This window comes from Ruegeria sp. D1(2025), assembly GCF_056536425.1.
In genome coordinates this window covers 52,507-959,410 of sequence record NZ_JBQFPO010000001.1, presented here as the reverse complement: position 1 = coordinate 959,410, position 906,904 = coordinate 52,507, and the positions used below count along the sequence as shown (strand labels likewise).

Genomic DNA, 906,904 nt, shown 5'->3' with positions numbered 1-906,904 from the left:
CTTCTCGCCCTTGCGTTGGATCACCAGCTTTTTCAGAGGGTCGTAGTTCTTCAGAACCTTCTTGATCCGGTTCGGCGCGGCCACTGTTTCCAGAACTTCGATGACATGATCCGACTCGCGTGCATAAAGCAGCGGGAACAGCCGGTAGTGGCAACTTACGGTGCCATCCAGCAATCCGTCCGGCAGGGCGTCGCGCCCGCCGCCAAGCGCGTGGATCACCAGCGGCAACGCGGCCTGATCCAGCCAGGGGTCAAGGTTCTGGCCAACAAGCTCTGGGATATCCTCGTCGCGGATGGTGAGCGCGTATTCCAGAAACCGTTTTCCGAAAGCGTGTGGGCAGGAATAGAAAAAATACCCTGCATTGAAGTACAGATAGCGCCGCCAGTGATCCAGCGGTTGGTCTGTGTCGATCGAGCTTTCGAAGTCCAGCCCGAACCGTTGATAGAGCGCGCGCCAGATGCCGTCGAAACCGGGGCCATACAGCGTGGGTTTTGGCCATGTCCCTTCGACCTTCAATGATGCGCCGGGGCGGTCGAAATCGAACGGAACTGTGTTCAGATCGCCCGTGATTAGGGTGTCGCTGTCAAAGAACACAAATGGCTCACCCGCGGGCATGGCCAGCAATGCTTCGATCTTGTTGCCAAAAGGATAGCTTTCGCCGAAGGCATGGTTGTCAAAGGGCAGAATCTCGGCGTCCAGTTGTCGCAGGACTTTGAGAACATCCTCGTTCTGAATGCTGGGGTTTTGTTGCCAGCGCGGGCCGGGTTGGGGAACCGCAACAAACAGTCGGCCTGTGAATCCCGGTGAACAATGTCGAAGCGAGGCGGCAAACAGCACAGCCTCGTATTGCAGGCGGTTGTTCTGTCCGATGATGACAATATTGAACTTGGTGGCCTTGGCCTGCATCGATAAACTCACGGATTTTCGCCGTTCTCCGGCGCTGCTCTGGTTCTGGTGACGCACTGTAAGCGGCAGACGACGCCAAAACCAGATGCGAGATTGGAAAACCGCTGCGGCGCGCCCAATTCTGAACGCGACGCAGGAACTCAAACAGGCCTGGACATGTTTGTCATCAATGGCGGCAGGTAGGAAGCAGACGAGTCATTTGGCGCCTGGGACTGGCTGCGCTGTCCGTCGAACACCCGCTGTCCCACCGCTGCAGGTGATTATTGGACCATGCATGGAGTTTAACTCGAAGATTTTTTTCGAATAGTTAATTTTAACCAAAAGCAAATAAAAACAAAAAGCTATACGGCGAAATTGAGGTCGTTCCCTCAGCTTTTTCGACTTTTTGGTGATTTTATAAATTTTACCAATTGATAAAAAATTTGTTTGTGGCAAGCTGAGGTCACAATAAACATATCTACAGGGAGTAGAGTGATGGCACAGGGCCAGATGGTCCCCGGTATTGTCGCCGGGCGGCTTTCCAGCGATGAGCTGACCTCGAATTTCACGGATCTGCATCCGCCGCTGGCCGCGCATGAGGCGGCTGTGGCGGCGGATCGGTGCTATTTCTGCTATGACGCGCCATGCGTTACCGCTTGTCCCACGGACATCGATATTCCGTTGTTCATGCGCCAGATTCAGGCCGGTCAGCCGGAAGCGGCAGGCCAGACCATTCTGGAACAGAACATTCTGGGTGGCATGTGCGCCCGGGTCTGTCCGACCGAAACATTGTGCGAGGAGGCCTGCGTACGCGAAACCGCAGAAGGGTCGCCGGTTGAGATTGGTCGACTGCAACGTTATGCCACGGACAGCGTCATGGCGACCGGGGTGCATCCTTTCGAAAGGGCGCCATCGACCGGCAAGACAATCGCCGTGGTTGGCGCGGGCCCTGCGGGACTGGCTTGTGCCCATCGTCTGGCCATGCATGGCCACGACGTGGTGATCCACGACGCCAGGCCCAAGCCGGGCGGGCTGAACGAATATGGTATCGCGGCCTACAAATCGACCAACAATTTTGCTCAGGCCGAGGTGGACTGGCTGCTGAAAATCGGCGGTATCGTAATCGAGACGGGTTCCGCGCTGGGTGACACCATCTCGCTGGACGGGCTACGCCAGAATTATGACGCGGTTTTCCTGTCGATCGGTCTGGCCGGGGTGAACGCACTTCGCGCACAAGGGCATGATCTGGACGGAGTGCGCAATGCGGTCGACTTCATCTCGGACGTGCGGCAGGCAGATGACCTTGCGCATCTGCCGGTAGGGCGCAATGTCGTAGTGATCGGCGGCGGCATGACAGCCGTGGATGCGGCAGTGAAATCCCGTCTTCTTGGCGCCGAACATGTGACCATCGCGTACCGTCGCGGCCGTGACGCGATGGGAGCCAGCCGGTATGAGCAGGATCTAGCGGCCTCTCATGGTGTACGAATTCTGTGCAACGTTCAGCCTGTGGTCATTCATGGAAATGGCTCCACAGCCGAAATCGAGCTTGAATATACCGAATCCCGCGAAGGCAAGCTGAGCGGAACCGGAGAGACCATTCGTGTTCCGGCGGATCAAGTCCTCAAGGCAATTGGTCAGACATTGGAAGGGGCACCTGAAGGTTTGGATCTGGACGGCAACAAGATCGTCGTTACAGGCGCAGGCCGCACATCCATCGAAGGTGTCTGGGCCGGGGGCGACTGTGCAACCGGTGGCGAAGACCTGACCGTGACCGCGGTGGCCGAGGGCAGGGATGCCGCGATGGACATCCATGCAACGCTTGTTTCGTGATATACTGAGGCATTGATCTTTCAATCGCATTGCTGAGGTGTTGCCATGTCCCGGATCGAAGAAGCCGTTGCCCGCCACTATACGACAGGTGAACTGACAGAACGCGTTCGCGATGCGCTACGGCAGAGCGGTATCGACCCGGACGCGGCCACGGTTGCCGACCTGAAAGCGGGCGACGAATTCCACACAGGTGGAGTTGCTGCGACGGATCATCTGTTCGCGCAGCTTTCGCCGACCCACGCAACTCGGGTGCTGGATATCGGTTGCGGTATCGGTGGAACGTCGCGCTACATTGCGGACCGCTACACCTCGACCGTTACGGGCATCGATCTGACTCCTGAGTTCGTCGAGACGGCAACCGCCCTCAGTGCAATTGTCGGTCTTGAAGGCAAGGTGCGTTTTCTGACCGGAAGCGCTTTGGACATGCCGGTGCCGAACGCCAGCTTTGACCTTGCCGTTATGCTGCATGTCGGTATGAACATTCAGGACAAACAACGCCTGTTCGCCGAAGTGGCCAGAGTTCTGGCAAAAGGCGGCACCTTTGCGCTGTTTGACGTGATGGGCGGTGCGATGGATGAACCGATGGTCTTTCCATTGCCCTGGTCGACGACGCCCGACACCTCGTTCGTGGACATGCCTGGTGCGTACAGGGACGCGGCCTCGGCTGTTGGATTTGAACTGATCACGGAAAACGATCGCTCGGAATTCGCGAAAGCGTTCTTTGAAGAGGTCTTTGCCCGCACGGCCGAAAGCGGCCCCGCACCGCTGGGGATCCATCTGATGATGGGTGATACTGCCCCTGAGAAGTTCAAAAACTATGTCGCAAACCTTGACGCCGGGCGCATCCGCCCGACCGAGATGATTTTCAAGAAAACCGGTTAACCCGGTAAGGAGAACCCATGGCCAATCTGACAACTGACTTTCTGGGAATTTCCAGCCCCAACCCTTACTGGCTGGCATCCGCGCCGCCGACGGACAAGGAATACAACGTACGACGCGCATTCGAGGCTGGATGGGGCGGTGTCGTGTGGAAAACGCTTGGTGCCGAAGGGCCGCCGGTCGTGAATGTGAATGGTCCGCGCTACGGGGCCATCTACGGCGCGGATCGTCGCCTGCTGGGCTTGAACAATATCGAACTGATCACCGACCGCCCGCTTGAAGTAAACCTCGAGGAGATGGCGCGGGTCAAAGCAGACTATCCTGACCGGGCGCTGATCGCCTCGATCATGGTGCCTTGCGAGGAAGAGGCATGGAAAGCCATCCTGCCGCGCGTCGCAGAAACCGGAGCGGACGGGATCGAGCTGAACTTCGGTTGTCCACACGGGATGAGCGAGCGTGGAATGGGGTCGGCCGTCGGGCAGGTTCCGGAATATATCGAGATGGTTACCCGGTGGTGCAAAAAATACTATGACCGCCCGGTCATCGTGAAGCTGACACCGAATATCACCGATGTCCGCAAACCCGCTGCTGCGGCCAAGAACGGTGGTGCGGATGCCGTATCGCTGATCAACACGATCAACTCGATCACCAGCGTCAATCTGGACACGTTCAGCCCCGAACCCTCGATTGACGGTAAGGGCAGCCACGGTGGTTATTGCGGGCCGGCGGTCAAGCCGATTGCCTTGTCGATGGTGTCCGAGATTGCGCGCGCGGAGGCTACGCATGGCCTGCCGATTTCAGGCATCGGTGGCGTGACCACCTGGCGCGATGCTGCGGAATTCATGGCGCTGGGGTGCGGCACTGTTCAGGTCTGCACGGCGGCGATGACCTATGGGTTCAAGATCATCGATGAACTGACGGCCGGTCTGTCCAAATGGATGGATGAAAAGGGCTATTCCGACGTGTCCGAAATCGTTGGTCTGGCGGTGCCGAATGTCACGGACTGGCAATACCTGAACCTGAACTACGTCGCCAAAGCCAAGATCGATCAGGACCAGTGCATCAAGTGCGGCAGATGCTATGCCGCCTGCGAGGACACCAGCCATCAGGCGATTTCGATGTCCGCCGATCGCGTTTTTGAAGTGATGGATGATGAATGCGTGGCCTGTAACCTGTGCGTCGATGTCTGTCCGGTCGAAGGATGTATCTCGATGGAGCCGATGGCAGCAGGGGAGATCGACCCACGCACACAAAAGGTCGTTGAGCCCGGTTATGCGAACTGGACCACGCATCCGAACAACCCAATGGCGAAAGCGGCTGAGTAGTTCGGTACCTTTTGGACGAAAACCTGATCCGAGAAAACGCGTCGAGTTTCTTCGGATCAGAAAATCGATCGGCCCATTGTGATAGGTAAAGGCTCATTGGTTGGCGGTGCGGATAAGATGATATTCGCGCCGCTTTGTTTCATTTGGAAACCACACGCGGCCAGCTTTGCGTTTAATCCAGGGTTCCGGGTTGGGTCTGGTGCAAGAAGAAGACTCTTCCTTAAGTTTGTTAACTGCTTCTCAAGGGGTTAACAGTTTGCGGTACAAGGTTTCCATGAAGGGCGCTGCGCCTTCGAACGGGTCTTCCTCACCAAGAATTGCCCGGACCTGCACTTCAAAATCGGCGTAGTGCTGGGTCAGTGACCAGATGGAAAATATCAGATGATAGGGGTGAAGACGGGCAATTTTGCCCTGATCCATCCAGGTAGTCAAAACAGCAGTTTTTTGGTCGACCAGAGACTTCAGGTCATTGGACAAATTATCCCGGATACGAGGCGCGCCCTGAACCAGTTCATTGGCAAACAGGCGGCTTTCACGGGGTAACTCCTGGCTCATCTGGAGCTTGCGGTTGATGTAAGACAGGATCTCTTCCAGCGGATCGCCGTTTTCGTCCAGATCGTGAAGCGGGGCCAGCCACACGTCCAGAAGCCCGGACAGAAGGGCGCTGTGAATCGCCTCCTTCGAGGGGAAGTAATACAGAAGGTTCGGTTTGCTCAATCCGGCTTCGGCTGCGATTTGGTCCACCGTCGCACCGCGGAAACCATGGGTTGAAAAAACGCTCAGCGCCGCCTCGAGAATCGCTGCGCGGTTCTTTTTCTGAATTCGGGTAGGCGCACGGTCTTTTGGCATTGATCCCAGTTACCCCAATTATTGTCCGACGGGTGTTGATTATGCTTAAATTTCCGTCGACGCGATGCAATTTCTTGACTGATGTCGAACCCGTGATAGCGTGAGTTTGACCAGATGGTCAAATCAAGACACCAAAAGCGAGCCAAATCGCAAGCAACAGGGGAAAACAGATGGCAGCTCCGGCGCAGAATCTCAGAATTAATGGAGACAGGCTGTGGGATAGTCTGATGGAGATGGCAAAGATCGGCCCCGGCGTTGCGGGCGGCAATAACCGCCAGACATTGACGGACGAAGATGCCGAAGGGCGCGCGCTGTTCCAGAAATGGTGTGAGGAAGCCGGTTGCACCATGGGACTGGATCAGATGGGCAATATGTTCGCCCATCGCGAAGGCTCTGACCCTGATGCTCTGCCAGTCTATGTTGGGTCGCACCTGGACACGCAGCCGACCGGCGGGAAATACGACGGTGTGCTGGGTGTGCTGGGCGGGTTGGAGATCATCCGGACACTCAATGACCTGGGGATCAAGACGAAGCACCCGATCGTTGCGACCAACTGGACCAACGAGGAAGGCACCAGATATGCGCCGGCCATGTTGTCCTCGGGCGTGTTTGCGGGAATGCACACGCAGGACTGGGCCTATGACCGGGAAGACGCGGAAGGCAAGAAGTTTGGCGATGAGCTGAATCGCATTGGCTGGCGAGGAGACGAGGAAGTCGGTGCGCGAAAAATGCACGCCTTTTTTGAACTGCATATCGAACAGGGCCCCATCCTGGAGGCCGAGGAAAAGGACATCGGCGTTGTCACGCATGGCCAGGGCTTGAGCTGGACCCAGATCACGGTTACCGGCAAAGACGCCCATACCGGGTCGACCCCGATGCCGATGCGCAAGAATGCGGGTCTGGCCATGGCGCGCATCCTTGAGAAAGTGGACGAAATTGCATGGTCCCACGCGCCCCACGCGGTTGGGGCGGCAGGGCATATCGACGTCTACCCCAATTCCCGGAATGTGATCCCGGGCAAGGTGGTGTTCACGGTCGATTTCCGCTCGCCCGAACTGGACGTGATCACCGATATGGAAAACCGGTTGCGTGTTGCTGCCGAGGATATCGTGGATGAAATGGGGCTTCAGATCGAATTTGAGAAAGTCGGCGGTTTTGACCCGGTGAAGTTCGATGAGACCTGCGTTGCAGCGGTTCGAAGCGCGGCTGATCGTTTGGGGTATTCCCATACCGATATCATTTCCGGCGCCGGGCACGACGCTTGCTGGATCAATCGCGTTGCCCCAACGGCGATGGTGATGTGTCCGTGTGTAGATGGCCTGAGCCACAACGAGGCCGAAGAGATCAGCAAGGAATGGGCTGCTGCCGGGGCGGATGTTCTGTTTCACGCGGTCGTCGAAACTGCGGAGATTGTGGAATAGGGGGCTCTGCCCCCGTCGCCCGCTGGGCGACTCCCCCGGGATACTTTTGGCCAGATGAAGCAAGCGGCGCAGACCGCAACAGGGAGTTTGACATGAGCACTGTTATCAGAAACGGAACAATCGTCACCGCCGATTTGACGTACAAGGCTGACGTAAAGATCGAAGCCGGTGTAATCACGGAAATTGGCCCAGATTTGAAAGGCGACAAGGAACTGGATGCAACCGGGTGTTACGTCATGCCCGGTGGAATTGACCCGCATACGCATCTGGAAATGCCGTTTATGGGAACCTATTCCAGTGATGACTTCGAAAGCGGCACGCGGGCGGCGCTGGCCGGCGGGACCACCATGGTCGTCGATTTCGCATTGCCGAATCCGGGGGAAAGCCTGCTGGATGCCCTGAAACGCTGGGACAATAAATCGACGCGTGCAAACTGCGACTATTCCTTCCACATGGCAGTAACATGGTGGGGCGAGCAGGTCTTTGACGACATCAAGACCGTGATCGAGACGCGGGGTATCAACACGTTCAAGCACTTCATGGCCTACAAGGGCGCGCTGATGGTGAATGATGACGAGTTGTTTGCGTCCTTCAGGCGTCTGGCCGAACTGGGCGGGACTGCGTTGGTGCATGCCGAAAACGGTGATGTAGTCGCGGAACTCAGCGCCAAACTGCTGGCCGAAGGAAATACCGGCCCCGAGGCGCACGCCTATTCCCGACCGCCGCAGGTCGAAGGCGAGGCGACCAACCGCGCCATCATGATCGCCGACATGGCGGGCGTGCCGCTTTATGTCGTGCACACCTCGTGTGAAGAGGCGCACGAGGCCATCCGCCGCGCCAGAATGCAGGGCAAGCGCGTATGGGGCGAGCCGCTGATTCAGCATCTGACGCTGGATGAAAGCGAGTATTTTAACCAGGACTGGGATCATGCGGCGCGCAGGGTGATGAGCCCGCCGTTCCGCAACAAGCAGCATCAGGACAGTCTGTGGGCAGGCCTGCAATCAGGATCGCTAAGCGTGGTGGCAACCGACCATTGCGCCTTTACGACCGAGCAGAAGCGGTACGGTGTCGGCGATTTCACCAAGATCCCCAATGGGACCGGCGGGTTGGAAGACCGGATGCCGATGCTGTGGACCCATGGTGTTGAAACAGGGCGGCTGACGCCGAACGAGTTTGTGGCGGTTACATCAACAAACATCGCCAAGATATTGAATTGCTATCCGAAAAAGGGCGCAGTTCTGGTGGGGGCGGATGCCGATCTGGTCGTCTGGGACCCCCAAAAGACCAAAACCATCAGCGCGGGCACGCAACAATCCTCGATCGATTACAATGTCTTTGAGGGCAAAGAGGTCAAGGGTCTGCCACGTTTCACGCTCAGCCGTGGGCATGTCGCGGTGCATGATGGTGAGATCAGGACGCAGGAGGGGCACGGTCAGTTTGTTGCGCGTGAGGCCAATACCCATGTGAACAAGGCGCTGAGCACCTGGAAAGACCTGACTGCCCCACGACCGGTGGAACGCACGGGTATTCCGGCGACAGGTGTGTGATTTGCGCGGACTACTTTGTTCAATGGCTTCGTTGCTATGTAGCGGAACTGTCGCGTATGCGCAGTCAGGTTTTCCGGTATATGGCAACAACTCGGGATGCGACGTTCACTTTGAACGCAGCACCGCCGAGGCAACAGACATGGCCTTGTTGAAAGAAGGGCGGTTGCTGTTTTACGAAACCGCCTGCGATGTCTTGGTTGTTGGAAATCAAGATGGACAGATATCGACACTGACGGCGAAATGCATCGGCTATGAAGAAACCTATGACTTTACATGGGATTTCTACAGTGATGGACACGAGGGGTTTGTCCTTGCAAACCCTGACAAGACCTACGCGACGGTATTGAGCGTTTGTCGGTGAAAGGACCAAAATGACAAGTAATGAACAGCCCGTCATTCAGGCAAAACAACTGGACCTCACCTTCCAGACCAATGACGGGCCGATCCACGCATTGAAAGATGTAAACCTTTCGATCGACAAGGGCGATTTTGTCAGTTTCATCGGCCCCTCGGGCTGTGGCAAGACCACATTCCTGCGCTGTATCGCGGCACTTGAAATCCCGACCGGGGGAACCCTGACAGTAAACGGCATGACCCCGGATGAAGCGCGGCGGAACCGGGCCTATGGCTATGTGTTTCAGGCGGCGGGGCTGTATCCCTGGCGGACCATCGCCAAGAACATCAAGCTGCCGCTTGAGATCATGGGGTACTCGGCGGCCGAGCAGGATGAGCGTGTGAAGAACGTTCTGGAACTTGTTGATCTTGAAGGGTTTGGTGGCAAGTTTCCTTGGCAGCTATCCGGTGGGATGCAGCAACGTGCCAGTATTGCCAGGGCGCTGGCTTTTGATGCCGATATCCTGCTGATGGACGAACCTTTCGGCGCTTTGGACGAAATCGTGCGCGACCACCTGAATGAACAGCTTCTTGCGCTGTGGGCGCGGACGGAAAAGACAATCGGGTTTGTGACCCACTCGATCCCCGAGGCGGTGTATCTGAGCACCAAGATCGTAGTGATGAGCCCGCGTCCGGGACGGATCACGGATGTGATCGACAGCCCGCTGCCCAAGAAAAGGCCTTTGGACATCCGGGATTCTCCGGAATTCATTGAGGTGGCCCACCGCGTGCGCGAGGGGCTGCGTGCCGGTCACGGGGATGACGTCTGATGCCGGGTGAATCTATCAGACGGGCAGAGCCGGACGATGTCCCAGCCTGCGCACAAGTTATCTCGACTTGGATGAAGACAACAAGTTGGATGCCCGAAGAACTGCCCGCGGAAAAGCTTGCCGGATTGATCAATGAGGCCTTTCCGCAACGCGAAATCTGGGTCGTGGGCGACCCGGTAGACTGCTACATGTCCGTTGATCCCGTGGCGTGCAAGGTCGGCGCATTATACTGCCTGCGAACCGGCAAGGGGATTGGTAAGCGGTTGTTGGACAAGGCCAAGGAAAATCGCGATTTTCTGTGGCTGACAACACATGAGCCGAACAAGGCAGCGCAAAGGTTCTATCGCCGGGAAGGGTTTGTCGAGGCCGGAACGGAGCCGCCCGTGCCGCCCGAAACCCTGCCAGTGATCCGGATGGAGTGGCGTGTATGAAGCAGATTGTTGCCGTGTTGACAGTCGTGGCTGCTATCGTTGCCATTTGGTACGCCGCCTGTGTTCCGATGAACATCAAGGGTGTGCTGTCCGAGCTTGAGCGCGGCGGGGCCGAGGTTCAGCCGCCGACCGCCAGCGCGCGCCGCGACATGGGAGAGGCCAGGCTGGTTTTGAGCAACAGCTTTGCGATCCCCGCCACGTGGGAGCAGAAAAAACCGCGCCTGCCATCCCCGCACCAGGTCGCGATCGAGCTGTGGGAGACCACGATAGGCAAGAATATCACCTCCAAGCGGTCGCTGGTGTATCATGGTTGGGTAACCTTAAGCGCCACGATTCTAGGTTTTGTCATTGGTACCGGGCTTGGCATTTTGCTGGCCGTTGGGATTGTCCATAGCCGGGTCATGGACCTGTCTGTTATGCCCTGGGCCATTGTCAGCCAAACGATCCCGATCATTGCGTTGGCACCGATGATCATCGTCGTTCTGTATTCGGTGGGTGTTCAGGGGATTATTCCCAAGGCGATCATCTCGGCCTACCTGAGCTTTTTCCCGGTTGTTGTCGGCATGGTCAAAGGCTTGCGCAGCCCGGATGCCATGCAACTTGACCTGCTGCGGACCTACAATGCCAACACGTCGCAGGGGTTCTGGAAACTGCGCCTGCCCGCATCGATGCCGTACCTGTTCGCTTCGCTAAAAATCGGCATCGCAGCATCGCTGGTCGGCGCAATTGTCGGAGAACTGCCGACAGGTGCGGTTGCCGGTCTGGGCGCGCGGCTGCTGGCAGGCAGCTACTACGGTCAGACGGTTCAGATCTGGTCAGCCCTGTTCGCGGCGGCCATTCTGGCGGCTTGCCTAGTGGGTCTGTTGGGTCTGATTGAACGGGCGGTACTGAAACGCATGGGGATGGCGCAATGATACTGGTTTTTGGTGCAGTCCTGTTGTGGGTGTTCGGCTGGTGGCTGAACAGCCGGCTGGCCAGTGGTCCCTGGGCCGACACGCGCATGGTCAGGTTTCTGGCCCCTCTGGTTTTCGGGCTGACGGTTGTTGGCATCTGGGAAATGCTGGTGCGTGGGCTGGATGTTCCTCTGGTCATTCTGCCCGCACCGTCGGTTATCGCGCTGCGGTTTGCGGACAGTTTGCCGATCCTCTGGGCCGATTTCGTGCAGACGATCATCAAAGGCGCCTTCAGCGGATATGTGATTGGTTGCGGCGCGGCGTTTCTGATGGCGATTGCCGTGGACCGGTGGGATTTCCTGCGCCTGGGTCTGCTGCCGGTTGGTAACTTCGTTGCTGCGCTGCCGATCGTGGGCACCGCACCCATTCTGGTGATGTGGTACGGGTTCGACTGGCATTCCAAGGCCGCCGTCGTGGTTGTGATGGTGTTCTTTCCCATGCTGGTCAACACCGTGGCTGGCCTGCGCGAAGCGACAACCATGCAGCGCGACCTGATGGAGACCTATGCGGCGACCTATTGGCAGAGCTTTGTGAAACTCCGCCTTCCTGCGGCGATGCCATTCATTTTCAACGGACTAAAGATTTCTACCACCTTGGCCCTGATCGGCGCTATCGTGGCCGAGTTCTTTGGTTCGCCCATAGTCGGGATGGGCTTTCGAATTTCGACCAGCGTCGGACAGTTGTCGCTGGATATGGTCTGGGCCGAGATTGTTGTGGCCGCGCTGGCCGGAACGGCTTTTTACGGGCTGGTGGCTATGATCGAAAAGGCGGTGACATTCTGGCATCCGTCGCAACGAGGATAACGCAGGAAAGAATTCAACAGACCCCGAAAACGGGGCACCAATCGCAACTAGGAGAAATGAAGATGAATAAGCTACTCAGCGGGGCGGTTACAGCCTTCAGCCTGGCAGCCACTACGGTGCTGGCTGCGGACGAGGTAACGCTACAGTTGAAATGGGTCGGTCAGGCGCAGTTCGCGGGCTATTTCGTGGCCGAAGCAAAAGGCTATTATGACGAAGAAGGGCTGGATGTCACGATCAAGCCCGGCGGCCCGGATATCGCGCCGGAACAGGTCATCGCAGGGGGCGGGGCTGATGTCATCACCACATGGATGGCAGCCGGACTTGCAGCGCGTGAGCGGGGTGTACCCTTGGTCAACATCGCGCAGCCCTTCAAGACCGGCGGATTGCAGGTCAACTGCCTGAAGTCAACCGGCGTTGAATCTCCGGAAGATTTCCCGGGGCGGACGATGGGTGTCTGGTTCTTCGGGAACGAGTATCCGTTCTATGCATGGATGGCATCTCTGGGGATCGAGACGGATGGTGCGGATGAAAACGGTGTTACGGTCCTGAAGCAGGCGTTTTCGGCAGATCCTCTGATTCAGGGGCAGGCTGATTGCATTTCGACCATGACCTACAACGAGTACCGCCAGATCCTGCAGGCCGGTATCACCCCGGAAGAACTGGTGACCTTCAACTACCTTCAGATGGGCTTTGGCATGCTCGAAGATGGTCTGTACGTCATGGAAGAAAACCTGGACGACCCGGCCTTTGTCGACAAGATGGAGCGCTTTGTTCGGGCTTCGATGAAAGGGTGGAAATACGCTGCCGAGAACCAGGAAGAAGCAGCCGAGATCGTGCTGGAGTTTGACGAAACCGGCGCACAGGAACTGGATCATCAGGTCTATATGATGGGTGAAATCGCAAAGCTGATCGAAGGATCGGACGGCGCGCTGGACCCCAGCGATTATGAGCAGACCGTGAAGACGCTTCTGTCGGCCGTGTCCGCGGAAAACCCCGCCATCACGAAGGAACCGGAAGGGGCATGGACTCATAAGATCACGGATGCAGCATTGAACTGACAACCGGATTACCCGAAACAAAGAAACGCGGCTCGGAAACGAGCCGCGTTTTTGGTTTGAGGTGCCGCAAAAGTGTCTGTACTTACAATCATTTCCGATTAGTATTTCGTTGTGAATTGATGCAATTTGTACGAGTTGGCGATCAAGTGGGATGAAATGCAGGATTTTGCATCAGAATTCAGCAAGGCGATGGCTCTGATCCTGAACGGGGATACAGAGCTTTGGGCGATCGTCCTGCTATCCCTGCGCGTTTCGATCTTTGCCGTGTTGATTTCAGCCGCCATCGGCATGCCCTTGGGTGCTGCTCTTGCCGTGGCTCGGTTTCCGGGACGCCGAGTGCTGATTGTTCTGATGAACGCCCTGATGGGTTTGCCGCCCGTGGTGGTCGGGTTGCTTGTCTATCTGATGTTGTCACAGTCAGGGCCATTGGGCGTCTTGCAGCTGCTTTACACACCAACCGCGATGATCATCGCGCAGGTGGTTCTGGTCACGCCCATCGTCGCTGCATTGACACGACAGGTGGTCGAGATGCTGGCCGAAGAGTATTCAGAGCAGTTGCGCTCGCTTGGCGTGTCGCGACTGGCCTCGGTTCCGGTCTTGTTGTGGGATGCCCGGCTGGCACTTGTCACGGCGTTGCTTGCGGGCTTCGGACGTGCGATTGCCGAGGTTGGCGCAGTGATCATCGTCGGCGGCAATATCAATCACGTGACGCGGGTCATGACGACCACCATCGCGCTTGAGACATCCAAGGGCAATCTGGCGCTTGCGCTGGCCCTTGGGGCGATCCTGATCGGAATTGCGGTAGCGGTAAATGCCATGGTCAGCGCGCTGAGCCTCAGGGCTGAACGGGAAGGATTACGCCATGCGTGATCTGGCCGGTGAAATGTATAGAACACTGCAGGTGAAGGATCTCAGGATCGCGCGCGATGGCAAGGACCTGCTGAACGTGCGAGAACTAACTTTGGACGGGCCTGGCCCGACGTTGATCCTCGGGCCGAACGGGGCGGGTAAAAGCCTTCTTCTCAGGTGCCTGCATGGGTTGATCGCGCCGGACGGCGGTCGGGTGTTTCAGGACAACGTGCCGCTGAATGCCGAACACATGACGCGTCAGGCGATGGTTTTTCAGCGGCCGGTTCTGTTGCGCCGCTCTGTTGCGGGCAATCTGGGCTTTGTGCTGAAACGACAGGGACTGAACCACGCTCAGCGCAGGGACCGAATTGCAGAGTTGCTGACCGAGGGCGGGCTGGAAGCCAAGGCGCGTCAAGCGGCACGATCCCTTTCCGGAGGTGAGGCGCAGCGATTGGCCATTCTTCGGGCACTGGCGACATTGCCCGATACACTGTTTCTGGACGAACCGACCAGCGCACTTGACCCAGGCGCGACGCAGAAAATCGAACAGATGATCTTGCGGGCTTCCATGCGGGGCGTCCGCATCGTGATGGTGACGCACGACATCGGTCAGGCCCGGCGATTGGCGGCAGATGTGGTCATGATGCAGGCTGGTCATGTGGTTGAACATGGCGCCGCCAATCAGGTACTTGAGGCGCCGACAAGCGAAGCCTCGCGACGCTACCTTGATGGCGGACTGGTCACTTGAAAACTCGACGGAGAACTGAATGATCCGAAACTTCATTCGGGCAGCGGTTGTAGCGTTTGGCCTGCAGCTTGCCCCCGCGCAGGCGGAAGCGCCGTTTATCATCGTTCAATCGACCACATCGACGCAGAACTCGGGCCTGTTGGATTACATCCTGCCGGGTTTTGAAGCGGAAACCGGAATTGATGTTCGGGTCGTGGCGGTCGGCACAGGGCAGGCGATCAGGAATGCGATCAATGGGGACGGCGATGTCCTTCTGGTGCACTCAAAGCCCGCCGAAGAGCAATTCGTTGCTGACGGCTGGGGCGTCGAACGCTTTGACGTCATGTACAATGACTTTGTGCTTGTAGGCCCCAAGTCGGATCCGGCCGGTATTCGCGGCGGCTCCGATGTTCTGGCCGCCCTGTCTGCGGTGGCCGAGGCCGAGGCCCCTTTCGCCTCGCGCGGGGATGACAGCGGAACCCACAAGGCCGAAATGCGTCATTGGGCCAGTGCAGGGATTGATCCGACCAAAGCGTCGGGTAGGTGGTACAGTGAAACGGGATCGGGAATGGGGGCCACGCTTAATGTGGCAAGCGGGTTGCAGGCCTATGCGCTGACGGATCGGGCCACCTGGCAGTCATTCGGAAACAAGGGCGATCTTGAAATTCTTGTCGAAGGTGATCCGCGCCTTTTCAACCAATACGGCATCATTCTGGTTAACCCGGAAAAGTACCCGGGTGTCAGGGCCGCTGCCGGGCAACGTTTTATCGATTGGCTGACAGGGCCTGACGGACAGGCCGCCATCGAGTCCTACCAGTTGGACGGACAACAGCTGTTCTTCCCAAACGCCAGATGAAAGCAGGCACTCAGCCACTGGCCCCGTTATGATGGACTGTCCCCATACGGGACAGATCGTACCCGCCGAATTCGGCTGCTCTGGTGGCAAATCGTTCTGATCGCAGGAATCCCAACAGCTTCTGCAGGGGAGCGTCAAAATAAGCGCGTCGCCAGATTGCAAGGTCCAGCCTCTCGGTATGCGTCGGGACAAAACCTAGATTATACAGTCCGGCCAAGGCCCCCAATCCGAATCCGACCTCGGCTTTGGCATCGTGCAGGGCCACAGCCAGTTCTTCCTCGGTTCGGGCGCAGGATGGCAGCGCGTCCAGATCATCCCGAGTGAGGCCGCAGGTGGACAGTTGACCGTCGAACAGATGTTGGCTTGCCGCACTATCCTGACGGAGTATGACCCGCCGCGCTTTCAGGTCCCCAAATTCCCTGATGCCCGACACGCCTGGGGCCAGCAACAGCCCGCGCTGTCTTTGCGCGATCTCGATAAGGACAACCGGTGCTTCGCCGAAGGTGTTGCGCATCGCCTGGGTGTTGAACCCGTTCTCTTCGTGGATATGCAACACGGCAGCCTGCGCGCTGCGATCTTTCAGGCGGTTCAGGCCGTCGAAAGACCCATCGTAATATGTTGCCAGACCCGATCCGCTTTCCCGCAAGGCCCAGTCCAGTAGGGGATCGTGACTGCCTGCGACAATCGGGGGAAGGGGCGGTTCCGCGACCTGCGGCCCGGATCTTGACGCGTTCAGCCAGGCGATGACCTCGGCCCGGGGGAACAGCAGCTTGCCCATCGCGCGCACGCAAGGCACCTCGCCCGAGGAGGCCAGATCATAGGCCTTCCGCTCACCAATGCGCAGCAGGTCGGCCAGTTCTTTTGTGGTAAGGTAGTGGGACATTCAGTCGAGGCGCACCGCGGAACCAGACCCTGCGTCCGCAGCACTGAACCCGGCCTGTTTCAGAGCATAAGGCGCGCTGACAGTGATAACGACCATCGCCGCAACGGCGGCAAGAAAGGCTTTCATGGTTCCCTCCAGCTCAGTTTTCCGGTGCGGTGGCGTGGCGCAGAAAGTCGATCAAATCCACTCTGTCCTGTGACCCGGCGATCCGCTGCATCGGCATCTTCGATCCCGGAATGTAATGGTCCGGACCCTGATCGAACAAGGCATTAATTGTGTCCTCATTCCAAACGATATCAGAGTCTTGCAGCGTGTCCGAGTAGAAATATCCGGGCAGGGTGCCTGCCTGCCGGCCAAAAACGCCGTGCAAAGTCGGTCCGGCCCGTCGTTCACTGTCGGGGGTCAAGCTGTGGCAGATCGAGCATTTTCGGGCAAACTGGCGTTCGCCATTGCTCATCTCATCAGGGTTTTTAAGGAAGCTGGGTTCGGCTGCAGCCATTTGTTCCTGATCCCCAAGGGCGGCGACGGGCCAGCTGTACATCGCCTCGTCAATGCCGCCGGCATGGATGTTCTGACCGTCCGACGAGAAGGCCAATGCCCAAACCGGCCCGCGCAAGGTTGCACGGAAATCCTGCGCGATGCGCCATTCTACCGTGTCGATCACCATGATGTAGCCTTCGCCATCGCCGACCGCCAAAAGGTTGCGATCGGGGCTAAGCGCCAGCGCAAGGATTGGACGGCGGTCGAGCGTAAAGTCGCGTTCTTCGTCGGTTGTCAGGTCCAGGATGCGCGTCACACCGTCCACGGCGCCATAGGCGATCCAGTTGTCAGTGGAGTTCAGAACCAGTTCGTTAATACCGAATCCGTGTTCGACCATCCGGTCAGTTTCCTGTCCACTGGCAACGTCCCAAACGCGCAATGTACCGTCCATGCCCGCCGAGTATAACGTGGCCCCATCCGGGGAAAAGGTAACGGCATTCACGCCGCTGCCCGCCTGAAGTGTCAGCGAGGCCGAACCATCTTCTGGCCAAATCCCGATGGTTCCGTCCCAACTGGCCGTGGCCACATGCGTCTTCGAGGCGGCAAGCCCAACGATCTTGCCTTTGTGTTGGCCAACGATCTCTCCGTCCGGCCAGCGACGCAGCGTGAAATCGTCTCCGGCGGAGTAGACAGCTCGGCCGTTGAAGGCGACGGAATTGACGGCGGCCTCGTGCCCTTCAAGCCATTCCGGCTTGCGGTCCGACCACAGCCCGACCGAGTTGTCGAAACTGGCAGTCGCAATCCGTCCGTCCGGCGCAGCGGCGATCCCCATGATCGGCCCGCCGTGACCCTTGAGCGTGAAAAACTCGGCCAAAGCCGGGAAGGGGATCAGGGCCAGTGCTATGACCAGCTTGCGCATCTATTCCGCGGGCGAGGCCGCTGCCTTGCCAGCCTCTTTTTCCTGGACGTCTTCCAGCCACAGCGAATGATGCTCGCGCGCCCATTGTTCCTCGACCTCGCCCGTGCCCATGGCGTCAAATGCGCCCTCCATGCCGACCGAGCCCAGATAGATATGGGCGATGATGATGGCGATGAACACATACGCGACCATCACGTGCCAGACTTGGGCATACTGCATCTCTTCCTGCGGGGACATCTGCTCGGGCAGGGTCAGGCCCAGCATTTGCGGAAGCCCGGTCGCATTGGCGACCGAGAAGGTCTTTGCGAACATCGGCAGTTCAAAGGGGAACAGAAGCGACAGACCGGACAAGCTAATTGAGACGCCAAGCAGGATACAGGCCCAGAAGATGATTTTTTGGCCCGCGTTGAACTTCCAGGCGGGCGGGTGACTGCCTTTGGAAAACAGGCCTCCTCCGGCAGCGAGCCATTTCAGGTCGGTCCGGTTGGGGATATTGTGGGCGATCCAGTTCACCGTGACGATGATCAGGCCAAGCATGAAAGCCCAGGCGAGGTTGTTGTGCAGCCATTTGCAACCTTGAGCAATCGTTGCAAACCCTTCCTTGCCGACAAGCGGGATCAGGAAGTCGCGGCCATATAGAGTCAGCAGACCCGTGACGCCGAGGATCAGGAACGACCCGGCAAACAGCCAATGGCCAAACCTTTCAAATCCATTGAAGCGGGTCACCGTGCGGCCGGTCCTTTCGCCATCGATGCGGATTTTCCCGCGGATCAGGAAAAACAATACGATGACCGCCAGCATTCCGCCCACGATATAGGTTCCGTATTCGCGCAGCGGTCCGGTTCGAAAGTTCAGCCACCACATACCGCTGTCTTGGATCAGTACTCCGGCCGCTGGCCCTTTGGACGACACCGTCACGTCTGCCGAGCCATAGCGAAGGGCGCGATAGACATCGCTGTCCGAGGCGACGCCGCGCGTCCCCAACTGGCCAAGCAAGCCTTCGGCGTTGCCTTGGCCGGTATTGTCCGAGCGATAGCTGTTATCCACCTTTTCGCCGCGCTGACGCGCCAGGATGTCTTCAAGCGTTGTCGCGCCGCCAGTCGCTGACCTGTCGGCAGGGGCGGGGGCTTGGGTTTCACTTGATTGGGCGACGGCGATCTGGGCCATCGAGAATGTCAGCAGCAATACGGTGAGCAAGCGGAACATCTGAACCTCGGTCAAAATCCCTAGTCAGACGACCCGGCGCAGCGGGTCGTCTGTTTGGTTCAAGAAAACGGTTTTATCCGTCTTTCTGGTCGTAGGCCGTGCCCCAACCCCAGGCGCCCGAGCCAAAGCCACGGGCGACGACGCGCTCGCGGTAGATGGCCGAGACCACATCGCCGTCACCGGCAAGCAGGGCCTTGGTGGAACACATTTCGGCGCAGATGGGCAGTTTGCCCTCGGCGATCCGATTGCGACCGTATTTGGCGAACTCTGCGGTCGAGTGCGTTTCCTCGGGGCCGCCGGCGCAGAAGGTACATTTGTCCATCTTGCCGCGCGATCCGAAGTTGCCAGCCTGCGGGTATTGCGGCGCGCCGAACGGGCACGCGTAGAAGCAATAGCCGCAGCCGATGCACAGGTCCTTGGAGTGCAGGACGACGCCTTCCTCGTTCTGATAGAAGCAGTCGACCGGGCACACCGCCATACACGGTGCATCCGAACAATGCATGCAGGCAACCGAGATCGAGCGTTCACCCGGATTACCGTCATTGATCGTCACCACCCTTCGGCGGTTGATGCCCCACGGCACCTCGTGTTCGTTCTTGCACGCGGTCACGCAGGCGTTGCACTCGATGCAGCGTTCAGCGTCGCAGAGAAACTTTGCTCTAGCCATTATCGTCCTCCTTACGCTGCCCAGATCTTGCAGAGAGTACACTTGGTCTCCTGCATCTGGGTCACTGAATCATAGCCATAGGTCTGGGCGGTGTTGGAACTTTCACCCAAGACATAGGGATCGGCACCAGCAGGGTATTTCGCCCTGAGGTCTTCGCCCTGGAAATGGCCGCCGAAGTGGAACGGCATGAAGGCCACGCCGGCACCGACCCTGTTGGTCAGCATCGCCATTACCTTGACCTTGCCACCTTCGGGACCTTCGACCCAGACCTGCGACCCGTCACGAATACCAAGGTTGTTAGCATCGCGCGGATTGATCTCGACGAACATGTCCTGCTGCAGTTCAGCCAGCCACGGGTTCGACCGCGTCTCATCACCGCCGCCTTCATATTCGACAAGACGACCTGACGTCAGGATTATCGGGTAATCCTTTGAAAAGTCGTTCTTCTGGATCGAAGCATAAAGGGTGGGCAGGCGATAGGCATGCCGGTCCTCGTAGGTCGGATAGTCCTCCACCAGATCGCGCCGGTTCGTATAGAGCGGTTCGCGATGCAGTGGGATCGGATCCGGGAAGGTCCAGACGACCGCGCGGGCCTTGGCGTTCCCGAAGGGCGCACAGCCATGAGCGATCGCGACCCGCTGGATACCGCCGGACAGGTCGGTCTTCCAGTTGGTCTCTGGTCCCGCAACGGCGTCGATAGCCGCGCGTTCCTCAGCGGTGAGGTCACCGTCCCAGCCAAGGTCCATCAGCATCTGCATCGTGAACTCGGGATAACCGTCCTGGATTTCCGATCCAACGCTATAGACACCTTCGGCCAGCAGGTTATCGCCGTCGCGTTCTACGCCAAAACGGGCGCGGAAGGTCAGGCCGCCTTCGGCCACCGGTTTGGACATATCATACAGGTTCGGTGTCCCCGTATGACCCATTTCCGGTGTTCCCCAGCAGGGCCAGGGCAGGCCATAGTACTCGCCGTCGTTGGGTCCGCCAATGGCTTGCAGCGTGGTTCTGTCGAACGTGTGCTGGTTGGCCATATGGCTTTTCAGACGTTCCGGCGACTGACCGGTGTAGCCGATGGTCCAGAGGCCCGAGTTGAACTCACGGGTGATGCTTTCAACATTCGGCGTTTCCGGGTCTTCCATCTCGATATTGCGGAAGAACCGATCCGCCCAGCCGAACTTGTTGGCGAACTTGGCCATGATGACCTCGTCCGGCAGGCTTTCGAACAGCGGATCAACCACCTTGTCGCGCCACTGCAGCGAACGGTTCGACGCCGTGACCGAGCCACGGGTTTCGAACTGCGTGCAGGCGGGCAACAGGTAGACCCCATCGGTGCGGTCATGCAGAACGGCCGAGACGGTGGGATACGGGTCGATCACGACCAGCATGTCCAACTTCTCCATCGCCGTTTTCATCTCCGGGCCTCGCGTTTGCGAGTTCGGAGCGTGACCCCACAGAACCATGGCACGGACGTTGTTGTCCTGATCCATGTTCGCCGGGTCTTCCAGGACACCGTCGATCCAGCGGGAGACCGGGATGCCACGTTCGTTCTGAAGTGGTTTGTCCTTGCCTTCCTTGTCCTTGATCGTGGCGAACTGGCCAGCCAGCCATTCCGGTTCTTCACCCCAGACGCGGGCCCAATGGCCCCAGGCGCCGGCTGACAGGCCATAGTAGCCGGGCAGGGTGTGTGACAGAACACCCAGGTCCGTCGCGCCCTGCACGTTGTCATGGCCGCGGAAGATGTTGGTCCCACCACCCGAGGTGCCCATGTTACCCAAGGCAAGCTGCAACACGCAGTATGCGCGTGTGTTGTTGTTGCCGTTGGTGTGCTGCGTACCGCCCATGCACCAGATCACGGTGCCGGGACGGTTGTTGGCCATGGTCCGCGCAACGCGCTTCAACTGCGAGCCCGGAGTACCGGTGACGCGCTCGACCTCATCCGGGTTCCACTTGGCAACCTCTTCACGGATCTGGTCCATGCCCCAGACACGGGTGCGGATGAACTCTTTGTCTTCCCAGCCGTTGTCGAATATGTGCCACAGGATACCCCAGATCAGCGCAACGTCTGTGCCGGGGCGGAAGCGGACATATTCATCTGCATGCGCCGCGGTGCGCGTAAAGCGCGGGTCGCAGACGATCAGCGGCGCGTTGTTCTGCTCTTTCGCGCGCAGAACATGCAGCAGTGAGACGGGGTGCGCCTCGGCCGGGTTGCCGCCGATGATGAAGATGGCCCGGGAATTGTGGATGTCGTTATACGAATTGGTCATGGCACCGTAGCCCCATGTATTCGCAACACCCGCAACAGTGGTAGAGTGGCAGATACGGGCCTGATGGTCCACGTTGTTCGTGCCCCAGTAGGCGGCGAACTTGCGGAACAGATAGGCCTGTTCGTTGTTATGCTTCGCGGACCCCAGCCAGTACACGCTGTCCGGTCCGGATTCCTCGCGGATGCTCATCATGCCGTCGCCGATCTCGTTGATCGCCTCTTCCCAGCTGATGCGCTTCCACTCGCCGCCTTCCTTTTTCATTGGATACTTGAGGCGACGCTCGCCGTGGGCATGCTCGCGGACCGAGGCCCCCTTGGCGCAGTGCGCACCCAGGTTGAACGGGCTGTCCCAACCGGGTTCTTGCCCGATCCAGACACCGTTCTGCACTTCGGCGACGACTGTACAGCCGACCGAACAGTGGGTGCATACGGATTTGATATTCTCAACGGCCTGGTTTGCCGCTGTCTGGGCGCTGGCTGGCGTCACGGTTCCACCCGTGGCGCTGATCGCGGCAAGGCCGCCGATCGTCAGGCCCGAGCCACGCAGGAATGCGCGGCGATCGACGGTTTTTTCGCCGACCTGGGACAGGATACTTGTCCGCTGGGGGCGTCTCGCAACCCCGTTGGTCTTTTTCCTAAGCATTGTTTTCCTCCCTTGCTGGCCATGTGAGCCATGGCTGGCTTGGTACTGCTGAAGCCGACGTCAGGGCCAATCGCAACCGTCAGTCGGGTGTGACGTCGTCCGGATCAGACCCGGGCGCTGTCGTCGCGGCTCAGAAGCGCGCGCTTTTCAAGTATGCGCGCGTATGCGCTGTGTCCTGAATCCGGGTCTCGTCCGTCGGCAGCTCGGCTGCCTCGGCTTTCCCGGTCAGGCTGGCGGCGGCAACGGCAGCGGGTGCTGCGGTACCGGCCAGTTTCAGGAAATCGCGGCGTGTGGCGCCGTCTTCCTTGGTCTTGCTCATGGGCTCCTCCTTCCCAATTGCGAATTAGCGCCGTTTGGGGCGCTGGCGAATGGCAGCAAGTTACGCTGCCGTCATCCGGAAAGCCTCCCGCTCGATCTCCATGAAAACCCGGCCTGCTGTTCCGACCGAGGCATAGAGAACCGAAGCTTCGGCGGCTTCGAGATCCGAATAGAAATGCATGGCCCATGGGCCGATGTGCTTGTTCCAGAACACCTTCTGGTCCTCCAGCGTGGCAGGCGCGCCAAAGCGCCCGACGATCATGCCCGCCATCATCTCCATCAGCGACGCGATGTTGTCCTCGGGTTCAAACACGTTTTGCGCCCGCGTAATCCCAAGCGCTGCCATGTCGTTGCGTAGATGGGCCAGTGGTTTCTCGTTCAGGAAACCCGTCAGGTAGAAGCTGGCATAAGGCAGCAACTCGCCCCGACCCAACCCGATGAACAGCGCATTGAATTCCCGTTCCGCCGCTGCGGGTTTGGTGACTTTGGCAACCCTTGCCATGGCCTGAATGGCCTTGCCCAGTTCAGTGTCGTCGCCACCCAATCCGGCCATCTGATCCAGCAGCAACTGATCCGGCGGGCCCGCCAACAGCAAACCAAGAAAGTTGTAGAAATCCGCGCGCAGTCGGTCTTCGGCCGAGACATCCAGGTTTTGCGCGTTGCTTGCGGTCATTGGGTTATCCTTCGAATTCAAACGTCATACGGCGCGGGGCAGGGGTTAGTTCGGTATCGTCAGGCGTATCGCTTTCTGCGACCTGTACAGGTTCCGGTCGCGTGTCGTCATCGAATGCGGGTTCGTCCCGGACCTCGGTGATCACCTCGTTCTCGCCTTCGGGTGGACGTTCTTCTTCATCACATTCGGCGGCCAGCGCCTCGACATGGGCCAGCATACCTTTGCCGACCTGATAGGCCGTCTGAATGTTCTCGATGACGCATGCGGCGTCCGTATAGTCCTCACCGTAGTCGACCAGCCCGTCCACATTGGCCAGAACCGGGTTCAATCGCCACAGGCGTCGCAATGCACGTCGGCGGAGGCGGTCGGGGACGGCCTGGGCCATGAACCCTGAAATGTCGTCACCGGGTTTCAGATCATCCGGGTCCGGCAGATCGAATGCGGCAAGAATCTCCGCATCTGACTTCTCTTCCAGCTCTGCCTGCTGTTCTGCCACTTTCTGCGCTTCGGAGGAGGTGCGTTCAGCCTCGGCTTCAGCCTGAACGGCAGCCTTGCGGCGGGACCAGAAATCGCGCACTTCCGTCATTGCACGATCCTCCGCGGCGCGCGATACACGTCCGAGGCCTGCCGAATGCGCGCATCCCCTTTTCCATCTTCCACCAGATCGGTCCGTTTCTTGTCGCGGCGGCGTTTGATGAACACCTCATCCCGGTGATGTTGCAGGGTAAAGTCGCGCACCCACGCAATCAGACCCTCGCTCATGGGGATTTTTTCGACGATCTCTTCTCCGGTATCTGCATAGTCCTGACCTTCAAAAGGAGAAGCCGTGATCAGAACCGCATTCAACGGATGATCTCCGTCAAGCTCGTCCCGCAAGACCAGATAGACCGACGGTTGAAATTCAGACAGGTTCACCATGTAGGCTTCGGTTTCGTCTGCCCAGAGCGTCAGCGGAAGGGTGGCTGCGTGGTACTCCACGGCTTCCCCCTCGCGGCGCAATTCCTTCCAATCTGCAGGTCCTGCTCCGGGCAAAGCCGCCACTGCACGCCAGCTCCACCGCGCCCAACGGGTCACACCCGGTGTTTTGCGCACAACAACGCCAACCGGCATTTCGATCTGATTTGCGGCCCTGGCCACCTAATCCTCCCCGAAAGGCTCTCCCCTGCCTTCCTTGGTGTCCACTATGGTACACAATACGGCTTTTCGCCAAGCATCTTATTGGCGCGAAACATGACAATTGATCACCACAAGTTTATTTTCTAACCAATTGGTAATTAATTTTGGTGTCCGGGCGAGGGTTATGCGGGGTTGATCCGGCGAATAAACCCTTCTTTGGTGCCGTGGACATTGCCTCACTGCGCATACGGCTTAATGTGCTGAGGGTGGGAAAGCGATGGGGATGGACATGGCCATAAAGATGCTGCTTTGCGATTGCGCGGGAACCCAGTCGCTGGATGCGGACAAGGTGGCCTCGGCCTGCGATGTGTCGTGTTCCAAAATTCACAGCGCGCTGTGCACGCGGGAACTGGAAGCCGCCGCCTCTGCGCTGAAAGGCGAGGATACGACAATCATAGCCTGCGGGCAGGAGCAGGACGTGTTTCGTGACCTTGCCGACGATCTGGGTGTTGAAACGCCCGGCTTTGTCGATCTGCGCGACCGCGCAGGATGGTCCGAACAGGGGCAGGATGCGGCACCCAAGATCGCCGCGCTGGCCGCCGAAGCACTGCTGCCGCAACCGATCACTCCCAGCGTCGATGTCGTTAGCGAGGGTACCTGCTTTGTCATTGGACCGGGCGAGGCCGCTTTTGCGCTGGCCGGGCGTTTGTCAGGTACTTTGGCGATCACGGTGCTGGCCACGGATGACGCTGTACCGGTCTCCAGATCGTTTGACGTCGTGCATGGGGAACTGCGCGCGCTGAATGGGGCGCTTGGTGCGTTCTCGCTGAAGCTGGACGGGTTGAGGCAGTTGAAACCCGGCGGGCGAGGCGCGTTCGGTTGGACCGACGCAAAGGATGGCGCGCGATCGGTCTGCGACATTGTGATCGACCTGACCGGCGGCACCCCATTTGTTCAGGCCCCGGCCAAGCGCGAAGGCTACCTGCGCGCTGATCCGCGCGATGCGCTGGCCGTCGAAAGGGTGGCGTTTGATGCGGCGCAATTGGTTGGAACGTTCGAAAAGCCGCTCTATGTTCGTCTCGATGAAACCCTTTGCGCCCATTCCCGGGCGGAACAGGTGGCTTGCACGAATTGTCTGGACATTTGTCCGACGGGTGCAATTACTCCGGCCGGAGAACACGTCGCAATAGATCCGATGATCTGCGCCGGATGCGGCGAATGTTCATCGGTTTGCCCGTCGACGGCGATCACCTACGAGGATCCGCCTCTGGCCGCTTTGCTGTCTCGGATGCATGTCCTGGCGCGCACCTACCGAAGGGCCGGAGGCATCGCTCCGCGTTTGCTGGTTCACGATGCCCATGGGGCCGAGATGATCCGGCTTGCTGCCCGGTTCGGTCGGGGCTTGCCTGCGGATGTGATCCCGCTGGAATTGAACGTGATCTCGGGCTTTGGTCATGCGGAAATGCTGGCCGGTCTGGCCCACGGTTTTGCACGAGTCGATGTCCTGCTTTCGCCAACGACCGAAAAGGACGCGCTGGACAAGGAACTGATGCTGGCGCAGGCCATTGCCGATCCCGAGTGTCTTGGTGTGATTGATGAAACAGACCCGGATGCACTGTCTGACCGTCTTTACGATCAGCATGTCCCGCAGGCTTTGACCGATCCGGTCCTGCCCTTGGGAAATCGCCGGCAGGTCGCGCGACTGGCAGCGCAGGCGCTGAACCCTGGCGCCGATGAGCCGATCACTTTGCCACAGGACGCGCCATATGGGGCCATTGCTGTTGATACGGATGCCTGCACGCTGTGTTTGAGCTGCGTGTCGTTGTGCCCGTCCGGCGCATTGGTCGACAACCCGGATATGCCGCAACTGAATTTCCAGCAGGACGCGTGTTTGCAGTGTGGCCTGTGTCGGACGATCTGCCCCGAAAAAGCGATTGCTCTGGTCCCGCAGCTGGACCTGAGTGACAAGGCCCTGTCTCAGCAGGTGTTGAACGAGGAAGAACCCTTTGCCTGCGTCGAGTGTGGAGCGTTGTTCGGTGTGAAGTCCACGGTCGAGCGCATTTTGGACAAACTGTCGGGAAGCCATCCGATGTTTGCCTCATCCGAACAGGCGCGGATGATCCAGATGTGCGACAATTGCCGTGTAAATGCGCAGTTTCAGCACCAGGACAATCCTTTTCAATCCAGCCCAAGGCCGCGTGTTGTCACCACCGAGGACTACTTCTCGAAGCGAAAGGATCACTGATGCTGCAGTGGCGCGCCCAGATCGGCCGCGCGGATGTTCGATACGAAGGCGAGTATGGCCTCCAAGTCCTCCAGCGTGATTTCGACCGGGTGAATAGGCGAGGGCCGGGTCGGATCGAAAGGAGGTGTCAGCCCCGCGATTTGCGTGAACGAAGGGTGCGGGTTCAGCGCAAAGAAGGCTTCGAACCGCTCCGACCAGTCGGGCATGGCGCGCAGAACCGCAAAGGACGGGGTCGAGCCCAAACCGTTCATGCGGTTGCGCGGACCAATAACATGACACCTTCCGCAATGGGTAAACGACAGCTCGCGCCCGATCTCAGTGTTCGCGTTCGTTGCCGTTTCTTCTGCAGTTTCAACGGTGTCAAACTGCGTATCGAAAGGAGAGCCCTGATCCGGCACAAAGCTTTCGATCGTGCGCTTTCCAATGTCCGAAAGCATCCAGTCCTCAAACCGGACCTGGCGAGGGTCATCCTGAATACGAAGATGGTAGGTGACGCCATCCCGGGCAAAGACGGGCTTACCCGGCGGGGAGGCCGCCACAGACATTATCCCGTTTTCATCGGCGATAACCCGGATTCCGGTCTTGAGGGAAAAGCGCGGAAGAATATGTTGCAGTAGACCCGATTCCCTCACCTGATCCGGAGCCGCAAGCCCAAGCGCCTCTTGCGATAACGAAGGGGTGGCAGACAGCGACAGGCTCAGGCACAAAAGGATGGCACGCATTCCCCAAGCCTAGCGGCGACTGGCGGATAGCGTCAAATAAACTGAAAAAGACGGAGACACATGCAATGACAGGCGATACCCACACTATGGGGCGGAACAAGGAAACAGGTGCATGAGTGTTCGTGACGCGGTTCTGGCGAACCTGAAAAAGATCACCGACCCGGTTTCGGGTCAGGACATCGTCAGTGCAGGTGTGGTGCGCGCCCTGAATGTCGAAGGTGAAACCGTTCGTTTCGTGCTGGAGATCGACCCGAAACAGGCCGAGCGGATGGAGCCGGTGCGTGCCGCCGCCGAACAGGCCGCGAAAATGGTCGAGGGCGTTGAAAAGGTATCCGCGATGATGACCGCGCATTCCGAAAAGGCGCCGCCGGATCTGAAGCCGAAACCCAAGCCTTCGCAAACGGGGCCACAGCCGGTTGCGGGTGTTGACCGGATCATCGCGGTGGCATCTGGCAAGGGCGGGGTCGGTAAATCGACTGTTTCCGCCAATCTGGCCTGCGCACTGGCCGCCGAAGGTCGCCGTGTTGGACTGTTGGATGCGGATGTTTACGGGCCATCGCAGCCGCGTATGCTGGGGGTTTCCGGACGACCGGCAAGCCCTGACGGAAAAACGATCCTGCCGTTGCGCAATCACGGTGTCACCATGATGTCGATGGGCCTGATGACCAACGAAGGGCAGGCGGTTGTATGGCGTGGCCCAATGCTGATGGGTGCGCTGCAGCAGATGATGAACCAGGTGCAATGGGGTGCACTGGATGTGCTGATCGTCGATCTGCCGCCCGGCACCGGCGACGTGCAACTGACGCTAAGCCAGAAATTCCGGGTGGATGGCGCCATCGTCGTGTCAACTCCGCAGGATGTGGCGCTGATCGACGCCCGCAAAGGCATCGACATGTTCAATCAGCTCAAAACGCCCATCGTGGGGATGATCGAGAACATGTCGACCCATATCTGTTCGAATTGCGGACATGAGGAGCATGTATTCGGACACGGCGGAGTGGCCTCCGAAGCCGCTGCGCTGGGCGTTCCGCTGCTGGGGGAAATTCCGCTGCATTTGGACATTCGCGTCGCAGCCGATGGCGGTGCGCCGATCGTGGTCAGCAAGCCAGACAGTCCGCAGGCCGAGGCGTTCCGCAAGATCGCCCGCGACATGATCGCCAAGGGCCAGGCATGACCGAGCCGGTCTTCCCCCCATTGCTGACCGGACATCCGGTTCAGGGCGGGGAAGACCCGTTTGACCGCGCGCAGGCCATGGCTGCGCTGGGCTGTGACGCGGGCGCGGTCGTTTACAATATTCAGGCAGACCGTCTGCGGGTTGCGATTGTCTTCGCGCCCGAGGTGCCGCTGCAGGACGCAATGGCAATGCTTCCGTTGTGCGCGGTGGGTTTTCAGAACGCTTTGGGCGCGCTGGCCCCGCCCGAGGTTGCCGTACATCTGGGCTGGGACGGTTTGGTCTGCGTGAACGGGGCCCGGTGTGGGCAGTTTCGGGCCGCTGCTTCTGCCAATAGTTCGGAAGAAGTCCCTGACTGGTTGGTGATCGGGTGGGAACTGGCCTTGTTGCAGACAAGCGATGCACCCGGGGAAAACCCTGATGTCACCGCGCTGTATGACGAAGGCTGTGCCGAAGTCGGCCCGGTGCAGTTGGTCGAAAGCTGGTCGCGTCACATGCTGACCTGGCTCAATCGCTGGCAAGAGGACGGCAACGGCCCGTTGCACGCAGAATGGATGGGACTTCTGCGCGGCGTGGGTGAGCCGATTGAAGAACAGGGCGTGTTCCTTGGCACTGATGAAAGGTTCGGTATGCTGATCCGCAAGGGTTCGGACGCCCAACTGCGCCCACTGACTGAATTGCTGGAGGCATCCTGATGAAATTGGCCCGTGCCATTCACTTTGACGAAAGTGACATGAATGTCTTTCAGTCGCCTGCGCGCACCGGTGAATGGTGCATTTCGGGCGGGTTCGAGTTTTCGAACTGGGGGTCGGCTGATCTGGCAGGCAAGGCGCGGCAGGCCTTTGCCAACGGCTGGCTGGGGCTTGAGACATTCGGACGGGTGACATTCGTCGCCGTTACCAACGTCGAACCATCCGAACTTGAACAGATCGCACAGAACCTTGCGGATCATTTCGTCCGTTTCTACGGAGCCCCGTCAATCGATGCAGCCCTGGGCGTTGCACAGGCCGAAATTGACCATATGTCCGGCCTGTGTGAAGAACACGCGCCCAACACGCTGCTGACCGTTGCTCGCGAGTTGACCGATTCAGGTGTTCATGAAGCGTTTCGCGTCATCGTTCCCCAAGATGCTGAACTTGAGGCGCTTGCCGTTCATGGGTCTCTGGACGAATAGCGTTCAGATCGTATCGACAAAACCACCGAACTGACCGCGTTTGAAAATCAGGCCCTGACCTGTCCGGTACATCGCGGTTTCAACGCGGCCCACCAAGATCAAGTGATCGCCCGCTTCGTGCCGGTCATGCAGATGGCAATCAAACCGCGCCAGACAGCCGTGCAGCTGGGGACGACCTGCAGGATCCGCGCTCCAGTCTGCATGCGAGAAATCAAAGCCGTTTCGGGCAAACTTCAATGCCTGATCCTGCTGCTCCTGCGCCATGACGTGGATCGAATAGTCCGTGCATGCGCTGAAGGCGTCAAAGCGGTTGGAATCCTTGGCAAGGCACCACAGAACCAGCGGGGGATCCAGCGACACCGAGGAAAAGGAATTCACGGTAATGGCGCGCGGCCCTGCGGCCGTGTTGGTCGTGATGACCGTCACACCTGTGCCGAAACAGCCCAACGCCTGTCGAAAGGCGTTGCTGTGATCCGGGCCGGGGGTGAAGGTTCTATCCGTCATTGCGCGCTCGTGTTTTAGACGCGCATCAGGTGCCATGAGCGGTCGGGTTTGTCCATGGAAAGGTGAAAATGGCGTGAATATTTACGCGTCAGTTCAGATCTTCCAGCAATCGCCCATGTTTGCGTGTTTCGACCAGAACATCGCCAAATGTCACCATCCCGCGTGCCCGAAGCATGGGCAGCATCTTGACCAGAGCCTCGGCCGTCGCGACGGCGTCACCCAATGCCGTATGGCGCAGCGCCTCCGGGATTGTGATGTCCAGTCGCTCGCATAGTGCATCCAGGGTGTGTGTGTCGCTGGCACCGAACAGCACAGCCGACAGCAGGACCGTGTCCAAAATCAGGTGGTTCCATTCCACACCCATGCGTTTCTCATGCCGGCGCATAAACGCCATATCGAACGGAGCGTTGTGGGCCACAATGACCGCATCATGAGCGAACTGATGAAAAACGCGCCCAGCCTGGGCAATGTCCGGAGCCCCCTGGACCATGTGGTCGCTGACCTTGTGCACCTTGGTCGAAGCCGGAGGGATCGGAATTCCGGGGTTGACCAGCAAATCCAGATGCTCACCTTCGACGATCCGGCCCTTGACCACCCGGACTGCGCCGATCTGCACAACTTCATCCTTGTGCGGCAGCAGGCCCGTGGTCTCGGTATCGAACACCACGAAACACAGGTCGGTCAGGGCGCGATGTTCGAATTCTACATCGGTGGCTCCGTCCAACAGATCGAAATTGTAAACCAGCGGGCGGGCGGCCTCGGGCGGGATATTGGCGGCGCTGTCGTCGAAGATCAGCATGTAGCCGGGCGCATGGCCCAGGGGTTTCATACGCGCGGCATAGCTTTGGTTGCCATCAATGCTGGCCAGCGTACATGCGACCTCGAGCCCGGTCTTGCACATCTTCTCATACGCCGCTGTCAGCGGGTTCGGCTGCAGATACTCGAAAAGAGAGGCGTTCAGCCTAGGATGGGAAATCTGGGCCAAAACCTCGGCGGCCTGCGCGTCGTAGAGAACGATTTTATGGGTCGGACCAGCCAGCAGCATTGCCACCGGAATTTCCGTCAACAGCGCCGTAAGCTTCCGCTTTTCAGCCGCGAGATGAGCAGTTTCCGCAGCGACGGCTTCGGCGATATCAAGGGTCTTGTCAGTGAGCCGATCCGCAAGCCCTGCCGCTGCCGGGGCCAGATCCCCCAAATACCGCGCGGCCTGAAGGTCAAGGTCGCTGCTGACACCGGCATGCGCACGGGCGCGCAGTTCAGCCGACAAGCGCTCGATCGGTTTTGCGACATTGTCGTCAAACAACAGCCAGACTCCGACACTTAGCGCCAAAAGGCCAAAGGCGATAAGAATACCGGCAAAAACAAACGCATTGGCCAGGTCCGGGTTGCCCGTTCGTGCGTATCCGACCCACAGGGCTGCAATGCAGACGGTCAATCCGCCAAGTGCCAGCAGACAGAAGAACAGGAATACTCTCAGGCGCAGGCTCAGCCGGGTCAGCATGATCAGACCTCGCAGGTGGCTTCTATGACCGGGTCTCCGGAACCCGCCGCGATCCAGGTGGCATTCAGCAACCGTCCGTCATCGGCGAATTCCGCACCGTCTGCCAGGTTGGCGCGGCTGTTTTCGGCGCAATTGACTGCAACGGGCAGTTTCGAAACCGGGGCCCAGCGACCGAAGAAATACAGATCCACCAGGCGTTGCTCGGGAACCTGCGCGTTGGTGCGCACCGATACGGTATCGATGGCGGCAAAACGATCCACGAAGGGCACGGCATAGGTCCAAGGTCGATAGAAGGCGCGGCTTTCGACCTCCTGCACGATCTCCATTCCTTCAGGCAAGGTTTCAAGCTGGCGCCCATACCACGAATATTCGCTGGCGATGGTCACTCCGATCATCCCGGCACCGGCGGCAACCGGCGCGGTCCAGCGGGGCAGACGGCCACCGGAAAGCTTGTTCAACAGCATTGCGATGCCTGCAAAAGCAAAACCTGCAAAAACCGTACCGATCAATTCAAGAAACATGGCCAACCTTTCTGACTCAGGCGCGTCTCGCCTCTTCTTCTTGTTCCAAATACGGTCGCCGAAAGCGATCCCATCGTACTCGTCAAGCTACACTTAACCCAACATGCCCTTGCCGTGGCCTACCGCCGACTGCATCGTTTTTACCACGACAAAGGCATCGCGCAGATGACTTCGCTCAAAGTCGGACAAATCCGACGGGGGCAGGTAATTGTCGGGATCTTTCGCAGCCTTGATCTGCCGAACCTGATGTTCCAGCCGGGTTTCGGCAATCAGATCGTAGGCGTCCAGTAGATCCCGCGCGCCAGCTGGGCTCAGCACGCCGCCGGCCTCGGCGGCTTTCAGGCGTGCACGTGTGTTGGCTTCGGTGAATTGCCCCTGCAGACTGTAAATCCGGGCCAGATCCACCACAGGTACGACGCCGTTATGTTTCAGATCCAGCGTGTTTCGATGCTCGCCCGAACGGATCGTCGCAAAGCCGCGGAGCAAGCCCAATGGTGGCGTGTGCTTGAGCGAGTTGGAAATCATGTGGGCGACAAAGATTGAATTTGCGCTGGCCGCGCCGAGCGTATCTGCCTGAAGATCCGAGAACAGCTCGAACGCGCCGCCGATGGGGCGCAGGTCGAACATAACCGAGGCCAACATCTGTGCCTCGGGGTTGGGTTTGGCGATCCAGCCCTTGAAATAGTCGCGCCAGACGCGGACCGGCTGAAACCAGCGCGGGTTGGTGGCCATCATGTCGCCGGGGCAATATAAATACCCGCAGGTGTCCAGCCCGTCCGAAACAAATTTGGCCAGATCAGCAAAATAGGGCATCTGGGCGTCCGTCACCTTATCGTCCAGCATCAGGCAGTTGTCCTGATCCGAAACACCTGTCTGTTCCTGCCGCCCTTGCGAACCGCACGCCAGCCACAGATAGGGAACTGGCGGTGGTCCAAATTTGTCTTCGGCCAATACCAGCAAGCGCCGGGTGGCAGTATCGGCAATGTCGGTGATCAGACGGGTCACGATCTCGTGCCGGTTCCCTCCGGCCACCAACTGCACCAGCAACTGAGGGATTTCAGCCGTTACCAGCGCCATCTCCTCGGCGGATTGGGCGCGGGCGATCCGACGCACGAGTTCGGCGGAATTGACGGCCTGATAATGGGTCAGGTCTGTTTGCGTGACGATGCCGACAAGACGTCCGCCTTCGGAAATGGGGATGTGGCCGATGCCGCGCTCCATCATCACATGCAGAACGTCCGAGCCGATATCCGAGGGCGAAAGTGTGACCGGATTTACTGTCATGATCGACGATACCGGCGTTGTTGCGGGCATTCCGTCTGCCACGAACTTGCTTGCGATGTCCCTCAGCGTAGCAATGCCCAGAAGGGTCCCGCTTTCGGTTACGCAAAGCGACGAGATATGCCTTTCTCGCATCAACTGCGCCGCCTTCTGAACCGGGGTGGAAGGTGGGCAAGTCGCAGGATCGCGTGCCATCAACACGTCAATAGCGGTGGTTGCCAGACTTTGCGGAGTGGAGCGGTTGCCCCGGGTTCGGTTGAAGAATCTCGAGACCACATCATGATCGTCGATCAGTTGGCGCACCAGGGCGGGCGGCAGCAGAATCAGAACAGACGGCGTGTCCGCGCGCGCATGCGTTGCTGCCTTGCCGTCTTTCAGTAGCCCCCGCTCGCCAAAGGAGTTGCGTAGACCAAGGTGGGATACGACCGCTCCGTTTTCATCTGTGATTTCGACCTGTCCTTCGTAGATTACGAAAACACCAGGCAGGGGGCCGCCCAACGCGTAAACCGGGCTATTCGCTTCGACCTCATGAACCTCGATCTGCCGGGCAATGGCGTCCAGCGTATCCGAGGGCAGGGCGTCATAGGGGTGAACGGATTTCAGAAACCGGGTGATCTCATCATGGGACAGGGGCATAGGGTCGTCCTTGGCTTCTGAATGAAAAGCCCCGCCCGGTGGGATGCCGGGCGGGTACAGTGGATCGAAAGATGTGGTCAGCCATGGAGGGTACCGACCACATCAGGCTCACTTGTTCTGAGCTGCGCCCGCACCACGGGGAATGCGCACGCTTTCGACCAATTCGACGATCTCCGGCGGAGTCTCTTTGGTCATACCGGCGACGACGTAGGCAACGCCGAAGTTGATCATTGCACCAATGGCACCGAACGAAGTCGACTTGATCGGACCCAGAAGCGGGTCAGCATCGGTGAACGAGTTGGTGTCCGGAATGAACAGCCAGCCCTTGTGCAGGAAGATGTAGACCAAGGTCACGGTCAGACCTGCCAGCATACCAGCAACTGCGCCAGTGTTGTTGATGCGGGTCGAGAAGATCCCCATCATCAGTGCCGGGAAGATCGAGGCCGCCGCCAGACCGAAGGCAAGTGCCACGGTTTGCGCCGCAAAGCCCGGCGGGTTCAGACCCAGATAGGTTGCAACGACGATGGCCACGGCCATGGCGATACGAGCCGCCAGCAGTTCTCCTTTTTCAGAGATCTGCGGGTTGATCGCACCTTTGACAAGGTCGTGGGACACCGCCGACGAGATCGCCAGCAACAGACCCGCAGCAGTCGACAGGGCAGCCGCAAGACCACCGGCCGCGACCAGACCGATCACCCAACCCGGCAGGTTGGCGATTTCGGGGTTGGCCAGAACCAGGATGTCGCGGTTGAACTTGGTCAGTTCGTTACCAACCCAGCCTTTTTCTTCCGCAATGGCCTGCATGTCGGCATTCGCGTCATTGTAGTACTGGATCTTGCCGTCGCCGTTCTTGTCTTCCCAGTCCAGCAGACCGGTTTTCTGCCACGTCTGCATCCAGTCGTAACGTGGATCGGTGTCGATGTCTTCAACCGAAACAGCGCCACCTTCGATGCCACCGTTGGGCCACATCATGTCGGTGATGTTCAGTCGCGCCATTGCGCCAACCGCAGGGGCAGTCAGGTACAGCAGAGCGATGAAGACCAGCGTCCAGCCAGCCGACCAGCGGGCGTCAGACACTTTCGGCACGGTGAAGAAGCGCATGATCACGTGCGGCAGACCTGCGGTGCCGATCATCAGCGACAGTGTAAACAGTACCATGTTCAGCGTGTTCGAGTGGTGGGCGGTATATTCGTTGAAGCCCAACTCGGTCACGATCGCGTCCAGCTTGCTCAGCAGAGGCTCTCCGCCTGCGGTGTCGCCGAACAGTCCCAGCGCCGGGATCGGAGTGCCGGTCAGCTGCAGCGAGATGAAGATCGCCGGGATCGTGTAGGCGGTGATCAGCACGCAGTACTGAGCGACCTGAGTGTAGGTCACACCTTTCATCCCACCGAAAACCGCGTAGGCAAACACGACACAGGCACCGATCAGCAGACCGGATGTGTTCGACACCTCAAGGAAGCGGCCGAAGGCCACGCCAACGCCGGTCATCTGGCCGATAACATAGGTCACCGAAGCCACGATCAGACAGATCACCGCAACGATACGGGCGGTCTGGCTGTAGAAGCGGTCCCCGATGAATTCCGATACGGTGAACTTGCCGAACTTACGCAGGTAAGGTGCAAGCAGCAGTGCCAGCAGCACGTAGCCACCGGTCCAACCCATCAGGAAGGTCGAGTTGTCATAGCCGGTAAAGGCAATCAGGCCCGCCATCGAGATGAACGAGGCCGCTGACATCCAGTCCGCCGCTGTCGCCATACCGTTGGTGACCGGGTGAACGCCGCGACCGGCGGCGTAGAATTCGGATGTGGAACCCGCACGGGCCCAGATCGCGATGCCGATGTACAGCGCGAACGACGCGCCGACAAACAGCAGGTTGATGGTAAACTGGTCCATGGGGGTTACTCCTCATCCACGCCGTATTCGGCGTCCAGCTTGTTCATGCGCCAGGCGTAGTTGAAGATCAGCACCAGAAAGACCAGAATCGATCCCTGCTGAGCGAACCAAAAGCCCAGGTCGGTGCCGCCAACAGCGATACCCGACAGCAGCGGACGCAGCAGAATGCCGAATCCGAAAGACACCAGCGCCCAGATCACGAGGCTGATGTAGATGAGGCGCAGGTTGGCCTGCCAATAGCCCTTATCGGCCTCGGCAGCCTGCGCGGAGTTTGTAGATTGATCCGCCATCGCGGGTTCCTCCTTCGCTTCGTCGTTGAGCGGCCCCTTGCCCAACTCCTCCAGTGCGTTGGGCCGCCTCTCGAATGCGCCGAACGCCGGGTGGCGTTTGGCAAAACTCCTCCGGTCCGCCAAGGCGGGTCCGTTGAAGTATTCTTTTGTTGGATCAGAGCCCCAAATTGGGCTTCACTTATCCCCTTAACTCATCGCGTCGCCGACGATCTGTTCCAGATCACTGGCGATGTCTTCGATCCGGCCCATGGCGTTGGTCCGTTTCAAAACCTCATGACTGTCGTAGTAGTCGATCAGCGGAGCGGTCTGCGCATGGTAGGCTTCCAGCCGGGACGCAACGGTTACCGCATTATCATCTGCGCGGCGCTTGAACTCCGTGTGACCGCATTTGTCACATTTACCTTCGACCGCCGGTTTCTTGAACTGATCGTGGTACCCCTCACCGCAGCCAGCACAGGTATGGCGGCCCGAGATGCGGGTGATCATCTCGGCATCCTCCACCTCAAGGCTGATCGCAGCGCTGATCTTCTGACTGTTTTCGGCCAACAGTCCATCCAACGCTTCGGCCTGAACCGTAGTCCGCGGGAATCCATCCAGAATGACACCCTTGGCGCAATCCGGTTCCGCCATCCGGTCGCGCAGGATGGCTATGACGATCTCGTCACTGACAAGATCGCCGGCTTCCATCACGGCCTTCGCGGCCTTGCCCGCCTCGGTTCCGGCAGCAACGGCGGCCCGAAGCAGATCGCCGGTGCTCAGTTGAACCAGCCCGAACTTTTCTTCAAGCATGCGGGCCTGTGTGCCCTTCCCGGCGCCCGGAGGGCCAAGAAGGATCAGAACGGCGGGTGTGGTGATCGTGGCAGCGTCCATCACATCCTCACTTGTTCGCACGGTTTTCGATCAGGTCTTCGACGACCGACGGATCAGCCAGTGTCGAAGTATCACCCAAACTGCCAAAGTCGTTTTCGGCAATCTTGCGCAGGATACGGCGCATGATCTTGCCCGAGCGTGTCTTGGGCAGGCCAGGCGCCCACTGGATCACATCCGGGCTGGCGATCGGGCCGATTTCGGTTCGGACCCAGGTGCGCAGTTCTTTCAGCAGTTCGTCGCTGGGCTCACGATCATTCATCAGGGTGACGTAGCAATAGATGCCTTGCCCCTTGATCTCATGGGGGTAGCCAACGACAGCGGCTTCGGCGACGGCGGCATGCGCGACCAGTGCGCTTTCCACCTCGGCCGTGCCCATACGGTGCCCGGAAACGTTGATCACATCGTCAACGCGGCCAGTGATCCAGTAATCGCCATCTTCATCACGGCGGCAGCCGTCACCAGTGAAGTAATAGCCCTTGTAGTCCGAGAAATAGGTCTTTTCGAACCGCTCGTGATCGCCCCAGACGGTGCGCATCTGGCCCGGCCAGCTGTCCTTGATGCACAGAACGCCTTCGACCCCATTGCCCTCAATCTCAACACCGGATTGCGGGTCCAGAACCACCGGCACAATGCCGAAGAACGGTTTCATGGCCGAGCCGGGTTTCATCGCGTGTGCGCCGGGCAGGGGGGTCATCAAGTGACCGCCGGTTTCGGTCTGCCACCAGGTATCAACGATGGGGCATTTCCCTTTGCCGACAACTTCGTTGTACCAGTTCCAGGCTTCGGGGTTGATGGGCTCGCCCACTGTGCCCAGAACGCGCAGGTCGCTCAGGTCGCATTTGTCGACGAATTCATTGCCTTGTCCCATCAGGGCACGGATTGCGGTCGGCGCGGTGTAGAACTGGTTCACCTTGTGCTTTTCGCAGACCTGCCAGAACCGCGAGGCGTCCGGAAATGTCGGCACACCCTCGAACATCAGCGTGGTCGCTCCGTTGGCCAGTGGGCCGTAGACGATATAGCTGTGGCCCGTGACCCAACCCACGTCTGCAGTGCACCAGTACACGTCACCATCGTGATAATCGAAAGTGATCTCATGCGTCATGGCTGCATAGACCAGATAGCCGCCGGTGGTATGCACCACGCCTTTGGGCTGACCGGTTGAGCCAGAGGTATAAAGGATGAACAGCGGGTCTTCTGCGCTCATCTCGGCGGGCGCGCAGTAGTCATCCGCTTCAAGCGCCATTTCGTTGTAGTCGTGGTCACGTCCGTCCACCCATGTGGTTTGGCCACCGGTCCGCTTGACCACCAGACATTTCACGGTGTCCTTGCAGTGCAGCAAAGCCGCATCGGCATTCGATTTCAATGGCGTCTTGCGGCCACCGCGCGGGGCTTCGTCGGCAGTGATCAGGACCTTGGCGTCGCAGCCATTGACCCGCGCTGCCAGGGCGTCCGGGGAAAAACCTGCGAAAACAATCGAATGGATCGCCCCAATCCGGGCGCAGGCCAGCATGGCATACGCGGCTTCGGGGATCATCGGCAGATAGATCACGACCCGGTCGCCCTTGCGCACGCCCATTGATTCCAGAATGTTGGCCATCCGGCAGGTGCGGCGGTGCAATTCGGCATAGGTGATGTGCTGCGCTGCGTCGTTTGGATCATCCGGCTCCCAAATGATCGCGGTTTGATCGCCGCGTGTCGCCAGGTGACGGTCCAGACAGTTTGCCGAAACATTCAGCGTGCCATCGGCATACCAGTTGATCTTCACCGAGCCAAAGCTGTAGTCCACATCCTTGACCTGAGTATAAGGCTTGATCCAGTCGACGCGCTTGCCCTGTTCATCCCAGAAGACATCAGGATCACTGACAGAGGCTGCATACATTGCCGCGTATTTGTCAGCATCGATATGCGCACGGGACACGATTTCTGCGGATGGCGGATATGTTTTGGCATCTGCCTGGGCAGCGGTTGTCATACTGAGGCTCCTCCCTCTAGGACTGGATATTGATGAACCGATTTTGCCCGTCAAACAGGCAATGTCGACCCGTTTCCTCCCGATTGCGAATATACGGGGTTCTGAAAACAAATAAATAAATTGCCGTAGTTCCACGATTTGTTTGTAAACAAATTTCGCTATCTGGTTAAAAAATGTAAAGAAATAGGAAAAAGATAAAAAAAATGTAAAAATAACAATGCCTACCGTGTAACTGTTTTTGAACTGCAGTTTTCCGAAATTTCCCGGATGCCTTTTGGATTCCCAATTCTTCTTTCGATTGTACCGGCAGGTCGCGCCCTGAAGGCGGCAACTCATCAGCGTCTGCGGGGTTGGCACATCCGGATGTTGGCGCTAGCTTTATGTCCAAGCGCTCTGACCAAGGGGCGCATCACAGGGAGAGATCACTATGAACAGGATGTTAAGCGCCGCCGCCGTCGCGGCCATTGGCGTGGCCTTTGCAGGCGAAGCCGTTGCGACCGAATGGAACGCCTCGGTCTGGGGCAAGCGCCGCGCATTTACAGAGCATGTTGAAAAGCTGTCCGAACTGGTTGCCGAAAAGACCGGCGGCGAGTTCACGATCAACGTCAGCTATGGCGGCTTGTCAAAACCCAGGGAAAACCTGGACGGGATCGAGATCGGCGCATTCGAAATGGCACAATTCTGTGCGGGCTACCATCGGGACAAGAACCGGGCGATCACCGTTCTAGAACTTCCGTTTCTGGGCGTGAACAATCTGGACGAGGAAGTAGCGGTCAGCCACGCGGTTTATGACCACCCGGCCGTCAAAGAAGAAATGGCGCAGTGGAACGCCCGGATCATCATGACGTCGCCCATGCCGCAGTATAACCTTGTCGGCACGGGCGAGCCGCGCGACACTCTTGCCGCTTTTGATGGTATGCGCGTGCGCGCGACCGGTGGCTTGGGCAAAGCGTTTGAAGCCGTAGGGGGCGTGCCAACATCAGTGCCCGCCACCGAAGCGTTCAATGCGATGGAATCCGGCGTTGTCGATACTGTGGCATTTGCCCAGCACGCACACCTGTCCTTCGGCACCATCAACGAAGCCGACTGGTGGACGGCCAACCTGAACCCTGGCACCGTAAACTGCCCGGTCGTGGTGAACATCGACGCCTATGAGGCGCTTCCGGCGGAACATCGCGAAGCACTGGACAGTTCGATTGACGAGGCGATCGATCACTATCTGGCCAATTATGGGGCCCTGCTTGAAAAGTGGGACGGTGTTCTTGAGGAAAAAGGCGTTCAGAAAGTTATGATTGACGATGCCGTCCTTCAGGAGTTCCGCGCCAAGGCGGCCGATCCGATCCGCGAACAGTGGATTGCCGACATGACCGATCAGGGTCTGCCTGCGCAGGACCTGTACGATCTTGTTCAGTCGACACTGCAGCAGCAACGCGGCGGAAACTGATGTTATGAACCGGATGCCATCGGGCGTCCGGTTCTTTTCAACGACAAGGAAAAAGCAGGATGGCGGGACAGGCCACCGTGCTGGAGGATGGCAGCCGTCTCAGCCGTCTGGACCAGCATCTTCTTCGGGCAGAAAGACTGCTGGCCCTGATCAGCGGTCTGGCGGTTTTCTCACTGATGGTTCTTGCCGTTGTATCGGTGAGCGGCCGGAATGCGCTTAACGCACCATTGCCGGGCTATGTCGACTGGATTGAACAGGCGATGCCACTGATCGCATTCCTGGGCGTTTCCTACGTACAGCGAGATGGCGGGCATATTCGCATGGACATCGTCATCGCGCGTCTTCGCGGCCGGGCGCTTTGGTTCTTCGAGACGATTTCCGTCGTCTTGATCCTTGTCTTGATGATGGCCCTTGTCTGGGGCAGCTGGTCCCATTTCGAGCGGTCGTTCGATTTTGCCGCGCCGATGTGGAGCAGGGACAGTTCCATCGACATTGGTATCCCTCTGTGGCCGGCCAAACTGTTGGCTCCGGTGGCGTTCTCCGTTCTGTGCCTGCGTCTAGTTTTGCAGATCTGGGGATATGGGCGCGCGTTTGTTCTGGGGCTGGATCACCCGGTCGCTGTGCCTCTTATTCAGGACGCGGCCGCACAAGCAGCTGCCGAGGCCGATCAGTTCGAAGGACAAGGCTGACTCATGGACACGATTGAAATCGGATTGTGGGTCACAGGCGGCCTGTTGTTTTTGGTGGTCACAGGAATGCGCGTCGCCTTTGCGGCGGGGCTGGCAGGGCTTGTTGGGCTGGTATGGATTTTCTGGGCCAAGTTCGGATATGACCCCGACCGCTTTGGCAAGGCGCTGACGGTGGCAGTGAAAACGGCCGGACAGGTGCCGCATTCCAAGGTGGCCTCGCACACGCTCAGCCTGATCCCGACATTCATACTCATCGGCTATCTGGCCTACTATGCCGGGCTGACCCGCGCCTTGTTCGAGGCGGCAAAACGCTGGATTGCCTGGGTTCCGGGTGGCTTGGCGGTGTCGACCGTGTTTGCCACCGCAGGCTTTGCCGCCGTTTCGGGCGCGTCTGTCGCCACGTCTGCCGTATTCGCCCGGGTCGCAATCCCCGAGATGCTGGAGGTCGGGTACAACAAACGGTTTGCAGCCGGCGTTGTTGCCGCCGGCGGGACATTGGCTTCCTTGATCCCTCCGTCCGCCATCCTTGTAATTTATGCAATCATCGTTGAACAGGACGTTGGCAAGCTTTTGCTGGCCGGGTTTATTCCCGGCGCGTTCTCAGCGGTCATCTATGGAGGCCTGATTGTCGGTATCGCCGTTGTGTTCAAATCAGTCGGCCCGCCGGTCACCGGCTTTACTTGGAAGCAGCGTTTCGCATCGCTGCCTGGGGCAATGCCAATCGTCGCGGTGATCCTGATCATCATCTGTTTTGTCTACAACCCATTTGGCGAAAAAGCCTGGGGCACGCCGACTGAGGGTGGGGCAATCGGAGCCTTTATCGTGTTCTGCTTTGCCCTTTATCACGGCATGCGCTGGGGTGAATTGAAGTCGGCGCTGCTGGAAACCGCCAAGCTGACGGCGATGATTTTTTCGATCATCTGGGGCGTTCTGATCTACGTCCGTTTTCTGGGTTTCGCCGATCTGCCCGGAGCGTTCTCCGACTGGATCACGTCGCTTGAAATGTCGCCCATGCTGATCCTGATCTGCATCCTGTTGGCCTATGCCGTGCTTGGCATGTTCATGGACGCAATCGGCATGCTGTTGCTGACATTGCCTGTTGTATACCCTGCGGTCATGGCACTGAACGGCGGCGAAGCTGTCAGCGCTGCCGAGAGTGCTTTTGGAATGTCCGGCTCGATGTGTGCGATCTGGTTTGGAATTCTGGTGGTCAAAATGGCCGAATTTTGCCTGATCACGCCGCCAATCGGGCTGAATTGCTTTGTTGTGGCGGGGGTGCGTCCTGATCTCAGTGTTCAGGATGTCTTCAAAGGCGTGACACCGTTTTTTGTGGCCGACGCCGTAACCATCGCTCTGCTTGTGGCCTTTCCGGGTATCGTACTCTATCTGCCGTCCCTGGCTGGTTGACCTGGGTTTTTGCGAGGCTCTGCCTCGCGCTCCGGGATATTTTTGGCCAGATGAAGTAACGGATCTTTAATCAAATTGTCGGATACGGGATTGGCGGTACAGGCAGGGATGCCGATGACCGCGCCAGGTGAAGCTCTCCGGACCAATGGTCGGAGAGCGGATCCCTTGTTCATCTGGCCAAAAATATCCCGGGGGAGTCGCCCGAAGGGCGGCGGGGCAGAGCCCCCTTGACCATTGAAACCCCCAGCTGGTTTCAGGTTTCGGCGCGCATCAACATGCCATAGAGGTCACGTGGATCGTCGGGGTCCGCCAGCATGTCCAGGGGCTCGAAGAAGTCTGTCCCTTCGATGGCGCGTTTGATGTAACGAAGGGCGGAAAAATCCTCGATCGCAAAACCGACACTGTCGAAAAGTGTAATCGCCCGTTCATCCGTGCGCCCCTTGGCCTGGCCTGTCATCACCTGCCAGATTTCAGTCACGGGGTGGTCTGAGTCCAGGGCCTGAATCTCGCCTTCGATCCGCGTTTGCTCGGGGTATTCAACGAATATTTCCGAACGCAGCAGGATGTCCTTGTGCAACTCGGTTTTGCCCGGGCAATCACCGCCGATTGCGTTTATGTGAACCCCGGGACCGACCATGTTGTCCGTCAGAATCGTGGCGTATTTCTTGTCAGCCGTACAAGTCGTGATGATCTGGGCGCCTTCGATGGCGTCTTCTGCCGTTTTGCAGGAAACAACAGTCAGACCCTTGCCTTGCAGGTTTGCCGCGCATTTGGCCGTTGCATTCGTGTCGGTGTCATACAGCCGCACAGTGTCGATGCCGCACATTGCCTTAAACGCCAGGCACTGGAACTCGGATTGAGCGCCATTTCCGATCATGGCCATCGTCGTTGCGGATTTCGGTGCCAGATAGCTGCCGACCAAGGCAGAGGTTGCTGCCGTTCTCAGGGCCGTCAGCATGGTCATTTCAGTCAAGAGGGTGGGATAGCCCGTGTAGACGTCCGCCAGCAACCCGAAGGCGGTCACGGTCTGCAGACCCTCGGACGTGTTTTTTGGATGCCCGTTCACATACTTGAAACCGTATGCCTCACCATCCGAAGTTGGCATCAATTCAATCACGCCATGGGGGGAATGGGCGGGGATTCGGGGCGTTTTGTCGAAGCTTTCCCATCGCTTGAAGTCAGATTCGATCTGCGCGGCAATTTGCGTGATCATCTTTTCAAGGCCGATATGATGGACGAGGCGCATCATGTTGTCGACGGAAACAAAGGGCACAAGCGCCTTGTCAGAAGGTTGCATCGGGGTCTCCTATCGGCGGGACAGGTGAATGCCTGCGATCATGCAGCGCACGGATCCACCCGCTGTTTCAATTGTGGGAACCGAAAGCGGCAGTGGTTTTGCACTGGCTTCGATTATGGAAATCTGTTCGGGCGTCAGCGCTTCCAGCGCCCGGCTGGACAAAGCCAGGACCAGACCGTCTTGGCCAGCCAGCTCAATGGCGTTGCCCGCGAATTCCGCGATCTGATCGTGGGTCAGGTCGATGACTGCACGACCGGTTTCCTCCAGCCTGGCTTTGACTGTCGCGCGTCGCTCGGGGTCGGTGATCATGTCCAGGCAGATCAGCGCGTATTCGGTGCCGATACCCATCAGAACGTTGGTGTGATAGACATCGCGCCCTTGGGCATCTTTCGCTTCGAAAACGATAGGCTCATAGTTGAAGTGAGTGCAGAACCGTTCGAGCAGAACGGGGTCTGCGCGGTTTGATTTTACCGTGTAAGCAACCCGACCAATGTGATCCAGGACCATCGCGCCGGTGCCTTCCAGCGCCAGCTTGTCCTGTTCCAGTCCGGAATAGTCGATCACGTCCTGAACCCGGTATTCCTGTTTCAGCATCTCGATGACGTCGGAACGGCGTTCGCGCCGCCTTGAGGGAACGTACATCGGATAGATCGCGACATGCCCACCGGGATGGGTCGAAAACCAGTTGTTCGGAAACACACTGTCGGGTGTGTCCAGTTCTCCGTGATCGTCAAAGACGTGAACCCTGACACCTGCGGCCCGCAGTTGCGCGACTGCCTGATCATGTTCATCGCGCGCCGTAGATGAGGTTGCGGTCGCCGAACGGCTGGCAAGTGTCTGGAACGCATTGTCCCCGTGCGTTTCCGGGTTCGAGGCAAATGCATGCGGCCGGATCATCACGACGGCCGAAGGGGCTTGAAGCGACTGCATCAGAAACTCCGGGTTGGACGATCGAAGATGCGGCGACCGAGTAACGAGGCGGCCAGATCGACCATAAGTTTTGCGGTTCGGCCGCGTTCATCCAGAAACGGGTTCAACTCCACCAGATCCAGTGAGCGGACGAGGCCGCTTTCATGCAGTAGTTCCATCACCAGATGCGCTTCCCGTTCGGTCGCGCCGCCGGGAACGGTGGTGCCCACGGCAGGTGCGATGGCGGGGTCAAGAAAGTCGACGTCCAGCGAGACGTGCAGGATACCGTTTTCTGCGCGGACGCGGTCTAGAAAGGCCATCAGCGGTGCTTTGATGCCATTTTCGTCAATGCTGCGCATATCGGCCAGCATGGCGCGGTCCTGTTCCAGCGCGGCCCGTTCCGCCGGATCGACCGAGCGCAGGCCGATCATGCCGACACGGTTGGTGGGCACAGGTGCCGTGAGTGGCGGAAAAGCGTCAAACCCCTGGCGACCGGTGAAATAGGCGACCGGGGTGCCGTGCAAATTGCCGCTGCCGGTGCTGTCGGGCGTGTGAAAGTCGCTATGGGCATCCAGCCACAGAACAAAGAGGGGCCGTCCGATGCTATGCGCGTGGGCTGCCATTCCTGCGACCGTACCCATCGAAAGCGCGTGATCACCCCCCATGAAGATGGGCAAACCTTGGCGGGCGCTTTCTTGCGCCGCACGGCTCAGCGCCTGGGTCCAACCGACACATTCGGGCAAGGCGAACAGGTGAGGATGCTCGGCGGTTTCGACGTCGTCAGGGCGGACATCACCGAGGTCCGACACGCTGTGGCCCAGATCCATCAGGGCCTTCTGCAAACCCGCGACGCGATAGGCATCAGGACCCATGCGGCATCCCTGCCGACGTTTTCCGGCGTCCATTGGGGCGCCGACAAGTATTATGTTTTCATTAGCCATGTGTTTGTCTAACCTTTCAACACGGCATCCCGGAAGATAGCAAAGTGCTCAAAAAGAAACCCCGATACACAAACTGGTAAGCGACGATGGACGATTTGGATAGCAAGCTGCTGAACGCATTGCACCGGGATGCGCGCGCCTCGCTGTCGGAACTGGCGCAGATTCTGGGCGTGACGCGAACAACCGTCCGCAGTCGACTGCATCGCCTGAAACAGTCCGGAGAGATCGTCGGCTTTACCGTTCTGACGCGGCGCGATGTTGCGCAAAGCCCGGTTCGGGGACTGATGATGCTGGAAATCGAAGGCCGGGGGACCGAGCGGACGATGGCAAGGATCGCCGCCATGCGACAGGTAAGAGCAGTTCATACGACCAATGGCAGCTGGGACCTGATTGCCGAGATCGGGGCCGAAACGCTGGCGGAACTGGACGAGGTTCTGTTTCAGATCCGGCGGATGGAAGGGATCACGCGGTCCGAAACCAACCTCTTGCTTTCAACGCGGAAGGGGCGCGTCTGACCGGGTGGCGAACTTGCTGCCTGTAGCGCTTTGAATGGTAAGGAAATTGTGCCAAACTCCGCCTGGGCGATCGGGCAGGCTTTAGCGGCTTTAGTTCCGAATACGCGATTGGTTTGAAGCAGGGAATGTCGTGATGACCGTACAGGAAACAAGTGACGATTCCCGGGTTTTGCGGATGGCCGAGAAGGCTGCGGCCATGCTGGAAAGACCCTGGGTTCGTATCGCGGTTCCGATCCTTATCACGATCATTGCGCTGACCGTCCTGCACGAGTTGTCTTCGCATGTGAAATGGTCCGACGTTCAGACCGATATTGCGAGTACGTCCTGGAAGCTCATGTTTTTCGCGCTGTGCTGGACCGCATTCAGTTTTCTGTCGCTGTCCTTTTACGATGTGTTTGCGGTCAAAAGCTTGGCGGAAGACAAGGTTCCGCTGCCGGTCGCCGGAATGGCCGGGGCCAGTGGCTATGCTGTGTCAAACTGTTTGGGGTTTTCCTACATCACGGGAACCGCGATCCGGTATCGGATCTATGCGTCGCTTGGGCTGGATCTGGCCCGTGTGGCCGGGGTTATCGCGACTTCTTGGGTGGCCTTCTGGATGGGTATGGTCCTGATCCTTGGCATCTTGCTGACGTTGCATCCGGACGGGATATCTCAGGTTCTTCCGATCAGTGAAACGACCGAAACCGTAGTCGGCCTTTGCCTGCTGGCCGGGTTGGCGGCTCTGTTTGTCTGGCTTGCCAGCGGCGGGCGCCGTCTGGCGTATGGTGGGTTTGGCTTCAACCTGCCCGGAGGAAAGCTGGCCAGCCTTTTGACGCTGGCGGCAGTAGGGGATCTGTTTGGCGCATCAATGACGCTTTATGTTCTGATGCCGAACGATCTGGGCGTCGGGTTTCCGTATTTCTTTGCCATCTATGTGGCGGCAATTGCCGTCGGTATCCTCAGCCACGCACCCGGCGGGATCGGTGTGTTCGAGGCTACACTGATCGCGGGTCTCGGCGCCTCTGGCCGATCGGATGTGATCGCAGCCTTGTTGCTGTATCGCGTGGTTTACACGTTTTTGCCCTTCGTCATCGCCAGCCTGTCCATTGCAGTGGCCTATGCGCTGACACAACGCGACAGGATTGGCGGAGCAGCCAGTTGGGTCTACCGCGCTTTTCGCCCGATTGTTCCAATGGTTGCAGCTGGCGTTTCTGCAGTGGCTGGAGTTGTATTACTGGTGTCCGGCGCGCTGCCGTCCAATTCCCAAAGCCTTGGCGCGTTGCGCGAGGTATTGCCGCTTTCGTTCGTCGAAGCCTCGCATCTGGCGGGCAGTGTGGTTGGGGTTCTGCTGATCCTCGTATCACGCGGCTTGTTCCGTAAACTCTATCGCGCCTGGGTCGTCGCGATGGTTCTGATGGTGGCCGGATTCATCGCTTCGCTCACCCGCGGCCTGGATATCCATGAAGCGCTGAGTATGGTGGTGACCATTGCCGTTCTTGCAGTGTTTCGCGGCGCGTTTTACCGGGTCAGCGGCGCGTCGGTCTTCCGTCTGAATATTCCATGGCTGGTCAGTGTGCTGGCACTGATGGCGGTGATTTTTTGGATCGGTTTGTTCGCGTATTCGCACGTTGAATACCAAAACGCCCTGTGGTGGGAGTTCGCATGGAACGGCGATGCCTCGCGTTTTCTCAGGTCCAGTCTGGTGGTTGCGGTTATCCTTGGGGTGGTGGCTGTCAATTCCCTGTTCGGGCGCGAAATCCCGGTTCCGGTGCGAACCGAAATACCGGAAGCGGTGGAACGGCTAGCGTTGCAAAGCGAAGACACCGAATCCCAGATTTCACTGACGGGCGACAAGCAGTTCCTGATCTCGCCGGATGAAACCGCGTTTCTTGCCTATGCCGACACCGGAAACGCGCTGATCACCAAGGGCGAGCCTGTGGGCGATGAGACCGCGGGTCAGCAGCTGATCTGGCAACTGCGCGAACGGGCGGACCGCGAAGGCAAGCTGTGTGCTTTCTACAGTGTTTCGACCAAATACCTGCCAACCTTTCTGGATCTGGGGCTTTCGATCCTGAAAATTGGCGAGGTCGCGCGGGTTCCGCTGCAAGGGTTTTCGCTGGACGGCAAGTCACGCAAGCGGTTTCGTCAGGCCAAGAATAGGGCCATACGTGATGGCTATGTGTTCGAGATCATTCCGAAGGAAGACTTGAAACCGGTCTTGCCGGAATTGCGTGAAATCTCGAATCACTGGCTGGCCGGTAAGGCAGGCGAAGAGAAGGGCTTTGCCTTGGGAGGTTTCGACGACGATTACCTTTCGTATTTCGATCACGCCGTTCTGCGCAATGCCGAGACGGGCAGGATCGTGGCCTTCGCCAATCTGTTTCAGGGCGGGAACAAGTCTGAACTGTCGTTGGACCTGATGCGTTATGAGCCTGACAGCGCCAGTTTTGTCATGGATGCGCTGTTTGCCGAGATGATGGTGTGGGGGTCCGAGCAGGGGTTCCACTGGTTCTCTCTCGGAGCTGCGCCGTTCTCAGGGATCGAAAACCGGCAACTGGCTTCGCTCTGGAACCGGATCGGAGGATTCGTCTACGAGCACGGCGAGCAGTTCTATCACTTCGAAGGCCTGCGTGCGTTCAAACAGAAATTCGACCCCGAATGGAGCCCGAACTATCTGGCAAGCCCCGGCGGTCTGGCGGCGCCGCGCATCCTCTACGAGGTGAATATTCTGATCTCTGGCGGGTTGCGGGGGTTGACGAAATAGAACCTAGTTCAGGCTGACACCGGTCGGGGTCTTTTCCAGCAGATCACCCCAGTCGGTGCGGTATGCCATTTCGGCCAGAACGGTACCGGGCAAGAACTCCTGATTCTGCCGGATCTGCCATCCACCGCCCAAACCCTTGTAAACAGCGACCAGATTGCTGGACACTTGTTGACGTGCGCTGATCAGGTTGGCTTGCGACCGCAACAGGGCGGTTTGCGTGTTCAGAATCCGCGAATAACTGGCGATGCCATCACGATATTGGCTGATCGCAATCTCGGCCGCCCGGCGTGAAGCCGTGACACTGTTCTGATAGAATTCGACTTGCTTGCGGGCCTGCGCATAGGCGACCATGGCGCTTTCAACTTCGGAATAGGCGGTCAGGACCGTGTTCTGATAGTTGGCGATCAGGGCCTGATACGCGGCGTCTTGCGCCCGCACGTTGTTCTTGATCCGACCATAGTTGAGTACGTTCCAGACGACACCCGCGCTGGCCAGCCCGGTGGTGCTGTTGGCGTTGAACAGGTCGCGCCCGCCCGATGCCTGCAGACCGATTGAACCCGAAAGGATGAACTGCGGATAAAGGTCGGCCATCGCAATCCCGACCTGCGCGGACTGCGTTGCCGCAGCCAGTTCAGCGGCCCGCACATCCGGGCGACGGCGCAACAATTCGGCAGGGACACCGACCGCGACATTGGACCGTGCCGAGGGGATGCGGCCAGAATTTCCAAGCAGGCTGGTCAAGCGCGATGGCGGTTGCCCCAGCAAGACGGCCAACCCATTCTTGGCTTGCTGCAAGTCGCTTTGCAGTTCAGGAACCAGCGCTTTTGTGTTGTTCAGCAAGGCGGTGGATTCCTGCACATCCAACTCGGTCGTGACGCCGTTGTTGAACCGCAGCTGCGTCAGATCCGCAGATTCCTGCTGAAGTCGGATATTCTCCTGTGCAACGATCAGGGATTCCTGCAATGCGCGGATATTGACGTAAAGGGCGGCAACATCACCCGTCAGCGTCACAAGGGCATCGTCATAGTTGGCAACCTGCAACGCCAGATTGGACCGTGCAGCCTGAACGCCGCGCCGCTGCGCGCCCCAGACATCCAGTTCCCATTGCGCGTCGAACCCGACCTGCGAAGTCGAGAACTCCGTGTCCAGCGGGATGATGCGGTTGATATCGGACACTGGATTGAGGTTGTCGCTGATCTGCCGCCTTTCAAGCGAGGCACCGACTGCCTGCGATTGCGGATAAAGCTCTCCAAACGCGATGCCCAACTGCGCCCGCGCCTGCAGCACACGCGCCCCGGCCACCTGCAAGGTCAGGTTTTGCGCGTAGGCCTCGGCGATCAGTCTGTTCAGGGTGGGGTCGTTGAACGTTTCCCACCATTTTACCACGGGCGCGCTGCGCGAGGTCAGTCCGCTTTGCCCCGTGTTGGGATTGTTCACTTCGATCCATTGTTTGACGACCGGAGAGTTCGGGCGCACAAAGTCCGGGCCAACCGGAGTGCAGGCTGCAAAGGTCACGACACAAAGCGCGCTGCCCATCAATCTGCGGAAGGTTCTGGCCCGTATCATGATGCGCGTCCTCAAATATCCAGCGGTCGGATGAAGTTGGCGAAGGAATAAAGGCGGATGTTGATGCGCCTGAGAAACTCGAAGCTCTTGCCCTGACCGGTATAAATCGCCACTGCCGCGTGACCGCCCGCAGGGAAGGTGTGCCCCTCAGGGATATCGACCGAAATCTGCACGGCGATCCGTCCGGGTAATTTGGGCAGCTCAAAGCCGGGCAGGCGGCCTGAAGGCAGGTATTGACCTTGCCGGGTGGCCCACCAGATCGCCTCGACCTTGCCGGTCAGGATTTCGCCGGGATACAGGTCCAGCGCCACCTCAACCGGCTGACCGGGTTCGACGAATTTCAGGTTCTGTTGACGGTAGGTGGCCAGGACATAGGGATTGTCCTTTGTTACAAAGCTTGCGATTGCACCCAGACGGATATCCCCGACAACCAGGCCAGGTCGGGCCTGCTGGGAAACGATCATGCCGTCTTCGGGCGCATAGATCGTCGTGTTATCAAGGAAGTACTTGGCTTCGTCCAACTGTGACTGGGCCTGCAGGATACCGGTATTAACGCCATCGATCTGCGAGGCTTGCGCCAGCTTTGCCTTTTCAAGATTGGCTTCGGCTTCGTGCACCTGTGCCTGATCCTCAGTGACCTGCTCGTTCCAACGGTCAAGCTCATCCTGACGGGCGCCACCCGCAGGAACAAGATTCTCGTATCGGGCCTGTTGCGTCTTCGCATAGGCCAACCGCGCATTTGCACGCTCAATTGCCTCGGACGCGGCTATGACATCCTGTTCAAGAATTTTCGCATTTTGTTCAGCGGCAACAAGCTGGGCTGTCGCGTTGTCCACCGCAAGCGAGAACACCGTGTCGTCAAAACGATAAAGCGGGTCGCCCTTTTTGACCTCGGTGTTGGGTTCAACCAGAACCTCGGTCAACACCGTTGGTTGCGTCAAACGGGGAACGATCTGGATAGTTGACCTGACAACATGACTGTCGATCGAGAATGGCTGAAAAAACCGCAAGGCGACCAGAAAGATCAGCAGCAAATGTGCGCCGACCCAGAACGAGACGATGCCCCAGACGATATTGAATTTCAGCCATTGCGCCTTGAAGAAAATGAACCAGACGAAAATGATGTAAAACAGCGTGATGCCAAGGGCGACGAACATGTGTTTTGACTTCCTCTGGCCTTAGCTTTTCTGCGCGTCGTCTGTATCAAGCGCGTCGCGGTATTCCGGTTTCACGACGCCGCCCAACCGTTTGATTTCATTCCGGATAGCATCTTTTTCTTCATCTGGTCCGCGGCGAAAATCAACGGTTACACCATCGTGGAAAGCCCAGATAAAGGCGTGAACCCAGGGCACGATGGCCAAAAAACCCATCCAGCCCATGATCTTGACGGCCTCGGCATGCGGGTGATTGCGCTTGATCGCGATGCGACCGGGCAAACCCATGATGAACAGGAACAAGCCCATGACCGCCGCAAGCAGCAATATCAGCGCGACAAATGTCAGATAGTCATAAAATTCCAGCGGCTGACCCAGTAACCCCATGCTCGTGCCTCCATTTTGGGAAGGTACCCCATCCTCAGGCGTAGGTGCCCGGTGCGTCAATCGAATTGTCTCTGCCCGGCGGGATCAGGCCCAAATCATGTGACCGCAAAGGCAAGAACAACCGTAAATTGTCCCGATACTGGCAGGCGATTGGATATCTGGCAAGGAATGGGGCAATGAAACCGGCAGAAATGTAATCCGCACCGCAGGTTAAAGGCAGAGCTTCACCTGAGTCTCCCATTCCTCACATTTAGCGTTCAGATCATGTGGCAAAGCGTGGTCCGTGAAGAACATCCCGATATCGGCCAGCGATGCGATTCGCGCCGGGGCGGTGCGTTGAAACTTGGACTGATCCGCCACAAGAAACGTCTGCCGTGCCTGTGCGATGATCGTCTGGCTGACCTGAACCTCCTGAAAGTCGAAATCCAGAAGATCGCCATCGGCATCCAGTGCTGAACATCCGATGATCGCGTAATCGACCTTGAACTGCCGGATGGTCGAGGCCGTCAAATCTCCGATCAGGCCGCCGTCAGAGCGGCGCAGGACCCCACCCGCCACCACGACCCTACATTCGGGGTTTTCAACCAGTATGTTAGCAACATTCATGTTGTTGGTAACGACCATCAGGTTCTTGTGGTCCAGCAGATGCCGGGCGACGGCTTCGGTCGAGGTTCCGATGTTCATGAATACCGATGCCCCGTCGGGAATGCTGGCTGCGCATATTTCGCCAATACGGGACTTGGCCTCTTCATTCAGGCCCCGGCGGTCTTCGTAACCGATATTTGAAACGCCCGAGTGCAAAACGGCGCCCCCGTGGACCCGGTCGAGTTTCCCCATGTCAGCCAGTTCAGCCAGATCCCTGCGAATGGTCTGCACCGTCACGCTGAACTGTTCCGCCAGCCCTTCGACAGTCACTCGCCCTTGTTGGCGAGCGATTTCCAGTATGTCGGACTGACGGAAGGAAAGAGACATGCAAAATCCTGTGTTCTAAGGTGTATTCGGTTTTGTTCTTTTTTTTCGATTTTTTCAAGAGTAATGGATTTTTAAGTCAATTCGCGACGTAAATTTCGTAAAAGCGAAAGAAAACGAAAATTATAATTGACGAAGCGAAGGCGGTTACGGTTAATGCGCATAGTTTTTCCAGACAGAGAATCGACCAGCTATGGAAGCGCAGGAAAACCCGATCACCGACCTTTTCATCATCGGCGGGGGGATCAACGGATGTGGAATCGCCCGGGACGCCGCCGGGCGGGGTCTTTCGGTTAGCCTGGCTGAAATGAACGATCTGGCCTCGGCCACGTCGTCGGCATCGACAAAGCTTTTTCACGGAGGGTTGCGGTATCTCGAATACTTCGAGTTTCGCCTAGTCCGAGAGGCCTTGATCGAACGCGAAACCCTGCTGCGAGCCATGCCGCATATCAGTTGGCCAATGCGCTTTGTGCTGCCCTATCACAAGGACATGCGATTTGACGCGGAAACGCCGACTTCGCGGCTGCTCAGCACAGTGATGCCATGGATGCGGGGCAGGCGTCCGGCCTGGCTGATCCGGTTGGGTCTATTTCTCTATGACCATCTCGGCGGGCGCAAAATCCTGCCGGGCACATCGTCGCTGAACCTGCGATCGGTGCCGGAAGGCAGGCCTTTGCAGGGTAAATTCGAAACCGCCTATGAGTATTCCGACTGCTGGATCGAGGATTCTCGCCTAGTCGTCCTGAACGCCCGCGATGCGCAGGCACGCGGGGCCGAGATCATGGTTCGTACCGAAGTCATGTCTGCAGATCGCGTTGACGGGCTGTGGCATGTAACGGTTCGAGACCGGGATAGCGGAACCCAACGTGTCATTTGTGCAAAGATGCTGATCAATGCCGGCGGCCCCTGGGTCGGCGACATTATTCAGACCAGGATCCGCATGAATTCGCGCGATGGCGTGCGGTTGGTACGCGGCAGCCATATCGTGACGCGCAGGCTATACGATCACGACAAATGCTATTTCTTCCAGGGCGAAGACGGCCGGATAATATTTGCAATTCCTTATGAGCAGGATTTCACCTTGATCGGAACCACCGATCAGGATCATTCCGATCCGTCCCAGCTGCCGGTCTGCACCGAGGACGAGCAGGACTATCTGTGTGCGTTCGCCTCGAAGTACTTTGATCAACCCGTATCGCGCGAGGATGTCGTATGGACCTATTCCGGCGTACGCCCGCTTTATGATGACGGGGCCAGCAGTGCTACGGCCGCGACGCGGGATTATACGCTCAAGGTCGATACACAGGGCGGTGCGCCTGTTCTGAATGTCTTTGGCGGAAAAATCACGACTTATCGCCGGCTGGCCGAGAGCGCGATGGAAAAGGTTGCCGAACATTTCCCGGCTCTGTCCGGGCCGTGGACCGCTGGTGTCGCGTTGCCGGGGGGTGATTTTCCGGTCGACGGGATAGAGGATCTGGTTCAGGGTTTGCGATCGGATTACGGTTTTCTGGACGAAAAATGGGCGCGCCGTCTGATCCGGGCCTATGGAACCGAAGCGCGGCTGATGCTGGGCGAGGCACAAAACGCAGAAGATATGGGGGAGGGGTTTGGAGCTTCGTTGACGGCTCGTGAACTGGCGTGGCTGATGGACCGGGAATTCGCGCGTAATGCCGAGGATGCAATTTGGCGGCGGAACAAATTGGGTCTGCGCCTGAGCAGTGAACAGATCGCGCGCATTCAGCAGTGGATGGATGAGCGGAAACGATCAGGCGTAGCCGTATCCGCCTGATGGACAGAAAAAAGCCCCGCGGAAAATGCGGGGCTTCTTTGTTCTGTTTTATGCAGTCTCTTTCGGTGGAGCCGGATCATTCCGGGTGCCCTTGACCCATTCCCGCAGGCTTTGCATCAGAGCGTACAGGACAGGCACAAGAATGACGCCGACCAGCGTTGCCGCCAGCATTCCGCCAAATACAGCCACTCCGATGGCCTTCTGGCTGGCCGCGCCCGCGCCATTGGCTGCAAGCAATGGCACAACGCCCAGCAGGAACGAAAGTGCGGTCATCATCACGGCGCGGAAACGCTGGAATGCGGCCTCGGCCGCCGCGTCTCGGATCGACAGGCCATTGGCGCGTTGTTCCATCGCGAATTCGACAATCAGAATGCCGTTCTTCGAGGCAAGCCCCACAAGCATGATCATCCCGATCTGAGTGTAAAGATTGATGTCACTTCCCACGATGGCCACTGCAGCGACGGCGCCGAACAGGGCGACGATAACAGACAGCAGGATCGAGACAGGCAAAGTCCAGCTTTCATATTGTCCGACAAGGAACAGGTAGCCGAACAGAATCGCCAGTCCCAGGATCACTATAACCAGACTGCCCGATGCCAGTTGCTGCTGCGCGGTCCCTGTCCATTCGAATGCGTAGCCGGGGGGCAGGGCATTTGCCGATTCCTCGGTCATCACAGTGATCGCGTCGCCGCTGGACAGCCCCGGTGCGGGTACTGCTGTCACGGTCGCGGATCGGAACAGGTTGTGACGTTTCAGCAGGACCGGCCCCAGCACGTTCTCGACGTCGATCAAAGTGCCGAGTGGCACCATCTCACCCTTGGTGGACCGCACATACAGGTTGGAGATGTCTTCGACATTGTCGCGATAGGTGCCGTCCGCCTGTATCATCACGCGATAGACCCGGCCAAACAGGTTGAAGTCGTTGACATAGTACGACCCCAACTGCGCCTGCATGGTCTGAAAGATCTCGGCCACGGACACTTGCAGTGTCTTGGCCTTCTCGCGGTCCAGATCGACAAACAGCTGCGGGACATTCGCGCGGAAAGTGGTATAGGCTTGGCCGATTTCCGGGCGCTGATTGGCTGCGTACACGAACGATCCTACCGCCGAGGCCAGATCCTGGGGCGTACCGCCACCGGTTTGCTGAACCTCCATCTCGACACCGGCGGACATGCCAAGACCCTGAATGGGCGGTGGGTTGAATGCCACGATCGATGCAGCGGACTCTCCGTTTGCGATTGCCAGAACTTTGGCAAGGATGGCATTTGCGCTCAGGTCGTCCTCTTGCCGATCGTCCCAATTGTCGAGGTTTACGAAGATCGCAGCGCCGTTGGTGATCGTTCCGTTCAGCAAAGAAAACCCGTTGACCAGAACCGTGCTTGCGACACCGGGGATTACCTGAATCTGCGCATCCACACGGCGCGTGACGGCTTCGGTCCGTTCCAAGGTGGCGGCGTCCGGCAATTGAACGTCGACAAACAGATAGCCGTTGTCTTCGAGCGGGATAAAGCCGCTGGACGTGTTCGACATGATCGTGCCGGTACCCATGGCAAGGGCAACGATGACACCCAGCGCGATAACCGGCAGGATCAGAAGCTTGCGCACGATGGCGACATACCCGCCACGTACCGTACCAATGAACTTCTCAAACAAGGCAAGCAGGCCTTTGGGCGGACCAGAGCGTTCCTTCAGCACAAGGCCGCACAAAGCGGGCGAAAGCGTCAGCGCGTTGATCGACGAAATCACCACCGCGGTCGAGATCGTGACAGCAAACTGGGAATACAATCGTCCCGAGATACCGGGCATGAAGGTCACGGGCACAAAGACGGCCAGCAGAACCAGAGTGGTCGCGATGACCGGCCCGGTGATCTGACCCATCGCCTTGCGGGTTGCCTCGGCCGGGGGCAGGCCCTCGTCCGCGATGATCCGCTCGACGTTTTCGACCACAACGATTGCGTCATCCACAACGATCCCGATGGCCAACACCAAAGCAAACAGAGAGATCGTGTTCAGCGACATCCCGAAAAGCAGCAGAAAGGCGAACGTCCCGATCAGGGACACAGGAATGGCCACAGCCGGAATAATCGTTGCGCGCCAACTGCCAAGAAAAACGAACACAACCGAGATCACCAGAATGAAGGTCAGGATCAGGGTCGAGACCACATCGTTCAGCGACTGCTGGACAAAATCGGTGGTGTTGAACGGCACCTGATATTCGACATCTGTCGGGAAGGCGCGAGACAAACGTTCGAGTTCCGCCTGCACACGCTCGGACACGGCCAGCGCGTTTGCTCCGGGTGCCTGATAAATGCCAAGCACGGTGGCCGGTACAGATTGGAAATACCCCGAAGCCGAGTAGAACTGGGCGCCAAGTTCAACTCGCGCGATATCCCGGACCCGAACGATCGAGCCCGCATCACCGGTCCGAATGACAATTTCACCGAATTCGGCAGCCGATGTCAGGCGTCCCTTGGTCTTGATCGTGTACTGGAATGTTTGTCCTTCCGGCACGGGCGGCGACCCGATTGAACCTGCCGAAACTTCGATATTCTGTTCGCGGATGGCGTTGATCACATCGCCGGGCGTAATGGACAGCGCGGCCATCTTGTCGGGATCCATCCAGATCCGCATGGCGTATTCCAGATTGGTCAGAACATCCGCCTTACCTACACCCTGCACACGCGCCAGCGCGTCCTTCAGGTTAATTGAGGCATAGTTCGACAGGAAGACGCTGTCATAAGTGCCATTGGGCGATGTCAGCGTTACAAGCAGCAACATGTTTGTCGATGCTTTCTGTGTAACCACGCCGGATGCAGTCACTTCGGTCGGCAATGACGACATGGCCTGCGCCACGCGGTTTTGCACGTTGACCGAAGCGATGTCAGGGTCGGTGCCCACTTCAAACGTAATGTTCAGCGAATACGATCCGTTATCGGATGAGGTTGACGTCATGTAGATCATGTCGTCCACACCGTTGACCTGCGCCTCGATCGGGGCGGCCACGGTGTTTTCCACGGTTTCAGCGTTCGCGCCTGTATAGGTCGTCGTGACGCTGACGACAGGTGGCGTGATGTCAGGGAACTGGGCGACCGGCAGGACAAGGTAGCCGATGCCGCCCATGATCGTCAGAACAAGCGAGATGACAAGCGCCAGCTTGGGCCGGCTGATGAACAGGGCTGAGAACATCCGTTATTCTCCCGGCTGCTCGGATGCGACAACCGCATCCACCGCGACACCCGGGCGAACCCTTTGCAGCCCTTCGACGATGACGCTTTCTCCCTCGCGCAGCCCGTCAAGCACGATGATCGCGGTGCCGAATGTATCGCCGGTGGTGATATAGCGTTGTTCGACCATCTGTTTGTCGTTGACGACCAGAACGAATTCGCCGCGCTGATCGCGTTGCAGTGCAGCCTGCGGGACCAGAACCCGCAAGGTCGGCTCCAGTGCCTCGATATGGACATTCAGGAATGCACCGTCGAGGATCAGGCGGCTTTCGTTGTCGAACTGGGCGCGGACGGTGATGGCACCGGTCAGCGGGTCAATGCGGTTGTCGACAAATACGATCTCGCCGGTTTCGTCCAGCTCTGTGCCATTGGGCAGCGTCACCCTGACCACCGGGCTTTTGTTGCTTTCGGCCAGGGATGAGGCGTTTTCATCGACGGCCTGCAGAACCGTGGTGAACTGTTTTTCGTTCAGCGAGAAATTGACATAGATCGGCGCTTCGCTGACCAGATTGACAAGTGGCGGATTGGTCGGGCCGACGACGTCGCCGACACTGGTGGATACCCGTCCGATCCGGCCCGTGAAAGGCGCGTGAATTTCAGTGTAGCTCAGGTCCAGTTCTGCCTGTTGAATGGCGGCATTGGCCGCTTTCACCTCGGCCTCGGCGACCAGTTCGTTGGCGCGGGCAATATCGCGTTCCGATTCCGGCGTCGCGTCGCGCTTGTACAATTCTTCCTTACGGGCCAGATCGACCTTGGCCAGTTCCAGATTGGCCTCGGCGCGATCCAGATCGGCTTTGCGAGCCTCCAGAGTGGCCTGATACAGGTCGGGTTCAATAGTGAACAGCAGGTCGCCCTGGGTCACGGAGGCTCCGTCCTCGACATTCTGGCTATCTAGGAACCCGCTGACCCGGGCGACAATATCGACCTTGTCGATGGCTTCGGCGCGCCCGATAAACACGGCCTCGTCAGTGATTTCCTCGGAATAGGCGGCCGCGATGGAAACCTTGGGCGGCGGCGCGTCGCCTTGTTCCTGTGCCAGTGCAGGTTGTACCATGCCCAAACAGGCCAGAACGGCAAAATACTTGCCAAGTGTCCTGACTGCTCCGCTGCTACGGAAAATCGGGTGCTTTGCTGCAAGGGACATGGAAAGAGCCTCGTTCAATCTATGGATTAGGCGCCGCGATGGCATGTGTGCCTTTTTTGAGTCGGCGGAATTACGTGGCAGGATGGCCGCTTTAAGACAATATCTCAAGTGTCTTGAATGTGTTCCCTTCCACTATGCATGCAGAGATTTCTCCGCCGATTGGTACATTTAGGTCGGTGCCCAAACAAAAACGGGGGCTCAAGCGGCCCCGTTTCGGTATTTCACATAGATGTTCGGTCAGGTGCGCGTTCCGGCAAACCGCGTTTGCCAGTCTTCGCGTTGTTCGTCGGTGATCTTGGCGAACAAAACCTCGGGCACTGTGAACGCGTGACCGGCGGGCAGGGCGTTGAGTGCGTCGGCGACATTGTCGGGCCAGCCGGTGTCCAGCGTGTTCATCGCGCTCAACATCCGGGCCGAGGTGTCGGGGATGAACGGCGCGCTTAGAACTGCATAAAGCCGGATCAGGTTCAGACCCAGCCGGACCTGCGCGGCAGCCTGTTCAGGGTCTTCCTTGAAGGTCGACCAAGGGGCGGCGGCTTGCAGATATTCATTGCCCGCAACCCAGATGGCCCGCAATTCTTGCGCGGATTTGCGGACATCCATCGCCTCCATGTGACCTTCATAAGCGCGAACACGTTTGGTGAGCTCCTCAATCAGCGCCTGTTCCCGGTCGCCGAAGGCACCGCCTTCCGGCACGGCCTCGCCGAATTTCGAGCGGCAGAACTTGGTAATACGGCTGACGAAGTTGCCCAGCACATCGGCCAGGTCCTTGTTCACGGATTGCTGGAAGTTTTCCCAGGTGAACTCACTGTCGCTGCTTTCGGGCGCATGGCTCAGCAACCACCAGCGCCAGTAATCGGCAGGCAGGATCTCCAGCGCCTGATCCATGAACACACCACGACCTTGGCTGGTTGAGAACTGTCCACCATCGTAGTTCAGGTAGTTGAAGGATTTCAGATGGTCCACCATCTTCCAAGGCTCGCCCGATCCCAGAATGGTTGCCGGGAAAGACAGGGTGTGGAAGGGCACGTTGTCCTTGCCCATGAACTGAACGTAACGGACATCATCGGCACCCTTGTCGGTACGCCACCAGCGTTCCCAATCGGCGTCGGTCCTGCCGTTCGCATCCGCCCATTCCTTGGCGCAGGCGATGTATTCAATCGGCGCGTCGAACCAGACGTAGAAGACCTTGCCTTCCATCCCCGGCCAGTCCTGTTCGCCTTTCTTGACCGGAACGCCCCATTCCAGATCGCGGGTGATACCCCGGTCTTGCAGGCCGTCGCCGTCATGCAGCCACTTTTTGGCAATCGATGTGGTCAGGATCGGCCAGTCTGTCTTGCTGTCGATCCATGCATCCAACTGGTCTTTCATCGCTGATTGACGCAGATACAGGTGTTTGGTTTCGCGCACTTCCAGATCGGTCGAGCCGGAAATGGCCGAGCGTGGCTCGATCAGGTCGGTCGGGTCCAACTGCTTGGTGCAGTTCTCGCACTGGTCACCGCGCGCGCGCTCGTAGCCACAGTTGGGGCAGGTGCCCTCGATGTAGCGGTCGGGCAGGAACCGTTTGTCGGCGTTGGAATAGACCTGTTTCTCGCTGACTTCGCGGATCAGCCCGGCGTCATCCAGTTTGCCTGCAAAATGCTGCGTCAATTTCTTGTTCTGCTCACTGGAGGAGCGTCCGAAGTGATCGAAGCTCAGGCCAAACCGCTTGGCGATATCGGCCTGAATGCCGTACATCTCGGCGCAATATTCCGCGACCGGTTTTCCTGCCTTGGCGGCAGCCAGTTCGGCCGGTGTCCCGTGTTCATCGGTGGCGCAAAGGAACATGACCTCATTCCCCCGGCCACGCTGGTAGCGTGCGTAAAGATCAGCAGGCAGTTGCGAGCCGATCAAATTGCCGAGGTGTTTGATCCCGTTGATGTAAGGGATCGCCGAGGTGATGAGAATCCGAGCCATTTTCCGTTTCCGCGTATCTGTCTGCGCGCCCGTCTACAGTATGAATCTCGCCAGCAAAAGACCGGTTACACCGATAGACGCCCGAAACGACGCGTAAGTGCAGAAGCAATGTGGCCTTCGCGCGGTGGTCTCGGACCATGTATGATGGTCGCGCAAATTGTTAACGGGGGTTTGAAATGAAGCTATTCGGGGTTCATCGCCTGAAACAGGTGTCCGCCATTCTGTGTCTGACAGCATTCGCCACGCCGAGCGTTCAGGCTGACCAAAGCAAAGCCATGGATGCGATTGAAAGCTTTGACAAGGCGATGCTGTCGGTTTTTCGCCGTGGCCAGGATGCACTAACGTCTCAGACCCGACCGGTCATGGTGATCGCGCGGGATGTTACGATCCTGTCCGAGAATGGTCAGGTGTCCTTTCCCAGGGGCGCGCCAAACTATCTAATATTCAAGTCCACATCCCACGTTCTTTTAGGGATCATCGGTGCCGTCACCCCCTGGCCCGAGGAAGATGACGCTGATGCAAGGTGGAAAAAGGACTTTGCAGCCATTGCGCAAGAAATCGACACGTTGTTGCCGTCGTTGGAGGGCCTTGACCTGCCTGAAAACGAGATTGCCCGACAACGACAGATGCTTGAGGCCGCGCGCACCTTCACCAGCGGGGCGGTGAAGCGCGGTACCCTCACGCCGCAGGACGTAGCAAACGCTATCAACGAGATGCGCCCGGTTTGGGCGGCCAACATGCGCCAAGCGGCTCGGGCCGAGCTGTCCACGTTGCACAAGGCCGTGTCAGATGCGCGTGCCGCTATTAGTAAAGAAGACTGGGACAAAATGTATGTCGTTCATCACGGCGGGTCCAATGTAACGGGGACCAATGTCGTGGAACTGTATCTGGAGCGCGTGATGCCGCAGAAAGTTGCGGCGGGCCAGGTCATGTTTGCGGAAAATGCGCATGGCAACGAGGCGATGGCTGATTTCGTCGGCTATGAGAGAATGCAACGTCACGTGGGGGCCTGGGCTTTCGGAGATCCGGGGCGAATGGAAGTTGATCTGCTGGGATATGAGGCAGGTTCAATTCTGGATGAAATGATCCCGTCTTCTCCGCCTTCGGACTAGCGTCCGGGGCTTAGTTTCTTACACGACTGCTTGAACAACCAACTATGCCGCGGCACGTCGTGAAAAGGCGCAGGCCGAACACTGTCGAACCCGGGCCGGGGCTTTCCCGGCCCTTGTTTTATCGACCTTCACGCGACCGTTTCAGCAGACGGCCGACCGTGAACGAGGTGCGGGGGGCATAGACATAGTTGGTCCGTTCTTCCGGCGTTGGCCGCGATCTCATCCGAGCCAGGCCAAACCCGATCAGGAACACATGGCCCAGCGCGACAAAGGCAAACAACGCTCCGGGACCGAATTCCTGGATCAGTGTAGACGAGACATAGGGCGAGGCGATTGCGCCAAGGGCGTACCAGAACATCAGAGCCGCAGATAGTTCGACCCGCTGTTCGGTTGTGGCAAAATCGTTGGCGTGTGCGGATGACACCGAAAAGATCGGGAATGTCGTGAAGCCGAACAGTCCTGCAGCCAGCATGACACCTACTGTGCCTGTGTCACTTGCCGCCATCGTCACCCCACAGCTGAGCACCGCCGCGAAGGACAACCAGATCAGCACCCATCGTCTGTCATATTTGTCTGCAAGCCATCCCATCGGGTATTGCGCCAACGCCCCGCCCAGCACGAACGAAGCCAGAAAGAACGCGATCTGATCCACGCCCAGACCCACTTCTTGCCCGTATACCGGGCCGACCATCCTGAACGATGCAGAACTCAGCGCGGCCACAATAACGCCCGCCACCGCCAATGGAGAGCTGCTCCAGGCCAGTTTTGGTCGTAGTCGCGGCGCGTCGGGTGTTTTGGGCTGGCTGGCCCGGGTCAACGTCAGCGGCAGCAACGCGGCGCAGCACAGGATGGCCAGCAAATTGTACGAGACATAAGAGGCAGGCGGCAGGACCGCGATGATCAGCTGAGCGCTTAGGGACGCCCCCATATCCACGATACGATAAGTGCCCATGGCGCGCCCGCGTGTCTCGTTCGTGACCTTGGCGTTCAACCATGCCTCGATCACCGTATAGCTTCCCGCAACGCATGTGCCCGAGGCTACGCGCAACGCGGCCCAGATATATGGATTTTCAGTCAGTGTGTGTCCGATCAGCCCCATGGCCCCCAGCGCGGTGCACACGGCAAAAGCGCGGGAATGGCCGACGTTGCCCATCAGACGCGGAGCCCACCAGCATCCTACGAAAAAGCCCAGGAAATGGGCCGAACCCAGCATACCGATCTGTTCGGTGGTAAAGTTGAGCGTCAGACCGGAAATTGCGTCCAGTGGTCCCACGCCGCCTGTCGACAGTTGTAGCAAAATGACAGAAAGAAACAGGGCCGCAAAGGAAATGAGTGTACGCATGATGTTCTCAACTTGACTGTCCAGGCCGGGATTTCACGCACGTTATCGACCTTGCGGAGTCGTTTTTGTCAAATCCCTTCAGTCTTTACGTTTGATTTCGGCACGAATGTCCAGCCCCACTGTGTCCTGCACCAGATCGGCATAGCCCGACGCGCCAAAATCGTGCCGGTTCAGGGCGCCGCGCAGGCGGATCGACAATTCGTTCAGGTCTTGGGTCGCAGTGCCGCGCTGACGGTACAACGCGGCCTGCAGTGTGATCGGACGTGTGATGCCGCGCAGGGTCAGATCGCCGGTAATTTGCGCGCCGTCAGAGATGCGGCCACTTTGGCCAAGTTGAATGCGGGTCGATCTGAAACGGATGGTCGGATAGGTGCTGGCGTCCAGCACACTCGCGCTCAGCATCGGTCCTTTTGCAATGGGCATTCGGGTTCGCGCCTTGGCAACATCCATCAGGACATCGACCTTGCTGTTGGCAAGGTCTGACAGGTCAAGGGCAATGCTGGCCAACCGGATCGGCATGGTGCCGGATTGCGGGATTCCGGCCAGGTCGAATGTAAAGCTGACTGTGGTTCCGTCTGGAACAAGTTCGTAAGGGCGCAGGGCCGCCTGTGCCGGGTGCGGCAGGGCTGCTGCGGCCAGACCGGCCAAGACGTCGCGTCGGGTCAGGCGCGTCATGCGGTGCCGTATTTGCATTGGAAATTGACTTGTCTGGTTAACATCGGGGCCCTGAGGTGGATTGGTTAGCTCTGACCCTCAGCTAGAGCCCGGCTTTGTGTTTGGCCAATCACATCCTTCGTGAATGGCCCGATCAGGCCGGAACATCCTGCGCTTCGGTCCGGTGCAGGTGCAGGCCCGCGCGCGGTTTGGTCTGGGTGGCTTGCCAGCTGACCGGGGGCAGGGCGCGGGCGCGGCGGCGGGTCAGAGTCCAGGACCGGGCCTCGCCCTTGTGGTTCGCCGCCATGTGCCAGCGCGTCTCGACACCTTGCGCGCCGCCATCGCCGGGTGTCAGCAGCAGCCCGAGCGGTGCCCGCCCCATCGCGCCGCCCTGTTCTGCGGCCAGATGCATCCGTCGTACCGGTGTCAGCCCGGGCGCACCGGGCAGGTCGCCAATGATCAGCGGGATGGCCCCGCTGCGCAACGCCTCTTCCATGCACCACAGCAGGTCTTCGGCGCGGTTGGGGCGGACGAACAGGAAACGCGCGGGGTCGGCAAAAGGCATCATCCCGTCAGGGTTCAGCTGGCCGGGCTCCCACGCGGGGGAAATCCACAGCACCGGCCCCTGTGCCTGACCCGCCAGCCACATGGCAAAGCTGCGTCGGGCAGGGCCGCAGGCCTCGTGCACGCGGGCCAGTTGCAGGGTGATCTGAGGGTGCAGTTTTATCCCCGGCGCCTCGCGCGCGGGTTTGCGGCCAAGAAGGTGTGCAGACATGCCGTCAGGTTAGCATGTTCCCATTTTGTTCTCAAGATCGGATGTGATCCCGGAAGCTATTTAACGAGACAGGATCAGACGGCCATCGGCAAACTGGATGTTCGAGAAACGATGCAGATAATCCATGCCCAGAAGGGACTGATGCAGCTCGCCTTCGTTGATCCAGGCCGAGATGTTGCGGTCTACGATCGGGCCAAGCTCGAGGCTGTCCAGACGTACGGGCGCTGTCCGGACTTCTCCGTTCGCGGTGGCGGCGCGGCCAAAATAGTTCAACTGATCCGGATCAATGCCGACGCGCCTTGCGTCTGCGGAACTCAGGACAATCTGACTGGCTCCGGTATCGACGAGAAATGTAATCGGCTCTCCGTTCACCAGAACTGGCAGGTAATAGTGCCCGTCATAAGACCGGGGAACCTCAACCGTGTCGCCGGTTACGGACATCTGCGCCGAAGGGCCCACGGTTGAACGGATGTCTTCCCACAGGCCCACCACAGCTATCACGCCAATAAAGATGAACACCCAGGCCATCATCTGTTGCAGGGTCTTGTTCAGCGATTGCCGGTTCTGAGAGATGAACCAGGCCACCACCGCTGCGCCGAGCAAGCTCAGATACGCCAAACGTGCAATGCTGTCGCCATCCATACCGTTATCCCAACAATATTACCTGAGTGATATATGGGGATTCAGGACGCAAATCCAAAGGCCTTAAGGCCATCCAGGATGAACTGAACCGACAATGCCGCCAGCAACATGCCCAGCAGGCGGGTCAGTACGTTCAGCCCGGTTTTGCCCAGAATACGGGCCACAGCGCCGGATGTCAGATACATCACGAACACCATCGCCAGCACGACCAGCATCACACCGATGACGACGGCCAGCCCCTGTATGCCGGGCTGCTGACCCGCCAGCAAAATCATCGTTGCAATCGCGCCCGGGCCTGCAATCAAAGGAATGCCCAGCGGAAAGACCGACGGATCGGGATGTTCTTCTTCCTCGGCGCTGGTTTCACGCCGTTTTGTTCGGCGCTCAAACAGCATGTCGAGCGCTGTCAGAAACAGCAGGACGCCACCGGCGACCCGGAATGCCTCCATCGAGATACCGACAAACCCCAGAAGCGCTTCGCCAAAGGCGGCAAACATGGCCAGAATGACGCCCGCCGTCAGACACGCGCGGATTGCGATCGAGCGGCGCGTGTTCCAATCCATGCCCTGGGTCAGCGCCACAAAGATCGGTGTTTGCGCAGGCGGGTCGAGCACCACGAATAGCGTCGTGAACGCGGTAATCAGGAATGCGCTGTCTATCACTGTTTGCTGCTCCGTTGCAGGTCTTGCAGGACACGCAAGGCGTCTTGCGACTGCGCTGCGGGGACATAGATGTGGTCGTGGTGATATCCCGCGACCATGTTTGCAGGTATTCCATGCCGCGCCAAAGCACCAGATACGGCGGCGGTAAGGCCTACGCCCTCCAGCGAGGAATGAACCTGCAATGTGATGCAGTGCATTGGGACCGTGTCTTGTGGCGCGCTGTCAATCGGGACGATCAGGGACAACCCCTCCGCCTCGACGCAGCTTGCACGTGTTCCGTCAGGCCAGGGTTTGTTGTCAGGCCAGACCACAAAGGCAAACGCACCAGGCTGCAAAACGGGGCGCATGCCGGAAATCATGGCATTGGTGTCCTTGACGGGTTGGGTCATGCGGATTCCGCTTGTTCCAGTCGTTCGGCGGCCGCAACCCACAAGGTCTCGGCCTTTTGCATGGCTTCGACAACCTCGGCAAATTTGCGGTTCCAGGATTCCAGATCGTTGATCCGGTCGTCTTCATACAGCGCTGGGTCTGCCAGTTTGGCCGACAGCTTCTCGTGCATGTCGCTCAACTTCTCGATCCGGTCTTCACATTTGCGCAGATCAGCGCGCAGGGCCAGCATCGCCTCGCGCGACGGGCGTTTGGGTTTTGCCGCTTGCGGCTTTTCCTTGAGCGGTTTTTCCCGGGCCAGCAGCATGGCGCGATAGGCTTCAAGGTCGCCGTCAAAGGGCTTGACCGTGCCGTCCGATACCAGCCAAAGCCGATCTGCGACCAGCGACAGCAAATGCATGTCGTGGCTGACCAGAACAACCGCGCCGGAATATTCAGTCAGCGCCTCGACCAGCGCCTCGCGACTTTCGATGTCCAAGTGGTTTGTCGGTTCGTCGAGGATCAGCATATGCGGCGCGTCGATCGTTGCGATCAGCAGCGACAGGCGGGCCTTCTGTCCGCCCGAGAGGCGGCCGACCACTGTCTCGGCCTGATCGGCGTTCAAACCGAATCCGGCCAGACGAGACCGCCACTTGCCCGGCGCCTCGTTTGGGCGCAGGCGGCGCAAGTGATCCAGCGGCGTTTCATCAACATAAAGCTCATCCACCTGATGCTGGGCGAAATAGCCGATCCGCAACTTGTTGCTGCGGGTCATTTTGCCGGCCATCAGGGGCAGGCGGTCGGACAGCAGCTTGGACAGGGTCGATTTCCCCTGACCGTTCTTGCCCAACAGCGCAATGCGGTCGTCCTGGTCGATGCGCAGGTTCAGACGTCGCAGAACCTCGGTCTCACCATAGCCCGTCACGCCGCCTTCGATCTGGATGATCGGAGGAGATAGCTCCTCGGGTTCAGGAAAGGAGAATGCGCGTAGCGCGGCTTCTTGCGGGGTCGAAACCAGTTGGATGCGTTCGATCATCTTCAGGCGCGATTGGGCCTGAACGGCTTTAGAGGCCTTGTACCGGAACCGGTCCACAAAGCTTTGCAGATGGGCGATGCGCGCCTTGGCCTTGGCGTTCTCGGATTCAGCCTGCGCCAGCCGCTCGGCGCGACGCTCGGCGAATTTGTCATAGGGCACCGCGTAATAGGTCAGCTTGCGGTCTTCCAGATGAAGGATCGATCCCACCGCGCGGTTCAGTAGACCCCGGTCGTGACTGATGATGATGACCGTATGCGGATATTTCGCCAGATAACTTTCCAGCCACAGCGCACCTTCGAGGTCCAGATAGTTGGTCGGTTCGTCCAGCAGCAGCAGATCGGGTTGCGAAAACAGCACCGCCGCCAGTGCAACGCGCATCCGCCACCCGCCCGAGAAATCCGAACAGGGCCGCAACTGGTCTTCATCGTCAAAACCCAGTCCTTTCAGGATCGAAGCCGCGCGCGCCTCGGCCGACCAGGCGTTGATGTCGGCCAGTCGGGTCTGGATATCGGCAATCCGCGCCGGGTCGGTGGCAGCGTCGGCCTCGGCCAACAGCGCGCTGCGTTCGGTGTCGGCGGCCAGAACCGTATTGATCAGCGAAACATCGGAGGAGGGGACTTCCTGTGCCACCCCGCCAATCCGCGCGCGGCTGGGCAGCTTGATGTTTCCCGATTCCAGCGCCAGTTCCCCACGGATGAGGCGGAAAAGGGTGGTCTTGCCGGTGCCATTGCGCCCGACAAGACCCACCTTGTGGCCGTCAGGAATTGTTGCGCTGGCCCCGTCGAACAGGGGACGGCCTTCTACCGCGTAGGTTATGTCTTCAATCCGTAACATGAGCCGCTCATAACAGAGGGTGAATTTGGCCGCCAGCAGCTTGACATGTTCAGCACGCGATCAATGTGATAGCGCTGACATGTTTTCACCCGGAACGGATTGTTGAATGAGACCCGCGCGAACGCCTCCATCCCTGATCACGCTGGTCCTGATCACTGCGTTGTCGGTTCTGTCGCTGAACATGTTTCTGCCATCTCTGCCTCATATCGGCGAGGACTTGCAGGCAGATTACGGTCTCGTGAACCTGTCTGTTGCAGGGTACCTGGCGCTGTCTGCGGTTTTGCAACTGATCATGGGGCCTTTGTCCGACAGGTTCGGTCGCAGGCCGGTATTGCTGAGCTGCATGGGACTTTTCGTCATCGCCTCGATCGGCTGCGCCATGGCCCAATCGATCTGGGCGTTTCTGGGTTTCCGTATGTTGCAGGGCGCTGTTATCGCGGGGCAGGTTCTGGCGCGCGCCGCCATCCGCGACATGCATCCTCCCAATGAGGCCGCCAGCAAACTGGGTTATGTCTCGATGGCCATGGCACTGGCGCCAATGCTTGGCCCGATGCTGGGCGGAGTGCTTGAGATGTTGTTCGGCTGGCGGGCCGGATTTGTTCTGTATTTCCTGATGGGAACAGGCCTTCTGGCGCTGCTCTGGGTCGATCTGGGCGAGACCAATACCAACACAACCGCAACCTTCACCGCCCAGATGAAGCTCTATCCGCTGCTGTTCAACTCGCGACGGTTCTGGGGGTATTCATTCTGTGCCGCCTTTTCCATCGGCGGGTTCTACGCCTTTATTACCGGTGCGCCGCTTGTTGCGGCCACGTGGTTCGATCTGAACCCGGCCTTGCTGGGGCTTGGAATCGGGATCATCACGATGGGGTTCATGGCCGGAAGCTTTTTGACCGGACGGCTTGCAGCCCGCACAAGACTGAGCACCCTGATTCTTGCCGGGCGAGTGATCGCTTCGGTCGGCCCCTTGGTCGGCTTGATGACCTTTGCAGGGGGTGTGGGGACTGTCTGGTCCTTCTTTGGTTCCGCCGTGTTTGTCGGGTTTGGGAACGGGCTGACCGTGGCCAACGCGACCGCTGGCTTGATGTCAGTGCGGCCCCAGCTTGCAGGCAGCGCAGCAGGTCTTTCGGGCGCTATGACAGTGGCCTTGGGCGCGATCCTGACTTCGGCCACCGGGGTACTGGTCACCCCCGGAAACGCACCCTTCATCGTGCTGGGGATGATGGGCGTCAGCAGTTTCGCGGGCCTTCTTGCCGTGCTCTATGTGCGCTGGATTGACCAGCGCGACCCGTTGCCCGACACGATCTGATCCGCAAAGCATCATAGTGCTTTTCTTAAGGGACAGACCATGCTAGGCGGCGCGCGATAGATTTCGGCGCGGGTCCGCGTCATATAGTAAGGAGAGGCCGACATGGCACTGGAACGCACATTCTCGATCATCAAACCCGATGCAACCCGCCGCAACCTGACTGGCAAGATCAACGCCAAGTTCGAAGAAGCCGGCCTGCGCATCGTTGCGCAAAAGCGCATCCACATGACGAAGGAACAAGCCGGCAAGTTCTACGAAGTACATGCCGAGCGTCCGTTCTATGACGAACTGTGCGAATTCATGTCGTCGGCTCCGGTTGTTGTTCAGGTTCTGGAAGGCGAAGGCGCAATTGCAAAGAACCGTGAAGTCATGGGCGCAACCAACCCTGCAGACGCAGCAGCTGGCACCATCCGCGCCGAGTTCGCTGAATCGGTTGGCGAAAACTCGGTCCATGGTTCGGACGCACCTGAGACAGCAGCGGTTGAAATCGCTTACTTCTTCTCGGGTATCGAGCTGGTCGGCTAAGCCACCACTTTGGTGAACAGATTAGGCCGCCTCCGGTTTCGGGGGCGGTTTTTTTTGTTCAAACTGGCTTGAGGTCATTCGACGTGATGCGCACTCCGATGGCGTCGAGGTCCGAAACCAACTTCGATTGCGGGGCGGTCTTTGTATTGGCCTTGATCGCATCGAACCTTTGACGCAGCGCTTTCTTTTCCTCGCCTTTGCAATCGTTCCAGGGGCGGCCCTGCAATCCCATGACAAGTACATAGTAGCCAATGAAATGCGGTCGTGACCCTGCGTGAAGCAGCCGGGCATACGCCGCGTCGGCCCCCAGTTCGCGCAACTCCTGCGCCGAATGAATTCCAGCGCGTGCGCATGCCTGTTCAAAGGCAGGGCCGAGGTTGCGGATGGATGAAACAGGATCTGACATGCCCAAGTCTTATCTGGACGCCGCGATGCTGTCATCCGGTTGATGGAGTGTCGCCGGCCTGAAGGATAACATTGACGCAATGCTTGCCTGATCACCCAAGCTACGGTTTCATGGTGCCATATTGCCGTGCAGTCTCCGATGTTGGAAAATCAAGGAAACCGGTAACAATCGGTAGCCGAATACAATGTCGCGAAAGCCGGGTGATCGAAGAAGTGAGTGAGACAGAAATCATGGAAACTTTTTTGATCGATGAGCCCCGCGTGCCTCTCAAGGACCGACCCTGATGGTGCAACTGGCCGGAGTGTACGTTGTTGAAGGGAAATTTGACCCGCTTGCGTTCAACAAGGGCCTGAAAGGGCTGGCCTTACGGGTTGAAGGTGGGACTCCGCCGCAGTCCTTCAACTGGCTGGATTGCCACGATCAATCGCTCAGATCAGCGGGGTCGATCTTGCTGGAGGTCGGCGAAACACTGCGGCTTTTGCAGGGTAATGCAGAATTTCCGGTTCAGAAGGGCGCAGGCACGGGAAAGTTCGTTCAGGACCTGCCGGACGGTCCGGTACGTGATGCATTGAACGGATTTCCAAAGCTGCGTGCATTGATGAACCTTGGTGCAGGAGATTTGGAAATCCAGGAATTTGCCGCAGTTGACGATTTGGAAAAGACGCGTGTGCGCGGCGAACTGATTTCGCTGAAATCCGAAAACAGGAAGGCGACCCTGGTGCGAGTTCGTTCCCTGCGCGGATATGAACCCGCCTATGAAACGATCTGCGCAGCATTGCAGGAAATGGCCGGGGACGAAGGCGGTCTTGATGTCGTTTACCCCATTCTGTTCCCTGAAACGCCCCCGTATCAATCCAAACCTATCGTACTATTGGGAAAAGAAGAGCCTTCAATCGAGGTTGCAGTGGATCTGATGCGCACCTTTCTGGCTGTTGCGCGGCGGAACGAAGCGGGTGTTATTGCCGACATTGATACCGAGTTTCTTCACGATTACCGCGTTTCGTTGCGGCGTGTCCGCTCGGTTCTCAGCCTGTTCAAAGGGGTCTTTTCAGCCGCGCATACGAATGCCCTCAAGCGGCAATTTTCCGACCTTATGGCCCCGACCGGTCGGCTGCGGGACTTGGATGTGTACCTTTTGGAAAAGGATATGTATTTCAGCTTGATACCGCCCAATCTTCATGACGGTGCCGAGGCCATGTTTCGGCAATTCCAGACAGAACGTGCGCAGAAACTTTCAAGCCTGTCCCGTCGGTTCCGCAGTGCAGCCTATCAAAAGCAGATGGATGACCTTGCGGCGCTGCTTGCAGCTCCCCAGTCTTTGCAACCCGGGCCCAACGCCGAATGCGGCGCTTATGAATATGCTTGCGCCCTGATCTGGAAACGCTACCGCAAGGTTTGCAAAAGGGCGCGGCGTATATCCGCCATGACCCCGGATAAAGCGGTCCACGATCTCAGGATCGACTGCAAGAAACTCAGGTATCTTATGGAGTACTTTGCACCACTTTTTGATGCAAAGGCATTCAAGTCGATCATCAAGCCATTGAAAAAGTTGCAAGATAATCTGGGGCGTTTCAATGACTGTTCAGTCCAGCAGGACGCGCTGCTAGGGTTTGTGACTAAACAGTCGAACACACAAGGCCGGGTGGATGCCCAAATGGCCTTGGCCGCTGGTGGGCTGATTTCGGTGCTTGATCAGCGGCAAAAGTCCGAACGGGATCGTGTGATCGCCAATTTCAACCATTTTGACAGCCCGGACATCCGGCATCTTTTCCGCAGCTTGTTTCATCATAAGGGGGACTGAGGATTGAAAACCATTGCCTGCTACAGCAACAAAGGTGGTGTGGGAAAAACCGCGACCTCGGTCAATCTTGCCTATGCTTATGCGCGTTCGGGTCAAAACGTGCTGCTGTGTGATCTGGATTCCCAAGGGGCGTCAGGGTTCTACTTGCGGGTAAAGCCGTCAAAGAAGCTGACCGAGGCACGATTCTTCGAGGATGTGGAACGGTTTACCAAATCGATCCGCGCCAGCGACTTTGACCGGTTGGACGTCCTGCCTGCCAACCTGACCTATCGCGATTTCGATGTTTTTCTGTCGCGAATGAAAAACAGAAGATCCCGGTTGAAGAAAGCCCTGGTTGCGGCGGGCAGTGACTACGATGTGGTCATTCTGGACTGTCCGCCAAACTTTTCGACATTGTCCGAGAACGTATTCAAGGCTGCCGATCAGATTGTCGTTCCGGTTATTCCGACGACCTTGTCGGAACGGACATTCGATCAGCTAATCGGTTTTTTTGAACAGCAAAAACTGCCCAAGAAGAAACTGAAGGCCTTCTTTTCCATGGTGCAACGGCGCAAAACCCTGCATCTGGAAACGATGGATGGAATGCGAAAGCTGTATCGCAAGAGGTTCATGAAAACGATCATTCCCTTCGCAGCCGATATTGAACGCATGGGTAAGCACCGCGCGCCTGTCAGCGTTTATGCGGGCTCGAGCGTGGCAAGTCGGGCCTACAAGGCACTGTTTGACGAGTTGGAGGCCCTGACATGAGCACGGAAATCGAACGTAAGTTTCTGGTGGCTGAACGGCCTGATCTGACAGAAACGCGCAAGGCCTTGGTGCGGCAGGGCTATCTGACTGCGCCAGACGATTCCACCGAACTGCGGTTGCGTCAGAAGAACGACGTTCATTACCTGACACTGAAGGGAAAGGGTGCAATGGTGCGTGTGGAAAGAGAGGCTGAAATCACACTCGAACAATTCGACACCTTCTGGCCCGAGACCGAAGGCCGCAGGATCGAAAAAGAGCGCTATACCGGGGAGTTGCCGGATGGTCGGGTGTTTGAGCTGGACGTGTTTCTGGGCGATCTTGCGCCCTTGTCTCTGGTCGAGGTCGAGTTCACATCGGAAGCCGAAGCAGAAGGGTTCAGGCCGCCAAGCTGGTTCGGTACAGATGTGACCGGGGACAAGCGGTATAAAAACAAGATGATGGCGATTGACGGGATTCCCGATTAACCCTTTCGCGCCAGCGTCAGTGTTGCTTCAAGCCCCGGATTGCAATTGCGTGCCGAGAATTTGCCCCCATGCATGTGCGAAATCGCCGCGACCAGCGCCAGACCCAGCCCGGAATTGCGCTCGGTGCGCGCGGGATCAAGCGTGACGAATGGCAGTTGCAAACGGGGCAGGTCCTCGGGCGGAACACCGGGGCCCTGGTCTCTGACGCCAAGAAGAACGTAATCCTTTATTCCGGACAGGTTTATCGTTATTTCAGACCCTTCGGGCGCGTATCTCATCGCGTTTTCGAGTAAGTTTGACAAAGCTTGGGACAGAAGCGGTCGATGCCCCTGAATGGGCTTTGCTTCGCCGGATACTACAAGTCGGATACCCTGGTCCGCCGCGACAGGCTCGTACAGATCCACCACGTCGCCCACCAACTGTTGCAGGTCAACTGTTTCGAACTGTTCCCGGCCCAGACCGGCCTCGGCGCGTGAAATCTCGGTCAACTGACCCAAAACCCGCAAAACGTGGTCGATTTCACCCGTCGCGCGGGCGATGTCGACTTCTCGGTCCAGATCACTCTTGCCGGGATCGGTTAAGGCTTCGATCCTTTGCCGAAGCCGCGAAAGGGGCGACCGCAAATCATGGGCAATCGAGTTTGATGTCGTGCGCAGGTTGCTGATCAGTTCTTCGATCCGGTCCAGCATGTTGTTCAGGGTGCCTGCGACCTGATCGAATTCATCCCCTGTGCCGCGAATAGGAATGCGGCGGCTCAGGTCGCCGGACACGATGTTGTCCGCGGTGTCCGCAACATCCTTGAGACGGGAAAACACCAGCCGGGTTAACAACCATCCGGTCAGCAGGCTCAGGAGCAGTGCAATGGCCAGGGCGAGCGCCACTGATTGAAACAAAACGCGGTCGAATTGCTGTCTGGCGGACGCGTCCCGACCAACCAGAAGCCTTTCGCCGCCGGGCAGCCGGACCGATGCCGCCGAAATCGGAACAAACTGATTGGATTCGGTTTGCCGCACCTGAAGATCGACCCAGCCGCTGCCTGCAGTCACATCGTCGGGCCATTTTGCGAGATTACCGGCAAGAGGTGTCCCAAACCTGTCTGTCAACAAATACAAAGCGTCGCGTTCCGCGGCGTTCGCAAGACGGCGATCAATGGCTGATATCAATCCGATCATGCCGCGTCTGTCGTATTCGTCCGCCAGCCCGGTCAGCTCGGCGGTTACGACAGACCGGGTTTCGCCTTCGATCGTTCTGTTTGCCGTCAAATAGACCAGTCCCAGAACGGTCGCAGTCAGCAATGTGCTGAGAATCATGCTGGCCAAAACAAGCCGCGTACGCGAATTTCGCAGGGACAGTCGCAGGTTAGCCATCAGAAATCATGTAACCGGCCCCCCGGACAGTTTCAATCAGGGGCTGGGCGTCGCCTTCATCCAACTGACGGCGGAGTTTTGAGATATGGACATCGACGACATTGGTATTGGGATCAAAGTGGTAGTCCCACACGCCTTCCAGCAGCATGGTGCGGGACACCACGCGGTTCTTGCGGCGCAGGAAGAATTCCAGGATCTGGAACTCGCGCGGGGTCAGGGAAATTTCACGACCGTCGCGCGTGACCTTGCGGGTCAACAGGTCCATTTCAAGGTCCCGGCAGTTTAGCGTCGGGTTTTCTTCGGCTTCCTGAGGGCGGCGCAACAATGCCTCAATCCTTGCATGCAGTTCCTGAAACGAGAATGGCTTGACCAGATAATCGTCGGCACCGGCGCGCAAGCCCTTGACGCGCTCGTCAACGGCGCTCATGGCGGTCAGCATCAGTACGGGCGTCTTCAACCCGGCGGCGCGCATGGATTTGATCAGAGACAGCCCGTCAAGACCCGGCAGCATCCGGTCAAGGACGACAGCGTCAAATCCTCCGTCAGTTGCGTGATACAGCCCCTCGCGGCCATCGGCCGCAGTTTCGACAACATATCCTTCTTCGCCAAACCCCTTGGCGATAAAGTCCCGCGTCTCTTCGTCATCTTCGACGATCAGAAGGCGTCTGCTCATGATCGAGGTTCCTTTCTGCCGGGATTTAAACACAAATTTCAGATAAAGCACATGCCGGGTGCGACCAGGCACACCCGGCAGTGCCGGCAGGCTGCGGACAATTCAGACCCGCCGGCGAGGCGCGCGCCAAATTTCCCCATCACGTGGCACGCGCATGTCTCAGATCAGGCGATTTCGACCGCGACGAAGATCTGGTTGCCGCCGCGATTGATCAGAACCAGCGCGGGATCAGTCTTTTCGCTGTCCAGCGCCGCCTTCAGGGCCTCCGGAGTGATGGTGTCCTGACTGCCCAGTTTGACGATGACGTCACCGCGCCGAAGCCCTGCTTTTTCAGCCGGGCTGTCCGGCGACATGTCGGTCACAACGACACCTTCGACGGATTGGTCAACGCCCATTTCGGCCCGCGCGGTATCTGTCAGCGGGGCAACTGTCACACCAAGGGATGTACCGGACAGGGTCTCGTCAACCGCCTTGTCGGGTTCCGCCGATGCGGACTGATGCTGTCCGATGGTCAGTTTGACCTGTTCCTCCTTGCCGTCGCGCAACACGGTCAGCGTGCTGTCCGTGCCGACCTTGGTCGTGCCGACCAGAAGCGGAAGCTCGCTGCTGGAATCGACGCTCTGGTCATTGAAGCTGAGGATCACGTCGCCCTGCTGCAGGGCGCCTTCCGCGGGGCTGCCGGGTACGACATCCGACACAAGTGCGCCTGCTGACGACTCGATCCCCAATGCGGCCGCGAGTTCGGGGCTTACGTTCTGGATCGAGACACCCAACCAGCCGCGGCTTACCTGACCATCATCCAAAAGGTCGGCGGTGATGTGTTCGACGATATTCGAGGTTACGGCAAAGCCCAGACCGACCGAGCCGCCGCTGGGTGAGTAGATGGCCGAGTTCACGCCGATGACTTCGCCTTCCATGTTGAACAGCGGGCCGCCCGAGTTGCCTTTGTTGATGGCCGCGTCCGTCTGGATGAATTCAGCATATGGCCCTTGCGAGATGTTGCGGCCTTTGGCCGAAACGATACCGGTGGTCACGGTCGAATGCAGACCGAACGGATTGCCGATAGCGACCACGTCTTCACCGACGCGGATTACTTCACTATCGCCCATCTTGACGGCCTGCAGGTCCTCGCCCGCGTCGATTTTCAGAACGGCGATATCGGTCAGGGGGTCTGTCCCCACGATCTCGGCTTCGAAGGTTCGGTCATCGCTCAGACGGACCGTAACCGTGGCGGCATTGTCGACGACATGGTGGTTGGTGACGATGTAGCCGTCCTCATCCAGCACAAATCCCGAACCCAGCCCCTGGGTCGGGCCGCGTTGGGGGGCGTCGAAACCTTCAGGCATGCCGAAGCGCTTGAAGAACTCACCGAACGGGTGGCCTTCGAAATCAAACTCTTTTCCCTGAACCGGGGTAGGGGCGGCCTGTTGTTTGGCGATAATGGTCACGACCGATGGCGAAACGGATTCGACCAGGTCTGCCAGGGCTTCATCGGCCAACGACGGCAGGGCGGTCGAGGCCAGCATGGTTGCGCCCAGGGCGCTGGCGCCGATCCAGCCAGACGTTCGTGGCAAAAGAAGCGAGGATTTTCGGATGCTCATTTAGTTCTCCTGTTAACATCACGCGGTTACACCCGCGCGTTGAGACAGAAGATGCCGCTTCAGGTTTGGGCTTTCATGATCGCGAGATTAAGAAATCTTAATTCAGCCACATTCGGGCCTTCCTTTGTTACCAATCAGGTCAACCGATACCGGTCGTGAAAAGGGATCGCAGCTCACGAATCGGTGTATTGTTGCCAAAATCGCTGTCAATGGATGAAAACTGGTGAATTGAATCTGTTTGGTAAACAAAGGGGTCGCGCAAAGTTGTGCGGATCAGTAAATCGCTTTCAGGTTGTGAAGAGATATTATCTACTGACTAGACCTGAGTGTAACGCATTTTCTTTTTGCCGTTATTGATCACTCCAAGCAATCATAAAACATCGGTTTGTAACTTGGCCATAAGAGCGTAATCGCGTTAAGGTTGAGCTTCAATAAGCGAGATGTTGCGCAAAAACTACCTGAATTCCTCGAAATTTACCGTTTCTTCCAATTTTAGATTGTTTGAAAGGGTCGGATAAGCGACGATGAAATTGTCCAAGCGAGGGGGAGCCAGAAGCACTAGGGGGTGCTGAAGGCTTACTCAGTACCAGAAGCGCTGAGCGGCATGTTAACGAGGGGGTCTTGTTTAGGTTCGGCAGCGTAATACCCGATAGCCTTGTAAGGTGGTTGGGTCGCGCTTTTGGAATTGGTGAAAAGTGGTAGTCTTGCTTTTGGGCAACCGGCCCGGTCGACAACGACCGGGCCGCGTCTATTTCGGGGGCCGTGTTCTGTGCCACTCGTCCCAGTCTTCTGGTGTATCCAGATCCAGCAGCGCGTTGCGTCCGGGCAGGCGGTGTAGATGAACCCTGTTGGAATTTGCACGCACAACGGATTGCGCGCCCTCGTCGCCCTTGAGCTGGCTCAGTAACGAAAAAAGCTTGTGGTCGAAAATGACAGGGTGCCCCGGCTTTCCGTTTTCTGCTGCACCACGCCAGATCAGGTTGTCCGGATGAGCTGTGACACAGGCCGCGACCGCCTCCAGATCATTGCCTGTTAATTCCGGAAGGTCCGCCAGCAGAACCATGACGGCTTTGGCTTCGGCTGGGATTGCGGCCATGGCACCGCGCAGGCTGGCGTTCATGCCTTCATCGGCATCCGGGATTTCCACCGCATGAACATCGAGTCCCTTTAAGGCCCCGTAACGCGCATGCGGGGCGGGAGGCAGCGCAACAAAGACCGGCCCGACTGCCAACGCAGCCCGGGCCGAGCGGCGCAACAAAGGGATGCCATCGACATCCTGCATCAGCTTGTCCGTACCGCCCATGCGGCTGGATTGCCCAGCGGCCAGAAGAATGACGGGTATTTGAATCATTCCGCCATCATGCTGGGGCTGCAGCCCCGAGTCATCCCCGCATCCGCGCACCATCCGCATCGAACAGCGGTTTTGAAATCATTTGTGCCTTGCGCATCTGGCCAAGTATTTCGATTTCAACTTCAAGTCCGTCGTGGACACGGTCGGTGGGCAGGAACCCCAGTGCGATGGACTTGTCTGCGTAATGTGAATACCCGCCGGATGTGCAGAACCCGACAACTCCGTTGTCCAGCCAGATCGGCTCGTACGCGTTTACATCCGTGTCATCCGCATCGACTTCAAAGGCTACAAGTTGGCGTGTGACACCGGATTCCTTTTCGCGTTCGGCCGCAGCGCGGCCAATGAAATCAGCGTTTTTTGCAAACGAGATGAACCGATCCAGTCCGGTTTCCGCAGCAGTGTAATCCGGTGAGAACTCACGCATCCACGAGCCGAAAAACTTGTCCAGGCGCAGGCTCATCATGGCGCGCATGCCAAACGGCACCATTCCAAATGATTGCCCGGCCTGCCACAAGGTCTGCCACAACTGTCGTTGGGCCATCGGGTCGCAGAACACCTCGTACCCCAGATCGCCGGTATAGCTGACCCTCTGAACAATGCAGTCGGTCATGCCCACCGTCATGCGGCGGACATCCATGAACTTCAGGCCTGATACGTCGTCCCGCGTACAGGCTGCCAGAACATCGCGGGCCAGGGGGCCTGCAACCTGAAATCCGTTCAGGCGATCGCTGATGTTTTCAATCTCGACATTTCCGGTTTGGTTCTGCCGGAACCAACGCATGTGAAACGCCTGGCTGCCGTAAGAGGCGGTCAGTTGAAATTCTGTTTCACCCAGACAGGAAATGGTGAAATCACCGATCAGTTTTCCTTTGGGAGAAAGCATCGGAGACAGGGACAGCCGCCCGGCTTGCGGAATTCGTCCCGCCATGATCCGGTCCAGCCAGGCCCGGGCATCAGGTCCCGTGACGCGGTATTTTCCGAAGTTGTGAACCTCGTTGATACCTACGGCTTCACGAACCGCGCGCACCTCGCGGCCAGTGGCCTCGAATGCGTCAGAACGACGGAAAGACGGGGTTTCGTAGTCCGGTTCAACGCCTTGCGCAAAGTAGTTGGGAACTTCCAGCCCGAATTGCTGCCCCCAGACCGCGCCCATGTTGCTGAAAATGTCATACATCGGAGTGGTTCGGTTTGGACGCGCAGCGGGCAGTTCCTCGTTCGGGTAGGCGACGCTGAACCTTTTCTGATAGTTTTCAATCACCTTCGGGCGGGTGTAGCCGGGGCTTATCCAATCGCCAAAGCGGGCAACGTCCATGGCAAAGACGTCCCGTTCGGGTTCGCCTTCGATCATCCACTGCGCCAGCGTCAGGCCAACGCCACCGCCCTGGCTGAATCCGGCCATCACGCCACAAGCTGACCAGTAGTTGCGCATGCCCGGCACCGGCCCGACCAGAGGGTTCCCGTCAGGTGCAAAGGTGAACGGGCCGTGGATCACGGATTTCACGCCCGCTTCGGCCAGAACGGGGAAGCGTTTATAGGCAAATTCGATACTGTCAGTGATTTTGTCATAATCATCGGGCAGCAATTCGTGGCCGAACTCCCACGGGGTTCCATCCACGGCCCAAGGCTTGCAGGGCTGTTCATAAAACCCAATACACAGGCCGCGTCCTTCCTGCCGCAGATAGCTTTCGCCAGCGGGGTCCATCACATGCGGGTGTTCGCCGCCTGCGTCAATGATTGCTTCGATCTGCGGGATCGAGTCGGTAACGAGATACTGATGCTCCATCGGATGCAGCGGGAAATAGATACCCGCCATCGCCCCGACCTCGCGGGCCCACAAGCCGCCTGCGTTGACAATGTGTTCGGCGTGGATCGTACCCTTGTCGGTGACGACATCCCATGTGCCGTCAGGCCGTTGCCGGGTTTCCCGAACCATGCAATGGGTTTCAATCGTGGCCCCGCCCATCCGGGCCGCCTTGGCATAGGCATGGGTCGTACCGGACGGGTCAAGATGCCCGTCGAGCGGATCATACAGCGCGCCGATAATGCCTTCGGTGTTGGTGATCGGCGCAATCTTGCGGATTTCATCGGGGCCAACGATTTCAGTGTCCAGCCCCATGAACCGGTGCTTGGCCCGTTCAGCCAGAAGCATGTCAAACCGGTCCTGATTATCGGCAAGCGTGACTCCACCCACGTGATGCAGCCCGCAGGACATGCCTGTGATCTCTTCCAGCTCTTTGTACAGGCGGATGGTGTAGCCCTGAAGGGCAGCCATATTGGTGTCGCCGTTCAGTGTGTGAAACCCCCCGGCCGCGTGCCAGGTGGATCCGCTGGTCAACTCTGACCGTTCCAGTAGCATAACATCTGACCACCCAAGTTTGGTCAGGTGGTACAGGACCGAGCATCCGACGACACCGCCGCCGATCACGGCAACCCGGGTTGTGAGATTCATGATTTGCTCCACAAGGTTTTATGCCAGTCTGTATCGGCGGGCAGGGGATGCAACGCCAAATACGACATTGGGTGTCGCTTGGGCGCGCAAACAATCGATTGCGTTGGGAGGCCGGACTCCTGCGGCTGGCTGCTATAGCATCCTGCTTCAGAGTGGGCGGATCTTCAGCCCGGTGATCCGGTTGCCTTCCCGCGCGGTGACTTCAAAGCGGAACCCGTGGAAGGAAAAGACCTGTCCGACCGTCGGGATCATCTGCGCCTCGTGAATGACCAGACCGGCGACGGTGTTGGCCTCTTCGTCGGGCAGGGTCCATTCCATCGCGCGGTTGACGTCTCGGATCGTCATCGCGCCTTCGACCAGAAACTGCCCGTCATCGGTCCGGGTGATGGCAATTTCTTCGTCCAGATCGAACTCATCCGCGATTTCGCCCACGATCTCTTCAAGAATGTCCTCAAGCGTGATCAGGCCGCGGAGCGAGCCGTATTCATCGACAACCAGTGCAAAATGACTGTGCATGCGCAGGAATTCCCGCATCTGATCGTCCAAAGTAGTGGTTTCGGGAACGAAATACGGATCGGTGGCCACCTTGGAGATGTCGAAGGACTTCAGCCGGTCTGTATCGCCATCATGTCCGCCCACCTGGGCATACATGGCGCGAAACAGATCCTTGGCGTGCACGACGCCGACAATGTTCTCGGGCTCGTCGCGGAAGACGGGCAAGCGGGTGTGCGGGCTTTCCAGACATTGTTTCAAAATTTTCTCGGGCGCGTCGTCCGCATCGATCATTTCGATATTGGATCGATGCAGCATTATCTCTTCCACCGCGCGATCGCCCAGATCAAGCGCGCCCAGAATGCGGTCCCGGTCTTCTTTTTCGACGACGCCTTCGGAATGTCCCAGATGCAGGGCGCCCGCGATTTCTTCGCGCACGGCAAGGATGTTGCTGTTGGGGTCAATCTGAACGCCAAACAGGCGCAACACGCCGCGCACCAGCAGACGCACCGCCGCGACGACAGGGGAAAACACCGTCACCACGATTCCGATGATAGGAGCCACCGCGGCGGCTGCTTTTTCCGCGTTCGTGATGGCATAGGTCTTTGGCAGAACCTCGGCAAAGATCAAAACCAACAAGGTCATCACCAGCGTTGCCAGCGCCACACCGCTTTCACCGAACAGTCGCGTAAAAAGTGCCGTTGCCAGCGAGGCGGCAAGAATATTGACCAGATTGTTGCCCAGCAGAACCGAACCGATCAGGCGTTCATTGTCGTCGGTAATGTCCAACGCTTTTTGCGCACCGCGTGATCCCTTGTCGGCTTGTACCCGCAGCTTGCCGCGGGATGACGCGGTCAATGCCGTTTCGGATCCCGAAAAGAAGCCTGACAGAACAAGCAAAAATAGGATTGCGCCGGTGGTGAACCAAAAAGCGCCGTCGATCAGTGAAGAAGTGGGTTCCATTGTTCTTTATTGTTGATGCGGTTGCGATTGTTATGGGGGTGCCACCCCTCCGGATCAAGGGTTTAGCCCTTGTTGTCCGGGTCTTTCGCCAGCGGGTGATGCTCCAACACCAGTTCTGACAGGCGTTCGTCCAGAACATGAGTGTAGATTTCCGTGGTCGCCACATCCGCATGACCCAGCAAGGTCTGGATCGACCGAAGATCTGCGCCATTGGCCAAGAGGTGGGTGGCAAAAGCATGGCGCAGAGTGTGCGGTGTGACCTTTTCGGGCGAAACACCGCCCTGAACCGCCAGTTCCTTGACCAGCAAAAAGAACCTGTGCCGTGTCAAATGGCCGGACTTGCCCCGGGACGGGAACAGAAACCGGGATCTTTGCCCGCCTTTCGCGACCGTTTGGTCTTCGGCCTCGTCCCGCAGGGGCAGCCATGCCGCCAACGCATCGCGGGCAGGCGGGGACAGAGGCACCATCCGCTCTTTCCCGCCTTTGCCCAGAACCAGAAGCATGCGCGGATCGCCACGCGCCGATGAAACCGGCAGCGAGACCAGCTCGGTCACGCGCATACCCGTGGCATAAAGAAGCTCCATCAGGCAGGTATTGCGAACCCGATCCGCGACACTGCGCCCGGTTTGGCGTGCAGCGTCCAGCAGCCTGTCGACCTCGGGTACATCCAGCGTTTTGGGCAATCGTTTGGGCCGTCCGGGACCCTTGATCTGAATGGCCGGGTTGGTGTCGCGCCAACCTTCCTCGAAGGCGAACCGGTACAATTGCTTGATGGCCGATAATCGCCGCGCGCGGGTCGAGCGGGACAACCCCTGCGCATCGCAATCAATCAGATAGGCTTCGATCCGGTCCCTGTCGGCGTCGGCGAAACTCGAGGACCGGCGCTCCAGCCAGGCCGCAATATCTTTCAGATCGCGCCCATAGGCCAGCAAGGTGTTGGTTGCCGCCCCAAGCTCGGCCGCCTGAGCCTGTAAGAAGGTGGAAATCCACAAGTCCTGAGTGGCCGGGGATGCCATTCTCAAACTCCTTGAAGGATCAGTAACTGAAGCGCCGCGCGACGGGCTGTATCTTCAAGTCCGACGCGGCGCAAAGCGGCGATGGCAGCGGTCAGGTCCACAAGATTTCCGCGTGCACCATGGGCAAAGAGGGTCATGGCCTCCAGAATGGCCTCGCCCAGCTGATCATTGGCCAGCAAGGTTTCGATGTCGGATGGGATTGGTGCGGCCCAGACAAACCCCTCGGCAACGGCGTCTGCAAGTGGAGATGGTGATTTGGCACGACCGGGATCACCTTGCGCCAGTGCTGCCAGAAACTGTGTTCCTTGTTCCGTTTCCGGTATGTCAATTGCAGCGGCTTCGTACAATTCAGACAAAAGCAGAATGCGCCAGCGCAAGGCTTCGGATGCTTCATCTGGCAGCGTAACCCGTGACAGCCGTTCGGCGAACAGTTCGGCAAAAGGAACTTCCAGCCCGATGTCGTGCATCTGGTTCCAGACCGTCAGCAGGGCTTCGGCAATGGAGTCGGGGTTCCCGGTTTCAAGCGCGCTTTCAAACCGTTGAACAGCCGCAACCCGATCCCAGACCGCGCCCGAGGCCGCAGGTTTGCGTTCGGTATAAAGGCCAAGCAACTGATTGGGGGTCAAAGCGCCGATTCTCGTCAAACGTTCGGCTGCCTCGATCTGGGCTTTCCAGCCTGCAACATCGCGCAGGTCCGCGTTTGCAAATGCTCGGGGCAAAGGGGCCGAGGGCAAGCGTTCGCCAATGGCTTCAAACAGCCGGAAACTCAGCGGATCGGGGTTTTCAGGCTGCGGCAGATAGGCGGCCCCTTCAAACAGTTCAGGGCTAAGGAAGCGATCAAGAACCGCCAGATCTTCGTCGGGCAGAATTTGCAACGCATGCGCGGCTTCCAGTGTCAGCGCGGCCGAGACCCAGTCTCCGCGGCGCGCCTTGCAGAAGATTTGAGCAGCGTAGTCGGTCGACAGATAAGGCTGTGCAATCAAAGCGGTGCAGCTGCGGTCCTCGTCGCCGGTCAGAAGTGTGGCGTCAAACCAACGCTGAAATCGCGCTTGGCTATCGGTTGGTCCGGCAAGCTGAACCAGAGACTGGGCAGGATCAGCGGCCCCCAATTGCATCAGCCGGTCCAGGCGGGCCAATAACAGCGTTTCTTCCGCTTCTGGTCCCGAGGGCGCCCGCGCTTCAGATAGCAGCAGGGTGAACAGCAACCTTTGCATGGCTGCATTGTATTTGACCGGAACATCCGCAATCAGCTCGGCCAAACGATCTGGATCGCTGTTCTGCCACAGATCGACGGGCAGCCCGGTGACCGATGATGACACGAGGCCCAGCGGTTGCGACAAAGCCTCGAGCGGTGTGACCTGGACGTCGGGCTGAATGCCGGTCTGGGTAACCGGGGGTTCCAGCAGAACTGTACCTGGCAGGTTTTCGGGCGGATCGGTCAACCAGTCAATGGCCGAGAGAGGTTCCTGTTGCGCTTGCGCCGTACCAGCCAGAACCAGCAAAACCGCCGCTGCTTTAATTCGCATCCAAATCAACCGGTTCGCGTATTTCACTTTGCGGGGCAGAGAAGTCCGCGCCGAAGTAGGGGCCAACATAGGTATAGGCGACCAGCCCGATGAAACTCAGGCAAATGATATATATAACGAACTTGATCAAGCGGCCCATGGCTCAACGCTGCCTCAATTTTTGATTTTGACCAAGTTATAACTGGCAATTTTCACAAGATCACGTCATTCACGGTGAAATGAGCGAAATTAAGCATAACACCCGCACGGTTGACCCGTCAGCAGGCTTTGCACTGCACAAAACGGTTGTTTTGGTGGGAATGATGGGTGCAGGAAAGACGGCCGTGGGTCGCGCCCTTGCTGCGCGGCTTGGCGTGCCCTTTCTAGACAGCGATGCCGAAATCGAATCGGCGGCGAATATGACGATCCCGGAAATCTTTGAGCGCGATGGTGAATCCTTTTTCCGGACCAAGGAAAGCCAGGTCATCGGGCGTCTTCTGGATGAGGAAAAAGGCATCCTCTCGACCGGCGGTGGCGCATTTTTGTCGGGGGATAACCGACGGATGATCAGCGAACGTGGGGTGTCGGTCTGGCTGCGCGCCGATTTGAATGTGTTGTGGAACCGTGTCCGGCACAAAGACACGCGCCCCTTGCTGCGCACGGCTGATCCCCACGCGACCTTGCGTGCCCTGTATGAAGATCGCGTGCCGGTCTATGCGCAGGCTGATCTGACCGTTGTTTCGGACGGCGAAATTTCGATCGACAATATGGTGAACCGGGTAATCGAGTCTTTGATGACGCGCCCGGACGTTCTGGAACAAAAATAAATGCATCAAACCGTAAATGTGGAACTTGGAGATCGGTCTTACGACGTTGAGATTGGACCTGATCTGTTGGCGAAGTCCGGTGAGTTTATCGCGCCCTTGCTGCATCGGCCAAAAGTGGCGGTTCTGACGGACGAGAATGTCGCCGCATTGCATCTGGATGGTTTGCGCGATGGGTTGCAATCTGCAGGCATCAGCATGAGCGCGCTGGCACTGCCCGCCGGCGAGGCGACAAAAAGCTGGCCTCATTTTGAACGTGCGGTCGAATGGCTGCTGGCGGAAAAGATCGAACGGCGCGATGTCGTTGTCGCCCTCGGCGGCGGCGTCATTGGCGATCTGGCCGGATTTGCCGCTGCGGTGTTGCGGCGCGGTGTGCGGTTCGTGCAGATCCCGACCTCGCTTCTGGCGCAGGTCGACAGCTCGGTCGGTGGAAAAACGGGCATCAACGCACCCCAAGGCAAAAACCTGATTGGCGCGTTTCACCAGCCCTCACTGGTGCTTGCGGATACCTCGGTCTTGGGCACCATGACACAGCGGGACTTTCTTTCGGGCTACGGGGAAGTGGTAAAATACGGCCTGTTGGGCGATGCCGCGTTCTTTGAGTGGCTTGAAACGAACGGGCCTTCGGTGTCGTCGGGCGATATGCAGGCCCGCGTGCATGCCGTTACCCGGTCCGTCCAGATGAAAGCCGACATCGTTGCGCGCGACGAGACTGAGCAGGGTGATCGAGCCTTGCTGAATCTTGGTCATACGTTCTGTCACGCGCTAGAGGCAGCAACAGGATACTCGGACAGGCTTTTGCATGGGGAAGGTGTCGCTATTGGGTGCGCCCTGGCTTTTGAACTGTCCTCGCGGCTGGGGATATGCTCGCAGGAAGATCCCAGCAGGGTGCGGGCGCATCTTCGGGCGATGGGGATGAAAACGGATCTGGCTGACATTCCCGGTGAATTGCCGGGGGCCGAGGTGTTGGTGGATCTGATGGCGCAGGACAAGAAGGTCATTGATGGACAACTGCGATTTATTCTGGCGCGCGGGATAGGTCAGGCTTTTGTGACCTCTGATGTTCCGCGCGATGCGGTCCTGTCCGTGCTTGAGGATGCTCTTTCAATCAGTTGATTGTAAGTTGCTTTCAGCGACCGCGCAGAACCATCAGCTCACCGATATTTTCGCGTGTGATATACCCAATCATGCGTCCACCGGCAGTTCGGACGGCAATTGCGGGTGCGCCTTTGTGCAGACCATCCAGAACGGTTTCCAGGCCACTGGTCAATTGAACCGACGGAATATCCGTCTCCATAATCGAAGTGGCAGGGTCTGATCTGGGACGTTCTCCCTCAAGAGCGGCAAATAGGCGGTTGCGGGTCACGAACCCCAGCAGGGTTCCGTCGGCTTCAATCACCGGAAACTCGTGCTGCGTGGTATGAATGACGGCCTGCGCCGCGGTGTCGAGCGTATCGACGGGCGAAAGCGGATGAAATTCGGTGATCATTGCGTCACGCGCCAATACCCGCCGGGCCACAGACCGCATTGCAACATCCTGACTTTCCGCGTTGGCCGCGATAAAAACAAAGACAGCTATGAGCACCAGAATGGGGTTGCCTGTATTCAGGCCGAGAAAGCCCAAACCAATCGCCACAACTTGCCCGCCCATTGCTGCGACGCGGGTGGCTTTGACCCGGTCCATCTTGAGGCATAGCAGAGCCCGGAAAACGCGTCCGCCATCCATCGGAAATGCCGGGATCATGTTGAATGCAGCAAGCAGGAGATTGATATAGGCCAACCGGTTCAGAAGTCCGATATGGACCGAGTCGATCTGGGCCATCGTTTCAATGGGCATGCTGGCCCCAAAAGTGACGAGCACAAACCAGATCACGATATTGACCGCCGGCCCGGCCAGCGCCACCCAGACCTCTTGCATAGGCTTTTCCGGCATGCGTTCAAGCCGGGCAAGGCCACCGATGGGCAAAAGGGTTATGTCGGGGGTTTTGATGCCGAACCGCCGCGCCATAAGCGCGTGCCCGAACTCGTGCGCCACCACACAGGCAAACAGCAGCAGGACAAAGATGATGTTTTGCAGGGCTGCGTTCCATCCACCCTGCGCATAGGCCGCGAACCCGATCCAGGCGAGCAAGAGGAAGAAGGTGACATGGACCCTCAGTTCGGACCCGAGCAGCCGGCCGAGAGAGAAGGACCATGTCATGATATGTCTCCGCTATGCTTAGAACGGAATCTCGTCGTCGTCGATTCCGCCTGATGCAGCGGCCGGTGCGCTGGACTGGCCGCCGTAGGAGTCGCCATAGCCTCCGCCGGCCTGACCACCGCCATATACACCTGACTGACCGCCGCCGCCGCCTTCGCCGCGTCCGTCAAGCATCGTCAGTTCGCTGCGATAGGGGCGCAGAACCACTTCGGTCGAGTACCGGTCCTGACCGGATTGGTCCTGCCATTTGCGGGTTTCCAGCTGGCCTTCGATGTAAACTTTGCTGCCCTTCCGCAGATACTGCTCGGCGACGCGAACCAGCGGCTCCGAAAAAATAGCGACTGTGTGCCATTGCGTCCGATCCCGGCGTTCCCCGGTATTACGGTCTTTCCATGTTTCGGACGTGGCGATGCGTAGGTTGCATACCTTACCACCATTCTGAAATGACCTAACCTCAGGGTCGGCACCGAGATTGCCGACCAGAATGACCTTGTTGACTGAACCCGCCATGTATTTCCCCGTACTGTTCTGACTTGATCGCGCCCGAATCTGGCGCCTGTGTTCCTGAGCGACCCTATACGGACTGCGATCTGGTTGAAACCGAGTTGATGGTTACAACACCCGGCGGGAAAACTCTCAGGATTTGTTTACCAAGCTTTCATTATTGGCTGGAATACCTATACTCCGGCAGAGTTTTGAGTGAGCAGGATAAGCATAAATGCGGTCTATGATTGGTGGCTTCTTTGTTCTGGGCCTGTTGCTGGCGTCAGTTCCAGCCAGTGCGCAGACGTTGTCCAGCAAAAGCCGCAAGGACATATTCCTAAAGCAGGCCAAAGTCCTGGATAGCAGATCCGCGACCCAGTACCGCGGGTCCGAGCGGCTCAAACCGAAATCCGCCCAGGGGAAATTCAACAAACGTTATACCGGCAAATACCGGGGGCAATATCTGGCGCTGGCCCGCGACGCTGCGCGCAAGCACAGTATCCCCGAAGACCTTTTCCTGCGGCTGGTGCAGCAGGAAAGTGGCTGGAACCCGACTGCGAAGTCCCACAAGGGGGCGCTTGGGCTGGCGCAACTCATGCCACAGACCGCCAATCTGCTGGGGGTTGATCCGCTCGATCCAAAGCAAAATCTGGAAGGTGGCGCGCGGTACCTGTCGTGGCAATATCGCAAGTTCAAATCCTGGCCGCTGGCTCTGGCGGCGTATAACGCCGGCCCCCTGGCCGTGGAAAAGCACGGTGGAATACCGCCTTATGCGGAGACCCAGAACTACGTGAAGGTGATTTGGGGCGGCTGAAACGACCTCGCTGCACTGCGGAGGGGCGGTTTCTTGATCGCCGGGTTACGGTCAGCCTAACCTGAGAGGGAAAGCTCCATCACCAACGAGGCATCCGATGCCATACAATCGCCCGGACATCCCGCAAGGTACAATGGCCAATTGGCAGCGGTTGGTGGATCTTGTGGCGCAGCTCGCCGATGTTCCGGCCAGCCTGATCATGAAGACGGATGCGCCCGATCACAGGGTTCTGGTCACGTCCGAACACCCGCAAAACCCCTATCCCGTCGGCATGAATTTTCAACTGCACCCGAAGCTGTATTGTCAGGGCGTCTTCGAACGCGACGGTGAACTGGTTGTCGAGGACGCGACATGTGACCCGGTCTGGAACGAAAATGAAGACCTTGAACACGGCATGTCCTTTTATATCGGGTTGCCGCTGAAGTGGCCGGACGGCGAGATATTCGGAACGATCTGCGTGCTGGACCGCCACCGCAACCGCCGCGCGCTGCTTTTCCGCGAGGGATTGATCCAGTTCGCCCGCATGGTCGAAGCTGATTTGGCTTTGTTGCAGGAGGTTTATCTGCGCCGCGCGCTTGAGGCGAAACTGAATGAGACGCTGGCGCAACTGGAAGACAGGGTTCAATCCCGCACGAAAGAACTGCGAGAGACCAACACAGCCCTGCGCGTTTTGTTGTCCAGCCTCGACGACGACCGGAAGAACCGGGACCAGAAGATTGTCGAGCAGGTTCGGGCCATGGTTCTTCCGTATCTGCACAAACTGCGCGATCATCTGAACGCAGAAGGCGCATCTCACGCGTATCTGGATCTTGCCGAGGATAATCTGAAACAGATCACCTCGGATATCTCTGACAAGTTGTCGGACGCGTTTTCGATCATGACACCGACAGAAATTGAAATCGCCCAGCTTGTTATGACGGGAAAGACCACCAAGGACATAGCCAAGGTTCTGTGCCGCGAAACTTCGACTATTGATTTTCACCGAAACAACATTCGCAAGAAACTTGGCCTAGAAGGCCGCGATCAGAACCTGCGCAGCCATCTGCTCACGATTTCGTGAAGGTTGAATATGGGGAACGCCCCCTTATTACCCCCCGATATTTCTCGTCTGAGAATGGATACCTTTGCTTGTTAGCCTGCCTGTGAAGGTGCGGATCGTACCGCACCTAACCAACACGGAGGTCAACACATGGATCGCAAGGATCTGAAGCCAACAATCATGAATGGATCACGGGACACACTGGCACCCGGCCTGTCGCGCCGATCATTCTTTCTGGCTGCTGGTGCGGCAGGTGTGGGGGCAGGGGCGTCTCTGGTTGCCGGATCGCCGGTACAGGCGCAATCGCAAGCCTGGCTTCAGCCCGGGAACAACAACCACGTCATCGACCTGCAGGGCTCGACCGGGCAGGCTTCGACCGGCGCTGTGGGGATTGACTATTACGGTCATTGCGCAATCAAGATCACATCGCCAAACGGGGCGACGGTTCTGTTCGACCCGTGGCGTGACGATCCGTCCGGTGCATGGGGTCTTTGGTTCCGCAATGAGTTTCCGCAGATACCCGTGGACATAACCATGTCGACCCACGCGCATTTCGATCATGATGCGATCGAACGGCCGAGTTCGACCATGGTGCTGGACAGGATGGTCGGAAACTTTGAATTTGCCGATCTCAAGATTACCGGGTTTGCTGACAAGCATGCCTGTGTTGCGCCGGGCTGGTATGACTGGACCAATGCGCTGGCGGAGTTTGGGGCCGAGGCCTGCCCGCCAAACAATGTCGGCCACATGGACATGGTCGTCTACCTCGTCGAAACCGGCGGGATCCGCACCCTGATCTGGGGCGACAACCGCCACAATCCGCCGCAGGAATTCTGGGATGCCATCGGGCAGGTGGATGTTCTCACCCTGCCGGTAGACGGATCCCAGCACATCCTCAGTTATGATCAGGGCAACGATATCGTGGCCAGGTTGAAACCCAAGGTGATCATCCCGACCCATTACCTGAACGAAGTGACGTCATACACGCTGACAACGTTGCAGTCCGCAGATGAATGGGTGAAGGCGCAAAGGAGCCATACGATGCTCGACAGTGCCGGTCTGAAACTGGAGGCCGGCGAGGTCGCAGGCATGGATCAGGAATTCATGCATTTCGGAAACAACGTCCTGACCGGGTGAGCACAAATCTGACCGGGGCTACCACTCACAACATATCCCGGGCGCCGTCCAAAAATATGCGGCGCAAAAAAGCAAAGGCCGGTCTGACGACCGGCCTTTGTCAATCGATTCACGTTGCCTATTCTGCGGCAATCTTGATGACCGGCTCCATTCGGGCAAGGATATCCTCCGCCAAATGACATTTGACCTGATGACCGTCCGCCAGTGTCTGAACAGGCGGGACGCGTTGCTCGCACAGTCCATCCGGCACCTGTGACTTCCACCGACAGCGGGTCTGGAACGGGCATCCCGGCGGCGGGTTCATGGCCGAAGGAATATCGCCTTCCAGAACGATGTGCTCCTTCTGGATCGACGTATCCGCGATGGGCACCGCGCTCAGCAGGGCTTCGGTATATGGATGATATGGTGGCGCAAAGACCTGATCTGTGGTCCCAAGTTCGACCACATGGCCCAGATACATCACCATCACTCGGTCGCTGAGATAGCGCACGATCGACAGATCGTGACTGATGAACAGCAGCGTCGTCTTCTGTTTGCGCTGAATTTCCATCAAAAGATCGGTCACGGCAGCCTGCACCGACACATCAAGCGCGGAAACGGGCTCGTCCGCCACAACGATGCGTGCGTCACCGGCAAAGGCACGGGCAATACCGACCCGTTGCTTCTGGCCGCCCGACAACTGACGCGGCATGCGGTCGGCGAAGGCGCGGGGCAGCTTCACCAGATCCAGCAGTTCCAGCATCCGCTTCTTGCGCTCTGCCTCGGAGTTGCCGACGCCAAAGATCTCCAATGCGCGAATGATCTGACGCCCCACCGTCATCGAGGGGTTCAGCGTATCAAACGGGTTCTGGAACACCATCTGAACTTCACCAACGGTCTTGGCGTCACGTTCCTCGATCGGAACCTGTTCGATATTGCGGTTATCCAGAAGAATCTGACCGTCGGTTGCCGTTTCAAGCCCCATAAGGACCTTGGCAAAGGTGGATTTGCCGCAACCGGATTCACCCACAATGGCCAGCGTCTCGGATTCATGCGCCTCGAAACTCAGTGTTTCGTTGGCTTTCACCACCTTCTTCTCGCCGCCACCGAACAAGGCGTTCGCCGCAACCTCGTAGTATTTCTTGAGGTTGTCCATCTTGAGAACGGTTCGGCCGATCTCGGCCTTTTCCTTCTGTTCGCCCACAGTGATCGGGGCGTTCCAGTCGATCTCCTGAAATTTCAGACAGCGCGTGTGGTGCCGGTCATTGCCGGGCACCGCCTGCATCAGGATGTCCTGCGCATCACAGCGCCCTTCCTCGAAATAATCGCAGCGCGGACCAAAGTTGCATCCCGGAGGCCGCTCATGGGGCAAGGGGAAATTCCCGGGAATGGCGACCAGCGGGCGCGAATTCTTGTCCGCCCCCGGCAGCGGTATCGACCGGAACAACGCCTGCGTATAGGGGTGCTGCATCTCGTCGAACACATCCTTGATCGAACCGCGCTCGACAGCCTCACCCGAATACATCACGCACAGCCGGTCGCAGGTTTCCAGAACCAGACCGAGGTTGTGGGAGATAAACAACATCGAGGTGCCGTATTTCTTGCCCAGATCCTTGACCAGTTCGACGACCGCCGCCTCGACCGTCACGTCCAGTGCGGTCGTCGGCTCGTCAAGAATCAGCAGTGCCGGTTTCGACATCAGCGCCATGGCGATCACGATCCGCTGTTGCTGACCGCCCGACAACTGGTGCGGGAATGAATTCAGCATCCGCTCGGGGTCGGGGAGGCGCACATCGGTGACCACCTCCAGCGCACGGGCATAGGCCTCTTCAGCGCCCACACCCTCGTGGATCATCGGCACTTCCATCAGCTGCTTGCCGATCTTCATTGCCGGGTTCAGCGAGGCCATCGGCTCCTGATAGATCATCGCGATCTCGTTGCCGCGAATGTCGCGCAATTCCTCAGTGGTCATCTGGGATAGGTCGCGGCCCTTGAACTTGATCGTACCACCGACCACACGTCCGTTCTTTCCCAGATCCTGCATGACACCCAGCGCAACGGTCGATTTCCCGCAACCGGACTCACCCACCAGCCCCACAGCCTCGCCTGGCTGCACACTGACCGAGAAATCCATTACGGCAGGTATTTCCCGCAGGCGGGTAAAGAATGAAATCGACAGCTTGTCGATCTCCAGGATCGGGCCGTCATATTCCGCCAGTTTGTTCATCGTTTCCTACTCCCTGATGAAGCTGTTCAAGCGACCAACTTCATCTTTTCGAAAATACTCCGGGGGTCCGGGGGCAGGGCCCCCGGCCTCGATCACATCAGTCCTTCAGACTTTCTTCGCGCAAACCATCTGCCAGCAGGTTCAAACCAAGAACCAGTGACAAGAGCGCAAGCGCGGGCGGAAGGGCCGGGTGCAGATAGATCGACAACAGCTTGCGCCCCTCGTTGATCGTCGAACCCCAATCCGGGCTTTCAGGCGGCAAACCCAGTCCGAAGAAACCCAACGTTCCCAGAAGGATGGTGGTATAGCCGATACGCAGACAGAAATCGACGATCAGCGGGCCGCGCGCGTTTGGCAGGATTTCCCATAGCATGATGTACCAGGGACCTTCACCCCGGGTTTGCGCCGCCGCCACATAGTCGCGTGTCTTGATGTCCAGCGCGAGGCCACGGACGATACGGAACACGGTTGGTGAGTTCACAAAGACCACCGAAACGAACACGACCAGAATACCGCCCGGAATATCGAACAAATCCAGATAGGTCGGCAGACCCCAGATGCGATAGTCATCGGTGTTGATCACGTAACCACCTGTCGAAATCAGCGACAGATACAGCCAGATGGCAACGCCCAACACGCCGATCAGAAGTGGCGTTCGGAATTTTGGCCGCGTGTAATAGCGTGAGTTCAGCAGCACCCCAAGAAACAGGATCGGGAACAGGAACAGAACGGCCGCCATGTAGTTCGGCACTCCTGTCGCGACGATCTCCGGGGTGACCAGCAGATAGAACAGCAGGATCACGGGGAAGGCCAGGATCAGGTTGGCGAGGAACGACAGAAACGTATCCAGCCGTCCGCCATAGTAACCGGCCGGCAGACCCAACGTGATCCCGACCATGAATGCAAACATGGTGGCCAGCGGTGCGATCTGCACAACGATCCAGGCGCCCTTGACCATCCGGCTGAACACATCGCGCGCCAGATTGTCTCCACCCAGCAGATACCAGGCGAATTCGCCTTCCTCCAGATTTGGCAGCGGAGTGCCGGGGACCTTATTCTTCATACCCGAGACTTGCGCCAGCGGGTCGTGCGTCACGATCAGGTCCATCGCTCCGAATATCCCGGTAAAGACCCAGAACATGACAAGGCCAAAACCGATCATGCCGATTGGGCTGTCGTAAAGTTTGCCGTACAGACCCAGCCGCCGCTTGAAGGCGATCGACATGGCATAAAGTATGATCAGTGACACCCAGACAGGCAGGAATTGTTGCGAGATGGCCCCGATGATACCGGCACCGGTTCCGAACAGGATGCCCAGCACGATATAGGCAAGCACCAGGCCGACTGAGGCCAGAAAACTAAGGCGCAATGACGACTGTATCAGCCCACGCACCCCGCCGGCCGAGCTGAGCGTGCCATCCGGATTGACGCTCACTTGTGCTTCGGGCAGGACGATACTGGCCAGAATCCAGACCAGGATCGACAATACCAGTACCGCAATCGCGATCATCAGCAGGGGATTCAGAAAGGCGATAGAGCCGGTCCAGCTTAGAGGTTCCATGTTCTATCTCCCTTACGAAATGCGGATGCGCGGGTTGAGGTACACATAGCCGATGTCCGAGATCAGCTGCGTGATCAGCACCACGAAGACCGACACGACCGAGATTGCCAGCAACAGCTGAATGTCGTTGTTGCCCGCGGCTTGCACTAGCGCCCAACCGAAACCCTTGTAGTTGAACAGGGTCTCGACGATCACGACACCATTCAGCAGCCATGGGAACTGCAGCATGATGACGGTGAATGGCGCGATCAGTGCGTTGCGCAATGCGTGTTTCATCACGATATTGCCGAACGATACCCCTTTCAGACGGGCGGTCCGGATGTATTGAGCGGTCATCACCTCGGTCATCGAGGCGCGGGTCATCCGGGCGATATATCCCATCCCGTAAAGGGCAATGGTCAGAACCGGCAGGAAGAAGTTCTCGAATGTCGGGTTGTCCATCGCCTGTGTGGCCGTGCCCTTGAACCATTTCAGGCCGACCGTGGACGAGGTGAAGATCGCGATGAAGATAACGCCGGACACATATTCAGGTGTCGCTGTCGTGATGATCGAAAATGTCGACAGGGAACGGTCCAGTGCCGATCCTTCCCGCATTCCCGCCAGCACTCCGACCAGCAGTGCCGAAGGAACCATCAGGACCAGAACCCAGAACATCAGGTACCCGGTATTCCCCAGACGCTTTGCGACAATGCTGCCGACGTCGTCCTTGAATACGGTCGAATAGCCCCATTCACCCTGCAGAACGCCGCAATAGCTGGGCGTCGTTTCCGGGGTCGTTCCAGGGCGCACACAGGTGCCGACAAACTGTCCGTCCGCCAGCGTGTTGGTGAACCCGGGGGCAACACCCAGCCATTGGCCGTATTTTATCAGCATCGGCTCTCTGTAGCCGCGGTTTTCAAGCCAGGCTTCCACCTGCTCGTCCGACATCCGCTGGTTGCCCTGTGTCTTGGCCAGTTTTTCAAGATTCGGGTAAAGATTGGTCAGAAAGAAGACCACGAATGTCAGACACAAAGCTGTAAGCAGCATCACGCCTGACCGACGGAGGATGAAAAGTCCCATGATGGCCCCGTTGTTCAGGTGTTCCGCAGATCATTGGACCATTATCTGGCCTCGGACATCCGACCCCGTGTCGGTTAGTCTGCGGCTGGAAAGGGGCGCCCCGATCAGGCGCCCCCGGTTTGCAGTCGGCAGTGTTTAGGCTGCCCAACCCCACTTGTAGTGGTGGTGTTCGAACGACACGTGCATGTCGGTGCCAACCAACCCGTCCTTCATGTGACGGTAGAGTGCGCGCCAGTAAGGCTGGATCGTCACACCTTCTTCCTGGATCAGCGCGGCGCCACGTGCAGCGACCTCGCGGCGTTTGTCCGCATCCGCGATGGCCAGCGCTTCGTCGAGGATCGCGTCGAAGTCAGGATTGGACCAGCCGAATTCGTTCCAGGCTTCGCCCGATTTGTAGGCCAGCGCCCAAATCTGAACACCCAGCGGACGGTGGTTCCAGTTGGTCGAGCTGTAGGGATACTTCACCCAGTCGTTCCAGAACGTGTTGCCCGGCAGAACGGTCCGTTTGACGTTGATGCCCGCATCGCGAAGCTGCGCCGCCACGGCGTCTGTCGTGTTGCGGCGCCAATCGTCGTCGATCGAGATCAGCTCGTGCTCGAAATCGGCCATACCGGCCTCTTCCATCAGCTTGCGTGCACCTTCCGGGTCGACCTTCTGCGGCGGCAGTTCAGGGTATTCCGGGTGGATCGGACCGACGTGATGGTTCTCGGCAGTTGTGCCACGGCCGCCATAGCCCAGTTCCAGACAGACCGAGTTATCCACGGCCATCTGAAGCGCCTGGCGTACACGCTTGTCCGCATAGGGTTGCTTGCCGTCAACTTCGGCCAGCTGGTTCGGACGGATTACAATCGAAGCCATGGTGATAACTTCGGATTTCACGTAGCCGAGGCCGTCCATGACGTCGATGAATTCACCAACGGACTCATACAGCATGTCGACTTCATCAGATTCCAGAGCCGCCAGCCACGCAGACGGGTCGGTGCCGTAGTCAATGTATTCGATACGGTCGAGCGCCGGACGACCGAAAACTTCCTCGCCCCACCAGGTATGTTCCTCGTTGCGGACAAGAACACCTTTGACGCCGACTTCCAGTTCGCTCATCAGATACGGACCGGTGCCCACGTTGTTCAGCAGGTCATTTTCGCTGAAGGACTGGTGAACGATCGCTGCCGGATAGTCAGACATGCCCGCAATCAGCGAAATGTCGGATTTGGGCAGGTTTAGCTTTACGGTCGTCGGGTCCACGACCTCGATGCCACCTTCGATCGCCTGACCCGTCCCTTCATCGACCAGCGTTGCAAAGCGACCCGCCATCGAGTTCGTTTCCGAGGACTTGTCGCACCAACGCGCAATGTTGAACGCCACATCGTCGGCCGTGAAGTCGTCGCCATTGTTCCACTTCACACCCGGACGAACCTTGAGGGTATATTCTGTCGCGTCGTCGTTGATTTCCCAGCCTTCCAGCAGCATGCCCCGGAATGTACCGTCCGAGTTATACTCGACCAGATATTCAAGAGTACCGCGGCTGTAGTTGCCGATTTGGGACCAGTCATAAGTGCGCGGATCTTTCAGGGCGCGAACCTCGGTCTGAACACGGATGGTTCCGCCTTCCTGTTTGGCATCTTCACCAGCGGCGCGCGCCGGAGCTGCCAGGCCGATCATGCCGTATGCCGCAGCAGCCGTAACACCCAGCCCCGTGGCGCGGGTCAGGAACTCGCGGCGGCTTAGCTTGCCGTCACGGTATTCCTGCGCGTGCATCTCTGCCGCCCAGTGAACTGGTGCCCCGGTCATGGTACGATTTTTCATCAAGATGTCTCCCTGTGGTACATTTGTCGATTTAGTGTGCTCGGAATCAGGCAGACCGGCCGGTCGCATTCAACGAGCATTTGGGTCTTCTTTTTTGGATTCTCACATTCCCCATGAACGTATTCCGCACCAGAATTCGGATTACGTCAATGTTCGAAATCGGCATACAGAGTACAAAAACGACATATGCGCCCCGTTCATCCGGGCGAGTCGCGGCGTGATGGAGCTTTTGGAAATGAATACATTCGTACACAAAGTCGTTCGCGACCGGCGGGTTTTGGCGGGCCTTGAAGCAACATATTCAAGATGCGCCAGAGTGTCCGGCACTCAGTTAGGAATGTTTAGTATCGTTTTGAGAAGTCTACGGGATTCCACTTTCCCATCCTGGCCCTGAACCACGTTCGCTGACGCTTGGCAAACTGCCGAGTGGAGATCGTGGCGCGTTCCCGGGCCTGATCCATAGTCATTCGGCCATCGAGGTAAGCAACCAGTTCCGGGACGCCGATGGCCTTGCAGGCCGGCAGGGTCGGATCATACCGATCCAGCATCGCTTCAACCTCGTCCAAGGCCCCTGTTTCCAGCATGAGATCAAAGCGACGAATGATACGGTCCAGCAGCCAGTTTTTGTCGACGTCAAGAACAATGGGAACGGTATCAGATAAGGCAAGAACCGGGGGTGGGGTATCTACCTGCCAGTCCGACAAACTGCGTCCGGTCGCGGTCTGCACTTCCCATGCGCGCTGAACGCGGGCGCGGTTGTTGATGTCCAGCTTGTCCAAAGTGTCGGGATCGACACCTGCGATCAGAGCGGGCAGTTCCATCTTATCCGCTTGCGCCCGCACTTCGGCTGGGGTCGCGGGAATTTCGGCCATTCCTTCAGTCAGTGCTGAAAAGTACAACCCGGTGCCGCCCACAATTATGGGACGCTCAGCTGAGTTCAAAAGGGGTTTGACCTCGCGCAGCCAGTGTCCTGCCGAATAGATCTGGTCAAATGGTATGTGCCCGTAAAGACGATGTGGCGCGCGGGCTTCTTCCTCGACCGACGGGCGCGCTGAAATCACCCGCCAGCAATCGTAAACCTGGCTTGCATCGGCATTGACGATGACACCACCAAACTTTTCGGCAATCTGCAGCGCAAGCGCTGATTTTCCGGACGCCGTGGGCCCGGCGATCAGAACAGGCTTGTCATCCGGAACGGGGGGCAACATGTCCCAAAACCGCGATGAGATTGCGTTGGCCATCTGGACTGCCTTATTCCTAACGTTCCGCATTGAACCTGCGGTGCTTTTGCTTCATTTTGCGCCGGAATTAAACCTGTGCCAGCCCGGAGCGCAACATGAGCCAATCCCCTTCGATCGAGACAACCGAAACCCCCAAGACAAAATACAAGCGCGTGATGCTGAAAATATCGGGCGAAGCGCTGATGGGGGATCAGGGGTTCGGCCTGCATCCGCCCACCGTTCAGCGTATCGCACAGGAGGTGAAATCTGTGCACGATCTGGGCGTCGAGATCTGTATGGTCATCGGTGGCGGCAACATTTTTCGGGGCCTCAGCGGTTCGGCGCAAGGGATGGAGCGTACGACGGCGGATTACATGGGAATGCTTGCCACCGTCATGAACGCATTGGGCATGCAATCCGCGCTTGAGGAGGTGGGTGTATTTACGCGGGTTATTTCCGCCATCCGGATGGACGAGGTATGTGAACCCTATATTCGCCGCCGCGCTGTGCGACATCTCGAAAAGAAACGGGTCTGCATTTTTGCGGCCGGAACCGGAAACCCTTATTTTACAACGGATACGGCGGCCACGCTGCGGGCCAACGAAATGGCGTGCGAAGCCATCTTCATGGGCAAAAACGGTGTCGACGGTGTTTATGACAAGGATCCCAAGGTTCACGCCGACGCACAGCGCTATGACACCGTCAGCTATGACGATGTTCTGGCAAAACGCCTGCGGGTCATGGATGCCTCGGCCATTGCACTGGCGCGCGACAACAACCTTCCTTTGATCGTGTTTGGATTGGACGAACCCGGCGGTTTCCGCGGCATTCTTGCGGGTGAGGGGACCTATACCAAGGTTCAGGGCTAACAATCTGCTGTATGTCAAAAAGCGGGCCGGTTCAAATCCCCGGCCTGTTTGCCTTTTGTGTCCGATTTGCCGTTCTGTTCATTGAAATGAAACCGCTGCTTTTGCAGGACGCTCGCCTCGCTTGCATAATCAAGAATATCGGCAGCAAATCTCTGATGAGCTTGAGATCCGATGAAGTCCTGACCGAGGCAGCGAAGTTGGACGGGTGTCTTTTCCCTTCACGTTCCGGTTGACCAACGCGAATGCGGCTGGCTAATTATCCGGGATCTTCGTTTGGGAACGTCCCGACTGAAGATTTGCCTGCACTTCCTTGTTTTCATAATGAGGTCTGCGGCTGGGCTGGAAGACCTGCCATGATTTCTGAGGGATCCGGGATCATGCCCGGGCACCTTGCCCCTGATGCGCAGCATGACGAGAAAGTAGCGAGCCATGACCAAACTGGATATCGATTTTGTTCGGGCACAATTCCCGGCCTTTTCTGAACCCGGCCTTCAGGGGCAGGCGTTTTTTGAAAACGCTGGCGGGTCTTATACATGCAAACCGGTCATCGACAGGCTGACGCGGTTCTACAGGCAGCGCAAGGTTCAGCCCTATGCACCTTTCGAGGCCAGCCGCCTGGCGGGCGAGGAAATGGACGAGGCGCGCGCGCGCATGGCCGCCATTCTGGGCGTTGACACAGATGAGCTGAGTTTTGGTCCGTCCACCACGCAGAATACATATGTCCTGGCGCAGGCGTTTCGGCAGTGGATGAAGCCGGGTGAGGCGATTGTTGTTACCAATCAGGACCACGAAGCGAACTCCGGACCTTGGAGGCGCCTTGCCGACGACGGCATCGAAATCCGCGAATGGAAAATTGATCCGGATACTGGTTCCTTGAACCCACAGGATCTGGAAGACCTTCTGGATGAAAAGGTGCGGCTGATCTGTTTCCCGCATTGCTCGAACGTTGTGGGCGAGATCAACCCTGTCACGGAAATCACCGCTATTGCCCATGCCGCAGGTGCATTTGTTTGCGTCGATGGCGTCTCTTACGCGCCGCATGGTTTTCCGAATGTTGGAGAACTGGGGCCGGATATCTACCTGTTCTCAGCATATAAGACTTATGGTCCTCATCAGGGATGCATGGTCATTCGCCGCACGCTTGGGGAAATGCTTCCGAACCAGGCGCATTTCTTCAACGGTGATGTTTTGTACAAACGCTTTACCCCGGCAGGGCCGGATCATGCGCAGATCGCTGCAAGCGCGGGCATGGCCGACTATGTCGACCTTCTGTGCGATCACCACGGCGGGCCTGACACCGATGCAAGCGCGCGCGGTGAATTTGTTCACGACCTGATGCGCGCACATGAAATGGACCTACTTCAGCCGTTGCTGGATGCGGTAAAGGACCGCAACACGGTTCGCCTGATTGGCCCGGCAAACGCTTCGATGCGGGCACCTACGGTTGCGATATCGCTGAACCGTGAAGCGGAATCCGTTGCCCGTGACCTTTCCGATCATGGTGTTATGGCGGGTGGCGGTGACTTTTACGCTGTCCGCCCGCTTCAGGCGATGGGGGTCGCGCCGGAACACGGCGTATTGCGTGTCAGTTTCACGCACTACACTTCGAAACAGGAAGTCGATCAGCTTCTGGACGCATTGGATAAGGTTTTGTGATCCAATATCCGCCTGATTTCGTAATACGAATAAACACTTGGGGCGGATATGCAGAAAGACAAAGCGCCAATACTATTATGGTTTCGCAGGGATTTGCGCCTGTCCGACCATCCCGCGGTTTGCGCTGCCGCAGCGACAGGCCGCCCCGTCATTCCGGTTTTCGTATTTGACGACCTTGTGCGCGGTCTGGGTGCAGCCCCCAAATGGCGCCTGGGTCTGGGGCTCGAGGCGTTCGCCAGCAGGCTTCGGGACGTCGGTAGCCGCCTGATCCTTCGGCGCGGCAATGCGCTGAACGTTTTGAAAGAACTGATAGTCGAGACCGGGGCCGCATCGGTTTTTTGGGCCCGCGCTTATGATCCGGATGCCATCGCCCGTGACACTCGTATCAAGGCAACCCTGACAGATGGCGGTATTGATGCAAGGTCGTTCGACGGACATTTGCTGTTTGAACCGTGGCAGGTCGCAACCAAATCCGGACAACCCTTTAAGGTTTTCACACCGATGTGGCGCGCGGTGCGGGAGAAGGAGATACCTGTTCCGCAGGGCACGCCATCACGGCTGAAAAATCCTGACAATTGGCCGGAATCCGAGGATATGGTCGACTGGTCCCTTGGCTCTGCGATGAACCGAGGAAGCCGGGTCGTTCGGCCGTATGTGCAAGCTGGTGAAAGGTCCGCCAATGATTGCCTGCTAGAGTTTCTGGATCGGATCGCACGGTATCAGGAACGACGCGATTGTTTGGATGCAGACGGCACCTCGAACCTGTCCGAATATCTGTCACTGGGCGAGATTGGGCCGCGAACGGTGTGGCACGCCGTTCAGAACGCCTCGATGATGGGCGTTCCCGGAACCGACGCCTTTCTGCGGCAATTGATCTGGCGGGAATTCGCGTATCATCTGATGTATCATTCGCCTCGGTTGCTGACGAACAACTGGCGGCCCGAATGGGATGGCTTCCCTTGGTTTGAGGATGATCAAGCCCCGTCGGTTATGGTGTGGAAGCAGGCCAGAACCGGCGTTCCAATCGTGGATGCCGGACTTCGGCAGATGTATGTGACAGGCCGGATGCACAACCGCGCGAGGATGGTTGTGGCAAGCTACCTGACCAAACATCTCATGACGCACTGGAAAATCGGGATGAACTGGTTTGAGGATTGCCTGATCGACTGGGATCCGGCCTGCAACGCGATGGGTTGGCAATGGGTCGCAGGTTCGGGGCCGGATGCGGCGCCGTTCTTTCGGATATTCAATCCGCAGACGCAGGCACAGAAATTCGACCCGGATGCGGTTTACAGGCAACGATGGATCGCGGAAATCCAGGATAATCCACCGAAGACCGCGCTGGCATACTTTGAAGCTGCGCCCAATTCATGGGGGCTGACACCGGACGAACGTTACCCTTCGCCGATTGTGGAATTGGCGGACGGTCGAAAACGAGCTCTGACAGCTTATGAACAGGCGAAAAGTCGGTAACGAACTGAAAACTTGCCAGAAACAGAAACTCGGCCTAGCTTATTTCTACGACCGCACAGGGGAGAGCGGATGATCCTGACCACGACTGAAGGGCAGAAGGACCTGCCCAGATATTTTTCACAAGTGCTGAAAATGCTTGGCCGGATGGAAAATGGACGGCTGGATATTGTCTTGCCTGATGGTCGGGTGTTTCGAACCGAAGGCGCGAAGCCCGGGCCGGTGGCGCAGGTCGATATTCATGATCCGGATGTTTTTTCCCGATTGGTTCGCGAGGGTGAGCTTGGTTTTTCCGACGCCTATCTGGAGGGCGGTTGGAGCACACCTGATCTGAGATCGTTCATGGATCTGGTACATCTGGAATCAGAGGCCGTTTATGACGATTTCACCGGTCGGTTTCTGGTTCAGGCTTACGAAAGGCTTCGGTTCTGGTTGCATCGAAACAACCGCAAACAGGCCCGAAAAAATATCTCGTACCACTACGATTTGGGTAATGATTTCTATTCCCTGTGGCTGGACGATACGATGACCTATTCCAGCGCATTGTTCGAGACCGGGCAGGAAAGTCTGGAAAATGCGCAGATCGCAAAATACGCAAGCCTTGTGGACGAAATGGGTGCCAAGCCGGGGGATCACATACTGGAAATCGGCTGCGGCTGGGGTGGTTTTGCCGAATATGCCGCAAAGGAACGTGGGCTGCGCGTCACCGGCCTTACACTCAGTCAAGAACAGTTGAACTTTGCGCGGCAACGTATTGAAAATCTTGGGTTATCGGATCAGGTTGAGTTCAAGCTTCAGGATTACCGCGACGAACAGGGGCATTACGACGGGATCGCCTCGATCGAGATGTTCGAGGCGGTTGGGCAGAAGTACTGGCCTGTCTACTTCGAGACAGTCCGCGACCGGCTGAAACCTGGCGGTCAGGCCACGCTTCAGATCATTACGGTGGGTGATCATCGCTGGGACTATTACAAAAACGGTGTTGATTTCATTCAGAAATACATATTTCCCGGTGGAATGTTGCCGTCTCCAACCATCCTCAGGCAAGAGATTGAACGCGCCGGGCTGAGTGTGATGAAGTCACGCGAATTCGGTAAAAGCTACGACCTGACTCTTCGACGCTGGTACGAGACGTTCAATGCCAAGTGGGAAGAGATTTCCCAAATGGGCTTTGATGAGCGTTTTCGCCGCATGTGGAATTATTATTTGACTGCATGCGGCGCGGCCTTTGACACCGGCAATTGCGATGTGACACAGATCACCATAGCAAAACCGAGTTAACGAACGGACCCATCGTATGCCCAGTGCCTCACGTCTAGTTGCCGCTGTATGTCTGGTGGTGGTTGCCTTTCTTGTCTCCACGATGATCATCGAAAACGGGGACGAGGGTAAGGATTACGGCTATTTCACTCTGGTCAACATTGCGCTTGGGTTCGTTTGCGGATGGAAAATAATGGGCAAGCGGGCTGGTCGCGGATGGACGGCAGGTGTCAACAACGGACTGACCGGTGTCGCATCTTTGGTGTTCTGGGGACTTTTCGTGCAGGGCACCTATGAGATGTTCCGCCTGGCGATGCGTCACAGGTATGACGGCCCGTTCGAGGCGGTGCTTGCGATTTTCAAGCTTGGTGTCGAGTTTGGCGAGCAGTTGATTGTTCCGAACATTCTGGTGACGCTAGCGGTGGGCGCTGTCATAACCGGGTTGGCGACCGAAGAAGCGAGTCGCCGCTGGCGTTAAGCGCGACTGAACAACGAAAGCTTTATCCCCGTGTCTGATCTATTTTTTTACGGCACACTCAGGTGCCAGCCGTTGCTGGAACGTGTGCTTGGCCGCCCGCTGTCTGAGTTGAAAATATCTGAGGCCAGATTGCCCGACCACGCCGTCTATGGGGTGAAGGGGCAAAGCTTTCCGATGATTGTCAGCGAGAATGGCAGCAAGGCCGAAGGATTGCTGGTGCAGGGATTCGGTCCCGAGGATTTGAAACGGCTGACTTACTACGAAGGTGGTTTCGATTACGATCTCAGCCCCCGTGACCTTGAGCTGCCTGACGGAACGAAGGCGACGGCAAGCGTATTCTTTCCAGAACCCAACCTTTGGACGCCGGACCAGACCTGGTCCCTGAAGGACTGGTTTGGAGACTGGGGAGAGCTGACGCTACTTGCCGCAGATGAAGCGATGGCCCATTACGGTAAGGTCGAAGCCGCTGAGATTGCGCGAAGTTTTCCAGCCATCCGGACCCGGGCCTGGGCCAGGTTGGCTGCGCGCCGGCGCCAGACCGGTGATGCGCGCGACACGGCGCAGGACGTGATCGTCCATGATCGCAAGCCCGCCTACATCAACTATTTTGGGATTGATGAAATCAGGTTTCAACACCGCCAATACGACGGATCAATGGGTCCGGTTCTCAACTACAATGGGTTGATGCAGGGCAGCGCCGTGGTTGTTCTGCCCTACGATCCGGTACGGGACACGGTCTTGCTGGTCGAACAGTTTCGCGTGCCGGTCTTTTTGATCGACGACCCGGAACCCTGGATGTGGGAGCCGGTCGCGGGCATGATCGATCCCCGCGAAACGCCCGAACAGGCGGCAATTCGCGAAACTCAGGAAGAAGCGCACGTGACCCCCAGCGCGCTGGAATACGCCGGAGGGGTGTATTCTTCCAGCGGTTCGTCGACCGAGTTCGTCCATCTGTATTTGGGATTGGCTGACCTGACCGAAACGACCGACAATGGTGGCCTGTCTTCCGAGGGCGAGAACATCCGCAGCCGGATTTTCTCGTATGCCGAATTCATCGGAATGGTTGACAGTCATGCCTTCAAGGACATGCCACTGCTGACCTTGGCCCATTGGCTGGCACGACATCGCGACCGGTTGCGCGGTTAAGTTTCGTTGCTTGTGGTTGCTGCGGCGCGCCTGTAAATCTCTGACGATACCAAATTGAAATGAGGGCGCCATGCGCATTGCACGAGATCTTGCCGACGCAGTAGGGAAAACACCATTGATCCGGTTGCGCCGCATCAGTGAAGAGACCGGTTGCGAGATCCTCGGCAAGGCCGAGTTCATGAACCCGGGGCAATCCGTCAAGGACCGTGCCGCTCTGTTCATCATCCGTGACGCAATTGCCCGGGGGGATCTGAAGCCAGGCGGGACAATTGTCGAGGGTACCGCAGGTAACACCGGTATCGGTCTGGCGCTGGTGGGCGCATCGATGGGGTTCAAGACTGTCATCGTGATTCCCGAAACCCAGTCGGAAGAGAAAAAGGACATGCTGCGTCTGGCAGGTGCCCAGTTGGTTCAGGTTCCTGCGGCGCCTTATCGCAACCCGAACAATTTTGTGCACTATTCACGGCGTCTGGCCGAAGAACTTGCGCAATCTGAGCCCAATGGCGCGATCTGGGCCAATCAGTTCGATAATGTTGCCAACCGTCAGGCGCATGTGGAAACAACGGGCCCCGAGATCTGGGAACAGACCGACGGCAAGGTCGACGGATTTGTCAGCGCCGTAGGTTCGGGTGGTACGCTTGCCGGTGTGGCCGAAGTGCTGCAGCCAAAGGGGGTGAAGGTGGCATTGGCCGATCCGATGGGCGCCGGGCTGTTTTCCTATTACACAACGGGTGAGATCGCGATGGAAGGCGGATCGATTGCCGAGGGTATCGGGCAGGTTCGGATCACCAAGAACCTTGAAGGGTTCACGCCTGATTTTTCCTACCAGATCACAGACAACGAGGCGTTACCCTATATCTTCGACCTGCTCCGTGAGGAAGGTCTGGTAATGGGCGGATCAACCGCGATCAACATGGCGGGTGCGGTCCGGTTAGCCAAAGAAATGGGACCAGGTCATACCATCGTAACCATCCTGTGCGACTACGGCACTCGCTATCAGTCCAAACTGTTCAACCCCGATTTTCTGCGTGAAAAAGAGCTGCCGGTTCCTGATTGGATGACCGATGCGCCACGCAGTATCCCGGGCGTGTTCGAGGACGTATGATGCGGCAGCAGGTCCGCCTGTTCCTGGCCCTTGTTGCGGTGTGTTTTGCCGTACTGGGCGGCTCTGCGTTCGCCCAGTTGTCTGATCGGCAGAGCGAATACTATCAGGGCTGGGTCAAAACGGCGGATCGGGCCGAAGCGGTAATCGAGGCCAACAAGGCCTCAAACGCGGCTCTTGAAAATTTGCGGAGTGAAATCAGCGACTATCGCGAAGATTTCAACAATGCGCGGAGCGCGAATACAGAACGTATCAAAACGCTGGAAGGCCAACTGAAGGCGCTTGGTCCGGAACCGGAAGGTGATGCAACCGAACCGGAAGACATCGCCAACCTTCGAAATCACCTTGAGGAGCAGCTAAACAGTCTGCGGGTCCCTAGGATAATCTCGGAAGAGGCGTTCAGCCGGGCGAATGGTCTTATCTTCGAAATTGATCAATTGCTGCGGGACCGTCAGGCAAAAGAACTGCTAGAGCGCGGTCCGTCTCCTTTGAATCCTGCCCATTGGGGTCCCGCCTGGACCGATGTTAACGAAGCAGCGCGCAGTCTGTTCAATGAGGTGCGCAGAAACTTTCAAACAGACGTGGTGCATGAACGGTTTCGCGACCGCGGGTTGGGCATTCTTGCCCTGGTCGTGATTGCAGGTGTCCTGCTGTTCTATGGAAAGCGATGGTCTGAATCCGCCGGTGAATATCTGCGGCGTCTGGGCGGGCAGGGCAGTGGTGTCTGGGCTTTCCTGACCTCTCTGCTGCGTATCATTCTGCCGTGGTTTGGCGTTGTGCTGCTGGTAACGGCAGTGTCGCTGACGGGCATTTTGGGCCTACGCGGCGCTCTGCTGATGGAAAACGTGCCTTATTGGGCAGGGATCATACTTTTCTACGACTGGATTGGCCGACAGTTCCATGTTCTGCAGGAAGCGCAGGGATTCAAGAAACTGTCGAGGCAACGGGTAAGAGAGTTACGAGTTCATCTTGATCTGTTGGCGGGGTTCCTGATCCTGCACGAACTGGTAAAGCTGTTTGAGCAGATTGAGAATATCTCTGACGCGACACGTGCCGTGGTCGCGTTCCCGGTTATTTTCGGGACGGCGCTGTTGTTGCTGCGTGTTCGCCTAGTCCGAACCGTGGATACCACACCTGACCCGGATGAACCGGCCGCGACGGCCCGGGCTGCTGGGTTCAGTCAGCTGGTCGAGTTCATTCGCAGAGCCTTGTTCCTGCTGGGGATCGGCAGTCCGGTTCTGGCTGTTCTGGGATACACGAACGCGGCCGAAGCGATTGTTTTCCCGGCTGTAAAAACACTGGTCCTCATTGCCGCCTTGCTGATTTTCCAGCGTTTTCTGGCTTCGGTCTACGGATGGTTCAGCGGCAAAGGTGAGGCGGCCAAGGACTCGCTTTTTTCCGTTCTCGTCGGATTTGCCATGGCCATTCTGGCGATGCCTATTCTCGCTCTTTATTGGGGCGCGCGCAGGACGGATCTGCAAGAGATCTGGTCCCAGCTGTTGCAAGGGTTTGATATCGGTGGGGTTACAATCTCCCCCAGCAACTTCTTTACCTTTGTTGTGGTCTTCGCCATCGGGTATGGCCTGACGCGCATGTTGCAAAGCGGGTTGAGGAACTCGCTGCTGCCCAAGACCAGTATTGATCCGGGCGGGCAAAACGCGATTGTTTCCGGCACCGGTTACGTCGGTATTTTCCTGGCCGCTTTGATTGCGATCACGATTGCGGGCTTCAACCTTTCGTCGCTGGCGATTGTTGCTGGTGCTCTTTCGGTCGGCATTGGCTTTGGTCTGCAGACCATCGTATCGAATTTCGTCTCGGGCATAATCCTGCTGGTCGAGCGTCCCATCTCTAAGGGGGACTGGATCGATGTGAATGGAATGATGGGCTATGTCCGCGATATCTCGGTTCGATCTACACGGATCGAGACGTTTGACCGGACGGATGTGATCGTTCCCAACTCGGACCTGATCAGTGGTGTGGTCACGAACTACACCCGCGGCAACACGATCGGGCGGGTGATCGTGCCTGTTGGTGTGGCTTATGGCACCGATACCCGGCTGGTCGAAAAAATTCTGGGCGAGATCGCAAATGCGCACCCCATGGTTCTGGCAAATCCAGCGCCCAGCGTCGTGTTTCAGGGGTTCGGTGCGGATTCGCTGGATTTTGAAATCCGCGGCATTCTTCGGGATGTGAACTGGGTTTTGTCGGTGAAGTCTGACATGAACCATGAAATCAACCGGCGGTTTGTCGAAGAGGGGATCGAGATTCCGTTCGCACAGCGCGATGTCTGGTTGCGCAATCCCGAAGTATTGAAGGCAGGGGAAGCCCAAACCAACCAGAAATCAGCGGAAATCCCCTCCGCAACACCATCAACCGCGCCGGTCGAGATGACCGAAGCCGACATGCCTGATGCCGATGGGGACGAGGTTTGACCTTCATAACCGTGCTGTTGTTTTCCGGTGAATTTTCACCCTAATCGGGCCTTGCAAATCCCCCGGCGATAGTCCAAATATCCCGCTCACGGAGAGGTGGCCGAGTGGTCGAAGGCGCACGCCTGGAAAGTGTGTAGGCGGGAAACCGTCTCCAGGGTTCGAATCCCTGTCTCTCCGCCATAAACCGAACGAAGCCGAGATCCAGCCGTCTTCTGAGAGCCGCTGATTCAGGCTTTTTTCGTTTGACCTATTTCGGTCGAGTCATATCCTTGCAGCTGACTGACCAGCGGTCCTTCTTTCAATAACAAATTACCCATTCAAAAAGGCCGCTTTTGTCGACTGCGTCAGGCGCACGGCGTTTGATGCCGATCCACGCATTGAAGCTGGAGTTTTTGGATGAACGGCTCGGAAAGGCTCTCGGAAAAGTCTGTTCTAGGAACATGGAAACTTGTCGCTTATCGCTTTGACTACGACGATGGCACGCACGAGGAACCATACGGGCCCGATCCGATTGGAATGCTTCACTATTCTGAGGACGGGCATGTATTCGTGCACATGATGGCGGCTGGTAGACAACCTCTTGGTTCGGACAGTTCGACCGCAACAAGCGAGACCGCCCAAGCGGCACTCGGCAGCCACATCTCCTATTGCGGTACGTTTCAAGTCTCTGACCAAACGGTCAATCATGAAGTACTAGTCTCGGTTTTGCAGGATTTTGTAGGCCTGACCTTGCAGCGGGAAATTGAGGTCGCAAAAGATCGGCTTACGCTTCGTGGCAAGAACGCGACATTTGGAGGGAAACGTGGAACGGCCGTGCTGGAATGGGCGCGTGCAGATTGAAAGGACTTGCTGTCGAGTTTCCACTGAATGCTGGCCCACAGGATCCCGACGGCGGCTTACTTTGGACAGGAGGAGAGTAATGGCGCGCATTCTGGATTTTTCAGAGCAGAACGTCATGGTGACAGGCGGCTCAAACGGCATCGGGCTCGCCGTCGCGAAAGCGTTCGCAGACGCTGGAGCGACGGTGACGGTTACCGGAAGAAGGGGATCGGTCGGGGAGTATCAGGCGGACCTTTCCGCCTTCAGATACCACCAGGTGAACATGGAAGACGAAGCCTCGGTAGCTTCCCTGGTCGCTGCGACTGGTCAGGTTGATGTTCTTGTCAACAATGCGGGAACCTTTGTTGATCCTCCTGAAGGCCTCTCACCCGAGGGGTTTGATCGAAACATGATTATCAACCTCAACTCGGTTTATCGCCTAAGCCACGGCCTGTACCCGAAATTGGCCAAACGGCCGGGATGCATCATCAATATCGCCTCGATGTACAGCTACTTCGGAAGCGGATCGGGGCCAGCCTATGCTGCAAGCAAAACCGGGATCGTTGGCCTGACCAAATCGCTTGCGGTCGCTTATGCGCGTGACGGCGTACGGGTAAACGCCATTGCGCCAGGATGGATCCGGACCAACCTGACCGCAGGATCGCAGGCAAACGACACGTTCAGCGCTTCCATCGTCCAGCGAACACCTTTGGCGCGCTGGGGTGAGCCAAAGGAAATGACCGGGACGGTTCTTTACCTCGCATCATCAGATCTGGCCGGATTTGTGACAGGCGTGACAATACCAGTGGATGGCGGTTACAGCGTGATGTAGGACGATGCGTCTGCGTTTTCAGGCCGAACTATTCGTCAGAGAACGTATGGCGCCAGCCATATTCCTACCACCCTGGATCACTGTTCGTCATGTCGGTTGGTCGCGCGTGGATTGATGGGGCGATCAGTGGTGAATTGACTGGATGCTGCATTGTATCAAGACAGCGGCGCTTTTATATCTGGCTGGCACATGCTGTGGCTTTGCAAGACAGTTGCGGTGAATTTTACCTACTGGAATAACGCTTCATGATCGATCTGAGTTCTTTTGAACCACTGCGAAAAAGCCGCAATTACCTGATTTACCAGCACCCTGAACAAGACAACGCGCTGCTCAAGGTCAGAACGGATAAACCGGTTCGCAGTCATTTTGTACCGCGATACGCTGAATGGCGTTATGGCAATCTGCGGCAGTGGAACCGCGAGGCAAATGAGTACCTGGCCGCACTGAGCCGAGGATGCCCCGAAATCGAGCGTCTGGCCCGGTTTATGGGATACGCGTCGACATCAGCGGGACCGGCACTGGTCGTGGAAAAGATGACCGGCCCGGGCGGCGATCTGGCACCGACGGTGTATCAGGAATTTGTCTCGTACGACGGCGACAAAGACAAAATCCGTGCGCTGCATGATGAATTCATGGATCTTCTGGATGATCTGGAACGCGGCAACATTCTGATGGGCGACATGGGGTTGGAAAACGTTGTTCGCGCTGAACAAAGGGGCGGGCGTCTGGTCGTGATTGACGGGCTGGGTGAAAGGGTTCTTCTGCCTTTGACGCTGTTTAGCAAACGTGCGTATCAGCATTCCATCTTGCGGAGACGCAAGCGCATGTCAGGCAGCTTTGGCGAATTTTGATCCGCGAAGCCTCGGCCTGCCATATCGTGGCCCGCGTACAGGGTTGATTTCCGGATCAGGCAGGACCTGCCTGCGCTAAATGAACGAAAGGAACGGTAGTGGAGCGTCAGAGGCAGGATCAGTTGACCGGTGTGTTTTATATCAACCTGGACCGCGTTCCCGAGCGGCGGGAGTTCATGGAGGCCGAATTCGCCAAAGCCGGGTTGAGCAACGCAATTCGATTCAGTGCGACGGACGCGCAGGCAGAAGGGGCGCTTGAGGGTAACGGATACGTCCCGGGAACCGGTAATCGTTGGGGCCTGAAGCAAAGCGAGATTGCCTGTTTTGAAAGCCACCGGGCCGTCTGGAAACAGATCGCGGATCAGGGACTGCAAGCCGCCGCGGTTTTTGAGGACGATGTGGAAATGTCTGCCAGCGCCGGAGGCGTGATTGAGACAATTCTTTCCAATGGCCAAGTCTTTGATTTTGTGAAGCTTGACTATTCACCCAAACCATTGCGTTTCGGACCACAGGAGACCATTGGTGGTGTCATGGCGAGACCGATGCTGGAAATGGCACCCAGTGCGGCTGCGTACATTCTGTCGCAGGACGGGTGCCGAAAGCTTTTGTCGTGGTCGGAAACCTACTCGGATCATTTGGACGATTTCGTATCTATTCCGCGCACCGACTGGCGCATGTTTCAGGTGTTCCCTGCGGTTGGCGTACAGATGATCTGGTCGAAGCAACAGGGTCAGACGGTGGAAACTGTCAAAGTCAGCGAACGGTCACAGGACAAGACAACGAATAGCGGTCTGGACAAGGGGCCGCTTTGGTTTCGGGTGCGGCGCGAACTGCAGGCTGCGGGCCGAAAACTGCGTTGGCGAATGGGGCGGCAAAAGCGTCTGCTGCGCCAGGGCGGCTATGCAGGGTTCATTCCCTGCTCCGAAGATTTGAGAGTCTGAAGTCTACGGCTACCGGGCCATTCATGTCGTTGAAATCAGTGTTCCGGTCATAATCGTTAACAAAACTGTCAATTTGATATAACCTTGCAGTGTTATGAAGAATTAACGCGCAGGTAATTGGTGTGGGTCAGACTATATATGAAAAATACGGCGGGTTCAAAACCATCAGCCGTATCGTGATGACATTCTACGAAATGGCGCTGGACTCCGATGAAATCGGAGGGTTCTTCGAAGACATCGACATGCCGCGTCTGATCGATCACCAAACCAAGTTCGTTTCGTCACTGGTCGGCGGACCGGCATCGTTCAGTGATGAACGGATCGAGGCGGTGCATCGGAACCTGAACATCAGCCACTCGGACTTTGACGAGATGGCCGAATTGTTCGGGCAGGCATTGTCGATGCACGGAATGTCGGACGGTGATGTGAAAACGGCGCTGGCTGCAATCGAAGGGAAGCGCGCTATCATCGTGGCGCGGGACGCTGCATGAGTATTCTTGCAATCAATGAACAACTGCTGCGTGCAATCGGGGTAGGAGTGGCTGTTGTCCGTGCCTCAGATTTAAGTTTTGTCTTCTATAATGGACCCTTCAGCGAATGGTTCGGCACGCCAGCCGAAGGACAAACCCTGATGGACTTCCTTCCGGACCTGGATATGCGCGAACTGGAGGATGTGAAACAATCCGGTCTGCGTTATTCAGTGGAGTTGCAGATCAAGCCGAAACGCAGGACCCTGATATTTGCCACGGCCGTTTCCCTTGCCAATGGCCTTTCCGAGCAGGTCCTGGTTGTAGAGTGCCAGAACATCACCCGCATTCGTGAACTGGAAAGCATGATTGACAGCTACTCGACCATGGTGGAACGCAATACGCGCGAACTTGAGCGGGAAAAGGAACGGGTCGAAAGGTTGCTGCTGAACCTGATGCCTCGTGCGGTTTATGAGGAATTCAAGACGTTCGGCGTTGTGACACCGCAGCTTTATGAACAAGTGTCGGTGGTTATGCTGGACTTCGTCGGCTTCACCGATTTTGCTGCGAAAACAGACCCGACAGTCACGCTGAGCGAGCTGAATGATATTTTCACGGCATTTGACCGCATCGTTGAACAGTATGGATGTGAAAGGATCAAAACGATCGGAGATGCCTATCTTGCGGTGTCCGGTATGCCCGATGCGACGCCGGACCATGCAACGGCTGTCGCCCATTGCGCGGTCCGGTTCCTCAGGTATCTCGAGCGGCGGAACGAGACACACCCCCACAAATGGCAGGCCCGTATCGGGTTGGGCATGGGCGCCGCGGTGGGGTCGGTCGTCGGTATCCAGAAATACGTCTACGACGTTTTTGGCCCGGCCGTGAACATTGCGTCCCGACTGCAAGTTTTTGCGAATCCAATGAAAATTGTTGCTCCGGAAGAAATGAAGTATGCGTTGATTGACGAATTCCAGGTTTCGGATCTGGGACGCGTGGAAATCAAGGGCATGGGTGAAATGGACCTGATCAATGTGACGTCGGGCCTGAGCGTACCGCAACCCAGAAAGGTTTTCTGATTTGATTCAGTCGTCCTGCGGAACCAGGCCAAGCCCCCTCAGGTAGATGCCGATGCCGGTCTCCAGAAGGTCTTCGGGCGGAAAGGGAGAGCTTGCGCCGGTATTTCGGGCGAACAGTTCCACGACACCGTGACTCATTGCCCAAATATGAGCGCTGAACATCGATGCGGGCGGGCGTTTTTCCGGTGGAATGTGCTTGGACAGCTCACTGGCGGCTTTTTCCAGAACGGCCTTGGCCCTGTTGGCGGCCATCGCCAGCTCAGGTGTCCGGTTCAGGGAAATACCGCTTTCAAACATCGAAATGTAGTGACCGGGATGCTTGCGGGCAAAGGCCAGATATGCACGCCCGGTCGCTTCGAACGCGGCCAGGGCCGAGGGTTGGCCTTTGTCGTATGCGTACTGCATCAGATCCGCAAACATCTCGAACCCCTGACGCGCAGCTTCGGCGATCAGGTCTTCGCGACCATGAAAATGCCGGTACACTGCGGCAGGGGTCACGCCCGCCGTCTTGGCAGCCTCGGACAGGGTGAACCCGGTGGGACCCTTTTCTTCGATCAAGGACAATGCCGCCTCGATCAGCGCTTGTTTCAGGTTTCCGTGGTGATACCCGCGTTTTGTCATCCAGGCCTCAGGCGTCTTTTGTTGTCATAACTTGTAAAGTAAGCAGGCTGGCCCGTCCAACAACTGCACCATGTTTGCCAGTCAATCGTACGCCTACGACTCCCAGATGTCCGGCCCGCCGCAAATCAGGGGATCGATCTCTCCGATCGCGCTCTTGTCCTTTTCGTCATAGTCCAGCGCGTGCAACACCGTACGAATGGCGGCCAGTCGCGCACGTTTCTTGTCATCCGAGCGGATGATGGTCCAGGGACAGTGATCCGAGTGGGTGCGGCTCAGCGTTTCTGCGATGGATTGGCTGTACTCATCCCATTTTCCAAGACCGGCAACATCGATCGGGCTGAGTTTCCATTGCTTGAGCGGGTCATTTTCGCGATCCAGAAAGCGATTGAGCTGTTCCGCGCGCCCGACATTCAGCCAGAACTTGAAGAAATGAATGCCGTCATTTACCAACCCGGTTTCCAGCGGGGCGACCTGACGGAAAAAGCGCTCCCGTTCTTCAGAGGTGCAAAAGCCAAAAACGTTTTCCACCACACCCCGGTTGTACCAGCTGCGATCAAAGAACACGATTTCACCTGCCGAGGGCAGATGCTGGATGTAGCGTTGGAAATACCACTGGCTGCGTTCGGCATCCGATGGTTTGCTGAGCGCGACAACCCGCGCGCCACGCGGGTTCAGGTTTTCGCGAAAGCGTTTAATGGTGCCGCCTTTACCCGCCGCATCGCGGCCTTCAAAGATCAGCGCCACGCGATGATCCGAATCTTTCAGCCAGGCTTGCATCTTGACCAACTCGATCTGCAAAGCCTCCATCTGCCGATCATATTCCTTGCCCTTCATCTTTTCCGAGTAGGGAAAAGAGGGGTTCAGAATTTCGCGTTTCCCGGCATCCTTGATCGCGGAGCGAACGTCTTTGGGCGCTTCATTCCGGTAGTAGTCTTCGATCAAACCTTTGTCCGAACGGGCCATGCCTTACCTCGCGATAAAATCCATACCAGACTATGGATTAGCCGGAAGCCTAACGCAAACCGGCGCGTTGTGCGGCCCGGTCGATGGCCGAGGCAACCTCGGGCGCGGCGACCACTTGCGGCATGTGACCTATCCCTTCAAGCAGGATCAATTCCGCACCGGGGATCTGTTGGGTCAGCGGTTCCGCGTGCCAGTCGGTTTCAACCGTCGTGTCAGCCGTGCCATGTACGATCTCGGTTGGCACGGAAATCTCTCCGTACCGTGGTTGCAGCTCAGTGATCTCGTCCAAAAGGTTGGCGCGTTGCCGTGCATTGGCATGCATTGAATCGGGTCGCATCGTCAGCCCGGGGCCGAAATGGGCGGCGTAGCCTTCCGGGGCTTTCTGCGGCGCGAACACTTCATCCAATGCGCGTTCGACAAACCAGTCCGGCGTGTATGCGGACACGAGCGGCAAAGCCGCAAGGCGCCCAGTTGTGGTCGAGGCGAGCCGATTGAAACCATCCAGCGGTGTTTCCCACGGGATGGCTGCCGGCGCGATCAAAACCAGCGCGGAAATGTTCTCGGGTCGGGTCACGGCCCATGCCAATGCAACGGAACCACCATAGCTTTGCCCGGCGACAATGGGTTTCTCGGCCCCAAGTTGGGCAGCTGCGCGTTGCAGGATTTCGGCTTGCTCCGTGATGGTTTCGCCGTTCGGATTAAAGCTTTGGCTGTATCCGAGGCCGGGCCGGTCAAACACGATGACACGAAAGCTTTGTGCCAGGATCGGAGCCAGCGCAACCGTCATGTCCCGCGTGTTTCCGCTGGAGCCGTGGATCAACACCACATCCGGTCCTTGGCCCATGACCACCGCGTGAACCGCAATGCCGTCAACGGTCAAGATTTCCCCTTCGGGCGGAAAAGCGGCCTCTGCGCTTTCCTGATATCGCGCGGCACGCCACAGGGTGAAGGCCCAGAACAGGGCGAGGGCAGTCAGGAAGATGACGGCAACACGCATCGACCCGCGTCAGGCCCGCAGGTCGGTCATTTCCATACCGATCCGAGTGATATCATAGGGGGTGGTTTCGTAGATTTCGCTGATCCAGTTACCATAAAGCAGATGCGCATGGCTTCGCCAACGGTTCTGCGGTGTCCTTGTTGGATCGTCATCGGGATAGTAGTTCAGCGGGACATTGATCGGCGTGCCGTTGGCGACGTCGCGATCGTATTCCTGTTTCAGCGTGTCGCTGTCATATTCGAAATGGTTGAAGATATAGATCGCGCGGTGGGCTTTGTCTTCGACCAGACATGGCCCGACTTCATCGCTGCCCAGCAAGGTGATCAATCCGGGTGCTGCGTCTATCTCATCCTGTTTCATCTCGGTCCAACGGCTGACAGGGATCACGCAATCGTCTGAAAACCCGCGCAGAAAGGGCGAGGATGGTTGCAGATTGCGATGACGGAAGCAGCCAAATGCCTTCGCGTCCAGCATGTGTTTTCTGACGCCATGAAAATGGTTGATCATGGCCATTCCGCCCCAGCACACTCCGAAAGTGGAATGCACGTTGGTTTGTGTCCACTGGAAGACTTCACTGATTTCGTCCCAATAGGTGACGTCGTTGAAATCCAGATGTTCGATCGGCGCGCCGGTGATGATCAGACCGTCGAATTTCTCGTTCTTCACCTCCTGAAAAGGGCGATAGAACTCCTGCATATGCTCGGCGGCGGTGTTCTTGGTCTGGTGCTCGGTCATGCGGATCAGCGACAGATCGATCTGCAATGGCGTGGCGCCGATCAGGCGGGCGAACTGGTTTTCGGTCTGAATCTTCTTCGGCATCAGGTTCAGCAACCCGATGCGCAATGGCCGGATGTCCTGCCGCATTGCCTGATCCTCGGCCATGACCATGACGCCCTCGTTGCTGAGGACGTCAAATGCGGGAAGGTCGGATGGGATCTTGATTGGCATACTGGTCAAGCCTTTGCGGGAACAAGGTAAGTTTGAAAACTATGTGCGGTTGCGGTGGGTCTCAAGAGTGCGTTCGATCAACTCGTCAAAATCTCCGGCGTCCCGGACCGACGCAATCTCACGAGCGGGAATAGTGACGCCCCAATTGTCGGCCATTGCCTGGTAACGCGGCTGGCGGTGCGCCAGAGCCTGCGCATAGGTCCACCTGATGAAGGCATCGGGGTCGACCTCGGTCGGGGCGCAGTCATTCAGGGTCAGGTATTCGTCCCATACGCGGGTCAGAAACTCCGGCTGATAGGACATTGGCTTTGGAGCTTTGTCAAAGCGGCGGATCAGTTCGGAGGTGTGGTTTTCGTCCCCCTTGATCCAGATCATCAGCGTCTGGCCGGACAGTTCTGACAGGACCTGATCTCTGGGATCGCTTGGATCGACCCACTCGCAGATCGATCCGCCCGTGTCACAGATGAAGTGCGGGTATTTGTAAAGCCGCTGAGCGCGGTCGACAAAATACTCGGTATCCAGCAAGGCGTGGATTTCTGCCAGCCGGAACTGCTCCTGCCTGCGGCGATATTCCTGCAGTTCCATTCCACCCAATTCCGGGTCGCCCGGTTTGCCCAGGTATGTCGCGACGGGCTTGAGGTTCTCGAATGAGATGTTCGAACCGATATAGATCGAGTCCGACAGCAGCAGGTCGCGCAGAAAAGGCACTTTCATCGCCTGCGCTTTGGCGTTGTCGGTAATGTACTCACCCATGTAACGGGTCCCGATCCGGTAGTCGATCGAGTAGTGGAACCAATCCCCCGAGTCACGCAAAACGTTCGATACGTAAGTCTTGCCCAGGCCCGACATGCCGAAGAACAAAACCTTTTTCCGCGCAGCCTCGCGCCAGTCTTTCGCCGAATTGTAGATCATGACCCGCCGTTCCTTTTGGAACCTAGCTAATTCGGGCAGCGAGCGGCGTCAATCGCGCGGACCCGAGCGGTTGAGGATCAGCAGGCCCAGTGCCAGCACAGCAAATCCCGCAAACGCATTGGGCTGTAGCGTTTCGCCGCGAATAACTGCCCCCAGCACGATGGCGACGGGTGGAATTATCAATGTCACCAGCATCAGGTTTCCACTGCCTGCCATCGCCAGGATCCGGTAATACAGCAGGTAGGCCCCGGCAGTAGCAATCAATGCGTAATACCCGATTGCCACCCATGCGGAAACGGGAAGGGCAAGCGTCGGGACACCATCCAGATACAGAGCGAACGGCAGTATCAAAATCGTCGATGCCGTCAGCATTCCAGCCGCGGCGACTTGTGGCGGCAGGTCGGACAGGGTTGCCCTGGCCCATGCACCGGCCAGAGCGTAGGAAACTGTTCCCGCGACAATTGCGATCTGGGCCGTGCTTTGCAGTGAGAAACTTGTGAAATTTTGTAGTCCAATGGCGATAGTGACGCCTGCAAAGCCAAGCGCAACACCAACGATACGAGCTGGCGTCAAACGTTCGTCGTTGAAGCACAGTGCCGCCACGATAACGCCGAAAATGGCGGTTGCGGCATTCAATATCGACGTCAAACCGGAAGTCACATAAAGCTGCCCCCATGCCATCAGCGAAAACGGAATGGCATTGTTCAGCAAACCCATGATCAGAAACGCCCCCCAGACGCGTGGGTTACGGGGAACAGGAAGCCGTTGAAACCAAACCACAGCCCAAAGCACCAGCATTGCCCAGAACACCCGATGCAGAACCGAAGTCACGAAAGGCACCGAGTCCAGCGCGACACGAATGGCAACGAAGGATGCGCCCCAAATCAGGCCCAACAGACAAAGTTCGGACCAGGCGCGGGCGGAGAAGTGTTTTTGAGAAGTCATGGTTTGTGTTCGCATGTCCGGACGTGCACGACGACCCGGATCCTGCGAAAAAAAAAAGACCCCGCACGTCATGCGGGGTCAATTCCGTGTCTTGGCGATCAGTCCAGAGCGTATGTGATCTGGAAGCCCACGCTCCACGCACTGTTGCCTGAGAAGTCTGCCCGCGCCAACGGTCCTGCGCCGTCTGCGGTCGCATCGCCGATATCGGTGTAGCGAACGCCGCCCGAGATCTTGGCCTTTTCAAGCGAGTACGTTCCGCCCAGGCCAATGCTCCAGAACCCGTCGGTCGGCCCCAGGTTGGAAACCGGATTGCCTGACGAGGATTCGTAGCCCAGTGTCACAGCTCCCGAGAATTCTTCCGAGAACTGATATCCCAGACCAAGAGAGTAGGTGAACGTGGCTTCGTCGTAATCGACTAGGTTCGAGGTCGGCGGATAGTTTGGCGGGTTATATACCAGCTGTGGCCAGTCGACCCAGCGAATCGAGCCAAACAGAAGGGTCTTAGGCGCCACACCGGTCTGGAAGTCCAGGTTAACGGACTGCGGTGTTTCAATCTCGCTCGACGTGTCAAATGTTGCCACGGTTCCCGGTGTGATTGGGGGAAATGGCGGTGGGTTCAGCGATTCTGTTTGCGACCAGTCATGGCTGATCTTTGAGTTGTAGGTCAGTGCAACGCGCGCTGCGATCTCGGGTTTCTCCCAGGCGACACCAACCACATAGCCAAACGCGATATCGGCATCGGTGTCGACTTCATATCCGGCGGCGAGCGGAACGGTAACGGATGCCTCAACACGTTGAGCGCGAATACCACCGATGGCGCTGAAGCCACCGTCGAACTTGTAGCGCAGCAGCGCCGTGATGGCGTCGGTATCAGCCGTTGCTTCCAGAACACCGGAGCGGCCGCCCGGAATTGGGTTCAATGACAACGGGTAATTGTTTGCGTATGAAATGTCCGCCCCGAACGGCTGATCGTACATGACCGCAAAATCAAGCTTGTCGGTCAGCGATGTTTTGAAGCCGAGGTGGGGTGTGAAGAAACTGTTGGCGACATCGCCTGAATCAACGGGCTGGCCCAGGGTGGCGGGATTCAAGCTGGGCATGGTGCCGCTGACGCTTGGGTCGGTATACCCAAGGCGGAACTGAGCAACCGTACCTTTTTCGAAAATAAGGTTGATACCCTGTCCGCTTCGGTCCAGCCCTCCAGCCTGCGCGGCTGATGCACCGGCACATATCATGCACGCCTGTAGTAGCGCTCTCTTCATGTATTCCTCCCTGTTTGCCTCATAACGGTCGCTCTGCTTGGGTTGAGTGAATGGCAGAGCGAGCCCCGGTAGTAAGATTTGCGGATACTCGCTTTTCGTTTGTTTTAACGTCAATCGGTGACGGTGCGTTACTGGCTGCGACTATCCTGACTGACTGTTGCCAAACTGTTACGATTCTCGGACCAGACATTCAGAAATATCCCCGAAAAGATTACAGCCGCCCCCACAAGCGTCCAACTATCCAACGGTTCGGAGTAGAGCACCATGCCGACGATGGCGATGGTCGGCAGCCTGGCAAAGTCAAACGGGATGACCACGGTGGCAGGTGCAATCGCCAGCGCGTTGGTGATGCAGAAATGCGCCAGCAACCCGGCTATGCCGACCAGTACCAAATATGGCGCGGTCTGTACGCTTGGCAGCCCGATCTCGCCATCAAGACCAGCGGCAGCAAAACCCAGTACGCCTTGCATCGCGGTGAGCCAGAAAACAATGCAGCCGATCTGTGCGGTCTGTGTGAGTTTCTTGGTGGTAATCGTTGTAAACGAAAAGAAAACAGCAGACGCGGCGGCCATAATAAGACCCGGGCTAAGCGGGGCGGCACCGGGACGCGTGACAAGCAGGATTCCGGCAAATCCTATCAAAGCGGACAGCATTTTCAACGCGGTCAGACGCTCGCGCAGCAGCAGTGGGGAAAGCAGGATAACCCAGATCGGCTGGGTGAATTCCAGTGCAAAGACCTGCGCCAGCGGAATAACACCAACCGCGTAGAACCACAGATTCTGACCCGTGAAATGCAGTGTATTTCGCAGGGCGTGAAGCCCCAGTCTTTGGGCAGTAACCTGATGCCAATTGGCTGTCAGGGTCAGTACGGTTGCAACGATCGCAAAGCCCACGATGCTGCGATACATCATGATTTCGAAGGTGTCGTGAAACAGGCTTAGTTCGCGCCCGGCGACAGCCATTGACGAAAAGGATGCAATCGCACCCGTCATCCATAGGGCAGCTTTGCCCGTCTGAGTTTTGGTCCCGTTCACGTCAAGTCCATGATGTTAGTGGATCATGCGCTTGAAAAGGAACAATAAATTCCAAGGGAAATAAACAGAAAAGCCGGGGTGGACCCGGCTTTTTGTCATTCCCATTCGATAGTACCCGGCGGTTTGGATGTAATGTCATAAGTGCAGCGGTTGATGCCTTTGACTTCGTTTATGATCCGAGTGGCCGTTTCGCCAAGGAATTCATGGCTGAACGGATAGTAATCCGCTGTCATTCCATCCACTGACGTTACGGCACGAAGCGCACAGGCATAGTCGTAGGTGCGTCCGTCGCCCATCACGCCGACCGTGCGAACGGGAAGAATCGCCACAAATGCCTGCCAGATGTCGTCATACAGCCCGTGTTTGCGAATCTGGTCGATGTAAACTGCGTCGGCTTCGCGCAGAATCGCCAGCTTTTCGCGGGTGATTTCGCCGGGGCACCGAATCGCAAGACCGGGGCCGGGGAAGGGGTGGCGACCGATGAAACTCTGCGGCAGGCCCAGTTCCCGGCCCAGCGCGCGGACCTCGTCCTTGAACAGTTCGCGCAGGGGTTCGACCAGCTTCAGGCCCATCTTTTCTGGCAACCCGCCCACATTGTGGTGCGATTTGATGGTCACCGATGGGCCGCCCGAGAAAGACACCGACTCGATAACGTCGGGATACAGCGTCCCCTGAGCCAGAAACTCCGCGCCATCAATGGTGTCGGCGTGTTTCTGGAACACATCGATGAACAGCTTGCCGATGATCTTGCGTTTGGTTTCCGGATCGCTCTGGCCTTCGAGCTCGCCCAGGAACAACTCGCTCTCATCTGCATGAATCAGCTGGATGTTGTAGTTGTCTCGGAACATGCCGACGACTTCTTCAGCCTCGTTCTTGCGCAGCAGACCGTGATCGACAAAGACGCAGGTCAGCTGATCGCCGATCGCTTCGTGAATCAGGATTGCGGCTACAGAGCTGTCTACACCGCCGGACAGGCCGCAGATGACTTTTTTGTTGCCGACCTGCTCGCGAATCTTTTCGATCATTTGCTCGCGGTAGGCGCCCATGGTCCAGTCACCGCTGAAACCTGCCAGTTTCACGAAATTCTCGTACAGCTTTGCGCCCTTGGGCGTGTGGTGCACCTCGGGGTGGAACTGCACAGCATAGAAATGGCGATCGGTGTCGGCAGTAATCGCAAATGGCGCGTTGGGCGAGGTGCCGAACACCTCAAAGCCGGGGGCGATTTCGCTGACATGGTCTCCATGGCTCATCCAGACCTGCTCGTCACCGTCGGCAAACCATTCATTCAGGATATCCAACTGCCCTTTGGGGGTGACAAAGGCGCGCCCGAATTCCGCTGTGCCGTGCCCGCTTTCGACTTTGCCGCCCAGTTGGTGCATCATCACCTGCTGGCCGTAACAGATGCCAAGGATCGGAACACCGTAGTTAAAGATCTCTTGCGGCGCGCGCGGAGAACCTTCCCGCGTCACACTGTCAGGACCGCCCGAGAAGATTACGGCCCGGGGGGCCATTTCCCGAACAAACTCCATCGTGACATTCTGATAGGGGTGAATTTCGCAATAGACATTCAGTTCGCGCAGGCGACGAGCGATCAGCTGCGTAACCTGGCTACCAAAGTCGATGATCAGAAGGCGGTCATGGGATGTATCACTCATGTCCGCGCCATAGGCCAAGCACGGGAATTTCGCAAGTGTAAGGTCTTCGTCGTCGTGCAGATCAGGTCGGAAGTGCAGGTTGCGATGCTGACGGGGGATGCTTGCCACCTTGGGCTGACGCTGCTGGTCTATCAGCTTTGGCAGGCGGGCGAGGCAGGGATTCTAAAATCGCGGGGGTGAAACGCGCACTTTGGCCTCTTCATCTCTATCTCATAATTCCTTTCGAGCGGTTCGATTTACCGAAAGCTGACGTTGATCCGGGGCACAAACTATGTCGCTTTTATGTTCCAATGGCCGTTATCTTCCAATGTTCCGAACAGTTGTCACGATAAATAGGAACACAATCTGAAATTACCTGAGTATGGGGAAAGCAAATGGCTGAAGCATCAGCACGTCGCCGGAGTCGCGGTGGGGGCGGAGCCGCCCGCCGGGCAGAGCGCACTGCGGTTCGGATCGAAACCGCCAAGTACATTGAGCGCAATATTCCCAACTTCGAGATTCTCAACGAAGAAGCGTTGGAAATCATCGAGACCAACGCCGAGACCATTCTGGAAGAGGTTGGCGTTAACTTCGTCGACAATCCCGCCGCTCTGGAACGCTGGAAAGAGGCCGGTGCGGATGTCGATGGAGAGCGTGTGCGCATCCCGCGCGGACTGGCCCGCCAACTGATCAAGACAGCGCCCAGCCAGTTCACGCAACACGCGCGCGATCCGGGAAAATCGGTTGTCATCGGCGGCCGAAATATGGTTCTTGCCCCGGTCTATGGCCCGCCGTTTGTGCGTGACGCACAGGGCGGCCGCCGCTACGCGACCATGGATGACTTCAACAAGTTCGTGAAGCTGGCGTATATGTCCAAGTGGCTGCACCATTCGGGCGGCACCGTGTGCGAGCCGACCGACATTCCGGTCAACAAACGCCATCTGGATATGCTGATGGCGCACATGACCCTGTCGGACAAGCCGTTCATGGGATCGGTCACTGATCCCAGCCGCGCGCAGGATTCGGTAGAAATGTGTGAAATCCTGTTCGGCAAAGAGTTCGTTCAGGAAAACACGGTCATGACCTCGCTGACCAACATCAACTCGCCGATGACCTTTGACGATGTGATGATGGGGTCGCTTGAGGTTTATGCGAAGAACAACCAGGCCTGCATCATCTCGCCCTTCATCGTAGGCGGCGCGATGGCGCCGGTTTCGGTAGCCGGCACACTGACTCAGGTTCTGGCCGAGGTTCTGGCAGGCGTTGCCTACAGCCAGATCATCCGCCCGGGTGCACCTGCGATCTTCGGCGCGTTCGTTACTTCAATCGACATGAACTCGGGTGCACCAACCTTTGGTACGCCGGAGGCCGCGCATATCACCTATGGTGCCGGTCAGCTGGCGCGGCGGCTTAACTTGCCCTACCGCTCGGCCGGCTCATTCTGCGGCTCGAAACTGCCGGATGCGCAGGCGGCTTATGAGACGTCGAATTCGCTGAACATGGGGCTGATGGCCGGTGTGAACTTCATGCTGCATTCCTGTGGCTGGCTCGAAGGCGGTCTGGTTGCCGACTTTGAAAAATTTGTCATGGACGCTGACCAGTTGGGTGTTCTTCACCACCTGGCCAAAGGCGTGGCTTATGACGAAAACGCGCAAGCCATGGAAGCCATCCGTGAAGTTGGACCCGGCGGTCACTATCTGGGCTGTGCCCACACACAGGCGAACTTCAAAGAAGCGTTCTGGAAGTCTGACCTGCTGGATTACAAGCCCTACGAGACCTGGGAAGACGAAGGTGGGCGCGACACGAGGCAACTGGCCTCGGCTCGGGTCGAACACCTGCTGGCCAATTACCAGCAGCCGCAACTCGATCCCGCAATCAACGAAGCGCTGAATGCGTATGTGGCGGAAAAGAAAGCCTCGATGCCGGACGCCTTCACCTGATAGATTACTGAAACTGCGCGGCGCGGCTGGCCTGATACAGCTGCGCCTCGCCTGAAATCGCAATCAGCAGATCCAGATGCCGTACCAGTGAATAGGCGGCGTCTTCGCTCTGTCGTTGCGCTTCTACTTCCTTCTCCAAATCCATCAATCGCAAAAGGGCTGGACCGGTTCCGGGTAGTGATCCGTATCCCAGAATACGTTGCAGATGCCGGTCACGGTTGTACTCCTGCGCCCCGAACTTGGCCGCGCGAGTCAACAGGCGCGGGCGGCGTAGCGTCGTGATCATTGTCATCAGGTCCTGCATTCTCGGGCTCCGTAACTTTTGATTTTGCGAGACCAGTTGTTGCACAACCTAAGCGAGTGTTGCCTTGTTTATATTCGCGCCGAACGCTGATTTCATGAGTGTTTATCAATTTGAATCAAATCTGGTTTTCGCCTTCAGGGGTTAACGAACGAGTAACGAAAGAAACCCTAGTTAGAATTGGTTAACTCATATTCCGAGGGCGATCTTAGACAGAATTTCTTGTCGGCGAGGACAAATGACTATGGAAAACAACATGGCTTTCACTGTTCCGGCATGGGTGCCGGAAGGCGCGCAACGTTATCTGGATCACACGGAAACCGGCCGGTCGATCCGAGAAATTGCGCGAACAGCAGGGTGCCATGCTTCGACCATTCTAAGGCAGATCAGACGGATCGAGACGCGCCGGGATGACCCCCTTGTGGACGCGGCGCTCCAGTCTCTGGCCGAGACACATTTCTCTGAATCCAAAGTCAGCCCTGGTTTCAGTTCCGATGTTTCAGACGGGACGCCCGAGGGGTTGGCCGCCGCCCGGGATGAGGAGTTCACTCGCGAAGCTCTCAGGGTTTTGCGCAGGCTTTGCGAAACCGGAGCGGTACTGGCGGTCGCCGAAGAAATGGACAAGGCCGTCGTTGTCCGCGATACCGGCAACAGCGCTGCCACCCGGACCGCAGTAGTTGATTGCCGGATCGCCCAGGCGCTTGCGCTGAAGGACTGGATCAACTGCGACAACCCGGGTCGGATTTCACGGTACCGAATTACGGCGCAAGGACGGGCGGCTCTGACCCGTCTGATTGCTCAGGCGGAAAACAAGGCCCGCGCCGGGAATGATCTTGGCATGGCCGAAGCGCAGGCGTCGTTTCAGGCGCACTCGGCTTCGGGCAACACGACTGCATCCCAGCCCGAGCGCGCCCGGCGAATCCGGTATAGCGCCACTGAAAGCCCGTTAATCGCGCTGGCCCGCAGGCGCGATCGGGACGGCAAGCTTTTCCTGGACGAAACTCTGGTCGCCGCAGGTGAGCGTCTGCGCGAGGACTTCGAACTTGCCCAGATCGGACCAAAAGTGGCGCAGAACTGGGACCTGTATCTGACAGGCGGTGGACGTGGTACTTTCGGAAACAGCCCCCAAGTTGGAAACGGATCGTCGGATGCACGGGATCGCGTCGCGCGGGCACTGTCGGACCTAGGGCCGGGCTTGAGTGATGTGGCGTTGCGGTGCTGTTGTTACCTTGAAGGGTTGGAATTGGCCGAAAAACGTATGGGATGGTCTGCCCGGTCTGGAAAGATCGTGCTGCGCATCGCGCTGCAACGTCTCAAACGTCACTATGAAACGCAGGCCGGGCTCAATCGCATGATCGGATGATCGGCCGTCTACGCGATATGAGAGTCTTGCGTTGGTTGGGGTAAGTGATAATCAATGATTATGAACTTCACCCTCCGGCAGTTGCAGTATTTCAGGGCTGTTGCAGAACAGCGGAACTTTGGGCGTGCGGCACAAATTTGTCATGTGTCGCAGCCGGCTTTGTCCGTGCAGATCAAAACGCTCGAGGAAACACTGGGCGGTACATTGTTCGAACGTCAGGCCCGGGACATCCTGCTGACCCCGCTGGGTCGGGACGTTCTTGAACACACCCGCCAGGTGCTTGGCGCTGCGGACAGGCTGGATCAGTTTGCAAGGGATCACTCGGGCGGGCACCGGTCCCTGTCGATCGGCATCATTCCGACTATTGCACCGTATCTGTTGCCCGGAGTTCTGGCTGGTCTGAGATCAGCAGACGTGTCGTTGCGCGTTCAGATTCGCGAAGCCCGAACCGAACGCTTGCTGAACATGTTGCGGGGCGGTGAAATTGACGCTGGGCTGATGGCGCTTCCGTCAGGCGGTAGCGAATTGTTTGAACTGCCCTTGTTCGAGGACAGGTTTCTGCTGGCAGGCAGCGCGGCCCGCGTACAGAGACTGGCGGATAATCCGGAAACCCTGCGACCTGTCGATCTGCAGACTGCGCAACTGATGCTGTTGGAAGACGGCCATTGTCTGACGGATCAGGCGCTGGACGTGTGTGGGCAGGACAGAAGCAGCGGTTTGATCAATATGGGCGCGTCTTCTCTGGCGACCCTGTCGCGACTGGTGGCCGAGGGATTTGGCCTGACTTTGATGCCCGAACTGGCCGCCCGTTCTGAAACCGAGGCCGTGCCGGGGCTACAACTCATGCGGTTCGGGGCACCACAACCGGCACGGACCGTGGGATTGGTACGTCGAAAATCCACAACCGGAGAGGACTGGTTCGACAAACTGGCCGGTGTAATCAGACAGGTCGGCGAAGAGATCGTGACCGCGACCCGCGAATAAGAAAAAGGCCCGACTTGGGCGGGCCTTCTCAACTTTCGGACTTAGGCCAGTGCTGGCTCTTTCGCTTCGCTCAGATGCGCCATCAGGGTCTCGGGCGACGAAACGCCATAGGGGTCCTCGGGGCAGTTATCCATCAGGCCGGGCTCTTCGAACCACGCTTCGACCACACCGTTATTGACAATGGCTGCATAGCGCCACGAACGCATGCCAAAGCCCAGATTGTCCTTGTCGACCAGCATTCCCATTTTGCGGGTGAACTCACCCGAACCGTCCGGGATGACCTTGACGTTTTTCAGGCCCTGATCCTGTGCCCATTTATTCATGACAAAGCTGTCATTGACAGACATGCAGTAAATCTCGTCGATACCTTGGGCGGCGAAGTCGGCATGGCCGTTTTCGAATCCAGGCAATTGGTAGGTCGAGCATGTGGGCGTAAATGCGCCCGGAAGCGAAAACAGGATGACGCGCTTGCCGGCAAAATAGTCAGCCGTGGTTTTGTCTTCCCAGCGGAACGGGTTTGGCCCCTCGACGGCTTCGTCGCGAATGCGGGTGTGGAAGGTCACGTCAGGGAGTTTTGCACCGGTTTTCATAGTCGTATTCCTGTGATTCAAGTCTGATTGAGGGGTGATCTAAAACAGTTCTAAATCGCAATCAATGACCGTTATTCTGCATTTGCACGGTTGGCGGATGCCATCGGAAGCCACTGGAATTGAAAGTTTTAACATAAATCCGATTAGAGGATGCTGCGCCTGCATCAATCGGCAGCATGGCGGCTATGCACCTGTGGTGTAGATCGGCCATGCGGACTATGTTAGGGAAAGAAAATTGACCCAAAGTCAGGATACCGAGCCGTGCGTGATCTGAAGATTCCCGAACAACGCCACCCTGAAAAAGCGCATCGCCCCGACAACGCTCAGCCGAAAAAGCCAAGCTGGATTCGGGTGAAGGCGCCGGGTGGCAAAGGATACGCCGACACCAGGCGGATCATGCGGGACAACAACCTTGTCACGGTGTGTGAAGAAGCCGGTTGTCCCAATGTCGGCGAATGCTGGAGCCAGGGCCACGCCACCATGATGATCATGGGTGACATCTGCACGCGCGGATGCACCTTCTGCAACATCGCAACCGGACGGCCGGACACTCTGGATGTGTTCGAACCGGGGCGCGTTGCACATGCAGTCGAGAAGTTGGGACTGAACCACGTTGTCATCACCTCGGTCGATCGTGATGATCTTGAAGATGGCGGGGCGGATCACTTCGCCCAGACTATTAGGGCCGTGCGCCATCGTTCGCCCAAAACGACGATCGAGATACTGACACCAGATTTTCTGAAATGCGATCCGGCAGTTCTGGAAGTGGTTGTCGAGGCCAAGCCAGATGTATTCAACCACAATCTGGAAACGGTCCCGGGTCTTTATCCCGAAGTGCGCCCTGGTGCCCGGTACTTCCATTCATTGCGTCTGTTGCAACGGGTCAAGGAACTGGATCCCTCGATCTTCACCAAATCGGGCATCATGGTCGGGTTGGGAGAGGACGAGCAGCAAGTACGGCAGGTCATGGATGACATGCGTGCTGCCGACATCGACTTTCTGACCATCGGTCAATACCTGCAACCCACGCCCAAACACCATGGTGTGGATCGGTTTGTCACGCCCGAAGAATTCGCTTCATACGAAAAGGCGGCTTATGGCAAAGGGTTCCTGATGGTTTCGGCCACTCCGCTGACGCGGTCTTCGTACCACGCTGGGGATGACTTCGCACAGCTGCGCGCCGCGCGCCAAAAGAAGCTGGAGCAAGGGTGAAACCTGAAACCCTGTCGCGTCTGACCGCGCTGCGACACGAATTGCATCAATTTCCGGAACTGTCCGGTGAGGAACAAAAAACGGCCGCTCGGGTTGCCGACCTGCTGCGGTCTCTTGGTGCGGGTCGTGTTCTGACTGATATCGGCGGCCATGGCGTAGCAGCAGTATATGACAGCGGCCATCCGGGGCCCTGTGTTGCAATCAGGTGCGAACTGGACGGGCTTCCTATTCAGGAGCTTTCGAGCGCGCCTTACGTTTCGCGGGTCGCGGGCAAAGGTCATTTGTGCGGGCATGACGGCCATATGGCAATGGTGCTGGGCGTGGCCCAAGACCTCAGAGATAACCCGCCAAAATCCGGTCGTGTGGTTCTGATCTTTCAACCCGCGGAAGAGACGGGAAAGGGTGCCGCCGCTTATCGGGCCGATCCGAGGTTTTCTGAGTTTTCCCCGGATTATGTGTTTTCGCTGCACAATCTGCCCGGGCTTGAGCTGGGTCATGTCGAAATCTGCCGGCGCTCGGCCAACTGCGCCTCGCGCGGTATGCGGGTGGTTCTGACGGGAAAAACCTCACATGCCGCCGCGCCCGAGGACGGGATTTCACCGATTGGTGCGCTTGCTTTGTTGTTGCCGGAACTGGCCGGGTTGGGGACAGGCGGTCCGCTGACCGATAATTTTGCCCTGACAACCGTGACGCATGCCAGTCTGGGCGAGCAGACTTTTGGCGTCGCTCCTGGGCAGGCGGAAATCTGGGTGACCTTAAGAACCGTTTCGGATGGGCGGATGAAAAATCTGGTCGAAGAGGCCGAGACGCTGGTCGGACGAGCGGCAAACAAAGCAGGGCTGCAGGTTGAAATTACCTATGATGACATCTTCGAGGCGTGCACGAACGACACCGAGGCGGTCAAAATCCTTTCCGACGCCTGCGCGTCTCGGAATGTGGCCTATCAGATTACTTCCGAGCCGCAGAAATTTTCTGAGGATTTTGGGCAGTTCGGCAAAGCGGCGAAAACGGCGATGTTCTGGCTTGGGGCAGGGGCGGATCACCCGCAACTGCACAATCCCGATTACGATTTCCCGGATGCGCTGATCCCGGTTGGTGCCACGGTTTTTTCGGCTACAATCCACTCACTGGTTGGTTGATCGCTCAATTCACCAAATCGCTGACAATTCCCACGGCCTCAATGACGGTTTGTGTGTCGTCCGAGATCGACAAAATTTCGTCATCCACGCGGACGTATCTCTGACCGGGAGGTAACGGTTTCAACTTCCAGCCATCAAGGTCATCCAAGTAGTCGAATTGCAGATCTTTCGGTAGTTTTTGGCCTCGCGTGTAACGCTTTACCTGCCCGGGCGGAACAGCGACGCCATTATTGGATTTTATCGCCTTTTCGACTTTGGATTTGTCCGCACCTTTTGCTTTGCCTTTGTTATCTTTTGCATCCGCAAAACCAGTTGTCAGAGCGACTGTAAAGGCAGCCACAAGACCAATAGACGACACTTTCATTAGCAGAAACCTCCTTTGTTCTTCTGAGGGTAGTCTGCGGTTGAGCACATTGTCCATTGATATTCGGTTGCTTGAATTTATTGACTTTTCGTACAGTAGACATTTCAGGGGTTAGTCACGGACTACCTGACCAACAAGCCAAGCACGCAATACAGCGATTGAAAGACCCTGAAATATTACGCCGAATACTCGCTTGTAGGCCCCAACTGAACTGCGCAGAACACGGCGAGGGTCTGTACGGTCCTCGGTCAGTTCTCGACAAAACGAACCTTGCCGATGAAAGGCAGGTTGCGGTTACGCTGTGCGTAGTCGATTCCGTATCCCACGACAAATTCATCCGGAATTTCGAACCCGATCCAATCCGAGCGGAAGTCAACCTCGCGCCGGCTGGGCTTGTCCAGCAAAGCAATAGATTTCAGTCGTTTGGGTTTCCGGCTCAGCAGCAGGTGGGTGACATGGTTCAGGGTGTGGCCCGTGTCGACGATGTCTTCGACAACCAACACGTCCCGGCCTTCAATTGCGCCGCGCAAGTCCTTGAGAATGCGCACTTCCCGGCTGCTTTCCATCGAGTCTCCATACGAGGACGCCTCGAGAAAATCGACCTCGATCGGCAAGTCCAGTTCCCGCACCAGGTCGGCGATGAACACGAAGCTGCCGCGCAGCAAGCCAACAACGACAAGTTTGTCCGTACCGCCAAACTCATCGGTGATCTCGCGACAGAGCTCTTCGATCCGCGCGGCAATCGCCTTGGCCGAGATCATCTCATCTATCACGTATGCGCGGTCGCTCATTGCTGCCCCCTTGATCTTTGGCGCGCAACATACGACATGACGCGCCATTGTCACCTGCAAATACCGGACGCCATGCCCATTCATTCGGAAAACCGCCACCTGCCTTACACCGCTCAGCAGATGTATGATCTGGTTGCCGATGTGGCCAAATATCCGGAATTCCTGCCATGGTGTGCCGCGGCGCGGGTCCGCAAGACCTTTGCTGTTGGAGAAGCGCAGGTGATGGAGGCCGATCTGGTCATCTCTTTCAAAGTCTTTCGCGAGCGTTTTGGTAGCCGCGTGACTTTGTTTGCGGATCAGAAAAGGATCGATACCGAATACCTGGATGGTCCGTTCAAATACATGAAGTCCGACTGGCAGTTCGAGGACGCCCCGGATGGCGGCTGCAATATCGCTTTCCATGTGGACTTCGAATTCAAGAATGCCATCCTGCAAGGCATCATTGGCGTTGTATTCAACGAAGCAATGCAGCGGATCGTGCGCGCGTTCGAAGCCCGGGCCGCCGAACTTTACGGCTAGTGTCCCAATCCTGAGGCTTTACCGGAGACGGGCGCACGCTAGACTGCGCTCATGACTGATTTCACTAACAAGATTGCCGCTTTCGCCGCTGGCCCCGTTTCGACCTCATCCCAGACCCGGATCGTAACATCCCTGTCCGTGCTCGACTGGATCGCGGTAGGGCGGGCGGGCGCGGACGAACCTGTGTCGAAAACCGTCCGCGCAATGGTTCTGGCCGAGGCCGGCCTACAACAGGCCCGCTTGTTCGGCGGCGGTTCGGCGCCCTTGCGCGCGGCCGCGTTGGTCAACGGTGCGGTCTCACATGCGCTGGATTACGACGACACGCATTTTGCCCATATCGGACACCCCTCGGTAGCGGTTTTGCCTGCTGCGTTGGCCTTGGCAGAATGGGACGACCGTATTGTCGTTGACCTTCTTGAGGCCGCGCTGGTCGGTATGGAGGTCTCCATCCGCATCGGGCTGTGGCTGGGACGCGGTCATTATCAAGCTGGGTTTCACCAGACCGCAACGGCGGGCGCGTTTGGCGCGGCCGTTGCCGCCGGGCGGATATTGGGTTTCGAGGCCGGGCAAATGGAAAGAGCCCTGGGGCTTACTGCGACACGCGCCGCCGGGCTTAAGGCGCAGTTTGGAACCATGGGTAAGCCATATAACGCCGGTATGGCATCATCTGCCGGTGTCGAGGCGGCGCTGCTTGTTCAGCGCGGGTTTGAACCGAACTCCACCGCGCTTGAAGGGCAGTACGGGTTTGGCGCCATTCATCATGGGGAGGGCGACATCGTCTCTGCACTCGATGGTTTGGGCGATGAATGGCTGTTCGAGTCCGTCAGCCACAAGTTCCATGCCTGCTGCCACGGGTTGCACGCGGCGCTGGAAGCGGCGCGTGACCTTGACATCGCGGAACCCGAAGTGGCCGAGATCAAGATCAAGACGCACCCGCGCTGGATGAGCGTGTGTAACCAGATGTCGCCGGACACCGGATTGGGTGCCAAGTTTTCCTATCGAACGGTGATTGCGATGCAGGCGCTGGGATTCGATACCGCATTGCCGGAAAGCTATTCGGCCAAAACCTGCGCCGACCCGCGCATCGTGTCCCTGCGAGACCGGATTTCAGTCGATGCCGATGACAGCCTGTCTGAAACGCAAGCGCAGATATCTCTTCTGCGCCGCGATGGCGTTCGTCGTGAGGCGACCCATGATCTGCTGACGCCCATGGCTCTGTCGGACCGCGAAGACCGCGTCCGCGGCAAGGCGGCCAAACTTATCGGACACGAAGACGCGGACGCGATCTGGTCGATGCTGCGCACCGGGGGCCGCGCCCGCGAATTGCCAATCAATCCTGTAGGTTAATCAACCCGCCAGTGCAGCGGGAAGCCCGGGTCGAACACGGTCACAGGGCCATCCCCTGTCTCGATCTTGGACGGGTAGGTCACCGCGTCACCTTTCGTCAGGGTGAGGCTGTCCTCATTCACAGGCAAGCCATAGAATGCCGGACCGTTGAGCGAGGCAAACCCTTCCAGCTTGTCCAGCGCGTCTTCACGCTCGAACATTTCCGCCAGCAGCGACATGGTGTTTGTCGCCGTGAAACACCCGGCGCAGCCGCAGGCCATTTCCTTGTTAGCATCCGTATGCGGCGCGCTGTCCGTGCCCAGGAAATACCGCGCATCGCCCGAGGTCGCTGCGGCTAGCAATGCAAGGCGGTGTTCTTCCCGTTTTGCGACAGGAAGACAATAATAATGAGGTTTGATCCCGCCAACCAGAATGTGGTTGCGATTGATGATCAGGTGATGCGCCGTAATCGTTGCGCCCAGTCCGGCCTCATTCGATTTGACATAATCGACACCGTCTTTCGTCGTAATATGCTCCATCACAACACGCAGTTCGGGCGTCGCCCTACGGATCGGATCCAGAACGCGGTCAATGAACACGGCCTCACGGTCGAAAATATCGATGTCGGCATCGGTTACTTCGCCATGCACACAAAGCGGCAAACCAATGCCGGCCATCCTTTCCAGAACAGGGCGGACCTTGTCGAAATCGCGCACGCCCGAGGCCGAGTTCGTCGTCGCGCCTGCCGGGTACAGCTTGACAGCCTTGATCAGACCGCTGGCATGGGCGGCGGCAAGATCATCCGGGTCCGTATCTTCGGTCAGATACAACGTCATCAACGGCTCGAAACTCATTCCTTCCGGCAGCGCGGCCAGAATACGCTCCCGATAGGCTGCAGCCTGTGCGCCGGTGACAACAGGGGGCACAAGGTTCGGCATGATGATGGCGCGCGCAAAGTGGCGTGCTGTTTCGGGCAGAACGGCGTGCAACATGGCGCCATCGCGCAGATGCAGATGCCAGTCGTCGGGGCGGCGGATCGTGATGCTGTCGGTCATGTGCCCCGGCTAGCACAAGGGTCGCAATCGTGAAAGACCTTGTCGAACCATCTGATCGCAGTAAGTCCAGAAAGATCCGTGGGGTTGACGCAAGACCGGCGCCATGCCCTTGTGTGCGAAAGGAGATTGGCTGATGAACCACCCCCAATCCATTGATGCGGTTCAGAAGATGTTGGGCGCGCAGGGATACGTCTGCGGCCGGTCTCTGGCGACCGTTGTGTTTCTGTCTCTCAAACTGGGTCGCCCGCTGTTTTTGGAAGGCGAGGCCGGGGTCGGCAAAACCGAGATCGCCAAGGCGCTGGCTTCCGGTCTGGGGCGGCGGCTCATCCGGTTGCAGTGCTACGAGGGGCTGGATGCCGCGTCGGCCGTTTACGAGTGGAACTTTCCTGCGCAAATGGTAGCAATCCGGACAGCCGAAGCGGCAGGTGCTGCCGACAGATCCGCCCTGCAGGCCGAACTGTTTTCCAAAGACTACCTCGTGGAACGCCCCTTGCTGCAGGCCATGCAGCCCGATGAAAACGGCGCGCCTGTACTTCTGATTGACGAACTGGACCGGACGGACGAGCCATTCGAAGCCTTTCTGCTGGAAGCTCTCAGTGATTTTCAGGTGACGATCCCGGAGCTTGGTACGATCAAAGCGCCGGAACCTCCAATTGTAATCGTCACGTCGAACCGAACGCGCGAGGTCCACGACGCGCTAAAACGACGGTGCCTGTATCATTGGGTCGACTATCCGGATTTCGACCGTGAAATCGAAATCCTGCATGCCCGCGCGCCCGAGGCCGCCGACGCCCTCAGTCGCGAAATTGTGGCCTTTGTCCAGCATCTGCGGACCGAGGACCTGTTCAAGAAGCCCGGCGTCGCCGAAACGATCGACTGGGCCAAGTGCCTGTTGGCGCTGGATGTCATCAATCTCAGCCCCGAAGTGATCGGCGACACACTGGGCGCAATCCTGAAATATCAGGATGATATCCAGAAACTGCAGGGGTCCGAGGCGAAACGCATTCTGGATCAAGCCAAAGCCTCACTCGAACCGGCGTGATGCTTCATCTTTTCCGAAATACTCCGGGGGTACGGGGGCAGCGCCCCCATGCATTGTGATGGCCGAGCAACTGCCGATCGACATTCCCGATGATCCCAAACTGGCGCAGAATATCACCCATTTTGCCCGCGCTCTGCGCAAGGCCGGGTTGCCGATAGGAACCGGCCGCGTCATTGATGCCATCCGCGCCGTTGAAGCCGCCGGTTTTACCCGCAAGCAGGATTTCTACTGGACCCTCCACGCCTGTTTCGTCAGTCGTCCGGAACACCGCACCGTGTTTGCACAGGTGTTTCGCCTGTATTGGCGGGATCCACGCTATCTCGAACACATGATGTCCATGATGCTGCCGGCCATTCGCGGTGTTCAGGAGGAGCGCAAGGCGGATGCAGCCGAAAAGCGGGCAGCCGAGGCCCTGCTGGATGGTGTCGAAAAGGATCTGCCCGAAGTCGAGGATCAGGGTGAGGAAACCGAACTCGACATTGATGCCTCTCAGACCGCGTCGTCCGAAGAACGACTGCGAAATCTGGATTTCGAACAGATGAGCACCGACGAAATCGCACAGGCCAAACGGATGCTGTCGCGCTTGTCTCTGCCGGTCAAACCCATTGCTTCACGCCGTGGTCAAGTCAGCCATCTGGGTCATCGTATCGACCGGGCCCGAACGTTGCGGGCCGCGATGCGGCAGGGTGGGGACATGCGGGACATCGCCCGGCAACGGCCCAGACCGCGCTGGCCCAACCTTGTCGTTCTTTGCGATATATCGGGCTCGATGAGTCAATACAGCCGGATCATCCTGCATTTTCTGCACACAGTCTCGAATGCGCGCGGCGCGGGCTGGGCCAGGGTTCATGCTTTCACTTTCGGAACCCGACTGACGAATATCACCAGACACCTGCATCAGCGCGATGTCGATGCAGCGCTGGCCGCCGCCGGGGCCGAGGCGCAGGACTGGGAAGGAGGAACCCGTATCGGGGAATGCCTTCACGCTTTCAATCGGGACTGGTCCCGACGGGTCATGGGGCAGGGCGCGGTGGTTCTGCTGATCTCAGACGGGCTGGATCGCGGCGAGCCGGATGCGCTGGAAAAGGAAATTGAGAGGCTGCATCTCTCTGCAAGACGCCTGATCTGGCTGAACCCCCTGCTGCGATGGGATGGCTTTGCACCCAAAGCCAAGGGAATTGCGGCCATGCTGCCCCATGTCGACAGCTTTCGGGCGGGTCATTCCATCGCTTCGCTTGAGGAACTGGCCCAGGTCATATCGCGGACCGACGACAACGGCGAGAAAGCGCGGCTGATGACCGCGCTTTCAGAGCAGTCTTAGCCTAGCTGCTTTTCATTGCACTCTCGTGCCATTTCCATGGCTTTGTAGGTGCCCGTCAGATCGACGGTAAAGGCGAATTCCTTTTCCGGAAAAACGACCATGACCTTCTGTTTGGCCAGATCGTCGGCGAATTGCGGGTTGTCCGACAGGACATAGCCACCGGAATAACCCTTGGTGATGTTCCCTTTCATGCCGGTACCTTCGCCGACATACAGGTTGTCACCCAGCATGATTGCGACCGCACCTTTTTCACCGCGTTTGATATCGGTTTTTTCCTTGGTGAATATGCCGACGTAGCCAACCCCGCGGTCTTCGGTCAGCCCCATCTGAACCACGTTTTCAGCGCTGTCCACGGCTTCAATCAGACAGGACTTCTTTTCCTTGTCCACAAAGACTTTCCAGCCCTCGACTTCTCCATACCGTTCGAATGTATCAGCCCATACAGCAGTCGAGGCCATCAGCCCCAATGCGGTCCCCAGTGAAAGAATACGTTTCAATTTTCTCTCCGATTCAAAAAAAGTGGCAGAACATCAGGCAGGTTGCCAGATGCGGGGTCAGGCTAAAACCTGCGCCCAAAACAATCAATCCTAGGGTTTTTTGAATATGATGAAGCCGTCAGGTTGCCCCAAGGATCCGTTCGTCTTCCAGCAATGGGTTTCTTGCTGACCTCGCCGTAGGGCTGACTTTTCATTGCAGCAAACCTGCCTATGTTGGAACGGGAAACGCCAGGAGGTTTCGATGGATCGATTCGACAATAGCCCGGAGACAGCACTGAACTGGTTCCGCAAGGGCCGTGGCGCGGCCCTGGCGACCGTCGTCGATACCTGGGGCAGTGCACCGCGCCGGGTCGGATCGCAGCTTGTGATCGGGGGAGATGGCCGGATCGAAGGGTCAGTCTCCGGTGGATGTGTCGAGGGCGCCGTGATCGTCGAAGCAATGGAAGCCATCGATGAAGGCGAGGCGCGCCTGCTGGAATTCGGTGTCAGCGACGAGGACGCTTTTGCCGTCGGTCTGGCCTGTGGCGGCACGATACGTGTTCTGGTCGAGCCTGTCGGCACGGTTCTGACGGAAAACATGCTGACCAATCTGGTTGCGGCGCGCGCAGGGCGTGAAGCCGTCGCGTATGAAGTCAATATCGACACAGGGCACCGGGCTTTACGCCGGAACGCGTATCACGAGAGGCTCCGCATGGACCGGTCCGGTTTTGAAGCGGACGGCAAGACCTTTGTGGCTGTCCACAACCCTCCGCTGCGGCTGATCATCGTGGGTGCGGTCCACATTGCGCAGGCGCTTGTGCCAATGGCGCGGATCGCCGGGTATGATCCTGCAATCATTGATCCGCGAGAAGCCTTCGCATCCAGCGCGCGGTTTCCCGGTGAAACCATTCTGACGGAATGGCCAGACGAGGCCGTCGCTCAACTGGGGCTGGATGCGCGGACCGCAGTGGTTTTGCTGACCCACGATCCCAAACTGGATGATCCGGCGTTGCAGGCCGCGTTGCAGGCTGATGTGTTCTATATAGGCGCACTTGGTTCTACACGCACACACGCCAAACGAGTGGACCGGATGAAGCAGGCTGGTTTTACAGATGCGCAGATTGCCAGAATCCACGGTCCGATCGGACTGGATATCGGCGCTGCGGATCCTTCGGAAATAGCGGTTGCCATACTGGCGCAAATGACCGCCGTATTGCGGGGCAAGGCGTGAAATTCGGACCGGTCCAGGTGCCCGAAGCAGAAGGGGCGGTACTTGCGCACTCGGTTCAGGCTGGCACAACCAAACTGCGTAAAGGCGTGATCCTGTCGCGTGAACACCTTGAACAACTGACACAAGCCGGCCATTCCGAGGTTATCGTGGCCCGGCTGGAACCCGGGGATTGCCACGAGGACGAAGCCGCCCGAATGCTGGCCGAGGCTCTGGCGCCAGAACCGGCCGCTGCCGGTCTTCGGGTAACGCAGCCATTTACCGGGCGCGTCAACCTGCTGGCGGACGGGCCCGGCGTCGTGGTTCTGGATACAGTTGCTCTGCGGCAGTTCAATCTGGTCAATCCAATGATAACGGTCGCCACTGTCCCCCAGCACCAGCAGATGGAAGCCGGTGGGATGGTCGCAACGATCAAGGTGATCTCGTATGCGGTTCCCGGCGGTGACGTGTTGCGGGCATCGCGACTGGCCGAGAACTCGATCCGGCTGGCCGTACCCGTCCACCGCACAGCCGGATTGATCGTGACCGACATTCCCGGCGGTCCACCGAATGAAAAGGGTATTGCTTCGATGCGCGGACGTGTCGAAGCGCTTGGGATGGAGTTGAACGATATCCGCATCGTGCCGCATCGAACGCCAGATCTGGCCGAAGCTATTGCAGCCATGCAAGAGGATATCGTGATGATTCTGACAGGGTCTGCGACATCGGACCCCGCCGACGTGGCCCCCGAAGCCGTGCGCTCGGCCGGGGGCCAGGTTGACAGGTTTGGTATGCCAGTCGATCCCGGCAACCTGCTGTTTCTTGGCAGCTTGTCGGATCGTCCCGTCATTGGACTGCCGGGATGTGCGCGTGCGCCTGCCTTGAACGGGGCCGACTGGGTGTTGTGCCGCGTGGCCTGCGGCATCCCGGTCACCAGTTCGGATATCGCCGGGATGGGGGTTGGGGGATTGCTCAAGGAAATTCCGACACGACCGCAGCCCAGGGCCAGAAAGAAGGTGTGACGTAGGGGCATTTTGCCCGGTCGCCATTGCGGGCTAAGCTGTTGTGTTTGGCCAATCCCCCTGTTCGTGCACCTGCCAAAGATTTTTGTTCTCAAACGAAAATTCCCGTGTTTAACTCGGCACAAGCAAAAAAACGAAATGGGAGGAACTTATGACACAGGTCTCAATGACCGTGAACGGAAAACCCGTGAGCGGTGATGTCGAAGGCCGGACCTTGTTGTCCAGCTTTCTGCGCGATCACCTGTCGCTGACCGGGACACATGTTGGTTGCGACACCGCGCAGTGCGGCGCGTGCGTCGTTCACGTGAACGGGGACGCGGTGAAATCCTGCAACATGCTGGCGCTTGAGGCGGACGGTGCCGACGTCGGCACGATTGAGGGGCAGGCCAACCCGGACGGTTCGCTGAACGTGATCCAGCAGGCGTTTCAGGATCACCATGGCCTTCAGTGCGGCTTTTGCACGCCCGGCATGGTGATGAGCGCCGCCGCGCTGCTGAAAGATAACCCGCGTCCGACCGAGGCCGAGATCCGGAAATATCTGGAAGGCAACCTGTGCCGCTGCACCGGGTATCACAACATCGTCAAGGCGATCATGGCCGCATCGGGCCAGGACGTTTCCAGCATCGCCGCCGAATAAAGCGGTCGCAAAGAATTTTCAGCGAAAATTCTTTCCCAGGGAGGAGAACAAGCAATGCCCAAAGACAGTGGCATCGGAGCCAGTTCCAAGCGGCGCGAGGACGTGCGCTTTCTGACCGGAGCGGGCAATTACACCGACGACATCAACGTACGTGGTCAGGCCTATGTACATTTTCTGCGGTCCGACATCGCACATGGCCGGATCAAATCCATAGACACATCTGCGGCGGAAGCCATGCCAGGTGTGGTCAAAGTGTTCACCGGTAAGGACTTCGAGGGCGTGGGCGGGATGCCCTGCGGCTGGGAAGTCACCGACAAACACGGCGCACCCATGCAGGAGCCGCCGCACCCCATTCTGGCGCAGGGCAAAGTGCGTCACGTTGGCGATCCCATCGCCGCCGTTGTGGCCGATAGCCTTGAACAGGCGCGCGACGCGGCCGAGGCAATCGACGTGGATATCGATGAATTGCCAGCCGTCATGGATATGAAGGCCGCAGCGCAAGATGGCGCGACGCTGGTTCATGACGACCTCAAGAACAACATCTGCTATGACTGGCAGCTGGGCGAAGCGGACGACGCCAAGGTCAACGAGGTCTTTGCCAACGCGGCTCATGTGACCTCGCTGGATCTGGTCAACAACCGTCTGGTCGCCAACCCGATGGAGCCGCGCGTGGCCGTGGCCGAGTACAGCCGCGCGACCGAAGAGTATACTCTGTACACGACGTCGCAGAACCCGCACGTGATCCGTCTGCTGATGTGTGCCTTTGTTTTGGGTCTGCCCGAACACAAGGTCCGCGTGGTGGCCCCGGATGTGGGTGGCGGCTTTGGCACCAAGATCTTCCACTATGCCGAAGAAGCGTTCTGTACCTTTGCGGCAAAAGCCTGCGGGCGTCCGGTCAAGTGGACCGCCAGCCGGTCCGAGGCATTCATGTCGGATGCGCAGGGTCGGGATCACGTCAGCAAGATCGAGCTGGCGCTGGATGCGGACAATAATTTTGTCGGCCTGCGGACCAACACCTATGCCAATCTGGGCGCGTATCTGTCGACCTTCTCCAGCTCGGTTCCGACCTGGCTGCACGGCACACTGATGGCGGGCAACTACAAGACGCCGGTCATTCAGGTAAACGTGAAAGCGATGTTCACCAACACGGTGCCGGTGGATGCCTATCGCGGTGCAGGCCGCCCCGAGGCGACCTTCCAGTTGGAGCGCGTCGTGGACAAGGCCGCACGTGAGCTGGGCGTCGATCCGATTGCACTGCGCCGTCAGAACTTCATCACTCAGTTCCCCTATGACACGCCGGTGGCGCTGACTTATGACACTGGAAACTACAACGGGACGATGGACAAGCTTGAGGCTGCTGCCGATTTGGCGGGCTTTGCTGCACGTCGGTCGGCGAGTGAGGCCAAAGGCAAGCTACGCGGTCTTGGGATCAACTGCTATATCGAGGCCTGTGGCATCGCGCCCTCTAACATCGTTGGGATGCTGGGGGCCCGCGCGGGTCTCTATGACGCTGCGACGGTGCGCGTGAACGCGACTGGGTCGATCAGCGTCATGGTCGGTGCGCACAGCCACGGGCAGGGGCATGAAACCGCCTTCCCGCAGGTGGTGGCGGACATGATCGGCATCGACGAGTCGATGGTCGAGATCGTGCATGGGGATACGTCCAAGATCCCGTTCGGGATGGGCACTTACGGCTCTCGTTCGCTGGCGGTCTGTGGGTCGGCCATGGTCAAGGCGACCGAGAAGGTGATCGATAAGGCGAAAAAGATCGCTGCACATCTGCTTGAAGCGTCCGAGGCCGATATCGAGCTGAAGGATGGTCAGTTCAGTGTCGCGGGCACCGATAAATCGGTTGCCTGGGGGGATGTGACCCTGACGGCATATGTCCCGCACAACTATCCGCTGGAGGTCGAGCCGGGGCTTGAGGAAACCGCCTTCTATGACCCTGCCAATTTCACCTTCCCGGCAGGTGCTTATGCCTGTGAGGTCGAGGTTGATCCGGACACCGGTCAGGTCAGCATCGAGAAATTCACGGCCGCGGATGATTTTGGCAATATCGTCAATCCGATGATCGTTGACGGCCAGGTCCATGGCGGTATCGGTCAGGGCATCGGTCAGGCCCTGCTGGAGAACTGCGCCTATGACGAGAATGGCCAGTTGCTGAGTGCGTCCTTCATGGATTACGCCATGCCGCGTGCCGATGATGTGCCATTCTATGGTGTCGACCATTCCAGCCAGACGCCGTGCACGCATAACCCATTGGGTGTGAAGGGCTGTGGCGAAGCGGGCGCGATCGGATCGCCGCCGGCAGTTGTCAATGCGGTGCTGGATGCGCTGAATTCGGGCGGCAAGGCGGTGGACCACATCGATATGCCGGTCAGCCCGTCGCGCGTCTGGGCAGCTATGAACGGCTGAGTTGAGAGGGTGGACCGGGGGCCAGCCCCCGGACCCCCGGAGTATTTCCAAAAAGATGAAGGGCCGGGAAACACCCTTCGGAAAGGAAAAGCGAAATGTACAGTTTCGAGTTTGAAAAACCCTCGACCTTAGCCGATGCGGTTGCCGCGTTGGCGGCCGAGGATGCACAAGCGTTGGGAGGAGGGCAGACCCTTATCCCGACGCTGAAACAGCGACTGGCGGCGCCGTCATCCCTGGTATCCCTGAGCGGAATTGCCGAGATGAAGGGTGTTTGCATTGAAGACGATGGCTCGGTTGCGATCGGTGGGGCGACGACTCATGCCTCGGTGGCGCGTGATGCGGCGGGGTCGTACCCGGCACTGGCGGCGCTGGCTGGTCAGATCGGCGATCCGGCAGTGCGAAACCGCGGTACAATTGGCGGGTCGGTGGCAAACAATGATCCTGCAGCCTGTTATCCTGCGGGTGTTCTGGGATCAGGTGCGACCATCGTTACCAATACACGCCAGATTGCGGCAGATGACTTTTTTCAGGGCATGTTCACCACTGCGCTGGATGAGGGTGAAATCATTACGTCTGTCCGCTTTCCGGTGCCACAGGCGGCGAGTTACCAGAAGTTTCTGCAACCGGCGTCGCGTTTTGCGTTGGTGGGTGTGTTTCTTGCCCGTTTCGCTGACGGTGTTCGGATTGCCGTAACCGGGGCCAGCGAAGATGGCGTGTTTCGATGGGGTGAGGCTGAGCAGGCCCTGAACAAAGAGTTCCGGCCGGATGCGTTGATGGATCTGAGGGTCAATCCCGCGAACATGATTGGGGACTTGCATGGCAGCAAGGAGTATCGCGCACATCTGGTCAACGTGATGACCAGACGGGCTGTCGAAGCGACGATGTAAACAGCGCTATGAACAGGGGCAACCCCCGGATTTACCGGGGGTTGATCTTTTGACGCACTCTGGGCGGCTTTGAAGGGCGCCAGTACGCGCCGGTTTCCTCACGAGCCTTCTGATATTCTTCCACGCGAATTCGTGCGGCGTCGCCGCCGGCGTCAAAGAGATGACCAAGCAAGCATTCCAGAACGGCCATTGCGCCCGAAAAGCTTGAGAAGTGGTGCAGGGATCGGGTGCTGACTGCCAGTACAACGTCGGGTTTGACGCCCGGGGCGATGACGTCACTGTCCGACAAAAGTATGATCTTCATTCCCATGTCGCGGGCATACCGCATGGCCTGAATCGTGTCCGCTGAATAAGGCTGGGCCGTGATTGCGAACAGACAATCCTGCGTGTCCCCTTCGATCAGATCATCAATCGCGGAGCCCATTTGCCGAGGGATAAGCTGCATTCCGGGTTGTGCCATGCGTCCGGCGTAGCAAAAATACGAGGCCAGTGCATGGCTGGCCCGTGTGGCCGTCACAAAGCAACGCTTTGCATTGGATATGATATCCGTGGCCATCTGCATTTTCTTGGGGTCTATCTGCCGCAACGAGCGGGTGACGACGTTCAACTCATTCCGTGCGAATTGGGATTGAGCCGTAGCGAATTGCCCTTCTTGTCTGAGGCTGGACAGCCAGTCCTGTCCCAGCTGTTCCTCTCGGTCTGTGGCCAGAGCGTGCCGAAATGGCTGACGAAAGGCGTCAAACCCGTCAAAGCCCAGCCTCTGTGCCAATCGGACCAGAACGTTGGAACTGACGCCGATCTTTTGGGCGGTAACTCGAACCGGGTCGATACCGAAATCTGCCGGATGATCGATAATGTATTTTGCGGCTGCCTGAAGCTGTGTCGGCAGGTCATCGATGGTGCGGCGAAGGCGGCTGGTCAGTTGGGTTGGAGATTCCGGCATGTTCCTAGAAAAACATATGTTATGAAAATGGCAAGTTGAAAACACGCGGTCGGCAAGTAAATGGGGTGCAGGAATGCGGCTGGGGTTGGAGCAGGGAATGCAACGTCCGGAAAATGAATCATCCAGACCTTACGTAATGGTCGCGCCCAATGGCGCGCGGCGTAGTCACATTGATCATCCGAAGCTGCCTGTTTCGCTGGATGAAATATTGGCGACGGCCCAATCGTGTTTTGATGCCGGTGCACAGGGGCTGCATTTGCATGTCCGTGACGACCAAGGTGCCCATTCTTTGGATGCTGGGCGATACCGAGAAGCGATTGCCGAGTTGAGCCGCACTGTGCCGGAGATGGACATTCAGATCACAACCGAGGCCGCGGGCGTTTTTGATGTCGCGGCGCAGTTTGAATGTGTGAAGCAGGTCAACCCTGGCTGGGCTTCGATTTCCGTCCGTGAAACTGCCCGCGCGCCGGAGCTTGCGGCACGGCTATATGGACTTTGTGCGGAACAGGGTACACGGGTTCAGCACATCCTTTATGATGCAGAAGATGCCGCTTTGCTGGATCAGTGGCGGGACAAAGGGATTGTGCGACAAGAGCAGGCGGATCGCCTGCTGGTTCTGGGCCGCTACACAACAGGTGGAGAATCGACACCTGAAGATATTGATGGTTTCCCGCAAAATCCGGCGCCGTGGATGATCTGCGCCTTTGGGAAGCAGGAACATATGTGCCTTGCCGAAGCCGCAAAGCGAGGCGGTGATGTGCGGGTTGGTTTCGAAAACAGCCTGACCGACGCACAAGGTCGAACATGGACAGACAATGCGGCATCGGTAGCAGCGCTGGTCGCAAAAATTGAGAGGATTTTGATATGAGCCATGTATTTCCACGTCACACCAAGGCCGAACTGCCGGTCGCAGCAGGCGGTGACGGATGTTACCTGATTGACGCTGACGGGCGGCGCTATCTGGATTGCGGGGATGCGGCGGTTTCCTGTCTGGGGCACTCCAACCCGGCCGTGATCAAGGCGGTACAGGAACAGGTTGAAAAGATCGCCTTTGCCCATACAGGCTTCATGACCTCGGAACCGGCAGAGGAATTGGCGGATTTGCTGATCGAACACGCGCCGGGTGATCTGGACCGGGTGTACTTCGTTTCCGGGGGGTCTGAGGCCACCGAAGCCGCGATCAAGCTGGCGCGCCAGTATTATCTTGAAATCGGTCAGCCGGAACGCCGGCATGTGATCGCTAGACGGCAGAGCTATCACGGCAACACTCTGGGTGCGTTGTCGGCAGGTGGAAACGCGTGGCGGCGGGCGCAGTTCGCGCCGATGCTGATCGAGATGACCCATATCGCGCCCTGTTTCGAATACGCTGAAAAGCCCGATGGCGAGAGTAGCTTTGACTATGGTCAGCGCGTCGCCAATGAGTTGGAAACCGAGATTCTGCGGCTTGGTCCCGATACCGTGATGGCTTTCATGGCAGAACCGGTTGTTGGCGCGACATTGGGGGCAGTTCCGGCGGTTGAGGGGTATTTCAAACGCATTCGCGAGATCTGCGACAAGTACGGCGTGTTGTTGATTCTGGACGAAGTGATGTGTGGCATGGGCCGGACAGGGCATCTGTTTGCCTGCAACCACGATGGTGTGGCGCCGGACATCCTGTGCATCGCCAAGGGTTTGGGCGCGGGGTATCAGCCGATCGGTGCGATGCTGTGTTCCGGTGCAATTTATGATGCGATCCGGGATGGGTCCGGGTTCTTTCAGCATGGACACACCTATATCGGGCACCCGGTTGCGACGGCTGCTGCCTTGGCTGTTGTAAGGGAGCTGACTAACCGCGATTTGCCGACCCGAGCTGGCGTGATGGGTGAAAAGCTGCAATCAGCGCTTGAGGCTGCGTTTGGACAGCATCCGAATATTGGCGATATCCGCGGCCGGGGGTTGTTCCGCGGGGTGGAACTGGTGGCTGATCGGGAAAGCCGTACGCCTTTTGACCCTGCGCTGGGTGTCGCGGGAAAGATCAAGAAGGCCGCTTTGGCCGAAGGGCTGATCTGTTACCCAATGTCCGGAACGCGCGACGGTAGGAAAGGTGACCACGTCCTGCTGGCACCACCCTTTATCATCGAGGACGAGCAGATTGATGAACTGGTCGCAAAACTAAGCAAAGCCATCCAGGTTTCGCTGCCGGCCTGATCAAGTCAGAGAATTCTCAGAGGGCCGTGCCTTCCATGGCTCTCTGGTAATGCGCATTGAACGCCATGATCGGGTGTTCTGATTGCGATGAACACGCGTCATCGACCACCAGTGCCCCAAACCCGATCGCGCCACTTTCCAACCCTTTTTGAACCGAATCCACAATCGGTCCATCTTCGGCAAAGGTGGTGTTGCGGTGTTGCAGGATGATCTCTTGTTCAACGGCGTTCTGTTCGGATTCGGGCAGCCACCAGTCAACTTCGATCTTTGTTTTGTTCACACTGACCGGGGTCCAGCGATAGGTGTTAACGATCCCGCCGGGGTAAACTTGCAGGGCAAAAAGCGGAAAGAACCACCATGTCAGGAACTTGTCCGTGCGCGCCTCGGGGTCGGCGACATAGCTGTAGGATTTCTGACTGTCCGGGCGGGCCGGGCTGGCATGGCGAATGCCGTAATCATGGCCGCGTGTCCGGTATTGATCCGGATCGACCACACCAGTTGTCAGAGTCTTGTGAACCACAGCGCAGTGATAGCATTCGTTGAAATTCTCGGCGACCACTTTCCAGTTCGCGCTGGCCAACCGTTCCGTCCGGTCCGCGCGTTTATAGGTGGGAAGGTTGGGCGCGTATTCAGCGATTTCGCCAAGCGCGCTTTCGGCTAGTTCGGCCATTGGCCGGGCGTCCGGGTCCAGGTTCAGCAGAATCAGCCCGAAGAACAGTTCAACCTGAACCGGGCGCAGCTGGTACCGGCTTTTGTCAAAGCCCGGAAACGCGGTGGCATTCGGCGCGGCACGCAATTGTCCGGTCGTGTCATAGGTCCATGCGTGATAGGGGCACGTCATCTTTTTGGTGCAACCCTTGCCATTCAGCAATTCATGGCCGCGATGAACGCAGACGTTGTAAAAGGCGCGGATTTCGCCGTCCTGGCCCCGAATCACGATCACTGAGACGCCGCTGATGTCTTCGACAACATAGTTACCGAAGTTGGGGATGTCGGTCACATGGCCTACCAAATGCCAGGACCGCCTGAATATCCGGGTGCGTTCCTGGGAAAAAACAGCCTCATCGCAATAGGTCTGCGTCGGCAGCGATTGATAAACGCCGCCCGCGAATGACATTTCACCCATCTTTACCTCCCCTTTATCCGGCATCTCACGCTTAACCGCATTGCGATTCCGCGCATTCCAGTTTTCGCCAGCGCGCCGTCGAAATCAGAGTGCCTGAAATCGACCCATGGTCGCTTTCAGACCTCTAAGATGTGCGGACGGGGACAGGTGTATACAAATCGCGAGGATTGAATTTTTGGTGAACAAAAAAACCCTGCCAGAGCAACTCTGACAGGGTTCGGAATTGGTTATTTGCAAGGCTTATTTCTGCGGAAGCGGGCCGATCATCATGATCATCTGACGGCCTTCCATCTTCGGCATGTTCTCGACCTTGCCGATTTCCTTGATGTCTTCGGCAACACGCTCCAACAGTTCGCGACCCAGGTTCTGGTGCGCCATCTCACGGCCACGGAAGCGCAGGGTGACTTTGACCTTGTCGCCCTTTTCCAGAAACTTGACGACGTTCTTCATCTTGACGTCGTAATCATGCGTGTCGGTGTTGGGCCGGAACTTGACCTCTTTCACCTCGATGATTTTCTGCTTCTTGCGGGCTTCGCTTTCGCGTTTCTGCTGTTCGTACTTGAACTTGCCGAAATCCATGATTTTGCAAACCGGAGGATTGGCATTGGGAGAGATCTCGACCAGATCAAGTCCGGCATCAGCGGCCATCTGCATAGCTTTGGCGGGATGAACCACCCCTACGTTATCACCGTCAGCGCCGATCAGGCGGATTTCAGGGGCACGGATCTTTTCATTGACGCGCGGTCCGGTGTCTCTCTGCGGCGGCGCGTTGTGGGGTCTGCGGGCTATGGGTTCATTCCTTTGATGATTGCAGAATTTCGAGACCGGAATTTAGACCGGTGCGAAAGGCGTTTCAAGCAGCATAAAGGCCGGAAAACACGAAAAACCCGCCTTTGTTGGCGGGATTGAGCTGGCCGGGTTGTCAATTACCCGGCCAGCTCCAAAGATCAGCCGACAAAGGCTTTTTCGATGACGAATTCCTTGGGGTCGGAATTTGCGCCTTCGCGCAGTCCGAACTCTTCCAGAATTTCCTTGATATCCAGGTTGAATGCCAGGCTGCCGCAAACCATCGCGCGGTCGGTTTCGGGTTTGATTCCGCCATCGATGCCCAGATCGGCAAATACGGTGCCGTCTTTCAGCAGGTTGGTGATGCGGCCCATCTTGGGGCTCTCTTCCCGGGTGGTGGTCGGGTAGTAGCGGATCTTGTCTGCAAAACCTTCGCCGATCAGTTCGGCCAGCAGTTCGTCCTGGCGGATGCTTTCGATCAGCTGGCGGCCGTACTCCAGTTCAGCCACTTCACGGCAGGTGTGCGTGATGATGACTTCATCATAATCCTCATAGGTCTGCGGCTCGCGCAGCAGCGAAGCGAAGGGTGCGAAACCGGTACCGGTGGCAAAGAACCACAGGCGTTTGCCGGGCAGCAGCGCGTCGTGCACCAGGGTACCAACGGGCTTGGGGCGAAGGATGATCTGGTCGCCGGGTTTGATGTGTTGCAGCTTCGAGGTCAGCGGACCGTCCTGCACCTTGATCGAGTAGAACTCGAGTTCCTCGTCCCACGAAGGCGAGGCGATGGAATAGGCGCGCAGCAGCGGCTTTCCGTTATCGCCCAACAACCCGATCATCACGAATTCGCCCGAACGGAACCGCAGCGAGGCAGGGCGCGACACCTTGAAAGAAAACAGGCTGTCGGTCCAGTGTTTCACGTCAATTACAGTTTGCGCGTCCGGCAGGACGGGGGCCTTTACGGCAGTTACTTCGCTCACGGGCTTCATCTCTGTCATCGTTTATCTGCCGGTCTGCTAAACCGACATCTCCGTTTAATCGTTGATCCAAGTCAGGAAAAGGGGACAGATTGCCCCCTTTCTGTCACAAGCTGGCGATGTGCGGCCTTAACCGCGCAGGCGGGCCTGATAGTTGTTCTCTTTCCAGTTGGCGCGGGCAAGCCACTGATCTTCGGGCTGACGGGTGGCAAGGCCATCATCAATCTCGACCTCGTCAAAGCCACTGCGCCGGGCCATGGCGTATTGGTCTGCCAGAACGTGCCCCTTGGCGCGCAGACGCCCGGCATAGCCTTTCAGTCGCAGGGTGCGGGCGATGGTAAAGCCGCGGCCATCTGCGAAGGACGGGAAATCGACCCGCACCAGTTCGGCTCGGCCAAGGCGATCGTAGATTTCATCCGGGTCGGTGTCTGAACTTACATCCAGGGCAACCACGTCATTGGCGGCATCATCCAGCGAAACAAAGCCGTCGGTCCAATCATCAGGGGAAAATCCCTGATCCGTTACGATTACATTCATTGCTTTTCTCCAACACGCACCATCTTGCCGTCGACAAAATGGATGCCGCATTCTTCCTTGTTCTGATCGCGCCAGCGTCCGGCGCGGGGGTCTTCGCCCTCTTTGATCGGCGAGGTGCAGGGCGCACAGCCGATTGAGGGATATCCTTTTGCCACCAGGGGATGCCGGGGCAGGCGGTTTTCGTCCATGTAGGCGCGCACATCTTCGGGTGCCCAATGTGCCAGCGGGTTGACCTTGATCCGGCCTGTTCCGTCCTCGACCTCGAAAAAGTCGAGCGCGGCGCGGGTGCCGGCCTGAAACCTTTTGCGCCCGGTGATCCAGCCGCAATAGCCCATAAGAGCCTTTTGCAGCGGGAATGTCTTGCGCAGGTTGCAGCACGCATCCGTGTCGCGCCGGCGCAAGGCGCCATAGGGGTCATCGCGCTGGACGTCTTCATCATCCGCCCTGATGATCCGAACGTTTCTCAGGCCAAGACGCTCGCTGACCTCCTGCTGGTATTCAAGCGTTTCGGTGAACAGCATCTGAGTGTCGATGAACAGGACGGGCGTTGCCTTGTCGACAACAGCCGCCATGTGCAGCAACACCACCGATTCCGCCCCAAAGCTTGACACGAGGGCAAGCTCATCGATCTCTTCAATCGCGCCATGCATCACGTCGTGTGCACTGTGGTGGCGGAATCGGGCGTTGAGGTCCTCGACCCGTTCAGTCAGTTCACTTCGGTCTTTACCCAGTTCCGTCTGGATCAGGTCAAGCGGCATTGGCCTGTGCCTCGGGGTAAAGCGCCGCCTTGAACGGCGCCATGCCAACGCGGCGGTATGTTTCCAGGAACGTCTCCTCTGCGCTTTCACGCTGGTTCAAGTAGGTTTCAACGATGCGTTCCACGGCGGGGACGATCTCATCGTAAGCAAAGCCCGGACCAGTGCGATCGCCGATGGCCGCGCTTTCGGTGGCATCACCGCCCAGAGTGATCTGGTAGTTTTCGACGCCGGCACGATCCAAACCCAGGATGCCAATATGACCCACGTGGTGGTGACCACAAGCGTTGATGCAGCCCGAGATCTTGATCTTCAGGTGGCCGATATCATGCTCGAGCTTCAACTCGTCGAAGCGGGTTGCAATCTCTTGCGCAACCGGGATGGAACGAGCCGTCGCCAGCGCACAGTAGTCCATGCCGGGGCAGGCGATGATGTCGCTGATCAGGCCGATATTGGCGGTTGCCAGTTCGTATTGCTTCAGCTTCGCATGGATCGCAGGCAGGTCCGATTTATGGACATGCGGCAGGATCACGTTCTGCTCATGGCTGATGCGCAGCTCGTCATAGGCGAACTCTTCGGCCAGGTCGGCCATCACGCGCATCTGCTCGGCAGTAGCATCACCCGGCGTCTGGCCGTGTTTCTTGATCGAGATCGTGACAATCGCGTGGTCTGCGTTCTTGTGCGACGCGATGTTGGTATCGACCCACGAGCGGAAGACCGGATCGTTGGTGTAGGCGGATTCAAACGACGCAACCGAACCCTCTCGGAAGGCAGGGGCAGCGAAGTGGGTTTTGATTTCGTCCAGCAGCGACATGTCCGCGCCTTTGAACTGCGGGCGAACCTTCAGGAAGCGCTCATTCACCTTGGCACGGATGGCGTCGATGCCATGCTCATGCACGGTGATCTTGATGCGCGCCTTGTATTTGTTGTCGCGGCGGCCGATCTGGTTCCACACGGAAACGGTGGCTTCGAGATAAGCCAGCAGGTCGTCAAAGGCGACGAATTCGGACAGTTCCTTGCCAATCATTGGCGTACGGCCCAGACCGCCACCCACGATGACACGAGCCCCCAGAACGCCGTCACGCTCGACCAGTTGCAGGCCGATGTCATGCGCCTTAATCACGGCGCGGTCGTTTTCCGAGCCGGTGATGGCGATCTTGAACTTACGCGGCATGAACTGGAATTCCGGGTGGTCGGTGGACCACTGACGCAGCAGTTCCGCATAGGGGCGCGGGTCGGCGACCTCATCCGCGGCGGCACCGGCGAAATGGTCGGCGGTCACGTTGCGGATGGTGTTGCCCGAGGTCTGAATGGCGTGCATCCCAACCTCGGCCAGCGCGTCCAGCATATCCGGCACGTCATTCAGTTTCGGCCAGTTGTACTGGATGTTCTGACGGGTGGTGAAGTGGCCATAGCCCTTGTCCCACTTTTCGGCCAGTAGGGCCAGCTGACGCATCTGAGCGCTGTTCAGCGTCCCGTAAGGGATCGCTACGCGCAGCATGTAGGCGTGCAGTTGCAGATACAGGCCGTTCATCAGGCGCAGGGGTTTGAATTCGTCTTCGGTGAGCGAGCCGTCGATGCGACGCTCGACCTGCGCGCGGAACTGCGCGTTGCGTTCTGCCAAAAATGCTGTGTCGAACTCGGAGTAGCGATACATGATTAGCTGTCCTTAGTTGCAGCCCCGAACCTTGGGGCCTTGTAGGGGAGAGTGAGGGGCCAGAGGTCAGGCCCGGGGCTGCGGGGAAGTTTCCTGTTTGCCGTGGGCATAGTTGGACGGACCAGTCCGGCGGAAGTCTTCCCGAAAATGAGTGGGCTCGGGGCCGCGTTTGCCAGCGACCGCGTCGGCCAGATATGCGCCAACGATGGTATTCGCCTGACGTGCGGCATCCAGCAGACGCACCTGTGCGTGAGCTTCGTCAGTAATCAGTTCAGCCTCGGACAGATCGCGTGACCAGCGATCGTCTTCGGTCAGATAAATGACGTCTCCTTCCAGCAGGTCGTTGGCTGTAACCACTTTGGGTGTAAAAGCGCGGGCCATCAGGCAAGCTCCTTGTTGAATTCGGTCAGGGCCTCGGCTGCACGGCGCGGTGCGAGGCCATAAAGGGTCAGTGCGGGGCCGTCCATTGCGGCGGCATGCAGATCGGTGGGCAATTGGTCCAGCGTCGTGGACAGCACCCTTTGGCCTGGGCGCGACGCGTTTTCGACGATGGTGACAGGGGTTGCGCGGTCAGCACCGTGCATGATCAGACGGCCCTGAATGAAACGGGCGGATTTCTTGCCCATATAGATTGCAGCCACGGAACCGGGACGCGCCAGTGCATTCCAGTCGTGGTCGGCAAAACCCTTCATGTCGTGACCCGTCAGGTACCGCACCGAGGAATTGCGACCGCGGCGCGTCAGGCTTTGACCGATGCCAGCAACAGCGGCAGAGGCGGCAGTGATGCCGGGAATGATCTGCCAGGAAACACCTGCAGCCTCGACCGCTTCGATTTCTTCGTCCAGACGCCCGAATACAGTGGGGTCCCCCGACTTCAGACGGACCACACGCTGACCCTTCAGTGCGTAGTCCACCAATAATGCGTCGATGTCTTCCTGTTTCCATGAGGGTCCGAAGCCGGCCTTGCCAACATCGACCAGTTCAGCGGTCTTGCCGGCCAGCGCCAGAATTTCGGGGCTGATCAGGCGGTCATGCAGAACGATATCCGCACGCTCAAACGCGTTCAGCGCCTTAAGCGTCAGCAATTCCGGATCACCCGGACCTGCGCCGACGAAATCGACGTGCCCTGTATCCGTATATGTGTGCGATTGCCGCATCTGAGGATCTCGACCTGTGTTTGACTTGACCCTCAATATAGGAAATATTCCCGGATTAATGCCATATGGGCGAGTAAATAAGAACATACGTTCCAATCAGGCTGAGCTTTGGGACGCTGGTTCCGGAAATGGAAGGAAATTGGAATGTCGGTGCGGATTGATGATACGGATCGGAAAATTCTGGTCGAGCTGCAACGCGACGCCAGTCAGTCACTGGATGAAATCGCTGCAAGGGTCGGCAGTTCCAAGACACCTGTCTGGAACCGAATCCGAAAACTCAAAAGTGCAGGGGTCATTGGTCAACAGACAGTGTTGCTGGATGCCGAGGCACTGGGGTTCGAGGCGACGTTCTTTGTTCTAATCCGGACTTCAGAACATGAGGCGGAGTGGCAGCGTAAGTTTCTAAAGGCGCTGCGGGACCGTCCAGAAGTGCAGGAGGCGCACCGCCTTGCGGGGGACATCGATTACATCCTCAAGGTGCGCGTCAGAAATGCCCGCGCCTATGACGATTTTTATCAGACCCTGATCTCGGAAGTGCGGGTGCACAACGTCACGGCTCTTTTGTCGATGGAAGAGATCAAATCGACGACGATGCTGCCGCTGGGTGCGCTGGTTGTTGGTTAACGAAGTGGGGGGGGGGCGCTGCCCCCGCCGCGCTGGAACGCGTCTCCCCCGGGATATTTGGGGCCAGATGAATAAAGGATCCGATTTCATCTGGCTATAAATATTCCCGCCGGAGGCATAGCGCATTATGCGCTATTCAGTCGGCGTGTGCTGGAACTCAGACGTGAACAAGAAGCCTAGTAAGCCCATGAAAGTGATAGCTGTTCGAATATTCCGGCTGTGCCGACAGTCGTAGTTCTGGCGCCCGCTGAAACAACACCTGGAGTGCGATGCGCATCTCGAGACGGGCCAGCGGGGCGCCGACGCAAAAGTGCAGGCCGCCGCCGAAACTGGTGTTTGTGACAATGGGCCGGGTTGGATCGAAGGTGTTCGGTGCATTCCAGACCGCGGGGTCGCGGTTTGCGGCACCCAGCAACAGCGCAACCTCATCGCCACGGCTGAAGCGGTGATCAAAGATCTCCACATCCTCATAGGCATAACGCGTGAACATGTGCAGTGGGGGATCATATCGCAGAATTTCTTCAACGGCGGCATCGTTATCGTCGGGCGCAAGTGGACGGAATCCGGTTTGCAACAGGGTTTTCACCCCGTTCCCCAGGGAGTGAACCGTGGCCTCGTGCCCGGCGTTCAGCAACAGGATGCAAGTGGCAACCAGTTCGTCGCGGGACAGTTTTTCTCCGTCCTCTTCGGCCGCAATCAGGCGCGTGATCAGATCGTCGCGGGGATCGCTGCGGCGCTGTTCGATGTAGCGGGTCAGAAAATCGGTAAATTCCTGTGCGGCCCGGGCCGCGTTGTCCCCGGTCTGGTGGTTCCGGCTGGCCTGATACATCGCGACCATGTCATGCGACCATCGCAGCAACTGTGGTGACATGTCCTCGGGGACGCCCAGAAGACGGCAAATCGTAATGACCGGTACCTGAGTGCAATAGGCGTCCAGAAGGTCGAACTCTGTCGCGGGGAACCGGTCCATCAGGGTGTGGCAAAGCTGCTCGATCGAAGGCGCCAGGGACGCGATTGAGCGTGTGGTGAAGGCGCGCATGACGAGGGCGCGCAGCCGCGTGTGCCGTGGAGGTTCAGCTTCAAGTAAGGAATGCGCTTCGACATTCAACCACGGCGCCAGATGGGCTGGCCCGGGTTCTTGCAATTCTGCCGGAACCTCTCGGCCAAACCTCCGATCCTTCAGCAGGGCCTGCACAGCGCGATAAGAAACAGCGGCCACTTTGTTGTAGTCGCCCCAATACACAAGGTCGCCGTATTGGCGCGCCTCGTCATAGAATGGGTAGGGGTTCTGCACGAAACCGAGTTCGACCGGCGATTGAAATAGCGTCTTCATGCGGCGCAGACTTGCCATGAGGCGCGTCGAATGCAAGACCCTATGTCATGTATCGAGTCTGGGTGATCCTTGGATTTCTGTTTGTCGTCGGACTGTTGTCTGCCGGGGTCTGGTCCTACGCCTATCGTCAAGCCCTGTCGCAACTGAGCGAAAAGGCCGAGGCAGATCTTGAACTTGCAGCAGACCGGCTGAGCACGCAGATGCAGGTGTATCAGGAGCTGGCGGTCCTGATGGCCGATCATCCAGCCCTGCACGAGTTAGAAACCCCGGCAGACAGGCAGGCGGCCCGGTCCCTGCTGCTGGATGTGTCCGACAAGACAGCTGCAGTGAACATGATGTATTTGGATTCCAACGGGCAGGTTCTGGTCGCGGCCCAGCCGATAAGGCAGCCCGACATGGCCGGATATCCTGCTTTTGAGCGCGCCATGCAGGGGGCCATGGGAAGTGCCCATGGGGCCCTGCCGGAAAGCGGTGATCGGATTTATTCCTATGCGGCTCCGACCTTTGGACCCTCGGGTCAGGTTGAGGGTGCTTTGATGGTTGTCGCGGATGTGCAGGATGTTGAGCAAACCTGGCGCGGCAGCACCGAAGCGGTATTCTTCGTGGATGCGGAAGGCGTTGTCTTCATCTCGAACAGGTCCGATCTATTGTTCTGGCGGCGCGCAGAGGGGCAACAAGGTCTTTCACCGCCGGATGGCGGCACGGTCGATTTCAGCTCGACCCGGGTCGCTGGGCATGAATTGTGGACGCTGAACTGGGGGCGTTATTTGCCCCGTCACGCGCTGCACCTGACGCTTGACCTTCCGGTTATTGATATGACGGCCGAGGTGCTGGTGGACGTAGCACCGGCCCGGCGCTTGGCGGGATTGCAGGCTGCTGCGGTTGCCGCAATCTGTCTGGCCTTTGGGGCGTTGCTTTTTCTGGCAACTGAGCGCAGGCGCACATTGGCCGAGGCAAACACCGTTCTGGAAAGCAAAGTCGCGCGGCGGACCCGTGATCTGACGGATGCAAACCTGGCCTTGCGGCGCGAAGTGTCCGAGCGGATGGAAGCCGAAGCCGCCCTGAAGCGCGCGCAATCTGATCTGGTGCAGGCCGGAAAACTGAGTGCGTTGGGGCAAATGTCAGCGGGTATCAGTCACGAGTTGAACCAGCCGCTTATGGCCATTCAGCAGTTTGCGGATAATGGCGCCGCGTTCATGGAGCGCGGTCGGAGTGAAAAGGCCCGCGAAAACCTGGGGCGTATTTCAGAAATGGCGGCGCGTATGGCCCGTATCATCAAGAACCTGCGCGCCTTCGCCAGAAATGAAAGCGAACCGATGGGAAAGGTGGATCTTGTTCAGGTCATCAATACAGCCGTCGAACTGACCTCGGCACGGTTGCACGCTGAAGGGGTCACAGTGGATTGGCAGCCCGATGTAGAACCGGTCTTCGCCTGGGGTGGTGAGGTTCGGCTTGTTCAGGTTTTCGTCAACCTCATCAACAACGCCGCAGATGCTATGAGCGAACAGGACGATCGATATATTCGCATATGGATCGACACAGATGCGCGAGTTTCCGTGACCGTGCGCGACAACGGTCCGGGAATCGAGGATCCCGAAAAACTGTTTGAACCCTTCTATTCGACCAAGGCCGTTGGTTCGTCCGAGGGTATGGGGCTGGGCCTGTCGATTTCTTATGGGCTGGTTCAGAGTTTCGGCGGCGACATTCGGGGTTACAATTCACAGAGTGGCGCGTGTTTTACCGTCGAGCTGGATTATTACGAGGATGACAAGGCCGCATGATGCACAAAGTCCTACTGGTTGACGACGATGCGGCGGTTCGGGACGCCCTGGCGCAGACGCTGGAACTGGCCGATTACGCTCCGATTCCAGCAGGGTCATTTGTGGCCGCGAAAGACCATATCCAGGCCGAATTTCCCGGTGTCATCATCTCGGACATCCGCATGCCGGGGCGAGACGGGTTTCATCTGCTGAATTACGCGCATGAAATCGACCCCGATCTGCCGGTCATCCTTCTGACCGGAGAGGGCGACATTCCGATGGCGGTGCAGGCCATGGGGCAGGGTGCCTTCGATTTCCTTGAAAAACCCTGTGCCGCTGCCGACCTTCTGGCGGTTCTGAAGAGGGCCATGGAAGCCCGTGCGCAGGTTCTGGAACAGCGCGCATTAAAACGCGAATTGGAACGAGGTGATCCCGCCGCCCGATTGTTGTTCGGACTGTCCCAGCAGGCCGAAGCACTGCGCGAACGGGTCCGCACCGTAGCACCGACCAACGCCGAGGTTCTGGTAACCGGGCCGGCTGGAAGTGGAATATCCAAGGTTGCCGAAGTGGTCCATATGATGTCGCCGCAGGCGCAGGGGCCCTTTGTCAAGCGGCCATCCTCGGGTCTGACCGCGGCGGAGCTGGTGCAGGTCTGTCATGACGCCGCTGGTGGCTCGCTGTTTCTGGATGAAGTGTCGGCAATGCCCGAAGCTACGCAGTATGCCGCGCTTGAGATTGTCGAGCAGGGCGCCGGGGTCCGCATTCTGGCGGGCACCACAGCGGACCTGTCGGCATTGTCTTCGCAGGGCCGTTTTCATGCGGATCTGTTCTATCGCCTTGACGTCATGCGGGTGCGCATCCCCTCGCTGGCAGAGCGTCCCGAGGATATTCCGGTGATCTTTCGCCACTATGTCGCGCAGGCCGCTGAACAGGCGGGGATTGCCGCGCCCGAGATAACCTCGGAACATCTGGCGTCCTTGATGGCCAGCGACTGGCCGGGCAATGCGCGCTCGCTGATGTCCGCTGCGATGCGATTTGTTCTGGGAATGCCCGAAGATGTCGCGCAGGCTGCTGATCTGGGGCTGAGCGAGCAGATGGCGCGTGTCGAACGTTCGCTGCTGATCACCGCCTTGGGTCGGCATAACGGGAAGGCCTCAGAAGCGGCGCGTGCACTGAAGCTGCCGCGAAAGACGTTTTACGACAAATTGGCACGCTACGGCATCCGCCCGGAAGACTATCGGCGGTGACGCGACCGCGCGGCCCAGTTTTACCTAAAAATTCTGCGGTTATGCGCGCTTGGCGGAGTATCCCGCCCCAAGGGAGTTGCTACCGGTGCGAATCTCCGGGTGTTTGATTCGAAACTCGTGAGTCGCCGTAGTGCGGAAATCCGCACAGTGCTCCAAAGGCCTGTGCGGATTTCCGCACATGGCTTCTTGGAGATCCTGAAGTTTCAGGTATTAAGTTCATATAAGTATTTGATAAAAAACAATAAAATATCAAAAAAACAGCTATGAAACAAAAAGTTGTGAGAAGAGATTTGATTCGGTTCACTTCGCGTCATGGGGCGCTGCAAGAGTGCCCGATGAAGGGTTCTAGGAAGTCTGGGAGGACAATACAGATGAAAATCCTGACAACAGCTGCAACCGCACTTGCGCTGACTGTGACGGCTACTGCCGGGATGGCGGCGTGCGAAGATGGCGAAATTGTCGTTAAGTTTGCACACGTGACCAACACCGACAAGCATCCGAAAGGCATCGCTGCTTCGCTGCTGGAACAACGCGTCAACGACGAGATGCAGGGCGTCATGTGCGTGGAGGTCTATCCGAACTCCACGCTCTACAATGACGACAAGGTTCTTGAGGCGATGCTGCAGGGCGACGTTCAATTGGCCGCGCCGTCGCTATCGAAGTTCGAAAAGTTCACCAAACAGTTCCGCCTGTTCGACCTGCCGTTCATGTTCAAGAATATCGACGCCGTGGATGCCTTCCAGGCCTCGGCGGACGGTCAGGCGATGAAAGACAGTATGCAGCGCCGCGGCCTGCAGGGTCTGGCCTTCTGGCACAATGGCATGAAGCAGATGTCGGCGAACAAACCGCTGGTTGACCCATCTGATGCGGATGGCCTGAAGTTCCGGGTTCAGTCCTCGGACGTTCTGGTTGCGCAGATGGAAGCCATCGGTGGCAGCCCGCAGAAGATGGCATTCTCGGAAGTTTACGGCGCGCTGCAGCAGGGCGTGGTGGACGGTCAGGAGAACACCTGGTCGAACATCTACGGCAAGAAGTTCTTCGAGGTGCAGGACGGCATCACCGAAACCAACCACGGTATCATCGATTATCTGGTCGTGACGTCGGTCGACTGGCTGGACAGCCTCGAGCCGGAAGTGCGTGATCAGTTCCTGACCATTCTGAGCGAAGTGACCGAGACCCGGAACAAGGAAGCCTTTGCCGTGAACGAAGCGGCCAAAGCCTCGATCACGGACGCCGGTGGAATTATTCGCGAACTGAACCCTGAACAACGTCAGGCCTGGGTCGATGCAATGAAGCCCGTTTGGGACAAGTTCGCTGACGACGTAGGTCAGGAAAAGATCGACGCCGCTCAGGCAATCAACGCCGGGTTCTGATCCCGGTCCAGGCCGCGCGTCAGGGGACTGGGGAGTTATCGACGCGCAGGCCGGGCGGGCCGAATAGGCCCGCCCCAATCCTTCTCAACAATAAAAATGTGGGGACAGATAGATGTCTGGTGCGAAATCCGGCCATGGCGGGCTGGTCGACCATATCGAAGAAACCCTGATTGCATTGCTCCTGGGCCTGATGACGGCCGTTACATTTGCAAATGTGATCGCGCGTTTCTTCTTTAATTCGAACATATTGTGGGCGCTTGAACTGACAGTGTTCATGTTTGGCTGGCTGGTGTTGCTTGGCGCATCTTATGCGGTAAAGAAACACGCGCATCTGGGGGTCGACGCCATCCTGAATATGCTGGCCCCGGCGCCGCGCCGGATACTGGCGCTGATCGCCGTCGCGTGCTGTCTGGTGTTTTCGCTGCTGCTGTTGAAAGGGTCGTATGACTATTGGGCTGTGTTTGCCGACCTGCCACCCACATCCGGACGCTGGTTCCCGACAGGGTTCGATAGCGGAGCGCGCAGCCAGAGTTTCTACGAAGTTGACGATATTCCCATGGTCGCGCCGCTGCGCTTTCTTGAGGGCCTCATCAACTATGGCGAGGAGTACGAGAAGCTTCCCAAGGTGGTGCCGTATCTGGTGTTGCCAGTTTCCATGCTGCTGCTGGTGATCCGCTTTTCGCAAGTCGCAGTGCAGATCTGGCGCGGTGAAACCGATCGTCTGGTCGCCAGCCACGAAGTCGAGGACGAGATCGAAGAAGTCCGGGCTCAGCAAGGAGAGCATGACTGATGGATGTAGTTCTTCTTTTCTCGATGGTCATTGGCCTGCTGCTGATCGGTGTTCCGATCGCGGTGGCACTTGGCCTCAGCTCGACCCTGTTCCTGCTGATCTATTCCGACAGTTCGCTCGCTTCGGTTGCCGGTACGCTGTTTGAGGCGTTCGAGGGGCACTTCACTCTGCTTGCGATCCCGTTCTTTATCCTGGCGTCGTCTTTCATGACGACGGGGGGCGTGGCGCGCCGGATCATTCGCTTTTCGATTGCCTGTGTGGGCCATTTGCCCGGCGGGCTGGCGATTGCGGGCGTTTTTGCCTGTATGTTGTTTGCAGCCTTGTCGGGGTCATCCCCAGCAACGGTGGTCGCAATCGGTTCGATCGTTATCGCAGGAATGCGACAGGTTGGGTATTCCAAAGAATTCGCGGCCGGTGTGATCTGTAACGCAGGAACCCTGGGTATCCTGATCCCGCCTTCGATCGTCATGGTGGTTTATGCAGCGGCAGTCGAGGTTTCGGTCGGCCGTATGTTCCTGGCAGGCGTCATTCCGGGCCTGTTGGCCGGTTTGATGCTGATGGTCGCAATCTATGTGATGGCGAAGGTCAAGAACTTGCCCAAGGGCGACTGGAAAGGCTGGGGCGAGATATTCGCATCAGCGCGTGAAGCTGGTTGGGGCCTGTTCCTGATCGTGATCATCCTGGGCGGCATTTACGGCGGTATCTTCACGCCGACCGAAGCTGCAGCGGTGGCCGCGGTTTATGCGTTCCTGATCGCCTGCTTCGTCTACAAGGACATGGGGCCGCTTAGCAGTGAGGGTGACGCGCAGAATATCTCGCTGTTGAAGAAACCCTATGCACTGGTCACGGCGCTCATTCACCCGGATACCAAGCACACGCTGTTCGAGGCTGGAAAGCTGACCGTCACACTATTGTTCGTGATTGCCAACGCACTGATTCTGAAACATGTGTTGACCGACGAACAGGTGCCGCAGCATATCGCCAGCGCAATGCTGTCTGCGGGCTTGGGGCCGATAACGTTTCTGATTGTGGTCAACGTGATCCTTCTGATCGGTGGTCAGTTCATGGAACCCTCTGGCCTGCTCGTCATCGTTGCGCCGCTGGTGTTCCCGATTGCCATCGAGCTGGGCATCGACCCAATCCATCTGGGCATCATCATGGTGGTGAACATGGAGATTGGAATGATCACGCCACCGGTCGGCCTGAACCTGTTCGTGACCTCGGGCGTTGCGGGAATGCCGATGATGGGTGTCGTGAAGGCCGCGCTGCCATTCCTTGCGGTGCTGTTCGTCTTCCTCATCATGGTGACGTACATTCCGTGGTTGTCGACCTTCCTGCCCAATACCTTCATGGGGCCCGAAATCGTGACCAATTAGACAGCGTCTACATGACAACGCAAAAACCGGGCGGCGCAATCCGCCCGGTTTTGTCTTGAAGAACCGAATTGAGTGATTATCTGCCGCTCAGAGGACGACCTCCCCCAAAATGGGAAATTTTCCGGGACGACCCGGGCAAAACGAGGTCTCTTATATGCCCTGGATCATTCTCTTAACTGCCGGACTGCTTGAAATCGTCTGGGCCTTTGCCATGAAGCAATCGGCCGGTTTTACCCGGTTTTGGCCCACCGCGATTATGGGCGTGTCGATGTTGGGCTCGTTCGCCCTGCTTGCGCTGGCAATGCGGACGCTGCCATTGGGCACAGCTTATGTCGTCTGGACAGGGATTGGCGCCGTTGGCGCGTTTCTGGTCGGTATCCTGTTTTTGGGCGAAGCGGTAACCGCCGCGCGCATTTGCGCGGCGGTTTTGATCGTGGCGGGGATGATCACGATGAAGCTTGCCTGATCAGGCGTTTTCCAGTGCCTCGATGATCCCCGAGAAATCGGCGGCTTTCAGACTTGCGCCGCCAACCAGCGCACCATCGACACTGGAGACGGCGAAAATATCTGCTGCGTTGCTAGGCTTTACCGAACCGCCATAAAGCAACCGGACCGAGCGCCCGACACCTTCGCCAAAGCGGCGCTCCAGTCGGGCGCGGATAAAGTCGTGAACCTCTCCGATCTCGTTCAGAGTGGGAACTTTTCCGGTTCCGATGGCCCAGATCGGCTCGTATGCGACGATGAGGTTCTCACCGGTCGACTGATCCGGAATGGACCCCGACATCTGGCCGCCAATAATATCAAGCGTATTGGCGGCTTCGCGTTGTTCCAGACTTTCACCGACGCAGATAACGGTCTTAAGCCCGACGTCCATCGCGACGCGGGCTTTGGCGCGAATGTCCTCATTCTGTTCGGAATGATCCTCGCGTCGTTCCGAATGCCCCAGAATGACGGTCGTTGCGCCAGCGTCGACCAGCATGTCGGCGCTGATATCGCCGGTGTGGGCGCCGTTCGGGGCCGCGTGGCAATCTTGGCCGCCGATAGTAATGCCGGTTCCCTGCGTGGCCTGCGCGGCACGGTGAACCAGTGTGGCAGGAGGGCAGATCAGAATATCGACAGTTGGGGCAGGGTGGGTGCTGGCCAGCACCTCAAGTTCGCCCAGCGCTTCGCTGGTTCCGTTCATTTTCCAGTTTCCAGCCGCCAGCTTGCGCCGCATCCCTGCACCTCTTCATTTTGACATCATTTCATTTTCGGATAGCACCCTACGCCCCACCTGACAATTCCGCGCAAGGGGTGCTGGACGGTCAAACGCCGGAAATTCCGTATGCGCCAATACATACGGCACACCTGTTCAACAGGTGGTCGGATACCCGGGAACTTTGGGGAGAATGTTGATGTGACGCACAGACGCCTTATCGCTGTTCAGTCAGCGCCTCGTCGAACTTGATCGACTCACCGCAGCCGCATGCATCGACAACATTTGGATTGCGGAACTTGAAGCCGGACTCCAACAGAGTGACCTCGTAGTCGATCTCGGTCCCGAACAGGAACATTTGCGCCATGGGCGCAATCATGACCCGTGCACCGTCCTGTTCGACAACCTCGTCGTTAGGGTCCGCATGATCCACATAGTCCATGGTATATTCCATGCCGGCGCATCCGCCTTTTTTCACGCCGATGCGCAGCCCGGCATGTCCAGCCGAGGCCATCAGACGAGCAATCTGCTCGGCCGCCTTGGGCGTCATGGTTACAGCCTGTTTGCCAGGAATGCCAAACATCAGGGGATCTCCGTCGTCGCGTTGACACTAATTTAGGGCTTTCGATCACCGGGCTCAAGTGAGCGCGGCCTATGATTGCGAAGATTTGCTTTGAAACGGCCGGTATGCGGGCACCGGTCGCCTTGCACCAGCGCAGCTGGCCGGATTAGCCTGATCCGAAGGGGCAACAGATATCCGTCCTTCGGTTCAACAACAATCAAGAGGTTTGCAAATATGGCATCGCGGTCAAAATATCTGAAATTTTATGCGCCGCTGGCGTTGTTGGGGCTGAGTTTTGCCGTTTTGGCTGGCACTGCCTGGGCTGCGTCGGACGGGCCCAGACACCCTGTCAATTGCGCAACCGCTAAAGGCGATCTGCGCGCGATTGCGTCAGAAAAGAAGCATGCCGAAGACAAGCAGTTGGAAAGTGTGGCGGCAATTACGCCTGCGGGCGCATTGCTTGGACTGGTAACCGGCACCGAAGGCAAAAGACTGCAAATGCTGTCCGGAGATTACGTCAAGCAATTGGACGATAGGGCAGCAGAGATCAAATCGACCTGCGGCAATCAGTAAATTGCAGTTTACCCTGAACGATCTGGACCGCCCTCGGGCAAGAGCGGTCCAATATTCGGGCCGGAGATTTAAAGGAGGGCAGGCGATCCAGCAGCCCGTGCGAGCGACAAATGGAATGCACTATTTCGTCGACACACCGATTTGTTGCGCAGGTGTATGAAAGTTTTGCTACAGCCGTGTAACAGTTGGATGACTTTTTGGCGACAACAGATTGTTTTTTGAAGATAATTCTCTGGTCACATAAATCCGAGTTCCAGTCGGGCTTCGTCAGACATCATTTCCATTCCCCAGGGTGGCTCCCAGGTCAGTTCAACGTCGACTTCCTTGATGCCGGCAACAGGCTCAACGGCTTCAACGATCCAGCCCGGCATGTCTCCGGCGACGGGACAGCCCGGTGCGGTCAGGGTCATGATGACTTTGACTGCATTGTCCTCGGCAATCTCGATTGTGTAAATTAGCCCGAGATCATAGATATTCACTGGAATTTCAGGATCATAAACCGTTCGGCATGCCTCGACCACGGCCTCGTACAAGGGGTGTTCGATGGTCGAAGGGGCAATCAGCGGCGTGCCTTCAAACTGTTCACTGGGATGCGTCATTCTTGCCTCGGGTTTGTTACCTGAGAAAATATATAGGGAAAGGCCGGACCAGCGTCCAGTGCGGCAATGGCGCCCGCCTTGGGCGCCACCCCCGTTCAGTCATTGATATCGTGGTTGAACGTTTTGACCTGACCATGGGGCAGCGCGAATATGCGCCGAAGAACCAGCCAAGACACCAGCGACAACACCGCGAAGATCAGCAACAGTATCGGCAGCGAGGGTGTAAGCCCCGGCAAAATCAGCAGGATACCCGTGATTGCGGCACCGATGGCAAAGCCAAGAAAGATGAAACCCGGCAGCACGATTTCAAGGATTCCCAAGGCCAATGCGGCGGCCATCCAGATCCACCAGGTCAGCCAGAAGGGATCTGCCATCATTTTGCTCCTTTCAGCATCTTGAACGCATCACCGAAAGCCTCAAGGGCGTTTGCCGGCACGACGATCGTCTGTTTTCCGGTCCCGTTGCCCAATGCGTTAAGCGATTCGACCTGTTTCAGAGCGACCTGATATTGAGCGGCCTCGATACCGTTGTCCTGAATTGCCTTGGCAACGACACCGGTCGCATAAGCCTCGGCTTCGGCTTGAATACGCCGGGCCTTGGCGGTCTGTTCCGCCGCATAAAGTTCGGCATCTGCCTGCAGTTCAACAGCGCGCTTCATGCCTTCAGCTTCGGTAACCTGAGCCCGGCGCGCGCGTTCGGCATTCAACTGCTGCAGCATGGCGTCACGGGTCGCTTGGTCCAAATTAACGTCCAGAATCTCGGCGCGGGTCACTTCGATCCCCCAGTCATCGACGGCTGTTTCGACACTTTCCTGGATTTGGGAGATCAACTGGGCGCGGTTCGACTGTACTTCATCCAGATCCATTTTGCCGATCTCAGCGCGCACGATACCTGCCACTGTGGTCGCAATCGCACCGTCGACGTCACGGATTCGGTAGACTGTCTTTTCAGGCTCAAGAATGCGGTAGAACACCGATGTATCGATCTGGACCAGAACGTTATCCTTGGTGATCGCATCCTGCGTCGCGTTTGGAAGCTGACGTTCAAGAATGGAAATCTTGTGGCGCGCAACATCCAGGAAAGGAACGATAAAATTGATTCCGGGCCCCAAAACCGAGTGCAGCCGACCGAAGCGTTCAATCACGAACTTTTCGGATTGCGGGACGATCTTAATGCCCTTCAGGATGACGATTACGATTAGCGCCGCCGCCAGCAGGTAAATGATGTTCGATGAAAGCAATCCGATGATCTGATCTTCGGTCATTTCTGTCCTCTTTATTGTGTACTATGGTATACACTTGGGGGTTGAGTCGCCCGATTTCAACTCTGGTATGGACAGATTGGACTCGGATGCAAACCAGTGAAGGCGTCGAAGTTCGAGGGAAAACAACAGATGTGTCCGCTTTGCATCCTGTCATGATTGCGGTATCGGGCGCATATGAAACTGATTATCGACACAGATCCGGGAATCGACGATGCGATGGCCATTGCCTACGCCGCCGCCGCGCCGGAATTTGACCTGATTGGTCTGACAACCATTTTCGGAAACACGCATGTGAATCAGTCCAGCCGTAATGCGCGGTTTTTGCTGCACAAACTCGGCCTTGATGCTGCAGTCGCGGAAGGCGCAGCCTTTCCGCTTGAGACGGACGCACATGTGCCGTCCGACCATGTCCACGGGCCGGAAGGGTTCGGAGACCTGACGGAAATCCCGCAGATCGGCGAAAACCATCACCTGCCAGCGGCGGAATATCTGGTCGAAATGGCACGCGAACACAAAGGCGAACTGGTCGTTTGTGCGGTTGGTCCGTTGACCAACATCGCCGATGCGATGCGCTTGGACCCGGAGTTTTCCCAAAATCTGGGTCGGCTGGTGATCATGGGGGGCGCCGTGTATTGCCCCGGAAACATCACCGCCCACGCAGAAGCCAACATTTACCACGATGCCCGAGCGGCGGATTTCGTTTTTGCGGCCCCCCCGAATACGGTTCTGGTTGGATTGGACGTCACGCTGAAGACCCTTTACCGGGGCGCGGACTTCGATGCGCTAGCCGAAAGTTCCCCAAACATGGGCGTCTTTTTGCGCGACATTTCAAAGTTCTATCTTAAGTTCTATAAGGAAGTCGGTGGGCTGGAAGGATGCGGGTTGCACGACTCGACCGCCGTAATTGCATGCTCTCACGAACCGATGTTCGACACGGTCGAGACAGGCCTGCGCGTGATCGTCGGTGGGGAGGAAAACGGTGCCACGCGGCCGGATCCCTCGCGTCCCGCAATTCGCGTTTGCAGGGATGTCGACGGCGAAGGCGTTGTGGCGTTGTTCACGGAGCGCGTTGTCACTTTGCCCTGACGGGTTGCAAAGGGCAGGCGGATCAGGCAAATCCTGCCCGGTTCAGCGACCCCGAGGCGACACAATGACAGACCGTTTTTCCTTTGACCTAAAGGCCACCGACGGCAAGGCCAGAACCGGTGTGATCCATACCCCGAGGGGTGAGGTTCGCACGCCTGCTTTCATGCCGGTCGGGACAGCCGCGACCGTCAAGGCGATGATGCCGGAAAGCGTGCGCGCGACGGGGGCCGATATCCTGTTGGGCAATACATATCACCTGATGTTGCGCCCCACCGCTGAGCGGATCGATCGCCTGGGCGGATTGCATAAATTCATGAACTGGGAGCGGCCAATTCTGACGGACTCGGGTGGATTTCAGGTCATGTCGCTGGCCGGGCTGCGCAAGCTGACGGAAAAAGGCGTGACCTTCAAATCCCATGTCGACGGATCAAAACATGAACTGACGCCCGAGCGGTCAATGGAAATCCAGCGGCTCTTGGGATCGGACATCGTCATGTGTTTCGATGAGTGCCCAGCGTTGCCAGCCGATCGGGACCGCATCGCAGAATCCATGCGCCTGTCGATGCGATGGGCCGATCGGTCGCGCGAGGCGTTCGGAGACCGTCCTGGCCATGCACTGTTCGGGATCATGCAAGGCGGGCTGGAACGCGACCTGCGCGAGGAAAGCGCCGAGGCATTGAAGAAAATCGGCTTCGAAGGCTATGCCGTCGGCGGTCTGGCCGTGGGCGAGGGGCAGGAAGCCATGTTCGACTGCCTTGAATACGCGCCGGACTATCTTCCCTCGGACAAGCCCCGTTACCTGATGGGGGTTGGCAAGCCTGACGACATCGTGGGTGCCGTCGCACGCGGGATCGACATGATGGATTGTGTGCTGCCGTCGCGGTCTGGGCGAACAGGGCAGGTTTTCACCCGTCGCGGTGTGGTCAACATCAAGAATGCCCGTCACGCGGACGACCCGCGCCCGCTGGATGAGGCCTGCAGCTGCCCGGCCTGTTCAAACTACTCGCGCGCTTACCTTCACCATGTTTTCCGTTCGAACGAGATGATTTCCGGGATGCTGCTGACATGGCACAATCTGCACTATTTTCAAGAGATTATGCAGGGAATGCGAGACGCGATTTCCGAAGGTCGGTTTGCGGCTTGGCAAGGCGACTTTCACGCGCAGCGTGCGGAAGGGGATATTGAGCCTGTTTAGGCGGCAAATCCGGTTGGGTTTCAACAAAATTCGTGGATATGTCAGCGCGACGCCTTGCAGTCGGTAAATCATCCGGTCATTCTGATTGCCGACAAACGGCGATGAGGTTGAAAACAGGCGGTCAGCGCCCCACCTTTATCGTCCAAGACAGGAGATGGCCAATGGTTGCCTTTCTAGGGACCAGTGTCGTCTTGCCAATGATAAGGATTGAGCATGCAAGAGCCTCTGAATTCCTCATACCCCGTACTGCCTTTGCGCGACATCGTGGTTTTTCCGCACATGATCGTGCCGCTGTTCGTGGGGCGGGAAAAATCCGTCCGTGCACTGGAAGAAGTGATGCAGGACGACAAGCAGATATTGCTGTCCAGCCAGATTGATCCGGGTGACGACGATCCCACCATCGAAGGGATTTACCAGTCCGGTGTTCTGGCGAACGTGCTGCAACTGCTGAAGCTGCCCGATGGCACCGTCAAGGTGCTGGTTGAAGGGCAGGCACGCGTGCAGATCACCGAATTCCTCGAAAACGACGATTTCTTCGAAGCTCGTGCGGAGTATCTGACCGAGATACCCGGCGATGTGACCACGACCGAGGCGCTGCTGCGCACCGTTGCGGATGAGTTCGAGCGCTATGCCAAAGTGCGCAAGAACATTCCCGAAGAAGCGCTTGCAGCAGTTGGCGAGACAACTGAGCCCGCCAAGCTGGCTGACCTCGTGTCAGGTCATCTGGGTATTGAAGTCGAGCAAAAGCAGGAGTTGCTGGAAACTCTGTCCGTCAGCGAACGGCTCGAAAAGGTCTACGGCCTGATGCAGGGCGAAATGTCGGTTCTGCAGGTCGAGAAAAAGATCAAGACCCGCGTCAAATCCCAGATGGAGAAGACGCAGCGCGAGTATTATCTGAATGAGCAGATGAAGGCCATTCAGAAGGAACTTGGCGATGGCGAAGACGGCAGCAATGAAGTTGCCGAACTGGAAGCCAAAATCGCCGAGACCAAGCTGTCGAAAGAGGCGCTGGAAAAGGCGGAAGGCGAGCTGAAGAAGCTCAAGAACATGTCGCCGATGTCTGCCGAAGCGACCGTTGTGCGCAACTATCTGGACTGGATCCTGTCGCTGCCGTGGGGCACCAAATCCCGCGTCAAAAAGGATCTGGGCCGGGCGCAGGATATTCTGGATGCCGATCACTATGGGCTTGAGAAGGTCAAGGAACGGATCGTCGAGTATCTCGCGGTGCAGCAGCGTTCGAAGAAGCTGAAAGGTCCGATCCTGTGCCTCGTTGGCCCTCCGGGTGTGGGTAAGACCTCGCTTGGTAAATCCGTTGCTAAAGCCACGGGGCGCGAGTTCATTCGCATCTCGCTGGGTGGCGTACGCGATGAATCCGAAATCCGCGGTCACCGTCGCACCTATATCGGTTCGATGCCCGGCAAGATCATTCAGGCGCTGAAAAAGGCGAAGACCACGAACCCGCTTATCCTGCTCGATGAAATCGACAAGATGGGGCAGGACTTCCGTGGCGACCCGGCTTCGGCAATGCTGGAAGTGTTGGACCCAGAACAGAACAGCACGTTCATGGACCACTATCTTGAGGTGGAATATGATCTGTCGAACGTGATGTTCCTGACCACGTCGAACAGTTACAACATGCCCGGGCCTTTGCTGGACCGGATGGAGATCATCCCGCTGGCCGGCTACACCGAAGAGGAAAAGAGCGAGATCGCCAAACAGCACCTGATCGGCAAACAGGTCAAGAACCATGGTCTGAAAACCAAGGAGTTTGATCTGACCGACGAGGCGCTCCAGAAGATCATTCGCATCTACACCCGTGAAGCCGGGGTGCGGAATCTGGAACGTGAAATCGCCAAGGTGGCGCGGAAATCGCTGACCAAGATCATCAAGAAAGAGGCTGAATCCGTCACGGTGACGCCGGACAATCTTGGTGAATTCCTGGGCGTGCCGAAGTTCCGCTATGGTCTTGCTGAACAGGACGATCAGGTTGGTGTTGTTACCGGTCTGGCTTGGACCTCGGTAGGGGGTGATCTGCTGCATATCGAGGCGCTGAAACTGCCCGGCAAAGGGCGGATGAAGACCACCGGCAAGCTGGGCGATGTGATGAAGGAATCCATCGACGCGGCCTCGTCTTATGTGCGGTCGATTTCACCTCAGATCGGTGTGAAGCCGCCCAAGTTCGACACGTTGGATATTCACGTGCACGTTCCGGATGGGGCCACCCCCAAGGACGGTCCTTCGGCCGGTTTGGCGATGGTTACGTCGATCGTATCGGTCCTGACCGGAATTCCGGTGCGCAAGGACATTGCCATGACGGGCGAGGTGTCGCTTCGCGGGAATGCAATGCCGATTGGCGGTTTGAAAGAAAAGCTGCTAGCTGCCCTGCGGGGAGGCATCAAGACGGTGCTGATCCCGGAAGAGAACGAGAAGGATCTGGCGGACATTCCGGATAACGTAAAGGAAGGCCTTAAGATCATTCCGGTCAAGCATGTCTCGGAAGTTCTGGAACAGGCACTTGTTCGCGCGCCAGATCCCATCGAATGGGACGAAGCGGCCGAGGAAGCAGCGGCAGCCGCCGCCAAGGCACCCGAAAGCACCGGACCGTCGGCGACTGCACATTAAGTTACCGGAAGGCAGGGCCGGGATACTGGCCATCTGAGAGAATATGGAGAAGCCTGCGGCAATTGCGGCGGGCTTTTTCATTTGGGTCACTCGGTTATTCAGAACCCGACAACGGGTTCCTTGGGATCCAGTATTTCTTCTTCGGCGATGTATTCCTGAAACTTTTCAGTGGATAGGGCTGAACGGACGGCAAGACTGAAGATCACGGCGGAAAACAGGATACACAGCAGAATATCCCAACCAAAGGGGATCTGCTTTTGCGCGCCTTCGCCGAATTGCCCAAGGAAAGAGATCAGCCCGATACCGGCAAAATAGGGCGCCAACCACAAGGCTTCGGTCACGTCCATTTCGTCCAGACGGTTGCGGAACCGCAGCAGCAGAAGAACCATTCCAACGATCAATGCAATGCCAAGGCGCCAGACCGTGTCCCAACCGCTCCAGTAGACGACCAATGTGGCAACGGCAAAGGCCGTGACGGCGACCACCTTGACGGCCGGGATGCGGATCGAACGCGGGTGATCGGGCATGAGGTGGCGCAAGCAGACCACGGCGATTGGGCCGACGGCGAATGACAGGACGATGGCCGCTCCGTTCAACGCGATTACAGTGGCGAAAGGGACGGTCAGCAGGAAGAGCGTTCCGATCAGAAAATTCAGCGCCAGTGCCCAAAGCGGCACGCCGAACGAAGACAGCATTTGCAGGCGTTGCGGCAGGAAGCCGTTTTTGGACAACGCCATGGCAATACGCGCGTTCGAGCCAGTGGCCACCAATCCGTTGCCAAAAGGTCCGATCACGGAGCCGATGTTGAGCAGGCTGAGAAACCAGATGATCCCCACGGACATGATTATTCCGTCCAGCGGACCCTGACCGCCAAAGTTCAATTGTGCCCAACCGTTTTCCAGCATTTCGGGATCAAGCGCGCCAATGAATGCAATCTGAAGCCCCAGATACAGCGCTGCGCACAGAACGATGGATAGAACCAGGGCTGCGGGGATGGCGAATTTGGGGTTTCGAACTTCACCGGCCATGTCGACGACGTGGCGAAATCCGATGAAAGAGAATATCACGCCTCCGGTCGACACCGCTGCCATGATGCCCTGTAATCCATAGGGCGCAAAACCACCTGGCTGAGTGAAGTTCTCGGTGTTGAACCGTGTCGCGATCAGCAGGATCGACAGAACGATAGGGATAGCGATTTTGGCCCACGTCAGCGCGGCGTTGACCTGAGTGAAAAATTTCACCCCCAATGCGTTGACCGCGACGAACAGAAGCATGAAAACCAGCGCAACCGCAATGCCAGCCCCGGTCAGATCGCCGGTATCCGCAGCATGCAGCCAGGGCGCATAGGGTGCGAGGTATTTCAACATTGCCTCAACTTCGATTGGTGCGGTGGTGTTATATCCGATCCAGGCTGTCCACCCCATGGCCATCGAGACTATGTTGCCATGCGAAAATTGAGGCACCCGTGCAATTCCACCGGATATCGGCAGCATGGCTGAGATTTCGGCAAATGTTATGGCCAGAACAAACATGGCAACCGCGCCGATGATCCAGGACAGGATGGCCGCAGGACCAGCGTGCTGCACGGCCAACATAGGCCCGAACAGCCAGCCCGAGCCCATAATGCCTCCAACCGAAATGAACGTCAGGCCAACAAGACCAATATCGCGCTTCAATTCAGCCATAGACAATCCTGAAAACAATGCCCGGAAATACCGATCAATTCCGGTCAGGATATGCGGGGGGATCGCGCTGTGACAAGCTTGCTCTCGAGCAACCCTCAATCAGCTCAACTTGTTGGTATTGAGGCAGTTCTGGCGGCACGCGTAAGCCAGCCTTGGTGTCACCGGGCTCCCAGCCAGACTCTAGTAGGCGGTTATTCTACGTCGCCTGATTCCAAACAGCCCAGCTATTGCGCCTATCAGTAGTAGCCCGCTGGCGGGCAGGGGAACGGCTGATACTTTTAGATTGTCCACCCGATAACTGGCACACCAATCGTTACACCAAACCGTGTTGGGTCCGAACGGGTCGTACAAGTCATTCCAATAGGGGCCACTGATCGGGTTGTTCACGGTAAGTATCAACCGATCGATATGAGAGAACCCGCTAGATAACCTAAGCTTCTTTAGTTTCGGTATGACACTGTCCGACGTAAGTTGTGTCTGCGTCGGGCCGATCGACTGCGTAGCCACCGTAGCCCCGTTTCGCACTCCAGTGAAAGTCAGAGTTGCCACCGGCGCAATTCCTGACGTTGCCCACTGGAAGTAGGCTTGGCTGTTATCGTCTGCCGGTCTAGGCCCCGATCCCGACATGAAAATCCGCAATGCGCCCCAAACATCAATAGATTTTGCCGTGAATGTTGTTCCGCTTATGGCTCTGATTGTTGACGTCAGAATGCCACTATCGGAATGCAGGTACAGGTAGTTCCCTCCCAGATAGGTCGTGCTGTAATCGTAGATGAACCCGTTGGACGTCGCAGGTCCACCACCCGCATTGGGATAAACCGGGTTGTGATCGAACGTAACCGTCAAAGCACTGGCTGCATTGGCCAAGCACACGGCTAACGCCGCAAATATATGTTTCATCGCAATACCCTCTATCAATGTCTGCAGATTAGATAGCGAAGTATCACTTTGCAACTGATCGTAGAGGCGGTTCTTTTAGAGAAATGAGGCTTGGACGCCTGGCCGCGTTTTGGCTTCTGGCACCCATTCCTGTCGCCAGATCCGACAAGTCATTGAAAAGATGGTGGGTGATAAGAGATTTGAACTCCTGACATCTTCGATGTGAACGAAGCGCTCTACCACTGAGCTAATCACCCGTGAGGCCGCCTCTTACAGTGTGTCTGTCCGGTTCGCAAGATCAGATGCAGGTGGCGCAGAAACTTTGCTTGCCCTCAGCGCATTTCACGCAGAACCCGGCGCCTGTTCAAAGGGTGGGTTCGGGAAAAAATCAGGATAAGGCAAAAAACTTGAAAACGCCGCTTGACGATGCCGGGGCGTGGCCATAATACACCCCAACGTTCAGAGCGAACGGGCAGCGGGCGGTTGTAGCTCAGTTGGTTAGAGTACCGGCCTGTCACGCCGGGGGTCGCGGGTTCGAGCCCCGTCAACCGCGCCATCGCTGCCAGCCTGTGATCCGGGTCAATGGATCAGACATAGACCCTAAATGCGCGGTTGTAGCTCAGTTGGTTAGAGTACCGGCCTGTCACGCCGGGGGTCGCGGGTTCGAGCCCCGTCAACCGCGCCATTTCCCTGATTTCGTAGATTGACCGAAAACAGTTGCCCATTGGGGCGATCGACATGGGGCTAATGTCAGGAGTTGTCGGCAATAATCCGACTGTTCACACTTTGTTCTAACTTTTGTGTTGGAGACTCAGCCTGGCTCGCCTATTTCTAGGACACTTGTCTGTTGGGGGCCGAAATGGCTGAGCTGAAGAATATCGAGGTGCGCGGCGCGCGCGAGCATAACCTCAAAAGTATTGATGTTGACATTCCACGTGATCAGCTTGTGGTGATTACAGGTCTGTCTGGTTCGGGCAAGTCGTCGCTGGCCTTTGATACCATCTATGCCGAAGGTCAAAGACGCTATGTCGAAAGCCTGTCCGCTTATGCGCGCCAGTTTCTGGACATGATGGAAAAGCCCGACGTTGACCATATCAGCGGCCTGTCCCCGGCGATTTCCATCGAGCAGAAAACGACGTCGAAGAACCCACGCTCCACCGTTGGTACGGTCACCGAGATCTATGATTATTTGCGACTGTTGTTCGCGCGTGCAGGAACGCCCTACAGCCCTGCCACGGGTCTGCCCATTGAAGCGCAGCAGGTGCAGGACATGGTCGACCGCATCATGGCGATGGAGGAAGGGACGCGCGGATACCTTCTGGCACCCATCGTGCGGGACCGGAAAGGGGAGTACAAAAAAGAATTCCTCGAACTGCGTAAGCAGGGCTTCCAGCGCGTCAAGGTGGACGGGGAGTTCTATGAACTTGATGAGCCACCCACTCTGGACAAGAAGTTTCGCCATGACATCGACGTCGTAGTCGACCGTCTGGTTGTACGCGAAGGGATGGAAACACGTCTGGCCGACAGCCTGCGGACTGCGCTGGATCTGGCCGATGGAATCGCGATTCTGGAAACCGCGCCGCGCGAAGGAGACCCCGAACGTATCACTTTCAGCGAGAATTTTGCCTGTCCGGTCAGTGGCTTCACGATCCCCGAGATCGAGCCGCGCCTGTTCTCGTTCAACGCACCTTTTGGGGCATGCCCGGATTGTGACGGTCTGGGAGTGGAACTGTTTTTCGATGAGCGTCTCGTGGTGCCGGACCAAACACTGAAACTGTATGACGGGGCACTGGCACCGTGGCGAAAGGGTAAATCGCCGTACTTCCTGCAAACCATCGAAGCCATCGCCCGCCACTTTGAGTTCGACAAGAACACCCCATGGAAAGACCTGCCGGAGAAGGTGCAGCAGGTGTTCCTTCGGGGGTCTGGTGATGAAGAAATACAGTTCCGTTACGACGAAGGTGGACGGGTTTATCAGGTGACGCGCAGTTTCGAGGGCGTAATTCCCAATATGGAACGCCGTTACCGCGAGACCGACAGCGCCTGGATCCGTGAAGAATTCGAGCGCTATCAGAATAACCGCCCCTGCGGGACATGTGATGGCTACCGTCTGCGTCCCGAAGCCTTGGCCGTCAAAATCGCGGACCTGCATGTTGGGCAGGTGGTTCAGATGTCGATCAAGGAGGCTCTGGCCTGGATCGAGGATGCTCCGAACCATCTGAGCACGCAGAAAAACGAGATAGCGCGCGCAATTCTGAAGGAAATCCGCGAACGACTTGGATTCCTGAATAATGTTGGTTTGGAATACCTTACGCTGTCACGTTCAAGTGGAACCCTGTCTGGTGGCGAAAGCCAGCGGATCCGGTTGGCCAGCCAGATCGGTTCGGGTCTGACAGGAGTTCTGTATGTGCTGGACGAGCCGTCAATCGGGTTGCACCAGCGCGACAATGACCGTCTGCTTGGAACGCTCAAGAACCTGCGCGATCAAGGGAATACCGTGATCGTTGTTGAGCATGACGAAGAAGCCATCCGTGAGGCTGATTACGTTTTTGATATTGGTCCCGGCGCCGGTGTGCATGGCGGGCAGGTCGTAAGCCAGGGAACACCTGCGGAAATAACGGCGGATGCGGCCTCGATCACGGGGCAATACCTGGCCGGAACGCGCGAGATCGCGGTGCCCGCTGAACGGCGAAAGGGCAACAAGAAGAAGGTGTCGGTGGTCAATGCGACCGGGAACAACCTGAAGAATGTGACGGCTGGGTTTCCTTTGGCCAAGTTTGTCTGTGTGACCGGAGTTTCCGGCGGCGGGAAATCCACTTTGACCATTGAGACGCTGTTCAAAACGGCGTCGATGCGCCTTAATGGTGCGCGCCAGACACCTGCGCCGTGCGAGACGATCAAGGGACTGGAGCATCTGGATAAGGTCATCGACATCGACCAGCGGCCGATCGGGCGGACTCCGCGTTCGAATCCAGCCACTTACACGGGCGCGTTCACCCCGATCCGCGACTGGTTTGCCGGTCTGCCCGAGGCCAAGGCACGAGGGTACAAACCGGGACGGTTCAGCTTCAACGTCAAGGGAGGTCGGTGCGAGGCCTGTCAGGGTGACGGGGTCATCAAGATCGAGATGCACTTCCTTCCGGATGTCTACGTGACCTGTGAAACCTGCAAGGGTGCGCGGTACAACCGCGAGACACTGGAGATCAAATTCAAGGGCAAGTCCATCGCGGATGTTCTTGATATGACGGTGGAAGACGCGCAGGACTTCTTCAAAGCCGTGCCTTCCATTCGCGATAAGATGGACGCACTGGCGCGGGTTGGTCTGGGTTATATCAAGGTCGGACAGCAGGCCACCACGCTTTCGGGTGGTGAGGCGCAGCGGGTCAAGCTTTCAAAGGAACTGTCCAAACGTTCGACCGGGCGGACGCTGTATATTCTGGATGAACCGACCACCGGCCTGCACTTTGAAGATGTGCGCAAGCTTTTGGAAGTACTGCACGAACTTGTGGATCAAGGAAATACGGTCATTGTGATCGAACACAACCTGGATGTGATCAAAACCGCCGATTGGATCATCGATATTGGCCCGGAAGGTGGCGATGGCGGCGGACAGATTGTTGCCGAGGGCACACCCGAGCAAGTTGCGGAGTGTGAGGGCAGCCATACCGGGCACTACCTCAGGCCGATGTTGAATTTGGACCGGGTCGCTGCAGAATAGCGGCCCGGCAGTTTCCTAGTACAGGATATCCGCCACGGCGCCGATCAGGTTGAGAACTTTCCGCGTTTCAGGATCGATTCTGTAGACATAGTCGCCGGCGCGAACGTAGTTGCCGCCTCGTTTCAAGCCGTAACGATAGGGATCGTCGATCCAGACATAGTCCCGTTCGATACGGTCGCCCGTCCGATATAGGTTTTTGACCTGTCCTGGTGGCACGCAGGGGACTGCCTTTTTGGCCAGACCGGGCGGGCAGTGCCCGGCCTTTCCCTTTCCGTTGCCAGCTTCGACCGCAGCCGTACTGATCACCAGCAAAGCGATGGATCCAAAATTTCTCAGAGTCTTCATCGGCGGCCCCTGCAATTATTCTGCACTGGTTTTAGCACGTACAGACCGGGACAAAGAAGTGACGACAAACAACTATTTTCGGGTCAGCAAAAAACTGCTTTACGCGCCTCAGCTCCGGCCTCTCTTTTCAAACCGGGGCAGCATGGCGGAAAAGTCTTTCCCCAACCCGTCTTCAGCTTCGACAAATTGTTCATACAAGGCCGTTGCAGCCTGGCCCATGGGTGTGTCCGCATCCGACCCTTCCGCGGCCTGCTGGCTAAGGCGTAAATCCTTCAGCATCAGCTCTGCTGCAAAACCTGGTTTGTAGCCGTTGTCGGCCGGACTGGTGGGGCCAACGCCAGGGGCAGGGCAATAGGCGTTCATTGTCCAGCTATATCCGGACGATGTACTGACGACATCAAACATCTTTTGGCGATCCAACCCCAACTTGTCGGCCAGTGCAAAAGCCTCACAGGTCGCGATCATGGTGACGCCGAGGATCATGTTGTTGCAGATCTTTGCCGCCTGACCCGCGCCGGAATCGCCGCAATGAACGGCCTTCTGGCCCATGATATCGAACAGCGGTTCAGCCGTTGCAAACGCTTCTTCCGAACCACCGGCCATGAAAGTCAGCGTACCAGCTGCGGCGCCCCCAATACCGCCTGAAACCGGAGCGTCGACGGCTCTTAACCCGGCTGCCAGGGCCTGATCCGCCACCGCACGCGCGCTGTCGACGTCGACGGTTGAACAATCAATCCAGGTGGCGCCTTTCTGCATGGCCGGAACAATCTCGTCCGCGACAGATCGCAAGATCTGACCGTTTGGAAGCATCGTAATTGCCACGTCTGCTCCGGCGACGGCCTCGGCCCCGGAAGGTGCCATGGTGACCCCCTCGACCGTGACGTCTGCCATGTCAAAGCCAACCACGACATGCCCGGCCTTCGCCAGATTGGCGGCCATCGGAGCGCCCATGTTGCCAAGGCCGATAAACCCGATTTTCATCCTTATTCCTCCTCGAATGTCAGTGCGTCCGCGCCCAGTGGTTGCAGCATTTTCGAAACAGCGACTGCGGGTACGGATTGATCCGCAAAGCTCCACCTAGGATTGCGGTCCTTGTCTATGATCTGCGCGCGAATGCCTTCCAGAAAATCCCCGTGTTCCATGGCGCGGAACGTAAACCGGAATTCCAGTTCCAACGCTTTGCGTATCGTCAGCGATGGCCCACGCAATCGATGCAGCATTTCTACGTAACAGGCCATCGACAAAGGTGAATGCCGTCCGAGTGTGGCCAGAGTTTTGGTGGAAAATTCCGGATCAGCGTTACGCAGATTGGTCAGGATGTCGCCCAGCGCCTCGCCCGAGAATATGTCATCGATCACAGGCTGGTCCTGCTCCAATGTACTCTCCGGCGGAGTCTGCGCGTGTTTGGCCAGTATCTCGGCATCACCAGAGGCTTCGAGCAGCTCCATGAGATCGGACCATTGTGACTGCGGGATATAGTGATCGGCTAATCCGGCATAAATCGCATCACCTGGCCCCATGCGTCGTCCGGTTGTCCCCAGATATTCACCTAACCGGCCGGGCGCCAGGGCCAGCATCAGCGTGCTGCCGACGTCCGGAACCAGTCCGATGGAGCATTCAGGCAATGCGATCTGCGCGGTCTCGCCTACGATCCGGTGACTTCCGTGGCACCCGATGCCAACACCGCCGCCCATTGTGAAACCCTGCAGAAAGCTGATCACCGGTTTGGGGTACTCGAAGATCAGGGCATTCAGCCGGTATTCATCGCGCCAAAAGGTTTGACCATAGGCGAAATCGCCTTTCATGCCCGTTTCATAAAGCTCGGCAATGTCACCTCCGGCGCAAAAGGCCTTGTCGCCTTCGGCATCGATAATGATCAGGTCAACCGAGTCATCTTCGCGCCAGTTCCGCAGGGCACTGTCTATGGCCATGCACATGTCATAACTAAGCGCGTTGAGCGCCTTGGGCCGTGTCAAAGTGATGCGCCCGGCGCGGCCTGTCACACGGATGTCGATATCTGGCATTTGATCCTCAGCGTTGGGCAAGCATCTGGCGGGCGACGATCACGCGCATGATCTCGTTGGTGCCTTCCAATATCTGATGCACGCGCAGATCACGCACCAGCTTTTCGATCCCGTAATCGGCCAGATAGCCGTACCCGCCATGCAACTGCAGACATTGATCGACGACTTTTGATCCCGTTTCGGTAACGAACTTTTTGGCCATCGCGCAGAACTTGCTGGCATCGGGCGTGCCTTGATCCAGCTTCCAAGCGGCCTGCCGCAAGAAGACGCGCGCGGCCTGCAGTTCAATCTCCATATCGGCCAGGCGGAACTGCAGGGCCTGAAACTGGTCGATGGATTGACCGAATGCTTTACGCTCGGACATGTATTGCAAGGTCATGTCCAAGCCGGTTTGCGCCGCACCCAGAGAGCAGGAGGCGATATTCAAGCGCCCGCCGTCCAGTCCCATCATGGCGTATTTGAATCCGTCACCTTCGGTGCCGACCAGGTTCCCGGATGGTATCTTGCAGTCATCGAACTGCACCTGCGCCGTCGGCTGGCTTTTCCAACCCATTTTCTGCTCCAGCGCCCCGAAGCTGAGACCGGGCGTTCCGTCTTCGACATAAACGGTCGAAATCCCCTTGGGACCATCCTGACCCGTGCGCACCATGCAGACATAAGCATCAGAGTAGCCACCGCCCGAGATAAACGCCTTGGTGCCGTTCAGCGTGTAACCTTCGTTTGTACGCTCGGCGCGGGTTTTGAGCGCTGCAGCGTCCGAGCCCGAGCCGGGTTCGGTCAGGCAGTAGCTGAGGACCGTATCAAGACTGAGAACCTGTGGCATGATACGTGATTTCAGCTCGTCACTGGCGAAACTGTCCAGCATCTTTGCGCACATGTTGTGGATCGACAGGAAGGCTGCAACCGACGGGCAGGCCATGGACAAAGCTTCAAAAACCAGCGTTGCATCCAGCCTGCTCAGACCCGATCCTCCTGCGTCCTCAGAGACATACAAGCCACCGAAGCCCAGTTCGCCGATCCGGGGCCAAAGGTCTTTGGGAATGGTTCCATCCGCCTCCCATTGCCGCGCAAACGGAGCGATGTTTTCCTGCCCAAATGCATAGGCCATGTCGAAGATAGCTGTCTGTTCCTCGGTCAGCGCGAAATCCATGCCAATCCTTCCCGTCGATGCTGAATTGAACGATTGTTTATTTCCCAATCGTTACAGAAATTTTGCACGATCAGCAATCACGGGAAGTAAGGTTATGGTATTGATCGGCCCGGGTGCGCGATATCAGAGATCTTCGTGGAATTCCTCGATCAGGTGCTTCACGACCGCCTGACCGGGATCGTCCCCTTTTGCCACGGCCTCGGCGTGTACACGGCGCTGGCGTGTGGCGGACGTTCCGTTTTCCGCAATTTGCCGCAGGCGGGCCAATTCGGTCATCGTGCCCAACGCCTCGGTATCTTCCGCCAGCATTCCCATCAGTTCACCAATCAGTTCAGGCATTGGCTTGATTGAACGGTCGCCAAAATCGATCAGCCCCTCGCCAACGCCGTACCGTTGCGCGCGCCAGCGGTTTTCGCCGATGAGGAACCGGTCATAGTGACGCCAGCGCAGGTTGCGGTCCTTCAGACGGCACAGCATCCGGGTCAGCGCCTGGATCATCGCAGCCAGCGAAAGGGCGTGTTCCAGCCGGGGCTGCACATCCATGATACGGGTTTCCAACGTCGGAAACCGATGCGAGGGGCGCAGGTCCCACCATATCTTTGAGGTGTCTTCGATGACTCCGAGTTCCACAAGGATTCCGGTTGTACGCTCGTATTCAGCCCAACTGGCTGGTACCGGAGGCAACCCGGTTCGGGGCAGGTTGTCGAACACGGTCAGCCGATAGGAGGACAATCCGGTGTCTTCACCGCTCCAGAACGGAGAGGATGTGGAAAGAGCCAGCAGGTGCGGCAAAAAGTAGGACAGTTGTGGCATCAGGTCGGCACGCAGCGCCTTGTCTTCGACGCCGACGTGAACATGCATGCCGCAGATCAGCATGCGTCGCGCAACACCGCCAAGGGCATGTTGCAAGGCGTCATAGCGATCCTTGCGTGTATGATGCTGGTCTTTCCACTTTGCAAAGGGATGGCAGGATGCGGCAATCGGAGCCAGATTGTATTCAGCGGCGCGCGTGGCAACGCAAGACCGCAACCGCTTGAGGTCCTCACGGGCCGCGCCAATCGTGGCATGAGGGCGGGTTCCCACCTCGATCTGGCATTGCAGGAATTCAGGGCTGACCTGACCTTCAAAATCGGCCTGGCAAGCATCCATCAAAGCGGCAGGTGCTTCGGACAATTGCAGGCTGTCGCGGTCCACAAGCAGGTATTCCTCTTCAATACCCAGCGTGAATTCCTGCTGCATGGCGGCCCTCCGGTCTTTATGTTCACGCCAGTGAATACGGAATTTGCCCTTTTGCCAAGTGTTTGCCGCGCAGGTGCTTGCGAAGCCTTGGTCGGCACAGGTAAGGAGCGGGGAGTGTTCAACCACGGATCGGAGACGGCGGCGTGAAACCCAGGAAATTCCCGCGGACCAATGCAATTCTGGATCGCTTCGGCGTCAAGCTGATCGACAAAGTCACTGAACGGGATGAGCGCGTCCGACTCGAAAGCTTTGAACGGGCTGGCGGATTGGAACGCCCTGCATATGCCCTTTCTCCGGGAATGGATGGGTTCGATGTCGGCCCGCTGGTCGAGGAATATCACGAACATGCCGATGCGCTTGCGGCATTGAAGGACCCGTCGCGCAACAAGACCGGCTATCGCATCGGGAACGGATACTATGACAGCCCGGATGCGGACGCGCTTTATCTGATGATCCGCAGATTTAAACCGAAAAACGTGATCGAGGTCGGGTGTGGCAATTCAACCCGCGTCACGCGACAAGCGATCATTGATGGCGGGCTGAACACCCGCATTACGGCAATCGATCCGTATCCGAGGGCGGATATTGCGCATGTCGTGGATGATTTTGAACAAAAACGACTGGAAGATGTCGATCCGGCGCTGTTTGAAAACCTGCAAGAAGGCGACGTTCTTTTCATCGATTCCAGCCATGTGGTCCGCATGAGCAACGACGTCGCGCATCTGTTCTGTCGCATCATTCCGGCCCTAAAACCCGGTGTCGTCATCCACGTGCACGATGTTTTTTTGCCCTACGAATACCCCACTCGTTTCTTCTATGATTGCCCCGGATGGGGCGAACAGTACATGCTGCACGCGTTGCTGCAATCGGGTTTATATTCAATGCTTTGGCCGGGATATTACCTTCAGCGGGAACGCCCGGACGCGGTCGAGGCCTTACCATTCCTGAAGGACGGTCGGGCACAGAGTATTTGGGTTCAGCTCAGAAAATCTTGACCTCAAAGTGATCCGCCACGCCGGGGCTGCCGTAACCCTTTCCATAACAAGCTGGAGAGGAGATGACAGCCATGTTTCGCCGCACATTCCTGGGCGCCGCCGCCGCGATTGCACTGACTTTGCCAATGCAGGCTCGTGCCGGGTCCGATATTGTTGATACCGCCGTCTCGGCCGGATCATTCACCACTCTTGTCGCCGCAGTTCAGGCTGCAGGGCTGGTTGACACTTTGAAAGGCGACGGGCCTTTCACTGTTTTTGCCCCGACTGACGAGGCGTTTGCGGCTTTGCCCGAGGGTACCGTCGAATCGCTTCTGCTGCCTGAAAACAAAGATCAGTTGGTTTCCATCCTGACCTATCACGTGGTTCCGGCCAAAGTGATGTCAGGGGACATCGCAGGTAAGCGCGCGAAGGTGCTGACCGTTCAGGGCGACCGCCTTAGCGTGAACGCCAAGAACGGCGTCAAGGTTAACGGTGCCAAGGTGGTTCAGGCTGATATCGAAGCCAGCAACGGCGTGATCCACGTTGTCGACGCGGTAATCCTGCCTGAATAAGTTTCCCAACAAAAAATGAAAAACCCCGGCTTTGAGGCCGGGGTTTTTTTGTCAGATCAGTCTGACTTGTGTGCCGATCTGCACCAGCGGGTACAATTGTTCGACATGCTGATTGTACAAACCAATGCAGCCGGACGAGCTTTGACGACCGATCTTGCGCGTATCATGCGTTCCATGCACCAGATAGGCAGGCCAGCCCAGATACATTGCGCGGGTTCCCAGCGGATTGCCCGGGTCGCCACCTTCCATTCGCACAGGCAGGTTCGGATCACGCTCGCGCATAGATGCAGTCGGGGTCCAGCTGGGGTTTTCCCGCTTGCGCACAACTTCAGTATACCCGCGTTTGGTCAATTCCTCGCTCATCGGGACCGAGCTGGGATAGAGTTTATAGGTCCCATCCGGGCCCCAGTAGTGAACGGCGCGGCTGGTAATATCGGCCAGCAGGCATCCGACGCCCAATTCATTGAAGTGATCCTGCCAGTTCTGCTGCGAAAACGAGGACACATTGCGGCGCACCGGCAACTGCGTGCTGATGGCTTCTTCTTCCTGCGGAAACGCATCGGAACTTTGCGCGCGTACCAGGGCAGGCGTCGCCAGAAAGGTCGCTGCGCCTAGCAATGCAGAGCGGCGGGTCATGCGGGGATTTGACAAGTTGGCCTCCGGTTCAGGAACTGCTCGGGTATTTATTTAGCGCTAAAATATTGTCCGCCGGTTCGGTTTTCCAGAACTTTGCGTCTGAATTTTTCGTGAAATGGTCCCCGTTGGCGACGCTTCGCCGAAAAAAGCCCGGCCTGTGGCAGGCCGGGCAAATTGATTTTTAGGTCCGATGTGCGGGTCAGTCCATCGCTTTGAAGTTGAACTCGCCACCTTCCTTGATGCCAGACGGCCAGCGCGACGTTACGGTTTTGGTCCGGGTGTAGAACTTGAAGCTGTCCGGACCGTGCTGGTTCAGGTCGCCGAACATGGATTTCTTCCAGCCGCCAAAAGTGTGGTAGGCCAGCGGAACCGGGATCGGAACGTTGATGCCCACCATGCCGATGTTCACGCGGCTGGCAAAGTCACGCGCGGTGTCACCGTCGCGGGTGAAAATAGCGGTGCCGTTGCCGTACTCGTGGTCCATCGCCAGCTTCAGCGCTTCTTCATAGGAGCCGGCACGGACAGTCGAAAGAACCGGGCCAAAGATTTCCTGCTTGTAGATGTCCATCTCTGGCGTCACGTGGTCGAACAGGTGTGGGCCGACAAAGAAGCCGTCCTCATAGCCCTGCAGGCTGAAGTCGCGGTTGTCGACGACAAGTTTCGCGCCTTGCTCCACGCCGGAATTGATCAGGCCGAGAATACGCTCTTTCGCGGCGCCGGTAACAACCGGACCCATGTCGACATCATCGCCGGCGGTGTAGGGGCCGACCTTCAGCTTTTCGACGCGCGGGATCAGTTTTTCGATCAGCGCATCGGCGGTTTCCTCACCGACAGGAACGGCGACGGAAATGGCCATGCAGCGTTCGCCCGCCGCGCCAAAGCCTGCGCCAACCAGCGCATCGGCCGCCTGATCCAGATCCGCGTCAGGCATGACGATCATGTGGTTCTTCGCGCCGCCAAAGCACTGCGCGCGTTTGCCGTTCGCAGTGGCACGCGAATAGATGTATTGCGCGATCGGGGTCGATCCAACAAAGGACACGCCCTGAATGACTTCGCTGTCCAGCAGCGTATCCACAGCTTCTTTGTCGCCATTGACGACCTGGAACACGCCTTTCGGCAGACCGGCCTCGACGAACAGTTCGGCCAGCATCAGTGGCACGGACGGGTCACGCTCGGACGGCTTCAGCACCACGGCGTTGCCGCAGGCCAGGGCTGGGCCGACATGCCACAGCGGCATCATTGCCGGGAAGTTGAACGGCATGATCGAAGCGACCACGCCCAGCGGCTGGCGCATGGAGTACATATCGATGCCGGGGCCCGCGCTGTCAGTGAATTCACCCTTCAGCATCTGAGGCGCACCGATGCAGTATTCGATGACTTCCAGACCACGCTGCAGGTCACCCTTGGCGTCGGGAATGGTTTTACCGTGCTCGCGGCTCAGCGCCTCGGCCAGTTTGTCCATATCGCGGTTCATCAGGCCGACCATGGCCATCATCACGCGGGCACGCTTCTGCGGGTTGGTCGCGCCCCAGGCCGGTTGTGCGGCGGCGGCGCTGGCAATTGCAGCAGTGGTTTCAGCGGCACTTGCCATCGGGCATTTGTACTGCACTTCGCCCGTTGCAGGGTTGAAGACGTCGTCAAAGCGCCCGGACGATCCGGCCACGTTTTCGCCGTTAATGAAATGGGTCAGTTCAGTCATAGCGAATTCCTCCGAAGTAAGTTGCGCGCACAATAGGCTTGCATAAATCACTTGAACAGAGGCAATGTCTCAAAGAAGTTTTGCAAAAATGCAAAGGTCTGGGATGAACCGGAACTGGGATGATATGCGGGTGTTTCTGGCGGTGGCCCGTGAACAAAGCTTGTCTGCCGCCGGTCGCCTGTTGAAGATCGACGCTGCAACCGTTGGGCGTAGAATCGCCCGGTTGGAAACCGCGCTGGAAACACCGCTATTCTCAAAATCTCAGCAGGGATACATTCTGACCACTGCCGGCGAACGGTTGGTCGAGCATGGATTACAGGCCGAAGAGGCGATGCGGGCCGCAGCCGGAACAGTTACGGGATCCTCCAAAACGCTGAGCGGTCAGATACGGATCGGTGCACCTGATGGCAGCGCCAATTACCTGCTGCCCCAGGTCTGCGCAAAGATCTGTGATGCAAACCCGGATCTGGACATCCAGATTCTGGCCCTGCCGCGCGTCATCAATCTGTCCCGGCGCGAGGCTGACATGGCAGTTACCGTCAGCGCCCCGACGGCAGGGAAATTGCTTGTCCAGAAGATCAGTGATTACCGACTGCATCTGGTTGCCACGCAGGAATACCTGGCACAGCATGACGCCATTCATTCTGTGGACGACCTGCGAGGGCACCGGATGATTGGTTACATTCCTGATATGATCTTTGATCGTGAACTGGATTATCTCGTTGATCTTGGCGTTGACCGTGTCGCGCTTGCATCGAATTCCGTCTCAGTTCAGTTGCGCCAGGTCACGCTTGGCAGCGGCATCTGCGTCGCGCATGATTTCACGCTTCCGTTCCATCCGAACCTGCGGAAAATATTGACGGATCAGGTTAGTCTGACGCGCAGTTTCCATCTGGTCCGGCACCTCGGAGATCAGCGCAATGAGCGACTGAATCGCTTTGCCGACGCGTTGACGCAGGGCATCCGCGAAGAGGTTGCGCGGCTTGAGGCTCAAGCTGCACCTTGACAGGTGCAAACATTCGGGCAAGGCTTTGAAAAAACAGTACGTTAGTCCGGAGGTTTTTTGTAAATGCTTGTACAGGCCATTCTCAAATCCAAGGCGACCAGCGGGGTAGTGACCGTTCAACCTTCGGCTACCGTGTCCGAGGCGGCCCAGATCCTTGCGGATAAGCGGATCGGTACGGTGGTTGTGTCCGATGATGGCGGAGAAACAGCGGCCGGGATCTTGTCGGAGCGCGACATTGTGCGCGAGTTGGCGGCAAGCGGCAGCGGTTGCCTGACCCAGCCGGTCAGCACGTACATGACCCGCGAGCTTGTGACCGCATCGCGGCAGGATTCCGTGCAGGACATCATGTCGCGCATGACCGAAGGGCGCTTTCGACACATGCCGGTGATAGAAGATGGCAAGCTGGTCGGCATCGTCACTTTGGGCGACGTTGTCAAAGCGCAGCTATCCGAACTGGCGATGGAGAAAGACGCGCTGGAAGGCATGATCATGGGGCATTGATGCCCCTTGCATGTAACGGGCCCTCTTGCACCTGCGGCAGAGTTGTGTTTGCTTGCGCAGAAATTTTATTGCGCAGGAGGTCTCGATGAGGGTTGGATTATATCCGGGAACCTTTGACCCAATCACCCTGGGACATATCGACATTATCCGCCGCGCCTCGGCCCTGGTGGATAAACTGGTTATCGGCGTTGCAATCAACCGCGACAAGGGTCCGTTGTTTTCGTTGGAAGAACGCGTAGCCATGATCGAGGCCGAATGTGCCCATCTGAGCGATCAGACCGGGACCGAGATCGTCGCCCATCCATTCGAAAATCTGCTGATCGACTGCGCGCGCGATGTTGGCGCCCAGATCATTGTGCGCGGATTGCGCGCTGTGGCGGATTTTGAATATGAATTCCAGATGGTCGGAATGAACCGTGCGCTGGATGATACGGTTGAGACCGTTTTCCTGATGGCCGAGGCTCGACACCAGGCCATTGCCTCGAAACTTGTGAAAGAGATTGCCCGGCTGGACGGGGACGTATCGAAATTCGTTACGCCCCTCGTCAATGACGCCTTGCGCAAGAGGTTAGGCTAGGGCACCCATCGCGGCGGCCGTATCCAGCATCCGGTTCGAAAAGCCCCATTCATTGTCATACCACGCCAGAACCCTGACCAGTGTTCCGTCAGTGACTTTTGTTTCCGGCAGGGACACGGTCGAGCTGTGGGCATCGTGGTTGAAATCCACTGAAATCAGCGGACGGGTCTCGGCAGCCAGAACACCCGGGATCCTGGAAGCAGCATCCGTAAACAGCGCATTTACTTCGGCCTCCGTGGTTGGTCGCGACACCTCGGCGACCAGGTCAACGACCGACACATTCGGTGTGGGAACGCGAATGGCCTGGCCCGTCAGTTTGCCGGCCAGTTGGGGCAGCACGAGGCCGACAGCAGATGCTGCGCCCGTCGTAGTGGGAATCATCGACAACGCGGCGGCTCGTGACAGGTAAGGGTCCTTGCCTGCGGTATCGTGAACCGGCTGACTGGCGGTATAGGCATGCACTGTCGTCATGTTGCCATGCACAATGCCCAGCCCTGCATCCAGTGCCGCGGCAACGGGGGCCAGGCAGTTCGTTGTGCACGATGCGTTTGATACAACACTGTCAGCGGTCGTCAGGTCTTTGTCGTTTACCCCAAATACGATTGTCTTGACCGCGCCATCACCGCGCGCAGGGGCCGAAATCAGGACCTTTTTTGAACCGTTCTCGAAATGACGTGATGCGGCTTCGCGCGTGCGAAAAACACCGGTGCATTCAAGAACCACGTCCACATCGGACCAGTTCAGGTTTTCGGGGTCGCGTTCACTGGAAAGTCTGATCGGTCCGGATCCGACATCCAATCCGGCATCTGTCAACCGAACAGGCCGTGTGTAACGCCCATGGACGCTGTCGAATTCGAAAAGATGGGCGTTTATTTCCGGTTTTGCCAGATCGTTGATTGCCACGATCTCGACGTCTGTACGGCCTGTTTCCATGACCGCGCGCAACACACCACGTCCGATCCGCCCAAATCCGTTGATTGCCAGCTTTAGTGTCATTTTCTGCTCCGTCGATTGTGGGCCTGAATAAGGTTAGCGCTAACAAAGCCAGATAACAGGAAATGTCAAGTAAAACCTCTGTCAGCGCCAGAAAGCGAGCCAGTCGAGAAAGCTGTAGAGTTTTTTGGCAAGGAACAACAAATGTTCGGTTCCGAACAATGCAAAGTCGAGGAAGAAACCGCCGAGGATGAACAGGCCGAGCCAGATGGCGATTTGATTGGTCATTTGCGCACCGCAGGAAAAAGCCCGCCCAGATAACCTGAGCGGGCCAAAATGTTCAATAACAGTCGGCTGGTTTAGTTAAGACGACCCATTGCAACAGCGACATCCGCCATGCGGACAGAGAAGCCCCATTCATTGTCGTACCATGCCAGAACGCGGACCATACGTCCGTCGACCACGCGGGTTTGGTCCGGCGCGAAGATCGAGCTTTCCTCGGTGTGGTTGAAGTCGGTCGAGACCAGCGGCGCGGGTTCGTAGCCCAGAACGCGCTGCATCGGGCCTTGCGCAGCTTCCTGCACGATCGCGTTAACCTCTTCGACCGTGACATCGCGCGACGCACGGAAGCTGAGGTCCACGGCGGAAACGTTCGGTGTTGGAACGCGGATGGCCGACCCGTCCAGACGCCCTTTCAGGTTGGGCAGAACCTCACCCAGCGCCTTGGCGGCACCGGTGCTGGTCGGGATCATCGACATGGCGGCTGCGCGGGCGCGGTATAGGTCGCTGTGGCGGCGGTCTAGGGTCGGCTGGTCACCGGTATAGGCGTGGATCGTGGTCATGATGCCGTGTTCGATGCCGATGCCTTCGTCCAGTACCTTGGCAAGCGGAGCAAGGCAGTTGGTGGTGCAGGAGCCATTGGAAACCATTTTGTCCGTAGCAGTCAGACCGTTGTGGTTCACGCCAAAGACGATTGTCTTGTCGACGTTTTTTCCCGGCGCCGACAACAGAACTTTCTGCGCGCCACGGTCCAGGTGGGTCTTTGCTTTAAGACCGTCATTGAACTTGCCGGTGCATTCCAGAACGACGTCACAGCCTTCCCAGTCCAGTTCGCTCATGTCGTAGGTCGAGAACATCTGCATAGGGCCGCGGCCCAGATCCATGGTGTTGCCGTTGATGGAAACGTCACGCGGGAAACGTCCGTGAATGCTGTCATATTTCAGCAGGTGTGCCGAGGTCTCCAGCGGTCCGGTGGCGTTGACCTTGATCACCTCGATGTCGTTACGGCCGGATGCCGCGATATGTGACAGGGTACAGCGGCCAATGCGGCCAAAACCATTGATACCGACCTTGATGGTCATATGACGTCTCCAAATGCGCTTGCTTTGGGGCCATATAACGGTGAAAGCGAATTCTCAAAAGGGCAAAAATGGCATATTTTTAAGGTGTTAGCGCAAACCTCACGCGATTGCGCTAACGCTTGCGCTAGCCGTGAGATCGGTTAGGGTCTCGGTTGCGGCAGGTGACAGGAAAGGAAGCGCGATGAGTGGTCTGTTGGCCCTGTTGGACGATGTGGCAGGGATTGCCAAGGTAGCAGCAGCTTCGGTGGACGATGTGGTGGCTGCCGCCGGCAAGGCCGGGGCCAAGACCGCAGGGGTCATCATTGATGACGCGGCTGTTACTCCTAAATACGTGCAGGGCTTTGCGCCAGCACGGGAGTTGCCGATCATCTGGCGTATCGCGCGCGGCTCGATTTTCAACAAGATCATTCTGTTGCTGCCGGTGGCTTTGCTGCTGGCCAATTTCGCACCCTGGCTGATCACACCACTTTTAATGCTTGGCGGGTCATACTTGTGTTTCGAAGGGGCCGAAAAGATCTTTCATGTTCTGTTCCCGCACGGAAGCCACGCGATTGAACAGGATATGAGCGTGCGCGATCCGGGCCATCTTGAGGAACAAAAGGTCAGGGGTGCCATCAAAACCGATTTTATCCTGTCTGCTGAAATTATGACCATTGCGCTAGCGGCGATCGAGGCCCCGAACTTATGGATGCAGGCCGCAACACTGGCCGTTGTCGGGATCGGGGTGACGGTAGCGGTCTACGGCTCGGTCGCGTTAATCGTGAAGATGGACGATGTCGGGTTGTATCTGGCCCAAAACGCGCCAACCCCTGTCGGACGCGGATTGGGGCGCGGGCTGGTCAAGGCGATGCCGGGCGTAATGAAGACCCTGTCGATTGTCGGAACCGCCGCCATGTTGTGGGTAGGTGGTTCGATTGTGATCCACGGGATGGAAGTTCTGGGCTTTGGCTGGTTGGGCCATCATATCCATGATTGGGCTTATGCGATTGGGCATTCCGTTTCCGAACAATGGATCGGAGCGGTCGAATGGATTGCCAAAGCTACGATGGATGGGGTGTTCGGTCTGGCCTGGGGATTGGTGTTGATCCCGCTAGCGACGCTGGTCATGAAGCCAAAGTAAACGAATTCAGCGTGGGGAATCATGCCAGAAGTTCAGCGAATCTGCCGCGCTCTGTAGATGAACGCGACAGTGCAACAAGGTCGTTTTCCCCTTTGATAAAGCCGGGATCGTTTTCGTCGAACAATGCCCGCAGCCAGGGTTTTCTCGACGGATCGACTTTGAGCATTTCAGTGGCAGCGTGATAAGCTTGATCGGCAACTTCACGCAAGGAACGGGCACTTCCGCCGTTTCTTTGTTCATAGTCAAATTTCTGGCCATAAGCGCATGCCAAATAGCCATAAAGCTTGCCCAAATCCGATGAAGAGGTGTTTTCTTTTGCCAACAGGTTTTCGGCCAGCCGGATCGCTTCGGTGAAACCTTGTGGTTTTGGTCGGTAAAGCTGGGCCATAACTGTAGGGACGCCTCCTGTGCTCTGGGCTATCTCCAGAAGGGCGTCATTGCTGCGGTTTGTTTCCGCGCGCAGTTCTTCCTGCTTGTCGCGAAGGTCGGAAAGTTCTTGATGCAGTGATGCGTTAATCTGCAAAAAGTTCTTCGCCAGAAGTTTGGACAACCGGGTTCGGGTCAGGATGTAAGTTCCGATGAAACCATAGCCGAAAGCACTTAGAATAATTGAAATGCCGACAACTGCTGCTGCTTTGATCTCCAGTCCAGCAGCCAGGCCAAGTGTTTCGCCCCATTTCCCAATCTTGTCCAAAAGCTTGGCGAGGTTCACGAGCGTCAGCCCTACAACAATTTTGGTAAGCCAATCAGAGACTTCCAGCAGATTATTGTTTGCCCATTGCCCGACGTTGTTTGCAGACGCGCCCGAGGTTTCGGCGTCTTCCCCATCGAGTTTGGCTTGACTGTTCGGGGCCGCAAAAGCTCGCGGCATACCAAAAAGAAACCCGAAAAAGCCGCCTGTTATCGTACATCCAAGCGAGGCCAGCAACATCAGGCCCAGCGCAGGTATCCAACTTGAACCGGGGTTACTTAACGCCACGAAAAATACGCAGATGCACAGAATGAAAACGGCAACTATTGTCAGGCGTAACAAGAGCACATGTGTGCTCGTGTCATCGTGATGCGACGGGTTTTCCGAGTTTGAAATGGCCATAGCAATAGCTGCTTATTACTAAAATAATAAGGCAACTTAGCTGATTTGAGTGTTTTGGACAAGTTGATCAGGGCGGACCCAGCCGCCCTGACTATTTGAGTTGCAGACGATCTGTCAGCCCAGAAGTTCCTTGACCTTGGCAACAGTAGCCTCGGCAGTAATACCGAAATGCTTGTAAAGCTCACCAGCCGGGGCTGAAGCGCCGAAGCTCGACATGCCGATAAAACCGGCCTTGGCCTCGCGACCACGCTCGCCCAGCAGCCAGCGATCCCAGCCACCGGCGCGGACGGCGGCCTCGATACCGACACGAACGGCGCCTGCGGGCAGAACGCGTTTGCGATAGGCTTCGTCCTGTTCGGCGAACAGTTCCATGCAGGGCATTGACACAACACGGGTGCCGATGCCTTCGGCCTCGAGCATCGCCTTGGCTTCCATCGCCAGCGAGACTTCCGAACCGGTGGCGATCAGGATGGCCTGACGCTTGGCTTCCGCGTCGGCCAGAACATATGCGCCTTGTGCGGTCAGGTTTCTGGCCTTGTGGTCCTTGCGTACGGTGGGCACGCCCTGACGGGTCAGGGACAGGACCGAGGGGCTTTCTTTGAACGTCAGTGCCAGTTCCCAGGCTTCGGCTGTCTCAACCGTATCCGCGGGGCGGAACACGTAGGTGTTTGGTGTCGCGCGGGAGATCGCCAGATGCTCGACCGGCTGGTGGGTCGGGCCGTCTTCACCCAGACCGATCGAGTCGTGGGTCATGACGAAGACCGAAGGCACCTTCATCAGTGCGGCTAGGCGCATGGACGGGCGGGCATAGTCGGTGAAGGCCATGAATGTGCCGCCATAAGGGCGGATGCCGCCGTGCAGCGCCATACCATTCATCGCAGCGGCCATACCATGTTCGCGAATGCCGTAGTGAATGTAACGGCCCTTGCGGTTTTCCGGCAGGAACACGGCCATATCGGCGGATTTGGTGTTGTTCGAACCGGTCAGGTCCGCCGAGCCGCCCACGGTCTCGGTCATGATCGGGTTCACGACATTCAAAACCTTCTCGGACGAGGCCCGAGTTGCCAGTTTCGGCTGGTCTTCCGACATCTGTTTCTTGAACGAGCGGATAGCACCGGCCAGTTTTTTGGGTGCTTCAAACGCGTAGGCGCGGTTGAACTCGGCCTGCTTGCGTTCGGACAGTTGTGCAAAACGCTCCTGCCATGCGGCGCGCTCGGTCGCGCCACGGGCGCCGATGACTTCCCAGGCAGACTTCACGTTGGCGGGGATTTCGAATGCGTCATGAGGCCAGCCGTAGCCGTCTTTTGCCGCCTTCAGCTGATCCTGATCGGTCAGTGCGCCGTGCCCCTTGGACGTATCCTGCGCCGCATGACCCAGTGCGATATGGCTTTCACAGGCGATCATGGTCGGTTTGTTGGATTTCTTCGCCTGTACGATGGCGGCGTCGATAGCTTTGGGATCATGGCCATCGATTTCGATCACCTGCCAGCCCGAAGCCGTGAAACGGCGCACCTGGTCGGTGCGGTCGGCCATATCGACGGTGCCGTCGATGGTGATGTTGTTGTTGTCCCAGAACACGATCAGCTTGCTCAGCTCATGACGGCCGGCCAGAGTGATGGCTTCCTGGCTGACGCCTTCCATCAGGCAGCCATCGCCCGCTATCACGTAGGTGTAGTGGTCGACGACCTTCTTGCCGTAATGCGCGCGCTGAATCTCCTCGGCCATGGCAAAGCCGACGGCGTTCGAGATGCCCTGACCCAGCGGGCCTGTGGTTGTCTCAACACCTTCGATCAGGAAGTTTTCCGGGTGGCCCGCCGTTTTTGCGCCCAACTGGCGGAAGTTCTTGATCTCATCCAGCGTCACATCTGCATGGCCGGTGAGATACAGCAGCGAATAAACCAGCATCGAGCCGTGACCCGCCGACAGAATGAACCGGTCGCGGTCGGGCCAGTTCGGGGCTGACGCATCAAACTTCAGGTGCTTTTCGAACAGTACGGTCGCAACATCGGCCATGCCCATCGGCATGCCGGAATGGCCGGAATTGGCGGCGGCGACGGCGTCGAGGGTCAAGGTGCGGATGGCCGCAGCTTTGTCCCAGTGTTCGGGGTTGGCATTGCGCAGCGCAGTCAGGTCCACGGGCGTTGTTCCTTTGGGTTACAGGCAGGTTGCGCGCTCAATAACACTCAGCCCCCAAAGTTCAAGTGGAACCGGGCATTCCATGAGGTGGCCGCTTCAAGAAGACGGTCCAAGTCGTTGAAAGCAAACAGTGGGTATTTTCCGGAACAATCCGTTAGACTAGGCACAGAAGTGGTTTGCATTGATTCGGACAAACCCGAGAGATAACGAACCTTGATAATGAGGTGACAGGGGCATGAGCCAGATCGAAGAACTACAGCGCCGCCTGACCGCCGCGATGGAGCGGATTGGCGCGGGTGTAGCGGCCATTCAGGACACAGCATCAGCCAAAGAAGGCGCAGATGACGAATTGCGCGTCGCGCTTGAAGACGAGCGTGTGGCGAATGCGCAGTTGGAAGAGCGGCTGAAATCTCTGAAAGAACGTCACGAACAGGAAGTCGACGCGATGCGCGCCGATATGGAGGCTTTGCGCAACGTTCCTGTTGATGACGCCGAGAAAACGGCCCTGCGCCAACAACTTGCCGATGCCAATGACAGACTGGCCTCGGTTGAGGCTGCGCGGGCAGAGCTTGCCGACGCCAAGGCTGCGCTTGACAACCGTGAGGAACTGGAGGCGCTGAAGGCCGAAAACACTCGGTTAAGCGCATTGAGTGGAAGGCTGCAGGAGCTTGAGGCCGAAAATGCCCGGCTGCTGTCAGAGATCGCCGACACCGAGCGTCTGGAAGAACTTAACGCCGAACTGGAAATGCTGAGGGCGGAACGGTCAAGCCATGGGGCCGCAATGTCGCGGTTGGATGACGACCTGCAGCGCATGCGCAAAGCCAACGAACAGTTGCGGCGTTCGGTTGATGAGTTGCGCGCCGCCGTGCAGGACGGTCTGCCGGATGCCGAGATGCTGAACCGCGCCACAGTCGCCGAGTTGGAAGCAACGCGTGCCGCTCAGGCGACGGATGCAGCTGAGGCGCATGCGGTTCTGGCACGGCTGGAACCGTTGCTGTCACAGGCAAAGTTGGCAGAAGGTGAGGTGGAGTGATGCCCGAAGTAACCATTCATATCGGTGGTCGTGGTTTTGACGTCTCGTGCCAGGAAGGTGAAGAGCAATTTCTGCAGGCTGCGGCCCAAATGCTGGACGACGAGGCTCAGGTCCTGTCGGACCAGATTGGGCGTATGCCGGAATCACGAATGCTGCTGATGGCTGGCCTGATGCTGGCGGACAAAACCGCCGGAACCGAGGAAAAGGTCAAATCTCTTGAGGCAAAGCTCGCCGAGTTCCAAGCGGAGTTAGAGACGCTGCGAAATGCACCACCGCCGGAACCCGAGCGTGTTGAAGTGGCAGTCGTGCCGCCATCGGTGACCGACACCTTGGGAGAACTGGCTGCGCGGGCCGAAGCGTTGGCGTCAATGCTGGAAGAGAAGTCGGCAGGATGAGAATGCTGCGCAATCTGGCATGCTTTGGACTGCTGATATCAGTATCGGCCGCTATGGCCGAGATCGACATATTATCAGTGACTTTCACCTGCGAAAACGAAGTTCCGCTGCATGTGAGCTACTTTAATTCGACCGATGGATCAGGTGCTGCGGCGGTCATGGTCGACAACACTCTGGTCGCCATGCGCCAGGTCGAAAGCGGATCCGGGATTCGCTACGAGTCTCTGGGCACTGACGGAACGTATATTCTGCGTTCCAAGGGCTGGAACGCTTCGATCAGCTATCTGGCGGCAGGAAGCGCCGCCAATGAGCAGGTCATTTATCAGGAATGCAGCAGCCGGTAAGCGCCGATCAGGCGTTTGCTTCGCGGATTTTGTCGGCTGCTTCCTTGTTGTAGCCGACGCCGTTTTCGTCAAACAGCGTGTCCAGTTCACCCGACAGGGTCATTTCTGTAACGATGTCACAGCCGCCCACGAACTCGCCTTTGACGAAAAGCTGCGGCACCGTCGGCCAGTCGGAATAGTCCTTGATGCCCTGACGCACTTCTTCGTCGGCCAGAACGTTCACGTCGGTGTAGTCAACACCCATATAGTTCAGAACACCGGCCACGCGGGACGAGAAACCACATTGCGGCATTTCCTTGGTGCCCTTCATATACAGCACCACATCATTGGCTTTGACGGTTTCGTCGATCTGGGTCTTAACGTCGCTCATCTTGCTTGTCCTCTTCACCCGCATCCGGGGCGGTTGTTTCGTTTTGTGGAGCCTCCGGCCCCCATCCTTCCGCTTCGAGCCGTCGATGCTCGGCCTGCGCCAAAGACAACGGATCCAGCCCGTATCTCTCTATTCCGCCCACCTGGCTGATTTCGTCCGGATCAGGACGCATATCGGCCAGCGAGCGTTTTTTGTTGCGCTTCAAATAGGCTTCAATCAGCGCTGCGGCAACAATCAATCCAACTACAATGCAAACGCCAAGCATCAGATCACTCATGTTCAGGCCTCCACTGGGGTTTGCGAGTGATGACGCCGGGTCTGATCATTCCGGAATTTTTGTAGTCAACGCCAGCGCGTGCAGCTCACCATCCGGGCCGTCCATTTTGCCTTTCAACGCGGCGTAAACTGCGCGCTGTTGTTGCACCCGGTTCTTTCCGCGAAAGCTTTCGTCAACGACCATGGCAGACATATGAACACCATCATGCCCGCCAACCTGAATCTCCGCATCCGGAAAGGCTTCGCGCAGCAGGTGTTCGATTTCGTGGGCGCTCATCGGCATAAAGGTTACTCCTGAAGGTCTTTCCCAAGATGTAGAGCGATGCGCAGGGGGGTGCAAGGTGCCTCGGGGCGACCAAGTTTACAAATCCCGCGCCCGGTCGCGCGCGCAGGATTTCTGAATTTAGGATGAATGCAGGGTGGGCGTCAGGCCACCGCAGCGGCAAAGCTGCCACGGAAGATTTCCGCCAGTTCCGACAGCGGCGCTTCCGAACTTCCGATCCTGACAGCATCGCCCGTGAACCTGCCAACCGAGACCAGAGGGACACCGGCCTGACCGGCGGCGATCATCAGCGCCTCGGCCTGATCGAAGTTGCAGGCGACCAGATAACGGGCCTGATCTTCACCGAAGAGGAACTCGGTCGACGCCTCGTCCAACTGAACGCCGACGCCAGACGCTTCGGCCAGTTCGAAAGCGGCCAGAGCAAGGCCGCCGTCGGCCAGATCGGTACACGCCTTGATCATGTTGCGGTTGGTGCGGATGAAATCTCCGTTGCGGGCCTCGGCCGCCAGATCGACATGGGGCGCATCACCGTCTTCGCGGTTGAACACCTCGGACAGCAGGGCGGACTGACCCAGATGACCTTTGGTTTCGCCGATGACCAGCGCTACATGCCCTTCGCGGACCTCATTGCCGATAATCTCGTCAGAATGCAGCAGCAGACCCACGGCGCCGATTGTCGGGGTCGGCAGGATCGCCTGACCATCTGTTTCGTTGTAAAGCGAAACATTGCCAGAAACGATCGGCATATCCAGCGCGCCAACGGCTTCGCCGATGCCCTGAATGGCGCCGACAAACTGGCCCATGATCTCGGGCTTTTCCGGGTTGCCGAAATTCAGGTTGTCGGTCGTGGCCAGCGGCTTGGCCCCGACGGCTGTCAGGTTGCGATAGGCTTCGGCCACGGCCTGCTTGCCGCCTTCAACCGGGTTGGCGCGCACATAGCGCGGGGTAACGTCCGAGGTGAAGGCCAATACCTTGTCAGTGCCATGAACGCGAACCATGCCAGCGCCCAATCCCGGTGTGCGGGTGGAATCCGCCATCACCATGGTGTCGTACTGTTCATAAACCCATTGCTTGCCCGCGTAGTTGGCAGAGGACAGCAGGGCCTTCAATCCGTCGATCGGATCGATCTGTGGCACGTCGGCCAGTTCCTCGGCCTCGGGCGTCGGCTCCCACGGGCGGTCATATTCCGGTGCGGTCGAGGACAGTTTCGACAGGACAAGGTCAGCTTTGACTTCGCCATTGTGCATAATCAGGAAGCGGTCTTCGGCAATCGTTTCACCAACGATTGCGAAATCCAGATCCCATTTTTCGAATACTGCACGAGCTTCGGCCTCAAGTTCCGGCTTGAGGACCATCAGCATCCGTTCTTGGGATTCCGACAGCATCATTTCATACGCGGTCATGTCTTCTTCGCGCTGAGGCACGTTTTCCAGATCCAGACGCACACCAAGGCCGCCCTTGTCGCCCATTTCAACAGCCGAACAGGTCAGACCGGCCGCGCCCATGTCCTGGATCGAAATCACCGCGCCGGTCTGCATCAATTCCAGCGTTGCTTCCATCAGACGCTTTTCGGTGAAGGGGTCACCAACCTGCACGGTGGGGCGTTTTTCTTCGATGGTGTCATCGAATTCAGCCGAGGCCATTGTCGCACCGCCAACGCCATCGCGGCCGGTTTTGGCTCCCAGATAAACGACAGGCATACCGACGCCCGATGCGGCAGAATAGAAGATCTTGTCGCTGTCAGCGAGGCCGGCGGCGAACGCGTTCACAAGGCAGTTGCCGTTATAGGCAGGGTGAAAACGGACTTCGCCGCCCACACAGGGCACACCGAAACAGTTGCCGTAGCCGCCGATCCCTTCAACCACGCCGTTCACCAGTTGGCGTGTCTTGTGGTGGCCCGGCTCGCCAAAGGACAGTGCGTTCATCGACGCAATGGGACGCGCACCCATGGTGAATACGTCGCGCAGAATGCCACCCACGCCGGTCGCCGCCCCTTGGTAGGGCTCGATATACGAGGGGTGGTTGTGGCTTTCCATTTTGAAGACGACGGCCTGACCGTCGCCGATATCCACCACGCCCGCATTCTCGCCAGGGCCGCAAATGACCTGAGGCCCCGAGGTGGGCAGCGTGCGCAGCCATTTCTTCGAGGACTTGTAGGAACAGTGTTCGTTCCACATGGCCGAAAAGATGCCAAGCTCGGTAAATGTCGGCTCGCGCCCGATGATCTCCAGGATCATGTCGTATTCTTCGGGTTTCAACCCGTGTGCTGCAATCAGATCCGGGGTGATGGCGGGCTCTTGCATGGTTTGTCCTGTGTCCGAGATGGCCGAGATTGCGCGCCTTTTAGGCCATGGGCGCGCCCGTGGGAAGGGTCAAGACCGCGCAGGGCGCAAGAACCGGGCCGAAAGCTAGGAGGAGAGCAATTACCCGGGCAAAAAAGAACCGGCGCGGTGCGCCGGTTCTTCAAGAATTTGGTCCAAAACCCGACAGCTAGGGCAGCTACCGCGCGCGGAGCTTATCAAGCACCACCTTGCTGCTTGTTCAACGAGTCAGCAGCGGCGGCGCCAACTGCGGCCTTTTGCTCTTCGGTCAGGGTTTCCGCCTCTTCCAGGCCGGGGATCGCAACACGGACTTCGCGGCGGGCAAAGTCGATTCCGTTTTCGTTGAAGGCAGCCTTGACCCGGTTGAAGATTTCCTTGCGCAGCGTGAACTGCTTGCCCGGTTTGGCCATGAACTTGCCTCGGATGATCATCCCGACATCGTCAAAGTCGAACACACCCTGAGATTTGAAGGGCTGCAAGAAACCTTCCTTGTGAGTTTCGTCCGCCATCATATCGGCCCCGATCTTCTTGAAGATCTTCTTGACCTTGTTGGGGTCAGTGTCGAAGGGCACCGTGAACTTCAGTTTCATGATGACCCAGTCACGGCTGAAATTCGTCAGCTTCTGAATTTCACCATAAGGGATCGTATGAACCGGCCCGCGATGGTGGCGCAATTGCATCGAACGGATCGAGATCTTTTCGACGGTTCCCATGGTGCCGCCCACATCCACGTATTCACCAACGCGGAAGGCGTCATCGATCAGGAAGAAGATACCGCCGACAATGTCGGCAACCAGCTTCTGCGCACCAAAGCCGATGGCCAGGCCGAGAACACCGGCACCGGCGAGGAGCGGCGTGATGTTGACGCCCAGTGCCCCGAGTGCCAGCAGGCCGAAGATGACGGCAATCGTCACCTGCGCGGTGATGCGCAGCAATGGCAGAACGGTCGCCAGACGCGAGCCGCCCGCACCGCCGCCTTCGCCACCGGCTTCTTCGTCCAAAGCTTCGGCGGCTGTCTGTTCTTTGGCCAGACGACGGTTGATCCAAAGCGAGACGACCTCGTTCATGATATAACCGACGGCAATAATCAGCAGAAACTCGATCACGGCCCCACCAACTTCGGCGCCGATGCCAGCGGAAGCGACATGCCGCAAATCCAACTGCCATGCCTGCGCAATCATCATCACGACAAACAGGCCTGCCAGAACACGGCCGATGCGGATATAGCTGCGCTTGGTCGACCGATACGCGCGTTCGGCAAGCGGGCCTTCGCCGGACATCGGCGGTTGCAGATGGCGCACTAATCCACGGATCAGAGTGTCGAGGGCGGGTGCAATCAGCAACCAGAACATAGTCGTGAAATGCGGGCCTTTGACCAACAGCGCCAGGATTGCCGGGTCGCGCTGTGCGGCAAGATACTCGACCAGCAGCCAGGTCACCGCCGAAACGCCGATTGCGAAGTACGGATAATACTGCGCGACTTCTTCATCGAATTTTGTGTGATCCGGATCGGTGCCCAGCATCATCTGCGACAGGCCCTCGCGCGCGGTCCAGGCGATCACGCCAATGTAGATATGAATAGCGCTATTCAGCCAGAAACCGATGCGGGTATCGCCGGGAGTGATACCGTTCAAACCATTGAAGCGGACAACGAACAGCGTAACCCCAATCAGGATCAGCAAACCAATCAGATTCCGATGCAGGTATTTTGCCCAGTGATCGTCAATGTTGACCAGTCTGAATTTTGGGTTGTTTGGTGCCATAATGAACCGCGACGCCGCCGCGCCCAATCGCGGGATCCAGATAAGATAGAATACGAAAGGGCCCGCAAATTTGAGCTGCTCGGGTGTCAAAAGGATCCGGCCCAGAGTCCGGATGACGATATAAAAAACAATCAACCCGGCGATCTCGCGGCAAAACCGGCGGAACAAAAAGCTCACGGCACCCCAAAGGTCGGCCTCATCCCCGACTTCGGTGTGTTTGTGCCATCTTCTGGTTAACAGATCGAACAACTTTTCAGCTATGAATCCCACAACCAGAACGCTTGCGACCAGCCCGATCAAAGTAAGCACACCGGTCGATCCGAGAGTTTCGGAAAAGTTGCTAAATGCTTTAACCTGCGCGCTGAAAATGTTTGGAAGTGTCGTCAGAACATTAGTCCATGAGGCAACCATCGCCGCCCATATTTCGTTGATTTCGGTCAGCGGGTCTTCCTGTCCTTCTGCCTCCTTGGCCCTCTTCTCGGCTACGGCATCCAACCGCTCTAACAAAAGGGCGCGCACCTGATCGTCAGACATGCGCGCAACCAAATCGTCCACCTGCTCGGGGCTCAGGTCATCAGGAACGACCGGGGCCGCCACCGTAGAGGATGAGCCTGTGTCAGACTCCTGAGCCAGCGCCGTACCCACAATAAACACGGATACGATCATCGCCAGCATTAGGCGAAGCAGATTGAACATGAGATTTCCCTCGAAAGTAGAAAATTTTTATTTTCCGGCAGCATAGAGGGAGTGTGGAACGATTCCCAGAAAAATTGGCTTGTTTTCAGAGGGCTTGGCTTTCGGGCCAAAAAAAAAGGCCGAGCAATAAGCTCGGCCGTAGTCCAACAGGGAGGTATGAAGATGATGAGCGTTTCAGCATCACCGCCTTCGAGTGCTCATTTAGTGTGCGGTTTTCTTTCGTTCAAGATTTATTAGGCTGTTTGCTGCTCATGCCCGCTATGCCAAATGTGCATAGCTACAGTTTTCCCAGCCTCTTCAACTGTTTCCGCTGTTCGATGATCTCATCCTGAACGAAATCCCGGAAGGCAGCGACACGTTTCGAGTGACGCAATTCCTCGGGGTATGCGAGATAGACCGGAACTTCGGCGCTTTCGATATCTGCCAGGATAGAAATCAGATGCGGAAAGTTCTGCGTGACATAGTCGGGCAAAACACCGATGCCAAGGTTATGCAGTACACCTTGTAAAACCCCGAAGTAGTTGTTGACCGTCAGCAGGGAGCTGGGGTTGTGCGTCATTAAATGCCTGACCATTGCTGCGCTGGCGCCGACCTGCGGCGCGGCGGGGGTCTGGCAAATTAGCCGGTGATTGGAGATTTCCTCAATCGTTGCAGGTGAGGGATGTGTGTCCAGGTATTCCTTGGTTGCATAAAGCTGCATTTGGACGGTCATAAGGCGTTTTCGTACAAGATCCGCCTGGCTGGGTTCTTTCATACGGATGGCAACATCGGCCTCGCGCATGGGAAGGTCCAGAACCCGTTCTTCCAACATCAGGTCGATGTTCAGGTCGGGATATTGTTCATATAATTTCGGCAGCCTAGGGGCCAGCCAAAGGGTTCCGAAACCGAAAGTGGTTGTTACTCGAAGAACCCCAAACACTTCTTCTTCACTATCGCGGATGCGCGCGGCGGCAGCGTCCAGACGTTTGGACATGGCCGAGGTCGCATCGAACAGCAATTCGCCCTGTTCGGTCAGAATCAGACCTCGGGCATGGCGATGAAACAAGGTGGCATCGAGTGATTCTTCCAGAGCGCGGATTTGGCGGCTGACGGCCGATTGGGACAGGTTAAGCTTGTCTCCGGCGTGCGTCAGGCTGCCCGCGTCTGCAACCGCGTGAAATATCCTAAGCTTGTCCCAGTCCATCGCCGCAACTTTCGTTATCCTAAGGAAGCCCTATATGAAATAGGTAACAAGTTCTACATTCAAACTGTGAAATCGTTACAATTCAGAGGATAGCGTCTATACAGGTCAGAAATTATGACCTAAAATATGTGTTAAGTTAGCAACCTGATCTGACGAGGGGAGGCGTCCGATGAGCGAGCCTAAGATTACGCTGAATGACCGCTTTGATCTGACCAGAAATCCCGTTCTTCTGAACGGAACGCAGGCGCTTGTTCGGCTGATGCTGATGCAAAAAGCGCGCGACCAGAAGGCGGGTTTGAACACCGCCGGACTGGTGACGGGCTATCGTGGTTCGCCGCTTGGGGCGGTCGATCAGCAGATGATGCGAGCGCAAAAAGAGCTTTCGGAAAGCGATGTCACCTTTCAGTTCGGTCTGAACGAGGATCTGGCGGCAACAGCCCTGTGGGGCAGCCAGCAGGCCGGGTTGCAAGGAGACGGCCGGTACGACGGCGTGTTCGGGTTGTGGTACGGCAAGGGTCCGGGCGTGGACCGGTCCGGTGACGTGATGCGGCATGCGAATATGGCCGGAACCGCGCGCCATGGCGGTGTGCTGATGGCAATGGGCGACGATCACACCGGTGAGAGCTCGACCGTGTTGCACCAATCGGAATGGTCTCTGGTCGACATGTACATGCCTGTGGTCAGTCCGGCAGGTGTTCAGGAGATCCTGGATTACGGTATTTACGGCTTTGCGCTCAGCCGTTTTGCCGGCGTTTGGGTTGGCTTGAAGACGATGAAAGACACGATCGAGGTGACTTCCGTCGTGGACGGCAGCCCGGATCGCATGGGGCTGGTGATGCCCGAGTTCGACATGCCCGAGGGCGGGTTGAACATCCGTTTGGGCGACACGCCTCACCTGCAGGAAGGGCGCATTATCGACTTCAAGCGTTTTGCGGCGGAAACCTTCTCTCATGCCAACAAACTGGACAAGCGTATCTGGGGTAAGCCGGGCGCGAAAATCGGGTTTGTTGCGGCGGGCAAAAACTGGCTGGACCTGACCCATGCCATGTCCCTGCTGAACATCGACGCAAACGAGGCCGAGCGGCTGGGCATTACCACCTATAAGGTGGGGCAGACCTTCCCGCTGGACATGGTTGGGTTCCACGACTGGGCTGAAGGCCTGGATCTGATCGTGATTGTCGAGGAAAAGCGCAAGCTGATCGAGGTTCAGGTCAAAGAGGCCATTTTCGACGATCGCCGCGGCCGCCGTGTCTATGGCTGGTACAAGGGCGGTGCCGGCACCTTGCACCGAGAAGAACTGTTCCCGACACGCGGCGCGCTGGATCCGATCATGATCGCCGAGAAAATCGGTGAGATCCTGATCGAAGAGGGGCACGATACAGACGGCGTTCGCGCCGGGCTGGCAAAACTGTCCGAAGCCCGCAGGGCCGACAACGCCCAGGAAATCGCGACGCGCCTGCCATATTTCTGTTCGGGTTGCCCGCACAACAGTTCTACCCGCGTGCCGACGGGAAGCCGCGCTTATGCCGGTATCGGCTGCCACTACATGGTTCAGTGGATGGATCGTGAGACGACAGGGTTCACTCAGATGGGCGGTGAAGGCGCAAATTGGATTGGGGAAGCGCCGTTTTCGACCACCAAGCATGTGTTCCAGAACCTTGGGGACGGAACCTACAACCACTCGGGCGTTCAGGCGATCCGGGCGGCATTGTCGGCGGGGACAAACATCACCTTCAAGATCCTGTTCAACGATGCAGTTGCCATGACCGGCGGGCAGGACAATGAAGGCGGTCTGACGGCCGAACGTATTGTGGCCGAGGTCAAGGCAATGGGCGTTCAGACGGTGGCTGTTGTTTATGACGAAAAGGAAGACGTGAACTTCAAGGCGCTGCCCGCTAATGTCGAAACCTTCGAGCGCGCCGAACTTATGCAGGTGCAGGAACGTTTTCGCGAGATCGAGGGCGTGTCGGTTATTGTCTACGTGCAGACCTGCGCCGCCGAAAAACGCCGCCGCCGCAAGCGCGGAACATTTCCCGACCCGGATAAGCGGGTGTTCATTAACACTGACATCTGCGAAGGCTGCGGGGATTGCGGTGTTCAGTCGAACTGTGTCTCGATCATTCCGAAGAACACGGAACTTGGTCGCAAGCGCGCCATTGATCAGTCCAGCTGCAACAAGGATTTTTCCTGCCTCAACGGGTTTTGCCCTTCATTCGTGACGTTGGAAGGCGCTCAGATCCGAAAGGAAGCGACGACCGAGATCGACTTGCCCGATCTGCCTATGCCGCAACTTCCGCGTATTGATGGAACTCATAACGTTGTCATCACTGGCGTCGGCGGCACCGGGGTTGTGACGCTGGGTGCCATTCTGGCTCAGGCGGCCCAGATCGACGGCAAGGGTGCTGGCATGATGGAAATGGCGGGTTTGGCGCAAAAAGGCGGTGCGGTGCACATCCATTGCCGGTTGGCCAACCGTCCTGAAGACATCAGTGCCATCCGCGTCGCGACCGGCGAAGCACATGCGCTGATTGGCGGCGATCTGGTCGTGTCTGCCGGGGCCAAAACACTGGGTCTGACCCGAACCGGCCAAACCGGCGCGGTGGTCAATAGCCATGAAACGATCACCGGCGACTTCACCCGGGACACCGATTTCCAGATCCCCAGCGACCGGCTGGAACTGGCGCTGCAGGCGCGATTGAAGGACGGCGTTTCGATGTTTGATGCAACCGAGCTGGCGCGCGCTGTCATGGGAGATTCGATCTATTCAAACATGATGGTCCTTGGTGCTGCCTGGCAAAAGGGTCTACTGCCGGTTTCACATCAGGCCGTTCTGCAAGCCATCGAACTGAACGGCACTGCGGTCGAACGCAACAAACGCGCCTTTGATGTTGGCCGGTGGGCAGTTCTGCATTCCCAGGAAGTCGATGCGATACTGTCGCCTTCCGTTGCAGAGTTGCCCAAATCGCTGGAGCAGATGATCGACTTCAGGACCGATCATCTGAAGAAATATCAGGGCAATCGTCTGGCAAAACGCTACCGCAAGGTGGTTGACGCTTTCGAGGACGCCTCGGTTCGCGAGGCTGTGGCCAAAGGTTATCACAAACTGCTGTCCTACAAGGACGAATATGAGGTTGCTCGCCTTCTTCTGGATAGCCGGGAACAGGCAAAGTCCGAGTTCGACGGCGACTTCAGGATGACCTTTCATCTGGCGCCGCCAATAATGGGAGGGACCGGACCGAACGGGCGACCGCGCAAGCGTGCTTTTGGGGAATGGATGCTTGGACCGATGAAGCTTCTGTCCAAACTGAAATTCCTGCGCGGTACACCCTTCGACATTTTTGGTTACAGTGCCGAACGCAAGATGGAACGTGCATTGATCCGTCAGTACGAATCCGACCTGCGTGAGATCACCCCATTGATCACCGCAGAAACACGTGACGCATTTGCGGCCCTTGCGCGGCTTCCGCTGGAGATTCGCGGATTTGGACCTGTTCTGAGGGAGAACGAAGCCAAAGCAGCCAAAAAGCGCGAGGAATTGCTGGCGATCATCCGCGACGGCGGTCCCGAGATGCGTGCCGCGGCCGAATGACATGTCATAATCCTGTAACGGCATCTGTGCAAAAGGCTCACCTGCACCTAGATTGCGTGAAACAGACCGGAGTATCGCATGCCTTCGCGCCGTCATGTCGCCCGTGACATTTCCTATGCCTATTCCGCCGAGACCAGGGGCGGGAAGATGGTCATCAAGCTTATGGAGAATACGACCGGGCGCTTGCGTCTGATCAAACGGGCGGATGGGTACGAGCGCGAAGTCGCCAACGGCCGGGATTTCTGGGCGGTTATGGTCGAGCGGTACGGATTGTCACTGGATATCGTCGCCGGATCTTTGTCGAACATACCCGCTGACGGGCCCCTGATCCTGATTGCAAATCATCCGTACGGAATTCTGGATGGTCTGATGATGGGCCACATCCTGTCTCAGACGCGCGGAGATTTTCGGATATTGGCCAATCATGTATTCACAAAGGCCGAGGATTTGAATCGTATCATCCTGCCAATTTCGTTCGATAATACGAAGGAGGCGATGAGGCTAAACCTCGAAACGCGGAAGACGACCTTGGATTATTTGGGGAGTGACGGTGCCATCGGGATCTTCCCGGGCGGAACGGTCAGCACTGGTGCCAAACCGTTCTCGCACCCAATGGATCCGGGCTGGCGCGGTTTTACGGCCCGAATGGTTGCGAAATCGAATGCAACGGTTGTACCGGTATTTTTTGACGGGCACACCTCACGCCTGTTTCAGATTGCCAGTCATTTGCACAATACGCTGCGCATGGGGTTGCTGATCAAAGAGTTCAAGAAGCGGGTCGACACGCCGGTCAAGGTGGTCATCGGTGAGCCCATTGGCCGGGATGTTCTGGACCCTTTGGGCAAGGACACGCGCAAGATGATGGATTTCTTGCGCAAAGCGACTTATGAGCTGTCTCCGAAACCGTTAAAGTCCTATGACTACGGGTATGAATTCGAGGAACGGCATCGCGCCTGAAGGGGCAAATGGCAGTAGGTATATTTGATTCTGGTCTGGGCGGGCTTACCGTTCTGGACGCCGCTCGGAAACGTCTGCCGGACGTGGATTTCCTGTATTTCGCAGACAGTTCGCATGCACCATACGGCGTGCGCGATGCCGAGGATATCTATCAACTGACCCGCAAGGCAGTCCATGGCCTGTGGGCAAAGGGCTGTGATCTGGTGATTCTCGCCTGCAACACCGCCAGCGCGGCTGCGTTGCGGCGGATGCAGGAAGAGGGCGTGCCCGACGGCAAGCGGGTTCTCGGCGTCTTTGTGCCGCTAATCGAGGCCCTGACGGAACGCCAATGGGGCGACAACTCGCCCCCGCGAGAGGTCGCCGTGAAGCATGTCGCGCTGTTTGCAACCCCGGCCACCGTTTCAAGTCGTGCGTTTCAACGGGAACTGGCCTTTCGGGCCATCGGTGTAGATGTCGAGGCGCAGGCATGTGGCGGTGTTGTTGACGCGATCGAAGATGGCGACATGATTCTGGCCGAAGCGCTGGTGCGCAGCCACGTGGATGCCCTGAAGCGGAAGATGCCCGAACCACAGGCCGCCATTCTGGGGTGCACGCATTACCCTTTGATGGCCGAAACGTTTCAGCAGGCGCTTGGTCCGGATGTTCAAGTGTTCAGTCAGGGAGATCTGGTGGCGGAAAGCCTTGCGGATTACCTGCAACGCCATCCGAACATGCTTGGCTCGGGCGGGGGCGGGTTTCTGACGACCGGCAAACCGGGCATTGTCAGCGATCGGGCCACTCAGTTTCTCCGACGACAAATCACATTTGAGGCGGCCTGACTTAGGTCAAGGACGCTTGGACCCCCATTCCTTAATCCGATGACCGTCACATCGGCGGTCGTGATATGTGACACACTCATGCAAGAGGTCTGACATGACCCACAAAATCGCAATTCTTGGCGCTTCCGGCTACACTGGCGCGGAACTGGTGCGGCTGATCGCCGAGCACCCGAATATGGAAATCACCGCTCTGGCCGCTGAACGTAAGGCTGGGCAGCCTATGGCGCAGGTTTTCCCACATCTGCGGCATATGAATCTGCCGGATCTGTGCAAGATTTCGGAAATTGATTTCTCGCAGATTGACCTGTGTTTCTGCGCATTGCCGCACAAAACCAGCCAGGAAATAATCCGTGATCTGCCGAAAAACCTGAAGATTATCGACCTGTCCGCCGATTTCCGCCTGCGCGACCCGGCGGAGTACGAGAAGTGGTACGGCAACCCGCACGCTGCATTGGAACAGCAGGAAGAGGCTGTTTATGGCTTGACCGAATTCTACCGCGATGAAATCCGGGCTGCGCGACTGGTTGCTGGCACAGGTTGCAACGCGGCGACCGGGCAATACGCATTGCGGCCGCTGATAACAGCAGGCGTGGTTGATCTCGATGACATCATTCTCGACCTGAAGTGCGCCGTTTCAGGGGCGGGTCGGTCGTTGAAAGAAAACCTTTTGCACGCAGAGCTCAGTGAAGGGTACAACGCCTATGCCGTAGGCGGGACGCACCGTCACCTGGGGGAGTTCGATCAGGAGTTCTCGAAACTGGCGGGGCGGACCGTGCATGTGCAGTTCACACCGCATCTGATCCCCGCCAATCGGGGGATTTTGGCAACGACCTATGTGAAGGGCGACCCACACAGCATTTATGAAACACTGAGCAAGGCCTATGAAGCAGAGCCGTTTCTGCAGGTGCTTCCCTTTGGTGAAACGCCTTCGACCCACCATGTCAGGGGGTCAAACTTCTGCCATATCGGCGTGGTTGCAGATCGGATTGAACGTCGCGCGATTGTGGTCGCGGCACTTGATAACCTGACAAAAGGTAGCAGTGGCCAAGCCTTGCAGAACGCCAACCTGATGTTAGGTGAAAATGAAACCGCCGGGCTGATGATGGCCCCGTTGTTCCCGTGAGGAAAAGATGAAAACGCTCAAGAAACGCCGTCGAGTACAGATCATTTTGCTGGCAGCTGTTGCCCTGGCATTGTCGACGGCGTTGATTGGGTACGCCATGCGGGACGGCATCAACTTTTTCCGCTCGCCAAGTCAGGTCATCGCGGAACCGCCCAAACCGACCGAAGTATTCCGGATTGGCGGGCTGGTCGAAGAAGGGTCAATCATCCGCGGACAGGGCGAGACGGTCTATTTCAGCGTCACAGACGGCGGCGAAACCGTCAAAGTGGCATTCACGGGTGTACTGCCGGACCTGTTTTCGGAAAACCAGGGTATGGTGGGAACCGGAAGTTACGTGAACGGTGTCTTTGAAGCCACTGAAATACTGGCAAAACACGATGAGACCTATATGCCGAAAGAGGTCGTGGATGCCCTGAAAGAACAAGGGGTCTACAAAGAGGCCGATGAGAGCTGACGTCAATTGATCCGCATGCCTCCGGCGGCAGCGTATTCTTGAACAAAAAGAAGTAGGGCGTTGCATGTGACGGACATGCAGCGCCCTTTCTTTTTTCGCGTTGTTAATGTCTTTGACAGACCGTCTGACCTGATAGTTGAAATGAGGTCGGCATGCAGACGGTTCGGCAAATCGCCAAGGGCATAGTGGCACGGGAAGGCGGGTATGTGGATGATCCGGATGACCCCGGCGGACCCACGAAGTTCGGTGTTACAATCAGCACGCTGCGGCGGTTGGGATTGGATCTGACCGGAGACGGAAAGATCTCGCACGCAGACATGCGTGCACTGTCGCAAAGTCGGGCAGTTGAGATCTTTCTGCAATACTATTTCGAGGAATCCCGCCTTGGGTTGTTGCCAGAAATGCTGCACGCGACTGTTTTTGACATGTACGTAAATGCCGGTGCGCATGCCGTCAGAATCCTGCAACGGTTGTTGGTGCAAATGGGTTTCGCGGTCGCGGTGGATGGCGTGGTTGGTCCGCAGACGGCAGAGGCTTGCCGGGATGCGGCTATGCCTGATGCGGCGGCGCTGCGTGATGCCTACGGTATCGCCCGACGAAACTACTATTTTCAACTGGCAGATCGGCGTCCTGCGTCCCGCAAATATGCGCGCACCCGATCCGGGGGAAAAGGGGGCTGGATTCGACGGGCGGAAGAATTCCTTTCACCCGATTACCACCTAAGCGACGCGGAGTTTCAAAGGAGAGTTGCACGATGGGGCTGATATCGGGCGTATTGTCATTTCTGTTCGGGGGCGGACGAAATCTTGTGCGGGAAACAGTCGAAGTTTTCCACGAGAACGCCGATGCAGCAGCTGAGCGGTCCGTAATTGTCCAGGGGCAGGCGATGTCTCAGTTCGGCGCCGAGTTTCACAAAGGGCAAAAAGGTGCATTCGATCGGTTTATGGATGGGTTGAACCGAGTACCGCGACCGGCGCTGGCTTTGGGGACGTTGGGATTGTTTGTGGCGGCCATGGTCGACCCGATCTGGTTTGCGGCCCGAATGCAGGGGATTGCGCTTGTACCTGAACCTTTGTGGTGGCTGTTAGGGGTAATCGTTTCCTTTTATTTTGGCGCGCGTCACCACAGCAAAGTGCAGGATCTGCAACGAGAAATTGCCGCCGGGATGACACGGGTTCCTGTCGTCGTCGAGAATCTCAGAACCCTGCAAACGTTGGACAAGGATATGCCGACACATGTAGACGCCGGAGCGGACCAACCCGAAGTCGAGGCGGCCGTCGACCTTGACGAAAACCGCGCATTGGAGGACTGGAAGCGCCTGCGCGGTGCCTGACCCGCGACACTATGTGCGCCAAATCCTGGCGATTGTTGTTGGTGCTTGCCCCGCGACAGGTTTATATCGTTGGCCATGATTACAGAACTTGGCCACTTTGCCCTGATCCTCGCCTTTTTTGTCGCCATCGTTCAAAGCGTGGTGCCCTTGATCGGCGCTGCAAAACGATGGACTGGCTGGATGGCGTTTGCGGAACCGGCTGCGATCTCTCAGTTCTTGCTGACCGCGTTCTCGTTTGGGGCGCTGACCTGGGCCTTCATCACGTCGGACTTTTCGCTGCGTATCGTGGTAGAGAACAGCCATTCCGCCAAGCCGATGCTGTACAAGATCAGCGGCACCTGGGGGAACCACGAAGGCTCGATGCTGTTGTGGGTTCTGATTGTTACCATTTTCGGTGCCATGGCCGCGTTCTTCGGGGGTGGTCTGCCACCAACGCTCAAGGCGCGCGTGCTGGCGGTTCAATCGGCCATCGCTGTCGCGTTTTTCGCCTTTATTCTGTTCACTTCGAACCCGTTTGACAGGTTGGTCATCGCGCCGTTTGACGGCCGCGACCTGAATCCGCTGTTGCAGGATCCCGGCCTCGCGTTCCACCCGCCGTTCCTGTATCTGGGGTATGTCGGGCTGAGCATGGCGTTCAGCTTTGCTGTTGCAGCCCTCATCGAGGGCAGAATCGACGCGGCATGGGGGCGTTGGGTCCGACCGTGGACATTGGCGGCCTGGGTGTTTCTGACGATCGGCATCGCGCTGGGGTCATGGTGGGCCTACTATGAACTGGGCTGGGGCGGTTTCTGGTTTTGGGATCCGGTAGAAAATGCCTCGTTCATGCCGTGGCTGCTGGCTGCCGCATTGCTGCACTCGGCGATTGTTGTTGAAAAGCGCGAAGCCCTCAAAAGCTGGACGATCCTGTTGGCCATTATAGCCTTCGGATTTTCGCTGATCGGGACCTTCATTGTACGGTCCGGCCTGCTGACCTCGGTTCACGCTTTTGCGAACGACCCGGAACGGGGCGTGTTCATCCTGCTTATTCTGATTTTCTTCATTGGCGGTTCGTTAACCCTGTTTGCCACCCGCGCACAGGCCATGGAGGCGAAGGGTGTGTTTGGAATGGTCAGCCGCGAAAGCGCGTTGATACTGAACAACATCCTTTTGGCTGTTAGCTGTTTTGTCGTCTTTGTGGGAACCATGTGGCCGATGGTGGCGGAAATGGCCTTTGATCGGAAGCTTTCTGTTGGGGCACCTTTCTTCAATGCGGCCTTTACGCCCTTCATGGTGGCGTTGGGCATTGCGTTGCCCGTTGGTGCCATGCTGCCCTGGAAACGGGGCAAGCTTGGCAAAACGACCTGGTCGCTGCGCTACGCGTTTCTGCTGGCGCTTGCGCTGGCGCTGCTGGTCTGGGCGATGCAGTCAGGACGCAGCGCTTTGGGGCCGGTTGGTCTGTTCCTTGGCGCATGGATCACATTCGGTGCAATCGTGGATTTGTGGAGCCGTACGGGCCGCAAAAACAACCTGAATCGCCTGGTGCGTCTGCCCGGTGCGGATTGGGGCAAGGCGGTCGCTCATACAGGGTTGGGGGTGACGATATTTGCCATTGCGGGACTGACCGCGTGGGAGGTCGAAGACATACGTGTTGCGCAACCGGGCCAACCATTTGAGGTCGGGCAATTCACCCTGACCCTGAATGATGTGCGCCGGGTACAGGGGCCGAACTACTTCTCGACCATGGCGGATGTAATCGTTGAAAAGAACGGGCGGCCCATCGCAACGCTGCATCCGGAAAAACGCGACTATCCCGTGGCGCGGATGCCCACGACCGAAGCGGCGATCGACTATCGTTTCCTGCGGGATGTGTATGTCGTGATCGGCGACCAGCAGGCCGATGGCGGTTGGGTCATGCGAACCTACATCAAACCACTGGCGAACTGGATCTGGGGCGGGTGTATTCTGATGTCACTTGGCGGAGTTCTCAGCCTGTCTGATCGTCGTTTTCGTGTGGCTGCCGGTGCCCGCAAGTCCCCGGCTGGCGGAGTACCTGCGGAATGAGACGTTTGGCTCTGATCCTGATGCTGATTGCCTCCCCGTTGATGGCTGTTCAACCGGATGAAGTGTTGGATGACCCGGCACTCGAAGCGCGGGCACGCGATATCAGTACCGGGTTGCGCTGCCTTGTCTGCCGAAATGAAAGCATTGATGAAAGCAATGCCGAACTGGCGCGCGATTTGCGCCTGTTGTTGCGTGAGCGGCTGGTGGCCGGGGACAGCGACGAAGAGGCTGTGGCCTATATCGTTGACCGTTACGGCGAATATGTTCTTTTGAAGCCGAAAGTGACCGGTTCAAACCTGATGCTTTGGCTGGCCGGTCCCATAATGCTGCTGATTGCCGCCGGAATGGGCTGGAACTTCTTGCGAAAGCGGTCACAAGGGCAGGGCGCGTCCGAAGCAGACGCCCTGAGCGAAGACGAGAAAGAGCGTCTGCGCCAAATTCTCGAAGACTGACGTTCGGTTTAGCTTTTCCTTCCCGCATTTATCCATCAGGTTCACCCAGGGTTCTGAGTTTGGGAGGAAACCATGGAATACGAAACGGTCCTTCTGGACATTGCGGACGATCTGGCGGTTCTGACGCTGAACCGGCCGGATAAGATGAACGCACTGACCACGCAAATGCGGGCCGAGATCATGCATGCGATGAAACATGCGGCCCGTCGCGCCAGGGCGATCGTGATAACCGGGGCAGGCAACGCGTTTTGCTCGGGGCAGGATCTTGGGGATGCTTCGAGCACTGGCAAGATCGACCTGGAAAGATCTTTGCGCGACGAATACGAACCGATGCTGGAAACGATCCACGATTGCCCGGTTCCGACAATCGCCGCGGTAAACGGGGCAGCCGCCGGCGCGGGGGCCAATCTGGCTTTGTGCGCGGATGTCGTGATCGCGGCTGAAAGCGCATATTTTTTGCAGGCATTCGCGCGGATCGGGTTGTTGCCGGATGCCGGCGGTACATGGTTCATGCCGCGTCAGATGGGGATGGCCAAAGCGATGGGCGCGGCGCTGTTCGCGGACAAGATCACCGCGCGTCAAGCCGATGACTGGGGGCTGATCTGGGAATCCGTCAGTGATGCAGAGTTTGACGCGCACTGGCGCAAGCGGGCGTCTTATCTGGCCAATGGGCCAACCGCTGCGTTTGCTGCGATGAAGAAGGCCATTCGCGGGACTTACGACAAATCCCTGACTCAGCAATTGACGACCGAGGCTCATTTGCAGGGAGATTGCAGCCGCACCCGCGATTTTGCCGAAGGCGTCGTTGCATTCATGGAAAAACGCCCCCCGAAATTCGAGGGGCGCTGAAGCTCAAGCCCGGCGGCGACGGCGCGCGCGGCGGTCCGGGACTGCCGCATCCTCGTCAGTGCCGTCAGAGGCTGATGAGAATGGACCCAGTGCGCCCGTTATCTGATCCAGTGTCGGTCGATCACCCGGTGCGGTTGTGTCCAGCGCCTCGCGCATCTTACGAAGATGCTCAGGCATCGTGCCGCAACAGCCGCCAATAATAGTCGCCCCCGCGTCACGTGCCATGGCCGCGTACTGGCCCATCAACTCGGGCGTTCCGTCATAGTGGATGTGACCATTGACATATTTCGGTATGCCCGCATTCCCTTTCGAGATCACAGGCCGTTCTGTTCCCTGTGCCGCAAAACCCAGCACCGTGCGAAGGATATCCGAAGCCCCGGTCCCGCAATTGGCGCCGAAAGCCACAGGCGGATTGGGCAACGTTTCAACCAGCGAGGCAAAATCGGCGGATGTAACGCCCATCATGGTGCGACCCGCGGTGTCAAAGCTCATGGTCCCGCACCAGGGCATGTCAGTCAGCGCGAATGCTTCTGCTGCGGCCCGGAATTCCTCGGGCGCGCTGATGGTTTCCAGCCAGAGAACGTCGACGCCGCCTGCTTTTAGCGCTTCGGCCTGTTCATGAAACATTTCGACGGCATCTGCGTGTGACAGGCTGCCGACCGGCTCCATGATTTCGCCGGTAGGACCGACCGACCCGGCCACGATCACCGTGCGACCTGCCTTGTCGGCGACTTCGCGACCCAGTTCGGCGCCGATTCGGTTCAGTTCTGCAACGCGATCCTGTGCATCGTGCAGTTTCAGACGCGAGGCCGTTCCGCCAAAAGTGTTGGTCAGAAACAGATCGCTGCCGGCATCAACGGATCCCTGGTACAGCGCCCTGATCTTGTCCGGTGCGTCCACATTCCACAATTCCGGCGCGTCGCCCGATTGCAGTCCCATATTGAACAGATTGGTGCCGGTTGCCCCGTCCGCCAGAATGGCATCCTTGGTTTCCAAAAGTGTGCTAAGCGCGTTTGTCATGCGAGTCGTCCGAATAAAGGTGCATTCGACCGTTAAAAATTGAGACACCCCGTGTCTCACGACCGGGGCGTCAAATCAAATTCATAAAACTCATGAAGATCATGAGCTTTGTATTTTGGAGGTCAGATGTTTACTTCCGCCATGACCTGCTCTTTGGCTTCCACCAACAACTCAGCCATCTTTACGCGGATGGTCTTTTCGTCGGCAAGGTCGCCCAGATATCCTTTGACGGCGTCGACAACGTCGTCTTCGCTTACGTTTTGAAGATCTGTGTGCACCAGTTCCTGACCGTATTTGCGGGCTTGTTCTACCGTCTCACCCTTAAGCGTGGATGCCCAAACGGCCATAAAGCGGTTCCGGCGCATTCTGGCGATGAACTGCATTTTTTCATCATGCGCGAATTTGTTTTCAAACGCGGCTTCACGTTCGTCAAATGTGGTCATTTGTCGGGGGCCCCTTGAGTTTCGAATTCTGTCTTCATGATATGACTATTGCACGTTGTGGACGCAAGGGATTTGCGCTGCGTCAAAGCCTCTCGGGTTGACGAACTTGCGAGAAAGGGGGGCTTGGACTATGAGAACGCCAACGTGAGGGGACTCATTCCCGCTCAGCAGACTGGAAAGGTCGCACATGGCGCGTCGCAAGAAAATCTATGAAGGCAAGGCCAAGATCCTGTATGAAGGCCCGGAACCGGGCACAATCGTTCAGTATTTCAAGGATGACGCCACGGCTTTCAACGCCGAAAAGAAAGACGTCATTGACGGAAAAGGCGTATTGAACAACCGCCTGAGCGAGTTTTTCATGACCGGCCTGACGCAGATTGGGGTGCCGAACCATTTCATTCGCCGTCTGAACATGCGCGAGCAGCTTGTGCGCAGCTGCGAGATTGTGCCGTTGGAAGTAATCGTTCGCAACTACGCCGCAGGCTCGCTGTCCAAGCGTTTGGGCATCGCCGAAGGAACACAGTTGCCGCGTCCGATCATCGAGTACTGCTACAAGGATGACTCGCTCGGCGATCCGCTGGTTTCGGAAGAACACATTGCGGCCTTTGGCTGGGCTAGCCAGCAGGATATGGAAGATATCCTTAGCCTGGCGCTGCGCGTGAACGATTTCATGAGCGGTGTGATGCTGGCTGTGGGTATCCGTCTGATCGACTTCAAGATCGAGATAGGCCGCGTCTTCGAAGGTGATTTTCAGCGATTGCTCGTGGCGGATGAAATCAGCCCGGATAGCTGCCGACTGTGGGACATCGAAACCGGACAAAAGCTCGACAAAGACGTGTTCCGGCGCGATCTGGGCAATTTGACCGACGCCTACTCCGAGGTCGCCCGGCGTCTGGGCGTTCTGCCCAAAAGTAACGTGACAAAGCCGACATTGATCAACTGACCAAACAGGTCTGTTCGATTTGGAACAAAGCGCTGCCTCGGTTGAGGGGGCGCTTTTTCTTTGTTCAGTTCGGCATTTGCCAATCCGGCGTGTTGGAGCATGTCTGGGGTTCTTTCAAAAGGTGACAGATGCCTCTGCGTCAAACTGCATACCCCGTAGCCGCCAAGAAGGGTTGTCCAGCGCCCACAACCGCGCTATCCCCCGCGCAACGAAATGGGGCCTGGACCTTCGCCCCACAGGTGGAGTTTCGAAAATGAAAGCACGGGTGCATGTCATGCTCAAGAACGGGGTTCTGGACCCTCAGGGCGAAGCGGTGCGTCATGCATTGGGTGCCATGGGCTTTGATCAGGTCCAGGGCGTGCGTCAGGGCAAGGTGATCGATCTGGAACTTGCAGACGGCGCGACCGAGGCGGACATCACCGAGATGTGCGAAAAGCTGTTGGCTAACACGGTCATCGAACGCTACGAAATCGAACTGGTCTGAGCTTTCTCGGATCTGATCAAGGAGGGTCGGCCATGCGCGCAGCCGTAATCGTATTCCCCGGATCCAATTGCGATCGGGACCTTGCAGTTGCTTTTGAACAGGCGGGTTTCCAGGTCGAGATGGTCTGGCACAAGGATGCCACATTGCCCGAGGGTGTCGACATTGTCGGTGTGCCCGGCGGATTTTCTTACGGCGACTACCTGCGTTGCGGTGCAATTGCTGCCCAGTCGCCGATCTGCAAGGCCGTTGTTGACCACACCAAGCGTGGTGGTTACGCCATTGGCGTTTGCAATGGATTCCAGATTTTGACCGAAACCGGCATTCTGCCCGGGGCGCTTCTGCGCAATGCCGGGTTGAAATACATCTGCCGCACAGTCGGCCTGAAGGTCGAAACCAGCGACAGCGCGTTTACGCAAGGCTACAATTCGGGGGATGTGATCGGAATTCCGATTGCTCATCACGATGGAAATTACTTCGCTGATGACGCAACATTATCGACCCTGCGAGAGCATGACCGCATTGCGTTCACCTATGCCGAGAACCCGAACGGGTCGGTCGGCGATATTGCGGGCATTCTTTCGGAAAACCGTCGCGTTCTCGGATTGATGCCCCATCCCGAGCGGGCAGCGGACGAAGGGCACGGCGGCACCGACGGAACGGCGTTGTTCCGCGCATTGTCCGGGGTTTTGGCACCAGCGTGACTTGAGGTCGCAACGCCGGACGCGTAAATTTCACGTATGAGCTCCGACGCGCCCACGAACATGCCCAAAATCGCAAAACCGCTTCGCGGCGCGCCGCTTGGATGGCGGTTGCGGGTTGCGGTTATCGTTTTGCTGGTGGCCGCCGCAGCCACCGTGTGGGTCACGAACCGTTTACTGACAGACAGGTTTACCGAATCCACCCGCAACCGGGCTGAGTTGCGGTTGACCCTGTATTCCGGAAACCTACTGAGCGAGCTGCGCAGAAATTCGATCGTTCCGCAGTTGCTGGCGCGCGACCCGACATTGATCGCGGCATTGCAGTCGGGCGATTTTTCCCTTTCGACCCAACGCCTGATTTCCTTCGTTGAAGAGATCGGCGCGGCCTCGCTGATGCTGCTGGACCGTGATGGTCGCTCGGTCGCCGCCACGGACCGCAACCGTCTGGGTGAGTTGCATCGAAACTCGCCATATTTTGTCGATGCGGCGCGATCGAACTCGACGATCTTTACCGTGATCGAACGGGAATCGGGCGGCTACAGCTTTGTCTACTCCCGTCGCATGGAAGCCGGAACCGAGACCCTGGGCGTGATCGTTGTCGAGGTCGACCTGCAAAAATTTGAACGCGCCTGGGCCGGGATCTCCGATGCTGTCATGGTCGTGGACAGCACCGGCACCATCATTCTTTCAACCGAACCGCAATGGCGGGGACTGGACGAAAAGGCCGCAATGCTGCGCCAGCCTCCGCAGGGCGCGATTCAGCGCGCCATACGCGCGACCACTGACTGGACGGTCCTTCCGCCCGATGCCTATCTGCAAGGTGAGGCTGTGATGCGGATGGAGACCCGCATTCCGTTTCGTGGCTGGCAGATGACGTCCTTCACGACTTATTCCTCGATCCGGGAGAAGGTGAACAGCGTTTTGGCCCTGGAGATCATGGGCTTTGCGATTCTTCTGGCGTTGGCCTTCTATGCACTAAGCCGCCGGGCCGCCGTTCGGATGGTATCGATCCAGCGCGAGTCGGCAGAGCTTCGCGCATTGAACGCAAGGTTGCAGCGGGAAATCGCTGAGCGTGAACGGGTTGAAAAGACATTGGAAGTGGCCGAACAGACGCTGGCCCAGAGCTCGAAACTGGCCGCTTTGGGTGAGATGTCGGCCGCCGTCAGTCACGAGTTGAACCAGCCGCTGGCCGCCATGAAAACCTATCTGGCCGGCGCACGGCTTTTGCTGCGCCGGAACCGCCCGGAAGAAGCGCTTGCAAGTTTTGGTCGCATTGACGGGTTGATCGAACGGATGGGCGCGATCACGCGGCAGCTCAAGTCATATGCACGTAAGGGAGCGGACGCATTTTCCCCTGTAAATCTTGGGGAAGCGCTGGCCTCATCCCTGTCGATGATGGAGCCGCAACTGCGCCAGCGGCAGGTGAAGATCACACAAATTCTGCCCGAGGAGCCGGTGGTCGTGATGGGCGACCGGATGCGAATTGAACAGGTGATGGTCAACCTCTTGCGGAACGCGCTGGACGCCACCAAATCGGTGGCAGACCCGGATGTGGAAATTATCCTTGCGGCGGGCGATACTGCGGTACTGACGGTGCGCGACAACGGGTATGGTATAGAAGATATCGAGAACCTGTTCGAACCGTTCTACACCACCAAGCAGCCGGGTGACGGTGTTGGACTGGGGCTTGCCATCTCGTCGGGGATCGTGAACGACCATGGCGGACGGCTGACCGCACGCAACGGACAGCACGGTGGTGCAGTTTTCGAGATGCAGCTGCCGATACTTGGAAGCGACGGCCTTGAGGCCGCTGAATAACGAGGAATGACTATGGCACAGGCCATGAAAATCGCCATTGTGGACGACGAACAGGACATGCGCCAGTCGATCAGCCAATGGCTGGCGTTGTCAGGATATGACACCGAGACCTTTTCCAGCGCCGAAGACGCGCTCAAGGTTCTTGGTCCGGATTACCCCGGTATCGTCATTTCGGATATCAAGATGCCGGGAATGGACGGCATTCAGTTGCTGAAAAAGCTGATGGGGGCCGACAGCACGTTGCCCGTCATCATGATCACGGGCCACGGCGATGTGCCGATGGCGGTCGAGGCGATGCGGGTTGGGGCGTTCGACTTCCTTGAAAAGCCGTTCAATCCGGATCGTATGTCCGAACTGGCAAAACGCGCCAGCAATGCGCGTCGTTTGACCCTGGATAACCGCGCACTGCGGCGCGAGTTGTCAGGTGGTACGCAGATCATGAATAAGCTGATCGGTGCCAGCCCGGTGATGGAGCGCCTGCGCGAGGATATTCTCGATCTGGGTCAGGCTGATGGTCACGTTCTGATCGATGGTGAGACCGGCACGGGCAAAACGCTGGTGGCGCATGCACTGCACGCAGTGGGCAGCCGCGCGGGCAAGAAATTCGTTTTAGTGTCCTGTGCCGCGCTTGAGGAAGAGGCGCTGTCCAAGCGTTTGTTTGGCCCGATGATGCCGGAAGACGCACAATTGCCAGCCATCGAAGAAGCGCGCGGCGGCACGCTTGTTCTGGAGGATGTCGAGGCGTTGAGCGACACACTGCAGGCACGTCTGCTGAGTGTCATGAACGATCAGGGTACTCCGGCCGAAACACGGATTGTCGCGATCTCGAACCTGCAGGAAGCCGGCAAGACAAGCGAGGATGTGTTGCGTCCCGACCTGTTCTATCGTCTTGCGGCTTTGCGGATCACCATGCCGCCTTTGCGCCAGCGGGGCGAGGACATTCTGACGTTGTTCACACGTCTCAGCGAGCAATTCGCCGAAGAATATGGCTGTGATGCGCCGCAGGTCAGCGCGCAGGAGGCGGCGCAGCTTTTGCAAGCCCCATGGCCCGGAAATGTGCGTCAACTGATCAACATTGCCGAGCGCGCGGTTTTGCAGTCTCGGCGTGGGTCCGGAACCATTGCGTCTTTGCTGATGTCTGATCATGAAGAGATGCAACCGGTGATGACGACCGAGGGCAAGCCGCTGAAAGAGTATGTCGAGGCGTTTGAACGGATGCTGATCGACAACACCATGCGCCGCCACAAAGGTTCGATTGCGTCTGTTATGGACGAATTGTGCCTGCCGCGTCGGACACTGAATGAAAAGATGGCCAAATACGGCCTGCAACGTTCTGACTATCTATGACGTACTTCAGAGGGGGCCAGCCCCCTCTTGAGGCATTTTTGAACAGAATAAGCCGGGCGTCGGATGTGTCCGTGCGGTCAGATGCAGTTTGCCCATTGTCTTTTCCACAGGACTGCTTTTATTGTGTCCGGACGGGCAGGGCAGTTTTTGCGCCCTAAAGTCCCGAATCTTTGAGTTTCGCTGCGACGCCGCAAAAGGTGGTGCACCTTCCCGCCAGGCGACGCAGACCGATTGTGCCCCAATAGGGGCATCTGAACGCCTTAACCCGTGAAATGGCGGGTGAAAGGAATAAATGGGCAGGTAGCGGACGACCGCGCCTGTCGGAGAAGAACCGCGATGACGCGCGCGCAACGATTGAGTGACCGGGCAGGGGGCCAAAGCGCCAGACCCTGCCGCGCGCCGTCCGATATCGCCCTGACAAGACACCACCCCAAAAGCGCCTGTCCCCCCGGACGGGTAAGGACAACGCGTTTGGCGCGGTGCACCAAGGACAAATGGCTAAGAAAATGCTTATCGATGCCACCCACGCGGAGGAAACCCGCGTCGTGGTGGTCGACGGAAACAAGGTCGAGGAATTCGATTTTGAATCCGAAAACAAACGTCAGCTTGCCGGCAACATTTATCTTGCAAAAGTAACACGGGTTGAACCGTCGCTTCAGGCGGCGTTTGTGGACTACGGCGGAAACCGACACGGTTTTCTGGCGTTTTCCGAGATCCACCCGGATTACTATCAGATCCCTGTCGCCGACCGCGAAGCGCTGATGGAAGAGGAACGCGCCTACGCCGAAGCGATGAAGGCGCGGGACGAAGCCGAAGAATCCAAGCCCAAAAAGCGCCGGTCCCGTTCGCGGACCAAGGCGGCGGATGTGAAATCCGACGATGCCGTCGAGAGCATCGAGGTTTCGTCCGAACCCACGGGCATGGAAACGATCGATCTGGATGAAGGTGAAGAGGCGGCTGATCTGGCCGTTCCCGAAGGAACCTCTCCGGTTGAGCTTGTTGGCGAAACCCCGGTTGAAGAACCCGTTGACGATGCTGACGCGCCCGAGGATGCGGAAGGCGCGGCTGAGGATGCCGGGCAGGAAGCTGAGGCCGAAACCGCCGACACAGCAGACCGGGAAGAACCAACTGAGGTCGAGCCGGAAGATGGATCGGAAGCCGCTGCATCTGAAGAAGTGGCTGGCGAGGCAGAGGCCGTAGCTTCCGAGCTTGAAGAAGCGGTCGAGGACGACGCCGAGGACGACAGGGCAGGCGCCGAGGACGCGGATGATTCCGAAGCTCTGTTGGATGCCTCCACCAAAGATGAAACAATCGAGTCCGTGGCGGATGAAGATGACAGCGAAGATATCCGCCCGCCGCGCAAGCCGCGTCCGCGTCGGTATAAGATTCAGGAAGTCATCAAGGTCCGCCAGGTTCTGCTGGTTCAGGTCGTCAAGGAAGAACGGGGCAACAAGGGTGCCGCTCTGACCACGTATCTGTCTCTGGCCGGTCGCTACTGCGTATTGATGCCAAACACCGCCCGTGGCGGCGGGATCAGCCGCAAGATCACCAATGCGCCAGACCGGAAGAAGCTGAAGGAAATCGCGGCGGAAATCGACGTGCCGACGGGTGCGGGGCTGATCATCCGTACCGCGGGCGCCAAGCGAACCAAATCCGAAATCAAACGGGACTATGAATACCTTCAGCGCCTGTGGGAACAGATCCGGGAACTGACACTTCAGTCCATCGCGCCAGCGAAGATTTACGAAGAAGGCGACCTGATCAAACGCTCGATCCGCGACCTCTATAATCGCGATATCGATGAGGTTCTGGTCGAAGGCGAGGGCGGATATCGCATCGCCAAGGACTTCATGAAGATGATCATGCCGTCGCACGCCAAAAACGTGCGACGGTATGAAGACGCGCTGCCGCTATTCGCGCGCTACCAGGTTGAAAGCTACCTGGCGGGAATGTTCAACCCGACCGTGCAGCTGAAATCGGGCGGTTACATCGTCATTGGCGTCACCGAGGCACTGGTTGCGATTGACGTGAACTCGGGTCGTGCCACCAAGGAAGGCTCGATCGAGGAAACCGCTCTCAAGACGAACCTTGAAGCTGCCGAAGAGGTGGCGCGCCAGTTGCGTCTGCGCGATTTGGCTGGTTTGATCGTGATCGACTTCATCGACATGGACGAGCGGAAGAACAACGCCTCTGTCGAAAAGCGTCTGAAAGAGAAGCTGAAGACAGATCGGGCCCGCATTCAGGTTGGCCGGATCTCGGGCTTTGGTCTGTTGGAGATGAGCCGTCAGCGGCTGCGGCCGGGTATGCTGGAGGCAACAACGCAACCCTGCCCGGCCTGCCATGGTACGGGACTGATCCGCTCGGACGACAACATGGCGCTGACCATTCTGCGCCAGATTGAAGAAGAAGGCACTCGCCGCCGCTCGCGCGAGGTGCTGGTTCGGTGCCCGGTCAGCATCGCTAACTTCCTGATGAACCAGAAACGCGAACATATCGCCCAGATTGAATCGCGTTATGGGCTGTCGGTTCGCATTGAAGGCGATGTGCATCTGGTTAGCCCGGATTTCTCGTTGGAGAAGTTCAAGACCGCCAGCCGGATCGTTCCCGAGGCAACCGCACCTGTCGTTTCCGTTGATGCGTCACTGATGGATCTGGTTGACGCGACGGATGAGGATCAGCCGGAAGAAGAAACGGTACAGGCGGAAGACGAAAGCAAGCCAAAGCGCAAGCGTCGCCGCCGTCGCCGCAAGAAGAACAACGGCGCATCTGACACCCCAGAAGCAGCGTCTGATGACGGCGATGCAGCATCGGAGGCAACTGAGGTTGCGGCTGCTGATGTCGAAACCCAGGATGCAAGTGTGTCCGAGGGTGAGGATGAAAGTGAAAAGCCGGAGCCCAAGCCCAAGAAACGTCGCGCACCTCGTCGCCGCAAAAAGGACGCCGAGACTGAGGTTGCTGCAGAAGCACCAGTAGAGGCACCAGAGGCTCTGGCTGATCAACCGGTTTCGGAAGATACTGTGGACGAGCCGCAGGAATCTGAGGAAAAAGTGGAAACTGCTGCGGCTGAACCTGAGACGGGCGCGGAAGAAGAAACCTCAGAGCCGCAGGTGGACGAAACAGGGCAAGAGGAACCTGTCGTTCCGGAGGAGCCGAAGGCTGAACCGGTCGCAGCACAAGACGTCTCTGAACCCGTTGTTGAGGAGCCCGTGCAGGCGGCCGAGGAAACTCCGGAACCTGTTCTGGAAACCGTGGTCGAAGAACGTGAACCCGCCCAGCCACCAAAGCCCAAGCGGCGCGGATGGTGGTCGTTGGGCCAATAATACGGGAGGCGGGCGCAAGGCCCGCCTTTTTCATTTACGGCGTGAGTTCAAATTCAGGCCGATTTCCGGATCAGATAAACTTGGTGTCCGTCGATTTCCTCCTTTGACAGCAGGCTGTGCCCGCTTTCCGCACAGAAATGGGGGACATCGATAATTGCAGCGGGATCGTCGGCCAACATGCGCAACACAGCACCCGCCGGCATGGATTTCAGACGTTTGCGCGCTTTGAGCACGGGCAACGGGCACAACAGCCCCAAGGCATCAAGGGTTTCGGTCGGTTCAGACATATCGTTCAGATATTTCCACTTTGTCACGGTGTCCAGCACGCAAGCACGAGGATGTGACCGAATGGCCTCGTGACGCCGCCGGATTCATACCCTATGTGCTGTTTCATGTTCGGAATTGAAATCATCGACGCGGGGCTTTTGCCTGCCATGTTCATCGCCATGATCGGCGGGTTGATCAGTTTTCTGTCACCCTGCGTTTTGCCGATCGTTCCGCCGTATCTGGCGTATATGAGTGGTGTGACCATCAACGAGATGCAGGATGAAACCAAAGCCCGCCGCAAGGCAACGCTGGCGGCCCTGTTTTTTGTCATGGGCCTGTCGACGGTGTTTTTGCTGTTGGGCTTCACAGCTTCAGCTTTTGGCGCCTTTGTTCTGACCAATCAGGTACTGTTCGCCAAGTTGTCTGGCGCGGTTGTCATCGTGTTCGGGCTTCACTTTCTGAACGTATTCCGCATTCCGATCCTCGACCGCGAGGCGCGCATGGAAACCGGCGATTCCAGCGGATCCGTGTTCGGAGCCTACATTCTGGGCCTTGCGTTTGCATTCGGCTGGACGCCCTGTATCGGACCTCAATTGGGGGCCATTCTGTCGCTGGCCGCGTCTGAGGCTTCGGTGGCCCGGGGAACATTCCTGCTGGGTATATACGCCGCAGGGCTTGGAATTCCGTTCCTGCTGGCCGCTATGTTCCTGAACCGGTCAATGTCGGTCATGAACCGCATCAAGCCCTATATGGGTACGATTGAAAAGGCGATGGGCGGGCTACTTCTGTTTGTCGGTATCATGTTGATAACCGGCCTTTTCACCGAGTTCAGCTGGTGGCTGCTGGAAACCTTTCCTGCGCTGGCGACGCTGGGCTGATTTTCCGATCCATCTTACCTTGGCCGTAATGCTGCGCTAACCTGCGTCGCAGAAGGTACGAGCATGAGCAGTCAGAAAAACCAGTTGCAGGTGCGCAAGCGCCGGGTGTTCTACATTCCGGGATACGATCCCATTCACCCGCGTCGATACCGCGAGCTTTACCGAAGGGAAGGGCGCGCACAGGGTGAAATTTCCGGCTATGACATTTCGTTGTCGGCCCGAACGAATGACGGTCCATATGGCTGGCATGTTTCCTCATGTCAGGACGGGCTTGCGGTCGATACCGATTTTGAAGTTCTGGTTTGGTCAGACATTGTCCGCGACAGCATGGATACCTCGATAGCCGCGACTTATCTTCAATTGGCGCGGACGGTCTGGATCTACCTGTCCACGGGGGCAATTTGGCGCCTGATGCGCTTGCGCAAAGGCCCGGTAATTGCAGCGCTTTACCCGGTGGGCATGTTGCTGGCGCAATTGATGGCGGCTTTTGGCGTGGTCTGGGCTGGTTTTACCTTGCTGGGTTGGCCCGGTCTGGCAGCGGGGCTTTTGGTGGCGCTTGTATTGCTGCGCTGGTTTCGAAAAATCGATAATCGGCTGTTTGCCTATTACCTGATGCATGACTACGCCTACTCCTCGCGCGAATGGGGCGGTGTGTCGCCGGAAATGCAATCTCGAATGCGCCAGTTTGTTGAACTGATCGGGCAAGCTATGGAAACAGAAGTGGACGAGGTTCTGGTGGTCGGGCACAGCTCGGGCGCGCATCTGGGCGTATCGGTTCTGGCCGACCTATTGCGGTCAGAACCCGTGTCCGAAGACGGACCTGTGTTATCCTTTCTGACATTGGGGCAGGTGGTCCCTATGGTGTCCTTTCTGCCCGATGCCCATCAGTTGCGCAGTGATCTACAATTCATGTCGTCCAGGACAGACCTGACTTGGATCGATGTCTCGGCCCCAGGCGACGGCTGCGCATTTGCCTTGTGCGATCCTGTGTGCGTCAGCGGCGTCGCCGGATCTGATAAGCGTTGGCCTTTGGTTCTGTCTGCTGCGTTCACGCAAACCCTTTCAGCAGACCGTTGGAAGGCATTACGCTGGCGGTTTTTTCGACTGCATTTTCAATATCTCTGCGCCTTCGACGAGCCCGGCGATTATGACTATTTCCGTATCACTGCCGGGCCACTGACATTGGGGGAACGGTTTCGCAACCGGGCACCATCGCGTTCGCGGATCGAAGAGGCGGTGTCAGGTTACACGTCGGTGCACTCGTGACCCCACCAAAACCCGTCTCTCGTCCCGACAAGGTGTCTTTGTGGCGCTATCTGAAGCTCTTTCGTCAGGATATCCTCTCGGCACAACCGCAACGCTTGTATCGGGCCTGGATGGCCGAGTTCAGGACGCCGTTCTTCCGGTCTTTCATGATCAATCAGCCTGAACTCATTGATTTGGTGCTGAAACAACGCCCCGACGATTTTCCGAAATCAGGCCGGATCAGCGAGGGATTGCGCCCGCTGCTGGGCGACTCCGTTTTCCTGACCAATGGCGAAACCTGGAAACGCCAACGCCGCATCATTGATCCGGCGTTTGAGGGGGGGCGGTTGAAGGATACGTTTCCGGCCATGTATGCAGCGGCGCAGGCCAGTGTTGACCGACTGCGAACGCGCGGCGGCCGCGACGTCGAATGCGAAGAAATCACCAGCCACGCGGCCGCAGATGTTATCTTTCGTACTTTGTTCTCTGTTCCGATCGAACACACCGTGGCGACACAGGTGTTTGACAAGTTTCGCACCTATCAGCGGGAACAACCGCTGCTGAACCTTGCGGCCTTTGTACCTGTCCCTAGCTGGGTGCCCCGGTTTCATTCCCGCAAGACCCGCAGGACAGCGCGGGAAATCAGGAACCTGATTGCGCACCTCACGGACGAGCGGGCGGAGGCAATAGCCCTGGGGAAAGCACCCGATGACCTTGCAACCAAGATCATGACCAGGCCGGACCCGGAAACGGGGCGTTGTTTCGGGACGCAGGAGATGATCGACCAGGTGGCCATCTTCTTTCTGGCCGGGCATGAAACCAGCGCCTCGGCACTGGCCTGGGCACTTTACCTGATGGCGCTGTATCCGGAATGGCAGGATAAGGTCGCGGCAGAGGCGACGGCATTGGACGATCCTTCATTTGCCGCCGTTTCAGGCTTGAAGCTCAGTCGCAGTGTGTTTCGCGAGACCCTGCGCCTTTATCCACCCGTGCCCATGATGGTGCGAGAAGCCACCTGTCCCGAGCGTTTCAGAGATCGGGATGTCCCGCAGGGATCGCAAATTGTTATCAGCCCGTGGCATTTGCACCGTCATGAGCGCCTGTGGGAAAACCCGGATGCCTTTGATCCAGCGCGGTGGGAGACGGAAAACGGCAAGACCTGCCAGCGGAACGCCTTCATTCCCTTCTCCGCCGGATCGCGGGTTTGTACCGGGGCAGGGTTTGCGATGATTGAAGGGCCGCTGATCCTGTCGATGCTAATAAAGCACTATCGGTTTGAGCCAGTGACCGGACGCGATCCTGTTCCGGTCGCGCATCTGACGGTTCGCTCGAAAGACGGGATATGGCTGCGGCTGGTTGAGCGCTAACAAACTACCATCGGTCAACGCCTTGTTGTATGCGATGGAAAACACGGAATCATTATTGAACGGGAAACAGATATGTCCAAAGCAGAACAGCGCGCGCAAATGTCCGACGGTGCAGGTTTCATCGCGGCACTGGATCAAAGCGGCGGTTCTACACCCAAGGCGCTGGCGCTTTATGGTGTTGAAGCCTCGGACTACACCTCGGAAGAAGAGATGTTCGGAGAAATCCAGAAGATGCGCGCACGCATCATTCTGGCAGACGACTTCACCAAAGCTAAGGTGATTGGCGCTATCCTGTTCGAACGCACCCTGAACGAGGAAATCGAAGGCCGCAAAGTCGCCGATTTTCTGTGGTCGGCCAAGGGCATCGTTCCATTTCTGAAAATCGACAAGGGACTGGAGGATCAGGCCAACGGCGTTCAGATGATGAAACCGATCCCCGGTCTGGCAGAAACGCTGGCCAAGGCCGATGGTGTCTTTGGAACAAAAGAACGCTCGGTCATTCACGAGGCCAACGCAGAAGGTATTGCCGCTGTTGTGGCTCAACAGTTTGACGTCGCACGCGAGGTGATCAGCGCGGGCATGGTTCCGATTGTCGAACCCGAGGTGAACATTCATTCGGAAACCAAGGCCGAGGCTGAGAGCATCCTGAAAGCCGAGATCCTCAAGAACCTGGACCAGTTGGCCGAGGGCCAGGACGTCATGCTGAAGCTGACGATCCCAAGCGAGGCCAATCTGTATGACGAAGTGGCAGATCACCCGCGGGTTCTGCGGGTTGTGGCCCTGTCAGGCGGCTATTCCACAAAACAGGCCTGCGACCTGTTGAACCAGAATGGAAAGATGATCGCTTCCTTCTCGCGCGCGCTGACCGAAGGTCTCTCAAAACAGCAGTCCGATGCCGACTTCAACGCGGCCCTGGGCGGCAATATCGACAAGATCTATCAGGCTTCGGTCTGACTCGTATCTAATTCGGCTTCTTGAAATCGCGGCGCATTTGCGCCGCTTTTTCACGCATGATGCAGCCTTCGGCGTGATCGTTGACCAACCCCATAGCCTGCATGAACGCGAAAACGGTGGTGGGGCCCACGAACTTCCATCCGCGCTTCTTCAGGTCTTTCGACATTGCGACCGATTCCGGTGATGTAGAGACGGTTTGTGGCGGTATGGGAGTTTCAGCCTCATACCGCCAGACATACGCGGCCAGAGAACCCTCAACCTTGATCAGTTCCTGAGCACAACGGGCGTTGTTGATGACAGCCTCTATTTTGCCGCGGTGCCGGATGATGCCCGCATTCTGCAAAAGGCGTTCAACGTCTGCTTCAGTAAACTCTGCCATCCTGTTGAAATCAAAGCCGCAAAACGCTTCCCGGAAATTTTCGCGCTTTGACTGGATGGTGCGCCAACTCAGTCCCGACTGAAAACTCTCAAGGCACAATTTTTCGAATAGACGCTGGTCGTCTGATACCGGATAGCCCCATTCCTGATCATGATAGTCAAAGAACTCCCGCGCGGCCTGACACCAGGCGCAGCGCGGTTGACCGTCAGGCCCGGTGATCGTTTTGCTCATGTCTGTACCTATTTTGTTCCAACTCAAGGTACACTTGGCTGCCAAACCTTTACAAGCCTCAATCCCGGTTGCGATACCAGTTCAGAACAAAGACTCGAATGGCGGAAGCCAAACCTGTTTCAGGATTGCGGGCCGCATCAATTTCCGCCGCCAAGAAATTGATAGGCTTATCTTTTTCCCGTGCGATGTCGCGGAACGCGCGCCAGAATTCGTCTTCCAAAGAAACCGAAGTGCGGTGCCCCTGAAGGGTCAGCGAGCGTTTGACCGGGCGGCCACTCATTCCTTCAGCTCGTGATTGTCGAGGTCACGCTTCTGTTTGTCTTGTCGAAGCCTGACAACCTCTTTTTCGGCCTTGGTTTGTCCAAAAGCCACAGCGTTTTGATCTGCGCGGGCCTTATTTTCAGCCCGCGCTTTCTGTTTTCGGTACCGGTTCAAATTTACCGGCTTGCCCATCAGTCTTTCGGGCCAATCATCTGTTCAGGGCGTACCACTGCGTCGAAAGAGGCCTCATCCACAAAGCCAAGTGCGATGGCTTCTTCCTTGAGGGTGGTACCGTTCTTGTGGGCAGTCTTGGCAACGGTCGTGGCATTGTCATAACCGATGGTCGGCGCAAGCGCAGTGACCAGCATCAGCGATTCCGTCATCAGCTTTTCGATGCGCGACTCGTTGGCCTTGATGCCCAGCAGCATCCGTTCGGTAAAGCTGTCAGCGGCGTCGCCGAGCAATTGAATGGATTGCAACAGATTGTAGGACATCATCGGGTTGTAGACGTTCAGCTCGAAATGACCCTGGCTGCCAGCGAACTTGATTGCGGCGTCGTTACCCATGACATGGGCGGCCACCTGCGTCAGCGCCTCGGCCTGGGTCGGGTTTACCTTGCCCGGCATGATCGACGAACCCGGTTCGTTTTCCGGCAGGATCAGTTCGCCCAGCCCCGACCGGGGACCGGAGCCCAGAAAGCGGATGTCGTTGGCGATCTTGTAGCAACTACCGGCAATCGTGGCCAAAGCCCCCGACAGGAACACCATCGCGTCATGCGCGGCCAGTGCTTCGAACTTGTTGGGTGCCGTGACAAAGGGCAGGCCGGTGATTTCGGCCATGTTTGCGGCAACCGCCTGGTCCCAACCGTGTTGTGTGTTCAGACCGGTACCAACAGCGGTACCACCTTGCGCCAATTCATAAATGCCCGGCATTGCGGCATGCACACGGGCAATTCCCTGGCGAATCTGATGGGCGTACCCGCCGAACTCCTGCCCCAGGGTCAGGGGCGTCGCATCCTGCGTATGCGTGCGTCCGATCTTGATGATGTCCTTGAATTCCTCGGCCTTCTGCTCGAGCCCGGATGCCAGCTTTTCAAGACCCGGCAGCAGGACGTCACGAACGCTCATTGCTGTTGCGATGTGCATCGCAGTGGGGAAGGTATCGTTGGATGACTGCCCCATGTTGCAGTGATCGTTCGGATGCACTGGCTCTTTCGATCCGATAACGCCCCCCAGAATCTCGATGGCACGGTTCGCGATGACCTCGTTCGAGTTCATGTTCGACTGGGTGCCGGATCCGGTTTGCCAAACGACCAGAGGGAAGTTGTCATCAAACCTGCCCTCGATCACTTCTCCGGCCGCCTGAATGACCGCGTCCGCAATTTTCGCATCCAGCTTACCGGTGGCTTTGTTCTGCATCGCGCAAGCTTTTTTGATCACACCCAGCGCGCGAACGATGGCAACCGGCTGCTTTTCCCACCCGATCGGGAAGTTCATGATCGAACGCTGTGTCTGAGCGCCCCAATACTTGTCAGCGGGCACTTCCAACGGGCCAAAACTGTCGGATTCGGTGCGGGTCTGAGACATCTGTCACTCCGTCATGTATGCAATTGTATGCCGTTTAGCGCCAAGCGGGTTGCAACGCAATCGGCCAGTTGCGCGCACCTTAAACTCAAGGGTGACAAAGGTATAGGCAGAGAGCAGCGACAATTTTGTTGTCGGCGGGCGCATCCGTCCCATTGTGCCCGCGTCATGCTGAGCTACAATATAAGCATTATTGCGATGGAGGATCTGATGCACGTTTTCCGCACGACATTTTCCCCGACACTTGTCGCAATAGTGATGTGTGCTTTTGCGTGGGTGCTTGTTTCCAGCCATCCGGCGCAGGCGTCAAGCATCGCGCCGTTTTTGGGTGATTATACTGGGTCAGCCAATCTCGTGGACGAAGACGGGAGCGAGACGCCCAGAGACATGAGCGTTTCAATTCACGAAACCGACAACGGCTTCAATGTGAGTTGGACGACGACCACCTACAAGGCTGACGGGCGGATCAAGGAACAGAAATTCTCGATCGACTTTCAGCCGTCGGACCGGCCAGACGTGTTTTCTGCTGCGATGAAACGCAACGTGTTCGGGCACGAGGTTCCCCTGGACCCCATGAAAGGAGAGCCATTTGTCTGGGGGCGTATTGATGGCGAAACGCTGACCGTGTTTTCCCTTTTTATCTCGGAAACAGGTGGGTACGAATTGCAGCAATTTGACCGAACCCTGGCCGAAGGCGGTTTGAACCTGTCGTTTTCGCGGTTTCGCGATGGGGTTAAATCCCGTTCGGTGGAAACGTTTCTGAAAAAAGAATAACCCCGCCAAAGGCGGGGTCTGTTGCACGCGGAAGCTTGGTTATTTCCTGAAACTGTCCAGGGAAACCACATCCGCGTCATGCGGCTCATCCGGTTCTTCGACCTCGATGATTTCTTCGATATCTTCGTCCGTTTCTTCCTCGTCTTCCGGACTTTCGAAACGCAGCCCGAATTCGACTGAGGGATCAACAAATGTCTTGATGGCCGTGTACGGAATATAAAGCGGTTCAGGCGCATCACCAAAATTCAAAGTGATGGAAAACCCTGCATCGCCCACTTCAAGGTTTTCGAACCAATGCTGCATGACGATCGTCATTTCCTGCGGATAGCGTTGGCGCAACCAATCGGCCAGTTCAACACCATCATGCCGGGTATCGAAGGTGATGAAAAAGTGGTGCGCACCTGGCAGTCCATGTTCCGAAACGCCGGTCAAAACCGTTTTGATCAGACCGCGCATGGCGGTGTGCATCAGGTTTCCATAGTCGATGTCTTGCGACATGTGTCATCCTCAAAAGTGGTAGCGTCTAGCATAGGGGATTTCAAAGGAAACGAAAGGCCGCGTTACACCTGATTGTTCATAGGAGGTTCAGTAAAATTCCGGCGCAGGCCATCAGACCCAAAGTCGGAACCATCCCGATTTTTAGGCGGAAAATCAACATTCCGGCAGCTAGCGTCAGAATCAATGCAGCGACGTCCAAAGTCGAAATATCGGGTACGGGAATTGATACAGGACCCAGAGTTCTTTCCGGAACTTGTCCAAATAGAACATTGAGGGCAAACCACAAGGATAGGTTGAGAATCACCCCCACAACCGCAGCGGTAATCCCGTGCAGGGCCGCAGACAGGCGCGGGCGGGCTGCCAGGTGATCCAGGAACGGCGCTGCCAGAAAAATCCACAGAAAGCAGGGAACAAACGTGGCCCAAAGGGCCACGGCACCCGCCGCGATAGCCATCGATGCGCCCCCTGACAACTGACCCGTCAACATGGCCACGAATTGAGTCACCAAAATCAATGGGCCCGGTGTCGTTTCAGCCAGACCAAGCGCATCGATCATCTGGTCCGTGCTGATCCATTGATATGTATCGACGACTGTTTGCGTCATGTATGCCAGAACGGCATAGGCACCACCAAAAGTCACAACTGCGAGGCGCGCAAAGAACCACCCCAGATCGCTGAGAAGTTGCTGCCCCGTCAGGGTCAGAACAGCCAAGGGCCCAAGCCAGAGGGTCAGCCAAATCACCGCAGTTCTGATCGGACGGGACATGGTCAGGGCAGCTGGCGCGGGTGTCGAAGGGTGCTGACCTTTGAAGGTCGCGAAGCCCCAGAGAGCGGCTGCAAATATGATAAGTGGAAACGGCAGGTTAAGTGCAAAAATTGCCAGAAAGCCCAGCAAAGCAAGCATGCGATGTTCGGCATCGGACAGAGCCTTTCGCGACAGGTTTCGCAAAGCCTGCAGTACGATGACGATTACGGTCGCCTTGATGCCCAGAAACCCGGCCTGTACAACCTGAAGTTCTCCAAAGGCGACATAAAGACCAACCAGAACCGCAATGATGATGGCGCCAGGTATGACGAAAAGGCCACCCGCGATCAATCCGCCAAGCAAACCGCGCAGGCGCCAGCCGGCAAAGGTTGCAAGCTGCATCGCCTCGGGCCCCGGTAGCAACATGCATAAGGACAAAGCGCGCAAATAGCTTTGTTCGTCCAGCCATGGTCTGCGTTCGACCAGTTCCTGATGCATAAGTGAAATCTGTGCTGCGGGACCACCAAACGACAGCAGCCCAATCCGGCCGAAAACCCGGATCAATTCGGAATAGTCGGGTGTCATTATTTTTGCTCGCCGGGCCAGTTATGGCCTTCTTCATACCCGTCCCGGGCCCAACGGTACAGCGCATCATACAGAGCAAGGCCAGCTAACAGGTTCTCATGATCATCCCGGTATTGGCGGGACAGGCCAACGGAAAGAGCGAGCAGACCGGCCGCCTCGGGTGCGAGACCGTGACGATCTGTGTCTGCCGCCCGGACAACAGTCGCCATCCGGTCAAGCGCGGGCATGTGAAGGTCGAACTTGTCCAGCATTGTGTCAAAGGTGCATTTGTCCCCGTCATGGCCCCAGACCGTGTTTTCAATATCAAATGGGGTGGCATTGAATATTCTGGCCGCTTCCTTCACTTCCGACGGCGCGACAAACAGAAAACGCGCATTGGGGTCGACAAAACGCCGGATCAGCCAAGGGCATGCGATGCGGTCTATTTTGGGCCTGTGTCGGGTCACCCAAAGCGTCCGATTGTCAACCAGGGGCGGAATAGCGGAGTAGGGGACGCTTGGCGCCCCCGGCGTATCGCGCCAAGCCTGTATACCGCCCTCCAGAAACTCGGCCTGTTGTCCTTCGCTGCGCAGCCACGAAACTACGCCCTGGCTCAGCTTTTTGCCTTTTTGGCAAATGATTACACTGGAGCGCCCATCGACTGTCGCTATCAGGCCCTGCATGTCTGACGCGGAATGCCGTACCGAACCTGGAATCAGGACCGGGTCCGCTGCAAAGTCTTCCTCGAGGCAGATATCCACCAAAACCGGCGCTGTCGGTGTTCCGATCAGTCGCAGCAGTTGTTTGGGGGTGATGGAATTTGGCGCAGCCATGGCATGTCTCCTGTCGCGTTCGGATACATGCGAAACTTGGGCTGACGCCTCACGGGGCGTTCGCAATGTTACCCCATACCCTTTGCTAACGTGGAACGGCTTTCATGGTCAAGGTCGCAGGTTTTGGTCAGGCCCAGTCCAGTCGTTGTCCGGTCATGCAGACGGGCAGGGTATCTTCGGGAAACTGTCCAAGCTGTTCAAAAAACGAAATAAAGTCGAACTGATTATAAGCCTCGACCATGTACCCGTCCTTGATACGCGCGATGACGCTTCCGCTTGCCTGCAGCGGTGCGCCATTGTCGGCGCGGGTCGTCTGCAAATGGACAATGGCAGAAACCCAATCACCGTCTTCGATTATCTTCGGCAGGTCGACTTTTATGTCGCCAAGGATGTGCCGGAATGCGGTCACCAGATCGCGGAAATCGTCAGCGCCGACCTGCATTTCCGGGATCAACCCCTCGGCCAGCGTGTCGGGGGCAAAGAACTGTCCGATGGCTTCGGTGTTGCCGTTTTCCCAAACCTCTGAATACCACTGCCTGAGCAATTCGGAATGTGACATCGCCGCTCTCCCTTCTGATGGAAGTGACGATGGCAAAAAGGAATGAACAATCTCTGAACAAGAGAGTGTTTCTGACCGGACAAATTGTATTGAAATGCAGGTTTCTGTTGCCAGGTACCTGCGAACCCCGCCTTACGCTGCTAGGCGCAAGGGCTTAAGTTTCGGTCTTGCTACTGCTTACGCAGCAACTGCAACCGGAGCACGATTGTCGTTTGCAATTGTACTATTTTCGCCGATAACGGTGGCAGACAGCCGAGACAAAGCTAACCCCTTTAGACGTTCGTCGATCCTGTTTCGGCCCCATGTTCCCCAAACGAAGGATATTGGTGGAGCCGCCGGGTACCGCCCCCGGGTCCGATCCGCTTATTACGAGCGCGTTTATGTCCATAGTCCCGAAGGACCCTTCATATATAGGTGACGTTCCGATCGGATGCAAATCCAGATTACAACTGACGCAATTGTTTCTTTTCAGATTGTTAAACTGATTTGTTCATGTTCGCCAGGATCAGCCAGATTGCCAACGCCAGTTCGATTCCGCCGAAAACCATCGCCTTGGCCAGTGGCGGGTTGTCCAGTGCAATCGATACGAACCGGCCCAATGCCGCGCCGGCATAGACCACGCCAAGCATCGTGTAGGCCATTGGGCTATTGAACCACAAAACAGCAAGGCCGGTGACTACGAACAATCCGCCAACTGAAGCGCGCATCTCGCTCAGGCCCATGGTGCTGTTTGTTGGGGCTAAATCCAGTGAAGCCGCAGTCCAGGCCGGAGCCAGAAAGCCGAAAAGGCCAAAGCCGATTGTCAGTATCGCGGCAAGCGTATTCAGGGTCGGGGTCATTCCGGTCTCATGTCGTTTTTGTTGAAAGGGAGAGTAATGCGCATATTCGGAAAGGAAAGAATCTAAATTGCCGACCACAGGCCCAGTATCCCCACAAGGATAAGGCTAAGTGCCCAGATGAGTTCGAGGTTGAACCAACTGCGTGACAGGAATTGCAGACCCAGCCAGCGATAGACGGCATAGGCCAGAATGCCTCCGCCCAAAACCATCGCTGCTGTGTGAAGCGCGGCAACGGCCAGCACCAGAAGACCGTTGGTCGTCATGATCTCGGAAACCGCACGATGCCCGGCGTCCAGCTCATCCAGATTGCAAAGTCCCAGATAGATTGGAACCAACATCAGCGCGGCGCCATGGGCCAGAGCGACAAGAAATGACCATAACGCCAGCTTGCCTGGAGGAACTCGGGAGAGGGCGCGGGGGTGGCGACGAACAATCGCGATGTAAAGGCCCATAGTGATGACGATCAGGGCCGCGCCGATCCTTATTTCGCGCTGGTAATCCACCAAAACCGCCATCAGCGCGAACGGCAGCAAGACCCCGAGCATGGCGAGAAAGTGCCCCCCAGCCAAGGCAGTCAGCGCCCGCCAAAGGGCCGATTGCTTCTGCTCCATCAATGCCGCTGAAACGGCCAGCGGCCAGCCCATGCCGGGGTTCAGGCCGTGATATGCACCGCTAAGCACAACGGCCAGCCACAGGCCGGCCGTTGATGTCATCAGGAACTCCAAATCAGACGGACGGGTAGCAGAAACTGTCCGTCGAACAGTCGCCGCCCTCAAGCCGGATCTGGTGGCTGCGATAGCCCTTGGGGAAGTCGACCCAGAACTTCGGGTCCAGTGTCAGGCCGCCATTGTCACCGACATCGGCCTTGACCATGGCTGCGCCGCGTTCGCCCGGATAGAACTGATCATCCCAGGTGGAGTACAGCGAGTTGGTCCAGTAGACGCGTTTGCCATCCCGGCTGATCTCAACCATCTGCGGTCCGTAACCAAAGTCATTGCCGTTGGGATGCTTGGTCTTTTTGACGATCCCGCCGATCTCGACCTTGCCGGCCAGGGTCGGGTTCATCGGGTCCGACACATCGTATTGATGCATCTCACCGGTGCCCCAACAGGCAACATAAAGGTACTTGTCGTCCAGACTCAGATCGATATCCGTGACCAGAGGCGGAACGGCCGAGAACCCCTTGAGAAGATCGGGAAGATCATCGGGATCAGCGGGTTGCGGATCGATTGTGATGGTCTTCTTGGCTTCGAACGTTCCGTCGTCATTGCGCCACCAGGTGAAGATGGCACCTTGAAGATTAGTGGTATCCACCACAACGCCACAGAAGCCGTGTTGCTTGACCGGATCATGCGCCGGGCGGATTTCCAACGCCATCTGATGGTTTTCACCCAGATCGATAGTTTGGATATTCGTGCGGCTGCGCAGGTTCCAGAAATGGATGCGGTGGCCGTACTTGTTCGACAACAGATCCTCGGCCACGATCCCGTTTTCAAACTGCGGCGGCAGCGCCCATTCGGAACTGACCATGTAATCACGCGGCAGGTTCCACCAGAAGTCATAGTGTTTGTCCTGAACCCCGCGTTCGATTTCATATCGGCCTATGATCTCGAAGCTTTCGCAATCCATGATGAAGATACCCGGCGGGCCGTCTGTGCCGTCTTTGCCACCGCCACCCAATGTGCTGACGTAGATGCCTTCGGGGCCGCAGTGAATGGTATGAGGCCGGGAATATCCCGTCTTGGCAAAAACTTCCTCGGGTTCGATGATCTTGTGAATCTTCGCTTCCAGCGGGTTTTTGACATCGATGATGTAAATGCGGCTGGACCGTATGCCGGGAATAATAAGATAGCGGCGTTCTAGAAATGCATGGCCGCTGAGCGGCGACAGCGATGATGAGCATGCGTTCCAGCCGAAATGGTGAAACTCGTCACCCTTTTCGGGCATGATCACCTGATGAACGATTTTCCCGTAATCCGCCGAAGTCGGATCGACGTTAACGACAGCCAGACCATCCGGTTGCGAAAAGTCGGGGCTGAGCATCAGCGTGAAGGCCAGAGTTTCCGTTGGGCCCTCCATCGCCAGCTTGGCGGATGGGTAAAAGGTTGGGTCCGGTCTTTGGTTCATAACGTCCTCCCGTAAGTAATTGTAATTCAATTTGCATTGAGAGATCCGGTCTTCATGCCGGCTGTCATGCTGCCTGCCCGAGTGTCGTTTTCGTCTGCCTCCTCCGTCAAGCTTTATCTGATGCGAAATCAGGCTGGGTTGCGTCGGCGTTCAGCCACATCATGGGCCAGTTGCCTCGTGTAGGTTTCCAGTTCGACGAGCGTTCGGTCCACCGCCACTGCATCCCGCGCCTCAATCGAATCGGCGATCCGGTTGTGCAGCGCGATGATCTCTTCCCGGGACCGGGCGGAGAAGGTGATCATATTCATCAGCGGCTGCATCGCTTCGACCGCACCCGCCAACTGGTAGGACAAAACCGGATTGCCTGCGGCGTCGACCAAAGCGCGATGAAAGGCAACATCCGAGGCACAAAAGGCTTCATCCGTCAGCCCGGGTTGTGACTGACGATAGATTTCGGCCCGCATCGTGGCCAGGTGGTCCGGGGTGTGACGCTCTGCCGAAAGGGCGGCACAGGCCCGCTCGAGCGCGTAACGGGCTTCGCAGGCGATGTCGAAACTGACAGCATTCATTGACAGCAACAGGGTCGAGGTGGTGACTTGCTGTGAATAGGCGTCCTCAAAGCTCAGTTTGTTGACAAAAGCACCACCCGAAGCGCCACGCTGGGTTCGGATAAGAGATTGCGCGGCGAGCCTTTTGAGCGCCTCGCGCACGGTCGGCCGCGAGACCTTAAACTGTTCCGACAACTCGGCCTCGGACGGAAGGCGCGCGTCGACAATCAACTCACCCGAGACAATGGCGTCGCGAATGGCCTGAGCGATCTGTGCCGACAAGTCTGCCGGTTTTTTGGGATCAACTTTCATGTCCGACACGCCAAAACTCAGTTTTTATTTGTCTGACATTTAAAAGTCTGACATTTGAAATGCAAGGACTGAGTCGGGAGGAGCGAGTGAGTCGCGCAGTTTTACGCAGCGGTCTTTGGCTGAGTTTCTACATCACGATCCTCTGGGCGTGGTGGATGATGTTCTCGATGAGCCGAGACATGGACCTCGATCTGATCGGGCGACCGGGTCCGATGGGCGAGGCGATGCGCGTGATGGACCCGCGCATGGACATGTATATGCCCATGGCGGAATTCGGTCCGCTGTTCTGGATGTGGGCTATCATGATGGCGGCCATGATGCTGCCGACTTTGGTTCCGACGCTGCGCAGTTACGATGATCTTATCCACAGCGCCAATGGAACGCGTGCCGGTTGGGTCGGCGTTTTGGCCGGGTATTTTTTGGTTTGGGTTGGATTTGCCGCCTTTATCGCCGCAGTTCAGCTTTCGCTGCTTTTTGGCGGCATAGTCGACATGCTCGGCATAGCCAAGTCCGGCTATCTCGGCGCTGGACTTATGATCGTTGTGGGCGCTTTTCAGTTCAGTCGCGTTAAAGAGGTGTGTCATGGTGTGTGTCACGCCCCGATGACGTACTTTCTTGGCCACTGGAAAACCGGTTTCTTGGGGGGTCTGCGGATGGGCCTTGGGCTGGGTGCATTTTGTGTCGGCTGTTGCTGGGGCTTCATGGCGCTGGGGTTTGTGGGCGGTGTCATGAGCCTGTTGTGGATGGGTCTGGCGACCCTGTTCATGGTTTTGGAAAAACTACCCCAGATCGGTCACGCGGTCACACGACCGCTGGGGTTCGCATTGATCGCGGGTGGTCTTCTTCTGCTCGTGTATCCTATCATTTACGGAGGGTAAGCTTATGGCTAAAAACAGAAAAAAGGATTCCGACAAGCTTCCAATCAGCCAGCGGATCGACAGTCGCATGCCGAACCCCAAACGCCGCGAGATGAGCCCGACGGACTGGTCCATCAAGGGTGAGCTGATCCTGAATTGCTCCTGCGATGTGTTTTGCCCCTGCGTGGTTTCGCTGGGCGCGCATCCCCCGACCGAGGGACACTGCCATGCCTGGATGGGTATCATCATTGATGAGGGGCACTATGAAGGTGAGGACCTGTCGGGCCTAAACGTGGGATTGCTGGTCGATATTCCCGGCCGTATGGGGGAAGGCCAGTGGAAAGTGGCCGCGTATGTGGACGAACGCGCCAGCGGCAAGGCGTATAACGGCTTGCTTCAGATATTCAGCGGGCAGGCCGGCGGAACGACCGGGCTTTTTACAATGCTGGTCAGTGAAATCATCGGGGCCGAGCGTGCTCCGGTCGAGATTGAGCGGGACGGTACCAAACGTCGCATCATGATCGGCCGGAAGATTCAGGGTGAAATTGAAATGCTGGCAGGCAAGGACCCCGAGCATCCGGTGATGGTCTCCAACTCGAAGTATTGGATGGGACCGGACATCATTGTCGCGAAGGGAAACAAATCAAAGGTTCGCGATTATGGCCGGGTCTGGGATTTTGGTGGCAAGTCCGCTGAAATCTGCCCCATCGACTGGCATGGGCCCAAATGATGATTACAGGTGCCTATGCGCGTCAAATGGCCAGATACAATAACTGGCAGAACAGCCAGTTAAAAGGATTCCTGCAAGCGCTGCCACAAGAAGAACTGACGCGTGAGCGTGGTGCGTTCTTTGGCTCGATCATGGGAACGGCCAACCATCTTTTGTGGGGTGACTGGATCTGGATTTCGCGCTTTGACAAGGGAACGGGACCGGGTGGCGGGATCCCGGAAAGCACTTCTGTCTGCGCTGGTCTGTCCGAATGGATGCCACTTCGTGAGACTGTTGATGTCCGTATTGCCAAATGGGCCGACGAGTTGGGTGACGACGTCTTGACCGGAGACTTTACCTGGTTTTCAGCCGCAAAAGAAGCTGATGTTACAAAGCCTTACGCGCAATGCGTCATCCACATGTTCAATCACCAGACCCATCATCGGGGACAGTTGCACAAGATGTTGACGGAAGCCGGCTCATCCGCGCCGGTCAGTGATCTGGTTTTTCTGCCGGAGGGTGCCTGAATGGCCCTGATTTCACCGTCACGCCGACTGCGCCGAACACCTTTTTCCGAAGGCGTCGAGGAAGCGGGTGTCAAAGCGTACACGGTTTACAACAGGATGTTGTTGCCGACGGTGTTCGAGTCGCTTGAAGCGGATTGTCGCCATCTCAAGACCCACGTTCAGGTTTGGGATGTTTCTTGCGAGCGTCAGATCGAGGTTCGCGGTTCTGAAGCGGCGCGCCTGCTGCAGATGCTCACCCCGCGTGATCTGAGCAGAATGGTGACCGGTCAGTGCTACTATGTTCCGATCGTGAACCAAGCCGGAGGTATGCTGAACGACCCCGTCGCGCTGAAATTGTCCGAAGACCGCTTTTGGATCTCGATAGCGGACAGTGACTTGTTGTTCTGGGTCAATGGCTTGGCGAATGGGCTTGCACTGGATGTTCAGGTTTGGGAACCGGATGTCTCGCCTCTGGCGATTCAAGGCCCAAAATCTGATGAGTTGATGGCGCGTGTTATCGGCGATGGGATCCGCGACATCCGGTTTTTCCGGTTCGGCCTGTTCCAGTTTCAAGGGCGCGATCTTGTTATCGCGCGGTCCGGATATTCGAAACAGGGCGGGTTCGAGGTTTATGTAGACGGCAGTGATATCGGTATGCCGCTATGGAACGCCCTTTTCCAAGCCGGGGAAGATCTGCATGTGCGCGCCGGTTGCCCAAACCTGATTGAACGCATCGAAGGCGGGCTTTTGTCTTATGGTAACGACATGACCCACGAAAACACCCCGCATGAATGCGGGTTGGGCAAGTTCTGCAATACGGACGTCGTGACGGAATGTGTGGGTCGGGACGCTCTGGTGACGGCCTCCGAGAAGGGTCCCAAACAGCAGATCCGGCCGGTCGCGATTGACGGCGATCCAGTACCCCCGTGCGACCGGGCCTGGCCAGCCTTCAGCGAAGGGAACAGGGTCGGGCAGGTCACATCGGCCGTCTGGTCGCCGGATTTCGAAACAAATGTTGCAATCGGAATGGTACACGCCAGCCATTGGGCTGCGGGTACGGAACTGGAAATTCAAACTTCACGGGGCATGCGCAAGGCGGTTGTTCAGGCCAAATTCTGGGCCTGACGGGCAGGGGCTATGCCCTCGTCACTGCATACCACCCCGAAAAATCTTACCAGGAAAATGCGATATCCTGGCTGTGAAAAGGAAAGGAAAGCACGATGTTCAATGCGTTGGTAATGGAGAAAGACGAAGAAAGCGGGTTGGCCAGTGCGTCGATCAAGGAACTGTCGATTGATGATCTGCCCAATGGCGACGTTACGATCGCCGTCGAATACTCGACCGTAAATTACAAGGACGGTCTGTGCTTGTCGTCCAAAGGCGGCGGGCTGGTCCGCAGCTATCCGCATATTCCGGGCATCGACTACGCAGGAACGGTCGAGACGTCCTCAGACAGCAGGTACAATCCGGGCGACAAAGTGGTTCTGACCGGCTGGCGCGTGGGTGAGGCCCATTGGGGCGGCTTTTCGCAGAAAGCCAACGCACTGGCCGACTGGCTGGTTCCGTTGCCCGATGGGTTGGACGCGCGGCAGGCGATGGCTGTGGGAACAGCTGGTTTCACTGCCATGCTTGCGGTCATGGCGCTGGAGGACCATGGCCTGCAGCCGGGTCAGGGTCCTGTACTGGTCACAGGCGCGGCCGGAGGCGTTGGGTCCGTGGCAACTGCGATACTGGCCAATCTAGGCTATGAAGTTGCCGCAGTAACGGGGCGCGCGGAAGCTGCCGACTATCTGAAATCTCTGGGCGCGACCACGATCGTTCCGCGCGAGGATCTGAACGAGACCACAAAACGCCCGCTGGAAAGCGAGACCTGGGCGGGCTGTATTGATGCGGTAGGCGGTGCGATGCTGGCCCGGGTTCTGGGACAGATGAAATATGGCGCATCGGTTGCCGCGGTTGGTCTGGCCGGTGGGGCGGCCCTGCCTGCGACGGTCATCCCGTTCCTGTTGCGGGGCGTCAACCTGTTGGGCATCGACAGCGTGATGCAGCCTTATGACAACAGGGTGCGCGCGTGGAAACGTATCGCGACAGACCTGCCCATGGAAAAACTGAACGCCATGGTACAGCCTGCGTCTTTGAGCGATTTGCCCAAACTTGGCGCGGATATTCTTCAAGGACAGGTTCAGGGCCGTGTTGTCGTTGATGTAAACGCGTGACGCACCCGGTGATTTTCTAACCGGCCAGCGCCAATGCTGGCCGGTTCTTTTGCCGAGGAAACACCTCAAAAATGCCGGAAACACCTCTGGTCATTGGCGCAATTCCGGCTCATCATTGCTATACATCCCATTTGCGATGGCTTAAGACCCATTCCAACAGTACCTGAAAACGGGGAGTGAGCAGCATGTCTGACGATTTTGAACTGGACACTGATGATTTGAAACGCCGCATGGACGGCGCAATGGCAAACCTGAAAACCGAATTTGCATCCCTGCGGACTGGCCGGGCATCAGCTTCGATGCTGGAGCCGATCATGGTAGATGCCTATGGTTCGCTGACCCCGATCAACCAGGTGGGTACCGTCAACGTGCCCGAACCCCGGATGGTCACCGTGAACGTGTGGGACAAGTCCCTTGTCGGCAAAGTGGAAAAAGCCATTCGGGAAAGTGGGTTGGGCATAAATCCTCAACTGAACGGCACCATCATCATGCTGCCGATCCCCGAGTTGAACGAAGAGCGTCGTCGCGAACTGGGCAAGGTTGCAGGGCAGTACGCTGAAAGCGCACGGATCTCCATTCGGAACGTGCGCCGGGATGGCATGGACCAGATCAAGAAGGCCAAGTCCGACGGCATGTCTGAAGACGACCAGAAATTCTGGGAGACCGAAGTGCAGGATCTGACCGACGAGATGATTAAATCGGTTGATACCGCGCTAGAGACCAAACAGGCAGAAATTATGCAGGTCTGAGCCGGAAGAATGCCCAACGATCCCCGCACTCCTATCGCCGCCGGACCGCGCCATGTCGCCATCATTATGGATGGCAATGGTCGTTGGGCACAAGCACGTGGCCGGCCTAGGCTGTATGGACATCACGCAGGTGCACGGCGTGTTCGTGAGGTGGTCGAAGCTTGCCCCGGTCTTGGCGTCAAGTATCTGACCGTATTCGCCTTTTCGACAGAGAACTGGAAGCGAACACAGGTTGAAGTCGCCGGACTGATGAGCCTGTTTCGCCGCTATATCATTAAAGAAACGCGAACGCTGAAGGAAAACGGTATCCGCGTCCGCTTTATCGGAGACAGGGTGCGTCTGGATTCCAAACTGACCAGACTGATGGACTCGCTTGAGGAAGAAACCCGAGACAATGATCTGGTCCATCTCACGGTTGCCTTGAACTACGGCGGGCGGGATGAAGTTGCCCGCGCTACGCAACGTCTGGCGCGAGACGTGGCAGCGGGCCGGTTGCGCCCCGAAGATGTGGATGAAGAAACGCTTCCAAGATACTTGGATACACATGTTCTTCCGGATCCGGACCTTGTAATTCGCACCAGCGGCGAAGCGCGAATTTCAAACTTTCTTCTGTGGCAGTCAGCCTATTCCGAATATGAGTTCATCGACACGCTTTGGCCGGATTTCACAGCCGCTGAACTTGAACATTTGTGTCGGAACTTTGGCTCGCGTGAGCGCCGCTTTGGCGCAGTTCTCGCATGAGCGACGGTCGATGGTCTGACCTGACGGCCCGAATTCTGTCGGCAGCTGTTCTGGTTGCTATCGGTGCAGTGGAAGTGTGGCTTGGCGGATTGTGGTTCGAAGCATTCATCGCTGCGGCCTGCGCCATCATGACCTGGGAACTGGTCCGCATGATTGATCCGGGTCAAGCCGGTCTGGCGGTTCAGTTGGGGATATTGACCGGGGTTGCCGTCGTCCTCAGCTATCACCTGCCTGCGCTTTACACGTTGCCGTTTTTGCTGGCACCAGCGCTGGTCGGGGCAGGGCAGATCAGTCGGGCAAAAGGGCTTTACGCCGCGTTTGCCTTCTGGATCGCTGCTGCTGGACTGGGTTTCATCTCGATCCGTGAAACCATGGGTTTTGGCTGGATGGTCTGGCTGATCGCCGTTGTCGTTGCAACAGATGTCGCGGGGTATTTTGTTGGCAAAACGTTTGGCGGACCTAAGTTCTGGCCCAAGGTAAGCCCGAAGAAGACGTGGTCCGGTACGGCCGGCGGTTGGGTTGCGGCAGCCATTGTTGGCGGTGTTGTCGCGATGCAGGCCGGGTTTGGTGTTTTGTTTGTGCTGATTTCGGTACTGGCGTCGATGGCCAGTCAGGCCGGGGATATCGTGGAAAGCGCGGTTAAACGAAAGTTTGGCGTCAAAGACAGCTCGAACCTGATACCCGGGCATGGCGGCTTTCTTGACCGGTTCGATGGAATGATGGGGGCTGCCTTGTTCGTGTTGATCGCAGGGTTGTTCTACGCCCCCGGGGTTATGTAATGCGCAAGATCTCAATTTTTGGCGCGACCGGGTCCATCGGTCAAAACACCATTGACCTGATCGCCCGGAATCCTTCGTCCTACGATGTTGTTGCGCTGACGGGCGGGGCAAACATCCGACAACTGGCCGAAGATGCGCGCAGGCTCGGCGCTGATTTGGCCGTGACCGCCCATGAGGACCGGCTTGAGGATTTGCGGGACGCTCTTTCCGGCAGCGGGGTTGCGGTCGCGGCAGGCGAAAAAGCACTGGCCGAGGCTGCATCCCGCCCGGCCGACTGGGTGATGTCGGCCATTGTGGGGGCAGCCGGGTTAACTCCGGGCATCGAAGCCCTGAAACAAGGGGCGACGCTGGCCTTGGCAAACAAAGAGACGCTGGTGTGTGCTGGTTCTCTCGTTCTGGAGACTGCGCGCAAACACAACGCGCGCCTGCTGCCTGTGGACAGTGAACATTCGGCCGTGTTTCAGGCGCTGGTCGGAGAAAACATTGAGACCGTCGAACGGGTGATAATTACCGCCAGCGGCGGGGCGTTTCGTGATTGGCCCTTGTCGGACCTGGCCCTCGCGACGGTCGAGCAAGCGTCGAGTCACCCCAATTGGAACATGGGTCAACGGATTACCATCGACAGCGCATCAATGTTCAATAAGGCGCTGGAGGTAATTGAAACGAAAGAATTCTTTGGAATAGACCCGGACCAGATCGAAGTTCTGATCCACCCGGAATCGATTGTACATGCATTGGTCGGGTTTAGTGACGGCGCTGTCATGGCCCATATGGGTGCACCGGATATGCGCCATGCCATTGGCTACGCTCTGCACTGGCCCGAAAGGCAGAGCCTGCCGGTCGACCGTCTGAACCTGGCACGGCTTGGGCAGCTTCGGTTTCAGGACCCTGACGAATCGCGGTACCCCGCTTTGCGACTGGCGCGCGAGGTGATGGCCCGTGGGGGTCTTTCCGGTGCCGTCTTCAACGCGGCCAAAGAACGTGCTCTGGACAGATTTATCGCCAAGGACATCGGATTTCTTGAGATGGGCGATACCGTTGCAGCGGTTCTGGACAGATTTGATACAGAAGATGGCCTTATTGATGCCCCTATGACCCTTGATAATGTGCAAAAAACGGACCATCTGGCACGTCAATGGGTCGACGAAGCCATTCTCCAACGAGCAGGATAAACCCTTGGACACTCTTTCCCTGATCCCTCAATTCGGCAGCCTGCTGTACACGATTGTTGCTTTTGTGGTTGCACTGTCCGTCATCGTCGCGGTGCACGAATACGGCCATTATATCGTTGGACGTTGGTCCGGCATTCATGCCGAGGTGTTTTCGATCGGATTCGGTCCTGTCCTGTGGAGCCGCATGGACAAGCGCGGGACAAAATGGCAGATCGCCCTGTTGCCGTTCGGTGGTTACGTCAAGTTTCTTGGTGATGCCAACGCTGCTTCGGGCAAGGACGAAGCTGCGATGCACGAAATTACAGAACAAAGCCCTCAAGAAGTACGCCGTACCATGCACGGTGCGCCTTTGTGGGCCCGTGCGGCGACCGTTGCGGCGGGGCCCGCGTTCAACTTCGCAATGTCCATCCTGGTTTTCGGGCTGATCTTCTGGTCTCAGGGTGTTTCACGAGAGCCACTAACGGTGGGCAAACTCCAACCATTGCCCGGATCTGTTCAGGAGTTACGGGAAGGCGATGAGATCATCGCAATTGCCGGTATTCCAACCCCGGATTTCGACGAGGAAATCTCGTGGACCGAGTTTACCGAGTCTCTGCCGGTTGAACCGAGCCTGGAATACACCATCATCCGGGACGGCGAGACACTGAATGTGTCCGCGCCCTGGCTGTTTCCGCCGCTGATCCAGCAGGTTACACCGCGCAGTGCTGCAATGGACATTCAACTGGCATCGGGCGACGTGATTACGTCGGTGGATGGAGACCCCATTTTTGCCTTCGAGCAATTGAAAGAGCGGGTCGAAGGATCTGACGGGCGTGTGCTGTTGCTGAACGTCTGGCGGGACGGCGCCGATCTGGAATTTGCCTTAGCCCCAAGACGTACGGATGAACCTCAACCGGACGGCGGGTTCGTAACGCATTGGCGTATCGGGATCGTTGGCGGGATGATGCTGGAACCGGCTACCGTTCCGGCGGGTTTATTGGATTCCCTGACAGGCGGTGCACGACAGACATTGCGCGTAATCAACGGTTCTTTGTCTGGCATCTGGCATATGATTACAGGGGCGATCAGCACCTGCAACATGTCCGGTCCTATCGGTATTGCCGAGACATCCGGAGCAATGGCCAGTCAGGGCGCGCAGAGTTTTGTGTTCTTCATCGCGGTTCTGTCGACAGCCGTAGGCCTTCTGAATCTGTTCCCGATCCCGGCATTGGATGGCGGTCATCTGGTGTTCTACGCTTACGAAGCGGTCGCCGGCAAACCGCCTAGTGACGCAGTCCTGCGGATTCTGATGGGAGTGGGGATCAGCCTGATACTTGGCCTGATGCTGTTTTCTGTCAGCAACGACCTGTTCTGCTGAATGTGACGCCCCGCGCACATTGATGCCGCAATCTTGCCCAAATCCATGGCTAAGATTATTTGGTGTATTGAAAGACAGGCTTAGAAACCGATGCCAAAGACTCTGCAAAAATCCTATCAAGGGTTCAGCGTTCTGTTCATATTGAACTGGGATGTTCTATTGTGCTTTGGCGCGACGGCTCTGGCGCTTGCAGGTGGGGCATACCTGGCAGGTATGTGATTCTCGCCCAATATGTTGATTGATTTAGACGGCCCGCTGGGCCGTTTTGTGTTTTTGCGCTTTTGACAAGACCCTTCAATCCCGTTACTCAGCATTAAAAGTCTGAAAATTCTGGGTAGTGAAAAAAATGACGGACAGGCGGGGCGTGGGCATATTCTGCGGTGTGAACAAGACTGCAAACAATATTTTGTGGCGCACACTAACGTTTCTTTTTCTTTTTAGTGCAATGAGTTTCGTGGCTGCGCCGCAGGCGGCACATGCCCAGAACTTCACGATCAATTCCTTCCAGGTGGAAGGTAACCGACGCATCGAAACCTCGACGATTATCTCGCGGACAGGAATCGAACCGGGGCAAACCGTGACGGCAGGACAGTTGAATGATGCCTATCAGCGATTGCTTGACAGTGGTGTTTTTGAAACAGTCGAACTGACACCGCGCGGATCGATATTGGTGATCGAGGTTCAGGAATACCCGACGATCAACAAGATCAGCATTGAGGGCAATCGCCGTGTTAAGGACAATGTCTTGATGGATGCGATTTCCTCGCAGCCGCGCAGGGTCTTTACGCCTCAGGTTGCCGAAGCGGACGCGGATCTGATTGCTGATATTTACTCGGCACAGGGTCGCGTTGCTGCAACTGTCATTCCGCGCATTATCCGGCGCAGCGACAACCGTGTCGACTTGGTGTTCGAAATCGCCGAAGGCACAACGATCGAAGTCGAGCGGGTCAGCTTCGTCGGCAACCGCGCATATTCCGACCGACGCCTGCGCAGGGTGCTGGAGACCAAGCAAGCGAACATCCTGCGGACTTTCCTACGCGGCGACACGTTTATCGCGGACCGTATCGAATTCGACAAACAAGTTATTCGCGACTTTTACCTGTCGCGCGGCTATGTCGACTTTCGGGTCAACAGCGCAAATGTTGAATTCACCCGCGAACGGGATGCGTTCTTTCTGGTGATGAACATCACCGAAGGCCAGAAGTTCTCGTTTGGAAAAATCACGACTGTCAGCGAAATTCCCGGCGTTGACGCGGCCGCGTACCAGCAAGCCCTGAAAATCAAGCCGGGCGTAACGTATTCGCCTTCTCTGGTCGAAAACTCGATCGCCCGGCAGGAACGGTTGGGGCTGAAGCAGGGCGTTGATTTCTTGCGGGTAGAGCCGCGTGTTACCCGTAACGAGAGAGATCTGACGCTCAACGTCGAATTTGTTCTGACCCGCGGTCCGCGTATTTTTGTCGAACGGATCGACATTGAAGGAAACACGACGACCTTGGACCGTGTGATCCGCCGTCAGTTCGATACCGTCGAGGGTGATCCGTTCAACCCCCGCGAAATCCGCCAGAGCGCCGAGCGTATTCGTGCCCTTGGTTTCTTCGCAACGGCGGATGTGGAACCTCGTGAAGGGTCATCGCCCAGTCAGGTCATCGTTGATGTGGACGTCGAAGAACAGCCAACCGGCTCTCTCAGCCTTGGCGGTAGTTTCTCGGCCGCTGACGGATTTGGTATTGCGATCGGTCTGAACGAATCCAACTTCCTGGGACGCGGACAAAACTTGGGTCTTTCGCTTTCAACCGCGCAGGATTCAGAACAATACGTCATCAACTTTTCCGAACCCTATCTGTTGGGCCGGAAGCTGCGCTTCGATCTAGGCCTTGGTCTTTCGACAACCAATTCGAGCTTTGCAAGCTATGACACCGACACCGTGTTCTTTACCCCGCAAATCAGCTATGCGATTGGCGAACTTTCCTCGCTGAGCTTGCGTTACAGCTGGGACCGCAGTGAAATGACGCAGCAGGACAACCAGATCAACGGTGCCGTCATTGCCTCGGAAATTGCGCAAGGGGAACGCAGCAGCAGTGCCTTGGGTATTTCCTACGTGTATGACAGCCGGCTCGCCGGTCTGAATCCAAACGCTGGTGTCCTGTTTGAGGTCGGTGTGGACGCGGCCGGTCTTGGTGGCGACGACAAGTTCATCAAATCGACCGCGCGCGGCATTGCCCAGACACGTGTTCTGAGCGAAGAGGTCGTCCTGCGCGCTTCGCTGGAAATGGGCGCATTCCATTGGAGAGGCAACGATTTCAGCCGAACCGTGGATCGCTTTGTTCTTGGCCCGAGTACTTTCCGCGGCTTCGATCCGGCCGGTATCGGCCCGCGCGATCTGTCGAACGGTCAGGATGATGCGATTGGCGGCAACTATTACTGGGTGGCCCGCTTCGAATCTGATTTCCCGCTTGGCCTTCCCGAAGAACTGGGCCTGCGCGGTGGTGTTTTCTACGACGTCGGCAACCTCTACAACATCGACAACGTCAATACCGCGGGGGCGAATATCGTCGGTGCTGATGGCTCGATCCGCCATGTTCTGGGCGTGTCGGTTCTTTGGGACACGCCGTTTGGCCCATTGCGCTTTAACTTCTCCAAAGCACTCAAAAAGGAAGACTTTGACCAGGAGCGCAGCTTTGACCTGACCATTCAGGCTCAGTTCTGATCCTTTGATGGTCATGCGGTTTATTCCAGACATTCAGGGCCCGGTTCGGGCCCTTTTTGTCATTCTGCTTTTGCTTGGCGGAGTTGCAACGCAAAGTACAGCACAGCAACTGGGTGTGCCGCAATCTGGTGTTTTGACATTGTCCAGCGAACGCCTTTTCGCCGGGTCAGAATTCGGTCAGCGCATCCTGCGCGAAATCGACGCCGAAAGTGCCTTGTTGGCGGAAGAAAACGAACGAATCGTTGCCGAATTGAGCAAGGAAGAAAAGGAACTGACGGAACGGCGGTCGACGTTGACAGCCGAAGAGTTCCGACCACTTGCCGAAGCGTTCGATGATAAGGTGCAATCCCACCGCGAAGGACAACGGGCCAAACTTGATGCGCTCGCCCGTCGGAGCGAAAACTCCCGCAAGCTGTTTTTCGAGATGGTGCAACCGGTTCTGGTTGACCTCTTGCGAGAGACCGGGGCGTCGGTAATCCTCGAACAGTCGAATGTTTTGTTCCGCGCGGAGTCGTCCGATATCACCAACATGGCCATCCGTCGGATCAATGCGATGATCGGCGATGGTAGAAGATTGGATAACAAGGCAAGCGAATAGGCTTGCTTGCCCTTGTTCGCGGGTCTTGCTAACCACTCGAAAAAGAGAAATCCACGAAGGGACTCGTTTACCATGACGACGGAAACCAAGAGCGCCGACATTCAGTTGATCCAGCGGATCCTTCCGCATCGCTATCCGTTTCTGCTGGTCGACAAGGTGGTAGACATTTCTGGCTATCAGTCCGCGGTCGGCGTCAAGAACGTCACCATGAACGAGCCTCATTTTCAGGGTCATTTCCCTGGAACGCCGATCATGCCGGGGGTGACGATTGTCGAGGCAATGGCCCAGACCGCCGGTGTCATGCTGGGTGTCGGAATGGATGTCATCGACAGCGAGCTGCTGATCTATTTCATGAACATCGACAAGTGCAAATTTCGCCGGAAAGTGGTTCCCGGAGATGTGCTCGAAATGCACGTTGAAACCGTGCGCGGCAAAAAAGGCGGCAAGATCTTCAAATTCAGCGGTCGGGCAACTGTAGACGGCGAGGTTGCGGCCGAGGCTGAGTTTTCGGCCTATGTCGACTGGGACATGGAAAAAACAACATGAGCCGCATCCATCCCAGCGCAATCATCGAAGACGGCGCGCAGATTGGGCAGGACTGTGCCATCGGTCCGTTCTGTTATGTCGGCCCGCAGGTCAAACTGGCAGATCGCGTGGAACTGAAATCGCATGTTGTCGTGACCGGCGACACGTCTGTTGGCGAGGACACCGTAATCTTCAATTTTTCGGTCATCGGTGAGATACCGCAGGATTTGAAGTTCGGTGGCGAAAACACCCGGCTGGAAATTGGTCAGCGGAACCGCATTCGCGAACATGTGACAATCAACACCGGAACAGATGGTGGTGGCGGTGTTACGCGGGTAGGCGACGATTGTCTTTTGATGGCGGGTGTTCATGTGGCGCATGATGTGCAGATCGGCAATCGGGTCATCATGGTCAACCACGCCGGGGCTGCAGGGCATTGCATTGTCGAAGATGACGTAATCGTCGGCGGCATATCCGGTTTGCACCAATGGGTCCGCGTTGGTCGCGGTGCCATTATCGGGGCGCTGACAATGGTTGCCAACGACGTAATTCCATATGGACTTGTTCAGGCGCCTCGTGGCGAACTCGACGGGTTGAACCTCGTCGGTTTGAAACGCCGGGGCGTTCCGCGCGAAGATATCGCCGCCTTGCGCGCGGCTTTCCGCGAGCTGTCGAGCGGCGAGGGGACCTTCATGGACCGGGCCCACCGGATAGGCGAAGGCAACGACAGTGAGTATGTGCGGCGTATCGTCGATTTCGTGACCGGACACAGTGACCGTTCATTCCTGACACCGGGGAAATAGGACCGTGCTGGCTCTGATCGCAGGAACCGGGCAATTGCCGACCGAGGTGTTGAGCCATTTGCCCGAACGCCCTGTGATCTGCGCGCTCGAGGGCTTTCTGCCTGATGACCTGACGCCAGACATCGTTTTCCCTTTAGAGCGGTTCGGCAGTTTCATTGCTGAAATTCAAGCCCGTGGAGTGACCGAGATTTGCATGGCCGGCGCGGTGCGTCGCCCGGTCATTGATCCTTCGCGGATCGATGCGGCGACGATGCCATTGGTTCCGGTTATTCAGAAAGCAATTGTCTCAGGCGACGACGGCGCGTTGCGCGCTGTGATCAGTATTCTGGAAGACAGCGGGCTTTCGGTTCGTGCGGCACAGGATCTCGCGCCGGAACTGTTGCCCCCGTTGGGATGTTTGACCGAAACCCAGCCTTCTGATGCGGATCTGGCGGATGCGGACCGCGCTGTCGGGATCGTGCGGGCCATGGGAGCGGCCGACATTGGTCAGGCCTGCGTGGTTTCCAAGGGGCAGGCCATGGCGGTTGAGGGGATTTTCGGAACCGCCTGGATGCTGCAATCCCTGACCCAAAGGCCGGATGCTGGCGGCGGCATTCTGTTCAAAGCCCCAAAACCCTCTCAGGACCATCGTGTTGATCTGCCTGCAATCGGGCCTGATACAGTGTCAGATGCGGTTGCAGCAGGTCTGTCGGGGATCGTTGTCGTAAAAGGTGGGGTCATCGTCCTTCAACGCAACCGGGTCGTCGAGGAATGCAACCGACTGGGTCTTTTCCTTCTCGTTCGTGAGCGGTCGGTCTGATGCGCGTGTTTCTGGTCGCCGGTGAACCCTCGGGCGACCGGTTGGGCGGCGCGTTGATGGAAGGGTTGAAGACGCTTGTCCCGGATGTCGAATTCGACGGGGTAGGCGGCCCTTTGATGCAGGCGCAGGGATTGAACAGCCGATTCCCAATGTCAGAACTGTCTGTCATGGGCCTGGTTGAAGTGCTGCCGAAGTTCTTCCACCTCAAACGCCGCATTGCCGAAACCGCACAAGCGGTGCTGGATACGCAGCCTGATGTGCTGATTACCATCGACAGCCCGGATTTCTCGCTTCGTGTGGCCAAGCTGGTGAAGGCGGGCAGCAACATTCGCACCGTTCACTATGTTGCGCCTAGCGTTTGGGCTTGGCGTCCCGGTCGGGCCGACAAAATGGCCAAGGTCATCGACCACGTTCTGGCCTTGTTGCCGTTCGAGCCGCAATACATGACAAAGGCTGGCATGGAATGCGATTTCGTCGGCCATCCAGTCGTCAACGAACCCATTGCGACGGATACGGACATATCGGACTTCCGAAGCGCCTACGATCTGGGAGAAGCACCGATCCTGCTGGCGCTTCCCGGATCACGCCGCGGGGAAGTCGAACGGCTTGCCCCGGTGTTTGGTGAAGCCCTGAGTTTGTTTTTGCGCGATCATCCGGACATGCGCGTCGTGGTCCCGGCAGTTGCGCACATCGTCGATACGGTGCGCGATAAGATCCGATCATGGCCGGGCGAACCCGTAGTGATCGACCCACGCGAGCTAGAGGCGGATCATGCGGCGTCTCGCAAGCGTGCTGCGTTTGCAGCGGCAGATGTCGCCCTGGCCGCGTCTGGCACAGTGTCGCTGGAACTCGCTGCGCAATCCACCCCAATGGTCATCGCCTATAAACTGACCTGGCTAACCCAGAAGATGGCCGAACGCATGGTCAAGCTGGATACGGTGACTTTGGTCAATCTGGTGTCAGACACCCGCACTGTGCCCGAATGCCTTTTGGACGATTGCCGCCCCGACAAGATTGCCGCAGCCTTGTCAAAGGTCATGGAAGTACCAGAGGCTCAGCAGGAGGCCATGGCCCTCACGATGGACCGTCTTGGGCGAGGTGGAGAGGCCCCGGGGTTGCGTGCGGCCCGCGCCGTGCTGGCACGGATGCGAAACGGGCATGATTGATCACGCTCTGTTTGCACTGTCTGCGGGAATCGCGCAGGTCTCGACAAATCTGGACAACCTTGCAGTGCTGTTCGGTCTGATCGTTGTCATGGGCCGACGTCGTCCGGTCGTGGGGTTCGCCGTCGCACAAACCGTCGTTCTTCTACTGGCAACCGCCGTCGCCATCGGGCTGAGCCACAGCACATATCCAACGACTATTGGATACCTTGGCATTGTACCACTTGCATTGGGTGTCCGGGGCATCTGGTTGCAGATGTCCGGGCGAGGAAAAACCGACACCCAGCCGCAAGGGGCCGTGATCTCGGTTGTTCTGTTGTTTCTCAGCCTGTCCATAGACACGTTTGCAGTCATGACACCGCTTCTTGCGGAATCCTCGGCCTCATACAGATGGGCAGGGCTGTTTGGTGCTGTCACCGCCGCTTGTCTACTGACAGGAGTTGCGGCCTGGGGGGCACCCAAGGCCAAATTGTTTGCACCCAGAATGGCCCGGCTGGACCGGATCGCACCCTATATTATGGTCGCGGTCGGTCTGTATATTCTTCTCAACACCGGGACGGACGCCCTTTAGGCTCCAGACAGACTGAGGCCAGACACCACGTTAATATCCCCGCCAGATCCATCCGCCGCCAAAAATGCGGCTTCCATCTGTTTCATAGAACACACAAGCCTGACCGGGCGAGATGCCTTCTTCCGGGGTCAGTAACTCCACCTCGGCGGTCGTGTCCGACAGTGGCCTGACAATCGCTTCGCGCGGGGGGCGGGTCGAACGAACCTTGACCGAGACATGCCATTCTTTTTGTGACGTGAACGGCTGGTCCCCCAGCCAGTTGATCTCGCGGACGGGAACGGTACGTGTGGCCAGCATTTCCTTGGGACCAACAACAACCTGTTTGTTGTCCACATCCAGTTTGACGACATAAAGCGGTTCGCTCAGCCCACCGATGCCCAGCCCACGCCGCTGGCCAATGGTGTAGTGAATGACGCCGTTATGCTGTGCCAGAACGCGACCGTCCGCATGAACAATTTCACCCGGCTCGGCTGCTCCGGGGCGCAGCTTTTCGATCACGCTGGCATAGTTTCCATCTGGAACAAAACAGATGTCCTGACTGTCCGGTTTATCTGCAACGGACAGGCCATACTGCGCGGCCATCTCGCGGGTTGCGTCCTTGGAAGGCAGGTGCCCCAAAGGGAAACGCAGGAAATCCAGCTGTTCCGGCGTGGTCGAGAACAGAAAATAAGACTGATCGCGGTTTGCATCTTCAGCGCTGTGCAGCTCGGGCCCATTGGGACCAACCTTGCGCTGGATGTAGTGGCCGGTTGCCATGCAGTCGGCCTCGAGATCCTTAGCGGTTTCCAGCAGATCCTTGAATTTCACACGCTCATTGCAACGAATACAGGGAACGGGCGTTGCGCCCGCCAGATAACTATCGGCGAACTCGTCGATCACTGCGTCTTTGAAGATGTTTTCGTAGTCCAGCACATAATGCGGGAATCCCCGCTCTTCGGCCACGCGACGTGCGTCGTGAATGTCGATGCCGGCGCAACAGGCACCTTTTTTGGCGAGGGCCGCGCCGTGATCGTAAAGCTGCAGCGTTACGCCCACGACGTCATACCCCTGATCAGCCAGATAGGCGGCCACAACAGAGCTGTCGACACCACCGGACATGGCCACGACCACCCGGGTTTCCGAGGGCGGTTTGGCAAATCCAAGCGAGTTCAGCGGAGTCTCGGTATCGAGGGCCATGGCATTTCCAGTGCGGATTAAGAAAGACCGGCAGAATATAGGAAAATTCTAGACACTCTCAAGGGGCGGTTTCATGTGGCTTTAAGTATGCTGGGCGCAGCTTTGTCGCAGCAGAAAGTGAGGCGAACGATGTATTTGCACAAAGTTGAGGGGCCAAGATCGGTAACCCTGCCGGATGGAACGGTTTTATCGCGGGCTGATCTGCCTCCGGCGGAAACGCGCCGCTGGGTCGCCTCGCGCAAGGCAACTGTCGTTCGGGGCGCTGTGTATGGGCTGATTACCCTATCGGACGCAAAGAAACGATATGGAATCAGTGACGAGGAATTCAATGGGTGGGTAGCCGCCGTCGCAGACTACGGGGTGGACGCATTAAAAGTGACAGCGTTAAAAAAATATAGACAACCCAAGGTAGAGAATGAATAAATGATTCAACGGTAACACCGGGTTAACTATTTTTGATCAAGGTTGAATTGAAATTGCAATATTGACCTGAATTGGAGCAGTGAATGCGTATACTTCTTGTCGAGGATGATCCGACAACGTCCAAAAGCATCGAACTGATGCTGACACATGCCAACCTGAACGTTTACGCAACGGATCTCGGCGAAGAAGGCATCGATCTGGCAAAGCTCTATGACTACGACCTGATATTGCTGGACCTCAACCTGCCGGACATGACCGGACATGAAGTGTTGCGGCAACTGCGGATTGCTCGGGTCGAAACTCCGATCCTGATACTGTCGGGCGCGGACGATACCGAAAGTAAAATCAAAGGGTTCGGTTTTGGTGCCGATGACTATCTGACCAAACCTTTCCATCGTGAAGAGTTGGTTGCCCGTATTCACGCGATCATTCGGCGCTCGAAGGGGCATTCACAGTCCGTCATTCACACCGGGCGTGTCGCGGTCAACCTTGACGCAAAAACTGTTGAGGTCGAGGGGAAAGCGGTTCACCTGACAGGCAAAGAATATCAAATGCTCGAACTGCTGAGCCTTCGAAAGGGAACAACCCTGACAAAGGAGATGTTTCTAAATCATTTATACGGCGGAATGGACGAACCGGAACTTAAGATCATTGATGTCTTCATTTGCAAGCTACGCAAGAAACTGAGCAATGCAACCGGAGGTGAAAATTACATCGATACGGTTTGGGGGCGGGGCTATGTTTTGCGCGATCCGCAAAACAACAACCTCGATGAAACCCGAATGGCAGTCGGCGCCTGAGCGAAATCTGAAAATGCCGCTGCCGGTTCAGGGCGGCACCCTCACTCACGAACAGCACGACTGGACCTGGCCATGACCTCGCCCTATCACTGAGGTCCAAGATCACGTGACAGGGCGAGGCCATGAGCAACTCCATTTCGGTAACCGACCTGACAGAACAGGAAGCGCAGGAAGAACTGGCGCGCCTTTCTGACCTTTTGCTGCGCGCCAATACCCAATACCACACAGAAGATGCGCCTGAGATTTCGGATGCGGAGTACGACCGGCTCAAGCGCAGAAATGCAGAAATCGAAGCGCGGTTTCCGAATCTGAAACGTCCCGACAGCCCAAGCGAGCAGGTTGGCGCGCGCGTCGCTGAAGGGTTTTCCAAAGTTGCACATTCTGTGCGGATGATGTCGCTGGGCAATGCCTTTGACGACGAAGACGTCAGGGATTTTGATCGTTCGATCCGGAAATACCTGGGGTTGCGGGATGATGCGCCGCTTGCCTTCACTGCAGAACCGAAGATCGACGGTCTGTCCTTATCCTTGCGGTATGAGGGTGGAAAACTGGTTCAGGCCGCAACGCGTGGCGACGGTGAGGTGGGCGAGAACGTAACCGAAAACGCGCGCACGATTTCGGACATTCCTCAAGTCATTGAAAACGCACCCGAAGTTCTGGTGGTTCGGGGCGAGGTCTACATGTCACATATCGATTTCGACGACCTGAATGCGCGTCAGTCACAGGCTGGCGACAAAACATTTGCCAATCCCCGCAACGCCGCGGCCGGGTCTTTGCGTCAGTTGGATGCCTCAATTACTCGGACGCGCCCGTTGCGGTTCTTTGCCTATGCCTGGGGCGAATTGTCAGAGCCTTTGGCCGAAACGCAAATGGCCGCGATTGGACGGCTTGCAGGTTTCGGGTTTGCCACAAATGCGCTGACGCGGCTGTGTGAAACAACCGGTCAGATGCTGGACCATTATCGGGACATCGAGGCGCAACGCGCAACGCTTGGCTATGACATCGACGGCGTTGTTTACAAAGTAAACGAGCTGGCGCTTCAGGCTAGGCTTGGGTTCCGGTCGACCACGCCACGCTGGGCGGTGGCCCACAAGTTTCCCGCGGAACTGGCCTGGACCCGGCTTGAGGCCATCGACATTCAGGTCGGCCGTACCGGCGCGCTTAGCCCCGTGGCCCGGCTGCACCCAGTGACGGTTGGCGGGGTCGTCGTCTCCAACGCGACGCTGCACAACGAAGACTACATAGCCGGGCGCGATGCAAAAGGCGGAACAATCCGAGATGGCAAAGATATTCGGGTTGGCGACTGGGTTCAGGTCTATCGGGCAGGCGATGTGATCCCAAAAGTTGCCGACGTGGATCTGTCAAAGCGTCCCGTCGTCTCTGTTGTTTTCGAGTTTCCAACACGGTGCCCTGAATGCGGAAGCGAAGCGATCCGGGAGGACGGGGATGCGGTTCGCCGCTGTACGGGAGGTATGATTTGCCCGGCACAGGCCGTTGAAAAGCTGAAGCATTTCGTATCTCGCAAGGCTTTCGATATCGAAGGTCTGGGCGCCAAACAGATCGAAATGTTTCATGACGACCCGACGCTACCGATCAACACGCCTGCGGATATCTTCACTCTGAAAGAGCGTGACGCCAAAAACCTGGCGCGGTTGAAAAACAGGGATGGGTGGGGCGAGACCTCGGCCGGAAATCTGTTTGAAGCGATTGAGGAGAAGCGCACGATCCCGTTGGCGCGACTACTGTTTGCGCTGGGGATACGCCACGTTGGTGAAGTGGGCGCACGGGATCTTGCGTTGTTCTATCGGGATTGGGAAGCGATGGCGCAGGCCATTGATGCAGCCCGGCCGGCTGCCCTGGCCCAACGCGCTGCGGATGAAGCAGAGGAGGCTGAGCGCCAAGCCGCGACAGCCGGCAACCGAAGAGCACGGATCAAGGAGGCGCGCGATGCCGCGATAATCGGGTCGGATGTCCCGAAGACGGCCGCGCAGGCCTGGTCCGATCTGACCGGCATTGACGGCATCGGTGCGACTTTGGGGCTGTCCCTGTCCGATGCTTTCGCAAACTCGGAAGAGCGTCAGGCGTTTGACGATTTGCGCAGACACCTGACGATCATACCGCCGGAGGCCCCGGCATCCGACAGCCCGGTTGCCGGAAAAACGGTTGTATTCACCGGAACGCTTGAAAAGATGACGCGTGCGGAAGCTAAAGCTCGGGCAGAAGCGTTGGGTGCCAAGGTTTCAGGTTCGGTCAGTCAGAAAACCGACCTGCTTGTGGCTGGTCCCGGCGCGGGGTCAAAGGCCAAGAAAGCGGCGGATCTTGGGATTACGACTTTGGATGAAGACGGCTGGCTGCAGCTGATCGGGGATGCATGAGCGGCCGCCCTGAACCCCTGTTTCCACTTTTCGCCCGGCTTGAAACACTTGAAGGTGTCGGTCCGAAAACAGCTCAGTTGATGGGGCAGATCGGAATCGAGTCACCTCGTGACGTTTTGTTTGCTCTGCCATATGCCGTCATCGACCGGCGGCGGCGTGACACTATTCAGGGTGCAAACCTGCCAACAACACTGACGGTCGAGGTCACGGTCGGCACGCATCGCCCCCCAAGAACGAAAGGCGGCGCGTATCGTATTCACGTCGAGGACAGTCAGGCCGATTTCCAGCTGGTGTTTTTTCACGCGCGTGGCGACTACCTTACGAAAATTCTGCCGCCAGGGGCACGCAGGTTGGTGTCAGGTAAACTGGAGCTGTTCGACGGAGTGGCGCAGATGGTACACCCCGATCACGTGGTTTCGCCGGAACAGGCCGGAGAGCTGCCGGAGTTTGAACCTGTCTATCATCTGACCCAAGGCGTGACCCAGAAGACCGCATACAAGGCGGCGCATAGCGCCTTGGCCCGCGCTCCGGATTTGGACGAATGGATCGATCCGGCTCAGGTGGCGCGTCAGAACTGGCAGGGCTGGAAAACGGCCATCCAGTCGGCACATCATCCGCAAGGGGCAGATGACGTAGCAATGTTTGCACCCGCGCGTGAGCGTCTGGCTTATGACGAATTGCTGGCCCATCAGTTGACGCTGGCCCTGGCCCGAAGCCGGGAAAGGAAGTCGCGCGGAATTGTCAGCAGGGCAACCGGCGTTTTGCAATCGAAGGTGCTGAGCACCCTGCCATATCGCCCCACAGGTGCACAATTGCGGGCCATCGAGGAGATTTCCGCCGACATGGCGTCAGCCGCACGAATGAACCGTTTGCTGCAGGGGGATGTTGGCGCCGGCAAAACGTTGGTCGCTTTCATGGCGTTGCTGATCGCGGTCGAGGCGGGCGGGCAGGGCGTCATGATGGCGCCGACCGAGATTCTAGCTCGGCAGCATCTGGAGGGATTGCGCCCACTCGCTGACGAGGCTGGTGTCGTGCTGGAAATCCTGACCGGACGGGACAAAGGCGCTGAACGCAAAGCCAAGCTGGCCGCGCTGAGAAAGGGAGATATTCAGATACTTGTCGGCACGCATGCCGTTTTTCAGGGCGATGTGGAATTCAAAGCCCTGCATTTGGCCATTGTGGATGAGCAGCACAGGTTTGGTGTGCGCCAGCGAATGGAATTGTCGGACAAGGGGAAGGGCGCCGATGTCCTTGTCATGACCGCCACGCCGATTCCGCGCAGTCTGGCGCTTGCGCAATACGGAGACATGGATGTCTCGGTTCTGGATGAAAAGCCGCCCGGACGCAAGCCTGTCAAAACAGCCGTTGTCAGCACGCAGCGCATGGATGAGGTTGTGGCCCACCTGAGGCACGCCATCGAAGAAGGCAGGCAGTGCTATTGGGTTTGCCCCCTGGTGGACGAATCCGAGGTTTCAGACCTGACTGCTGCCGAGGAACGGTTCAAGCGGCTGCGCGCGATACTGGGGGATGACGTGGTCGGCCTAGTGCATGGACAAATGCCCCCGGCCGAAAAAGACGCCGCGATGGATGCCTTTCAATCTGGCAACACCAAAGTTCTGGTAGCAACGACGGTGATCGAGGTGGGCGTAAACGTTCCAAATGCCACGATCATGGTAATCGAACGCGCCGAGATATTCGGGCTGGCGCAATTGCATCAATTGCGTGGGCGGGTCGGCAGGGGCCAGGACGCATCCACCTGTCTGTTGATGTATCAACCACCGCTGAGCGAAGGCGGGCGCAAACGTCTTGAAGTCTTGCGCGAGACTGAGGACGGGTTTCGCATATCTGAGACCGACCTGCAGATGCGAGGAGCCGGGGATCTGATTGGAACCGCGCAATCCGGTTTGCCGAAGTTCCGTATTGCCGATCTGGAACGTCAGGCCGGATTGATGGCGGTTGCCCAGTCAGACGCCAGGGCATTGCTGTCTGCGGATCCGGATTTGACGTCAGACCGGGGCAAGGCCGCGCGAGTTCTGCTATGGCTGATGAAACAGGATCAGGCCATCCGTTTGATTTCAGTAGGTTAGGTGAGAAGTTCCGTTTGGTTCACAAATGTTCTCAAAAAGTTCTTTACCGACTCGGCAAAATATGAGAACAAAAGGTCAACAAAGGATTAAAGCCCTGACCGGAGGTGAACCCATGCTGACCCAGATCAAATCCGCCATTACCCGCTCGCAAGCCACACTTGTTCAGGATGCGGCGGGCGCGGTGTCACTGGTCGTCATCCTGGTGGTTGCCCTTCACCTTCCCGTGGGTTTCTAAGCCTTTCTGCCTGCGATCTCGTGCCGATTAAGCCGCGCTTGTTTCCCCATTTCAGTCAAGGGTGACCTGCCTGTCCCAATTCCCTTGAGGGGCCATGCCTCGGCCCCACGCGGATATCCGGACCCCCACGAGAAACGCATTACCTGCCGCCGCCCTTTCCGCCCGGAAGGTGCGGCGGTTTTTTTTACAACTGGCCCGTTCTGAAGATTTCCATCAGCGCCGATAGAACTGAATTGACCGCAACCGAGGCCAGGATCATTCCCATGACGCGACTGATGATGGCCGATCCGGAATGCCCGATGACACGGATGATGGGGTCGGCCAACAACATCAATACCGCGGCGATTGCCAAAACCACCAGCATCACCAGCGCAGTAATTCCCTGATCCGCAAAGCTGTATCGATTGTTGTCGGTTAGAATGACGACAGCCAGCATTGCGCCGGGTGACGCCAAGGACGGCACCGCCAGTGGAAAGATTGCCGGGTTGGGTTTACTTGTGCTGATTGCAGAATCCTCTTCGACCAGGCGCTGATCGGTTTCCGATTTACTTTCCCCGAAAATCATCGTCAGCGCGAACAGGAACAGGATGATCCCCCCGGCCACCTGAAACGAGTTAAGGCCGATATCCAGCGCTTCGATCAGCAATTGACCGAACACAAGAAAAAACAGCAACACACCGGCACTGATCAACGCAGCGAGTAATGCCGTCTTGCGACGTGCCGAAGCCTCGATACCCGCCGTGACGGCAACAAAGACTGGAATTGTACCGATCGGGTCGATCACAACCCAAAGGGTCACGAAATGCTCAAGTAAATTATCCAAAACTCTCTCTCCCGAATTTCAGCCCGGAGACTAGAGAGATTTTCAAAAAAATACCACGTTCAGGCGCAGTTGGCCTGTTCTGCTTTTTCCATCGCCTCGGCCGTCGCGTCCAGCGCCAGCAGGATCGAGGCATGCCGGTTCTTGTAATCGCGGGCAGGCATCAGCACCTCAAGCCCGTCAAACGGCGCATCGGGAGCAGGGCCTGCTTTTTTTAACATCGCCGACAGCTGTTCGCGCGCCAGTTCCACCTGCGCCCGGGTCGCGCCAATAATGGCCTGACCTACAACCGAAGCAGAGGCTTGCCCAAGCGCGCAGGCTTTCACATCCTGTCCAAAATCAGAAATCCGCCCATCGCGCAGTTTGACGTCAACGGTGACAGTGGACCCGCACAACGGAGACCTTTTCTTGACGCTCGCGTCAGGGTGATCCAGCCGGTCCAAATGCGGAATATCCGATGCAAGCGCCAGAATGCGGCCGGAATAGAGCTTGATTAGATCGTTCTCGCCGGACATGGCTTTCCCTCATTGGCTGTTCCCCATACATAGTGGCCAGCCCTCGGGATGCAAAAGGTTTTTGTCATGTCTGAAACACCCGTCTTTGATCTGTCCAACCTGAAATACAACGAATCCGGTCTGGTACCCGCCATCGCTCAGGATGAGCAGACAGGCGACGTTCTGATGATGGCATGGATGAACGCTGAAGCCATTCAGCGCACGCTGGATTCGCACCGCGTTACGTATTGGTCCAGATCCCGTCAGTCCTTCTGGGTCAAGGGTGAAACCTCGGGGAACGTCCAGGAACTGGTGGATTTCCGGGTCGATTGCGACCGGGATTGCCTGTTGGTTCTTGTGCGCCAGACAGGACCGGCTTGTCATACCAACAGACGCAGTTGTTTCTACACTGCCGTAAGAGATGGTGAGGAAGTCGAATTGATGGCCCCGATGTCGCAGCTGCCGCTATAGCCCGACCATCGCACGAATATCACCGGGGCTGACCCCTTCGGCGCGGTATTTTGAGATCGCCCTGGCATCATCACGCTTGGCCAGCCGTTTGCCGGTATCATTGCGGATCAGGCGGTGATGGTGATAAAATGGCGTCGGCAGACCTAGCAGCGCCTGTAGCAGAACATGTATTCGGGTGGCTTCGAACAGGTCCTGTCCGCGAACAACATGCGTGACGCCTTGCGTCGCATCATCCAGAACGACGGAAAGGTGGTATGAGGTTCCCATATCACGCCGGGACAGGACTACATCACCGATGCAGGTTTCCATCTCCTCCGGAGTGAACTCAATCACTCCGGTCTCGCCGTTCGGGCCTTCACCCAATTCCGTGAAATTCGCTACCGATTTCACCGGTCCTCCTGGTATCGTGCGGTCTTTGAAAAGGCTGGCGGCTTTTTTGGTTGCTGCCGAGATGTCCAGACGAAGCGGGATGTCCGTTGGCCGCCTGTCTCCGCCTGAACCTCGTTCTTTCAGAGTTCCACGACACGTTCCGGGGTAGATGATTCCATCCGGACCATGCAACGGCACACCTTCTTGTGGGGCGCTGGCGGCAGCCAGAATGTCCCTTCGATTGCAGGTACAAGGGTAAAGCAGGCCCTGAACCCAAAGATCATCAAGCGCTTTTTCATAAATCGCCGAACGCGCGGATTGGCGCATGACTGGTTCAGGCCAATGCAGGCCCAGCCATCTCAGGTCCTCATAAATCTGGTCTTCCCATACCAGCCGCGATCTGGAACGGTCGATATCTTCAATGCGCAGAAGAAACTCTCCGCCTTCGGCAATGGCCATTTCGCTGGCAAGCAAGGCAGAGTAAGCGTGCCCCAGATGTAACGGACCTGTGGGTGACGGGGCAAACCGGGTTACAAAAGTCACGTCTTTTCTACAACATACACTTCGGACTTCAGGTCCAGGCCGGGCAGGTGCGGACCGTATTCGCGGAACAATAGGCGCGCCGCGCCCATATCCAGCCAGTCATTCAATCGAACGGTGTAAGTATGATCCGCAAGCGCATGATCGTTAAAAGAAAATGCAAGCAACCCGCCCTTGGGAAGCGCATGCATCAGCATATCCAAAGTCTCGGGCGGGGCTGCGCCGATGCCGATCACGCCAATCGCTGTGATTGCGTTGTACTCACCAGCTGTCAAAGGTTTTGAGTTTGTGATGTCGAAGGTCTTCAGGTTGCGATAAACCCCTTTGGCCTTGGCCCCTTCAAGCATCTGCGGTGTTGGGTCAGCACCGTCGACGATCTGAAAACCGGCATCCCTTAATGCGACGCCGGACAGGCCTGTGCCGCACCCGTAATCAAGAATTGGTGTCTGCGCCTCGGGCATTTTGGACCAAAGCGCTTCGGCAACACGTCCCGGCGTGGCATAGCCATTGGCGCCAACTTCGTCATCGTAGGACGGGGCCCATTTCTGATAATGTGCCCGGGTTTCCTGTGGGCTATCCAGATCGTAAGTGTCTTTGAGGTATTTGTCGCTCATACCGGTATGTTAGGCCCGGTTTGCCCGGCGCGTCCAGTCACCAATGAGCAAGCCAGTTCTTCCATTCGGTTTTGGCTCGGTCCGTATAGGCTTTGTAACGGTCCTTTCGCCCGCGCCGTCCGCCTTTGAGGCCGTCAACTGGGCGAAACAGGCCGAAATTTACGTTCATCGGCTGGAAAGTCTTGGCCTCTGCCCCTCCGGTGATGTGATGGATCAGGGCACCCATGGCACTGTCCTGCGGCACTTCAGGTTTCGAAAGACGCATGATTTCAGCGGCGGCCAAACGACCGGCCAACAGACCCATCGCCGCGCTTTCGACATAGCCTTCAACACCCGTGATCTGGCCAGCAAATCGGATATTTGGTTTGGATTTCAGTCGCATCTGCGAATCCAGCAGTGTCGGAGAGTTGATAAAGGTGTTTCTGTGAATTCCACCCAGACGCGCGAAACTGGCGTTCTCCAACCCCGGGATCATGCGAAACACCTCGGTCTGGGCCCCGTACTTCATTTTGGTCTGGAAGCCGACGATGTTGAACAGCGTTCCCAGCGCGTTGTCGCGGCGCAACTGAACCACCGCATGGGGTTTCACGTCCGGTTGATGCGGGTTGGTCAGGCCAACTGGCTTCATGGGCCCGTGCCGCAAGGTTTCACGACCGCGTTCCGACATGACCTCAATCGGCAGGCAGCCATCAAAATAACCTGCAGTTTCGCCTTCGTGAAACTCGGTTTTGTCCGCAGCCAGCAACGCGTCGATGAACGCGTCATACTGATCGAGATCCATGGGGCAGTTCAGGTATGCCGTTCGTTCCTCTTCGGTTTCGCCCTTGTCATAGCGCGACTGCATCCAGGCCCGACTCATATCGATGCTGTCGGCGTAGACGATCGGTGCGATGGCATCGAAAAAGGCCAGCGACTCGGCTCCGGTCTCTTTGCGGATGGCTTCACCCAATTCCGGCGATGTTAGCGGCCCGGTCGCAAAAATCCATTGTCCGTCATCGGGCAGGGCGGTGATTTCCTCTCCGGTGATCTCTATACGAGGGTGCGCCCGCAATTTAGCGGTAACAGCCTCGGCAAACGGATCGCGGTCAACCGCCAGCGCGCCACCGGCGGGCAGTCGATGCGCATCTGCGGTCGTCATGATCAACCCGTTTGCAGCGCGCATTTCCCAGTGCAGCAGACCGACGGCGTTCTGTTCATCGTCATCGGACCGGAAAGAGTTCGAACAAACCATCTCGGCCAGATTGCCGGTCTGATGCGCAAATGTGCCCACCTTGGGCCGCATTTCGTGAATCACGACATCCACGCCAAGCTCCGCAGCCTGCCAGGCCGCCTCGGACCCGGCCATGCCGCCGCCCACGATATGCAGTTTCTGTGTCATAAGCTGCCACATAGGGCAGAGTGCTGACCGACGCAACAGAACTGCGCGCGTCGAATAACGTCCGGATCACGAAGGGGGGGTCTTGGGGTCGCCGCTGCGGGAATGTCTACGCCGGTGAGAGAGACCAGCTCGGAGGGACCTTCCGCCCACGGCGACCCAAAAGTATCGTTGAGGCCTTAGCCTCGACCCAGCTTTGCCACAGTGTCGCCCTTTTGAAAAGTGCAAAAATACGGACAGTGAGGAAAAAAATGTAAAACAATTGCCTCATTGGTGCCAATTTGGCGGCCGTTTTTCGATAAAAGCCGAGATTCCTTCCTCGGTATCCCGATGCAGCATGTTTTCCGCCATTACGTCGCCGGCATAGGAATAGGCCTGCTGGATTGGCATTTCGAGTTGCTGGTAAAACGCCTCTTTCCCAATTTTTACAGCGGTTCCGAGTTTGGTCGCCAGGTGTTCGGCCAAAGACATCGTTTCATGTTCCAACAACATTTCCGGCACTGCCCGATTCACAAGCCCCAGCTCAGCTGCCCTTTCGGAAGAAATGAAGTCGCCGGTGGTCAGCATCTCGAATGCATGCTTGCGCGGGATGTTCCGGCTAAGCGCAACCATCGGCGTTGAACAGAAAAGCCCGATATTTACCCCATTGACGCCAAACCGCGTGCCTTCGGCCGCAATCGCCAGATCGCAAGTCGCGACAAGCTGGCAGCCCGCGGCGGTCGCGATGCCATGTACCTGCGCGATGACGGGCTGGGGCAGGGACTGGATGGACATCATCATCCGGGCACACCGCGCGAACAGGTCCTGAAAATACCCCCGCCCACGGTCCGGAGCCTGGCGACCGGCGGTCATCTGCTTCAGGTCGTGTCCTGCGCAAAATGCCTTCCCGGCACCGGAAAGGATCACTGCGCGGATCGAGGCATCGGATTTCAGTGCGTCAAGCTCGGCCTGCAGCGCCGCCAGCATTTCGTCGCTCAGGGCATTCAGGCGTTCGGGCGCGTTCATTTTCAGATGTGCGATTGCGCCGGTGTCGTTACGTTCCAGAATTGCCATCTTGCCCTCCTGCTGGCTGTGCGCCAACTCTAGGGCGACAAGGCGAGGAGTGGAAGTATGTCGTTGGCGCTGAACAAAAAAGAACTGTCTGATTATCTGGCGCAGGTCTTTCCGCAGGTTCGCGAGGATTTCATGGTCGAGGAATTGTCTGACGACTCGGTCAAAATGCGCCTGATTGTTGCTGACCGGCACCTTCGGCCCGGCGGCACCATTTCGGGCCCTTCCATCTTTGCGCTCGCCGATGTCAGTGTCTATGCGATGGTTCTGGCCAGAAAAGGGCGGCAGGCTTTGGCGGTTACGACCAGCGCTTCAATGGATTTCCTGCGCAAACCCGATGGCGGCGCGGACATGATTGCACATTGTAGTTTGCTGAAACTAGGGCGGACATTGGCTGTCGGTGACGTCCTGATGTTTTCAGAAGGCTCGGACAAACCCGTTGCGCGGGCCAGCATGACATATTCTCTTCCGCCGGAAGGATCGGCTGCGGCCGCTTTTGGATAAAAAAGGCCGGGGGCATGCCCCGGCCAGGGAAGAGGTCCCAATAATGGGACTGGGGATCTCTAGTTCATCCAGAAATAGCGTTTGGTTTCGCGATAGGCCTGATGCCGGGTCAAACCGACATCCTGCAGCAATTTATCGTCCAGCTTTCCAAGATTGACGCGGCTGCGGCGGCGTTGTTCCCATTTGGTGACCGTCGCAGCAAACCGCACTGCCAGCGCGGCGATCAGCGGCAGCCGGGGGCTGTCGGTCAGCAGCATAAGGGCGGGGTTGTGCATTGCGCGTGTCATGTCATGGTTCCTTTCAAATTGTATTGACACAAAGCGTAAATGTTCGGTACATTTACTTGATACATTCAGGATTGTGTCAAAATCAAAGGAAGAATTGTAATGGATACAATTTGGCCAGAGTCATTGCCGAAATCCAAAGGTCCCAAGTATACATTGGTGGCCGACACAATCCGAAAAGCCATTGATAACAATATTCTGGAAGTTGGTGCGAAACTACCTCCGGTCCGCGAGCTTGCGTATCGACTGCAGATCACGCCCGGCACTGTTGCACGCGCTTATACGATTCTGACGGACGAGGGCTTGCTACACGCCGAGGTCGGGCGTGGTACATTTGTAGCCCCGCCACAATCGCCCATTCTGGACGATGTCTGGGCTAGGCAGCTGCATTTGCGGGATGACAAGTACGACGCAAATGTAAGTCTGTTCAGCCCGCGCCTGGCCGATGCAGGGCAGGTGGCTTTGATCCGGGAATGCCTACAGAAGGTGGCTCAGTCCGATCCCGGCCTTTTCCTGAACTACCCAACGCGTGACGCGTACAAGCCGATGCGTCAGGCGGTGGTCGACTGGCTTTCAGATCTTCCGCTGGGCGCATTGACCCATGATGATATTGTACTGACACACGGCGGACAGAACGGGCTGTGCCTGGTGTTTCAGACTATCTTGCGTGGCCCCAAGCCGGTCGTTCTGGTCGAAGACTTGTCTTACGCCGGGTTCCGCCGGGCCGGAGAGTTGATGCGCGCGCAAGTTGTCGGCGTCAAAATGGACCGGTGGGGAATTGATCCGGACGCGATGGAGCATGTTTTGCGCCAGACCCCGGCACAGGCTGTCTGCGTCTCGCCCGAAGTACAAAACCCGACCGGGTCACACACGCCACTGGAACGGCGAAAAGAGGTTGTCGAGGTCGCCCGCCGCTATGACGTTCAGATTATCGAGGACGATTGTTATCGCATGGGGGACGCCCGCGAGCCAAGCTATCGCGCGTTGGCGCCAGAAAGGGGATGGCACGTTTCTTCGATCTCGAAAATTCTGACGCCGGCTCTGCGGGTCGGGTTCGCCATCGCACCCAGAGAGCGTAGCGTGGATCTGCGCCGTTCGGCGGAATACGGATATTTTGGCCTGGCTCAGCCTTTGGCCGAACTGACGCGTCTGTTGCTGTCAGATCCCCGGACCCGAAAGGTGACGCAGGATGTGCGCAAGCGGATGGGGGAATATGTGCGCGTTGCGGTAAACGCACTGGGCGGCTTCGATCTGAACTGGGCACCGGACGTGCCGTTTGTCTGGCTAAACCTTCCATCGGGGTGGCGCGCCGCAGCCTTCAGCCGCGCGGCAGAGCGTGAAGGAATTCAACTGCGCTCGGCAGATGAATTCGCACTGCGCGATGGTCGCGCCCCGAACGCGGTACGCATTGCCATGAACGGGCACGTGTCACTTGAACGATTTGAAGATGCGATGCACCGCTTACGGGCTCTGCTAGACAACCCACCCGAACAAATCAGTGTCTGATTGCTGAGGCAGAGGCGATGGGTCCCCGAAGAATCCGGCCAAATGCGCAATTTTTCCTTGTGCATCCAGATGAACAAAATCATGTCCCGCAACCATGACCGAGCCATCGGGCGCCACCATGTGCCACGTAAAATGGACCACGTCATGATGTGATGTCGGGCTGCTGGTAATGTCGACGCGGCCATTCGCATCCTTCAGGACATTCCCAATATGCGCGCACAATTCCTTTCGGCCCGAAACATCAGCGGTCGGATCTACATATCGACCATTTTCCGCGAAGCACTGCGTCAGCAATTCAAGGCGTTTATTCGCATCAGTTTCCTGCCAGGCAGCTCCATACTCGGCTATTGTCCGGGTCAGTTCCTTCATGTGACTTCTCCGCATCCAAGAGGCATGACATACCTGTGACTGTATCAGTGTGATGAATGCTGGCCATTTTGGACCAAGTTTTTTGGGGTAAAATAATACCTATTTTTTAACCTGCTGTAATTACTTAATTAAATCACGTTTGCATGTATTGACCGGGGATTGCAGTAGGTCTAAACCCCATCCATCGAATTCGGGCCGCTCCGCCAGGGGCGGTCTTTCACATCAAACAGGACTATCCTGCCATGAAAACCTTTTCTGCAACACCTGCAGACATCGACAAGAAATGGATCCTGATCGACGCCGAGGGCGTTGTTCTGGGCCGTCTTGCCTCGATCGTCGCCATGCGTCTGCGTGGCAAGCACAAAGCGTCGTTCACCCCGAACATGGACATGGGCGACAACGTCATCGTAATCAACGCTGACAAAATCCAGATGACCGGCAAGAAGCGCGAAGAAAACTTCTACTGGCACACTGGCCACCCGGGCGGCATCAAGTCGCGCACCAAGCAGCAGATCCTCGAGGGTGCACACCCCGAGCGCGTCGTGACCCAGGCGGTCAAGCGCATGCTGCCTGGCAACCGTCTGGCGCGCCAGCAGATGACCAACCTGCGCGTTTATGCCGGTGCTGAGCACCCGCACGAAGCCCAGGCGCCCGAAGTTCTGGACGTCAAGTCCATGAACAAGAAAAACACCCGGAGCTAATGACCGATGGCTGATCAGATCAATACTCTCGAAGAGCTGAGCGCCGTCGCAGGCGTTGAAACCGTGGCCGAAGAAGTCATCGTGCGTGAACCCGTACGTGACGAGCTGGGCCGTTCCTACGCCACCGGCAAGCGTAAAGACGCTGTTGCCCGCGTTTGGATCAAGCCGGGTTCCGGCAAGGTTACCGTGAACGGCAAGGATCAGGACGTCTACTTTGCACGTCCCGTTCTGCAGCTGATCCTGCGCCAGCCGTTCCAGGTTGCCGGCGTGGAAGGTGAGTTCGACGTTGTCGCAACCGTCAAAGGCGGTGGCCTGACCGGTCAGGCCGGTGCAGTCAAGCACGGCATCTCGAAAGCACTGCAGCTGTACGATCCCAGCCTGCGCGGCGCCCTGAAGGCCGCTGGCTTCCTGACCCGCGACAGCCGCGTTGTGGAACGTAAGAAGTTCGGTAAGCGCAAGGCACGCCGTTCGTTCCAGTTCTCGAAGCGTTAATAAGCTACAGAGATTCAGAATTCAGACGGTCGCAAGAAATTGCGGCCGTTTTTTTGTTCAGGCGCTTGCGCCAGTTGCAGGTGATAAACCGCTGGTTTCGTCTGAACGCAGGTTAATGTTCAGCTTTGCTTTGTTGCACCGCCGCTTCGGCGAGGCCTATGAACCTTTGCCTAATCTGATCAAGTTTGCGCTTGTTCATACGGCGCGACCAGCGGCGTATGGGTATCATCTGCTTGCTGCCAAAACTGTCGATCCATACCCACCGCCCGGACCCGTCAGAGAACGACTGATAGACAATATTTCCAGCATTCTTGTTGCTGATAAGGACCTGTTCTTCGACCAACATGTCAAAGTGTTTGTTCAGTGAATCCAGATGTTCCTGCGTGAGACGCCCGCTTTGGGCCAGCTCCTTAAGGCTGGGTGACAATTGGCCGTCCGGTTCCGAGATGCGCTCGTACATCAGCGCAAGACCCAGATTGGTTTGGATCACGCCGCGGACTTCACAGACCGGAATAGGTTCGTCTCGGTTCTGATAGCGAACCATCAGGTCAAAGGACTCATGAAATTCGCGCAAAAACCCTTTGAACACCGTAGACCGGCGAAAAAGACGGTCGAACCACGTGTCCGTCACCAGGTTGGCGTTTTCGTCCTGGGTATGAGGTTGCGGAATTTTCAGAAGCGTGTCCGGCGAATCAGGGTGTTGATAAACAAACTGACGGTTTCCCTGCGCTATGACTTCGCAGTTTTGCAGGTTCAGCCGATTTTCGATTCGAGATGTAGCCATACCGCCAGATAATAACAGTTTCGTGACAGCGCAAGCTTAGCGGGTGCCGAGATCAGCGCCATGCATCCAATACGCAAGACCCGCCCAAGCGGGCGGGTCGTAGGTGTTGAATTCAGGTAAGGAGTTTCCCTGAGCTATTCCTCATAGACCAGTTTCCAGGCTCCGTCTTCAACCACGTTGACATAGACTGAATCGGCGCCCTGATGATCATCGGGGCCGAATGACATGTGATTCCCGATCAACTCGTCCTGATAGTCCAACGTTTCCATCGCGGCGATGAAGCTGTCGTGTGTCAGATCAGGACCCGCGGCCTCAAGCGCCATGACCATCATTTCCGCCGCTGAATACCCCAGCATAGCAAACCCCACCGGGTCTTCGCCGGTAGCCGCTTTGTATTCTTCAATGAAAGCCGCGGGCGCAGGTTCATCTGCCCGCGCCCACAAGTCCTGCCAGGAGGCTGCGGCGTAAAAGCCTTCGGTCACGCCACCTGGCACCTGGGCGACCACGGTCAGGAAGCTGGCCGAGGTGCCGAGGAATTTCATATCCTCAAGGCCCATCTTCTTGGCAGTGCCCACAACGGTTATCGCCTGCCTTACCCCCAGCGCTATCGTCACGATATCGCATCCTTCATCCCGCAATTTGCTGAGCGAGCCGACGAAATCCGTCTCATCCGGCTTGTGCGTGGTCTCGGCGACAAAGCTGATGCCTGCTTCTTCCGCACCTGCCTTCGTTCCTTCAAGGATTTCTTCCCCGAAGTCTGTTGGCAGATACATGCTGCACACCGCCTGAGACCCGAACTGATCGGCCAAATACTTCACACCAACACGGCTTTGATCGAAGTAGGTCGAGAAGGACGTGAATTTGTTGCGCATGGGCTCCTGCAACATCTGACGCGCGGCTGTCAGAGGGGCAACGTTGGGAATCCCCTTTGGATCCAACAGCTTGAACCCCGCCAAGTTCATTGGTGTTCCCAGCGATTGCAACATGGCAAAAACCTTGTCGCGATTCAGCAGTTTGTTGTAGCCCTGCATGGCGCGTGGCATCTGATAGCCGTTGTCTTCGACGACAAAGCGGATAGTCCGGCCATGAACGCCACCTTCGGCGTTCACGCGGTCAAAGACCACATTTGCGCCCTTCGTGGCAGGAACACCAACTGCAGCGAAGATCCCGCTCAGATCATTGACCGAACCGATGACGATTTCACTATCAGTGACGCCCTGCGTTTCGGCCATCGCCAGATTCGGCGAAACAGACAGGGCGGCAAATGCTGCCAGTCCTTTCATCACGTTCTTCATGTTCATCCTCCCTTTGGGGTACACCATGTCTATTCGTACATATTTTCAATGAGATGTGCGTACTTCTTTTCAACAAAACTCCGTTTGAGTTTCATCGTGGCGGTCAGTTCGTCATCATCGGCAGTTAGCAGAACGTCGATGAGGCGAAAGTCCTTGATCTGTTCAACGCGGGCAAAGTCGTCGTTGACCGACGAAATCTCGGCGCCGATCAGATCCCGTATTTCGGGGGCTGCACACAGGGACGCAAAGCTTGAAAACGGGATTTTCCGGCCTTGTGCATATTTTTCGACGTTTTCCTGATCAATCATGATCAGGGCGGTCAGATACTTGCGCTGATCCCCGATGATGACCGCGTCCGAAATGTAGTGGCTGAACTTCAGGCGGCTTTCAATCTCGGCCGGGGTGACGTTCTTGCCGCCAGCTGTGATGATGATGTCTTTCAGGCGTCCCGTGATGGACACAAAGCCATCTTCGTCGATGCGGCCCATATCGCCTGTTTTGAGCCAACCGTCGGCCGTAAATGTCTCGGCCGTTTTCGCGTTGTTGCGCCAGTAACCCTGGAAGATGTTCAACCCTTTGATCTGAATTTCGCCTTCGTCCGAAATCCGGATGTCATTGTTTGCTACGGCCTTGCCAATTGAACCGATCTTGTTGTCTGTCAGCGTGTTGATGGACGCCAGCCCGGCTGTTTCCGTCATGCCGAACCCTTCGATCAACGGCACGCCGATGGCCCAGTACCATTTCAGCAGCTCTTGCGAGATCGGCGCTGCCCCTGTGCCACCGCGCCGAATTCGATCCAGCCCCAGCATACGCCTGAGATTTCGCAGCACCAGCCTGTCCCACAGCCAAAAGCGCGCGGAAACACCCATCGGAATAGGCCTGTCGGAAAGCAGGTACTCAGCGCGGCGGTAGCCGGCCTTCAGGGCCATTCGATAGGCTGCGCGCCCTATCGGCGTAGCCTCCTGCGCCATGATCTGAACGTGTGAGAAGATTTTCTCCCATACCCGCGGAACCGCCGTGAAGGTTGTGGGTGAAACTTCCTGCAGGTTGGCAAAAACCGTCTCCGGGCTTTCCGCGAAGTTCACCGTGCACTTCGCGGCCAGAGGGAAGAATACCGATACATCCCGTTCCAGAATGTGACACAGAGGCAGGAAACAAAGCTGTTCGTCACTGGCCATGGTCGGCATCGAATGCGCTCCGGCTTCGATGGCGGCCAGAATGTTCTCGTGACTCAGCATTGCGCCTTTCGGCATTCCGGTGGTGCCGGACGTGTAGACCAGCAATGCCGTATCCGGAGGAGAGGCTTTGGCAATTTCTGCCGAAAACCGATCCGGTTCCTCTACAGCAGCCTGTCTCCCGATCTCATAAAGGTCATCGACCATCAGGCAATGTGGATGATCCAGGTCGTGCAGGCCTTCGTCCTCAAGGATGATGATCTTCAAAAGACCGGGGACGTCGCCTTGTATCTCGAGATACTTGTCCAGATGCTCTTCGTTTTCGACAATCAGAAACCGGCTGCCGCTGTCATTTATCAAATAGTTCAACTGCTTGGCCGAGTCAGTTGTATAAACCCCCGAAGCGATGCCACCGACGGCCTGAATGCCCATGTCGAACCAGGCCCATTCTTTGCGGTCCTCGGAAAGGATTGAAACGACCTCGCCCCGTTGCAGGCCAAGTTTCCGCAGTCCAAGCCCGATCCATTCGGCATGCTTCCAGTAGTCATTCCACGAGTAGGACTTCCAGATGCCATAGTCCTTTTCGCGGTGTGCCGTCCGGCTGCCCAGTTCCAAACAACGTTTCCGGAACAACTGACCGATGGTTATGCAACCATCCACGCAGACCGGGCGCTGACCTGGCATCGCATTGTACTGAACACCGTTGATCGTCGTCTGTGGGGGCAGGGGGCTGATATTCATCCGCCTACCTCCACGTCTTTCTGCGTTTCCAACGGCGGTTTTCGCGCGCACCGTCCTCTTGCACGCCCAGATAGAAGTTCCGGACATCGTCGGATTTCATCAGATCGCCGGAAGGCCCGTCCATGACGATGCGGCCGACTTCCATCACGTATCCATAATGTGCCAGTTCCAGCGCTGCGTTTGCGTTCTGTTCAACCAGTATCATTGTCATGTTCTGTTCTTCGTTAAGACGTTTCAGGATGCCAAAAATCTCCTGCACCAAAATGGGCGATAGCCCAAGCGACGGCTCATCCAGCAGCATGATCTTCGGTTTCGCCATCAGTCCGCGCCCGATTGCCAGCATTTGCTGTTGCCCCCCCGAAAGCGTCCCAGCCTCCTGATGCCGCCTTTCTTTCAGGATCGGGAAATAGGAAAAAACCAGTTCCCGGTCCTGTTCGACACGTGTCCTGTCGGTCGAAGTATAGGCCCCAAGGCTTAGGTTCTCATCCACTGTCAGCAAGGGAAAAACTTCGCGCCCTTCAGGGACGTGCACAATTCCTTTCCGAACAACGATGTGCGGTTCGGCCCCCTGAATATCGTGACCTACAAAGGTGATCCGCCCCTTTTCCGGGTCCATTACACCAGAGATCGTTTTCAACAGGGTCGTCTTGCCAGCACCGTTCGCGCCCAGGATGGAAACGATCTGGCCTTCGTGTACCTCCAAAGATACACCGCGAATGGCCATGATCGGGCCATAGAAGCTTTCGACATTGCGGATGGTCAGGATCGGTTCGCTCATGAAGCCTTCCCCAGGTACGCTTCGATAACGGCCGGATGCGACTGAACTTCTGCCGGTGTTCCCAGGGCCAGCCGGGCACCGTCCGCCATGGCCAGCACCCGATCTGACACGCCGGACACCAACCCCATATCATGTTCCACCATCAGCACAGTGATACCCATTTGCCGCCTGATATCGTCGATCCACCATCGCATGTCAGTTGTCTCTTCAACGGAAAGACCCGAGGCCGGTTCGTCCAGCATTAAAAGGCCGGGTTCGGTGGCCAATGCCCGCGCTACCTCGACGACTTTGCGGACACCATAGGGCAGGCCCGATATCATCTTGTCGCGAAAGGCCTGCAGGTCGAGGAATTCAATGATCTCTTCAACCTTCTCACGGTTTTCAATCTCCTGTCTTTTTGCGGACGGTGTGAACAGAACCTGAGAAAGTAAATTAGCTTTACGATGCCGATGCCGCCCGACCAGCAGGTTTTGCAGGACCGTGGCATGCTCGAACAGCTCGATATTCTGGAATGTGCGCGCAACACCAAAATCGGCAACGCCAGAGGGTTTAACCCTCAGCAGATCATGTCCGTCGAATGTGATGGACCCGGAAACTGGATCATAAAACCGGGATATCAGGTTGAAAACGGTAGATTTTCCCGCACCATTCGGACCAACGATTGCGAAAACCTCACCCTTTTCAACTGAAAACGATAAGTCATTTACGGCCGTCAGTCCGCCAAACTTGAGGGTGACGTTTTCGAAGTTCAGAAAACTCATCTCAGACGCTCCGTTCTGAGATAGGATTTCTGCCTTTTGAACATATCTCTTCGGTAGAAGGGAAACAGCTCAAACCATGTGCGTATTTTCAGCCAGCGGCCGTAAATGCCCATCGGCTCAAATAGAATGAACCCGATCAGGATCAACCCGAAAATACCAAACTCCAGTCCCGGAATGGCAACCGTGTTCCCGCCGATCAAGGTCCCGACGTATTCCTTTGAAATGGAAAGGAATTGCGGCAGGAATCCAATGACAATCGCGCCCAGAAAGGCACCGTGGATTGACCCAAGCCCGCCGATCACAATCATCATCAGCAACTGAATCGAAATCAGGACACTGAAAGTCTCGTTGTTGAACGCGCCGGCAAACATGCCCATCAGCGCGCCAGCCCAGCCCGTGACCATGCAGGACAAGGCGAACGAGATCATTTTGGTTCGGGCGATATCCACGCCCATGGCCTGTGCGGAAACCTCGGAATCCCGTACGGCGATAAAACTGCGCCCCAAAGGCGAGCGCAGAAGGTTGATATAGCCTAATGTGACAACAACCGAAATTGACAGAACCAGCCAGTAGAACCAGGACGGCGTCGCCCAGCGGTCCACCAAATGCCCGAAAATCTCGACCCCGCCCAAATACTTACCCGAGACACCTCCGGTAATGGGTTCGGCCAGCACTATTATGTCGTCCATGAGAATGGACAAAGCCATCGTGAAGATCGCCAGGTAAATCCCATGCAACCGCAGGGCAGGGATGGCAACAGTTACTCCGGCGATGCCGGTCAGAACCCCGGCCAGCGGAAACGCGACCACAAAGGGAATTCCAGCCTCGATCAGAATGACATTGGCGTAACATCCAACGGCCAGAAAGGCAGCGTGACCCAGGCTGACCTGACCAGTGTGGCCGGTCAGCAGCATCAATCCCAGTCCTGCGACCGCCCAGATCAGAACATTTGTCAGTTCACCAAGATAGAAATCGTCCAGCCACCAGGGTGCGGCGGCGGCGATGGCAAGCAAGGCCAGGTACATTCCCAACTGGTACCCGTCCTTCCACGGTCTGATGTCCTGCAAGTAACTTGTTTTGAAAACAACCCGCATGATCAGACCTTCTTGATACGTACTTGGCTGAACAATCCGTTGGGTCGGAAAACCAGCACGGCCAGAAGCAAGGCGTAAGGGGCGATCTGGCTGTAACCCGCCGCGATGTAACGGCTTGCAAATGGTTCGATGATCCCAACAATCAACCCACCCGCCAAAGCGCCGGGCAAGCTTCCGAAGCCGCCGATAACCGCAGCCGCGAAGGCCTTGATACCAAGCAGTCCTGTTGTCGGGTCGACCGACCCCTTGGCGGCGAACAGAACACCCGCAATAGCTGCGACAACACCTGCCAGTGCCCATACAAAGCCCTGAACGCGCCGCACCGGGATGCCCATGTAATAGGCCGCCAGTTGGTTCTGCGAAGCCCCCTGCATCGCCAGCCCGAGCTTTGTTCTGTTGAAAAACGCATAAAGACCCCAGGTCAGAACAAAAGTGACGCCAATGACGGCCACGTCTTCCATCCCCAGAACCAGTCCGCCGAACCGGACCTCTTTGCCGGCCAACGGGTTTTGCAGAGTTTGCGGCTCGTGCCCCCAGATCAAACCGGCGGCGAACCGGATGACAAAGCCCAGAGCAATTGTCAGGATTACAACGGCAGTCTGACTTTCACCAAACAGGCGTCGGATAATCAGACGCTCGAGCAGATAGCCCAAAGCGCCCATCACCGTGAAGGAAATTGGCAGAGCAAGCCAGAAAGGCAGTCCCATATATTCGGTATTCGTCAGGCCGATGGTCACGAACGCCCCAAGCATCATGAAATCGCCCTGTGCGAAATTCACGGCCTCCGTTGCTTTGTAGATCAGCACAAAGCCAAGCGCGATCAGACCGTAGACACATCCGTTTGCCAACCCGCTGACCAGCAACTGCGCGTTGTCCAAAATCACCTCCCACGTCCGGTATGTCCGGCATCATTGGTGCCCGGTCGTTCGAAGGACGCCGCGGCTTGAAAATACTATGGCGCGATAATCACCGTTTCGTCACTCTTTTTTCGCGGCCCCAGTAGGTTGACGGCAAAATTTCCCGAGATAAGCCTTTCTGAAATTTCATTTTTCCAGCGCTCATTCTCCGCAGAGGGCCTTGGGAAAATGGGAACAAGTGCATTGTTGGATAATGCAAGACGGGGGCCGGTCCGGAAACCGACCCCATCAGATTTATTGCTGCGTGAACAGCTGCTGCAGTTCCTGAATTTTCAAAGCAATCGTTTCCGGCGAAGCCTTGATTTCATCCAGAATCTTGATCGTCTGTGTCTTGACGTCTTGAGTCAGAGTGCTTTCCTGAACCGCTGCAACCATCTTGTCATAGTCAAAGTTCTGCAGGGTCAATGCGCTTTCTTCGATCCAGGACGAAAGCAACTCTTGGCCTTCGCTGCTCAGCGATGCGACCTGCTCGCCGGCCTGATCGGCCAGGTCTGTTGCGGTCTGTCCGGCCTGCTCGGCAAGCTCTGCCGCCTGATCCGAGATGGATGAGGCGGCTTCACTGGCCTGCTCCGTTGCGTTTTGCAGCGCTTCGCTGGCGGCATCCTGCACGGCGGATGCAGCTTCGCTGGCCGCGTCGGCTGCATCCTCGGCGGCCGATTGCAACTGTTCTGCCGGTGTCGGCTCGGGTTGGTTCAGGATGTAATAGGCGCCTGCGCCAATGGCGGCGATGGCGATTCCGATAATTAAAGTGCGCGACATGAGTGTCTCCTTCAATTCTACTCGGTCGAGATGGGTCAAATCTATCCTCGGGCAAAGGGGGAAATCTCTGGATTTCTTTGCAAATTCGGATCTTGGGCCACAGCACGCTGATCCGACTGTGCAACAGCGGCAAGAATGTGCCGCTACGTTGGTCCTGGGTGTTGGCTTTCTTGAAAAAGACCGATCCGGTGATTGACGTCGGGCTGTTTAGAAAGAAACACTCTCATGTTTTTCAGGCAATGATTTTGTCTTCTTTCAACCGCGTACAGGCGAATGTTAACGCGACAAAAGCCACAACACGCCGATGCACCAACCTCCTAAGTCGGCTCAAACAATACTTGTGGGGAGTATGGCGGAGAGACAGGGATTCGAACCCTGGGTGGGCTTGCACCCACAACGGTTTTCGAGACCGCCCCGTTCGACCACTCCGGCACCTCTCCGCGGGGGTCTGTGAGGGGGGGATTTAGTGAGGAACGCGCAGGGGTGCAAGCGGAAAATTCCCGAATTTCGAATTGGACTGATTTTCCATTGCCTGTCATTCTAAATCACCTAGGCTCGTACTCATGATGAAGCTTGTTCGAAACGTCCTTCTGTCCGTGCTGATGCCGTTGATTGCGGTGGCAGCTTTGGCGCAATCGCCTTCTGCTGCCAGCAGGGACCGGATTGAGGCCTTCCTGACAACGACCGGGTTTGATGTTGCGCTGGAAAGTATAGCTCTGACGTCGGCGTCAGCCCCCAAAATGCTTGGTATCGATCCTGAGGGGTTCGGATCGGACTGGACGCGCCTGGCGGAAGAAGTTTTTGACCTCAAGGATATGCACGAAATCGCCGTATCAATCCTTGAACAGACGTTGAGCGACGACTCGTTGAACCACGCCGTAGAGTTTTATGCGTCGGACCTCGGCCAACGGCTTGTCGAGGCTGAAAATGCCTCTCATCTGTACGAAGACGAGGACGACAAACAAAAACAGGGGCAGGAGATCATTTCAGAGCTTGTCAAAGACGGCTCGCACAGGGTCGAAACCCTGAAGCGCATGAATCGTGCCGTCGATTCAAGTGGAACCGCCCTTCGTGCGCTACAGGAAGTGCAACTGCGCTTTCTTTTGGCGGCCAGCGCGTCTGGAGTTATCGACCTGCAGTTCAGCGCCGATGAATTGCGGGAAATGCTGCGCCGTAACGAAAGTGGGATGCGTCAGGCGATGCAATTGTCTGCTCTGGCAGGCGCCGCATATACTTATCAGGACTTCTCGGACGAGGATGTCGAAGCCTACACAAAAGCTCTGGAGCATCCGCAAATGCAGGAAGTTTATGAGCTGCTGAATGCAATCCAATACGAAATCATGGCCATGAAATTCGAAATTCTGGCGGCCCGGATGGCAGAATTGCATCCAGCTCAGGATATCTGATGCGTCTCGTTATTGGATTACTTATTGGACTGTTTGCATGCGGAACGGTCGCTGCATCCGAAAAGGTGGATCAACTGGCCGAGGCATTGCAGCTGAGCCAAATCATGGAGATTCTTCGGAAGGAAGGTCAGGCGCACCGGCAGGAACTGGATGAAACCCATCTGGACCAAAAGGGCGGCTCATTCCTGGAAGCGCAAGTCGAGGATATTTACGACACCGTCTGGATGCAGTCCCAGATAACCTCGGCCCTGACCGAGAATCTGACCAGCGTTCAGATGGATCAGGCTATTCTGTTTTTCGAAAGCGCTGTCGGCAAAACTGTGGTGTCACTGGAAAACTCGGCGCGGGCTGCAATCTCGGACGAAACGATCGAGGAGATGGCCCGGCACGCGTATGAAAATGAGCCCCGCGACGACAAGTTCTTCAAGCTGGTGGATGAGTACATTCAGGTCAATGACCTGATCAATCAGAATGTTCAGAACTCTCTCAGCGCTGATTTCTTTTTCTTTCGCGGCCTTGATCTGGAAGAAAACCAGGATGACGCCGAACTCTGGGCCCAGCTATTGGCGCAGACAACGGAAAGAACTGAGGACGCTACCGTTTGGCTGTATTCCTTCCTTCTTCTGGCCTATCAACCCCTGACCGAGGCGCAAATGCGAGAGAACATCGCCTTTTCCCGTACAGACACAGGCCGAGCCCTGAACAAGGCGCTGTTTACGGGATTTGACCAGATGTTTGACGAAATTTCGTATCAACTGGGCAGGGCGGTTGCGCACTCGATGAGGGCATCGGATCTTTAGCACCGCATTGGTGTTGACTTTCTCGGGCAATCTATGGATAAGCGCGCATCCCGGCCGGAATCTCCGCGCCGGGTCTCGTTATTATTTGACCTCAGGGTTTTGCCCTAGGTCGTCACACAGCCCGAAAAGGGCGCGCTGTTCGAGGTGGCTTCGGCCAAAACGCCCACAAGGGGACCACAGAACGCGGTATGGAAAAGGAAAGACGCATGTTTGCGGTCCTCAAGACTGGCGGCAAGCAGTACAAAGTTCAGGCGGGCGACGTGCTCCGCGTTGAAAAACTGGCTGCCGACGCAGGTGAAAAAGTTCAATTCAACGATGTTCTGATGCTGGGCGGCGACGCTCCGGTTGTCGGCGCACCGTTCATCGAAGGCGCAGGCGTTCAGGCCGAAGTGATCGAACAGGTCAAAGGTGACAAGGTCATCAAGTTCGTCAAACGCCGTCGTAAGCACAGCTCGAAGCGTACTGTTGGCCACCGTCAGAAACTGACTCTGGTCAAAATCACCGACATCCTGGCGTCGGGCGCTGACAAGTCGGGCATCAAAGCTGCAACCGGTTCCGTTCCGGCTGGTGAAGCTGCTTCGGCGGCAAAAAAGCCTGCCAAGAAAGCTGAAGCCAAAGCAGAGGCACCCGCTGCGGCTGCCGCCGCTGACGATCTGACCCAGCTGAACGGTGTTGGTCCTGCCGCAGCCAAAAAGCTGGCCGAGGCCGGTATCGAGAGCTTTGCCGCTCTGGCCGCCTTGTCGGACGAGCAGATTGCTGCTATCGAAACGGTCAAAGTGAAACCCGAATGGGTTGAGCAGGCCAAAGAGCTGGCCAAAGGCTAAGGAGAGAGAGAATGGCACATAAAAAAGCTGGCGGTTCCTCCCGTAACGGTCGCGACTCAGCAGGTCGTCGCCTTGGCGTGAAACTCTATGGTGGTCAGGCCGCCATTGCAGGCAACATCATCGTGCGTCAGCGCGGCACCAAGTTCTGGCCGGGCGAAGGCGTAGGCATGGGCAAAGATCACACCATCTTTGCAACTGTTGACGGCGCTGTGAAGTTCCACAAGGGCCTCAAAAACCGCACCTTTATTTCGGTCCTGCCAGTGGCGGAGGCCGCAGAGTAAGCCGAAACCCAGAAGGTTTAATAAAAAATTCATGGGGGACCGGCAGAAAATGCCGGTCCCTTTTTCGTTTTAACGCAGTCGTGATCACCAGAACCGATGACAGTCGCCACCACCAGTTTCCTGATCTTTGCCGCCAGTCAGGTCGGCACGCCGGGACCGGCCAACATGGTCCTGCTCGGAACCGGTGCGCGTTATGGCTTTCGGGCGGCGTTGCCGTTTGTGGCCGGCGTCATCTTGGGCAAACAACTGATCATTTGGCCCGTGGGTTTTGGACTGCTGCAATTGGCTGAACAGGCGCCCCTGGTGTTTTCTGTCCTGAAATACGCTTCAGCGGCCTATATTTGCTGGCTTGCGTGGAAAATTGCGAACTTGCGTCTGTCGCGTGGTTCTACGCGTGAAGCCGCTCCGGGGTTCTGGGCGGGGCTGATTGTTCACCCGCTGAATCCCAAGGCCTGGGCGATGATCGTCGCCGGGTTTACCGGTTTTGTTGCTGCCGGAACGTCGAGTTTTGACGCGACGCTCACGATCGCTCTCTGCCTATTGTCCTGCCAGGTGATTTTGCACCCGATTTGGACATTTGCCGGAGATAGAATTGCTCATGCGGTTGAAGGTCGCCCAGTGGAAAAATATCTGATGTGGACGTTGGCGAGTTTGACAGTTGCGTCCGTATTTTTTGTGTTGTTCGGAGGAGGAACGAACTCATGAAGCTTGAGACTATAATCAATCAGCCGGTCATTGAAACCGAGCGGTTCGATCTGCGCCCGCTGCGCAGGTCGGATATGGGTCTCATCGAGTATTATGCAGGCGAAAAACGCGTGGCGCGCATGACGACGTCGATCCCGCACCCGTTGCCGCCCGGCTCGGTCGAGGCATTTGTGACCCGCTCGATGGCTGACGACCGCGACGAGGATGTCTGGGCCATGGACGCCACCAAGGATGGCGGGCCTGAGCTGATCGGTGTGATCTCACTGATGCGGCTGGACCGCAATCAGTCCGAGGTCGGATATTGGGTCGCGCCCCTGTATTGGAACACTGGCATTGCCTCTCAGGCCGTCGAGGCCCTGGTCAATGCCAACCCGCTCGAGAACGCCACCATGTTCGCCAGCGTGTTTCAGGACAATCCAGCTTCGGCCCGGGTGCTGACACATTGCGGGTTCCAGTATCTGGGTGATGCCGAAAGCTATTCGGTGGCGCGCGACGCGAATGTGCCCACCTGGACATACAGCAAAAAACTCTGACTTGTGGCCGATGGGGCCTTTGCAGTAGGGGACAGTCATGAAATTTCTCGATCTTGCAAAGGTCTACATCCGGTCCGGGGCCGGCGGTGGCGGGTGCGTCAGCTTTCGGCGCGAAAAGTACATTGAATACGGCGGTCCCGATGGCGGAGACGGCGGTAAAGGCGGGTCTGTCTGGGCCGAGGTCGTGGACGGGCTCAACACCCTGATCGATTTTCGCTATCAGCAGCATTTCTTCGCCAAAAACGGCCAGCCCGGACGCGGGCAGCAGCGCACCGGCAAAGATGGCGACGACATCGTTTTGCGCGTGCCCGTCGGCACCGAGATTCTGGACGAAGATGAAGAAACTGTCATCTGCGACCTGACAGAGGTTGGCCAGCGCGTACTGTTGGCCAAGGGCGGCAATGGTGGCTTTGGCAACCTGCACTTCAAATCGGCGACAAACCAGGCGCCACGACGGGCCAACCCGGGGCAGGCGGGTATCGACCGCACGATCTGGTTGCGGCTGAAACTGATCGCCGATGTGGGGCTGCTTGGGATGCCCAACGCCGGCAAGTCGACCTTTCTGGCGGCAACGTCGAACGCGCGCCCAAAGATCGCCGACTACCCCTTCACGACACTGCACCCGAACCTGGGGGTCGTGGGCGTCGACAATGTGGAATTCGTCGTGGCCGATATTCCTGGCCTGATCGAAGGTGCCCATGAAGGGCGCGGGATTGGCGACCGCTTTCTGGGCCATGTCGAACGGTGCGCGGTTCTGCTGCATCTGGTTGACGGAACCTCGGAAACTGTGGCCGAGGATTTTCGCACCATCATTCACGAACTCGAAGCCTATGGTGGCGAACTGGCGGAAAAGCCGCGCATCACCGTGCTGAACAAGGTCGACGCGCTGGATGCCGATGAAACGGAAATGGTCAAGGCCGAACTGGAAGAGGCGGTCGGCGGCCCCGTCATAACCATGTCGGGCGTCGCGCATCTGGGTGTGACCGAGGTGCTCCGCGCTCTGAGAACGCAGATCGACGAAGACCGCCTGCGCCAAAAGCCCAACGAGGAGGCACAAGCTTGGCAACCCTGACCACTGCAAAACGTTTGGTTGTCAAAATCGGGTCCGCGTTGCTGGTGGACCGCGAGACGGGCCTGCTTCGATCCGAGTGGCTACGCTCTCTGGCCGAGGATGTGGTCTGGCTCAAGAATCAGGGCACGGATGTCATTCTGGTGTCCTCCGGCTCAATCGCTCTGGGGCGTGGCGTGTTGGGCCTGCCTATGGCCAACCTGCCGTTAGAGCAGTCGCAGGCCGCTGCTGCTGTCGGTCAGATTCGGCTGGCCCGTGCATATGAAGAGGTGCTTGCGCCTCATGACATCAAAACCGCTCAGGTTCTGGTAACGCTGGAAGACAGCGCAAACCGGCGCCGTTACCTGAACTCGCGGGCAACGCTTGAGACGCTGTTGAGTCTGGACGTGGTCCCGATCGTCAATGAAAACGATACCGTGGCAACGGATGAAATCCGCTATGGAGACAATGACCGTCTGGCCGCGCAGATTGCCGTGACGGTTGGGGCCGACCAGTTGATCCTGTTGTCCGACGTTGACGGGTTCTACACCGGAAATCCCAACGACGACCCGATGGCGACCCGCTATGACGTGATCGAACAGATCACGCCCGAGATTGAGGCCATGGCAGGCGATGCGGGTTCCGGGCTGTCAAAGGGCGGTATGAAGACGAAACTTTTGGCTGGCAAGATGGCGATCGCCGCCGGCTGCGATATGGCGATTACTGAAGGTTCCCCGCTGAACCCGCTGAAAACGCTCGAGAATGGCGCAAATTGCACATGGTTCACGGCGACTTTGGATCCGCACGCCGCGCGCAAACGCTGGATTTCGGCGATGAAGCCGCGCGGAGAGATCAAGGTGGACGAGGGGGCAGCGCGTGCGCTGGCCAACGGCAAAAGCCTGCTGCCAGCAGGTGTTATCGAAGTGACCGGTGATTTCGGGCGTGGCGATCCTGTAGCGATTCTGGATCCCGTGGCGCGGCGTCTGGCGCAGGGCCTAAGCCGTTACACTGCGCAGGAAGCCGATGCGATAAAGGGGCGCAAATCTTCGGAAATCGAGGCGACGCTCGGTTATCCGGGCAGGGCCGCCCTGATCCATCGCGACGATTTGGCACTATGATGACGTTCCCCGCAACGCAGAACACTCGGACCTGAAAGGCACATGACATGAAGGATTTCGACACCATTCCCGCCCTGATGGCGGATCTCGGGAAACGTGCCAAGGAAGCGTCGAACGCGCTTGGGTTTGCCAGCGCCGAACGTAAACACGCCGCACTGATTGCAGCCGCCGACGCGGTTTGGAAAAACCGCGCGCAGATCATTGAGGCCAACCGGAAAGACCTGGAGTTTGGTCGCGAAAAGGGCCTGAGCGCCGCCATGATGGACCGCCTGATGCTGGATGAGGACCGTGTCTGCGGCATGGTCGACGGTTTGCGCGCCGTCGCTGAACAGGCAGATCCCGTGGGCGAAGTTCTGTCTGAATGGGATATGGCGTCGGGTCTGAATATTCAGCGTGTACGCACACCGCTTGGCGTGATCGGTGTGATCTATGAAAGCCGGCCAAACGTAACTGCCGATGCCGGTGCGCTTTGCCTGAAATCCGGCAATGCCGTGATTCTGCGCGGCGGTTCCGAGAGCTTTCACTCGTCGACAGCGATCCACGCCTGCCTTGTTGAGGGTCTTAAAGCCGCCAACCTGCCCGAGGACGCGATACAGTTGATCCCGACCCGGGATCGGGCTGCGGTTCAGGAACTGTTGACCATGACCGATTACGTGGATGTCATCGTCCCCCGCGGCGGCAAGGGTTTGGTCGGGCTGGTGCAACGCGAAGCACGTGTGCCTGTTTTTGCGCATCTCGAAGGCATCGTTCACATCTACGTGGACAAGGCAGCCGATCCCCAAAAAACGCTGGATGTGGTCCTGAACGCCAAGACGCGACGCACCGGCATTTGTGGCGCTGCGGAATGTCTTCTTGTTCACGAGGACGTTGCGAAGACACTGGGACGCGACGTTGTATCCGCCTTGATGGCGGCCGGTGTCGAAGTCCATGCCGAGGGCGATCTGGCCATCGAAGGCACAATCGCCGCGACCGATGAGGATTGGGGCAAGGAGTTCCTCGACAGCATTATTGCGGCAAAACCGGTTGCCGACATCGACGCGGCCATCGCGCATATCCGGGCCAATGGCTCAAACCATACCGATTGCATCATGACCGAGGACGCCAATGCCGCCGCGCGTTTTTTCGAGCGGTTGGACAGTGCCATTTTGATGCACAATGCCTCAACTCAGTTTGCCGACGGCGGGGAATTCGGAATGGGCGCTGAGATCGGGATTGCCACCGGCAAGATGCATGCACGCGGCCCGGTGGGGGCAGCGCAATTGACCAGCTTCAAGTATCTGGTGCGCGGGAACGGGACGACCCGAACCTAAAAGCGCAAAGCAACCCGGGTTGCGGCAGTTTCAACCGCAATCCGCCGCCCCATGGCCGCCGAAGTTTCATGCAGCAAGGCAAACTGCACCTGAGATGGTGTTATCTTGCCGGGAAACCGACCGGTCGCGACGTGCTTCCACAGATCGCAATCGATATTCAGTTTGTCCGCGTTCCCGGCCACGGTCCATTTCCCGTCATGCAGGGAAATCTCGACCTCGCCTCCCATAGGCATGGCACTTTCGCAGCACATCAATGCCAGAAAGGTCAGTTTCACCTGATTGCGGGGTGCGGGTTCGCCCAGGGTCCAATTGATCCGAACGCGGCCTGCGCGTTCGATATCCCGTAACAGATCTGCAATTTCGGTTCGTCCAAGCGGCTGGTCGCCCGCAGCGCCGAACGCCACGCGGAAAAAGCGAATTCTGGCACCGGCGCTGCCGACGCTGCCGGAAATCAACTCCATCTCAGGACCTTGCACGCTGCCAACCATCTCAAGCAGTTCCAGCCCGTTGGTGATCGCACCTATAGGGCTGATCAGATCGTGACAGATCCGAGAACCGATCAACTCGGCCAGGTTGACGTCCGTGCCGCCCATGCGTACCTCCTGCTGTATCTGCCGCCGGACCGGAGCCACCGCATGACAGACCTCAATGCTATTCTTGCACCGGGCATGTATGTCCGCCACCCGGATTTCCCCGATTGGGGCGTCGGACAGGTTCAGTCCAACATCGCAGGCAAGATCACCGTGAACTTTCGCGAGCAGGGGAAAGTGGTGATTGACGGGACACGTATTGCCCTGGTGCCGGTCTTTGATCTCTGAAACTGGTTTAGGAAAAGTTAACGGAACCTGCCAGAGCAGCGCATGTTGCTAAGCCGCAAAAAACTGCTGTATCAGGCGGACCAGTACCAAAAAGGATCAAACATCGCACATGCCCGACGCAGGCCCATCTTTCACAGTCAAACTTGCCGAAAACGAGGCGGAGCTTCGGGCGGCGCAGCGGCTACGCTATGACGTGTTCGTGCGCGAGTTGGGCGGCGGTGGGCGGATGGTTGACCATGATGCCGGTTTGGAGCAGGACAGCTTCGATCCGCATTTCGATCACATGCTGGCTTATGACGATACGACGGGCGAAGTGATTGGTGTCTATCGGTTGTTGCCCGGTGATCGGGCCGCTGAACTGGGGCAGTTCTACTCGGAAGATGAATATGATCTGACTGTCCTGAAAGAAAGCGGGCGCAAGCTGCTGGAACTTGGGCGATCGTGCCTGCACCCCGATTATCGGGGCGGCACGGCGATGTATTACATCTGGAATGGACTTGCGAAATACGTTGAAGACCGCAACATCGAAGTTCTGTTTGGTGTCGCCAGTTTTCACGGCACGGATGTTCAGGCACTTGCTCAACCCCTGTCGATGTTGCATCACAACCATCTGGCACCACCTGATCTGCGGGTACGTGCCCAGCCAGGTGTCTTTCAGGACATGAACCTTGTCGCCCCCGGGGATCTGGATCGGCGTGCTGCCATGGTCCAGGTGCCATCACTTATCAAAGCGTACCTGAGGCTGGGCGGTTTTGTGGGCGAGGGGGCCTTTATTGATCATGCCTTCAACACCACCGATGTCTGCCTGATCCTTGACACAGCCCGCATGAACGAGCGTCAAAAGCGCATCTACAGTGGGGCGTAATCCTGTGAACGACCCGCTTTGGAATAGCGAGGATGCGCCGGATCCCATCCGATTGGGTCTGGGCGGTTGGCTTCTGGTGATGCTGCGCGGGCTGCCTTTGGCGGTTTTGGTGTTTGGTGGTCTGATCATCCTTTTGGCCCTTCGTCTGATCGAACGACCGCTTTACGGCATTCGAAGGCCGGTTACACCTTCCATCACCCAGTTCGTCTGCAGGAATGCATTTCGAATACTCGGAATGGGGTATCGAACCTCAGGCGAATTGATGCGGGAACAAGGCGCTGTTGTGGCTAATCACACCTCTTGGCTGGACATTTTCGCACTCAATGCGCGCAAGCGCGTCTACTTTGTTTCCAAGGCCGAAGTTGCCAAATGGCCCGGCATTGGGTGGCTGGCCCGCGCAACCGGCACCGTGTTCATTGAACGTGACCGAAAGAAAGCGCGCGAGCAGACCAAGGTGTTCGAAACCCGACTGAAAGCCGGGCACAAGCTGTTGTTTTTTCCCGAAGGCACCTCGACTGATGGTTTGCGTGTTTTGCCATTTAAAACAACACTTTTCGAGGCGTTCTTTACCAGAGAATTGCGAGAGTTCTTGTATGTCCAACCGGTCACGGTGGTTTTCCATGCACCCGATGGGCGGCCTGCGCGGTTTTATGGCTGGTGGGGCGACATGGATTTCGGACCGCACCTTCTCAAGACACTCGGCGCACGCAAGCAAGGCTCGGTTGAGTTGATTTATCACGCCCCCGCAAAAGTCAGCGACTTTGAGAACCGCAAGGCTTTGGCTGCACATTGCGAGGAAGCGGTTCGGCACGCACATAGCCTGGCGCGGCTCGAAAAATAAGGGCGAAAGACCCTTGCGCTGCCACTCAACCTGCCGTATACGCGCGCCATTCAAACCCGCAGGCGGGGTTTGGCCTTTTTGAGGGAGACATCCTCATCAAGACCGCCGGTTGGAGCATCCGCTTCTTTCACCCCCGCCGAGGCGTAAACCGGAAAAGGAAAGTAAAGCATGGCTCTTCCCGAGTTCACCATGCGTCAGCTGCTGGAAGCTGGCGTTCACTTTGGTCACCAGACACAGCGTTGGAATCCCCGCATGGGCCCGTTCATCTACGGCTCGCGCAATGGCATCCACATCATGGACCTGACCCAGACCGTTCCGATGCTGGATCAGGCGCTGCAGGCTGTTCGTGACACCGTCGCAAAAGGTGGCCGCGTTCTGTTCGTTGGCACCAAGCGTCAGGCTGCTCAGCCGATCGCTGAAGCCGCTGAAAAATCGGCGCAGTACTACATGAACCACCGCTGGCTGGGCGGCACCCTGACCAACTGGAAAACCGTTTCCCAGTCGATCAACCGTCTGAACCAGATCGACGAAGCAATGGAATCGGGCGCCGAAGGCCTGACCAAGAAAGAGCGTCTGGGCATGGAACGTGACCAAGGCAAACTGCAAGCATCGCTGGGCGGTATCCGCGAGATGGGCGGCGTTCCTGATCTGCTGTTCGTCATCGACGTCAAGAAAGAAGCACTGGCCATCGCCGAAGCCAACAAACTGGGTATCCCGGTTGTGGCAGTTGTCGACACCAACTGCTCGCCCGACGGCGTTGACTACATCATCCCCGGCAACGACGACGCTGCACGCGCAATCGCTCTGTACTGCGATCTGGCCGCACGCGCCGCACTGGACGGCATGACCGCTCAGATGGGTGCTGCGGGCGTTGACCTGGGTGCGTTCGAAGAAGCTCCGGTTGAAGAAGCCGTTGCTGAAGAGGCCGAAGCAGAAGCACCTGCTGAAGCGTAAGCTGCCCGTCACCAAAATGACATATGGGGCAGGGTAGACCTGCCCCAATTCCGTTTGAATTGAGGAGAGCCAAAAGATGGCAATCACAGCAGCAATGGTTAAAGAACTGCGCGACTCGACCGGCGCAGGCATGATGGACGCAAAAAAAGCGCTGACCGAAACCGGCGGCAACATGGACGAAGCCGTTGACTGGCTGCGCACCAAGGGCCTAGCCAAAGCGGCTAAGAAATCTGGCCGTACCGCGGCAGAAGGTCTGGTTGCAGTTCACGTGGACGGTGGCACCGGTGTCGCTGTCGAAGTGAACTCGGAAACCGACTTCGTTGCGAAGAATGGCGAGTTCCAGGAAATGGTTGGCAAAATCGCCTACGCCGCCGAAGGCGTGGACAATGTCGAGGCGCTGCTGGCTGCTGATCTGGGCGGCAAGACCGTTGCCGACACGCTGACCGACAAGATCGCCACCATCGGAGAAAACATGTCGGTTCGCCGCATGGCCAAACTGTCGGGCGACACCGTTGTGTCTTACGTGCACAACGCTGCCACCAATGGCATGGGCAAAATCGGTGTTCTGGTTGCTCTGACCGGTGGTGACGAAGCAATCGGCAAACAGGTTGCAATGCACATCGCAGCTGTAAACCCAGCGGCCCTGTCCGAAGATGATATGGACCCGGCTGTTGTCGAGAAGGAAAAGCAGGTTCAGATGGACATCGCCCGCGAATCCGGCAAGCCCGAGCAGGTGATCGAAAAGATGATCGTAGGCCGCATGAAGAAGTTCGTCGCGGAATCGACTCTGCTGAACCAGCAGTTCGTTGTGAATCCTGACCTGACTGTTGAAGCCGCTGCCAAAGAAGCTGGCGCGACCATCACCGGCTTCGTCCGTCTGGAAGTGGGTGAAGGCATCGTTGTCGAAAAAGAAGACTTCGCAGCCGAAGTGGCCAAGGCTGCTCAGGGCTGAGAATGGGGGGTATCAACAGATACCCCCACTAAGAAATAGGAACCGGTTACGTGAAAGCGTGACCGGTTTTTTGTATTCCGGATGCACGTACGCAGAACGCTGCCGACTACCGCAAAATTGGAGAAAAGGTTGATTGAGGGGCCCCGCATGATGGGGATGGTCGAGGCCCCCCAAAATTTCCGACTCAACTACGTGGACTAATAGACGCATTTGAGTCAGAGCGACCGGAGAGCCCTGGTATTGCAAAGATCCGATCAATTGTTCCCTGGCTAAAGCCACCACTCACGGAACACTCTCACTTTGCAACTTATGGTAAGGATTCGGAAAGTCATGATTTCCTTACCTAAGGTAAATTGACGCAGTTTAGCGTCAAAATTGACGCGTTATGCCTCCATAACGAACATCTGGTTCTGCAGCGAAGCTTTCAGGACAGCCTGCGCTGTTGTTTCAACTGCAAGTGACTCGCGCGCGAGCCTGAGGTGCTTTTCTACCGTCGCTGAAGTCAGCCCCATGAGCAGAGCAATATCCTGCGTTGTCTTGCCATCGCCGACCCATTGCAGCGCCTCACGCTGGCGCTTTGTCAGAGCCCGGTTGGGGGCGTGATAGGGCAGTGTCAGGATCTTCAGATGGGCGACATTGTTCATCAGCAGAATGTCTTCGCCGTGCTCTTCCCATATCGCGTCAACATCATCCTGGCTCAGATCACTACCGGCCGCCAGTGAGATTGCGCCCTTGGTGCGCATCGACACGGAATTGAAGCTGACAGTATATCCGGCAACAACGCCCATGGACTTGTTGAAATCCAGAACCTGCTTCTCCTGAGGAGACAACGAACCGTTGCTCTGCGAAGATTGTGCCAGATTCCAACTTTGCGCACCCTCATTGTTCAGCGCCCATTTCAACATTGGCGCATGGAAATACAGTCCACCCTGCAAAAAACCATCCAAATACGCCCGACCGTGGTTTGTGAGGATGACAAAATCTTCGGGGTCTCCCAGCGACGTTTCTGTCCGGAACAACGTGTAACCGTACAAAAGACGCTCGAACCCGAACTCAGCCATTTGACGGCAGTGCGCGTCCCATAGCTCTTCCAGAGTTTTCGTATAGCTCAGGAAATGAAGATATTCTTTCAGGTTCACGCCGCGCCACCTCCGTCATTGAGATGCGAAGCCAACGCATCCAAAGCCAGCACATAGCTTTGCGCCCCAAATCCGCAAATCTGCCCAAGCGCGGCCCGGGCGATGTAAGACTTGTGGCGGAAGGATTCTCGCGCATGAATGTTTGACAGGTGGACCTCAATAGTCGGCAGCTCGACCGACGAAATCGCGTCCAGCAATGCAATTGAAGTGTGCGTATAGGCGCCGGCGTTCAGTACCAGCCCATCATAAACCCCACGCGCCGCGTGGATGGCGTCAACAAGCGCGCCTTCGTGGTTGGACTGAAGATGTGATACTGACAGCCCAATCGACTTTCCATGCGCTATGCACAGATCTTCGACGTCTTTCAAAGTGACGCTGCCGTAAATCTCAGGTTGCCGCGTACCCAGCAAATTGAGGTTTGGCCCATTTAATACCAGAATTTTGCGCATTATTTTACTGTCCCCATAACAGTTTGATAAACGTGAAATGGGGAAGATGTCTACATGCCATTGTTGTATAAAAATATGTAATAACTCCGTTGCGATACATACAAAACGGCGGCCGACACCTGCATTGGCTGGCTGGAGCAGCAAAATCCGCAATACAACACAGGTTTGAAATACATGGCACGCCAGTCGACACTTGACCCTGACAGGACGCAACACATCCGCCACTGGATGCAACGCTATGTAGATCAGCGCAAATACGCGGGTTCTTCGTTGTTGCTGATCCAGGGCGGTAGAGAGGCGATTTTCCATACCTGCGGGCATCGGGATCTTGCGCGCGAACTGCCTTTTGAACGTGACACAGTGGTTCGAATTTATTCGATGACCAAACCGATCACGTCCGTCGCCATCATGATGCTGGTTGAACGCGGTTTGTTTCCTCTGAACGCGCTGGTATCTGACTTTTTGCCCGAATTCGCGGATATGCAGGCGCTTGTGCCTGACGCGACAAGGATCGATCAGACAGAACCTGCCACAACCCCGACCGTGCACCAGCTACTGACACACACAAGTGGCCTCAGCTATTCATTCAATCCCGGAATACTGCCGGAAGCCATGGAGGCGAAAGAACTATTTCTCAAGCCGGATCAGGGCGTTCTGGCGGACAACGTAACAAAACTCGCAACCCTTCCACTGGCGTTCCAACCAGGGACCAGGTGGGAATACTCCGTCGCGACAGACGTTCTTGGCCGGATCGTCGAAATCGTATCCGGACAGTCCTTGGACGGGTTCCTTCTGCAAAATGTTTTTGAGCCATTGGGCATGACAAAGACCGGTTTTTCAGTCCCACAGGGAGCATCCAGCAGATTTGCGTCGCTTTACACCCCCTTGGCTGGCGATGCCATGGCGCTCAATTCTGCCGATGTCGGGGAAAACAGCCTGCGGCTTGTAGACGAAGCCGGGAAATCTCCGTTTGAACGCGCGACGATGTATTCCGGAGGTGGCGGTCTGGTAAGCACGATCGATGACTATGCCCGTTTCGCGGAAATGCTGCGAAATCGGGGGCAGGGGAACGGCCACCGCCTGTTGGGCCCCAAGACCGTTGAGTTTATGATGCATAACCATTTGCCGGGTGACATCGCATCGATGGGCCCGCGCAGTTTTGCGGAACAACCAATGGAGGGAATGGGGTTTGGACTTGCGGGCGCTATTGTTATCCAACCGGGTCGCACCCGGGTTGCCGGGTCCCAAGGGGATTTCAGTTGGGGCGGAATGGCTTCTACGTTTTTCTGGATCGACTACCAGAACGATCTGACTTCGGTGTTCTTCACACAGTTGTCTCCTTCTAGTTCGTACCCGTCCCGGGCCGAGCTAAAATCACTGGTTTTGGGTACAATCATTGAATGACCGGTCGGCGACTGTTACTTCGCCTGAAGAAATACACCAGTGAGACACAATATGACCGAAGCCGAGCGTATCCTTCTTGATCTTCTCAACGTTGAAAGGCTTGAACAAGACCTGTTTCGGGGCACCGGATCCGGCGGGGAAACCCCAACAAGAGTTTTCGGCGGTCAGGTCATAGCTCAAGCACTGGCTGCGGCATACAGGACAGTGGACGACCGGCTATGCCATTCGCTTCATGCGTATTTCATACGACCCGGAAACCCTGATATTCCGATAATATATCAAGTGGATAGAGCGCGAGATGGAGGTTCTTTTACGACTCGCCGGGTTGTTGCGATCCAGAACGGCAAACAAATCCTGAACTTGTCGGCGTCTTTTCATATTCAGGATGATGGATGGGACCACCAACATCCCATGCCAGAGTCGAATTCACCGAACTCGTATCCCGCGCGATCAGAGTTGTATCACAAGTTGCTGGATCAAGTTCCGAAACGGCTGCATGGCGAACTGCTTCGGGAACGTCCGATCGAAGTTCGCGAAGTCAATCACCACAGCCCGATCCATCCGGTGAAATCCGATGACCGCAACCAAATCTGGTTTCGCATGTCAGCAGCGGCTGACACTGATCCAATCACACAACATCTGTTGTTGGCCTACGCGTCAGACATGTACCTGATGACGTCAGGGATGCGGCCGCACGGCCTGAGCTGGTATACTGGCGAAGTCAACAGCGCCAGCCTGGATCATGCGTTGTGGTTCCATGCACCGGTTCACTTCGAGAACTGGCATCTGTATTCGATGGATTCACCTTGGACAGGCCGTGGTCGCAGTTTTAACCGCGGTTCGATCTTTTCTCAGAATGGCGAACTTGTGGCGTCTGTCGCACAGGAAGGCCTGATGCGGAAGGCCGTCAAACAGGGTTAGAGATCTCTTCTAACCGATTGTTATGATGTTAGACTACTTTTGATTAGCAACGTGTCACCAAGAACGTGTCACCAGGAACGCGAAGGAGGCTTTTTACCATAATACCGATTATGCGTACTAACGTATCTTGTGAAATTGACGGTCAAGCTGACGGCAACTCACAAACCTCTAAATAAAATCTTACCAACGACAACCACCCCGCTGCCAAAATAGCAGCCGAGTGGCCGAATGTTCACCGTCGAAATCCGGCGCTTAGAAAAACGCCTGCAAGCCGGTTTGCGCCCGCCCCAGGATCAATGCATGGACATCGTGAGTGCCTTCATAGGTATTCACGGTCTCCAGATTGACCATGTGGCGGATAACGTGAAACTCCAGAGAGATCCCGTTGCCACCGTGCATGTCGCGTGCCAGACGCGCGATATCCAGAGCTTTGCCACAATTGTTGCGCTTCACGATCGAAATCATTTCCGGCGCAGCTTCGGCCTGGTCCATCAGGCGTCCGACCCGCAGGCTGGCCTGCAGCCCCAGCGCGATTTCGGTTTGCATGTCGGCCAGTTTGCGCTGGAACAATTGCGTTTGCGCCAAGGGACGATTGAATTGCTTGCGGTCCAGTCCATACTGGCGTGCGCCATGCCAGCAGCATTCCGCTGCCCCCATGACCCCCCAGCTGATGCCGTATCTTGCGCGGTTCAGACAGCCGAATGGACCTTTCAGACCCTGAACATGGGGCAGCAATGCGTCTTCACCAACCTCTACGCCATCCAGAACGATTTCACCGGTGATTGATGCGCGCAGGCTCAGCTTGTTCTGAATCTTAGGGGCGCTTAGACCCTTGAGGCCTTTTTCAAGCACAAAACCGCGAATTTTGCCGTCATGCGCATCGGATTTGGCCCAGACAACAAACACATCCGCGATCGGTGCATTGGAAATCCACATCTTGCTGCCGTTCAACCGATAGCCACCATCGATCTTTTCAGCGCGGGTCTTCATACCCGCCGGATCCGAACCCGCGTCTGCTTCGGTCAGACCGAAACAACCAATCCACTCTCCGCTGGCCAGCTTGGGCAGGTATTTTTGCCGCTGTTCTTCACTGCCATAGGCATAGATCGGATACATCACCAGTGAGCTTTGCACCGACATCATCGATCGATAGCCGGAATCCACACGCTCGACTTCACGCGCCACCAGCCCGTACGAGACATAGCCGGCACCGATCCCGCCATATTCTTCGGGAATCGTGGTGCCCAGCAAACCCATTTCGCCCATCTCGCGAAAGATCTCGGGGTCTGTCTTTTCCTCCTCGAACGCCTGCGTAATCCGGGGTTGCAGCTTTTCCTGAGCATAAGCACGGGCGCTGTCCGCAATCATGCGTTCGTCTTCGTTCAGCTGATCAGACAGGCGAAAAGGATCATCCCAGGCAAATTTACCAAGATCCGGGGTATCCTTGGCGCGCAAGGTGGGTTTGGGGGTCGGGGCGTTCATGATCATTCTCCGCTCAGTCGGCTTCGCGGCAAAATAACCCGGAGCGCTGGCAAAAGACAGCAAGAGTTTAGCAATCACCCATGAGTGAATCGCATAGTTTCTGACCGGGCCGCCCTGCCCCTTGTTCAGCCCAAGGCGTAGCCAGCACCACGTACCGTGCGCACCGGATCGTCGCCCCCATGCTGTGTCAAAGCCTTGCGCAGGCGTCCGATATGCACGTCAACTGTTCTGGTATCGACATAAATGTCCCGCCCCCAGACCCGGTCCAGCAATTGCTCGCGGCTCCAGACCCGGCCTGGCTTTTCCATGAAAGTGCTGAGCAGGCGAAACTCGGTCGGGCCAAGTTTCAGCGGTTTGCTGTCGCGGCTGACTTTGTGTGTCTCGGAGTCCAGAACGATATCGTCATACTCCAGCCGCAGACCAACTGTCGCCGGACGCACACGCCGCAGTTGGGATCGCACCCGTGCCATGAGTTCGACGACTGAATACGGCTTGACGACATAGTCATCCGCGCCGGTTTCCAGCCCACGCACCTTGTCCACCTCTTCCGTACGGGCCGAAAGCATGATGATCGGAATGGAGCGCGTATCCGGCCGGGTTTTCAGACGCCGACAGACTTCGATCCCGCTGAGGTTTGGCATCATCCAGTCTAGCACGATGATGTCCGGGCTATCCTCATCGACCAGCAGCAGGGCTTCGTCACCGTTGGCGGCTTTTGAGACGCGAAACCCTTCTGCTTCAAGATTGTAGGCCAGCACTTCGCGCTGCGCGGGTTCATCCTCGACAACCAGAACTGTGGGCTGATCAGCGGACATGATCGCGATCTCCTAGACGGTTTGCGAGGTGATATCAGCCTTGGGCCGCGCCTCGGAGGGTCGTTCACCGGTCACGAGATAAACAACCTGCTCAGCGATTGCAGTGACATGGTCGCCCATACGCTCGATGTTCTTGGCGATGAAATGCAAATGCATACACGACGAAATATTGCGCGGATCCTCGGCCATGAACGTCAGGAATTCGCGGAACAGACCGTTATACATCTGGTCCACCTCTTCGTCCCGTTCGATCACGTCGGCCGCCAGTTCGGCGTCGCGCTGGATATAGGCATCCAGGGCGTCCCGCAGCATACGCTCGACCTCGCGCGCCATACGGCGCAGAGCCGCAGCGCTTCCGTTGATCTCGCCTGCGTTGACCAGAACCGTGGTACGCTTGGCAATGTTCTTGGAATAATCGCCAATGCGTTCCAGGTTGGCCGAAACCTTCAGGACCGACAACACCAGCCTCAGATCGCCGGCCGTCGGGGACCGCAGCGCAATCAGACGCGCGGTTTCTTCGTTGATCAGTTCTTCAAGCGCGTCAATGGCCTTGTCGCCCTGCCGGACTTGCTGCGCCAGTTCCTCGTCGCGCGTCTCAAGCGAGCGGGCCGAGCTCATGATTGCGGCCTCGACCAGACCGCCCATCTTCATGATGTGGGCCTGGATCGTTTCAAGGTCGCGGTCGAATGCGGATGCAATATGTTGTTCAGTCATATCTGGTTACCTGTGCTCAGCCGATCCGGCCTGTAATGTAGCTTTCCGTGCGGGGATCCACCGGGTTGGTGAAGATCTGGCCGGTTTCGCCAAACTCGACCAGGTTGCCCAAATGGAAGAAAGCGGTCTTCTGGCTTACACGGGCGGCCTGCTGCATCGAATGGGTCACGATCACCACAGAATATTGCGCGCGCAGCTCATCGATCAGTTCCTCAACTTGCGCCGTTGCAATCGGGTCCAGCGCCGAACAGGGTTCGTCCATCAGCAGAACCTCGGGCTCGGTCGCGACGGCGCGGGCGATGCACAGGCGTTGCTGCTGACCACCGGACAGACCTGTGCCCGGGGCATCCAGCCGGTCCTTCACCTCATCCCAGATCGCACCCCGGCGCAAGGATTTCTCAACGATCTCATCCAGTTCTGCCTTGTTCTTGGCAAGGCCGTGGATGCGAGGGCCGTAAGCGACATTGTCGTAGATCGACTTGGGGAACGGGTTGGGCTTCTGGAACACCATCCCCACTTTGGCGCGCAGCTGAACCGGGTCAACCCGCTTGTCATAGATGTCTTCGCCATCCAACAGGATATCACCTTCGACACGGCAAATGTCGATCGTGTCGTTCATCCGGTTCAGGCAGCGCAGGAAGGTGGATTTGCCGCACCCCGACGGGCCGATGAAGGCCGTCACCTTCTTGTCTTCGATCTCCACGTTCACGTCCTTGATGGCGTGGGCATCGCCGTAATAGACCTGAACGTTTTTCGCGGCGATCTTGATTTCTTCGGAGTCCACGGTTCTCTCCACTCGTGTCATGTCGTTCATTATTGCCTCCACTTACCAGCGGCGTTCAAAGCGGCGGCGCAGGATGACCGCAATCGTGTTCATTGTGACGAGGAAGATCAACAGAATGATGATGCCCCCCCATGCGCGTTCGTAAAAGGCCGGGTCGGCGCGCTTGGACCATTCGTAGATCTGCGCCGGCATGGCCGAGTTCGGGGACAGGAAGCCCGCAACAATACCGTCGGGCGGGTTCGAGGCGATAAAGCCCACCATTCCGATCAGCAACAGCGGAGCCGTTTCACCCAGCGCCTGCGCCAGACCAATGATGGTTCCGGTCAGAATACCGGGTGCGGCCAAGGGCAGAACATGGTGGAACACCGCCTGCATTTTTGAGGCCCCTACCCCAAGCGCTGCATCGCGGATCGACGGCGGCACGGCCTTCAGTGATGCTCGGGTCGATATGATGATCGTCGGCAAGGTCATCAGCGTCAGCACCAAACCGCCGACCAGCGGAGCGGACGTTGGCAGGTGCATGTAGTTGATGAACACGGCCAGACCCAGGATACCGAACACGATGGACGGAACGGCAGCCAGGTTCGAGATATTCACCTCGATAATATCGGTCAGCCGGTTCTGCGGCGCGAATTCCTCGAGATAGATCGAGGCGGCAACACCAATCGGCAATGCCAGCGCCAGCACCACGAACATCATGAACAGCGAACCCAGCATGGACACGCCGATCCCTGCCGCCTCGGGGCGTTGGTCGGACGCATCTGCGCCGAAAATGAAATCAGGGTTAAAGGCTTTGTACAGAACACCGGCATCGCGCAATTGGTCGACAAGATCCAGCTGTTCGGCCGAGATGCTTTTGTCGTTCACGATCGACTCGCGGCTTACGCGCCCCTTAAGGTAGCCGTCAACGCGGCTTTTGGTCAGAAAGCGAAAGCTGACCGTTTCGCCGATCTTGTTCGGGTTTGCGATGACGTAGTTCCGCAATTCGGCCTGCGCCGCCTTGGACAGGATCTTCCCCATTTCTTTGGGTTTCAGGTCAGTTTGAACGCCCAGCTTTTCAACTTCGGATTCCAGCGCGGCGGAAATTAGCGGTGCGTATCCGAAGGTCGACACTTTCTTGATTTCGTCAATGTTACGGTTGCCCTTTTTGTCCAGCTTGCTTTCCAGCAGGTCCACGTCCAGCTCGACGTAGGTTTGCTGAAAGGCACCGGTTCCGGCGGTCACGATATTCGTCACCAGCACAATCAGCATCAGCAGGCCGACGCTGATCGCAGCGATCCCGTAAATCTTGAAACGGGATTCGGCCGCGTTCCGACGCTTGGTTCGGGCATCCTGCTGGAACAGAGAGCCGCCTTTGGGCTTGGCCGCAGGTGCGGAGGCGGGCGATTGGGACAAATCGGTCATTCGTACTGCTCCCGGTATTTGCGTACGATGTAAAGGGCGAGGATATTCAGGCCCAGCGTGATCACAAAGAGTGTGAGACCCAGCGCGAACGCGACCAGCGTTTCAGGGCTGGCAAAGTCGGTATCACCGGTCAGTTGGCTGACGATCCGCGTGGTGATGGTGGTCATCGCTTCGAATGGGTTGCCCGAGAACTTTGCAATCGCACCAGCGGCCATCACAACGATCATCGTTTCACCAATGGCACGGCTGGCGGCCAGCAGAATTGCCCCGACGATGCCCGGCAGCGCTGCGGGCAGGATCACATTGCGCACGGTTTCCGAATGCGTGGCCCCAAGGCCGAGAGAACCGTCACGCATGGATTGCGGTACAGCGTTGATGATGTCGTCCGACAGCGAGGACACGAACGGAATCAGCATGATCCCCATCACCAAACCGGCCGTCAGAACCGCGTTGGAACTGGCCATCCAGCCCACCCCCAAAGCGCCACCATCACCGAAAAGGGAAACAAGCGCGGGGCCAACCGTCAACAAGGCAAACAAGCCGTAAACGATGGTCGGGATACCGGCCAGAATTTCGAGCAGAGGTTTGGCAATCGACCGGGTCGCACCGGATGCATATTCCGACAGGTAAATTGCGGCGAACAGACCGATCGGCACAGCAACCAGCAGCGCAATCAGCGAGATATACAGCGTGCCCCAGAGCAGCGGCAGAATCGACAGCTCACTTCCGCCACGGAAGTTGGGGGCCCAGGTGGTTCCCAGGAAAAAGTCTTTCCAGGAATGCAGCTGGAAGAAGTTCATGGTCTCGAACAACATCGACAAAACGATGCCGACGGTTGTCAGGATTGCAATCGACGCGGCCAGCAGCAACAACGCCAGAACCCCCTGCTCGACCACATTGCGAGCCCGGAAATCCTTGTTCGTTCTGACATAGGCAAAAGCGGCACCAAACAGAGCAATCGCCAGAACGACGACCTGCATTGCCACCTTCCCGGTTGACGTCATGCTGCGGTACTTCTGCGCTGCCACCAAAATTGGCTGTGTGATGTCTTGCGTCAGAACCTGTCCGGACTCTTTCAGCGTTTTGGTCAGGGCTTCGATATCGGCATTGCCATCCCGGGCCTGCGCCTCAGCCATCGCGCCACTGGCCACAGCGCCATCCAGTCCATATGCGACCCGGCGGACCTCGCTCATGACTAGGCCGCGATCTGAACCCTCGGGGATCGCTTGATCAGGAATAAGGCCGGAAACAGTGCTGTTCACGATCATCGGCTGCACCAGCAGCCAGATGATCAGCACACCCAATGCCGGAACCAACGCGGTCAGAGCAACGTTGTAGCCGTAGTATGATGGCAAAGAATGCAAACCTCGGGCCTCTCCGGCCGCGCTTGCCAATGCGCGGGACCGGCCCGCGAAAAATCCAATCACTGCCAACGCAAGCAGGATAAGCAACAGCCAGGATAGCGCCATGAGAACTCCGTAAGGATGGCAGAGTAGGAGTCAAAAGGAACCGGGACGCGCAGAAAACGCCCCGGTTCCGTTCATATGAATATTTAGGAACCGCCGCCCAGAACAGTTTCGTTGGCGACTGTTTCCTGTACCTTGACCAGCTCTGGGTCGGATACCAGGCCGTATTCTGCCAGCGGGCCATCGGGGCCTGCGATCTCGTCAGCGACGAAGAACTCGGCATACTCTTTCAGGCCGGGGATCACGCCGATGTGGGCCTTCTTCACGTAGAAGAACAGCGGGCGCGAAACCGGGTATTCGCCGGATGCGATCGACTCGGTCGAAGGAACGATGCCGGACATAGTCGCGACCTGCAGCTTGTCGGTGTTGTTCTCATAGAACGCCAGACCAAAGACGCCGATGCCGTCCTTGTTGCTTTCGATACGGGCCAGGGTTTCGGTGTAGTCGCCGTCGATGTCGACCGAAACGCCGTCGGTGCGCAGCGCGATACAGGCTTTTTCAGCTGCTTTCTTGTCGTCGCCGTTGGCAGCCTTGTAGACGTCAAAGTCGCCCAGATGCTCACAACCGGCCAGGATCACCTTGTCTTCGAACACTTCACGGGTGCCGTGCTTGGTGCCCGGGATGAAGGCTGCGATCGGCTGCGCCGGGAAGTTCGGGTTCACGTCGGCCCAGGTTTTGTTCGGGTTGTCGACCAGTTCGCCGTCGAAGACGATTTGAGCGGACAGGGCTTTGTACCAGTCTTCCGGCGTGAACTCGAACGAGTTGCCGTTGATGTCGGATGCGAAAACGATGCCGTCATAACCGATCTGAACTTCGATGATGTCGGTCACGCCGTTCTCAGCGCAGGCTTTGATCTCTTTTTCGCGGATGGCACGCGAAGCGTTCGCAACGTCGATGGTGTTTTCGCCTACACCTTCACAAAAACGCTTCAGACCCGCCGAGGAACCGCCCGATTCAACAACCGGTGTCGGGAAGTCAAAGTTTTCACCGAAGGCTTCAGCAACGATCGAAGCGTAAGGCAGCACGGTTGACGAACCGGCAACCTGTACCTGATCACGCGCAGCAGCAGTAGTCGCCGAAACGGCCGCGATGGCCAGTGCAGAAGCCGACAGTTTTACAAAGGACATTTCAGTCTCCTTGACAAAGATATGTAGTGATCATCCCCATGATGATCTTGGGCGAACCTCTAAGAGGCGCGCGTAAGCCTTTTGTGACAGGTGTGTAACAGTTTCATGACAAGCCGGAGGAAAGTTGCATAACTTTGCGCAAAGCTGTCATGCCGTCGACGCAAGGCTTCCGTGAGCAGGTTTCAGGTTTCGCTGTGCCCGACGGGAAGGATCACAGTGAACGTTGTGCCCTGCCCCAATTCGCTTTCCACACGCAACCGGCCGCGATGCCGGTTGACGATGTGTTTTACGATCGCCAGCCCAAGTCCCGTCCCCCCCAACTGACGTGACCGGTGGCTGTCGGCCCGATAAAACCGTTCCGTCAGCCGGGGCAAATGTACTGAGTCGATACCTTGCCCCTTGTCCGCCACCTGAACACGCACAGACGGGCCACGTACGGTCGCGTTACGCTCCAAAAGCTCAAGCGTGACATCAACGACGCCGCCGCTGCTGCCGTATTTGATGGCGTTCTCGATAAGGTTGGTGAAGACCTGACGCAGTTGATCGGCATCACCCGGCAGCGACACGGAATCCGGCGGCGCGTTCAGAGACAAAGCGACTTGCACATCCTCTGCCAGCGGGCGCAGCGTATTTATCGTTGATTGCAACAGCCCCGTCAGGTCCACTGCTTCCTTTGGCCGGATACGTTCCTCGCTCTCGACCCGGTTTAGCGACAACAGATCGCCCACCAGACGGTTCATCCGGTTCGCCTCATCCATCATGATCTGCAGGAACCGGTCACGCGCGGCCTCATCCTTTCGGGCCGGGCCACGCAGTGTTTCAATGAACCCCATTAGGGCGGTCAAGGGGGTGCGCAACTCGTGACTGACATTCGCTACAAAGTCCCGCCGCATCTGGCTGGCCTGTTCCAGATGGCTCACGTCCTGGAAGATGGCCAAAACTGCGCCGCCGGAAACCGCACCGACCCCGTTAACGTATCTGCACTGGACCTCGAACGTGGTGTCCTGCGCACCGTCGTTGGAAAGATGCTTTGTTTTCGCGGCCTCTTTCGTGCTCAGGCTTTGCTCCATCGCTTCGATAACCTGAGGCTGCCGCAGGATGGTTGCGAAATGTCGGCCATGAATGTTGCGGCCCAACAGAGTTATGGCATCAGTGTTGGCAGCAACGATCCGCTCTGTCTGGTCGACCATCAATGCTGGCATGGGAATGGCCGAAACAAATTCGTTTAGCTGATCTTCTGCCATTGCTGCGGCCTTTCTACTTGTCTCGTCAAAAGGCCTATGAAATCGGCTTCAGGGTTTCACGAAATTTCCGCATATTGTCCTGATAGTGCAGCGCGCTGAGTGTAAGCCGCTGCGCCGTCGCCTCATCCACCTGGCGCACGACCTTTCCGGGCGATCCCATGACCAGGGAATTGTCCGGTATCTCCTTGTTTTCGGTGATCAGCGCCCCGGCCCCGATCAGGCAGTTCTTGCCGATCCTGGCCCCGTTCAGAACGATGGCACCCATCCCGATCAAGGTATTCTCACCGATTGTGCAGCCGTGCAGCATGACCTTGTGGCCGATGGTGCAATTGGCCCCTATGGACAGCGGGAAACCGGCGTCGATATGCATGACGCAGTTTTCCTGCACATTGCTGCCCGCACCTACGCGAATTTCCTCGTGATCGGCGCGGATGGTGCAGCCGAACCAGACCGAGGCGCCTTGCTCCAGCACGACCTTCCCAATCAAATTGGCGTCGGGCGCAACCCAGGTATCCTCGTGAAGTTGCGGTGTGTGTTCGCCCAGTGCGTAGATGGTCATGCCAAACCCTCGAACTCACTTTGCAATGTCCGCACATGATCCTGCAACGCGGGTTGCTGAATGCGGCGCATTCGCTCGGCGCTGACGATGGTTTTCAGCTTTTCTTCGGTTGCATTCAGATCGTCATTGATCAGCACGTAATCGTAATACCCCCAGTGGCTGATTTCGTCCCAGCTTTTGAGCATCCGTTTGGCGATCACTTCTTCACTGTCCTGCCCCCGGCTTTCCAACCTGCGTCGCAATTCCGGAATCGAAGGCGGAAGAATAAAGATCGAAAGCGCATGTTTGCCCAGATCCGAGTTCCGGATCTGCACCTCACCCTGCCAGTCGACATCGAACAGGACATCCTTGCCACTGTTGATCGACTCGCGAACCGGACCTGCGGGAGAACCATAGAAGTTTCCGAAAACATGCGCATGTTCCAGCATCTGACCGTCTGAAACCTGCTGACGGAACGTATCTTCGCTTAGAAAATAGTAATCGCGCCCGTGTTCTTCGCCCGGTCGCGGCGCGCGGGTTGTTGCCGAAACTGAAAACTCCAGCTCTGTGTCCCAACTCATCAACCGTTTGGCCAGCGTGGATTTGCCCGCGCCCGATGGCGAGGACAGAATGATAAGAAGGCCTCGTCTATCCGCCATATCCTTACGCTCCGATCTTATTCCACGTTTTGCACTTGTTCGCGCATCTGATCTATCACAGCCTTAAGTTCCAGACCTACGGCAGTAAGCTCCGCGCTTTGCGCCTTGGAACACAAGGTGTTGGCCTCGCGGTTGAACTCCTGCATCAGGAAATCCAGCTTGCGTCCTACCGCCCCGTCCTGCGCCAGCAAAGTTCGGGCAGCGGTCACGTGGGCACCCAGTCTGTCAATCTCTTCGGTGATGTCCGCCTTTACGGCGATCAGCGCAAGCTCTTGCGCGACGCGGTCCGGGTCCGCACCCTGAGCGTTGTCTAAAACGCGGGCCAGGTTCTCCTGCAACGCCTCGGCAGCCTTGCCTTTGCGCTTTTCGGCCAACTCAGCCGCCTGAGCTGTCAGCGCCGCGACCTGATCCAGTTGCCCGTCAAGTATACCGGCCAACGCTTTCCCCTCGGCCTGCCGCATGTCGATAAAGGCGCCCAGAAGTGCAGGAAATTCAGACTGAAGATGTGCGACCAAAGGCGCGGCATCGTCCGTATCATTGCCCGCTTCCATCATGCCTTTCAACGCAAGCAAATCTGCGGCACAGGATGGCGCAAGCTTCAAGCCCCGCGCTGCAGCCATGTTTTCTGTTCGAGCCAGCGCATCCAATGCCGATTCCATCGCGGTTTCATTCAGCACAAGATCTGGTGCCGTTTCTTCGCGGCTCAGCCGCAACGACAAAGTCACATTGCCGCGGCTAAGAGATTTTGACAGTTCCCCCCGCAAGGCGGCTTCCAATCCGGTCAGCCAATCCGGCAGGCGCAGGCGCATGTCCAGACCCTTGCCATTCACGCTGCGGAGCTCCCACGTCCAGCTATGCGGCCCGAAAGCCCCCTTACCCGAGGCAAATCCGGTCATGGATCTGATCATGCCTGCCCTTTCTGTCGATGCCATTTCCTGCGTGCTTGCCGCACCTAATGCCATAGACCGCCACAGGGCAAGACCTTGCTGTGATTGCGTGAACTCCCGGAAGTTAACCATTCGTTAAAGAATTCCTCCAAAATTGAGTTAACCCGTGCCAATCTTCCTTTCGTGGTTGTTGGAACGCCTATGGCCGTAATGCGTAGCATTTTATGAAAATGGCGTTTGATTGGTACGGGGTGACGAAAGTGAAGTCTCTTTTTGGGAATGGTTCCGGGTCTAAATTTGGAAAGATCGTTGCAATGGATCGTTTTGACAGTGGGCGCAGTCTTACTCCGATCCGTCAGGCCGAAGCCTACTGGACGGCTCTTTTAACCGGTGACGGCGTTCCGATGCGGTCACAGATCGACCCGCGCGGACTTGAGAATATTCTGGAATACACCTTTGTTCTTGAACGTATCGCCCCCGGTTTGGCGCGGTTCCGCCTTGCAGGCAGCCATCAGACCAAACTGGCTGGCATGGAAGTCCGCGGCATGCCCCTTACCGCATTTTTCGAGGCCGCTGCGAGGCGGCAGATTACCGAAGTTCTGGAACGGGTTTTTTCGGAACCCGCGCTGGCAGAGATGGACCTGATCTCAAAAGGACGTTTGGGCAGCGCGCGTTTGCAGGCACGCATGATCCTTTTGCCACTGAGAAGCGATCTGGGCGATGTCAGCCGGATACTGGGCGTGATGGTCAGCGACGGCACCATTGGTGCCACACCCAGACGTTTTGCGATCAAGGAAAGTCGGATCCGCGCTGTTTCCGAAATCCAAGCCCCCCAAAACGTACAGAAACAATTGGCCGAGGGGTTTGCCGAGAAACAAGAAGGGTTCAAACACCCCGCCTCTCATTTGCGGCTTGTCGTTTCGCGAAAGGATTGAACTAATCCGATCAAATGAAAACGGCGGGCACCATGGCCCACCGTTCTGCTTTTCTGGGAAGCACTATCAGCTGGCTTCGCGCTTAACGCGGTCGCGGCGGAGGTTGGTCAGTTCCTCAGCGACCAGAAACGCCAGCTCCAGCGACTGGGACGCGTTCAGGCGTGGGTCGCAGGCGGTATGATAGCGATCCGACAGGTCTTCTTCGGTCACGGCCCGCACGCCTCCGGTGCATTCGGTCACGTCCAAACCTGTCATCTCGAAATGAACGCCGCCGGGGATGGTGCCCTCGGCCTGATGCACACCGAAGAAGTCGCGCACTTCGCGCAGGACCGAGTCGAACGGGCGGGTCTTGTAGCCCGTGGCCGACTTGATCGTATTGCCGTGCATCGGATCGCAGACCCAGGTGACCTTGGCGCCCTCTTCCTTGACGGCCTTTATCAGGCGCGGCAGATGCTCGCCCGCGTTACCCGCACCAAAGCGTGCAATCAGGGTCAGACGGCCTTCTTCGTTCTCCGGGTTCAGCTTCGACATCAGAACCTTGAGGTCTTCGGCCGTTGTGGTCGGGCCGCACTTCAGTCCGATCGGATTCTGAACGCCACGGCAGAACTCGACATGCGCACCGTCAGGCTGACGGGTGCGGTCGCCGATCCAGATCATGTGACCGGAGCCAGCCAGCCAGTTGCCGGACGTGGAATCAAGACGCGTCAGGGCCTCTTCATATTCCAGCAGCAGGCCTTCGTGGCTGGTGTAGAACTCAACCGTCGAAAACTCATGCGTTGTATCCGCCGTGATCCCGGCTGCGCCCATGAAATCGATGGTGTCCTGAATACGATCCGCGATCTCGGAATATTTCTGGACATCCTGTTTGTCGGTGAAGCCCAGAGTCCAGGAATGGACACGGCTCATGTCCGCGAATCCGCCGGTCGAAAATGCGCGCAACAGGTTCAGCGTGGCCGCCGCCTGCGTGTAGGCCTGAAGCATCTTGTCCGGATTCGGAATCCGCGCCTCTGGCGTGAAGGCCAGTTCGTTGATGATGTCACCACGATAGCTGGGCAGTTCGACGCCATTCACCACCTCGGTCGGGGCGCTGCGCGGCTTGGCGAACTGGCCGGCCATGCGGCCGACTTTGACCACCGGCACCTTGGCGCCATAGGTCAGCACCATCGCCATCTGCAGCATCACCTTGAAGGTGTCGCGGATCGCGTCCGCGCTGAATTGTTCAAAACTTTCAGCACAATCCCCGCCCTGCAGCAGGAAGGCTTCGCCGCGACCGGCGGCACCCAGATGTTGCTTGAGGCGCCGCGCCTCACCGGCAAAAACCAGCGGGGGATACTGCGAAAGCTGGGCCTCGACCTTGGCCAGGGCGGCCGCGTCGGTATAGTCTGGCATCTGAACCCGTGGCTTGTTGCGCCAGTCCGTTTTTTGCCATTCTGTCATAGCTTTGATCTCCGCTGAAGTAGTCAGGTCGCCTCTATACAAAATGTATTGAAGAGTGACCATATCCCATTTGCGCCCCTTGACGCCGCAAACAAGCTTTGGTCATGGTGACTGATAAAGCTGACGCCGGGAAAACGATCACCCGGCGCCGAATCAAGGACATCACGCCATGAAAGAGCAACGCCAAGTTGTCACGGTGCCAGACACTGCGTCCAATCCGCAAAACTTCGTTTTCGTTTTGCTGGACAAATTCTCACTTTTGTCCTTTGCGTCCGCGCTGGACAGCCTGCGGATCGCCAACCGCATGGCCGGTCGCCAGCTTTATACGTGGTCACTGGTGGGCGAAGGCGGTGACACCGTCAGTTGTTCCGCCGGAACAACCTTCAAACTGGACGCCGATCTGATCGAACTGCGCCGCGACGAGGTTGTCCTGATCTGCGGCGGCGTCGATGTTCAGACCGCAACAACGAAAAAAGTGCTGAACTGGTTGCGTCGCGAGGCGCGCCGAGGGCTCAAGGTCGGCGGGCTGTGTACAGCGGCTTACACGATGGCAAAGGCCGGTCTTCTGGACGGAAAACGGGCGACGATCCACTGGGAAAACTCCGACAGTTTCATCGAGGAGTTCGATGAAGTGGAACTGACCAAATCGGTGTTCCTGATCGACGGCAATCGCATGACGACTGCAGGCGGTACTTCGTCCATCGACCTGATGCTCAAGCTGATCGCAGATGAATTCGGTGAGGATCTGGCAAACGCCGTGGCCGACCAGATGATCTATTCATCGATCCGCACAGATCAGGATACACAGCGGCTGTCGACCCCGACACGGATCGGTGTGCGGCACCCCAAGCTGAGTCAGGTCATTCTGATGATGGAAAAGAACATCGAAGAGCCGATTTCGCCTTCGATTCTGGCGAAAGAAGTCGGCATGTCGACCCGCCAGCTGGAGCGTCTGTTCCGTCGCTATCTGAGCCGATCACCCAAGCGGTATTATATGGAACTGCGTCTTCACAAGGCCCGCAACCTGCTGATGCAGACGGATATGAGCGTCATCAACGTGGCACTCGCCTGCGGCTTTGCCAGCCCTTCGCATTTCTCGAAATGCTACCGGGCGCACTACAACACCACCCCTTATCGTGAGCGTGGAACGCAAAGCGGGCGGTTGTCGGTCTAAGGACCGCGGGGTTGGCGCGCTCAGCGTGACATCCTGTAGACCGCGCCCTGTCCTACGGAAATGAACCAGATTGCCCCATCGGGACCTTCGACGATGTCCCTCACACGCTCGGTCATCGGGCCTTTGATCTGCTCCACTTCGCGCAGCGGAGAACCTGCCAGACGCGCGATGTAGTCAAACTTGAGCGACCCGACAAAGATATCCCCCTTCCACTTGGGCACCATTTTGCCGGAATAGACCAGCAATCCCGAAGGGGCGATGGAGGGGTCCCAGTAATGTTCGGGCTGCTTCATGCCCGGCTTTGACGTGCCTTCACCGATCTTCTTACCGGAATAGTGAACACCGTACGAGATAACCGGCCAACCGTAATTGGTGCCGGGTTGAACCAGATTGACCTCGTCACCACCCTTGGCCCCATGTTCCGACACCCACAAACGGCCCCGGGCGTCCAGCCCTGCGCCCTGCGGGTTTCGATGGCCGTAAGACCAGATTTCGGGCCGTATCGCGGCCTGACCAACGAAGGGATTGTCTGCGGGAACCGAGCCATCGCGGTTGATCCGAATGACCGTTCCAAGATGATTGGACCTGTCCTGGGCCGCAGGACGGTCCCCACGCTCGCCCAGCGTCACGAACAATCTGCCATTCGTTGCTTCGACCACGCGCGAGCCGAAATGGCGGCCACCTGATCCGCCTGGAATAGCCTCGAAAATGATGCGGACGTTGGTGAGCTTTTTTCCGTCTTCCGAAAGACGAGCCACCGCGACCGCTGTGCCTGCACCACCCTGTTGAGCTTTGGAGAAGGTAAGAAAGATCTCTCTGCTACGCGCGAAATCACGGGCGATTGTGACATCCAGCAAACCGCCCTGCCCCGATGCGACCACGGCAGGCACGCCCGAGACCTGTTGGCTTCTGTCCCCGTCGAAATACAAAAGATCGCCGTCTCGCTCCGTCACCAGAAATATGTCGTCGGAGATTATCCCGATCGCCCACGGCGTATCCAGCCCGGTGGCCATTTCCTCGACACTCATCGGGCCTTGCGAGGTTTGTAGTTCATCCGCCCATGCGGTCACAGCAATCCCCAGCATCGAAAGAATCGCGCAAACCCTGATCATCATTACCCTCCTGCCTTGGTCAGACACCCAAGTTTTGGTTAAACCCAAAAAAACAAATAGAGTTCGGACAAGCAAAAGCACTTTTTCGTTAGGACTTCCCTTTTTCGCATTGCTTGCCTAGGGTCATGGCCGGACGTTAACGTTCCAATATGGGAGTAACCTTATGAAAAAGCTGCTAACAGCAACTGCAGCAACCGCTTTGCTGGCCGGTACCGCCATGGCCGAAGATGTCAAACTTGGCATCCTGTTTGGCTTCACCGGCCCGATTGAATCTCTGGCACCGGCGATGGGGTCCGGCGCAGAAATGGCGATGGCCGAAGTCACGGAATCCGGCAAACTTTTGGATGGCGCAACCGTCACCGGAACCCGGGCCGATACCGGCTGCATCGACAACGGTCTGGCCACCTCGAACGGCGAACGCATGATTGCCGATGGCGTTGCCGGCATCATCGGCGGCGACTGCTCGGGTGTGACCGGCGCGATCCTGCAGAACGTCGCAATCCCGAACGGCATGGTCATGATCTCGCCGTCGGCAACGTCGCCCGGTCTGTCGACCATGGAAGACAACGGCCTGTTCTTCCGCACCGCACCTTCGGATGCGCGCGAAGGTCAGGTGATGGCAGACATTCTGAAAGACCGCGGCATCAACTCGATCGCTCTGACTTACACCAACAACGACTACGGCAAGGGTCTGGCGGACGCGATCCAGACTTCGTTCGAAGCAGCTGGCGGTGAAATCACCATAGTTGCGGCGCACGAAGACGGTAAAGCCGACTATTCGGCCGAAGTTGGCGCTCTGGCGTCGGCAGGTGGCGATATTCTGGTGGTTGCCGGTTATCTGGACCAGGGCGGTCTAGGCATCATCCAGTCGGCACTAGACAGCGGTGCATTCGACACGTTCGGTCTGCCCGGCGGCATGATCGGTGACTCGCTGCCCGCAAATGTGGGACCAGACCTGAACGGCTCGTTCGGTCAGATCGCCGGTTCGGGTGGTGAAGGTGCCGAGAAGTACTTTGCCATGGCCGAGGCCGGTGGCTTCGACGGCTCGTCGCCCTACTCGCCTGAATCCTATGACGCCGCCGCGTTGTTCATGCTGGCCATGCAGGCCGCAGGGTCGACCAACCCGGCGGACTACGGCGCCAAGATCATGGACGTCGCCAACGCTCCGGGTGAAAAGATCTATCCGGGTGAACTGGCCAAGGGTCTGGAACTGCTGGCCGCAGGTCAGGACATCGACTATGTCGGCGCCTCGGGCGTGGAACTGATCGGCCCCGGCGAGAGCGCTGGTTCTTACCGCGAGATCGAAGTGACCGACGGCGAAAACAAGACAGTCAACTTCCGTTGACGCCTCAGTACAAGTTATAAATCGAGCAGCCCGGGCCTTGTGTCCGGGCTGTTTCAATGACAAAAGACCGCACCTCTTCTCTGGGGATGGGACAACAAGAACGCCGAACAGGGCGGCAAGGGGATAATATGATCGTCGTCGAAGACGTGCATAAGCATTTCGGCGGGTTTCATGCGGTGGATGGGGCATCGCTGGAAATCCAAAAGGGTTCAATCACCGGTCTGATCGGGCCGAACGGGGCCGGAAAAACCACTCTGTTCAACGTGATCGCCGGGGTACTGCCCCCCACAAGCGGAAAAGTGCACATGGATGGCGAGGACATCACGGGCCTGCCTCCGCATGAGCTGTTTCACAAGGGCTTGCTGCGCACCTTCCAGATCGCGCACGAATTCTCATCGATGAGCTGCCGCGAGAACCTGATGATGGTTCCCGGTGCCCAATCAGGGGAATCGCTGTGGAACACGTGGTTCGGACGCAAGCGCATCGCAGATGAGGAACGCGCTTTGCGCGCGAAAGCCGACGAGGTTCTGGAGTTCCTGACCATCGAGCATCTGGCCGACCACAAGGCGGGTCAGGTTTCGGGCGGGCAGAAGAAGCTGCTGGAACTGGGCCGTACCATGATGGTCGACGCCAAGATCGTGTTTCTGGACGAGGTCGGCGCGGGCGTGAACCGCACCCTGCTGATGACCATCGCCGACACGATCCTGCGCCTGAACAAGGAACGCGGCTATACGTTTGTCGTCATCGAGCATGACATGGATTTCATTGGCAAGATCTGCGATCCGGTCATCTGCATGGCCGAGGGCAAGGTGCTGGCCGAAGGTACGCTGGACGAAATCAAGGCCAATGAGCACGTGATCGAAGCCTATCTGGGCACCGGTTTGAAAAACAAGGACAAGCTGGAGGCCCAATCATGACCGCTGGCACGAGCGACAATCCCTATCAGGATGACCACGGCAACAAGGACGCCTCGATCACCAACACCCGCGGTGCCGGCACCATGACGCCTGCACACAGTAAAAGCGGCGAAACCCACAGGGTCGAAGGTGGTCCCTTTCTGATCGGCGACACGATGACGGGCGGCTACGGTAAGGGCCCGGATATTCTGCATGACTGCACCATCGCCGTCGACAAGGGCGAAATCGCCGTGATCGTTGGCCCGAACGGCGCTGGCAAATCGACTGCGATGAAGGCCGTTTTCGGAATGCTGGACGTCCGGTCCGGTTCGGTGCGACTGGACGGCGAGGACATTACCAACCTCACCCCGCAGGATCGTGTGATCCGGGGGATGGGGTTTGTGCCGCAAACATCGAACATCTTCACGTCGATGACGGTTGAGGAAAACCTTGAAATGGGTGCCTTCATCCGCCGCGACGACATCAGCCAGACGATGGAGCAGGTCTATGACCTGTTCCCCATCCTGCGCGACAAGCGCAATCAGGCCGCCGGAGAGCTGTCAGGCGGCCAACGTCAACAGGTCGCCGTGGGCCGCGCGCTGATGACCCAACCCAAGGTGCTGATGCTGGACGAACCAACCGCCGGTGTCTCGCCCATCGTGATGGATGAGTTGTTTGACCGGATCATTGAGGTTTCCCGCACCGGGTTGCCGATCCTGATGGTGGAACAGAACGCCCGTCAGGCGCTTGAAATCGCAGACAAGGGTTATGTGCTGGTTCAGGGGCGGAATGCCTATACTGGCACGGGCAGGGAACTGCTGGCAGATCCCGAAGTTCGCAAGAGTTTTTTGGGGGGGTGAGAATGCGACGACTACACTCCGCTGCCATCGCCAATCTGCTAGCACTACAGTCTTTGAAAGCTCAGACAACATCGATCTCGGAGAATGGATCTTCAGTCCGTTCTCGTAACACTTCTACCGTCGGAGAGTTCGTAATCTCCCAATGGCATGGAAAATGCTCGTCATTCGGAGGAGCAAATTAATGGACTTCCTCAACGCCTTTGTGGCGCTCTCCAACTTCGTCCTTGTTCCCGCAATCGCCTATGGCAGCCAGTTGGCGCTGGGCGCTCTGGGTGTGACGCTGATCTATGGCATCCTCCGGTTCTCGAACTTTGCCCATGGCGATACGATGGCCTTTGGCGCGATGATCGCCGTGCTGGTCACGTGGGGCCTGCAGGCTGCCGGGGTCAGTTTCGGGCCGCTGCCGACCGCCTTGTTGGCCCTGCCCTTTGCCATTCTCGGCTGTATCGTTCTGGTGCTGATCACCGACAGGCTGGTTTACAGGTTCTACCGGGAACAAAAGGCCAAGCCGGTCATTCTGGTGATCGTGTCGATGGGCGTGATGTTCATCATGAACGGGCTTGTGCGGTTCATCATCGGGCCGGATGACCAAAGGTTCTCTGACGGCGCCCGGTTCATTGTTTCGGCGCGGGATTTCAAGGCGATGACCGGCCTGCAAGAAGGGCTGGCGATCAAGACCTCTCAGGGAATTACCGTGATCGTGGCGGTTGTTGCCGTGGCGCTGCTGTTCTGGTTCCTGAACAAGACCCGCACCGGTAAATCGATGCGGGCCTATTCGGACAACGAAGATTTGGCTCTGCTGTCAGGCATCAACCCTGAACGTGTTGTGATGATCACCTGGATCATCGTGGCTGCGCTGGCGACAACGGCGGGTGTGCTTTACGGCCTCGACAAAAGCTTCAAGCCCTTTGTCTATTTCCAGCTTCTGCTGCCGATCTTTGCCTCGGCCATCGTAGGCGGGCTTGGCAATCCTCTGGGCGCCATCGCGGGCGGGTTCATCATCGCGTTTTCCGAAGTGACGATCACTTACGCGTGGAAAAAGGTACTGACCTATCTGGCGCCGGAAAGTCTGGAGCCGTCAGGCTTGGTCCAGTTCCTGTCCACCGATTACAAATTCGCCGTCAGCTTTGCGATCCTGCTGATTGTGCTGCTGTTTAAGCCCACGGGTCTGTTCAAGGGGAAAGTGATATGAGCGAGCCCGTCAAAAACACACTGCTATTTGTTGTCGTTGGCGGTCTGATCCTGCTGACCGGGTTCACGCAAAGCTGGAACGCGGCGATCCTGATCCTGAACATGGGCCTGATCTCGGCCATCATGTCCATTGGGGTGAACCTGCAATGGGGCTTTGCGGGCCTCTTCAATGTCGGCGTCATGGGCTTTGTCGCGCTGGGCGGGCTGGCTGTTGTGCTGGTTTCGACCGCGCCAACGCCGGGAGCCTGGTCCGGTGGTGGCTTTGGTGTGATCCTCGCGCTGTTGCTGGGGGCCGCAACCGTCGTTGCGGCCGTGATGGTTGCACAGAAGATGCCCAAGGGGCGCACACAGACCCTGGCAATCATTGGTATTCTGGTCGTTGGCTTCTTTATCTACCGCGCCATCTTCGATCCCAACGTTGCCGCAATCGAGGCGATTGACCCCGCCGTTGCAGGCAATATCGGCGGTCTGAACTTGCCCGTGCTGTTGGCCTGGCCTGCTGGTGGACTGCTGGCCGCAGGTGCGGCTTGGCTGATCGGCAAGACAGCACTGGGTTTGCGCTCGGACTATCTGGCAATTGCGACGCTCGGTATCGCCGAGATCATCATTGCGATCATGAAGAACGAGGACTGGCTGGCGCGTGGTGTCAAGAACGTCTACGGCATTCCCCGCCCTTCCCCTGTGGTCGGGTATGAGGTCGACCTGCAGAATGACCCCGGCTTCGTTGCCCGTGCCGAATGGTTCGGACTGGACCCTGTGACGGCTTCAACACTGTCCGTGAAACTTGGCTATTCCTTGCTGTTCCTAATTGTCCTTTTGGTTCTGCTGTGGATGGCGCAGATGGCATTGAAAAGCCCGTGGGGTCGCATGATGCGCGCCATTCGCGACAACGAGGTCGCCGCCGAGGCGATGGGCAAGGACGTCACCCGCCGCCACCTGCAGATCTTCGTTCTGGGCTCGGCCATTTGTGGCATAGCGGGCGCGATGATGACCACGCTGGACGGACAACTGACGCCGGGAACCTACAACCCGCTGCGGTTCACCTTCCTTGTCTGGGTCATGGTGATCGTGGGCGGATCGGGCAACAACTTTGGTGCCGTCCTTGGTGCGTTCCTGATCTGGTTCCTTTGGGTTCAGGTAGAACCCATCGGTCTGTGGCTGATGAATCTGATCACTGCGGGTATGCCTGACGGAAGTGCACTCAAAGCGCACCTGATCGACAGCGCTGCGCATATGCGGTTGTTTACCATGGGATTGATTCTATTGATTGTTCTTAGATTCAGCCCGCGTGGTTTGATCCCCGAAAAATAATTTCAAACTTCTTACAATTGAGTGAACCGCGCCGGCTGGCCGGCGCGGTTTGTTGCATCGATAAGAAAAACTGACTAGACGGGTATATCAGCCAGATGGTTTCTGGCTGTTGTTCGGCACTCACTCACACCTAAACCGCCGATCTGTAACGATTCTGTATGTTAACCTAGAAAAGTTGTGTTCCACCATGAAAGCACCAACCACCAAAGCAGCCCTGGTTCTGCCTGTTCTCGCGGCTATGACAGCCTGCGTTCCGTCCCCAGAAAGCCTTGAAACAACACCTGTCCAGGTCCAAACACCAAAAGGGGTTGTGACCTGCCAGCTCTATACTCTGAACCGGGTCATTTGGGATCGGGCCATCGATTATCCGGCAACCAAGATGTCAGTCGCCGAGGCGGACGCATACTGCCGACAGGAAGGTCAGCGCCGCCTCAATTAGAAACGGCGCATTCACTCAGCGATTGCGAAACAACCCGCCAAGTATGCCACGCACGATGCGACGGCCTGTCGTCCCTTTCAGTTCCTTGATCACCGCCTGACTCATGGCTGATGCAAACGTATCCTGTTTCCGCGAAACGCGGGAAGAGGATCGGCTGACGCGCTGCCCTGAATACCTGCGGGCCGCGGCAAACTCGCGCTCGGCAGGTGTCTGTGTTTCAAACAGCTCTTCTGCCTCGGCAGCTTCGGCTTCCTTTGCTGCTGCGTCGGCCCGGGCCTGAAGTATTTCAAACGCCGACTTTCGATCGACGGGCTGATCGTATTTTGCCCGCATCCTCGACGCATCAAGGATCGCCTGCCGTTCGCTTTGCGTGATCGGGCCAAGCTGGGACCCCGGTGGCCGGATCAATGTGCGCTCGACGATCCCGGGTATGCCCTTCTTCTGCAGCATTGACGTTACCGCCTCACCCACACCGACCTCTCGGATGGCTTCCTCGGTATCGAACTCGGGATTCTCACGATAGGTTTCCGCAGCCAACCGCAGGTTCTTGCGATCCCGTGCCGTGAAAGCCCGCAAAGCATGCTGAATGCGGTTGCCCAACTGGCCCAGAATATCCTCGGGTATGTCGGCCGGGTTTTGGGATATGAAATACACACCGACCCCCTTTGACCGGATCAGGCGCGCGACCTGTTCAACTTTGTCCACCAGAACCTTCGGGGCATCATCGAACAGCAGATGGGCTTCGTCGAAAAAGAAAACCAGTTTGGGTTTCTCGGGGTCGCCCACTTCGGGCAGTTCTTCGAACAGCTCGCTCAGCAGCCACAGCAGAAACGTTGCGTATAGTCGAGGCGCGCCCATCAACTTGTCCGAGGCCAGAATGTTCACCATCCCCTGCCCGCTCTGATCGGTTCGCATCAGATCCGACAGATCCAGCGCTGGCTCTCCGAACAGTTTGGTTCCGCCCTGGTTTTCAAGAACCAGCAAGCGGCGCTGAATCGCCCCGATCGACGCTGTCGAGACATTGCCGTATCGTAGGGACAACTGCGCGCGGTTTTCACCGATCCAGACCAGCAGAGCCTGCAGGTCCTTGAGGTCCAGCAGTGGCATACCTTCTTCGTCGGCCACACGAAATGCGATGTTCAGGATTCCTTCCTGTGCCTCGCTCAGTTCCATCAGACGCGACAACAGCAAGGGACCCATCTCGGTGACGGTGGTTCGGACCGGATGTCCCTGCTCGCCAAACAGGTCCCAGAACGTCACCGGACAGGCAGCGTAGGCGAAATCAGTCAGCCCGATGCGTTGCGCGCGATCCTGAAACGCCTGATGCAATTTGTGATCCGGGCTTCCTGACAAGGCCAGACCAGACAGGTCACCTTTGATATCTGACAGAAACACAGGCACGCCCGCCTTAGAGAAACCTTCGGCCAGAATTTGTAGCGTAACGGTCTTGCCTGTCCCGGTGGCCCCGGCGATCAAACCGTGTCGGTTGGCATATTTCAGCGTCAGACCCTGCGGTTCAGCGTAATCCTTGCCACCGCCACCCAGGAAAATACTGTTGTTCATGAATTATTCGCCTTGCTTATCACCGATCCCACGACAGCATACAAAGTTAACCTTTGACTGCGATAGTTTATTTGCCGCCTCATGGGCGAAGGCTCCGGGGTGGCAGACTTCCTCCCTGTCGACTGGCCGTGCCTTCGGGCACGGCATTTTTGTTTTCGGCCCGCATTAAAATGAACTGGTCAGTATATTAAAAATTCAGGTTAGCAGTTGACCCGTGCGCCCCCCTTTCGTAACGTCTGCGCATAAATAAGTCGGCCAGTCCGACGGGGAGAAAATTCTAGGAAGGGAGCCGCTCCACCGGCTCCCTTTTTCATTGGCCCGGACGTTGTAAATACCAGTGCAAATGGGCAAGAATCCGTTCACATCCGTCCAATAATGCAGCTTAGTGACTGACACCCTGTTTTAACGGTGATAGACCGGGCAAAAAGCTCAATCACGCAACCGAGGCACTCATGATCAAGAACATCCTGTCTTTCAGCCTTGTTTCCGCGGCACTCTGGTGCAGCACCGCAGCCGCGCAGGAAACATCTCAGGACGACCAAACTCCGGCAGAGACACCGCAGACGGAAGCGGCTTCCGATCTCGACCTGGGCGAAACCGGTCCGCGCGTAGGTGAACAATACGTCAAAGAGCAAAGCGGCGACTGGGAAATCAGATGCCTCAAAACAGAAGCAGGTAAGGACCCCTGCTTGCTGCGGCAGACGCTGTCCGGGCAAGAAGGCCAGCCAATTGCGGAGATATCGGTCAACAAATTGCCCGAAGGTGTCGCAGCAGTTGCAGGCGCAACAGTCATTGTACCGCTCGAAATCATGTTGCAAGCGCAACTGGCTTTGTCGATCGATGGCGCTCCGGGGAAACGTTATGACTACCACCATTGCAACCCCATCGGCTGCGTGGCCCAGCTTGGGTTCACTCAAGGCGATGTCGATGCCATGAAGGCCGGCAGCACGGCCAAAATGTCTGTCGTCTCGGTTCTGGCACCCAACCAACTTCTTGAGATTGAGATTTCTCTGGCAGGGTTCACTGCAGGATTCGACAAGTTGGAAATCAACTGAACATCATCCGGACCAACAATCAAAGACGCCGTCGAATAATCTTCGGCGGCGTTTTTGGTTTGTAAGCTATTTTGGCTTCAGATCCGCTTCAATGCCAGGACTGCATTCAATCCGCCAAAGGCAAACGCGTTGCTGAGTGCAACGTCAACTTTTGCTTCGCGCGCAATATTTGGGACCACATCCAGCGCACATTCCGGATCAGGCTCCTCATAGCCGATTGTCGGGGCAACTATCCCGTCCCGCAAAGCCATGATGCAGGCCAGCAGTTCCACCGCTCCGGTCCCGCCGATCAGATGTCCATGCATGGACTTTGTGGACGAGATCATAAGATCATCCGCATGCGGTCCAAAAACGTCCGCGACCGCTGCACATTCAGTTTTGTCGTTGGCGGCGGTGCCGGTCCCATGGGCGTTAATGTAGCCCACTTCGCTCGCGTTCAGCTTTGCATCAGCCAGGGCCCCGGCCATCGCACGGGATGCCCCCTGTTTGCTGGGCATGACAATATCGGATGCATCAGACGACATTGCAAAACCCACAACCTCGCACAGGATGTCAGCGCCGCGCGCACGCGCATGTTCATATTCTTCAAACACGAACACCCCGGCGCCCTCGCCCTGGACCATACCGTTTCGATTGGCACTGAACGGTCGACATGCGTCCTTGGACATAACGCGCAGGCCTTCCCAGGCCTTTACGCCCCCGAAACACAACATGGATTCCGAACCGCCAGTGATCATCGTGGGCGCAGCCCCGCTGCGAACCATTTGGAAAGCCTGTGCCATAGCATGATTTGACGAGGCGCACGCCGTCGAAACGGTAAAGCTCGGGCCTTTGAGGTTATGCTCCATTGACACATGGCTGGCGGCTGCGTTGTTCATCAACTTGGGAACAACAAAAGGATGTACGCGGTTCTTGCCGTCTTCGTAGACCGACCGGTAATTGTCGTCCCATGTGGAAACACCGCCACCGGCCGTTCCCAGAACGACACCGGAACGCGCCGCAAGATCGCCATGAAATTCGATCCCGGACTGATCGATGGCCTCTTTGGCAGCCGTCAATGTGAATTGGGTAAACCGATCATAGAGCGACATTTGCTGGCGATTGAACCGGCCTTCGGCCTCGAACCCCCTGACCTGCCCACCGATCTTGATAGCCAAACGATCGACATCGCGAAACTCAAGTTCAGAGATGCCGCAGCGGCCTTCGCGCATGGCCTCCAGCGTATCGGGAACGGAATGGCCCAGCGAGTTGATCGTGCCCGCCCCGGTAATGACAACGCGTTTCATGAGGCTCAGTCAGACCTTTTCCGACACAAGCTTTTCGATACCTGAAATGATGGCTGCAACATTTGAGATGTCGAAATCGCTGGCCGTCGGTTCGTTGGCATTGAACGGCACCGAGATGTCGAACTCTTCCTCGATGGCAAAGATGCTTTCAACCAGGCCCAGACTGTCGATACCCAGGTCCTCGAGCGTACTTTCGGGCGTCACATCCGAAGGCTCCAGCACGGCTTGCTCAGCTATGATGGAGATGACGCGGTCGGTGATGCTCATATCGGTCCTCTGATTATCACGGTGGTTGTGATTTAATCGCTCGAAGACTGTTTGAAAACAGCCTTTTTCAGCGCCTCTACGTCACGCGCCATGCGCGGCAAGCGGCGTTGGGCCTTGTAGATATCGGTATGAGATTCCATTTTTATGCCCGGATAGCCCATAATTACGCGCCCTGCCGGAACATTGGACAGGATCTTGGTGCCCCCGCCGGCAATCACGCCATCCCCGATGAAAATGTTGTCCACGACGCCGGTCTGGCCGCCCAGCACAACATGATTTCCGATCTCAACGGACCCCGAAACACCGGTCTGCCCGCACAACAGGCAGTCCTGCCCAACGCGCGTGTTGTGTCCCACGTGGACCAGGTTATCCAGCTTGCAACCCGAGCCGATCACGGTGTTGCGTATGGTGCCGTTGTCAACGGTGCAGTTCGCGCCGACCTCAACATCATCGCCGATTTCCACCGCGCCCAGCGAATGGATTCTCAGCCAGTTCTGGGCCTTGGCATCCCCCGCATCTCCCATCGTTTTGCGAACGTTTTCCACGCCAGACACTTCCGGAGTGACAAAGCTGAACCCGTCGCTGCCAATGCGCGCACCCGGTTGCGCGACAAAGCGGTCACCGATCTTTGCACGTGCACCGATGCTGACCATTTCTCGCAGAACCGCAGATTCTCCCAGAACGGCGTCCATGCCGACAACGCAATGCGCGCCGATAACCGAACCGGCCCCAATGCGAGCCCGCGCACCAATGACCGTGAGTGGGCCAATCGAAACGTTTTCGGCAATCGTTGCGGTCGAGTCGACTACGGCCGAAGGGTGAATACCCGGAGCAACCCCCTGGCCTCGGTCTAGCATCGCCGTAATTCCTGCCATCGCCATCCGCGGGCGCGGCACAAAGATAGCGGCCTGCAAGCCCATCCCCTGCCAGTCCGCGCCTTCCCACACAACCGCAGCCTTTGCCGACCCGCCGGACAATGCGTCGGCGTATTTGGGCGACATGGCCATGGCCAGATCATCTGCGCCTGCATCGCCCGGTTCGGCGGCACGATAGACGATCAGGCTGGTATCGCCCAGGCATTCGGCGTCCAGCGCTTCGGCGATTTGCTTGATTGTGAATTGCATAGAGGGCTTCCTTGTATCAGGACTTGCCCCAGTGATTACCCCTGAACGTCCGGCAGGACCACCCCTGCCTTTTGCAGAGCCTCCCAGATCTTGCGATCGCGGTCGTAGACATCCCGGCGGTACTGAACTTCACCCTTTGGGCCGACATACGCCGTCCGATAGATGATGTGAACAGGAACCGACTGCGCGAGGTTTACCTTTGTTTCCTTGCCGGTATTCAGAACCCTGTGAAAAAAAGCCTTGGGGTCCTCTTCCTGCCGGGCCAGCAAGGCATAGGCGAACTCGAAGGGCTGCGCCAGGCGGATGCAGCCATGCGAGAAAGCGCGAACCTCGCGGGCAAACAGGTTTTTATGCGGCGTATCATGCAGATAGATGTTGTGCTTGTTTGGGAACATGAACTTCACCAGGCCCAACGCATTGCTTTTGCTGGGTGGTTGCCGCATCGCGAACGGAAAATCCCGTGCAGTGAATTGCGTAAAGTCCACGGCGCCACGATTGACCTGACGGCCACTTCGGTCCGTGATCTGAATGTGACCAACCGCGTTTGGGTTGGACTGAAGTTTTGGCAAATATTCCTTGGTGATGATCGAGCGTGGTACGTACCAGCTGGGATTAATCACCATGTGTTCCATCATGTCCGAGAATTCGGGACTGCGCCGATCATGGGTGTTCTTGCCGATGACGGCCCGCGTCTCAAATGATACCTGACCTTCATCCACGATCTTCGCCGAGAAGTCAGCCTGGTTCACCAAGATATGACGCGCGCCACGTGAGTGTGGCAACCAACGCTCCCGCTCAAGCGCGACGTAGACAGCTTTGAGCCTGTCGCTGGCCGGACGGTTGATTTCGGTCAGAGTTCCATTTCCGGCAACGCCATCCGATTCAAGCCCATGGGCAGTCTGAAACGCCCGCACGGCCTCCAGCATTGCGGCATCAAATTCCGGGCTGGCGGTTGGTCTCAGGTAACCCATAGCCACCAAACGGTCACGCAACCGAATGACATTGGGTCCGGTATCACCGTATTCGAGTTTTGCAACCGGTACAGTCGGCCCCCAACCGCCCTGCTTAACCAGGTTTTCAAGGACCATTTTCTGTTTCAGCAAAGACCGGTATTGCAGGGACTCTGGCACCAGTTGTTCTATGTACGTCGCCCCTGTGGCTGATGCGACACCTTGCAAATGTTCCTGCGGCGACCTGCGATCGACTTCGCGCACCAAACCATCGTCAATCTGTGAAGGGCTCAACACGCCCGAGTACATATCCGTAGCATAACGCAGGAAAACCCGGCTTAAATCCGCTTCGATTGCACCCAAGTCCCTCTGGGAACGGGCATCGCGCATCTGCCCAAGCAAAGCCTGGACATCATAACGCGCATCCGGCAACCCGTGGAACGCGGCATTGGACAGGGCCTTAATCAAAGCGGCCCGGCGTTCAGCATGCTGTTCGGTCTGCCCAACCCAGATCGGCGAAAACCCGTTTTTTTTGTAGTATTCAGCCAGCGAAGACCCCGAATCCAGCGACTCGGCAACCGCCATGCGGAAGGCAGTCGGTGGGTTTGTCTCGGAATCGGCAAAGGCCGCTGTTGCTGCGAAACAGGCGGTCGCGAGGATACTGGTACAGGTCCGGAAAACAGAAAACATGAGATGGCCTTGGTTATTCAATGCTTTGCACCGATACATTCAGCGCCGAGCCAGTATGATTGGCGGACCGCCCGATTGTCTATTCACAAATTCATCAAATCTGCGCTTCTAACATCTGCTGATGCGTGATTGCATCGCCTTGGAAAGTGATTTCCCTAACCTTCTGTAATATATGCATCGCTGCATCAGTTGCGCAAAAACCTGCCGATATTTCCCCCTTGAAATGATGTATCCGAAAGATTTCTTGGCGGACGAATCCGTCTGTGTCATAACTTCCGCATCTGGGATGGGAAAAAATTAATACGGCGCACGTAACATCGTGTGCAGGCAGGAACTAGTACGGGACGAAAAACGAAATGACCAAGAGCAGTGCTTCGGGCTTGACCCGGCGTGCCCTATTGGGTGCGTTCGCGGCCACAGCGGTAGTAGCCGCACCGACCTATTCCAATGCAGCAGGATTCCTTCGCGGCGGCGGTGATATTCGCCGCATTCGCATGTATTCCGGGCGCACCGGTGAACGCATCGACATGATTTACTGGGTTGACGGCAATTACATCAAAGACGCCGTCAAGGAAGTGAACCACTTCATGCGCGACTGGCGTACCGATCAGTCCAAGTCCATGGACCTGCGCACAATTGACATCATGGCCGCATCTCACAACCTGCTGGATGTCAACGAACCCTACATGCTGTTGTCCGGCTACCGGTCCCCTCAGACTAACGCGATGCTGCGATCGAAATCCCGCCGCGTTGCCAAGAATTCCCTGCACATGAAGGGCCAGGCCGCTGACTTGCGGTTGTCTTCACGCTCGGTTTCGCAAATGGCCAAAGCCGCCATTTCCTGCCGTGCAGGGGGCGTCGGTAAATACCACCGCTCGAATTTTGTCCACATGGACTGCGGCGAGGTTCGCAGCTGGGGCGGCTAAACACTACGTACAATTTCGAAGTGACGAGCGCCTTTGGGCGCTCTTTTTTTGTAGATGAAGGCAGGAACACGTTGGGTGTTCGAACAGAGCATTTGCTGCGGAAACGCTACTCGCTCATGTGCCCGAAACATCTAATTTAGATAGATGGCGCACCTGAGAGGATTCGAACCTCTGGCCTCTGCCTTCGGAGGGCAGCGCTCTATCCAGCTGAGCTACAGGTGCCTTGGCCGTTAGCTAACCTTGTTCCGTTCCGGGTGCAACTGCAAATCTGTCGCCCGACATCAGGTTTCACGCGAACAGATCGTGGGCCAGTTCCAGTGCATCGATCAGTGTGTCGACCTCGTCAGTGGTATTGTAAAGCCCGAAGCTGGCGCGGCATGTGGCCGTTACCCCCAGATGATCCATCAACGGACCGGCGCAGTGATGACCGGCGCGAACGGCGACGCCTTTTTTGTCCAGAATGGTCGACACATCATGCGCGTGCCCTGCCCCGTCCAGTGTAAAGCTGAAAATAGCGGCCTTGTCCGGGCGTGTGCCCTGCACCTGCACCCAGTTCAGGCCGGTCAGACGCTGCATGGCGTAGTCCCGCAATGTGGATTCGTGGGCGGCAATGTTCTCCATTCCCAGATCCATCATATAATCCAATGCCACACCCAGCCCGATTGTCTGAACGATCCCGGGTGTACCGGCCTCGAACTTCATCGGCGGATCGTTATAGATCACCTGATCTTTGCTGACCTCTTTGATCATGTCGCCGCCGCCGATAAACGGGCGCATTTCGGCCATGCGGTCGGACTTGATGTAGATAGCCCCCGAACCGGACGGGCCATACAGTTTGTGCCCGGTGATCGCGTAGAAATCGCACCCAATGTCCTGCACGTTGACAGGCATGTGCACGGCACCCTGACTGCCATCCACCAGAACAGGCACACCTTTTGCGTGGGCTCCTTTTGTGATCGCCTTAACGTCAACGACCGTTCCCAGCACGTTCGAGCATTGCGTCACAGCAACAAGCTTTGTGCGCGGTGTGATGGCGTCAATCACGGCCTGCGGGTCCAGTCCGCCGTCCGGGCCCACATCGACCCACTTCAGGACCACGCCCTGACGTTCCCGCAGGAAATGCCAGGGAACGATATTGGCGTGATGCTCCATGACACTCAGAACGATTTCATCCCCGGCTTTCAGGCGCGGCATGGCCCAGCCATAGGCGACAAGGTTGATGCCTTCGGTTGTGCCGGAGTTCAGAACGATTTCATTCTCATCCGCCACACCCAGAAACCGGGCAACCGTGCCGCGGACGGCCTCGTACTTTTCCGTCGCGAGATTGGACAGGTAGTGCAGACCGCGATGCACGTTCGAGTATTCCTCGGCATAGGCGCGGGTAACTGCATCAATCACCACCTGTGGCTTCTGCGCCGAGGCACCATTGTCCAGATAAGTCAGGGGTTTCCCATTCACCTCTCGTGACAGGATGGGAAAATCAGAGCGGATTCTCTGAACATCATACATGGTCATATTCCCTATACGGGCCCGCTTGGGGTCAGGAGGAGGACAAAAGGTATCGCAATCAGCGCGGCCAGCAAGATCAGGCCAAACGCCTTTCCCAAGGATGCGAACTGATGCGCCTCGTTCAGGAAATGCAGGGTGATATAAAAACTGACCAACGCCGTTGCCAGCAACATTGGAACCATCAGGAACGGCAGTGTCATTGCTATGACCAGCGTAGCCAGCAAGGCAAGTATCTGGAGGAACTGCAGCCAGATCATCAGAACCATGATGTCTTCAAACGTGGCGCGTCCGCCCAGAAGTCGACCGACAAACAGAAAGGACGCGACGCTCAGCAGCATTGCACCCGCTGACGTTACCAGATTCATGAGGACCGGACCGGGTGCCTGCGCCACATCCGGGCCAGTCAGCCAGACAAAGTAGTCAAGGCCGAACTGTACAATGGAGTTGAGCACGACAGCCAGAAAAAACGCCAGCCACAGGATCTCGCGCCCGGGGCGCAATGTCATCAGGCGTCGGGCTGCCTCGGCCGGGCTGACCAAAGTCATCACCGCGAGGTTCCCCAGAAAACTCAGATTCATGTCTCAGGCCTTTGTGCTTGTCTGAGGCCTGACAACCAGAACCAGACAAAGACTGCAACCCAAAGTAGCCCAACTACGGACAAGGTAGGCCCCGGACCGATAAATCCGGCCACCAAACCGTTCAAAAGAACCAACGGCGCGGACGACAGCAACGCCCAGAACAAAGCCAACCGCGCGCCGTAGGCGGAACCGCTCCCACCCATAAGCCGTGCAGCCCAATGAGACACAAGGGCCACAAAATACAGAAGCAATGGCAGGATGATAACCGACCCCAACAAGGCACCGCCCAGCAGCATGTTCAGCTCGACACCTTCCAGGTGCGCGCGCCGGGCCATTCCAGGCATCTGCGCGACAAAGGCGATTGTGCAGAAGGCCATGACAAAAGCCAGCGCCCGGTCTTCACGTGGCCCCATATCCAGAAGCCTGCGCATGACACGCCCCGGCCCCCTGTACGTGGCCACGATATCCGTCGTCACAGGCATCAGCTGCGACGCGCCAGCCAGCCTTCCAGACGGGTCACGATGGCTTGGGCAAGCACCTCGTTTTCAATCTCGTCCACCGCTTCGGCCAGAAAGGCCAGCGTCAGCATGTTAGTGGCGTCTTTGAGCGATACCCCACGCGAACGCAGATAAAACAAGGCCGTTTCGTCAATCGCACCCGATGTGGACCCGTGCGAACAGGCCACATCATCGGCGTAGATTTCCAGTTCGGGCTTGGCCAGAAACTGGCTGTCATCATCCAGCAGCAAGGACTGGCTGATTTGATAGCCGTCAGTTTTCTGAGCACCCGCTTTCACAAGGATTTTGCCCTGGAACACGCCTGTTGCGCCATTCCGCAGAACTTTCTTGAAGACCTGGCGGCTTTCACAATTTACCGCGTCGTGGGTCACGAACACCGTGTCGTCGTGATGGAAATTACCATCTCCGACGCAGGCACCCGCCACATGAGCAACTGCGTCATCGCCAGTCAGCTCGACCACCTGCTCGTTTCGCGTCAGAACTCCGTTCACCGTTAGAGTAAAGGATTTGTAAACCGACTCGTGACCCAAACGCGTGAACATATGCGTGGCTGCGCGGCGCTCATGATCCCGACCCTGCGCACGCACGTGATGCAGCGTGCCGCCGTCGGCAATGTCGATCTCCATGCATTTGTTAAACCGTGAAGCCGCCGGGCCGTTTTCCAGAATGGTCACCTCGGCTCCGCTTTCGACGCGCACGATGTGATGCAACATGGCGTCCGAGGTTTCAGAGGCATGCTGATAGATCAGGCTGATTGGCTTGCTGGGCGTGCCAGTCACGTGAATCGCAACACCATCGGCCGCAAAGGCCGTATTCAACGCCGCCAGAGGCCGCTGAACCGGGGTCTGCCCGCGCGCTTCAAGAACGCCGTACAACTCCTTGGCCCAATGGATATCTTTGCAACAGATGTCTTCGATCCGATCGATCGTCACACCTTCAAGCGTCAGGTCATCGGAATCCTCAGCGCTGAACACACCGTCGATGAACACGATTTTCAACCGGTCGAGATCATGGAACAGCAACGGCTCATCGGACCGGAACAGAGCGGCCTGAGGAGCCTCTGGCGAAATCAGCGTGTCCGGGCGGGTGTATTTCCAATACTCATCGCGCCGTCCCGGCAGGCCCATTTCCAGAACTCGCGCCAGCGCATCTTCGCGGGCGGCACGCGTGCATCCGGCGTCGGGCATGACCAGACTGGCCAGCCGCGCCTCGGTCGCGGTTTGTTTAACTTCGGGCAGCCCCATCAGTTCACCTCGGCCAGAATGTCGGCATAGCCGTTGTTTTCAACTTCCAGCGCCAGTTCCGGGCCACCGGTTTTGACGATCCGACCGTCTGCCATGATGTGCACGACGTCGGGTTTGATATGGTCCAGCAGACGCTGATAGTGCGTAATCACCAGGAAACCACGGCCTTCGTCGCGTAGTGCGTTCACACCTTCGGCCACCAGCTTCATCGCATCCACGTCCAGACCCGAGTCCGTTTCGTCCAAGATGCACATCTTAGGCTCCAGCATCGCCATCTGCAGAATTTCGTTCCGCTTCTTCTCACCACCCGAGAAGCCGACGTTGACAGGACGCTTGAGCATATCCGCGTCGATCTTCAGCGATTTCGCCTTGGCGCGTACTTCTTTCAGGAAGTCGGCGGCCGAAAGCTCCTCCTCACCGCGCGCCTTGCGCTGAGCGTTTACGGCAGTGCGCAAGAACGTCATGTTGCCCACGCCGGGGATTTCGACTGGGTACTGGAACGCCAGAAAGATACCCGCGGCGGCACGCTCTTCCGGTTCCATTTCCAGAAGATCCTCGCCGTCCAGGGTGGCCGATCCTTCGGTCACTTCGTAACCATCACGGCCCGACAGCACATAGCTGAGTGTCGACTTGCCCGAGCCGTTCGGACCCATAATCGCGTGCACTTTACCTGCCTCGACAGTCAGGTCGACGCCTTTGAGGATTTGCTTCTCCTCTTCCTCAAGTTTCACGTGCAGGTTCTTGATTTCCAGCATTTTTTGTCCTTTTGCGTACCGCAAGGGGCATCCGATAGCCCCAGTCAATGTCTATCCCAGCATCCGGCGCATGAGGCGTGCAGCAACCCATCCCAGGATCGCTCCTCCACCGACTGCCCAAACCGGGTTGATGAAGTTCATGTGATTGATGTTGACATAGGCAACACCCAGCAATCCGCCCAAAACCGGGAGTGCGTAACCCAACAGGGTCAACACGTCATCCTTTCGGATGGTCTTGCCAGGCTTACGAGCCATCAGCCAACCGAGCCTTCGAGAGAAATGGCAACCAGCTGCTGCGCTTCCATCGCGAATTCCATCGGCAGCGCCTGAAGCACGTCCTTGCAGAATCCGTTGACGACCAGCGCCACGGCTTCTTCCTCGTCCATACCGCGCTGGCGGCAGTAGAACAGCTGGTCGTCGTCCACCTTGGACGTCGTCGCTTCGTGCTCAACCCGGCTCGAGTTGTTCTTGACCTCGATATACGGCACCGTGTGGGCCCCGCATTTGTCGCCGATCAGCAAACTGTCGCACTGGGTATAGTTGCGGCTGTCCTTGGCTTTGGGGTGCATCGACACCAGCCCGCGATAAGTGTTCTGAGCCTTACCCGCACTGATCCCCTTGGACACAATCCGCGACTTAGTGTTCTTGCCCAGATGAACCATCTTCGTACCGGTATCGGCCTGCTGATAGTTGTTGGTGATGGCGATCGAGTAGAACTCGCCCTGACTGTCATCACCGCGCAGGATGCAGGACGGATACTTCCAGGTCACGGCAGAACCGGTCTCGACCTGCGTCCACATCACCTTGGACCTGTCGCCCCGGCAGTCGGCACGCTTGGTCACGAAGTTGTAAATGCCGCCCTTGCCGTTCTCGTCCCCGGGGAACCAGTTCTGAACGGTCGAGTATTTCACCTCGGCATCTTCTTCGACGATGATTTCGACCACGGCTGCGTGCAGCTGCGCGGTGTCGCGCTGCGGCGCAGTGCAGCCTTCCAGGTAGGACACATACGAGCCCTTGTCGGCGATGATCAGGGTCCGCTCGAACTGACCGGTGTTTTCCGCGTTGATGCGGAAATAGGTGCTCAGCTCCATCGGGCAGCGCACGCCCGGCGGAATGTAAACGAAAGATCCGTCCGAGAACACGGCAGAGTTCAAAGTGGCATAAAAGTTGTCGGATACCGGAACCACGGTGCCGAGATATTTTTTGACAAGTTCGGGATGCTCTTTGATCGCCTCTGAAATCGAACAGAAGATCACACCGGCCTTTTTCAGTTCTGCCTGAAAGGTCGTGCCGACAGAAACCGAGTCAAAAACCGCGTCCACCGCGACTTTGCGGCCCTCTGCAGGGGCGTCTTCCGCCCCGTCAACGCCAGCCAGAATCATCTGTTCTTTCAGTGGGATACCCAGCTTTTCGTATGTGGCCAGCAGCTTAGGGTCGACGTCATCCAGCGACTTGGGCTTCTCTTCCATCGACTTGGGGCGGGCATAGTAATACTGATTCTGAAAGTCGATCTTGGGATAATTGACCATCGCCCAGGTCGGTTCGTCCATCTGGGTCCAGCGGTCGAACGCGGCCAGGCGCCATTCGGTCATCCATTCCGGCTCTTCATTCTTTTCTGAGATCAGACGGACGATATCCGGGTTCACGCCCTTGGGCGCGTATTCCATTTCGATTTCGGTTTCCCAGCCGTACTTGTAGGTTCCGACCTCACGCACCGCATCCACGGTTTCCTGATCGACACCTTCTTTTACCTGGGTCTGGTCCAAAGCGGCCATATGACACCCTCCGTCAGATCACGCGGCACGCGCGCGATGCTTTTTCTCTTTTTCAAGCCACGTTTCGGCGAAACGCAGCACATCTTCTTCACTCGTCCGAGGACCCAGCGACACGCGCATCGCGCTTGCGGCCGTCACCTCGTCATATCCCATGGCGGTCAATACGGTGCTGGCCCGAACCTTTCCGCTTGAACAGGCCGAACCCGCGCTGACCGCAAATCCTGACAGATCCATCTGCATGACTTGCGTTTCGCCCTTCCAACCGGGCGACGCGAAACACAATGTGTTTGGAAGGCGCTCGTGACCTTTTCCGACAAAAATAGTCGATTTGGAGCCGGCCTCAAGAGCGTTTTCTAGAATATTTCTAAATTCTGCGATTTGGTCCCAAACGCCGTTGGCCAGATCCCGCGCGGCTGCTTCAGCTGCAGCCCCGAACCCTGCAATTCCAATGACATTTTCCGTCCCGGACCGACGCCCCATTTCCTGCCCGCCACCCTTGATCTGGGCCGGCAGATCCGTTCCGCGTTTCATCACAACCGCACCAACCCCTTTGGGCCCACCCATCTTATGGGCCGAGATCAGGGCCATCTGCACATTCAGCCAGTTGAATGCCACGGGAAGTTTGCCGAAAGCTTGCGTGGCATCCGTTACGGCCAGCCCTGCGGGCAAGGATTGCACGACACCGGTTTCAGAATTGGCCAGCTGCAAGCATGAGTTCTCGGGTTCAAGCACTTTAACTTCACCTGAAGGAAGAACCGACAAATCTTCAACGATCCATGATCTTACGGCATCATGTTCAACTGCTGATCCGTGCAGTCCGCGCCCCGACAACGCCAAAGCAGCGCCTTCTGTGGAGCCAGAAGTAAACACGATGTCGGTCCCATCAGCCCCAAATGCGGCCGCCACCTGAGCGCGTGCGCGTTCAACAAGCGCCTTAGCGGCACGTCCTTCCGCGTGGACAGATGACGGGTTTCCGCAGACATCCATCGCCGCGATCATCGCGTCGCGCGCCTCGGGCCGCAACGGCGTGGTAGCGTTATGGTCCAGGTAAATGCGATTCATAGATGCATCTTTTCCAAGTTAGAAGCACAAGCCGTTTTGCCGCCCGAGATACTCATTTTTTATTCGTCCACAACCGCAAACAGACTGGGAACCGCCGGGCACGGTGCCAGATCGTTTTTGATGACATCCGAGAGACGCGTCTGATGCAGAAACACATAGACATTCGCGCTGAGGCTTTCCCACAGACGGTTGGTCAGGGATTGGGCCCGGCTTCCCGATGAAGCCCCCGAAGCGCCCGCGCCCTTTTGCAGAGCATCCAGGGACTCATCCACTGCGGCCAGAATTTCGACAACGCGGATTTCTGACGCAGGGCGTGCCAGTCGGTAACCGCCCCCCGGTCCGCGAACCGAAGCCACCAGTTCTGCGCGCCGGAGTTTGACGAACAACTGTTCAAGATATGGCAGGGAAATGTCTTGCCGTTCAGAGATTTCACCCAGTGTCACAAGCCCGTCTGTCGGTTGCAAAGCGATATCAGCCAGAGCAACCATTGCGTAGCGGCCTTTGGTCGACAGCTTCATTCACTTTCCTTCGTGGCAAGTTCAGTGCGAAATCATTGACGCCGCCGCTACCAATGCGTATCTCCGTCAGGCAGCGTCATACGCAATGCAACGTAATTAGAACCGTTCTAAGGTGTCCGACGATAACCGTCAAGTATTTCCGGCCGCCAGTAGTACAAAGACAGGACTAAAGCACATATGCCCGAGGTGATCTTTCCCGGACCAGAAGGCCGCCTGGAAGGCCGCTACCACCCGCAAAAGGAAAAAGACGCACCGATCGCCATCGTGTTGCACCCGCATCCTCAATTTGGCGGGACCATGAACAACAAGGTGGTCTACAACCTGCATTACGCGTTCTATAACATGGGCTTCACCGTGTTGCGGTTCAATTTCCGCGGCGTCGGCCGCAGCCAGGGTGAATACGATCAGGGCGTGGGTGAACTGAGCGATGCGGCATCCGCGCTGGATTACCTGCAATCGATGAACAACAACTCCAAGCATTGCTGGGTTGCTGGGTTTTCATTCGGCGCATGGATCGGAATGCAACTGCTGATGCGTCGCCCGGAAATCACCGGTTTCATCAGCGTGTCGCCCCCGGCAAACATGTATGACTTTTCATTCTTGGCGCCCTGCCCGTCTTCAGGCCTGATCATCAACGGCACCTCGGACAGGGTCGCGCCGCCGGCCGATACCACTTCGCTTGTCAGTAAGCTGCACGAACAAAAAGGTATCACCATCACGCATACCGAGGTGGAAGGCGCAGACCACTTCTTCCAGGACCGCCATATGGATACGCTGATCGATACCACAACCGACTACGTAAAGCGCCGCCTGACCGAGAACACCCGCTGATGTCGGACACCATCGGCACTCTGGCGGCAAGGCTGGCCGAAGATACGTTGAAGGTTATGGATGAAACCGGCAATGACCGGTTCTTTGTGGAAGTTGGCGAGGTTCTTGCGGCGGCTTCCCAATCATTGGAAGAGGCGTTCCTGACCGAAATCCGGGTCCGCATGGCCGAGCGAAAGGCGCGACAATTCCTGGTCAAACACCTGTCCGCACATCGCTCGAAACTCAAGGCTATTGAAAAACAATGACTGACAGACTGTCCGCACAGATCGCGTTTCTGAAACAAGCGGACAGGCTGAAATCAGTTGATCGGGCAAATACACTGCTGGATCAGTCCCGGCAGGAAAACTCAGCGGAACACAGCTGGCATCTGGCGTTGTGGGCTTTGGTGATGGCGCCCTTGACTGAGGATGATGTCGATATTGATCGCGTCATCCGAATGCTTCTGCTGCACGATCTGGTCGAAATCATCGTTGGCGATCATCCGATCCATCTGGCGACAGATTGGTCAGCGGTGGAGCAGGCAGAACGGGCTGCCGCCGAAACGCTTTTTGGCTTGCTGCCGTTCGATCAGGCCTCGGAGTTCCTGTCCCTTTGGGCAGAGTTCGAGGCCGATGCGACACCTGATGCCCGTTTCGCCAAAATCCTTGATCGGTGCCAGCCGATGTTTCAGGTGCTCTGCGCACCAAATCCTGATCCCGAACACCTGACCGTTGTGCAGGACAACCTGGATGGTGGACGCGCTGCCTATCTCGAAACCGCATTTCCGTTTGCGTACCGACGGTCCCGGGCAATGCTGGATGGCGCAGACCTGGAAGAAACCGATCCTTTCTGGGACCGACTGCCGTTTCTGGCCGAAACAGATCAGTTGAAAACTGTCTACCGTGCGTCGCGTCTTTTGTACGATTCAAGGTTCGAAAACTCGGCCGAGCATTCCTGGCACATCATGCTCTACGCGTGGATCCTTTCGGAATACTCGGATCCATCTGTGTCAATCGATCGGGTTCTGCGCATGTTGTTGCTGCATGACATCGTCGAAATTGACGCCGGTGATCACCCGATCCACGGGCAGGTCGATCACGCCGCCCAGGCCGCCGAGGAAGAAGCCGCAGCCGAACGTCTGTTCGGACTTTTGCCAGCAACACAACGGGATACGTTCCAGTCATTGTGGCGAGAATTTGAAGCGGCGCAGAGCCCGGACGCCCAGTTCGCAAAGGCGGTTGACCGGTTTCAGGCACCGATCGGAAACCTGGAAACCCAAGGCGGCACCTGGGCCGACTACAACGTCACTTTTGGGCAAATCGAAAAGCGGGTGGGCGCTCCGATTCAACGCGGGGCTCCGCGGCTGTGGGGCTGGCTCAGACCTAGAATTGCCGAGTTTTTTGAAGTTACGGCCGGATAAGGGCGCATCAAAAAGAAAAAGGGGCAGAAGCCCCTTTTTCTGGCGTTTCGCGGACACTTAAACCTGTGTACCCTTTAACCGTTCAACAACCTGGGCTGCATCATTGTCGACGGACCCCCCGTCTGCAAGCCACCCTAGCGCCGCTACCAACACCGATAAAATAATGACGGTTCTTGCAAAGTTCGTCATGACAAACTCTTCAAACTACTAAACTTAATACAAAAGCTGACATATCACATTCAGACTTCTGCAAATAGTCTGGTAATCCTGACCTTTGGTCACCTTTCGACGTCTAGCGTCGTTGCCCCGCATGACAGAAAATTCTTGCCGTTTGACAGGTTTTTATGCTCAAGCACACCAAAACTTCGTTGTGAGAGTTTTCCATTGCCCAAAGCCTATCTCTTCCTTCTTGTAGCCGTTTTGTCCGAGACGATCGGAACCACAGCATTGCAGGCCAGCCAGCAGTTTACACGCTTCTGGCCGTCGGTTCTGGTTGTTGTGGGGTATGGGTTCGCCTTTTACTTCATGGCACTGACACTGAAATTCATGCCGGTTGGCATCGTTTACGCAATCTGGTCCGGGCTTGGAATATTTTTGATCGCCATCATTGGCTTCGTGGTGTTCGGCCAAAGGCTGGACTGGCCAGCCGTGATCGGATTGACCTTTATTCTATCCGGAATCCTGATCATTCATCTGTTTTCCAAGACCGCAGGCCACTGAACGCGCGTTAGGGCTGGTATATTTTGTCGCGCCGCGTTATGCGCGCGACAACTTCCAGTTCAAAGGCTGACCTCTCATGGACCTGCGCAATATCGCAATCATCGCTCACGTTGACCACGGCAAGACGACCCTGGTGGATGAGCTGCTCAAACAATCCGGTGCATTCCGGGAAAACCAGGCCGTAGCCGAACGCGCCATGGACAGCAACGATCTGGAACGCGAACGTGGCATAACCATTCTGGCCAAGGCAACCTCGGTCGAATGGAAAGGTACACGCATCAACATCGTCGATACCCCCGGCCACGCCGATTTCGGTGGCGAGGTTGAGCGTATCCTCAGCATGGTGGATGGCGTCGTCCTGCTGGTTGACGCTGCCGAAGGACCGATGCCGCAGACCAAGTTCGTGACCTCAAAGGCGCTGGCGCTGGGACTGCGCCCCATTGTGGTTCTGAACAAGGTTGATAAGCCGGATGCAGAACCCGACCGGGCTCTGGATGAGTGCTTCGACCTGTTTGCCAACCTTGGTGCCGACGATGACCAGCTGGATTTCCCGGCCATGTATGCCTCGGGCCGTTCGGGCTGGGCCGACATGGAACTGGACGGGCCGCGCAAGGACCTGACCGCCCTGTTCGACCTAATTGTCGATCACGTCCCTGCCCCAAAGCAGGCAGAGAAGAAAAACGAGCCCTTCCGCATGCTCGCCACCACATTGGGCAGCGACCCCTTCATCGGCCGCATCCTGACCGGTCGCGTGGAAAGTGGCACGCTGAAGGCAGGCGACAGCCTCAAGGCGCTCAGCCGGGACGGTAAATTGATCGAGAACTTCCGCGCGTCCAAAATTCTCGCCTTCCGCGGCCTGAGCCAGCAGCCGATCGATGTGGCCGAAGCCGGCGACATTGTCACCATCGCGGGCATGAGCAAGGCCACGGTGGCGGACTCGCTGGTGTCGCCTCAGGTTGACGAGGCCCTGCCCGCACAACCGATCGACCCGCCGACCATCACCGTGACCTTTGGGATCAACGATTCTCCGCTTGCCGGACGCGACGGGAAAAAGGTCCAGTCTCGGGTGATCCGCGACCGTCTCATGAAAGAAGCCGAGTCCAACGTTGCCATTCGCGTCACCGACACGCCCGGCGGCGAAGCCTTCGAGGTCGCAGGCCGCGGCGAATTGCAGATGGGCGTTCTGATTGAGAACATGCGACGGGAAGGGTTCGAACTCAGCATCTCGCGCCCGCAGGTTCTTTTCCGCGAGGAAAACGGACAACGGCTGGAGCCGGTTGAAGAAGTCACCATCGATGTGGATGACGAATATTCCGGAGCCGTAATCGAAAAGGTAACAGGTGCACGTAAAGGTGAACTGGTCGAGATGCGCCCTGCCGGTGCAGGCAAAACCCGCATCATTGCTCATGTCCCCTCTCGTGGTCTCATCGGGTATCATGGCGAATTCCTGACCGACACGCGTGGAACCGGCGTTTTGAACCGCGTCTTCCATGGTTGGGCGGCACACAAAGGCCCTATCCCGGGCCGGCGCGCCGGTGTTCTGATCTCGATGGAAAACGGCCAGGCAGTCGCCTATGCGCTGTGGAACCTCGAAGAGCGTGGCCGCATGTTCGTTGCTCCTCAGACCGACGTGTATCAGGGCATGGTGATCGGTGAGCATTCGCGCGATAACGACCTGGAAGTGAACCCTCTGAAAGGCAAGAAGCTGACCAACGTGCGCGCCAGCGGTTCGGACGACGCCGTGCGTCTGACGCCGCATGTACAGTTTTCTCTGGAAGAGGCGATTGCCTATATCGACGATGACGAACTGGTCGAAGTCACACCCAACGCGGTCCGCCTGCGTAAGCGTTTTCTGGACCCGCATGAGCGTAAACGTATGGCAAAATCAGCCTGATCAACTGCAGGCTGCACATGTCCGACACGGAAACAATGGCGATTGTGTGGCATTTTTGCTTCCAACAAAGATTAAAACTAAAAAGCGGAAACCTGGGCAAATTGCCCGGTTTCCTTTGAAAAGAATTACGACTCTCCCTTAAATTGCATTAATTCGCAATCGCTCTCCCAAACTACATCTTGTGGTTTGGTTTTTATCAAGGTGTATTTGCGTCAATTGTGCGATGCTCTTCATACGCGCCTTGAATGAGACGGTGCTTATGATCGGCATGGTTGAGTAAAAAGTACCAAGGAGTACAACATGGGAACCCTGTCCCGTACCTTTCCGACTTACCTCGTGGCGACTGCTTTCTTAGTCGTATCGGCTGACGAGTCTTTCGCTGCCGGTGTGTGCGATGTCAAAACTGCGCGCCAGTCCGGCGCATCATCTCAAGTCTTGTGCGAATGTGATGCGGTTACGAGTAGAATGATACGTTATGTCCAACGTCGCGCCGATTTCGACAAGATCGTGGCACGACTTGGCGCTGAGTGTGCGCCTCTGGCTGCACTGCTTACGGATTTTCCAACCGCGTCTACCGGAACCTCAAATCAAAGATCCGGGGACGGTCACCCAGATGAAAACCGCGATACCGGTACTCCCGGCGGAGAAAGCTCGGGCGGCGGAGTTGAAGCGACCGGTCCAAGTGGTGGTCCAGAAACCACAGGAGGAGGAACTCCCGGTGGTGAACAGCCCGGTGGTGAGCAGCCGGGTGGTGAACAGCCCGGCGGTGAGCAGCCGGGTGGTGAACAACCCGGTGGTGAACAACCCGGTGGTGAACAGCCCGGTGGCGAGCAGCCCGGTGGTGAAGAGCCAGGTGGTGAAGAGCCAGGTGGTGAAGAACCAGGCGGTGAAGAACCAGGCGGTGAAGAACCAGGCGGTGAAGAAGAGCCAACTTGAGGAACCACGGAAGTTACGGCCAGACGTCCGGGTTTGATCCTAGATGGTTCAGTTAGCAGCGCACACGTAGCTCTTCGTGTTTTGAAACCTACCTGAAAAACATGGGTGCAAAGAATTTGCACCCATGCAACGTTTCTCAGCAACTCAAATACGATGCGTTGGGCTCAGCTATGACCGTAAACACCCACCCAGTGGCTAGGTCGTTTTGGGTCCTGCATGCGAAGAAACAGGTACCGCGTCGCTGTCCAGTGCTTGATCCTGTTTGTGAGGTTGTCCAAAACCAAATCGCCGTTGGCTGAACGATAAACCAGAACTGCATGCGGCCCTCGGCGTCTGTCCAATACTGTAGCGATTAACAGTTTGCTTGGATCTACCCCTGCGTGGATCAAATCTCTTTTCTTCAGCAAGGCGAAGTCTTCGCAATCACCGCCTCTTGCCGTTGGCAGTGCCCATCTCTCGCGGGTGTTATACTGGGACTGGTCGGTAACTTCGCGGGTCGAGTTGTTCACGCGCCGATTAACCTGCTCCACAACCTTCAATTCCTGTTGACTGGACATGGATACAGAACGTTTTCCTACACAGGCCCAATTGTATTGACTGCAAAGATTGATGGCGCCGGAAGGTGGCGGTGAAGATGCGACACTTGGAATATAGCCGCCCTCGGATGCGTGTGCTGTCGGGGCCGCGATAAACGTGCAGATACTCAAGATGCAAACGGTCGTGACGCCCGCCGATATTGGGAAAACTCTGGTGCGGAAGCGCTTCGCAAGTGTAATAAGTAGTGACATTCCTACACCCCAATCCTGTGTTTTTTGCACGATCGCGCATTAAACAGGGCCGCACTCCGTCATGGGAAACGACCTGCGAACATCCCAGCTTGGGCAATCACTTTAAAAAATTGGACAGAAAAAAGGGCGAAAATTCGATCTTCAATCTGACTTTTTCGCGCTAGAAATTAGATGGCGCGGTCACAATTGCGGCGCGAAACCCTTAAGACTGCGCGACTCCATATGATTAAGGTATTGTTATTATTAACTAAAAAAGCGCAACCCGCATAGGCGGGCCGCGCTTTTGAAATGGATTGTGACATAGGCTGAAGATTGCCGATCTGTCGCCGTATCCTAGAGAAATCTACAAAACGAGCTTTGTAAACTGACAGTTACTCAGTGATTTCAACCACAACCAGCTCGCGCTCGCTCGCCTCACGGGCATGATTCAGCGCTTGTTGGTAGTCGTCCGAGTTGTAGCACTCGACCGCTGCTTCTAGTGACGGGAAGCGGGCGACAACGTTGCGAGGACGCTCTTTGCCTTCCAGTTGAACGTAACGCGCAGCACGGGCAATAAACTCACCCCCGTGCTTCGCGATGGCTGGGCCGGCCAACTCGGCGTATTTTCCATATGCCTCGGCATCAGTCACTGTTACGTGCGCAATCCAGAGTGCAGCCATTTTATCCTCCCAATACCTGTTCCGCAGCCTTGATCGCCGCATCCGAATTCGAGGCGTCCTTGCCTCCGCCCTGCGCCATATCCGGACGGCCACCGCCGCCCTTTCCGCCCAGTTCAGCCACGGCAGCCCGCACCAGGTCGACTGCGGAGACCCGATCCGTCAGATCTGGCGTGACACCTGCCGCGACGGCCGCCTTGCCGCCGGCGTCGGCAATCAGCAACACCGCCCCTGACCCGAGGCGGCTTTTGTGTTCGTCGATCAGCGACGGAAGATCTTTCCCGGAAACGCCGCTCAAGGCCTGAGCCAGGAATTTGACGCCGTTCACCTGTTTGGCCTCTGCGCCACCGCCCGTCGACGGACCAGCCATGGCAAGATCACGGCGCAACTGAGCGACCTCATTCTGCAAGGACTTTCGTTCATCCAGCAGGGACTTCACACGCCCCACAACATCGTCAGGCTGAGCCTTCAGTTCCAACGCGATCTGGGCGACGCGGTGATCCTGTGCCGACAGATATCGGAACGCCTCATACCCGGTCAGGGCTTCGATCCGGCGTACACCCGCACTACTGGCACTGTCACCAAGCACAACGAATGTGCCGATGTCCCCAGTCTGGCGCACATGCGTTCCGCCACACAGTTCGATCGACCAGGTTTCCCCGTCGCTGCCTTTGCCAGTCGGCGCCTTGCCCATCGACACCACGCGGACTTCATCGCCATATTTTTCGCCGAACAATGCCTGCGCGCCAAGTTCGCGGGCATCGTCGGGTGTCATGATCCGCGTTTCAACGGCTAAGTTCTGGCGAATGAAATCATTCACCTCTCGTTCAACTTTCTTTACCTCTTCCAGTGTCAGAGCCTTGGAATGGCTGAAGTCGAACCGCAGCCGATCCGCTGCGTTAAGCGAGCCGCGCTGCGCCACATGATCGCCCAGCGTTTCGCGCAAGGCCTCGTGCAGAAGGTGCGTGGCCGAATGGTTAGCGCGAATGGCCGTGCGGCGGACGTGATCGACCTCAAGTTCGACTGCGTCGCCCTTGGAAAGCGTACCTTGATCCACGGTCACCTTGTGGGCGTATACTTTGCCGTCGGCGAATTTTCTGGTGTCTTCGACAAACGCCACATCATCACGGTCCTCCAGACGGCGAATTTCGCCTGTGTCGCCGATCTGACCACCGGCTTCGCCATAGAACGGCGTCTGGTTCACAACGACCCAGCCGCTGCCGCCCTGCCCGATTTTTTCGACCAAAGAACCATCAACAATCAGCGCGGCGATCTGACCTTCGGCCTTTTCGGTGTCGTATCCCAGGAAATCCGTGGCCCCGGCAGCATCGAGAACATCGAACCACACAGCCTGATCCGCCGATTCTCCGGACCCGGCCCAGGCGGCGCGCGCCTTGGCCTTCTGTTCGGCCATGGCCGCATCGAAACCGTCGGTATCGACTGTCCGACCCTTTTCGCGCAGCGCGTCCTGCGTCAGGTCCAGTGGAAAGCCATAGGTGTCATACAGTTTGAACGCGGCATCGCCGGGCAGCGGCGCGCCCTCAGGCAGTCCGGACATCTCGTCGTCCAGCAACTTCAATCCGCGGTCCAGGGTTTGCTTGAAACGGGTTTCTTCAAGCAGCAAAGATTCCTCGATCAGCGATTGCGCCTGCCCCAGTTCGGTGTATTGCGCGCCCATCAGCTGGACCAGCGTAGGCACAAGGCGGTGCATAACCGGGTCCTTGGCACCCAGCAGATGGGCATGCCGCATGGCCCGGCGCATAATTCGACGAAGAACATAACCACGCCCGTCGTTTGAAGGCATTACGCCATCGGCAATCAGGAACGAGGTTGACCGCAGGTGATCCGCGATAACGCGGTGATGCACGTTCTGGTCACCGTACGGATCCACGCCGGTTGCCTCCGCGGACGCTTCGATCAGCGTCTTGAACAAGTCGGTGTCATAGTTGTCGTGGCTGCCCTGCATAAGCGCACCAATCCGTTCCAGCCCCATGCCGGTGTCGATCGACTGCATGTCGAGCTCCACCATCGAACCGTCTTCGAACTGTTCGTTCTGCATGAAAACGATGTTCCAGATTTCGATGAACCGGTCTCCATCTTCCTCGGCCGAACCCGGAGGACCGCCCCAGATATGATCACCATGATCATAGAAAATCTCGGTGCACGGGCCGCACGGGCCAGTCGAACCCATCTGCCAGAAGTTGTCATTGGTTGCGATGCGGATTATCCGGTCTTCGGGCACACCGACCTTTTTCCAGATTTCGAACGCCTCATCATCGGTGTGATACACCGTTGTCAGCAAACGGCTTTTGTCGATCCCAAATTCCTTGGTGATCAACTCCCACGCAAACGGGATTGCATCATTCTTGAAGTAATCGCCGAATGAAAAGTTCCCAAGCATCTCAAAGAACGTGTGATGCCGCGCGGTGTATCCCACATTGTCCAGATCGTTGTGCTTGCCGCCCGCACGCACACATTTCTGCGCAGTAGTGGCACGCTGATAATCGCGAGTTTCAACTCCGGTAAACAGGTTTTTGAACTGCACCATGCCCGAGTTGACAAACATCAGTGTCGGGTCGTTGCGTGGAACCAGTGGACTGGATGCCACCACTTCGTGCCCCTGTTTTGCAAAGTAGTTCAGGAAGGTGGATCGGATATCGTTCAGCGTGGGCATAAGGCTCTCTCAGCGCGCAATCATCTTGGTCTGCGAAGGTTTAGCCGCGTGCCCTCGCAGTGTCCACAGCATTGGTTTGGCGGAACGAAACAAGACGACCCCGGAGGACCGCCCTGTTCCGTGCTTTCTAGATCCTTCTGAAAGGAACCGTGGGATTTCTGTCGTTCGCTTCGGCGCGACGATTACGCTTCGAGAATATCATCCTCGTCCGCATTGGGGGGCATTTCGAAATCCAGACCGTGAGCCGCGCGTATCTTGTCCTCGATATCCAGCGCCACGCGGGCGTTGTCACGCAGGAACTGCTTGGCGTTTTCCCGACCCTGCCCGATCCGTTCGTCGCCATAGCTGAACCACGAACCCGACTTCTCGACCACACCGGCTTTGACGCCGAGGTCCAGCAACTCACCCATCTTGCTGATGCCTTCGCCATACATGATGTCGAATTCAACCTGCTTGAAGGGCGGCGCCACCTTGTTCTTCACGACCTTGACGCGGGTCTGGTTGCCGACCACTTCGTCACGATCCTTGATCGCGCCGATACGGCGAATATCCAGACGAACCGAGCTGTAGAATTTCAGCGCATTACCACCAGTGGTGGTTTCCGGGCTGCCAAACATGACGCCGATCTTCATGCGAATCTGGTTGATGAAGATCACCATGCACTTCGAACGACTGATCGAGCCGGTCAGTTTACGCATTGCCTGGCTCATCAGGCGGGCCTGCACGCCGACACTGCTGTCGCCCATGTCGCCTTCGAGTTCCGACTTCGGCGTCAGTGCCGCAACCGAATCGACGACAACCATGTTCACGGCCCCTGATCGTACCAGCGTATCGGTGATCTCAAGCGCCTGCTCGCCGGTGTCAGGCTGCGAGATCAGTAGTTCATCAAGGTCGACGCCCAGCTTACGGGCATATTGCGGATCCAGCGCGTGTTCGGCATCCACAAACGCACAGACACCACCGCGCTTTTGCTGTTCGGCAATGCAGTGAAGGGTCAGAGTGGTCTTGCCCGAGCTTTCTGGGCCGTAGATTTCCACGATCCGGCCCATCGGAAGACCGCCAATACCCAACGCGATGTCCAGTCCCAGCGATCCGGTTGAGCTTGCTTCGATGTCCTGCCTGGCGTCTTCGCCCAGCTTCATGATCGACCCTTTGCCGAACTGGCGTTCGATCTGGGCCAGGGCGCTGTCCAGCGCCTTTTGCTTGTCTGCGTTTTTCTTGTCGCTCATCGTCAGAAGATCCGCCATTGTCCTGTCGCTTTCCCTTTTGTCACACCCTTGAACGGGCGGCAATCGCTGCTTTGTTCGCCTCTTGTTCCTTATGGGACCAAAAGTAGAACATTTCAACAAAAACTTATGTAACTCACTGTTCCGGAATTGTGTTAAAGATCCGTTTACGCCAATCTGCGTCAAAGCCGAACGTAAGAAGGACGCAGGTAAATGCTTGTTTTTTATAAAGAACGACTGGCTTTTTTGTCTGTCCCCAAAACCGGCAGCACCGCCTATCACACCGCCCTCCGGGATCATGCGGATATCGTCGTCACTGGCCCGCCTGAACTCAAACATGCGCCCGTTCGCCGCTACGATCGCTTTTTTCAGCACATTTTCCGCAAAGTGTTCGATACCGAGATGGAAATCATGGCCGTTGTACGCGAACCCGTAGATTGGCTGGGCAGTTGGTACAGGTTTCGCAGCCGCCAGGATCGCGTTGGTCATCCGCACTCAACACGTGGCCTGACTTTTGATGAGTTCGTGCAAGCCTACATGCAAGTTCCGCGACCTGAGTTTGCGGATGTCGGCAGTCAAAGCCAGTTCTTTCGCACCCGCAGCAATGGTTTCGGCGCACGTCACGTTTTCAAATACGAGCATCAGGACAAAATTCTGGACTTTCTTCAGGACCGTCTGAACGTCAAAATTGATCTGCAGTGGGAGAATGTGTCTCCTCCTGGCGACTTGGCCTTGTCAGAAGAAACCGAACAGAAGTTCCGCAACATACATGGCGCCGAGTTCGCCCTGCATGACTCCGCGCTCTAAGTCGTTCAATTCAGTTGCTGGAAGACCGCCTCAGTCAACTGATTCAACGAAAACGGCTTGGGCAGGAAGGTCGATCTGGCGATTTCGGGACCTGAACCGCTGAACGCGCCTTCGGTATAACCTGACATGAAGATCACGCTGACATCGGGCCGGGTTTCCATCGCTTTGCGCACCCACGTCGGACCGTCCAATCCCGGCATGACGACATCGGTTACGAATGCGTCGACTTTCAGAGTAGAATCTTCGAGCAGGCGCAAAGCCTCTTCTCCGGAATCCGCCTCGAGCACCTTGTACCCCTTCAACCTCAATGCGCGCGTGGCAAAAGCGCGAACGGGCGCTTCGTCCTCGACCAGCAAGACGACTCCGTCACCCTGTTTTGCATTTTGCGGAATCCGACTATCCTGCTGCGCTAGCACTGGCTCAGCCGGGGTAACCGAAACCGGCAGAAATACAGTGAACTCGGTTCCGAAGCCCTGCGCGCTGTCGACAAAGATGAAGCCGCCGGTCTGTTTTACGATTCCGTAAACAGTCGACAGGCCCAATCCGGTGCCTTCGCCAGTTCTTTTGGTTGTGTAAAACGGCTCAAAAACCTTTTGCAGCTTGTCCGCTGCAATTCCGACACCGCTGTCGATCACCTTGACCTTCACATACTCACCCGGCGGAACGGTCGCCCGGTCCCGCCTAAGCGGCTGGGCCATCTCGATGACCTCGGTTTCAATTCGAATTTCCCCGCCTTCAGGCATCGCGTCCCGCGCATTGACAACCAGGTTCATAAACACCTGCTCAAGCTGCCGCTTGTCTGCCCGAACTGGCTTGAGCACCGGATCATGGCTGAGCGTCAATCGGATTTTTTCCCCGACAAGACGGTTCAGAAGATGGATGAGATCGGAAATCGTGTCGCGCAGATCCAACGCTTCGGGTCTGAGGGTTTGTTTGCGGGAAAATGCCAACAACTGGCTGACAAGCGCCGCAGCGCGATTGGCGTTCTGGTTGATCTGAACAAGATCACCGTAGTTCGGATCATTCTGATCGTGCCTCAGTAACAGCAAGTCACAGTGACCCGAGATCGCCGTCAGAAGGTTGTTGAAATCATGCGCAACACCACCGGCCAATTGTCCGACCGCCTGCATTTTTTGCCCCTGCACAAACTGGGCTTCAAGCGTCTTCAGTTCGGTCGCGTCGTTCAGAACCGCAATCAGGCAAACCTGCCCTTCATGCAGGACACGGCTAAGTGTAACCTGGATAAAGATATCCTTGTCCTTCCGCGTCAGTTTCAGGAACTCGGAACGCGGGCCATCCTCACCGGCGACCGTGCGTGACAGCCAATCGGGAACCGGCTGCCCCAGCCCCTGCATGATTGCGACGACATTGGTCACACCGGGCTCAATATCTCCGATCAGTTTGTTGGCCAATATGTTGGCTTCAAGAATGCATCCGTCAGGAGAGAGACAAAGAACCGGCACCGGCAAATCCGAGAATGTCATCCGGGTTCGGCTTTCGGGCGCGATTTTCAGCGGCACGAGGGCAAGATCGCGCACCATACCCGATCGCGAAACCTGAACAAACGTTCCAGGGACAGCGCCCTGACCTGTCTTGATTTGCAGAATGCTGCCCGGTTCGGGAACTTCACCGGCAATGGCCTGATCCAACGCTTCGGGTTGCCTTCCCAACAGTGCCTGCGCAGCGCTATTGGCTTGCAGAACGGATCCGTTTCTACCTTCCGTCAGAACTGGAATATCCAAACCTTCCCAACGCGAACTTTCGTCCAATCCGAACCGCCAACAGTACAACCCATTGCCAAAGCCAAAAACGCTGACAGGGATGGTCGAACCCAGCGTCACGGCATCCTCGCGCGCACGGCCATTTTGGGCGACCTTCGATTGCAGCCGCAACAAGAGTGCTGCGGGGTTGGCAAAGACAGATCGCAGACAATGATCGAGACGCTGCCCCTGCGTTGCCCCAAACCGCCTGACGGCTGCCTGGTTGATGATCTGAATATTACCCTGACTGTCCGCGATAAGACATGGGGACAAGTCCTTTTCAACAAACGCCGCCATAACGGATTTTGCGTTTCTTGCGCACCTGTCCGCCAACTGCCCGCGAAACACGACAATACTTCCAGCAGCTGCCAAAGATCCGCCAACAACAATCAGCCCAATCGACCATTCAGACGGAACCGCATTCAGAAACGGTGCAAAGCACAATCCCAGCGCAACCAAGGCCAGCGCCAAAAGGCGCGATACGTAAGGTGTGTGACGAACGGAAGGATCAGGGAAAAACTCAGTGGTGTCAGACATAAACGACTCGGAATGTTGGATACCGAGTATGACGGACCCAATACGGTTAATTCCCGCTTAACATAGCATCAATGCAGGACTCTCTCGTTTAGGTTGTTAATGGTCCGTTTCTTGTCGCGTCAAGTGTGCCGTAAAAAACCCATCCGTTCCGTGTGTCACCTGCCATGACTTCTGAAACGCTAGGCGCCAATCCGGGTGCATTGTCTGAAACGCGTTCACAATTGCCTCGTTTTCGTCGACAAGCATAGAACACGTCGCATAAGCCAGCAGCCCGCCTGAATGGGTCAGTTGTGAAATCTGCTCGAGTATTTGTGCTTGAATGATGCAAAGATCCTGCAACTTTGCTTCGGTCAACGCCCATTTTCCAGCCGGTGCCCTGCGCCAGGATCCGCTGCCGGAACATGGCGCGTCCGCCAAGACGACGTCAAATGGGGCTTGCCGCAGGATGCCGTCAGCGGACAGTCGCTCGACGTTGACCCCTGCCCGTTCTGCCCGTGTTGGAATATCCTGCATCCGGGCTTCATTGATATCATGGGCGTAAACCCGAACTCCGGTCCGGGCCGCCAATGCCAGTGCTTTTCCCCCGCCGCCTGCGCAATAGTCCAGCACGCGCATTCCGGGTTCAAGGTCGATCGATGCGGCGACTGCCTGACTCGCGGCATCCTGCAATTCGACCATCCCGGACGCAAATGCCCGGCTTTGCGAGATTCTGCGGGCACCCTCGATCACCTCAAGCGCAGTGTCGCAGGCCGGGTGCGGTCTGGTCAGGATGTCGTCCGACTCAAGCACTCGAACAGCCTCAGTCACATCGGACTTGACCAGATTAACACGCAATTGAACGGGGGCCCGGGACTGCAGGGCGTGGGCGGCAGGAATTGCATCCTCACCCAAAGACGCGCTGAACCTTGGCCAAAGCCATTCCGGGATGTCAAACTCCTCAGCTTTCGAGGAAAAACCCCGGCTTGTCTCGTGTTCGGCAACAGGGGGCGGTGCATGTCGTGCGCCCGAAAACAACCCGGCGATATCCTCGCCCTTGGCACGCGCCGACCCGATCATCAGACCCCGACCGGTTTCAGATCCGCCCAGTGCCGAAAACGAGCGCTTGCAGCGCAGGCCATCAAACACGTGATCCCGCACCCCTGCCCGATCTTTCGAGCCTGCAAACCTGCTGCGCCGGGCCCATCCGGTCAATGCTTTTTCGACCGGTGCGCCATCCAGAATCTCATCCAGTATTTCGATGGCGGCCTGAATGCGAGCGGCTGGGGTCATAGGGCAACTCCGTCGTCAAACGAATGGTCGGAATAGATCATCGCGAAAACCAAAACGGCGCCCGGTAAAGGGCGCCACTTGTTGAACCATCGCAATTACATAACGCGATAATTCGGGCTTTCACGCGTGATCTGGACGTCGTGAACGTGGCTTTCCTTCAGCCCCGCGCCAGTAATTTTTACAAAGGTGCAGTTGCGGCGCATTTCTTCAACCGAAGCACACCCGGTATAGCCCATTGCGGCACGCAGCCCGCCCACAAGCTGATGCACAACAGCGCTGGCCGACCCTTTGTAGGGCACCTGCCCCTCAATCCCTTCAGGCACCAGCTTGTCATTGGCGGCATCCTTCTGGAAATAGCGGTCGGCTGAACCACGTGCCATTGCACCAAGGCTGCCCATCCCCCGATAGGATTTGAAAGAGCGTCCCTGATACAGGATCACCTCGCCTGGGCTTTCGTCGGTACCTGCAATCATCGAACCGACCATGGCGCAGGATGCGCCGGCTGCAATCGCCTTTGCGAAATCGCCAGAAAACTTGATACCGCCATCTGCGATCACCGGAACCTCGCCAGCGGCCGCGGCACAATCCATGATGGCCGTCAACTGCGGCACGCCGACCCCTGCGACCATCCGTGTCGTGCAGATCGACCCCGGACCGATCCCAACCTTGATGGCATCGGCCCCCGCGTCGATCAGTGCCTTGGTTGCCTCACCTGTCGCGACATTTCCAGCGATAATCTGGACTTCGTTTGACAGGGCCTTGACGCGCTTTACGGCATCAAGAACGCCCTGTGAATGCCCATGCGCCGTATCTACGACGATGATGTCCGCGCCCGAGTCAATCAGCTCTCCGGAACGCTCGAAACCCGCATCTCCGACCGAAGTAGCGGCTGCAACCCGCAGGCGGCCTAGATGATCCTTGCACGCCGTGGGGTTCAGAACGGCCTGCTCGGTGTCTTTCAGTGTCAGAAGGCCCGTCAGCTTGCCACTGCCATCAACAACCAGAAGCTTCTCGATCCGGCGCGCACGCATAAGGCTCTTGGCCTCTTCCAGGTCCGCAGGCTCTTTCAGCATGGCCAGATTGTCCGATGTCATCATCATGTGAATCGGAGTGTCCTCGGACGTGGCAAACCGCATGTCGCGGTTGGTCACGATACCAACAACGCGGCCATCGCCATCGACTACCGGAAATCCGGTGAAATTGTAGCGCTGGACCAACGCCTTGGCGTCCGCAAGCGTCTGATCCGCCCGCAGGGTTACGGGGTTGTACACGATGCCGGATTCAAACCGTTTGACACGCCGAACCTCGCGGGACTGTTCCTCGACTGACAGGTTCTTGTGAATGACGCCAATTCCGCCCGCCTGTGCCATTGCAATGGCCATACGCGCCTCGGTCACGGTGTCCATGGCCGAACTGAGCAATGGGATGTTCATGCTGATGTTGCGCGTCACACGCGTGGTTGTATCCGCCGTCGCAGGAAGGACACTGGATGCCCCCGGAACCAGAAGAACATCGTCAAAGGTGAGTGCCTCACGAATCTGCATTTGCTAACCCCATGCAAAACCCCGTTTGACGGCGACCCTATTGCACGGATTCAGCCCAAGGGAAAGCCCCGCGTGCCAATAGTTTGCCCCGGTTGGCGGGCGGTCTGGTAAAAAACGACGCAAGCTGCGCAAAACGTGCCGCTGAATGCCCTTTCCCTTTGCGCGCAAACTCATATCTTGCCCGGCATACGCGCGAATACAAAAAGGCAGGCCTTCCATGACCACCGACCCACTTGTCGTCTTTACCCCATCGGGCAAACGCGGGCATTTCCCCGTCGGCACTCCGATCCTGACAGCGGCCCGCCAGTTGGGTGTGGACCTCGATTCGGTCTGCGGCGGGCGTGGCATCTGTTCCAAATGCCAGATCACACCCAGCTATGGTGAGTTTCCCAAGCACGGCGTCACCGTATCCGACGGCGCGCTGAGCGAATGGAACGCGGTCGAGCAGCGCTATGACGACAAGCGTGGCCTGAAACCCGGTCGCCGTCTGGGGTGCCAGGCATCGGTCCAGGGCGATGTGGTGATTGATGTCCCACCCGAAAGCCAGGTCCACCGTCAGGTTGTTCGCAAGGCGGCCGCCGCCCGCGCCATCACAATGGACCCAGCGACGCGCCTGTATTTCGTGGTGGTCGAGGAACCGGACATGCACTCGCCCACCGGCGATCTGGAGCGGTTGGAACGGGCTCTCCGTGAACAGTGGAAGATCGACGCCGTGACGGCAGACCTGTCGCTGATGTCCAAGCTTCAGCCAGTGCTGCGCAAAGGAAAGTGGGAAGTCACGGTCGCCGTCCACAAGGGCCACAACGATACAGTCGCGCGTATCGTCGAAATCTGGCCGGGTCTGCACGAGAGCGGCCTTTACGGCCTTGCCATCGACCTGGGTTCGACCACGATCGCTGCGCACCTGACCGATCTGGAAACGGGCGAGGTCAAGGCGTCCTCGGGGCTGATGAACCCTCAGATACGTTTTGGCGAAGACCTGATGAGCCGGGTTTCCTATTCAATGATGAACCCCGGCGGCGATCGGGAGATGACGAAAGCCGTGCGTGAGGCGATCAATGACCTGACTACCTCGATCGCGGACGAGGCCGGGATCGACGCGGCCCTGATCGTCGAAACCGTGTTTGTCTGCAACCCGGTCATGCACCACCTGCTGCTTGGCCTTGATCCGGTCGAACTGGGACAGGCGCCGTTCGCACTGGCCACATCCGAAAGCATGTCCCTGCCCGCCCGCCAGATGGATCTGACCAACATGAACCCGCGCGCCCAGGTCTATATCCTGCCTTGTATCGCAGGCCATGTAGGCGCGGATTGCGCTGCGGTCGCGCTGTCGGAAGAACCCGGCAAATCCGAAGATCTGGTCCTGATCGTGGATGTCGGCACCAATGCGGAAATCCTTTTGGGCAATACCAGCCGCGTTCTGGCCTGCTCGTCGCCGACCGGTCCTGCTTTCGAAGGTGCCCAGATCAGTTCCGGCCAGCGCGCTGCCCCCGGCGCCATCGAACGCATTGAAATCGATCCCGCCACCAAGGAGCCGCGCTTTCGGATCATTGGATCGGAAAAATGGTCCGACGAAGACGGTTTCGATCTGGATGTTGCCACAACCGGAATCACCGGCATTTGCGGCTCCGGCATCATCGAGGCCGTAGCCGAGATGCGCATTGCAGGACTGTTGGACGAAGGCGGCCTGATCGGATCGGCCGAACAGACCGGCACGCTGCGCTGCATCCCCGAGGGGCGGACGCATTCGTACCTGATCCACGACGCCAGTGCCGATGGCGGCCCGCGCATTACTGTAACCCAGGGCGATATCCGGGCAATCCAACTGGCGAAATCGGCGCTCTATGCCGGTGCACGCCTTTTGATGGACGAAATGAAGGTCGACAAGGTCGACCGCGTGGTGCTGGCCGGAGCCTTTGGCGCGCATATCTCGACCAAACATGCGATGGTATTGGGAATGATCCCGGATGCGCCGCTGGAAAAGGTTTCCAGCGCAGGTAACGCCGCCGGGACCGGCGCGCGCATTGCATTGTGCAACATCTCATCCCGGTCCGAAATCGAACAAGTTGTGCGCGAAATCACCAAGATCGAAACTGCTATCGAGCCGAAATTCCAGGATCATTTCGTCGCCGCCAACGCGATCCCGCACAAAACAGATCCGTTCCCGGAACTGGCGCAAGTTGTCACCCTGCCATCGCCATCGTTCAACACAGGTGGCGGAGATGACGAAAAATCTGGCCGGCGCCGCCGCCGGAGGTCATAATCCGGCCATTGACAGGGGGCCGTCATGACTACAGCAAATGAGGAGCAAGCTGAGTATTGGGGAAAATCGGTTCTTGGGGCCAAATGGTTGATCCACGAGGACCAGCTTGACCATCTTCTTGCGCCAGTTCTTGGTCTTGTGCTGGAACGCGCAGCGCTGAAGCCGGGAATGCGGGTGTTGGACATCGGTTGCGGAACCGGTGCCAGCACGATTGCTTCGGCGCAAGAAGTCGGTCGGAATGGCCGCGTTCTGGCTGCCGATTTCTCACAACCCTTCGCACATCGCACGCGCGAACGTTCCTTGGATTTGGGGCTGACGCAGGTTGAGGTCGAATGCGCGGACGCCCAGACTTTTGGGTTTTCCGAAGGGATCCAGGACGCGGTGATTTCCCGTTTTGGCGTCATGTTCTTCGAGGACCCGGTCGCCGCCTTCGCGAATATGGCAAATGCGCTGAAACCCGGCGGGCAGATGACGTTTGCAGCATGGGGACCATTGTCGGACAACCCCTGGTTCAAGCTGCCCCATATCGCGGCCACAAATCAGCTTGGCCAACCCCCAAAAGTAGATCGCTATGCACCCGGCCCCCTTGCCTTTCACGATATCGAACATGTGACAGATATGTTGTCGCGCGCCGGGTTGTACGACGTTCGCGGTGAAACCGTATCCCTGTTCCTTCACGGGCCGGACACGCTTGAGGAAACTGCGGCACTGTGTATGCGCGTCGGCCCGGCCTCGCGGGTCATTTCTCATTTTGGCGCCTCAGACGAAGATATCGAAGCGATCCGGACCGCAGTCGCCGAAGCTTTCTCGACGTACGCCACAGATGATGGCATCCGCATCCCTGCTGCCATCAACCTGTTCCAGGCCCGCCGGACCACTTGAAGGCCCGAGGATCGAAACCGAGGCAACGCGTAGCATATTGCTTGTGAACTTAGTGCCCTGATTGACCACGCAAACGGGCGATACCTGCGGGCCTGTCGTTTCACGATAACCGGGACATTTCTACTGTGAACGCTCAGACAAATATCTAACTAGTTACGACATCTAGGACACTGACGCGGTATCCACTCAGCCCTGAGAACGATCTGGCGCAGTGAGCATGAGACACTGAACATGGCGACCTACCGGACGCGTATTGTGCCGCGGCGAACAAAACCGATGGCCCCGTGTTCACGGTTCCCAATGGTCGCAGACAGGCAAGCAGGATAAAGCTGGCATTTTTCAACTGTCCTCCGAGCTCCGGAACGGTCCGTCAAAGCAGTTTGCGACGCATCCCGGCTGCTCACTTGTCTTTGATCAGCATTTTTTATAACCTCTTCTCGTGTATTGTTAGAAAATTAGAGACTGTGCCAAACGTCTTTTTTTGCTCTTGTTTCAATAATGTAGAGCATAGCGCAATGACCGTTTTGGGGGTTGCTTATGTCAAAGGTTAGCGACACGAGTACGCTACCTGAAGTTGCTGGTGATGGCGGTGATGACGCGTCACAAATTCATGATTTTCTGCAGTCAGAAGAATGGCAGCAGAAGATTGAAAACGCGCGGAAACAGCGGAAGAAAAAACTTGCGGAACTTGGTCGGAGCCGCAAGGAAAATCCGGACCGCAAACCTGATCAATCGGGAAAGGATTACTCAACCAAAAGGGTGAATGAATCCGGACCACAGCACTTGTGGGACAGGCTGGAAGAAGCGCGCAGGCGAAGACAGGCGGTGCTTGCGCGTGCCTCGGCTGAAGCCGAAAAGCATGCGCCAAGTGAGTCGGACGTTGGTGGTGGTGAGCAAGTCAGCAATGGTGCTGGAAGAGCAACTGCCGCGCCTCCTGAAGTCCTCCAAAAGAAAACAGGCTCAGCGGCATCCGGTCAAAAAAGACATCAACAGCTTGCGCCCAGTATCGCGTCTTTAAATGGCGCAAGTTCAGAAAGAAACAGTGGCCTTGAACGTTTGTTTCCGGTTGGGGATGTTCCCGCCAAAGACGACGAAACGAGTGTCGAACTTGAGAGTCGTGTTCGCTCGCCCTCAAGTGCAGGCCAGCCGGTCGAAGATGCTGCTGAAAACATTCGCAGAAAGCTTAGTTTCCGCTGGCCCAAACAACAACCTCCGCACAGAGGCCGATTAACTTCAATAGCCATTGGGTGTGGAATTGGTGTCGTATTTTCATTTTCGACAATGTTTGTATTGGCCCGGTGGGAATCAAATAATGGAGAAAAACCATTCGCTTCCAGAAACTTGGATGTGGACACTTCCAGGACCAGTACACTGCCGGAAAAGAGTTCTACGCAATCAACCAGTTCGCAAATAAAGGGGCCAGAATTCCCGCCACGTCTGACGGTTTGGTCGTTGACACAACCGGATGCGTCGCCGAATTCGACTTCCTTCGGAAAAATTTTTGCAACGAATGAAAGCTCAAGCATAATCGCGTCTGCTCCACTCCCCATGAAGGAGATGTCATCTGATCCCAAGCTGTTCGAAGCAATGCTTCCACCGGTCGCTCCTTCGCTTCGTCCGGATCTGCTGACCCTTGAGACGCCAAAGCGGCCAATCGGGACTCCCGCCACACAGAATCCACAAAGTGCCTTCCCGAATTCTGCTTGGTCACACGATCAATTAGCGCAAGCGTCGTTGCATTTCAGAACATCGATCGTTTTGCCTGATGTTCCTGCGATCTTCGACAGTTTGAAAGCTGTTGTCGCAAATGCGACTGATCCAGGCTCAAGCGCTCCTGAGATTTCAGTCGAGCTGGTCTCATTGGTCTATGCCGAAGACCAACCTTCAACGCTGAAACAAGCTGTAGCGTTTCGGTCTGCGCCAAGCGAAACGGAATTTGCCCTGAACAGCCTTGATAATCTACCGAAATTGAATCTCGTCATTCCAGGCAAGGTAAGTCCGCCGGACGCGCCTGATTCAAATGATCGAATAGGAATTGATCTAAGAGAGCTTTCAAAAGCCCCCATACCAAGAACAGAAGAAGTGTCGCCAAAATCAGTGGTCAGATTGCAAGAAAATTTGGAACCACCTTTAACGTCGTCTGAGACGACAGATGGCGCAGCAAAGCTGCGCGAGGACACTGAATCAGCGGAAGTGATTGCCAGCAGCAGCGGCGCAGAATTTAAGCTGTTTATACCAAACAGCCTTGGCGCACGGACAGTGAACTCAGTGGTCAATAACCTCGTGGCGGCAGGTCATGAGTTAAGTGGAACAGCGCGCGTCGGCTTTGGGGTTAAACAATCCAACGTCCGGTTCTATCATAAGGAAGATGCCGCTCAGGCAACAGCGCTTGCAGAAGATGCAGGTGCTTTGTTGCGCGATTTCACGGGCTCTAAGTCCAAAACGCAAAACGGCGTCGTGGAATTATGGTTGGCCGGCAATAGTGCGACGAAATCCAAAGTGAAAAAGGTTCGTCGCAGTGCTTCTGCTTCGGATCAAGTCGATCAGCTAAAAAGGCAAGTTCTGAGCAAACTAAAAACGGCAACAGACCAATGAATACTGGCCAGTTTCTGGCTGTAAGAGGCAAAAACGATGTAGGTTAACAATCGGAGATCGGGGTTTAAGATGCCTAACTCTAAACTTGTTGCGATAGTAACTGCCCTATTGTTCTTACTGCCGTCTCAGCATGTGCGTGCCGAAATTACATTGGAGCATTTGCTGACGATAGATCAGTTTTTGTCCGAGAATAACATCCAGGCTTTGTGGGATTATCTTCAAAAGAACCCAGACTTGCTATTGGGTGATGACGAATTATCACTTGAGTTGCGCAGTTTTTTTGACACCGTTTCACGGGGACAGGTGGATTACGGCTTTACTGGTAACGCCGCAAACAGTGCAGAGGTTTCACAAGTTGGCAGCGCAGCGCTTGCCGCTTCTTCCCTGCACTGAAATCATGACGCAATTTCCAAACATTCGATATCCTAAGAAAGTGAAGATCGCGTATGTTATTGAGCCCCGCTTTTTAGGTGGCACTTCCATGGCAGTCGCTGCCGAACTGCGCGTGGCCGCCGAGTTCGCTGATCTGGTGGTGCATGCCAGAACCTCAAAGATGTTTGGCAGCAGTCAGCATGTCGCGCCGGTGCTGCAGCGAGTGTTGGACGAACTTCGTATCCCAGTGGTTTGGGACGCCCCCCGGATAAGCGCAGGTATTGCTATCCTGCATAATCCGTCTTTCCTGAAGTTTCAAAACTCTTTGAATGCAGAGATTTATGCGCGCGAAATGATCGTTGTAACCCACGAAAACTTCTTGCGGCCGGGCGGCGAAGAAGGCTTCGACGTTTCAAACTGCCTGGATCAGATAGACTTGTCGACCCTCGCGCTTAGGAAAACGCTTGCGCCAATTTCGTCGTATAACCGTGAGACCGTTACAGGCTGGTTGTCCAAATTTCGCAAGGCCCGCCATTGGACTGTCCTGGAAGATGACTGGTTCAACATCTTTTTCAGTGACAAAGGCGAACCATGCGAAAAGCCAGAGGACCGACGCGGTCGACATTCGCGACCTGGCTTCGAAAAGTTTCCATCTATCGCCGATTTTGATTTGTGTTTTCCCAAACACGCGAAGTCCAATGTCATTCTTGGTGCGAACGCGTTGATGGACACGGACATCGTTCGTCCGCATTGGACTTTGTTTCCATTTGACGCGATCAGTCTGGAAGATTTTTTTGAGATGATAGATTTTTTTGTCTACTTTACAGCGCCGACTTGGCGAGAGAGTTTCGGGCGCGTAATTGCGGAGGCTATCGCAGCCGGCAAGGTCGTCTTGACGGATCCGGAAACGGCAAAGACATTCGGAAATGCCGTAATCCCCTGTAGCCCCGGGGATGTGGACCGGATCATTTCTGACCTGATTTCGTCCCCCAACCGGTATCATGAGAAAGTTGCTGCGGCACAGCCGCTGCTTGAGCGCTACTCGGGCCAAAAATTCAAAGAGCGATTGGGCGCCATTCTGACCGCGGACAGAGAGGCGCTGACATGATTTTTGTTGAAGCGGGTACACTTTCAGTTCGGTCTTTTGACGCACAATTGATTTTTGCTCTGAAACTCCGAAAGCGTGGTTTCGATGTTTGCATCGACGCAACCTATTTTCCTGAGGATGCAGGGCGCGGAAGACACTACGAGGCTGCGACACTTCTCGCCGATACCGAAGAACTCGTAGCTGAAGCCGTGTTTATCCTCGGCGCGGAAGAAGTAGATGACCGGCTGCTTGCCTCATTGCGACAAAAGCAACTTGGGACGGATGTTCCGGTAATCGCAACTGGCCGGTTCAGTACTCAGCAAAGCTACATTGGTGCAAAAGCCCGTCTTGCGTTTGCACTGGGGCGCGAAGCAACGGTCATTGATCTATCGGACCTTCAGCCGCGTTCTATTTCACCTTCAGCTGTCAGCCCCCTGGTAACTGAACCCCGACCGATCACCCGGCCAATTGGTGAATTGGCGAATGTAACCGTCGTGCTGGGTTCCTTGGAGTTGGACGACTCTGAAACGCTGTCCTGTCTGTCCCGGATGAGCAATCAGGGCAGCTATGGCTTTAAGCTGGTTGTGAGCGGTGCGCAGAATGAGTTCCTAAAGGCGTCAAAATTCAACGATCTCCCCAGAGTTCTTTATACTGATCTTTCGCCTCTAACCCTCGCAAATTCAACGGATATCCTCGCGATGTTTGGGAATGGCATCGCAGGCGACCGGATGGCCGAGCTTGCGCTTGAAGTGATTGCAGCCGGTGGCGTCGTGATCGACTGCACCGAAGACGAGGTTTTGATATCGTCCGGAGCGCCGGCATTACTTGGACCCAAGACGCTTTTTGCTTTGGATGGATACCTGATCGGCAAAATTATCGGGAATACACCACACATCGCTGACCAAACACGAAAGTCTCCGTGGCTGCGGACAGTAGATATATCCCGGCTCGAGACCGCCGCAGGGCTTAGCGCCAAACCGCGACCACCCAAACGGACGTCGCCGAGAACCTTGTTCTTGCCAACTAACGGAGTTGGGTTGGGTCATGCGCAGCGGTGCACTGTGATCGCCAACGCTTTGCCAAAACACATGTCCCCGGTGTTCGCGGCCTTCCCAAGTTGTGTTCCTATGGTTCGACGCGAAGGGATCGACTGTATACCGCTGGTCGCCCGGTCAGACGTAAACGACGGTTCCAACGCGAATGACATCCTGACTTACCGGCGTTTGAACGCCGCATTACAAGAAGGCGACCGGTTCGTTTTTGACGGTGGCTATGTGTTCGATTCCGTCAATCGCGTAATCCGGGAACACAGATTATCCGCAGTCTGGATCCGCCGTGGCCTTTGGCCCAAGGGTCGGTCCCGGCATACCATGCTTCGTCGTGAGGGCATATTCGACCGGGTCATCGTGCCGTCGGAGGCTTTTGAGGAGCTTAACGACGCTTACAGTTACGGTGAACATGTTCACAACATAGGGCCAATTTTTCGGCAGGTAGTGCAGTCGCCCGAGGCCTCCGAAAACCTCCGGACGCGTCTGGCCGAAAAGTTTGATCACGACTTTAAACTGCTGATTGTCAGCATGTTAGGCGGAGGAGTTGCCTCTGACAGGTCCGCTCAACTGCAAGCAATCTCAGGAATGCTTGAGTGCCGCGCAGACTGCCTTCACCTGGTCGTAACCTGGCCTGGTAGCGCGGTTCAGGCAGCCGCGTTTGGTTGGAAGAATTCAAAGGTGGTTCATACTTTAGAGGCTACAAATCTATGTCTATCCGCCGACTTGGTAATATCTGCCGCCGGGTACAATTCGGTCCACGAGATCCTCTACCACAAGATTCCCGCAATTCTTATCCCACAGTCTGCGCCATATTTGGACGACCAGGAACGACGCGCAAGAGCACTATCTGACCGCAATCTTTGTGCAACCATTACGGAAGCGGAATTCATGAAGCTAGAACGAACGGTACAGGTTTGTCTGGATGACGGGGGCGCGGAAGACTTTCGTACAACACTGCAACAAATTGAGCTTCCTGAATCCGGTGTGTCTGCAGCTGCAGATATCATAGCGACGAGCTGAAAAAATGGCTGAAAACAACTGGTACAAGATAGTCAACACCTTCACGCCGGAAGTACCGGTTGATTTGGATGACGTTATCCTTCGAGATCGAGCTAAGCGGCAATTTGGAAAAGTTCTGTTCCCCGATATGGACTTACTTCCGTCAACCGCACTTTGGGAACGCGAAGTTGAGGACCACACATATATTGGCGTCAGGATCGTTGAGCCTTCGAAGTCTCCATATACTGTTGCAAGATTACTCGCCGCCGCAGCAATCGAAAGAAATGTGGTTCCGATTATTCTGAGCCGAGTTGATTATTGCGGGCTCGAACAGTTTGGTTTTCGAATTGAACGCATCCCTGACGAGGAAACAGCGGCACGGTCAGCTGAGGCAGAGGTCGGGAAATTCTGGAACTTTGCTATTGTTATCGACGGTCACGACGTTGCCAGATTGAGTTAGGCAGTGTTGAAAACATTCCGATGTAACTGATCTGAACATCAGGTGCAGAAATTCAAAGGGCTTCCGAGACTACCTCCAAAACAGGATCGTCAGGCTGGTTCAAAGCGCCAAAAATTGGTGTCACTGTGCCTATTTGACGACCAGGTTTATTGCGGCACTCGATCAATCGGGCCAAAAGAGGTAGCTGGTTGAAGACCACAGGTCAGCGGCGCAGACACGGTCAAATTGAAGAACCAGAGAATCTGACCGAAGATAACGCTGCATAATCTGCGTTTATCAAAACTCGAAATTTGCGCAGTGAAGGCGCACTTTTTTAAAATTTTATAGACGCTTAGAGTATCTTCCTGGAGCGGGTAACGGGAATCGAACCCGTAACAAGAGCTTGGGAAGCTCGTGTGATACCTTTTCACCATACCCGCCTCTTTGGCTGGCATAGCATCGTCGCCGGATCGGGATCAAGCAGGATCGTTACTCGGTGCGGGCACGCAGGCTTTCAATCAACGATTGATCTACGTCTAATGCCTTGCCCGCCGCGTCCAGTGTTTGCCGGTCAAGGTGTTGCGGGTTCAGATCAACATCTTCTGAAAACGCCTTAACAATGACGTTCATAGCATTGATTCTTGCGTATTTCTTGTTGTTCGCGGGGATCACATGCCACGGCGCTTTTAGCGTCGAGGTTTTTGCCAACATTTCATTCACGGCGACCTCCATTATCTCCCATTTCTCACGATTACGGAAATCTTCGTAGGTCAGTTTCCAGCGTTTCAACGGGTTTGTCAGCCGTTGGGTGAAACGTTGCATCTGCTCATCCTCTGAAATGTGAAAGAACAGCTTCACAATCCGGGTCCCGTCATCCACCAACATGCGTTCGAAATCGTTGATCTCCTGATATGCTTCGCGCCAGCGTTTTTCAGGTGTAAGCTCCTCGATCCGTTCGACCAGGACCCTGCCATACCAGCTTCGATCAAATGCGGAAATTGCGCCCGAAGGTGGCAGACGTTCCCAAAACCGAAGCAGGTAGTGCCGGTTGAGATAGTAGTTTCGGGGCGCTCCGATCGGCCAGACCTTGAAACTGCGCGGGTCCAGCGCCTGACTGATCCGACGAATGGTTCCGCCCTTCCCTGCGGCGTCCCAGCCTTCGAACACAATCACGCCTTTCAGGTCGTGGAACAAAAAAGCCTGCTGTATCTTTGCAAGCTGCGCCTGAAGCCCCTCAAGCCGCTCGAAATACTCCTTTTTGGTCAGTCTCTTGCTGAGGTCCGCATCGGACAGTTTTGGTGGAATATGTTTGGTCATGAAATCACCTGATCGCAGCGTTCCGATCACGATATTCTGCGGCAGCATGGAAAAACAGCATTGATCAATATCAAAAAGAAAAGGCCGGGTGGAGAACCCGGCCTTTTGAAAAAAGTCGCAAACGGTTCAGGCGCGGCGACGACGGCCACCACCGCGACGGCCACCTGCAGCACCGGCTGCACCGGCTTCTTCCGGGTCTTTGTTGAACCGGATCCACTCTCCGCCATGCGCGTCATTGTTGGTCAGCAGGTTGGCAGCACGAATGGCCTCCATTTCCTTACCAGCGCGTGGCTTGGTCGAGCCCAGACCGAACATCTGAACAAAGGCCTCATCATCCATGCCCTCAGGCAGGATGATTCCAGCCGCCGTGACCTGCTCTTTCTTCTCTGCGATCTTCTTCTGCGTCACCGGCAGCGCGACCGGGTTCATGATCGCCGAAGTCATGCCAGCGCCCATCGCCATCGGCAGGAACGCGTTGTTGATGCCGTGGCGGTTCGGCAGACCGAACGAGATATTCGACGCACCGCAAGTGGTGTTCACGCCCAGTTCCTCGCGCAGGCGACGGACCAGAGCGAACACCTGCTGACCAGCAGTTGCCATCGCGCCGATGGGCATGACCAGCGGGTCGACGACGATGTCATGCGCAGGGATGCCGAAATCGGCGGCGCGCTCAACAATCTTCTTGGCCACTTCGAAACGGACATCGGGGTCTTCCGAGATGCCGGTGTCATCATTCGAGATCGCAACAACCGGAACGTTGTATTTCTTGACCAGCGGCAGAACCAGTTCCAGACGCTCTTCTTCGCCAGTGACCGAGTTCAGCAGCGGGCGGCCCTGAGCTGCCTCAAGACCGGCTTCCAAGGCTCCGGGAACCGACGAGTCGATGCACAGCGGCACTTCGACCAGACCCTGCACCAGTTCGACGATCTTGCGCATCAGCGGCGGCTCGGTCTCGTTCGGGTTGGGGTTCGAGTTGTAGACAACGCCTGCGTTGATATCCAGAACGGTCGCGCCTGAAGCAACCTGAGCGATGGCGTCCTTCTCAACGGTCGAGAAGTCGCCTGCTTCCAGTTCAGCGGCCAGCTTCTTGCGGCCGGTCGGGTTGATCCGCTCACCGATCACACAAAACGGTTCATCAAAGCCCAGAACGGCGGTTTTTGTTTTTGATTCTACGACTGTACGGGTCATGTCCGTTCCTTAGGAGTTTACAGGCTGTGCCGAAGCGCCGCCGTTGTCGATTGCCCAGTTGGCGTTGGTCTTGATACCACCAAGCGGGAAGAAATGTACGTTGGTGATGTTGAAGTCAGGGTTGGCGGCCTTGTGGTTGGCCAGCTCGGTCACAACATCGGTCGGCTCATAGGGCAGCAGAAGCTTGGAGACATCCATGGCACGCTTCTGCAGAACCTTCAGAGACGGACCAACACCACAGGCAATCGCGAATTTGATCAGCGTCTGCAACTTGGCTGGTCCAGCGATACCAATGTGGATCGGCAGATCAATGCCCGCCGCTTTCAGACCGTCGGCCCATGCGATGATCGGCTTGGCGTCAAAGGCGAATTGGGTTGCCAGCGCCATCTCCGCGTCGGTGATTTCACTGAACTTCTGTTTCCAGCGCAGCGCGTCGTCGACATTCTTGGTCGAACCGTCCGGGTCGATGTCCTTGTTTCCCTCGGGGTGGCCGGCAACGTGCAGACGTTTGAAGCCTGCCTTGTCGAACAGGCCAGTTTCCAGCAGCTGCATCGAGCTGTCAAAATCGCCGTGCGGCTTGGCAACACCACCGGCCAGCATCAGCGCCTGATCGACCCCTGCTTCGCCCTGGTACATCGAAATCCAGTTTTCCAACGTTGCGGCATCCTTGATGATGCGCGCCGGGAAGTGCGGCATGACCGGATAGCCTTCGGCGGCAATGCGCTTGGCGGTCTGGACCATGTCTTCGATCGGTGTGCCCTCGATATGGGCGATGTAGACGCGGGTGCCTTCGGGCAGCAACGCGCGGAAATCCTCGACCTTCTCGGCGGTGCGGGGCATCACCTCGATCGAATAACCTTGCAGAAAGGCTTCGACGGTCGGATTCACCGGGGCCTTCTCGGCCACATCACGTTTCTTGAAATTCAGCAAAGCCATTGAGGCCTCCCTTTATTAAAACCGGGCCTATGCCCAACCGTCGTTGGCGATCAGGGCCTTGATGCGGTCCTGATCGTATTCCGTTTCAAGGCGCACGGCCTGGGCTTCCGCGATTTCTGCCGGATCACCCTCGACCTCGAACGGGTCGGCCTTGCGCCATTCGGCCAGGTAGGCATCACTGTCCTTGGCATTTACCTTCATCGCAGCCCGGTCAATGGCTTGCTCGAACCGCTCCTCCAACTGCCGCTTGGCGCCACGCCGGCCTTTGCCAACGATGACCTGAGCGGGGATGTCGCGCCAAAAAACGATTGTGACGTCAGGCATCGCCTTTGATTCCTCCTTACCAGATGGACCGGTTCTAAACTTCAATATGGGCTCGGGTCGGTCGGTTTTCGACACACAACGCTTTTCAAGCGACCTTTTCGGCCCACAACGGGATACCGCGGGTTCTAACCCGTTTCGGTGCTCTGCGGGCACCTCAAAATTCTCAAGTTCTCGATGAAAACGGCACATAAACAGAAATTCCCCGGACCACACCTGCCGTCCGGGGAATGATTCAACTCAGACGCGGGGCTTAACCGACCAGGCCACCGTCCTCGCGCGTGATGGCGATGATCGCCGAACGCGGCACCGAGTCACCGCCTTCGGGCCAGTGGCTGTTTCCATCCTCACCCGGGTGCTGAATGCCGACAAACATGGTTCGGCGATCCGGTGACCAGCTCAGACCGGTGATCTCGCATTCATTGGGGCCAACCAGAAAGCGGCGGATCTCACCTGTCACCGGGTCCCCTGCCAGCATCTGGTTGTTGCCATGGCCTGCAAAGTCACCGTCGTTGCCGTAATTGCCGTCAGTCTGGATCCAAAGCAGGCCATTGCTGTCAAACTTGAGGCCATCGGGCGAGTTGAACATGTTGTCGGCGTTTACGTTGTCGGATCCGGCATAAGCGTCACTGTGCACCGTGGGGTTGCCCGCCAGAACATACAGATCCCAGCCAAATCCAGCGGCGGTGTGGTCCCCGCCATCCGGACGCCAACGAACGATCTGACCATAGTTGTTTTTGTCCCGCGGGTTCGGGCCATTGGCGGATGTGTCGTCGCCCCCTGCATTCGGTTTGACGCCTCGGTTCTTGTTGTTGGTCAGGCAGCAGTAAACCTCGGGCGCATTCGGGTTCGAGGCGACCCATTCCGGGCGGTCCATCGTGGTTGCACCCACCGCCGAGGCGCCCAGGCGGGTGTGAATACTGACCTCGGCCTGTGAAGCCAGCCCGGTGGTCTCGGGCGTCAGCTCCAGCCACTCTCCGGTACCATCATCGTTGAACTTGGCGACCGAAAGCGTCCCGTTTTCAAGCAGCGCATTGGTATCTACTCCAGCCGCATAGACGCCGTCGGATACAAAGCGATACAGGAACTCGCCACGTTCGTCATCGCCCATGTAAACTACGATGCGACCATCGTTGTTGACCACGGTGTCCGCGTTTTCGTGTTTGAAACGGCCCAGGGCGGTCAGCTTACGTGGGGTCGAGTTGGGATCTCTCGGATCGATTTCAACGACATAACCTGCGCGGTTTGGTTCGTTGGGGTTCTTTGCGACATCGAACCGGTCGTCGATCCCTGCCCAGCCGTAACCCCAATCTTTGGCGGACACGCCGTAACGCTTAAGCTCGGCACTGGTTTCGTGGTTTTCATCTTCGGCCGAGAAATAGCCGTTGAAGTTCTCTTCACAGGCCAGATAGGTGCCCCACGGTGTCATCCCGTTGCCGCAATTGTTCCATGTCCCTTTGCAAGCTGTGCCCGATGGATCGGCTTCGGTTTTCATCAGTTCATGACCAGCGGCGGGCCCGGTGATCGTCATGTCGGTCTGCGGAGTGACGCGGCGGTTATACGGGCTGTCCTTGACAATGCCCCACTTGCCGTCGGTGTTGGCAATCTCAACAACCGTGACACCATGTGCCATCATGCCTTTGGCCACGTCATCGTCAGATGCCGGCTTGGCGTCAGGGTTGTTGCCCCAAATGATATCGCGATTGGTGTATTCATTGTTCACCACCAACAGCACGTGTCCATCATGGAAGAATACATCCTGTCCGTCGGTGTTGTCGCCGAAGGCGCGTTCCTGACTTGCACCAGTGCCGCGCGTGGCGTGATCAAACTCGGGCGCATCCGACCACAGCGGATCACCCCAGCGCACCATGACCTCTGCCTTGTAACCGGCGGGCACAACGACATCGTCCGCTGTGGATACAGGGATCGCGTCGAACGAGAAACGGTTGGCAGCGGCACGCGCGCCTGTCGGCAGAATCGAGCCCCCAACCGCAGCAAAGCTGCCCATCGCCAGAACACTTCCCATAAATCCACGGCGCGACAGGGCGCGTTCGACGACGCGGTCAAAATCACATTCCTCTGGGCGTGGGTTTATGAGTTCATCATACTCGTCAAAAGAAAGGGTGCGCTCGTCTTTCATGGCAGACTCCGTATCTGGCTGTAAGCTTGTAAAGAACCCCGAACAGGGTTCTGACAAGACAGGTTGCACTTCAGTGTGAACGATGCGTGACATTCACCTTAAATTGAGTTTTGAAATCACTTGCACGACGGCGATGTGCCGCCTAGGGTCAGGTTAACTCGAAAATCGGAGGGCGTGAAGATGGCGCCCAAGCGTCCCAAAGGTGCGGGCGCGTTCCCGAAAGCGGTCGAAAGCCCCGCGCCGGCAAAACCCGATCCGGATGCACTATATGCGGCACTGGATCTGGGAACGAATAGCTGCCGCATGCTGATAGCCCAGCCCAAGGGCAGCGGGTTTCATGTGGTAGACAGTTTCTCCAAGTCCGTGCAACTGGGTGCGGGGCTTGAACGCACCGGACGTCTGTCTCGGGCGTCTATGGCGCGTACCGTTCAGGCGCTCAGGATTTGTCAACAGAAGCTCAAACGGAACCGCGTCAAGCGAATGCGCCTGATCGCGACCGAGGCCTGTCGGCGCGCCAAGAACTCGCGCGAGTTCATCCGCCAGGTCAAACGCGAAACCGGCTTGACGCTGGAAATCATACAGCCCGAGGAAGAAGCCCGTCTGGCAGTCATCTCCTGCGCTCCGTTGGTGTCGACCAAGACCGAGCAACTGCTTGTTGTAGACATCGGTGGCGGTTCGACCGAGCTGGTGTGGATCGATATCTCATCCGTGCCGCGCCGGGATCGCCCTGCTGCAATCATGCGTCTTCACAACGGCTTTCACGCGGCTGAAAGCCCCTTTCCCGCTGCCAAGGTGGTGGATTGGATCAGCGTTCCGCTGGGCGTTGCCACTTTGCGCGATCAGTTTCACGATGTCGAAGACGACTCGGCCCGCTTTGCCCTGATGAGTTGGTTTTTCGAGGAAAACCTTGCCGACTTCGCGCCCTACAAGGACGAACAGGCGCGGGAAGGCTTCCAGATCGTCGGCACCAGTGGCACGGTGACAACCGTTGCGGCCTCGCATCTTGGTCTTAAACGGTATGACCGGACGAAAGTGGACGGTCTGCGCATGACCAGCGATCAGATTGACAAAGTCATACGTGGGTATCTAGAACTCGGCCCTCAGGGTCGCCGCCGGGATCCGCGCATCGGCGATGACCGGCAAGCCCTGATCATGTCCGGCTCGGCCATTTTGCAGGCTTTGTTACGATGCTGGCCTACCGACCGTCTTTCCGTGGCGGACCGGGGGCTCCGCGAAGGTCTGCTATATGCACAAATGAGCGCGGACGGCGTATTGGAAGACGGACCGTTCTGATGACGAAGACACCGACTGGCAAAAATACCTCAGGTCGCGGACAGCGCGACCTGAAGGTCAAGGTCAAGACTGCACGCGGGCGCAAGCTCAGCTCGACCCGCTGGCTCGAGCGGCAGTTGAACGACCCTTATGTAAAGCGCGCCCAGGCCGAAGGCTATCGTGGGCGTGCCGCATTCAAGATATTGGAGCTGGACGAGAAATTCCGCTTTCTGGTTCCGGGTGCCCGTGTCGTGGATCTGGGCTGCGCGCCCGGCGGCTGGCTGCAGGTCGCGGTCAAACGGGTCAATGCGCTGGGCGAGAAAAGCGGCAAGCGGATCGGTACTGTTCTGGGTGTCGATTTGCAGGAAGTTGAACCGGTCGCCGGTGCGACAGCTCATGTGCTGGACTTCATGGAGGACGACGCTGACCAGAAGGTCAAAGACTGGCTGGGCGGCAAGGCCGACGTGGTAATGTCAGACATGGCCGCTGCGTCCTCGGGCCACAAGCAGACCGACCATTTGCGGATCATGGCGTTGTGCGAGACCGCAGCCTATTTCGCCTTTGACGTTCTCGAGGAAGGCGGCACCTTTGTCGCCAAGGTTCTGGCCGGCGGCGCTGAGGGCGATCTGCAAAAGCTGCTGAAACAGAAATTCGAGAAGGTGGCTAATGTCAAACCACCTGCATCGCGGTCGGACAGTTCAGAAAAATTCGTTGTCGCAACTGGATTTAGGGGCTGAACTTAATCGTCCAGCAGTATCCGGTTTCCGCTTAGGCGTTGTTCGCGGAAGGACGCGGTGGCCATCCCCTGAATAAGCAGAGCTTCGCCGTGATTGATGTAAACGGGCGGTCTGGCCTGCAGTTCCGCAATCCGCTGATCGATTGTGACGCGGCGTGTGCGCTTTGGTTCGGGCGCTGGTTGTTCTGGCATGGCTGACCTCATGAAGAATGCCGGGATTTGTACCCTGCCCTGAGATTGCCAGCGGAATTTGCCATCAACATGGCGCAATACAGGCGCTGACATGCCGAACAATGGCGTTTTCACGCCAAATACCCCAAATGTACGAGCAAACGGGTCGCCGGCAGCGCGCCCTACTTTTGTTAGTCTTTCGCTTGGGACTCGTTTTCAAGATCCATCAATGCACCGTTAAATTCCGCTCCCAGGATCAACATGGCGGCGCACAGGTACAGGAAAATCAGGGCCGCCATAGCCCCAGCAAGACCGGCATAGGTTGCGCTGTAAGTCGCGAATTTGCCGATATAGATGGAGAAAGCCCATCCGCCTGCGGCCCACAACGAAAGTGTCAAAAAAGCGCCCGGCAGAATCTGGGTCAACCGATGCCGACGTGTGGGCAACACCAGATGTGCGATGATCACCAAGCCCGCAGGCACGGCAACCGTAAAAATCCAGCCCAGCCTGTCCACGGACAACCACCCTGACACATCAACGGCGGTGTTTTCCGTCACCAGCCTTGTGTAAAAGGGCAGCACAACTTCTACCATTGCGATGATCAGAACGGAGGCACCGCCAAGGATGACGAGGCCGATACACAAAAGCCGGGTCTTCCAGAACGGCCAACTGTCATTGTCATGATAGGCCTGGTTCATAGCGGCGCGCACAGCGGCCACCCCGTTTGACGCAAAATAGATGGCGAGCAAACCGCCCAGCGTTATGACGCCCGAGCCGGCGTTGTCCAGCACCGCGCGCAGTTCGGCAACGATCGGTTTGGCCACATCTTCAGGCCACGCTCCGAAAATCAGGTCGATCAGATCGTCAGTGACGTAGCCCTGCGACAACGAACCAGCCAACGCGACGGTGAAAAGGACAAAAGGAAACAACGCCATCATCAAAGACATGGCGACATGGCTGCTCATCACAAAACCATTCTTGTCGACGAACCTCCGGATTGCCAACCACAGGGCACGAAGCGGACGATCAAACGAGGGAATCATGAACGCGTGCATGTCGCGAGTCTAACCCGCATAAGTCTTGCAAAGAACCCGCGTGCAGGCCTGTGTTGCCGAATAGACGCGTATAAATGCCTGAGCGCATTGCATAAACCCGCCGCGCTGTGCAGAATCGGACCGTGACCCTTAACAAATGTACCGGAAACTGTTCGTTCCATGGATCTGAAAGCCCAAGAATCGAGTGACCGCCCCATGCTCAGGCTGTCGGTTCTGCGAGACATTGTGATTGTCATCACTCTGATCGTGGTTGGCCTATATGCCGGTTCCGCATTCCTGATTCCGCTGACCATGGCGTTGCTGATAAACGTTCTGATCATTGCCCTCAGCGACCGGGTGATAGCCGTTACCCGCGCACCGGTCTGGCTGGCCAACATTGCCGGTGTGACCGTGGTTTTGGCAGGTCTGTTCATGATCATGTACATTGTGGGCAGCCAAGCCACGCAGTTCGCCCGTTCTGTCACCACATACGAAAGTCAGTTCGACGGCGCGGTAGAGCGCGTCACAGGGTTGGTCGGCAACGATGTCACGAAATTCATACGGGACAATCTGGTCAGCCTGGACATGACTTATGTGGCCCGGATTCTGCTGGGCAGCGCCACCTCTCTGCTCAATCACTTCTTTCTCATCAGCCTATACGTCGCCTTTCTGATGGCCGAACGACTTGCTTTTCGCAAAAAGATCCAACTGGCCGCAGGCAACCCGTTGGCCGGGGCCGAGTTCGCCGCAATTCTGGACGCAATTACCGACAGTCTTCAACGCTATGTCGGTGTCAAAACCTTTATCAGCCTGATTACCGCCGGCATCAGTTATGCGGTGTTCCGGCTTCTTGGCCTTGAATACGCTGAAACCTGGGCTGTTTTGACATTTGCGCTGAATTTCATTCCCTCGATCGGATCCATCATCGCCGTTGTCTTCCCGGCCATGATTGCACTGGTTCAGTATGAAACCATCGGCCCGTTTCTGATCATCGTTTTTGGCTGCGGCACCATCCAGTTTCTGATTGGCAACTTCCTGGACCCTGCCCTGCTGGGAAGATCGCTTAATATGTCCACGTTTCTGGTCATACTGGCCCTGACCTTCTGGACAACTGTTTGGGGCCTGATCGGAGCATTCCTGAGTGTACCGCTGACCGTCTGCATTTTGATCGTTTTCAGCCATATTCCCGCATTGCGACCGGTTGCAATTCTGATGTCGCTGGACGGGCAATTGGGTGAAGATGGGTCCGACGAAAAGTAGTTAACTTGGTCCGGTCACCCCTCCGCTAAGTTTAACCTGAAATTAGTATATTTTAATCTTCCTATGTGATAGTTCTGCCTTCGCAGGTACAGTTATTCAATCATTTCCCGAGGCTCTCTCAGAAAAAGAATTCAATCCGAGAATCAGCGCCTTACACATGATGTTTCAGCAGTTTTCCGGCTGAGCCGTCAATTTCGAAACGACCGGGTTCCGACCCGCCATTTCAGGAGCGTAAGATGTCATCAGAAGAACTCAGACCAACCCCACTATTACGTAGGCTAGCTGCGGCCACATTTGCCGCGTGCCTTGCAATTCCGGCATGGGCACAGAATGAAAAGCCCAATATCCTTGTGATATGGGGTGACGATATCGGTCAATCCAATATCTCGGCCTATACGATGGGTTTGATGGGTTACAGGACACCCAATATAGACCGCGTTGCCAATGAGGGTATGATTTTTACCGACTACTACGGTGAACAGTCCTGCACCGCAGGCCGGTCATCTTACATCATGGGTCAATCGGTGTTTCGCACCGGCCTGTCCAAGGTTGGCCTGCCTGGCGCAAAAGAAGGGATGCAGGTCGAAGACCCGACAATTGCGGGTTTGCTGAAGGACCACGGGTACGTCACCGGCCAGTTCGGCAAAAACCACCTTGGCGACCGGGATGAGCACCTTCCCACAAACCACGGTTTTGATAAGTTTTTTGGGAATCTCTATCACCTGAACGCTGAGGAAGAGCCCGAACATGAAGACTATCCCGGCGACGCGGTTTTACCCGACGGACGCACCTTCCGCGAGGCTTATGGCCCGCGCGGTGTCATCCGCTCGACCGCAGGAGGTCCGATTGAAGACACTGGTCCACTGACGAAAAAGCGCATGGAAACGGTGGATGAGGAAACGCTCGAGGCTGCCATAGAATTCATTCGCAAAGCCAATCAGGATGGAACACCGTTCTATGTCTGGTGGAACGGCACCCGCATGCATTTCCGCACCCATGTAAAAGAGGAAATGCGCAATCAGGCAAATGAGATCATGGGCGGCGTGGCCGATGAGTATACAGCCGGCATGATCGAACATGACATCCAGGTCGGTCAGTTGCTGGACCTGTTGGACGAACTCGGCATCGCCGACAATACAATCGTCCACTATTCCACCGACAATGGCCCGCACTACAACACCTGGCCTGATGCGGCGTCGACCCCGTTCTGGGGCGAAAAGAATACCAACTGGGAAGGCGGATGGCGCGTGCCATCAATGGTGCGCTGGCCCGGCAAGATCGAGCCGGGTTCTGTGACCAATGAAATCGTGCACCACATGGACTGGCTGCCGACATACCTTGCTGTCGCCGGTGATCCGGAGATCAAGGAAAAGCTGATGGCCGGCTATTCCTCGCCCGCGATGGGTCGCGATTACAAGGTGCATCTGGATGGCTACAATATTCTTCCGCTGTTGACAGGTGAAACCGCTGAAAGCCCGCGCCGGGAGGTGTTCTATTTCACCGATGACGGCGACCTTTCGGCTTTGCGGTTCGATGACTGGAAGCTGATCTTTCTCGAGCAGAAAGCATGGGCAACCCTGCGCGCCTGGATGGAACCCTTCACCCCGCTGCGCGTCCCGATCATCGTGAACCTGCGCCGCGATCCGTACGAACGCGGTTATCGCACGTCCAACACATATTACGACTGGATGATCGACCGGGTCTATTTCCTGGTGCCTGCCCAGCAATATGTCGGGCAATTCCTGAGCACGTTCCAGGAATTCCCGCCGCGGCAGAAAGCTGCCAGCTTCAGCCTGGATCAGGTGATGGACAAACTGTCAACTCCAACCAGCAACTAAAACTGCAAACAACTCGGGGCCGCCTGCAAGGGTGGCCCCGGTCATTTTGAACGGAGTGTTGTGTAATGCTGCGATTGTCTGCCATCGTCTTTGCCTTGACCTTTCCTGTCACCGGCAGTGCTGATCCCCTGCCAAGCTGGCAAGACACCGAGACCCGCGATCAAATTATTTCATTTGTAGAATCGGTAACGGATCCGTCCGGGCCAGCATATGTCACTCCTGCCGACCGGATCGCGGTTTTCGACAATGATGGCACCCTTTGGGCCGAGCAACCTGTGTATTTTCAGTTTATTTTCGCTATGGACCGTCTGGCCGAAAAGGCCGAACAGGATCCCTCGATCCTCACAACACCCATCCTGAAGGCGGCGGCGCAAGGAGATCTAGCGGCTGTCTTGGAAGGTGGGCATGATGCATTGATTGAAGTCGTCAACGCCTCGCATTCGGGCATGACCGTCGCCGAGTTTCAGGAAACGGTCGCACAATGGCTCGACGAGTCTCGCCATCCGCAAACTGATCTCCGCTATGATCAGATGACCTATCAACCCATGATCGAGCTGCTGCGCTACCTGCGTGACGAAGGGTTCAAGACATACATCGTTTCCGGCGGCGGCCTTCATTTTATGCGTGTTTTTGCCGAAAGCGCCTATGGCATTCCGCCCTGGCAGGTCCTCGGCACATACGGCAATACCAGTTATGAAACGGTCGATGGCTCACCGGCTCTGGTCAAGGCGCCGGGCATCGCCTTTATCGACGACAAGGAAGGCAAGCCAATCAACATCGAACGCACAATCGGCAAACGCCCGATTTTGGCAGGAGGAAACTCGGACGGAGATTTCGCCATGATGGAGTGGACGACGTCGGGCGAAGGACCACGACTGGGCATCCTGATACATCACACGGATGACAAACGCGAATGGGCTTATGACCGCGAAAGCCCGATTGGGAAACTGGCCGACGGTCTGGACAAAGGGCCCGGGATGGGATGGGTCATTGTTGATATGGCGCAAGACTGGTCGCGCATCTACACTGGGGCGAACTGAACAGGTTCGGAGCTTTCAACCTCATGTGGACACTGCTTGTCTCCGCGTTTCTGATATTTCTCTACGTCACCGCTGTGGTGTTCTCGATACGGGCTGCACAGACAGCCCGTACGCCACAAGGTGCGGTCGGTTGGGTGGTTTTTTTGATCGCCACCCCCATGCTGGCAGTGCCTATGTACCTTTTTCTGGGTCATCACCGATTTCGCGGATACCGCATTGCCCGAAAGGAAAGTGAAAGGGTTGTCGAGGGCATCAAGACTTTTGCAGACTACTCAAAGCCGGACAGAGAAAGCATGCAGATCAATCCGCGCCCCTTCGAAGCCTTGGCGCATCTGCCGGTGTCCCGTGGCAATGGCGCGTCGTTGCTGATTGACGGTCAGGCGACTTTCGACGCGATTTTTGAGGCAATCGATGCCGCCAAGAATTATGTCCTGATCCAGTTCTACATCGTACGTGATGACACGTTGGGCCAGCAATTAAAGGATCGGCTGGTTGCGGCGGCGGAACGTGGGGTGCACGTACGCTTCCTGACCGATTCCGTGGGTAGCTATGGCTTGCCCACCGCATATCTTGAATCGCTGCAGCAAGCAGGAATTGATGTTGCAAACCCCAAGGAGCGCCGTGGTCCGAAGTTTCGGTTTCAGCTGAACTACCGCAACCACCGCAAAACTGTGATCATTGATGGCGAGACCGGGTTTATAGGCGGGCATAATGTCGGCGTGGAATACCTGGGTCAGAACGCGCATTTTGGCCACTGGCGCGATACGCATGTCCGGATAACCGGCCACATCGTCCGCCAGTTGCAACTGATCTTTACCGAAGACTGGCACTGGGCCCATGAAGAGGACCTGATCGACCATCTGGATTGGGCCGGCAGTGAATCCGATCAGGACATGAACGCCCTGCTGGTTGCCACCGGCCCGGGGGACGAGACCGAGACCGGCGCGATGATGTTCTTTGCCGCCATCGCCGAGGCGAAAGAGAGATTATGGATCGCCTCGCCGTATTTCGTCCCGGACATTGACATCATGACGGCCCTTCAACACGCCGCCCTGCGCGGCGTGGACGTGCGGATTCTGGTCCCTGACATGATCGACCATCGCCTGCCTTGGCTTGCAGCCTTTGCCTATTTCGACGAAATCCGTGACTGCGGCGTACGTGTGTTTCGATATGCCGACGGGTTCATGCACCAGAAGGTTTTTGTGGTCGATGACACTCTGGCGGCGGTGGGAACGACCAATCTGGACAATCGGTCCTTCCGTCTGAATTTCGAAGCGATGGCCCTGTTTTTCGATGCACGCGCCGCTGAAGCCGCCGCAAGTATGCTGCGCACCGACTTTGAGAAAAGTTACGAACTGACCCGCACCCTGCAACAACAACCGGCACATATCCGCTTTGGGGCACCTCTGGCGCGTCTATTCGCCCCTATCCTTTAACAACAGCTCCTCCTGAAAAACCCGAGTCATCAACGCGACCATGAAAGCGGTGGACAAGCCAAACGCCAAAAGGCCGGTCACGGATGCGAAGGCCCCGAAGATACGCAGTTGTTCCCCCAGAACGATGTCGCCGTATCCAAGCGTCGTGAACGTCACCAACGAAAAGTACAGAGCCGAGTTCCAGTCGGGCAAGACATCACCAAAGACCCAGACAATGGCCCAAAGCCAGACTTGAAGGGTGTGAATCAGAACGATGAACACCAGCGCCACGCTGATCGGCGCAGCAGTGGTGAAAAAGCGGTGCGTGTCCTGCCACTTTTCAGTCAGTTTTTCAATCAACTGCGTGCACCATGTCAGCAAAGCAATCTCGATCAGAAAGCATATGCCCAGATAGATGCTGCCCCAGATGATCTGGTCGGATAAGGACATCCGCTCGCGCCTCGTGCCGAAGGGTGAAACCGTTGGCACAGCATGGACTTTTGCCCGGCCGGGAACAACCCCGGCCATCGACCAGTGCCACACCTGCGGCGAAAGGAACCGGGAAAGCATGCGCACTGGACACTGGCGCGTGCCGTTGCACATTGTGACAGGAACCAGTCAGGATGCCCGGATGTTGCTTGTAGTTGATCAGGTCAGGAAATCGTACCCGGGTGGCCGCCCGGTTCTGAATGGCGTTTCTCTGTCACTTGATGCGGGCCAGACATTGGCGCTGACTGGGGAAAGCGGCAGCGGCAAAAGCACCTTACTGAACCTCGCTGCGGCGTTGGACAGCTTTGACGGCGGCGAGATCATTCTGGACGGCACGGCGCTGTCGGCACTCGACGATCCGGGACGCGCCGCATTGCGGTGCGACAGTGTCGCGTTGGTTTTTCAGCAGTTCAACTTGATCCCTTCGCTGACCGTCGGGCAAAACCTGTCCTTTCACGCCCGGCTGGCCAATCGCCACGACCCGGACTGGATTGCGCATCTGGCCGACAGGCTGGGGCTGACCGATCTGATACACCGCTATCCGGAATACTTGTCTGGCGGACAGCAACAAAGGGTCGCCATAGGGCGCGCATTGGGCGTTCGGCCCAAGCTTTTGCTGGCGGATGAACCAACGGGCAATCTGGACGAGACCGCCAGCACGGCGGTGCTGGATCTGATGCTGTCACTGGTCGCAGATACTGGAACGGCACTGCTGCTGGTGACCCATTCCCATGCCATTGCCGCGCGTCTCGACCGGCACGCACACCTTGCGGGCGGACACATCGCATGACCTTTGTGGTCGTTCAGGCGCTATGGTCTCACTGGCGCAGGCATCTGTTGCAACTGGCAACGCTGCTGATTGGAATTGCGCTGGCAACCGGTCTTTGGTCAGCAGTGCAGGCCATCAATGCCGAGGCGCGGGCCAGTTATGATCGCGCCAATTCACAACTGGCAATTGGCCAGTATGACATTCTGAGAAACCCGGCGGGCCCGATCCCCATCGAACGCTATGTCGCGCTGCGCAAGGCCGGGTGGCAGGTTGCAGCGGTTCTGGAAGGGCCGTTTCGCATCGCTGATCGAACGCTGCGCCTGATGGGCGTGGACATGATCTCCTACCCCGCCCTGCCCGCAATTACGCAGGCAGAACAAAGCGCCGAGCCGCCCGAACCGGTTGACGTGCTGACAGCCCCGGGGGTGCTTTTGATCTCGCCGGTGTTGGAACCTCTGATCGCTGAACACTCCGGACTGCCCAAAGCGATCACAAGCGCGTCTCTGCCGCCGGACGTTATCCTGACCGATATCGGCGTTGCCGAGACCCTTTTGAACAGACGGGGTGAAATAAGCCGGTTGGTCATATTGCCCGTTCAACCCCGCACGGTCCCGCCTTTGTCGGAACTCGCGCCCGAACTGGAACGGATCAGCCCGTCATCTCAGCTGGACACTGCGCAACTGACCGAGAGTTTTCATCTCAACCTTTCGGCCTTTGGCCTGCTGTCTTTCGCCGTGGGTCTGTTCATCGTTCACGGTACGGTTGGACTGGCCTTTGCCCAGCGACGCGGCATGATCCGGACTTTGCGGGCCTTGGGCGTCTCCATGCGTCGATTGGTTTGCCTGATCTTCGCAGAGTTGACCATGCTTGCTCTGGTCGGCGGCGGGCTGGGCCTTTTGCTCGGCTTCTTTCTGGCGGGTGCACTACTTCCTGACGTGGCAGCCACCTTGCGCGGTTTGTATGGCGCCCCTGTCAGCGGACAGTTGTCGTTGCAGCCTCAATGGGCCGTTGCAGGCATCGCCATGGCCGTTGCCGGTACGCTGATGGCCAGTGGACACGCGCTATGGCGACTGTCTCGAATGCCTCTTCTTGCGGGTCCGGGCCTGCAGGCGTGGGGCAAGGCCACAAGCTCACGCCGGATTGCGGGCTTCACCGGCCTCGGGTTGATCGTTGCGGGCTGCCTTGCCTTGTTGGTTTTCCCCGGGCTGATCGGCGGGTTTGCCCTGTTGGCTGGTATCCTGACCGGATCGGCCCTGCTGCTGCCTGCGTTTCTTTCAGCAATCATTCATGTCCTTGAGCGCAAGGCCCGCAGTCCTGTTGCGCAATGGGTCTGGGCGGACATGAGGGCGCAGCTTCCCGGCCTTTCACTTGCCTTGATGGCTTTGCTGCTGGCGTTGGCCGCGAATATCGGTGTCGGGACGATGGTGTCCAGCTTTCGGCTGACATTCACCGGCTGGCTGGATCAGCGCCTGACGTCCGAATTGTACGTCACGGCCATAGACGATCAACAAAGCCAAGCGATTGTCGATTGGCTCGCCCCACAGGTGGATGCCATCCTTCCGATCCGCCGGGTCGAACTCCCCCATGAAACTGGTCCCTTGTTCCTATACGGTGTGATCGATCACGCGACATACCGGAAGCATTGGCCGCTGATCGCTTCGTCGCAGGATGTCTGGGATCGCGTCATGGCCGGAGAGGTTGTTCTGATAAACGAGCAACTGGCCCGCCGGTCCGATCTGTGGCCCGGAGATCAGTTGGCCCTAACACCCGGTCGGGTGTTGGAAGTTGCCGGTGTCTATTCCGACTACGGCAATCCGACGGGTCAGGCCATCGTGTCGATGGAACAGCTTAATGCCATCGCGCCCAATACTCCGGCTCGGCGTTTTGGTGTCCGCGTTTCCCCGGAAGCCGCAGGTCAGCTGGCGCAGGCGGTCCGGGACCGCTTCGAACTACCGCGCGAAAGCGTTGTCCAACAGGCAGCGATGAAGGCGCAATCCATAACCGTGTTCGAGAAGACATTCGTTGTGACTTCGGCGCTGAACATTCTGACACTCGGCGTTGCCGGATTCGCCATCCTGACCAGCCTTCTGACATTGTGGACACAACGGCTGCCGCAGATCGCGCCGGTCTGGGCCCTTGGGCTGAGCCGCGCGCACCTCGCCCGGCTGGAGTTGCTGCGCAGCGGGCTGTTGGCCATCCTGACAGCCTGCCTGGCGCTGCCGCTGGGCCTTGTTCTGGCCTGGGTTCTGCTGACTGTCATCAATGTGCAGGCTTTTGGCTGGCAGTTGCCAATGTTCCTGTTCCCAAGGGAATGGCTGGGTTTGTTTGGATTGACCGTTGTCGCAGCGCTTGCCGCCGCAGCCCTGCCCGCCTTGCGACTGCTGCGCCTGCCCCCGGCGGACCTGCTGAAGGTGTTTGCCAATGAACGTTAGGACCTTGCTTTTCATGTTGCTATTGGCGCTTCCCTGTCCGGCTTTGGCACAGGGCTATGCCGGGTTGGGCGGCTCCGCCGAGGGCTTTGATGTTCCTGAACCCGGCTACCAATTCAATTTCCCGCAGGATCACGGCCCGCATCCGTCCTTTCGCATCGAATGGTGGTACCTGACGGCAAATCTGCGCGGTGAAGATGGACTGGATTACGGTGTACAGTGGACCCTGTTTCGCTCAGCGCTGAAACCGGTTGAAACTGGTGGTTGGCAGAGCCCTCAGATCTGGATGGGACACGCCGCTGTCACAACGCCCGATACCCACTATTTTGCCGAGCGCCTGTCGCGCGGCGGTATCGGGCAGGCCGGGGTTTCCTCGCACCCCTTCGAGGCATGGATTGACGAGTGGCGAATGGGTGGTCCGGACCTGAATACCCTGTCGTTGACAGCAAATGGCGAAACCTTTGGATATGACCTGTCGCTGACAGCCGATGGACCGCTGGTCTTTCACGGAGAGGATGGGTATTCAGTCAAATCCGCAGATGGTCAGGCCAGCTACTACTATTCTCAGCCCGCCTACACGGTCCGGGGCACACTGCACTTGCCGGACCGGGATGTGGAAGTCACCGGTCAGGGGTGGCTGGATCGCGAATGGTCATCGCAACCTTTGGCTGCGGACCAAACCGGCTGGGACTGGTTCTCGCTCAGCTTTGAGGGCGGCGACAAGCTCATGGCGTTCCGTCTTCGCGGCGCGCGCGGAGACTTCACCTCGGCCACTTGGATCGGCGCGAACGGGGAGGCAACCAGCCTGCCGAATGGGTCTGTTTCAATGACGCCGCAGGAAACCGCAATCGTCGCAGAACGCGATATTCCGGTTCGGTGGCGTGTCAGGTTACCGGATCGTGACCTAGATGTCGAAGTATCGGCCCTGACGCCAAATGCGTGGATGGGCACACGGTTCGCATACTGGGAAGGCCCGATCAAAATAAAAGGCACCCACGAAGGTCGCGGGTACCTTGAGATGACAGGCTACTGAAGCAGCGCTGACCTAACGGACGACATAAACTGAAACGTTCGCGTGCCGCACGACGCGGGCGGCATTGGGCCCCAGCAGATAATCCTTCAGATCGGGCTTATGCGCGCCGATCACGATCAGATCGCTTCCCGCGCTTTCTGCTGTCTTCAGAATTTCCTGATAGGCGGTTCCGGTTGCCACCACATGACGCACTTTTTCGTTGCGTTCTTTGCCCAATGTGGCCTCGCACATTTCCGACAGTCTGGCATGCGCGTCCTGGAGCGCCTTTTCGTGATGATCGGGTTCGAAGAAGCCGGACACCCAGGTTTCACCAAAATCCGGAACGATCGACACGACATCCAGTTGCGCGCCCTCCATCTCGGCCAGTGCACCGGCTTTTTTCAGGACCGGGACATCCAGATCCCCGTTGCTGATATCAACAGCGCAAAGAACAGAACGTGTCATGCGGGCACCTCTTGTCTTGCGGCGCGGCCGCGTTGCAGGAAGGCGATCAGACCCAGAAGGATCATCGCTGGGATATAGATCAGCTGCTTCGGAGGCTGACTGGACGGCAGACTGACCGAGCTCAGGCGTACGGCCTCGTCACCGTAGTAGTCAAAGTTGGCCAAATCATCGGCAACCGGTGATCCGAACATCGGTTCCTCAAGTTTGACAAGGCCATCTTCTTCGAACAGCAGCAGCCCCATCGCGTCGACGCGCGCTTCACCGCTCTCTTCAGAACCAACTGGCACGACAACCGTGGTGTCCACCATCTTGCCGGTGTCAAAATCAGGCCCACTGATAACCATCCTAACATCGGTTCCGGGTGGTGTCTGACCCATCGTCTCAACGAATGCAGCAGGCTCGACCGAAGTGAATGGAGGCGCGATGCGATCCATGAAGAAGTCTGGTCTGAACAGGGCAAACGCCACGAAGATCAGCGCGATGCTTTCATAGATGCGGCTATGGGTCAGGAAGTAACCCATGGTGCCCGCTGTGAAGACAAGGATCGCTATCGTCGCGAATATCGCCACGATAATCCCTTCAACCCATGTCACATCGATCAGCAGCAAATCCGTGTTGAAGATGAACACAAATGGCAATGCAACGGTACGAAGCGAATAGAAGAAGGCCGTGAAGCCTGTCTTGATCGCATCACCACCTGAAACGGCTGCTGCAGCAAAGCTTGCAAGACCCACCGGGGGCGTAACGTCTGCCATGATGCCAAAGTAGAAGACAAACAGGTGTACCGCGATCAACGGGACAATCAGTCCGCTCTGCGCCCCCAGTTCCACAACCACGCCAGCCATGAGTGAGCTAACAACAATGTAGTTCGCGGTGGTGGGCAGACCCATGCCAAGGATCAGGCTGAGAAGGCCGACCATCACGAGCATCAGGATCAGGTTACCGCCCGACAGGAACTCCACCAGATCAGCCATCACCTGTCCGACACCCGTCAGAGTCACAGTCCCCACGATCACACCCGCAGTGGCCGTCGCCAGCGCGATACCGATCATGTTGCGCGCACCGTCGATCAGGCCCTGCCACAGGTCAGCAACTCCTTCCTTGAATGTCGCGGACATGTTGGTTTGTCCCCGGAACAGCGCCTTCAGCGGTTTCTGCGTGAGAAGGATCACAAACAGCAGTGCCGTGGCCCAGAAAGCCGACAGACCGGGCGACTTCTGTTCGATCATCAGGAAATAGACCAGAACGATGATTGGCAGAAGGTAATGCAGACCTGCCTTGTAGATCTCGCCAATGACCGGCAACGTGACTTCCTTGGCATTGGGGTCGTCAGGCTCCAAATCCGGAACCTGCGCCGCCAGATACAAAAGGCCGACATAGATCGCGCAGACAATCAGGCTGAGGATAAGCCCGGCTTGTGTCGGCACCCAGCTGGTCACGGCATCGACCGGAAATTGCGAGCCATAGCAGAGCCCGGCAAAGATCAGGAAGAAGGACAGCATCCCGACTACGGTTCGCGCCAGATGCACGTCGCGGTCGCCCAGCGTGGGCATGTTCCGCTTCACCGCCTCAAGATGGACGATGTATACCAGTGCGATGTAGGAAATCGCGGCAGGCAGGAACGCGTGGGTGATCACCTCGACGTAAGAGATGCCCACATATTCGACCATAAGGAAGGCTGCGGCCCCCATCACGGGCGGCATGATCTGACCGTTGACCGAACTGGCGACCTCGACCGATCCGGCCTGTTCGCTGGAAAAGCCGACGCGCTTCATCAGTGGGATGGTGAATGTGCCGGTGGTCACGACGTTGGCGATGGACGAGCCCGAAATCAGGCCGGTCGCCGCCGAACCCACCACGGCCGCCTTGGCCGGGCCACCGCGCAGGTGGCCAAGCGCGCCAAAGGCCATTTTGATAAAGTAGTTCCCTGCCCCGGCCTTATCCAGCAATGCACCGAACAGCACGAACAGGAACACGAATTTCGTTGAAACGCCAAGGGCGATGCCGAAGACACCTTCGGACGTGATCCACATGTGGCTCATCGCCTTTTTCAGGCTCGCGCCTTTCCAGCGGATTACTTCGGGCACCCATTCCGACGAACCGAAGAACACATAGGCAAGAAAGATCGTGGCAATGATCGCCATCGCCGGGCCAAGCGCGCGGCGGGCGGCCTCGAACAGCAGCAACAAACCACCCAGAGCGACCCATTTGTCCGTGTCGTCTGCCAGACCGCCCGCATTGACGATCTTGTCGTAGAAGAAGAAACCGTAAAGCGCGACAAACGCGCCCAGAATTCCCATGATCCAGTCCTGGATCGGGATGTAGTTTCGGGGGCTGGATTTCAAAGCGGGATAGGCCGCGAAGGCTAGGAACATCGCAAAGGCAAGATGGAACTGCCGTGCGTTATTCACAATGCTGCCGGGAAGAACGTAGTTTGCGATCGGTGACGCCAGAAGCACCTGAAAAATCGACCAGATTGCGGCGACAATTGCCAGAAACAAGCCAACGTTTCCGGCTGGATCACGGGCCCCTGCATCCGAAGATGCGACCAATTCCTGAAGTTCTTCTTCGGATAGCGGACGATTGCCCTGCTGATCAGCGCTCATCAAATCTCTCCCCGTTCAGCGGCCGGTTTCCGGCGCGGTTTTTTGTTCCGGTGTTTCACCGGTTGAAAAACGAGGCGCCTGACAGCGCCTCGTCAAAATGTTTAGGACGGATTACTGAATCCAGCCTTTTTCTTTGTAGTACTTCTCGGCACCCGGATGCAGCGGAGCCGACAGGCCGTCCGCAATCATCTCTTCCGGTTTGAGATTGGCAAATGCCGGGTGCAGCTTCTTGAAGTCCTCGAAGTTTTCGAAGACCGAGCTTACAACTGCATACACAGCGTCTTCCGACACGTCAGCCGAAGTCACGAATGTCGCGCCCACACCAAACGTCTGGGTGTCGCCATCCGATCCACGGTACATCCCGCCGGGGATAGTCGCGGTACGATAGAACGAGTTGTTTTCAACCAACTTGTTGACCGCATCGCCGCTGACATTCACCAGAACCGAGTCACAAGCGGTGGTTGCTTCCTGGATCGAACCCGACGGGTGGCCAACAGTGTAGACCATCGCGTCAATCTGGTTGTCACACAGGGCAGCAGACTGTTCGGCTGCCTTCAGCTCGGTTGCCAGCTCGAAATCGCCGGTGGTCCAGCCCATTTCGCCCAGAAGGACTTCCATGGTGCCGCGCTGACCTGAACCGGGGTTACCGATGTTGACGCGCTTGCCCTTCAGGTCCTCGAAGTTGGTGATACCGGAATCGGCCCGCGCAACAACGGTGAACGGCTCGGGGTGAACCGAGAATACGGCGCGCAGACCTTCGAACGGGCCAACCTCTTCGAATTTCGATGTACCGTTATAAGCATGGTACTGCCAGTCGGACTGGGCCACACCGAACTCCAGCTCGCCTTCGCGAATGGTGTTGATGTTGTAGACCGAACCGCCGGTCGATTCGACCGAGCAGCGTACCCCGTGTTCCTTGCGGCCCTTGTTCACCAGACGGCAGATTGCGCCCCCGGTCGGATAGTAAACGCCGGTCACGCCACCGGTGCCGATTGTGATGAATTCCTCCGCAAAAGCAGCAGGCGCCATCAGCGCTGCGGTAACAAGCGCGCCGAGGCCCAGTTTGCTGTTGTTTTTCATTTTCGTGATCTCCCAAATCTTTATTGTGGTCGGAAGATCCGTAAACAACCCCCCCTAAGAGCTTGTCAACACAGCAAGTTCCCCCGTCGAAAAAACGGGTTCACGCACCTGAATTTCAAAAATCTCCCAACACTTACGACGTTTCATTCCAATACATCGCTTGTCAACCCCCACGTCCCGCAAGCCCGTGCAAAGCCGCATATCTGACGGTGTTCCCCGAACTTTCCCCCCGGACAATCCGAGGGCAGTCCGGTTCAGCCCCACAAATGCGGTTCCGCAAACTCGACCGAATTGCCGGCCGGGTCCCGCACATACAGCGAACGTGCCCCGTTCGGCCAATCAAACTCGGCATCCAGCGGTACGTTCCAGTCGAGCAGATGCTTGCGCATTGCGTCCATTTCGACCCGCGAAATGGCAAGGCACACATGCCCCGGCCCGCGCGCGCCATGTGGCGGCACCGGCAAGTCAGGATTTCGCGGTGCTTGTTCCGTTTCCTCGGCGTTGAACAACAACAACACGGAACGGCCCACGCGGAAGAACACGTGCCGGTTGTCCACGCGCTGGATTTTCTCCAACGCCAGAATGTCGCCGTAAAAACGCTCTGCCGCGTCCAGATCATTGACGTAAAGCGCCGCCTCCAGAACTGCCGACAGGCGCGGTATGTCCGGTGTGACTTTCATGAGCCCAGTGTACCTCAGGCCCTGCCTTCTGTCACCGTCGCGGTCTGCGGTCTCTCTTTCGTTGCGGTGCTGCGGAAACCTCAGGCATGGGCAGGCTTTCCCATTGCCCCGGCTGCAATCCCTCCAGCGTCCAATCCCCGATGCGGGCCCGAACAAGACGCAATGTGGGATGTCCGACCGCTGCCGTCATCCGGCGCACCTGCCGATTGCGCCCTTCGCGCAGGGTCAGTTCGACCCAGCAATCAGGAACCGTCTGACGCACCCGGATCGGCGGCGTCCTGGGCCAAAGGCTTTCCGGTTCGTCAATCATCCGTGCCTTTGCGGGCCGGGTTGGCCCATCATTCAGTTCGACCCCTTCGCGCAGCGCCTTCATCGCGGCAGCGTCCGGAATACCCTCGACCTGAACCCAGTAGGTCTTGGCCATCTTGTGTTTCGGGTCGGAAATCTGCGCCTGCAGCTTTCCGTGATCCGTCAGCAGCAGCAGACCTTCACTGTCCCGATCCAGCCGCCCGGCCGGATAGACACCGGGCAGATCGATGTAGTCGGACAGAGTGCTGCGCGGCGAATCTCCGTTCGCCCTGTCGGTAAACTGCGGCAGGACATCGAAAGGTTTATTGAAGCGAATGAACCAGGACATGAACTACGCCATAGCGCGCAGAAACTACCTAGCGCAAGCTGTGGATAACTGTCACGCGATTGTTACGGATTCGCAATAATCAATCCCCGAGATATTGTGGAAAATCAGGGCTTGTCAGAGTTTTAACACGATATATAGTTAAGTTAAGGCCGGGGCGGGTGTTCCCCGCTCTGATGTCAAAAAACGGGCAGTGCAGAGCGAGGAGCGATTCTGTTATGGACGGAGACTTCAGGACCGAATTTGTCAGGGAACCCGGTGCACTCAGGCGTCATCCGGCACTGGTCCTGAACGCTGATTATCGCCCCCTGTCCTATTATCCTCTGTCTCTTTGGCCATGGCAGGAGGCGATCAAGGCCGCCTGGCTGGATCGGGTCGACATCGTGGCCGAATATGACGAAGTAGTCCGCAGTCCCAGTACCGAGATACGAATACCTTCGGTCGTTGTTCTGAAAGACTATGTAAAACCCAGAAAGCGCGTGGCCTTCACGCGCTTTAATTTATTTCTGCGGGATGAATTCTGTTGCCAGTACTGCGGCAGTCGAGGCGACCTGACGTTTGACCACGTTGTTCCGCGCGCGGCGGGCGGCGTGACCAGCTGGCAAAACGTGGTGGCAGCATGCAGCCCATGCAACCTGCGAAAAGGGTCAAAATCGCTGCGGCAAGCTGGCATGTCTCTGCGCAAGCCACCCCGCCAACCCGATGCCGAGGCGCTGCGCAATATCGGGCGCAAGTTCCCGCCCAACCATCTGCACGACAGCTGGATCGACTTCCTGTACTGGGATGCGGAACTGGATCAGATCTGACGTTTACCGGGCCCGCCAAGCTGCAAGCCAGACCAGAACCAGACCGGCCGACAACACGGCATTCCATCCTGCCATGGACAGACCAAGCATTTCCCACGGGATGTCGTCACAGCGCACCAGCGGCGCATTCATGATCTGATCCATCAACTCGGTCGTCGACAACCCACCGATGTCGCTGGACGTGCAACTGCTGGGACCTTCCCACCACTTCTGCTCGACGCCGGCGTGATACACACCGATACCCGCCGTGGTCGCGGCGGCCAAAGCCCCCAGAAGCGGCAGAACCGTGACCCGTGGCACAGCAATCGCCACGGTACCAATCAACGCTGCGGCGGCGTGAGGATACCGCTGCCAAATGCACATCTTGCAGGGTGCCAGCCCGCCAAGGTACTGGAATCCCCATGCTCCCAACAGCAAGGCGACAGACCCTGCGGCGGCAATCAGCACTAATCTGTTTCGGTTGGTCATAGATACTTCACCGCGAAAAATCCGCCGAACAACAGCAAGATGAACAGGGTAAACATCAGGCCCAGACGCTTTTCGATGAAATCGCGGATCGGTTCGCCGAACCCCCACAAAAGCCCTGCAACAACAAAGAACCGCAAGGCCCGTGCCAGAATTGAGGTCGCAACAAACGTACCAAAGGGCATCCCGGTCCAGCCGGACATGATCGTGATGACTTTGTAGGGGAATGGCGTAACACCTGCGGTCAGCACAGCCCAGAATCCGAAATCGTTGAAACGCTCGTTGAACTCTTCCATGGCATGGCCTTTGCCCATCGCCTCAAGGACCGGTTGGCCGATGCTTTCATAGAAGAAGGCTCCGATCGCGTATCCCAGCATCCCCCCCAGCACCGAAGCCACGAGGGCAACGGTCGCGATGAGCCATGCCCGCGACGGCCGCGCCAGGATCATTGGAATCATCAGCACATCCGGCGGGATCGGAAAGAACGAGCTTTCCACAAATGCCACAATGGCCAGCGCCCAAAGAGCATGCGGATGTTCGGCCAGACGGATGGTCCAGTCATAAAGGGATCGCAACATAAAACACTAAGGTCCAAATCTCACACCCGGCAAGGCAAACCATGCACCCATCGGGGCGTCAACCGTTCAAAGGCAAACAATCCGGATACTGGTTGTTTTTTGCCTCTGGACCTTCCCCGCGTTGGGCGATAATCCAGTGTTCGTGGCCCAAGTGGCGGAATGGTAGACGCAGGGGATTCAAAATCCCCCGCCTTCACGGGCGTGAGAGTTCGAGTCTCTCCTTGGGCACCACCAGCCAAAGAACGATATCGCGGAACCGGTAATATCCATTAGGATATTTTCGTATTATCTTGTTCCTTAGGGATAAATTCCGGAAGCCGCTTCATCATGCCAGTGTTCGCCTGAACGTAAATAAAAAAGACCGAAACACTTCCAACCCGACTCGCATCTACCGTCAGCAGTTAGGTTGCTGGCAACGAGCTTCCCCACATAATCGGATTCAGCAACCAAAACACTAGGTGGCCGGTGTTGAGTGGAAGGAAACAAGAAAATGGGATGAACAAAGTGTATTGTGCGAGTTCACCTTGGGCAGGACGAACTGTTTCCAAAAAAATGACAATGAGCTTCCTAAAGCTCTACAGAGGGTTTTGTGCTAGCTTTGCCGTTTTCGGCTCAGAAGACCGTATTTGACAGCCCAGGCCCGGAAGGATCGGCGTTTTCCACCCTCGCGTTTCACAGCTTGCTTTGAGTGCGCGCCTCCCATTCTGTTGAACTCGAAGACATCAATAATGCGTTCGGCGCAGCCACAAGCCTCGCCCATCCCGACTTTGGCGAAGTAGAACTTTTCAAAGGACTCCGGATTCTTCATGGCAAACCTCCCTGACCTCATTGAAGCGCGCCTGTAGAGGTTTGCCAAATCACTTCTTCGCGGCTCAAGGCGCGAATAATTGACTGTTAGGCTTTGATCCGCGAGGTGTTATCGCCCAGACAAAGCAGTCGCATACAAAACGCAGCTAATCTGCAAAGCAGGATGGTTCCATGCAGCCGTGTTGCAATCTCGGAAAACTGGGGGCGGAGAAACCCGCGCCCACTACTTCGTTATTTGGCTCTCAGAAAGGCTCACAAGCTCAACTTGTCGCGCATGAACGCCAAGGCCACGCCAAGGCCGTCAGGATCGATTCCGTGGCCTGTGCCCTTCATGACATGTGCGTAAATCTCTTTGAAACCAGCCCCTTGCAAAGCTTCCGCCGCCTCGGGAAGCGATTGCGGAGGCACGACATCATCAGAATCGCCGTGGACCAGTAGAATCGGCATGCGGCTGACGGTCTCCTCGGCAAGCATGTCAGGCTCCAGCAACCGGCCCGAGAAGGCCACGATACCGGCAACCGGGTCTTCGCGCCGGGGTGCCACGTGCAAACTCATCATGGTGCCTTGTGAAAAGCCGAACAAAACCAATTGTTCCGGCAACAGATCCTCATCCACCATCAAAGCGTCAAGAAAGGCGTTGAAATCCTCAACCGCCATCGCCATGCCCCTGCGTGCCTCTTCTTCGGACGAGCCGTCAATCCAGGGGATCGGAAACCACTGATACCCGTTGGGCATGCCGGGGATCTGTTCGGGTGCATCGGGTGCCACAAACAGCGTGTCAGGCAGATGGTCACCCAGCACGTCCGCCAGCCCCAAAAGGTCAGCCCCATTGGCGCCGTAACCGTGCACGAATACCACGACCGAGCGTGTATCCCCCGAAACCGGCTCTTTCCGGAGCGCATTCAAAACCCGTGTCATCTGATCCCTTCTCGTTCTTTCGCGACCCGGTAATAGGCCCACAATACCCGCGCCGCAACCGACCGCCACGGTGACCAGGCTTCGGCCATTTGGCGCAACTCTTTGTCCGTCGGGCGTTTTGGCAGGTCGTACAGAATTCGCGCAGCCTCCTGCAATGCCAGGTCCCCAGGCGCGATCACGTCCGCGCGGCCCAGCGAGAACATTGCGTAGATCTCGGCGGTCCAGACGCCGATACCCGGCACTTCGGTCAACGTGGCCACAACATCCGCGTTAGGAGCATCGCGCAATGCCCTGTAATCAATACGTGTTTCGGCCAGCGCGCGGGCGTATCGGATTTTCTGACGGCTCAGCCCCACGGCGCGCAGGTCGTCATCGGTCGCCCACATGATCTTGCGCGGTCCAGTGAGCTTGGCATCCTGCAGCCGTTTCCAGATCGCATTGGCCGAAGCCACGCTGACTTGCTGGCTGACAATCGCACTGAGCAACTGCGCAAATCCATCCGGGCGACGACGCAAGGGCAATGGCCCGGTTTGGTCCATCGCGTGGGCCATGCGCGGACAGGTTTCTGCCAGCCACCCTGCCCCTTCGGCAACGCATTCGGGCGTTTCGATGATGCGTCCGACGGACATGGCCTCTCCACAATGTGATACGGGCCGCACGTTAGGCACATATGCCGCATATGCAACCCGCTTGTGTGCCGGGGATTTCACCGATACCCATGCCCCATGACGATGATCACTGCCTCTCCCGACAATTCTCAGGCCAAACGCAACGTAGCGGTTCTGGTTGCCGCGCAGGCCATTCTGGGCGCGCAAATGCCGATGATGTTCATTGTCGGCGGGTTGGCGGGGCAGTCGCTGGCCAGCAACCCCTGCCTTGCAACATTGCCTATCTCACTGATCGTGCTGGGGTCGATGCTGGCCGCCACACCGATCTCGGCGATCATGCAGAAATGGGGTCGCCGGGTGGGTTTTCTGGTTGGTGCGACTGCCGGAGCTTGTGGTGGCGTTGTCGGGGCGTACGGCCTGTACCTGGGGTCTTTCCCGATCTTCCTGCTGGGCAGCCTGTTGACCGGTATCTATATGAGCGCACATGGCTTTTACCGTTTTGCCGCCGCCGATACTGCGTCAGACGGCTTTCGTCCGAAGGCGATTTCCTACGTCATGGCCGGTGGGCTTGCCGCTGCAATCATAGGACCCCAGATCGTCAAGCTGACGGCGCAAGCGTATGTCATTCCATTTCTCGGCACCTATCTGGCCGTGATTGCCGTAAACGTATTCGGGTCGGCCCTGTTCTTTTTCCTCGATATTCCCACACCGGAAAAACCCGCCGAAGACGCGCCGAAGGGCAGAACGCGGATCGAAATGCTCCGGACGCCGCGCATTGCGGTGGCGGTGATTTGCGCCATGGTATCCTATGCGCTGATGAACCTTGTAATGACATCCACGCCCCTGGCCGTGGTTGGATGCGGTTTCAGCCCGAATGATGCGGCGGATATCGTGACCAGCCATGTTCTGGCGATGTATGTCCCCAGCTTCTTCACCGGCCAACTGATAGCCCGGTTCGGGGTTGAAAAGATCGTCGCGCTCGGGCTGGCCATTCTGGCAGCGGCCGGCGTCGTTGCCCTGCAAGGCGTTGAGCTTGGCAATTTCTTTGTCGCCCTGATCCTGCTGGGGATCGGTTGGAATTTCGGCTTTATCGGCGCAACCAGCATGCTCGCGGACTCGCACGACGTGAACGAGCGTGGACGGATGCAGGGTCTGAACGATCTGCTGGTATTTGGCGGTGTTACTCTGGCGTCGCTGGCATCGGGTGGATTGATGAACTGTTCGGGCGGTTCACCGGTCGAGGGATGGACGGCCGTCAATCTCGCCATGATCCCATTGTTGACGCTGGCCGGTGGCGCATTGTTGTGGCTGGTTCTGAAACCGGCCGAGGCCGAAACAGCCTGATCGGCGCATTACCAGCGACCGCTGAAGGACCGCCACATCAGTGACGCGCGGCGCCTGACTTCCCCTTGCCACAATTTGCCATCGGCGACGCGTTCAGGCTGCGCCAGCGCCTGCTTCAACACCCAGTCCGCCTGCCAACCCGCAAACAATGCGGGTCTGGCCTGCACCGAGACATCTGCCCGCCTTGCGCGCGCGCTGTTCAGCCGATCCAGCCCAGCCTGCGCCAGTGCGCGTACGGCATCGGGTGTTCCATTCAACAAAGGAATGCGGCCGCGCGCCTCAAGCTCGGGGATGGCACGGAACCAGTTGGCGACCCCAACGCCATAGCCGAAATCGCGCAGAACCGTTTCATCTGCAGCGCCAAGCGCCTGCGCTGACGCGACCATCAATGTTCCCGCACTCTGGTCGATATAGGTATCGAAGTGCTCTTCATCTTCGAAAGGGTCTTTGTAGATATCCCAACGCCTTACTGCCACATATTCATCCATAACCGAGGCCAGATGAGGGTTAAGAACCCTGGATAGCGGCGTCACGACCTCATGCCGTCGCACCGTCGGGCCTTGGGCGATTTCCTGAAGCGCATCTCGCCACCATTGCAGGCGCATTTCCGCGATCATCGGCTCTTGCGTCACCCACGGCGCCCTCGCAACTTCGACATTCAGTGCGTAGATAGGAAACAGGACCGCGCGTGCAGGAACCGGGGCGGCCATAGCGGCCATGAATCGATCCGGATCCGCCCGGTGCACCAGTTGAGCACAGGCCTTGAGATCGTCGTCGAATTTCACGCTCACTCAGCCGCTTCCGAGCGCGGATTGCAGTCGCGCACCAGTTTCCACTGGATCGCATCCAGCAGGGCCTCAAACGAGGCATCAACTATGTTGGCACTGACACCAACAGTTGACCATCGACGTCCTTGCCCGTCTTCGCTGTCGATGATGACCCGTGTGACCGCCTCGGTGCCGCCCTGAGTAATGCGCACCTTGAAGTCGACCAGATGCATGTCATTCAGTATCCGCGAATACTGACCCAGATCTTTGGCCAACGCCTTGGCGAGGGCGTTGACCGGGCCCCGGTCGCTGCCGTCGCCGTCCAGCGATTCACTGACCGACAGTTTCTTTTCCCCGTCGACCTTCACTACAACGACGGCCTCGGAGAGGCTGACCATCTTGTTGTATTTGTTCTTGCGTCGCTCAACCGTGACCTTGTAACGCTTGACCTCGAAGAACTGAGGCAGCTGCCCCAGTTCCGCCCGGGCCAGCAATTCAAAGCTCGCCTGCGCGGTGTCGTAGGAATACCCGACCGCCTCGCGCTGCTTGATCCGCTCCAGTATGCGCCCCAGCGCCGGATCGCCGGCTTCGACCGTCAGCCCGGCTTCGGTCAGGCGTTTGCGCAGGTTCGATTGCCCGGCCTGGTTCGACATCGGAATGATGCGCGAATTGCCAACAGTCGCCGGGTCGACATGTTCATAAGTCGACGGGTCCTTAAGAATCGCGCTGGCATGCAGCCCTGCCTTATGCGCAAAGGCCGAGGCCCCGACATAAGCCGACTGCTTGCTGGGCACCCGGTTCAATATGTCGTCCAGCATCCGACTGATCCGCGTCAGACCTGACAAGGCTTCGTGACTGACGCCAACCTCATAGGTCGAGGCATAGGGTTCCTTCAGCAACAGGGTCGGAATCAACGCGGTCAGATTGGCATTGCCGCACCGCTCTCCCAGCCCGTTCAGCGTACCCTGTATCTGGCGCGCGCCTGCATCTACAGCGGCCAGCGAACAGGCCACCGCGTTTTCCGTGTCGTTATGGGTGTGAATACCCAGACGGTCCCCAGGCAGCCCGGCAGCGATCACCTCGGAAACGATGCGCCCAACCTCCGCAGGCAAGGCACCACCATTTGTGTCACATAACACAACCCAGCGCGCACCAGCGTCCAGTGCAGCGCGACAAACCGAGATCGCATAGTCCGGATTGTCCTTGTACCCATCAAAGAAATGCTCGGCATCGAACAACGCTTCCCGACCCTGCGCCACGACATGCGCGACCGAGGCGCGCACGTTCTCGGTGTTTTCCGCAAGGTCGATACCAAGCGCGTCGGTCACGTGGTAATCATGTGATTTCCCCACCAGACAAACCGCTTGCGTCCCTGCGTTCATCACCGCCGCCAGAACGTCATCATTGTCTGCGGACCGACCCGAACGTTTGGTCATCCCGAACGCGGTCAGACAGGCCGAAGTCTTTGGTGCCACATCGAAAAACGCACTGTCCGTCGGGTTGGCACCCGGCCAGCCGCCTTCGATATAGTCAATCCCCAGCGCATCCAGCGCCTGCGTGATCTGCACCTTTTCAGCGGTCGAGAACTGAACGCCTTGTGTCTGCTGCCCATCGCGCAGGGTGGTGTCATAAAGATAGAGCCGTTCCTTGGTCATCACACACCTTCCAGCTTGGATGCGTCAAAGCCCGCGCCGGGGACCAATTCGACACTGTTCTTGCTCATCCGAACTTCAATGCCTGCGGAAACGTACAAGGCTTTCAGACGATCCACTTCAGCGAAATCCTTGCTCTGCATGGCAGCAGCCCGCGCCTGAACAAGCTTTTCGGCATGGCCGGACAAATCGACGCTATCTGTATGCGCCCAGTCCCCCATCTCATCCGTCAGTAGCCCAAGAAGACGGGCGCCAGCCAACAAACCAGCAGCGTCCCCTTTCGCTGCGAGCCGGTGCAGTTCCGCGACGGCACCCGCAGTATTCAGATCATCGGCCAGCGCCTCCACAAACGCGGGTGTCACGCTGCCGGCGGGCTCGATGCCCGCTGTCAGCGTCCGCCATTTGCGCAGCGTCGCTTCGGCCTCACGCGCCTTTTTCTCCGTCCAGTCCATGGGCTTGCGGTAGTGAGTTTGTAGGAACACAAAGCGGATCACCTCGCCCGGCACACCCTGCTCCAGCAGATCATGGACGGTGAAGAAATTACCCAGCGATTTGGACATTTTCTTCCCTTCGACCTGCAACATCTCATTGTGCAGCCAGACCCTTGCGAACTCACCATGCGGATGCGCGCACTTGCTTTGGGCGATTTCGTTCTCGTGATGCGGGAACATAAGGTCATTGCCACCCCCATGAACGTCGAAGCTTTCGCCCAAGAGTTCATAGGCCATGGCCGAGCATTCGATATGCCATCCCGGACGTCCACGGCCCCAGGGTGACTCCCAACCAGGCAACTCATCGGTCGAGGGCTTCCACAGCACAAAATCCATCGGATTCTTCTTGTAGGGCGCAACCTCGACCCGCGCGCCTGCGATCATGTCGTCGACCGACCGCCCAGACAGGTTTCCGTATTCTTCCTTCCAGCTGTCCACCGCGAACAGCACATGACCTTCGGCCGCATAAGCGTGCCCTTTTGCGATCAGGTCTTCGATCATCGCAATCATCTGAGCGATAAATTGCGTCGCTCGCGGCATCTCGTTCGGCTCCAGCGCCCCCAGGGCCCCCATGTCATGCAGATACCAGCCTATGGTTTCATCTGAACGCTCCTGCACCAACTGCTCAAGCGACCCGACCGCGCCTGCCTGCTTTCGGGCCAGCGCCGTCGCATTTATCTTGTCATCCACATCCGTGAAGTTGCGCACATAGGTCACATGTTCCGGGCCGTAGACATGGCGCAGCAATCGATAAAGCACATCGAACACCACCACGGGCCGGGCATTGCCCAGATGCGCACGGTCATAGACGGTTGGGCCGCAGACATACATCCGCACATTGTCGGCATCGATCGGCACGAAATCTTCCTTCGTCCGCGTCCGTGTGTTGTGCAGTCTGATGGTCGTCATCTGGTGGGCTCCTAAGAAACAGCAATAGCTTGCGCGTTGGCGCGGGCTTAGCAACTTGTCTCAGGGATGAAAACGAAAGAAACCGGCCCGCTTGAGAAATCAGCAGGTAATGCAGCAGATAATGATGCAGGTCATCCGGTTCATGAGGACCGATTACCACGTAAAACACGTCAAGCCAAGGCTTGTGATCGCGCGGATGGCGGGGCACTCTGCCTTGTATGAGCCGAGACCTCGTGAACTCGATATGCCGCAACCTGCCCGGAGCGGAAGTGTCCGACCCCTGGGGTGGCGGTCATGACGCGTGGAAGATTGGCGGCAAGATGTTTGCCTGCATTGGCACGGCGGGCACCGGCGTTTCAGTAAAAACCCCTGATGTCGACACTGCGCAGATGCTGATCGAAGCGGGCGTCGGCACCAAAGCGCCCTATTTCCACCGCAGCTGGTTGCTGCTGCCATGGGAAACGGATGCCGACGAGATGCGCCACCGGCTGACCGCTTCCTATGACATTGTGCGCAAATTGCTTACCAAAAAAGTACAGGCTGAGTTGCCACCTCGTAGCTGATTGACAATACAACGCCATTCAGACCCAGCCGAAAAACGAGTTCCCGCCAAGCGCAGAACGGAGCGATACCGCAGCCGACTGGGGCGTTGTCCTTGCAGATCAACCTTGCCCACCAATCCAACCGGAGCGGTCTTTTCCGCCGACCCGTTTCAAAGCATCTCTGGTATTTGCCGAACACGCGACCTTTGACTGATTTCGGACGAAGTCGATGATACTCAGGTTTGGGGTGGCGTCCATATTTCGCCTCGTACTGAGCCGGGTATGGCCGAACGCATCTTGGTCGTCGGCTCAGTGTCCAAATCACATATTACGACAGGCTCGCGCCGCAGTTGGATCGTCGAGATTGAAGACGTCAACTCCCAACTGGTTAATCTGGCAACACACACCATGAATGGTGTTCCCGGGTCTATTCAGGACGCCGCGAGTATTGCGTTGAACTCGGGCAGTGATATGAAACAGGAATTCTCGGAACTCGTCCGCAATCGGCGAACCTTGGCTATCAAACTGTTGAGCACTCGGAACGTTGTCAGGCTGGTGCCCAAACAGGGGACATGTATTTGATGCTGAATGTTCGTATCAACAGGCGAAGTGGTGAGGCATTTGCAAAGGCGCTGCTCGAAACGCATTCCATTGCGTTGAGGCAAGGTGAGAGCTTGGGCAGCGTTGCGGCTGGTCACGTCCGGGTTGCGATGACGATCGCAAACGACCTCTTCATTGCAGCGCTGCAAACACTGCGTGATTTGGCAATGAACGCTCCCGGGAGAAGCCGAACCAGTGATCAGAACCGGAAGGTCGTCCGCAGATTGAACGTGTTGGCGCCGAGACTGCCATTTGATCGGGTCACATTGTCAAAATTCTGACGCAGTGCCTCGCCACTGATGATGAATCTGTCATTGACCGGATAGGCAACGCCAATTCCGTAGACCGCTGCTGTGTCGTTGTCGGCGGACGTATCGATCCGTGCGGCCCCGACAACCACATACCCCAGCGCCGGTCCGAAATCGTACCCGCCGCGCAGTTTCAGCCGTGTCAGACTATCTAATGTCCCTTCCCCCTGACCGAGGTTCAGCGACAGGTGATTGTATTCCAATTCGCTTCCCAGAACGAAGCTTCCGAAATCGTGGTCATAGCCGACATGGAGTCCAAAACTGGTATCGTCACCGCTGGATCCGTTTGGGCCATCCGCTTCAGTATACCCAAAGCTGAATCCTGCATAACCCCCGGTCCAATCCTCGGCGACTGCCGGGACGGCGCTTAACATTGTCACTGCGACAATGAGGGCCGTGCTGAATTTCATTCACGTCTCCAACATGTTACAGCCCCGATGAGCGGGAATTTCGGGGCGCTTACAAACCATTTACCCGAACATTGGGTCCGAGAACCGATATTTCAATTCTGATAACAGACAGGTTAATAAATAGTGATCCAACTATATCAGATTTCCACCCGAACGGGAAGAAATCTCACGCTGAAACCCTTTCGACAAAGAAAGGGAGCAATGGCGACCTATTTCTAAGTTTGGGTCGCAAACAGGACAGATCATGTCGCCAGGTGAAGGATAACTACGGCCAACGTAAGAGGTCCGCATGAAAAGCGACTACTGGAAAATCCGCTTGATCAGCCGCACCATTGGTGCGGATCGCGGACGTGCGGCGCGGGGAAGGCCATTCTGAGGGTGAATTAAGCCACTCTTCAGGAACAGCTCTTAACCCGGACCAAACACATGAACGACCAAACCCGTACTTCCTCTCGCAGCGGCGGACGCTCCGCGCGCCGTGCCGCCCGTGCCTCTGCCCTGCCCGATCACCTGCGCCCCGTGCGGCCCGGGATGGAGGGCGGCACCCTGAACGTGCTGACTCAGGCACAGTTGGAACGCATTCACGAAGCTGCGCTGACAGCGCTGGAAACGATTGGCCTTGCGGATGCGCCGCAAAGCGGGATCGATTATCTTGTTGCCGCAGGCTGTACCCTGGGTGATGACGGTCGCATCCGGTTCCCGCGTGCGCTGGTGGAAGATACCATCGCCAAAGCCAATCGTTCCGTGACGCTTTACAGCCGGGATGGAAAGACCGATCTGGAACTGTCAGGCACGCGTGTTCATTACGGCACGGCTGGCGCGGCTGTCAGCATGGTCGACGTACACGGCCAGGAATACCGCGATTCGACCGTGCAGGATCTGCATGACGCATCACGCATCTGCCAGCAGCTTGACAACATTCACTTTGTGCAGCGTCCGATGGTTTGCCGCGATATTGCGGACAACCTTGAGATGGATCTGAACACGGTCTACGCCACGACCTCGGGCACGTTCAAGCATATCGGCACATCCTTTACCGAACCCAGCCATGTGGCCCCGGCGATAGAAATGCTGCACATGATCGCGGGCGGCGAGGACAAATGGCGCGAGCGGCCGTTTATGTCCAACTCGAACTGCTTTGTCGTACCGCCGATGAAATTCGCAACGGAAAGCTGCGAAGTCATGGAAGAATGCATTAAGGCCGGGATGCCGGTCCTGCTGCTGTCGGCGGGAATGGCCGGGGCAACTGCGCCCTCGACGATTGCGGGCGCAATCACTCAGGCAACGGCGGAATGCCTGGCCGGTCTGGTTTACGTCAATGCCGTCAAACCCGGTGCGCCAGCCGTTTTTGGCACCTGGCCCTTTGGTCTGGACCTGCGCACCGGCGCGATGTCCATCGGTTCGGGTGAACAGGCCCTTCTGACCGCAGGCTGCGCCCAGATGCACAGGTTCTACGACCTTCCGGGCGGTGCCGCCGCCGGAGCATCGGATGCGAAACTGCCGGACATGCAGGCCGGGTGGGAGCAGATGTGCTCGAACGTTATGGCCGGATTGTCGGGCCTGAACATGGTCTACGAAGCGGCTGGAATGCACGCCTCATTGTTGGGCTTCTGCTTTGAAAGCCTGATCCTCAGCGATGACCTGATCGGCCAGGCGCAGCGCTGCGTGCGCGGGATCGAAGTGACGGACGAAACTTTGGCGCTGGACCAGATGGCGGCCGTCTGCATGGGCGGACCGGGTCACTATCTTGGCACGGATGCAACGCTCAGCCGCATGCAGGCAGATTATGTCTATCCGACCTTCGGAGATCGCTCCTCACCCAAGGAATGGGTGGAACTCGGCAAACCTGATCTGATTGAGAAAGCGATCAAGCGAAAAGAGGAAATCCTGTCAGCACCGTCGCCGGCACAATTCGACCCGCTGTTGGATGCTGAACTTCGAAGCAGATTCAACATTCACTTGCCGAGATGAGACACTGAAAAGCGGCCTGAAATGCTCAGGCCGCTTTCCCGCACCCGGATTTAGCCGTCACTGGATGGAAGCAAACCCGCTTCCTGTGCGACGGCAATCTCGGCCTGATCCAGCGCGCCGTCGCCATTTGCATCCATGGCCGAGAACCCGTCTGCGTCGACATCGGGCAGAATTGCCTGCACTTCTTCGATTGTCAGTACGCCATCCCCGTTTGTGTCCACTGAGGATTGAGCGACGGCCAGTGTGGGCAATCCAAGTACGATTGCTGAGAATACAGCCAGATTTTGGCGTTTCATTTCGGTGCCTCCTGAGAGTATTGTTGTCTGTTTTCTGTCCGGACAGGCCCCAGAAACACCCGAGTGACGTCTTCTGTCACTCGCAATGGTTGAGGATGTACATTTCAGGCCAATCATTGCGTGTTTTGCAGAGTCGCATCTGCGGTCCACCGCCAAGAAAAACACTCGAAGTTCTGTTCGGCGGATCTTGCCCGATGACAGGAACGCATTCCGGCAAGGCTTTGCTCAGGTCAAAAAAGAAAGGGGGCCGAAGCCCCCTGTCAGTTTCGCCTTCCAGGCTCGTATCGTTGACCGCCCGGTGTTTTTTTGCCTGCGGCCTGGACTGCGCATGGGACGAGCGCACCCGCCCCGTGAAAGAGTGGGAAGGACCGATATTCCGCCCCACCCTGTTCCCGGCCAACACGGGCATGTCGGCCGAGTGGAGAAAGGTCAGTTGGTAAGTCTCAGAGCCTTTCTCCGTATTCGTCGGGGCCGGTCACTGTGGCAGCATCCGACCCCTGCACCCCGGGGTGCCAGGGCGCTAGACTTCAGCTACACCCGCTTGTCGCGCCACAGGTGTTGCATTTCATGCAGGTGCCGTTGCGCACCAGCGTGTAGTTTCCGCATTCTCCGCACGGGTCGCCCTCGTATCCCTGCATCTTCGCCTTCGTACGGGCGTCCATGCTGGTCGCAACGGCGGTCTCCGCAACCGGTGCCGCAAATTGCGCTGCGGATTCGGCCATGCCGTTCGCGCCGGACTGTCCGCCATTGAACACCATCAGGTCCTGCGGCAATCGCTTGCGAAGGTAGCCAGTCGAACTGATTTGCTTCAGTACTTCCAAGGACTTGGACGCCGCGGTTTCGCTGATCTCCGAAACGTTCGACAACCCGTCTTCCTCTCCCCGGCCCAGATCATCAAAGGTTGCGCCTTCGGGCTTCACATGGGCCAGGTCGGTGCGGTCGAGATAAGACACCGCCAGTTCGCGGAAGATGTAATCCAGGATCGACGTCGCGTTCTTGATCGAGTCGTTGCCCTGTACCATCCCCGCCGGTTCAAACTTGGTGAAGGTGAAGGCATCGACGAACTCTTCCAGCGGTACGCCGTATTGCAGGCCAACCGACACGGCGATAGCAAAGTTGTTCATCATCGCCCGGAAGCCAGCGCCTTCCTTGTGCATGTCGATGAAAATCTCGCCCAGCTTGCCATCCTCGAATTCACCAGTCCGCAGATAGACTTTGTGGCCACCCACGATCGCCTTTTGAGTATAGCCCTTGCGGCGATGCGGCAGTTTCTCGCGATGGCTGCGGATCATTTCCTTGACCACAACCTTCTCGATCACTTTCTCGGCCAGAACGACGGCTTTTTCCTGCGCCGAACCGCTTTCCAGCACTTCTGCCGCTTCGTCGTCATCCTCGACCAGCGCCGCGGCCAGAGGCTGCGACAGTTTCGAGCCGTCGCGATACAGCGCATTGGCCTTCACACCCAACGACCAGCTGAGTTCGTAAGCCTTCTGGCAATCCTCGATTGTCGCGTCATTCGGCATGTTGATCGTTTTCGAGATCGCGCCCGAGATGAAGCTTTGCGCTGCTGCCATCATGGTGATGTGGCTATCAACCCCAAGGAAACGCTTGCCTTTCTTGCCGCATGGGTTGGCGCAGTCGAAGATCGAATAGTGTTCTTCTTTCAGATGCGGCGCACCTTCCAGCGTCATGGTTCCGCAGACATGGTCGTTCGCCGCGTCGATATCCGCTTTGGTAAAGCCCAGATGGCGCAGCAGATCGAATGTCGGGTCATTCAGCTTGGTGGCTGGGATACCCAAAACGCCGGTGCAGAAGTCCTCGCCCAATGTCCACTGGTTGAAGACGAACCGGATATCAAAGGCGCTTTCCAGCGCGGCATCCACTTTGGCCAGTTCGTTCGGGCCAAAGCCGTGGCCGGTCAGCGAGGTGTGGTTGATCCCCGGCGCGTTACCGATGGTGCCATGGCCGACCGCGTAACCCACGATTTCTTCAATCTGAGACGATGAATACCCCAACTTTTCCAGCGCCGACGGCACCGAGCGGTTGATGATCTTGAAGTAACCGCCACCGGCCAACTTCTTGAACTTGACCAGCGCAAAGTCCGGCTCGATCCCGGTAGTGTCGCAATCCATCACCAGACCGATGGTGCCGGTCGGCGCGATCACGGTCGCCTGCGCATTGCGGTAACCGTTTTTCTCGCCGAGGCTCAGCGCCTCGTCCCAAGCGGACATGGCCAGGTCGATCAGACGCTTGTCCGGGCAATTGCCGTGGTCCAGAGGCACCGGCTTCACGGCCAGTTTCTCATATCCATTGGTCACACCTTGTGCGGCACGGCGATGGTTGCGGATAACGCGCAGCATATGGTCGGCGTTGCGATCGTAGCCTTTGAACGGGCCAAGCTCACCTGCAATCTCGGCCGAGGTCGCGTACGCCACACCGGTCATGATCGCAGTCAGCGCGCCGCAGATCGCCCGACCCTCATCCGAGTCATAGCTGTAGCCCATGTTCATCAACAGGCCGCCGATGTTCGCGTAACCCAGACCCAGCGTGCGGAAGTCATAAGACAGCTGCGCGATTTCCTTGGATGGGAACTGCGCCATGGTCACCGAGATTTCCAGCGTCAGGGTCCACAGGCGCGAAGCATGCATGTAGTCCGCCGCCTGGAACTCACCATCCTTGAGGAAGGTCAGCAGGTTCATCGACGCCAGGTTACAGGCCGTGTCATCAAGGAACATGTATTCCGAACACGGGTTCGAGCCGCGAATCTCACCATCTTCGGGGCATGTGTGCCACTCGTTCACGGTGTCGTGGAACTGGATGCCCGGATCGGCGCAGGCCCATGCGGCGTGGCCTACCTTTTCCCACAGATCGCGTGCTTTGACGGTCTTGGCGACCTTGCCATCTGTCCGGTTGATCAACTCCCAATCAGCGTCTTTCTCAACAGCAGTCAGGAACGCGTTGGTCACGCGGATGGAGTTGTTCGAGTTCTGACCCGAAACCGAGCTGTAGGCTTCCGAATCCCAGTCGGTGTCGTAGGTCGGGAACTCAATGCTGTCGTGTCCCTGCCGCGCGTAATCCAGCACGCGCTTGATGTAAGTCTCTGGGATCGCGACTTTCTTCGCCTCGCGCACCGCTTTCTTCAGGCTGTCATTCTTGTTGGGGTCGTACGCGTCGTCTTGCGCGCCGTCCCAGCTTCGGATGGCCTCGAAAATGCCGTTCAGCATCTTCTCGTGCATCTTCGATCCGGCAACGATCGAGGCCACCTTCTGCTCTTCGATCACCTTCCATTCGATGAATTGCTCGATGTCCGGGTGATCTGCATCGACGATCACCATCTTTGCTGCTCGACGGGTTGTCCCGCCTGATTTGATCGCGCCAGCGGCGCGGTCGCCGATCTTGAGAAAGCCCATGAGGCCCGAGGACCTGCCACCACCCGACAGCGCCTCACCTTCTGCACGCAGATGGCTGAAGTTGGTCCCGGTACCCGAACCATATTTGAACAGGCGCGCCTCGCGCACCCACAGATCCATGATGCCGCCTTCGTTCACCAGATCATCATCAACGGACTGGATGAAGCACGCGTGCGGCTGCGGATGTTCATAAGCGGATTTGGATTTGGTCAGCTTGCCGGTTTTGTAGTCGACATAGTGGTGGCCCTGAGCCGGGCCGTCGATCCCGTAGGCCCAATGCAGACCGGTGTTAAACCACTGCGGGCTGTTCGGTGCTGCGCGCTGGGTCGCCAGCATATAGCGCATCTCATCAAAGTAAGCGCGCGCGTCATCCTCGGTTGAGAAATACCCGCCTTTCCAGCCCCAATACGCCCAAGCGCCGGCCAGACGGTCGAACACCTGCTTGGACGAGATTTCTCCGTCAAACTCAGCGTCTTCAGCGGGAACCGAGCGCCACAGGAATTCGGGAACGTCCTTTTCTTTGACTTTCTTCAGCTTGGACGGAACACCAGCCTTGCGGAAATATTTTTGGGCGATGACATCGCTGGCAACCTGGCTCCAGGTTGAAGGGATTTCGATATTCTCGAGACGGAAAACAATTGTCCCATCCGGGTTGCGGATTTCGGATGTTGCCGAAACAAACTCCAGATCTGCATATGCATCCTGCCCGGATTTGGTGAATTTTCTGTCAATCTTCATGTCCGCCGCCCTAGCTACAACCAGCTTAATTTTCGGTTTTCGACACCAAATCTTGTTTGCGGGGTGTCGACCGCCTGCCACCGATTTCCGGACAAAAGGGTATCGGTCGCTGCCTTTGACAGCGCATAGCCGAGCAATTCGGCTGCACGTGGCATTGGTATGCTTTCCGTCCCTCGCCCGTTGCCTTATTCTGGTAAGTGCCTACCAGATATTGTGGCACGTCTTTCGGCCCATACAATCTGACGTATATACCCATATGTGGTCAACGGGCTTTTTCGATCTTTTTTCAAATCTTTTATGTTGACCTCATCCCATGAGGAACTCGCAATTCACTTGTCCACGATTCCTCCACAGGTAAGACGCTTCCACGAGGGACCCGACCGCCGGACGGCTCAAATTGATTTCTCTTTTTTCTCACCATGGTTATCGGCCAATGATCAAGCAACCAGATGTTAATGCTGGGGCCAGAGAATCATCGTTCCGTGCCCCGGTCCCATGCCATAGTGGAATCATCGCTAAAATCTGAACCCTGTTGGTTTTACATATGAATCTGCTTCATTTGCTGCCTGTTGCCGCGCTGATCGTGTCCTGCACACCACAAGACACGTCCCCGTCATCGCGCAGCGCTGAATTCCCGGAGTATCCCCAAAAGCTGTTCAGTGCGTTTGAAACCGACTGCGCGGGCCCTGGCAACAAATATGTAAAAACCGACCGAAACACCGTCGAATGCCGCGAGTTGCTGCCCCCCGACATGACGGCCTATCTGATTCTCAACTTTGACGGTTATCCCCAAAACCTGCCGCAGATCGTGACGTATTTGCATTCCAGCAAGATCCAGGCTGGCTATCGGGTTGATGCCGAGTTGTTTTTTTTGGTTCCGCAGAAAAGTGGGAAGACCGTGAAGATTCCAGTGCAAAGCGAGATGGTTAATCGCGATTTTTCGCGGCTGTACACCGAATTTGGTGGAAACCCAATTTAATCTTGGAAGTGGTCGGGGCGGCAGGATTCGAACCTACGACCCCCTGTACCCAAAACAGGTGCGCTACCAGACTGCGCCACGCCCCGGACCGTGCGCCTTCCTAAACGTGCCGATTTGATTTGAAAAGCCCTAACAGGGCCAAATCGCAGGTCCGCGCGAAAAAACTTTGTGCCGCATCTGGGAACCGGGCGTTATCAGGTACCGCGCCGCGAGACCGGCATTAATTTCCAATACCGCAAATACCTTACCCCCGCCGTCGACAGGGGTCAGATCACCCGGAACCGCATTGTGGTGCACTTTCATTACGGACCCGGACTGATCCAGAAAAATCATGTCCAAGGGAATCAGCGTGTTCTTCATCCAGAACGCCACGGGTTGCGGCGGATCGAAGACAAACAGCATCCCCGACTGTGTCGGCAGTGATTCCCGAAACATCAATCCGCGCGCACGGTCCTGAGGCGAGATCGCAAGTTCGATATCAAACCGAATGTGAGTTTTGTCGTTCCGGACATAGATCCTGTCTTCCCGACAGGCCGCCAACGCGGTTTCAGCCCACATTACTGAAAGAATAATGAGAACCGAGAGAAACCTGATCATTGGCACTTAGGCGTCCAGAGCAGCTTCCCAGGCCAGAACCTGCGCCGCCATACGTCCCCGCTTGCCGTCGATGACACGCATCGCCAGGGCCTCGCCCGGCTGAAGATCGGCCAGCCCGGACCGGCGCAGAACCTCGATGTGAAGAAAAACGTCTTCATCACGGCCAAAGACATTTGCAAAGCCAAAGCCCTTGCCCTTGTCGAACCATTTGACGCGCGCCGCCTCAAGCGGTGCGTTGGCAATCACGACCGGGTCAAGATCGGCGAAATCGGCCAGCAGCATGGCATCTGCACGTGCGGGAGGATCGACGCTCACGACTTCGACCGCCTGAACTCCGCGATCAGTGCGATGCGTCATAATCTCGATACCGGCGCCATCGGCGACCGAGCTTTGCCCGAAATTGCGCAACACGTTCACATGCAACAGAATATCCGGGCCGCCTTCGTCGGACACAACAAATCCGTACCCCTTTGCGGGATCGAACCATTTAACGTGTCCACGTACGCGGTACATGTTGTTCAGATCTTCTGGCACTGTTTTCCCATCGCGAAAATTAGCACTTCGTTAAGGGTTTGATGTGTATGGGAATGGCGCGCAAATTCAAGCTGAAAAAAATCATTGTTTTCTGCGTGTTGCATTTCACGATACGCGAACGTCATGGATTCAACCTCTGCACTTGCCACGCGGAACCCGATTGATCCCGCCGCCATCTGAACCGATCATGCAAACGAAATGCACCATCGGCCCAAAACTCGATTTCCGTCGGCTCCAACCGATACCCGCCCCAGAACGGCGGGCGTGGCGGATTGGGTCCAAGCTTCGCCGTTACTTTTGCCACTTCCGCCATCAGAACCGATCGGCTGCTCAGCGGCTGCGATTGTTTGGAAGCCCAGGCCCCCAAACGGCTTTTCAGTGATCTCGAGGCATAGTATTCATCCGCCTTCGGACCATCCTCGCGCGATATTGTACCACGAACTCGGATCTGCCGCCGCAAGGATTTCCAGTGCATGACAAAAGCCGCTTTGCCGGCACTTTCCAGTTCGACCGCCTTGGCGCTTTCATAGTTCGTGTAGAATACAAAGGCGTCCGGCTCGATTTCCTTAAGCAGAACCATGCGCACATTGGGCATCCCGTCCGAATCTACGGTCGCCAAAGCAATCGCATTCGGATCGTTAGGTTCAGACTCTCTGGCCTCGCCCAGCCACCGCTCCGCCAATTCAAACGGATCAGTTCCGGCAAAAATGCCGCTACGCTCGTTCATTTCCATCCCCTGGAAAGTAATGTTGACGACCCTAAGGCGAGAACCCGCTGCGGGCAAGACCCGCTCAGCCTTGAAGCAGCGCATCCAATGGCCTAAACCACTCTGATAAAACCGGGACAGGCGGAGATCCAAATATGTCTAATCAGTTGATGGCCGGAAAACGCGGCCTCATCATGGGACTGGCCAATGACAAATCAATCGCATGGGGAATCGCCCGCGCCCTGTCCGAAGCAGGCGCTGAGCTGGCGTTCTCGTATCAGGGCGATGCGTTGAAAAAACGGGTTGACCCACTGGCGGCCCAGTTGGGCAGCGATATCGTGTTGCCCTGTGACGTCAGTGATGAGGCATCCATTGACGGGTTGTTCGCGCAGCTTTCTGAAAAATGGGGCAAGCTGGACTTTATCGTCCATGCCATCGGATTCTCGGACAAGAACGAACTGCGCGGGCGCTATGTCGATACGTCGCGGGCTAATTTCAACCTGACGATGGACGTGTCGGTCTATTCCTTCACCGCAGTGATGCAACGCGCAGAAAAACTGATGTCCGAAGGCGGCAGCGCAATCACGCTGACCTATTACGGGGCCGAGCAGGTGATGCCGCACTACAATGTGATGGGCGTCGCCAAGGCCGCGCTGGAGGCATCGGTCAAATATCTGGCTGAAGACCTGGGCAAGGACGGGATTCGCGTAAATGCTATTTCCGCGGGTCCGATCAAAACACTGGCGGCAAGCGGTATCGGCGATTTCCGCTATATCATGAAGTGGAACGAATATAATTCGCCCCTGCGCCGGAACGTGACCATCGACGATGTCGGCAAATCCGCCCTTTACCTGTTGTCCGACCTCAGCAGCGGTGTAACCGGTGAAAATCTGCACGTGGATTCGGGGTATCACATCGTCGGCATGAAAGCCGTCGATGCGCCGGATATTGAAAAGGGTTGATCAGATGAGCGCCAAAGACCGCTTGCCGCACGAAAAAGGGTTTCATATCAGCTGGGACCAGATTCACCGCGATTCCCGCGCCCTGGCGTGGCGTCTCGATGGCCAGGGGCCCGACGACGGCGCCTGGCGCGCGGTCGTGGCCATCACTCGGGGCGGTATGGCTCCTGCAATGATCGTCAGCCGGGAACTGGATATTCGCACGGTCGATACGATCAGCGTCCGCTCGTACCATCATCAGGAACAGGGCGAGGCCGAAGTGCTCAAGGCACCGGATGCCAAGCTGATGAGCGACGGAACTGGTGTGCTGATCATCGACGATCTGGTCGACAGCGGCAAAACGCTGGAACTTGTACGCGACATGTATCCCAACGCGCATTTCGCCACAGTCTACGCCAAGCCCAAAGGTCGTCCGATGGTGGACACCTTCATCACCGAGGTCAGCCAGGACACCTGGATTTTCTTCCCCTGGGACATGGCCCTGCAATATGTCGAGCCTTATCGCGGCACCGATTGATCCCACGCCGCGGTTTCTTCTGTTCAAAATACCTCGGAGCGCGGGGCAGTGCCTCGCAAAAACCGCATGACACATACACGCACCACCGCCACTTTCGCCCCTCCGGTGATGGAGGCGCGACGCTGGCTGGAAGGCGTCGAGTTTCCCGAAGACCGGCCTCTGATCAATGTCAGTCAGGCCGCGCCGGTGGACCCTCCGCCACTCGAACTGCGAAAGGCAATGGCAGAGTTCGCGATTTCCGAAAACAGCGCCCATCTTTACGGGCCTGTATTGGGCAATACCGACCTTCGCACAGAGCTGGCCCGCCAGATCGGGGCACATTATCAGTCCCATGTCGACACGGAACAGGTCGCAATCACATCAGGATGCAATCAGGCATTTTCTGCTGTGATCGCCGCGATCACGGATCAGGGGGACGAGGTTATCCTGCCAACCCCTTGGTATTTCAATCATAAAATGTGGCTCGACATGGCTGGTGTGCGGGCTGTTGATCTTCCCACGGGTGATGATCTGCTGCCGGACGTGGCCCGGGCCCGAGACCTGATCACCGAAAAGACACGCGCGATTGCGCTGGTCACTCCGAACAATCCAGGCGGCGTCGAATACCCCTCGGAACTGGTTGGGGCGTTCTATGATCTTGCGCGTGAGGCCGGCATCAAACTGTTGGTGGACGAGACCTATCGGGATTTCGACAGCCGGTCCGGTGCTCCGCATGAACTGTTCCGTCAGCCCGACTGGCAGGATACATTTGTTCATCTCTACTCGTTTTCCAAGGCCTTCCGTCTGACCGGCCACCGGGTCGGAGCCATCGCGGCAAGTCCGCAACTTTTGGCCGAGATCGAAAAGTTTCTGGACACGGTTGCTATTTGCCCGGGTCAGATCGGCCAGTTCGCCGCGCTGTGGGGGATGCAGAACCTGTCACAATGGCTTGCGTCTGAACGTGATGAAATCCTGGATCGCCGTGCAGCCATCGCGGAAGAGATGCCCAGACTGACGGCCAGGGGCTGGCGATTGCTTGGTCTGGGGGCGTATTTCGCATATCTTGAACATCCATTCGACATTCCGTCAGATGAGTTTGCCCAAAAGCTGGTGGCCGAAGCTGGTGTTCTGCTGTTGCCAGGTACCATGTTCACACCCACTGAGGATGCGGCGGGCCAACGGCAGGTTCGCATCGCTTTTGCCAACATCGACCGCGTCGGTATCGAACGTTTGTTCGACCGTCTTCAGGCGCTTTCCATCTGATCTTGCCCCCCGGCGGTCCGCGTCGTATTCAGGGCCGCAACCAACAGGGCAGTCATCTGCCGACAAAAGCATGAAAGAGGGCGTCCATGGCCGCAGGCATGAAAAACCTATCAAAGACCTTCGTCTGGATTCTCATGGGCTTGCTGATGCTTGGACTTGCAGGGTTCGGCGCCGTAAACCTCAGCGGTACGGTGAGGACGGTGGCGCAGGTCGGCGATGAAGTGGTTCCGATCAACGCATATGTGCGCGAACTGCAGCGTGAAATCCGCGCGGTCGAGGCCCAGACAGGTCAGGCCCTGCAAATGTCGCAGGCACAGGAGTTGGGACTGGGCCAACTGGCATTGTCCCGTCTGACGGCTCTGGCTGCGTTGAACAACGAAGTGGCTCAGCTGGGCGTTTCGATTGGCGATGAAAACCTGCAGAAGGAAATCGTCGCGATCCCGGCATTTCAGGGCGTGGACGGCAATTTCGACCGCGAGACCTACCGGTTCCAACTGGAACAGGCGGGGATGACCGATGCCGAGTTCGAAGCTGATCTTCGCAAGGAATCCGCGCGGACCATTGTCCAAGGGGCGGTTGTCGGCGGCGTCGTAATGCCTGCAACGCTGTCGGACGTATTGACGGACTATGTCGGCGCACGGCGCAGCTTTACCGTCGCGACACTTGGGGCCGATGCCCTGACCGCACCGATTGCTGAACCCACGGACGAGCAGTTGCAAACGTATTACGACGAAAACACGGATCGTTTCACCCTGCCCCGCACCAAACGCCTGACGTACGCGATCCTGTCGCCCGAAATGTTGCTCGACAGCGTTGAAATCCAGGACGACGCCTTGCGCAGCCTCTACGATCAGCGCATCGCTGAATTCCAGCAACCGGAACGACGCCTCGTCGAACGGCTGGCCTTTTCGGACGAAGCGGCCGCTATGGATGCCATGGCGCAGATCGAGGTTGGCGGCACGACATTTGAACAGCTAGTGCGCGATCGCGACCTCGAACTGAGCGACATTGATCTGGGCGACGTGACCCGCGAAGACCTCGGCGAAGCGGCCGATGCTGTTTTTGAGGCAGATCTTGATGCCGTGGTTGGACCTCTGCCGTCCGTGTTTGGCCCTGCGCTGTTCCGGATCAACGGATCACTGGCAGCAAACAACATCCCGTTTGAAGACGCTGCCCCTGACCTGCGCGAGGAAATGGCAGCCGAGCGTGCACGGCGTCTGATCGAGGCGCAGGCCGAGGACATCAACGACATGCTTGCCGGTGGGGCCACCCTGGAAGAACTGGCAGGCGAAACCGAGATGGAACTGGGCCAGATCGAATGGACCCGTGAGAACGAAGAAGGTGTCGCCGCATATGAGGGCTTTCGTGCCGCTGCCGAAGCCGTCCGCGAAGGCGACTTCCCCGAAATCGGCTTTCTCGAAGACGGCTCGATTTTCGCGTTGCGCCTGAATGAGGTTCTGCCGCAGCGGCCTGAACCGCTTGAGACCGCCCGTGACCGTGTGGCCGAGGCATGGGTTCAGGCTGAAACAGGCAAGGCCCTACAGGATCAGGCCAACACTGTCTTGACCCAACTGGCGACCGACGGCGACTTTGCCGCGACAGGTTTGCCGTTCCGGGTAGAGAACGCATTGACCCGCACCGCTTTCCTTGATGACGCTCCGGTCGGATTCATGACCCAGGTCTTTGAAATGGAGCCGGGTGAGTTGCGGGTTGTCCCTGGCAATAATGCCGCCCTGATCGTCAGGCTGGATGAACTGCTGCCGCCGGCTGAGACCGACGAACTGCGCCAGATGAAAGCCGCGCTGGAAGTCCAGATGAACCAGGCACTGGCTCAGAACATTTTTGATGCCTATGTGCGCGATGCCCAGACTCGTGCCCGCCCGGTTATTGATCAGCGTGCGCTGAACGCCGTGCAGGCGAGCTACTAAAAGAGAGCGGACATGGCCCTGACCCCAGAATTTGACGCATTCGCGCGTGCCTACGAGGCAGGCGAGAATCAGGTCGTCTATACCCGCCTGGCCGCCGACCTGGACACGCCCGTCTCGCTGATGTTGAAACTGACGGGGGCCCAGAAGGACGCTTTTGTTCTGGAATCGGTCACGGGGGGCGAAGTCCGCGGGCGCTACTCGATCATCGGTATGAAGCCGGACCTCATCTGGCATTGCCATGGTAAGACGTCCTCGCTGAACCGCTCTGCCCGGTTCGATCCGGACGCCTTCGTGCCGCAGGACGGCAATCCTATGGACAACCTGCGGTCGCTCTTGGCCGAATCCCGCATCGACCTGCCTGAAGAACTGCCGCAGGCTGCGGCGGGGCTGTTCGGCTATCTTGGCTATGACATGGTGCGGCTTGTCGAATACCTGCCGGATGTGAACCCCGACCCGTTGGGCCTGCCGGATGCGGTGATGCTGCGCCCGTCGGTGATCGCGGTTTTGGATGGGGTAAAAGGCGACGTGACGGTCGTGTCCCCTGCCTGGGTCAGCGAAGGTCAATCCGCCAAGGCCGCCTATGCGCAGGCTGCCGAACGCGTCATGGATGCTGTCCGCGATCTGGAACGCGCGATGCCGACCGAATCCAGGGATCTGGGCGACGCGCATGAGATCGCCCCACCCGTTTCGAACTTCACCAAATCCGGCTACATGGAAGCGGTTGAGAAGGCCAAGGAATATATCCGCGCAGGCGATATCTTTCAGGTGGTTCCGGCCCAGCGTTGGACACAGGAATTCCCGCTGCCGCCCTTTGCGCTGTATCGGTCCCTGAGGCGCACAAACCCTTCGCCGTTCATGTTCTATTTCAATTTCGGCGGATTTCAGGTTGTCGGCGCAAGCCCGGAAATTCTGGTACGTGTCTTCGGGGATGAAGTTACGATCCGCCCCATCGCCGGCACCCGTCCGCGCGGAGCGACGCCGGAAGAGGACAAGGCGAACGAAGTCGATTTGCTTGCCGACAAGAAAGAACTGGCCGAGCACCTGATGCTGCTGGATCTGGGCCGCAATGACACCGGGCGCGTTTCCAAAATCGGCACCGTGCGCCCCACGGAAGAGTTCATCATCGAACGCTACAGCCACGTGATGCATATCGTCTCGAACGTGGTTGGCGAACTGGCAGAGGACAAAGACGCGCTGGACGCGTTTTTTGCAGGGATGCCTGCGGGCACGGTCTCGGGTGCCCCAAAGGTGCGCGCGATGGAAATCATTGATGAACTCGAACCCGAAAAGCGCGGTGTATACGGCGGCGGCGTCGGGTATTTCAGCGCCGGCGGCGACATGGACATGTGCATCGCCCTGCGGACGGCAATCGTTAAGGACCAGAAACTGTACATTCAGGCCGGCGGTGGTGTTGTTTATGACAGCGACCCAGAGGCTGAATATATGGAAACGGTCCATAAATCGAACGCGATCCGGCGCGCTGCGGCGGACGCCGCCCGATTTACGGGATCAGGAAACAGCTAAAGAAAAAGGCGGCGATCCACTGACCAGCCGCCTTTTATTGAATTTTCCCTGACATTTACTGAACTTCTTTCAACATCACGGCCGAGATCGGTGCCATTGCAACCCGGTTGCCGCGATCCTCAAGCCCCCACAGCAGCAGTGCGGAAATCGTTTCTGGTCTCAAACGTCCCAGCATCACAACCGTTCCCTGCTGCCCGGCCCGGAATGCAGCCTGATCCAGAAAGCGGCGCATGATCTTCGGGTCCTGCCTTGCTCCGTCAATGTCGCGGAACACGACACCTGAAGGTGTCCCGTTGCGGGCGGCGAGTTTCTGAACCGTGTTCAAACCGTTGTCCTGCGTGATCAGACCGCGCCCGGTTCCGGCCGCAATCGCCGCCACCTGATCCGCCACCTGACGATTACCCTGAATGCCGGTGTTTACACCTTCCAGAATACCCACCGTTTCCGGCAGCGTCTCGAACCAGACCGCCAAAGACACCTCGGCATCCTGTGCATTTGCGGCTTCCGGCAAGTCCGCGATGGCCATTACTTCAAAACCGGCCTCGCGGTGGCGCGCCATCTTTTCAGCGGCGTCAGGATCCGACGGGCTGATCGCAAAACTCAGCGGATAGGGAAAATCACGCAAAGCCTCGGCCCCAAATGCGCCTTCGTCGTCAATGAGGATGATCGACATCAAGGGCTTGGATTCCGGGTTTTCGAAGCTGGCCGCGTATGCCTCGATCGGCTTTCCGACCGGCACCTGCTCGGTCTCTTCGGCTTCCACAACAGGGTCGTCCCGTTCAGTCAAGGGAACCACACGCCTGCCAATTGTCGAGCCCGCCGTTGCGGGCTGATCGCCCCCGATCTGCGGCAAGGTCGCGATACGGGGCAGATTGCGAGGAAGAGTATCCTCATCCCCTTCCACGGCAATGGGGCTGTTTACAAACGGATTCTCAACCTTCGGTTCTTCCGGCGTGCCCGGCAGTGGTGCAGGCTCTGCTTCCGGTTCCAGAACAGCGACTTCTTCGGCTGGTGGTGCCGGAGGCTCCGGCGCGGTATCGGCCACTTCAGGCAAAGATTCGACCTGTGGCGTGCCGCCGGGAATCGCAGGAGCGGGTGGTGCAACAGGTGCGTCCGGGGCAACCGCAACTTCAGGTTCGGGCGCTACGTCCGGCGTTTCGATTGCGGGCTCACTCTCTCCTACGACGGGTTGCGTATCCGGCGTGGGGTCGACATTTGTCACCCCAGCAAGGGAATCTGATTGTTCATCGACGGGTTCCGGGGCTTCAGGAGGAAGTTCGACCAGATCGGCGTCGGTTCCGGCATCCGGTGCATCGGCCGTCGACACCGAATCCTCGAGCGGCGCAGGTTCGGGTGCGTGCGTTGAGACGGCCGGTTTTGACGACAAAGGCGTGTTCAACGACAGAACCGCGCCCAAAGCCAGCACGACAACCGCACCGGCGATTATTCCTCCGACAAATCCGCCCATTTCTTTTGCCTCTCGTCTTTCTCTGCGTCGATCGCTTCTGCGCCGTCTGCTGCGGCAATTCCCTGTCAGGTCCGTCCTTTGCGGGATGTCCCCTTGACGCTGCCCCACAAGCCTGAGCATGTATGTCCCGACATTATACCGTGGCCCGTGGTTGCATCGCCAGCCCGAAATGCCCAAGCCGAGACAAGTGCCCAAATGCTGCTGCTGATCGACAACTACGACTCGTTTACCTACAACCTGGTACATTATTTGGGCGAACTCGGTGCCGAAATGGTCATTCGCCGCAATGATGCGCTGGACGTGCAGGAAGCAATGGCCATGAACCCGGCCGGCATTCTGCTCAGCCCCGGTCCCTGCGACCCGGATCAGGCCGGGATTTGCCTGGCCCTGACGCAGGCGGCCGCCGAGACACAGACTCCGTTGATGGGTGTATGTCTTGGACATCAAACCATCGGACAGGTCTTTGGCGGGAAAGTCGTGCGGTGCCACGAGATCGTACATGGTAAGATGGGCATCATGCACCACACAGGCAAAGGGGTCTTCTCGGGCCTGCCTTCCCCGTTCGAAGCAACCCGGTACCATTCACTGATCGTTGAGCGTGAAAGCCTGCCTGATTGCCTTGAGATCACGGCTGAGCTGGAGGACGGCACCATCATGGGTCTGCAGCATCGGGATTTGCCGATCCACGGCGTCCAATTCCACCCCGAATCCATCGCATCGGAGCATGGGCACGCACTGTTGAAAAACTTCCTGCAAGAACTGAAAGTCCCCGCATGAGCGACGCACTGAAACCGCTGATCGGGGCCGCGGCCGACCGCCCACTGACCCGTGCCGAGGCCGAGCAGGCCTTTGGCATTCTTTTTGATGGCGAAGCCACGCCCAGTCAGATTGGCGGGTTGCTGATGGCCATGCGCACACGCGGTGAAACCGTGGATGAATACGCCGCGGCCGCCGCCGTCATGCGCGCAAAGTGCAATGCCGTCAAAGCACCACCCGGGGCAATTGACATCGTTGGCACCGGTGGCGATGGCAAGGGTACGCTGAACATCTCAACCGCAACCGCCTTTGTTGTGGCGGGCGCAGGTGTAACTGTGGCAAAACACGGCAATCGCAATCTCAGCTCTAAATCCGGTGCGGCAGATGCGCTGGGGCAACTGGGCATCAACGTGATGGTCGGTCCGCAAACAGTTGAAAAAGCTTTGAAAGAAGCTGGCATTGGCTTCATGATGGCGCCCATGCATCATCCGGCAATTGCCCATGTGATGCCAAGCCGACAGGAACTTGGCACACGAACGATCTTCAATATCCTCGGCCCGCTTACGAACCCCGCCGGAGTAAAACGGCAGCTGACCGGCGCGTTCAGCCGCGATCTGATCCGGCCCATGGCCGAAACCCTGGGCCTGTTGGGGGCGGAGCACGCCTGGCTGGTTCACGGCTCGGACGGAACCGACGAACTGACAATCACCGGCGTCAGTTGGGTTGCCTCTTTGGAAGACGGGACCGTTAAGGAGGTTGAACTGCACCCCGAAGATGCCGGACTGCCCGTGCATCCGTTCGAAGATATCCTTGGCGGCACACCGGAAGAAAACGCAGTTGCGTTCCGGGCACTACTGGATGGCGCACCATCGGCCTATCGTGATGCCGTTCTGCTAAATTCTGCTGCAGCGCTTGTCGTTGCGGATGCTGTAAGTGACTTGCGCGACGGCGTAGAAATGGCCGTTGAGAGTATCGACAGCGGCAAAGCCCGGGAAAAAATCACAACTCTTGCCCGAATTACACAGGAAGCCGCATGACCGAGACCGTTCTGGACAAAATCAAAGCCTACAAACTGGAAGAGGTTGCGGCAGACAAGGCGAATAAGTCCCTGGAAACGCTGGAAAGTGAGGCACGCGAAGCACCCGAAGTTCGTGCGTTCGCCGAAGCATTGCACACCGCCGCGCGTTCTGGGTATGGGCTGATCGCAGAGATCAAGAAAGCCAGCCCGTCGAAAGGGTTGATCCGCCCGGATTTTGATCCGCCCGCACTGGCCAAAGCGTACGAGGATGGTGGTGCCGCCTGTCTTTCTGTTCTGACCGATACCCCCAGTTTCCAAGGCGCGAAGGAATATCTTGTTCAGGCGCGCGAGGCCGTATCCCTGCCCGTTCTGCGCAAGGATTTCATGTACGACCCCTATCAGGTGATTGAGGCCCGCGCGCTTGGTGCCGATTGCATTCTGATCATCATGGCGTCCGTCGAGGACTCTCAGGCCGCCGAATTGGAACAGACCGCATTCGATTGGGGCATGGACGTCCTGATCGAAGTACATGACGAGGCAGAACTTGAACGCGCGGCAGCTTTGAAAAGCCCGTTGATCGGAATAAACAACCGTAATCTCAAGACGTTCGAGACCACTCTTGACACAACGCGGCGACTATCAAAGCTGGTTCCGGCCGATCGAACCATCGTCTGTGAAAGCGGTCTGGGATCGCCGGAAGATCTGGCTGATATTGCCCGATACGGCGCACGCTGCTTCCTGATCGGCGAAAGCCTGATGCGTCAGGATGATGTCGAGGCAGCGACCCGCGCCCTGTTGGCGCGTCCTCTGGTTCCCGGGGTGATGTGATGCCATTGACCCATTTTGACGCTCAGGGTCAGGCGCATATGGTGGATGTGTCGGACAAGGCCGTGACGGACCGTATCGCCGTTGCAGCCGGCCACATCAGGATGGCACAGGAAACCTTTGAAATTATTTCCGAAGGTCGGGCCAAAAAGGGTGATGTCCTGGGTATTGCACGCCTTGCGGGCATCATGGGTGCAAAAAAGACGCCAGACCTGATTCCTCTGTGCCACCCCCTGCCTGTGACGAAAGTATCGGTGGAACTGATGCTTGATCCCGACCTGCCGGGTGTTCGGATTGAGGCGACGGTTAAGACGTCCGGCCAGACCGGCGTCGAGATGGAGGCGTTGACCGCCGTGTCTACCGCTGCATTGACAGTGTATGACATGGCCAAGGCCGTGGACAAGGCGATGGAGATCGGAGGCATCCACGTTCTTCTGAAAGACGGAGGAAAATCAGGGCGTTATGAGGCGGAATGATCACCGTTGATGAAGCCCGGGAACTGCTGTTTGACCTGGTTGAACCATTGCCAGTCGAACATGTCCCGCTTGCCCAATCCGCAGGCCGCGTTCTGAATCAAGATGTAGCAGCCACACGAGATCAGCCTCCATTCGCGGCATCATCAATGGACGGGTACGCCGTCAAATCGACCGAAGTTGAACTTCATGCGATGTTCAAACTGGTGGGTGAATCCGCAGCAGGCCAACGTTTCGAAGAAACTGTCGGCCCGGGACAGGCCGTTCGGATCTTCACCGGCGCCCCGGTACCGGATGGTGCCGATTTCGTGGTCATTCAGGAAGATGTCGAGCGCCGGGGGGATCTGATCACCATAACGGATACACCTGGTCAGAAAACGAACATACGTCCTGCCGGAGTGGATTTCAGAGCCGGTGCCCAAATCACCGCGCCGCGCCAGATTCGTGCCGAAGACGTGGCGCTGATGGCTGCCATGAACATCCCGGTCGTTCCGGTGACACGTAAACCGGTGGTCGCGTTGATCTCGACGGGCGATGAACTCGTGATGCCCGGCGAAATACCCGGCCCGGATCAGATCATCGCTTCCAACACCTTTGGCTTGCATGCATTGCTGCAGGGGTTGGGTGCCGATGTGCGAGTGCTGCCGATCGCACAGGACACGGTCTCATCACTTGAAACCGCATTCGCTCTGGCGCAAGGGGCGGATCTGGTGGTTACGATTGGTGGTGCGTCAGTTGGCGACTACGATCTGGTGTCTGACGTTTCGCAAGGTCTTGGGATGCAGCGCGCCTTTTACAAAATCCGTATGCGCCCGGGAAAACCGTTGATGGCAGGACGTTTAGGGGATGCAGCTATGGTGGGTCTGCCGGGCAACCCGGTCAGTGCCATGGTATGTGGCTACCTGTTCCTCGCTCCCATGGTTCGACGCATGCTGGGGTTGGAGCAGACGCTGCAACCGCTCAGATCCGCGAAACTGACTGAACCAGTAGGAGACAACGGCCCGCGCGAACATTATATGCGCGCCATTCGGGACGAAAACGGTATCCGGGCCTGTGCGGATCAGGACAGTTCCCTACTTAGTGTTCTGGCACAGGCGAATGCGCTGATCGTTCGCCCTCCGCACGATCCCGCACGCGATACAGGTGACGAGGTTCAGTACCTGCCGATCTGAAAACCGGCAAATCCGTTGACACAAAACGTGAACATGCGTAGAACAAAAGAAAACGCATGACCATCGAGGTGTGAGCAATGCTGACCAAGAAGCAATTGGATTTGCTGGAATTCATCCACAAACGCGTGCAGTCGGACGGTGTTCCGCCAAGTTTCGATGAAATGAAGGCGGCGCTGGACCTCAGATCGAAATCCGGCATTCATCGCCTGATCACTGCATTGGAAGAACGCGGGTTTATCCGACGCCTCGCCCACCGGGCGCGCGCGATCGAGATCGTGAAGCTGCCTGAAAGTCTCGGTGGCGAACCCACGGCCGCATTCTCGCCCCGCGTGATTGAAGGTGACAAACCAGCGGGCCCGCGCCCTGCGAATTTCGAACCTGTTTCAGTCGACGCACTGGAATTGCCGGTCATGGGGCGGATCGCTGCTGGTGTCCCGATCGAAGCGATCAGCCATGTATCGCATCGCGTGGCGGTTCCCGGCACGATGGTGTCCGGCAAGGGCGAACACTATGCGCTTGAGGTTCGCGGTGACTCGATGATCGATGCCGGGATCAACGACGGTGACGTGGTTGTAATCCGGGAAACATCGACCGCAGACAACGGCGATATCGTGGTGGCCCTTGTTGAAGAGCAGGAAGCGACATTGAAACGGTTCTTCCGCCGTGGCCAAGCCATTGCGCTGGAAGCCGCAAACCCGGCCTATGAAACCCGTGTTCTGCCCGAGGACAAAGTCAGGGTTCAGGGGCGACTCGTCGGCCTGATCCGAACTTACTGACCGCTCAGGAGTTCCCGGGCCTGCCCGGGGACCATAGCCTTTGGCCCGACAGTTCCGAGCTTGTTCGCACAGTCTGACCCGAGATGGAAAGGCTGCCGGTCTGTCGCAGAATCCCAGCATCGATGATTTGGCATCCCCCGCTCAACGACAGTTCAAAAGCAGACACGATGATCTGGTTGGATTTGCATTCATCAAACAGTTGAACCGCCTTTTTGCCGGACAGATGTACCAGTTCAGTGCCTTTCAGGTCATATCGGGCGATTTTTTTATCCGTCTGCGGCCACCTTCCGGCTGCAAGCACCTGATCAACACCGTCACCGTCATTCTCAAGCCAGACCGACGCGACAAAGCCGCTTCCTTTCGCCTTGCTCAGCGCCCGACCGTTCTCGGTCATCACACCAACCAACGCGCCGGAATCGGCGATAAGAACCTCGGGGCGATGCCCCTGCCCCCACAACAGAAAAGCCATGGCAACGGGCACCACACCGGCCCATCTCGCCTTGCCATGCCACAGAGATAACCACAAAGCACCCAGCGCAAACACCGGCAGCACAAAGTCTGGTGGGCTGGCGACAAAGCCCTGCGCGCCTTCCAGCCCTGACACCCATTCGGAAACGCCCAAAATCCAACGCAGGCCGACTCCCATGACGCTTAACGCCAATGCTTCCAGCCCAAAGGGTGACAGCAAGGCCGCAACCACGGCCGATGGCACCACGATTGTTCCCATCACAGGTACGGACAAAACGTTCGCCAGCAACCCGTAGTGCGACATAGTGTTGAAATGCGCCGCGCCGATCGGGGCAGTTGCCAAGCCTGCAATTGCAGATGACAAGAGGACTCCTGCAACCGGTCTAAGCCATTTGGGACAGGGGAGCGGGCCAAAATCTCGCAATGCACCAAACACAACAACCAGGGCTGTAGTGGCAGCAAATGACATCTGAAAGCCCGGGCTCAGCAAAGATTCCGGGCGCAGAACCAATACTGCTAATGCGGCTACCGCTACTGTGCGCAGAGAGATCGCTCGCCGGTCGATCAGCACGGCCCCAAGCATAACACTAACCATGATAAAGGCTCTTTCCGTGGCGACATTTCCGCCGGAAAGCAGCAGGTAGATCACCGCAGCGAACAGAGCGCACAGCGCTGCCAGTTTTCGAACTGGTGCGCGCAACGCCAATGGTGGAACCGCAGAAAGCCCGATACGGCAAACCACATAAACGAACCCGGTCAGCAGCCCCATATGCAGGCCGGAAATCGCCAGAAGATGCGCCAGATTCGAGGCCCGCAGGCTTTCAAGCGTGGATTGTCCCATACCGCTGCGGTCCCCGGTTGTAACGGCAGCGGCAAATCCTCCGACCTCACCGGGCAGGACTGAACGGACCTTGCTCGAAATCGCGGCACGCCAGGACGCGATCCAAATATGGCCATCACCTACAGTCGCCGCTTCGGTGGTAAGTACTGGAACGCGCGTGTACCCAACGGCCCCCAGGCGCTGGAACCATGCATGTCGGCGGAAATCGAACCCGCCAGGTTCCACCGGACCCTGGGGTGGCGAAAGATGAGCCGTTGTCATAATCCGTTGCCCCGGAACCAAAGGCCCCACGCTACCGTGCAACGAAAGCCGGATGCGCCGGGGCCTGCTGTTCACGGGTAGATCCCCTAGTCGTACCCGGTCCAGCGTGACCCGCAGCGCATCCGACGCAGAGCGATCCAGGGCCACGACCCGCCCCTCGACCGGGCCGTAGTAACGCCACGACAGGACCGGCTCTGCCACCATTTGGGAACGCGCGCCAGCAAGAATGAACCCGCCAGCGATCAGCGCACCCCCCAATGCCAACGCCGCCCAGCCGGACCGCAACCGAACCCCGAGGATCCCGATTGCCAAGCCAATTCCAGCCACCCAAACATACAGCTCCCGGTCCGGCTCGAACCGCAAACTGAAGTACAGGCCAATGCCTGCGGCCAGACAAACCGGAGACCAGTGGAACAAGGACCCACTCTGGTTCCGCAGCGCGACCTCAATCCGTGCAAGAACGCGCATGGTTGCCCCCGTCCTTCGGGCTCGTTAGACAGGCGCCAAACTAAACCCGACACGGTTACCAAAAGGTTAATCAACACAATGTCCGATCAGGTCGTCACCCGTTTTGCCCCTTCCCCCACCGGTTTTTTGCATATCGGTGGCGCGCGGACCGCGCTGTTCAACTGGCTGTATGCGCGGGGACGTGACGGTAAGTTCCTGCTGCGGATCGAGGATACCGACCGTGAACGTTCGACCCCGGAAGCAACAGAAGCCATCCTGCAGGGCATGGCCTGGCTGGGTCTGGATCATGACGGGGATGTGATCAGCCAGTTCGAGGGCGCGGACCGCCACGCCGAAGTTGCGCTGCAATTGCTGGCCGAAGGAAAGGCTTACAAGTGTTTCTCGACACAGGACGAGATCGCCGCCTTCCGCGAACAGGCCCGGGCCGAGGGAAAATCGACCCTGTTCCGCAGCCCCTGGCGCGACGCCGACCCGGCCTCGCACCCCGACGCGCCTTATGTGATCCGCATCAAGGCCCCGCAGGAAGGCAGCACCGTAATCCGCGATCAGGTTCAGGGCGACGTGACCATTCGCAACGACCAGTTGGACGACATGGTTCTGCTGCGCTCGGACGGCACCCCCGTCTATATGTTGGCCGTCGTGGTCGATGATCATGACATGGGCGTGACCCACGTCATTCGTGGCGACGACCATCTTAATAACGCTGCCCGCCAGATGATGATCTATCAGGCGATGGGCTGGGATGTCCCGGTCTGGGCCCACATCCCGCTGATTCACGGGCCTGACGGCAAGAAACTCAGCAAACGCCATGGCGCATTGGGGGCACAGGAATACCAGGCAATGGGTTATCCTGCCGCCGGAATGCGCAATTATCTGGCGCGTCTGGGCTGGAGCCATGGGGATGATGAGTTCTTCACCGATGCACAGGCCAAGGCGTGGTTCGACCTGGACGGTATCGGCAAAAGCCCGGCCCGTTTCGATCTGAAAAAGCTGGAAAACCTGTGCGGCCAGCACGTCGCGATTTCGGACGATGCTGCACTGCGGCAAGAAATCGAAGCCTACCTGGCCGCCGCCGGCGAACCCGCTCTCAGCGCGACACAAAGTGGTGATCTCGAGCGTGCGATGTATTGCCTCAAGGATCGGGCACGGACTTTCCCCGAACTGCTTGAAAAAGCACATTTTGTGCTGACGTCGCGCCCCATCGAACCCGATGAGAAAGCGGCAAAAGCTCTTTCATCTGTATCCGATGGTATACTGAGAGAATTGACGCCGCACGTGCAAAATGTTAGCTGGACGCGAAGCGAGCTGGAGGACGCCCTGAATTCGTTTGCTGAATCTCAGGGGCTCAAGTTCGGCAAGCTGGCTGGTCCCTTGCGGGCAGTGCTGGCGGGTCGGGCTGTAACGCCTTCGGTTTTTGACATGATGCTTGTGCTGGGACGGGATGAGACCCTGGCGCGGCTTTCTGATGCAGCGAAATAAACCCAATCTTCATATTCGGGTAACGCTGCTCGGCTAACACCCGGTCTGTACGCCTGCGTACAGCCGTCGCCGCAAGGTCGGACTGTGATCCGGCCAGCGCTTGATTGAGGAAGGGACAAAGATGACCGACAGCAAAAAAACAGCCACTCTGAACGTCCATGGCAAGGATTATGAGTTGCCGGTTCATTCGCCGACCGCCGGGCCCGACGTCATCGACATCCGCAAACTGTACAGCGAGGCGGGTGTCTTTACCTATGATCCTGGATTCACTTCGACCGCGAGTTGCGACAGCACGATCACCTATATTGACGGCGAAAAGGGTGAGTTGCTGCATCGGGGCTATCCGATCGACCAACTGGCAGAGAAGTCGCATTTCCTCGAAGTCTGCTATCTGCTGCTTTATGGGGAACTGCCGGTCGCAAAGGATCTGGAGAAGTTCGAAACCACAATCACGCGCCACACCATGCTGCATGAGCAGATGCAGTATTTCTACCGTGGCTTCCGCCGGGACGCACATCCAATGGCGATCATGGTGGGCGTTGTTGGTGCAATGTCGGCGTTTTACCACGATTCCACGGACATTTCGGACCCACACCAGCGTGAAGTCGCGTCGCACCGTCTGATCGCCAAGATGCCGACAATTGCCGCCTGGGCGTTCAAGTACCACATCGGCCAACCCTTCGTTTACCCGCGCAATGATCTTGATTATGCGTCCAACTTCCTGAGCATGTGCTTTGCAGTGCCGGCAGAAGAATATGAAGTAAACCCGATCCTGAGCCGAGCAATGGACCGGATTTTGACGCTGCACGCAGATCACGAGCAGAACGCCTCGACCTCGACTGTGCGCCTGGCTTCGTCCTCGGGCGCGAACCCGTTTGCCTGTATCGCAGCGGGTGTTGCATGCCTTTGGGGTCCTGCGCATGGCGGCGCCAACCAGGCCTGTCTTGAGATGCTGGAAGAGATCGGCAGCGTGGATCGTATTCCGGAGTACATCGCTCGCGCCAAGGACAAGAACGACCCGTTCCGCCTGATGGGCTTTGGCCACCGCGTCTACAAGAACTTTGACCCCCGCGCCAAGGTGATGAAGCAATCGGCGGACGAGGTTCTGGACCTGCTGGGTATCGAAGACAACCCAAAACTGCAGGTTGCAAAGGCGTTGGAAAAGCAGGCGCTGGATGACCCGTATTTCGCCGAGAAGAAGCTGTTCCCGAATGTCGACTTTTACTCGGGCATCATTCTTGAAGCGATGGGTTTCCCGACTTCGATGTTCACCCCGATCTTTGCGCTGTCCCGCACCGTTGGCTGGGTCAGCCAGTGGAAAGAGATGATCGCCGATCCTCAGAACAAGATCGGGCGTCCGCGCCAGCTGTATCTGGGCGAAACAATGCGCGACTATGTGGATATCGAAAACCGCTGATCGCAGCTGACTATTTTTGCAGAACGCCCCGGCCTGCCCGGGGCGTTTTTCGTTAGAACAGGCTAAGTTGGTCCCCAGCCTGAGGCGGCCGTTCAAACAGGTCACACCGCAAAGGCGCTGTCCGGGTACTCAGTTGCAATCGTTTGGTCGCCAGCCTGAAGCGTTTGGCGATGATCTGCGCATATTCACCTTCGCCGCGCATTCTGTGACCCCAACGCGGGTCGTATTCACGCCCGCCATGCATGTCCCGCAACAATGACATGATCTTGTTCGCCCGTGCCGGCTCATGCTCCAACAGCCATTCGCGCCAAAGCTCCGAGACTTCCCGTGGCAGGCGCAGCATGATCCAGCTGGCGGACTCGGCCCCGGCCTCCTTCCCGGCCTCAAGCAGGCTTTCGAGCTCGTGGTCCGTCAGCCCGGGCACGACCGGTGAGGTCATGACACGAACCGGGACCCCTGCCCCAGCCAACTGCCGGATCATCCGCAGGCGGCGCTGTGGCGATGGTGCACGAGGCTCAAGCCTGCGGGACAGTTGCGCATCCAGCGTCGTCAAAGAAACCCCGACGCACGCCAATCCGCGTTCAGCCATGGGCGCCAGAATATCCAGATCTCGTTCTATCAGCGCACCCTTGGTGACAACCGCGACCGGATGCTGGAAGTCCTTGAGAACGGACAGGCACGACCTTGTAATCAAACGGGTTTTCTCGACCGGCTGATAGGGATCGGTATTCGTACCGATTGCTATTGGCGCAACCCGGTAGCTTTTGGATGACATCTCGCGCCGCAGGATTTCGGCGGCGTTGGGGCGCGCAATCAGACGGGTTTCAAAATCCAAGCCCGGCGACAATCCCAGGTAGGCATGAGTCGGGCGAGCAAAACAATACACGCACCCATGTTCGCACCCACGATAAGGGTTAACCGATCTGTCGAACGAAAGATCCGGCGACCGGTTATAGGTGATCAGGCTACGGGCGGATTCATCTCGCAACTCCGTGCGTACGGGCGGAAGATCTTCTTCAATGTCCCAACCGTCATCGCAGGCAATGGTTTGCAACCGTTCAAACCGCCCCGTTGCGTTTGTCGCGACACCTCTGCCACGAATGTTAGGTTGCTGCATCCCGTTGTTCTCTTTTTGTTCCATTGCAATTTAGATGCAGCTTTTCCCCGACACAAGCATCGATTTCCGCCAAATTATCGCCGCGCTACAGCGATGGAATCCAGAGTCAGGCCATAGGTCCGTGGCTTTGCCATAATCTGAATGAGTTGCAGGATCATTCTGCAAATTATTCATTCGGGCGGGTCAATAATTTAACCTATAAGTCGGTCCCGGAACGGCCGACGTCGCAATCGTCACAGTCGAACTGCGGCAAAATGGTCAAAACGGGAAAAACGCCACCACGGGCCAAGGGTCCGCACAGCTCAGGGAAATGCCCCATGTCCGATGAGGAAGACATCGTCCTGTCCGAACTGAATGACGACGAACTTGTCGAACAGATGTTCGACGATCTTTATGACGGCCTGAAAGAAGAAATCGAAGAAGGTGTGAACATCCTGCTGGAACGCGGATGGACCCCTTACGACATTCTGACCAAAGCGCTGGTCGGCGGCATGACCATCGTTGGCCATGACTTCCGTGACGGCATCCTGTTCGTTCCCGAAGTACTGCTGGCTGCAAACGCGATGAAGGGTGGCATGGCGATCCTGAAGCCGCTGCTGGCCGAAACCGGTGCCCCACGCGTGGGCAAGATGGTGATCGGAACCGTCAAGGGCGACATCCACGACATCGGCAAAAACCTCGTGTCGATGATGATGGAAGGTGCCGGTTTTGACGTGGTCGACATCGGCATCAACAACCCGGTCGAAAACTACCTGGAAGCGCTGGAATCGGAAGAGCCGGACATTCTGGGCATGTCGGCCCTTCTGACCACCACAATGCCTTACATGAAGGTGGTGATCGACACCCTGGTCGAACAGGGCGTTCGCGATGACTATATTGTTCTGGTAGGCGGCGCGCCCCTAAACGAAGAGTTCGGCAAAGCGATTGGCGCAGACGCCTATTGCCGCGATGCGGCCGTGGCTGTGGAAACCGCCAAGGACTTTGTGTCGCGCAAGCACAATCAAATGGCGGGCTGACAAGCTCAGGACTGAGTTCATTAAGCCGCCCGCCACCGGGCGGCTTTTTTGTTCGCCCGGTCGCAATTCTCGCCGTGTTGCCAATCGATTTCGCGACAGGGCTTGCCACATGGATGGATCGCGCCTTTTCTGATCAAAGGACTGCCCGGGAGGCAACACAATGCAACAGGACCGTCTACCTGACGATGCCAGCCTTACAACCGAAGGCTATTCCGACGATGAAAAGCAGGGGCGCATCCTTTTGCTGGCTTGCGGCGCGCTGGCACGTGAAATTCTGGATCTGAAAAAGCGTAACGGCTGGGATCACATGGCGCTGACCTGCCTGCCTGCCATCCTGCACATCCACCCCGATCGCATCACTCAGGCCGTTGAGGACGCCGTCGCCAAACATCGCGACAATTATGACCAGATCTTTGTTGTCTACGCCGATTGCGGAACCGGAGGGCTGTTGCAAAAGGCGTGCGCCGAACTGGGCGTCGAAATGGTTCAGGGACCGCATTGCTATTCCTTCTTCGAAGGAAACACCCGGTTCGAGGCGCGCGGCGAGGATGAAACCACGGCTTTCTATCTGACCGACTTTCTGGCCCGCCAGTTCGATGCGTTCATTTGGAAACCTTTGGGCCTCGACCGGCACCCTGAACTGCGCGACATGTATTTCGGCAACTACACCAAGCTGGTGTACCAGGCACAAACCGACGACCCCGATCTGACCGCTCGCGCGCGCGACTGCGCCGACCGGATGGGCCTGGAATTCGAGCGGCGGTTTACCGGCTACGGAGATCTCGAAACCACCCTGGCAGACTGGGCAGCCCGGTCTTCTTCTGTCTGAAAATACCTTGGGGTGTGCGCGACTGGCCGCTCGCCAGTCCCGATCAAGCGTTTTCCCGCGCTACATCGCGAATCCGTTCGATCATCGAACGCAGGCCGTTGGACCGTTGCGCTGACAAATGATCGTTCAGACCCAATCTCGCCAGTTCCCCGCCGGCGTCCACCATCGGCACGTCACGCACTGGCAACCCATTGTACAACGACCGCAACACCGCAATCAGGCCGCGCACGATCAGCGCATCGCTGTCGCCATCAAAACGAAACACACCGTTGTCGATCATCGGATGCAGCCAGACCTGGCTGGCGCATCCATGAACCTTTGTGGCCGGAACCTTCAGCGCATCGTCCAGAGGTTCCATCGCCTTGCCCTGATCGATGACATGACGATACCGGTCTTCCCAGTCCTCAAGGAACTCGAAATCCTCGACGATCTCTTCAAAGGCAGGCGTTGCCATGTTGCCGCGGTCCTTTTGTTACCTTCACTTTTTTGACCTATGCCGAGCATGCGCGTCTGTCCAGTCCCAGTCCGGCTTTTCAAAGCATGGAAATTGCGCTAACCCATTGTCGGAACTACTGCTCAGGGCTTTGAGACCATGAAAAAAACACTCACCTTTCTAATGGTCGCATCGTTGACCCTGTCTGCCTGCAATAGCTGGCGCGATTCTCGGGCGAACCCTTCGAACTGGTTTGGTCCGGGCACGCCCCCACCGGAGGAAGTTCCGGTCGACGAAGCCAATGCGCTTATCCCGAAGCAACGCACCGGAACCGGCCTGTTTTCCCGCCCCGAAGAAGCGGATATGAGCGTCCTGCTGGCAAGGATCGATGAACTGAGGATCGATCCAACACCCTCGGGCGCAATTGTCTATGCATCCGGCACGGCAATACGCCAGGGCGCCTTCAATGCGCGTCTGGTTCCTGTTGTTAGTGAAGAGAACTCGAAAAACGGCGTTCTGGAATTTGGCTTTCGGGTAAATTACCCAAAAGCCCAGACGCGTCAGGGCTCCGAGCGGTCCCGGATGGTTTCGGACGCGATCAATGTCAGCCTGCAGGATCTGCAATCCATCCGTCTGGTGCGGGTGGTCGGCCAGCAGAACACGTTGGAATCGCGGCGGCGCTGATCGGCGTCAGAGGGAAACGACCTTCACGACCTGCCCTTTGGCGGCCAGGGCGATCTTGCCCTCACACAGTTTCAGGGCGTCTTCACCGAACACCTCAAACCGCCAACCCGACATGGCTGGCAGTTCACGTTCGCCCGCTGCGATCTGATCCAGCTCGGAACTGGTTGCAATAAGTTTGGCCGCCACACCCGAACTTTCGGTTTTTGACTTTAGCAGAACGCGCAGCAAGTCAGATAGCGCCGGGTTGACCTTGAGGTTGTCGCGCGCCTTGTCGACCAGCGGTAGATCCGACGAAGGGCAATTCACACCTGTTTCAACCGCTGCCAGAATCCCGTTGGCAATTGCGCCTTTGCGCGCCTCGCGCAGCAACAAACGTGAACCGCCCAGATCTGATGCCGTTTTCGGTTTGGTCGATGCCAGCTCGATCAATGCGTCATCCTTGAACACGCGGCTGCGTGGCACATTGTTTTCCTGCGCGTATGCCTCGCGAAACTTGGCAAGCTCACGCACGACAGCCAGAAATCTTGCCGAATTCGTGCGCGTTTTGACACGCTTCCAAGCTTCCTCAGGCCGCATTTCATAAGTGCCAGCCTCGGTCAGGGTGCGCAGTTCTTCGGCCACCCAATGGCTGCGGCGTGTTTTTTCCAGCTCAGCCGCCAGATGTTCGTAAATCTGACGCAGGTGGGTCACGTCCGCCAGCGCATAGGTCTTTTGCGCATCGGTCAGCGGGCGCCGTGACCAATCCGTAAAGCGAGAAGTCTTGTCGACGCCCTGTCGGCAAATCTTGCGCACAAGCGTCTCATAGCCGACCTGTTCGCCAAATCCGCAGACCATTGCGGCCACCTGCGTATCGAACAGGGGTTTTGGGAAGACACCCGCCTCGACCCAGAAAATCTCCAGATCCTGACGCGCAGCGTGGAACACCTTGACGATGTCCTCATTCCGAAACAGGTCGAAAAGCGGTTCAAGCGACAGCCCATCCGCCAGTGGGTCCACCAGAACGGCGCTGTCTTCGTCGTTGGAAGGGACGGCAAGCTGAACCAGGCAGAGTTTCGAATAATAGGTACGCTCGCGCAGAAACTCGGTGTCCACGGTGACATAAGGGAAGTCCGCCGCGGCCTTGCAGAATGCGGCCAGCTCTTGCGTCGTTGTCAGGGTTTTCATTCGCCGTACTGTTCTTGCTCTTGTTCTTTCAACTGCCCGTTTTTGACCTCGTCCCGAGCCTTTGAGCAAACCATAGGCAGAATAACAGCCGCGTGTAAATCACCCACAGCGGATCACGGCAGCAGAACTGGCGACCTGTTGCCTTCTGCATACCTTCTCAGCACGGCAGGATACAGTTTGTGTTCCCAGGCCAGCACGCGCTCCGCCAAAGATTCCGGCGTATCGCCTGCTTCGACCCTGACTCGCGCCTGTCCCAGGATCGGCCCGTCATCCAGCGCGGCGGTGACTTCGTGCACCGAGCATCCATGCTCTGCGTCGCCCGCCGCGATGGCCCGGGCATGCGTATCCAGACCTTTGTACTTGGGCAGCAGAGAGGGGTGGATATTCAGCATCCTGCCCTGAAACTGGGAAACGAAATCGCCGGTCAGCACCCGCATGAATCCGGCGAGGCACACAATATCCGGCTGTGCTTCCTGCAAGGGTTTCAACAGTTCGGCTTCGAAAGCGGCGCGATCACCGTTGAACGGGCGGTGATCCACCACAGCGGTCGGAATGCCCCGATTTGCAGCCTTCTGCAATCCGCCGGCCCGCGCGTTATTGGCCAGAACCAGACAGGGTCGCGCCGGATGTTCGCCGGTCATACTGTCAACCAACGACACCATGTTCGATCCGCCACCGGAAATCAGGATGGCGACGCGCTTATGGCTCACAGCAATTTACCGGAATAGGACACACCGGGCTGATCGGTAACGGTGCCAATGCGGGAAACGGTTTCTCCGGCCTCGGTCAACAGGTTTGCCAATTCATCAGCACGGTCAGCGGCGCAGACAATGATCATGCCGATGCCGCAGTTGAAAGTCTTCAGCATCTCGGCCTCGGCAATACCGCCGACCTGAGCCATCCAGCCAAAGACCGGGGGCAGTGTCCACGAACTCAAATCGATTTCGGCACCCAGATCGTCGGGCAGAACCCGAGGCAGGTTTTCGGTCAGACCGCCGCCGGTAATATGGGCCAGCGCATGTACGCCCCCGGCCCGGATCGCCTGCAGTGCTTGTTTCACATAAAGCCGTGTCGGGGTCAGCAATCCCTCGCCCAACGATCCGTCACCAAACGGAGAATCTGCATCCCAGCCCAGGCCCGACATCTCGACCAGTTTGCGCACCAGCGAATACCCGTTGGAATGCACCCCATTGGAGGCCAGTCCCAGCAGAACATCGCCTTGCTGCACACCTGCCGGCAGATGCGCACCGCGTTCCATGGCACCGACCGAGAAGCCGGCCAGATCGAAATCTCCTTCCGGGTACATGCCCGGCATTTCCGCCGTCTCACCACCGATCAGGGCACAGCCGGACTGAACGCAACCTTCAGCAATACCTTCGATGATCCGGGCGGCCGTATCGGTATCCAGCTTGCCGGTCGCAAAGTAGTCCAGGAAAAACAGCGGCTCGGCCCCCTGACAGATCAGGTCGTTGACGCACATGGCGACAAGATCGATGCCCACGCCGTCGACAACGCCAGTATCAATGGCAATCCGCAGTTTCGTTCCAACTCCGTCCGTCGCACCGACCAGGATCGGATCGGTGTATCCCGCGTCTTTCAGATCAAACAAGGCGCCAAACCCGCCCAGGCCGCTCATCACTCCGGAACGGTTGGTCCGCTTGGCCGCAGGTTTAATGCGGTCCACCAATGCGTTTCCCGCATCAATATCGACACCTGCGTCAGCATAGGTGATTCCGTTCTTGCCCGCTGTCATGGCCAACCCTTCCTGAATGCTATTCGCGCGGGTTATTCGATTGCGCCGCGCGTTGCAACGGTCAGGCGCAACAGGTGTGTCACTGGACGCCGCCGGATGCCGTGAACGCCAAGAATTTCAGATTGAGCACCGAACACTCTTGGCGTGCCGATAACATTGCTGTACGTAGCGCGTGTTCCTGGGGGATTAGCTCAATTGGTTAGAGCAGAGCGCTCATAACGCTTTGGTTGGGGGTTCAAGTCCCTCATCCCCTAGGAGAGTGGATTTCCCCATATTACGTTCAGGCACTGTTCGGGTGTTAGTTGGACAAGGAACAATAGATCCGATTCGCGGTAAAGAATCATAACCTTAGCCAGTTGTGGCAAACCTTGCGCTGCGAGAGGGTGAATACCGGAAAAGTGGTGAGCCGTGCAGGACTCGAACCTGCTGCCTCCAAATTAGGAATTTGGCGCTCTATCCAGATGAGCTAACGGCCCTTGCCTCCCAAAGTAATTCGGGGAATGCCCGGACAATGTCAACGGTGTAACGCTTTTGCATTACCGACGGCCGGCCAAGGCACTCAATTTGCTTTCAGCCGAAATATGAAACGAAGACCGAAAAGGCAAAGGTTACTGGGTATTCTTCCCATAGAGCGCAGTTTCAAGATACCGGTCCGGAAGCCCTCCGCAATCGTAGCCGCGATTCGCGCCGGAACTGCCGTTACCGTCCAATAATGATATCCGCACACAGTCCGCCCAGTCGGCTGCTTTCGGCCAGCCGCAAAACGCCGCCGTGCGCGCGGGCTATGTCGGCCACAATCGCCAGCCCCAATCCCACGCCGCTGCCCTTGTTTTGATTCCGGGACGGATCAAGCCGGGTGAAGGGCTTGACCGCCTCGGTGCGCTGTTCCGCAGGGATGCCGGGTCCGTCATCTTCGACCCTGACCCGCAACGACTTCTGCGTCAGGGTCAGACTGACCTCTGCCCTGTCGCCATAGCGAACCGCATTACCGATCAGGTTTTCAACGGCGCGCCGAAATGCCGTCGAGCGCAACATGACGGTTCCTCCGCCTTCGACTGAAACCAGTTCAACCGCTAGCCCGGCGCGTTGTGCGTCGTCCACAATCTGCCGTAAAAGGATTTCCGGGTTCACTTCTTCCGGTGCGCCTTCGGCAGCACCCCGCGAAAACTCCAGAAATGCATCCAGCAGCGATTGCATCTCGTCTACATCCTGCAACAGGGGCGCTGCTTCATCCTCGGGCAACATCGACAGACCCAGTTTCAGACGCGTCAACGGCGTTCTCAGGTCGTGGCTGACCCCCGACAACATCAGGGTACGTTGTTCCATCTGACGTTCGATCCGCGCGCGCATGTCCAGAAAGGCGCTTCCTGCCGCGCGGACTTCGGTGGCGCCTCCGGGTGAATACGGCACGACCCTGCCCCGCCCGAAGGCCTGGGCCGCGTTTGCCAGCCGGGTGATCGGTCGCAGCTGATTGCGCATGTACAGAAACGATATCGTTGTCATCACTATGGCGAAGAACACCATCGTCACAATCAACTGATGCGGCGTTGTAGGTGACAGGCGGCGACGGTCGAATGTCAGTTGTAGCAGTCCCAGGTCCGTATCCAGGTACAGCCGGGCTTCGTGACCGCTGGGAAGGGCCACAGCCGTCAGATTCGGAATCAACGTTCGCAATTCCGCTTCCACCTGAGGCGCGATGAAATCGTACCAGCGCCGCGTGCCGACATCGGGCTGTTCGTTCAGGTCAAGAAACCGAAGCTGCATTTCGAGCGTGGCCAGTTCGGGCCGTATCGCAGCCAACACCTGCTGCTGCGTTTCCGCGTGTTCAACGGCCTCGGTCACCAGCATAACTTCGCGCGACGTCGCGCGCGTCATCTGCGCGGTGACATCCTCCAGGTGTTTTTGCAGAAACGCGATTCCCACCACCAGCAGCAGGACAGCCACCGGCAGAACAATTATCAGGGCAGCCCGGGCGTACAGGCTGCGCGGCATATATGGTTTGAGCCAATGCGTTGACATGCGCTAAACCTAGCGAGCCGCACCGGCAAGAGAAAGAGCACATCGCCCATGCAAGCCCCCGACGATTTCGACCCGCCGACAGGACAGGCCGAGCAATTGCAACCCGGCCTCAGACGCATCGTGGCTCCAAACCCGTCACCGATGACGTATCGCGGGACCAATACTTATCTGCTGGGCTCAGGCGACATCGCGGTTATCGATCCCGGCCCCCTCAGCGAACCGCATCTCGACGCCATTCTTGGCGCGCTGAACCCTGGGCAGAAGATCAGCCACATCTTTGTCACCCACAGCCATCTGGACCATTCTCCCCTCGCCGCCCCTCTGTCCGCCCGCACCGGTGCGCCGATTCTGGCTTTTGGCGGCCCCGAGGCCGGGCGCAGCAACGTAATGCGCGAACTTGCGGAAAACGGTCTTGTTGGAGGTGGTGAAGGAATAGACGGGGATTTTCGCCCGCATGTCGAACTGGCAGACGGCGAAACCGTTGACGGCGACGGCTGGCAGGTCGAGGTTATTCATACGCCGGGCCATCTGGGAAACCACATCGCGCTCGCCTGGGGTGATGTGTGCTTTACAGCGGATCACGTGATGGGCTGGGCCAGTTCTCTGGTGTCTCCGCCGGACGGGGATCTGACCGATTTCATGGTCGCCTGTGAACGTCTTCGTGCCCGTGATTGGTCTGTCTTTCATGCGGGACATGGTGCACCCATTGCCGATCCCGCCGCCCGGCTGGACTGGCTGATCAGCCACCGAAGAAGCCGTGAAGCCCAGATACTGCAGACGCTCAGCCACAACCCCGGCACCGCCCGTGAGCTTGCCGCACGAATTTACACCGACACGCCAGAAACACTTCTGCCCGCAGCCGAGCGGAATGTTTTTGCGCATCTTGTTGATCTTTGGGGAAAATCGCGCGTCCGTCCGACAGGAAAATTGTCGACCGACGCTTGTTTTCACAGGGTAGAATAAGTCAAAAAGAATTTTCGTTCTTCCGGTCGTTCTGCTCTGGACGGCGAAATCCGAGGTTGCTATACGGCCCTCAGTTCCGGCGTAGCTCAGCGGTAGAGCAGTTGACTGTTAATCAATTGGTCGTAGGTTCGATCCCTACCGCCGGAGCCAAATCTCCTCAAAGTTTCTGCCTCCTGTTTAAAGAACTTGCACTTCTTAAGAAGAATGTACGTCCTTGATGCTCATTCATTGCCAAGACTCCGGCGGCAACGAACAGGCAACGCCGCCATTCAGACAACAATCACCTGCTATCATTTTTTTGATAGCGCAAAACGGTAGTCAATGGATTCGAGACCAATCGATCATGGACGGCCTCAGAGCTGAAGATTGCAGCAACTTTCTGGAATAATCGGAATTAAGGATACCGATCGTTTACTGCGGCCTGTGAGGAGGGCTGCCTTGCGGACAAAACCACCTTTTGCCGCATCGTAGAGCTGAATTTGCAATCAAAGATCTGATGCCCGCATCAAGCGGAAGCTCATCGGGGCTAGAAACAGACCGATCCCTAGGGTCATGAGCCTTCAATCGAGAGGGGCTCCCAACCGCCATGAGTGTTTCTCTACCGCCTGGTCGGCTGATCCTGACGCACTTTGGCATACAGATCTCATTTTGTGACTCCCACAAAATGTGTAGCATTGACGTTATGGTTTGGTGCAATCCGGGATATTCTAATGTTCAAGTCACTTGTCTGTTCGGCAGTGTTCCTCTTGGGACTAGTTTCGACCGCATCCGCCCAAGACAGGCCCAATATCGTCTATTTTCTTGTCGACAACCTCGGCTATGGCGAGCTTGGTGCATATGGCGGCGGTATACTTCGCGGCGCCCATACTGAGCACCTGGATGCGCTTGCCGAAGAAGGCATGCAACTTATGAACTTTGCGCCAGAGACGCAGTGCACGCCATCGCGCTCCGCGCTTATGACCGGGCGGTACTCAATACGATCAGGCAATCAGACCGTGGCTCTGGCCGGAAGCGAAGGCGGGCTTGTCACTTGGGAACGTACGCTTGCGGAACTCCTATCAGACATTGGGTACGCAACCTCGATCGTTGGCAAATGGCACATTGGCGCCTCGGAGGGGCGCTGGCCAACCGATCAGGGTTTCGATGAATGGATTGGGATTGCGCACAGCTACGACGAAGCCTTTTGGGCCGATGATCCATGGCATAACCCTGAAAGAGACCCCGTGGCCTATGTCATGGAGTCCACACGAGGAGAGGCACCCCGGAACATTGAGGAGCTCACCGTTCCTGTAAAACTCAGCCTCGACCGAGAGTATCTTGATCGTTCGAAAGACTTTATTGATCGCAGCCTTGCCGCTGAAAAACCGTTCTTTCTTTATTTCAACCACACTCTGATGCACATGCCGGTTGCCCCGCGACCGGAATTCAAAGGCAAAACCGGTCATGGTGACTGGGCGGACAGCCTGGCCCAGCTTGATGCGGATTTTGCCGAGCTGATGGCATTTCTCGATGACAGGGGGCTGCGGGACAACACCATAGTGGTCTTCTCCGGAGACAATGGCCCGGAGGAACTGGAGCCTGATCGCGGCCATCCCGGATTCTGGAACGGCACATACTTCACTGGCATGGAAGGATCGCTCAGGACGCCGGCAATGATCCATTATCCCGGCGTCGTTCCCGAGGGCCTGAAATCGAACGAGATAGTTCACATCACCGATATGTTTACAACCCTTGCGCTATGGGCCGGCGCAGAAGTGCCTCAGGATCGTATCATCGACGGGGTGGATCAACGCGCATTCTTCGAAGGTTCCTCTGAATTCTCGGCCCGCGACGGCTTCCCCTACTGGATGGGTGACCGGATGTACGGCGTAAAATGGCGCAACTTCAAAGTCGTCCTCGTTCTACAGCGAACCTTCACGGATCCGGCGCTTGAACTGGCCACGCCGCATATCATCAACCTCGACGTCGACCCGCAGGAGCGCGAACCCTTCAATTATCCATACCTGCATTCATGGGTCGTTGCACATGCCGCCCGCATTGCCACCGAATTCAACAAAAGCCTGGATCGGGAAGAGCCGATACCGGTCGAAGCGCCATTAGATTTCGTTCCGTCGTCAAGGAGAGAATAGTCCAGAAGAACCGTCGCCAGATTGCGCTCTGGTGGCCAACTCGTTTTGGCCGGTTGTGTTTCACGTACCGTTCAGTTGGCACCTAAACCACTGTAGAAAAGTGTGTTTTCATGATTTGACCGGCCTATTTTCCGGGGCAGCTTTGCGGAACGCACAAGGCGCAAGGATTGTTCAGCAGGATATGTGATCGTTGGGCATTTGACCCTCTGGGCGGGCTGGCCAAAAAGACTGCAGAATACTCAGAGCAATCTGAATTCTGAAGGGCGGTAGAATACAAAGTTTGAATGCCGTCTTTGGGCTTAACGAGGCCGTTGGCCGCGCCGTCAAGGAAAGTCCGCCTTGAGTCGCAGCCGTATCAAATCAGAAGATCTTGTACTTCACCCTTCAAAAAAACGTATTTGCATCTGGACCTCCGCTTTGCCTGTTGATACACGCAGCTCAGTTCCGGCGTAGCTCAGCGGTAGAGCAGTTGACTGTTAATCAATTGGTCGTAGGTTCGATCCCTACCGCCGGAGCCAAATTTCCAGAAAACCAAGAGCTTAACCGGTCAGCGCATTCGCGTGATCTGAACGCAAAATGCGTTTCATCACCTTACCGGTTGCACTCAGTGGAAGGGCGTCGACAAAGACGACCCTGTCCGGGATTTGCCACGAGGCGATTTTCCCATCAAAGAACGACAATATCTCGTCCGGCGCCGGATCCTGCCCCTCGGCGCGGACCGCCACCAGCAGTGGGCGCTCGCCCCATTTGGCGTGTGGTACGCCGACGACGGCGGCCGTGGCCAGTTGAGGATGCGCAACGGCAATGTTCTCCAGTTCTACCGAACTGATCCATTCGCCACCCGACTTGATGATGTCCTTGGACCGGTCGCGGATCGTCATGTATCCGTCCGCGTCCAGCGTGGCGACGTCTCCGGTCACAAACCAGCCATCCTGCAATAGGTCCTCGTCCTGCATCCGGAAATAGCTGTCCAGCACCCAATGCCCGCGCACCAACAGGTCGCCTTGCGTCTGTCCGTCGTGCGGCAGATCGTTGCCTGCGTCATCCACGATTTTCAGCTCGACCCCAAACGGCGGGCGACCTTGATTTTCGCGCAGTCTGTGCTGTTCTTCAAGCGGAAGGTCACGGTGTTTTGCCAAAGCAACATTCGCGGTGCCCAGGGGGCTCATCTCGCTCATGCCCCAGGCGTGCACAGTGTCGACCCCATAGGATTCCCTGAACGTTTCGATCATTGATGGCGGGCATGCGGCACCACCGATCACCGTACGGTTCAGACTGGCCAGTTTGCTGCCGGACTGTTCGGCATATGCCAGCAAACCCTGCCAGATCGTCGGCACACCCATGGCCAGCGTAACGCCATATTTGTCGATCAGCTTGACCAGCGCTTCCCCGTGCAGATCAGGGCCAGGCAGAACCATGCGTGATCCGGACATGGCACAGGCATAGGGCGACCCCCAGGCATTGACGTGAAACATCGGAACCACCGGCAGGACCACATCAACCGCCGAAAACCCGATGACATCCGTAGCGTTCGACGCAAAGCTGTGCAGCACCGTCGAACGATGGGAATACAGAACCCCCTTTGGGTTCCCGGTTGTTCCGGACGTGTAGCACAGGCCCGCAGCGGTATTTTCATCAAAGCTGGGCCAATCAAAGTCCGCCTTGCCGGTTTCCAGTAGCTCGTCATAGAACTGCAATCCTGGGATCTGCGACAGGGCATCCTGATTTCTCGGTCCCATCAGTACGTAGTGCTGTACTTCGGTCAGTTTGTCGCGCAGCGCCGCGACCAAGGGGATGAAGGTCGCGTCAAAGAACAGGACCCGATCCTTTGCGTGGTTGATGATGTATGTAAGCTGTTCGGGAAACAGGCGCGGGTTCACAGTATGGCAGACATACCCGGCCCCCGAGGTTGCGTAGTAGATTTCCAGATGGCGGCGGTTGTTCCATGCAAGCGTACCAATCCGGTCCTGCGACTGCAGGCCCAGTTGCGTAAGTGCGGACGCAAGCCGACGCGCATTTCGTGAAATCTCGGACCAGTTGGTCTGTGTGATGGTTCCGTCGGTTTCTACCGAATGAATCTCGGTCTGTCCGTGATAGCGTTCCGCATGATCAATCAGCGACGAAATCAGCAATGGCTGCGTCATCATCTGTCCCAGCATGGGCATCCTCCCTTTGGCTGCGCCGCAAGAGGCCCGCGGCGCTGATCCCTGATCATCAATCTGCACCGGACCAAGTCTCGGCGGTCTGATCAGAGCGTCTCCCCCGACAAATCCTGCCAATCATTTAATTGTCTGACAATAAAAGATTGTACAAAACCGCGCTAAGGGCGCCGGTGTTATTAGGGAATTCAGGCTCTGTGACGCAGGGCGTAGTCTACCAAGGCAGCGGTCGAACCGTCCTTTTCCGCAGCCTTTTCGTCGCCGTCGATGATCGGTCCCAGAGATGTGGCAAGCTCTTTGCCAAGCTCAACGCCCCATTGGTCGAACGAGTTGATGCCCAGCAAAATGCCCTCCACGAAAACCCGATGTTCATAGAGTGCAATGATCTGGCCCAGCACAAACGGGGTCAGCTTTGGATAGATCAGCGTCGAGGATGGACGGTTTCCCGGAAACACGCGGTGACGCGCCTGCCGCTCCAGCTCATCGCCCTTCAAACCCTTGTCTGCCATCCGCGACCGCGCTTCGTCCAGCGAACGCCCGCGCATCAGCGCTTCGGATTGGGCCAGACAATTGGCCAGCAAAAGGCGGTGGTGATGCGCCAGTTCGGGTTCGTGTCCTTCCGCGGCCACCATGAACTCGCACGGTATGATATCGGTGCCCTGGTGGATCAGCTGGTAAAAGGCGTGCTGTCCGTTTGTTCCCGGCTCTCCCCAGACAACCGGGCCAGACGGCACGGTCAACGGGCTGCCATCCATGGCGACCGACTTGCCGTTCGATTCCATTTCAAGCTGTTGGAAATAAGCCGGAAGACGCAGCAAACGCTGATCATAGGGCAGAACGGCGCGGCTGGGATAGCCCAGTACCTGACGGTGCCAGACACCGACAAGCGCCAGCATCACCGGCATATTCTCGGACCACTCAGCGGACCGGAAATGCAGGTCCATTGCCTGACCGCCGCGCAGGAACGCGTCAAAGGCGTTGGACCCGACGGCGATCATCACCGGCAGGCCAACTGGCCCCCAGACGGAATAGCGCCCGCCGACCCAGTCGGCGAAACCAAATACGCGGTCTTCCGGGATGCCAAAGGCCTGCGTCTTGTCAAGCGCGCTTGACACGGCGGCAAATTGACGTGCCGGGTCACCGCCGCCGTCCAGCATCCAGGCGCGCGCTGTCCGGGCATTGGTCATTGTTTCGATGGTCGTGAACGTCTTGGAGGCGACTATGACCAGCGTTCGCGTGGGATCCAGCTGGCGCAAAGTATCCGCAATATGCGCACCATCCACGTTCGAGACATAGTGCAGCCTTGGACCGTCATGGTATGGCGAAAGCGCATGGGTGGCCATGACGGGCCCCAGGTCGGATCCGCCGATCCCGATATTCACTACATCCGTAAAGCTACCGCCTGCCCCAACGATCGAGCCTCCGCGTACTTCTTCCGCAAAAACGCGCATCCGCTGCAATGTGTCCAGAACCTCTGGCATCACATCCTGACCATCGACCTCAACCGGCCCGCCATCCAGATTTCGCAGCGCGGTGTGAAGGACCGCACGCCCTTCGGTCTGATTTATTTTTTCTCCGCCGAACATGGCGGTACGCTTGTCGGCCAGACCCGCAGAATCGCAAAGCCCGGTCAAGGCATCACGGATTTCGGAGTTGATCAGGGTTTTGGAGTAGTCGAACAGCAGATCTCCGGCAGATGCCGAAAACTGGTGCGCCCGGTCAGCGTCGCTGTCGAACAGGTCCAGAATGCTGTGATCCTTCGCAGATGTTGCCAGCGATTTGAGAGTGTCCAACTGCATTGCCATCACTCCGCCCAGTGAACCGTCAAACCGCTCAGAACCGCGGCGATCGGCGCTTCTTCCGGCGGCAGTGACATTGCGCGTTCCAGCGCCTCGCGCTTGGATGCGCCATAGATGACCAGATGTTTGGACAGCGCCCCATCCAGTACCGGCGCGGTCAGGGTGATGCGCGCTTCGGGCTGAACTTCGGTGCGAGCCACCGCCAGCGTAGGTGCGTGGCTGCTCAGGGCTGCTTCAAGCCCGTCCATCCCGGGAAACAACGATGCCGTGTGCATGTCTTCGCCCATGCCCAGCACCAGAACCGACAGAGGCAGAACCGGGGCAATCAGGCTTTCAATCTCTGGTAAAATCTCTTCGGGCGCCTTGCCGGAAACATAAAGCGGAAGATATTGCGCGACCGAGGCCCGGCTGGTCAGCAAACGCTCGCGAATAAGCCGTTCGTTCGAGCGGTCGTGGTCGCCCGGAACGCAGCGTTCATCCGTCGGCAGGACACATACCCGGTCCCACTCAAGATCGGCGGCGCAAAGCCCATCGAAGATCGGCCCCGGTGTCGTGCCCCCCGGAACAGCCAAAGACACCACGTCATGGTGCAGCAAGGCCGCCTCAAGATCCCCGGCCAACGCGTTTGCCACATCGATGGCCAGCATGTCGCGGTCTGCATATTCCTGAATATTCATGGCTTTATCCCTTGCCAGTGGCGACCATCTCTTTTCATCAGCTGCTCGGCGTCGCCCGGACCGGTGCTGCCTGTATCATAGGGTTTCGGCACGTCACCCCGCGCCTGCCACCCGGCAATGATCGGGTCGGTCCAGGCCCACGCGGCCTCGACCTCGTCCCCGCGCATGAACAGGGTCTGGTTGCCCCGGATCACGTCCATGACAAGCCGTTCATAAGCGTCCGGCGGGTCCTGATTTTCGGGGCCCAGAGCAACGGCAAAGCTCATGTCCAGCGGCACGTCGATCAGACGCATCCCCCCTTGTCCCGGTTCCTTGATCGTGACCTTGAGCGTGATGCCCTCATTTGGCTGCAGCCGGATGGATAGCGCATTGGCATGCCGCCCGGATTCCTCACCAAAGATCGAGTGCGGCGCATCCTTGAACTGCACATTGATCACCGAGGACCGCGCCACCAGCCTCTTGCCCGTGCGCATATAGAACGGGGTCCCCGCCCACCGCCAATTGCTGATATGGGCCCGCAAGGCCACGTAGCTTTCCGTGGTCGAACGCGGGTTGCCCACAATGTCACGATAGCCGGGCATGCCGCCGCCTGCCGCAAATTGACCGCGCACGATGTGGTGCGGCTCAACCGGGTCCAGTGCGCGAATGACTTTCAGCTTTTCATCCCGCACCGCGTCCGGGTCGAACTTGGCCGGCGGTTCCATCGCGATCAGGCACAGAAGCTGCATCAGATGGTTCTGCATCATATCACGCATTGCACCCGCGCGGTCGTAATACTCCTCGCGGCCGTTTATGCCGACGGTCTCGGCAACGGTGATCTGGATGTGATCGACATACTGGCTGTTCCACAACGGTTCGAACAGCATGTTCCCGAAGCGGACAGCCATCAGGTTCTGAACCGTTTCCTTGCCCAGGTAGTGATCAATCCGATAGATCTGCCCCTCTTCGAAATGCGCCGCCAAAGTCGCATTCAGGACCCGCGCACTGTCCAGATCATGCCCAAAGGGTTTTTCAACCACGATCCGCGTTTGCGATGTCGCCAGATCGTTGGATTTGATCCGCTCCGCCAACGGTCCAAACAACCTTGGACCAACCGAAAAGTAAAATGCGCGGATGCGGTCGGTTGTCAGTTTTTCCGCCAGCCGATCCCATCCCACTGTCGACAGGCCGTCCAGAGCGACATAATCGACACGTTGAAGGAAGCTTTCCAGCGCTGCTTCGTCCTGACAATGCCGGGACGCGTGCTGACGCAGAGATTCGGCCACGATATCGCGGAACCCCTGACGGTCATGATCCCCTCGTGCCGCGCCGATGATCTGAACATCGTCGGGCCATTGCCTTGCACAGAACCTCCGGAACAACGCAGGAAGAATCTTGCGCTTTGCCAGATCGCCGGTTGCGCCGAAAATGACCAGATCGAACGGGTCCACAGGTATGACACGAGAAACCATGGGTTTTCCTTACCTTGCCCCTGACGGCATGTCCAATGTTAGCGCAATCAATTTTCAATTCTCGCAGGTCATCAAAACTCTGTCAGGACCGCCGCGTCATACTTAACTCTGCTGTCCCGAAAGGTTAAGTCATTCTGACGACTGCAAGGAACCGGATACGGGAATGAAAGACAACGCTGCCCAAATCGCCAATGCTGGAAAATTTCAGGACAAACTGATGACAGCAGACGGTCAGATTCGCGCCTCGGTAAGGCTGAGCAATCCCGAAACGCTTTGGTTCAACACCGGAACCCTATGCAATATCGAATGCGTGAACTGTTATATTGCCAGCAGTCCAACCAACGATGCTCTGGTCTATATCACGGCGGCGGAGGTGACTGATTTTCTGAAGCAAATCAAATCCAGAAACTGGCCGGTCCGCGAAATTGGATTCACTGGGGGCGAGCCGTTCATGAACCCCGAGATGATCGACATGACCCGGGCCGCCTTGGACCACGGGTTTGAGGTCCTGATCCTGACCAACGCCATGAAACCGATGATGCGCCGCAAGATGCGCGAGGGCCTTTTAGGTCTGCAACGTGACTTTGGCGACAAGCTGACATTGCGGGTCTCGGTCGATCACTTCCTGCCCGAACTGCACGACAAGGAACGCGGCACAGGAAGCTTTGGAAAAACCCAGACCGGGATGGAATGGCTGCGCGACAACGGGATCAAAATGGCGGTTGCCGGTCGTACGGTCTGGGGGGATACCGACACAGAAAGCCGCGCCGGCTATGCGGCGTTTTTTGCAGAGCATGGCTTTGACATCGACGCGCACGACCCTGGTCAAACTGTCCTGTTTCCCGAGATGGACGAAACCGCCGAAGTACCTGAAATCACGACCGCTTGTTGGGGCATACTGGACAAATCTCCCGACAGCGTCATGTGCGCCTCGTCCCGCATGGTGGTCAAACGCAAAGGCGCGGATCGTCCGGCGGTTCTGGCCTGCACCTTGCTACCCTATGAGGCTGAGTTCGAGATGGGGCCGACACTTGCAGACGCTGAGGCGGACGTGCACCTGAACCACCCACATTGCGCCAAATTCTGCGTCCTGGGCGGCGCAAGCTGTTCCGCTTGAACCTCAGTTCAGTTCCGGGGATTTCCAGTATTTGGTTCCTGACGCCCCGGCAGAGACGCGCCAGCCCTTTTTGCTGAGCACAAAGAACGAGCGCCCCTCGGTGAACCGGACCGTCTCGCTTTTGCTGTCATCGCCGTACATGGCACCGGATTCAGCCGTCGCGTCGTATCCGTAGGCGATAAAGTGTTCCAGATCTGCGGGGGTCTCGAACAGGATGACGAACTTGGTTTCAAAACCGCCAATGCCGATAGCTGCACCAACCCCACCTGTTCCCATGTTCATGTAAGTGTGCTGACCTGTTTCTTTTGATACCGCCACACCTCGCCCATATCCTGCGGAAACAGGAAAAACCGTGACTTTTCGGGAATCAAACACCGCATAGCCTGCACTGATTTCATAAAGAAACGCCGCATCCGGGTTTTCCGCCAGCAACTGGGTCAGTACCGTTTCCGCCATAGCATCCAGCTTGGCGCGTGTTTCTTCCGGGGTGGCTTCGTTAGACACCAGATCGGCAGTTGAATTGAGCGTTTCATCAACCGCGCCTGCGCCCTTCTTGAGTGTCCCGCCGACGGCTTCGGCTCCCTGACCGATGGCGTCCGCCGTGCTTTCAGCACCCTTTTTTATCTTGTCCAAAACTCCTTCGGACGATGCCGGCCCGCAAAACGTCAAACAGGCGGCAACCGCAATCATTACTCTCTGCATCAGGCTAATCCGTGTGTGATCCGAAGTCTGAAGCGCACCTTAGCCGATACAACAGAAAATGACACAGGCAACATCAACAGCTGCCATTCAGGTCCGTTTTCAGTTCACCCGAAATTCACCCACCATGTTACGCCATTCACCCGGTGCGATCATTTTGCGGTGCGTGAACCGGACGGAATGAAGCGGTCCTTCGATTTCACGCTGCCAAAAGTCGATGAAATCAAACAGCTTCGGGTGATCCGGCGCAAGATCGTAATCCTGCCAGATGAACGTGTTCAGGACATGAATGTAGTCGGGCATGTGATAGAAGAATTCCGCTGTTGTCAGCCCGTACCCCTTTAACATCAGCTCCGTTTCACTTCGCTCCATGCAGACCTCCGATTTCTGTCAAGGTCTCTTCAGCATAGCACGCAAACCGCCTAATCCTTACTTAACAATATGTTACTCTGATGTTACCGAGGTTATTCTTGCGCGATTACGCAGGTTGCTTGCACCTTATGTGCCGGGTCTGATAAGGTGCATCCACAAGATATAGACTCCGCACAAAGAACGGGCAGTTTACGTGAGCGATACGCCAGAAACCCCTGAAAACATGGATGAAACCCCACCGGCACGCCCCGCTTATGACGGCCCGACGGTGTCCATCGAATCCGAGATGCGCACGTCGTACCTCGATTATGCGATGTCCGTAATCGTCAGCCGCGCAATCCCCGATCTGCGCGACGGGCTGAAACCGGTCCACCGGCGTATCCTCTATGCGATGCACGAGACCGGGAACACGCACGATAAGGCCTATCGCAAATCGGCTCGCCCCGTTGGCGATGTGATGGGTAAATACCACCCGCACGGTGACAGCGCGATCTATGACGCGCTGGTGCGGATGGCGCAGGATTTCTCAATGTCGCTGCCGCTTCTGGATGGTCAGGGCAACTTTGGATCGATGGACGGCGATAACCCGGCGGCCATGCGGTACACCGAAGTCCGAATGGACAAACCTGCTGCGTCGCTGCTGGCCGATATCGAAAAAGAGACGGTCGATTTTCAGGACAACTACGACGGCAAGGACAAGGAACCGACTGTCCTGCCCGCGCGCTTCCCGAACATGCTGGTCAACGGTGCCGGCGGTATTGCCGTTGGTATGGCGACCAACATCCCGCCACATAATCTGGGCGAAGTGGTCGATGCCACGCTGGCGCTGATCGACGATCCGGACCTGACCTCCGAGCAACTTATCGAATACGTCCCCGGTCCCGATTTCCCGACCGGCGGCGTGATGCTGGGCCGCTCCGGTGCGCGCAAAGCCTATCTGGAAGGCCGCGGCAGCGTCATCATACGCGCCAAGACCCGCGTCGAGGAGATCCGCAAAGACCGTTACGCCATTGTCGTGGACGAGATTCCCTATCAGGTGAACAAAGCTGCGATGATCGAAAAGATCGCCGAAGCCGTGCGTGAGAAACGCATAGAAGGTGTTGCCCATGTACAGGACGAGTCCGACCGCAACGGTGTACGCGTGGTGGTCGAGCTGAAGCGCGATGCAACGCCCGAAGTGGTTCTGAACCAGCTTTACCGGTTCTCGCCGATGCAAACCTCGTTCGGCTGCAACATGCTGGCGCTGAACGGTGGCCGCCCCGAGCAGTTGACCCTGCGCCGCTTCCTGACCTCGTTCATCGACTTCCGCGAAGATGTTGTCGCCCGCCGCACGGCATACGACCTGCGCAAGGCCCGCGAACGCAGCCATATCCTGTGTGGTCTGGCAGTGGCCGTTTCGAACGTGGACGAGGTGGTCGCCACGATCCGCTCATCCGCCGACGCCGCCGAGGCGCGCGAGAAGCTGATGACCCGCCGCTGGCCCGCTGCCGAAATCGAGGGCTACCTGCGCCTGATCGACGACCCTCTGTCAAGAATGAACGACGACGGCACCTATAACCTGACCGAAGTTCAGGCCCGTGCCATCCTCGAACTGCGCTTGCAGCGTCTGACTCAACTGGGCGTCAAAGAGGTCACGGACGAGCTGGAGCAACTGGCCGCCAAGATCAAGGAATACCTGGATATTCTGTCCTCGCGCGAGCGCATCATGGGCATCATCGGCGATGAGTTGCGCGAAGTGCGTGACCAGTTCGCCGTTCCACGCCGTACCGAGATCGTCGACTGGTCCGGCGACATGGAAGACGAAGACCTGATCGAGCGTGAAGACATGGTCGTGACCGTCACTTCGGGCGGGTACATCAAACGCACGCCGCTGGCCGATTTCCGCGCCCAGAAACGCGGCGGCAAGGGTCTTTCGGGTATGCAGACCAAGGAAGAGGACGTGGTTACCACCCTCTTCGTGGCGAATACCCACACGCAGCTGCTGTTCTTCACCACCGACGGGATGGTCTACAAGCTCAAGACCTGGCGTTTGCCGCAGTCCGGGCGCACCGGCAAGGGCAAGGCTATCGTCAACATCCTGCCGATCCCGACCGGCATCTCCATCGCGGCTATCATGCCGGTGGATGTCCCAGATGAAGAATGGGAAAACCTGCAGATCGTATTCGCCACCAGCGCCGGGGATGTACGCCGCAATGCGCTGAGCGATTTCACCAACGTCAAGCGCAACGGTAAAATTGCGATGGACCTGCCGGAAGGTGTGGAACTGGTGAATGCGCGCATCTGTTCGGAAGATGACGACGTGATGCTTGTCACCAATTCCGGCCGCGCGATCCGGTTCCAGACCACGGCTGTCCGGGTTTTCAAGGGCCGCAAGTCGACGGGTGTACGCGGCATCAAGCTGACCAACGGCGACCGGGTCGTTTCAATGTCGGTCATCCGCCATTTCGAGGCGACCTCGGACGAGCGTGCCGCTTACCTCAAAATGCGTCGCCTGATGGCCGGTGTGACCGATGAGGCCGAGGCCGACGAGGATGAAGGCAACGCCGACAGCGTTCTGCCTCAGGAGCGGTATGCCGAGATGTCGGCGGCCGAAAACCTGATCCTGACCATCACGACAGGCGGTTCGGGCAAGCTGAGCTCCAGCCATGATTACCCGGTTCGCGGGCGCGGTGGTATGGGCGTTGCGGCCATGGACAAAGCCATGCGCGGTGGCGAACTGGTGGCTTCGTTCCCGGTTGAAATCGACGATCAGATCATGCTGGCCACTTCCAAAGGCCAATCGATCCGGGTGCCGGTCGATGGCATTTCCTTCCGCTCGCGTTCGGCAGGTGGCGTGAAGGTGTTCAACACCGGGAAAGGCGAAGAAGTCGTCAGCGTTGCCTGGATTGCCGATCAGGGCGACGAAGAGACTGAAGAGTAAATTCTGCCGGGCCGCGCGATCATTCTCTGCGCGGCCCGACAGCAAAAAGCGTTTCTGTCTCGGTATCTTCCGACTAGAGTGACGCCATGTTCATCCTGATCGCCTGCCTGCTGCTTGTCTCCGGTTTCCTCGGCTATCGCTACTGGTCCAAAAGGCAAACGCGGAACTCTCTGCTGGCGTCTCCTTTGTCCGATTACGAGCGTGCCGTGATCGCCGATCAGGTTCCCATGATCAGACGGCTCCCGGCACGGTTTCGGACCAAGCTGGAGGGCAAGGTCAACCTGTTTCTCGATCAGGTCGAGTTTTATGGCTGTGACGGCCTGGACGTGACCGAGGAAATGCAGCTTTCGATCGCGACGCAGGCCTGTCTGCTCGTGGTGAACAGTGATCTTTGGTATGACAATCTAACCACGATCCTGATTTATCCCAGCGCTTTCAAATCCCGTCAGAGCCGACGCAGCGGTTACGTCGTGACCGAAAAAGAAATCGTCCGCACCGGTGAAAGCTGGGACCGCGGGCCGGTTATCCTATCCTGGGCGCATAGCCGTCGGGGCGCGATGGATGACCGTGACGGGCAGAATGTCGTATTGCACGAATTCGCCCACCAGATCGACGACCTGTCAGGCGGCACAAACGGCGTACCAGTCCTGAGCGAAGGTCAGAGCTTTGCCGAGTGGGAACGCGTTTTCCTTACCGCTTTTGACGCCCATGTTCACGCGGTCGAGGCCGGGCGTCGCACCGTTATCGACCCTTATGGCGCCACGGGGCACGAAGAATTCTTCGCAGTTTCAGTCGAGGTGTTTTTCGAACGGCCCCAAGCTCTGAAACACGAGGTGCCGGATGTATACGAACAGTTGTCCAAACTGTTCCGTCTGGACCCGGTGACGTGGGGTTGAACTGCGGCCAGGCTGCGAAACCCCGGGCGCAGTTCTTTCATCACAATCCGTAAATCGATCCGAACTTTTCTTCCAGATAGGTCAACAGCGGCTCTGGACCCGGCTCCGAACCACTGGCGCGGGCGATGATTTCCCGCGGCGCATACAGCCCGCCATGCCGCTGCACATTCTCGCGCAGCCATCCTGTAGCTCCTGAAGTGTCGCCCTTGGCAAGCTGCGCATCCAAACCCGGAACTGCGGCGCGTAAGGCCTGATGCAGACAGCCTGCATACACATTGCCCAGCGAATAGGTCGGGAAGTACCCAAACAGCCCGATCGACCAGTGCACGTCCTGCAAACATCCATTCGAGGGCTTGTCGACCGCGTAACCGAAATCGGCCTTGAACCGGTCGTTCCAGGCAGCCTCCAAGTCACTCACCTGCAGATCACCTGCCATCAGGGCTCGTTCCAGATCAAAACGCAGCATGATGTGCAGATTGTACTGCACCTCATCCGCTTCGGTCCGGATGTACCCGTTGTGGACGCGGTTGACGGTTGCATAAAACGCATCCGCATCGGGGATTCCAAAATCGCCGAAAACCTCGACCATCTGACCGAACAGCCAGCCCGTGAAGGCGCGCGAGCGGCCCAGCTGGTTCTCGTATATCCGGCTTTGGCTCTCATGCACGCCCATGGACACACCGCTGCCCAGCGGGGTCAGCAGATAGGCACTGTCAATGCCCTGTTCATACGCGGCGTGGCCAACCTCGTGAATCGTTGAGTAGAAACAATTGAACGGGTCGGTCTCGCTGGTCCGCGTGGTAATCCGCACATCCAGACCAGAGCCCGAGCTGAACGGATGCACCGCCTTGTCCACGCGTCCGTTGTTTAGGTCATAGCCGAAGGCTACAGCCAGCTGTTGCGACAGTTTCATCTGCGACGCTTCATCAAACCTTCCGCTCAGCGCAGCCGGTTCCGGTCGGTCCAGAACCGCAGCACGCAGGGCAACCAGCCGCGGGCGCATCTCATCAAAGATGGCGGCGATCTGGGCACCCGTCGTATAGGGCTCATAATCCTCGACCATAGCGTCATAAATGTCGCCGCCCTGCGCCAGGGCCTCACCCTCCTGACGTTTCAGCGAGACGACCTCCGCCAGAACCGGAAGAAAGGCCGATACATCTTCATCCGCACGAGCCTGCGCCCATTTCCCCTGGGCCGCGGATGTCACGCGGGCAATTGCCGTCGCCAGATCAGCCGGCACCTTGACCGCCCGTTCATAAGCACGGCGAATTTCGCGCAACTGGGCCTTACCGATCTCGTCCTGCGGCGCGGCCTGATCCAGCCAATCGGCCACCCGCGGGTCGGACCGGCGGGCATGCAGAACCGCCTCGATCGCCGCCATTTCCTCGGCCCGTTGAGGGGCAGCCCCACGCGGCATGACTGTTTCCTGATCCCAACCCAGACGCCCGGCAATCTGTCCCAGGGCTGAGGTTTCGCGCTGAAAAGCCATCAGGTCATTGAATGCAGTCATGTAAGGTCACGCTCCGCGTAGTGAAGTTGCGATGGGATAGGCCGTCAGGAAACGCGCGCGTAGGATCAGCGTCCAAACCACAACGGCCATGAACTGATGGAAAATGGCAATCTGCCATGGCGCCCCGTAGACCACGGTCAGGATTCCCACGACGACTTGCAGTGACAAGGCGGCAAAGGCCGCGTTGAATGCAAATCGGGTCTGGAGATGCGCGCTGGTTCCGCCACGACGCCAAACAACAACCGCAAACGCGAACAGAAGATAACCGGCGCAGCGATGGATGAACTGCACCAGCCCTGGGCTTTCGAAGAAGTTCCGCCAGATCGGTTCCAACATTGTTGCGTCAGGCGGCAAAAGCTGCCCGCCGATCAACGGCCAGTCGGTATAGGATCGACCGGCGTCGATCCCCGCAACCAAGGCGCCAATGAGTATTTGCAAAAAGGCGAAATGCATCAGGCCGGTTGAGAGAGAAAACAGCTTTGCCTCTTTCGCGCGGCGGGCCTGCATCAGGTCTCGCTCTTCCCGGCCCAGCAGAAGGATGTACCAGGCGAGGAACCCTAAAATCACGAAGGCCAGCCCCAGGTGTATTGCCAGCCGATAGCTGGCGACGGCCGTCATCCCTTCGCCCTGGGTCACGCCCGAGGCGACCATCCACCAGCCAACTGCACCCTGAACGCCACCCAATGCGCCGGGGATCAGCAATCGTCCGGTCCAGCCGGTCGGTATCTTGCGCGTCACCAAGAAGCCCAGGAACCCGAGCGCCCAGACCAAACCGATCACACGGCCCAACTGCCGATGACCCCATTCCCACCAGTAGATCGACTTGAAATCATCGAGTTCCATCCACTGGTTCTGAATGCGCCATTGATCGATCTGCTTGTATTTGTCGAACTCGGCTTGCCAGTCTGCCTCGGACATCGGCGGAATGGCTCCGGTAACAGGGCGCCATTCGGTGATCGACAATCCGCTGTCGGTCAGCCGCGTCAGCCCGCCTACGGCGATCATGATCACGACCAGGGCAAACAGGCTCATCAGCCAGACACGAATGGCCCCGCGCGCACCGCCCCGGCCCCGGTCGATCATCCCCGGCTGCACCGCCTTTTGTTTTTCGGTGTCCGAGACTTCTTCGAAGATGCTGCGCTTGCCGCTCATGCCGTCCTCATGTCTTTGATTTTCACGCAAGCTAGGGCTACCGGAGTGTAAGGTCCAGCCTCAGCCCTTTTCCTTCCAGCGGACCATCTGCCGCATGACACCGTGCAACATCTGCACATCTGCCCGTGTCATGTTCATCCGCGACCACAGATTGCGCAGGTTCACCTTCATCCCATCGGCCTTCTCAGGCGGATAAAAGAAACCCGCGGTCTCAAGCCGGTCTTCGAAATGTTCGGCCAGTTTCTCAACCTCGATCCCTGTCGCCCAGTCGCCCTTGCCCAGATCGGTGGTCTCGTGCACCACGTCTCCTTTCTGGCGCATCCACTCGTAAGCGGTCAGCAGCACGCACTGACCGAGGTTCAGCGAGGCGTACTCAGGGTTCACAGGAACCGAAATGATGACGTTTGCCTTCGCAATATCCTCATTCTCAAGCCCTGCGCGTTCCGGTCCGAACAGAACCGCAACCTTTTGACCGGCCGCAACTTTTTCGGCGGCCAGTTGCATGGCGCGCTCGGGGCTGTAAACCGGTTTGGTCAACCCGCGCTGACGGGCCGTGGTGGCAAAGACAAAGGTGCTGTCCTCAAGCGCTCCGGCCAGGTCGTCGAACAGCTGCGCCTCATCCAGCAGCCGCCCCGCGCCGCTGGACATGGCCACTGCCTTGGGGTTGGGCCAGCCGTCCCGGGGAGCCACGATACGCATCCGATCCAGACCGAAATTCCACATCGCGCGCGCGGCTGCGCCGATGTTTTCACCCATCTGCGGGCGCACAAGCACGAATGAGGGCTGGGATTTGTCGCTGGGCATGGCTTACTCCGAAAGTTCCGCCCGCTCTAATACCCTGTCACCGACGAGGCAAGCCAATCACCTTGTTCTGCTCTCAAATACCCGCTCGGCAGGCATAAAAGTTTGCTTCCCCCGCTCAATCCGCTAAACCCCGCCAAAGACAGAAATCCGAAGGACGCGCCAATGGACACCCCCGAGCAGCCGCAGATCTACCTGATCACACCGCCGGCCATCGAACTGAGCCGATTCCCTGAAAAACTGGCGCGCGTTCTGGACAGCACAGAAATCGCGTGCATCCGCTTGGCGCTGGCGGGCAATGACGAAGATGCAATCGCACGCGCGGCCGATGCCTGCCGTGAAGTGGCCCATGCGCGGGACGTGGCGCTGGTGATTTCAAACCACGTTCTGCTGGCGCAACGTTTGGGTCTGGACGGGGTGCATCTGGATGACGCCGCCCGTTCCGTGCGGTCCGCCCGTAAGGAACTGGGGGCAGATGCGATCGTCGGCAGCTTTTGCGGAGCTTCCAGCCATGACGGCATGACCGCCGGTGAAGCCGGGGCGGACTATGTCGCCTTCGGGCCGGTTGGAACAGACAAGCTTGGCGACGGCACGCGCGCCGAACAAGATCTGTTTCAGTGGTGGTCCGAGATGATCGAAGTCCCGGTAGTGGCCGAAGGCGGTCTGACGGCTGAGCTGATTGGCAGTCTGGCCCCATGCACCGACTTTTTTGGGATCGGCGACGAAATCTGGGCGGGTGATGATCCTGTCGCAGCGCTGACCACTTTGTTGGCGCCACTTTCCTAGAAAGGCAGGAAGGGCCGAACAAAGGTAAATGCCCCGAAGCCGGCAATCACGAGGGATAGCAGAACCGAAATCCGAAGCCTGAGCCGGATCGATCTGCGGGAAATCGCCAGTGCCAATGCAAACACCACGGCTGCGGCCAAGACCGGCACGGTCAACGCACCCAGACCAAAGCCCAGAACCGCCGGTGCCAGCCGATCCGGCGGAACTCCGATCGACGTCAAAGCGAAGGCCTGGCTCAAACCGATCAGACCACCCACCAGAGCAACGGTCAGCAAACGCAGAAAGCCCGGTCGCCGGACTGTAACGTTCCACACACCCAGCACCACGGTTGCTGCGGGCATGAGATACGGCAACCATGCTGAGGGCATCGTGGCAAGCTGTAGCGTGCCCAATCCCAGACCAATCGATGTGGCCAGCGCGAAAGCAGAAAGCTGCCACAAGGCCGCCGACACCCAAAGGGCGTGCAGCACCAGCAGCAACGCAATCAGGATAACCGGCAGCCCCACTGTCGTGGCATACACGATTCCGTTGGAGAAATAGGCCTTCAGGGTTTGACCCGGGTCCAGACCGGCCCCACCCCGCAGCGGAATCAGAGGGCTTGCCTCGCCCGCCACAAGGTACCCGGTATAAGGCGCATCCACCCCCTGCTGCCTAAGGACCATCGGCCCGTGACCTTCCGGCCAGGTCAGCTGCAGGCTGGACGCGCCGGGCGGTAAAGCCCCGGCCAGCAGAACCCGTGAAATCCTTGGCACCTCAGGGTCTCCGGCCACAGGAACGCGGGAACCTTCGTAGGACAGCGTGACGGGTCCACCTGCCAACACGTTCATGGTCGGCGACCAGCCTTTAATGAACTGCTTTATGTGCGGCTCAAGTTCCGAAGACGCCAAGCGGCGAAGTCTTCTGTACTCACCTGAAACGGGCGACGGATCCGCCGAAGGGTTAATCCCGGCGACGAATGCCTCGGCATTCATGCTGATTTCCAGAAACAATGTGCCCTGATTGATCCGAAAATCCACCACTGTCGGTTTCGCCGTCTGAGCTGATGCGTTGCCGACTGCAATCCAGAAAACCAAAGGAACAACAAGAAGAAGAAGTACAGGGCGGGTTTTGAATAACGCTCTGACAATGCGGCTCATTTGCTGCAATCCAACATGAACATGAATACCGACAACATATCCTTCGATTGTTCTGCCGATAACGCGCGATGGCAAGCCAAAACGGCAGGCCGTGGCAGGAATTCCCGTTGGCGTTAACGTTCTGACTTGCACGGATCACGGGGCTGCGGCATGACAACGGCATGACTCAGACCAGTGAAATTTTGTGTATCGGGTCCGTCCTGTGGGACGTGATCGGACGATCCGCCAGCGTCATGCGTCAGGGCTCGGACGTTCCGGGGCGGATTACCCGACTGCCTGGTGGCGTGGCGATGAACATCGCAATGACGCTGGTCCGCTTTGGTATGACCCCAACCTTGTTGACCGCCGTTGGCCGTGATCCCGAAGGTGACGAGCTTGTGCACGCCTGTGCCCGCCTTGGGATGGTGACAGACCATATTTACCGCTCGCAGGATTTGCCGACAGACCGGTACATGGCGGTCGAAGGTGCAAACGGTCTGATTGCCGCAATCGCGGATGCCCACTCTCTCGAAGCCGCCGGGGCCAAGATCCTGCGCCCCCTGATGCACGGTCCATTGGGGTACGAGAATACGCCGTTTGAAGGTCCGGTTGCGCTGGACGGGAACCTGACGCAAGACCTGCTGGAGGAGATCGCGCAAAGTCCGGCGTTCTCTCGCGCCGATCTGCGCGTTGCCCCGGCCTCACCCGGCAAGGCCGAGCGCCTTCTGCCTTTCCTCAAACACGCCCGCGCGACGCTTTACGTCAACCTCGAAGAGGCCGGTCTGCTGTGTCAGCGCGAGTTCGAGGATTCCGAAAGCGCTACCCAGGGCCTGCTGGATCGGGGCGCGCTACGGGTTTTGGTAACGGATGGCGGCAACTCGGCCACTGTCGGCTCGGCCGATGGCATCCAGACCCAGAAACCCCCATCCGTATTGGTCACGCGCGTGACCGGCGCGGGTGATACTTTCATGGCGGCCCATATTGCCGCTGAAGCAAATGGCGCAGATAGCGACGCGGCCCTGACCCGCGCTCTGCACGCCGCCGCAACTTATGTCTCCGGAGAAACCCCACTGTGATCGACATCCAATACTCAGCCGAGGTCCGCACCGCAAAGGATGCAGGCCAGCCCATCGTTGCGCTTGAAAGCACAATCATCACCCACGGAATGCCCTACCCGCAGAACATCGAGGTCGCCGCGCAGGTCGAACAAGATATTCGCGACGCAGGGGCGGTTCCCGCCACCATGGCTGTGATCAGGGGCAAGCTGCATGTCGGGCTTGAACCTGACCAGTTGCAGGATCTGGGCAAGGCGCAGGGCGTCGCCAAAATCTCGCGCGCCGACATGGCCGCCTGTATCTCGACCGGCGGCACCGGTGCGACAACCGTTGCTGCGACGATGATCGCCGCTCATTACGCGGGGATCGAGGTTTTTGCCACCGGCGGCATCGGTGGCGTGCATCAGGGGGCCGAAACCTCGTTCGATATTTCCGCTGACCTGCATGAGCTTGCCCAGACGCCGGTGACGGTCGTGGCCGCGGGCGCCAAGGCCATTCTGGATCTGGCCAAAACGCTCGAGGTTCTGGAAACACTGGGCGTTCCGGTGATTGCCCATGGTCAGGATGAATTCCCAGCCTTCTGGTCAGCCAAATCACCCTATGCCGCGCCATTGCGCATGGACAGCCCGGAAGAGATCGCAAAGGCCCACTCAACCCGCCGCGCCCTTGGCCTGCCCGGCGGACAACTGGTTGCAAACCCAATCCCCGAGACCGACCAGATCCCGGCCGACGAACTGGCACCGATCATCGCATCAGCCCAATCCGACGCCAAGACACACCGGATCACAGGAAAAGGCGTCACCCCTTATCTTCTGCAGCGTATATTCGAGCAGACCAAGGGCCGATCCCTGACGGCCAATATCGCGCTTGTTCGCAACAACGCCCGCCTTGCCGCCGGCATCGCAAAGGCTTTGACCCGCAACACCGCCTGACACCGTCCCTATTGCACCATCACGCCAGACTGCTTAATTGCAGTCTGCAAACCGCTCGGAACTAAGATGAATACACCGTTTGACGAAGAACCGCATCGCCGCCCCGGCCTGTTTGCAGGCCTGCGGGCGTCGTTTCTGACGGGGATTGTCGTCATTGCGCCGGTCTGGCTTACAATCTGGTTGATCTGGTCCGTGGTGGGCTGGATCGACAGTGCGGTCCTGCCGCTGGTGCCGCAAAGGTTTCAGCCGCAGGAATATGTCGGCATCAACCTGCGCGGCGTCGGGGTCATCATCTTCCTGATCTTCACGGTGATCGTGGGCTGGGTGGCCAAGGGCATACTGGGACGTTCGCTGATCCTTTTTGCAGAACGCGTTGTTGATCGGATGCCTGTCGTCCGCTCGGTCTATTCCGGGATCAAGCAAATTTCCGAAACGGTTTTTGCCCAAACAGACCGCTCGTTCGAAAAGGCTTGCCTTATCCAGTATCCGCGCCGTGGAATCTGGGCGATCGGGTTCGTGTCCACCACCGCCAAAGGCGAGGTCAGCCGTCTTGCAGAAACCGGCGGCGAACTGCTCAGCGTGTTTGTTCCGACGACCCCGAACCCCACATCCGGGTTTCTGCTGTTTTTTCCGGCCGAAGACGTCATCCTGCTGGACATGACGATCGAGGATGCCGCGAAACTGGTGATCTCGGCTGGTCTTGTCTATCCAAACGAAAAAGACCCGACCCGCCCGCCAGAGTGATCAGCCAAACATCGCACGCAGATCTACTGTGCTACGCGCACCCAGATCGGTTTTGTGGGCTGACAGAAAGCCGTCCGCGGCTGCCCGGCCAGCCTTTTTCAGCTTGTGCAGGATCACCGGGTTGGGAACGGTCTTCGTGGCAACCGACAGACTGTTCATCAACTCATTGTCTGCGATCATGTGAACCAGAACCCGGCTCATCTCACCCGCCTTCAGTTTGCCCTCACGCAACAAGCGCTGCACAAAGTCAATCGCCCTGAGTTCGCGAAACAGGGACGAATTGAAGCTGATCTCGTTGATCCGGTTCTGAATCTGCTGTGGTGTCTTCGGAACCTCGTCCCGCTCAAGCGGGTTGATGTTCACGATGACCACATCATCCGGCAACTCGTCATTGAACAAAGGAAACAGCGCAGGATTTCCCGTAAAACCTCCGTCCCAATAGGCCTCGGTTCGCCCTGATTTCGGATCGAATATCTCTACGGCCTTGAACAGCGTCGGCAGGCAGGCCGAGGCGAGTATGGCATCCGTCGATACATCTTCGCCCGTGAACACCCGGATCTTGCCGCTGCGCACGCAGGTCGCACAGACAAACAGCTGCGGGCCTTCAGTCGCGCAAATCTCGTCGAAGTCAAAACGGTCGATAACAGGCTTTAGCGGGTTCTGGTAAAACGGACCGTAGGCATAAGGCGAAACCATGCGCGACCACGCGTCGCCAATCGAATAGGGAAGCGAATACTCCATGGCCTGCGCGATCTGGGCAGGCTCCAGCGCCTGCATCCAGTTGGCGATCCGCATGTCGCCAACCGCCCCCATACGCTTCCACAATCCGTTCAGACACTCGCGCGCGCCTTCGCGCCCGGCCCGCACCATCCCGGACTTGAAAGCCGCCCCGTTTAACGCCCCTGCGGATGTGCCAGTAATTGCGGCAACCTCAATATCCTCTTCATCCAGCAACCGGTCCAGTACACCCCAGGTAAAGGCGCCATGTGCGCCGCCGCCCTGCAAAGCCAGATTGATCCGTTTCAAAAGCCCGCCCCTTCATCTTTTCCGAAATACTCCGGGGGTATGGGGGCCGCGCCCCCATGAAACACTACAGGGCAGTCCAACCGCCATCGACGGAAATCGTCGTCCCGGTAATCTGCGCCGCCGCATCCGAGCACAAAAACAAAGCCGTCCCGCCAAGTTGCTCGACCGTGGCAAACTCTTTCGAGGGCTGGCGTTCCAGCATCACGTTCTTGATCACGTCCTCGCGGCTCATGTTGTATTCTTTCATCGTGTCGGGGATTTGCGCCTCGACCAGCGGTGTCAGAACATAGCCCGGGCAAATGGCGTTGCAGGTGATCGGCTCCTGCGCCGTTTCCAGCGCAACTGTCTTGGTCATGCCGACCACACCATGTTTGGCCGACACATAGGCCGCCTTGTAGGGCGACGCCGTCAGACCATGGGCCGACGCGATATTGACGATGCGCCCCCACCCGGCCTTTCGCATCATTGGCAAAGCTGCCGCCATCGTGTGAAAGGCCGAGTTCATGTTGATCGCGATGATTGCATCCCATTTGTCGACCGGGAACTGGTCGATCGGCGCGACGTGCTGAATGCCCGCATTATTGACAAGAATGTCGCAAGCCCCGGCCTTTTCGATCAGGGCCCGGCAATCATCCCCCTTGGACATGTCGGCCTGGATATATCGCGCGTTGGTTCCGGTCTCGTTCGAGATTTCAGCAGCCAGTGCATGGTCCTCATCCCGATCGGTGAACGAATTCAAAACCACATTGGCGCCCGCCCTGGCCAGTTCGCGCGCAACGCCCAGCCCGATCCCCGAATTCGATCCCGTGATAATTGCCGTTTTTCCCGAAACGCTCATCGCCGCTCTCCTGCTGAGTCAGAATTTCCGACACAGTGCCATGCTGCACGTGCAAAGAAAACGGGGAAAGCTGGGGCCAATGCAACTCCTCTGGCACCGGCATCACCATCACAAAAAAACGCCCGCACGAAGCGGGCGTTAAGTTATTGAGGCAGGTTTCATACAGGCAAGAAACCTATCGAGCAGTGCATCCTTTATAAGCAATTCTGCGCCTTCGTCCAAGCTAAAAGTTTGATAATAAGAAAAATCATGGCTACGGTGAATCCCAACAAAATAAGGCCAGAGCAGGATTGTTTCCAAAATGAGCCCCGATTTTTCACCCTCCCTTCGTTCAATACTGGTGGGAATCACCGGCATTTTTGCGACCACATTTGCCCATGCAGATTCGTCTCATGGCATAGCTATGTATGGCGATCCCGCCCTACCACCGGATTTTGTGTCTCTGCCTTACGTGAACCCGGATGCACCAAAAGGAGGAAAGGTCGTTTTCGGGAATACCGGCGGCTATAACAGTTTGAACCCGTTTGTGCAAAAAGGCACGTCACCCTGGCAACTGAGATTCTGGACCCATGAGAGCCTGATGGGCCGATCCTGGGACGAACCTTTCACTCTTTACGGGTTGTTAGCCGAATCAGTTGAGACGGCCGAGGACCGATCCTGGGTGGAATTCACGCTGCGCGAGAACGCCCGATTCTCGGACGGCAGCCCAGTCACCGTGGACGACGTGATGTGGTCCTATGAAACTCTGGGGACCGAAGGGCATCTCCGGTATCGCGGGTTGTGGTCCAAGATCGGCAGCATCGAACAGACTGGTCCACGCTCGGTCAGGATCACATTCAACGAACCTGACCGCGAACTGGCGCTGATTGCGGGCCTGCGCCCGATCCTTCAAAAGGCCCAATGGGACGGCAAGGATTTTGCCAACGCGCAGTTGCACGATGTTCCAATCGGCTCGGGGCCTTATGTCGTCGAGGACTATGAGGCCGGGCGCTTCGTAAACCTGCGCCGCAATCCTGACTACTGGGGCAGCGATGTTCCCTTCCGCCGTGGCACCATGAACCTCGATGAAATGAGGATCGAGTTCTACGGCGATCAGACCGTGTTGTTCGAAGCGTTCAAGGCTGGGGAACTCTCCGCCATTCGGGAATTCAACGCCGACAAGTGGGACACGCAATACAGTTTCCCCGCCGCGCAGCGCGGAGACGTAGTCAAAACGGAAATCCCGCATGGCAAACCGTCGGGCATGACCGGCTTTGTGATGAACACGCGCAAGGCGCCATTCGATGACTGGCGCGTGCGCGAGGCGCTGACGCTGGCGTTCAACTTCGAATTCATCAACGACACCATCACCGGCGGTGCCCAGCCCCGGATCACCTCGTATTTCTCGGGCTCGGACCTGGCGATGCAACCCGGGCCGGCGACAGGCCGGGTCGCCGAGTTGCTGCAACCGTTTGCCGATGACCTTCTACCCGGAACGATTGAAGGCTACAGCCCACCACAAGGCGATGGCTCGGCGCGCAATCGCGCCAATATCCGAAAGGCCGCGAACCTGCTGTCCGAAGCGGGCTGGACCATTCAGGACGGTGTGCTGCGCAACCAGAATGGCGATGCTTTCGCCATGACCGTCTTGCTGCAGCAAGGCGACAGCGATATGGCCACCGCAGTCGAAATCTATTCCCGTGCACTGGAACGCCTTGGCATTCAGGTGACAACCGAAACGGTAGACAACGCGCAATACACCGGTCGCATCTCGGAACACGATTTCGATATGACGCCATTCCGAAGGGCCATGTCCCTGTCCCCCGGAAACGAGCAGCGCCTCTATTGGGGCAGCGATGGCGCGAACACGCCCGGGACCCGGAACCTGATGGGTGTCACTTCACCCGCGGTCGACGCGATGATCGATGCGATGCTGGCTTCGGAAACGCGGGAAGACTTTGTCGCGGCCACCCGCGCGCTTGACCGCACCCTGACCGCTGGCCGGTATGTCATTCCCATCTGGAACTTCGATGTCGGCCGTATCGCGCATGTGAAAGAGCTTAAGTACGCGCCAAACCTGCCCATTTACGGCGATGGCCCGCAATACATGCCCGAGGTCTGGTGGTATCAGGAATAATCTGCAGCGGGCGAACGCCTCCTCGCCCGCGTTTGTGCGGCGAAACCCTCTTTACCAACGCCTCACAACGCTCGTCTAACGTGTGCTGCCCCGGTCTTCTCGGATGGCGGTTGTCAGGAATACTTCGGCGGAAAGTGGCACATGTCAAAACACCGCAGCATATGACTGCTTACGCGACGTCCGTCGCAATATGTTGTTGGACCTTCTAATTTCAGCGAAAATTGCTCCAATGGACACAAGAACCTTTACGGATTGGGTGCCGAGCATGTAACGTGTCATCAAATCGAACCTCGGTGAACCGTGCAAAAGTTGTTGAGTTTCGGTGATATAGTTGCGGGCGGTTCGCCCTGCCCTGGTGGTTCACGGACCGGCCGCCACTCACTCCGAAACGCAGGTCCGTGGCCCGTTGCGGACGTTCCGCAGCGGGCATTTTCCATTCCGGTCATCACATCCTTAGGTGCGACATTTTGTCATGCATGTATATACCCCGCCCCTACGTAACCTGATATCTGGGGGCCGGGCAGTCCTGTAGCGCAAGAAACGGAAAGCTCGCTGATGATTATGAAATGGACAGAACTGACGCAGGACTGGAACGGATCCTTGGCGCGCGCTAAGCGGCGCTTTCCGAACCTGCGTGATCAGGATGTCGCGCATTTCCGGCAAGACAGAAAACAGTTCGAGGCTTACCTTGCGGAACGGCACCACCTGACCGTGAACGAAGCCCGGGAAGAACTGGAGGATTTCCTGTTCACCGAAAGCCTGAATCGCGAATTCGATCAGACGTTACGCAAGTGACGTCACCCACAGGATCAACGCGTCTTCGTCACTGACCGAGACGACGTTGTGACCCATGCTTCCGTCGTAATAGGCGCTGTCGCCGCGGCGCATTTCGACAGGTTCATAATACTCGGTATAAAGCCGCACGACGCCTGTCAGAACGTACAGGAATTCCTCACCATCATGACGAACCCAGCCATCGAACTCGTCCATCGAGCGGGCGCGTACGCGGGCCCGGTAGGGCAGCATTTGTTTTTTCGTCAGCGTTTCGGCCAGCAACTCATGCTCGTATGTCGTCGTGGCATGGGCCGCACCTTCCCCCATCCGTGTGACGGACATGCGTCCAATGACCTGATCGCGCTGGGGTGGCGTGAACAGTTGAGGCACCGAAATCCCCAGCCCCGTCGCGAGTTTCTTCAGGGCATCATAGGTCGGCGACATCTGACCGTTTTCGATCTTGCTGAGCGTTGAGCGCGCCAGACCAGCCTGGGTTGCCGCCTGTTCCAGCGTCCATTTGCGGGCCTTGCGCAATTCGCGCACGCGCGCGCCCAGATCCAATGGCTCGGGTTCGACATTTTCACCGGCATCGCGGGCGATACGGATCAGGGATTTCGGGTCCTGCGTTCTCATGGCACTTCTATAGGGCCGGGCCGCGCCGCTTGCAACGCGCCTTGCCCCGCGTTAGCCAGACGACATGCTGTCCATTTTTGATCAGGGTTCGCCTGCCCCTTGCCCCACTCCGTTTAACCTCGCAGCGCACGTTCTGCGCCACGCAGAGCGGATTCCGGAAAAAACCGCACTCTCCGTTCTGAATGAAACGGCGACCGAGGACTGGAGCTATCGGCAACTGCTGTCTGCCGTTTTGGGCACCGGCACAGGGTTGTTGCAGGCCGGTTTGAAACCGGGCGACATCGTTCTGATGCGCCTTGGGAATACCGTCGATTTCCCGATTGCCTACTTGGGGGCGATTGCCGTCGGTGTCGTTCCCGTTCCGACGTCATCGCAACTGACGGCGCCTGAAACGGCCCGCATGATTGACGACCTGTCTCCGGCCGCCATCCTGAAGGCACCGGATGTTGCCTGTGTCCCGCACCCCCGGCAGATCGATCTGGCAACGTTGCGTGCCATGCGTGATCTGCCGCCCGCCACCTTTGATCTCGGTAATCCGGATCGGCTGGCTTATGTGGTCTATACCTCTGGGACATCGGGCAAGCCGCGTGCGGTTGCGCATGCGCATCGCGCAATCTGGGCACGGCAAATGATGGTGGACGGGTGGTATGGGCTGCGCCCCGAGGATCGGCTGTGTCATGCCGGTGCGTTCAACTGGACCTACACGCTGGGCACTGGCCTGATGGATCCGTGGACCATCGGGGCGACGGCGCTGATCCCCGAACCGGGAACCGATCCGGCAGCATTGCCCGACTTGTTGCGGCGTCACGGGGCCACAATCTTTGCCGCAGCACCCGGCGTGTACCGAAAGATGGTTCAACGGACAGACCGGCTCAGCCTGCCCCACTTGCGCCACGGACTGTGCGCAGGCGAAAAACTGTCGCGCCACCTGCACGAACGCTGGACCGAGGTGACGGGAACCGAACTTTACGAAGCCTACGGCATGTCCGAATGCTCGACCTTCATTTCCTCCAGCCCTGAAAACCCGGCCCGGGGCGAGGCATTGGGCCAGCCGCAACCCGGTCGCAAGATCGCCATTCTGGGACCCGATGGCCCTGTTCCGCAGGGGCAGGAAGGCACAATCGCCATCCACCGGTCCGACCCCGGCCTGATGCTGACTTATCTGAACGCCCCGGATGAGGCTCAGGCCCGCATGCAGGGTGACTGGTTCCTGACCGGAGATCAGGGCGCCATGGCGGTCGACGGGCAAATCACCTACCTGGGTCGCGACGATGATATGATGAATGCGGGCGGCTATCGGGTTTCGCCGGTCGAGGTCGAGGCGGTCTTGTCAAAATACCCCGGGATCACACAGGTCGGTGCTGCGGCGGTCGAGGTCAAGCAGGACACATTTGTGATAGCTGCCTTTTACACCGGCCCCGAAACTCTGGACGAGACGGCCTTGCGTGCCTATGTCCAGAACAACCTTGCGCGATACAAACAGCCCCGCGCTTTCATACATCTGCCGGCGCTTCCCGCAGGCGGCAATGGGAAACTCCTGCGTCGCGCATTGCCGGCCTATTTCAAGGCACCGAACTCATGACCCAATCCGTCAAGCTTGATATTCTGTCCGATCCGATCTGTCCGTGGTGCTATATTGGCAAAACCCATCTGGACAAAGCGCTGGCCGCCATACCGGACCATCCTTTCGTGATCGAATGGCATCCGTTTCAACTGAACCCCGACATGCCGGACGCGGGCATGGACCGCCGAGAATACCTTGAGCGCAAGTTTGGCGGCAAGGATGGTGCCGTGCAGGCCTATGCGCCCGTAGTCGAGCACGCCGAAAATGCTGGCCTGAAAATCGATTTCGAGGGCATGAAACGCACGCCCAACACACTTGATGCGCACCGGCTGATCCATTGGGCCGGGATTGAAGGCAAGCAGGACGCGGTGGTCGACGCCTTGTTCGATGCTTATTTTGTGCAGGCACGCGACATCGGCGACCATGAGGTGCTTGCCGATATCGCCGACAGTCAGGGTATGGACGCGGCCGTTGTCATGAAGCTGCTGAAATCCGACGCGGACCGGGACGATATCCGCAACCGCGATACGCACTCACGGGAAATGGGTGTTGGGTCAGTACCGACCTTCATCGTGGCCAACAAACACGCAGTTCCTGGTGCCCAGCAGCCGGAAATGTGGGAAAAAGTCATCCGCGAAATAATGTCTCAACTTGAGGCTTCCCCTGCAAATTAGCACATAGTCCTGTGCGTTTGCGCTATAGCGCCGCCTGATTTGCCGTGATAGCGCAAGCAGGTAAGGAGTTCCCCATGACCAATCGCATGTCGCGGGGCGAGTTCATTGCTTTGATAGCAATGATGTTCGCCACGATCGCGTTCTCTATCGACTCGATGCTGCCTGCCCTGCCCGAAATCGGCGCAGAGCTCAGCCCTGATGATGTGAACCGGGCGCAACTGATCCTGACATCCTTCGTTCTGGGCATGGGGCTTGGCACATTTTTCACCGGCCCGATCTCGGACGCGCTGGGGCGCAAGTCCGTCATCTTTGGCGGTGCAGTGCTTTATATCGTGGCGTCCGCTGTTGCCTGGGCAAGTTCCTCGCTTGAACTGGTTCTAGCTGCGCGTGTTCTTCAGGGACTTGGTGCCGCCGGTCCCCGCGTGGTGGCCATGGCCATTATCCGCGACCTCTATTCCGGGCGCGAGATGGCCCGGATCATTTCGATCGCGATGATGATATTTACGCTTGTTCCCGCAATTGCGCCGATGCTGGGCGCAGGCGTGATTGCCCTGTTCGGCTGGCGCGGGATTTTCGTATCCTTCATCCTGTTCGCCCTGATTGTTGTGACGTGGATGGGAAAACGGTTGCCAGAATCGCTGGCCCGCGAAGACCGTCGCCCGTTTCGCCTGCCGCTGCTGGTAGCGGCCACGCACGAGATGATGTCACACCCAACGGTGCGCCTTTCGATATTGGTTCAGACCCTGTGCATGGGCATTCTGTTCACCATGCTGACCATGGTGCAGCCGGTCTATGACGTGATCCATGACAGTGCGGACAGTTTCCCATTCTGGTTCGGGTTTGTCGCGCTGATGTCTGGTTCGGCCAGCCTGTTGAACGCCGCGATTGTCGTCCGCGTTGGTATGCGGCGCGTGGTGACATGGGCGCTTGGGGCACAGATTCTGATCACGTCCTGCGTCATATTTCTGAATATGGCGAACCTGACGCCCGCCGCCTCATTCGCGGTGTTTGTTTTCTGGCAGACCACCATCTTCTTCATGGCTGGCGTCACTTTGGGCAATTTGAATGCCATCGCGATGGAACCGATGGGCCACATCGCAGGCATGGCGGCATCTGTGATCGGGTCGATCTCGACCGTTCTGGCCGCAGCCATCGCAGCGCCTGTGGGCCTCTTGTTCGATGGCTCAGTGACACCGCTGACAACGGGCATCCTTGCCATGTGCGTCATGGCTTTCGGCGTGATGGTTCACATGGGTCGCGTCGAAAACAGATTACTGGCCTGAGCCTGTGCAAATGCCCTGAATCACGTTAAGCTTTCCGCGATTTTCGGGGGAGTTTTCTATGAGTGATTACTATGATCTGGGCACATACTCTTGCCCCGTCACCACATCATCGGAAAAGGCGCAGCTGTGGTTCGACCGAGGTCTGATCTGGACCTACGGCTACAACCATACAGAGGCCCTGGCCTGTTTCCAGCGCGCGGCGGAACATGATCCGGACTGCGCCATGGCGCATTGGGGCGTGGCTTACGCAGCCGGACCAAACTACAACCTGCCGTGGGAATTGCTGGACGATCAGGGACAAGAGAAGGCATTGGCCGAGGCTTATGACGCCACCCAAAAAGCACTGGCGCTGGCTGAATGGTGCACTCCGGTTGAAAAGGCGCTCATCCGCGCCCTGCCCGCCCGCTATCCTCAGCGCGAGCCGATCGCGGATATGCACGACTGGGACCACGATTTTGCGGACGCGATGCGCGCGGTTTTTGCGGCTTTTCCCGATCACCTTGATCTGCGCACCATATTTGTCGAGGCGTTGCTGAACCTGACCCCCTGGAAAATGTGGGATCTGGAAACCGGAAAACCCGCCGACGGCGCCGCCACCCTTGAAGCGCAGAATACCCTGGAATGGGCCATGGGGAACGACCCGGCCGCCATGTCGCATCCGGGGCTTTTGCACTTGTATGTGCACCTGATGGAGATGTCGCCCACTCCTGAAAAAGCACTGAAAGCCGGGGACGTGTTGCGCACTCTGGTGCCGGACGCAGGTCATCTGGTGCACATGCCCACCCATATCGATGTCCAGTGCGGCCACTACCAGAACGTCACCCATTGGAACGAAAAAGCCACCGAAGCAGATTTGAAGTATTACGAACGCGAAGGTCCGTTCAACATCTACACCGGTTACCGTCAGCACAACTATCACTTCACCATCTACGGCGCGCTGTTTATGGGCCAGATGGAACCGGCCCTGCGTGCCAATCAGGGCATCTGGGACACCACGCCCGAGGAAATGCTGCGCATCGAAAGCCCGCCGATGGCGGACTATTTCGAAAGCTACATGTCCATGGGGCCGCATATCCTTATCCGTTTTGGCCGTTGGGACGAAGCCAAGGCTCTGGAACTGCCCGAAGACCCGGATCTCTACTGCACATTGACCGCGACCACGCACTACGCCCGTGCCATCGCATTTGCAGCGACGGATCAGGTGGCCGAGGCCGAAGCGGAAGAACAGAGGTTTCTTGCCGCCCGGGGCCGCGTCCCCGAAACCCGGCGACTGCACAATAATCGTGTCGTCGACCTGCTGGATATTGCAGCTGAGATGCTGCGGGGCGAAATCGAATACCGTAAGGGAAACTACGACACGGCCTATGCACACCTGCGCCGCTCGGTCGAATTGGATGACACTTTGCCTTATGACGAACCCTGGGGCTGGATGCAGCCAACCCGCCACGCGCTCGGGGCCTTGCTGTTTGAACAGGGCCACGTTGCCGAGGCCGAAGCTGTCTACCGCGAGGATCTAGGACTGGGCGGCTCGCTCAGCCGTGCGTCGATCCATCCCGACAATGTCTGGAGCCTAAGGGGGCTATACGATTGCCTGAAATCCCGAGGTGACTCCATTGAAATCAGGCAGATCAAACAAAGACTGGATCTGGCTCTGGCCCGTGCAGACCGCGCGGTCGCCGCTTCGTGCTTCTGCGCACAGTCCGCAATGAAGGCCGCCGAATGAGACTGCTCCCTGCCCTGATGCTTTTGGCCGCCGGTCTTCCCGTTCAGGCCGAACGCATGACGTTTACCCCGGTCGACCAGGCCGAACGTGACCCGACGCTGGTGACGTTCCGCGCCAACCTGCTGGCTGATATCGCGGCCCGCGACACCGAAGCGGTTGTGGCGGTGGCCTGCCCGGACATCTATCTTAGCCATGGCGGCAATGGCGGCCCCCGGGAACTCAGGGAAAACCTGACACTTCCTGCCGACACCCTGGCCGAGGAATACCGAGATCAGGCCGACGAGATGCGCGAAGCCTACTGGTCCGCCCTCGAGGAAACCCTCGCCGCGCCCGGTTATTTTGACGATCTGGGCGAATTTTGGATGCCGTATCAGTGGAAGATCGGCCTGCCCGCATCCGTCGACCCGTTCAACGCTTATTTTGTGACTGGCTCCGGGGTGTCACTGCGGGTGGGCGCAGACCGGACCGCTGACATTGTCGATCTGATAAGCCATGAGGTCGTCCTGATTAGCGAATACGATCCTGACGCCGAATACCAGAAGGTCATGCTGACCGACGGCGCGCGAGGCTTCATGCACCGCGACTACCTCTGGCCTATGACCGGTCATCGCGCGGCGCTGGTAAAATCCGACCAGGGGGAATGGCAGTTGTGCACCTTCGTGGGCGGTGACTGAGCGCGACGCTCAGACCTTGGCCTTGTTCTTCACGGCAACCACCTTCTCGGCCAGATCGCGGGCAATGGCAAACGCGCCCTTAATCTTGTCGCTGTCTTTCTTCCAATCCCTGCGCACAACAATCTTATTATCCTTGACCTTCGCCAGTCCGCGCTGGTTCTGAATGAAATCGACCAATCCCTGAGGCGAGGCGAACTTGTCGTTGTGGAACTGGATCGTCGCGCCCTTCGGTCCGCCATCCAGTTTGGCGATACCCGCCCGCTTGCACATCGCCTTGATACGCACGACCAGCATCAGGGTGTTCACCTCTTTCGGAAGCGTGCCAAAGCGGTCGATCAATTCGGCTGCAAAACCTTCCAACTCGACCTTGGTCGAGAGCGACGAGAGGCGGCGATACAAGCCCAGCCGCACATCCAGATCCGGCACGTATTCTTCGGGGATCAAAACCGGCACGCCCAGATTGATCTGTGGCGCCCACTGGTCGTCAGCATCAGACAACCCTTCCATCTCACCGGCTTTGATCTTGGCAATCGCTTCTTCCAGCATCGACTGATAGAGTTCATAGCCCACGTCGCGCATCTGACCCGACTGCTCCTCGCCCAGCAGGTTGCCTGCACCACGAATGTCCAGATCCTGGCTGGCAAGGGTGAAACCTGCGCCAAGCGTATCCAGCGAACCCAGAACGCGCAGGCGTTTTTCAGCCGTGGCGGTCAGCTTCTGGCGTGGCTTGGTGGTCAGATAAGCATAGGCGCGGGCCTTCGAACGCCCGACCCGGCCCCGTATCTGATACAACTGCGAAAGGCCGAACATATCCGAGCGGTGCACGACCATGGTGTTTGCGGTCGGGATATCCAGACCGCTTTCCACAATCGTCGTGGCCAGCAGCACATCATATTTGCCGTCGTAGAACGCATTCATCCGGTCATCAAGCTCGCCAGCCGCCATTTGCCCATGAGCGATGACATAAGTCAGTTCCGGCAGCTGTTCTTTCAGGAATTCCTCGATCTCGCGTAGATCGGATATTCGCGGCACCACGTAGAAGCTCTGCCCACCCCGATAATGTTCGCGCAGCAGCGCCTCGCGGACAGTGACCGCATCGAATTCGCTGACATAGGTACGGATGGCCAGACGGTCGATAGGCGGGGTGCCGATGATCGAAAGATCGCGCACGCCCGTCAGCGACAGTTGCAAAGTACGCGGGATCGGCGTGGCCGTCAGGGTCAGCACGTGAATGTCCGAGCGCAACTGTTTCAGACGCTCTTTATGCGCCACTCCGAAATGCTGTTCCTCGTCGATAATCAGTAGGCCCAGATTGTTGAACCGAATACCCTTGGCCAGCAACGCATGGGTGCCGACCACGATATCAATCGTTCCCCGCGCCAGTCCGTCCCGGGTTTGCTGCGCCTCTTTGGCCGAAACAAAGCGTGAGAGCTGCCGGACCTCCAGGGGGAACCCTCTGAAACGGTCCCTGAAGCTGGCCGCGTGTTGGCGGGCCAGCAGCGTCGTGGGCGCAACAACCGCCACCTGAACACCGGACATGGCAGCGACAAATGCCGCGCGCATTGCGACCTCGGTCTTGCCAAAACCCACATCGCCGCAGATCAGGCGGTCCATCGGCGCCCCTGAATGCATGTCCTCCATCACCTCGGCAATGGCGCGCAACTGGTCGTCGGTTTCCTGATAAGGGAAACGGGCGCTGAACTCCTCCCACGCATGCGGCGGCGGGTCCATGACCGGAGCCTTGCGCAGGGCGCGTTCGGCGGCGATACGGATCAGCTTGTCCGCCATTTCGCGGATGCGTTCTTTTAGCTTCGCTTTCTTGGCCTGCCAGGCGCCACCGCCCAAACGGTCCAGCAGACCTTCTTCGTGGCCGTATTTTGACAGCAACTCAATGTTTTCAACCGGCAGATACAGTTTGGACTGTTCCGCGTATTCCAGCAGAAGGCATTCGTGCGCGGCCCCCGCCGCCGTCACCACTTCCATCCCCATGTAGCGACCGATGCCGTGGTCGACATGAACAACTAGATCACCGGGGCTGAGGGATTGGGTCTCGGTCAGGAAATTCTCGGCCTTGCGGCGTTTTCTTGGCTGCCGGATCAAGCGGTCGCCCAGAACATCCTGTTCTGCAATCACCGTCAGACCGGGGGTTTCGAACCCGTGCTCCAGCGCCCAGACAGCCAGGTACAACCCGCGCTTGCCGATGCGAGTGCCGTCCTTCACCGGGATCGCCTCGGCCAGGCCTTCATCCTCGATCAGACCAGTCAGGCGTTCGCGGGCACCGTCGGAATAGGACGCGATCAGAACCGGCCCCTTGGCCAGTTTATCGGTGATGTGACTGGCCAGTGCGCCAAACAGGCTGATGTTTTCCTGCTGTCGTTCGGGGGCGAAATTGCGCCCGATCCGGCCACCTGCGTCGATCACGCCCGGTCCGCTTGCCTGCGGCAACGGGCTGAACTGCATCACGCGCCGGTCTGCAACAGCCTGTTCCCAGGCCCCGTCATCCATGTACAGCAAGGCTGGCGGAGTTGGCTTGTAGACCGTGTCCATGCGCGACCGGTTTTCCAGCGCCAGCCTGCGGGTTTCATACTGATCAGCAATACTGTCCCACCGGGCCAGCCGCGCGGGCGTTACCTGATCATCCAGCAGGATCGTCGCACCGGACAGATAATCGAACAGTGTCTCCAGCCGGTCATGGAAGAAAGGCAACCAGTGCTCCATCCCCTGATGCTTGCGCCCGGCGCTGACCGCTTCGTAAAGCGGGTCGTCCGTACCTGCGGCGCCGAACTCAATACGATAGTTCTGACGGAACCGGGTGATCGCGGCCTCGTCCAGAATGACTTCAGATACCGGGGCCAGTTCGACAATTTGCAGTTTCTCGGTGGTGCGTTGCGATACCGGGTCGAACCGGCGGGCACCGTCCAGCACATCGCCAAACAGGTCCAGACGAACGGGGCCGGATTCACCGGGTGGGAATATGTCGATGATCCCGCCCCGGATGGCATAGTCGCCGGGCTCCATTACAGTGGGGCTTTGGGTGAACCCCATGCGAACCAGAAAATTGCGCAATGCGTCTTCGTCAATGCGATGCCCGACCCGCGCGGTAAAGGCCGCTTCACGCAGGACCTCACGGGCCGGCACGCGCTGGGTTGCGGCATTCAGGGTCGTCAACAGCACGAATTGCTGCGGCATCTGATGCACCAGCGCCGCCAGGGTCGCCACCCGTGTGGCCGAAATATCGGCGTTGGGCGAAACCCGATCGTAAGGCAGGCAATCCCAGCCGGGAAACACAAAGACCGGCATTTCCGGCGCAAAAAAGGCCAGCGCGGCCCGCATCGCCTCCATCCGCTTGTCATCACGTGCGACATGGGCCACCGGACCGCCGGTCCGCGAAATCTCTTTCAGAACAAGCTGCGCGTCAAACCCTTCGGGGGCTCCGCCAACTGTTACGTGGTCCGCAGCCTTCATCGCCTCGCCTTTCCGACTTGTCTATCCCAGTGGTCCCAGAGAAAAGTTCTGATACATGCCCCAGAAGGCCGTGACCAGTATCGAAAACATGCCGATCAACTGGGTGTACAGCCTGCATCGCATCAGGGTCCGGATGACCAAGTCAGGTTTGGGGATCTGCTGCAGCCGACGCGCGGTCGCCACATACAACATGACCACGATCGACATCGGAAACATCAGCAGGAAAACAGCCTGCGCGAACTCCACCCCATAATAAAAGCCCGATATCGCAAGCCCGGTCAGCACAAAACACGAAATCGCAAACAAAATGGCACCGGACATGTCCATGATGTACAGCATGCGGTTCGTGTTGATCCGGACGATATCCATCAGGTCCGTTTCGGCCTGCCCGCCCGAGCGTCGCGCGCGCACGATCAGATCATAGGGCACGCCAAGGACCCAATGGCTCACCGATGACCACATGACAGCCAGTGCGATCCAGAACCACAGGTTCGAGAAGCTTCGCAAATCAATGACTTCGGTAATCGAAGAGTATAAGTCCAAGCCATAACCCCTTAAACATTGTCTTACGGGGTTTTGTCACAATGCCGCGTCGATTGTTACCCTTGAGACCTACGCGTTTTCATGCCACCCAAAGCACGATTGTTCAAGGAGAACGCGCCATGAAACCGACCATCGCCCCCTATCCGCTCGCCCGTTTCCGCCGGGCCCGCCAGTCTGCGGCGATCCGGGGGCTGGTCCGCGAGAATACGCTGACGCCGGATGACCTGATCTGGCCGGTGTTCGTGCGCGACGGCGAAGGGGTCGAGGAACCGGTGCCGTCAATGCCGGGCGTCGTGCGCCGATCGGTCGATCTGATCGCCCACGCCGCCGTCGAGGCGCAGGCGCTTGGCATCCCAGCAATCTGTATTTTCCCCTATACCGACAGCGCCCTGAAAACCGAAGACTGCGCCGAAGCGTGGAATCCTGACAACCTGTCGAACCGGGCCATTCGTGCCATCAAGGATGCTGCCCCCGATATCGCCGTCATGACCGATGTGGCGCTGGATCCGTACAACATCAACGGCCATGACGGGTATGTCGTCGATGGCGAGATCGTAAATGACCGCACGGTCGAAGCACTGGTGAAAATGACGCTGGCGCAGGCGGATGCCGGCGCGGATATCATCGGCCCGTCGGACATGATGGATGGACGTATCGGTGCGATGCGCCACGCGCTCGAGTCTGCGGGGCATCACAACGTCATGATTCTCAGCTACGCCGCCAAGTATGCCAGCGCGTTTTACGGTCCGTTCCGCGATGCGGTTGGCGCATCGGGCGCACTGACCGGCGACAAGAAGACCTATCAGATGGACCCGGCCAATTCGAACGAGGCGCTGCGTCTGATCGAACGCGACCTGACCGAGGGCGCCGATATGGTGATGATCAAGCCGGGCATGCCTTATCTTGATATCTGCCGTCAGGTTAAAGACACGTTTGGCGCGCCGACCTATGCCTACCAGGTGTCGGGCGAGTTTGCGATGATCCGGGCGGCGGCCCAGAACGGATGGATCGATGGCGAGAAGGTGATGCTGGAAAGTCTGATGGCGTTCAAACGCGCGGGCTGTGACGGAGTTCTGACCTATTTCGCGCCCGAAGTAGCGCGCCTTCTGCAAGGCTAAAACCCCGCCCTGTCGCAATTTTTCGCCGATTGAAGGCCCCTGACCCGCAGCTTTCCCGTGACAGCCGGGCGCAATCGGCGTATTCTTGCACACAAGATCGGGAACACCCGACATATCAGGCACTTATTACAGAGACAGGAAACATGAGCAGTTCCAATTCCCCCCGACTGGGTCGTCGCGGCTTTGCACTTGGCATGGCAGGGCTGACATTTACCGCCGCCTGCGGGAACGGCGTCGGCAACACCAACGCAGCGACCATCGACGCCCGCGTCGATGCGACGCTGAACGAAATGTACAGCAAGTACCCCAACACGATCGAGATCGCCAGCAAGGCGAACGGTATGCTTGTCATGCCTCTGATCACCGAAGCAGGGTTCATCTTCGGCGGCGGTTTTGGCCAGGGCGCATTGCGAGTTCAGGGCGCGACAGTCGACTATTATTCCGCCGTAAAAGGCTCAGCCGGGCTGCAGATCGGCGCGCAGCAATACGCGCATGTTCTGTTCTTCATGACCGAAGACGCGCTGAACGACTTCCGCCGCTCCAACGGTTGGACCGCAGGCGCGGACATCGGCTATGTGGTCGATGCAACCGGCAGCAGCGTCGGGGCCAGTACCACGACATTGCGCACGCCTGTGATCGCAGCGGTCTTTGGTCAGGCGGGCCTGCTGTTCGGGGCGACCGTCGAAGGCATCAAATACACGCGTATTATTCCGTAACACCGGGTTACCACTCCCCCTCCTGCGGAGCCCCGCCACGTGTCGTTCAGCAGTGGCGGGGCTTACGTTTTTTGCGTTGACGACACGGAAATTGTTGTTCGGCTCCTCTTTCGGTTGGGATCGCCTTCCACTACTCTCGCCGCAAACGAATACCAATAAACTGTGGGGCAAGGATGGGTCTTGTATTTCGCTGGCTGGTGCGCATCACGTCGGGTCTTGTCCTGCTGGCGGTGGCGGCAGTTGCACTGGTCTATTTCCTCGCCAGCCAGTCCCTGCCCGAATACAATCAGACCCTAAAGGTCAATGGCCTGACCAGCCCGGTGGAAATCGTGCGCGACACATCAAACGTGCCGCATATTCTGGCCAAAAATGATCCGGATGTGTTCTTCGGCCTCGGATATGTGCATGCGCAGGATCGTCTTTGGCAGATGACCGTTATGCGCCGCACCGCGCAGGGGCGTCTGTCGGAAATTTTCGGTGCCCGAACTGTCAATATCGACAAGCTGCTGCGCCGTCTCGACCTTTATGGACTGGCCCATCGTTCTGTCGAGGTTCAGGACGACTACACCAAAGCAGCGCTGAAAGCCTACGCCGCTGGCGTGAACGCCCGGCTGAATGAAATCAACGACAAGGCCCTTGGGCGCGGCGCACCCGAGATGTTCCTGTTCAACGCCCCGGTCTCCCCCTGGCAACCGGGGGACAGCATCGCCGTAATCAAACTGATGGGCCTGCAATTGTCAGGCCATTTGCAGGACGAGGTGCTGCGCGCACGTACATCACTGATGCTGAATAACCCGGACCGACTGGCGGACATACTGCCCGACGTTCCCGGCCCGGGAATCGCCGCATTGCCCGAATATGCCAGCCTGTTCCCCGGCCTGCCCCGATACGCGCGGGGAACGTCGATGCCTGACACCCCGCTTTCGCCCTTTCCAAAACGCGGCCTTGCCGGTGCGTCGAATGCCTGGAGCGCCGCGCCATCGCGGTCTGCCAGTGGCGGAACCCTGCTTGCGAACGACCCACATCTTGGCTTTACCGCACCCGGCGTGTGGTATCTGGCACGGCTGGGGCTGGCCAAAGGCGGCGTGATCGGCGCGAGTATTCCCGGCATTCCCGCCATCATGACCGGGCGCAGCGACCGGTTGGGCTGGGGCCTGACCTCATCTTATCTGGACGATCAGGATGTCCATATCGAACAACTGAACCCGGAAAACCCCGAAGAATACCTGACACCGGACGGATACAAAACATTCCAGACCCGCCCGTCGATCATCGAGATCAAAGACCAGCCGCCCATCACTCTGACCCTGCGCTGGACGGAAAACGGCCCGGTGCTGCCCGGCACTCACTACGATCTGGAAGCCATCACACCCACGGGCCATGTGGCCTCGCTTGCGTGGACGGCGCTTAGCCCGCGTGACACGTCGATGACCGCTTCGATGGCGCTGATGAATGCGGATACGGTGCAGCAGGCCATCACGGCCGCCGAAGATTTCATCTCGCCCTCGCAAAACCTGTCACTGGTGGACAGGGACACGATCGCCATGAAGCTGATCGGCGCCATGCCACAACGCGACCTGCGCAACCAAAGCAAGGGCCGCATTCCGACCCCCGGCTGGCTTGCCGAGAACCGCTGGCAAGGCCGCATGCCTTATGCCGACAACCCAGAGTTCGTGGCCCCAAGGGGTGGCGTTCTGGGTAACACCAACAACAAGATCATAGACCGCCCCTTCCCTCAGCACGTGTCGTATGAATGGGGCGACACCCAGCGTGTCCATCGCTGGGAACGCCTGATGCAGTCACGCGAGGTGCACACCCGCGACAGCTTTATCGAGGCGCAGCTCGACACCGTCAGTTTCACCGCCCGGTCTCTGTTGCCCCTGATTGGAGCGGACCTGTGGTTCACCGGCGAATCCGCTCCTGTCGGCACAGCGGAACGTCAGCGCCAGATCGCCCTGGCCCTGCTGGCCGAGTGGAACGGCGAGATGAACGAGCATCTGCCGGAACCGCTGATCTATGCGGCATGGCTGCGCGCGCTGCAGAACCGGCTGATCGCGGATGAACTGGGCCCGCTGGCCAGCGAGTTCAAACATGTCGAACCGCTGTTTATCGAAAGGGTCTACCGCGACATCGACGGGGCCTCGGTCTGGTGCGACGTCCGTCAAAGTGCGCCGGTTGAGACCTGCACCGACATGGCAAGACTGGCGCTGGACGATGCTCTGATCTGGATTGCCGAGAATTACGGCAGCGCCCTGGAATCCCTGCGCTGGGGCGACGCGCATCAGGCCACCCATGACCACCCGGTTCTGGGTTCGGTTCCGGTGCTGCGCTATTTCGTGAACATTCGTCAATCGACCAGCGGCGGAGACAACACCCTGCTGCGCGGCCGAACCTCGGGCGAAGGGCCCGACCCGTTCCAGAACGTACATGGCGCAGGCTATCGCGGCGTCTATGACTTCGCCGACCCGGACAGTTCGGTCTTTATTACCGCCACGGGTCAGTCAGGCCATTTTCTGTCACGCTATTACGACGATCAGGCACAACTGTGGCGGCGCGGAGAGTATCTGCCAATGTCCCTGGACATCGGTCTTGCCCGTGCTGCGGCCGTCGGTGTCACCCACCTGATCCCGCGTTAATACCCCGCGTCGGCAAGACCTTGCCCCTTTTTTGCGCGGACGTGGACGCAAACAGGTGTTTTCGCCTACGATCTGCGGGCGGACTTTTTGGGACCGGGGGCACAGATGGCCAGTATTCAGGACAGGCTGAACAATCTCGCGCGCGACTATGCGATTGCATGGAGTTCGGGCGACGCAGATGTCGTCGCCAGTTTTTTTGCATCAGACGGCCAGATTTCAATCAACCGGGGAGACCTGATCGTAGGTCGCGCGGCGATTGCTGAAATGGCGCGTGGCCTTTTCGCAGAATTTCCCGATCTGGAAGTCAGGTGCGATATGCTGCGTTGGGCCGGAAATCACGCGATTTTTGTCTGGACGCTGGAAGGGCACCATGCGCAAACCGGAAACCATGTCGTCACCCGCGGCTGGGAAGAATGGGAACTGACGGCCGATCATGAAGTCCAGTCTTCACTGGATTGGTTCGACGCCGATGACTATCAGCGTCAAATCGACGGGCGATAGGCACAAGTCCAGACCGGGTTATTCCGAGGTAATCGAATACTTGCGTGGAATGCCTTCTGTAACCATGAACCAGCGCGAGGCTTTCATGCGTTCCTGATGTGCGTCGAACGCAGCCCGGTTTTCAAAGACCTCATGAACGTTGAACTGACCGGGGATGCCCGGATCCTCAACGACCTCGAAGGTGACACAACCGGGTTCGGCGCGCGTCAGCGCGATATGTTCTGAAAGCGCGGCACGGACCTGTTCAAGCCTTTCGGCAGGCACAGCGATGTGCCCACTCAAATAGACCTTCTTGCTGTCTTCCTTCGTCAAAACCAGATCCCGGATCAAAGAGCAGCAAATTGCGCCGCTTGCTTCGCGGTCCAAAGCACCGTGATCTCGAACCCGTTTTCGGTCTGTTGCTCGGACCGGACCACATCCTGCCGAAACAGCCACGCGCGCTTGCCGCCATCGGCAAACCCCAGCGTCAAAGTTTCCTTATGCCGCACGCCCTGCAATTTGGTTGCAATCTCGGCCAGCAGCGCCTCGACGCCTTCGCCGGTCACTGCCGAGATGGCAAAGATCGAAGCATCACGTTCCGCACGCGCCAAAGCGGCCTCACGTTCGTCGTCAGTCATCAGGTCGATCTTGTTCCAGACCTCCAGCCGGGGCCGTTCATCATCGACCCCCAGCGAGGTCAGAATGGCCTCGACATCCTGTGCCTGTGCTTCGGTGTCCTCGTGGCTGATATCGCGGACATGCACGACCAGATCGGCACCCAGCACCTCCTCCAGCGTGGCGCGAAATGCGGCGACCAGTTCGGTGGGCAGGTTCGAGATAAAACCAACGGTATCCGACAGGATCACCTCGGGGCCGTCGGGCAACTCGACCCGCCGCATGGTCGGGTCCAGCGTAGCGAACAACATGTCCTTGGCCATCACTTCAGCACCCGTCAGACGGTTGAACAATGTGGATTTTCCGGCGTTGGTGTACCCAACCAGCGCGACAATCGGATACGGAACCTTGGCCCGCGCGGCGCGGTGCAGCGTGCGGGTCTTGACCACCTTCTGCAACTGGCGACGCAGGCGCACAAGCTGTTCGTCAATCGCACGCCGGTCGGCCTCGATCTGGGTTTCGCCCGGTCCACCGACAAACCCCAAGCCGCCCCGCTGGCGTTCCAGGTGGGTCCAGGCCCGAACAAGCCGCGTCCGCTGGTAGCTGAGCGCGGCCATCTCGACCTGCAACACACCTTCGCGGGTACGCGCCCGATCGCTGAAGATCTCCAGGATCAATCCGGTCCGGTCAAGGATCTTGACCTTCCACGCTTTCTCAAGATTGCGTTGCTGAACCGGCGTCACCGGGCCATCGATCAGAACCAGTTCGACCTCGTGCTCGTGCAGTCGCCCGCCTAGTTCTTCGATCTTGCCGCTGCCGAACAAAAGCCCCGGCTGGGCCCGTGGCAGGCGAACGATTTCCGACCCGACCACATCCAGATCGGGCAAAGCAGCGGCTAGTGCCACCGCTTCTTCCAGCGCCGGTCCCGGGACACGGCGCTGTTCATCTGATTTGATTTCAGGATGCAGCACCCAGGCCCGGGTGCGCGCCCTCTCATGTTCCATCAAGAGGCGTCTTCGCCCTCATACAGGCTGATCGGCTGCGACGGCATGATCGTCGAAATCGCGTGCTTGTAGACAAGCTGCGACTGTCCGTCGCGGCGCAACAATACGCAGAAATTGTCGAACCAGGTGATCACACCCTGCAATTTCACACCGTTGATCAGGAAAATCGTGACCGGAACCTTTGCTTTCCGTACATTATTCAGGAACGCGTCCTGAAGATTCTGTCTGTCCGAAGCCATATTTTTATAATCTCGCCATTGTTCTTGCTACGCGCTGCGGACCAACGCGCTCCCTCCGGGTGAGTATGGAGCGGAGTTCACAGATATTCCAGATTAAAAATCAGGCACTAATTCCTTTTGCTGACCCCACGTCAGTCCCGCCAGAGGGCCGGGGTGATCAAGGCAATGATCGCCAGTGTTTCAAGCCGGCCGATTACCATTGCTGCGCACATCGTCAGTTTTGCACCTGCAGTCATATCGATCAGCCGGATCGGAACGTCAGTTGCCAGTTCAATCAAGGGGCCGGTCGTACTCAGCGCGGCAACAGTCAGAACCATTGCCTGTTCGAACCCGGCCCCCATGGCGGCGAGTAACAGATTGAACACCGCCGCCGTAAGCGCGAACATCATCAAGAAGATCCAGGCGATGAAGGCGCCATTGGTCTGAATGCGCCGGTTCCCGCCGCCAACGCCGCTGACCGATGACGGATAGATCAGCCGGTCGATCTCGCGCGCGCCATTGAGGTATAGCGCAAACACACGCAACAGCTTGACCCCGCCGGCCGTGGTGGCGACCCCTCCCCCGATCAGGGCCAGCCCCATCAGGATCAGACCCGGTGTTCCCAGCCCCGAAAGCTGTTGCGCATCGTCCCAGTTGCTGCTTTCGAATCCTGCCGTTGTCAGAAAAGACAAGGCTGTAAATGTCATGCCCCATATCACCTTAAGGCCCTGAAGCACCGACATCTGGCCGTCGATTTCGTTCACACCAGCCAACACGCGAAAGAACAGCAGGGCTGCTACGGCAACCACGATCAACAATCCGATGCGGAATTCGGGGTCCTTATCCAGCCGGGAGTAGCCCGAGGTCGCCGTATCTGCCGAAAACGTCAGCCTTGACAATGCAAAGAACAGGAACAGGAACAGGATCGCCTCACCGGTCAAACCTGCCTGAGCCCCTTCCATCCCGCCCACCGGGGAAATGCCGGAGGTCGCCATGACCGACATCGCGTGGCTTACGGCGGTCAGGCCAACCTCACCGGCAATCAGCAGCAATATCCAGACCACCGCAGTCAGCCCTGCATAGACGGGTGTCAGGGTTCGCGCCACACGCAGCAGGCGTCCCCTTGGATCAACCTTTTCGCTTTGCGCAACACCGGAAACCGGTCGTCCCGGCTGACCCTGAGCGGTAATCTCAAACCCGCCCAAGGACAACGGCGCCAGAATCGCCGCTGCGGAAATCCACATCAGCAAACCACCCATCCAGCCCACAAACGCCCGCCACAGATGCAGCGGCGCAGTCAGGCGGTCGGGGTTCGGAAACAGGTCGGCGCCGGTTGTGGTCATCGCGCTGACCATATCAAAATACGCGTTCAGGAAGGTGGTGTTGCCAAGCGCATCGTGAAACGGGATCGCCAAAAACACGGGCAGAACGGTAAAACAGCCCAGCAGAACGGCCAACTGCCCCAATGTGCCGCGCCGAGGTATCCTGTTGGACGAGGCCAGCGCGATGCTCGCCACAAGAAACAGTCCAAGCAGGCCCGAGTAGAAGAACGATCGCGACGTGTCGTGGTCATCCAATACCAGCGCGTAGACTGCGGGCACCCACATCGAGAACGCGGTTATTCCCCAAATCAACAGAAACAGCGGCAAACGCCGCAAAAGCCCGATCCGTTGTGTCCGCGCGTGTGCCATCAGAAGAAATCGATCGAAACCTGCATCAAGCGCTCGACCTCGGGCACGTCCTTGGCCATGGCAAAGATGGCCACCACATCCTTTTCATCAATCCGCAGGCTGCCGGTCGGGCGCAGCAACTCGTCGCCCTTGCGCACCGCGCCGACCAGAACACCTTCGGGGAAATCGATGTCGCGCAGTCTCTGCCCCGCCATGGGAGAGGTTGACAGCACTTCGGCCTCGATCACTTCGGCCTCGGCATCGCCGATGGAATAGACCTGCCGCACCCGGCCGTGACGGATATGGCGCAGGATCGAGCTGACGGTGGTCGCGCGCGGGTTGATATAGGCGTCGATCCCTAATGGCCCCATGAGCGCCACCATGCTGGGATCGTTGATCAGCGCGATCGCCATCGCGCAACCCTCGGCCTTGGCACGTACCGCGGCCAACAGATTGGCACGGTCGTCATCCGTGACGGCCAGCATCGCGTCGGCCCGTTCAATGCCAGCCTCCCGCAGCAATGCCGCATCCAGCCCGTCGCCGTTCAGAACAATCGTCCGCTCCAGCGCTTCTGCGGCCAGTTCGGCGCATCGGCGGTCGCGTTCGATGATCTTGGCGCGCACGCGGCTTTCGCGTTCTTCCAGCGTGCGAGCCACTTCAAGGCCGACATTGCCGCCACCCACAATGACGACTCGGTCCTGTTTCTTTTGTGCTTTGCCGAACACCTCCATCGTGCGCTCGACGTCGTTGACGCTGGTGAAGACATAGCATTCGTCACCTATAAACAGCTGATCCTCGGATTCCGGTGCAAACAGCGTGCCGTCCCGGCGTACACCGACTACGATCGAGCTGAGCGTCGAAAACAGGTCGGTCAGCTGTCTGAGCGGCGTGTTGATGATCGGACAATCTTCATCCACTCGGATGCCCAGCAATTGCGCCTTGCCATCCATGAAAATCTCGGTGTCAAAAGCCGCCGGGGCCGACAGGCGGCGCATGGCGGCGGCGGCGACCTCGCGTTCCGGGCTGATCACCACGTCGATGGGAAGATGGTCCCGGCGAAACAGGTCCGCATGAATCGCTGTCAGATAGGATTTGGACCGAAGACGAGCGATTTTTCGCGGTATCGAAAACACCGAATGCGCCATCTGGCAGGTGACCATGTTCACCTCATCCGAGTGGGTCGCGGCGATGATCATGTCTGCATCGCGGGCCCCGGCCCGTTCCAACACATCCGGATAGCTGGCGAAGCCTGCGATACCCTGCACGTCCAGCGTTTCGGTCGCGCGTCGCACCAGATCAGGATTGTTGTCCACCACTGTCACGTCGTTCAGTTCGCCCGAAAGGTGCCGTGCAATTTGCCAGCCGACCTGACCCGCACCGCAAATGATGACCTTCATGTTCCTGGCCCTTCTGCCTGAAATCTTTGAATGACAGATGCCCCCAAAGCGGTCAATTGAATTGTCATGGAACAGGGAGTGAGGCAAGATATGCGCATGAAAACAATGCTACGCGCCTTTATTCCTTTGTTCTTGCTGTCTTCTTGCGGGCCTCTGTCACTCTATTACCGCGAAGGTGCCAGCGTGGCGCGATTGCAGCAGGAGACCACGCAATGCCAGGTAAAGGCCCTGAATGAAGTGCCTGTTGCCAACCAGGTCCGCCAAAGCCCACCCGTCTATTGGCCGGGGCGCACCTATTGCGATGGTCGCGGCCACTGCTACCGTTCACCCGGATGGTGGGAACCCGGACGCGTCTATACAGTTGATGTGAATCAGGACCTGCGCAACACGGTCGAGGCGCAATGCATGGCCAAAAAGGGTTTTCGCCCGGTCAGCCTGCCACCTTGCAAACAAGCGGTGAAATCCCGGGTATCGCTGACCCGTACGACAACCCTGCCGCCGCTAAGCACCGAGTCCTGTTTCGTGAAGTTCGACGACGGGTCGTTTCAGATCATAACGCCGGGCCACACCGGCTGAACCGGCGGGTTATTCCGCCGGTTCCGGTTCATCCAGTTGCGCGACACGCGCGCCGGATTTGTTCGATGTGACCACGCCAAGCGACTTCAGCTTGCGGTGCAGCGCACTGCGCTCCATCCCGACGAAACTGGCGGTGCGACTGATATTGCCGCCGAAACGGTTAATCTGTGTCAGCAGATACTCCCGCTCGAACGCCTCGCGCGCCTCGCGCAGCGGCAATGTTGCCAGCGCGCCGGACAGAACCACGCGACCAGAATCTTCGGCCTTTTCCTCGTCGTTGGGCAGTTCCCGCGCCTCGATCGGGCCGGTTCCATCCCCCAGGATCAGCACACGTTCGATCAGGTTTTTGAGCTGACGCACATTGCCCGGCCATGTCATGGTCTGCAGCAGTGCAATTGCCTCGTCCGACAATTCGCGAACGGGCAAGCCCTGCGCTTCGTTGCACATTTCGATAAAGTGCTGCGCCAATACCGGAATGTCCTCACGCCGGTCTTCTAGAGACGGCACCGCAATCGGAACAACATTCAGGCGGTGATACAACTCTTCCCGGAACCGTTCAGCGGTGATCTCTTCCTCCAAGTCCCGATTGGTCGAAGATATGACGCGTAGATCAACCCGGACCTTGTCGGTTCCGCCAACCCGCTGAAACTGCTGATCCACCAGAACCCGCAGAATCTTGGACTGCGTGCCCAATGGCATATCGGCGACCTCATCAAAGAAGATCACGCCGCCATGGGCTTCCTCAAGCAGGCCTGATTCAACACCGCGTTCCGATGTCTCGCGGCCAAACAGCACCTCTTCCATCCGCTCGGGCTCGACCCCGGCGCAATTCACGGTCACGAAAGGCGCATTGGCACGATTGGAATGTGCGTGGATATAGCGTGCCGCGATTTCCTTGCCCGACCCGGCAGGGCCGCTCAGCATCACGCGGCCGTTGGACTTCGTCACCTTGTCCAACTGGCCCTGCATCGCACGGAACGATGCCGATTTGCCGATCATGTCCGAGCAGCTGACCTCCTTCCGCTTGAGCGACGCGTTTTCGCGACGCAGACGCGAGGTTTCCATCGCGCGCCGGATCACCACCATCAACTGGTCAATGTTGAATGGCTTTTCGATAAAGTCATAAGCGCCCTGCTTGATGGCTGCCACGGCAATCTCGATATTCCCGTGACCGGAAATAATCACAACGGGCACGTCCGGGTTGTCGCGCTTTACCGCTTTCAGGATGTCGATCCCGTCCATTCGGCTGTCCTTGAGCCAGATGTCGAGGATCAAAAGACCCGGAGGTTCAGCGTTGATCGACGCCATGCAATCGTCCGAATTGCCGGCAAGTCGGGTTGAATAGCCTTCGTCCTCCAGAATGTCGGACACCAGCTCGCGAATATCGCGTTCGTCATCTACGATCAGAATGTCGCTCATCTTTGGCCTGCTTTCAGTTTGTTGGTTTTAATAGCCTGCTTCTGTGGCGCGACTGACGGGGAAACACTGCCCCCGGGTAACCGGATCACGGCCATTGCGCCAAAATGGTCCTGTCCGTCAAATACGGGCGCGTCTTCCAAAGTCAGCGCTCCGCCATGTTCTTCGATGATCTTCTTCACGATGGGCAGGCCAAGGCCGGTGCCCTCGTCGCGGGTGGTCACATAGGGTTCAAACAGACGCGCCCGGTCTTCCGGCAACCCGATCCCGTTGTCCGCGATGGTGATCTGTGTCCCGGCATCATCTGTCGATACCCTAACCTTGATCTGCGGCTGGAGGTTTTCAGGTGCACCTTTTTCCTTCAAGGTTCCAATGGCTTCGCCGGCGTTCTTGATAAGGTTGGTCAGGGCCTGATTCAACATCGTCGCATCCACATCCGCCGGAATCGCGCGGTTGGGCAGATCTGCATCGATCTGCACATCCGGCTGCCCGGCCTGCTGGAGCAGAACAGCCTCGCGCACTAGATCAACGATGTTTTCCTCGCGCCGTTCCGGTTCCGGCATGCGAGCGAACTTCGAGAATTCGTCAACAATGCGCCGCAGGTCGTTCGTCTGCCGGACAATGACATCCGTCATCGATTCCAGGCTGCTGCTGTCCTCCTCGTCCAGCTTGCGCGAGAACTTTCGCTTGATCCTCTCGGCACTCAACTGAATCGGGGTCAGAGGGTTTTTGATCTCATGCGCGATCCGGCGCGCCACGTCGCCCCAGGCTGCCATCCGCTGCGCGCTGACCAGGTCGGTCACGTCGTCAAAGGCAACCACATAACCTTCCAACCCGCCATCCTCGCCGCGCCGAGTAGCCATGCGGACCAGAAGGTTCTCCAACTGGCCCTTTCGGGTGACTTTTATCTCTTCCTGAACAGCCTCTTGCCCGCTTTCCTTAAGGTTCTCGAACAAAGGCAGGAACTCGGGTACCGCGATACCGATCGCCAAAAGCTCCTCTCCCCGCGACCAGTCCAGCAGACGCTGGGCGGATCGGTTCACAAATGTAACGCACCCGTCAGGATCAACTCCGACGACCCCTGAGGTTACAGAACTGAGCACTGAATCGAACAGTCGACGACGGTGTTCGATATGGCGAGTGTTTTCCAACAGCGTGTCCCGCTGGCCTTTCAACTGGCGGGTCATCTGGTTGAAATACCGACCCAGCATCGCGATCTCGTCATCGCTGGCCTCTTCAATAACCTGAACGCTCAGGTCACCCGCGCCAACACGCTGCGCTGCTGTGGTCAGGCGGCCCACCGGGCGAGACAAGCGTTCAGCAAACCACATGCCCAACGACATCGCCGCCAGGATCAGGATCACCGCGAAACCCAGATACAACAGGCCGAATTCAAACAGCACCCTGCCTCGTTCGCTTTCAAGCTGCTGATAGAACTGCGCTGTTTCCTTGGTGTCATCCAAAAGGGTCAGCAATTGCCCGTCCACGTCACGGCTGACATAAAGGTAACGGTCCAGATACGCCCGCAAAGGGACCAGCGCCCTGAATTCGCTGTTTTGCCAGTCCGCGATGATCAGCAGGCCCCGGTGGGTCGCGTTCGCCAGTTGCTCAGCCGTGGGTTCTTCGTAGTTGAACAGGTAAGACCTGTCGCCCCGGGCCCGGATATCGCCGCTACCGTCAATGACATAAGCTTCACGCAGGCCACGCTGAATCTGCGACTGGCCCTGGGCCAGAACCTCGCGCAACTCAGCGTCAGAAATATAATAATCCAGAGACCGAGCATTATCCAAAAACCGGGCCAGAACGGTCGCGTCCTGTGTCAGGCCCTGACGGTGTTCCTGTTCATAGGCTTCGGCCGCACTGAGCGACGACCCGACAACTTCGCGCACACGATCCGAAAACCAACCCTCCAGACCGATATTCACGGTCAGTCCGGCAAAAATCGCCACGGTCACAGTCGGCACCAGCGCCAGCAGCGTGAACGCGCCGATCAGGCGCAAATGCAAACGGGAACCTGCTGACTTGGCGCGTCGGGCCGCGATCAGACTGCCGACCTGACTCAGTACAAGTGCGGCCACGACCAGCACATAGACAAGGTCGGCCAACAGGATCAGGCGCAATGTCGGCGCGGCCGAACCCAGATCGAACGGACCAATGACAAGATAGGTGGCAAGCGCCAGTGCTGGCCCCAGAAGAACCAGCCCCAAGGTGCCGAAATTGCGCAGTTTTCGGGATTTTCGCCATCGATTAATCGATGGTATTGGCCCGCTCTGTGCCCGGGTTGCCACCGTCTGCCCTCATCCTGATGTGCCGCTTGTGCGGCTTACCGCCATATGTCGTGGTCCTTGCCAGGTAGAAACCCGAATGCCACGGTTTGTGTGGCGATATTACATCAGTTTGCGACGGCGTGTCACCTCAATATCGAGGTCGATGATCTTTTTTCGCAGCGTATTTCGGTTAATCCCCAGTAAATCCGAACATTTTGCCTGATTTCCGCCGGTTGCGTCCAACGCGATTTCGATCAGCGGCGCCTCAACTTCGCGCAGGATACGCTGATACAGTCCCGGAGGCGGCAACATGTTGCCGTGCAGATCGAAATACCGCCGCAGATGCCGCGCGACCGAGGCCGACAGTTTCTCACGCTCTCCGCCCCCCAGAACCGGTTCGGCCTCAGGCTGGCTGCCCAGAACCATCTCGACTTCGGTTTTGGATATCTCATCCGCCTGACTGGTCAGCCCAAGGCGGCGCACCGCGTTCTCCAGTTGCCGCACATTCCCGGGCCACGAATAACGGCGCACCAGTTCAACCGCTTCGCCGCTGAGCCAGCGTTTCGTGCCGGTCTCACGCTCTTCCCGTGCCAGAAAATGATCGGCCAGCAAAGTAATGTCGTCCATTCTTTCGCGCAGGGCCGGAACGTGGATCGTCGCGCCACACAGACGATAATACAGATCCTGGCGCACGCGGCCGCTTTCCATTGCTTCGGTCAGGTCCGACTGGCTGGTTGCCATGAAGCGCGGCAGATGATCGCCCGGGCTGTCCATCATCCGCACGATCCGGGCCTGAATGTCGTCTTCGATATCTGCGATTTCGTCGATCAGCAGGGTGCCGCCCCGAACCCGCGCCATGACGCGGGCGGGTCCTTCCAGATCCCGCAACTCAGACGCGGTGACGGACACAAAGGGCAATGTCCGACGATCCGAGAAGTCATGTATTGCCTTCGCAATCAATGACTTGCCGGTTCCACTTTCACCGGAAATCATAACCGGCAGATCGGTGTTCATGACCCGCGCCACCAGCCGGTACAGCGCCTGCATAACCGGCGTACGCCCGACCAGAGGCAATTCCTCCGGGCGATCCCGAACCAATTCCGGGGCACCAGACTGCGGGCGTTGCTTCTGATCCAGCGCCCGGGCCGTTCTTTTCATCAGATCCGGCAGATCAAAAGGCTTCGGCAGATAGTCATAAGCGTCGGCCTCAGCCGCCTGAATTGCCGTCATGATCGTGTTCTGGGCCGAGATCACGATAACCGGCAATCCCGGCCTGTCCTGCGCGATCTTCGGCAGCATCTCAAGCCCATTGCCGTCCGGCATGACCACGTCCGAGATGACCACATCGCCTTTGCCCTCTCCGACCCAGCGCATCAGCGTCGTCAAAGAAGAAGTTGCGTGCACCTTGCATCCCGCACGAGTCAGTGCCTGCGTCAGAACCGTCCGGATCGTGCGGTCGTCATCTGCGACCAGAACTGTGCCATCCATCTGCTGTTCTCCTTGCTATGCCATTTGCCGCCGGTTTCAATTTCATTGCGCGTCCCGTGGCGCCCGCCTGAGTGACAGGCGAAAAACCGTCCGGCCCGGAACCGACTCGGCCGAAACCCAGCCGTCGTGGTCGGAGACGATCTTGCTGACCAGCGCCAGACCAAGACCCGTGCCGTTTTCCCTGCCAGAGACAAAGGGATCGAAAATGTCGCTCAGGATGTCTTCGGGCAAGCCAGGGCCGTCATCGATGATTTCGATCTGCAGTGGCAGGGAATGGCCGGACCCATCGTTGCGCCGCAGACGAAATGAATGTTCGAAATAGGTGCGCAGGCGAATGGTCCCGCCTTCCGGCCCGGCTGCCTCGGATGCGTTTTTCAGAAGGTTCAGAATGACCTGCAGGATCTGGTCCTGATCGCCATAGGCCAGCGGCAGCGACGGATCATAATCCTCGACAATCTTCATATGTGCGCCGAACCCCAGCAGCGCCGAACGCCGCGCACGGTCCAGCACGTCATGCAGGTTGACCGGTTGGAAGTCCGGCTGCGACAGGTTTCCGAACTGCTCCACCTGCTCCAACAGCTTTACGATCCGGCGGCTTTCTTCGACAATTAAGTCTGTTAACTCAATATCTTGCTGAGATATATTCATGCTAAGCAACTGGGCAGCTCCAGTGATGCCAGCCAGCGGGTTTTTGATCTCATGCGCCAGCATTTCGGCCATTCCGATAGCCGATTGCGCGGCGGATTTCACCGTGTTCCCGCGAGTCATCCGTCCGGCCAGTTCGCGCGGAGAAAGGATCATGATCATTGATCCCGGATGGCCCATCAACGGCGCGATCTGCAGCGCACATTGCAGCGGCGCACGGCTGCCCGATCCAACATCCACATCATTGACGAACAACGGCGAACCATTCTGCCGTGCTCTCAGAAACGCCTCCTCCAGGGGGGCGTCGACGGCTATCTGATCCCACACCGGATGCCCGACAACCGAACGGCGCGAGGCGTTCAGGAACCCCTCACCCGCCGAATTGACGTCGGCGATCCGGTCGTCACCGTCGATGATGAATGCCGGAACCGGCAATGAGGCCCAAATGCTCTGATCCGAGGTCATGCCGCCGCTTCCCCCTGATGCGGGATTGCATCCGCGATCAAACGCAGAACTTCGGATGTATCACGCGATGTCAGTATCGCGCGGCGCAAGGCGGCGGGCGTTCCTGCTTCGTCCATGTACCACCCCAGATGCTTGCGAGCGACGCGCAGACCAAGGTCGGGTCCATAGAAATCCAACATGGCCTGATAGTGCTCCTGCACCATCGCGCTCAGATCATGCCCTGTCGGAACGTCCGGCGCGTCGGCACCGAACAGGTCGTGACATAACTGCGCCGGCAACCAAGGCTTTCCCTGCGCCCCACGTCCGACCATCACGCCGTCGGCACCCGAGTGATCCAAGGCGGTCCGTGCGGTTTGCGTGTCGACGATGTCGCCGTTTGCTATGACCGGAATGGTCACTGCCTCTTTCACTGCACGGATGGCCTGCCAGTCTGCGTGTCCCTTGTAGAACTGACAGCGTGTTCGACCGTGGATCGTGACCATCCGAATACCGGCATCCTGCGCCCTGCGCGCCACATCCGGCGCGTTCAGCAGGCTGTCGTCCCAACCCAGCCGGGTCTTCAGCGTCACCGGAACATCCACCGCCTCCACCACCGCCTCGATCAGTGTCAGGGCATGGTCGGGCGTTTTCAGAAGGGCTGAACCCGAATACCCGTTGGTCACCTTCTTGGCTGGACAGCCCATGTTGATGTCGATCACCCGCGCGCCGCGATCAGCGACCTGCCGCGCGGCTTCCGCCATCCAGCGTGCTTCACGCCCGGCAAGCTGAACGGCGGTATTTTCGACATCCGCCGAAAGCTCGGCCCGTTCGCGCACGCCCGGTTTTGCCTGCACCATTTCCTGGCTGGCGACCATTTCGCTGACAACCATGCCCGCGCCAAAGCGCATCACCAGATCGCGATACGGGCGATCGGTGATTCCGGCCATCGGCGCCAGCAAAACCGGCGGGTACAAAGGCTTGTCAGCAAGATGCAGGGTCAAAGTGCTTATTCCTTGGGCAGTTGCGCATTTAATATCGAATTCTGCGCATATGACCAAGAAATCCGCATGCCACAAGCCTGCAAAATCATCACATGCCTAATTTTTAGGCAGATTGACGCGGGCGATTGCCTCTGCATTCACCGCATCCTAAACAATGACCCAACGCAGGAGAGCAGACCTCATGACCACCGCCGTCATTATTGTCGCCGCCGGACGCGGAATGCGCGCGGGTGGCGTAACGCCAAAACAATGGCGCACTTTGGCCGGACGTCGCGTGGCCGACTGGACACTCGACAGGTTCCGGGGGCTGGTCGATCACATCGTTCTGGTCCTTTCCCCCGACGACCAAGCCGCCCGAGCCGAATTTGGCGGTACCGATCTGATTGTGGCGACGGGAGGAGCAGACCGCGCCGGGTCTGTCCGCAATGGCCTGCAGGCACTGGCGGACAAGACTGTGACACACGTCCTCATCCACGATGTCGCCCGGCCCTGTGTCAGCCGCGCCACCATCCTCGACGTACTGGCGGCACTGAACGACAACAGCGCCGCAGCACCGGGGGTGGCGGTGACCGACGCGCTCTGGACCGGCGACGGTTCCGCTGTCACGGGCACACAGGATCGCACTGGATTGTATGCGGCCCAGACCCCTCAGGGGTTTCACTATGACGCCATCGTTGCAGCCCATACCGCACACCCCGGCGGCGCCGCGGACGACGTTGAAGTCGCCCGCGCGGCAGGGATAGGCGTGGCTATCGTGCCCGGCGACGCAGACAACATCAAAATCACCCGACCCGAGGATTTTGCCCGGGCGGAACGTATCATGGGAACGAACATGGAAGTAAGGCTGGGCAACGGGTACGACGTTCACCGATTTGGTGATGGAGATCATGTGATCCTGTGTGGTGTAAAAGTGCCGCATGATCGCGGGCTTCAGGGACATTCGGATGCCGATGTCGGGATGCACGCCGTAACCGACGCAATCTATGGCGCGCTGGCGCAGGGAGATATCGGTCAGCATTTCCCACCATCGGATCCGCAATGGAAAGGGGCCGCCAGCGCGATATTTCTGCGGCACGCGGTCGAACTGGCCGAACAGATGGGCTACCGCATCTCGAATGTCGATTGCACACTTGTTTGCGAACATCCCAAGATCGGTCCTCACGCGCCCGCAATGCGCGAAGAAATGTCGAATATCATGGGATTGCGGGCCGATCAGGTCTCGGTCAAGGCGACCACGTCCGAACGTCTGGGCTTTACCGGCCGCAGTGAGGGCATCGCGTCACTGGCCACGGCCTGTCTGGTGAAGTCATGAACGCGGCGCGTCTGATTGGAACCGTTGGCGGCGTAGGCTACCTGCGCCCCGCCCCCGGCACCTGGGGGTCACTGGCCGCGCTGCCGATGGTCTGGGTATTGCACACGCTGGGTGGCTTCCCCTTGCTGGCCCTGGCTACTCTGATCGTCTTTGTCGCAGGGCTCTGGGCCACAAAGGTCATGACGGCAGGTCAGGATGACCACGATCCGTCGGAAATCGTGATTGACGAGGTTGCAGGGCAGTTCATCGCCCTCTGGGCAATTTCCTACCCGGCCTGGGCGCACGGGCTGGAAATCACCGCGCTCTGGCCCGGTTGGGTGGCGGGTTTCGTGCTGTTTCGCCTGTTCGACATCACCAAACCCGGCCCTGTCGGCTGGGCTGACCGGCGTGGCGACCCGATGGGCGTGATGCTGGATGACGTGATCGCCGGTGTGTTTTCAGCCATCTGCGTCGCGCTGCTGGCCGGCTTTTCGCATGGGGTATTGGGCCTGTGAGCGTCACCGACATCCTGAATCGGGCCAAGGCAAAGGGGGTGATGATCGCCACAGCCGAAAGCTGCACTGGCGGCCTTGTTGCCGCCGCGCTGACAGATATTCCCGGCAGTTCTGCCGTGGTGGAACGCGGCTTTGTCACCTACACCAATACCGCCAAACAGCAGATGCTTGGCGTGCAGGCTGACACTCTGGAAGCCCACGGAGCAGTATCAGAGCAGGTCGCACGGGAAATGGCAGAGGGCGCGCTGAAGCATTCGGGCGCTCAGCTGACTGTCTCTGTCACCGGAATTGCCGGTCCGGGTGGGTCTGAATTCAAGCCGGAAGGTCGTGTGTGCTTCGGTCTGGCGGCCGAAGGTCAGGAAACCATAACCGAAACCGTCGAGTTTGGTGCCCTGGGCCGGGACAAGGTGCGCATTGCCGCACGGGACCACGCCCTTGATCTGTTGTATCGGCACCTCCAGAAAGGCGCCAAAGCTCAGGGCCTGTGACCTAAGACCACTCAACGCACAATCACGTGATGCCGAGTAACATCATCCGCGGCGCAGGCAGCCGGTTCCCCCCTTTTTCTTCTGCCACATTGCTCACAAAGTGCTGAGCTGTAACGTGTTTCCTCAGGTCGGCCCACTTGGCTGCGGGCATACTGTTTCAGCTACCGCACAGGCATGACTGACACTAAGCGGGAGGCAATTTGCCGGTTGCACAGCGAAGTCCCTTTCGCGTAAATGCCCTGATCCGGGCAGGCCTAGCCCACCTAGGCCCGTCCAGCAGCCCGCAAGGGCAAAAGCGGACCTTATTCAGGGTCCGCTTTTCTTTTGGGCCAACCCCTCTCGACAGCGCCCCTTTAGACGGGCTATCAGCCCGCAACGTCATTTCAGCCCCGAGGTTCCGCCATGATCCCCAGTTCATTTCCCGACAGCACCGAAATCGCCCGCCTGACCGCGCGGATGCTGCTGGAGATCAAGGCCGTGCATTTCAACGCACGCGAGCCGTTCACTCTGGCCAGCGGCTTGCCCAGCCCGACCTATATCGATTGCCGCAAGCTGATCTCGTACCCGCGCATCCGTTCGACCTTGATGGATTTCCTGACCGTCACCGTGATGCGCGATGCGGGCTTTGAAGCATTCGACAACATTGCAGGCGGCGAAACCGCGGGAATCCCTTTTGCCGCGATGGTGGCGGAACGTATGGCTCTGCCGATGACCTATGTGCGCAAGAAACCCAAAGGGTATGGCCGCAACGCCCGGATCGAAGGCGCCATGAGCGAAGGCGAACGCGTTCTGTTGGTCGAAGACCTGACCACCGATGGCGGCTCGAAGCTGTCTTTCGTGGACGCGATCCGCGAAACCGGCGCGACCTGCGGGCATACTGCCGTTATCTTCTACTACGGCATCTTCCCCGAAACCGAAAAAACCCTGGGTGATCATGGGGTGCAACTGCACAGCCTGTGTACCTGGTGGGATGTTCTGGCCGAGGCCAAGGCGCAAAAAGCGTTTGATCAGGAAACACTTGATGGGGTCGAAGCATTCCTGAACGATCCGCGCGGCTGGCAGGAAGCGAACAAGGGCTGACGTGACGCAAACCGTTTCCCAATCGGAAACATTGCCGAATACGCCCGACGCTCCATCCACAACATGTTGACGGACCCCTGCCCCATCCTGCAATATGATGGGGCGGGAAGATATGCACAGGCTATCCCCAGAAAACATACAATTTGCGCCGACTCAGGGCGCTGCGTTATGGCCTCTGTCCAAGGGGCAAGAGAACAGCAATGAACGAGATCAGCAGTATCGAGCAGGCAGCGGCGCAAATTCAGAACGCTGAAACAATGCCGCACTCCATCGAGGCCGAGCAGCAGCTTCTGGGCGCGATCCTGACCAATAACGACCTTTATGACCGGGTAGCCTCGATCATCGGAGCCGAGCATTTCTATGATCCGGTCCACGCCCGCATCTACGAAGTCGCGGCCGCGCGCATCGCCAAGAATGCGCTGGCCTCGCCTGTGACGCTGAAATCTTTCATGGCCGAGGATGAAGGCCTGAAGGAACTTGGCGGGCCGGCCTATCTGGTCAAACTGGCCGGCGCCTCGATCAGCGCCTTCGCGGTGCATGACTACGCGCAAATGATCTATGACCTCGCCATCCGGCGCGAACTGATCCGTCTGGGCCGGGACATCTCGGACAAGGCGGCGCGGGTTGACGTTTCCAGCGAACCAAAAGAACAGATCGTCGAGGCCGAGCAGCAGCTTTACCAGTTGTCCGAGCAGGGCCAGACCGAACAGGGTTTTCAATCCTTCCTCAAGGCGGTCACAGAAGCCGTCAATGTCACCAACGAGGCGTACCAGCGCGGTGGCGGCATGGCAGGGATTTCCACCGGTCTGGCCGATCTGGACAAGCAACTGGGGGGCCTGCACCCATCGGACCTGATCATTTTGGCGGGCCGCCCGTCGATGGGAAAAACATCGCTGGCGACCAACGTGGCCTTCAATGTGGCCAAAGCGTACAAGCGTGGCTTGAAGTCGGACGGCAGCGAGGGCGCGGTTGACGGTGGAGTGGTCGGCTTCTTCTCGTTGGAGATGAGCGCCGAGCAACTTGCGGGTCGGGTTCTGGCCGAAGCGTCCGAGATTTCCTCGCACAAGATCCGCCAAGGTGACATGACCGAAGCCGAGTTCCGCCGCTTCGTCGATGCCGCCAAGGAGCTTGAGGCGTGCCCCCTGTTCATCGACGACACGCCCGCCCTGCCGATTTCACAGCTGGCCGCCCGCGCACGGCGGCTGAAACGCACCCATGGGCTGGACCTGCTGGTGATCGACTATCTGCAACTTTGCCGCGGTATGTCCGACAACCGTGTCAACGAGATCGCCGAGATTTCGATGGGCATGAAAGCCATCGCGAAGGAACTGAACATCCCGGTGATCGCGCTGTCTCAGCTGTCCCGTCAGGTCGAAAACCGCGACGACAAGCGCCCGCAACTGTCCGACCTGCGGGAATCGGGATCGATCGAACAGGATGCGGACGTGGTGATGTTCGTGTTCCGCGAGGAATACTACAAGGAACGCGAAAAGCCCGGCGATCACGAGTTGGAAAAGATGGAAGAGTGGAAGCAGGCCATGGAACGCCTGCACGGCAAGGCCGAAGTCATCGTCGGCAAGCAGCGTCACGGCCCCATCGGCACGGTCGAGCTGTCCTTCGAGGCCCAGTTCACCCGTTTCGGAAATCTGGTCAAACCCTGGCAACAGGGCGGACAGATCGAAGGATATTGATCCCTTGACCTTGGCAAACTGATATGCACGGATCGGGCCATGCTGTTTTGTCTTGCTCATAAACCCCGTCGCGTGGTGCTTGAACGCCACTTCGGGCACCGCCGCAAACGCTTTGCCGGATAGATCGGGGGCATTTTCTGCCCCTGCAATCTTCCTCAACAAAGCGAAAGAACAATGACAGAATTCACTGAAATCCCCGTCATCCGTCTGGGCGCGCGCCCCGAGGATGAAATCGCAGCCGATTTTCGGGCTGCTTATGGAACAACAGGCTTCGGCTATATCGAGGATCACGGCATAGATGCCGGTCTGATCAGCGATGTCTTCGAAGCCTCAAGACAGTTTCACGCGCTGCCGCTTGACAAAAAGCTTGCGATCGCCGTTGACCGAACCCACCGCGGCTATATCGCCATCGATACGTCAACGGATGTAAACTCGACCCTGGCCGATGTGACCAAACCCAATCAGTCGGCAAGCTTCATGATGATGCGCGAAGACACAAAGGCCGATCCCGGTATCTACCTGTCAGGCCCGAACCGGTGGCCGGATCTGCCGGGTTTTCGGACCACGCTGGAGGCCTATGCCCGCGCCATGTCCGACTTGGGGCGCAGGTTGATGAGAATTGCCCTGAAGGCCAGTGGCGCCACCGATTTCTCTGTTCTTTCGGCCTTCGACACTCCGACCATCTGGCTGCGGTTGCTGCACTATCCACCGCAATCCGAAGCTAGCCCTGGTGATCTGTTCGGCTCGGCACCCCATACCGATTTTGGCTGCCTGACCTTGCTGGCTCAGGATCAGGTGGGTGGATTGCAGGTCAGAACCCCTGCCGGAAATTGGGTCGATGTCCCCACACGCCCCGGGGCATTTGTCGTCAATGTTGGGGACATGCTGCATCGGATGTCGAATGGCCGCCTGTTGTCCACACCGCATCGCGTCATCAACCGTTCGGGTCGTGAACGATACAGCGTGCCGTTCTTCTTTGACCCGCATGTGAGCACAATTGTCGAACCTCTGCCCGGCACCGGCGCCCCCGGGTTCAAGCCTTTGTTGTTTGCCGATTTCCTGCGATCTGAGCTTGAAGCTGCTTATGAGGCCCATAAACCCGAGGGGAATTGAAGCATTCCCTCTTGACCTGCCGCGATCCAATGTCATGAACAGTTCCATGAGTACTGCACGTTTGACGATCAATCTTCAGGCGCTCGCCAGCAATTGGCGGGCACTCGACGCAAAAACGGATGTCGAAACCGGCGCCGTGGTCAAGGCGGATGCCTATGGCCTGGGTGCCGGGCCTGTCTCGGCGACGCTGGCCGAAGAAGGCGTCCGGAAGTTCTTTGTCGCCGTCGCCGAAGAAGGCGCCGTTGTCCGGCAGGCGGTCGGCCCCGGCCCCATGATTGGCGTGTTCTCCGGCCATATGGAAGGCGACGCCGATCTGCTGCGGGATCACGATCTGATACCGCTGATCAACTCGCCTCAGCAGTTTCAGCGCCATCGCGAGGCACTGCCGGATCACGGCTTTGGCATTCAGCTCGACAGCGGCATGAACCGTTTGGGATTGGAACCTTCCGACTGGGCCGCACTGCGCCCGCAGGCCGAGGCACTGAACCCGGTCGTGGTGATGTCACATCTGGCTTGTTCGGACGAGCCCGATCACCCTATGAACCAACAACAGTTGCGCACCTTCCGCGAGATGACAGACGGGGTTGCCGCTCCCAGATCATTGGCGGCCACCGGCGGCATCTTACTGGGACCCGAATTCCATTTCGACTTCTGTCGCCCGGGCGTCGGACTATATGGCGGTCTGCCGTTCGCCGCCGCAAAACCCGTCGTGACAGCCGATCTGCCTGTTGTGCAGATCAGGGATCTGGCCGTGGGTGAAACCGTTGGCTATGGCAACAGCTGGACCGCGCGCCGACCGTCACGGATTGCAACCGTCGCGGCTGGCTATGCCGACGGGCTGCACCGCGCCATCGGTGGCGGCATAGACATGTTCTCTGGCAATCAGCCATGCCCCGTGGTCGGCCGCATCTCGATGGATCTCATCACCGTCGATGTCACCGACCTGCCGCATGCGCCCGAGCGTCTGCGTATTCTGAACGGACATCAAACCGTGGATGATCTGGCCGAGGCCGCGGGTACCATTGGCTATGAAATTCTGACCTCACTGGGCAACCGATACTCCAAGGGCTACGTGGAATGAACCCCCTTTCCCTTCTGGGTGGTCTTGGACGCGTCGTCCTGACCATGCTGGCGGCATTCGGCCGTGTCGGACTGTTCGCGTTGGATGCAGTCTCTCATATCTTTCGCCCGCCGTTTTACCCGCGCGAATTCGGCATCGCGCTGCTGAATATCGGCTGGCTGTCGCTGCCCGTCGTCGGCCTGACCGCGATTTTCACCGGCGGCGCGCTGGCGCTGCAGATCTACGCGGGCGGCGCGCGTTTCAATGCCGAAGCCGTCGTGCCCCAGATCGTCGCGATCGGCATGGTGCGCGAGCTTGGTCCGGTGCTGGTTGGCCTGATGATAGCCGCGCGCGTGACCTCGTCCATCGCCGCCGAGATCGCCACGATGAAAGTGACCGAGCAGATCGACGCGCTGGTCACGTTGTCCACGCACCCGATGAAATACCTCACCGCCCCGCGTGTGCTGGCGGCGCTGATCACCGTGCCTGCTCTGGTCGCGGTTGGCGACGTAATCGGCATCATGGGCGGCTATACGGTCGCCACGCAAAACCTGGGCTTCAATCCGGCGGCCTATCTTAAAAACACCGTGGATTTCCTTGAAACCCGCGACATCGTCTCGTCGCTGGTCAAGGGTGCAGCCTTCGGCATGATCGCAGCCATCATGGGATGTTACTACGGCATGAATTCGGGCCGTGGCGCGCAGGGCGTGGGACGCGCCACCAAGGGCTCGGTCGAGGCCGCCGCTGTGCTGATCCTCGCCGCAAACTTCGTTCTGACAGGGGTGTTCTTCTCGCTATGATACGGATGGAGAACGTACAAAAAGCCTTTGGCGACAATCAAGTGCTGCAGGGCATGAACCTTGAGATCCCCAAGGGCACCTCGATGGTCATCATCGGCGGTTCGGGCACCGGCAAGTCCGTGGCGCTGAAATGCATCCTCGGCCTGATCAAGCCCGACAACGGCATGATTTATGTCGACGGCAAAGATGCCAGCAAAGGCGACCGCGATGCGTTTCTGGCCCGGTTCGGAATGCTGTTTCAGGGTGCCGCGCTGTTCGACTCCCTGCCCGTCTGGCAAAACGTCGCCTTCCGCCTGCTGCGCGGCTCGCTGAAACGCCCTGCGGAGGAAGCGCGCGAGATCGCCATCGAAAAACTGCGCCGCGTGGGCCTGAAATCCAACGTCGCCGACCGCTTTCCGGCCGAACTGTCAGGTGGGATGCAAAAACGCGTGGGCCTCGCCCGCGCCATTGCCGCCGAGCCGGAGATCATTTTCTTCGACGAGCCCACCACGGGATTAGACCCGATCATGTCTGGCGTCATCAACGACCTGATCCGCGAGATTGTGACCGAGATGGGCGCCACCGCGATGACCATCACCCACGACATGAGCTCGGTCCGCGCGATTGCTGACAACGTGGCCATGCTGCACGGAGGCGTCATCCAGTGGACCGGCCCGGTCGGCCAAATGGACGCCTCGGGAGATCCTTATGTGGAGCAGTTCATAAGTGGCAGTGCCGAGGGGCCGATTGAGGCGGTGCGGTGATGGACGACGCAATAGTTGTCCTGCAACAATTGCTATTTTATTACCTTTTGTCGGTAACGATCGCTTGGTTTATTATTCACTTCATCGGAGAAAAATCAGGAGTACCCCGTTCACTCAAAACTGAAGTAATCTTCTTTCCAGTGATCTTTTCGATGGTCAAAGGCCTGCTACCCGGCATGCTAGTCGGCGTTCTTTTGTCGCAAGCTTTTGGTATTAAAGGTCAAATATCACTAGCTCCAATTATGGGAGGCTCAGTGGTTTCTGCAGTCATCCTGCATCGGAAATTGCGATCAACAGTATCACACAAACTACAGTCTGACCTCCTCGTTGGAGCCATCTTATTGACTTACATTGTGGGTTTAACGCTTTCCGTCAAAGGCATGAGTGCCTAAGTCTGCACACATGACCCTCCGCCTCGCCACCCTCTCCCTCCTGATCCTCTACCCCATCGCGTGGTTCGCCCCGCTGATGCGCGCGGGTCTGCTGCCGATCTTCGGCCTCAGCGAAATCAGCGTCATCACCGGCCTGCAATCCCTCTGGAGATCCGACGTCTTCCTCGCGCTGATCGTCACAGTCTTCGCCCTCTTCGCGCCCTACATCAAAACCATCGGCACCGCGCTGGTCCAGTGGGATCTGCTGGACGCCCGCGTCCAACCCGCGCTGAACATCCTCGGCAAACTGGCCATGGCCGACATTTTCCTCATCGCGCTTTACATCACGCTGGCCAAGGGCATCTCCTACGCCACCATCGAAATAGCGTGGGGTCTTTACTTGTTCACGGGCTGCATTCTGGCGTCAATCGCTGTGGGCCACGTTACGGAAATGACATGCAGTTCACGAAATCCTCAGGTCTAATTGATTGAAATCATTATACTGAGTATCATCTTCCTAATTCGAGCAGTTTAGTATTTGTACCTTGCCGGTCCATTGCGGATCACGTTGTGTGTTTGACGAACCCCGCCGCCCGGACCCGGCCAGTGCCGGTTTGCGAGAAGGAGTTGGGACGTCATGTACGCCATCCATACTATCACATTGCAATGTCAGAATGCCTTTCTACGACTGACTTTTTTCCTGATCTGCGCGTCGGCCCTCGCAGCGGTTTTCGCCACCACTCTATCGGCCGCCGGCGTCTGGCCCTGGTTGTCGGTGCAGGCCGGAATTGCAGGGTCCGGCACGATAGATGCGGGCATGTTTGTCCAGAGCGGCCTGACTGCACTGATTCTCATGCTGGCCTTCTACCTGCCCTCAAACGCCAGAATGATGGCGCTGGAAAAGACGCATCGCAAGTTTTCCCTGAACATGCAGGATGTGGTCGATGCCTATCAGGTGGCCCATGCCGCCGACCGCAGCGGAGCCTTCGCGCTTGCCTCCGAGTTCGACGCGGTAAAGGAACGCCTGGCCTTTCTGCGCGATCACCCGGACCTACAGTCGCTCGAACCCGAGGTTCTGGAACTGGCCGCACAGATGAGCCAGGTCAGCCACGAACTGGCACAGACCTATGGCGCGGACAAAGTGGCCCGCGCCCGCACCTTCCTGAAACAACGTCAGGAAGAGATCGAGCTGTTCCGTCAACGAATCGAAGATGCCCAGACCGTCCAGCACGAGCTGCGCCAGTGGACCCGCGATATCGAGATCGAGGAATCCATCGCCAAATCCCAGCTTGCGCGCCTTCGCGACGAACTGTTCGAGCTTCTGCCTGAACTTTCGACCCAATTGCAAACACCGCCCGACGGAAGTGACCCCGGCGCCGCAAGCGTCATTGCCATGTCACCGCCCCGGGCCGCCGAATAAGCCACCCACCCCGGCGCGCCAGCGCCCGCCATGGCCGACGGCCCGCAGGGCCCGAGGTCGTGGCCGCCACCGGCGGTGAAGAAAGCCCCGCAAGGGCTTGAAGAACCGCCCCGGCTCGGGCACGAATTGCGCCATGGCTAAAACGACTTCTTTCTCCTGCAACGCCTGCGGCGCGTCGCATTCACGCTGGTCCGGACGATGTGACGCCTGCGGTGAATGGAACACCATCACTCAGGAAACGCCCCTTTCCGCCGGCCCGGCTAAGAAATCGCTGGGCGGCAAGCGTGGACAGGCCGTTGCGCTGTCCGACCTGTCGACCGAGGAAACACCCCCGCCGCGCACCCTTTGCGGCGTCGAAGAACTGGACCGGGTGTTGGGCGGCGGTCTTGTGCCTGCCTCGGCCCTTTTGGTCGGCGGCGACCCCGGCATCGGCAAATCCACCCTGCTGTTGCAGGCAGCGGCCAGATTTGCCCGGGCAGGCGTCAAGACAATCTATGTCTCGGGCGAAGAAGCCAGCGCGCAGGTCCGCATGCGCGCGCGCCGTCTGGGGCTGGAAGACGCCCCCGTGCAACTCGCCGCTGAAACCAACCTGCGCGACATCCTGACGACGCTGGAAACAGAAAAACCGGGCCTCGCCATCATCGACTCGATCCAGACCATGTGGGCTGACAATGTCGACAGCGCCCCCGGTTCAGTGTCACAGGTCCGCGCCGCGGCTCACGAGCTGACGACCTTTGCAAAGCGCCACGGGGTCTCAATCATCATGGTTGGCCATGTCACCAAGGAAGGCCAGATCGCCGGTCCCCGCGTGGTCGAGCATATGGTCGACACGGTGCTGTATTTCGAAGGCGAGCGTGGCCATCAGTTCCGCATCCTGCGCGCGGTCAAGAACCGCTTTGGCCCCGCCGACGAAATCGGAGTGTTCGAAATGACCGGCAAAGGGCTGGCACAGGTCACGAACCCCTCGGCTCTGTTTCTGTCGGAACGTGGCACACCCAGCCCAGGCTCGGCCGTCTTTGCCGGGATCGAGGGCACCCGGCCCGTGCTGGTGGAATTGCAGGCCCTCGTCGCGCCCTCGCCGCATTCCCAGCCCCGCCGCACTGTCGTCGGGTGGGACAGCGGACGGCTTGCGATGATCCTCGCTGTGCTCGAAGCCCGATGTGGTATCCCCTTTGCCGGTCTCGATGTTTACCTGAACGTGGCAGGCGGACTGAAAGTCAGCGAACCCGCCGCCGATCTGGCCGTGGCCGCAGCACTGCTCAGCGCGCGTGAGGACACGGCCCTGCCCGCCGACACGGTCGTTTTCGGAGAAATCTCGCTTTCCGGGGCACTTAGACCGGCCCCGCAGACCGAAAACAGGTTGAAAGAAGCGCAAAAACTTGGTTTCACGGCGGCAATTGCTCCGGCAGGTGGCAAAACCGGCACTGTGGCAGGTCTGACACTCACCCGACCCTCTGATTTGGTCGGGTTTGTTGGCGAAACCTTCGGAGCAGGTTAAAGTCGCGCCCCGAGGGGCAGAAAACGAACAGGCGAGGGCCATGGAAGGTTTTACAATAATTGACGGGGTAGTCGCCCTGATCGTCGTGCTGTCGGGCATTCTGGCCTATTCGCGCGGCTTCATGCGCGAGGTTATGGCCATCGCAGGTTGGGTCGCCGCCGCAGTTCTGGCCTTTATCTTCGCACCACAGGCCGTTCCGCTGGTCAAGGAAATCCCGGTCGTCGGAGACTTCCTGCGCGACAGCTGCGAATTGTCGGTGATCACCGGCTTTGCGGGTGTCTTTGCCATCGCACTGATCGTGGTCAGCATCTTCACGCCGCTGTTTTCATCGCTGGTCCAGCGCTCGGCGCTTGGCGGCCTGGATCAGGCACTCGGTTTTTTCTTCGGCATCGCGCGGGGCATTCTGTTGGTGGCCATCGCCTTCTTTGTCTACGACACGGTGATGACCGGCCAAAGCTATACCATCGTTGACGAAAGCCGTTCGGCCAAAGTCTTCGAACAGTTCAGTGGCAAGATCGAAGAGCAAAACCCAGAAGCGGCCTTAGGTTGGGTTACGACCCAGTATGAAGAACTGGTCGCCAGCTGCACCGCGGGCAACTCGGAAGGTTGATACGCCTTATCAGTTTAGTTTGCAGACAGGCCCGGCAATGCCCGGGCCTTTTTGTTTGCGGGTCTCAGACAAACCCCTCGCCGCCGCAGACCGTACATCGGATCGTTTTCAACCCAAAACATCCGTCGCATCTGCTTGAGATCGGTTTGCCAAGGATATCGCGGCTTTTGACCACTTCTCCGGCACCGTTGCAGATCTGGCATGGCGCACGTCCCATGCCCCGGCATCGGTGACATCGGCGCTTTGCTGGGGCCGCTTCCTTGGCCTTTGGCTTATGCTGCCACATAGGTAACATCCAGTCCGATAACAAACCGCCTTAACGGTCGGCATTGTTCGCATGACAGCATAAGTCGGAAAAAATGTCATCTTCCGCGTGAATTCAGACAAATATTGGCCTGCGGCAAATCGCGATTGTGATCGTTAGATGACACACGCGCCGTTAGGTATTATGTGGAACCCAAACCGACATGGAATCGGAGCTGCCGGTCTTGCTGTATCTGTTTTCTTTCGCGCTTGCCCTTTTTGCGATGGCGCGACTTTGCCGTTCTGAAGACTGGCGACAACGGGTACGAATACCATCCGGCAAATACTCCGGTTCCGGCCATTGAGAACACTCAGCACAAGAACGTCATAGGAATTGGAGCCCGTACATGTGTGGGATTTTGGGGATCGCAAGCAGGACACATGATGTCTTTGCGGAAATCTATGACGGGCTGCTGATGCTGCAGCACCGGGGTCAGGACGCCTCGGGCATCGTCACATATAACGGTGAGTACTTTCGTGAAAAGAAGGCGAACGGGCTGGTCAAGGACGTCTTCAACGCGCAAGACGCCGAAACCCTTCTGGGAAAAACCGGTATTGGTCATGTCCGCTATCCCACGGCAGGTTCGCTCAGCGCGGCCGAGGCCCAACCGTTCTTCGTGAACGCGCCTTACGGCATCTATCTTGTTCATAACGGCAACATCACCAACACCGCAGAACAGCGCGAGAAGGTCACTGGCAAATACAGCCGCCACCTGCGCACCACATCCGACTCGGAAATCCTGCTGAATGTTCTGGCCGACAAGGTGGCCGATGCCATCAAGGTCAACGGCAATGCCGAGCCCATTCGCAATATCTTTGCCGGCGTAAAGATGACGATGGAGCGGGTTCAGGGTGCCTATTCGGTGATCTGTCTGGTTGCCGGCGTCGGCATGCTGGCGTTCCGCGATCCCTATGGAATCCGTCCCCTGTCCGTCGCCAAACGCGATGTGGACGGAGATGGCGACGACTATGCCTTTGCGTCCGAGGACGTGGCATTCGGGATCAACGGCTTTGACAAGCTGCGTGACGTGAAACCCGGTGAGGCGATCCTGATCGATCTGGAAGGAAACATGCACGCGTTCCAGGCGGTTGAGGGCCAATTGACCCCCTGTATCTTCGAATACGTCTACCTTGCGCGGCCGGATTCGCTATTGGACGGCGTCTCGGTCTACAAAACACAGATGCGCATGGGCCAAACGCTGGCCCGCCAGATCGAGGCTGCGGGGCTTGAGATCGACCGCATCATCCCAGTGCCGGACAGCGCACGCCCCGTCGCGCTCGAGGCCGCCAAGATCACCGGCATCCCCTATCGCGAAGGTCTGGTCAAAAACCGCTACGTCGGGCGCACATTCATCATGCCTGGCCAGCAGGAACGACAGAAATCCGTGCGCCGCAAGCTGAATGCCATTCCGCTTGAGTTCGAGGACCAGAACGTTCTGCTGATCGACGATTCGATCGTGCGCGGCAACACGATCAAGAAAATCGTCCAGATGTGCCGCGAGGCCGGCGCCAAAAAGGTGTACGTCGCCAGCGCCTCGCCCCCGGTCAAATACCCGAATGTCTACGGCATTGACATGCCCACCAAGCATGAACTGATCGCCAACGGCAAAACAATCGAGGAAATCCGCCAGGAACTGGGCGCGGACGCCCTGTTCTATCAGGAACTGGATGACCTGATCTGGGCCGCAAAAGAAGGCAACCCCGAGATCAAGCAATTCGACTGCTCGTGTTTTGACGGCAATTACCCAACCGGAAGTGTCAGCGAGGAATATCTTGAAAGCCTCGAAAACAGCAGCCGGGTCAGCCAGAAGAAACAGGACATGATGGTTGTCGGCGGGTCGTGGAACGCAGCCAAGCTCGCGTCTGGTTGAACTGCGTCAACTGACACGATCCGGCCGCACGATTCGAACCAACCCACCGCCCGAAAGCTATGTATGAGTGGGTTTCCGCTCACAACCCGGCGGCGAACGCTGCATGAATCCAACCGGTTCCTTCCAGCGTGATCACTTGCCCGTGTCGCCACGTTCAACCGGGCTTTTGTTCGTCGAACGCATTTGGTACGCGCAAGCCAACCACCACCCGATAACAGGGACCGGGCCCTGCCCGGCCAGAACTTATGTCGAACTCCAAAGTGAAGGCCGCAGCCACCCAGAAAGGTGCGCTGAAAAAGGGATCTGTTTCCCTCCTTGGTGTCTTTGGCCCCTCCACGAATATGCGCGCATTGATGCGGATGTCTTCGGGCCGCGTAAAAGAGGTCAAAACCGGCAGCCGAGTGGCTTCGGGCACTATTGTTGCGATTGATGAAGACGGCATCATGCTGCGACAAAGCGGCCAAACGCACCGGATTGCCATTCCCGGCTCGTGATCGCGACTTGACGCCCTGCGCGCACGGGTCCAAACCGCAACCATGACTGATCAGACCAAAATCGCCCTCATCACCGGGGCCTCGCGCGGGCTGGGTGCCGCTCTGGCCGAAGCGTTGGCGCCCGAACACCACATTGTTGCCGTTGCCCGCACCACGGGCGGGCTTGAGGAACTGGACGACCGCATCAAGGCCAAGGGCGGCAGCGCCACTCTGGCGCCGATGGACATTGCTGATCCTAACGCAATGGCGACCCTGTGCCGGGGCATTCACGACCGCTGGGGTAAGGTCGATCTTTGGCTGCACACCGCAATCCACACCTCGGCACTGACACCTGCGCATTTCATCGACCCCAAGGAATGGACCAAGGCGGTGAATACCAACGCCAACGCAACCTCGGTGCTGATCCCATATATTGCGCCGCTGCTGGGCGAAACTGGCCACGCCGTGTTCTTTGACGACCCCAAGGCGGGCGAGAAGTTCTATGGCATCTACGGCGCAACCAAGGCCGCGCAGATGGCGCTGGCCCGCAGTTGGGCGGCCGAGACCGAACGGACAGGACCGCGGGTTTCCATCGTGAAACCTGCGCCAATGCCAACCGCCGTGCGCGCCCGCTTCCATCCCGGTGAAGACCGCGAAGCCTTGACCAGCACAGCGGACGAGGCCGCGCTTATTCTGGCGCTGCTATAGGAATGGCCCTGACGGGCCATGCCTCCGGCGGGGATATTTTTGGCCAGATGAAGCGGGCGAGTCAGGCGATATGAACGCCGTTGCGCCCGGCCAGATCGACGAAGAACTGCCAGGCGACGCGACCGGACCTTGCGCCACGCGTGGCCTGCCATTCAATGGCTTCGGCCCGAAGGGTTCCTGCGTCTACCGAAACGCCGTAAGCGGCGCAGTAACGGTCGATCATCGCCAGATACTCATCCTGATCACAGGGATGGAAACCCAGCCACAGGCCGAACCTGTCCGACAGGGAAACCTTTTCCTCGACCGCTTCGGAGGGGTTGATGGCGCTTGAGCGTTCGTTCTCGATCATGTCACGTGGCATCAAATGGCGACGGTTCGAGGTGGCATAGAACACCACGTTCTCGGGGCGGCCCTCGATACCACCATCCAGCACCGCCTTTAGCGACTTGTAGTGTTGGTCGTCATGGCTGAACGACAGGTCATCGCAGAACAGAATGAACCGGTAAGGCGCGGCCCGCAGATGGTTCAGAAGACGCGCGACCGAGCCCATGTCCTCGCGCTGCAATTCCACCAGTTTGAGATCCGGATGCTCATGCTGCAAGGTGCCGTGCACAGCTTTGACGAGGCTGGATTTCCCCATTCCCCGCGCGCCCCACAGCAAGGCGTTGTTGGCCTTGAATCCTGCAGCGAAACGGCGCGTGTTGTCCAGAAGCGTGTCACGAGAGCGGTTGATCCCCACCAGCAGATCCAGATCGACCCTGTTGACCTGCTCGACCGGCGTCAGGCGATCCGGCTCAACATGCCAGACAAATGCCGATGCCACGGCGAAATCGGGCGCGGCCAGCGGTGCAGGTACCATACGCTCCAGCGCGTCGGCGATACGGTTCAGGGCTAGGTCGTCCATCGGCTCCTCCGGTCATCTCTGCCTGTGTCAAACCATGTTCGCCCGGACGCAACAAGGGCCGGCAAGAAAAAGGCGCGCCAGAAACCGGCGCGCCTGATCCAATACTTTCAGCAGATTTACCTGGCGTCTTCTTCCTTTACGATCTCTTCGTCTGCTTCTTCTTCGTCGTCATAGTAGCCATCGGCGCGCAATTGCTCTTCGCGCTTTTTCTCGACCCGAGCCACCAGGAATATCGAAATCTCGTACAGCCCGTAGACCACGACGAACAGGATGATCTGGGTGATCACGTCCGGCGGTGTCACGATGGCGGCCAGCACCAGAATGCCAACGACCGCGTATTTGCGTACCGCTCCCAGCCCCTCGGCGCTGACCAGCCCGGCCTTGCCCATCAGGGTCAGCAGAACCGGCAACTGGAAGCACAGGCCAAAGGCCACGATGAACTTGATCGTCAGGTTCAGGTATTCCTGCGCTGAGCCCTGGAACACCACACTCAGCGGCGCTGCGTTTGTTCCGTCGGCCACCGCTTCGCCTTCCGCTCCGAATTGCTGGAAGCCCAGAAAAAAGTCATAGGCCAAAGGTGTGACCACGTAGAAGGCAAAGCTTGCCCCCAGCAGAAACATGAAGGGCGACGCCAGCATGAATGGCAGAAAGGCGTTCTTTTCCGACCGATAAAGGCCGGGCGCCACGAACCGCCACATCTGCATCCCGATATAGGGAAAAGCCAGCATGAAACCGCCCAGCAACGAGACCTTGATGGCGACAAAGAACCCTTCCTGCGGCGATATGAAAATCAGCCCGCAATCCTGTCCACGCTCGGTCAGTACCTCGCACAGTGGCTGCGTCAGAAAGTTGAAGATCGGCGTGGCCACCGTAAAGCAGATGATCATACCGATCAGAAACGCCACCACGCAATGGATCAACCGTGTGCGCAGCTCCGCCAGATGCTCGATCAATGGGGCCGAAGTATCTTCGATCTCGTCGGTCTTGGTCATGTCTTGCTTTCAGTGTTCAGCGCCGCTTCGGCCTCTTCTGCCTTGGCCAACGCGTCTGCGGCTTCTTTCGCCTTGCGGTCGGCGGCGGCGCGAGCCGTTGCGGCCTGGATCTTCTTGGCCTGTTCCGCCCGTTCCGCGGCCAGTTTCCCGGTTTCGCTGTCCGGGTCGAACTTGGTCGGATCCATGCTTTTGGCCATATCCTGCGCGGCCTGCTTTACCCCGTCCATGGCGGTGTTGACAGGATTGGCAGCGGCATTCAGACCCTTCTTGATCTCGTTCACACCTGCCTGGTCCGCCGCTTCGTTCATGGCGCTGGAAAACTCACGCGCCATTCCGCGCGCCTTGCCGACGAATCGACCGACATTGCGAAACAGAACCGGCAGGTCTTTGGGCCCCACCACGATCAGCGCAACGATGCCGATGACAAGAAGCTCGGTCCAGCCCAGATCAAACATCCGCGCTTAGACCTTGTCTTTCTCGGTCTCGGGCGTGACATCCTTGGCCAGCTCGGACGCGTCCTGTTCAATCTCTTCCGTTCCGTCCTTGACGCCTTTCTTGAACGCGGTGATGCCTTTGCCCACTTCGCCCATCAGCGAGCTGATTTTGCCGCGGCCAAACAGCACCAGCACCACGACGGCAATCAGCAGAAGGCCGGGAAGACCGATATTGTTGAGCATGTCTTTTCTCCTCTTACGTCGGCGCCACGCGCCGGAAATGTGAACTGGGTCCGTGTCTACGCCTGCAAAGCGCTCTGCAAAAGTGAGGCAGGTCAATTCCGCGCATAAATGTGAACCGGTGGCGCGTTTTTTGCGGACTCGCAATTCTCAACTGACAGGTTTATGTCAGTTGTAAAGGGCTAGGCAGAGGGCATTGAAACCTGGTCAACGGAGAATCAAATGACCCATGTTGCTGAAATCGTCACCTTTACCCTTGCCAACGGAACCACCCCGGAAGAGTTCGTGAAACTCAGCCAGGCGTCCGAGGAATTTGTCCGCGCGGCCCCCGGATTTGCCCATCGCCAACTGAGCCAGGGTGAGGATGGCCGCTGGACGGATTACGTGATCTGGACAGACATAAAGGCGGCCAAGGATGCCGCAGCGCAGTTCCCGCAGCAGGATTTTTGCGCGGGCCTGATGGCTGCCATCAACCCCGAAAGCATCCAGATGCGCCACGAGAATGTGTTATGGAACATGACCGCCTGAGGCAGGTCAGGACGGTGCGTCATGCGCCGCTCTGACCGCCTGTTCGACATCATCCAGATCCTGCGCGACGGCAAACTGCACCGCGCGCAGGACATCGCGGACCGGCTCGAGGTGTCGGTCCGCACCATCTATCGCGACATGGACACGCTGGTCGCCTCGGGCGTTCCGGTCGAGGGCGAACGCGGCGTCGGCTATATGGTGCGCGAGCAGATCACCCTGCCTCCGTTGAACCTGACCCCCGCTGAACTCGAGGCGCTGAACCTCGGCATGGCGATTGTGGCCGAGGCGGCCGATCCCGACCTTAAATCCGCTGCTGAATCACTGGCCGACAAAATCGACGCCGTGCTGCCCACTCAGGTCGTGGCCGAAGCCGACAGCTGGAAGTTCGCCGTCTACCCCTTTGCCGACGCCGCGCGCGGACTGGCGCATATGGCCCCGATCCGCGCCGCAATCAAATCCCGCCAGAAACTGCGCCTGTCCTACCGCCGCATCGACGGCGTCCTGACCGATCGCGTGATCCGCCCGCTGCACATGGAATACTGGGGCCGAGTATGGACCCTCACCGCCTGGTGCGAGCTGCGAGACGGTTTCCGCGTCTTCCGTATCGATCTGATCGAGGCAGTCACACCAATGCCCGAGATCTTCCCCGACGAACCCGGCAAAAGGCTCAGCGACTACGACCCGCACAGCTGACCGGCTTCATCTTTTTCAAAATACTCCCGCCGGAGGCATGGCCCGGAACGGGCCATTTCCGTCACTTGAGGTAAGGCTCGGGATCGACGGCTTCGAACCCCTGCCGCACCTCGAAATGCACATAGGCCTCGTCACCGCCCCGCAGGGCCGCGATTTGCTGTCCTCTCCGGACCCTGTCGCCTTTCTTGACGGCAACGTCGGCAACATTGGCATAAATCGTAACCAGATCATTGCTGTGCTTCACCAGAACGATCGGAACCTGATTTGCGTCCTCCGTCACAGCAGCCACAGTCCCGGCATCAGCTGCCTTGACCGGCGCCCCTGCACTCGAGGCGATGTCGATCCCCTTGTTTTTGTTCTTGTCGAACGTGCGGATGATCGTCCCGCTGACCGGCAAGGACAAGGCGGCGGTGCTGGTGTTTGTCGGCGCTTCCGCCGTCACATCAGGCGCTTCGGCCAATGGCGCAACCTCTTCGTCCGGCAACGGCTGCGTGGCACTGGGGGGTGTCGGCGTCGGAGATCCCTGCCCCGGCTGCGTGACATTCGTTGCAGTAGTGGCCGCTGCCGCGGACCTGCGTGGCGCTGGCTGATCCTTGACCGGGATCAGCAGGTACTGGCCCTCGCGCACGGTGAAATCGGACCCAAGACCGTTCCACTCCGCCAGGGATTCCACCGGCACCTGATACAAACGCGAAATGGTATAGGCCGTTTCACCACGCTTGACCTTGTGCCGAACCGGTTCGGGCCCCACCGGTGCAGGTGTGGGTGATACAGGCTTTGCCGGCTCCAATGTCGTGGTCTGAACACCCCCGCTCTCGGGAGCCTCATCAATGGCGGACCCGGCCAGGGCTGCAATATCGACGTTGCTGCCGCCGCCGACCGAACGCGGCAGCGCCAGAACTTCGCCATCGCGCAGAGGGTCAGTGACATTCAATCCGTTGAACCGGGCCAGTTCTGCCGGTGGCAGCCCAACACGTGCGGCCACGTCATTGACGGTATCGCCACCGCGGGCCACCGCGACCTGATAGTTGGGATAGGTGATGACCCCACGCGCGTCAGGAGCCGGACGATTGCCCGTGGCCGCCAGCGCCGCATCGGCGGTCGAAAATCCGCCTACATTGCCCCGCAGGTCATAGTCCAATGGCCCCTCGCACCCGGCAAGGATTACCAATGCCGTCGCTCCAAGAGCGCAACGGCGCATTGCTGATTTGGAAACTGCTCTCATCATGCTGTCCTCAACGCCTGCCCCTGTTTTCCGGGGTTCCGGCGCATAGTTCGGAAATATCAACTACGCCCCATCCTTCCCAAGCCCTTCCAGCAAGGGCACAAAACGGACAGGCAACAATTCATCATAGTCCAGCCCGGTTTCGGTTCGCCTGACCCGGATCAAAGTCTGAACCGCATCCGACTGGCCCACCGGCAACACCATAATACCGCCGATTTTAAGTTGCGCCAAGAGCGGCCCGGGCGGGTCTTCCGCAGCGGCGGTTACAATGATCCGATCGAACGGGGCCTGCTCGGGCAGACCGTACGATCCATCCGACAGCATGGCCGTTACATTTGTCAGGCCCAGTTCGCGAAACAACTCACCGGTTTCGCGCACCAGGCGCTTGTGGCGTTCTACTGTGTAGACCCGCCGCGCCAGCTTCGCCAGGATCGCCGCCTGATAGCCCGAGCCGGTTCCGATCTCCAGAACTGTGTCCCTTGGCCGAACCTCCAGCGCCTGCGTCATAAGCCCAACGACCGACGGCTGGCTGATCGTCTGACCACATGCAATCGGCAGGGGCGTATCCTCATAGGCGCGTTCCGCGAACAGGCCCTTGACAAAGCGGCCCCGGTCGATCTGTTCCATCGCCGCCAGAACGCGCGCATCCGTCACCCCGCGTTTACGCAGGGCGAACAGGAACTGCATGGTTGTTTCAGGGTTCAGTCCGCTCATTCGATCGCCTTCAGCGCCTCCAGCGTATCATGCGCCGTCAGGTCTGCCCGCATCGGCGTGACCGAGATGTAGCCTTCCAGATTGACCGCCGCGTCGGTCCCCGGAGCAGTCGGGTTATGCTGATACCCGCCCTTGATCCACAAGAACCGCCGCCCCGAGGGCGAACTGTGCGGTTCCACTGAAAAGCATGTGTCCCGGCGATACCCCTGCGCTGCGACACGGGTGCCCAACACTTCATTCGCAGGCACTGGTGGGAAATTCACGTTGTAGAACAACCGGTAATCGCCCTGCTCTTGCGGTGTCGCATCCAGAATGCGCCGGACAAGATCCGCGCCGAACCGGCCAGCGGCCTCGAACGGATCCTCGAGGCCCAGATTCCGGGGGCCAAAATATTGCGACAGGGCAATCGCAGGCACGCCCTGTAGTGCCGCCTCCATCGCGCCGCCGATGGTCCCGGAATACAGCGTGTTCTCGGCCGAGTTGTTGCCCCGGTTGACGCCGGACAAAACCAGGTCGGGCTGCTGGTTCTTCATCACATCATGCAGGCCCGCAAGAACGCAGTCAGCGGGCGAGCCTTCGGCTGCAAAGCGACGCTCGCCCATTTTGGCGATCATCATGGGATGGGTATAGCTGATGCAATGACCAACGCCGGACTGTTCGAAGGCCGGTGCAACGACCCAGACCTCTCCGCCTGGCCCTGCCAGTTCGGCTGCAATAGCCTCAAGCGTGATCAATCCCGGCGCATTGATGCCGTCATCGTTGGTCAGAAGAATACGCATGTGCCCGAATTACCCCCGCGTTTCGCCCTTGATAGACCCAGCCCCACGCTGCGGCAAGCAATGCACGTCCGCAATCTGCGGCTTTCACGCACCACTTGGCACTAAACTGAGCCATAGCCCCTCAGACCGGGAATACGAAACACCGGTTGCGGCGAACCGTCAGCCACATGACCCGACCCGGGCTGGGTACAAAAACATTCGGAACAGTGGCTTTTAGGGTCGAGCCATCATGATCCATCTCAAACTCGACAAGGCTTTCATTGCCCAGAAAGCGCGCGCGCTGCACCACCCCCCGCGCAGCAACCCCATCCGTGTGCGTCGGCAGCGGCCCCTTGCCGCCCCGGTCGAAGTCCAGTCGCACATGCTGTGGTCGAAACACTATCTCGACATCGGTGCCATCCGGGACACCCGGCGCCAGAAACTGCCCGAAAGGCGTTTCCGCCAAAGCTCCGTTCACCTGCGAACGCAACACGTTGACATCGCTGAAAAAAGCAACAGCCGCCTTGTCTGCCGGACGCGTATACACGTTATACGGCGCGCCCTGCTGAATGATCTTGCCGCGGCGCATCAGGGCAATCTCATCGGCCATACGCATCGCCTCTTCGGGCTCGTGCGTTACAAGCACCACCGCCGCGTCTTCTTCCTTGAGGATGGCCAGCGTCTCATCCCGGATGCCATCGCGCAAACGATTGTCGAGGCCCGAAAAAGGCTCGTCCATCAACATGATGCGCGGGCGCGGTGCCAGCGCGCGGGCCAGCGCCACGCGTTGCTGCTCACCACCTGACAGGTGATGCGGAAACCCATCGATGAACCGCATCAGATCGACTTTGGTCAGCAGTTCCTCGACCCGGGCGCGTTTTTCCTCTTTCCGGCCTTTCAGACCGAACGCAACGTTGTCCGCCACGCTCAGATGGGGAAACAGGGCAAAATCCTGGAACATCAACCCGATCTCGCGCCGTTCCGGCGGGACACGGAAAACCGTGTCGCAGATCAGCTTGCCGTCGACGTAGATCTCGCCCGAGTCCTGCATCTCGACCCCGGCGATCATGCGCAGCGTAGTGGACTTACCACAGCCGGACGGTCCCAGCAGACATGTCACCTGCCCTGCCTGCACCGTCAGCGAGACGTTATCCACCACGACCTGACCGTCATAGCGCGCGACCAGATTGCGAATCTCCAGACGAGGAGGAGGAGTTTTCTCTACTGTCACCGATGAACCCCGTTGCCTTTCCCGATCAAATTCATCGGGCTTGGGCGGGGATAACAACCCCGCCCCTCAGGCGCAAGGGATCAGCAGCATCCACCAGAGGCGGCTTCTCCTGTGGCTTCGAACGGACTTTCGCCCCCGCAACCTTCGAAGATGCCATAATGAGTCGAGAAATCACCAATGAACTCGAAATGCCGTGCAAAGCGCGTATCGTGCAGCATCATCCAGGTGTTGCCGCAAACCGGGTAAACCTTGCCGGTTTCTATGGCATGGTGGTCGTCCAGCTCAAACAGATGCGGCGCGTTGGGAATGGTGCCCTTGTAGATCACGGCCTGACCGTAATCCTCGCAGGCAGGTTCCAGTTCAGGCAGCTTGAACAACCGGTAGGTGGCCGAAAGAAATTTCAGTGGCGCGACGCGCTCTTCCAGAACCGGATTTTCAATGGTCAGCGGACGATGCGTCACCCGGCGCGGATCACCAAATCCGGCCTTGCGCGCCATTGACAGGAAGTCGTTCCAGTACAAAGCCCCGGACAGGCACTCGCCGTACAGAACCTCATCCTCAGCCATGGCGGCAGGAACACGGCGGTCAGCGTACACGTCCGAGAAATACATCTCGCCGCCCTCTTTCAGCAGCCGATGCGCGCCACGCAGAACAGCATCCTTGTCGGTGGCCAGATTAATAACGCAGTTGGACACGATGATGTCGAACGATCCGGGCTCAAGATTCAGTTCGTCCAGCTTTTCGATGTAGCCGTGATGGAAATCCACATTGCTGGCGGCATATCCGAACGCATTCGCGTGATAGTCCTGATGCGCCCGCGCGACGTCCAGCTGTTCCGGCGTCATGTCCACGCCAACGACGCGGCCCTTTTCGCCGACCATGGCGGACAACGCATAAACGTCACGGCCCGCACCGCACCCCAGATCGAGGATCGACATTCCTTCCAGGTCCAGCGGCGCAATCAAGCCGCAGCCGTAGTACCGTGTCAGCACCTCGTCATGCACCCGGGATAGAATCTTCTTCAGATGATCCGGCATGTCATCGGGCGTGCAGCATGCGTTGGTCTGCAAATCCGAACTGCCTTGCAGGACTTCGCCATAATAGTTCTGTACCGCCTCATGCTTCATCACCGGAATCCTTTCCTCAGCCCCTGTTCAGCAGCTAGTGCAAGACCGGCTGGCGCGCAATCAGGCGACCGCCATTCTGACAAAAGCGTGAGAGCTTCTTGCCGTCTCAGCCCAGCAGTTCGAAATCCGCACCGGCGCGTATTTTTCCATTCACCTGAATCTCCAACCGGTGCATGCCCGGCACCAACCGAAAGGTGGTGGCATCGCCCTTCAGCTTGTGTTTCTTGGCCAGCCTCAGTGTGCCATCGCGCAGAACGGATTGCTTCAGCTTGTGAACCTTGGGTGAAACCTTTCCGCCAGGCCTCTGAAAATGAATGATATAATCAACCAAAACTGGTTGATCGCCTGAACCTCTCAGATCAACTGAAAACTCCAGCGCCTCACCAATCCGGGCTTCCCCATGCAGGTCAACCGCAACGATCAGTTCGGCATCGGGATCATAACCCAGCATCTTCATCGCCCTTGCATGGCCCGATTTCACCAGCCCGCGCAGGGCATGAGAGGTCATCCAGCTGAGCTCGTCAGCGTTCTGTCGGCCGTCCGCCTGCCAGATCTGCAATCGATCCAGAGCCAGGTCCGGGTCCGTTTTGGTGATATCGTTCAGATGGTTCGCCACAGACCGCGTGACATATCGTGTGTTGTCGCCGTGCAACCTGTCCAGCAGTGGCACCGGATCGCTCAACTCCAGCCCCACCGCCTGCCCCCAAGGCAATCGAGGCCGCGTGCCTTCACTGACCAGACGACGCACGTGATAACTGAAATGCAAGCACCAATCCTGCATTCTCTCGATCACAAGATCCGGGTGGGCGTTCAAAAACGGTCTGATCGCCCATTCCATCGAGAACCGCTGCGTCAGTTCCTCAAGTACATCCAGTGCCAGATCGGGGTAGTTCAGCCCTGCCGACACCACCCAATCACCCAAGGGCGCAAAGATGAAATCTCCGAAATCATCATCGGTCTTGTCCGGATCCAGAGGCGGCGGCAGCGCACGCAGGATCACCGGGGCCACATCAGGCAATTCACCGGGAGCTGCATGTTGCAGGCACTCGGCAATCCAGGCCATCCGCTCTTTCAACTCAAGTTCTGGCAACCGCTGCATGACACGCGCCTGAAAGGCAGGTGCGTCAAAACCAGCATCAGAAGCAGAGAATAAACCCGCAAGATAGCTGATTTTTTCCGCGTTGAACAATTGGTCCTTAAGTGAAAACCCCTGCGCCATGCTCACATCGTCAGATTGGTGCCGCCGCCATCCAGCAGGATGTTCTGTCCAACGATGAACCCGGCATGTTGCGAGCACAAAAATGCACATGCCGCGCCGAATTCCTGCCGCGTGCCATATCGCCGGGCAGGAATGGTCGCCTCGCGTTCCGCGCGCGCCTCATCCATTGAAATCCCCTTCTGCGTCGCCACGCCGCCGTCCAGCGACACCGCGCGATCCGTGGCATGAATACCCGGCAGCAGATTGTTGATGGTAACCCCTTGCGGGGCCACCTGTCGGGACGTCCCGGCTACATAGCCGGTCAATCCGGTCCGCGCCGCGTTCGACAAACCCAGCGCCGGGATCGGCGCGCGCACGGATTGCGAGGTAATATTCACCACCCGGCCCCAGCCCTTGTCCATCATCCCCGGCAGCAGTGCCTTCATGAACGCAATCGGCGTCAGCATGTTGCTGTCCAGCGCCTTGATAAAATCATCCCGATCCCAGTCCGACCACAATCCGGGCGGTGGACCACCGGCATTTGTCACAAGAATATCAACACCCTGCGCGGCGTCTATCACTTGGCGCTGCCCCTCGGCCGAGGTCACGTCGCAGGCCACCGTCAGCACGTCAACGCCATGTTCCATTCGCAACCGGGCGGCTTCGGCCTCCAAAGCGTCCGCCCCGCGCGCGTTCATCACCAGATCGACACCGGCTGCGGCCAGGGCTTCGGCACAGCCAAGACCCAAACCCTTGCTGCTGGCACAGACAAGTGCGCGTTTTCCACGTATTCCCAGATCCATCCGATCCTCCCCATCTGTTGTTGCCCGCATGTCTAGCACCGGCCAGACAGGGAAGACCAGAAGTCAAAGCGCGTCAGTAAAAGAACTCTTCGCGCACGATCTTTCCATTGGCGACGTGATAGATGCCTACCTCTTTCATGTCGAAGCTTTCACCGCTTTCCTTGACCGTGCCCTGCACTTCAAAGATCACGGCAAACCGGTCGTCGCCGTGCGGGAACGGATCGCTGACGGATGCGCCGGACACCTCATGCGCACTTTCCCACCATTCATGCTTGCCCCGGATCGCATCGCGGCCATGGGTTTCACGGCCCATGCCTTCCATTTCATGCGCTTCTACCGAAACAGCATCCTGCGCATAGAGTTTCTCCAAATTCTCCTTGGCCCGGTTTTCGCGGCAACCGGCAACCAGTTCGTCGGCAATCTCTTTCAAATTCATCGATCTTCTCCGAAATTTGTTCACTATATGTTCTTATTGCCATAACGGTATGATTCGAACCAGCCCCTTTGTCTTGCCTCGGCGGGATTCCACGCCTATACGCGCGCTCATGCTTGATACCGCCTCGAACCAACCCGTATTGCCGCCCGAGATTGCCCGGCGCCGGACATTTGCCATCATCTCGCACCCGGATGCGGGCAAAACAACGCTGACTGAAAAGTTCCTGTTGTACGGGGGCGCAATTCAGATGGCTGGCCAGGTGCGCGCCAAGGGTGAGGCGCGGCGGACGCGTTCGGACTTCATGCAGATGGAGAAGGATCGCGGTATTTCCGTCTCCGCCTCTGCGATGTCGTTCGATTATGGAAACTTTCGGTTCAATCTGGTGGACACGCCCGGTCACTCGGACTTCTCAGAGGATACCTATCGCACGCTGACAGCCGTGGACGCGGCGGTGATGGTCATCGACGGCGCAAAGGGCGTTGAAAGCCAGACGCAGAAACTGTTCGAGGTTTGCCGCCTGCGCGATCTGCCCATCCTGACCTTCTGCAACAAGATGGACCGCGAAAGCCGCGATACGTTCGAGATTATCGACGAAATTCAGGAAATGCTGGCCATTGACGTCACGCCCGCCGCGTGGCCTATCGGTGTCGGGCGCGACTTTATCGGCTGCTACGACATGCTGCGCGACCGGCTGGAACTGATGGACCGGGCCGACCGCAACAAGGTGGCCGAAAGCATTCAGATCGACGGGCTGGACGACCCCAAACTGGCCGAGCATGTGCCCGAACACTTGCTGGAAAAGCTGCTGGAAGAGGTCGAAATGGCGCGCGAACTGCTGCCCGCCCTGGACCCGCAGGCGGTACTGGAAGGCCACATGACCCCGATCTGGTTCGGCTCGGCGATCAACTCGTTCGGCGTTAAGGAACTGATGGAGGGCATCGGTGCATACGGACCGCAGCCGCAGGTTCAGTCCGCTGAACCGCGTCAGATCGCGCCCGACGAAAAGAAGGTCGCCGGGTTTGTATTCAAGGTTCAGGCCAATATGGACCCAAAGCACCGCGACCGTGTGGCGTTCGTGCGCATGGCTTCTGGCCATTTCAAGCGCGGCATGAAGCTGACGCATGTGCGATCGAAAAAACCGATGGCGATCTCGAACCCCGTCCTGTTCCTGGCCTCCGACCGCGAATTGGCGGAAGAAGCCTGGGCTGGGGACATCATCGGCATTCCGAACCACGGCCAACTTCGCATCGGCGACACGCTTACAGAAGGCGAAGCGCTGCGCGTGACCGGCATCCCATCGTTCGCTCCGGAGTTGTTACAAGGTGTTCGCGCAGGCGACCCGATGAAGGCGAAGCACCTTGAAAAGGCTCTGATGCAGTTTGCCGAAGAAGGCGCGGCCAAGGTGTTCAAACCCTCGATCGGCTCGGGTTTCATCGTAGGCGTCGTTGGCGCGCTGCAATTCGAAGTCCTCGCCAGCCGGATCGAGATGGAATATGGCCTGCCCGTGCGTTTCGAAGCGTCGCAGTTCACCAGTGCCCGCTGGGTCAGCGGCGACAAGCCCGAAGTTGAAAAGTTCGTGAATGCCAACAAGCAGCACATCGCCCATGACCACGATGGTGACATTGTCTATCTGACCCGCTTGCAATGGGACATCGACCGGGTCGTCCGCGACTATCCAGCGCTGAACCTGACGGCGACCAAAGAGATGATGACCTGAGCCCTTGCCTGCTCTAACCTGCAGGCAAGAAGGCGAAACCGGGCACGGCATGGCAAGAAAACCAACCTGGGGCATTGTGTCCACAATTCGGGGTCCGGCTCCGGATATCCTCGGATTTGCGGCCTATCACCTCGATCTGGGGCTGGACCGGATGTACCTTTTTCTGGACGAACCCAATCCGCAGGCTTTCGAAGCCCTCCGGGTCCATCCAAAGATAGACGTGTGGGTCTGTGACGCCGCATTCTGGGAAAGGCGAAAGCGGGACCGCCCGGACAAACACCAGGTGCGCCAGACAGCAAACGCCACCTACACGTACCGCAAGACAGACCTGAACTGGCTGGCCCATATCGACCTGGACGAGTTCCTTTGGCCGAAACGCCCGGTTCCAGACCTGCTGGCGCAGGTTCCAGATGACATTCCCGCCGCCCGCACCCGCCCGATCGAGGCGCTGGCGACCGGCAAAGATCTGTACAAGGCCTTTATTCCCAAAGGCCGGGGCCGCGACACGCTGGTGCAAACCCTTTATCCCACCTACGGCGCTTTTGTTCTGGGCGGTTTCCTCAGCCACATCCAGGGCAAGCTGTTCGTTCGTACCGGCATGTCGAAGATCAACTTTCGCATCCACAACCTGTTCCAAAACGGGGAAATTCTGCGCGATTGCGTGGAACTGGACGGCATGGACCTTTGCCACCGCCATGCGCCCGACTGGGAACACTGGCTGGCCCACTATCCGTTCCGGATCGCACGCGGATCCTATCAGCCCGGCATGTCGCCGAATGTCGCGCGCGAACGTGGCGGCGTGAACATGAATGAACTTCTGGGCATGATCGAAGCAGAAGATGGCATGGATGGGCTACGCCGCTTTTTTGACGAGATGAGCGGCGCAGACCCCGCGACACGCACCCGGCTGGAAGATCACGGCATGATCCGGCACCGACCCCTTGATCTGGACGCAAAAGTCGCGAAACACTTTCCCGGAACCAATTGAATTGTTGCGGAAAACTGAATACACGCCTTTGGCGCCTCCAGATTAACCGCTCTTCATTTGACCTGGTGTTACGATTTTGTTATGTCCCGCCCAAGCCGAAATGCGCATGGGGCGCATGGCCATCCGGGCCCGGCATTTTACAGACGCGCGGGCCAGGTCAAGTGTCCGCATGAACCGGACGTATATGACAAAGTTTAACGAACTGAACCTGAACCCGAAGGTCCTCAAGGCTATTGAGGAAGCCGGATACGAAACACCCACTCCGATCCAGGAAGGCGCGATTCCACCTGCGCTTGAGGGCCGCGATGTGTTGGGGATCGCCCAGACCGGTACTGGCAAAACCGCCAGCTTTACCCTGCCGATGATCACCCTGCTGGCCCGTGGCCGCGCGCGTGCACGTATGCCGCGCTCGCTGGTGCTGTGCCCGACCCGGGAACTGGCCGCTCAGGTGGCGGAAAACTTCGACACCTATTCCAAGCACCTGAAACTAACCAAAGCGCTGCTAATCGGCGGTGTCAGCTTCAAGGAGCAGGAAGCGCTGATTGATCGGGGGGTCGATGTTCTGATCGCCACGCCGGGCCGCCTGCTGGACCATTTCGAACGCGGCAAGTTGTTGCTGACCGGCGTGCAGATCATGGTGGTAGACGAAGCCGACCGGATGCTGGATATGGGATTCATCCCCGATATCGAACGCATCTTCTCGCTGACGCCGTTCACCCGGCAGACCCTGTTCTTCTCGGCCACCATGGCGTCCGAGATCGAACGGATTACCGACACTTTCCTGTCTGCCCCCGCCCGGATCGAGGTTGCACGTCAGGCCACCGCGTCCGAGACCATCGAGCAGGGCGTGGTCATGTTCAAAGGTGGTCGCCGCGACCGTGAAGCCAGCAACAAACGCAAGGTTCTGCGTGCGCTGATCGACTCCGAAGGCGACAAATGCACCAACGCGATCATCTTCTGCAACCGGAAGACCGACGTGGATATCTGCGCGAAATCGCTGAAGAAATACGGCTACAATGCCGCCGCCATCCATGGCGATCTGGACCAGTCGCAACGGATGAAAACACTGGACGGTTTCCGCGACGGCTCTCTGCGCCTGCTGGTCGCCTCCGACGTGGCGGCACGCGGCTTGGATATTCCATCGGTCAGCCATGTGTTCAATTTCGACGTACCGGGCCATGCCGAGGATTACGTCCACCGCATTGGCCGCACAGGCCGCGCCGGGCGTGAGGGCAAGGCCATCACGATCTGCTCGGGCCGCGATGAAAAGGCACTGGATGCGATTGAAAAACTGATCCAGAAGGATATTCCGCGCATCGACAACCCGGTCAAAGATGAACCCAAACCGGACACCCCGAAGCCCGAGAAGAAATCCAGATCTTCAGAAGGCCGAAAAAGTGAAGGCAAGCGGGAAAAAGAACCCAAACCCCGCGGGCGCAACCGTCACGAGGACAACGGCCCATCAGTCGTGGGCATGGGCGATCACCTGCCAAGCTTCATCGCCCTCAGCTTTGATGAACGCCGCGCGGGCTAGATCGCCAGCACCAACGCCAAAATTGATATTCCAAGCAAAGACATCCCGGCGATCTCACGCCGGGTGATGGTTTCGCGGAAAAACAGCAACGAAGCCAGCAGGCTGAGGATCAATTCCACCTGCCCCAACGCTTTGACGTAGGCCGCATTTTGCAGCGTGAACGCAAAGAACCAGCAGAACGAACCACACAAGCTGGTCAGCCCGACAAAAACACCGGTTCGCCGGGTGTCCCAAACGGCCCGCAATTCGGCCCGGTCACGCCATAGCAGCCACAGTCCCATGCTGAGGAACTGAAACATGATCACGGCGGCCAGCGTGACCAGCGCGCGGAACCACGCATCCAGATCGCCCAATTGCATCGATGCACCGCGATAACTGACTGACGAAAAGGCAAAAAGCACGCCGGATCCCAACCCCAGTTGGGACGCCTTGTTGGTCAGGTGGCGCCACCACTCTCCGTCGCCGCCCGGTGTTTTGGACAACAAGAACACCGCCGCCAAACCCAGCAGGATGGCAATTAATGCCCCTGATGAAACCTGATCGCCAAGGATCAGGAAACCGACGATAGCCGTCTGAATCACTTCGGTTTTCTTAAAGGTGATACCCACAGCAAAATTGCGCTGTTTGAACAGAGCTACGACGCAGATCGTCGCCAGAATCTGAGTGGTCCCGCCAAGAACCGCAAACATCCAGAACTTCGCGGATAAATGTGGCAGTGCAAAACCGGTCGATTGCATGGCAACGATCAGGCCGATGACGGCCAGCGGCATCGAATAGGCAAACCGCGCGAATGTGGCGCCTGCCGCACTCAGTTGAATGCGGCTCAGTGATTTTTGCAGCATGAACCGCACGGTCTGAAACGCAGCGGCCGCAACGGTGACGGGAATCCATAGGCTCATGGCTTCCCTTTTGTCCTTAAATCAACCCTTTGGCCAGAGAGGATGCGCCACCGGATCTTTGGCGCTCCAGAAATACTGACGGAAGATTTGTCCGTAAGAACGATAGACATAGGCCTCGTTGCAGGCCAGATACCGTTCCTTGTTATTCCGGTAAAGCGCAGGCAGCTGATACCACGGTGTGCCCGGGTTCATATGATGAACGACGTGCAGGTTGTTGTTCAGAAACAGAAAAGCCAACGGACCGCGATCTTCGACGATAACGGTTCGGGCCCGCGATTTCTCATGCGCGCGATGCTCCAGAAAAGTGCGGATCTTTACCAGTGCCAGCCCAATATAGGCCGAAATGACAAACGCCCAGACCGGCATGGCAGACGCAGCAGCAATCCACAACACCATGGCCACCCCAGGCAGATGCAATGCCCATGCCAGCAAAATGGCCGGATCGCCACGCAGCGCCCCGCGCAACTCATCGCGAAAGAACGCGGTCTGGCCAATAAGCGGCCCCAGAACCATGCGGCCCAAAAGTGTGTTATTGGCGCTGTAAACCAGCTTTTGCCAGCCGGCCAAAGACTCCCATACCTTGGGGTCCAGATAGTTGGTTTCGGGGTCATCATAGGGGTCGGTCAGTGCCGCATCACGATGATGCGCAAGATGCATATCCCGGAACCGGTTATAGGGAATGAACAATGTCAGCGGCAGCGCCATTAGCGCCTCGTTCACCCATTTGGTTCGAAACGGATGGCCATGCAAAGCCTCGTGAGTCAGGGAAGAATGCAGTGCCGCTATGACCCCCATTGCCGGGATGGCCAGCCAAAGGCTCCAGGACGCCATGAAGAAGACTGTCAGCAACCACGCCCCGTAACAGGCAAGAATCAATGCGAAAGTGCGCCACTCGGGACCGGAACGCTCAGACATCACGCCCCCATGTGATGCCGGCCCAGACACGTTCGTAAATCACATACAGGGTCAGTCCGATGGCTGTGTTGATGATTGCCAGCGTACCGCCAACTGCCGCCGATCCGGTTGCGATCAGCCCGACCAGCGTCATCATTGCCAGTCCCATCGCATTCCAAACCACAGCCTTCACGACTGATCTGCGCCGTGTCTCCATTCCGTCACCCATAGTCTTGTTATGTTTCAAGATTTATCGGCAACAGAGGGGCGTGAGAATTCTGAATATGATTAACAAAACTCATCAAACGTGATATTTATTATCACATGCAGGAAAAAATCGACAAACGAGATCGCGCTGCGCAGTTTCGTCTGCGTCTGGCCCGCGCCATGGAAGAACGCGGTGTCAGTCAAAGCGCACTGGCCCGGGGAATCGGTGTGGACCGATCCACAGTTTCACAGCTTTTGGCCGACGCGGGCGCCCGACTGCCTAACGCGCATGTAGTTGGCAGTTGCGCTTCGGCGCTTGGTGTTTCGGCGGACTGGCTGCTCAGCCTCTCCAACCGCCCCGAAAGCGCGGCAGAGCTGCTGGCCAGCTCCCTGACCATGGCCGAAGCCCCCCGCGCCCTGGTTGATGAGCGTATCTTTGAGTGGCATCAGGAAGCGGCGGGATACAAGATCCGCTATGTCCCGGCCACCCTGCCCGACATGCTGAAAACCCGCGCCGTTCTGGAATGGGAATACGCCCCCCATCTGGGTCGTACGGCCGATCAGGCGATCGGTGCGTCTGCCGACCGGCTGGCGTGGATGCGCAGTGCGCAATCGGACTATGAGATCGCGATGCCGCTTTATGAAATCCACAGTTTTGCCCACGGCACGGGCTACTATCAGGATCTGCCTTTGCGGGTCCGACTGGATCAGATCGATCACCTGCTGGAACTCTGCGAATTGCTTTATCCACGATTGCGCATCTATCTGTTTGATGCCAAACGGCTCTATTCCGCACCAGTCACGATATTCGGCCCCCTTCTGTGCGTTTTCTACGCCGGCAGCCATTACATGGCTTTCCGCGACCGTGACCGGGTCGAGGTTTTCACCCGCCATTTCGATACCCTGATCCGCGAGGCCGACCTGACCGCCCGCGATTTTCCGGATCATCTGCGGCAATTCAGGTCAGCGATCTCAGGTCCATCTCAGACGCAGTGATGCAGCCTGGCAGTTCCTGTGTTATGGTGCCTTCGCGCGAACGTTTGGGACATCCGATCACAAGACGGAGGACTACAGGAATGGACGCACTGAAAACGGCAGAATACGCACGCGCCCTCTATACCGCGCACGGCGACCGGGCCGAGGCGGAGGCCGCTCAGAAAATGCGCGAATGCGAAGCTTCCGGTAACACACAGGAAGCTCAGGACTGGCAGGCCGTGCGCAGCGCTATTCGTCAGTTGCGTGGCCCAAATCAGGCCTGACGCTTAGACTTTGGGGTCGGGGTTGACGGTGTGACCATCCACGGCAATCACCTGCCCCGACACCAGCCTTGCCGCATCCGAGGCGAGAAAGACCGCCATATTGGCGATATCCTGCGCCTCGACGAATCGGCCCATCGAGGTGCCCGCGGCATAGCCTTCGTAAACCTGGTCGCGGGTCATTCCCTTGGCCGCAGCCTCACGCTGCAAAACGCCCTCCATTCGGGGGCCTTCGACAGCGCCCGGGCAGATTGCATTGGCGCGTATACCGTGCGGCCCCAGCTCCATCGCCAGCGTCTTCATCAACCCGATCACGGCCCATTTCGCCGCTGAATAAGGCGCGCGAAACGGATACCCATATTGTCCGGCCGTCGAAGACGTCAGGATAATGCTTCCCGTCCGCGCCGATTTCATCATCGGGACCGCATGTTTGGCTGCCAGAAATGCGCCGTCCAGATTGACCGCGACACAGGACCTCCAGGCGGCCAGATCGATATCCTCGATCGCGTCAGTCGGCCCTGCGATCCCCGCATTGGCGCACAGCACGTCCAGACCGCCTGCTGCACCGGCCGCCTGAAAGACGGCGCTCATGTCGTTCTCGCTGGTCACATCCGTCCAATGCGCCGTCCAGTGATCCGGCAAGGCCTGCAGCGCCGCCTGATCGATATCCGTCACCCAGACCTCATAGCCTTCCGCGTCAAACGCATCGGCCATGGCACGACCGACGCCCGCGGCGCCGGCCGTGACCAGAACCCGCTGGGTCATGACGGTTTCCGAATGGCCACACCCGCACCTTCGGGGTATGGCAGATCAGCCTGCGCGGCGGCAATTCGCGCCATCGCATCCTCAATTTCGGCCGAAGGCGCGCTGGGGCGGCGGGTTTCCAGACTGACATGCAGCAAAAAGCTCTCACCCGTTGCCAGCAGCTTGTCGCCCTCGTACATGCTGTGGAAAACGTGCAGCTTCTTGCCCTGACCCAACAGCATCTGCGTGCGCACTTCAATCTTTGCGCCCGCATGGACTTCGTCGATATAGCGAAGGTGGTTCTCAGCGGTGAAATAGCTGCCGCCCGAGGCGATGTAATCCGCGTCACAGCCAATGATCTCCATGAACCGGTCGGTCGCCGCAGCAAAAGCCTCGAGGTATTTGGCCTCGTTCATGTGACCGTTGTAATCGGTCCAGTCCAGCGGCACCGCCCGCGACAGGGTCAGGATCGGCTGGCTGAGATCCGCCTGATCCAGCGTCGGCAGCGCGCCGGGCCGCAGCATTGCGTCATGCTGGTTCAGCACTGCACCAGCCCCGTAATTCTGCAGCTTCAGCGCCCGCATCATCCCGACAAGGTTGTTGTCGCGGATACGCTCCAGTTCTCGGATTGAGTGCATCCCGGATTGCGCATCGGACTGTTCGGCGATCATGTCGACCAGTTCATCGGTAAATTCCGGCACGTCCATCAGCTTGGTCCAGGGCCATTGCAGGGCTGGTCCAAACTGCGCCATGAAATGCCGCATCCCGGCCTCGCCCCCGGCCACGCGATAGGTTTCGAACAGCCCCATCTGCGCCCAGCGGATGCCAAAGCCCATACGGATCGCCTCATCGATCTCTTCCGTGGTCGCAATGCCATCCTTGACCAGCCACAGCGCCTCACGCCAGACGGCCTCGAGAAACCGGTCTGCTATATGCGCGTCGATCTCTTTCTTGACATGCAGCGGGAAGAAGCCGACCGACGTCAGCATTTCCTTGGCCTTTGCAACAAGCTCGGGCGCGTTCTTCTCGGTCGGCACCAGTTCGATCAACGGCAGCAGATACACCGGATTAAACGGGTGCGTCACGACGATCTGCTCGGGGCGCAGTGCGCCTTCCTGCAACTCCGAAGGCTTGAAGCCGCTGGTCGAGGACCCAATGATCGCGCCCGGATCACACGCCTCCTGCAACCCCTTGTAAACCTTCAATTTCAGCTCTAGCCGCTCGGGCACGCTTTCTTGAATCCAGTCCGCACCCCTGACGGCATCGGCCATATCCTCATGAAAGCTCAGCGCCCCTTCGGCCGGCAAAGGCACATCGCTGAGTCCCGGCAACGAGCGACGTGCATTGTCCAGCACTTCGCCAATTTTGCGCTCGGCTTCCGGGTCCGGGTCGAACACCCGAACATCCCAGCCATTCAGCAGAAACCGTGCGGCCCATCCGCCGCCGATTACACCACCACCAATGATCGCCGCTGTTTTCATGTCATCCTGCCAGTTGAACGCGCATATTTCATCTTTTTCAAAATACTCCGCGGGTTTGGGGGCTGGGCCCCCAAGTATCGCTCCGTTCTCACTTCGCTACCGGAGCCCGTTTAACCAGCCCCAGCTTTTCACGCACTTCCTGCGGTCCGATCACCCGTGCACCCATGTTTTCGATGATGTTGCCCGCGCGCTCCACCAACTGCCAGTTCTCGGCAAGCACGCCTTTCTCCAGCCACAGATTGTCTTCCAGCCCGACGCGCACATTGCCGCCCGCCAGAACCGAGGCGGCAACAAACGGCATCTCGTTCCGTCCCAGCGAGAACGCGCTGAAGGTCCAGTCATCCGGCACATTGTTCACCATCGCCATGAACGTGTTCAGATCATCCGGCGCGCCCCACGGGACGCCCATGCACAGCTGGACCAGGGCGTTGGGTTCCAGAATACCTTCCTTGACCAGTTGCTTGGCAAACCACAGATGGCCGGTGTCAAACGCCTCGATTTCCGGCTTCACGCCCAGGTCCGTCATCATCTTGCCCATCGCGCGCAACGCACCGGGCGTGTTTGTCATGACGTAATCGGCTTCGGCAAAGTTCATGGTGCCGCAGTCCAGCGTGCAGATTTCGGGCAGACACTCTGCAACATGGGCCACACGCTCGGACGCACCGATCATGTCCGTTGCGGCTTCATTGACAGGGAACGGGTTCTCAATCCCGCCAAACACGATGTCTCCGCCCATGCCGGCGGTCAGGTTCAGGACCGCATCAACCTCGGCATCGCGAATGCGGTCGGTGACCTCGCGATAAAGGGCCAGGTCACGCGACGGTGCGCCAGTTTCCGGGTCGCGCACGTGGCAATGCACCACCGCTGCGCCAGCCTTGGCCGCGGCAATCGCACTTTCGGCGATCTGCTTGGGCGAGCGCGGCACATGCGGGCTGCGATCCTGCGTCCCGCCCGATCCGGTGACAGCACAGGTGATGAAGACTTCGCGGTTCATTTCCAGAGGCATTGCGTTTTCCCCAAGTTATACCCGGATTCACCTTGGGTTTTCCCCAGGCTTTTCCCCGGATTCTGATTTGCGTTGCTGCCGACTCTGACGCAGCCTTGGGAAAACACTTGCCAGAATGCGAATCGAACTTGATGAAATCCGCAAAAAACATACTTCAGCCCGAACATCGCGCCCTAAAAACGGCGGTACTTGTGCTGGGCGAATGCAACACGCTCAGCTTCGCTTCGGCCGTTGATCCAATGCGCGCGGCCAACCGTCTGGCAGACCGCCCGGCCTTTGACTGGGATTACGTCACCGCAACGGCTGAACCTGCAATGCTAACCAGCGCCCTGCAGGTGCCCGGGATCCCCCTGGCCCGGCTGCAAAGCTGCGAGTTGATGATTGTCGTCGCCGGGTTCCAGCTCGCCCGCCATGCCACGCCCAGTCTGCTGGCTGGCCTGCGTCGCATTGCCGGCACCGGCGCCACCATGGCCGGTATCGATGGCGGACCGTGGCTGCTGGCCGAAGCCGGTCTGCTAAACGGCCACCCTGCCACAACGCATTGGGAAGACCTCAGCAGTTTCGCCGCGCGGTTCCCCGAAGTCGACGTCCGCCCGGACCGTTTCACCGTGTCAGAAGGCCGCCTGACTTCGGGTGGTGCGATTCCCGCAGTCGAAATGATGCTTCACATCATAGCCGCCCGCCATGGCGCGGGCTTCGCCGCGCGCGTATCGGGCCTGTTCCTCTACGAAGGCGCGCCGCAACCTTCGAAACCCCAAAGCCGCACCGGCGCACCGCATCGCCATTCTGCCCTGACCGCCCGCGCCAATTCGCTGATGGAATCCTCGCTCGACGAACCACTGCCGCTGGCCTATATCGCCGACCGTCTGGGCACCAGTCCCCGCACCCTGCAACAACAGTTCCGTCTGCGCCTGAACACCACGCCGCAGGACCACTACCTGCAATTGCGCCTGGCCGAGGCGCGCCGCCTTGTTACCGACACGGACATGCCACTGATGGATGTGGCCCTGGCCACCGGCTTCGCCTCACAATCCAGCTTTGCCCGCGCCTTCCGTACGGCCCACGGCCTCTCGGCCCGTGACCTGAGGCAAGACCGGACCCAGCCCACGCATCACTGACCAAAACTGACCAAACCAGTCAATTGTTCAGAAAGACCTCGAGGAAGACACTGCTGGCGACGGGGGCTGCGCCCCTAGAACGGCATCGGAAGGGCCCGGTGCGCTTGATTTATCTCGGCCAGAACGTCCGTCGACAATTCAAGATCGGCACCGCGCAGAATATGCTCCAGCTGCACGACGCTCGTGGCCCCGAAGATGGCTGACATCATGAAAGGTCGGGTCCGGCACCAGGCCAGCGCCATGTGAACCGGGTCCAACCCGTGGCGATCCGCGATCTCGAGGTAGGCCGTCACTGCGTCAAAGACACGCGCGGACTTGCGTCCCCCCATTGCGGGCACCAGCGACATGCGCGATCCGGCCGGCACGGCCCCATTCTGGTATTTGCCAGTCAGGAACCCTGCGGCCAAAGGGGAAAATGCCATCAGGCCCACATCCTCGTGTACGCTCAACTCGCCCAGGTCGGTGTCGAAGTGGCGGCAGAGCAGCGAATACTCGTTTTGTACAGACGCGACCCGTGGCGCGCCTGTCTGTTCGGCCAGCCGCAGCCACTGTGCCGTGCCCCAGGCGCTTTCGTTCGACAGGCCGAATGCGCGGATATTGCCCTTGTCCACCTGCGCCTGCAGCGCCGTAAGGCACTCCTGCATGTTCTCCAGAACTTCTCCGGTATTCTGCCCCGATGGCGCATAATCCCAATTCTGCCGAAACATGTAGCTGCCGCGATTGGGCCAGTGAAACTGATAGAGGTCGATGCAATCCGTTTGCAACCGCCGCAGCGAGCCTTCGATGGCCTCGGGGATGGTCTGCCCGGTGATTGGCGCGCCGTCGCGGGCGTGGGCAAACCCCGCGCCGGAATGCTTGGTGGCCAACACATAGTCGCCCCGTCGTGACCGGTTTGCGGCATTCCAGTTGCCCAGAATTTCCTCGGTCCGCCCGACCGTTTCCTTCGAGACCGGGTTCACCGGATACATCTCGGCCGCATCCACAAAGTTGACCCCGGCATCCAACGCCAGGTCGATCTGCGCATGCGCCTCGGGTTCTGAAGTTTGCGTGCCAAACGTCATCGTGCCCAGACACAGGTCCGACACCATGATGCCCGTACGGCCCAGAGGCTTGGTTTTCATCCGTCACTCTCCTGACTTGTTTTCGAAAATCAGGCCTCGGCCTTCTTTTCCCACCGACCCGACGCCTCGGACCAGTATTGCGCCGAGCATCCCGCGGCGGTCAGCGCCTTCCACTGCCCCCGTGCGTGCTGAACGGCCTGTTCGTCGTTGCCATCGAACAGGATGCACACCCGTTCCAACTCGGCAACCTCGTCGGCCTCGACCGGCGCGCCATCCACCGCCATCACACAGGATGGGTCATTTGCGGCATCCGCCGTGGTGGTCAGCAGGATGGGCTGTGCCACATCATGCGGCCCGCCTTCCCGACCATGCGGCAGGAAGCCCTCCTCGGGACCCAGCCACAGTTTTTCATCCAGCCAGTCCATCCGCGCGGGATCGGTCCCCCGCACGGCAATCCGCCAACCGGCCTGCCGCGCCTTGTCAAGCAGCACCGACAGGGTCTGCTCCAAAGGCTGCCGGGTCAGGTGATAGAAATAGACGGCCCCCATCCGATTACTCGAAATTATCCTGCACGAACCGGCTCAGTGCGCGCACGCCCCAGCCCGTGGCCCCCTTGGGAGCGTAAGACGTCTCGGTTGAAACCGAGGCAACACCAGCAATGTCCAGATGAATCCACGGCGTCTCTTCCTTGACAAACCGTTGCAGGAACTGCGCCGCAGTGATTGAACCCGCAGGCCGTCCGCCCACGTTTTTCATATCCGCAATGCGTGATTTCAACTGTTTGTCATAAGTCTCGCCCAGCGGCAGCCGCCACGCGCCCTCATCCTCGGCCCCGGCAGATTTCAGGAACGCATCGCAGAACGTGTCGTTGTTCGAGAATACACCGGCATTTTCATGTCCAAGACCGATGATGATCGCACCTGTCAATGTGGCCAGATCGACCATGCCAACGGGCCGGAACCGTTCCTGCGCATACCACATGACATCACACAGAACCAACCGCCCCTCGGCGTCGGTGTTGATGATCTCGACCGTATCGCCCTTCATCGAGGTGATCACGTCACCGGGCCGCGTGGCATTGCCCGATGGCATGTTTTCGACCAGCCCCACCAGCCCGACGACATTGGCCTTTGCCTTGCGTTTTGCCAGCGCCCGCATGGTGCCCGCCACAACGCCCGCGCCGCCCATGTCCATCGTCATGTCTTCCATGCCGCCGGCGGGCTTCAACGAAATACCGCCGGTGTCGAAAACAACGCCCTTGCCGACCAGCGCCAGCGGCGCATCGTCCTTGTCGCCCCCGTTCCACTGCATCACCACCACTTTCGAGGGGCTGTCGGACCCCTGTCCGACGCTCAGCAATGTGCGCATTCCCAACTCGGCCAGCTTGTCTTCTTCCAGAACCTCGACCTCGAGCCCCAGCGCCTCCATCTCTTTCAGACGATCGGCGAACTCCGTTGTGGTCAATACGTTGGCAGGTTCGTTGGTCAGGTCACGGGTCATCCGCACGCCGTCGGCCACGGCATAAAGCGGCGCAAAGGCGGCCTCGACCTCGTTATGCTTGCCGTGGCCGATGGTGACGGTGCCAGGTTCCTCCGCGTCCTTGGTCTTGTGCGCATCGAAATCGTAACTGCGCAACGCGATACCCATGGCCAGATCTTCGCACCGCAGCTGATTGGCCGCCATCACCAGCAGATCCTTGCCCCCTGCCAGCTTGGCGAGTGCCGCACCCGCCTTGCGCGCCTCGGCCTGCTCGGGCCGGCGCGGCAGAACCAGAACATCCAGCGCTTCCGCTGCCATCCCGCCCGGCCAGCCCAGCGAGATGACGTCCCCGGTTTTAGCCTTGCCGAACTTCTCGCTTTCAACCAGTCGCGCAACCGCACCACGTGTCAGGCGATTGGCGCGGCGGGCGGCTGGGCCCATTTTCCCCTCTGACGTGATGATGATCGCCACGCGCCCCTCGGCCTGCGCCATTGCATCCACATCGAAGGCCTGAAAACGGACCGGAACCAGACTGCTCATTGCAAACTCCTCAAAATCTGTTCCCCAAGACCTAGCCCGCACCGCGCGGCTTGACCAGATAGCAGTTTTCCCCAGCCATCATTTGCATTAAAGTCCCGCAAAAAGAACCGACAGGCATCGGGGGACAAGACTTGGCACCAAACGGCAGGCACAAGCCGTCGCGCAGAAAATCACGTTCCGGCAAATTCGGCCCGGCCCCTTGCTTTTTCGGGCTGATGAGGGCGTTGTCGTGATCCTCGACCGCTATTTCGCCCGCAGATTCCTGCAAAGTTTTCTGGTCATTGGCGGCATTTTTCTGACACTGATGATTCTGATCGATCTGATCGAACAGATCCGCCGTTTTGACGATTCCAACCTGTCTTTTGGGCGCCTGCTTCAGCTGACTTTGCTGAACACGCCTGCGGCCATCAGCGAGATGTTGCCTTTGCTGATCATTCTGTCGACCATTGCCCTGTTCATTGGCCTGGCCCGCAGTTCAGAACTGGTTGTGACCCGTGCAACCGGGCGGTCCGGCATCCGCGCTCTGGCTGCGCCGGTCGTTCTGGCGCTGATTATCGGAGCTCTGGCCGTGGCCCTGCTGAACCCGATCGCTGCGGCAACGTCCGAAGAATACCGGCGTCTGGCGGACAGCTACCGTAACGACGGCCGTTCGACCCTGTCCATCAGCCGTGATGGCCTGTGGCTGCGGCAAGGGGCGGAGGACGGGCAATCGGTCATTCACGCGCAGGGCACCGAGAATGACGACATCCTGCATCTGACTGGTGTCACGATCATCACCTTTGGTCAAAACGGCAAACCGACACAACAGATCATTGCAGACGAAGCCCGGCTGGAAGATGGCAGATGGGTCCTGCAGGACGCCAAGATCTGGTCCCTGAAAGATGACGAAAACCCCGAATTGAATGCGGTGACGCATGACCGGCTGGACCTGCCCACGTCTCTGACCCGGCAACGCATCCTGGATTCGCTGGGTCAGCAGGACTCGGTCTCAGTCTATGATCTGCCGCAACTGATCAACGATCTGGGAGAGGCCGGGTTTTCGACAAAGCAATATGAGGTCTGGCTGCAATCCGAGCTCGCGCGGCCCTTCTTTCTGGTCTCGATGGTCCTCATCGGCGCCGCCTTTACCATGCGCCACGTGCGTTTCGGCGGCACAGGCATCGCTGTGCTGACCGCCGTACTACTGGGCTTTGCCATGTATTTCATCCGTAATTTTGCACAAATCCTGGGGGAAAACGGACAATTGCCGGTCTACGTCTCGGCCTGGGCGCCACCCTTTGCGGCGCTGCTTTTGTCGCTGGGCCTGTTGCTGCACGCGGAGGACGGCTGATGCGGCACTTGCTACCCTTGTTGCTGTCCGGTGCGCTGATCCACAGCGCTCCAGCTATCGCCACAGCGCAGTCCGCGCCTGTACCAGATGCCGGACAAGCGGCTGAATCGCAGGACCTTCCGGCCCTTCTGGTCGCAGACAAGATCTTTATCACTCCGGATCGCAAGCTGATCGCCGAAGGCAATGTCGAGGCGTTTCAGGGCGACATCAAACTGACGGCCAGCAGCATCATCTATGATCGTGAAACCGGTTCGCTCGAACTGCAGGGTCCGATCCGGATCGATCAGGAGGGCCGCACCACGATTCTTGCCGATTCTGCAGAACTGGACAACGGTATCCAGAATGGTCTTTTGATCGGCGCGCGTATGGTGTTCGACCAACAGACCCAGATCGCCTCGGTCGAGGCGCGCCGCGCCGCTGGTCGATACACGCAGCTCAGCAAGGTTTCGGCCACGTCCTGCCATGTTTGTGCCAACGGTCGTGCGCCACTGTGGCAGATTCGCGCCCGCAAGGTCACGCACGACCAGTTGGAGCGGCAGTTGTATTTCGAAGGCGCACAGTTCCGTGTGCTGGATTTCCCTGTCTTCTACTTTCCGTATTTGCGCCTGCCGGATCCAACACTGGAACGCGCGACAGGGTTTCTTGTACCGTCCATTCGAACCACATCGCAGCTTGGGACCGGCGTTCAGGTGCCGTATTTCTTCAAGCTCGGCGACCACAAGGACCTGACCCTGACCCCGTACCTGTCTTCGGGGACGCGCACACTTGGCTACCGGTACCGGCAAGCGTTCAAAACAGGCCGCATCAACATCGAAGGGGCCTACACACGCGACGACATACAGCCGAACCAGGATCGCGGCTATCTGTTCGCAAATGGCTTTTTTCTCTTGAAGAACGACTTCCGGTTCCTGTTCAGCATCAACACCACGTCTGACGACGGCTATCTGGCGGATTATGGCCTGCCCAATTATGACCGCCTGCGTAGCGAAGTCGCGCTTGAGCGGATCAAACGGGATACGGCCTTCAGGACCAGCCTGATCCACTACAAAACGCTGCGTGACAGCGAAGATCAGGATGAAATCCCGTCGCGGGTTTTCGACCTGAACTACCAGAAACGATACTTCCCCCAAGGTGTTGGAGGCGAAGTCCGCCTGTCTTTTCTCAGCCATGCATACGAGCGTACCAGCGATGCCGACGTCACCGGACGCGACGTGGCCCGCGCCACGATTGATGCCGAGTGGCTGCGCAGTTGGATATTCGCCACCGGATTACGGGCTGACGCTCAGTTCGGTGCGTCGGTGGACAGGTTCAACATCCGGCACGACAGCAATTTCGCGGATAACGTCAACCGGCTCACCCCTCGTGCGGCAATGACGCTGCGCTATCCGATGCAGCGCCGCGAAGCATCCGGTGCCTCGCAGGTGCTGGAACCCATCGCTCAGGTCGGGTGGACCCATGTGTCGACCAATGACGTGCCGATTGACGAAAGCACATTTCAGGAATTCGATCAGGGTGATCTGCTTTCCCTGTCCCGCTTTCCCGCAGTCGACCGCCGTGAAGACGGGCCGACCGGCGTTGTAGGCGTCAACTGGGCGCGGTACGGCATCAATGGCTCACGTGCATTGGCAACGATAGGTCAGGTTTTCCGCGCCGATGCCGACCCGGCCTTCAACCTGACATCCGGTCTTCAGGGCACGTCTTCCGATTTGCTGATTGCCGGGCAGGTAGACACGGTCAAGGGCTGGTCCATTGGCGGGCGCGGCCTGATCAACGGCGATTTCAGTTTTGCAAAAGCCGAACTGCGTGGTCAATGGGCGCGCGGTGACGATGCAATCGTCGGCAGCTATGTCTGGCAGGAGCCTGACCCGGACGAGAACGTGGATGACGAAATCTCGGAATTCTGGGTGAACGGGCGCTACAGAATAGACGAAAACTGGCTGACCCGCGCCGAGGCGCGCTATGACCTCAGCGAAGACGAACCGATCCGGTACGGGTTTGGACTGACCTATCAGAACGAATGTGTTCAGGTTAACATGAGCGTCAGCCGACGCTTCACATCAACATCAAGTATTGAGCCTTCGACGGAATTCGGGTTTACCGTTGCCCTGACAGGTTACGCCATCGACGGCGGCGGTAAGAAGTACAAAAGATCATGCAGCTGAAATCAGGTTTCTCAAGGTTTATTCGTTCCGGCTGGATCAGGCGGGCCACTCCGGCACTTGCTGCCGCGGTCATCACGCTCGCAGCCGGGCAGATCTCGGCCCAAAGCCTGTTCTCGCCGGCGATCCGCGTCAATCAGGACATCATCACCTGGTACGAGTTGCAGCAACGCCAGCAATTGCTGACCGTTCTGGGCGTTCCCGGCAGTTCAGACCAAGAGGTGCGCGAAGCTTTGATTGAAGACAGCCTGCGCAATCAGGCCCTGCGCGATGCCGGCATCACGGCAACACCCGAAGACATTGAGGTTGGTATCGACGAATTCGCATCCCGCGGTCAGCTGTCGTCCGACGAATTCCTCAATGCCCTCAAAAATGAAGGGGTCGATCGCGAAACCGTGCGGGATCTGGTCGCCAACCAGCTGGCTTGGCGCGAGTTCATCAGCACACGCTTTCTTTCCCAATCCCGCCCTTCGGAAGACGAGATCAACCGCGCACTGGGACAAGGCGGCAATGGCGGCCTGCAGGTTCTGCTGTCTGAAATCATCATCCCGGTGACCCCGCAAACTCTGCCTCAGGCCCAGGTCCTGGCAGACGAAATCTCGAAACTCGAAGGCTATGACGCCTTCTCTGCCGCTGCCACACAGTACTCAGCCGCCGCTACCCGTGATAATGGCGGCAGGCTGGAATGGCTGGGCCTGACCGACCTGCCACCGGCCCTGCAACCGGTGCTTCTGGGCCTCAAGAACGGCGAAATCACCGCACCGTTGTCGCTGCCCAACGCTGTCGCCCTGTTCCAGATGCGCGGCGTTCGCGAGGTTTCGACCGCCGCGCCCCGCTATTCCGAGATCGATTATGCCGCGTATTACCTGCCCGGCGGGCGCAGCGCGGAAACCCTGGCCCGGGCCAACAGGCTGAAGGAAGAGATCGACACCTGCGACGACCTTTATGGCATCGCGAAGGATCAGCCGGCTGCAGCACTGGATCGTGTCTCCGCGGCCCCGTCGGAAATCCCGCGAGATGTTGCGCTGGAACTGGCCAAGCTGGACAACAACGAGGTGTCGACAACGCTCACCCGCAACAACGGGCAGACCCTGATGTTCCTGATGCTGTGCACCCGCACCCTAGACCGGGGAGAGGACACGACGCGCCAGGACATTGCGAATGCCCTGACCCAGCAGCGCCTGCAAGCCTTTGCCGACAGTCTTCTGGAACAGATGAAGGCCGATGCGACCATCATCTCGCAATGACCGCCCCCATTGCGCTCAGTTGCGGGGAACCGGCCGGGATCAGCCCTGAAATCGCCGCTGGCGCATGGTCCCAATTGCGCGGCGCCTGCCCGTTTTTCTATATCGGCGACGCCGCACACCTGCCCAAAGGCACCCCGATCCGCAAAATAAGCGCACCATCGCAGGCGCAAGCCGTCAGCGCCGAGGCCCTGCCTGTCCTGCACATGGAATTTCCCGCGCCCAACCGACCGGGCCATCCCGATCCGGACAATGCGCCGTCGATCATCGATGCCATTGAACTGGGCGTCAACCTCGTGCGCTCGGGCGAGGCTTCGGCGCTGTGCACCGCGCCCATTCACAAAAAGGCCCTGATTGACGGGGCCGGGTTTTCCTTCCCCGGTCATACCGAGTTTCTGGCGGCCCTCGCCGGTCAGGAACGCGCGGTGATGATGCTGGCCAGTTCCAATCTGCGCGTCGTGCCCGCCACGATCCACATCCCGCTGTCCCGCGTGCCGTCCGAACTGACGCCAGATTTGTTGCGCGACACCATTGCCATCACGGCTGACGGTCTGCGCCGTCAATTCGGCATCGCACACCCCCGTATCGCGGTGGCGGGCCTCAATCCACATGCTGGCGAAGGCGGCAAAATGGGAATGGAAGAACTGGACTGGATCGCGCCGCTTCTGAAAGGCCTGCCAACCAACGGCTACACCGTCACCGGCCCCCATCCGGCCGACACGATGTTCCACGCCGCCGCCCGCGCCCGATACGATGCGGCAATCGCCATGTATCACGATCAAGCCCTGATCCCGATCAAGACACTGGATTTTGACAAGGGCGTAAACGTAACGCTGGGCCTGCCCTTCATACGCACGTCGCCTGACCACGGCACCGCACTGGACATCGCCGGAAAAGGAATCGCCAATCCCACAAGCCTGATCGAGGCCCTGAAACTTGCCCAACAGATGGCACAAACCCCTTGATCCTTCACCTGGCCGAAAATATCCCCGCCGGAGGCAAAAAACCTCTGGCGCTTACCCACCAACCCGCGCCACGGTAATCGGATCATGAGCGCAATCGACACCCTCCCCCCTCTGCGCGAAGTCATCGCGTCACATCAGCTCTCGGCCCGCAAGTCGCTGGGTCAGAACTTTCTGCTCGACCTGAACCTGACCGCAAAGATCGCCCGTCAGGCCGGGGATCTGACCCAATGCGATGTGCTGGAAATCGGGCCGGGCCCCGGCGGACTGACCCGTGGCCTGCTGTCCGAAGGCGCGCGCAAGGTCGTCGCGGTCGAAAAAGATACGCGCTGTATCGCCGCCCTGAACGACATCGCTGCCGCCTATCCCGGCAAGCTTGAGGTGATCAATGGCGACGCTCTGGAAATCGACCCTCTGACCCATCTGACCCCGCCGATTCGCATCGCGGCCAACCTGCCCTACAATGTCGGCACCGAACTGCTGGTGCGGTGGCTCACACCGCCCGAATGGCCGCCGTTCTGGCAAAGCCTGACTCTGATGTTCCAGCGCGAAGTGGCCGAGCGTATCGTCGCCCAACCCGGAAGCAAGGCCTATGGCCGCCTCGCCATCCTCGCCCAGTGGCGGGCCGAGGCACGTATCGCCATGTCCCTGCCGCCCGGCGCGTTTACTCCGCCGCCCAAGGTTTCAAGCGCAGTTGTCCACCTGACCGCCCTGCCCGAGCCGCGTTACCCGGCAAATGCCGCAACACTGTCCCGCGTGGTCGCCGCCGCATTCAACCAGCGCCGTAAGATGCTGCGCGCCTCGCTGAAAGGCGTGGCCCCGGATATCGAGGATCGTCTGCTGGCTGCTGGTATCCAGCCCACGGAACGGGCCGAACAGGTCCCTCTGGAAGCCTTCTGCGCGCTGGCGCGTGAAGTTTCCAAAGGCTGAAACAAAAAAAACCCCGGGCGTAACCCGGGGCTTCTTCTCAACCGATACGAGCGCTTACTCAGCCGCTTCCGGCGCGTCGCCTTCACTTGAAGGCGCTTCATCCGCTGTTGCAGGCGCGGCCTTGGGCTTGCGGCCCCTTGGCTTGCGCGCGGGTTTTTCCTTTTTCTCGGGCGCTTCGGCAACCGGCGCATCCTCTTTGCTTTCCGGCGTCTCGACCAGACCCGATTCCGGCGTTGCCTCCTCAGAACCGAAATCCATCACGTCGGGCTGCGGTGCCTCGGCCGGATCTGCCTGGCGGGCAGCTTCACGTTCCTGACGTTCGGCGCGTTCGCGATCGCGTTCGGCCTGGCGCTCGCGATTCTGGCGCTCCTGCTCTTCGCGGCGCGCATCAATCTCGCGCTGCGCTTCGCTCAGCATGCGCAGATAATGCTCGGCATGCTGCTGGAAATTTTCGGCCGCCACGCGGTCGTTGGACAACTGAGCGTCACGCGCCAGCTGATTGTACTTATCAATGATTTGTTGCGGCGTGCCACGCACCTTGCCCTCGGGGCCTGAACTGTCGAAAACCCGGTTTACGACGTTACCACCAGAAGGGCGATTGCGGTTATTCTTGGCCCGCGAGCGGGATTTTGAAGATCTCATCTTATTTTACGTCAGCCTTGTCATTCGCTGTCGATCAACCCGTACCTTACGCTGCTCAGAGGCTTGTCCCGTACCGCGTCATCGACTTTTTTGGGCTTGGCGTCAGGGGTGCGCTGTAAAAGCGCCAGCCTCGCTGACTACTCTGAGTAAGCATGTCCTGCCCGCGCAGACAAGGGGTTTATCGGATATTTCGCAGCTTTTTTACTTTCGCAGGCGCATTTCAGCCTCAGTTTTCGGGCCTAACCCGGCATTCTCGCGACAATTACCCGATCCCGCCCGTCCAGATCGGAAATGACACGAATTTCAGCCAGTCCGGCGGCATCAAACAACGCGGACACATAGTTGGCCTGCGTCGGTCCGATTTCGACCAGAAGACGCCCGCCCCGCGACAGAAAATCCGGGGCCGATGACGCGATCCGACGATACGCATCTAGCCCGTCGCCCTCATCTGTCAGCGCTAGTCGCGGTTCATGTTCGCGTACTTCGGGGGAAAGCTCCTCCATTTCGGAAAGCGAGATATAAGGCGGGTTCGAAACGATCAGGTCAAACATGCCATCAACCGCCCCAAACCAGTCGGAATGCCAGACATCGATGCGGGCCTGCACCTGATGTTGCACCGCATTGGCGCTGGCCTGCAAACAGGCGGCTTCGCTGAGGTCGACACCAACCCCGGTTGCGCTGCGCCGCTCGGCCAGCAGCGTAATCAGAATACACCCGGACCCGACCCCCAGATCCAACACCCGGTCAAAAGGTTCGCTCAGGGCCGCTTCGATCAATACTTCCGTTTCGGGGCGCGGGTCCAGAACATCACGGCTGACGCGAAACCGACGGCCGTAAAACTCGCGCTCTCCCAACAGGTGCGAGACCGGAACCCGTATGGCCCGAAGCGAGATCAGCTGGTCATAGCGCTCGGCGATATCCGGCGACAGCTCCTCGGGCGCGATCAGAGTGACCCGGCTGGCTTCGATCCGGGCCGCATGAGCAAGCAACAGCCGCGCGTCCCGCGCCGGATCTTCAACGCCTGCCGCGCGCAGCCGGGCAGTTGCCGCCACCATCGCCTGCGCCGCAGTCTGTGCCCCGGTCATTGCGCCATCTCGGCCAGAAGCCGCGCCTGATCATCTGCGTTCAGCGCATCGATCACCTCGTCCAGATCGCCCTGCATCACCTGATCCAGCTTGTACAGAGTCAGATTGATACGGTGATCCGTCATGCGACCTTGGGGGAAATTATAGGTCCTGATCCGCTCGGACCGGTCGCCCGAGCCGACCTGACTGGCCCGATCCGCCGAACGCTCGCTGTCGATCCGCTGCCGCTCCAGATCGTAAAGCCGCGTTTTCAGCACCTGCATCGCAATCTCGCGGTTGCGGTGCTGGGATTTCTCGGAACTGGTTACCACGATGCCGCTGGGCAGGTGGGTGATCCGTACGGCCGAGTCGGTGGTGTTCACGTGCTGGCCGCCAGCACCCGAAGACCGCATCGTGTCGATGCGGATGTCATTGGCGTCGATCTGGATATCCACGTCCTCAGCCTCGGGCAAAACTGCCACCGTCGCCGCCGAGGTGTGAATACGCCCGCCACTTTCGGTTTCTGGCACCCGCTGCACCCGATGCACGCCGGATTCGTATTTCATGCGTGCAAAGACGTTATCACCCTTGATATGGGCCACCACTTCCTTGATCCCGCCCAGATCGGAGGCTTGCTCCTCAATGATCTCGAACTGCCAGCCCCGCGCTTCGGCATAGCGCTGATACATGCGCAGCAGGTCTCCGGCGAACAAAGCGGCCTCATCCCCGCCTGTACCGGGGCGGATTTCCAACATCGCCGGGCGCGCATCCGCCGCATCCCTTGGCAGCAGTGCAAGCTGCAACGCGTGCTCTGCGTCGGGAATACGTGCCTGCAACTCCGGGATTTCCTCCTCGGCCAGTTCCTTCATGTCCGGATCCGCCAGCATCACCTTTGCCTCGGCCAGATCGGCCACCAACTGACGCCATGCCATGATCTGATCCACAACCGGTTTGAGGTCGGAATACTCTTTGGCCAAGGCCGCAATATCACCGCCCGACGCGCCATCTGCCATGGCCGCTTCGAGGTACTGGAATCGCTGAGTTATCTGTTCAAGTCGTTCTTCGGGGATCATGCGCGGGGTGTCTATCATCCGGGGGCTTTGGTCAAGGGCAAGCCTCGTGCTAAGCTGTTATTCATGAAACGGATCGTGCTTGTTCTTGCCCTCTGCGCGGCACCTGCCATGGCCGATGTGGTCGGCCCCGGCGGCAAGGTTCAGGATTGTTATTGCACCGATAAATCCGGCACCCGCGTCGAACTGGGAGAGATGATCTGCCTGCAGGTCGATGGCCGCATGTTCATGGCCCAATGCCAGATGTCACTGAACGTCCCCATGTGGCGCGAGGTGCAGGAGGGGTGCCTGTCCTCAGGGCTGCAACAAAGCCAACCACCGGTCGACACGAACCCGGTTTACCCCAAAATCTGAACGCCCGAACCGCAATCTGCCGTGAATGCGCAGGATGTCCCCGTCTTGCTGTGCCGTTGTGTAATCGGGAAACCCTAATGTCGGTGTTCGGGTGACATATGTCACCATTCCATCACCAACCGACCCGGCCAAAACCGTTGTCCGTGGAGCGGCCCCTGCAATGGTATCGAAACGCGCCAACCCGTCCGGACCGGTTTCAACCACGCGCACCACGCCGCCTTTCATGTCCCGGTCCGTGTTACCAACCGGCGCGACGTGCCATGTCACGGGATCGGACGGAGCCAGCCGTATGAAAGCCGCCAGTCCAACCACCAGCGCAACACAAAGCCACAGCACCATCTTTGTCATCCCGATCCCAACCCTTTGACAAACCCTAGCCGGATCGCGATGCGGGGCAATATGCGACCCCGGTTATCGTGACGTCACACCGGGCAAGATGCAGATCAATTCAAACAACAGGTTCGCCGCTGTCAGCGCCGTGTTGCCGGACGGATCGTAGGGCGGCGAAACCTCGACCAGATCGCAGCCCACGACATTCATGCCGCCAAGCGCATGGATCAGTTGCAACGCCTGCGGTGTGGTCAGCCCCGCAATCTCGGGTGTCCCGGTGCCGGGCGCATAGGCCGGGTCCAGACTGTCAATGTCGTAGGTGATGTAAACCGGATGATCCCCTACAGACTTGCGGATAAGCGAGCCGATCTCGGTCAGGTTCTGCTGCCACAGTTCCCAGGCCGGATATTGGCGGAACCCCCATCCCTTCGCTTCAGTGAAATCGCTGGCGGCGTAGCCGGACCCGCGAATTCCGATCTGAAAGGTCTTGTCGGGAACGATCAGCCCCTCTTCGTAGGCGCGGCGGAAGACGGTGCCATGGGTCTCACGCTCGCCAAACATTTCGTCATTCACGTCCGCATGGGCATCCACATGCACCAGGGCGACCGAACTGTGCTTTGCCGCAATCGCGCGCAGGATCGGCAGGGTGATCGAATGATCGCCCCCCATCGCCACCGGGGTCACGTTCTGCGCCAGAATGCCGTCATAGCTGTCCTTGATGATCTTCAGACTGTCAGCCAGCGAAAACGTATTGATCGCCAGATCGCCGATATCGGCGATCTGCAAACTGTCAAACGGCGCGGCGAATGTCGCCATGTTATAGGGCCGGATCATCGCGCTTTCACTTCGGATCTGTTTCGGCCCGAACCGCGTGCCCGACCGCCACGAGGTACCGATATCCATCGGAATACCCAAAACCGCCACATCCAGCCCCTCAAGCGAGGCCGCCTGCGGCAGACGCATGAAGGTGTTCGGTCCGGAAAACCGGGCCAGATCATTGCCGCTGATCGGTTGGTTGAAATCTGCCATGCCTGTTGTCCCTTCTGCCCGGTCACACAATCAAGCAAATACCGGAAGTATGACTAACCAAATGTTAAACCGGAGCCAGCTTGTTCCAGCCCAGCAGGCAAATGATCTGCGTCGCCACATGCGCACCGGCAATCGCAGTGGCGCCAGACGTATCGAACGGAGGCGAAACCTCGACCACATCGCCGCCCTTGATGTTGATCCCGGCGATGTCGCGCAGAATGATCTGCGTCTGGATCGACGTCAGCCCGCCCCAGACAGGCGTCCCGGTACCGGGGGCAAAGGCAGGGTCCAGCCCATCAATGTCAAAGCTCAGGTAAACGGGACTGTCGTCCAGAATACCCTTGATCTTCTGCGCCACGGCGGCAGGGCCGGACTCATACACTTCGCGCGCGTCGATGATGTTGACGCCCAGCGTATCCTCGTTGTGTGTGCGAATCCCCACCTGAACCGAGCGCTTCGGGTCCACGATCCCGGACTTCACCGCCTTGTAGAACATCGTGCCGTGGTCCACGCGGGACATGTCGTCGTCGGCCCAGGTGTCAGTGTGCGCATCGAATTGCAGCAGCGATATCGGCCCGTATTTCTCGGCATAGGCCTTCAGGATAGGGAAGCTGATGTAATGGTCCCCGCCCAGCGTGACCGAGGCGACATTCGCCTCCAGAATGGTGCGGATGTGATCGGTCAGCGTGTCGGGAAAAGCCGGGATGTTGGCGTAGTCATAGGCCATGTCGCCATAGTCGACGATGGCCAGCTCGCTGAGCGCATCAAAGGGCCAGCCATAAGGCGCATCGGGCGATTGCAGTGCGCTGGCCTCGCGGATCGCGCGGGGGCCCAGACGGGTGCCGGGGCGGTTGGTGACCGCCTGATCAAAGGGAACGCCTGTCACGGCGATATCGACTCCGCTCAGGTCCTTGGTATACAGCCGCCTCAGGAACGAGGTCGCGCCCCCGAACGTGTTCTCGTAGGACAGCCCCTTGAGGTCGGGATTGGTGAACGCCTCATCCACCTGATTTTTTGCGTCTTCCAGTGCCATGTCTTCTCCCTGTCAGCCCAGCGGCTGCGCCTTTTCCACGATCCGGGCAAAGAATGAGGCCCCGACCGGTGCGATGTCGTCGTTGAAGTTGTATTTCGGGTGGTGCAGTCCTGCACCTTCACCCTGTCCCAGAAACAGATATGCGCCGGGACGTGCCTGCAGCATATAGGAAAAATCCTCGGCCCCCATTTCGCGCCCGCTATTGGTCGTGACCCGGTCATCCCCGGAAACCTCGCGGGCGACTTCAGCCGCAAATACCGCCTTGGCGTCATCGTTAACCGTGGCCGGGTAACTGACGTCATAGTCCAGCCGCGCTTCGACACCGTAGGATACCGCCTGCCCCTGCACGATCTGCTCCATCCGCTCCATCACCATCTTCTGCACATTGGGATCAAAGGTGCGCACGGTGCCGTTTATATAGGCCGTGTCGGGAATCACGTTGTTCACGGTTCCGGTATGAATCTGCGTGACCGAAACCACCAGATCATCCAACGCGTAGTTGTTGCGGCTGACGATGGTCTGGATCGCCTGCGCAATGCCACAGGCTGCCATCACCGGATCGCGGGTTTCATGCGGCATCGCGCCATGGCCGCCCCTGCCCTGGATATGCACCTCGAACGTATCGACCGCCGCCATGATCGGGCCGGGCGTTGTGTGGAACGCCCCTTCGGCAATGCCCGGTGCGTTGTGCAGCGCATAGACCTGCGAGATGTCAAACCGGTCCATGATGCCTTCCTCCACCATGACGCCGGCCCCGCCGCCCTCTTCCTCGGCGGGCTGAAAGATCAGCGCAACCCGCCCCCGGAAATTTCGTGTCTCGGCCAGGTAACGCGCGGCTCCCAGCAACATTGTCGTGTGCCCATCATGGCCGCAGGCGTGCATCTTGCCCGGATTCGTCGAGGTATAGGCGACACCCGTCTCCTCCGTGATCGGCAGCGCATCCATGTCCGCGCGCAGGCCAATGGTCGGCCCGTCACCCTGCCCGTTGATGATGGCGACCATGCCGGTCTTGGCGATTCCTTCGTGCAGTTCATCCACGCCGAACTCGCGCAGACGGTCGGCAACAAAGGCCGCCGTTTCATGGCATTCGAACTCCAGTTCCGGGATTGTATGCAGGTGCTGGCGCCATGCGGCCATATCGGCGGAGAAATCGGTAATTCGGTTGACGACGGGCATCGGGGGTGGACTCCTGATCCAAGCTGCGGGATGGATGCATCTGACACCGGAACAAGGGGCTTCGCAATGGCTGAAAATCCGCTGATCACCGACTCTGACGCTGGGATCGAGCGCTTGCTGGAAATCATGCGCCGCCTGCGCGACCCCGAATCGGGCTGTCCGTGGGATATCGAACAGGATTTCGCGACCATCGCCCCCTACACGATCGAAGAAGCCTACGAGGTCGCTGACGCCATCGAACGTGAGGCGTATGACGAGCTGAAGGGCGAGTTGGGAGACCTGCTGTTTCAATCCGTCTTTCACGCGCAAATGGCTGAAGAGGCTGGGCATTTCACCTTTCAGGACGTGGTTCGCACGATGTCGGACAAGATGGTCGACCGCCACCCGCATGTGTTCGGCGACGATTCCCGCGACAAGTCCGCGGAACAGCAAACCGTGGACTGGGAAACCATCAAGGCGGCAGAGCGTGCAGGAAAGAAACAAAAAGGCGCGTTGGACGGGGTTGCGGCCAACTTGCCTGCCCTGCTGCGTGCCCATAAGCTGCAAAAACGCGCCGCCCGGGTCGGATTTGATTGGCCCGATGCCAGCCACGTGTTGGCCAAGATCACGGAAGAGGCTGCTGAACTGGAAGAGGCGCGCGACAGCATGGATGCCGACGCGCTCGAGGACGAATTCGGTGATCTGCTGTTCGTGATCGTCAACCTTGGCCGCCACTTAGGCATCGAACCCGAGGCCGCCCTGCGCCGCACAAACGCCAAGTTCACCCGCCGCTTCGAAAAGGTCGAAGCCCGGCTGGCCGAACGCGGTAAGACGCCTACCCAAAGTGATCTGGCCGAGATGGATGCGCTGTGGGACGAGGTGAAAATCGAGGAACACCGCGCCAATGGCAAACTCCCGCCGGTAAGCGCAACAACCGGGGCCTGAAACAACTGGACAAGACACGCTCAGCTTGTCAGTGTCCGACCTTCACCACCCCCGGAGGCAGAGCATGACCGCCCGCAAGATCATAATCGACACCGATCCCGGACAGGACGATGCCGTCGCCATCCTGCTGGCGCTGGCCAGCCCCGAAGAGGTCGAGGTTCTGGGCATCACCGCCGTCGCCGGAAACGTGCCGCTGGAACTGACGGCCAAGAATGCGCGTATCGTCTGCGAACTGGCCGGTCACACCGAAGTGCCCGTTTATGCCGGATGCGACCGCCCGCTGAACCGCCCTCTGATCACTGCGGAACATGTGCACGGTAAAACCGGCCTGGACGGCCCCGTTTTGCCCGACCCGCAGATGCCTCTGGCGCAAGGCCACGCGGTCGATTTTATCATCGACACCCTGCGTACACAGGCACCGGGGACCGTGACGCTTTGCCCGCTGGGTCCGCTGACCAATATCGCAACGGCGTTTCAGAAGGCCCCCGACATTGTCGACCGCGTTCAGGAAATTGTCCTGATGGGCGGGGCTTATTTTGAGGTCGGAAACATCACCCCAACAGCGGAATTCAACATTCACGTCGATCCGGAAGCTGCTGATATCGTGTTCAGATCCGGCAGGCCAATCGTCGTCATGCCGCTGGATGTCACTCACAAGGCACTTGTCACCAGACCCCGAAATGACGCCTTCCGTGCGCTTGGCAACAAGGTCGGCATCGCCGTGGCCGAAATGACAGATTTCTTCGAGCGGTTCGACATGAACAAATACGGCAGCGAAGGCGCTCCGCTGCACGATCCCTGCGTCACCGCCTATCTGATCCGTCCCGACCTGTTCAGCGGGCGTCACATCAATGTCGAGATTGAAACCCATTCGGAACTGACCATGGGCATGACCGTCGCAGATTGGTGGGGCGTCACCGACCGCGCACCAAACGCCACATTCATGGGCGATCTGGACGCTGATGGTTTCTTTGCCCTGCTTACAGAAAGGCTGGCCCGGCTATGACCGCAGCACTCCGCCTCGCCCGAACGGACGACCTGGACCGCCTGATGACACTGGTTTCCGCATTCCATGCCGAGACCGGAATTGAACAGGATGCCGACCAGCGGCGCGAAGCTCTGCGTCCTCTGCTGGAAGGAATCCCGCATGGGTGCATCTACCTGATTGGCCCCGGACGGGCGCCGCTGGGCTACATCATCCTGACTTTCGGGTGGTCGGTCGAGTTCGGCGGCATGGACGGCTTTGTCGATGAAATCTACATCCGCCCGGCCGTGCGTGGCCGCGGTATCGCTTCCGAAGTGCTGCACGATCTGCCCAAAGCCCTTGCCGAGGCCGGAGTGACGGCCCTGCATCTGGAAGTCGATCGCACCAATGACGCTGCGCAAAAACTCTACCTGCGCAGCGGCTTCAAGGCCCGCGACCGCTATATGCTGATGAGCAGAACGCTCTAGCGGCTTTCCCCGCGGAAGATCACATCGGGGTTATACATTTCCTGAACCGGGTCATCCTGAGACACCTGCATCCCTGTGATCGGGTAGGTATCGGGTCCTGCGCAAGCCGCAAGGAAAGATACGGACAGGGCCGAAACCATCAGAAGGAATTTTGATACAGACATCGTGAGCTCCTTTCTGCAATGCAATCAGGATAACTCATGTTGAGACACCGCCGTTAGGAACAAGTTCACACATAACGATATAATACTCGGCCATTTTCCGCCGATATGTCTGTTATTGCGGTCATTTGACCAGAGCATTCACTGCTAGAGCATTGATAAACATAGACGATCCAGCGCTCGAAATTTTCGATAATTTTCCTAATTTTGTTTTGGATATTTTTGAATTTTCTGTCCTCGCATCCCGAAATTTACACTTTCGCGACAAGACGCGCCCCTTTGCCACAACCTGAAAGCGATACGGAGAACTGAGGTTTTCACCACATGCTCCAGTGACAGACAGCAAGGCGGCAGCTTGAAAACGCCCCCCATCAAAAGCCCTATCGTTTGGAACACATAGAATGAGCAACCGATCTGGCACCTGTTTGACGCCGCTCTGGTTCTCCCAAGCCCTGGATGGGCGAACATAGACCCGATTGCTGATCAGCTCGGTTCTACCACACTGCTGCGCCCCACAACTCGGCCAGAACCCGTCAAACAATCATGTTTCCCAAGCTGCTTGCCGAATGGCATGAACCGGGCGACTACGGGAACTCTTGTCCGAGGCACCCAACCGCAAATCACTGAAATGGCGTGCCCCCGCCTAATCGGCGAGGGAGGAACATGTTTTTTTGACACGCGGGCCAAAGCATCTGACTCCGCAATGATCTTCAGTCAGGATTCTTATTATTTTTGCCGAAAGGCTCCGGCTCAGCGCAGGATCGATGCTCCGGCATATTCCGCGACCTCACCCAGCGACTCCTCGATCCGGATCAGCTGGTTGTACTTGGCCAACCGGTCCGACCGCGCCAGCGAGCCGGTTTTGATCTGACCGCAATTGGTCGCCACAGCCAGATCGGCAATGGTCGCATCCTCCGTCTCGCCCGACCGGTGCGACATGACGTTGGTATAACGTGCGCGGTGGGCCATATCGACAGCGCGCAGGGTTTCGGTCAGCGATCCGATCTGGTTTACCTTGACCAGCATCGAATTGGCACAACCACGCTCGATCCCTTCGGCCAGACGCGCCGGGTTGGTCACGAACAGGTCGTCGCCTACCAGCTGAACCTTGTCACCGATGGCGTCGGTCAGGGCCTTCCAGCCGTCCCAGTCATCCTCGGACATGCCGTCTTCGATCGAGATGATCGGGTAATCCTTGACCAGGGCCGCCAGATACTCGGCATTTTCCTCGGACGTCAGTGAGATGTTTTCGCCTGACAGGACGTATTTGCCGTCCCTGTAGTATTCGGTTGCCGCACAATCCAGCGCCAGGTGGATTTCCTCGCCCGGCTTGTAGCCTGCCTTTTCGATGGACTGCAGGATGAAATCCAGAGCCTCGCGGGTGGATGCGATATTGGGAGCAAAACCGCCCTCATCGCCGACACCGGTGGCCAGACCAGCGGCAGACAACTCACGTTTCAGCGTGTGAAACACCTCGGACCCCATCCGCACGGCTTCGCGGATATTCGCGGCCGAGGTGGGCATGATCATGAATTCCTGAATGTCTATCGGGTTGTCTGCATGTTCACCGCCGTTGATGATGTTCATCATCGGTACAGGCAGAACACGGGCCGAAGTGCCGCCCACATAGCGATACAATGGCTGCGTGGTAAAATCCGCTGCGGCCTTGGCAGTCGCCAGCGAGACACCCAGGATCGCGTTTGCGCCCAGACGGCCCTTGTTTTCGGTCCCGTCCAGTTCGATCATCGCCTGATCGATCGCCACCTGCTCTGTCGCGTCAAAGCCGACCAGCTCTTCCGCGATCTCGCCGTTCACGGCGGCGACGGCTTCCAGAACGCCCTTGCCCATATAGCGAGACTTGTCGCCATCGCGCTTTTCCACCGCTTCATAGGCGCCGGTTGATGCGCCAGAGGGCACAGCGGCGCGGCCCATGGTGCCGTCTTCCAGGATCACGTCCACTTCGACCGTCGGGTTGCCCCGGCTGTCCAGAATTTCACGTGCATGGATGTCGATGATGGTGCTCATAAGGCCCGTCCCTGTGGCTGCGTTCAGTTGCACGCCTCATACCATCAACGGGTGAAATGTAAACCGGTCATGTTATCGCTAACACATCAATCAGGTGGCCTTTAGGGCTAACAGCACCCTGTTTGCGCCAACCTGCGACGATCCGTCAGGCCGCAACTGCCATGGCACGCGCCAGACGGCGCTCGCGAACAAAGGTGTAAAGGCCGGAACCCATGATCAGCATGGCACCGGCCAGTGTCATCTGGTCGGGACGTTCGCCGAACATCAGCATCCCCGCGGCAATCGAGAAGACCAGGCGGGTGTACCGGAATGGCGTCAGGGCCGACGCCTCACCGATCCGCATCGCGGTTACGATGCCATAATATCCCAGAACGCCAAACCCGATCGCGCCAAGATAAGGACCGATCTGCGCCGTTTGCAGCGGAATGACCGGTTGAGCCGAAAACACCATCAGAACCGCACCGGCAAACGCCACCGCGATGTAGGCCTGCAGCGCCACAACAGATGACGCGACGCGAACATCAAGTTTCCGCGTGATCAGATCCCGCGCCGCAATGGCAATCACGGTTGCCACGACAAACAGGGACTCGGGTTGGAAACCTTCAAGTCCGGGACGAATGATCATCAGAACACCGATGAAACCAACGCCAATCGCGCTCCACCGCCGCCAGCCTACCTGTTCCCCCAGAAACAGCGCCGCCCCCATTGTCACCGCAAGTGGCATCGCCTGGAACACGGCTGCAACTGTGGACAGGTCGACGAGGGACAGGGCGGTAACAAAGGTCAGTGCCCCCACCGCTTCGGTCGCGGCACGGGCCAGAGGCAACGGCTGCCACGCCACCGGATCAAGGATGCGTTTGCGTGTGGCCAACGACATCAGCACGAAGACAAGGCTGCAAAACAGCCCCAGAACAATCATGATCTGGCCGGTCGAAACACTGGTCGACAGATGCTTGATGAACATGTCTTCAAGCGAAAAGGCCGCCATCGAGCCAATGATCAGCAATATGCCGTTTACGTTGTTCATGCGCGTGTCCGTTTGGGTGGGCTGAAAAAATCTGAGCCTGTGACTCACCAAAACCGGAACATTCGCGACGTCGCAAGCCGGATTACGACAGGTTTAATGAATTGATTTGAAGCGACCAATCGCTTTTCGTGATAGGTCAGTCCTGTTCCAGCGGCACACCATACAGTTCCAGCCGGTGCCCTTTCAGCTTGTAGCCTAGCTTAGCGGCAATCTTTTCCTGCAGTGCCTCGATCTCGGGATCAACGAACTCGATCACCTCGCCCGACTGCATGTCGATCAGATGATCGTGGTGATCGCGCTCGGCGTCCTCATACCGCGCGCGTCCGTCGCCGAATTCCAGCCGCTCCAGTATTCCCGCCTCTTCGAACAATTTGACGGTCCGGTAGACTGTTGCAATGGAAATGCCGGAATCAACGGCCGAGGCGCGCGTGTACAGTTCTTCGACATCCGGATGGTCTTCGCTTTCCTCCAGCACCTGGGCAATTGTGCGGCGCTGCCCCGTCATGCGCAGCCCTTTGGCTTCGCATCGGGTGATGATCGTATCCGGCATGATGACCCCCAGAAGTGTTCGGGTTTCTGTCTTAATACGTCTGCACGGCGCGCGCCACAGGTGATTTTCCAGCGCGCCCTAGACTGCTGACCGCAGGTCAGCCCAGACCGGCAGATGATCCGACGCAATATGCGCCGGCCGCGCGTTATGTACACCGTGCAGCATTGCCTCAAGGCCGCCGCCCAGCGCGATTCGGTCCAGCGCGCCCAGGGGTTGCGCCGCCGGAAAGCTTGCGACCGGAGGCAGAAACCGCATGCCCGGAACCAGGTGATCCAGCACGGGCTGACGCGACCATTCGTTGAAATCCCCCGCCCAGACAGTCGGCATACTGTTCTGCCCCGCATCACTGCGCCTGAGTTGCGTCAGCTGCTGGCGGCGGGATGCGGGCAGCAGGCCCAGATGCATCCCCATAACCCGAAGCGGACCGATCTGAGTGTCGAATTCCACCTGAACGGCCCCGCGCGGCTCCAGCCCAGGCAACTCGTGATGGGATGCGCTGCGCACCTGTATGGCGTCACCCCGCCAGATTACCGCGTTGCCGTGCCAGCCCAGGCTGCCCGCGCCGCCCAGATCGACAATGTTCCAGCCAGCTTCGTCCAGCATGAAATGCGGCAAGGCCGCAGGCCGCGGCGGCAGACGTTTGTCGGCCTCCTGCAACACTACGATATCCGCTTTCATTCCCTCCAGAACCTGAAGGATACGCTGCGGCTGACGCCGAAGGTCCAGCCCGACGCATTTCTGAATGTTGTAACTGGCAAGTCGAAGGGTCGGCGAACGGGTCATGGGCTTCCGGTTGTCGTAGACCTCTAAGATTGCGTCGCCCGTTCCCGTGTGCAACCCCGGAATGCTTGTTTTTCGGTGCAATATCCGCGCAGTTCAAATCATTGGCGAAATGCACGCTATTGACTATTTGTGCAGCGGATTGATGTTAATTCGGGGTAAAACGGGATGGCAATGCCGGACACAGACAAGAAGAAACGCCTCGAAGGTCGGTCGCTGCTTGTGGCCATGTGGGGCAACCTGTTCATGGCTGGCGCCGGTATTCTGGCCGGTATCCTGTCAAACTCCAATGCCATCATGATGGATGGCCTGTTTTCATTGATCGGTTTCGGCTCTGCCGTTCTGGGCCGCCGGATCAGCCAGCGCGTCGGCGCAGGACCCGACAAGCTGCGCCCCTTCGGATATGCGGCGGACGAGGCCATCTTCTCCACCTTCCGCGCCCTGTCGCTGCTGGGGCTTGTCCTGTTCGCCATCACAAACGCAATCAAGAACATCTACAGCTATCTCAGCGGCATTGATCCCGAGCCGCTGAATTTCGCGCCGATGTTCGTTTATTTCGCGACGATCGGGGCCACCTGTCTTTTCCTCTGGGCCTTTCATCACTTCACCTGGCGCAAGACCGGAAAGAACAGTTCGATCCTGCGTCTGGAGGCCCGCGCTTCGCTTTTCGATGGCATGATCACCGCCGCCGCCGGACTGGGTCTGGGCGCCATCTACCTATTCCGCGATGGCCCCCTTGCGCCCATCGCTCCGATCGGGGACTCGATCATCGTTCTGGTGCTCTGTCTGCTGGCTGTCGGTACCTATTTTCGCGAGTTTCGGGGTGGTTTGGGAGAGCTGGCGAATGTCACCGCAAACCCCGAACACCTGGCGACCGCGCGCCGGGCCCTGCGCGAAGCCATCGCCGAAGACGGCGGAACCTTGCGGGACATGTCTGTGACAAAACAGGGGCGCAGCTTTCTGGTGACGGTCTACTATGATCCGGGCCGCCCCGTCACTGCAGACGAAATCGACACCCTGAACCTGCGCATGATCAGCGATTCACGAACCGCGCTGCCTGAATCGGATGTGCTGCTTTTGGTCACCCAGTACCAGCGGCGCTGGCCGGACACGATCAACCCGTATCGGGCGAAACCCTAGCCTCTGAGCTCACGTGCCACAGAAGGTCGCCCGGACCACTTCACTTTCGGTCGGGGGCCGCATCAAGCCGGCCACATCGGGCTGATCAACGTATGGGTTCGCCAGCACCTTGTTCAGACGGTGAAACGGCGCGTAGTCCCCTTTCACGGCGGACTGAATCATCTGTTCGACACGGTGATTGCGCGGGATGAAAGCCGGATTGGCCATTGCCATAACGCTTTGCGGGTCTGCCTCGCGTACCAGACGTGCGCTCCATCCTTCGGCCCAGGCGTCAAACGCCTCGCGCTCGGTGAACTGGTCCCGTGCCGCATCGCTGCCCAGCGCGCGGAAGGTATTTGTGAAATCGGCACCGTTCTGGGCCATCCGCGTCAGCAGGTCGGAAATCATTTCAAGATCCCCATCCTCTGCCGCTGCAAGACCGATCTTGGCCCGGAACCGGCGCAACCAGTTCACGTGCAGCAGCTCGGGCATGGCGTGCACGATCTCCGTTGCCTCCTCGACGGCGGCTTCCTTGTCCTCCATCTGTTGGATCAGCGATGTGGCCAATTGCGCCACATTCCAGACGGCAATCTCGGGTTGGTTGGAATAGGCATAACGCCCCATCCGGTCAATCGAGCTGTAGACCGTGTTCGGATGATAGCTGTCCATGAAGGCACACGGCCCGTAATCGATGGTCTCTCCGGCAACCGAGCAATTGTCGGTGTTCATCACCCCGTGAATAAACCCCACACTCATCCAACCCGCAATCAATTGCGCCTGCGCGTCGACAACCGCACGCAGCAGGCCCATCGGACCCTCTGCGTCGGGATAATGGCGCGCAATCGCATAGTCCGTCAGTCGTTTCAAACTGTCCAACTGCCCGCGCGCGGCAAAGACCTGAAACGTGCCGACCCGCAGATGGCTTTGCGCGACGCGGGTCAAAACCGCGCCGGGCAACGGGCCTTCCCGCAGAACGACCTCACCTGTTTCCACTGCCGCCAGCGCCCGGGTCGTCGGGATGCCCAGCGCGTGCATGGCTTCGGACACCACGTATTCGCGCAGCACCGGCCCCAGCCAAGCGCGTCCATCCCCTTGCCGCGAAAACGGGGTCGGTCCGGACCCTTTCAACTGAATGTCCCGGCGCACCCCATCCGTGCCGACCGTCTCACCCAAAAGCACGGCGCGGCCATCGCCCAGTTGCGGATTGTAGTGCCCGAACTGATGCCCGGCATAAAGCTGCGCCAACGGTTCGGCCCCTGCGGGCACGGTGTTTCCTGCAAAGGCCTCGGCCATCTCCTGCACATCACCCGCGGAAATTCGCAGAACCTTGGCCAGATCAGCATTGAACGCGATCATCTGCGGCGCACGAACGGGAACCGGCGCCTGCCGCGCAAAAAACGAATCCGGCAGCCGGGCGTAGGAATTGTCAAAGGGGATCGTCAGGGTCATGCGCCAAACATATGGCCTGTGCCTGCGATTGCCATAGCGGATCACGCCATCCCGTGCATAATTGCCCCGAACATCCGAGGATCAAATGACCGCACAAGAGATCATCAATCACCTGCAAATGCAGCGCCACCCTGAAGGCGGCTGGTTCCGGGAAACCTGGCGCGCCAGCAATTCAGGCCGCGCCACTGGAACCTGCATCTATTTCCTTCTGCAGCAAGACGAAAGCAGCCACTGGCACCGTGTCGATGCCACGGAAATCTGGCTTTACCACGCCGGCGCGCCGTTGGTCCTTTCGCTGAGCGCAACCAGCCACGGCCCGGCCACCGATCACCTGCTCACCCCCGATCTGTCTGAGGGTGAGCCGCAACTGATCGTGCCGGAAAACCACTGGCAATCCGCCCGCAGCACCGGCGCCTATACATTGGTCAGTTGCACGGTCTCGCCGGGGTTTCAGTTCGAAGGCTTCGAACTGGCCGAACCCGGCTTCGACATCCCGCGCAGCTGACCCCATGGATCACCGCGCGCTCGTCTCTTCCATCCCGGCAGACACAAAGGACCGTCTGCAAAGACGCTCGGACATCTTCGGGTTGAAACATCTTCTGATCTATCTTGGGATTCTGGCTGCAACCAGTGCCGGCATCGCTGCACAAATCCCGTTCTGGCCCGTTCTGCTCTTACCGCAGGGCATTCTTCTGGTCTTCCTGTTCACGCTCAGCCACGAATGCACCCACAAAACCCCGTTCCGGACCGGATGGCTCAACGACGCGGTCGGCCACGTGGTCTCGGTTCCCATCGCGCTGCCCTTCACATGGTTTCGCTTTTTCCACCTGGCCCACCACAAATGGACCAATCACCCGCAGAATGACCCCGAGCTCGACGGCAAGCCCCGCCCGGACAACTGGCGCAGCCTTGCGGTCTACCTCAGCGGCTGGCCCTACTGGTCCGGCATGGCACGGGTGATGTTCCGCAACGCCCGCGGCAGGATCGACGCCCCCTACCTGCCCGCCCGCCAGCACCGCGCAATCCGGGCCGAGGCGCGCTGCCTCCTGTCCCTCTACACCCTCGCGGCCCTCAGCCTGTTGTTTTCCCCAACCCTCTTCTGGCTGTGGATCCTTCCGGTTCTGATCGGCCAGCCGTTCCTGCGTCTCTACCTGTTGGCCGAACACGGCCTCTGCCCGCCCGTCGCCAACATGCTGGAAAACTCACGCACCACCTTCACCAACAGGCTGATCCGCTTTCTCGCTTGGAACATGCCCTACCACGCGGAACACCACGCGTTTCCGAACGTCCCGTTTCATCAGCTGCCCGAACTGCACCGCTGGACACAGGCGCATCTGAAATCCACGTCAAACGGCTATGCCGAATTCACCTCGGACTACGCCCAAAGCCTTAGCCGTTAGGATCCGTTCTTCATCTGGCCCCAAATATCCCGGGGTGAGGCCGCAAGGCCGAGGGGCAGCGCCCCTTACCCGCCAACCGCGACCCCACGGGACGGCGAGGATACAATCCCGCCCCCCACCAACGCCTTGACCCCGGTTGTTCCCGGGCACGAGGTCGGCAGCCCCCGCGCGACGCGCACCGCGAGATAGGCAAACGCCTGCGCCTCCAGCATGTCGCCATCCAATCCAACGGCCTCGACCGGTTCGACCGGACAGTCCAGTGACACACTCAGCATCTTCATCAGCACCGGATTGCGCCGTCCGCCGCCCGTAACCAGCACCCGTTCGGGCGGTTTTGGAAAATGTTCCATCCCTTGCGCCACACCGGCCGCGCACATTCCGGTCAGGGTTGCGACCGCATCCGCATCGCCGAGCTCTCTGACCAGTTCAATCATCTCCGCAAAATCGTTGCGATCCAGTGATTTCGGCGGCATACGGGCAAAGAACGGCTCGGCCAGAAACAGCTCAAGCGCGCCGGTCTCTACCGTACCGCCCCGCGCCACGGCCCCGTCCCGATCCATTGGCAGACCCAAGCGCGCCTGCATCAGATCGTCAACCGGCGCGTTGGCCGGACCCGTGTCAAAAGCCAGCAAGGCACCCGGCGTCTCTGGCCCGGCACAGGCCGGATCCACATAGGTCAGGTTTCCAACCCCGCCAAGGTTCAGGAAACACAGTGGCCGGGTCGCGCCAATCCATTTGGCGCAGGCAAAGTGAAAGAACGGTGCCAGCGGCGCCCCCTCGCCCCCCATCGCCACGTCGTCGCTGCGGAAATCCCAGACCACCGGCAAGCCCAGCGCCTGCGACAGGCCAACGCCATCGCCAACCTGCAACGTCCCTTGTGTTTTCGGCGCATGGGCCAGGGTCTGTCCGTGAAACCCGATAACGTCCACCTCTTCGAACTCTGACAGAAGCTCGGCATGGGCGCGGGTCACCAACTCCTCCGCTGCGTCGACCTCGGGGCCGTGCCAGCGTCCCAGCGCCCTGCGCAACAGCGTGCGTTCCTCATCCGAATAGGCGCGGTACAGGCTTTCCCCAAACCCGAGAATCTCGCGCCCGTCCGTTACCACTACGGCGGCATCCACCCCGTCCAGGGAAGTTCCGGACATGGCGCCCAAAGCTCTGACGGACCCGTTTTTTTTGATGGCCTGCCCCACGCTTGTCTCTCCTGCAACTTCATTCTGCGCCTGAAATCCCGGCGTCTGGCTCAACCTGCCCATGTATAGCCGCACAAAGCAAGTCGCATGGAATTCGCCGATCACAAGGCAACCGGAATCGTTGCCTCAAATCTATATCCAACCCGGTACCGCGATCTGACTGTGGCGGGATTTGCGAAAAAGTGACGGAGTATGGCAAGTTACAACCATATGGAATCCAGAACACCCGAGTCATTACCTGATGCAGCGACCGGACACACCCGAGGGCACCAATCCGATTGAGGCCCGCAACTACCAGCTGATTTTCTGGTCAGGCGCGCTGGCGACGATCGGCGGGCAACTGGTCAACCCCCGGCTGGTTCTGCCATTTCTCTATCTTGCACTTGGAGCCCCCACCTTCGTTGCAGGGCTGCTGCTGCCGTTTGTCACCGGCGCAAGGCTGATTGCAGAAATCTTCGTCTCGCCCTTCATCAACCGCGTGACGCGCGCGAAAGTGGCGGTCTATATCCCAAACATCCTGACCGGGGCCATCCTGGCCGTCGTGGCGTTGTTTGCCACCAACCTGCCACAGATCATGGTGGTCGCATTGTTCCTGATCACCGCGATCATCATGGGCCTGTGTCAGGGGATCACCAGCCTTGGCACCAGCCAGATCTACGGCGTGTCGGTTCCCAAGGCCAAGCGTAACCGGATGGTCTTTGCCCAGGCCACGATCTCGGGCGTTCTGGCCATTGTGATCGTCTGGATCACCAAGGATCTTCTGGCCTCAGAAGAACCCCTGCAACGCCATATCGTCGTCATGTGGTGCGGTGTTGTCGCGATGTTTGCCGCCGGTATCAGCTTTGCCGGAGTCCGCCTGCTTGAGGAAGAACACGCTGCCAAACCCGCACCGGCACAAAAGCCCAAACCCCTCGCCGAGCTTGCCACCGGCTTCAAAACCGGCATGGCCCTGGGCTGGTACCGCAAATTTCTGACCGCCCGTATGATCTTCATCTCGGTGGAACTGGCCATGCCGTTCTACACCATCCACGCGGCGACCTACCATGTGGGCACCAAACACTCGCTCAGCTACTTCGTCATGGCCGCCAGCGCAGGCGTCGTGATCGGCTCGGTCGTCTGGGGCTGGCTCAGCGGGCGCATATCGGTCAAGCCGGTCATGTGGCTGGGGTGCCTGATTTCGATGATATCCGCCATTCTGGCACTGGCGTTCACGATGCTGGGCTACGCGCAGAACGTCTGGCTCTACGCGCTGGTGATCCTGCTGCTGTCCGTCGGAGGTAATGGCGTGATCTACGGTCGCTACCTCTATCTGATCGAGTTGACCGAGGAAAAGGAACGTCCCTACCTTGTCGCGCTGGGGGACGTGATTGCCGGATTGGTCGGCATCGTGTTCGCCGCCATTCTTGGCGCCGTGGCCCATCTGCATGACCCGGTCACGCCCATTTTCGTGCTGGCGGTGCTGAACCTGATCGCAATGATATACGCGTTCAGCCTGCCACCGGTCGACCAGTCACCTGAACCGAAAGACCCCTAGGCATCGATCTCAGCGAAAAAGGTGCCTTTCCCTTACCTATCCCGCCGCCTATACAGTGCCCCGCAACATCAACCCCGAGGGCACGATATGAACTACCACCCCAAATCGGATTTCATCGCCACGATGATCGAGCGCGGCTTTCTCGCCGACTGCACCGATTATCAGGGCCTTGACGACGCGCTGATCAGCGGGGTGCAAACTGCCTATATCGGATATGACGCCACAGCGCAGTCGCTGCACGTGGGTCATTTGATGAACATCATGGTTCTGCGCTGGCTGCAAAAGACCGGCCACAAGCCGATTACCCTGATGGGTGGCGGCACGACCAAGGTGGGCGACCCCTCGTTCCGCTCGGACGAGCGCCCTCTGCTGGGCCCCGAACAGATCGACGCCAATATCGCGGGCATGAAGCAGGTTTTCGCCAAATACCTGTCCTATGACGACAGCGAAACCGGCGCGCTGATGCTGAACAATGCCGAATGGCTGGACAGCCTGAACTACCTCGATTTCCTGCGCGATATCGGGCGGCATTTCTCGGTCAACCGGATGCTGAGCTTTGAATCCGTGAAATCACGGCTGGATCGTGAACAATCACTGAGCTTCCTCGAATTCAACTACATGATCCTGCAGGCCTATGACTTCCTCGAGCTGAACCGCCGCTATGGCTGCGTTCTGCAGATGGGCGGCTCGGACCAGTGGGGTAACATCGTCAACGGCATCGACCTGACCCGCCGGGTTCTGGATCAGGAGATCTACGGCCTGACCACGCCGCTGCTGACGACCAGCGATGGCCGCAAGATGGGCAAGTCGCAGGGCGGCGCGGTCTGGCTGAACGGCGACATGCTGAGCGCGTACGAATTCTGGCAGTTCTGGCGCAACACCACCGACGCAGATGTGGGCCGCTTCCTTAAAATCTTCACGGAACTCCCTGTCGAGGACTGCGACCGCATGGGCGCGCTGGCCGGGTCCGAGATCAACGAGGCCAAAATCCGTCTCGCCAACGAAGTCACCACCCTGCTGCACGGGGCCGACGCCGCCGCGACGGCAGAAGCCACCGCCCGCGAGGTGTTCGAAAAAGGCGGTGTCGGAGGTGATCTGCCCACCCTGACCCTCAGCGTGGATGAACTGGGCGACGGCATGTCCATCGTGCAGATCATCGTGAAATCCGGCCTGGCAAAATCGGGCAAGGAAGCCAAACGCCTGATCGCCGAAAACGGCGCCAAACTGGACGACGCGCCGTTGACGGATGCGGGCCTGATGATCGACGCAGGCGCGCTGTCTTCGCCGATCAAGCTGAGCGCGGGGAAAAAGCGTCACGCGCTGGTTCAGCTGGGCTGAACACAAATACAATTCTTCGAAGCGGCCACCTGACCGGTGGCCGTTTTCGTTTGACCGCCAAGCTTAACCATGGGCGGAGCGCCAGCTAAGTGGACAAGGTCGCAAGTCTGGAAAAGAAACTCTGGATTTGCAGGAGGAAAAACATGCTGACAAAAGGCCTTAAATCCCAGTGCAAAGGACACGCCCGAGCCAGAATTTGCGAAAATCCGCAGTTTCGGCGATAGTTTCGGTTCAGCCAAAACCAAGGGAGGAGCCTCCGGTGTTTCAAAGTCTCCAATTCACGCTCGCTATTTTGTGCGTTGCCTTTGCTGGTGCCGCGAACGCTCAGCTTTATGGCCATGAGTTCGAAGGCAGCCAGTCACCGATCCGCGAAGGGGAACAACCCGTTATCCCTCTGGACACCGAGGACCCAACCTACAATGCATGGCGCACCCCCCTGCCGAGTTTTGAAGGAGAGCGGGAAGGACGAGAGCCCGGACTTGTCGACCCTCAACGTTTCTTTGGTCAAGGCTATGCGCAGCTTCCAACGTTTTTGCACCAACCCTTGGCCTTCACGCCCGGCGATCTTGCAGCGGCTGAAGTCGACGTGGCGATCATGGGTGCATTTACTGACATGGGCAGCGGCGCGCGCGGTGCCTCACGCGGGCCAAACGCCGTGCGCAACTCATCAATCTACCTCGGCTACGGGGCGCGGCAACCACATATGCACGTCATGGTGGACCCACTTCAGGACATGACAGTCGTCGACTACGGCAACGCCCCGAACGACATGATGAGCACCGAGCGCACAATTCACGCGGTTCGCTCGTTTGTTGGTCAGGCAGCGGCGGTACAACACGCCGACGGCAGCCATGTGATACCTTTTGTCGTAGGTGGCGATCATTCACTGATGTATCCGAACGTAGCAGCCATGACGGACGTTTACGGCAAGGGTAACGTCGGCGTTGTTCATTTCGACGCACATTACGATGCCGGGAAATACAGCTTTGGGCACCTGATCAATCACGGTATGCCAATTTACCGGTTGATCGAAGAAGACTTGGTCGAGGGCAAAAACTTCATTCAAGTCGCATTGCGCGGATACTACCCGGATGAAAAAGCGTTTGAGTGGATGCGCACCAACCAATTCCGCTATCATACCATGGCCGAGATCGAACATCGCGGCTGGGACGCGGTTATGGAAGACGTCATTGCGGAAGCAAATGACGGGCCGGAGTTTATCTATATCTCTTTCGACATCGACACTTTTGACCCGGCATTTGTCCCCGGCACGGGAACGCCCGAACCTGGCGGCCTGATGCCGCGCGAGATCTTTCCGATAATTCGTCGTCTCTGCGCCGAGTCGAATGTGATTGGGTTCGAAATTGTCGAACTGGCTCCGTTGATGGACCCAACCTACGTTTCGGCTTTGAATGCCAATCGAACGATCAGGGAATGCCTGACCGGCATTGCGATGCGTAAACAGGGTCTGACCGAACCGGATTACAAAAGCCCGCTCACTGTTTCACACGGTCAGAATGACAATTAGACTTCTTGTCTGTTCAGTCTTCTTTGTTTCTCTGACCGGTTTGGCAGCACAGTCCGAGCCGCAGAAGATTTCGTGGTCAGATCTTCGCGAAGGCCGCCTTGTCGAGTGCGCTCAGTTTTTGGATGAATACCTGTCAAACCCAAGTTGCCTGCCCAGAGACTTAAGCGATCGTATGCTATCGATGCAGATTGCCGAATGCGTGCCGGGGAACTCTGACCTGGAAGGCGATCTTGTTCTCATTGCCGGGTACGCTCATCCCGTTGAGTTTGAATTCAAGGACGTGAAAGACTTCCTGTTAGTGCCTCTGTTGTCTCAGACGTGCCGGCATCCAACCGCACCACTTCCTGATCAGGTAATTTCTGTTGAGTATCCGGAAGGCGTCGACATATCTGCGGATCCGGTTTGGGTTACAGGTGAAATCTTCATCCGACAGTCTCAGAGCGAACTCGCGCCTTCAGTCTACAAGATCAAAGCTTCGGACGTTGTTACAGCAACCATTCCTGACGTCTCAGCCGCCGAGTGAAACCACCCGTCAGGCGATAAACTACCCAATTGAGACGGAAACGGACCTTCCTGCACACACGACTGGACAGGCATAGCCTCTTCCCATTAAATGAACATACGTTCAAATCACCGCAGAGGAGCCCGCCATGCAATTGTCCACCACAGCCGCGATCGTCACCGGCGGCGCATCCGGATTGGGCGAAGCCACTGCCCGCCATTTTGCGGAAAACGGTGCTCAGGTCACGATTCTGGACCGGGACGCTGATCGGGGAACGCAGGTGGCAAAGGATATCAATGGGCACTTCGCGAATACGGACGTGACTGACGAGGCCTCGGTCTCTGCTGCCATCGCATTGGCCACGGACAAGATGGGCAAGATCACGGCCGCCGTGAACTGCGCCGGTATCGCTTATGGCATCAAGACGGTCGGCAAGGATGGCCCCCACCCGCTAGACGCGTTCCAGCGAACCATCGACATCAATCTGGTCGGCACCTTCAACGTGTCACGTCTCGCCGCAACCGAGATGGCGCGGAACGAACCCGAACCCGACGGCGCACGCGGGGTGATCATCAACACGGCGTCGATCGCGGCTTTCGACGGACAGAAAGGTCAGGCCGCCTATGCTGCCTCCAAAGGTGGCGTGGTGGGCATGACCCTGCCCATGGCCCGTGATCTGGCCTCGACCGGCATACGCGTCATGACCATCGCGCCCGGTATCTTCATGACCCCGATGCTGGCCGGGTTGCCGGAAGAGGTGCAGCAGCAGCTTGCCGCCGACGTGCCCAACCCGCCCCGTCTGGGTGATCCGCGTGAATACGGGCGTCTGGCTGGATTCATCGTCGAGATGGGTTACCTGAACGGCGAAGTCATCCGCATCGACGGCGCGCTGCGCATGCGCTGATGCACCGAATACGGCCGCAGGAATTTGGTACAAATCAAACACACCCGGGATGCCGGGACGTACAAAACAGCACTAAGTGCCTTCGGCCTTTTCTTCCAGCATCAGCCATTCTTCCTCGGCCGCGGACAGTTTCTCCTGCCGCTCGACCAGCGCATCAGTGGCTTTCTGAAACTTGACCGGTTCTCGGGTAAACAGCTCCGGGTCGGACATCAGGTCTTCCAGCTTGGCAATCTCAGCCTCAAGGCGCGTGATCTCGGCCGGAAGCTTTTCCAACCGGTGCTTTTCCGAGAAGGACAGTCCCGATTTCGGCTTCGTTTCCTGCTTGACCTTTGCCTTTGAAGGTTTTGATTTTTCTTCTTTCTTATCGATCACGTCGCCGCGTTGCGCGATGCAATCCGACCAGCCGCCAGCATAGACCGTGGCGCGCCCATTACCCTCCATCGCGATGGTAGTGGTGGCCACGCGATCAAGAAAGTCCCGGTCATGGCTGACCAGCAAAACCGTGCCATCATAGTCGTCCAGCAGTTCCTGCAACAGGTCCAGCGTCTCGACATCCAGATCGTTGGTCGGTTCGTCCAGCACCAGCAGATTCGATGATTTTGCCATCAGCTTCGCCAACAGCAATCGTGCTTTTTCCCCACCAGACAAAGACTTAACGGCTGCTCTAGCCTGCCGCTCGTCGAACAGAAATTCCTTGAGATAGCCAACCACATGCTTGGGCTGGCCGCCGACCATAACCTGATCAGCCTTGCCCGACACCCGCATGTCCGGATCACCGGTCAGGCTGTCCCACAAGGTCATTTCGGGATCAAGCTGCGCCCGTGTCTGATCGAAAACCGCGATCTCCAGATTGGTCCCCAGGTTGACCGCGCCCTCATCCGGCGCCTCTTGTCCCAGAAGCATCTTCAACAGCGTCGTCTTGCCCACACCATTGGGCCCGACAAAGGCCACACGGTCACCGCGCTGAACCAGCAGATCGAAATTTCGCACGATCTGCGTATCCCCAAAGCTCTTGGCCAGCCTCTCGGCCACAATCACTTTTCGGCCGGATTTCGGGCCGGATTCCAATGACATGGCGGCAGCGCCCTGACGTTTGATCTGCGCTGCTTTCTCCGCCCGCAGCGCCTGCAAGGCACGCACACGACCCTGGTTGCGCTTGCGTCTGGCGCTGATGCCCTCAACCGCCCATTTCGCCTCGGACTTGATCAGACGGTTCAGCTTGTGGCGTTGCTGGTCTTCCTCCTCCCAGACCTTGTCCCGCCACGCTTCGAACGCGTCAAACCCCTGTTCCTGACGCCGCACCGACCCGCGATCAATCCACAAAGTCGCCCGCGTCAGTGCGCGCAAAAAGGCACGGTCATGCGAGATCAGGACAAAAGCCGCCCGCGCTGACCCCAGCTCGCGTTCAAGCCACCCAATCGCTTCGATATCCAGATGGTTGGTCGGCTCGTCCAGCAACATAAGATCCGGGGCCTCGGCCATCAGCTTGGCCAGCGCCGCCCGCCGCCGCTCGCCGCCCGAGGCGGTCTCAACCGCGCGTGACGGATCGAACTTCAACCCCTCACCGGCGCGTTCCACCTTGTAGAGTTCGCCCGGCTCCAATCCGCTGGACGCGTAATCGCCCAGCGTTGCGAACCCTTCCATCGTCGGGTCCTGCTCCATGTACCCAACCGATTTTCCGGGCGGCACAACGATTTCGCCGTGATCAGGCTCGACCAGACCCGCCATCACTTTCATCAATGTGGATTTGCCTGATCCGTTGCGCCCGACAAGGGCCACCCGATCACCGGGCTGGACCACAAGATCAAGCCCGGAAAACACCGGATCACCCCCGAACGTCAGGGAAATACTGGACATCTGCAACAAAGGAATTCTCGCCATGCCCGCCAGCTAAACCGGCTGACGGGACGCGTCAACGCCCCCGCTTCACCTTTTCCAAAATACTCAAATCACCCGGCCACGGTTCGCAGCAAACGTTTGCGGCCCGGGGGTATCGCTCCGATCTCAAGCCCGGTAAACACGTGCAACGTGTTCATGCGCCAATCCACCACCGCATGATCGCTGACCCAGCCCCCCATCATCAGATAAGTCCGCAACAGAGGCGGCATTCGCAGCATCGCCTTTTTCACATCCGGCCTGCGCCGCAGGCGCGCTGCAAAGCGGAAAACATCCGGTGCCTTGACCCGGGGCAACCAGCGCTTCGGCGCCAGATGGCGATGTTTGAGCATGGCGAATGCGTCCAGGTACTCGGCCGTCTCGGTGCCTGCGAAAGAGGAACAGCCAAACAGCATCCGGACCTCGTTCTCGTCCACATAGGTGGTCATGGCCCCCCACGCGACGCGCAGTATGTCGTGATCGAAATAGTCGGGATGTATGCAGAACCGCCCCATCTCAACCATCCGCCCGCTGAAACCTTCAAGCGCCGAAAGGTCATAGAATTGCGAGGAATAGCTGCGCCCAATTTCAGCGCCGCTTTTCATTGTCAGCATGCGGAAGCAGCAAACCAATTGCCCGCAGTTTCGCACGTCTTCAACCAGTATATGCGCGCAGACCGGATCGAAATCGTCCTGATCGGCCTGCCCCGTTTCAAAAGCCAGTGTCCGCAGTCGCTGCGCCGCCGCAACGTCCTGCGGTGACTGCGCAAGACGGGCGCGATACCGCCCCTTACCGAGCAAAAGTGCCATGGTCGCATCCTCCGCGGTTGCTGACCCGAATTCGACTTGCCGTATCGATACCATGCAATGTGTGACTGTCGTGTGACCATCGCAAGTTTTGGCGGAACTTTAGTTTGTTGCCCCCGGGATGTTGGCCGGGTTGAAGTTGCCGATGTTACCGATCAGCTGGCGAATAAGACCCTGGTCCTCGATGTTGGATTCGGTGACGCGGCGCTCCAGCGGCACTACGATTCCATCCTCCAGGCCAAAACGTTCAATGTTTCGCACAACACCCCGCTGGTCGAAACTGATGGCCAGCAACTCTCGCGATACCACTTCGGGCTTCTTGGGGCCGTAAAACCGGACACGCGACGCCACATAGTAATACCCCGAATCCCGAACTACACCGGTCGAGGTGGGCGCGCCGACCGCTTCGGCCACGCTGTCGCGGGTGTCTACGCCAACTTTGATTTCTGCCAGCTCTTCGGCCGGTGGAATATAGCCGTGGTTTTTGTAGGTCGCCGTACAGGCACCCAGGGTTGCCAGGCACGCAGCAAAGACAAGCGTCTTTGACGCCGGATTGAACCTGTTCACGATCTTCAACATCTACACCCTCTTGCCTTGGCCTCTTGCGGCTTCTATCCGATTACAGAAACCGGTGCCTCGGTTCAACACAGGAAAGGGCCATGAAGTGAGCAACCATACATCTCTGCGGGTGGCCGACCTGCCGCAAAACACGCCGACGCCGTTTGATTTGCGCCCTGGCACCCAATCTTTGGCGGCAATCAAGGACGAACTTGGGCTGCTGGGGCTGCGCAAACTCAGCTTCAAGGGAGACGTGCGCGCGCAGGGAAAGCGAGACTGGGTGGTCAGCGGCAAACTCGGCGCGACGGTCGTTCAGCCCTGTGTCGTCTCGCTGGATCCGGTGACAACCCGGATCGATCTCCCGGTCACACGAGTATTTCTGGCCGACTGGAGCGACCCGGACGAAGAAGAGTTCGAAATTCCCGAAGGGGACGAAACCGAACCGCTGGGCACCGAAATCGATCCGCAAGCGATCATGATCGAGGCGCTGTCGCTGGCCCTGCCCCAATACCCGCGCAAGGACGGCGCGGAACTGGGGCAAGCTGACTATACCGAGCCGGGCAAACAGGCGATGACGGATAAGGACGTCAAGCCGTTCGCCGGACTGGCCGGTTTGCGCGATGCGATGAAAAAAGACGAGTGACACGAGGGCGATTTCCTGTCATAGCAGGCGCTCAGAAAAATCGCTTGAACATGACGAGAATCGCAGTATTTTCGCGCGCTCATCGGAATTTGGGTTGGACATTGCGGGGCTCGTCCCCTAAACGCGCGTCAAACCACGAGAAAACGAAGAATGAAACCCCGGCCACAGCGAATCTGTCGGCCCATAGTAGACAAAGGTTGAGACCATGGCCGTCCAACAGAACAAAGTTTCCAAGTCGCGTCGCAACAACCGCCGCGCACACGACGCTCTGGTTGCTGCAAACCCGAACGAATGCCCGAACTGCGGTGAGCTGAAGCGCCCGCACCACGTTTGTGCATCCTGCGGCCACTATGATGATCGCGAAGTCGTCGCACAAGCCGACGAAATCGATCTGGACGAAGACGCGGCCTAAGCCTGACAGGACGCAGGCCCAGGCATGACGGATCAGCCCACGCAAAACGACCGGATCATCATCTCGGTTGATGCTATGGGTGGTGATGCAGGGCCCGCTGCCGTTGTCGCGGGTATTGCCAAATCGGCAAGTAAGAACCCGGACATCGGATTTATCCTGCACGGGCCGGAAGAAGAGCTGCGCAGACTGGTTGCCAAACGGCGTGTCCTTGAAGGGCGCGTCGTTTTTCGTGATTGCCCGGACGTGGTCACGATGGAGGACAAGCCCAGCCAAGTGGTGCGCAACGGCAAGCAGACCTCGATGTGGTCGACGCTGGAAGCGGTCCGCGAGGGCGATGCCCATGGCGCGGTGTCCTGCGGCAATACCGGCGCGCTGATGGCGTTGTCGATGATGCGCCTGCGCAAATTGCCCGGCGTGAACCGCCCTGCCATCGCCATTCTGTGGCCTTCGCGCAACCCACAGGGTTTCAACGTGATGCTGGATGTCGGGGCGGATGTCCGCGCCGACGCAAAGGATCTGCTGCAATATGCACTGATGGGCGCATCCTACGCGCGCAATGGCATGGCGCTTGGTCGCCCCCGCATCGGCCTGCTAAACGTGGGGACCGAAGAACATAAAGGCCGCGCCGAACTGAAAGAAGCCCACACCATGATCACGGAATTCGCAGAGCAGGCGAATTTCGAGTTTGTGGGTTTCGTCGAAGGCAGTGATATCCCCGGCGACAAGGCGGATGTCATTGTAACCGATGGCTTTACCGGCAATGTCGCCATCAAGACCGGGGAAGGCACAGCCAGCCTGATTGGCGACCTGCTGCGCGAGGCGTTCAAGTATTCACCCCTGTCCCGGCTGGCCTCGGTTCTTGCGATCACCTCGTTGCAACGTCTGAAGAAACGTATTGATCCTCGTCGCGTGAATGGCGGCGTGTTTCTGGGCCTGAACGGGACGGTCGTGAAATCTCACGGCGGGGCGGATGCCACGGGTGTCTCGGCGGCCGTCAAACTGGCGTTTACCCTGGCCGAGTCGGGTTTCGCTGAAAAATTGGCGGCACGGGTTGCATCCACAGCCGAGCTTGCACAAGATGCCGCGCATACTCCGCCCCAGGCGGAAGAATAACAAAAAAGGCAGTACCTACAAAATGGCAGGCCGTTCAGTTGTAGTTGGTATCGGGCATTATTTGCCGGAACGCGTGGTCCCGAACTCTGAATTCGAAAAAACGCTGGATACAACGGATGAGTGGATTCGAACCCGTTCTGGTATCGAACGCCGCCACTTTGCCGCCGATGATGAGACGACATCCGATCTGGCCATCAAGGCAGCAACTGCTGCGCTGGATGATGCCGGTCTGACCGCCGATGATATCGATGCTATTGTTCTGGCGACCTCGACCGCCGATCTGACTTTCCCTTCCGCAGCTACAATGGTGCAGGCCGGACTGGGCATGACCCGTGGTTTTGCTTTCGATGTGCAGGCTGTTTGCGCCGGGTTTGTTTTTGCGCTCGGCAATGCGAACGCGTTGATCCTGGCCGGTCAGGCAAAGCGGGTTATGGTGATCGGCGCCGAGACGTTTTCGCGAATCATGGACTGGACCGACCGGTCGACCTGTGTGCTCTTCGGAGATGGCGCCGGTGCGCTGATACTTGAGGCACAGGAAGGTGAAGGCACGGCGCAGGACCGTGGAATTCTGGCGACCGACCTGAACTCGGACGGGCGATACAAGGATCTGCTCTATGTCGATGGTGGTGTATCCACCCAATCAACCGGCCATTTGCGGATGCAAGGCAATCAGGTGTTCCGCCATGCCGTCGAAAAGCTGGCCGGAACAGCGAACACCGCGCTTGAGCGAGTCGGCCTTGGCAGTGCCGACGTGGACTGGATCGTCCCGCATCAGGCCAATATCCGCATCATTCAGGGCACGGCCAAGAAGATGGGATTGCCCATGGAAAATGTCGTTGTCACAGTTCAGGATCATGGAAACACATCTGCAGCCTCGATTCCCCTGGCCCTGTCGGTCGGCAAGAAGCGTGGCCAAATCAAACCCGGCGACCTGATCGTTACCGAAGCGATTGGCGGGGGTCTCGCCTGGGGTGCTGTAGTCCTGCGCTGGTAACAGGCGCAATTCGGCTTACATGTCCGCTTGCAATTCATTGATATTGACAGCGAATTTGCCCTACCCCTATGCTTTGTTATCAACAGGGGAAATGGCATGGGCGACAAAACACTGACCCGAATGGATCTGAGCGAGGCCGTCTTTCGTGAAGTTGGCCTTTCACGCAATGAAAGCGCGCAGCTGGTCGAAAGCGTGCTGAACCACATGTCCGACGCACTGGTACGTGGCGAACAGGTGAAGATTTCATCTTTCGGTACATTCAGCGTTCGCGACAAAACCGCCCGTATCGGCCGCAACCCCAAAACCGGTGAAGAGGTTCCCATTCAGCCGCGCCGCGTGCTGACTTTCCGTCCGTCGCATCTGATGAAAGATCGCGTCGCCGCAGGGAATCGCAAGTAAGTTCAGGACGCCACGATTATGAGCAAGTCCCCCGACGCGTTTCGCACCATCAGTGAAGTTGCGGATTGGTTGGGCGTTCAGGCTCATGTTTTGCGGTTCTGGGAAAGCCGCTTCACGCAGGTCAAACCTGTCAAACGTGCTGGTGGCCGCAGGTATTACCGCCCCAATGACATGCGGCTGCTGGGTGGTATCAAGAAGCTTCTGCACGAAGATGGGACCACCATCAAAGGTGTTCAGCGTATCCTGCGCGAACAGGGTGTCGCGCATGTGGCCTCGCTGTCTCAGCCGCTCGAGGATGGGGCTGAGGCGGATGTGGTCACTCAGGACGGCACCGTCGTTCCGTTCACCGCTCCCCCCGTCCCGCCATCCGGTCAGATTGATCTTGATCTGGGCGACGGCGATTCCGTTACCCCGGAAGTTTCGGCCCGGCCCGAAGCGGCGGAAGCCCCGGCAACAAACGGCTCGGAAGCCGCTAGGCAGGCCGAACCAGAATATCTGGATGAGGCACCTTTGCTGGGCGGTATCGCATCGCAAGCCTGGAACAGGACCGAGTTTGACGAGGACCTGCTGAAGCAAATCGCCCCCGTCGCAAATGAACTGCGCGCCCTGTTGAACAGAATAGAAAACCGATCGGCGGGATAAGAAAAAAGGCGATGATTTCCTCTTGCCCCTGCCGGGAAAGTCTTTATGAACACCTCAACGTCGGGCTATGGCGCAGCCTGGTAGCGCGTCCGTCTGGGGGACGGAAGGTCGCAGGTTCGAGTCCTGCTAGCCCGACCAAATCACACCGACGTTTATGGCAGACAGGCCAGATCCCGCTCTGGCATCAGGGGGGATCGGAATGACAGGCGTATGCCCTAACCAGCAGATCGAGGCGATGATTGCGCGCGGTGAGATTACCGCCAACCCCGATGTCCTGCCGGCGCAGATTCAACCTGCCAGCCTGGATTTTCGTCTTGGAACAATGGCTTACCGGGTGCGCGCTTCGTTCCTCGCGGGTGAAGGACGCACTGTCGCGGATCGTCTGGCCGAGTTCGAGATGCATCGGATCGACATTACCGACGGTGCCGTTCTGGAAAAGGGATGCGTCTATCTGGTGCCACTGATGGAGTCGCTGGCCCTGCCTGCCGACACCAGCGCCGTCGCCAACGCCAAAAGCTCGACCGGGCGGCTGGACCTGCTGACCCGAACGATCACCGACGAAGGCACGGAGTTCGACCGGGTTCCGAAGGGGTATTCCGGCCCGCTTTATGCGGAGATTTGCCCCCGCTCGTTCTCGGTTCTCGTTCGTCCGGGGATGCGCCTGAACCAGATCCGCTTCCGTCAAGGTCAGGCCGTGCTTAGCGACGCGGAATTGACTGCACTGCACGCTGAATCGCCGCTGGTCGATGGCCCTGCGGTGATTCAGGACGGGCTGGGTTTCTCGGTCGATCTGCAGTTGCCGGACACTGATCTGGTTGGGTATCGGGCCAAGCCCCATACCGGCGTGATCGATCTGGATCGCATCGGTGAATATGACCCGCAGGATTACTGGGAAGAAGTGCGGACCCGAAATGGCTGCATCATCCTTGATCCGGGCGCATTCTACATCCTCGTCAGTCGCGAGGCGGTTCATATCCCACCTATGTACGCCGCTGAAATGGCCCCATACTTGGCGATGGTCGGAGAGTTTCGCGTACACTATGCCGGCTTCTTCGATCCGGGTTTCGGCCATGCTGCCGCCGGTGGCGAAGGGTCGCGCGGCGTTCTTGAAGTGCGTTGCCACGAAGCGCCCTTTGTTCTGGAACATGGACAGGTCGTCGGGCGTTTGGTGTACGAAAAGATGTCCGAGATGCCGACGCAGCTATACGGCGCTGGGATCGCCTCGAACTATCAGGGACAGGGGTTGAAACTGTCCAAGCATTTCAAAGCAGTCGGCTAACGGTCAGAACTTCATGAACCGGCGCATCTGCCGGGTCATGCGCTGAGCCTGTTTCATGCCCTGCGCCTGCCGATTGGCGCTTTCCTGCATGTGACGCTCGGCCTCCGGGTCGCGGGGCGCATCATTTGTCTGCCCGGGCTTGCGGGTCATCCGGTCGGCCATGTCAAAGCTCATGTCCACGCCCCGCGTGACAAGCCGGCGCATGACCTGACGCACAATCATGTCGATGATCCGATTAGCATTCATTGCTCAACTCCGTTTTCTGCCCTTAACCTAGTCGATCCATGCGGCAACAAAAGGGCGTCCTGCCTACTCGCCCTCGAACAGCTCCGTCTGCTCGTCGTCCGCATCTTCATCGCGCCCTTCACCCAGCGGGATCGTGCCCGGAGGGGGCCTGTTCTCGAGCAGACCGGCGGCGCGCAATTCCTTGAGGCCCGGCAGATCGCGGGCATTCTCAAGCCCGAAATGATCCAGAAACTCCGGTGTCACAACAAATGTCACCGGTCGACCCGGTGTCATGCGGCGACGGCCCAGCTTGATCCATTCCATTTCCAGCAACTGGTCGATGGTTCCGCGTGATACCGAAACGCCGCGAATTTCCTCGATCTCGGCGCGGGTACAGGGTTGGTGATAAGCGACAATGGCCAGCGTCTCAATCGCGGCACGGCTGAGTTTGCGGGTCTCGACCGTTTCCTTCTGCATCAGAAAACCCAGATCGGGGGCGGTACGGATCGCCCAGGCTTCGCCCACCCGGACCACGCGCACGCCCCGCCCCTCATAACGTTTCTGCAACAATTCAACAGCTTGCGCGGCGTTGCTGCCATGAGGCATGCGCGCCTCAAGATCGGCGATGGTCACCGGTTCGGCGCTGGCGAAAAGCACGGCTTCGACCATACGTTCCTGTTCCGCCAGGGGCGGCGCTTCGAACAGGGTGCCGGTGCCTTCGTCTTCGGGGGCGTCAGTCACGAGTGTCAGTCCTCTTGCGCAAATGGATCGGAGCAAAGGTTTCGGTCTGCTTGATCTCCATATGTCCTTCTTTCACCAGTTCCAGCGAGGCTGCGAACGTCGCCGCCGTGGCCGAGCGCCGCCGCATCGGGTCGGCATTCCAGCCCTCGGGCAAATAGGTCTCCATATCTGTCCAGGTGCCCGCGAACCCGATCAGGGGACGCATCCGTTCAAGCGCCTGCTCCATGGTAAACACGGCGTCGCGGTCCATCACAAACGGGCGGAACTCGTCGCGGGTCCGGATGCGCGCATAGCCCTGCATCAGGTCCAGCAGCGTCGCTGAGTACGTCACAGTGCGGATGCGGGTGACATCCTCGCCCTGCCCGCGTTTGAAAAAGTCGCGCCCAAGCTGGTCGCGCGCCATCAGACGCGCGGCCGCGTCGCGCATGGCTTGCAGACGCTCCAGCTGGAACGCCAGATGGGCGGCCAGCTCCTCGCCCGAGGGGCCTTCATCATCTGGGTCGGGGGGCAACAACAGTCGGGATTTCAGAAACGCCAGCCAGGCGGCCATAACCAGATAATCGGCAGCCAGTTCGATCCGCAGCGCACGGGCTTTTTCGACGAAGGCTAGATATTGCTGCGCCAGCGCCAGAACCGAGATTTTCCGAAGATCGACCTTTTGCGTCCGTGACAGGGTCAGCAGGACATCCAACGGGCCTTCGAACCCGTCGACGTCAACGATCAGCGCCTCGGCTGCCAGCCGGTCCGCGACCGAGACCGGGTCTTCGCTGAAAAGGTTATCGTTCATACACCTGCCCGCCCATTAGGGCAGATAGTTCCGCCTCGGCCGCGGGGATGTCAAGTTCCCGAGGGGCTTTGCGCATCACCAGCGCCCGTTCAGCGCGGGTTTGCGCCTGCCCGGTCATCTCTCCGGCAGCTTCAAGCACACTGGCGCGGGCTTCGAGAGACCCGTTGCAGTGCAGAACCACATCGCACCCTGCGGCAAGCGCCTGACCGGCAATGTCCTGTGGCTCGCCGCTGAGCGCTTTCATCGAGATATCGTCGGTCATGATCAGGCCATCAAAACCGATCTTGTCGCGGATCAACGCAATCATCGTCGGCGAAATCGTTGCCGGTTGCGGATCGATCCGGTCGTAGACCAGATGCGCGGTCATCCCCATTGGCAGGTCTTTAAGGGCGCGAAACGGGGCAAAATCGGCCTGTGCCAATTCGTCCTGAGCCAGATCCACATGCGGCAGGTCATGGTGGCTGTCCAATGTCGACAGACCATGCCCCGGCATATGCTTGACAACCGGCAGGACACCACCATCCAGATGCCCCTGCGCCACGGCATTGCCAATTTTCGAAACCGATGCAGGATCAGAGCCGTAGCAGCGGTTCTTCAGAAACGGGTGCGTTTCGTCACGGGCCAGGTCAACCATCGGGGCGCAATTGCTGTCGATCCCCAACTCGAACAGCTCATTCGCAATCAGACGATAGCGTAGGTACATGGCGCGTTCGGCCTGATCGCCAGCACGACTGGCGTGGTCCAGTGGGGACATCCATTCTCTTGCCAAAGGCGAGCGCAAGCGCTGGACCCGGCCGCCTTCCTGATCGATGGTGATGGGGCAGTTGCGGCCCACCGCCTCGCGGAAATCATCGCACAGGGCGCGGATCTGATCTGCGGTGTCGATGTTGCGGGCAAACAGAATAAACCCGAACGGGTTCATCTGGCGGAACAGGTTCTTTTCATCAGGCGTCAGACGCAGGCCTTCGGCATCGGTGATCGCGGCACCAAATGTCAACGTACTGCAACCGGGATGCAGTCAGCCCCCTGTGCCTGAAGCGCCGCGCAGAACTGACGCGAGTCGCTTAGATCGTCGAACCCCAGAACGCGCAGGCGATAGAATGTCCGGCCGCCACTTGAGGTTTTCTGGATAACTCTTTGCTTTCCATCCATATATTCATCAAATCTCCCGCTCATCCGGCCCCATTCTGCCTGCGCGACTTCAACGCTTTCATAGGCCCCCAACTGGGCCATCCGGGTGCCCTTCGGCAGTGCATTCGGATCAACATCCAGCCCGACCGCCGCTTTGACGGCGGCATTGATTGCGGCCTCGGTCTGGCTGTCCGCAGGCACACCGCGATGCACCGCGCGCGCTGGTCTCACCACCGGACGCAGAGATCTGCGAACGCCGGGCAGAACCGCCAGTTCTGGATCCGGCAATTGCGCAGCCAGATCGGCCGGATCAATGGCGGGCTCGTCATCAAGCGTGGACAGTGAGGCCAATTGCACGCCTTCCTCCTCCACCTGACCGGGTTTGGCAGCTTCCTGGGCCAGCTCGGCAACCAGCGCGTCAACTGCGCCCTGCCGCAACTGCGCGGCCTCCTGATCCGAGATCGGCTCTTCGATGTGGTGTACGGCCTTTGTCGGCTTCAAGGTGCCCATCGGAGCATCCTCGTCCGCCAATAAAACCGGACGCGGTGCAAGGATCAGGCGATCAGCCGGCGCGGCGGCCGAGCCTTGCGCGGCAACTGCGTTCACGGCAAGCCCCTGGTGATCGGCGGGTGTTCCACCAGGGTTTTCCGGCTGGATACGCATCGGTCCTTCGACAGCGCGCACCACCGGGACCCCGCTGACATCGCGCATGATCAGTTTGTAACCCCAGACAGCGACACCGGCGACCAGCGCCAGAGAGGCGACCGCACCAAGCACATTGACGATTCGGCCCAGTCCAACCGCACTTTGCGGGGCATCATAGTCCTGCATGTCGTCGGAAAAATCATAGCCATCTTCGGGATGCGCCTGATTCGTGTAATGCATGTGCCCGGGGCCTGACTGCCCCGAGTAATCGTAACTCGTCATTTCCGCCTCACCGCCCGAATGCGCCTTAATACGTGGCGCGCGGGTCATTTCTTGTCTGCCTCGATCCGGCGGTTCGGGCGGTGTTGGTTACCGCATCTCCTGCGCCGGAGTGACGCCAAGAATACCCAAGCCCGCTGAAATCACAACAGAAACGGCCCGGGCCAAAGCGATTTTCGACTGGCTTGTGGCAACATCGCCATCCTGGATAAAGCGCAGTTGGGTTTCGTCATTGCCTTTGTTCCACAGCGCGTGGAAGTCGCCCGCAAGCTCGTACAGGTAGAATGCAACCCGGTGCGGCTCGTTGGTACGCGCGGCGATTTCCACCAGACGCGGCCATTCGGCCAGTTTTTTGGCGACCGTTAGTTCAGAGGCATGGTCGTTCTTGCCCAAATCCGCCCCGGCAAGGGTCGCGTCATCTGTGGCAATCCCCGCCTCGGCTGCGCGGCGCAGCACGCTCATGACGCGGGCATGGGCGTATTGCACGTAGAACACGGGGTTCTCGCGGCTCTGTTCCAGCACCTTGTCGAAATCGAAATCCAACGGCGCGTCGTTCTTGCGCGTCAGCATCACAAAGCGGGTCACGTCTGGCCCAACCTGATCGACCACATCGCGCAGAGTGACAAAGTTCCCTGCCCGTTTTGACATCTTGAACGGCTCGCCATTCTTCCACAGTTTCACCAACTGGGTCAGCTTGATATCCAGCGGCACCTTGCCATCGGACAGCGCCGATACAGCCGCCTTCATCCGTTTGACATAGCCACCGTGGTCCGCGCCGAACACATCGATCAGCGCGTCAAAGCCGCGGCTAACCTTGTCATAGTGATAGGCGATGTCCGGGGCGAAATAAGTCCAACTGCCGTCCGACTTCTTGACCGGACGGTCGACATCGTCGCCATGCTCGGTCGACTTGAACAGGGTCTGCTCGCGCGGTTCCCAATCCTCGGGCTTTTTGCCCTTGGGTGGTTCCAGCACGCCTTCGTAGATCAGGCCCTTGTCGGTCAGCGATTGCAGCGCCGCCTCGATCCGGCCCGTGCCGTAGAGCGACTTTTCGGAGAAGAACACGTCCATTTCGACGCCCAGCGCCTTCAGATCGGCCCGGATCAGATCCATCATTGCATCGGTGGCAAAGTCGCGCAGCTCTTCCAGCCATTCGCTTTCCGGCTTGTCGATCAGGCTGTCGCCGTATTTCTCTTTCAGCGCTTCACCGATCGGGATCAGGTAATCCCCGGGATACAGCCCTTCGGCGATCTCGGGACTCAGTCCGTTGGCTTCGCGATAGCGTTCATAGGCAGACCGCGCCAGCACATCGACCTGCGCGCCGCCGTCGTTGATGTAATATTCACGCGTCACATCGTGGCCCGAGTAGGCCAGCAGGCTTGCCAGAGCGTCACCGAATACCGCCCCCCGCGTATGGCCCACGTGCAGCGGACCGGTGGGGTTTGCGGACACGTATTCCACGTTCACTTTCTGCCCGTGACCCATGGTCGAACGGCCATAGTTTGTGCCCTTTTCCAGCACGGCAGCCAGAACACCCTGCCATACAGCGGGTGCCAGACGCAGGTTCAAAAAGCCCGGCCCGGCGACCTCGGCACTGGTGATCCGGTCATCCGCCGCCAGTTTCCCGGCCAGAACATCGGCAATGTCGCGCGGCTTCATCTTTGCTGGTTTCGCCAGCACCATCGCCGCGTTGGTCGCCATGTCGCCATGCGCGGCGTCACGCGGCGGCTCGACGGCCACGTTGTCAAAGCTCAGCCCTTCGGGCAAAGCGCCTTCGGACTGCATCTGCGCCAGCGCGTCCAATACTAGGCCGCGGATCTCGGAAAACAGGTTCATTACGGATGTCCTTTTGCTTGCCCGGCGGTTTACCACGCAAAGCGGCAAGGTCAATGGAAGCGATCAGTTTAGGCTTGGTTTAGACGTGAACCGGGCTAATGTCGGCAAAAACCACCAACAGGAGTACCAATTATGCGTCTTGCCCTGCCCCTTGCCCTGCTGCTGACAACATCCCTGCCGGTTTGGGCGGATATGCCTTCGCCCCAAGGCCACGTGTTGCTGACCCTGGGCGGTGCGGTATCCCAGACAAACCTGCCCGCGCGCAGCGAAAATGACGGCGGATTGCTGGGATACCTCGAGGTCCAGCACGATGGCGGCGCAGGCTTTGATGCCGCAATGCTGGATGCGCTGGAACAGACCGAGATTTCAATCACCTATGGCCGCGAAGGAAACAAGCGAGAGATTGCCTTTTCAGGGCCGCTTCTGTCGGACGTGATGAAGATGGCGGGTGCGGAAGGCAAAACAGCAAGGCCCATGGCCATGGACGGCTATCAAGCCGAAATTGCGTGGGACAGCATCGCCGCCCACAAGCCCATTGTTGCAACCCACGCAGATGGCGCACCAATGGGGATCGGCGGATATGGCCCCACTATGATCGTATTCCCGCCCACCGATGACGCCGACCTAGCCCAGACACAATCCGGGCAACAGGTCTGGGCGCTGGCCTATATCGGGGTCGAGTAGTCAGTCCTTCGTAGCAGAAACACCGGTCAGCCTTGCGTGATCCTGCAAGGCGAACCGGTCCGTCATACCGGCGATATAGTCCGAGACTATGCGCGCCAACGCGGTTTCACTTTGGGCAGCTTCGATGTCCTCGTGCCAGCGCGCGGGCATCTGTTTCGGATCGCTCAGGTAGATGGGGAACAGGTCTTCAACAACTTGACCGACCTCGCCCCGTACTTTCATGACGCTGGGCGCGCGATACATGCGCGAGAACAAGAAGCCCCGGATTTCCCGGAGCCGTGCCCACAAGTCGTCCGAGAACCGCACAACCGGATAGCCAAGGTTGCGGATATCCTCGACCGATTGCGCGCCGGAAGCTGCAATCAGTTTGGTTGATGTGTCGATGACATCAGCGACCATAACACCAAAGACCCGTCGCAGCGCTTCATGCCGACGGCGGTACGCGTCCAGACCCGGGTATTTTTGATCCACTTCCGAGTAGCAATCGCCGACGATAGGAAGTTGCAGGATTTCATCGTCCGAAAACAAACCTGCGCGCAAGCCATCCAGCAGGTCGTGGTTGTTATAGGCAATGTCATCCGACAGGGCAGCCACCTGCGCCTCGGCACTTGCATGGGTGTGCAGTTCAAGGTCGAAACCCTGATTGCATTCCGCCAGTGCCCACGGCAGGTCACCGACAACCGGGCCGTTGTGCTTTGCGATGCCTTCCAGACATTCCCAGGTCAGGTTGCAACCATCAAACTCGGCATAATGACGCTCCAGCCTCGTGACGATCCGAATGGCTTGGGCGTTATGATCAAAGCCGCCATAGGGTTTCATCAAAGCGTGCAATGCGTCCTCGCCGGTGTGCCCGAAAGGTGTATGCCCCAGATCATGGGCCAGCGCGACGGCCTCGGTCAGTTCGGGGTTCAGCCGCAACGCGCCAGCAATCGTGCGCGCGACCTGAGCGACTTCGATGGAATGGGTCAGGCGCGTGCGATAGCTGTCACCCTCATGCTCGACAAACACCTGCGTCTTGTGCTTGAGGCGTCGAAACGCGCTGGCATGAATGATCCTGTCCCGGTCGCGCTGAAAGCATGACCGGAAACTGCTTTCCTCCTCGGGAACAAGCCGCCCCCTTGCGCGGCCCGGATCCGAGGCAAAACACGCTCGCTCCAATAGTCTTGTCCTTGTCGCCTGTCCTTGCAATTTCTATATTGTAAGGTAATGCGGAAATAAACCTTTGGAGCCCGGCATGAATCTGCCTCCGACAGTTACAGAACGCGCTTTTGATCGCCTCGCCGAAATCGGCGCAGCAGATCAGGGTCAGGCCCTGCGCGTTGCAGTGGAAGGCGGCGGATGTTCCGGTTTTCAATACGAAATCGCGCTGGATATCCCGAAAGAGGATGACCTTGTTCTGGAAGGAAAAGGCCAGAAGGTCATTGTGGACTCGGTCTCGTTGCCGTTTCTTGAAAATGCGGTGATCGATTTCTCGCAGGAACTGATCGGGGCGCGGTTTGTGATTGATAATCCCAATGCCACGTCCTCCTGTGGCTGCGGCACATCTTTCTCAATGTAGCGACTCAAATGGGGGCTCTACCCCACCCCGGGAAAGACCCGACTCCCCCAAGGCGTTTACAGACAAAAGAAGCATGGTCCCTGCTCTGCTTCTGTCTTAAGAACCTCGAACGGCGAGGCCGAGCCTCGCAAATCCGCCCATGATCTTGCCGCAGGGCCTTTTCTGGGCGATAGGTTGCCCAAAGCCACGGAGGACCGCGCATGAAAATCGCCACATTCAACATCAATGGCATCAAGGCGCGGGCCGAGGCGCTGCCCCGCTGGCTGGACGATGCGCAACCGGATGTGGTGCTTCTTCAGGAAATCAAATCGGTAGACGAGAATTTCCCACGGGAAATGTTCGAAGATCGGGGATACAACGTCGAGACCCACGGCCAGAAAAGTTTCAACGGCGTGGCCATCCTGTCCAAGTTGCCGCTTGAGGACGTGACCCGCGGATTGCCGGGCGATGATGCGGATGAACAGGCACGCTGGATCGAGGCGACTGTCGTCGGCAAAAAGGCTCTGCGCATTTGCGGTTTGTATCTGCCGAACGGCAATCCCGTTCCGGGACCGAAATACGACTACAAACTGGCGTGGATGGACCGGCTTTATGAGCGGGCCAAAGATCTGCTGGCCAGTGAAGAGCCCGCCTTTATGGCCGGTGACTACAACATCATCCCTCAGGCCGAAGATGCCAAACGCCCGGACGCCTGGCGCGAGGACGCCTTGTTTCGCCCGGAAAGCCGTGCAGCGTTTCGTAAAATCCTGAACCTTGGGTTTACCGAGGCCTTTCGGGCACGCACGCAGGGGCCGGGCCACTATTCATTCTGGGACTATCAGGCCGGGGCCTGGAACAAGAATGACGGTATTCGCATTGACCATTTTCTGCTGACCCCTCAGGCGGCCGACCTGATGCGGGATTGCCGGATCGATGCCGAGGTTCGCGGACAGGAAAAACCATCCGACCACGTTCCGGTCTGGGTCGATTTCGATCTGTAAGTCGTCACGCCGTGGCGTCGTAGCTGTAAATCCACTCATACCGCCGCCCCAGTCGCGGCCCCATCGCGGTCAGTGCCATCTGTGCTGCTACGCGCATCGGCCCGCGCAGATGAAAGTTGCGCGCATTGGCCGTTGCCGTTTCGACTACCTGTCTGGCGCGCGCAGCGCGCGCGGTTTCATAATTGCCAAGCGCATCCGCCAGACTGTCGGCCTGAAACGAACGCGCCAGTATCAGTGCATCTTCCAGTGCGAGACAGGCGCCCTGCGCCATGAACGGAAGCGTCGGATGGGCGGCATCCCCCAGCAAGGCAATGCGTCCATTCTGCCATTTCCGTGCAACCGGCCGAAGGTGAAGCGCCCAGACAAAAGTCTCTTGCACTTCGCCCAGAATCTCACGCACTTTTCCGCCAAAATCCGAGAACCGTTGGCGCAATTCCTCCGGATCACCCGCAAGGCGCCAGTCTTCCTGTTGCCAGTCTGATCGTTCCTCGATCGCGACAATGTTCATAAGGCTCTGATCCCGCAGGGGATAAGTCACGACATGCTGCCCCGGCCCCATCGTCAAATGCGCCTTGGGTGCGCTCAGCTCGACACTCCAGGGGATTGTCGCGCGCCAGGCAATCTGATGGGAAAAACCTGGTATCTCTTCTCCGTTCAGATAGGGACGAATGGCGCTGCGGCCGCCATCTGCCGCGATCAGACAATCGACCGTCAGCAGATCACCGTTTGCCATCCGGATCTCGACATTGTCGTCGTCTTCCCGGATGTCCTGAACTTGGCTGTTCAAACGGATTTCCACGCCAGCCGCCTGGGCGGAGTTCAGCAGCAATTCAATCAGGTCCGCCCGGTGATAGTAATAAGTGGGACCTGCCGAAGGTTCCCGTATTCGGCTGATGAAGCGGCCGGTTTTGTAATCACGCAAAACCGTTCCATAGGACCGCTGGCCAGATTCGATGGCGCCACTCACCGCACCCAATGCTTTCAGCACCACCATGCCGTTGGCACTGATCTGCAACCCGGCCCCGACCTCGCTCATGTCACTGGCCTGTTCAAGGACCACCACATCAGCCCCGGTCTGACGCAACGCGGAGGCGGCGGCAAGGCCGCCGATTCCCGCACCCACAACCGCGATTTTCAAACCCTGAGTATTCATGAATCAGACTTACCGCACAAAAAACGCCGGAGCCAATGGCCCCGGCGTTTTTGAATTGCAATATTCCGGCGGTTAATCGTCGCGGTGGACTTTTTCGCGGCGCTCGTGACGCTCTTGCGCCTCAAGCGTCATGGTCGCAATCGGACGCGCATCCAGTCGCTTAAGCGAGATCGGATCGCCCGTCATCTCGCAATACCCGTACTCGCCTTCGTCAATCCGGCGCAGTGCCGAGTCGATCTTAGCCACCAGCTTGCGCTGACGATCACGGGTACGCAGTTCCAGCGCGCGGTCGGTTTCCTCGCTTGCGCGGTCGGCGACATCAGGGATGTTACGCGTGTTGCCCTGCAACCCTTCGATGGTATCGCGGCTGCCTGCTAAAAGTTCATTCTTCCAATCGGTCAGCTTGCGTCGAAAATATTCAAGCTGGCGGTCGTTCATGAACGGTTCATCTTCGGCCGGTCGATAATCTTCCGGCAGAAAAACTTCCTGTTTCATTTGTGCTCCCTCGGTACGGCCAGAAACGTCGGTCGCGGTCGTTTCACCTGACATTTGGCACCCCCTCTGCGCAGCATTTATCCGACGGCGCAGGGAATGTCACTACACAAAACCCGGACTGCTGCGCCGCCATCATGTCAGTATCTAATAATGATACTTTGCAAGGGAAAACCTTGTTTTTCTGTGGAGTTTTCCGGGCCTTTTCCGGGCAGTTTGTTAACAGCGCAACTTTAGGATGAGGGCGAATCAATTCCCAGGCCTTCCCGGGCTGCAATTTTGCCTGCACGGACGCAGCGGCGCGGGTTGTCAAACCCGCCCGCCCTCTGTACCCCAAGGGGCGCAAATTCCGCCCATGACGGGCACGATACGACACGGGGGCCCAATGACCACACGTTTCCAAGGTACAGCCGAATATGTTGCCACAGACGACCTCAATATCGCCGTCAATGCCGCTGTGACCCTTGAACGCCCGTTGCTGGTCAAAGGTGAACCCGGTACTGGCAAGACCGAACTGGCCAAGCAGGTGGCCGGTGCTCTGGGTCTGAGAATGATCGAATGGAACATAAAGTCGACCACGCGCGCGCAACAGGGTCTGTATGAATACGATGCTGTCAGCCGCCTGCGCGACAGCCAGCTGGGCGAAGAGCGCGTGCACGACGTGTCGAACTACATCCGCAAGGGCAAGCTGTGGCAGGCATTCGAGACGGACGAAAAGGTCGTTCTGCTGATCGATGAGATCGACAAGGCCGATATCGAGTTTCCAAACGACCTGCTGCAGGAGCTCGACAAGATGGAGTTCCATGTCTACGAGACCGGAGAGACCATCCGCGCCAAAAACCGGCCGATCGTAATCATTACCTCGAACAACGAAAAAGAACTGCCCGACGCATTCCTGCGCCGCTGCTTCTTCCACTACATCCGCTTTCCGGATGAGGCCACGATGCGCCGGATCGTCGACGTGCACCACCCAGGCATCAAGGACGCGCTGCTGACCACGGCCCTGACCCAGTTCTACGAAATCCGCGAAACTCAGGGGTTGAAGAAAAAACCTTCGACCTCGGAGGTGCTGGACTGGCTCAAGCTGCTTCTGGCCGAGGATCTGACAGCCGAAGACCTGAAGCGTGATGGTGTCAACGCTCTGCCCAAGCTGCATGGCGCACTGCTTAAGAACGAACAGGACGTGCATTTGTTCGAACGCCTTGCTTTCATGGCGCGCAGCAAGCGGTAATTCCGCCGATATGGCTGAACATCGGGTGATCGCGGGTTGCCATGGGTCCGACCGGATGTCAGCATAACTCCGGCCAGCCCCGGCGCATCGCGCCCCGAGACCGACATGAATTGACAGGATCTGCAACAGATGCCCGACGCCCCAACAGTTCGCCCCTTGCGTAACGAGGACCGGGATCAGTGGTCCGACATGTGGCGCGACTACCTGGCGTTCTACGAAACATCGGTTCCGGACGACGTCTATGACACGACCTTTTCCCGTCTTCTGGGAGATGACCCAAGTGATTTTTCCTGTTTCGTTGCCGAACTGGACGGGCAACTGATCGGGCTGACTCATTTCCTGTTTCACCGCCACGCCTGGAAGGTTGAAAAGGTTTGCTATCTGCAGGATCTGTTCACATGCCCCGAAGCGCGCGGCACGGGTGTCGGGCGGGCACTAATCCAGGCGGTCTATGACGAGGCGGATCGCCAAGGTGCGCCGTCAGTCTACTGGTTGACCCAGGATTTCAATCATACTGCCCGAAAACTTTACGACCGCATTGGAACGCAAACTCCGTTTATCAGGTATCAGCGCCCATGATGCGATGGGGTGCTCTTTGTCTGGCGGCCGTATTGGCAGGCTGTGCGTCTGTCAAAACGACGGAGCCCCCGACCCGGGTGCAAGCGGTGGAAACCGTGCTGCCCCCGGCAAAGATGTTCACAAGATCTTATCCGATGCCGCCCGCGCGCTCGAACGGAAACATCGCTGCTGATTTTATGTCGCTGCATTTCGCACTGGAATCCGGCGCGGTTCTGCCGGTGTTCACGCGCTTTGAAGGTCCGGTCACTGTCCGGTTGACCGGCACTCCGACCGCCAGCATGCAACGCGATCTGACCAGGTTGCTGACCCGCCTGCAACGTGAAGCCGGGATCGACATCCGTCAGATCACGGACCGTCAGGCCAACATTACCATCGAGGCGGTCGGTCAGAAACAAATCCACAGCATCTTGCCCAATGCCGCCTGTTTTGTGGTGCCAAACGCATCCAGTTTTGAAGAATACCGCCGCGACCGGCGTAAACGCAAAAGCAACTGGACCGAATTGCGCAAGCGCGAACGTCTGGGGATTTTCATCCCATACGACGTTAGCCCACAGGAAATGCGCGACTGCCTTCACGAGGAACTGGCGCAAGCGCTGGGGCCGCTGAATGACCTGTACCACCTGCCGGATTCGGTTTTCAACGACGACAATATCCACACCGTCCTGACCGGCTTTGACATGCTGATCCTGCGCACCGCCTACGCGCCCGAACTGCGCAACGGCATGACCCCTGAACAGGTCGCGGCCGCCCTGCCCGGAGTTCTGAGCCGCCTGAACCCACGCGGTGACAGATTGCCGAAGCAACCCGTTTCGGAAACGCCGCGCGAGTGGATTGTTGCGATACAGAAGGCGCTTGGGCCGGGTCAGGGCTCGTCCAGACAGGTCCGGGCAGCCGAGAACGCAGCGCGGATCGGAAAAGCGCGCGGCTGGACAGATCATCGCCGCGCTTACCCACACTATCTGTTGGGCCGAATGGCCCAGTTCGATGACCCGCTGGAAGCGAAACGTCAGTACGACATTGCCATGCAATATCTGATGCAGACCCCCGGCACCGAAGTTCATAGGGCGCATGTCACGACACAGACTGCAGCCTATTCGCTGGCGCAAGGCAGAGGACCGGAGGTTCTGCCTCAACTGGACAACGCGATTGATGTCATGACAAGGGCCGAAAACGCCTCGATCCTGGCCACGCTGCTGCTGTTGAAATCCGAGGCTCTCAATCAGGCCGGTCGCCCGGAACAGGCACGCGCCGTCAGGCTGGACAGTCTTGGGTGGGCAAGATACGGCTTCGGCTCGGATCTGGTAATGCGTTCCGTGACTCACGAAGTCGCCGCGACGAACGCCAACACTGAAAACAACGGATGACGGGCGAATGGTAGTGGTTCTGGGCATGGCGGTTCTGGGCGCAATTCTGGGGGCGCTGACCGCGCGAAAACGCAATGGGTCCGGGGCGGACATTGCACAATACGCCGCCGGATACGGCATCGCGTTCGCACTGGCAGGTTTGGTGATGTCCCTGATCCTGGTTCGTCTGGTAGCCTGATCCGATGTTTCTGCCCTTCTTCGAAAACCTTCGCAAAGCAGGCATTCCGGTGTCTCTGCGCGAGTATCTGACGTTTCTGGAAGGGATGGAAAAAGGGCTGGCCACCTATGATGTTGAGGCCTTCTATTACCTCGCTCGTGTGTCGATGGTGAAGGACGAACGTAACATCGACAAATTCGACCGGGCCTTTGCCGCCAGCTTCGAAGGACTGAACGAGATCAGTTTCGATCAGGTGCTGGAGGCGGTCGATATCCCCGCCGACTGGCTTGCCAAGATGGCTGAAAAGCACCTTAGTGACGAGGAAAAGGCCGAAATCGAGGCTCTGGGCGGATTTGACAAGCTGATGGAGACGCTGCGCGAGCGTCTGAAAGAGCAGCAAGGCCGCCACCAGGGTGGCAACAAGTGGATCGGCACCGCCGGAACCTCGCCGTTCGGCGCCTATGGCTACAACCCCGAAGGCGTCCGGATCGGTCAAAAGGAAAGCCGCCATCAGCGCGCGGTCAAGGTCTGGGATAAGCGTGAATTCAGAAACTTAGACGACACAGTTGAACTTGGCACCCGCAACATCAAAGTGGCACTGAAACGCCTGCGTCGCTGGGCCCGTGAAGGGGCTGCCGAAGAACTGGATCTGGACGGAACCATCCGGGCCACGGCAGAACACGGCTATCTGGATGTCAAAACCCGGCCTGAACGTCACAACGCCGTAAAAGTGCTGCTGTTTCTGGACGTGGGCGGTTCGATGGACCCGCATATCAAGGTGGTCGAGGAGCTGTTCTCGGCCGCCCGGACCGAGTTCAAACATCTTGAATACTACTATTTCCACAACTGCCTCTATGAAGGCGTCTGGCGCGACAATCGCCGTCGTTGGGATCAACAGACACCGACCCTCGAAGTGCTGCGCACCTATGGTCCGGACTACAAGTGTATCTTTGTCGGCGACGCTTCGATGAGCCCTTACGAGATCGCCTATCCCGGTGGCGCGAACGAGCATTGGAACAAAGAGGCCGGTCAGGTCTGGCTGCAACGCGCGCGCGAGCAGTGGACATCGAACCTGTGGATTAATCCGGTCCCCGAGAAATACTGGGAATACACTCACTCGATCGGAATGATCCGCGAGATTTTCGAGGATCGCATGGTGCCGATGACACTGGCTGGACTGGAGCAAGGGATGCGCGAACTGACGCGGTAACGTCAGGGGAACCGGGCGCAAGGCGCACCATGTTATGATGTACCATTCTCACCATGTCGGAGAGGTACACGAAAATGATCATTCGCATCTTTCAGGTTGTAACACGCCCTGGCAAAGAGGAAGAGTTTGGCAGGTTTTTTCATGAAACCGCTATTCCGCTTATGAAAAGCACCAGGGGAATCGTAAATGTGCTTCCCGGTGCGCCGCGGAAAGAGACACCCAGAGAATTCAGTTTTGTCATGGTCTGGGAGAGTTTGGACGCCCTGAAAGCCTTTGTCGGGGAAGATTACGCCAGCCCGCACATCGACCCCGCCGAGGCTGAACTGGTCGAAAGCAGATTGATAAAGCACTACAATCTGGTCGAAACCTGAGTTCAAATGCCCAGATCAAAACAAGCGTTCAATCCGAGAATTCAGGTTGCCCTGACCGGCCTGCACGCCCATATCTGAACTATGCTTCGTCTGACCCCGATCCTGCTGGCCATAGCCTATGCCGTCGTGATGTATCGCATCTCGGTCTGGCGCACGCATCGGGAACTGGATGCCAAATCGACCGAGCTGGCAGACCCGGCCCTGAAGCGGATGACCGACCGGCTGGCTGCCGCTTTGAATGTGGATCGGGTGCCGGTCTATATTTACGAGATTGATCCGGTTAACGGGCTGGCCTCGCCGGATGGCCGCATCTTCATCACACGCGGCTTTTACCGGAAATTCGCAAACGGAGAGGTTTCCGCCGAAGAAATGGCCAGCGTCATCGCTCATGAGCTGGGCCATGTTGCGCTTGGACATGCAAGGCGGCGGATGATCGACTTTTCCGGGCAGAACGCTTTGCGCGCAGCGCTGATGCTGCTGCTGAACCGGTTCATTCCCTTCATCGGTGCATGGATTGCCAATATGCTGACGCATCTGCTGGCATCGCGACTGTCGCGTGGCGATGAGTATGAAGCGGATGAGTATGCCGCTGCGCTTCTGACCAAGGCAGGGATCGGAATTGGCCCGCAGAAATCACTGTTTCACAAGCTGGAAGGCCTGACCCAGCAGCGCGCCGGTGTCGTTCCGGCCTGGTTGATGAGTCACCCGAAGACGGATGAGCGGATTGCGGCGCTGGAAGTCCTTGAACAGCGTTGGGGATCAAACGGTTAGGGTCGGAACTTGGGGGCGCCGCCCCTTTCGCTCTCCGAGCGATTCTCAAACAGAAGTCGTATGCAGCGCTTTGCCCAGACGCGGCAGGCGGGCTTTTTTCATGAGCGCGCGCATGGTCCATTGATCGCCGGACAGACGGTTGGCTTCGGCCAGAACGCGCGCGGCGTTTTGGGCCATTCCGTTGGGGTCGGTAGTCCAGAAACCATGCAGAAAGGTATCGGGGTCGATCCGTTCAAGGCCCTCTTCGGCCAGAAGGTTTCTGGGAAAATCCTTGGCGTTTACCGTGACAATCACATCAGCGGAACTGGCGACTGCAGTTGCCAGCACGTGGATGTCCGCAGCATCAGGCAGCCACAGTCGGTTTTCGATGCCTGGGGCCGCTGACTTTGCTGCGCCCGGCCATTGCGTCTGTGTCAGAGCGATTTCGGCGCGGGCCTGCATTTCACCGTCGGGACCCAGCTTGCGCGCGGCACGGGCCCATTCCTCAAGGATACGATCCGACCAGACAGGTGTGAAATGGCCCAGACGGGCCGCGCCCAGCAGCATCTCTCGCATCACCGTGGGGTAGATGACGCAGGTGTCCAGAACCGCCTTCACAACCGGAAGAAAACCGCTTTGAGGTAGCCGCTTTCGGCCAGTTGCGGCAGCTGCGGGTGGTCGGAACCGGCGAAACCTGTGTGGATCAGTTGTGCCTGCCGCCCGGCCCGCCCGATCCCGCGGGCGGATGCGTCCCTGAAGCGGCCCAGATCCGCCGCGTGGGAACAGGAGCACAAGCCCAGATACCCGCCGGGTTTGACCAGCGGGGCGGCCAGACGCGCAATACGTTCATAAGCCCGCAAACCTGCATCAAGCGCTTGTTTCGAAGGTGCAAATGCCGGGGGGTCGCAGACCACAACGTCAAAGCGGGCCCCTTCTTCGCCCAGCTGGGTCAAAACATCGAACGCATCACCCTGCCGGGTGCTGAAGCGGTCCAAAAAGCCGGAGGCCGCGGCCCCCTTGGTCGCCAGATCCAGCGCTGCTGCAGATCCATCCACGGATAGCGCACCAGCAGCGCCGCCCGCCAACATCGCCAGACCGAAGCCGCCCACATGGCTGAACACGTCCAGTACCTGAGCACCCGGATGCACCAGTCTGGCGGCAAAGGCGTGATTTGGGCGTTGATCGTAGAACAGACCGGTTTTCTGGCCGCCCGTCAGATCGGCCATGTAGGTCGCGCCATTCATCGGAACGGGCAACGGAGAATCCGGGGCCGGACCGCGCAGGGTCATGTTCACATCATCCAGCCCTTCCAGCCCGCGCGTCCGGCCTGAGGCATTCTTGAGCACCGTGGAAACCCCGGTCACCTTGACCAGCGCATCCGTCAGCCTGTCCAGATGGGCTTCGGCCCAAGCGGCGTTAGGCTGGATCACGCAGGCGTCACCAAAACGATCGATGATGACGCCTGGGAATCCGTCGGCCTCGGCATGCACGAGGCGATAATAGGGTGCGTCGAACAAACGCTCGCGCATCTCCAGCGCCCGTGTCAGGCGGGTTTCAAACCACGCTGCATCAAGCTGCGCGCTCAGATCGCGATCGAGAACGCGGCACATGATTTTTGAATCCGGGTTGACCGCCACTAGTGCGATCGGCGCCCGTTTGTCGTCTTCCAGAACGGCAAGCGCGCCTGCTGCGATCTTGCGCGTGCGGCGGTCGGTGACGATGTCGTTGGCATAAACCCAAGGAAAACCATGGCGCAGACCGCGCGCGTTGGCTTTGGGTTTCAGACGGATGGAAGGGCGATCTGTTTCAGCAGGCTGGGTCATAACGCCCTCTTAGTGGCGAACGCGGGCCTGCGAAACCCCTTGTTTACCTGTCGCGCCCGCGCCAGCCGCCGCGCCGTTTTGGAGCCTGAGCGGTTTGCAGCCCCTCACTCAGCACCTGCGTCATAGGATGTTTAGCATTTTCAGTTGCATAAGCCGCGTGCAACTCGGTCAGGGCCTGCGTCTGATCACGATCCGCAGGCAAGCTGAGCGCCCAGTCCAGAAAGATACTGCGGCATTCGGGCAAAGTGATGCCGTCTATGCGATAGGCTTCGAGTATCAGACCCTTGTGATCGTTTGGATCAGAGTTTCGGCCCATCGTCTTCCCCTTGCATCACCATCCCGATCAGCCGGGCGGCCGTATCGTAGCTTTCCTGCAGCGCGTTCTGCAACTGGCTGACCTGGTCAAATCCGGTGGCCCGGCAAAGGAAGGCGGTGCCGCCTTCGCCGATCTGATCTGCCTCGATCACTTTGCCCGACAGCAGTCGCGCAGCGCATTGTACCGACCAGCATAGGTCGTAACAGTCCTTCAGGGATTGTGCCTGCGCGACATCCAGCAACCCGGCAGCGACCGCGCCATCCAGCCCGGAATGCACGTCGCGTTGGGGAATGCCGGCCAGCAACGCTCCGGTTTCGGCCATCAGTTCGATATCCATCATCCGCCCCGGGCCGTTCTTGGCATCCCAGATACCAGCAGGCGATTTTGCGGCGGCAAGCCGTTCCCGCATTTCGGCGACCTCCCGCAAGATCTTGTCCCGGTCGCGCGGCTGCGCCATGAAATCTGCGCGGAAGGTTTCGATCGCATCGCCAAGGTCCGGGTCACCGCCCACGACGCGGGCACGGGTCAGCGCCAGATGTTCCCACACCCAGGCCTCATTTTTCTGGTAATTGGTAAAACTGGCCCAGCTTGTAGCCACCGGACCCTGATTGCCGGAGGGGCGCAGGCGCATGTCGACCTCGTAAAGCCGTCCTTGCGACATCGGTGCAGACAAGGCGGTGATCAGGGCTTGTGTAAGTCGGGCAAAATACGGACGCGTGCCCAACGGACGCGGCCCGTCCGACATATCCTGATCCAGCGGATCATAGATGACAATCATGTCCAGATCGGATTGCGAGTTGATCTGCCCCGCCCCCAGCGATCCCATGCCCAACACCACGGCCCCGCGCCCCGGCGCCGGGCCATGTTTGCGGGCAAACTGCTCGGCCACGCAGGGCAGGATTGCGGCGATCACGGCATGAGCCAGTTCGGCGTATTGCCGCCCGGCCTCTACACCGTCAATCAATCCGCGCAGGTGGTGTACACCGATGCGGAAATGCCATTCCTTGCACCAGCGCCGTGCCAGATCCAGCCGGGATTCATAATCGTCCTCACCAGACAACGCCTGCGTCAACTCAGCCTCAAGCGCGGCCTGCCCGGGCCAATCGGCAAAGAAACTGCCGCCTATGACGGCATCAAAAACCGATGCGTTGCGCGACAGATGCGTGGCCAGCGCGTGTGAAGTGCCAACAATATCGATCAGCAGGTCGATCAGTTGCGGGTTGGCTTCGAACAGGGAAAACAGCTGCACCCCGGCGGGCAATCCGGCCAGAAACCCGTCAAGTGCCTGCAACGCCTCGTCGGGCTGGGCTGTCTTGGCCAGGCGCGAGAGCAATTCGGGCTTCAGGCGTTCGAATATCCGTGCGCCGCGCTGCGAGCGCAAAGCGGGGTAAGTCGGCCAGCGGGCCAAAACGTTCTTGTCAAATTCTACGCTTTCTACCGAGGTCGGCCGTGGGCCATGCCCCGGGGCGAAAAATCCTTCGGTCAGTTCATGTACTTCGGTCAGCCTGCGGGTCAGGTCCGATTGCAACGCGGCGCTGCTGATCCCCATCAGGCAGGCGACGCGTTCAATTCCGTCTTCGGATTTCGGAAGCTTGTGGGTCTGGGCGTCGTGAACCATCTGGATGCGGTGCTCAACCTCGCGATGGGCGCGGTAGTGATCGCTGAGCTTTTCTGAAACGTCCTGCGGCACCCACCCCTTGTTCGCCAGCGCCGCCAACCCCGGAACCGTTGCGCGCAACCGAAGATCCGGGTCACGGCCACCCGCAATCAACTGGCGTGTCTGGGTAAAGAACTCGATTTCCCGAATGCCACCCTGCCCCAGTTTCATGTCATGGCCGGGGATGGTCAGCGTGCCGCCGGTCCCTTTGTTTTCACGAATGCGCAGCCGCATGTCGTGGGCGTCCTGAATCGCTGCAAAGTCCAGATGGCGGCGCCAGACAAAGGGGCGCAGCGCGTCAAGAAACCTGTCTCCGGCGGCAATATCGCCCGCGCAGGGGCGCGCCTTGATATAGGCGGCGCGTTCCCATGTGCGACCCAGGCTTTCATAGTACCGTTCCGCCGCTTCCATCGCCATGCAGACCGGTGTTACGGCCGGGTCGGGACGCAGGCGCAGATCGGTGCGGAAGACATAGCCATCAGCGGTTTTCTCGCTCAGCGTGGCGCAGAAATTGCGGGTCGCGCGCACCATGCTTTGCCGCGCGTCATAGAAATCATCCGGTTCGAAACGTGTCTCGTCGAACAAGACGATCAGATCGATGTCCGAACTGTAATTCAGTTCGTGCGCACCCATCTTGCCCATAGCCAGGATGACCATTCCCGCAGCGTTTACAACATCTTCCTCGGTCATTCCCGGCAGTTTACCGCGTCTGATCAGAGCCGCGATTTCCGCCTTGGCGGCGACATCCGCTGCCAGCGCACCAAAATCGGTCAGCGCTGCGGTCACTTTTTCCAGAGGCCAGGCCCCGGACAGATCAGCAAGCGCAGTCAGCAAGGCCACGCGCCGCTTGGCCTGCCGCAGCCCCGGTTTCAACTGATCCGGCGGCAAAGCACGGGCGGTATCCATCACATCTGCCAGCGCCTGATCAGGGTGGCGCAATGCGCCCGACAGCCATTCGGCCTCTCGTTCAACAAGGCTTTTCAGATAGGGGCTGGAACCGGCTGTTCCGGCGATCAGATCACCTTGTTCGCTGGTCAGATCGGGCACCAACGCCCGCGTCTCGGCCCCCAAAACGGGATCATAGGCAAGCGGTGCGCGAATAATGGCAAGTGCATCTGTCATGCGCGCAGGTTGCGCATCACCGTTGAGCAACGTCAATGAGACAATCCGGTCACTCTCCGGTCAAAGGCGTGTCCTGACTGAAACTGTTCACCCAAACGCCGTGCCGCCTTTCCCAAAGAGATGAAATCAACATCGCCTCTTTCATCTTCGAATTCGGGCGCGTGTAGTCAGCGCGATAACTCAGCAATACGATGTCCTCCGTCAAAACCCGGAGCCTCGCATCGCCGAGTTCAAAACTGGCCATCGTCGGCGCATCCGCGAACTGCCCGACATGAGCGTCACGGTTCGCAAAGCCCGTTGGGTATACGCCTAAGAAATCCGGGCTCAGCAAGGCCCGGTCAGCCGTCGCGTCCCCCTCGACCAGCGCCGTCCAGACCTGGCGTTCAAGCGAAAGGATTTCTTCCAATGTCGGGGCGGATTTGTATTCGCGGTCATCCATAGCCGGAACCTGCGCGCGTGACGCCCCTGCGTCAACCGCAGTTGAGGAAATTGCCAAAATGTAAATCTTTTTCACATTACCCCTTGCAACCCGGTTTTACCGCTCCCATCTTGGTGATGTGAAGACGATTTACATCAACCCCGGAGACCTGAAATGACCGCATTGTCCGACCACGCCACTCCCCAACACCCGGGATGGCTGCACCGTTCCGAGGCCTGGCTTGACGACAAAGGCAAAGGCGCCTGGATCGCCGTCATGGTGCTTGGTTTCATCATTTTCTGGCCGATTGGCCTGGCCCTTCTGGCCTACATGATCTGGAGCAAACGTATGTTCAGCAAATCCTGCAGCCGCCGCAAAACCTGGCACAGCCACATGAGCGCCATGAAACCTTCGGGCAACAGCGCATTTGACGCCTACAAGGCCGACACGCTGGCCCGACTGGAGCGTGAACAGGCAGATTTCGAAGCATTTCTGCATCGCCTGCGCGAAGCCAAGGACAAGGCCGAATTCGACCAGTTCATGGATGAACGCGCCCGCGAAAACCATGATGAGCCGGAAAACGGCGAGCGCGCCTGATCCAGCCTTGCCCTGTCCCGTCATTCGGGACAGGGTACACCTGCATAACCTCCCGGAATTCCTTTGATGACCCACCTGCCCGATCCCGACCGCCAGCCTGAATTCTATCAGTCCGTGGCGACCAAACGCTTTGTCGCATGGCTTTTCGACATCGCCTTCATCTCGCTTCTTTGCATCGTCCCGGTCTTCCTGACATTTGGAATGGGCGTTTTCTTCCTGCCCCTGATCTACGGGGTCATCAGCTTTGTGTACCGGGTTGTCACCATCTCTAACGGATCCGCGACGCTGGGAATGCGCTTCATGAACATTGAATTGCGCGATGCCTTCGGTGCACGGATGGATACCGGCAAAGCACTGGCCCATACCGCCGGCTATTTTGTCAGCATGGCATTCTTCGTGATCCAGATCATCTCTGTCATCATGATGCTGACCAGTTCCCGCTGCCAGGGGCTGACCGACGCGTTCCTTGGAACCGTCATGATCAACCAGCGGGCATAAAAGAACCGACGCCTTGAATCACTTGGCGGCTCGCGGAACCGTTGCTATCATCGCGTTGCGGGAAACACGGGACTTTCATGCGACACACGCTGCCAATAGCGCCACAATTCTATGTGACGGCACCACAGCCCTGTCCTTATCTTGAGGGCAGGATGGAGCGTAAATTGTTCACCGCCCTTCAGGGTGATGGCGCGGATCAGTTGAATAACTCGTTGTCCCAACAGGGTTTTCGCCGCTCTCAGAATGTACTCTACCGCCCATCCTGCACGGACTGCGCCGCCTGCCTGTCCGCCCGGATCGACGTGTCGGCCTTTCAACCCAACAAAAGCCAGAGACGCGCCGCAAAACGCAATGAGGGTCTGGAGCGCCGCGCCAATTCCCCCTGGGCGACGGACGAACAGTACGAGCTGTTTCGCCGCTATCTCGATACCCGCCACGCCGATGGCGGTATGGCGGACATGGACGTTTTCGAGTTCGCCGCCATGATCGAGGAAACGCCGATCCGCAGTCGCGTGGTTGAATATGCTGACCCCAAAACCGGCGATCTGATCGCTGTCAGCCTGACAGATGTGCTCGATGACGGGCTCAGCATGGTCTATTCCTTTTACGATCCCGCCCAACCGTCCAACTCGCTTGGCACCTACATGATCCTCGATCATATCGATATCGCGCGCGAGGCCGGCCTGCCTTACGTGTACCTGGGCTACTGGGTTCCGGGCAGTCCCAAAATGGGATACAAGGCCCGGTTCTCGGGTCTGGAAGCGTATATTCAAAACGAATGGAAACCTATCCGGGATCCTGATGGCCTGCCTGACGCGCAGCATCATCCATTGTCTACAGCTCCGATTGCGGAACAAGTCGCCAATATCCAGCTGCCTGACCGCCACCCGACCAAAGGCTGAACAGCATCCATGCGCCAAAACCTGCACGCCGTCACGCTGGTGGTTCCGGATTATGACGAGGCGATTGCTTTCTATACCGAAACACTGAATTTTGCGCTGTTGCAGGATATTGCGCTTGGCGAAGGCAAGCGATGGGTTCGTGTTGCGCCACCGGGTTCCGGAGGCGCATCGCTTTTGCTCGCACAGGCTGACGGTCCCGACCAAAAGGCCGCCATCGGCAATCAAACAGGCGGCCGTGTCGGCTTCTTCTTGGAAACCGACAATTTCCGACGGGACCACGCCGCAATGCGTGGAAACGGTGTCCATTTCGAAGAGGACCCGCGCCACGAACCCTATGGCACCGTCGCCGTCTGGTGCGATCCGTTCGGCAATCGCTGGGACCTGATCCAGTTCACCTGATCCGTATCTTCATCTGGCTGAAAATATCCCGGGGATGAACTGGCCAAAGGCCAGGAAGGGGCTGGCCCCTTCCTACCAAGTTCAAAGCAAAGGGGGCCCGAAAGCCCCCTTTTCATTTTGTCAGTCTTTGATCAATTCGGGATCAGATCCGGCACAATGGTTACAATCGATGGGAAGAACCACAGGATTCCGATGCCCACGACCTGAATCAGGACAAACGGTACGATCCCACGATAGATATGACCTGTTGTCACCTCTTTAGGCGCAACGCCCCTCAGGTAGAACAGCGCAAACCCAAATGGCGGTGTCAGGAACGAGGTCTGCAGGTTCACCGCCACCATGATCGTCACCCATTTCGGATCGAACGACCCGCCATAGATCACCGGGCCCACGATCGGGATCACGATGTAGATGATTTCCAGGAAATCCAGCACGAACCCAAGAATGAACAGCACCAGCATCACGATCAGGAAGACCGTGAACTCGTTGTCGAAACTCTTGAGGAATTGCTGGATATAGTGCTCGCCCCCGAACGAGATCACTACCAGGTTCAGCAATTGCGAGCCGATCAGGATCGTGAACACCATCGAGGTCACTTTTGCGGTTTCCCGCACCACAGGTGTCAGAACGCCGCTGGAGAACAACACCCAGCATCCGAACAGCAACCCGAACAAGGCGAAAAGATAGGTGCCGTAGGCCAGGAAGAAGGCGACCCAGGTCTCAGCGGTGACACCGCCCTGATTGATCCTAAGGTCGAAATTCACCCCAAGCAGCAAGCAGATGATCACGGCAAAGGTCGACCAGATGATGATATTGCCCGACTGTTCCTGATCCTTCAGCTTGCGGTATGCAGCCAGCATGATCGCACCACCAGCCCCCAGCGCGGCTGCCGGTGTCGGGTTGGTCACACCACCAAGGATCGAGCCGAGAACGGCGATGATCAGAACCAGCGGCGGGAACACCACGCGGATCAGATCATTGGTCGCACAGCGCGCGGCGGCCTCCTTGCAGCCATAGATGGCCAGCGCAAATGGCAACGCCAACAGCACGAACGTGGCCCCTGACGTGGTCGTCGGCGCAACCAGCAGCACATCGACCAGCAGCATCAGCAACAAGCCAATCCCACCTACGATCAAGGGCTGCACGGGACGGGATGGCGCGATGCCGCGGCCCAGCACCAGCGTCAGGCCCAACAGTACCACGACAATCGCAACGCCGGTTCCGATTGGCGCTGCGGCAGCGATCTTGGCTTCCTGCGCGGCGGCCAGTTCTTCCTCGCTCAGCCGCTGCGCCTCGGATATACCACCGGCAGCGTCAATCGCCTCTTGCTCGGCGACGGCCTGATCCCATGCTTCCTGACCATGCAACTCGATCATCGACGCCTGGCATTCGGCCGACACGCTGGTCCGCAGTGAAGCACCCTGCCCGATATCCGAAAACCCGGAGACAGTGATATTCTGGCTTCCGATAACGCCAACACTGCTCAGCAGAAAGGCACCGGCGATCAATGCCACCGGAGCACCCAACAGCCATGTCAGACCCTCGGCGCGCGTGATTGGTTCACCGCCACCGCCGGACATCTCGACCGCGGGCGCCTTTTCCGGGTTGAGCAGAGCGTAGCCAAAGGCATAAAGCGCGTAGAGCAACGCGAGCATTATCCCCGGCAGCAATGCCGCCTGAAACAGCGTACCCACCGAAACTACAGCAGGCTCACCCAGATAGGTCAGCGCGTCGGTACATCCAGCCTCAACCGCCCGGGTTTCCTGTGCGGTGGAATACAGATCACCCGCCAGCGTGCCCAGCAGAACGATCACGATGGAGGGCGGAATGATCTGCCCCAGCGTGCCCGAGGCGGCGATCACACCGGTCGCCAGTTCCGGCGAGTAGTTGTTGCGCAGCATTGTGGGCAACGCCAGCAGACCCATGGTCACAACGGTCGCGCCCACGATACCGGTCGAGGCAGCCAGAAACGCACCCACGACCACGATCGAAACGGCCAGACCACCGGGCAGCGGACCAAAGACACGGGCCATGGTGGTCAGCAGGTCGTTCGCGATCTTCGAGCGTTCCAGGGTGATGCCCATCAGCACGAACATCAAAACGGCCAGAAGGGTTTCAATCGACTGCCCCGCCAGAACACGCTCATTCATGCGGTTCACGATGAAGGATACGTTCCGGTCCAGCGCTGTTTCCCAGCCTGCGGTAAAGACCGGTTCCGCAATCTTGGGCAAGTCCGGATATCGAAACACCGAGATCACATCAGGTTTGACACCCGAGTTCACGACGTCCCGATAGGCTTGTGAACCGGTGTCGATTGCCTGATGGATCAGCAACCCGGCGCTGTCCAGAGCCGCGATGATCCCGAACGAGATCACCCCGGCCCCACCGATGGCGAAGGCCACCGGAAAGCCGCTCAGAATGCCTCCGAAAAGGCAGAAGAATACGATAATTAGGCCTATCTCGACGCCATCAAGTCCGAATAGCATTGTCTTGGTCTCCGTCCTTAATGTGCGCCTTCGTAGGCTTCTTCACCCTCACCAAGGCTGTCCTTGTCGAGGTATTTTCCTTCGCTTTCCGGCCCTTCCACAAATTCCAGGTAAGATCGGTACAGGAATGCAATCGCGTGCAGAAACACCATTGCAGCAAAGGCAATCAGCAGAATTTTGAACAGGAAGTAGCCGTTGAAACCATTGGGGCTGAAACCGATGGTTTCGACGTTCCAGCGCATCGCGCGGGATTTCATGACCAGCCTGTCCAGCGTGTCGCTGGCCGATGGTTTCGGCACGATCAGGTGCCGCCACATAAAGTACCAGCCGTACATCCAGGTCAGCACCGCCATCGGCATCATGAACAGGACCGACCCCAGCATATCGACCACACGCTTGGCCCTGTAACTGATCCCGGCATAGATCAGGTCGACGCGCACGTGACCGCCCTGCACAAATGTGTAGGTGCAGCACAGGCACACGACCATGGCGTTATAAAGTTTAAGCTCTTCAGCATACCAACTGATGTCCATCTGGATCGGAATACCGAAACCAAATGCCATGTCCGGACGCGCGAACACGCGCTGCATGAAAACAATGACGATTTGCTGGATGACCATCAGCAGACCGGCCCAGGCAAAGAACCGGCCAGTGGTGTTGGCGAACCCTTCGAGACCGCGCACCATCCCCCACATAAAGTTCCTGAAATACAGCCCAACGGCCGTCAGAACCAGAAAGATGGTGAAAACCACAAAGAAGAACTCGACCGACCCGCCGTAGTAGACAAAGCGCATGATCGCCTCTTTGTCCGACCAGTTCAGCCAGAGCTGCGGATGCGTGATGGCGTATCCGAAATTATAGAAGGCTTCGGCAATGTTCTGAATGAACCACACCAGTCCATTCCACAGGGCGCCGAAGAACGAGATACCGTTTTCGTCCTGCATGTTGTCCCCAGGTCGCGTCAGTTGCACTTGTTATTATAGCCGGTTTGAAATCACCGTGCATGTGCAACAGGAAAGGTTCCCCCGCGTGTGCGGGGGAACCATGTGAGTGTGAGCCGGATGTTAGCCGCGGACGCGGTCGCGCTGCGAGGTGTAGACGCCCGACGACAGGTTGAGCCATGCCGAAGACGCGGTCGACGAAGCAACGGCGCTGTCGTGGATCTTCTTGAACAGCTCGTCGCTCATGTTCTCGTCCAGCACTTCCTGGCTGGCTTGGCCAAATGCATCCCAGACGCTGTCAGGGAATTCCATGACCTTGACGCCACCCGACTGCAGACGCTGCAGTGCTGCACCGTTGTTGGCCAGGAACTGCGACAGGTTCCACTGGTGACATTCGCCTGCAGCGATCTCGATGATCTTCTGCTGGGCGGGTGTCAGGCTTTCGAACACGTCGCGGTTGGTTGCCAGCGACAGGCCCGCATTCGGTTCATGGAAGCCGGCGGTGTAGTAAACCTTGGTGATTTCCTGGAAACCGGCCTTTTCGTCGGCCCACGGACCGATCCACTCGGTTCCGTCAATCGCGCCCGAGGACAGCGCCTGATACACTTCCGAACCCGGAATGTTCTGAACCGAAGCGCCCAGTTTACCCAGTGCTTTACCGCCCAGACCGGGCATGCGGAACTTCAGACCGTTGAAATCTTCGGGGCTGTTGATCTCTTTCGAGAACCAGCCGCCCGCCTGTGCACCGGTGTTACCGGCCAGGAACGACTTCAGACCAAAGATCTGACCCAGTTCGTCATGCAGCTCCATGCCGCCATCCTGGTAGTACCAGTTCACCATTTCCTGCGCGGTCATGCCGAACGGAACAGCGGTAAAGAAGGCATAGCCCGGGTGCTGACCAACGAAATAGTAGTCAGCGGCGTGGTACATGTCGGCCTGACCTGACGATACCGCGTCAAACACCTCGAACGCGCCAACCAGTTCGCCTGCAGCTTTGATGTCAACGGTCAGATTGCCATCCGACATGGCCGTGATGCTGTCGGCGCAACGCTGGGCGCTGTCGAAAACACCAGCCAGACCACGACCCCACGAAGTCACCATGGTCAGCGTGCGCTTGCCCTGCGCGTAAGCCGGTGCCGCCAGCGTGGTGGCTGCAGCTGCCGAGCCGCCCAGAGCAGATGTTTTCAGAAATGAACGACGATCCATATGAGTGTTCCTCCCCTACATATTCAAAAACCCGGCGACAGCCGGGTCAGTCGTTTTCGGTGCGCGTCAGCCTAAATGTCGTCGCGGGAATGTGAATACCAAGTACTACGTAGACGATCAGGTTTTTTTCATCTCGCCAGATCCAAATACCGTGTTTTCAGGCCCATTCCGCTGAATTTCCGCCAAATCGTTTTTCCGTCCCCGCAATCCTTTTGCTTTTCCGGCCGGGCTTGCGTATCGATTCGAACATGGCAGGGCTTCGACATCTGGTCTCACTCACCTATGCGCAAAAGCTGTCGCTTGTTGCGGCAATACCTTTGGTTTTGGCAGTGGCCGCGATTGCTTTGGTCGTTGCTTATGAATCGCGCGCAACTGCCGAAAGCGAGATACAGGCGCTTGAGCGGCGCCTGATCGAGGCCAAAAAGGAAGAACTGCGCAACTACGTCACACAGGCCCGCAACGGATTTGCCTACATCTATGGTCGCGCCGAGCCTGATGATGACACGGCCAAAAGTCTTGTGACGCAAATCCTGGCAGCCATGATCTATGGCAAGGACGGGTTCTTCTTTGTTTATGACTATGACGGCAACAATCTGGTCAGTCCGCGCCAGACCGAGTTCATCAACCGCAACTGGGTTGGCCTGACCGACAGTGACGGCACCCCTGTCGTGGATGAGTTCATCCGCATGGCCCGTCAGGGCGCAGGCTGGCACAGTTTCATGTGGCAAAAGCCCTCGACCGGGGAAGAGGCGCAGATGATAGCCTATGTGGTCGGATTGCAGGACTGGCGCTGGGTTGTCGGCACCGGCGTTTTTATCGATGACATCGTCGCCACGGTCGCCAACGCAAGGGCCGAGGTCGAAGCGAGGGTGCGGCGCACATTCATGTATATCGGCGGTATTGTTCTGGCGGCGGTACTGATCGTGTTCGCATCGGGCATGTTGCTAAATTTCCGCGAGCGGCGGCTGGCGGACGCCAAGCTGAAAGAGCTGACCCAACGCGTTTTCGACGCGCAAGAGGAAGAACGGGGCCGCGTGGCGCGCGAGTTGCATGACGGGATCAGCCAGATTCTGGTCGGGGTGCGATACGCGCTGGACAATGCGCGCCGACGTCTGCTTCGCGGTGATGATGACGGTGCCCGGGACCCGCTCGACAAGGGGATCGACAACCTGGGCTCTGCCATCACCGAAGTCCGCCGCATCAGCCGGGACCTGCGTCCCGGAGTACTGGACGATCTGGGCCTTGGCCCTGCCCTCAAGGCGCTGACCGACGATTTTGCCGAGCGCACCGGGATTGAAACCGAATTCACCACAGTCGTTTTCCGAAATCGACTGGATCAGGACAGCAAGATCGCGCTCTACCGTATCGCACAGGAGGCACTGACCAACATCGAACGTCACTCCGGGGCGACCCGTGTTACAATCGACCTGCGCGGGCACAAGAAGGGTGCGACCATGCGCATCACCGACAATGGCTGCGGCCTGCGCACCGGGCCGGACCAGTCCAGCGCCGGGATTGGATTGCGTAATATGCAGGAGCGTATCGAACAGCTTGACGGATCGCTGCGCATTCTGTCATCACGCGGCGCGCAAAGCGGAACCGTAATAGACGTCGACCTGCCCCTCAGCCACCTCTTGTCCCCTCAGGACGACGCGACACCGAACCGAAAGGCCGGGACATGACCGAGCAAACAATCCGAGTCCTTATCGTTGATGACCATCCCATGGTCGCCGAAGGCATCCAGTCCATCCTCGAAAGCTATGACGGGATCGAAGTCGTCGGAACCCTCGGCAGCGGGCAGGACGCAGTGGATCAGGCGGCGCGGTTGAACCCGGACGTTGTTCTGATGGATCTCAACATGCCGGGCATGGGCGGGCTCAGCGCCACAGAAATCATTCTGGAACGCCTGCCCGACATTCGTATCCTGATCCTGTCCATGCATGATAGCCCCGAGTACATTTCGACCGCCCTGAGCCATGGCGCGAAAGGATACATCCTGAAAGACGTCCCGACCGATGAGATAAAACATGCCATCGACGCGGTGATGAAGGGCGAACAATATCTGTGCACCGGGGCCAGCGGATCGCTGAAGCCCAAGGGCGACAACGCGCGCGAAGCGCTGACCGGGCGGGAACAGACGATCCTGCTGGAGCTTGCGCAAGGTAAATCGAACAAGGACGTCGCGCATGCGCTGGATATTTCCGTGCGCACCGTCGAAACGCACCGCAAGAACATCAAGCGCAAACTCGGCATCTCATCAACAGCTGGTCTGACCCGTTATGCGCTGGAACATGGCATGTTGCAGGGGACAAGCCCCGGCTTTTGATACGCGCGCAGCGCTGCCCGGCCCAACCGGGGAGATACGCCAAAGGCGTATTGACGATGGGTGGGAGGGTTTATCCCTGCGGTCTCTCTCTGATGTCCTCACCAAAGAAAACCAGTGTCCCGTCTTCATCTATCACGTGGAATTCGCGCTGCTCATAGGGCTGGTCAAACGGTGGGCGCACGCGGCCCACTGGCAGGTCAGCCACTCCCGCACGCAGGCTTTCGAACAGATCGTCGATGCCCTCGACATCGATGTAAAAGGACTGATCATCGCCCAAAGGGCGGCCATCATCGCGTGGTGGGCATTGCAAGAGGCGGATCGCGACGGCTCCGTGCCTCAGGAAGGCATAATTGTCCTGCCTGAAATTGCAGGTAAACCCAAGTCGTTCGGTGTAGAAGCGGATCTGGGCATCTAAGGAAGAACACAAAACAAACGGTGTCAGTTGCAAAATACGCGGCATGAGGCTCCCTTCGGCCGATAGATCACGGGTTCTCACATCCCGACATGGGGTCAATCCAGCAACTGATCTCGCCGGTTCCCTTCTCGTTCATAATGATGCGGCAAAACGCGACCGTAAAGTTGCCGGGTCCTTTCGACCCCGCCGCACATCCCGGCCGTCTCGACAAACGAGAATATCCCGACGTAGCGGTTGCGCGGGCCCTTGACCGGGGCAACCCGATGCAGCGCATACCGCCCCTTGAATATCTGCAGATCCCCCGGCTGAAGTTCCAGTTCACGTACCTGCGCCCGGTTCCCATCCAGTATCGAGGCCACCTGGCTGAAATTCTCGTCTTCTGCCGTGCGCAAATTGGGCACATATTCAAATGTTCCGCCGGTTTCGCCGTTTTGGATGGCAAGCGTAACGGTGAAATTGTTGGTATCAAAGTGCCACGGAAAGCCCTGCCCCTCCTCGACCACGTTGATTATCACGTCCGCCAGGGGATCGTCGTAACGGAAGAACCGGTCCTCGGACTCGTCAAGCGCATCCCGCACGAACGGCATGAAGCCTTCATATTCGTAAATCCGGCGCAAGGGGCCGGAATCCGGGAAATTGTCCGCCGGAACAAACGCGTTTGATCGGTCATAGAAACGTCGTATCGGATGGCCGATCCCGAACCGGGGATCGTCCTTGGTGAAATAGGCGTTTGTCCGGTTGAACGAGCGATGTGCCTGGGGGGCGACCGCATCGGCTTCGCGCACCAGCAGGTCCAGCCCCGCCTGATGCACAAACCCGGGCAAAACCGCGCATCCGTCCCTGTCCAGATCCCGCCGCAGATCGGCGATCATCTGATCATAGGCGCGCGAGTCCGGCCGGTCGATCGGATACCGTCCCAGATCCACCAAATCCTGTAGCATGGTTCGCCTCCTGAAACTGTTGACCTGGGTTCAGCGTGACCCAGACAATTGCACCTCTCATGTCAATTTCAGACATGGGGCTGACGCAATTAGACCACTGCTGACATGGCAAGGATTGACCCCAACCGGCCCGATTTCACGGAAATTCCGGGCATGCGGCAATCTGCGCAACAAAATGTCGCAAAAACCCTGCCCTGAGATAGAAAATTGGCACAATTGCCTGTTGACGCCCCTTCCCCTCGCTCATAATGTCCCCCCACGCAAAGAAGGAGCCTCTGGCGATGAAAACGCTAGTCGTAATCGTAGGAACCACGCGCATGGGCCGGTAACGGTAAACCATAATCGAACCCATGCGCCTCCGACACTCTCGGGGGCTTTTTTTTGTCAAACGCAAGACACATGTCGCGAACGGAGCAAAGCAGATGACACGTGAGATGACCGGCGCAAAGATGGTGGTTCAGGCCCTCAAGGATCAGGGCGTGGACACAGTATTCGGATACCCCGGCGGCGCCGTGCTACCGATCTATGATGAGATCTTTCTGCAAAACGACATTCGCCACATCCTGGTACGTCACGAACAGGGCGCGGTTCATGCAGCCGAAGGCTATGCCCGCTCGACCGGGAAGCCCGGCGTTGCGCTGGTGACGTCCGGCCCCGGTGCCACAAACGCGGTAACGGGTCTGACGGATGCATTGCTGGACTCGATCCCGATCGTCGTTCTGACCGGTCAGGTTCCCACATTCATGATCGGCTCGGACGCCTTTCAGGAGGCCGACACCGTTGGCATTACCCGCCCCTGCACCAAGCACAACTGGCTGGTCAAGGACACGGATTCCCTGGCCGCGACCATGCACGAGGCCTTTCACGTCGCCAAGTCGGGCCGCCCCGGTCCGGTGCTGATCGACATCCCGAAGGATGTGCAGTTCGCCTCGGGCGAATACAGCCCGCCCAAGCCCTCGACTTCGCATTACCAACCGGTGCTGAAAGGTGATCTGGAAGAGATCACCGAACTTGTCGCGGCAATGGAAACCGCGAAAAAGCCCGTGTTCTATACCGGCGGCGGCGTGATTAACTCGGGCCCTGCCGCCAGCCAATTGCTGCGCGAACTGGTAGACGCGACGGGCTTTCCGATCACCTCGACCCTGATGGGGCTGGGTGCCTATCCGGCGTCGGGCAAGAACTGGCTGGGTATGCTGGGCATGCATGGACTTTATGAAGCCAATCTGGCGATGCACGATTGCGATCTGATGATCAATATCGGCGCGCGGTTCGACGACCGGATCACCGGTCGGATCGATGCGTTTTCGCCGAAGTCCAAGAAAGCCCATATCGACATTGATCCTTCGTCGATCAACAAGGTGATCCGTGTGGACATCCCGATTGTTGGCGACGTCGCCCATGTTCTTGAGGACATTCTGAAAGTCTGGAAAGCCCGCGGGCGCAAAACCAATGCCGCTGCCGTCAAGAAATGGCAGGCTCAGGTCGATGAGTGGCGCAAGGTCAACTGCCTCGCCTATACCAACAGCGAAAAGACCATCAAGCCGCAATACGCGCTGCAACGGCTGGAAGAACTGACGAAGGACCACGACCGTTACATCACAACCGAAGTGGGCCAGCATCAGATGTGGGCCGCGCAGTATCTTGGGTTCGAAGACCCCAACCGCTGGATGACCTCAGGTGGCCTGGGCACGATGGGCTACGGCTTCCCCGCCTCCATCGGCGTACAGATGGCGCATCCCGACGCGCTGGTCATCAACGTTGCCGGAGAGGCATCCTGGTTGATGAACATGCAGGAAATGGGCACCGCAGCGCAGTATCGTCTGCCGGTGAAACAGTTCATCCTGAACAACGAACGTCTTGGCATGGTACGTCAATGGCAGGAATTGCTGCATGGCGAACGCTATTCCCATTCGTGGTCCGAAGCGCTGCCCGATTTCGTCAAACTCGCCGAAGCTTTCGGAGCCAAGGGCATCCTGTGCACTGACCCGGCCGATCTGGATGATGCGATCATGGAGATGATCAACTATGACGGCCCGGTAATCTTCGACTGTCTGGTTGAAAAGCACGAGAACTGCTTCCCCATGATCCCGTCGGGCAAGGCGCACAATGAGATGCTGCTGGGCGAGGCCGAAACGCAGGGCGTCATCGACTCCAAAGGGTCGGTTCTGGTCTGACAAAAATCGACAAATTTTGTCGGGCGCCTCTTGTGCCCGGCACTATGTGATGACGAAAGGGACATAAATGTCTGCCCTACATATCAAAAAAGGCGCGAACCGCCATTCGGCCTACAACCTACGCCCGACTTTCTCGGACGTGCAGGAACAGCATACGATCGCCGTTCTGGTCGAGAACGAACCGGGTGTTCTGGCCCGCGTGATCGGGCTGTTCTCGGGCCGCGGTTACAACATCGAAAGCCTGACAGTGGCCGAGGTGGATCATACCGGCCATCTCAGCCGTATCACCATCGTCACCACCGGCACGCCGCAGGTGATCGAGCAGATCAAGGCGCAGCTGGGTCGGATCGTTACCGTCCATGACGTGCATGACCTGACCGTCGAAGGTCCCTCGGTCGAGCGTGAACTGGCGATCATCAAGGTTGTGGGCGAAGGCGACAAGCGGGTCGAAGCGCTGCGTCTGGCGGACATCTTCCGTGCCAACGTGGTCGACAGCACGCTGAATTCCTTCATATTCGAGATCACCGGCGCCCCGGACAAGATCGACGCCTTCGCCGATCTGATGCGTCCTCTGGGCCTTTTGGAGATCGCCCGTACTGGCGTTGCCGCCCTGCTGCGCGGCGACTGACCTGAAAACTCCGCTCCGGACTCAAGATCATTGCCTCCGGGGCGGGCCAGCCGGCCTTGGTTAGCACTAGATTGACTGAGACGCGCACGTCGGTGCGGGTGCGGTGCAATTGTCATACGCCTCGGAAATCAAGAATAAGACCACTCAATTGGCGATTTAGCCTATTGCGTTTATTCCTTTGGGCGTTAGCCTCTACACGCAACGAGACGTGACCACACGTCCGTCAGGTGTTTAGTCACGATTTCAGAGGCAGCGCGCCATATGAGCCGCACGTGTCCTTGTTTCCAAAAAGAATATGTGAGTTCCGGGACGAGAATGACGAATGACTTCCGCAGCCCTGCTGAATTGCGCAGAATGTTCGGCGCAAATCTGAGATTGCTGTCTCACCAGTACCCTTCGGTCTCAGAGCTTTGCCGCCAGCTTGGTATCAACCGGACGCAGTACAACAGATATCTTGGCGGCGAGAGCTTTCCCAGGCCCGACGTACTGGACCGCATTTGCCGCTTTTTCAAAGTCGACGCCCGTATCCTGCTGAAACCACTGGACGAGATCGCCCAGCCTTTCCGCCACCCGGCTGCCTCGGCCCTGACCGAGTTCCTGGGTTCTGGCCCGAATACCTTGCCCGAGACCCTGTTTCCTGCCGGATTCTACTATGCGACGGAAACGGCGCTGGACAGCCACACCGCGCTGCGGCATCGGTTGTTCTACGCCCGCAGACTGCCGCAATGTACGCTTGTGCGCAGCTACGAGCCTCGTCCCACCATGCCCGAGGCCCCGCCCAAAGAGCGTGAGGTTCAGGGCATTGCCGCCTGCGCTGGTCGTCAGATCTACATCCTGATGTCACAGCGAGACGCGCAAAACAGCCGGATGTTCCTGATCTCTCATCATTACGGAGATCAGGCCGGTCAACTGCGGGGCGTGGCAATCAGGTTGTCGGACACATCCACGGACCCCAGCGGGACACAGCGGATCATGTTGCGGCATCTGGGATCGGATCGGTCCGCTGTCTTCGGCGCGGCAAGGGCCGCGCGCGCCTGGCTCTGATCCTGTACTCGGAACAAGCCCCCCTGCCTTACTCGGAAACAGCATTCTGTTCCTGCGTGATCAGCCGGTACAGATGCCAACTGGCGTGCCCCAGTAACGGCAACACAAGAAACAACCCAAGAAACCAAGGCAACATCGCCACAAAGGTCAGAACCGCAATAAACATTCCCCATCCAATCATGACCGGGAAGTTGTCACGGACATAGCCGAAGCTGGCGATCATGGCGGTTACGAAATCCAGTTCGCGATCCAGCAGCATCGGAATCGAAAGTACGGTGATCATATACAGCACGGTCGCGAATATTGCGCCAACGATCGAGCCGATGGCCAGCATCGCCAATCCGTTCGCAGTCAAAAACACCTCAATCGAGGAAGAGACATTCGTCATGGTGGAAAGCCCCATGAACAAAGCGAAAATCATGTGCCCCAGAAAGAACCAGAACAGAAACATCACCACGATGATCGCACAGATTGAGGGCAACTGGCGGCGGCCCTGCTGCAGCACCACGCCAAAAATCGACCCGAAATCCAGCGGTTCTCCCTGCTCAAGCCGATGGGATACTTCGTACAGTCCAACCGCCGCAAATGGCCCAAGCAGCGGGAAACCGATCGCGGCCAGAACAAGCCAGTAGGTGGTTCCAGTTTTCAGGGTGACCCATGCCATTGCCCACCCGGCCAACACGTAGAATCCCGCGAACAGAATCCCGAACACCGGCGCCCGACGATAATCGGCCCATGCCTGATGAATAGCCTGCCGCAGCATCGCCGTATCGGCCTGCTGCATTACCGGAACACCAAAGGGTTTTTCCATGTCTGTCTCTCCTCCCCAGCGACCCTATTGCAGGGCCGGTCGTTTTTGGGGCCAGCCGGTTGCATCGTGATAGCTTGCCCCGATGGACAAAAGCTTTGCATCCGCGCCGCGCGGCCCGAAAATCTGCATTCCCATTGGCAGACCGTTCTCTCCAAAACCCACAGGAACCGACAGGCAGGGCAACCCGATCAGGCTGACCGGAGTGACGACCTGCATCCAGCGGTGATAGGTGTCCATCGCCTGCCCGGCTATTTCGGTCGGATACGCAGTTTCGACGGCAAAAGGCCACACTTGGGCCGTTGGCAGCACCAGCGCATCATACGTCTCAAACAAACGGGCGGCACATCGATACCACTCGGATCGCAGAACGCTGGCGTGATGCACGTCCATCGCACTCAGCGCCAGTCCCCGATCCAGCTCCCATTGTGCGGTATCCTTCAGCACGTCCCGATGCTCGGACAGTTCCAAAAGCCCAGCCGCAACGCTCCACGATCGCAGTGTAATCCAGCTGTCCCAGATCTGGCTTGCGTCAAAAGGCGGGTTTGATTCTTCGACGTCCGCGCCCAAATCCGAAAACACGGTCAGCGCCGACTGGCACAGATCGGCGATCCCGGTTTCGAACGGAAACGCACCGCCCCAGTCACCCAGCCAGCCAATACGCAAACCGGTGAGATCAACCGGCTGCACAGGTGATACAGCTCCACCATCAACAGACAATGGCTGACGTGCATCCGGATCTGCTATGACGTCCAGCAAAATACCCAAATCTTGCGGGCTGCGGGCCATGGGGCCCAATGTCGAAAGCTGATGCAGAAAACCGTCTCCGATCGGTTCACTCGGAACCCGGCCCCAGCTTGGCCGGAACCCGTATACATTGTTCCAGGCCGCCGGGTTGCGAAGGCTGCCCATCATGTCCGAGCCATCCGCCAAGGCCACCATACCCGTTGCCAGCGCCACCGCCGCGCCACCGGACGAACCGCCGCAGGTTCGGGCGGGGTCGTACGGGTTGCGCGTGGCGCCATACACCGGATTGAACGTATGCGATCCCAGCCCGAACTCGGGTGTATTTGTTTTGCCGATCACAATGGCACCGGCAGCCCGCAATCTTTCTGCGATCAGATCGTCCCGCTCGGGCACGTTGTTTCGGTAAATCGGCGATCCATGAGACGACACAATCCCGGCCACATTGACCAGATCCTTGACCGCCATGGGCAGTCCATGCAGCGGGCCGCGCCGGGGACCGGCATCCAGCGCCTCAGCCGCGGACATCAACTCATCCTCATCGCGCAGGGCGACGATGGCATTGACCTCTCCATTAACGCTGGAAATCCGATGCAAGGTTTCGCGCATCAACTCAGCAGCCGTCAATTGCCCCGAGGACAGCGCAGACAGCAATGCAACGGCGGAAGTTTGGCTCAGATCCATGGGAGTTCATTAGCTCAGATACAACGTGGTCGCCACCAGCCTAGCCGGGGCAACCTGCCAATTAAACCCACTGTTTACATGTATCTTTTCGGGACCCCCAGGCACCCCGACGGATCCGCTTCATCTGGCCAAAAATATCCCGGGGGAGTCGCGGCCCACCGCGACGGGGGCAGAGCCCCCTTGTGATCAGCCGTCGCCCTGCGCTTCGGACCGGCTTTTGCCGGCAACGTTCTGGGCCAGCGTGGCTGCCATAAACCCATCCAGATCACCGTCCAGAACCCCTTTGGTGTCCGAGGTTTCGTGATTGGTCCGCAAGTCCTTGACCATCTGATAAGGCTGCAACACGTAAGACCGGATCTGATTGCCCCACCCGGCATCGCCCTTGGCTTCGTGCGCCGCGTTGATATCGGCGTTGCGACGGTCCAGTTCCTGCTGGTACAGGCGCGATTTCAGCGCCTTCATGGCGATGTCACGGTTCTGATGCTGCGACTTCTCGGACGAGGTCACTACGATGCCCGTGGGGATGTGCGTAATCCGAACCGCCGAGTCCGTGGTGTTCACGTGCTGACCACCGGCACCCGAAGAGCGGTAAGTATCGATGCGGATGTCCGACGGGTTCACCTCGATCTCGATATTGTCGTCAACCACCGGATAGACCCAGACGGAGCTGAACGACGTGTGCCGCTTGGCCGCCGAGTCATAGGGCGAGATGCGCACAAGCCGGTGCACCCCGCTTTCCGATTTCAGCCAGCCATAGGCGTTGTGGCCAGATATCTTGTAAGCGGCAGACTTTATCCCCGCCTCTTCACCCGCGGTCTCGGACTGCAATTCGACCGTATAGCCCTTTTTCTCGGCCCAGCGCACATACATCCGCGCCAGCATCGAGGCCCAGTCACAACTTTCGGTGCCCCCCGCGCCCGAGTTGATCTCAAGGAACGTGTCATTGCCGTCTGCCTCGCCATCCAGCAGGGCCTCAAGCTCTTTCTTGGCGGCCTTGGCCTTCAGTTTCCTGATAGCGTCCTCGGCGTCGGCAACGACTTCTTCGTCCTCTTCCATCTCGCCCAGTTCGATCAGTTCGACATTGTCACTCAGGTCGGTCTTGATCGACTCGTAGGTTTCGATGGCATCGACCAGCATCTGGCGTTCGCGCATCAGCTTCTGAGCGTTCTCCGGGTTGTCCCACAGGTTCGGGTCTTCGACGCGTGCGTTGAATTCCTCAAGCCGGTGCGGCGCCGTTTCGTAATCCATGCGCTTCGCCAGCAGCTCCAGCGACTTTTCTATTTCCGCCACAATATTCTGGGTTTCGGCGCGCATGGTTTTGTCCCAACTTGCTCAATCAGGCCTGCGTGATAGCAAGAGGCGAGAGCCACCACAAGACAAGTGAGATGCGAATGAAGGATGCGTCGGGCGAGTTTTTGACAGTTGGGGCCTGACACGCGTCGCGTTGCTTGCGGACACGGGGCTGGCCCTAGATCTGTTAAGCAGTCAGCACACGCACGACCCGCTTCATGGCGATCTGCATACCGACAACGTGCTACTATCGGATGCCGGTCCTCGGGTTATAGATGCCAAGGGATATCTGGGGGATGCCGCTTTCGAACTGGCAAACGCTCTGCGACATCCAAAAGGCATGCCGGAACTTGTACGCGAGCCTTCGCAAATCAGCCACTGCCTGTGGCTCTATTCGGACGCATTGGGCGTACCATGCAAACGGCTTGCCAAATGGGCTGCTGCCAAATGTGCGCTATCGATCTGCTGGCGGTCTTGTGAACAGATTACCGATGACAGCGAACTGACCTGTTGAACCTATTCCTACAAGTTGCGGACTAGTACAGTCCGCCCCCCTGCAGATCACCCTGGCTTGCGTTGGGTCCGACCGTAACTGTACTTCCGGTGGAAGTTGTCACCTGCCGACCCGATCCGCTGACTTCTTCGAACAATGGCAAATCGGATCCCATGGCAAAGCCGCCATCGAAAATCCGGTCTATGAAGCCATCGACACCGTCGCGGAAATACTCGGCAACCACATATTCCCCGACCGCATCCTCTGGCAAGCGCGCCCCGCTGAAACGGTCAATCTTGATGAAGTGCCCGCCTGGCGGAACTTCGAACGGACCGCCGCCATATTTCTCGACCGCCTTTTCCATGAAACTTTGGAAGACCGGCCCGCACATCGTACCGCCATAGGCGCCACTGCCCATCGGACGCGGCCGGTCGTAGCCGATATAGCAGCCGGCCACGATGTTCGAGGTGAAGCCGATAAACCAGGCGTCCTTGGATTCGTTGGTGGTGCCGGTCTTGCCGGCAGTCGGCACCGGCAGGTTGACAACACGCGACGCAGTGCCGCGATCAACCACGCCTTTCATCATAGACGTCAACTGATAGGCGGTGATGGCATCCATAACCTGTTCGCGATCGGTCACGATCTGCGGCGACTCATCCAGTTCCAGCCAGGTTGAGTTGCAGTCCAGACACTGCCGGTCATCATGCCGGTAGATCGTCTTTCCGAACCGGTCCTGGATACGGTCGACCAGAGTGGGTTCGACCCGCTCGCCGCCGTTGGCGAACATCGCATAGGCGGCGACCATCTTGTACAGCGTCGTTTCTTCCGATCCCAGCGAGTTCGCAAGGAACGCGCCCATTCGGTCATAAACACCAAACCGTTCGGCATATCCCGCAACCACCGGCATCGTCACCTCCTGGGCTAGACGGATGGTCATGAGGTTCCGCGACTGTTCGATCCCGGTGCGCAGCGGTGTTGGCCCGTAGAATTTGTTCGACGAGTTCTTGGGCCGCCAGAGACCTTGCGGCGTGTTCACCTCGATCGGGGCGTCCACAACGATGGTGGCGGGACTGTAACCACTGTCCAGCGCGGCGGCATAGACGAAAGGCTTAAAGCTGGACCCCGGCTGACGCTGAGCCTGCGTGGCACGGTTAAACACCGAATCCTGATACGAGAACCCGCCCTGCATCGCCAGAACACGGCCCGAGTTCACATCCATCGCGACGAAACCGCCCTGCACCTCAGGCACTTGGCGGGCAGACCACTGCCCTTCTTCCCCGGCCATCACCAGAATGACATCGCCGCGCTTGAAATTGTCCTTGAAACTGCCCTGCATCCATTTGATGTCTTCGCGTGGAATGGTTCCGTCTGCCGGACCGTTTTCGATACCCACGGTCAGCGACTGATCGGCCACATTCATCACAACAGCCGGATACCATTGGGTCGGCAATTCGACATCGCGCGGAATTTCCATGATGGCCAGCGCCTCGCGCCACTGGGCTTCCTCGGCCAGTTTTTCTTCCGGGATCACCTCACCCGTACCGCGCCATTTCCCGCGCGAGCGGTCGTATTTCTGCAGGGCCGTGCGCAGGGCCTTGGCAGCTTCGACCTGCATTTCCTCGTCCACCGACGCACGCACAGTGAAACCGCCGGTAAAGAATTCACCCTCGCCGAAATCCTCGCTCAGCTGGCGGCGGATTTCGTCGGTGAAATAGTCACGGGGCGGCAATGCGGTGCGGAAGCTTTCAAAGTCGCCGTTCTGTACCGAGCGCAAAGGCATGTTGACCTCGGCCTCATAGGTAGCCCGGTCAATGTAGCCGTTCTGGTTCATTTCCCGCAGCACGTAGTCGCGACGCGCCAGCAAGCGTTCCTTTTGCAAAACCGGATGGTAGTTTGACGGCGCCTTCGGCATGGCGGCCAACATGGCGGCCTCATGCGGGGCCAGTTCCTGCAGCGTCTTGTTGAAATACGTCTGTGCTGCTGCCGTCACACCGTAAGAGTTCTGGCCCAAAAAGATCTCGTTCATGTAAAGTTCGAGGATCTGTTCCTTGTCCAGAGTGTCTTCCAACCGGGTCGCAAGGATGATTTCCTTGATCTTGCGTTCGGCCTGCCGGTCGCCGGACAACAGAAAGTTCTTCATGACCTGTTGCGTGATGGTGGACGCGCCGCGCACGTTTTCACCTTTGGATTTCACCGCTTCGACACCCGCAGCAATTATCCCGCGCGGGTCATAGCCCTGATGGGTGTAGAAATTCTTATCTTCCGCCGAAATAAAGGCCTGCTTCACCAGATCCGGGATTTCCTCGGACGGCGTGAACAGGCGGCGCTCCTGGGCGAATTCGTCGATCAGCTGCCCTTTGCCGGAATAAATCCTGCTGATCGTGGGCGGCTTGTACTGGGCCAGCGATTCATGACTGGGCAGGTCGCGCCCATACATCCAGAAGACCGCACCGATGACCAGTGCCGCCATGAAGATACCCAGGGTCACGAGGCTGAAGATCGCCCCGAAAAACGAAAGAATGAACCGGATCACTGTACTGCCTTTTACTCGCGGTGCGGCCTATATAGTGTCGGCCCCACGCCAGGTCAAAACACCATGGCGTATTCTAGCCTGTTTGCGACGCGGGGTCACTGGCCAATCAATGAGCGTCTGATCACATCCTGCTGTCGCCAGTTTTCCAGACCGTTGTAAATCCCACGCGCCATTTGCGCGCGCCATTCGGAATTTTGCAGGTTTTTCAGGTCTCTGGGGCTGGAAAGAAAACCCAGTTCGACCAGCACCGAGGGAATGTCCGCCGCCTTGAGAACCGAGAAAGAGGCCGTACGGACGGGCCGCCGGTTCATCGGACCACCTTGCTGCGCCATGCCATTGGCCAAAGCCCGCGCCAATGCGTTGGTGCGCGGTCTGGTTTCCTGACGGGCCATGTCCAGCAAAACGTCCGCCACCTGATCGTCGGCCCCGTTCAGATCCACCCCCGAGAGAAGGTCGCCCCGGTCGTGACGTTCCGCAAGTTTCTGGCTGGCAACATCCGATGCGTCAGTTGACAGGGTATACACGGCCGCACCATGCGCCTGCCCGTCCGACAGGGAATCCGCGTGCAGCGAGATGAACACATCGGCACCGGCCCGATGCGCCAGCGCAATTCGCCGCTCCAGCGAAACAAACTGGTCCTCGACGCGGGTCAAAACCACTTCATACCCGCCTGAACGCAGCAATAGCTCTTTCAGTTCGCGCGCAAAGGTCAGCATCAGGGTTTTTTCATCGGTGCCGCCAACCTCGGCCCCCGGGTCGATGCCGCCATGTCCAGGGTCCAGCATGACGCGAATGGGTCCGTCAGGATCACGCGGCGCCGCCGGAAGTGGGGCGGTCGCTTCCGGCAAATCCCAACCGGGAACCTGAGGAGCACCGGCGCTGGCATTGAATACGTCGAACTCGACCCCCTTGAGCATAAGGGACAACACCGCAGTGCCCGTCATCTGATCCAGCTTCAACTGCGCCGTATCGACACCCATCGGCGCACCAAGTTCCAGAACCAGACGGGACCAGCCGGGGACGTAAGTGCCGAACTGCACCCCACTGATCCGTTCGGATTGCAGGAATTCACTGCTGATCAGACCGGTCCAGTCGACCTCGCGGAAGTCAAGCACCATGCGATACGGATCCCGCAATGTGAAAACGCGGTAAGGCACGCCCTGGCTCAGCCCGATATCCACCTTCACGCCGGTTCGGCCGACATCCGAGATACGGCTTTGGTCCGGCTGCACGCGCGCAAGGGCGCTGAAATCCTGCGCTGCGACAGCGCCCGTCAGCGCCCAGATCAGCGCGAAGGCATAGAAAAGTCTGCTCATGGCCTCAAGTTTTCCCGAGATCGTGTTGCGCAGACCCTACTGTACCAGCGCCGGTTTGTGAACGGGTTACACTGCCTGCGGGATGGCCCCTCGTGCCGCCATGAAGCTGCGCAGCCGCTGCAACCCTTCCTGTATGTCCGCCGTCGAGCGGGCATAGGAAAATCGAAGGGTCTTGTGGCCGCGTTCGGGATCGAAATCCAGCCCCGGCGTCACCGCCACACCGGCCTGTTCCAAAATCTCAGCCGCAAAGGCGCGGCTGTCCTGCGTCAGGTCCGATACATCGGCATAAACATAGAAAGCGCCGTCCGGCGGTGCGATATTGGTAAATCCGGCTTTGGGCAGCCCATCCAGCATGAGGGCTCGGTTTTGCCGGTAGACGTCCAGATTGGCTTGCAGTTCGTCCTCGCAATCCATCGCGGCCAGCGCCGCGACCTGGCTGGCGTGTGGGGCGCAGATGAACATGTTCTGAGCGATCCGCTCGACCACGCGCACTTGGTCCTCGGGCACCACCATCCAGCCGACCCGCCAGCCGGTCATCGAGAAATACTTGGAGAACGAGTTGATGACGTAGCATTCATCCGTCAGTTCCAGCGCGGTGACGGCTTTGGCCTCGTATTCCAGGCCGTGGTAGATTTCGTCGCTGATGAATGACGCGTTCTGTCCGTGGGCCGCATCGATCAGCGCGGCCATAGCCGGTCGATCCAGCATGGTACCGGTCGGGTTTGCCGGGGACGCCACCATCAAACCTTGCAGATCAAGCCCCGCGAAATCCGCCGGGACGGGTTGCAGGCGGTTTTCCGGCGCGGTCGGCAGATCGACCGGAACCAGCCCAAGCGCCCTGAGGATCTGCCGGTAAGAGGGATAGCCCGGCGCGCCGATACCGACCCGATCGCCGCTGTCGAAAAGCGCGGTGAACGCCAGCAGAAACCCACCGGAAGATCCGGGCGTAATCACCACCCGGTCAGGGTTCAGATCGACATTGTACCACTCGCCATACATTTGTGCGATCCGTTGCCGCAGCGCCGGCAGGCCCAGCGAAACGGTATAGCCCAGCGGCGACTGACCCATGGCCGACGCCAAAGCCTCGACTGCGCCTTTGGGGGCACCGGTTCCGGGCTGCCCGACTTCCATGTGGATGATATGGCGTCCTGCTTCTTCGGCGCGGCGCGCGGCTTCCATCACATCCATCACGATGAAGGGATCGACCCCGGATCGGGTTGAGTTTCTCATGGCTATCTCCCATGTTGCGGCCATGGCTTTTGAACGCGTATCCAGGCTGGCGTCAATCCCGGCCATGTTACTGATCGCGGTGACATGGTTAACGGGCGCTGTTCCTGCCAAGTCGCAGGGCCTGATCCGCGATCCTGACATCGAACACGGATTGCGGGAACTGGCGTTTCCGGTGCTGCGGGCGGCTGGACTGAACACGAACAGGGTGCGGATTCTGGTGGTCCACGACAAGACGTTCAACGCCTTCGTCATCGACTACAACGCTATCTACGTGAACTACGGGCTGATCCTGACCGTCGACAGCCCCGAGATGCTGCAGGCTGTCATCGCACATGAGGCCGCACATATCGCAAATGGCCATCTGGCCAGACGTGTGGAAAACCTGCGCGCCGCAAAGCGCAATGCTTCTCTGGGAACCGCTTTGGCGCTGATTGTCGCCGCAGCGGGCGGTGGCGAAGCAGCGGGCGGCATCGCTGCCGGGACCTCCGGTTCGGCCCTGCGCAGCTTTCTGGGGCATACACGCGCCGAAGAGGCATCGGCAGACCGCAGCGCGGCGGGTTATCTGCGATGGGCGGGCATCTCACCAAAGGGCATGGTGGCCCTGCATCGCAAGTTTGCCGGCCAGGAACTGCTGAGCGAGGCAAATCAGGATCCTTATACACGGTCCCACCCCACCAGCCGGGAACGCCTGCGCGCGGCCGAGGCGTTTCTTGACGAGTTCGGAGACAACTCGACCCACAACGCCAATGCCGACTACTGGTTTGCCCGCGTCAAGGGCAAGCTGTCTGCGTTTCTGCGATCACCCGCGTGGACAATGCGACGCGCGCGCGAGGAAAGCGCGGAGGATATTCGCCTGATGCGCCAGGCAGCAGCGCACCACCAGAACCGAGATCTTGCCGCGGCGCGCGCGGCGATTGACGGGGCACTGGCCATTCGCCCGGACGATCCGTACTACTACGAACTCAAGGGGCAGATATTGCTGGAAAACAGGCAGATGGATCAGGCTGTTGCCGCCTACGGCCGTGCTGTTGAAATGGCCCCGAACGACTCACTTATCCTCGCCGGGTACGGGCGTGCGCTGCTGGCGCAAGGGCAAACCGAGAACGCCCTGCAAACGCTTGAAAAAGCCCGCGCGCGCGATTATCGAAACGGTCGGCTGATGCAGGATCTGGGGGTTGCCTATTCTCAGGTCGGCAACAACGGAATGGCCGCGGTTGTGACAGCGGAACGATATGCCCTGCAAGGTCGCATGGCCGATGCAGGCATCCACGCAAAACGGGCCATAAGGCAATTGCCCGAAGGGTCTCCGGGGTGGCAAAGGGCGCAGGATGTGCTGATAGCCTCGGAACAGGTAGAAAAGAAAAGGAAACGCAGATGATCCTCAGACATGCAGCCATGGCCCTTGTCGGGCTTTCCCTGATCACCGGACCGGTGCAGGCGCTGGACCTGAACGACATGAGCGACGCCGAAAAGGCCGAGTTCGGTACACAGGTTCGCGAATACCTGCTGCAAAACCCCGAGGTGATCCTCGAGGCGATCAACATTCTGGAGCAGCGCAACGCTGCCGCCGAGGCCGTGGCAGACCAGGAACTGGTCGCAGCCAATGCCGAGGACCTGTTCAATGACGGCTATAGCTGGGTGGGCGGAAACCCCGATGGCGACATCACTCTGGTCGAGTTCATGGACTATCGCTGCGGATATTGCCGCCGTGCGGTTCCCGAAGTGGATGCTCTGCTGGCGGAAGACGGGAACATCCGGCTGATCATCAAGGAGTTCCCAATCCTTGGCGAAGCTTCGATGATATCGTCCCGCTTTGCCGTGGCGACCAAACATGTCGCAGGTGCAGATGCCTACAAGCAGGTGCACGATGCGCTGCTGGAATTCACAGGCGAACCCACCGAAGTCACCCTGCGTCGTCTATCGGATGGTCTGGGTCTCGAAACCGACGACATCATCGCCGCCATGGACAGTGACGCGGTTTCCAAAGAGATCGCCCAAACCCGAGAACTGGCGCAACGCATGCGGATTTCCGGCACCCCGTCGTTCGTGCTGGGCACCGAACTGCTGCGCGGCTACCTGCCTGCCGAACAGATGCAACAGATTGCGGACGGTGTTCGGGCCGAACAAGGGTAACGATTCCGGGATTACCCTCTGATGTTCATTGAAGAATAGGCCGCTTCGCGCGCCAGACCTTTGCGGTAAATGGTGCATGTGAGAACCTTGAAGGCTCGAAGCGCAATTGCCGCTTCGAGCCCGAAACTGACTGTCATTCTTGACCGCAGGCACCCTTTTTCGCCAGTCTCGAACGAATGATATTTGTTTGGAGCGTCGTCATGAAGCGGTTTTCGCGAACATTCCTACTGTTGCTATCTCTCCTAATGGGCACTGTCGTCTCGGCTCAGGACAAGCCCAATATTGTCTTTATATTTCTCGATAACTTTGGATGGGGTGAGCCAGGGTTCAACGGCGGTGGAATAATTCGTGGCACAGCCACTCCGGAAATGGACGCTCTGGCCGCTGAGGGCTTTAGGCTTACGAACTTCAACGTGGAAAGTCAGTGCACTCCTTCCCGTGCAGCGACTATGACCGGTCGTTACGGCATTCGGAGTGGCAACCATACAGTCCCACTTGGAGGTGGCGTTTACGGTCTGACCCAGTGGGAAATCACAATGGCCGAGATGCTTAAGGAAGCAGGGTATAACACGGCCATGTACGGCAAGTGGCACCTAGGCTGGACCGAAGGCCGCTTTCCAACGAACCAAGGCTTCGACGAGTTTTACGGTGTTGAAACCACGGACGTCACGGTCTGGCGTTCGCTTGCGGGCTTTGCCGAAGCCAACATGGACGAGCCTGTTGTCATGCAGGGAATTGCGGGCGAACCGGCGACCGTTGCGCGGGACTATGACTTGGACTATCGCGGCGAGATAGATGGCGACCTGACAATCAAGGCCATCGATTTCATCAAAGCCAAGAGTGCGGAAGATGCACCCTTCTTCATCTATCTTGCTTACACGCAGACCCATTATCCAAACATCGTGTCCGAAGAATTTGTAGGGACCACTGGAAACGGTGTCTGGGCCGACATTCTACTTCAAACAGATACCTATATAGGGCGCATCGTTGATGCGATCGAGGCGGCAGGTGTTTCCGACGACACCGTGGTGATATTTACTGCTGACAACGGCCCTGAAGCTCTTCCGGTTGGAAACGCCAATGTCTCGCCGGTTCCTGCGGTACATGGCACTGCGGGGCCTTGGCGGGGCACTCTGTTCACCAGCCTCGAAGGAAGCATGCGCGTGCCCTTCGCAATCAAGTGGCCGGGGAAGATTCCCGCTGGTTCAGAAAGCAATGACGTTGTCCACTCGATGGATCTTTATCCAACACTGGCGGCATTCGCAGGCGGCAAAGTGCCGGAGGACCGGGCAATTGATGGCATCGACCAGTCCGAGTTCTTTCTGGGCATCCAGCCGAGATCGAACCGAGAAGGCGTGATCGTTTACATGGGCGAACAGATATTCGGCGTAAAATGGAAGGACTGGAAAGTTCTGTTCAAAGAGAACACAACGGCTTTTGGAGCGACAGAGTCTTTCGACACACCAAGGGTCTACAACCTTCTGAATGATCCGCATGAACGCGAAAGCGTGCTCTTCCCGCACACTTGGGCAGTCGAAAAGGCGTTGCCACAGCTACAGGAACACCTTGCTACATTCGAGGAATTTCCTCCGATCCCCCCAGGAACGCCGGACCCCTACGAACCACCCAAAAACTGAATGGCGGCCTTTTACGCATAGCTGACATCCGTCGCAGACAGCGGCCGAAGATATCTTCGGGCGCTGCTTTTCGACATGGCGTCGCGCCTACAATGCGTTCGGCCCGACGCTGCATCATCAATCGCAAAGGGATGGCTCCGCGCGGCCTTTGTTATTTTTTCCCGGTGTTTTCGAAGTTTGCAAACCCTTCGGCGAAGTCGGGGTGCCATCGGGACAAGGGCGGACGGTTCTGGGTGATATCCTCGACATTCCACGCGATCCGGCGCGCGTCGCGGGTTTGGTCCACGTCATTGTCCGGGCAAAGGATGTAGAAATCCCCGTTCGCCATACGATGGATGAAATGATCTACCGTTTGCTCGCTTGTCCAGGCCCCGGCAGGCTTTTCCGGCAGAAAGGCGGCGATCATCCCGGTGTAGGTAAAGCCCGGAACGAACAGATGCACCGATATCGGTGCGCCCGCCTCGCGCAACTCATGCGCCAACTGCTCGCTCAGCACTTTCACGGCGGCCTTGCTCACATTGTAGCCGGGATTGCCGGGCGGAGTCGTGATACCCTGCTTTGATCCGGTATTGATCACGACTGCCGGCCGGTCCGCCTCGATCATGCGGGGCAGAAAGGCCTGAACGCCGCGCAACACGCCCAGAAAGTTGATTTCCAGCAGTTTCAGCCAGTTCTCCATCTCCGACCACGCTTTGGTCGGCAGACCGACCCCGGCATTGTTCATGAGAACTGCAACCGGACCGGTTGCAAAGGCCGTTTCGGCCAGTGCGTCGATGTCTTCCTGTTTGGAGACATCGGTGGCAACACCAATGACCTGCGCGCCTTCAGCAGCGCTGGCACTGACCTCTGCCACGGCCTCGTTCAGCTTGTCCCCCGGCAAATCCGCCAGAATGACGCTAAGCCCGCTTTGCGCAAACCTAAGGGCCGCAACGCGCCCTACACCGCTGGCCGCCCCTGTGACAACGGCGACACCGCCTTGTTCGATTGCCTTTTCATACATCGCTGACCTCTGGTTTACTCGGCGGCCTCCTGTGCGGCATCCAACTCAGCCGCCTTCTTCTCGACCTGTTCAACAATATGGTCGATCATCTGATCGTTCGACATCTTGTGGCTGGCCTTGCCGGCCAGATAGACCATGCCCGAGCCGGCCCCACCGCCGGTAAAGCCGACATCTGTCATCAGCGCCTCACCGGGGCCGTTCACGACACAGCCGATGATGGAAAGGCTCATCGGGGTCTTGATGTGTTCAAGCCGCCGTTCCAGCGCTTCGACTGTCTTGATCACGTCGAATCCCTGGCGCGCGCACGACGGGCATGAGATGATGTTCACCCCACGATGGCGCAGGCCCAGCGATTTCAGGATTTCGTATCCTACCTTCACCTCTTCGACCGGGTCAGCCGACAGGCTGACACGGATCGTGTCACCAATGCCCATCCACAGCAAGTTGCCCAGACCGATTGCGGACTTGATTGTACCCGAGACAAGTCCGCCAGCTTCGGTGATCCCCAGATGGATCGGGGCGTCCGTTGCTTCGGCAATGCCCTGATAGGCCGCTGCGGACAGGAACACGTCGCTGGCCTTTACGCTGATCTTGAAATCGTGGAAATCATTGTCCTGCAGGATGCGGATATGCTCCAGCCCGCTTTCCACCATCGCCTCGGGGCATGGTTCGCCATATTTCTCAAGCAGGTGCTTTTCCAGGCTACCTGCGTTCACGCCGATCCGGATCGAACAATTGTGGTCGCGCGCGGCCTTGATTACTTCTTTCACCCGTTTCTCGTCGCCGATATTGCCGGGGTTGATCCGCAGGCAGGCAGCGCCGGCTTCGGCCGCTTCGATGCCGCGGCGGTAATGAAAGTGGATATCGGCCACAATCGGTACCGGGCTTTCGCGCACGATCTCTTTCAGCGCTTTCGATGACGCCTCATCCGGGACCGACACCCGCACGATGTCCGCGCCGGCCTCGGCTGCGGCTTGCACCTGTGCCACAGTGGCCGCCACATCCGTTGTCAGGGTGTTCGTCATCGTCTGAACCGCGATCGGTGCATCACCACCTACGGCGACATCTCCGACCATGATCTGACGGGATTTGCGGCGGTAGATGTTACGCCACGGACGAACGTGATTGAGCGACATGAGGACGGGTCCAGAACAGCCAGAGTTGCGACTTTAGATAGTCCGGCAACGGCGCTATCGCAATGGCAAGATCACTCGGACGGAGTTTCTGCCGCCTGCGTCTGCAACTCGGCGACCAGTTGCTTGAGCGCACTGTTTTGTTCTGCCTCAAGGTCGGCAACCTGGAACCGCTCGGCCACCGCGTCTTTCGACAGCACGACACCCTTGGTGACTGTACCGGGTGCCCCAACAGGACCAAAGTGTTCACCGTTCATCGAGAAGTAAACCGCGCCCGATGCTCCTGCCCGCAATTGAGGCGGTTCTTCGGTCAGCGGCACTTGGAATGTACTGCCTTTTTCGACCGTGCCCAGCGTCCCTTCGAACAGAATGCTGCCATCCGCCGCCGTGATCCGCATCCAGGATGGGTTTACAGCTACGATCTTGAGGGTAGTGTCGATCTGTTCGACCACCTGCGGCAGCGAGGGGCGTTCGACAGTGTGAACTTCGGCCAGCTGAATTTCGGGCAGCTCCGGCGGCCGGAAGGCGCCCACTTCCCGCGGATCAAGGGTCGAAATCGGTGCGTCACGCGCGACCAGAACCGGAACGTCCAAAGCCTGCGGGCGATAAAGGCGGTCCAGTGCCTCGGCGCTGGGTGTCTCCAGTGCCGCCACTTCCTGAACATCTTCTTTCGAACCCGCGGCATCCAAGGGATCAAGGTCGGACAGAACCACCGGTGCCTGTTCGACCGGGCTGACCTGAACCTGCTGAATCCTATTCAGAACCGACCAGCCGCCATATCCAATGCCGCAGATGACAGCCACAAGAACCAGTGAAGATCCTATGGCGCGCGGCTCGATCTGACTTACGAACGATTCCCTGCCGGGCAGATACGGTGTGTTCGGAGAAATAAACGGGTCACGGCCCATCGGTCCCCGGGATGGCAGATTGCCTGTACCCTTGCGGATGACCGAAGCTTCGGCCGACATGCCGTGCGCAACCTCGAACCCGCTTTCCTGGCAGAACGCGGCGAAGGTATCATCCGGGTTCATACCCAGATAACGCGCGTAAGAACGCACATACCCGGCGATAAAGCCGGGCGTGTCGAAGGCGTCAGGGTCGGCGTTTTCTATCGCAGCGATGTAGTTGGCTTTGATCCGCAACTCGCGCTGAACATCCAGAAGCGACTTGCCCATTGTGGCGCGTTCGCCACGCATCACATCACCCAGCCGAACCTCGTAGTCGTCAAAACCCTTCGGTCTGACGTCGGTATCCTGTTCGGAATCGCGCTGAGATCTGCGCCCAATCATTCCTGCTGCCCCATTCTGCCTTCGCGTGTGTTTCACGCTAACGGCGAATCATCCCCAAAACGATTCGTCCGATGCTTTTGTTGCCGTTAGCTTAACACGCGTCAAACACGTTGCACACTTTGGTGTTATATTAACCTGCAAGTTCGGCGCGATTTAGCGCACAATGTGACCAAAGTTCGTCCATAGCGTGTACAAGGCGGTCCATTTCGTTCGGACCATGCACTGGAGAAGGGGTAAACCGAAGACGCTCGGTTCCACGGGGGACAGTTGGGAAATTGATTGGCTGCACATAAATGCCGTAATCGTCCAACAGCATATCGCTCAGCTTTTTCGTGTGTACCGGATTTCCGACAATCACCGGAACAATGTGACTGCCGTGATCGATCAATGGCAGACCAAGCCCCTTAAGCCGCAGCTTGAGGATGCTTGCCTGCGTCTGATGCTGTTCGCGCAGTTCGGGCGCCCGCTTGAGATAAGCGACCGAAGCCGCCGCCCCGGCTGCAACCGCAGGCGGCAGAGAGGTGGTGAAGATGAAGCCCGGCGCATAAGAACGCACGGCATCGCACATTTTTGCGCTGGCGGCGATATACCCACCCATCACACCATAAGCCTTGGCGAGCGTTCCATTGATAATGTCGATGCGATGCGCCAGGCGATCACGCTCGGTCACGCCACCGCCGCGCGGGCCGTACATGCCAACCGCATGCACTTCGTCGATATAGGTCAGCGCGCCGAATTCATCGGCCAGATCGCAGATTTCTTCGATGGGGCCAAAATCGCCGTCCATTGAATATACGGATTCGAATGCAATCAGCTTGGGCGCGGCCGGGTCGTCAGCCTCCAGCAGCTCACGCAGATGTGCGACGTCGTTGTGACGGAAGATCCGCTTGGCCCCGCCGTTGCGGCGCACGCCTTCGATCATCGAGGCATGGTTCAGCGCATCGGAATAGATGATCAGACCGGGGAACAGTTTCGGCAGCGTGCTGAGCGTCGCATCGTTGGCGATATAAGCACTGGTAAACAGCAGCGCAGCTTCCTTGCCGTGCAGGTCAGCCAGTTCAGCTTCCAGCCGTTTGTGGTAGACCGTCGTGCCTGAAATGTTGCGCGTTCCGCCCGAGCCTGCTCCGGCTGCATCCACCGCCTCGTGCATGGCGTCCAGAACGACCGGGTGCTGGCCCATCCCCAGATAATCGTTGCCGCACCAAACAGTGATGTTTTGCTGCGAGCCATCCGGGCAAGTGCGTACAGCATGGGGAAAATGGCCCTTGCGACGCTCGATGTCGATAAAGGTCCGGTAGCGCCCTTCTTCATGTAGCCTGGCAATCGCTGAATCGAGCTGAGCTGTATAATCCACCGGTCTCTCCTTGCACCCCGATCTGGTCGTCCACAACCGGGTAACTTACTTTATCAACTGGCACCTTTTCAGGCCATAGCGGCCAGGTTCCTACCCCGTCTGCCTATCCGTGTTGCGGGGCGGGCCACTTTGATTTGCATCAACTATCCCCTATCACAACGGCAGACAAGTAAAGTTACGGCCATCAGACGCGAGGAAACGACGCAGGCCGCCGTGTTTGGCACTTCGATTTCATCAGTATAGACCAAATTCCCGTCGATACACACTGGACGGCGCGGCCAGCACTGGTAGGCTCCGCGCAAATTCACAACCATTCAGGAGAAAGCAATGCCGCTTGACGCTGTTCTGAGCAGGATCGACGACGATCTGACCACTTCTATCGACCGTCTGATGGAGTTTCTTCGCATCCCCTCGATCTCGACAGACCCGGCCTTCAAGGAAAAGGTCGATCAGGCGGCAGACTGGCTGGTATCCGACCTGCAAAGTATCGGTATCGACGCCGAAAAACGCGTGACACCTGGTCACCCCATGGTTGTCGGTCATGTTGGTGACGACAATGACGCCCCGCATGTTCTTTTCTATGGTCACTATGATGTGCAGCCGGTCGACCCGCTGAACCTCTGGAACCGCGATCCCTTCGACCCGGCGCTGGAAGACACCGAACATGGTCAGGTCATTCGCGGGCGCGGCTCTTCGGACGACAAGGGCCAGTTGATGACCTTTGTCGAAGCTTGCCGCGCCTGGAAAGCGGTTCACGGGAAACTGCCCTGCCGCATAACATTCTTTTTCGAGGGTGAAGAGGAGTCTGGATCGCCATCGCTGGTGCCGTTCCTTGAGGCCAACAAAAAGGAATTGCAGGCTGACCTGGCCCTGGTTTGCGACACATCCATGGTATCGCGCGGTGTGCCTTCGATTGCATCGCAGCTGCGCGGAATGCTGAAAGACGAATTCACCATCGTCGGCCCCCGCATCGATCTGCACTCGGGCCACTATGGCGGCCCGGGCCTGAATCCTTTGCGTGAGCTGTCGAAAATCGTCGCCTCTTTCTATGACGATGAAACTGGACGCGTTGCGGTTGATGGCTTCTATGAGGGCGTCCACGAAGTTCCCGCCGAACAGTTGCGCCAGTGGGAGGGCTGCGGATTTGACGAAGCCGAATACCTGAACTCGGTCGGGTACACACAGCCGCATGGTGAAAAGGGATATTCCACGCTGGAACAGCAATGGGCGCGCCCAACGCTTGAGGTGAACGGGTTGTGGGGGGGCTACAACGGCGCGGGATCGAAAACCGTTATCCCGTCCGAGGCGCATTGCAAAATCACCTGCCGTCTGGTGGGCGACATGGACCCTGACGCGTTGCGCAACAAAATCCGCAAACATGTCGAAGACCGCCTGTCACCCGATGCCAAAGTAGTTTGGGACAGCGATCTGGAGGGATCCCCCGCTTCGGTCATGAACCTTGACCGCCCTGAGTTCGAAGCGGCGCGCGGCGCGCTTTCGGATGAATGGGATCGCGAAGCGGTCTTCACCGGCATGGGCGGATCGATCCCTGTGGTTGGCTATTTCAATACGGTTCTGGGATTGGATTCGATGCTGGTCGGATATGCCAATGACGACGATGCTATTCACTCACCGAATGAAAAATACGACGTGAAAAGCTTTCACAAAGGCATCCGCTCATGGGCCCGTATTCTTGACGCCCTGACCCGCTGAACCGGTTTTAGGCGAGGCTCTGTCTCGCGCTCCGGGATATTTGGGGCCAGATGAACTGGGGATCCTTCATTCATCTGGCTCTAAAATATCCCGGGGGATTCGCCCATAGGGCGGCGGGGGCAGCGCCCCCTGATGCGCTACATGTGGATTACACGCCCATAGGCATCGAGAACACTCTCATGCATCATCTCTGACAGGGTCGGATGTGGGAAGACCGTGTTCATCAAATCTTCTTCCGTGGTCTCCAGCTGACGCCCCACAACATAGCCCTGGATCAGTTCGGTGACTTCCGCGCCGATCATATGCGCCCCCAGAAGTTCGCCCGTTTTGGCGTCGAAGACGGTCTTGATCAGACCTTCCGGTTCACCCAAAGCGATGGCTTTACCGTTACCGATGAAGGGGAAGCGGCCGACTTTTACGTCATACCCAAGTTCCTTTGCCTTGGCTTCAGAATAGCCGACAGATGCAACCTGCGGCTGGCAATAGGTGCATCCCGCAATGCTCTCAGGTTTCACCGGGTGTGCGTGCTGACCTGCGATCAAGTCTGCGACCATGACACCTTCGTGACTGGCCTTGTGCGCCAGCCAGGGCGCACCGGCGATATCACCAATCGCATAAAGACCATCGACTCCGGTGCGACAGTATTCGTCCGTCACAACATGGGTTCGGTCAATTTTGACGCCCAGCGCCTCGAGCCCCAGGCCTTCAACATTTCCGACAATGCCCACGGCAGAAATCACGGTATCAAAATCGTGCTTTTCGACCTTGCCCTTGACCTCGATATGGGCCGTGACTTTACCCTTCGCGCGATCCAGTTGCTTGACCATGGCTTTTTCCATGATCTTCATGCCCTGCTTGGTAAATGCCTTCTTCGCCAGACCGCTGATTTCCGCGTCTTCAACCGGCAGAACCCGATCCATGACTTCAACTACGGTCGTGTCGGCACCCAACGTGTTGTAGAAGCTGGCAAATTCGATGCCAATTGCGCCGGAACCAATGACCAGCAACTTTTTCGGCATCCGCGGTGGTTGCAGCGCATGCTTGTATGTCCAGACCAGATCGCCGTCGGCCTCGAGGCCCGGCAGTTCGCGCGCACGGGCACCGGTGGCCAGGACGATATTCTTGGCGGTCAGTTCCTCGGTCCCCTTGTCGGTTTTGACGCTGACTTTCCCTTTGGCAGGGATTGTTGCCTCACCCATCACGACGGTGACTTTGTTTTTCTTCAGAAGATGTCCAATTCCGCCCGACAGTTGGGCTGCAACGCCGCGCGAGCGTTTGACGACCGCGTCGAGGTCATAGCCGACCTTATCCGCGCTCAGGCCGAAATCCTTCGCGCGTTCCATCAGATGGAAAACTTCGGAAGACCGCAGCAGCGCCTTTGTCGGGATACATCCCCAGTTCAGGCAGATGCCCCCCAAATGTTCACGTTCGACAACAGCGGTTTTCAGACCCAGCTGTGCGCCGCGAATGGCAGCGACATATCCGCCGGGACCGGCACCGATTACGATCAGATCAAAAGATTGTGCTGCCATGTGTTCCTCTCGGCGCAGGTCGATTGAAAATTAGTTTACCATTAAACTATTCCCTGCAATGCATCAATATACAGTCTCCGCGACAAAAGCGACGCAAGGTCACCCAAATCGAAAGACGCGGATTTCTGCCTATACCGACGGAAGAACGGGCGTTAGAACAAAAGCGGCGGAGTTCTCCGGCCTTTCCTGATCAAGCTTCTATAGAAAGATGACTTATGGCCAAAACGCTTAAGGATCTTGTACTTGCCCTGCTGAACGCGACTTTGCTTCTGCTGGCGCTGTGCCTGTTTTTGGGATGGAAGCTGGCTTCAACCCTCGAAGGGATAACAACCGGGTTTGCTGAAAAGCTGCAGGTCGTGGCGCCCCTGCAGGAACAGGCACAAGGTATCAGGGATGAGATCAAGGGGTTGCGGGATGAACTGACACTGATCCATGTAAATGGTGACGTTCTGGATAGCGCAGTAAAACTACGCGTGACAACCGCACTGGATCGGTTGCAAGAAACACAGGATCGTCTGCAATTGGTTCAGGAGCGCTTCACTGATCTGTCAGAGTCCCCGGACGATTTGATCAACAATGCAATTCATACATCTGCCGACGCTATCGCCGACAGAGTCATCGCGATCCGTGAGTGTAAACCTGCGTCCTAGCTTGCGGCCTGCAATTCGCGAACGGTGGACCCGTAGCCACCTTTGCTTACATAAGCGGCCTCATGTTCCGTCATCTGCCGCGACAACGCTTCGTTGCGATAGGGAAAGCGACCGAACTTGCGGATAACTTCGCGATGCGCGCGGGCGTGCAACAGGTTGCCCGGGTTGCATTCGCTGAGGTTCTGACAAATCAGGCGTACACACCGTTCCTGATCACACAGATTTTCCGAATGCATCATCGGCAGATAAAAGAACTGCCGGGCGGGTTCATCAATCTTCAGATCCCAGCCTTTGTCGACCGAACATTTCGCAGCCGCCAGCGCTGCACGATCCGTCGAGAATGCCTTGCCAGAGCCCCGGAACATGTTTCGCGGGAACTGGTCCGTCAAAATGATGTAGGCCAAAGCACCGCTGGGATAGGTGAGCCAAAGAGAAAACTTGCCCTCTTTCGCGGCTTCCCAGGTTTTTAAGAACTTGTCCCGGATTTTCGCGTCCAGCGCGTCATCCTGAATATACCATCCTTCGGGGCCAACTTCATCTAACCAAAAACTCAATACTTCTTCAGGCGTAACCATTGCCGTCACTCCGTGCATTGTCCTCCCCAGGGACGTAACGTCATTTAAGGCCGTTTTACAGAAGTGTTACAGTAACATATTGCAACACTTGCGACATAAATCTGTGTCCTAGGCATCAACCCGCTCAGCCTGCTCGGCTTCGGCGGCTTCGATGGCAACCTCCTGCGCCAATTCAAACGCCACAGGCGAAGCCGTCGGGTAAAGGGTCGACATGGTGCCAGTTTCGTCGACCGGTACAGAAGCGCGCTGTGTCATACGGTATAGCGAATAGAAGGCCATCACGAATAACAGTGCGGCAATAAACAGAAAAAAGCCCGGTGGCCCGAAGATCGCATCGCCCATCAGCCAACCGGTGATCAGCGGGCCTGCAATTGCTCCAAGCCCGTTGATAAACACCAGACCGCCGGATGCGGCGGGCATGTCATCGTGGTCCAAGAAGTCGTTCGTGTGGGCAATCAGCAGGGAATAAAGCGGGTTGGACATTCCGCCGATCAGGAAGGCCGCGCCCAGAAGGATTGGAAACGATACGCCGAAAAGCATGGCCACTGTTGACCCGCAGCCACCCAGCGTTGCGACGACAAGGATCAGCACACGCCGGTCCATACGGTCGGAAAACCAACCCAACGGGTATTGCAGTACCATCGCGCCGATATAAAACGAGGCGACAAAGGTCGAGATTTCGACCAGCGAAAGCCCTGCCCGCGCGCCGTAAACGGCGGCCATGCCGAACTGAGCTGAAAAGACGCCACCCAGCAGGAACATGCCCACGCAGCCCAGGGGTGATATCCCCATTAGCTGAAGCAACGTCATGGGTTTGGCGGTGTCAAATGCCGGGGTCGGTGAAATCGACAGCAAGATGGGCGCAAAGGAGACCGAAACAAGGATCGATGCGATCACGAATGTCTCATAGCCTGCCGGGTCGCCGACCAGCATAAGGGCCTGAGCACTGATGATCCCCGCCATCTGCACAATCATATACAGCGACAGCGCCTGCCCGCGGTTTTCATTGCTGGCCGCATTGTTCAGCCAGCTTTCAGCGGTCACATAAACACCGGAAAAGCAGAAACCGATTACCACGCGCCCGAGAATCCAGGCGATCGGATCGGTCAGCATCGGGTACATGATCATCACAGCCGAGATGAACGAGGCGAGCGCCGCAAAAACACGTACATGGCCAACTCGCCGGATCATTTCTGGCGCCAGACGGGACCCACCCAGAAACCCAAGGAAGTATGCCGACATAACAAAGGACATCTCGAGGGTCGAGAACCCTTCGATTTCGCCGCGGACACCCAGGATTGTACCCTGCAGGCCGTTGCCGATCATCAGCAACCCCATACCGAGAAGAAGCGCCCATGCGCTGGAAAGAACCTGAAGCATCGGGGCCTCCGAAAATTGCCAATCTATCTGTCCGCACCGCAGTCAGATCAAAAAACACTCTGATCGTGCTTGTCTATGATATTGCCAGCGCCTGATCCAGCGAACGCGCCATTCACGGGATTAAAAGCGACGCGTCTCCGTACGAAAAGAAGCGATACTTCCGGGCGATTGCGTTCGCGTAGACCTTGCGCATCCGATCCTGTCCCATCAGGGCCGAAACCAGCATCAACAAAGTGGATTTCGGCAAGTGGAAGTTGGTCATCAGCGCATCTGTGACGTTAAAACGAAAGCCGGGATAAATGAAGATATCCGTATCCCCTTCCCAGGCTTCGATCTCGCCATTTCGGGCCGCGCTTTCGATCAGACGCAATGCAGTGGTTCCCACAGGAATGACCCGCCCGCCCGCGGCTTTGGTCGCCCGGATATCGGCGGCGGCTTCGGCACTGACCCTGCCCCATTCTGCATGCATCTTGTGGGTTTTGACATCCTCGACCTTGACTGGCAGGAAGGTTCCGGCCCCGACATGCAGAGTGACATGAGTGATCGAAACACCCCGGTCCGCCAGCGCCTGCATCAAGGTTTCATCGAAATGCAACGACGCGGTCGGAGCGGCCACAGCGCCCGAATTTCTGGCCCAGATCGTCTGATAATCGGTCTTGTCTTGATCGTCCGCCGGACGTTTCGCTGCAATGTAAGGGGGCAAAGGCATCGCACCGGCCTGTTCAAGCGCCGCATCGAAATCCTGGCCCGTCAGGTTGAAGCGTAAAAAGGCCTGTCCGTCTGCGACGGTCTCCAGCGTCGCGCTCAGTTGGTCCGAGAAGCGGATTTCCTCACCCGGCTTCACCTTCTTCAACGGTTTGACCAAAGCGGACCATGTGCCATCGGCCTGCGGATCCAGCAAAGTCGCCTCGATCGCGGCCGATACCGGCCCCTGTGCGCTGTTGCGATGGCGGCGTCCGTTCAGGCGTGCGGGGATCACACGCGTGTCGTTCAGCACCAGCCTGTCGCCGGGCTCCAACCAATCGGGCAGATCGAACACATGCCCGTCCGAAATTGAATCCCCCTGCGCCACCAGCAAACGGGCCGAGGAACGCGGGTTGGCGGGCCGCGTGGCAATCAGGTCTTCGGGCAGATGGAAATCAAAATCACTGAGTTTCATGGCCGCGCCATACAAGGCCGCGATAGATTCGGCCACAGTTGCGTTTAATGATCTTTTGGAGGGGAACCGTAGGTGCGTTTGGGTTCATCCGGCTTGGGTGCCTGGGCATTCGGGCCATCCGACACGGTAGGTGCAGGGGCGCGCATCAGGTCCCGCAGAAACAGGGGCGCCAGACCCGACAAAGGATTCACAGAAACCTTGGGGTTCGTCAGCGGCCCCTTCAGCGTGTAATTGAAGCCAAACACACCTTCGCCCTTTCGGGTCAAAACGCTACCGATGGCATTCACCAGGTAGATGGGTGAGATCGCCCCGCGCAAGTTCAGTCGCTGGGCAACCGTATCAATGCTTCCGTCAAAAGACAGGCCCATCGACGGCCCAACCGCGCTGCCGCTGAGCACCTTGATCTCTGTCGGCGTGATCCGCATCCGGCTGTCGATTGCCGAAAAGAAAATGCCCTGCCCCGCCATTTCATCCACCAGCCCCACCAGGCTGATGGCATTCAGAAGCGCCGCCATGGCTGGCGCATCCTTGATCCGCGTATCTACGATCTTCAGGATAACGTCGTAATTTCCGGGACCTGCAACCGGTTCAAGTTGCAGGTCAAATCCTCCGCCCCGCGCCTGCGTTATCACCCCGGCCGAGCGCAAAACCGCCCCCGCGTCCTGTGATTTCAGGGTAACGGCGCTGCGCCCCGCGCGCGGCGTGACCTGACCCTGTACGGTCGCCCCGCCATTGACCTGTGCAGTGAAACCGCCGTTGACCCCCCCGGTTGTCGCAAACGCGCCTTTGAAACCGGTCAATGCAACGGCTTCCGTGATCTGCAGACGATCCAGCGCGACGTTCAGTCTCGGCCCGGCTCCTGCACCACCACCGCCACTGCTTTGGCCAAAGGTTGCTTTTGCCATGTTCATGACACCGCCCAGCACCCGAATGTCCGGGGCCCCGGCCCCGCGTGCGATCAGTTCGGCAGGCACGGCCAGCCAATCACCCAAATCGAACGAGCTGAAGCTGACCCGGTCGAACGCCCCCCCTTCGCGGAACGAAATCGACGCCTTGCTGCGCAGCCCTGCTGCGTCGATCTGCAACTGATCCACCTTCAACTGATCGCCGAGCGTCGCTTCGACATCCATCGTGCCCCCGCTTCCTTCAGCTTTACGCCAACCAAGTTCCGGTATCGCCAGACCAACGCCGACAAGATCAGACGTCGCCGTCAGCCTTGGCGGCTCTCCTCCACCGATACCCAAATCGAAATCGGCCGTCCCCTGCCCGGTCAGCATCCCGTTTGGCAGGCCGGCCTTGAGTTCATCCATAAGGCGGGGTGAGAGTTCAATCTGGCCGCTCAAGGTGCTGCGCTGCGCACCGCCGGTGCCAATCGGCTGGTTCCAGCGCGCCTGTACCGGCACAGCACCGAACAAACCGTAACCTTCAATGGCAATGTCGTTCTGATCACCGGTCAGCGTCAGACGGTCCGCGCTGACGGTGAAGCCGGGCACCAGCCGGTCGCTGAACAGGTTTCCCAACTCACCGGTGAAATGAAACTCGGTATCCTCAAAATCCAGCCCCTTGTGCATTGGCAAGGCCAGCGTGCCTTCAATCTTCAGGTCGCCATCCGCCAGTTCAACCGGCAGATTTGCCTTGCTCATCAGTTGCAATGGTGGGCGCTCAAGCAGTGACAGGGCCGCCGTTGTGCTGCCGCTTGCCTGAATACGTGCGATGGCCGGAGAGGACTTCTTGATGGCTGTATCAGGAATAATGAAGGACGTGCCCGATGCGTCCACGGGCCCACCTACGTCAGGGATCACGACCCCGCTTTGCGCGGTCACGGTGAACCGGTCGCTCAGCAGGCTTGCCTGCCCCTGTGCGTCCTGGACCGGAGGCAACGTTTTTGCAAATCGGACAGTCGTTTCACTGAACCCGAAGTCCAGATAGATATCGGGCTTAACTCCCGGTTTCAGCCGCAAAGCAAAATCCACGTTTGAAAGATCGCCTTGGTAGACGTTCTCGGAAACCCATTTCCTGGGTTTGGGCGCCAGACGCTCGGGCCAATAGTTCAACAGATCGTCGGACGGCATTTTATCCAAATGGGCATCCAGCCCTCCGGCCCAGCCATCGGTCAGACCTTCCAGCCGTCCCGACGCAAGCAAACGGTGGCTGCCATCCTCAATCACCATCTGGCCAAGTCGCAGACGAAATGGGGCAAGCTTCATCTGGAAATCAAGCTCGGCACGCGACAGTTCGAGCGTCTTGGGAAACAGATTGGCCGGGTTGATCCGGATGGCGCTGAGCCTCAGCTGCGATGACAGGCTTTCAAGCACATTATTTTCCAGACCGTGCAAAAACGCCTTGCCGTCGGCATGTACGGACCCCCATGCCGACTCGATGGACACCTCGTTGAAATCCAGCGTCTGGCCTTTGGGATCGTAGGTGAAATACGTGCGCGCGGCTTCAAACGGGATCGGTTTGATTTCCGCTGTGGGCTGCACAGCACCCGCCCCGAGGTTCAGCGTCGCAAACACCGGACCCAAAGCACCTTCGGGATCGAAACTGCCGCGCAACGCGCCAGAGATCGGGGTCTTGAGCACCTGCAACCACGACAGTGCCAGACTTTGCCCGGCAATATCCTCGGAGGGCAGATCAGTAATGGAAATGCCGAAACTGGCCTGCGGCGAACCCAGTGTACTTGTGTAATTTGCCTCGATCGTGCTGGCGTAATCGCGCCCGGTCAGTACCGAAAACCCGGTGGCAAGCCGCATCTCTCCCGCGCTGCGAATGGCCTGAATGTGGCCCCCGTCCAGAACCCAGGACCGGCCCAGGCGCAAATCCTGGTAGCCCAGAGTAATCGCATCCAGTTCCACCGACGTCAGAGCGGACAGGAGCGGCGACAGGAATATCTCGTCGGCTTCCTCGATCAGTTGTGCCAGATCGGGCGCCTCTTGAACCGGCGCGCTGCCGGAGCCGACGGTCAGCGTCAGCGCACCGTCCAACCCCCGGGTCAGGTCGATCTGGGCACCGCTGAGCATGATACGCTTGGGCCGCACGTTACCGCGCAACAGGGGGCGCATCGCCAGGCTGGCCTGCAAGTCAGAAACCTGTGCGATTTGCTGACCTGCCGCATCGCTGATACTTACGTCGCTCAGCCGCAATCTAGGTCGCCACCCTTCATGGATAACGAAAGTGACATCCCCAAAGCGGATCTGCAGCCCGCCCAGCGTCCTCTCCAGGCGGTCTTCGACCCGGTCGCGCAGCCAGGCGGGCGCATGCATTGTCTGGCCCAGAACCATAAATCCGGTGAAAAGACCCAGCAGAACCAACAGCGCGACACCCCGCATCGCCCACAGGCTGGCGGCGCGGCGGCGTGACCGCCGGCGTGGAGGCTGGCGAGCCTCTCCGGTCTGCTGTTCTTCGTTTTCCGTCAAAGCGTTCACTACACCTTTCAACCTGCTCGTGCCGCCCTATAGTCCGCTAAACCGAACTTGACCAATTCAACGGAGTTTCCAATGCCCGATGTTTCAGACATAGCCCCCGATTTCGCCCTGCCACGGGACGGAGGCGGTGAAATTACCTTGTCGGACCTGCGCGGCCAAGCCGTCGTCTTATTCTTTTACCCCCGTGATGATACGCCGGGCTGCACCAAGGAATCCATCGGTTTCTCGGAACAACTTCAGAGCTTTGCGGAAGCTGGCGCTCAAGTTTTCGGCATCTCGCGAGACAGTGTTGCTAAGCATGACAAATTCGTCGCCAAGCATGGACTGACCACACCGCTGTTGTCAGACGAGGGATCGACCACTTGCGAGGACTACGGGGTCTGGGTGGAAAAGAACATGTATGGGCGCAAATCCATGGGGATCGAAAGATCAACCTTTCTGATCGACGCTGATGGTCGGATCGCCCGGGTCTGGCGCAAGGTCAAGGTGCCCGGTCACGTCGACGAGGTGCTGGAGGCTGTACGCGCACTTTAGGTTCGGCCCCCTCGACCCAGGCGACCATACGGTCTATCAACCGCGCGACACTAGGCTACTGCGGAGGATACACTTGTCCGACACGCTGACGACAATGGCGACCGAAGTTCTGAACACGGCAGATGGGCGGGCCAAGACCGCGCTTTCCAAGCGCCATGCCGCCACATGGTTTGCTGCCCGCGAGGGTGAAGCGCCCGGGATTGAAATCGGCACCGCCACGCCACCTCTGAACCCGGCCCGGCCGGAAAGGCCCGAACTGCGGTCACCACGCGACGTACCCAAACGCCGCCCCGGCTCCGAGGCCGGTCGCATCGCGCTGTTACACGCAGTGGCCCATATCGAGCTGAATGCAGTGGACCTGCACTGGGATATCATCGCCCGGTTCGGTCACATCCCCATGCCGATCGGGTTTTATGACGATTGGGTCAAATGCGCCGAAGAGGAGTCGCGCCATTTCGAAATGGTCTGTGATTGCCTTGAACAGATGGGTAGTTTCTATGGCGCCCTGCCCGCCCATGCCGGAATGTGGCGCGCGGCTGAAGATACGGCCGACGATTTGATGGGGCGGCTGGCCGTGGTGCCAATGGTGCTGGAGGCACGTGGTCTGGACGTCACGCCGGGCATGATCGAAATCTTCCGCAAGGCTGGTGCAGATGAAGCCATCGCCGCGCTTGAGGTGATCTATGCCGAAGAGGTCGGCCACGTGGCGTACGGCTCGAAATGGTTTCATTTTCTGTGTGGACGCGAAAACGCCGACCCAAAAGACGTGTTCCACCAGCTTGTCCGGCGCTACTTTCATGGCGCCCTGAAACCACCTTTCAACGAAGAGAAACGCGCCGAAGCCGGGCTGCCCCCGGATTTCTACTGGCCCCTCACTGAAGAGATGCCATTGCCGGGAAGCACATGATCTGGGGGCCAATGCGGCTGTTTAGGCAAAATCCCGCCGACAATTGGCCCGTTACCGGCTGTTAAGTTGTCTCTCCGGTCAACAAACTTGCCCAAATCGAACCGGCCCTCTATGCACTTCGCCCAAGGGACGGCTATCACTCACGACCGGTCCCGAAAATGGGGACGAGAGAGGGAAGACGCGTGCGAACACGTCTGGCAATCAAAATTCACTCACTGCTCGAGCGGCACTTTCCCGAGCGCAGAGTTTTTCTGAAATCCGACCAGGACACCCGGTTCATACGGCTGAGTTCCGAAACCCAGATTGCGGCGGTTGCCGGTGTGGCCATCATGGTCGGCTGGACCGCCGTTGCCACGGCGATCCTGCTGATGGACAGTATCGGGTCGGGCAATTTCCGCGATCAGGCAAGGCGCGATCAGGCGACATATCAGGAACGGCTGAATATCATCTCGGAAGAACGCGACGCGCGCGCACAGGAGGCATTGGCCGCGCAGGACCGGTTCAACGCCGCGCTTGAGCAGATTTCCGTCATGCAATCAGAACTGCTGGCATCGGAAAATCGCCGCCGTGAATTGGAAACCGGTATTGACGTGATCCAGACCACGTTGCGCGCGACGATGAAGCAGCGCGAAGAGGCGCGAACCGAGTTGGCCCAAGTGCAACAGGGCACCGACGGGGGCGACGTCTACATGGCCGCTGCCGCGAACCCCGCGCAAATGGGTTTCATGACCGAAGCGCTGGCGCGGACGGCGCAGGAACGCGATCAGATCGCCGCCAATGCCCGCGATGCGTTGGATCAGCGTGACGAGCTTGAACTGGAAATCCGCCTGATGCAGGAGCGCAGCGACGAGATTTTCCGGCAACTGGAAGAAGCGATGGTCATTTCTGTCGAGCCATTGGACAAGATGTTCCAGCAGGCAGGTATGCCCACAGACCGTATCATCGAAGAGGTCCGGCGCGGATATAGCGGTATGGGCGGTCCGCTGACCCCTTTATCCTTCAGCACGCGCGGTGAGGAGTTATCTCCGGAAGAAATCCGCGCGAACCGTCTGCTGCAGCAGATGGACCAGTTGAACCTCTACCGTATTGCGGCGGAAAAAGCGCCCTTTGCGAGCCCGGTGCGTGCCGCGGTGCGATACACCAGTGGCTATGGCACCCGTCGTGACCCCAAAACCGGTGGGCGCCGCATGCACAATGGTGCAGATTTTGCCGGACCGCACGGCACGGATATCTTTGCCACGGCCGATGGCGTTGTCACCCATGCAGGCTGGCAATCCGGTTTTGGGCGGCTGGTAAAGATCAAGCACGCGTTCGGACTTGAGACACTTTACGCTCATAACACAAAGATCCGGGTGAAGGTCGGTCAAAGGGTCTCGCGCGGGGATCATATTGCTGATATGGGTAGCACCGGACGGTCAACCGGCACGCATCTGCACTATGAGGTGCGGTCGAACGGGAGACCTGTGAACCCAATGACTTACATCAAGGCTGCGAGAAATGTTTTCTAAGAGCAAAATCAACGAGCCCGGTTCCAAGGCACCTGAAGCGGCCAAGCCGGCCGCCCCGGCAACACCGGCAGCACCCACCTCGACCGAGACCAAGGCCAGCACTCCGCCCAAGCCGAAGCCACCAGCATCGGTTCTGTCGTCGGACCTGCACATCACAGGCAACATCAAGACGTCCGGCGACATCCAGGTGGAAGGCACCGTCGAAGGCGATATTCGCGCCCATTTGCTGACCATTGGCGAGACGGCCACCATCAAGGGTGAAGTGACTGCCGATGACGTGGTGATCAATGGCCGCATTGTCGGCCGGGTCCGCGGCCTGAAGGTCCGCCTGACTTCGACCGCACGGGTTGAAGGCGACATTATCCACAAGACCATCGCCATCGAAAGCGGTGCGCATTTCGAAGGTTCGGTGCAGCGTCAGGACGACCCGCTGAACCCTGGCCGCAGCGGCAAGTCGGGTGCTAACCCGGCAGCGGAAGTCAGCCAGTAACCTGTGCTGAAACAGCAATAGTCTGGAGAACGCCGCAGCAACACTGCGGCGTTTTTCTTTGACTGCATCCGGGCCTTCTAGGTCTCACGCTGGTTCCACGTGGCATTGGTTTCTATGATTCCCGCAACTGCTATTGCCTTTTCGGCAAGTCCTGCCTTGGTGTCGTCTGCAAAAGCCAGCTTCTCAAACCTCTGATGCATCTCTTTTGATGTGTAGAAGTCGAATATTCTGGAGTTGTTCGGGCTTGGCCAAAAGGCGGTGATCCAAATCGCCTCGCGACCAGGTACGCGACCGGCGCACCAGTCGTTCCAGAAACGGCAGACCAGCTTGTCATCGGCAACATCCGCAACCTGCGCCAGCAGGGTTTCCAATGGCCACCCACCCAGGCTGAACATACAGATCGTATCATCCAGGTAATCATGCCCTTGCCGGTCGATCTCGCGCATCAGGAAGAGGCGCTGAAACCGATCGAGCACATTCCATTCCTCGGCTGACCAGTTATCCGGGTTGCCGGTTTCAAACCGGCTCAGGCTGACTTCAAGCCCGTTCGAGCTGACGTCTTCATCACATGCCAGCACTTCCAGTATACGTGGCAGGAGATAGGCCCAAATTGTCTTATCGATGCCTTTCGGATCACATGCCGCAAAGAACCAATCCCGAATGTAGTGCAGAGGCAGGTCTTCAATATCCGGATTGAAGAAATCCGCTTCGATGGACGCCTCCATGCAGCACCCTTCGCAGACGCCGGTTCGTGTTGGCTTGGGGTGGGAAAAAACGCGATATGCATCTTCGATGACACCGACGAACGGATGGTCCCTGGGAAGCTTTGCACTAGGTGGCATTTTTTGTTTTTGACCCATCCAAGATTTGACCTTGATCGCAAACGACTGAACAAGACTTACTGCCGAGGTCCCGTCACAGAAACACTCATCAGGAATTTACACAATATCTCGGGCCTCGGATGTAATGCTCTTGCCGCAGTCGGCAACTGGCGGCGGTCAATAGAACATCAGCTCAGGATGCTTATGCGACGCGGGTTTCGCGCCCACTATGCTCAGGCGAATGAGCAGCGGAGCCAGAGCGTCCTCGATGGTCTGTTGAGTGCGGCCCGCTTTGGCAAAAAAGCTCTCCGATTCCATTAGTTTCACAAAACGTGTTTTTTGAATTAACCTGAAAATCATTGTTTTCTGGAGGACTTTTGATGTCATCAAAACTAATGGCAGAGTTTTTCGGCACCTTCTGGTTGGTGCTGGGCGGGTGCGGCAGTGCGGTACTTGCTGCAGGTGTAGCTGATGTTGGTATTGGCTGGCTGGGCGTTTCCTTTGCGTTCGGCCTGACCGTGCTGACAATGGCCTATACAGTCGGGCATATTTCAGGCGGACATTTCAACCCTGCCGTCAGCCTGGGGCTTATGATTGGCGGGCGGTTTCCGGCCAAGGATCTGTTGCCCTACTGGGGCGCGCAAGTGGTTGGCGCGATTGTTGCGGCGATTGTTCTGTATATGATCGTCAGCGGTGCACCCGGTTTTGAAGGCGTGGGCGGGTTTGCATCGAACGGGTACGGTGACGCATCGCCCGAAGGGTATTCGATGATGTCCGCACTGGTCATCGAGATCGTTCTGACGGCGTTCTTCATTCTGATCATTCTGGGTGCGACGTCTGCCGGCGCGCCTGCGGGTTTTGCCCCGATTGCCATCGGTCTGGGCCTGACTCTTATCCACCTGATCTCGATCCCGGTCACGAATACGTCGGTCAACCCGGCGCGGTCGACTGGTGTGGCGCTGTTTGCGGATGGTCCGGCGCTGGCGCAGCTGTGGCTGTTCTGGGTCGCGCCGCTGATCGGGGCCGCGATCGGAGCGGTAATCTGGAAAGTAATGTCCCCGGAAGACTAGGGTGAATTCTGTCGGAGGCCGTTAAGGGCGGCCTCCGACCATCCATTGCCCGTTCGGCCAGAAGGCATGAAAGGCAAAGGCAAACATGACATCGTGGACAACGTCCCTGCCCTTGTCATTCCGCACGCGGATCGATCCGATATCACGCCCTTTTGCTATCCGTCCCGTGTCCAGCGCCGAGGCCTGACCCGGTGACCACCGTATCGTCAGCCCCGCTTCCTGCACTTCATGTTCTTCGCTCAGGCGCGTCAGGGGCCACGCCTTGTCCCCCACCCGAACGACCCGTTCAAGCGGTGGGATACCGTGCGGCGGGTCTTGTCCGGAGTACAGAAACGGTCGACGCGACGTGTCATAGCCCCGATAGGGGTTCCGCCCATAGTCGCGGTTGTAGGCGGGCTCTGCCATCACCAGCCCGTCGGGATTGCGGGCGCTGAAATCGGCCCAGCTTTCCATCCAAACCGGCAAAGTCCTGAGTTCGCGACCTGTCATGCGTCCGACAATGGCCTGACCCGTCGCCTGCTGCCACCAGCTTTGGGTTTCGCGGTCATACATCACCATATCGGAATGACGCAGTTTGCCGGTGACGCCAAAACTCAACACACGATTGGACAATCGCCGATCAAACACGATGGCCGAGTTGCAAAGCGGGCAAAATGTAACGGCGATGGGGGTGCTGCCGATACGGTCGTTCACGATCTCATGCCACATCAGATAGCGGATTGGATAGGCGCGTGGCGCGGCTCCCGCCAGTTCCACAGTTATCACAGGTTCGACATCTGCAAGCGAGCCGCTGAAAACGCGGACAAAGCCGGGATCGTCCAATGCCGGAATCCCATCTTTCGGTGGGCCACCGGACCGGATTTCGGACCAGTTCGCTATTGCGGATTTTCTGAAATCGGTCTCCGGCCATTCCGCACGCCATTCATCAGGACCGGCTCCTGTGGCCGTGGCCCAAATCATCAACGCACATGTAAAGAGAACGCGCATCAGCCCACCTCTTGACGTTCTGTCATGCTGACGCAGCTTTCCCCCTTGGACCAGACCGATACACGCAAAATTGAATTCACCGGATCGGGGTAAAGAAACTTCCGCTGGCACCCAATTCAGTTTCTATCAACAGCCAGGACCATGTGCCGTCAGAACCGGCGCACCATTCAAGGAGGCTATCCTGACGGATTTTTCACAGGCAATCGCCGATGCCATCCCTGCTGCTGCAATGTTGACACTGAAAGCTGCTGCAATGTTGACACTGAAAGCTGCTGCAATGTTGACACTGAAAGATGTAAGCCACTTCGCTTCGTTTCAGGCGCCGGAAGCTCATACCGTGCGATCCACGATTTAATCGATGGGTAGCGGAATGGGAAAACCCGGCGCGAAACAGCGCCGGGATTGAGGTATTACTCGGTCACGGTGACTTTTTTCATTACGTCAGGCTGGCCTGTGACCGCCCCGGTCTGAGGATGGCCGCGTTTGATCGCATCAACAACATCCATGCCGTCCGTGACTTTTCCGACAACCGTGTACTGGCCGTCCAAAAACGGACCGGGCTCGAACATGATGAAGAATTGCGAGTTGGCGCTGTTGGGGTTATTACCCCGCGCCATGCCTACAACGCCACGATCGAACGTCACGTCCGAAAACTCGGCAGGCAAGTCCGGACGTTTGGAACCGCCGCGCCCGGCTAAACCCGCGTTGAACTCATCAGAGTTCTGATCGCCGAAATGCACATCACCCGTCTGTGCCATGAACCCGTCAATCACGCGGTGGAAGATCACACCGTCATACTGACCTTCGCTGGCCAGCGCCGCGATCTGTTCAACATGTTTGGGGGCTACGTCGTCGAACAGTTCGATGGTGATGGTGCCATTGGCCCCTTGACCTTCGACCTCGATCTCAAGCCCGGTTGCCAGCGCCGGGCCGGCAATCAAAGCAAAAACTGCCGCCAGCTTATGCATCGGCCGCCACCTTGACGCTGACCATCCGATCGGGGCTTGCAGGCGGCTCGCCGCGGGTGATGGCGTCGACATGCTCCATGCCTTCGATAACGCGTCCGTAAACGGTGTACTGGCCGTTCAGGAAATGATTGTCCTTGAAGTTGATGAAGAACTGCGAATTCGCTGAGTTCGGGTTCTGTGACCGGGCGGCGCCCAGTGTTCCCCGGTCGTGGGGCAGTTTCGAGAATTCCGCCGGAACGTTCGGCAGGGACGAACCGCCGGTACCTGCCATACGCAGGTTGAACCCGTCTTCCATGTCGCCATGCTGTACGTCGCCGGTTTGCGCCATGAAACCGTCGATCACACGGTGAAAGGCCACGTTGTCGTATTCGCCCGCACGCGCCAGTTCCTTCATCCGCTCACTGTGTTGGGGCGCCACGTCCGGCAGAAGCTCGATGACGACATTGCCATCCTTCAGTTCGATGATGATGGTGTTTTCGGGATCCTTGATCTCGGCCATTTGGCCCTCCTGTCGTTTATCTTGCGCAAATACCTATGATGCGGGCGCATGAATGCCAAGTGACGCATTGACCTGAATGCAAAATGCAGGAAAAGAACCGCCTAGATCGGTTCAAAAATGACGAGGATTGGGCGATGAGCTGGAAAACGCTGGACGATATGGACATGGGCGACAAACGGGTGCTGGTGCGCGTGGACATCAACGTTCCGGTCGTGGACGGCGTCGTGACCGATGCAACCCGTATTCAGCGGATCGTTCCGACCGTGCGCGATATCCTGAACGCAGGCGGTAAACCTATCCTGCTGGCCCATTTCGGACGCCCCGGCGGTGAACGCCGCGAGAGCCTGTCTCTGAAACAGCTGGTACCGACCCTGGAGGCTGCTTTTGGAGCCGAGGTTCTGTTTGCCGCCGATTGCGTCGGTGCCGAAGCCGAACTGGCCGCGCAGGAACTGAAGCCCGGTCAGGTGCTGCTGTTGGAAAACACCCGTTTCCATGCGGCAGAGACCAAGAACGATGCGGACCTGGCCGCAGGTATGGCACGCCTGGGTGATCTGTATTGTAACGACGCGTTTTCCGCCGCGCACCGCGCCCACAGCTCGACCGAGGCGCTTGCACGTTTGCTTCCCGCTTGCGCCGGTCGTCTGATGCAGGCGGAACTTGAGGCGCTGGAAGGCGCCTTGGGTTCACCGAAACGCCCCGTCACTGCCGTTGTCGGTGGGGCCAAGGTATCGACCAAGCTGGAGTTGCTGGGCAATCTGATCGACAAGGTCGACTATCTGGTCATTGGCGGAGGTATGGCGAACACATTTCTTGTCGCCAAGGGCATTGATGTCGGGAAATCGCTGGCCGAAACCGCGATGAAGGACACGGCTGCGGAAATTCTGGCAAAGGCGGAGACGTCGGGCTGCACGATTGTCCTGCCCCGCGACATCGTGGTCGCCGAAAAGTTCGAAGCCCATGCTCCGCATCAGGTTCTGCAATCTGATGGATGCCCCCCGGAGGGTATGATCCTGGATGCCGGCCCCGAAAGTGTCGCGGCCATCAACGAAATCTTTGCGCAAAGCCAGACCCTGATCTGGAACGGCCCGCTGGGTGCTTTCGAGCTGGAACCCTTCGACGCTGCCACAAACGCCGCAGCGCTTAAAGCGGCTGCGCTGACCCGGTCGGGCAAGCTGATCTCGGTTGCAGGTGGGGGTGACACGGTTGCCGCCCTTAATGCGTCGGGGGCAGCCAGCGATTTCACCTACATCTCAACCGCCGGCGGCGCGTTTCTTGAGTGGATGGAAGGCAAAACCCTGCCCGGCGTCGCGGCATTGGAAGGCTAGTCATAAAGACAAATTAGCTGCATTTCGCGCCTCATGATAAACTCTCCTTATTGAATTGGAGATTTTGTCATGAGGTACCTTGCCTGCCTGATCGTTGCATTGATCCCCGCCTATTCCGCCGCACAATCCAGTTGTGGCGGACAAACCCAACTCGACGCCAATTTCTGCGCCAAGGAAAAATGGGAAATCGCGGATCGCGAGTTGAACCGTATCTGGGCCGAAGTCAAACCGCTTGCCGATGCGCGTGGGAACGGTCAATCCCTGTTGAACGAACAGCGCGCCTGGCTGAAAGCGCGTGACGCGACTTGCGATCCGGAGCTGGCAAGCGATGGCAGCGCGGCGCCCATGTTCTATTGGGCCTGCATGGAGCAGCAAACTCTGACCCGCAATCAGGCGCTGGCGGCATGGCGCTGAGAAACCTAATTCGGCAATTCGCAAAAAAGTGCGAATCAAGGGATTCACAACGCGAATCGCCTGTGACATAGTGCGATCAGATGTCCGCAAAGGGCACGTTTTTGAGGCAGACTTCATACGGCGGTTAACAGAGTGTCCCGTTCCCATCGGCCCGGTTTGGGCTCAGTTTTGTTCTTCATGGTGGCTTTCATGCTGGGTGTCTATTTCACCTTCGCCGCTGTGCAGGGCGATTTTGGCCTGTTCAGACGGGTCGAGATTGCTGCGGAACGGGACGCTCTGTCGCGCGATCTGGCCCGGCTTGAGGCTGAGACCTCGGAAATGGAAAACCTGACCCGCCGTCTGTCGGACACCTATCTGGATCTTGATTTGCTGGACCAGCAGGCCCGCTCGGTTCTGGGCATGGTCCGAACGGATGAAATCGTCATTCATTGATCCCTGAGGTTTCAGATTTTTCATCGAAAGACCTTTGCCCGCAGTCTTTTGACGAAGACCGCAAGGCCAAGGATCGCGTATCCTGCCCCTGCGTTACTTTTACTCTCGCCAGATGCGGTCAAATGTTCTATGAGATAGTTTAACGCTAAACTATCTTGCCGAAAGGGGGAGATTGCCACAATGGCTGCGCGAAAAACCACAAAGAAACCAAACGTTTCTGCGGACGAACTCAAACTCTATTATCGCGAAATGTTGCTAATCCGCCGATTCGAGGAGAAGGCGGGACAACTATACGGTATGGGTCTGATCGGCGGATTTTGCCATTTGTACATCGGTCAGGAGGCCGTTGTGGTCGGTCTCGAAGCTGCTGCCGAAGAAGGCGACAAGCGCATCACCTCCTATCGTGATCATGGCCATATGCTGGCCTGCGGCATGGATCCCGGCGGCGTGATGGCCGAACTGACCGGGCGCGAGGGCGGCCTGTCCAAGGGCAAGGGCGGCTCGATGCACATGTTCTCGAAAGAGAAACATTTCTACGGCGGCCACGGCATCGTGGGCGCGCAGGTGCCATTGGGCGCGGGTCTGGCCTTTGCCGACAAGTACAAGGGCAACGGAAGGGTGACATTCACCTATTTCGGCGACGGAGCGGCGAACCAGGGTCAGGTGTATGAAACCTTCAACATGGCTGCCCTGTGGGATCTTCCCGTTGTCTTCGTGATCGAGAACAACCAGTACGCCATGGGCACTGCGCAAGCCCGCTCCACCTCGACCCAGGACATTTACGTTCGCGGAGAAGCCTTTGGCATTCCCGGCGAGATCGTCAACGGCATGGATGTTCTGGCCGTCAAGGAGGCCGGCGAAAAGGCCGTCGCTCACTGCCGCGCGGGCAAGGGCCCCTATATCCTTGAAGTCAAGACTTATCGCTACCGCGGCCACTCGATGTCTGACCCGGCCAAGTATCGCACACGGGAAGAAGTTCAGAAGGTCCGCGAGCAAAGCGACCCGATCGAACATGTACGCGAGCTGCTGTTGTCCGGCAAACACGCGACAGAAGATGATCTGAAAGCAATCGACAAAGAGATCAAAGAGGTCGTCAACAAGGCCGCCGAATTCTCGAAAGAAAGCCCCGAGCCGTCGCTGGACGAGCTCTGGACCGACATCTACGCCTGAGAGGACGAATAAGACATGGCAACCGAAATTCTCATGCCCGCCCTTTCGCCCACGATGGAAGAGGGCACGCTGGCCAAATGGCTGGTCAAGGAAGGCGACACCGTTTCATCCGGCGATATCATGGCCGAGATCGAAACCGACAAGGCCACGATGGAGTTCGAAGCCGTCGACGAAGGCATCGTTGGCAAGATCCTGATCGAGGAAGGCACTGAAGGTGTCAAGGTGAACACTCCAATCGCCATTCTGGTTGAGGAAGGTGAAGATGCCTCGGCCCTGCCGTCGGCCGCGCCCGCTGCTGAAGTGGCGCCCGAGGCTGCCCCGGCGGCGGTCCCTGCTGCGGCTCCGGCTGCTGCACCGGCGGCACCGGTGGTGGATCTGTCCCCCGACTGGCCGGCAGATGCCGAAATGAAACCCCAAACCGTTCGCGAAGCCTTGCGCGACGCCATGGCCGAAGAAATGCGTGGCGATGAGGACGTTTACCTGATGGGCGAAGAAGTCGCCGAATATCAGGGCGCCTACAAAATCTCGCAAGGCCTGCTGGACGAATTCGGCAGCAAGCGTGTGATCGACACTCCGATCACCGAGCACGGGTTTGCTGGCATTGCGGTGGGTTCGGCCTTTGGTGGATTGAAACCGATTGTCGAGTTCATGACCTTCAACTTCGCCATGCAGGCAATTGACCAGATCATCAACTCGGCCGCCAAGACGCTTTACATGTCCGGCGGTCAGATGGGTTGTCCGATCGTGTTCCGTGGTCCGAACGGCGCAGCGGCACGCGTCGCAGCCCAACACAGCCAGGACTATGCGGCGTGGTACATGCAGGTGCCCGGCCTCAAGGTTGTCATGCCTTACTCTGCCGCTGACGCAAAAGGTCTGCTGAAGTCTGCCATCCGCGATCCCAACCCGGTCGTTTTCCTGGAAAACGAAATCCTTTACGGTCGCAGCTTTGACATGCCTCAGGTCGACGACCTGACCGTCCCGCTGGGCAAGGCCCGTATCTGGCGCGAAGGTTCCGACGTAACCATCGTCAGCTTCGGTATCGGCATGCAGTTCGCACTGGAAGCCGCCGACAAGCTGGCCGAGGAAGGTATCAACGCCGAAGTGATCGACCTGCGCACAATCCGCCCGATGGATGCAGGCGCAATCATCAACTCCGTGATGAAGACCAATCGTCTGGTGACTGTCGAGGAAGGTTGGCCGCAAGGTTCGGTTGGCAGCTATATCTCATCCGTGGTGATGCAGGAGGCGTTCGATTACCTCGACGCGCCGGTCATCAACTGCACCGGCAAGGATGTTCCAATGCCCTACGCTGCAAACCTGGAAAAACTGGCGCTCGTGACCACCGATGAGGTGATCGCAGCCGTCAAACAAGTTACGTACCGCTAGGCGATGATTGCAAGGAACGCAGATTATCCTTCGGGAGCAGACTGGCTTTTTGAAAGCCTCGATGCCGCACGAAAGGACAACAACCGCAATCTGCTTTATGTTTGCGCAGCGTTCCTTGCCGTTTCCTTCATCAGCATAGCTTTGAATCTGGAAGGCCTGAACGGGATCGAGTTTCAGTTTTCCTTTATCGTTGGAAGTCTGACCGACGCCTGGCCTATCCGGGCAATGCTGAGCGTTGCCTGTATCGTTTCGTATGCTTCCGTCATCTACATCGTGCTCGAGCAGCAACGCTTGCAGCTTGGCATGGATTACCTGGCGGTTTTGGATCACAGCGACGCGGCGGCACTGGGAAACTTCACTGAGTGGCTGAAGACAAACCACCCGCATGTGTCGCGCGCGCGTTCCATGGTGATTGGTGTGTTCGTCACCTTTTGTGCCGCTATTCTGCTTATCGACATCGCAACGCTGATCTACTCATTCTCGAAGTAAGAGGACATGAAGACATGCCCACCGAAATTCTGATGCCCGCCCTTTCACCCACCATGGAGGAAGGAACACTTGCCAAATGGCTGGTCAAGGAAGGCGACACCGTCGCCTCGGGTGACTTGCTGGCCGAAATCGAAACCGACAAGGCCACGATGGAGTTCGAGGCCGTCGACGAAGGTGTTGTTGGTAAGATCCTGATCCCGGAAGGCACCGAAGGGGTCAAGGTCAACACCGCTATTGCGGTTCTTCTGGACGATGGCGAAAGCGCCGATGATATCGCGGCCGCGCCTGCCGCTGCTCCAGCGGCTGCGCCTGCAGCCGCCGCGGGCAACGAGGCTGCCGCGCCCGCGGCACCCGAGGCGCCGGCCCCTGCCCCGGCTGCTCCGGCCAAAGCCGATGGCGGACGCATCTTTGCATCACCTCTGGCCAGACGCATCGCGGCGCAGAAAGGCCTGGATCTTGTGCAATTGTCCGGATCGGGTCCCCATGGCCGTATCGTCAAGGCAGATGTGGAAGGCGCGACAGCAACCGCACCTGCTGCGGCACCCACCGCAGCCGCGTCAGCACCTGCAGCGGCGGCGGCTCCAACTGGCCCATCCGCCGATATGGTTGCCCGCATGTACGAGGGTCGTGAATACGAAGAGATCAAACTCGACGGGATGCGCAAGACCATCGCCGCGCGTCTGGGTGAAGCTAAACAGACCATCCCGCATTTCTATCTGCGCCGCGACATCAAGCTGGATGCACTACTCAAGTTCCGCAGCCAGTTGAACAAACAACTGGAGGGCCGTGGCGTAAAGCTGAGCGTCAACGACTTCATCATCAAGGCCGTCGCCAACGCGCTGCAACAGGTCCCGGAATGCAACGCCGTCTGGGCGGGCGATCGGGTGCTGCAACTGAGGCCGTCGGATGTCGCCGTTGCGGTTGCAATCGAAGGCGGCCTGTTCACCCCAGTTCTACAGGACGCCGACACCAAATCGCTTTCTGCGCTGTCAACCGAGATGAAGGACCTCGCCGGTCGTGCCCGTGAACGCAAGCTGGCACCGCATGAATATCAGGGCGGTACATTCGCGGTTTCGAACCTCGGCATGTTTGGTATCGACAATTTCGACGCCATCGTGAACCCGCCCCATGCAGGTATTCTGGCCGTTGGTACAGGGTTGAAGAAGCCGGTCGTGGGTGAAGATGGCGAACTGACGGTCGCCACGGTCATGTCGGTCACAATGTCGGTTGATCACCGGGTCATTGACGGCGCGCTTGGCGCACAGTTGCTGCAAGCCATCGTGGACAATCTTGAAAACCCGATGGTCATGCTGGCCTGAAACAAGACAACAGCCTCGCCGCATCCTTGATCCGGCGAGGCTTTGCCCCTTGTTCAGGATGTGAGAGGGCGAGATCACCATCGGCTTTGTTCAGAAAGATCGGCGTCTCGCATCTCATTGCGCATGGCTCCTTTACCTGTCGGAGTGCAATGACCTCTGCGAAATCAGTCAGAATTTTGCTGATGCTCATTTTTGCTGGCGACAGCACTTCCAGCGCCATTAAGGGCCAAGCCCAACAACTATCCGCGCGAAAATTCCCGTTTCAGTTCATCTGATCCTGCTGCATTCGCAAGACAGAAAACGGCGCGATAGTTTGATCAAAGAGCGCAAGAAGCGATGGGAAGAAAGAAGGTGCGAGCGGTCGGAGAAAATGAACAACCGCTCGAACTGATTTGCCTTACTGGTCTTTGCCCAGCATGTGGTCCATCGAGATCGACGGCTGATCACAGCCCGCCTCACCCACGATCTTGGCAGGAATGCCCGCCACGGTCTTGCAAGGCGGAACCTCCTGCAGCACCACCGATCCGGCGGCTATGCGACTGCAGTTACCGACCTTGATATTGCCAAGCACTTTGGCCCCGGCCCCAATCAGAACACCGTTTCCGATCTTCGGATGGCGCTGTTCTTCTTCTTTGCCGGTTCCACCAAGCGTCACAGAATGCAGCATCGAGACGTTATCACCGACAACGGCGGTTTCCCCGATCACGATGGAGTGTGCGTGATCGATCATGATGCCTTTTCCGATCTGCGCGGCCGGGTGAATGTCGATCCCAAAAATCTCGGACGAACGCATCTGGAAGAAATAAGCCAAGTCATGACGGCCCTTGCGCCACAGCCAATGCGCGACACGATAGGCCTGCATTGCCTGGTAGCCTTTGAAATACAGAATGGGCTGCAACAGCCGGTGGCAGGCCGGGTCGCGTTCGTAGACGGCCATCAGGTCTGCCCGCGCTGCTTCTATCAATCCGTGGTCGTCGGCATAGGCCTCGTCCACGATCTCGCGCAGAACCATCATCGACATCTCGTTCGAGCACAGCTTGGCCGCCACCCGATACGACAGCGCACGTTCAAGGCTGCGGTGATGGAGGATACATGCGTGCACCAACCCGCCCATCAATGGCTCTTTTTCAACAGCCGCGTGCGCCTCGGCCGTGATCCGATCCCAGACCGGATCCATGTTTCTCACTTTGGTGCGCGTTTCAAACATAGCTATTGATCCCTTGCTGCGCCTAGAATGCCATTTAGTTGTAAAAACACCAAACGCAAACCCTTGATCCGCAGTGTAACGAAAATGAATGAGTCCGAACTGGCCGATTTCGAAACACAGATTCGCGACCGATTGCGCGAACTGGCCGCGCAATCAGAGGCGGGCAAAGACGCCCAGGCGATTGTTCAGTTGGATCAACAGGCCGTGGGGCGCCTCAGCCGAATGGATGCGCTGCAAAATCAGGCCATGGCCAAGGCCCAGCAAGCAAACCGGGATCTTGAGGCCCGCCGATTGCAAGCCGCCCTGACACGGATCGGCGATGGTGAGTTCGGGTATTGCGAGGATTGCGGCGATGAAATCCCGCGCGGGCGGCTGGACCTTGATCCGGCGGCTGGAAAATGTGTCAGCTGTGCGTCCGGCTAACCAGAAAACGGATCAGTTGGCTCAGAACCATCTCAAAGCACTGGCAATATTGAATATCTCCAAAGTCTGGTTCATCCGCCAGCAGACGGCAGCGCGCAGCGGCCATCAACGATCCGTTGCCGAATATCGGATGCAGATCGCCGGTTCGCCTGACATGTTGATCGGCCAGCTCAGCCTCGGCGATCATTAGGGCGCACAGTTTCTGACGCTCCCACTGCGGCGCGGCCAACAAGGCCCGCGCCGCAGCACTGACATCCCCGTGAAGGACAGGACGCATGGATTTGCCTATCCGACCACAAGCCCGGCAAACAAGCCCGCGCCGAAAACGGCCGAGACTTGCGCCACCTCGACACTATATGGGCCGCTGGCGCCGTCGGTTGATTTCATCGCCGCGGAATAGTGCCACTGCGGAGTGTCGGTCAGGTCTTCCCTCAAAACCGCAGCGCCGGACCGAACCCGAACCAGATAGGATTCGCTTTCCTCACCCAGCGGTATATCCAGCCCTGACCAATCATCGCCATCAATACGTGTGCGCCGCACCCACGAGATCATGTCACCGCCTTCGGATTGGGCTGCTTTGAGATGCGCAGGTGCATATGGCCGCAAGCCGTTTCCGTCGAAAGCCTGAATCTGATGCACAAAAGACGCGTCTTCATGCCCCCGTGTTGCGGGCCCGATGCGATAATGTCTGGCGACCCGGCGCTCTGAGCGTGACAGGCTGGTCTGATAGATATGATCGTTCAGCATCACGAACAAAGATCCTTCCGGCCAGGCGTCCGGCATTAGGGCGTCGGTTCCCACCTGCCCACGCAACCGTCCTGAAAGCGCATATGTGTCGACCTCCTGCATATCTGCCGTCGCGAACTGAAAAACCTCCCAGTTCCCCAGTGTGCCGTCACCAATTGCCGCCAAATTCGCACCGTTGAGCAATGCCTGACGCGGCCGCGATTCCAGCACGCCGTCGATTAATTTGACCCGCAGCGGCGCACCCTCGTCCCACATACCCTGGGTGGCCCGCATCAAGGGGCTTTCGGTCACTCCGATAATCGCCTGCCCCGGGATCAGTCCGCTCAAAGCGTAACCTTCATCATCCGACGCCGAATAGACCGCTACATTTCCTGGCCACGGTTTCGCGGATACGGCCAGATATGGCGCGTGTGGCACCTCGGATCCTGTAAGCAATGGCAGATCCATGAACACCGGCAGAACTGGCACCGGAGCGACATGGGGTTTTTCAGTCACTCCATCGTCAGGCAAATCAGACGGCGTGTAGACGCGCGGTTCGACCCTTACCGCATCCACAATCTGAAGCTCCGCCTGTTCCAGCCGGTCGATCCGGTACAGCGCGCCCTGTCCGTTCGAGGGCAACCGGACGACATCGCCCGCCCCCAGATGCATCATCGAAGGCGGTAGCGCAAAGCGGGCTGTCTCACGCGACACGCGCGCTTCGCTCAGCCATCGTTCGGCGGTCTGGCGTCCCTCGGCCCGCGTCATTGACAGGGGCATCTCGTTGACCGAAACGGAATGGGTGCTGTCATCGGGCAGGATCGCCTCCTCGGCGACAACATCGTGATCGGCATCGGACTGCACAAATCGCAGTCGAACACGGCCGGTCATTTCAGCCTCGGCTTCGCGACGATGTTCAATGTCTCCGCTAACCTCTTCACTCTGCGCCAATTGATCAGATGACAGATCAACAGGCCGCCGGCCGTCACGCATCCGGAAAACAAGCAAGCCGTCACGCTCGATTGCATCAAAACCATGGCGCAACATCAGGGGCTGCAGTGCGGAACGCGCATCGGAAACATCTTCGACCGCGTAACCGCGCACGACGCCATATAGCTCGGACACATCGATCTCGCTAACACCGGCTCCATAGCAGATTTCTGTCACGACCGATGCCAGAGTACGCGAGCCGGAACGCCCATTCAGCCAATGACCCCGGGGATAGTTCTCACCGTCGCTCCATTGGCTGCGCAGGTTCGGAAAGGTCGGAAACGGGCGGGCATCCCAGGCCCAGATGTAAGTATTCCCAAGGTCAACCATGCGCCCGCCGTAGACATCCGAAACCGGGTTCACATCGGGATCGGACCAATAGCTCAGTACCGCCTTTTGATACTGAACCTGCATAAAGTCGTCTCTCAGGCCATTGGAATATTTCGGGAATTTTGACTCCGAAGATTTGGGGTCCAGGAATTTGTTGGGCTGATTTGCACCCTTGTCGATGGCGGCGCAGCCGAGCTCAGTAAACCAGATCGGTTTGGACCCGGGCACCCAATCCGTCGGGTTCGGCTGCCGCACCCCACCAATCCGTTCATGATGATGACGCCCCCACCAGTTGCGCAAGTCCTTGTAACGCCAGATCCAGGGTTCGTTGTGATCGCTGTCCTCAATCGGGGTCCTGATCTGAGCTTCAGCTTCTTCGGGCGAGGCGTAATACCAGTCATAGCCCTCGCCGCCTTCGACGTTGCCGCGCAGGTATTCCAGATCATAGATCGCTTTGGCGCCATCACTGGCGTCCAGATGGTTTTCACCGTCGCGCCAATCGGACAGCGGCATGTAGTTGTCGATCCCTACAAAATCGATGTTTACATCAGCCCACAACGGATCGAGGTGAAAATACCGGTCTCCGCTTCCATCGGCAGGTTGATAGCCAAAATACTCGGACCAGTCTGCGGCATAGCCGATTTTGGTGCCCGCGCCCAGAATCTGACGAACTTCAGCGGCAAGGGCGCGAAGGCGAGCCACAGCCGGAAACCCGTTCTGACCCCGGATCTGAGTCAGGCCGCGCATTTCGGAACTGATGCAAAAGGACTCGACCCCGCCGGCGGCCTTGCATAGTGCGGCATAATGCAGAATGAAACGGCAGAGACCCCAGTCCTGCGGTCCACTGTAAGAAACCGTCCCGTTACCAATCGCGAAGTCGCCGGCCTTTGCCTGCCCAAAGAAGTTCGCGACCTGCGCATCCGCCCACGCCGTCCCGTCCGCAGACCCGGACCGCCCCGGCGCCTCGTTCAACGTGATACGCCCGCGCCAGGGCAAATGGGGCTGATGCGGCGCATCCGACCACGGGTCCGGCAGACCATTGCCCTGTAACTGATCCATCAGAATAAACGGATAGAACATCACCCGTTTACCAGAGTTCCTAAGGTGTTGGATTGCTTGCACCACCGAAGCATCCGCTGGTGTGGCCCCATAGACCGGTCGACCATTCTGATACTTCACGCTCTGCGCCGCCGCCCGGTTCAGGCCTGCAACCTGCCACGGCATATTCTCGCCTTCGATTTCCTTGTGCAGCACTTTCGGTGTGATCTGGCATTGCCCGCATCGAAGATCATTCCCGAACCAGGACACGATCAACGATGCCGCGCTGCACCCCGGTACTTCGTGGGCCAGGGCCCGGGTGGACGTGATCAGGTCCGGCAGGCCTGATTTTGAGTTGACGTTGGCGGCCCAGCTTTGCCCGATCCAACGTGTATAGTTGACCTGAGTACTTGCCAGCGAGTATTCACCCGTCCCCGGCATCAGCGCCACGCCACGAATGTTCCGCGACAGATCATCGTGATAGCCGGGCATCCCAGGCTGCTCGAGCCGAACAACTTCGAAAGAGAATTGCGGCACCCGATTGCCGAACTGTGCCAATTGCAGGTCCTCAATCACCACATAAGCCGTGCCCCGATAGGCCGGCACATTTCCTGCACCTTCAACGGCTTCGATCAGGGGGTCCGGCAGTTGATACGAAGTGCCGCGATACACCCGCATGTTCAGACCTGATCGTTCCAGTTCCTCGCCATCGGCCCAAATTCGCGGGACATCCGAGATTTCGCCTGCGCCCAAAGCGATGGCCAGCGAAACGGAGTAGCTGTAGCTGTGGGTCGTTGTCGTCACTTCCGGTGGTTTCGGAGACCCTTTGCCACCACCGCCGGAAGATTGCGTTGTTGTGCTGGTGCTTTGTGTTTCCAGAAAGTCCGAGGCCCAGATCACCTGACCCCCAATACGCATCCTGCCAAAGACCGTGGCGACCGGCGCGCCTTCACCGGTTTCAGTCAGACGAAACCGGTCCAGCCGTCCGGTCTCGACCACCTCGCTGCCCCCGCCCATAACCGATTGGCTCATCAGACGCTGGTCGATGACACGGCCAAGGGTCGCCCCAACAGCACGGCCGATAATTGCTGTGGACAGCCCTGCGACGGTTCCGCCGATGGCCCCACCAATTGCCGCGCCAGCTGCCGAAAGTAGGATTGTTGCCATTTACAGGTCCTCCATCGGAAAAGCGAAACAGGCGACAACCCGACGGCGCCAGGGCTCGCTCAGAGTGTTTTCAACAACGCCATGCCCGGTATAGGCATGAACAAAGCGCGGCACGTCCCCGGTTTCGCAGACAATTCCCAGATGTTTGGCCACACCAGTGTCCCGCATCCGAAACAACAGAACGTCGCCCGCATCCAATTCGGCCGGCGTTTTTTCAATCAGATGTCGGCTTGCGGCAGCCCACATGCGTTCTTCGCCCTGCGGTTCGGACCAGTCCATGCTATAGACCGGCACTGCTTCGGGCTCGGCCCCAAGAACCGCGCGCCAGACACCTCTGAGCAGGCCGAGACAATCCGCCCCGGCCCCTTTGACCGACGCCTGATGAACATAAGGCGTCCCCAGCCAACTGCGCGCTTCGTCTACGATTTCCGTTCTGCTGGTCATCACCGCCTGCTCCCCCCTGCATTGGGGTTATTCTTCCTGGGCACGGCCATGACCCAATCTTCGCCGGGAAGGTCAGGGAACCCCTGAAAGTTAAGCATGTTATTGAATTTCAATCGGCAGGTTCCCATGCTCTTGTCGCAACCCACCGTCAGCTTGACCCTGTCCCCGACAGCCAATCCTCCGCCGATGCCGGTCCACAGCTGAACGGAACGTCCATCTGTTATCTGTTTGTCCTGCTTGATGGATCCCCAAAGCCCTTCGGCCTTGCCGGACGTGACGTCCAGCCTGCCACGCTCGAACCAGCCACCGCCGTACTGTTCTGCCCCGTTCAGCAACAACGCAGCACCACCTTCGGCACTTACGACTTTAGCTTCGGCCCAGTAGCCCGGCGCGTTCACATTGAACCGGCAGGATTTGTCACCCAAAACGGCCGTGCATGGTTTTTGGTAGATCCGCCCCAAAGGCCGGTTCAGCAAATCGGTAAGGCCACGCAACTCCGCATGAAAAGCTCCGCCGCCCCGCCGCAATTCGCCAAACGAGCCGCGAAACTGCAACTTTCGCTGTTGGGGATTCGCCCAGTTCACCAACCAGGCCCAGACCGCCGCTCCATCAAAACGGCCGGCCTCGATATCCTCCTCTCGGATGGCCGCGTCCGAAAGCGCGCCCATCGCCTCGGTATTGTCAATCGACAACCCGGTGGCCTGTTCGATCGCCGCTGCGGTCAGTCCGCTGCTTGCCTTGAAGGTCAAGCCTCCAAACTGCAACTCTCTGTCATGGTCAGTAAAGCCGTAAGTTTGCCCATCCTTGCGCGACACGGCCCAACAACGACAAACAGTAGTCAGTCCACTTTTGAGATGCTCGTGCAGTCCCTGTTCGTCCCAGTTCATCAAACGCGCACCTCAACAACCGGCACGTTTGGCACATCGCCTGCCTGAAAGCTGGCAACGCTGGTCTGGATCTTGTCGGTATCAAATCTGACCGGCACATCGAACTCAAAACCGGCGGTGATCTCGACCTGCTCGGCTGGCGGATCAGCAAACGTAATCAGTCCCGTGCTCAGGTCGACCTCAAAATCCACACCTTCGCGGACCTGATCCTGTTCAACCGCAACCTGAATGGTTCCCAATACAGGTTTGACGATCGGCCGGACATAGCTAAAGCCCCCTGAACTGTAAGTCTTTATCAACTGAAACTCGGTCTGTGTTCCGTTGCCGCGCGCAATCACCTGGTCAGCCATGGCGGTTTCCGCCGTTGCCGCACCGGACTTGAAGTCCGACCAGTCCTTCCAGCGAAACCCGTACATCTGTCCCTGGCGCGCCTCAAAAAACGAGATCAGCGTCTCGATATCGTCCAGAGACCTCATACCCAAGCCGGCATCATACCGGCGGCGCGAATGCGCCCAGGGCGTGTTGCGTTCCTCGAACCCGTTGGCCAGCGTCACGACATCCGTGCGCCGCTCGGGCCCCCCGACCGAGCCGAAACTCAGGCTGGCCGGAAATCGCACTTCGTGAAAATTCATGTCCTGCTCCCTGATTTACCTGTTGCGATTGCCGCGACCCAGCACGCGGCTCATCTGGGCCGCGATCTGGCTTTGCGAGCGGCGAAAGCCCTGAACATCTGGCGTGGATATGTTCATCACCACATTTACGGCCCGCCCCCCGCCCGAAGTGCGAACACCCAACTTTCCGTCAGGGCCGCGCGCCAAAGGCATGATCGCCTCGGGTCCTGCTTCGCCCATCAGGCCGGTTCCGCCACGCATGGGAAACGTTGTCGGTCCGCTGACGACTCCACCATTGGCAAATGGCATCACACGGCCCTGAGAAAAACTGCCCCCGTCCGCAAAAGGCATCAGCCCCTTAACCAGGCCCCCAATTCCGTTCGCCAGCATGCCGCCGAAATGGTCTGTCACCGGCTTGATTGCTGCCGCATACGCAGTCTGGATCATCGAATTCTTCAGCACGTCCAGCGCATCCGACAGGTTCATCCCGTCCAGCACCACACCGTCGAATGCCTTGCGCAAACCACTGGACATGCCGCGCTCCAGCGTGGCAACGTCCTTGCCGGTTTCTTCGAAGGCAGCGCTGATCCGCTTCATCTGGCCGTCAAAGGCCGCTGCCATGCTGGCCGCATCGCCCAGCGCGTCGCCCAGCGCCTCGCCACGTTCCTGCAGTTCGTCCAACCCATCACGATCCGTCATCATGCTCTCCTTTCCTCTTGTCCGGATAAGCCGCCAGCAGCGCGTCCAGCCCGGCCCGGTTCATCGCGGGCATGCCCCCACCCTGCCCCAGCATCAGCCGCAGTTCCGCCGGGGTCAGGCGCCAGAATTGCTCGGGAGTCAGGCGCAGCCCGACAAGGCCCGCGCGCATCAGGTCCGGCCAATCGAACCCGTTCATGCCTGTTCCGGCACCATGAACGCCCGCGCCAACAGTTCGGCGGCAGCTTTTGCCCCGGCCATGGGGCCACCCTCGATCTCGGCATGCATCAAATCGTTGCGGGTGACATCGGCGCCACCGCCCCGCAACCCCGCCACGACCAGGGCCAGAACATCACCACTGGAATAGGCCCCACCTTCAAACCGCTGCACCAGCTCGACCAGGGACCCGGTCTTCAGTTCCTGTTCCAGTTCCGCCAAAGCACCCAATGTCAGTTTGAGCACCCGCTGCTCCCCATCGATGGTCAACGCCACCTCACCGGTCCACGGATTGGCCATCAGAGCGCCGTAAAGTTCATCGCACCGGCGCTGGCCAGGCTCATTTCATAAGTTGCTTCGCCATTGTGCGAGCCGGCATACTCGATGCCAGTGACCTGAAAGGGGCCTTCGACAATGCCAAAGTCCGGGATTATCACCTGAAACCTCGGGGTCTCGCCGTCAAAAAACAGCTGCCGTGCGCGTTCGTCCGTTCCCGCATCCTTGAACACTCCCGAGCCCGAGATCGAGGCCGATTTGACCCCCGCGCCCGACAGCAACTCTCGCCAGCCCCCCTGGCTTTCAAGGCTGGTGACGTCGACGCTTTCCGCGTTAAAGCTGATCCGCGTGGCGCGCAGCCCCGCAATGGTCTCGAACAGACCTGTACCGTTCATGTCCACTTTGACCAGCAGGTCTTTTCCGTTCTGGGCAGCCATATACTCACTCCGTTGATTGCTTAATCATCTTCCACGCGGGCGCGGAATCTCAGGTCGATCTGGCGGATCGTTCCACCGGTTCCTGTGCGCCGGGCCGAGGCGCGCTCGAACCACAGCCCCACCAGGTGGCCGCGATCCAAACTCATTGCCGCGCCCTCCAGCGCGTCGCACACCGCACCGGCCAGCGTTTTGGCCGCGCCAAAGCCCGCCACGTCGGACACCACCGAAACCGTGAAGCGATGCACTGCCCCCGCACCAGACCGGTCCGAGGCTTCGCGCACCTCCTCGGGGCCCAGCGTCACATAGGTCTGCGGCATTGTCCCCGCAGGCACTGCGTCATAGATCGCACCTGCAGACAGCGTGCTGACCTGTGCATCCGCCGAGAGTTGTTGAAACACTGCCGCCTGTAACGCAGCTGAAACGCCATAGCTCATGCCGCCACCTCTTCGTCTGCAAAACAGGTCAGGTATTGGCCACGCGGGTCACGCTCAGCTACCGCGCGAATGACAAAACGGCGCTGACCTTCCCTAAACCGCTGGTCCGGCGCGGGCCGCATCGAAGACCCTTCGGGCGCGCCGCGCACCACAATCCGGTTTCCGACACGCGAAACGGAAACGCCCGCAATCTGCCGCTCGGCTCCGCTGCGTGCCGTTACCTCGGCCCAGAGGGTGCCCAGTGCGGCCCATGTTTCGGTATAGCCGCCAGCCCCATCGGCGCTGCGCAGCGGCGCTTCCAGCACCAGCTTGCGGTTCAGGCGCGGCACGTTCATTGCATCACCCCCGTGCCGAAGCGCACCGTTCGATAGCGTTGGATCAGGCTGGTCACGCCAAAGGGCATGCAGCCAGCGCTCAGCGCCGTCGCGTCGCGGTATTCATAATAGTGGGCCGCCAGCAACAACAATGCCTGCCCCAGATCCGCGGGCAATCCGCCCCAATCTATTGCCATGCCGGCTGTGAAGGCGATCTTTGCCGATCCCCCAGTCCGAACCATCGGCAAAGCCATGCCCGCTGGTCGCAGCCGTGGGCGCTGGCTGTCGCTCTCCAACCGATAGGCCGCTGCATCCAACACCGTCTCGGCACCTGCCGCATCTGTCAGCGTCACAGCGCCGATCGATCCAACTGGGGCCACCGGTAGAAACTCGCCCGCTGGGTCACGCCAGCCTTTCAGGCTCCACGAGAAATCCCGTTCGATCAAAACCTTGCCGGTGCGTGCCTCGATCGCCGCGATTGCCGCGCGTAGAAATCCCTTCAGCACCTCGTCCTGCACATCACCCTCGCCAAAGCCCGTGCCCAGCCGCAAATGCGCCTTGAACTGATCCACCGGCAGCGCCGCATCCGCGATGGCGGTTTCTTCGATCAACATCATCCATTCACTCCGCAATCTCGGACCCCACCGGGGCCGACTTCAGGAAATTGACGGGCACGCGCCGCCCCACGTTGCTCGGACGGAGGGGAGCAGCTAGACAACGCGGGGGATCTCACCCCGGCCCGCGCCCGCCGCCCGAGGGGCGCTAGGCCCCCCGGATTCAGCCCGCTTTAGGCGGTGCCGAATTTCACCAGCTTGATTGCAGCAAAATCGCTCACATCGCCGCCAACGCGCTTGGTCGCGTAGAACAGGACATGCGGCTTGGCACTGAATGGATCCCGCAGCACACGCAGATCGGGGCGTTCGGCAATGGTGTAACCGGCCTGAAAGTCACCGAAGGCAATCGAGAAACTGTCACTCGCCGCATCAGGCATGTCTTCGGCAATCAACACCGGATAGCCCATCAGACGTGCGGGTTCACCAGCAGCCAGACCGTCCGACCACAGGAATCGGCCATCGCTGTCCTTGAGCTTGCGGATCAGACCGGCAGTTTTCGAGTTCATCACAAAGGTGCCGTTGACCCGGTACTGCGCGCCCAGGGCGTAGACCACATCGACAATTGAATCTGCCTCGACACCGCCATCAATACCGGTCGGCACGTAGCCCAGATTGCCCCAGGTCCAGACGTCATTGTCGACCTTGGCATGATCCAGAACACCCTTGGGCTTGTCCGCGCCATCGCCCGAGATGAACGCTGCCGCCTCGGCCCGTGCGAACTTGTCGGCAATGCGACCGGCCAGCCAGCCTTCCACATCAAACGCGCTGTCATCAAGCAGTCGTTGCGAGGCTTTGGGCAACGCGCTCAGTTCATGCAGGGCGATGGAAATCCGGTCAATTGACGGGGTCGACGTTTCACTCGCTGCCGAAGTCTCATCCGCCCAGCCCGCACCCACATCGGTGTGGTCGATCAGCACATCGAACGAGTTCGCCTCGACATTCACCACCGAGGCAATCGACCGGATCGAGGCGGTGGATTTCAGCACCGACTTGATGATCTCGGCGGTCTGAGGGTCGACCAGATAACCGCCATCACTGTTAACCGCACTGGACAGCGATTTGGCCTCCATCTCCAGCCCGCGAAGGCCACCGTCATCGCCCGAACGGACATAGGCATCAAACGCCTTCTGGTGCGGTGCACCGTCCTCAATGGACGCCGCAAGATGCGGGCGTGCCGCGATGGTTGATTTACGATCCAGCATGGTAAGTCGCTCTTCTGTCTGTTGCAGTTTTGTTTTAACTTCAGCTCTCAGGTCCTTGAATTCACTTACGAAGCCAGCCATCGCCTGCTTCACCTCCTGAACCAGGGGCGCACCCTCTCCGGTCAAGGCCGGGTTCTCGGTCTTGCTCATCAGCACATCCATTTCTTGGGTGGGTTTGAGGCGCGCTAGGGTCGCGCCAGCTCCTGCCGGGCATCGTTAAACGCCTCGGCAATACTGCGCAGGGCATCCTCGGCATCTCGGGTCTCTCCCTTTGCCGCCACCCGCGCACTGGGCAGCATCGGAAAGGTCACCAGCGACACCTCCCACAGCTCCAGTTCGGTCAGGACCCGCTGGCCCTTTTCATTCTTCACAGCCCGCTTGGTTCGATAACCAATCGACAGTCCGTCCATGGCTCCAGCCCGGATCAACTCTGCCGCCTCACGGCCCTTTTGCGTGGCCTCTAGCAAGCGCCCCTTGACCCACAGGCCCCGATCATCCTCGCGCACTTCGTCCCAGACGCCGATGGGCTGCGCCGGATCATGCTGCCATAGCATCTTAACCCGCTGCCCAGCAGCCTTCAGTCCGTCAAGCGAGCCCCGATACGCCCCGCGCTGCACCACATCGCTGCCCTGGTCGACTTGCCCGAATAGGCTGGCATAGCCCGCGATGACCGCATCTTCGGTCACCGACAAGCCGTCTCCGAACCTGGCAAATTTGTGTTCTAAATCCATCAATTTCTCCACGTAACTCACTGAATTTATGGCGTGACGGCAAGAAGTGACTGAAAGGCCTGCGCAAGAATCACCGCCGCCACCCCGTAAACCGTCAGCCATAATCGACGCTCCAGCCGTTCCATCATCTCTTCAATCTGATCCAGCCGCCTGCACAGATGCGCATGCTGGATTTCGGCCACCCTCTCATGTGCGGCCAGACGCAGGCCAGGCGCGCAATCGAACGGTGGATACCCCTCAGTCATCCGCATCCTCCGTCAGCACCGGAAGACCCAGCAAAGACCGCTTTTCCCGATCCGTCAGGAACTCCGCCTGGCTGACACGCGCCCACTGCGCATCACGCTCGGCGGCCAATGCAGGCACCTGATCCAGATCGGGTTTCAACATCAGATCCTCATCGGCAAAGCCCGAGAGCCACTCCGACACCGCCGCCGCCACCCGCGTCACCAGGGGCAGAACGGTCAGGCGATAGAACGCCCGGTTGGCCTCCTGATAGTTCGAATAGGTCGCGTCGCCTTGTATCCCCAGCAACATCGGCGGGACCCCAAAGGCCAACGCGATCTCGCGGGCGGCGGCTTCCTTGGTCTTCTGAAACTCCATGTCCGAGGGCGAGAAACCCATCGGCTTCCAATCCAGCCCCCCTTCCAGAACCATCGGTCGGCCAGCATTGCGCGCCCCGCGATAGTTCTGCTCTATTTCGTCGCTCAGGCGGCGGAACTGATCTTCGGCCATCACGCCGTGGCCGTCACCGCCCTTCCAGACCAGCGCCCCCGAAGGCCGTGCCGCATTATCCAGCAGCGATTTCGACCAACGCGACGCACTGTTATGCACGTCAATCGCCATTGCCGCGGCCTGCATCGGCGAAAACCCATAGTGGTCATCCTGGGGGTGGAACGATTTGATGTGACAGATAGCATCCGCCCCAAAGCGATGCGTTTTGCCGCCAACGGCGTAGTCATAAGCCTTAGGCCACCCATCCGCCCCCGGCACCACGCTCATGCGGTCCGAGCGCAGCACGTGCAACTCAACCGGCAGGCCTTCCTCGGCCTGAACCGCCTCGACATAGGCATTGCCCGACAGCAGCAACTGCCCGAACAAGGCCTCCATCAACTCCGCCCGCCCCTGCGCCGCATTTGGACGACGCATCAGCGACAGGATCGGGTGCACATCATAGCGCTGCGACTGATCCTCCAGCACCAACGGCAGCGCCGCCGCCGCCTCAGCAATCAGCTTGACCGAGCGAAACCCCACCGGGTTCCCCGAAAACCCCGTCCGCGTCAGCGATACCGTATCCCGAGGGCTCCACGCCACGCGCCCGCCCGTCTGCCAGGCCACCACGGGGCCGGCCGCGCTGGCCTTCGCCTCGGGCGCTTCCCCGGCCGCTCCACGACGCAAGAAATCGAATACCATCTGTGCTCCTTTCTGCCGCCGCTCTGCCCGGCTTGTTGAAAGGAGTTATGACGCAAAGAAGTTTAAGCCTCGGGAACGAAGCGTACGCGGGTTTGGCAACGCTCACCTCAACCGCCTGCTTCACGCCAGCTTTGCATTGAGTTAAAATTGCCTCGTTGCGGACGAAGCTGCCGAGATAACTGTTGGAACGAATGTTTGCTATCAAGTTAGATAACAACCAGCATCCTTTGAGTTGGCTAGAAAACCAAGGAGGTCATCATGAAGTGCAGCGCTTTTATCGCAACAAGCGCGGACGGGTTTATTGCCCGGGCCGATGGCAGTGTTGACTGGCTCGAAACCGCCGGAGACCCGGAGGCCGGCATGGCCGAGGGCTACATCGACTTTGCGACCTACATTGCGTCCATCGATTGCATGATCATGGGTCGCAAGTGCATGGAAATGATCAGCAGCTTTGATCTGCCACCCGATCAGTGGCCCTACGGAACAACAAAGATTGTTGTGCTAAGCAAAACGGTTCAAACGCCGCCAGACAATCTAAAAAACAAAATCGAACTGTATTCAGGCGACCTTGCCGCACTCTTGGACAGGCTTGAAGCTGAAGGCTATCAGAGTGCGTATGTCGACGGCGGCAAGACTATTCAGAACTTTATCAACCTCGGTCGACTTGACGAGATCACCATAACCCAAATGCCGATTTTGATCGGTGATGGAACACCATTATTTGGAAGAACTCTCCGAGATGTCACTTTAGCTGATGCGCAGGCGGTCGCCTGCCCGAGCGGTTATATCCAGTTCCGCTATAGTGTCGAAAAAGGCGTCCCCGAAAGCTGACTTTTGCGTCTAGCACAGCATCAATAAAACAGGATGCTTGCAGTCGTCCGGTATCTAGGTTTGAAGTGAACAACCTCTTACAACGCCCTTACCCGAGGCCTCCGATACGCCCCCGCAGGCCCCACGACCAACTCATGCAGAGCCCAAACCAGAGCGTCGACCCGGTCGGGCGAGCCCTGCCCCTCGAACCCGCGCGCGGTCATCTGGCACATCTGCTCCTCCAGCGCCTCCAGCCCGACGAAATGCGCCACGCGCCTCTGCTCGTACAAGGCCGCCACAGGCTCCGCCCGCGCGACCTTGCCGCGTGAGGCCCGCACCGCGCGAAATGGGACCAGAGGGTCCACCTGCCGCACGACCTCTTCCACCAGTTGCCCGCCCTGATTGACCTCGGCCACCAGCCGTTCGGCCCCGAATTCATCCATCGCGTCAATCGCCGCCTGTGCCCAGCCCGCCGGGCCAACGCCTTGAACCGTCCGGTCAGCCAGCACGAACGCCCGCCATTCCTCGGGCGGCCCCTGCACCTGAGCGCCCACGACCACGATCCCACAGGCATCCGCATCCGATCCCGCCGTCACCGCCGGGTCCAATGCCACAACGATGCGATCCAACTCGGGCACCCGCGCACAGCGCGCCGCCTCCAGCATCGAACCCGTCCACAGCGCCCCTTCGGCATCCGACAGCAGTACCCCGTCCAACTCCTGTCGCCCCAGCCGCGTGCCCGCGTATCGCGCGCGCACTTCTTCCAAAAAGGATTCCGCCAGATTGGCCCGGTTCGCCTCGGTCTGCGCATGGGTTTGTACGGTAGAGGGCGACGCCAACAATTCCTTCAAAACCTTCACATTGCGCGGCGTGGTGGTCACACAGACCCGAGGTCGCTCGCCCAGCCTCAACGCAAATTGCAACATGTCCCAGGTCTCGCCCGCCTTTTTCCACTTGGCCAACTCATCCACCCAGGCTGCATCAAACTGAGGGCCGCGCAGCCCCTCCGGATCATACGCCGAAAAAGCCTGCGCCTCGGCCCCGTTGGGCCAGATCAGCCTGCGTTCCGATGCCTTCCACTGCGGCCGTCGATCCGGTGGCGAACACTGCAATATGCCGCTATCGCCAAAGATCATCACATCGCGCACCTGATCAAAAGTCTCACCGACCAAGGCCACCCGACAAGCTTCTCCTCGATCCAACGGCTTTGCCCCCTCAACCATCGATCGCACCCACTCGGACCCTGCGCGTGTCTTGCCTGCGCCGCGCCCGCCCAAGATCACCCAGGACCGCCAGTCGCCTTCGGGCGGCAGTTGGTGCGGCAACGCCCAGAACTCGAACAGGAAAGGGAGGGCGCACAGCCCCCCCTCCCCGATCTCACTCAGAAATCGGTCCCGAACCGCAGCAGGCGCGGAGGCGAGCCAGCCTGCACCCGACTTCAAATCGAGCGCGCTCAAGGTCGAGCGCATACCCCCCTTGGGCAATTCCGGCTTGTCTGTGATGTTGTTCGACAAAGCTTGTCTCCACTTTCTGACAGGTTCGGATCAGCCCCTCTAGCTGCCCGAGTTGCTTGGCTGAACCAGCAAGATCTGCATCCTCCCCGGTTCCGATTTGCCTGCGCAGTTCTTCCGCTGCCTGGCGCAAACCGCGAATGGATGTCTCAAGCGACTGCAAAAGTTCCGCCGTTTGGGACATCCGCTCTTCCGGGGTAATCAAAGTCATGTTTGCCTGTGACCTCATGCGAGAGTTTTTCCGCACGAGAGAAACGAAAAACGGCCACCGGGTTGCCCCGGGGCCGTTGCCCACTTCTTCTAGCATGACACAATTTATACGCGAAAAAGGCCGCACCGTCAAGGCCTCGCGCAACGTCGGCGCAACAGGCATCGTGACAAAATTATGAATGATTTCTTTCGCTTACCGGGTAACCTTCAAGCCTTTGTCGAACAATCAACGCAAAGGCAAAGGCGCCCGTGTTTTGTTTTGACGCAGCACGAAATTGCTCCGGGTATCCCGAACCAGCCCGGACTTCAGAAGACGCTGCATGATAAAGCCCTCAAGGTCCTCCGGTGTTCGTGCATACACTTTCAGAATAAAATCATGGTCCCCGGTGATGGACGCGCATTCCACAATCTGCGGTTCAGTCTCCACCAAACGAAGGAACGCTTTGATGCTTTCTTCGTGATGATCTCGCAGCGCAACATGGACATAGGCGATCGCATTCAACCCGATTTCCTTGGCCCTGAGCTGCGCCCCATAGCCGGCAATAACGCCCGACGCTTCCAGATCACGCACCCGCCGCCAGCATTGCGAGGCCGACAACCCGGTTCGCTCTGCCAAATCCTGCATCGACAGTCGGCCGTTCAGCTGCAACTCCCGCAAAACCGCAATATCCGCATCATGAAGCATATGTTTCACAATTTCCGTTCTAGGCATACATACATTGCAAAATAGCAATCCAATCGCCTCTTTCCAGACATTTATTTCAAGCTGCCCGGCTACAATTGTTTCAGGAGGATACATCATGTCCAAATCAACCAGCTACGTCGCGAAAGTACCCGACAGCCGCGGCCACATAGTCTACACGGATGAAGAGAACGCGGTTTGGGCCGATCTCTATGCCGCTCAAGCGCGAAATGTTCAGCGCTACATGGCGCGCGAATACCTGGACGGGCTGGCACGCCTCGATCTTCCCAAAACGACCGTACCGTCTTGCGCGGACATCTCCGAGCGTCTGCTGGATCTGACCGGCTGGCGGGTACAGCCGGTTCCGGCCCTCATCGGGTTCAAGACGTTCTTCGGCATGCTCGCGGATCGCACTTTCCCTGCGGCATCCTTCATTCGCTCACGTGAAGATTTTGACTATATTGAAGAGCCCGACATTTTTCATGAAATCTTCGGCCATACTCCGTTGCTGAGTGATCCGCGTTTTGCGGCGTTCAGCCATGCCATCGGTAAAGCCGGGCAACAGGCGGGACCGAACGACTACGCCTGGCTGATCCGGCTATACTGGTTCACAATCGAATTTGGGCTGCGTCGACAGGAAGGTGGTATCAAAGCGCTGGGATCAGGGCTGGCTTCCTCGCCCACCGAACTTGTATACGCCGTGAACAGCGACATACCAGATCGGGACCCGTTTGATGTCCTGACGATCCTGCGCACTCCTTATCGGATCGATATGCACCAGATGGGGTATATTGTGCTAAACGATCCAGAGGACCTGTTCGAAGCGGCCGAGCGCAACCTTCTGGCCGACGTCCACCGCGCCCAGTCTCTCGGTCTGTTGCCGAACAAGTTCCCTGAAAAAACAACCGCTGCCGAGTGATCCACAATGACACAGAAACTAGCAGGTCAAACATGCGTCCCTTGTTCCGGCGGCATACCGCCGCTGACCGCGCAAGACGCCAAGTCGCATCTCAAGGCCCTCAGCCCGGACTGGCAGCTTGATTCCGAAACCAAAACACTGACGCGGCGCTTTAAGTTCAAGGGATTTGCCAAGGCGACCTATCTGGCCAATCTTTGCGCATGGCTCGCCGATCAGCAGGGGCATCACCCCGATATCAGTTTCGGCTATGGCTACGTAGTGGTCCGGCTCACCACGCATGAGATCGGCGGCCTCAGTGAAAATGATTTCATTTGGGCAGCAAAATTGGACGCGCTGACGGCGTAACACGATAATCACCCCAAACAAGCGTTTGCATTCAGCAGCGCTTGACAATTGCGCTCGTAACCCTCATGTGCCGCTCAACACAGCGCTGACGCGTGAGCATCGGCAGGCTCGTAGCCTGCCCAAAGCGCTCCTACCCTCCAGTTCCCCTTCACGCAGGGTTCTTGATGCGATGGCCGGATGGCGCAGGACCCGCCTGCCCGTCCTGAGGTCTCGCTAAACCCTGCCGGTCGCGCAAGTTGCGTGGCCAGAACCTCATGTTCGCGGCCAACCTGGCTTTGCGGACCAAAAAGGAATACGATTTGTTCGACTTCGACATGCTGGGTCTTGCGCCCGCTCTGAATGACGCCCTGAAAAACGCGCAACTTACCCAACCCACCCCCATCCAGAACCAGGCCATTCCGCTTGCGCTTCAGGGACACGATATTCTAGGTCTGGCCCAGACCGGCACAGGTAAAACGCTGGCCTTCGGCCTGCCGCTGATTGACCACCTTCTGGCCCAGCCAGGCAAGCCGGCCCCCAAAACGGCAAAGGCACTGATCCTGGCCCCTACCCGCGAACTGGTCAATCAGATCGCCGAAAGCCTGCGTAATCTGACCAGAAAAACCAAACTGCGCGTAGCGACCGTTGTTGGTGGCCAGTCCATCAACAAGCAGATCTCGTTCCTGTCGCGCGGCACCGACATACTCGTGGCAACGCCCGGACGCCTGATCGACCTGATGGATCGCGGCGCCGTCGATCTGGGCGCCGTCCGGCATCTTGTGCTGGACGAAGCCGATCAGATGCTGGACATGGGCTTCATCCACGCCCTGCGCCGCATTGCGCCGCATCTGGGCAGCCCGCGCCAGACCATGCTGTTCTCGGCCACGATGCCCAAGCAGATGGAGGAACTCAGCCGCGCCTATCTGACCAACCCGCAAAGGGTGCAGGTTTCGCCACCGGGCAAAGCTGCGGACAAGATCACCCAATCCATCCACTTCATCGACAAGCCCGGAAAGCCCGGCAAACTTCGCGACATCCTTTCAGCCGACCCCGAGGCGCTGACGCTTGTGTTTTCCCGCACCAAACATGGCGCAGAAAAGCTGATGAAGGGGCTGGTCGCAGACGGTTTCAACGCGGCATCAATCCATGGCAACAAAAGCCAGGGACAACGCGACCGCGCCATCAAGGCGTTTCGCACGGGCGAGATCAAGATTCTTGTGGCGACAGACGTGGCCGCACGTGGGATCGACATCCCCGGCGTTGCCTATGTGATCAACTACGACCTGCCCGAGGTGCCCGACAATTATGTCCACCGCATCGGGCGTACGGCCCGTGCCGGGCGCGAAGGTGAAGCCATTGCGTTTTGCGCACCGGAAGAAGTCGATCTGCTGCGGCAAATTCAAAAGCTGATGAAGATTGAAATTCCCGTCGCCAGCGGCGCGTTGCCTGAAGCCGCCGAGCCTCAGAAACCTGCGCGCCGTCAGGGCAATCGTCGCAGAGGTTCCAAACCGCATGCGGGTTCCGGAAACTCGAATTCCGCCCCTTCCAAACGGCGCAGACAGCGCCGACGCCCGGCGGCCTGATCGCACAACAACAATGGCCGGCGGCGATGCGCCCCCGGCCACTTATTCATGTCTCTTGCGGATTAGTTGCCCGAGTTACGCTCGGCTTCGATCTCACGCCATTTGGCGACGTTGCGGTTATGCTCCTGCAAGGTTTCCGCAAATGCATGGCCGCCGGTACCGTCAGCAACAAAGAAGACATAGTCGGTTTCTTCGGGCGCAACTGCGGCCTCCAGACTTGCCAGTCCCGGATTGGCAATCGGTGTCGGCGGAAGCCCATCGATCAGGTAAGTATTCCAAGGGGTTGCGCGCCGCAGCTCACTCCTCCGCAATCCGCGTCCAAGGACACCCTGACCCTTGGTGATCCCGTAGATCACGGTCGGGTCTGTCTGCAGCTTCATACCCTGCTTCAAGCGGTTCACGAATACGCTGGCTACCTGTCCGCGCTCTTCCGGCACGCCGGTTTCCTTTTCGATGATGGACGCAAGGATCAGCATTTCTTCCGGGCTTTCCAGTGGCAACCCGTCCTGACGACTTTCCCAAACTGCATTGATCCGAAGCTGCTGCTTTTCCTGCATTTTCTGCAAGACAGCATTTCTGTCGTCGCCTGGCTTGATGTCATAGCTGTCAGGCGCCAACTCACCCTCGGCCGGAATTTGGGTTACGTCACCACTCAGCGCATCAAATGACTTCAGCGCGTCAACAACCTGCCACGCGGTCACGCCCTCGGCCACTGACACCCGATAGCGCGTGTCAGCCTCGCCACGTTTTTCTGCGTATTCCGCCGGAGTTTCCTCATCTGATCCAAATGAGGCAACCTCGACAAAGTCCAAAGTCGCAGGGTCCAGTTCGCGTACACGGGTCTGCGTGCGGGTTACACCGATACGGTACTCGATCTCGGAACCACAGGTGCTTACACCACTGCTGGTGATCTCGTCGATGATCTGCTGCATCGAGGCGCCTTCGCGCACCAGAAAGCTGCCCGCCTTCAATTTCTGCGCCTGATCCGTATAGTCGGCGCCCATGCGAAAGATCATGGCATTGCTGATCGCACCCTGATCCTCCAGATCGCGACTAACACGTGTCATGTTCGAACCGCTTTCCACCCGCAGGCAGATCGCGGATTGCAGCGGACCTTCAGCCTTGTATTGCGATTGCCCCCAAAGGATCAGACCGCCCATCAGAAACAGGCCGACCACCAGCAGGGTCAGCGCGTTGGACGCTAGGGCCCGCCACATTTAACTGACCTTTCCGAAGATCACGCTTGCGTTTGTGCCGCCAAAGCCGAACGAATTGGAAAGCGCGACGTTGATCTCACGCTCACGCTTAGCGTTCGGTGCCAGATCGATGGGTGTTTCAACCGCCGGGTTGTCCAGATTGATCGTCGGCGGTGCCACCTGATCGCGGATCGCAAGGATCGAGAAGATCGCCTCAATCGCGCCAGCAGCCCCTAACAGGTGACCGGTGGCCGATTTGGTCGAGGTCATGGTCGCCTTGCTGGCATGTTCGCCCAGCAAACGCTCCACTGCGCACAGCTCGATCGTATCCGCCATGGTCGAGGTGCCATGCGCATTGATATAGTCCAGATCTTTCGGTTCCAGCCCGGCACTGCGCAGCGCTGCTTTCATCGAACGCTCGGCCCCATCACCGTCCTCGGACGGCGCGGTGATGTGATAGGCGTCACCGGACATGCCATAGCCCAGAACCTCGGCGTAGATCTTCGCGCCGCGCGCCTTGGCATGTTCATATTCTTCCAGAACAACGATGCCTGCGCCCTCGCCCATGACGAACCCGTCGCGGTCGATGTCATAAGGGCGGCTGGCCCTCTTCGGATCATCGGCATATTTGGTCGACAGTGCCTTACACGCGTTGAAACCGGCAATACCGATCTCACAGATGCAGCCTTCACCGCCACCGGCCACCATCACGTCAGCGTCGCCGGCGCGGATGATGCGGCTGGCGTCGCCGATCGCATGCGCCCCGGTGGAACAGGCGGTCACGACCGAATGGTTCGGTCCCTTGAAGCCATGACGGATCGACACCTGACCCGACGCCAGGTTGATCAGCGCGCCAGGAATAAAGAAAGGCGAAACACGCCGCGGGCCCTTGTCGCGGATCAGATTGGCAGTTTCCGCGATGGACCCCAGCCCACCGATGCCCGAGCCGATCAGAACACCAGTCCGCAGGCGGCTTTCCTCATCTTCAGGCAACCAGCCGGAATCCTGACAGGCCATGTCTGCAGCAGCAATCGAATACAGAATGAAATCTTCGATCTTGCGCTGCTCTTTCGGCGGCAGCCAGTCGTCAGGGTTGAAAGTCCCGTTCGTGCCGTCTCCACGCGGTACTTCGCAGGCATATGTCGTGGTGACACCACTTGCCTCAGCATCGAAATGGGTAATCGGGCCCGCGCCGGATTCCCCATCCAGCAGCCGCGACCAGGTTTCCTCGACCCCACTGGCCAAAGGAGTGACCAATCCCAGACCGGTTACAACGACTCTGCGCATGAAATGCCTCTTGCCTGCTTCCTGTATGAGAACCGTCCATACCCCGCCCCGGGGGGCGGGGGCAAGAGCAAGGGCGCATTCCTTGTTAGCGTCATTTCGCCAATGCCGGTCATATATTGTGGTTCAGCAGGAATGCACCACCGCTCTGCAAAAAAAACCGCCCCTTCCCTGAAACGGAAAAGGGCGGGCTAGAAATACCGGGCCGGTCCTATTGGAAATGCGCCACCGGTTCATGGGCAGCGGCCGCAACCTTAAGCGCTTCGGACAGGCTCAGTGTCTTGCGGAACAGCGCACGGCCCACAATCGCGCCCGAGATGTTAGAGATGTAGGCCAGCCGCGAAATATCGTCTGCCGTACGAACGACGCCGCTGGCAATGACCGGGGTCCGAGAGTGCTTGGCCAGACCCGAAATCAATCCCAGCTGCGCTTCGACGTCATCCATGTCGCTGTCGATATCAGTGACCAGAATGGCAGCAAAAGGCGTGTCGGCAAAAGCGTCGATGAACGCTTCTGGCGTAAAGGCACTTTGGCTGCGCCAGCCTTCGGTCATAACCTGACCTTGCCAGACATCCACGGCCAGAACGATCTGGTCGGGGTGCAGTTTGGCAAGTTCCTTGACCACGTGGGGATCACGCGCGGCCAGGGTTCCGATCACAACCCGGCCGGCACCTTTGTCGATCCAGTGTTCGACGTGCTCGCGGCTTCGCATACCGCCGGCAAGCTGCACCGGCATTTCCGCGCTTCGAATTATTTCTTCAATCAGTTCGGCGTTGGTATTGCGCCCTTCGATTGCGTCGAAGTCCGTCAGCTGCATCCATTCCGCCCCGGCTGCAGACCAGCTGCGCGCGGTTGCAACCGGATCGACATGCCAGACCATGGCTTCATCGAGACGGCCTTTGTCCAGCGAGACACACCGTCCGTTCTGCAATTCCATCGTGGGATAAATCCTCATGAGCATGCTCCTTCGCCCAATCGCTGTAAAATCCAGCATAGCATAGACAGCGCCGAAACGGTTGTTTCAAACAGTTTCGGCAAACCACGCTCTGTTTGCGGCATTGCTACAATTACTGTGTTTCAGGCGCGTGCTGGCGGACCATTTCGCCGTAACAGATGGACAGGCGTATCCATGTAGTCGCATTCACGCATCAGAACGTAGCCCAGCTTCTGCGCCAGACTTTGCGACGCTTCATTTGTGGCATCCACCATGGCGACCAACGGCCCGGGAATGACCCTGTCGAACCAGTCGTGAGCCGCCTGTGCGGCCTCGTATCCCAGTCCTTTTCCCTGCGCTTCGGGGGCCAGGACCCAGCCTGCCTCGGGGAAACGGCCAAAATCCTCACCCAGACCCCGATCACCATAGAAAAATCCTGCCTGACCGATCATCTGCCGATTCGATTGCTGGATCACGGCCCATTGTCCGAATCCGGCCATCTGCCAGTGTCCGGCATTGCGCAGGAACGCATCCCACGCCTCGCCCCGTGATTTCGGTTTGCCGCCAATATGGCGCACAACACACGGATTTCGCCAGATTTCCGCAAAGCGGTTGAAATCTTCTGGTCGCATCGCACAAAGCGTCAGTCGCGCCGTGTTTATCATCGGGGTGGATCTTATCATGCCCTGCCCGCCTGGAATTTTGCCTCAGTGGAAACAGTGCGAAGCAATAAGACGCCGTGCAAGCGGGAAATCGGTCCGGGCACAAAAAAACGGCGCCTCCGTTGCCCGGAAGCGCCGCTCTATCTCGACACGAAACGCTTAGGATGCTTCGCTGATAAATTTGACGGCGTCGCCAAAGGTCTGGATGGTTTCGGCTGCGTCATCGGGAATTTCGATGCCGAATTCTTCTTCGAAGGCCATAACCAGCTCAACAGTGTCCAGGCTGTCCGCGCCCAGATCGTCGATGAAGGACGCGTTTTCCGCGACTTTGTCTTCTTCGACACCCAGGTGCTCAACAACGATCTTTTTAACGCGATCTGCGACGTCGCTCATGTCTTTTCCTCATTCCGTTTCAGGGCGCATTGCCCGGTTCTGCCCTTGCCCGCTCAGGCTGGCTTTGGTTTGCCCGTTCCGGGCGGTTTGAGACCCGGCTGACCGGGCATGGCGAAGGCCAACCTGAATGACCGGCCCCCACATATCTGCGCCGCCTATAGCACAGACGACGCACAAGGCAAACGGTTTCGCGCCTGCCCTGCGCCGCGCTTACAACATGGCCATACCGCCATTCACATGCAAGGTGGTTCCGGTAACATATCCCGCTTCGGGGCTAGCCAGATACAGAACTGCGGCGGCAATCTCCGAAGGGTCACCCATACGGCCCGCCGGAACCTGCCCCAGAATTCCGCTCTTCTGATCGTCCGTCAGTTTGTCGGTCATCGCGGTGGTTATAAAGCCCGGAGCCACGGCGTTCGCGGTGATTCCGCGGCTTGCCACTTCGTAGGCCAGCGATTTGGTCACGCCCACCATTCCGGCTTTGGACGCCGCATAGTTCGCCTGCCCCGGATTACCGGTTGCGCCCACCACCGACGAGATATTGATGATACGACCCCAGCGGGCCTTCATCATGCCGCGCAGAACGCCTTTGCACAGTTTGGCGGTCGCGGTCAGGTTCACGTCAATCACGCTCTGCCATTCTTCATCCGACATGCGCATAAAGATGTTGTCGCGCGTGATGCCCGCATTGTTCACCAGAATATCAACGGATCCCATCGCTTCGGCCGCCTGCTTCGGCAGCGCTGCAACCGCTTCGGCGTCGCTCAGGTTGCAGGGCAAAACGTGGGCCCGTTCGCCCAGTTCGTCCGCAAGCGCCTGCAATGGCTCGACCCGTGTACCGGAAAGCCCTACCGACGCGCCCGCCGCATGCAGGGTACGCGCAATTTCGCCCCCGATACCGCCCGAAGCCCCAGTGATCAGCGCATTCTTACCTGTCAAATCAAACATTCGGTTTCCCTCTTGGTTCGTCTGTGTCGACGCGTATGGAGATTACGATTCGGCCTGCACCGCATTCTGCACGTCTTCGGGTGTACCGACAGCCTTGCCGCCAATAGCCCGGTCGATCTTTCGGATCATGCCCGACAGCGCCTTTCCCGCGCCAATTTCCCATGTCTCGGTCACACCCTGCGCCGCCATATAAAGGACGCTTTCGCGCCACCGGACCGAACCCGTCACCTGTTCGACCAGCAACTGCCGGATCAGATCTGGGTCTGTCACGGCCTCGGCACGCACATTCGCCACCAACGGAACAGCAGGCGCTTTGATTTCAACGGCAGCCAGGGCCTCGGCCATCACATCGGCGGCAGGCTGCATCAAAGTACAATGGAATGGCGCGCTGACCGGCAGCATGACCGCCCGCTTGGCACCTTTTTCCTTTGCAATGACTGCGGCACGTTCCACAGCCGCCTTGGAGCCCGATACCACAACCTGTGTCGGATCATTGTCGTTCGCCGCCTGGCAGACCTCGCCCTGCGCGGCCTCTTCCGCAACCGCGCGAACGGCCTCCAGATCCAGCCCCAGCACAGCGGCCATCGCGCCTTCACCTACCGGCACGGCGCTCTGCATAGCCTGACCGCGTGTGCGCAGCAGGCGGGCAGTATCGGCGACCGACAAAGCCCCTGCAGCAGCAAGCGCCGAATATTCACCCAGCGAATGCCCCGCGACATAGGACGCATTGGTAATCGCAACCCCTTCGGCCTCAAGCGCGCGCATCGCCGCCATCGAGGTCGCCATCAGCGCCGGTTGCGCATTCTGTGTCAGCGTCAGTGTTTCGATCTCGCCATCCCAGATCAGGCTGCTCAGCTTTTCCCCCAGTGCCTCGTCCACTTCGTCAAATACCGCCTGCGCGGCGGGATAGGCTTCGGCCAGTGCTTTGCCCATACCGATGGTCTGGGCGCCCTGCCCCGGAAAAACGAACGCGAGTGTCATTGCAACCTCATGGATGACGTTAGGTTGCGGCGGGGTGTAAACCGACAAATGGCCCGGCACAAGCATTGCCTGCGCTCTGCATTCCGGCACCATCGCTGTGCGCACGGTCATATTGTGTCCTGTTCACACGGATATAGGTTGTGTCCAGACCTTCACCTTCGGAGCATCCGATCAATGCACTCGAAAAATACCTTCTCTACCTACGGAAGTATTGCCAAGACCTTTCACTGGTTGACGGCATTGCTGATTTTCACGGCATTGCCACTGGGCTTTTTTGCCAACAACCTGGCCCAGGCGATCTATGACCCGTCAATTCCGACTACCGAGGACGACATCGCGCAGGCCGCACGGCTGTTTTCGCTGCACAAAACTGTGGGCATCGCTGTCTTTTTCGTGGCCTTGGCCCGTATCTTCTGGACGATGACACAAACCAAACCCGGTTTGCTGAACGCAGAAAACAAGCCCGAAGCATTCGCCGCCGAAACAGTGCATTGGCTATTGTATGGCTCGCTTGTGCTGGTTCCCCTGACCGGCTGGCTGCACCACGCAGCCGCCGAAGGGTTCGCACCCATCCTGTGGCCCTTTGGCCAGAACCTGCCATTCATTCCCAAGTCGCCCGCTCTGGCTGAACTGACTGCCAGCCTGCATTGGCTGTTCATCATCGTATTGGCGGGTTCGCTGGTGCTTCACATCGCAGGAGCGCTGAAACACCATGTCGTGGATAAGGACAGTACGCTGCGTCGGATGTTGCCGGGCGCAACGGATGCGCCCAAGCCGCCCGCACAGAAACACTCACTTGTCCCCGCCGCCGCCGCGCTGGTCATCTGGTGCGGTGTGCTGGCGGCTGGCTGGACCACCGGTGTTTTCACCAAACACTCTGCCGCTTCCACTGAAACCGCCGAACTTGCAGAGGTTCAGTCGGACTGGCAGGTGCAGGAAGGAAACCTGTCGATCACGATCAAGCAACTTGGCAGCCCTGTAACCGGCAGCTTCTCTGACTGGACCGCCGCGATCACTTTCGACGAACCGGCAGAACCCGGCCTCGCAGGGTCGGTGGACGTGACCATTGCCATCGGCTCGCTGAGCCTCGGAACCGTAACGGATCAGGCCATGGGCGCGGATTTCTTCGACAGCGGCCAGTTCCCGACCGCCAGCTTCGATGCCGACCTGTTCAAAACCGAATCCGGATACGAGGCGCGTGGCCCCCTGACAATCCGAGACAAGACGCTGGACATCGCTTTGCCCTTCGCTCTGAGTATTCAGGATGATGTCGCAACAATGACCGGAGAAATAACGCTGGACCGGCTGAGTTTCGACATTGGCAAAAAAATGCCCGCTGAAGACTCGCTGGCGTTTGCCGTGACCGTTGCAGTAGAGTTGACCGCGTCGCGGGCCAAGTAACATTGACCAACAAAAAAACCGCCGGTGTTTCAGCACCGGCGGTTTTCTATTCAAAAGCCAAATCTGTCTTATTCAGCCTTTTGCGCTTCGATCGAGATAGAAATTTCCACCTCGTCACTGACGAACGGCGCGAATTGGCCCAGGTCGAAGTCGCTGCGCAGCAGGGTTGTGGTCGCGTCGAACCCGGCCCACTGCTTTCCAGCCATCGGATGCTCGCCAACCTGATTGAGCGTTGCGTCCAGCACCACGGGCTTGGTGATATCGTTCAGGGTCAGATCGCCGGTGATCTTGGCGGTGTTCTCGCCTGTTACTTCAATACCGGTCGAGGTAAAGGTGGCCAAGTCACCCTCGGCCGCAGCAAAGAAATCCTCGGACATAAAATGATCTTCGCGCGGCTTCCAGCCCGTGATCATCTCGACCACCGGCATCGAGACGGTCACGCTCGACGCAGCGGGGTCTGCCTGATTGAACATGATCTCGCCTTCAAAACCCGAGAACATCCCGGTTGTGGTCGAAAATCCGAGGTGATTGTAAGTAAAGACGACCTGGCTGTGGCTTGAGTCCAGAACATATTTCTCGGCAGCAGCAAAAGCCGATGTTGCTGATACGGCCAGTGCGGCGGCCAGGAGGATAGGTTTCATAACAAACTCCGCAGAATTGGTGGTGCAACCCAGAATGGTTGCTCACTAACGTAAATGTGCCGCCCAAGGGCGGCACTCAACCTCTATTCTCTCACAAATTCTGTTCTTTTTTGAACAGAACGGGATTTAGGCGAAGATCGTAACGTTTCCGCTAAGTTGCCCCTTGAGCGCCCGGCTTACATCCGCTGATTGCAGCGGCAGCTTCATCAGAAGGCTGCCATCCATGTCGAACAACTCGACCTGATCATCCGCAAAACGTGCACCCCCCAGGGTTTCATAGCTGCGACGCAGAACCGTTTGTGGGCGACCATTTTCGTTTTTCTGAAGCACGCGCACTTCGCGGCGGATCGGATCAAAATATGCGTCCGGCCGGGCATCCATAATCTCGATCGTCAGCAAGCTAACCCCGACCAGCAGGAACATCATCGAAGCCGCCAGTTTGATGGGCCACACTTCGGGTCCTGCAACGGATCCGGACATAAGCCACATGGAAAACGCGGCTACGATCAAAATCAGGCCCAGAGCCCGCGCCAAGATCATTCTCGCTTTCCAGTTCGGTGCGAAGGCCACCATGACAGGCACAGAATGTTCAAATCGCGAACCAGTGGCCGTTTTGTGAATTGCGTTTGTGTTCGTAGCGGTCATTTTCTTTACCCCGTCTCAGGTTGCCGTACTGAATTTGCTCGTTCCGGCTAGTCCCCGGCATACAAAACAACTTTGAGCCGAAAAGCGTCAGGAATTGGGCGCGCCAAAGGAATTAGGGCGACTTCACAAAGGCATATGTGGCGGGGCTTGCCCCTCGCGCTCAAACGTGTATATGGGGCCATCCTTCGCAAGAGTTATGAATCGCGCAGCCTCTCGTGGCAGGGTCGCGAAGGACCAGAAAGCCCCGCCTTTGAAATGCGCCTTGATATAAACAGGAGTGCACATGCCACTGTATGAGCATGTAATGATCGCGCGTCAGGACCTGTCCAACGCGCAGGCGGAAAGCCTCGTCGAACATTTCGGCACCGTTCTGGCTGACAACGGCGGCAAGCTGGTTGATAGCGAGTACTGGGGCGTCAAGACGATGGCCTACAAGATCAACAAGAACCGCAAAGGCCACTATGCCTTCCTGAAGACAGACGCTCCTTCGGGCGCCGTTCAGGAAATGGAACGCCTGATGCGTCTGCACGAAGACGTCATGCGCGTTCTGACCATCAAGGTCGACGGCCACGAAGACGGCCCGTCGGTTCAGATGCAAAAGCGTGACGAGCGTGGCGACCGCCGCGAGCGCCGTTGATCAAAGCCTGACGAAAGGACACAAACCATGGCCGCAAAACCATTTTTCCGCCGCCGCAAGGTCTGCCCGTTCTCGGGTGAGAACGCGCCGAAAATCGACTACAAGGACACCCGTCTGCTGCAGCGCTACATCTCTGAGCGTGGCAAGATCGTACCTTCGCGCATCACCGCCGTTTCGGCGAAAAAGCAGCGTGAACTGGCCCGTGCTATCAAGCGCGCGCGCTTCCTCGCCCTGCTGCCCTACGCCGTGAAGTAAGGAGAGACTGACATGCAAGTTATCCTTCTGGAACGCGTCGCGAAACTGGGTCAGATGGGCGACGTCGTTGACGTCAAACCCGGCTACGCCCGCAACTTCCTGCTGCCCCAGGGCAAGGCGCTGAGCGCGTCGAGCGCCAACATCGCGTCGTTCGAAGCCCAGAAAGCGCAGCTTGAGGCACGCAACCTGGAAACCAAGAAAGAAGCTGAAGCACTGGCTGAAAAGCTGGACGGTCAGCAGTTCATCGTGATTCGCTCGGCATCGGATGCCGGCGCTCTCTACGGCTCGGTCACGCCGCGTGACGCCGCAGAGGCCGCAACCGAAGCAGGCTTCACTGTCGATAAGAAACAGGTCGTTCTGATTGCTCCGATCAAGGAACTGGGCCTGCACTCGCTCGCAGTCAAACTGCACCCCGAGGTCGAAGTCGAGATCAAGATGAACGTTGCACGTTCGGAAGAAGAAGCCGAACTGCAAGCCTCCGGTAAATCGATCCAGGAACTGGCTGCTGAAGAAGAAGCTGCCGCGGAATTCGAGATTGCCGAACTGTTCGACGACATCGGTTCTGCCGCTTCGGAAGACGAAGATCTGGCACCGGAAGCTTCGGCTGAAGAAGACGAAGCCAAAGCCTGATCCGACAGGAAATGACGAGAAAGAGGCTGCGTACCATGCGCGGCCTCTTTTTATTTCAGCAAGTTTTTGCTGCTCCAAAAAACCCAACCTTGCAGTCAGAATTTCGTTTCATATCATCGGCCCCTCCATTGTCGGAGCTATCTTATGACTTTGTTCCTTCGCCGCAGTGTGCTGGCTATTCTGATTGCAACGCCCATCGCCGCCTGTAGCGGCTCCAACCGGCCCTCAGACGAAGCATTTGATCCACCGCTTTATCCGAACGAGACCGCCGAACTGCGCGAATCGATCAACAAGTGGGCCGATCACTACGAACTGCCGCGCGAACTGGTACACAAGCTGGCGATCCGGGAAAGCACACATCGGCCATGGGCGGTCAACCGGCCGTATTACGGGTTGCTGCAAATCCTTCCCGCAACGGCACGCTCGATGGGGTACGACGGGAAAGCGCAAGGCTTGCTGGATGCAGACACCAATCTGGAATTCGCCGGAAAGTACCTAAGGGGGGCATGGTTGTTGTCCGATGGGGATCAGCAACGGGCGATTTTTCTGTACGCAAAGGGCTTCTATCCCGAAGCGAAAGCGCGAAAAATGCTGGTCGAAACGGGCCTGCGATCGGAATAAACCCCCTCAAAACGCCCCGAACTTCGCGTCAACCGGAGGTAATCCGGGATATTAAGTGCCGAAAAGGTATGTTTTTCCCCGTTCTGTTGCTTTAAGTACGCAATAAGCATACGCGGCTTGCACAAATGGCTTGCACAACACCCCAAGGTTGACGCAACGTATACACCGTGAAGGACGAAGACGGCATTTCTTTGGGGCTAGGAGTGTCACTGTAAGGGTTGGACCGGTGAAACTGATAGACTTGGCCGCAATCGACCATGAGGAAAAGTCGGCCTCAGACATCATCAATGCCGTCTGCGATGAGCTCGGCTTTGACTACGCTTCCTATGCAACCATGAACCCCATCAAAGGTGATGTGCAGGGTTATGCGAACTACCCTGACGAGTGGAAGATTCACTATGGCAGCCACGGCTATCACCACTTTGACCCCACGATTTATCAGTCAGTACTTAGCATCGCGCCCGTTGATTGGGGGCGGTTTAACCATGACGAGAAATTCCATGCTGTATTCCGGGATGCAAATGATTTTGGGATTACATCGCGCGGGCTGACTGTTCCGATCCGGGGGCCTTACGGCGAATGCGGAATGCTCAGTGTCACAAGGGATTGTTCGGACGCGGAATGGGAAAAGCTGAAGAAGCATGTGATGGGCGATCTTCAGATGGCCGCGGTTCACGCGCATGACACCGTTATGCAATCCGGTCTTTTGGCGAAAGCGTTGTACCTGCCGACCCTTTCGACCCGGGAAAAAGAGATCTTGCAATGGGTCGCCGAGGGCAAATCTCAGCAGGACATTGGCGATATTCTGTCCATTTCACACCGCACGGTAGAAGTGCACATGCGGTCGGGCCGCGAGAAACTCGGCGCGCTCACCACTCCGCAGGCCATCGGACGGGCCATCGGAATGGGCCTAATTGCCCCAGGTTAATCAAAAAAAAGACAAAATTACGGGAAACCCCCAATAGCCTTAAACCGAATCTTGGTTAAATTCTAAGACACGGTAACCAGACTGTAGGGGGATGGAAATGATCATCGTAATTGATGGTATGAACCAGCACAAATTCAAAGATGTATTGGACGACATGTTCAAGCTGCGGGCACGGGTTTTCGGGGATCGCCTTGGCTGGGATGTCAACATCAAGGATGGCCGCGAGCGCGATCACTTTGACGACCTGCATCCTGCACATGTTGTCAGCATCAACGACGAAGGGGACGTCGTTGGGTGTATGCGACTGTTGCAGACGACCGGGCCACACATGCTGGCCGACGTCTTCAGCTCTATCCTGGATGGCGAGGCTCCCATACGCAGCGCCCAGGTCTGGGAAGCGACGCGCTTCTGCGTCGACACCAAGAAGCTCGGACGCGGACGCGGAAAGAACTCTGTATCCTACGTCACCAGCGAAGTCATGATCGGCTCGTTCGAATACGCACAGACAGCCGGAGTTCTGGACTCGATCGCAGTGATCGATCCAGTGATGAACCGGGTCCTGCAACGTTCAGGCAACGCGCCCTATGACTATGTCGGCACAGCCAAGCCCATGGGCAAGGTCGTCGCCATGGCCGCACTCATGGATTGCTCGGATGAACGGATTGCAGGAATTCGCAACTATGCCGGGATTGAGCATGATGTCTTCCTGACCGAGGAAGCGGCTCTGGATCTTTATGCCCATGGCAAGACCGAAGCAGCGCCACAGCAGCCGGTCGCTAACTTCGACCATCAGCCGCTTTCGCAACTGGAACGGTACTTTGTCGAACAGATGAACGCGGCCACGAGCAAGGCCGAAGTCGAAGATGTTCTGAAACTGATCGAAGAGCTTTCGGACCGATTTACGCCAGAGCAAAAGACCGCTCTGCTACGAACCCCCCGTGCTTTTGCTCATGAGGCCTGACCCCCTCACCTCATAAGTACAAAGCCACCCATGCGGAGCCGTCTAATTTCAGACGGCTCCGCTTTTTTGTGCCCCACGTTGCCCGGGGTGGTGGAAGAGGATTACTCCTCTTCCAGTGCCTCAACGGCTTTTTGCAGATCGTCCTTGCTGACTTCTTTGTCGGCAACCTGCGCCAGTTCAACGATGTAATCGATGACCTTGTCTTCGAAGATCGGCGCGCGTAGCTGCTGCTGCATCTGAGCGTTCTGCTGCACGAACTCAAAGAACTGCCGCTCCTGACCCGGGTATTGGCGGGCCTGGTTCATGATAGCTTGCGTCATTTCTGCGTCGGTGACTTCAACCTCGGCCTTCTGGCCCAGTTCGGCCAGCAGCAGGCCCAGGCGCACGCGGCGTTCCGCCAGTTTGTTGTGCTCGTCAGTGGGCTCAATCTCACCGTGGTCATGGCCTTCCACTTCCGGGTTCTCTTCGTGCCACAGCTGGTGTGCGATCTGCTTGGCTTCAGCCTCAACCAGCGACGGCGGCAGGTCGAACGAGACTTTCTCGTCCAGCACATCAAGCAGAGCACGCTTCATGACAGCGCGCGACGCACCGGCGTATTCGGCTTCCAGACGCTCAGCGATCTGGCCCTTCAATGCGGCCAGGTCTTCGGCACCGAATTTGGTGGCCAGCTCGTCATTGATCTCGGCAGCGACGGGCTCTTTCACCTCTTTCACGGTGCAGGTGAATACAGCGTCTTTACCGGCCAGATGCTCGGCACCGTATTCCGCAGGGAAAGTCACGTTGACGTCTTTTTCTTCCTCGGCCTTCACACCAACCAGCTGCTCTTCGAAGCCGGGGATGAAGCTGTTGGAACCCAGAACCAGCGGATAGTCTTCGGCGGAACCACCTTCGAACTCTTCGCCGTCAACCTTGCCCACAAAGTCGATCACAACCTGATCGCCATCTTTCGCTTTGGAACCCTTGCGGCGCGCTTTGAAGTCCTGCGCGGTTTCGGCCAGGTTGTTCAGCGCTTCTTCGACGGCTGCGTCGTCTGCTTTGACAATCAGCTTATCCAGTTCGACCGACTTCAGGTCTACTTCGGGGATCGCAGGCAGCGCCTCATAGGACATTGCGACCTCGACGTCGTCGCCTTCTTTCCAGTCCTCATTGGTCATTTTGACCTCGGGCTGCAGCGCAGGACGGTCGCCGCTGTCCTCAAAGTGCTTGTTCATCGCACCGTCGATGCTCTCCTGCATCGCTTCGCCCAACAGGCGCTGGCCGAACTGCTTTTTCAGCAGCGCCATCGGTACCTTGCCTTTGCGGAAACCTTTCATTTCGATTTCCGGCTGCGCTTCGGTCAACTTCTCATTGACCTTTTCATCCAGCTCGGCTGCGGATACGACGATATTGTAGCCGCGTTTTAGACCTTCGTTCAGCGTCTCGGTAACCTGCATTATGGTAGTCCCCATAGGATTCGGGGCGCGCAAAACGGCGCGCCGGGCAAATTTGACGCCTTCTATTTGCCCAGCCGCCCACGTGCAAGGGGGCAAAGCCCAGATCAGCTTTGTTTTGCCGCTGAATTGAACAAAAAAGCGCCCCGGAACGAACCGGAGCGCTTGCTTGTCTCAGAAGCAGGATCAGAACCGCCAGCGCGCGCCCAGAACCCACGCTTCGTTTTTGTCGAAACTGATCGTGTCGTCGAAATCGTGGTTGCGGTACTTCAGATATGCGTCGGTGTTGATGCTGTCGAACCGTTGAACGATCGCAATACCCCAGGACTTGGTGCTTGAACCGCTGTTCTCAAAATCCGATCCGTCGAAGTAGTCGATACCGACGCCGGTTTTGCCCCAGGACACCCAGTCTCCCTCATACGCCAGCTTGGTGTACCAATAGTCGGGATCGCTTGCACCGGATGAGGTGTCATCGCGGGAACCAAGGGCAGCGGTAAAGCTGAACCCGCTGGGCAGCAGAACCGAGGCTGACCCGATCGTGTCTTTCCGCTCACCAGATGAGTTGTCAAAGTCGCGCACGGCGTAGGCGATGCTGGCGGCGAACTCGACGCCGTTGGAGAACGTATTGCCGTAGGAAACCGCGATGTCATAGTAGTCGTCGTCATCGCTGCTGGACAGAATGTTCTGACCATATGCAATTGCCGCCGAGAACCCGTTGAAATCCGGCGTGTCATAGCGGATGCGCCCGCGACGCGCCCCGTCAAAGTTGCTGGACGAGTCGCCCACTGTAATCGTGCTCAGTGTGCCTGTGGGATCACGATAGAAAAACGCTCCGTTTTCATCGTTGGTGAACGAATACAAAGCGGTCCCGACATAAGACAGATCAACTTCTGCGGCCCCATCTGACGCCATGCTGCCCTGACCAGCCGAGAACTTCCCGTACCCCCCCTTCAGCGAGAAATCGACGTGGCGAATATCTTCGCGCGACCATCCGTTGTTGTTGGTGCCGAACTGGTTGGCCGTCCCTGTGCTGGGCAAGCCCAGGCCGGTTTCCAACCAGAACATGAACTCGTTGCTGCCATAAGGCTGCATCAATCGCAGACCGACCCGGCTGTTGGACAGGTCGTTGTCCAGAACACGTGTCTCGGTATCCTGGCCGTCGTCCACCGAAACAAGAGCGGGGTGGAACTGTCCATATAGATGCACATATCCGCCGCTGTTATTTTCATATTTCAACTCAGCAGCAGCTGGTATCGCGCCTGTTGCCGCCAAAATCGCGGCTATTGATGAGTTTCTGAGAATCTTAGTCATATCTGTCACCATGATGGGGTTCTGGTTTCACGTCCCGCCCATTTGTCCACGAAAATCTGAGGTTCCAATAGCCGGCATTTCAGACAGTAGAAGCATTGCATATTCGCCACATCGAGAGCCCAAGGCAGAGATTTATACTCAATAATTTCAACCGCTTAAATCTGACTTTCAGCAGTCAAAGGTAGTCTGCAAGAAAATTCTGCCAATCAGCCATGCAACTGGCAAACACTTGCTGTGCATTTTCGTCAACGCCGCTGGCAAAATTACGCCGATCAGCCAGCTTTTCGGCGACCCACCGCGCAGACAATCAAACATTCAACTATTTCAAAACATTTGGCAACTGCTCGGGCAGGTCCTCGGCAATCAGTCCGGGGCCAAATTGCCGCGCACATTCCACATGCAACCACGCAGCAGCTTCGGCGGCCTGCATCGGCCCAAGCCCTCGCGCCATCAATCCGGTGATGAAGCCTGCAAGAACATCCCCGGCCCCTGCCGTGGCCAGCCATGGCGCCGATCGGTCATAAAACGCCGAGCTTATGGAACACCGCCCGTCCGGCGCCGCGATCACAGTATCCGGCCCCTTGAACAGAACCACGCATCCTGCCCGCTCGGCAGCATCACGGGTTGCGTCCACCTTGGAGTATGCCGGGCCTTTGTCGGGAACTTCTTCCAACTTCTGTGCAATATCCGGAAACAGCCGGGCAAACTCGCCCCCGTGTGGTGTGAGCACGCAGGTCTCATGTAGATGATCGAACAATGCTTTGGGGTCCTCTGCAAACGCCGTCAACGCATCTGCATCCAGCACTGTTGAGCGCCCTGCCGACAGTGCCACCGGTACCATGTCGCGGGCACGATCCAGCCCCATTCCCGGTCCAAGGCACAATGCATTCAGTCGCTCGTCCTTCAGCACCCGGGAAAGCTCGTCGGCCCCTTCAGCCAGTTGCAACATGACAGCGGTGACCTGCGCGGCAACTTCCAACTGCGCGGCCGGGTGCACACCAATTGTCACCAGCCCTGCCCCAATCCGCAATGCACCCCGCGCGGCCAACCGCGCAGCGCCGGTTTTGCCCGGTCCACCGGAAAGGATCAGGGCATGGCCATAAGAGTATTTGTGATCCTTCGGTTCCTTCGAGACCCGAAAACTCTTTTCCGAAACCAGCTTAAAAACTCGATAGTCTTTTTCTCGCTCAAGGCCGATCGACTTTGTCCGAACCACGCCGCAATTGGCGGGGCCTTCGCCGATCATGTGACCAACCTTCATGTCGTGAAAGGTTACGGTAAGATCCGCTTGGATCACGTTTCCCAGCACGCGCCCACTGTCGGCGCACAAGCCGCTGGGAATATCGATTGCAACCACCCGCAGGCCGCGTTCTGACGACAGGTCCCTTACCCGCTCATTTGCCAGCAAGGAGAAGCCGCCCTGAAACGGTCGCGTCAGCCCGGTTCCGAACAATCCATCAATTACCAGGTCTAGGTCTGAAGGGAAATTTAGATTGTCATCTGCAAGCGTATCGATCTTTCGGACACTGACGTCGGACTTGCCTTGGCACCGTTCAAAGTTTCTTCGTGCGTCAGGCGGGAGTTTTGCGGCGTCGCCGTACAGAAACACCTCAACCTCCCAGCCCCACTCTTTCAACAACCGGGCAATGACAAACCCGTCACCACCATTGTTTCCCGGTCCGCACAGCACCACTGCGCGACCGGACGTTTTTGCCAGCTCGGGCCATTCTTCAAAAATCGCCTCAACAACGCCCTGCCCGGCGCGTTCCATAAGTTCCAAACCGGTAACCTTGCCCGATTCAATCGCAGCCAGTTCAATCGCCCGCATCTGCGCCGCCGTCAGCAAATCCGTCATCTCATCTCCCGCGCGATTCAATTTCGATTACATTTTATGCAACTCGATGAAAATTTAACCGCTCGCTGAAATTCTACGCACAAGCAACCGGTCCGTTTCGCAATCAGATTGCCCAGCGATCTTAGACGTGATCACTGCCAACCTGACAAGCAGATTAGGAGGCCGGGATGAAGAAGATCGAAGCGATCATCAAACCGTTCAAACTGGACGAAGTGAAAGAGGCGCTGCAGGACGTTGGCGTCCAGGGCCTCAGTGTCATCGAGGTTAAAGGGTTCGGCCGTCAGAAGGGCCATACCGAACTCTACCGCGGCGCGGAATATGTGGTCGACTTTCTGCCGAAGGTAAAAGTCGAGGTGGTGCTGGACGACGATCAGGTCGACGCGGCCATCGAAGCCATCGTGGATGCCGCCAAAACCGATAAGATCGGCGACGGCAAGATCTTTGTCTCGCCTGTCGAACAAGCCATCCGCATCCGTACCGGCGAGACCGGCTCGGAAGCCCTGTAAATCAACCGAATATCCTGACATATCTATCAGAAGGACCAAGGGAATGAGCGCAGAAGCAGTTCTCAAAACTCTCCGCGAAGAAGACGTCGCCTACGTCGACATCCGCTTCACCGACGTGCGGGGCAAGTTGCAGCACGTGACCGTCGATGTGGATCTGGTCGATGAAGACTTCCTGGAAGAAGGCTTTATGTTCGACGGCTCCTCGATTGCTGGCTGGAAGTCGATCGAAAACTCGGACATGAAACTGATCGCCGACACTGAATCGGCCTATATCGATCCGTTCTACGCCGAAAAAACGCTGTGCCTGCACTGCTCGATCGTTGAACCCGATACCGGCGAAGCTTATGGCCGCGACCCGCGCGGCACCGCACAGAAGGCCGAAGCCTATCTGAAAGCCAGCGGCGTTGGTGACGTGGCCTATATGGGCCCCGAAGCCGAATTCTTCCTGTTCGATGATGTCCGTTATTCCAATACAATGAATAAGGTATCGTTCGAAGTTGATGCAACCGACGCGGCCTGGAACACTGATACCGAATACGAAATGGGCAACATGGGCCACCGTCCGGGCGTCAAGGGCGGTTACTTCCCGGTGAACCCGATCGACGAGGCGCAGGACCTGCGTTCGGAAATGCTGTCGACCATGAAGCGTCTGGGCATGAAGGTCGACAAGCACCATCACGAAGTTGCCTCGTGCCAGCACGAACTGGGTCTGATCTTCAACAGCCTGACCAAACAGGCGGACGAGCTGCAGAAGTACAAGTACGTCATTCACAACGTGGCACATGCCTATGGCAAGTCGGCAACTTTCATGCCCAAGCCCATCTATGGCGACAACGGCACCGGCATGCACGTGAACATGTCGATCTGGAAAGAAGGCAAGCCGCTGTTCGCAGGCGACAAATACGCCGACCTGTCAGACGAAGCCCTATGGTACATCGGCGGTATTCTGAAACACGCCAAGACCCTGAATGCTTTCACCAACCCGTCGACCAACAGCTACAAGCGTCTGATCCCGGGCTTTGAGGCACCTGTTCTGCGCGCCTATTCGGCACGCAACCGTTCGGGCTGCATCCGTATTCCGTGGACCGAAAGCCCGAAAGCCAAGCGCGTCGAGGCCCGCTTCCCCGATCCGGCTGCAAACCCCTACCTGGCGTTTGCCGCGCTGCTCATGGCCGGTCTGGACGGCATCAAGAACAAGATCGATCCGGGCGAAGCCATGGACAAGAACCTGTACGATCTGCCTGCCGAAGAACTGGCCGACATCCCGACCGTTTGCGGCTCGCTGCGCGAAGCTCTGGAATCTCTGGCATCCGATCATGACTTCCTGCTGCAGGGCGACGTGTTCACCAAAGACCAGATCGACGGCTACATCGCGCTGAAGATGGAAGAGGTCGAAACCTACGAGCACACGCCGCATCCGGTTGAATACGGCATGTACTACAGCTGCTGATCAGGAACTTTCGACGAAAATTCTCGCAAAGGGGGCGTCCATCGGGCGCCCCTTTTCTTGTCGCCGCACTGGATTTGACGGATTGCGAGTGATCTTTCACACTCGGGCCACAGATCCCAGCGGAGAAACCTCATGCCCGCCAGTGACGCGCCCTTTTTACGGTATTCGCATTTCATTACGTCTGCGGACGAACTGGAACAGATTACCGGTGCGCCCCTGCCGCAGATTGTTGCCAAGGAAATACCGGCATTGGACCAGATGTGCCGCGATTTCATCGGCACATCACCGTTTTGCCTGATCGCGTCGGCCAATCCCGACGGTCACCTTGATATCTCGCCCCGCGGCGATCCTGCGGGGTTTGTCGAAATCCTGTCTGACACTCTGATCGCTATCCCGGATCGCCCCGGCAACAAGCGGGTGGATACGTTTCATAACATACTGCAGGACCCCCGCGTGAGTGTGATCTTTCTGGTCCCCGGGAAAATGGAAACATTGCGATTGCGCGGCACGGCCCGGCTTTGCGCCGATCCGGATTTGCTGAGCAGTATGACCATGAACGGCAAGGCACCAAAGCTGGCACTACTGATCCATATCCAGACGATTTTTGCCCATTGCCCAAAGTGCATCGTCCGCTCTCACCTTTGGCAACCCGAAGAATGGCCGGATTCATCTCATCTACCCAATATGAACGCGATGATGGTCAAACACGCCAGAATCGACGCCACGCCGGAACAGTGGTTTGAAAGCCTCAAAGAGGCCGGAGAACTGGACCTTTACTGACCCGTCCCGGGATTTCGTTTGCCATTTCCCGCATGGCGCGTACGCTGCCCCAGAGTTTCAAGTTATTGGATAGGTTTCATGCTTCGACTTGCAACGGCGATATTCTGTGCCTTGTCCCTGCCGTCCCTGGCACTCTCCGCGCCTTGCGGCAACACCGGCAGCGGGTTTGAGGTATGGAAGGCCGATTTCGCCAAACAGGCGCGGCGCGCGGGAGTAAAGAAGAAAGGGCTGCAGGCACTGGCCCAGACGCAATACGCCACGCGAACAATTTCAGCAGATCGTAACCAGAAAAGTTTCAAATACTCGCTGGACAAGTTCATGCAGGTGCGCGGCGCCGACACGATTGTCGCGCAGGGACGCAAGCGAAAGGCCCGCAACCCGCAGTTTTACGCCGCGCTTGAACGGCAATACGGCGTACCTGCCGGTGTTCTGATCGCCATTCACGGCATGGAAACAGGGTTTGGAAACTTCATGGGCGACAGCCAGGTTGTTTCCGCAATAACGACACTGGCCTATGATTGTCGCCGTTCCGAATTCTTCATTCCGCACGCAATCGGGGCATTGAAACTGGTGGATCAGGGCAGCGTCACGATGGCGACAAAAGGGGCAAAACATGGCGAGCTGGGCCACACACAGTTCCTGCCGGGGAATGCCCTGACCTATGGTGTCGATGCGACGGGTGACGGTCGGGTGGACTTTTACAACATGACCGACGCCCTGGCTTCGACCGCGAATTTTCTTCGCAAGAAAGGGTGGAAACCCGGCCGGGGCTATCAGAAAGGACAGCCCAATTTTGCGGTTATCCAGCAGTGGAATTCCGCCTCGGTCTATCAGCAATCCATAGCAATCATGGGGCATCGAATCGACCAATAGGCGAAACAAGGTTCCAACACAGGCGATCCCAACTTTGGCCACATTGTCGCCACAGATGCCCGAATTTCCCCCTAGTCTCTTGGTTTCCAAAGCGTAATCAATCCCTCGAAAATTGATTTTTTTTGCATTTTCGTCAAATTCTCCCCCAGATCACCCGCTAGTCTGCGGTCTCAGACAGAAAGCGACAAAGGAATGCGCGGTGAGTCGGAAGCACAGCTATCATGGCGGTCTGCAATTTGACGGTGAGACCAAGGGCGCGATCGAACGCTTTGGCAATATCGTCGCGGCAACGCTAGAAGACTATGGTCATCTGATCGAGCGAAAGTCGCTGCTCAGCGGCACCGAGGCCAGCATCGTCTCAAGCCAGTATCTGGTTCGTCTGACACTGGATACGGAATTGAACGGGGTCGACGACCGTTTCGACCGGCTGGACCGCACTGCGGGCCTCAAAACGATACCCAGACCGCCGGTAACACGACCAAAGAACCGTCTGGTCATTTCGGTCTCACCGGTGTCAGCTTTGTTGGATGACAGCGAAATTTCCGAGCTTATGCTGGTTGTGATCCTGTATCGCATGGTCGACATCTGTTCGACCCAACGCGTGGAGTGGCTTTCGCCCAACGCGGTTTTGACCATCGAACAGTTCATGAGCGCGTTTGACACGCTAATGCCAAGCAAGCCCCGGGACAGAAAACAGATATTTCAGTCCGTAACCGGCCCGTTTGCAGGCGTCAGCACCTCGAATACCGCAGATCATTACCAGCCGGAAGCCGCGATACCGAAACCGAACGCAAGGCCGATCCAGTTGTCGGACGATCAATTGCTGAGCATCGCGTTCAGAACAGATCAGACGGATCAACAGGCCCACGCACCGATTGAACCGACCACCGACGAGGATGAAAAGCCCAGCGACATCCTGCGTCTGACAAGTTGGGGCCTGACCGGGGCCGTGGCCAGCATGTCGGCACCGATCGCACTTTCTCTGGCGGCCGTGAACCTGATCCGGGGCGAGGATTTCCGACTCAATACTCAGGTTCTGGCTTTTACGGTCGCGATCGTGACCCTTAATTCCAGTGGCGCATTTGCAGGTGTTGCCGGTGCCCTAGGTCTATAAAGCTTTTCTAGAAGACCCTCCTAGGAGGCCCCGCCATCAGGCGGGGTTTTCCATTTCCAGCACCCTGTCAGCCGCCAGAACATAAGTGTGGATCGAGAAAACAACGGTGCGCGTTTGGGGCAGTCTTAGAATGGTCTGACGCTCGCTGCGCAGAAAAGGCGTGTTTCCCGGATCCCGGATTTTCCGCGGCTCGCTGGTACTGCGGGGTTGAAACAGCTCGGCGTCATCGTACCACAGCGCGTTAAAGCGCCAGAGTGGCCGATCCGGCTGAATCCCGTCAAACAGACGCTGAACCCGCCTGGCGACGTTTTCATCATAACTGTTGACGGTATGATGAATATCGATCAGCGGACGCATGAATTTCTCGGACAGTCGCCAACTGGCCGGGAAACACAGTATCGCACCGGTCAGAACATGTTCGCCGCCCTGTTTCTGCAGAATGCAAAAATCTTCCTGAACAAGCTGGCACAAAGTATCCAGGGGCCTTGAGCGGTCAATACCCACTTCTGCCCCGTCAGACCGGATCACATGATCGGATGCTTCGGGATAAACCTGCCGCAACACCATATCCAGCAATTCCTGCGCAGCCGGTTCTGCACCGGGATCCAGTGCCAGAACATCATCGCGTCGCTCTGCCAACAAATCCTCGCGCCTGCGCATCTGGGCTGCAAACGCTTCGTCGCGGGTCAACCAGTCTTCAGGGCGTGCGGGTCGAATCCCCGGCAGCGGCTTCGCAGCCAGCGGGTTATAGGGAATGTGTTGTTGCAGTATTTCAGTCATGGCCTAGGGCTATCACCGTATTTTGGTATTGTCGGTCCAAAAGCGACTGAACATGGGTCGCAAACTACTAAGACGGCATGGGACGGTACGACCATCTTTGCCGGGCCAAAAGGGAGCGAAGCCATGAATCAGCATTACCGGGACACCCGCAAGATCGACCCGACCAAGGGGGCAACGCTGGGTGACGGTACGCCAAACGAAAACGACAGGATAGAAATCGGCCCAACCCAATTGGCGTTTGCAGAATGGGAACAAGCGGGTCTGATTCTTCCGGATCTGGCCCGGATGCGGGAATATCGGTGGAAACGGCTGACCCAATCTATCGTTGATCGCGGATACGGCGGGTTGCTGATGTTCGATCCGCTGAACATCCGATACGCCACCGATAGCACCAACATGCAGCTGTGGAATACACATAACCCCTTTCGCGCGGTTCTCTTATGCGCCGACGGCTATATGGTGATCTGGGACTACAAGAACTCTCCCTTTCTTTCCAAGTTCAATCCACTGGTGCGTGAACAGCGTTCGGGCGCTGATCTGTTTTATTTCGACCGCGGTGACAAGGTGGACGTGGCCGCCGATGTTTTCTCGAACGAGGTGCGCCTTCTGATCGACGAACACAGCGGCGGCAACAAACGACTGGCAGTGGACAAGATCATGCTGCACGGGCTGCGCGCACTTGAGGCGCAGGGATTTGAGATCATGGAAGGCGAAGAGGTCACCGAAAAGACCCGCGCTATCAAAGGTCCCGACGAAATCCTCGCCATGCGCTGCGCCAATCACGCCTGTGAAACCGCTGTTGGCGAGATGGAAAAGTTCGCCCGCGCCAATGTTGGTGACGGCAAGACCTCGGAAGATGATGTCTGGGCTGTCTTGCACGCCGAAAACATCCGGCGCGGCGGCGAATGGATTGAAACGCGCCTGCTTGCCTCGGGCCAGCGAACAAATCCCTGGTTTCAGGAATGCGGCCCCCGGGTAACCCGGAAGAACGAAATCATTGCCTTTGACACGGACCTGATCGGTTCCTACGGGATCTGCATCGACATTTCCCGTACCTGGTGGATCGGCGACGAAAAGCCGCGCGCCGACATGATCTATGCCATGCAGCACGCGCATGAGCATATCATGACCAACATGGAAATGCTGAAGCCCGGCGTCACGATCCCCGAATTGACGGCCAATGCTCATAGGCTGGACGACAAGTTCCAGGCCCAGAAATACGGCTGCCTGATGCATGGCGTGGGCCTGTGCGATGAATGGCCTCTGGTTGCCTATCCGGATCAGGCGGTTGCGGGTGCCTACGACTACCCGCTTGAACCGGGCATGGTTCTGTGTGTCGAGGCAGCCGTCGGAGAAGTCGGCGGCGACTTTTCGATCAAGCTTGAGGATCAGGTTCTGATCACCGAGGACGGATATGAGAACCTGACGAAATATCCCTTTGATCCAGCCCTGATGGGTTTGGCTTAGGTCACCTTCCAACCAGACCGCGTCACCTGGCATTCTGCGAGAGGTTCTGCCTCTCGTGCCTTCACAGATGCTTTTGGCATAAGAAGAACTCGGGAATTCCTGTCACCTCCGCGTGAGGCACATGTCAGGCGGGTTGAGATAAGGCGTCGCTGTGCCCACTGTGAAACCAACGACCAAGGAGTTCCTTATGCCGACCGAACGCATTACATTTTCCGGGCACGATGGCAGCCAACTGGCAGCCCGCCTTGACCTGCCCGACGGGCCGGTTTTGGCAACAGCCCTTTTTGCGCACTGCTTTACCTGTTCCAAAGACATCCCTGCCGCGCGGCGCATTTCTGCGCGCCTGGCGGTCATGGGCATTGCCGTGCTGCGTTTTGATTTTACGGGTCTGGGACATTCTGGAGGCGAGTTTGCAAACACGACTTTTTCGTCAAATGTTGAAGATCTGATCGCGGCGGCGACTTATCTGGAAGGGCGTGACATGGCTCCTGCCCTGCTGATCGGGCATTCGCTGGGCGGGGCCGCTGTTCTGCGGGCACGTGCGGGCATTCCCTCGGTCAAGGCTGTTGTCACTCTTGGCGCACCGGCCGATCCCGGGCACGTGTCCCACCATTTCGAAGCCGCGTTGCCGGAAATCGAACAGGACGGTTCGGCCGAGGTTCTGCTGGGCGGGCGGCCGTTTCGGATCGGAAAAGCCTTTGTGGATGACATATCTGAATCGGCTTTGACCCCGGCCATCGGTGATTTGAAGGCTGCACTTCTGATCCTGCATGCCCCACGTGACGAAACGGTGAGCATCGACAATGCCGGTGCGATTTTCCAAGCCGCCAAACATCCGAAAAGCTTTGTCACCCTCGACGATGCCGACCATCTGATAACACGGGCCTCCGATGCCGAATACGCCGCCGATGTAATCTCGGCCTGGGTTGGACGTTACGTACCCTTGTGTCCGCCCGCACCGCCGCCCGGTGCGCCGGAAGGTGTGGTTCGCGTGACCGAGGCCGACCCATCCGGCTTCTTGCAGGATATTCAGGCTGGCCCCCGTCACCACGCGGTCGCGGATGAGCCAGCCTCGTACGGGGGTACGGATCGGGGCATGTCGCCCTATGGTTTCGTGTCATCCGGCCTGGGTGCGTGCACGTCCATGACGATCCGCATGTATGCGCGGCGCAAGAACTGGCCGCTGACCCATGTCAGCGTCGATGTCTGCCATGACAAGGTTCATGCGCAGGATGCCGGGCTTGTCACGGAAGGCAAGGTTGACCTGTTCCGCAGAAAAATCCGGCTGGAAGGCCCACTGACGCAGGACCAACGCACCCGGCTTATGGAAATCGCCGACAAATGCCCCGTGCACAGAACTTTGGAAGCGTCCGTCCACATTACAACCGAATTACTGCCGACCTGAACGCCCCGTTGATCACCGTCGACGTGGAGCTGGCCGGTGTATCGGCGGTCGGGCAGCCGGTGGCCGGGTCACCGGCGGCTTCGCCACGGGTGGCCTTGGACGTGTCGGTGGTTGCCCGCCGGGTCGGTTCGGTCGATCAGGTCTGACTGGCCTGTTCACGTCAATATCGACATCCACGTCATGGTAGTAGTCGTTCCACAGCATCGAGTCGTAAAACGGGTCATATCCATATCCGACCCCGACACCAACCGAGACACCGTCGCATGCCGTCAGCAGAAGGCTGGATGCCCCAAGCCCCAGCGCCAGAACCGAGGGTTTGATAAATCTTCTTGTCATCTGAACCTCCTTACCGCGCAGGCTGAAATGACGCGAAAACGGCATTCAGTGTATCGGCATAGGCCGGATCCGCTCCGTTGCGCAGGATTGCGACGACGATCGCAACCCGGTCACGCGGCAGATCGATCACAGTGGTGGTAAAGTTCACCCCCCTACCATCCCTGTTGCCTGTCCCGCGGATCACACGCGCGGGCAAACCGCCGATGCGCCTGTCACTGGTACTTGTGACCGTCGGCTCCTTGACCAGAAACTTGTCGATATCTTCCAGATAACGCAGCCCGTCAGCGATGCTTTTGACACCGTTCGGCGACACAAAGCCCATCCAGACGTTATCGTCAGTGACTGGACGCATCCCCATGACCCGGGCCACGGCACGCAGATCGCCAAGTTGCGTATCTTCGATTTCCCGAATTCCGCCAGTGCGCAGTGTCCAGAAATCGGGCACGTTAAACCGGAACAGCGCGCGCCCGTCGTCGGTATAGGTGACCGGTGTGTCCGCCGATGCGGGTGGGATGCATGCCAACCACATCCCCGCACAGGCAGCCAGTGCGGAATTCAAAATAATACGCATATCTCAATAACCTGTTGGTTTCACTTCACGCAGCTTGGCCCACCAAAACGGTACTTGTCCAGCATCAGGGCGCGCATGGTTCGGGAAACCGGGCGGCAACGGTCTTCAATATGCAGCGCTCAGCTACTTGACCAGCCCATAACTTCAATCAACGTAGGTCCCATCCGTCACGCCGCCATTGTCATCGACAAAACGCACCCTCTGCCCGCTTACCTGAACGTCGTAACACGCCCACAAATCCGAAGGCGGCCAAAGCGAACAGTACCTGTCGTCACGCACATTCCAGCGGCCCGAACTGGGCCTGCCCGAGAAATACCGGGTCAGCATATTGGCGTCGAAGCTCTGCCAGGCTCCTTATCCATAACCGAGCTTCTTGCTGGTCAAGGCGACAAGTATCTCGTTGCCCGACAACTGGCGGAACTCCTCTGCGGCCAGAAATCCGGGCCACAGCATCAAAATCAGGGCAAACCGTCTCATCTCGGCACTCGCACCTTGTTCCCTTTTGCATGCACGGCTAAACCCCGCGCAACGCCTCATCCCAAACACAAAAAGGTGCAGCCGCCAATGATACCCCGTTATTCCCGCCCTGACATGGTTGCCATCTGGTCGCCCGAGACCAAGTTCCGCATCTGGTACGAGATCGAGGCGCATGCCTGTGACGCCATGGCCGATCTGGGGGTGATCCCGCGCGAAAACGCCGAAGCCGTCTGGAAAGCCAAGGACGTGGAATTCGACGTGGCCCGCATCGACGAGATCGAAGCCGTCACAAAACATGACGTCATCGCCTTTCTGACCCATCTGGCAGAACATGTCGGCAGCGATGAGGCCCGCTTTGTCCATCAGGGCATGACCAGCTCGGACGTGCTGGACACATGTTTCAACGTGCAGCTGACCCGCGCCGCAGATATTCTGGTCGCCGACCTCGAAGGTTTGCTGGCCGCCCTAAAACGTCGCGCAATCGAACACAAGGACACTGTCCGCATCGGTCGCAGCCACGGCATCCACGCCGAGCCGACAACGATGGGCCTGACATTCGCGCGTTTCTACGCCGAGATGGACCGCAACCTGTCCCGGATGCGCGATGCGCGCGCCGAGATTGCCACGGGCGCGATCAGCGGCGCAGTCGGCACCTTCGCCAATATCGACCCGCGCGTCGAGGAGCATGTCTGCGATCAACTGGGTCTGGTCCCCGAGCCAATCAGTACGCAGGTCATTCCCCGCGACCGTCACGCGGCGTTCTTTGCCATCCTGGGCGTCATCGCCAGCAGCATCGAAAACATCGCAATCGAAATCCGCCACATGCAGCGGACCGAGGTGTTGGAGGGGGCTGAGTTCTTCTCGATGGGTCAAAAAGGTTCCTCGGCCATGCCGCACAAGAAGAACCCGGTCCTGACCGAGAACCTGACCGGTCTGGCGCGCATGGTGCGCGCGGCCGTGATCCCGGCGATGGAAAACGTGGCGCTCTGGCACGAGCGGGATATCTCGCATTCTTCGGTCGAACGCATGATCGGACCGGATGCGACAATCACGCTGGACTTTGCGCTGGCACGACTGACAGGCGTGATCGACAAGATGCTGATCTTCCCCGAGAACATGATCGAAAACATGAACAGGTTCCCCGGCCTTGTGATGAGCCAGCGGGTGCTGCTGGCGCTGACCCAAGCTGGCGTCAGCCGCGAGGACGCCTATGCCATGGTTCAGCGCAACGCACTGAAAGTCTGGGAACACCGCACCGATTTCAAAGAGGAATTGCTGGCAGATCCCGACGTCACCGCCGCATTGAGCGTCGAGGAAATCGAAGAGAAATTCGACCTTGGCTATCACACCAAACACGTGGACACCATTTTCGCCCGCGTCTTTGGTGAATAGCGCAGACGTTTGATTTCTTTCATGACCCGGGTCGCTTCCCCGATCCGGGTCTGTTTTTTGCCAGATTGAGGGAATTGGGTTATCCTGCAGGTGCATTTTCCGGATGGGAGAGTCCAATGTTTCGAACCATTCTCTGCGCGTTGACATTTTCCTGCGTTGCATCGGTCGCACTTGCCTGCAGCAATCACACCAATCAGACCCAGTCCTGCGCACCCGGCACAATCTGGGACACCGAGACACAAAGCTGCACCAAAATCGTCAACAGCTGAAAAATCTTTCCTGCTTGTGAATAAAAGCGATCAGTCAATTGTTAGCTTTTCTGAAGATCACGCTATGCTTTTGACAAGTTCCTTTGAAAACGGAGTAGGAATATGCGCCTCGTACTAGCTTCAGCACTTGCCCTTCAGGCTTTTGTGCTCGCTCCCGCCGCGTTTGCAGCAGGTGGTGGCGACAGCAGCCCCCCAAAGCCGACAAACACGACCAAGAAATGCCTGTTCGGACGCGTGTATGACGAGACGGCCGGTCGCTGTGTCAAACCGAACAAAACCAATTTCACCGAAGATCAGCTTTATGATGCAGTGCGGGAACTGGCCTACGATGGCCAGTATGAAAACGCCCAGGCGATATTGCGCGTGATGGATCAGAATGACGACCGCGTCATGACCTATTGGGGCTTTACCTATCGCAAGATGGGCGAACTGGAACTGGCCAACGTGTTTTATCAAAACGCTATCTCCGCCAACCCGGACAACATCCTTGCCCGTAGCTATATGGCGCAGGGTTTTGTTGCAGAAGGGAAAACCGATCTAGCCATAGCACAGTGGCGCGAGATCAAGGCACGGGGCGGCGAAGGCACATGGGCCGAGACCTCTCTGCGCGATGCAATCCGCACCGGGCTAACCTACAGCTACTGAGGTTCAGGGTAAATTTACCTGTTGCTTCGTAATCTGCTCGTGGAATCGCAATTTGGGACCGCGGGCAGATGCAAGACGCCAAGGCTCTGGTACATATATCTCCGGCTGCTTCGACGCCAGTGATCGAAGGGGAAGAAGAAGACGCAGCGCGTGTTGTGCCCCGACAGCTCAGCAACCGACAAAAAGCCGCTGTTATCGTTCGGCTTCTTCTGAACGAAGGCGCCGACATTCCCTTGGAAGAACTCCCGGACGCCTTGCAGGAGAAACTGACCCATCAGCTCGGACAGATGGGGCTGGTGGACCGCGTCACGCTTGATGCGGTCGCACGGGAATTCACGCGCGCGCTTGAAGGCGTCGGCTTGTCCTTCCCGCACGGGCTGGCAGGCGCTCTGGATGCCGTCAACGGCAAGATCACTCCGGCAACGGCAGCGCGATTGCGAAAGGTTGCCGGCGTACGTCAGATCGGCGACCCGTGGCTGCGCCTGCGTGAAATACCTATCGAAGATCTGGCCGGTATGGCGCAGGCGGAAAGCACCGAAATTGCCGCCGTGATGTTATCCAAGCTTGATACGCCCAAGGCCGCAGAACTGCTTGGTCATCTTCCAGGCCCCGTGGCCCGCCGCATAACCTATGCCGTATCCAAAACGGCCAACATCACGCCCGAAGCGGTTGAGCGGATTGGATGGTCGCTGGCCGCCCAACTGGATCAGCGCCCTGCACCGGCCTTTGCGGACCACCCCGGCGCCCGTGTCGGTGCAATCCTGAACCAGTCGGCTGCAACAACCCGGGACGGGTTGCTGACCGCGCTGGATGAAGAGGATTCCGACTTTGCCAGTGTGGTACGCCAGTCCATCTTTACCTTTGCCCACATATCAACCCGCATCACTGCGCGGGACATCCCCGCGCTGCTTCGCGGTATCGATCAACCCGTGCTAGTGACCGCACTGGCGGGCGCAATCGCCGATGAAGACAGGGCTTCGGTCGAATTCCTGCTTTCCAACATTTCTACGCGCATGGCGGAAAATCTGCGCGAGGAAATGGGTGAACGGGGCAAGGTCAGGCAAAGGGATGCGGACGACGCGATGGCGCAGATTGTCGGTGTCATTCGCGCACTGGTGGATGAAGGAGCCATCACCTTGATCGAAGAAGAAGGCGATGAACAATAGTGCTACACGCCGGAACGCAATGGTGATTCCTACGGATTCGCTGAACGCTTGTGGTTGCGGTTTCCGACCTGTATGTCTGAGCCCGCAAATCGAATATCCGGTGAGACATCTTCATGCCCGTCGAAAAGTCGGAACTGAGCCGCTTTGAGCTTGGTAAATACTATATCACCAGCCTTTTCCTCAAAGCTGTAATCGGTACGATGCGGCTATTGCCGTACGAACGGCGTATTGCGGCAATGGGTTCCATTGTGCGCGGCCTGTCGCCGATTGTTGGCTTCACAAACCGCGTGCGCCGCAACCTCAAACTGACATGCCCCGATCTGCCCGATGCCGAGGTTCGCCGCATTTGCCGCGCCGTTCCCGACAATGCGGGCCGGGCGATCATGGAGCATTTTTCGCCCGAGGCCTTTTCCGAGCGGCAGAAGGCTGCCAAAATTTCGGGTCCCGGCATCGCTGCTTTTGATGCCGCCGTGGCCGAAGGCAAACCGGTCATGATGATCACCGCGCATTTCGGACACTACCTCGCGGCCCGGATCGCGCTGCAGAACCACAGCGGCAAACCCATCGGGTGCCTGTATCGCCGAATGGCCAACCCGTATTTCAACGACATTTACGTTGAAGCTTTCTACAAAACCGGTGAGCCGATGTTCGAACAGGGCCGTCGGGGCATGGTCGAAATGGTTCGTTCGCTCAAAAAAGGCGGGATCATCGCCATCGTGTCCGACCTGCACGCCCAGGGCGGTGAGGAACTGACTTTTTTCGGCAAACCGGCTGTCACCTCGGTTTTGAATGCGGAACTGGCGATCAAATATGGTGCCGTGCTGATCCCATGCTATGCAGTGCGCCAGCCGAACGGGATCGATTTCGAGATCATTCTGCATGATCCTGTTCCGCATACCGACGCCAAAACCATGACCCAGTTCACCAACGATGACCTAGAAGCCGTGGTGCGCAAACACATGGGTCAGTGGTTTTGGATTCACCGACGCTGGAAAACATGGAACGGGCTGGGGGTTCAGCCGGAAGATATGCCCTAATTCATTCTGCCTTGGCTGCAGCAACGATGGGGCCGTGCCCCGTTTTCTGCACGAGCACGACCGCAGGAAGATCCGAGGTCAACACCGTCGAAAACCGCTTTGGCGCGACCCCGTCCCACTGCCCGGCGCTCTGCCAGGATTCGACAACATTGGCATAATCCAGTTCGTGTCCCGCCAACTCGCCCCTGCGGATCGAGGCGTGTCGCATCGGAGAATACTGAACGACACGCACGTCATACGTCTCTCCAACCGGTAGATTGACGGGCGTCACATCCACAACAACGTCGTTCCCAGTCCGGCTGGCATTGACCGAAGCCTTAGGGGTGGCTTTGAGATGCGCGTCAATCAGTCGGTTCAGTTCCCGTAATTGCGCGCCAACGATGTCCTGTTGGCCGTTTATCACCATCTGCGGTGTGTAAATCATCGACCGCCCGCCCTGACGGGCATAGGCGCGTTGACGCGTGGTATGATCGGGATCGGCAAATTCGTCCTTCCAGCCGATGTAGTCCCAGTAGTCGACGTGTAGCGCCAGCCCGATGACGTCGTCGCGCTTGACCAGATCATGCAGGATTCGATCCGCAGGCGGGCAGGATGAACAGCCTTGAGAGGTGAAAAGTTCCACAACGACCGGATCGTTTTCAGCCAGAACCGGTGCCGCCAGTAGCAATGACGTAAGCGTTGAAAAGATAGTCACTCTGAACATGGCGGCCTCGGTTTGGTCAGTTGCCAGACAGGTTTAGACCGTTCAAAGATCAACCGCCAATCAAGGTTTCTTGAGACCTGTGACACCCAAATTGTAAAAAATGTGTGCAATGGTATACAAAAATTGCCGCACTTGTCGTGTTGGACCTTGAACCAAGGCTAAACGTGATGCAGATACCCCTCAGCGAATCCCATAATCCACGTCATTTTGAGAGGGAGGCCATTAGATGCCCATCAAAGTCGGACAGGATACCGCCAAGACACGCCGCAGCCTGAGCGTGAATGGCAAGTCCATTTCCTATTACTCGATCCCCGCCGCGCAAGAGGCCGGTCTGGGCGATTTTTCCAAGCTTCCCGCCGCGCTGAAAGTTGTGCTGGAAAACATGTTGCGGTTCGAAGATGACGGCTTTTCGGTCTCGGTCGACGACATCAAGGCTTTTGCCGAATGGGGCGCCAAGGGCGGCAAGAACCCGCGCGAGATCGCCTATCGTCCGGCCCGCGTTTTGATGCAGGACTTCACCGGCGTTCCTGCCGTGGTCGACCTTGCCGCGATGCGCGACGGCATCAAGGGTCTGGGCGGCGATGCTCAGAAGATCAATCCGTTGAACCCGGTTGATCTGGTCATCGACCACTCGGTGATGATTGACGAATTCGGCAACCCGCGCGCGTTCCAGATGAATGTCGACCGCGAATATGAGCGGAACATGGAGCGGTACCAGTTCTTGAAGTGGGGTCAGTCGGCCTTCAACAACTTCCGCGTTGTGCCCCCCGGAACCGGTATCTGCCACCAGGTGAACCTGGAGTATCTGGCGCAGACCGTCTGGACCGACACCGACCAGAATGGGGATGAAGTCGCCTACCCCGACACGCTTGTCGGAACTGACAGCCACACCACAATGGTCAACGGCATGGCCGTTCTGGGTTGGGGCGTCGGCGGGATCGAGGCCGAGGCCGCAATGCTGGGTCAGCCGATCTCGATGCTGATCCCCGAAGTCATCGGCTTTGAACTGACCGGCGATCTGGTCGAAGGCACCACCGGGACCGACCTTGTTCTTAAGGTCGTGGAAATGCTGCGTGAAAAAGGCGTGGTTGGCAAATTCGTCGAGTTCTACGGCGAGGGTCTGGACCGTCTGCCGCTGGCCGACCGTGCGACCATCGCCAACATGGCGCCGGAATACGGCGCGACCTGTGGTTTCTTCCCGATCGACGGTGAAACGCTGCGCTACCTGCGCAACACCGGCCGTGACGAAGATCGCATCGCACTGGTTGAAGCCTACGCCAAAGAAAACGGTTTCTGGCGGGATGAGAACTATGCGCCGATCTACACCGACACCCTGTCGCTGGACATGGGCACCATCGTTCCCGCGATCTCGGGCCCGAAACGCCCGCAGGACTATGTCGCACTGACCAACGCCAAGGCCGCTTTCACCAAGGAAATGGCCGAGACATTCAAGCGTCCAATGGGCAAGGAAGTCGCCGTCAAAGGCGAAGACTACACCATGGAATCGGGCAAGGTCGTAATCGCCTCGATCACCTCGTGCACCAACACCTCGAACCCATACGTGATGATTGGCGCGGGTCTGGTGGCGCGCAAGGCGGCTGCGCTGGGTCTAAACCGCAAGCCGTGGGTCAAAACCTCGCTGGCACCGGGTTCGCAGGTTGTGTCGGCCTATCTTGAAGCCGCCGGCTTGCAGGAAGATCTGGACCAGATCGGCTTCAACCTTGTCGGTTACGGCTGTACCACCTGTATCGGCAACTCGGGTCCTATACAGAAAGAGCTGTCCGATGCAATTGCCGAGGGCGATCTGGTTGCCACGTCGGTCCTGTCGGGCAACCGCAACTTCGAAGGCCGTATCTCGCCTGACGTGCGTGCCAACTATCTGGCCTCACCGCCGCTGGTTGTCGTTTACGCGCTGGCCGGCACGATGGATATCGACCTGACGTCGGAACCGATTGGTCAGGACAAGGACGGCAATGACGTCTTCATGAAAGACATCTGGCCGACCCAGCAGGAAGTTGCGGAACTGGTCGAACAGACCGTGACCCGCGAGGCGTTCCAGTCGAAATACGCCGACGTCTTCAAGGGCGACGAGAAGTGGCAGTCGGTCGAGACCACCGATGCGGAGACCTATGACTGGCCCCCGACCTCGACCTACATTCAGAACCCGCCCTACTTCCAGGGCATGGGGTCCGAGCCTGGCACGATCTCGAATATCGATGGCGCCAAGGTTCTACTGATCCTGGGTGACATGATCACCACCGACCACATCTCGCCTGCAGGTTCCTTTGCGACGACAACTCCGGCCGGCAAGTATCTTACGGACCGTCAGGTTCAGCCGCGCGAGTTCAACTCGTACGGGTCGCGCCGCGGCAACCACGAGGTCATGATGCGCGGCACTTTTGCCAACATCCGCGTCAAAAACGAGATGCTGGACGGCGTCGAAGGCGGCTATACCAAAGGCCCTGATGGCGAACAGACCTCGGTCTACGAGGCGTCGATGGCTTATCAGGAACAGGGCGTTCCGCTTGTCGTCTTTGGCGGCGAGCAGTACGGCGCGGGGTCTTCGCGTGACTGGGCGGCTAAAGGCACGGCCCTGTTGGGCGTCAAGGCCGTGATCGCTGAAAGCTTCGAGCGTATTCACCGTTCGAACCTGGTTGGCATGGGCGTTATCCCGTTCGAGTTTACCGGTGGCGATACTCGTAAATCGCTGGGTCTGAAGGGGGATGAAACGGTTTCGATCCACGGTCTGGATACCATCCAGCCGCTGCAAGAGGTTCCCTGTACCATCATCTATGGTGACGGTTCCGAGAAGACCATCACCCTCAAGTGCCGCATCGATACCGCGCCCGAGATTGAATACATCGAGAACGGCGGCGTGCTGCACTATGTGTTGCGGAACCTGGCCAAAGCAGGCTGAGCCGGGACAGATAAAGCTTTTTGAAGGGCGCCCTTTGCGGGCGCCTTTTTCTTGCGCGGCATTGCCTCGCTCTACAGGGTATTTTCAAACAGAAGAAGTTGCCTTTTGCCCCTAACCCCGTTCTGGTGTGGGCAGGAGAAGCAGATGAAAAAAGTGGCATTGGTTACGGGCGGCGCACGGGGAATTGGGCGGGCGATTGTCGAGGAACTGGAAAAAGATCACCGGGTCGCATTCACATGGCGCTCCACTGAGCCGACGCAGTTGAAAGCGAACCACAACCTGCTGTCAATACGGTCTGACCTGACGCAAAAGGAGCAGCCAGAAGCTGTCATAGCACAAGTTCTGGATCATTTTGGCCAGTTGGATGTGATCGTGAACAACGCCGGTCTGGTTGCCTCAACTCCGAAAGAGCATTTTGAAGCGGAAGACCATCGGGCGATCCTGGATCTGAACCTTCTGGTTCCGGCCGCATTGCTGGCAGCGGCCCTGCCGCACCTTCATCCGGGGGCGGCCGTCGTCAGCATATCTTCGGTCAATTCGGTACTACCACCACGTGACGCGGTCACCTATGGGGCCAGCAAAGCGGCGCTGAACCTCTGGACCCGCGCCATGGCGAAAGAGCTTGGGCCGGCCGGAGTTCGCGTCAATGCGGTCGCGCCGGGTGCGATCAACATCCCCGAGGCACCACGTCCGGATGACCTGACCGAGTTATTCGTCAAGGACACCGCGCTGGGACGCGCCGGAACCCCAAGCGATATTGCCGGGGCCGTACGATTTCTGTGTTCCGACGCGGCATCCTTCATAACCGGAGAGGTTCTGACGGTCTCAGGCGGGTATCGCCTTTGAATGCAGTCGGCCCAAGCTTACCAGCCTATTGCACTGCCGCCTTCTCCAGTGCAGGGCGGATCGTGCTTGCGATGACACGCTGGGTGATTGGCCCGGCATGGCGCAGAATGATGGTGCCCTCGCCGTCAATCACATAGGTCTCAGGTACGCCGTAGACGCCCCAGTCCAACCCCATACGCCCCTGCTCATCCCGTCCGATCCCGGCGTAGGGATCGCCCAGTTCGGTCAGAAAAGCTTCGGCATTACCCAACGGGTCTTTGTAATTGATGCCGTAGATCGGAATGCCTTCCTGCGCCAGAGCCTCCAGATTCGGGTGTTCGGCCCGGCACGGGGCGCACCAGCTGGCCCAGTAGTTGACCAGCTTGACCTCTCCGTCGCGCAGGGTGGCATCGTCGAAGCCGGATTTGCCGGGGAACTCAGTCATGACGACGGGCGGCGCGGTCTGGCCTTCCCGGGCCGAGGGCAATGCATTGGGGTCGTCGCGGAACATCCCGATTCCCGCCAAAACGGCAAACGCGCCAAAGATCAGCGGCGGCGCGATCATAAGTGGCGAGATCTTAGCCATTGCGCGTCATCCTCTGTTCGATTTTTTCCATTTCGGCGCGCACCTTGCGTCCGCGCAGCACGCTGAACACGACCAGGGCAACCAAAAGGACAATCGAGGCCGCATAGGCCGACAAAACCGTATCCGCATATTTACCAAGATCGGGGATCATCCGCCCACCCTTTCCCGTGCCAGCAGCGCCTTGATCCGGCGCGCCCGGATTTCCGTGCCGGCGCGATACAGCACCAGCGCGATGAACAGAAGGACAAAGCCAACGATGCACAAAAGCAGCGGGTAGAAATAGATGTTGCTGACCTTCTCTTCGGTATCCGCCCCGGTCACAGCTGCAGCGCGCATCACGGATGCACCCTGATGCAGACCCTGATTCCAGAAATTCACCGCATAGCGGCTGAGGATCGCAAAGACCGACCCCACCAGACACAACACCGATGTCAGGTCGGCCGCTGTATCAGGGTCCTCAATCGCCTCCCACAGGGCCACATAGCCCAGATAGAACAGGAACAGGATCAGGAACGAGGTCAGGCGCGGATCCCAGGCCCACCATGTTCCCCACATCGGCTGCCCCCAGATCGCGCCGGTTGCCAGTGCGATCAGTGTCATGACTATTCCGACCGGTGCCGCAGCCCGCGCAGCCAGCGCGCTGACATGATGGCGCCGCACCAGCCAGACCAGCGATGTCGCCAGCATCATCAGCCAGCAATTGATCGCCATCAAAGCGGCGGGCACATGCAGATAGATGATCTTGACGGTCGAGCCCTGTTTGTAGTCGTCAGGGGTAAAGAAAAACCCCCAGATCAGGCCGACGACAATGCAAACCGTCGAGGTGACCCAGAAGAACGGCAGCACACGTTCACTGGTGGCAAGAAACTTGCGCGGGTTGGCATATTCCCAGAGGGCGTTGGCTTTGGCTGCAATCGACATGGGCTCTATCTAGTCCGACTCGGGTCTGTTCTCAATTGACATCAGTCAAAGTTGTGGCGGTTCACCGCAGATTGATCCGCAGCACGGCGGCGCTGGCAAAGGGCAGCAGGGCTATGGTTGCTGCCGTAATTCCGGCCAGCATCAACAGGGGCGTTTGTGTTTCCATGCCAGTCGCGCCCCGCCGGGCGACTTCGGCACCGAAAATCAGCGTCGGCACATAAAGCGGAAGAACCAGCAGTGACAGCAGCAGTCCGCCACGTTTGAGCCCCACGGTCAGCGCCGCGCCAAACGTGCCGATGACGCTCATCGCCGGGGTGCCGATCAGAAGCGAGATGACCAACCAGAAAAACCCCGGCGCAGGCAGGTTCAGCAACACGCCCAGAAACGGCGCGGCCAGGACCAACGGCAAGCCGGTGGTCAGCCAATGGGCCAGCGCCTTGATCGTCACGACAGCCTCGAGCGGCAGTGGCGCGGTGGCCAGAAGGTCCAGTGATCCGTCCTCCCAATCCAGTGCCAGAAGACGATCCAGCGACAAGAGGCACGCCAACAGCGCCCCCAGCCACAGGACGCCTGGCGCGATGGTCGACAGCAGCGAGGATTGCGGCCCTACGGAAAACGGCACCAGAACGGTGACTATCAGAAAAAAGGCCAGACCCAGACCAAAGCCCCCGCCCGCACGGAAGGCCAGCTTCAAGTCGCGCAATAACAGGGCGATCACAGGAAACCTCCGTCAAAATCGTCGATGGGTTTTGGTTTGGCCTTGTTGGGACCGACATCCAGAACCTCTCCGTCAAGCCCTAGGTCGATATGGGTGGCGATCAGGGCCGAACCACCCTGCCCCAGATGTGCCCGCACCGCATCGGCGAACATCTGCACGGCATTGCGATCCAGAGACACGGTGGGTTCGTCCAACATCCAGATCGGGCGTCCGGTAACCAGCATTCGGGCCAGACCCAGACGACGTTTCTGACCTGCGGACAGGTTGCCTGCGTGGCGGTCTGCCAGATCATTCAGGTCAAAGGCGTCCAGCGCGGGCTGAATGTCCGGTGTGCCAAAAACCGAAGCCCAGAAAGTCAGGTTTTCTGTCACTGACAGGGTGGGTTTCAAACCATCCGAATGCGCGGCATAGGCGATCCGGTCTTCAGCCCCTTCGATCCGGCCAGCCAAGGGCGGCTGCAATCCGGCCAGCGTTCGCAGCAGGGTTGTTTTTCCAATCCCGTTGGGGCCGCGCAGGATCAGTGCGCGGCCGGGTTCCAGCACAAAGCTCAGTCCTTCGAGAACAGGGATACCGCCCCGGGTGACGGCAAGATCGCTAACGGTCAGTGTCATGAGTTCCGCTTATCTTATTGCTGCCAGACGCAAAAGGCGGGATTTGCCGCAGGAGAACAGCCTTTGCGTTTCTGGAAGGAAGCGGAGCGAGGGGCCGGCCCCTCGCGCTCCCCGGGATATTTTTGGCCAGATGAAGAGCGGATCCGGTCAAACGGGGATCAGGGCCAGCGCCACGCGCCGGCCTTCGGACAGCAGCACGTTATAGGTACGGCAGGCAGCCGGGGAGTTCATGATCTCGACCCCAAGGCCTGCGTCCTCCAATGCGACACGCAAGCCAGCCGGGATGTGAGACAGTTCAGCGCCGGTGCCGATGAAGACCACATCGACATCGTCGGACAACTCCAGCAAAGCGTCCTGATCATCGTAGCCGCCCCAACCGGCGGTGCCGGTCGGACCGGTTAGAACAGCCCCTTCGTAGACCTGCCCTCCGATGCGGAAGAAGCCAGGACCGTAGCCGTCAACCGGCGCAGAGCTGTTATATGTTATCTCGTTCAAACGCATGGCCCGTGTTTATCCCCAAAGCGGCAAGCCCGACAAGGCCGCAACGGCAATCGCCAGATAGGCGCTTGCCCGGTAGATCCTCTCGCGCTCGGGCCGGAAAAGCCAACCTCCCAGCCAGTTTCCAGCCAGATTCGGAACGGCCAGCGCCAGACCCAGCCCGATCGACGCCAGGGTGACCCGGCCCATTCCTGTCAATACCCCAAGCAACAGGAAATCAAAGGCAAAGAGGAACAACAGAATGGTGGCCCGAACAACTTCAATCGGCAGCGGGCGCGACATGTAGAACAGAATGACAGCAGGACCCGGCAACCCTGCGACACCACCAAGGAAACCAGCGGCGGCTCCGATCCCCGCAACCATGGCGCGGCGCACGCGCCCCCGATAGCGCAGGCCAGAGGCAAGTACGGCGAGCATGAACAGTGAGATCAGACTGACCGCGTACCGGAACACCACGGGTTCCACCTGCGTCAGCAGCCACAACCCGATCGGCAAGGTCACCGCACAACCAAGGACCAGCCGCAGAAGATCCGACCGATCGACGGAGGCCCAGGCCCGGCGCAGATTCGGGACCGGACCGAAAATATCCATGACTGTCAGGGCAATCAGCGCACCGAACGGGCCCAGAAATGGCGCAGACAGGGGCAAAAAGATCAAAGCGGTGCCAAACCCGGAAAAGCCGCGTACGACACCGCCCAGAAAAGCCGCGAACAAAACAATGGCCAGCCCCGCCGGGGACTGGCCCGAAAGCTCAGGCATCGATGTTCGCGAACTGGTTTCCCGCCGTGTTTGACGGCTTGGACCAGTCGCGCTTGACCCCCAGCCACAGCAAGATGGTCGATGCCACGAAGACCGAGGAATAGGTGCCCACGATCACGCCCCAGATCATCGCAAAGACAAAGCCGCGGATCACGTCCCCGCCCAGTACATACAACGAGATCAGCGCCAGCAGAGTGGTGACCGAGGTCATCACCGTCCGGCTGAGTGTTTCGTTGATCGAAAGGTTCAGAACCTCTTTGAGGTCCTTTTTCTTGTACTTGCGCAGGTTCTCGCGCACCCGGTCGAACACAACCACTGTGTCGTTCAGAGAGTAGCCGACAATGGTCAGCAGCGCCGCGATGATGGCCAGGTCGAAGCGGATCTGCAGCTCTGAAAAGATACCGATGGTCAGGATCACGTCATGTACCAGCGCGGCCACTGCGCCTAGGGCAAACTGCCATTCGAACCGCAGCCAGATGTAGACAAGCACCGCAGCGATGGCCAAAGCCACAGCGATAACCGCAGTCTGGATCAGCTCGCCGGACACTTTTGGACCAACGGATTCGACCGAGACGAACTGAATATCCGGCACCGCAGCTTGCAACGCCCCTTCCACTGCTGTCACGGTTGCAGCGGAAACGGCTTCGGCATCGGCTTGCGCCTGAATGCGGATCATTGCGACGTTTTCGTCCTCGCCGAAAGTCGGATCGAAAATCTCGGTGATGGTCACGTCACCCAGTTCGAGCGGCGCGATGGCATCGCGATAGGTGCCCACATCAATTTCCTGCGCGCTTTGCGTCCGAATCGTGGTGCCGCCGCGAAAGTCGATACCAAAGTTCAAGCCCTGGATCAGGAACGAGGCGAAGCCCACGATCATCAGCAAAGCCGAAATGCCCAGCCAGACTTTCCAGCGGTTGAAGAAATCGAACGAGGTTTCCTTGGGAACAAGTCTCAGTCGCATATCAAACCTCGATCGTTTTGGGGCGGCGGCGTTCGAACCACATGACGATCATCAGGCGCGTCACGAAGATCGCGGTGAAGACCGAGGTCAGAATGCCCAGACCCAGAGTGATGGCAAAGCCGCGCACCGGACCGCTGCCCATGGCGAACAGGATCGTCGCAGTGATAAATGTAGTGACGTTGGCGTCCAGAATGGCCGACAGCGCCTTTTCATAACCCAGTTCGATAGCGCGTGAGGGCCCTCTGGCGGATTTCAGTTCCTCGCGTATGCGCTCAAAAATCAGCACGTTGGCGTCGACTGCCATACCAACCGTCAGAACGATGCCCGCAATACCCGGCAGGGTCAGCGTTGCACCGATCACCGAAAGAAGGCCGAACAGCAGACCAACGTTGATGATCAGCGCGATATTAGCGAACACTCCGAACAGGCCATAGCTGAGCGCCATGAAGACCAGCACTGCGGCAAAGGCCACGGTGGTGGCCACCTTCCCCGCATCGATGCTGTCCTGCCCCAGTTCGGGACCGATGGTACGTTCTTCGAGGAACTCAAGCCCCGCAGGCAGGGCACCGGCGCGCAGCAGCACAGCCAGGTTGGTGCTTTCTTCCACGGTGAAATTGCCGGTGATGATACCGGACCCGCCGGGAATGTGGGATTGGATCACGGGGGCCGAAATCACCTCATCATCCAGCACAATCGCGAACGGTGCGCCGATGTTATCGAGGGTATAGTCGCCGAACTTGCGCGCACCCGAGGTGTTGAACCGGAAGCTGACTGCGGGGCGGCCGTTCTGGTCGAAGGACGGTTGCGCATCCACCAGTTCTTCACCGGTCACGACCGGAGCGGATTCGATGGTGTAGAATACTTCGCTTTCGTCCAGCGAGGGCACGACTTTTTCACCGATACCCGGTACGGCATCCGGGTCGGTCCCACGGCCCACAACCGGATTAAAGGTCAGTTGCGCGGTCGTTCCGATGATCTCTTTCAACTCACCCGCGCTGCCGACGCCCGGGACCTGAATCAGAATACGGTCCGCACCCTGACGCTGAATGGTGGGTTCGCGTGTTCCGACCTCATCGATACGGCGACGGATGATTTCCAGCGCCTGACGCACGGTCCGGTCATCCGACGCCAGTTTCTCGGCTTCGGACAATTGCACGACGATCATGTCACCGTCGGCGCGCGCTTCGATGTCGGTCGCCCCTACACCGGTCAGCGTCTGCACCTGACGCGCAAGACCACGCACAACTTCCAGCCCGCGAGACATGCCCTCGGGCTGGCTGATCCGTACGCGAATCTCATCCGGTGCGGATGGCTGCTTGCGGATGGTGCCTACCGTCCCGCGTTCATCGCGCAGGGCGTCGCGAATTTCCGGCCACATCGCCTCCATTCGGGCTTCGTAGACATCGCTGGTCTGGACTTCGGCCAAGAGATGCGCGCCACCGCGCAAATCGAGGCCCAGGTTGACTAGAGAAGACGGCAGCCAGTTTGGCCACTGGGCGGCCTCGGCCCGCATTTCCGGAGTATCAATGCCAAGTTCAATGGCGGTTTTGGCGTCGTTCGATTGCTCGACACGCGTATAGAACGCATTCGGCAGGGCCATGAGCAGGCCGATCACACAGACCGACCAGATCAGAACCCGCTTCCAGGTATCAATGTGCAGCATTACCCTGCCTTTTCAAGGGATTGTCGCGCGAAGTTATTTCGCAGGCTCGGTCTTGTTCAGAACCTGTGCAATGGTCGATTTGACCACACGCACCTTGACGCCTTCAGCGATTTCAACCTCGATCTCGTTTTCGCCTTCCTTGACCTTGGACACTTTGCCGATCATCCCGCCCTGGGTGACGACCTGATCGCCCCGGCGCACGGCGTCGACCATCGCCTGATGTTCCTTCATCTTCTTCTGCTGCGGACGGATCAGCAGGAAATACATGATCGCGAAAATCAGGATCAGCGGGAGAAACTGGGCGATTGCGCCACCTTCCATGGGACATTCCTTTTACTTTGGATCGCGGACAAGCTCCGCAAATTTGGCGGGAACCTATGCTTTGAGGTGTCCGTTTGCAAGCAAAGGCGGCGGTGTAACCCGTCCTGATTGTGTCACCGTGTCGAAAGATGTTTCCAAGCGTTGCAGATATACCCTAGGAACGACGGTCAGGCGGGGTATAGTCAGGCCGTGGGGGTCACAATGAATCAGCTATATAAATACCTGCAAGCATTAAAAGTTTTGCTGATCGCAGCCCTGCTGGCTTTTGCCATGTGCACTGCCGGACAGACACAAGAAGCACCCCCCGAAATTCTGGCCCCCGAGACCGATGAAACGGATGTTTTCAAGGCCCCGGTGGTTGTCGACGGCGAAACACTGTTCTTTCTGCGCGGCTCAAGCGCATTGCCGGCATCGGAACGGGCCGAGCAGGTTCAGAAGATTATTGTCGAAGTCGCCGAATCTTCGGAAGACCCCGAAGTCGACATTACTTTCGAAAAAACCGATCTCGGTACACGCATTTTCGCTGATGGCGTCAGAGTTTCGATCGTTACCGTCGCCGATGCGGAACTGGACCAGATGGAACTGGACGTTCTCAGCCTTCTGCATGGCGACGCGATAGAAGAGGCGATTGTCGACTACCGTGCGAACCGGACGGACCAGGCGCGCGTGTCAGGCGCGATCGAGGCATTAGCCTGGACTGTCGGCTTTGCATTGTTTGTCATCATTATCATGTGGCTTCACCGGCGCATCCGGCGACGCACCCTGAAGCTGGTCAAGCGCTATCTCAAGGACGTCGAAACAGCGACCGCCAAAAGCGTTCAGGCCGAAGCGATTGCCGCCCTGATCCGATACGGCCTGAATTTCATCCTGCTGGTCATCTTCTTTCTGGGCTTTTACTACTACCTGTCCTTTGTCCTTCTGGCCTTTGCCGAAACCCGGTATTTCGCGCAACTGCTTCTGACCTATCTGACGGAACCCGTCCTGCTGATCTTCAAGGGCATCCTCAGCTATATCCCGAATCTGATCATGCTGGGCCTGATCGCCTGGATCACCGTCTACATCATCCGCGGCATGAGGGTTTTCTTTGATGCAGTCGAGGCCGGGTCCTTCGAAATGGGCGATTTCGAAAAGCACTGGGTGAATCCGACATTCAACATTGCCCGTGTCATCGTGATCCTGATCGCGCTGGTCTTTGCAGTGCCCTACATTCCGGGCTCGGATTCGGCCGCGTTTCAGGGGCTGACCATTCTGGTCGGCGCCATGCTGTCGCTGGGTGCAAACTCGGTCGTGTCGAACATGCTTGCTGGCCTGTTTGTGATTTATCGCCGTTCAACTTCGATCGGGGATCGCATTCAGATTGGTGACCATATCGGTGACGTGGTGCAGATCAAGTTGATGGAGACGCATCTGAAATCCATCAAGAATGAGCTGATCTCGATCCCGAACGCGCAGTTGATGAACTCGGATGTGGTGAACTTTTCCAAGCAAACAGATGGCAGCGGCCTGTTGTTGCACACCACTGTCGGCATCGGCTATGAAGAGCCGCCCGAAAAGGTCGAGGCGATGCTGATCGAGGCGGCCAACCGTACCAAAGGGATCAAGTCCAAGCCCGTCCCCTTTGTACTGTGGACCGCGCTGGCCGATTACGCGATCAACTACCAGATCAACGGGTACACCACACGCGGCAGCATAATACCGAAAATCCGCTCGGATCTGCATCGCAATATCGTGGCCGTTTTCAACGAAAACAGTGTTCAGATCATGACGCCCTCTTATATGGCCGATCCACCCGAACCCAAGATCCCTGCCGAGGCTTGGGACGGCCATCTGGCGCATGAAGCCACCGAAGAGGAAGAGAAATAGTCCGGGCGTCTTGTCCCGGCTACACCCTCCCCGCGAGATAGTGCATAAGCGGTTCCAGTGATTCACGTATTCAAGGATCTGAACAATGCACGACATCCGCGCCATTCGCGAAAACCCAGCCGCCTTCGACGCCGCCCTTGCGCGCCGTGGGGACGCGCCGGTGTCGTCGGACCTGCTAAGGCTGGATGAAAGCCGCCGCGCCAAGATACTTGCCGCCGAGACCGCTCAGGCCGAGCAGAACAAGGCCAGCAAAGAAGTCGGCGCCGCCAAGGCGCGCGGCGACGAAACCGAGTTCGAGCGTCTGCGCGCACTGGTGGCCGAGAAAAAGGCCGAGATCGCCCGGATGCAGACCGAAGCCAAGGATCTGGACGCCCTGCTGACCGACCAGTTGGCGCGCATTGCCAACGTCCCTGCCGACGACGTGCCGCAAGGCGCGGATGAAAACGAAAATGTCGAGGTCAATCGCTGGGGTGCTCCGCGTAATTTCGCATTCGAACCCAAAGAGCACTACGAAATCCCTGCCGTTGCCGCGGCGATGGACTTTGAAACCGCCGCCAAGACCAGCGGCAGCCGGTTCGTGAACCTGTCGAAAGGTGTCGCCCGCATTCATCGCGCACTGGCGCAGTTCATGCTGGACACGCATATTGACAAGAATGGCCTGACGGAAATGCAGACGCCGGTTCTGGTGCGGGACGAGGCGATGTATGGCACCGACAAGCTGCCCAAGTTCGGCGAGGACAGCTATCAGACAACCAATGGCTGGTGGCTTATTCCGACATCCGAGGTCACGCTGACATATTCCGTCGCCGGTGACATTCTGGAAGAAAGCGCCCTGCCCATCCGCATGACCGCGCACACCGCCTGTTTCCGGTCCGAAGCCGGAAGTGCGGGCAAGGACACGGCAGGCATGCTGCGCCAGCACCAGTTCGAAAAAGTCGAGATGGTCTCGATCACCCATCCCGACAACTCGGATGACGAGCAAAAGCGTATGCTGCGCTGCGCCGAGGATTTGCTGGAGCAATTGGGCATCCCCTATCGCACCGTAGTTCTGTGCACGGGTGACATGGGCTTCGGCGCGCGCCGGACCTACGACATCGAGGCATGGCTGCCGGGGCAGGATGCATACCGCGAGATCAGTTCGGTTTCGACAACAGGGGCATTTCAAGCCCGCCGCATGAACGCGCGTTTCCGCCCCGAAAGCGGCGGCAAGCCGGAATATGTTCACACCCTGAACGGTTCGGGTCTTGCGGTTGGGCGCTGCCTGATTGCCGTCCTGGAAAACGGCCAGAATGAAGACGGAACCGTTACCCTTCCGGACGTCCTGGCCCCCTACCTGGGCGGCAAGCTGACTTTGCAGACGGACGGCACGCTGGCCTGAAAAAAAGAACCGGCAACCGTCTGAAACGGTGCCGGTTTTCGAAACAAGTCGAGGCGGAGAGGGACTACTTCTTCGCCTTTTTTTTGTCCTTCTTCTTTTTTCCCTCTTTTTTGCCGGACTTCTTGGCGGCGTCTTTGCCTGACTTCTTGGCAACGTCTTTCTTCGCCTTGTCCTTTTTGGACTTGGCCTTCTGTTTGGCCTTTTTGGACTTGGCCTTCACTTTATCTTTCGCCTCGGAAAAGGCCGCCTCCATCTCGCGCCGCTTCTTGGCGGCTTTTTCGGCTTTGGCCTTCGCTTTGGCCTTTTTCTGGGCTTTGGCTGCTGCCTGTTCCTTCGCAGCTTTTTCTTCGGCCGCCTTGCGCGCCTCTTCTTTTGCCCGCTTTTCAGCGGCAGCCGCAGCTACGGTTTTGCGGGCCGCAGGTTTTCGGGCCGGTGCGCGCCGGGACGCCGGCTTGGTCCCAGTTGGCTTGGCAACAGCTTCCTTGGCGGCTGCGATCAGCCTTTGCGCACGTGATGCACCAATGCGAGGGATTTTGACCAGATCAGCGGCGTTTGCCTTGGCGATGGCTTCCGCAGTTTTGAATCCATTGCCGCTCAACGATTTTGCAAGCGCCTGGCCCACACCTTTTATGTTGGTCACTGCGGTCATTACTGATCCTTTCCAATTCGTCGCTCGAATACATATATACGTCGGATGTACATCCCCCCAACCCCCTGATAGCTTGGCTCACCGCATGATGTTAGCCGCTATGAGCCAGATCGCCTGTCGTGGACTTCCTGGGGAACGGAACAAGGCGTTTAGCATCCTCATCCCAGAGCTTGAGGTTCAGTGCTGCCACCGCCTCGCGAAACTTGATCCGCCGCGGGGTGAATTCAGGCGGCAGGTTATAGTGGCAGGCGCGCAGTCGATAGGACGGGATGCGCGCGTTGAAATGGTGGATATCATGCAGCGTGATGCAGGCGACCGCATTGTCGAACCACCAGCCGAAGTCCAGCGCTGAAGAACCCTGCAAAGCGGCAACCTGTGGGTCCAGATCCGGGCGGCGATCCCAGTATGTGTCTTCAAAGTTATGCTGAAGATACACAAGAAACACCCCCAGCATTCCGCCCAACAACGAAAAAACCAACCAGACCAGAATCCCCGTTGTCCCGGCCACATAATAAAGCAAACCCAGAAACACGATGATCGACAGATTGTGCAACAGCACCCCACCTGCCCCAAATCGCACGGTGTTCTTGGGCCAGCGATAGCGAATGAAGTAGGTGAACAGCGCACCAACCGGCACGAGGATGAACGGATTGCGATAAAGCCTGTAGAACAGACGGGATTTCCAGTCTGCGCGCTGCCATTCGCGCAGCGTCATGGTGTGAATTTCACCGGTCTCACGATGTTCCAGATTGCCGATACCGGCGTGGTGTAGATTGTGGTTCTGCTTCATCACCTCGAAAGGTGCAAAGGTGAAGGGTGACAAGCCATGCCCCGCCCATTCGTTCTGTTGACGCGTCTCAAACAGGGAATGATGGCCGCAATCGTGCTGCAACACGTAAAGGCGCACTGCCGAAAATGCGAAAACAATGCCGGCCGGGACCATGACATACCACCGGTCCACGAAGATGATCGCCAAAGCCAGCGATGTGAAATACACCGCAAAAGTCCCAAAGTAGCTCAGGCTGGCAAGCCGATTGTCCTGAACCGCATATCGGCGGGTATATTCCCTGAGATCCATAACCGCCCCACTTTCCTCTGTTGGCCGGTGTGAACGTTCATCGTCAGATTATACACGAATAGTCTCAAAGCAAGACCGGCGCGGGTAATTGTTATGCTCCAACAATGGCATAGATAGCATTTTCTTTCAGACATTGTCCAAGTGATCGGGGAAATCCGCTCAAGTCTTTGCCAAGCTGTTCCGTCACCGGCGCCGAGATTGACCCTACGGCACCTTTCTCTCGCATTCTCAAGATCAAAACTGACGGCGCCAGTACATACAAATATCGCGATATTCTTATCTTTTTCGACTCATGTTCGCGATTGACCGGAATCGGGGCCGCGCACATCGCAATTTTCATGAACCGGCCGAAGCGTACCGAGTCTTTGGAACCGGGCACTTATCAAAATCCATGATCGGGTCCGGCTGCGTCGGCCGGACCTGACCCAAAGATCAGCCCCGCCCCTTCAGGTGCTTTGCCAGGGCCCCGGCGTTTTTCTTGCGCCGCCCCTTGTACGGATTCTTGTCCCCTTGCCCACGCAGCGTCAGCCGGATTGGTGTGCCGGGCATGTCGAAATCCTCACGCAACCCGTTCACCAGATACCGCGAATAACTGTCCGGCATCTTGTCCGGGTGCGAGCACATGACCACAAACCCCGGCGGGCGGGTCTTGGCCTGGGTCATATAGCGCAGCTTGATCCGACGTCCCTGCGGTGCAGGCGGCGGGTGCTGTTCCAGCATGGCTGCCAGCCAGCGGTTCAGGGCTGCGGTCGGCACACGGCGATTCCAGACGTCATGGGCACGAAGGATGGCGGCGCGAAGACGCTCAAGCCCCCTGCCCGTTTTCGCTGAAACGGTGATCAGCGGGGCACCGCGCAACTGGGGCAACAGCCGTTCAAAGGATTCTTTCAGATCCCGCAGTTTTTCCTGCTTGTCCTCTTCGATGTCCCATTTATTGACCGCGACGACCACGCCACGGCCTTCGCGTTCGGCCAGATCGGCGATGCGCAGGTCTTGTTGTTCAAACGGTATGGCCGCGTCCAGCAGAACAACCACGACCTCGGCAAACTTGACCGCGCGCAGCCCGTCCGAGACGGACAGCTTTTCCAGCTTCTCCTGCACCTTGGCCTTTTTGCGCATCCCGGCGGTGTCGAAAATCCGCATCGGCGTGCTGTTGCCATCAGGATCGGCCCAGTCGATCCGCAAGCTGATGGCATCACGGGTAATCCCGGCTTCGGGACCTGTCAGCAGACGATCTTCGCCCATAATCTTGTTGATCAGGGTGGATTTTCCGGCATTTGGACGACCGACAACAGCGACCTGAAGCGGTTTCGCATCGGTGATCAGGCGCGCTTCGCCTTCGCCCTCTTCGTCCAGTTCCACATCCGTCACAGGCGTCTCATCGGCCTGTTGTTCTGCCATCGCGTCCGCCAGAGGCATGAGGTGGGCGTAAAGCTCGGTCATTCCTTCGCCATGCTCGCCCGACAGGCGCACGGGCTCTCCCAAACCCAGATTATAAGCCTCAAGCACGCCGGCATCCGCCGCGTTCCCTTCGGCCTTGTTGGCCGCAAGGATCACATGTTTGGATCGTTTGCGCAGGATTTCCGCGAACATTTCGTCCGTGGGAGTCAGCCCCACACGCGCATCGATCATGAACAGGCAGACATCGGCCATATCCACCGCGCGCTCGGTCAAGCGGCGCATCCGCCCCTGCAGACTGTCATCCGTTGCATCCTCAAGACCCGCCGTATCGATCACGGTGAATCGCAGATCGCCAAGCCGCCCTTCGCCTTCGCGCAGGTCACGTGTCACGCCGGGCTGATCGTCGACCAGGGCCAGGCGCTTGCCCACAAGGCGGTTGAACAGTGTGGATTTGCCCACATTCGGGCGCCCCACGATAGCGAGGGTCAGCGACATGATACTCAACTTTCAAGACTCAAGATGCGCCCTTTAGCGCATCTTGCCGTCAACGGAAAGCGTGCAGTGCACCTTTGGTGGACACGATATACAAAGTGCGCCCCGCGACAACGGGCGACGCGGTCGCCCCGCCGGGGACTTCGATCCGGTGAACCAGGGTTCCGTCAACCGGGCTGTAAAAGCGCACATACCCGTCATTCGAGGCCACAACGATGCGCCCGCCAGCAAGGATCGGACCATAATGCGCAAAGATCTCCCCGCGCCGTCCGGGCTTGTCCTTGACAAATCCGGGCAGGTCCTGCGCCCAGATCACCGATCCGTCTGTTGCGTTCAGTCGCACCAACTGGCTGCGGTCGCTGATCAGGAAGACGCTGTTTCCGACCGGCCAGACCGTATCAACCGCACCTTCGTTGGCGGTCCATTTACGTTCTCCGGACCCACCTTCCAGCGCCACGGTCCGGCCCGAGTGGTTGCCAATGTAGATCGTGTCCCCGGTTACCATTGGCCCCCCGGTGACATCAACGATCCGGGCTGCCGCGCGACCACGACGTCCGCCCGCGACCGAAGCGTTCCAGCGGCGGATGCCGCCCCTGCGGAACGTCGCGGCAATATCACCGGATCCGAAAGCAAAGACCGCGAGGTCCGAGGTCAGCGCGGGCGACGGTGCCCCAAGCACGTTCCCAACGCTGGGTGTCCCTTCGACCTGCCAGGCAATACGGCCATCCTTGGTATTCACAGCCCAGCCGGTCTCATCCCCGGCGACGACGTAAAGCAACCCGTCTTTGACCAGCGGCGCACCGCTGCCGGTTGCGTTCAGCCGTTTTTGCCAGCGTTGCGCGCCGGTCTTGGCATCCAGCGCCGTGAGGCGACCAAACCCGGATGAGACGTACAAGACCCCGTCGGCATAGGCCATGCCGCCACCTGTCGCGTCGGAATCACCGTCGCTTGGAGGGATAAGGTTGGTGCTCCAGGCGACCTGCCCCTGAGGTGTAACGGCCGATACTGTGGCTCCGGAATCAAGGGTATAAATCAGCCCGCCTGCAACAACCGGTTCTGCTGTAATCCGTTTCTTACGGGAATCGCCTTCGCCAATCGAAGTGGACCAGATGCGCTGCGGTGCTGAGCTGAGCGCAGCGTTTGTGGTTCGGAAAGCGGCTGTGCCCGGGCTCTGCGCCCAATTGGCGTTCGATGTCTGCCCCGGCAGGCTGATTGGTTTGGACCCACGGGTTTCAACAGTTTCGGTATCGGACGCAGGACGGATGTCTTCGCGCTCACCGGGCAGAATGACTTCGGGTTCCTGACAGGCCGCAAGCGTCGTCAGGGCAATCGCCGCCAATGGCAGTCCAATGCGGGGGAATAGTCTCGTTACCATGATGTTCCGAACTCGCCTGTCGTCATTCTTGTTTCGCTGTCTCAATCAGCCTTGCTGGGCGACCAGTTGTTCCGGTTCGCCCCCCAGCGCCACGATCAGCTGGGTCGCACGCTGCTGCAGATCGACACCAACTTCGGCATCCTGCCGCAGCGCTTGCAGACGATCAATCGCGGCGGCGGTGTTGCCCTCGGCGACATCAATCAGCGCAAGCTGTTCTTCTGCCAACAGACGCAGCGGCGCACCGGGCGCGGCCAGTGCCTCGAATTGCAGGCGACGCTCGTCCGCCGAAAGGGTTTCACTTTGCAACAACAACGCCTTGAAGCTCGCGATGGCGCGATAGATTTCGGGCAGATCAGCTTGCGTCGCAACCGCGTTCAGGCTGGTCACGGCATCCTGCACCGAACCGGCCTCGTTCTGCGATGCGGACAGCAGCATTTTCAGCACTGCGTCCCCACCCGGCGATTGCGTTTGTATCCCGCTTAGACCAGCGGCACGTTCGGCGGAATCATCTTGCGACAGCGCCGCAAGAATTTCATCGCCCAGCGCCTGAGCCTGACTTGTAATGCTGGCTTTGCGATATTCGTTGAAAGCGGCCCCGCCTACGATAAGCACAACCGCTGCAATGCCCACCCAGCCCCAACGGCGCAAAAGCAGATACAGCCGGTCGCGGCGCACCTCTTCTGTCACCTCATCAATGAAACTGTCGACGTCGCTCATCCCTGCCCCCAGGCTTAGTGTCCTGTCATATTAGCGCCATGTCATACCCCGGCACCACGTCCAAGCCAAGGGTCCGATTTCGCACATTTTCACCGGCTTAGTGCGCCCTTGCGAAAAAAACTAAACCGAACTATTCAGTTCAGTATGGAAATGGCCTATGCCGGACCCCATTTTGAGGCATAAGCGCCAGTGAAAATCTGGCAATGAATCCTAGGAGAATTTCTGCATGCGATTGATTTCATTCGCAAACGCGCTTTTGGTAATTGTTGCATTATACTTTTTGGTGTTCGAAAGGGACGCCCTGTTCGCCTTTGCTGGAAAAGATGACGTAACGGAAGCACAAGCCGCTGAAGGTGGTGAGGGCGCGGAAGCTGCCCAAAATCCGGGTGCAATCAAGGTCGTCGCCTTGCGGTCTTCGGCGCGCGAGATCGACAGCGCAGTGTTGTTGCGTGGCCAGACCAAGGCTAACCGTCAGGTCGAAGTGCTGGCCGAAACGATATCGACCGTAGTGTCAGAACCCAAGCGCAAGGGCACTTTTGTCGAGGCCGGAGATCTTTTGTGCGAACTCGACCCCGGCACCCGCCCGGCCAGCCTGGCCGAAGCGATGGCGGGCAAGCTTGAGGCCGAAAGCCGTATCCCCGAAGCCGAGGCCCGGCTTGCCGAAGCACATGCGCGCGTGGCCGAGGCCGAGATCAACCTGAAAGCGGCGCGTAAGCTGTCTGAAACGGGTTTTGGGTCGGAAACACGCCGGATTTCCAGCGAAGCGGCCATGAGCACCGCTGAAGCAGGTGTGAAATCGGCCGAAGCGGGTCTGGAGGCCACTCGCGCCGGTATCGAAGCTGCCGCGGCCGAGGTGAAAGCGGCCCAGCGCGAGATTGACCGCCTTACCATCGAAGCGCCGTTCCGTGGCCTGCTGGAAAGCGACACGGCGGAATTGGGCAGCCTGATGCAGCCAGGATCGCTTTGTGCAACCGTCATTCAGCTGGATCCGATCAAGCTGGTGGGTTTTGTTCCCGAGACCGAAGTGAACCGGATCATTGTAGGGTCCGAGGCTTCGGCCAAACTGGTGACCGGTCTTGAGGTTACGGGCCGTGTGACATTCCTCAGCCGTTCCGCCGATGAAACCACCCGGACCTTCGAGGTTGAGATCACCGTTCCGAACTCGGAACTGGCCATCCGCGACGGCCAGACCGCTGACATTCGCATCGCAGCCGAAGGCGCCAAGGCGCACCTGCTGCCGCAATCCGCATTGACGCTGAACAATGAAGGCCAATTGGGGGTTCGCACAATTGCAGCGGGTAATGTAGTCGACTTCATGCCTGTTCATCTGCTGCGTGACACCGCAAGCGGTGTCTGGATCGACGGATTGCCTGAAACTGTGGATATCATTGTCGTCGGGCAGGAATTCGTGACCAAAGGCGTCAGTGTCGCGCCGACCTACCGGGAATTGTCGCAATGACGGGTATTGTCAGTTGGGCCGCCGACAGGGCCCGAATGGTCCTGGCCTTCATCGCGATCTCTTTGATGGTCGGCGGGTTTGCCTATGTCAGCCTGCCGAAAGAAGGCGAGCCGGACATCGAAATCCCGGCTCTGTTCGTATCGGTTTCGTTCCCCGGCATTTCGGCCGAGGATTCCGAGAACCTGCTCATCAAGCCCATGGAAACCGAACTGGCGGATCTGGACGGTCTGAAGGAAATGACCGCCACCGCCGCAGAAGGCTATGCCGGGATTGCACTTGAGTTCGACTTCGGCTGGGACAAGACCGCGATCACTGCCGATGTCCGCGACGCGATGAACAGCGCGCAGGCAGATTTCCCCGACGGTGCCGAGCAGTATTCGCTGAACGAGATCAACTTCTCCGAATTTCCAATCGTAATCGTCAACCTGACCGGCGCGGTTCCCGAACGCACAATGGCCCGTGTTGCCAAAGACCTGCAGGACGATCTTGAAGCGCTAGATTCCGTTTTGGAAGCCGGGATTGCCGGCAATCGGGACGAACTACTTGAAGTGGTGATCGACCCGTTGCGGCTTGAGGCCTATAACGTCACCGCCGCTGAACTGATCAACGTTGTGCAGAACAACAACCAGCTGATCGCTGCTGGTGAAGTCGAGACGGCGCAAGGCACCTTCTCGGTCAAAATCCCTTCGTCCTTCAAGACGGCGCAGGATGTTTACGGGCTGCCGGTCAAGGTCAATGGCGACCGCGTTGTCACGTTGGGCGAACTGGCGCAGATCAATTACACCTTTGAAGACCGCGAAGGCACTGCCCGGTTCGATGGCGAGTCCACCGTTGCCTTGCAGGTGGTCAAGCGCAAAGGCTTTAACGTCATCGACACGGTCAACGAGGTCAAAAAGGTCGTTGCCGAGGCTCAGAAGATCTGGCCACCGGAACTGGCGGCAGCAGTCGACGTCGGCACGTCGAATGACCAGAGCCGTATCGTCGGCTCGATGGTAAGCCAGCTTGAAGGTTCCGTCCTGACAGCCGTTGCGCTGGTGATGATCGTTGTGCTGGCGTCGCTGGGTACACGTGCCGCGCTGTTGGTGGGTTTTGCGATTCCGACCTCGTTCCTGCTGTGCTTCGCCTTCCTGGCCATGATGGGCGTCAGCATTTCGAACATGGTGATGTTCGGCCTGATCCTTGCGGTCGGGATGCTGGTCGACGGGGCCATCGTGGTGGTCGAATACGCTGACAAGCGCATCAAGGAAGGCGTCGGCCCGATGCACGCCTATGTCGAGGCGGCACAGCGGATGTTTTGGCCCATCGTGTCATCGACGGCGACCACGCTTTGTGCGTTTCTGCCCATGCTGTTCTGGCCCGGCGTTCCGGGCGAGTTCATGAAGATGCTGCCGATCACGTTGATCTTCGTTCTGTCATCCTCGCTGATTGTGGCGCTGATCTATCTGCCTGTGATGGGCGGTGTTTCGGGCCGGTTGAGCCGGACTTTTGACCGCACGTCGAACTGGCTGCGTGCGCAAACCCGCTGGTGGGTACGCGCCGTATTGGTGCCGCCATCGCTCTACCTGATTTTCCTGGGTGCGATGCAGGTGCTGAACCCGACCTACCTGCTTCCAATCGGCGGCACCGCAGGCAGTTTGTTCGGCGCGTTCCTGTTTCTGACGGGTGCCTTTGCAGGGTCGGTCACGCTGAGCGCGGCAAAGATCGAACGCCGCGAAGACGACCACGTGCACACGGCCAAAGAACACACGGTCTTTGGCTATATGGTAAAATTCCTCGTTGGCAATCCGATCATGCCGATCGTCTCGATCGCGGTGATCGGCTTTGCCGTTGTATCTGTGATGACGGCCTTTTCGAACAACAACCGCGGCGTCGAGTTTTTTGTCGAGACTGAGCCCGAACAGGCCACCGCCTATGTCCGCGCCCGTGGCAACCTGTCTCTGGCGGAAAAAGACGCAATTGTTCTGGCCGCTGAACAGACCATCAGCGCGCACCCGGCTGTTATCAACGTCTTCGCCTTTGCCGGTGAAGGTGGGCTGAACCAGAACACCGGTGGCGCGCAGGCCCCCGGCGACACCGTTGGCCGTGTGCAGTTCGAAATCATCCCGTGGGAAGACCGCCCGAATGTGTCAGAGCCGATCCTCGGCGGGCTGTTTGACCGTCATTTCATCGATCCCAATTACGACGGCGATAGGGTGCTTGAGGAACTGACCGCAAGTCTGGCCGAACTGCCCGGCATCATCGTCGAGCTTCAGCCGCTGGATCAGGGTCCGGCCTCGGCCAAACCGGTGCATCTGCGCATCAAGGGCAACAATTGGGAGGAGTTGACCTCAGCAACCCTGTCCGCGCGCGAGGCGTTCGACACCACCCCCGGTCTGGTCAGGATCGAAGACACCCTGCCCCTGCCCGGCATTGACTGGCAGATCGACGTAGACGTGGCCAAGGCGGGCCGCTTCGGGGCCGATGTGGCGACTGTGGGAGCGATGGTGCAACTGGTGACACGCGGTATCCTGCTGGGTGAGATGCGCCCGGACAGTACCGATGAAGAGGTCGAGATTCGTGTGCGCTTGCCCGAAGAAGACCGCGTTCTTTCCACGCTGGATTCGCTGAAGGTCCGCACTTCGGACGGTCTGGTGCCACTATCGAATTTCGTAACCCGCAAGCCGGTTGAAAAACTGGCCGAGATCAACCGCATCAATCAGGAGCGGTATTACGACATCAAAGCGGACGTAGAACCGGGGCTGAGCAAAGTCGTTATCACCGACGCGGACGGCACAGAACAAAGGCTGGCCGTTGTCCGGGCGGTTGCGGAAGGCGCGGAGCCTAAGGCCGCGACCCTGACCAGCCCCGATGGTGAGGCGTATGAGATTGTCGAGCTGACCAGCAGCCAGAGCGCCGAGGATATCCGGTCTGCGATCGAGGATGGCGGCGCGCAGTTCTCGCTGATCAACCCCAATGAACGGATTGCCGTCCTGACGGAGTGGTTGGACACTGGACCTTTCTCGAAAGCAGTCAGCTGGGAATGGACCGGCGACCAGGAGGAACAGGAAGAATCCGGCGCCTTCCTTGTAAATGCGTTCATGGGTGCGCTGGGATTGATGTTCGTGATCCTGCTGGCGCAGTTCAACTCGTTCTACAACTCGGTGCTGGTGCTGCTGGCGGTTGTTCTATCGACAACTGGGGTGCTGATCGGAATGATGATCATGCAACAGCCGTTCTCGATCATCATGACCGGGACGGGCATCGTGGCGCTGGCCGGGATCGTGGTGAACAACAACATCGTTCTGATCGACACTTATCAGGAATACAGCCGCTACATGCCCCGGATCGAGGCCATCGTCCGCACCGCCGAGGCGCGCATTCGTCCGGTTCTGCTGACCACTTTGACCACGATGGCGGGTCTGACACCGATGATGTTCGGTCTGTCGCTGGACTTCATCAACGGCGGCTATTCCATCGACAGCCCCACCGCCCTGTGGTGGAAACAGCTTGCCACTGCGGTCGTTTTTGGTCTGGGTATCGCGACCGTACTGACGCTGATCGTGACACCATCGCTGTTGGCGTTGCGAGTCTGGGTGGCGACCTACACAATCTGGCTGGGCAAGGCACTGGCCCGCGCCTCGGCAGGCCGCGCCAGCCGGCTGGCACAGGATATGGCCATTGGACGGGCGGCGAGAAAAGCGCAGGCGACCGAGGTTATCTGGGAGGACGAAGAGGTCACAGACGCTCTGTCCGTGGCGAAGTCGGACCAGGCGTCGGATCAACCACCTAATCCGCCCCTGAAAGCAGCTGAATAAAGATCATGGGCCGGCCAACACCGGCCCTTTTCATTTCTGCAATCGCGTCCAGGTCTGATGGCCGCAGAGGTGATGTTCACATCCTTTGACCTTGAGCGTGTCGCCCTGCAACGTCATCTGAGGCACCGCCTCGACATCCAGCAGTGGCACCCAAAACTCTCCGCCGCCATATGTGCCCGAACCTTCGCTGGACACATCCCAGAACAGTTTCTTCCCGATATTGGGCGTCTGCACCTCTTTTCCGGATTTGTCATAGGCCGACAAAATCTGACCGCAAAACTTGTCGCCGCACGCCGTGATCTTGATCAGCGAGATCAGGTCCTTTCGATCTGGCTCGGTCTTCCAGACGCCTTCGATCGGATCAGCTGCGGCCAGTGTGGGAAGGTTGATAGCTACGGCAAGTATGCCCGCAATTGTGCCTTTTCGAACAAATCGACGCATCGGAAATCTCCTGTATCAACAGGCTTGTTTTATCACAAAACCAGCCTGCAGGACACAACGCGCGTCAGGCAGCCTGCGTGTCCGATTGCTGCCGGTTCCATAGCTGCGCATAGCGCCCGGCTCGAGAGAGCAACTCGTCATGCGTGCCCTGTTCCAGGATCTCGCCCCGTTCCAGCACAACGATGCGATCGGCCTCGGCAATTGTGCTCAGTCGGTGGGCGATGGTCAACACAGTGCGCCCCTCTCCCGCCCGCGCCAGTGCGTCCTTGATGTCCTGTTCGGTGTCGGTATCCAGCGCCGAGGTCGCCTCATCCAACAACAAAATCGGCGGATTCTTCAGCAAGGTGCGCGCGATACCCACGCGCTGCTTCTCACCGCCTGAAAGTTTCAGCCCCCGCTCGCCAACCTTTGTGTCATAGCCGTCAGGCAGGCTGGCGATGAAGTCGTGTATCTGAGCAGCTTTCGCGGCCTCTTCCACGTCGGACTGGCTGGCTCCTTCGCGGCCATAAGCAATATTGTAGCGGATCGTGTCATTGAACAGCACGGTGTCTTGCGGCACGACACCGATGGCCGCGTGCAGACTGGTCTGACTGACATCGCGGACATCCTGTCCGTCGATTTTCAGCGCGCCACCGGTGACATCGTAGAACCGGAACAAAAGCCGCCCGATGGTCGACTTGCCCGACCCAGTCGCCCCGACGATGGCAACGGTCTGCCCTGCCGGTACGGTCAGGGATACTCCCTTGAGGATTTCCCGGTCGGCCTCATACCCGAACCGCACATCTTCCAACGTCACCTCGCCGCCATTCACCTTCAAATTGGGTGCACAAGGCTTGTCGGTTACCTCGGCGGGCTGTTCGAGCAGATCGAACATCTGCCCCATATCCACCAGAGACTGCCGGATTTCGCGATAGACCGTGCCCAGGAAATTCAGCGGCACGGTGATCTGGATCATGTAGGCGTTCACCATCACGAAATCGCCCACCGTCAGGCCTCCGTTCTGCACGCCGATGGCCGCAAGAACCATGACACCGATCAGCCCGCACGTGATCAGGAAGGACTGTCCAAAATTCAGAAAGGCCAGCGAATAAGCGGTCTTGAGCGCGGCCTTTGCATAAGCCTTCATCGAAACGTCGTACCGTTCGGCTTCGCGCATCTCCGCGTTGAAATACTTGACGGTTTCGAAGTTCAGCAGGCTATCGATCGCGCGCTGATTGGCTTCGGTGTCCTGATCATTCATCTCGCGGCGCAGCTTGACCCGCCATTCCGTCACCGCGAACGTGAACCATATGTAAAGTGTGATGGTGACGGCGACGACAACCAGGTACCACACGTCGAACAGCCACATCAGGATGATCGCAACCAGCAGCAGTTCCAGGATCAGCGGCCCAATCGAGAACAGAAGGAACCGCAGCAGGAACTCTACCCCTTTGACGCCCCGCTCGATAATCCGGCTCAGACCGCCTGTTCGGCGTGTCACGTGATAGCGCATGGACAATTGGTGGATGTGCTGGAAGGTTTCCAGCGCAAGCGCACGCAAAGCACGCTGTCCAACCGGCGCAAAAGCCGCATCGCGCAATTGCTGGAAGCCAACGGTCATCATCCGCGCGACGCCATAGGCCACTGTCAGCCCGACAGCACCAAGCGCTATGGGCGGCACACCTTCGCCCGCCAACGCATCGACCGCGCCCTTGTACAGAATCGGCGTATATACCGCGATCAGCTTGGCCACGACCAGCATCGTCAGCGCCAGAACAACGCGGCGCTTAACCCATGGCTCATCATCGGGCCACAGGTAAGGCGAAACCTTTCGGATCGTGCGCCAGCCAGAGCGCCGTTCGTCAGGTTCTGACCCGTTATCAGATTGCATTGGGGCTGTCCGTCGCTTCACGTGTCTGTCCTGAGATCAGAAATAGGCCCCCGCCCCCAAAAGGGCCAGAGCCGGGTGTTCATTCGGGGATGGTAAAGATTTGACCCGGATAAATCAGGTCCGGATCGCGGATCGAGTCGCGGTTGGCCTCGAAAAGTTTGACGTAGAGAATACCGTCACCAAAACGTTCCCGCGAAATCGCCCAGAGTGTGTCGCCTTTCTGAACCGTGACTGACCGGATTGCGGCGGTTTGGCTCTCGGCATCCGCTTCATCCAACTGATCAGCGGCCTGCAGCGTCTCGATTGGTTCTCGCTTGAATGGGGTTTCCAGCCGACTGACGACAGTTCCGTCGGGGGCCACTTCATCCACCCGCAATGTATAGATACCTGGGTCGATACCCTCGATCTCGCCCCGCCATTTTCCGTCTTCCGCAGACGGAAGATCGCCGACAAGGCGGTTGTCCAGATAAAGACGCACAGCCGATCCGCCCTGCGTACGCCCCGTCAGCTCGATTTCGCCGGTTTCCGAATAGCCGATTGTATCCAAAGCAATCTGATCCGGCTGCTGAGTTTGCGTCGCAGGAGGCTGCACCAGTTCGACACCTACTTCACCAGACCGCAATACGGCGACCTGCTGATCCTGAGAAGCCTCGGCTGCCGGTTCAGATACGGTGGATTCAGTTTCTGCCTGTTCAGTTTCTGCGGTGTCGGTTTCGGCGGTTTCAGTAACTGCCGTTTCGGACTCGGGCTGGGGCTGATCCTCAGAAGATGCCTCTGCCGTCTGCTCCTCTTGAGAAATCACAGGCTGTTGGTCTGTTCCCGTGTCTTCCGCTGCTGCGGTCTCGGTCGGTTCGGGTTCCGTGACTTCCACTTCGGATGCACCGGGCTCAACCGTTTGCGCTCCGGCATCCTCTGGCGGTTCGGCTGAAGCCACCTCGGTCTGTTGCGGCTCGGGCGCGGGCAGCGCCGCTATCAGGTAATCATCCGAACGCGACGCCGTGGCTCCGTCGGATGTCTCCAGCACCAAGCCCCTTGCGATATCGGAAAACGGGATTACGACAAACTCGGCAAATTGCCCGCTGGCATCGACCGTGAAGCTGTGCACAGGCTCTCCATCCAGCAAGACGCGGACTTCGGAACCCGGTTCGGCGGTGCCGGACAACAGGGCGTTCCCGTCCGTTTCGATAAAAACCTGATCCAGAGCAGGCGCGATGACCGGCGTGGGCGCAGGTTCAACTGCCTGCCCGGTCTCAGCCTTTTCCTCGCCCGCCGGTTCCGGTTGGCCCTCGCCTTGCCCGGCCTGATCTACAGACTGCTCAGGCTCCGCCGTTTCCTCAGGCTGCGCAGGCTTTTCAGCGGCTTCTCCTGCTTCGGTGGTGACATCTTCCTGTGGCGCTTCGGCAGCGAGTTCAGTCTGCTGAGGCACCGGAGTGTCCTGTTCATCGCCAAAAATGCCGGACAGATACAAACCTCCCGCTCCGATCAGAGCTGCAATTCCAGCGATCAATCCCCAGAGGAAGTTTCCAGAGCTTCCGCTTCCCGACTTGGCGTCCATTCTTTTCCTTTCACTCCGCAGCGCAAATGCTTTGACTTTCACACATTCTGCCTGACGGTTGAGGCAACCTATCAATCCCGCTATCAGGGGTCAAAACCTCAGACACAAGCCCGGAGAACCCATCTGATGTCTCAGAAATCAGTCTGTGTGTATTGCGGGTCACGCAATGGCACAAATCCCGCCTATGCCGCAGCCGCCGCAGCGTTTGGCACATTGCTGGCAAATGAGGGCTGGCGTCTGGTTTATGGTGCCGGAGATGTCGGGCTGATGGGCGAAGTCGCGCGCGCCGCGCAGTCTGCCGGAGGGGAAACGTTCGGTGTCATCCCGGTGCATCTGGTCCGGCGCGAGGTCGGCAAGACCGACCTAACCCATATCGTGATTACCGAGACCATGCACGAGCGCAAGAAGGTCATGATCATGAATGCAGACGCGGTTGTCGTTCTGCCGGGTGGCCCCGGGTCGCTGGACGAACTGTTCGAAGCCCTGACATGGCGGCAGCTAGGCCTGCACGACAAACCCATCCTGATCCTGAATGTTGATGGATACTGGGACAAGCTGCGCGAACTGGTCGCGCAGGTCATCGATCAGGAATTTGCCGATCCATCGCTAGGCGAGTTTCTGACCTGGGTGGACTCCCCAACAGGGGCCATTGAGGCCCTGCGTTCGCTTCTGACGTAACTCAGGATGTCCGGAACCCCGGGGACCTTTTGGCCTCCCGGGGAAAAAGTAATCAGGCAACCGCAGGCTTTGCCAATCGCTGACGCAAGACCTGTTCGACCTTGTGCAGCGGGTGGTTGGTCAGGGTCTTGTCGACCTCGGCGACCACTTTGGCCAGCACCTCGCTGTGAAGCCGCCGGCGCAACAGGCCCAGAACATGAGGGCTGGCGACAAGAACAAGCCGCTTAAACGCACCTTTCAGTCCCTTTCGATTCAGCAAATCCGCCACATCCTGAACGAACAAGGATTTGGCGTGGGCTTTCCAGTTCGTCTCTTCCATGGCCGACTTCTGGTTCGGCCCGGCATCGAACCGGCGTCCTGCACGGTCCTTGGGTTTGTTGTCCGCCGTGTCCTGCTCTTCAACCGAGACGACGACAAGATTGGGATCTTCGGCGTCTGTGATGTTTTCCATCACCAGCGCCTTTTCCCCGTCTGCGATGATAACCCATGTTCCCTGTTCAATTGCGACCATAGTGATCTCCTGTATCGGCCGTTGAGGTCGCCCCCCGCCCTTTGGGCACAAGTCTTTTAAAGCGTGCCAACACTGGATTGGCGCGCTTACTGTCGCTTGTCTATTTGATTTGCAGCTCTCTCCTGCCGCCTACTTTACGTAGGGTCTGCGGGGCGCGATACAATCCCGGCGAAGGCAAAAGTCGACGTATCGGCAGGTTTTCACCAGCGCTTAGAAAAGGATCAAGCCGACATTTCGATCACTGTAATCTCAGGTGTTACCCCCAGCCGCACGGGCAGGATTGAACAGCCAATACCACCTGACACCACCAGATCCCGCCCATCTTCCTGCACGTGCCCATAGGCGTACCGATTGCCATAGCGGGATGGCACCACGGGCGACCAGCCAAACAGGCGCACCTGTCCGCCATGAGTATGCCCGGACAGGGTAAGCGCAACTTCCTTTGGTACTTTTGGAAAAATGTCCGGTTCGTGCGCCATCATCACGACCGGCGCATCGTCCGTTACCTGACTCAAGGTGCCCGGCAGATCATCCAGCCCCTGATACCCGCCGCCCTTGCGCCGGATAGCCCACTGATCCTCAAGCCCAGCCAGCCAGAATCCCAACGCCTCAAGCTTGATCGCGGTGTTCGACAGAACCGTGATGCCTTTGCGTCCCAGCGCCTCGGCGTAGATATTCGGCCCACCACCCCGCTGCTGAGCCTGCCGGTCATCCCACCAGTCGTGGTTGCCCAACACCGAAAAGACCCCGTGCGGCGCATCAAGATCAGAAAGAACGTCGGCCAGATCGTCTGGCCTGACCGGCTGCATGAAGGTTTTCAGGTCTGCCGAGTAATCCCCAAGCAGCAATATAAGATCCGGCGCCAGTGCGTTGGTGCGCCGCACGATCTGGCGAATGCGGTCAAGCCCGATCATCGGCTCTCCGACATGCAGATCAGCCAGAACCGCAATACGAACCGGGGGCGCAGTCCAGTCGGTTCGTTTCAGGCGCCATTTACGTACGCGCAGCCGCAGGGCCGGCTCGATGAAAAAGCCATAAGCCGCAGTAAAAAGGCCTGCCAGCGTAACCGCCAGCAGACCCCGTATGAACCCTCGTCGGGTCAATGATTACATCCGCGATGCAACGTTTTCCCAGTTCACCAGATTGTCGAGGAAGTTCGAAAGGTAAGCCGGACGCTTGTTGCGGAAATCGATGTAGTACGAGTGCTCCCACACATCGCAACCCAGCAGAGCGGTTTGGTTAAAGCACAGCGGGTTCACACCGTTTTCGGTCTTGGTGACAGCCAGCGAGCCGTCCGCATTCTTGACCAGCCACGCCCAGCCCGAGCCGAACTGACCTGCTCCAGCGGCGCTAAACTGCGACTTGAATTCATCGACCGAACCAAAGCTTTCGGTCAGCGCCTTCTCCAGCTCTCCGGGCATTGCGTTGCCACCGGGGCCCATCATTTCCCAGAACTGGTTGTGGTTCCACAGCTGGCTGATGTTGTTGAAGATGCCATTCTGGGCGACAGCGTTTGCGTCATAGGTGCCAACGATGATCTCTTCCAGCGACTTGCCGTCCCACTCGGTGCCGGCGATCAGCTTGTTGCCGTTGTCGACATAGGCCTTGTGGTGCAGGTCGTGGTGATATTCCAGTGTTTCCGCGGACATACCCTTGGCTGCCAGCGCGTCATGTGCATAAGGAAGATCAGGAAGTTCAAAAGCCATGTCGGCCCCCTGTTAAAATGTAAGTTGCGGTTCCCAAGGTTAAATGCTTTGGCAGCCGCCGCAGGTCAAGGGCCGAGACAAGAAAACCCGGAGGCAGACGATGCTGACACAGGCGCGCAAGATGTTCTACCGCGCCCGCGGATACTATGCGGGCAACCTGAACGGCGAGCCGTTTCGCCTTGACCCCTATCATTCGAAATTCTGGCGCAAGGCGTCTGCGGGTGACTGGGAACCCGAGACCTTCGCCGTCCTTGATGAGTACCTGACGCCGGGCAGCGTTTACCTTGACATCGGTGCGTGGATTGGCCCCACCGTCCTTTATGGCGCACGCAAGGCGCGGCATGTCTGGTGTTTCGAGCCGGACCCGACGGCCTACCGACATCTGGCGTGGAATCTGGACCTGAACGACATCCACAACGTGTCGGCCTTTGGTGTGGCGCTGTCAGACCAGTTCGGTGTGGCCCGCATGGCATCCCTGCGCGGAGAGCCCGGCGATTCCACCAGTTCATTGCTTCATGACGGCGCACATGGCAGCGATGCGCTGACCATTGCCTGGGATCAGTTCGAGGCGGTGAATGATCTGTCTGGCGTGTCACTGGTCAAAATGGATATCGAAGGGGCCGAGTTCTTCGTACTGCCAACCCTGTTGTCATGGTTGGAAAAGGTACGGCCTGCACTGTATCTCTCTCTCCACTCCCCCCTGTTGGCCGACGAAGATCGCCTGACCCGCACATCCGAGCTGCTGGAAAGCCTTTCCTTTTACTCCAATGTTTGTGACGAAAGCGGGCAACCGGCAGACGTTCAGACAATGCTCAAACCCGAAGAATTGACACGCTATCGCGCGATTGTTCTGCACGGGTAGAATGCGACAATCCACCGTCTCATTTTACGTGCGGTTCTGCTTGTTTTTCCCCGAGCTAAACCTGTTTCCTTCCGCCAGTAACTCATTGATGAATAAGATAAGAAATGAAACGACTATTTGGAATTGTCATTGCGGCATTTGCTGCTCAGACGGCAGCGGCTGAAGATTTGACATATCATTGCAAGGTCAAGGGTCGGGAAGGCTGGATCGCACCGGAATACTACTTTCGCATTGATCCAGAAGCCAACAAAGCGAAGGTCGTCAGTAACTACCACGACTGGATGGACGCAAACCTGAATACCCGCAGAAACGACATTTACCAGATGAGCTGGAAGGTCACATTGCCGAGTTCGGACGGTCAGGCGGTGCGCATGCGGTATCAGGCAAACCTCGATCAAGCCAAAAACAAGATCAAAGTCCGCGGTAGCTTTGGCAACGTAAGTGCATCAAACAAACCATACGGGACCGGAAACTGCGCGTTGGTCAAATAAAAAAGCCCCGGATGACCCGGGGCTTTCGATTCAACTGCACTTAGGCAGAGGTCAGTAAACCCCAACTTCACTGCCCGGCTGCGCCGCGACTTTCAGCAGTTTGAACACATAATCTGCGGCGGACCGGAAACAAACCACCCGGAAGGTTTCGGTGTCATCCATCCAGAACGCACCTGCCACCTGTGCCAGACGCGAGCGCCGGATCTGGCCGGGCTGGAATGCCTCTTCCGAGAACTCGACCGGAGCCAGCTTGCCCAGTACCTCGCGTGCGCTGCCGCCCGAGATGCGGAACACTGCGCGGGCATCCGAGACGTTGACGGCCAGGGCGTGTGTGCCGCTCAGGGCATCGGTCATCGCGGCCAGCTTGGCTTCGACCTCGGCGTAGGGCACCAGCACCAGCAACTCGTCGGTAGACATCCAGCAAACGCCGGTATCGCCGTTCACCAAAGCCTCGCGCTGGCCAGGGACCTTTTGGCCCGTGGCGTCTTTGACCGCTTTGGCCAGCACCTTGTCGGACAGATCGCCGCGCAGAGTGATCATACCCTGCAGACCGCATTCCTCGACCTTGGCAATGCCGTCAAAGCTTGCGTGATTCAGTGCGCTGATGGGTTCAGACATTCTGCTTCTCCCCGTCCTTGTCGTAGAAGATCGGATCCACGATCTTGGCTTTGTAGACTTTGTCATCCGTTCCCGGGAACTCGACAATCTCACCCATCCGGTCAGGCCCGTGCTTGATAAGACCCATGGCGATGCCCTTGTCCAGGTTGGCCGAGTAATAGGTCGAGGTCACGCGTCCTATCATATTGCGCTGACCGTTGGCGTTGACGCCCTCACCCACTGCGTAGGCACCATCCGGCAGGACCGATCCATCCACAGTCTCAAGCCCGACCAGTTTCCAACGTTCAGGATCGGCCATGTGGCTGCGCGAATGGGCGCGTTTGCCCAGATAGTCCTCTTTCTTTTTCGACAGCGCCCAGTGCAGCCCCAGATCTTGCGGGATCACGGTGCCGTCGGTCTCGTCGCCGATCATGATAAAACCTTTCTCGGCCCGCAGGATGTGCAGACATTCGGTGCCGTAAGGCATCACGCCGAACTCTTTACCTGCCTCCATCAGCGCGTCCCAGAACGCCTGCCCCTGAGAGGCCGGAACCGCGATTTCATAGGACAGCTCACCCGAGAACGAAATGCGGTAGGCGCGGCAGTTGAAGTCACCGATCTTGCCATCACGCCATTCCATGAACGGCAGCGCGTCGCGGCTGACGTCCATGCCGCCCAGCTTCTCAAGCACCTTGCGGGCGTTGGGGCCGACCACGGCGACCTGCGCGTATTGCTCGGTCACGTTGGCCACGTAGACTTTCCAGTCCCACCATTCGGTCTGCAGCCACTCTTCCATGTGCCCATGGATACGCTCGGCCCCGCCGGTGGTGGTGTGGCACAGCCATGTGTCCTCGTCGATGCGGGCAACAACGCCGTCGTCGATCAGGAAACCGTTTTCCGAGCACATCAGGCCATAGCGGCATTTGCCGACCTTCAGCGTGGACATCATGTTGGTGTACATCATATCGAGGAACTTGCCGGCATCCGGGCCTTTGACAATCAGTTTGCCCAGCGTCGATGCATCAAGCAGGCCAAGGTTTTCGCGGGTGTTCTTGACCTCACGGTTCACGGCGTCATGCACGGATTCACCGGGACGGACATAGGCGTAGGTCCGGCGCCAGTGGCCGACCGGCTCCCAGTCGGCGCCGTTCTTGTCGTGCCAGTTGTGCATCGGTGTTTGGCGGATCGGCTGGAATACTTCACCACGCGCTTCGCCGCCGATCGCACCCATCGAAATGGGGGTATAGGGCGGGCGGAAGGTTGTGGTGCCGACCTTCGGAATTTCGGATTCCAGCGCATCAGCCAAGATTGCCAAACCGTTGATATTGCTCAGTTTACCCTGATCCGTCGCCATGCCCAGCGTGGTGTAACGCTTGGTGTGTTCAACGCTTTCGTACCCTTCACGCGCAGCCAGCTGGACGTCGGAAACTTTGACGTCATTCTGGAAGTCGAGCCAGGATTTCATACGCAGCTGGATTTCGGCATTGGCAGGCATCAGCCAGACAGCTTCCATCGCCGCTTCGCCGGTAGCTTCCCCAGCAGGGGCCTTGGTGTTCTTCGGTTTGAACCCGGCCGCCTTGGCCGCCGCTTTGCCAGCGGCATGGGCATCGGACAGCACCTCGCCCAGCGCCAGCGGACCGTTCGAAGAACCCGCGGCAAGAACGAAACCTTCACCGTTTGCACCCAGAGGCGGGCGCGCCGGATCGGGACGGAAATGGGCTTGCGCCTCATCCCAGATCAGCTTGCCCCCACAATGCGACCACATGTGAACCACCGGAGACCAGCCCCCCGACATGGCGACCGCATCGCACTCAACTTCTTCGCGAGCGCCCCCGATGCCTTCCTGATTGCAGATCGCAACTTTCTTGACACGTTTGCCGCCTTTGACTTTGGCGATGGCCTTGCCCGGATCGACGCGGATTCCAAGCTGACGCGCCTCTTCGGCCAACGGCCCGGCAGATGTACGTGCATCGACAACGCGCAGGACGTCGACACCCGCCTGTTTCATCAGGATCGCCGTGCGATAAGCGTCGTCGTTGTTGGTGGCGACGATGACACGTTCCCCGGGGGTCACGCCCCAGTTGATCACATAGTCGCGCATGGCCGAAGCCAGCATCACACCCGGCACATCATTTCCGGCAAAGGACAGCGGACGCTCGATCGCGCCTGTTGCTGTCACGATCTGTTTGGCCCGGATCCGCCACAAGCGATGACGTGGGCCTTGCGTGCCCGGTTTGTGATCGTTCAGACGCTCGTAACCCAGTACGTACCCATGGTCATAAACCCCTGCGCCCATGCAACGGGACCGCATGGTAACGTTGCTCATTGTTTCGAGTTCGGAAACCAATTGTTCCACGAACTTATCCACAGGCTCACCATTGACGGTTCCGCCATCAACCGGAGCGCGACCGCCCCAATGTGCAGTCTGCTCGATCAGCAGAACCTTGGCACCGGATTGCGCCGCTGCTTTGGCGGCCTGAAGACCAGCCACGCCGCCGCCGATCACCAGAACATCGGTGAAAGCGTAGAAGTGTTCATAGGTGTCCGCGTCCTTGGTTTCCTTGTCCGGCGCTTTGCCCAGACCGGCGGACTGGCGGATGAAGGGTTCGTAGACGTGCTTCCAGAACGGCTTGGGATGGATGAACATCTTGTAGTAGAAGCCGGCCGGCAGGAACCGTGACAGGTGAGTGTTGACGGCACCGATGTCGAAGTCCAGGTTCGGCCAGTGGTTTTGCGAGATCGCCGTCAGGCCGTTGAACAGTTCGGTCGTGGTGGCACGCTGGTTCGGCTCGAAGCGGCCGCCCTGCCCGAGACCGACCAGAGCGTTCGGTTCCTCGGCCCCGCTGGCGACAACGCCACGCGGACGGTGATACTTGAACGACCGGCCCATCATCATCTGATCATTGGCCAGAAGGGCCGAGGCAAGCGTATCGCCCTCGTAGCCCTGCATCGAGGTGCCGTTGAAAGTAAAGGTGACCTGTTTCGACCGGTTAATCAGTCGGCCAAGTTTTGCGAGACGGGTGCTCATTTTGCGGACCTTTCGCAGGTGGAGGTGTCGGAGCCTCCGGCGGGAGTATTTTTGAAAAGGTGAAGCATCAGGAGAACTCTCTCCACGTCCAGCCGGGCCGTTTTGCGGTGATGGCGTCCTTGATGTCTTGCGGCGGTTCGGAGGTCTGAGCGGTGTAAGTGCCAAAGACCTCGAGCGTTTGCGTACAACGCGCGGCGTGGAACCACTTGCCACAGCCATTGGCGTGCCGCCAGCGTTCGAAATGCACGCCTTTGGGGTTTTCACGCATGAACAGGTAGTCGTGGAATTCGTCATCCGACGAGCCGGGGCCAAAGCGCTTCAGATGCGCCTCACCACCAGCGGCCAGTTCGGTTTCTTCGGCGTCAACGCCGCAATAGGGGCAATTCAGGATCAGCATTTTGTCATCCTTTCAGCAGCAAGCCGTCGTTTGACGTCCGCGCAACTCGTAGTCAGGGGCAGAGACGATTTTTCGGCGAAAAATCTCCATCAATGCGCCACCCCAGCGGCGACGCTTTCGTCGATGAAGCGGCCCTCTTTGAAGCGATCCAGCGAGAAGGCTTCGGTCAGTGGCGAATGACCGGTGGCCATCAGTTGCGCCATGCCCCAGCCCGAACCCGGGATCGCCTTGAAGCCGCCCGTGCCCCAGCCGCCGTTGATAAAGCAGCCCTGCAGCGGTGTTTTCGACAGGATCGGCGAGCGATCACCGGTCATATCCACGATCCCGCCCCATTGGCGCAGCATCTTGAGACGCGAGATCATCGGGAAGGTCTCGACCAGCGCGCGCACCGTTTCCTCGATATGGTGGAACGATCCACGCTGGGTGAAGTTGTTGAACCCGTCGGTTCCGCCGCCGATCACCATCTCGCCCTTGTCGGACTGAGACATGTAGCCGTGCACGGTGTTGGCCATTACGACAACGTCCATGCAGGGTTTGATCGGCTCTGATACCAGCGCCTGCAGCGCAATGGCTTCCAGCGGCAGGCGGAAGCCTGCCATCTCGGCCAGTTGCCCCGAGTGCCCGGCAACAACGATGCCCAGCTTGTCACAGTCAATGGCGCCCTTGGTGGTATCGACACCAACCACGCGGCCATTGTCCGAACGGACGCCGGTGACTTCGCACTGCTGAATGATGTCCATGCCCATCGCGGAACAGGCGCGCGCATAGCCCCACGCCACCGCGTCATGGCGTGCGGTACCGCCGCGTTCCTGCCAAAGCGCGCCCAGAACCGGATAGCGCGGGCCGCCCAGATTGATGATCGGCACCAATTCCTTGACACGTTCAGGCGTAATCCACTCGGTCTTGACGCCCTGCAAGGCGTTGGCGTGTGCTGTGCGCTGATAGCCGCGGATTTCGTGCTGCGTCTGCGCCAGCATCATCACGCCGCGCGGGCTGAACATGATGTTATAGTTAAGGTCCTGGCTCAAATCCTCATAGAGGCTGCGCGCCTTTTCGTAGATCGCCGCCGACGGGTCCTGCAGATAGTTCGAGCGGATGATCGTCGTGTTCCGGCCGGTGTTGCCACCGCCCAGCCAGCCTTTTTCAATTACGGCCACGTTCTGGATGCCATAGTTCTTACCCAGATAGTATGCAGTGGCCAGACCATGCCCCCCTGCGCCAACGATTATTACGTCGTAGCGTTTCTTGGGTTCGGGTGACCGCCAGGCGCGTTCCCATCCTGTGTGGTAACGAAGCGCTTCGCGCGCAACGGCAAAGGCTGAATAGTGTTTCATAAGCGAATCCATCCGGTTCGGTGATTGGGCGCAGATATGACCTGTGGCGACAGTTTACCCCTGCCGCACAACGCCGCAATATCGCACTATTGCGACATGTACGCCATTCGCGGCCATTTGTCCCTTTTGTCGGGCGGCCAGCGGGTCTAAGTCAGGGCAAGCGTTTCGGAGATACTATGACGTTCTGGGTCCTGATCTTACTGACTGCACTGCTGATTGCCGTGTTTTTGGGATATTCCATGCTGCGCAACAGGAAAAACCGCGAACCTGCCGCGGCCTACGACCTGCGCGTCTACCGTGAACAGTTGGCGGGCGTGGACCGGGACCTGGCCCGGGGTGTAATCCCAGCAGCGGATGCCGACAGGGTACGCACCGAGATCTCTCGTCGCATTCTCGCTGCGGATGCGCAAATGCAGCAGTCTGCAGCGGGCAACGGCCCGTCGCGTGCCGTTACGGTCGGATCACTTGTTGTCGTGGCGCTTGTGCTGGTGGGTGGTGCAATGGGGCTTTATCGTCAACTCGGTGCCAACGGGTTGCCGGATCAACCACTGGAAATGCGACTGGAAATAGCCAAGAGCCTGCGCGCCGATCGTCCGGATCAGGCCGAATTTGAAGCGTCGACACCACACGCGCCGGCGCCTCAGCTGGAAGAAAGCTATGTCGAACTGCTGGGCCAGTTGCGCGAAACCGTTGCTAGCCGGCCCGACGACTTGCAGGGTCATATTCTGCTGGCCCAACATGAGGCCAACGCAGGCAATTTTCAGACTGCTTACAAGGCGCAGCAACGCGTGATCGAACTGTCGGGTGATGCAGCGCCAGCGGATGCTTATTCCCACCTGGCCGAGATGATGATTCTGGCGGCGGGCGGATATGTTTCGCCCGAGGCTGAGGACGCGCTGAAACAGGCGCTGGATCGCGACCCGCATCATGGACCTGCTCGGTACTATTGGGGGCAGATGCTTGTGCAGACCGGACGACCCGACCTGGCCTACCGGCTTTGGGCCGATGCACTGGCCCAAGCGCCTGCCGGCGCACCCTGGGCAGATGCGATCCGCGCCCAAATTGACGAACTGGCCTTCAGGGCGGGCGTTTTCAATGCTCCGGAAATCCCGGCACCTTCCACCGCGCCAGGCCCTGATCAGGCCGCTGTCGACGCAGCAGCGGAACTGACGCCGGAAGAACGTCAGGACATGATCCGCGGAATGGTCAACCAGTTGTCGGACCGGCTGGCAACCGAAGGCGGATCGCCCGAAGAATGGGCCCGCCTGATTGCAGCACTGGGCGTTCTTGGCGAAGCGGAACGGGCAAGCGGAATATACGACGAAGCGCAATCTGTTTTCGCCGGCAATGCCGATGCGCTGGACATGCTGGCCACGGCCGCCCGAAGGGCAGGTCTGGAACCATGAACCACGATCAGTTCGAAGATTTCGCCGCCGCGCTGGCCCCGATGACGGCGCTCATGGGGTTGGACCTTGGCGAGAAGACGATCGGCGTGGCGGTTTCGGACCGGATGCGCGGCGTGGCCAGCCCGCTCGAAACGGTCGGGCGCAAGAAATTCACGCTCGATTCCGCGCGGCTTCTGGAAATTGTTGCTGACCGCGAAATCGGAGGAATACTTCTGGGCCTGCCCAAAAACATGGACGGAACTGAAGGCCCCCGATGCCAGTCAACCCGCGCTTTTGCCCGGAATCTGTCGCGCCTGACGGACCTTCCCATCGGTTTTTGGGACGAGAGATTAAGCACAGTTGCGGCAGAAAAGGCACTGCTTGAGGCGGATACGACACGAAAACGTCGCGGACAGGTTATTGATCACGTCGCTGCTGGTTATATTTTGCAAGGAGCGCTCGACAGGTTGCGCTTTCTTTAAAAAGGCGGGTTGGCGCGATGACAAACATGGTTTGGAAAAGGAATGAGGTGGAAAGCCCCTGCGTCCAGATCTGTGTTGTGCACCCGACGGAACGTATCTGCACAGGATGCTACCGCACCCTTGACGAGATTTCGCGCTGGTCCAAGATGGAAAGCAGCGAGCGGGCGGAAATCATGACAGACCTGCCGGCTCGTAAACCGCGTCTTGCGAAACGGCGTGGTGGCCGCGCTGCCCGTCTGAACAAAGGCTGACACTTCAATTCCAGAATAGACCGATCTAAAGCTGCGCCGCTGCGGGCCGAGTGAACTCCGAGGGGGTTGAGTTCGCGGATCGTGAGTGAGTGGCCAGCACAGCGGCGCGATCAGTTCAGTTGTCTCTCCGCGAAGGGATCAGCCAGCCGTAAGCCAGGATTTTGCGTTTTCGATTTCGTCCGATGGGAAATACTGCGTTCGCGCTCCCAACACGTGGCTTGCCACTTTTTGCGCAATCCTCTGCCAGCCCTTGTCGCCAACAATTGCTGCGCGATCAAGCATCCCGATATGCCCCTGCGCCAGACGGAAATGTGCAGCCAGTGCCGTCAGCCCCTGCCAGCCATCAAATTCCCGCAGATCGATCAGTAACCTGAACCCGTCACGCTCGCGAAGCAGGCTGTCCAGATCGGTCTCGGCCTGCTTGTATTCATCGGGGTCCAACTTGCCCATCAAGGAAATCTGAATACACGGGCCGCCCAGATCTGTGACATGAATGGCCCCGAGGGATTCGCGCATCCAGCGCCGCGCGGCTTCCAACTCGGTCATCTCGAACACCTGCACCGGGCACGGCAGGATCGGAGCTGCCAGCCGGATGCTTGTCTGAACCCAGCCCTGATCCGCCACCACTGCGATCCGGTCGAAGCCGCGCCAATGGCTCAGACCAAGTTTGGTGTCAGACCACGCGGCTCCAAGGTCGTAACCTTTGAACTCCGGATGCACGATCGCCAGAAGGCGAACCGCGTCATGCTCGGTCAAAGCAGCTTCGATGGCCGGAATAAGGGTCGAAGCATAGTCGTCGGCAGTGATCTGGCCAGACAGTTCAACTTCAATCTGTGCGCCATCAGAATTCGTGTGGACGGTCATCATACCGAAAATCCTCCAAAGCTAAACAATGGCAGGACGTTACGGAGTTTCGAGCCACTCGGCTACACCCCCGGCACATTCAGGGCGGAAATAGGCGATCATCCGTCCGTCGGGCCCACAACTTGCGGTTTCAGCCCACGGGGCGACCCCATGCAGACAGTGTCGATGCAAAAGATAAGCCTCGCCCGGTGCCGCCGGCAGTTCGATTCGCGGACATGTGTCGAAGACTTCTCGTCGTGCCGTCTGGTAGATTTCCGTCACGTCGATCTGATGCAGTGCCTCATCCGTGTGTCCGGCCATGGCGTTCCGAAAGGCCGCCCCCATGATCTTGTGGCTCCCCTCCCACAGAACCATCGGCGAAGCATCGGCGCTGGCTTTGTTCAGCGGTATTCCTAGAATCCATGCGTGCGGCTCATCCACATGGCGGCGTCGGCCAGTGCCAGAGGGGCGCAGTCCGTCCACATGGGCGGCATCCTTGTTTCGCCTGTACCGTGCGGCCGCCTCGCTTTCGCCACGTCGGGGGCGCGGGTAGCCGGGGTAGATGACCGAGACCTGCCCTTTGTGCAGCGGCAGAACACCGTACTGCCCAGTGATGAAGTCCATCGCATGCCCGGCCAGCGGCAGCGAACGCCCCACCCGGCCCTGGCGATCATTGGTCAGAGCATCGACACCGATGAACCACGTCCCCTCGCAATCGAGCCACGGAGCGTGCGCCGGGTCCGAGACCGAGCTTCGGGCGGCAGGCAAAGCCTCTTCAACCCATTCGGCCAGAACCGGATCAAAAGGAAACGAGATCCAGCCCTTATCTTGAAAATGGTCTACCATCCAACCGCCTTGCGAAGCATGTTGAGGGCGACCAGTGTCAGAAACACGGCAAAAACCCGTTTTAGGGGTTTGGGATCCATCGCGTGGGCCAGTTTCACCCCCCAGGGCGCCGTTATCATCGTCATTGCGACCACCACGCCAAAAGCAACCAGGTTAACCGCCCCGATTGTCAGAGGCGGACGATGCTCGACCGGGATTTCCACAAACAGAAAGCCCAGGACCGATGGCACGGCGATAATCACGCCGAACCCGGCGGCAGTGGCCACGGCGCGGTGAATGGGAGTGTTGAAAAGGCTCATCAAAGGCACACCGAAACTGCCACCGCCGATCCCCATCAGCACGGACAAAAAGCCGACCGATGGCGAAAGAACCGCGCGACGCACCCCTTTGGGCATGGCGTCACCCAGCCGCCATTCTGACCGGCCCAGCCCCAGATAAGCCCCGATGACCATGCCGAGTATCCCAAACAGGGCCTGCAGCGCCTCTGTTCGCAAGGCCGAAGCCACCAGCACACCCAGAACGGCACCAATAGCAATACCAACGCCCCATCCGCGCAGGATATCCCAGTCCACCGCGCCTTTCTTGTTGTGCGCAAGCACGGACCGGACAGACGTGACGATGATCGTGGCCAGAGACGTCGCCAGACACAGCTGCATCAGTTGCGGCCCGCCATATCCAAGCGTCTGAAACGCATAGAAAAACGCAGGTACCAGAACAATTCCGCCCCCGACTCCCAGCAACCCGGCCAGCACTCCGGCCAGGGCCCCGATCACAAGCAAAAGGCCCAGCATTTGGGCCAGCAACATCGTCTCGGGCATTGTCCCCCCAAACCGGTGTCAAACCGGATTTCGTTTAAACCTCAGCCAGTGGCGCAACCTGTTCCAGCGCCTGCAGCATCACCTCGGGCCCGGCCCCGGAATGTACTGCCCCCTCGGACAGTGCGCGTCGCCATGCCCGCGCACCGGGTCGTCCGGCGAATAGGCCCAGCATGTGACGCGTGATCTGGTGCAGTCGCCCACCGTCGGCAAGGTGTTTTTCGACATAAGGCACCATTTCATGGACAACTTCAAACGGGTCAGTGGCAAGTCCTGTTTGAAAGATCAGCGGGTCAGCATCGCAAAGAATGTCGGCGGGCCGATGATAGGCCGAACGTCCGATCATCACACCATCCAGCCCGGCGTCCAGATGCTCCCTCGCTTGTTTCAGCGAGGTGATACCGCCGTTGATCGAGACATGCAGATCAGGAAAAGCCGCTTTCATCCGATGCACCAGACCGTAGTCCAGCGGCGGAATATCGCGGTTTTCCTTTGGGCTGAGCCCTTGAAGCCAGGCCTTGCGCGCGTGGATCGTAACACGACCGCAGCCTGCCGCGCGGATTGCCTCCAGAAACGCAGGCAGCACTTCTTCGGCTTCCTGATCATCGACACCAAGGCGGCATTTGACGGTAACTTCGATATCGACAGCATCAATCATCGCCGCCACGCATTCGGCGACGCGAGAGGGGTCCTTCATCAACACCGCCCCAAACGTGCCCGACTGAACCCGATCGGAAGGGCAGCCGCAATTCAGGTTAACCTCATCATACCCGGCTTCCGCGCCCAAGCGCGCTGCTTGTGCCAATTCTTCAGGACCCGACCCGCCCAGTTGCAGGGCAACTGGGTGCTCCTGCGGGCTGTAGTCCAGCAAATGAATTGCCCCACCCCGGACCAATGCCGGGGCCGTCACCATTTCCGTATAAAGCAGGGTTTGACGACTGAGCAACCGATGGAAAAACCGACAATGCCGGTCTGTCCAGTCCATCATGGGTGCGACTGATAATTTAGCGTGATATTTCAATGATTTAGACACGCTCAAAACCTCAAGATTTGGCCCAATTTGCACATATATTGCACACACTTGCACAGGGATGGTAGATGTGTGCGGACACTTAGTACACGGATTGCACATGGCTACTATCACCAAGCTACCCAGCGGTAAATGGCGGGCGCAGGTACGACGTAAAGGCACGTACAAGGCGCGGACGTTTTCGCACAAGATCGACGCGACCGGCTGGGCTGCGGACATAGAACGCGCACTGGAAGGCGGACGCACCGCTGGCACGTTTCAACCCGGCAAGGACATGACGTTGACGATGGCGATCATGACCTATCTGAAACAGGTGAACACGGGCCGCACGAACCGGTACAATCTGGAACGGATCGCAAGTCGGATTGGCAGCACCAGCCTGCGTAACCTGTCGGCCATTACGGTGCAGGAATACGTGGATCAGCGACTGAAGGAAGGCGTTGTGGGCGCGACCCTGGCCGGTGATCTTTCCGCACTGTCCAGCGTCCTGAAATGGGTCAGACACAGCCGCCAGATCGACATTGACCCAGACCTAGCCAAAGACGCCCGTTCAGCCCTGACAACTGCCCGCATCGACACACGCAGCCAGGAGCGAACCCGGATCCCGACACAGGACGAGCTGGACCGGATCATAGCGTGGTTTGAGGCCAACCCGCGCATGACGATTCCAATGCCGGCTATCATCAAATTTGCGGCTGCGTCTGGAATGCGCATCGGTGAGATTTGCCGGATCAGGATCGAAGACATTCGATGGAACGAAAAGTCGGTGCTTATCCGCGAACGGAAAGACCCGAAGCGCAAAGCCCGTAACGATCAGGACGTGCCGCTTGTGGGTGACGCGTACCAGATTGCCTGCCAGATGGCTGAAGGTCGCACAGAAGGTCGCTTGTTCCCGTATAACGGCAAGTCGGCTGGTACCGCGTGGCGTCGCGCGGTGCGGGAATGTGGAATTGAAGACGTGCATTTTCACGATCTGCGACACTTGGCGATCACCGAACTATTCCGGCTGGGTCTGCCCATCGAACTGGTGGCTGTCGTATCTGGCCACCGCGACTGGAAACACCTGAAACGGTATACCCAGCTTGGCGCGGCTGATGTGCATAATGCCTTGCAGAAAATTGCAGGTTCAATGTAGCTTACAGACCTTGATTCATTCCGGATGACGTAGACCACCATAGCGAAGGTCGATTGTTGGCATCCATTTCTTCACGAAATGACCAACAGGAGTCCGTCCGATGGATGATCCAATCCTGCAAAAGTTTCTGGCCGATCACGGCTTGATCACCGAAGAACAGGTGGCCGCACTGGAAGGTTGCGAACTGGTGACCATCGAGTCCCGACGCAGCCGTGGTGAAATGCCCCCCTTCTATCGCCAAGGCAACCGCACGTTTTACGAAGCGTCCGACATTGCCGATCTGATCCGCAGCAAACGCAAAGACAAGAAACCCCGCGTTGTGACCGCATCTCAAGACCTGCTGGACGGTGCGGCCTAAGCAGCCATAGCCGGTGGGGGCGGGTGTGGCTGGCCCGAACTGACACGAACCACTGGCAAGAAAAGACCCGGCACGTTTAGGGACGTTACCGGGCCAATGCGAAAGTTTGTCAGACATGGACAATGTTACACCCCTTAACACTGCCACGCAACAAAGCTACTCATGGCACGCACATGCCCTGTCATTAGGGCTGATCGACACCATACCGGTCATGCCACCGTGGGCCGAACTTCACGAACACAGCAAGGTCGATCCGAAGGCACGCGGAAAGGTGCCGTGTGAATACTATGGTGGTGCTTTCGATGGCATGGGAAGCTGGCCCAGCTATCAGATGGACGCCGTGAAGGTGGCAAGATGGGACCAGAACGGAACCAACGTCGGTCTGAAGATGGGCAAAAACTGGTGCGCGTTGGATGTGGACATAACCGACGATGTGACCGCACAGGCCATGTTCAATCGCATAGACGAATTGGGCGGGGGCCGGTATTTCATCCGATGGGGAGCCGTGCCGAAATTTCTGGTCCTGTTTCGGATCGCACCAGGCGAAACGATCCGCCGCAAGCAGTACCCAATCAAGCGTAATGGCGAAACGCAACGGGTCGAAGTCATGGGGCTGACAGCCCGTGAACAGCCCACACAGGCCGTGATCTTCGGCGTCCATCCGTCGGGCCGGGAATACCAGTGGAACCGCTGGCCGCAGGCCGATCAGGTGCAGACGTGTACGCTTGCACAGATGGACATGCTGGTCGAAGAAATGTTGAAGGTGGCCGAGTCACGCGGTTGGACCAGAGGCAAAGCCACCAATGTCCACCGGATGAATGACGGAATATCCCGCCACGGTGCGCAGCCAGCCGACCAAAGCCTGTTTGAACCGGTTTGTGATCTGATCCCCAACGATGACCTTGAATATGACGAATGGATCGCTGTGGCCTACGCGATGAAAAACGCGATGGGGGATGTGGCGTGGCCCGTGTTCGCCAAGTGGTCGGCAAAGGCGCCAAAGGACGATCCGAAGGTGACTCTGCGGACGTGGCAGGGGTTCAAGCCCGACGGTGGAAACGGCTTTGGCAAACTGGTGTTTCTGGCCCGTCAGGCGTGTGGTGGACAGCTACCTGGAAATTTGGATAGACAGGTCCGCAACGCGGCACGATTGGCCGAAGCCAGCAAAGCCGGAATGCCAGCGGTCGCGCCTGTAATTGCGTCACAGCAACCCGTTACGGCTGCCGAATATTACGCGTACGACAGCAAGGGGAATCTGGTCCCGAATATGCACAACGTCTATGCGTATCTGATCAATCAGGATCACTGGCGCGAACGGCTGTACTATGACGCGTTCACCAACCGATACATGATCTGGGATAAAGGCACGTTCCGCGAACTGAACGACAACGATTACACCGCAATCCGGTCATGGTTTCAGCGGAACGTGTTTAACAAGATCGGCAAGGCGGATGTGATCGACGCCATCGAACTGGCCGCGACACGCAACACCCGTGAACCCGTCCAAGAATATCTGAGCGGGGTGCAGTGGGATGGGGTGCCACGCATCGGATCGTGGCTGACCCAATACTGTGGCGTCACCAGCCAAGACCTGACCCACCTGACCTATATCAACGCAGTGGGTCGCAAGTGGCTGATCAGTGCCGTTGCACGGGCGATGGAACCCGGCAGTCAGGCCGACTATTGCCTGATCTTCGAAGGTCCACAGGGACGCGGCAAATCATCCGCCCTGCGTGCCTTAGTACCGTACAAGGAATGGTTCAGCGACAGCTTGCCCGACTTCCACCAAAAGGACGCCGCAGAACATCTGGACGGGGTGTGGCTTGTGGAAATGGCGGAATTGACCAGCGTGTACCGTTCCGAACTGGAAAGCATGCGGTCATTCATCACGCGTCGTGTCGAACGCTATCGGGAATCCTATGGCCGCAGGACTGGCAGCAGGCCACGGCGTTGCGTCTTTGCCGGATCCACCAACCGCAACGATTATCTGAAAGACCACGCAGGCGAACGTCGGTTCTGGATCGTCCAGACAGATGGCCAGTTTCTGATCGCTGATCTGAAGGCCGTGCGCGATCAGCTATGGGCCGAAGCATATGCTGCGTACCAGAGCGGCGAACAGTGGTATCTGGACCCGGCTATCGAAGCGATTGCCACACAGGTTCAGAAACAGCGTGTGGCCGCTCATCCGTGGATGGACACTCTGGCCGGTTTGTTGGCCCAGCGTACACGGACCACCGTTGGTGAATGTTTCGCCCTGATGGGTCTGGCTGTGAAAGACCAGAACCCGCGCAAACAGCAGGATATGATCGGCTGTCTGGAAGGTTTGGGGTTCGTCAACAAGGGTCGTCAAACGTCTGGACCGTACAGATCTAAGACGTTGTATCAGCGTGGCTGACGACGCACATTTGTGCGTCGAAATTACACGTATAGACGGAATTTTTTATGCGATTGTGCGTCAGTGCGTCTAGATTCCATTGGAGCAAAACGGATTCTCTTATTTAATAATATCAAAGCATTATAGTTATAGTTTATTGGATATAAGTGGAATTACGACGCACAACACCTATCACGACGCACAACGTATTTTTAACCTCTGTTGGATTACGACGCACACGACGCACAACAGGTGTCCAACTCAGGGCATGAATCACCCACCAGCCAACCAATACCTCTAGTCAAATGGCTATAGGAAACGGACAGTGCAGACCAAGCAACCAACGACAGCCGAGCCAACAACAAACCACACCACGTCAAGAAACATAGGCGGTATTCTATAGGTGATGCGGTGCGTGTTGTGCCTGATGTGTGATCGTTCGTGTGATGCTGACCAACGTGTGACGTTTTGGATCGTGGCGTGACGCACTGACCGTGGCGACCGTGTACGATCAAACGGTGGGGAGGGTATCGCTAAACGGAAGTCGGGGGGGGACAGCACCGCGCCGGGGAGTTAATTTTTAGAACAAACGTCAAAAATGCCATCCGGTAAAAAGCTATAATAACCGGTCTAAATCGGTGCGTAACAGCTATCCAAACAGGTGTCATTTACGCTGGATTTCACCAAATCAGACAAAATTGTGAAGAATGACAACTTGTCATCCATGATCACGCCAAATCGGCAGTCAACTGCCGGTACCCACCCGGCAAATCGAGAATAGTATTCCCGATCTGAAAGAGTCTTGCCGAAACGGCTGGTAGTATTATGATACCCCATATCCTCGCGCCCGTCCCGGCGCGGACCTTGCTGGTGAGACGATGACGCAGCAAGGCGCGCCGGTGACCGAACGTCGGACCAGCCAATTGTGCGAAGGATGCGGCAACATTCTGAAGCAAGACCAGCGATGGAACTGGGGCAGAAATACCTGTTGCAGCCAGCGGTGTCTGGACGATGTGAAACGCTGGAACCGGTGGACCCGGCAAACCAAAATCCGATCTACCTGGAAACTACATCTGGTAGAATATAGCGCAAATCCTATAGTCTAACATATTGAATTATTTGATTTTGGCACGACCAGAAATATGGACTCAACACCATATGTGGTGCCATGCTGCGTCCCGACCCTAGTAGGACCGCAGCCAATGTTGACAGTACACACAGCAGCAGATCACACCCGCAGATTGGTGAAGGATCAGGGCTATACGCGGTCCCGTCTTCACCAGATCAGCAAGGCCGAAGAAGCTGGCACAAACGGTGCGTGCGCTGAACGGCTGAAGATCACGGCATACCTGCAAAAAGACATTACGCGGGCAGAACGGTCCATTTCCGACACCAGACAGGCTGCGATCCGGTACCAAAAAGCAGCCGCAATTCTGCGCGGTGGGGTGTCTAGCAACTTGCAAGACACCCTGCACAAGCAATGCGCCGATCTGGTGCGGATGGGTGGTGATACCGGGCCGCTGATCGACCAAATGGAACAGATCGCCAAGCAAGCAAACGACGCGGCCGAATGGGCCGCAGATCGGCTGGCCAAGGCTGATATGTCGCTGCGCACGACAGCGGCCCTAGCGACCTATTTGGCCAAGCTGGCTGACCGCAATTTCAAATCCGACAAACAGACCGAACGGCTGAGACAGTCGTATCTGGCATTCAAAAGGGCCGCAGCATGACAAACCCGTTCCGACAGTCCAGCGATAACCCGTACGACCGCCCGTTGGTCAACGGCCAGCTTGATACCCGTGGCGCAGCACAAGACCCTAGCGCGGTGCTGTACGACCCCGCAAACGATACCGTGAACCCGGCTGGTCTGGCGTTCACCAGATCAATTTTGCAGCAGATCGATAAGCGCACACTATCGCCCGACGACATAGCTGAAGCGATGGCCAACCTGATCGGGCCGATGCTGGCCCGCATCAACACGCTGGAAAATGCATTGGACATTAAACGCGATGACACCGCCAAGGCGATCCAGAGCGAGATTGACGGATTTTTGGGCCAGACGGATGACGACGCACCGCTGGACGAAGCCCGCCTGAATGCGATGGCGCAGGCACACTTCAAATCTATGCGCGAACGGGGGGTTGGCTGATGAAACGACTGATGGACGTGCAGCGCGTGATGGACGAACTGCCCCGCCAGATCAAACGCACCCGAGCACGAATGATCGGTGAACTGCTGGTCGAAGGTAAATCCACCGAAGAAGCCAAGCGGATTAGCGACCAGACGCACCGCCGCGTGTACAAAAACTGGCTGCGCGATTTCGCAGAAGAACACTACCACCGGCCCGGTCTGGTCGATGCCGCCGAACGAATTTTGAAACGCGAAGGAGTCCTGTGATGAATGCAGCACACGCGAATACCCGCCGCCGCGACAGCGACGACAAAGCGGCCCAAATTCTGATGCAAGAAACCAAGGCCGCAGCGTTTGACGATGCGCTGAAGGTGGCCAAAGAAGCACCCGAAACGGCCCGAAAGGTGGCCGCGTTGCAGGCTGAAAATGCAGCCCTGAAGGCCCACGCAGATCGGCCCGTATCGGTCACTGTCCAGCAACCCCGGCCCGCAACGGTCAAAGGCGTCACAAAGGTGCCGAAATCGACCGACATTGCCTTTGCCAAGGCTACGGCACACTTCAGCCAACGCGGCATTGAACAGGTGGCTGAAGAACTGTTCCCCGGTGACGCTGGCAAGCTGCAACGGAAAGCCGCGACAACCCCGGCAACGACCGTTGATGCCGGTTGGGGTGCTGAACTGGTCAACAATGAAGTCGGCCCGTGGGTGGAAGAACTGCGGCCCGTTTCGGTTTATGCCGCTATGGCTGCTGGTGGCGTTCCGTTGCCAATGAACGAAGTCGCCAACCTGACGATGCCAACCAACCCGATGACCGGCGACGTAAGCGGATCGTTCGTGGAAGAAAAAGGCACGATCCCGGTCAAATCTGGCGTGGTTGGATCGGTCATGTTCACGCGCCTGAAAATGGCCGTGCTGTCGGTCTTCACCAACGAACTGCGCGACACAAGCACAACTAGCATCGAAGCGGTGATCCGCAGAAATGTGGTGGCCGACACAGCCGAAATGATGGACGCTTATGTGCTGAACCCGGCCAATGGACCGGTACCGGCCATCTCACCCGGATCGCCGTTCAATGGTGCCGCTAATCAAGCGTCCGCTGGTACCGGTCTGGACAACGTGATCGCGGATATTGCGTATCTGGTCGGGATCATCAGCGCACAACGCCCGCGCAACCCGGTCCTGATCATGGACAATATGCGGGCGCAAAGGCTGCGCATGATGCGTGAAGCCGGGACATTCCTGTTCCGTGATGAGATTGAGCGGGGCGAGTTGTTCGGCTTGCCGTTGATCATCAGCGCAACGGTACCGACCGACCATATTTTCGCGATTGATCTGGCCGACTTCGCGTCGTGGTTGCCCGCACCTGAAATCGACACCAGCGGATCGGCAACGGTCGTTCTGGCCGATGATGATGGTGTTGCCCCGACTATGGCTGACACCAACGCGGTGAACGACTCGGGCGGGTCGATCCATATTTCGGATGCAGCCGGAACCGTGCCCGCAACCAAAGCGATCAGTTCGTTCCAAGTGAACGCCACCGTTCTGCGGATGGTTCAGCCCATTGCGCACGGTATGCTGCGCACCGGAACGGCTGCATATGTCACGGGGGTTGCTTGGTGATGTTCGAACCCGTCGCAAACGTGCCGAACCTGTTGCTGGCCATTGATCGTGATGGTCAGCACCGGCTTTGCGCAGCCGTAAAGGATCGCGGGACGCGCCAGATCGTGGCCACAGCCGTGGAACGTACCGTCACGCTGCACAAGCCGCGTACGGACATTCTGGCGGATCAGGTGGCTGCTGCACTGGCACCGTTTATGGCGCGGCTGGATCAGGAAGGGGTTGCCGCATGATTGTTACGGACCCGAACGGTCTGACCGGTCTGCGTCAAAGCCGATACGATGCCGGTCTGCTGACCAACGATTACAGCAAGGTGCCTACGCCTAAAAACAACGATCACCTGTTCACGCCCCGGCACGACAAAACCACAAGAAAGGATTTGGGCGATGGAAAGTGATCTGACACAGAGAGTAAGGAGCCTAATGGATGCCCTTTGATATTTCGAAGCCTAAGCGTAAACCCGAAGACCTGAAGAAACTGGTGCGGGTCGGATTGATCAACAAAATGGTCAAGATTTTGGGCCGTGAACTGAACGAACGTGAACTGGTACTTCTGGACAACGCGCTAAAGGATTTTGAACCGCCCAAATGAACAAACTAAGTCGGTTACATTTCATCACTTGGTGAAAGTGCCTGCACAAAACCATCAAGCGGCCGCATAGTTCATTGGTCGCACTGTTTTTCGAAGCAACACACAAAGTGTTGGGCGGGGGCTATTGATGCGTTGTCCGTAATAGCTGGATCCACTTACTGTGGTGGGTTAGTGTTATGTCCGCCCAGAAATTTAGCCAACATCAAAGTTGTTTAGAGCACAGCAGTCGGCGGAACATAGCCACTCGGATCCTTATGCCACTTGTCAACTTCATCGTCAAAATCTAGCCATCCAATTTCTATTGATGCCCAGTGACGAGGACGGTTTGTACCTTGTGGAAGAGTGACTGATGCATCGCCAAAGAGATCGGCGCTTCCCCAATCGACGTTGCTAACCTTTGAAAGGTCGACATTCATGAAAGATGCACCCTGGAAATTGTTGGACGCTACAAACAAGTCATCTATGTGCCAAGTATTGTGGAATGAGGCCATTGGCATATCAACCCAGAAGGACTTGACCCCAAAAAAACTGGTGGACGAGAGCGAAATGAATTTTGCTTTGGTATGGTTAAACCAAGCGGCCTCAAAGCAGGATGAATCTATAGTGGCAAGGTCCAAGGTTGCACTTGCTAAATTCACCCCTGACATTTGTGCTTCAGAAATAAACGCTCCGGTCAAGTTTGCCCTAGCAAATGTTGCAGCTTCCACGTTACAGCGGTTTTGAATACTCGCTCCCGACAAGTCAGCAGAGTTAAAATTGGCAGCTATCAACGTAACGTTTTCGAAGCTAACACCCCTTAACTGTGCTGACTCAAATGAGGCTCCGTCTAGGGATGCACCCGAAATTAACATACCGGAAAACGCAGCATCTGATCCATCAGAGCGTTGAGACGAAAAGTCGGCTCCTTGCAGGTTGGCTCCTCTTAGATCTAGCCTATACCCAGAGTACTTTTTGAGTGCTTCTACCCATTCCAGAATTTCGCGCTTAGTTTCCTGTGCCTTTGAGTCGCGTAACTCGTTTAAATCAAGTGCTTTCTTAAATTGTGGGCATTTAGCGTCTAGTGGAGACATACGCAGTTCTCTAGCATCATACGGCCAAGCTGCTTCAATGGCACGCTGTTTACTAGAGCGACGTGCGATTACTGTTAGAGCGAGTTGAATATCAATGCGCAATTTGGGTAGGCTTTCCACCCAGTTTTCTGCTTCTGACGGCCCACTGGTCATCCGAAACCGTTTGGAAATTCTCTGTAAGTGAATTGTATGAAGAGTAGCAGCCGCATCGGGATCATTATTTGCGAAGAGGTTGGGTGTAAGTGGGCGCCATTCTTCCAGTTTACATTCAACAGGTTTTTCCGAGTTCTCACGAATGTACGCGCATAAAATTTCCATCACCCTCACATGGTCTCGACCGGTGTCGTGAGACGTTGAGTCCTGAGCTATCCGCTCCAATGACAAGATCGCGCCTAATCTCACTTCAATGTTCGGGCGGCTCTCCTCAACAAAAGCCGGCCTAGAGTAGTCCAATTCACCTTCAATAGTCTTGTGGTAAACTTTCTTTCCTGACGAATTTACTAATTGCCTTTTTACAGTTTTTTCCGCTCCAAGTTGCTCGATGGCTTTATTGATACGGTCGGTCATGTGACCTTCTTTTTGGAACAGGACGGTCCTATGCTTTAGAACAGTACCCCAAACCACGAACGGTGATCCGAGAACCGCAGCGACAAGCGCACCGGATCCAAGCGTCGTTTGGCTTCCACCAAATGATAACTTTAGGAGAACAACAAATGCAGCAGCAAATGCAAGCATGAAGAGTATGGACAACAGTATCATAATAAGCGGACCTATTGCCCGAGCAACTGTCCAATTTGGTGCGCGTTTGATGCCGAGCCAGTCGCCAAAGTCTACAACACGTTCAGGGTCTTGCTTCACAAAATAACCTTTCCGACTACAAGCTAAGTCTGCGAGCGAACAATTCACAGAGACGATCAAAATCAAGCGTTCAAAACATCTACGATTGCAGTAAACCTAGAGCAATGGCTAGTAACTACATTTTCTGCCAATCTCTCGACTAACAATACCCAGCCCGCACAATCCTCGCTCTTGCTTCTGGTGTCTCGAGACGATGATAGCGGCCACCTGAGTACCGCCGACAATCTAACGCGTGACCCGCTTTAATTGACGCCGCGCCTATGTCTTCGCCACCCATATAGCATACGCCCACCCTGCGGTCGTGGGTGCGTTCACCGTTCAGTTTGCAGGTGACCGGCTTGCCGCGCAGATGATCTGTCATCCACCGCTTAGCAGCCACCCCTGCGTTTGTACTTAATTCCGGCCCATCAATGCCGTTCAGCCTCACCGGAACGCCCTGAACGACTATGGTGTCTACGTCTCGAACTCTGGCGATACCTTCCACTGTGCGCCGGTCGGTTTGGTCTGGATTGAAGCTAGTCAGAAAGACCGCGACACCGATTAGAGCGGCCATCCAAAGACCTACTGACAGATTCGGGTCGACTTTGCGTGGAAACTTGAACCGTGTTCTTCGGCGCAACGGAACGACGTTGCCTGTGTAACGGCGGTTGGAAAAATAGCTTCGCGCAGAACCTAGCAGCGAAACAACCATTATCAGACCCGCTACAATGGCGAATGCTTGGAGTGCGGTTTGGGCAAGAGACAAAGCTGTTTCGACTGCTCTTAGTTGAAGGTTAATACCTGGTACGTGGCGCACTAGGCTTTGGAAGACTTTGCGGGCGTATCCCAGTCAATGTGAATGCCCGCCGAAAGATGGGCGTTTTTTGTTGTGTTGAATTGATACTTACTGAAATGTGAGGTTATGAAAAACGACAAATTTAGACCGCATCTTAGCATAGCCAAGCGATTGAAATAGCACAGAGAGTTTCTTGGAATGACGCAGGAAGAATACGCGAAGTCAATTCGATTTAAGCGAACCACGTATTCCTTATGGGAATCAGGTTCTCATAGACTGTCTTTAGATGGAGCGATTGCGCTTAGAGCAATTTTCGGCCTTACTTTGGACTACCTATAATTTGGGGACGAAACCTCTCTACCAGAACATTTGAAGCGCGTCCTGCAAGAGCACCGAAAAAAAGGCTAAGTACCAGATCGCAACCATCTATCGTGATGGTTTTGAACAAGCAAACTACATGGTTCGCGCGATTAACCGTGAATGTCACCTGACACCAATATGACCCAGGTCGCTGTGCCTGGGTTTGATCCAACTAGCGAAACGACCCGTAACACACTTGACCCAATTTAGTCTGGGCAGTCCCATGACCAGACTAAATCCCCGCGTTGCCTATCATCCCAGATTAAGGTGACGCGGGGAACTTTGATCCACCCCGTGATCCTAGGCGTAATCTAGTTACCCCGAAACTAACGCCCGCTTTGTTCACATGGTCCCCCCTGTGAACGCGGGTTTTTTTTGCGGACGAGGGGGTAACTAGTTTTCTTTCACCAGTGGCCGACCGGACCTTTCAATTCTGGTTCGGTCGGGCATATTTAGGGTACGTGTTGTTCAGGTGCGTTAGCTGTCACCAGCGAAAGCGGGATGTAAGCAAGTCTAGCAATGTATAAGGGCGTCATTTTTTTGATTTATTGTTGAAAAAAATCTTTCTTACGACATGAAGAATTGCCATCGCAAGTAATGCAGTTATGACAACACAGAACAAATAACCGGCGTCAGTGCTAGGAGAAACCCATTCTGCGAACAAGATACCGCAAATGAGACCAAATACACCCTCGACACCATATGTCTTCAGGAAACTCATTCCTCTACCCCTATGAGACTTAGTAACGACTGTCCTCGTTGGTCCACCCATCGCTGAATTGTAATGCGTACATTTTCAAGCGACCATCCGTTCTCCCATAGTTCAGGCTTGGTTTCTATTTCGTCTCTCCAGCGGCTTAACTCTGCGTTTGCCTGTGCTTGGGAGTTTACTTGGCTCAAGTTTGACACCAAAACTAACGATCCGCTTTTTCCTTTGGTGCCTCCCGGCGACCAAGCTAAAAGATACGGGCCACGGCCTTGCAACGGGGAGTATCCGATTTCCCTTTGACTTGCGCGTCGCGCATCAGCTATCGCATCTAGAGACTGGACTTTATCGTAGTTTTCTGTCGCCCAAGTGCAAATCTCCGACTTAGTGCCCTTAACTTGCCCCACCACAATGTCATCGATTGGCCATACCGTCACCATCTGGGCCTCTTTCTTCACCCCAATCCTCTCCAGCTTTTTGGAAGGCTCTAGGCTATCAAGATATGCCCGGCAAAACATTTTTGCTCTCGAATCGTCGGATGATCCTGGAAACGCAATAATTCCGTATCCTTTGAAATTAGGCGGAGGATACTCACTATGGCCAGCAAAGGCTCTAGTCGCAGAGAAATCTATTTGTCGCTGGTTAACTTCTTCCGACGATCCATCAGTTGAATGAGCTAAATCAACTGATGATATTTCGACAGATGCAGTAGTAGGTATCGCATACCCGACAGCATTGTATGCATTTTCACAGCCGGTCAAAATCACGACTACTGCGGTGAGCAAAATTCCTTTTGGAAACGACATTGAGACTACCCTTGGATCAATGCAGCGCTTGTAGAGTTCCTATAATATCAGAATGATACAACGACATTGGTGGCCGAACTGTCAACAAATTATTGAGTGACTTAATCCCGTCTCAACCAAATGCACGGAAATATCAGAGTTGAGACCTGCAAAGGTGAAGTTTTTCAGCGATAACGATGCTACTTTGCGTAGTCATGCAATTCCTTGTTGGAATACCGAAGCACACGTCCCATGCTTGTGCTAAACTGCAGTGTAGGAGTCCAGTGTAGTCCAGGGGTGGACAATTTCTTCCATAACTAAATTATCTGGCCGGGCGACTGGGTTCATCATTCTGACACGTTTTTCATTTTTATCACCACGTCTCTTACCGCATCGGTTATGCCCGCAATTGCCGACACAACGAAATCCTCGACCGAAATTCACAATGTCTCGCCGCATGTGGGATTTGAGCCATGTCGCCAGAACTTGCGATACTTAACTGACGCACGCTCTTTGCGCCTAGCCACAAAGAACATCCGAACTTTAGAATTGAAAAACCGCCCAACTAACGCAGTGCTTTATTTTAACCATGTCATTGCCGTTTATTCACGTTTCACTTTCAGCACATTGAATGAAATCATTCTATGCAGAGGGCCCCGATGTTGCTGAAATGTCACGCCAACGAAATGCTGGCATCCTTGCACCAGCTTCTAGCATTATCCTATTGCCTATTTATCTTCTTCGTGCAATGAAGACGATGCCGATTTATGTGTTTCCTAAGGCTGCGCAGCCACCTGCAACAGAACAAGGAAAACGAAATGGCTTCCCTGCTTGATTTCATGACTAACCAATCGATTCAGATTGGTCCGCTGTCTGCAAATGGTTTAATCGCAGTAATGATTGCTCTGGCTGTTTGCTGGGTAATTGTGAGGAAACTCCCAAAGTACATTGGGGCGGTCGTCACCACTAAGTTTGCACCGAAGCAAGAGTAAGCAAATTGATGGTAATAGGCGGTTACAGTTTCCGCCTATTGCCGCACTATATTTTCTGAATACCCTTAATTTAGAAGTCGAGCGTGCGACTATGAAAAATTGCACACAAAGTGCCCACGCCTTTCATTACGATATTGATTATAAACTTAATTCCCACCAGTCCATCATGGGGGCCACGCTCAGACGCGCTGCTTTCTGTGCGTTTTTCGTCAAAGCGCTGGCTCCGTGTTCGTGCAAGCAAAGCGCCCCGAGATTTGGCCAGCCTGTCTTGCCGGTTCCGGAGCACTGGGGTTTCTGATTCGAGCGTGCCACGGTGTAGCATATTCGGTGAGAGCGAACAGCGACTTGAACGCGATGTGATCCGGTACCCGTCACGCTCAAGATTTTTACCCAAACTTTGCCCGAAAGCCGGCGATCAAACCACGGAAGGAAGATGCCCAGTTAGCGTACTGGGCTTTTTGTTGAGAGAGCTCGAAGTTGTCCGGCCCTCGACCTTCAGTCGCTATTTGCCGCGAATACGACGTTCCGGTCAGCACCCGCAGAGCTTGGATTTCACACCGATACCTGACGTTCACCTTTTGCCGAGCGACGTGCCCGAATGCTTAGTAAATATAGCGGATCTGATCGGTCCAGTATCGCTCGACCCGGCGCAAAGACGTGGTGATATGTTCGATCCCGTCAAATTCCAGAACACCACGGCTCTGCAGGCCTTCGGCATGGCGCGAGAACAGCTCGGCCACGATGTCGCGAATCTCTCGGCCGCGTGGGGTCAGGCGCACCCGGACGGACCGCCGGTCAATCTCGCATCTCTGGTGATGCATGTAACCCATTTCGACCAGTTTCTTGAGGTTGTAGCTGACATTGCTGCCCTGATAGTAACCCCGGCTTTTCAATTCGCCCGCCGTCACCTCGTGATCGCCGATATTGAACAGAAGAAGCGCCTGCACCGCATTGATTTCCAGCACACCGACACGTTCGAATTCGTCCTTGATGACATCCAGCAGCAACCGGTGCAGCCGTTCGACAAGGGCCAGCGCCTCAAGATAGCTGGTCATGAACCCTTTGGTTCCCGGCGCGGAAACCTGCAATTCCATACTCATCCGACCCTCCGATTCAGTCGCGCAGTTTCTGACACGATGAACCGAATTCCCGAAAAATCGGTTAAGCGGGATTTTCCGTTACTTTTGAAAGGTCTGCGCGATATCCGCGATCAGGTCCGCAAAGTTTTCAGGAGGCCTGGCCTGCCCAGTCACCCATTGATAAAGGTCCTGATCGTTTTCGTGCAGCAGCGCATCGTAGGCATCCAGACCGACCGTATCCATGCCCGCAAGATTGCGGTCGGCATAGGCCGACAGGATCAGATCCATCTCTTTGATCCCCCGCCGCATCGAGCGCATTTTCATACGCTTGATCCGAACATCGCGTGTTTCCGTCACTGTTGAGGCTCCAACATCAGGCGGATCTTTTTCTCAAGACGCGCCGCGCGTTCGGCGCTGGCGCGCATTTCGCCGCGAATTGCGCGCAACTCGGCGGCGACGCCTGCCAACTCCAGGCTTTCGGCATCCTCCTCCAAGGGAGCGCCCATCCCCTCACCTTCTCCGGTCAGCAACCACATGATCGAGACATTCACCATGCCCGCCATAATCGACAGACGGTTCGCGCGCGGCTCGGACAGATCGTTCTCCCACGCGACAATGGTCGCCTTTTTTACACCCAGCCTGCGGGCCATCTCAGACTGTGACATCCCGGCCGCTTCTCGCGCGCCTGCCAGACGATCCCCAAACGTTGCTGCATCCGGTCCGAACCAGTCGTATTCTTCAGTCATCTGGGGCTCCAAATCTATTTTTCATAGCGCTTGATCGTCATTCGGGCGCACCCTATGACAGACAGACAAAACATACAAACCGAGGCCGCTCATGAGTTTCCTGTCTGCGACACTGTCACGCGTAAAACCTTCGCCCACAATCGCGATGACGGCAAAGGCGGCTGAAATGAAGGCCGCCGGACGCAACGTCATTGGCCTCAGCGCGGGCGAACCGGATTTCGACACCCCGCAGAACATCAAGGACGCGGCGGTCGCTGCCATTGCCGCCGGCAAGACCAAGTATACCGCCCCCGACGGTATCCCCGAACTCAAGCAGGCGGCCTGCGCCAAGATGAAGCGCGATCACGGGCTGGATTACACGCCGGCCCAGATTTCGGTCGGAACGGGCGGCAAGCAGACGCTGTACAACGCGCTGATGGCGACGATGAATCCGGGCGACGAAGTTGTCATCCCCGCACCATACTGGGTCAGCTACCCGGACATGGTGCTTTTGGCCGGGGGCACGCCGGTTGTGGTCGAAGCCAAACTCGAAAACAATTTCAAGCTGACCGCCGAACAGCTTGAGGCCGCGATCACGCCGAAGACAAAGTGGTTCATCTTCAACTCTCCATCGAACCCAACCGGGGCCGGATATAGCCGGGAAGAACTGAAGGCGTTGACCGATGTGCTGATGCGCCACCCGCATGTCTGGATCATGTCCGACGATATGTATGAGCACCTGGCTTATGACGGGTTCGAGTTCTGCACCCCTGCTGAGGTTGAGCCGGGACTGTATGACCGTACGCTCACCTGCAACGGCGTATCCAAAGCCTATGCCATGACCGGCTGGCGGATCGGTTACGCCGCGGGCCCGGTCGAGATCATTGCGGCCATGCGCAAAATCCAGTCGCAATCCACCTCGAACCCGTGTTCGGTCAGCCAATGGGCCGCGGTTGAGGCACTGAACGGCACCCAGGCGTTTCTGGCCCCCAACAATGAGACCTTCAAACGACGCCGCGATCTGGTCGTCGAGATGCTGAATGAAATCGACGGCATTTCCTGCCCCACGCCCGAAGGCGCGTTCTATGTGTACCCGTCCATCGCAGGTCTGATCGGAAAGACCAGCCCTGCAGGTACCCTGATTGACAGTGACGAAACCTTTGCCACCGCATTGCTGGAGGAAGCGGACGTCGCTGTTGTCTTTGGTGCGGCCTTTGGGCTGTCGCCGAATTTCCGGATCAGCTACGCGACTTCGGACGCGGCCCTGAAAGAGGCATGTACCCGCATTCAACGGTTTTGCGCCGCACTTACCTGATCGGAGAAAAATCTTGTCGACAGACCTGCCGGAATACTATTTCCGCGTCCGCGAAAACGGAGCGGTTGTGTTCAAAATTGATACGGCAAATCGACATCGCCGGATCGAAATGGATCAGATCGCCGTTATCAACATCCGCAATGACGACGTCAGACCGCATGGACAGCACACGCTTTCCGATGCTGACAAGGCCGAAATCCAACGCTGGATGACAGAACGTAAAGCCCTGTTGGCGGAACGTGGCATTGACGACATTCACCGCGCGGTCGACTACCTGAACCTGACGACACAGTGGGCCCAGTCCAAGGCCACGGAAGAACAGCTTGAAGATGTCAGCGATCGGTTGCTGATGGCGATGCACGACCTGCGGACTGTGCTTGTAAGGAAGAAGGCCGATCGCCTGAACAAAAACTGATCAGGCCGCCGGTCTTTCGACAGGCAACCCGACCTCACGCACGGACCTGAGCCAGAAACGGGCCATCAGCATCACCGCAGCGCAGGCCAGCCCAATGACAAGGCCAAGCCAAACTCCGATACCCTCTATACCCCGCATGAAGCCAAAGTAGTAAGAGGCTGGAATGCCGATCACCCAATAGCTGAGCGCGGCCATCACCATGGGGATCTTGGCGTCCTGCACACCGCGCAACAGGCCCAGCGCGATGACCTGAGCGCCATCAACCAGCTGGAACAGGGCCGCCATGGCCAGAAGCCCGGTGCCGATCGCCAGAATCTGCGGACGCTCGGGGTTGTCCGCTTCCATGAACAGCGAAATCAACGGTTCGGCGCAGGTCAGAAACAGGATGATCGTCAGCACTGACACAACCAGCGACATCCCGGTTACGGCAATCGCGCCTTTTTCCAGGTGCGCTCGATCCTTCCGGCCCAGCGCGTTGCCTGCCCTTATGGTGGCGGCGTTTGAAAGGCCCAAATGAACCATGAACGTTGCCGAGGCGAGGTTCAGCGCAATACCGTGCGCGGCCAGCGGAACCTGCCCGATCCATCCCATCATCAGGGCCGAAGTGGCAAACAGGGAAACCTCGGCCAGCATGGTCAGGCCGATAGGAACGCCCAACCGCAGAACACTGTGGAACATTTCCCAATCCGGCCGCCAGAAACGCTGAAACAGGCTGTGTTCAGGCAAAACGCGTACCGCATAGTAGATGACGCAAATCAACGAAACGATCTGCGTCACAACCGATGCGATGGCGGCCCCCATGACACCAAGTTCCGGAGCCCCCCAATTGCCAAAGATCAGCGCGTAGTTCGTCACCGCGTTCACCAGGGCAGCGGCAACGGTAATCCACAAGACGATCTGTGTACGCTCCAACGCAGCCAGATAAGACTTCAGCACCATGACCAATAGCGCCGGGATGATCCCCCACCCTGCGACACGCAAGTACTCCGAGGCTGTTTGAGCAACCTCCGGCTCCTGCTTCAGGGCGATCAGTATGGGATAGGACCACCAAAGCAGCGGCATGATCAGGGCCGAGTAAATCAGCGACAGCCACAACCCCATGCGGGTTGATCTTCGGATGCTGGTTTCGTTCTCCTCCGCCGCGGCCGTTGCGACCATGGGCATGACCGCCAAGCCGAACCCTGCGCCGAACAGGAACAGAACAAAGTAGTAGCTGCTGGCCAACGTCACCGCCGCCAGCGCTTCGACCCCGTACCATCCCAGCATGATGGTATCGGTCAGGCCGATCGCATACTGCGCAAGATGCCCGCCGATCAGGGGCAGGCCCAGAACGGCAATCGCGCGAAAATGGCCGGGATATGACATGACTTTGCTCATCGCAACAGCCATAGGCCCGGCCATCGTCAGGGACAAGAGCCGATCAGCGAATTTTCAAACTGAGACTCCGAATTCCCCAAAGGCCAGATTGTTCATAAACGCGCTTCGGGATGTAGCGACGTACCCAGCACGTGATCCGAACGATGTATGACGTGATGCGCCTGCCCGACGATCAGGGGATCAGGCTCGTCAACCAATTCGTGATCCTTGTCCGGGTAATCCAGCGTCGACAAGAAATGCCGCATACAGTTCAGCCGCGCGCGTTTCTTGTCATTCGATTTGACGATGGTCCAGGGCGCATCGGCAGTGTCGGTGTAAAAGAACATCGCCTCCTTCGCCTCGGTATAATCATCCCATTTGTCCAGACTGGCCTTGTCGATTGGCGACAGCTTCCACTGCTTCAGCGGATCAGTTTCGCGGCTCTTGAACCGCCGCTGCTGTTCGGGCTGCGTAACCGAGAACCAGTACTTGTATAGCTGGATACCTGATCGCACCAGCATCCGTTCCAGTTCGGGCGTCTGCCGCATGAACTCAAGGTATTCGTTTGGCGAACAGAACCCCATCACGCGCTCGACACCTGCCCGGTTGTACCAGGACCGGTCGTAGAACACCATTTCACCGACCGTCGGCAGCTCCTGCACATAGCGCTGATAGTACCACTGCCCCTTCTCTTCCCACGTCGGCTTGTTCAGGGCCACCACGCGGGCCTGACGGGGGTTCAGATGCTCCATGAACCGCTTGATCGTGCCGCCTTTGCCCGCCGCGTCGCGCCCTTCAAACAGCAGAACAAACCGCTGGCCCGTCTCCTGCGCCCAAAGCTGCACCTTGAGCAATTCAGCCTGAAGCTTCGCCTTTTCCGCCTCGTAGGTTTTGCGCGCCATCTTGTGGCCGTAAGGGTACTTGCCGCTCTCGAAAGCGTGCCGGATTTTCTCGGCGCATGGCTGCGCGGCATCCTGAACTTCAGCCTGTACAGTATTGATCTGAGTGGGTTTCAAGTCGGTCTGGACGATTGCCACCATGCATATGCTCCTGGGTTTCAATGTTTCCCGGAACGCCTAGCAGAAACTCGAAAAATTCGCTTTGATCGGCATCAAACTCTGACAGGCGCAACAGCCTGCCCACGCCCGCTTGCGCCCTTACCGATGGCCCCAATCGTCGGGATTGTCGGAGTTGTTTGGCGACAGTCCCAAAACATCCCCCTTGGTCGAACACCCCAATCCCAAAACTGTCCGGTTGGCATAGGAAAAATAGGAACAGACCTGATTGATCTCGAGGATCTCTCCGTCGTCCCACCCCGCATCTCGCAAAACGATCACATCGGCCTCGGTCAGTTCCGCCGGCGCTTCGGTCAGCTTGCGGGCATATCCCATCGCTGCCACCTGTGCTGCATCCAGCGGCGCCGTTTCCGGCTGTCGCGCCTCAATCGCTGCGCGTATGGCATCACCTCGCACAATATCACCCAGCAACCGCTGCAACCCGTTGAAGTGATGTTCCACACAATAGCCGCACCGATTCAGCGAGCTGACCCAGACACCAAGAACCTCAAGGAACCATTTAGGAATCTGGTTGCCTGAATGGTGCAGCACGTTCTTGTAGATCGCCATGTGGCCTTCCATCGAATGCGGGCGCAGGCTGTGCGCCATCATGATGTTGTCCACGTTGTTGTCCGGGCCGGTCACTCGCTCATACAGCTTTCGCAACTTACCTTTCGCCTCGTCAAACGGAATGGTTTTGATCCAGCTCATTCGCAATCCTCTCTATGGGCCAAACGCCCTTGGCCGTGAACCCTCAGCGCTTTGTCGGGATATTGATGCCAAAGGAAAAGGCGGAACAAAAGTCCTGAAAACAGCAGACTAAGAAAAGCCCGGATCTGTCACGCTTGGATCTTGCGGCAAACAAAAGTCGTAGCCGACAACGGCATCGTCATTTCGCTTGGGCCAAAAGTGCGGTGCAGAGCAGACGCCATTTCCCTGGCAACGTCATCCGAAGAAACTCCGCCTCGGGATCTGATTTCATCAATCAATGGATTTCCGAAAACCAAAGCTTTCGCAAATGTCTCGGGCGCCTCAATGCGTTTGCTCAGTCGAATGGTCTCGTACCTGATGTCACCCCATCCTGCCTCGGCAAGGTCCGCCTTGACCAACTGTGGATCACCGTAGTGAAAGGGAACCTTATAAAACCCGGGCGGATCATCCGGAAAAAACTGTCGGGCCACTTCGTGAGCCATCTGCGAAAACGGGTTCTCGGACATTGCGCTCCACACGTTGAAAACGTAACGGCCGCCAGGTTTGATAACTCGGGCTGCCTCGCGGAACGAGGCAACTTTGTCGGGAAAGAACATCACTCCAAACTGGCAAACCATAAGATCGAAACGGGCTTCCTCAAAAGGTAGATCCATTGCATCCGCGACTGAGAACCGGAGATTATCGCCCTCTTCGAATTTCTTTTTTGCCACCTCCAGCATCGGCCCGTTCAGATCCGTCACCAGCAAACTGGCGTCCTTCGGTAATCTGTCGCGCAGCTTGCCACTGACAATTCCGGTGCCAGCCGCCAGTTCGATTACATTTGCCACGGCCTCTGCACAGCATTCGTCGACAAGCCGGTCTGCATAGTCGACAAAAATATTGGGCCCTAGCCCCTTGTCGTAATGCTCAGGAATCTCTCCAACAAAACCGGACGCGCTCGTGTTCATCAACCCACTCCTTTGCAATAAGGCCGTTGCTCGAACCCAGACTAGCAAATTACCGTCGATCAGGCGAAAACTCAGCCGCCAGCGCATCTATCCACAACACCTCGCGCCCCTCTTCCCCCCGCACACATCACCTGCCATAATGGGGCAAACCCAAAAACAAGAGCAGCACCCATGCCCGACGATCTGTTGACGCCCAGCGCCACCGCCGCCTATGACGCCTCCTCGATTGAGGTGCTTGAAGGGCTGGAACCGGTCCGCAAACGCCCCGGCATGTATATCGGCGGCACGGACGAACGCGCTTTGCACCACATGGTTGCCGAAATCCTCGACAACTCGATGGACGAGGCCGTGGCCGGACATGCGAACCGGATCGAGGTCGAGCTGCACTCGGATTACGCTTTGACGGTGCGCGACAATGGGCGCGGTATACCGATCGATCCGCACCCAAAGTTCCCGGATAAATCGGCGCTGGAGGTCATTCTTTGCACCTTGCACGCTGGCGGTAAATTCTCGGGCAAGGCCTACCAGACTTCGGGCGGTCTGCACGGCGTGGGTGCGTCCGTTGTCAACGCTTTGTCGGATTCGATGGTCGTGCAGGTGGCGCGCGACAAGACGCTGTTCGAACAGCGGTTCTCGCGCGGTATCCCGCTGGGCCCTGTCGAGAAAATCGGTGCGGCCCCCAACCGGCGCGGCACCACCGTAACCTTCCACGCGGATGAGGAAATATTCGGCCATCACCGGTTCAAACCGGCGCGGCTGTTCAAGTCGATCCGATCCAAAGCCTACCTGTTCTCGGGCGTCGAAATCCGCTGGAAATCCGCCATTGACGATGGTGAAACCCCGACCGAGGCCAGCTTTCACTTTCCCGGCGGTCTGTCGGACTATCTGAAAGAGACGATGAACGGTTCGTCCACCTATGCCGAGCAGCCCTTTGCCGGCACCGTTGACTTTAACGAGAAATTCGGCGCCCCCGGCAAGGTCGAATGGGCGATCAACTGGACGCCCTCGCGCGACGGTTTCATCCAATCCTACTGTAACACCGTTCCCACGCCCGAAGGCGGCACCCATGTGGCGGGGTTCTGGGCCGCAGTCCTCAAGGGGATCAAAGCGTACGGAGAACTGATCAATAACAAAAAGGCCGGTCAGATCACCCGTGACGATCTGATCACCGGCGGCTGCGCGCTGGTATCCTGCTTCATCAGTGAGCCGGAATTCGTCGGCCAGACCAAGGACCGGCTGGCCACGGTCGAGGCACAACGGCTGGTCGAAAACTCGGTCCGCGACCATTTCGACAACTGGCTGGCCGCTGATACGAAATCCGCCGGGGCGATCCTCGACTTCCTCATCCTGAGGGCCGAAGAACGCCTGCGCCGACGGGCCGAGAAGGAAACACAACGCAAGTCCGCCACTAAGAAACTTCGTCTTCCCGGCAAGTTGGTGGACTGTTCCAGTTCAACACGCGACGGCACGGAATTATTCATCGTCGAAGGCGACTCGGCGGGCGGCTCGGCCAAGATGGGCCGGGACCGCAAAACACAGGCCCTGCTGCCCCTGCGCGGCAAGATCCTGAACGTGCTGGGCGCCGCCAGTTCGAAACTGGGTACCAATGCCGAAATCAATGACCTGACGCAGGCGCTGGGTGTCGGCCTTGGCACCAGGTTCAATGTCGATGACCTGCGCTATGACAAGGTCATCATCATGACCGACGCGGATGTGGACGGGGCGCATATCGCTTCGCTGCTGATGACATTCTTCTTCACCCAGATGCGCCCGATGATCGACGCGGGCCACTTGTACCTCGCCTGCCCGCCTTTGTATCGTCTGACGCAAGGGGCCAAGCGCGTCTACTGCCTGGACGAGGCCGAGCGGGATGAGTGGCTTGACAAAGGTCTGGGCGGCAAAGGCAAGATCGACGTGTCCCGCTTCAAGGGTCTGGGCGAAATGGACGCCAAGGACCTGAAAGAAACCACGATGGACCCCGCGTCCCGCAAATTGATCCGGGTCACCATTGACGAGGACGAACCCGGCGAAACCGGCGACCTGGTCGAGCGTCTGATGGGCAAAAAACCCGAACTGCGGTTCCAGTACATTCAGGAGAACGCGCGGTTTGTGGAGGAGTTGGATGTTTGACGTCGATGGTGACGACGAAGATGTCCTTATCTCGTTTCCAATTGAATTCACTATTTCAGGAACCCCAGTTTCTTTTCAAAGCAAAAACACCAAGTCAAAGGAAGAATGGAAAGAAAAAGTTCTGGAAGGTGCGAGACTTGTTGTGCCAGCTCATAAATGGGCTTCAGAAGAAAAGCTCTCGATTACAATTTATGACTTTCCAGAGGAAGAAACGCAGGGGGATGTGGACAACATCGTAAAGCTGGTACAGGACGCACTTTGCCCCGAGATTATTCAGGACGATAGCCAAATAAAGCGTGTTGTCGCCCAACGTTTCTTGCCGGAAGACCTCGACGCCCTACAAGCAGCTACCGGCGATTTTCCTGAATTAATCTCAATCGCTATTTCTTTGGGTGACCCACCATTCGTCTTTGTAAGGCTGAACGAAAATCCGCTAGGAGACGCACAATGAACACGCGCGAGCAGGAAAAAACAGCGATCGAAAAACTCCGTAACGACTATGAAGCCGACGGTTATGAGACACTGCTAGAAAATCGCAAATACTCTGTTGGCAGTTACATTCCGGATTTGGTAGTCCGGAAAGATGGAAAAATAACATTAATCGAAGTCAAAGGCCGCCGGAGCCCTTCCGTTGTGTCAACTTTGGAAAAGCTTAAAAACCACATTGAAAAAGTAACACCATATGAATTTCAAGTATTCTTCTTAAATAATATTGACCTTCCACATGGCCCGAAAGTTCAACTAAACAAAGAAATTGACGCCGTGTTAATCGAAGTGGAGCAAGCTTCTACTTCAGGCCAGAAGCGAGCGGCATTTCTAGCTTCTTGGGCAGCCTTTGAAGCGGCCTCAAGACGTGTTTTTCAGAATAGATTTGTGCGTCCGCAGACACCGAATCGATTAATTTCAGTTTTATCTGAGGAGGGAATTCTCACGCCGAGTCAGGCCGGAGAAATGAGGAATCTTGCTCAAAAGCGAAATAAACTAATTCACGGCGAACTAGATGTCTCAGTTGCGCAGGAAGAAATCTCAACAATGATTAAGCGTATTCGCGAAATTCAACACTACACCTCACCTCCAAAAAAGATTTAACAAGGAAACGTGTTTATCGGTTCGCAACGCTCAAACACCCCCCCTTGCCTAACCCGTTGATCCCGTTCACACTTACCCTCAATCCGTCATCCAAGAACGACATTTGAGGTTCCGAGCGTCCAAGACCGAATAAGACCAACAGATATTCGAACGGGAGGACGATATGAAAACACTAACCCTCGGGCTAGCTTTAGCCATGCTGGCCAGCCAGGCAAACGCGCAGCAGGCTCTGCTCACCGCGTCACCGATTCCGGTCGGGGCAGAGTTACGGTTCTGCTACTATCAGGGCATGGCCTATTCACTGGATTCCTTCGTCGTGATCTCGGGCGACAACACCGTCACCACTACCTCAACATCGCGAGAGGAACATCTGCTCCGCTGTGTCAAACGGGATGATGGCACGATGAGCTGGCGGCCACAAAGCAGCTTTCAGACCAGCCGGTGATGCAATGGCGGGCCTGCTAGCCCACCTTTCCATCCAACCAATCGGCAATCTGCCCAGCGGGTTTTTCCCAGCCGGGTTCCATGAACAGGAAATGCGCGTGATCCATTACGGGCATAAAGGTCGCGCGGTCTCCGTACAGTTCGGCCAAAGCGCGGCAGGTGTCAGGGTTTACCGCCCGATCCTCTGTGCCTGAAACGATCAGCACCGGGCAGTCGACCTTGTCGATGTCGACCTTCATCGCGTGGTGGTCGTCGAACATCCAGAAGAACATCTCGAACATCACCCGGCCGCTTTCGGCGCCCAACTGGTCAAACACCGCATGTTGTTGTGCCTCGGGCATCTTGTTCAGCGCGAAGGGCGCCATCAGGTCGAATTCAACCCGCATGGGTTGCTTCCAGAACGCCCCGCCCTCCATCAGCGCGCGGGGGATGGCCCGTTCGTCGTCGGTTTCGGGCAAGGTGCCCCACGCTGCATTCGGGTTGATCAGCACGATGGCGCTGGCCAACCCGCGCGAGGCCACCTGCTGGGCCACCACGCCCGCGATCGCATGGCCAAGGAGAACCGGCTTGCTGTCCAGTCCTTTCACAAATTCCGCGATGTCGTCCGCATAATCCATCACGCTGGTATCGGTCAGGCCCGGATCAGGCTCGGCTTTCGGATCTCCGCCATGATGCCGCAATGCGGGGGTGTGCACGGTCCAACCCCTGTCGCGGAAGAAACCCGCGTAATCCTGCATGCACCACGGCCCGGCAAAGGCCCCGTGGATCAGAACAATCTCTTTGGTCATGAAAACGCTCCCTCATCACTCAAAACCAATATGAGAGATCGGGGGCGCACTCAGCAAGATGGTCTTGCGGGGATTAAACGGCCAGCCCGATCAGCGCCACGCCCACGGCCATCAGGACCGCGGCCCCAAGCCGCCGCATCCAGTTGCCTTCTTTCAGGAAAATGAACCCGATCAGCGCCGCGAAGATGACCGAGGTTTCGCGCAGCGCCGAAACCGCGCCCAGTGGGGCAAAGTTCTTGGCGTAAAGCACCAACCCATAGGCCGCCATCGACACCAGGCCGCCCAACAGGCCAACAACCCACACATCCAAGGGATAATCCGCCAGTTTCTTTCGCCTGCGGATGCCGACGAATCCGGCAATAAAAAGGTGCAGAAAAGCCCCCCAGGCCCAGTAGCTGAGCGTGTTTCCCGACAAGCGCACCCCGATCCCGTCGAACACCGAATAGATCGAGATACACACCCCTGTGCCTATCGCGAACAACAGGGTCGAGCGCCCGAGCCCCGAACGTAATGCCCTCCAGTTGCTGAGCTGGATACCAACCGCGATCAAAGCAATCCCGGCCCAAGCCTGCAGGGGCAGCATTTCGCCCACCAACAGCATCGCCCAGAGGGACACCAGCGCCGGTACGATCCCGCGGGCGATGGGATAGACGACGCTCAGGTCACCATGCTGATACGCCTTGCCCAGCATGAAATAGTACCCAAAATGCACGAAGGTCGAGATCAGGATGTAGGGGAAGCTCTCGGCACTGGGCATGGGCAGCACGACAACCATGATCGCCCCGGGAATAGCCTGCCCAAGAGCCACCAAGCCCATCGTCGTGGTTCGGTCGGCCGCAGATTTGACTATCGCGTTCCAAACTGCATGCAGCATTGCAGCCGCCAAAGTGATGGCGATGACAAACGGGGTCACGTCCGAACCTTTCGTGAAACAAAACCGGCCCGCAAAACGGGCCGGTGTCCTATTGTCACAAAGAGAAGCGGATCACAACGCGGTGTTAAAGAGGTTTGTGAGGTTCTCTTGGGTAAGTTCGACCGGGTTTCCGCCACAGGAGGGGTCGATGAGTGCGCCCTGGACGAGGTCCGGGATTGCGGCTTCGGTGACGCCCAGTTCGGAGAGCTTGCGCGGGATGCCGAGGCTGTCGTTGAAGTCCTGCACAAAGGCGCGGAAGCCGTCAAATCCGCCATCGATGCCCAGATAGGCCGCGGCCTGCGCGAACCGGTCGGCGATGGCGGGGGCGTTGAAGTCCAGCACGGCGGGCATGCAGACCGCGTTGGTGGTGCCGTGGTGGGTGTTGAAGTGCGCGCCGACGGGGTGGCTAATGGCGTGGATCGCGCCCAGGCCCTTCTGGAAGGCGGTGGCGCCCATGGCGGCGGCGCTCATCATCTGGGCGCGGGCCTCGATGTCGGTGCCATCGGCATAGGCGCGCGGCAGGTAATCCTTGACCAGGCGCATCCCTTCCAAAGCGATGCCCTGGCTCATCGGATGGTAGTGCGGGCTGGAATAGGCCTCGACACAATGGGCAAAGGCATCCAGCCCGGTGCCTGCGGTGATGAACCTGGGCATGCCCACGGTCAGCTCCGGGTCACAGAGCACGACCGTTGGCAGCACTTTCGGGTGAAAGATGATCTTCTTGGCATGGGTTTCGGAGTTGGTGATGACGCTGGCGCGACCCACCTCCGATCCGGTGCCCGCGGTCGTCGGCACGGCGATGATCGGCGCGATGGCATCTGCGTCGGCGCGGGTCCACCAGTCGCCAATGTCTTCAAAATCCCAGACTGGCCGCGTCTGACCCGCCATGAAGGCCACCATCTTGCCCAGATCCAGACCCGAGCCGCCGCCAAACGCGATCACCCCGTCATGGCCACCCGCTTTATAGGCCGCGACACCGGCCTCAAGGTTCTTCTCATTCGGGTTCGGGTCCACGTCGTTGAACAGGCCGCGCCCCAGACCGGCGGCCTCCATGATATCCAGCGTTGCCTTGGTGATCGGCAGATCGGCCAGCCCCTTGTCGGTGACCAGCAGCGGGCGTTTCATCCCGGCGGCTGCGCAGGCCTCGGGCAGTTCCCGGATTCGGCCTGCGCCGAATTTGATCGCGGTCGGATAAGACCAGTTTCCTTGAAGGTTCATGTCCTGTTTTCTCTCAATGTTCGGGCCCGTCCCGCAGAGGGGGAGAACGGGACGAGCGGGTATCCTCAGCCAGTCACCTTTTTCAGGTGATACGACTTTGGACGGGTCAGGTTGTGATAGCCGATCACGGACAGTCCGCCGCCACGACCGGTATTCTTGCAGCCGGTCCAGCACAGGCCCGGGTCCAGATAGTCGGCCCGGTTCATGAACACGGTGCCGGTCTCGATCCGGTCCCCGACCCGCGCGGCGCGGTCTACATCGCGGGTCCAGAGCGACGCGGTCAGGCCAAATTCGCTGTCATTCATCAGCGCGATGGCTTCTTCGTCCGAGGACACTTTCATTATGCCAACGACGGGGCCAAAGCTTTCGTCCCGCATCACCCGCATGTCATGGGTGACGCCTGTAAGAATCTGCGGCGTCAGATAAGCACCGCCATCATCCTCAGGGAAGGTGTCGATATGGGCCACCGCGCCAGCCGCAACCGCCTCGGCAATCTGCGCCCGCACCTCGTCGGCAAAGCGCACATTCGCCATCGGACCAATTGTCGTCCCGGTATCCAGCGGGTTGCCCAGCTTATAACCTTTCACAACCTCAACCGCCTTGGCAACGAAGTCATCATACAGGCTATCATGGACGTAAATCCGCTCAATCCCGCAGCAGCACTGGCCCGAATTGAACATCGCCCCGTCGATCAGCGTATCAACTGCCGCGTCCAGATCGGCATCCTCCATGACATAGCCCGGATCCTTGCCGCCCAGTTCCGTGCCGACACCGGTGAATGTCCCTGCCGCCGCGCGTTCCATCGCCCGACCGCCCCCGACCGAGCCGGTGAAGTTCACGAAGTCGAACGCATTGCCAGCGATCAGATCATTGGTCACGTCATGGCTCAGAAAAACATTCTGGAACACATCCTCGGGCACACCTGCCGAATGGAAGGCCTGCGCCATACGCTCCCCCACCAGCAGGGTCTGCGTGGCATGTTTCAGGATCACAGTGTTGCCCGCGATCAGCGCCGGTGCCACCGTGTTGATTGCGGTCATGTAGGGGTAGTTCCACGGCGCCACCACAAACACGACCCCGTGCGGGATGCGCTTGATATAGCGCCTGAACGTCTCATCCTCGCCCACCGCGATATCGGCCAGAGAGGTTGCGGCAATCTCGGCCATGTAACTGGCGCGCTCATTGAAGCCGCCGAACTCACCGCCATAGCGCACCGGGCGACCCATCATATGGGCCAATTCCGGCACGATCTCGTCATTCATCGCGCCAACGGCGGCTACGCCCGCCATTACAAGATCAATCCGCTCCTGCAACGGCCGCGCCGCCCAGCCCGCCTGCGCCGCGCGGGCCTTTGCGGCCAGCTCAAACGCAGCTTCGCGCGACAGCACTTCCCGCTCGGCAAAAACCGATCCATCGACCGGAGAGATACACTTCAGTGTCTGGGCCATCCCAACCTCTTGACTGTTCGCAGGGCGCGCCCTGCTTCATCTTTTTCCAAATACTCTCGCCGAAGGCACCCGGGCGCGCAGCGCCCGCACTCCCCTAGCCTACGCCCGCTCGAAGCCCCGGGCCACTTCCCAATCCGTCACCACGCGCTCGAATTCCTCAATCTCGACCTCGGCCGCGCGGGTATAGTGATCCACCACATCATCCCCCATAGCTCCGCGCAACATCGCCGAGCCATGCAGCGCGTTGCGCGCATCCTTCAAAGTGCCGGGGATCATGCCCGTGTCGCCCTGATAGACATCGCCCCTTGCAGGCGGTTGTAGCTCCAGCCCCTCTTCGATACCCGCAATCCCGGCCGCCAACATTCCGGCCATCGCCAGATAGGGGTTCATGTCCGACCCAGGGATCCGGCACTCCACCCGAACCGCCTTGGTGCCATCCCCGCACAGGCGGAACCCGGCGGTGCGGTTGTCAACCGACCAGATGATCCGCGTCGGCGCAAAGGTGCCCTTCATGAACCGCTTGTAGCTGTTGATGTAAGGCGCCATGAAGTATGTGTAATCGGCAGCGTATTTCAGCAGACCGGCCATGTAGCTTTTCATCAGCGCCGACATGCCCAGCTCATCTTCCGCGTCATAGAAGGCAGGCTTGCCATCGGCCCAAAGCGACTGGTGCACGTGGGACGAACTGCCCACCTTGTCGTGATGCCATTTCGGCAGGAACGTCGCCGCATGGCCATGCTGCCAGGCGATCTCTTTCACCGCGTTTTTGGCAATCGAGTGATATTCCGCCGTATCCATCGCCGGCGCGTATTTGATGTTCAGCTCTTCCTGCCCGGTCTCGGCCTCACCCTTCGAGTTTTCGACCGGAATGCCCGCATTCCACAGATGGTTGCGGATCGGCCGCATCACATGCTCTTCCTTGGTGGTCTGCAGGATGTGATAATCCTCGTTATAGCCCGAGATCGGTTGCAGATCGCGGAACCCCTCCTTGCGGATCGCATCAAAGCTCTTTTCGAACAGGAAAAACTCCAGCTCGGTGGCGCACATCGCCTCATAGCCCATCGCCTTCAGGCGGTTCACCTGCTTCTTCAGGATCGAACGCGGCGCATGCGGCACCTCCTGATGCGTGTGATGATCCAGCACATCACACATCACCATCACGGTCCCCTCAAGCCACGGCACCGGCCGCAGCGTGTCCAGATCCGGCTTCATGACGTAGTCGCCGTATCCCCGCTCCCAGCTGGTCGAGGCATACCCGTCCGGCGTCCCCATTTCGAGGTCCGTTGCCAGCAGATAGTTGCAGCAATGCGTCTCTTCCCACGCACCCGCAACAAAATGACCCCCATGAAACCGCTTCCCCATCAAACGGCCCTGCATGTCAACAAAACAAACCAAGACTGTATCAATGTCACCGGATGCGACCTGGGATTTCAGGGTTTCGAATGTCAAAGTTGCGGTCATGAAACAAACCTCTAGCTGCTGACGGGGGCACCAAACGCGGTGCCCCCGAGTTTGGTATCAATCGAAGGTATAGGGAGCACCGGCCTGGTTGATGACCGAGTTGTACTCGCGGAAGATGCCAACAATCTTCTGGTGAATCTCGCCTTCCTGCGCGACCTCATCCCAGAATTCGATAGCTGCGTTTTCAACCTCTTTCCATTCCGCGGCCGGAACTTGCCGCAGTTCCAGCTTGTCGCCGTTGGCACGCAACGCCGCTTCGCCACCCCAGTACCACTGGTTGCGATAGGTGTGGCCCGCCTCGATCCCGGCCATGACAACCGATTTCAGGTGATCGGGCAGTTCGGCCCAGCGTTCCTGATTTGCGAACCACGAACCGATCCAGGCACCCGAGATGTTGTTGGTCAGGAAGTAGTCGGTCACATCGGCCCAGCCCACGGTGTAATCTTCGGTGATGCCCGACCATGCCATACCGTCCAGCTCTCCGGTCTGAACCGCCACTTCGGCATCCTCGTAAGGAATGTTCACCGGCACGACGCCAAACTTGGCCAGGAAGCGACCCGCCGTCGGGAAGGTGTACAGCTTCAGCCCGTCCAGATCGCCGAGCGTCTTGATTTCCTTCTTGGTGTTGAAGTTGCACGGGTCCTGACCCGCAGCAGACAACCACGCTACACCGACCTTTTCGTATTCTGACCGCCAGATATCGGCCAGACCGTACTGATTGAACAGCACGGGCACATCAAGGATATGTTTGGTCGCAAAGGGGAAGTAGCCGCCGAACTGGCGCAGCGGGGTCGGCGACGCCATCGAGTCGTCGTCCGAATGCACCCCGTCGATGGTACCGCGCTGCAGCGCCTGGAACAGTTCGCCGGTGGGAACGATCTGATCGGCAAAATACAGCTCGATCTCAAGTTCGCCATTTGCGTTGGCGTTGATGTAGTCGATGGCAGGCTTGGTCACGTGCTCACCCAATGCACTGCCGGCATAGGTCTGGAACCGCCACTTGATGGCCGACTGTGCTTTGACGATTGCAGGGCTTGCCAGAGTGGCCGCCCCGGCCAGCCCCGCCGACCTTAGAAATCTGCGTCTTGTTGTCATTATCCTTCTCCTCTGTTTAGTCGAGCTGAGTTTCGCCCCTTTGCGGGGTCTTCTGACTTATTTTCCATAGACATAATTCGGCAGCCAAAGCGCGATTTCGGGGAAGATGATGATCGTTGCCAAGGCGCAGGCCATCACCAGAACAAAAGGAATGATCGAGCCATAGATGTCGCGCAGCGTAATTTCCGGCGGGGCCATCGCCCGCATCAGGAACAGGTTATAGCCAAACGGCGGCGTCATATACGCGATCTGCGTGGTGATGGTGTAGAGAACGCCGTACCAGATCAGGTCAAAGCCCAGTTCTCCGACCAGCGGCACATATAGCGGGGCCACGATCACCAGCATCGCGGTGTCGTCCAGAAACGTGCCCATCAGGATAAAGCTGAGCTGCATCAGGACAAGGATCATCCAAGGGGACAGTCCCAGCTTTTCGGTGAACAGGCTTTCGATGGCCTTGACCGCGCCCAGCCCGTCGAACACGGCACCAAATGCCAATGCCGCCAGAATGATCCACATGAACATGCAGGATATTCCCAGCGTATGCCGCATCGAGTTTTCAAACACTTCGCGGGTCAGGCGCCCTTTCAGCGCTGCTGCCAGCAGCGCCGTGATCGCACCAATGGCCGAAGATTCAACCAGCGAAGTCCAGCCGTTCACGAAGGGGACCATCATCACCATGAAAATCCCGACCGGCAGTAATCCGGCCTGCAGAAGGCGCAGCTTCTCTCTCAGCGGAATATCGCGTTCTTCGGCTGGCAGAACCGGGCCCAGCGACGGGGTGATCCGGCACCGGATGATGATATAGATGATGAACATGGCCGCCATCATCAGGCCGGGAAGAACCCCGGCCAGCCAAAGCTGACCAACCGGCTGACGTGCGATCATGGCATAGAGAACCAGAACCACAGATGGCGGCACCAGAATTCCTAATGATGACCCTGCCTGGATCACCCCGGTGACCATGCGTTTGTCGTAGTTCCGCCGCAGCAGTTCCGGCAGAGCAATCGTGGCCCCGATGGCCATACCCGCAACGGACAGCCCGTTCATCGCCGAAATCAGCACCATCAGCCCGATGGTTCCGACCGCCAGCCCGCCCGACAGTCCGCCCATCCAGACATGGAACATCTTGTACAGATCATCCGCGATCCGGCTTTCGGACAAGATGTATCCCATAAAAATGAACATCGGCAGCGTCAGCAGCGGATACCACTTCATAACCTTGATCGCAGCCGCGAACCCAAGATCATAGCCGCCGCGATCCCCCCACAGGAACAAGGCCGACACCACCGCGACAAAGCCGATCGCACCAAACACCCGCTGACCTGTCAGCAGCATCAACATCATTGATGCGAACATCAGCAAGGCAATCATCTCGTAGGACATCAGATTACCTCTCGGGGGATGTCGTGGCCGCAAAGGCGCAGGATGTCTTTGAAGAACTCAGAAATGGCCTGCAAAAGCATCAGGAAGATGCCGACAACCATGATCAGTTTGACCGGCCACAGATACGGCCGCCAGATGGTTGCGCTGCGCTCTCCTCCGTATTGGAACGAGTACATCAGGCTGTCCCAGCCGCCCCACAACAGGATGATCAGATAGACAATAAGGAACATGACGGTAAACGCGTCAGTCCACGCCTTGCGCCTATGGGACCATTCTCCGTACAGCAGATCCATTCGCACATTCGACCCCATCTGGATCGAGTACGGCCCGCCAAGCATGTAGTAGGCAACCATCGCGAACTGTGCCATTTCCAGGGTCCAGAGCGACGGAACAAAAAAGGTTTTCGAGATTGAAGACCACAGCAGGATCGCCATCATGGCGAACAGCCCCCACATCATCACGCGGCCAACCCTGTGATTGACCGCGTCGATGACCCGCACATATATCTCCATCGCCCGGATCACATTTCTGTCCTTTCCCCGAAATCGTTCAACGTGCGGCTGATCCATGGCACAAGACACGCCGCCATCGCCTTTTGCTGATCCTCCGTTCGGATCAGATCATTCCGGATCTCAATCATCACATTCAAAAGCCCATTGGGCTTCGCCTGCGCATCCAGCGTATGCGCTACGCCGTCCGCGGCCGAGTACGGCTCGTTCAGGCGGGTTTCAAACTTCAGATCAACAGGTGCAGACGCCATCATGGCCTGCGCAAACCGATCATCTTCGCCATGCAGTAACCCCAGCTCTACCGATCGGGGCTTGCCGTGATAGACCGGCGTGAAACTGTGGACTGTCACCATCAGCCGCAATGTCTTTCGATGCGATTGAATCTGATTGGATAAGCCGGTGCAAAAGGGCCTGTAAACATGGTCTATTCTGTCCTGCCGCTGCTGCGGGGTTAGATCGGCGTTGGCGGGGATTCGGATATCTTCGCTTTTCACCACCATTGCCCCGATCGCTTCGGGCGGGCGGTTGCAATCATAGACAAGCCGGGACACTCCGCCATGAACCAATACCGCAGACATGTCCGCCGCGATCAGCCGGGCTACCGCCAACGCACCAGGATCCCACGCGATGTGGCTTTCCAGCGCCGCAGCGGGCAACCCCAGATCGCCAAGCGCTTCGGGAACACGGTTCGACGCATGCTCGCACACCACAACCACGGCGGGAGCATCGTTTTTCGCTTCGATATGAACGACCGGTCCGTAGTCCAATGTGCAATCCCGTGATTCCAGAAAGCGCCCCAGATTGGGCGTGTGGAAAAAATTCCACATCGGACATTCACCTGTCAATATTTTTCCTGTACAAATTTCCCCAACCTTGATTGCAGTGAAAAAATATTCACATCACAGTCGAAGTCACCAAACAGGAGGGTCTAACCGTGCGGGTAACGGACAGGCTGCTGACACACCGGGACAAGCTGACCCCATCCGAAAGGCAACTGGTCAGCGTGTTGCTGGATGACTATCCGATGGCCGGTTTGGGCAGCATAACAGAACTGGCCAGCACGGCGGGGGTTTCCACCACGACAGTCGCGCGCATGTTGCAGAAAACCGGGTTTGACGGTTACCCGCAGTTTCAGGCAGCGCTGCGCCACGAGGTTAAAGAGATGATCTCGGGGCCCGAGGCCAAGCGCGATCTCTGGCAGAACGATCTGCCCGAGGAACACATCCTGAATCGCTACTCCGGGCGAACGCTGGAAAACCAGAAACGCACGATCGATGAAGTGGATCCGGCGGAATTTGACAGTTTCTGCCGGTTGCTGTGCGACCCGGACCGGCGCATTTTCCTAACCGGAGGAAGAATAACCGGCACTCTGGCGCAGTATCTTTACCTGCACCTGCAAATGATCCGGCCGGATGTCAGAATGCTGCCTGTTGCCGCCTCGTGGACACATGACTTGCTGGACGTGCGTAAAGGGGATGTCCTGATCGCGCTGGATGTCCGGCGGTATGAAAACTCGACCTTGCTGATCGGGCAGCTCTGCCATGAGCGTGAGGCGGAAATTGTGCTGTTCACTGACCAATGGCGCTCACCTATTCACAGGCTGGCCAAGCACACGTTCAGCGCACGCATATCGGTACCATCAGCGTGGGACTCGATGGCCGCCATTCTGGTTTTGATGGAGTGCGCCATTGCCGAAGTACAGGAACGTCTGTGGGATTCGGTGAAAGCGCGGACCGACGAGCTGGAACAGGCCTTCGACCGCACGAAACTCTTTCGGAAATTCGGGCAGAGTTCAGGGTCTTAACATCTGCCGAATGGCGACCCATCCCAATCGGTACAACTGCCCGTGAACACTGTTGCCAGCCGGACGGCAGTCCGTACACTTTGAACCCATGACGTTCATTACGGAAAACCAGCTGCCACTGCTGATCCTGTTCTTTCTCGTGGGTTCGGTCGGAACGGCATTTTTGTTTCGCAAGCCGGCCGGGCACCGTGCCTGGAAACTTGCCGACTTGGTCTGGGTCGTGCTGGGCGGCATCGGCGCGCTGGTGGCGGTGCTGGCGGGCCTTTATACCTCGGACAGTTCGCGGTTGGACCGGCAGATCGACGTGGCCTATGCAGCAACGCTGGCCTTTGACCGCGACGCCGCGCGGTTCCGGCTGCGGTTCTGCGACCCGGCCTATGACCCGGATACAGCAGTTTTGTGCGACAAAGTCGAGTTCCTGTCGGCTTCAACCGCCAGCAATGCCGATCTACCCCTGTTCATTGCCGTCACGAACGAGGTTGCGCCGCTACAAGGTCTGCATTTTCTGTTCGGAACCGGGGCCAAGGGCGACATGGACGAAATGCGCGACATGGCCGCCACGGCCGACGCTTTCAACATCGACCAGTTTCTTGTCTTCACCTCGTTGGATGAAAAAACCCAGACCGCAATCGACAACATGCGTCGCAAAGTGCCTGCAATCGCAGGGGACTATCTTATTCTGGCGCAAAGCTATGATGACCTGATCGAACAGGTCGGCAAGCTGAAGGATGAATGGGAATACCTGCAGGCCAACGCGCATATTCTGGTTCTGCAGATCGTCGCTCTGTGCCTGGTCAGTTTCGCCGCTCCGTTCCGGCTGGGCAAATCGCTGGTCGAACTGCGCACCGCATTCAACGCCGATACTGCTGTGCCAGTTGTTCCGGATCGGCCCCCAGAAAATAGCGAAACACCAGCCACAGGTTCCGCCCTCCCCGACGCAGCCAGCCCAAACGCTCATAGCGCTCCGCGCTCGTAACGGCACGCACGGGCAGGATGCGCACGCGCGGCAGCGCTCGGACCAGCGCGACATCCTCCATCAAAGGCTGCTCCTTGTAGCCGCCAGCAGCAAGATAGGTTTTGCGCGGCACCAGCAACCCCTGATCGCCATAGGGTAAGCCAAACAGGCGGCTGCGCAGATTGGCCCAGCCGGCGACCCATCGGGGGGCAATCCCCCTGGCCTGAAACTGCAATAGAAACGCTGCCGGTGCACCGGTTTCCAGATGTGAGGCCACCGCGTCGCTCCACCCATTTTGCAGGGCAGTGTCCGCGTGCAAAACCATCAACCACTCAGCCGAAGCCGTTTGGCATCCGCGCCGCAATTGTCCACCGCGCGAAGGCGGGCCTTCTACGATCCTGGCCCCGGCCTCCTCCGCGATGACCAATGTCTCATCCGTTGACCCTCCATCGGCAATCACTAACTCGCGGATAAGACCCGTCTGCACCCCCTCCATCAGCGACTGCAAGGTTCCGGGCAACGAGCCAGAGGCGTTCAGGGTCGGGATCACGATGCTGATTGGCGCGGGCACGTCCGTTAACCTCTGGTCATGGTCACGGAAACTCCTATATCACGGAGCCCAAGGAAATGACGAGGACCACCCCATGCCCAATCGCCGCATTCTGCGCCTGACCGGTAAGGACACTGACAGCTTTTTGCAGGGGCTGGTCACGAATGACGTCAACAAGCTGGCCCATGGCCTCGTCTACGCTGCATTGCTGACGCCGCAGGGCAAATACCTGGCCGATTTCTTTCTGAAACGGTACGGGGATGCCATTTTGCTGGACGTTGCCGAAGAATTGGCGGACGGGGTTGCCAAACGGCTGGGCATGTACAAACTGCGCGCCGATGTGACCATCGAAAACAGTGATTTGAACGTGCAACTCGGAACCGGGCCTGCACCCGAAGACGCCCTGCCCGACCCGCGCCATCCCGAACTGGGTTGGCGTGCTTACACATCTGCGGCAGAAAGCGATGATGGCACTGACTGGGACGCGATAAGGGTGCGGCACTGCATTCCGGAAACCGGGGTCGAACTGACAGCCGACACCTTTATCCTTGAAGCCGGGTTCGAAGCGCTGAACGGCGTGGATTTCAAGAAAGGCTGCTATGTCGGGCAGGAAGTCACCGCCCGCATGAAGCATAAGACCGAACTGCGTAAGGGTCTGCGCGGGGTGAGCGTTGTTGGCATTGCACCGGTCGGAACCCCGATTACCTCGGGCGGAAAACCTGCCGGGACCCTTTTCACCCAGTCCAATGGCCTTGGGATCGCCTACCTGCGCCTGGACCGCGTCGGGGACGACATGACAGCCGATGACGCGAAGGTTACACTGGCGCCTTAACATGTTGCCAAAGCGGCACGACTGCGCCCAGGAACTCTGCCCTGCCCTTTGAACATGGCCACCCGCGCTGTCACACTGGTTTGAGTTCAGCAAACCGGATGCTTCAATGTTTCAGCTATACAGAGCGATCTGGCGTGCCAGCGCCGGGCGGCAGATCTTCCTAATCGTTTTGTCCATCGCAATCGCAGGTCTGGCGGCAGTTCCGCTTGAGTTTCAGCGCGATATCATCAACCACCTCACCTCGGACGACGTCACGACGGAAAAACTGATTTATCTGGGCACTGGAATGATGTCCGTCATTCTTCTCAGCCTCGCGCTGAAATGGCTTTTGGGGTTTCGCGCCGGAACACTGGGCGAGGACATGATCCGCATGATCCGCCAGCGATTGCTGGTGCGGGCCTCGGATGTAAAGGCGGCAGGCGAGGATGTTCGCAAGGGAACCATGACCACCGCCATTTCCGCCGAAGCCGAAGAATTGGGTAAATTCGCGGGCGGCGCGTTTTCAGACCCCGTGGTTCAGATCGGAACCCTGATCAGCGTGATCGGCTATATCTCTTCGACCCAACCGGGTTTGGGCATGATCGCCTTTTCGATGATCGTCCCGCAAATCATCATCGTGCTGATCTCGCAGCGCAAGGTGAACGTCTTTGTCGCCGAGCGAGTTCATATCCTGCGAGGCGCAACCGACAAGCTGACCATCGAGGAGATCGACGCAGTCTCGAAAGAGGTCGACGCCTTGTTCGATGATATTTATGAGACCCGGCGCAGAATGTTCCTCTGGAAGCTGTCCGCCAAGTTCCTGCTTAGCGTAATCAATGGGGCCGGAACTGTCGGCGTGCTGATGCTGGGCGGCTATCTGGTGCTAAACGGCAAAACGGATGTCGGGACGGTCGTCGCAGCCACGAGCGGGCTTGGCCGAATTCAGGGCCCCACCGCGTTCCTGATCGCGTTCTACCGGCAGGTCAGCGCAAACCGCATCAAATACGAACTCATGCTCGAGCTTTTCGGCCCCCACCCCGAGCGCTATCGGCAGATCGAAAGAAGTAGGTAAGAAAAACCGCGCAGCTCGGAACCGCGCGGTTTTTCACTGTTCGAACAAGGGGCGTGTTATGCGCGCTCGGAATATTCCATGGTTTCGGTGTTCACGACGATCATTTCGTCCTGCCCGATGAAGGGCGGCACCATGACCTTGACTCCGTTGTCCAGAATGGCCGGTTTGAACGAATTCGCGGCCGTCTGGCCTTTGACGACCGGCTCAGTCTCGACAATTTTGCAGGTCACTTTTTGCGGCAGCGTGGCGTTCAATGCTTCGCTTTCATAAAATTCGACAACAATTGTCATGCCGTCCTGCAGAAACGGGCGGCGCTCGCCCAGCAGATCGGCAGGCAGTTCGATCTGCTCATAGGTTTCGGAATCCATGAACACCAGCATGCCATCGGATTCGTACAGGAACTGCTGATCTTTCTGCTCAAGGCGGACGCGTTCGACCTTGTCCGCCGAGCGGAAGCGCTCGTTCAACTTCGAGCCGTTGCGCAGGTTACGCAGTTCGACCTGGGCAAAAGCACCACCTTTACCGGGCTTTACGTGGTCAACTTTGACCGCGGCCCAAAGCCCGTCGTTATGCTCAAGCACATTGCCGGGGCGAATTTCGTTCCCATTTATCTTGGGCATTACATAAATCCTTCACAAACGGTTGATGCGTCAGTTCCCGTCCCTATATCTGGCGTGACCACACCTGACAAGACAACGACACCTAGTGCTGCACTTGCAGCAAGCCATGCACATGACGCAACGCAACTATGCATTTTAAGTGTATCCGAATCGCACCTAATAGGTCATAAGAGCCGCCACGCCGAAAATGCAAGAGCAAGAACAACAAGGATTGACGAGATGAGAGATTTCGTTGACGGCACTGCCTTTAACAACGAGCAAGGCAATCGTGCTCGCAAACTTTTTGCAGCCGTTGTTTTGGCTGCTTTGGACGATGCCATTGCCGATGACAAGAAATACGGCAACGGCCCGGAACAAATCGCCCGCTGGGCCCGTTCGCGCGATGGTCGCGAGGTGCTGTCCTGCGCGGGTATCGACCCCAACGAGCGGGTCGTCAGCGGACTGATGGAGTTCGTTGGCCGTGGCGTGCGCACTTCGGTCGCGCTGTCGCGTGAAGAAAGCGAGCGTCGCAACGCCGCACAGCAAGCTGAAGCCGCCTGATCAACGGCGTCTTCCGGTGAAAAAACGCGCCCCCAACTGCGGGCGCGTTTTTCTTTTGAACGCTTCAGAAGAACAAAAGCCACTGGCGCGCGACCCAGATCTCGGCTGCCAGCATTGCCGCAAAGAACAGCTTGGCTGAAACCGACAACCCTCTTTGCCACAACAGCAGGTATGAACCTGCACAGACCGCGACGGACACAGGCGCGACCCATAGGGCGTGATGTGTGCTGTCCCAATAGCTGACCGGGCTATCAAACACCCAGTCCGTCAGGGGCCAGAGGTGCGGGCGACCATCCCCTGCGTGCAGCAGGAAATCCATCGTCACATGCAATAGAGCGGCCAGGGTGGCTACGATCAGCAAGCGCCAGCCGCGCCAGATACCGATCAGCAACATCGCCGCCCACAGAAAGAAGGAATTGTCGATGGCAAAGACCGTTTGCCATGATTTCGAGTAGTAGAGTTGGCCGAAAACCACCTGTTCAGGAATGCCCAGAACAAACAGCGACACGCCAGCCATAAGATAGAGCGACAAATCCGGCAGCAGAGCCCCCAGCAAAGCCGCCGACAAGGTTCGGCCCCGGGCTGGTCGCGCAACTGCGGCCGCACCGATCAAAAGATGCGCGGGCGTGTTCATCCGGGCTTTCCCTTTGGCCTCAAATCAGGTCATCTGCGCCTCAACGTATAGGAGACGCCCATGGTTCGCGCCATCATGATTCAGGGAACCGGCAGCAATGTTGGCAAGTCGGTTCTGGTCGCCGGTCTGGCGCGGGCCTTCACAAAGCGCGGGCTGAAGGTTGCTCCGTTCAAGCCGCAGAACATGTCAAACAATGCGGCCGTGACCGAGAACGGTGGCGAGATCGGGCGCGCTCAGGCGTTGCAGGCCATGGCTGCGAAACGACCGACGCATACCGATATGAACCCGATCCTGCTGAAGCCGGAAACGGATACCGGGGCGCAAATTATCGTGCAGGGCAAACGCGCGGGAACGATGAAGGCTGGCGACTATCGCAAGGATAAATCCAAACTACTAGGCGCCGCGCTGCAAAGCTTTGACCGGTTATGCAGCGACGCCGATCTGGTGCTTATCGAAGGTGCGGGCAGCCCGGCCGAAACCAATCTGAGAAAGGGCGACATTGCCAACATGGGGTTTGCCTGCGCAACGGGGGTGCCGGTGGTGCTGGTCGGCGACATTCATCGCGGTGGCGTGATCGCCCAGATCGTCGGAACGCAGGCCGTTCTGGAAGATCGCGATCTTGCAATGATCAAGGGTTTCGCCGTCAACAGGTTCAAGGGCGATGTTTCACTGTTTGATGAAGGGCGCGATGACATTGCCGCCCGGACCGGCTGGCCTTGTCTCGGCGTGGTTCCGTGGTTTTACGATGCCTGGAAACTGCCCGCTGAAGATATGATGGACATCCGCTCTCATGGTGGCGGGGCGTGCAAGGTAGTTGTCCCGCAACTGGAGCGCATGGCGAATTTTGACGATCTCGATCCTTTATCGGCCGAACCCGGCGTGACGGTCGAGATCGTCCCCGCCGGGCGGGCCCTGCCCGGTGATGCCGATCTTGTGTTGCTGCCCGGCAGCAAGTCCACTATCGGCGACCTGGCCTTTTTCCGGGCACAGGGTTGGGATGTGGACCTTATGGCGCATGTCCGCCGCGGCGGCCACGTTATGGGCCTGTGCGGCGGCTATCAGATGCTGGGCAAAACCATTTCTGACCCGGACGGCGTCGATGGTCGTCCGGGCAAAGTAGACGGTTTGGGCCTGCTGGACGTCGAAACTGTCATGGCCGGGGACAAGCACGTCAGACTGCGCACTGCAAAGGCACTGACGGGCGGAGAGACCGTCACCGGCTACGAGATACATATGGGACGCACCGACGGGGCCGATTGCGACCATGCCTGGCTGGAGATTGACGGCCGCCCGGAAGGCGCTGCCAGTCGAAATGGCCGTATCCGTGGCAGCTATCTGCACGGCATCTTTTCGTCAGACACGTTCCGCGCCAGTTATCTGGCGCAGTTTGGTGTGAATTCAGACCTCAGCTACGATGACGGTGTGGAACAGACGCTGGATGATCTGGCGGATCATCTGGAACAGCACATGGATCTGGACCTGTTGCTGTCCCTGGCCGCGCCGCCGACCCGCCAGTAACAGTTTATTCGAGGTTCTGAGCAGACAATGCGCGGTGGATCTCCCGCCGCACCAGTTTGCGCAGATTTCGCGTGATACGTTCCCCAAGAACACCCTGCAATTCCTGACGGACGACATCAGCCACCAGTTCCCGCAATGCATCCTCGTCCAATGTGGGAACATCCAAATCGTCTGGATCATCTGCTTCAGGCTCTGCCCGTTCAGAATGTGACGCCTGCGAAGATCGTACAAATGTCGCCGAGAAGCTTTCGTCTTCAGTTTCGTCAATCTGGTCGTCAAGTTGCTCGGATCCAGCCACGAACCCGCCTGCCCCATCCCAGCTCAGTGGGTTGACCTGTGTCCCCGAATAAGCGTCATCGCTGTTCCCGTCAGGCTCCCACTGGTCCTCAGTCCGGGCTATGGCGGCCTCAAGCGCCTCGATCTTTGCGCTCAGACTTCCCGCGAGATCGTCCGCGGCCCCTGCTTTGGACCCGTCTTCCAACACTGATGTATTGGCAGGCTCACGCTCACCGTTTTTGATGATGTCGCTAGCGCTCAGCACCAGAGGTTTTGCGGTGCGTTCTGCTTCGCACCCGGGAACACCTTCCGGCGCTTCCTGCTTTCTTTCAACCCTGACGGGATCATCGACCCGTAGGGAATCGGTCAGAACCAGCCGGCTTGGCTTGCGTTTGGACGCCAAATCGGGAACCTTGCGGCTTTCTTCGCTGACCAGACGTTTGACCGAGGACAGGACGTCCTCGATCCCTGCTTTTACGACATTATCCGTCATTGTTCTCTACCGCTCTATCCTTACGGATAAGTGTAGCCAAACAATTCGAACCTCACAACCGATAGTATTGCTCGTCAGTCACGACGCAACGCTTTGAGGACGCGATCCAGGTCACGGCTTTGCTTGCTGACCTGTGCCGGGGCCTTTTTGACGAGGTTATAGTACAGCGTCGGATCATAAATCTGCACAGCAAGACCAAGGCGTTCTGCGGTCAGAAGGCCCTGGGCCCGCAACAAATCATAGGCTGCGCGGGTTCGCTCTACGCGCGATCTGACTTCGACGAGTTGCGCATCCAACAGATCCTGCTGAGCGTTCAGCACATCCAAAGTTGTCCGGGCCCCCAACGTCGCTTCTTCACGGATACCATCAAAAGCAACCTGCGACGCACGAACCCGTTCGGTCGATGCTCTCAAGCTTGCACTGGCCGCCTGAAAAGCCGCGTACTGGTTTGTTACGCCTTGCGTAATGTTCTTTTGAACATTCAGCAGGTTGGCGCGCGACGCATCGCGTTGCGCCATGGCCCGACGGACGTTAGCTGCCAGTCGGCCACCGGCATAGATCGGCTGCCTGAAAGTTAGCGAGACACTGGCATCGTTGATGTAATCGCTGTTGTCATAGCGTTCTGTAACACCCGCGTCAGCATCCAGGGAAACGTTCGGGCCCAAGTTTGCCCGCTGTTGCTGCACGATGAGATCCAGCGCTCGCACCTGATGCTGCGCCGACAGAATCGCTGGATGGTTACGTTGCGCCAGGCTGATCGCTTCCGCTTCGGAGCGAGGCAGACTGGGCAAACTTGGCTGACCGGCTGTTCGTCCGGGAGCATTACCGACCGCATTTACATATTCAGCTTGCGCGATATCCAGATTGCCACGTGCCCTGGCCAAATCAGCCTGTGAGCTTGCCAATTGAGCCTCGGACAGTGCCACGTCTGTCCGGGTGACTTCACCAACCTCGAAGCGATCATTTGATGCGCGAAGTTCCTCTGCCGAAACCTCGACGTTGTTCTGGGTAATGGCCACAGTCTCTTCCTGCTCCAACACTTCCAGATAGGCACTTGCCGCCCGACCCAGAACTTCCTGCTCGATATCAATCAGGCTCTGTCGGGTCGCCAGCACAGTTTCTTGAGCCGATTGTTTTCCCAAGATCGATGCACCGCCATCGTACACGAGTTGGTTTAGCGTCAGACCCGTGAAAAACCGAGACGGTTCGTTGGTTGTGACCACATTATTGGTCCGTGCCCGGGTGTAGTCCTGGCTTACTTGGACGGCCCAGTTGATGATCGGCCGCAGCGCTGACAGCGCAATGGCGACATCTTCGTCCGCCGCACGCAACAACGCCCTGTTCTGCTCAAGCAAACCGCTTGTATTGTACGCGCCGATGAACGCATCGGTCAGATTATCGGCCCAGACCGCGCGGCCGGGTATTGCGCTCAAGGCAATGGCGGTGGTCAAGGCCGCTGCCCTGACCAGTCTACCAGTTGGCGTACCACGCATAACCAAGTCCTCTCAAATCAAAATAACACTGCTCGTTGGGCAGTTTGCGCCTTTGTTTTCAACTAATCAAGGCAGCGAAATAATCTGCTTTCGGACTATAGCGAAAATGCACTTTCGGCCGAAAATGCCTTCAGAACCGGCGCGCTGGCATTGAACGCATGGCGCCAGGTGACACGTCCGCCGGATTTATAACCGATGCGCACCGCACCCAGTTCACCCTCCATGAACAGGCAGGCAATCCGGCCGTGATCCTTGAGTTGCGCCAGCAAGTCCTGCGGAACCTGTTCGACACCACCCTGCACCATGATCACGTCATACGGCCCATGTTCACCAGCCCCCTGTTCCAGAGGGCCGACATGCACGATGGCATTGTCGGCGTCAGCTTCCATCAAAAGCGTCTGCGCTTCGCCGGCCAGGCTTTCCTCTTCCTCGACAGCGACGACCAGTTGCGCCATGCGCGCGGCAACCGCAGTCGAGTACCCAAGCGCCGGAGCGATGTCCATCACCACCTCGTTGTTGGAAATGTTGAGCACATCCAGCATCTTGGCCAGCGTCCGCGGTTCGGTCATGTACCGCCCGTCGCCCAGATCGATCAGATCTTCGACATATGCGGCTTCGCGCTGTGCGTGAGGCACAAAATTCTCGCGTTTAACGCTGAGCATCGCATCGATGATGGGGAACTTGGTGACATCGGAAGGCCGGACCTGAGTATCGACCATCGTTTGGCGACGTTTTGCGAAGTCTGTCATTGGATCGCTCACTTGCTCTCTTGATTGTTTGGCTTGTGCCACATCCCTTGCCAACCAGCAACGGCTCATGCACTGAATCTTGCCGATGATGCCCGGTTTGCACATTATGCGGGACGGCAATTCCAAAGCCGGATGCCAAAATTGCAATCAATCCTCTGGACGCCCCAGACGAAAGCTGTTAAAACGCCTCTCACACCACGGCAAGTAATTGATTTTACTTAAAAAGGCGAGTTGGCGGAGTGGTGACGCAGCGGATTGCAAATCCGTGTACACCGGTTCGATTCCGGTACTCGCCTCCATATGTCCCTGCGAACAACCCAGAATCTTGCCAGAGCGCGTTTTCACGAAGGTTCACTGCCCTTGCAGCAAGAATGGCTGGCTCAGGCCGCTGTCGCGCGTTGGGCCGTTACCTGATTGAACCAGCTGACGATCTCTTGCAGGTCAGGTGTGATTTCCTCAGCGGCGCCTCCTGTGAACTCCTGAAATTTCTCGTTGTTCAGGCCGTTGACACCGACCAGAACGGGAATATCCCGCGCCAGGGCTTCAGCGATGACAGGGCGGAAGCCGCGGCCGTCCGCCTCGTGTTTGCCGAACTTATTAATAATCAGAAGCTGCGGATTGTCGTCCAGAGAAGCAGTTACATATCCGACGGCCTGCTCCAGCGCGGCCGGGTCAAGACGGCAACCGCGCGACTGGGTGCCCAGAGACTGGGAAATCCGAATGGTCTCACCTTCGGGCAACACCCGGACGTCCATGTCGCATTTGCTGCTGTCCGCGCATTCGGTGTTGGTCTGAACCACACCAGCCAGCCGCGCGTCAGCGTTCAGAAGATGCTCGGCCACAGCGCTCAGCAGGCGGTCGGTTGCGCCGCGATCGGTGGTGGTGACATAGGCCAGGTACATTCAGAGACCCTCTTCTTACAAATACATGACATTCCAGATAGCACGCATGTCTGTGCTCGGCCACACCTCGCGTCAAGGCAGAGGGGAAAGGCCAATCACAGGTGTGTGCAGGTGAAGCAGAACCGCAAATACGGCAAGCGCGACAAGACCGGACCATTTGCCCGGCCATGAGCGCGGTGCGCGTAGCGAGAAGCGCGCGGTATTGCGCGACAGACGCGTCCATTCGATACCCATCGCCCGCGCCTTGCGGCGGTCGATCAGCGCCATACCCATTACAGCGAAACCCGCGAATAGCCCGAAAAGGATGACATGGGACAGGCTGCCATTGGCCAGTAGGTGCGCGCCGGCCCACAACATCAACGCTGCCAAAACCGGATGGCGCGTTGTGCGCAGGATGCCCGGGTTCTCGGGGTCAAAGGCGCGGTGTCCCAGCCCTCCGAACGAAAACGGGTTCTGGATCGACAGCCCCACTATGGCCAGCCAGCAGGCAATCGGCATGATCAGCAGCGGTATCCAGCGAAAGAGCGCAAAAGGCGGTATGACTTCAACATACGGCGCCCGCGCGGCCGCGACGACAAGCCAGCCCAGCACCAGCAGGGACAAGGCGGAATAGGTCGCGAAATACCGCCTGCGCCCCATCGTTTCGATCAACCTGCCACGCACGGCGGGACGAGCCGGGACAACGTGAGTCAGAAGGAAGGTGATCAGCGCTGCAAGGAAGAGGGCCCAACCGGTCATGATAAACTCCGAACATATTGCGCCCGGTTTTAGGCTGCGGCGCGGGGGTGGTCCTTGTCCGAAATCAAGTCGGGCGGAGGGGCAGATACGCTGCCCCTGCCCTTGTTCACAAGCCCAGTGCCTTGCGCCGTTCTTCGGCAAAGCCCTGCACCATGCGGTCGGCAATCAGCGCCAGGATGGCCATCGCGGCACCAGCCGAGATACCAAGCCCCACATCCGCCTGCCCAAGCGCCAGATAGATCGACTGGCCCAGGCCGGTCGTCCCGATCAGCGCCGCAATCACCAGCATGGCAAAGGCATAAAGGATGGTCTGGTTCAGCCCCAACAGGATGGTCGGCGCCGCGTAAGGCGCACGCACGTCACGCATGATCTGCCACTCGGTCGCGCCGCTTGAAATGGCGGCCTCCATCATCTCTTCCGGCGTATTGACCAGCCCGTGCCGCGTGTAGCGGATCATCGGGACGATGGCGTAGGCGCAGATCGCCAGAAAGGCAGAGAACTCGCCAATCTGAAACACCATCAGAACCGGGATCAGGAACACAAACAGCGGAATCGTCTGCAGCATGTCACAGATCGGGCGGACGATTTTCCATACCGGCTCCCATACCGCGCTGGCCAGACCGATCAGCCCGCCAACCACGGCGCAGGAAAATACCGCAGCGCCGCTGAGATAAAGCGACAGCAGCGCCCTTTCCCACAGGCCCGAGACGAGGATGGTGCAGAGCAGCCCCACCGACAGCGCCGCCAGACGCCAGCCGCCCGCAACCCAGCCAAGGGCGGCGGTTCCGGTCAGGACAAACGGCCACGGCAGGTTGGCAATGCCGGTTTCCAGCATGCCAATCAGGATCAGGACGACCAGCCCACCGGTCAGGTGCCCGCGCCATGCCATCAGCAGGGTGATGCCAGCACCGGCGGCGAACAGGCCGTAACTCATCCCGGGTGTCCACTGGAACCCCCAGGTAAACGGCAGAACCGCCTGATCAAGACCGATCCGCAACGGCAACAGAACATAGAACAGCGAGTTGTTCTTGAGCGCATCCAGCCACGGTCCGTTCGCCTGCGTGAACGCCGTCAGACCACTGTCGACCGCTTCGGCCATGGGGTCCAGAAGCGTCAGTTCGGACGGATTCGGAAGCCATGCCCAAAAGGCGGCCGTAAACAGTACAGTAAAGCCCAGGACAGCCCAAACGACGCGTTGGTCATAACGCTTGCGCTCGGTCGCCAGAGTGCCGCTCATCCGGTCGATCACCACCGCGAAAACCACAATCACCAGACCGGCCAGCAGGGATTCACCGAACTGCGCCTTGCGCATGGTCAGCAGAACCTCCCAGCCGATATCGTTGAACCCGCCGATGACGGCGGCGATGATCACCATCGAAAGCGCCGCCATCAGACATTGGTTCACACCAACCATGATCTGCGTCGCGGCGGCGGGGATTTCCACCTGAAACAGTTGCTGAAACCGGGTGCCGCCGGACATGATGGCAGCCTCTTTGATTTCGGGCTCGACCCTTTCGAGGCCCAGCATCACGTTTCGCGCCATCGGCGGTGCGGCGTAGATGGCCGAGGCGATCAGACCAACAACGGGGCCGAAACCAAAGAGCAGCAGCAGCGGCGTCAGATAGGCAAAAGTCGGCACAGTCTGCATCACGTCCAGCACCGCCTGCACAAAGGATTTCACCTTTGGCACCTCATTCGCGAGGATACCGATCGCTCCGCCAACGATCAGCGCGACCGGCACCGAGACGGCGACCAGCGCCAGGGTGTTCATGCTCTCGGCCCAGTAGCCTGAGGCCAGGACAAAGCTGAGGCCGAAGAACCCCAACGCCGCCATCGGCAAGCCGCCGAGATACCAGCCCAACGCGGTGACTAGGCCAATGAGGATCGGCCACGGGGTATTGGCAAGCACATAGTTGGCCGCATTCATCGGATAGGTCATCAGATCGGAAAACAACCGCATGGCGGGTTTGATACCGTTCAGGAACCAGTCCAGGAACGCGCCCACCCATTGGGTCGCAGGCAGTTCCCACGCGGCGGGCCATTTCACCAGCCACGGGGCGACGCCTTCCAGTGCAAGACACACGGCACCGACAATCACGGTGATCAGGGCCGCCTGCGCGCCTGCGGTCAGCCGCGCCTGCTGCGCAGGAATATCCGTAGCCGCGGTCATGTGTCATCCACCTGAAGCGCGGCAGCCAGATCCGACGGGTGGACACTGCCGACGATGTTGCCCGCCTCGTCACGCACAGGCACCGGTTCGTACAGTTCCATGCAATGTGCAAGGGCGGCGTCCAGCGTCATCGCCGTGGTCAGGCCCGGATCATCCGGCCCACACTCACTTTCACCTCCGCGCATGACCGAGGCGACCTTGGCGTGCTGGCCCTTGGCCACATCTTTCGAGAATTCGCGCACGTAGTCGTCGACCGGGCGCAGCACGATATCCGTGGGCGTTCCGATCTGAACGATCTTGCCGTCGCGCATGATCGCTATCCGGTCGGCCAGCTTCAGCGCCTCTTGAATGTCGTGCGTGATGAAGACGATGGATTTCTTCAGCGTCGCCTGAATGCGCAGGAACTCATCCTGCAACTGGCGGCGGATAAGGGGGTCGAGGGCCGAAAACGGCTCGTCCAGAAACCAGATATCGGGGTTCACGGCCAATGACCGTGCGATGCCAACACGCTGGCGCTGACCGCCCGAAAGCTGGCGCGGGAAACTGTCTTCGCGGCCTTCCAATCCGACCAGCGATATTACTTCCTGAGCGCGGGCCAGACGTTCCTTTTTGCCAACGCCCTGAACACGCAGCGGGTAGGCCACATTTTCGGCAACAGTCATGTGCGGGAACAGACCAAAATGCTGGAACACCATGCCCAGCTTCTTGCGGCGCAGCTCGGTCAGCGTCTTCTTTGATGCGCCAACGACATTTTCGCCGTCCACATGGATTTCTCCGCCCGTTCCAGGCAGCAACTGCGAGATACACCGGATCAACGTGGACTTGCCCGACCCCGAAAGCCCCATGATGACGAAAAGCTCGCCCTCCTGGACTTCGAAATTCGCGTCCTGAACGGCCGGAATTAGCCCGTTTTCGCGCAGATCGGCGGCGGCTTTTTCAGAGTCGTTCCCTGACCGAGACAGCGCGTCGGTCAGGGCTTTGTCAGCACCAGGGCCAAAGACCTGCCAGAGATTCCGGCAGGCAATGGCTGGCGTGTTTGCGTCAGTCACTTATGCGGCTCACTTGGTTGCCGCGTCGACGACCGGACGCCATTTGCCTTCGTTCTCGGCCATCCAAGCGGCGACAACTTCTTCGACCGAGCCGCCGTCAACGTCGATCGCACCCATCATCGGCTGCTGGTCTTCGACCGCCAGTTGGTAGTTGGTCAGAATCTCGTACGCGGCCGGCCATTTCTCCTCCATGCCGCTCCAACCGGCTTTGAAGATGCGCGAAGGCGAGAAGTCGCAATCATTCACCGCGTTCGGGTTCGGACCCCAGGCCGGATCGTTGAAGCAAGCCTCTTCGCCCGCAGGCAGGTCAACGAATTGCACGTCATAGGCCGACATCGCCCAGTGCGGCTGCCAGAAGGTGATCAGCAGCGGCGACTTGCGTTCAGTCGAAGCGCGCAATTCCGCGATCAGAGCACCTTCCGAGCCCGCAGGAACCGCTTTGAAAGGCAGCTCAAGACCCGTCATACGATCCGCGCCGGGTGTACCCCAGTCCGCAGGATAGTCTACCAGACGCCCGCCGGGCAGCGTCTCGGCCGTGGCAAAGACCTGCGCGCAGTCTTTCAGCGCTTCCCAAGCAGGCAGGCCGGGGCACAGATCGGCCACATGGGCCGGGTATGCGATACCTTCTTTGGCATCCAGCCCAAGATCGCCGATTTCGACCACGGTGCCTTCGTCGATTTTCTTGGCATATTCGTCCGACACGTTGGACGACCAGATTTCCAGCGTTGCGTCGATGTCGCCATCGGCCAGCGCCTGGAACTGGTTCATCATGCCTGCCGTCACGTATTCAACGTTATATCCTGCGGCCTTCAGCATCTCGCCCGCGACATGCGTTGTAACGTGCTGACCGGTCCATTCGTTGATTGCCAGCTTGATCGGCTCGTCCACGGCGCCCATATCCGCCGCCTGTGCCGATCCCGCGACCGCAAGGGCCAAAAGGCTTACACTCAGTTTTTTCATGATTTTTCTCCCTGTCTTCTTTGTTTTGCCCACCCCGACGCGTTTTTACGCCGGCTGACTTGTCTGGTGACAATACCATGTCGCAACATGCACAAATTTAGCCGGAAAAGGAAAGTGAACACTGACACCAGAGCTAAGCTAATTTCACTTTTTTGGCGCGATTTCCCCCACCCGCTTTGCAACGCAACTGCACCGTCCTGGCTTGTTGCTGAGGTTTGCCAGGGCACCGGACATTGATTGACGAGTCAATCACAAACCCGAATCCCCTGTTTTGTCGAGCATTTCTTTGCAAAACCGTCTAAATTTCTGCATTTCGCAATAGTCGCGATCTATTGAATCCGGCCAACCGGGCGCAACTTGCCCCCTTGCCAGAAAGGAACAAAAAGGAAACACTAGCGCCGGAGGAACCGAATGATGCGCCATTTTGACGAAATCTACAGCATTGCCGCCGGCCGGCATGGCGGCCCTGACAGGCTGGAGGAAAAGCTGAGCAAACCCAAAAGCACCGCTGAGCTGGCCGCCATGCCGGACGACCGCTGGTTGTCGACAATAACAAAAACCATTTTTCAGGCGGGATTCAGCTGGAAAGTCATCGAATCCAAGTGGGATGGGTTCGAAACGGCATTTGACGGATTTGATGTCGGGCGGTGCGCCTTCATGGACGACGAAAAGTTCGACAGCCTGCTGCAAGACACTCGTATCGTGCGCAACGGAACAAAGATCGCCGCCGTGCGGGACAACGCCGCGTTTCTGCTGGAACTGCGTGAAGAAGGCGGAGCGGGTCAGGTTCTGGGCGGCTGGCCTTCGCACGACTACATTGGCCTGCTGGCCATGCTGGCCAAACGCGGGGCGCGCCTTGGAGGGGCTTCGGCTCAATATGCAATGCGATTTGCCGGGCGTGACAGTTTTATATTATCACAGGACGTCACCGCGCGGCTGATCGCCGAAGGCATCATTGACAGGCCCGCCACGTCGAAAAAGGCAATGGCCGCAGTACAGCAAGCTTTCAACACATGGATGGAGCAATCCGGCCGATCGTTGACAGAAATCAGCCGTGTTCTGGCGATGAGCCTCTAAAATCACCTTGCAGGCGGAATGCGTCGTACTAGGCTGCAAGGCATGATCACTCGCGTTATGTTAGTCGCCCTGTTTCTGCTTGCGTCCTGCAGCCGTCCGCTGACAGAGACCGAACGCGCGTTTACCGATACCATTCAGGGCAAAAGCCTGGACATTGATCGCGTCCGACTTGTCGATGGCGCGCCCGTGCTGCCCATTACATACTATCGCGAGGCGCGACCGCGTCTGGCCTGCCGGGATCGCATTCTGCCACCGGCCGAAGAGGGGCTTGTCACCAGCACCCCTGCCGCAGTGGCCCTGTTCAACCGGGTCTATTTCTCGCGTGACTGGTATCTTGAGAATTACATGTCCGGATTTCCGGACGAAATGAACCTGATAGCCGCAATGCTGCTGGCGCATGAACTGACCCACGTCTGGCAGTGGCAGAACCGCGAAACCACCGGGTATCATCCATTACGCGCAGCGGCAGAACATGGCGGACGCAAGGATCCCTATTTGTTCGACCTCGCAACTTCGCCTGACTTTCTTTCTTACGGATTCGAACAACAGGGCGCGATCGTCGAGGAATATGTGTGCTGCCGGGCGCTGGATCCCCAGGCGGCCCGCACGCAGCGTCTGCACGACATGCTGGGTGTGCACTTCGACCTGTCACCGCTGCCCGAGAAGGGGCGCGAGCGTGACGTCGCCCTGCCGTGGCGGGGCGCGGAAATCAACGGCATTTGCAGCTGATCACCGTCACTTTTGCAGCGTTTCCAGATAGGCGACCAGATCGACAATCGGCTGGCTCGTCAGAATCGGCTGACCGTCATGCGTTTTGATCGCCGTGTCCTGCCCTTCGAAGAACGGCCCATACACAGGCATCGGGCTGCCGTGCGAGACCAGAGGATCGCGCCCGTCGATCCGTGCCACAACTCTTGCCCGTGGAAACACCCCATTGGCATCCGCCAATTGGGTCAGGTCAGTGGGCTGAATGACCAAGACACCAGCCATCGGACCCTGACCCGTTGCTTCGATCCCGTGACAGGTGGCGCAGTGGCGCAGGTACAAATGGCCACCATTTTCGGCATCCTGTGCTGGCGCTTGTGATGCCAGAAAGACGGCTGTCAAAAATGTGACCCGGGCGGCGGACATTCTCATCGTAATCTCCTGTCAGGATTGGCAATTGCAGGCTTGCCCGTTCTGCGGCTAGGGGCAATGATCCAGATCAACGCAACAAGGGCAAAGGATCGGGCAATGACACAATACGCAGCCATCATGTTGGCAGCCGGGGTCGGCGTGCCTCTGCTGGCGGGTCTGAATGCGGCCTTGGGTAAACTGATCGGGTCGCCGACCACGGCGGCGGTGGTTCTGTTCGCCGTTGCCCTGACCGCTTCGGTGCTGGTCATGTTGGTGTTTCCCGGCTTCGACGCGCTTTCAAAAGTTTCAGAAGCCCCGAAACACCTGTTCCTCGGCGGCGTTCTGGTCGCCTTTTATGTGTTGTCCATCACCCACGTGGCCCCGCATTTTGGCGTTGGGAACGCAGTGTTCTTTGTCCTGCTGGGCCAGTTGATCAGTGCAGCCGCCATTGACCATTTTGGTCTGTTTGGCGCCCAGATCACACCCCTAACCTGGATGCGGGCGGGCGGGATTGCTGTTATGGCAGTTGGCGTCGCCATCACTCAACTGGCTTGAGAACACCGCCGTCCAACCGCACGATCCGGTCCATCCGCGCGGCCAGATCCGGGTTGTGAGTGGCGATCAACGCCGAAAGCCCCTCACCCCGCACAAGTGACATCAGCGCATCGAAAACCTGATCCGAGGTCTCAGGGTCCAGATTGCCGGTCGGTTCATCCGCCAGCAAAACGCGCGGCGCATTGGCCAGCGCCCGGCAGAATGCAACGCGCTGTTGCTCTCCTCCTGACAGGGCCGCCGGGCGATGATCGGCGCGGGACGCAACCCCAACCCGCCCCAGCAGTGACATAGCCCGTTCACGGGCAGCTTTTTCGGATACGCCATTGGCCAGTTGCGGAAGGGTTATATTCTCAAGCGCCGTGAATTCCGGCAGCAGATGGTGGAACTGATAGACAAATCCCACATCGCGCCGCCGCAATGCTGTGCGGGTACGGTCGCCTTTGCCCGAGGCATCCTGACCCGCAATTTCAACCGATCCGGCATCGGGGGCATCAAGAAGCCCGGCAATATGAAGCAGCGTCGACTTTCCGGCACCCGACGGTGCCACCAGCGCCACAGCCTCACCCGCGCGAAGTTCCAGATCTGCACCGCGCAGAACCTGAACCTCGCCCGGAGTGCCCCTCAGATAGGTCTTGGTCAGACCGTTCAGCCGCATCGTCACATCATTCATAGCGCAGCGCCTCAACCGGGTTCAGCCGCGCCGCACGACGAGCAGGGAAATAGGTGACAAGAAAGGACAGACCCAACGAAAGCGCGACTGCCTTGAGCACATCGGTCAGGTGCAATTCGGCGGGCAAAGCGTAGATGCCGCGAATGGACGGATCCCAGACACCGCCTCCCATGACGAAGTTCACGAAGGAAAAAATCGGATCGATGTAGATGGCGAAAAGGCATCCAAGGACCACGCCCATCACCGTTCCGATGATGCCGGTGAATGCCCCGCAAATGAAAAACACCCGCAGAACGGACCCTTCACTTAGACCGATGGTGCGCAGGATGCCGATGTCCCGCCCCTTGTTCTTGACCAGCATGATCAGGCCAGAGACGATATTCATCGCCGCGATCAGCACCAGGATCGACAGGATGATGAACATCACGTTGTCCTCGACCTCGAGCGCGCGCAAGAACCCGCCCGAAGCGTCCTGCCACGTCCAGATCTGGCTGCGCTCGCCTGCGGCTTCGAGTATCGGTATCAGGATCGGGTTCAGTGCCTCGGGCTGCGCGACCATCACCTCGATCTCGTCCGCGACACCTTCGCGGTTGAAAAAGCTCTGCGCCCTGTCAAACGGCATGTAGACCCTGGTCCGGTCAATATCGTAGCGGCCGGCCGAAAAGACATAGACCACGCGGTAAGCATTCACCCGCGGCGACGTGCCAAAGGCGGTTTTGACCCCGTTGGGCGAGGTCAGCTTGATCGTATCGCCGACGGTCGCGCCAATGCTGCGCGCGACACCCGAACCCAGGGCAACTACTTCTTCGCCGTCCTGAAACCCGGACAGATCACCAATGGCTTGTTCACTTTCAGCAATACCCGGCAAATCACGCAGATCGTCGGGGCGAATGCCAAAGACCTCGACGCCGCTGCTGCGGTCGCGGTTGGTGATCAGCACTTGTCCCTTGACCAACGGCGCGGCGCGCACAACACCGTCAACCTGCGCGATCCGCATAGCCATGCCGTCAAAATCCGCAATCGTCCTGTCAACACTGCCCTGTTGGCCGACCTGGCCAGCCGAATAGACGGTGACATGCGCGTTGGCTCCCAAAATGGTGCCGACAAACTCGGACCGGAACCCGGACCGCACCGCCAGGGTCGCGATCAGGGCAAACACGGCCAGAGTGATCCCGATCAGGGAAATCCAGGTCATCACGCTGACGCCGCCTTCGGCGCGACGGGCGCGCAGATAACGCCAGGCGATTTTCCATTCAAAAGGGGCAAAGGGCGGGGGTGTGGTGGCCATGCCTGCTCCGGTTTTTCTGTTTGCGGCGACCCTTTCGGCATTTGCCCGGATGGTCAAGCGACTTGTCACCGCCAGTGTCTGTGCTAGCCGGAAAGGGCCGAAGTTTGATCCAATACAGCCTTTGTTCTGGCCGGGTCGCTGATGCCGCGGCTTTCCAATGCCTTGAATACCCGTTCGCGCAGATCTTCGGGCAGTTTCGAAACCGCCCGATTGTGCAATCCAAGGCTGAGTGACTGCGGATCGTCCAGTCGTGACACCTGCGCGCTCAGAACGTCCTGCGAATAGGTGGGCCACATACCGACGCTGTTGTTTTCAATCGGCTGAAACCAAGGTCCGTAACCTTCAGGTGAGCCCATACAAAACGCGTTAAGTAGCATGAACTCGGAAGGCCGCCGCCGCGACGCAAAGAGAGCCTGCACCGAACCGTAACGCGCATTGATTTCGTCCAGCAGCGCCAAAACAAGCGATCGTCGGACCGGGAACGGTGTCGCAAAGTTCGTTGTTTCAAGATCGGCGGTATCGGGCTTGTTAACCCCAAGTGCCTCCAAACTCTCAGACAACCAATTGCGGTGAAAATCGCTTTGAACCGGAATGAACGGGATTTGGGCAGCGCCATCCTGTGAAAAGAACTCAGATTGCTCGAAAGCGCGCAAAAACACGTTCTTGGTATCCAGGATAACGATATTCTCGGCATCTGCCACGCGTGCGGCACCCAGTTTCAGCACCTGCTGAGCGCGATACCCGTTGTTGCCCCGCCACCCGCCTTTTCGGGCGAACGGAATCCGGAAACGGTTCTCGATCAGGACCCGGTCACGCCAGGGCCGTTCTGAACAATGCCCGGTGCCCAGCAATACGTCGTCGCCGCTTAGCACCTTAACCTTGGGCAGCAACGGACCATAAGACGGCAGGATTGGATCGATCTTCTGTCTGAGCGACGCCTCGTCAATGTCGTTCATGATGACATGGATCGATGCGACGCTTCGGGGGTCAACGAACCGGGCAAATGACAACGCCTGCAATTCCAGCAAGGGATAGTCCTTGGAATACACAACCGTTGCAAAACTCAGCACGTCCGTATCCCCCGTCTGAACCAGACCGATTTACCACTCTGATATCTTGTGTCCAGCCCGGCAATTGCAATGCCGGAACGAATCAAACGCGGTCGGGCCGTCTGGAAGGGCTCGGGCTTAAGGCGACGGGTCAACAAGCGGGCTATACCAATAGTTGTGACATCCTTCACAGACAGCGCTGAATTGTTTCACCTATGATATCAATGCGGGTATTGCGTGAATTATTGAACTCAAAATGCAACATTTTCAGAGTAATTTTATTTCAAATTTTGATTATTCTGAGAAATTTTGACACCCTGTAATGGGGGAACACATTTCAGAGCGGGGGTCGCTCATGTTAATTAAGCGGAAGACTGAGGTGTCGGGTTCTATTGTGGCCCGAACGGCATCAACAGAACTCGATTGCGAAACAGCGGCTCTGCTGCGCGCAGCAATCCGCCCGTTATTCGCCAGCGCGGCAAGCTGGGGTAGCCTGGCGGACATCCTGAAAGACAAAGGATACAGCCTGGCATTCCGAAAGGGCCGCCTGTGCATCACCGACAGAACATCCGGCGAGAGGGTTTGCGGACTGCGTTTTCTTGGGTTCGAATTCAAGGATCTGGTGCGTAAGCTTGGGCGTCCGATTGTCGTCGCCCATGGCGGGCAGGCAGATGGAGAAGTTCTTGCGGCACGCCCATCCCGGAACGGCACTTGAATTAAGAAACTAGAACTTTCGCCAAAACTGCACCGAACGGCGCAGGGTCTTAAACAGGCAATGGCGCGCGGCCCGTTTGATCGCCTCGGGCGTATCGGGTCGACGCAGAACTTCAAGCATCAGGTTGGCCGGCATGTGTCCGCGCCGATAGTATCCAAAGAAATCCTGCTGCGTCAGCCCATGGGCCGTATTGAAATCCGCGTAGTATTGCATCCAGACACGGGCATAGTCCTGCCCTGTTGCCTCATCGTCGCTGGTCACACCTCTTTCCCAGAACAACGAGACCGGATCATCCATCCGCTCACCCTGATAGCCGCCACCGACCAGGCGCAGCATCAGGTCGTAGTCGGCGGCAACGCGAAATTGCGTGTCATGTCCGCCCAGTGCAAGAAAGACATCCCGTTTTATGAAAACCGAGTTATGGCAGAACGGCATCCGCTGCAGGACCGCCGTAAGTGACATCCGTTTCTCCCTGCTTTCCGATCCGTCCGCGTGTTTGCGCAGTGTCGACCCGAACAGGAAATCGGGCGCGGTTGCCTCAAGCCGATCCGCCGCCGTGTTAAGCACATCATCTGACGCCAGAGCATCGTCCGAGTTCAGGAACAGCAGATACGTTCCGCGCGCGGCCTGTGCCCCCTTGTTCATCGCATCGTACAGACCGGCATCCGGTGCGCTGATCACGCGTGTACGCAGGGCGTCTGCCGTCGCCTCATTCAGAAACGCAGTTGTTCCATCCGACGAAGCGCCATCCTGAATGACATGCTCGGCCCGAACGCAGTTCTGCCGCGCCATGCATTCGATGACGCCCAGAAAACTGTCCTGCCGCCCTTGGGACAGCAGGTTGTAAGTCGCCGTGATCACCGAGATCAGCGGCGTGTCGGTCTGCTCAGGCGATCTGCTCATAAATTCCGGCGATCTTGGTGACCGCGGCCTCGGGGCTCAGTTCCTCACTTTCGCCGGTGCGACGGCTGGTCAGTTCGACCACGCCGTTCTTCAGGCCGCGCGGACCGACAGTGATGCGCCACGGCAGGCCGATCAGGTCCATGGTTGCGAATTTGCCCCCTGCCCGCTCGTTGCGGTCATCATAAAGCGGCTCAAGCCCCAGCGCGGTCAGCGCCTTGTAGATCTTGTCGCAAGCCGCATCCGCTTCTTCATCACCCTGTTTCAGGTTGACAATACCGCAATGGAACGGGGTCACGCCCTCGGGCCAGATGATGCCCTTGTCGTCATGGCTGGCCTCGATGATCGCGCCGATCAGGCGGCTGACACCGATGCCGTGGCTGCCCATGTGAACCGGAACCGGCTTACCGTCGGGGCCTTGCACGGTTGCACCCAGCGGTTCGGAATACTTGGTGCCGAAATAGAATATCTGGCCGACCTCGATTCCGCGCGCCACGCGGCGGCGCTCTTCCGGGATCTGGTTGAACAGCGCCTCGTCATGGGTTTCGTCGGTGCGCGCGTATTTCGAGGTGAACTCCTCGAGGATCGCCTGACACTGCTCGCGGTTGTCATAATTGATCTCGCGGTCGCCAAAGGTCAGATCGGTAACGGCGCTGTCATAGAAAACTTCGGACTCGCCGGTATCAGCCAGAACCAGGAACTCATGCGTGTCGTCACCACCGATGGGACCGGAATCGGCGCGCATCGGGATGGCTTGCAGCCCCATACGCTCGTAAGTGCGCAGGTAGCTGACCAGATGGCGGTTATACGCGTGCAGCGCGTCTTCCTTGTTCAGGTCGAAATTGTAGCCGTCCTTCATATAGAATTCACGACCACGCATCACGCCGAAACGGGGGCGGATTTCATCGCGGAATTTCCACTGAATCTGATAGAGGGTCAGCGGCAGATCCTTGTAGCTGCTGACATGGCCACGGAAGATGTCGGTCACCAGTTCCTCGGCCGTCGGCGTATACAACATGTCGCGCCCGTGACGGTCCTGCATTCGCAGCATTTCCTGACCGTAATCGTCGTAACGTCCGGATTCGCGCCACAGGTCCGCGGATTGCAAAATAGGCATCTGGATGGCGATATGACCCGCCCGCGCCTGTTCCTCGTGCACGATGTTTTCCAACTTGCGCAGAACTTTGAAACCCAACGGCAGCCACGAATAAATCCCGGCCGCGGCCTGTTTGATCATCCCGGCACGCAGCATCAGCCGGTGGCTGACGATCTGGGCCTCCGAGGGGGTTTCCTTGAGAACGGGCAGAAAGTAACGGCTGAGGCGCATTGTATGACCTTCAAAGGTGAGAATTCGACTTCAAAGCTGCTTATTGCAAAGCCCCGCCGGGGGCAATCGGCCATTGGCGATTTTGCGACCTCGGAGCAGTCGGTTTTTTGATTGACCCGCCAGTCAGCATTCAAGATGGTAGCGGGAACATTTTCTCAGGAGGTCCCCGTGCAAACCATTCAGGAACCCGCCCGCCAGATCCCCGTAGTTCATCAGACCGACGTTCTTGTTGTAGGTTCCGGCCCCGCCGGCCTTGCCGCCGCACTGGCTGCGGCACGGGCGGGGGCGGAAGTGTCCTTGGTCGACCGCTTCGGTTGCATGGGGGGGAACATCACCGCTGTCGGGGTCGAAGGTTTCGCCTGGTATCGCCACGAACAGACGGTTGAAGCCGGCGGCATCGGCATGGAGTTCGAAACCCGTGCCAAGGAGATGGGCGCTGCGGTGCCGGAAAGCCAGTCGCTGAGCTATGAGCTCGACAGCGAGGGCTTTAAACTGGTGGCAGACAAGCTGGTCGAAGAAGCTGGCGTGCATCCGATGCTGCACCGTCAGTTTGTCGCTCCGATCATGGAAGGCAACCGGATCACCGGGATCATCACCGAATCCAAGGCAGGGCGCGAGGCGATACTGGCCAAGGTGGTGATTGATGCCACCGGGGACGCTGATGTGGCTCACCGTGCAGGCGCACCGACCCACAAGACCCCACGCGAAGACATGATGGCGGCCTCGGTCATGTTCCATCTGGCCGGCGTCGACAAACGCGCGTTTATGGAAGGTGTCAAAGCTGATCCGCAAACGTACAAGGACTGGGGCGGCGGCGGTGAATGGAATATCGAGACGAGCGGCAAAGAAGACGACATGTTCTCACCCTTCGTGCACAAACCGTTCCAACAAGCCATTGATGAGGGGCTGATCCCGCCGCATCTGAACACCATCGCCGGTACATGGGGTGCAATGCATGACACGGGTGAGCTGACCTACATGAACCTCATCCATCTGGCCGAGATAGACGGCACCGACCCCGACAGCCTGACGCGCGGCGAGATCGAAGGCCGACGTCAGTCGATGCTGGCCATCGAGGCGCTGCGCCGGTTCATGCCCGGTTGTGAAAACGCCCGTCTGCGGAACTTTGGAATGACGATCGGCATCCGCGACACCCGTAAGATCGACGCGATCTATAACATGACCGAGGATGACGCCCGCCATCAGGGTCGGTTCGAAGACACGATCGGCATCTACCCCGAGTTCATCGACGGCTATGGCATCCTGATCTTGCCGACCACAGGCCGATACATGCAGGTCCCTTACCGATCAATGCTGCCAAAAGGCGTGCAGGGCCTGCTTGTGGCGGGGCGTTCCCACGGCGCAGACCGCGTCGCCCATGCCGCGACCCGAAACATGGCCTGTTGTGCTGTCATGGGTCAGGGCGCCGGAATTGCAGCGGCGTTGTCCCTCAAAAGCAATCAGGACGTGCACGAATTGAACCTGAGCCCGGTTCACGCCGAACTTGAACGCCAAGGGGTGAGGATCAACTGATGGACCATATACCTACAATCGACATTGCCCCCCTGAACGACAAGGCTCATCCGGGCTTTGACACCACCGCTCAGCAAATCCTGAACGCTTGCACCAGCATCGGCTTCCTATCGATTACAGGCACCGGCGTTCCCCCGGATATGGTCGAGCAGGTTCGGGACTGCGTTCGTGAGATCTTCGGCGTCGATGACAGCAGCAAATGGGATCAGGCCATCACCCGTGACAATTATCGCGGCTATATTCCCATGGGATTTTTCACCCCGAACGACGGATCGGGGACCGCCGACAAATACGAAGGCTACAAGTTGCATTTCGAAACCCCATCGGATGCGCGTATCCGTCAGGACTGTGCCCTTTACGGGCCAAATCTCTGGCCGCGCGAAGTCCCGGGCGCACAGGACATCATCCTGAATTACTGGGCTGAACTGGATCGCGTCACAGACCATTTGCTTGGGGCGCTGGAAGTCGGGTTGAAGCTTGAGCCGGACAGTCTGCGCGACGCGTTCCGCGACCCGATGACCAATATGACTTTGCTGCATTACCCACCTCAGGCCGCCGAGGAAGCGGGCTATGGCATTCATCCGCACAAAGACACCGACGCACTGACCATCATCGCGCCCGATCCCGTCGGCGGGCTTGAGGTTCAGACGCGGGCCGGAGACTGGATTACTCCGGATTGCCCGCCCGGTGGCTTTGTCGTCAATATCGGCGACATGCTGGAGCTTTGGTCAGGGGGACGGTTGAAATCAACTCCGCACCGGGTCGTCAACCGCTCGGGTCGGGAACGGTATTCCTTTCCGTATTTCGCCGTGCCGCGTCATGATGTTGTCATCCAACCCCAATTGCCACCCCTACCCGGCTTTGACCGGCCCGCAGTCCATTGCGGGCACTGGTCGGCAGAGATCTGGCGCACAAACTGGTCAGATGAAATGGCGGATGAGGAAACCCCCGAACTGGGAACATTGCACAGCTGACACCACAAAATCTCAGCGGGCATGAACCACTTGCATCGCGGGCGCGCATGGGCCAAGAACACGTGCAAGAGCCAAACTCAGGGGACCGATATGGCCTTGCCCGTTAAGGATCAGCTCAGATATTGGGGCATCGCCGCAGTAGTGATTGCCCTTCTTTTGTGGGCTCTTGGGGACGTGCTTCTGCCCTTCGTCATCGGTGGTGCGATTGCATATTTTCTGGATCCGGTCGCGGATCGGCTTGAAAATTTGGGTCTCTCGCGCATGGCGGCGACGGGCATCATAACCGTCGTTGGTGTGCTGGGTTTCGTCCTGGCGATCCTGATGGTTGTTCCCGCATTGATCACTCAGCTGATCGATCTGGTCGAGATCATGCCCAGCCTGTTCAAGGAACTGCGCGGGTTTATCGAAAGACAATTCCCGTCCCTGCTGGACCGTCAGTCCAACTCGCATCAGTTTCTGGTTTCTCTTGGCGAGACCCTGAAGTCGAAGACCGGCGATGTCCTGCAAACGGTCGTCGCCTCGTTGGGGTCGGCAATAAACGTGGTCGTTTTGCTGGTCATCGTGCCGGTGGTTACCGTTTACCTGCTGCTGGACTGGGACCGCATGATTGCTCGAATAGCCGAGCTTTTGCCGCGTGACCATGCGCCGACAATCAAGAAGCTGGCCGGGGAAATCGATGATGTCCTGGCCTCGTTCGTGCGGGGCATGGGAACGGTCTGTCTGATCCTGGGCACGTACTATGCCATCGCACTGATGCTTGTCGGCCTGCAGTTCGGGCTGATTGTCGGGTTCATTGCCGGGCTCGTCACCTTCATCCCGTATCTGGGGGCGCTGATCGGCGGCACGCTGGCGATCGGGCTGGCGCTGTTTCAGTTCTGGGGTGACTGGGCCCATATCGGGCTGGTCGCTGGTGTATTCGCACTTGGGCAAGTGACCGAAGGCAATTTCCTGACACCCAAACTTGTCGGCAATTCGGTCGGCCTGCATCCGGTCTGGCTGCTGCTGGCGCTGTCCGTGTTTGGGGCACTGTTCGGTTTTGTGGGCATGTTGGTGGCTGTTCCGGTCGCCGCAGCACTCGGCGTACTGGCCCGGTTTGCCACTTCGAAATATCTGGAAAGCCGCCTGTATACCGGGCTGGAAGGGCTGGATCAGGAAGACAAGTGAATGGCACGCCAGCTCAGCTTTGACCTTCCGGCGAAAACCGCGCTGGGACGCGAGGATTTTTTTGTTTCCCCCGCCAACGCTCTGGCGGTGGCAATGATTTCCGCCTCGTCCTGGCCAGGCAACAAACTGGTGCTCAGCGGACCGGCAGGTTCGGGGAAAACACATCTGTCGCATGTATGGGCGGCGGAAACCGGCGGACGGATCATTTCGGCCACCGATCTGAAGCACGGCGAGGTGCCCGAGTTGGCCCAGACTTCGGTCGCGGTCGAAGATGTACCCATGATCGCAGCCGACGCTGAAAAACAGAAAACGCTGTTTCATCTGCACAATCTTGTTCTGGCCGAAGGCCACGCGCTGTTGATGACCGGACGGCTGGCGCCGAAGCTTTGGCAGCTGCCTCTGGCCGATTTGCAAAGCCGTATCGAAGGCGCCCATCAGGTCGCCCTGGACCCGCCCGATGACGCCCTTCTGGGGGCCGTGCTGGCCAAGCTGTTCGTGGACCGGCAGCTCAACCCCGGACCCGAGGTGATTTCCTATCTGGTCAAGCACATGGACCGGCGTTTCGAAACGGCGGCAGAGGTCGTGGCCCAACTGGACAAGCTCGCACTGTCGGAAAGGCGCGACATCACTCGGGCGCTGGCGATCCGGGTTCTGAAACACCATGTCGGCGACGGCCATTGAAGAGATTGACCCGAATCCGGTGATTTCGCATCCTGAGACAGGAATATCTGGGAAAGACATGGATCAGACTATCGATACCACCATCCCCGACTGGGGACCTTTCGGAAGACCGCTATTTTCTGATCCCCGCGTCAGGGACTTGTCCCGGGTCGGTGTTGTCGATGTCGGGTCGAACTCGGTCCGTATGGTCATATTTGACGGGGCGGCCCGCTCACCCGCGTATTTCTACAACGAAAAGGTGATGTGCGAACTGGGCGCGGGTCTGTCGGAGACCGGGCACCTGAACCCCAGAGGGCGTGTTCGCGCCTTGGATGCCCTGCGCCGGTTCCAGCATCTGGCCGACAACCTTGATCTGCCCGGTCTGCACGTTGTCGCAACCGCCGCAGTACGCGAAGCCAAGGACGGGCAGGAGTTTTGCGACGAGGTCAAAGCCGAAACCGGCCTACACGTTTCGATCATTGATGGTCTGGAAGAGGCCCGTTTCTCCGCTCAAGGCGTGCTTCTGGGATGGCCGGGTGCATACGGTCTGATCTGCGATATTGGCGGTTCATCCATGGAACTGGCCGAGATCGGCGAAGGCCAGACCGGTCGCCGCGTGACATCCGCGCTGGGTCCGTTGAAATTGCGGGACATCAAAGGCGGGCGTCGTGCCCGCAAGGCGCACATCAAATCCACCATGGAAGAACTGCGCGATCAGTTGGGCCCCCAGCGGGATCGCCTGTTCCTGGTGGGCGGCAGCTGGCGCGCCTTTGCACGGCTGGACATGCTGCGGCGGGGTTATCCGCTGAACGTTCTGCATGAATACAGGATGACCCACAAGCAGGTGCACGAAACCATACGGTTCATCGAAAAGGGCGACCCCGAGAAACTGCGCAGCCGGGCTGGTGTGTCCAGCTCGCGCATGGCGCTTATCCCTTATGCGATGGATGTGCTGTCCCGACTGATCCGCACTTTCAAACCCAAGGACATCGCCATTTCAAGCTATGGAATCCGCGAAGGGCTTCTGTACGAACAGATGCCGCAAAGCCTGCGCGATTGCGACCCGCTGATCGAGGCCAGCCGCTTTTCGGAAGCCAAGGACGCCCGTCTGCCCGGTTTTGGAAAACACCTGTTCGATTTCGTCATGCCGCTGTTCAAATCGGCCCCGTCAACCCGCGTCCGGCTGGTCAAGGCCGCTTGCCTTCTGCACGATGTCAGTTGGCGCGCTCATCCCGATTATCGGGCAGAGGTCTGTTTCGACTACGTGACCCGCGCCAATCTGGGTGGGCTGAAGCATTCGGAAAGGGTGTTCATTGGTCTGGCCTTGCAGCACCGCTACCGCAACAAACGCGAAGGTAACCGGTTCGCGCCGCAATATGAACTGCTGGATGAAAAGAGTCAGAAGCAGGCCGAGATTCTGGGCAAGGCAATGCGCTTTGGCGCAATGCTGTGGATGAAGAATGACGCCACGATGGGCAAACTTCGTTATTTCCCAAAGAAACGCCAGTTGGATCTGATTTTGCCGAAAGCCGCCGAACCGCTGTTCAACGAAACCGCCGAAGCACGCTTCGGCTCTCTGGCTCAGGCATTGAAGTCCGAGACCAAGGTTATCATCAAGGGGTAATCCCCTGTAAACGCTCAGATATCCGTTACACCTTCGTCCGGCTCTGGTTTTTCCTCAGGAGTTTGCGGGGTGTCGTCCTGCGGTTTCCGGCGGATGATGATATCGCCATTGGGCAGGATCTCCGGTGCCTCATAAACGCTCCAGTCCTGTATCTCCTTGGTCATTTCTGCCAGTGCCGGTCCCATTTCCTCAAAAAAGGACAGCATGGCAGGACCAAACTGTTCAGCCAGGTCGCGCAAATCATCGAGCGTGGGCTCCATTTCCTTGCGCAGGCCTTCGAAGAAAAGCTCGGCGCCGCGCTCCATCAGGGACTTGCCGGTATCTTCCTGCGCGCTGGCTGGGAACGCAGTGGACGTCACGATCAGACTTATCAAAAGCACTCGTTTCATGGGGCCAAACATAAGCACTGCGGGAAGGCGTTGAAAGATCACAGGTCAATATCCAGAGTTACGGGAAAATGGTCCGAGGCCGTCAGCAGTGCGTCCCGCAATTCCGCGTTCGAACGGATCGCGTCGTCCCGCAACGGATGCCAGATTCGCCAGACCGGATTTCGCTGGCGCAGCGGATCGCTGATCATGATGTAATCCAGCAATGCCTCAAGAAAATCTCCCTTGTCCCGGCGCACAAACCGGGCCGTCGAAGGTGTTTCCCCGCCGACAGAGCCGTAGGCGGTTGCGGCATTGGGATCAAACAAACCGGACTGCAACAAAATCTCGACGGATGAGCGCCCGAACAGGTTCTCGAACTCGTCCAGGCCCGGGCCGTCATTCAGATCACCCAGCAAAATCACCGGTTCGTCCTCGGCAATGTGCTGTTCGACGCGCCGGGCCAGCCAGATCGCCTGAGCCAGTTGTTTGCGCCGGTTGGAAATTGAAATCCGGATCGCCTCGTCCCGGCTTTCCGCGCCGTGCGGCGCTTTGGATTTCAGATGTGCCCCAATCAGGCGAAATTTCGCACCCGACTTTGTTTCCACCGCCAATTCCATCGGTGGCTTTGAAAAAAGCACAACATCCTCGGTTGCGTCGATATCCAGATCAATCCGAAATTCGGTGTCAAACCGGGGTGCTGTCTGATGGTCGAATGGCTGCGCAGACCGCGTCTTTGGATCATGGCGCACCATCATCAACTGAGGATCAAACAAAAGTGCCAGTTCCTGATGGGTTTCATTGGCAAAGCCCATGACCGCATGAGTGGTGCGCAAATCGAAGGCTTCCGCAAAACCCTGCAACGCGCGGACGGTGTTCTGGGTTTTGCCGGTGTTTGGGGCCTCAACGATCAGAATGGCATCTGCGTCGATGGCCGTCAGAACCTTGGCGATCGCCTCGACCTGCTGGGCCCGGGTGACATCATAGCGGCCGGACCAGCCGTCATCGACGATCAGACGATCCTGGCGATCAAACAAGTTGGCGAACCATTCGATATTGTAGGTCGCCAAACGCATCCGTTCAGACCTTTGCACCGTTTATTTCGTCCCAGGCGCGGTTGATGTCGATCATCTTTTTCTCGGCCAGCCGGATTGCCTCCTCGGGCACGCCGCGCGCCATCATGGCGTCAGGATGGGTTTCGCGCACTAGCTTGCGCCAGATGTTGCGAATTTCGGTCAACGGCATGTCCCTTGTCACGCCCAGAACGGTATACGGATCGTTTGGGGCATCCGGCACGAACCGGGCGCGCAGCGCCAGAAACTGAGCGTCGGTTTGCCCGAATATCCGGCTGACTTCTTCCAGAAACTCGTTTTCGTTCGGGTGATAAAACCCGTCGGCCATGGCGATGTGAAACAGGCCTTCCATCAGGTCGCACAACGTCGTGCTGTCTTCGTCGAACATCCGGGCGATCTTGCGGGCATAGTCCTGATAGCCAGCCACGTCGGTACGGGCCATGTTGAACACCCGCGCCGCGCCTTCTTCGTCTTCGCGGGCAATCTGGAACACATCGCGAAAGGCCGTAACCTCGTCCCGCGTCACCTGCCCGTCTGCCTTGGCCATCTTGGCCCCCAGCGCGATTACAGCGATTGTAAAGGCCACCGACCTTTCGGGCGGTGAGCGCAGTTTCTCAAAAACGGCAGTCAGGCTTTCACCTTGTGCCAGTGCGCTCAGCGCATCGGATATACGGGTCCAGATCGACATGGCCGCACCCTAGCGCCACAAATCGCGCGTGTCAGGTGCGACAGATCAGTCCTGACCAATAATTTTCTGCATCAGTACCAGATCCAACCTGCGGCCCCATTTGCAGCCCACTTGGGGCATTCGTCCGACTTCGGTGAAACCGATGCGAGCGTGAAAGGCGATGGCCCCCGGATTTTCCGAGGAAATTCCCGCCACAAGCACGTGGACGCTCTCGGCCCGGGCCACCTCTTCCAACCGGCTCATCAACGCGCGGCCGATCCCCTTGCCACGTGCTGATGGAGCAAGTTGAATCGAGTGCTCGCGGCATTCGGCATACCCCGGCCCGGATCGGAACCGAGTATACGAAGCGAAACCGACAACCTCGCTATCCAGTTCAGCCACCAAAAACCCCGCACCGCGGGCTTCTATGTCGGCTGCAATTCCCGCGGCAGACCGCTCCTCGGATGTGAATGTAACCAGGGTATCCCTGATGATCGCGTTGGCAATATTTGCAATCGCCGGTGCATCCGCAATCTGTGCCTGCCGAACCCTCATTCCAGAACGCGACGTCCGTTTGGTGTCTCGAATTCAGCGCGCAGGCCCGGCGAGCCCTGGTGAAATTCGACACCCTCAACCGGCCCGGTGCTTTGGGCAAGCTTCGTTGCTTCGGGATGGGACACCAGCAATCTCAGCAACCGGCAACCACTGGCCTGCAACATTCCGGCGGGGTGCAGATCGCCCTGCCACTGTATGAGTGCGGGATAGAGGTTGTCATAAGGCAGGCGCCCGGACGATGGCACGATCATGCGCCAGCGCAGCGCCCCGCGCTCCAGATCTGTCGGGTCTAACGGGCCACCCGGCACGGTGGCCGCCTCGATATCCTTCACACGGCAGATCCAGTTGGACAGGCGCGGTGCACCCTGAAACCGGTCCAGATCGAACCACCGGGTGCGCTCAGGTTGCGCCGCATTCGGGTCAACTGCAATCGCTTCCAGATACAAGCCATCTTCAAGTCCGAGCAGCTTGTTATAAGTACCGAATTTCTCATGCTTGCCGCCTGTCTCAAGCCTGACCCCCAAGGCGTCCTCGACATGCGCGGCAGCAGCCTCCAGCGTTTCCCCTGCGACGGCCAGATGATCCAGTTCCATTTCCACCCCATCAAAAAAAGCAGCGCAGAAAACGCGCTGCCTTTCCCAGTAAAGCTGTCCTCGGACATCTGCGCCACAAGATTCTTCGTTGAAAAATCTTGTCTGGGCCTTACCCCTTGGCTTCGCCGATCAGGCGCAGAATATCCTGTGCCGCTTCGGGGATATTGGTGCCCGGACCAAAAATCGCTTTGACGCCGTGGTCGTAGAGGAACTGATAATCCTGCTGTGGGATCACCCCGCCGCAGATCACGATGATATCCTCGGCACCGGCTTTCTTGAGTTCCTCGACCAGTTGCGGGGCCAGTGTCTTGTGGCCTGCCGCCTGAGACGAGATGCCGACCACGTGGACGTCATTGTCGACGGCATCCTGGGCTGCCTCGGCCGGTGTCTGGAACAGAGGGCCAACGTCGACGTCAAACCCGATATCCGCAAAGGCGGTCGCGATCACCTTGGCACCCCGGTCATGACCATCCTGCCCCATCTTGACGACCAGCAAGCGGGGGCGGCGGCCTTCAGCCTCGGCGAAATCTTCGATGGATTTCTGGATCGCGGCAAAACCTTCGTCACCCTCATAGGCCGCTCCATAGACACCGGCCAGCGTTTTCACTTCGGCGCGGTGGCGGCCGAATTCCTTCTCCATTGCCATGCTGATCTCTCCTACGGATGCGCGGGCGCGGGCGGCCTCGACGGCGGCGGCCAGCAGGTTTCCGCCCTCTTGGGCAGTCTTCGTCAACGCGTCCAGCGCCTGTTGGCAGGCGGCCTCATCGCGGGTAGCACGGATGCGCTCCAGACGTGCAACCTGTGCCTCGCGCACGGCGACGTTGTCGACGTCGAGAATGTCGATCGGGTCTTCCTGTTCCTTGCGGTATTTGTTGACGCCGACGATCACCTCGTCACCCCGATCGATCATGGCCTGACGACGCGCAGCACTTTCTTCAATCCGAAGCTTGGGCATGCCGCTGGCCACGGCCTTGGTCATGCCGCCCATCTCCTCGACCTCTTCCATCAGGGTCCAGGCTTTGTCGATCAGCTCGTTGGTCAGGCTTTCGACGTAGTAGGAACCCGCCAGCGGATCGACCACATCCGTCACGCCGGTTTCCTCCTGCAGGATCAATTGCGTGTTCCGCGCGATGCGGGCCGAGAAATCGGTCGGCAACGCAATCGCTTCGTCCAAAGCATTTGTGTGCAGCGACTGGGTGCCGCCCAAAACCGCGCTCATCGCCTCATAGGCGGTACGGATCACATTGTTATAGGGGTCCTGTTCCTGCAGCGACACGCCGGAAGTCTGGCAATGGGTACGCAACATCTTGGATCGTTCGGACTTTGCCCCGAACTCGGTCATCACGCGATGCCACAGGGTCCGCGCGGCACGCAGTTTGGCAGCCTCCATAAAGAAATTCATGCCGATCGCAAAGAAGAACGACAGGCGACCTGCGAACTTGTCCACGTCCATCCCGGCTTGCGTCGCGGCACGAACATATTCGCGCCCGTCAGCCAGCGTATAGGCCAGTTCCTGCACCAGGTTCGCTCCGGCCTCTTGCATGTGATAGCCCGAAATTGAGATCGAGTTGAACTTGGGCATCTCGTTCGACGTAAAATCGATAATATCCGAGATGATCTTCATCGATGGTTCAGGCGGATAGATATAGGTGTTGCGCACCATGAACTCTTTCAGAATGTCGTTCTGAATGGTGCCGGACAGGACGGACTTGTCGTGGCCCTGTTCTTCGCCCGCAACGATGAAGCTTGCCAGAATCGGAATCACCGCGCCGTTCATCGTCATCGAGACCGAGACCTTGTCCAGCGGAATGCCGTCGAACAGAATCTTCATGTCCTCAACGCTATCAATGGCCACACCAGCCTTACCGACGTCTCCGACAACGCGCGGGTGGTCACTGTCATAGCCCCGGTGCGTCGCCAGATCGAAGGCCACCGACACGCCCTGCTGACCGGCCGCCAGGTTGCGGCGATAGAAAGCGTTCGACTCCTCGGCGGTGGAAAAGCCCGCATATTGGCGGATGGTCCACGGACGGCCTGCGTACATCGTCGCCTTTACACCGCGCGTAAACGGCCCGAAACCCGGCAAAGACCCCATATGCGGCAGTTCCGCCGTGTCCTCAGGCGTATACAGCGGTTTGACGTCGATGCCTTCCAGCGTTTCTTTGGTCAGATCATCCAACGGACGACCGCGCAGCTCTTTCTCGGCAAGCGCTTTCCAGTCCTTCGTGTCGGTCATTTCGATTTCCTCTTATCAATTCGGGGCGCGGCCGGTTTGCGACAGCACGCGTATGTTCAATCCCGCCCTTCAATCCGGCCCGGGCGCGGAAAATTGAGCGTTGAGTGCAAATCGCTGGTCGCAATCGCCTGCACAGTGGCTATATTCAGTGGAACAGGAGGCCATATGACACGCACGCTTGCCCTTGTTTTCTCGGCACTATTCCCGCTGGCCGCGCTGGCCGCCGATGGCACAGCACCAGCAGATGACAGTTTTGTCCGACCCGCTGGCGACAGCGAACTGGACGAATTCCTATGGGTCAGCCGACCCATCGTTGTCTTTGCCGATACACCTGCCGATCCACGGTTCCAGCAACAGATCGACATGCTGCTGGAAGGTGAAGACGCCATGCGCGACCGCGACGTTATCGTGCTGACGGATACCGATCCCAAGGCGCGGTCGCCCATTCGGTCACAACTGCGCCCGCGTGGATTCCAGATGGTGTTTGTCGACAAGGACGGGGTGGTGAAACTGCGCAAGCCCAGCCCGTGGAGCGTGCGCGAGATTGGCCGGTCCATCGACAAGACCCCCTTGCGCGAACGCGAGATTCGCGAGCGGCGCGAGGGCGGCTGAGAACTTTCGCCAAGCCCATTGGCCCCGGCGATGATCGCCGGTGGCCCTTGGAGATATGACAAAAGCGCAGCCATGGTCACTCGAATTCCATGATCACGTCGTCCACGGCGAGACTGTCTCCGGGACCTGCGTTGATCTTCGAGACCACGCCTTTTTTCTCGGCGCGAAGGATGTTTTCCATCTTCATCGCCTCGACGGTGCACAGCGCCTGACCTTCCTGAACTTCCTGCCCCACTTCAACGTCGATCTTCACGATCAGGCCGGGCATCGGGCACAGCAGCATTTTCGAAGTATCCGGCGGCAGTTTTTCCGGCATCAGCCTGGCCAGTTTGGCCTGACGCGGCGTGCGCACGTGCACCTTGATATCCGCGCCCCGGTTTCGGATGCGGAACCCGCCCGAAACCTTGCCCACCTTCAGCACCAATGGATTGCCATCCACATCCAGTACTGCCAGTTGATCACCTGGCGTCCAGTCTGAGGACACACGGTGCACGGTGCCATCCGCGAAGCTCACCGTTGAACCTCCGGGGTCGGCGGCAATCGTTGTGTCAAACTCCTGCCCCTGCAACGTCACCGTCCATTCGGTGCCAACCTTGCGTTCGTGGTTGTCCATCCGGCCCGATACGCGGGTACGGCGAATTTCGGCAACCCGGTGCATGGCAGAACACGAGGCCGCGATCCGCCGCAACTCGACCTCGGGCAGTTGAACCCCATCGAAGCCGTCTGGATATTCTTCAGCAATAAACGCTGTGGTCATGTCGCCGCTGACGAATTTCGGGTGATCCATGACAGCAGACAGGAACGGCAGGTTGTGGCCGATGCCTTCAACCTCGAAACTGTCCAGCGCCACGCGCATCGCCTCAATCGCCTGCTCACGGGTTGGTGCCCAGGTGCAGAGCTTTGCGATCATCGGGTCGTAATACATGCTGATCTCGCCGCCCTCATAGACGCCGGTATCATTGCGCACCGCAGCCTCGCCCGAGGGGGCCTCACCCTGCCATTTGTCATTGACCAGCAACGGACCGGCTGCGACTTCCTGCGGCGGACGATAGCGGGTCAGACGGCCAATCGACGGCAGGAAGTTGCGATACGGATCCTCGGCATAAAGACGGTTTTCGATCGCCCAGCCTGTCAGGGTCACGTCATCCTGCGTAATCGATAGCGTCTCACCTGCGGCCACCCGGATCATCTGTTCCACCAGATCGACGCCGGTAATCAGTTCCGTCACCGGGTGTTCCACCTGCAAACGGGTGTTCATTTCAAGGAAGTAGAAGTTCTTTTCCCCATCGACGATGAATTCCACAGTGCCCGCACTGGCGTAGTTCACGGCCTTTGCCAGCGCGACCGCCTGTTCCCCCATCGCCTTGCGTGTTTCGGGATCAAGGAACGGCGACGGTGCCTCTTCCACCACTTTCTGGTTCCGGCGCTGGATCGAACATTCGCGTTCGCCCAGATAGATGCCGTTACCATGGCTGTCGCAAAGAACCTGAATTTCGATGTGCCGCGGCTGGGTCACGAATTTCTCGATGAAAATTCGGTCGTCGCCGAAGGAATTGGCCGCTTCGTTCTTGGACGACTGGAAACCCTCGCGCGCTTCTTCGTCATTCCAGGCAATCCGCATCCCCTTGCCGCCACCACCGGCGCTGGCTTTGATCATGACGGGATAGCCGATGTCGTTCGAGATCTTGACCGCCTCGTCGGCATCTTCGATCAGCCCCATGTAACCGGGAACCGTCGAAACACCGGCGTCCTGAGCGATCTTCTTCGAGGTGATCTTGTCACCCATGCTTTCGATCGCACCCACCGGGGGGCCAACAAAAGCGACGCCTTCGGCCTCAAGCGCTTCGGCGAATTTCGAGTTCTCGGACAAGAAGCCATAGCCGGGATGGACCGCCTGTGCACCGCTTTGACGGATGGCATCCATCACCTTGTCGATCACGATGTAGGACTGGTTCGCCGGTGGCGGTCCGATATGCACCGCCTCATCCGCCATCGAAACGTGCAACGCGTTCTTGTCGGCGTCAGAATAAATGGCGACCGTACCGATACCCATCTTGCGAGCGGTCTTGATGACCCGGCAGGCGATCTCGCCCCGGTTGGCGATCAGGATCTTGTTGAACATGAGACGTCCTTTGGCTTGGTGTTCTGGAAATGCAAAACGCCGCCGCAGGGGACTCCCCCCGCGACGGCGTTCTGCATGATGGCGGACGGGGCGGAACGCGCCCCGAAAAGCTTTGAGTTAGTCGCAGGTACCCTGCGACTTGCAATACAGCACGTTGCCCGCGGCACCGACCGCAGCGCCGACGACCGGGTTTGCGTCCAGAACGACCGCGCCCAGGGCGCCCGCTCCGCCGCCGATGACCGCTTGTTCGCCGGTGGTTTCGCCACAGGCCGCAAGGCTTGCGCAGGTCGCGACCACAAGGAAGATGCGTGAGGTTTGCATGGTTTCTGCCCCTTCAGATTTCTTGGTTTCCTTGCGGCCAGATGCCGGAAGCCCGCATTGTTATGCAATAACAACGGCGGCAACCAAACTTTTTGCGCAGTTTTTTGCCGCTTGTTGCCTATTGCCTGAGAAAAGAAAAACGCGGGCAGGATATTGTGGGGAACACAAGCCTGCCCGCGATAGGAAGGGGTACGGAATAGTAGGTGCTTGTGCGACGCAGGCAAAGTAGAGCCGCACGGCCCTTCCACCATGCACGGCACAATCCCGGCAGCAAACAAAGTATTGTTTCCACCCCGAATACCGGCTGGATTTTGCCCATCCTGCGTAATGCCGCGCAATTTCGCGCCGACAAGACCTTTGCCGTATCCATGTTTCAGCACACCAGAAGGTGTCACATTCCTGTTACAGACCCGGTTTCCAAGGGCGATTTGGGCAAAAGGCAAATCACGAACGCCATGGAATTCGAAGGCCAAATTTTCTCTCGATTTCCGTGCGTTACGACCCTCTTTCACCCACACGTGAAGGTGCTTGGGATTTCCCGCACGATTGCTTGAGAAATCGGGCCGAGTTTGTCCCGTTGTCGTGATTTCCATCGGATTTTGGGTCGTGGAATTGTGCTTGTGCACACTCGCATACAAGGAAATACCCAAATGATAATAAAGAGAAAAACGGCCCTTCTGCTCGCCGTCTCGGCGCTCGGATTCAGCGGATTGAAGGCCAACGCCCAGGATGCCCAAACCCAGGCCGAACTGGAAGCCCTGCGCGCTCGTGTCGAGGCGCTGGAGGCCGCCAAACCCGGTGCCGGGACCGGCGATCTGAGGATCGGCAATACCACTCTGGACGTCTACGGGTATATCAAGGCCGATTTCTTCTACGACTTCGACTACGACCAGGGTGACACCGCCTTCGTAAACAACATCGGTGAACCTGCAAACGAGACCAGTGGCACATTCGGCGCGACTGTTCGTCAGTCCAGAATCGGGCTGCGTACCAGCACGCCTTCCGGTATCGGCGAAATCGGAGGTCAGCTGGAACTGGATCTGTTCGCCTCGGGCGGAGCGGCTGAACTGCGCCTGCGCCATGCCAATATCACGATCGGAGACAGCTGGCTGATCGGTCAGTACTGGACCAATTTCCAGCCGCTGGACACCTATCCGACCTCGGTTGAATTCAACGGTCCTGTCGGCATACCTTTCGCTCGTGTCCCACAGGTACGCTACTCCAATACCCTTGGGTCCAACACCACATTTTCGGCTTCGATAGAAGAGAACGTCAGCGCGTCCAATTCGAGAGATCCGGTTTTCACCGGTGCCATCGAGTACGACGACGGCACATATATTGCCCGCGCGTCCGCCCTCTATGGCAAGGCCGAATCCGGCACGGTCGAAGTCGATCAGACAGGCTTTACCCTCTCGGGCTCGGTCCGGCCGTGGCAGGGGGGGCTGTTTCAGGTCAACTACGTCGACGGTGAGGCGCTTGGCCCCTACCTGATCGGCCTGGGCGATGCCATCGTCAACGGCCGGGCAAATGACGTCGACGGCTATACCATCGAGTTCCGCCAGGACATTGGTACGAAATGGAATGTCGGTATCGCCTACGGTCGCGAAGATTACGATCTGCCCACCTCGACCGGCACGTTGTCCTTCACCGAGCTTGAGACGATCCATGTGAACGCCTTTTACCAGGCAACCGACAACCTGACGTTCAGCGCCGAATACTTCTTTGGCGAACGGAACGATGCACCCACTGGCCGGACGTTTGACGGCGACCGGGTCCAACTGGCGGCGCAGTTGAACTTCTGACATCCCATACCGGCCCTGCCCGGCTTCGGGCAGGGTTTTCCCTTGGCGGATATGGGACATGGCGGCAAACACGATCAGCGCACCCTGTCGAAGATTTCAGGAAAAGAATGGCGCGCGACGTCCAGATCAATCACCAGCAACGCGTCGTAGCTGGCAGGGTCGAACGGGTCTTCTGCCGCAATTACTTCGCGCCCGAACAGCCAGCTCAGCCGCCCTGCGTCCAGATTGCCACGCTCAAACGGCTGGTCACCGAAATGTTCCCACAACGCTTCCATGAACGCCGCGTCCGCGCGCCGGTCCGCTGGTTTGCGATCCCGGAAACGCTCGCGCCGGGTCAGAGGCGTTACACCTTTGGGGTTGGCGCGCCGGATGACGAACTGGAAATCGGTGCCGGACAGACGGCCGGGGAAACCACGATGTTTCAGCATACCTGAACCTCGGCCATCAACATGTTGAAAAAGAAACAGGACTTACATCCAACCAGAGCTGGTTTCATTGCGCGCACCTCCACGGTCGCCGGTTTTTTCTGAAACGCACTGATGTCATGAAAATCACCGATCATGATCAGAGCCCTTCCCAGATACACCGAGAATCCTCCAACCGGTAGGCCTCGAAAAACTGCGTTGCGTCGGGCGCGGCATTACCGAATTCGGTTGCGCGGTCGGAAAAGGAAATCACGACGCGCGCCGGCTCAAGTTCATGCTTCGCCACATAGGGAACCGCCAGGATTTCACAAAGATGCGCCATATCGGCCGACGCCACATCATAACCGATCCGCCCAACTGTCGAACCGATCTTGGGAGCAATGAAGCGAAACCTAAGCCACAATTCACCTGGGTTGTTGTCCAGCAGAACATCGCTCAGCTCGACCGGCTGGCCTGACGGAACAGGCAGAAGGCTTTGGGCCAGTACTTCCGCAGGGGATGCAAGCAACGCTCCAGCTAAAACAAGTGCGCGACCCCAGCCCCGCCAGTGGCAGGCTCCTCTCTCCGGGGTCGCGGGCGCAGCGTTGACACTCCGCGCTAATCTGTTTCTGGCTGGTTGTTCCATAAACCTGTTTCGGGCTCAAAGTCGGATTTTCGGCTTCGCAATCGTTCCGCCATCAAATTGGGCAAACCGTCGCCATTTCGAGGTGGGCCGCCCCACCCCGGCGATCAAAGCGGGATATTGTCGTGCTTTTTCCACGGGTTCTTCAGCTTCTTGTTCCGCAAACTCGCAAATGCGCGCGAGACACGGCGACGCGTAGAGTGTGGCATGATCACTTCGTCAATAAATCCGCGCTCGGCCGCGACGAAGGGATTGGCAAAGCGATCCTCGTAATCCTGCGTATGCTGCGCGATCTTGTCCGCGTCGCCCAGATCGGCGCGGTGAATGATTTCGGTCGCGCCCTTGGCGCCCATCACTGCGATCTCGGCTGTCGGCCAGGCGTAATTGAAATCGCCACGCAAGTGCTTCGACGCCATCACGTCATAGGCTCCGCCGTAAGCCTTGCGCGTGATGACGGTTACTTTCGGAACCGTTGCCTCGCCATAGGCGAACAGAAGCTTTGCGCCGTGTTTGATCACGCCGCCATATTCCTGGCTGGTGCCGGGCAGGAAACCCGGAACGTCGACAAGTGTCAGGATCGGAATTTCAAAACAGTCACAGAAGCGCACGAACCGTGCGGCTTTGCGCGAGCTGTCGATGTCCAGACATCCGGCCAGAACCATCGGCTGGTTGGCCACGACGCCAACGGTCTGCCCCTCAAGCCGGATGAAACCGGTGATGATATTCTTCGCGAAATCCTCCTGGATTTCGTAGAAATCACCCTCATCCGCGACCTTCGCGATCAGTTCTTTCATGTCGTAGGGCGTGTTCGGGTTGTCCGGAACCAACGTATCCAGCGAAGATTCAATGCGATCGGGTTCGTCAAAGAACGGACGCACGGGCGGCTTTTCGCGGTTGTTGAGCGGCAGGAAATCAACCAGACGGCGCACTTCGGCCAGCGCCTCGACATCGTTTTCAAATGCCCCGTCGGCAACCGAAGACTTCTTTGTATGAGTAGACGCACCACCCAATTCTTCCGCCGTCACGACCTCGTTCGTTACGGTTTTAACAACATCGGGACCGGTCACGAACATGTAGGATGTGTCTTTGACCATAAAGATAAAGTCGGTCATCGCCGGGCTATAAACCGCGCCGCCCGCACACGGCCCCATGATTACGCTGATCTGGGGCACAACGCCCGAGGCCATGATGTTGCGCTGAAATACTTCGGCGTAGCCCGCCAGTGATGCAACACCTTCTTGAATACGCGCACCACCCGAGTCGTTGATACCTATCACCGGGGCTCCGTTCTGCACCGCCATATCCATGATCTTGCAGATCTTCTGTGCGTGGGTTTCAGACAGCGAGCCGCCGAAAACCGTGAAGTCCTGACTGAACACATAGACCATGCGGCCATTGATCGTGCCCCATCCGGTCACAACACCGTCACCGGCGGGTTTCTGATTTTCCATTCCGAAGTCAGCACAGCGATGGCTGACGAACATATCGAATTCTTCAAAGCTGTCTTCGTCCAGCAGCAACTCGATCCGCTCGCGTGCCGTCAGTTTGCCCCGCGCATGCTGCGCATCGATCCGCTTTTGCCCACCGCCCAGCCGCGCATCGTTACGGCGATCTTCAAGCTCGGAAAGGATGTCTTTCATGATGATAACCCCTGTAAAATTTGGCCGGACCTTATACGGAGTCATGCAAGGACCAAAGCAACTTTCGGCAAATTTGCAAACTATTGGCAATCAAGTCAATGAATAGTGTAAATTTGCTAATTTTCCAATTGACGCTGCGAGGCCGATGGTAATCTCATCTGCGCCCCCTATACATGCACATCATGCAATTCAGCTCGACCTCGGTGCGCAGATCGCCGCCTTCAATCACGACATTGGTCATCCTATCGGGGCTTTCGGCCCTGAGCATGAATCTGTTTCTGCCCAGCCTGCCCAACATGGCAGAGTATTTTGAAACGGAATACCGGGTGATGCAGCTGTCGATTGCCCTGTATCTGCTGATAAATGCGGTGCTGCAGATACTGATCGGCCCGATAGCGGACAAGGCCGGGCGCAGGCCCGTTATGCTGTGGGGGCTCGGGCTTTTTCTGCTGGCGACTTTGGGCTGCATCTATGCCCCGAATGTCGAGATTTTCCTGGCGTTTCGAATGTCTCAGGCCGTTGTCGTAGTCGGGATGGTCCTCAGCCGAGCCGCCGTTCGCGACCTTTACGAACAGGACAAAGCCGCCTCGATGATTGGATATGTCACCATGGGCATGGCGGTCGTTCCGATGATCGGTCCAGCAATTGGCGGCATCCTGGAAGAGGTCTTTGGCTGGAAAGCCAACTTCTGGTTTCCTTTTCTGGTCGGCGCTCTTGCGATCTGGCTGACCTATTCGGATTTCGGTGAAACCAGCATCAAAAGCGGCAAGACATTATTGCAGCAGTTTCGGGAATACCCGGAACTTCTCACGTCTCCGCGGTTTTGGGGTTACTCCCTGTCTTCCGCGTTTTCGTCCGGTGCGTTCTTTGCTTATCTCGGCGGCGCCCCCTTCATCGGAACCGAGGTCTTTGGCATGACCGCGGCAGAAATCGGCATCTATTTCGGCGCGCCAGCACTTGGCTATTTCTTCGGCAACTTCCTGAGCGGGCGCTACTCGGTGCGCTTTGGCATCAACAAGATGGTTCTGTGGGGAAGCTGGCTGAACGCGCTTGGTGTATTCCTGTCTGCTCTACTGTTCCTGGCCGGGTTGGGAACCGCCATCAGTTTCTTCGGGTTTATGACATTTGTTGGCGTCGGCAACGGCATGGCGATCCCCAATGCAACATCCGGCTCGCTGTCCGTTCGCCCCCATCTGGCCGCAACAGCATCCGGCCTGAGCGGCGCAATCATGCTTGGCGGCGGCGCAGCGCTGAGCGCACTTGCGGGCGCGCTTCTGACACAGGAAACCGGCGCAATGCCGTTGCTTTGGCTAATGCTCACAACCGCGGTTCTGGCCATCGCAGCCATCAGCCTTGTCATTTGGCGGGAACGACAACTCGGTCTTTGAACTTTCTTGCACGCAGCGGTTTGCAAAGTTAGCCTGCGCTGAAAGAAAAGTTGCAAAGACACGCCATGGCCACTCAAAAGCTCTATGCCGGCGCAAAGCTGCGCGAAATGCGCACGCGCCTGACCCTGACGCAAAAGGAATTCGCAACCAAGCTTGGCGTTTCCCTGCCCTATCTAAACCAGATGGAGAACAACAACCGACCGATCTCGACAACGGTTGTTCTGGCTCTGGCGCAAGAATTCGGGATGGATGTCACCGAGCTCAGCACCGGTGACAGCGAACGGCTGGTGTCGGATATGCGCGAAGCGCTCGCTGACCCGGTCTTCGACGACGCAATGCCCCCTCTTGCCGATTTGCGACTGACTGCATCGAACGCGCCGGCGCTGGCACGCGCCTTCATCGCGTTGCACCGCACGTATCGCCAGACGCACGAACGGCTGGCCTCGCTGGACGAGGCCCTGGGGCGCGAGGATTCCCGAATTCAGGCCAGCCCCTGGGAAGAAGTGCGCGATTTCTTCCACTATTGCGACAACTATATCGACGCTGTCGACCGGGCCGCCGAACGGTTTTCAACACGCGCGGAAGAAGCCGGAGGCATACGCGCCGCAGCCCTCAACAGCCTGTCCGAGCGGGGCATCCGTGTTGAGTTCACGGACATCTCGGAAACGCGCAAATATGACATAGCAAGCAAAACGCTTTCCCTGTCTTCACGCGCCGCGCCGCAAACGCAGGTCTTTCAGTTGCTGCTGCAGGTTGCGCTGATTTCTCAGGACAAACTGCTTGAAGCAACCCTGGATTTCGCCCGCTTCCAAAGTGACGAAGCCCGCGCCATCGCCAAAATCGGGCTTGCGAACTACTTTGCCGGGGCTTCCCTGATGCCCTACGGTGCCTTCTTGGCCGCCGCGCAAGAGGATCGCCACGATCTGGAATTGCTCAGCATCAGATTCGGCGCATCGATCGAACAGGTTGCCCACCGCTTGTCCACTTTGCAACGGCCCGGAGCCAAAGGCATCCCCTTCTTTTTTGTTCGGGTGGATCAGGCCGGAACGATCACCAAGCGCCATTCAGCCACACGACTGCAATTTGCGCGCTTCGGCGGCGCCTGCCCGCTGTGGAATGTCCACCGCGCATTCGAAACACCAGGTCATTTCCTTCTTCAACTTGCCGAAACGCCGGACGGAGTGCGTTATATCTCCCTGGCACGCGACGTATCGAAATCCGGCGGTTCATTCGGGGCCCCGGTGCGCCGCTACGCCATTGCACTGGGGTGCGAAGTGCGTCACGCGCAGGCTCTGGTCTATGCCGACAACCTGGATATCAGCAATGCCAGCGCCTATGAACCGATCGGGATTTCCTGCCGGATTTGCGAACGTCAAACCTGTCACCAAAGGTCCGTTCCCCCGCTGGAACGCAGGCTGACAATCGACGCCCATACCCGAGGAACGCTGCCCTACGAAGTCACCTGAAACAATTCCCCGGGATCTTCATCTGGCAAAAAATATCCCGGGGGAGTCGCGGCCCGCCGCGACGGGGGCAGAGCCCCCGATTGGGTCAGTTTTTCGACAGGATCGCCCAGATTTCATCCTTCAAGGCCGCGCGCTTCTTGCGCAACTCAACTTCAGCCAGTTCCTCCATCGGCTCGACATTGGTCTCGGCCCGATGCACGGTCCGGTTGATCTCATGATATTCGTCTGACAGCCGGGCAAAATGCGCGTCGGACTGCTTGAGGTGACTCATCACTTCGACCTTTTCCGGAAACTCTTCGGCCAGTTCATGTGGGGTGTGGGACATTCCTGTAAGCTCCTCGAAATGTTGTTGTCCCCATGGATAAACATGTTCCGGCGATACCGCTTTGACCCGGATCAAATTGGCGACACCAAAAGGCTGGATTCACCGCTTTGCAGGTCGCCAGCCCGCCAAACGCGCCGCCCTGGCATCACAGAACCAACGCTCGCCCTTTGCCTTGTTGATCTTTGTCGCCGCATAGAAAGCCTGCCCGGGCATGTGGTAAATCTTTTCTCCACGAGCTGAGATATTTCCCTTGATCTGGCACGTTTCCTGCGGGGGCAAACCTGCGGTCCCGGCGCGGTGCACCCAGGGCACCTGAACCACTGTTGCCTGCAGACCCTTCTTTTCCTTCGCGGCCCTCTGTTCAATCGGCACATATTCGCGGGAGTATTTGCGATACGCAAAGGCCAGCCCATCCTCGACCAGCGTAAGCGCTGCATCGCTCCCCGCTACATAACAACGAGCAACCACACGGCCATACCTGTCCCGATCCACTGGTTCACAGAAGGCCGGTCGCCCATCGAACCTTTGTCGTGCAACCTGCGTTGCCCACGCGCCACAGCGCCATTCGACACCTTGCGCGTCACGACATGTCTGATCCAATTCGGGGGCGTCAATTCCAGACAGACGAATCCTGACCCCACCGACATCCCACGTATCCGCGTCCACGACCCGCACAGTCCCGGTTGGCCGGTCAGCGGCCAGAACCATCTGCGGCAGCATCAGAACAAAACACAAACAAAGTCTTAACATACCCCCGATATGCCCCTGACCAGCGGCGCATTCAACGGGGTATGTTAAGAAACGTTAACGCTGAGCGGTCTCCCACTCGGGATGGACCCATGGCCGGTCATTCGAACTAGGCAACGCATCCTTGCCCAGCAGGTGGTCCGACATTTTCTCGCCCACCATGATCGATGGCGCATTCAGGTTTCCGTTGGTGATTTGCGGGAAAATCGAACTGTCCGCGACCCGCAGACCATCTACACCAATCACACGCCCCTGCGGGTCGACGACAGCGTTCTTGTCGTCTGCCCGCCCCATACGGCATGTCCCGCAAGGGTGATACGCACTTTCGGCATGTTCGGCGATGAATTCGTTCAATTCCTCGTCGGACTGAACGCTGGCTCCGGGCTGGATCTCTTTGCCCGCATAGGGTTTGAAAGCGTCCTGACCGAAGATCTCGCGGGTCAGGCGGATGCAGGTGCGGAAGTCCGCCCAATCCTCTTCGTGGCTCATGTAATTGAAGCGAATGACCGGCGCGTCCTCGGCACGGGCCGAGCGCAGCGTTATCGCCCCGCGCGAAGGTGAGCGCATGGGACCGACATGCGCTTGGAAACCATGCCCCTCGGCCGCGGTCTGCCCGTCGTAGCGCACGGCGATCGGCAGGAAATGATACTGGATATCCGGATACCGCACACCGGGTTTCGAGCGAATGAACGCAGCACTTTCAAACTGGTTCGAGGCACCCAGACCCGTTTTAGTAAACAGCCACTGGGCACCGATCAGCCCTTTGCTGAACAGGTTCCAGTGCTTGTACAGCGTGATCGGCTGCAGCGATGCCTGCTGGATATACAGTTCCAGATGATCCTGCAGGTTAGCCCCAACCCCGGGGCGATCCGCGACTACGCCGATCCCATGTTCAGCCAGATGTGCCGCGGGTCCGATACCGGACAACATCAGCAGCTTGGGCGAGTTTATTGAAGATGCGGCCAGAACCACCTCACGCCGGGCACGAATGATCTCCTTTTTGCCGCGTCGGACCAATTCGACGCCCATGGCGCGGCCGTTTTCCATTACGACACGTGTCGCAAGGCCACGCAGGATGTCGCAGTTATCCCGTTTGAGAGCTGGCTTCAGATAGGCATTCGCAGCAGACCAGCGCCGTCCTTTCCAGACGGTCTGCTCCATCGGGCCGAACCCTTCCTGTTTTTCACCGTTATAGTCGCCGGTAACCTGGTATCCCGCCTGTTGCCCGGCATCGACAAAGGCCTGGAACAGTGGATTTTCGCGCGGGCCACGCGACACGTGCAGCGGCCCGTCAGTGCCGCGCCACGTCGGATCGCCCCCATGCCCGCCATCGTGCCAGGATTCCATTCGTTTGAAATACGGCAGGACATCCGCATAGGACCACCCATCAGCGCCCATTTCCGACCAGGTGTCGTAGTCATGGGCATGACCGCGTACATAGACCATACCGTTGATCGACGACGATCCGCCAATCACCTTGCCGCGCGGACAGGCCAGCCGGCGGTTGTTCAGATGCGGCTCGGGTTCGGAACTGTAGCCCCAGTCATAGCGCGACATGTTCATCGGATAGCTGAGTGCGGCGGGCATCTGGATGAACGGTCCCGCATCGGTGCCACCATGTTCAATCACCAGAACCGAGGCCCCGGCTTCGCTGAGGCGATAGGCCATCGCGCACCCTGCGGATCCTGCACCCACAATGACAAAATCTGCTTCCATTTTCAGGTCTCCTGTTCCCGCCGGGCCAAGGTCTTTCGTTGAAAAACCTAATTGCCTCCGGCGGGAGTATTTTCAAAAAGATGAAGAGGTTATTCGCCGCGCGGGAAGCGGGCGTTTTCCTCGACGATATTCAGATCCATGTGATTGCGCATGTAACGCTCCGATGCTCTTTGCAGCGGCTGGTAATCCCACGGATAATATCCCCCCTGCCGCAACGCCTCGTACACGACCCAGCGGCGCGCCTGACTGGCCCGCACGTCTGCGTCGAAACGATCCAGATCCCAGCGCGCCTCGGATTTCGCGCGCAGGGTTTGCAGTGTGCCAGCGTGTTCGCGGTTCAAGGCAAGGTTGGTCAGTTCGTGCGGATCGGCCTCAAGGTCGAACAGTTGATCCGGGTCCAGTGTGCAGCGGTTGTATTTCCACTTGCCGTAGCGCAATGAGACAAGCGGCGCATAAGACGCTTCGGCCGCGTATTCCATGGCCACGGGCGCGGTGCGCTCGCCGCCCTGAGCCAAGGGCACTAGGTTCTCGCCATCGGTCCAGGGCGCGATCTCATCCATGTCGACGCCAGCCAGAGCGCCCAGCGTCGGTGTCACGTCGATGGTCGATACCGGGGCGTCGATACGCCCTGTTGGAAGATCAGGGGCCGAGATCATCAGCGGCACCCGTGCCGCGCCTTCGTAGAAGTTCATTTTGAACCACAGGCCCCGCTCGCCCAGCATGTCGCCGTGGTCTGAGACGAACATGATGATCGCCTCTTGCCGCGTCGTTTCCAGCACCTCGATGATCTCGCCGATCTTGTCGTCAAGATAGGTGATGTTGGCGAAATAGGCGCGTCGGGATTTGCGGATGTCTTCTTCGGTAATGTCGAAACTGCGCCAGTCATTGGCATCGAAGATCCGTTTTGCGTGCGGATCCTGATTGTCGTAGCCGATATCGGCGATCTCTGGCAGAAGATGCTCGCAATCCTCGTAGAGATCCCAGTACTTGCGCCGGGCAACATAGGGGTCGTGCGGGTGGGTGAAGCTGACGGTCACGCACCAGGGGCGGTCGTCTTTGCCGCGCGCCAGATCGTAAAGCTTGGCTTTGGCGTTGTAGGCAACCTCGTCATCATACTCCATCTGGTTCGATATTTCGGCCACGCCTGCGCCAGTCACCGAACCCATGTTGTGATACCACCAGTCTATTCGCTCGCCGGGTTTGCGATAGTCCGGTGTCCAGCCGAAATCGGCCGGGTAGATGTCAGTGGTCAGGCGATCCTCAAACCCATGCATTTGGTCGGGACCGACGAAGTGCATCTTGCCGGACAGGCAGGTGTAGTAACCTGCGCGACGAAGGTGATGCGCGTAGGTGGGAATATCGCTACGGAACTCGGCCGCATTGTCGTAGACACCGGTGCGCGAAGGCAACTGGCCGGACATGAAACTGGCCCGACCGGGCGCACAAAGGGGCGACGCGGTATAGGCATTTGCAAAACGGGTCGAACGCGCGGCCAGTTTCTTCAAGTTGGGCGCATGCAGCCAGTCTGCGGGACCATCGGGAAAGAGGGTTCCGTTCAGCTGATCCACCATCAGGATCAGAATGTTCGGCTTTGTCATTTTTCAGCCTCGAGCAAAGTGTTGAGGACACGCATTGCGTGGTTAACAGCCAGTTGCGGCTCTTCCGGTGCGCTCAGCGCCGCGCGGATATACAGCCCGTCGATCAGGGCAATCATGTTCTCGGCAGCTTCAACCGGGTCACTCATCAGCGGTCGCAGGCTGTCGATCAGGTTGGATCTGATCCGCGACTGGTAGATTTGCCAAAGACGCAACGCATCATCATTGGTTTGCGCCAGAACGTAAAATGTCATCCAGGCAGCGATCACATCGGGTGTGAAACACGAGGGAGCGAAACATGCCCGGATAATGGCCTGAGATCTTTCCCCTGGTTCGGCGCTTTTCAGTTGTTCGCGGGCTTCGGCACCGAAATCGGAAAGAATGCGGCGCATGGCGGCCAGAAAGATCTGATCCTTGCCGCCGAAATAGTGATGCGCCAACGCGCTGGACATGCCCGCCCGTTTGGCGATCTGGCTGACGGTCACGTCGAGGGATTTTTTCAGACCAAGCTCGGCAATCGTCGCGCGGACGATTGCATCCCGACGGATCGGCTCCATTCCGAGTTTTGGCATGCCTACCTCTCAGCAGCTGGGTTTACCAAACGCTAAGGGGGTTTTATTGACTCGTCAATCAATAACGTTCAGGCCGAGCGAGCGGCGTCAGTATTTCGGGCCGACTCCCGGCGGCGTTACGGCACTGCGGTTCAGGACCGCTTCGCGCCATGAGATGAAACTGACGGCGGCGAGGATCAGCGTTCCGCCAGCAACCACCCAGACATCAACCCGTTCATGAAATACCAGTGCACCCATCAAAGTTGCCCAGATCAGTTGCAGGAACGTGACCGGCTGGGTTACCGCAACAGGTGCCGCCTGAAGGGCCAGCGTCATGAAGTAATGACCAGCTGTCGCGAAACAGGCGATCAGAAACAATACACCCAAATCGTGCAGGCTGGGCGGGGTCCAGACGGCATAGGCAAACGGGATCAGGGCGATTGTAACCCAGATTGACAGGTGCGCGACCACGACCGAAGGCGGAATATCCCGGACCAGAAGCTTGGCCAACAGGTAAGACCCGCCAAGGGTCAGCGCCGTTCCCAACATGGCGACATGGCCTGGCGAAACCTCTCGAAACCCGGGGCGCAGAATGATCAGAACCCCGATCAGGGCAACCAAAATTGCGGCAATCCTGCGAAAGGCCAGCTTTTCCCCCAGAAACAGCGCGGCGCCCAGCGTGACGTAAATCGGTGTCATGTAGTTCATCGCCGTCACTTCGGCTAAAGGGATCTGGGTCATGGCAAAGAACCAAAGCATGACCGCCACGGCGTGGATAATCCCCCGCAGCCCGAACAACGTCAGGTCTCTTTTGGTCAGATGCGTTGCCATGATCGTTCGCAAGGCTGGCAGCAGAAACACCAAACCAAGCGCATACCTCAGAAAGGCCGCCTGTATTGGATCCATGGACGAGCCAAGGGTCTTCACCAAAGCTGTCATCATGACAAAGGACAGCCCGGCGGAGAACATCCAGAACATGCCTGCGATCGGGCGGATGGATACTGCTGCTGTTGTCATGTCAGTGGTTGAACACCGAAACCGGCGGCGGGACAACCCTTCACATCGCAACAAGTTTCAGTGCAATGGCCAACATGATGATCCCGATCACCACATCAAGAATTTGCCATGCCCGGGGGCGGGTGAAAATGGGCGACAAGATCCGCGCGCCATATCCCAGTGAAAAGAAAAAAACAAAACTGGAAAGCATGGCTCCGACCGCAAATCCCAGTCGGTCGTCATACTGCGCCGATATCGACCCGATCAGAACAACCGTATCCAGATAGACATGCGGGTTGAGCCATGTGAAGGCCAGAACGGCCAGCAAAGCCGCCCGCAGGCTGGTACGGTGTCCATTTTCCACCTCCATCACTGCGCCGCCACGCCAGGCCGACAGCAGGCTGCGCAGGCCGTACCATGTCAGGAAGGTGGCTCCACCATACCGCATTATCGGCTCGAACCAGGGAGCGGCCTGCGCCAGCGAGCCAAACCCGGCGACACCGGCGGCGATCAGTACGGCGTCCGAGACGGCGCAGGTTAGACAAAGGGTAAAGACATGTTCGCGACGCAAACCCTGCCGCAGGACAAAGGCGTTTTGGGCGCCAATGGCCAGGATCAGGCTAAAGCCCAAGGCAAAACCGGCGATCAGAGATGTGGACATGAACCCTCCTGCGTTCCGACCGTTGACTAAAACCAACAAGGCGATCTATCAAATTAAAGATGTTGAGCCAGATTAAGCGCAGCTAATGCTGCTGGACCCCAACCACCTGTCCGCCTTGTCGGCAATTCTGCGTCACGGCAGTTTCGAAGCGGCTGCGTCCGAGCTGGCTGTTACGCCCTCGGCCATTTCACAACGGATCAAAGCGCTGGAAGACCGCGTCGGTGCCGCTTTGATCAACCGCGGCACGCCCTGCTCGGGTACGCCTGCAGGTATTCGCATCGCCCGACACGCTGAGGACATCAGCCTTCTTGAGGCGCAGTTGTCCCGCGAACTGACCCTTCAACAGGGTCCGGAACCAGCAAGAGTACGCATCGCCATTCCGGCGGACACTCTTGCGACATGGTTCATTGATGCAATGGCACAGACGCAGGGTATTTTGTTTGATCTGGTCGTGGATGATCAGGACCATTCGGCCGAATGGCTCAGGCGTGGCGAGGTCAGTGCGGCGATCACCGTGGGCGGACAGCCCGTGACCGGATGCGATACCACACCGCTAGGCGTCCTGCGCTATCTGCCGACAGCCAGTCCCGCTTTCATGGCGAAGTGGTTTCCGAATGGTGTCGACGCGACGTCACTGGCGCGGGCCACGTGTCTGACGTTCAACAGAAAGGACAATTTGCAGAAGATGTGGATTGCCCGCCAATTCAGCGGTCGGATTTCACCGCCGTCGCACTATCTGCCGTCCTCACACGGGTTTGTCGACGCAGCCCTGGCCGGATTGGGTTGGGGCATGAACCCTGAGACGCTGGTCCGTCCGGCGATTGCCGCAGGGCGCTTGCAGGAAGTCATTCCAGACACGCCTTTGGACATCCCGCTCAGCTGGCAGGTGGGCCGTGTACTGGCGCCAGCATTGAAACCCTTAACCAAAGCGGTCAGACAAGCCGCCGCCCAGTGGTTGATCCCGGAATAACCACGCCAAACAAAGATTAAATACCCCGAGGAATACTATGTTTTCACGTGATAAAATCAACTACACCCCACTACCGCTGCCGGACCGCAGCGATATGACAGACGCTGAGATGGCAACGGCAGCCGAAGGCTTTTATGACGTCATGCGCAAGCGCCACACGGTCCGCGACTATTGCGACCGAACGGTTCCGCGCGCGGTGATTGAAAGTTGCATCCGCACTGCGGGAACGGCCCCGTCCGGCGCCAACCATCAGCCATGGCATTTCGTGGCCGTATCTGACCCGGGGCTCAAACAGCGCATCCGAGAGGAGGCCGAGGAGGAGGAACGCCGGTTCTATGCAGGCGGTGCTGGTGATGAGTGGATCAAGGCGCTGGAGCCGATCGGGACAAACGATGTCAAGGAACACCTCACCGTCGCCCCCTGGCTGATTGTCGTCTTCGCCCAGCGTTGGGGGCAGTTCGATGACGGTACCCGGTACAAGAATTACTACGTCCCAGAAAGCGTCAACATCGCCACCGGGTTTCTGCTGGCTGCGCTGCACCACGCCGGGCTCAGCACTTTGACACACACCCCTAACCCCATGCGTTTTCTCAATGATGCACTGAACCGACCTGCATCCGAAAAACCGACAATGATAATCGCAGTGGGCCATCCCGCTGCTGACGCGACCGTCCCGTCCGTTGCAAAACTAAAGAAACCGCTGGAAGACATCTCGTCTTTCTTCTGACAACTCGTCAGACCGAGGGCACAAAAAAACCCGGCCTGACGGGCCGGGTTTTTCAATCAGTCATACGACGCCTTACAGTTGCGCCATAACCTCGTCCGAGGCCTCGAAATTGGTGGTGACGCGCTGCACATCATCGTCATCTTCCAGCGCATCAACCAGTTTCATCAGCTTTTGCATGTCCTCGAGGCCCAACTCGGTCGTTGTTGTGGGCTTCCAGACCAGCTTGGTCGACTCGGTCTCGCCCAGCGCGGCCTCAAGCGCGTTGGACACGTCGTTCAGATCGGTATCCGCGCACCAGATGATGTGCCCGTCGTCCGAGCTTTCGACGTCTTCGGCACCCGCCTCGATGGCCGCTTCAAAGATGGTGTCCGCGTCGCCTGCCGAGGCCGGGTAGACCACTTCGCCCTTGCGGTCGAACATGAAGCCGACCGACCCGGTCTCGCCCAGGTTTCCACCGTTCTTCGAAAAGGTCGACCGGACGGTCGATGCGGTCCGGTTGCGGTTGTCGGTCATCGTTTCAACGATGACGGCCACGCCATTCGGGCCGTAGCCCTCGTACCGGATTTCTTCGTAATCGTCGCCCTCGCCCGCCTGCGATTTCTTGATGGCGCGGTCGATCACATCCTTGGGAACCGAGTTCGACTTGGCCTCTTTCACCGCCAGACGCAGGCGCGGGTTCTTGTCGGGGTCGGGATCGCCCATCTTGGCGGCAACGGTGATTTCTTTCGACAGCTTGGAAAACAGTTTGGACCGCGCGGCGTCCTGACGCCCCTTGCGGTGCTGGATGTTGGCCCATTTGGAATGGCCTGCCATGTTGCGTCCTCGTGATAGTGATTGCGTATTCGGCGCTCATATAGACGGTTGCAGGGTGCGGGATCAAGAGAGCGGCTTGTCCAACCCGTCAGCGTGGGTATGGTGGCCCCATGACGACTGACCAGATCATTCTATTCGCACTTTTCATTACCGTATTTGCAATGCTTCTGTGGGGCAGGTTCCGATACGATCTGGTCGCGTTTTCGGCACTTCTGATCGGTGTTGTGCTGGGCGTTGTGCCCGTTGACAATGCCTTTTCAGGCTTCGGCCATCCGGCCACGATCATCGTTGCGCTGGTCCTTGTGGTCTCAGCCGGGTTGGTGCGGTCTGGCGCGGTGTTCCTGATCACCCGCACCCTGGTCGATGCTTCGCGCGGACTTGGCGCCCATATCGCGTTGATGGGCGGGATCGGGGCTGTGCTGTCTGCCTTTATGAACAACGTCGCGGCGCTGGCGCTGCTGATGCCAGTGGACATTCAGACCGCCCGCAAGGCGGGCCGATCGGTCGGACTAAGCCTGATGCCGCTAAGTTTTGCCACGATTCTGGGCGGCATGGCCACGCTGATCGGCACCCCGCCCAACATCATCATTGCATCAATCCGGGCTGAAACACTGGGCGAGCCGTTCCACATGTTCGATTTCGCCCCCGTTGGCGGGTTGGCCGCGATTGCCGGGCTGGCCTTTGTTGCGCTGATCGGATGGCGACTGATCCCGGACCGGGGGCCGCAGACGGAAACCTCCGAAGCGCTGGCCGAGTACATCGCCGAACTCACTGTTCCGCCCGAGTCCCCTCATATCGGCAAACGGGTCAGTGAGCTTTACGAGGTGGCGGAAAAATCGGACGTCGCCATCATCGGGCTGATCCGGGATGGCAAACGCCGTTATGGCCGATCCACCCATGCCACGCTGCACGAGGGCGACGCGCTGGTTCTTGAGGCGCGACCCGAGGCGTTGGATGAGTTCCGCACGGCGCTCAATCTGGATTTCTCGGACACGCGGCGACAGGAGTTGCTGACCGCCGAAGGCGACGGGTTGGAAGTGATCGAAGTCGTCGCCCCCGAAAGCGCCCGCATCACGGGCCGCACAGCGCAAGGGCTGGGCCTTGCCTGGCGGCAGAGTACCGTACTGATGGGCATTTCGCGTCAAGGCCGCAACATCACCGAACAGGTCCGGAAGACCCAGGTTGAAGCGGGCGACATCCTGCTGCTGCTTTGCCCACGGGATCGGGGGGCGGACGTTACTGAATGGCTCGGCTGTCTTCCGCTGGCCACGCGCGGGCTGAATGTCACGGCAAACGACAAAGCGTGGCTTGCCATCGGACTTTTCGGCGCCGCCGTACTGGCTGCCAGCATCGGCCTGATTTACCTGCCGATTGCCCTGGGACTGGTCGTCGTCGCCTATGTTTTGACCAAGATCATGCCGATTGCCGATATCTACAACCATATTGAATGGCCGGTCGTTGTCCTGCTGGGTTCCATGATCCCGTTGGGCAGTGCGTTGGAATCTTCAGGCGGCACCGAATTGATCGCAAACGCGCTGATACAACTGACAAACGGCTTGCCGGCCTGGGCCATTCTGACCGTGCTGATGATCGTCACGATGACCCTTTCGGATGTTCTGAACAACACGGCAACTGCCATCGTTGCGGCCCCTGTCGGCATCCAGATGGCCCGAACGCTTGAAGTGTCGCCCGATCCATTCCTGATGACAGTCGCAGTTGCCGCCTCGGCTGCGTTCCTGACGCCCATCGGGCACAAGAACAACACACTGGTTCTTGGGCCGGGCGGATATCGTTTCGGAGACTATTGGCGCATGGGCCTGCCGCTGGAGATCCTGATTATCGCGGTTTCGGTTCCGGCCATACTTGTGTTCTGGCCGCTTTGACGGGTAAGGGCAGCACATGAAACGCTTTTTGATCCTGCAACTGCGCCCTGAAACTGATGCATCGGACGCCGAGTACGCCTCGATTCTCGAAAAAACCGGGCTTCACGCAGACCAGACCCATCGCATCCGGCTGGATTGCGAGACTTTGCCCGAGGGGCTTAGTGTTTCGGACTACGCCGGTATTATCGTGGGGGGAGGTCCTGGCTGCGTCAGTGACGATCCGGCTTCGAAATCGCCGCTGGATGCTCGTATCGAAAACACCATCATGGGATTGATGCCGCAAATCACCGCGTTGGATCATCCCTTTATGGGCTGTTGTTACGGGTTGGGCATTCTGGCCGCACATCTGGGGGGCGACGTCAGCAAGAACCGCTTTGGCGAGCCGGTCGGCCCTTCGATCTGCCGCCTGACCGAGGCCGGCGCGGCCGACCCGCTGACCGCGGGTCTGCAATCAGAATTCGAAGCCTTTGTTGGCCACAAGGAAGCCGTCCAGAACCTGCCGGATGGTTGCGTGCATCTGGTGGCTTCGGACCCCTGCCCGTTCCAGATGATCCGATGGGGGCAGAACGTTTATGCCACGCAGTTCCACCCCGAGGCGGATGCAGGGGACTTTGAACAGCGCATCAACATCTACAAAGACCACGGTTATTTCCCGCCCGAAGACGCGCAAACCCTGATCGATCTGTGCCACGCCGCCGACGTTACCCAACCCGGCGAAATTCTGCGGCGGTTCGCTCAGCGCTATGGCTGACCCAACGACGTGGTTGCCTGATCCGTCGCCCCTCGAATAGGTTGATCCGAACAGCTTTGGGAGGAGTTGTTCTTGGATCTGCTCATCAATGTCGGCCTGCCCGTTTCGTTGGCCATCATCATGCTGTCTCTTGGTATCGGACTGGAGGCGGCCGATTTCCGTCGCGTGCTAAGCCGACAGTATCCGTTCGCGATCGGTGCCTTGTCTCAGGTAGTTTTGCTGCCCGTCACCGCTTTTGCCGTCGTCAAGCTGTTCGCCTTGCCGCCCGCAATCGCAGTCGGTTTCATGTTGCTGAGCTTTTGTCCCGGCGGCGTGACCAGCAACATCCTGTCCCGGCTTGCCAGGGGCGATGTCGCGCTGTCCGTCAGTCTGACCGCCGTAATCAGTCTGTTGTCCATCGTGACCGTGCCCGTACTGGCCGCATGGTCAATCAGCCATTTCATGGCCGAGGATGCGCCCGAGGTGTCGATCAGCGGACTGGCCATCGCCATGTTTCTGATCACCACCCTGCCCGTGGCCATTGGTGTCGGCCTGCGCCATTTTGCAACCGGGTTTGCCGATCGGGTCGAACCCGCGCTGGCCAAAACCGCTACTATCCTATTCATCCTGATCGTCATCGCCGCCCTGGCCGGAAACTGGCAGTTGTTCATCGACAACCTCGGCATCATGGGTGCGGGGCTGGTCACACTGAACCTGGCGCTGCTGCTGATCGGACTGGGACTGGCGCGCGCAGCCAATCTGTCGTGGAATGAAAGCAAGACGATTTCCATCGAAACCGGCATTCAGAACTCGACACTGGGTATCACGCTGGCGGCCTTGATCACTGGAACAGAAAGCGGGTTCAGCCCGCTGGCCCTGCCCTCGGCCGTTTATGGCATCACAATGTATTTCGTGGCTCTTCCGTTTCTCGTCTGGTTCCGCAACCGCTGAAAGGACAAATCATGACCAACAATACTGCAGATGCAATTGTCGTTGGCGGCGGTCTTGCCGGTCTGGCGGCGGCGGCGGAACTTGGCGACCGCGGCAAGAAAGTGATCATCGTTGATCAGGAACCTGAACACTTTCTGGGCGGTCAGGCGTTCTGGAGCCTTGGCGGATTGTTCATGGTCGACACGCCCGAGCAACGCCGCATGGGCATCCGCGACTGTCAGGATCTTGCCCTGCGCGATTGGATGGGCAGTGCGCAGTTTGACCGTGACGATGACCTCTGGCCCCGCAAATGGGCCGAAGCCTATGTCGAGTTTGCCGCTGGCGAGATGCGCCCGTGGTTGCATCAGATGGGCCTGCGCTGGTTTCCTGTGGTGGGCTGGGCCGAACGTGGCGGATCTTTCGCGGATGGACATGGAAATTCGGTCCCGCGCTTTCACATTACATGGGGCACCGGACCGGGCGTGCTGGAACACTTCATCCGCCGGGTGAACGAACATGTCAGCGCCGGGTTGATCCGGTTGGAATTCCGCCATCAGGTCAGCCACATCATCATGCAGAACGGCGCGGCCAAAGGCGTTTCGGGCGAGGTTCTGGCCGACGACGACGCCCAGCGCGGTGGTAAGACCAACCGCGACGAGGTTGGCGAGTTCGAGTTCTATGCGCCATCAATTATCGTCACGTCCGGCGGCATTGGCGGCAACTTCGAAATGGTGCGCAAAAGCTGGCCGCGCGAGCGTCTGGGCGCCCCGCCGCAGGACATGGTCGCGGGCGTTCCCTTTCACGTCGATGGCCGGATGATCCCGATCAGCGAAAAGGCGGGCGGGCATGTCATCAACGGCGACCGGATGTGGCACTACACCGAGGGCGTGCGGAACTGGGATCCGATCTGGCCAGCCCACGGAATCCGCATTCTGCCCGGCCCCAGCTCAATGTGGTTCGATGCCAAGGGCAACCGGATGGCACCGCCCTGCCTGCCGGGTTTCGACACTTTGGGCACGCTGCGTGAAATCCTGAAAACGGGATACGAATACAGCTGGTTTGTCCTGACCCAGAAAGTGATCAAGAAGGAATTTGCCCTTTCGGGATCCGAACAGAACCCGGACTTCACCTCGGGCAGTTGGAAAGAGGTGATCCGGCAACGTGTCCTATCCGGCTCAAAAGCCACCGGGCCGGTCGAGGCGTTCAAGGAAAAGGGCGAGGATTTCGTCGTTGCCAACACCCTGACCGAACTGGTGCGGGGCATGAACCATCTGGGCGATGACCTGATTGACGAAGCCCACTTGCGCGCCCAGATCGAAGCGCGGGATTCGCAGGTCGACAACCCGTTTTCGAAAGATGCACAGATGATGGCCATCCTGGCGGCGCGCAACTATCGCGGCGACCGGCTGATCCGCACGGCCAAGCCGCACAAGTTCCTTGATCCTTCAAACGGGCCATTGATCGCCGTCAAACTGCATGTTCTGACACGCAAGACGCTGGGCGGTCTGCAAACCAATCTGGACAGCCAGATGATCGGCGCAGACGGGCAGACCGTGCCCGGCCTTTTCGCCGCCGGCGAGGTCGCGGGATTTGGCGGCGGCGGCTATCACGGATACAACGCGCTGGAAGGCACGTTTCTGGGTGGTTGCATTTTCTCAGGCCGCAACGCAGGACGGTCCCGGGCCGTGGCCTGAGGATCTATTTTGCGCGGTTTAGCTGCACGACCGGTTCGCCGGCACTGTTCAGAAAATTCAGCGTGTCGCCTTTGAACGCATAGGTGGTCACGTCCTGCAGTGCCTGGAAAAACTCCCGCTCGACCTCATCCTGTGGCGGTGGGCAAGCCCGCAGTGTGGCCGCCATGTTGTCAGGAAAAGCGATATCGGTGCCGGCTATCTCTGCCTGACCGGAAAAGCGATTGCATCCGCCGCTGCCAGAAAAACTGCCATCTTCAGCAAATGTTATTTCGGGGAATTTGTCCGTTTCCAGAACCGCACCGTTCAGACCCATCGCCACCCAGGTCGACCCTTGCAAAGCTTCCGCGCCCTGTGGGCGGGCCTGCACCAGCAAAAGGTCTGCGGTGTTACCAGCGTCTCCGGTCAATACTGGATATGCGGTATCGGTGGTGAACAATAACTTGTCGCCCAGAAAAATCGATCCACGGACGACATAGCGCATTTCATCACGGATCAGCGCGTCATCGTAAGCCAGTTCGTATGTCGCCGGTACGCCATCAAGGGCAAAACGCTGAGAGGCGAGCGTAAGCGCCGGGGCATCCGCACGCGAAACATCCTGCAATTGCACATAGAGGGTCGCATCGGGCGGAACCGCTATCCGTTCGCGATATGTGGCGGTTCCGGTCAGAGTTCCGGCGGAACTCTGACTGCCAAGCAGGGTCAAAAATACTGCGCAGGCGACGATGGCCTGCCCGATCCTGGGAAAAGGCATTGTTCTGTCCTTGCTTTGATACTCTAAGCAGAAAAGATTGTGCCCGGATCGGCATTTACAAGAGCAGCCCGCCAAATTCGGCGGTTCCACGCCGGTCCTACAATGGCCAGATCAGCGGGATCAGAAGCGAAGCCAGCAAACCAACTGTCAGGTTCAGCGGAACGCCGACCTTCAGGAAGTCGGTAAACCGATACCCGCCGGGGCCATAGACCATCATATTGGTCTGATACCCGATCGGGGTCGCAAAAGACGCGGACGCCGCCACCATGACCGCCACCACCAACGGGCGCGGATCGATACCGACCGCCTGCGCCAGTCCAATGGCGATAGGCGTCACCACAACTGCCACCGCATTGTTCGAGACCAGCTCGGTCAGAACGGATGTCAGCAGATAGACTGCCCATATGATCAGGAACGGCGGAAGGGCACTCAAGCCCGGCGCGATCGCCTCGACAATCAGGGACACGGCGCCGGATTTGTCCAGGGCCGCTCCGATTGCCAGCATCGAAAAGATCAGGGCCAGCAGCCGGCCTTCGATAAAGGAAAACGCCTCATCCGCGTCGATGCATCGGGTGATCAGAACGACGGCAACCGCAAGGATCGACAACAGCAATATCGGTGCCACACCAAGGGCCGCCAGAGCGACGATGCCCACCAGAGCGCCGATGGCAATTGGCGCGTGACTGCGCCGGAACGCCCGCGCCGAAGGTTGGGAAACATCGACCATATCCATATCCGCCGCCAATCTCTGAATGTCCGCGGGCGCGCCCTCCAGCAGCAGAGTGTCGCCCACGCGCACGATCAGATCATCCAGCTGACGTCCGATATTCTGGTTCCGGCGGTGCACGGCCAGCACGTAAACGCCATAACGGCGGCGCAGGCGCAGCGCACCAAGGGTTCGGCCAACCATGCGGCAGCCCGGTGTGATCAGAACCTCGACCGTCTTGGTTTCGACAGCGGAAACCTGATCGACCCGCTTGAGTTCCTTGTTGCGCTGAAGGCTGAGCAACTCGGTCATCTCGGTCCGCAGAACAACGCGATCCCCGACTTTCAGGTTCACGTCCTTCAGATTTCGCCGCAGCGACTCGTCCCCCCGGATCACGTCGATCAGGCGCACTCCGGGGCGTTTGAACAGTTGCACGCCCATCACTTCTCGGTCGATCAGGTTGCTGTCAGGCGGCACCACCGCTTCGGTGAAGAACTTCATCTTCGAACGGTCGCTGAGCATCGTGGCCATACTGTCGCGTGCAGGCAGCAGGCGCGGCGCGATGAAGCGCAGGTAGATCATTCCGTAAATCACCAGAGCGATCCCCAACGGGGTCACTTCGAAGATGGTAAAGGGGGTCATTCCCTGCGCCCGGGCAACGCCGTCGACCAAAAGATTGGTCGAGGTGCCGATCAGCGTCAAGGTTCCGCCCAGAATGGCAGCATAGCTCAGCGGAATCAGCAACTTCGAGGCGGGCATGTTCAGCGTTCGTGCGATCTGTACGAACACCGGGATCATCACAACAACCACCGGTGTGTTGGACACGACGGCCGAGGCCAGAATGACGAACCCCATCAACAGGCCAATTGCTATTCGTGGATTGACCTGCGCCTGTTTCTGCGCCGTCGATGTAAAGGCGTCCAATGCCCCTGTCCGGACCAGAGCGCCCATGATGATAAACATCGCGGCGATGGTCCACGGGGCCGGGTTGGACAAGACCGCAAGCGCGCTTTGGTAGGGCAGAATGCCGGTTACCAGCATCAGTGCGACCCCACCGATGGCAACGACCTCGGTCGGATAAATTTCGCGCAGGAACATGACGAACATGCCCGCGACAATCGCAAGCGCCAGTATCGCGCTGCCGGTGTCTGTCAATTGAAGGAATTGCATTCGTGGTATTCTGTCCGAACCCTAACCCGGCCTGAGCGCCTGACATGCAGTTTCACGCATTGCTCGGGGTTGAGCAAGCCTGTCATGCACCCGGCGGGCCTGCTTGTTGCAGCCGGCCGCCCACCCGCACCATGTGAATCGACTTGGCCTGACCGTCGCGATCATCGGTTTCGACAAAAACTCCGCTTAGCGTGGCATCGCCATTCGCAGGTGTGAACCGGGCCTTGGGCATTCCGGTGATAAAACGCCTCATCGGCTCCTGCTTGTCCATGCCGATGACCGAATCGTAGTCTCCGCACATCCCGGCATCCGTCAGATAAGCCGTGCCGCCCGGCAATATCTGCGCATCTGCCGTCGGCACATGCGTGTGCGTGCCGACCACAAGGCTGGCACGCCTGTCGCAATAGTGACCCATGGCCATTTTCTCGGACGTTGCCTCGCAATGCATGTCGACAATGATGGCCTGCGCCTGCCCGCCACGCGGATGCGACTTTAGGATCGGCTCGATGGCCGAGAACGGATCGTCAAAGGGCCGCTTCATGAACACCTGCCCCAACACCTGCACAACCAGCACCTTGCGTCCACCCGGCGCGTTGAACAGACGATGCCCCCGACCGGGCGCACCCTTGGCGAAATTCACCGGCCGCACGATGCGCGATTCTTTCTCGATGAATTGCAGCATGTCTTTCTGGTCGAACGCATGATCGCCCAGTGTCAGGCAATCGGCCCCCGCATCCAGCAACAGCTTTGCGTGATCCCCTGTCAGCCCCATCCCGTTCGAGGCGTTTTCACCGTTGACCACAACAAAATCCAGCCGCCATTCGTCGCGCAGACGCGGCAGATGCTGTTGTATGGCCGCGCGTCCCGCACGGCCCATGACGTCACCCAGAAAAAGTATCCTCATTCAAACCGTCCTAAGTGTGGCATCAGGCAAGCACAAGCGGTTAAACTGTCTGCACAATCCGTCAATATACCCAACACAGGAGAATTTGTATGTTCCGCATCTTTGTGGCGATTGTTGGTCTGGCCTCGTTGGCAGCATGTGATCAGCCTTCTTCCGGCGAGTCTTCCACTCAGCTGGCCAACCCGGCCGCTACCTTTTGCGTGGAAAGCGGCGCACGGTATGAGATCCGGGACGGTGCCGACGGCCAGTCCGGCGTCTGCATTCTGGAAGACGGGCGCGAAGTCGACGCCTGGGAGTATTTCCGCGAAAACAACCCGGCCTGACGATCAATCGGAAAAGGTCAGAACTCGGCTTTCAGTGATCACCATATCCAGCGGCTGATCTGTCGGTTCCAGAGGCAACCCCTCGGCCTGCTGCGCATCAAATGCAAACCCGATCGCCAACGTCGGGCGTTTGGCGCGCAGCCCCTCCAGCGTGCGATCATAGAACCCGCCGCCATAGCCCAGCCTGCCGCCCTGCGCGTCAAAAGCAACCAATGGCACGATCAGGATCTCAGGGTCGAAGTAATCGTCGACCTCGGGCACTTTGGCGCCAAACGGCCCATCTTTCAAAACACCATCGGGGGTCCAACGGGAAAACCTCAGTGGTTGCCCCGCGGCCTGAATCACCGGAACGCCGACTGGCCCGTAGGCCGACGCCTCGGCCATTGCCGCCAGCGGGTCGATCTCGGTGCGGATCGGCATGTAGCCCGACAGCGGCACCCCGCGGTACCCGGCCAGCACCTCGGACAACCGCCCTGCCGCGCCGGGCATGCGCGTGTCAAACGCCGCCTTGCGGCGGGCGAAAGCGGCCTTTCGGGCGGCGGCCTTGATTTCTGTCAGATCGGTCGTTTCGGTCACAATAGCACCACGCTGGCAAGCCCCAGAAAGATGAAGAACCCCATGACATCCGTGGTTGTCGTCACAAAGGTTCCAGATGCCAGCGCCGGGTCAACACCCATACGGTCCAGCAAGACCGGTACTACCGTACCTGCAAAGCCCGCGATGATCATGTTCACGACCAGCGCGGACCCGATCACGACACCCAATAGCGGCGAATCGAACCACAACATGCCAACCGTGCCGAGAACGACCGCAAAACACAGACCGTTGAGCATCCCAACCAGCAACTCCCGCCGGATCACGCGCCTAACGTTCGAACCCGTCAGGTCGCGTGTTGCCAGTGCCCGCACGGCAACCGTCAGCGACTGAGTGCCCGCATTGCCGCCCATCGATGCAACGATCGGCATCAGAATCGCCAGAGCTACCAGTTGGTCGATGGCCGCTTCGAACTGCGAAATCACCAGCGAGGCACAGATGGCGGTACACAGGTTCACCGCCAGCCACGGCAGTCGGCGCCTGCTGGTTGCAGCCACGCTGTCGGACAGCGAGCTTTCGTCGCTGACCCCGGCCAGACGCAGGATGTCTTCCTCGTGTTCTTCGTCCAGAACAACCATCGCATCGTCGATGGTGATTACACCCACCAGCCGCCCATCGTCATCCATGACCGGAGCCGAGATCAGGTGGTACTGGTTGAAGGCATAGGCCACATCCTCTTCGTCCTGATCGACGGGGATGGTATAGAATTCCTCTTCTGCGATGTCGCGCAGCGGAACTTCGCGCCGGGTTGCCATCAGTTTTCCCAGGGCGACCTGCGCCACCGGTTTCAGGCGGGGATCGATAAGAATGACGTGATAGAATTGCTCGGGCAGGTCGTCATTGGCGCGCATGAAATCAATGGCCTGACCCACTGTCCAATGCTCAGGCGCCATGACCACTTCGCGCTGCATGAGGCGACCGGCGGAATTTTCCGGGTAAGACAGCGCCTGCAGGGCCGCGATCCGCTCGGCATGCTCCAGCGCGCCCAGGATGGCTTCCTGCTGAGGTTCCTCAAGGTCTTCCAGCAGGTCGACGACATCGTCGCTTTCCATATCGCGGACAGCATCGGCCAGAACATCCGGGCGCAGAACGCCAATCACCTCTTCCCGAACCACTTCATCCAGTTCGGAAAGAATGTCGCCGTCGAACTCCTTGTCATACAGCCGGATCAGCCGGGCACGATCGAACGGATTGATCTGCTCCAGAAGGTCGGCGATGTCAGCCGCGTGCAGCGGCTCCATCAATTCGACGAGTTTGTCGCGATCTTCTACATCGACAGCATAAAGGATGGCTGCCACAGTCCGGCGGTCCAGCGCGTAGACATCTTCGTCCTCGGCGGACTCGGTTACGGGTTCATCAAAGCCTGTTGTCATATGCTGCCCCCGCGAATTTCCATTTGCCCCTAATTAGAAGAAGCAGCTACCGGAAAACAATGACAATGCGCCAATTTACCGGCATCTTCCGCGCGCTTATGGTGTTTCGCGGTCTCAGCCGGGCGGAGGAAAGCGGAAATGGCGCAAAAAACACTGTTGAAGGGACGTGTCCTGAGCTTTTCGGGCTCACCTTTCGAAGGTGAACCGACAGATACCGTCACCATCAGCGAGGCGGTCGTCATCGATGAAGGCCATATCGCGGCCGTAGGTGACACCCGGACCCTGACAGATGCGCATCCGGATGCCGCAATCGTCGATCACGGACAGCACCTGATCATGGCAGGGTTCGTTGACGCGCATGTGCACTATCCGCAGACAGCCATGATTGCCAGCTGGGGCAAGCGGCTGATCGATTGGCTAAACTCCTATACATTCCCCGAAGAGATGAAGTTTGGTGAAATCACCTATGCCAGCGAGATCGCCAACCGGTATCTGGACCTGACGGCTGCGCATGGGACAACGACGATGTGCAGTTTCTGCACCATCCACCCGGAAAGCGTCGACGCCTTTTTCACTGCGGCGCAGCAGCGTGGACAGCGGGTCGTGGCCGGCAAGACCTGTATGGATCGCAATGCACCCGAGGGTCTGCGCGACACGGCACAGACGGCCTATGATCAGTCCGAAGCACTGCTGGAGAAGTGGCACGGCATCGACCGGCTGTCCTATGCCATTACGCCCCGTTTTTCACCAACTTCGACCCCGGAACAGCTTGAAGCCATGGGGGCATTGTGGGCCGAGCACCCACATTGCCTGATGCAGACGCACCTGAGCGAACAGACAGATGAGATCGAATGGGTCCGGTCGCTGTTTCCCGACGCGCGCGATTACCTGGACACCTACGAAAAGTTCGGTCTGCTGGCCAGCCATGGCCTGTACGGTCACGCCATTCATCTTGAGCCACGGGAACGCGACCGGTTGCGCGAACTGGATGCGGCCCTGATTCACTGCCCGACCTCGAACACTTTCATAGGCTCGGGCCTGTTCGACATGGCCGGGCTGATGAAGGACGGTCACCGGGTCGGGCTGGCGACGGATACCGGCGGAGGTTCCAGTTTCTCGATGTTGCGGACAATGGCCGCAGCTTACGAGATCGGCCAGTTGCGCGGATCGCCGTTGCATGCGGCACAATTGTTGTGGCTGGCCACCGTCGGATCGGCCCGGTCGCTGCGAATGGACAATTGTATCGGCAATATCGCCCCGGGGATGGAGGCGGACCTGGTGGTTATCGACCTGGCCTCGACCCCGGCCATTGCCCAGCGCGAAGCCTGCGCAGAAGACCTGTGGGAAGCCGTTTTCCCAACCATCATGATGGGGGATGACCGGGCCATTGCCGAGGTCCGGATTGCCGGCGAACCAGTCACGGTTTGAAGGAATACGCCTGACGGCGTATTCCTCCGGCAACGGAATTTCTGAACAGACGACGAGATCGACGCTTATCTGGCAAGCGCCCGCGCAAGTTCATTCTGGCGTTCGATCACGCGGGGCATGTCCAGCGTGGTTATGTGCCCATCTCGCACGATTTGTCTGCCTTCGACGAACAGATGTTTGACCCGAAACGGCCCCGCAAGCAGCAAGGCGGCCGGATCCCAGCTTCCCGCGCTTTCTATGCCGGATACATCCCAGATCGCGATATCGGCGCGTTTGCCCGGCATAAGCCGCCCGCAATCGGGGCGATTGAGCACGTCTGCACCGCCACGGGTTGCTATCTCGAGCGCTTCGCGGGCCGACATGGCATCCGCGCCATTCGCGACCCGCTGCAACAGCATCGCCTGCCGGGCCTCGGCCACCAGATTGCCGCCGTCATTGCTGGCCGACCCGTCAACGCCCAACGCAACCGGAACGCCCGCGTCGCGCATTGCGCGGACCGGCGCTATGCCTGACCCCAACCGGCAGTTTGAACACGGGCAATGCGCAACACCGGTGCGGGTTCGGGCAAACAGATCGATCTCGGCACTGTCCAGCTTGACGCAATGGGCGTGCCAGACGTCCGAACCGGTCCACCCCAACTCCTGCGCATACTGGCCCGGACGGCATCCGAATTGTGACTGGGAATATGCAATGTCTTCGTCATTTTCGGCCAGATGCGTGTGCAGCATCACGCGCTTGTCCCGTGCAAGCACCGCCGTGTCGCGCATCAGTTCACGACTGACCGAGAATGGTGAGCACGGGGCCAGACCGACGCGGCACATCGACCCTTCGGATGGATCGTGGAATTTGTCCACAACGCGGATCATGTCAGACAGAATATCCTGCTCTGCCTCGACCAACATGTCCGGCGGCAGGCCACCATCGCTCTCACCGATACTCATCGCACCGCGTGTCGGATGAAAGCGCAGGCCCAGTTCGGCGGCGGCGGCGATGGTATCGTCCAGCCGCGCGCCATTGGGATAAAGATACAGATGATCGGAACTGAGCGTGCATCCCGAAAGCGCCAGTTCGGCCAATCCGATCTGAGCAGAGACGAACATCTCTTCCGGGCCAAAGCGGGACCAGATCGGGTAGAGTGTTTGCAGCCAGCCAAACAACAGCGCATCCTGACCTCCGGGAACCGCCCGGGTCAGAGTTTGGTAAAGGTGGTGGTGCGTATTCACCAGGCCGGGGGTCACGACGCAGCCCTTGGCGTCGTGCACGTCACCGGTTGTGGTAAGCCCCTGCCCCAATTCAGCAATAACGCCGTCCCGGATCAGGATGTCCGCGCCATTTAGTTCCTGCCGATCGTCATTCATCGTCAGAATGAAATCGGCATTCTTTATTAGAGTATCAGTCAATTTGTGCCCTCCTGCATCAGTCCGTCTCGTGCAAGAAGTGCATGGGCTGGCGGAAAACGGACACAAGAACCAGCCATCGGCACTGTACCGGCGGCTGCGGGTGCCATCAACAGGTTTCAGAAATTGCGAAGAATCTCTAGCGCAGAGGCGTGGATGTCCGGGTTGGCAGCCGCCAGTGCGCGGCCTCCATTGTGGGCCGGTCTGCCCTGCCAATCTGTCACGATACCACCCGCCGCCTGAATGACGGCGATCGGCGCCTGAATGTCATAAGCGTTCAGTCCGGCCTCGATCACCAGATCAACCTGCCCTGCCGCCAGAAGGGCGTAGGCGTAACAGTCCATTCCATAACGGGTCAGTCTGGCTTGCTGAGACACCGCCTCAAACCCGGCCCGGTCTTCAGGCGTTCCAACTTCGGGAAAGGTTGTGAACACCATCGCCTGATCCAGCGATTGCGTAGACCGGGTCCTGAGCTGTCGGGTGCCTGTCGGGCCTGTGACCTGTGCCGCGTGTGCGGACCCCACGAACCGCTCACCAATATAAGGCTGGTCAATCACACCCAGGATCGGCCCGTCCTGCGTGCTCAAAGCAATCAGAACGCCCCATGTCGGGGTACCGCTGATGAACCCTCGCGTACCATCGATCGGATCAAGAACCCAGGTCCGCCCGCTGGTGCCATCGACATGGCCGAATTCCTCGCCGAAAATACCATCCTGAGGGCAGCGCCGCGCCAGAACTGCCCGCATCGCCTTTTCCGCCTCGCGGTCAGCGATTGTTACGGGGTCAAACCCATCAGCCAGTTTGTTGGACGTTTCAAGATCGGACTGCCGGAAGTAAGGAAGTATGGCCGCGCGCGCCGCATCGGCCATTTCCCCGGCGATTTCCAGATCGGTTGCTGAACTTTGATACATGCGCAACCCGTGCGGTCAGCGCGTTCCGAAGTCAAGCCTGCTGATCAGGCGACGTCACTGAGAACACGCGCCAGTTCGAACAGACGACGGCGCTGGTTTTCCGGGATCGCGTAGTACGAGCGAACCAGATCCAAAGCTTCCTTATCCCCCATCAGATCGGCAGGCACCGATTTCTTCCCGGCATCTTCTTTCTGGGTTTCTTCCAGACCCTCAAAGAAAAAGCTGACCGGCACATCCAATGCTTCGGCGATGTCCCAAAGGCGCGATGCGCTGATCCGGTTGGCCCCGGTTTCGTATTTCTGGATTTGCTGAAACTTGATACCAACCTGCTCGGCCAGCTGCTGCTGGGTCATGCCAATCAGCCAGCGGCGATGCCTTACGCGTTTGCCCACATGGACATCGACGTGATGAGTCATTGGTATTCTCCTCTACTACACACACAACTGCCGGGGGTTACGCAAAAAAACAAACGTGTTCGCCAACCTAGCGAGCCGCTGTTAACTATTCCCTAATTCAGGAATGTGCTCCCCCCGAAACAGCACCAGATTTCAATATCACCTCTTTTGTCTTTTTTTTCAAGAAGGTTGAATCAGTAACATCGTATAATGGTTTGTGGTTGTACAACCGCCGGTTTCGAGCGTTCTGTTTCCCGAACAGACACAATCAACGAAGCCCTATTATACATCATTCACGCGCCCTCTGGTAATTGATTGACATTCCCCCCGCATCGCTGGCCTATGCAAAAAACAAGGAGCGCGACGATGCTGGCCTTTCGCCTTCAATCCGGAGAATCAACAGCCCGGCTCTGCAACCTCGACGTCCCGAGGCCGGGGCGGGATCAGGTTCGGGTCGCTATTAAAGCGTGCGGATTGAATTTTGCGGATCTGCTTATGCAGAACGGCACCTATCAGGACACCCCGGATACTCCGTTTACGTTGGGCATGGAGATCGCGGGTATTGTTGATGAAATTGGAAACAATGTCTCTCATCTGAAGCCCGGGGACCGTGTTGCGGTCTATTCAGGTCAGGGTGGATTGGCCGAGTTTGGCGTATTCGATGCCGAAAGGGCGATTCTCCTGCCCGATCAGATCAACTTCGAGGACGCTGCCGCCATTCAGATTGCATACGGCACCAGCCATATCGCGTTGGATCATCGTGCGCGCCTGCAACCCGGCGAAACCCTTTTGGTCACCGGCGCGGCGGGCGGCGTCGGCCTGACTGCCGTCGAAATCGGCAAACTGATGGGCGCGACAGTGATTGCGCAGGCCCGTGGTTCTGAAAAGCTTGCGGTGGCCCGCGCGGCAGGTGCGGATCATCTCGTGGATGCCTCCGAAGACCTCCGCGCCCGCGTCAGGGAACTGGGTGGGGCGGACGTGGTTTATGATGCGATTGGCGGCGACGTGTTCAAAGCCGCCTTTCGTGCCACAAACCCCGAAGGCCGACTGCTACCGATCGGCTTTGCCGGTGGAGAGGTTCCGCAAATTCCGGCCAACCATCTTCTGGTCAAGAACCTGACCGTAATCGGACTTTATATCGGTGGGTATCTGAAATTCAGGCCGCAGATCGTGCGCGACAGCTTTGACACGCTGTTCCGTTGGCACGCCGAAGGCCGGATTAAACCGCATATCAGCCACACCCTGCCACTGGAGGACGTGGAACAGGGCATGCGCTTGCTGAAAGAACGGAAATCAACCGGCAAGATCGTCATCACGATCTGAGGACTGTCACCCGACCACGGCCTTCAATGGTGTGCCGCCCACCATGCGGAAATTCTGACGAACCAGCGACGCCAGTTCCTCGATCACCGCGCCGCGACCGGGATCCCCTCCGTAGAGGTTGATCATGTGGGCAGGCAGCTCTGGCAATGCCCCACCCGAGTCGATCTGCTGCAGATGCGCGGCCTCCGTTCCATCCAGCATTGCGTGAACGGCAAGATCGGCGCTGACGGTCGCTTCGATTGTACGGTCGTTTTCTGTTTCGACGGACAGTTCCCAGGGGATACCGGCCGCGTCCAGCGCTGCAATGACCTGGGGCCGGAACAAACAGCGCCGACCAAGCGCCAAAGGCAATGGGCGCTTGCGCCACGCCGACCCGCCAGGGGCCCCTATCCAGCGCAATGGCAACTCGGCCACGGTTTCCGCACCTTCAGCCGCCGAGGCCTCGGTCGTCAGTATCAGATCACATTCACCGCGTTTGTACATGTCCTTGAGTTGCAGCGAATAGGACGAAACCAGCTGTACGCGGACACGCGGAAAATCTGCGTTGAAACGCTGTAGCACGCGCGGGATGGCCGGATAAACAATGTCATGCGGCACGCCCAGCACGACTTCGCCTTCGAAAGCCTGATCGGTGAGTTTCGAGATCACTTCGTCGTTCAGGGCGATCATGCGGCGCGCGTAGGCCAGCAATTGTTCGCCCGACGCCGTCAACGCGATGGTTCTGCCGCTGCGATCCAGTAGCTCAAGGCCCAGAAGCTCCTCCAACCGCTTGAGCTGCATCGAAACCGCAGATTGCGTCAGGTGCAGAAAACCGGCGGCGCGTGTGACGCCGCCCTGATCGGCCACGGCAACGAAGGACCGCAAAGTGGTGATGTCCAAATTTCTCATTTCACGAATCCTGATGGTTCACGTCAAAAACATTCATTTTTAAAATGTGCCACAGTGATCCATATAAATCAAGGAAGTTGATGCAAACCGCATTAATCATCACCGAGCAAGGAAAGGACAACCATTATGACCCAAATTGCAGCATCACACGAGCACGTATGCAAACAGCCATCGAAAGGCTACAGATTGCGGGATCTTCTTGGCCTTGCCCGGCAGCGTCGTGACCTTGCCAAGCTGGATGGCAACGCACTGAAAGACATCGGCGTGACACACACCGAGGCCAGTCGCGAAGCAGCCCGCCCGTTCTGGGATGCTCCCGAAAACTGGCACAAACGCCTGTATTGACCGGCCAAGCATCGCGATCTGGCGGCAACTGAAACAATGCCGTCAGATTTGTCGAGTGTTTTAGCAGGTTTTGGGCGTAAAACTCTTGAAACATGTGCCTCACTCTCCGATATTTGCAGGGAAATCGGTCTGCAACTGCGGGCTGAACCAGAATTGCGAAGGGAGACCCTTAATGGCACAATTTGACACGATCCGGACGGCGACCGGTGCGCGCGCCGCCCAGATTGACGAGGGCCTGCGCGCCCACATGAACAAAGTCTACGGCACCATGTCCGTGGGCATGCTGATCACTTTCCTGGCTGCATGGGCCATCGCCGGCCTTGCGACCACAACTGATCCGTCTGCCGCGGCAGCTCAGCTGAGCGAGACCAAGTATCTGACGTCGCTCGGATACGCACTGTTCGCTTCGCCGCTTAAATGGGTGATCATGTTCGCTCCGCTGGCCTTCATCTTTGGCTTCAGCGCCGGGATCAATCGCCTGTCCGCAGCCGGCGCACAGACGGTGTTCTACCTGTTTGCCGCTGTCATGGGTGTATCGATCAGCTGGATCTTCCTGGTCTTCACCGGCCAGTCGATCATTCAGGTGTTCCTGATCACCGCGATCGCCTTCGCGGGCCTGTCGCTGTATGGTTACACCACCAAAAAAGACCTTTCGGCGATGGGTACGTTCCTGATCATGGGCGTGATCGGCCTGATCGTGGCGTCGATCGTCAACATCTTCATCGCCTCGTCTGCCATGGCTTTCGCCATTTCGGTCATCGGCGTTCTGATCTTTGCCGGTCTGACCGCGTATGACACGCAGAACATCAAGGCCACATACCTGCAGATGGCCCATTCGGGTGATCAGGAATGGCTGGGCAAAGCCGCCATCATGGGCGCGCTGAGCCTGTATCTGGACTTCATCAACATGTTCATGTTCCTGCTCCAGCTGTTTGGCAACCGCGAATAACGCGGCGCACAATCCAATACGAAAGGGCGGGTCCGAAAGACCCGCCCTTTTCTTTTGCGGAAAGAAAACCAATGACGATCCAGGATATCCGGCCAGATCAGGCCCATCTGATTTTACCCCTGCTGCACCAGGTTCATGACCTGCATCTGGAACATCAGCCTGAAAGATACGCAGCGCTGCCGGCGGATGCCGAGCTGGCCGACTACCTGCAATCCCGGCTCATGCAACCCAACCTGTTCGCTGTCGGCTTTTTCGAAAGCGACAAGCTGCTGGGTTACGCCATTTTCGAGATTTCCCGGCGTACCGCGTCACCCTTTCACCCGGTTGATACCCGCGCTGTTCTCCACCAGATCAGCGTCGACAGGGCCGCGCGCCGTCGTGGCATCGGCACCGCGCTGCTGGAAACCGTCAAATCGCGGCTGAGGCAGGTGGGCGGAAGCGTTCTCACGGCCTCGGTCGCCAGTTTCAACGCCCCGTCCCAAGCCCTTATGGCTAATTCCGGGCTGAACCCTTCACTGACCATGATGGAATGGCGCGATCCGATCCCTTGATGAGAAAGCCCCACCGAAAAGGTGGGGCCCAATCAAATTCGTTGTCAGTCCGAGTATCAGCTACAGTTCAGCGGCACCGCAAAACCGGAGCTGCGACTGTCAGACCCTTTCCGGTAAACTTCGCCAGCTGGCAGGCACCCGGTGAACCGTTCCGTGTTGGCGCCAAACGCCGCTCCGGTGGAACTGTCCACTTTTCCACCGTTGCTGGCGGTGCGCAGAACCCCGAAAAGCGTGCCGTTTACGCTGACAGTGCTCAGGTACAGGTTGTTGCCCTGGTTGGACAATTGAACAGCGCTGACATCGGATTGCCCGCCATTGGCAATCGCCACACCGGCGATTTTTGACAATTCAGTCTCATCCGAGACGACCGAAACGGTCGGAATTTTCGCAAGTTCCGCAGGTACATTGGTCGCTGGCGGTGCAAATGCAACTGCGCCTTCGACTTCCGAGACCGTGCGCGGTTCACCATCAATGCCGGTAAAACCAACGCCCTGGCGGTTGAACGGGTCCTCACAGGCCGACAGGCTCAGAACGAGGGTCGAAGATAACAAGATTTTTTTCATGGCGCTCAACGTTTTGTGGCGGTTTGCTCAACCGTAGCGGCAGGTCGCCACGAAAAGCAAGACGCCGGCGATGCGATTGGGCCATATGCTGATGCTCTGCTGCAACGGCCATGGACGTGCATTAGAAAACACAAACGCGCTTGTGAAACGTTGAAAAACAAAAAAAGGGTCCTGCTTCGCAGAACCCTTTAACTGTGTCCGGATGGACAGGCAGATTACTTGATCTTGCCTTCCTTGTACTCGACATGCTTGCGAGCGACCGGGTCGTATTTACGAATGGTCATCTTCTCGGTCATGGTGCGAGCGTTTTTCTTGGTCACGTAGAAGTGGCCCGTGCCCGCGGTCGAGTTCAGACGGATCTTGATTGTCGTCGGCTTCGCCATGGTTATCTCCTGCGTCCGAAAAGGCAGGGGCCTTTCGGTTGAATTCCTATGAGCGTGCGCTTTTACGCGCTGCACAGCCCATGTCAAGGGCTATCGCGCGCATCGAGGCAGCAGAAGGTGGGATGGCCTTATGCAGGAAGTGTCGGTGCCCCCATATAGGTATGAATCTGATTACATTCCGCGTCCGACAGCCCCAATGCGGTTGCCAGCTGACGCAGGTATGACGCCTCACGCGCGTTATCCAGACGAATCGCAGCCAGAGACGTGGCGTATATCTGTGTTTTCAAAGGTCCGCCCGCAGCGGCCGCCAAGCCCATGACATCAATCGGCGCGTTCAGTTGTTCTTGAACGAAGGCTCGCTCCTCATCGCTGATGTCGTCGCCCAACTCTCCCAGAATTGTTTCTTTTTCATGGGTGTCCAGTTCACCATCCGCCTTGGCCGCCTGGATCATCGCCCGCAGCATCAGCTTGGCCTGCTCCTCCATGACGGCGCCACCGGGTGTTCCCCGGAACACGGTATCCATCATGTCCGCCGTTTGCTGGCTGCCCGACCTTGCCGCGCCTTGCATGGCGTTCATCAGACCCCCCAGCCCAGCGGCACCTGCTGGGTTGACCATACCCAGCTTGCCGATCATCTCCTGAAGTCCGGCGGCCCCGCCGGGCATGCCGAACTGCTCGGCCATCTTGCCAAGCTGGTCCATGCCAAATCCGCCCCCCGCACCCTGCATTGCATCCTGCAGGCCGGCCATACCGCCCATCTGCTTGTATTTCTCCAGTCCTTTCGCGGCAGCAAACCCTACGGCCACCGAGGCAAGTGCTTTCATGAAACTCATAATCGTCCTCCCGATTCAAAAATTACTCCTTACCGCACCTACTCAGACGGCCTTGAACCCGGCTTTCGAAATTCTTCGGACAACGGCTGGACTGTTGCGGACTGAAAACTCAGCAGACACAAGACTATACGAAAACGAAAAACCATGTTCGCGCTTGTGCATTTCCATCATTAAATTGGCGCTTTCCCGCACATGCGGAGCTTCAATTGCCCGGATCACGAATTCGTGATACCGTGCCGCCAGTTCAAAGACCCAAGAAGCCATCTAAGCGCTTAACGCTTGAGGCACCGAAAACAGGCGAAACCTCTGTCAGCAGAGTTTTAAGGCATGTTTTTCTGGGGGGCTATCATGACAGAATGGACTATTCAGGGGGAAGAGCTGGCCAATTGTAACTGCAATTTCGGTTGTCCTTGCCAGTTCAGCGTACTTCCCACACATGGGAATTGCGAAGCGGTTGTCGTCTTTGACATTGAAGCTGGCAAATATGGCGATACCGATCTGGCGGGCTTACGCGCTGCCGGCGTCTATTACTGGCCCGGACCGATCCACGAAGGCGGCGGTCAGATGCAGCTTATCATCGACGAAAGCGCCAGTCCCGATCAGCGGGCGGCCCTGCAAGCGATCATGACCGGCGAGGACACCGATGAAATGGCCACCATGTGGTACGTCTACAGCGCCATGGCCCCGCAGAAACACGAAACTCTGTACCTTCCGATCGAGCTGGACTGGGATCGCGAGGAACGCAAGGGGTTCGCGAAAGTCCACGGTATCTTCGACGTCGAGGTCAACCCGATCCCGCATATCGTATCCGGAGCGCCGCACCGCGCATCCATCCAGCTGCCGAACGGGTTCGAGTACCGCCACGCGGAATCCGCCGCAGGTACGACGAGAACATCCGGGGGTGCCATAAGCCTGACATTTGATGCCACCCACGCGCACTTGGCGCATCTCAACATTTCCGGCCACGGTGTTTTGGGCGCTTAACAGGGGCGTCGCATGACACGAAACTCTGACGCACCGCCCGTGGCGGTCGCTGAGCGGTTGCTGAGGCAGGACAGGCTGATCGTTCTGGTCAGTGTCTTGGTGATCGTGCTCGGGGCCTCATGGTACACGATTGCCGGGATAGGCATGAACATGTCGGCCGTCGAAATGACAAGGATGGCCCGGCCAATCGGCGAGCCCATGCAGATGCCGGTCGACCGGCAATGGAGCCTGCCCTACGCGCTGCTCATCTTTTTGATGTGGTGGGTCATGATGATCGCCATGATGACCCCCAGCGCGGCCCCTGTTGTCCTGTTGTTTCTGGCCCTCAAACGTGTCGGGGCTGACAAAGCCAATGCGGCCCGCCTCAGCTTGCTGTTCCTCGCAGGATACCTGATCGCCTGGGGGGGCTTCAGCCTGCTTGCGACACTGGCGCAATGGGGTCTTGAGCATGTCGGCCTGTCTGATGGACCCATGATGACCGTCCGGTCAAAGGCATTTGCAGGCTGTGTCCTGATTGCGGCGGGCCTCTATCAGCTTTCATCGCTCAAATCCGCTTGTCTGCGACATTGCCAAAGCCCCGCCCGGTTTCTTGCCGAACACAATCGGCCCGGCGCATCGGGTGCGTTCAGCATGGGCGTCATTCACGGGACATTTTGTCTGGGCTGCTGCTGGGCCCTGATGCTCTTGCTGTTCGTCGGCGGCATCATGAACCTCTACTGGATTGTCGCCATCGCAATTTACGTTGCGCTGGAAAAACTTCTGCCCCGAGCCCGCTGGCTGATCCCGGCGACGGGCATCGGTTTGATTGCAACAGGTGCCTGGGTGCTGGCAAGCGCGATATCTTCCGGCACCTAGGCTCTCAAACGGCCAGGGAACCGGCCGAATTCAGGGTTCCGTCACATTGATCCCAGGAGGAGAAAATGCCTTTATTCATAACGTACGCCACCTATTCCCAATCCGGCATCAAGGGAATGCTGCAAAAGCCATCAGACCGCACCGCGCCGGTCAAAGCCCTGCTTGACAAGGTGGGCGGCAAGCTGCTGGCATTCTATATGACCACCGGATCGAACGATGTGGTTGTGATCAGTGAGGCACCTGACGGCACCGACGCAGTTGCGGTCGGAATGGCCGTCGGCGCATCGGGCGCCGTCGACAAGATAGAGACGGTCCGCGCGTGGACGGCAGAGGATTTCGTTGCCATCACGGAAAAAGCGGCGGCTCTGACCGGTGCCTACACACCACCCGGAGGATAGGAGGATACGCGCGGAGGGCCTGTAAGCCGGATCTTGTTCCGGGGTTGCCCCCTTCGATGACCATTCCTCTAGGCCGCACATTGCTGAGCGGCTCAAGCTGCCAACCCGGTCCCTCTCGGCCAAGACGCGCTTAGCGGCGGTATCGGCTTGCGCCGACCGGCCCGCGCGGGGACCCTATTTGGCATTGCTCCCGGTGGGGCTTGCCGTGCCGCCGCTGTTGCCAGCGGCGCGGTGGGCTCTTACCCCACCGTTTCATCCTTACCCTGCAAGCAAGGCGGTTTGTTTTCTGTGGCGCTTTCCGTCGGGTTGCCCCGCCCGGGCGTTACCCGGCACCGTTGCCTTGTGGAGTCCGGACTTTCCTCTCGGGCTTGCACCCCAGCGGCCATCCGGCCCTCCGCGCTGACGTTGGGTATGCCTTGGGGGCGGTGGCGTCAAGAGTGGTCAGGGTGCGAAGGGGCCAGCCCCTTCTTGGCCTGCGGCCAATTCAACCCCGGGATATTTTTGGCCAGATGAAGCCCGGACTTGTTCTGGGGAGACTCAGCTGATCGGCGCAAGGTCAGCGGGTGTGAGTGGACCTTTGGCCCAGGGGCGGTATCTGAGCCGAACGGCGGTGAGGAGTGTTTCGTCATCCGTGTCAGCGGTATAGCCCGCCAGGCGGGCCTTGGTGCGGAACTCTTGTGTCAACGCGTTCAGAGGGCATCTTCCCTGCCCTCGCCGCGCCGCAAGCCCCTGACGTTCAAGCCGAGGCCAGTCAAAGCGGGGGCCGGGGTCTGATTTGCGGCCCGGTGCCATGTCGGAATGCCCGATCACGCCTTGCGGCGGGATCGACCAGCGCGTCATGATTTGGGGTAACAGGTGTTCCAGCACATTCATCTGAAGGTGCGAAAAGGGATGAAAGCCTGTATTGTCCAGCTCGACCCCGATCGAGCGCGAGTTGATATCGCTTTGACCGAGCCACTCCCCTGCCCCGGCATGCCATGCGCGGTCTTCCTCGGGCACCAATTGCCAGAGGGTGCCATCATTTCCGATCAGGTAATGTGCGGAGACTTCGGCCTGCGGATCGCACAGACGTTCCAAGGCCGCCTGCGCGCTGTCCATCGCTGTGTAGTGGAGGACAACCAAAGACGGCTTCAACCCGTCGCGGCGCGGTCCGAAATTGGGGGACCGGAGCCAGATCGGCGTCAGGGGATCAGTTGCTGACGGCACTGCGGAACGGGCTTGGGTCCCAGTTGCAAGCATAGCCGTCACCGTCCGGATCAAGCCCCTGACGATCCCGCTGCGGGCCGCCATTTGACAGAAAATCGATCTGTGCCTGATCCGGGGAAGGATATTTCGCGCAGTTGCGCTGCGCCTTGGCCTGCAGGTTGAACCCCGCGCGGCTGTAAAGCTGGGTCCCCACGGGATTCGACGTGTTCAGAGCATATTGAACGATGTTGGGCTGTCCGTCCGACCCGCGCTGCGGTACGGCGGTTGGTGCGACGACCTCGTATGTCTGGCGGTTCTGTTCGATCAGGGCGGCGTCGGATTCGATGCTGCGGCGGTTGGATACGGCCGCAAAATCCTGTTCGTCGGAAATTCCCTGTGCATTGGACACCGGGATCGGAGTGGATGCGCCCTGCGGAGAAGTGCTGGCCAAGGCGGCGGCTGTCTGAGAAGCGATGTCCGCATTGGCCCCGGTCGCCACGGGTGTCACAGCACCCGGAGCGCCAAGCGGTTGTGCGGACACGTCCACCGGGCCAAGCAACGGATTACCGCCCAGCCCCTGCCCGGCCAGTTCAGCCTCGCGTTGCGCCTGGTAATCAGGCGTGTTGAATCCCGTGTTGGCCACTGGTGCCACGTCGGTGCAAGCCGCCACCACGCCGATGGCGGGGATCAGAAGCAAAAAGCGCATGTGACTGCTCCGTGTCTGCTGTTCTGGTTGCCAGAGGCTTACCACCATTTCCCCGGCTTGGCCACGAAACCGGACGCGTTTTCCAGCGCATAGGCGGTGTTGAGCAGATCGCCTTCGTCCCATGGGCGTCCGATCAGTTGCAGGCCAAGGGGCAGACCTTGTGAATCCAGACCCGCAGGCACCGAAATACCGGGTAGACCCGCAAGGTTCACTGTCACTGTGAACACGTCGTTCAAATACATTTGAACAGGGTCGGCTTCGGCCATCTCGCCCAGACCAAAGGCGGCCGACGGTGTCGCCGGTGTCAGAATCGCATCGATTCCGGCGGCAAACGCGTCCTCGAAATCTTTCTTGATCAGGGTCCGAACGCGGCGGGCGCGGTTGTAGTAGGCGTCATAGAAACCGGCTGACAGCACATATGTGCCAATCATGACACGGCGCTGCACCTCATGCCCGAAACCCTCGGCGCGGGTCTTTTCGTACATCTCGGTGATGCCGTCACCCTGCGCCAGTTGCGCGCGGCGGCCATAACGCACACCGTCATAACGCGCGAGGTTCGAGGACGCCTCGGCCGGGGCGATCACGTAATACGTTGGCAGCGCGTATTTGGTATGGGGCAGCGAAATATCGACAATTTCGGCACCCGCTGCTTTCAGCATCTCGGCCCCTTCGGCCCAGAGCTTTTCAATCTCAGCAGGCATACCGTCCATGCGGTATTCTTTCGGGATACCGATTTTTTTACCTTTGATGTCCCCGGTCAGCATCGCCTCGAAATTCGGCACCGCCAGTTCGGCACTTGTCGAGTCCTTGGGATCGTGACCGCACATCGCCTCGAGCATGATCGCGGCATCGCGCACGTTCTTGGTCATCGGACCGGCCTGATCCAGCGAAGAGGCAAAGGCGACGATGCCCCAGCGCGAGCAACGGCCATAGGTCGGCTTGATGCCGGTGATGCCGGTAAAAGCGGCAGGCTGACGGATCGAGCCGCCGGTATCGGTACCGGTTGCCGCTAGGCAAAGGTCGGCAGACACGGCCGAAGCCGACCCACCGGATGAACCGCCTGGTGTCAGTTGCGCGTCGTCATTGCCACGGCGCCAGGGGCTGACCGCGTTGCCATATACAGAGGTTTCGTTACTGCTGCCCATGGCGAACTCGTCCATGTTCAGCTTGCCCAGCATAACCGCGCCCGCATCGGCCAGTTGCTGCGAAACGGTGGATTCGTATTCCGGCTTGAAACCTTCCAGAATCTTCGAGGCCGCCTGCGAGGGCACGCCCTTGGTGCAGAACAAATCCTTGATGCCTATTGGCAAGCCACACATCGACGGTGCGTCGCCGCCGTTGATCCGCTCATCAGCCGCCTTGGCGCGCTCCAGTGCAATCTCGGGCGTCTTGTGGACAAAAGCATTCAAAGCATCTGCTTGATCGATTGCTTTCAGGCAGGCTTCGGTCAGCTCGACTGAGGTCACATCACCCTTGCGCAGCGCGTCTCGGGCTTCGGCCAGGCCCAGTTTGTTCAGATCGCTCATGTCTTACTCCACCACTTTGGGGACTGCGAAAAAGCCTTCGCGGGCGTCGGGGGCATTGGCCAGAACCTTGTCCTGCTGGTTTCCGTCAGTGACCACATCCTCGCGACGTTTCAGGCGCATCGGCTCGACCGAAACCATCGGCTCGACGCCTTCGACATCCACTTCGTTGAGTTGCTCGATGAACCCAAGAATGGTGTTGAACTCGGACGCCAGCGCCGGCAGCGCGTCGTCCTCGACCTTGATCCGGGCCAGTTTGGCCACCTTGGCGGCGGTGCTTTGGTCAATCGACATCGGAAAACCTCATATGCGTTAGGGGGCATTTACCCGTCTGCCGCACCGGTCGCAAGACCAACAGACTCGGCGGATGATCGAAGGTGATCATGGCAGGTCCGAAGCACCCCATTCAATTCTGAATATCTCATATGAAAAAAAGTGAACTACGCAGTTCATTTTGCATCTTGAAAAACTGAACTGCGCTGTTCACTTTCTAACATGTGCAACAGCACAAAAACCGGAGAAAGATCATGAAAACCTTCATCACCGCCTTCGTTTTGTCCGCAACTGCCGCCATTGCACCAGCAATGGCTTCGGGCTTTGATTTCAACCCGTTGACCCGCACCCTGACCTTCCCCGAACCGGTTACCCAGCCGGTCACCAAGGACACCACAATTCGCGGAAACTAAATAGAAGGAAGCGCCGGATCAGATATGACGCGACTGATCCGGCGTTGCTGCAATTGCATGCTGCGGACCCTGCGACAAGCCGCTACCATAGGGCGAAAGGACCCGCCGGGAGATCCGGCAGGCGAAGACTTGCCAGACTATGGAGCCATACATGAGCGCACAAAAACAAGCCGTCCTGGACGCAATCGACGCAGTCAACATACAAGATCCCAACCAGGATGGCGGAGAGCCGGAGGCCCTGCTCTATGGCAAGCGGATGAGCGAGGAGCTTGCGCGGCTGTTCCCCGACGCCTCTGACGCGCTGCAGATTGCGGCACGCGGTCAGCACGTGGAACGCTGGAAACTGGCGCGCAGCGAATACCCCGAAGGGCGGACCGGTTATCTGGCTTGGCGCAAGGCGCAGGGCGTTCACCATGCCGAAGTCGTCATGGGCCTGATGAAAAAGGAAGGCTACGGCACCGATCAGATCGATGCCGCGGGCCGGATGCTGCGCAAGCAAGGCATCAAACGCGATGCCGAAGTTCAGGCCCTGGAAGACGTGATCTGTTTCGTCTTTCTCAAATGGTACTTCCAGCCCTTTGCTGCAAAACATTCGGCCGAGAAGATTCAAAGTATCGTCGAGAAAACGGCCCGAAAGATGTCTGGCGAAGGGCGCGCGCGGGTGTTGCGGGAATTCGACCTGCCCGATCATCTGGCCGATGCTTTTCGCGCCGATCAGACCTGATTTTCGGCCAGGTCCTTTCTGTAGACTTCGATCATCCAACCCAGCATCGTTGCGTTCAACAGATGCCACATAAAGTGTGTGCCCATCGGGAATTGGGCACACAGGGCCGGATCAAGCGCGCGGAACGTGATGGACAGGATCAGCAGTACTGCCCCGGCGGCCATGCCGCGCGCCAGAACAGGTTTTTTTGACCGCAACAATGCAGCATAGATCAGGATCAGCAACGGGACCGGCGCGTAGGCAGCGGACCCGCCAAGACCCGGCACAAACCGAAACAGCGGGATTGTCGCAGCCGCATAAGGGATGAACAGCGCGGTGCCGGCCAGCGCCCATCCCGGAGACATCCGCCAGATGTCGCGGTTTACCGCATAGATGTAGATCAGAATGAACAGAAGGATGGGCGTTGTGTCGGCAATAGCCGCCCAAACCTGTGCATGAGTGTGAAACAGAAAACTGCCCACACCGATCAGGGCGAGCACTGCGACCAGCACCATCGCCAAGGGCATACCCTGCCCTCGTACCCGGCGCCACATTACCCATGCAGCAACCAGGAAGGCCGCATTGGTCAGCGCATTGACCGGTTCGGCCCAATAGGCGGGCGACAGTCGTTCGCAATAGCCATCGATTTCCTGCATCCAGTCCATGGATTTTTACATAGCCGATGCTAGGCTGAGGCCAACAGTCTGAATGGGAGGATTTTCATGAATATCATCTGGTTGGGTCACGGCAGTTTCCGCATCGAAACCGGCGGTCAGGTCTTGCTGATCGATCCCTGGCTGAGCGGTAACCCCGTCCTGCCCGAAACTAAGCATGACGCGGCGGTCGAAGGGGCCACGCATATTCTGCTGACACATACCCATTTCGACCATGTGGTCGATATCCTTCCCTTGGCGAAGCGCCTGGGCGTGCCGGTTGTCGGCCAATACGATCTGATGGGTTTTTGGGGCGAGACTGAAGGCATCGAAACGGTCGGGTTCAACAAAGGCGGCACGGTCGACCTGAACGGTGTCAAGGTTTCGATGGTACCTGCGTCGCACAGTTCAACCTTTTCGACGCCGGAGGGGCTGCGCACCGGCGGAACCGAGGTCGGGTTCATGATCGTCACCGAGGGCAAAACGCTGTATGTCTCTGGTGACACCGATATCATGGCCGACATGGACTGGATGGGCGACTATTACAAACCGGATATCGGCATTCTGTCCGCGGGCGGCTATTTCACCATGGACATGAAAGGCGCGGCTTATGCGTCCAAGCGCTATTTCAATTTTCGGACCGTGATACCCTGCCACTACAAAACCTTCCCGATCCTTGAGCAATCTGCGCAGGATCTGAAAGACGGCCTGCCCGGCGTCGATGTGATCGAGCCTGAAGTGATGCAGGCGATTAAACTATAGGTCCGATGTGAGCGGCGAGGTTTCTCCTTCACCGGAATTGATCGCGGTTGTGCGGCGATGGAACAAGGCCGTGCAAGACAGGGACCGCGCGGTTTTGGAGAACATGCTCTCAACTTCGGAACACCTGCGTTATCAGGGATCGGCGGATGAAGAATCCTGGTCCGGGCAGGTGTTCCGACAGGGTTTCGCCGATCATACGAAAGAAATTCCCGACTATGCCTGGCAGGAACATTCGCTGGAAGCCTTCGAGTGCGGAAACGCCGGTTGGGCGCACTGTGAAGCGACGTTGACCTTTGCCACGAACGGCAAAGCCGCGTTGCACCGATTTACCTTTGTTCTCCATCTGGAAAACGGCGTCTGGAAAATAGTGCAGATGCATGTCTCCAATCCGACCTCTAACATGGAAAAGATCGGGATCGAACATGAGGCCCTGAATGCACTGATCGAAGCGGCACGGCGCGAGTTCACGCAGGAGCAGAGCGAGGGCACCGCCTCGGTCATGTTCACAGACATTGCCGGATCATCCGAAATCACACGGCGACTGGGCGATCAGGAGTGGATCAAAGTCATATCGGATCACTTTGATCTGGCAGAGAAAGTGATCCATGCGCATCAGGGGCGTCTGGTCAAATCGCTCGGAGACGGAACCATGTCGATTTTTTCGTCCGTCCATGACGCGGTTCAGGCGGCCGTCAATTTCCAACGGGAAAACAGGTCGGCAACCGTCGACACCGCGCTTGGCCTTCGGATCGGAATTCACACCGGCGACGTCATCCATAAAGACGAAGATTTCTTTGGGTCCGTCGTCAACAAGGCGGCGCGGGTTACGAACGTCAGCGGGCCATACGAAATTCACGTGACTGACGTGACAAGGCTGCTGGTGGGGAACACCGCCAGATTGAAGTTCAGTGCACCAAAACCAGTTCAGCTAAAAGGGTTCGGCGGGAACCAGACAGTTTATCGTTTGGACTGGACCTAGACCCTTTCAAACTAAGTCAGGGTGAGGTCACTTTCCAGCCCGCTTATCGGCAAAGAACTCAAGCAGCAGGGTTTCGCATTCTTGGGCTGCGATACCATCATAAACATCCGGCCTGTGATGCGTCTGCGGGTGGGTAAAGACCCGTGCGCCATGCGCTACACCGCCCGATTTCGGATCGGCAGCCCCGTAATAAACACGCCGGATGCGCGCAGCGGCCAAAGCGGCTGCGCACATCGCGCACGGCTCCAGCGTGACATAAAGGTCATGATCCGGCAGTCGCTCGGACGCGGCATGGGCGCAGGCAGCGCGCAGGGCCAGAATCTCGGCATGGGCGGTCGGATCATTCAACTCGCGGGTCCGGTTGCCTGCGGTCGCAACAATCCGACCGTCGGGCGCGATGATAACCGCACCGACCGGAACCTCTCCGCGTTCGCCTGCCAATCTGGCCTGTTCCAACGCCGCGCTCATATGCGATCTGAATTCCATATCTCTGACTGCATCAGAAACCTGCCTTTCGCAAGCGGGCAGGATAGGTTATGGCCGGGTCCATGAGCAACACCCCTCCTCCCGGCGACCGGATCGCCAAGGTCCTTGCCCGCGCGGGCGTCGCCTCGCGCCGCGAGGCTGAACGCATGATCGAAGCAGGTCGCGTGGCCGTGAATGGCAAGGTGATCGACAGCCCGGCGCTGAATATCACCTCGAAAGACAGAATTGTGGTCGATGGCAAGCCGGTGTCCGAACCCGAACCCTCGCGCCTTTGGCTGTATCACAAACCTTCTGGGCTGGTGACAACCACACGCGACGAAAAGGGCCGCGCGACGATTTTTGACAAACTGCCCGAGGACATGCCCCGGGTCATGAGCGTCGGGCGGCTTGACCTCAATTCCGAGGGGTTGCTGCTGTTGACGAATGACGGTGGCATCAAGCGCAAGCTGGAACTGCCTTCGACCGGCTGGCTACGCAAATACCGCGTCCGGGTGAACGGCCGGCCGAAAGATGAAGACTTCGAGCCGCTGCGCAAGGGGCTGGTGATCGACGGGGAACGGTTTCAGCCGATGACCGTTTCCCTGGACCGCCAACAAGGGGCGAACGCCTGGCTGACGATCGGCCTGCGCGAAGGCAAGAACCGCGAGATTCGCCGTGCAATCGAGGATATCGGGTATGCGGTGAACCGCCTGCTCCGGGTCTCGTATGGACCATTCCAGTTGGGTGACTTGAAGCCCGGCGAGGTCGAGGAAGTGCGCCGCCGCGTGATGCGGGATCAGCTGGGGCTGGAAGGCGGCGAAAAACCCGATGGCACCGCTAAACGGACCACGCGCCCACAACGAAAACGTCCCCCGGTCGGCAAGAAAACTCGCAAGTGACGCCAGTCACACAACCTTCCCCCTAGCGCCAAGCCCGCGCATACACTAAATTTTCTGTGAACGCGGAAGTCCTTGGGGGTGCCATGTCCGGAAGCGGAGTGCAAAAACTGGCCTACGCGGCACTGCTGGTGCTGTTGTTTGGAGTATGCACCGGCCTGCTGGGAGGGCTATAGGCGCATGGCCAAAAAGTACGGCGGAAAATACAGCCCCCAGGGTGATACGACACCATCGGATCAGCCCAAGCGCGGACAATTTGACAGTGCGCGGGTCGAACCTGCGGGCGCGCGGGCGAATGTTCTTTTCATTCCGGCAATCCCCCTGGTGTTCCTGTCTCTGAACGACGGTGCCATCGGCATGACCATGGGTCTTGTGGCTGCCGGTTTGCTGACGGCGGCTGCGTTTCTGCTGCGCGAAGGCCTGCGCGCCGAAGGGGCCTACAACGCCCGTCGCACAGCCCGCCGCCCCGCTTTTCCACGCAAGATTTTCGCCAGCATTCTGACCGGGTTGGGTGTGGCGCTTGCCTCGTACCGGACCGAGTATCTGGATGCCGAGGCGGTTTCGCAGGTCAGTCTGTTAGCGCCTGTTCTGTTTGGCGCAGCGGCGGCGGTTCTGCACTCGGTCTCGTTTGGCCTTGATCCGATGAAAGACAAGGGCATGGAAGGTATAGACACCTTTCAACAGGATCGCGTCGCACGTGTAGTGGAAGACGCCGAAGCCCATCTGTCCGAAATGACCGACGCAATCAAGCGCGCCGGGGACCGTACCGTCGAAGCCCGGGTTGAACGCTTTCAGGACACCGCGCGCGATCTGTTTCGCACAGTCGAGGAAGACCCGCGCGATCTGGCCGGTGCCCGCAAATACCTGACAGTTTATCTGCAAGGTGCCCGCGATGCGACGATCAAGTTTGCAGATGTCTATGCGCGCACCCGCGATGCGCAGGCCTTGTCAGATTATTCATCGTTGCTGGATGATCTGGAACAGAATTTCGCCGCGCGCACCCGCAAGATGCTATTGGATGACCGAAGTGATCTGACAGTTGAAATTGAAGTGCTGCGCGAAAGGCTGCAGCGCGAAGGCGTCCGGTTGGACTGACCGGCCATTATTTGAGCGAGGAATATCCCCATGTCCGATGAGATCAAGAAAAAGGCCGTTGAAGCTGAAACGATTGTTCAGGAAGTGACTGCCGTGGCCCTGCCCGAACCCAAGGCCGATATTGTTCCGCTGGAAGAGGCCGATGAACCTGTCGGCGCGGAAATTCGCAAACGGATGGAAGAGATCGACATGGGCAATACCAATTCGATCGTGTCCTTTGGTTCGTCGGCACAGGCCGAGTTGCAAGAGATCAGCCAGGCCATGCTTGCGGACGTACGTAACAAGGATGTTGGCACCGCTGGCGACAGCCTGCGCGATATCGTGACCACGATCCGCGGGTTCTCGGTCAGTGAGCTGGACGTACGCCGCGAACGTAGCTGGTGGGAGAAATTGCTGGGTAAAGCCGCGCCCTTTGCCAAATTCACAGCGCAGTTCGAAGATGTGCAAGGCCAGATCGACAAGATTACCGACGATCTTCTGGGGCATGAACACACCCTGCTCAAGGACATCAAGTCGCTGGATTTGCTATACGAAAAGACGCTGGGCTTTTATGACGAACTGGCGCTTTACATCGCGGCGGGCGAGGAAAAGCTGACCGAACTGGACAGCCACGACATCCCGGAAAAAGAGGCCGAGGTTCAGGCCGCCGCTGAGGGCGAACAGGTAATGGAAGCGCAGGAGCTGCGCGATCTGCGCGCCGCGCGCGATGATCTGGAACGCCGCGTTCACGACCTGAAGCTGACCCGGCAGGTGACAATGCAATCGCTGCCGTCGATCCGTCTGGTTCAGGAAAATGACAAGTCGCTGGTGACCAAGATCAACTCGACCTTGGTCAACACAGTCCCGCTGTGGGAGACGCAGCTTGCGCAGGCCGTCACGATCCAGCGCAGCGCCGAGGCTGCCTCGGCCGTGCGCGAAGCCAACGACCTGACCAACGAATTGCTGACCTCGAACGCGGCCAATCTGCGCCAGTCCAACAAGATGATCCGCGAGGAAATGGAACGCGGTGTCTTTGACATTGAGGCCGTCAAAAAGGCCAATGCAGACCTGATCGGCACGATCAACGAAAGCCTTGCCATCGCCGATGAGGGCAAAGCCAAACGCGCTGCCGCCGAAGAAGAGCTGAAAAAGATGGAGGCTGAACTGCGTGACACTCTGGCGGCGGCCAAAGCCCGAAAGGATGGCATTGGCGACAATGCCGGAACCGCTGTATCGGGCTGAGGCGGGTCGGGGCGTGCGTCCGTTGAAATGTCTCAAGGTCCTGCTGGGACTGGTTTCGCTGTTGGCTCTGGCCAATTGCGACGAAGCGCTGACGACCTCACTTGTTCCCGAGGCTCGCCCGGCTGAACCGGCGCCGCATCCCAATGCCTATGTTCCCCCGTCTGCGGCCAGTCAGGATCTGGCGCGTTTCTATCAGCGGGTCGAGCGCGATCTGCTGACACGCGGATTGCTTCGTGTGGACGGTGGCGGCCCGGATACGCCCTATGATGCCGACGATCTGGCTCGCAATTTCGAAGCCATCGCGTTTTACAGCGAATACCCTGATCACGCCGTGGCGATTGGTTCAGGACAGACCGATGGGCAGCTCAGTCGCTGGTCGGGGCCGGTGCGCATCCAGACCGAGTTCGGGCCGTCAGTTCTGCCCGAAACACGCAAGCGGGATTCGGAACTTGTCCAAGGCTACACCGAACGTCTGGCGAAACTGACGGGGCACCCTGTCTCGGTCGTCAGTCGCAAGGCCAATTTTCACGTCTTCTTTGCCGGCAAAGACGACAGCGCCTACGTCGTCGCCCGCGTGAAGCAGCTGATACCGAATATTAGTCAGGCCTCGCTGGATCTGATCGCCAATCCCCGCGCGAGCTTCGACTGTTTCGTGCTGGCCTCGGCCACAAGAACATCACCGTACAAATACGTACGTGCTGTCACGCTTATCCGGTCCGAATTGCCTGATCTGGTGCGGCGCAGCTGCATTCACGAGGAAATCGCCCAAGGCCTGGGTCTGTCCAACGACAGCCCCACAGCGCGACCGTCGATTTTCAACGACGATGACGAGTTTGCGCTTCTGACCAGCCATGACGAGAAATTGCTGACTATTCTATACGATCCGCGTCTGCAGCCTGGCGTGTCTGTTGAAGATGCCAGGCCGGTGGTGCGTATCATTTCACGCGAGTTGATGGGTCAGTCGCTCTGACCTCAAGGACAGGAGAACCCAGATGGGAATTTTCGATTTTCTGACCGGCGAATTCATTGACGTCATTCATTGGGTGGATGACACCCGGGATACGATGGTCTGGCGGTTCGAACGCGAAGGACACGAGATCAAGTATGGCGCCAAGCTGACGGTGCGCGAGGGACAGGCAGCGGTTTTTGTGCACGAGGGGCAACTGGCGGATGTGTTCACGCCGGGCCTTTACATGCTTGAGACCAACAACATGCCGATCCTGACGACGCTACAGCATTGGGATCATGGCTTTCAGTCTCCGTTCAAATCCGAGATCTATTTCGTCAACACGACCCGGTTCAATGACCTGAAATGGGGCACCAAGAACCCGATCATGTTGCGCGATCCCGAATTTGGCCCGACCCGGATCAGGGCCTATGGAACCTACACGATCCGCGTGAAGGACCCCGCGAAGTTCCTGGTCGAAATCGTCGGAACCGATGGCGAATTCACCATGGACGAAATCAGCTTTCAGATCCGCAACATCATCGTGCAGGAGTTCAGCCGGGTGATCGCCGGGTCGGGCATTCCGGTTCTGGACATGGCGGCCAATACCGCCGATCTGGGCAAGCTGATCGCGGCAGAGGTATCGCCGGTGCTGGATGGCTACGGGCTGGAAATGCCCGAGTTCTATATCGAAAACATCTCGCTGCCTCCGGCGGTCGAGGCTGCGCTGGACAAGCGGACATCGATGGGGCTGGCGGGAGATCTCGGCAAGTTCACCCAGTATTCCGCAGCCGAAGCAATGACGGCCGCGGCCAGCAACCCCGGTCAGGGAGGCGGTATGGGCGCGGGTCTTGGCATGGGAATGGGCATGGCGATGGCGCAGCAGATGTCGAACATGGCAGCGGGTCAGCCGAGCGGCCCCTGGGGCGCGTCCGCCCCCGCTGCTCCGCAACCGACGGCGCGTGTGGTACCGCCGCCCCCGCCGCCCGTGGAACATGTCTGGCACATCGCGGTGGACGGACAGGTCAGTGGACCGTTTTCCAAAGCCAAAATGGGCCGCATGGCCACGGATGGCGAAATCACCCGCGACACGCATGTCTGGACGGCCGGACAGGACGGCTGGAAAAAGGCCGGTGATGTGCAGGAACTGGCGCAACTTTTCACCATTCTCCCGCCGCCGCCGCCAGGTGCGTGACCCGATGGGAAGGTCTGTTGCGCCAGTCTTCATCGCCGTCGCTTTGCTGAGCGGATGTGCGGGACCGGGCCGCGAACCGGCCACGCCCTCTCTTCCTCCGCTCGCGGTGGACGCCGCGCGGCAGAGTTTTTTCAAGGCTCATCCAGGGGCTGCCGCCGATTTGCTCGATACCAAAGGCGACGGTTTCCGGATATTCCAGAATGGCCGGGCCGAATACCGGTCATTTGGGGCGCTATCCGATCTTCGCACGTCCACCTATGTGTCGGAGATGTCAGGCAACCGGATATGTCTGGCTGCGGCTGATCATTGGTCAGGCGCGTGCCTTGACCTATTCGGCAATCCCGAAGGCACAATTCTGGTGCAGGTCGAGTTTGGCAATGGCGCCAGACGCAGCTACCAAACGCAGGTCGTTCCGGCATCTGATTTCTAGGACCATTTGGAAAGCAACTGAACACGCGCCTGTAAGAGACAGTAAACCCTGGTGAAATGGCAATGACCGATCCTGAGCAACTCACTGTTACACAAACAGACGAACACCGCTTTCCATGCAATCAGTGTGGCGCTGATTACCGGTTCAACCCCGGCGACGGCACGTTGACCTGCGATCACTGTGGGCACTCGGTGTCGATTGGTGCGGGTCCGTGGGGCGGTGCAAGCCTGCGTGAGTTGGATTTTGACGCGGCAGTTGCAGATCGACTGCCAGACAGCGAGATTGAGGAAACCCGAGTTCTGTCCTGCCCGAACTGTGCCGCACAGGTCGAATTCGACCCCGCCACGCACGCGGCGGAATGCCCGTTCTGCGCCACGCCAGTAGTCACGGATTCGGGCGTGAACCGTCACATCAAACCCAAAGGGGTATTGCCGTTTGCGCTGGATGAACGTTCGGCCCACAAGGCCATGGGTGATTGGCTCGGCCGACTGTGGTTCGCCCCGAATGGCCTGAAAGAATACGCCCGCAAGGGGCGGAAGATGCAGGGTATCTACGTGCCCTACTGGACGTTCGATGCCGATACCAAATCCCGATATCGCGGTGAGCGGGGTGTGATCTACTATGAAACCATAACGGTCATGCGCGATGGGAAGCGGGTTCAGCAACAGGTCGCAAAGGTGCGCTGGTCGCCCAAATCGGGCCGCGTGGCGCGGTTTTTTGATGATGTTCTTGTGCTCGCCTCTCGCTCATTGCCGAAACGTTACACCGATGCACTGGAGCCCTGGGACCTGCCAGCGCTCGAGCCTTATCAGCCCGAGTACCTGGCAGGCTTTCGGGCCGAAGCCTATACGGTCGAGTTGAAGGACGGGTATGCCGAGGCACGGGCGCATATGGCGCGCGTCATAGAACGGGATGTACGCTTTGACATCGGGGGCGACCGTCAGCGCGTGCATGCGGTCGAAACCGATGTGCGGGATGTTACCTTCAAACATATCCTGCTGCCGGTTTGGATGGCGGCCTACAAATACCGCGGTCAGACCTATCGATTCGTAGTGAACGGGCGAACCGGCCGGGTTCAGGGGGAACGGCCCTGGTCAGCCATCAAGATCACAATCGCTGTGGTGCTTGGACTTCTGGTCGCGGCCGGGGTTGGTTACCTGGCGGCGACGGGCCAGCAATAGACTTACAATCCGTCGTCCGGACCCTTGATCTTCGCCCAACCCGCAGCCATCCTGCGCGGCGTTGGGGCGAAGGAGATATCGGGTGACGCTATCGGCATTGAACGGCTTGCTGGAGGATCGACACTCCTGCCGCGCCTTTTTGTCAGATCCGGTACCGCGGGGTGATATCCGGAAAATCCTGACCAGCGCGTCCCGGGTGCCAAGTTGGTGTAATGCACAGCCCTGGCAGGTCGTTATCACCAGCGGCGCGGAAACCGAGCGGTTCCGGCAGGCCATGATGCATGAAGCCGCGACCGGCACCCCTGCCCCGGATCTGCCCTTTCCCAGCTCATATTCAGGAACCTATCAGGAACGCCGCCGTGCCTGCGGATGGGCATTGTACGAATCGGTCGGGATCGAGCGCGGCGACCGCGCGGCGTCGGCGCGGCAAATGAGCGAGAATTTTGCCCTTTTCGGTGCGCCCCATTGCGCCATTATTTCCAGCCCGGTCGAGCTAGGCCCTTACGGTGCGATGGATTGCGGTGGTTTTGTCACGGCGTTTACGCTGGCGGCGCAGGCTCTGGGCGTGGCCACCATTCCCCAGGCGGCGCTGGCCGCTTACAGCCCGTTTCTGCACCGGTTTTTTCAGATCCCGGATGATCGCCTGATCCTGTGTGCGATATCTTTCGGGTACCCGGACAGGGACCACCCTGCAAACGGTTTCCGAACAAACCGCGCAGGCGTGGATGAAATCGTGGACTGGCGGGGCTGACGCCGGTGTTCCTGAAAAGAATGGACTAGGAGAGAAGACATGCGGGCCCTTCTGCAACGCGTGACGCGCGCATCCGTATCGGTCGGCGGAACAGTGATCGGTCAGTCCGGCACCGGTCTGCTGATCCTTGTCTGTGCTATGCGGGGTGACGACGAACAGCAGGCGGACAAGCTGGCGCAGAAGATTGCCAAAATGCGTATCTTTCAGGACGACGCCGGAAAGATGAACCGGTCGCTGCTGGATATCGGCGGATCGGCCCTCGTGGTCAGTCAGTTCACACTGGCCGCCGATACGTCTCGCGGCACCCGACCAGGATTTTCTGAGGCTGCGCCTCCGGAACAGGGCAAACAGCTTTATGAAACGTTTGCAGACAAACTGGCGGCTCAGGGTGTTGCCGTCGAAACAGGAGAATTCGGCGCGACAATGGCCGTCGAACTGGTCAACGATGGACCGGTCACAATCTGGGTGGAAAACTGATGTCCCAAGCGGAAAAAGCACAGCGGATCTGGCAGGCCGGCGTTTCGGCGGTGGATGGATACACGTCTGTTAGACAGGCGTTGAGCGATATCCCGACGCCCGATCGCATCCTTGCCGTGGGCAAACCGGCAGCGGCCATGGCGCGGGCGGCGCTGGAGCATTTTGGTGCATTGCCGACACTTGTCGTAACCAAGGACGATCACGGCCGCGACCTGCCTCCGCATGTTGAGGTGATCGAGGCCTCGCACCCTGTTCCAGACCACCGCAGTCTTGCGGGCGGCAAAGCCCTGCGTGAAGCCGTCGAGAACATGGCCGACGGATCACATCTTCTGTTGTTGGTGTCCGGCGGCGCCTCGTCGCTGGCCGAGGATCTGGTGCCGGGCAAAACTCTGTCCGATCTGGAACAGTTGAACAAAAGACTGTTGTCCGAGGGGCTGGATATTACCGCCATGAACGCCGAACGGCGCAAGCTGTCGCGGATCAAGGGCGGCGGTCTGTTGACTGGTTTTTCGGGCGCGCGCGTGACCGTTCTGGCCATATCCGATGTGCCCGGTGATGACATCAACGTCATCGGTTCGGGCATCGGCGCACCGCCCGATGATCACGCCTACCAGGCCACGGCCCGGATCGTGGCGTCGAATGCACATGCGCGGGGCGCAGCAGCCGAATTGGCGGCGGACGCCGGATACACGGTGCTGGCCAACGAGGAGTGTCTGCACGACGACTATCTGGAAATTGCCCGGACGCTGGGGCCGCGATTGCGGTCCATGCCGACGGGCACCATGATTTTTGGTGGTGAACCAACGGTTGTACTACCGCAAAACCCTGGCCGCGGGGGGCGGAATCAGGCGCTCGCGCTGGCTCTGGCACGGGAAATCGCCGGGACCGAGGGGCTGACACTGGTGGTCGGCGGGACCGACGGGACCGATGGACCCACACTGGCTGCGGGTGCAATTATCGACGGATCAACCTGGGGCGAGGGCGCAGAGAAGGCATTGCAACGGGCCGACAGCGGAAGCTTTCTGGACAAAGCAAGCGCATTGCTGATCACCGGCCCAACCGGAACGAACGTTATGGACCTGCTTGTCGTTGTGCGCGCGTGAACGGGAATGATCTGGTCCCGAAGTCGCACGGTGTTGGTCGTTTTGGACAAAGATCGGTCCGCAAAACCAACAAAAACTGACGTATTTTGCGCCCGCACATCGACAGTTATCAAACCTTTCGTGAAGAAAGTTTCACTGATGAGAGACGCCTGGATCGCGATATAGTATTGAAGGACAAGTAATCTGGTCGCGTTCCCTCTGGATGAGCGGCCTTCGAGACACAACATTTTTAGGCTGGGACGGCATTTCTTGAAATTTTAGTTCTTGTCGCCTGCTCTAAAATGCGCGAACTTTGACTCGTGCGTCAATAAAAAGCCCAGAAAGGGCCTGCAACTCTACCAACCGGGAGATTCTTGAATGAACGAACAACTCACTCACATGACCAAACAGGTTACAGCCGGCAAGCTGACCCGTCGCGAATTCATGGGGAAAGCAGCGGCATTGGGTGTAACTGCGGCAATGGCCAGCACCATGTTTGCAGATGCCGCGCGTGCGGCAGGCCCGAAAAAGGGCGGTGATCTGAAGTTCGGCCTGCAGGGCGGCGAATCCACGAACTCGCTTGACCCGGCAACCTATGCAAGTTCGGTTCCGTTCCAGAACGGCAAGCAATTCGGAGACCAGCTGGTCGAAGTCGCGCCGGACGGCACGATCGAACCGCGTCTGGCCGAAAGCGTTGAAGGCAGCGCAGATGCCAAGGTCTGGACTTTCAAGCTGCGTCAGGGTGTCGAATTCCACAACGGCAAGACAATGACCAGCGAAGACGTGCTGAAGACCATGCAGCGTCATTCGAACGAAGATTCGAAGTCGGGTGCTCTGGGCATCATGAAGGGCATCGAGTCGATGAAGGCCGATGGCGACAACTTCCAGGTCACGTTGAGCGAGCCGAATGCGGACCTGCCCTATCTGATGGCCGACTACCATCTGATCATTCAGCCGGATGGCGGCATGGACAACCCTGGTGCGGGTATTGGTACCGGCCCTTACAAGCTGGAAGTGGACGAACCGGGTGTCCGTCACCTGTTCACCAAAAATGAAAACCATTGGAACAGCGATTTCGGCAACTTTGACAGCGTCGAAGTCGTTGTTATCAACGATGCAACCGCACGGACGGCTGCGCTGCAATCCGGCCAGGTCCATGCGGTCAACCGTGTTGAACCCAAGGTTGCCGACCTGCTGGGCCGCGCACCGAACCTGACGGTGCACTCGACTGCTGGTCGCGGACATTATGTCTTCATCATGCATTGCGACACGGCGCCGTTTGACAACAACGAACTGCGCACCGCGCTGAAATACGCCATCAACCGCGAGGAACTGGTGGACAAAGTGCTGCGCGGCTATGGCTCGATCGGAAATGACATGCCGATCAACGCAGCCTACCCGCTGTTTGACGAGACCATCGAACAGCGCGAATTCAGTGTTGAAAAAGCTGCTGAGCACTACAGGAAGTCTGGCCATGACGGCTCGCCGATCGTTCTGCGTGTCGCTGACGGTGCCTTCCCGGGTGCTGTGGACGCTGCTGCGCTGTTCCAGCAAACCGCTTCGCAGGCGGGTATTCCGCTGGAAATCAAGCGTGAACCCAACGATGGATACTGGTCCGAGGTTTGGAACGTTCAGCCGTTCTGTGCGTCGTACTGGGGTGGCCGTCCGGTTCAGGATCAGATGTACTCGACCGCATATCTTTCCAGCGCCGACTGGAACGACACGCGGTTCAAGGTTCAGGCGTTCGACGATCTGCTGTTCGCGGCGCGCGCGGAACTGGACGCCGAGAAGCGCAAGGGCATCTATAGCCAGATGGGTCAAATGGTCCGCAACGAAGGCGGCCTGATCTGTCCGATGTTCAACGACTTTGTCGAAGGCGTGAGCAACCAGCTGGACGGCTGGGAATCTGACCCGACTCAGGAGATGATGAACGGCAACATGTCCCGCAAAATGTGGTTCGTCTGATACGGGCTACGGATAATGCACCCCATCATCAAACTGGTTTCCCAGCGCCTTGCGCTGGGAATCCTTTTGCTGTTCGGCGCTTCGGCCCTGATTTTCGGCCTAACCGAAGCCCTTCCCGGAGACGCCGCGCAAGCCGTCCTGGGGCAGTCCGCAACGCCTGAAGCCCTGGCCAACCTTCGTGAGGAGATGGGCCTGAACCGCCCTGCCCTGACACGCTATTTCGAATGGCTGGGAGGTATCGTTCAGGGTGATCTTGGCCAGTCACTCACCAACAAGCTCGATATTGCCGAGAGCATTGGAAAACGACTTGGGAACACTCTGTTTCTGGCGTGTGTTGCCGCAATCGTGTCCGTCCCGCTTGCGATCTTTCTGGGGCTGCTTGCCGTCCGGTACCGTAACCGCTGGCCAGATAAACTGATTTCCGCAGTGACCCTGACGACAGTTTCCATCCCGGAGTTCCTTATCGGCTACGTTGTCATCTACTATATTTCGGTCAAGCTGGGATGGTTTTCATCACTAGCGATGATTAATGATTCCATGTCCTTCGGGCAAAAGCTGAACGCAATTGCGCTGCCGGCCTTCGTTCTGACGCTGGTGGTATTGGCGCAAATGATGCGCATGACGCGTGCGGCCATTCTGAACCTGATGCAGTCGGCCTATATCGAAACCGCAGAACTGAAGGGTTTGAGCACGTTTCAGGTCATTGCCCGACACGCTTTTCCCAACGCGATTTCGCCGATTGTCAACGTCGTGATGCTGAACCTCGCCTATCTGGTTGTGGGTGTCGTCGTCGTCGAGGTTGTGTTCGTCTATCCCGGCATGGGGCAGTATCTTGTGGACGCCGTGACCAAGCGTGACGTGCCCGTTGTTCTGGCCTGCGGCGTGGTGTTCGCGGCGGTCTATATCGGCCTGAACATGGTTGCGGATATCGTGTCGATCCTTGCCAACCCAAGACTGAGGCATCCGAAATGATAAAGAACATTCCTCTTTCGGCATTGATCGGCCTTATGTTCACCGGCGCGTATTTCTTTGTGGCCATTGCCGCCCCATTGATTGCGCCTTACGGAATGGCTGAAGTCGTCGGCGACGTTTGGGAGCCCGCCAGCGCCGAGCATCTGCTGGGCACCGACAATATCGGACGCGACCTGCTGACCCGGATGATCTATGGCGGTCGGACAACGATCTTCATCGCCGCCGCTGCGACACTGCTCAGTTTCATTACCGGCACGTCTCTGGGCCTGTTGGCTGCGGTTCTGGGCGGATGGGCCGATCAGGCGCTCAGCCGGACGGTTGATCTGGTCATGTCGATCCCTACCCTGATCCTGGCGCTGGTCATTCTGGCAATCGTTCCGGTAACCGTTCCGATCCTGATCCTGGTGATGGGCCTGCTGGACGCAACGCGACCCTATCGCCTGTCACGCTCTGTCGCCGTGGACATCAACGTCATGGACTATGTCGAAGCCGCCAAACTGCGCGGTGAAGGCCGGGGCTGGATCATCTTTCGGGAAATCCTGCCGAACGCTCTGTCGCCTTTGGTGGCCGAGTTCGGATTGCGTTTCATCTTTATGGTTCTGTTCATCTCGACCCTGTCGTTCCTGGGTCTTGGCGTCCAGCCGCCGCTGGCGGACTGGGGCGGCATCGTGAAAGAGAACAAAGATGGCATCGTCTATGGCATCGGCGCGGCGCTTTACCCTGCTGTCGCTATCGCGACGCTGGCCATCTCGGTCAACCTAGTGGCTGACTGGATTCTGAACCGTACCACATCGCTGAAAGGAGGCCGGGGATGAGTGATACCCTTCTCAAGGTCCGCGACCTCAAAATCGGCGCGACTGTCTACCCGCCGGGCGAAAAGCCTCATGACATCGAAATCGTGCACGGGGTCAGCTTTGACCTCGCGCCCGGCAAGGTGCTGGGCCTGATCGGTGAATCCGGCGCCGGTAAATCCACCATCGGACTGGCGTCGATGGCCTATGGCCGGGGCGGTGTGAAAATCACCGGTGGCGAGGTCTGGGTAAACGGACGAGACATTCTGAAAGCGTCGCATGGCGATATCCGTAAGTTGCGGGGGGGTGAGGTCACATACGTGTCTCAGTCCGCCGCTGCCTCGTTCAACCCGGCCAAAAAGATCATGGATCAGGTGGTCGAGGCCGCAGTCGAACAGAAAAAGTTCTCGCGGAAAGTGGCCGAAGGCCGCGCACGGGAGCTGTTTGCCAAGCTGGGTCTGCCTGACCCGGACAATATTGGCGAACGCTACCCGCACCAGGTCTCGGGCGGCCAGTTGCAACGCTGCATGACAGCACTGGCGTTGTGTCCCGAGCCCGATCTGGTGGTGTTCGACGAACCCACCACGGCGCTGGACGTTACCACGCAGATCGACGTTCTGATGGCCATCAAGGAAGCCATTGCCGATACCGGCGTTGCCGCGCTCTACATTACGCACGACCTTGCTGTTGTTGCGCAGGTGAGCGACGACATTATGGTTTTGCGAATGGGCAACACTGTCGAATACGGCAATACCGATCAGATCATCAACAACCCGCAAGAAGAGTACACCAAGGCGCTGGTCTCGGTCCGGTCCATCGAACACGAAGAAAAGAAGCCCACACCCGAAGCGGTGCTGAGCGTCGACGGCATCACCGCGCGCTACAAGGGGCTGAATTTCGACGTGCTGCACAACGTCAATGTCGAGCTTCATCCGGGGCAGACTTTGGCGGTCGTGGGGGAATCCGGTTCGGGTAAATCGACGCTTGCACGGGTGATCACTGGCCTGCTGCCGCCCCGCGACGGAGAGATCACCTTTGCCGGTCGCAAGCTGTCGCCCGACTTAAAGGGGCGTTCCCGCGAGGACCTGCGCGAGTTGCAGATGATCTATCAGATGGCCGACGTGGCGATGAACCCCCGTCAAACGGTTGGCACGATCATCGGCCGCCCGCTGGAGTTCTACTTCAACATGCGCGGCGCGGAAAAGCGCAAGCGGATCATCGAATTGCTGGATGAGATCGAACTGGGCGAGAAGTTCATCGACCGCTACCCGGCGGAACTGTCCGGTGGTCAGAAACAGCGTGTGTGTATCGCACGCTCGCTGGCGGCCAAGCCCAAGATGATCATCTGTGACGAGGTGACCTCGGCGCTCGACCCGCTGGTTGCGGACGGCATCCTCAAGCTGCTGCTGGACCTGCAGAAGATCGAGGACGTGGCCTATCTGTTCATCACCCACGATCTGGCAACTGTGCGCGCGATCTCGGATTCGATTGCCGTAATGTACCAGGGCCGCGTGGTCCGGTACGGTCCGAAATCCGAGGTTCTGAGCCCGCCGTTCGACGACTATACCGACCTGCTGCTCAGCTCGGTCCCCGAGATGCATCTGGGCTGGCTGGAAGAGGTCGTCGCCCACCGCAAGATGGAAAGTGCCGGGAACTGATCCCTGCCCTTTCCGTGACTTTTCGGTGAAAATCTGAAATCCCGACACCTTGTTCAATGACAGGTGTCGGGATTTTGCCATTGGGGGCGCGAACGGGCAGAACCCTGACCGCGAATCCCCTAGGGTCGCCTGAAATATTCAATCAAAAGGCCAATGACATGGACCGCAAACTACTCCTCATCATTCTGGACGGTGTTCCGTGGCGCAATTTCCGGCGACTGTTCGGCAACCTTGAAGGCTGGGTCGAAAATGGCGAGGCACGGGTCTGGAAACTGCGCGCGGTTCTGCCATCCACATCGGCCAGTTGCTATGCGTCTATCCATACCGGAGTGACACCGCAGGAGCACGGCTGCACGGGCAACGGAAACGTGTTCCGGCTAAGCAACAAGGACGTCTTCAGCCAGGTCCGTGAGGCTGGTGGCGTGACCGGGGCTGTGACCCACAGCTATTGGTCGCAATTCTTCAATCGGCACCCGTTCGATTACGTCCGCGACATCGAATATGATGAGCCTGAGAGCATGACGATCAACCACGGCCGGTTCTACACCATGACCGGCTACGGCAAAGCCAATCAGATGACGCCGTCCGACGTAGACCTATATGCCACTCTGACCAGCCTCTGCCTGCGTCACGGGCTGGATTACGGGCTGCTTCACGCCTGTACACTGGACAGCATGGGACACCGCTTCTACCACGATTGCGAAGAGATGGATCACGCCTGTTTCGTCGCGGACGAAATGCTGGCCCCGTTCATCCCACGTTGGCGGCAACTGGGCTACGAGGTCATCGTGACTGCCGATCACGGTCAGGATGAACGCGGCCACCACGGTGGACGCAGCCCGCTGCAACAAGAAACGGCGTTGTATTACTTTGGGGACGCAAAGGGGCCTGAAGCCGATCAGGTGATCGACCAGCTACAGCTTGCCCCGACAATCCTTTCCCGTCTGGGCGCCCCCATCGCCGACACGATGAAGGCTAAAGCGTTTCTGAAATAAGGCAGGGGATCAGTCGTAAGACCAGATGCCCTGCCCCAGCGCCTCGATGGCGACGGAAATTCGTTCAAAGCTGGCTGCTGCGCGCGTGACAGATGTTCGGGCGCGCAGATAGCCGTGAACCAGACCAGGTTCGTTGATCCAACAAGCCTGCCCGCCAGCGGCGATGATCCTTTCACAATATTCTGACCCGTCATCCCGCAAGGGGTCGCAATCAGCGGTTACGACAACGGTTGGTGGGAGCCCTGAAAAGTCAGAATCGTGCAAAGGCGCAAAAGTCGGATCATGATCCGGCACGGAACCGCCGCAGCGGACTTTTTCATAGAACGTCACTTCTTCCTGAGTCAAAAGCGGGGCATGCGCATGTTCGAGATAGGACCCCTTTGAGTTGTCCCCACCAAGAGCCGGATAAATCAGGACCTGCCCCAGAACGTCGTCCAGTCGCCCGCGCGCATAATGCGCAACCGCTGCCGCCAGATTGCCCCCGGCGCTGTCGCCGGCCAGTACCATGGGATCGCCGAACTCCTGCGCAGCCCAGGTGACCGCAGTCCAGCTGTCCTGAAACTGCGCCGGGTGCACATGTTCGGGGCAAAGCCGATAGTCGACGGCGACAACGTGGTATCCGGTTTGCGCGCAGATTTCGGCACAGACGTCATCGTGGCTTTCAAGGCCCCCCACGACAAATCCGCCGCCGTGAAAATAAACCACGGTGCGGGTGGGATATCCGGCTGTATAGACCCGGACAGGCACACCGTTGGCGGACCTGTCCTGCGTATTTACGCCCGGCGGCCGGGGTTGACGAAAGTCCCGACACATCGCGTCATAGACGCGGCGCTGATCGTCAATCGACAACTCAACGGCATCTTCGGGATAGCTTTCAGCCGTTCGTCTTATGAACGCCCAGGTTTCTTCATCGATCAGACGTTCATAATCCATTGTCCCTCCGCGGTCAGGCTGCCCATTCCCATGGCCGAGTGAACGATCCCAGCACTTTGGAAACATCGTCCTCGGATGAGCCGTTCGCGTCAAGCTGTGCGACGAGCCCGCGCTTTTTGTCGTCGATCACGGAAACCACGCGCGCGTCGACGCCCGCCTTCTCGAGCGCACCATTGTAGATTCGGGTAATCGCCTGTTTTCGAAGTTCGGGCTTAAAGACCTTGCCAACCGCCGTTTTTGGCAATTCGTCCAGAATTGTCATATGCTTGGGCTGCGCTGCACGCTCGTGAACGTGAACCTTGCAGTATTCCAACAGTTCTTCTTCGGTCACGCTGGCCCCGTCGACCAGTTCCACGAAAGCGCACGGCACCTCGCCCGAATGCGCGTCCGGCTGTCCGATTGCGCCGGCAAAGGCGACCGCCTCGTGCCCCAGCAGTGCTTCTTCGATCTCGGCCGGATCGATGTTGTGGCCGCCGCGAATAATCAGGTCCTTGGCACGACCGGTGATCCACAGATACCCGTCCTCGTCAAACCGCCCCAGGTCACCCGTCCGAAGATACTTGTCGAAATGATAGAGGTTAACGTTCTTGTCCACTTCGGTATAGGTATTGCCCGCGTAGACACCGGGGTTCGAAACACAGATTTCCCCAATCTCGTCTGCGTTGCATTCCGTCGGGCCATCCGGCCCGTCGCGCAGAATTTTGACGTCGGTGTATGGGAACGGAATACCGATCGAGCCGATCTTCTTCTCGCCATCCACCGGATTGCACGAAACAAGGCAGGTTGCTTCGGTCAGGCCATAACCTTCGACAATTGTAACGCCGGTCGCTTCCTCGAACCGGCGGAACAGCTCCACCGGCAAAGGGGCCGAACCCGAAAAGGCGGTTTTCACGCTTGAGATATCAGCATCCACTGGGCGCTGCATCTTGGCGGAAATCGCGGTGGGTACGGTGATGATAAAGGTAACTTTCCAGCGTTCGATCAGTTTCCAGAAATTGTCGAACACTCCGTCGCCCCGATACCCTGCAGGCGTCGGGAAAATCACATGTGCGCCAGAGGACACCGCCGCCATCATGATCACATGCACAGCAAAGACATGGAACATGGGCAACGGGCACATGATGACGTCGTTTTCATCGAACAACAGCGTGTTGCCCAGCCAGCCATTGTAAATCAGACCGGAATATTTGTGCTGCGCGACCTTTGGCATACCGGTTGTCCCTCCGGTATGGAAGAAACAGGCGACGCGGTCTTCCTTGCTGTCTTCAAAGGTCAGCGTTGTCGGCTGTTTGGCCAGCTCTTGTCCGAAATCCTTGTAGTCCGCATGGGCAAGGTGTTCCTTGTCGCCCATTTTGGGACGCAGGAACGGCACCAGCCACGATTTCGGAGGCGTGAGATAGCGGTTCAGATCAATTTCGAGAATGGTGTTGACGCTTGGCGCGTGCCGTACGGCTTCTTCCACTTTCTGCGCGACATCCGCCTTAGGGAATGACTTCAACGTGACGACAACCTTGGCACCTGTCTCCCGCAGGATGGCCGCGATCTGCTCCGGCTCCAGCAACGGGTTGATCGGATTCACGATACCCGCGACCGCCCCACCCATCAGAGTGACCAGCGTTTCGTTACAGTTGGGCAGCACATAGGCCACCACGTCCTTTTCCCCGATGCCAAGCGAACGGAACAGATTGGCCGCCTGATTAACCTTGCCCAGCAGTTCTGACCAGGTCAGGGTCTCCGCCTTGTCCTTCGGGCCAGACAACAACTGAAAGCTGATTGCCTTGTGGTTGGGAAAACGCCCGGCCGTACGCGACAGCAACTGATGGAAGGTAACCGGAACGTCGCGGTCCTCCCACGGCATCTCCTGCTCCATTCTCGCCTTGTCTTCCAATCCCACAAAGGCCATGTGGCTCCTCCCTTATCTCTCCCACGTCACGCGCGGGTTTGCTTTGCATGCAAGGATGCGGCCAAAACCGAGCGTTATCAAGCAACGGCTTATCGAGAGATACAGAAGATTTGTAGAATTACGCCACGGCGAAATCGGAATTGCCCATACGTCAGGCTATTCCGCAGCGACGCCATCCGTGAATTGCAGGCGCGCCAAACGTGCATAGAGGCCATCCTGCGCCACCAGATCCTCATGCGTGCCCTGCGCCACGATCCGGCCGCTTTCGAGCACAACGATGCGATCGGCCTTTTTAACTGTGGCCAGACGGTGCGCAACGATCAGCGTGGTCCGCCCTGCGCGCATCTGATCCACCGCGCCCTGCACCGCCCGTTCGCTTTCGGCATCCAGTGCCGAGGTCGCCTCGTCCAGCAGCAGAACCGGCGCGTCCCGCAGGATTGCGCGAGCGATCGCGATACGCTGTTTCTGTCCGCCAGACAGCATGACGCCTCGCTCGCCGACAAAGCTGTCATAGCCTTCCGGCAGCGCCAAGATGAAGTCATGTGCGGCGGCGGCACGTGCAGCGGTCTCAACCTCGGCATCGGTTGCGTCAAGACGGCCAAAACGGATGTTTTCCCGCGCAGAGGCCGCAAAGATCACCGGATCCTGAGGCACCAACGCCATGTGCTGGCGGAAATCGGCACGGCTCAGATCGCGCAGGTTCACCCGGTCGAGGCTGACATAACCTCCGTCAGGGTCATAGAACCGCTGGATCATCTGGATCACGGTTGTCTTGCCTGCCCCGGACGGACCAACGAAAGCAACCGTTTCGCCCGGCTTGACCTGCAACGTCAGGTGGTCCAGCGCCACGATGTCCGGACGCGCCGGATAGCGGAAAGTCACGTCTTCGAACCGGATTTCGCCCCGTACAGGCTGTGGCAGTGTATGGCCCTGCGCCGGATCGATCACGGTGTCTTCGGCGTTCAGCAGTTCAACCAGCCGTTCGGTTGCCCCTGCGGCGCGCTGAAGCTCGCTCCAGATTTCCGACAGCGCGGCGACCGAGCCTGCCATGATGATCGAATAGATCACGAACTGGATCAGAACGCCTTCGGTCATGACCCCGTTCCGCACATCATTTGCACCCATCCACAACACGCCGACGATGCCTGAAAACACAAGGAAGATAACGATGACGGTCAACACCGCACGGGTCTGAATTCGGCGCAGCGAAACCACGTACGAGGTCTCGGTCATGTCACCGAACTGCTTGCGGCTGGCGTCTTCGTGGGTAAAGGCCTGCACGGTTTGAACGGCGCCCAGCGCCTCACCCGCATTGCCTGACGAAGCGGCGATCCAGTCCTGATTCTCGCGGCTGATCACGCGCAGGCGGCGGCCCAGAACGAGGATCGGAACGACCACGATCGGGATCAGCAGCAAAACCATGCCGGTCAGCTTGGCCGAGGTCAGCAGCATCAGCACCAGACCACCGAAAAACAACAGCATGTTGCGCAGCGCAATCGAGACCGACGACCCCAACACAGATTGAATCAAGGTTGTGTCTGTGGTGATGCGGCTCAGAACTTCGCCGGTCATGATACGTTCATAAAATTCCGGGCTCATGCCGATCACACGGTCAAACACTGCCTTGCGGATATCGGCAACCACACGCTCACCCAGCCGCGTCACCAGAGCGTAGCGAACCCCGGTTCCGACCGCCAACACCGCCGCGATGCCCAGTGCGGCCAGAAAATACCAATCGAGCAGCTCACCGTCTTCGATGCGGAAATTGTCCACCACCCGACGCACCGCCAGCGGCAGTGTCAGCGTCATGCTCGCGGTCAGCACCAACGCCAGAGTGGCCCCGATCATCAGCAACCGATACGGCTTCATGAACGGCCAGAGAGACGTCAGTACCCCAACCTTTCTCGATCCCTTACGCTCTTCGCTGGCACCGGGGGCCGGTGTTGTTGCTGGACTGGCGGTCGTGCTTCTTGCCATGTCTGGCCCTTGTGTCTTGATCGGGTTTGAGTGACCGCTTTCTTGGCGGCAGTGACCGGCAGGGTCAAGCCGCATGGCAAAATCAGCGGTCCACATGGGCCATTTGACGCAGAGTTTTCGGGGCTGATCTGGAGCGGGCGGCGGGAATCGAACCCGCTTCATCAGCTTGGAAGGCTGAGGTAATAGCCAGTATACGACGCCCGCTCAGCAGGTGGCGGTTTAAGCGATGCATCTGACCGCGTCAAGCGCAGTTCGCCGGGTGGAAATCAAAAAACCTGCCTCAGGCAGAGGGCAGGCTTTTGGACAACCACGTGCAGGATTTCAGGTCAGAAGATATCCGGATCAATGTGTCCGCCTGCAAGGGCGCAGGCGGCAACCCGATCATCCGTGCAGGTGTTGTTGTCGCGGCCACAAGAGCGTCCTGCAAGGGCACACCGACCTGTTCAACCAGGGTTCTGACAGCGGTCGTCAAATCCAGATCGGCGCCAGCCAAAGTTCCATCGCCAAGGGTCAGCCGCCCATCTGTGCGCGTAATGCGACGCCCCTCCAGTTTGAATTCGGTTTGATCCGTTCCGGCCACAGCCATTGCATCACTGACAAGAAAGATCCGGCCGGGTCCGGTTTTGGCGGCCCAGGCGGTCCGCATCACTTCGGGATGCACGTGGATACCGTCGGCGATCAGACCTGCAGACAAACCACCATTGGCCAAAGCTGTGCCAACAAGGCCAGGTTCACGATTGCCCATCTGGCTCATCGCGTTGAACAGATGAGTGACGCAAGATGCCCCAGCTTTGGCATAGCGCTGGCAGGTTTCGAAATCCGCATCGCTATGGCCCAGCGACACTAGTGCGCCGACCTGCTTGAGTTCCATGACCTGTTCCAGTGTCACTGCCTCGGGGGCGAGCGTCACTTTCAGGCTTGGCAGCAACTCGGCGGCCCTGATCAGCGCATCAAGGTCCGCATCCCCCATGGACCGGATCAAAGAAGCGTCATGCGCCCCTTTTCGGGCAACCGACAGGTGCGGCCCTTCCAGATGCAGGCCGGCAATGCCGGGAACACCTTTCCGAATCGCCTGAACAGCGGCCTCGATAGCTGCCGCCGTCTTCTCTGCCGTGTCGGTGATCAGCGTCGGCAACAGATACGAAACGCCCAGCCGCTTGTGTGCCGCAGCTATCCGGCCAAGGGTTTCGACGGAGGGGTCGTCATTGAACATCACCCCGTCCCCGCCGTTGACCTGAAGGTCGACATATCCGGGGCTCAGGATATCTCCGCCCAGATCAACGATGACCCCTTCACCGGATGCGTCCGATTCGCGCCCAAGAATAGTCAGGTTCCCATCGACGAGCCGCACCGGCCGATCGCTCAGCAACTGCGTACCGTCAAATATTGTTCCGTTTCTGAATGTTATTGCGCTGGCGCTCATACCGTCTCGGTCACTTTCTTCAGGTGTCGCGGGGTATCGGGATCAATTCCGCGATTGTCAGCTACAGCTTCGACCATGCCATAAAAGGCCGTGATCGCCGTTATCGGATCTGTCAGCCAGTGATCGGTGCGCACAACCGGCAAGGGTTTGGCCCGTTTGACCTTGTCCGTCGCTGCAAACACGGTCGCTCCTTTTTCAGCCAATGCATCGGCGGCTTCGGCCGCATTTTGCTCGGCGGCGTCGCGGGCGGCAAACACAATCGTTGGAAACCCCTCGTCGACAATGGAGACAGGCCCATGCAGCACTTCGGCGGCCGAGTAGCTTTCGGCGTGGATCTGGCAAGTTTCCTTGATCTTGAGGGCGGCTTCGTTGGAGATCGCCAGCGAGGGTCCGCGGCCAAGAGTAAACAGTGATCGCCCGTCGATGGCCGCGGCTGCGGCAGACCAGTCACATCGAGCGGCGTCGGCCAGGTGACCTGGCAGTGCGTGAATGGCGTGCAACAGCGCCGCATCACCCTTGATCTCGGCCAACAGCCACAGCCCGGCAACAAGCGATGTTACAAATGTCTTGGTGGCCGCCACGCTCAGCTCGGGGCCCGCGTGGATCGGCAATACCGCGTCCGCCACCTCGGCCAGGCGCGATTCTGTGTTGTTGGTGATCGCCATCGTAAGCGCGCCTGACGCCTTGAGCGATCGGGTCATTCCGACGATATCCGGGCTTTGACCCGACTGGGAGACCGACAGGCACAGTGTTCCGTCTGCCTTCAGATCAACGCCATAAATTGAGCTGACGGAAGGTCCGACCGAGGCCACCGGCAAACCCAGCAGCAACTCGCTGGCGTATTTCAGATAGGTGCAGACATGATCGGACGAACCGCGCGCCACTGACACCAGAAAACGCGGATCGGCATCGCGCGCCAGTTGGGCCGCCGTCTGAATCTGGGCCGCGCCCTGAGACAGCAGCCGTTCGACCGCGTCGGGGATTTCCAGAATCTCCCGGCGCATTTTTGTGGTTTCTGCGGACATAAGAGTACCGGCCTTTCCGTGTTACAACCGCAATTCGGCTACGAAGTCGTAGGCGTCACCGCGATAGAGGGATCGGGTCAGTTCCGCGACCCGTCCATTTTTCAGAAATGATATGCGTTCTATGTTCAGCCCTGCCGCCCCTTCGGGAACAGCCAGCAAATCCGCTTCGCGCGCCGCCAGGTTAAGGGCTGAAATCTTCTGCACCGCACGAACCGGGCGATGCCCCAGATCGTCGAGCACTTCATACAGGGATGTGGTCACCTCGATCGGGTTGGGCAGGATGTCCAGCGGCAAGGCTGCCCGTTCCAACGCCAGCGGTCGGCCATCGGCCTCGCGCAGGCGATAGATACGGGAAATCTGCTCGCCCTCGGACAGGTTCAGGGCGTTCACTTCCTCGGCAGACGGCTCGAACACTCCGCGCTCAAGCCATTTCGAGGTGGTTTGCATGCCCCGGCTGGCCATGTCCTCGGTGAAGGATGTCAGGTGCGTCAGCGACTGCTCGACACGCGGCAATCGCTGACGGATGAACGAGCCCGAGCCCTGCCTTTGCTCGATGACGCCCTCTTGCACCAGCTCCTGAATGGCCTTTCGGATGGTCACGCGCGAAAGATCTGTTATTTCAACCAGTTCCCGCTCGGAAGGCAGCGAAGAGCCCGGCGGCAGCACGCCCGTATCGACACCTTCCTGCAATCTGCGTCGCAGTTGCACATAACGGGGACCGTTGTCGCGGCCCAGCCACGCGTCGGGGCGCAGGAAATCAGTGATACTCATGCTGAACCTCCCTCGCCAGTTCCAGCGCCCCTGCCAAAGGCTCTCCCAATGGCGGGCGAATGCAGGATTGCATTTCCGGCGGCAGATAGTCGGCATAGTGCTTTGCAATACCGCCGGTCAGGCAAATCGTGACGCCGCTTTGCCAGCCCAATTGACCAGCGGTTTCCACGACATAATCCGCCCCTGCCCGCATGATCCGCACGGCGACGACGTCGCCGTTTCCGGCAGCTTTCGTGACCTGGGGCGCGAGTTCGCCGAACTGAAAAGGTGTGGCCCTGCCGGCAAACTGCACGATACCGGGCGCGCCCCCAAGATCGGACAACAGGCTTCGCGTCAGGTCGGACCGGGGATGAACGCCATCAAGTGCGCTCAGCGTTCGGGACAATGCTTGCCGGCCAACCCATTGCGCCGATGCCTCGTCACCAAGAACGGGGCCCCAGCCACCTGCGAACCGCATGACGCGGTTTCGCTGCGACGCCAGGAACGAACCGGTTCCGCAGTGGACCACGACGCCATCCTGCGCGCCCAGCGCACCCCGAACCGCAGCAGGCCTGTCGTCTTCGACACGCGCGCAGGCAAACCCCACCGCATCTCTAAGTCTTTGCGCCAAAGTGGCATCTGTCACACCGGCGAGGCCGACAAACGCAGGCAGGCCGATCAACGAACGGGGATCAACGCCAAGCTTTCCCGCCAACGCGTCAAGCCCGGCCCGAATCTGACCCACGGCACCATAAAAATCCGTCGAAACATTCGCAGAGCCAGCTTCAACCTGACAGACACTTCCCGCAATGGCACAGGCAACGCGGCATCGCGTTCCACCGCCATCCACGGCCAAAACAGCATCTGCAAGGGACTCAGTCATGACAATACCATTATAATACCTTTAAGCAATTTGAAAGACTGAAATAGACCAGAACCAACAAAAACCCGCCAATTGCCCCAGCAATCACTAAGAAATCATGAAGAAAATAAAGTGTTGGACAATTGGTATTAAATAGGTATTGTAAACCGATCAACAGGGGGAATCCTTTGACGCTGCCATCAACAGAACAAGTGCACAGCGCTGCCGCCAGCCTGGATTCGGGCAACCTTTCCGCCTCGGCATTGCTGCTGGCCGAGGGCCAGATAGCAGCAGCGCAATCCGTGCGTGACGCGGCCGACGCGATCGCAAAGGGTGCGCACGCAATGGCAAGGACGATTCAAGCAGGAGGAATTCTGCATTACACCGCCGCCGGATCTTCCGGCCTGATGGCCGCAGCAGACGCGCAGGAACTGGGCGGAACCTTTTCGATACCGTCTGACCAACTGCGCATTCATATGGCCGGTGGCCTTCCGACCGGGGTGGAAATGCCCGGTGATGCCGAAGATCTGCAGGACGGTCTTGACCTGGCCTTCAGCGCGTTAGGCAAGCGTGACACGGTCATCGCGGTCTCAGCCAGCGGCTCAACCGCCTATACGGTGGCAGCCATCGAGATTGCCCGCGCGCGCGGCGCCTGCGTGATCGGTATTGCCAACAATGCCGGCGGCCCACTTTTGCAGAAGGCCGACATTCCGATCCTGCTGGCAACACCGCCCGAACTGGTTTCGGGTTCGACCCGCATGGGGGCCGGAACCGCGCAGAAGATCGCCCTGAACATGCTGTCCACGCTGATGGCGCTGGAACTGGGGCATGTTCACGACGGCATGATGGTCAACTTGCACGCCGACAATGACAAGCTGCGCGCCCGGGCCACCGGCATCGTTTGCCGCATCGCCCGCGTCCACAGCGAAACGGCCAACCGGGCGCTGGCGATTGCAAAAGGCGAAGTAAAACCCGCCATTCTGATCGCGGCGCTTGACCTGACCTTACTCGAAGCAACCGCGCGACTGCGCAATGCAAATGGAAACCTGAGCGCCGCACTGGCGCAGGACACATGACTGCTAACCAACTGGGAGAGAGAAATGACATATAGAAGTCTGAAACTGGCCTTGCTCGGCTCGACGCTGGCCGCAACAGGCGTCATGGCCGAGGATGTGACGCTGACCATCGAAAGCTGGCGCAATGACGACCTGACTTTGTGGCAAGAGCAGATCATTCCGGCGTTCGAGGCCGCAAACCCGGGCATCAAACTGCAATTCACCCCGTCGGCCCCGGCAGAATACAACGCGGTTCTGAACTCGAAGCTCGATGCGGGTTCGGCCGGAGATCTGATCACCTGCCGTCCTTTCGACGCTTCTCTGGCCCTGTACGAAGCTGGTCACCTGACCGATCTGTCCTCGGTCGAAGCGATGAGCAACTTCTCGGACGTGGCCAAGTCCGCGTGGCAGACGGATGACGGCTCGGCCAGCTTCTGCGTTCCGATGGCGTCGGTGATCCATGGCTTCATCTACAACAAGGATGCGTTTGCCGAACTGGGTATTGAAGTCCCAACCACAGAAGATGAATTCTTTGCCGCGCTCGACAAGATCAAGGAAGACGGCAGCTACATCCCGATGGCGATGGGCACCAACGACCAGTGGGAAGCCGCCACGATGGGCTATAACAACATCGGTCCGAACTATTGGAAAGGCGAAGAAGGTCGACAGGCCCTGATCGCGGGCGAACAGAAACTGACCGATGAGCCGTGGACCGCCCCCTACGCCACTCTGGCACGTTGGAGCCAGTATCTGGGCGACGGGTACGAGGCGCAGACGTACCCTGACAGCCAGAATATCTTCACGCTGGGCCGCGCTGCGATCTACCCTGCCGGTTCGTGGGAGATTGCCGGTTTCAACTCGCAGGCGGATTTCGAAATGGGCGCGTTCAAGCCCCCGGTCCAAAATGCGGGCGATACCTGCTACATCTCGGACCACACCGATATCGGCATTGGCATGAATGCTGCCACCGAGCATCCCGAAGCGGCAGAAACCTTCCTGGCCTGGGTCGCAAGCCCCGAGTTCGCCGAGATTTTCGGCAACGCCGTGCCCGGCTTCTTCCCGCTGTCCAATACTCCGGTTGAACTGCAGGACCCGCTGGCCAAGGAATTCGTCGGCTGGCGCGACGAGTGTGAATCGACCATCCGCTCGACCTATCAAATCCTGTCGCGCGGCACGCCGAACCTTGAAAACGAAACCTGGGGCGCATCGGTTGCCGCAATCAAAGGCACCAGTTCCCCCGAGGAACTGGGCGCTGAACTGCAGCAGGGTCTGTCCTCCTGGTACGCGCCGCACCAGTAAGTCTGGCCTCAACCTTACCCGGGCGGCGATGATCGCCCGGGTATACCCGACACTCCATTGAAAGCAGTCCGATGAACCGCCCCCGCTTCCGCTGGCATATCGTTGTTTTTCTGGCACCCGCCGTGCTGGTTTACACCGCAGTGATGATCTTTCCGCTGTTCAACACGCTGCGTCTGGCGCTTTACACCGAGATCGATCAGAGCCGCGTCTTCGTTGGGTTGCAGAATTTCCAAACGCTGTTTTTCGACCCCATATGGTCTGAACAGTTCTGGAACGCATTGGGCAACAATTTCTGGTTCTTCCTGATCCACATGCTGGTGCAGAACCCCATCGGGATCGCTCTGGCCGCCCTGCTCAGCCACCCGCGCCTGCGATTTGCGGCACTGTACCGGTCGGCAATCTTCATCCCCACGATCCTGAGCTTCGTGATCGTCGGGTTCGCGTGGAAGCTTATCCTGTCACCGATCTGGGGCATCGCGCCGTCCATGTTGGACGCCATCGGCCTCAAGTCTCTTTACGCACCGTGGCTGGGGAAAGAGGAATACGCGTTGACCACGCTGGCGCTGATCTCGGTCTGGCAATTCGTGGGCATCCCGATGATGCTGATCTATGCCGCCCTACTGACCATTCCGGAAGAAATTCTCGAGGCTGGAGAGATCGATGGCATCACCGGTGCCGCCGCATTCTGGAAAATCAAACTGCCGCTGATCCTGCCGTCGATCGGGATTATCTCGATCCTGACCTTCGTAGGCAATTTCAACGCGTTTGACCTGATCTATGCAGCCCAAGGTGCATTGGCTGGCCCCGATTTCTCGACCGACATTCTGGGCACATTCATGTACCGCACCTTCTTCGGCTTCCAATTGCAATTGGGCGATCCGCATATGGGGTCCGCAATAGCCGGTGCGATGTTCGCCATCATCCTCGTCGGTGTCTGCATCTACCTGTTCGGCATCCAGACCCGGATGCGCCGGTATCAACTGTGAGGGCCAAGCGATGAACAAAGCACGTCATAACCCCCTCAATATGTACGCGATGCACGGCGCGCTGATCCTCTACACGTTGATTGCCCTGTTCCCGGTCTTCGTAATCCTGATCAACAGCTTCAAATCCCGCCGCGCCATCTTTCGCGAACCGCTGGCTTTGCCGAATTCGGAAAGCTTTTCGATGATCGGCTATGAGACGGTGATGAAGCAGGGGGATTTCTTCCTTTATTTCCAGAATTCGATGATCGTCACCGTGGCATCGTTGTTCTTTATCCTGCTGTTCGGTGCCATGGCGGCCTATGCGCTGTCCGAATACCAGTTCAAGGGCAACCTGGTGATGGGCCTGTACCTGGCGCTTGGGATCATGATCCCGATCCGCATCGGCACCGTCGCAATCCTTGAGATGATGGTGGCAACAGGGCTGGTGAACAGCCTCTGGGCGCTGATACTGGTCTATACAGCGCAAGGTTTGCCGTTGGCGGTGTTTATCCTGTCCGAGTTCATGCGACAGGTCAGCGATGACCTGAAGAATGCCGGCCGCATCGACGGGCTGTCGGAATACACGATCTTCTTCCGGTTGGTGCTGCCCCTCGTCCGCCCTGCCATGGCAACCGTGGCCGTGTTCAACATGATCCCGATCTGGAACGACCTCTGGTTCCCGCTGATCCTTGCCCCGGCTGAAGAAACCAAAACGCTGACGCTGGGCAGCCAGGTCTTCATCGGCCAGTTCGTCACCGACTGGAACGCTGTTCTGTCGGCGCTGTCCATGGCGATCCTGCCGGTGCTGATCCTGTACGTCATCTTCTCACGCCAGTTGATCCGCGGCATTACATCCGGAGCTGTCAAATGACCCGTGTTCTGATTGCAGGCCTTGGCAATATGGGGCTGAGCCACGCGCTGGCTCACCACCACCATCCCGACGCCCAGATCGTCGGATTGGTGAACCGGTCCGGCCGTGTGGATCACCCCGAGCTTGCCGGTTATCCGGCTTATTCGGACTTCGCAGCGGCGCTGGCCGAAATAAAACCGGATCTGGTGGTGGTCGCCACCTACTCGGACAGTCATGCCGACTACGCCTGCGCGGCGATGGAAGCTGGTGCGCATGTGTTCGTTGAAAAGCCTCTTGCCACCAACGTCGCTGACGCACGGCGCGTGGTTGAAACCGCCACTCGACTGAACCGCAAGCTGGTCGTCGGGTATATCCTGCGCCACCACCCTTCATGGATGCGGCTGATTGCCGAGGCGCGTGATCTGGGCGGGCCTTATGTGTTCCGCCTGAACCTGAACCAGCAATCTTCGGGCGCAGAATGGGAGACGCACAAAGCGTTGATGCAGACCACCTCGCCCATCGTCGATTGCGGCGTGCACTATGTCGACGTGATGTGCCAGATCACCGACGCGCGCCCTGTCCGCGTGCATGGCATGGGCTTGCGCCTGTCCGATGAGATCGCGCCTGACATGTACAACTACGGTCAGTTTCAGGTGATCTTCGACGATGGATCGGTCGGCTGGTACGAAGCGGGCTGGGGCCCGATGATGTCCGAAACCGCGTTCTTTGTGAAAGATATCGTTTCCCCCAAAGGGTCCGTTTCGATCACGGACGGCAACAAGGGCGCTTCCGCCGATATCGATGGCCATACGAAAGTCGGCGGGCTGCTGGTCCACACGCCGGAGGGAGACCGCACAATCGAAATGCCCGATGAACCCGGCCATCAGGAGCTCTGTGACGCCGAACAGGCCTATATGCTGCGCGCCATTGCCGAAGACATCGACCTGACCCGCCATATGACCGACGCCGTACAGTCGCTCGCCATCTGTCTGGCCGCGGATGAAAGCATCCGGACCGGCCAACCCGTTTCCCTTGAGGAGCCCGCACAATGACCGCTCTGACCCTGACCAATGTAAACAAATCATTTGGCAATGTGCATGTCCTGAAAGACATCACGCTTGAAGTTGAAGAAGGTGAATTTGTCGTCTTCGTTGGCCCTTCGGGCTGTGGCAAGTCCACCCTGCTGCGGGTGATTGCGGGGCTTGAGGATGCGTCTTCGGGCGAGATCACCATCGGCGGCCAACAGGTCAATCTGGTGCCGCCCTCGAAACGCGGGATCGCGATGGTGTTCCAGAGCTACGCACTCTACCCGCACCTGAACGTGCGCGGGAACATGACGCTGGCGCTGAGGCAGGAGAAGCAACCCAAGGCGGTGATCGAAGAGCGCGTCGCCAAGGCCAGCCGAATGCTGAACCTTGAGGAATATCTGGACCGCTACCCGTCCGAGCTGTCCGGCGGCCAGAGACAGCGTGTCGCCATCGGGCGGGCCATCGTGCGCGAACCCAAACTGTTCCTGTTTGATGAGCCGCTCTCGAACCTCGACGCCGCCCTGCGGATGAACACGCGGATCGAGATCGCGAACCTGCATCGGGCGCTGGATGCCTCGATGATCTACGTCACGCACGACCAGACCGAAGCGATGACGCTGGCCGACAAGATCGTCGTTCTGCGCGACGGTCGGGTCGAACAGATCGGTACCCCGATGGAATTGTACAATAACCCGGCCAACCAGTTCGTTGCTGGCTTTCTGGGCTCACCCTCGATGAATTTCCTGCCGGAAGATCTGGTCCATGGCGAAGGGCAGAACACCATCGGCATCCGTCCCGAAGACCTGTTCCTGTCCGATGGCGGCCCCTTGGCCGCGCGCGTGAGCCACGTTGAAAAGTTGGGCGGCGATACGAATGTCATTGCAAAAGTGCATGAGCATTCGGTGACAGCCCGGTTGTTCGGCCAACATGCCATTTCGGAAGGCGAAGAACTGCACCTGTCGTTCTCTCCGGAAAAAGCCTATCGGTTTGACAGCGACGGAATGCGCCTGCGGTGACGCGCGGTGCCAACAACGTGTTCGAATAACTGCCGAGTATAGCAATCGGTGCTATTCGCAACGGCCTTGTCCCATACGCATCGAAGAAGGTTGCCGGGGGTATTCATTTTCTTCAAGCCGCCCCGGACATTTTCACTGGATGACCAATTGTCAGATATCCTCGCCCGGGGGTTCCAGCGGTCCGCCCGGCCCGGCCAGATGACGCTCGGCCAGCCACGGATTTAGAACCAGCGCTTCATCAAGCGCTTCACGCGCCTGATCTATTCTGTGTAACCCAAGCAGTGTCAGCGCCCGGCCGCTGATCGCCGCGACATGGTTGGGCGAAAGCTCGATTGCCCGGTCAAGGTCAACCAGGGCCGCCTTGAAATTGGAACGCAGATAATTTGCGAAAGCCCGTTGATTGTAGCCTTCGGCGTAGGAAGGGCAATAATCGATCAACCGATCAAATTCCTGTATCGCGCCTGACAGATCGCGACGTTGGATGCGCGCCATGCCGCGGTCCAGCATGGCTTGCGCATCTTCATCGGGCGCATCCCGCCACAACTCCCACATCAGGCCAGAAATCTCACGCGCGGCCTGTTCGCTGGGCGCCTGTTGAACCTGCGAGATCAGCAGGTCGACGTCTTCGACATGGTCGGGCGCTGGCGGACATTCTTCAGCGTTGGCAACCGTAGCGGCCAGTACGGCAATCAGAGGCAGGGCATGAAGTTTCATCTGCCAAAGATGGTGCATCCCGCGGTTTCGTCAACCGATCCTTTCGATGGCCCCGGACAATCCGGTTTCCTTCACGGCCTCCATCGCGACAAAAGTCGATGTATTCGCCACATGTGGCAGGGACGAGATCTTTTCCGCAAGGACCGCCCGGTATTCAGACATAGACCCTGTGCGGACTTTGAGAAGGTAGTCGAAGTTCGAGGCGATCATATGCGCCTGCTCGATCTCGGCCACCCGACGCACCGCCGCGTTGAACTCGGCCAATGCCTTTTCTCGCGTGTCGGACATGCGTACCTCGACGAACGCGACATGATCCAGTCCAAGGCGGATAGGATCCAGCAGGGCGCGATAGCCCGTGATGATGCCTTCAGCCTCAAGCCGTTTTAGGCGCGCCTGTGTCGGCGATTTCGACAATCCGATCCGCCGCGCCAAGTCCGCGACGGATACCCGTCCGTCCTCTGCCAGAATCGTCAGAATTGACTGATCGAACCGATCAATATCCAAAAAGTCTTTTTGCATCGCACTTACCCGAAAATACGGTCCATTTACCCAAGTATTGCCAAAAATCAGGCGATTGTCCCGAAAATTCGACGGTATACTCATCAAAAGCCCGGAGGAAAGATGTCACACAACCTGCGCTCTGTCATCGACAGCCAAACTTATGCCGACCAGGACACTGTACTGGAACGCCTGACCGAACAGGCAAATCTGACGGTTGCCGACCGAAACGCCATATGCGCGGCGGCGGCGCAACTGGTACGTGATATTCGATCCAGCACATCGCCGGGCATGATGGAGGTGTTTCTGGCCGAATACGGCCTGTCCACGGATGAGGGCATCGCGCTTATGTGTCTGGCCGAAGCCCTGTTGCGCGTTCCGGATGCCGACACGATCGATGCGCTGATCGAAGACAAGATCGCACCGTCGGACTGGGGCAAGCATCTGGGCCACTCCTCGTCCTCGCTGGTCAATGCGTCGACCTGGGCGCTGATGCTGACGGGCAAAGTGCTGGATGAAGACAAGGCCTCGCCCGTGGGTGTGCTGCGCAGTGCAATCAAGCGGCTGGGTGAACCGGTGATCCGAACCGCAGTCGGACGTGCGATGAAAGAAATGGGGCGCCAGTTCGTTCTGGGCGAAACCATTCAGTCGGCCATGTCGCGTGCCAAAGGGATGGAGACGAAGGGCTACACTTATTCCTATGACATGCTTGGCGAAGCCGCCCGGACCGAGGCGGATGCAGCGCGTTATCATCTGTCCTATTCCCGCGCCATCACCGCGATTTCCGATGCCTGCACCCATGACGACATCCGTGCCAACCCCGGCATTTCAGTGAAACTGTCCGCTCTGCATCCGCGCTATGAGCTGGCGCAGGAACAGCGGGTGATGGATGAACTCGTTCCCCGCTTGCGCGCGCTGGCATTGCTGGCCAAAGCCGCGGGGATGGGTTTGAACGTGGACGCGGAAGAAGCAGACCGCCTGTCCTTGTCGCTGCAAGTGATTGAGGCTGTCATGTCTGAACCAGCATTGGCGGGTTGGGACGGCTTCGGCATCGTTGTTCAGGCCTACGGCCCCCGCGCCGCGCTGGTTCTGGATACGCTTTATGAAATGGCCGAACGTCACGACCGCAAACTGATGGTGCGGCTGGTAAAAGGCGCCTATTGGGATACCGAGATCAAGCGGGCTCAGGTCGAGGGCATGAACGGGTTCCCCGTCTTTACTCGCAAAGCCGCAACCGACGTCTCGTACATTGCCAACGCCCGGAAGCTTCTCGGCATGACGGACAGGATTTATCCGCAGTTTGCCACGCATAATGCCCACACCGTCAGTGCGATTCTGCATATGGCGGACGACCAGCCGTACGAGTTCCAGCGCCTGCACGGCATGGGCGAAACCCTGCACCGGATCGTCAAGGACAAAAGCAACACACGCTGCCGTATCTACGCTCCGGTTGGCGCGCATCGCGATCTGTTGGCCTATCTAGTGCGGCGGTTACTGGAGAACGGTGCGAACTCGTCCTTCGTGAACCAGATTGTGGATGAGGACGTTCCCCCGGAAGAAGTTGCAGCCGACCCGTTCGTATCGATTGAACACGCTGTCACGCCGCTGACCACCGGTCCCGATCTATTCCAGCCCGAGCGAAAAAACTCGGTTGGGTTCGACCTGCATCACACGCCCACGCTGGACAGGATCGACGCCGCAAGGGACAGGTTCCGGGCCCATCACTGGTACGCACAGCCCCTGCTGTCCGACAACGCTGCGCCCGAAGCGGATGAGCCGGTTATTAACCCGGCGCAACCGATGGACAGGCCCGGAGCGGTTGCCCCCGCCAGCGCAGACGATGTCGAACTGGCCCTTGCCTCAGCGGCGCCGTGGCAGGCCCCTGCTTCCGAGCGCCGGGAAACCCTGAACAGGGCTGCAGATCTTTATGAACAAAACTTCGGGGAACTGTTTGCCCTTCTGGCGCGGGAAGCCGGTAAGACCCTGCCCGACGCGGTAGCCGAGCTGCGCGAAGCTGTCGATTTCCTGCGCTATTATGCGGCCAACATTCCCGATGCCAAACCGGCCGGAACCTTTACCTGCATCAGTCCGTGGAATTTTCCGCTGGCGATTTTCTCGGGTCAGATTTCGGCGGCGCTGGCGACCGGCAACGCCGTTCTGGCCAAGCCTGCACCGCAAACACCGCTGATCGCCCATCGGGCCGTGCAATTGCTGCACGAGGCCGGTGTGCCCCGCGATGCCCTGCAATTGCTGCCGGGTGGGCCGTCGGTTGGCACAGCTCTCACCTCTGACCCGCGGGTATCCGGAGTGGCCTTTACCGGCTCGACTGCGACGGCACTGAAAATCCGCGCCGCCATGGCAGAAAACCTGCGCCCGGGCACGCCGCTGATTGCGGAAACCGGCGGTTTGAATGCGATGATCGTCGACAGCACCGCGCTTCCGGAACAGGCCGTGCAATCCATCATTGAAAGCGCGTTTCAGTCCGCTGGCCAACGGTGCTCAGCCTTGCGCTGTCTCTATGTGCAGGAAGATATCGCCGACGATCTTCTGAAGATGCTCAAGGGTGCCATGAATGCCCTGCAATTGGACGATCCGTGGCTGATTTCGACTGACAGCGGCCCGGTGATCGATGAAACCGCGCGGCAGGGTATTGCCGACCATGTGGCCCGCGCCCGCGCCGACGGCCGCGTATTGAAAGAAATGCCCCTTCCGCCCGAAGGCACATTTGTTGCTCCGACCCTGATCGAAGTGTCAGGCATCGCCGCACTGGAGCGCGAGATCTTTGGACCCGTTCTGCACGTCGCCCGCTTTAAGGCCGCCGAAATCGACCAGGTGATCGCGGATATCAACGCGACCGGCTATGGCCTGACATTTGGCCTACACACCCGGATTGACGACCGTGTTCAACACGTGACCGAGGCGGTGCATGCCGGAAACATCTACGTCAATCGCAACCAGATCGGCGCGATTGTCGGCTCGCAACCATTTGGAGGAGAAGGGCTATCCGGCACCGGCCCAAAGGCGGGCGGGCCAAACTACATGGCGCGATTCTGCGCGCCGGACAGACAGAAAAGCCCGGGTCAATGGGACTCAATCATGACAACGCTGCCCAAACCAGAAGGACAAGCCGCGCCAACTCGGACACGCTCCTTGCCCGGCCCGACCGGCGAATCCAACCGCCTGAGCGAAACACCCCGCGCGCCCCTGCTGTGCATGGGACCCGGTGAAGACGCCGCTCGGGCACAGGCGGAGGCTGTAAAGGCCCTTGGCGGCACCGCCATCTGCGCAACCGGCAATCTGGACCTGCACCGGATCGAAAACCTGACCGGGATTTCGGGCGTATTGTGGTGGGGTGACGAAGAAACCGCCCGGCAAATCG

884 protein-coding genes, 16 tRNA genes and 2 other RNA genes (2 of these 902 running past the window's edge) are annotated in these 906,904 nt (G+C 58.2%); 435 read left to right on the top strand and 467 right to left on the bottom strand.

Translation table 11 applies throughout. From position 1 onward, the window contains the following. On the bottom strand, window positions 1–906 hold the 5' portion of the coding sequence (locus ACR1XU_RS04835) for a hypothetical protein (protein WP_480907785.1). The gene continues 90 nt to the left of window position 1, outside the view; the window shows 906 of its 996 coding nt (coding positions 1–906); its start codon is at window positions 904–906; its stop codon lies beyond the left edge, outside the window. Between the two features lie 474 nt (window positions 907–1,380). Between ACR1XU_RS04835 and ACR1XU_RS04830 the strand changes: the two genes are divergently transcribed. Genes ACR1XU_RS04830 through preA form a run of 3 tightly spaced genes read left to right on the top strand, consistent with a single transcriptional unit; the run spans window position 1,381 to window position 4,919 of the window. Beyond that, complete coding sequence (locus ACR1XU_RS04830) at window positions 1,381–2,715, top strand: NAD(P)-dependent oxidoreductase (protein ID WP_480907743.1); 1,335 nt, start codon at window positions 1,381–1,383, stop codon at window positions 2,713–2,715. A gap of 45 nt (window positions 2,716–2,760) precedes the next feature. Further along, window positions 2,761–3,597, top strand: coding sequence for a methyltransferase domain-containing protein (locus ACR1XU_RS04825; protein WP_170676671.1), 837 nt, complete (start codon window positions 2,761–2,763; stop codon window positions 3,595–3,597). Window positions 3,598–3,614: 17 nt separating this feature from the next. After that, entirely contained in the window at window positions 3,615–4,919 is a 1,305-nt protein-coding gene (gene preA, locus ACR1XU_RS04820; RefSeq protein ID WP_170616156.1) for an NAD-dependent dihydropyrimidine dehydrogenase subunit PreA, read from the top strand. Window positions 4,920–5,159: 240 nt separating this feature from the next. Here the strand turns inward: preA and ACR1XU_RS04815 are convergent, their stop codons facing one another. Continuing rightward, complete coding sequence (locus ACR1XU_RS04815; protein ID WP_480907740.1) at window positions 5,160–5,768, bottom strand: TetR family transcriptional regulator C-terminal domain-containing protein; 609 nt, start codon at window positions 5,766–5,768, stop codon at window positions 5,160–5,162. Between the two features lie 170 nt (window positions 5,769–5,938). Here ACR1XU_RS04815 and ACR1XU_RS04810 point away from each other — a divergent pair, with 170 nt between their 5' ends. The 11 genes from ACR1XU_RS04810 to ACR1XU_RS04760 all read left to right on the top strand — a co-directional run bounded on the left by ACR1XU_RS04810 (window position 5,939) and on the right by ACR1XU_RS04760 (window position 15,576). Further along, a complete protein-coding gene (locus ACR1XU_RS04810; protein ID WP_480907738.1) occupies window positions 5,939–7,189 on the top strand; it encodes a Zn-dependent hydrolase in 1,251 nt (416 codons plus the stop codon). Between the two features lie 92 nt (window positions 7,190–7,281). Then, on the top strand, window positions 7,282–8,736 hold the full coding sequence (gene hydA / locus ACR1XU_RS04805) for a dihydropyrimidinase (protein WP_480811426.1): 1,455 nt from the start codon (window positions 7,282–7,284) through the stop codon (window positions 8,734–8,736). A gap of 139 nt (window positions 8,737–8,875) precedes the next feature. Next, window positions 8,876–9,097: a hypothetical protein gene (locus ACR1XU_RS04800; RefSeq protein WP_480907736.1), complete on the top strand. Its 222-nt coding sequence runs from the start codon at window positions 8,876–8,878 to the stop codon at window positions 9,095–9,097. A gap of 10 nt (window positions 9,098–9,107) precedes the next feature. Then, a complete protein-coding gene (locus ACR1XU_RS04795) occupies window positions 9,108–9,899 on the top strand; it encodes an ABC transporter ATP-binding protein (protein WP_480907734.1) in 792 nt (263 codons plus the stop codon). Further along, complete coding sequence (locus ACR1XU_RS04790) at window positions 9,899–10,330, top strand: N-acetyltransferase family protein (protein ID WP_480907732.1); 432 nt, start codon at window positions 9,899–9,901, stop codon at window positions 10,328–10,330. The genes ACR1XU_RS04795 and ACR1XU_RS04790 overlap by 1 nt, the downstream gene beginning before the upstream one ends. Continuing rightward, window positions 10,327–11,244 (top strand): ABC transporter permease, encoded by a 918-nt coding sequence (locus ACR1XU_RS04785; RefSeq protein ID WP_480489694.1) that lies wholly within the window; start codon window positions 10,327–10,329, stop codon window positions 11,242–11,244. The genes ACR1XU_RS04790 and ACR1XU_RS04785 overlap by 4 nt, the downstream gene beginning before the upstream one ends. Continuing rightward, window positions 11,241–12,086 carry an ABC transporter permease gene (locus tag ACR1XU_RS04780; RefSeq protein ID WP_170616172.1) on the top strand — a complete coding sequence of 282 codons (846 nt, stop codon included), beginning with the start codon at window positions 11,241–11,243 and terminating at the stop codon, window positions 12,084–12,086. The genes ACR1XU_RS04785 and ACR1XU_RS04780 overlap by 4 nt, the downstream gene beginning before the upstream one ends. A 62-nt stretch (window positions 12,087–12,148) precedes the next feature. Then, window positions 12,149–13,144, top strand: coding sequence for an ABC transporter substrate-binding protein (locus ACR1XU_RS04775; RefSeq protein ID WP_480907729.1), 996 nt, complete (start codon window positions 12,149–12,151; stop codon window positions 13,142–13,144). Window positions 13,145–13,300: 156 nt separating this feature from the next. Beyond that, window positions 13,301–14,014 (top strand): ABC transporter permease, encoded by a 714-nt coding sequence (locus ACR1XU_RS04770; protein ID WP_480907727.1) that lies wholly within the window; start codon window positions 13,301–13,303, stop codon window positions 14,012–14,014. Beyond that, window positions 14,007–14,741 (top strand): ATP-binding cassette domain-containing protein, encoded by a 735-nt coding sequence (locus tag ACR1XU_RS04765; RefSeq protein WP_480907725.1) that lies wholly within the window; start codon window positions 14,007–14,009, stop codon window positions 14,739–14,741. Before ACR1XU_RS04770 ends, ACR1XU_RS04765 begins: the two co-directional genes overlap by 8 nt. A 19-nt stretch (window positions 14,742–14,760) precedes the next feature. Then, window positions 14,761–15,576, top strand: a complete 816-nt coding sequence (locus ACR1XU_RS04760; protein WP_480489696.1) for an ABC transporter substrate-binding protein — start codon at window positions 14,761–14,763, stop codon at window positions 15,574–15,576. Between the two features lie 10 nt (window positions 15,577–15,586). Here ACR1XU_RS04760 and ACR1XU_RS04755 read toward each other — a convergent pair whose 3' ends face one another. The 10 genes from ACR1XU_RS04755 to ACR1XU_RS04710 all read right to left on the bottom strand — a co-directional run bounded on the left by ACR1XU_RS04755 (window position 15,587) and on the right by ACR1XU_RS04710 (window position 24,765). Then, window positions 15,587–16,459, bottom strand: a complete 873-nt coding sequence (locus ACR1XU_RS04755; protein ID WP_480907723.1) for a substrate-binding domain-containing protein — start codon at window positions 16,457–16,459, stop codon at window positions 15,587–15,589. Beyond that, window positions 16,460–16,585, bottom strand: a complete 126-nt coding sequence (locus tag ACR1XU_RS04750; RefSeq protein WP_321253456.1) for a hypothetical protein — start codon at window positions 16,583–16,585, stop codon at window positions 16,460–16,462. Between the two features lie 13 nt (window positions 16,586–16,598). Continuing rightward, window positions 16,599–17,858: a c-type cytochrome gene (locus ACR1XU_RS04745; RefSeq protein ID WP_480907722.1), complete on the bottom strand. Its 1,260-nt coding sequence runs from the start codon at window positions 17,856–17,858 to the stop codon at window positions 16,599–16,601. Further along, window positions 17,859–19,064, bottom strand: a complete 1,206-nt coding sequence (locus ACR1XU_RS04740) for a formate dehydrogenase subunit gamma (RefSeq protein WP_480907720.1) — start codon at window positions 19,062–19,064, stop codon at window positions 17,859–17,861. A gap of 73 nt (window positions 19,065–19,137) precedes the next feature. After that, a complete protein-coding gene (gene fdh3B, locus ACR1XU_RS04735; RefSeq protein ID WP_037307340.1) occupies window positions 19,138–19,731 on the bottom strand; it encodes a formate dehydrogenase FDH3 subunit beta in 594 nt (197 codons plus the stop codon). Between the two features lie 11 nt (window positions 19,732–19,742). After that, on the bottom strand, window positions 19,743–22,637 hold the full coding sequence (locus tag ACR1XU_RS04730) for a formate dehydrogenase subunit alpha (protein WP_170806187.1): 2,895 nt from the start codon (window positions 22,635–22,637) through the stop codon (window positions 19,743–19,745). Window positions 22,638–22,767: 130 nt separating this feature from the next. After that, window positions 22,768–22,956 carry a ubiquinol-cytochrome c reductase iron-sulfur subunit N-terminal domain-containing protein gene (locus tag ACR1XU_RS04725; protein ID WP_170676697.1) on the bottom strand — a complete coding sequence of 63 codons (189 nt, stop codon included), beginning with the start codon at window positions 22,954–22,956 and terminating at the stop codon, window positions 22,768–22,770. Between the two features lie 60 nt (window positions 22,957–23,016). Beyond that, a complete protein-coding gene (locus ACR1XU_RS04720) occupies window positions 23,017–23,628 on the bottom strand; it encodes a TorD/DmsD family molecular chaperone (protein WP_480907718.1) in 612 nt (203 codons plus the stop codon). 4 nt (window positions 23,629–23,632) lie between these two features. After that, on the bottom strand, window positions 23,633–24,214 hold the full coding sequence (locus ACR1XU_RS04715) for a DUF3306 domain-containing protein (RefSeq protein WP_480525991.1): 582 nt from the start codon (window positions 24,212–24,214) through the stop codon (window positions 23,633–23,635). Next, window positions 24,211–24,765, bottom strand: a complete 555-nt coding sequence (locus ACR1XU_RS04710) for a DUF3305 domain-containing protein (RefSeq protein ID WP_480907716.1) — start codon at window positions 24,763–24,765, stop codon at window positions 24,211–24,213. The genes ACR1XU_RS04715 and ACR1XU_RS04710 overlap by 4 nt, the downstream gene beginning before the upstream one ends. Window positions 24,766–25,033: 268 nt before the next feature. Between ACR1XU_RS04710 and ACR1XU_RS04705 the strand changes: the two genes are divergently transcribed. Further along, on the top strand, window positions 25,034–26,989 hold the full coding sequence (locus ACR1XU_RS04705; RefSeq protein WP_480907715.1) for a 4Fe-4S binding protein: 1,956 nt from the start codon (window positions 25,034–25,036) through the stop codon (window positions 26,987–26,989). Here the strand turns inward: ACR1XU_RS04705 and ACR1XU_RS04700 are convergent. Then, a complete protein-coding gene (locus ACR1XU_RS04700; RefSeq protein WP_480907713.1) occupies window positions 26,983–27,711 on the bottom strand; it encodes a hypothetical protein in 729 nt (242 codons plus the stop codon). The two genes, ACR1XU_RS04705 and ACR1XU_RS04700, sit on opposite strands and share 7 nt — an antisense overlap. A 112-nt stretch (window positions 27,712–27,823) precedes the next feature. Here ACR1XU_RS04700 and ACR1XU_RS04695 point away from each other — a divergent pair, with 112 nt between their 5' ends. Genes ACR1XU_RS04695 through ACR1XU_RS04685 form a run of 3 tightly spaced genes read left to right on the top strand, consistent with a single transcriptional unit; the run spans window position 27,824 to window position 30,056 of the window. Beyond that, window positions 27,824–28,885, top strand: a complete 1,062-nt coding sequence (locus ACR1XU_RS04695) for an Mrp/NBP35 family ATP-binding protein (RefSeq protein WP_321253432.1) — start codon at window positions 27,824–27,826, stop codon at window positions 28,883–28,885. Beyond that, a complete protein-coding gene (locus ACR1XU_RS04690; protein ID WP_480907711.1) occupies window positions 28,882–29,577 on the top strand; it encodes a biotin/lipoate--protein ligase family protein in 696 nt (231 codons plus the stop codon). The genes ACR1XU_RS04695 and ACR1XU_RS04690 overlap by 4 nt, the downstream gene beginning before the upstream one ends. Then, on the top strand, window positions 29,577–30,056 hold the full coding sequence (locus tag ACR1XU_RS04685; protein ID WP_480907709.1) for a DUF6505 family protein: 480 nt from the start codon (window positions 29,577–29,579) through the stop codon (window positions 30,054–30,056). The genes ACR1XU_RS04690 and ACR1XU_RS04685 overlap by 1 nt, the downstream gene beginning before the upstream one ends. 3 nt (window positions 30,057–30,059) lie before the next feature. Here ACR1XU_RS04685 and ACR1XU_RS04680 read toward each other — a convergent pair whose 3' ends face one another. The 8 genes from ACR1XU_RS04680 to acs all read right to left on the bottom strand — a co-directional run bounded on the left by ACR1XU_RS04680 (window position 30,060) and on the right by acs (window position 39,524). Beyond that, entirely contained in the window at window positions 30,060–30,560 is a 501-nt protein-coding gene (locus tag ACR1XU_RS04680) for a flavin reductase family protein (protein ID WP_480907708.1), read from the bottom strand. Window positions 30,561–30,648: 88 nt separating this feature from the next. After that, a complete protein-coding gene (locus ACR1XU_RS04675; RefSeq protein ID WP_480907707.1) occupies window positions 30,649–32,061 on the bottom strand; it encodes a 3'-5' exonuclease in 1,413 nt (470 codons plus the stop codon). Window positions 32,062–32,063: 2 nt separating this feature from the next. Further along, window positions 32,064–32,582, bottom strand: coding sequence for a hypothetical protein (locus ACR1XU_RS04670; protein WP_170616212.1), 519 nt, complete (start codon window positions 32,580–32,582; stop codon window positions 32,064–32,066). Between the two features lie 93 nt (window positions 32,583–32,675). Then, complete coding sequence (locus ACR1XU_RS04665; protein ID WP_480907705.1) at window positions 32,676–34,499, bottom strand: putative nucleotidyltransferase substrate binding domain-containing protein; 1,824 nt, start codon at window positions 34,497–34,499, stop codon at window positions 32,676–32,678. Between the two features lie 108 nt (window positions 34,500–34,607). Beyond that, entirely contained in the window at window positions 34,608–36,392 is a 1,785-nt protein-coding gene (locus tag ACR1XU_RS04660) for a sodium:solute symporter family protein (RefSeq protein WP_170616216.1), read from the bottom strand. A 5-nt stretch (window positions 36,393–36,397) separates the two neighbouring features. Beyond that, on the bottom strand, window positions 36,398–36,682 hold the full coding sequence (locus ACR1XU_RS04655; protein WP_170348424.1) for a DUF4212 domain-containing protein: 285 nt from the start codon (window positions 36,680–36,682) through the stop codon (window positions 36,398–36,400). 186 nt (window positions 36,683–36,868) lie between these two features. Beyond that, window positions 36,869–37,552, bottom strand: a complete 684-nt coding sequence (locus ACR1XU_RS04650) for an adenylate kinase (RefSeq protein ID WP_480907703.1) — start codon at window positions 37,550–37,552, stop codon at window positions 36,869–36,871. A gap of 7 nt (window positions 37,553–37,559) precedes the next feature. Beyond that, window positions 37,560–39,524, bottom strand: coding sequence for an acetate--CoA ligase (gene acs, locus ACR1XU_RS04645; protein ID WP_170616223.1), 1,965 nt, complete (start codon window positions 39,522–39,524; stop codon window positions 37,560–37,562). A gap of 427 nt (window positions 39,525–39,951) precedes the next feature. On the opposite strand from acs, the gene ACR1XU_RS04640 reads away from it, so the two are divergent. From ACR1XU_RS04640 to ACR1XU_RS04630, 3 genes are read left to right on the top strand one after another with little or no spacing between them, the layout of a single operon-like run. Next, window positions 39,952–40,968: a C4-dicarboxylate TRAP transporter substrate-binding protein gene (locus tag ACR1XU_RS04640; RefSeq protein WP_170616225.1), complete on the top strand. Its 1,017-nt coding sequence runs from the start codon at window positions 39,952–39,954 to the stop codon at window positions 40,966–40,968. A gap of 59 nt (window positions 40,969–41,027) precedes the next feature. Next, on the top strand, window positions 41,028–41,657 hold the full coding sequence (locus tag ACR1XU_RS04635; protein WP_170616227.1) for a TRAP transporter small permease: 630 nt from the start codon (window positions 41,028–41,030) through the stop codon (window positions 41,655–41,657). 3 nt (window positions 41,658–41,660) lie between these two features. After that, window positions 41,661–43,064 carry a TRAP transporter large permease gene (locus tag ACR1XU_RS04630; RefSeq protein WP_480907701.1) on the top strand — a complete coding sequence of 468 codons (1,404 nt, stop codon included), beginning with the start codon at window positions 41,661–41,663 and terminating at the stop codon, window positions 43,062–43,064. A 253-nt stretch (window positions 43,065–43,317) separates the two neighbouring features. On the opposite strand, the gene ACR1XU_RS04625 is transcribed toward ACR1XU_RS04630, so the two are convergent. Genes ACR1XU_RS04625 through rocF form a run of 3 tightly spaced genes read right to left on the bottom strand, consistent with a single transcriptional unit; the run spans window position 43,318 to window position 46,211 of the window. Next, the gene (locus tag ACR1XU_RS04625; protein WP_480907699.1) at window positions 43,318–44,361 is read right to left on the bottom strand and encodes an ornithine cyclodeaminase; all 1,044 of its coding nucleotides are present in this window, start codon (window positions 44,359–44,361) and stop codon (window positions 43,318–43,320) included. Between the two features lie 9 nt (window positions 44,362–44,370). After that, window positions 44,371–45,291 (bottom strand): citrulline utilization hydrolase CtlX, encoded by a 921-nt coding sequence (gene ctlX / locus ACR1XU_RS04620; protein WP_480907697.1) that lies wholly within the window; start codon window positions 45,289–45,291, stop codon window positions 44,371–44,373. Then, window positions 45,291–46,211, bottom strand: coding sequence for an arginase (gene rocF / locus ACR1XU_RS04615; protein WP_480907695.1), 921 nt, complete (start codon window positions 46,209–46,211; stop codon window positions 45,291–45,293). The genes ctlX and rocF overlap by 1 nt, the downstream gene beginning before the upstream one ends. A gap of 86 nt (window positions 46,212–46,297) precedes the next feature. Here rocF and ACR1XU_RS04610 point away from each other — a divergent pair, with 86 nt between their 5' ends. Together ACR1XU_RS04610 and mprF are read left to right on the top strand one after the other, a co-directional pair. Beyond that, the gene (locus ACR1XU_RS04610) at window positions 46,298–46,726 is read left to right on the top strand and encodes an Lrp/AsnC family transcriptional regulator (RefSeq protein ID WP_170676737.1); all 429 of its coding nucleotides are present in this window, start codon (window positions 46,298–46,300) and stop codon (window positions 46,724–46,726) included. Window positions 46,727–46,859: 133 nt separating this feature from the next. Continuing rightward, complete coding sequence (gene mprF, locus ACR1XU_RS04605; RefSeq protein WP_480907692.1) at window positions 46,860–49,469, top strand: bifunctional lysylphosphatidylglycerol flippase/synthetase MprF; 2,610 nt, start codon at window positions 46,860–46,862, stop codon at window positions 49,467–49,469. Between the two features lie 3 nt (window positions 49,470–49,472). Here mprF and ACR1XU_RS04600 read toward each other — a convergent pair whose 3' ends face one another. From ACR1XU_RS04600 to ACR1XU_RS04585, 4 genes are all read right to left on the bottom strand, one after another. Continuing rightward, window positions 49,473–51,035 carry an efflux transporter outer membrane subunit gene (locus ACR1XU_RS04600; protein ID WP_480915586.1) on the bottom strand — a complete coding sequence of 521 codons (1,563 nt, stop codon included), beginning with the start codon at window positions 51,033–51,035 and terminating at the stop codon, window positions 49,473–49,475. Window positions 51,036–51,046: 11 nt separating this feature from the next. Then, complete coding sequence (locus ACR1XU_RS04595) at window positions 51,047–52,192, bottom strand: HlyD family secretion protein (protein ID WP_480908887.1); 1,146 nt, start codon at window positions 52,190–52,192, stop codon at window positions 51,047–51,049. A 21-nt stretch (window positions 52,193–52,213) separates the two neighbouring features. Next, entirely contained in the window at window positions 52,214–52,576 is a 363-nt protein-coding gene (locus ACR1XU_RS04590) for a DUF3302 domain-containing protein (RefSeq protein WP_170616246.1), read from the bottom strand. A 210-nt stretch (window positions 52,577–52,786) separates the two neighbouring features. Beyond that, window positions 52,787–53,548: a DeoR/GlpR family DNA-binding transcription regulator gene (locus ACR1XU_RS04585; RefSeq protein WP_480908888.1), complete on the bottom strand. Its 762-nt coding sequence runs from the start codon at window positions 53,546–53,548 to the stop codon at window positions 52,787–52,789. Window positions 53,549–53,738: 190 nt separating this feature from the next. On the opposite strand from ACR1XU_RS04585, the gene glpD reads away from it, so the two are divergent. Continuing rightward, on the top strand, window positions 53,739–55,334 hold the full coding sequence (gene glpD / locus ACR1XU_RS04580) for a glycerol-3-phosphate dehydrogenase (protein ID WP_480908889.1): 1,596 nt from the start codon (window positions 53,739–53,741) through the stop codon (window positions 55,332–55,334). Between the two features lie 48 nt (window positions 55,335–55,382). Here the strand turns inward: glpD and ACR1XU_RS04575 are convergent, their stop codons facing one another. The 3 genes from ACR1XU_RS04575 to metG all read right to left on the bottom strand — a co-directional run bounded on the left by ACR1XU_RS04575 (window position 55,383) and on the right by metG (window position 61,658). Beyond that, window positions 55,383–58,520 carry an efflux RND transporter permease subunit gene (locus tag ACR1XU_RS04575; RefSeq protein ID WP_480908890.1) on the bottom strand — a complete coding sequence of 1,046 codons (3,138 nt, stop codon included), beginning with the start codon at window positions 58,518–58,520 and terminating at the stop codon, window positions 55,383–55,385. A 3-nt stretch (window positions 58,521–58,523) separates the two neighbouring features. Beyond that, entirely contained in the window at window positions 58,524–59,702 is a 1,179-nt protein-coding gene (locus ACR1XU_RS04570; protein ID WP_480908891.1) for an efflux RND transporter periplasmic adaptor subunit, read from the bottom strand. 237 nt (window positions 59,703–59,939) lie between these two features. Further along, window positions 59,940–61,658, bottom strand: a complete 1,719-nt coding sequence (gene metG / locus ACR1XU_RS04565; RefSeq protein WP_480891150.1) for a methionine--tRNA ligase — start codon at window positions 61,656–61,658, stop codon at window positions 59,940–59,942. A 176-nt stretch (window positions 61,659–61,834) separates the two neighbouring features. Between metG and ACR1XU_RS04560 the strand changes: the two genes are divergently transcribed. Continuing rightward, window positions 61,835–62,770 carry a hypothetical protein gene (locus ACR1XU_RS04560; protein ID WP_480908892.1) on the top strand — a complete coding sequence of 312 codons (936 nt, stop codon included), beginning with the start codon at window positions 61,835–61,837 and terminating at the stop codon, window positions 62,768–62,770. A 118-nt stretch (window positions 62,771–62,888) separates the two neighbouring features. Here the strand turns inward: ACR1XU_RS04560 and ACR1XU_RS04555 are convergent, their stop codons facing one another. The 7 genes from ACR1XU_RS04555 to ACR1XU_RS04525 all read right to left on the bottom strand — a co-directional run bounded on the left by ACR1XU_RS04555 (window position 62,889) and on the right by ACR1XU_RS04525 (window position 69,081). Further along, a complete protein-coding gene (locus ACR1XU_RS04555; protein ID WP_170616260.1) occupies window positions 62,889–64,112 on the bottom strand; it encodes an MFS transporter in 1,224 nt (407 codons plus the stop codon). A 78-nt stretch (window positions 64,113–64,190) separates the two neighbouring features. Continuing rightward, window positions 64,191–64,787, bottom strand: coding sequence for a YceI family protein (locus ACR1XU_RS04550; protein ID WP_480908893.1), 597 nt, complete (start codon window positions 64,785–64,787; stop codon window positions 64,191–64,193). A gap of 133 nt (window positions 64,788–64,920) precedes the next feature. After that, the gene (locus ACR1XU_RS04545) at window positions 64,921–65,541 is read right to left on the bottom strand and encodes an ImuA family protein (protein WP_170676757.1); all 621 of its coding nucleotides are present in this window, start codon (window positions 65,539–65,541) and stop codon (window positions 64,921–64,923) included. A gap of 60 nt (window positions 65,542–65,601) precedes the next feature. Beyond that, the gene (locus ACR1XU_RS04540) at window positions 65,602–66,183 is read right to left on the bottom strand and encodes a retropepsin-like aspartic protease family protein (RefSeq protein WP_321253383.1); all 582 of its coding nucleotides are present in this window, start codon (window positions 66,181–66,183) and stop codon (window positions 65,602–65,604) included. Window positions 66,184–66,224: 41 nt separating this feature from the next. Beyond that, window positions 66,225–66,845, bottom strand: coding sequence for a MarC family protein (locus tag ACR1XU_RS04535; RefSeq protein ID WP_170616279.1), 621 nt, complete (start codon window positions 66,843–66,845; stop codon window positions 66,225–66,227). After that, window positions 66,842–67,234, bottom strand: a complete 393-nt coding sequence (locus ACR1XU_RS04530) for an ACT domain-containing protein (RefSeq protein WP_170824572.1) — start codon at window positions 67,232–67,234, stop codon at window positions 66,842–66,844. Before ACR1XU_RS04530 ends, ACR1XU_RS04535 begins: the two co-directional genes overlap by 4 nt. Further along, window positions 67,231–69,081 carry an ABC-F family ATP-binding cassette domain-containing protein gene (locus ACR1XU_RS04525; protein WP_480908894.1) on the bottom strand — a complete coding sequence of 617 codons (1,851 nt, stop codon included), beginning with the start codon at window positions 69,079–69,081 and terminating at the stop codon, window positions 67,231–67,233. Before ACR1XU_RS04525 ends, ACR1XU_RS04530 begins: the two co-directional genes overlap by 4 nt. A gap of 106 nt (window positions 69,082–69,187) precedes the next feature. Here ACR1XU_RS04525 and ACR1XU_RS04520 point away from each other — a divergent pair, with 106 nt between their 5' ends. Next, window positions 69,188–70,390 (top strand): multidrug effflux MFS transporter, encoded by a 1,203-nt coding sequence (locus tag ACR1XU_RS04520; protein WP_480908895.1) that lies wholly within the window; start codon window positions 69,188–69,190, stop codon window positions 70,388–70,390. A gap of 102 nt (window positions 70,391–70,492) precedes the next feature. Next, a complete protein-coding gene (gene ndk, locus ACR1XU_RS04515) occupies window positions 70,493–70,915 on the top strand; it encodes a nucleoside-diphosphate kinase (protein WP_155143779.1) in 423 nt (140 codons plus the stop codon). A 58-nt stretch (window positions 70,916–70,973) separates the two neighbouring features. Here the strand turns inward: ndk and ACR1XU_RS04510 are convergent, their stop codons facing one another. Next, a complete protein-coding gene (locus ACR1XU_RS04510) occupies window positions 70,974–71,321 on the bottom strand; it encodes a TfoX/Sxy family protein (RefSeq protein WP_170616287.1) in 348 nt (115 codons plus the stop codon). Between the two features lie 283 nt (window positions 71,322–71,604). Between ACR1XU_RS04510 and ACR1XU_RS04505 the strand changes: the two genes are divergently transcribed. The 3 genes from ACR1XU_RS04505 to ACR1XU_RS04495 are packed head-to-tail and all read left to right on the top strand — an operon-like array spanning window position 71,605 to window position 74,333. Continuing rightward, window positions 71,605–73,122: a CHAD domain-containing protein gene (locus tag ACR1XU_RS04505; protein ID WP_480908896.1), complete on the top strand. Its 1,518-nt coding sequence runs from the start codon at window positions 71,605–71,607 to the stop codon at window positions 73,120–73,122. A gap of 3 nt (window positions 73,123–73,125) precedes the next feature. Beyond that, window positions 73,126–73,869 carry a ParA family protein gene (locus ACR1XU_RS04500; RefSeq protein WP_480908897.1) on the top strand — a complete coding sequence of 248 codons (744 nt, stop codon included), beginning with the start codon at window positions 73,126–73,128 and terminating at the stop codon, window positions 73,867–73,869. Further along, entirely contained in the window at window positions 73,866–74,333 is a 468-nt protein-coding gene (locus ACR1XU_RS04495) for a CYTH domain-containing protein (RefSeq protein WP_480908898.1), read from the top strand. The genes ACR1XU_RS04500 and ACR1XU_RS04495 overlap by 4 nt, the downstream gene beginning before the upstream one ends. Here ACR1XU_RS04495 and ACR1XU_RS04490 read toward each other — a convergent pair. From ACR1XU_RS04490 to ACR1XU_RS04450, 9 genes are all read right to left on the bottom strand, one after another. Continuing rightward, entirely contained in the window at window positions 74,330–75,700 is a 1,371-nt protein-coding gene (locus ACR1XU_RS04490) for a sensor histidine kinase (RefSeq protein ID WP_480908899.1), read from the bottom strand. The two genes, ACR1XU_RS04495 and ACR1XU_RS04490, sit on opposite strands and share 4 nt — an antisense overlap. After that, a complete protein-coding gene (locus ACR1XU_RS04485; RefSeq protein ID WP_170616300.1) occupies window positions 75,693–76,373 on the bottom strand; it encodes a response regulator transcription factor in 681 nt (226 codons plus the stop codon). Before ACR1XU_RS04485 ends, ACR1XU_RS04490 begins: the two co-directional genes overlap by 8 nt. A 164-nt stretch (window positions 76,374–76,537) precedes the next feature. Then, window positions 76,538–77,974, bottom strand: coding sequence for a DegQ family serine endoprotease (locus tag ACR1XU_RS04480; protein WP_480908900.1), 1,437 nt, complete (start codon window positions 77,972–77,974; stop codon window positions 76,538–76,540). A gap of 748 nt (window positions 77,975–78,722) precedes the next feature. After that, window positions 78,723–79,325 carry a nucleotidyltransferase family protein gene (locus ACR1XU_RS04475; RefSeq protein ID WP_480908901.1) on the bottom strand — a complete coding sequence of 201 codons (603 nt, stop codon included), beginning with the start codon at window positions 79,323–79,325 and terminating at the stop codon, window positions 78,723–78,725. 31 nt (window positions 79,326–79,356) lie between these two features. Further along, complete coding sequence (locus ACR1XU_RS04470) at window positions 79,357–81,774, bottom strand: GcvT family protein (protein ID WP_480908902.1); 2,418 nt, start codon at window positions 81,772–81,774, stop codon at window positions 79,357–79,359. A gap of 147 nt (window positions 81,775–81,921) precedes the next feature. Beyond that, window positions 81,922–83,229: an HlyC/CorC family transporter gene (locus ACR1XU_RS04465; protein WP_170616307.1), complete on the bottom strand. Its 1,308-nt coding sequence runs from the start codon at window positions 83,227–83,229 to the stop codon at window positions 81,922–81,924. A 62-nt stretch (window positions 83,230–83,291) separates the two neighbouring features. Further along, on the bottom strand, window positions 83,292–84,245 hold the full coding sequence (locus ACR1XU_RS04460; RefSeq protein WP_170616310.1) for a tyrosine recombinase: 954 nt from the start codon (window positions 84,243–84,245) through the stop codon (window positions 83,292–83,294). Window positions 84,246–84,247: 2 nt separating this feature from the next. Continuing rightward, on the bottom strand, window positions 84,248–85,771 hold the full coding sequence (locus ACR1XU_RS04455) for a hypothetical protein (protein ID WP_480908903.1): 1,524 nt from the start codon (window positions 85,769–85,771) through the stop codon (window positions 84,248–84,250). Beyond that, window positions 85,761–85,910, bottom strand: a complete 150-nt coding sequence (locus tag ACR1XU_RS04450; protein ID WP_170619029.1) for a hypothetical protein — start codon at window positions 85,908–85,910, stop codon at window positions 85,761–85,763. The genes ACR1XU_RS04455 and ACR1XU_RS04450 overlap by 11 nt, the downstream gene beginning before the upstream one ends. Before the next feature lie 79 nt (window positions 85,911–85,989). On the opposite strand from ACR1XU_RS04450, the gene ACR1XU_RS04445 reads away from it, so the two are divergent. Beyond that, complete coding sequence (locus ACR1XU_RS04445; RefSeq protein ID WP_170676786.1) at window positions 85,990–86,577, top strand: shikimate kinase; 588 nt, start codon at window positions 85,990–85,992, stop codon at window positions 86,575–86,577. Then, window positions 86,578–87,690, top strand: coding sequence for a 3-dehydroquinate synthase (gene aroB, locus ACR1XU_RS04440; protein WP_480908904.1), 1,113 nt, complete (start codon window positions 86,578–86,580; stop codon window positions 87,688–87,690). It abuts the gene before it with no gap. 13 nt (window positions 87,691–87,703) lie between these two features. On the opposite strand, the gene ACR1XU_RS04435 is transcribed toward aroB, so the two are convergent. Together ACR1XU_RS04435 and ssb are read right to left on the bottom strand one after the other, a co-directional pair. Beyond that, on the bottom strand, window positions 87,704–88,774 hold the full coding sequence (locus tag ACR1XU_RS04435; protein ID WP_480908905.1) for a site-2 protease family protein: 1,071 nt from the start codon (window positions 88,772–88,774) through the stop codon (window positions 87,704–87,706). 18 nt (window positions 88,775–88,792) lie between these two features. Continuing rightward, the gene (gene ssb / locus ACR1XU_RS04430; RefSeq protein WP_480908906.1) at window positions 88,793–89,284 is read right to left on the bottom strand and encodes a single-stranded DNA-binding protein; all 492 of its coding nucleotides are present in this window, start codon (window positions 89,282–89,284) and stop codon (window positions 88,793–88,795) included. Between the two features lie 208 nt (window positions 89,285–89,492). On the opposite strand from ssb, the gene ACR1XU_RS04425 reads away from it, so the two are divergent. The 3 genes from ACR1XU_RS04425 to ACR1XU_RS04415 all read left to right on the top strand — a co-directional run bounded on the left by ACR1XU_RS04425 (window position 89,493) and on the right by ACR1XU_RS04415 (window position 92,247). Further along, window positions 89,493–90,071: a lytic transglycosylase domain-containing protein gene (locus tag ACR1XU_RS04425; RefSeq protein WP_170616321.1), complete on the top strand. Its 579-nt coding sequence runs from the start codon at window positions 89,493–89,495 to the stop codon at window positions 90,069–90,071. Window positions 90,072–90,168: 97 nt separating this feature from the next. Beyond that, window positions 90,169–91,131, top strand: coding sequence for a LuxR C-terminal-related transcriptional regulator (locus ACR1XU_RS04420; protein WP_480908907.1), 963 nt, complete (start codon window positions 90,169–90,171; stop codon window positions 91,129–91,131). 129 nt (window positions 91,132–91,260) lie between these two features. After that, window positions 91,261–92,247, top strand: a complete 987-nt coding sequence (locus ACR1XU_RS04415; RefSeq protein WP_480908908.1) for an MBL fold metallo-hydrolase — start codon at window positions 91,261–91,263, stop codon at window positions 92,245–92,247. Between the two features lie 118 nt (window positions 92,248–92,365). On the opposite strand, the gene ACR1XU_RS04410 is transcribed toward ACR1XU_RS04415, so the two are convergent. The 5 genes from ACR1XU_RS04410 to miaA all read right to left on the bottom strand — a co-directional run bounded on the left by ACR1XU_RS04410 (window position 92,366) and on the right by miaA (window position 100,120). Next, complete coding sequence (locus ACR1XU_RS04410; protein WP_480440213.1) at window positions 92,366–94,453, bottom strand: dipeptide ABC transporter ATP-binding protein; 2,088 nt, start codon at window positions 94,451–94,453, stop codon at window positions 92,366–92,368. Window positions 94,454–94,550: 97 nt separating this feature from the next. Beyond that, window positions 94,551–96,014 (bottom strand): ABC transporter permease, encoded by a 1,464-nt coding sequence (locus ACR1XU_RS04405; RefSeq protein ID WP_170676798.1) that lies wholly within the window; start codon window positions 96,012–96,014, stop codon window positions 94,551–94,553. Window positions 96,015–96,026: 12 nt separating this feature from the next. Continuing rightward, on the bottom strand, window positions 96,027–97,073 hold the full coding sequence (locus tag ACR1XU_RS04400; protein WP_170676800.1) for an ABC transporter permease: 1,047 nt from the start codon (window positions 97,071–97,073) through the stop codon (window positions 96,027–96,029). Between the two features lie 135 nt (window positions 97,074–97,208). Then, a complete protein-coding gene (locus ACR1XU_RS04395; protein ID WP_170806228.1) occupies window positions 97,209–98,879 on the bottom strand; it encodes an ABC transporter substrate-binding protein in 1,671 nt (556 codons plus the stop codon). Between the two features lie 341 nt (window positions 98,880–99,220). Beyond that, complete coding sequence (gene miaA / locus ACR1XU_RS04390) at window positions 99,221–100,120, bottom strand: tRNA (adenosine(37)-N6)-dimethylallyltransferase MiaA (RefSeq protein WP_480909196.1); 900 nt, start codon at window positions 100,118–100,120, stop codon at window positions 99,221–99,223. 95 nt (window positions 100,121–100,215) lie between these two features. Here miaA and pyrH point away from each other — a divergent pair, with 95 nt between their 5' ends. The 15 genes from pyrH to ACR1XU_RS04315 all read left to right on the top strand — a co-directional run bounded on the left by pyrH (window position 100,216) and on the right by ACR1XU_RS04315 (window position 115,501). Next, window positions 100,216–100,968 (top strand): UMP kinase, encoded by a 753-nt coding sequence (gene pyrH, locus ACR1XU_RS04385; protein ID WP_480909198.1) that lies wholly within the window; start codon window positions 100,216–100,218, stop codon window positions 100,966–100,968. 429 nt (window positions 100,969–101,397) lie between these two features. Continuing rightward, window positions 101,398–102,624: an aminotransferase class V-fold PLP-dependent enzyme gene (locus ACR1XU_RS04380; protein WP_170676808.1), complete on the top strand. Its 1,227-nt coding sequence runs from the start codon at window positions 101,398–101,400 to the stop codon at window positions 102,622–102,624. Window positions 102,625–102,672: 48 nt separating this feature from the next. After that, the gene (locus tag ACR1XU_RS04375; protein WP_480909200.1) at window positions 102,673–104,097 is read left to right on the top strand and encodes a cryptochrome/photolyase family protein; all 1,425 of its coding nucleotides are present in this window, start codon (window positions 102,673–102,675) and stop codon (window positions 104,095–104,097) included. 69 nt (window positions 104,098–104,166) lie between these two features. Beyond that, window positions 104,167–105,375, top strand: coding sequence for an SAM-dependent methyltransferase (locus ACR1XU_RS04370; protein ID WP_170806232.1), 1,209 nt, complete (start codon window positions 104,167–104,169; stop codon window positions 105,373–105,375). A gap of 16 nt (window positions 105,376–105,391) precedes the next feature. Further along, window positions 105,392–105,832 carry a TrgA family protein gene (locus tag ACR1XU_RS04365; protein ID WP_480909203.1) on the top strand — a complete coding sequence of 147 codons (441 nt, stop codon included), beginning with the start codon at window positions 105,392–105,394 and terminating at the stop codon, window positions 105,830–105,832. Window positions 105,833–105,862: 30 nt separating this feature from the next. Further along, a complete protein-coding gene (locus ACR1XU_RS04360; RefSeq protein WP_480909206.1) occupies window positions 105,863–106,978 on the top strand; it encodes an NUDIX domain-containing protein in 1,116 nt (371 codons plus the stop codon). A gap of 70 nt (window positions 106,979–107,048) precedes the next feature. Further along, on the top strand, window positions 107,049–108,083 hold the full coding sequence (locus ACR1XU_RS04355; protein WP_170616365.1) for a cysteine synthase A: 1,035 nt from the start codon (window positions 107,049–107,051) through the stop codon (window positions 108,081–108,083). Continuing rightward, on the top strand, window positions 108,083–110,512 hold the full coding sequence (locus tag ACR1XU_RS04350) for a DUF3772 domain-containing protein (protein WP_170806235.1): 2,430 nt from the start codon (window positions 108,083–108,085) through the stop codon (window positions 110,510–110,512). The genes ACR1XU_RS04355 and ACR1XU_RS04350 overlap by 1 nt, the downstream gene beginning before the upstream one ends. Window positions 110,513–110,602: 90 nt before the next feature. Further along, window positions 110,603–110,692, top strand: a tRNA-Ser gene (locus ACR1XU_RS04345). 216 nt (window positions 110,693–110,908) lie between these two features. Further along, window positions 110,909–111,352 carry a lipocalin-like domain-containing protein gene (locus ACR1XU_RS04340; protein ID WP_170806236.1) on the top strand — a complete coding sequence of 148 codons (444 nt, stop codon included), beginning with the start codon at window positions 110,909–110,911 and terminating at the stop codon, window positions 111,350–111,352. 79 nt (window positions 111,353–111,431) lie between these two features. After that, a complete protein-coding gene (locus ACR1XU_RS04335) occupies window positions 111,432–112,163 on the top strand; it encodes an SDR family oxidoreductase (RefSeq protein ID WP_170806237.1) in 732 nt (243 codons plus the stop codon). A gap of 245 nt (window positions 112,164–112,408) precedes the next feature. Further along, on the top strand, window positions 112,409–113,014 hold the full coding sequence (locus ACR1XU_RS04330) for a YrbL family protein (protein WP_480909209.1): 606 nt from the start codon (window positions 112,409–112,411) through the stop codon (window positions 113,012–113,014). 98 nt (window positions 113,015–113,112) lie between these two features. Next, window positions 113,113–113,955 carry a glycosyltransferase family 25 protein gene (locus ACR1XU_RS04325; RefSeq protein WP_480909212.1) on the top strand — a complete coding sequence of 281 codons (843 nt, stop codon included), beginning with the start codon at window positions 113,113–113,115 and terminating at the stop codon, window positions 113,953–113,955. A 122-nt stretch (window positions 113,956–114,077) separates the two neighbouring features. Beyond that, window positions 114,078–114,446 (top strand): group I truncated hemoglobin, encoded by a 369-nt coding sequence (locus tag ACR1XU_RS04320; RefSeq protein ID WP_170616712.1) that lies wholly within the window; start codon window positions 114,078–114,080, stop codon window positions 114,444–114,446. Continuing rightward, the gene (locus tag ACR1XU_RS04315; protein WP_170616714.1) at window positions 114,443–115,501 is read left to right on the top strand and encodes an adenylate/guanylate cyclase domain-containing protein; all 1,059 of its coding nucleotides are present in this window, start codon (window positions 114,443–114,445) and stop codon (window positions 115,499–115,501) included. The genes ACR1XU_RS04320 and ACR1XU_RS04315 overlap by 4 nt, the downstream gene beginning before the upstream one ends. Before the next feature lie 6 nt (window positions 115,502–115,507). Here ACR1XU_RS04315 and ACR1XU_RS04310 read toward each other — a convergent pair whose 3' ends face one another. The 9 genes from ACR1XU_RS04310 to guaA form a co-directional block, all read right to left on the bottom strand. Further along, window positions 115,508–116,122, bottom strand: a complete 615-nt coding sequence (locus tag ACR1XU_RS04310) for a TetR/AcrR family transcriptional regulator (RefSeq protein WP_170616716.1) — start codon at window positions 116,120–116,122, stop codon at window positions 115,508–115,510. 93 nt (window positions 116,123–116,215) lie between these two features. Beyond that, the gene (gene ppk2, locus ACR1XU_RS04305; protein WP_170806239.1) at window positions 116,216–117,085 is read right to left on the bottom strand and encodes a polyphosphate kinase 2; all 870 of its coding nucleotides are present in this window, start codon (window positions 117,083–117,085) and stop codon (window positions 116,216–116,218) included. Between the two features lie 49 nt (window positions 117,086–117,134). Next, window positions 117,135–118,082: an alpha/beta fold hydrolase gene (locus ACR1XU_RS04300; RefSeq protein ID WP_480909288.1), complete on the bottom strand. Its 948-nt coding sequence runs from the start codon at window positions 118,080–118,082 to the stop codon at window positions 117,135–117,137. A 9-nt stretch (window positions 118,083–118,091) separates the two neighbouring features. Further along, window positions 118,092–119,030 carry a homoserine O-acetyltransferase MetA gene (gene metA / locus ACR1XU_RS04295; RefSeq protein WP_480909285.1) on the bottom strand — a complete coding sequence of 313 codons (939 nt, stop codon included), beginning with the start codon at window positions 119,028–119,030 and terminating at the stop codon, window positions 118,092–118,094. A 39-nt stretch (window positions 119,031–119,069) separates the two neighbouring features. Continuing rightward, window positions 119,070–119,942 (bottom strand): ATPase, encoded by an 873-nt coding sequence (locus ACR1XU_RS04290; RefSeq protein WP_480909282.1) that lies wholly within the window; start codon window positions 119,940–119,942, stop codon window positions 119,070–119,072. 48 nt (window positions 119,943–119,990) lie between these two features. Beyond that, window positions 119,991–120,887 carry a DMT family transporter gene (locus ACR1XU_RS04285; protein ID WP_480909280.1) on the bottom strand — a complete coding sequence of 299 codons (897 nt, stop codon included), beginning with the start codon at window positions 120,885–120,887 and terminating at the stop codon, window positions 119,991–119,993. Window positions 120,888–120,985: 98 nt separating this feature from the next. Then, window positions 120,986–122,149, bottom strand: coding sequence for an OmpP1/FadL family transporter (locus tag ACR1XU_RS04280; protein WP_480909277.1), 1,164 nt, complete (start codon window positions 122,147–122,149; stop codon window positions 120,986–120,988). Between the two features lie 128 nt (window positions 122,150–122,277). Next, entirely contained in the window at window positions 122,278–123,183 is a 906-nt protein-coding gene (locus ACR1XU_RS04275) for a DMT family transporter (protein ID WP_480909274.1), read from the bottom strand. 95 nt (window positions 123,184–123,278) lie between these two features. Beyond that, window positions 123,279–124,838 carry a glutamine-hydrolyzing GMP synthase gene (gene guaA, locus ACR1XU_RS04270; RefSeq protein WP_170616729.1) on the bottom strand — a complete coding sequence of 520 codons (1,560 nt, stop codon included), beginning with the start codon at window positions 124,836–124,838 and terminating at the stop codon, window positions 123,279–123,281. On the opposite strand from guaA, the gene ACR1XU_RS04265 reads away from it, so the two are divergent. Together ACR1XU_RS04265 and ACR1XU_RS04260 are read left to right on the top strand one after the other, a co-directional pair. Beyond that, a complete protein-coding gene (locus ACR1XU_RS04265; protein ID WP_480909272.1) occupies window positions 124,821–125,018 on the top strand; it encodes a hypothetical protein in 198 nt (65 codons plus the stop codon). The two genes, guaA and ACR1XU_RS04265, sit on opposite strands and share 18 nt — an antisense overlap. Window positions 125,019–125,212: 194 nt before the next feature. Then, on the top strand, window positions 125,213–126,757 hold the full coding sequence (locus ACR1XU_RS04260) for a trimethylamine methyltransferase family protein (protein ID WP_170616733.1): 1,545 nt from the start codon (window positions 125,213–125,215) through the stop codon (window positions 126,755–126,757). A 4-nt stretch (window positions 126,758–126,761) separates the two neighbouring features. On the opposite strand, the gene ACR1XU_RS04255 is transcribed toward ACR1XU_RS04260, so the two are convergent. Further along, window positions 126,762–127,061, bottom strand: a complete 300-nt coding sequence (locus tag ACR1XU_RS04255) for a DUF6477 family protein (protein WP_480909269.1) — start codon at window positions 127,059–127,061, stop codon at window positions 126,762–126,764. A 241-nt stretch (window positions 127,062–127,302) separates the two neighbouring features. Between ACR1XU_RS04255 and ACR1XU_RS04250 the strand changes: the two genes are divergently transcribed. Both ACR1XU_RS04250 and ACR1XU_RS04245 read left to right on the top strand, forming a co-directional pair. Further along, window positions 127,303–128,421 carry a DUF6456 domain-containing protein gene (locus ACR1XU_RS04250; protein WP_480909291.1) on the top strand — a complete coding sequence of 373 codons (1,119 nt, stop codon included), beginning with the start codon at window positions 127,303–127,305 and terminating at the stop codon, window positions 128,419–128,421. 60 nt (window positions 128,422–128,481) lie between these two features. Beyond that, the gene (locus ACR1XU_RS04245; protein ID WP_480909266.1) at window positions 128,482–129,405 is read left to right on the top strand and encodes a LysR substrate-binding domain-containing protein; all 924 of its coding nucleotides are present in this window, start codon (window positions 128,482–128,484) and stop codon (window positions 129,403–129,405) included. A gap of 41 nt (window positions 129,406–129,446) precedes the next feature. Here ACR1XU_RS04245 and ACR1XU_RS04240 read toward each other — a convergent pair whose 3' ends face one another. Then, the gene (locus tag ACR1XU_RS04240) at window positions 129,447–129,995 is read right to left on the bottom strand and encodes a peroxiredoxin (RefSeq protein ID WP_170806244.1); all 549 of its coding nucleotides are present in this window, start codon (window positions 129,993–129,995) and stop codon (window positions 129,447–129,449) included. Between the two features lie 261 nt (window positions 129,996–130,256). On the opposite strand from ACR1XU_RS04240, the gene lipA reads away from it, so the two are divergent. After that, complete coding sequence (gene lipA / locus ACR1XU_RS04235) at window positions 130,257–131,207, top strand: lipoyl synthase (protein WP_170806245.1); 951 nt, start codon at window positions 130,257–130,259, stop codon at window positions 131,205–131,207. Then, window positions 131,204–132,346, top strand: a complete 1,143-nt coding sequence (locus tag ACR1XU_RS04230; RefSeq protein ID WP_480909263.1) for an amidohydrolase — start codon at window positions 131,204–131,206, stop codon at window positions 132,344–132,346. Before lipA ends, ACR1XU_RS04230 begins: the two co-directional genes overlap by 4 nt. Window positions 132,347–132,350: 4 nt before the next feature. Here the strand turns inward: ACR1XU_RS04230 and ACR1XU_RS04225 are convergent, their stop codons facing one another. Both ACR1XU_RS04225 and hpt read right to left on the bottom strand, forming a co-directional pair. Next, the gene (locus tag ACR1XU_RS04225) at window positions 132,351–132,710 is read right to left on the bottom strand and encodes a hypothetical protein (RefSeq protein WP_170616745.1); all 360 of its coding nucleotides are present in this window, start codon (window positions 132,708–132,710) and stop codon (window positions 132,351–132,353) included. Between the two features lie 248 nt (window positions 132,711–132,958). Then, window positions 132,959–133,501, bottom strand: coding sequence for a hypoxanthine phosphoribosyltransferase (gene hpt, locus ACR1XU_RS04220; RefSeq protein ID WP_170616748.1), 543 nt, complete (start codon window positions 133,499–133,501; stop codon window positions 132,959–132,961). Window positions 133,502–133,573: 72 nt separating this feature from the next. On the opposite strand from hpt, the gene ACR1XU_RS04215 reads away from it, so the two are divergent. Both ACR1XU_RS04215 and ACR1XU_RS04210 read left to right on the top strand, forming a co-directional pair. Next, the gene (locus ACR1XU_RS04215) at window positions 133,574–134,020 is read left to right on the top strand and encodes a type II toxin-antitoxin system RatA family toxin (RefSeq protein WP_170616917.1); all 447 of its coding nucleotides are present in this window, start codon (window positions 133,574–133,576) and stop codon (window positions 134,018–134,020) included. Window positions 134,021–134,071: 51 nt separating this feature from the next. Further along, window positions 134,072–135,367, top strand: a complete 1,296-nt coding sequence (locus ACR1XU_RS04210) for an MmgE/PrpD family protein (RefSeq protein WP_480915585.1) — start codon at window positions 134,072–134,074, stop codon at window positions 135,365–135,367. Here the strand turns inward: ACR1XU_RS04210 and pyrC are convergent. Continuing rightward, window positions 135,364–136,401: a dihydroorotase gene (pyrC, locus tag ACR1XU_RS04205; RefSeq protein ID WP_480909606.1), complete on the bottom strand. Its 1,038-nt coding sequence runs from the start codon at window positions 136,399–136,401 to the stop codon at window positions 135,364–135,366. The genes ACR1XU_RS04210 and pyrC overlap by 4 nt on opposite strands. A 133-nt stretch (window positions 136,402–136,534) precedes the next feature. Here pyrC and ACR1XU_RS04200 point away from each other — a divergent pair, with 133 nt between their 5' ends. After that, a complete protein-coding gene (locus ACR1XU_RS04200; RefSeq protein ID WP_170616755.1) occupies window positions 136,535–137,443 on the top strand; it encodes an AAA family ATPase in 909 nt (302 codons plus the stop codon). A 58-nt stretch (window positions 137,444–137,501) separates the two neighbouring features. Further along, window positions 137,502–138,764 carry a vWA domain-containing protein gene (locus ACR1XU_RS04195; protein WP_480811482.1) on the top strand — a complete coding sequence of 421 codons (1,263 nt, stop codon included), beginning with the start codon at window positions 137,502–137,504 and terminating at the stop codon, window positions 138,762–138,764. On the opposite strand, the gene ACR1XU_RS04190 is transcribed toward ACR1XU_RS04195, so the two are convergent. Continuing rightward, window positions 138,761–139,261, bottom strand: coding sequence for a hypothetical protein (locus ACR1XU_RS04190; protein WP_170616759.1), 501 nt, complete (start codon window positions 139,259–139,261; stop codon window positions 138,761–138,763). The two genes, ACR1XU_RS04195 and ACR1XU_RS04190, sit on opposite strands and share 4 nt — an antisense overlap. A gap of 241 nt (window positions 139,262–139,502) precedes the next feature. Between ACR1XU_RS04190 and ACR1XU_RS04185 the strand changes: the two genes are divergently transcribed. From ACR1XU_RS04185 to ACR1XU_RS04165, 5 genes are all read left to right on the top strand, one after another. Beyond that, complete coding sequence (locus ACR1XU_RS04185) at window positions 139,503–140,471, top strand: XdhC family protein (protein ID WP_480909609.1); 969 nt, start codon at window positions 139,503–139,505, stop codon at window positions 140,469–140,471. Then, the gene (locus ACR1XU_RS04180; RefSeq protein WP_480915584.1) at window positions 140,468–141,469 is read left to right on the top strand and encodes a molybdopterin-binding protein; all 1,002 of its coding nucleotides are present in this window, start codon (window positions 140,468–140,470) and stop codon (window positions 141,467–141,469) included. The genes ACR1XU_RS04185 and ACR1XU_RS04180 overlap by 4 nt, the downstream gene beginning before the upstream one ends. A 151-nt stretch (window positions 141,470–141,620) precedes the next feature. Beyond that, window positions 141,621–142,106 (top strand): (2Fe-2S)-binding protein, encoded by a 486-nt coding sequence (locus ACR1XU_RS04175; RefSeq protein ID WP_170806253.1) that lies wholly within the window; start codon window positions 141,621–141,623, stop codon window positions 142,104–142,106. Window positions 142,107–142,160: 54 nt separating this feature from the next. Next, on the top strand, window positions 142,161–144,521 hold the full coding sequence (locus ACR1XU_RS04170) for a xanthine dehydrogenase family protein molybdopterin-binding subunit (protein ID WP_170806254.1): 2,361 nt from the start codon (window positions 142,161–142,163) through the stop codon (window positions 144,519–144,521). 95 nt (window positions 144,522–144,616) lie between these two features. Next, complete coding sequence (locus ACR1XU_RS04165; protein ID WP_480906452.1) at window positions 144,617–145,408, top strand: FAD binding domain-containing protein; 792 nt, start codon at window positions 144,617–144,619, stop codon at window positions 145,406–145,408. Window positions 145,409–145,439: 31 nt separating this feature from the next. Here ACR1XU_RS04165 and ACR1XU_RS04160 read toward each other — a convergent pair whose 3' ends face one another. Then, window positions 145,440–146,351, bottom strand: a complete 912-nt coding sequence (locus ACR1XU_RS04160) for a MurR/RpiR family transcriptional regulator (RefSeq protein ID WP_480906449.1) — start codon at window positions 146,349–146,351, stop codon at window positions 145,440–145,442. Between the two features lie 97 nt (window positions 146,352–146,448). Between ACR1XU_RS04160 and ACR1XU_RS04155 the strand changes: the two genes are divergently transcribed. Both ACR1XU_RS04155 and ACR1XU_RS04150 read left to right on the top strand, forming a co-directional pair. Then, window positions 146,449–147,219: a beta-keto acid cleavage family enzyme gene (locus ACR1XU_RS04155; protein WP_480906446.1), complete on the top strand. Its 771-nt coding sequence runs from the start codon at window positions 146,449–146,451 to the stop codon at window positions 147,217–147,219. After that, window positions 147,216–148,538, top strand: a complete 1,323-nt coding sequence (locus tag ACR1XU_RS04150) for an aspartate aminotransferase family protein (protein WP_170616773.1) — start codon at window positions 147,216–147,218, stop codon at window positions 148,536–148,538. Before ACR1XU_RS04155 ends, ACR1XU_RS04150 begins: the two co-directional genes overlap by 4 nt. 16 nt (window positions 148,539–148,554) lie before the next feature. On the opposite strand, the gene ACR1XU_RS04145 is transcribed toward ACR1XU_RS04150, so the two are convergent. The 8 genes from ACR1XU_RS04145 to cobA all read right to left on the bottom strand — a co-directional run bounded on the left by ACR1XU_RS04145 (window position 148,555) and on the right by cobA (window position 155,530). After that, window positions 148,555–149,664 (bottom strand): aromatic ring-hydroxylating oxygenase subunit alpha, encoded by a 1,110-nt coding sequence (locus tag ACR1XU_RS04145; RefSeq protein WP_480906443.1) that lies wholly within the window; start codon window positions 149,662–149,664, stop codon window positions 148,555–148,557. Window positions 149,665–149,904: 240 nt separating this feature from the next. Continuing rightward, on the bottom strand, window positions 149,905–150,366 hold the full coding sequence (infC, locus tag ACR1XU_RS04140) for a translation initiation factor IF-3 (protein ID WP_321254933.1): 462 nt from the start codon (window positions 150,364–150,366) through the stop codon (window positions 149,905–149,907). Between the two features lie 245 nt (window positions 150,367–150,611). After that, complete coding sequence (locus ACR1XU_RS04135; RefSeq protein WP_170616777.1) at window positions 150,612–151,445, bottom strand: ferredoxin--NADP reductase; 834 nt, start codon at window positions 151,443–151,445, stop codon at window positions 150,612–150,614. Window positions 151,446–151,553: 108 nt separating this feature from the next. After that, on the bottom strand, window positions 151,554–151,961 hold the full coding sequence (locus ACR1XU_RS04130; RefSeq protein ID WP_480906440.1) for a DUF934 domain-containing protein: 408 nt from the start codon (window positions 151,959–151,961) through the stop codon (window positions 151,554–151,556). After that, entirely contained in the window at window positions 151,958–152,719 is a 762-nt protein-coding gene (locus tag ACR1XU_RS04125) for a phosphoadenylyl-sulfate reductase (RefSeq protein ID WP_480906438.1), read from the bottom strand. The genes ACR1XU_RS04130 and ACR1XU_RS04125 overlap by 4 nt, the downstream gene beginning before the upstream one ends. Beyond that, entirely contained in the window at window positions 152,709–154,373 is a 1,665-nt protein-coding gene (locus ACR1XU_RS04120) for a nitrite/sulfite reductase (protein ID WP_480906435.1), read from the bottom strand. Before ACR1XU_RS04120 ends, ACR1XU_RS04125 begins: the two co-directional genes overlap by 11 nt. A gap of 66 nt (window positions 154,374–154,439) precedes the next feature. Next, the gene (locus ACR1XU_RS04115) at window positions 154,440–154,754 is read right to left on the bottom strand and encodes a DUF2849 domain-containing protein (protein ID WP_170676885.1); all 315 of its coding nucleotides are present in this window, start codon (window positions 154,752–154,754) and stop codon (window positions 154,440–154,442) included. Then, entirely contained in the window at window positions 154,754–155,530 is a 777-nt protein-coding gene (gene cobA / locus ACR1XU_RS04110; protein WP_170676887.1) for a uroporphyrinogen-III C-methyltransferase, read from the bottom strand. The genes ACR1XU_RS04115 and cobA overlap by 1 nt, the downstream gene beginning before the upstream one ends. Window positions 155,531–155,674: 144 nt before the next feature. Here cobA and ACR1XU_RS04105 point away from each other — a divergent pair, with 144 nt between their 5' ends. Beyond that, window positions 155,675–156,154, top strand: coding sequence for an Lrp/AsnC family transcriptional regulator (locus ACR1XU_RS04105; RefSeq protein ID WP_170616790.1), 480 nt, complete (start codon window positions 155,675–155,677; stop codon window positions 156,152–156,154). Window positions 156,155–156,311: 157 nt separating this feature from the next. On the opposite strand, the gene ACR1XU_RS04100 is transcribed toward ACR1XU_RS04105, so the two are convergent. After that, entirely contained in the window at window positions 156,312–157,487 is a 1,176-nt protein-coding gene (locus tag ACR1XU_RS04100) for a cytochrome P450 (RefSeq protein WP_480906430.1), read from the bottom strand. A 47-nt stretch (window positions 157,488–157,534) separates the two neighbouring features. Here ACR1XU_RS04100 and ACR1XU_RS04095 point away from each other — a divergent pair, with 47 nt between their 5' ends. From ACR1XU_RS04095 to ACR1XU_RS04070, 6 genes are all read left to right on the top strand, one after another. Then, complete coding sequence (locus ACR1XU_RS04095) at window positions 157,535–159,268, top strand: sensor histidine kinase (protein ID WP_480811495.1); 1,734 nt, start codon at window positions 157,535–157,537, stop codon at window positions 159,266–159,268. Further along, window positions 159,265–160,494, top strand: coding sequence for a sigma-54-dependent transcriptional regulator (locus tag ACR1XU_RS04090; protein WP_480906427.1), 1,230 nt, complete (start codon window positions 159,265–159,267; stop codon window positions 160,492–160,494). The genes ACR1XU_RS04095 and ACR1XU_RS04090 overlap by 4 nt, the downstream gene beginning before the upstream one ends. A gap of 371 nt (window positions 160,495–160,865) precedes the next feature. Then, entirely contained in the window at window positions 160,866–161,867 is a 1,002-nt protein-coding gene (locus ACR1XU_RS04085) for a DctP family TRAP transporter solute-binding subunit (protein WP_170616796.1), read from the top strand. A 112-nt stretch (window positions 161,868–161,979) separates the two neighbouring features. After that, on the top strand, window positions 161,980–162,657 hold the full coding sequence (locus ACR1XU_RS04080) for a TRAP transporter small permease (protein ID WP_480523892.1): 678 nt from the start codon (window positions 161,980–161,982) through the stop codon (window positions 162,655–162,657). Next, window positions 162,657–164,033 (top strand): TRAP transporter large permease, encoded by a 1,377-nt coding sequence (locus tag ACR1XU_RS04075; RefSeq protein WP_321253185.1) that lies wholly within the window; start codon window positions 162,657–162,659, stop codon window positions 164,031–164,033. The genes ACR1XU_RS04080 and ACR1XU_RS04075 overlap by 1 nt, the downstream gene beginning before the upstream one ends. A 154-nt stretch (window positions 164,034–164,187) precedes the next feature. Further along, complete coding sequence (locus ACR1XU_RS04070; protein ID WP_480811496.1) at window positions 164,188–164,499, top strand: DMT family transporter; 312 nt, start codon at window positions 164,188–164,190, stop codon at window positions 164,497–164,499. Here the strand turns inward: ACR1XU_RS04070 and tpiA are convergent, their stop codons facing one another. Further along, window positions 164,500–165,249 (bottom strand): triose-phosphate isomerase, encoded by a 750-nt coding sequence (gene tpiA, locus ACR1XU_RS04065; RefSeq protein ID WP_480906422.1) that lies wholly within the window; start codon window positions 165,247–165,249, stop codon window positions 164,500–164,502. 196 nt (window positions 165,250–165,445) lie between these two features. Further along, complete coding sequence (locus ACR1XU_RS04060) at window positions 165,446–165,811, bottom strand: HesB/IscA family protein (RefSeq protein ID WP_170676907.1); 366 nt, start codon at window positions 165,809–165,811, stop codon at window positions 165,446–165,448. A 213-nt stretch (window positions 165,812–166,024) separates the two neighbouring features. Between ACR1XU_RS04060 and ACR1XU_RS04055 the strand changes: the two genes are divergently transcribed. Then, entirely contained in the window at window positions 166,025–166,363 is a 339-nt protein-coding gene (locus ACR1XU_RS04055) for a hypothetical protein (protein ID WP_480906419.1), read from the top strand. 236 nt (window positions 166,364–166,599) lie between these two features. Here ACR1XU_RS04055 and ACR1XU_RS04050 read toward each other — a convergent pair whose 3' ends face one another. From ACR1XU_RS04050 to ACR1XU_RS04040, 3 genes are all read right to left on the bottom strand, one after another. Beyond that, window positions 166,600–166,962 carry an SUF system Fe-S cluster assembly protein gene (locus ACR1XU_RS04050; protein ID WP_170616812.1) on the bottom strand — a complete coding sequence of 121 codons (363 nt, stop codon included), beginning with the start codon at window positions 166,960–166,962 and terminating at the stop codon, window positions 166,600–166,602. Between the two features lie 95 nt (window positions 166,963–167,057). Further along, window positions 167,058–167,336, bottom strand: coding sequence for an NfeD family protein (locus tag ACR1XU_RS04045; RefSeq protein ID WP_170616814.1), 279 nt, complete (start codon window positions 167,334–167,336; stop codon window positions 167,058–167,060). Next, window positions 167,336–168,226 carry an SPFH domain-containing protein gene (locus tag ACR1XU_RS04040; protein ID WP_170616816.1) on the bottom strand — a complete coding sequence of 297 codons (891 nt, stop codon included), beginning with the start codon at window positions 168,224–168,226 and terminating at the stop codon, window positions 167,336–167,338. The genes ACR1XU_RS04045 and ACR1XU_RS04040 overlap by 1 nt, the downstream gene beginning before the upstream one ends. A gap of 174 nt (window positions 168,227–168,400) precedes the next feature. Here ACR1XU_RS04040 and ACR1XU_RS04035 point away from each other — a divergent pair, with 174 nt between their 5' ends. The 3 genes from ACR1XU_RS04035 (at window position 168,401) to lon (ending at window position 173,129) form a co-directional block, all read left to right on the top strand. Next, on the top strand, window positions 168,401–169,312 hold the full coding sequence (locus ACR1XU_RS04035; protein WP_480906417.1) for a nucleoside hydrolase: 912 nt from the start codon (window positions 168,401–168,403) through the stop codon (window positions 169,310–169,312). Window positions 169,313–169,376: 64 nt separating this feature from the next. Beyond that, entirely contained in the window at window positions 169,377–170,507 is a 1,131-nt protein-coding gene (tgt, locus tag ACR1XU_RS04030; RefSeq protein WP_480906414.1) for a tRNA guanosine(34) transglycosylase Tgt, read from the top strand. A 213-nt stretch (window positions 170,508–170,720) separates the two neighbouring features. Beyond that, a complete protein-coding gene (gene lon / locus ACR1XU_RS04025) occupies window positions 170,721–173,129 on the top strand; it encodes an endopeptidase La (RefSeq protein ID WP_480906412.1) in 2,409 nt (802 codons plus the stop codon). 98 nt (window positions 173,130–173,227) lie between these two features. On the opposite strand, the gene ACR1XU_RS04020 is transcribed toward lon, so the two are convergent. The 3 genes from ACR1XU_RS04020 to ACR1XU_RS04010 form a co-directional block, all read right to left on the bottom strand. After that, window positions 173,228–174,814, bottom strand: a complete 1,587-nt coding sequence (locus tag ACR1XU_RS04020) for an APC family permease (RefSeq protein ID WP_480906409.1) — start codon at window positions 174,812–174,814, stop codon at window positions 173,228–173,230. Between the two features lie 180 nt (window positions 174,815–174,994). Beyond that, the gene (locus ACR1XU_RS04015; RefSeq protein ID WP_480906406.1) at window positions 174,995–175,714 is read right to left on the bottom strand and encodes a VPLPA-CTERM sorting domain-containing protein; all 720 of its coding nucleotides are present in this window, start codon (window positions 175,712–175,714) and stop codon (window positions 174,995–174,997) included. A gap of 161 nt (window positions 175,715–175,875) precedes the next feature. Continuing rightward, window positions 175,876–175,950: transfer RNA gene (locus ACR1XU_RS04010), tRNA-Val, on the bottom strand. A 222-nt stretch (window positions 175,951–176,172) separates the two neighbouring features. Between ACR1XU_RS04010 and ACR1XU_RS04005 the strand changes: the two genes are divergently transcribed. The 3 genes from ACR1XU_RS04005 to uvrA all read left to right on the top strand — a co-directional run bounded on the left by ACR1XU_RS04005 (window position 176,173) and on the right by uvrA (window position 179,411). After that, window positions 176,173–176,249 (top strand) — tRNA-Asp (locus tag ACR1XU_RS04005). 52 nt (window positions 176,250–176,301) lie between these two features. Further along, a tRNA-Asp gene (locus tag ACR1XU_RS04000) sits at window positions 176,302–176,378 on the top strand. A gap of 174 nt (window positions 176,379–176,552) precedes the next feature. Next, window positions 176,553–179,411 carry an excinuclease ABC subunit UvrA gene (gene uvrA / locus ACR1XU_RS03995; RefSeq protein WP_480906403.1) on the top strand — a complete coding sequence of 953 codons (2,859 nt, stop codon included), beginning with the start codon at window positions 176,553–176,555 and terminating at the stop codon, window positions 179,409–179,411. A gap of 15 nt (window positions 179,412–179,426) precedes the next feature. On the opposite strand, the gene ACR1XU_RS03990 is transcribed toward uvrA, so the two are convergent. The 5 genes from ACR1XU_RS03990 to ACR1XU_RS03970 form a co-directional block, all read right to left on the bottom strand. Then, window positions 179,427–179,756, bottom strand: coding sequence for a hypothetical protein (locus tag ACR1XU_RS03990; protein ID WP_480906400.1), 330 nt, complete (start codon window positions 179,754–179,756; stop codon window positions 179,427–179,429). A gap of 108 nt (window positions 179,757–179,864) precedes the next feature. Continuing rightward, on the bottom strand, window positions 179,865–180,737 hold the full coding sequence (gene mmsB, locus ACR1XU_RS03985; protein WP_480906397.1) for a 3-hydroxyisobutyrate dehydrogenase: 873 nt from the start codon (window positions 180,735–180,737) through the stop codon (window positions 179,865–179,867). Between the two features lie 2 nt (window positions 180,738–180,739). Continuing rightward, window positions 180,740–181,780, bottom strand: coding sequence for an enoyl-CoA hydratase/isomerase family protein (locus ACR1XU_RS03980; protein WP_480906394.1), 1,041 nt, complete (start codon window positions 181,778–181,780; stop codon window positions 180,740–180,742). A 7-nt stretch (window positions 181,781–181,787) separates the two neighbouring features. Then, the gene (locus ACR1XU_RS03975; protein WP_170616835.1) at window positions 181,788–182,930 is read right to left on the bottom strand and encodes an acyl-CoA dehydrogenase family protein; all 1,143 of its coding nucleotides are present in this window, start codon (window positions 182,928–182,930) and stop codon (window positions 181,788–181,790) included. A gap of 123 nt (window positions 182,931–183,053) precedes the next feature. Beyond that, window positions 183,054–184,169, bottom strand: coding sequence for a carboxylate-amine ligase (locus tag ACR1XU_RS03970; protein WP_170616837.1), 1,116 nt, complete (start codon window positions 184,167–184,169; stop codon window positions 183,054–183,056). A gap of 143 nt (window positions 184,170–184,312) precedes the next feature. On the opposite strand from ACR1XU_RS03970, the gene ACR1XU_RS03965 reads away from it, so the two are divergent. Together ACR1XU_RS03965 and ACR1XU_RS03960 are read left to right on the top strand one after the other, a co-directional pair. Beyond that, window positions 184,313–185,164 (top strand): class I SAM-dependent methyltransferase, encoded by an 852-nt coding sequence (locus tag ACR1XU_RS03965; RefSeq protein ID WP_480906390.1) that lies wholly within the window; start codon window positions 184,313–184,315, stop codon window positions 185,162–185,164. Window positions 185,165–185,235: 71 nt separating this feature from the next. Beyond that, window positions 185,236–185,715, top strand: a complete 480-nt coding sequence (locus ACR1XU_RS03960; protein ID WP_170616841.1) for a fasciclin domain-containing protein — start codon at window positions 185,236–185,238, stop codon at window positions 185,713–185,715. Window positions 185,716–185,766: 51 nt separating this feature from the next. Here the strand turns inward: ACR1XU_RS03960 and ACR1XU_RS03955 are convergent, their stop codons facing one another. Both ACR1XU_RS03955 and ACR1XU_RS03950 read right to left on the bottom strand, forming a co-directional pair. Further along, window positions 185,767–186,351, bottom strand: a complete 585-nt coding sequence (locus ACR1XU_RS03955) for a L,D-transpeptidase (protein ID WP_480906463.1) — start codon at window positions 186,349–186,351, stop codon at window positions 185,767–185,769. A gap of 199 nt (window positions 186,352–186,550) precedes the next feature. Continuing rightward, window positions 186,551–188,050 (bottom strand): CoA-acylating methylmalonate-semialdehyde dehydrogenase, encoded by a 1,500-nt coding sequence (locus ACR1XU_RS03950; RefSeq protein ID WP_170616843.1) that lies wholly within the window; start codon window positions 188,048–188,050, stop codon window positions 186,551–186,553. Between the two features lie 103 nt (window positions 188,051–188,153). Here ACR1XU_RS03950 and ACR1XU_RS03945 point away from each other — a divergent pair, with 103 nt between their 5' ends. From ACR1XU_RS03945 to coaD, 3 genes are all read left to right on the top strand, one after another. Then, window positions 188,154–189,056 (top strand): LysR family transcriptional regulator, encoded by a 903-nt coding sequence (locus tag ACR1XU_RS03945; protein WP_170616845.1) that lies wholly within the window; start codon window positions 188,154–188,156, stop codon window positions 189,054–189,056. 63 nt (window positions 189,057–189,119) lie between these two features. Continuing rightward, window positions 189,120–189,557, top strand: a complete 438-nt coding sequence (locus tag ACR1XU_RS03940; RefSeq protein WP_170619007.1) for a CBS domain-containing protein — start codon at window positions 189,120–189,122, stop codon at window positions 189,555–189,557. Between the two features lie 85 nt (window positions 189,558–189,642). Next, the gene (coaD, locus tag ACR1XU_RS03935; RefSeq protein ID WP_170616849.1) at window positions 189,643–190,134 is read left to right on the top strand and encodes a pantetheine-phosphate adenylyltransferase; all 492 of its coding nucleotides are present in this window, start codon (window positions 189,643–189,645) and stop codon (window positions 190,132–190,134) included. On the opposite strand, the gene gap (ACR1XU_RS03930) is transcribed toward coaD, so the two are convergent. From gap (ACR1XU_RS03930) to gap (ACR1XU_RS03920), 3 genes are all read right to left on the bottom strand, one after another. Then, window positions 190,126–191,130 carry a type I glyceraldehyde-3-phosphate dehydrogenase gene (gene gap, locus ACR1XU_RS03930; RefSeq protein WP_480906386.1) on the bottom strand — a complete coding sequence of 335 codons (1,005 nt, stop codon included), beginning with the start codon at window positions 191,128–191,130 and terminating at the stop codon, window positions 190,126–190,128. The genes coaD and gap (ACR1XU_RS03930) overlap by 9 nt on opposite strands. A gap of 81 nt (window positions 191,131–191,211) precedes the next feature. Further along, entirely contained in the window at window positions 191,212–191,355 is a 144-nt protein-coding gene (locus ACR1XU_RS03925; RefSeq protein WP_170616853.1) for a hypothetical protein, read from the bottom strand. A gap of 71 nt (window positions 191,356–191,426) precedes the next feature. Further along, a complete protein-coding gene (gene gap, locus ACR1XU_RS03920) occupies window positions 191,427–192,428 on the bottom strand; it encodes a type I glyceraldehyde-3-phosphate dehydrogenase (RefSeq protein ID WP_480906383.1) in 1,002 nt (333 codons plus the stop codon). A 181-nt stretch (window positions 192,429–192,609) separates the two neighbouring features. On the opposite strand from gap (ACR1XU_RS03920), the gene ACR1XU_RS03915 reads away from it, so the two are divergent. Further along, window positions 192,610–193,548: a DUF808 domain-containing protein gene (locus ACR1XU_RS03915; protein ID WP_170806280.1), complete on the top strand. Its 939-nt coding sequence runs from the start codon at window positions 192,610–192,612 to the stop codon at window positions 193,546–193,548. A 19-nt stretch (window positions 193,549–193,567) separates the two neighbouring features. Here ACR1XU_RS03915 and ACR1XU_RS03910 read toward each other — a convergent pair whose 3' ends face one another. Further along, the gene (locus ACR1XU_RS03910; protein ID WP_480906379.1) at window positions 193,568–194,641 is read right to left on the bottom strand and encodes a hypothetical protein; all 1,074 of its coding nucleotides are present in this window, start codon (window positions 194,639–194,641) and stop codon (window positions 193,568–193,570) included. Between the two features lie 114 nt (window positions 194,642–194,755). After that, window positions 194,756–196,777, bottom strand: coding sequence for a transketolase (gene tkt, locus ACR1XU_RS03905; protein ID WP_480906376.1), 2,022 nt, complete (start codon window positions 196,775–196,777; stop codon window positions 194,756–194,758). Window positions 196,778–197,012: 235 nt separating this feature from the next. On the opposite strand from tkt, the gene ACR1XU_RS03900 reads away from it, so the two are divergent. Genes ACR1XU_RS03900 through ACR1XU_RS03890 form a run of 3 tightly spaced genes read left to right on the top strand, consistent with a single transcriptional unit; the run spans window position 197,013 to window position 198,549 of the window. Continuing rightward, entirely contained in the window at window positions 197,013–197,810 is a 798-nt protein-coding gene (locus ACR1XU_RS03900) for a hypothetical protein (protein WP_480906373.1), read from the top strand. Further along, window positions 197,810–198,205 (top strand): cell division protein ZapA, encoded by a 396-nt coding sequence (locus tag ACR1XU_RS03895; protein WP_170616863.1) that lies wholly within the window; start codon window positions 197,810–197,812, stop codon window positions 198,203–198,205. Before ACR1XU_RS03900 ends, ACR1XU_RS03895 begins: the two co-directional genes overlap by 1 nt. Window positions 198,206–198,207: 2 nt before the next feature. Further along, on the top strand, window positions 198,208–198,549 hold the full coding sequence (locus ACR1XU_RS03890; protein ID WP_480906370.1) for an MliC family protein: 342 nt from the start codon (window positions 198,208–198,210) through the stop codon (window positions 198,547–198,549). A gap of 7 nt (window positions 198,550–198,556) precedes the next feature. Here ACR1XU_RS03890 and grxD read toward each other — a convergent pair whose 3' ends face one another. From grxD to ACR1XU_RS03860, 6 genes are all read right to left on the bottom strand, one after another. Next, the gene (gene grxD, locus ACR1XU_RS03885) at window positions 198,557–198,919 is read right to left on the bottom strand and encodes a Grx4 family monothiol glutaredoxin (protein WP_170616867.1); all 363 of its coding nucleotides are present in this window, start codon (window positions 198,917–198,919) and stop codon (window positions 198,557–198,559) included. Continuing rightward, window positions 198,906–199,196 (bottom strand): hypothetical protein, encoded by a 291-nt coding sequence (locus ACR1XU_RS03880; protein WP_170676951.1) that lies wholly within the window; start codon window positions 199,194–199,196, stop codon window positions 198,906–198,908. The genes grxD and ACR1XU_RS03880 overlap by 14 nt, the downstream gene beginning before the upstream one ends. 45 nt (window positions 199,197–199,241) lie before the next feature. Further along, window positions 199,242–199,478 (bottom strand): BolA/IbaG family iron-sulfur metabolism protein, encoded by a 237-nt coding sequence (locus ACR1XU_RS03875; RefSeq protein ID WP_170619006.1) that lies wholly within the window; start codon window positions 199,476–199,478, stop codon window positions 199,242–199,244. 143 nt (window positions 199,479–199,621) lie between these two features. Continuing rightward, window positions 199,622–201,781 carry a phosphoribosylformylglycinamidine synthase subunit PurL gene (purL, locus tag ACR1XU_RS03870; protein ID WP_480906367.1) on the bottom strand — a complete coding sequence of 720 codons (2,160 nt, stop codon included), beginning with the start codon at window positions 201,779–201,781 and terminating at the stop codon, window positions 199,622–199,624. A gap of 215 nt (window positions 201,782–201,996) precedes the next feature. Then, window positions 201,997–204,258 carry a mechanosensitive ion channel family protein gene (locus ACR1XU_RS03865; RefSeq protein WP_170619005.1) on the bottom strand — a complete coding sequence of 754 codons (2,262 nt, stop codon included), beginning with the start codon at window positions 204,256–204,258 and terminating at the stop codon, window positions 201,997–201,999. A 277-nt stretch (window positions 204,259–204,535) separates the two neighbouring features. Further along, the gene (locus ACR1XU_RS03860) at window positions 204,536–205,441 is read right to left on the bottom strand and encodes a LysR family transcriptional regulator (protein ID WP_170616877.1); all 906 of its coding nucleotides are present in this window, start codon (window positions 205,439–205,441) and stop codon (window positions 204,536–204,538) included. Window positions 205,442–205,610: 169 nt separating this feature from the next. On the opposite strand from ACR1XU_RS03860, the gene ACR1XU_RS03855 reads away from it, so the two are divergent. The 10 genes from ACR1XU_RS03855 (at window position 205,611) to ACR1XU_RS03810 (ending at window position 217,056) form a co-directional block, all read left to right on the top strand. Next, window positions 205,611–209,030 (top strand): indolepyruvate ferredoxin oxidoreductase family protein, encoded by a 3,420-nt coding sequence (locus ACR1XU_RS03855; protein ID WP_480906363.1) that lies wholly within the window; start codon window positions 205,611–205,613, stop codon window positions 209,028–209,030. A 78-nt stretch (window positions 209,031–209,108) separates the two neighbouring features. Beyond that, window positions 209,109–209,987: a lysophospholipid acyltransferase family protein gene (locus ACR1XU_RS03850; RefSeq protein ID WP_480906360.1), complete on the top strand. Its 879-nt coding sequence runs from the start codon at window positions 209,109–209,111 to the stop codon at window positions 209,985–209,987. Window positions 209,988–209,995: 8 nt separating this feature from the next. Then, window positions 209,996–210,805 (top strand): aspartate/glutamate racemase family protein, encoded by an 810-nt coding sequence (locus tag ACR1XU_RS03845; protein WP_170676964.1) that lies wholly within the window; start codon window positions 209,996–209,998, stop codon window positions 210,803–210,805. 94 nt (window positions 210,806–210,899) lie between these two features. Continuing rightward, window positions 210,900–211,928, top strand: coding sequence for an N-acetyl-gamma-glutamyl-phosphate reductase (gene argC / locus ACR1XU_RS03840; RefSeq protein WP_170616885.1), 1,029 nt, complete (start codon window positions 210,900–210,902; stop codon window positions 211,926–211,928). A 7-nt stretch (window positions 211,929–211,935) separates the two neighbouring features. Further along, entirely contained in the window at window positions 211,936–212,382 is a 447-nt protein-coding gene (ccmE, locus tag ACR1XU_RS03835; protein ID WP_170619004.1) for a cytochrome c maturation protein CcmE, read from the top strand. 152 nt (window positions 212,383–212,534) lie between these two features. Beyond that, window positions 212,535–213,146 (top strand): holin-associated N-acetylmuramidase, encoded by a 612-nt coding sequence (locus ACR1XU_RS03830; protein ID WP_480906357.1) that lies wholly within the window; start codon window positions 212,535–212,537, stop codon window positions 213,144–213,146. Next, window positions 213,137–213,715, top strand: a complete 579-nt coding sequence (locus ACR1XU_RS03825; protein WP_480906355.1) for a holin family protein — start codon at window positions 213,137–213,139, stop codon at window positions 213,713–213,715. The genes ACR1XU_RS03830 and ACR1XU_RS03825 overlap by 10 nt, the downstream gene beginning before the upstream one ends. 75 nt (window positions 213,716–213,790) lie before the next feature. Continuing rightward, a complete protein-coding gene (locus ACR1XU_RS03820; RefSeq protein WP_480906352.1) occupies window positions 213,791–215,755 on the top strand; it encodes a heme lyase CcmF/NrfE family subunit in 1,965 nt (654 codons plus the stop codon). Continuing rightward, complete coding sequence (locus tag ACR1XU_RS03815) at window positions 215,752–216,207, top strand: cytochrome c-type biogenesis protein (RefSeq protein WP_170806293.1); 456 nt, start codon at window positions 215,752–215,754, stop codon at window positions 216,205–216,207. Before ACR1XU_RS03820 ends, ACR1XU_RS03815 begins: the two co-directional genes overlap by 4 nt. A 72-nt stretch (window positions 216,208–216,279) precedes the next feature. Beyond that, on the top strand, window positions 216,280–217,056 hold the full coding sequence (locus ACR1XU_RS03810) for an enoyl-CoA hydratase-related protein (RefSeq protein ID WP_170616895.1): 777 nt from the start codon (window positions 216,280–216,282) through the stop codon (window positions 217,054–217,056). Window positions 217,057–217,059: 3 nt separating this feature from the next. Here ACR1XU_RS03810 and bmt read toward each other — a convergent pair whose 3' ends face one another. Further along, window positions 217,060–218,076 (bottom strand): betaine--homocysteine S-methyltransferase, encoded by a 1,017-nt coding sequence (gene bmt, locus ACR1XU_RS03805; RefSeq protein WP_480906347.1) that lies wholly within the window; start codon window positions 218,074–218,076, stop codon window positions 217,060–217,062. A gap of 122 nt (window positions 218,077–218,198) precedes the next feature. Then, the gene (locus tag ACR1XU_RS03800) at window positions 218,199–218,519 is read right to left on the bottom strand and encodes a DUF1476 domain-containing protein (RefSeq protein ID WP_170616899.1); all 321 of its coding nucleotides are present in this window, start codon (window positions 218,517–218,519) and stop codon (window positions 218,199–218,201) included. A 187-nt stretch (window positions 218,520–218,706) separates the two neighbouring features. On the opposite strand from ACR1XU_RS03800, the gene purC reads away from it, so the two are divergent. The 6 genes from purC to ACR1XU_RS03770 all read left to right on the top strand — a co-directional run bounded on the left by purC (window position 218,707) and on the right by ACR1XU_RS03770 (window position 227,129). Beyond that, complete coding sequence (gene purC / locus ACR1XU_RS03795; RefSeq protein ID WP_170616901.1) at window positions 218,707–219,462, top strand: phosphoribosylaminoimidazolesuccinocarboxamide synthase; 756 nt, start codon at window positions 218,707–218,709, stop codon at window positions 219,460–219,462. Window positions 219,463–219,715: 253 nt separating this feature from the next. Further along, window positions 219,716–219,946, top strand: coding sequence for a phosphoribosylformylglycinamidine synthase subunit PurS (gene purS, locus ACR1XU_RS03790; RefSeq protein WP_170616903.1), 231 nt, complete (start codon window positions 219,716–219,718; stop codon window positions 219,944–219,946). Window positions 219,947–219,978: 32 nt separating this feature from the next. Further along, window positions 219,979–220,647, top strand: a complete 669-nt coding sequence (gene purQ, locus ACR1XU_RS03785) for a phosphoribosylformylglycinamidine synthase subunit PurQ (RefSeq protein WP_480906344.1) — start codon at window positions 219,979–219,981, stop codon at window positions 220,645–220,647. Between the two features lie 60 nt (window positions 220,648–220,707). Next, entirely contained in the window at window positions 220,708–222,462 is a 1,755-nt protein-coding gene (locus ACR1XU_RS03780; protein ID WP_170616907.1) for an ATP-binding protein, read from the top strand. 12 nt (window positions 222,463–222,474) lie between these two features. Beyond that, complete coding sequence (locus tag ACR1XU_RS03775) at window positions 222,475–223,809, top strand: sigma-54-dependent transcriptional regulator (RefSeq protein WP_170616909.1); 1,335 nt, start codon at window positions 222,475–222,477, stop codon at window positions 223,807–223,809. Between the two features lie 494 nt (window positions 223,810–224,303). Next, window positions 224,304–227,129: an Rne/Rng family ribonuclease gene (locus ACR1XU_RS03770; protein WP_480906341.1), complete on the top strand. Its 2,826-nt coding sequence runs from the start codon at window positions 224,304–224,306 to the stop codon at window positions 227,127–227,129. A gap of 53 nt (window positions 227,130–227,182) precedes the next feature. Here the strand turns inward: ACR1XU_RS03770 and ACR1XU_RS03765 are convergent, their stop codons facing one another. Further along, the gene (locus ACR1XU_RS03765; RefSeq protein ID WP_480906338.1) at window positions 227,183–227,416 is read right to left on the bottom strand and encodes a sulfurtransferase TusA family protein; all 234 of its coding nucleotides are present in this window, start codon (window positions 227,414–227,416) and stop codon (window positions 227,183–227,185) included. A 105-nt stretch (window positions 227,417–227,521) separates the two neighbouring features. Here ACR1XU_RS03765 and ACR1XU_RS03760 point away from each other — a divergent pair, with 105 nt between their 5' ends. From ACR1XU_RS03760 to ACR1XU_RS03745, 4 genes are all read left to right on the top strand, one after another. Then, complete coding sequence (locus ACR1XU_RS03760; RefSeq protein WP_170615107.1) at window positions 227,522–228,274, top strand: cytochrome c biogenesis CcdA family protein; 753 nt, start codon at window positions 227,522–227,524, stop codon at window positions 228,272–228,274. A 63-nt stretch (window positions 228,275–228,337) separates the two neighbouring features. Next, window positions 228,338–229,540 carry a hypothetical protein gene (locus tag ACR1XU_RS03755; RefSeq protein ID WP_480906335.1) on the top strand — a complete coding sequence of 401 codons (1,203 nt, stop codon included), beginning with the start codon at window positions 228,338–228,340 and terminating at the stop codon, window positions 229,538–229,540. Further along, a complete protein-coding gene (locus ACR1XU_RS03750) occupies window positions 229,537–230,886 on the top strand; it encodes a cytochrome P450 (RefSeq protein ID WP_480811521.1) in 1,350 nt (449 codons plus the stop codon). Before ACR1XU_RS03755 ends, ACR1XU_RS03750 begins: the two co-directional genes overlap by 4 nt. A gap of 72 nt (window positions 230,887–230,958) precedes the next feature. Then, window positions 230,959–231,840: a fructose bisphosphate aldolase gene (locus tag ACR1XU_RS03745; RefSeq protein WP_480489802.1), complete on the top strand. Its 882-nt coding sequence runs from the start codon at window positions 230,959–230,961 to the stop codon at window positions 231,838–231,840. Between the two features lie 7 nt (window positions 231,841–231,847). On the opposite strand, the gene ACR1XU_RS03740 is transcribed toward ACR1XU_RS03745, so the two are convergent. From ACR1XU_RS03740 to fumC, 4 genes are read right to left on the bottom strand one after another with little or no spacing between them, the layout of a single operon-like run. Further along, a complete protein-coding gene (locus ACR1XU_RS03740; RefSeq protein WP_480906330.1) occupies window positions 231,848–232,450 on the bottom strand; it encodes a DNA-3-methyladenine glycosylase I in 603 nt (200 codons plus the stop codon). Between the two features lie 58 nt (window positions 232,451–232,508). Continuing rightward, window positions 232,509–232,730, bottom strand: a complete 222-nt coding sequence (locus ACR1XU_RS03735; RefSeq protein WP_480906327.1) for a ribbon-helix-helix domain-containing protein — start codon at window positions 232,728–232,730, stop codon at window positions 232,509–232,511. Beyond that, window positions 232,727–232,903: a DUF4169 family protein gene (locus ACR1XU_RS03730; RefSeq protein WP_170676995.1), complete on the bottom strand. Its 177-nt coding sequence runs from the start codon at window positions 232,901–232,903 to the stop codon at window positions 232,727–232,729. Before ACR1XU_RS03730 ends, ACR1XU_RS03735 begins: the two co-directional genes overlap by 4 nt. After that, the gene (gene fumC, locus ACR1XU_RS03725; RefSeq protein ID WP_480906325.1) at window positions 232,903–234,297 is read right to left on the bottom strand and encodes a class II fumarate hydratase; all 1,395 of its coding nucleotides are present in this window, start codon (window positions 234,295–234,297) and stop codon (window positions 232,903–232,905) included. The genes ACR1XU_RS03730 and fumC overlap by 1 nt, the downstream gene beginning before the upstream one ends. A 255-nt stretch (window positions 234,298–234,552) precedes the next feature. On the opposite strand from fumC, the gene ACR1XU_RS03720 reads away from it, so the two are divergent. Next, window positions 234,553–235,068, top strand: a complete 516-nt coding sequence (locus ACR1XU_RS03720) for a hypothetical protein (RefSeq protein WP_480440515.1) — start codon at window positions 234,553–234,555, stop codon at window positions 235,066–235,068. 39 nt (window positions 235,069–235,107) lie between these two features. On the opposite strand, the gene ACR1XU_RS03715 is transcribed toward ACR1XU_RS03720, so the two are convergent. From ACR1XU_RS03715 to ACR1XU_RS03675, 9 genes are all read right to left on the bottom strand, one after another. Further along, window positions 235,108–235,566, bottom strand: a complete 459-nt coding sequence (locus ACR1XU_RS03715; protein WP_321253078.1) for an SspB family protein — start codon at window positions 235,564–235,566, stop codon at window positions 235,108–235,110. Between the two features lie 76 nt (window positions 235,567–235,642). Continuing rightward, complete coding sequence (chrA, locus tag ACR1XU_RS03710) at window positions 235,643–236,896, bottom strand: chromate efflux transporter (protein WP_480906321.1); 1,254 nt, start codon at window positions 236,894–236,896, stop codon at window positions 235,643–235,645. Then, on the bottom strand, window positions 236,896–237,708 hold the full coding sequence (locus tag ACR1XU_RS03705; protein WP_480906319.1) for a chromate resistance protein ChrB domain-containing protein: 813 nt from the start codon (window positions 237,706–237,708) through the stop codon (window positions 236,896–236,898). The genes chrA and ACR1XU_RS03705 overlap by 1 nt, the downstream gene beginning before the upstream one ends. Window positions 237,709–237,835: 127 nt before the next feature. Next, a complete protein-coding gene (locus ACR1XU_RS03700) occupies window positions 237,836–238,267 on the bottom strand; it encodes an ester cyclase (protein ID WP_170615095.1) in 432 nt (143 codons plus the stop codon). Between the two features lie 93 nt (window positions 238,268–238,360). Continuing rightward, window positions 238,361–238,707: a transfer-messenger RNA gene (gene ssrA / locus ACR1XU_RS03695) on the bottom strand. Between the two features lie 36 nt (window positions 238,708–238,743). Continuing rightward, window positions 238,744–239,106, bottom strand: a complete 363-nt coding sequence (locus ACR1XU_RS03690) for a DUF4345 family protein (protein WP_170806303.1) — start codon at window positions 239,104–239,106, stop codon at window positions 238,744–238,746. A gap of 62 nt (window positions 239,107–239,168) precedes the next feature. Then, window positions 239,169–239,819 (bottom strand): hypothetical protein, encoded by a 651-nt coding sequence (locus tag ACR1XU_RS03685; protein ID WP_170806304.1) that lies wholly within the window; start codon window positions 239,817–239,819, stop codon window positions 239,169–239,171. Between the two features lie 13 nt (window positions 239,820–239,832). Continuing rightward, window positions 239,833–241,233 carry a selenium-binding protein SBP56-related protein gene (locus tag ACR1XU_RS03680; protein WP_480523997.1) on the bottom strand — a complete coding sequence of 467 codons (1,401 nt, stop codon included), beginning with the start codon at window positions 241,231–241,233 and terminating at the stop codon, window positions 239,833–239,835. A 128-nt stretch (window positions 241,234–241,361) separates the two neighbouring features. Continuing rightward, the gene (locus tag ACR1XU_RS03675; protein WP_170806306.1) at window positions 241,362–242,093 is read right to left on the bottom strand and encodes a FadR/GntR family transcriptional regulator; all 732 of its coding nucleotides are present in this window, start codon (window positions 242,091–242,093) and stop codon (window positions 241,362–241,364) included. Between the two features lie 86 nt (window positions 242,094–242,179). Here ACR1XU_RS03675 and ACR1XU_RS03670 point away from each other — a divergent pair, with 86 nt between their 5' ends. The 17 genes from ACR1XU_RS03670 (at window position 242,180) to ACR1XU_RS03590 (ending at window position 258,345) form a co-directional block, all read left to right on the top strand. After that, window positions 242,180–242,971, top strand: coding sequence for a DUF2182 domain-containing protein (locus tag ACR1XU_RS03670; RefSeq protein WP_480906315.1), 792 nt, complete (start codon window positions 242,180–242,182; stop codon window positions 242,969–242,971). A gap of 4 nt (window positions 242,972–242,975) precedes the next feature. After that, entirely contained in the window at window positions 242,976–243,680 is a 705-nt protein-coding gene (locus tag ACR1XU_RS03665; RefSeq protein WP_170615090.1) for a DUF1326 domain-containing protein, read from the top strand. After that, a complete protein-coding gene (locus ACR1XU_RS03660; RefSeq protein ID WP_480906459.1) occupies window positions 243,680–244,186 on the top strand; it encodes a DinB family protein in 507 nt (168 codons plus the stop codon). The genes ACR1XU_RS03665 and ACR1XU_RS03660 overlap by 1 nt, the downstream gene beginning before the upstream one ends. Then, a complete protein-coding gene (locus ACR1XU_RS03655) occupies window positions 244,187–245,290 on the top strand; it encodes a dimethylsulfoniopropionate demethylase (protein ID WP_480906312.1) in 1,104 nt (367 codons plus the stop codon). 95 nt (window positions 245,291–245,385) lie between these two features. Continuing rightward, on the top strand, window positions 245,386–246,381 hold the full coding sequence (gene acuI, locus ACR1XU_RS03650) for an acryloyl-CoA reductase (RefSeq protein WP_170824553.1): 996 nt from the start codon (window positions 245,386–245,388) through the stop codon (window positions 246,379–246,381). Window positions 246,382–246,566: 185 nt separating this feature from the next. Next, window positions 246,567–247,130: a ribosome recycling factor gene (gene frr / locus ACR1XU_RS03645; RefSeq protein WP_170618994.1), complete on the top strand. Its 564-nt coding sequence runs from the start codon at window positions 246,567–246,569 to the stop codon at window positions 247,128–247,130. 9 nt (window positions 247,131–247,139) lie between these two features. Continuing rightward, window positions 247,140–247,871 (top strand): isoprenyl transferase, encoded by a 732-nt coding sequence (locus ACR1XU_RS03640; protein ID WP_170615086.1) that lies wholly within the window; start codon window positions 247,140–247,142, stop codon window positions 247,869–247,871. Next, a complete protein-coding gene (locus ACR1XU_RS03635; protein ID WP_170677022.1) occupies window positions 247,868–248,650 on the top strand; it encodes a phosphatidate cytidylyltransferase in 783 nt (260 codons plus the stop codon). The genes ACR1XU_RS03640 and ACR1XU_RS03635 overlap by 4 nt, the downstream gene beginning before the upstream one ends. Beyond that, window positions 248,650–249,822, top strand: a complete 1,173-nt coding sequence (gene dxr / locus ACR1XU_RS03630) for a 1-deoxy-D-xylulose-5-phosphate reductoisomerase (protein ID WP_480906308.1) — start codon at window positions 248,650–248,652, stop codon at window positions 249,820–249,822. The genes ACR1XU_RS03635 and dxr overlap by 1 nt, the downstream gene beginning before the upstream one ends. A gap of 4 nt (window positions 249,823–249,826) precedes the next feature. Continuing rightward, window positions 249,827–251,179 (top strand): RIP metalloprotease RseP, encoded by a 1,353-nt coding sequence (rseP, locus tag ACR1XU_RS03625; protein WP_170618992.1) that lies wholly within the window; start codon window positions 249,827–249,829, stop codon window positions 251,177–251,179. A gap of 346 nt (window positions 251,180–251,525) precedes the next feature. Next, the gene (bamA, locus tag ACR1XU_RS03620) at window positions 251,526–253,886 is read left to right on the top strand and encodes an outer membrane protein assembly factor BamA (protein WP_480906305.1); all 2,361 of its coding nucleotides are present in this window, start codon (window positions 251,526–251,528) and stop codon (window positions 253,884–253,886) included. Window positions 253,887–253,893: 7 nt separating this feature from the next. Beyond that, complete coding sequence (locus tag ACR1XU_RS03615) at window positions 253,894–254,484, top strand: OmpH family outer membrane protein (RefSeq protein WP_170824550.1); 591 nt, start codon at window positions 253,894–253,896, stop codon at window positions 254,482–254,484. Between the two features lie 72 nt (window positions 254,485–254,556). After that, entirely contained in the window at window positions 254,557–255,030 is a 474-nt protein-coding gene (gene fabZ / locus ACR1XU_RS03610) for a 3-hydroxyacyl-ACP dehydratase FabZ (protein WP_170615080.1), read from the top strand. Then, window positions 255,027–255,812 carry an acyl-ACP--UDP-N-acetylglucosamine O-acyltransferase gene (gene lpxA / locus ACR1XU_RS03605; RefSeq protein ID WP_321253038.1) on the top strand — a complete coding sequence of 262 codons (786 nt, stop codon included), beginning with the start codon at window positions 255,027–255,029 and terminating at the stop codon, window positions 255,810–255,812. Before fabZ ends, lpxA begins: the two co-directional genes overlap by 4 nt. Window positions 255,813–255,816: 4 nt before the next feature. Next, entirely contained in the window at window positions 255,817–256,611 is a 795-nt protein-coding gene (locus ACR1XU_RS03600) for a UDP-2,3-diacylglucosamine diphosphatase LpxI domain-containing protein (protein WP_170806316.1), read from the top strand. After that, window positions 256,611–257,777 (top strand): lipid-A-disaccharide synthase, encoded by a 1,167-nt coding sequence (gene lpxB, locus ACR1XU_RS03595; RefSeq protein WP_480906301.1) that lies wholly within the window; start codon window positions 256,611–256,613, stop codon window positions 257,775–257,777. The genes ACR1XU_RS03600 and lpxB overlap by 1 nt, the downstream gene beginning before the upstream one ends. Then, window positions 257,770–258,345 carry a hypothetical protein gene (locus ACR1XU_RS03590; protein ID WP_480906299.1) on the top strand — a complete coding sequence of 192 codons (576 nt, stop codon included), beginning with the start codon at window positions 257,770–257,772 and terminating at the stop codon, window positions 258,343–258,345. The genes lpxB and ACR1XU_RS03590 overlap by 8 nt, the downstream gene beginning before the upstream one ends. 30 nt (window positions 258,346–258,375) lie before the next feature. On the opposite strand, the gene mnmA is transcribed toward ACR1XU_RS03590, so the two are convergent. After that, window positions 258,376–259,521 carry a tRNA 2-thiouridine(34) synthase MnmA gene (mnmA, locus tag ACR1XU_RS03585; RefSeq protein ID WP_480906296.1) on the bottom strand — a complete coding sequence of 382 codons (1,146 nt, stop codon included), beginning with the start codon at window positions 259,519–259,521 and terminating at the stop codon, window positions 258,376–258,378. Between the two features lie 129 nt (window positions 259,522–259,650). On the opposite strand from mnmA, the gene sciP reads away from it, so the two are divergent. The 5 genes from sciP (at window position 259,651) to ACR1XU_RS03560 (ending at window position 265,441) form a co-directional block, all read left to right on the top strand. After that, entirely contained in the window at window positions 259,651–259,944 is a 294-nt protein-coding gene (gene sciP, locus ACR1XU_RS03580) for a CtrA inhibitor SciP (RefSeq protein WP_480906293.1), read from the top strand. Window positions 259,945–260,027: 83 nt separating this feature from the next. Further along, window positions 260,028–260,744, top strand: a complete 717-nt coding sequence (gene ctrA, locus ACR1XU_RS03575) for a response regulator transcription factor CtrA (protein ID WP_170615074.1) — start codon at window positions 260,028–260,030, stop codon at window positions 260,742–260,744. Window positions 260,745–260,866: 122 nt separating this feature from the next. Then, the gene (gene ligA / locus ACR1XU_RS03570) at window positions 260,867–263,119 is read left to right on the top strand and encodes an NAD-dependent DNA ligase LigA (protein WP_480906290.1); all 2,253 of its coding nucleotides are present in this window, start codon (window positions 260,867–260,869) and stop codon (window positions 263,117–263,119) included. After that, window positions 263,116–265,206: an ATP-dependent DNA helicase RecG gene (gene recG / locus ACR1XU_RS03565; protein WP_170677046.1), complete on the top strand. Its 2,091-nt coding sequence runs from the start codon at window positions 263,116–263,118 to the stop codon at window positions 265,204–265,206. Before ligA ends, recG begins: the two co-directional genes overlap by 4 nt. Before the next feature lie 112 nt (window positions 265,207–265,318). Next, complete coding sequence (locus ACR1XU_RS03560) at window positions 265,319–265,441, top strand: hypothetical protein (RefSeq protein ID WP_480906287.1); 123 nt, start codon at window positions 265,319–265,321, stop codon at window positions 265,439–265,441. Between the two features lie 184 nt (window positions 265,442–265,625). Here ACR1XU_RS03560 and ACR1XU_RS03555 read toward each other — a convergent pair whose 3' ends face one another. Together ACR1XU_RS03555 and ACR1XU_RS03550 are read right to left on the bottom strand one after the other, a co-directional pair. Further along, entirely contained in the window at window positions 265,626–266,264 is a 639-nt protein-coding gene (locus ACR1XU_RS03555; RefSeq protein WP_170615071.1) for a MarC family protein, read from the bottom strand. 59 nt (window positions 266,265–266,323) lie between these two features. After that, a complete protein-coding gene (locus ACR1XU_RS03550) occupies window positions 266,324–266,776 on the bottom strand; it encodes an iron-sulfur cluster assembly scaffold protein (protein ID WP_170615070.1) in 453 nt (150 codons plus the stop codon). 48 nt (window positions 266,777–266,824) lie between these two features. On the opposite strand from ACR1XU_RS03550, the gene hisI reads away from it, so the two are divergent. After that, window positions 266,825–267,226 (top strand): phosphoribosyl-AMP cyclohydrolase, encoded by a 402-nt coding sequence (gene hisI / locus ACR1XU_RS03545; protein WP_480906285.1) that lies wholly within the window; start codon window positions 266,825–266,827, stop codon window positions 267,224–267,226. Here hisI and gluQRS read toward each other — a convergent pair. The 4 genes from gluQRS to ACR1XU_RS03525 form a co-directional block, all read right to left on the bottom strand. Beyond that, window positions 267,221–268,138, bottom strand: a complete 918-nt coding sequence (gluQRS, locus tag ACR1XU_RS03540; RefSeq protein WP_480906282.1) for a tRNA glutamyl-Q(34) synthetase GluQRS — start codon at window positions 268,136–268,138, stop codon at window positions 267,221–267,223. The two genes, hisI and gluQRS, sit on opposite strands and share 6 nt — an antisense overlap. Continuing rightward, window positions 268,135–268,749, bottom strand: coding sequence for a class I SAM-dependent DNA methyltransferase (locus ACR1XU_RS03535; RefSeq protein WP_480906279.1), 615 nt, complete (start codon window positions 268,747–268,749; stop codon window positions 268,135–268,137). Before ACR1XU_RS03535 ends, gluQRS begins: the two co-directional genes overlap by 4 nt. A gap of 37 nt (window positions 268,750–268,786) precedes the next feature. After that, window positions 268,787–270,127 (bottom strand): methylenetetrahydrofolate--tRNA-(uracil(54)-C(5))-methyltransferase (FADH(2)-oxidizing) TrmFO, encoded by a 1,341-nt coding sequence (gene trmFO, locus ACR1XU_RS03530; protein ID WP_480906276.1) that lies wholly within the window; start codon window positions 270,125–270,127, stop codon window positions 268,787–268,789. Window positions 270,128–270,391: 264 nt separating this feature from the next. Further along, entirely contained in the window at window positions 270,392–271,204 is an 813-nt protein-coding gene (locus ACR1XU_RS03525; protein ID WP_480489837.1) for an enoyl-CoA hydratase, read from the bottom strand. A gap of 30 nt (window positions 271,205–271,234) precedes the next feature. Between ACR1XU_RS03525 and ACR1XU_RS03520 the strand changes: the two genes are divergently transcribed. After that, window positions 271,235–271,678, top strand: a complete 444-nt coding sequence (locus ACR1XU_RS03520; RefSeq protein ID WP_170806327.1) for a PaaI family thioesterase — start codon at window positions 271,235–271,237, stop codon at window positions 271,676–271,678. 59 nt (window positions 271,679–271,737) lie between these two features. On the opposite strand, the gene ACR1XU_RS03515 is transcribed toward ACR1XU_RS03520, so the two are convergent. Beyond that, window positions 271,738–271,965, bottom strand: a complete 228-nt coding sequence (locus ACR1XU_RS03515) for a DUF1127 domain-containing protein (protein ID WP_170615063.1) — start codon at window positions 271,963–271,965, stop codon at window positions 271,738–271,740. Window positions 271,966–272,064: 99 nt separating this feature from the next. On the opposite strand from ACR1XU_RS03515, the gene ACR1XU_RS03510 reads away from it, so the two are divergent. Next, window positions 272,065–273,468, top strand: coding sequence for an aminotransferase-like domain-containing protein (locus tag ACR1XU_RS03510; protein WP_480906271.1), 1,404 nt, complete (start codon window positions 272,065–272,067; stop codon window positions 273,466–273,468). Here ACR1XU_RS03510 and ACR1XU_RS03505 read toward each other — a convergent pair. Continuing rightward, window positions 273,436–273,837 (bottom strand): nuclear transport factor 2 family protein, encoded by a 402-nt coding sequence (locus ACR1XU_RS03505; protein WP_480906268.1) that lies wholly within the window; start codon window positions 273,835–273,837, stop codon window positions 273,436–273,438. The genes ACR1XU_RS03510 and ACR1XU_RS03505 overlap by 33 nt on opposite strands. A gap of 242 nt (window positions 273,838–274,079) precedes the next feature. On the opposite strand from ACR1XU_RS03505, the gene rplM reads away from it, so the two are divergent. Next, window positions 274,080–274,538 (top strand): 50S ribosomal protein L13, encoded by a 459-nt coding sequence (gene rplM / locus ACR1XU_RS03500; RefSeq protein WP_039536983.1) that lies wholly within the window; start codon window positions 274,080–274,082, stop codon window positions 274,536–274,538. A gap of 6 nt (window positions 274,539–274,544) precedes the next feature. Beyond that, window positions 274,545–275,030, top strand: a complete 486-nt coding sequence (gene rpsI, locus ACR1XU_RS03495) for a 30S ribosomal protein S9 (RefSeq protein ID WP_170615060.1) — start codon at window positions 274,545–274,547, stop codon at window positions 275,028–275,030. Between the two features lie 112 nt (window positions 275,031–275,142). Here rpsI and ACR1XU_RS03490 read toward each other — a convergent pair whose 3' ends face one another. From ACR1XU_RS03490 to ACR1XU_RS03450, 9 genes are all read right to left on the bottom strand, one after another. Continuing rightward, a complete protein-coding gene (locus ACR1XU_RS03490; protein ID WP_480906265.1) occupies window positions 275,143–275,814 on the bottom strand; it encodes a YrbL family protein in 672 nt (223 codons plus the stop codon). Window positions 275,815–275,948: 134 nt separating this feature from the next. After that, on the bottom strand, window positions 275,949–277,109 hold the full coding sequence (locus ACR1XU_RS03485) for an ABC transporter substrate-binding protein (protein ID WP_480906262.1): 1,161 nt from the start codon (window positions 277,107–277,109) through the stop codon (window positions 275,949–275,951). Window positions 277,110–277,138: 29 nt separating this feature from the next. After that, the gene (locus tag ACR1XU_RS03480; protein WP_480906261.1) at window positions 277,139–279,025 is read right to left on the bottom strand and encodes an AMP-dependent synthetase/ligase; all 1,887 of its coding nucleotides are present in this window, start codon (window positions 279,023–279,025) and stop codon (window positions 277,139–277,141) included. A 4-nt stretch (window positions 279,026–279,029) separates the two neighbouring features. Next, a complete protein-coding gene (locus tag ACR1XU_RS03475; RefSeq protein WP_480906258.1) occupies window positions 279,030–279,803 on the bottom strand; it encodes an ABC transporter ATP-binding protein in 774 nt (257 codons plus the stop codon). Beyond that, on the bottom strand, window positions 279,800–280,564 hold the full coding sequence (locus ACR1XU_RS03470; protein ID WP_480906254.1) for an ABC transporter ATP-binding protein: 765 nt from the start codon (window positions 280,562–280,564) through the stop codon (window positions 279,800–279,802). Before ACR1XU_RS03470 ends, ACR1XU_RS03475 begins: the two co-directional genes overlap by 4 nt. Then, window positions 280,561–281,658: a branched-chain amino acid ABC transporter permease gene (locus ACR1XU_RS03465; protein ID WP_480906251.1), complete on the bottom strand. Its 1,098-nt coding sequence runs from the start codon at window positions 281,656–281,658 to the stop codon at window positions 280,561–280,563. Before ACR1XU_RS03465 ends, ACR1XU_RS03470 begins: the two co-directional genes overlap by 4 nt. Window positions 281,659–281,660: 2 nt before the next feature. After that, a complete protein-coding gene (locus ACR1XU_RS03460) occupies window positions 281,661–282,536 on the bottom strand; it encodes a branched-chain amino acid ABC transporter permease (RefSeq protein ID WP_480906248.1) in 876 nt (291 codons plus the stop codon). A 273-nt stretch (window positions 282,537–282,809) separates the two neighbouring features. Then, window positions 282,810–283,334 (bottom strand): hypothetical protein, encoded by a 525-nt coding sequence (locus ACR1XU_RS03455; RefSeq protein ID WP_480906245.1) that lies wholly within the window; start codon window positions 283,332–283,334, stop codon window positions 282,810–282,812. 350 nt (window positions 283,335–283,684) lie between these two features. After that, a tRNA-Ser gene (locus tag ACR1XU_RS03450) sits at window positions 283,685–283,774 on the bottom strand. Between the two features lie 123 nt (window positions 283,775–283,897). Between ACR1XU_RS03450 and ACR1XU_RS03445 the strand changes: the two genes are divergently transcribed. The 9 genes from ACR1XU_RS03445 (at window position 283,898) to ACR1XU_RS03405 (ending at window position 291,359) form a co-directional block, all read left to right on the top strand. After that, window positions 283,898–284,740 carry a DUF2059 domain-containing protein gene (locus ACR1XU_RS03445; protein WP_480906242.1) on the top strand — a complete coding sequence of 281 codons (843 nt, stop codon included), beginning with the start codon at window positions 283,898–283,900 and terminating at the stop codon, window positions 284,738–284,740. Beyond that, window positions 284,740–285,540: a DUF2059 domain-containing protein gene (locus ACR1XU_RS03440; RefSeq protein WP_480906239.1), complete on the top strand. Its 801-nt coding sequence runs from the start codon at window positions 284,740–284,742 to the stop codon at window positions 285,538–285,540. Before ACR1XU_RS03445 ends, ACR1XU_RS03440 begins: the two co-directional genes overlap by 1 nt. A 206-nt stretch (window positions 285,541–285,746) precedes the next feature. Next, complete coding sequence (locus tag ACR1XU_RS03435; RefSeq protein WP_480906236.1) at window positions 285,747–286,364, top strand: 50S ribosomal protein L21; 618 nt, start codon at window positions 285,747–285,749, stop codon at window positions 286,362–286,364. Window positions 286,365–286,375: 11 nt separating this feature from the next. Next, on the top strand, window positions 286,376–286,645 hold the full coding sequence (gene rpmA, locus ACR1XU_RS03430; RefSeq protein WP_010440093.1) for a 50S ribosomal protein L27: 270 nt from the start codon (window positions 286,376–286,378) through the stop codon (window positions 286,643–286,645). 96 nt (window positions 286,646–286,741) lie between these two features. Then, window positions 286,742–287,350, top strand: a complete 609-nt coding sequence (locus ACR1XU_RS03425) for a LysE family translocator (RefSeq protein ID WP_170677087.1) — start codon at window positions 286,742–286,744, stop codon at window positions 287,348–287,350. Beyond that, entirely contained in the window at window positions 287,347–287,883 is a 537-nt protein-coding gene (locus ACR1XU_RS03420) for a GNAT family N-acetyltransferase (protein ID WP_170615047.1), read from the top strand. Before ACR1XU_RS03425 ends, ACR1XU_RS03420 begins: the two co-directional genes overlap by 4 nt. A 37-nt stretch (window positions 287,884–287,920) precedes the next feature. Next, window positions 287,921–288,955, top strand: coding sequence for a GTPase ObgE (gene obgE / locus ACR1XU_RS03415; protein ID WP_480906233.1), 1,035 nt, complete (start codon window positions 287,921–287,923; stop codon window positions 288,953–288,955). After that, the gene (gene proB / locus ACR1XU_RS03410; RefSeq protein WP_480906230.1) at window positions 288,943–290,049 is read left to right on the top strand and encodes a glutamate 5-kinase; all 1,107 of its coding nucleotides are present in this window, start codon (window positions 288,943–288,945) and stop codon (window positions 290,047–290,049) included. The genes obgE and proB overlap by 13 nt, the downstream gene beginning before the upstream one ends. A gap of 47 nt (window positions 290,050–290,096) precedes the next feature. Then, on the top strand, window positions 290,097–291,359 hold the full coding sequence (locus tag ACR1XU_RS03405) for a glutamate-5-semialdehyde dehydrogenase (RefSeq protein ID WP_480906227.1): 1,263 nt from the start codon (window positions 290,097–290,099) through the stop codon (window positions 291,357–291,359). Here ACR1XU_RS03405 and ACR1XU_RS03400 read toward each other — a convergent pair. Next, on the bottom strand, window positions 291,356–291,952 hold the full coding sequence (locus ACR1XU_RS03400; RefSeq protein WP_480811556.1) for a histidine phosphotransferase family protein: 597 nt from the start codon (window positions 291,950–291,952) through the stop codon (window positions 291,356–291,358). The two genes, ACR1XU_RS03405 and ACR1XU_RS03400, sit on opposite strands and share 4 nt — an antisense overlap. A gap of 42 nt (window positions 291,953–291,994) precedes the next feature. On the opposite strand from ACR1XU_RS03400, the gene ACR1XU_RS03395 reads away from it, so the two are divergent. The 5 genes from ACR1XU_RS03395 to tsf all read left to right on the top strand — a co-directional run bounded on the left by ACR1XU_RS03395 (window position 291,995) and on the right by tsf (window position 295,789). Continuing rightward, the gene (locus ACR1XU_RS03395) at window positions 291,995–292,177 is read left to right on the top strand and encodes a DUF3553 domain-containing protein (protein ID WP_170615042.1); all 183 of its coding nucleotides are present in this window, start codon (window positions 291,995–291,997) and stop codon (window positions 292,175–292,177) included. Between the two features lie 109 nt (window positions 292,178–292,286). Then, window positions 292,287–293,042, top strand: coding sequence for an L-ornithine N(alpha)-acyltransferase (gene olsB, locus ACR1XU_RS03390; RefSeq protein WP_480906223.1), 756 nt, complete (start codon window positions 292,287–292,289; stop codon window positions 293,040–293,042). 4 nt (window positions 293,043–293,046) lie between these two features. After that, the gene (gene olsA, locus ACR1XU_RS03385; RefSeq protein WP_480906220.1) at window positions 293,047–293,883 is read left to right on the top strand and encodes a lyso-ornithine lipid O-acyltransferase; all 837 of its coding nucleotides are present in this window, start codon (window positions 293,047–293,049) and stop codon (window positions 293,881–293,883) included. Window positions 293,884–294,051: 168 nt separating this feature from the next. Further along, a complete protein-coding gene (rpsB, locus tag ACR1XU_RS03380; RefSeq protein WP_170806348.1) occupies window positions 294,052–294,837 on the top strand; it encodes a 30S ribosomal protein S2 in 786 nt (261 codons plus the stop codon). 76 nt (window positions 294,838–294,913) lie between these two features. After that, a complete protein-coding gene (tsf, locus tag ACR1XU_RS03375) occupies window positions 294,914–295,789 on the top strand; it encodes a translation elongation factor Ts (RefSeq protein WP_170615038.1) in 876 nt (291 codons plus the stop codon). Window positions 295,790–296,172: 383 nt separating this feature from the next. On the opposite strand, the gene ACR1XU_RS03370 is transcribed toward tsf, so the two are convergent. Both ACR1XU_RS03370 and aroQ read right to left on the bottom strand, forming a co-directional pair. Continuing rightward, window positions 296,173–296,928: a LuxR family transcriptional regulator gene (locus tag ACR1XU_RS03370; RefSeq protein ID WP_170806349.1), complete on the bottom strand. Its 756-nt coding sequence runs from the start codon at window positions 296,926–296,928 to the stop codon at window positions 296,173–296,175. Continuing rightward, window positions 296,925–297,377 carry a type II 3-dehydroquinate dehydratase gene (aroQ, locus tag ACR1XU_RS03365; protein WP_170806350.1) on the bottom strand — a complete coding sequence of 151 codons (453 nt, stop codon included), beginning with the start codon at window positions 297,375–297,377 and terminating at the stop codon, window positions 296,925–296,927. The genes ACR1XU_RS03370 and aroQ overlap by 4 nt, the downstream gene beginning before the upstream one ends. Window positions 297,378–297,551: 174 nt before the next feature. Here aroQ and ACR1XU_RS03360 point away from each other — a divergent pair, with 174 nt between their 5' ends. Both ACR1XU_RS03360 and ACR1XU_RS03355 read left to right on the top strand, forming a co-directional pair. Next, on the top strand, window positions 297,552–298,781 hold the full coding sequence (locus ACR1XU_RS03360) for a serine hydrolase domain-containing protein (protein ID WP_480908533.1): 1,230 nt from the start codon (window positions 297,552–297,554) through the stop codon (window positions 298,779–298,781). Window positions 298,782–298,832: 51 nt separating this feature from the next. Continuing rightward, complete coding sequence (locus tag ACR1XU_RS03355; protein ID WP_170615034.1) at window positions 298,833–299,702, top strand: acyl-CoA thioesterase; 870 nt, start codon at window positions 298,833–298,835, stop codon at window positions 299,700–299,702. 252 nt (window positions 299,703–299,954) lie between these two features. Here the strand turns inward: ACR1XU_RS03355 and ACR1XU_RS03350 are convergent, their stop codons facing one another. The 11 genes from ACR1XU_RS03350 to ACR1XU_RS03300 all read right to left on the bottom strand — a co-directional run bounded on the left by ACR1XU_RS03350 (window position 299,955) and on the right by ACR1XU_RS03300 (window position 310,843). Next, window positions 299,955–301,184, bottom strand: coding sequence for an acyl-CoA dehydrogenase (locus tag ACR1XU_RS03350; RefSeq protein WP_480811563.1), 1,230 nt, complete (start codon window positions 301,182–301,184; stop codon window positions 299,955–299,957). Between the two features lie 125 nt (window positions 301,185–301,309). Beyond that, window positions 301,310–301,999, bottom strand: coding sequence for a phosphate regulon transcriptional regulator PhoB (gene phoB, locus ACR1XU_RS03345; protein WP_170677117.1), 690 nt, complete (start codon window positions 301,997–301,999; stop codon window positions 301,310–301,312). Window positions 302,000–302,011: 12 nt separating this feature from the next. Beyond that, a complete protein-coding gene (gene phoU / locus ACR1XU_RS03340; protein WP_170615031.1) occupies window positions 302,012–302,713 on the bottom strand; it encodes a phosphate signaling complex protein PhoU in 702 nt (233 codons plus the stop codon). A 16-nt stretch (window positions 302,714–302,729) separates the two neighbouring features. Continuing rightward, complete coding sequence (pstB, locus tag ACR1XU_RS03335; protein WP_170677121.1) at window positions 302,730–303,527, bottom strand: phosphate ABC transporter ATP-binding protein PstB; 798 nt, start codon at window positions 303,525–303,527, stop codon at window positions 302,730–302,732. A 12-nt stretch (window positions 303,528–303,539) separates the two neighbouring features. Beyond that, the gene (gene pstA / locus ACR1XU_RS03330; RefSeq protein ID WP_480908531.1) at window positions 303,540–304,901 is read right to left on the bottom strand and encodes a phosphate ABC transporter permease PstA; all 1,362 of its coding nucleotides are present in this window, start codon (window positions 304,899–304,901) and stop codon (window positions 303,540–303,542) included. After that, the gene (gene pstC / locus ACR1XU_RS03325) at window positions 304,898–306,370 is read right to left on the bottom strand and encodes a phosphate ABC transporter permease subunit PstC (protein WP_480908529.1); all 1,473 of its coding nucleotides are present in this window, start codon (window positions 306,368–306,370) and stop codon (window positions 304,898–304,900) included. Before pstC ends, pstA begins: the two co-directional genes overlap by 4 nt. Before the next feature lie 83 nt (window positions 306,371–306,453). Then, a complete protein-coding gene (locus ACR1XU_RS03320; protein WP_480908527.1) occupies window positions 306,454–307,494 on the bottom strand; it encodes a substrate-binding domain-containing protein in 1,041 nt (346 codons plus the stop codon). A 182-nt stretch (window positions 307,495–307,676) separates the two neighbouring features. Beyond that, on the bottom strand, window positions 307,677–308,738 hold the full coding sequence (locus ACR1XU_RS03315) for a sensor histidine kinase (protein WP_480908526.1): 1,062 nt from the start codon (window positions 308,736–308,738) through the stop codon (window positions 307,677–307,679). A 34-nt stretch (window positions 308,739–308,772) separates the two neighbouring features. Then, a complete protein-coding gene (locus tag ACR1XU_RS03310) occupies window positions 308,773–309,297 on the bottom strand; it encodes a gamma carbonic anhydrase family protein (protein ID WP_170824539.1) in 525 nt (174 codons plus the stop codon). Next, window positions 309,294–309,935, bottom strand: coding sequence for a guanylate kinase (gene gmk, locus ACR1XU_RS03305; protein WP_321252965.1), 642 nt, complete (start codon window positions 309,933–309,935; stop codon window positions 309,294–309,296). Before gmk ends, ACR1XU_RS03310 begins: the two co-directional genes overlap by 4 nt. Before the next feature lie 17 nt (window positions 309,936–309,952). Further along, window positions 309,953–310,843, bottom strand: a complete 891-nt coding sequence (locus ACR1XU_RS03300; protein WP_480908524.1) for a YicC/YloC family endoribonuclease — start codon at window positions 310,841–310,843, stop codon at window positions 309,953–309,955. A 293-nt stretch (window positions 310,844–311,136) separates the two neighbouring features. Here ACR1XU_RS03300 and ACR1XU_RS03295 point away from each other — a divergent pair, with 293 nt between their 5' ends. Continuing rightward, complete coding sequence (locus ACR1XU_RS03295; RefSeq protein ID WP_480908522.1) at window positions 311,137–311,757, top strand: PAS domain-containing protein; 621 nt, start codon at window positions 311,137–311,139, stop codon at window positions 311,755–311,757. Between the two features lie 66 nt (window positions 311,758–311,823). Here the strand turns inward: ACR1XU_RS03295 and ACR1XU_RS03290 are convergent, their stop codons facing one another. Continuing rightward, window positions 311,824–313,194: a class II 3-deoxy-7-phosphoheptulonate synthase gene (locus tag ACR1XU_RS03290; protein ID WP_170615021.1), complete on the bottom strand. Its 1,371-nt coding sequence runs from the start codon at window positions 313,192–313,194 to the stop codon at window positions 311,824–311,826. 169 nt (window positions 313,195–313,363) lie between these two features. Here ACR1XU_RS03290 and ACR1XU_RS03285 point away from each other — a divergent pair, with 169 nt between their 5' ends. Further along, on the top strand, window positions 313,364–314,368 hold the full coding sequence (locus tag ACR1XU_RS03285) for a GlxA family transcriptional regulator (protein WP_170615020.1): 1,005 nt from the start codon (window positions 313,364–313,366) through the stop codon (window positions 314,366–314,368). A 20-nt stretch (window positions 314,369–314,388) separates the two neighbouring features. On the opposite strand, the gene ACR1XU_RS03280 is transcribed toward ACR1XU_RS03285, so the two are convergent. Beyond that, window positions 314,389–315,480, bottom strand: coding sequence for a PQQ-dependent sugar dehydrogenase (locus ACR1XU_RS03280; RefSeq protein ID WP_480908537.1), 1,092 nt, complete (start codon window positions 315,478–315,480; stop codon window positions 314,389–314,391). A gap of 163 nt (window positions 315,481–315,643) precedes the next feature. Between ACR1XU_RS03280 and ACR1XU_RS03275 the strand changes: the two genes are divergently transcribed. The 6 genes from ACR1XU_RS03275 (at window position 315,644) to ACR1XU_RS03250 (ending at window position 321,522) form a co-directional block, all read left to right on the top strand. Continuing rightward, on the top strand, window positions 315,644–316,825 hold the full coding sequence (locus ACR1XU_RS03275; RefSeq protein ID WP_170615018.1) for an ABC transporter substrate-binding protein: 1,182 nt from the start codon (window positions 315,644–315,646) through the stop codon (window positions 316,823–316,825). A gap of 128 nt (window positions 316,826–316,953) precedes the next feature. Further along, window positions 316,954–317,742: an ABC transporter ATP-binding protein gene (locus ACR1XU_RS03270; RefSeq protein WP_170677143.1), complete on the top strand. Its 789-nt coding sequence runs from the start codon at window positions 316,954–316,956 to the stop codon at window positions 317,740–317,742. Further along, entirely contained in the window at window positions 317,739–318,581 is an 843-nt protein-coding gene (locus ACR1XU_RS03265) for an ABC transporter ATP-binding protein (RefSeq protein ID WP_170615016.1), read from the top strand. Before ACR1XU_RS03270 ends, ACR1XU_RS03265 begins: the two co-directional genes overlap by 4 nt. 181 nt (window positions 318,582–318,762) lie before the next feature. Beyond that, window positions 318,763–319,773: a branched-chain amino acid ABC transporter permease gene (locus tag ACR1XU_RS03260; protein ID WP_170615015.1), complete on the top strand. Its 1,011-nt coding sequence runs from the start codon at window positions 318,763–318,765 to the stop codon at window positions 319,771–319,773. Beyond that, on the top strand, window positions 319,770–321,083 hold the full coding sequence (locus ACR1XU_RS03255; protein ID WP_480811573.1) for a branched-chain amino acid ABC transporter permease: 1,314 nt from the start codon (window positions 319,770–319,772) through the stop codon (window positions 321,081–321,083). The genes ACR1XU_RS03260 and ACR1XU_RS03255 overlap by 4 nt, the downstream gene beginning before the upstream one ends. 187 nt (window positions 321,084–321,270) lie before the next feature. After that, on the top strand, window positions 321,271–321,522 hold the full coding sequence (locus tag ACR1XU_RS03250) for a hypothetical protein (protein WP_170677152.1): 252 nt from the start codon (window positions 321,271–321,273) through the stop codon (window positions 321,520–321,522). 15 nt (window positions 321,523–321,537) lie between these two features. Here ACR1XU_RS03250 and ACR1XU_RS03245 read toward each other — a convergent pair whose 3' ends face one another. Beyond that, a complete protein-coding gene (locus tag ACR1XU_RS03245) occupies window positions 321,538–323,085 on the bottom strand; it encodes a helicase HerA-like domain-containing protein (protein ID WP_480908520.1) in 1,548 nt (515 codons plus the stop codon). A 452-nt stretch (window positions 323,086–323,537) separates the two neighbouring features. Here ACR1XU_RS03245 and ACR1XU_RS03240 point away from each other — a divergent pair, with 452 nt between their 5' ends. After that, window positions 323,538–324,140, top strand: a complete 603-nt coding sequence (locus ACR1XU_RS03240; protein WP_170615011.1) for an invasion associated locus B family protein — start codon at window positions 323,538–323,540, stop codon at window positions 324,138–324,140. 77 nt (window positions 324,141–324,217) lie between these two features. Here ACR1XU_RS03240 and ACR1XU_RS03235 read toward each other — a convergent pair whose 3' ends face one another. Genes ACR1XU_RS03235 through ACR1XU_RS03220 form a run of 4 tightly spaced genes read right to left on the bottom strand, consistent with a single transcriptional unit; the run spans window position 324,218 to window position 328,457 of the window. After that, window positions 324,218–325,426, bottom strand: a complete 1,209-nt coding sequence (locus ACR1XU_RS03235; protein ID WP_170615010.1) for a beta-ketoacyl-[acyl-carrier-protein] synthase family protein — start codon at window positions 325,424–325,426, stop codon at window positions 324,218–324,220. 9 nt (window positions 325,427–325,435) lie between these two features. After that, window positions 325,436–325,693, bottom strand: coding sequence for an acyl carrier protein (locus ACR1XU_RS03230; RefSeq protein WP_170806364.1), 258 nt, complete (start codon window positions 325,691–325,693; stop codon window positions 325,436–325,438). 32 nt (window positions 325,694–325,725) lie between these two features. After that, window positions 325,726–326,817 carry a UDP-3-O-(3-hydroxymyristoyl)glucosamine N-acyltransferase gene (lpxD, locus tag ACR1XU_RS03225; protein WP_480908518.1) on the bottom strand — a complete coding sequence of 364 codons (1,092 nt, stop codon included), beginning with the start codon at window positions 326,815–326,817 and terminating at the stop codon, window positions 325,726–325,728. Window positions 326,818–326,852: 35 nt separating this feature from the next. Then, complete coding sequence (locus ACR1XU_RS03220; protein ID WP_480908516.1) at window positions 326,853–328,457, bottom strand: L,D-transpeptidase family protein; 1,605 nt, start codon at window positions 328,455–328,457, stop codon at window positions 326,853–326,855. Window positions 328,458–328,813: 356 nt separating this feature from the next. On the opposite strand from ACR1XU_RS03220, the gene mepK reads away from it, so the two are divergent. Beyond that, the gene (gene mepK / locus ACR1XU_RS03215; RefSeq protein ID WP_480811577.1) at window positions 328,814–329,383 is read left to right on the top strand and encodes a peptidoglycan L,D-endopeptidase MepK; all 570 of its coding nucleotides are present in this window, start codon (window positions 328,814–328,816) and stop codon (window positions 329,381–329,383) included. Window positions 329,384–329,528: 145 nt separating this feature from the next. Here mepK and ACR1XU_RS03210 read toward each other — a convergent pair. From ACR1XU_RS03210 to iscR, 10 genes are all read right to left on the bottom strand, one after another. Next, a tRNA-Arg gene (locus ACR1XU_RS03210) sits at window positions 329,529–329,605 on the bottom strand. A 66-nt stretch (window positions 329,606–329,671) separates the two neighbouring features. After that, the gene (locus tag ACR1XU_RS03205; protein ID WP_480908514.1) at window positions 329,672–330,892 is read right to left on the bottom strand and encodes a cysteine desulfurase; all 1,221 of its coding nucleotides are present in this window, start codon (window positions 330,890–330,892) and stop codon (window positions 329,672–329,674) included. An 11-nt stretch (window positions 330,893–330,903) separates the two neighbouring features. Beyond that, window positions 330,904–331,470 (bottom strand): Yip1 family protein, encoded by a 567-nt coding sequence (locus tag ACR1XU_RS03200; protein WP_480908513.1) that lies wholly within the window; start codon window positions 331,468–331,470, stop codon window positions 330,904–330,906. Next, window positions 331,467–331,952 carry a YIP1 family protein gene (locus tag ACR1XU_RS03195; protein WP_170615003.1) on the bottom strand — a complete coding sequence of 162 codons (486 nt, stop codon included), beginning with the start codon at window positions 331,950–331,952 and terminating at the stop codon, window positions 331,467–331,469. Before ACR1XU_RS03195 ends, ACR1XU_RS03200 begins: the two co-directional genes overlap by 4 nt. Beyond that, window positions 331,952–333,232, bottom strand: coding sequence for a SufB/SufD family protein (locus tag ACR1XU_RS03190; protein WP_170805686.1), 1,281 nt, complete (start codon window positions 333,230–333,232; stop codon window positions 331,952–331,954). The genes ACR1XU_RS03195 and ACR1XU_RS03190 overlap by 1 nt, the downstream gene beginning before the upstream one ends. Continuing rightward, window positions 333,232–333,987, bottom strand: a complete 756-nt coding sequence (gene sufC / locus ACR1XU_RS03185; RefSeq protein WP_170615001.1) for a Fe-S cluster assembly ATPase SufC — start codon at window positions 333,985–333,987, stop codon at window positions 333,232–333,234. Before sufC ends, ACR1XU_RS03190 begins: the two co-directional genes overlap by 1 nt. Before the next feature lie 51 nt (window positions 333,988–334,038). Continuing rightward, window positions 334,039–334,242, bottom strand: coding sequence for a hypothetical protein (locus ACR1XU_RS03180; RefSeq protein ID WP_480908511.1), 204 nt, complete (start codon window positions 334,240–334,242; stop codon window positions 334,039–334,041). Next, complete coding sequence (gene sufB / locus ACR1XU_RS03175; RefSeq protein WP_480908509.1) at window positions 334,242–335,762, bottom strand: Fe-S cluster assembly protein SufB; 1,521 nt, start codon at window positions 335,760–335,762, stop codon at window positions 334,242–334,244. Before sufB ends, ACR1XU_RS03180 begins: the two co-directional genes overlap by 1 nt. Before the next feature lie 18 nt (window positions 335,763–335,780). After that, on the bottom strand, window positions 335,781–336,824 hold the full coding sequence (locus ACR1XU_RS03170) for a cysteine desulfurase family protein (protein ID WP_480908507.1): 1,044 nt from the start codon (window positions 336,822–336,824) through the stop codon (window positions 335,781–335,783). Window positions 336,825–336,883: 59 nt separating this feature from the next. Next, window positions 336,884–337,342 carry a Fe-S cluster assembly transcriptional regulator IscR gene (gene iscR, locus ACR1XU_RS03165; RefSeq protein ID WP_170614997.1) on the bottom strand — a complete coding sequence of 153 codons (459 nt, stop codon included), beginning with the start codon at window positions 337,340–337,342 and terminating at the stop codon, window positions 336,884–336,886. 177 nt (window positions 337,343–337,519) lie between these two features. On the opposite strand from iscR, the gene ACR1XU_RS03160 reads away from it, so the two are divergent. From ACR1XU_RS03160 to ACR1XU_RS03135, 6 genes are all read left to right on the top strand, one after another. Continuing rightward, window positions 337,520–338,173 carry an alpha/beta hydrolase gene (locus ACR1XU_RS03160; RefSeq protein WP_170614996.1) on the top strand — a complete coding sequence of 218 codons (654 nt, stop codon included), beginning with the start codon at window positions 337,520–337,522 and terminating at the stop codon, window positions 338,171–338,173. Next, window positions 338,173–338,418: a hypothetical protein gene (locus ACR1XU_RS03155; protein ID WP_170614995.1), complete on the top strand. Its 246-nt coding sequence runs from the start codon at window positions 338,173–338,175 to the stop codon at window positions 338,416–338,418. Before ACR1XU_RS03160 ends, ACR1XU_RS03155 begins: the two co-directional genes overlap by 1 nt. Next, window positions 338,415–339,572, top strand: coding sequence for an HD domain-containing protein (locus ACR1XU_RS03150; protein WP_480908505.1), 1,158 nt, complete (start codon window positions 338,415–338,417; stop codon window positions 339,570–339,572). The genes ACR1XU_RS03155 and ACR1XU_RS03150 overlap by 4 nt, the downstream gene beginning before the upstream one ends. Window positions 339,573–339,956: 384 nt before the next feature. Then, entirely contained in the window at window positions 339,957–340,292 is a 336-nt protein-coding gene (locus tag ACR1XU_RS03145; RefSeq protein ID WP_480908503.1) for a DMT family transporter, read from the top strand. Between the two features lie 76 nt (window positions 340,293–340,368). Then, a complete protein-coding gene (gene typA, locus ACR1XU_RS03140) occupies window positions 340,369–342,186 on the top strand; it encodes a translational GTPase TypA (RefSeq protein ID WP_170614992.1) in 1,818 nt (605 codons plus the stop codon). A 613-nt stretch (window positions 342,187–342,799) separates the two neighbouring features. After that, window positions 342,800–343,159 carry a hypothetical protein gene (locus ACR1XU_RS03135; protein WP_480915583.1) on the top strand — a complete coding sequence of 120 codons (360 nt, stop codon included), beginning with the start codon at window positions 342,800–342,802 and terminating at the stop codon, window positions 343,157–343,159. Between the two features lie 127 nt (window positions 343,160–343,286). Here the strand turns inward: ACR1XU_RS03135 and ACR1XU_RS03130 are convergent, their stop codons facing one another. The 4 genes from ACR1XU_RS03130 to recA form a co-directional block, all read right to left on the bottom strand. After that, window positions 343,287–343,910: a transglutaminase-like cysteine peptidase gene (locus ACR1XU_RS03130; RefSeq protein WP_170805680.1), complete on the bottom strand. Its 624-nt coding sequence runs from the start codon at window positions 343,908–343,910 to the stop codon at window positions 343,287–343,289. A 371-nt stretch (window positions 343,911–344,281) separates the two neighbouring features. After that, window positions 344,282–344,569, bottom strand: coding sequence for a DUF1330 domain-containing protein (locus tag ACR1XU_RS03125; RefSeq protein ID WP_170805679.1), 288 nt, complete (start codon window positions 344,567–344,569; stop codon window positions 344,282–344,284). Between the two features lies 1 nt (window position 344,570). Further along, window positions 344,571–347,240 (bottom strand): alanine--tRNA ligase, encoded by a 2,670-nt coding sequence (alaS, locus tag ACR1XU_RS03120; protein WP_480908499.1) that lies wholly within the window; start codon window positions 347,238–347,240, stop codon window positions 344,571–344,573. A 182-nt stretch (window positions 347,241–347,422) separates the two neighbouring features. Continuing rightward, window positions 347,423–348,487: a recombinase RecA gene (gene recA / locus ACR1XU_RS03115; RefSeq protein WP_170614988.1), complete on the bottom strand. Its 1,065-nt coding sequence runs from the start codon at window positions 348,485–348,487 to the stop codon at window positions 347,423–347,425. A gap of 192 nt (window positions 348,488–348,679) precedes the next feature. On the opposite strand from recA, the gene ACR1XU_RS03110 reads away from it, so the two are divergent. Then, window positions 348,680–349,273 (top strand): gamma-glutamyl kinase, encoded by a 594-nt coding sequence (locus tag ACR1XU_RS03110; RefSeq protein WP_480908497.1) that lies wholly within the window; start codon window positions 348,680–348,682, stop codon window positions 349,271–349,273. Window positions 349,274–349,278: 5 nt separating this feature from the next. Here ACR1XU_RS03110 and ACR1XU_RS03105 read toward each other — a convergent pair whose 3' ends face one another. The 3 genes from ACR1XU_RS03105 to guaB form a co-directional block, all read right to left on the bottom strand. Then, window positions 349,279–351,570 (bottom strand): ATP-binding protein, encoded by a 2,292-nt coding sequence (locus tag ACR1XU_RS03105; protein WP_480908495.1) that lies wholly within the window; start codon window positions 351,568–351,570, stop codon window positions 349,279–349,281. A gap of 96 nt (window positions 351,571–351,666) precedes the next feature. Beyond that, window positions 351,667–352,839, bottom strand: coding sequence for an RsmB/NOP family class I SAM-dependent RNA methyltransferase (locus ACR1XU_RS03100; protein ID WP_480908493.1), 1,173 nt, complete (start codon window positions 352,837–352,839; stop codon window positions 351,667–351,669). Between the two features lie 95 nt (window positions 352,840–352,934). Next, a complete protein-coding gene (guaB, locus tag ACR1XU_RS03095; protein WP_170614984.1) occupies window positions 352,935–354,383 on the bottom strand; it encodes an IMP dehydrogenase in 1,449 nt (482 codons plus the stop codon). A gap of 217 nt (window positions 354,384–354,600) precedes the next feature. Here guaB and ACR1XU_RS03090 point away from each other — a divergent pair, with 217 nt between their 5' ends. From ACR1XU_RS03090 to ACR1XU_RS03060, 7 genes are all read left to right on the top strand, one after another. Further along, window positions 354,601–356,646, top strand: a complete 2,046-nt coding sequence (locus ACR1XU_RS03090; protein WP_480908491.1) for an ASKHA domain-containing protein — start codon at window positions 354,601–354,603, stop codon at window positions 356,644–356,646. A 24-nt stretch (window positions 356,647–356,670) separates the two neighbouring features. Continuing rightward, window positions 356,671–357,528, top strand: coding sequence for a class I SAM-dependent methyltransferase (locus ACR1XU_RS03085; protein ID WP_480908489.1), 858 nt, complete (start codon window positions 356,671–356,673; stop codon window positions 357,526–357,528). A gap of 537 nt (window positions 357,529–358,065) precedes the next feature. Continuing rightward, complete coding sequence (locus ACR1XU_RS03080; RefSeq protein ID WP_480908487.1) at window positions 358,066–360,123, top strand: hypothetical protein; 2,058 nt, start codon at window positions 358,066–358,068, stop codon at window positions 360,121–360,123. Between the two features lie 69 nt (window positions 360,124–360,192). Beyond that, window positions 360,193–360,516, top strand: a complete 324-nt coding sequence (locus ACR1XU_RS03075; RefSeq protein ID WP_480908485.1) for a hypothetical protein — start codon at window positions 360,193–360,195, stop codon at window positions 360,514–360,516. Then, window positions 360,479–361,603: a hypothetical protein gene (locus tag ACR1XU_RS03070; RefSeq protein ID WP_480908483.1), complete on the top strand. Its 1,125-nt coding sequence runs from the start codon at window positions 360,479–360,481 to the stop codon at window positions 361,601–361,603. The genes ACR1XU_RS03075 and ACR1XU_RS03070 overlap by 38 nt, the downstream gene beginning before the upstream one ends. Then, window positions 361,600–363,651, top strand: coding sequence for a glycosyltransferase (locus ACR1XU_RS03065; protein WP_480915582.1), 2,052 nt, complete (start codon window positions 361,600–361,602; stop codon window positions 363,649–363,651). The genes ACR1XU_RS03070 and ACR1XU_RS03065 overlap by 4 nt, the downstream gene beginning before the upstream one ends. A gap of 4 nt (window positions 363,652–363,655) precedes the next feature. Continuing rightward, window positions 363,656–364,090, top strand: coding sequence for a hypothetical protein (locus ACR1XU_RS03060; protein WP_480909189.1), 435 nt, complete (start codon window positions 363,656–363,658; stop codon window positions 364,088–364,090). A 345-nt stretch (window positions 364,091–364,435) separates the two neighbouring features. On the opposite strand, the gene ACR1XU_RS03055 is transcribed toward ACR1XU_RS03060, so the two are convergent. From ACR1XU_RS03055 to ACR1XU_RS03030, 6 genes are all read right to left on the bottom strand, one after another. Beyond that, window positions 364,436–364,509, bottom strand: a tRNA-Gly gene (locus ACR1XU_RS03055). A 49-nt stretch (window positions 364,510–364,558) separates the two neighbouring features. Further along, window positions 364,559–365,386 (bottom strand): polyphosphate kinase 2 family protein, encoded by an 828-nt coding sequence (locus ACR1XU_RS03050; RefSeq protein ID WP_480909187.1) that lies wholly within the window; start codon window positions 365,384–365,386, stop codon window positions 364,559–364,561. Between the two features lie 126 nt (window positions 365,387–365,512). Beyond that, complete coding sequence (locus ACR1XU_RS03045; RefSeq protein ID WP_480909184.1) at window positions 365,513–366,574, bottom strand: methyltetrahydrofolate cobalamin methyltransferase; 1,062 nt, start codon at window positions 366,572–366,574, stop codon at window positions 365,513–365,515. A 9-nt stretch (window positions 366,575–366,583) separates the two neighbouring features. Further along, window positions 366,584–367,510, bottom strand: coding sequence for a methylenetetrahydrofolate reductase (locus tag ACR1XU_RS03040; RefSeq protein ID WP_480909181.1), 927 nt, complete (start codon window positions 367,508–367,510; stop codon window positions 366,584–366,586). Between the two features lie 27 nt (window positions 367,511–367,537). Further along, window positions 367,538–367,834 carry a virulence factor gene (locus tag ACR1XU_RS03035; protein ID WP_321252861.1) on the bottom strand — a complete coding sequence of 99 codons (297 nt, stop codon included), beginning with the start codon at window positions 367,832–367,834 and terminating at the stop codon, window positions 367,538–367,540. A gap of 250 nt (window positions 367,835–368,084) precedes the next feature. Then, a complete protein-coding gene (locus ACR1XU_RS03030) occupies window positions 368,085–369,971 on the bottom strand; it encodes a PhoX family protein (RefSeq protein ID WP_480909177.1) in 1,887 nt (628 codons plus the stop codon). A 180-nt stretch (window positions 369,972–370,151) separates the two neighbouring features. On the opposite strand from ACR1XU_RS03030, the gene ACR1XU_RS03025 reads away from it, so the two are divergent. Together ACR1XU_RS03025 and ACR1XU_RS03020 are read left to right on the top strand one after the other, a co-directional pair. Continuing rightward, complete coding sequence (locus ACR1XU_RS03025) at window positions 370,152–371,264, top strand: Ppx/GppA phosphatase family protein (protein WP_170614971.1); 1,113 nt, start codon at window positions 370,152–370,154, stop codon at window positions 371,262–371,264. Next, window positions 371,264–371,980 carry an RlmE family RNA methyltransferase gene (locus ACR1XU_RS03020; RefSeq protein WP_480888982.1) on the top strand — a complete coding sequence of 239 codons (717 nt, stop codon included), beginning with the start codon at window positions 371,264–371,266 and terminating at the stop codon, window positions 371,978–371,980. The genes ACR1XU_RS03025 and ACR1XU_RS03020 overlap by 1 nt, the downstream gene beginning before the upstream one ends. A gap of 2 nt (window positions 371,981–371,982) precedes the next feature. On the opposite strand, the gene ACR1XU_RS03015 is transcribed toward ACR1XU_RS03020, so the two are convergent. Together ACR1XU_RS03015 and ACR1XU_RS03010 are read right to left on the bottom strand one after the other, a co-directional pair. Further along, a complete protein-coding gene (locus ACR1XU_RS03015) occupies window positions 371,983–372,171 on the bottom strand; it encodes a hypothetical protein (protein WP_170614969.1) in 189 nt (62 codons plus the stop codon). Between the two features lie 170 nt (window positions 372,172–372,341). Continuing rightward, entirely contained in the window at window positions 372,342–373,205 is an 864-nt protein-coding gene (locus ACR1XU_RS03010) for a YihY/virulence factor BrkB family protein (protein ID WP_480909174.1), read from the bottom strand. 159 nt (window positions 373,206–373,364) lie between these two features. Between ACR1XU_RS03010 and ACR1XU_RS03005 the strand changes: the two genes are divergently transcribed. From ACR1XU_RS03005 to cls, 4 genes are all read left to right on the top strand, one after another. After that, entirely contained in the window at window positions 373,365–374,444 is a 1,080-nt protein-coding gene (locus tag ACR1XU_RS03005) for an AI-2E family transporter (RefSeq protein WP_170614967.1), read from the top strand. 236 nt (window positions 374,445–374,680) lie between these two features. Beyond that, window positions 374,681–376,282 (top strand): arylsulfatase, encoded by a 1,602-nt coding sequence (locus ACR1XU_RS03000; protein WP_321252850.1) that lies wholly within the window; start codon window positions 374,681–374,683, stop codon window positions 376,280–376,282. A 65-nt stretch (window positions 376,283–376,347) separates the two neighbouring features. Next, window positions 376,348–377,322, top strand: coding sequence for an HAD family hydrolase (locus ACR1XU_RS02995; RefSeq protein WP_480909171.1), 975 nt, complete (start codon window positions 376,348–376,350; stop codon window positions 377,320–377,322). A gap of 23 nt (window positions 377,323–377,345) precedes the next feature. Beyond that, the gene (cls, locus tag ACR1XU_RS02990; RefSeq protein WP_480909169.1) at window positions 377,346–378,758 is read left to right on the top strand and encodes a cardiolipin synthase; all 1,413 of its coding nucleotides are present in this window, start codon (window positions 377,346–377,348) and stop codon (window positions 378,756–378,758) included. On the opposite strand, the gene ACR1XU_RS02985 is transcribed toward cls, so the two are convergent. Continuing rightward, the gene (locus tag ACR1XU_RS02985) at window positions 378,738–379,187 is read right to left on the bottom strand and encodes a potassium channel family protein (RefSeq protein WP_480909167.1); all 450 of its coding nucleotides are present in this window, start codon (window positions 379,185–379,187) and stop codon (window positions 378,738–378,740) included. The genes cls and ACR1XU_RS02985 overlap by 21 nt on opposite strands. Window positions 379,188–379,368: 181 nt before the next feature. Here ACR1XU_RS02985 and ACR1XU_RS02980 point away from each other — a divergent pair, with 181 nt between their 5' ends. The 3 genes from ACR1XU_RS02980 to ACR1XU_RS02970 are packed head-to-tail and all read left to right on the top strand — an operon-like array spanning window position 379,369 to window position 383,457. Next, on the top strand, window positions 379,369–380,016 hold the full coding sequence (locus ACR1XU_RS02980; RefSeq protein WP_480909165.1) for an ABC transporter ATP-binding protein: 648 nt from the start codon (window positions 379,369–379,371) through the stop codon (window positions 380,014–380,016). After that, on the top strand, window positions 380,013–382,427 hold the full coding sequence (locus ACR1XU_RS02975; protein ID WP_480909162.1) for an ABC transporter permease: 2,415 nt from the start codon (window positions 380,013–380,015) through the stop codon (window positions 382,425–382,427). Before ACR1XU_RS02980 ends, ACR1XU_RS02975 begins: the two co-directional genes overlap by 4 nt. Beyond that, window positions 382,417–383,457: a lipocalin-like domain-containing protein gene (locus ACR1XU_RS02970; protein ID WP_480915581.1), complete on the top strand. Its 1,041-nt coding sequence runs from the start codon at window positions 382,417–382,419 to the stop codon at window positions 383,455–383,457. The genes ACR1XU_RS02975 and ACR1XU_RS02970 overlap by 11 nt, the downstream gene beginning before the upstream one ends. Window positions 383,458–383,469: 12 nt before the next feature. Here ACR1XU_RS02970 and ACR1XU_RS02965 read toward each other — a convergent pair whose 3' ends face one another. The 5 genes from ACR1XU_RS02965 to ACR1XU_RS02945 all read right to left on the bottom strand — a co-directional run bounded on the left by ACR1XU_RS02965 (window position 383,470) and on the right by ACR1XU_RS02945 (window position 388,904). Continuing rightward, complete coding sequence (locus tag ACR1XU_RS02965; protein ID WP_170677240.1) at window positions 383,470–383,901, bottom strand: universal stress protein; 432 nt, start codon at window positions 383,899–383,901, stop codon at window positions 383,470–383,472. Then, the gene (locus ACR1XU_RS02960; protein WP_480905578.1) at window positions 383,898–386,507 is read right to left on the bottom strand and encodes a TRAP transporter permease; all 2,610 of its coding nucleotides are present in this window, start codon (window positions 386,505–386,507) and stop codon (window positions 383,898–383,900) included. Before ACR1XU_RS02960 ends, ACR1XU_RS02965 begins: the two co-directional genes overlap by 4 nt. Window positions 386,508–386,618: 111 nt before the next feature. Beyond that, window positions 386,619–387,587: a TAXI family TRAP transporter solute-binding subunit gene (locus ACR1XU_RS02955; protein WP_480905575.1), complete on the bottom strand. Its 969-nt coding sequence runs from the start codon at window positions 387,585–387,587 to the stop codon at window positions 386,619–386,621. A gap of 254 nt (window positions 387,588–387,841) precedes the next feature. Continuing rightward, a complete protein-coding gene (locus ACR1XU_RS02950) occupies window positions 387,842–388,267 on the bottom strand; it encodes a VOC family protein (RefSeq protein ID WP_480905572.1) in 426 nt (141 codons plus the stop codon). Window positions 388,268–388,298: 31 nt separating this feature from the next. Beyond that, window positions 388,299–388,904, bottom strand: coding sequence for a pseudouridine synthase (locus ACR1XU_RS02945; RefSeq protein ID WP_480905569.1), 606 nt, complete (start codon window positions 388,902–388,904; stop codon window positions 388,299–388,301). 215 nt (window positions 388,905–389,119) lie between these two features. Between ACR1XU_RS02945 and ACR1XU_RS02940 the strand changes: the two genes are divergently transcribed. Next, complete coding sequence (locus tag ACR1XU_RS02940; protein ID WP_170614955.1) at window positions 389,120–389,707, top strand: HNH endonuclease; 588 nt, start codon at window positions 389,120–389,122, stop codon at window positions 389,705–389,707. A 3-nt stretch (window positions 389,708–389,710) separates the two neighbouring features. On the opposite strand, the gene ACR1XU_RS02935 is transcribed toward ACR1XU_RS02940, so the two are convergent. Together ACR1XU_RS02935 and ACR1XU_RS02930 are read right to left on the bottom strand one after the other, a co-directional pair. Then, the gene (locus tag ACR1XU_RS02935; RefSeq protein ID WP_480905567.1) at window positions 389,711–390,175 is read right to left on the bottom strand and encodes a disulfide bond formation protein B; all 465 of its coding nucleotides are present in this window, start codon (window positions 390,173–390,175) and stop codon (window positions 389,711–389,713) included. After that, a complete protein-coding gene (locus tag ACR1XU_RS02930; RefSeq protein ID WP_170614953.1) occupies window positions 390,172–390,750 on the bottom strand; it encodes a YqaA family protein in 579 nt (192 codons plus the stop codon). Before ACR1XU_RS02930 ends, ACR1XU_RS02935 begins: the two co-directional genes overlap by 4 nt. 145 nt (window positions 390,751–390,895) lie before the next feature. On the opposite strand from ACR1XU_RS02930, the gene ACR1XU_RS02925 reads away from it, so the two are divergent. After that, window positions 390,896–390,981 (top strand) — tRNA-Leu (locus ACR1XU_RS02925). A 361-nt stretch (window positions 390,982–391,342) separates the two neighbouring features. On the opposite strand, the gene ACR1XU_RS02920 is transcribed toward ACR1XU_RS02925, so the two are convergent. The 3 genes from ACR1XU_RS02920 to ACR1XU_RS02910 form a co-directional block, all read right to left on the bottom strand. Beyond that, entirely contained in the window at window positions 391,343–391,558 is a 216-nt protein-coding gene (locus ACR1XU_RS02920) for a hypothetical protein (protein ID WP_170677246.1), read from the bottom strand. A 251-nt stretch (window positions 391,559–391,809) separates the two neighbouring features. Continuing rightward, on the bottom strand, window positions 391,810–392,475 hold the full coding sequence (locus ACR1XU_RS02915) for an alpha/beta hydrolase (protein WP_480811603.1): 666 nt from the start codon (window positions 392,473–392,475) through the stop codon (window positions 391,810–391,812). After that, window positions 392,472–393,104, bottom strand: coding sequence for a DNA-3-methyladenine glycosylase family protein (locus ACR1XU_RS02910; protein WP_480905564.1), 633 nt, complete (start codon window positions 393,102–393,104; stop codon window positions 392,472–392,474). Before ACR1XU_RS02910 ends, ACR1XU_RS02915 begins: the two co-directional genes overlap by 4 nt. A gap of 96 nt (window positions 393,105–393,200) precedes the next feature. Here ACR1XU_RS02910 and ACR1XU_RS02905 point away from each other — a divergent pair, with 96 nt between their 5' ends. Continuing rightward, on the top strand, window positions 393,201–394,427 hold the full coding sequence (locus ACR1XU_RS02905) for an MFS transporter (protein ID WP_170805655.1): 1,227 nt from the start codon (window positions 393,201–393,203) through the stop codon (window positions 394,425–394,427). An 8-nt stretch (window positions 394,428–394,435) separates the two neighbouring features. On the opposite strand, the gene ACR1XU_RS02900 is transcribed toward ACR1XU_RS02905, so the two are convergent. Genes ACR1XU_RS02900 through cysS form a run of 3 tightly spaced genes read right to left on the bottom strand, consistent with a single transcriptional unit; the run spans window position 394,436 to window position 398,246 of the window. Further along, the gene (locus tag ACR1XU_RS02900; RefSeq protein WP_480905590.1) at window positions 394,436–395,212 is read right to left on the bottom strand and encodes a squalene/phytoene synthase family protein; all 777 of its coding nucleotides are present in this window, start codon (window positions 395,210–395,212) and stop codon (window positions 394,436–394,438) included. A gap of 2 nt (window positions 395,213–395,214) precedes the next feature. After that, window positions 395,215–396,849 carry a citramalate synthase gene (gene cimA, locus ACR1XU_RS02895; RefSeq protein ID WP_170805654.1) on the bottom strand — a complete coding sequence of 545 codons (1,635 nt, stop codon included), beginning with the start codon at window positions 396,847–396,849 and terminating at the stop codon, window positions 395,215–395,217. Beyond that, window positions 396,849–398,246: a cysteine--tRNA ligase gene (cysS, locus tag ACR1XU_RS02890; RefSeq protein ID WP_480905560.1), complete on the bottom strand. Its 1,398-nt coding sequence runs from the start codon at window positions 398,244–398,246 to the stop codon at window positions 396,849–396,851. Before cysS ends, cimA begins: the two co-directional genes overlap by 1 nt. Before the next feature lie 218 nt (window positions 398,247–398,464). On the opposite strand from cysS, the gene ACR1XU_RS02885 reads away from it, so the two are divergent. Together ACR1XU_RS02885 and ACR1XU_RS02880 are read left to right on the top strand one after the other, a co-directional pair. Further along, window positions 398,465–398,809, top strand: a complete 345-nt coding sequence (locus ACR1XU_RS02885) for an MmcQ/YjbR family DNA-binding protein (RefSeq protein WP_480905558.1) — start codon at window positions 398,465–398,467, stop codon at window positions 398,807–398,809. Window positions 398,810–399,070: 261 nt separating this feature from the next. Further along, complete coding sequence (locus ACR1XU_RS02880; RefSeq protein ID WP_480713511.1) at window positions 399,071–399,370, top strand: aminotransferase class I/II-fold pyridoxal phosphate-dependent enzyme; 300 nt, start codon at window positions 399,071–399,073, stop codon at window positions 399,368–399,370. 217 nt (window positions 399,371–399,587) lie between these two features. On the opposite strand, the gene ACR1XU_RS02875 is transcribed toward ACR1XU_RS02880, so the two are convergent. Continuing rightward, window positions 399,588–400,106, bottom strand: coding sequence for an outer membrane protein (locus tag ACR1XU_RS02875; RefSeq protein ID WP_480905554.1), 519 nt, complete (start codon window positions 400,104–400,106; stop codon window positions 399,588–399,590). A 426-nt stretch (window positions 400,107–400,532) separates the two neighbouring features. Between ACR1XU_RS02875 and ACR1XU_RS02870 the strand changes: the two genes are divergently transcribed. Then, complete coding sequence (locus tag ACR1XU_RS02870) at window positions 400,533–402,077, top strand: trimethylamine methyltransferase family protein (RefSeq protein WP_170614942.1); 1,545 nt, start codon at window positions 400,533–400,535, stop codon at window positions 402,075–402,077. Window positions 402,078–402,127: 50 nt separating this feature from the next. Here the strand turns inward: ACR1XU_RS02870 and ACR1XU_RS02865 are convergent, their stop codons facing one another. Next, a complete protein-coding gene (locus tag ACR1XU_RS02865; protein WP_170614941.1) occupies window positions 402,128–402,373 on the bottom strand; it encodes a penta-EF hand family protein in 246 nt (81 codons plus the stop codon). 527 nt (window positions 402,374–402,900) lie between these two features. Then, window positions 402,901–406,521, bottom strand: coding sequence for a vitamin B12-dependent ribonucleotide reductase (locus ACR1XU_RS02860; RefSeq protein WP_480905551.1), 3,621 nt, complete (start codon window positions 406,519–406,521; stop codon window positions 402,901–402,903). A gap of 544 nt (window positions 406,522–407,065) precedes the next feature. On the opposite strand from ACR1XU_RS02860, the gene ACR1XU_RS02855 reads away from it, so the two are divergent. Next, window positions 407,066–407,500: a hypothetical protein gene (locus ACR1XU_RS02855; RefSeq protein WP_170614939.1), complete on the top strand. Its 435-nt coding sequence runs from the start codon at window positions 407,066–407,068 to the stop codon at window positions 407,498–407,500. Between the two features lie 9 nt (window positions 407,501–407,509). Here the strand turns inward: ACR1XU_RS02855 and ACR1XU_RS02850 are convergent. The 4 genes from ACR1XU_RS02850 to pdxH form a co-directional block, all read right to left on the bottom strand. After that, window positions 407,510–407,586 (bottom strand) — tRNA-Pro (locus ACR1XU_RS02850). Window positions 407,587–407,629: 43 nt separating this feature from the next. Next, window positions 407,630–408,097 carry a DUF192 domain-containing protein gene (locus tag ACR1XU_RS02845; protein WP_170614938.1) on the bottom strand — a complete coding sequence of 156 codons (468 nt, stop codon included), beginning with the start codon at window positions 408,095–408,097 and terminating at the stop codon, window positions 407,630–407,632. A gap of 6 nt (window positions 408,098–408,103) precedes the next feature. Continuing rightward, the gene (locus ACR1XU_RS02840; RefSeq protein WP_480440326.1) at window positions 408,104–408,610 is read right to left on the bottom strand and encodes a cold-shock protein; all 507 of its coding nucleotides are present in this window, start codon (window positions 408,608–408,610) and stop codon (window positions 408,104–408,106) included. A gap of 142 nt (window positions 408,611–408,752) precedes the next feature. Then, complete coding sequence (pdxH, locus tag ACR1XU_RS02835; protein WP_170618969.1) at window positions 408,753–409,358, bottom strand: pyridoxamine 5'-phosphate oxidase; 606 nt, start codon at window positions 409,356–409,358, stop codon at window positions 408,753–408,755. A 134-nt stretch (window positions 409,359–409,492) separates the two neighbouring features. Between pdxH and fabI the strand changes: the two genes are divergently transcribed. The 5 genes from fabI (at window position 409,493) to trpE (ending at window position 415,507) form a co-directional block, all read left to right on the top strand. Then, window positions 409,493–410,299 (top strand): enoyl-ACP reductase FabI, encoded by an 807-nt coding sequence (gene fabI, locus ACR1XU_RS02830; protein WP_170614935.1) that lies wholly within the window; start codon window positions 409,493–409,495, stop codon window positions 410,297–410,299. A 4-nt stretch (window positions 410,300–410,303) separates the two neighbouring features. After that, window positions 410,304–410,813, top strand: coding sequence for a xanthine phosphoribosyltransferase (gpt, locus tag ACR1XU_RS02825; RefSeq protein ID WP_170614934.1), 510 nt, complete (start codon window positions 410,304–410,306; stop codon window positions 410,811–410,813). Between the two features lie 66 nt (window positions 410,814–410,879). Beyond that, a complete protein-coding gene (locus tag ACR1XU_RS02820) occupies window positions 410,880–412,055 on the top strand; it encodes an aminotransferase (protein WP_480905548.1) in 1,176 nt (391 codons plus the stop codon). Between the two features lie 86 nt (window positions 412,056–412,141). Then, window positions 412,142–413,983, top strand: a complete 1,842-nt coding sequence (locus ACR1XU_RS02815) for a SurA N-terminal domain-containing protein (protein WP_480905545.1) — start codon at window positions 412,142–412,144, stop codon at window positions 413,981–413,983. A 12-nt stretch (window positions 413,984–413,995) separates the two neighbouring features. After that, entirely contained in the window at window positions 413,996–415,507 is a 1,512-nt protein-coding gene (gene trpE / locus ACR1XU_RS02810) for an anthranilate synthase component I (protein WP_170824516.1), read from the top strand. Between the two features lie 55 nt (window positions 415,508–415,562). Here the strand turns inward: trpE and ACR1XU_RS02805 are convergent, their stop codons facing one another. Continuing rightward, window positions 415,563–416,975 carry a divergent polysaccharide deacetylase family protein gene (locus tag ACR1XU_RS02805; RefSeq protein ID WP_480905541.1) on the bottom strand — a complete coding sequence of 471 codons (1,413 nt, stop codon included), beginning with the start codon at window positions 416,973–416,975 and terminating at the stop codon, window positions 415,563–415,565. Window positions 416,976–417,170: 195 nt separating this feature from the next. Here ACR1XU_RS02805 and ACR1XU_RS02800 point away from each other — a divergent pair, with 195 nt between their 5' ends. The 6 genes from ACR1XU_RS02800 to lexA all read left to right on the top strand — a co-directional run bounded on the left by ACR1XU_RS02800 (window position 417,171) and on the right by lexA (window position 421,995). After that, window positions 417,171–417,752 carry an anthranilate synthase component II gene (locus tag ACR1XU_RS02800; RefSeq protein WP_480905538.1) on the top strand — a complete coding sequence of 194 codons (582 nt, stop codon included), beginning with the start codon at window positions 417,171–417,173 and terminating at the stop codon, window positions 417,750–417,752. After that, window positions 417,749–418,768 (top strand): anthranilate phosphoribosyltransferase, encoded by a 1,020-nt coding sequence (trpD, locus tag ACR1XU_RS02795; RefSeq protein WP_170805640.1) that lies wholly within the window; start codon window positions 417,749–417,751, stop codon window positions 418,766–418,768. Before ACR1XU_RS02800 ends, trpD begins: the two co-directional genes overlap by 4 nt. Continuing rightward, on the top strand, window positions 418,765–419,577 hold the full coding sequence (trpC, locus tag ACR1XU_RS02790; protein WP_480905535.1) for an indole-3-glycerol phosphate synthase TrpC: 813 nt from the start codon (window positions 418,765–418,767) through the stop codon (window positions 419,575–419,577). The genes trpD and trpC overlap by 4 nt, the downstream gene beginning before the upstream one ends. After that, window positions 419,577–420,050 (top strand): cyclic pyranopterin monophosphate synthase MoaC, encoded by a 474-nt coding sequence (moaC, locus tag ACR1XU_RS02785; RefSeq protein ID WP_170614926.1) that lies wholly within the window; start codon window positions 419,577–419,579, stop codon window positions 420,048–420,050. The genes trpC and moaC overlap by 1 nt, the downstream gene beginning before the upstream one ends. Continuing rightward, the gene (locus ACR1XU_RS02780) at window positions 420,047–421,219 is read left to right on the top strand and encodes a molybdopterin molybdotransferase MoeA (RefSeq protein WP_480905532.1); all 1,173 of its coding nucleotides are present in this window, start codon (window positions 420,047–420,049) and stop codon (window positions 421,217–421,219) included. The genes moaC and ACR1XU_RS02780 overlap by 4 nt, the downstream gene beginning before the upstream one ends. Window positions 421,220–421,296: 77 nt before the next feature. After that, entirely contained in the window at window positions 421,297–421,995 is a 699-nt protein-coding gene (gene lexA / locus ACR1XU_RS02775) for a transcriptional repressor LexA (protein ID WP_170614924.1), read from the top strand. Between the two features lie 4 nt (window positions 421,996–421,999). Here the strand turns inward: lexA and ACR1XU_RS02770 are convergent, their stop codons facing one another. Further along, on the bottom strand, window positions 422,000–424,033 hold the full coding sequence (locus ACR1XU_RS02770) for a ComEC/Rec2 family competence protein (protein WP_480905529.1): 2,034 nt from the start codon (window positions 424,031–424,033) through the stop codon (window positions 422,000–422,002). A gap of 78 nt (window positions 424,034–424,111) precedes the next feature. On the opposite strand from ACR1XU_RS02770, the gene gltX reads away from it, so the two are divergent. Both gltX and gltA read left to right on the top strand, forming a co-directional pair. Next, a complete protein-coding gene (gltX, locus tag ACR1XU_RS02765; protein ID WP_480905526.1) occupies window positions 424,112–425,512 on the top strand; it encodes a glutamate--tRNA ligase in 1,401 nt (466 codons plus the stop codon). Window positions 425,513–425,633: 121 nt separating this feature from the next. Continuing rightward, window positions 425,634–426,929 carry a citrate synthase gene (gltA, locus tag ACR1XU_RS02760; protein ID WP_170614921.1) on the top strand — a complete coding sequence of 432 codons (1,296 nt, stop codon included), beginning with the start codon at window positions 425,634–425,636 and terminating at the stop codon, window positions 426,927–426,929. A gap of 52 nt (window positions 426,930–426,981) precedes the next feature. Here gltA and ACR1XU_RS02755 read toward each other — a convergent pair whose 3' ends face one another. Next, a complete protein-coding gene (locus ACR1XU_RS02755) occupies window positions 426,982–428,046 on the bottom strand; it encodes a PA0069 family radical SAM protein (protein ID WP_480905523.1) in 1,065 nt (354 codons plus the stop codon). Between the two features lie 317 nt (window positions 428,047–428,363). Between ACR1XU_RS02755 and ACR1XU_RS02750 the strand changes: the two genes are divergently transcribed. Together ACR1XU_RS02750 and ACR1XU_RS02745 are read left to right on the top strand one after the other, a co-directional pair. Continuing rightward, on the top strand, window positions 428,364–429,062 hold the full coding sequence (locus tag ACR1XU_RS02750) for a corrinoid protein (RefSeq protein ID WP_170614919.1): 699 nt from the start codon (window positions 428,364–428,366) through the stop codon (window positions 429,060–429,062). A 160-nt stretch (window positions 429,063–429,222) separates the two neighbouring features. Beyond that, window positions 429,223–429,891 (top strand): DUF1638 domain-containing protein, encoded by a 669-nt coding sequence (locus ACR1XU_RS02745; RefSeq protein ID WP_480905521.1) that lies wholly within the window; start codon window positions 429,223–429,225, stop codon window positions 429,889–429,891. Between the two features lie 43 nt (window positions 429,892–429,934). Here the strand turns inward: ACR1XU_RS02745 and ACR1XU_RS02740 are convergent, their stop codons facing one another. Then, window positions 429,935–430,345 (bottom strand): SufE family protein, encoded by a 411-nt coding sequence (locus tag ACR1XU_RS02740; protein ID WP_480905518.1) that lies wholly within the window; start codon window positions 430,343–430,345, stop codon window positions 429,935–429,937. 138 nt (window positions 430,346–430,483) lie between these two features. Between ACR1XU_RS02740 and ACR1XU_RS02735 the strand changes: the two genes are divergently transcribed. Next, the gene (locus ACR1XU_RS02735; protein ID WP_480905515.1) at window positions 430,484–431,008 is read left to right on the top strand and encodes a hypothetical protein; all 525 of its coding nucleotides are present in this window, start codon (window positions 430,484–430,486) and stop codon (window positions 431,006–431,008) included. Window positions 431,009–431,014: 6 nt separating this feature from the next. Here ACR1XU_RS02735 and rnd read toward each other — a convergent pair whose 3' ends face one another. From rnd to purM, 3 genes are all read right to left on the bottom strand, one after another. Then, entirely contained in the window at window positions 431,015–432,172 is a 1,158-nt protein-coding gene (gene rnd / locus ACR1XU_RS02730; RefSeq protein WP_170677296.1) for a ribonuclease D, read from the bottom strand. Between the two features lie 113 nt (window positions 432,173–432,285). After that, window positions 432,286–432,882 (bottom strand): phosphoribosylglycinamide formyltransferase, encoded by a 597-nt coding sequence (purN, locus tag ACR1XU_RS02725; RefSeq protein ID WP_480905512.1) that lies wholly within the window; start codon window positions 432,880–432,882, stop codon window positions 432,286–432,288. Further along, window positions 432,879–433,925 (bottom strand): phosphoribosylformylglycinamidine cyclo-ligase, encoded by a 1,047-nt coding sequence (gene purM, locus ACR1XU_RS02720; RefSeq protein ID WP_480905509.1) that lies wholly within the window; start codon window positions 433,923–433,925, stop codon window positions 432,879–432,881. Before purM ends, purN begins: the two co-directional genes overlap by 4 nt. A 180-nt stretch (window positions 433,926–434,105) precedes the next feature. Here purM and ACR1XU_RS02715 point away from each other — a divergent pair. Beyond that, window positions 434,106–434,179 (top strand) — tRNA-Met (locus tag ACR1XU_RS02715). A gap of 145 nt (window positions 434,180–434,324) precedes the next feature. Here ACR1XU_RS02715 and ACR1XU_RS02710 read toward each other — a convergent pair. Together ACR1XU_RS02710 and ACR1XU_RS02705 are read right to left on the bottom strand one after the other, a co-directional pair. Beyond that, window positions 434,325–434,401 (bottom strand) — tRNA-Arg (locus ACR1XU_RS02710). 223 nt (window positions 434,402–434,624) lie between these two features. Continuing rightward, a complete protein-coding gene (locus ACR1XU_RS02705; RefSeq protein WP_480905506.1) occupies window positions 434,625–435,944 on the bottom strand; it encodes an ATP-binding protein in 1,320 nt (439 codons plus the stop codon). Between the two features lie 48 nt (window positions 435,945–435,992). Between ACR1XU_RS02705 and ACR1XU_RS02700 the strand changes: the two genes are divergently transcribed. From ACR1XU_RS02700 to ACR1XU_RS02685, 4 genes are all read left to right on the top strand, one after another. Then, complete coding sequence (locus tag ACR1XU_RS02700; RefSeq protein ID WP_480905503.1) at window positions 435,993–436,907, top strand: MBL fold metallo-hydrolase; 915 nt, start codon at window positions 435,993–435,995, stop codon at window positions 436,905–436,907. A 75-nt stretch (window positions 436,908–436,982) separates the two neighbouring features. Then, window positions 436,983–437,057, top strand: a tRNA-Asn gene (locus ACR1XU_RS02695). Window positions 437,058–437,617: 560 nt separating this feature from the next. Then, entirely contained in the window at window positions 437,618–439,036 is a 1,419-nt protein-coding gene (locus ACR1XU_RS02690; protein WP_480905500.1) for a sulfatase-like hydrolase/transferase, read from the top strand. A gap of 443 nt (window positions 439,037–439,479) precedes the next feature. After that, a tRNA-Asn gene (locus ACR1XU_RS02685) sits at window positions 439,480–439,554 on the top strand. 21 nt (window positions 439,555–439,575) lie between these two features. Here the strand turns inward: ACR1XU_RS02685 and ACR1XU_RS02680 are convergent. The 4 genes from ACR1XU_RS02680 to zwf all read right to left on the bottom strand — a co-directional run bounded on the left by ACR1XU_RS02680 (window position 439,576) and on the right by zwf (window position 445,122). Continuing rightward, complete coding sequence (locus ACR1XU_RS02680; protein ID WP_480905496.1) at window positions 439,576–441,195, bottom strand: long-chain-fatty-acid--CoA ligase; 1,620 nt, start codon at window positions 441,193–441,195, stop codon at window positions 439,576–439,578. Window positions 441,196–441,383: 188 nt separating this feature from the next. Beyond that, a complete protein-coding gene (pgi, locus tag ACR1XU_RS02675; protein ID WP_480905493.1) occupies window positions 441,384–442,994 on the bottom strand; it encodes a glucose-6-phosphate isomerase in 1,611 nt (536 codons plus the stop codon). A 5-nt stretch (window positions 442,995–442,999) separates the two neighbouring features. Then, entirely contained in the window at window positions 443,000–443,671 is a 672-nt protein-coding gene (gene pgl / locus ACR1XU_RS02670) for a 6-phosphogluconolactonase (RefSeq protein ID WP_170805623.1), read from the bottom strand. Further along, a complete protein-coding gene (zwf, locus tag ACR1XU_RS02665) occupies window positions 443,668–445,122 on the bottom strand; it encodes a glucose-6-phosphate dehydrogenase (protein ID WP_480905489.1) in 1,455 nt (484 codons plus the stop codon). Before zwf ends, pgl begins: the two co-directional genes overlap by 4 nt. 163 nt (window positions 445,123–445,285) lie before the next feature. On the opposite strand from zwf, the gene ACR1XU_RS02660 reads away from it, so the two are divergent. Beyond that, window positions 445,286–446,239, top strand: a complete 954-nt coding sequence (locus ACR1XU_RS02660) for a radical SAM protein (protein ID WP_480905486.1) — start codon at window positions 445,286–445,288, stop codon at window positions 446,237–446,239. Between the two features lie 3 nt (window positions 446,240–446,242). Here ACR1XU_RS02660 and ACR1XU_RS02655 read toward each other — a convergent pair whose 3' ends face one another. Further along, a complete protein-coding gene (locus ACR1XU_RS02655) occupies window positions 446,243–446,941 on the bottom strand; it encodes a hypothetical protein (protein WP_170824508.1) in 699 nt (232 codons plus the stop codon). A 99-nt stretch (window positions 446,942–447,040) separates the two neighbouring features. Next, the gene (locus ACR1XU_RS02650; protein ID WP_170610835.1) at window positions 447,041–447,310 is read right to left on the bottom strand and encodes an usg protein; all 270 of its coding nucleotides are present in this window, start codon (window positions 447,308–447,310) and stop codon (window positions 447,041–447,043) included. 193 nt (window positions 447,311–447,503) lie between these two features. Between ACR1XU_RS02650 and gyrA the strand changes: the two genes are divergently transcribed. Both gyrA and ACR1XU_RS02640 read left to right on the top strand, forming a co-directional pair. After that, complete coding sequence (gyrA, locus tag ACR1XU_RS02645; protein ID WP_480522370.1) at window positions 447,504–450,230, top strand: DNA gyrase subunit A; 2,727 nt, start codon at window positions 447,504–447,506, stop codon at window positions 450,228–450,230. A gap of 86 nt (window positions 450,231–450,316) precedes the next feature. Then, window positions 450,317–451,126, top strand: a complete 810-nt coding sequence (locus tag ACR1XU_RS02640) for a M90 family metallopeptidase (RefSeq protein WP_480905482.1) — start codon at window positions 450,317–450,319, stop codon at window positions 451,124–451,126. A 40-nt stretch (window positions 451,127–451,166) separates the two neighbouring features. Here ACR1XU_RS02640 and ACR1XU_RS02635 read toward each other — a convergent pair whose 3' ends face one another. Genes ACR1XU_RS02635 through ACR1XU_RS02625 form a run of 3 tightly spaced genes read right to left on the bottom strand, consistent with a single transcriptional unit; the run spans window position 451,167 to window position 454,592 of the window. Next, window positions 451,167–452,636 carry a carboxypeptidase M32 gene (locus ACR1XU_RS02635; RefSeq protein WP_480905480.1) on the bottom strand — a complete coding sequence of 490 codons (1,470 nt, stop codon included), beginning with the start codon at window positions 452,634–452,636 and terminating at the stop codon, window positions 451,167–451,169. A 6-nt stretch (window positions 452,637–452,642) separates the two neighbouring features. Further along, entirely contained in the window at window positions 452,643–453,788 is a 1,146-nt protein-coding gene (ctaA, locus tag ACR1XU_RS02630) for a heme A synthase (RefSeq protein ID WP_480905478.1), read from the bottom strand. Window positions 453,789–453,848: 60 nt separating this feature from the next. Next, window positions 453,849–454,592 carry an RNA methyltransferase gene (locus ACR1XU_RS02625; RefSeq protein ID WP_480905475.1) on the bottom strand — a complete coding sequence of 248 codons (744 nt, stop codon included), beginning with the start codon at window positions 454,590–454,592 and terminating at the stop codon, window positions 453,849–453,851. A gap of 162 nt (window positions 454,593–454,754) precedes the next feature. Between ACR1XU_RS02625 and ACR1XU_RS02620 the strand changes: the two genes are divergently transcribed. Then, on the top strand, window positions 454,755–455,375 hold the full coding sequence (locus ACR1XU_RS02620; protein WP_170610818.1) for a thiamine phosphate synthase: 621 nt from the start codon (window positions 454,755–454,757) through the stop codon (window positions 455,373–455,375). On the opposite strand, the gene ACR1XU_RS02615 is transcribed toward ACR1XU_RS02620, so the two are convergent. Then, a complete protein-coding gene (locus tag ACR1XU_RS02615; protein WP_480905472.1) occupies window positions 455,372–456,511 on the bottom strand; it encodes a HupE/UreJ family protein in 1,140 nt (379 codons plus the stop codon). The two genes, ACR1XU_RS02620 and ACR1XU_RS02615, sit on opposite strands and share 4 nt — an antisense overlap. A 161-nt stretch (window positions 456,512–456,672) precedes the next feature. Here ACR1XU_RS02615 and ACR1XU_RS02610 point away from each other — a divergent pair, with 161 nt between their 5' ends. From ACR1XU_RS02610 to ACR1XU_RS02600, 3 genes are all read left to right on the top strand, one after another. Further along, a complete protein-coding gene (locus ACR1XU_RS02610; RefSeq protein WP_480905469.1) occupies window positions 456,673–457,566 on the top strand; it encodes a PfkB family carbohydrate kinase in 894 nt (297 codons plus the stop codon). Further along, window positions 457,563–458,477: a pseudouridine-5'-phosphate glycosidase gene (locus ACR1XU_RS02605; protein WP_480905466.1), complete on the top strand. Its 915-nt coding sequence runs from the start codon at window positions 457,563–457,565 to the stop codon at window positions 458,475–458,477. The genes ACR1XU_RS02610 and ACR1XU_RS02605 overlap by 4 nt, the downstream gene beginning before the upstream one ends. Before the next feature lie 66 nt (window positions 458,478–458,543). Further along, window positions 458,544–459,221: a DUF502 domain-containing protein gene (locus tag ACR1XU_RS02600; RefSeq protein WP_170610807.1), complete on the top strand. Its 678-nt coding sequence runs from the start codon at window positions 458,544–458,546 to the stop codon at window positions 459,219–459,221. Here ACR1XU_RS02600 and ACR1XU_RS02595 read toward each other — a convergent pair whose 3' ends face one another. Continuing rightward, window positions 459,222–460,247 (bottom strand): patatin-like phospholipase family protein, encoded by a 1,026-nt coding sequence (locus ACR1XU_RS02595; protein ID WP_480905463.1) that lies wholly within the window; start codon window positions 460,245–460,247, stop codon window positions 459,222–459,224. A gap of 64 nt (window positions 460,248–460,311) precedes the next feature. Continuing rightward, the gene (locus tag ACR1XU_RS02590) at window positions 460,312–461,085 is read right to left on the bottom strand and encodes a 3-hydroxybutyrate dehydrogenase (protein ID WP_170610802.1); all 774 of its coding nucleotides are present in this window, start codon (window positions 461,083–461,085) and stop codon (window positions 460,312–460,314) included. A gap of 301 nt (window positions 461,086–461,386) precedes the next feature. Between ACR1XU_RS02590 and ACR1XU_RS02585 the strand changes: the two genes are divergently transcribed. Further along, window positions 461,387–463,201: an extracellular solute-binding protein gene (locus ACR1XU_RS02585; RefSeq protein WP_480905459.1), complete on the top strand. Its 1,815-nt coding sequence runs from the start codon at window positions 461,387–461,389 to the stop codon at window positions 463,199–463,201. A 555-nt stretch (window positions 463,202–463,756) separates the two neighbouring features. Further along, window positions 463,757–463,996, top strand: a complete 240-nt coding sequence (locus tag ACR1XU_RS02580) for a hypothetical protein (protein ID WP_480490055.1) — start codon at window positions 463,757–463,759, stop codon at window positions 463,994–463,996. Here the strand turns inward: ACR1XU_RS02580 and ACR1XU_RS02575 are convergent. Continuing rightward, complete coding sequence (locus tag ACR1XU_RS02575; RefSeq protein WP_170610796.1) at window positions 463,985–464,608, bottom strand: XRE family transcriptional regulator; 624 nt, start codon at window positions 464,606–464,608, stop codon at window positions 463,985–463,987. The two genes, ACR1XU_RS02580 and ACR1XU_RS02575, sit on opposite strands and share 12 nt — an antisense overlap. A 64-nt stretch (window positions 464,609–464,672) precedes the next feature. On the opposite strand from ACR1XU_RS02575, the gene ACR1XU_RS02570 reads away from it, so the two are divergent. From ACR1XU_RS02570 to ACR1XU_RS02550, 5 genes are all read left to right on the top strand, one after another. After that, the gene (locus ACR1XU_RS02570) at window positions 464,673–466,190 is read left to right on the top strand and encodes a class I adenylate-forming enzyme family protein (protein ID WP_480905455.1); all 1,518 of its coding nucleotides are present in this window, start codon (window positions 464,673–464,675) and stop codon (window positions 466,188–466,190) included. Beyond that, window positions 466,187–466,846 (top strand): DsbA family oxidoreductase, encoded by a 660-nt coding sequence (locus tag ACR1XU_RS02565; protein WP_170610790.1) that lies wholly within the window; start codon window positions 466,187–466,189, stop codon window positions 466,844–466,846. Before ACR1XU_RS02570 ends, ACR1XU_RS02565 begins: the two co-directional genes overlap by 4 nt. A 74-nt stretch (window positions 466,847–466,920) precedes the next feature. Then, a complete protein-coding gene (locus tag ACR1XU_RS02560; protein WP_480905452.1) occupies window positions 466,921–468,129 on the top strand; it encodes an MFS transporter in 1,209 nt (402 codons plus the stop codon). Window positions 468,130–468,187: 58 nt separating this feature from the next. Beyond that, entirely contained in the window at window positions 468,188–469,852 is a 1,665-nt protein-coding gene (locus tag ACR1XU_RS02555) for a tetratricopeptide repeat protein (protein WP_480811647.1), read from the top strand. Beyond that, window positions 469,849–470,526: an SH3 domain-containing protein gene (locus ACR1XU_RS02550; protein ID WP_480905448.1), complete on the top strand. Its 678-nt coding sequence runs from the start codon at window positions 469,849–469,851 to the stop codon at window positions 470,524–470,526. Before ACR1XU_RS02555 ends, ACR1XU_RS02550 begins: the two co-directional genes overlap by 4 nt. 9 nt (window positions 470,527–470,535) lie before the next feature. On the opposite strand, the gene mfd is transcribed toward ACR1XU_RS02550, so the two are convergent. Together mfd and ACR1XU_RS02540 are read right to left on the bottom strand one after the other, a co-directional pair. Further along, the gene (gene mfd, locus ACR1XU_RS02545) at window positions 470,536–473,991 is read right to left on the bottom strand and encodes a transcription-repair coupling factor (protein WP_480905445.1); all 3,456 of its coding nucleotides are present in this window, start codon (window positions 473,989–473,991) and stop codon (window positions 470,536–470,538) included. A 21-nt stretch (window positions 473,992–474,012) separates the two neighbouring features. Then, window positions 474,013–474,534: a component of SufBCD complex gene (locus ACR1XU_RS02540; protein WP_170610777.1), complete on the bottom strand. Its 522-nt coding sequence runs from the start codon at window positions 474,532–474,534 to the stop codon at window positions 474,013–474,015. A gap of 119 nt (window positions 474,535–474,653) precedes the next feature. On the opposite strand from ACR1XU_RS02540, the gene hemB reads away from it, so the two are divergent. The 4 genes from hemB to ACR1XU_RS02520 all read left to right on the top strand — a co-directional run bounded on the left by hemB (window position 474,654) and on the right by ACR1XU_RS02520 (window position 479,505). Continuing rightward, window positions 474,654–475,652: a porphobilinogen synthase gene (gene hemB / locus ACR1XU_RS02535; protein WP_170619164.1), complete on the top strand. Its 999-nt coding sequence runs from the start codon at window positions 474,654–474,656 to the stop codon at window positions 475,650–475,652. A 143-nt stretch (window positions 475,653–475,795) separates the two neighbouring features. Next, window positions 475,796–476,368 carry a lipid-binding SYLF domain-containing protein gene (locus ACR1XU_RS02530; RefSeq protein ID WP_170610771.1) on the top strand — a complete coding sequence of 191 codons (573 nt, stop codon included), beginning with the start codon at window positions 475,796–475,798 and terminating at the stop codon, window positions 476,366–476,368. 173 nt (window positions 476,369–476,541) lie between these two features. After that, window positions 476,542–479,004, top strand: a complete 2,463-nt coding sequence (locus tag ACR1XU_RS02525) for a penicillin acylase family protein (RefSeq protein WP_480905442.1) — start codon at window positions 476,542–476,544, stop codon at window positions 479,002–479,004. A 105-nt stretch (window positions 479,005–479,109) separates the two neighbouring features. Beyond that, window positions 479,110–479,505, top strand: a complete 396-nt coding sequence (locus ACR1XU_RS02520) for an SgcJ/EcaC family oxidoreductase (RefSeq protein ID WP_480905440.1) — start codon at window positions 479,110–479,112, stop codon at window positions 479,503–479,505. Between the two features lie 18 nt (window positions 479,506–479,523). Here ACR1XU_RS02520 and ACR1XU_RS02515 read toward each other — a convergent pair whose 3' ends face one another. The 5 genes from ACR1XU_RS02515 to trkA form a co-directional block, all read right to left on the bottom strand. Beyond that, a complete protein-coding gene (locus ACR1XU_RS02515; RefSeq protein WP_170805602.1) occupies window positions 479,524–479,817 on the bottom strand; it encodes a putative quinol monooxygenase in 294 nt (97 codons plus the stop codon). A 14-nt stretch (window positions 479,818–479,831) separates the two neighbouring features. Continuing rightward, complete coding sequence (hflX, locus tag ACR1XU_RS02510; protein WP_480811651.1) at window positions 479,832–481,103, bottom strand: GTPase HflX; 1,272 nt, start codon at window positions 481,101–481,103, stop codon at window positions 479,832–479,834. Then, window positions 481,103–481,342: an RNA chaperone Hfq gene (gene hfq / locus ACR1XU_RS02505; protein WP_010440340.1), complete on the bottom strand. Its 240-nt coding sequence runs from the start codon at window positions 481,340–481,342 to the stop codon at window positions 481,103–481,105. Before hfq ends, hflX begins: the two co-directional genes overlap by 1 nt. Window positions 481,343–481,473: 131 nt before the next feature. After that, a complete protein-coding gene (locus ACR1XU_RS02500) occupies window positions 481,474–483,012 on the bottom strand; it encodes a TrkH family potassium uptake protein (protein WP_170610757.1) in 1,539 nt (512 codons plus the stop codon). Further along, window positions 483,012–484,388 carry a Trk system potassium transporter TrkA gene (gene trkA / locus ACR1XU_RS02495; protein WP_170805600.1) on the bottom strand — a complete coding sequence of 459 codons (1,377 nt, stop codon included), beginning with the start codon at window positions 484,386–484,388 and terminating at the stop codon, window positions 483,012–483,014. Before trkA ends, ACR1XU_RS02500 begins: the two co-directional genes overlap by 1 nt. 96 nt (window positions 484,389–484,484) lie before the next feature. Between trkA and ACR1XU_RS02490 the strand changes: the two genes are divergently transcribed. Further along, the gene (locus tag ACR1XU_RS02490) at window positions 484,485–484,964 is read left to right on the top strand and encodes a hypothetical protein (protein ID WP_170619163.1); all 480 of its coding nucleotides are present in this window, start codon (window positions 484,485–484,487) and stop codon (window positions 484,962–484,964) included. 9 nt (window positions 484,965–484,973) lie between these two features. On the opposite strand, the gene ntrX is transcribed toward ACR1XU_RS02490, so the two are convergent. The 5 genes from ntrX to dusB form a co-directional block, all read right to left on the bottom strand. Continuing rightward, entirely contained in the window at window positions 484,974–486,383 is a 1,410-nt protein-coding gene (gene ntrX / locus ACR1XU_RS02485) for a nitrogen assimilation response regulator NtrX (protein ID WP_170610749.1), read from the bottom strand. Further along, window positions 486,380–488,668, bottom strand: a complete 2,289-nt coding sequence (locus ACR1XU_RS02480; RefSeq protein ID WP_480905437.1) for a sensor histidine kinase NtrY-like — start codon at window positions 488,666–488,668, stop codon at window positions 486,380–486,382. Before ACR1XU_RS02480 ends, ntrX begins: the two co-directional genes overlap by 4 nt. A gap of 99 nt (window positions 488,669–488,767) precedes the next feature. Further along, the gene (locus tag ACR1XU_RS02475) at window positions 488,768–490,135 is read right to left on the bottom strand and encodes a response regulator (RefSeq protein WP_480905434.1); all 1,368 of its coding nucleotides are present in this window, start codon (window positions 490,133–490,135) and stop codon (window positions 488,768–488,770) included. A 42-nt stretch (window positions 490,136–490,177) separates the two neighbouring features. Beyond that, window positions 490,178–491,245 (bottom strand): ATP-binding protein, encoded by a 1,068-nt coding sequence (locus ACR1XU_RS02470; protein ID WP_170610739.1) that lies wholly within the window; start codon window positions 491,243–491,245, stop codon window positions 490,178–490,180. Next, window positions 491,242–492,225 carry a tRNA dihydrouridine synthase DusB gene (gene dusB / locus ACR1XU_RS02465; RefSeq protein WP_480905431.1) on the bottom strand — a complete coding sequence of 328 codons (984 nt, stop codon included), beginning with the start codon at window positions 492,223–492,225 and terminating at the stop codon, window positions 491,242–491,244. Before dusB ends, ACR1XU_RS02470 begins: the two co-directional genes overlap by 4 nt. A gap of 181 nt (window positions 492,226–492,406) precedes the next feature. Between dusB and ACR1XU_RS02460 the strand changes: the two genes are divergently transcribed. From ACR1XU_RS02460 to ACR1XU_RS02380, 17 genes are all read left to right on the top strand, one after another. Beyond that, window positions 492,407–493,537, top strand: a complete 1,131-nt coding sequence (locus ACR1XU_RS02460; RefSeq protein WP_480905428.1) for a bifunctional 2-C-methyl-D-erythritol 4-phosphate cytidylyltransferase/2-C-methyl-D-erythritol 2,4-cyclodiphosphate synthase — start codon at window positions 492,407–492,409, stop codon at window positions 493,535–493,537. Continuing rightward, on the top strand, window positions 493,534–494,031 hold the full coding sequence (locus tag ACR1XU_RS02455) for a phosphatidylglycerophosphatase A family protein (RefSeq protein ID WP_170677368.1): 498 nt from the start codon (window positions 493,534–493,536) through the stop codon (window positions 494,029–494,031). The genes ACR1XU_RS02460 and ACR1XU_RS02455 overlap by 4 nt, the downstream gene beginning before the upstream one ends. Further along, window positions 494,028–494,519 (top strand): CinA family protein, encoded by a 492-nt coding sequence (locus tag ACR1XU_RS02450; protein WP_480905425.1) that lies wholly within the window; start codon window positions 494,028–494,030, stop codon window positions 494,517–494,519. Before ACR1XU_RS02455 ends, ACR1XU_RS02450 begins: the two co-directional genes overlap by 4 nt. Before the next feature lie 402 nt (window positions 494,520–494,921). Continuing rightward, complete coding sequence (locus ACR1XU_RS02445; protein ID WP_480905423.1) at window positions 494,922–495,599, top strand: orotate phosphoribosyltransferase; 678 nt, start codon at window positions 494,922–494,924, stop codon at window positions 495,597–495,599. A gap of 200 nt (window positions 495,600–495,799) precedes the next feature. Then, on the top strand, window positions 495,800–497,290 hold the full coding sequence (locus ACR1XU_RS02440) for a replicative DNA helicase (protein ID WP_170610722.1): 1,491 nt from the start codon (window positions 495,800–495,802) through the stop codon (window positions 497,288–497,290). A gap of 174 nt (window positions 497,291–497,464) precedes the next feature. Continuing rightward, window positions 497,465–498,403: an isopenicillin N synthase family dioxygenase gene (locus tag ACR1XU_RS02435; protein WP_480905420.1), complete on the top strand. Its 939-nt coding sequence runs from the start codon at window positions 497,465–497,467 to the stop codon at window positions 498,401–498,403. A gap of 46 nt (window positions 498,404–498,449) precedes the next feature. Next, a complete protein-coding gene (alr, locus tag ACR1XU_RS02430) occupies window positions 498,450–499,484 on the top strand; it encodes an alanine racemase (RefSeq protein WP_480905418.1) in 1,035 nt (344 codons plus the stop codon). Beyond that, on the top strand, window positions 499,481–500,263 hold the full coding sequence (locus tag ACR1XU_RS02425; protein ID WP_170610714.1) for an MlaE family ABC transporter permease: 783 nt from the start codon (window positions 499,481–499,483) through the stop codon (window positions 500,261–500,263). The genes alr and ACR1XU_RS02425 overlap by 4 nt, the downstream gene beginning before the upstream one ends. Then, complete coding sequence (locus ACR1XU_RS02420; protein ID WP_480905415.1) at window positions 500,260–501,006, top strand: ABC transporter ATP-binding protein; 747 nt, start codon at window positions 500,260–500,262, stop codon at window positions 501,004–501,006. Before ACR1XU_RS02425 ends, ACR1XU_RS02420 begins: the two co-directional genes overlap by 4 nt. Beyond that, window positions 501,006–501,398, top strand: coding sequence for a hypothetical protein (locus ACR1XU_RS02415; RefSeq protein ID WP_480915580.1), 393 nt, complete (start codon window positions 501,006–501,008; stop codon window positions 501,396–501,398). The genes ACR1XU_RS02420 and ACR1XU_RS02415 overlap by 1 nt, the downstream gene beginning before the upstream one ends. 10 nt (window positions 501,399–501,408) lie before the next feature. Next, window positions 501,409–501,861 (top strand): paraquat-inducible protein A, encoded by a 453-nt coding sequence (locus tag ACR1XU_RS02410; RefSeq protein WP_480905409.1) that lies wholly within the window; start codon window positions 501,409–501,411, stop codon window positions 501,859–501,861. A 153-nt stretch (window positions 501,862–502,014) separates the two neighbouring features. Beyond that, a complete protein-coding gene (locus ACR1XU_RS02405) occupies window positions 502,015–502,797 on the top strand; it encodes a kinetochore Spc7 family protein (protein ID WP_480905406.1) in 783 nt (260 codons plus the stop codon). A gap of 133 nt (window positions 502,798–502,930) precedes the next feature. Next, window positions 502,931–504,295, top strand: a complete 1,365-nt coding sequence (radA, locus tag ACR1XU_RS02400) for a DNA repair protein RadA (RefSeq protein WP_170677391.1) — start codon at window positions 502,931–502,933, stop codon at window positions 504,293–504,295. A 40-nt stretch (window positions 504,296–504,335) separates the two neighbouring features. Continuing rightward, a complete protein-coding gene (locus ACR1XU_RS02395; RefSeq protein ID WP_170610697.1) occupies window positions 504,336–504,905 on the top strand; it encodes a CvpA family protein in 570 nt (189 codons plus the stop codon). Window positions 504,906–505,555: 650 nt separating this feature from the next. Then, window positions 505,556–507,079, top strand: coding sequence for an amidophosphoribosyltransferase (gene purF / locus ACR1XU_RS02390; protein WP_170610695.1), 1,524 nt, complete (start codon window positions 505,556–505,558; stop codon window positions 507,077–507,079). A gap of 245 nt (window positions 507,080–507,324) precedes the next feature. Then, entirely contained in the window at window positions 507,325–507,573 is a 249-nt protein-coding gene (locus ACR1XU_RS02385; protein WP_170677395.1) for a hypothetical protein, read from the top strand. A gap of 42 nt (window positions 507,574–507,615) precedes the next feature. After that, window positions 507,616–508,260, top strand: a complete 645-nt coding sequence (locus ACR1XU_RS02380; protein ID WP_480905402.1) for an SDR family NAD(P)-dependent oxidoreductase — start codon at window positions 507,616–507,618, stop codon at window positions 508,258–508,260. A gap of 61 nt (window positions 508,261–508,321) precedes the next feature. Here ACR1XU_RS02380 and ACR1XU_RS02375 read toward each other — a convergent pair whose 3' ends face one another. From ACR1XU_RS02375 to ACR1XU_RS02360, 4 genes are all read right to left on the bottom strand, one after another. Continuing rightward, window positions 508,322–509,164, bottom strand: coding sequence for an ATP-binding protein (locus ACR1XU_RS02375; protein ID WP_480905399.1), 843 nt, complete (start codon window positions 509,162–509,164; stop codon window positions 508,322–508,324). A gap of 116 nt (window positions 509,165–509,280) precedes the next feature. Then, window positions 509,281–510,156: a twin-arginine translocase subunit TatC gene (tatC, locus tag ACR1XU_RS02370; RefSeq protein WP_170610684.1), complete on the bottom strand. Its 876-nt coding sequence runs from the start codon at window positions 510,154–510,156 to the stop codon at window positions 509,281–509,283. After that, window positions 510,153–510,611 (bottom strand): Sec-independent protein translocase protein TatB, encoded by a 459-nt coding sequence (gene tatB, locus ACR1XU_RS02365; protein WP_170610681.1) that lies wholly within the window; start codon window positions 510,609–510,611, stop codon window positions 510,153–510,155. Before tatB ends, tatC begins: the two co-directional genes overlap by 4 nt. A gap of 6 nt (window positions 510,612–510,617) precedes the next feature. Further along, window positions 510,618–510,833 (bottom strand): twin-arginine translocase TatA/TatE family subunit, encoded by a 216-nt coding sequence (locus ACR1XU_RS02360; protein ID WP_170610679.1) that lies wholly within the window; start codon window positions 510,831–510,833, stop codon window positions 510,618–510,620. Window positions 510,834–511,052: 219 nt separating this feature from the next. Here ACR1XU_RS02360 and ACR1XU_RS02355 point away from each other — a divergent pair, with 219 nt between their 5' ends. Together ACR1XU_RS02355 and ACR1XU_RS02350 are read left to right on the top strand one after the other, a co-directional pair. Continuing rightward, window positions 511,053–511,358, top strand: a complete 306-nt coding sequence (locus ACR1XU_RS02355; RefSeq protein WP_480905396.1) for a hypothetical protein — start codon at window positions 511,053–511,055, stop codon at window positions 511,356–511,358. 21 nt (window positions 511,359–511,379) lie between these two features. After that, a complete protein-coding gene (locus ACR1XU_RS02350) occupies window positions 511,380–512,051 on the top strand; it encodes a helix-turn-helix transcriptional regulator (protein ID WP_480490080.1) in 672 nt (223 codons plus the stop codon). A gap of 61 nt (window positions 512,052–512,112) precedes the next feature. On the opposite strand, the gene ACR1XU_RS02345 is transcribed toward ACR1XU_RS02350, so the two are convergent. The 8 genes from ACR1XU_RS02345 to ACR1XU_RS02310 all read right to left on the bottom strand — a co-directional run bounded on the left by ACR1XU_RS02345 (window position 512,113) and on the right by ACR1XU_RS02310 (window position 519,543). Then, window positions 512,113–513,276: a peptidoglycan DD-metalloendopeptidase family protein gene (locus tag ACR1XU_RS02345; RefSeq protein ID WP_480905587.1), complete on the bottom strand. Its 1,164-nt coding sequence runs from the start codon at window positions 513,274–513,276 to the stop codon at window positions 512,113–512,115. 63 nt (window positions 513,277–513,339) lie between these two features. Further along, a complete protein-coding gene (locus tag ACR1XU_RS02340) occupies window positions 513,340–513,990 on the bottom strand; it encodes a protein-L-isoaspartate(D-aspartate) O-methyltransferase (protein ID WP_170610670.1) in 651 nt (216 codons plus the stop codon). After that, window positions 513,987–514,769, bottom strand: a complete 783-nt coding sequence (gene surE, locus ACR1XU_RS02335; protein ID WP_480905391.1) for a 5'/3'-nucleotidase SurE — start codon at window positions 514,767–514,769, stop codon at window positions 513,987–513,989. Before surE ends, ACR1XU_RS02340 begins: the two co-directional genes overlap by 4 nt. A 121-nt stretch (window positions 514,770–514,890) precedes the next feature. Next, the gene (locus ACR1XU_RS02330) at window positions 514,891–515,979 is read right to left on the bottom strand and encodes an ABC transporter ATP-binding protein (RefSeq protein ID WP_480905388.1); all 1,089 of its coding nucleotides are present in this window, start codon (window positions 515,977–515,979) and stop codon (window positions 514,891–514,893) included. A gap of 80 nt (window positions 515,980–516,059) precedes the next feature. Continuing rightward, complete coding sequence (locus ACR1XU_RS02325) at window positions 516,060–517,106, bottom strand: methyltransferase domain-containing protein (RefSeq protein ID WP_480905385.1); 1,047 nt, start codon at window positions 517,104–517,106, stop codon at window positions 516,060–516,062. A 106-nt stretch (window positions 517,107–517,212) separates the two neighbouring features. Beyond that, the gene (locus ACR1XU_RS02320) at window positions 517,213–518,325 is read right to left on the bottom strand and encodes a hypothetical protein (protein WP_480905382.1); all 1,113 of its coding nucleotides are present in this window, start codon (window positions 518,323–518,325) and stop codon (window positions 517,213–517,215) included. Window positions 518,326–518,327: 2 nt separating this feature from the next. Beyond that, entirely contained in the window at window positions 518,328–519,107 is a 780-nt protein-coding gene (locus ACR1XU_RS02315) for an SDR family oxidoreductase (protein WP_480905583.1), read from the bottom strand. A gap of 73 nt (window positions 519,108–519,180) precedes the next feature. Next, window positions 519,181–519,543, bottom strand: coding sequence for a nuclear transport factor 2 family protein (locus ACR1XU_RS02310; RefSeq protein ID WP_170610651.1), 363 nt, complete (start codon window positions 519,541–519,543; stop codon window positions 519,181–519,183). 109 nt (window positions 519,544–519,652) lie between these two features. Here ACR1XU_RS02310 and ACR1XU_RS02305 point away from each other — a divergent pair, with 109 nt between their 5' ends. The 3 genes from ACR1XU_RS02305 (at window position 519,653) to ACR1XU_RS02295 (ending at window position 523,782) form a co-directional block, all read left to right on the top strand. Beyond that, window positions 519,653–521,260, top strand: coding sequence for a peptide chain release factor 3 (locus ACR1XU_RS02305; RefSeq protein WP_480905379.1), 1,608 nt, complete (start codon window positions 519,653–519,655; stop codon window positions 521,258–521,260). Window positions 521,261–521,309: 49 nt separating this feature from the next. Further along, on the top strand, window positions 521,310–522,248 hold the full coding sequence (locus tag ACR1XU_RS02300; RefSeq protein WP_480905376.1) for a glycosyltransferase family 2 protein: 939 nt from the start codon (window positions 521,310–521,312) through the stop codon (window positions 522,246–522,248). A 184-nt stretch (window positions 522,249–522,432) separates the two neighbouring features. After that, window positions 522,433–523,782, top strand: coding sequence for a DEAD/DEAH box helicase (locus ACR1XU_RS02295; RefSeq protein ID WP_170619159.1), 1,350 nt, complete (start codon window positions 522,433–522,435; stop codon window positions 523,780–523,782). On the opposite strand, the gene ACR1XU_RS02290 is transcribed toward ACR1XU_RS02295, so the two are convergent. From ACR1XU_RS02290 to ACR1XU_RS02280, 3 genes are read right to left on the bottom strand one after another with little or no spacing between them, the layout of a single operon-like run. Then, complete coding sequence (locus tag ACR1XU_RS02290) at window positions 523,779–524,681, bottom strand: EamA family transporter (protein ID WP_170619158.1); 903 nt, start codon at window positions 524,679–524,681, stop codon at window positions 523,779–523,781. The genes ACR1XU_RS02295 and ACR1XU_RS02290 overlap by 4 nt on opposite strands. A gap of 21 nt (window positions 524,682–524,702) precedes the next feature. Then, window positions 524,703–525,596: a fatty acid desaturase gene (locus tag ACR1XU_RS02285; RefSeq protein ID WP_170610637.1), complete on the bottom strand. Its 894-nt coding sequence runs from the start codon at window positions 525,594–525,596 to the stop codon at window positions 524,703–524,705. Next, window positions 525,589–525,792, bottom strand: a complete 204-nt coding sequence (locus ACR1XU_RS02280) for a DUF2061 domain-containing protein (protein WP_170610965.1) — start codon at window positions 525,790–525,792, stop codon at window positions 525,589–525,591. Before ACR1XU_RS02280 ends, ACR1XU_RS02285 begins: the two co-directional genes overlap by 8 nt. A gap of 107 nt (window positions 525,793–525,899) precedes the next feature. On the opposite strand from ACR1XU_RS02280, the gene ACR1XU_RS02275 reads away from it, so the two are divergent. Both ACR1XU_RS02275 and ACR1XU_RS02270 read left to right on the top strand, forming a co-directional pair. Next, on the top strand, window positions 525,900–526,778 hold the full coding sequence (locus ACR1XU_RS02275) for a helix-turn-helix domain-containing protein (protein WP_480905373.1): 879 nt from the start codon (window positions 525,900–525,902) through the stop codon (window positions 526,776–526,778). A gap of 80 nt (window positions 526,779–526,858) precedes the next feature. After that, window positions 526,859–527,041: a hypothetical protein gene (locus ACR1XU_RS02270; RefSeq protein WP_170610632.1), complete on the top strand. Its 183-nt coding sequence runs from the start codon at window positions 526,859–526,861 to the stop codon at window positions 527,039–527,041. Window positions 527,042–527,044: 3 nt separating this feature from the next. On the opposite strand, the gene ACR1XU_RS02265 is transcribed toward ACR1XU_RS02270, so the two are convergent. The 3 genes from ACR1XU_RS02265 to bcoG all read right to left on the bottom strand — a co-directional run bounded on the left by ACR1XU_RS02265 (window position 527,045) and on the right by bcoG (window position 530,269). Continuing rightward, window positions 527,045–527,803 carry an SDR family oxidoreductase gene (locus tag ACR1XU_RS02265; protein ID WP_480905371.1) on the bottom strand — a complete coding sequence of 253 codons (759 nt, stop codon included), beginning with the start codon at window positions 527,801–527,803 and terminating at the stop codon, window positions 527,045–527,047. Beyond that, window positions 527,800–529,263: a carnitine 3-dehydrogenase gene (locus ACR1XU_RS02260; protein WP_170610626.1), complete on the bottom strand. Its 1,464-nt coding sequence runs from the start codon at window positions 529,261–529,263 to the stop codon at window positions 527,800–527,802. The genes ACR1XU_RS02265 and ACR1XU_RS02260 overlap by 4 nt, the downstream gene beginning before the upstream one ends. Before the next feature lie 88 nt (window positions 529,264–529,351). Further along, a complete protein-coding gene (bcoG, locus tag ACR1XU_RS02255; RefSeq protein ID WP_170619157.1) occupies window positions 529,352–530,269 on the bottom strand; it encodes a 3-dehydrocarnitine:acetyl-CoA trimethylamine transferase BcoG in 918 nt (305 codons plus the stop codon). Window positions 530,270–530,400: 131 nt separating this feature from the next. Here bcoG and ACR1XU_RS02250 point away from each other — a divergent pair, with 131 nt between their 5' ends. After that, the gene (locus ACR1XU_RS02250; RefSeq protein WP_480905368.1) at window positions 530,401–531,387 is read left to right on the top strand and encodes a GlxA family transcriptional regulator; all 987 of its coding nucleotides are present in this window, start codon (window positions 530,401–530,403) and stop codon (window positions 531,385–531,387) included. A 74-nt stretch (window positions 531,388–531,461) separates the two neighbouring features. Here the strand turns inward: ACR1XU_RS02250 and ACR1XU_RS02245 are convergent, their stop codons facing one another. From ACR1XU_RS02245 to ACR1XU_RS02235, 3 genes are read right to left on the bottom strand one after another with little or no spacing between them, the layout of a single operon-like run. Then, window positions 531,462–532,508, bottom strand: coding sequence for an aldo/keto reductase (locus ACR1XU_RS02245; protein ID WP_480905365.1), 1,047 nt, complete (start codon window positions 532,506–532,508; stop codon window positions 531,462–531,464). Window positions 532,509–532,537: 29 nt separating this feature from the next. Next, the gene (locus tag ACR1XU_RS02240; RefSeq protein ID WP_480905362.1) at window positions 532,538–532,996 is read right to left on the bottom strand and encodes a DNA polymerase III subunit chi; all 459 of its coding nucleotides are present in this window, start codon (window positions 532,994–532,996) and stop codon (window positions 532,538–532,540) included. Between the two features lie 4 nt (window positions 532,997–533,000). Then, complete coding sequence (locus ACR1XU_RS02235) at window positions 533,001–534,467, bottom strand: leucyl aminopeptidase (RefSeq protein WP_480905359.1); 1,467 nt, start codon at window positions 534,465–534,467, stop codon at window positions 533,001–533,003. A gap of 229 nt (window positions 534,468–534,696) precedes the next feature. Here ACR1XU_RS02235 and lptG point away from each other — a divergent pair, with 229 nt between their 5' ends. The 5 genes from lptG to rsmA all read left to right on the top strand — a co-directional run bounded on the left by lptG (window position 534,697) and on the right by rsmA (window position 541,092). Continuing rightward, complete coding sequence (gene lptG, locus ACR1XU_RS02230) at window positions 534,697–535,797, top strand: LPS export ABC transporter permease LptG (RefSeq protein WP_170610609.1); 1,101 nt, start codon at window positions 534,697–534,699, stop codon at window positions 535,795–535,797. Then, a complete protein-coding gene (locus tag ACR1XU_RS02225) occupies window positions 535,797–537,959 on the top strand; it encodes an LPS-assembly protein LptD (protein WP_480905356.1) in 2,163 nt (720 codons plus the stop codon). The genes lptG and ACR1XU_RS02225 overlap by 1 nt, the downstream gene beginning before the upstream one ends. Then, on the top strand, window positions 537,950–539,203 hold the full coding sequence (locus ACR1XU_RS02220) for a peptidylprolyl isomerase (RefSeq protein ID WP_480905353.1): 1,254 nt from the start codon (window positions 537,950–537,952) through the stop codon (window positions 539,201–539,203). Before ACR1XU_RS02225 ends, ACR1XU_RS02220 begins: the two co-directional genes overlap by 10 nt. Continuing rightward, window positions 539,200–540,165 carry a 4-hydroxythreonine-4-phosphate dehydrogenase PdxA gene (gene pdxA, locus ACR1XU_RS02215; protein ID WP_480905351.1) on the top strand — a complete coding sequence of 322 codons (966 nt, stop codon included), beginning with the start codon at window positions 539,200–539,202 and terminating at the stop codon, window positions 540,163–540,165. Before ACR1XU_RS02220 ends, pdxA begins: the two co-directional genes overlap by 4 nt. An 84-nt stretch (window positions 540,166–540,249) precedes the next feature. After that, complete coding sequence (gene rsmA, locus ACR1XU_RS02210; RefSeq protein ID WP_480905348.1) at window positions 540,250–541,092, top strand: 16S rRNA (adenine(1518)-N(6)/adenine(1519)-N(6))-dimethyltransferase RsmA; 843 nt, start codon at window positions 540,250–540,252, stop codon at window positions 541,090–541,092. 54 nt (window positions 541,093–541,146) lie between these two features. On the opposite strand, the gene ACR1XU_RS02205 is transcribed toward rsmA, so the two are convergent. The 3 genes from ACR1XU_RS02205 to prfA all read right to left on the bottom strand — a co-directional run bounded on the left by ACR1XU_RS02205 (window position 541,147) and on the right by prfA (window position 543,871). Continuing rightward, window positions 541,147–541,734 carry a DUF4167 domain-containing protein gene (locus ACR1XU_RS02205; RefSeq protein WP_480905346.1) on the bottom strand — a complete coding sequence of 196 codons (588 nt, stop codon included), beginning with the start codon at window positions 541,732–541,734 and terminating at the stop codon, window positions 541,147–541,149. Window positions 541,735–541,973: 239 nt separating this feature from the next. After that, complete coding sequence (gene prmC / locus ACR1XU_RS02200; RefSeq protein WP_321252548.1) at window positions 541,974–542,819, bottom strand: peptide chain release factor N(5)-glutamine methyltransferase; 846 nt, start codon at window positions 542,817–542,819, stop codon at window positions 541,974–541,976. After that, window positions 542,816–543,871: a peptide chain release factor 1 gene (gene prfA / locus ACR1XU_RS02195; RefSeq protein WP_480905581.1), complete on the bottom strand. Its 1,056-nt coding sequence runs from the start codon at window positions 543,869–543,871 to the stop codon at window positions 542,816–542,818. Before prfA ends, prmC begins: the two co-directional genes overlap by 4 nt. Before the next feature lie 63 nt (window positions 543,872–543,934). Here prfA and ACR1XU_RS02190 point away from each other — a divergent pair, with 63 nt between their 5' ends. Continuing rightward, window positions 543,935–544,222, top strand: coding sequence for a hypothetical protein (locus ACR1XU_RS02190; protein ID WP_321252546.1), 288 nt, complete (start codon window positions 543,935–543,937; stop codon window positions 544,220–544,222). Here the strand turns inward: ACR1XU_RS02190 and ACR1XU_RS02185 are convergent. The 4 genes from ACR1XU_RS02185 to ACR1XU_RS02170 form a co-directional block, all read right to left on the bottom strand. Further along, complete coding sequence (locus ACR1XU_RS02185; RefSeq protein ID WP_480905341.1) at window positions 544,163–544,570, bottom strand: DUF1499 domain-containing protein; 408 nt, start codon at window positions 544,568–544,570, stop codon at window positions 544,163–544,165. The genes ACR1XU_RS02190 and ACR1XU_RS02185 overlap by 60 nt on opposite strands. 63 nt (window positions 544,571–544,633) lie before the next feature. After that, entirely contained in the window at window positions 544,634–545,581 is a 948-nt protein-coding gene (speB, locus tag ACR1XU_RS02180) for an agmatinase (RefSeq protein ID WP_480905338.1), read from the bottom strand. A gap of 64 nt (window positions 545,582–545,645) precedes the next feature. Next, window positions 545,646–546,614, bottom strand: a complete 969-nt coding sequence (gene speB / locus ACR1XU_RS02175; RefSeq protein WP_480905335.1) for an agmatinase — start codon at window positions 546,612–546,614, stop codon at window positions 545,646–545,648. A gap of 12 nt (window positions 546,615–546,626) precedes the next feature. Beyond that, the gene (locus ACR1XU_RS02170) at window positions 546,627–547,790 is read right to left on the bottom strand and encodes a M20 aminoacylase family protein (protein ID WP_480905332.1); all 1,164 of its coding nucleotides are present in this window, start codon (window positions 547,788–547,790) and stop codon (window positions 546,627–546,629) included. 66 nt (window positions 547,791–547,856) lie between these two features. On the opposite strand from ACR1XU_RS02170, the gene mazG reads away from it, so the two are divergent. The 3 genes from mazG to ACR1XU_RS02155 all read left to right on the top strand — a co-directional run bounded on the left by mazG (window position 547,857) and on the right by ACR1XU_RS02155 (window position 550,166). Next, window positions 547,857–548,714 (top strand): nucleoside triphosphate pyrophosphohydrolase, encoded by an 858-nt coding sequence (gene mazG, locus ACR1XU_RS02165; RefSeq protein WP_480905329.1) that lies wholly within the window; start codon window positions 547,857–547,859, stop codon window positions 548,712–548,714. A 64-nt stretch (window positions 548,715–548,778) separates the two neighbouring features. Continuing rightward, window positions 548,779–549,720 carry a nucleoside hydrolase gene (locus ACR1XU_RS02160; RefSeq protein ID WP_480905326.1) on the top strand — a complete coding sequence of 314 codons (942 nt, stop codon included), beginning with the start codon at window positions 548,779–548,781 and terminating at the stop codon, window positions 549,718–549,720. Continuing rightward, window positions 549,717–550,166, top strand: a complete 450-nt coding sequence (locus ACR1XU_RS02155; protein WP_480905323.1) for a GNAT family N-acetyltransferase — start codon at window positions 549,717–549,719, stop codon at window positions 550,164–550,166. Before ACR1XU_RS02160 ends, ACR1XU_RS02155 begins: the two co-directional genes overlap by 4 nt. Here the strand turns inward: ACR1XU_RS02155 and ACR1XU_RS02150 are convergent. The 5 genes from ACR1XU_RS02150 to ACR1XU_RS02130 form a co-directional block, all read right to left on the bottom strand. After that, the gene (locus tag ACR1XU_RS02150; protein WP_170610563.1) at window positions 550,163–550,330 is read right to left on the bottom strand and encodes a hypothetical protein; all 168 of its coding nucleotides are present in this window, start codon (window positions 550,328–550,330) and stop codon (window positions 550,163–550,165) included. The two genes, ACR1XU_RS02155 and ACR1XU_RS02150, sit on opposite strands and share 4 nt — an antisense overlap. Before the next feature lie 747 nt (window positions 550,331–551,077). Next, complete coding sequence (gene eno, locus ACR1XU_RS02145; protein ID WP_321252527.1) at window positions 551,078–552,352, bottom strand: phosphopyruvate hydratase; 1,275 nt, start codon at window positions 552,350–552,352, stop codon at window positions 551,078–551,080. 145 nt (window positions 552,353–552,497) lie between these two features. Further along, on the bottom strand, window positions 552,498–553,379 hold the full coding sequence (locus tag ACR1XU_RS02140; protein ID WP_170610554.1) for a DMT family transporter: 882 nt from the start codon (window positions 553,377–553,379) through the stop codon (window positions 552,498–552,500). A 136-nt stretch (window positions 553,380–553,515) separates the two neighbouring features. Continuing rightward, entirely contained in the window at window positions 553,516–553,929 is a 414-nt protein-coding gene (locus ACR1XU_RS02135) for a Fur family transcriptional regulator (protein WP_170610551.1), read from the bottom strand. 78 nt (window positions 553,930–554,007) lie between these two features. Then, window positions 554,008–554,712: an endonuclease/exonuclease/phosphatase family protein gene (locus ACR1XU_RS02130; protein WP_170610549.1), complete on the bottom strand. Its 705-nt coding sequence runs from the start codon at window positions 554,710–554,712 to the stop codon at window positions 554,008–554,010. 171 nt (window positions 554,713–554,883) lie between these two features. Between ACR1XU_RS02130 and ACR1XU_RS02125 the strand changes: the two genes are divergently transcribed. After that, window positions 554,884–555,849, top strand: coding sequence for a cation efflux transmembrane domain-containing protein (locus ACR1XU_RS02125; protein WP_480905319.1), 966 nt, complete (start codon window positions 554,884–554,886; stop codon window positions 555,847–555,849). A 9-nt stretch (window positions 555,850–555,858) separates the two neighbouring features. Here the strand turns inward: ACR1XU_RS02125 and ACR1XU_RS02120 are convergent, their stop codons facing one another. After that, window positions 555,859–557,277: a protein adenylyltransferase SelO gene (locus tag ACR1XU_RS02120; protein WP_480905316.1), complete on the bottom strand. Its 1,419-nt coding sequence runs from the start codon at window positions 557,275–557,277 to the stop codon at window positions 555,859–555,861. 85 nt (window positions 557,278–557,362) lie between these two features. Here ACR1XU_RS02120 and ACR1XU_RS02115 point away from each other — a divergent pair, with 85 nt between their 5' ends. Both ACR1XU_RS02115 and ACR1XU_RS02110 read left to right on the top strand, forming a co-directional pair. Continuing rightward, on the top strand, window positions 557,363–557,782 hold the full coding sequence (locus ACR1XU_RS02115) for a cupin domain-containing protein (RefSeq protein WP_480905314.1): 420 nt from the start codon (window positions 557,363–557,365) through the stop codon (window positions 557,780–557,782). Between the two features lie 4 nt (window positions 557,783–557,786). Then, window positions 557,787–558,677, top strand: coding sequence for a fatty acid desaturase (locus tag ACR1XU_RS02110; protein ID WP_480905311.1), 891 nt, complete (start codon window positions 557,787–557,789; stop codon window positions 558,675–558,677). 65 nt (window positions 558,678–558,742) lie between these two features. Here ACR1XU_RS02110 and ACR1XU_RS02105 read toward each other — a convergent pair whose 3' ends face one another. Next, window positions 558,743–559,870: an anhydro-N-acetylmuramic acid kinase gene (locus ACR1XU_RS02105; RefSeq protein WP_480905308.1), complete on the bottom strand. Its 1,128-nt coding sequence runs from the start codon at window positions 559,868–559,870 to the stop codon at window positions 558,743–558,745. A gap of 241 nt (window positions 559,871–560,111) precedes the next feature. On the opposite strand from ACR1XU_RS02105, the gene ACR1XU_RS02100 reads away from it, so the two are divergent. The 5 genes from ACR1XU_RS02100 to ACR1XU_RS02080 all read left to right on the top strand — a co-directional run bounded on the left by ACR1XU_RS02100 (window position 560,112) and on the right by ACR1XU_RS02080 (window position 565,676). Further along, window positions 560,112–561,404: an MFS transporter gene (locus ACR1XU_RS02100; protein ID WP_480811698.1), complete on the top strand. Its 1,293-nt coding sequence runs from the start codon at window positions 560,112–560,114 to the stop codon at window positions 561,402–561,404. 87 nt (window positions 561,405–561,491) lie between these two features. Further along, window positions 561,492–562,742, top strand: coding sequence for a tyrosine--tRNA ligase (gene tyrS, locus ACR1XU_RS02095; protein WP_170805550.1), 1,251 nt, complete (start codon window positions 561,492–561,494; stop codon window positions 562,740–562,742). Between the two features lie 259 nt (window positions 562,743–563,001). Beyond that, window positions 563,002–564,270: an agmatinase family protein gene (locus ACR1XU_RS02090; RefSeq protein ID WP_480905306.1), complete on the top strand. Its 1,269-nt coding sequence runs from the start codon at window positions 563,002–563,004 to the stop codon at window positions 564,268–564,270. After that, on the top strand, window positions 564,260–564,793 hold the full coding sequence (locus ACR1XU_RS02085) for a DUF3299 domain-containing protein (protein WP_480522445.1): 534 nt from the start codon (window positions 564,260–564,262) through the stop codon (window positions 564,791–564,793). The genes ACR1XU_RS02090 and ACR1XU_RS02085 overlap by 11 nt, the downstream gene beginning before the upstream one ends. A gap of 127 nt (window positions 564,794–564,920) precedes the next feature. After that, window positions 564,921–565,676 carry a 3-hydroxyacyl-CoA dehydrogenase gene (locus ACR1XU_RS02080; RefSeq protein WP_170610524.1) on the top strand — a complete coding sequence of 252 codons (756 nt, stop codon included), beginning with the start codon at window positions 564,921–564,923 and terminating at the stop codon, window positions 565,674–565,676. A gap of 72 nt (window positions 565,677–565,748) precedes the next feature. Here ACR1XU_RS02080 and ACR1XU_RS02075 read toward each other — a convergent pair whose 3' ends face one another. The 3 genes from ACR1XU_RS02075 to ACR1XU_RS02065 form a co-directional block, all read right to left on the bottom strand. Continuing rightward, complete coding sequence (locus ACR1XU_RS02075; protein ID WP_480905302.1) at window positions 565,749–567,557, bottom strand: ABC-F family ATP-binding cassette domain-containing protein; 1,809 nt, start codon at window positions 567,555–567,557, stop codon at window positions 565,749–565,751. A gap of 68 nt (window positions 567,558–567,625) precedes the next feature. Further along, window positions 567,626–568,360, bottom strand: a complete 735-nt coding sequence (locus ACR1XU_RS02070) for a GNAT family N-acetyltransferase (RefSeq protein WP_480905299.1) — start codon at window positions 568,358–568,360, stop codon at window positions 567,626–567,628. Window positions 568,361–568,459: 99 nt separating this feature from the next. Next, on the bottom strand, window positions 568,460–568,936 hold the full coding sequence (locus tag ACR1XU_RS02065; protein WP_170610518.1) for an outer membrane protein assembly factor BamE: 477 nt from the start codon (window positions 568,934–568,936) through the stop codon (window positions 568,460–568,462). Between the two features lie 85 nt (window positions 568,937–569,021). Here ACR1XU_RS02065 and ACR1XU_RS02060 point away from each other — a divergent pair, with 85 nt between their 5' ends. The 8 genes from ACR1XU_RS02060 to ACR1XU_RS02025 all read left to right on the top strand — a co-directional run bounded on the left by ACR1XU_RS02060 (window position 569,022) and on the right by ACR1XU_RS02025 (window position 574,397). Then, window positions 569,022–569,558 carry a YceD family protein gene (locus tag ACR1XU_RS02060; protein ID WP_480905296.1) on the top strand — a complete coding sequence of 179 codons (537 nt, stop codon included), beginning with the start codon at window positions 569,022–569,024 and terminating at the stop codon, window positions 569,556–569,558. Window positions 569,559–569,763: 205 nt separating this feature from the next. Further along, window positions 569,764–569,970, top strand: coding sequence for a 50S ribosomal protein L32 (rpmF, locus tag ACR1XU_RS02055; protein ID WP_008756996.1), 207 nt, complete (start codon window positions 569,764–569,766; stop codon window positions 569,968–569,970). Between the two features lie 24 nt (window positions 569,971–569,994). After that, window positions 569,995–571,083 carry a phosphate acyltransferase PlsX gene (gene plsX / locus ACR1XU_RS02050; RefSeq protein WP_170610513.1) on the top strand — a complete coding sequence of 363 codons (1,089 nt, stop codon included), beginning with the start codon at window positions 569,995–569,997 and terminating at the stop codon, window positions 571,081–571,083. A 22-nt stretch (window positions 571,084–571,105) separates the two neighbouring features. Beyond that, entirely contained in the window at window positions 571,106–572,077 is a 972-nt protein-coding gene (locus ACR1XU_RS02045) for a beta-ketoacyl-ACP synthase III (protein ID WP_480713485.1), read from the top strand. A 96-nt stretch (window positions 572,078–572,173) separates the two neighbouring features. Next, entirely contained in the window at window positions 572,174–572,476 is a 303-nt protein-coding gene (ihfA, locus tag ACR1XU_RS02040; RefSeq protein ID WP_008755922.1) for an integration host factor subunit alpha, read from the top strand. A gap of 18 nt (window positions 572,477–572,494) precedes the next feature. Next, complete coding sequence (locus tag ACR1XU_RS02035) at window positions 572,495–573,118, top strand: MerR family transcriptional regulator (protein WP_480905292.1); 624 nt, start codon at window positions 572,495–572,497, stop codon at window positions 573,116–573,118. A 61-nt stretch (window positions 573,119–573,179) separates the two neighbouring features. Further along, window positions 573,180–573,256: transfer RNA gene (locus tag ACR1XU_RS02030), tRNA-Pro, on the top strand. Window positions 573,257–573,317: 61 nt separating this feature from the next. Next, window positions 573,318–574,397: a 2'-deoxycytidine 5'-triphosphate deaminase gene (locus tag ACR1XU_RS02025; RefSeq protein WP_170805543.1), complete on the top strand. Its 1,080-nt coding sequence runs from the start codon at window positions 573,318–573,320 to the stop codon at window positions 574,395–574,397. Window positions 574,398–574,400: 3 nt separating this feature from the next. On the opposite strand, the gene ACR1XU_RS02020 is transcribed toward ACR1XU_RS02025, so the two are convergent. The 6 genes from ACR1XU_RS02020 to argS all read right to left on the bottom strand — a co-directional run bounded on the left by ACR1XU_RS02020 (window position 574,401) and on the right by argS (window position 580,041). Then, window positions 574,401–574,643 carry a hypothetical protein gene (locus tag ACR1XU_RS02020; protein ID WP_170805542.1) on the bottom strand — a complete coding sequence of 81 codons (243 nt, stop codon included), beginning with the start codon at window positions 574,641–574,643 and terminating at the stop codon, window positions 574,401–574,403. Between the two features lie 63 nt (window positions 574,644–574,706). After that, window positions 574,707–575,363: an SMC-Scp complex subunit ScpB gene (scpB, locus tag ACR1XU_RS02015; protein WP_480905289.1), complete on the bottom strand. Its 657-nt coding sequence runs from the start codon at window positions 575,361–575,363 to the stop codon at window positions 574,707–574,709. Then, window positions 575,356–576,150 carry a segregation and condensation protein A gene (locus ACR1XU_RS02010; protein WP_480905286.1) on the bottom strand — a complete coding sequence of 265 codons (795 nt, stop codon included), beginning with the start codon at window positions 576,148–576,150 and terminating at the stop codon, window positions 575,356–575,358. The genes scpB and ACR1XU_RS02010 overlap by 8 nt, the downstream gene beginning before the upstream one ends. Further along, complete coding sequence (gene nagZ / locus ACR1XU_RS02005) at window positions 576,140–577,147, bottom strand: beta-N-acetylhexosaminidase (protein WP_480905283.1); 1,008 nt, start codon at window positions 577,145–577,147, stop codon at window positions 576,140–576,142. The genes ACR1XU_RS02010 and nagZ overlap by 11 nt, the downstream gene beginning before the upstream one ends. Beyond that, a complete protein-coding gene (locus ACR1XU_RS02000) occupies window positions 577,144–578,256 on the bottom strand; it encodes an SPOR domain-containing protein (RefSeq protein WP_480905280.1) in 1,113 nt (370 codons plus the stop codon). The genes nagZ and ACR1XU_RS02000 overlap by 4 nt, the downstream gene beginning before the upstream one ends. Window positions 578,257–578,295: 39 nt before the next feature. Further along, window positions 578,296–580,041, bottom strand: coding sequence for an arginine--tRNA ligase (gene argS, locus ACR1XU_RS01995; protein ID WP_480905277.1), 1,746 nt, complete (start codon window positions 580,039–580,041; stop codon window positions 578,296–578,298). 132 nt (window positions 580,042–580,173) lie between these two features. Between argS and ACR1XU_RS01990 the strand changes: the two genes are divergently transcribed. Then, window positions 580,174–580,725 (top strand): putative pterin-binding protein, encoded by a 552-nt coding sequence (locus ACR1XU_RS01990; protein WP_480713481.1) that lies wholly within the window; start codon window positions 580,174–580,176, stop codon window positions 580,723–580,725. Here ACR1XU_RS01990 and ACR1XU_RS01985 read toward each other — a convergent pair whose 3' ends face one another. Next, on the bottom strand, window positions 580,726–581,883 hold the full coding sequence (locus tag ACR1XU_RS01985; RefSeq protein ID WP_480905273.1) for a deoxyguanosinetriphosphate triphosphohydrolase: 1,158 nt from the start codon (window positions 581,881–581,883) through the stop codon (window positions 580,726–580,728). 76 nt (window positions 581,884–581,959) lie between these two features. On the opposite strand from ACR1XU_RS01985, the gene ACR1XU_RS01980 reads away from it, so the two are divergent. Together ACR1XU_RS01980 and xth are read left to right on the top strand one after the other, a co-directional pair. Continuing rightward, window positions 581,960–582,283 carry a HesB/IscA family protein gene (locus ACR1XU_RS01980; protein WP_170677503.1) on the top strand — a complete coding sequence of 108 codons (324 nt, stop codon included), beginning with the start codon at window positions 581,960–581,962 and terminating at the stop codon, window positions 582,281–582,283. Between the two features lie 200 nt (window positions 582,284–582,483). Beyond that, the gene (gene xth / locus ACR1XU_RS01975; protein ID WP_480905270.1) at window positions 582,484–583,263 is read left to right on the top strand and encodes an exodeoxyribonuclease III; all 780 of its coding nucleotides are present in this window, start codon (window positions 582,484–582,486) and stop codon (window positions 583,261–583,263) included. Window positions 583,264–583,267: 4 nt separating this feature from the next. Here xth and ACR1XU_RS01970 read toward each other — a convergent pair whose 3' ends face one another. Beyond that, a complete protein-coding gene (locus ACR1XU_RS01970) occupies window positions 583,268–584,416 on the bottom strand; it encodes an FAD-dependent monooxygenase (protein WP_480905268.1) in 1,149 nt (382 codons plus the stop codon). A 72-nt stretch (window positions 584,417–584,488) separates the two neighbouring features. Then, on the bottom strand, window positions 584,489–584,911 hold the full coding sequence (dksA, locus tag ACR1XU_RS01965) for an RNA polymerase-binding protein DksA (protein ID WP_170610471.1): 423 nt from the start codon (window positions 584,909–584,911) through the stop codon (window positions 584,489–584,491). A gap of 382 nt (window positions 584,912–585,293) precedes the next feature. On the opposite strand from dksA, the gene ACR1XU_RS01960 reads away from it, so the two are divergent. The 7 genes from ACR1XU_RS01960 to ACR1XU_RS01930 all read left to right on the top strand — a co-directional run bounded on the left by ACR1XU_RS01960 (window position 585,294) and on the right by ACR1XU_RS01930 (window position 590,591). After that, window positions 585,294–586,139, top strand: coding sequence for an AAA family ATPase (locus ACR1XU_RS01960; RefSeq protein ID WP_170610468.1), 846 nt, complete (start codon window positions 585,294–585,296; stop codon window positions 586,137–586,139). A 129-nt stretch (window positions 586,140–586,268) separates the two neighbouring features. Then, entirely contained in the window at window positions 586,269–586,718 is a 450-nt protein-coding gene (locus tag ACR1XU_RS01955) for an N-acetyltransferase family protein (protein WP_480907360.1), read from the top strand. Then, window positions 586,715–588,082, top strand: coding sequence for a DUF2927 domain-containing protein (locus ACR1XU_RS01950; protein WP_480907361.1), 1,368 nt, complete (start codon window positions 586,715–586,717; stop codon window positions 588,080–588,082). Before ACR1XU_RS01955 ends, ACR1XU_RS01950 begins: the two co-directional genes overlap by 4 nt. 7 nt (window positions 588,083–588,089) lie before the next feature. Beyond that, window positions 588,090–588,260 (top strand): hypothetical protein, encoded by a 171-nt coding sequence (locus ACR1XU_RS01945; protein WP_170610462.1) that lies wholly within the window; start codon window positions 588,090–588,092, stop codon window positions 588,258–588,260. Window positions 588,261–588,264: 4 nt separating this feature from the next. Then, window positions 588,265–589,449: a vWA domain-containing protein gene (locus ACR1XU_RS01940; protein WP_480907363.1), complete on the top strand. Its 1,185-nt coding sequence runs from the start codon at window positions 588,265–588,267 to the stop codon at window positions 589,447–589,449. Between the two features lie 74 nt (window positions 589,450–589,523). Next, window positions 589,524–589,820 carry an antibiotic biosynthesis monooxygenase gene (locus tag ACR1XU_RS01935; RefSeq protein ID WP_170805532.1) on the top strand — a complete coding sequence of 99 codons (297 nt, stop codon included), beginning with the start codon at window positions 589,524–589,526 and terminating at the stop codon, window positions 589,818–589,820. A gap of 81 nt (window positions 589,821–589,901) precedes the next feature. Then, window positions 589,902–590,591, top strand: coding sequence for a M48 family metallopeptidase (locus tag ACR1XU_RS01930; RefSeq protein WP_480907365.1), 690 nt, complete (start codon window positions 589,902–589,904; stop codon window positions 590,589–590,591). A gap of 45 nt (window positions 590,592–590,636) precedes the next feature. On the opposite strand, the gene ACR1XU_RS01925 is transcribed toward ACR1XU_RS01930, so the two are convergent. The 5 genes from ACR1XU_RS01925 to ACR1XU_RS01905 are packed head-to-tail and all read right to left on the bottom strand — an operon-like array spanning window position 590,637 to window position 596,002. After that, window positions 590,637–591,188: an RSP_2648 family PIN domain-containing protein gene (locus ACR1XU_RS01925; protein WP_480907367.1), complete on the bottom strand. Its 552-nt coding sequence runs from the start codon at window positions 591,186–591,188 to the stop codon at window positions 590,637–590,639. Then, window positions 591,185–592,393, bottom strand: coding sequence for an RSP_2647 family RNA methyltransferase (locus ACR1XU_RS01920; protein WP_480907368.1), 1,209 nt, complete (start codon window positions 592,391–592,393; stop codon window positions 591,185–591,187). Before ACR1XU_RS01920 ends, ACR1XU_RS01925 begins: the two co-directional genes overlap by 4 nt. Before the next feature lie 43 nt (window positions 592,394–592,436). Continuing rightward, on the bottom strand, window positions 592,437–592,709 hold the full coding sequence (locus tag ACR1XU_RS01915) for a hypothetical protein (RefSeq protein WP_480907370.1): 273 nt from the start codon (window positions 592,707–592,709) through the stop codon (window positions 592,437–592,439). Next, window positions 592,693–595,488 carry a [protein-PII] uridylyltransferase family protein gene (locus ACR1XU_RS01910; RefSeq protein WP_480907454.1) on the bottom strand — a complete coding sequence of 932 codons (2,796 nt, stop codon included), beginning with the start codon at window positions 595,486–595,488 and terminating at the stop codon, window positions 592,693–592,695. Before ACR1XU_RS01910 ends, ACR1XU_RS01915 begins: the two co-directional genes overlap by 17 nt. 49 nt (window positions 595,489–595,537) lie before the next feature. Next, complete coding sequence (locus ACR1XU_RS01905; protein ID WP_480440397.1) at window positions 595,538–596,002, bottom strand: DUF4440 domain-containing protein; 465 nt, start codon at window positions 596,000–596,002, stop codon at window positions 595,538–595,540. Window positions 596,003–596,080: 78 nt separating this feature from the next. Here ACR1XU_RS01905 and ACR1XU_RS01900 point away from each other — a divergent pair, with 78 nt between their 5' ends. From ACR1XU_RS01900 to ACR1XU_RS01885, 4 genes are all read left to right on the top strand, one after another. Further along, window positions 596,081–596,503: a DUF2852 domain-containing protein gene (locus tag ACR1XU_RS01900; RefSeq protein WP_480907374.1), complete on the top strand. Its 423-nt coding sequence runs from the start codon at window positions 596,081–596,083 to the stop codon at window positions 596,501–596,503. A gap of 66 nt (window positions 596,504–596,569) precedes the next feature. Then, the gene (locus tag ACR1XU_RS01895; RefSeq protein ID WP_170610445.1) at window positions 596,570–597,001 is read left to right on the top strand and encodes an RDD family protein; all 432 of its coding nucleotides are present in this window, start codon (window positions 596,570–596,572) and stop codon (window positions 596,999–597,001) included. Window positions 597,002–597,078: 77 nt separating this feature from the next. Further along, the gene (locus tag ACR1XU_RS01890) at window positions 597,079–597,903 is read left to right on the top strand and encodes an arginyltransferase (RefSeq protein WP_170610441.1); all 825 of its coding nucleotides are present in this window, start codon (window positions 597,079–597,081) and stop codon (window positions 597,901–597,903) included. 9 nt (window positions 597,904–597,912) lie between these two features. Then, window positions 597,913–598,302 carry a VOC family protein gene (locus ACR1XU_RS01885; protein ID WP_480907375.1) on the top strand — a complete coding sequence of 130 codons (390 nt, stop codon included), beginning with the start codon at window positions 597,913–597,915 and terminating at the stop codon, window positions 598,300–598,302. A 131-nt stretch (window positions 598,303–598,433) separates the two neighbouring features. On the opposite strand, the gene ACR1XU_RS01880 is transcribed toward ACR1XU_RS01885, so the two are convergent. The 3 genes from ACR1XU_RS01880 to ACR1XU_RS01870 form a co-directional block, all read right to left on the bottom strand. Continuing rightward, window positions 598,434–600,788, bottom strand: a complete 2,355-nt coding sequence (locus ACR1XU_RS01880) for a TRAP transporter large permease subunit (protein WP_480907377.1) — start codon at window positions 600,786–600,788, stop codon at window positions 598,434–598,436. 17 nt (window positions 600,789–600,805) lie between these two features. Beyond that, window positions 600,806–601,732, bottom strand: a complete 927-nt coding sequence (locus tag ACR1XU_RS01875) for a TRAP transporter small permease subunit (RefSeq protein ID WP_170610432.1) — start codon at window positions 601,730–601,732, stop codon at window positions 600,806–600,808. Between the two features lie 120 nt (window positions 601,733–601,852). Continuing rightward, window positions 601,853–602,935 (bottom strand): TRAP transporter substrate-binding protein, encoded by a 1,083-nt coding sequence (locus ACR1XU_RS01870; RefSeq protein WP_170610429.1) that lies wholly within the window; start codon window positions 602,933–602,935, stop codon window positions 601,853–601,855. Between the two features lie 248 nt (window positions 602,936–603,183). On the opposite strand from ACR1XU_RS01870, the gene ACR1XU_RS01865 reads away from it, so the two are divergent. Continuing rightward, the gene (locus ACR1XU_RS01865; protein ID WP_170805522.1) at window positions 603,184–604,617 is read left to right on the top strand and encodes a cache domain-containing protein; all 1,434 of its coding nucleotides are present in this window, start codon (window positions 603,184–603,186) and stop codon (window positions 604,615–604,617) included. Next, window positions 604,614–605,261: a response regulator transcription factor gene (locus tag ACR1XU_RS01860; protein ID WP_170610423.1), complete on the top strand. Its 648-nt coding sequence runs from the start codon at window positions 604,614–604,616 to the stop codon at window positions 605,259–605,261. The genes ACR1XU_RS01865 and ACR1XU_RS01860 overlap by 4 nt, the downstream gene beginning before the upstream one ends. Before the next feature lie 70 nt (window positions 605,262–605,331). On the opposite strand, the gene ACR1XU_RS01855 is transcribed toward ACR1XU_RS01860, so the two are convergent. Together ACR1XU_RS01855 and ACR1XU_RS01850 are read right to left on the bottom strand one after the other, a co-directional pair. Next, window positions 605,332–605,721 (bottom strand): bleomycin resistance protein, encoded by a 390-nt coding sequence (locus ACR1XU_RS01855; RefSeq protein ID WP_480907379.1) that lies wholly within the window; start codon window positions 605,719–605,721, stop codon window positions 605,332–605,334. A gap of 50 nt (window positions 605,722–605,771) precedes the next feature. Continuing rightward, entirely contained in the window at window positions 605,772–606,617 is an 846-nt protein-coding gene (locus tag ACR1XU_RS01850; protein ID WP_170610419.1) for a HalD/BesD family halogenase, read from the bottom strand. Window positions 606,618–607,039: 422 nt separating this feature from the next. Between ACR1XU_RS01850 and ACR1XU_RS01845 the strand changes: the two genes are divergently transcribed. The 3 genes from ACR1XU_RS01845 (at window position 607,040) to ACR1XU_RS01835 (ending at window position 610,463) form a co-directional block, all read left to right on the top strand. Then, window positions 607,040–608,791 carry an acetolactate synthase 3 large subunit gene (locus ACR1XU_RS01845; protein ID WP_170610417.1) on the top strand — a complete coding sequence of 584 codons (1,752 nt, stop codon included), beginning with the start codon at window positions 607,040–607,042 and terminating at the stop codon, window positions 608,789–608,791. A gap of 67 nt (window positions 608,792–608,858) precedes the next feature. Next, window positions 608,859–609,419, top strand: a complete 561-nt coding sequence (gene ilvN / locus ACR1XU_RS01840; RefSeq protein ID WP_170610415.1) for an acetolactate synthase small subunit — start codon at window positions 608,859–608,861, stop codon at window positions 609,417–609,419. Window positions 609,420–609,734: 315 nt separating this feature from the next. Beyond that, on the top strand, window positions 609,735–610,463 hold the full coding sequence (locus tag ACR1XU_RS01835) for a helix-turn-helix domain-containing protein (protein WP_480713475.1): 729 nt from the start codon (window positions 609,735–609,737) through the stop codon (window positions 610,461–610,463). Window positions 610,464–610,491: 28 nt separating this feature from the next. Here the strand turns inward: ACR1XU_RS01835 and ACR1XU_RS01830 are convergent, their stop codons facing one another. The 3 genes from ACR1XU_RS01830 to prfB form a co-directional block, all read right to left on the bottom strand. Further along, window positions 610,492–611,274: a DUF2189 domain-containing protein gene (locus tag ACR1XU_RS01830; protein ID WP_480522480.1), complete on the bottom strand. Its 783-nt coding sequence runs from the start codon at window positions 611,272–611,274 to the stop codon at window positions 610,492–610,494. A gap of 24 nt (window positions 611,275–611,298) precedes the next feature. After that, window positions 611,299–612,699 carry an amidase gene (locus tag ACR1XU_RS01825; protein WP_480907381.1) on the bottom strand — a complete coding sequence of 467 codons (1,401 nt, stop codon included), beginning with the start codon at window positions 612,697–612,699 and terminating at the stop codon, window positions 611,299–611,301. Window positions 612,700–612,885: 186 nt separating this feature from the next. Beyond that, window positions 612,886–614,013, bottom strand: a complete 1,128-nt coding sequence (gene prfB / locus ACR1XU_RS01820; protein ID WP_170610394.1) for a peptide chain release factor 2 — start codon at window positions 614,011–614,013, stop codon at window positions 612,886–612,888. 130 nt (window positions 614,014–614,143) lie between these two features. On the opposite strand from prfB, the gene ACR1XU_RS01815 reads away from it, so the two are divergent. Continuing rightward, window positions 614,144–614,503 (top strand): aminoglycoside phosphotransferase family protein, encoded by a 360-nt coding sequence (locus tag ACR1XU_RS01815; protein ID WP_480907383.1) that lies wholly within the window; start codon window positions 614,144–614,146, stop codon window positions 614,501–614,503. Between the two features lie 22 nt (window positions 614,504–614,525). On the opposite strand, the gene ACR1XU_RS01810 is transcribed toward ACR1XU_RS01815, so the two are convergent. The 3 genes from ACR1XU_RS01810 to ACR1XU_RS01800 all read right to left on the bottom strand — a co-directional run bounded on the left by ACR1XU_RS01810 (window position 614,526) and on the right by ACR1XU_RS01800 (window position 619,561). Continuing rightward, on the bottom strand, window positions 614,526–617,015 hold the full coding sequence (locus ACR1XU_RS01810) for a penicillin-binding protein 1A (RefSeq protein ID WP_480907384.1): 2,490 nt from the start codon (window positions 617,013–617,015) through the stop codon (window positions 614,526–614,528). 95 nt (window positions 617,016–617,110) lie between these two features. Beyond that, window positions 617,111–618,331 carry an N-acetylmuramoyl-L-alanine amidase gene (locus tag ACR1XU_RS01805; RefSeq protein WP_480907385.1) on the bottom strand — a complete coding sequence of 407 codons (1,221 nt, stop codon included), beginning with the start codon at window positions 618,329–618,331 and terminating at the stop codon, window positions 617,111–617,113. Between the two features lie 66 nt (window positions 618,332–618,397). Further along, the gene (locus ACR1XU_RS01800) at window positions 618,398–619,561 is read right to left on the bottom strand and encodes an aminotransferase class I/II-fold pyridoxal phosphate-dependent enzyme (protein WP_170610360.1); all 1,164 of its coding nucleotides are present in this window, start codon (window positions 619,559–619,561) and stop codon (window positions 618,398–618,400) included. Between ACR1XU_RS01800 and ACR1XU_RS01795 the strand changes: the two genes are divergently transcribed. The 3 genes from ACR1XU_RS01795 to ACR1XU_RS01785 all read left to right on the top strand — a co-directional run bounded on the left by ACR1XU_RS01795 (window position 619,560) and on the right by ACR1XU_RS01785 (window position 623,331). Then, on the top strand, window positions 619,560–620,939 hold the full coding sequence (locus ACR1XU_RS01795; RefSeq protein WP_480907387.1) for a M48 family metalloprotease: 1,380 nt from the start codon (window positions 619,560–619,562) through the stop codon (window positions 620,937–620,939). The two genes, ACR1XU_RS01800 and ACR1XU_RS01795, sit on opposite strands and share 2 nt — an antisense overlap. Next, window positions 620,936–621,694, top strand: a complete 759-nt coding sequence (locus ACR1XU_RS01790) for a DsbA family protein (RefSeq protein WP_480907388.1) — start codon at window positions 620,936–620,938, stop codon at window positions 621,692–621,694. Before ACR1XU_RS01795 ends, ACR1XU_RS01790 begins: the two co-directional genes overlap by 4 nt. A 200-nt stretch (window positions 621,695–621,894) precedes the next feature. Continuing rightward, on the top strand, window positions 621,895–623,331 hold the full coding sequence (locus tag ACR1XU_RS01785; protein WP_480907390.1) for an arylsulfatase: 1,437 nt from the start codon (window positions 621,895–621,897) through the stop codon (window positions 623,329–623,331). 151 nt (window positions 623,332–623,482) lie between these two features. Here the strand turns inward: ACR1XU_RS01785 and ACR1XU_RS01780 are convergent, their stop codons facing one another. The 4 genes from ACR1XU_RS01780 to hemA form a co-directional block, all read right to left on the bottom strand. Beyond that, window positions 623,483–624,331, bottom strand: a complete 849-nt coding sequence (locus ACR1XU_RS01780) for an SDR family NAD(P)-dependent oxidoreductase (protein ID WP_480907392.1) — start codon at window positions 624,329–624,331, stop codon at window positions 623,483–623,485. Window positions 624,332–624,345: 14 nt separating this feature from the next. Next, on the bottom strand, window positions 624,346–625,467 hold the full coding sequence (ispG, locus tag ACR1XU_RS01775; RefSeq protein WP_480907393.1) for a flavodoxin-dependent (E)-4-hydroxy-3-methylbut-2-enyl-diphosphate synthase: 1,122 nt from the start codon (window positions 625,465–625,467) through the stop codon (window positions 624,346–624,348). Between the two features lie 71 nt (window positions 625,468–625,538). Next, window positions 625,539–626,753 carry a helix-turn-helix domain-containing protein gene (locus tag ACR1XU_RS01770; protein ID WP_480907395.1) on the bottom strand — a complete coding sequence of 405 codons (1,215 nt, stop codon included), beginning with the start codon at window positions 626,751–626,753 and terminating at the stop codon, window positions 625,539–625,541. 130 nt (window positions 626,754–626,883) lie between these two features. Beyond that, complete coding sequence (gene hemA, locus ACR1XU_RS01765; RefSeq protein WP_170610341.1) at window positions 626,884–628,107, bottom strand: 5-aminolevulinate synthase; 1,224 nt, start codon at window positions 628,105–628,107, stop codon at window positions 626,884–626,886. 327 nt (window positions 628,108–628,434) lie between these two features. Between hemA and ACR1XU_RS01760 the strand changes: the two genes are divergently transcribed. After that, entirely contained in the window at window positions 628,435–629,820 is a 1,386-nt protein-coding gene (locus tag ACR1XU_RS01760; RefSeq protein WP_480907398.1) for a dipeptidase, read from the top strand. A 137-nt stretch (window positions 629,821–629,957) separates the two neighbouring features. On the opposite strand, the gene lpdA is transcribed toward ACR1XU_RS01760, so the two are convergent. Then, on the bottom strand, window positions 629,958–631,352 hold the full coding sequence (lpdA, locus tag ACR1XU_RS01755; RefSeq protein ID WP_170610335.1) for a dihydrolipoyl dehydrogenase: 1,395 nt from the start codon (window positions 631,350–631,352) through the stop codon (window positions 629,958–629,960). Window positions 631,353–631,567: 215 nt separating this feature from the next. Between lpdA and ACR1XU_RS01750 the strand changes: the two genes are divergently transcribed. After that, a complete protein-coding gene (locus tag ACR1XU_RS01750; protein ID WP_170610332.1) occupies window positions 631,568–632,002 on the top strand; it encodes a hypothetical protein in 435 nt (144 codons plus the stop codon). On the opposite strand, the gene ACR1XU_RS01745 is transcribed toward ACR1XU_RS01750, so the two are convergent. The 4 genes from ACR1XU_RS01745 to ACR1XU_RS01730 all read right to left on the bottom strand — a co-directional run bounded on the left by ACR1XU_RS01745 (window position 631,999) and on the right by ACR1XU_RS01730 (window position 638,541). Next, complete coding sequence (locus ACR1XU_RS01745) at window positions 631,999–632,577, bottom strand: DUF924 family protein (protein WP_170610329.1); 579 nt, start codon at window positions 632,575–632,577, stop codon at window positions 631,999–632,001. The genes ACR1XU_RS01750 and ACR1XU_RS01745 overlap by 4 nt on opposite strands. Window positions 632,578–632,685: 108 nt before the next feature. Continuing rightward, entirely contained in the window at window positions 632,686–633,957 is a 1,272-nt protein-coding gene (locus ACR1XU_RS01740; RefSeq protein ID WP_170610327.1) for an MFS transporter, read from the bottom strand. A gap of 112 nt (window positions 633,958–634,069) precedes the next feature. Then, window positions 634,070–635,116, bottom strand: a complete 1,047-nt coding sequence (gene queA / locus ACR1XU_RS01735; RefSeq protein ID WP_480907400.1) for a tRNA preQ1(34) S-adenosylmethionine ribosyltransferase-isomerase QueA — start codon at window positions 635,114–635,116, stop codon at window positions 634,070–634,072. Between the two features lie 44 nt (window positions 635,117–635,160). Then, window positions 635,161–638,541, bottom strand: a complete 3,381-nt coding sequence (locus tag ACR1XU_RS01730; RefSeq protein WP_480907402.1) for a YhdP family protein — start codon at window positions 638,539–638,541, stop codon at window positions 635,161–635,163. Window positions 638,542–638,613: 72 nt separating this feature from the next. Between ACR1XU_RS01730 and ACR1XU_RS01725 the strand changes: the two genes are divergently transcribed. The 4 genes from ACR1XU_RS01725 (at window position 638,614) to ACR1XU_RS01710 (ending at window position 641,980) form a co-directional block, all read left to right on the top strand. Further along, entirely contained in the window at window positions 638,614–639,075 is a 462-nt protein-coding gene (locus tag ACR1XU_RS01725; RefSeq protein ID WP_170610321.1) for a peroxiredoxin, read from the top strand. A 94-nt stretch (window positions 639,076–639,169) separates the two neighbouring features. Next, a complete protein-coding gene (locus ACR1XU_RS01720; RefSeq protein ID WP_480907455.1) occupies window positions 639,170–639,982 on the top strand; it encodes a ferritin-like domain-containing protein in 813 nt (270 codons plus the stop codon). A 182-nt stretch (window positions 639,983–640,164) separates the two neighbouring features. Continuing rightward, window positions 640,165–641,490: a M23 family metallopeptidase gene (locus tag ACR1XU_RS01715; RefSeq protein WP_321252372.1), complete on the top strand. Its 1,326-nt coding sequence runs from the start codon at window positions 640,165–640,167 to the stop codon at window positions 641,488–641,490. Further along, the gene (locus tag ACR1XU_RS01710; protein ID WP_170610317.1) at window positions 641,480–641,980 is read left to right on the top strand and encodes a bactofilin family protein; all 501 of its coding nucleotides are present in this window, start codon (window positions 641,480–641,482) and stop codon (window positions 641,978–641,980) included. The genes ACR1XU_RS01715 and ACR1XU_RS01710 overlap by 11 nt, the downstream gene beginning before the upstream one ends. Before the next feature lie 77 nt (window positions 641,981–642,057). Here the strand turns inward: ACR1XU_RS01710 and ACR1XU_RS01705 are convergent, their stop codons facing one another. Continuing rightward, window positions 642,058–642,822, bottom strand: coding sequence for a hypothetical protein (locus tag ACR1XU_RS01705; RefSeq protein WP_480907405.1), 765 nt, complete (start codon window positions 642,820–642,822; stop codon window positions 642,058–642,060). Between the two features lie 359 nt (window positions 642,823–643,181). Between ACR1XU_RS01705 and aqpZ the strand changes: the two genes are divergently transcribed. After that, window positions 643,182–643,871 (top strand): aquaporin Z, encoded by a 690-nt coding sequence (aqpZ, locus tag ACR1XU_RS01700; protein WP_480811741.1) that lies wholly within the window; start codon window positions 643,182–643,184, stop codon window positions 643,869–643,871. 21 nt (window positions 643,872–643,892) lie between these two features. On the opposite strand, the gene ACR1XU_RS01695 is transcribed toward aqpZ, so the two are convergent. From ACR1XU_RS01695 to ACR1XU_RS01685, 3 genes are all read right to left on the bottom strand, one after another. Further along, entirely contained in the window at window positions 643,893–644,858 is a 966-nt protein-coding gene (locus ACR1XU_RS01695) for a DUF3179 domain-containing protein (protein WP_480907407.1), read from the bottom strand. A 410-nt stretch (window positions 644,859–645,268) separates the two neighbouring features. After that, window positions 645,269–645,826: a peptidylprolyl isomerase gene (locus ACR1XU_RS01690; RefSeq protein ID WP_480907409.1), complete on the bottom strand. Its 558-nt coding sequence runs from the start codon at window positions 645,824–645,826 to the stop codon at window positions 645,269–645,271. Next, window positions 645,819–646,325 carry a peptidylprolyl isomerase gene (locus ACR1XU_RS01685; protein WP_170610303.1) on the bottom strand — a complete coding sequence of 169 codons (507 nt, stop codon included), beginning with the start codon at window positions 646,323–646,325 and terminating at the stop codon, window positions 645,819–645,821. Before ACR1XU_RS01685 ends, ACR1XU_RS01690 begins: the two co-directional genes overlap by 8 nt. Window positions 646,326–646,459: 134 nt before the next feature. Here ACR1XU_RS01685 and ACR1XU_RS01680 point away from each other — a divergent pair, with 134 nt between their 5' ends. The 7 genes from ACR1XU_RS01680 to ACR1XU_RS01650 all read left to right on the top strand — a co-directional run bounded on the left by ACR1XU_RS01680 (window position 646,460) and on the right by ACR1XU_RS01650 (window position 652,860). Continuing rightward, on the top strand, window positions 646,460–647,650 hold the full coding sequence (locus ACR1XU_RS01680) for a phosphoglycerate kinase (RefSeq protein ID WP_480907411.1): 1,191 nt from the start codon (window positions 646,460–646,462) through the stop codon (window positions 647,648–647,650). Between the two features lie 69 nt (window positions 647,651–647,719). Further along, window positions 647,720–648,064, top strand: coding sequence for a lysozyme inhibitor LprI family protein (locus ACR1XU_RS01675; RefSeq protein ID WP_170610298.1), 345 nt, complete (start codon window positions 647,720–647,722; stop codon window positions 648,062–648,064). Window positions 648,065–648,196: 132 nt separating this feature from the next. Continuing rightward, window positions 648,197–648,496, top strand: a complete 300-nt coding sequence (locus tag ACR1XU_RS01670) for an FtsB family cell division protein (protein WP_480522503.1) — start codon at window positions 648,197–648,199, stop codon at window positions 648,494–648,496. A gap of 180 nt (window positions 648,497–648,676) precedes the next feature. Next, on the top strand, window positions 648,677–649,666 hold the full coding sequence (gene pdhA / locus ACR1XU_RS01665) for a pyruvate dehydrogenase (acetyl-transferring) E1 component subunit alpha (protein WP_170610291.1): 990 nt from the start codon (window positions 648,677–648,679) through the stop codon (window positions 649,664–649,666). 15 nt (window positions 649,667–649,681) lie between these two features. Then, window positions 649,682–651,052 carry a pyruvate dehydrogenase complex E1 component subunit beta gene (locus tag ACR1XU_RS01660; protein ID WP_480907413.1) on the top strand — a complete coding sequence of 457 codons (1,371 nt, stop codon included), beginning with the start codon at window positions 649,682–649,684 and terminating at the stop codon, window positions 651,050–651,052. Window positions 651,053–651,055: 3 nt separating this feature from the next. Continuing rightward, window positions 651,056–651,541, top strand: coding sequence for a hypothetical protein (locus tag ACR1XU_RS01655; protein WP_170610286.1), 486 nt, complete (start codon window positions 651,056–651,058; stop codon window positions 651,539–651,541). 14 nt (window positions 651,542–651,555) lie between these two features. Beyond that, complete coding sequence (locus ACR1XU_RS01650; protein ID WP_480907415.1) at window positions 651,556–652,860, top strand: pyruvate dehydrogenase complex dihydrolipoamide acetyltransferase; 1,305 nt, start codon at window positions 651,556–651,558, stop codon at window positions 652,858–652,860. A gap of 397 nt (window positions 652,861–653,257) precedes the next feature. On the opposite strand, the gene cysE is transcribed toward ACR1XU_RS01650, so the two are convergent. After that, the gene (gene cysE / locus ACR1XU_RS01645) at window positions 653,258–654,067 is read right to left on the bottom strand and encodes a serine O-acetyltransferase (protein WP_170610280.1); all 810 of its coding nucleotides are present in this window, start codon (window positions 654,065–654,067) and stop codon (window positions 653,258–653,260) included. Between the two features lie 84 nt (window positions 654,068–654,151). Between cysE and ACR1XU_RS01640 the strand changes: the two genes are divergently transcribed. Beyond that, on the top strand, window positions 654,152–654,490 hold the full coding sequence (locus ACR1XU_RS01640; protein WP_170619146.1) for a TraR/DksA C4-type zinc finger protein: 339 nt from the start codon (window positions 654,152–654,154) through the stop codon (window positions 654,488–654,490). Here the strand turns inward: ACR1XU_RS01640 and ACR1XU_RS01635 are convergent. From ACR1XU_RS01635 to ACR1XU_RS01560, 16 genes are all read right to left on the bottom strand, one after another. Further along, a complete protein-coding gene (locus tag ACR1XU_RS01635; RefSeq protein WP_480907417.1) occupies window positions 654,471–654,767 on the bottom strand; it encodes a DUF7742 family protein in 297 nt (98 codons plus the stop codon). The genes ACR1XU_RS01640 and ACR1XU_RS01635 overlap by 20 nt on opposite strands. 8 nt (window positions 654,768–654,775) lie before the next feature. After that, window positions 654,776–658,741, bottom strand: a complete 3,966-nt coding sequence (locus ACR1XU_RS01630; RefSeq protein ID WP_480907419.1) for a baseplate multidomain protein megatron — start codon at window positions 658,739–658,741, stop codon at window positions 654,776–654,778. Next, window positions 658,742–659,185: an NlpC/P60 family protein gene (locus tag ACR1XU_RS01625; protein WP_170805493.1), complete on the bottom strand. Its 444-nt coding sequence runs from the start codon at window positions 659,183–659,185 to the stop codon at window positions 658,742–658,744. Next, window positions 659,185–660,072: a DUF2163 domain-containing protein gene (locus ACR1XU_RS01620; protein ID WP_480907421.1), complete on the bottom strand. Its 888-nt coding sequence runs from the start codon at window positions 660,070–660,072 to the stop codon at window positions 659,185–659,187. The genes ACR1XU_RS01625 and ACR1XU_RS01620 overlap by 1 nt, the downstream gene beginning before the upstream one ends. After that, a complete protein-coding gene (locus ACR1XU_RS01615) occupies window positions 660,072–660,704 on the bottom strand; it encodes a DUF2460 domain-containing protein (protein ID WP_170805491.1) in 633 nt (210 codons plus the stop codon). Before ACR1XU_RS01615 ends, ACR1XU_RS01620 begins: the two co-directional genes overlap by 1 nt. A gap of 15 nt (window positions 660,705–660,719) precedes the next feature. Next, the gene (locus ACR1XU_RS01610) at window positions 660,720–661,382 is read right to left on the bottom strand and encodes a phage tail tape measure family protein (RefSeq protein WP_170805490.1); all 663 of its coding nucleotides are present in this window, start codon (window positions 661,380–661,382) and stop codon (window positions 660,720–660,722) included. Continuing rightward, the gene (locus ACR1XU_RS01605; protein WP_480811749.1) at window positions 661,369–661,578 is read right to left on the bottom strand and encodes a rcc01693 family protein; all 210 of its coding nucleotides are present in this window, start codon (window positions 661,576–661,578) and stop codon (window positions 661,369–661,371) included. The genes ACR1XU_RS01610 and ACR1XU_RS01605 overlap by 14 nt, the downstream gene beginning before the upstream one ends. Further along, on the bottom strand, window positions 661,575–661,895 hold the full coding sequence (locus ACR1XU_RS01600) for a gene transfer agent family protein (protein ID WP_480907423.1): 321 nt from the start codon (window positions 661,893–661,895) through the stop codon (window positions 661,575–661,577). Before ACR1XU_RS01600 ends, ACR1XU_RS01605 begins: the two co-directional genes overlap by 4 nt. Beyond that, complete coding sequence (locus ACR1XU_RS01595; RefSeq protein ID WP_480907425.1) at window positions 661,895–662,308, bottom strand: phage major tail protein, TP901-1 family; 414 nt, start codon at window positions 662,306–662,308, stop codon at window positions 661,895–661,897. The genes ACR1XU_RS01600 and ACR1XU_RS01595 overlap by 1 nt, the downstream gene beginning before the upstream one ends. 20 nt (window positions 662,309–662,328) lie before the next feature. Next, the gene (locus ACR1XU_RS01590; protein WP_170805486.1) at window positions 662,329–662,742 is read right to left on the bottom strand and encodes a DUF3168 domain-containing protein; all 414 of its coding nucleotides are present in this window, start codon (window positions 662,740–662,742) and stop codon (window positions 662,329–662,331) included. Next, a complete protein-coding gene (locus ACR1XU_RS01585) occupies window positions 662,739–663,077 on the bottom strand; it encodes a phage head closure protein (protein WP_480907427.1) in 339 nt (112 codons plus the stop codon). Before ACR1XU_RS01585 ends, ACR1XU_RS01590 begins: the two co-directional genes overlap by 4 nt. Then, entirely contained in the window at window positions 663,074–663,673 is a 600-nt protein-coding gene (locus ACR1XU_RS01580) for a head-tail connector protein (protein WP_480907429.1), read from the bottom strand. Before ACR1XU_RS01580 ends, ACR1XU_RS01585 begins: the two co-directional genes overlap by 4 nt. Before the next feature lie 170 nt (window positions 663,674–663,843). Next, window positions 663,844–665,022 carry a phage major capsid protein gene (locus tag ACR1XU_RS01575; protein WP_480907431.1) on the bottom strand — a complete coding sequence of 393 codons (1,179 nt, stop codon included), beginning with the start codon at window positions 665,020–665,022 and terminating at the stop codon, window positions 663,844–663,846. Window positions 665,023–665,057: 35 nt separating this feature from the next. After that, on the bottom strand, window positions 665,058–665,603 hold the full coding sequence (locus tag ACR1XU_RS01570; RefSeq protein ID WP_480907433.1) for an HK97 family phage prohead protease: 546 nt from the start codon (window positions 665,601–665,603) through the stop codon (window positions 665,058–665,060). Window positions 665,604–665,629: 26 nt separating this feature from the next. Beyond that, window positions 665,630–665,848 (bottom strand): GTA head formation protein, RCAP_rcc01685 family, encoded by a 219-nt coding sequence (locus tag ACR1XU_RS01565; RefSeq protein ID WP_170824607.1) that lies wholly within the window; start codon window positions 665,846–665,848, stop codon window positions 665,630–665,632. After that, window positions 665,841–667,013 (bottom strand): phage portal protein, encoded by a 1,173-nt coding sequence (locus ACR1XU_RS01560; RefSeq protein WP_480907434.1) that lies wholly within the window; start codon window positions 667,011–667,013, stop codon window positions 665,841–665,843. Before ACR1XU_RS01560 ends, ACR1XU_RS01565 begins: the two co-directional genes overlap by 8 nt. Window positions 667,014–667,271: 258 nt before the next feature. On the opposite strand from ACR1XU_RS01560, the gene ACR1XU_RS01555 reads away from it, so the two are divergent. Continuing rightward, entirely contained in the window at window positions 667,272–667,844 is a 573-nt protein-coding gene (locus ACR1XU_RS01555) for a dihydrofolate reductase family protein (protein WP_480907436.1), read from the top strand. Between the two features lie 77 nt (window positions 667,845–667,921). Here ACR1XU_RS01555 and ACR1XU_RS01550 read toward each other — a convergent pair whose 3' ends face one another. Together ACR1XU_RS01550 and ACR1XU_RS01545 are read right to left on the bottom strand one after the other, a co-directional pair. Further along, on the bottom strand, window positions 667,922–669,292 hold the full coding sequence (locus ACR1XU_RS01550) for a DNA-packaging protein (protein WP_480907457.1): 1,371 nt from the start codon (window positions 669,290–669,292) through the stop codon (window positions 667,922–667,924). Between the two features lie 478 nt (window positions 669,293–669,770). Further along, window positions 669,771–670,229: an Lrp/AsnC family transcriptional regulator gene (locus tag ACR1XU_RS01545; RefSeq protein WP_480907459.1), complete on the bottom strand. Its 459-nt coding sequence runs from the start codon at window positions 670,227–670,229 to the stop codon at window positions 669,771–669,773. Window positions 670,230–670,344: 115 nt separating this feature from the next. On the opposite strand from ACR1XU_RS01545, the gene phhA reads away from it, so the two are divergent. The 3 genes from phhA to ACR1XU_RS01530 all read left to right on the top strand — a co-directional run bounded on the left by phhA (window position 670,345) and on the right by ACR1XU_RS01530 (window position 673,052). Next, window positions 670,345–671,145: a phenylalanine 4-monooxygenase gene (phhA, locus tag ACR1XU_RS01540; protein WP_480907438.1), complete on the top strand. Its 801-nt coding sequence runs from the start codon at window positions 670,345–670,347 to the stop codon at window positions 671,143–671,145. A gap of 6 nt (window positions 671,146–671,151) precedes the next feature. Further along, window positions 671,152–671,490 carry a 4a-hydroxytetrahydrobiopterin dehydratase gene (locus ACR1XU_RS01535; protein WP_480907440.1) on the top strand — a complete coding sequence of 113 codons (339 nt, stop codon included), beginning with the start codon at window positions 671,152–671,154 and terminating at the stop codon, window positions 671,488–671,490. Window positions 671,491–671,789: 299 nt separating this feature from the next. Further along, window positions 671,790–673,052, top strand: coding sequence for a DEAD/DEAH box helicase (locus tag ACR1XU_RS01530; RefSeq protein ID WP_170610928.1), 1,263 nt, complete (start codon window positions 671,790–671,792; stop codon window positions 673,050–673,052). Window positions 673,053–673,114: 62 nt separating this feature from the next. Here the strand turns inward: ACR1XU_RS01530 and mltG are convergent, their stop codons facing one another. The 7 genes from mltG to fabD form a co-directional block, all read right to left on the bottom strand. Next, window positions 673,115–674,269 carry an endolytic transglycosylase MltG gene (gene mltG, locus ACR1XU_RS01525; protein ID WP_480811758.1) on the bottom strand — a complete coding sequence of 385 codons (1,155 nt, stop codon included), beginning with the start codon at window positions 674,267–674,269 and terminating at the stop codon, window positions 673,115–673,117. After that, window positions 674,270–675,535 (bottom strand): beta-ketoacyl-ACP synthase II, encoded by a 1,266-nt coding sequence (gene fabF / locus ACR1XU_RS01520; RefSeq protein ID WP_480907443.1) that lies wholly within the window; start codon window positions 675,533–675,535, stop codon window positions 674,270–674,272. Window positions 675,536–675,743: 208 nt separating this feature from the next. Then, complete coding sequence (locus ACR1XU_RS01515) at window positions 675,744–676,487, bottom strand: 1-(5-phosphoribosyl)-5-[(5-phosphoribosylamino)methylideneamino]imidazole-4-carboxamide isomerase (protein ID WP_480907444.1); 744 nt, start codon at window positions 676,485–676,487, stop codon at window positions 675,744–675,746. Window positions 676,488–676,609: 122 nt separating this feature from the next. Then, window positions 676,610–677,149, bottom strand: a complete 540-nt coding sequence (locus ACR1XU_RS01510; protein WP_321252340.1) for a GNAT family N-acetyltransferase — start codon at window positions 677,147–677,149, stop codon at window positions 676,610–676,612. Between the two features lie 138 nt (window positions 677,150–677,287). After that, on the bottom strand, window positions 677,288–677,521 hold the full coding sequence (locus ACR1XU_RS01505; RefSeq protein ID WP_008756330.1) for an acyl carrier protein: 234 nt from the start codon (window positions 677,519–677,521) through the stop codon (window positions 677,288–677,290). 210 nt (window positions 677,522–677,731) lie between these two features. Beyond that, on the bottom strand, window positions 677,732–678,469 hold the full coding sequence (gene fabG, locus ACR1XU_RS01500) for a 3-oxoacyl-[acyl-carrier-protein] reductase (protein WP_170610255.1): 738 nt from the start codon (window positions 678,467–678,469) through the stop codon (window positions 677,732–677,734). Window positions 678,470–678,511: 42 nt separating this feature from the next. Continuing rightward, the gene (gene fabD, locus ACR1XU_RS01495; protein WP_170805698.1) at window positions 678,512–679,450 is read right to left on the bottom strand and encodes an ACP S-malonyltransferase; all 939 of its coding nucleotides are present in this window, start codon (window positions 679,448–679,450) and stop codon (window positions 678,512–678,514) included. Window positions 679,451–679,624: 174 nt separating this feature from the next. Here fabD and ACR1XU_RS01490 point away from each other — a divergent pair, with 174 nt between their 5' ends. After that, on the top strand, window positions 679,625–680,851 hold the full coding sequence (locus ACR1XU_RS01490) for a cytochrome b/b6 domain-containing protein (protein WP_480907448.1): 1,227 nt from the start codon (window positions 679,625–679,627) through the stop codon (window positions 680,849–680,851). 68 nt (window positions 680,852–680,919) lie between these two features. On the opposite strand, the gene ACR1XU_RS01485 is transcribed toward ACR1XU_RS01490, so the two are convergent. Both ACR1XU_RS01485 and ACR1XU_RS01480 read right to left on the bottom strand, forming a co-directional pair. Continuing rightward, window positions 680,920–681,492 carry a YceI family protein gene (locus tag ACR1XU_RS01485; RefSeq protein WP_170610251.1) on the bottom strand — a complete coding sequence of 191 codons (573 nt, stop codon included), beginning with the start codon at window positions 681,490–681,492 and terminating at the stop codon, window positions 680,920–680,922. A gap of 126 nt (window positions 681,493–681,618) precedes the next feature. Continuing rightward, window positions 681,619–682,032 carry a hypothetical protein gene (locus ACR1XU_RS01480; protein ID WP_480915579.1) on the bottom strand — a complete coding sequence of 138 codons (414 nt, stop codon included), beginning with the start codon at window positions 682,030–682,032 and terminating at the stop codon, window positions 681,619–681,621. Window positions 682,033–682,420: 388 nt separating this feature from the next. Here ACR1XU_RS01480 and rpsF point away from each other — a divergent pair, with 388 nt between their 5' ends. From rpsF to ACR1XU_RS01450, 6 genes are all read left to right on the top strand, one after another. Then, a complete protein-coding gene (rpsF, locus tag ACR1XU_RS01475; protein ID WP_170610248.1) occupies window positions 682,421–682,774 on the top strand; it encodes a 30S ribosomal protein S6 in 354 nt (117 codons plus the stop codon). Between the two features lie 27 nt (window positions 682,775–682,801). Beyond that, a complete protein-coding gene (gene rpsR, locus ACR1XU_RS01470) occupies window positions 682,802–683,029 on the top strand; it encodes a 30S ribosomal protein S18 (protein ID WP_005608650.1) in 228 nt (75 codons plus the stop codon). 12 nt (window positions 683,030–683,041) lie between these two features. Continuing rightward, window positions 683,042–683,659 carry a 50S ribosomal protein L9 gene (rplI, locus tag ACR1XU_RS01465; RefSeq protein ID WP_170610246.1) on the top strand — a complete coding sequence of 206 codons (618 nt, stop codon included), beginning with the start codon at window positions 683,042–683,044 and terminating at the stop codon, window positions 683,657–683,659. Between the two features lie 144 nt (window positions 683,660–683,803). Then, complete coding sequence (locus ACR1XU_RS01460) at window positions 683,804–684,280, top strand: lytic transglycosylase domain-containing protein (RefSeq protein ID WP_170610244.1); 477 nt, start codon at window positions 683,804–683,806, stop codon at window positions 684,278–684,280. A gap of 226 nt (window positions 684,281–684,506) precedes the next feature. Next, a complete protein-coding gene (locus ACR1XU_RS01455) occupies window positions 684,507–685,208 on the top strand; it encodes a helix-turn-helix transcriptional regulator (protein WP_170610242.1) in 702 nt (233 codons plus the stop codon). 97 nt (window positions 685,209–685,305) lie between these two features. Further along, the gene (locus ACR1XU_RS01450; RefSeq protein WP_170619144.1) at window positions 685,306–686,169 is read left to right on the top strand and encodes an acyl-homoserine-lactone synthase; all 864 of its coding nucleotides are present in this window, start codon (window positions 685,306–685,308) and stop codon (window positions 686,167–686,169) included. Window positions 686,170–686,270: 101 nt separating this feature from the next. On the opposite strand, the gene tig is transcribed toward ACR1XU_RS01450, so the two are convergent. The 3 genes from tig to ACR1XU_RS01435 all read right to left on the bottom strand — a co-directional run bounded on the left by tig (window position 686,271) and on the right by ACR1XU_RS01435 (window position 690,765). Next, window positions 686,271–687,602 carry a trigger factor gene (tig, locus tag ACR1XU_RS01445; protein ID WP_170610238.1) on the bottom strand — a complete coding sequence of 444 codons (1,332 nt, stop codon included), beginning with the start codon at window positions 687,600–687,602 and terminating at the stop codon, window positions 686,271–686,273. Between the two features lie 183 nt (window positions 687,603–687,785). Beyond that, a complete protein-coding gene (locus ACR1XU_RS01440) occupies window positions 687,786–688,910 on the bottom strand; it encodes a porin (protein ID WP_170676416.1) in 1,125 nt (374 codons plus the stop codon). A gap of 319 nt (window positions 688,911–689,229) precedes the next feature. Then, window positions 689,230–690,765 (bottom strand): NAD(P)H-hydrate dehydratase, encoded by a 1,536-nt coding sequence (locus ACR1XU_RS01435; RefSeq protein ID WP_480908935.1) that lies wholly within the window; start codon window positions 690,763–690,765, stop codon window positions 689,230–689,232. Between the two features lie 167 nt (window positions 690,766–690,932). Between ACR1XU_RS01435 and ACR1XU_RS01430 the strand changes: the two genes are divergently transcribed. The 5 genes from ACR1XU_RS01430 to ACR1XU_RS01410 all read left to right on the top strand — a co-directional run bounded on the left by ACR1XU_RS01430 (window position 690,933) and on the right by ACR1XU_RS01410 (window position 695,488). Next, on the top strand, window positions 690,933–691,271 hold the full coding sequence (locus ACR1XU_RS01430) for a P-II family nitrogen regulator (protein ID WP_480522527.1): 339 nt from the start codon (window positions 690,933–690,935) through the stop codon (window positions 691,269–691,271). A 43-nt stretch (window positions 691,272–691,314) separates the two neighbouring features. Then, the gene (glnA, locus tag ACR1XU_RS01425; protein ID WP_170610233.1) at window positions 691,315–692,721 is read left to right on the top strand and encodes a type I glutamate--ammonia ligase; all 1,407 of its coding nucleotides are present in this window, start codon (window positions 691,315–691,317) and stop codon (window positions 692,719–692,721) included. 132 nt (window positions 692,722–692,853) lie between these two features. Then, on the top strand, window positions 692,854–693,501 hold the full coding sequence (locus tag ACR1XU_RS01420) for an MSMEG_1061 family FMN-dependent PPOX-type flavoprotein (protein WP_480908936.1): 648 nt from the start codon (window positions 692,854–692,856) through the stop codon (window positions 693,499–693,501). Window positions 693,502–693,579: 78 nt separating this feature from the next. Beyond that, window positions 693,580–694,374 (top strand): lytic murein transglycosylase, encoded by a 795-nt coding sequence (locus ACR1XU_RS01415; RefSeq protein ID WP_480908937.1) that lies wholly within the window; start codon window positions 693,580–693,582, stop codon window positions 694,372–694,374. A 199-nt stretch (window positions 694,375–694,573) separates the two neighbouring features. Beyond that, window positions 694,574–695,488 (top strand): hypothetical protein, encoded by a 915-nt coding sequence (locus ACR1XU_RS01410; RefSeq protein WP_170610227.1) that lies wholly within the window; start codon window positions 694,574–694,576, stop codon window positions 695,486–695,488. 36 nt (window positions 695,489–695,524) lie between these two features. On the opposite strand, the gene ACR1XU_RS01405 is transcribed toward ACR1XU_RS01410, so the two are convergent. After that, window positions 695,525–696,268, bottom strand: coding sequence for a heme-dependent oxidative N-demethylase family protein (locus ACR1XU_RS01405; RefSeq protein ID WP_480908938.1), 744 nt, complete (start codon window positions 696,266–696,268; stop codon window positions 695,525–695,527). A gap of 123 nt (window positions 696,269–696,391) precedes the next feature. Between ACR1XU_RS01405 and dddP the strand changes: the two genes are divergently transcribed. Together dddP and ACR1XU_RS01395 are read left to right on the top strand one after the other, a co-directional pair. Continuing rightward, window positions 696,392–697,735: a dimethylsulfonioproprionate lyase DddP gene (gene dddP, locus ACR1XU_RS01400; RefSeq protein ID WP_480908939.1), complete on the top strand. Its 1,344-nt coding sequence runs from the start codon at window positions 696,392–696,394 to the stop codon at window positions 697,733–697,735. Window positions 697,736–697,922: 187 nt separating this feature from the next. Next, window positions 697,923–699,140 (top strand): bifunctional alpha/beta hydrolase/OsmC family protein, encoded by a 1,218-nt coding sequence (locus tag ACR1XU_RS01395; RefSeq protein ID WP_170805467.1) that lies wholly within the window; start codon window positions 697,923–697,925, stop codon window positions 699,138–699,140. 12 nt (window positions 699,141–699,152) lie between these two features. Here ACR1XU_RS01395 and ACR1XU_RS01390 read toward each other — a convergent pair whose 3' ends face one another. The 4 genes from ACR1XU_RS01390 to ACR1XU_RS01375 form a co-directional block, all read right to left on the bottom strand. Beyond that, a complete protein-coding gene (locus ACR1XU_RS01390) occupies window positions 699,153–699,476 on the bottom strand; it encodes a hypothetical protein (protein ID WP_170610219.1) in 324 nt (107 codons plus the stop codon). A 10-nt stretch (window positions 699,477–699,486) separates the two neighbouring features. Then, the gene (locus tag ACR1XU_RS01385) at window positions 699,487–700,047 is read right to left on the bottom strand and encodes a hypothetical protein (protein WP_480908940.1); all 561 of its coding nucleotides are present in this window, start codon (window positions 700,045–700,047) and stop codon (window positions 699,487–699,489) included. A 144-nt stretch (window positions 700,048–700,191) separates the two neighbouring features. After that, window positions 700,192–700,374: a hypothetical protein gene (locus ACR1XU_RS01380; RefSeq protein WP_480908941.1), complete on the bottom strand. Its 183-nt coding sequence runs from the start codon at window positions 700,372–700,374 to the stop codon at window positions 700,192–700,194. 27 nt (window positions 700,375–700,401) lie between these two features. After that, window positions 700,402–700,524, bottom strand: coding sequence for a hypothetical protein (locus ACR1XU_RS01375; RefSeq protein ID WP_480908942.1), 123 nt, complete (start codon window positions 700,522–700,524; stop codon window positions 700,402–700,404). Window positions 700,525–700,611: 87 nt separating this feature from the next. On the opposite strand from ACR1XU_RS01375, the gene purB reads away from it, so the two are divergent. The 5 genes from purB to ACR1XU_RS01350 all read left to right on the top strand — a co-directional run bounded on the left by purB (window position 700,612) and on the right by ACR1XU_RS01350 (window position 705,033). Next, on the top strand, window positions 700,612–701,916 hold the full coding sequence (purB, locus tag ACR1XU_RS01370; RefSeq protein ID WP_480908943.1) for an adenylosuccinate lyase: 1,305 nt from the start codon (window positions 700,612–700,614) through the stop codon (window positions 701,914–701,916). Window positions 701,917–702,032: 116 nt separating this feature from the next. After that, a complete protein-coding gene (locus ACR1XU_RS01365) occupies window positions 702,033–702,185 on the top strand; it encodes a chitin-binding domain-containing protein (RefSeq protein WP_170610212.1) in 153 nt (50 codons plus the stop codon). Between the two features lie 102 nt (window positions 702,186–702,287). Next, window positions 702,288–702,830: a hypothetical protein gene (locus ACR1XU_RS01360; RefSeq protein ID WP_170610210.1), complete on the top strand. Its 543-nt coding sequence runs from the start codon at window positions 702,288–702,290 to the stop codon at window positions 702,828–702,830. A 68-nt stretch (window positions 702,831–702,898) separates the two neighbouring features. Next, a complete protein-coding gene (locus ACR1XU_RS01355) occupies window positions 702,899–703,996 on the top strand; it encodes a flagellar motor switch protein FliG (RefSeq protein WP_480908944.1) in 1,098 nt (365 codons plus the stop codon). Between the two features lie 113 nt (window positions 703,997–704,109). After that, window positions 704,110–705,033 carry a lysophospholipid acyltransferase family protein gene (locus tag ACR1XU_RS01350; protein ID WP_480908945.1) on the top strand — a complete coding sequence of 308 codons (924 nt, stop codon included), beginning with the start codon at window positions 704,110–704,112 and terminating at the stop codon, window positions 705,031–705,033. Between the two features lies 1 nt (window position 705,034). On the opposite strand, the gene ACR1XU_RS01345 is transcribed toward ACR1XU_RS01350, so the two are convergent. After that, window positions 705,035–705,736: a DUF1223 domain-containing protein gene (locus ACR1XU_RS01345; protein ID WP_480908946.1), complete on the bottom strand. Its 702-nt coding sequence runs from the start codon at window positions 705,734–705,736 to the stop codon at window positions 705,035–705,037. Between the two features lie 226 nt (window positions 705,737–705,962). On the opposite strand from ACR1XU_RS01345, the gene acnA reads away from it, so the two are divergent. Together acnA and ACR1XU_RS01335 are read left to right on the top strand one after the other, a co-directional pair. Next, window positions 705,963–708,653 carry an aconitate hydratase AcnA gene (acnA, locus tag ACR1XU_RS01340; RefSeq protein WP_480811770.1) on the top strand — a complete coding sequence of 897 codons (2,691 nt, stop codon included), beginning with the start codon at window positions 705,963–705,965 and terminating at the stop codon, window positions 708,651–708,653. 144 nt (window positions 708,654–708,797) lie between these two features. Further along, the gene (locus tag ACR1XU_RS01335; protein ID WP_480908948.1) at window positions 708,798–709,499 is read left to right on the top strand and encodes an SDR family NAD(P)-dependent oxidoreductase; all 702 of its coding nucleotides are present in this window, start codon (window positions 708,798–708,800) and stop codon (window positions 709,497–709,499) included. 25 nt (window positions 709,500–709,524) lie between these two features. Here the strand turns inward: ACR1XU_RS01335 and ACR1XU_RS01330 are convergent, their stop codons facing one another. The 10 genes from ACR1XU_RS01330 to yajC form a co-directional block, all read right to left on the bottom strand. Further along, on the bottom strand, window positions 709,525–710,064 hold the full coding sequence (locus tag ACR1XU_RS01330; protein ID WP_170610201.1) for a DsbE family thiol:disulfide interchange protein: 540 nt from the start codon (window positions 710,062–710,064) through the stop codon (window positions 709,525–709,527). Next, window positions 710,057–710,215 (bottom strand): heme exporter protein CcmD, encoded by a 159-nt coding sequence (gene ccmD, locus ACR1XU_RS01325; RefSeq protein ID WP_170610199.1) that lies wholly within the window; start codon window positions 710,213–710,215, stop codon window positions 710,057–710,059. Before ccmD ends, ACR1XU_RS01330 begins: the two co-directional genes overlap by 8 nt. After that, a complete protein-coding gene (locus tag ACR1XU_RS01320; RefSeq protein ID WP_480713610.1) occupies window positions 710,212–710,985 on the bottom strand; it encodes a heme ABC transporter permease in 774 nt (257 codons plus the stop codon). Before ACR1XU_RS01320 ends, ccmD begins: the two co-directional genes overlap by 4 nt. A gap of 61 nt (window positions 710,986–711,046) precedes the next feature. Continuing rightward, complete coding sequence (gene ccmB, locus ACR1XU_RS01315; protein ID WP_170610195.1) at window positions 711,047–711,703, bottom strand: heme exporter protein CcmB; 657 nt, start codon at window positions 711,701–711,703, stop codon at window positions 711,047–711,049. Next, on the bottom strand, window positions 711,700–712,314 hold the full coding sequence (gene ccmA / locus ACR1XU_RS01310; protein ID WP_170610193.1) for a heme ABC exporter ATP-binding protein CcmA: 615 nt from the start codon (window positions 712,312–712,314) through the stop codon (window positions 711,700–711,702). Before ccmA ends, ccmB begins: the two co-directional genes overlap by 4 nt. Before the next feature lie 147 nt (window positions 712,315–712,461). Further along, window positions 712,462–712,815 carry an Mth938-like domain-containing protein gene (locus ACR1XU_RS01305; protein WP_480908949.1) on the bottom strand — a complete coding sequence of 118 codons (354 nt, stop codon included), beginning with the start codon at window positions 712,813–712,815 and terminating at the stop codon, window positions 712,462–712,464. Between the two features lie 9 nt (window positions 712,816–712,824). Further along, window positions 712,825–713,571, bottom strand: coding sequence for a TSUP family transporter (locus tag ACR1XU_RS01300; protein ID WP_480908950.1), 747 nt, complete (start codon window positions 713,569–713,571; stop codon window positions 712,825–712,827). Beyond that, window positions 713,564–714,532 carry a protein translocase subunit SecF gene (secF, locus tag ACR1XU_RS01295; RefSeq protein WP_170610187.1) on the bottom strand — a complete coding sequence of 323 codons (969 nt, stop codon included), beginning with the start codon at window positions 714,530–714,532 and terminating at the stop codon, window positions 713,564–713,566. The genes ACR1XU_RS01300 and secF overlap by 8 nt, the downstream gene beginning before the upstream one ends. A gap of 1 nt (window position 714,533) precedes the next feature. Next, window positions 714,534–716,195: a protein translocase subunit SecD gene (gene secD, locus ACR1XU_RS01290; RefSeq protein WP_480908951.1), complete on the bottom strand. Its 1,662-nt coding sequence runs from the start codon at window positions 716,193–716,195 to the stop codon at window positions 714,534–714,536. A gap of 33 nt (window positions 716,196–716,228) precedes the next feature. After that, on the bottom strand, window positions 716,229–716,516 hold the full coding sequence (yajC, locus tag ACR1XU_RS01285) for a preprotein translocase subunit YajC (RefSeq protein WP_170610183.1): 288 nt from the start codon (window positions 716,514–716,516) through the stop codon (window positions 716,229–716,231). Between the two features lie 201 nt (window positions 716,517–716,717). On the opposite strand from yajC, the gene ACR1XU_RS01280 reads away from it, so the two are divergent. Further along, window positions 716,718–718,379 (top strand): mechanosensitive ion channel family protein, encoded by a 1,662-nt coding sequence (locus ACR1XU_RS01280; protein WP_480908952.1) that lies wholly within the window; start codon window positions 716,718–716,720, stop codon window positions 718,377–718,379. An 85-nt stretch (window positions 718,380–718,464) separates the two neighbouring features. Further along, complete coding sequence (gene serS, locus ACR1XU_RS01275; RefSeq protein ID WP_170805454.1) at window positions 718,465–719,757, top strand: serine--tRNA ligase; 1,293 nt, start codon at window positions 718,465–718,467, stop codon at window positions 719,755–719,757. 64 nt (window positions 719,758–719,821) lie between these two features. Here serS and ACR1XU_RS01270 read toward each other — a convergent pair whose 3' ends face one another. From ACR1XU_RS01270 to ACR1XU_RS01250, 5 genes are all read right to left on the bottom strand, one after another. Continuing rightward, on the bottom strand, window positions 719,822–720,406 hold the full coding sequence (locus ACR1XU_RS01270; RefSeq protein WP_480908953.1) for a helix-hairpin-helix domain-containing protein: 585 nt from the start codon (window positions 720,404–720,406) through the stop codon (window positions 719,822–719,824). 91 nt (window positions 720,407–720,497) lie between these two features. Continuing rightward, window positions 720,498–721,484: a fatty acid desaturase gene (locus ACR1XU_RS01265; RefSeq protein WP_170816605.1), complete on the bottom strand. Its 987-nt coding sequence runs from the start codon at window positions 721,482–721,484 to the stop codon at window positions 720,498–720,500. 432 nt (window positions 721,485–721,916) lie between these two features. Then, window positions 721,917–723,380 carry a ribosome biogenesis GTPase Der gene (gene der, locus ACR1XU_RS01260; protein ID WP_480908954.1) on the bottom strand — a complete coding sequence of 488 codons (1,464 nt, stop codon included), beginning with the start codon at window positions 723,378–723,380 and terminating at the stop codon, window positions 721,917–721,919. 49 nt (window positions 723,381–723,429) lie between these two features. Beyond that, window positions 723,430–724,752, bottom strand: a complete 1,323-nt coding sequence (locus tag ACR1XU_RS01255) for a PQQ-like beta-propeller repeat protein (RefSeq protein WP_480908955.1) — start codon at window positions 724,750–724,752, stop codon at window positions 723,430–723,432. 45 nt (window positions 724,753–724,797) lie between these two features. Beyond that, window positions 724,798–725,469: a hypothetical protein gene (locus tag ACR1XU_RS01250; RefSeq protein ID WP_480908956.1), complete on the bottom strand. Its 672-nt coding sequence runs from the start codon at window positions 725,467–725,469 to the stop codon at window positions 724,798–724,800. Between the two features lie 226 nt (window positions 725,470–725,695). Here ACR1XU_RS01250 and ACR1XU_RS01245 point away from each other — a divergent pair, with 226 nt between their 5' ends. Continuing rightward, a complete protein-coding gene (locus tag ACR1XU_RS01245) occupies window positions 725,696–726,928 on the top strand; it encodes an efflux RND transporter periplasmic adaptor subunit (protein WP_480908957.1) in 1,233 nt (410 codons plus the stop codon). Further along, on the top strand, window positions 726,925–730,722 hold the full coding sequence (locus ACR1XU_RS01240; RefSeq protein ID WP_480915578.1) for an efflux RND transporter permease subunit: 3,798 nt from the start codon (window positions 726,925–726,927) through the stop codon (window positions 730,720–730,722). Before ACR1XU_RS01245 ends, ACR1XU_RS01240 begins: the two co-directional genes overlap by 4 nt. Before the next feature lie 30 nt (window positions 730,723–730,752). Here the strand turns inward: ACR1XU_RS01240 and ACR1XU_RS01235 are convergent, their stop codons facing one another. From ACR1XU_RS01235 to ACR1XU_RS01225, 3 genes are all read right to left on the bottom strand, one after another. Further along, entirely contained in the window at window positions 730,753–731,163 is a 411-nt protein-coding gene (locus ACR1XU_RS01235; RefSeq protein WP_480906763.1) for a DUF2147 domain-containing protein, read from the bottom strand. A 64-nt stretch (window positions 731,164–731,227) separates the two neighbouring features. Beyond that, window positions 731,228–733,033 carry an ABCB family ABC transporter ATP-binding protein/permease gene (locus ACR1XU_RS01230; RefSeq protein WP_480811781.1) on the bottom strand — a complete coding sequence of 602 codons (1,806 nt, stop codon included), beginning with the start codon at window positions 733,031–733,033 and terminating at the stop codon, window positions 731,228–731,230. 79 nt (window positions 733,034–733,112) lie between these two features. After that, window positions 733,113–734,588: a LysM peptidoglycan-binding domain-containing protein gene (locus ACR1XU_RS01225; RefSeq protein WP_480906766.1), complete on the bottom strand. Its 1,476-nt coding sequence runs from the start codon at window positions 734,586–734,588 to the stop codon at window positions 733,113–733,115. A gap of 126 nt (window positions 734,589–734,714) precedes the next feature. Between ACR1XU_RS01225 and ACR1XU_RS01220 the strand changes: the two genes are divergently transcribed. Continuing rightward, window positions 734,715–735,266 carry an LOG family protein gene (locus ACR1XU_RS01220; RefSeq protein ID WP_480906770.1) on the top strand — a complete coding sequence of 184 codons (552 nt, stop codon included), beginning with the start codon at window positions 734,715–734,717 and terminating at the stop codon, window positions 735,264–735,266. Window positions 735,267–735,318: 52 nt separating this feature from the next. Here the strand turns inward: ACR1XU_RS01220 and ACR1XU_RS01215 are convergent, their stop codons facing one another. The 3 genes from ACR1XU_RS01215 to ACR1XU_RS01205 form a co-directional block, all read right to left on the bottom strand. Next, complete coding sequence (locus ACR1XU_RS01215) at window positions 735,319–735,777, bottom strand: host attachment family protein (protein WP_480906773.1); 459 nt, start codon at window positions 735,775–735,777, stop codon at window positions 735,319–735,321. 221 nt (window positions 735,778–735,998) lie between these two features. Further along, entirely contained in the window at window positions 735,999–736,880 is an 882-nt protein-coding gene (locus ACR1XU_RS01210) for a metallophosphoesterase (RefSeq protein ID WP_170805443.1), read from the bottom strand. 3 nt (window positions 736,881–736,883) lie between these two features. Then, on the bottom strand, window positions 736,884–737,483 hold the full coding sequence (locus ACR1XU_RS01205; protein WP_170325347.1) for a superoxide dismutase: 600 nt from the start codon (window positions 737,481–737,483) through the stop codon (window positions 736,884–736,886). A gap of 100 nt (window positions 737,484–737,583) precedes the next feature. Here ACR1XU_RS01205 and ACR1XU_RS01200 point away from each other — a divergent pair, with 100 nt between their 5' ends. Beyond that, window positions 737,584–738,345 carry an FkbM family methyltransferase gene (locus ACR1XU_RS01200; RefSeq protein WP_480906776.1) on the top strand — a complete coding sequence of 254 codons (762 nt, stop codon included), beginning with the start codon at window positions 737,584–737,586 and terminating at the stop codon, window positions 738,343–738,345. A gap of 104 nt (window positions 738,346–738,449) precedes the next feature. After that, window positions 738,450–738,836 carry a hypothetical protein gene (locus tag ACR1XU_RS01195; protein ID WP_480906779.1) on the top strand — a complete coding sequence of 129 codons (387 nt, stop codon included), beginning with the start codon at window positions 738,450–738,452 and terminating at the stop codon, window positions 738,834–738,836. A gap of 51 nt (window positions 738,837–738,887) precedes the next feature. On the opposite strand, the gene ACR1XU_RS01190 is transcribed toward ACR1XU_RS01195, so the two are convergent. From ACR1XU_RS01190 to ACR1XU_RS01175, 4 genes are all read right to left on the bottom strand, one after another. Then, the gene (locus ACR1XU_RS01190; RefSeq protein ID WP_480906781.1) at window positions 738,888–739,454 is read right to left on the bottom strand and encodes a sarcosine oxidase subunit gamma; all 567 of its coding nucleotides are present in this window, start codon (window positions 739,452–739,454) and stop codon (window positions 738,888–738,890) included. Beyond that, entirely contained in the window at window positions 739,447–742,461 is a 3,015-nt protein-coding gene (locus ACR1XU_RS01185) for a sarcosine oxidase subunit alpha family protein (RefSeq protein WP_480906784.1), read from the bottom strand. The genes ACR1XU_RS01190 and ACR1XU_RS01185 overlap by 8 nt, the downstream gene beginning before the upstream one ends. A 67-nt stretch (window positions 742,462–742,528) precedes the next feature. After that, complete coding sequence (locus tag ACR1XU_RS01180; protein ID WP_170610145.1) at window positions 742,529–742,858, bottom strand: sarcosine oxidase subunit delta; 330 nt, start codon at window positions 742,856–742,858, stop codon at window positions 742,529–742,531. Window positions 742,859–742,947: 89 nt separating this feature from the next. After that, window positions 742,948–744,192, bottom strand: coding sequence for a sarcosine oxidase subunit beta family protein (locus tag ACR1XU_RS01175; RefSeq protein WP_480906787.1), 1,245 nt, complete (start codon window positions 744,190–744,192; stop codon window positions 742,948–742,950). Window positions 744,193–744,368: 176 nt separating this feature from the next. Here ACR1XU_RS01175 and ccmI point away from each other — a divergent pair, with 176 nt between their 5' ends. From ccmI to ACR1XU_RS01160, 3 genes are read left to right on the top strand one after another with little or no spacing between them, the layout of a single operon-like run. Continuing rightward, the gene (ccmI, locus tag ACR1XU_RS01170) at window positions 744,369–745,598 is read left to right on the top strand and encodes a c-type cytochrome biogenesis protein CcmI (protein WP_480906790.1); all 1,230 of its coding nucleotides are present in this window, start codon (window positions 744,369–744,371) and stop codon (window positions 745,596–745,598) included. Next, a complete protein-coding gene (ruvX, locus tag ACR1XU_RS01165) occupies window positions 745,595–746,059 on the top strand; it encodes a Holliday junction resolvase RuvX (protein WP_480906793.1) in 465 nt (154 codons plus the stop codon). The genes ccmI and ruvX overlap by 4 nt, the downstream gene beginning before the upstream one ends. Before the next feature lie 17 nt (window positions 746,060–746,076). Beyond that, the gene (locus ACR1XU_RS01160; protein WP_170610137.1) at window positions 746,077–746,310 is read left to right on the top strand and encodes a DUF1289 domain-containing protein; all 234 of its coding nucleotides are present in this window, start codon (window positions 746,077–746,079) and stop codon (window positions 746,308–746,310) included. 138 nt (window positions 746,311–746,448) lie between these two features. Here ACR1XU_RS01160 and ACR1XU_RS01155 read toward each other — a convergent pair whose 3' ends face one another. From ACR1XU_RS01155 to dusA, 4 genes are read right to left on the bottom strand one after another with little or no spacing between them, the layout of a single operon-like run. Beyond that, on the bottom strand, window positions 746,449–747,177 hold the full coding sequence (locus ACR1XU_RS01155; RefSeq protein WP_480906796.1) for a SpoIIAA family protein: 729 nt from the start codon (window positions 747,175–747,177) through the stop codon (window positions 746,449–746,451). 36 nt (window positions 747,178–747,213) lie between these two features. Next, window positions 747,214–747,999, bottom strand: coding sequence for a hypothetical protein (locus ACR1XU_RS01150; protein WP_480906799.1), 786 nt, complete (start codon window positions 747,997–747,999; stop codon window positions 747,214–747,216). Then, entirely contained in the window at window positions 747,993–748,817 is an 825-nt protein-coding gene (locus tag ACR1XU_RS01145; RefSeq protein WP_480906802.1) for a sulfite exporter TauE/SafE family protein, read from the bottom strand. Before ACR1XU_RS01145 ends, ACR1XU_RS01150 begins: the two co-directional genes overlap by 7 nt. Window positions 748,818–748,851: 34 nt before the next feature. Next, window positions 748,852–749,946 (bottom strand): tRNA dihydrouridine(20/20a) synthase DusA, encoded by a 1,095-nt coding sequence (gene dusA, locus ACR1XU_RS01140; protein WP_480915577.1) that lies wholly within the window; start codon window positions 749,944–749,946, stop codon window positions 748,852–748,854. On the opposite strand from dusA, the gene ACR1XU_RS01135 reads away from it, so the two are divergent. The 10 genes from ACR1XU_RS01135 to ACR1XU_RS01090 all read left to right on the top strand — a co-directional run bounded on the left by ACR1XU_RS01135 (window position 749,945) and on the right by ACR1XU_RS01090 (window position 758,048). Next, a complete protein-coding gene (locus ACR1XU_RS01135; RefSeq protein ID WP_480906808.1) occupies window positions 749,945–750,979 on the top strand; it encodes a tyrosine-type recombinase/integrase in 1,035 nt (344 codons plus the stop codon). The two genes, dusA and ACR1XU_RS01135, sit on opposite strands and share 2 nt — an antisense overlap. Window positions 750,980–751,079: 100 nt before the next feature. After that, window positions 751,080–751,337, top strand: a complete 258-nt coding sequence (locus tag ACR1XU_RS01130) for a helix-turn-helix transcriptional regulator (RefSeq protein WP_480906810.1) — start codon at window positions 751,080–751,082, stop codon at window positions 751,335–751,337. A gap of 115 nt (window positions 751,338–751,452) precedes the next feature. Further along, the gene (locus tag ACR1XU_RS01125; protein WP_480906813.1) at window positions 751,453–753,732 is read left to right on the top strand and encodes a virulence-associated E family protein; all 2,280 of its coding nucleotides are present in this window, start codon (window positions 751,453–751,455) and stop codon (window positions 753,730–753,732) included. 1,181 nt (window positions 753,733–754,913) lie between these two features. Then, window positions 754,914–755,441 carry a hypothetical protein gene (locus ACR1XU_RS01120; protein WP_480906816.1) on the top strand — a complete coding sequence of 176 codons (528 nt, stop codon included), beginning with the start codon at window positions 754,914–754,916 and terminating at the stop codon, window positions 755,439–755,441. Further along, complete coding sequence (locus ACR1XU_RS01115; protein ID WP_480906819.1) at window positions 755,438–755,860, top strand: hypothetical protein; 423 nt, start codon at window positions 755,438–755,440, stop codon at window positions 755,858–755,860. Before ACR1XU_RS01120 ends, ACR1XU_RS01115 begins: the two co-directional genes overlap by 4 nt. Further along, window positions 755,860–756,108: a hypothetical protein gene (locus ACR1XU_RS01110; RefSeq protein ID WP_480906822.1), complete on the top strand. Its 249-nt coding sequence runs from the start codon at window positions 755,860–755,862 to the stop codon at window positions 756,106–756,108. The genes ACR1XU_RS01115 and ACR1XU_RS01110 overlap by 1 nt, the downstream gene beginning before the upstream one ends. Beyond that, window positions 756,108–757,460: a phage major capsid protein gene (locus ACR1XU_RS01105; RefSeq protein WP_480906825.1), complete on the top strand. Its 1,353-nt coding sequence runs from the start codon at window positions 756,108–756,110 to the stop codon at window positions 757,458–757,460. Before ACR1XU_RS01110 ends, ACR1XU_RS01105 begins: the two co-directional genes overlap by 1 nt. Then, window positions 757,460–757,690 (top strand): hypothetical protein, encoded by a 231-nt coding sequence (locus tag ACR1XU_RS01100; RefSeq protein WP_480906828.1) that lies wholly within the window; start codon window positions 757,460–757,462, stop codon window positions 757,688–757,690. Before ACR1XU_RS01105 ends, ACR1XU_RS01100 begins: the two co-directional genes overlap by 1 nt. Further along, on the top strand, window positions 757,687–757,854 hold the full coding sequence (locus ACR1XU_RS01095) for a hypothetical protein (RefSeq protein ID WP_480906830.1): 168 nt from the start codon (window positions 757,687–757,689) through the stop codon (window positions 757,852–757,854). Before ACR1XU_RS01100 ends, ACR1XU_RS01095 begins: the two co-directional genes overlap by 4 nt. A 29-nt stretch (window positions 757,855–757,883) precedes the next feature. Then, the gene (locus ACR1XU_RS01090) at window positions 757,884–758,048 is read left to right on the top strand and encodes a hypothetical protein (RefSeq protein ID WP_480906833.1); all 165 of its coding nucleotides are present in this window, start codon (window positions 757,884–757,886) and stop codon (window positions 758,046–758,048) included. Between the two features lie 212 nt (window positions 758,049–758,260). On the opposite strand, the gene ACR1XU_RS01085 is transcribed toward ACR1XU_RS01090, so the two are convergent. Next, window positions 758,261–759,976 carry a pentapeptide repeat-containing protein gene (locus tag ACR1XU_RS01085; RefSeq protein WP_480906836.1) on the bottom strand — a complete coding sequence of 572 codons (1,716 nt, stop codon included), beginning with the start codon at window positions 759,974–759,976 and terminating at the stop codon, window positions 758,261–758,263. A gap of 139 nt (window positions 759,977–760,115) precedes the next feature. Then, a complete protein-coding gene (locus tag ACR1XU_RS01080) occupies window positions 760,116–760,529 on the bottom strand; it encodes a thermonuclease family protein (RefSeq protein WP_480915589.1) in 414 nt (137 codons plus the stop codon). Window positions 760,530–760,949: 420 nt separating this feature from the next. Here ACR1XU_RS01080 and ACR1XU_RS01075 point away from each other — a divergent pair, with 420 nt between their 5' ends. Next, a complete protein-coding gene (locus ACR1XU_RS01075; protein ID WP_480906842.1) occupies window positions 760,950–761,090 on the top strand; it encodes a helix-turn-helix transcriptional regulator in 141 nt (46 codons plus the stop codon). A 738-nt stretch (window positions 761,091–761,828) separates the two neighbouring features. On the opposite strand, the gene ACR1XU_RS01070 is transcribed toward ACR1XU_RS01075, so the two are convergent. Next, window positions 761,829–762,623 carry a hypothetical protein gene (locus tag ACR1XU_RS01070; RefSeq protein ID WP_480906845.1) on the bottom strand — a complete coding sequence of 265 codons (795 nt, stop codon included), beginning with the start codon at window positions 762,621–762,623 and terminating at the stop codon, window positions 761,829–761,831. A gap of 610 nt (window positions 762,624–763,233) precedes the next feature. Between ACR1XU_RS01070 and ACR1XU_RS01065 the strand changes: the two genes are divergently transcribed. Then, window positions 763,234–763,437 carry a hypothetical protein gene (locus ACR1XU_RS01065; protein WP_480906848.1) on the top strand — a complete coding sequence of 68 codons (204 nt, stop codon included), beginning with the start codon at window positions 763,234–763,236 and terminating at the stop codon, window positions 763,435–763,437. Window positions 763,438–764,196: 759 nt separating this feature from the next. Here the strand turns inward: ACR1XU_RS01065 and ACR1XU_RS01060 are convergent. From ACR1XU_RS01060 to ACR1XU_RS01050, 3 genes are all read right to left on the bottom strand, one after another. Further along, window positions 764,197–764,694: a winged helix DNA-binding protein gene (locus tag ACR1XU_RS01060; RefSeq protein ID WP_170805411.1), complete on the bottom strand. Its 498-nt coding sequence runs from the start codon at window positions 764,692–764,694 to the stop codon at window positions 764,197–764,199. A gap of 78 nt (window positions 764,695–764,772) precedes the next feature. Beyond that, window positions 764,773–765,030, bottom strand: coding sequence for a succinate dehydrogenase assembly factor 2 (locus ACR1XU_RS01055; protein ID WP_480490192.1), 258 nt, complete (start codon window positions 765,028–765,030; stop codon window positions 764,773–764,775). Further along, complete coding sequence (locus tag ACR1XU_RS01050; RefSeq protein ID WP_170610125.1) at window positions 765,027–765,419, bottom strand: helix-turn-helix domain-containing protein; 393 nt, start codon at window positions 765,417–765,419, stop codon at window positions 765,027–765,029. The genes ACR1XU_RS01055 and ACR1XU_RS01050 overlap by 4 nt, the downstream gene beginning before the upstream one ends. A 91-nt stretch (window positions 765,420–765,510) precedes the next feature. Between ACR1XU_RS01050 and ACR1XU_RS01045 the strand changes: the two genes are divergently transcribed. Further along, entirely contained in the window at window positions 765,511–766,713 is a 1,203-nt protein-coding gene (locus ACR1XU_RS01045) for a pyridoxal phosphate-dependent aminotransferase (protein WP_480906850.1), read from the top strand. 13 nt (window positions 766,714–766,726) lie between these two features. After that, complete coding sequence (locus tag ACR1XU_RS01040; protein ID WP_480906853.1) at window positions 766,727–767,128, top strand: hypothetical protein; 402 nt, start codon at window positions 766,727–766,729, stop codon at window positions 767,126–767,128. On the opposite strand, the gene ACR1XU_RS01035 is transcribed toward ACR1XU_RS01040, so the two are convergent. The 4 genes from ACR1XU_RS01035 to ACR1XU_RS01020 form a co-directional block, all read right to left on the bottom strand. Beyond that, a complete protein-coding gene (locus ACR1XU_RS01035) occupies window positions 767,129–768,493 on the bottom strand; it encodes an MATE family efflux transporter (protein WP_480906856.1) in 1,365 nt (454 codons plus the stop codon). It abuts the gene before it with no gap. Between the two features lie 104 nt (window positions 768,494–768,597). Next, a complete protein-coding gene (ppk2, locus tag ACR1XU_RS01030) occupies window positions 768,598–769,524 on the bottom strand; it encodes a polyphosphate kinase 2 (RefSeq protein ID WP_480906859.1) in 927 nt (308 codons plus the stop codon). Between the two features lie 117 nt (window positions 769,525–769,641). Then, on the bottom strand, window positions 769,642–770,250 hold the full coding sequence (locus ACR1XU_RS01025) for a carboxymuconolactone decarboxylase family protein (protein WP_480906862.1): 609 nt from the start codon (window positions 770,248–770,250) through the stop codon (window positions 769,642–769,644). Between the two features lie 128 nt (window positions 770,251–770,378). After that, window positions 770,379–771,197, bottom strand: coding sequence for a class I SAM-dependent methyltransferase (locus ACR1XU_RS01020; RefSeq protein ID WP_480811794.1), 819 nt, complete (start codon window positions 771,195–771,197; stop codon window positions 770,379–770,381). A gap of 171 nt (window positions 771,198–771,368) precedes the next feature. On the opposite strand from ACR1XU_RS01020, the gene parE reads away from it, so the two are divergent. From parE to ACR1XU_RS01000, 4 genes are all read left to right on the top strand, one after another. Further along, window positions 771,369–773,327 carry a DNA topoisomerase IV subunit B gene (parE, locus tag ACR1XU_RS01015; protein ID WP_480906865.1) on the top strand — a complete coding sequence of 653 codons (1,959 nt, stop codon included), beginning with the start codon at window positions 771,369–771,371 and terminating at the stop codon, window positions 773,325–773,327. Next, the gene (locus ACR1XU_RS01010) at window positions 773,320–773,778 is read left to right on the top strand and encodes a RusA family crossover junction endodeoxyribonuclease (protein WP_480906868.1); all 459 of its coding nucleotides are present in this window, start codon (window positions 773,320–773,322) and stop codon (window positions 773,776–773,778) included. Before parE ends, ACR1XU_RS01010 begins: the two co-directional genes overlap by 8 nt. Next, window positions 773,775–774,416, top strand: coding sequence for a hypothetical protein (locus tag ACR1XU_RS01005; protein WP_480906871.1), 642 nt, complete (start codon window positions 773,775–773,777; stop codon window positions 774,414–774,416). Before ACR1XU_RS01010 ends, ACR1XU_RS01005 begins: the two co-directional genes overlap by 4 nt. 163 nt (window positions 774,417–774,579) lie before the next feature. Beyond that, window positions 774,580–774,861 carry a hypothetical protein gene (locus tag ACR1XU_RS01000; protein WP_480906874.1) on the top strand — a complete coding sequence of 94 codons (282 nt, stop codon included), beginning with the start codon at window positions 774,580–774,582 and terminating at the stop codon, window positions 774,859–774,861. A 16-nt stretch (window positions 774,862–774,877) separates the two neighbouring features. Here ACR1XU_RS01000 and ACR1XU_RS00995 read toward each other — a convergent pair whose 3' ends face one another. The 9 genes from ACR1XU_RS00995 to ACR1XU_RS00955 all read right to left on the bottom strand — a co-directional run bounded on the left by ACR1XU_RS00995 (window position 774,878) and on the right by ACR1XU_RS00955 (window position 784,502). Then, window positions 774,878–775,648 (bottom strand): alpha/beta hydrolase, encoded by a 771-nt coding sequence (locus ACR1XU_RS00995; protein ID WP_480906877.1) that lies wholly within the window; start codon window positions 775,646–775,648, stop codon window positions 774,878–774,880. Between the two features lie 73 nt (window positions 775,649–775,721). Then, window positions 775,722–776,561 carry a DMT family transporter gene (locus ACR1XU_RS00990; protein WP_170805402.1) on the bottom strand — a complete coding sequence of 280 codons (840 nt, stop codon included), beginning with the start codon at window positions 776,559–776,561 and terminating at the stop codon, window positions 775,722–775,724. 72 nt (window positions 776,562–776,633) lie between these two features. Then, window positions 776,634–777,779, bottom strand: a complete 1,146-nt coding sequence (locus ACR1XU_RS00985; RefSeq protein ID WP_480906880.1) for an iron-containing alcohol dehydrogenase — start codon at window positions 777,777–777,779, stop codon at window positions 776,634–776,636. 65 nt (window positions 777,780–777,844) lie between these two features. Beyond that, a complete protein-coding gene (locus ACR1XU_RS00980) occupies window positions 777,845–779,227 on the bottom strand; it encodes an aldehyde dehydrogenase family protein (RefSeq protein ID WP_170676289.1) in 1,383 nt (460 codons plus the stop codon). 99 nt (window positions 779,228–779,326) lie between these two features. Further along, entirely contained in the window at window positions 779,327–780,688 is a 1,362-nt protein-coding gene (locus ACR1XU_RS00975) for a glutamine synthetase family protein (RefSeq protein WP_170676287.1), read from the bottom strand. A gap of 57 nt (window positions 780,689–780,745) precedes the next feature. Next, a complete protein-coding gene (locus ACR1XU_RS00970; protein WP_480906885.1) occupies window positions 780,746–781,783 on the bottom strand; it encodes a TRAP transporter substrate-binding protein in 1,038 nt (345 codons plus the stop codon). A 57-nt stretch (window positions 781,784–781,840) separates the two neighbouring features. Then, window positions 781,841–783,166, bottom strand: a complete 1,326-nt coding sequence (locus tag ACR1XU_RS00965; RefSeq protein ID WP_170610096.1) for a TRAP transporter large permease — start codon at window positions 783,164–783,166, stop codon at window positions 781,841–781,843. Beyond that, window positions 783,166–783,690, bottom strand: a complete 525-nt coding sequence (locus tag ACR1XU_RS00960) for a TRAP transporter small permease subunit (RefSeq protein WP_321252206.1) — start codon at window positions 783,688–783,690, stop codon at window positions 783,166–783,168. The genes ACR1XU_RS00965 and ACR1XU_RS00960 overlap by 1 nt, the downstream gene beginning before the upstream one ends. Then, on the bottom strand, window positions 783,687–784,502 hold the full coding sequence (locus ACR1XU_RS00955) for an N-formylglutamate amidohydrolase (protein ID WP_480906892.1): 816 nt from the start codon (window positions 784,500–784,502) through the stop codon (window positions 783,687–783,689). Before ACR1XU_RS00955 ends, ACR1XU_RS00960 begins: the two co-directional genes overlap by 4 nt. Window positions 784,503–784,609: 107 nt before the next feature. Between ACR1XU_RS00955 and ACR1XU_RS00950 the strand changes: the two genes are divergently transcribed. After that, on the top strand, window positions 784,610–785,479 hold the full coding sequence (locus ACR1XU_RS00950) for a MurR/RpiR family transcriptional regulator (RefSeq protein ID WP_480522605.1): 870 nt from the start codon (window positions 784,610–784,612) through the stop codon (window positions 785,477–785,479). Window positions 785,480–786,330: 851 nt separating this feature from the next. Here ACR1XU_RS00950 and ACR1XU_RS00945 read toward each other — a convergent pair. Beyond that, window positions 786,331–787,005: a TIGR04283 family arsenosugar biosynthesis glycosyltransferase gene (locus ACR1XU_RS00945; RefSeq protein ID WP_480906895.1), complete on the bottom strand. Its 675-nt coding sequence runs from the start codon at window positions 787,003–787,005 to the stop codon at window positions 786,331–786,333. Between the two features lie 73 nt (window positions 787,006–787,078). On the opposite strand from ACR1XU_RS00945, the gene ygfZ reads away from it, so the two are divergent. Next, window positions 787,079–787,816, top strand: coding sequence for a CAF17-like 4Fe-4S cluster assembly/insertion protein YgfZ (gene ygfZ, locus ACR1XU_RS00940; protein WP_480906898.1), 738 nt, complete (start codon window positions 787,079–787,081; stop codon window positions 787,814–787,816). A gap of 106 nt (window positions 787,817–787,922) precedes the next feature. Beyond that, on the top strand, window positions 787,923–788,867 hold the full coding sequence (locus tag ACR1XU_RS00935; RefSeq protein WP_480906900.1) for an ABC transporter transmembrane domain-containing protein: 945 nt from the start codon (window positions 787,923–787,925) through the stop codon (window positions 788,865–788,867). A gap of 56 nt (window positions 788,868–788,923) precedes the next feature. On the opposite strand, the gene efp is transcribed toward ACR1XU_RS00935, so the two are convergent. Then, window positions 788,924–789,487 (bottom strand): elongation factor P, encoded by a 564-nt coding sequence (gene efp / locus ACR1XU_RS00930; RefSeq protein WP_170610085.1) that lies wholly within the window; start codon window positions 789,485–789,487, stop codon window positions 788,924–788,926. A gap of 219 nt (window positions 789,488–789,706) precedes the next feature. Between efp and ACR1XU_RS00925 the strand changes: the two genes are divergently transcribed. Beyond that, complete coding sequence (locus ACR1XU_RS00925) at window positions 789,707–790,027, top strand: DUF6280 family protein (RefSeq protein WP_037310273.1); 321 nt, start codon at window positions 789,707–789,709, stop codon at window positions 790,025–790,027. 64 nt (window positions 790,028–790,091) lie between these two features. Here the strand turns inward: ACR1XU_RS00925 and ACR1XU_RS00920 are convergent, their stop codons facing one another. Then, entirely contained in the window at window positions 790,092–790,661 is a 570-nt protein-coding gene (locus ACR1XU_RS00920; RefSeq protein WP_480906902.1) for a cobalamin biosynthesis protein CobQ, read from the bottom strand. 60 nt (window positions 790,662–790,721) lie between these two features. Between ACR1XU_RS00920 and ACR1XU_RS00915 the strand changes: the two genes are divergently transcribed. Next, window positions 790,722–792,179 (top strand): cobyric acid synthase, encoded by a 1,458-nt coding sequence (locus ACR1XU_RS00915; protein ID WP_480906904.1) that lies wholly within the window; start codon window positions 790,722–790,724, stop codon window positions 792,177–792,179. A gap of 4 nt (window positions 792,180–792,183) precedes the next feature. Here ACR1XU_RS00915 and ACR1XU_RS00910 read toward each other — a convergent pair whose 3' ends face one another. The 3 genes from ACR1XU_RS00910 to ACR1XU_RS00900 all read right to left on the bottom strand — a co-directional run bounded on the left by ACR1XU_RS00910 (window position 792,184) and on the right by ACR1XU_RS00900 (window position 795,190). After that, window positions 792,184–792,948, bottom strand: a complete 765-nt coding sequence (locus ACR1XU_RS00910) for a hypothetical protein (RefSeq protein WP_480906906.1) — start codon at window positions 792,946–792,948, stop codon at window positions 792,184–792,186. 74 nt (window positions 792,949–793,022) lie between these two features. Continuing rightward, window positions 793,023–794,441, bottom strand: a complete 1,419-nt coding sequence (locus ACR1XU_RS00905; protein WP_480906908.1) for a TolC family outer membrane protein — start codon at window positions 794,439–794,441, stop codon at window positions 793,023–793,025. Between the two features lie 95 nt (window positions 794,442–794,536). Further along, window positions 794,537–795,190, bottom strand: coding sequence for a protein-L-isoaspartate O-methyltransferase family protein (locus ACR1XU_RS00900; RefSeq protein ID WP_170610075.1), 654 nt, complete (start codon window positions 795,188–795,190; stop codon window positions 794,537–794,539). Between the two features lie 225 nt (window positions 795,191–795,415). Here ACR1XU_RS00900 and ACR1XU_RS00895 point away from each other — a divergent pair. Continuing rightward, window positions 795,416–795,489 (top strand) — tRNA-Cys (locus tag ACR1XU_RS00895). 81 nt (window positions 795,490–795,570) lie between these two features. Here ACR1XU_RS00895 and ACR1XU_RS00890 read toward each other — a convergent pair. The 5 genes from ACR1XU_RS00890 to ACR1XU_RS00870 form a co-directional block, all read right to left on the bottom strand. Next, entirely contained in the window at window positions 795,571–796,092 is a 522-nt protein-coding gene (locus tag ACR1XU_RS00890) for a DUF2478 domain-containing protein (protein WP_480906910.1), read from the bottom strand. A 72-nt stretch (window positions 796,093–796,164) separates the two neighbouring features. After that, on the bottom strand, window positions 796,165–796,830 hold the full coding sequence (locus ACR1XU_RS00885) for an NnrU family protein (RefSeq protein ID WP_480906912.1): 666 nt from the start codon (window positions 796,828–796,830) through the stop codon (window positions 796,165–796,167). A gap of 106 nt (window positions 796,831–796,936) precedes the next feature. Next, entirely contained in the window at window positions 796,937–799,000 is a 2,064-nt protein-coding gene (locus ACR1XU_RS00880; RefSeq protein ID WP_480906914.1) for an ABC transporter permease, read from the bottom strand. Further along, complete coding sequence (locus ACR1XU_RS00875; protein ID WP_480906916.1) at window positions 798,997–800,049, bottom strand: quaternary amine ABC transporter ATP-binding protein; 1,053 nt, start codon at window positions 800,047–800,049, stop codon at window positions 798,997–798,999. The genes ACR1XU_RS00880 and ACR1XU_RS00875 overlap by 4 nt, the downstream gene beginning before the upstream one ends. A gap of 9 nt (window positions 800,050–800,058) precedes the next feature. Further along, window positions 800,059–801,009 (bottom strand): ABC transporter substrate-binding protein, encoded by a 951-nt coding sequence (locus ACR1XU_RS00870; protein WP_170609981.1) that lies wholly within the window; start codon window positions 801,007–801,009, stop codon window positions 800,059–800,061. Window positions 801,010–801,423: 414 nt separating this feature from the next. On the opposite strand from ACR1XU_RS00870, the gene ACR1XU_RS00865 reads away from it, so the two are divergent. Beyond that, the gene (locus tag ACR1XU_RS00865) at window positions 801,424–802,086 is read left to right on the top strand and encodes a DNA-3-methyladenine glycosylase I (RefSeq protein ID WP_480906996.1); all 663 of its coding nucleotides are present in this window, start codon (window positions 801,424–801,426) and stop codon (window positions 802,084–802,086) included. Between the two features lie 42 nt (window positions 802,087–802,128). After that, window positions 802,129–802,815 (top strand): hypothetical protein, encoded by a 687-nt coding sequence (locus tag ACR1XU_RS00860; protein ID WP_480906918.1) that lies wholly within the window; start codon window positions 802,129–802,131, stop codon window positions 802,813–802,815. 6 nt (window positions 802,816–802,821) lie between these two features. Here ACR1XU_RS00860 and ACR1XU_RS00855 read toward each other — a convergent pair whose 3' ends face one another. Then, window positions 802,822–803,223 carry a c-type cytochrome gene (locus tag ACR1XU_RS00855; RefSeq protein WP_480906920.1) on the bottom strand — a complete coding sequence of 134 codons (402 nt, stop codon included), beginning with the start codon at window positions 803,221–803,223 and terminating at the stop codon, window positions 802,822–802,824. Between the two features lie 96 nt (window positions 803,224–803,319). Here ACR1XU_RS00855 and ACR1XU_RS00850 point away from each other — a divergent pair, with 96 nt between their 5' ends. After that, complete coding sequence (locus ACR1XU_RS00850; RefSeq protein ID WP_480906921.1) at window positions 803,320–803,757, top strand: DMT family transporter; 438 nt, start codon at window positions 803,320–803,322, stop codon at window positions 803,755–803,757. Here ACR1XU_RS00850 and ACR1XU_RS00845 read toward each other — a convergent pair. The 3 genes from ACR1XU_RS00845 to ACR1XU_RS00835 all read right to left on the bottom strand — a co-directional run bounded on the left by ACR1XU_RS00845 (window position 803,741) and on the right by ACR1XU_RS00835 (window position 806,785). Then, complete coding sequence (locus ACR1XU_RS00845) at window positions 803,741–804,427, bottom strand: ABC transporter ATP-binding protein (protein WP_170609973.1); 687 nt, start codon at window positions 804,425–804,427, stop codon at window positions 803,741–803,743. The two genes, ACR1XU_RS00850 and ACR1XU_RS00845, sit on opposite strands and share 17 nt — an antisense overlap. Continuing rightward, window positions 804,420–805,715, bottom strand: a complete 1,296-nt coding sequence (locus ACR1XU_RS00840) for a lipoprotein-releasing ABC transporter permease subunit (protein ID WP_480906923.1) — start codon at window positions 805,713–805,715, stop codon at window positions 804,420–804,422. Before ACR1XU_RS00840 ends, ACR1XU_RS00845 begins: the two co-directional genes overlap by 8 nt. An 83-nt stretch (window positions 805,716–805,798) precedes the next feature. Next, a complete protein-coding gene (locus ACR1XU_RS00835) occupies window positions 805,799–806,785 on the bottom strand; it encodes a DUF6492 family protein (RefSeq protein WP_480906925.1) in 987 nt (328 codons plus the stop codon). A 358-nt stretch (window positions 806,786–807,143) separates the two neighbouring features. Between ACR1XU_RS00835 and ACR1XU_RS00830 the strand changes: the two genes are divergently transcribed. Next, the gene (locus ACR1XU_RS00830; RefSeq protein WP_480906927.1) at window positions 807,144–807,479 is read left to right on the top strand and encodes a hypothetical protein; all 336 of its coding nucleotides are present in this window, start codon (window positions 807,144–807,146) and stop codon (window positions 807,477–807,479) included. Between the two features lie 9 nt (window positions 807,480–807,488). Here ACR1XU_RS00830 and ACR1XU_RS00825 read toward each other — a convergent pair whose 3' ends face one another. Together ACR1XU_RS00825 and proS are read right to left on the bottom strand one after the other, a co-directional pair. Beyond that, window positions 807,489–808,382: a glycosyltransferase gene (locus tag ACR1XU_RS00825; protein ID WP_480906928.1), complete on the bottom strand. Its 894-nt coding sequence runs from the start codon at window positions 808,380–808,382 to the stop codon at window positions 807,489–807,491. Beyond that, complete coding sequence (gene proS / locus ACR1XU_RS00820) at window positions 808,366–809,706, bottom strand: proline--tRNA ligase (RefSeq protein ID WP_480906929.1); 1,341 nt, start codon at window positions 809,704–809,706, stop codon at window positions 808,366–808,368. Before proS ends, ACR1XU_RS00825 begins: the two co-directional genes overlap by 17 nt. A gap of 168 nt (window positions 809,707–809,874) precedes the next feature. On the opposite strand from proS, the gene ACR1XU_RS00815 reads away from it, so the two are divergent. The 5 genes from ACR1XU_RS00815 (at window position 809,875) to ACR1XU_RS00795 (ending at window position 815,661) form a co-directional block, all read left to right on the top strand. Next, window positions 809,875–811,239, top strand: coding sequence for an FAD-dependent oxidoreductase (locus ACR1XU_RS00815; protein ID WP_480906931.1), 1,365 nt, complete (start codon window positions 809,875–809,877; stop codon window positions 811,237–811,239). Further along, window positions 811,239–812,213 carry an isopenicillin N synthase family dioxygenase gene (locus ACR1XU_RS00810; RefSeq protein ID WP_480906933.1) on the top strand — a complete coding sequence of 325 codons (975 nt, stop codon included), beginning with the start codon at window positions 811,239–811,241 and terminating at the stop codon, window positions 812,211–812,213. The genes ACR1XU_RS00815 and ACR1XU_RS00810 overlap by 1 nt, the downstream gene beginning before the upstream one ends. A 90-nt stretch (window positions 812,214–812,303) precedes the next feature. Then, window positions 812,304–813,377 (top strand): AI-2E family transporter, encoded by a 1,074-nt coding sequence (locus tag ACR1XU_RS00805; RefSeq protein ID WP_170609960.1) that lies wholly within the window; start codon window positions 812,304–812,306, stop codon window positions 813,375–813,377. Beyond that, window positions 813,378–814,058, top strand: a complete 681-nt coding sequence (locus tag ACR1XU_RS00800) for a P-loop NTPase family protein (RefSeq protein WP_480906935.1) — start codon at window positions 813,378–813,380, stop codon at window positions 814,056–814,058. A 58-nt stretch (window positions 814,059–814,116) separates the two neighbouring features. Further along, on the top strand, window positions 814,117–815,661 hold the full coding sequence (locus ACR1XU_RS00795) for a Ppx/GppA family phosphatase (protein WP_170824813.1): 1,545 nt from the start codon (window positions 814,117–814,119) through the stop codon (window positions 815,659–815,661). A 14-nt stretch (window positions 815,662–815,675) separates the two neighbouring features. Here ACR1XU_RS00795 and ACR1XU_RS00790 read toward each other — a convergent pair whose 3' ends face one another. From ACR1XU_RS00790 to scpA, 6 genes are all read right to left on the bottom strand, one after another. Beyond that, entirely contained in the window at window positions 815,676–816,050 is a 375-nt protein-coding gene (locus ACR1XU_RS00790) for a hypothetical protein (protein ID WP_170824812.1), read from the bottom strand. Window positions 816,051–816,088: 38 nt separating this feature from the next. Beyond that, window positions 816,089–817,102 (bottom strand): endonuclease/exonuclease/phosphatase family protein, encoded by a 1,014-nt coding sequence (locus tag ACR1XU_RS00785; protein ID WP_170681990.1) that lies wholly within the window; start codon window positions 817,100–817,102, stop codon window positions 816,089–816,091. A 4-nt stretch (window positions 817,103–817,106) separates the two neighbouring features. Continuing rightward, window positions 817,107–817,787: a molecular chaperone DjiA gene (locus ACR1XU_RS00780; RefSeq protein WP_170609951.1), complete on the bottom strand. Its 681-nt coding sequence runs from the start codon at window positions 817,785–817,787 to the stop codon at window positions 817,107–817,109. Between the two features lie 45 nt (window positions 817,788–817,832). Continuing rightward, entirely contained in the window at window positions 817,833–818,321 is a 489-nt protein-coding gene (locus ACR1XU_RS00775; protein ID WP_480811867.1) for an N-acetyltransferase family protein, read from the bottom strand. Then, a complete protein-coding gene (locus tag ACR1XU_RS00770) occupies window positions 818,318–818,914 on the bottom strand; it encodes a VOC family protein (protein ID WP_480906937.1) in 597 nt (198 codons plus the stop codon). Before ACR1XU_RS00770 ends, ACR1XU_RS00775 begins: the two co-directional genes overlap by 4 nt. A 109-nt stretch (window positions 818,915–819,023) precedes the next feature. Further along, the gene (scpA, locus tag ACR1XU_RS00765) at window positions 819,024–821,150 is read right to left on the bottom strand and encodes a methylmalonyl-CoA mutase (protein ID WP_480906939.1); all 2,127 of its coding nucleotides are present in this window, start codon (window positions 821,148–821,150) and stop codon (window positions 819,024–819,026) included. A gap of 165 nt (window positions 821,151–821,315) precedes the next feature. Here scpA and ACR1XU_RS00760 point away from each other — a divergent pair, with 165 nt between their 5' ends. Then, a complete protein-coding gene (locus ACR1XU_RS00760; protein WP_170609943.1) occupies window positions 821,316–821,762 on the top strand; it encodes a DUF4174 domain-containing protein in 447 nt (148 codons plus the stop codon). Window positions 821,763–821,838: 76 nt separating this feature from the next. Here ACR1XU_RS00760 and ACR1XU_RS00755 read toward each other — a convergent pair whose 3' ends face one another. Both ACR1XU_RS00755 and ACR1XU_RS00750 read right to left on the bottom strand, forming a co-directional pair. Further along, the gene (locus ACR1XU_RS00755; protein ID WP_170609941.1) at window positions 821,839–823,884 is read right to left on the bottom strand and encodes an acetyl-CoA carboxylase biotin carboxylase subunit; all 2,046 of its coding nucleotides are present in this window, start codon (window positions 823,882–823,884) and stop codon (window positions 821,839–821,841) included. A 117-nt stretch (window positions 823,885–824,001) separates the two neighbouring features. Beyond that, window positions 824,002–824,205 carry a hypothetical protein gene (locus ACR1XU_RS00750; RefSeq protein WP_480906941.1) on the bottom strand — a complete coding sequence of 68 codons (204 nt, stop codon included), beginning with the start codon at window positions 824,203–824,205 and terminating at the stop codon, window positions 824,002–824,004. Between the two features lie 650 nt (window positions 824,206–824,855). On the opposite strand from ACR1XU_RS00750, the gene ACR1XU_RS00745 reads away from it, so the two are divergent. Beyond that, window positions 824,856–826,007 (top strand): DcaP family trimeric outer membrane transporter, encoded by a 1,152-nt coding sequence (locus tag ACR1XU_RS00745; RefSeq protein ID WP_480906943.1) that lies wholly within the window; start codon window positions 824,856–824,858, stop codon window positions 826,005–826,007. Window positions 826,008–826,081: 74 nt separating this feature from the next. Here the strand turns inward: ACR1XU_RS00745 and ACR1XU_RS00740 are convergent, their stop codons facing one another. The 3 genes from ACR1XU_RS00740 to ACR1XU_RS00730 form a co-directional block, all read right to left on the bottom strand. Beyond that, entirely contained in the window at window positions 826,082–826,435 is a 354-nt protein-coding gene (locus ACR1XU_RS00740) for a hypothetical protein (protein WP_170805305.1), read from the bottom strand. A gap of 136 nt (window positions 826,436–826,571) precedes the next feature. Next, window positions 826,572–826,940, bottom strand: coding sequence for a DUF6497 family protein (locus tag ACR1XU_RS00735; protein ID WP_321252111.1), 369 nt, complete (start codon window positions 826,938–826,940; stop codon window positions 826,572–826,574). 221 nt (window positions 826,941–827,161) lie between these two features. Then, a complete protein-coding gene (locus tag ACR1XU_RS00730; protein WP_480906945.1) occupies window positions 827,162–828,694 on the bottom strand; it encodes an acyl-CoA carboxylase subunit beta in 1,533 nt (510 codons plus the stop codon). Between the two features lie 182 nt (window positions 828,695–828,876). On the opposite strand from ACR1XU_RS00730, the gene ACR1XU_RS00725 reads away from it, so the two are divergent. Beyond that, entirely contained in the window at window positions 828,877–830,082 is a 1,206-nt protein-coding gene (locus tag ACR1XU_RS00725; RefSeq protein ID WP_170609931.1) for a multidrug effflux MFS transporter, read from the top strand. 65 nt (window positions 830,083–830,147) lie between these two features. Next, window positions 830,148–831,548, top strand: a complete 1,401-nt coding sequence (locus tag ACR1XU_RS00720; RefSeq protein ID WP_170609929.1) for a helix-turn-helix domain-containing protein — start codon at window positions 830,148–830,150, stop codon at window positions 831,546–831,548. 85 nt (window positions 831,549–831,633) lie between these two features. Here the strand turns inward: ACR1XU_RS00720 and ACR1XU_RS00715 are convergent, their stop codons facing one another. From ACR1XU_RS00715 to ACR1XU_RS00685, 7 genes are all read right to left on the bottom strand, one after another. Continuing rightward, window positions 831,634–831,873: a DUF465 domain-containing protein gene (locus ACR1XU_RS00715; protein ID WP_170681998.1), complete on the bottom strand. Its 240-nt coding sequence runs from the start codon at window positions 831,871–831,873 to the stop codon at window positions 831,634–831,636. 99 nt (window positions 831,874–831,972) lie between these two features. After that, window positions 831,973–832,623 (bottom strand): thermonuclease family protein, encoded by a 651-nt coding sequence (locus ACR1XU_RS00710; protein WP_480906948.1) that lies wholly within the window; start codon window positions 832,621–832,623, stop codon window positions 831,973–831,975. Between the two features lie 54 nt (window positions 832,624–832,677). Further along, on the bottom strand, window positions 832,678–834,336 hold the full coding sequence (betA, locus tag ACR1XU_RS00705; protein ID WP_170609923.1) for a choline dehydrogenase: 1,659 nt from the start codon (window positions 834,334–834,336) through the stop codon (window positions 832,678–832,680). Window positions 834,337–834,425: 89 nt separating this feature from the next. Next, the gene (gene betC, locus ACR1XU_RS00700) at window positions 834,426–835,934 is read right to left on the bottom strand and encodes a choline-sulfatase (protein WP_480906950.1); all 1,509 of its coding nucleotides are present in this window, start codon (window positions 835,932–835,934) and stop codon (window positions 834,426–834,428) included. Next, complete coding sequence (betI, locus tag ACR1XU_RS00695; RefSeq protein WP_480906952.1) at window positions 835,931–836,503, bottom strand: choline-binding transcriptional repressor BetI; 573 nt, start codon at window positions 836,501–836,503, stop codon at window positions 835,931–835,933. The genes betC and betI overlap by 4 nt, the downstream gene beginning before the upstream one ends. Before the next feature lie 87 nt (window positions 836,504–836,590). Then, the gene (locus tag ACR1XU_RS00690) at window positions 836,591–837,499 is read right to left on the bottom strand and encodes a DMT family transporter (RefSeq protein ID WP_170682002.1); all 909 of its coding nucleotides are present in this window, start codon (window positions 837,497–837,499) and stop codon (window positions 836,591–836,593) included. A gap of 40 nt (window positions 837,500–837,539) precedes the next feature. Further along, window positions 837,540–838,139, bottom strand: a complete 600-nt coding sequence (locus tag ACR1XU_RS00685) for a LysE/ArgO family amino acid transporter (RefSeq protein WP_170805299.1) — start codon at window positions 838,137–838,139, stop codon at window positions 837,540–837,542. An 85-nt stretch (window positions 838,140–838,224) separates the two neighbouring features. On the opposite strand from ACR1XU_RS00685, the gene ACR1XU_RS00680 reads away from it, so the two are divergent. Together ACR1XU_RS00680 and ACR1XU_RS00675 are read left to right on the top strand one after the other, a co-directional pair. Continuing rightward, window positions 838,225–839,109, top strand: coding sequence for a LysR family transcriptional regulator ArgP (locus ACR1XU_RS00680; protein WP_480906954.1), 885 nt, complete (start codon window positions 838,225–838,227; stop codon window positions 839,107–839,109). A gap of 37 nt (window positions 839,110–839,146) precedes the next feature. Beyond that, window positions 839,147–839,836, top strand: a complete 690-nt coding sequence (locus ACR1XU_RS00675; protein ID WP_321252090.1) for a nitroreductase family protein — start codon at window positions 839,147–839,149, stop codon at window positions 839,834–839,836. 72 nt (window positions 839,837–839,908) lie between these two features. On the opposite strand, the gene ACR1XU_RS00670 is transcribed toward ACR1XU_RS00675, so the two are convergent. After that, the gene (locus tag ACR1XU_RS00670) at window positions 839,909–840,649 is read right to left on the bottom strand and encodes a YebC/PmpR family DNA-binding transcriptional regulator (RefSeq protein WP_170609910.1); all 741 of its coding nucleotides are present in this window, start codon (window positions 840,647–840,649) and stop codon (window positions 839,909–839,911) included. A gap of 110 nt (window positions 840,650–840,759) precedes the next feature. Between ACR1XU_RS00670 and ACR1XU_RS00665 the strand changes: the two genes are divergently transcribed. From ACR1XU_RS00665 to ACR1XU_RS00650, 4 genes are all read left to right on the top strand, one after another. Next, window positions 840,760–842,532, top strand: coding sequence for an SLC13 family permease (locus tag ACR1XU_RS00665; RefSeq protein ID WP_480906955.1), 1,773 nt, complete (start codon window positions 840,760–840,762; stop codon window positions 842,530–842,532). A gap of 16 nt (window positions 842,533–842,548) precedes the next feature. Next, window positions 842,549–843,283, top strand: coding sequence for a glutamine amidotransferase (locus ACR1XU_RS00660; protein ID WP_480906957.1), 735 nt, complete (start codon window positions 842,549–842,551; stop codon window positions 843,281–843,283). Between the two features lie 72 nt (window positions 843,284–843,355). Next, on the top strand, window positions 843,356–844,213 hold the full coding sequence (locus tag ACR1XU_RS00655) for a bile acid:sodium symporter family protein (RefSeq protein ID WP_480906959.1): 858 nt from the start codon (window positions 843,356–843,358) through the stop codon (window positions 844,211–844,213). Between the two features lie 11 nt (window positions 844,214–844,224). Next, a complete protein-coding gene (locus tag ACR1XU_RS00650) occupies window positions 844,225–845,886 on the top strand; it encodes an FAD-binding dehydrogenase (RefSeq protein WP_480906960.1) in 1,662 nt (553 codons plus the stop codon). Window positions 845,887–845,890: 4 nt separating this feature from the next. On the opposite strand, the gene ACR1XU_RS00645 is transcribed toward ACR1XU_RS00650, so the two are convergent. The 3 genes from ACR1XU_RS00645 to ACR1XU_RS00635 all read right to left on the bottom strand — a co-directional run bounded on the left by ACR1XU_RS00645 (window position 845,891) and on the right by ACR1XU_RS00635 (window position 849,417). Beyond that, window positions 845,891–846,637 (bottom strand): YbaY family lipoprotein, encoded by a 747-nt coding sequence (locus ACR1XU_RS00645; protein ID WP_321252079.1) that lies wholly within the window; start codon window positions 846,635–846,637, stop codon window positions 845,891–845,893. A gap of 97 nt (window positions 846,638–846,734) precedes the next feature. Beyond that, a complete protein-coding gene (locus ACR1XU_RS00640) occupies window positions 846,735–848,513 on the bottom strand; it encodes an SLC13 family permease (protein ID WP_170609899.1) in 1,779 nt (592 codons plus the stop codon). A gap of 82 nt (window positions 848,514–848,595) precedes the next feature. After that, window positions 848,596–849,417, bottom strand: a complete 822-nt coding sequence (locus tag ACR1XU_RS00635) for a TIGR00282 family metallophosphoesterase (RefSeq protein ID WP_480906962.1) — start codon at window positions 849,415–849,417, stop codon at window positions 848,596–848,598. 89 nt (window positions 849,418–849,506) lie between these two features. On the opposite strand from ACR1XU_RS00635, the gene ACR1XU_RS00630 reads away from it, so the two are divergent. Then, the gene (locus ACR1XU_RS00630; protein ID WP_480811886.1) at window positions 849,507–849,740 is read left to right on the top strand and encodes a putative hemolysin; all 234 of its coding nucleotides are present in this window, start codon (window positions 849,507–849,509) and stop codon (window positions 849,738–849,740) included. A 3-nt stretch (window positions 849,741–849,743) separates the two neighbouring features. Here the strand turns inward: ACR1XU_RS00630 and ACR1XU_RS00625 are convergent, their stop codons facing one another. Together ACR1XU_RS00625 and mgtE are read right to left on the bottom strand one after the other, a co-directional pair. Further along, complete coding sequence (locus ACR1XU_RS00625) at window positions 849,744–850,316, bottom strand: 5-formyltetrahydrofolate cyclo-ligase (RefSeq protein ID WP_480906965.1); 573 nt, start codon at window positions 850,314–850,316, stop codon at window positions 849,744–849,746. Then, window positions 850,313–851,707 (bottom strand): magnesium transporter, encoded by a 1,395-nt coding sequence (gene mgtE, locus ACR1XU_RS00620; protein WP_170609891.1) that lies wholly within the window; start codon window positions 851,705–851,707, stop codon window positions 850,313–850,315. The genes ACR1XU_RS00625 and mgtE overlap by 4 nt, the downstream gene beginning before the upstream one ends. Before the next feature lie 138 nt (window positions 851,708–851,845). Between mgtE and guaD the strand changes: the two genes are divergently transcribed. Continuing rightward, window positions 851,846–853,135: a guanine deaminase gene (guaD, locus tag ACR1XU_RS00615; protein ID WP_480906967.1), complete on the top strand. Its 1,290-nt coding sequence runs from the start codon at window positions 851,846–851,848 to the stop codon at window positions 853,133–853,135. Between the two features lie 65 nt (window positions 853,136–853,200). Here the strand turns inward: guaD and ACR1XU_RS00610 are convergent, their stop codons facing one another. The 3 genes from ACR1XU_RS00610 to ACR1XU_RS00600 all read right to left on the bottom strand — a co-directional run bounded on the left by ACR1XU_RS00610 (window position 853,201) and on the right by ACR1XU_RS00600 (window position 855,859). Continuing rightward, window positions 853,201–854,535 carry an 8-oxoguanine deaminase gene (locus ACR1XU_RS00610; protein ID WP_170609888.1) on the bottom strand — a complete coding sequence of 445 codons (1,335 nt, stop codon included), beginning with the start codon at window positions 854,533–854,535 and terminating at the stop codon, window positions 853,201–853,203. 116 nt (window positions 854,536–854,651) lie between these two features. After that, entirely contained in the window at window positions 854,652–855,443 is a 792-nt protein-coding gene (gene hisN, locus ACR1XU_RS00605) for a histidinol-phosphatase (RefSeq protein ID WP_170682017.1), read from the bottom strand. A gap of 44 nt (window positions 855,444–855,487) precedes the next feature. Continuing rightward, a complete protein-coding gene (locus ACR1XU_RS00600) occupies window positions 855,488–855,859 on the bottom strand; it encodes a helix-turn-helix domain-containing protein (RefSeq protein ID WP_170609884.1) in 372 nt (123 codons plus the stop codon). Between the two features lie 345 nt (window positions 855,860–856,204). Here ACR1XU_RS00600 and ACR1XU_RS00595 point away from each other — a divergent pair, with 345 nt between their 5' ends. Further along, window positions 856,205–857,161, top strand: a complete 957-nt coding sequence (locus ACR1XU_RS00595; protein WP_480906969.1) for an NADPH:quinone oxidoreductase family protein — start codon at window positions 856,205–856,207, stop codon at window positions 857,159–857,161. A gap of 6 nt (window positions 857,162–857,167) precedes the next feature. On the opposite strand, the gene ACR1XU_RS00590 is transcribed toward ACR1XU_RS00595, so the two are convergent. Further along, window positions 857,168–858,049, bottom strand: a complete 882-nt coding sequence (locus tag ACR1XU_RS00590; RefSeq protein WP_480906971.1) for a LysR family transcriptional regulator — start codon at window positions 858,047–858,049, stop codon at window positions 857,168–857,170. 126 nt (window positions 858,050–858,175) lie between these two features. On the opposite strand from ACR1XU_RS00590, the gene ACR1XU_RS00585 reads away from it, so the two are divergent. The 3 genes from ACR1XU_RS00585 to ACR1XU_RS00575 all read left to right on the top strand — a co-directional run bounded on the left by ACR1XU_RS00585 (window position 858,176) and on the right by ACR1XU_RS00575 (window position 859,894). After that, the gene (locus tag ACR1XU_RS00585) at window positions 858,176–858,394 is read left to right on the top strand and encodes a DUF1127 domain-containing protein (protein ID WP_480525652.1); all 219 of its coding nucleotides are present in this window, start codon (window positions 858,176–858,178) and stop codon (window positions 858,392–858,394) included. Window positions 858,395–858,566: 172 nt separating this feature from the next. Continuing rightward, on the top strand, window positions 858,567–859,343 hold the full coding sequence (locus ACR1XU_RS00580) for a Bax inhibitor-1/YccA family protein (protein WP_170609877.1): 777 nt from the start codon (window positions 858,567–858,569) through the stop codon (window positions 859,341–859,343). A gap of 71 nt (window positions 859,344–859,414) precedes the next feature. Continuing rightward, window positions 859,415–859,894, top strand: a complete 480-nt coding sequence (locus ACR1XU_RS00575) for an N-acetyltransferase family protein (RefSeq protein ID WP_480906973.1) — start codon at window positions 859,415–859,417, stop codon at window positions 859,892–859,894. Window positions 859,895–859,950: 56 nt separating this feature from the next. Here ACR1XU_RS00575 and ACR1XU_RS00570 read toward each other — a convergent pair whose 3' ends face one another. From ACR1XU_RS00570 to ACR1XU_RS00560, 3 genes are all read right to left on the bottom strand, one after another. Continuing rightward, entirely contained in the window at window positions 859,951–860,457 is a 507-nt protein-coding gene (locus tag ACR1XU_RS00570; RefSeq protein WP_480525646.1) for a hypothetical protein, read from the bottom strand. Between the two features lie 215 nt (window positions 860,458–860,672). Continuing rightward, window positions 860,673–860,840 carry a 50S ribosomal protein L33 gene (gene rpmG, locus ACR1XU_RS00565; RefSeq protein WP_010441901.1) on the bottom strand — a complete coding sequence of 56 codons (168 nt, stop codon included), beginning with the start codon at window positions 860,838–860,840 and terminating at the stop codon, window positions 860,673–860,675. Between the two features lie 128 nt (window positions 860,841–860,968). After that, window positions 860,969–861,673 (bottom strand): DUF533 domain-containing protein, encoded by a 705-nt coding sequence (locus ACR1XU_RS00560; RefSeq protein ID WP_321252040.1) that lies wholly within the window; start codon window positions 861,671–861,673, stop codon window positions 860,969–860,971. 348 nt (window positions 861,674–862,021) lie between these two features. On the opposite strand from ACR1XU_RS00560, the gene ACR1XU_RS00555 reads away from it, so the two are divergent. The 3 genes from ACR1XU_RS00555 to ACR1XU_RS00545 all read left to right on the top strand — a co-directional run bounded on the left by ACR1XU_RS00555 (window position 862,022) and on the right by ACR1XU_RS00545 (window position 863,910). After that, the gene (locus ACR1XU_RS00555) at window positions 862,022–862,657 is read left to right on the top strand and encodes a DUF1326 domain-containing protein (RefSeq protein WP_170609870.1); all 636 of its coding nucleotides are present in this window, start codon (window positions 862,022–862,024) and stop codon (window positions 862,655–862,657) included. Window positions 862,658–862,669: 12 nt separating this feature from the next. Then, window positions 862,670–863,512 (top strand): DUF2182 domain-containing protein, encoded by an 843-nt coding sequence (locus tag ACR1XU_RS00550; protein WP_480906976.1) that lies wholly within the window; start codon window positions 862,670–862,672, stop codon window positions 863,510–863,512. Between the two features lie 65 nt (window positions 863,513–863,577). Continuing rightward, complete coding sequence (locus tag ACR1XU_RS00545; RefSeq protein ID WP_170609866.1) at window positions 863,578–863,910, top strand: GYD domain-containing protein; 333 nt, start codon at window positions 863,578–863,580, stop codon at window positions 863,908–863,910. A gap of 6 nt (window positions 863,911–863,916) precedes the next feature. On the opposite strand, the gene rnpB is transcribed toward ACR1XU_RS00545, so the two are convergent. The 5 genes from rnpB to gatC all read right to left on the bottom strand — a co-directional run bounded on the left by rnpB (window position 863,917) and on the right by gatC (window position 867,618). Continuing rightward, window positions 863,917–864,308: RNase P RNA component class A (gene rnpB, locus ACR1XU_RS00540), an RNA gene on the bottom strand. 139 nt (window positions 864,309–864,447) lie between these two features. Next, the gene (locus ACR1XU_RS00535) at window positions 864,448–865,149 is read right to left on the bottom strand and encodes an N-acetylmuramoyl-L-alanine amidase (protein ID WP_480811896.1); all 702 of its coding nucleotides are present in this window, start codon (window positions 865,147–865,149) and stop codon (window positions 864,448–864,450) included. Next, complete coding sequence (locus ACR1XU_RS00530) at window positions 865,100–865,801, bottom strand: hypothetical protein (protein ID WP_170816665.1); 702 nt, start codon at window positions 865,799–865,801, stop codon at window positions 865,100–865,102. Before ACR1XU_RS00530 ends, ACR1XU_RS00535 begins: the two co-directional genes overlap by 50 nt. Window positions 865,802–865,839: 38 nt before the next feature. Beyond that, window positions 865,840–867,327, bottom strand: coding sequence for an Asp-tRNA(Asn)/Glu-tRNA(Gln) amidotransferase subunit GatA (gene gatA, locus ACR1XU_RS00525; RefSeq protein WP_480906978.1), 1,488 nt, complete (start codon window positions 867,325–867,327; stop codon window positions 865,840–865,842). Between the two features lie 3 nt (window positions 867,328–867,330). Continuing rightward, window positions 867,331–867,618, bottom strand: a complete 288-nt coding sequence (gatC, locus tag ACR1XU_RS00520) for an Asp-tRNA(Asn)/Glu-tRNA(Gln) amidotransferase subunit GatC (RefSeq protein WP_170325838.1) — start codon at window positions 867,616–867,618, stop codon at window positions 867,331–867,333. Between the two features lie 233 nt (window positions 867,619–867,851). On the opposite strand from gatC, the gene ACR1XU_RS00515 reads away from it, so the two are divergent. Both ACR1XU_RS00515 and ACR1XU_RS00510 read left to right on the top strand, forming a co-directional pair. After that, on the top strand, window positions 867,852–868,010 hold the full coding sequence (locus tag ACR1XU_RS00515; protein WP_480811898.1) for a hypothetical protein: 159 nt from the start codon (window positions 867,852–867,854) through the stop codon (window positions 868,008–868,010). A 151-nt stretch (window positions 868,011–868,161) separates the two neighbouring features. Beyond that, entirely contained in the window at window positions 868,162–868,734 is a 573-nt protein-coding gene (locus ACR1XU_RS00510; protein WP_170609856.1) for a DUF4202 domain-containing protein, read from the top strand. Here ACR1XU_RS00510 and ACR1XU_RS00505 read toward each other — a convergent pair. Next, the gene (locus tag ACR1XU_RS00505) at window positions 868,725–869,378 is read right to left on the bottom strand and encodes a ceramidase domain-containing protein (RefSeq protein WP_480906980.1); all 654 of its coding nucleotides are present in this window, start codon (window positions 869,376–869,378) and stop codon (window positions 868,725–868,727) included. The genes ACR1XU_RS00510 and ACR1XU_RS00505 overlap by 10 nt on opposite strands. Window positions 869,379–869,435: 57 nt before the next feature. On the opposite strand from ACR1XU_RS00505, the gene ACR1XU_RS00500 reads away from it, so the two are divergent. Both ACR1XU_RS00500 and ACR1XU_RS00495 read left to right on the top strand, forming a co-directional pair. Beyond that, the gene (locus tag ACR1XU_RS00500; protein WP_480906982.1) at window positions 869,436–870,128 is read left to right on the top strand and encodes a metal-dependent hydrolase; all 693 of its coding nucleotides are present in this window, start codon (window positions 869,436–869,438) and stop codon (window positions 870,126–870,128) included. 7 nt (window positions 870,129–870,135) lie between these two features. Next, the gene (locus tag ACR1XU_RS00495; protein WP_480915576.1) at window positions 870,136–871,107 is read left to right on the top strand and encodes an adenylate/guanylate cyclase domain-containing protein; all 972 of its coding nucleotides are present in this window, start codon (window positions 870,136–870,138) and stop codon (window positions 871,105–871,107) included. A 27-nt stretch (window positions 871,108–871,134) separates the two neighbouring features. Here ACR1XU_RS00495 and ACR1XU_RS00490 read toward each other — a convergent pair whose 3' ends face one another. Then, entirely contained in the window at window positions 871,135–871,593 is a 459-nt protein-coding gene (locus ACR1XU_RS00490; RefSeq protein ID WP_480906986.1) for a nucleoside deaminase, read from the bottom strand. A 62-nt stretch (window positions 871,594–871,655) separates the two neighbouring features. Between ACR1XU_RS00490 and ACR1XU_RS00485 the strand changes: the two genes are divergently transcribed. From ACR1XU_RS00485 to ACR1XU_RS00415, 15 genes are all read left to right on the top strand, one after another. Further along, entirely contained in the window at window positions 871,656–872,471 is an 816-nt protein-coding gene (locus ACR1XU_RS00485) for a pseudouridine synthase (protein WP_480906988.1), read from the top strand. A 177-nt stretch (window positions 872,472–872,648) separates the two neighbouring features. Beyond that, complete coding sequence (locus tag ACR1XU_RS00480; protein ID WP_170682035.1) at window positions 872,649–873,563, top strand: 5-bromo-4-chloroindolyl phosphate hydrolysis family protein; 915 nt, start codon at window positions 872,649–872,651, stop codon at window positions 873,561–873,563. A gap of 30 nt (window positions 873,564–873,593) precedes the next feature. After that, on the top strand, window positions 873,594–874,784 hold the full coding sequence (locus tag ACR1XU_RS00475; RefSeq protein WP_480906990.1) for a toxic anion resistance protein: 1,191 nt from the start codon (window positions 873,594–873,596) through the stop codon (window positions 874,782–874,784). Then, the gene (locus ACR1XU_RS00470; protein ID WP_480906992.1) at window positions 874,759–875,754 is read left to right on the top strand and encodes a DUF2927 domain-containing protein; all 996 of its coding nucleotides are present in this window, start codon (window positions 874,759–874,761) and stop codon (window positions 875,752–875,754) included. The genes ACR1XU_RS00475 and ACR1XU_RS00470 overlap by 26 nt, the downstream gene beginning before the upstream one ends. A gap of 22 nt (window positions 875,755–875,776) precedes the next feature. Continuing rightward, on the top strand, window positions 875,777–876,925 hold the full coding sequence (locus tag ACR1XU_RS00465) for an SPFH domain-containing protein (protein WP_480915575.1): 1,149 nt from the start codon (window positions 875,777–875,779) through the stop codon (window positions 876,923–876,925). 4 nt (window positions 876,926–876,929) lie between these two features. Next, the gene (locus ACR1XU_RS00460) at window positions 876,930–877,355 is read left to right on the top strand and encodes a hypothetical protein (RefSeq protein ID WP_480908674.1); all 426 of its coding nucleotides are present in this window, start codon (window positions 876,930–876,932) and stop codon (window positions 877,353–877,355) included. Between the two features lie 56 nt (window positions 877,356–877,411). Next, window positions 877,412–878,536, top strand: coding sequence for a TFIIB-type zinc finger domain-containing protein (locus ACR1XU_RS00455; protein WP_480811908.1), 1,125 nt, complete (start codon window positions 877,412–877,414; stop codon window positions 878,534–878,536). Window positions 878,537–878,618: 82 nt separating this feature from the next. Beyond that, entirely contained in the window at window positions 878,619–879,287 is a 669-nt protein-coding gene (locus ACR1XU_RS00450; RefSeq protein ID WP_480908672.1) for a nitroreductase, read from the top strand. Window positions 879,288–879,326: 39 nt separating this feature from the next. Then, window positions 879,327–879,764 carry a D-aminoacyl-tRNA deacylase gene (dtd, locus tag ACR1XU_RS00445; RefSeq protein ID WP_170682042.1) on the top strand — a complete coding sequence of 146 codons (438 nt, stop codon included), beginning with the start codon at window positions 879,327–879,329 and terminating at the stop codon, window positions 879,762–879,764. Beyond that, window positions 879,764–880,867: a glycerate kinase type-2 family protein gene (locus ACR1XU_RS00440; protein WP_480908671.1), complete on the top strand. Its 1,104-nt coding sequence runs from the start codon at window positions 879,764–879,766 to the stop codon at window positions 880,865–880,867. Before dtd ends, ACR1XU_RS00440 begins: the two co-directional genes overlap by 1 nt. A 357-nt stretch (window positions 880,868–881,224) precedes the next feature. After that, window positions 881,225–882,811 (top strand): ABC transporter substrate-binding protein, encoded by a 1,587-nt coding sequence (locus ACR1XU_RS00435; protein WP_480908669.1) that lies wholly within the window; start codon window positions 881,225–881,227, stop codon window positions 882,809–882,811. A gap of 15 nt (window positions 882,812–882,826) precedes the next feature. Next, window positions 882,827–883,783, top strand: a complete 957-nt coding sequence (locus ACR1XU_RS00430) for an ABC transporter permease (protein ID WP_170609824.1) — start codon at window positions 882,827–882,829, stop codon at window positions 883,781–883,783. Beyond that, complete coding sequence (locus ACR1XU_RS00425; RefSeq protein ID WP_170610901.1) at window positions 883,783–884,598, top strand: ABC transporter permease; 816 nt, start codon at window positions 883,783–883,785, stop codon at window positions 884,596–884,598. The genes ACR1XU_RS00430 and ACR1XU_RS00425 overlap by 1 nt, the downstream gene beginning before the upstream one ends. Continuing rightward, entirely contained in the window at window positions 884,595–886,232 is a 1,638-nt protein-coding gene (locus ACR1XU_RS00420) for an ABC transporter ATP-binding protein (RefSeq protein ID WP_170682045.1), read from the top strand. Before ACR1XU_RS00425 ends, ACR1XU_RS00420 begins: the two co-directional genes overlap by 4 nt. A gap of 158 nt (window positions 886,233–886,390) precedes the next feature. Beyond that, on the top strand, window positions 886,391–887,227 hold the full coding sequence (locus tag ACR1XU_RS00415; RefSeq protein WP_480908668.1) for an alkaline phosphatase family protein: 837 nt from the start codon (window positions 886,391–886,393) through the stop codon (window positions 887,225–887,227). A 9-nt stretch (window positions 887,228–887,236) separates the two neighbouring features. On the opposite strand, the gene ACR1XU_RS00410 is transcribed toward ACR1XU_RS00415, so the two are convergent. The 8 genes from ACR1XU_RS00410 to ACR1XU_RS00375 form a co-directional block, all read right to left on the bottom strand. Continuing rightward, on the bottom strand, window positions 887,237–888,160 hold the full coding sequence (locus ACR1XU_RS00410) for an alpha/beta hydrolase (protein WP_480908667.1): 924 nt from the start codon (window positions 888,158–888,160) through the stop codon (window positions 887,237–887,239). 13 nt (window positions 888,161–888,173) lie between these two features. Beyond that, a complete protein-coding gene (locus tag ACR1XU_RS00405; protein ID WP_170682048.1) occupies window positions 888,174–890,063 on the bottom strand; it encodes an acyl-CoA synthetase in 1,890 nt (629 codons plus the stop codon). A gap of 156 nt (window positions 890,064–890,219) precedes the next feature. Beyond that, window positions 890,220–892,040, bottom strand: coding sequence for an ABC transporter transmembrane domain-containing protein (locus ACR1XU_RS00400; RefSeq protein WP_480908665.1), 1,821 nt, complete (start codon window positions 892,038–892,040; stop codon window positions 890,220–890,222). A 129-nt stretch (window positions 892,041–892,169) separates the two neighbouring features. Continuing rightward, a tRNA-Gly gene (locus tag ACR1XU_RS00395) sits at window positions 892,170–892,244 on the bottom strand. Window positions 892,245–892,320: 76 nt separating this feature from the next. After that, window positions 892,321–893,463, bottom strand: a complete 1,143-nt coding sequence (nagA, locus tag ACR1XU_RS00390) for an N-acetylglucosamine-6-phosphate deacetylase (protein ID WP_480908664.1) — start codon at window positions 893,461–893,463, stop codon at window positions 892,321–892,323. Beyond that, a complete protein-coding gene (locus ACR1XU_RS00385) occupies window positions 893,460–894,488 on the bottom strand; it encodes an SIS domain-containing protein (protein ID WP_480908663.1) in 1,029 nt (342 codons plus the stop codon). Before ACR1XU_RS00385 ends, nagA begins: the two co-directional genes overlap by 4 nt. Window positions 894,489–894,509: 21 nt before the next feature. Further along, window positions 894,510–895,259 carry a GntR family transcriptional regulator gene (locus tag ACR1XU_RS00380; protein ID WP_170609757.1) on the bottom strand — a complete coding sequence of 250 codons (750 nt, stop codon included), beginning with the start codon at window positions 895,257–895,259 and terminating at the stop codon, window positions 894,510–894,512. Further along, entirely contained in the window at window positions 895,246–896,121 is an 876-nt protein-coding gene (locus ACR1XU_RS00375; RefSeq protein ID WP_480908662.1) for a glucosamine kinase nucleotide-binding domain-containing protein, read from the bottom strand. Before ACR1XU_RS00375 ends, ACR1XU_RS00380 begins: the two co-directional genes overlap by 14 nt. A gap of 167 nt (window positions 896,122–896,288) precedes the next feature. Between ACR1XU_RS00375 and ACR1XU_RS00370 the strand changes: the two genes are divergently transcribed. The 6 genes from ACR1XU_RS00370 to ACR1XU_RS00345 all read left to right on the top strand — a co-directional run bounded on the left by ACR1XU_RS00370 (window position 896,289) and on the right by ACR1XU_RS00345 (window position 902,313). Next, a complete protein-coding gene (locus tag ACR1XU_RS00370; protein WP_480908661.1) occupies window positions 896,289–897,176 on the top strand; it encodes an N-acetylmuramic acid 6-phosphate etherase in 888 nt (295 codons plus the stop codon). A 24-nt stretch (window positions 897,177–897,200) separates the two neighbouring features. Next, on the top strand, window positions 897,201–898,454 hold the full coding sequence (locus ACR1XU_RS00365) for an ABC transporter substrate-binding protein (protein WP_480908660.1): 1,254 nt from the start codon (window positions 897,201–897,203) through the stop codon (window positions 898,452–898,454). Between the two features lie 71 nt (window positions 898,455–898,525). Beyond that, window positions 898,526–899,440 carry a carbohydrate ABC transporter permease gene (locus tag ACR1XU_RS00360; protein WP_170609749.1) on the top strand — a complete coding sequence of 305 codons (915 nt, stop codon included), beginning with the start codon at window positions 898,526–898,528 and terminating at the stop codon, window positions 899,438–899,440. 10 nt (window positions 899,441–899,450) lie between these two features. Next, window positions 899,451–900,290 (top strand): carbohydrate ABC transporter permease, encoded by an 840-nt coding sequence (locus ACR1XU_RS00355; RefSeq protein ID WP_170682055.1) that lies wholly within the window; start codon window positions 899,451–899,453, stop codon window positions 900,288–900,290. Then, a complete protein-coding gene (locus ACR1XU_RS00350) occupies window positions 900,287–901,321 on the top strand; it encodes a Gfo/Idh/MocA family protein (protein ID WP_480908659.1) in 1,035 nt (344 codons plus the stop codon). Before ACR1XU_RS00355 ends, ACR1XU_RS00350 begins: the two co-directional genes overlap by 4 nt. Further along, window positions 901,318–902,313, top strand: a complete 996-nt coding sequence (locus ACR1XU_RS00345; RefSeq protein ID WP_480908657.1) for an ABC transporter ATP-binding protein — start codon at window positions 901,318–901,320, stop codon at window positions 902,311–902,313. Before ACR1XU_RS00350 ends, ACR1XU_RS00345 begins: the two co-directional genes overlap by 4 nt. Before the next feature lie 150 nt (window positions 902,314–902,463). On the opposite strand, the gene ACR1XU_RS00340 is transcribed toward ACR1XU_RS00345, so the two are convergent. After that, the gene (locus tag ACR1XU_RS00340) at window positions 902,464–903,045 is read right to left on the bottom strand and encodes a tetratricopeptide repeat protein (RefSeq protein WP_480908656.1); all 582 of its coding nucleotides are present in this window, start codon (window positions 903,043–903,045) and stop codon (window positions 902,464–902,466) included. A gap of 12 nt (window positions 903,046–903,057) precedes the next feature. Continuing rightward, window positions 903,058–903,546, bottom strand: coding sequence for an Lrp/AsnC family transcriptional regulator (locus ACR1XU_RS00335; RefSeq protein ID WP_170609741.1), 489 nt, complete (start codon window positions 903,544–903,546; stop codon window positions 903,058–903,060). Window positions 903,547–903,648: 102 nt separating this feature from the next. On the opposite strand from ACR1XU_RS00335, the gene putA reads away from it, so the two are divergent. Then, window positions 903,649–906,904: the 5' portion of a bifunctional proline dehydrogenase/L-glutamate gamma-semialdehyde dehydrogenase PutA gene (gene putA / locus ACR1XU_RS00330; RefSeq protein ID WP_480908654.1), read on the top strand. Its footprint extends 146 nt past the window's final position; only the first 3,256 of its 3,402 coding nucleotides appear in the window; the start codon lies at window positions 903,649–903,651; the stop codon falls past the right edge of the window.

Bases quoted from the DNA above. Each gene is read 5' to 3' on its own strand.
- ACR1XU_RS04830 (WP_480907743.1), top strand. From the start codon at position 1,381: ATGGCACAGGGCCAGATGGTCCCCGGTATTGTCGCCGGGCGGCTTTCC.
- ACR1XU_RS04825 (WP_170676671.1), top strand. From the start codon at position 2,761: ATGTCCCGGATCGAAGAAGCCGTTGCCCGCCACTATACGACAGGTGAA.
- preA (WP_170616156.1), top strand. From the start codon at position 3,615: ATGGCCAATCTGACAACTGACTTTCTGGGAATTTCCAGCCCCAACCCT.
- ACR1XU_RS04815 (WP_480907740.1), bottom strand. From the start codon at position 5,768: ATGCCAAAAGACCGTGCGCCTACCCGAATTCAGAAAAAGAACCGCGCA.
- ACR1XU_RS04810 (WP_480907738.1), top strand. From the start codon at position 5,939: ATGGCAGCTCCGGCGCAGAATCTCAGAATTAATGGAGACAGGCTGTGG.
- hydA (WP_480811426.1), top strand. From the start codon at position 7,282: ATGAGCACTGTTATCAGAAACGGAACAATCGTCACCGCCGATTTGACG.
- ACR1XU_RS04800 (WP_480907736.1), top strand. From the start codon at position 8,876: ATGGCCTTGTTGAAAGAAGGGCGGTTGCTGTTTTACGAAACCGCCTGC.
- ACR1XU_RS04795 (WP_480907734.1), top strand. From the start codon at position 9,108: ATGACAAGTAATGAACAGCCCGTCATTCAGGCAAAACAACTGGACCTC.
- ACR1XU_RS04790 (WP_480907732.1), top strand. From the start codon at position 9,899: ATGCCGGGTGAATCTATCAGACGGGCAGAGCCGGACGATGTCCCAGCC.
- ACR1XU_RS04785 (WP_480489694.1), top strand. From the start codon at position 10,327: ATGAAGCAGATTGTTGCCGTGTTGACAGTCGTGGCTGCTATCGTTGCC.
- ACR1XU_RS04780 (WP_170616172.1), top strand. From the start codon at position 11,241: ATGATACTGGTTTTTGGTGCAGTCCTGTTGTGGGTGTTCGGCTGGTGG.
- ACR1XU_RS04775 (WP_480907729.1), top strand. From the start codon at position 12,149: ATGAATAAGCTACTCAGCGGGGCGGTTACAGCCTTCAGCCTGGCAGCC.
- ACR1XU_RS04770 (WP_480907727.1), top strand. From the start codon at position 13,301: ATGCAGGATTTTGCATCAGAATTCAGCAAGGCGATGGCTCTGATCCTG.
- ACR1XU_RS04765 (WP_480907725.1), top strand. From the start codon at position 14,007: ATGCGTGATCTGGCCGGTGAAATGTATAGAACACTGCAGGTGAAGGAT.
- ACR1XU_RS04760 (WP_480489696.1), top strand. From the start codon at position 14,761: ATGATCCGAAACTTCATTCGGGCAGCGGTTGTAGCGTTTGGCCTGCAG.
- ACR1XU_RS04755 (WP_480907723.1), bottom strand. From the start codon at position 16,459: ATGTCCCACTACCTTACCACAAAAGAACTGGCCGACCTGCTGCGCATT.
- ACR1XU_RS04750 (WP_321253456.1), bottom strand. From the start codon at position 16,585: ATGAAAGCCTTTCTTGCCGCCGTTGCGGCGATGGTCGTTATCACTGTC.
- ACR1XU_RS04745 (WP_480907722.1), bottom strand. From the start codon at position 17,858: ATGCGCAAGCTGGTCATAGCACTGGCCCTGATCCCCTTCCCGGCTTTG.
- ACR1XU_RS04740 (WP_480907720.1), bottom strand. From the start codon at position 19,064: ATGTTCCGCTTGCTCACCGTATTGCTGCTGACATTCTCGATGGCCCAG.
- fdh3B (WP_037307340.1), bottom strand. From the start codon at position 19,731: ATGGCTAGAGCAAAGTTTCTCTGCGACGCTGAACGCTGCATCGAGTGC.
- ACR1XU_RS04730 (WP_170806187.1), bottom strand. From the start codon at position 22,637: ATGCTTAGGAAAAAGACCAACGGGGTTGCGAGACGCCCCCAGCGGACA.
- ACR1XU_RS04725 (WP_170676697.1), bottom strand. From the start codon at position 22,956: ATGAGCAAGACCAAGGAAGACGGCGCCACACGCCGCGATTTCCTGAAA.
- ACR1XU_RS04720 (WP_480907718.1), bottom strand. From the start codon at position 23,628: ATGACCGCAAGCAACGCGCAAAACCTGGATGTCTCGGCCGAAGACCGA.
- ACR1XU_RS04715 (WP_480525991.1), bottom strand. From the start codon at position 24,214: ATGACGGAAGTGCGCGATTTCTGGTCCCGCCGCAAGGCTGCCGTTCAG.
- ACR1XU_RS04705 (WP_480907715.1), top strand. From the start codon at position 25,034: ATGGCCATAAAGATGCTGCTTTGCGATTGCGCGGGAACCCAGTCGCTG.
- ACR1XU_RS04700 (WP_480907713.1), bottom strand. From the start codon at position 27,711: ATGCGTGCCATCCTTTTGTGCCTGAGCCTGTCGCTGTCTGCCACCCCT.
- ACR1XU_RS04695 (WP_321253432.1), top strand. From the start codon at position 27,824: ATGAGTGTTCGTGACGCGGTTCTGGCGAACCTGAAAAAGATCACCGAC.
- ACR1XU_RS04690 (WP_480907711.1), top strand. From the start codon at position 28,882: ATGACCGAGCCGGTCTTCCCCCCATTGCTGACCGGACATCCGGTTCAG.
- ACR1XU_RS04685 (WP_480907709.1), top strand. From the start codon at position 29,577: ATGAAATTGGCCCGTGCCATTCACTTTGACGAAAGTGACATGAATGTC.
- ACR1XU_RS04680 (WP_480907708.1), bottom strand. From the start codon at position 30,560: ATGACGGATAGAACCTTCACCCCCGGCCCGGATCACAGCAACGCCTTT.
- ACR1XU_RS04675 (WP_480907707.1), bottom strand. From the start codon at position 32,061: ATGCTGACCCGGCTGAGCCTGCGCCTGAGAGTATTCCTGTTCTTCTGT.
- ACR1XU_RS04670 (WP_170616212.1), bottom strand. From the start codon at position 32,582: ATGTTTCTTGAATTGATCGGTACGGTTTTTGCAGGTTTTGCTTTTGCA.
- ACR1XU_RS04665 (WP_480907705.1), bottom strand. From the start codon at position 34,499: ATGCCCCTGTCCCATGATGAGATCACCCGGTTTCTGAAATCCGTTCAC.
- ACR1XU_RS04660 (WP_170616216.1), bottom strand. From the start codon at position 36,392: ATGGACCAGTTTACCATCAACCTGCTGTTTGTCGGCGCGTCGTTCGCG.
- ACR1XU_RS04655 (WP_170348424.1), bottom strand. From the start codon at position 36,682: ATGGCGGATCAATCTACAAACTCCGCGCAGGCTGCCGAGGCCGATAAG.
- ACR1XU_RS04650 (WP_480907703.1), bottom strand. From the start codon at position 37,552: ATGGACGCTGCCACGATCACCACACCCGCCGTTCTGATCCTTCTTGGC.
- acs (WP_170616223.1), bottom strand. From the start codon at position 39,524: ATGACAACCGCTGCCCAGGCAGATGCCAAAACATATCCGCCATCCGCA.
- ACR1XU_RS04640 (WP_170616225.1), top strand. From the start codon at position 39,952: ATGAACAGGATGTTAAGCGCCGCCGCCGTCGCGGCCATTGGCGTGGCC.
- ACR1XU_RS04635 (WP_170616227.1), top strand. From the start codon at position 41,028: ATGGCGGGACAGGCCACCGTGCTGGAGGATGGCAGCCGTCTCAGCCGT.
- ACR1XU_RS04630 (WP_480907701.1), top strand. From the start codon at position 41,661: ATGGACACGATTGAAATCGGATTGTGGGTCACAGGCGGCCTGTTGTTT.
- ACR1XU_RS04625 (WP_480907699.1), bottom strand. From the start codon at position 44,361: ATGCAACCTTCTGACAAGGCGCTTGTGCCCTTTGTTTCCGTCGACAAC.
- ctlX (WP_480907697.1), bottom strand. From the start codon at position 45,291: ATGCAGTCGCTTCAAGCCCCTTCGGCCGTCGTGATGATCCGGCCGCAT.
- rocF (WP_480907695.1), bottom strand. From the start codon at position 46,211: ATGGCTAATGAAAACATAATACTTGTCGGCGCCCCAATGGACGCCGGA.
- ACR1XU_RS04610 (WP_170676737.1), top strand. From the start codon at position 46,298: ATGGACGATTTGGATAGCAAGCTGCTGAACGCATTGCACCGGGATGCG.
- mprF (WP_480907692.1), top strand. From the start codon at position 46,860: ATGACCGTACAGGAAACAAGTGACGATTCCCGGGTTTTGCGGATGGCC.
- ACR1XU_RS04600 (WP_480915586.1), bottom strand. From the start codon at position 51,035: ATGATACGGGCCAGAACCTTCCGCAGATTGATGGGCAGCGCGCTTTGT.
- ACR1XU_RS04595 (WP_480908887.1), bottom strand. From the start codon at position 52,192: ATGTTCGTCGCCCTTGGCATCACGCTGTTTTACATCATTTTCGTCTGG.
- ACR1XU_RS04590 (WP_170616246.1), bottom strand. From the start codon at position 52,576: ATGGGGTTACTGGGTCAGCCGCTGGAATTTTATGACTATCTGACATTT.
- ACR1XU_RS04585 (WP_480908888.1), bottom strand. From the start codon at position 53,548: ATGTCTCTTTCCTTCCGTCAGTCCGACATACTGGAAATCGCTCGCCAA.
- glpD (WP_480908889.1), top strand. From the start codon at position 53,739: ATGGAAGCGCAGGAAAACCCGATCACCGACCTTTTCATCATCGGCGGG.
- ACR1XU_RS04575 (WP_480908890.1), bottom strand. From the start codon at position 58,520: ATGTTCTCAGCCCTGTTCATCAGCCGGCCCAAGCTGGCGCTTGTCATC.
- ACR1XU_RS04570 (WP_480908891.1), bottom strand. From the start codon at position 59,702: ATGTCCCTTGCAGCAAAGCACCCGATTTTCCGTAGCAGCGGAGCAGTC.
- metG (WP_480891150.1), bottom strand. From the start codon at position 61,658: ATGGCTCGGATTCTCATCACCTCGGCGATCCCTTACATCAACGGGATC.
- ACR1XU_RS04560 (WP_480908892.1), top strand. From the start codon at position 61,835: ATGAAGCTATTCGGGGTTCATCGCCTGAAACAGGTGTCCGCCATTCTG.
- ACR1XU_RS04555 (WP_170616260.1), bottom strand. From the start codon at position 64,112: ATGCGTACACTCATTTCCTTTGCGGCCCTGTTTCTTTCTGTCATTTTG.
- ACR1XU_RS04550 (WP_480908893.1), bottom strand. From the start codon at position 64,787: ATGACGCGCCTGACCCGACGCGACGTCTTGGCCGGTCTGGCCGCAGCA.
- ACR1XU_RS04545 (WP_170676757.1), bottom strand. From the start codon at position 65,541: ATGTCTGCACACCTTCTTGGCCGCAAACCCGCGCGCGAGGCGCCGGGG.
- ACR1XU_RS04540 (WP_321253383.1), bottom strand. From the start codon at position 66,183: ATGGATGGCGACAGCATTGCACGTTTGGCGTATCTGAGCTTGCTCGGC.
- ACR1XU_RS04530 (WP_170824572.1), bottom strand. From the start codon at position 67,234: ATGACCCAACCCGTCAAGGACACCAATGCCATGATTTCCGGCATGCGC.
- ACR1XU_RS04525 (WP_480908894.1), bottom strand. From the start codon at position 69,081: ATGTTACGGATTGAAGACATAACCTACGCGGTAGAAGGCCGTCCCCTG.
- ACR1XU_RS04520 (WP_480908895.1), top strand. From the start codon at position 69,188: ATGAGACCCGCGCGAACGCCTCCATCCCTGATCACGCTGGTCCTGATC.
- ndk (WP_155143779.1), top strand. From the start codon at position 70,493: ATGGCACTGGAACGCACATTCTCGATCATCAAACCCGATGCAACCCGC.
- ACR1XU_RS04510 (WP_170616287.1), bottom strand. From the start codon at position 71,321: ATGTCAGATCCTGTTTCATCCATCCGCAACCTCGGCCCTGCCTTTGAA.
- ACR1XU_RS04505 (WP_480908896.1), top strand. From the start codon at position 71,605: ATGGTGCAACTGGCCGGAGTGTACGTTGTTGAAGGGAAATTTGACCCG.
- ACR1XU_RS04495 (WP_480908898.1), top strand. From the start codon at position 73,866: ATGAGCACGGAAATCGAACGTAAGTTTCTGGTGGCTGAACGGCCTGAT.
- ACR1XU_RS04490 (WP_480908899.1), bottom strand. From the start codon at position 75,700: ATGGCTAACCTGCGACTGTCCCTGCGAAATTCGCGTACGCGGCTTGTT.
- ACR1XU_RS04485 (WP_170616300.1), bottom strand. From the start codon at position 76,373: ATGAGCAGACGCCTTCTGATCGTCGAAGATGACGAAGAGACGCGGGAC.
- ACR1XU_RS04480 (WP_480908900.1), bottom strand. From the start codon at position 77,974: ATGAGCATCCGAAAATCCTCGCTTCTTTTGCCACGAACGTCTGGCTGG.
- ACR1XU_RS04475 (WP_480908901.1), bottom strand. From the start codon at position 79,325: ATGATTCAAATACCCGTCATTCTTCTGGCCGCTGGGCAATCCAGCCGC.
- ACR1XU_RS04470 (WP_480908902.1), bottom strand. From the start codon at position 81,774: ATGAATCTCACAACCCGGGTTGCCGTGATCGGCGGCGGTGTCGTCGGA.
- ACR1XU_RS04465 (WP_170616307.1), bottom strand. From the start codon at position 83,229: ATGGAACCCACTTCTTCACTGATCGACGGCGCTTTTTGGTTCACCACC.
- ACR1XU_RS04460 (WP_170616310.1), bottom strand. From the start codon at position 84,245: ATGGCATCCCCGGCCACTCAGGACTTGTGGATTTCCACCTTCTTACAG.
- ACR1XU_RS04455 (WP_480908903.1), bottom strand. From the start codon at position 85,771: ATGCGAATTAAAGCAGCGGCGGTTTTGCTGGTTCTGGCTGGTACGGCG.
- ACR1XU_RS04450 (WP_170619029.1), bottom strand. From the start codon at position 85,910: ATGGGCCGCTTGATCAAGTTCGTTATATATATCATTTGCCTGAGTTTC.
- ACR1XU_RS04445 (WP_170676786.1), top strand. From the start codon at position 85,990: ATGAGCGAAATTAAGCATAACACCCGCACGGTTGACCCGTCAGCAGGC.
- aroB (WP_480908904.1), top strand. From the start codon at position 86,578: ATGCATCAAACCGTAAATGTGGAACTTGGAGATCGGTCTTACGACGTT.
- ACR1XU_RS04435 (WP_480908905.1), bottom strand. From the start codon at position 88,774: ATGACATGGTCCTTCTCTCTCGGCCGGCTGCTCGGGTCCGAACTGAGG.
- ssb (WP_480908906.1), bottom strand. From the start codon at position 89,284: ATGGCGGGTTCAGTCAACAAGGTCATTCTGGTCGGCAATCTCGGTGCC.
- ACR1XU_RS04425 (WP_170616321.1), top strand. From the start codon at position 89,493: ATGCGGTCTATGATTGGTGGCTTCTTTGTTCTGGGCCTGTTGCTGGCG.
- ACR1XU_RS04420 (WP_480908907.1), top strand. From the start codon at position 90,169: ATGCCATACAATCGCCCGGACATCCCGCAAGGTACAATGGCCAATTGG.
- ACR1XU_RS04415 (WP_480908908.1), top strand. From the start codon at position 91,261: ATGGATCGCAAGGATCTGAAGCCAACAATCATGAATGGATCACGGGAC.
- ACR1XU_RS04410 (WP_480440213.1), bottom strand. From the start codon at position 94,453: ATGAACAAACTGGCGGAATATGACGGCCCGATCCTGGAGATCGACAAG.
- ACR1XU_RS04405 (WP_170676798.1), bottom strand. From the start codon at position 96,014: ATGGAACCTCTAAGCTGGACCGGCTCTATCGCCTTTCTGAATCCCCTG.
- ACR1XU_RS04400 (WP_170676800.1), bottom strand. From the start codon at position 97,073: ATGGGACTTTTCATCCTCCGTCGGTCAGGCGTGATGCTGCTTACAGCT.
- ACR1XU_RS04395 (WP_170806228.1), bottom strand. From the start codon at position 98,879: ATGAAAAATCGTACCATGACCGGGGCACCAGTTCACTGGGCGGCAGAG.
- miaA (WP_480909196.1), bottom strand. From the start codon at position 100,120: ATGGCCAACGCAATCTCATCGCGGTTTTGGGACATGTTGCCCCCCGTT.
- pyrH (WP_480909198.1), top strand. From the start codon at position 100,216: ATGAGCCAATCCCCTTCGATCGAGACAACCGAAACCCCCAAGACAAAA.
- ACR1XU_RS04380 (WP_170676808.1), top strand. From the start codon at position 101,398: ATGACCAAACTGGATATCGATTTTGTTCGGGCACAATTCCCGGCCTTT.
- ACR1XU_RS04375 (WP_480909200.1), top strand. From the start codon at position 102,673: ATGCAGAAAGACAAAGCGCCAATACTATTATGGTTTCGCAGGGATTTG.
- ACR1XU_RS04370 (WP_170806232.1), top strand. From the start codon at position 104,167: ATGATCCTGACCACGACTGAAGGGCAGAAGGACCTGCCCAGATATTTT.
- ACR1XU_RS04365 (WP_480909203.1), top strand. From the start codon at position 105,392: ATGCCCAGTGCCTCACGTCTAGTTGCCGCTGTATGTCTGGTGGTGGTT.
- ACR1XU_RS04355 (WP_170616365.1), top strand. From the start codon at position 107,049: ATGCGCATTGCACGAGATCTTGCCGACGCAGTAGGGAAAACACCATTG.
- ACR1XU_RS04350 (WP_170806235.1), top strand. From the start codon at position 108,083: ATGCGGCAGCAGGTCCGCCTGTTCCTGGCCCTTGTTGCGGTGTGTTTT.
- ACR1XU_RS04340 (WP_170806236.1), top strand. From the start codon at position 110,909: ATGAACGGCTCGGAAAGGCTCTCGGAAAAGTCTGTTCTAGGAACATGG.
- ACR1XU_RS04335 (WP_170806237.1), top strand. From the start codon at position 111,432: ATGGCGCGCATTCTGGATTTTTCAGAGCAGAACGTCATGGTGACAGGC.
- ACR1XU_RS04330 (WP_480909209.1), top strand. From the start codon at position 112,409: ATGATCGATCTGAGTTCTTTTGAACCACTGCGAAAAAGCCGCAATTAC.
- ACR1XU_RS04315 (WP_170616714.1), top strand. From the start codon at position 114,443: ATGAGTATTCTTGCAATCAATGAACAACTGCTGCGTGCAATCGGGGTA.
- ACR1XU_RS04310 (WP_170616716.1), bottom strand. From the start codon at position 116,122: ATGACAAAACGCGGGTATCACCACGGAAACCTGAAACAAGCGCTGATC.
- ppk2 (WP_170806239.1), bottom strand. From the start codon at position 117,085: ATGGCCCGTTCGGACAAAGGTTTGATCGAAGACTACTACCGGAATGAA.
- ACR1XU_RS04300 (WP_480909288.1), bottom strand. From the start codon at position 118,082: ATGCGTGTTGCCGTCATCTTCCTGACTGCCCTCGCCCTGTTCTGGGCC.
- metA (WP_480909285.1), bottom strand. From the start codon at position 119,030: ATGCCAATCAAGATCCCATCCGACCTTCCCGCATTTGACGTCCTCAGC.
- ACR1XU_RS04290 (WP_480909282.1), bottom strand. From the start codon at position 119,942: ATGATCTACAATTCGGCGAAAGACTGGCGCGAGGCTGCGCGGAAAAAG.
- ACR1XU_RS04285 (WP_480909280.1), bottom strand. From the start codon at position 120,887: ATGACTTCTCAAAAACACTTCTCCGCCCGCGCCTGGTCCGAACTTTGT.
- ACR1XU_RS04280 (WP_480909277.1), bottom strand. From the start codon at position 122,149: ATGAAGAGAGCGCTACTACAGGCGTGCATGATATGTGCCGGTGCATCA.
- ACR1XU_RS04265 (WP_480909272.1), top strand. From the start codon at position 124,821: ATGGGATGTATCACTCATGTCCGCGCCATAGGCCAAGCACGGGAATTT.
- guaA (WP_170616729.1), bottom strand. From the start codon at position 124,838: ATGAGTGATACATCCCATGACCGCCTTCTGATCATCGACTTTGGTAGC.
- ACR1XU_RS04260 (WP_170616733.1), top strand. From the start codon at position 125,213: ATGGCTGAAGCATCAGCACGTCGCCGGAGTCGCGGTGGGGGCGGAGCC.
- ACR1XU_RS04255 (WP_480909269.1), bottom strand. From the start codon at position 127,061: ATGCAGGACCTGATGACAATGATCACGACGCTACGCCGCCCGCGCCTG.
- ACR1XU_RS04250 (WP_480909291.1), top strand. From the start codon at position 127,303: ATGGAAAACAACATGGCTTTCACTGTTCCGGCATGGGTGCCGGAAGGC.
- ACR1XU_RS04245 (WP_480909266.1), top strand. From the start codon at position 128,482: ATGAACTTCACCCTCCGGCAGTTGCAGTATTTCAGGGCTGTTGCAGAA.
- ACR1XU_RS04240 (WP_170806244.1), bottom strand. From the start codon at position 129,995: ATGAAAACCGGTGCAAAACTCCCTGACGTGACCTTCCACACCCGCATT.
- ACR1XU_RS04225 (WP_170616745.1), bottom strand. From the start codon at position 132,710: ATGAAAGTGTCGTCTATTGGTCTTGTGGCTGCCTTTACAGTCGCTCTG.
- hpt (WP_170616748.1), bottom strand. From the start codon at position 133,501: ATGAGCGACCGCGCATACGTGATAGATGAGATGATCTCGGCCAAGGCG.
- ACR1XU_RS04215 (WP_170616917.1), top strand. From the start codon at position 133,574: ATGCCCATTCATTCGGAAAACCGCCACCTGCCTTACACCGCTCAGCAG.
- ACR1XU_RS04210 (WP_480915585.1), top strand. From the start codon at position 134,072: ATGACTGATTTCACTAACAAGATTGCCGCTTTCGCCGCTGGCCCCGTT.
- pyrC (WP_480909606.1), bottom strand. From the start codon at position 136,401: ATGACCGACAGCATCACGATCCGCCGCCCCGACGACTGGCATCTGCAT.
- ACR1XU_RS04200 (WP_170616755.1), top strand. From the start codon at position 136,535: ATGAACCACCCCCAATCCATTGATGCGGTTCAGAAGATGTTGGGCGCG.
- ACR1XU_RS04195 (WP_480811482.1), top strand. From the start codon at position 137,502: ATGGCCGAGCAACTGCCGATCGACATTCCCGATGATCCCAAACTGGCG.
- ACR1XU_RS04185 (WP_480909609.1), top strand. From the start codon at position 139,503: ATGGATCGATTCGACAATAGCCCGGAGACAGCACTGAACTGGTTCCGC.
- ACR1XU_RS04175 (WP_170806253.1), top strand. From the start codon at position 141,621: ATGACACAGGTCTCAATGACCGTGAACGGAAAACCCGTGAGCGGTGAT.
- ACR1XU_RS04170 (WP_170806254.1), top strand. From the start codon at position 142,161: ATGCCCAAAGACAGTGGCATCGGAGCCAGTTCCAAGCGGCGCGAGGAC.
- ACR1XU_RS04165 (WP_480906452.1), top strand. From the start codon at position 144,617: ATGTACAGTTTCGAGTTTGAAAAACCCTCGACCTTAGCCGATGCGGTT.
- ACR1XU_RS04160 (WP_480906449.1), bottom strand. From the start codon at position 146,351: ATGCCGGAATCTCCAACCCAACTGACCAGCCGCCTTCGCCGCACCATC.
- ACR1XU_RS04155 (WP_480906446.1), top strand. From the start codon at position 146,449: ATGCAACGTCCGGAAAATGAATCATCCAGACCTTACGTAATGGTCGCG.
- ACR1XU_RS04150 (WP_170616773.1), top strand. From the start codon at position 147,216: ATGAGCCATGTATTTCCACGTCACACCAAGGCCGAACTGCCGGTCGCA.
- ACR1XU_RS04145 (WP_480906443.1), bottom strand. From the start codon at position 149,664: ATGGGTGAAATGTCATTCGCGGGCGGCGTTTATCAATCGCTGCCGACG.
- ACR1XU_RS04135 (WP_170616777.1), bottom strand. From the start codon at position 151,445: ATGACAGAGATGAAGCCCGTGAGCGAAGTAACTGCCGTAAAGGCCCCC.
- ACR1XU_RS04130 (WP_480906440.1), bottom strand. From the start codon at position 151,961: ATGAATGTAATCGTAACGGATCAGGGATTTTCCCCTGATGATTGGACC.
- ACR1XU_RS04125 (WP_480906438.1), bottom strand. From the start codon at position 152,719: ATGCCGCTTGACCTGATCCAGACGGAACTGGGTAAAGACCGAAGTGAA.
- ACR1XU_RS04120 (WP_480906435.1), bottom strand. From the start codon at position 154,373: ATGTATCGCTACTCCGAGTTCGACACAGCATTTTTGGCAGAACGCAAC.
- ACR1XU_RS04115 (WP_170676885.1), bottom strand. From the start codon at position 154,754: ATGGCCCGCGCTTTTACACCCAAAGTGGTTACAGCCAACGACCTGCTG.
- cobA (WP_170676887.1), bottom strand. From the start codon at position 155,530: ATGCGGCAATCGCACACATATACGGATACAGGGCACGTCGATTTCGTC.
- ACR1XU_RS04105 (WP_170616790.1), top strand. From the start codon at position 155,675: ATGTCGGTGCGGATTGATGATACGGATCGGAAAATTCTGGTCGAGCTG.
- ACR1XU_RS04100 (WP_480906430.1), bottom strand. From the start codon at position 157,487: ATGAAGACGCTATTTCAATCGCCGGTCGAACTCGGTTTCGTGCAGAAC.
- ACR1XU_RS04095 (WP_480811495.1), top strand. From the start codon at position 157,535: ATGTATCGAGTCTGGGTGATCCTTGGATTTCTGTTTGTCGTCGGACTG.
- ACR1XU_RS04090 (WP_480906427.1), top strand. From the start codon at position 159,265: ATGATGCACAAAGTCCTACTGGTTGACGACGATGCGGCGGTTCGGGAC.
- ACR1XU_RS04085 (WP_170616796.1), top strand. From the start codon at position 160,866: ATGAAAATCCTGACAACAGCTGCAACCGCACTTGCGCTGACTGTGACG.
- ACR1XU_RS04080 (WP_480523892.1), top strand. From the start codon at position 161,980: ATGTCTGGTGCGAAATCCGGCCATGGCGGGCTGGTCGACCATATCGAA.
- ACR1XU_RS04075 (WP_321253185.1), top strand. From the start codon at position 162,657: ATGGATGTAGTTCTTCTTTTCTCGATGGTCATTGGCCTGCTGCTGATC.
- ACR1XU_RS04070 (WP_480811496.1), top strand. From the start codon at position 164,188: ATGCCCTGGATCATTCTCTTAACTGCCGGACTGCTTGAAATCGTCTGG.
- tpiA (WP_480906422.1), bottom strand. From the start codon at position 165,249: ATGCGGCGCAAGCTGGCGGCTGGAAACTGGAAAATGAACGGAACCAGC.
- ACR1XU_RS04060 (WP_170676907.1), bottom strand. From the start codon at position 165,811: ATGTTTGGCATTCCTGGCAAACAGGCTGTAACCATGACGCCCAAGGCG.
- ACR1XU_RS04055 (WP_480906419.1), top strand. From the start codon at position 166,025: ATGGCATCGCGGTCAAAATATCTGAAATTTTATGCGCCGCTGGCGTTG.
- ACR1XU_RS04050 (WP_170616812.1), bottom strand. From the start codon at position 166,962: ATGACGCATCCCAGTGAACAGTTTGAAGGCACGCCGCTGATTGCCCCT.
- ACR1XU_RS04045 (WP_170616814.1), bottom strand. From the start codon at position 167,336: ATGGCAGATCCCTTCTGGCTGACCTGGTGGATCTGGATGGCCGCCGCA.
- ACR1XU_RS04040 (WP_170616816.1), bottom strand. From the start codon at position 168,226: ATGACCGAAGATCAGATCATCGGATTGCTTTCATCGAACATCATTTAC.
- ACR1XU_RS04035 (WP_480906417.1), top strand. From the start codon at position 168,401: ATGAAACTGATTATCGACACAGATCCGGGAATCGACGATGCGATGGCC.
- tgt (WP_480906414.1), top strand. From the start codon at position 169,377: ATGACAGACCGTTTTTCCTTTGACCTAAAGGCCACCGACGGCAAGGCC.
- lon (WP_480906412.1), top strand. From the start codon at position 170,721: ATGCAAGAGCCTCTGAATTCCTCATACCCCGTACTGCCTTTGCGCGAC.
- ACR1XU_RS04020 (WP_480906409.1), bottom strand. From the start codon at position 174,814: ATGGCTGAATTGAAGCGCGATATTGGTCTTGTTGGCCTGACGTTCATT.
- ACR1XU_RS04015 (WP_480906406.1), bottom strand. From the start codon at position 175,714: ATGAAACATATATTTGCGGCGTTAGCCGTGTGCTTGGCCAATGCAGCC.
- uvrA (WP_480906403.1), top strand. From the start codon at position 176,553: ATGGCTGAGCTGAAGAATATCGAGGTGCGCGGCGCGCGCGAGCATAAC.
- ACR1XU_RS03990 (WP_480906400.1), bottom strand. From the start codon at position 179,756: ATGAAGACTCTGAGAAATTTTGGATCCATCGCTTTGCTGGTGATCAGT.
- mmsB (WP_480906397.1), bottom strand. From the start codon at position 180,737: ATGAAAATCGGGTTTATCGGCCTTGGCAACATGGGCGCTCCGATGGCC.
- ACR1XU_RS03980 (WP_480906394.1), bottom strand. From the start codon at position 181,780: ATGCCAGATATCGACATCCGTGTGACAGGCCGCGCCGGGCGCATCACT.
- ACR1XU_RS03975 (WP_170616835.1), bottom strand. From the start codon at position 182,930: ATGGATTTCGCGCTGACCGAGGAACAGACAGCTATCTTCGACATGGCC.
- ACR1XU_RS03970 (WP_170616837.1), bottom strand. From the start codon at position 184,169: ATGCAGCAGGAATTCACGCTGGGTATTGAAGAGGAATACCTGCTTGTG.
- ACR1XU_RS03960 (WP_170616841.1), top strand. From the start codon at position 185,236: ATGTTTCGCCGCACATTCCTGGGCGCCGCCGCCGCGATTGCACTGACT.
- ACR1XU_RS03955 (WP_480906463.1), bottom strand. From the start codon at position 186,351: ATGACCCGCCGCTCTGCATTGCTAGGCGCAGCGACCTTTCTGGCGACG.
- ACR1XU_RS03950 (WP_170616843.1), bottom strand. From the start codon at position 188,050: ATGACTGAACTGACCCATTTCATTAACGGCGAAAACGTGGCCGGATCG.
- ACR1XU_RS03945 (WP_170616845.1), top strand. From the start codon at position 188,154: ATGAACCGGAACTGGGATGATATGCGGGTGTTTCTGGCGGTGGCCCGT.
- ACR1XU_RS03940 (WP_170619007.1), top strand. From the start codon at position 189,120: ATGCTTGTACAGGCCATTCTCAAATCCAAGGCGACCAGCGGGGTAGTG.
- coaD (WP_170616849.1), top strand. From the start codon at position 189,643: ATGAGGGTTGGATTATATCCGGGAACCTTTGACCCAATCACCCTGGGA.
- gap (WP_480906386.1), bottom strand. From the start codon at position 191,130: ATGACACTAAAGCTGGCAATCAACGGATTTGGGCGGATCGGACGTGGT.
- ACR1XU_RS03925 (WP_170616853.1), bottom strand. From the start codon at position 191,355: ATGACCAATCAAATCGCCATCTGGCTCGGCCTGTTCATCCTCGGCGGT.
- gap (WP_480906383.1), bottom strand. From the start codon at position 192,428: ATGACCATCAAGGTCGGTATCAATGGTTTTGGCCGCATTGGCCGCTGT.
- ACR1XU_RS03915 (WP_170806280.1), top strand. From the start codon at position 192,610: ATGAGTGGTCTGTTGGCCCTGTTGGACGATGTGGCAGGGATTGCCAAG.
- ACR1XU_RS03910 (WP_480906379.1), bottom strand. From the start codon at position 194,641: ATGGCCATTTCAAACTCGGAAAACCCGTCGCATCACGATGACACGAGC.
- ACR1XU_RS03900 (WP_480906373.1), top strand. From the start codon at position 197,013: ATGAGCCAGATCGAAGAACTACAGCGCCGCCTGACCGCCGCGATGGAG.
- ACR1XU_RS03895 (WP_170616863.1), top strand. From the start codon at position 197,810: ATGCCCGAAGTAACCATTCATATCGGTGGTCGTGGTTTTGACGTCTCG.
- ACR1XU_RS03890 (WP_480906370.1), top strand. From the start codon at position 198,208: ATGCTGCGCAATCTGGCATGCTTTGGACTGCTGATATCAGTATCGGCC.
- grxD (WP_170616867.1), bottom strand. From the start codon at position 198,919: ATGAGCGACGTTAAGACCCAGATCGACGAAACCGTCAAAGCCAATGAT.
- ACR1XU_RS03880 (WP_170676951.1), bottom strand. From the start codon at position 199,196: ATGAGTGATCTGATGCTTGGCGTTTGCATTGTAGTTGGATTGATTGTT.
- ACR1XU_RS03875 (WP_170619006.1), bottom strand. From the start codon at position 199,478: ATGCCGATGAGCGCCCACGAAATCGAACACCTGCTGCGCGAAGCCTTT.
- purL (WP_480906367.1), bottom strand. From the start codon at position 201,781: ATGCAAGAGCCCGCCATCACCCCGGATCTGATTGCAGCACACGGGTTG.
- ACR1XU_RS03865 (WP_170619005.1), bottom strand. From the start codon at position 204,258: ATGTTCAATCTGCTTCGCCTAATGCTGGCGATGATCGTATCCGTGTTT.
- ACR1XU_RS03860 (WP_170616877.1), bottom strand. From the start codon at position 205,441: ATGGACTGGGACAAGCTTAGGATATTTCACGCGGTTGCAGACGCGGGC.
- ACR1XU_RS03855 (WP_480906363.1), top strand. From the start codon at position 205,611: ATGAGCGAGCCTAAGATTACGCTGAATGACCGCTTTGATCTGACCAGA.
- ACR1XU_RS03850 (WP_480906360.1), top strand. From the start codon at position 209,109: ATGCCTTCGCGCCGTCATGTCGCCCGTGACATTTCCTATGCCTATTCC.
- ACR1XU_RS03845 (WP_170676964.1), top strand. From the start codon at position 209,996: ATGGCAGTAGGTATATTTGATTCTGGTCTGGGCGGGCTTACCGTTCTG.
- argC (WP_170616885.1), top strand. From the start codon at position 210,900: ATGACCCACAAAATCGCAATTCTTGGCGCTTCCGGCTACACTGGCGCG.
- ccmE (WP_170619004.1), top strand. From the start codon at position 211,936: ATGAAAACGCTCAAGAAACGCCGTCGAGTACAGATCATTTTGCTGGCA.
- ACR1XU_RS03830 (WP_480906357.1), top strand. From the start codon at position 212,535: ATGCAGACGGTTCGGCAAATCGCCAAGGGCATAGTGGCACGGGAAGGC.
- ACR1XU_RS03825 (WP_480906355.1), top strand. From the start codon at position 213,137: ATGGGGCTGATATCGGGCGTATTGTCATTTCTGTTCGGGGGCGGACGA.
- ACR1XU_RS03820 (WP_480906352.1), top strand. From the start codon at position 213,791: ATGATTACAGAACTTGGCCACTTTGCCCTGATCCTCGCCTTTTTTGTC.
- ACR1XU_RS03815 (WP_170806293.1), top strand. From the start codon at position 215,752: ATGAGACGTTTGGCTCTGATCCTGATGCTGATTGCCTCCCCGTTGATG.
- ACR1XU_RS03810 (WP_170616895.1), top strand. From the start codon at position 216,280: ATGGAATACGAAACGGTCCTTCTGGACATTGCGGACGATCTGGCGGTT.
- bmt (WP_480906347.1), bottom strand. From the start codon at position 218,076: ATGACAAACGCGCTTAGCACACTTTTGGAAACCAAGGATGCCATTCTG.
- ACR1XU_RS03800 (WP_170616899.1), bottom strand. From the start codon at position 218,519: ATGACCACATTTGACGAACGTGAAGCCGCGTTTGAAAACAAATTCGCG.
- purC (WP_170616901.1), top strand. From the start codon at position 218,707: ATGGCGCGTCGCAAGAAAATCTATGAAGGCAAGGCCAAGATCCTGTAT.
- purS (WP_170616903.1), top strand. From the start codon at position 219,716: ATGAAAGCACGGGTGCATGTCATGCTCAAGAACGGGGTTCTGGACCCT.
- purQ (WP_480906344.1), top strand. From the start codon at position 219,979: ATGCGCGCAGCCGTAATCGTATTCCCCGGATCCAATTGCGATCGGGAC.
- ACR1XU_RS03780 (WP_170616907.1), top strand. From the start codon at position 220,708: ATGCCCAAAATCGCAAAACCGCTTCGCGGCGCGCCGCTTGGATGGCGG.
- ACR1XU_RS03775 (WP_170616909.1), top strand. From the start codon at position 222,475: ATGGCACAGGCCATGAAAATCGCCATTGTGGACGACGAACAGGACATG.
- ACR1XU_RS03770 (WP_480906341.1), top strand. From the start codon at position 224,304: ATGGCTAAGAAAATGCTTATCGATGCCACCCACGCGGAGGAAACCCGC.
- ACR1XU_RS03765 (WP_480906338.1), bottom strand. From the start codon at position 227,416: ATGTCTGAACCGACCGAAACCCTTGATGCCTTGGGGCTGTTGTGCCCG.
- ACR1XU_RS03760 (WP_170615107.1), top strand. From the start codon at position 227,522: ATGTTCGGAATTGAAATCATCGACGCGGGGCTTTTGCCTGCCATGTTC.
- ACR1XU_RS03755 (WP_480906335.1), top strand. From the start codon at position 228,338: ATGAGCAGTCAGAAAAACCAGTTGCAGGTGCGCAAGCGCCGGGTGTTC.
- ACR1XU_RS03745 (WP_480489802.1), top strand. From the start codon at position 230,959: ATGTCCAAAGCAGAACAGCGCGCGCAAATGTCCGACGGTGCAGGTTTC.
- ACR1XU_RS03740 (WP_480906330.1), bottom strand. From the start codon at position 232,450: ATGAGCAAAACGATCACCGGGCCTGACGGTCAACCGCGCTGCGCCTGG.
- ACR1XU_RS03735 (WP_480906327.1), bottom strand. From the start codon at position 232,730: ATGAGTGGCCGCCCGGTCAAACGCTCGCTGACCCTTCAGGGGCACCGC.
- ACR1XU_RS03730 (WP_170676995.1), bottom strand. From the start codon at position 232,903: ATGGGCAAGCCGGTAAATTTGAACCGGTACCGAAAACAGAAAGCGCGG.
- fumC (WP_480906325.1), bottom strand. From the start codon at position 234,297: ATGTCTCAGACCCGCACCGAATCCGACAGTTTTGGCCCGTTGGAAGTG.
- ACR1XU_RS03720 (WP_480440515.1), top strand. From the start codon at position 234,553: ATGTGTGCTTTTGCGTGGGTGCTTGTTTCCAGCCATCCGGCGCAGGCG.
- ACR1XU_RS03715 (WP_321253078.1), bottom strand. From the start codon at position 235,566: ATGTCGCAAGACATCGACTATGGAAACCTGATGCACACCGCCATGCGC.
- chrA (WP_480906321.1), bottom strand. From the start codon at position 236,896: ATGACACCCGACTATTCCGAATTGATCCGGGTTTTCGGCCGGATTGGG.
- ACR1XU_RS03705 (WP_480906319.1), bottom strand. From the start codon at position 237,708: ATGGCTGCGCCAAATTCCATCACCCCCAAACAACTGCTGCGACTGATC.
- ACR1XU_RS03700 (WP_170615095.1), bottom strand. From the start codon at position 238,267: ATGTCACATTCCGAATTGCTCAGGCAGTGGTATTCAGAGGTTTGGGAA.
- ACR1XU_RS03690 (WP_170806303.1), bottom strand. From the start codon at position 239,106: ATGACCCCGACCCTGAATACGCTTGCCGCGATACTGACAATCGGCTTT.
- ACR1XU_RS03685 (WP_170806304.1), bottom strand. From the start codon at position 239,819: ATGACATCAACGGCCGGCCTGTGGCTGGCCGTTGTGCTTAGCGGTGCA.
- ACR1XU_RS03680 (WP_480523997.1), bottom strand. From the start codon at position 241,233: ATGAACCAAAGACCGGACCCAACCTTTTACCCATCCGCCAAGCTGGCG.
- ACR1XU_RS03675 (WP_170806306.1), bottom strand. From the start codon at position 242,093: ATGAAAGTTGATCCCAAAAAACCGGCAGACTTGTCGGCACAGATCGCT.
- ACR1XU_RS03665 (WP_170615090.1), top strand. From the start codon at position 242,976: ATGGCTAAAAACAGAAAAAAGGATTCCGACAAGCTTCCAATCAGCCAG.
- ACR1XU_RS03660 (WP_480906459.1), top strand. From the start codon at position 243,680: ATGATTACAGGTGCCTATGCGCGTCAAATGGCCAGATACAATAACTGG.
- ACR1XU_RS03655 (WP_480906312.1), top strand. From the start codon at position 244,187: ATGGCCCTGATTTCACCGTCACGCCGACTGCGCCGAACACCTTTTTCC.
- acuI (WP_170824553.1), top strand. From the start codon at position 245,386: ATGTTCAATGCGTTGGTAATGGAGAAAGACGAAGAAAGCGGGTTGGCC.
- frr (WP_170618994.1), top strand. From the start codon at position 246,567: ATGTCTGACGATTTTGAACTGGACACTGATGATTTGAAACGCCGCATG.
- ACR1XU_RS03640 (WP_170615086.1), top strand. From the start codon at position 247,140: ATGCCCAACGATCCCCGCACTCCTATCGCCGCCGGACCGCGCCATGTC.
- ACR1XU_RS03635 (WP_170677022.1), top strand. From the start codon at position 247,868: ATGAGCGACGGTCGATGGTCTGACCTGACGGCCCGAATTCTGTCGGCA.
- dxr (WP_480906308.1), top strand. From the start codon at position 248,650: ATGCGCAAGATCTCAATTTTTGGCGCGACCGGGTCCATCGGTCAAAAC.
- bamA (WP_480906305.1), top strand. From the start codon at position 251,526: ATGACGGACAGGCGGGGCGTGGGCATATTCTGCGGTGTGAACAAGACT.
- ACR1XU_RS03615 (WP_170824550.1), top strand. From the start codon at position 253,894: ATGGTCATGCGGTTTATTCCAGACATTCAGGGCCCGGTTCGGGCCCTT.
- fabZ (WP_170615080.1), top strand. From the start codon at position 254,557: ATGACGACGGAAACCAAGAGCGCCGACATTCAGTTGATCCAGCGGATC.
- lpxA (WP_321253038.1), top strand. From the start codon at position 255,027: ATGAGCCGCATCCATCCCAGCGCAATCATCGAAGACGGCGCGCAGATT.
- lpxB (WP_480906301.1), top strand. From the start codon at position 256,611: ATGCGCGTGTTTCTGGTCGCCGGTGAACCCTCGGGCGACCGGTTGGGC.
- ACR1XU_RS03590 (WP_480906299.1), top strand. From the start codon at position 257,770: ATGATTGATCACGCTCTGTTTGCACTGTCTGCGGGAATCGCGCAGGTC.
- mnmA (WP_480906296.1), bottom strand. From the start codon at position 259,521: ATGGCCCTCGATACCGAGACTCCGCTGAACTCGCTTGGATTTGCCAAA.
- sciP (WP_480906293.1), top strand. From the start codon at position 259,651: ATGTATTTGCACAAAGTTGAGGGGCCAAGATCGGTAACCCTGCCGGAT.
- ctrA (WP_170615074.1), top strand. From the start codon at position 260,028: ATGCGTATACTTCTTGTCGAGGATGATCCGACAACGTCCAAAAGCATC.
- ligA (WP_480906290.1), top strand. From the start codon at position 260,867: ATGAGCAACTCCATTTCGGTAACCGACCTGACAGAACAGGAAGCGCAG.
- recG (WP_170677046.1), top strand. From the start codon at position 263,116: ATGAGCGGCCGCCCTGAACCCCTGTTTCCACTTTTCGCCCGGCTTGAA.
- ACR1XU_RS03560 (WP_480906287.1), top strand. From the start codon at position 265,319: ATGCTGACCCAGATCAAATCCGCCATTACCCGCTCGCAAGCCACACTT.
- ACR1XU_RS03550 (WP_170615070.1), bottom strand. From the start codon at position 266,776: ATGTCCGGCGAGAACGATCTAATCAAGCTCTATTCCGGCCGCATTCTG.
- hisI (WP_480906285.1), top strand. From the start codon at position 266,825: ATGCAAAAGGTTTTTGTCATGTCTGAAACACCCGTCTTTGATCTGTCC.
- ACR1XU_RS03535 (WP_480906279.1), bottom strand. From the start codon at position 268,749: ATGAGCGACAAATACCTCAAAGACACTTACGATCTGGATAGCCCACAG.
- trmFO (WP_480906276.1), bottom strand. From the start codon at position 270,127: ATGACACAGAAACTGCATATCGTGGGCGGCGGCATGGCCGGGTCCGAG.
- ACR1XU_RS03520 (WP_170806327.1), top strand. From the start codon at position 271,235: ATGTCGTTGGCGCTGAACAAAAAAGAACTGTCTGATTATCTGGCGCAG.
- ACR1XU_RS03515 (WP_170615063.1), bottom strand. From the start codon at position 271,965: ATGACACGCGCAATGCACAACCCCGCCCTTATGCTGCTGACCGACAGC.
- ACR1XU_RS03510 (WP_480906271.1), top strand. From the start codon at position 272,065: ATGGATACAATTTGGCCAGAGTCATTGCCGAAATCCAAAGGTCCCAAG.
- ACR1XU_RS03505 (WP_480906268.1), bottom strand. From the start codon at position 273,837: ATGAAGGAACTGACCCGGACAATAGCCGAGTATGGAGCTGCCTGGCAG.
- rplM (WP_039536983.1), top strand. From the start codon at position 274,080: ATGAAAACCTTTTCTGCAACACCTGCAGACATCGACAAGAAATGGATC.
- rpsI (WP_170615060.1), top strand. From the start codon at position 274,545: ATGGCTGATCAGATCAATACTCTCGAAGAGCTGAGCGCCGTCGCAGGC.
- ACR1XU_RS03490 (WP_480906265.1), bottom strand. From the start codon at position 275,814: ATGGCTACATCTCGAATCGAAAATCGGCTGAACCTGCAAAACTGCGAA.
- ACR1XU_RS03485 (WP_480906262.1), bottom strand. From the start codon at position 277,109: ATGAAGAACGTGATGAAAGGACTGGCAGCATTTGCCGCCCTGTCTGTT.
- ACR1XU_RS03480 (WP_480906261.1), bottom strand. From the start codon at position 279,025: ATGAATATCAGCCCCCTGCCCCCACAGACGACGATCAACGGTGTTCAG.
- ACR1XU_RS03475 (WP_480906258.1), bottom strand. From the start codon at position 279,803: ATGAGCGAACCGATCCTGACCATCCGCAATGTCGAAAGCTTCTATGGC.
- ACR1XU_RS03470 (WP_480906254.1), bottom strand. From the start codon at position 280,564: ATGAGTTTTCTGAACTTCGAAAACGTCACCCTCAAGTTTGGCGGACTG.
- ACR1XU_RS03465 (WP_480906251.1), bottom strand. From the start codon at position 281,658: ATGCGGGTTGTTTTCAAAACAAGTTACTTGCAGGACATCAGACCGTGG.
- ACR1XU_RS03455 (WP_480906245.1), bottom strand. From the start codon at position 283,334: ATGTCGCGCACTTTAATTATCGGAATCGCCATCGCCGCCATTGGCGCA.
- ACR1XU_RS03445 (WP_480906242.1), top strand. From the start codon at position 283,898: ATGATGAAGCTTGTTCGAAACGTCCTTCTGTCCGTGCTGATGCCGTTG.
- ACR1XU_RS03440 (WP_480906239.1), top strand. From the start codon at position 284,740: ATGCGTCTCGTTATTGGATTACTTATTGGACTGTTTGCATGCGGAACG.
- ACR1XU_RS03435 (WP_480906236.1), top strand. From the start codon at position 285,747: ATGTTTGCGGTCCTCAAGACTGGCGGCAAGCAGTACAAAGTTCAGGCG.
- rpmA (WP_010440093.1), top strand. From the start codon at position 286,376: ATGGCACATAAAAAAGCTGGCGGTTCCTCCCGTAACGGTCGCGACTCA.
- ACR1XU_RS03425 (WP_170677087.1), top strand. From the start codon at position 286,742: ATGACAGTCGCCACCACCAGTTTCCTGATCTTTGCCGCCAGTCAGGTC.
- ACR1XU_RS03420 (WP_170615047.1), top strand. From the start codon at position 287,347: ATGAAGCTTGAGACTATAATCAATCAGCCGGTCATTGAAACCGAGCGG.
- obgE (WP_480906233.1), top strand. From the start codon at position 287,921: ATGAAATTTCTCGATCTTGCAAAGGTCTACATCCGGTCCGGGGCCGGC.
- ACR1XU_RS03405 (WP_480906227.1), top strand. From the start codon at position 290,097: ATGAAGGATTTCGACACCATTCCCGCCCTGATGGCGGATCTCGGGAAA.
- ACR1XU_RS03400 (WP_480811556.1), bottom strand. From the start codon at position 291,952: ATGGGCGGCACGGACGTCAACCTGGCCGAGTTGATCGGTTCTCGGATC.
- ACR1XU_RS03395 (WP_170615042.1), top strand. From the start codon at position 291,995: ATGACAGACCTCAATGCTATTCTTGCACCGGGCATGTATGTCCGCCAC.
- olsB (WP_480906223.1), top strand. From the start codon at position 292,287: ATGCCCGACGCAGGCCCATCTTTCACAGTCAAACTTGCCGAAAACGAG.
- rpsB (WP_170806348.1), top strand. From the start codon at position 294,052: ATGGCTCTTCCCGAGTTCACCATGCGTCAGCTGCTGGAAGCTGGCGTT.
- tsf (WP_170615038.1), top strand. From the start codon at position 294,914: ATGGCAATCACAGCAGCAATGGTTAAAGAACTGCGCGACTCGACCGGC.
- aroQ (WP_170806350.1), bottom strand. From the start codon at position 297,377: ATGCGCAAAATTCTGGTATTAAATGGGCCAAACCTCAATTTGCTGGGT.
- ACR1XU_RS03360 (WP_480908533.1), top strand. From the start codon at position 297,552: ATGGCACGCCAGTCGACACTTGACCCTGACAGGACGCAACACATCCGC.
- ACR1XU_RS03355 (WP_170615034.1), top strand. From the start codon at position 298,833: ATGACCGAAGCCGAGCGTATCCTTCTTGATCTTCTCAACGTTGAAAGG.
- ACR1XU_RS03350 (WP_480811563.1), bottom strand. From the start codon at position 301,184: ATGAACGCCCCGACCCCCAAACCCACCTTGCGCGCCAAGGATACCCCG.
- phoB (WP_170677117.1), bottom strand. From the start codon at position 301,999: ATGTCCGCTGATCAGCCCACAGTTCTGGTTGTCGAGGATGAACCCGCG.
- phoU (WP_170615031.1), bottom strand. From the start codon at position 302,713: ATGACTGAACAACATATTGCATCCGCATTCGACCGCGACCTTGAAACG.
- pstB (WP_170677121.1), bottom strand. From the start codon at position 303,527: ATGAACGACATGACACGAGTGGAGAGAACCGTGGACTCCGAAGAAATC.
- pstA (WP_480908531.1), bottom strand. From the start codon at position 304,901: ATGACCGATTTGTCCCAATCGCCCGCCTCCGCACCTGCGGCCAAGCCC.
- pstC (WP_480908529.1), bottom strand. From the start codon at position 306,370: ATGGCGCTATCCTGGCTGTTGCTTATCCTGCTTGCGTTGGCAGTGATT.
- ACR1XU_RS03320 (WP_480908527.1), bottom strand. From the start codon at position 307,494: ATGTCCTTTGTAAAACTGTCGGCTTCTGCACTGGCCATCGCGGCCGTT.
- ACR1XU_RS03315 (WP_480908526.1), bottom strand. From the start codon at position 308,738: ATGGCAGAAGATCAGCTAAACGAATTTGTTTCGGCCATTCCCATGCCA.
- ACR1XU_RS03310 (WP_170824539.1), bottom strand. From the start codon at position 309,297: ATGACCATCTACGCACTGGGCGAACACACACCGCAACTTCACGAGGAT.
- gmk (WP_321252965.1), bottom strand. From the start codon at position 309,935: ATGGCGGATAGACGAGGCCTTCTTATCATTCTGTCCTCGCCATCGGGC.
- ACR1XU_RS03300 (WP_480908524.1), bottom strand. From the start codon at position 310,843: ATGATCAGATCCATGACCGGATTTGCCTCGGGTAAGGGGGCTTTCGGG.
- ACR1XU_RS03295 (WP_480908522.1), top strand. From the start codon at position 311,137: ATGGATCGTTTTGACAGTGGGCGCAGTCTTACTCCGATCCGTCAGGCC.
- ACR1XU_RS03290 (WP_170615021.1), bottom strand. From the start codon at position 313,194: ATGACAGAATGGCAAAAAACGGACTGGCGCAACAAGCCACGGGTTCAG.
- ACR1XU_RS03285 (WP_170615020.1), top strand. From the start codon at position 313,364: ATGAAAGAGCAACGCCAAGTTGTCACGGTGCCAGACACTGCGTCCAAT.
- ACR1XU_RS03280 (WP_480908537.1), bottom strand. From the start codon at position 315,480: ATGATCAGGGTTTGCGCGATTCTTTCGATGCTGGGGATTGCTGTGACC.
- ACR1XU_RS03275 (WP_170615018.1), top strand. From the start codon at position 315,644: ATGAAAAAGCTGCTAACAGCAACTGCAGCAACCGCTTTGCTGGCCGGT.
- ACR1XU_RS03270 (WP_170677143.1), top strand. From the start codon at position 316,954: ATGATCGTCGTCGAAGACGTGCATAAGCATTTCGGCGGGTTTCATGCG.
- ACR1XU_RS03265 (WP_170615016.1), top strand. From the start codon at position 317,739: ATGACCGCTGGCACGAGCGACAATCCCTATCAGGATGACCACGGCAAC.
- ACR1XU_RS03260 (WP_170615015.1), top strand. From the start codon at position 318,763: ATGGACTTCCTCAACGCCTTTGTGGCGCTCTCCAACTTCGTCCTTGTT.
- ACR1XU_RS03255 (WP_480811573.1), top strand. From the start codon at position 319,770: ATGAGCGAGCCCGTCAAAAACACACTGCTATTTGTTGTCGTTGGCGGT.
- ACR1XU_RS03250 (WP_170677152.1), top strand. From the start codon at position 321,271: ATGAAAGCACCAACCACCAAAGCAGCCCTGGTTCTGCCTGTTCTCGCG.
- ACR1XU_RS03245 (WP_480908520.1), bottom strand. From the start codon at position 323,085: ATGAACAACAGTATTTTCCTGGGTGGCGGTGGCAAGGATTACGCTGAA.
- ACR1XU_RS03240 (WP_170615011.1), top strand. From the start codon at position 323,538: ATGATCAAGAACATCCTGTCTTTCAGCCTTGTTTCCGCGGCACTCTGG.
- ACR1XU_RS03235 (WP_170615010.1), bottom strand. From the start codon at position 325,426: ATGAAACGCGTTGTCATTACCGGGGCGGGCACGATCAACTCGCTGGGC.
- ACR1XU_RS03230 (WP_170806364.1), bottom strand. From the start codon at position 325,693: ATGAGCATCACCGACCGCGTCATCTCCATCATAGCTGAGCAAGCCGTG.
- lpxD (WP_480908518.1), bottom strand. From the start codon at position 326,817: ATGCAATTCACAATCAAGCAAATCGCCGAAGCGCTGGACGCCGAATGC.
- ACR1XU_RS03220 (WP_480908516.1), bottom strand. From the start codon at position 328,457: ATGTTTTCTGTTTTCCGGACCTGTACCAGTATCCTCGCGACCGCCTGT.
- mepK (WP_480811577.1), top strand. From the start codon at position 328,814: ATGACCAAGAGCAGTGCTTCGGGCTTGACCCGGCGTGCCCTATTGGGT.
- ACR1XU_RS03205 (WP_480908514.1), bottom strand. From the start codon at position 330,892: ATGTATGATGTTCAGAGAATCCGCTCTGATTTTCCCATCCTGTCACGA.
- ACR1XU_RS03200 (WP_480908513.1), bottom strand. From the start codon at position 331,470: ATGAATCTGAGTTTTCTGGGGAACCTCGCGGTGATGACTTTGGTCAGC.
- ACR1XU_RS03195 (WP_170615003.1), bottom strand. From the start codon at position 331,952: ATGCCTGTGACGACGGATATCGTGGCCACGTACAGGGGGCCGGGGCGT.
- ACR1XU_RS03190 (WP_170805686.1), bottom strand. From the start codon at position 333,232: ATGGGGCTGCCCGAAGTTAAACAAACCGCGACCGAGGCGCGGCTGGCC.
- sufC (WP_170615001.1), bottom strand. From the start codon at position 333,987: ATGCTGGAAATCAAGAACCTGCACGTGAAACTTGAGGAAGAGGAGAAG.
- ACR1XU_RS03180 (WP_480908511.1), bottom strand. From the start codon at position 334,242: ATGGCTCGTAAGCCTGGCAAGACCATCCGAAAGGATGACGTGTTGACC.
- sufB (WP_480908509.1), bottom strand. From the start codon at position 335,762: ATGGCCGCTTTGGACCAGACCCAGGTAAAAGAAGGTGTCGATCAGGAA.
- ACR1XU_RS03170 (WP_480908507.1), bottom strand. From the start codon at position 336,824: ATGAATCGCATTTACCTGGACCATAACGCTACCACGCCGTTGCGGCCC.
- iscR (WP_170614997.1), bottom strand. From the start codon at position 337,342: ATGAAGCTGTCGACCAAAGGCCGCTACGCAATGGTTGCTCTGGCTGAT.
- ACR1XU_RS03160 (WP_170614996.1), top strand. From the start codon at position 337,520: ATGCCCGAGGTGATCTTTCCCGGACCAGAAGGCCGCCTGGAAGGCCGC.
- ACR1XU_RS03155 (WP_170614995.1), top strand. From the start codon at position 338,173: ATGTCGGACACCATCGGCACTCTGGCGGCAAGGCTGGCCGAAGATACG.
- ACR1XU_RS03150 (WP_480908505.1), top strand. From the start codon at position 338,415: ATGACTGACAGACTGTCCGCACAGATCGCGTTTCTGAAACAAGCGGAC.
- typA (WP_170614992.1), top strand. From the start codon at position 340,369: ATGGACCTGCGCAATATCGCAATCATCGCTCACGTTGACCACGGCAAG.
- ACR1XU_RS03135 (WP_480915583.1), top strand. From the start codon at position 342,800: ATGAAAACCGCGATACCGGTACTCCCGGCGGAGAAAGCTCGGGCGGCG.
- ACR1XU_RS03130 (WP_170805680.1), bottom strand. From the start codon at position 343,910: ATGTCACTACTTATTACACTTGCGAAGCGCTTCCGCACCAGAGTTTTC.
- ACR1XU_RS03125 (WP_170805679.1), bottom strand. From the start codon at position 344,569: ATGGCTGCACTCTGGATTGCGCACGTAACAGTGACTGATGCCGAGGCA.
- alaS (WP_480908499.1), bottom strand. From the start codon at position 347,240: ATGCCCACGCTGAACGATATCCGATCCACCTTCCTGAACTACTTTGCA.
- recA (WP_170614988.1), bottom strand. From the start codon at position 348,487: ATGGCGGATCTTCTGACGATGAGCGACAAGAAAAACGCAGACAAGCAA.
- ACR1XU_RS03110 (WP_480908497.1), top strand. From the start codon at position 348,680: ATGCTTGTTTTTTATAAAGAACGACTGGCTTTTTTGTCTGTCCCCAAA.
- ACR1XU_RS03105 (WP_480908495.1), bottom strand. From the start codon at position 351,570: ATGTCTGACACCACTGAGTTTTTCCCTGATCCTTCCGTTCGTCACACA.
- ACR1XU_RS03100 (WP_480908493.1), bottom strand. From the start codon at position 352,839: ATGACCCCAGCCGCTCGCATTCAGGCCGCCATCGAAATACTGGATGAG.
- guaB (WP_170614984.1), bottom strand. From the start codon at position 354,383: ATGCAGATTCGTGAGGCACTCACCTTTGACGATGTTCTTCTGGTTCCG.
- ACR1XU_RS03090 (WP_480908491.1), top strand. From the start codon at position 354,601: ATGACCACCGACCCACTTGTCGTCTTTACCCCATCGGGCAAACGCGGG.
- ACR1XU_RS03085 (WP_480908489.1), top strand. From the start codon at position 356,671: ATGACTACAGCAAATGAGGAGCAAGCTGAGTATTGGGGAAAATCGGTT.
- ACR1XU_RS03080 (WP_480908487.1), top strand. From the start codon at position 358,066: ATGTCAAAGGTTAGCGACACGAGTACGCTACCTGAAGTTGCTGGTGAT.
- ACR1XU_RS03075 (WP_480908485.1), top strand. From the start codon at position 360,193: ATGCCTAACTCTAAACTTGTTGCGATAGTAACTGCCCTATTGTTCTTA.
- ACR1XU_RS03065 (WP_480915582.1), top strand. From the start codon at position 361,600: ATGATTTTTGTTGAAGCGGGTACACTTTCAGTTCGGTCTTTTGACGCA.
- ACR1XU_RS03060 (WP_480909189.1), top strand. From the start codon at position 363,656: ATGGCTGAAAACAACTGGTACAAGATAGTCAACACCTTCACGCCGGAA.
- ACR1XU_RS03050 (WP_480909187.1), bottom strand. From the start codon at position 365,386: ATGACCAAACATATTCCACCAAAACTGTCCGATGCGGACCTCAGCAAG.
- ACR1XU_RS03045 (WP_480909184.1), bottom strand. From the start codon at position 366,574: ATGACCCGTACAGTCGTAGAATCAAAAACAAAAACCGCCGTTCTGGGC.
- ACR1XU_RS03040 (WP_480909181.1), bottom strand. From the start codon at position 367,510: ATGGCTTTGCTGAATTTCAAGAAACGTGATGTGGCCGAGAAGGCCCCG.
- ACR1XU_RS03035 (WP_321252861.1), bottom strand. From the start codon at position 367,834: ATGCCTGACGTCACAATCGTTTTTTGGCGCGACATCCCCGCTCAGGTC.
- ACR1XU_RS03030 (WP_480909177.1), bottom strand. From the start codon at position 369,971: ATGAAAGACGAGCGCACCCTTTCTTTTGACGAGTATGATGAACTCATA.
- ACR1XU_RS03025 (WP_170614971.1), top strand. From the start codon at position 370,152: ATGGCGCCCAAGCGTCCCAAAGGTGCGGGCGCGTTCCCGAAAGCGGTC.
- ACR1XU_RS03020 (WP_480888982.1), top strand. From the start codon at position 371,264: ATGACGAAGACACCGACTGGCAAAAATACCTCAGGTCGCGGACAGCGC.
- ACR1XU_RS03015 (WP_170614969.1), bottom strand. From the start codon at position 372,171: ATGCCAGAACAACCAGCGCCCGAACCAAAGCGCACACGCCGCGTCACA.
- ACR1XU_RS03010 (WP_480909174.1), bottom strand. From the start codon at position 373,205: ATGCACGCGTTCATGATTCCCTCGTTTGATCGTCCGCTTCGTGCCCTG.
- ACR1XU_RS03005 (WP_170614967.1), top strand. From the start codon at position 373,365: ATGGATCTGAAAGCCCAAGAATCGAGTGACCGCCCCATGCTCAGGCTG.
- ACR1XU_RS03000 (WP_321252850.1), top strand. From the start codon at position 374,681: ATGTCATCAGAAGAACTCAGACCAACCCCACTATTACGTAGGCTAGCT.
- ACR1XU_RS02995 (WP_480909171.1), top strand. From the start codon at position 376,348: ATGCTGCGATTGTCTGCCATCGTCTTTGCCTTGACCTTTCCTGTCACC.
- cls (WP_480909169.1), top strand. From the start codon at position 377,346: ATGTGGACACTGCTTGTCTCCGCGTTTCTGATATTTCTCTACGTCACC.
- ACR1XU_RS02985 (WP_480909167.1), bottom strand. From the start codon at position 379,187: ATGTCCTTATCCGACCAGATCATCTGGGGCAGCATCTATCTGGGCATA.
- ACR1XU_RS02980 (WP_480909165.1), top strand. From the start codon at position 379,369: ATGTTGCTTGTAGTTGATCAGGTCAGGAAATCGTACCCGGGTGGCCGC.
- ACR1XU_RS02975 (WP_480909162.1), top strand. From the start codon at position 380,013: ATGACCTTTGTGGTCGTTCAGGCGCTATGGTCTCACTGGCGCAGGCAT.
- ACR1XU_RS02970 (WP_480915581.1), top strand. From the start codon at position 382,417: ATGAACGTTAGGACCTTGCTTTTCATGTTGCTATTGGCGCTTCCCTGT.
- ACR1XU_RS02965 (WP_170677240.1), bottom strand. From the start codon at position 383,901: ATGACACGTTCTGTTCTTTGCGCTGTTGATATCAGCAACGGGGATCTG.
- ACR1XU_RS02960 (WP_480905578.1), bottom strand. From the start codon at position 386,507: ATGAGCGCTGATCAGCAGGGCAATCGTCCGCTATCCGAAGAAGAACTT.
- ACR1XU_RS02955 (WP_480905575.1), bottom strand. From the start codon at position 387,587: ATGAAAAACAACAGCAAACTGGGCCTCGGCGCGCTTGTTACCGCAGCG.
- ACR1XU_RS02950 (WP_480905572.1), bottom strand. From the start codon at position 388,267: ATGAAAGTCACACCGGACATACCGCGCCTGTCGGCAGTTCTGGAGGCG.
- ACR1XU_RS02945 (WP_480905569.1), bottom strand. From the start codon at position 388,904: ATGTCCTGGTTCATTCGCTTCAATAAACCTTTCGATGTCCTGCCGCAG.
- ACR1XU_RS02940 (WP_170614955.1), top strand. From the start codon at position 389,120: ATGGACGGAGACTTCAGGACCGAATTTGTCAGGGAACCCGGTGCACTC.
- ACR1XU_RS02935 (WP_480905567.1), bottom strand. From the start codon at position 390,175: ATGACCAACCGAAACAGATTAGTGCTGATTGCCGCCGCAGGGTCTGTC.
- ACR1XU_RS02930 (WP_170614953.1), bottom strand. From the start codon at position 390,750: ATGTTGCGATCCCTTTATGACTGGACCATCCGTCTGGCCGAACATCCG.
- ACR1XU_RS02920 (WP_170677246.1), bottom strand. From the start codon at position 391,558: ATGAAGAATCCGGAGTCCTTTGAAAAGTTCTACTTCGCCAAAGTCGGG.
- ACR1XU_RS02915 (WP_480811603.1), bottom strand. From the start codon at position 392,475: ATGACACGGGTTTTGAATGCGCTCCGGAAAGAGCCGGTTTCGGGGGAT.
- ACR1XU_RS02910 (WP_480905564.1), bottom strand. From the start codon at position 393,104: ATGTCCGTCGGACGCATCATCGAAACGCCCGAATGCGTTGCCGAAGGG.
- ACR1XU_RS02905 (WP_170805655.1), top strand. From the start codon at position 393,201: ATGACGATGATCACTGCCTCTCCCGACAATTCTCAGGCCAAACGCAAC.
- cimA (WP_170805654.1), bottom strand. From the start codon at position 396,849: ATGACCAAGGAACGGCTCTATCTTTATGACACCACCCTGCGCGATGGG.
- cysS (WP_480905560.1), bottom strand. From the start codon at position 398,246: ATGACGACCATCAGACTGCACAACACACGGACGCGGACGAAGGAAGAT.
- ACR1XU_RS02885 (WP_480905558.1), top strand. From the start codon at position 398,465: ATGAGCCGAGACCTCGTGAACTCGATATGCCGCAACCTGCCCGGAGCG.
- ACR1XU_RS02880 (WP_480713511.1), top strand. From the start codon at position 399,071: ATGGCCGAACGCATCTTGGTCGTCGGCTCAGTGTCCAAATCACATATT.
- ACR1XU_RS02875 (WP_480905554.1), bottom strand. From the start codon at position 400,106: ATGAAATTCAGCACGGCCCTCATTGTCGCAGTGACAATGTTAAGCGCC.
- ACR1XU_RS02870 (WP_170614942.1), top strand. From the start codon at position 400,533: ATGAACGACCAAACCCGTACTTCCTCTCGCAGCGGCGGACGCTCCGCG.
- ACR1XU_RS02865 (WP_170614941.1), bottom strand. From the start codon at position 402,373: ATGAAACGCCAAAATCTGGCTGTATTCTCAGCAATCGTACTTGGATTG.
- ACR1XU_RS02860 (WP_480905551.1), bottom strand. From the start codon at position 406,521: ATGAAGATTGACAGAAAATTCACCAAATCCGGGCAGGATGCATATGCA.
- ACR1XU_RS02855 (WP_170614939.1), top strand. From the start codon at position 407,066: ATGAATCTGCTTCATTTGCTGCCTGTTGCCGCGCTGATCGTGTCCTGC.
- ACR1XU_RS02845 (WP_170614938.1), bottom strand. From the start codon at position 408,097: ATGATCAGGTTTCTCTCGGTTCTCATTATTCTTTCAGTAATGTGGGCT.
- ACR1XU_RS02840 (WP_480440326.1), bottom strand. From the start codon at position 408,610: ATGTACCGCGTACGTGGACACGTTAAATGGTTCGATCCCGCAAAGGGG.
- pdxH (WP_170618969.1), bottom strand. From the start codon at position 409,358: ATGAACGAGCGTAGCGGCATTTTTGCCGGAACTGATCCGTTTGAATTG.
- fabI (WP_170614935.1), top strand. From the start codon at position 409,493: ATGTCTAATCAGTTGATGGCCGGAAAACGCGGCCTCATCATGGGACTG.
- gpt (WP_170614934.1), top strand. From the start codon at position 410,304: ATGAGCGCCAAAGACCGCTTGCCGCACGAAAAAGGGTTTCATATCAGC.
- ACR1XU_RS02820 (WP_480905548.1), top strand. From the start codon at position 410,880: ATGACACATACACGCACCACCGCCACTTTCGCCCCTCCGGTGATGGAG.
- ACR1XU_RS02815 (WP_480905545.1), top strand. From the start codon at position 412,142: ATGGCCGCAGGCATGAAAAACCTATCAAAGACCTTCGTCTGGATTCTC.
- trpE (WP_170824516.1), top strand. From the start codon at position 413,996: ATGGCCCTGACCCCAGAATTTGACGCATTCGCGCGTGCCTACGAGGCA.
- ACR1XU_RS02805 (WP_480905541.1), bottom strand. From the start codon at position 416,975: ATGGGCGGATTTGTCGGAGGAATAATCGCCGGTGCGGTTGTCGTGCTG.
- ACR1XU_RS02800 (WP_480905538.1), top strand. From the start codon at position 417,171: ATGCTGCTGCTGATCGACAACTACGACTCGTTTACCTACAACCTGGTA.
- trpD (WP_170805640.1), top strand. From the start codon at position 417,749: ATGAGCGACGCACTGAAACCGCTGATCGGGGCCGCGGCCGACCGCCCA.
- trpC (WP_480905535.1), top strand. From the start codon at position 418,765: ATGACCGAGACCGTTCTGGACAAAATCAAAGCCTACAAACTGGAAGAG.
- moaC (WP_170614926.1), top strand. From the start codon at position 419,577: ATGCCATTGACCCATTTTGACGCTCAGGGTCAGGCGCATATGGTGGAT.
- ACR1XU_RS02780 (WP_480905532.1), top strand. From the start codon at position 420,047: ATGATCACCGTTGATGAAGCCCGGGAACTGCTGTTTGACCTGGTTGAA.
- lexA (WP_170614924.1), top strand. From the start codon at position 421,297: ATGCTGACCAAGAAGCAATTGGATTTGCTGGAATTCATCCACAAACGC.
- ACR1XU_RS02770 (WP_480905529.1), bottom strand. From the start codon at position 424,033: ATGCGCGTTCTTGCACGGATTGAGGTCGCGCTGCGGAACCAGAGTGGG.
- gltX (WP_480905526.1), top strand. From the start codon at position 424,112: ATGTCCGATCAGGTCGTCACCCGTTTTGCCCCTTCCCCCACCGGTTTT.
- gltA (WP_170614921.1), top strand. From the start codon at position 425,634: ATGACCGACAGCAAAAAAACAGCCACTCTGAACGTCCATGGCAAGGAT.
- ACR1XU_RS02755 (WP_480905523.1), bottom strand. From the start codon at position 428,046: ATGCAGCAACCTAACATTCGTGGCAGAGGTGTCGCGACAAACGCAACG.
- ACR1XU_RS02750 (WP_170614919.1), top strand. From the start codon at position 428,364: ATGTCCGATGAGGAAGACATCGTCCTGTCCGAACTGAATGACGACGAA.
- ACR1XU_RS02745 (WP_480905521.1), top strand. From the start codon at position 429,223: ATGCAACAGGACCGTCTACCTGACGATGCCAGCCTTACAACCGAAGGC.
- ACR1XU_RS02740 (WP_480905518.1), bottom strand. From the start codon at position 430,345: ATGGCAACGCCTGCCTTTGAAGAGATCGTCGAGGATTTCGAGTTCCTT.
- ACR1XU_RS02735 (WP_480905515.1), top strand. From the start codon at position 430,484: ATGAAAAAAACACTCACCTTTCTAATGGTCGCATCGTTGACCCTGTCT.
- rnd (WP_170677296.1), bottom strand. From the start codon at position 432,172: ATGAAAACCCTGACAACGACGCAAGAGCTGGCCGCATTCTGCAAGGCC.
- purM (WP_480905509.1), bottom strand. From the start codon at position 433,925: ATGACAGCGGGCAAGAACGGAATCACCTATGCTGACGCAGGTGTCGAT.
- ACR1XU_RS02705 (WP_480905506.1), bottom strand. From the start codon at position 435,944: ATGTCAACGCATTGGCTCAAACCATATATGCCGCGCAGCCTGTACGCC.
- ACR1XU_RS02700 (WP_480905503.1), top strand. From the start codon at position 435,993: ATGCAAGCCCCCGACGATTTCGACCCGCCGACAGGACAGGCCGAGCAA.
- ACR1XU_RS02690 (WP_480905500.1), top strand. From the start codon at position 437,618: ATGTTCAAGTCACTTGTCTGTTCGGCAGTGTTCCTCTTGGGACTAGTT.
- ACR1XU_RS02680 (WP_480905496.1), bottom strand. From the start codon at position 441,195: ATGCTGGGACAGATGATGACGCAGCCATTGCTGATTTCGTCGCTGATT.
- pgi (WP_480905493.1), bottom strand. From the start codon at position 442,994: ATGCAGTTGGACACTCTCAAATCGCTGGCAACATCTGCGAAGGATCAC.
- pgl (WP_170805623.1), bottom strand. From the start codon at position 443,671: ATGAATATTCAGGAATATGCAGACCGCGACATGCTGGCCATCGATGTG.
- zwf (WP_480905489.1), bottom strand. From the start codon at position 445,122: ATGGTTTCTCGTGTCATACCTGTGGACCCGTTCGATCTGGTCATTTTC.
- ACR1XU_RS02660 (WP_480905486.1), top strand. From the start codon at position 445,286: ATGAAAGACAACGCTGCCCAAATCGCCAATGCTGGAAAATTTCAGGAC.
- ACR1XU_RS02655 (WP_170824508.1), bottom strand. From the start codon at position 446,941: ATGCAGAGAGTAATGATTGCGGTTGCCGCCTGTTTGACGTTTTGCGGG.
- ACR1XU_RS02650 (WP_170610835.1), bottom strand. From the start codon at position 447,310: ATGGAGCGAAGTGAAACGGAGCTGATGTTAAAGGGGTACGGGCTGACA.
- ACR1XU_RS02640 (WP_480905482.1), top strand. From the start codon at position 450,317: ATGTTCATCCTGATCGCCTGCCTGCTGCTTGTCTCCGGTTTCCTCGGC.
- ACR1XU_RS02635 (WP_480905480.1), bottom strand. From the start codon at position 452,636: ATGACTGCATTCAATGACCTGATGGCTTTTCAGCGCGAAACCTCAGCC.
- ctaA (WP_480905478.1), bottom strand. From the start codon at position 453,788: ATGAGCGGCAAGCGCAGCATCTTCGAAGAAGTCTCGGACACCGAAAAA.
- ACR1XU_RS02625 (WP_480905475.1), bottom strand. From the start codon at position 454,592: ATGCCCAGCGACAAATCCCAGCCCTCATTCGTGCTTGTGCGCCCGCAG.
- ACR1XU_RS02620 (WP_170610818.1), top strand. From the start codon at position 454,755: ATGGACACCCCCGAGCAGCCGCAGATCTACCTGATCACACCGCCGGCC.
- ACR1XU_RS02615 (WP_480905472.1), bottom strand. From the start codon at position 456,511: ATGAGCCGCATTGTCAGAGCGTTATTCAAAACCCGCCCTGTACTTCTT.
- ACR1XU_RS02610 (WP_480905469.1), top strand. From the start codon at position 456,673: ATGACTCAGACCAGTGAAATTTTGTGTATCGGGTCCGTCCTGTGGGAC.
- ACR1XU_RS02600 (WP_170610807.1), top strand. From the start codon at position 458,544: ATGAATACACCGTTTGACGAAGAACCGCATCGCCGCCCCGGCCTGTTT.
- ACR1XU_RS02590 (WP_170610802.1), bottom strand. From the start codon at position 461,085: ATGAGCGTTTCGGGAAAAACGGCAATTATCACGGGATCGAATTCGGGG.
- ACR1XU_RS02585 (WP_480905459.1), top strand. From the start codon at position 461,387: ATGAGCCCCGATTTTTCACCCTCCCTTCGTTCAATACTGGTGGGAATC.
- ACR1XU_RS02580 (WP_480490055.1), top strand. From the start codon at position 463,757: ATGATTATGAAATGGACAGAACTGACGCAGGACTGGAACGGATCCTTG.
- ACR1XU_RS02575 (WP_170610796.1), bottom strand. From the start codon at position 464,608: ATGAGAACGCAGGACCCGAAATCCCTGATCCGTATCGCCCGCGATGCC.
- ACR1XU_RS02570 (WP_480905455.1), top strand. From the start codon at position 464,673: ATGCTGTCCATTTTTGATCAGGGTTCGCCTGCCCCTTGCCCCACTCCG.
- ACR1XU_RS02565 (WP_170610790.1), top strand. From the start codon at position 466,187: ATGACCCAATCCGTCAAGCTTGATATTCTGTCCGATCCGATCTGTCCG.
- ACR1XU_RS02560 (WP_480905452.1), top strand. From the start codon at position 466,921: ATGACCAATCGCATGTCGCGGGGCGAGTTCATTGCTTTGATAGCAATG.
- ACR1XU_RS02555 (WP_480811647.1), top strand. From the start codon at position 468,188: ATGAGTGATTACTATGATCTGGGCACATACTCTTGCCCCGTCACCACA.
- ACR1XU_RS02550 (WP_480905448.1), top strand. From the start codon at position 469,849: ATGAGACTGCTCCCTGCCCTGATGCTTTTGGCCGCCGGTCTTCCCGTT.
- mfd (WP_480905445.1), bottom strand. From the start codon at position 473,991: ATGAAGGCTGCGGACCACGTAACAGTTGGCGGAGCCCCCGAAGGGTTT.
- hemB (WP_170619164.1), top strand. From the start codon at position 474,654: ATGAAACCGACCATCGCCCCCTATCCGCTCGCCCGTTTCCGCCGGGCC.
- ACR1XU_RS02530 (WP_170610771.1), top strand. From the start codon at position 475,796: ATGAGCAGTTCCAATTCCCCCCGACTGGGTCGTCGCGGCTTTGCACTT.
- ACR1XU_RS02525 (WP_480905442.1), top strand. From the start codon at position 476,542: ATGGGTCTTGTATTTCGCTGGCTGGTGCGCATCACGTCGGGTCTTGTC.
- ACR1XU_RS02520 (WP_480905440.1), top strand. From the start codon at position 479,110: ATGGCCAGTATTCAGGACAGGCTGAACAATCTCGCGCGCGACTATGCG.
- hflX (WP_480811651.1), bottom strand. From the start codon at position 481,103: ATGGAACATGAGAGGGCGCGCACCCGGGCCTGGGTGCTGCATCCTGAA.
- hfq (WP_010440340.1), bottom strand. From the start codon at position 481,342: ATGGCTTCGGACAGACAGAATCTTCAGGACGCGTTCCTGAATAATGTA.
- ACR1XU_RS02500 (WP_170610757.1), bottom strand. From the start codon at position 483,012: ATGGCACACGCGCGGACACAACGGATCGGGCTTTTGCGGCGTTTGCCG.
- trkA (WP_170805600.1), bottom strand. From the start codon at position 484,388: ATGAAGGTCATCATTTGCGGTGCGGGTCAGGTCGGCTGGCAAATTGCA.
- ACR1XU_RS02490 (WP_170619163.1), top strand. From the start codon at position 484,485: ATGAAAACAATGCTACGCGCCTTTATTCCTTTGTTCTTGCTGTCTTCT.
- ntrX (WP_170610749.1), bottom strand. From the start codon at position 486,383: ATGAGCGACATTCTGATCGTAGATGACGAACGCGATATTCGCGAGCTG.
- ACR1XU_RS02475 (WP_480905434.1), bottom strand. From the start codon at position 490,135: ATGGATGGCACAGTTCTGGTCGCAGATGACGACCGCACGATCCGGACG.
- ACR1XU_RS02470 (WP_170610739.1), bottom strand. From the start codon at position 491,245: ATGACCTCGGATCAGAGCATTTGGGCCTCATTGCCGGTTCCGGCATTC.
- ACR1XU_RS02460 (WP_480905428.1), top strand. From the start codon at position 492,407: ATGACCACCGCCGTCATTATTGTCGCCGCCGGACGCGGAATGCGCGCG.
- ACR1XU_RS02455 (WP_170677368.1), top strand. From the start codon at position 493,534: ATGAACGCGGCGCGTCTGATTGGAACCGTTGGCGGCGTAGGCTACCTG.
- ACR1XU_RS02445 (WP_480905423.1), top strand. From the start codon at position 494,922: ATGATCCCCAGTTCATTTCCCGACAGCACCGAAATCGCCCGCCTGACC.
- ACR1XU_RS02440 (WP_170610722.1), top strand. From the start codon at position 495,800: ATGAACGAGATCAGCAGTATCGAGCAGGCAGCGGCGCAAATTCAGAAC.
- ACR1XU_RS02435 (WP_480905420.1), top strand. From the start codon at position 497,465: ATGACAGAATTCACTGAAATCCCCGTCATCCGTCTGGGCGCGCGCCCC.
- alr (WP_480905418.1), top strand. From the start codon at position 498,450: ATGAGTACTGCACGTTTGACGATCAATCTTCAGGCGCTCGCCAGCAAT.
- ACR1XU_RS02425 (WP_170610714.1), top strand. From the start codon at position 499,481: ATGAACCCCCTTTCCCTTCTGGGTGGTCTTGGACGCGTCGTCCTGACC.
- ACR1XU_RS02420 (WP_480905415.1), top strand. From the start codon at position 500,260: ATGATACGGATGGAGAACGTACAAAAAGCCTTTGGCGACAATCAAGTG.
- ACR1XU_RS02415 (WP_480915580.1), top strand. From the start codon at position 501,006: ATGGACGACGCAATAGTTGTCCTGCAACAATTGCTATTTTATTACCTT.
- ACR1XU_RS02410 (WP_480905409.1), top strand. From the start codon at position 501,409: ATGACCCTCCGCCTCGCCACCCTCTCCCTCCTGATCCTCTACCCCATC.
- ACR1XU_RS02405 (WP_480905406.1), top strand. From the start codon at position 502,015: ATGTACGCCATCCATACTATCACATTGCAATGTCAGAATGCCTTTCTA.
- radA (WP_170677391.1), top strand. From the start codon at position 502,931: ATGGCTAAAACGACTTCTTTCTCCTGCAACGCCTGCGGCGCGTCGCAT.
- ACR1XU_RS02395 (WP_170610697.1), top strand. From the start codon at position 504,336: ATGGAAGGTTTTACAATAATTGACGGGGTAGTCGCCCTGATCGTCGTG.
- purF (WP_170610695.1), top strand. From the start codon at position 505,556: ATGTGTGGGATTTTGGGGATCGCAAGCAGGACACATGATGTCTTTGCG.
- ACR1XU_RS02385 (WP_170677395.1), top strand. From the start codon at position 507,325: ATGTCGAACTCCAAAGTGAAGGCCGCAGCCACCCAGAAAGGTGCGCTG.
- ACR1XU_RS02380 (WP_480905402.1), top strand. From the start codon at position 507,616: ATGACTGATCAGACCAAAATCGCCCTCATCACCGGGGCCTCGCGCGGG.
- ACR1XU_RS02375 (WP_480905399.1), bottom strand. From the start codon at position 509,164: ATGGACGACCTAGCCCTGAACCGTATCGCCGACGCGCTGGAGCGTATG.
- tatC (WP_170610684.1), bottom strand. From the start codon at position 510,156: ATGACCAAGACCGACGAGATCGAAGATACTTCGGCCCCATTGATCGAG.
- tatB (WP_170610681.1), bottom strand. From the start codon at position 510,611: ATGTTTGATCTGGGCTGGACCGAGCTTCTTGTCATCGGCATCGTTGCG.
- ACR1XU_RS02360 (WP_170610679.1), bottom strand. From the start codon at position 510,833: ATGCTCAACAATATCGGTCTTCCCGGCCTTCTGCTGATTGCCGTCGTG.
- ACR1XU_RS02355 (WP_480905396.1), top strand. From the start codon at position 511,053: ATGACCCATGTTGCTGAAATCGTCACCTTTACCCTTGCCAACGGAACC.
- ACR1XU_RS02350 (WP_480490080.1), top strand. From the start codon at position 511,380: ATGCGCCGCTCTGACCGCCTGTTCGACATCATCCAGATCCTGCGCGAC.
- ACR1XU_RS02345 (WP_480905587.1), bottom strand. From the start codon at position 513,276: ATGAGAGCAGTTTCCAAATCAGCAATGCGCCGTTGCGCTCTTGGAGCG.
- ACR1XU_RS02340 (WP_170610670.1), bottom strand. From the start codon at position 513,990: ATGAGCGGACTGAACCCTGAAACAACCATGCAGTTCCTGTTCGCCCTG.
- surE (WP_480905391.1), bottom strand. From the start codon at position 514,769: ATGCGTATTCTTCTGACCAACGATGACGGCATCAATGCGCCGGGATTG.
- ACR1XU_RS02325 (WP_480905385.1), bottom strand. From the start codon at position 517,106: ATGAAGCATGAGGCGGTACAGAACTATTATGGCGAAGTCCTGCAAGGC.
- ACR1XU_RS02320 (WP_480905382.1), bottom strand. From the start codon at position 518,325: ATGGCGCAGGGGTTTTCACTTAAGGACCAATTGTTCAACGCGGAAAAA.
- ACR1XU_RS02315 (WP_480905583.1), bottom strand. From the start codon at position 519,107: ATGGATCTGGGAATACGTGGAAAACGCGCACTTGTCTGTGCCAGCAGC.
- ACR1XU_RS02310 (WP_170610651.1), bottom strand. From the start codon at position 519,543: ATGAATTTGAAAGAGATTGCCGACGAACTGGTTGCCGGTTGCCGCGAA.
- ACR1XU_RS02305 (WP_480905379.1), top strand. From the start codon at position 519,653: ATGCTTGATACCGCCTCGAACCAACCCGTATTGCCGCCCGAGATTGCC.
- ACR1XU_RS02300 (WP_480905376.1), top strand. From the start codon at position 521,310: ATGGCAAGAAAACCAACCTGGGGCATTGTGTCCACAATTCGGGGTCCG.
- ACR1XU_RS02295 (WP_170619159.1), top strand. From the start codon at position 522,433: ATGACAAAGTTTAACGAACTGAACCTGAACCCGAAGGTCCTCAAGGCT.
- ACR1XU_RS02290 (WP_170619158.1), bottom strand. From the start codon at position 524,681: ATGAGCCTATGGATTCCCGTCACCGTTGCGGCCGCTGCGTTTCAGACC.
- ACR1XU_RS02285 (WP_170610637.1), bottom strand. From the start codon at position 525,596: ATGTCTGAGCGTTCCGGTCCCGAGTGGCGCACTTTCGCATTGATTCTT.
- ACR1XU_RS02280 (WP_170610965.1), bottom strand. From the start codon at position 525,792: ATGGAGACACGGCGCAGATCAGTCGTGAAGGCTGTGGTTTGGAATGCG.
- ACR1XU_RS02275 (WP_480905373.1), top strand. From the start codon at position 525,900: ATGCAGGAAAAAATCGACAAACGAGATCGCGCTGCGCAGTTTCGTCTG.
- ACR1XU_RS02270 (WP_170610632.1), top strand. From the start codon at position 526,859: ATGGACGCACTGAAAACGGCAGAATACGCACGCGCCCTCTATACCGCG.
- ACR1XU_RS02265 (WP_480905371.1), bottom strand. From the start codon at position 527,803: ATGACCCAGCGGGTTCTGGTCACGGCCGGCGCCGCGGGCGTCGGTCGT.
- ACR1XU_RS02260 (WP_170610626.1), bottom strand. From the start codon at position 529,263: ATGAAAACAGCGGCGATCATTGGTGGTGGTGTAATCGGCGGCGGATGG.
- bcoG (WP_170619157.1), bottom strand. From the start codon at position 530,269: ATGCCTCTGGAAATGAACCGCGAAGTCTTCATCACCTGTGCTGTCACC.
- ACR1XU_RS02250 (WP_480905368.1), top strand. From the start codon at position 530,401: ATGAAATCCGCAAAAAACATACTTCAGCCCGAACATCGCGCCCTAAAA.
- ACR1XU_RS02245 (WP_480905365.1), bottom strand. From the start codon at position 532,508: ATGAAAACCAAGCCTCTGGGCCGTACGGGCATCATGGTGTCGGACCTG.
- ACR1XU_RS02240 (WP_480905362.1), bottom strand. From the start codon at position 532,996: ATGGGGGCCGTCTATTTCTATCACCTGACCCGGCAGCCTTTGGAGCAG.
- ACR1XU_RS02235 (WP_480905359.1), bottom strand. From the start codon at position 534,467: ATGAGCAGTCTGGTTCCGGTCCGTTTTCAGGCCTTCGATGTGGATGCA.
- ACR1XU_RS02225 (WP_480905356.1), top strand. From the start codon at position 535,797: ATGCGGCACTTGCTACCCTTGTTGCTGTCCGGTGCGCTGATCCACAGC.
- ACR1XU_RS02220 (WP_480905353.1), top strand. From the start codon at position 537,950: ATGCAGCTGAAATCAGGTTTCTCAAGGTTTATTCGTTCCGGCTGGATC.
- pdxA (WP_480905351.1), top strand. From the start codon at position 539,200: ATGACCGCCCCCATTGCGCTCAGTTGCGGGGAACCGGCCGGGATCAGC.
- rsmA (WP_480905348.1), top strand. From the start codon at position 540,250: ATGAGCGCAATCGACACCCTCCCCCCTCTGCGCGAAGTCATCGCGTCA.
- ACR1XU_RS02205 (WP_480905346.1), bottom strand. From the start codon at position 541,734: ATGAGATCTTCAAAATCCCGCTCGCGGGCCAAGAATAACCGCAATCGC.
- prmC (WP_321252548.1), bottom strand. From the start codon at position 542,819: ATGACCGGGGCACAGACTGCGGCGCAGGCGATGGTGGCGGCAACTGCC.
- prfA (WP_480905581.1), bottom strand. From the start codon at position 543,871: ATGATCCCCGAAGAACGACTTGAACAGATAACTCAGCGATTCCAGTAC.
- ACR1XU_RS02190 (WP_321252546.1), top strand. From the start codon at position 543,935: ATGAAACGGATCGTGCTTGTTCTTGCCCTCTGCGCGGCACCTGCCATG.
- ACR1XU_RS02185 (WP_480905341.1), bottom strand. From the start codon at position 544,570: ATGACAAAGATGGTGCTGTGGCTTTGTGTTGCGCTGGTGGTTGGACTG.
- speB (WP_480905338.1), bottom strand. From the start codon at position 545,581: ATGGCAGATTTCAACCAACCGATCAGCGGCAATGATCTGGCCCGGTTT.
- speB (WP_480905335.1), bottom strand. From the start codon at position 546,614: ATGGCACTGGAAGACGCAAAAAATCAGGTGGATGAGGCGTTCACCAAT.
- ACR1XU_RS02170 (WP_480905332.1), bottom strand. From the start codon at position 547,790: ATGCCCGTCGTCAACCGAATTACCGATTTCTCCGCCGATATGGCCGCA.
- mazG (WP_480905329.1), top strand. From the start codon at position 547,857: ATGGCTGAAAATCCGCTGATCACCGACTCTGACGCTGGGATCGAGCGC.
- ACR1XU_RS02160 (WP_480905326.1), top strand. From the start codon at position 548,779: ATGACCGCCCGCAAGATCATAATCGACACCGATCCCGGACAGGACGAT.
- ACR1XU_RS02155 (WP_480905323.1), top strand. From the start codon at position 549,717: ATGACCGCAGCACTCCGCCTCGCCCGAACGGACGACCTGGACCGCCTG.
- ACR1XU_RS02150 (WP_170610563.1), bottom strand. From the start codon at position 550,330: ATGTCTGTATCAAAATTCCTTCTGATGGTTTCGGCCCTGTCCGTATCT.
- eno (WP_321252527.1), bottom strand. From the start codon at position 552,352: ATGAGCACCATCATCGACATCCATGCACGTGAAATTCTGGACAGCCGG.
- ACR1XU_RS02140 (WP_170610554.1), bottom strand. From the start codon at position 553,379: ATGAACAACGTAAACGGCATATTGCTGATCATTGGCTCGATGGCGGCC.
- ACR1XU_RS02135 (WP_170610551.1), bottom strand. From the start codon at position 553,929: ATGCCGGATACGATCATCACCCGATGCGAAGCCAAAGGGCTGCGCATG.
- ACR1XU_RS02130 (WP_170610549.1), bottom strand. From the start codon at position 554,712: ATGACCCGTTCGCCGACCCTTCGACTTGCCAGTTACAACATTCAGAAA.
- ACR1XU_RS02125 (WP_480905319.1), top strand. From the start codon at position 554,884: ATGCCGGACACAGACAAGAAGAAACGCCTCGAAGGTCGGTCGCTGCTT.
- ACR1XU_RS02120 (WP_480905316.1), bottom strand. From the start codon at position 557,277: ATGACCCTGACGATCCCCTTTGACAATTCCTACGCCCGGCTGCCGGAT.
- ACR1XU_RS02115 (WP_480905314.1), top strand. From the start codon at position 557,363: ATGACCGCACAAGAGATCATCAATCACCTGCAAATGCAGCGCCACCCT.
- ACR1XU_RS02110 (WP_480905311.1), top strand. From the start codon at position 557,787: ATGGATCACCGCGCGCTCGTCTCTTCCATCCCGGCAGACACAAAGGAC.
- ACR1XU_RS02100 (WP_480811698.1), top strand. From the start codon at position 560,112: ATGCAGCGACCGGACACACCCGAGGGCACCAATCCGATTGAGGCCCGC.
- tyrS (WP_170805550.1), top strand. From the start codon at position 561,492: ATGAACTACCACCCCAAATCGGATTTCATCGCCACGATGATCGAGCGC.
- ACR1XU_RS02085 (WP_480522445.1), top strand. From the start codon at position 564,260: ATGACAATTAGACTTCTTGTCTGTTCAGTCTTCTTTGTTTCTCTGACC.
- ACR1XU_RS02080 (WP_170610524.1), top strand. From the start codon at position 564,921: ATGCAATTGTCCACCACAGCCGCGATCGTCACCGGCGGCGCATCCGGA.
- ACR1XU_RS02075 (WP_480905302.1), bottom strand. From the start codon at position 567,557: ATGGCGAGAATTCCTTTGTTGCAGATGTCCAGTATTTCCCTGACGTTC.
- ACR1XU_RS02070 (WP_480905299.1), bottom strand. From the start codon at position 568,360: ATGGCACTTTTGCTCGGTAAGGGGCGGTATCGCGCCCGTCTTGCGCAG.
- ACR1XU_RS02065 (WP_170610518.1), bottom strand. From the start codon at position 568,936: ATGTTGAAGATCGTGAACAGGTTCAATCCGGCGTCAAAGACGCTTGTC.
- rpmF (WP_008756996.1), top strand. From the start codon at position 569,764: ATGGCCGTCCAACAGAACAAAGTTTCCAAGTCGCGTCGCAACAACCGC.
- plsX (WP_170610513.1), top strand. From the start codon at position 569,995: ATGACGGATCAGCCCACGCAAAACGACCGGATCATCATCTCGGTTGAT.
- ACR1XU_RS02045 (WP_480713485.1), top strand. From the start codon at position 571,106: ATGGCAGGCCGTTCAGTTGTAGTTGGTATCGGGCATTATTTGCCGGAA.
- ihfA (WP_008755922.1), top strand. From the start codon at position 572,174: ATGGGCGACAAAACACTGACCCGAATGGATCTGAGCGAGGCCGTCTTT.
- ACR1XU_RS02035 (WP_480905292.1), top strand. From the start codon at position 572,495: ATGAGCAAGTCCCCCGACGCGTTTCGCACCATCAGTGAAGTTGCGGAT.
- ACR1XU_RS02025 (WP_170805543.1), top strand. From the start codon at position 573,318: ATGACAGGCGTATGCCCTAACCAGCAGATCGAGGCGATGATTGCGCGC.
- ACR1XU_RS02020 (WP_170805542.1), bottom strand. From the start codon at position 574,643: ATGAATGCTAATCGGATCATCGACATGATTGTGCGTCAGGTCATGCGC.
- ACR1XU_RS02010 (WP_480905286.1), bottom strand. From the start codon at position 576,150: ATGAACGATAACCTTTTCAGCGAAGACCCGGTCTCGGTCGCGGACCGG.
- ACR1XU_RS02000 (WP_480905280.1), bottom strand. From the start codon at position 578,256: ATGACCCGCGCGCCACGTATTAAGGCGCATTCGGGCGGTGAGGCGGAA.
- argS (WP_480905277.1), bottom strand. From the start codon at position 580,041: ATGAACCTGTTTTCCGAGATCCGCGGCCTAGTATTGGACGCGCTGGCG.
- ACR1XU_RS01990 (WP_480713481.1), top strand. From the start codon at position 580,174: ATGCGTCTTGCCCTGCCCCTTGCCCTGCTGCTGACAACATCCCTGCCG.
- ACR1XU_RS01980 (WP_170677503.1), top strand. From the start codon at position 581,960: ATGAATCTGCCTCCGACAGTTACAGAACGCGCTTTTGATCGCCTCGCC.
- xth (WP_480905270.1), top strand. From the start codon at position 582,484: ATGAAAATCGCCACATTCAACATCAATGGCATCAAGGCGCGGGCCGAG.
- ACR1XU_RS01970 (WP_480905268.1), bottom strand. From the start codon at position 584,416: ATGAATACTCAGGGTTTGAAAATCGCGGTTGTGGGTGCGGGAATCGGC.
- dksA (WP_170610471.1), bottom strand. From the start codon at position 584,911: ATGAAACAGGAAGTTTTTCTGCCGGAAGATTATCGACCGGCCGAAGAT.
- ACR1XU_RS01960 (WP_170610468.1), top strand. From the start codon at position 585,294: ATGACCACACGTTTCCAAGGTACAGCCGAATATGTTGCCACAGACGAC.
- ACR1XU_RS01955 (WP_480907360.1), top strand. From the start codon at position 586,269: ATGCCCGACGCCCCAACAGTTCGCCCCTTGCGTAACGAGGACCGGGAT.
- ACR1XU_RS01950 (WP_480907361.1), top strand. From the start codon at position 586,715: ATGATGCGATGGGGTGCTCTTTGTCTGGCGGCCGTATTGGCAGGCTGT.
- ACR1XU_RS01945 (WP_170610462.1), top strand. From the start codon at position 588,090: ATGGTAGTGGTTCTGGGCATGGCGGTTCTGGGCGCAATTCTGGGGGCG.
- ACR1XU_RS01940 (WP_480907363.1), top strand. From the start codon at position 588,265: ATGTTTCTGCCCTTCTTCGAAAACCTTCGCAAAGCAGGCATTCCGGTG.
- ACR1XU_RS01935 (WP_170805532.1), top strand. From the start codon at position 589,524: ATGATCATTCGCATCTTTCAGGTTGTAACACGCCCTGGCAAAGAGGAA.
- ACR1XU_RS01930 (WP_480907365.1), top strand. From the start codon at position 589,902: ATGCTTCGTCTGACCCCGATCCTGCTGGCCATAGCCTATGCCGTCGTG.
- ACR1XU_RS01920 (WP_480907368.1), bottom strand. From the start codon at position 592,393: ATGACCCAGCCTGCTGAAACAGATCGCCCTTCCATCCGTCTGAAACCC.
- ACR1XU_RS01915 (WP_480907370.1), bottom strand. From the start codon at position 592,709: ATGGGCCGAAACTCTGATCCAAACGATCACAAGGGTCTGATACTCGAA.
- ACR1XU_RS01910 (WP_480907454.1), bottom strand. From the start codon at position 595,488: ATGACAGATGCACTTGCCATTATTCGCGCACCGCTTGCCTATGATCCC.
- ACR1XU_RS01900 (WP_480907374.1), top strand. From the start codon at position 596,081: ATGACCGCATTGTCCGACCACGCCACTCCCCAACACCCGGGATGGCTG.
- ACR1XU_RS01895 (WP_170610445.1), top strand. From the start codon at position 596,570: ATGACCCACCTGCCCGATCCCGACCGCCAGCCTGAATTCTATCAGTCC.
- ACR1XU_RS01890 (WP_170610441.1), top strand. From the start codon at position 597,079: ATGCGACACACGCTGCCAATAGCGCCACAATTCTATGTGACGGCACCA.
- ACR1XU_RS01885 (WP_480907375.1), top strand. From the start codon at position 597,913: ATGCGCCAAAACCTGCACGCCGTCACGCTGGTGGTTCCGGATTATGAC.
- ACR1XU_RS01880 (WP_480907377.1), bottom strand. From the start codon at position 600,788: ATGCTATTCGGACTTGATGGCGTCGAGATAGGCCTAATTATCGTATTC.
- ACR1XU_RS01875 (WP_170610432.1), bottom strand. From the start codon at position 601,732: ATGCAGGACGAAAACGGTATCTCGTTCTTCGGCGCCCTGTGGAATGGA.
- ACR1XU_RS01870 (WP_170610429.1), bottom strand. From the start codon at position 602,935: ATGGATCGTCGTTCATTTCTGAAAACATCTGCTCTGGGCGGCTCGGCA.
- ACR1XU_RS01865 (WP_170805522.1), top strand. From the start codon at position 603,184: ATGGCAGGGCTTCGACATCTGGTCTCACTCACCTATGCGCAAAAGCTG.
- ACR1XU_RS01860 (WP_170610423.1), top strand. From the start codon at position 604,614: ATGACCGAGCAAACAATCCGAGTCCTTATCGTTGATGACCATCCCATG.
- ACR1XU_RS01855 (WP_480907379.1), bottom strand. From the start codon at position 605,721: ATGCCGCGTATTTTGCAACTGACACCGTTTGTTTTGTGTTCTTCCTTA.
- ACR1XU_RS01850 (WP_170610419.1), bottom strand. From the start codon at position 606,617: ATGCTACAGGATTTGGTGGATCTGGGACGGTATCCGATCGACCGGCCG.
- ACR1XU_RS01845 (WP_170610417.1), top strand. From the start codon at position 607,040: ATGACACGTGAGATGACCGGCGCAAAGATGGTGGTTCAGGCCCTCAAG.
- ilvN (WP_170610415.1), top strand. From the start codon at position 608,859: ATGTCTGCCCTACATATCAAAAAAGGCGCGAACCGCCATTCGGCCTAC.
- ACR1XU_RS01835 (WP_480713475.1), top strand. From the start codon at position 609,735: ATGACGAATGACTTCCGCAGCCCTGCTGAATTGCGCAGAATGTTCGGC.
- ACR1XU_RS01830 (WP_480522480.1), bottom strand. From the start codon at position 611,274: ATGGAAAAACCCTTTGGTGTTCCGGTAATGCAGCAGGCCGATACGGCG.
- ACR1XU_RS01825 (WP_480907381.1), bottom strand. From the start codon at position 612,699: ATGGATCTGAGCCAAACTTCCGCCGTTGCATTGCTGTCTGCGCTGTCC.
- prfB (WP_170610394.1), bottom strand. From the start codon at position 614,013: ATGCGCGCCGAAACCCAGAATATTGTGGCGGAAATAGAAAAGTCGCTG.
- ACR1XU_RS01805 (WP_480907385.1), bottom strand. From the start codon at position 618,331: ATGAGCAGACTTTTCTATGCCTTCGCGCTGATCTGGGCGCTGACGGGC.
- ACR1XU_RS01795 (WP_480907387.1), top strand. From the start codon at position 619,560: ATGGCTATCTCCCATGTTGCGGCCATGGCTTTTGAACGCGTATCCAGG.
- ACR1XU_RS01800 (WP_170610360.1), bottom strand. From the start codon at position 619,561: ATGAGAAACTCAACCCGATCCGGGGTCGATCCCTTCATCGTGATGGAT.
- ACR1XU_RS01790 (WP_480907388.1), top strand. From the start codon at position 620,936: ATGATCCTCAGACATGCAGCCATGGCCCTTGTCGGGCTTTCCCTGATC.
- ACR1XU_RS01785 (WP_480907390.1), top strand. From the start codon at position 621,895: ATGAAGCGGTTTTCGCGAACATTCCTACTGTTGCTATCTCTCCTAATG.
- ACR1XU_RS01780 (WP_480907392.1), bottom strand. From the start codon at position 624,331: ATGTATGAAAAGGCAATCGAACAAGGCGGTGTCGCCGTTGTCACAGGG.
- ispG (WP_480907393.1), bottom strand. From the start codon at position 625,467: ATGTCGCTCAATCACGTTCGTCCGTGGCGTAACATCTACCGCCGCAAA.
- ACR1XU_RS01770 (WP_480907395.1), bottom strand. From the start codon at position 626,753: ATGATTGGGCGCAGATCTCAGCGCGATTCCGAACAGGATACCGACGTC.
- ACR1XU_RS01760 (WP_480907398.1), top strand. From the start codon at position 628,435: ATGCCGCTTGACGCTGTTCTGAGCAGGATCGACGACGATCTGACCACT.
- lpdA (WP_170610335.1), bottom strand. From the start codon at position 631,352: ATGGCAGCACAATCTTTTGATCTGATCGTAATCGGTGCCGGTCCCGGC.
- ACR1XU_RS01750 (WP_170610332.1), top strand. From the start codon at position 631,568: ATGGCCAAAACGCTTAAGGATCTTGTACTTGCCCTGCTGAACGCGACT.
- ACR1XU_RS01745 (WP_170610329.1), bottom strand. From the start codon at position 632,577: ATGGTTACGCCTGAAGAAGTATTGAGTTTTTGGTTAGATGAAGTTGGC.
- ACR1XU_RS01740 (WP_170610327.1), bottom strand. From the start codon at position 633,957: ATGCTTCAGGTTCTTTCCAGCGCATGGGCGCTTCTTCTCGGTATGGGG.
- queA (WP_480907400.1), bottom strand. From the start codon at position 635,116: ATGAAACTCAGTGATTTTGATTTCCATCTGCCCGAAGACCTGATTGCC.
- ACR1XU_RS01725 (WP_170610321.1), top strand. From the start codon at position 638,614: ATGCCCGATGTTTCAGACATAGCCCCCGATTTCGCCCTGCCACGGGAC.
- ACR1XU_RS01720 (WP_480907455.1), top strand. From the start codon at position 639,170: ATGGCGACCGAAGTTCTGAACACGGCAGATGGGCGGGCCAAGACCGCG.
- ACR1XU_RS01710 (WP_170610317.1), top strand. From the start codon at position 641,480: ATGTTTTCTAAGAGCAAAATCAACGAGCCCGGTTCCAAGGCACCTGAA.
- ACR1XU_RS01705 (WP_480907405.1), bottom strand. From the start codon at position 642,822: ATGCCACCTAGTGCAAAGCTTCCCAGGGACCATCCGTTCGTCGGTGTC.
- aqpZ (WP_480811741.1), top strand. From the start codon at position 643,182: ATGTCATCAAAACTAATGGCAGAGTTTTTCGGCACCTTCTGGTTGGTG.
- ACR1XU_RS01695 (WP_480907407.1), bottom strand. From the start codon at position 644,858: ATGCGCGTTCTCTTTACATGTGCGTTGATGATTTGGGCCACGGCCACA.
- ACR1XU_RS01690 (WP_480907409.1), bottom strand. From the start codon at position 645,826: ATGCATAAGCTGGCGGCAGTTTTTGCTTTGATTGCCGGCCCGGCGCTG.
- ACR1XU_RS01685 (WP_170610303.1), bottom strand. From the start codon at position 646,325: ATGGCCGAGATCAAGGATCCCGAAAACACCATCATCATCGAACTGAAG.
- ACR1XU_RS01680 (WP_480907411.1), top strand. From the start codon at position 646,460: ATGAGCTGGAAAACGCTGGACGATATGGACATGGGCGACAAACGGGTG.
- ACR1XU_RS01675 (WP_170610298.1), top strand. From the start codon at position 647,720: ATGAGGTACCTTGCCTGCCTGATCGTTGCATTGATCCCCGCCTATTCC.
- pdhA (WP_170610291.1), top strand. From the start codon at position 648,677: ATGGCTGCGCGAAAAACCACAAAGAAACCAAACGTTTCTGCGGACGAA.
- ACR1XU_RS01660 (WP_480907413.1), top strand. From the start codon at position 649,682: ATGGCAACCGAAATTCTCATGCCCGCCCTTTCGCCCACGATGGAAGAG.
- ACR1XU_RS01655 (WP_170610286.1), top strand. From the start codon at position 651,056: ATGATTGCAAGGAACGCAGATTATCCTTCGGGAGCAGACTGGCTTTTT.
- ACR1XU_RS01650 (WP_480907415.1), top strand. From the start codon at position 651,556: ATGCCCACCGAAATTCTGATGCCCGCCCTTTCACCCACCATGGAGGAA.
- cysE (WP_170610280.1), bottom strand. From the start codon at position 654,067: ATGTTTGAAACGCGCACCAAAGTGAGAAACATGGATCCGGTCTGGGAT.
- ACR1XU_RS01640 (WP_170619146.1), top strand. From the start codon at position 654,152: ATGAATGAGTCCGAACTGGCCGATTTCGAAACACAGATTCGCGACCGA.
- ACR1XU_RS01635 (WP_480907417.1), bottom strand. From the start codon at position 654,767: ATGCGTCCTGTCCTTCACGGGGATGTCAGTGCTGCGGCGCGGGCCTTG.
- ACR1XU_RS01630 (WP_480907419.1), bottom strand. From the start codon at position 658,741: ATGGCAACAATCCTACTTTCGGCAGCTGGCGCGGCAATTGGTGGGGCC.
- ACR1XU_RS01625 (WP_170805493.1), bottom strand. From the start codon at position 659,185: ATGACCAGCAGAACGGAAATCGTAGACGAAGCGCGCAGTTGGCTGGGG.
- ACR1XU_RS01620 (WP_480907421.1), bottom strand. From the start codon at position 660,072: ATGAACTGGGACGAACAGGGACTGCACGAGCATCTCAAAAGTGGACTG.
- ACR1XU_RS01615 (WP_170805491.1), bottom strand. From the start codon at position 660,704: ATGAATTTTCACGAAGTGCGATTTCCGGCCAGCCTGAGTTTCGGCTCG.
- ACR1XU_RS01610 (WP_170805490.1), bottom strand. From the start codon at position 661,382: ATGACGGATCGTGATGGGTTGGACGAACTGCAGGAACGTGGCGAGGCG.
- ACR1XU_RS01605 (WP_480811749.1), bottom strand. From the start codon at position 661,578: ATGAACGGGTTCGATTGGCCGGACCTGATGCGCGCGGGCCTTGTCGGG.
- ACR1XU_RS01600 (WP_480907423.1), bottom strand. From the start codon at position 661,895: ATGGCCAATCCGTGGACCGGTGAGGTGGCGTTGACCATCGATGGGGAG.
- ACR1XU_RS01595 (WP_480907425.1), bottom strand. From the start codon at position 662,308: ATGGCTGCCCAGAACGGAAAAGACCTGCTGGTCAAAGTGGACATGAAC.
- ACR1XU_RS01590 (WP_170805486.1), bottom strand. From the start codon at position 662,742: ATGAGCTATGGCGTTTCAGCTGCGTTACAGGCGGCAGTGTTTCAACAA.
- ACR1XU_RS01585 (WP_480907427.1), bottom strand. From the start codon at position 663,077: ATGAACGTGCCGCGCCTGAACCGCAAGCTGGTGCTGGAAGCGCCGCTG.
- ACR1XU_RS01580 (WP_480907429.1), bottom strand. From the start codon at position 663,673: ATGATGTTGATCGAAGAAACCGCCATCGCGGATGCGGCGCTGCCGGTG.
- ACR1XU_RS01575 (WP_480907431.1), bottom strand. From the start codon at position 665,022: ATGAGCAAGACCGAGAACCCGGCCTTGACCGGAGAGGGTGCGCCCCTG.
- ACR1XU_RS01570 (WP_480907433.1), bottom strand. From the start codon at position 665,603: ATGGATTTAGAACACAAATTTGCCAGGTTCGGAGACGGCTTGTCGGTG.
- ACR1XU_RS01565 (WP_170824607.1), bottom strand. From the start codon at position 665,848: ATGACTGAGGGGTATCCACCGTTCGATTGCGCGCCTGGCCTGCGTCTG.
- ACR1XU_RS01560 (WP_480907434.1), bottom strand. From the start codon at position 667,013: ATGGTATTCGATTTCTTGCGTCGTGGAGCGGCCGGGGAAGCGCCCGAG.
- ACR1XU_RS01555 (WP_480907436.1), top strand. From the start codon at position 667,272: ATGAAGTGCAGCGCTTTTATCGCAACAAGCGCGGACGGGTTTATTGCC.
- ACR1XU_RS01550 (WP_480907457.1), bottom strand. From the start codon at position 669,292: ATGCGCTCGACCTTGAGCGCGCTCGATTTGAAGTCGGGTGCAGGCTGG.
- ACR1XU_RS01545 (WP_480907459.1), bottom strand. From the start codon at position 670,229: ATGCTTCATGATGCGGATATTGCGGTTTTGCGGGAGTTGCAGCTGAAC.
- phhA (WP_480907438.1), top strand. From the start codon at position 670,345: ATGTCCAAATCAACCAGCTACGTCGCGAAAGTACCCGACAGCCGCGGC.
- ACR1XU_RS01535 (WP_480907440.1), top strand. From the start codon at position 671,152: ATGACACAGAAACTAGCAGGTCAAACATGCGTCCCTTGTTCCGGCGGC.
- mltG (WP_480811758.1), bottom strand. From the start codon at position 674,269: ATGTGGCGGGCCCTAGCGTCCAACGCGCTGACCCTGCTGGTGGTCGGC.
- fabF (WP_480907443.1), bottom strand. From the start codon at position 675,535: ATGCGCAGAGTCGTTGTAACCGGTCTGGGATTGGTCACTCCTTTGGCC.
- ACR1XU_RS01515 (WP_480907444.1), bottom strand. From the start codon at position 676,487: ATGAGGATTTATCCCACGATGGAATTGCAGAACGGACGGTGTGTCTCG.
- ACR1XU_RS01510 (WP_321252340.1), bottom strand. From the start codon at position 677,149: ATGATAAGATCCACCCCGATGATAAACACGGCGCGACTGACGCTTTGT.
- ACR1XU_RS01505 (WP_008756330.1), bottom strand. From the start codon at position 677,521: ATGAGCGACGTCGCAGATCGCGTTAAAAAGATCGTTGTTGAGCACCTG.
- fabG (WP_170610255.1), bottom strand. From the start codon at position 678,469: ATGTTTGATTTGACAGGTAAGAATGCGCTGATCACTGGGGCTTCGGGC.
- fabD (WP_170805698.1), bottom strand. From the start codon at position 679,450: ATGACACTCGCGTTCGTTTTTCCGGGGCAGGGCGCCCAGACCATCGGT.
- ACR1XU_RS01490 (WP_480907448.1), top strand. From the start codon at position 679,625: ATGCACTCGAAAAATACCTTCTCTACCTACGGAAGTATTGCCAAGACC.
- ACR1XU_RS01485 (WP_170610251.1), bottom strand. From the start codon at position 681,492: ATGAAACCTATCCTCCTGGCCGCCGCACTGGCCGTATCAGCAACATCG.
- ACR1XU_RS01480 (WP_480915579.1), bottom strand. From the start codon at position 682,032: ATGATCTTGGCGCGGGCTCTGGGCCTGATTTTGATCGTAGCCGCGTTT.
- rpsF (WP_170610248.1), top strand. From the start codon at position 682,421: ATGCCACTGTATGAGCATGTAATGATCGCGCGTCAGGACCTGTCCAAC.
- rpsR (WP_005608650.1), top strand. From the start codon at position 682,802: ATGGCCGCAAAACCATTTTTCCGCCGCCGCAAGGTCTGCCCGTTCTCG.
- rplI (WP_170610246.1), top strand. From the start codon at position 683,042: ATGCAAGTTATCCTTCTGGAACGCGTCGCGAAACTGGGTCAGATGGGC.
- ACR1XU_RS01460 (WP_170610244.1), top strand. From the start codon at position 683,804: ATGACTTTGTTCCTTCGCCGCAGTGTGCTGGCTATTCTGATTGCAACG.
- ACR1XU_RS01450 (WP_170619144.1), top strand. From the start codon at position 685,306: ATGATCATCGTAATTGATGGTATGAACCAGCACAAATTCAAAGATGTA.
- tig (WP_170610238.1), bottom strand. From the start codon at position 687,602: ATGCAGGTTACCGAGACGCTGAACGAAGGTCTAAAACGCGGCTACAAT.
- ACR1XU_RS01440 (WP_170676416.1), bottom strand. From the start codon at position 688,910: ATGACTAAGATTCTCAGAAACTCATCAATAGCCGCGATTTTGGCGGCA.
- ACR1XU_RS01435 (WP_480908935.1), bottom strand. From the start codon at position 690,765: ATGACGGATTTGCTGACGGCGGCGCAGATGCGGGCGATTGAACTGGCT.
- ACR1XU_RS01430 (WP_480522527.1), top strand. From the start codon at position 690,933: ATGAAGAAGATCGAAGCGATCATCAAACCGTTCAAACTGGACGAAGTG.
- glnA (WP_170610233.1), top strand. From the start codon at position 691,315: ATGAGCGCAGAAGCAGTTCTCAAAACTCTCCGCGAAGAAGACGTCGCC.
- ACR1XU_RS01420 (WP_480908936.1), top strand. From the start codon at position 692,854: ATGCCCGCCAGTGACGCGCCCTTTTTACGGTATTCGCATTTCATTACG.
- ACR1XU_RS01415 (WP_480908937.1), top strand. From the start codon at position 693,580: ATGCTTCGACTTGCAACGGCGATATTCTGTGCCTTGTCCCTGCCGTCC.
- ACR1XU_RS01405 (WP_480908938.1), bottom strand. From the start codon at position 696,268: ATGACTGAAATACTGCAACAACACATTCCCTATAACCCGCTGGCTGCG.
- dddP (WP_480908939.1), top strand. From the start codon at position 696,392: ATGAATCAGCATTACCGGGACACCCGCAAGATCGACCCGACCAAGGGG.
- ACR1XU_RS01395 (WP_170805467.1), top strand. From the start codon at position 697,923: ATGCCGACCGAACGCATTACATTTTCCGGGCACGATGGCAGCCAACTG.
- ACR1XU_RS01390 (WP_170610219.1), bottom strand. From the start codon at position 699,476: ATGACAAGAAGATTTATCAAACCCTCGGTTCTGGCGCTGGGGCTTGGG.
- ACR1XU_RS01385 (WP_480908940.1), bottom strand. From the start codon at position 700,047: ATGCGTATTATTTTGAATTCCGCACTGGCTGCCTGTGCGGGGATGTGG.
- ACR1XU_RS01380 (WP_480908941.1), bottom strand. From the start codon at position 700,374: ATGCTGACCCGGTATTTCTCGGGCAGGCCCAGTTCGGGCCGCTGGAAT.
- ACR1XU_RS01375 (WP_480908942.1), bottom strand. From the start codon at position 700,524: ATGAGACGGTTTGCCCTGATTTTGATGCTGTGGCCCGGATTTCTGGCC.
- purB (WP_480908943.1), top strand. From the start codon at position 700,612: ATGATACCCCGTTATTCCCGCCCTGACATGGTTGCCATCTGGTCGCCC.
- ACR1XU_RS01365 (WP_170610212.1), top strand. From the start codon at position 702,033: ATGTTTCGAACCATTCTCTGCGCGTTGACATTTTCCTGCGTTGCATCG.
- ACR1XU_RS01360 (WP_170610210.1), top strand. From the start codon at position 702,288: ATGCGCCTCGTACTAGCTTCAGCACTTGCCCTTCAGGCTTTTGTGCTC.
- ACR1XU_RS01355 (WP_480908944.1), top strand. From the start codon at position 702,899: ATGCAAGACGCCAAGGCTCTGGTACATATATCTCCGGCTGCTTCGACG.
- ACR1XU_RS01350 (WP_480908945.1), top strand. From the start codon at position 704,110: ATGCCCGTCGAAAAGTCGGAACTGAGCCGCTTTGAGCTTGGTAAATAC.
- ACR1XU_RS01345 (WP_480908946.1), bottom strand. From the start codon at position 705,736: ATGTTCAGAGTGACTATCTTTTCAACGCTTACGTCATTGCTACTGGCG.
- acnA (WP_480811770.1), top strand. From the start codon at position 705,963: ATGCCCATCAAAGTCGGACAGGATACCGCCAAGACACGCCGCAGCCTG.
- ACR1XU_RS01335 (WP_480908948.1), top strand. From the start codon at position 708,798: ATGAAAAAAGTGGCATTGGTTACGGGCGGCGCACGGGGAATTGGGCGG.
- ACR1XU_RS01330 (WP_170610201.1), bottom strand. From the start codon at position 710,064: ATGGCTAAGATCTCGCCACTTATGATCGCGCCGCCGCTGATCTTTGGC.
- ccmD (WP_170610199.1), bottom strand. From the start codon at position 710,215: ATGATCCCCGATCTTGGTAAATATGCGGATACGGTTTTGTCGGCCTAT.
- ACR1XU_RS01320 (WP_480713610.1), bottom strand. From the start codon at position 710,985: ATGTCGATTGCAGCCAAAGCCAACGCCCTCTGGGAATATGCCAACCCG.
- ccmA (WP_170610193.1), bottom strand. From the start codon at position 712,314: ATGACACTGACCGTTAGCGATCTTGCCGTCACCCGGGGCGGTATCCCT.
- ACR1XU_RS01305 (WP_480908949.1), bottom strand. From the start codon at position 712,815: ATGCGTTTGAACGAGATAACATATAACAGCTCTGCGCCGGTTGACGGC.
- ACR1XU_RS01300 (WP_480908950.1), bottom strand. From the start codon at position 713,571: ATGCCTGAGCTTTCGGGCCAGTCCCCGGCGGGGCTGGCCATTGTTTTG.
- secF (WP_170610187.1), bottom strand. From the start codon at position 714,532: ATGCGACTGAGACTTGTTCCCAAGGAAACCTCGTTCGATTTCTTCAAC.
- secD (WP_480908951.1), bottom strand. From the start codon at position 716,195: ATGCTGCACATTGATACCTGGAAGCGGGTTCTGATCTGGTCGGTCTGT.
- yajC (WP_170610183.1), bottom strand. From the start codon at position 716,516: ATGGAAGGTGGCGCAATCGCCCAGTTTCTCCCGCTGATCCTGATTTTC.
- ACR1XU_RS01280 (WP_480908952.1), top strand. From the start codon at position 716,718: ATGAATCAGCTATATAAATACCTGCAAGCATTAAAAGTTTTGCTGATC.
- serS (WP_170805454.1), top strand. From the start codon at position 718,465: ATGCACGACATCCGCGCCATTCGCGAAAACCCAGCCGCCTTCGACGCC.
- ACR1XU_RS01270 (WP_480908953.1), bottom strand. From the start codon at position 720,406: ATGACCGCAGTGACCAACATAAAAGGTGTGGGCCAGGCGCTTGCAAAA.
- ACR1XU_RS01265 (WP_170816605.1), bottom strand. From the start codon at position 721,484: ATGGATCTCAGGGAATATACCCGCCGATATGCGGTTCAGGACAATCGG.
- der (WP_480908954.1), bottom strand. From the start codon at position 723,380: ATGTCGCTGACCCTCGCTATCGTGGGGCGCCCGAATGTGGGCAAATCC.
- ACR1XU_RS01255 (WP_480908955.1), bottom strand. From the start codon at position 724,752: ATGGTAACGAGACTATTCCCCCGCATTGGACTGCCATTGGCGGCGATT.
- ACR1XU_RS01250 (WP_480908956.1), bottom strand. From the start codon at position 725,469: ATGAGCGACGTCGACAGTTTCATTGATGAGGTGACAGAAGAGGTGCGC.
- ACR1XU_RS01245 (WP_480908957.1), top strand. From the start codon at position 725,696: ATGCGATTGATTTCATTCGCAAACGCGCTTTTGGTAATTGTTGCATTA.
- ACR1XU_RS01240 (WP_480915578.1), top strand. From the start codon at position 726,925: ATGACGGGTATTGTCAGTTGGGCCGCCGACAGGGCCCGAATGGTCCTG.
- ACR1XU_RS01235 (WP_480906763.1), bottom strand. From the start codon at position 731,163: ATGCGTCGATTTGTTCGAAAAGGCACAATTGCGGGCATACTTGCCGTA.
- ACR1XU_RS01230 (WP_480811781.1), bottom strand. From the start codon at position 733,033: ATGCAATCTGATAACGGGTCAGAACCTGACGAACGGCGCTCTGGCTGG.
- ACR1XU_RS01225 (WP_480906766.1), bottom strand. From the start codon at position 734,588: ATGGACGCCAAGTCGGGAAGCGGAAGCTCTGGAAACTTCCTCTGGGGA.
- ACR1XU_RS01220 (WP_480906770.1), top strand. From the start codon at position 734,715: ATGTCTCAGAAATCAGTCTGTGTGTATTGCGGGTCACGCAATGGCACA.
- ACR1XU_RS01215 (WP_480906773.1), bottom strand. From the start codon at position 735,777: ATGGTCGCAATTGAACAGGGAACATGGGTTATCATCGCAGACGGGGAA.
- ACR1XU_RS01205 (WP_170325347.1), bottom strand. From the start codon at position 737,483: ATGGCTTTTGAACTTCCTGATCTTCCTTATGCACATGACGCGCTGGCA.
- ACR1XU_RS01200 (WP_480906776.1), top strand. From the start codon at position 737,584: ATGCTGACACAGGCGCGCAAGATGTTCTACCGCGCCCGCGGATACTAT.
- ACR1XU_RS01195 (WP_480906779.1), top strand. From the start codon at position 738,450: ATGAAACGACTATTTGGAATTGTCATTGCGGCATTTGCTGCTCAGACG.
- ACR1XU_RS01190 (WP_480906781.1), bottom strand. From the start codon at position 739,454: ATGTCTGAACCCATCAGCGCACTGAATCACGCAAGCTTTGACGGCATT.
- ACR1XU_RS01185 (WP_480906784.1), bottom strand. From the start codon at position 742,461: ATGAGCACCCGTCTCGCAAAACTTGGCCGACTGATTAACCGGTCGAAA.
- ACR1XU_RS01180 (WP_170610145.1), bottom strand. From the start codon at position 742,858: ATGCTGATCCTGAATTGCCCCTATTGCGGCGTTGACGCCGAAGAAACC.
- ACR1XU_RS01175 (WP_480906787.1), bottom strand. From the start codon at position 744,192: ATGAAACACTATTCAGCCTTTGCCGTTGCGCGCGAAGCGCTTCGTTAC.
- ccmI (WP_480906790.1), top strand. From the start codon at position 744,369: ATGACGTTCTGGGTCCTGATCTTACTGACTGCACTGCTGATTGCCGTG.
- ruvX (WP_480906793.1), top strand. From the start codon at position 745,595: ATGAACCACGATCAGTTCGAAGATTTCGCCGCCGCGCTGGCCCCGATG.
- ACR1XU_RS01160 (WP_170610137.1), top strand. From the start codon at position 746,077: ATGACAAACATGGTTTGGAAAAGGAATGAGGTGGAAAGCCCCTGCGTC.
- ACR1XU_RS01155 (WP_480906796.1), bottom strand. From the start codon at position 747,177: ATGATGACCGTCCACACGAATTCTGATGGCGCACAGATTGAAGTTGAA.
- ACR1XU_RS01150 (WP_480906799.1), bottom strand. From the start codon at position 747,999: ATGGTAGACCATTTTCAAGATAAGGGCTGGATCTCGTTTCCTTTTGAT.
- ACR1XU_RS01145 (WP_480906802.1), bottom strand. From the start codon at position 748,817: ATGCCCGAGACGATGTTGCTGGCCCAAATGCTGGGCCTTTTGCTTGTG.
- ACR1XU_RS01135 (WP_480906808.1), top strand. From the start codon at position 749,945: ATGGCTACTATCACCAAGCTACCCAGCGGTAAATGGCGGGCGCAGGTA.
- dusA (WP_480915577.1), bottom strand. From the start codon at position 749,946: ATGTGCAATCCGTGTACTAAGTGTCCGCACACATCTACCATCCCTGTG.
- ACR1XU_RS01130 (WP_480906810.1), top strand. From the start codon at position 751,080: ATGGATGATCCAATCCTGCAAAAGTTTCTGGCCGATCACGGCTTGATC.
- ACR1XU_RS01125 (WP_480906813.1), top strand. From the start codon at position 751,453: ATGGACAATGTTACACCCCTTAACACTGCCACGCAACAAAGCTACTCA.
- ACR1XU_RS01120 (WP_480906816.1), top strand. From the start codon at position 754,914: ATGTTGACAGTACACACAGCAGCAGATCACACCCGCAGATTGGTGAAG.
- ACR1XU_RS01115 (WP_480906819.1), top strand. From the start codon at position 755,438: ATGACAAACCCGTTCCGACAGTCCAGCGATAACCCGTACGACCGCCCG.
- ACR1XU_RS01110 (WP_480906822.1), top strand. From the start codon at position 755,860: ATGAAACGACTGATGGACGTGCAGCGCGTGATGGACGAACTGCCCCGC.
- ACR1XU_RS01105 (WP_480906825.1), top strand. From the start codon at position 756,108: ATGAATGCAGCACACGCGAATACCCGCCGCCGCGACAGCGACGACAAA.
- ACR1XU_RS01100 (WP_480906828.1), top strand. From the start codon at position 757,460: ATGTTCGAACCCGTCGCAAACGTGCCGAACCTGTTGCTGGCCATTGAT.
- ACR1XU_RS01095 (WP_480906830.1), top strand. From the start codon at position 757,687: ATGATTGTTACGGACCCGAACGGTCTGACCGGTCTGCGTCAAAGCCGA.
- ACR1XU_RS01090 (WP_480906833.1), top strand. From the start codon at position 757,884: ATGCCCTTTGATATTTCGAAGCCTAAGCGTAAACCCGAAGACCTGAAG.
- ACR1XU_RS01080 (WP_480915589.1), bottom strand. From the start codon at position 760,529: ATGGCCGCTCTAATCGGTGTCGCGGTCTTTCTGACTAGCTTCAATCCA.
- ACR1XU_RS01075 (WP_480906842.1), top strand. From the start codon at position 760,950: ATGACGCAGGAAGAATACGCGAAGTCAATTCGATTTAAGCGAACCACG.
- ACR1XU_RS01070 (WP_480906845.1), bottom strand. From the start codon at position 762,623: ATGTCGTTTCCAAAAGGAATTTTGCTCACCGCAGTAGTCGTGATTTTG.
- ACR1XU_RS01065 (WP_480906848.1), top strand. From the start codon at position 763,234: ATGAAATCATTCTATGCAGAGGGCCCCGATGTTGCTGAAATGTCACGC.
- ACR1XU_RS01060 (WP_170805411.1), bottom strand. From the start codon at position 764,694: ATGAGTATGGAATTGCAGGTTTCCGCGCCGGGAACCAAAGGGTTCATG.
- ACR1XU_RS01050 (WP_170610125.1), bottom strand. From the start codon at position 765,419: ATGACTGAAGAATACGACTGGTTCGGACCGGATGCAGCAACGTTTGGG.
- ACR1XU_RS01045 (WP_480906850.1), top strand. From the start codon at position 765,511: ATGAGTTTCCTGTCTGCGACACTGTCACGCGTAAAACCTTCGCCCACA.
- ACR1XU_RS01035 (WP_480906856.1), bottom strand. From the start codon at position 768,493: ATGTCATATCCCGGCCATTTTCGCGCGATTGCCGTTCTGGGCCTGCCC.
- ppk2 (WP_480906859.1), bottom strand. From the start codon at position 769,524: ATGGTGGCAATCGTCCAGACCGACTTGAAACCCACTCAGATCAATACT.
- ACR1XU_RS01025 (WP_480906862.1), bottom strand. From the start codon at position 770,250: ATGAGCTGGATCAAAACCATTCCGTTTGACGAGGCGAAAGGTAAGTTG.
- ACR1XU_RS01020 (WP_480811794.1), bottom strand. From the start codon at position 771,197: ATGAACACGAGCGCGTCCGGTTTTGTTGGAGAGATTCCTGAGCATTAC.
- parE (WP_480906865.1), top strand. From the start codon at position 771,369: ATGCCCGACGATCTGTTGACGCCCAGCGCCACCGCCGCCTATGACGCC.
- ACR1XU_RS01010 (WP_480906868.1), top strand. From the start codon at position 773,320: ATGTTTGACGTCGATGGTGACGACGAAGATGTCCTTATCTCGTTTCCA.
- ACR1XU_RS01005 (WP_480906871.1), top strand. From the start codon at position 773,775: ATGAACACGCGCGAGCAGGAAAAAACAGCGATCGAAAAACTCCGTAAC.
- ACR1XU_RS01000 (WP_480906874.1), top strand. From the start codon at position 774,580: ATGAAAACACTAACCCTCGGGCTAGCTTTAGCCATGCTGGCCAGCCAG.
- ACR1XU_RS00995 (WP_480906877.1), bottom strand. From the start codon at position 775,648: ATGACCAAAGAGATTGTTCTGATCCACGGGGCCTTTGCCGGGCCGTGG.
- ACR1XU_RS00985 (WP_480906880.1), bottom strand. From the start codon at position 777,779: ATGAACCTTCAAGGAAACTGGTCTTATCCGACCGCGATCAAATTCGGC.
- ACR1XU_RS00980 (WP_170676289.1), bottom strand. From the start codon at position 779,227: ATGGCCCAGACACTGAAGTGTATCTCTCCGGTCGATGGATCGGTTTTT.
- ACR1XU_RS00975 (WP_170676287.1), bottom strand. From the start codon at position 780,688: ATGACCGCAACTTTGACATTCGAAACCCTGAAATCCCAGGTCGCATCC.
- ACR1XU_RS00970 (WP_480906885.1), bottom strand. From the start codon at position 781,783: ATGACAACAAGACGCAGATTTCTAAGGTCGGCGGGGCTGGCCGGGGCG.
- ACR1XU_RS00965 (WP_170610096.1), bottom strand. From the start codon at position 783,166: ATGTCCTACGAGATGATTGCCTTGCTGATGTTCGCATCAATGATGTTG.
- ACR1XU_RS00955 (WP_480906892.1), bottom strand. From the start codon at position 784,502: ATGTGGAATTTTTTCCACACGCCCAATCTGGGGCGCTTTCTGGAATCA.
- ygfZ (WP_480906898.1), top strand. From the start codon at position 787,079: ATGCCCAATCGCCGCATTCTGCGCCTGACCGGTAAGGACACTGACAGC.
- ACR1XU_RS00935 (WP_480906900.1), top strand. From the start codon at position 787,923: ATGTTTCAGCTATACAGAGCGATCTGGCGTGCCAGCGCCGGGCGGCAG.
- efp (WP_170610085.1), bottom strand. From the start codon at position 789,487: ATGCCCAAGATAAATGGGAACGAAATTCGCCCCGGCAATGTGCTTGAG.
- ACR1XU_RS00925 (WP_037310273.1), top strand. From the start codon at position 789,707: ATGAGAGATTTCGTTGACGGCACTGCCTTTAACAACGAGCAAGGCAAT.
- ACR1XU_RS00920 (WP_480906902.1), bottom strand. From the start codon at position 790,661: ATGAACACGCCCGCGCATCTTTTGATCGGTGCGGCCGCAGTTGCGCGA.
- ACR1XU_RS00915 (WP_480906904.1), top strand. From the start codon at position 790,722: ATGGTTCGCGCCATCATGATTCAGGGAACCGGCAGCAATGTTGGCAAG.
- ACR1XU_RS00910 (WP_480906906.1), bottom strand. From the start codon at position 792,948: ATGACGGATAATGTCGTAAAAGCAGGGATCGAGGACGTCCTGTCCTCG.
- ACR1XU_RS00905 (WP_480906908.1), bottom strand. From the start codon at position 794,441: ATGCGTGGTACGCCAACTGGTAGACTGGTCAGGGCAGCGGCCTTGACC.
- ACR1XU_RS00900 (WP_170610075.1), bottom strand. From the start codon at position 795,190: ATGACAGACTTCGCAAAACGTCGCCAAACGATGGTCGATACTCAGGTC.
- ACR1XU_RS00890 (WP_480906910.1), bottom strand. From the start codon at position 796,092: ATGTACCTGGCCTATGTCACCACCACCGATCGCGGCGCAACCGACCGC.
- ACR1XU_RS00885 (WP_480906912.1), bottom strand. From the start codon at position 796,830: ATGACCGGTTGGGCCCTCTTCCTTGCAGCGCTGATCACCTTCCTTCTG.
- ACR1XU_RS00880 (WP_480906914.1), bottom strand. From the start codon at position 799,000: ATGACCGCGGCTACGGATATTCCTGCGCAGCAGGCGCGGCTGACCGCA.
- ACR1XU_RS00870 (WP_170609981.1), bottom strand. From the start codon at position 801,009: ATGAAAAAACTGAGTGTAAGCCTTTTGGCCCTTGCGGTCGCGGGATCG.
- ACR1XU_RS00865 (WP_480906996.1), top strand. From the start codon at position 801,424: ATGCGCCATTTTGACGAAATCTACAGCATTGCCGCCGGCCGGCATGGC.
- ACR1XU_RS00860 (WP_480906918.1), top strand. From the start codon at position 802,129: ATGATCACTCGCGTTATGTTAGTCGCCCTGTTTCTGCTTGCGTCCTGC.
- ACR1XU_RS00855 (WP_480906920.1), bottom strand. From the start codon at position 803,223: ATGAGAATGTCCGCCGCCCGGGTCACATTTTTGACAGCCGTCTTTCTG.
- ACR1XU_RS00850 (WP_480906921.1), top strand. From the start codon at position 803,320: ATGACACAATACGCAGCCATCATGTTGGCAGCCGGGGTCGGCGTGCCT.
- ACR1XU_RS00845 (WP_170609973.1), bottom strand. From the start codon at position 804,427: ATGAATGATGTGACGATGCGGCTGAACGGTCTGACCAAGACCTATCTG.
- ACR1XU_RS00840 (WP_480906923.1), bottom strand. From the start codon at position 805,715: ATGGCCACCACACCCCCGCCCTTTGCCCCTTTTGAATGGAAAATCGCC.
- ACR1XU_RS00825 (WP_480906928.1), bottom strand. From the start codon at position 808,382: ATGAGCAGATCGCCTGAGCAGACCGACACGCCGCTGATCTCGGTGATC.
- proS (WP_480906929.1), bottom strand. From the start codon at position 809,706: ATGCGCCTCAGCCGTTACTTTCTGCCCGTTCTCAAGGAAACCCCCTCG.
- ACR1XU_RS00810 (WP_480906933.1), top strand. From the start codon at position 811,239: ATGGACCATATACCTACAATCGACATTGCCCCCCTGAACGACAAGGCT.
- ACR1XU_RS00805 (WP_170609960.1), top strand. From the start codon at position 812,304: ATGGCCTTGCCCGTTAAGGATCAGCTCAGATATTGGGGCATCGCCGCA.
- ACR1XU_RS00800 (WP_480906935.1), top strand. From the start codon at position 813,378: ATGGCACGCCAGCTCAGCTTTGACCTTCCGGCGAAAACCGCGCTGGGA.
- ACR1XU_RS00795 (WP_170824813.1), top strand. From the start codon at position 814,117: ATGGATCAGACTATCGATACCACCATCCCCGACTGGGGACCTTTCGGA.
- ACR1XU_RS00790 (WP_170824812.1), bottom strand. From the start codon at position 816,050: ATGAAACGAGTGCTTTTGATAAGTCTGATCGTGACGTCCACTGCGTTC.
- ACR1XU_RS00785 (WP_170681990.1), bottom strand. From the start codon at position 817,102: ATGCGTTTGGCGACCTACAATATCGAATGGTTCGCCAACTTGTTTGAT.
- ACR1XU_RS00780 (WP_170609951.1), bottom strand. From the start codon at position 817,787: ATGTCGATCTGGACCCGTATATCCGATGCGCTGAGCGCACTGGCACAA.
- ACR1XU_RS00775 (WP_480811867.1), bottom strand. From the start codon at position 818,321: ATGAGGGTTCGGCAGGCACAGATTGCGGATGCACCGGCGATTGCAAAT.
- ACR1XU_RS00770 (WP_480906937.1), bottom strand. From the start codon at position 818,914: ATGGAACTGGATCATCTGGCCGTCGCAGGGGAAACGCTGGAGGCTGCT.
- scpA (WP_480906939.1), bottom strand. From the start codon at position 821,150: ATGACCGACACGAAGGACTGGAAAGCGCTTGCCGAGAAAGAGCTGCGC.
- ACR1XU_RS00760 (WP_170609943.1), top strand. From the start codon at position 821,316: ATGACACGCACGCTTGCCCTTGTTTTCTCGGCACTATTCCCGCTGGCC.
- ACR1XU_RS00755 (WP_170609941.1), bottom strand. From the start codon at position 823,884: ATGTTCAACAAGATCCTGATCGCCAACCGGGGCGAGATCGCCTGCCGG.
- ACR1XU_RS00750 (WP_480906941.1), bottom strand. From the start codon at position 824,205: ATGCAAACCTCACGCATCTTCCTTGTGGTCGCGACCTGCGCAAGCCTT.
- ACR1XU_RS00745 (WP_480906943.1), top strand. From the start codon at position 824,856: ATGATAATAAAGAGAAAAACGGCCCTTCTGCTCGCCGTCTCGGCGCTC.
- ACR1XU_RS00740 (WP_170805305.1), bottom strand. From the start codon at position 826,435: ATGCTGAAACATCGTGGTTTCCCCGGCCGTCTGTCCGGCACCGATTTC.
- ACR1XU_RS00730 (WP_480906945.1), bottom strand. From the start codon at position 828,694: ATGAAAGACATCCTTTCCGAGCTTGAAGATCGCCGTAACGATGCGCGG.
- ACR1XU_RS00725 (WP_170609931.1), top strand. From the start codon at position 828,877: ATGCAATTCAGCTCGACCTCGGTGCGCAGATCGCCGCCTTCAATCACG.
- ACR1XU_RS00720 (WP_170609929.1), top strand. From the start codon at position 830,148: ATGGCCACTCAAAAGCTCTATGCCGGCGCAAAGCTGCGCGAAATGCGC.
- ACR1XU_RS00715 (WP_170681998.1), bottom strand. From the start codon at position 831,873: ATGTCCCACACCCCACATGAACTGGCCGAAGAGTTTCCGGAAAAGGTC.
- ACR1XU_RS00710 (WP_480906948.1), bottom strand. From the start codon at position 832,623: ATGTTAAGACTTTGTTTGTGTTTTGTTCTGATGCTGCCGCAGATGGTT.
- betA (WP_170609923.1), bottom strand. From the start codon at position 834,336: ATGGAAGCAGATTTTGTCATTGTGGGTGCAGGATCCGCAGGGTGCGCG.
- betC (WP_480906950.1), bottom strand. From the start codon at position 835,934: ATGACAAAGCCGAACATTCTGATCCTGATGGTGGATCAGCTGAACGGA.
- betI (WP_480906952.1), bottom strand. From the start codon at position 836,503: ATGCCAAAACTCGGAATGGAGCCGATCCGTCGGGATGCAATCGTCCGC.
- ACR1XU_RS00690 (WP_170682002.1), bottom strand. From the start codon at position 837,499: ATGACAACAGCAGCAGTATCCATCCGCCCGATCGCAGGCATGTTCTGG.
- ACR1XU_RS00685 (WP_170805299.1), bottom strand. From the start codon at position 838,139: ATGTCCACATCTCTGATCGCCGGTTTTGCCTTGGGCTTTAGCCTGATC.
- ACR1XU_RS00680 (WP_480906954.1), top strand. From the start codon at position 838,225: ATGCTGCTGGACCCCAACCACCTGTCCGCCTTGTCGGCAATTCTGCGT.
- ACR1XU_RS00675 (WP_321252090.1), top strand. From the start codon at position 839,147: ATGTTTTCACGTGATAAAATCAACTACACCCCACTACCGCTGCCGGAC.
- ACR1XU_RS00670 (WP_170609910.1), bottom strand. From the start codon at position 840,649: ATGGCAGGCCATTCCAAATGGGCCAACATCCAGCACCGCAAGGGGCGT.
- ACR1XU_RS00665 (WP_480906955.1), top strand. From the start codon at position 840,760: ATGACGACTGACCAGATCATTCTATTCGCACTTTTCATTACCGTATTT.
- ACR1XU_RS00660 (WP_480906957.1), top strand. From the start codon at position 842,549: ATGAAACGCTTTTTGATCCTGCAACTGCGCCCTGAAACTGATGCATCG.
- ACR1XU_RS00650 (WP_480906960.1), top strand. From the start codon at position 844,225: ATGACCAACAATACTGCAGATGCAATTGTCGTTGGCGGCGGTCTTGCC.
- ACR1XU_RS00645 (WP_321252079.1), bottom strand. From the start codon at position 846,637: ATGCCTTTTCCCAGGATCGGGCAGGCCATCGTCGCCTGCGCAGTATTT.
- ACR1XU_RS00640 (WP_170609899.1), bottom strand. From the start codon at position 848,513: ATGCAATTCCTTCAATTGACAGACACCGGCAGCGCGATACTGGCGCTT.
- ACR1XU_RS00635 (WP_480906962.1), bottom strand. From the start codon at position 849,417: ATGAGGATACTTTTTCTGGGTGACGTCATGGGCCGTGCGGGACGCGCG.
- ACR1XU_RS00630 (WP_480811886.1), top strand. From the start codon at position 849,507: ATGTTCCGCATCTTTGTGGCGATTGTTGGTCTGGCCTCGTTGGCAGCA.
- mgtE (WP_170609891.1), bottom strand. From the start codon at position 851,707: ATGACAACAGGCTTTGATGAACCCGTAACCGAGTCCGCCGAGGACGAA.
- guaD (WP_480906967.1), top strand. From the start codon at position 851,846: ATGGCGCAAAAAACACTGTTGAAGGGACGTGTCCTGAGCTTTTCGGGC.
- hisN (WP_170682017.1), bottom strand. From the start codon at position 855,443: ATGTATCAAAGTTCAGCAACCGATCTGGAAATCGCCGGGGAAATGGCC.
- ACR1XU_RS00600 (WP_170609884.1), bottom strand. From the start codon at position 855,859: ATGACTCATCACGTCGATGTCCATGTGGGCAAACGCGTAAGGCATCGC.
- ACR1XU_RS00595 (WP_480906969.1), top strand. From the start codon at position 856,205: ATGCTGGCCTTTCGCCTTCAATCCGGAGAATCAACAGCCCGGCTCTGC.
- ACR1XU_RS00590 (WP_480906971.1), bottom strand. From the start codon at position 858,049: ATGAGAAATTTGGACATCACCACTTTGCGGTCCTTCGTTGCCGTGGCC.
- ACR1XU_RS00585 (WP_480525652.1), top strand. From the start codon at position 858,176: ATGACCCAAATTGCAGCATCACACGAGCACGTATGCAAACAGCCATCG.
- ACR1XU_RS00580 (WP_170609877.1), top strand. From the start codon at position 858,567: ATGGCACAATTTGACACGATCCGGACGGCGACCGGTGCGCGCGCCGCC.
- ACR1XU_RS00575 (WP_480906973.1), top strand. From the start codon at position 859,415: ATGACGATCCAGGATATCCGGCCAGATCAGGCCCATCTGATTTTACCC.
- ACR1XU_RS00570 (WP_480525646.1), bottom strand. From the start codon at position 860,457: ATGAAAAAAATCTTGTTATCTTCGACCCTCGTTCTGAGCCTGTCGGCC.
- rpmG (WP_010441901.1), bottom strand. From the start codon at position 860,840: ATGGCGAAGCCGACGACAATCAAGATCCGTCTGAACTCGACCGCGGGC.
- ACR1XU_RS00560 (WP_321252040.1), bottom strand. From the start codon at position 861,673: ATGAGTTTCATGAAAGCACTTGCCTCGGTGGCCGTAGGGTTTGCTGCC.
- ACR1XU_RS00555 (WP_170609870.1), top strand. From the start codon at position 862,022: ATGACAGAATGGACTATTCAGGGGGAAGAGCTGGCCAATTGTAACTGC.
- ACR1XU_RS00550 (WP_480906976.1), top strand. From the start codon at position 862,670: ATGACACGAAACTCTGACGCACCGCCCGTGGCGGTCGCTGAGCGGTTG.
- ACR1XU_RS00545 (WP_170609866.1), top strand. From the start codon at position 863,578: ATGCCTTTATTCATAACGTACGCCACCTATTCCCAATCCGGCATCAAG.
- ACR1XU_RS00535 (WP_480811896.1), bottom strand. From the start codon at position 865,149: ATGCTTGCAACTGGGACCCAAGCCCGTTCCGCAGTGCCGTCAGCAACT.
- ACR1XU_RS00530 (WP_170816665.1), bottom strand. From the start codon at position 865,801: ATGCGCTTTTTGCTTCTGATCCCCGCCATCGGCGTGGTGGCGGCTTGC.
- gatA (WP_480906978.1), bottom strand. From the start codon at position 867,327: ATGAGCGATCTGAACAAACTGGGCCTGGCCGAAGCCCGAGACGCGCTG.
- gatC (WP_170325838.1), bottom strand. From the start codon at position 867,618: ATGTCGATTGACCAAAGCACCGCCGCCAAGGTGGCCAAACTGGCCCGG.
- ACR1XU_RS00515 (WP_480811898.1), top strand. From the start codon at position 867,852: ATGAAAACCTTCATCACCGCCTTCGTTTTGTCCGCAACTGCCGCCATT.
- ACR1XU_RS00510 (WP_170609856.1), top strand. From the start codon at position 868,162: ATGAGCGCACAAAAACAAGCCGTCCTGGACGCAATCGACGCAGTCAAC.
- ACR1XU_RS00505 (WP_480906980.1), bottom strand. From the start codon at position 869,378: ATGGACTGGATGCAGGAAATCGATGGCTATTGCGAACGACTGTCGCCC.
- ACR1XU_RS00500 (WP_480906982.1), top strand. From the start codon at position 869,436: ATGAATATCATCTGGTTGGGTCACGGCAGTTTCCGCATCGAAACCGGC.
- ACR1XU_RS00490 (WP_480906986.1), bottom strand. From the start codon at position 871,593: ATGGAATTCAGATCGCATATGAGCGCGGCGTTGGAACAGGCCAGATTG.
- ACR1XU_RS00485 (WP_480906988.1), top strand. From the start codon at position 871,656: ATGAGCAACACCCCTCCTCCCGGCGACCGGATCGCCAAGGTCCTTGCC.
- ACR1XU_RS00480 (WP_170682035.1), top strand. From the start codon at position 872,649: ATGGCCAAAAAGTACGGCGGAAAATACAGCCCCCAGGGTGATACGACA.
- ACR1XU_RS00475 (WP_480906990.1), top strand. From the start codon at position 873,594: ATGTCCGATGAGATCAAGAAAAAGGCCGTTGAAGCTGAAACGATTGTT.
- ACR1XU_RS00470 (WP_480906992.1), top strand. From the start codon at position 874,759: ATGCCGGAACCGCTGTATCGGGCTGAGGCGGGTCGGGGCGTGCGTCCG.
- ACR1XU_RS00465 (WP_480915575.1), top strand. From the start codon at position 875,777: ATGGGAATTTTCGATTTTCTGACCGGCGAATTCATTGACGTCATTCAT.
- ACR1XU_RS00460 (WP_480908674.1), top strand. From the start codon at position 876,930: ATGGGAAGGTCTGTTGCGCCAGTCTTCATCGCCGTCGCTTTGCTGAGC.
- ACR1XU_RS00455 (WP_480811908.1), top strand. From the start codon at position 877,412: ATGGCAATGACCGATCCTGAGCAACTCACTGTTACACAAACAGACGAA.
- dtd (WP_170682042.1), top strand. From the start codon at position 879,327: ATGCGGGCCCTTCTGCAACGCGTGACGCGCGCATCCGTATCGGTCGGC.
- ACR1XU_RS00440 (WP_480908671.1), top strand. From the start codon at position 879,764: ATGTCCCAAGCGGAAAAAGCACAGCGGATCTGGCAGGCCGGCGTTTCG.
- ACR1XU_RS00435 (WP_480908669.1), top strand. From the start codon at position 881,225: ATGAACGAACAACTCACTCACATGACCAAACAGGTTACAGCCGGCAAG.
- ACR1XU_RS00430 (WP_170609824.1), top strand. From the start codon at position 882,827: ATGCACCCCATCATCAAACTGGTTTCCCAGCGCCTTGCGCTGGGAATC.
- ACR1XU_RS00420 (WP_170682045.1), top strand. From the start codon at position 884,595: ATGAGTGATACCCTTCTCAAGGTCCGCGACCTCAAAATCGGCGCGACT.
- ACR1XU_RS00415 (WP_480908668.1), top strand. From the start codon at position 886,391: ATGGACCGCAAACTACTCCTCATCATTCTGGACGGTGTTCCGTGGCGC.
- ACR1XU_RS00410 (WP_480908667.1), bottom strand. From the start codon at position 888,160: ATGGATTATGAACGTCTGATCGATGAAGAAACCTGGGCGTTCATAAGA.
- ACR1XU_RS00405 (WP_170682048.1), bottom strand. From the start codon at position 890,063: ATGGCCTTTGTGGGATTGGAAGACAAGGCGAGAATGGAGCAGGAGATG.
- ACR1XU_RS00400 (WP_480908665.1), bottom strand. From the start codon at position 892,040: ATGGCAAGAAGCACGACCGCCAGTCCAGCAACAACACCGGCCCCCGGT.
- nagA (WP_480908664.1), bottom strand. From the start codon at position 893,463: ATGAGCGCCAGCGCAATAACATTCAGAAACGGAACAATATTTGACGGT.
- ACR1XU_RS00385 (WP_480908663.1), bottom strand. From the start codon at position 894,488: ATGTCCGCAGAAACCACAAAAATGCGCCGGGAGATTCTGGAAATCCCC.
- ACR1XU_RS00380 (WP_170609757.1), bottom strand. From the start codon at position 895,259: ATGAGTATCACTGATTTCCTGCGCCCCGACGCGTGGCTGGGCCGCGAC.
- ACR1XU_RS00375 (WP_480908662.1), bottom strand. From the start codon at position 896,121: ATGACTGAGTCCCTTGCAGATGCTGTTTTGGCCGTGGATGGCGGTGGA.
- ACR1XU_RS00365 (WP_480908660.1), top strand. From the start codon at position 897,201: ATGACATATAGAAGTCTGAAACTGGCCTTGCTCGGCTCGACGCTGGCC.
- ACR1XU_RS00360 (WP_170609749.1), top strand. From the start codon at position 898,526: ATGAACCGCCCCCGCTTCCGCTGGCATATCGTTGTTTTTCTGGCACCC.
- ACR1XU_RS00355 (WP_170682055.1), top strand. From the start codon at position 899,451: ATGAACAAAGCACGTCATAACCCCCTCAATATGTACGCGATGCACGGC.
- ACR1XU_RS00350 (WP_480908659.1), top strand. From the start codon at position 900,287: ATGACCCGTGTTCTGATTGCAGGCCTTGGCAATATGGGGCTGAGCCAC.
- ACR1XU_RS00345 (WP_480908657.1), top strand. From the start codon at position 901,318: ATGACCGCTCTGACCCTGACCAATGTAAACAAATCATTTGGCAATGTG.
- ACR1XU_RS00340 (WP_480908656.1), bottom strand. From the start codon at position 903,045: ATGCACCATCTTTGGCAGATGAAACTTCATGCCCTGCCTCTGATTGCC.
- ACR1XU_RS00335 (WP_170609741.1), bottom strand. From the start codon at position 903,546: ATGCAAAAAGACTTTTTGGATATTGATCGGTTCGATCAGTCAATTCTG.